Below are 918977 nucleotides of genomic sequence, written 5' to 3'. Positions count from 1 at the left end.
AGGAGCAGGCATTATCACAGGGAAAGGGAGTGCTCTGGGATAGGGTTGATACCCTTCAAAAAGGACCGCGTGTTATCGCTGGCTGGGAGGGAGACGAGATATTGTCAAGACTGCCTGAAGATGGCTCTACGCCGTCGCATCATCAGTTTAGATTCAATTACGCAGGCAAACCGACCTTTGATCCACTTCACCCAGTGGTAGAAATCACAATGAATACGGGCGTTTCAGGAAATACAGTTGGGGAAGTGCATCCAAGCTTGACGGATGATGAGGCCGTTGCTCTTTGGGAAAAGCTTACATCTACTATTCGCGTGCGCCCGGTGGCTAGTGCTCAATAAGAGCCTCGATATTTAATGAGCGAGTGTGATATTCAGCTTGCCAAGCTGAAAAGGGGGATAAAAACAATAACCCCCTTGATCACACCAACTAGTGGGAATGCAGCCCCAACCCCAGCACTTTGGAAAACTTGCACTTTGGTCAACAATAATGCTAGTCACTAGTTGATGGCCTGATCTGCCTCGATAATTTTCTGAAGCACCGCGTCAGATGCCTCTCTAAGGCGGTTATATACCGTATCAAACCCTTGCCCATAGTCCATGGCGACTTGATTGTTTTTATTGCTATGCCCGGTGATATAGTCGGATAGGTAGTCCTCAACCCTTGCAGCTCTTGCCCTGTGTTTCCATGCATGGCGAAAACTATACAGCGTAACCTGCTTATCAAATCCGGCCCTTTGCTTTTGCCTACTGAATTTATCAATAATAAGGTTAGCCCTCTTTTCTGGCGGGCAATCATCTGGAGCGATTCGTGGAAAAAGATACTGCTTATCCATGTTGGACTTTATATAATCCGTTAAACTTCCATTGGGCACAGGAACTGTTCGAACAGACGCAGCTGTTTTTACGCTTCGCCCCTCAGTATCTCTAACACGCACAAACAAGCCATGCCCCTTTGTCTCAATCACATCTGACGGCATTAGCTGCGCAGCTTCTGTACATCTCATGCCTGTAAATAATAAAAAATCCAAATACTCTGAATGCTGCCTGTACACTCTAAAGCTCTTAATGGCCTTAAGCTCTTGATCTGTGAATGCCCTCCTCTCCTCATCACTCTGATCATGAATGGGAAGCTTCAACGCTCGCCTTGTAGCCTTTTCCTCATCCGCACTCAGTCGAATGCTAAATGGCCGAGAAATAAGCTCTAGCTCAAATGCAAGGTTAATCAGCATATTCATGATTGACGCCGTATAAGCGTTCCATGAGCTTATCTTGTTTGTGCGTAACACATCGTTACGGTACTCCAACAACCTGGACCTCTCAAAGTCGTCTGGAACTATTGCCTTACGCTTGAGGTATTCTTCATAGCTTGCCGCAACGGCCCTATATGCTCTCTCTCTGTCCGGCCTTGGTTTTTTACGCGCTACAAGCTCGTTCACAAGGCTTAGTAGCGGCATTTGCTTGCTAGTGGGAAGCTGCGCCTCTCTCGCCCTCGCAAGCTCAATCGTGGCCGTCACAGCGTCTTCCTGAAGCATCGTATTTAAGGTTCTGACACTAAGGGCTGTTACCAACTGTTTCGATGGATGATCAATTTCTATGGCATTCTGCTGATAAAAGCGCTCCAGGTCTTGACATGGCTGACTTTCTTGTGAACCTCTAATAGTCAATTCTCTTGCCATCCCAGGATCAACAGTTACCTTCCACTCATCTGCTTGATTTGGGGTCAACGCCATGAATGGGCGGGCAACTTCGAGCGCTTTGCGCTCTGTTGCTTCACGGTATTTCAAAGCAATAGACTCAGCCTCTGATAGCGTAAGCTGCTTAAGAACAACAGGTTCTTGATAACCTCTAGGCGGCACCACAAGACCGCTGTCAGTCCTGACCTGATCAAACAGAGTGAGGTAATGGGCAAGCAGCCCACCCACCCGCTTGGCGGCTTCTACCCGCGAATGCGTTTTTAAACTTTTACGAATCAAGCTAGAAGGCAATCCATGTCTCTGTGAAGCCGGTAGTGCTGCTATATCTTTTGGTACGCGTAGTTGGAAAAAATACACTCCATCGGGGTTGATATATGTGTAGGCGGGAACAGGGGTGCTGGTCGTCATGCTCAACAATGCCATTTAGATACCGTTTGCTACTTATCCACAGCAATACTAACCCATGGTATCCTCAGCGTGAATCACCATCTTGGCACATGACTAACGGGTATGTATCACCTAAAGTATCACTCAAAGTATCACCAAAAGCCCTTCTGGAGCGCTTCCAAGCAAGAGCAATCAACAAAATCAATGGGTTGCAAGTAGAATGCGATTTTTCAAGCGCAAAGCCGTAGTCAAAAACAGCCAGACGCCGCTGCCGCCGCAGCTGGCCTCGCTGCTGCGCGAGGCGTGGTGGCTGCTGATGGCCGTGCTGGCCGTCTATCTGGTGCTGGTGCTGGCCAGCTACTCCCCGCTCGACCCCTCCTGGTCCCATAGCTCTTCCGACCCCACGGTGCGCAACTACGGCGGCGCTTTCGGCGCCTGGCTGTCCGATATGCTGCTCTATGTGTTCGGCCTGTCCGCCTGGTGGCTGGTGGTGTTCTGCCTGGTGGCCATCGCCTGGGGCTATCAGCGGATGGAAACCCTGGGCTTCAAGCTCAATCCCATCACCGTCGCCGCCATCGGTGGCTTTCTGCTACTGCTGTTTTCCAGCGCCAGCATTGAAGCCATCATCCTGGCCGAAAAAGCGCTGAATCTGCCGCTGTCCGCCGGCGGCATGCTGGGACATTTCATCGGCCTAGGCATCGCCCACGGCCTGGGCCTGTCCGGCGCCTATCTCTTGCTCAGCGTGCTGGCCGCCATCGGCTTCTCCCTGTTCACCGGCCTGTCCTGGCTGGACATCATGGAACGCCTGGGCGGCGCGCTGGAAGACGGCGCCTTGAAGCTGTGGCACAGCTGGCAGGCGCGCAAGGACAGGGAAATCGGCAAGGAAATCGCGCAGAAGCGCGAAGCCAAGATCACCACCGAGAAAAAGAAGAACGAAGAGAAAATCCCTCTGCGCATCGAACCGCCGGTGCTGGACGTGCCGCTGTCCACCAAGGCGCAAAAGCCGGTGCAGCACTCCTTGTTCGCCGATCCCAAGGACGGCGCGCTGCCCGGCCTGACGCTGCTGGAAGCGCCCAAGGAGCAGCAGGAGCCGGTATCGCAGGACACGGTGGAATACACCTCGCGGCTAATCGAACGCAAGCTGGCCGACTTCGGCGTCGACGTCAAAGTGGTGGCCGCCTATCCCGGCCCGGTGATCACCCGCTACGAGGTGGAGCCCGCGGTGGGCGTCAAGGGCGCTCAGGTGGTCAACCTGATGAAGGACCTGGCGCGCGCGCTGTCCCTGGTGTCCATCCGCGTGGTGGAGACCATTCCCGGCAAAACCTATATGGGCCTGGAGCTGCCCAATCCCAAACGCCAGATCGTGCGTCTGTCGGAAATCGTCGGCTCCGACGGCTACCAGAACATGGCCTCCCGGCTGACCATGGCGCTGGGCAAGGACATCGCCGGCCAGCCCGTGTCCGCCGACCTCGCCAAGATGCCGCACGTGCTGGTGGCCGGCACCACCGGCTCCGGCAAATCCGTGGCCATCAACGCGATGATCTTGTCCCTGCTCTACAAGTCCACGCCCAAGGAAGTGCGGCTGATCATGGTCGACCCCAAGATGCTGGAATTGTCGATCTACGAAGGCATTCCGCATCTGCTGGCCCCGGTGGTCACCGATATGAAACAGGCCGCCAACGCGCTGAACTGGTGCGTGGCGGAGATGGAGCGCCGCTACAAGCTGATGTCCAAGCTGGGCGTGCGCAATCTGGCCGGCTTCAATCAGAAGATCAAGGACGCGGACAAGGCCGGCGAGAAGATCCCCAACCCCTTCAGCCTGTCGCCGGAAACGCCTGAACCGCTGGACACCCTGCCGCTGATCGTGGTGGTGATCGACGAGCTGGCCGACCTGATGATGGTGGCCGGCAAAAAGATCGAGGAATTGATCGCGCGGCTGGCGCAGAAGGCGCGCGCCGCCGGCATCCATCTGATCCTGGCCACTCAGCGGCCGTCGGTGGACGTGATCACCGGCCTGATCAAGGCCAATATCCCGACGCGGATCGCCTTCCAGGTGTCCAGCAAGATAGACAGCCGCACCATTCTGGACCAGATGGGCGCGGAAACCCTGCTGGGCCAGGGCGACATGCTCTATCTGCCGCCGGGCACCGGCTACCCGGTGCGGGTGCACGGCGCCTTCGTCGCCGACGAGGAAGTCCACCATGTGGTGGAGTTCCTGAAAAGCACCGGCGGACCGGATTACGTGGAAGGCATTCTCACCGGCCAAAGCGAGGGCGACGACGGCGCGTCCTCCGGCCTCGACGGCGAATCCGACGGCGAAGCCGACCCGCTTTACGATGAAGCCGTCGCCATCGTGCTCAAGACGCGCAAGGCGTCCATCTCCTCGGTGCAGCGTCATCTGCGCATAGGCTACAACCGCGCCGCGCGGCTGATCGAGCAAATGGAGTCCGCCGGCCTGGTTTCGGCGATGGAAAGCAACGGCAACCGCGCAGTGCTGGCGCCGTCCCGCGAAGACTAAGACAAGCCACCAAACCCGGCCGGGCGCCATGCCGCCCGGCCTCAACCAAGAGGTCCCGCATGGCGAATTTCAAGCCCGAACCCCCGTTTCGTCACGACTACGCGCCCAAGACCGGCGTACTGCTGATGAATCTGGGCACGCCGCAAGCGCCCACCGCCAAGGCGCTGCGCCCCTACCTGAAAGAATTCCTGTCCGACCGCCGCGTGATCGAAATCCCGCGCGCGCTCTGGTGGCTGATCCTCAACGGCGTGATCCTGAACACCCGCCCGGCCCAATCCGCCAAGAAATACGCGGCGATCTGGGAAAAGGACGGCTCGCCGCTCTACACCCATACCCGCAAACAGGCGGCGCTGATCAAGGGCCAGTTGGGCGAGATGGGCTTGCGCAATCTGGCGGTGGACTTCGCCATGCGCTACGGCGAGCCTTCGGTGGAAAATGTGATCGCCCGCATGCGCGAACAAGGCGTGGAACGGCTGCTGGTGCTGCCCTTGTATCCGCAATACGCGGCCTCCTCCAGCGCCACCGCCTTGGACCAGGTCTTCCGCGCGCTGATGAAGCTGCGCAATATGCCGGAGCTGCGCACCGTTCGCCATTTCCACGACGACCCCGGCTATATCCGCGCGCTGGCGGAACAAGTGCGCGCGCATTGGCGCGAACACGGCCGCGGCGACAAATTGGTGATGAGCTTCCACGGCGTGCCGCGCTTCACCCGCGACAAGGGCGACCCCTATCACTGCGAATGCCAGAAAACCGGACGCTTATTGGCGGAAGCGCTGGGCTTGACGCAACAGGAGTACCAAGTCTGTTTCCAAAGCCGTTTCGGCCGCGCGGAATGGCTGCAGCCTTATACCAGCGAAGTATTGGCTCAGTTGGGCAAAGACAAGACCGGCAAGCTGGATATTCTCTGTCCCGGCTTTATCGCCGATTGCCTGGAAACGCTGGAAGAAATCGCGATGGAAGGCAAGGAGACCTTTCTCAGCCATGGCGGCGGCGAATATCGATACATTTCGTGTTTGAATGAAAACCCGCAATGGATTCACGCAATCTCGACTATGATCAAACAGAATCTGGCGGGATGGTGCGAGGCCCCGGAGGAAAACGCCCCGCTGCGCCAGGAACGGGCCAAGGCCTTGGGCGCCAAAACCTGAAACCGGACTGCCGGCAAAAATCCGAACAAGTCGTTTAAATTCAAAAACTTGAAAAACAAGAAACGCCACCTGGCAGTTATTCCAGGTGGCGTTTGCGCTTTAGACACACCATTACCCAAGAAGTTTACAAATAGTTGCCCCCCTCCCCGGTTTTGACATTGACACTCGCGCAAACAGCTACCCATAATCAAACGCAACCAATGGTCATTTTCACCAAATACCGTTGGCCACAAAGAGATGACTAGAGTCTACAGAATAGAGAATCAGGGGATACATCACATGAACAAATATGTCCGCCTCAGCGTCATTGCCGCTGCCGCCATGACCCTGGCCGCCTGCGGCAAGCAAGAGCAACCGGCCGCCAACCAGGCGGCTTCGGCCCCGGCTCAAGCCGCAGGCGACGGCGCCGTCGTCAAGATCGGCCAGGTATCGCCGATGTCCGGTCCGATTTCCCATCTGGGCAAGGACAATGAATACGGCGCCAAGCTGGCCATTGCCGACCTGAACGCCGCCGGCGTGGAGATCGGCGGCAAGAAGCTCAAATTCGAACTGGTGTCGGAAGACGACCAGGGCGACCCGAAGATCGGCACCCAAGTAGCGCAGCGCCTGGTTGACGCCGGCGTGGCCGGCGTGGTGGGCCACCTGAACTCCGGCACCACCATCCCCGCGTCCAAGATTTACTCCGACGCCGGCATTCCGCAGATCTCTCCGTCCGCCACCAACCCGGACTACACCAAGCAAGGCTTCAAGACCACTTTCCGCGTGATCGCCAACGACGTGCAGCAAGGCCGCGCGCTGGGCGAATTCGCCGCCACCGGTCTGAAAGCCAAGAAGATCGCCATCATCGACGACCGCACCGCCTACGGCCAGGGCCTGGCCGATCAGTTCGAGGCCGCGGTCAAGGGCAAGGGCGCCGAAGTGGTGAAACGCGAGTTCACCACCAACACCGCCACCGACTTCAACGCCATTCTGACCTCGATCAAGGCCAGCAAGCCGGACCTGATCTTCTACGGTGGCATGGACGCGCAAGCCGGCCCGCTGGCGAAGCAGATGCAGCGCCTGGGCCTCAAGGCCAAGCTGATGGGCGGCGACGGCTGGCAGACGCCGGAATTCATCAAGCTGGCCGGCGAGGCTTCCGACGGCCAGTACGCGTCCAGCTGCGGCGTGCCGCGCGACAAGATGCCGGGCTTCGCGGCGTTCAACGACAAGTTCAAGAAGCAGTTCAACACCGAGGTGCAGATCTACGCGCCGTATGAGTACGACGCGGTGATGGTGCTGGTGGACGCGATGAAACGCGCCAAATCCACCGACCCCAAAACCTATCTGGCCGAAGTGGGCAAGACCGGCTACACCGGCGTGACCGGCAAGATCGCCTTTGACGACAAGGGCGACATCAAGAACGGCGCGGTGACCGTGTACCAGGTCAAGGGCGGCAAGTGGGAAGTGGTGTCCACCGTCGGCGGCGAAGCCGCCGCCGCGCCGGCCGCCAGCGCCGCCCAGTAAGCCCAGTCCTACCGCTTGAACCGAAGAGGCGCTCCGCGCCTCTTTTTTTTGCGCCCCGCCGCTCTCGAAGCGCGGCGGCGGGTGAGCGAGGCCAAGAACGAACAATGGCGCCCTAAGGCGCCATTGGAAACCCGCGAGACAAGCCTCGCTCAGTCGCGGAACTGCGCCGCGTGCCCGGTCAGGATGGCCATACCGGCCTTCTGGATGTCTTCGGAGATCAGCATCGCCGCGTTCCAGTTCGCCACATATTCAAGGCCGTCCGCCACCGAGTGGTCCCGGCTGTAATTGAGCACCTCCTTGCAGCCGCGCATCGCCAGCGGCGACTTGCCGGCGATCAGCCGCGCCGATTCCAGCGCCGCCGCCAGCACCGCGTCCGCATCCGGCAGCACGCGGTTGACTAGGCGGATGGCCAACGCTTCTTCCGCCGTCGCGTCGCGGCCGGTCAAGGCCAGCTCGCGCGCCAGGCCTTCGCCCACCACCCGCGGCAGCCGTTGCAGCGAGCCCACGTCCGCCACCATGCCGACGTCGATCTCGCGCACCGAAAACACCGCGTCCGCGGCCGCGAAGCGGAAATCCGCCGCCAGCGCGATGTCGAGGCCGCCGCCGACGCAGGCGCCGTGCACCGCGGCGATCACCGGCTTGCGGCAACGCTCCAGGCTGTTGACGCAGCCCTGCAGATCCAGGATCAGACGGCGCAATTTCTCGCGCTTACGCGCCTCGCAATCGTCGGCGATCTCCGCCTGCACGCCCATCAGCATGCCCAGGTCGATGCCGGAACAGAAATGACGGCCCTCGCCGGCCAGCACGCCCACGCGCGCGGCCGGGGTGTCGTCCAGCCATTCGAAGGCGGCCCGCAAGTCCTGCCACATCCGCTGGTTCAGCGCATTGGCCTTGTCCGCGCGATTGAGGCGGATCAAGGCCACGTGTTCGTTCAGCTCGACGCGTATCGTTTCCAGATTGATCATGCCGCCGCTCCTTGTTCCGGACGTTTCTTGGGAATCCACGCCCACAGCATTTCGCATTCGATCGGCGATTCGCCGGACTCGTCGGTGACCAGCACCGGCACCAGCACCTCGCCCTTTTCCGTGTCGTGCATCAGCTGGATCTGCTCCGCGTTCAGACTGGCCACCGCGCGCATATCGCCTTGCGAGCGGCGCACGTAGTTGACCTTCATCGATTTGAGCAGCATCAGCTTGTCGTCCGGCATATTCATGCCGACGACGAAGCCGGTCGAGGTCTCCGCCAGCAGCGCCATCGCCGCGGCGTGCACGCCGCGGATGTGGTTCTGCACCTTCTTGCGGTTACGGATGGACACCGTCAAACGCTGATGGCCCACCTCCTCGAAACGCAGGCCCGCGGTGGACAGAAACGGCACGATCTTGCCGAACATCATGCTCAATACCGTGCTGCGCATTCCCGCCGGCAACTTGCCCACTTTGTCGGCAATGCGGCTCATGCTGTTTTTCTTGTACTCCATGTAGCGCCCCTCTGTTGTTGTCGTGATTCCGGCACTCAATGCCCGCCCAGGCCCAGCACCGCGCGCACTTGCTGCTTGATGGTCTCCAGCGCGTGCTGATCTATGCGCGCCAGCTGCAGCGCCCCTTGCAAGGCGGAGAACAGCATCATGCCGATGGCCTCCGGCGTGCCGGCGTAACGCATCTGGCCGCTGGCCGCGCCGCGCCTAGTGATGTCCACCGCCCACAGCCGCATCTCGTCGATGAAGGCCGCCGCTTCCCGCTGCATTTCCTCCGGCAGCGTCAGGAATTCGGTGCTGAGAATGCCGCTGGGACAGATCTGCCGGTGCTGCCGGTAATAGCTGTCGCTCAGACCGAAATACGCCTCCAGCTGCGCCTGGGGATCCAGCGCCGCCTGCTGGTCGATGAAGCGCTGGAAACGCCGGCGGTAACGCTGGATCAAGGCCACGCCCAGATCGCTTTTCTTGGGGAAGTGATAATGAATGGCGGCGTTGCGCACGCCCAGCTCCGAGCTGATGTGCTGGTAGCTGAAAGCGTTGAAGCCCCGGCTGAGCAGCAATTGCTCGGCGATGTCCAGGATGCGCTTGCGGGTGTCGGTCTTGGGATCTGGGCCTTGAGTCATGCGAAGCACTCTACTTACTGGTCAGTAAGGTGTCAATTGCGCGATTTTGCAAGCAAAGCTGGAAACTGAATCAATCGTCCCCATCTCTAAACCCCGATGCCGATTCCACGCGCCGCCGGCCGTCCGCGCCGCGTCGGAAAATCAGCCCGCTTGCGCCTACCATTAAGGTCATGGGCCGAAATCGCGCCCCCATCACCCACTAGCCCCCTAACCAGCACCCTAGATGAGCGAAAACAATCAGTCCCCCAGCCTGGAGCAGGCCTTGCGCCAGATCAGCCAAGCGCCGGCCCAGCTCGACGCCCTGTCCGCGCTGCTGCAGTGCCTGCGCCCCGACGACGCCGGCAAGCCGCAACAAGCCGTCGTCAATCTGCAGGCGCTGTCCTATCTGCTGGAACACCATGCCGAATACCGCGCGGCCCTGCGCAAGGCGCTGCTGCAATTGCTGACCGAAACCCGGCAGATTCCGCTGTACACCGAATGCGGCATCCTGGCCAACGAAGGCTTCGGCTCCACCTTGCTGCGACGCGTCGGCGAACGCATTCTGCCCATGCCTTATAAGGCGGATTCGCTGCAGGACCGCTTCAGCCGGCTGTTCAGCTGGAAGCAGGACTACATCTGGCTGGCGGCCATCCCCGACGCCACCTGGCACGCGCTGTGGCGGGCGATGGCCTGGCAGGAGAACGACAACGCCGACGGCTGGCAACAGACCCGCCTGCAGTTGCTGGAATCGGTGCAAGTGCTGTCGGCCCAGATCACCGCCATCGGCCTGGAGCCGGAGCTGGTGCGCATCAATCCGGACATCGAACGCTTCGAATCGCCGTTTCTCAATCTGAACGCCGAAGTGCAGCGCTACGTCGACGGCTACCGCCGCGATCTGATCGAGGGCCTGCCGCGCGCCGAGGACGACAAGCACGTGCTGGTGCTGCTGGACCAGTGCGAAAGCATACTCAACAAGGTGCGCAAGAACGCGCGCCGCTTCGGCATCTCGGTCAACCTCACCTACCACGGTCTGCGGCTGGCGCAGAGCATCGCCCGCATCCGCGCCTTGCTGGCCATCCTGGACCCGGAACACGACCCGGCCGCGGAACCGCACTTGTTCCAGCTCATCGTCACCTTCGCGCGCGCGGAAAACCGCAAATACAGCCTGCGCGATCTGTTCAAATCCAATGTGGAGCTGCTGGCGCTGCAAGTCACCGAGCACGCCGGCCGCCACGGCGAGCACTACATCGCGGAAAGCCGCAAGGAGTGGTCCGCCATGGCCAAGGCGGCGATGGGCGCCGGCCTCATCGTCGGCTTCATGGCGCTGATCAAGCTGATGCTCAGCCGCGGCCACCTGCCGCCGCTGTGGGAAGGCATCGCCTTCGGCCTCAACTACGCGATCGGCTTCATCATCGTGCAAATCCTGCACCTGACCATCGCCACCAAGCAGCCGGCGATGACCGCCGCGCGCATCGCCGCGGTGCTGCACGAAAACAACGGACAAAAGAAGCAGCTGGAGGACCTGGCCGACCTGGTGGTCAAAGTGATGCGCACCCAGTTCGTCGCCATCCTCGGCAATGTGCTGCTGGCCATCCCCACCGCCGGCCTGATCGCCTTCGCCTGGCAGGCCGCCTTCGGCGCGCCGGTGGTGGACGTGGCCAAGGCGCAAAGTCTGCTGCACGACATCGACCCCATCCACAGCCTGGCGCTGCCCCACGCCGCCATCGCCGGGGTGTTTCTGTTCCTGTCCGGCCTGATCGCCGGTTATTACGACAACAAGGCGATCTACCGCCGCATCCCTGAGCGCATCGCCTCCCACGCCGGGCTGAAGCGGCTATTGGGCGAAAACCGCGCCTGGAGACTGGGCAACTATATCGAACACAATCTGGGCGCGCTGGCCGGCAACTTCTACTTCGGCATGTTCCTGGGCCTGACCGGCACCATAGGCTTCATCCTCGGCCTGCCCATCGATATCCGCCACATCACCTTCTCCGCCGCCAATCTGGCCTTCGCCACCGTGGCGCAGGACTTCCAGCTGCCCCTGGCCACCGTGCTGCTCGGCTGCGCCGGCGTGGCGCTGATCGGCCTGACCAATCTGGCGGTCAGCTTCTCGCTGGCTTTGTGGGTGGCCTTGCGCTCGCGCAAGCTGTCCGGCAGCCTGCTGTGGCCGCTGGTGCCGATGCTGCTCAAGCGCTTCCTCAGCGCGCCGCTGTCCTTCTTCCTGCCGCCCAAGACCGTCGCGCAGGAAGACGCCGCCGCGGACGCCGCCGCCGAGCTCAAAAACCACTCTTGAGCCGCCGCAGGGCCGTCAACCGCCCGGCCCGACCCGCGTTATTGCGAGTGTCGGGCCGGGGATTAAAGTTGACGGCCAAACGGCCGATAACATGACAGTATTCCCCCGCCGGCTGGCAGCCGGCGGCCCCGTGATGGAACACGCAACGACCACAACGCTTGATTTTCTCGCAAGACAAGCGCGCCAGCGGCAGCGGCGCGCCAGGGAGGCGTCGTCATGGCATCCATCACCACCAGCGTAGGGCCGCTGGACGTGCAAAGCATTGTCAGCCAGTTGATCGCAGTGGACTCGCAACCACTGACCCAAAGCCAGAGCCGGGTCAGCAATTATCAGTCCCAGCTCAGCTCCATCGGCCAGATCAGCTCCGCGCTGTCCAGCCTGCAGACCGCCTCCACCGCCATGGCCTCCGGCAGCTTTCTGCAGCAATTCCAGATCGCCTCCACCGACAACACCATCGCCAGCGCCAGCGCCACCAGCGGCGGCGTGGCCGGCAATTACGCGCTCAACGTCACCCAGTTGGCCCAGCCGAGACAACTGGTGTTCGACCAAACCTCGGGCGGGCAAGCCATCACCGACCAGAACGCCGCGCTGGCCGGCGCGCCCGGCGCGCTGAGCTTCACCGTCAACGGGACCACCAGCACCGTGCAACTGGGCCAGAACGGCTCCGCCGTCTCGCTGTCCTCCATCGCCGACAGCATCAATAGCGCCGGCATCGGCGTCAACGCCTCGGTGGTGGAGTACAACAGCAAGTTCTCGCTGGTACTGGCCTCCGCGCAATCCGGCCCCGCCAACGCCTTCAGCATCGCCGCCGGCGGCAGCGACAGCGGCGCCGCGTCCAGCAACACTCTGGCCGGCCTGAGCCAGAGCGGCGCGGCCGCCGGCGAATCCGCGGCGGCCCAGGACGCCTTGCTCACCGTCAACGGCGTCAATGTGTCCAGCAGCAGCAACACCCTGAGCAATGTGATCAACGGCGCCACCGTCAACCTCAACAAGCTGGGCCAGGTGACGCTGAACATGAGCCAGAACACCGCCAACGTCACCTCCACGCTGCAAACCTTCGTCAGCGCCTACAACCAGGTGATCAGCGCCAGCAACGCCGCCCTCAACGGCAGCATGAAGAACAATAGCGACGTCATCGGCCTGCAAGAGCAGCTGTCCGGCCTGCTCAGCACGCCGGTGCCAGGCGTCAACGCCTCCTCCTCTTATGCCTATCTGGCCCAGGTCGGCATCACCCAGCAGGCGGACGGCACGCTGAAACTGGATTCCAGCGCCTTCACCACCGCGCTGAACGCCGATCCCGGCGCGGTGGCCAATCTGTTCGGCAACGCCCAGAACAACGGCTACGCCAACGCCTTCAACACCGCCATCAACAATCTGCTGGGCCCCAACGGCATGATCACCGCCGATCAGGGCGACATCAACGTCAAGATCAACGACGAAACCAATCTGCAGGCTCAGCTCAACAACCAGTTGGCCAACGAGAAAAGCTCGCTGCTGAACGAATACACCGCGCTCAACAGCGAGCTGTCGGCCATGCAGCAATCCACCTCCAGCCTGGCCAATCTGCTGGCTTGAGCGCGGCGACGCCGGCGGCGGCGCTCTGCGCCGTCGCGGCGTTTGCCGTATACTGACGCAACTCACGCAGCCTCGCGCTGTCGAACCCCGTTTGCACCGGCCCTTCGGCCCCGGATTCAATGACTGCCCGCATTCAATACTCTCGTCGCCAACTACTCCAGATGGGCGCGCTCAGCGCCGGCCTTGGCCTCTTGCAAGGATGTCGCACCATGGTTGACCAATCCCTTCCCGCGCCGGCAGCCGTCGGCAGCAGCCTCTATTTCACCGCCTGCTCCGGCCCCTTGCCGGACGCGCGCCAAAAGCAGCAAGCCGTGGAGCGGCTGCGCCTGGCCGGCTATCAGCTGGAAAACGTCCAGGCGCTGGACCGCCGCCATCAGCGTTTCGCCGGCAGCGACGCGCAAAGGCTGGCCGACCTCAATCAGCTGATCTCGCGCCGCAGCGCGCCGCAGCTGCTGGTGGCCGGCCGCGGCGGCTACGGTGCCACGCGGCTGCTGCCCCACATCGACTACGGCCGGCTCTGCCCGCTGCTGCGCGAATCCGGCAGCCAGCTGATCGGCTACAGCGACTTCACCGCCATTCAGCTGGCCTTGCTGGCCAAGGGCGGGCTGGGCAGTTTCGCCGGCCCCATGGTCAGCGACTTCGGCGCCAAACAACCCAGCGCCTTCACCCTCAACGAATTCCTGACCACCACCACCACGGCCAACCGCCAGCTGCGCGTCGACGCGCCGCAGCGCCACAACGCCAGCGGCGAAGGCGTGTTCTGGGGCGGCAACCTCAGCGTGCTCAGCAGCCTGGTCGGCACGCCCTATCTGCCGGACATCAAGGGTGGCCTGCTGTTCCTGGAGGACGTCGCCGAACAGCCCTACCGCATCGAACGCATGCTGCAGCAGCTGCATCTGGCCGGTGTGCTGGCCAAACAGCGCGCCATTTTCATCGGCGATTTCAATATGAGCCGCCAGGTCGACCTCTACGACCCCGGCTACACCCTGGACGCGGTGCTGGCGGAAATCCGCCGTCTGACCGGCGTTCCGGTGCTGACAGGCATTCCTTTTGGTCATGTCCACGACAAGACCACGCTGCCGCTGGGCTTCCCGGCCCGCTTCAGCGCGGACGGCGGCGGCCTGACGCTGCAGTTCTTCGACTACCCGGTGACGCCGGCCAATCCGCAACAAAAAGAACTACTTAGCGTTTCCGCGCCGCTCTAGGGCGCTCGCGCCTCCCGCCGCCCGCGCGCGGCGCGCCTTGACGCTCCTGCGAGACTAGGGCAAGTTTTTCCGCTTGCCCGCCATCCCTCACAGGAGCCCCGCATGCCCCCTCGTATTCCGCTGCTGGCCGGCGCGCCGCTGATCGCCGGCCTGCTGGCCGCGGCGCCGTCAAGCGCCGCCGAACAGGGCTATCAGACCCCGCCCGCCGAATTGCGCGCCCTGGTGGACGCGCCGCGCCCGCCCTTGCAAAGCCTGGGCCCCAAGCGCCGGACCCTGCTGCAAATCCATCGCCCCGGTCTGCCCGGCATCGCCGACGTCGCCCAGCCCGAACTCAAGCTGGCCGGCTTGCGCCTGAATCCCGCCATGCGCGCCGCCAGCCGTTTCGACTTCGGCAACGCGCTAAGCCTGCTGGACGTGAAACAGGGCCGCAGCCGCGCGGTGCGCGGCCTGCCCGCCGGGGCCCGCATCGCCGACAGCGCCTGGTCCGCCGACGAAAGCCGCGTGGCTTTCAGCCTATGGGGCGCCAAGGGCGTGGAGCTGTGGCTGTTGGACGTGGCCGACGCCCGCGCGCGCCGGCTGGGCGAGGTCCACCTCAACGCCGCCACCGGCCCCGGCTTCGCCTGGTTCGGCGAACAGCTGCTGATCAAGCGCGTGCCGGCGAAGCAAGGCCCGGCGCCGCGGCCGCCCCAGGCTCCGAGCGGCCCCAATATCCAGCAAAGCGAAGGCGGCGCGCCGTCCCAGACCCGGACCTATCCCGACCTGCTCAAGACCCCGTACGACGCCGACCTGCTGGACTACCAGCTGCAAAGCCAATTGGCCTTGCTCAGCCTGGACGGCAAGCTCAGCCCCATCGGCCAGCCCGACCGCTATCTCGGTGTCAGCGCTTCGCCCAATCGCCAATACCTGCTGGCCACCCGCCTGCAACGCCCCTACTCCGGCCTGGTGCCGATCTCCCGCTTCCCCAAGCGCGTCGACGTATTGGACCGGCAAGGCCGCATCGCGCATACCGTGACCCAGCGGCCGCTGCTGGAACGCATGCCTTCCGGCAACGACGCGGTGGAGACCGGCCCGCGCGAAATCGCCTGGCGCGCCGACGCGCCGGCCAGCCTGTTTTGGGTCGAAGCGCTGGACGGCGGCGACCCCGGACAAAACGCCGCCGAGCGCGACGCGCTCTATCTGCAAGCCGCGCCCTTCCAGCAAGCGCCGCGGCAGCTGCAGCGGCTGGCCAGCCGCTTCGCCGACGTCCGCTGGGGCCGCGGCGACCTGGCCCTGGTGCGCGAACACTGGTGGAAAAGCCGTGAACTGAAAGTCTGGCGCGCGCGCCCCGACCAGGACCGTCCGCCGGAACTGCTAAGCAGCCGCAAATCGGAAGACCGCTACAGCGACCCCGGCGAGGCGGCCATGATCAGCAACGCCAACGGGCAATCCGTGCTGCAAACCACGCCGGACGGCAAGGCCATCTATCTATTGGGCGAAGGCGCCGGCCCCGAAGGCGACCGCCCCTTCGTCGACCGCTACGCGCTGGACGACAAACGCGCCACGCGGCTGTGGCAATCGCAAGCGCCCTGGTTCGAACGGCCGGCCGCGCTGCTGGACGACGCAGGCCGGGACCTGCTGCTCAGCCGCGAATCCGTCAGCCAGCCGCCCAATCTCTACCGTCTGGCGCTGGGGCAAGCGTCCGGGCCGCTGGCGCTGACCCATGTGCCGCACCCGACGCCGCAATTGAAGGACGTCGCCAAGACACTGCTGCGCTACCGGCGCGCCGACGGCGTGGCGCTGACCGCCACCCTCTATTTGCCGCCCGGCTACGAGGCCAAGCGCGACGGCCCGCTGCCGCTGCTGATGTGGGCCTATCCCACCGAGTTCAAAACCGCCGCCGCGGCGAGCCAGGTGACGGAATCGCCCTACCGCTTCAATCGGATCAGCTATTGGGGGCCGCTGGCCATGCTGGCGCGCGGCTACGCGGTGCTGGACGATCCGGGCATGCCCATCGTCGGAGAAGGCGAGAAAGAGCCGAACGACAGCTATCTGCCGCAGCTGAAAATGAACGCCCAGGCCGCGGTGGACGAAGTGGTGCGCCTGGGTGTGGCCGACCCGGCCCGCATCGCCGTCGGCGGCCATTCCTACGGCGCCTTCATGAGCGCCAATCTGCTGGCGCACACCCGGCTGTTCCATGCCGGCATCGCCCGCTCCGGCGCCTACAACCGCACGCTGACGCCCTTCGGCTTCCAATCGGAGGAACGCAATTTCTGGCAGGCCAAAGAGGTTTATCAAGCCATGTCGCCGTTCAACTACGCCAATCAGATCAAGGACCCGCTCCTGCTGATCCACGGCGAAATGGACAACAACCCAGGCACCTTCCCGCTGCAAAGCGAGCGTCTATACCAGGCGCTGCAGGGCCTGGGCGCGGTTGCGCGGCTGGTGACCCTGCCGGCGGAAAGCCACGGCTACCGCGCTCGCGAATCGATATTGCACATGCTGTGGGAACAAGACCGCTGGCTGGGACGTTACCTGGGCCGCGCCGGCGCCGCGCGGCAGCCGTCCTAGGAAACCGTTCAGAGTCGCGCGAGCAAGAGCGGGACAAGGCCTTGCGGCGGAGAAAGCGGAGCGTGCAAGCGCTGCATGGGCATTTCGAAGCCGTACTCGCCGCGCCGCGCCCCACGAAGCGCGGCAGACCTTGAACAAGCGCTAAGCGGCGAGGCCGCGCGCGGCCTGCGCGGCCATCGCCAAGCCCACCACCAACATCAGCCCCGCCGACAGATAGGGCGCGCGCCGCGCCCACTCGCCCAGGCCGCCGAAACGGGCGCCCGCCTGGCGCACGCCCCAGGCCGCCAGCACGCCGACGCTGACCAGCGCCAAGGCCAGCCCCAGGCTGAACGAAGCCACCATGGTGGCGCCCAGGGAGAAGCGCTTCAGATGCAGGCATAGCAGCAAAATGGTCACCGAGGCCGGACACGGTATCAGCCCGCCGGTCAGGCCGAACAAGGCGATCTGCGCATTACCCACCTTCCTGCCGGCGAAGCGCCGCTGGATGTGCTCGGCGTGCGCGCGTTCATGCGCGTCCTGATAGGCGGGCAGCGTCGCCGTCGCTCTTCGCGCCGGCTTGGCCGGTCCCGCGCTCACCGCCCGGCGATACGTCCCCGCTCCCTCGGCGCCGGCCGCCGGCGCGAAACGCACGGGATAGCGATGAACGTGGCCGCCATGGCTTAGGAGCAAGGCCTTCGCCATCGCCCCGGCCGGCAAGAGCGGGCTGAGCAGATACTCCCCCTCAGTTTCGAAAGCCAGTTCCCCGGCCTCCTCCTCGCCTTGCCACGCCAGCGCCAAGCCGCGCCCATCGGGTTTCAGCCGTCGCAGACCGGCGCCGTACTGGTACAAGGCCACGCGCAGACCGTCCTCGCGCAGAAGCAAGGCCTCGACCAGACCATGGCCGGTGTCTATCATGCTGCCGCCGTTTGGCGGCCGCCGCATGGCCCGCGCCGCCAGATTGTCCCGCCGGGTGCGCCACAACATCCAGGCCGCCACCGCCAAAACCACTACGGCGGAAAACAGCATCAGATACGGCTCCGCCTGTTCGGCGATCAACTGATTGCCGTATTGGAGCGCCAGCGCCGCCAGCAGCCAGACGATCAGCGAATGCGACAAGGCCGCGCACAAACCCAGCAGCACCGCCTGGCCTATGCTGCCGCGGATGGCGATGATGAAAGACGCCATCATGGTCTTGGAATGTCCGGGCTCCAGCCCGTGCAGCGCGCCCAACAGGATGGCGGACGGAATGAACAGCCAGAGATTGATGTTGCCCTGTTGGATCAGCTCGGCGATTGGCGGCATCTTTGACCTTCTTTACAATGAGTTCCGTTTGGCCGCCGCTGACGATTGGAATCAACGCGTCCGGCGGCGGATTGGCGTCAATATACTATACCCCAGTATATTATCAATAGAAGGAAGCCGCTCGCATGCCGCATACCGTGAAAGACAAGAAGAAATTATTGACCCGCGTCCGCCGCATCAAGGGCCAGGCGGAAGCGCTGGAACGCGCGCTGGAACAGGAAGTCGATTGCTCGGCCGTGCTGCAACAGATCGCCGCGGTGCGCGGCGCCGTCAATGGGCTGATGATGGAAGTGATGGAGGGCCATCTGCGCGAACATCTGGGCCCTGAGGCCGACGACCCGCTGCAGCGCAGCCGGGACCTGGAACAGGTGGTGGGCGTCTTGCGCTCCTATCTGAAATAAGAGCCCTAACAAAACCGTGCAGCGCACCTGAGCCAAGGCGCGCCGACGCAGACAGCACCAGTAGTACGACAAGGAGACGCAACGCAGGATCAGGGGTTTTGTTAACGGGCCTGAGAAACCTGTTTACGATCTGCTGCGCGTCGTGAGACCTCACACGGTGAGTGCCCCTTCGAAATGCTCATGTACCGTGTGTACACTCCGCTTTCTCAGCGGTTTTCGCCTTGTCTCACCTTAGCTCGCGAAATCGTAAACACGTTCTAAGCGCACAAAAAAATTGGGAGGGCTAAGCCCTCCCATCAAGTCTTGTAGCCAGGAGTGTTACAAGAAATCCTGCGCCGCCGGCCGTCTGCCGGCGCGCGAATAAGCGATCTCGCTTAGTTCCAGTTCTGCGGCAGCTTGTAGCCCGCGTACTTCTGCTTGGCGAAAGCCTTGAACGCCGGCGAGTTGTAAGCCGCCACCACGTCCTTGGCCCAAGGCTTGGCCAGGTCCGCCGTGCGCACCGCGCCCCAGTTGACGTAGGCGTAGCTCTTTTCCTGATAGATTGCCTCGGTCAGCTTGATGCCGGAGCTGGTGGCGTAATTGCCGTTGATCACCGAGAAGTCCACATCGCTGCGCGAACGCGGCAGTTGCGCGGCTTCCAGCGGAATGATCTTGATCTTCTTCACATTGACGGCGATGTCGCGCTCGGAAGCGGTCAGCGGGTTGATGCCCGGTTTCAGCTTGACCCAGCCCAGATCGGCCAGCATCACCAGCGCGCGGGCGAAATTGGACGGATCGTTGGGGGCGGCCACGGTGGAACCCACTTTGACGTCTTTCAGCGCCTTGATCTTGCCGGCGTAGATGCCCAGCGGCGCGGTCGGCACCTGGAACGCTTCTTTCAGGTTCAGCTTGTGCTCTTTGACGAAGTTGTCCAGATAGGGCTTGTGCTGGAACACATTCACGTCCAGCGCGCCTTCCTGCAAGGCCAGGTTAGGACGCACGTAATCGGTGAACTCCACCAGCTTGACCTTGTAACCCTGCTTTTCCAGGATGGGCTTGATCGATTGCTTGACCATGTCGCCGAAATCGCCGACGGTGGTGCCGATCACGATGTCCTTCTTGGCCGGGTCCGCCGCCAGCGCCACACCCGCCGTCGCCAAACCCAATACCGACGCCGCCACTGCCTTGATCACGAATCTACGCATTTGTTTCTCCTGCTTGTCCATTGATAGGTAAAAGCTTAGCCCTGCCGGCGCCTGACGCCGGCGGATGTCAACGTTTGTCCAGCTTGGCGGCCAGCCGGTTGCCCAGCAGCTGGATGACTTGCACCAGCGCCACCAGCATCAGCACCATGGCCACCATCACATCGGTCTGATAACGGTAGTAGCCGTAACGGATGGCCAGATCGCCGATGCCGCCGCCGCCCACGACCCCCGCCACCGCGGTATAGCTCAGGAAGCTGATGGTCAGAATGGTCAGACTGGAAATCAGGCCGGAGCGCGCCTCGTTGAGCAAGACCTTGCAGATGATCTGCAGCGGGCTGGCGCCCATCGCCTCTGCCGCCTCCACCACGCCGCGCGGAATTTCGCGCAGCGTCTGCTCGACCAGGCGGCCGAAATACGGAATCGCGGCAAAAGCCAGCGGCACCGAAGCCGCCACCGGACCGATGGTGCTGCCCACCAGCGCTCGCGTCAGCGGCACCAGCGACACCATCAGGATGATGAAGGGGAAGGAACGCACCAGGTTCACCACCCAGCCCAGCACGCCGTTCAGCGCACGGTTGGCGAACTGCTGGCCCGGCTGGGTCAGGTAGAGCACGATCCCGAGCGGACCGCCCAGCAAGACGGCCGCGCTCAGGCCTATGCCCAGCATCACTAGCGTTTCCTGGAAGGCCTGCCAGATTTCCGGCCCCATGCTCACCAGGTTTTGCAATGCTTCGTTCAGGGTTGCGGCATCCATTACGCGGCCTCCAGCAGCGAGCGCGCCAGATCGGAATCCGCCGCCACCTCGTTATTCGACACATCCACCACTTCCACCACCCGGCCGGCGTCCAGTGCCGCCGCGCGATGGCAGATCGCCCTCACCACGCCCATCTCGTGGGTGACGATGACAATGGTGACGCCAAAGCGTTGATTGATGTCCTTCAGACAATCCAGCACGGCTTGAGTGGTTTTCGGGTCCAGCGCCGAGGTGGGCTCGTCGGCCAGGATCACCTTGGGATTGGGCGCCAGCGCGCGGGCGATGCCGACGCGCTGCTTCTGGCCGCCGGACAATTGCGCCGGATAGTGATTGGCGCGGTCCAAGAGGCCCACCACTTCCAGGCATTCATGGACGCGCTTGTCGATATCCGCCCTGGCCCAGCCCGCCACTTCCAGCGGGAAGGCGACGTTGCCGGCCACGGTGCGGTTGGCCATCAAATTGAATTGCTGGAACACCATGCCGATATTCTGGCGCGCGCGGCGCAAGGCCTTGGCGGACAGGCTGGTCAGATCTTCGCCATCGACGATGACGGCGCCGTGGTCCGGACGCTCCAGCAGATTGATCAGGCGCAGCAAGGTGGATTTGCCGGCGCCGGAAAAGCCGATCAGTCCGAAGACTTCGCCCGGACGAATCGTGAGAGAGGTGTCCGTGACCGCATCGAACCAGCCCCCCTCGGGGTGACGGAAACGCTTACGAACATTTTGCAGATGAATCATTCCAAATACTCCAAAAACACAAGGCCCGCCAATGAACTTGGCGGGCCTTGCATGGGAATCTTCGGAATCACTACGGAATCGAGATTACTGTAAGCAGATGCTGGATCACGTCCTGGGGCTGCTTACCCACGCTTTAGCTGTTTTACGCCCGCAAGCTGTGTTCAAATCGGCGACTAAATTTGTTTATGATTGAACATCTATTTTCGTTTCCAGTCAATAGTTCCGGCTAAAAAAGATTGAAATTATCTCATCCCGCTCAAAAAAATCGCCCGCTTAGCGCTCAAACTTATAAGCAAATCAGTGTGCGGCATATGAAAAACCGCCGCCAGCAAACGCTGACGGCGGCGATCGGACATCGTTCAAACCGGACTTATTGCGCGTCGGACAAACCCTGCTTGCCCATCGTCACGCTGTACTTCTGACGCAAGGTGTCCAGATAGCTGGACAGCTGGGCGTTGGCGTTCATCTCGCCCAGGATCGCGCTCAGCTGGCCGCGTTCGGCCTCGCTGGCCGCCGGCGCCGGAATCACCTTGTCGATGCGATAGAGCGCGTATTCGCCGTTGTCGCGCTTGGCGCCGGCGAAGGCCGGCAGCTTGCCCGCCTGAGCGGCGAACACCGCCCGCGCGTCGGCGATGGGCAGACCGGCCGGATCGCGACGCAGCAGGGTCTTGGCTTCGCTCCAAGCCTTGCCCTCGCCCTTGCCCGCCTTCAGCTCGGCCAACAGCGCCTGGCCCTTCTTCTCGGCCAGCTTGGCGCCTTCCTTGGCCACCAGCTCGGCCTTGATCACCTCGCGCACCTCGTCCATCGTCTGCTGACGCTCCGGCTGATGTTCGGCCACGCGCACCACCAACAGGCGGCTGTTGCCGATGTCCACCGGCTCGCTATTGTGCTTCTTCTTCAGCACGTCTTCGCTGAACGCCGCCTCAAGCACCTTGGGGCTGTTGAGCAGCGGGTCCGCCGCCGGCTTGCCGCGGCTCAGCCAATCGGAATGCTGCGGCTGCAGCTTCAGCTGCTCTTGCAGCGCCTTCAGCGAATCGCCCTGCTGGTAGGCCAGTTCGGTCAGTTTGTCGGCCTGGCTGCGGAACAGGCTGCCCGCCTGCTGACGCTGCAGCTTCTCGGCGATAGCCGCCTTCACTTCGGCGAAGTCCTGAGCCTTCACTTCGTCCAGCTTGATGATGTGATAACCGAACTCGGTTTCGATCACTTCGCTGATCTGGCCCGGCTTCATGCGGAACACCGCGTCGTCGAAAGGCTTGACCATCATGCCGTGACCGAAGAAACCCAGATCGCCGCCATTGGCCGCGGAGCCCGGATCTTGCGACTTGGCCTTGGCCAGTTCGGCGAAACGGGCCGGATTGGCGCGCACATCCTTCAGCAAGGCCTCGGCTTCGGCCTTGATCTTGGCCTTCTGCTCCGGCTTGGCGTCCTTGGCCACCGTCAGCAAGATATGGGAGGCGCGGCGCTGTTCGTTGCTGAACTCGGCCTTGTGTTCTTCGTAGTATTTCTGCAGCTCGGCGTCGCTGGGCTTAAGGCCTTGAGCCAAGGCGTCCTGGGACAGCAGCACGTAGTCGAGCTTGACCCGCTCCGGTACGCGGAAACGCTTCAGGTTGGCGTCGTAGAAGGCCTTGAGCGCGGCGTCGTCGGTCTTGACCTCGGCGGCGAAATCCGCCGGCTTCAACAGCAAAGAGCGCACTTCGCGGCCCTCGCCCAACAGGCCGGCCAGACGGTTGACCACGGTGCCGGCGACGAACTCGGTGCCGGCGATGCCGGTCAGCTGGCTTTGCAGCACGATGTCGCGCTTGACCTGGGCTTCGAAGGCTTCCGGAGACGGATAGCGGTTTTGCAGGAATTCGCGATAGCGTTCCGGGCTGAACTTGCCGTTGTCCTGGAAGGCGGGAATGGAGGCGATGACTTTGCGCAGCTGCTCGGGGCTGACGGTGACGCCGCGGTCATGCGCGTCGGACAGCAGCAGTTCCTGACGGATCAGGTTTTCCAGCGCGGCCTGGCGGCTGGCCGGATCGGTGGGCTGGCCCTCCAAGGCTCGATCCAGATCGCGCTTGTAAATCTTGGCGGAACCTACCTTGGCGAGATAAGGGTCGTCGGAAGCTGCTTCATAGCTGCCCACGCCGAAGCCCACGAAGGTCAACGCAACAGCTCCCAATACAACCTGAATGAAGACTTTATTGTTCTGGACAAACTCGAACATGGCGATTGGCTTGAGCCACCCTTGTCAAAAAAAAAGGTGAACGCTGTATTTCGTTCACCTTTTTGTGAGTTCTGGCGGAGCGGACGGGACTCGAACCCGCGACCCCCGGCGTGACAGGCCGGTATTCTAACCAACTGAACTACCGCTCCGGACTGTGGTGGGCGTTGACGGAGTCGAACCGCCGACATTCTGCTTGTAAGGCAGACGCTCTACCAACTGAGCTAAACGCCCCTCGAAACACCTTGCCAGCCGCTAGGGGCTGCCAAGGCCGCTAATTATAGCGCGTCTTTCAGTGCCTTGCCAGCACGGAACTTCGGCGAACGAGCTGCCGGGATCTTGATGGTGGCGCCGGTCTTCGGGTTGCGGCCGCTGCGTTCAGCGCGTTCGCCAACGTAGAAGGTGCCGAAGCCCACCAGGGTCACGGTGTCGCCCTTTTTCAGAGCGTCGGTTACAGCGGCCACCATGCCGTCCAGCGCCTTGGCGGCGGCGGCTTTGGAGATATCGGCCTCAGCGGCAATAGCGTCAATCAGTTCAGACTTGTTCACGTAAGTCCCCTTTCGTCGTTCTCGGTCTACGTAATTCGGATAAAAACCGCTTGCTTTATAGCAAGGGCGAAATCCTTGTGTCAAGCGGCTTTGACGGGCATTTTGCCATTTCGCAAACACACTGGAAAGCCGCTTGAACACAAGTTATTCAGCGTTCGGCTAAGGCCATGATTCTTAATGCTTCATCACGGACACGCCTTGCGCTGCCTCCTGCGTCCCTCGCAACTCCTCCGCCGGCTTTTCTTCTTCCGACAAAGGCTCCGGTTGCCGCTCCAAGGCCAAAGCCAAGACTTCGTCTATCCACTTAACGGCATGGATTTCGATTTTATGCTTGATATTGGCGGGAATTTCAACCAAATCTTTTTCGTTGCCTTTGGGGATCAACACGTGCTTGATCCCGCCGCGATGCGCCGCCAGCAGCTTCTCTTTCAGGCCGCCGATGGGCAATACCTCGCCGCGCAGCGTGATCTCGCCGGTCATCGCCACGTCGGCGCGCACCGGAATGCCTGTCAGGATGGACACCAGGGCCGTGGTCATCGCGATGCCGGCGCTGGGCCCGTCTTTGGGCGTCGCGCCTTCCGGCACGTGGATGTGCATATCGCTCTTCTCGTAGAAGTCCGGCTTGATGCCCAGCGAACGCGCGCGGCTGCGCACCACGCTCATCGCCGCGGTGATGGACTCCTGCATCACCTCGCCCAGCTGGCCGGTGCGGATGATGTTGCCCTTGCCCGGCAGCGACACCGCCTCGATGGTCAGCAGTTCGCCGCCCACCTCGGTCCACGCCAAGCCGGTGACCTGGCCGATGCGGTTCTCGTCCTCGGCGATGCCGTAATCGAAACGGCGCACGCCCAGGAATTTGTCCAGGTTGCGGCCGCTGACGGTCACCTTGCTCGCCTTGCCGGCCTTCAGCGAGGCGCTGGTCACCACCTTGCGGCAGATCTTGGCGATTTCGCGGTCCAGGCTGCGCACGCCGGCTTCACGGGTGTAGTAGCGCACGATGTCGCGCAGCGCGGTCTCCTGCACCGCCAGCTCGCCCTCCTGCACGCCGTTGGCCTTCATTTGCTTGGGCAGCAGGTATTTGGTGGCGATATTGACCTTTTCGTCCTCGGTGTAGCCGGCGAGACGAATGATTTCCATCCGGTCCAGCAGCGCCGGCGGAATGTTCAGCGAGTTGGCCGTGGCCACGAACATCACGTCGGACAAGTCGAATTCGACTTCGGCGTAATGATCGATGAAGGAGTGGTTCTGCTCCGGGTCCAAGACCTCCAGCAAGGCCGACGACGGATCGCCGCGGAAATCCGCGCCCATCTTGTCCACTTCGTCCAGCAGGAACAACGGGTTCTTCACCGCCGCCTTGCTCATGTTCTGCAGCACCTTGCCCGGCATGGAGCCGATATAGGTGCGGCGATGGCCGCGGATCTCGGACTCGTCGCGCACCCCGCCCAGCGCCATGCGCACGAACTTGCGGTTGGTGGCGCGCGCCAGGGACTGGCCCAGCGAGGTCTTGCCCACGCCCGGCGGCCCCACCAAGCACAGAATCGGCGCCTTGAGCTTGTCGACTCGCTGTTGCACCGCCAGGTACTCCAGAATCCGCTCCTTGACCTTCTCCAGGCCGAAGTGATCCTCGTCCAGCACTTCCTCGGCCTTGGCCACGTCCTTGCTGATCTTGGTCTTCTTCTTCCACGGCAGTTCGAGCAGGGTGTCGATGTAGTTGCGCACCACGGTGGCTTCCGCCGACATCGGCGACATCATGCGCAGCTTCTTGAGCTCGGACATCGCCTTCTCGCGACCCTCCTTGCTCATGCCGGCGACCTTGATCTTGTTTTCCAGCTCGTCGAGGTCGCTGACCTCGTCCATCTCGCCCAGCTCTTTCTGAATCGCCTTGACCTGCTCGTTCAGATAGTACTCGCGCTGGCTCTTTTCCATCTGCCGCTTGACACGGCCGCGGATGCGCTTCTCCACCTGCAGGATGTCGATTTCGCCTTCCAGCTGCGACATCAGGTGCTCGAGACGCTGCTGCACGTCGAACATCTCCAGCACTTCCTGCTTCTGTTCCAGCTTCAGCGGCAGGTGGGCGATGATGGTGTCGGCCATGCGGCCGGCGCGGTCGATGCCGGCCAGCGAGTTCAACACTTCCGGCGGAATCTTCTTGTTCAGCTTGACGTACTGCTCGAACTGCGCGAGCAGCGCGCGGCGCATCGCCTCGGTCTCGGTCGATTCCTCGGCCTCCGGGCTCAGCGGCTTGAAGGCGCCGACGAAGCATTCGTTTTCTTCGCCCACGGATTCGATCATCGCGCGCTGACGGCCTTCGACCAGCACCTTGACGGTGCCGTCCGGCAGCTTGAGCATCTGCAATACCGAAGCGATGGTGCCGACTTGATACAGGTCGTCGGCGGACGGTTCGTCCTTGGAGGCGGAACGCTGCGCCACCAAGAGGATTTGCTTGCCCTCGTCCATCGCCAGTTCCAGCGCGCGGATGGACTTGGCGCGGCCGACGAACAACGGGATCACCATATGGGGGAAGACCACCACGTCGCGCAGCGGCAGCAATGGCAGCGTGGCTTCTTCTTTGAGTTCTGCGGGTTGCGGCATATCACCTAACCTTGCTTATGAAACAATGCTTGGGAGATGGGGGGCGGACAGTAAAATTCAACACCCCCATACTAAATCAGATTTCCGGCTCTACAAATAAAAAACCGCCCGGTTTGGGCGGTCTCCGGAGTCGCGGCGGACAATCAGGCCGATTGCGCCTTGTCGTCCTTGTCGCGATAAATGAACAGCGGTTTGTCGCCCTTGTCGATAACCTTTTCATCCACCACGACTTTTTCCACGTCGGCCATGGACGGCAGCTCGTACATGGTGTCGAGCAGCGCCCGTTCCAGGATGGAGCGCAAACCACGCGCGCCGGTCTTGCGGCTCAGCGCCTGCTTGGCGATCACCCGCAAGGCGGACGGACGCACTTCCAGCTCCACCGACTCCATCGAGAACAGCTTCTGATACTGCTTGATCAGCGCGTTCTTCGGCTGGGTCAGGATGGTGACCAGCGCCTCTTCGTCCAGCTCCTCCAGCGTGGCCGCCACCGGCAGCCGGCCGATCAGCTCGGGAATAAGACCGAAACGGATCAGATCCTGCGGCTCCACTTCCTGGAACAACATGGACAAGCTCTTGCCGTCGTCCTTGGAGCTGATGTCGGCGCCGAAGCCGATGCCGCCCTTTTCCGAGCGCTGGCGAATGATCTTCTCCAGCCCGTCGAAAGCGCCGCCGCAAATGAACAGGATGTTGGTGGTGTCCACCTGGATGAATTCCTGATTCGGATGCTTGCGGCCGCCCTGCGGCGGAATCGAGGCCACGGTGCCCTCGATCAGCTTCAGCAAAGCCTGCTGCACGCCCTCGCCTGATACGTCGCGGGTGATGGACGGGTTTTCCGACTTGCGCGAGATCTTGTCGATCTCGTCGATGTAGACGATGCCGCGCTGGGCCTTGTCCACGTCGTAGTCGCATTTTTGCAGCAGCTTCTGGATGATGTGCTCGACATCCTCGCCCACGTAACCCGCTTCAGTCAGCGTGGTGGCGTCGGCGATGACGAAGGGCACGTCCAGCAGGCGGGCCAGAGACTGGGCGAGCAAGGTCTTGCCGGAACCGGTCGGACCGATCAGCAGGATATTGCTCTTGGCCAGCTCGACCTCGCTCTTGCTTGCCGGGCTGCTCAGACGCTTGTAGTGGTTGTACACCGCCACCGACAGGGTCTTCTTGGCGAAATCCTGACCAATGATGTATTGGTCGAGATCCGCGCGGATTTCCTGAGGCGTAGGCAGCGGACTGTCTTCGGAGGAGGACGCGGCGTCGCCGACGCCCTTCTCCAGCTCCTCGCGAATGATGTCGTTGCACAGCTCGACGCATTCGTTGCAGATGAAGACCTGCGGCCCGGCGATCAGGCGTTGGACTTCATGCTGGCTCTTGCCGCAGAAAGAGCAGTAGAGAAGCTTTTCATTGCTGTTCTTATCAGCCATTGGCGGATTCCATCGCTCCTTAAGCTTTCACGTCCTTGTGGGACGTCAGCACTTTGTCGATCAAGCCGTAGGCCTGTGCCTCGTCGGCGGACATGAAGTTGTCGCGCTCGGTGTCGGCGATCACCCGCTCCAGTTGCTGGCCGCTATGTTTGGCCAGCAGCTCGTTCATCTTGGCCTTGACTTTGACCAGTTCGCGAGCATGGATCTCGATATCGGTGACCTGGCCGGACAGGCCGCCGCCGTACAGCAGCGGCTGGTGAATCATCACCCGGCTATTGGCCAGCGCGAAGCGCTTGCCCTGCGCGCCGGCGGCGAGCAGGAAGGCGCCCATGCTGGCGGCCTGGCCAATGCACAAGGTGGAAACATCCGGCTTGATGAAGTTCATCGTGTCGTAAATGGACATGCCCGCGGTAATCGACCCACCCGGCGAGTTGATGTAGAAGTGGATGTCCTTGTCCGGATTTTCCGATTCAAGGAACAACATCTGCGCCACAACCAGGTTGGCCGACTCATCCGTGACAGGGCCCACCAGGAACACGATGCGTTCCTTCAGCAGACGCGAGTAGATGTCATACGCGCGCTCGCCGCGGCCGCTCTGTTCCACCACCATGGGCACCAGGCCCAGACCTTGAGGTTCCATCATCGATTTCATCGGCCACTCCAGCTGTTATCAGGCGTTGTTGCCCATCAGGGCGTCGAAGGACAGTTCTTTCTCTACAACATTGGCCTTGGACAGCACAAATTCAACCACATTGTCTTCCAGTACCATGGAAGTCGGACCTTCCAGGCGGTCCGGGCTGGCGTAATACCAGGTCAGCACTTCAGCCGGATCTTCGTAGCTGTCGGCGAACTCGGTGATCATGGCCTTGACTTGGTCTTGCTTGGCTTCCAGCTTGTTGGATTCCACCACTTCGGACAGGATCAGACCCAGAGCCACGCGGCGCTCGGCTTGCTGAGCGAACAGTTCCGGCGGGAACGGCATGTCTTTGACGTTCATGCCGCGTTGCTGCATGTCGCGACGGGCTTGCTCGACCAGACGGCCGATTTCCAGGCTGACCAGGGCTTTCGGCAGTTCGATCTCGGTGGCGTCCAACAGCGCCTGCATCACGTTTTCCTTGGTGCGGGCCTGCAAACGGCGCTTCACTTCGCGTTCCACGTTCTTGCGGATTTCAGCGCGCATTTTCTCAACGTCGCCGTCGGCGATGCCCAGCAGCTTGGCGAACTCTTCGTTCACTTCCGGCAGCACGGCTTCAGCCACGTTCTTCAGCAGGATTTCGAACACGGCGGTTTTGCCGGCCACGTCCTTGCCGTGGTAATCCTCGGGGAAGCTCACTTCCACGCTCTTGATGTCGCCTTCCTTCATGCCGGCGACGCCCGCTTCAAACTCGGCCAACATCTGGCCTTGGCCCAGCACGAAGGGGAAGTTCTCGGAAGAACCGCCTTCGAAGAGCACGCCGTCGATGGCGCCTTTGAAGTCGATGATCACGCGGTCGCCGGTGGCGGCTTCGCGCTCAACGCGGTTGTAGCGGGTGCGCTGCTTGCGCAGGATATCGATGGTTTTCTCGATTTCGGCGTCGGTCACCGGGGTCAGCGGCTTTTCCACTTCCTTGCCGGCCAGCTCGCCAACCTTCACTTCCGGGTAAACCTCGAAAGTGGCGGCGAACTTGAAGTTTTCCTTGTCGTCGCCGGCGGCTACCGGCTCGAAGCGCGGGTAGCCGGCAACGCGCAGCTTCTGCTCGCTCACGGCGGAGTAGAAACCCTGTTGAACCTGTTCACCCATCACTTCTTCACGCACCTGGGCGCCGTAGTTCATTTCCACGATCTTCAGCGGAGCCTTGCCCGGGCGGAAACCTTGAATCTTGGCGTTGCGGGCCACGCGCTTCAGGCGCTCGGCCACTTGCGTGTCGATGGCCGCCATCGGCAGGGCGATATTCATGCGGCGCTCAAGATTGCTCAATGTTTCCAGCTGTACTTGCATGTTAAATCCTTAAGTGTGTGACAGGTTTAGTCATCTGGGACGGTACGACGCCACGGATCGGCAGACACGAAGGACATTGCCTCACCTCAGAGGTGGCGCTGCGCGGAGTTACACCACGCACCCAACGCGAAAACGGACAGTATAGCACGCGGCCGGTGCTGGCAAGTAGCCGCCGCGCGGCCGCGGCGGGCCAAGCGGGCCTAGCCCCGCCGCGGATTCCGGCATGACGGCGCCCCGAAAAACGGCAAGCTTTTGAATCGACGCGTGAATGAGCAAATGATTTCAGCCAGAACCAAGCCCGGCCGATAGGACGGCCGGGAACGGCGATAAAGGAATTCAATCAGCAATGTTGAATATTCCAATCAAGCCAACGCTTAACCTTGCCCCGCCGCTCTTGTATATTGTCAGCCGAAACGCCGGCGCCCGCGCGCGGGCCCGCTGGCTGAATAGTCCGCTCTTGCTCTTGGATTCCGACGGACAGACACCATACTTCAGAACTGAACGACTCGACCTCGGCGCCCAACCGGCAGCCCCGGTTTGACGCAATCGGTTTCATTACCCGCTTCTCACACAGGAAAACATCATGACCACGACTCGCCATAGCCCCCTGCTGATTCTTGGCTCCGGCCCCGCCGGCTACACCGCCGCCGTTTACGCGGCGCGCGCCAACCTGAAGCCGGTGCTGGTCACCGGCCTGGCGCAAGGCGGCCAGTTGATGACCACCACCGACGTGGACAACTGGCCCGCGGACGCCGCCGGCGTGATGGGCCCGGAACTGATGCAGCGCTTTCAGCAGCACGCCGAGCGCTTCGGCACCGAAATCCTGTTCGACCACATCCACACCACCCATCTGCATGAAAAACCGATCCGCCTGGTGGGCGACGCCGGCGAATACACCTGCGACGCGCTGATCATCGCCACCGGCGCCTCGGCCAAATACCTGGGCCTGGCCTCCGAAGAAGCGTTCAAGGGCAAGGGCGTGTCCGCCTGCGCCACCTGCGACGGCTTCTTCTACCGCAACCAGGACGTGGCGGTGATCGGCGGCGGCAACACCGCGGTGGAAGAAGCGCTGTACCTGGCCAACATCGCCAAGCACGTGACCCTGATCCACCGCCGCGAAACCTTCCGCGCCGAGAAGATTCTGATCGACAAGCTGATGGGCCGCGTCAAGGAAGGCAAGATCAGCCTGAAGCTGAACGCCACCCTGGACGAAGTGCTGGGCGACGCTTCCGGCGTCACCGGCCTGCGCCTGAAGTCCATGCAGGACGCCTCCACCGAAGAAATCAAGGTGATGGGCCTCTTCGTCGCCATCGGCCACCAGCCGAACACCGAGATCTTCAAAGGCCAGCTGGAAATGGACGGCACCGGCTACCTGATCACCAAGAGCGGCCGCGAGGGCAACGCCACCGCCACCAGCGCGGCGGGCGTGTTCGCCGCCGGCGACGTGCAGGACCACATCTACCGCCAGGCGGTGACCAGCGCGGCCTCCGGCTGCCAGGCCGCCCTGGACGCGGAACGTTACCTGGACAGTCTGAAGTAAACGCTTGAAAGCCTTCAAGAAAGCCTTGCAAGGCCTGCGCCAGCAGGTGCGCGACTCCCGCGCGCCGGCTGGCGTTTCCGTTTCCGCCGCGCCGCCGGCCGAACCGGAACCGGATTTCCGCCAGCTGTTCCGCGACGTCAAGCCGCTGAAGCCGGACAACCGCCACGCCAGCCCTCGCCCCAAGCCCAGCCCGCACCCGCGCCGCCGCCATCAACACGGCCAGACGTCGGAAGCGGTGCAACAGGCCTTGCTGCAGCAGATGGTGGGCTGGTTCGAACCGGCCGAGATCGACGCCCATTTCGCCCGGCCCGGCATGCCCTCCGCCACGCTGAAAAAGCTGCGCGCAGGCTTCTGGCCGGTCTGTCGCCAGCTCGACCTGCACGGTTGCGACCGCTACCAGGCCCAGGACGCCTTGGCGCTGTTCCTGCACCAGGCGCGGCGCCACGGCCCCTGCGTGCGGGTGATACACGGCAAGGGCTTCGGCTCCAACGGCCAGCCCGTGCTCAAGCGCATGGTGCGCGCCTGGCTCAAGCACCACCCCGACGTGCTGGCCTTTTGCGAGGCCGGCGAATCCATGGGCGGCGCCGGCGCGCTCTTGGTGCTGCTGCGGCGGGAACACGCGCCGTGAAAATTTCGTTACCCATTCCCATTGTCTAACCGGGCGGGAATCCGCTAATCTCAAAACAAGGCGGACGCACCAACCCAGTTCCACCACAGGAGTTACTGCATGTCCGGCATTGCTTGCCCCGACTTCACCCTGCCCGGCACCGCCGGCGTCTCGTTTCAGCTGTCCAGCAGCCCCAAGCCGCTGGTGATCTACTTCTACCCCAAAGACAACACCCCCGGCTGCACCAACGAAACCATGGATTTCCGCGATCTGCACGCCGAATTCGCCGCCGCCGGCGCCGCCGTTGTCGGCATTTCCCGCGACAGCCTGAAGTCTCACGAGAACTTCAAAGCCAAGCTGGAGCTGCCATTCGAATTGTTGTCCGATGCAGAGGAGGTTGTTTGCAATCTGTTTGGCGTCATCAAGATGAAGAATATGTATGGCAAACAGGTCAGAGGGATTGAACGCAGCACCTTCGTGATTGGCCGGAACGGCGACATCGCGCGCGAATGGCGCGGCGTCAAAGTGCCAGGCCACGCCGCGGCGGTGCTGGACTTCGTCAAGACGCTCTAAAAACCGCGACGGGGTCGGCCGATTCCCGGCCCGCCCCGCGATAAAACCAGGGGATCATCATGGCCAGCCGCAAAAAAATCAGCGCCAGCAAGCTGTTTGTTCTCGACACCAACGTGCTGCTGCACGACCCCACCTGCTTGTATCGCTTCGAAGAACACGATGTGTTCATCCCCATCATCACGCTGGAAGAACTGGACACCCACAAGAAGGGGATGTCCGAAGTGGCGCGCAACGCGCGCCAGGCCAGCCGTTTCCTAGATGAGATCGTCAGCGGGGCCGAAGCCAAGATCGAATCCGGCATTCCGCTGAAGAGCGCCAGCCGCGACGCCGCCGCCGGCAAGCTGATCCTGCAGACCCAGGCGATACACAGCGTGCTGCCGCCGTCTCTGCCGGTGGGCAAGGCCGACAACCAGATCCTCGGCATCGTGATGGCCTTGAAGGAGTTGCAGCAAGGCCGCTCAGTGATCCTGGTGTCCAAAGACATCAATATGCGCATCAAGGCCCGCGCGCTGGGCCTGGACGCGGAAGACTATTTCAACGACAAGGTGCTGGAAGACACCGACCTGCTCTACACCGGCACCCGGGAAATCGACGAAAGCTTCTGGGAGCGCAACGGCAAGGACATGAAGTCCTGGCAGGAACAGGGCCGCAGCTACTACCAGGTCAAGGGCCCGGACGGCCAGAACCTCTACGTTAACCAGATGCTGTGGCAGGAAGGCGCCCAGCCGCTGCAGGCGCGCGTGACCCAGGTGGAGGGCAAGACCGCGGTGCTGCAGACGCTGAAGGACTACAGCCACCACAAGAACAATGTCTGGGGCATCACCGCGCGCAACCGCGAGCAGAACTTCGCCCTCAATCTGCTGATGGACCCGGAGGTGGACTTCATCACCCTGCTGGGCCAGGCCGGCACCGGCAAGACGCTGCTGACGCTGGCCGCCGGCCTGGCGATGACGCTGGAACAGAAGCTGTACTCCGAAATCATCATGACCCGGGTCACCGTGCCGGTGGGCGAGGACATCGGCTTCCTGCCCGGTACCGAAGAGGAAAAGATGGCGCCGTGGATGGGCGCGCTGGAGGATAATCTGGACGTGCTCAACAAGAGCGACGACGACGGCGGCGACTGGGGCCGCGCCGCCACCCGCGACCTGATCCGCTCCCGCATCAAGGTCAAATCGCTGAACTTCATGCGCGGCCGCACCTTCCTCAACAAATACCTGATCATCGACGAGGCGCAAAACCTGACGCCCAAGCAGATGAAGACCCTGATCACCCGCGCCGGCCCCGGCACCAAGGTGGTCTGCCTGGGCAATATCTCGCAGATCGACACCCCCTACCTGACCGAGGGCAGTTCCGGCCTGACCTATGTGGTGGACCGCTTCAAGGGCTGGGGCCATTCCGGCCACATCACGCTGCAGCGCGGCGAGCGCTCGCGGCTGGCGGACCACGCCGCCGAAGTGCTGTGATGTCCCCGCGCCTGGAGCTGCTGCATCAAGCCCCGGCGCCAACGGCGGCGCGTCTCGCGCCGCCGTTGTTGTTCGTGCACGGCGCCTTTTGCGGCGCCTGGTGCTGGCGGGAATACTTCATGCCCTGGTTCGCCCGGCAAGGCTACGATTGCTGGGCGCTGAGCCTGGAGGGACACGGCGGCAGCGAGGGCCGGGATTACCTGGCCGCGATCGGCGTCGACGACTATGTGCGCAATCTCGACGCGGCGCTCAAGCAATTGCCGGCCGCGCCGGTGATGGTGGGCCACTCCATGGGCGGCTACGTGGTGCAGCAATACCTGAGCCGCCGCAAGCTGCCCGGCGCGGCCTTGCTGGCCTCGGTCCCGCCCGGGGGGCTCGCCTCGTCCAGCCTGCGGCTGCTGACGCAGGCGCCGGCGCTGTTTCTCAAGCTCAATATGTACCAGCACGGCCTGTACGATCCGGAGTTCATCGAACTGAAGGACATGCTGCTGTCGCCGGACGCGCCGGAATCGGCGGTGGAACTGCTGATCAGCCGTTGCCAGCAGGAAAGCCAGCGAGCGCTGATGGACATGACCCTGATCAACCCGCTGGCCAACCGGCCGCTGGCGCGGCTGCCGGCGCTGGTGCTGGGCGCGGCCGAAGACCGGCTGGTGGGGCCGGAAGATGTGGTGGCCACCGCGCGGCGTCTGGACGTGGCGGCGGACATCCTGCCCCATCTTGGCCATATGATGATGCTGGACACGCGCTGGGAGAGCGCGGCGGAATGGCTGGCGAACTGGCTGGAACGGCAATTTCCGGAAGACTGGGATCAGGCGCTCAGCGCCTGATAACCTGTTTACGATCTGCTGCGCGTCATGAGACGTGGCGCGGCGAGCACCGCTTCGAAATGCTCATATGCGCATCGTGAACAGGTTCTGAACCCGGCAATAAAAAAAGCGGCCTAGGCCGCTTTTCCAGTCACCCCGCCGTCTCAGGCGCGGGTATCGATATTCTGCCCCAGATGGGCCGGATTGCTGGCCTGGGCCTGCGCCATATTGTCGGACGCGCCTTGCACCAAGCTCAAAGCCGACTGCGACTGCGCCGACATGGCTTTTTTCAATGCGTAGATCTGGATGCTGTTGGACACGCCCTGCCCGCTGATCTGACTCAATCCATCCATACTTCGCCTCCCTCTGAAACACGCACAATGCGCATGGCTATAGTCTAGACGCATCGTCGTCGGCTGTCATCGCTGAATTTAGTCTTTTGTATCCAATTCACGACAGCGCCGACCGCGCCGCGCCCTCGCCGCGCATAATCAGCCCATCCCTATTGATCCGAGCCCGTCCATGCGCCTGCACAGCCTGTCCCTGATCGATTTCCCCCTCATCCATCAAGCCTTCAGGCTGGCATTCAGCGACTACCTGCACGCCGGCCAGCCACAGACCGACGAGCGCGCCGTCGCGCCAGGCGCCGATGCTCAACTCCGGGCGCCAGCCGCGCCGATGCAGCATGGCGGCCAGCTGTTCTTCGTCCATTTGCATGGGCTGCACTGCGACGAGGCCGGCCCGATCGGCTATTGCGTCGCCACCGGCGTCACGCCCGACGCGCGCCGCCAAGGCCTGCTGCAAGCCATGGCCGCCGCGGTCAGCCGGCGGCTGGCCAGCCGGGGCATACAGCGTCAACAGCTGGAGGTGATCAGCGACAACGCCGCGGCCATGGCCGCCTATCTGAAGCTGGGCTTCCGTCCTCGCCGCCGGCTGGACTGTTACCGCATTGAACACGCGCTGGCCGTGGACGCCGCGCCCGGCTGGCGCTGCGAAGCCGCTGACCGCTCGCAATGGCCGCGCTGGCCGCTGCACAGCGAGCCCGCCGTGCCCAATAGCCGCGACAGCCTGGAGCGCGCGCGGCCGCCGCTGCTCTTGATGACGGCGAAACAGAACGGCGATTTGCTGGGCTACGCGCTTTATTCCGCCGCCGGCGACGTCGCGGAACTGGCGGTTGCGCCGCCGCATCGGCGCCGCGGCGTCGCCCGCTCGCTGCTGGCCGCCGTTCAGCGGGACACCGCCGCGCCCGCGCTGGCCATCAGCAATCTAGACGCCGACGACGAAGCCGGCGCCGGCCTGCTGCGGTCTTGCGGCGCTCGTCTGTGGCTGTCGCAATGGGAAATGCGCCGCCCTTGACCTCCGGCATGCCAATGCCGTAATATCAAACAAATGTTTGCAAAACGGACAAATGTTTGATGACTGAGCGGGAACAACAAATCCTCTCTCTGCTGCGCCTGGATCCGCTGATCCCGCAGCAGGAGCTGGCGGATCAACTGGGCATCAGCCGCTCGGCGGTGGCCGGGCATATCATGAATCTGGTGCAAAAGGGGCATATCCGCGGCAAAGGCTACATCCTGGCCGAACAGCGCTATGTCGCCGCCGTCGGCGGCGCCAATATGGACATCGTCGGCAGCGCCGCCGCCGCGCTGCGCCACGGCGACTCCAATCCCGGCCAGGTGCGCTGCTCGCCCGGCGGCGTGGCGCGCAACGTCGCGGAAAACCTGGCGCGGCTGGGCGCCGACTGCCGGCTGGTCTCGGTGGTGGGCGACGACATCCACGGCCGCTCGCTGCTGGAAGCCACCCAGCGCGCCGGCGTCGACGTGCGCGGCTGTCTGACGCTGCCGGACGCCGCCACCTCCACCTATCTGTCCATCCAGCAGGCCGACGGCGACATGGCGCTGGCCATCAACGACATGGACATTCTCAACCGGCTGACGCCTGAGCGCCTGCAAGCGCAGAGCGAGCTGGTGCGCCACGCCGGCGCGGTGGTGGCCGACACCAATCTGAGCGCCGACGCGCTGGCCTGGCTGATCGCCGAAAGCGGCGACAAGCCGCTGTTCGTCGATCCGGTATCCGCGTTCAAGGCCGAGCGCGTCCGCCCCTGGCTGTCGCGCATCCACACGCTGAAACCCAACCGCCTGGAAGCCGCCGCCTTGTCCGGCCTGCCGTTGGAACGGGCGGAGCACGCGCCGGAGGCGGCGCGCTGGTTCCATGGCCAGGGCGTGCGCCGCATAGTGCTGAGCATGGCCGGCGCCGGCATCTATTACAGCGGCGAAGCCGGCGACGGCTGGCTGGACGCGCCGGACTGCGCCATCGTCAACACCACCGGCTCCGGCGACGCGCTGATGGCCGGCCTGACCTGGGGTTGGCTCAATGAGCTGTCGCTGGCGGACAGCGTGCGCTTTGCTCGCGGCTGCGCCGCGCTGACGTTGTCCTCCGCCGCCACCAACAACCCTTCCCTGTCCCGCGCGGCGGTGGAAGCCTATCTGAACGCCTGATCTCGTCATCAACTAAGGAGCACGCAATGCACAACGCCCATCTCGACATCCATCCCGAAGTCGCCGCCGCCCTGGCCGCCAACCGCCCGGTGGTGGCGTTGGAATCCACCATCATTTCCCACGGCATGCCTTATCCGCAGAACGTGGAAACCGCGCTGCAAGTGGAAGCGGAAATCCGCGCCCACGGCGCGGTGCCGGCCACCATCGCCATCATCGACGGACATCTGAAGGCCGGTCTGAGCGCGGACGAGATCGAATACCTGGGCAAGGGCGGCCGCGACATCGCCAAGGTCAGCCGCCGCGACCTGCCCTTCATCGTCGCCGGCAAACGCAGCGGCGCCACCACCGTGGCCACCACCATGATCATCGCCGCGATGGCCGGCATCCGCGTGTTCGCCACCGGCGGCATCGGCGGCGTGCACCGCGGAGCCGAGCGCAGCTTCGACGTGTCCGCCGACCTGCAGGAACTGGCTCAAACCCCGGTGGCCGTGGTCTGCGCCGGCGCCAAGTCCATCCTGGACCTGGGCCTGACGCTGGAATACCTGGAAACCCACGGCGTGCCGGTCATCGGCCACCGCTGCGACCACCTGCCGGCCTTCTTCACCCGCGACAGCGCCTTCAAGCTGGACCACCGTCTGGACGAGGCCGTCGACATCGCCGCCACGATGCAGGCCAAGTGGAACCTGCAACTGCGCGGCGGCGTGGTGGTGGCCAATCCGATTCCGGAGCAATACGCGATGCCGCGCGACAAGATCGACGCCGCCATCGAGCAGGCGCTGGGCGAGGCCGAAGCGCAAGGCGTGGCCGGCAAGGAGTCCACCCCCTTCCTGCTGGCTCGCGTCTGCGAGCTGACCGGCGGCAACAGCCTGGCCGCCAACATCCAGCTGGTGCTGAACAACGCCCGCCTGGCCTCGGCGATCGCGGCGCGCTACTGCGAACTGAACGCAGGCTGAGAACTGTTAAATCGCCGGCTTGACGGCGACGCGGATTGGGGCTGTAATCCCCTGCCCCAATCCTTGCCGCCGCCATGAACTCCATTCTTTCCGACGCGACGCTAGACGACTGGCGCGTCCGCCTGATCGGCCTGCTGCAACAACAGCCGGGCGACGACGACGGCGCCCACGATCTCAACCATTTCCATCGCGTCTGGGCCTGCGCCCGGCAGTTGCTGGACGCCCATCCCGACGGCGACGCATTGACCGTGCTGGCCGCCTGTTATCTGCACGACCTGGTCAACCTGCCGAAAAACCATCCGGAACGCCATCTGGCCTCGCGCCAGGCCGCCGCCCGCGCCCGCGCGCTGCTGGCCGCCGGCGATTTTCCGGCGGAACGGCTGGACGGCGTGGCCCACGCCATCGAGGCGCATAGTTTCAGCGCGGCCATCCCGCCGCAGAGCCTGGAAGCCCGCATCGTGCAGGACGCCGACCGCATGGACGCGCTGGGCGCCGTCGGTCTGGCGCGGCTGTTCTACACCGCCGGGCGCATGGACTCGGCGCTGGCTCATCCGCAAGATCCGCTGGGCGAGGCCCGCCAGCTGGACGACCGCCGCTGGGCGCTGGACCACATCGAGGTTAAGCTCGCCAAATTGCCGGCCATGATGCAAACCGAGGCCGGCCGAAAGATGGCGGAGCAACGGCTGCAGTGGCTGCGGGACTTCCGCCGGCAATTCTGCCAGGAATGGCGAACCGCCTAGCCCCGGATGACATCGAACTCGGTAAGCCTTTGATAGTCAAATCAAAACAATTCTAATTGTGAAACTATCAACACAATGACAAAACCATTGGCATGGCGCAAAATAGCCGCACCCCACCCCCGAGTTCGAGCATGATTCTGAAGCTGCAACGCAATACCCAAGGCCGCGATTGGGCGGTCGGCGACATTCACGGCTGCTTCCGCCAATTGTCGCGTTTGCTGAAAATGGCCGCCTTCAATCCCGAGTGCGACCGACTGTTGTCGGTCGGCGACATGATAGACCGCGGCGCCGACAGCGCGGCGGTGCTGGAGTGGCTGGCGCAACCGTGGTTCTACGCGGTGCGCGGCAATCACGAACAATTGGCGATCGATTCGATACTGGGCGACAAGCAAGCCGAAATCCGCCACGTCAACAACGGCGGCTCCTGGTTGCTGACCCTGCCCGCGCCTCAGCGACAAGCCTGCCTGGCCGCTTTTCAGCGCCTGCCCTACGCGATAGAGGTCAGTGACGCGGACGGCGGCAAGATCGGCGTGGTGCACGCGGATTGCCCCGGCAACGACTGGGACGCGCTGGCCGCCGGCCTAGCCAACGGCACGCTGCCGGAAAGCGGCCGCAACGTCGCGCTGTGGTCGCGGGAACGCGCGCGCCACGGCCGCGGCGGCGTTGTGCGCGGCGTGGACCTGCTGCTGGTGGGCCATACCCCGCAAACCAGCGCCACCCGCTTCGACAATGTGTTGAACCTGGACACCGGCGCCGTCTACGGCGGCAAACTGACCCTGTTCTGCCTGAACGACTTCGTCGAACTGTCGCTGCCCAGCGAAGACGACGCCCTGCTCGGTTTCCACCTGCACGATTAGCGCGACGGTGGCGCGCCGCGGCCGGGATGGCTAGAATGCGGCGCTCTGACTTTTTCCCAGGAGCCCAAGATGGCGAGCAAGAAAGCCGCGACCAAGCCCCAGGCGCAGCAACGCCAGCAACAGGATAAGCGCTGGAACGCCGCGGAGCAGGCCTGCCGCGAAATCATGAGCTTGCTGGAGGCTTTGCAGCCCAGCCTGGCCGCTCAGCAAACCTCGGAGCAGTACGCGCAGATGGCGGCCGTGTACTACAAGAAAATCCGCAACGGCCGGGTGCTGTCGCCCGGCGATTTCAATCTGGCCGCCGACGTGGCCGCCAGCGCCCGCCGCGCCTTACAGGCGCTGTCCCCCGCGCTGGACTTCGCCGGCCACCCTCAAAGCGCGGACTGCCAGCGCATGCTGACGCTGGCCGACGCCGTGCTGGCGGCGATGAGCGAACTCAAGGCCGCCGGCCAACGCCAGCCCTGAGCCGGTTCAAGACCGCGGCGCTCCAGCGCGGCAGACTTGGAACAGGTTCTCAGACGTCGTCGGCCACCGGCTGCTCCGTCTGCTGCAAACGCCACATCTCGGCGTAGCGGCCGCCGCGCTCCAACAGCTCGCGGTGGCTGCCCTGCTCCAGCACGCGCCCGGCCTCCATCACCAGGATCTGGTCGGCGTCGACGATGGTGGACAGCCGGTGGGCGATGATCAGCGTGGTGCGGTTGGCTGAGATCTCGGCCAATTCGCGCTGGATCGCCTTCTCGGTGCGCGAATCCAGCGCGCTGGTGGCCTCGTCGAAGATCAGGATGGGCGGATTCTTCAGAATGGTGCGCGCAATCGCCACCCGCTGTTTTTCCCCGCCGGACAGCTTGAGGCCGCGCTCGCCCACCATCGTGTCGTAACCGTCCGGCAGACTGCTGACGAAATCGTGGATGTGCGCGGACTTGGCCGCTTCCATCACTTCCTCGCGGCTGGCGCCGGGCCGGCCGTAGGCGATGTTGTAATACACCGTGTCGTTGAACAGCACCGTGTCCTGCGGCACGATGCCGATATGGGCACGCAGGCTGTCCTGGCTCAGTTCGCGGATATCGCGGCCGTTGACCAGGATGCGGCCCTCGCCGACGTCGTAATAGCGAAACAGCAGCCGCGACAGCGTGGATTTGCCCGCGCCGCTGGCGCCGACCACCGCCAGCGTCTTGCCGGCCGGGATGTCGAAGCTGACCTCGTTCAGAATCCGCCGCTTGCTCTCGTAAGCGAAGCCCACCTGTTCAAAGCGCACCGCGGCCGCCGGCGCGGCCAGCACCGCCGCTCCCGGCGCGTCCGCCACCTCCTCGTTGGCGCCCAGCAGCGCGAACATGCGCTCGATGTCGGCCAGCGAATGCTTGATCTCGCGGTAGACGAAGCCGAGGAAGTTCAAGGGCGCGTACAACTGGGTGATGAAGGTGGCCACCAGCACCACGTCGCCCACCGTCATCCGCCCGGCCACCACCTCGCGCGCGGACAAAACCATGATCAGGGTGACGCCGCTGGCGATGATCAGGCCCTGGCCGGCGTTGAGCATGGACAGCGACACCTGGTTCTTGATCGCCGACGCTTCCCAGGCCGCCAGATTCTTGTCGTAGCGCGCCGCCTCGTAGCCTTCGTTGTTGAAATATTTGACCGTCTCGTAATTGAGCAGCGCGTCTATCGCCTTGGCGTTGGCCTTGGAGTCCAGATCGTTCATGCTGCGGCGGTAGACGGTGCGCCACTCGGTCACCACCAGGGTGAAGGCGATGTAGACGGCGATGGTGCCGAAGGTCACCAGCGCGAACGGCCAGGCGTAGCGGTGCAGCAGAATGGCGGTGACCATGCCGATTTCCAGCAAGGTGGGCAGGATGTTGAACACGGTGAAGTTCAGCAAAAAGCCTATGCCCTTGGTGCCGCGCTCGATGTCGCGGCTCATGCCCCCGGTCTGACGCTCCAGGTGAAAGCGCAGCGACAGCCGCAGCAGATGCTGGAACACGCCGCCGGCCACGCTGCGCACCGCGCCCTGTATCACCCGCGCGAACACCGCGTCGCGCAGCTCGCCCAGCACGCTGGACAGCAGACGGGCGCAGCCGTAGCCGGCCAGCGCCAGCACCGGCAAGGCCAACAGGGTGGCCGGCACCGAGAGTTGATCGACGATGTCTTTCAGGTACAAGGGCGTGCTGACCGCGGCCACCTTGGCCAAAATCATACAGGACAGCGCCAACAGCACCCGCCACTTGAACACCCATAAATAGGGCACAAGCGTCTTGAGGGTGGCGATATCGTTGCGGTGGTCCGGAGCCGGGCCGGAATGGGTAAAACGCATATTTGGGATTGCCTGTTGCGTCAAGCTGTTCCAAAGTGAGAGTTGAGTTGTCTTGCGAACATCATCAACGCTCGCCAGGGGGCGCGGACATGTGGATATTATTGCTGGAAGCGGCGATTGCCGGCGGATTGGCCACCTTCATCGTGTGGTGGACCTGGCCCAGGGAAAAATAGCGCCGCCGGCTTTGCGAAGTCTCAGAGCCTGTTCAAAGTCCAGCGAGCGGGGGCGAGACAAGGCGTTGCGGCCGAAAATCCGCAATGGCCAAGCGGCGCATTGAGCATTCCTAAGCCGGTTTCAACGCTGTATCGCCAAGGCTCGGCGGACTTTGAACGGGTTCTCAATGCAGCACGCGCGGCGCCACCAGATTCATCTCGGGGATTTCCGCCTCGAAACGCTTGCCGTCGTCGGCCAGAAACTGATAGCTGCCCTTCATTGAGCCGTAAGGCGTTTTCAGATGGGTGGCGCTGGAATAGTCGAAAGACTGGCCCGGCTCGATGCGCGGCTGCTCGCCCACCACCCCCATGCCGCGCACTTCCTGAACCTGCTCGTTGGCGTCGGCGATGATCCAGTGGCGGCTGACCAGCTGCGCCGGCTCGCTGCCGGTATTGGTGATGCGGATGCGATAGCCGAACACATAAATATCGTTGGCCATATTGGATTGTTCTTCGATGTAATGCGGTTCGGCTTCCACTTCGACACGGTAGGTTTTTTCCGCCATGTTCAGCGCTCCTTTTGTTGTTTGTGCTTCATTTTATCCCGCCGGAACGCTTTTGGCGCGGTAGAATGTGGCCATCCCGTGTTCATCCTTGCCCAAAGCAACGCCCTATGCGCACTTTCCGTATTGCTCCCAGCATTCTTTCCGCCGATTTTTCCTGTCTTGGCCAAGAGGTTCGCGACGTGATCTCCGCCGGCGCCGACATCATCCATTTCGACGTGATGGACAATCACTACGTGCCCAACCTGACCATAGGGCCTATGGTGTGCGAAGCCATCCGCCCGCACTGCGAGGGCACGCCCATCGACGTGCATCTGATGGTGAAACCGGTGGACAGCCTGGCCGCCGCCTTCGCCAAGGCCGGCGCGAACATCATCACCTTCCATCCGGAAGCCTCCGAGCACGTCGACCGCACGCTGGGCCTGATCAAGGACGCCGGCTGCAAGGCCGGCCTGGTGTTCAACCCGGCCACCTCCTTGTCCTATCTGGACCATGTGATGGACAAGATAGACATGGTGCTGATCATGTCGGTGAACCCGGGCTTCGGCGGCCAGAAGTTCATCCCGCACGCGCTGGACAAGGTGCGCGAGGCGCGCCGCCGCATCGATGAATACACCGCCAGGCACGGCGGCGAAATCTGGCTGGAAGTGGACGGTGGCATCAAGACCGACAATATCCGCGCGGTGGCCGAAGCCGGCGCCGACACCTTCGTCGCCGGTTCCGCCATCTACGGCCAGGCCGATTACAAGACCGTGATCGACGAGATGCGCGCCGAGCTGGCCCAACTCCGCTGAAACCGGCCCTCACCCCAGGAGCACAGAATATGCACGCCTTCATCGTGACCGGCGCCTCCCGCGGCCTTGGCCTGGCGCTGACCGAAGCCCTGCTCGCCGACGGCTACCGCGTCGCCGGCCTGGCGCGCGGCGCCGTGGACGCGCTGGCCGCGCTGACGCGCCGTTACCCGGAACGCCTGAGCGCCATAGACGCCGACCTCTCCGACGCCGCCGCGGTGGCGCCGGCCATCGCCGCCGCGCTGGAACAGCTGAAGCCGGCCGACTGCGCCAGCCTCAACCTGATCAACAACGCCGGCGTGGTGACACCCATCGCCCAGGCCGGCCATTACCCGGCCGAAGACCTGGTCCGCGCGCTGGCGATCAATCTGGCGGCGCCGATGCTGGCTACGGACGCGCTGCTGCGCGCCAGCGCCGGCCTCAAGGCCCGCCGCCGCATCCTGAACATTTCCTCAGGCGCCGCCGCCAAACCCTACCCGGGCTGGAGCGTGTATTGCACCACCAAGGCCGGGCTGGACCACTTCAGCCGCAGCGTGGCCGCGGAACAGGCCGGCCAGGACAACGCCGCGCACATCGTCGCGCTCTACCCCGGCGTGGTGGACACCGACATGCAGGCCAGCATCCGCGGCAGCGACGCCGAGCAGTTCCCGCAGAAAGCCCGTTTCGACGCGCTGAAGGCGGACGGCGAACTGAGCACCCCGGCCGCCGCCGCGCGCCGCATCGTCGACCATCTGCTGTCGCCGGCTTTTGGCCTGCAAACCGTGGTGGACATCCGCAACCTGGGCTGAGGACCTGTTTACGATCTGCTGCGCGTCGGCGGGATGGATAGAAATGGGCGTTGAAACCAAGCTCAAAATGCTCATGTACCACCTGTACATTCCGCTTCTTCAACCGTTTTCGCCTTGTCTCGCCTTAGCTCGCGAGATCGTAAACACGTTCTGAGAAGCGGTTCAAAACCTGCCGCGCGTAGCGAGGCGCGACACGGCAAGCCCGCCTTAAACTAAACCAAACCGGCGGCGGCCAAGGCCGCCGCGCTGAAACGCTTATGAACCTGAAACACATCAAAGCCGTCGCCTTCGATCTGGACGGCACCCTGGTCGACTCCATCCCGGATCTGGCCGCCGCCGCCAACGCCATGCGCGAACATCTGGACCTGCCGCCGCTGCCGGCGCTGCGCATTCAAGAACACGTCGGCGACGGCATCGCCAGCCTGGTGCACCGCGCGCTGACCAATGAGCGCGACGGCCAGGCCGATCCGGCGCTGTGGGAGCGCGGCTACGTCTTCTTCATCCAGTACTACCGCGAACACCTGAGCGACAACACCACCATCTATCCGGGCGTGACCGACGGCCTGGGCCTGCTGCGCGCGCTGCAGCTGCCGCTGGCGGTGATCACCAATAAATCCGAACGGCTGGCGCTGCCGCTGCTGGAACAACTGGGGCTGCGCGATTGCTTCAGCCTGATCATCGGCGGCGACACCCTGGCGGAAAAGAAACCGTCGGCGCTGCCCTTGCTGCACGTTTGCCAGGTTTTGGGCATACAGCCTGAACAGATGGCCATGGTCGGCGACTCCGCCAACGACGTGCTGGCCGCCCGCAATGCCGGCTGCGCCGCCGTGGCCGTCAGCTACGGCTATGCCGACGCCGCCGCGCTGGGCGCCGATCTCACGGTGTCCAATATTGCCGAACTATACGATTTGATGAAGAATAGCTGATCAGCTGATAACTTCTTTTACGGATGACGACTTCATGACGAAGCAAGGATACCGGCTTGGATGCCGATGGCGCCGCTCAATGCCTGTTTGACAAGCTGCATTCGACCTCACCACGACCACAAGAGCGCAGGACCCGCCATGACCCATGAAGAATTCAACCGCCTGGCCGCCGCCGGCTACAACCGCATTCCGGTCAGCCTGGAATTGTTCGCCGATCTCGACACTCCGATGTCGGTCTACCTGAAGCTGGCCAACCAGCCCTATTCCTATCTTTTGGAGTCCGTCGTCGGCGGCGAGCGCTTTGGCCGCTACTCCTTCATCGGCCTGCCGTCCACCACCCGCTTGCGGGTCAACGGCCAGCAGGTGCAGGTGGAATACGGCGACAAGGTGATCGAGCGTCACAGCGGCGATCCGCTGGCCTTCATCGAAGCCTTCCAACAGCGCTTCCGCACCCCGCCGCAACCCGGCCTGCCGCGCTTCGCCGGCGGCCTGGTCGGCTATTTCGGCTACGACACCATACGCCACATCGAAAAGCGGCTGTCCGAAACCAGCAAGCCCGACACCATAGGCACGCCGGACATGCTGCTGATGGTGTCCGAGGAATTGGCCGTGGTGGACAATCTGTCCGGCAAGCTTTATCTGATCGTCTACGCCGATCCGGAAGTGCCCAACGCGCTGCTCAAAGCCGAGGCGCGGCTGGCGCAACTGCGCGCCCGCCTGCGCGAACCGCTGGAAGCGCCCTTGTCCTTGCCGGCCCAAGGCACGCAATCGGCGTCGGAATACGGCGAACAGGCGTTCAAGGACGCGGTGTCCGCCTGCAAGCGCTACATCCACGACGGCGACATCATGCAGGTGGTGCTGTCGCAGCGCATGCAGATGCCGTTCGCGGAGTCCCCGCTCAGCCTCTACCGCGCGCTGCGCAGCCTGAACCCGTCGCCCTATATGTTCCTCTATCACTTCGACGACTTCCACGTGGTGGGCGCCTCGCCGGAAATCCTGGTGCGCCGCGAACAGGACACCGTCACCGTGCGCCCCATCGCCGGCACCCGCCCGCGCGGCCAGACCCGCGAGCAGGACGAGGCGCTGGCGGCCGAATTGCTGGCCGACCCCAAGGAAATCGCCGAACACGTGATGCTGATGGATCTGGGCCGCAACGACGTGGGCCGCGTCGCCGTCACCGGCAGCGTGCGCGTCACCGACAATATGGCGATCGAGCGCTATTCCCATGTGATGCACATCGTGTCCAGCGTGGAAGGCAAAGTCGGCCCCGAGGTGTCGAACATCGATGTGCTCAAGGCCACTTTTCCGGCCGGCACCCTATCCGGCGCGCCCAAGGTGCGGGCGATGGAGATCATCGACCAGTTCGAACCCAGCAAGCGCGGCATCTACGGCGGCGCGGTCGGCTATCTGGGCTTCAACGGCGATATGGACCTGTGCATCGCCATCCGCACCGCGGTGTTGAAGAACCGCATGCTCTATGTGCAGGCCGGCGCCGGCATCGTCGCCGACTCCTCGCCGGACATGGAATGGCAGGAAACCCAGAACAAGGCGCGCGCCGTTCTGCGCGCCGCGGCGCTGGCCCAGCAAGGACTGGACGCCTGATCCGAACAAACGACCCGCCTAGGCGGGCCGTTCTCTATGGTGCAAAGCACCGCGTCGCCAAGTCGACTTCAGGAGAAAAACGCTGAGCCAACCCATCACCTTGCGCCCGGCCATCCGCGGCGACCTCGCCTTCCTACTGGCGCTGCGCCGCGCCAGCATGGGTCCCCATCTGCAAACGGCGGGCCGCCCCTGTGATGAAGATGCACTCCTGAGCCGAGTCCACGATGGTTTCGAACACGCCTCCATCATCCTCGAAGGCGAACGGGACATCGGTCTGCTCAAAGTCGCGCGCCGGCTCCCCGCTTGGCGGTTGATCCAGTTGCAACTGCTGCCGGACTGCCATGGCCGCGGCCTGGGCGGCAAGCTGATCCGCAGTCTGCAACGCGAGGCCGAACACGCCGGAGCCGCCTTGGAACTCAGCGTGCTGGAGCGTAATCCGGCGCGACGGCTCTACCTGCGCCTAGGCTTTGTCGATATCCAATACGCCGACGGCGAATTCCTGATGCGCTGGACCGCCTGACAGACCTCAGGCCGCCGGCCACAGCACCGGAAACCAATCCTCGCGCAGGCGCTGGCCCGGCCTCATGCCGTGCTCCGGATACGGCGGCGAGGTGCGTCCCGGACGCTCGGCGTAACGCGCGTCGTCGCCCAGCCAGCGCAAGGACAGCGCCCGCCGCCGTCCACCGCCGGGATTGCCGCGCGCGCCGTGCACGGTGCGGAAATCGAACAGCACCGCGTCGCCCGGCTCCAAGGCCCACTCCAGCACCCGCATGCCCGGCTCGCTGTCCGGATCCGGCGCATCGCGGTAGCGGCGCGCGTCGCCCTCGTAGAAGCCGGAATCGTCTTTCCAGCGCACCGGCCGCACCCATTCCTCCCAGCGATGCGAACCGGCGACCAGCCGCAAAGTGGCTTCGCGCACCGGGTCCACCGGAATCCAGAAACTGGCGGTCTGTTCGCCGTCGACGAAGTAATACGGGATGTCCTGATGCCAAGGCGTGGGCTTGTGGGTGCCGGGCTCCTTGACCAGCACATGCTCGTGGAAGAATTGCGCGCGGGTCGAGCGCATCAGGGTAGCCGCGACGGCGGCGGCCGGCGACTCCGTCACCACCGCCTCGAATTCGGGAATACGCCGCCAGTTGCAATAATCCTCGAAGAAGGAGCCCGGCTCGCCGGCGGCGACCACATTGCCGGCGTAGGGGCCGGGCGCATGCAGATTACGCTCGATGCCGGCGGCGATGACATCCACCCAATCGCGGAACAGGCCGCGCAGGCAGACGGCGCCGTCGCGCTGAAAGGCGGCGATGTCGGCAATGGACATTTCGGGACAGGCTGACATGGGCATCTCCTCCTCTTGTATGGATACACGCCGCCACTGCGGGCGACTGCCCTCACTATCAGCGCAAGTCCATGCCAAAATAAAATAATATGTTTTGATCATCCTCCTCGGAAAAAGCGATGAAGCTGACCTTGCGTCAATTGCGCTACGCGCTGGCCGTGGCCCGTCACGGCGGCATCAGCGCCGCGGCCGAACGGCTGAACGTCTCCCAGCCGGCGGTATCCGCCGCCGTCGGAGAGCTGGAAGGCATCCTGGGACAGGCCTTGTTCGTGCGCACCCGCGGCTCCGGCATGGCGACGACGCCGTTTGGCCGGCAAGCGCTGGCGCAGGCGCGGCGGACCGTGGAAGCCGCGATGGCGTTGGAAGGGCTGGCCGACGGCGCGGACGCCTTGGCCGGGGAATTGGCCTTAGCTTGCTTCGAGGATCTGGCGCCCTACTGTCTGCCGCCCTTGCTGCGCGCGCTGCGCGAGCGGCATCCGTCCTTGCGCGTGGAGCCGCGGGAGTGCGGCTTCGACCTGATCGGCCCGCAATTGCTGCAAGGCGGGCTGGACGTCGCCATCAGCTACGATCTGGCGCTGCCGCCCGCGCTGGCGCTGACCGAACTGCGCACGCTGGCGCCCCACGCGCTGCTGGCGGCCGATCATCCGCTGGCGCGAAACGAACAGGTGGGCTTGAGGGAATTATGCGAATGGCCGCTTTTGCTGACCGAGCAGGCGCACAGCGGCCCGCATTTTCTGGACTTGCTCCGCATGCACGGCCTGCGGCCGGCCCGGCTGGAGTCGGTCCGCAGCCTTGAGCTGCAACGCGGCATGGTGGCTCACGGCCTGGGCGTGGCCATCGCCTACACCCGGCCCAGCGGCGACCACAGCTATGACGGCCGGCCGCTGGCGCTGCGGCCCATCGCCGATCCGCTGCCGGCGCAACGCATCGTGCTCGCCTGCCTCCGGGAGCGCGCGGAGACGCCGGCCGTCGCCGCCTTGCGCGAACGGGCGCTGGCCTGGTTCGAGGCCAGACCGGAGTTTGGCGTCGTCGCGCCAGACGAAGGCGGCTGAGATTTGCGCCGCCTCATCACGACGCGGACCGCTGTTCAGCCGGCCTGGGCTTGCAGATACTGGCCTATCTTGGCCGCGCTGACTTTCTGCATGCCGCACAGCTGGCCGTGCTCACACAGATGCGCGCCATAGCGGCTGCTCAGTTCGCCCTGCAAATGCGATAGCAAATGCGCGGCCATTTCCGCGTCGGCCAGCGCGCGGTGGGCGCGGCCGGTGTCCGGCAGGCTCAGCCAGCGCGCCAAAGTGCCCAGCTTGTGGTCCGGCGCCTGCGGCAGCACCCGGCGCGACAGCAGCAGGGTGCAGGCGAAGTCCTGGCTGCGCGACAGGCCCAGCTGGGCCAGCTCGTAATCCCAGAACTTGCGGTCGAAGCTGGCGTTGTGAGCGGCCAGCGGCGTGTCGCCGACGAAGCGCGCCGCTTCGGCCATCGCCACCGCCGGCGGCGGCGCGTCGCGCAGCATCGCGTTGCTGATGCCGGTCAGCCGCTCAATCATCGGCGGAATCCACACCCCGGCGTTGATCAGGCTTTGGTAACGGCCGACGATGCGGCCGTCCTCCAGCAGCGCCACGCCGATTTCGGTGGCGCGACAGTCGCGTCCCGGGGACGCGCCGTTGGTTTCGAAATCGATGACGGCGATGCGTCGACTCATTTCAGCGCCGCCCGCGCCGCCTCTTCCGGGCTCAGGCCGTCGTAGTACTGGTCGGTGTACCACTCCGCCTGTTCCTCGATATGCTCCTGCGCCTCCGCCACCGTGGCGCCGGCCGCCACCAGATGGGTTTCCACCTCGGCGCACCATTCCAGCAACGCGCGGGTTTCCTCGTCCAACTCGTCTTGTTTTTGTTTCTTGGCCATGGCCGAATCCTCACATCGCTTTCGCGTGTCGAAAAACCGTGCATTCTACCCGCGCCGGCCGTGACGGCCAAACCGGATCAGACCCGCATATGGCGGATGGACTCGCTCAGTTCGCCAAAATGGCCGCGCAGCTGCAGCAATTCATCCTGCACCTGCTCCACCGAACGGCTGGTGGTGCCGGCATGCTGGGTCACCGCGTCGACGTTGACCAGGATTTGCGCGCCGGCCTCTTTTTGATTGTCCAGCAGCCGGGAAATATTGCGGATGCGCTCCTCCGCCACCCCGGCCTGGCGGCCGATCTGGTCCACCATGCCGCCCAACTGCTTCACCAGCTCCACGCCCTGCTCCACCTGGCCTACGCCGTTTTCCATGCCGCTGACCACTTGCTCCGAGGTGGCTTGCAGCTGGGAAATGACGTTGACGATGTCCGCCGTCGCCTGCGAAGTGCGCTCCGCCAGCGCGCGCACCTCGTCGGCCACCACGGCGAAACCGCGGCCGGATTCGCCGGCGCGCGCGGCTTCGATGGCGGCGTTCAAGGCCAGGAGATTGGTTTGCTCGGCAATGCCGCGGATCGAATCCACCATGCCGCCTATCTTGCGGATGTCGCCCTCCAGCAATTGCACGCTGTTGGCGCTGTGATGAATGGTCTGGGCCAGGTTGCCGATATTGCCCACGGTCTGCTGCACCGCCTTGCTGCCCTCGCTCGAGCATTGACCCACTTCGCCGGCGATCCGCAAAGTGCTGTCGGCGTGCTCGGCCACGCTGGCCAGGTGGTCGGCCAATTGCTGGATGGCGCCGGCCATGGACTGCGCCGAATCGGTTTGCAGCCGGCTGGCCTGCTCCACGCTCTGGGTGAGCTGGGAAATCTCGTCGACGGAGTCTCCCAGCGCGCCGGAAGTCTGGCCCACCTTGCCGACAATGCCTTGCAAGGTGTCCATCAAGGTGTTGAATTCGCCGATGGCGGCGCCCAGCTCGTCGCGCCGCCCCGCCTGCGCGCGAATGGACAGATCGCCGCTGCGCTCTATGCGTTGCGCCGCGTCCTTGAACCGCTCGATCGGCGGCAGCACCGAACGCGCCACCCACCAGCACAGCAAGGCCATCAGCAAGGCCGCGGCCAGCGCCGCGACGATGATGAGCACGGCGGCCACGCCCACCTGCGCCACCGTGCTGTCGTTCTGCCGCCGCGAACCGTTGTCGATGGCGTCGGCCAGTTTTTCCATCTTGTCTTCCAGCAGCGCGAAGTCCTGCTGGAAATCCTTCAGCTTGGCCGTCGCCTGTTCCGGCTGGTCGAAGCCGACCGCGACGATGGCGGCGGCGGCCGCGGTGTAGCGCTCCACCACCGGCAGGATCTGCTGCAGCAAGGCGCGGGCGTCGGGATCGTTGATCTTGTCCTGGTTTTCCTTCATCGCCCCGAGAAAGCGCTTGCGGTGCTCGTCCACGTCCTTGCGGATTTCCGTCAGCGCGGCGCGATCGCCGTTCTTCTGCGCCAGCATCAGCGCCAGAACGTCGCCGTGCACCGCGTCGTGCATCATGTCGGCGTCCATCTGCCGGCGCACCGCGCCCTGGCTGTCCAACAACTCATTGATGCTGCGCGCCAGGTGCGCCGTGCTTTGGTAGCCGACCGCGCCGATCAGCAGGCAGGACACCACTATGCCGAAAGCCAGCAGCTGCAGCTGCGCCCTAATCGTCAAGCCTTTCATCGCGGCCCCTTTGCCTCAATATTAATGCCCACAGCATTAACACTAATACATTCCCGCGATTCCGCCGAAGCAATTGGGCCGGCTATAGATCCACTTTACCGCGCAGGGACTTGACCTCGCCGCGCCGCGTCTTGCCGGCCAGCCGCCGCTGCTTGGAGCCGTAAGTGGGTTTGGTGGCGCGGCGCGCCTTGGGGATGTGGCTGGCGGCGTCGACCCAGGCCTGCAGGCGCTGCAGCGCGTCGGCGCGGTTCAATTCCTGAGTGCGGTGCTGCTGCGCCTTGATCACCAGCACCCCGTCCTTGTTCAAGCGTTGGTCCGGCTGGGCCAGCAGCCGCTCGCGCAGCCATTCCGGCAAGGAGGAGGCGCGCACGTCGAAGCGCAGGTGCACCGCCGACGACACTTTGTTGACGTTTTGCCCGCCCGCGCCTTGCGCGCGCATCGCGCTGAATTCCACTTCGCGCTCGCTGATCGGATACCGCGGCTTGTCCATGATGCAGACCAACAATCAAAAGAGATAATTGTAGCGCACCCGCCGCATCCCATGGCATGGGGCGGCGTTTTATTTCAGAGTGAAATTGTATGAATATCAATAGACTGCTATTGTCGTGCGCTTGCCTGGCCGATACCCTGCCAGACGCTCCTTGCCCATAGAACACGATGTCATTTTTCCTCGACCCACGGACAACGCTGGCTTGCACCGCCGGCTACAGCCTGGTCATCTCCCTGGTCACCTTCCTGTTCTGGCGACGCAGCCAGCGCCAGCCCGCCGTATTGGCGCTCGCCATCGGCGGCCTGCTGGACGCGGCGGCCGGCCTGCTCTACCTGGCCCCGCTGGATCTGGACCCTGCCTTGATCTCCATCGGCGCCAAGCTGTTGATCCAGCTGGCCGCCTTGCAGGTGCTGATCAGCATCGAGCGTTTTTACAATCACTCCAGCCATTACAGCCTGCCCTTGGGGCTGGCGCTGATCTTCATCCCCCTGCTGCTGTTCGCCCACGACGGACTGGCGCATTCGGCGCTGGCCCGCCACGCCATCTTCTCGCTGGGCGGCTGCCTGCTGTGGGGGCTGATTGCCTGGCGGCTGTGGCAGGCGGAACAAGACAGCCCGCGCGCCGGCAAATCCCTGGCCTCGGCGCTGGCGGTGCTGACCCTGCTGCTGGAGCTGACGCAGTTGGCGCTGGCCCTGTCTTCCGGACAGCCGGAAATGGAAGTGGCCAGCCAAAGACAGAATCTCTTGCTGCTGATGACGCAGTGGTCCGGCTACGGCGTGGTGGTGTGCCAGCTCTACCTGGTGTACGAACGGGCGATGGATCAGTTGTTGCAGCAATCGCGCAGCGACAGCCTGACCCGCTTGCTGAACCGGCGCAGCTTCGACGAGGAGGCGGTGACGGCCTTCCGCCTGGCTCAGCGCGAGCGGCGCGCCTTGTCGCTGATCGTGCTGGATCTGGACCATTTCAAAAGCATCAACGACCGCCACGGCCACCTGGCCGGCGACCAGGCGCTGACCGCGCTGGCGGACTGTCTGCGCCGGCAGGCGCGGCAGACCGATCTGATCGGCCGCCACGGCGGCGAGGAGTTTTGCATTCTGCTGCCGGACACCGGCCGCGAGCAGGCGGCGCAGGTGGCGGAGCGCTTGCGCGCCGCCATCGCCCGCATCGAACTGCCGCTGCCGGACGCCGGCGCGCGGCTGCGTTTCACCGCCAGCCTGGGCGTGGCCTGTCTGAACAGCAGCCACGCCTCGCTGGAAAGCCTGTTCTGCGAGGCCGACGCCATGCTCTACCAGGCCAAGCATCACGGCCGCGACAAGGTGATGCTGTCGGCGCTGCCCGCCGCCGGTTGACTCAAGAGCGAGCGGACTGCGCCAGGCCCTCGCACACCGGCTTTTGCGGATCGCCGGCCGGCAACTTGGCGCACACCTCGTCCAGCTGCCCGGCCAGCCGCGCCAGCGCCGCCGCCTGCTGTTGCTGCCGGCCCCAGGCCTTGAGCCGGTTCACCGCTTTTTCCAGCGAGCGCCGGTTGCGCTCGTAGAAGGCGCTGGGCGTGCCGCCCGCTTCCTTGAAAATGGCGCTGGCGGTGCTCTCTATCCGTTTCTCGTCTGCCGGCGCCAGTTCAATCGCCCCGCTCAGATAGCTGACGCCCCATTGCAGCCGCGTGGCCGGGCCGTTGGCCGCTTCGTAAGCCTGCCGGTACCAGTCCAGCGCCGCGGCCTTGTCGCCGCGCTGCTTGGCGTTGGAGGCCAGGATCAGCATGTGGTAGTACGGCGCGTGGGAGCGGCTCAGTTCCGCTTTCAGCAGCGTATCGGATTCGTCCAGCCAGCCGGCTTGCGTCAGCAGGTCGGCGCCGGCGGTGATCACCGCCTGGCGTTCGTAAGGATTGCCGGTGGCCTTGTCCGCGGCCGCCACCCGCTGTTTGACTTCCTCGCGCAAGGATCGCGGCAGCTCGCCCTTGGGCTGGTTCAGACGCGCCAGCGCCAGCCGCGACGACAAGGCGCCCAGGCGGTCCGCGGTGGACAAGCCCGCGTCCGCGGCCAGTTTTTCCAGCGCGGCGTCCCATTGCGCCGCCAAGGCCTGGCGCTCCGCCCCGTCCGCGCTCAGCGCCTTGACGATGTCGGCGGCGCTATTGATCAGGATGTCGGCGTTGGCGCGCGGCTGCGCCAAGGCGGCGCGCGCGACGGCTAGCCCCGCTGCGCGGTCCGGCGCCGGAGCGTCCTCGCCGGCAGCCGCGGCCAGCGCTTTCAGCTTCAGCCGCAGCGCGGTGGCCGCCGGCTGCGCCGGCGCCTTGTCCGCCAAACCCGCCAGCGTCGCCGCCACCTGCTTCTCCGGCACGATCTGCGCCTGATCGGTGTCCCAGGAATAATCCGCCAGCAATTGCCAATCGCCGTCCGCCAGCTTGTCCCCGGCCAAGGCCGCCTGCAGCAGCGCTTTCACCGGCCGCACCACCGCCAGCCCCAGCTCCAGCGTGCGCAGATAACGCTCCGGGTCCACCTCGCCCGGCAGGCGAGTGATCTCGGCGCCGTCCGGCCGGAACAGAATCATGGTCGGGTAGCCGCGCACTTTGAATTCGCTGCCCAGTTTTTGCGCGTCCGGGCTGTCCCCGTCCAGGTAGACCGGCACGAACTGGCGGGTGCGGGCGATGAAGTCCTGGCGGTTGAAAATGGTGGCCTTGACCTGGTTGCACGGCGGGCACCATACCGCGCCCCAGTACAGGAACAGCGGCTTGTTTTCCGACTTGGCCTTGGCGAAGGCCGCCGCCACATCGCCCTGCAGCCAGGCTATGCCGGGCGGCAAGGCGTGGCCGTCAACCGGCGCGGAGGCCGCCTGCGCCGGCAAGGCCAGGCTGGCGGCGACAAAAGCCAGCGAGATCAAGGTAAGCTTCATCGCAGAATTCTCTTAGAGTTGGTTTGTCGAACCATGCTAACGCAATTATTCGAACGTAATAAAGTGCAATCCCTTCTGTGCTTAGCGATAAAAAATCCATTGTCGCGCGCGCGCCGCGCAACACCGCCACTCCCGCCGCAAGGACACCGCGCATGACCGCCCTACCCGCCTACTGGCTTGGCCCCTTATTGCTGGAAGACGGCTTCGAACGCAACGCCGCCGGCCAAGTCGTCGCCACCACCACCCGCCGCGCCCATTTGCTGATCGCCGACGGCCGCATCGCCGAACTGCGCTTCGACGCGGCCCCGGAAGACGGGCGGCCGCGCCGGGACGCGCGCGGCTGGCTGGCGCTGCCGGCCTTCGCCGACATGCACATCCACCTGGACAAAGGCCATTACGGCGGGCCTTGGCGCGCCGCCACGCCCTTCGTCAGCGTGGCGGAGCGCATCCGCGAGGAACAAGGTTTTCTGCTGGATTTCCTGCCCGACACCCGGCGCCGCGCCGAAGCGCTGCTGGACCTGATCGCCGCCGACGGCGTCGCCTTTGCCCGCGTGCATTGCAATGTGGACCCGGTGGCCGGTCTCGCCACCATGGAGCAAGTGCGTCTGGCGCTGGACAGCCGCAAGCATTGGCTGGATTACGAGCTGGTCGCCTTCCCGCAGCACGGCCTGCTGTCCGGCGGCACCCTCAAGCTGATGGACCAGGCGCTGGCCTCCGGTTTCGATGTGGTGGGCGGGCTGGACCCGGCCAGCGTGGATGGCGATATCGAACGTTCGCTCCATGCCACGCTGGAGCTGGCGGTCAAGCACGGCGCGCCGGTGGACCTGCATCTGCACGAGCGCGGCGAGCTGGGCGCCTACACGCTGGAACGGCTGGCGCGGCTGAGCGAATCGGCCGGCCTGGCCGGCCGGGTCAGCGTCAGCCACGCTTACTGTCTGGGGGAACTGGAACCGGCCCGGCTGAACCAGGTGTGCGCGGCGCTGGCCGCCAGCGGCATCGCCATCGTGTCGGCGGCGCCCATCGACGTGCCGATGCCGCCGCCGCGCGTCCTGGCCGCGCACGGCATTCCGCTGAGCCTGGGCAACGACAACATCAACGACCACTGGACGCCCTACAACAGCGGCAGCATCGTCGAGCGCGCCAGCCGTCTGGGCGAGCGCCACGGCTGGAACGATGAATACTCGCTGAGCCGCGCCTTGCGCCACATCAGCCGCGGCCTGACGCCGCTGGACGACGCCGGCCGCCGCGTGTGGCCGCAAGTCGGCGACGCCGCCGATCTGACCCTGGTGGACGCCTGTTGCTCCGCCGAGCTGATCGCCCGCCGCAAGCCGGTGCGCGGCGTGCTGCGCGGCGGCCGGCCGGGCTGGTGGGCCGAGGGCTAGGCCCAGCCAAGCTTCGCCGCCTGAAAAACTCTTACAGCAACTCCAGCGCCATTGCCGTCGCCTCGCCGCCGCCTATGCACAGGCTGGCCACGCCTCGCTTGCCGCCGCGCTGACGCAGCGCCGACAGCAAGGTGATGATGATGCGCGCGCCGGAGGCGCCGATGGGGTGGCCCAGCGCGCAGGCGCCGCCGTGGACGTTGACCTTGTCGTGCGGCAGGCCCAAATCCTGCATCGCCGCCATGGTCACCACGGCGAAGGCTTCGTTGATCTCGTAGAGATCCACGTCGCCGGCGCTCCAGCCCGCCTGGGCCAGCAGCTTGCGGATCGCCTCCACCGGCGCGGTGGTGAACCAGCCCGGCTCCTGGGCGTGGGTGGCGTGGCCGACGATGCGGGCCAGCGGGCGCAGGCCGCGGCGCGCCGCCTCCTCCGCCGTCATCAACACCAGCGCGGCGGCGCCGTCGGAAATGGAGCTGGCGTTGGCCGGCGTCACCGTGCCGTCCTTCTTGAACGCCGGTTTCAGCGTCGGAATCTTGTCGACATTGGCCTTCAAGGGCTGCTCGTCGGTGTCCACCACCTGCTCGCCGCCGCGGCCGCTGACCGTCACCGGCGCGATCTCGTCGCGGAACAGGCCGTCGCGGATGGCCGCCTGGGCGCGGTTCAGCGAGGCGATGGCGAAGGCGTCCTGGGCCTCGCGGCTGAAGCCGTACTTCTCCGCGCACCATTCGGCGAACACTCCCATCAGCTTGCCCTTATCGTAAGCGTCCTCCAGGCCGTCCAGGAACATATGGTCCTTGATTTCGCCATGGCCCAGGCGCAGGCCGGCCCGCGCCTTGGTCATCAGATAAGGCGCGTTGCTCATGCTCTCCATGCCGCCGGCCACCATCACCCGCGCGCTGCCGGCGCGCAAGAGATCATGGGCCAGCATCGCCGCCTTCATGCCGGAGCCGCACATCTTGTTGACCGTGGTGCAGTTCACCGCCAGCGGCAGGCCCGCGCCCAGCGCCGCCTGACGCGCCGGCGCCTGGCCCTGGCCGGCCGGCAGCACGCAGCCGACGATGGCTTCGTCGATGTCGGCCGCCGGCACGCCGGCGCGCTCCACCGCGGCCTGGATCGCCGCCGCGCCCAGCTCCGCCGCCGTCTTGGCCGCCAAAGCGCCCTGGAAGCCACCCATGGCGGTGCGCGCCATGCCCACGATCACGATGTCTTGCTGTTGCATTGCTCACTCCTCAAGTCGATTGCCGGGCATCCGCGCCGCGCTTGTCCAGCGTTTTCTCGCACTGATGCCGCAATTGGGAAATTTCGCTCAATACCACCTTGATGTCTTCCATCTGCTCCAGCAGCTGCTGTTCCTTGCGTTGCAGGATGCGGATGAATTCGTGCAGCTGCGGCGCGTCGTCGCTGGCCGCGTCGTAGAGCGCGAACAGCTCGCGGATTTCCTGCAGGGACAGGCCGATGCGCTTGCCGCGCAGAATCAGCATCAGCCGCACCCGGTCGCGCCGGCTGTAGATGCGGCGCTGCCCCGCCCGCAGCGGCTCCAGCAATTGCTGGTCTTCGTAAAAGCGGATGGTGCGCGTGGTCACGTCGAACTCCTGCGCCAATTCGGTAATGCTGTAGGTCTGCTCCGCCATCTTCCTCTCCCGCCTCCCCGGCGCCGCCGGACCATTCGCGCAACATTCGCCGTTGCGCTTGTCATTGTTGATTGACGTTAACGTAAACGTCAAGCTATCTTGAATACAGCATAGAGCAAATAGTCGAGGAAACAACATGCAAGCCAAAATCGCAGTGGTGGGCGCCGGCACCATGGGCAACGGCATCGCCCAGGTCTTCGCCAGCCACGGTTACGAAGTGCGCCTGGCCGACGTCAGCCAGGCCGCGCTGGACAAGGGCCTGGCCGCCGTCGCCTCCAGCCTGGCGCGCCTGGTGAAGAAGGGCCAGCTAGCCGAGGCCGACGTCCCCGCCATTCTCGCCCGCATCCAGACCACCACCCGCCTGGCTGATCTGGCCGACCGCGACCTGGTAGTGGAAGCCGCCACCGAGAACGCCGCGGTCAAGGAAAGCATCTTCCGCGAACTGGCCGCCGTGGTGCGCCCGGACGCGGTGCTGGCGTCCAACACCTCGTCGATTTCACTGACCCGCATCGCCAGCTGGGTCAGCCAGCCGGAGCGCGTGGTGGGCATGCATTTCATGAACCCGGTGCCGGTGATGCAGCTGGTGGAAATCATCCGCGCGCTGCAAACCGGCGACGCCGCCTACCGGCTGGTCTACGAATTGAGCCAGGCGCTGGGCAAGACCCCGGTCACGGTCAAGGACGCCGCCGGCTTCGTTTCCAACCGGGTGCTGATGCCGATGATCAACGAGGCCGCCTTCACGCTGCACGAAAACCTGGCCAGCGCCGAGGACATCGACACCGTGATGAAGCTGGGCATGAACCACCCCATCGGCCCGCTGGCCTTGGCGGACCTGATCGGCCTGGACACCTGCCTGTCCATCATGGACATCCTCTACACCGAATTTCGCGACAGCAAATACCGCGCCTGCCCGCTGCTGGCCCAACTGGTGCAGGCCGGCCACCTGGGCCGCAAGAGCGGCAAGGGCTTTTACAGCTACGCCTGAGCCGGCGCCGCCGGCAACGGGCTTTATTCAAGATCAGACGGAGGCAGCACCATGACCCAGGCAGTCCCCACCATCAAATTGCTGATCGGCGGCGAATTCGTCGAATCCCGCAGCGCCGAATGGCGTGACATCGTCAACCCGGCCACTCAGGAAGTGCTGGCGCGGGTGCCGATGGCCACCCAGGACGAAGTCGACGCCGCCGTCAGCGCCGCCAAGACCGCCTTCGCCGGCTGGAAGAAAACCGCCATCGGCGCGCGCGCGCGCATCTTCCTGAAATACCAGCAGCTGATCCGCGAGCACATGAAGGAGCTGGCGGCGCTGCTGACCGCCGAGCAAGGCAAGACCCTGGCCGACGCCGAGGGCGACATCTTCCGCGGCCTGGAAGTGGTGGAGCACGCGTCCGCCATCGGCAATCTGCAACTGGGCGAATACGCGGAGAACGTCGCCGGCGGCGTCGACACCTATACCGTGCTGCAGCCGCTGGGCGTCTGCGCCGGCATCACCCCGTTCAACTTCCCGGCGATGATTCCGCTGTGGATGTTCCCGATGGCCATCGCCACCGGCAACACCTTTGTGCTCAAACCGTCGGAACAAGACCCGATGGTGACCATGCGCCTGGTGGAGCTGGCGCTGGAAGCCGGCATCCCGCCCGGCGTGCTCAATGTGGTGCACGGCGGCGAACAGGTGGTCAACGCGCTGTGCGACCACCGCGACATCAAGGCGGTGTCCTTCGTCGGCTCCACCAAGGTGGGCACCCATGTGCACCAGCGCGCCAGCCTCAACGGCAAGCGCACCCAGTGCATGATGGGCGCCAAGAACCACGCCATCGTGCTGCCGGACGCCAATAAGGAACAGGCGCTGAACCAGTTGACCGGAGCCGCTTTCGGCGCCGCCGGCCAGCGCTGCATGGCGCTGTCGGTGGCGGTGCTGGTGGGCGAGGCCCAGCAGTGGATACCGGAGCTGGTGGCCAAGGCGCGCGGCCTGAGCGTGGGCGCCGGCAAGGACAACCCGGACCTGGGCCCGCTGATCTCCTGCGCCGCCCGCGAACGCGTGGCCGGCCTGATCGGCCGCGGCGTGGAAGAAGGCGCGCGCCTGGAACTGGACGGCCGCGACATCCAGGTGGCCGGCTACGAGCGCGGCAACTTCGTCGGCCCCACCATCTTCTCCGGCGTCAAACCGGAAATGAGCGTCTACCACCAGGAAGTCTTCGGCCCGGTGCTGTGTCTGATGGCGGCGGATTCGCTGGACGACGCCATCGCCATCGTCAACGCCAACCCCAACGGCAACGGCACCGCGGTGTTCACCCAGAGCGGCGCGGCGGCGCGCAAATTCCAGGAAGAGATCGACGTCGGCCAGGTGGGCATCAACGTGCCCATCCCGGTGCCGGTGCCGCTGTTCAGCTTCACCGGCTCGCGCGGCTCCAAGCTGGGCGACCTCGGCCCTTACGGCAAGCAGGTGGTGCTGTTCTACACCCAGACCAAGACCGTCACCAGCCGCTGGTTCGACGACGCCGCCAGCGGCGGCAAGGTCAACACCACCATTTCGCTGCGCTGACCGGGAGCCCGCCATGGATTTCGCACTGACCGAAGAACAAATCGCCTTTCAGGACAGCGCCCGCGACTTCGCCGCCAGCGAGCTCGCGCCACGCGCCGCGGAATGGGACGAAGAGGAAACCTTCCCGCTGGAGGTGATCCGCCGCAGCGGCGAGATGGGCTTTCTCGGCCTGTACACGCCGGAAGCCTACGGCGGCCTGGGCCTGTCGCGGCAGGACTCCGCCATCGTCTTTGAAGAACTGGCCGCCGGCTGCACCTCCACCGCCGCCTATCTGACCATCCACAATATGGTCAGCTGGATGATAGCCAGCTTCGGCAGCCCGGAACTGGCCGAGCGCTGGGTGCCGCGCATGGTCAGCGGCGAGCTGCTGGGCAGCTACTGCCTGACCGAGCCCGGCGCCGGCTCCGACGCCGCCTCGCTGAAGACCCGCGCCGAGCGCAAGGGCGATAGCTATGTGCTCAACGGCTCCAAGATGTTCATCTCCGGCGCCGGCAGCACCCAGGTGCTGGTGGTGATGGCGCGCACCGGCGGCCCCGGCCCCAAGGGCGTGTCCGCCTTCGTGGTGCCGGCGGACGCGCCCGGCGTGCAATACGGCAAGAAAGAGAAAAAAATGGGCTGGAACAGCCAGCCCACCCGCGCCATCACCTTCGACAATGTGGAAATCCCGGCCGCCAACCGGCTGGGCGAGGAAGGCCAGGGCTTCGCCTTCGCGATGAAGGGCCTGGACGGCGGCCGCATCAATATCGCCACCTGCGCGGTGGGCACCGCCCAGGCCGCGCTGGCCGCCGCCCAGCGCTATGTGCAGGAACGCCAGCAATTCGGCCAGCCGCTGGCCGAGCTGCAAAGCGTGCAGTTCCGGCTGGCGGACATGCTGACCGAGCTGGTGGCCGCGCGGCAGATGGTGCGGCTGGCGGCGTGGAAACTGGACCAGGCCAGCCCGGACGCCGGCGCTTATTGCGCCATGGCAAAGCGGCTGGCCACCGATTTGAGTTTCAATGTGGCCAACAACGCGCTGCAACTGTTCGGCGGCTACGGCTATCTGAAGGACTTCCCGCTGGAACGCCATGTGCGCGACCTGCGCGTGCACCAGATTCTGGAAGGCACCAATGAAGTGATGCGGATGATCGTGGCGCGCAAGCTGTTGCAGGACGGCGCGCTGGAAACCCTGCGCTGAGCGAAGCCGGAAACATCCCTGATGCTGCGTTGCGCCGGCTCGCCGCGGGGTTTTCCGGCCTCCCTCATCCACACCGAATCCATAAAGGCATACGCTATGAATCACTACGCCCACCTGAACGTGGAAAAACGCGGCCACACCGCCGTGATCACCATAGACAATCCGCCGGCCAACACCTGGAACCGCGACAGCCTGAGCGCGCTGAAACGGCTGGTGGCGGACCTGAACGCCGACCGCGACATCTATGCGCTGGTGATCACCGGCCAGGGCGAGAAGTTCTTCTCCGCCGGCGCAGACCTCAAGCTGTTCGCCGACGGCGACAAAAAGGTGGCCACCGAGATGACCATGCTGTTCGGCGAGGCCTTCGAGGCCTTGTCCGCCTTCCGCGGCGTCAGCATCGCCGCCGTCAACGGCTATGCGATGGGCGGCGGCCTGGAGTGCGCGCTGGCCTGCGACATCCGCATCGCCGAAGAACAGGCGCAAATGGCGCTGCCGGAAGCCGGCGTCGGCCTGCTGCCCTGCGCCGGCGGCACCCAGAACCTGCCCTGGCTGGTGGGCGAAGGCTGGGCCAAGCGCATGATTCTGTGCGGCGAGCGCATCGACGCGCGCACCGCCGAGCGCATCGGCCTGGTGGAAGAAGTGGTGGCCAAGGGCCAGGCGCTGGACGCCGCGCTCAAGCTGGCGGAACAAGCCGCGCGCCAGTCGCCGTCCTCGGTGGCGGTGTGCAAGCAACTGGTGCAGCGCGCGCGGCTGCAGCCGCCGGCTCACAATCTGATCCACGAGCGCGAAGGCTTCATCAAGCTGTTCGACACCCAGGACCAGGGCGAAGGCACCCGCGCCTTCCTGGAAAAACGCGCGCCGCAATGGAAGAACGCCTGACCCTCACCCAAGGACGAATCCGCCATGTCCAACCTGGTACTGTTTGAAGAACTGCCGGTCCGAGGCGGCCAGCGCATCGCCATCGCCACGCTGAACGCGGAAAAATCGCTGAACGCGCTGACGCTGGACATGATACGGCTGCTGGACGCGCGCTTGAGCGCCTGGGAGAACGACGACGCCGTGGTGGCCGTGCTGCTGCGCGGCGCCGGCGACAAGGCCTTCTGCGCCGGCGGCGACGTGCGCTCGCTGCGCGCCGCGCTGCTGGAAGACGGCGAGGTCTATCCCAACCCGCACGCCGTCGCCTTCTTCAGCGAGGAATACCGGCTCGACTACCGCATCCACCGCTACCGCAAGCCGCTGATCGTATGGGGCGGCGGCATCGTCATGGGCGGCGGCCTGGGCCTGATGGCCGGCGCCAGCCACCGCGTGGCCACCCCGGCCACCCGCATCGCGATGCCGGAAATCACCATAGGCCTGTACCCGGACGTGGCCGGCAGCTGGTTCCTGCAACGGATGCCGGCCAAGCTCGGCCTGTTCCTGGGCCTGACCGGCGCGCCGCTGAACGCCGGCGACGCCTTGCTGTGCAATCTGGCCGACCATGTGCTGCCGGCCGACGGCCAGACCCCGCTGCTGACCGCGCTGCGCGATCTGGCCTGGGAGCAGCCGGCGGAACGCCACCACGGCCTGGTCAGCGCCCTGCTCAACGAGATGGAGCGCGACGTGGCGCTGCCGGAGGCCAACGCCGGCCGCAATCTGCTGGCGGTGCATCAGCTGATGAACCGCGGCAGCCTGGAAGCGGTGGCCGCCGCGCTGCGCGACACCGCCTTCGAAGACCCGTGGCTGGCCGGCGCCGCCAAGAGCTTCGCTCACGGCTGCCCGACGTCCGCCGCCGTCTGCTGGGAAATCTTCCAGCGCGCCAAACACCTGTCCCTGGCCGAGGTCCTGCGCATGGAGCTGGCGCTGTCGGTCAACTTCTGCGCCAAGCCGGACTTCCGCGAAGGCGTGCGCGCGCTGCTGGTGGACAAGGACCGCGCGCCGCAATGGCATTGCCGCGAGCTGGGCGATATTCCGCCGGGCTGGGTGGACAGCCATTTCGATTCGCCGTGGACGGAGGCCGACCACCCGCTGGCCGCGCTCCAATAACAATCGAGGAGAGAGAAGATGCAAACCATCGCCTTCATCGGCCTGGGCAATATGGGCGGCCCCATGGCCGCCAACCTGCTGAAGCAGGGTTATAAGTTGAACGTGTTCGACCTGTCCGCCGACGCGCTGGCCAAGCTGGTCGCCGCCGGCGCGCGCGCGGCCGCCAGCGCCGCCGACGCCGTCCGCGGCGCCGACGCGGTGATTTCCATGCTGCCGGCCGGCCGCCACGTGGAAGGCCTGTACCTGGGCGAGTCCGGCCTGTTCGCGCAACTGCCGGCCGGCGCCCTGGTCATCGATTGCAGCACCATAGACGCCGCCACCGCGCGCAAGGTGGCCGCCGCGGCCGACGCCGCCGGCCTCAAGATGCTGGACGCGCCGGTGTCCGGCGGCACCGCCGGCGCCGCCGCCGGCACCTTGACCTTCATCGTCGGCGGCGCCGCCGCCGAGCTGGAACGGGCGCGGCCTCTGCTGCAAGCCATGGGCAAGAACATCTTCCACGCCGGCGCCGCCGGCGCCGGCCAGACCGCCAAGATCTGCAACAATATGCTGCTGGGCATCCTGATGGCCGGCACCGCGGAGGCGCTGGCGCTGGGCGTGAAGAACGGGCTGGACCCCAAGGTGCTGTCCGACATCATCAGCCAGAGCTCCGGCCGCAACTGGGCCACCGAGCTGTACAACCCCTGGCCCGGCGTGATGGAGAACGCGCCGGCCAGCCGCGGCTACAGCGGCGGCTTCATGACTGAACTGATGCTGAAAGACCTGGGCCTGGCCGAGGAAACCGCGCTGCACAGCCACGCGGCCAATCCGCTGGGATCGCTGGCCCGCAATCTGTACGAGGAACACGCGCAGGCCGGCTTCGGCAAACTGGACTTCTCCAGCATCCTCAAGCACTTCCACCCGCTGGATTGAGTACTGTCGCGCGGCCCCGCCTTGGGGCCGCTGACAAGGCTCCGGAGACCAGCCGCCACGCATTTGGCGCGGCAAGCCCATCCAGGCGGTGCTGAATGACGGTCAATGCTTGGCCAGGCCGAAGAAACGCCGGATCTTGTCCACCAGCTCCGCCCGCTGCGGCGAGCCGTGGCCCTCCTGCCAATCCTGCGGCAGCTTGCGGGTGCGCTCGGCCAGGCGTTCCGCCAGAATCGACGAGATCGCCTCGGCCAACTCCTTGCGCGAACTCAGAATGGACTGGAAGGATTCCTTGTCCAGCCGCAGGCACTCCACATTGGAACGCGCGATCACGGTGCCGCTGCGCGCCTCGCCGGTCATCAAGCCCATCTCGCCGAAGAAATTGCCGCCCTCCAGCACGTCCACCAGCTTGCGGCTGCCGTCCGGCAGGTTCACCCACACCTCCACCTCGCCGCTGAGCATGATGTAGAGCCAATGCGCGACCGCGCCCTGATGCATGATGATGTCGCCGGTGACGAAGGGCGTGAACTTGAGCTGATCGGCCAACACCACCATTTCCTCGTCGTTGAGGCTGGTCAGCAGCTCCACCTTGCGCAGCGCCTGCACCCTCTCCTCCAGGTGCTTCTTCATCCGCGCTTCCATATACTTTTCATTGTCCTTGATGGTCAGCACATTGTAGTGCGGCGAGGACATTTTCAGATTATGGCGGCGCAAGGCGGCGTCGATATGGGTGCGCACCACGGAATCGGTCAGATCGTCGGCGGCGAGATCCGTCAGCCAGTAACGCACCGCGTACTTGCTGTAGCCGTTCTCGAAACCCATCAAAATACAGTTGGGCTCCGGCGACAAGGCCACGCCGGGCAGTTGCGCCTCGCGCAAGGAGCGCTCCACCACGGTGATGATCTGATTGGGCAGCGTGTCCCAATTGATGTTGAACCACACCCAGCGCCGCCATTGCAGCGGGCCGCCCTGGTGCTTGCCCAGGATGGCGAACTGCCCCTTCATCAGCTGGCTGTTGGGAATCACCACGGTTTCCCAGTTGCGGGTTTCCACCAGGGTGGCGCGCCAATTGATTTCCACCACCCGGCCGGACAGCTCGCCGGACTTGATCCAGTCCCCCACCTCCACCGAATTGTCCAGTTGCAGCGACAGACCGGCCAGGATATTGCCCAGCGTGTCCTGCATGGAAAACGCCAGCACGCCGGTGATCACCGCCGAGGTGGTGACGATGTGGCTCAGGTCCAGGCCGGCCAGGCGCAAGAGCACCAGGCCCCAGCCCACGCAGCCCAGCACCAGCAGGATGTCTTCCAGAATGCGCGGCGGATGCAGGCGCAGCAAGGGCAGGAACAAGCGCATCAACATCATCGCCCACAGCCGGATCAGCGCCAGGCCCAGCACGATGATGGCCACCTGCTTGATCCACTCCGCCACCGCCTGATCGCCCTGCGGACCCAGATTGATCACCACCAGCGCAACGGCGGCGGCCAGCAGCGAACGCAGCGTCGACTTGCGGGCTTCCGGCCGCAGCAGATAGAGCAAGGCGGCGCAGGCGGCCGTCAGCGCCACGAACAGCGTCAGACTGTCGTGCCACGCCTGAGGGATCAGCTTTTCCAGCCAGCTAACCGTCGGGGCCGTATCCATGCCGCCTCCGCGATGAAATCTTTGATGGGAAACCGCCGATGGCGGCGCCGCTGCGGCAGGGAAGAGGGGGAAACAACAGGCCGGCCGCTTTTCATTGATAGTCCATCGCGGCGGATAAAAAAAATCCCTCCCGTGTAGGGAGGGCTGCAAGGTATCGGGGAAGTGTAATCGCCGGAGCTGGGGAGCCGCCGGAATCACAGCGCCCTGCTATACCAGTGCAGCGCGCAATTGAATGCTACACATTCCCATAGCATTTAGATATGAGTACATTTACTTAGCAAGCATGTCTCGCAGTACAGGTTCCACATCGTCCGGCGTGGTCAGCCTGCGGATGCGCTCGAACAAGGCGCCGGCCTCGGGCCAGGTGCGCTTGAGCTGCCCCAGCCATTGCTTGGTGCGCGCCACCGGGTAGCGTCCGTCCTCGGACTGGACGCGGCACTGCAGAAACAGGTCCAGCACCCAGGGCTGCATCTCGCTCCAGGGCATGGCTTCGGCGCCGTCCCCGCGCTTGATGCGCAGCGCCAGGTCCGGGCAGGCCACCAGGCCGCGGCCTATCATCACCGTGTCGCAGCCGCTTTGCTCGCGGATGGCGCGGTAATCGTCCAGCGTCCACACCTCGCCGTTGGCCACCACCGGCACCGCCACGCTCTCGCGGATGCGGGCGATCCAGTCCCAATGCGCCGGCGGCCGGTAGCCCTCCACCTTGGTGCGGCCGTGCACCGCCAGTTCCTGCGCGCCGCCGGCTTCCAGCGCCCGCGCGCATTCCAAGGCCCGGCTTTTGTCTTCATAGCCCAGCCGCATTTTGGCGGTGACCGGTATTTCGGCCGGCACCGCCGCGCGCACCGCCTGGACGATCTGGAACAACAGCTCGGGATCGTTGAGCAGGACGGCGCCGCCGCGATGGCGGTTGACAGTGGGCGCCGGACAGCCGAAATTCAGGTCTATGCCCGGCGCGCCCAGGCTGGCGGCCTTGGCGGCGTTCTCGGCCAGACAGGCCGGGTCCGAACCCAGCAATTGCACCCGCACCGTGACGCCGGCGCGGGTCTTGCCGCCGCGCGCCAGCTCCGGGGCCAGCCGCATGAAAGTGCGGGTGGGCAGGAGCGCCGAGGTGACGCGGACGAACTCGGTCACGCACAGATCAATGCCGCCCACCCGGGTCAGCACATCGCGCATCGCCTCGTCCACCAGGCCCTCCATCGGGGCAAGAACCAATTTCATTGCAAACATCGCCGGAAAAAAGGCGAATATTGTACCGCAAAGCGGGGAAAGGCATTCAATGCAAATCGCCATCCGCCAGGCCGGCGCGGAATCCGTCCGCTGCTGGCTGCCCTTGTTTCTGGCTTATCTCGATTTCTATCAGGTCGCGCAGCCGGCGGAAGCCTGCGCCGCCTTCCTGGAACAGCGGCTGAGCACGGGCGAAGCGGTGGTCTTCCTGGCGGAAGACGCCGCCGGCGTCCAAGGCTTCGCCCTGCTCTATCCCGGCTTCTCCTCGCTCTCCCTGCGCCCGCACTGGCTGCTGCACGACTTGTTCGTATCGCCGGCCTGCCGCGGCGGCGGCGTCGGCCGCGTATTGCTGGAGCGTTGCCAGGCCCATGTCGCCGCGCTGGGCGGCGGCCTCACGCTGCAAACCGCGCACGGCAATCTGAACGCGCAGCGGCTGTACGAACAATCAGGATTTAAACTGGATAGCGAATTCCGGGTCTATGAATGGAGCCCCGGATAAGCCGGGCGCGCCGGAGCTCGCCTTGACGCGCCGCCAAGCGCTGCGGCATCCTTCGCCCCCTTGATGACATTGCCCAATGGAGCCGACATGAAACAGCATCGCGTCATCTTCGACACGGACCCTGGCCTCGACGACGCGGTCGCCATCCTGTTCCTGCTGGGCGCGAGCGCCGACATCGAGCTGCTCGGCCTGACCACGGTGGCCGGCAACGTGGGCGTGGAACTGACCACCCGCAACGCCCGCATCGTCTGCGAATGGGCCGGCCGCGGCGACGTGCCCGTCTACGCCGGCGCCGACCGGCCGCTGGTCCAGCCCTATCAGGGCGCCGAACACGTGCACGGCGCCAGCGGCCTGGACGGCGCGCCGCTGCACGAGCCCGCCATGCCGGTGCGCGCCGAACACGCAGTGGACTTCATCGTGGACACCCTGCGCCGCGAACCGGCCGGCAGCGTCACCCTGTGCCCGGTGGGCCCGCTGAGCAATATCGCGCTGGCCTTGCGCCGCGCGCCGGACATCGCAGCACGCATCGGCCGCATCGTGCTGATGGGCGGCGGCTATTTCGCCGGCGGCAATATGACTCCGGCGGCGGAGTTCAACATCCACACCGACCCGCACGCGGCCGACATCGTGCTGCGCTGCGGCGCGCCCATCGTGATCTTGCCGCTGGACGTCACCCACCAGGCCACGACCACGCCGGCGCGCGTGGAATGGCTGCGCGGCCTGCCCAACCGCTGCGGCCCGCTGGCGGCCGCGCTGCTGACTTCGCTGGAGCGCTACGATGTGCAAAAGCTGGGCCAGGACGGCGCGCCGGTGCACGACCCCTGCGTGATCGCCTATCTGCTGCGCCCCGAGCTGTTCCGCGGCCGCGAAGTCAACGTGGTGGTGGAACTGGCCGGCCACTACACCACCGGCGCCACCGTGGTGGACTGGCACGGCGAATCCGGCCGCGCGCCCAACGCGCTCTACCTGACCGAGGTGGACTCCGACGGCCTGTTCCAGCTGATGGCCGACGCCCTCTCCCATCTGCCGTAAACCCAAGGAGGCCCCATGAAAATCGCTCCCGGCATTTATCGCCATTACAAAGGCCCGCTCTATGAAGTGCTGGGCACCGCCACCCACTCCGAAACCGGCGAACTGCTGGTGATGTACCGCGCGCTCTACGGCGAATTCGGCCTGTGGGCGCGCCCGGCCGGCATGTTCGAGGAAAGCGTCGCGCACGAGGGCCAGACCCTGCCGCGCTTCGCCCTGGTCAAGGCCTTCTGAGCGCCTCGATGCGTATTTTCCGCACCGATCAGTTCGCGCTGCCGCTGCCGCCCGGACACCGTTTCCCGGCGCAGAAGTACGTCTTGCTGGCGCAGGCCGTGGCCGGCTTCGCCGCCGAGGCGATGGACGCCGCGCCGGCGGCCAGCCGCTACGAGCTGGCGCTGGCCCACGACGACGCCTACCTGGACAAGGTGTTCAACGGCGCGCTCAGCGCCGCCGAGCAGCGCGAGATCGGCCTGCCCTGGAGCCCGCAACTGCTGGAACGCAGCCGCCGCTCGGTGGGCGCCACCATCGCCGCCGCCCGCTGGGCGCTGACGCGCGGCTGCGGCGTCAACCTGGCCGGCGGCACCCACCACGCCGGCCGCGCGATGGGCAGCGGGTTTTGCGTGTTCAACGATATCGCCGTGGCCGCGCGGCTGATGCTGGACGAGGGCCTGGCCCGCCGCGCGCTGGTGCTGGACCTGGACGTGCATCAGGGCGACGGCACCGCGGCCATCACCCGCGGCGACGCGCGCATCTTCACCTTCTCCATGCACGGCGCCGGCAATTTCCCCTTCCGCCGCGAAGCCGGCGATCTGGATATCGAACTGCCGGACGGAACCGGCGACCAGACCTATCTCGCCGCCCTGGCCGAACACTTGCCGCGCCTGTTCGCCGCCGATCCGGACCTGGTCTTTTACCTGGCCGGCGCCGATCCCTACGCCGGCGACCGCCTGGGCAAGCTGGCGCTGAGCCGGGACGGCCTGGCCGCGCGCGACCGCATGGTGCTGGAAGCCTGTCGCCAGTCCAAAGCCGCCGTCGCCGTCGTCATGGGCGGCGGCTACGCGGTGCCCATAGAAGACACCGTGGCGATCCAGACCGAAACCGTGCGCCTGGCCTGGCAAATCTTCGGCGCCGAGGGACAGATCGCCCGCCCCGGCGCGACTCATACACACCCACCCCGTCAATGGAGTCCGACATGAAAACCGCAACCTTCGCCGGCGGCTGCTTCTGGTGCATAGAAAGCGCCTACAATCGCCTGGCCGGCGTCCACAGCGCCGTATCCGGCTATACCGGCGGCCCCGGCGCCGACCCCAGCTACAAGGAAGTCTGCGCCGGCCGCAGCGGCCACGTGGAAGCCGTGCAAATCCGCTACGATCCCGCCCAGATAGACTACGACACCCTGCTGCGCGCCTTCTTCGCCCTGCACGACCCCACCACCCTCAACCGCCAGGGCAACGACGTCGGCCCGCAATACGCGTCGGTGCTGTTCTATCACGACGAGGAACAACGCCAGGCGGCGGAGCGCATGATGGCGGAGCGGGCCGGCGATTACCCGGCCCCCATCGTCACCCGGCTGGAAGCCGCCGCGCCCTTTTATCCGGCCGAAGACTATCACCAGCAATACTTTGATCAACATGGCCACGAACCCTATTGTCAAATGGTGGTTGCGCCAAAATTGGCCAAGTTTCAGCAATATTTTTCTGTTTACTTGAAGAAATAAGCCACACCCTGCCAGGGGCGAGCCCAGCTCCCGGCTTGGTTCGCGCGCCCCGGGCATCGCCGCTATAATCCGGCTCAGTAGCGGCGATGCCCAGATTGGCTGCGCGCCGGACGAACCCAATCTCCCCATGGCAGACAAGCACAGCATCATCACTGCATTCCGCACCGCCCTCACCCGTCACCTGGACCTGTTGCGCACCGCCTCCCCGCGCGGACGCCTGGCCTGCGCCGTGTTGTGGCTGCTCACCTTCGCCCTCTTGCTGGGCCAATCGGTGGCGCTGGACCTCAACCAGCAGCATCAGGAGCACCAGCAGGTGCACGGCCTGATTCTCTCCAGCCTGCAAACCCGGCTGCAGGAAAGCGAGATGCTGCAACAAAGCGTGGTCGACATCGTCGATCAGGAAAACAGCCTGCGCGAACAACGCATCCGCCTCTTGGTGGAATCGCTGGCGCGCGAACAGCCGCAGCTCTACTTCATCGGCTACCAGCCGCTGGTCAGCCACGCCTACCGCCGCGAATTCGAGCGCATGCGCAGCCAGCTGCAAGGCCAGCCCTACCGCATCCGCGACTACCAGCACCAGCAGGACAACGCCTGGGACCAGCAGCAAGCCTGGCGGCTGGCGGCCAAACGGCCGCGCTACCTGCCGCTGAGCATGGCCGAACCCGGCCTCGCCTCGGACGACTGGCGCGAAATGGGGCTGGACCTGCTGGCCGACAGCGTGCTGGCGCCCACTGTCCACCGCGCGATGGGCCAGGGCGAAGCGGTGTCCCCGGTGCTGCGCCTCAACAACGGCAAACAGGGCCTGGCCTTCTTCTCCGCCGTCTACAACACCGAAGCGCCGTCCCCGGTGCCGCTGGTGCGCAGCGAACAGACCGCCGGCATGGTGGTGCAGGTGCTGTCCCTGGACAGACTGGTCAGCCTGACCCCCAATATGGCGACGCGCTACAGCGTGGCGCTGCAACGCAAAGACAGCGCGCCCAGCGGCTACGACCCGCTGATCTACCGCCACCAACAGCAGGACCGGCCCGGCTGGCTGGCGCAATGGCTGCTGCCGGCGCTGGAAATCCGCAAAAGCCTGGACACCCCCTATCTGCCCTACGAGCTGACGGTGCGCCGCCAGCTCAGCTTCGACCGCACCGCGCCGCTGGAGCTCTTGCTCAGCGCCCTCTTCTCCATGGTGCCGGCCTACTTGCTGCTGATCATCCTGGCGCTGCTGGCGCAAAACCGCCAGGCGCAGGAACAGGCGCAAGACCGGCTGCACCGCGAGCGCGAATACGCGATGGTGGCGCTCAGCGGCATCAGCGACGCGGTGATCAGCATCGACATCGACCTGAGCATCCGCTACCTCAACCCGGCGGCGGAAACCCTGCTCGGCCTGAAGGCGCTCGACGCCGCGCAACGCAAGCTGCACCAAGTGGTGAGGCTCAACTACGAATTTGCGCGCCAGGTGGAGGAAGACCCGGTGCACAAGGCCATCCAGCGCCGCGAAACCGTGCTGCTGGCGCAAAACTGCTACCTGATACGCAGCGACGGCGAAAAACTGCTGATCGAAGGCTCGGTGTCCCCGCTGCCCGGCCGCGACGGCCGGCTGATGGGCGCGGTGCTGACCTTCCGCGACACCGCCCCCATCCGCCGCCGCATGCTGGCGGCGCTGGAAGCCAGCGAAACCCGGCTGCGCCAGCACGAAATGGAGCTGGCCCGCGTCGCCCGCATCAACACCATGGGCGAGATGGCCTCCGGCATCGCCCACGAGATCAACCAGCCGCTGTCCGCCATCATGAGTTACTGCCAGGCCGGGCTCAGCCTGCTGGAAGACGAAGAACCGGACATGGCCATGCTGCGCCGCGCGCTGGACTCCTCCGTCACCCAGGCCAGCCGCGCCGGCCAGATCATCCAGCGCCTGCGCGAGTTCGTGATCAAGAAAACCCAGCAATTCAACCCCATAGACCTGAACCAGGTGGTGGGCAATGCGCTCAACCTGCTGGAATACGAACTGAAAACCCACGATATTCATATTGAGCAGAATATTTGCCACGACCTGCCATTGGTCTACGCTGACAACATACAACTGGAACAAGTGGTGCTGAACCTGATGCGCAACGCGCTGGACGCCATGGAAACCGTCGCCCCCTGGGGGCGGCTCAGCATCGCCACCAGCCTGAACGGCCGCTGGATCCGGCTGAGCATAGGCGACAACGGCGCCGGCATCGCGCCGGAATTGCTGGACCGCATCTTCGCGCCCTTCTTCAGCACCAAGGCCAGCGGCATGGGATTGGGCCTGGCCATCTGCCAGACCGCCATAGAAGCGTTCGGCGGCAAGCTGAGCGCGCGCAATAAATCAACCGGCGGCGCGGAATTCATCATTGAACTGCCGCAACGGGACGCGCCGCCGTCAACGGGGTAACCGGCAGGAGTCAAAAACACAATGCAAAACACCACGCCAACCGTCTACATCGTCGACGACGACCCAGCCGTGCTGGACTCGCTGGCCATGCTGATCGCCGCGCAAGGCATGCGCACCGTCACCTTTCCCAACGCGATGGAGTTTCTCGCCCACTACGGCGGCAACGACATCGCCTGCCTGGTGCTGGACATCCGCATGCCGCAAATCACCGGCCTGGCGCTGCAAGAACAGCTGATCGACAAAAACGTGACCCTGCCCATCGTCTTCATCACCGGCCACGGCGACATCGAACAATGCCGCCGCGCCTTCCAGACCGGCGCCATCGACTTTCTGACCAAGCCCATAGACCAGGCGCGGCTGATAGAAAGCCTGCGCAAAGGCATACGGCTGAGCATTCTGCAACACCGCAAGGAAGAGGAAACCCAGGAAGTGATGGGCCTGCTCGCCCGCATCAGCGGCCGCGAGCGCGAAGTGCTGGAACTGGTGGCGGACGGCATGTCCAGCAAGGAAATCGCCCGGGTGCTGGACCTGTCCCCGCGCACCATAGAAGTACATAGGGCCAACCTGTTCAACAAACTCGGTGTAGACTCTCTGGCGGACCTGGTGCGCTTCTACCTGAAAGCGCTGGAAGCCACCGGCAAGAAACCCAACGACGACAGTTTTTTGAACGATACGCCCACCCCTTACTGAAACAACGCCATGGAACGACTGTTCAAACACGTCTGCCTGGTGGCGCGGCACAGCAAGCCCGCCATCGTTGAATCCCTGCGCCAGCTGGCCGACCACCTGTCCGCCTCCGGCGCCACCGTGCTGATCGACAAGGACAGCGCCACCCAGCAGGAAGCCGGCCCGCACGCGCTGATAGACCGCAACGACATGGGCAAGCTGGCCGACATCGTCATTGTGCTGGGCGGCGACGGCACCATGCTGTCCATCGCCCGGCTGCTGGCCCCCTACCGCGTGCCGCTGATCGGCATCAACCAGGGCCGGCTGGGCTTCATGACCGACATCCCGCTGCACGAGATGCTGGACTCCGTGGACGCCATCCTGCGCGGCGATTTCGTGCCGGAAGACCGCATCCTGCTGCAGGCCGCGGTGATACGCGAAGACGCCGAAGTGGCCAACGCGCTGGCCTTCAACGACGTGGTGTTCAGCCGCGGCGCCATGGGCTCGATGATAGAGTTCGAAGTCTTCATCGATAACCAGTTCGTCTACAGCCAGCGTTCGGACGGCCTGATCGTCTCCACCCCCACCGGCTCCACCGCCTACTCGCTGGCCTCCGGCGGCCCCATCCTGCACCCCACGCTGCAGGCCATCGCCCTGGTGCCCATCTGCCCGCAATCGCTGAGCAACCGCCCGATCGCGGTCAACGACTCCTGCGAAGTGGAATTCATGCTCACCCGCGGCCTGGACGCGCGCGTGCACTTCGACGGCCAATCCCATTGCGACCTGATGGAAATGGACCGCGTGCTGATCCGCCGCTACCGCAACCCGCTGCGCATCCTGCACCCGGTGGGTTACAACTACTACGACATGCTGCGCCACAAGCTCCACTGGGGCGAGCGCCTGCTCTGACACCTGACGCGAACACCCCATGCTCCTATCGCTGACCGTTAAAGACTTCGTCATCGTCGACAGCATCTCGCTGGACTTCCAAGCCGGCTTCACCGTGCTCACCGGCGAAACCGGCGCCGGCAAATCCATTCTGCTGGACGCCCTGAGCCTGCTGCTGGGCGACCGCGCCGAAGGCGCGCAAGTGCGCGAAGGCGCGGAGCGCGCCGAGATCACCGCCGAATTCGACACCCGCGGCCGCCCTGAAATCGACGCCTGGCTGGACGAAAACGGCCTCAACGGCGACGACGACGTGCTCCTGCTGCGCCGGCTGCTGGACAAATCCGGCCGCTCGCGCAGCTTCGTCAACGGCCAGGCCGCCACCCTCAGCCAGCTCAAGCAGCTGGGCGAATTCCTGGTCGACATCCACGGCCAGCACGCCCACCAATCGCTGATGAAGGCGGACGCCCAGCGCCAGCTGCTGGACGCCTACGCCGGCTCCGTCGCGCTGGCCCGCGACGTGAACAAGGCCTGGCAAGACTGGCAGACCGCCCGCCGCGCCCGCGCCGACGCCGAACGGCTGTCGCGCGAATCCGAAGTCGAGCGCGAACGGCTGAACTGGCAGATCAACGAACTGAGCGAGCTCAAGCTGCAGCCGGACGAATGGAGCGCGCTGAACCAGAGCCACTCCCGGCTGGCCAACGCCGCCGAACTGGCGCAAAGCGCCCAGCTGGCGGTGGACACACTGTCCGAGATGGACAATAGCTGCCTGACCATGCTGTCCCAGGTGCAAACCCGGCTCAGCAAGCTGGCCAATCTGGACCCGCGGCTGGCGGACACCCTGTCGCTGCTCGACTCCGTGGACGCTGAGTTGCGCGAAGTGGTCTACAGCCTGCGCGACTACGCCAGCGACATCGACGAAAACCCCGGCCAGCTGGCCGAAGTGGAAGGCCGGCTGGAAGCGCTGATGAGCACCGCGCGCAAATACCGGGCGCAGCCGCAAGACCTGCAGGAAAAACTGGACGACTGGCAGCAACAGCTGCAAGCGCTGGAAGCCTCCGCCGACATCGAAGCGCTGGCGCTGGCCGAAGCCTCCACGCTGGCGCGCTACCGCGCGCAGGCCGAGGCCCTGTCCGGCAAGCGCCGCCAGGCCGCCAGCGAGCTGTCCGCCCGCATCGGCGCGGAAATGCAGCACCTGGCGATGAGCGGCGCGCGCTTCGCCATCGAACTGGCCGCCCTGTCCGAACCCGGCGCCCACGGCCTGGAGTCCATCGAATACCTGGTGGCCGCCAACGCCGGCACCAGCCTGCGCCCGCTGGCCAAAGTGGCCTCCGGCGGCGAACTGTCCCGCATCAGCCTGGCCATGCAAGTGGTGATCAGCCAAGTGGCCAGCGTGCCCACGCTGATCTTCGACGAAGTGGACGTCGGCATCGGCGGCCGCGTCGCCGAAGTCATCGGCCACATGCTGCGCCAGCTGGGCCAGCGCTACCAAGTGCTGTGCATCACCCACCTGCCCCAAGTGGCCTCCTGCGGCAGCCATCACTGGCAAGTCAGCAAGAGCGAGCACAAGGGCCGGGTCAAGAGCCGCATCGAGCCGCTGAACAGCGAACAACGGGTGCTGGAAATCGCCCGCATGCTGGGCGGCGTGGAGCTGACCCAGACCACGCGCGAGCACGCGGCGGAAATGCTGGCGTCAAATGCGCCGGCCCTCTAGGCAAAGCGGCTAAGACCCGCTAAAATTGCGCCCTCTTACCGAATCGGGAAGCGTGGCAGAGTGGTTTAATGCAACGGTCTTGAAAACCGTCGTGGGTGCGAGCCCACCGTGAGTTCGAATCTCACCGCTTCCGCCAAAATAAATAGCCCAAGCCTATGCTTGGGCTATTGCCGTTTCGGGGCCTTTACCGCGTGGACTTTAACTTTCCAGCCCACTCCCAGCGGGCAAAATCTTGCCCTCTTCCGCAATGCCCTCCTTGCTGCTGAACACCAAAGCGCCCTGTCACGGCACTTTGATGATGGCCCTGCTTCAAAGGCTCCACTTCTTCAGCTGTCCAAAATAAATAAAGCCCAGTTATGACCGGGCTCTATGCGGCGAGGGACCAAATGCATCCTTGACAGAAGGCTAATTTTCCAGCTCCATGGAATAGTCACTATTTCTTACTTTTGCCTTGTTATCATTTTCTATTTTTTTATTCGCAAAACTCCACATTTCTTTTAGGCTTTCCTTAAAGAAATAACCATCCTCCTTAGAATCGTATTTACAATTTCTAATTTTACTGTTTCGCCACAACCAGATTTCACTACTGCCCATATCAGAAAAAGCAGTCAATGTCTGAGCCACCGAGTTGGCAACCCCAACACATACCCCATATCTTTTGGATGTGGCCGCATCCATTTCCTTCGCACCAGCCACTATCGAAAATGACATGAGAACACTTCCTAAAAGCAAAAACCGCATATCCATCCTTATACAATATCAAGAAGCCCTCCAAATGGAGGGCCAACCAAATTAGAACTGGTAGCTTACACCAAGCTTGAATAGATTGGTGCCCGATGTCACATCCTTACTACCCTCACTCATGGAGTTCATCGCACTCTTGACATACTCGTACTCACCACGCAGGGCAAAGTTTTTTGTGATCGCATAGCTAGCACCAATGCCAATACCAGGCAGTACTTTGCGTTTACTTATGCTGTCACTTACTCCGCCGGCTTCTCCTTTGATTGAGGTGTGCACGTTATTGAGGCTGACTTTGCCAAAAAGTTCAACATCTTCTGACACTGGCAGAATCCCGACCAGAGCCAGCCTCTCAGCATGCATCGGTACCGAATAGTTTGTTTTCCCGTCTTCGTCGACAGCAGAGTATTGCATCTTGCCGAAGTTGAGATATGACACTTCCGTCGCAAAGTAGGAGCCGAAGCGGTAGCCGGCTCCGACCTCCCAGATACCTCCTGCGCTTTTATTGTCAGTGATTCCTTCTTGGCTCTTTACCTTCTCCGTGTTATAGCCCAAATTACCAAAAACATACGCGCCACTCTCAGCCGCATGAGCGGTAACTGCGGACAGTCCCAGAATGGAAGCAATGATAAGTTTTTTCATTTTCAATCTATTGGTTGGTGGTTGGGCATTTATTTTCATCAAATTATTTCAAACGTTTGTATTACTTCTGTCAACTGACTAGCCAAGTTCCGTAACAGGGTGTAAATATTAGTTTACAAAACCCACTTAACATAATTTAATAGCATAAAATCACAATGGAAACACCCAATAAACCCATGAAAAATAGAGCAATTAATCAACAACCCTCTAAGCGAAGAGCCTGTTAACGAAAAACAGCTCCACGAGCCAAAGCTCGCGAAGCTGTTGTTTAAGATTAAGAACTGAAAAGATTACAAATTACTGCATTGTCCTGTCACGCCGCTGCGCCAAGATTTGCCACCTGCATTTTTGCAGTTATGCGCATGTTGGTGGTTGCCAATGACTTTCCCCGTGCAGTTCTTTGCAGAGAAGCACTGCCCCGGCTTTCTTGGCTGGATTTGATCGACTAGAGCATTTAATGTTGCAGGCGGTTTGCCGGCTTGTTGCATGGCGGATGCGGCCTCCTTGGCGTTCGCCGATTCAGCGGGTGATGCGCTAACGAAGGAAGACGCCAGCATAAGAACGGCGGCAAAAGGAATAGTCAGAATATTTACAGTCTTCATAATCAAACTCCTTTAAATGTGCTAGAAAGATGCAGAAAATTCACAAACCCCTATATTGACAATAAAATTAAGGCAATAGGAATACCTTAAGGCGCTTGCCTCGATACTCACACAAGCCTTGATTAAGGCAGTCAAAACACAACTAGTATTAACAATCAAGCCAATACCAATGCGGCCGCACACTTTAGGGACTGACTGGCATGTCTTCCGTTCTCAATTTTTGTTAGTTATTATTCACATTCTTTCAGCACGGTTTGTGCTTGCTGATCTTACTAATTAGAAAAATGCATAAAATAATATTCAGTCCATTTAGAGCAGCTCACTACACCTCGCAGAGAACCTGGGCTAAGGCGCGCCAACGCAGGCAGTACCAGTCGTACGACAAGGAGGTGCAAGGCAGGATCAGGGGTTTTGTTAGCGGGTCTTCGCTGCCTGCCTGAATTAATTAGCCCACATTCAAACCACATAAGTCACAGCGGATAGTGAAAATTGGCGGATTATGCCGGCCAATGAAATTACACAAAAAACAATCTGACTTGAAACTGTCTTGAGTGCGAGTCCACCGTCAGTCCAAGTCTCAGCGCTTTCGCCCATATCAAAAGCCCGGACGCATCGTCCGGGCTTTTCTCATTCCCGCCCTCTCACCGGCGGCAATCTATTTGACGGTTTCTGTCTGCGCCGCCGCCAGCAGCAGGCGCAGCCGCTCATACGCGCACTCCACGCCATACCGCGCCTCCAGCAGGCTCCACAAAACCTCCGGGGACAGTTCTACGATGAACGGCGTTTGACGCGGCGGTTGACGGGACATCTCCCGGCGCAGCGCCTCGGGCAATTGTTTGAAATGGGATTGGGCGGCACGAATATGCCTGAGGGCGCGACGCGCCTCGCGGAGGGTGTCGATCTTGGCCATGGCGGCCTCCTAGTAGCATTTTTGATTTCGCCCCTTTTGAGAGGGCGGCCGGGTGCTCAAAACCGCTACTAGTCGGCGGGCGTATTCCCCTTGCGGGTATTGTATTAGCCGCACACCCGGCCATGGACGCGCATTGTCCCACAAGTGGGAGTTTGCCAAAACCATGGACGCAAAAAAACCGCGAATCTTACGGGTGCGGTAGCCGCTAGTAGTATAGGTGTTTTGAGCACCGGGAATGACCATAGCCCGTTGGCGCGAAGCATGTCAACGGCACATGGTCCGCCGTCGTCTACACTCAAGTAGCATCGCCGTATTGGAGAACCCCATGCCCGCGCCGCCGCGCCATCTCAGCGTCAGTATTGCCTGCCCTTTCGCCCGCGCCTACGCCTTGCTGGCGCCGCCGGAAAACTTCCCGCGCTGGGCGTCCGGCCTGGCCGGGGCCTTGCGCCGCGACGGCGACGGCTGGCTGGCGGACACGCCGCAGGGCGTGATGCCCTTGCGCTTTTCGCCGGCCAACGACTACGGCGTGCTGGATCACTGGGTGTCGCCGCCCGGTCAGGCGGAGGTCTACGTTCCCTTGCGCCTGCTGGCGCGCGACGAGGGTTGCGAGCTGCTGTTGACCCTGTTTCGCCAAGCAGGCGTCGACGACGCGCAATTCGAGGCCGACGCCGACTGGGTGGCGCGCGATCTGGCCGCGGCCAAAGCCTGGCTGGAGCGGGATGAATCCGCAGGGCTCAGTGCGCCGCCCGCGGCGACTCCGCGGTGAAGCAGTGCAGCACATGGCGGCCGATGCTGCCGGCCAGCTCCTCGTCCGCCAGGAACACCGCGCCCAGCCCTTCTCCGCGCAATAGTTCGGCTTCCTCCCCGTTGCGCGCGCGCAGCGCGATGCGCAGCTCCGGGTTCAAGGTGCGCGCCACCTCCACCATCTGTCGCAGATTGAGCGCGTCCGCCGTGGTCACCGCCAACACCGAGGCGTTGACGATATGCGCCTGGATCAACACGGCCGCCTCGGCGGCGTCGCCGGTCACCGCCGCCCGGCCCTGATTGCGCAGCGTTTCCACCAGCTCGCGATTATGGTCCACCACCACAAAGGGCACCCGGTTGCGCTCCAGCTCCGCCGCCACGCCGCGGCCGATGCGGCCGTAGCCCACCAGCACCACCTGGCCTTCCAGATATTTGCGTTCGGTGCTCATCGGCAGCTCGGCGTAGGGGTCCGCTCGGCGCTCCAGGCTGCGCGCCCATTCCGAGCGCGCCAGCAACCAGCCGCGCAAGGGCTCCAGCAAGGCGAACAACAGTGGGTTGAGGCCAATGGAGATCAGGGCGCTGGCCAGCACCAGGCTCATGCCCTGCGCCGACAGCAGGCCCAAGGACACGCCCAGCCCGGCCAGGATGAAGGAGAATTCCCCGATCTGCGCCAGGCTGGCGGCAATGGTCAGCGCCGTGCTCAGGGGATAGCGGTACAGAATGACCAGGGCCAGCGCCGCCAGGGTTTTGCCCAGCATGATGACGGCCACCGCGCTCAGCACCATCAGCGGCTGTTCCAGCAGAATCGCCGGATCGAACAGCATGCCCACGGACACGAAGAACAATACGGAGAAGGCGTCGCGCAGCGGCAGCGATTCGCGGGCGGCGCGGTGGCTGAATTCGGACTCCCGCATCATCATGCCGGCGAAGAAAGCGCCCAGCGCAAAGGAGACGTTGAACAGATGGGCGGCGCCGAAGGCGATGCCGATGGCCGCCGCCGTCACGGCCAGCGTGAACAGCTCGCGCGATCCGGTCTTGGCCACCCGCCACAGCAGCCACGGCAAGGCGCGCCGGCCGGCGATCAGCATCAGGGCGATGAAGGCGGCCACCTGCAGCAAGGTCAGCATGATGGTCTGCCACAGCGGCGCGGCGTTGGCGGCGGCGGGCGCGCCGCTCAACAACGCCGCCATCGGCGGCATCAGCACCAGCACCAGCACGCAGGCCAGGTCCTCCACCACCAGCCAGCCCACGGCGATGCGGCCGTTGATGGTATCCAGGATGCCGCGCACTTCCAGTGCCTTGAGCAGCACCACGGTGCTGGCGCAGGACAGCGACAGGCCGAAGATCAGGCCGCTGGACCAGCTCCAGCCCCAGCACCAGGCGATGAACAGCGCCAGCCCGGTGGCGGCGCTCATTTGCACGATGGCGCCCGGCACGGCGATGCGCCGGACCGACAGCAGGTCCTTCATCGAAAAGTGCAAGCCGACGCCGAACATCAGCAGCATCACGCCGATTTCGGACAGCTGCGCAGCGATCTTCATATCGGCGACGAAGCCCGGCGTGGCCGGGCCGATGACGATGCCGGCCAGCAGATAGCCGACCAGGGCCGGGATGCGCATCCGCTCGCAGAGCAGGCCCAGAATCAGGGACAGGCCGAGGCCCGCCGCAATGGTGGAAATCAAGGACACATCATGGACCATGGCGGCCGCCTCCCTAGTGTGGATTTTTTATTTAGGCGCACAGGATGCTGCGCAGTTTGTTTTCAGACTAGAGGGGCATGAAAAGTGAAAGTTCCGCTGTAAAAATCACGTGGACAAGCGGGCGCGCCGGTCCGGGAAGCCGCCCGCGGCTAGCGTTTGGCGGCCTTGATCGAATACATCAGCTCGTCGCCCTCCGCCAGCAGCGCCTCGATGGAGAAGTGGCGTTCCGCGTCCAGCTCCACGATGCCGTCGGAAAACGCCAGCCGATAAGGCTGGCCGGCGCCGGCGTTGTAAGCCTCCAGGTGACGCGCGAATTTGGCCATCGCCGCCTGCGCCCGCTCATGCTCGACATCGGACAGCAAGACCACGAACTCGTCCCCGCCCAGCCGCGCCAGCAGGTCCGCGGAGCGGAAGGAGGCGCGCATCTGTTCGGCGAAAGCCGCCAGCGCATGGTCCCCGGCGGCGTGGCCGAAGCTGTCGTTGATCGCCTTGAACTTGTCCAGGTCCATGAAGGCCAGGCTGACCGGCAGGTTTTGCCGCGCGCAGAAATTGAGGCTGTACTGCGCCAGCAGCCGGAAGCCGCGCCGGTTGGAGAGACCGGTCAGCTCATCGGTGGTGGCGGCCTGGAAGGCGATCAGCTCCGCCTCCACCATGCGCGCGAGATCGTGCAGCGCCTGCGCGTCGTCGTGATCGAACTCGCGCGGCTGGACATCGATCACGCACAGGGTGCCCACCTTGGCGCCGTTGGCCGCGTGCAGCGGGCAGCCGGCGTAGAAGCGAATATACGGCGCGTCCGTCACCAGCGGGTTGTCGGCGAAGCGCTCGTCCGCCAGCGCGTCCGGGATGTAGAAGATGTCGTCGCCCAGTATGGCGTGGCCGCAAAAAGAAATATCGCGTCCGGTTTCCGCCGCCGACAGCCCGACGCAGGACTTGAACCACTGACGGTTCTCGTCCACCAGACTGACCAGGGCGATGGGCACCCGAAACAAACGCTTGGCCATGCGGGTCAGGCGGTCGAAACGTTCCTCCGCCGCCGTGTCCAGCACGCCCAGCGCGCGCAGGGTCGCCAAGCGCTGCGGTTCGTCGGCCGGGCTGTCCGGTGTCTTCATCTCCGCCTCCTGCTGTGTGTCCGCCGCCGATGCGGCCCCATGCCATGATAATAGCATTTCATGACGCAAACAAAACACCGGGGCCGCGCGCCGACGCGCCGGTCAGCGCGGACGCCAGCCGCTTTCCCGCAAAGCGGCCAGCAAGCGCTCGGCCTTGAGGCCATGCGCCGCGTGGCCGTGGTGGCCGCTCAGATCGCCCGCCGCCAGCAAGGCGTTGACGATGGCTTCTTCCACCGCTTCCGCCGCCGCCTCGAACAAGGGCGAGAGATGGTCCGCGTTCACCATTTCCACCGCGCAGGTCAAAGCGCCCTTGCCGGCGTAATCGGTCATCGGCAGGCCTTGGTTGCCGGTGGCGAAGGCCACGAAGATGTCGCCGCTGGAATCCTCGGTGCCGCCGCCGGTGCGGGCGATGCCGATGCCGGCGCGCTGCGCCAGCCGCCGGCATTGATCCGGCAGCAAGGGCGCGTCGGTGGCCAGCACCGCCACGATGGAGCCCATGCCCGGCTGCGGCAGCCGTCCGGCGTCAAACGGCGAGGGAATCTCCGCGCAGCTCAGATGGCGGCCCACCGGGTAGCCCTCCACCAGCAAGGAGCCGCGCTTGCCGTGATTGGCCTGCACTAGCGCCCCCACCGTCCAGCCGCCCGCCTCCGCCGGCAGCCGTCGCGAAGCGGTGCCGATGCCGCCCTTGAACTCATGGCAGATCATGCCGCTGCCGCCGCCCACGCTGCCCTCGGCCGGCAGGCCGCCGCTGGCCGCCGCTTGCGCGGCGCGCGCGTGTTCCGCCTTCACGTGAAAGCCGTTGATGTCGTTGAGCAGGCCGTCGAAGGTTTCCAGCACCACCGGCATGGTCCAATACAGCTGCGGCTCGCCGGCCACCGCCTCGCGCTCGCCGGCGATCAAGGCGTCCCGCACCACGCCCACGCTATGGGTATTGGTCAGCGCGATCGGCGTGCTCAGCACGCCGGCCTCGCGCAGCCACTCCAGGCCGCTGGCGTCGCCGTTGCCGTTCAACACATGCACGCCGGCAAAGCACGGCATGCGCCGCGCCAGACCCGGCCGCGGTTCGATCACCGTGACCCCGGTGCGCGCGCGGCGGCCTTCGTCGAAGTCCGCCCAGGCGGCGGCGTGCCCCACCCTCACGCCGGGCACGTCCGTAATCGCATTCAGGGGGCCGGGCTCGCCCTGGCCGATGCGAATGCCCAATGCTCTGGCTCGTTTCAACATACTCACCTCTCTTTCTGTTCTTCAACGATCAATACGGCGGCGGGCTGCTTACGGCCCGCCAGCAAAAGCCCGGTCAGCGCAATGCCGCCGATAATCCACCAGTCCCGCGCGGGCGCGTCTCGCAGCACCGCCCATAATAGGGAGAGGCTGCCCGCCGCCGCCAACAAGGGCGGCCACGGCCAGCCGGGCATGCGGTAAGGGTGCGGATGCCGGCCCAGCCGGCTGCGCAGGGCCGCCAGCGCCAGCAATAGATAGTTCAGCATCAGGATGATCACGGTGAAGGACGCCAGATCGCCCAGGCTGGAATGAAAGGTCAGCAAGGCGGACGGGACGGCCAGCGCCAGCGTGGCCACCCAAGGCGTGCCGAAGCGCGGATGGATGCGTTGCAGCGCCCGGCTCGCCGGCGCCGGCCACAAGCCGTCCCGGCCGCTGGAGTACAAGAAGCGGCCGCTTTGCACCACGATGGCGATGATGGCGTTGAACACCGACAGAAAGATGCCGCCGCTGATCACCCGCGCCAGCCCCGGGCTGCTCAAATGACTGAGCACGTAGTTGATCGGATCGGCCTGCCGGCTCATTTCCGCCAGCGAGGGCGCGCCCAGGATCAGGGCGGTCACCGGTATCAGTTCCACCAGCACCACGATGGACAGCGCCGCCAGCACCGCCTTCGCCACCGGCCGGCCGCTTTCGCGCATGTCCTCGGCAAAGTACACCGCCCCGCCGAAGCCGTTGTAGGCGAACACCGCCGTCCCCACCATGGCGATGATCGCCGCGGCGGGCACCGCGGCGAGGCCGCCGTCCGCCGCCGCCTTCACCGGCTGCCACAGCACCGTCGCCGGCTGCTGCGCTTCGCTGAAGCCCAGCCAGGCGATCAAGGCCAGCGCGGCCAGCTCCAGCAGCAGGAAGGAGCCGGTCAGCCAGGCGTTCAGCTTGATGTCCAGCACCGCGATGCCGAAACACAGCACGATCATGGTCAGCGCCACTTCGGCGCCGTCCAGCCGGGTGCCCAGCGCGGAGTTCAGATAGGGCGCGGCCCCGGTGGCCAGCACCGCCGGGATGAACAGCAGCAGGCATAGAATCAGCAGATACATTTGCAGGCTGAGCGCGCGGCCGAACACCCGCTCGATGATCACGTACTCGCCGCCGGCGTTGGGGTGGGCCGCGCCCAGCTCGGCGTAGCACAGCGCGAACGCGACGGCCAGCGCCGCCGCCAGCGCGAAGGCCAGAAAGGCCCCGCTGCCGGCGCCTTGCAGCGCAAACGGCGCGATCACGAAAATGGAACTGGCCGGCGTCACGCCGGACACGGTTATCAACACGACGTCCGTCACGCTCAATGAACGGCGCAATCCGGGGCGGCTTGCGGCTTGGCTCATAGTGTTCTCCTCTTGTCGCTATGGTCTTGTAGTCAGACTTGCGGGAGACAGTGTATTTTGACGCGGGAGGGCGCCCAATCACCGTGATGGGTTACCCCGAGCGGGGATTGCAGGATGGAAGCTTTGTTGAAGGAACTGCCGCTGCACCATCATCTGGCGCAGCTGATGGCGCACATCGGTCTGCCCGGGTTTTGGCGTCAGCTGGTCTTGCTGTTGCGCGGCAGCGTGCCGCTGGACAATGCGCTGGCCGCCTGTTTCCACGCGAACGCGCCGCCGCAGATTCTGGAGGAATGCGATTTTCAGCACTTGGCCGCGCCGTCGCCGATGGCGCTTTACTGCCAGGGCCTGTATCTGCTGGACCCCTTCTATCAATACGCGCAGCGGCCTTTTCCCGACGGCCTCCACCACTTGCCCGACATCGCGCCGGACCACTTTCGCCAAAGCGAGTATTTTCAGCGTTATATGAGCGGCGAGGTGGGCGTGGACGAGGTCCAGCTGCTGCTGCGCCTGGCTCCGGACCTGGTGTTGACCTTGTCGCTGGGCAAGGCCAGCGCATTCGAGCCGGCCGACATCGGCAAGCTGCGCGTGATGCAGCCCTGGCTGCTGTCCGCGATGCGGCGTCACTGGCAGCTGAGCTCCGCGCCCACGCCGCCATCGCAGCGCCTGGCCGATCAACTGACGCAGACGCTGAGTCATTTTGGCCACGGCAGGCTGTCCGAGCGCGAGGCCGAGGTGGCGCGGCTGACGCTGTGCGGCCTGTCCAGCAAGGCCATTGCCCAACAGCTGGCCATTTCGCCGGAAACGGTCAAGGTTCACCGCCGCAATCTGTATCTGAAGCTCGGCGTGGCCAGCCACGCCGAGCTGTTCAATTGCTATATCGAGCAACTGCGAGGCAGCGAAGCCTAGGTCAGACTCACTTCCCCAGCCACTTGGCCGACAGGCCGGCGAATTCGCCGTTTTGCAGGCTCTGGCTCAGCCATTGATCCACCCAGGCTTTCCAGCGCCAGTCGTTGGGCAGCAGATAGGCTTTTTGCGAAAAGTCGAACGGCTTCTCCGGGTGCACCGCGCACAGCTCCGGATGCAGCCTCTGCTGATAACGGGTTTCCACCGCGTCGGTCACCATCAGATCGGCCTTGCCGTCTATGATCTGCCGGAAAATGGTGACATTGTCCGGATGCACGGTCAGCGCGGCCGCCGGCAGGCGGGCGCGCGCGAACTTTTCATTGGTGCCGCCCGGATTGACGATCAGCTTGACCCGGGGCTGGTTGATCTGGGCGATGGTCTGAAAACGCTGGACGTTTTCGCAGCGGGTGATCGGCGTCTTGCCGTCGTTCAGATAGGGCTGCGAATACAGCGCCCGCTTCTGCCGCTCCAGATTGATCGACACCCCGCTCATCGCGATGTCGAACTTGCCGGCCTCGTGGTCGCGCATCAGCGTCGGCCAGCTGGTGGCCACCAGCTCCAGCTTGACGCCCAGCGCCCGCGCCAGGCTCTCGGCCATCTCGATGTCCAGGCCGCGATAGGCGCCGCTGGCCGCGTCCCGCTCGCTGAACGGACGGTAATCTCCGGTGGTGCCCACCCGCACGCTGCCGCGTTGCAGGATATCGTCCAGGCGGTCCGCCAGCGCCGGCTGGCCGGCGATCAGGCCGGCCAAGAGCAGGCCGCCCAGTTTCTGTGATTTCTTCATCATGCTTGCTTTCTTCTTCTGTTGTTTGCGCAGCGGACGCTGCCAGCGCCCTGCTCGCAAGACTCGTTCGACGCGGCCTCAATAGGCCAGCGGGAAGGCGAAGACGTCTCGCTGATACGTCTCCACCACCACGCTGAACGGCGCGTTGTCGCTGCCGCGGTAGAGCACGGCGCGGTGTTGCAACACTTCCGGCGCGATATCCAGGCCGCCGGCGGCGACGCCCTGAGCCGCGGGCTTCATTTCCCAGCCCGCCGGCAACGGCGACCACAGCAATTTGACTTCCTCGGTTTGCCGGCGGAAGTTCAGCGCCGCCACCGCGCGGCCAAACGGCACGTCGCTGCCGTCCAGTTGGCGGTTCATCTCCGCGCTCAGCTTGGACGGCAAATACCAGTTGTCGGCCTCGGACAACACATGCTCGCCGCAAGCCAGCCGCACCCGGCGGTAGGCGATGCGCTCGTCCGGCCGCGCCTGCAACTGGGCGCGCACTTCCGGGCTGGCTTCCTTGTGATCCGCCGGATTGCGCAAGGCGCGAATCTGCGCCGGAGACGCCATCCGGTGATCCGCGCACCATTGCTGCAAGGTGCGGGTGGCGCTGCTATTGCTCAGCAAGGTGGCGTTCAAGGTCTGCAGCAGGGCCAGCGCCTTGACGCGGGTGTCTCGGCCGTCCTGCCAACCGGGATAGGACCAGGCCTCCGCCAAGGCCGGACCGGCGGCCAGCCATAGACAGCCGGCGGCCAAAAGCGTTTTCTTATGCATGGGGATTCCTAAGGAAATCAAGGAGCGGAAAATAATAAAGCAAAAGCTTTAACTTTGATAGCAAGCAGTCGCTGAACAATCCATCATCATTTGTGCGCCGCGCCGCCGGCGTCGCGGTGCGCGCCCAGCGCCCGCAGCTGGGCGAGAAAGGCCGGCGACTCGCGTTGCCGCTCCAGTTCCGCCCAGATCCTGCCCGGCAGGCTGGGTTCGCGGTGCGCCAATTGGCGCGACAACATCAGGAAATAGGGCTTTTCTTCCAAGGGCAGCCGGCAGCGCTCTATCGTCTCCGTCAGCTCGGGATGCTCGCGCAGGATCTGCTCCGCGCGCGGCGTCTGCAAGGCCGCTCCGCTCAAGCGCCTCAGGCGCAGCTTTTGCAGAATGGCCAGCGGATCGCGGTTGCTGTCGTCTATCTCCACCTGCTGCTTGCGCAAAAAGAGGCCGATGGAGAAATCGGTCTGCATGCCTATCGGCGCCATGCCGCTGGACAGGCGCGCGCCGTCCCAATCCACCGTGGTGCCCTTGAGCCGATACAAGGAATAACTGGCGCTGTGCAGCCGTTGGCCGGCGTCCGGTCCGCCGTCCGGCAGCATGGGGTACAGCCCCCATTGCGAACGCTCCGGCACGAAGCTGGCGGCGAAAGCGCCGTCCATCTTGCCTTGGCGCAGCATATTGATGCAGCGCCGCCACGGCATCGGATGCAAATACAGCTCCAGCTTCAAGGCGCTCTGCACATGCTTGATCAACTGAATGTCCAGCCCGCCGCCGCGGCCGTCCAGCCAGGGATAGGAAGCCTGATCCTCATAGCAGAACGACAAGGGCTCCGCCGCCGCGCCCAGCGGCCACGCCAGCGCCAACACCGCCGCCGCGCGGCTCAATGCCCGCCTCTTCATTGCCTTATCCATGGAGGAACGATGGTTCCGTTATCGCTCATGCCGCGGCCGCATGCCAAGCCGGCTATTTCCGGACCAGCGTCTGTTCCCGCTCCAGCATGTCGAAGATGCCGGGGCGCGCCGGCTCGCCGTCGTAGTACGGCGCGCTTTCCAGCCGCCCCACCTGCTTCAGATGGCGGACCAGCACCTTGCCGCTGTCCGGATAGACGCAGACCTCGTGCGGGTCGTTGACGCCGATGCCGAGGTAGACCAGGTCCTGATCGAAGGGGTTGGCGATTTGATGCGCGACGCCGGTGCCGGCCGGACAGGAAATGCAGTCGCCGGGCCCGATTTCCTGCAGGCTGTCGCCCAGTCGCAGCACGCCGCGCCCGGACAACACATAGAAAATCTCGTCCTCGCGGGCGTGGGAATGAAAGGGGCAGCCCGCATGCCCCGGCGGCAGACGGGTCAGATTGGCGCCCAGCCGGCCGGGCAAGGCGTCCAGCGCCGGCGTCAGCGGATGATAGCTGCCGCCCCACCCTTCGCCCTCCCGGTAGTCCACGGCTTCCACTTGGTCGATATTGACCACATGCGACGGCTTGCTCATCTTGCGCTCCTTAAAACCGCTGACAAAACCCCTGATCCTGCATTGCGCTTCCTGATCGTACGGCTTGCACTGCTTGCGTCGGCGCGCCTTGGTTCAGATTTTGGTCCGCGGCTCTTGAATGGTCCGCGGCCGGAAATGTCAGCATCATCCTGCAAATGCGTGCCGTCCGACAAGCGTCAATCCAGGCCGCGCAGCAAATCCGTCATGATCCGTATGGTTTCGGCGCAGCTTTCCCGTCTGTCGTACTCGTCCTGACCCGCCGCGCCCATGCTGATCCCGGTCTGGCGGTAGCGCATCGCGCTGGTCACCTTGACCCGGGCCGAGGCGTGGAATTCTCGGCAGCCGGTGGCACGCGCGAGTTCGGCCAGATTGTCCGGCCGCACGCCGCCGCCCGGCATCAGGATCAGCCGCTCGCCTGCCTGGCGGCTCAGCCGGCGGATCAGGGCCGCGCCCGCCAGCGCGTCCGGCGCCTGGCCGGAGCTCAGCAAGCGCCGGCAGCCGCTGGCGATGATCTGCTCCAGCGCCTGCTCGGGATCCCGCGCCATGTCGAAGGCGCGATGGAAGGTGGTCGTCATCGGCCCGGCCAGCTGGACCAGTTCTCGGCTGCGCTCCACGTCCACCTCGCCGTCCGCGGTCAGCAGGCCCAGCACCACGCCGTCCGCCCCCAGTTCGCGGCAGGCCAGCACGTCGCGGCGCATCACGTCGAACTCCTCATCCGAATACAGAAAATCGCCGCCGCGCGGACGCACGATCACATGCAGGCCAATGTCCAGCCTCTGCCTCGCCAGCGCAATCATGCCAGGCGACGGCGTGAGCCCGCCGGTTTCCAGGCTGGCGCACAATTCCACCCGGGCCGCGCCGCCCTGAGCGGCGGCCAGGCAAGACGCCAGCGAGCCGGCGCACACTTCCAACTGTCTATCTTGCGACAAAATATCCCCCTTGCTGGGCTGAACGCACCAGGGATTTTGACCCGTTTCGCCGGCCGCGTTAAGCTGCGCGCTCGAGATGACGCAAACGTAAGTCGATATGCTCTATTTTGAAGATTTGAAAGCCGGACAGCTGTTCCACAGCCCCACCCATGTATTGAGCGAGGACGAGCTGATCGGCTTCGCCCGGCAGTATGATCCGCAATACTTCCACACTGATCCGCAGCGTGCGGCGGACAGCCTGTTCGGCGGCCTGGCCGCCAGCGGCTGGCAGACCAGCAGCCTGAGCATGCGGCTGGTGACCCAGACCGAGCTGGGCAAGATGGCCAACGGCTTGATCGGCATGCAGATCGACAAGATGCGTTGGCCCCAGCCCACCCGCGCCGGCGACGCCTTGCGCGTCACCGTGGAGGTGCTGGACAAGCGCCGCTCCAACAGCCAGCCCGGCTTCGGCGTGGTGAAGGTGCGCTGGACCACCGTCAATCAGCGCGACGAGGTGGCGATGCAGCTGGAGTGCTCGATCTGGGCGCAATGCCGCGCCCAGCCGCAAGCAGAAGAAGCGCCGCACCCGGCGGCGCAGCACGCCTGAGCCGCGCCGCCCGGATCAGCGGCGAACCTGGATCAGTTCCGCCCCGCGCAAGGCCTGCAGGGTGTTGCCGCCGGCGTAGCTGATCGAGGACTGCAGGTCTTCCTGCAGTTCGCGCAGCAGCTTGCCGATGCTGCCCTTGTACTCCACAAGGATCTTCTTGCCTTCCACGTTGACGTAGGCGCCCTTGTTGAACTGAGAGGCGCTGCCGAAGTATTCCTTGTAGTGCTTGCCGTTGATCTCGACGATCTCGCCGGCGGATTCGTCGTAGCCGGCGAACAGCGAGCCCGCCATGACCATGCTGGCGCCGCAGGCCAGCGCCTTGGCGATATCGCCGTGCTCGACGATGCCGCCGTCGGCGATCACCGGCACGGACACCGCGGCCACGCAGTCCTGCACCGTGGAAATCATCGGGCGGTGGAAACCGGTCTTGTTCTTGGTGATGCAGACGCGGCCGCCGGCGATGCCGGCCTTGATCGCGTCGCAGCCCCAGCTTTCCAGATCGCGCGCGGCTTCGCCGGTGGCGATGTTGCCGCCGATCAGAAAGGTCTCGGGGAAGGTCTGCTTGATGTGCTTGATCATGCGCTCCGCCTTCACGCACCAGGCGTTGGCGATGTCCAGCGTCATGTATTCAGGAGTGAGGCCGGCCTGCTTGAGCGCGGCCAGCTGTTCCAGCGTGTCGTCGTTGACGCCAACGCTGATGGAGGCGAACAGGCCCTTGTCCTGCATGGCGCGGGTAAAGGCCACCGCGTCCACATTGAAGCGGTGCATGGTGTAGAACCAGTTCCGAGCGGCGAAAAGCTCGCTGGTTTCGGCGCAGACCACCGACTTCATGTTCGACGCGTAAACCGGCATGTCGAAACGGCGCGGGCCGAATTGCACCGAGGTGTCGCACTCCTTGCGGCTGTCCACCACGGTTTTTTTCGGCACCAGGTAAACGTCGCCGTAATTGAGTTCTGTCTTGATCATGCGTGTGCTCCCAAAGCGGAAAAGAGTCAAAAAACAAGGGGCCCCAAACATAAACGGGAGCTCGATGGCTCCCGTTTACAGTGTCCCCTGCGACGCTCTCGTTTGGCTCGCACGCACTTACCGGCACACCTTACGCCGCAGGTTTCTTCACGTCAAGCGATTTTATTTCAGATCAAGACAAAACATTTCATTTGTCGCACCAGCTGCCGTCCTCCTCGCCCAGCCAGTTGAGCAGAGGCTGCCAGGCCTCGCGGTCGCGCTGCGCGCGCGACGGCGGCAGGTCGAACAGGGACAAGCCGCTGGACGCCGCCTGCACGTAAAGCTGGGTGTCCCGCAGCCAGGTCAGCACCGGCACCTGATGCTCCGCCAGGAATTTCTCCAGTTCGCGCGCGGAGCGGGTGCGCGGGTCCACCCGCATGCCCACCACCGCCATGAAGGCCTTGTTCTTGCGGATGGCCTTCTCTTCCAGCAGCTGTTCGAAAAAAGCCTCGCTCGCCCACATGTCGAACGGCGACGGCTGGATGGGCACCAGGATGCGCTCCACCCGGGACACCAGGGCCGCCAGCTTTTTGCCGTGCAGGCCCGCGGCGCTGTCCAGCACCACCACCTCCGTGCCCTTGGGCGGCCGCGCCGCTTCTCCGGCCTTGACCTCCCAGCCGGCGATGGAAGGCAACGCCGCGTCGCGTTGCGCCAGCCAGCCCAGCGAGGATTGCTGCCGGTCCACATCGCCCAGCATCACGCGCTTGCCGCGCGCGGCGTAATAGCCGGCCAGATTGGTCGCCAAGGTCGATTTGCCGCTGCCGCCCTTGGGGTTGGCCACCAATACCGATTGCACATCCGCCTCCTCTGCCGTTTGCGATGGCCCACTATACCAGAGGGGAAGCGCTTGCCGCAGCCGGGCGATCGGGTTAAGGTCGAAGCCCGGAAAAGGAGTCCGCATGCCGCAAAACTATGACGCCATCCTGTTCGACATGGATGGTTTGATGATAGACACCGAAAGAATTTCCATGGAGTCCTGGCGCCGCGCCGCCGACGAACTGGACATGACGCTCAGCGATCAGCTGCTGCTGGACATGGTGGGCCTGTCCATGCGCCGCTGCACCGAATTCCTCAGTGAAAGGCTGGGCAGCCAGGACGACGCCGTCGCGCTGCAGAATGTGGGCCGCCGGCATTACTGGCAGATGCTGGAACATGAGGAGATTCCGCTGAAGCGCGGCATCGAGGCGCTGCTGGACTGGGCGCGCGGACAAAACCTGCCGCGCGCGGTGGCCACGTCCACCCAGCGTCAGCTGGCGGACATCAAGCTGGGCCGCACCGGGCTATCGCGTTATTTCGACATCGTGGTGGCCGGCGACGAAGTCGCCCACACCAAGCCGGCGCCGGACGTTTACCTGGCCGCCGCGCGCAAGCTGGGCGTCGATCCGCTGCGCTGCGTGGTGCTGGAAGACTCGATCTACGGCCTGCACGCCGGCGTCGCCGCCGGCATGCGGGTGATTCTGGTGCCGGACCTGGTCACGCCGCCGGCGGACCAGACCCATCACGCGCTGGCGGTATGCCAGGACCTGCACCAGGCGCTGGAAGTGCTGCAACAGCTGGCCTGATACGAGCTGCGGCGCGTGATGAGGCGCGGCACGGCGAGTTCAGCCGCACCGCCTTGTCACGCCTTAATCCGCACCATCGTCAATGGGCGCTCAGCCGTGGCCGCGGATGCGCGCGACCAGTTCGTCGCGCACATCTTCGGCCTGGTCGTTGCCCACCTGGCAGGTGCCGGCCGCTTCATGGCCGCCGCCGCCATACTGCAGCATCAGCGCGCCCACATTGGTGCGCGAGCTGCGGTTGATGATGGACTTGCCCACCGCGAACACCGTGTTCTGCCGGTTGACGCCCCATAGCTGGTGGATGGAGATATTGCAGTCCGGGAACAGCGCGTAAATCATGAAGCGGTTGGTGGGATGGATCACGTCCTCATGCAGCAGGTTCAACACCACCAGATTGCCGTAGACGCGGGAACAGCGCCGGATCTGCTCCTTGGCCAGCGCCTCGTGCTTGGCGTACAGCTCCACCCGCTCCTGCACGTCCGGCAAGGCCAGGATTTGATCGATGCTGTGGTCGCGGCAATAACGGATCAAGTCCAGCATCAGCTGGTAATTGCTGATGCGGAACTCCTTGAAGCGCCCCAGGCCGGTGCGCGCGTCCATCAGATAGTTGAGCAGCACCCAGCCGGACGGATGCAGCACTTCCTGCAAGGTGTACTGCGCGGAATCCGCCTTGTCCACCGCCTCCATCATCTCGTCGCTGATATTGGGAAACACCTGCTTGCCGCCAAAGTGCTTGTACACCACCCGCGCCGCCGACGGCGCCTTGGGGTCGATCACGTAATTGTCCGCGCTGGAATTGCGCAGGGTTTCGGAAAGATGGTGGTCGATGACCAGATGCGCCGCCGCCACGTAAGGCAGGTTGGTGGTGATGTCGTTCTCGGTGATCTCCACCTTGCCGTCCTGCATGTCCTTGGGGTGGGCGAACTTGATCTCGTTGATCATATTCAGTTCGTTGAGCAGCACCGCGCACACCAGTCCGTCGAAATCGCTGCGCGTCACCAGGCGATATTGCTGTTGCGACATGAGTTCCCTCTCTCCCTCTTGAAGGGCCGGCGCGGCCCCGCCCGCGCCGTACGGCGCTTCAGTCGGCCGGCGACACCTCCAGCGCGCCGGCCATCCCGTCCGTCAACGCCGCCAGCAAGGCCTCCGCCTCCGCGAGCGGCAGGCTCAGCGTCAAGCTCACCCGCTCGCCGTAAACGGGCGCCGATACCGGCACGCCCAGTTCTTGGCACAAATGGCGCAGCCGCGCCTCGCCGGCGAAATCCACCGTCGCCGCGTAATCGCCGCGCGGCACCACCGCCGTCAGGCTGGCCGCGTCCATCGCGGCGTTGACAGCTTGAGTGTAGGCTCTGACCAAGCCGCCCGCACCCAATTTAATTCCGCCGAAATAACGGACCACCACCGCCAGCACATCGCAAACGTCCTTATGCCGCAACACGTTGTACATCGGCCGCGCCGCGGTGCCGGAAGGCTCGCCGTCGTCGTCCAGCATGGAATCCGCGCCGCACAGCAGCACCGCGCAATAATGGCGCGCGTCCGGCCATTGCGCGCGGATCTCCGCCAGCCGCGCCAACGCCTCTTCCCGGCTGCTCACCGGCTGCACGATGCCGATGAAACGGCTCTTCTTGATTTCGATCTCGGCCTGGGCCGACGCTTGCAAATGGAACATTCCGCCCCTCTGACTGTCCGAAGGAGTGGATTGTACCCCAGCGCCGGCAAAGCGCCCGGGCAAGCACTACAATGAAAACGGGAATGCGCCTTGTTCACCTTAGAGGAGCCAAAGCCATGATCATCCTGCTTGTCGTGCTCGCTTCGCTGCTTGCCGTGGTCTGGTTCATGCTGGACAAATTCTGGCTGGATGAGGAGGAAGAGGCTCGCCTGTCTCATTACCTGCCGGACAAGGATCATGTCTGAGAACCGCTTCAGGGTCTCGCGAGCAAGAGCGAGACCGTAAACCGGCTCTAGGCGTCCGCCTGTTTTTTTGACGGTCGACGCCCGCTCGCTTGTCATTCTGCGGCGATGGCATGAAAATGAGCGCTTCAATTTGACAAGGGCATTGTTTTGCCGCTAACCGCCATCTGGATTGCCAGCGCGCTGATCGCGCTGATCGCCGAGTTCTTCTCCGGCACCTTTTACCTGCTGGTCGTCGCCGTCGCCATGCTGTGCGGCGGCGCTGCCGCTTGGCTGGGCGCGGCCGAGGCCAGCCAATACGTGATCGCCAGCCTTGCCGGCGTGATCGGCGTGGCGCTGGTTTACGCTTACAAGCGCCGTCATCCGTCCGCCGCCGCCCAGCCGCGCGCGGACGATCCCGATCTGGGCCAGCCGGTGCAAATCCTCCACGCCTCCCCCGCCGGCCACGTCCGCGTGCAATACCGCGGCGCGGCCTGGGACGCGTCTCCCGTCGACGGCGCCGCGCTGGAAGCCGGCGCCACCGCCTACATCGTCGGCCGCGACGGCAATCTGCTCAAAATCAGTTCAACCCAACCGGAACAATAAGACCCATGGAACTCCTGCCCCTGATCCTGCTCGCCGCCGTCATCGTCTTCGTGTTCAAATCGCTGGCCGTGGTGCCGCAGCAGAACGCCTACATCGTCGAACGCCTCGGCCGCTATCACGGCACCCTGGCGCCCGGCCTCAACATCATCATTCCCTTCATCGACCGCATCGCCTACAAGCACAGCTTGAAGGAAGTGCCGCTGGACGTGCCCAGCCAGGTCTGCATCACCCGCGACAACACCCAGCTGAAAGTGGACGGCATCCTCTACTTCCAGGTGACCGACGCCCAGCGCGCCTCCTACGGCACCAGCAACTTCATCATCGCCATCACCCAGCTGTCGCAAACCACGCTGCGCTCGGTGATCGGCAAGATGGAGCTGGACAAGACCTTTGAGGAACGCGACGAGATCAACCAGACCGTGGTGGCGGCGCTGGACGAGGCCGCGGTCAACTGGGGCGTGAAAGTGCTGCGCTACGAGATCAAGGACCTGGTGCCGCCGCAGGACATCCTGCACGCGATGCAGGCGCAGATCACCGCGGAACGGGAGAAGCGCGCGCGCATCGCCCAGTCCGAAGGCTTGAAGATGGAGCAGATCAACCTGGCCAACGGCTCGCGCGAAGCGGCGATCCAGAAATCCCAGGGCGAGATGCAAGCCACCATCAACAACTCCGAGGGCGACAAGCAAGCCGCCATCAACAAGGCGCTGGGCGAGGCCGAAGCGCTGCGCCTGGTGGCGGACGCCACCGCCGACGCGATCAAGCGCGTGGCCAGCTCCATCCACACCGAGGGCGGCCTGGAAGCGGTCAACCTGAAAGTGGCCGAACAATACGTGGCCGCCTTCGGCAAACTGGCCAAGGAAAACAACACCATCATCCTGCCGGCCAACGTCGCCGACGTCGGTTCGCTGGTGGCCAGCGCGATGAGCGTGGTCAAGCAGACCCAGGCCCCGCGCTAAAGGCCGCTCCGGCGGCGCCCCGTTCGCGGGCGCCGGCCGGATCAAGAACCCGCACCTCACTCTTCAACCCTTGCCCGGCTTGAATATCCGCCGGGCCGCCCCCATAATCGTGCGCATGAAATTCTTCACCGACCTGTTTCCCGTCGTCCTGTTCTTCGCCACTTACTGGCTGAGCCGCGACATGTTCATCGCCACCGGCGTCGCCATCGCCGCCACCACCTTGCTGGTGGGCTGGACCTGGCTGCGCCACCGCAAGGTGGACACCATGCAGTGGGTCAGCCTGGGCCTGATCGTGGTGCTGGGCGGCGCCACCCTGCTGCTGCACGACAAGCACTTCATCATGTGGAAGCCCACCGTGCTGTACTGGGTGATGGGCGCCGGCCTGCTGATCAGCGACTTCCTGGGCAAGAACGGCCTGAAGCTGATGATGGGCCAGCAGCTGCAATTGCCGGCCCCGGTCTGGCGCAAGCTGACCTGGGCCTGGGTGGGCTTCTTCGCCTTCATGGGCGCGCTCAACCTCTTTGTCGCCTATCGCTTCAGCGAAGACGTCTGGGTCAATTTCAAACTGTTTGGCGGCCTGGGCCTGATGCTGGCCTTCGTCATCGCCCAAAGCCTGTTCCTCGCCAAATACATTGAGGAAAAGAAATAATGCTTTACGCCATCATCGGCCAAGATCATGAAGATTCGCTGCCGCGCCGGCTGGAGGCCCGCCCGGCCCACCTGGCGCGCTTGCAGGCGCTGCAGGACGCCGGCCGCCTGGTGCTGGCCGGCCCCTGTCCCGCCATCGACAGCGCCAGCCCCGGCCCGGCCGGTTTCAGCGGCAGCCTGATCGTCGCGGAATTCGAATCGCTGGACGCCGCCCAGGCCTGGGCCGACGCCGATCCCTACGTGGCGGCCGGCGTCTACGCCGACGTCAGCGTCAAACCCTTCCTCAAGGTGTTTCCGCAATGAGCGCCACGGTTGAACTGCTCAGCGCCGCCTTGCAGGCCTTGACGCCGGAACACCTGGACATCCAGGACGACAGCGCCTTGCACGCCGGACACGCCGGCGCGCGCGACGGCGGCGGACATTACACGCTAACCATCGTCAGCGCCCGCTTTCAGGGATTGAGCCGCGTGCATCGCCACCGGCTGATCTACGAAACGCTGGGCGACTTGATGCAAACCAAGGTGCACGCTCTGGCCATCAGAGCGTTCACGCCAGAAGAAATCTGACTTGATTCCATAAGAAGGATAGATACCCCATGAAGCTTTCCCGCATCGCCGCCCTCGCGCTGGCCGCCTCCGTCGCCCTGCCCGCCGCCGCGGAATCCATCGCCGTGGTCAACGGCGCCGCCATCGACAAGAAGGAACTGGACGCGGCCGTCGCCAACATCGTGCAAAGCAGCGGCGGCAAGGCCCAGGACAACCCTGAGCTGCGCGAGCAATTGAAAACCTCGCTGATCACCCGCGAAGTGATTCTGCAGGAAGCGCGCAAGCGCCAGCTGGACAAGCAACCGCTGTTCACCCAGCGCCTGGACGACATCCGCAATGAAATGCTGCGCGAAGCGCTGTTCGCCGACATCGCCAAACAGGCGCCGGTGACCGACGCTCAGATCAAGGGCGTCTACGACAAGCTCGCCGCCCAGCAGACCGGCAGCAAGGAAGTCCACGCGCGCCAGATCACGCTGAAGAGCGAGGCCGACGCGCAGAAGGCGATCGCCGATCTGAAAAAAGGCGCCAAGTTCGACGAACTGGTGAAGACCCGCTCCATCGACCCCAACGCCAAGCAAAGCAACGGCGAAATGGGCTGGGGCAACCTCAACCGCATGGACCCGCCGCTGGCCGCCGCGCTGAAAGACATCCGCAAAGGCCAGACCAGCGGCAAGCCCTACCAGTCCCCGCTGGGCTGGCATGTGTTCAAGGTGGAAGACATTCGTGACGCCAAGCTTCCGTCGCTGGATGAGGCCAAGCCGCAAATCGGCCGCCAACTGCAAGAAGAAGCCATCGCCAAGGCAGTGGAAGACCTGCGCGCCAAGGCCAAGATCCAATAAACCAACCCATCAGGACATCTAAGAATATGCGTAAAATCTTGCTGACCAGCGCCCTCGTCGCCGCCTTCGCCGGCAGCGCCATCGTGGTTGCCGGCCCGGTCGTCAACGGCCAGGCCATCACCGACGCCCGCATCGACGCCGTGGTCAAGATGATGGAAGCCCAGGGCCAGCCGGCCAACCCGCAAGCGCGCGACATGGTCAAGGATCAACTGGTCACCGCCGAAGTGCTGCGCCAGGAAGCCGTGAAGAAGGGTCTGGACAAGTCGTCGGAATTCGCCGCCGAACTGGCCAATATGCAAGCGATGGCGCTGGCCAACCGCCTGATCAAGGATTATGAAAAGTCCAATCCGGTCAGCGACGCCGATCTGAAAGCCGAATACGACAAGCTGGTGGCCAGCGTGCCGGAAACCAAGCAATACCACGCTCGCCACATCCTGGTGAAGACCGAGGCCGAAGCCAAGGCGGTGATCGACGCGCTGAAGAAAGGCAAGTCTTTCGACAAGCTGGCCAAGGAGAAGTCCCAGGATCCGGGCAGCAAGGACAAGGGCGGCGATCTGGACTGGCAGGAAGCCGGCACCTTCGTGGCGCCGTTCTCCGAAGCCATGACCAAGCTGTCCAAGGGCGAAGTGACCGCCAAGCCGGTGAAGACCGAGTTCGGCTGGCACGTGATCAAGCTGGACGACGCCCGCGTGCAACGCAATGTGCCGGCGCTGGACGACATCCGCCCGCAGCTGACCCAGCGCATCATGGGCGGCCGCGTGGAAAAGCTGATCGCCGAGCTGAAAGCCAAGGCGCAAATCCAGAAGTAAGCCGCAAAATGCGGCAAGCCAGAGCAAGCGGACCCCGGTCCGCTTTTTTCATACCCGTCGCATAAGCGCCGCCGCCGCGCCGCGCCCCGGCCCGCCTCGCCGGCGCGCCGCCTCATGCCCATGGTTTTTGCGCGAAGACGCAAAAACGTCTCCAAAAATTTATCCGCTGTCCTATAAGTAATTATTCACTTTTTGATCACTTCATAAATATATTAAATTGGAAGCACCACAATAAAGTCACCACGGGACAAACTGATGAAAAACCTGCGCATTGGACAAAGACTCGCCCTCGCCTTCGGCGCGCTGATCGCCCTGGTGCTGATCATGAGTGTGGTCATGCTCAACGGGCTCTCCTCCATCAGCGACAGCATGGAGGACATCACCGACAACCGGCTGGAATCCTTGCTGATAGTCGCTCAGCTGGATCACCACCTGCAGCAGCAGCGCATCGGCGCGCGCGATCTGATCATTGAAACCGATCCGGCCAAGATGGCCGAGATCAAGGCGCAGACCGACCAGACCATCAAGGCCTTCAACAACGCCGAAAAGGCGCTGGAAGACCACTTCACCAAGTTCCCGCCGATACCGGCCACCGCCGCCCTGCTCAAAGACGTGGGCCAGGCCCAGGAGGCGCTGGACGCCCCCACTAAAAAGCTGATGGCGCTGGCGATGGCCAACCAGAACAAGGAGGCGGAAGCCTTCATGGTCGGGGAGCACCGCCCGCTGATCCACCAGCTGGAACAAAAGGTGGAAGCCCTCAGCAAGGCGCTGGCCGACCGCGCCCAGGACAGCCGCAAGGACGCTGAAACCAGCGCCACCGCCGTGCGCGCCACCTCGCTGACCATCACCGCCATCTGCCTGGGCGCGGCCGTGCTGATAGGCTGGCTGCTGACCCGTTCCATCACCCGCCCGCTGAACAGCGCGGTGGAAGCCGCGCGCGAAGTGGCCGCCGGCAATCTGCGCATCGAGCTGCAGCCGGACGGCAAGGACGAGCCGGCCCAGGTTATCGCCGCGCTGGCCGATATGCGCGAACAACTGGTGAAAGCCATCGGCAACGTCCAGCAAGGCGCGGAAGAAGCCAATAGCGTGGCCGGCCAGCTGTCCGAATCCGCCGACCAGGTGCTGACCGCCTCCCATCAGCAAAGCCAGGCCGCCGCCAGCTCCGCCGCCGCGGTGGAAGAGCTCACCGTCAGCATCAGCCACGTGGCCGAAGCCGCCCAGGAAGTGCGCGAACACGCGCAGACCAGCCTGGTCACCGCCAAGAACGGCACCGCCCAGCTCAGCCTGCTGATCAAGGAAGTCGACAATGTCGAGAAAGCGGTCAACGGCATCGCCGAAGCGGTGAAGAACTTCGTCGCCAACACCCGCAAGATCACCAGCATGACCAGCCAGGTGCGCGACATCGCCGATCAGACCAATCTGCTGGCGCTGAACGCCGCCATCGAAGCCGCGCGCGCCGGCGAACTGGGCCGCGGCTTCGCCGTGGTGGCCGACGAAGTGCGCGTGCTGGCGGAACGCTCGGCGGAATCCGCCAAGGAAATCGATCAGGTCACCCATGTGTTGGGCACCCAGTCGGTGGAACTGGAAGACGCCATCACCAGCAGCCTCGCCTCCCTGAGCAGCAGCCAATCCTTTGTCTCCACCGTTGAAGCCGCCTTGCAAGAAGGCGAACAGGCGGTGGCCAAATCCACCGACAGCACCGGCACCATCGTCAGCGCGGTGCAGGAGCAGAAGCTGGCCAGCACCGAGATTGCCCAGAACATGGAGAAGGTGGCGCAGATGGCCGAGGAAAACACCGCCATCGTCAGCAATGTGGCGGACAGCTCGCGCTCGATGTCCGACATCGCCCAGAACCTGCATCAGGCGGTGCGTTTCTTCCGCATCTGAGCCGCCGGCGCGAGTCAAACATCAAAGCCGCCCTCCCGGGCGGCTTTTCATTTGCGCGCGCTCAGCGGGTTTCAACACCACCCCGCCGACGCGCAGCTGATCGCAAACAGATGCTCAGATTTTTTCGTCGAAGCTGAACACCGGCGTGCCCTTCTTCAGCACCTCGCCGCGGAAGAAGGCCGGATGCTTGCGGTACATGTACAGCATGAGCAGCAGGCCGACCAAGGCCACCGTCACGCCCAGGATGAACACCAGACCCAGGCCGCCGATATGCGAGCCGCTGCCGAAAGCCGGATCCATGCTGTCCAGCGTGGTGCGGATCAGGGCGACGAACAGCAGGACGCCGCCCAGCCCCGGGCACAGGCCGCGCAACAGGAAATGGCGCGCCGAAGTCAACGCCTGCTTGCGGAAATACCAGACGCAGGCAAAGGCCGTCAGGCCGTAATAGAAACACACCATCATGCCCAGCGCGGTAATGGTGTCAGACAGCACGTTTTCGCTCAAGACCCGCATCACCGCGTAAAACGCCGAAGCCACCAGCGCGGACACCACGGTGGCGTAAGCCGGTGCCTTGAAGCGAGACTCCACCACCGCGTATCTGGCCGGCAAGGCCTGGTAATGGCCCATCGCCAGCATGGTGCGCGCCGGCGACATAAAGGTGGACTGCAGGGAGGCCGCGGAACTGGACATCACCGCCAGCGACAGCAGAATGGCCGCCGGCCCCATCACCGGCCCGGCCAGCGCGGTGAACACATTGGCGGCGATGGCCGGGTTGGCGAGGCCGGAGGCGTCCGTGCCCACGCCGGCGAAGGACACCACCGCCGCGCTGATCAACACATAAGAGCCCACCAGCAGCACCATCACCAGCGTGGCGGCCTTGCCGGACAGATTGGCGCGCTTGTCGCCGGTGGTCTCCTCGCTGATGGTCACCACCGTGTCCCAGCCCCAATAGGCGAAGATGGACACCGCCACCCCGGCGGCGAATTGGGAAAAGCTTTCCACGGCGAAGGGATTGAACCAGCTCCACTCCACCGGAATGGAATACGGATGGCCGCCGTCGGCGGCGGCGCTGAACGCCGCCCATGCGAACCAGGCCAGCACCAGCACCTGGAACGACACCAACACATACTGCACCCGTTTGGTGGATTGCAGGCCGCGACAGGAAATCCAGGTGGCCACCGCCATGAAGCCAAGGCAGGAGACGATATTCACCGCCGTGTTGTCAGGCAGGGCCGCGATGTCCGGCCGCCCCAGCGCCTGGCCCAAGGCCAGATACATGAAATCCATCGCCACCGCGGCGGTGTTGGACAGCACCAGCACCGTGGACACCACCAGCCCCCAGCCGGCGATCCAGCCTATCCACGGCCCGAAGGCGCGCGTGGCCCAGGTGAAGGACGTCCCGGCGTCCGGCATCTCGCGGTTCAGCTCGCGGTAGCCTATCGCCACCAACAGCATGGGAATGAAGCTGACGAAAAACACCGCCGGCATCTGCTTGCCCACCTGGGAGGCCGCCGGCCCCAGCGAGGCGGTCAGCGTGTACGCCGGCGCGCATACGGAAATGCCGATCACCACCAGCCCGAGAATGCCGATGGAGCCGGCGGGCAAACCCTTGGCGCTCAAGCCTCCCCCGTCCGGGGCCGGCAGCGCGTTGTCAACATTACGCATGGTGCATCTCCTTTGTCCGGGGCCGCGTCGCAACGTCGGCCCTCGCCTTGTTATGTGCCCGCGTCGGCGCTCAAGCGCCGTCGCGAATGCGCGCGTCCCGCCGTGTCCGCCGGCCGGTCCCGCTTATGGCAGGACCGCGCGCGTCAGGCGTGGTTGCATGGAATATGCAGATAATTAACACAAAAACATCAAATGGCAAAAATAATAGACGCCACCAGCGCGGGGCGATATGCTGGCTCGGCAAGATCCGGCCCCGCGCCGGCGCCTTGCGCCAGAGCCGGGCCTACCGGCCGCCGCATAAGAACCTGCTTACGATCTGCCGCGCGTTGGCGATACGGCGCAGGAAAGAACCATGCAAAGAGAGAGAAGGAAGAGAACATGAATACCTGGAAGCACTGTCTGCTCGCGCTCGGCCTCGCCGGCGCCGCCCACGCCCAAGCCAATACCGTCAACGTCTACAACTGGTCCGACTACATCGCTCCCACCACCGTGCCGGCCTTCAGCAAGCAAACCGGCGTCAAGGTCAATTACAGCGTCTACGACAGCATGGAAACCCTGAACGCCAAGCTGATGACCGGCCGCTCCGGCTTCGATCTGGTGGTGCCGTCCAATAATGTGCTGGGCCTGGGCATCAAGGCCGGGCTGTTTCAGCCGCTGGACAAGAGCAAGATCCCCAACTACAAGAACATAGACCCGGCGCTGCTGAAAATGATGGAAGTGTCCGATCCGGGCAATAAATACGCGGTGCCGTATTTCTGGGGCGTGATCACCCTGGGCATCAATGAGGAAAAGGTCAAAAAAGCGCTGGGCGGCAAGCTGCCGGCCAATGAATGGGATCTGCTGTTCAAACCTGAGTACGTGTCCAAGCTCAAATCCTGCGGCGTCAGCATTCTGGACTCCCCGTCCGAGTTCTTCCCGATGGCGCTGCACTACTTCGGCAAGGACCCGGGCAGCACCAAGGAAGCCGACTACCGCGCCATCATGCCGCAGCTCAACGCCATGCGCGCCAGCGTCACCCGCATCTCCTCCTCCGGCTACATCAACGACATGGCCAGCGGCGAAGTCTGCCTGGCCATGGGCTACGGCGGCGACCTCAACATCGCCAAACGCCGCGCCGCGGACGCCAAGAACGGCGTCAAGGTGGTTCCGCTGATGCCCAAACAGGGCGTGGCCATCTGGGTAGACAGCATGGCCATCCCCAAGGACGCCAAGAACGTGGCCAACGCGCTGTCCTTCATCAACTACAGCCTGGAGCCCAAGATCGCCGCGGACAACGCCAATACCGTGACCTTCGCCCCGGGCAGCCTGCCGGCGCGGCAGTTCGTCAACAAACAGTACCTGAACGACCGCTCCATCTTCCCCAATTCCGAAGACCTGAAAAACAGCTTCATTCAGAAGAGCGTGGGCCAGGAAACCCTGCGCATCTACGGCCGTTTCTGGCAAAACTTCAAGCTGGGCCGCAGCTGAAGCCGCGCGGCTCCGCCAAAGCACAACAGCCGCTCAAAGCGGCTGTTGTGCTTTAAAACGCGGTCAGATGTCGGCGCTCAAGCCAGCAACTGACGCAACACATAGGGCAGGATGCCGCCGTGCCGGTAGTAATCCACCTCCACCGGCGTGTCGATGCGCAGCAGCAAGGGCAGTTCGCGTTCGCCGCCGGCGGCGTCTCGGATCAGCAAATGCACCCGCTGCTGCGGCGCGATGCCGTCCTCCAGCCCGCGCAGCTCGAAGGTTTCGTCGCCCTTGAGGCCGGCGGCGCTGTCCCCGTCCAGGAACTGCAGCGGCAACACCCCCATGCCCACCAGATTGGAACGGTGAATGCGCTCGAAGCTCTTGGCCACCACCGCGCGCACGCCCAGCAGGCGCGTGCCCTTGGCCGCCCAGTCCCGGCTGGAGCCGGTGCCGTACTCCTCGCCGGCGAAGATCAGTGTGGGCGTGCCGGCGCGCACATAGCTCATCGCCGCGTCGTAGATGGCCATTTGCTCGCCGTCCGGCTGCAGCAGGGTCAGGCCGCCCTCCACCGGCTTGCCGTCGGCGTCCGGCGCCAGCATCAGGTTGCGGATGCGCACATTGGCGAAAGTGCCGCGCATCATCACCTCGTGATGGCCGCGCCGCGAGCCGTAGCTGTTGAAATCGCCGGGCTGGATGCCCTGCCCTTGCAGATACAGGCCGGCCGGCGAGCTCGGCTTGATCGAACCGGCCGGGCTGATGTGGTCGGTGGTCACCGAATCCCCGAAGATCGCCAAGGCGCGCGCGCCGCGGATAGGCGGCTGCGCCGTGGGCTGCATCGCGAACTCCTGGAAGAACGGCGGTTCGGCGATATAGCTGGACGCCTCCCAGCCGTAGACCTCGCCCGCGCTGGCGGCGATATCGTTCCACAGCGGGTTGCCGCTGGCGAAATCCTGGTACAAGCGGCGATACGTGGTCGCATCCGTCGCTTGCAGCAAGGCGGCGCCCACCTCCTGCTGGCTGGGCCAGACATCGCGCAGATACACCGGCTTGCCGTCCACGCCGACGCCCAAGGGCTCATGCTCCAGATCGATGTCCACCCGGCCGGCGATGGCGAAGGCCACCACCAGCGGCGGACTCATCAGGAAGTTGGCCTTGATCGCCGGATGAATGCGCGCCTCGAAATTGCGGTTGCCGGACAGCACCGACGCGCAGATCAGGTCCTGCCCGCTGACCTCGCTCTCCAGTTGCGGCTCCAGCGGGCCGGCGTTGCCGATGCAGGTGGTGCAGCCGTAGGCGGCCACGCGGAACCCCAGCTGCTCCAGCGGCGCCAGCAAATGCGCCTTGCCCAGGTAGTCGGTCACCACCCGCGAGCCGGGGGCCAGCGAGGTCTTGATGTGACCGGCCACGCTCAGGCCGCTGGCCACCGCCTTCTGCGCCAGCAGGCCGGCGGCCAGCATCACCCCGGGGTTGGAGGTGTTGGTGCAAGAGGTGATCGCCGCGATCAACACCGAACCATGACGCAGCTTGCCGCTGAAGCCGCCGGCGCCCTCCTTGCCGTAACCGCCGGTTTTGGCCGGCTGGTGCAAGAGCTCGTTGAAACGCGTCTTCAAGTCCGGCAGGGCGATGCGGTCCTGCGGCCGGCGCGGGCCGGCCACGCTGGGCGCGACCGTGGCCAGATCCAGCTCCAGCACGCTGCTGTAATCGATTTCGCCCTCCTGCGGCATGCCGAACATTTGCTGCGCCTGGAAATAGCGGCGGAACGCGTCCACTTCCGCCTCGCTGCGGCCGGTGGCGGTCAGATAGGCGGCTGTCTGCTCGTCCGGCGGGAAGAAGCCCATGGTGGCGCCGTACTCCGGCGCCATGTTCGCCAGCGTGGCGCGATCCTGCAGAGTCAGCGAGGCCGCGCCGGCGCCGTAGAACTCCACGAACTTGCCCACCACCTGCGCCTTGCGCAGCATCTCGGTCACGGTCAGCACCAGATCGGTGGCGGTCACGCCCTCGCGCAGCCGGCCTTTCAAATGCACGCCCACCACGTCCGGCGTCAGGAAATACACCGGCTGGCCCAACATGCCGGCCTCCGCCTCGATGCCGCCCACGCCCCAGCCCACCACGCCCAGGCCGTTGATCATGGTGGTGTGCGAATCCGTGCCCACCAGGCTGTCCGGGTAATAGACCCCGCCCTTGCTCAACACTCCGCGCGCCAGATACTCCAGGTTCACCTGGTGCACGATGCCGATGCCCGGCGGCACCACCTTGAAGGTGTCGAAGGCCTGCATCCCCCATTTGATGAAACGGTAGCGTTCCGCGTTGCGGCGGAATTCCAGTTTCATGTTAAGGTCCAAGGCGTTGTTCTCGCGGAAGTGGTCGATCTGCACCGAGTGGTCCACCACCAGGTCCACCGGCACCAGCGGTTCGATGCGCTTGGGCGGCTTGCCGAAGCGCTGGGCCACCGAACGCATCGCCGCCAGATCGCACAGCAGCGGCACGCCGGTGAAATCCTGCAGCACGATGCGCGCCACCACGAAGGGGATCTCCTCGCTGCGCGGCGCCTGCGGCCGCCAGCCGGCCAACTGCCGCACATGCTCCTCGGCTACGCGCTGGCCGTCCAGGTGGCGCAGCAAAGACTCCAGCACGATGCGCAGCGACACCGGCAGCCGGCCGACATCGCCGACGCCCAGCTCCGCCAGCGCCGGCAGCGAATGGAATTGACAGGACTGGCCCGAGGCCAGGGTAAAGGAACGCAAAGTGGATTCGGAACGAAGCGACATGAAGGACTCCTGTTGAAAGCCAAGATGCAAGCTAAGAACCTGTTTACGACCCGCCGCGCCGCGGCGGGATGTTAGACAAAGGCCTTGAAACCCGCTTCGAAACGCTCATGCGCCACCTGCGCATTTGCTTTCTCAGCGGTTTTCGCCTGGTCTCGCGAGATCGTAAACACGCACTCAAGGGCGAAAACCATGGGAGCGCCTCGACAAGCGGTCTGTCCGAGGCGCTCCGCCTCATGTTCAGACCGGGAAAAGGGTCAATGGTTCAGCCCTTAACTTGCATTTAGCATACAATCGAAACCTCATTCCCGTGCGAAAGGCATGCCATGACACACAGAATAGAACACGATTCCTTCGGCGACATCGAAGTCCCCGCCAACGCGCTGTGGGGCGCGCAGACCCAGCGCTCGCTCGGCCACTTCGCCATCTCCAGCGAAACCATGCCGCCGGAACTGATCCTGGCGCTGGCCCAGGTCAAACGCGCCGCCGCGCTGGCCAACCGCGAATTGGGCAAACTGCCGGCGAACAAGGCCGACGCCGTCGTCGCCGCCGCCGACGAAGTCCTGGCCGGCAAACATCCGGACGCCTTCCCGCTGTCGGTATGGCAAACCGGCTCCGGCACTCAGAGCAATATGAATATGAACGAGGTGCTGGCCAACCGCGCGTCCGAACTGCTGGGCGGCGAGCGCGGCCCGGGCCGGCTCGTCCACCCCAACGACGACGTCAACCGCGGCCAGTCCTCCAACGACATCTACCCCACCGCCATGCACGTGGCCGCCGCGCGCGCGGTGCACGACAGGCTGCTGCCGGCGCTGGGCCGGCTGCGCGCCGCGCTGACGGACAAGGCGGCCGCCTTCGCCGACATCGTCAAGATAGGCCGCACCCATTTGCAGGACGCCACTCCGCTGACCCTGGGCCAGGAGCTGTCCGGCTGGGTGGACCAGCTGGAGCAAGCCGAACACGCCGTCCGCGCCGCGCTGCCCGGCCTCTACCAGCTGGCCGTGGGCGGCACCGCCGTCGGCACCGGCCTCAACACCCATCCGGAGTTCGGCCCGCGCGTGGCCGCGGAGCTCAATCGCGCCTGCGGCCTGCCCTTCGCCAGCGCCGGCAACAAGTTCGCCGCGCTGGCCGGCCACGACGCGCTGGTGCACTCCCACGGCGCGCTCAAGCAACTGGCCACGGCGCTGATCAAGATCGCCAACGACATCCGCTGGCTGGCCTCCGGCCCGCGCAGCGGCCTGGGCGAATTGCTGATCCCGGAAAACGAGCCGGGCAGCTCCATCATGCCGGGCAAGGTCAACCCCACTCAGTGCGAGGCGATGACCATGTTGTGCTGCCAGGTGCTGGGCAACGACGTGGCGCTGTCCATCGGCGCCGCCTCCGGCAATTTCGAATTGAACGTATTCAAGCCGCTGATTGTCCACAATTTCCTGCAAAGCGCGCGCCTGCTGTCAGACGGCATGGACAGCCTCAACCATCATTGCGTGCGCGGCATGCAGGCCAACCGCCCGCGCATCGAGCAATTGCTGGAGCAATCGCTGATGCTGGTCACCGCGCTCAACCCGCACATCGGCTATGACAAGGCCGCCGCCATCGCCAAGCTGGCCCACGCCAACGGCGGCACCCTCAAGCAGGCGGCGCTGGAGCTGGGTTATGTGACGGCGGAGCAGTTTGATCAGTGGGTGGATCCGAAGGCGATGATCTAAGCTCTTTTTCAGTGCGCTGAACCTGGCTTGGCGCACAGAAAACCGCGCATCCTGGCTGCCCCAGGCCTCTGCGACAGACCTCCGCGCGGGATCGCTACGCTCCACCCACCCTACCCATGGCAAACCGCCGCGCGTAGGGAGGGAGGAGCCATAAGCGATACCCGCCAGCATTCGCGGCTTTGCTCATACGGCGTTCAGTCGAACAAACCCAAGGTTCGCGGCAGCGGCTGAGGCGCCGGCTTGGGCGCGCCCTGGCGCGGCGCCAGCGGCGCGTCCTCGGCACGCATCTCCTCCGCCGGATACAGCCGCAGCAAGCGCTGCGCGTCCTCCGGCCTCCGCGCCGTCAGCCAGGCCTGGTAATCCTCCGGCCGCACAATCACCAGCGAACGCTTCTCGTCCTCCGGCTTGTGGGTGCGGCGCATCAGCGCGTGCGCCTCGGCGTTGACCGTCAATTGGGTGAAGGCGTGGCTGATCGAACCGTCCGGCTCCGACCAGGCCCGCCACAGCCCGGCCACCGCGAACGGCGCGTCGTCGGCCAGGCCGATGCGCCAGCGCACCGCGCGGCCGCTTTCATACGAGGGTTCGAAAAAGGCCCGCATCGGCACCAGGCAACGCTGGCCGGCCCGCCACGGGTAGCGGAAGTTTTTCAGTTCGGCCACGGTTTCCGAACGCGCGTTGGTGGTGGACAGCCGCATGCCCTCCGGCTGATGACGCTTGGGCACCAGGCCGTAATTGCCCAGCCGCGGCTCCAGGCCCCGGCGGCCGGCCACGATGAAGGGCGCGGCGTAATCCTGCCAGGCCTCTTCTTGCCAAAGCAGCTCGCCGGCCTCCACGCCGAACAACGGCAGTTGATCCGGATGGGGACATAGATAATTGACGCACATCGGTCCAGTCTACCGGATATCGCGCCGGCCGGCCCGCCTCAGCGGTTTGACAAGGCCGGCCCAAGCGGCCACCATAAGGCCACTATGCGCCGTTTCGCCCCCTTCTCCAGCCAAGATTGGATTGACGCCTTTTTTTGAGGCGGGTTGGCGCGCGGCCAGACGAAGCCCGGCAACCCGCCCCAACCGGCGGGTTTTTTCATATATGCCCCTCTCCCAAGGAGACTGTCATGCCAAGCAATGAACAATTCAAAGATACGGCCACTGAGGCGACACTGCACTTGGTTTGCGGCAAAATCGCGGCGGGCAAGTCCACGCTGACCCGCCGCCTGTCCGATCAGCCCCGCACCGTGCTGATCAGCGAAGACGACTGGCTGGCCAAGCTCTATCCCGGCGAGATCCGCACGCTGACCGACTATGTGCGCCGCTCGCAGTCGCTGAAAGACGCGCTGGCGCCCCATGTCTCCGCTCTGCTGCGGCAGGGCCTGTCCGTGGTGCTGGACATGCCGGCCAACACCCTGGACAGCCGTCGCTGGATGCGCGAGCTGATCGAGTCCAGCGGCGCCGCCCACCAGCTGCACCATCTGGACGTCAGCGACGAGGCCTGCAAGGCGCGCTTGCGCCAGCGCAACGCCAAGGGCTCCCACCCGTTCAGCGTCAGCGAGGCGGAGTTCGACCACATCACCCGCTACTTCGTGCCGCCCAGCCCGCAGGAAGGCTTCAACGTCGTGGCCCATCTCAGCGCCGAGGCTTGAAACGCGCCTGCCGCCCCTGCGAAAAACGCCGGCTTGCCGGCGTTTTTTCATGGCCGCGCAAGCGGCGGCGATCGCTCCTCCACCCCAGGCATGGCCTGTCGGATATATAAATCAATAACCATATGACAGCTTACCAGCCGGATATATTTAGGCTTGAATAGCAAACATGAACACCACCGAAATCCGCCGCCACAAGCTGGGCCTGTTGATCGAACGCGATTTTGACGGAACCGTTTCCCGACTCGCGGAGCTGATCGATCGCCGCCCTCCGCAAATCTACCGCCTGTTCTCGGACGCTCCCAGCGGCCGCGGCATGGGAGAACACCTGGCCCGCCACATCGAAAACCGGCTGAACCTGCCCCGCTACTGGCTGGATCAGGAAGGCGACATCGACGCCCTGCCGCCGCTGCACGCGCGGGTGGCGGAGTTCGAGGCCGCGCTGTCGGAACGCGCCTTGCTGCAGTTGTTGATCGACGATCTGCATCGCGGCGTGCGCGGGCAGACTCTCAGCCGCAAAGCGCTGATCAGCCTGCGCGGCATGGTGGAAGCGCTGACTCAGGAGCCCCCTCAGCCGCAGCCGGCGGACGCTTGGGCGGGCGGCGCGGCGGAATGAGCCGGCGCGCGGCCATGGGCCGATACGCAACACTCTGCCGTAGATAACCTAGTGGTTATTGTTGCTTAATATCTTTATTGATAGGCTATGCCGACCGCCTTGTGAGGAATGGAGATTGGCATGACCTTCCCGCCGCTTCGCCCCCGGCTTACCGACTACGGCAGCTGCATCGCCGTGGAGAGCCTGCGCCTGCTCAAACCCCTGCCCGTGGTCAAGGCCGCGCTGCACACCCCCAAGGGCGTGCTGCCGCGCCGGGTCTGCGCGGTCAGCATCCAGCGCCGGAGATTGTGGGCGGACCGCCACACCGGCGCGCTTTACTGCGCGGAAACCGGCTACAGCCTGCGCCACACCAATCTGCGCCTCCAGGTGTGCCCGCAAGCGCTCAGCGTTTGAACGCCGCCATGCCCTTATCCACTCAAGCGGAACGCGCCGTCGCCGCCAGCGCCATGGACACGCTGCAATCGCTGGCCTCGCTGATGCGCGCGATCGAACGCCTGAACGAAACGGCTGACTCTCAAACGCGCGAGCACATCGCCCAACTCTGCCGGCTGGCGGCGGAGATGGCGCAGGACGCCCACAATGAGCTGGATCTGATCCGGGAGCGGGCGGCCCAGCCCGGCCGCGACGCCGCGACGCGCGCTTAGAACCTGTTTACGATCTGCTGCGCTTCGTGAAACCGGGCGCGGCGAGTAGCACTTCGAAATGCTCATTTCTCAGCGGTTTTCGCCTTGTCTCGCTCTTGCTCACGAGATCGTAAACACGTTCTTAGAAGCGGCTTAGAAGCCGCTTAGACCCAGCCGCCCAGCATCAGCACTCCGCACGCGGCGATGCCGCCGCCGGCGACGCGCCCCAGCCGCTCGCCCAAGGCAAGGCGCGTTTCCGTCCGTCCCAGCAGCAAGCCGGCCGCGTGCAGCAGGCCGGAGGCCAGCACGAAACCGGCGGCGTAAGCCAGGCCGGAGGCGTCGTGCGGCATTTCCTGGCCGTGGGCGACGCCGTGCAGCAAGGCGAAGCCGGCGATCGCCGCCAAGGCCAGGCCGCGCCGCGGCTGCAAGGCGAAGGCCAGCAGCAGGCCCAGCGCGATCACGCTGGCGGCGATGCCGCTTTCCAGCGCCGCCACGCTCACGCCCAGCCAGCCCAACACGCCGCCCGCGGCCAACATGGCCATGAAGGTCAAGGGCCCTTGCCAGCGAGCCGCGCCGCCCAGCCGCCACGACCACAAACCCACCGCCAGCATGGCCAGCAAATGGTCCAACCCGCCAAGCGGATGCTCGAGGCCGCTGGAAAAGCCGGCGACGGCGTGGCCGGGGTGAGCCTGGGCCAGTCCGCTGGCCAGCAATAGCGCCAGCGCGGCCGGCGTGAATTTACGCAGAAAGGTCATTTTCAGCTCCCGAGACGTCAAGTTGCAGCATGCCCTGGGTTTCGATGAAGGCGATGATGTCGTTCAGCCCCTGGCCAAGCTTGAGATTGGAGAACACGAAGGGCCGTTCGCCGCGCATGCGGCCGGCGTCGCGCGCCATCACCTCCAGCGAGGCCCCCACCAGCGGCGCCAGATCGATCTTGTTGATCACCAGCAGGTCCGACTTGCAGATGCCCGGCCCGCCCTTGCGCGGAATCTTGTCGCCAGCGGACACGTCGATCACGTACAGCGTCAGATCGGACAGCTCCGGGCTGAAGGTGGCGGCCAGATTGTCGCCGCCGCTTTCAATGAAGATCAGGTCCAGGCCGGGATGGCGCGCGTTCAGCCGCGCCACCGCCTCCAGATTGATGGACGCGTCTTCGCGGATGGCGGTGTGCGGGCAGCCTCCGGTCTCGACGCCGATGATGCGATCCGCCGCCAGCGCCTGGTGCTGGACCAGGAATTGCGCGTCTTCCTGGGTGTAGATGTCGTTGGTGACGGCGGCGACATTGTATTTGTCGCGCAGCGCCGCGCACAGCGCCCAGGTCAGATGGGTCTTGCCCGAGCCCACCGGCCCGCCTATGCCCACCCGCAACGGCCCGCGGCCCTGGGCGAGTCCTGTCGTGTTCATTGCTTTCTCCTTGAGATAGCGGCCTCCGGCTCAAGACCGGAACAGCCTGCTGTACTGGGTTTCATGCTTCATCGCCGCCCAGGCGAGGCCGGGGGCGAAATTGCTCAGTTGGTCCGCCGGCAGCCGCCGTGCCTCGGCGCCTGCGGCCGCCGCCGCCGGCAACAAGGCCGACAATAATTGCTGGCCGGCCGTCTGCCCCATCGGCATCGCCTTGAGCAGAACCGTGACCTGATTCTCCAGCCAGCCCCATAGATACGCGTCCACCGCGCCGGCCTCGTCCACGCCCAAGGCGCGCGCCGCCTGCGCCCAAACCGCCGGCAGCGCCAGCTCCGGCTGCTCCAGCCCGGCCGGCCACGGCAAACCGGCGCATTCCGGCAACGCTTGCAGCAGGCGGCGCAGCGAATACCCCATCTGCACGGTTTCCTGCCGCAGTTCGCGGCTGTCGCGGCTGGCCAGCAATTGCTGATTGATCCGCGTCAGCGCCGGCTGCTCGTCGGCGGCCAGCGCGCGCCAGGCCTGGGCCAGCAGCGCGGCTTCGAAACGGGACAGCGGTCCTTGCAGCGCATCGCCCAGCCAGGCGGCGGCGCTGGCGGCGTCATGCACCAGGCCCAGCTCCAACGCGCTCTCCAGCCCTTGCGAATAGCTATACGCGCCGATAGGCAGGCCGGGGCTGGCCAGCCGCATCAGTTGCAGCCGCGCCAGCGCGCTCATGCCGCGCCGTACTGATGCAACCGCGGCGGATACTGGAAGGCCGCCTCCTTGCCGTGGGAGTGATGGTGGCCGCCGCCGTAAGCGCCGGACTCCGGCTGGAACGGCGCGTCGATTTTTCGCACCTGCGCGCCCATCTGCTCCAGCATCCGCGCCAGCACCTCGTCGTCCAACAGCCGCAGCCAGCCCTCGCCCACTTGCAGATGCACATGGCGGTTGCCCAGGTGGTAGGCGGCGCGGGTCAGCGCGACGGCGTCGGCGCAACAGACATGCAGCAAGGACTCCGTCGCGGCCGCCACCCTCACCCGGCGGCCATCCTCGGCCTGCAACACCTCGCCGTCGGCCAGCGGCGGCCCCGGTTCCAGAAACAGGCCGCAGTCTTCGCCGGCGGCGCTGCGGGTGCGCAGCCGGCGCTTGCCGCGCAGTTCGTAACTCATCAGCAACTCATCGTCCCAGGCGCTCGCATCGTCGGCGCGGCGTGTCAGCAACAACATGGCATCCTCTCAAAACAAGAAATAACGCTGCGCCAGCGGCAGGCGCTCGGCCGGTTCGCACCACAGCAATTCGCCGTCGGCGCGCACCTGGTAGTTTTGCGGGTCCACCTCGATATGCGGCAGGTAATTGTTGTGGATCAGATCGGCCTTGCTCAGCTGACGGCAGCCCCGCACCGCCACCAGCCGCTTGCGCAGGCCCAGTTCCGCGCCGACGCCGGCCTGCAGCGCCGCCTGCGACACGAAGGTGACGCTGCCGCGCGCCACCGCCGCGCCGCAGCTGCCGAACATCGGCCGGTAGTGCACCGGCTGCGGTGTCGGGATGCTGGCGTTGGGATCGCCCATCGCGGCGGCGGCGATGACGCCGCCCTTGAGGATCAGGCTGGGCTTGACCGCGAAGAAGGCCGGCCGCCACAGCACCAGATCGGCCAGCTTGCCGGCTTCGACGCTGCCCACCTCGTGGGCGATGCCGTGGGTCAGGGCCGGATTGATGGTGTACTTGGCCAGGTAGCGCTTGACCCGGAAATTGCTGTGGCCGGGGCCGTCGCCCGGCAAGGGGCCGCGCTGGCGCCGCATCTTGTCCGCCGTCTGCCAGCAGCGCAGTATGGTTTCCCCCACCCGCCCCATCGCCTGGCTGTCCGAGGACATCATCGCGAAGGCGCCCAGATCGTGCAGGATGTCCTCGGCGGCGATGGTTTCGCGCCGGATGCGGCTTTCGGCGAAGGCCACGTCCTCGGCGATGCCCGGATCCAGGTGATGGCAGACCATCAACATGTCCAGATGCTCGTCTATGGTGTTGACCGTGAACGGCCGGGTGGGATTGGTGGAGCTGGGCAGCACATTGGCGTGGCCGCAGGCCTTGATGATGTCCGGCGCGTGGCCGCCGCCGGCGCCCTCGGTGTGATAGGTGTGGATGGCGCGGCCCTTGAACGCGGCCAGCGTGGCCTCGACGAAGCCGGATTCGTTCAGGGTGTCGGTGTGGATGGCCACTTGCACGTCCATCTCGTCCGCCACCGTCAGGCAGTTGTCTATCGCCGCCGGGGTGCTGCCCCAGTCTTCGTGCAGCTTGAGGCCGATGGCGCCGGCGCGCACTTGCTCGCGCAGCGGCTCCGGCAGGCTGGCGTTGCCCTTGCCGGTGAAGCCCAGATTCATCGGAAAGGCTTCCGCCGCTTCCAGCATTCGCGCCAGATGCCACGGCCCCGGCGTGCAGGTGGTGGCCTTGCTGCCGGTGGCCGGCCCGGTGCCGCCGCCTATCATGGTGGTGACGCCGGACATCAGGGCGTCTTCGATCTGCTGCGGGCAGATGAAATGGATATGGCTGTCGATGCCGCCGGCGGTGACGATCATGCCTTCGGCGGCGATGATTTCGGTGGCGGCGCCGATGGCGATGTCGACGCCGGGCTGGATGTCCGGATTGCCGGCCTTGCCGATGGCGGCGATGCGGCCGTCCTTGAGGCCGATGTCGGCCTTGACGATGCCCCAGTGATCCAGGATCAGCGCATTGGTCAGCACCGTGTCGGCCACTTCCGCCGCCAGGCCCTGGCCCTGGCCCATGCCGTCGCGTATCACCTTGCCGCCGCCGAACTTCACCTCCTCGCCGTATACGGTGTAGTCGCGCTCCACTTCCACCCACAATTCGGTGTCGGCCAAGCGCACCCGGTCGCCGACGGTGGGGCCGAACATCTCGGCGTACGCCTGTCTGCTGATTTTCATAAGGCCCCCATCACCTTGCCCTGAAAGCCGTACACCCGGCGCCGGCCGGCCAGCTCCACCAGCTCCACGCTGCGGACCTGCCCGGGCTCGAAGCGCACCGCGGTGCCCGCGGCGATGTTCAGCCGGCAGCCGCGAGCGGCCTCGCGGTCAAACCGCAAGGCGTCGTTGGTTTCGGCGAAGTGATAATGCGAGCCCACCTGGATCGGCCTGTCGCCGGTATTGGCCACCGTCAGCGTCAGGGTGCGGCGGCCGGCGTTGAGCTCGATCTCGCCCTCGGCGGCCTGGATCTGTCCGGGAATCATCGCGGCCTCCTCATACAATGGGCTGGTGGACGGTGACCAGCTTGGTGCCGTCCGGAAAAGTGGCTTCCACCTGGATGTCGGCGATCATCTCGGCCACGCCGTCCATCACGTCCTCGCGGCCCAGCAAGGTGGCGCCGTAATGCATCAGCTCCGCCACGCTGCGCCCATCGCGCGCGCCCTCCATGACGGCGGCGCTGATATAGGCCACCGCCTCCGGATAATTCAGCTTCAGGCCGCGCGCGCGGCGGCGTTCCGCCAGCAGGCCGGCGGTGAAGATCAAGAGCTTGTCTTTTTCTCTGGGCGTCAATTCCATCGTGAAGTCCCATTTCTCATTGAAGGGTCAAGTCGCCCAGATGCGCGGCTCCTGCGCCGCGCGGCCGTGGGTGAACGGGTAAAGCAAGCGCCGCGCCCGCCGCAGCCAATGATGGGCGGCTTCGGCGCTGTCGCCGATGAAGCGCGCCAGCCAGACGTCCGGCAGTTGGCTGGCGGCGGCGCGGCCCGCCAGCGGCAGCGCCAATACCGCCTGATGCAAGGCCTCCGGCAGCGCCGGCCCGGCCCACAACAGCAGGCCGACCGCGGTCTGGCCGCCCATTCCGACCGCCGCGTCCAGCATGCGGTCGCCGCCGGCCAAGGCGGCGCGCTCGCACCAGATCAAGCGGCCGTCGCGTTCTATGTCCAGGCTTTGACGCCAAAGCCCGCGGTCGAAGCGCTCGCCGCAGGCCGGCAGCCCCAGGCAGAGCACGTCGCCGTACAGCAGCGCGGCGTCGCCCTGCAGCTGGACGCGGCCTTGCAAGCTCACCTCCGCGCCGGCGAACAGAATGGTTTCCAGCGGCAGCCATTCCAACCGCGCGCCGGCGGCCAAGCTCAGCTCCAGCCGCTGGCTGGCCGGGCGGCCGAAGCCGTCGTACCACTTGGCGGCGCCGGGGCTGGTCAGCAACGCGTCCGCGCCCTCCTCCAAAGTCACCGTCAGGCTCAGGCTGTCGCCGCCGGCCATGCCTCCCGGCAGATGCACGATGATGTGCTGGCACTGGCCGGCGTCGTCGGTGAAGTGGCGCTGCACCCGCAAGGGGCCGCAATGCCGCCGCCGCACCGGAATGGTGCGTCCGTCGCGGCGCCGGTAGCTCAGCTCCAGTTCGGCGGCCCAGGGCGGCGGCAGGCCGACGGCGGCGGCATCGCGTCGCATCGCTCAGATCGCCAGCAGCCCGCGCACGCCGTCCGCCCGCATGTCCCCGCCCAGGCCGCTTTGCACCACTTCGCCGCGCGCCATCACCAGGTAGCGGTCCGCCAGCGCCTCGGCGAAGTCGTAATACTGTTCCACCAGCAGGATGGCCATCTCGCCCCCGGCCGCCAATTGGCGGATCGCCGCGCCGATCTGCTTGATGACGGAGGGCTGGATGCCTTCGGTCGGCTCGTCCAGCATCAGCAGCGACGGCCGCCCGGCCAAGGCGCGGCCAATCGCCAATTGCTGCTGCTGGCCGCCGGACAGGTCGCCGCCGCGGCGGCCGCGCATCTCGTACAGCACCGGGAACATCTCGAACACGCTGTCCGGCAAGCGGCGGCCGGCCGCGCCGGAGAAGCGCGCCAGCCCCAAGCGCAGGTTTTCCTCCACCGTCAGCCGCGGAAAGATTTCGCGCCCCTGCGGCACATAGGCGATGCCGCGCGCCGCGCGCTGATGCGGCGCCAGCGCGGCGATGTCCTCGCCGCGCCAGCGCATGCGCCCGCCGCGTACCGGCAATTGCCCGCTCAGGCATTTGAGCAGCGTGCTCTTGCCCGCGCCGTTGCGCCCCAGCAGGCAGGTGATCCGCCCCGTCTCGGCGCGCAGGCTGATCCCGCGCAGGATGCGGCTGCCGCCGTAATACTGTTCCAGTCCGTCGATTTCCAGCATGTCAGCGCCCCAGATACACTTCGATCACCCGCTCGTCCGCCTGCACCTGCCGCAGCGTCCCCTCCGCCAGCACCGCGCCTTCGGCCAGCACCGTCACCCGGCCGCCCAGGCTGGCGACAAAATCCATATCGTGTTCCACCACCATCAGGGAATGCTCGCCCTTCAGGCTCAGCAGCAGCTCCGCGGTCTGTTCGGTTTCGGCGTCGCTCATGCCTGCCACCGGCTCGTCCAGCAAGAGCAGCTTGGGTTGCTGAGCAAGCAGCATGCCAATCTCCAGCCATTGCTTTTGGCCGTGCGACAGCAGGCCGGCCAGCCGGCCGCGCTGCTCCTGCAGCCGCACCCGTTCCAGCAGTTCGTCGACGCGGCGGCGCTGAGCCGCGCCCAGGCGCGCGCGCAGGCTGGCGCGCACCGAGCGGTCTCCGGCCAGCGCCAGCTCCAGGTTGTCCGCCACCGTCATCGCCTCGAACACCGTGGGCTTCTGGAATTTGCGCCCTATGCCCAGTTGGGCGATCTCGGCCTCGTCGTATCTGCGCAGGTCCAGGGTCTGGCCGAAGAACACGCTGCCCGCGTCCGGCCGGGTCTTGCCGGTGATCACATCCATCATCGTGGTCTTGCCGGCGCCGTTGGGGCCGATCACCACGCGCAATTCGCCGACGGCGATCGACAGCGTCAAACGGTTCAGCGCGCGGTAACCGTCGAAATCAACTATGACATCGTCAAGATATAATATCTGTCCGTGCCGAATGTCCAGCCCCGGCGTCAATGGCCGGGACAAGCCCACCGCCTCGCCCTCCCACTGTCCGCGCGGAACGGGATTTTCGCTTGCTGTATTCATGTCGCATATCCAGAAAATCAATAAACGCGCGGCCGCCTCAAGCGCCGCGGCCTCGCATCAGCCAGCCCATCAAGCCGCGCGGCAGCAACAGGGTGCCGGCGATGAACAGCCCGCCCAGGAAGAACAGCCAGTACTCCGGAAAGGCCACGGTGAACCAGCTCTTGGCGGCATTGACCAAGACGGCGCCCAGCACCGGTCCGATCAAGGTGCCGCGGCCGCCCACCGCCACCCAGACGGCGGCCTCGATCGAATTGCCCGGCGACATCTCGCCCGGATTGATGATGCCGGCCTGCGGCACGTACAAGGCCCCGGCCAGGCCGCAGAGCATGGCGGACAACACCCATACCGCCAGCTTGTAGTCTTGCGGCCGGTAGCCGCAGAACATCAGCCGCGACTCCGCGTCGCGCACCGCGGTGAGCACGCGGCCGAACTTGCCGCGCGTCAGCCGGAACGCCCCCAGCAAAGCCAGCGACAGCAAGAGCGCGCTGAGGACGAACAGCCAGGCGCGGGTGGCCGGCTCGGCGATGCCGAAGCCCAGGATGCGCTTGAAGCCGGTAAAGCCGTTATTGCCGCCAAAGCCGGTTTCGTTGCGGAAGAACAGCAGCATCGCCGCATAGGTCAGCGCCTGGGTGATGATGGAAAAATACACGCCGCGGATGCGGGAACGGAAAGCCAGCCAGCCAAAGCCCAGCGCCAACAATCCAGGCGCGCCCACCGCCAGGCACAGGGCCCAGGCCAGGTATTCGCTGCCCTGCCAGAACCACGGCAGCGTCCGCCAGTCCAGCGACACCATGAAATCCGGCAGCGCGCTCTGGTAAACGCCGTCGCCGCCGATCTGACGCATCAGATACATGCCCATGCCGTAGCCGCCCAGCGCGAAGAACAGGCCGTGGCCCAGGCTGAGCAAGCCTGCATAGCCCCAGACCAGGTCCAAGGCCAAGGCCAGCACCGCGTAGCACAGAATCTTGCCCGCCAGGGTCAGAACATAGGCCGACACCCGCCAGCCGCTGTCCGCCGGCGCGAACACATGCAGCAAGGGCAAGGCCAGCAGACCGAGCCAGACCAGCACCAGCGCCGCCGCGCCCCAGCGCCGTCGGCCCAGGCCGGACAAGAGCCGTAAAGAGTAAGGAAGATGCATGGCGGCTCCTAATCCACGGCCCGGCCCTTGAGGGCGAACAGGCCTTGCGGACGTTTTTGGATGAACAGAATGATGCCGGCCAGGATCAGAATCTTGCCCAGCACCGCGCCCAGCGCCGGCTCCAACAGCTTGTTGGCCACGCCCAGGCCCAGCGCGCCCCATGCCGCGCCGGCCAGCTGGCCCACGCCGCCCAGCACCACCACCATGAAGCTGTCGACGATATAGCCCTGACCCAGGTCCGGGCCGACATTGCCGATCTGGCTCAGCGCCACCCCGCCCAGGCCGGCGATGCCGCTGCCCAGGCCGAAGGCCAACATGTCCACTCGCCCGGTGGCCACGCCCAGGCTGTCCGCCATGCGCCGGTTCTGAGTCACCGCGCGCACAAACAGGCCCAGCCGGCTGCGGTTCAGCGCCAGCCAGACCAGGCCCAGCGTCAGCGCGGAGAACAGAATGACGGCGATGCGGTTGTAGGGCAGCGTCAGCGCCGGGCTCAAGGCCCAGCCGCCGTTCAGCCAGCCGGGGTTGGCCACCGCCACGTTTTGCGCGCCGAACAAGGTCCGCACCAGCTGCATCAACACCAGGCTGATGCCCCAGGTGGCCAGCAGCGTTTCCAGCGGGCGGCCGTAGAGGTGGCGGATCACCAGCCTCTCCAGCGCCATGCCCACGGCGGCGGTCAGCAGGAAGGCCGCCGGCAAGGCCAGCGCCAGATAGGCGTCGGCGGCGGCCGGCCAGCGGCTGTGGAACAGGCTTTGCGCCGCGTAGGCGACATAGGCCCCCAGCATCAGCATCTCGCCATGCGCCATATTGATCACCCCCAGCAGGCCGTAAGTGACGGCCAGGCCCAAGGCCGCTAGCAGCAGCACCGAACCCAGGCTGAGGCCGGCGAAGGCCGCGCCCAGCAGATTGTCTATCCGCACGCTGGCGCGGATGGCCGCTTGCGCCCTCATCGCGGCGGCGCGCACTTCGGCATCGTTTTCCGCGACGGCGTCGGTCAAGGGCGCCAGCAAGGCCAAGGCCGCCGGATCGCCGCTGTCCGCCAGCGCCATGGCGGCGGCCCGCCGCTGCGCCGGGTCCGGACTGCTCAGCGAGAGGCGGGCGCCGGCCCGTTCCAGCGCGCGCCGCAGCTCGGCGTCACCCTCCCTCGCCAAGCGTTCCCTCAGCAAGGGCAGCAGCGCCGGGTTCCCGCTGTCGGCCAGCGCGCGGACCGCGGCCAGCCGCCGCCCGGGATCGGCCGCAGCCAGTTCGTCGACCGCGTGAAACACCGCCAGGGCGCCGCGCAGCCGGTTGTTCAACGGCAGCGGTTCCAGGCTGGCGGCGTCGCCCGCCGCCGGCTGGCCGGACACCGCGTCGCCAAGCGCGCCGTCCGGCCGCTGCCACAGCACGCGCAGACCGTCGGCGGACTGCAATAGCCGGCCCTGCTCCAAGGCGGCCACCGCCGCGCGGCGCTCGGCGTCCGGGCGCGGCGCCCAGCTTTCAATCAAGCCGGCGCGTTCGGCCGGATCGGCGCCGGCCAGCTCGGCCAAGGGGCCGGCGCCGGCCGCGGCGCACCACAGCGCCAGCGCCCAAGGCAGGGCTTTACTCCAGGACATGGCGGGCTCCTTTCCGGCTCACTTGCTTTTCACCGGGGTGTCCGGCCGCTTGTCGTTGCCGGGCAGGTACGGGCTCCACGGCTGGGCGCGCACCACGCTCCGGCTCTTCCACACCACCGAGAACTGCCCGTTGGGCTGAATCTCGCCAATCATCACCGGCTTGCGCAAATGATGGTTGCGGGCGTCCATTTCCAGCGTGAAGCCGGACGGCGCGTCCATCCGCAGCCCGGCCAGGGCCTTGCTCACCGCGGCCGTATCGGTGCCGCCGGCCTTGCGCACAGCCTGCGCCCACAGCCGGACCCCGACATAGGTCGCCTCCATCGGATCGTTGGTCACCAGCTTGTCCGCCCCGGCAACGCCCTTCTTGCGCGCCCAGGCGCGGTAGTCCGCCACCCACTTGGCGTTGACCGGATTTCTCACGCTCATGAAGTAATTCCAGGCCGCCAGATGGCCGGCCAGCGGTTTGGCGTCGATGCCCTTCAGCTCCTCCTCGCCCACCGAGAACGCCAGCACCGGCACCTCGGCCGCCTTCAGGCCCTGATTGCCCAGCTCCTTGTAGAACGGCACATTGGAGTCGCCGTTGATGGTGGACACCACCGCGGTCTTGCCGCCGGCGGCGAACTTCTTGATGTTGGCGACGATGGTCTGGTAATCGTTATGGCCAAACGGGGTGTAGGCCTCCTGGATGTCCGCGTCCTTGACCCCCTTGGTTTTGAGGAAGGCGCGCAGAATCTTGTTGGTGGTGCGCGGATAGACGTAATCCGTGCCCAGCAGGAAGAAGCGCCGCGCGCCGCCGCCCTCCTTGCTCATCAGGTATTCCACCGCCGGGATCGCCTGCTGATTGGGCGCGGCGCCGGTGTAGAACACATTGGGCGACATTTCCTCGCCCTCGTACTGCACCGGGTAGAACAGCAGGCCGTTCAGCTCCTCGAACACCGGCAACACCGATTTGCGCGACACCGAAGTCCAACAGCCGAAGGTCGCCGCCACCTTGTCGCGGCTCAGCAATTGGCGCGCCTTCTCCGCGAACAGCGGCCAGTTGGACGCCGGGTCCACCACCACCGGCTCCAACTTCTTGCCCAAGACCCCGCCTTCGGCGTTGATCTGGTCGATGGCGAACAGCGCCATATTCTTGAGCGAGGTTTCGGAAATGGCCATGGTGCCGGACAGGGAGTGCAGCACCCCCACCTTGATGGTGTCGGCGGCGAGAGCCGGCGCGGCGCCGAAGCCGCTCAGCGCCAGGCTCAGCGCAAGGGAAGACAAGACATGAGGGCGAATCAACATGGGAAGCTCCTGGGGCGATCCTGAAGCGACGGGAGGCCGTCCGGCCGGCCCGGCGAGGAATTGTTGCACTGCAGGATCAGACTAAGCCCCGGCCCGCCCGGCCGGAATACGTTACATGACGTATGCCCCGTCACCCGCCGCCGGCGCTGCGCAAGGCCAGCGCCGCGGCCGAGGTGCGGGTCTCCACCCCCAGGCGGGCGAACACATGCTCCAGGTGCTTGTTGACGGTGCGCGGACTCATGCCGAGGATGTCGCCGATATCGCGGTTGGTCTTGCCCAGGCTCAGCCAATGCAGCACCTCAGCCTGGCGCGGAGTCAGCCCCAGCGCCCGCATCAGGCGCCGCGGCGCGGCGCCATCTCCCGCCTCGCTCAAGGCCAGCAGGCACTCGTCCCCGGCCAGCCGCCGCGCCAGCAAGGCCGCGCCGCCGCCTTCCGCCAAGGTCAGGCTGGCCCCCGCCGCGGCCTGGGCCAGCCAGGGCCGCCAACGCGCCGCCAGCGCCGCCTCGGACCAGCCGTGGGCTTGCAGCAGGCCGCGCGCGCGCTCAGTCAGCCACAGCGGCCGGCCGCTGGCCGGGTCCGCCGCCAGCAAGGCCTGGCCCGAAGCCTCCAGCGCCTGCCGCGCCCGGCATAACTGGCGCGCGCTGCCGATATGGGCGGCCAGCCGCGCCAGCACCTCCGCCGGCCGCAGCGGCTTGATCACGTAATCCGCGCCGCCGGCGGCAAACGCCGCCAGCACGTGCTCGCTGTCGCTGAGCCCGGTCATGAACACGATGGGAATCGCCTGCGTTTCCGCCCCCGCCTTCAAGCGCCGCGCCGTCTCGAAACCGTCCATGCCCGGCATCAACGCGTCCAGCAGAATGATGTCCGGCCGGCACTCGGCGGCGCGGCCCAAGGCCGCCGCGCCGTCCGTGGCCAGCAAGACCCGGTAGCCGGCCAGGTCCAGCGCATCGTGCAGCAAGGCCAGGTTTTCCGGCTGATCATCCACGATCAGCGCCGTCGCCCGCTCCGGCCGCGGCGCGCTCACGCCGGCGCTCCCGGCAGCCATCGCAGCAACTCGTCCAGCCGGCAGCCGTCCAGCAGGCACCGCGCCCGCGCCAGAAACGGCCCGTAAGCCGGGTCCGCCCCCAGCGCGCCCACCTCCAAGCGCAGCAGGGCGGCGCGCGCGCCGCGCAGATAGCCGCGCCGCAAAGCCTGCCGCAACTCGTCCAGCGCCTCCTCCGGCGGCCAGCGCAGCGCCGGCTCCGCGCCGCTCAGCCACTCCAGCTGCAAGCGTCGGCCTATCCAGTCCAGCAGCTGCTCGACGCGGATGGGCTTGACGAAGAAATCCTCGGCGCGGATGCCCGCGTCGTTGTCCTGCCCCCGCTCGAAGGCGTTGGCGGAAATCACCGCCAGCGCAGGCGCGTCGCCGTGCCGGCGACGGATACGCCGCAGGGTTTCCCAGCCGTCCAGGCCCGGCATCGCCAGATCCATGCACACCAGATCCGGCAACGTCCGCGCCTGCTCCAGCCAGTCCAGGCAAGCCTGGCCGCCGGCCGCCTGCTCCACCTCGAAACCCAGGGGCGACAAAGCGCTGGCCAGCATCTCCCGGTCCTGCTCATGATTGTCCACCAGCAGCACCCGCCGCCTCCGACCCTGGTAGCCGACGCGCGCCGACAAGGGCGCCGCCGGCGCGGCGCCCAGCCGCGGCAGGAACAGACGCAACGTGAACACGCAGCCCCCGCCCGGCCGGCTGTCCAGCCTCAGCTCCCCGCCCATCAGCGAGGTCAGCATGCCCGCAATGGTCAGGCCCAGCCCGCTGCCGCTCTGGCCGGCGGCCCCGCCGCCGCGCTCAAACGGCTCGAACACGCGCTCGGCCTCCTCCGGCGCGATGCCGGGCCCGGTGTCGGCAACTTCAAAACACGCCACCTCGCCCTGATAACGCAGGCCCAGGCTGACCTCGCCATGCGCGGTGAACTTGACCGCGTTGCCCAGCAAATTGATCAGAATCTGCCGCAGCCGCCGTTCGTCGGCGCGCACCAGCGCCGGCCACTCGCCTTGCGGCAGAAAGCGGAAGCCCAGGCCCTTGTCCCGCGCCTGCAGCTGGAACATCGCCGTCAATTGGCCGATCAGCGCGGCGAAGTCCAGCGGCCGCGGCTCCAGGCTGAGCCGGCCGCTTTCTATCCGCGCCAGATCCAGCGTGCCCTCGATCACCGACAGCAGGTGATCCCCGCTGCGGCGGATCACCGCCAGCGCCGGCCGTTTCGACGGCGGAATCTCCGGGTCCCCGTCCAGGATCTGCGCATAGCCCAGCATGCTGTTCAGCGGCGTGCGCAGCTCATGGCTGAGCGTGCTCACGTAGCGGCTCTTGGCCTGATTGGCCTGCTCCGCGTCGCGGCGCGCCTTTTGCAGCAAGGCGTCGGTGCGGCGGTGGGAAGCGATCTCGCGCAATAAGCGCTGGGTCTGCCGCTTGGACTCTTGCCGCGCCACCTGCCGGCTCTGCCGCAACAAGACCAGCCACCAGGCCAGCACGCTGCAGCCCAGCAGCAGGCCCGCGCCCAATTGCGGCAGCCGCGCCGCCAGCCCCTCTAAGGCCGGGCGGCTCCGCGCCCAAAAGGACAAGCCGGCCATAAGCAGGCCCAGCCCCGCCAGCATGGGCGTCATCAGCAGCAGATAATCGGCCAGGCCGCGTTGCAGATACGGCCGGCAGCCCCGCGGCAGCAGCCGGCTCAGCCAGGCGCGCCACTGCTTGTCCAGCCGCGCCTTGGGCTTGCAGCGGTCCTCGCAACGCGCGTCCAGCGTGCAGCACAGGGAGCAGATCCAGCCGCGATACGCCGGGCAACTGACCATGTCCGGCGGCTCGTACAGGCGGCGGCACAATACGCAGCGCTGCGGCGGAGCCGGCGGCGACGCCGGCTGTCGCGCCAGGTAATAACGACCGCCGCTGAGCCAGGCCAGCGCCGGCGTGGCCAGCAAGGCGGTCAGCAAAGACAGGAAGGGGGCCAGCGGCTGCATCTGCTCGCCCAGCGCCCCCAGATGCGCCGACACCGAAACCGCCGAGGCCAGGAGCAGCGAACCCAGTCCCACCGGATTGACGTCGTAAAGATAGCCGCGGCGGAACTCAATGCCCGGTGGGCTCAGCCCCAGCGGCTTGTTGATGGCCAAATCCGCCGCCACGGTCACCATCCAGGCGATGGCCAGATTGGCGAACAGCGCCAGCACGTGCGCCAGCGCCTGGAAAATCTCCAGCTCCATCAGCAAGAGCGCGATCAAGAGATTGAAAGCCACCCACACCACCCGCCCCGGATGGCTATGGGTCAGCCGCGCGAAGAAATTGGACCAGGCCAGCGAACCGGCGTAGGCGTTGGTGACATTGATCTTCAGCTGCGACAGCAGCACGAACAGCACCGTCGCCGCCAGCGCCAGCCGGCCGTCGCCCCAGATCCGGGCGTAGCCGAACCAATACTGGCGCGCCGGATCCAGCGCCGGCCCGCCGACCTGACCATGGTCCAGAACCAGCCAGGCCAGCAGCGCGCCGCCCAACATCTTCAGCATGCCGGGCAATACCCAGCCGGGGCCGCCGGCCAGGCAGGCCAGCCACCAGCGGCGGCGCTGGCCGGCGGCGGGCGGCGGCATGAAGCGCAGATAGTCCGCCTGCTCCCCCATCTGCGCGATCAAGGCGACGCCGATGCCGAAAGCCGCACCAAAACGACGCAGATCGAAGCCGCCCGCACCGCCTTCCGCCCCGGCGTAGTGCCAAAAGCCGCTCAAGGCCTCCGGCTGGCGCGCCAGCACGAAACCATAGGGCAGCAACAACAAGCCCAGCCACAGCGGCTGGGTCCAGACTTGCAGCCGGCTGATGGCGGTGACGCCGTGGGCCACCAGCGGCAGCACCGCCACGGTGCACAGCACATAGCCCCAGGCCGGCGGCAGGCCAAAGCCCAACTCCAGCGCATAGGCCATGATGGCCGCTTCCAGCGCGAAGAAAATAAAGGTGAAGGCCGCGTACAGCAAAGAGGTGACGGCGGAACCCAGATAGCCGAAGCCGGCGCCGCGGGTCAGCAGATCCATGTCCACGCCGTAGCGGGCGGCGTAAACGCTGATAGGCAGGCCGGCCAGCAGAATCACCAGCCCCACCGCCAGAATGGCCCAGGCCGCATTGACGAAGCCGCCCGCCGTCAGCATCGCCGCGCCCACCGCCTCCAACACCAGAAAAGCGGCGGCTCCGCCCAGCGCGGTGTGCGCCACCCGCCACGGCGACCAGCGCCGGAAGCTCTGCGGGGTATAGCGCAAGGCATAGTCTTCCAGCGACTCGCGCGCCACCCAACTGTTGTAATCGCGGCGAACTTTCACCGCGTAAAGCGGCGCGGGATGGGAAGCGGACATGGCGGCGGCCTTGAGGCAATGCTAACAACTGCTTTAATGCAAAAAGCCTGCCAAGCGCCGCCGCGCGCGGCAAAAGGCCGCCGTTTCCCATCGCCGCCCTGCGCGCCGTTTTATACGATACGAATGGCGAATGTACTGATTCAACGGCAAATTTCGCACTGCCGCCTGCAAACAAGCTATTCACACAACATTAAGCAAGCGCTAATATTGATTGGCAACCACCACCCAGGCCGGCTCCGCCGGCCCGCCACATTAAGGAATTCCCGATGGATACCCTGCTGTTTCTGCTATTGGCCGCCTCATTGCTGGCCTTGATCCTGCGCAAGCGCCAATGGGCCTACGCCTGCTGGGGCCTGGCCTTCGCGCTCACCCTGTACTGGTTCAAGTTCCACGCCACCAGCAGTCTGCCCATTTCGCTGTGAGGAGCCCGACATGACGCACAACCTCACCGACAAGTTGAACCAACTGGGCCTGCTGCTGATCAACCTGATGCTGCTGGTCGCCTTCTACTTCCAGTTCGCCCAGCATGAGCTGCCCTGCCCGCTCTGCCTGCTGCAACGCGTGGCCTTGTGCGCCATCGCGGTGGCGCTGGCCGCCAATGTGCTGCTGGGCGACAAGCCCGGCCATTACGGCATGATGCTGCTGGCCGCCGCCGCCGGCTTCGCCGTGGCCGGCCGTCAAGTGCTGCTGCACATCGCCCCCGGCGACGCCGGCTTCGGCCCGCCCATCCTGGGCCTGCATTTCTACACCTGGGCCGCGATCGCCTTTTTCGCCGTCTTCATCGGCTGCGGCCTGCTGCTGATGCAGTGTCAGCGCGAACACAGCTTCGACCGTCAGCCCCCGGCGCAGCTGGGCCGGCTGGCCAAGGCCGGCGTCGCCCTGACCATGGCCCTGCTGCTGGGCAACGCCCTGTCCGTATTCCTGGAATGCGGGCTGGCGGCTTGCGGAGAAAGCCCGATCAGCTATCTGCTGCTCAATTAAGCCCGCGCCGCGCCGCCGCTAGATCGACCAATCCTCGTCCGGCGCGGCGGCGCGCGCCGCCGGCGCTTCCGGCCGCAGCACCAGCCACAGCGCCAGCGCGATCAAGGCGCCGCCCAGCGCCTGGGACAGCGTCGCCGTCTCTCCCAGCGCCAGCCAGCTCCAGAAAATGCCGAAGGGCGGAATCAGAAACGTCACCGTCAGCGCCTTCAGCGGGCCGACGTCGGCTATCAAGCGGAAGTACAAAACATAGGCCAGCGACGTGCACAGCAGGCCCAAGGCCAGCATCGCCAGCCACACCTCCGCCCCCGCCTCCGGCCACCCCAGCGGCTGGGAGCTCGCCTGCCAGGCCATCAAGGGCAATAGCAGCAAGACCGCACCCAACTGGCTGCCCAGGGCCACCACGCGGCTGTCCAGCCCGCCGCGGTCCGCAATCCAGCGCTTGGTCAGAAAACCGGCCAGGCCGTAACAGGCGGTGGCCGCCAGGCAGGCCGCCACGCCCCACAAAGCCGCCGTTCCCGTCGCCAGCGGGCCCGTCTGCGTCAGCACCGCCACGCCGGCCAGGCCGATCAGCACGCCGGCCAGCTTGTTGGCGCTAATGCGCTCCCCAAACGCCGCCGCGCCGATCAACACCCCCATCAGCGGCGTGCTGGCGTTCAGGATCGCGCTATAGCCGGCCGGCAACACCCGGGCCGCCAGCGCGAACAACAGAAAGGGCAAGCCGGAATTGATCACCCCCAGCAGCAAGGTGGCGGCCAGCTTGCCCTTGAAGGACAGCCCCACCCGCAACAAGGCGATCAGCCCCAGCAGGCCCGCCGCCCCCAGCGCCACCCGGCCAAACGCCGTCGGCAAGGCGCCCAGCGCCGGCGCGGCGATGCGCATGAACAAAAAGCTGCCGCCCCACAAGGCCGCCAACAACAGCAAACGACCCAAGCTCGCCATTCCCATGATGCCTCTCCCTTCGCCTTGTATTTAACTTTGCTAAACCAGATACTGAAATCATCAACCGCATAGATGCCGCAAACAAACGATTTTTCCTGATTGACGATTTAGAAAATCTAAACTCATATGCCCAAACCGCCGCTGGAATCCCTGCGCTTCTTCGAAGCCGCCGCGCGCCGGCTCAGCGTCAAGCTGGCCGCCGAAGAACTGCACGTCACCCCCGGCGCGGTCTCCCAGCAACTGCGCAAGCTGGAAGACTGCCTGGGCCAGCCGCTGTTCGAGCGCCGCGCGCGCGGCCTGACGCTCAACGCCGCCGGCCGCGACTACCTGGCCGCCTGCCGGCAAGCGCTGGACCTGATAGACCACGCCACCGCGCGGCTGACCGGCGCCCGCCGCGTAATCCTGCTCAGCTGCACCCCCTCGTTTGGCGCGCAATGGCTGCTGCCCCGGCTGCAGGGCTTCATGCGCGAGCACCCGCGGATCGACGTCCACGTCAGCACCGGCAACCGCGTGGTCGACCTCGCCGCCGAAAACATCCACTTCGCCGTGCGCCACGGCCTGGGCGATTACCCCGGCCTCAGCGCCTGCAAGCTGCTGGACGACGAACTGACGCCGGTATGCGCGCCCGCGCTGCCGGCGCGGCTGGACGCCCTCGGCGGCGAGCGGCTGCTGCACGACGAACACCGCGGCGACTGGCGGCTGTGGAGCCGCGCCGCCGGTCTGGAACTGGACTGCGAACAAGGCGTGGTCTGCGTGGACTCCAACGCCGCCATAGAGGCCGCGCTGGCCGGCCGCGGCTACGCGCTGGCGCGGCGCTCCTTGCTGCAAGCCGAACTGGCCGCCGGCCGGCTGCGGGAACTGCCGGCGCCGCCGCTGCGTAGCGCCCTCGCTTATTACCTGATACACCGTCCGGACCTCATGCGCGACCCGGAAATGGGCGTCTTCAAACAATGGCTGCTGGAACAAGCTGCGGCGGCCCAAAACAAAAGCCCGCCGGGCGGCGGGCTTGTTGCGCAACAGCGTCTTGGCTAAGGGCCTACAGACGCACGTTCTCGATGCGGGTCACATGCGGCGGCTTGCCGCCCAGCGGCTGGTAGATGTACACCGCCACCAGATGCGGCTGCGCGCCGGGATACACCACCTCCGCGCTGGCCAGGAAAATATAGTTCTCTCCGGCCACCACTTGCGTGGACACCGCCAGCGGCACGTATTTCACGCCCAGCAAACCTTCCGTGGCCTGATGGAAAACCTTGCGGTCTTTTTCATCCACCGGCTGGAAACCGGACCAACCACCCAGCAATTGTTCAGACATGATCATGCTCCCGTAATGAGTTATCCAACACTGGAAACAACACGGAGCCCGCTTCGCTTGCCCCGCCCAATGCCGGTATAGCAAGGGCTCCCGCGCCAGGGCAAGGCTTTAGTTATTACTACGTAATTCATATTTCAAACTAAATTCCCATTTATCATTTTCATATCGCCAAACAGACTTTGGCCAGCCGCTCGGCGTCGCCGGCCAAGCCGCGCACGCATGAAAAAAGCCCCGCGTAGGGGCTGGATTCATCATGGGCATCGCGTCAGCATACGGACAGACGCGCAGCGTAAAGCGGCTCTCAGAACGTGTTTACGATCTCGCGAGCTAAGGCGAGCCAAGGCGAAAACCGCTGAGAAAGCGGAGTGTACACACGGCATATGAGCATTTCGAAGCGGTACACGCCGTGCCGCGTCTCACGGCGCGCAGCAGACCGTAAACAGGTTCTCAGAAATTCAAAGCCCAATCCGGCTGCAAGGCCTTGATCAAGCCCGACGGCAGACGCTCGCCCTCCACCAGTAAGGAACACTCCAGCGAGAAATGCCGGGGGTCGGACTTGGAGGCCGTCAACAACAAACGCGGCACGTCCGCGTACTGCTGCTCGGGCTTGATGGTTTTCCACGCACCCTTGTCCCATTGGCGGTACAACGTACAGACGCCGCCCTTTTCCTTGTCGCAGCTGAATGTCAGATCCGGCCGCTGGGCGACGAATTGCTGGAGCGTCATATCCCGCTGCCCCAGCAAGCGGAAACCCCAGTTATAGGACTCCAACACCCCGTTGACGTCCATCGGACCATTGGTGTTGTGGAAGTGTTCTTCCACGTAATTGCGCAAGGCCCACTGCGGCGTCAACGCCACCGGCTGATCGATGGCGGAATGGCGCAGCAGTGACGTCAAGCCTTCGGACGCGCCGCTGACGTCCTCCTCCATCTCCTGCGCCTGATCGCGGACAGGCTGCATCCGCAACGCGGCGCGGCCGTTTTCCACCGTCACCGGCAGGCCGGGAACGGCCTTGCCGGGCTGGGCGATGTAGCGAAAGAAACTGCCGTCGCAATTGAACATCTGGCGCAGCGCCTCATCATCGGCATGGGCGTGCAGGCTGAGCAACATCAAGAAGGGCAAGCATTTTTTCATTGGCTTTGAACTGAGCTTTTTAGGAAGCCGACGATGCTAACATAGAAATTACATTTTCATTTTTGACTGTATTTACAAGTACATACGCATTCATCATCCATTGCCGCTCAATGAACGCGCCCGCCCGGCCTGAAGCCCCCGCCCTGCCTTGCCGCCTCCAAGCAACCGTATTCATGCCAAAACCAAAATGAGCTTGCAATCTGACAACTGGTTGTCAATAATGGCAACCGGTTGTCAAATAGAGAAACCCCATGTCCACCCAACAAAACCATCGCCCTCAAGACATCACCGAGCTGATGTTGCTGATCTTCCGCCTGAACGGCGCCCTGCTGGAAAGAGGCGACCAACTGGTGGCCCACCTGGGCATCAATAGCGCGCGCTGGCAGGTGCTCGGCGCGGTGGGCCTGGCCGACGGCCCGCAAACCGCGCCGCAAATCGCCGCCCGCATGGGCATCAGCCGCCAAGGCGCGCAAAAACAGCTGCACAAGCTGGTGGAGGAAGACTATTTCGACGTGCTGCCCAACCCCCAACACGCCCGCTCCCCGCTGTACCGGCTGAGCGCCAAGGGCGAACGCACCGTGGCCGGCACCCAAGATTGCCAGGCGCGGTGGACCGCGCAGCTGGCGCAACAGCTGCCCGACGCGGACTTCGACGCCGCCCGCCAAACCCTGCAACAACTGCTGCGCGTGCTGGAGACGCTCAGCCCGCCCATTGGAGAAGAGAAATGAACCGCTTCCTCAAACTCATCCACTTCATCGCGCTGGCCCTGTTCCTGGGCAGCATTCTGGCCTGGATCGTGCTATCCGAAACCGGCCCGGCCGCCCCGGCCCTGCTGGCGCAGACGCGGCAGTACATCCATATCGGCACCTGGGCGCTGACCGTGCCCGGCCTGTGGCTGATGTTGATCAGCGGCCTGCTGCTGGGCTACCGGCGTTACGGCCCGCGCAACCGCTTCTTCCAGCTCAAGCTGGGCCTGACGCTGCTGATCCTGCTCAACGCCAGCTTCGTGGTGGTGCCGGCGGTGGACATGGCCAATCAACTGGCCCAAGCCGCGCTGCTTGAGGGGGCGGGCGGCGCGCCGGGCGCGGACTTTCAGGCCGCCACCCTGCGCGAGGCGATAGGCGGCGGGCTCAACATCCTGCTGATCGTGATCACCGCCGCCGTCGGCGTTTGGCGGCCCGGCGCTCGCGGCCGCTTCACGGCGGACGGCCATGGCGTCAACGCAGGCGCTGCTGTAAAAACTCGATGAAGCGCTGGGTCTTGGCCGGCAGCAAACGGGTTTCCGTCAGCGCGTACACCGGCACCGGCGTGCCGTGCCAGCCGGGCATGATCCGGCGCAGGCCGCCGCTGGCCACCTCGTCCGCGACAATCTCCTCCGGCATCAGCACAATGCCCATGTCCAGCGTCGCCAGCCGCTTGGCCAGGCCTATGCTGTTCAAGGCGAAGCGCCCGCCCGCCGCAACGGCGAGCTCCCGCCCTTCGCCGTGGAAGGTCCAGGCGTCGGGCTTCAGCACGCTCAGGCACTGATGCCCCGCCAGCTCCGCCGGGCTTGCCGGCTCGCCCGCGCGGGCCAGATAGCCGGGCGAGGCGTACAGCCCGGGCGTCAGCGCGCCCAAGGTCCGCGCGATCAATTGCGAACTCTCCGGCGTCCCCATGCGCACCGCCACGTCGAAAGGCTCGCTCACCAGATCGACGCGCCGGGGAGTCAGGTCCAAATCGAAATCGATGCCGGGATGGAGCCGCGCAAACTCGGCGATCATCGGCGCCAGATAGGTCACGGCGAAATCCACCGGCAGCGAGGCGCGCAACACCCCGCTGGGCTGAGCCAGCATCTCGCCCAATTGCTCGTGCGCCAGCCGGGCCTCGTCGACGATGCGCCGGCAGCGCTCGTAGTAAAGCAGCCCGGCCTCGGTCAGCTCTATCCGGCGAGTCGTGCGATGCAGCAGCCGCAGCCCTATCGACTTCTCCAGCGCGGCAATCCGCCGCGACAGCGTGGAGTTCGGCACCCCGATCGCCTCCGCCGCATTGCGGAAGCCCTTGGCCTTGACCACCTCGACGAACAAAGCCATATCGTTTAGCAATTCCACCTCATTGCTCCAAAAATGGATCAGTATTATCCAAAATACCCTATTTATCTCACAAATAAAGCCGGCGATGATGAGAGCACCCCACCAATAGGAGAAAGCGCAATGAACACCGTATTCGACCCCGCCCGCCTCGCCGGCCTCACCCTGAGCAACCGCCTGGTCATGGCCCCGATGACCCGCTCCCGCGCCCAGGCGGACGGCAGCCCGAGCCCGCTGGCCGCCCGCTATTACGCCCAGCGCGCCGGCCTCGGCCTGATCATCAGCGAAGGCACCCAGCCGTCCGACGAAGGCCAAGGCTACCTCGCCACGCCCGGCATCTACACCGACGCCCACGTCGCCGGCTGGAAACACACCACGGACGCCGTCCATGCCCAGGGCGGGCGTATCTTCATCCAGCTGATGCACGCCGGCCGCATGAGCCACCCGGACAACACCCCGCGCCATGAGCTGGGCGTCGCGCCCTCCGCCATCGCTCCCGGCGCCGGCATGTTCACCGCCACGGGAATGCAGCCGATTCCCAACCCGCGCGCGCTGAGCACCGAACAAGTGCGCCAGACGGTGCAGGACTTCCGCCACGCCGCCCGCCGCGCCATTGAAGCCGGCGCCGACGGCGTGGAAATCCACGGCGCCAACGCCTACCTGGTCCAGCAATTCCTCGCGCCCAGCGCCAACACCCGCGACGACGAATACGGCGGCTCCCTGGAAAACCGCGCCCGTTTCGCCATCGAAGTGGCCACCGCCATCGCCGAGGAAATCGGCCCGGACAGAACCGCCATCCGCCTGTCGCCCGGCCTGAGCATCTGGGGCATAGACGAGGGCGAACAAGGCCCGGCGCTATACCGCTATCTGGTGAGCGAACTGAACAAGCTGGGACTGGCCTACCTGCACCTGATGCACCTGGGCGACGAGGTCTTGCTGGCCGATCTGCGCCAACGCTGGCAAGGCGCGCTGATCCTCAACCGCCCGGGCCGCCCGCGCGAGCAGATCGGCGCCGATATCGCCGCCGGCCTGGCGGAGCTGGAATCCTACGGCGCCATGGTGTTGGCCAATCCGGACTTTGTGGAACGGCTCAAGCGGAATGCGCCGCTGAACGCGGCCGACAAAAACAGCTTCTACGGCGGGAACGAGCAGGGTTATACCGACTACCCCGCCCTGAGCGACGCGCAGCCGGCTTAGAGCCTGTTTCAATAGGACGATGCGGCCTTGAAAGCCGCGCATCCAAAGCGCCCCAAGGCCCGTCAACAACCTTCCGCGTGGGTATCGCTGCGCTCCTCCCACCCTACCCATGGCGAGCGGCCGCTTCCAGGGAGGGAGGCGCCGTAGGCGATACCCGCCGGCGCGCTCTGCGTTCCGTGACGGCGGGCCATGGAAGCGGTTCGCGCTCCACGCCGGATGGCTCTCCGGATGGCTTTAATGATCCGCGCACAAGTGCCGCTGCAACCAGCGCTTTACCACGGCGGCGTTGGGATGGGCGTCCCCGCCTTTTTTGAAGGTCAACACATAGGCGTTATCGGTTTGCAAAGCGCTCGGAAACGGGGAGCAGAGCGAACCGTCTTCCAGCAGCCCTTGCACCAGCCGCTGATCCGTCATGGCAATGCCCGCCCCTTGCAAGGCGGCTTCAATCGCCAATTCATCCAGATTGAAAAAGATTTGCGCCTGCGATGGGTCCAGCCACAGATTCTTGCTTAAAGACCAGCGCTCCCAATCCATGCCGTTCATCGAACCATGCAGCAGCGTATAGTCCGGCAATTGCTCAAGCCGGGTCGGCATGGGCTTGGCGCACACGGATTGCGGATGACAGACCGGAATCAGGGATTCGGCGAATAAGAGCCAATCCTCCTGCGTGATTGCCGCGGCGTCCTTATAACTGACAAAGGCGTCGTATTGCGCCAAGTCGCCATAAATCAAATCGGTTTCCGTTTCCACCGCCAAACTCATCCCAGGGTTATCCGCGGCAAATTGATTCAGCAGCGGGATAAACAGCCTCATGGCCAATGAAGCGTAGATCTTCAAACGAAACGGCCTGATTTTTTTGGAATAGCGCTTTTCCACATTGCCCAGCTCGCGAAAAATCAATTCCGCCGAATGCAGCAGCCCCACGCCCTCCGCGGTCAGCTCGATCTTGCGCGCGCTCCGCTTGAACAAAGTCACGCCATAATGTTCTTCAAGCAATTGAATCTGCCGGCTGACCGCGCTTTGGGTCAGATGAAGCCGCTCCGCCGCCGCCGTGAACGAGCTGCATTCGCTCAACACCAGAAAGGTTTGCAAGGACTGAATATTGGGCGGACGAATGATCATGAGCATGAAATCCCGGAATGATAGGATGAAAACAAATTGTTGGTCATGGCCGCAAACCGCTGCTTACACTAGAAAAATCGGCAATACCCCATAAGCAGGGCAAGCAATGAATCAATGCGGCTGGATTGAAACCACGGAATCAAGCAAGACCTTCCCCAGCTTGAACAAAAATCTAAAAACCCATTTCCTGATTATCGGCGGCGGAATCTCGGGCATTTCTTGCGCCATCAATCTGGCCACGCTAAACCCCTCCGCCCACATCACCCTCGTGGAGCGTCAATTATTGGGACAAGGGGCCTCCTCGCGCAACTCCGGCTTTGTCGTCTGCCATGAAAAACCCGACGACGGCGAATATTGGCGACAAGCCGGATTTGAAAACTACCGGCATGAAACCCGCTTCGGCATGGCCGCCAGCCAACTCCTTGCCCAATACATTGAACAATTCCACATAGACTGCGATTACGACGCCGCCGGTTATTACATTGGCGTGAGCGATATCAGAAAAATGTCCAGCCCCGCGCGCCTCCTGGAAACGCTGGAAGCCGTGGGCGCGCAAGCCACGCTATGCCAGGGCGCATCGCTCGCCCATGCCTTGGGCACGGACTTTTACCAGCTGGCCATACACTGCGCCGGCGGCAACGCCCTGATTCAACCCGCCAAATATGTCCAGGGCCTGCTGGCCGCCTTGCCCGCCCAAGTGGAAGTGTATGAGCAGTTCAACGTCAGCCAAATTCGGAGCGGGCCGCTTGGCGCGCTGGAGGCCCATGGCAACGGGCGGGTCATCCGCGCCGACCATATCATTGTGTGCGCCGGCGCCTTCGCCGGCAGAGCCGGCCTCCAAGGCGCGCACGTGCTGCCGCTGGAGCTCAGCGCCTCCTTGACCCGGCCCTTGAGCCCGCCGGAACTGGCCGCCATCGGCAACCCTCGCCCCTGGGGCATGCTGTCCGCGGCCCTGACCGGCGCCACCGTCAGGCTGACGCGGGACAGGCGCTTGATGATACGCAACACCCTGGAATTCCGTCGCCGGGATCTGGCCGCGGCGGACTTGCACGCCCGACGCCAGCGCCATCTATCCGGCTTGCAGCGGCGCTTCCCCTGGCTGGACGAGCAGGCCATCGCCTTTAGCTGGTCCGGCCACCTCGGCGGCACCCGCGGCGGCAGGCCCTTGTTCAAACAGATGGCCCCCAATCTGTTCGCCGTGTCCGGCTGCAATGGCTCCGGCCTGGCGCGCGGCACGCTCTGGGGCAAGCTGCTGGCCGAATACGCGTCGGGCGTTTCCAGCGAGATGCTGGCCCACGTCCTCGCCCGCGGTTCGCCGGGCTGGCTGCCGCCCAGGCCGTTTCTGGACATCGGCGCCAGCCTGAAAATCGCTTACGAACGCTTTAAGTCCAGCAGTGAAATCTAAGCAAGGAGACGCATCATGGAGAAATGGACAACACGATCAAGAACCGCCTTCGCCCGCGCCGGCCTGCTGCTGAGCGGCTTGCTGGCCGCGCCCGTTCATGCAGGCGAAATCCTGAACGTCTACAACTGGTCGGACTACATCGCCAAGGACACCATCGCCAATTTTGAAAAACAGCAGAACGCCAAGGTGCGCTACGACAATTACGACAGCAATACCACCTTGGAAGCCAAATTATTGCTGGGCAACGCCGGATACGATGTGGTGGTGCCCACCTCCAATTTTCTCGCGCGGCAAATCAAGACCGGCATCTACCAGAAGCTGGACAAGAGCAAGATAGGCAATCTGAAGCATCTGGACCCGGTGCTGATGAAGCTGATTGAAGGCGCCGATCCCGGCAACCTCTACGGCGTGCCCTGGGCTTATGTGACCGTCGGCATCGGTTACAACCAGCAGAAAGTCAGCCAGGCGCTGGGCAGCAACGTCAAGATGAACTCCTGGGCGGTTCTGTTCAACCCGCAATTGGCGGCCAAGGTGTCGAAATGCGGCTTGTCGGTGGTCGACGGGCCGGTCAACGTCTTCGCCGCCGCCTTGCAATACCTGGGCCGAGACCCGAGCAGCGCCAACCCCAAGGATTACGAGGACGCCTACGCGCTGCTCAAAAAGGTCAGGCCCTATATCTCCCGCTTCAACACCTCCGGCTACATCAATGACCTCGCCAACGGCGATATCTGCGTGGCCCTGGGGTTTTCCGGCGATGTCTATATCGCCAGCAAGCGGGCCAGCGAGGCCAAAAAACCCTATTCGATCCGCTTCGCCAACGTCCGGGAAGGCGGCTTGCTCGCCTTTGACGTGATGGCCATCCCCAAGGACGCCAAGAATCCCGCGCTGGCGATGAAATGGGTCAATTATATCGAGGACCCCAAGGTGAACGCGGCGATCACCAATGAAACCTTCTACCCGACGGCCAATAAGGCGGCGCGCAAATACGTGAACCCGGCCCTGCTCAACGACCCCATCCTTTACCCGCCGGAAGCCGAGCTGAAGAATATGACCCTGATCAAGCCGCTGCCCCAATCCATCATGAGCTTGCAAAGCCGGCTGTGGTCACGGCTTAAGATCAACAAGTAAGCCTGACAAAGACCTAAGAACCTGTTTACGATCTGCTGCGCGTTGTGGAACGTTACACGGTGAGTACCCCTTCGAAATGCTCATGTACCGTGTGTACACTCCGCTTTCTCAGCGGTTTTCGCCTTGTCTCACCTTAGCTCGCGAGATCGTAAACACGTTCTAAGCAGAAACCCGCCTCACGGCGGGTTTCTTCACTCAAGCTTCCGGCGGCTCAGGGCTTGCGCTTGCCCTCCAGCCACGCCATCAGATCCCGGCTGCGCTGCAACTGGTGCATCGCCTCCACGTGGCGGTACAGGTTCAACTGCCGCCCGGCCACGCCCAGCAAGATCTCCAGATAGTTGAAAAAGCCGCGGCGCAAGCCGTTGCGGTGGCTGTGGTCGCTGTGGTCCATATCTCTGGCAATGCGCAGCAGCAAGCCGCGGCCGGCGTCCAGCTCATTGCTTTTCAGCCACAGCGCCAGGTGCGCGGCGTACTGGCGGCCCAGCATGCAGGCCTCGGCGTAATCCTCGGGTTCGGCCGGCTGCCAGTAATGCGGATGATTGCGGCCCGGAATGAAGCGGACAAAAGGCAGACGGGTTGCCTTGGTTTCCACGGAAACACAGCGGTACTGCGAGCGCCGCAGCGCCGGCTGTTGCGGAGAAACGCTGTCCTGCTGGACGGCGGGATCCTTGGAATGGGATGGAGTGGATTCGATGTTGGGCATCGGACGGACTGGCTTCGCCATTGCAACCTCCTTGGATGAGAGGGCCTGGCCGGCAAAGCGGCAAGGCGGGCACATGACAAGGCTGGTCTCACCGGTATCTTGGTCCGGCGCGCCCATGGGGCGCCCCTGCCATGGCCCGCCCAAATAGGCAAAGCAATAGCAACCGGACACGAAAATGCCGCTTTCGCGGCGTGTCCGCCAAGATACAAACTCAGGAGACCAGTCCCGGCGCTGTTTGTGTGGCAGCGCGGGGACCATTGTTGGCTAGATGGAGGGGGGAGTCAAGGAGATGGGGTCGACTAAAGCCCCATAGAGTAGATACGGAAGATCAGCTAACCTCATAATTTGTTAGTAAAAACTCTTCACCACCACAATCCAGTGCACCTCAAGCCAGCCATCACCAAGATAGCCTTGCCTTCAACATGGCCATTGAAATATCATAAAAATCTAAAATTTCACAATGCATTCGTTTTATAAAGTGCTTCATACATGGATGGGAGTTTTTATGAAAACAATCAAAAAAACAATATCGATAGACAAAATTGATTTAGATACAAATAACCCTAGAACAAACGAAACAGCAAGCCAAATAGAATCAATAAACCGTCTTTTGTCAATTGAAAACAATGGCGAAAAGGTCTACGAGCTAGCATTCGATATATGCTCAGTAGGATCGCTCGATCCTGGTGATAGCCTTTACGTCTTTCAACCAAAAAAGGAGGTGGAAAGATACATTGTATTAGATGGCAATAGACGAGTAACTGCGCTAAGATTGCTCTCACAAAAGCAGCTGCTTGAAAGAGAAGATCTAGAGTTGAGCAGAGCTCTACGGGAGAAATTTAAACGCCTAGCTGCCTCACATGCAAACAGATGGCCGCAAGAAGTTGATGTGGTTGTGTTTGATAGCCGAGAAGCAGCTAATTATTTTATTCGTTTAAGACACACCGGGGAGAACTTGGGTGCAGGCAGGTCGGCCTGGTCTGCCCTTCAGATTGCTCGCTTCGACAACACCGCGCTATGGCAATGTTTAAGTCTATTAAGAGAAAAAAACTTACTAACTCTTGAGGTTTTAAATCAATTAGATAACAGTTTATTTCAAATCACAAATCTAGATAGGATTATTGGAACATCATACTTTCAAGAAAAGCTAGATGTTTCTTTCAATAAAAATACTTTTCACTACAACTCAAAAAAAGAAAATTCGTTAAAAACAATCTCTTTTATTGCCCATGACGTAGCAATAAAGATTGTTGATACACGTGGCGAATATGAAAAGATAGAAGGCATCAAAAGATACATCGACAGAACCATTACAAGAACGGAAAAAATTGAGCAGGATGAGTCTACCTTAAAAAGTCCTACTCAACCTCCCCCTTCTCCCCCAAACACTTCCTCTCAAAAACAGAGCACCCAACTAGGAAATATCGATACGACAGGTCCCTTAGATAACAAACCGGACTTAGATCAGAAAAACACAGCCAGCAGCGACAAAACAAAAAGCAATCCATCAGAAGATAAAGTACGCTCAAAACGAAAAAGAAAATATTTAATTCAAAAAGATGAACTAACTTCCGTTTCTCACAACAAATGTCGAGTCATCATCGATGAGTTACGAAATAAAATTCCAGTCAATGATGCTCCATATGCATGCTCGATGCTTGTGCGCTCCATTCTTGAAATTACCTCTTCCATATATTTAAATTCTTTTGAAATCAAGCCCAAAGCTGATAACAAGTCACATATCATTACACAAGCAAGCGGCCACTTAATTGGCAACAACCACCCCACGGACCCGTTTAATGCCAAAGCACTTGCCAAGAGCATGCAGCAGTCTAGCCATGCATACGAACAACTATCTGACACTGCACACAGTACCGTGAGCGAGATAAGCCCTGAGCATGTTCGCGCAACATGGGATACAATCAAAGGAGGATTAGAAATGATGTGGAAACGCATCCATGCCTCCAAAAGAAATCAAGACGCATAAAATGGCCAACACCACTCCACTCAGATACCCAGGAGGAAAGACTAAGCTCCTTCCTTATTTACACAACATAATAAAACAGAACAATTTACATGACCCCGTTTATGTTGAGCCCTTTTGTGGTGGTTGCGGACTTGCTTTAGAGTTACTTTGCAGCTACACAGCTGGGAAAATCATCTTAAATGATTTGGACCGAGCCATTTATGCATTTTGGCACGAGACAATAAACAACCCTAAAGAACTATGCAAGAAAATAGAATCAACCCCTTGCAATATTGACACTTGGAATAAACAAAGAGAAGTTTGGCAAAACAGAAGTGCAGCCCCATTGCCAGATTTGGCGTTCGCCACCTTCTTCTTAAATAGAACTAACAGATCTGGAATCCTGGATGCTGGAGTAATTGGAGGCAAGGAGCAGTCCGGAAAATGGAAGATGAATGCAAGGTACAATACCTCTGACCTTATTCGCCGGATAGAAAAAATCGGGCAGCTAAAATCAAGAATTGAGCTATACAATCTTGAGGCCATAAGTTTTTTAGAAAAGATCACACCACAACTCCCGAAAAACTCCCTAATATATCTTGACCCCCCGTATGTAAAAAAAGGCCCAGGGCTTTATTTGAATTACTACAAAGAAAAAGATCACAAACTTTTGGCAGAGCATGTGCAAAACAAAATCAAGACACCATGGATAGTATCTTACGACGACCACCCCATCATTAAAAGTCTCTACAACGATCGTCAAACACAAACATTGGATTTTACCTATAGCGCTCACAGCGCCACCAAAGCAGGAAGGGAGCTAATATTCTTCTCCGAAGACATTACCCCCCCTGACATGAAAAACTCCAAATTTAGAACAAAAAAACCGTGGGATTCAACAGTGCCAAGCGCCAGCATCACTGAGCACATTTAATTACCATTGATTTATTTTCAATAAAAAACCCGCCTCACGGCGGGTTTCTTCACTTCCAGATCAGGCTTAAGTTCAAGCCAACTTCGCCAACTGCACCTTGATCTTGTCCAGCTTGTCGTTCAACTCGGCCAACTGCGCCTTGTCGCGCTCCACCAGATGGGCCGGGGCTTTGTCGACATAGCCCGGCTTTTCCAGCTTGGCGGTGAGCTTGGCCAGTTCGGCTTCCGCCTTGCCCTGCTCTTTGCTCAGGCGCGCGGTTTCCGCCGCCTTGTCCACTTCCACTTTCAGCATCAGGCGGGCGTCGCCGGAGATGGCCACCGGGGCGTCGTCTTCCGGCAGCGCGGCCACGATGGAACCCTCGGTCAGCCGCGCCAGCAGCTTGAGGTAGGGCACGAAGTCCGCCACCGTGGCGTCGCCGGTTTCGATGAACAGCGGCGCTTTGACGGCCGGGCCGATGCCCATTTCGCCGCGCAGATTGCGCACCGCGTTGACCATGTCCTTGAACGCGTCCATGCGGCTGTTGGCGGCGGCGTTGATCTTGCCGGCGTCCGCCACCGGCCACGGGGCCAGCATGATGGACGGGGTGGTCTTGGCGTTGGCCAGCGGGGCCACGGTCTGCCACAGCTCTTCGGTGATGAAGGGCATCAGCGGGTGGGTCAGGCGCAGCGCCACTTCCAGCACGCGGACGATGGTGCGGCGGGTGGCGCGCTGCTGGGCTTCGTTGCCGGTTTGCAGCTGCACCTTGGCCAGTTCCACGTACCAGTCGCAGTACTCGTTCCAGATGAATTCGTAGATGGTCTGGGCGGCGATGTCGAAGCGGTAGGTTTCCAGCGCGTTGGTGACGTCGATCTCGGCCTGTTGCAGGCGGCCGATGATCCACTGGTCAACAAAGGAGAACTCCAGCGGCAGGCTTTCGTCCTGCCCGCAGTCCTTGCCTTCCACGTTCATCATCACGAAGCGGGTGGCGTTCCACAGCTTGTTGCAGAAGTTGCGGTAGCCTTCGGCGCGTTTGAAGTCGAAGTTGACGCTGCGGCCCAGGGTGGCGTAGCTGGCCATGGTGAAGCGCAGCGCGTCCGTGCCGTAAGCCGGGATGCCTTCCGGGAACAGTTTTTCCGTGGCCTTGGCGATGGCCGGGGCTTTTTCCGGGCGGCGCAGGCCGGTGGTGCGCTTGGCCACCAGCGGTTCCAGCGCGATGCCGTCGATCAGGTCTACCGGGTCGATGACGTTGCCCTCGGACTTGGACATCTTCTTGCCTTCGTGGTCGCGCACCATGCCGTGGATGTACACGTCGCGGAACGGAACCTTGCCGGTGAAGTGCTTGGTCATCATGATCATCCGGGCCACCCAGAAGAAGATGATTTCGTAGCCGGTTACCAGCACGTTGGAGGTGAGGAAGGCGCGCAGTTCGGGGGTGTCTTGCGGCCAGCCCAGGGTGGAGAACGGCACCAGGGCGGAGCTGAACCAGGTGTCCAGCACGTCTTGTTCGCGGCGCAGGGTCTTGCCCGGCGCTTGCGCCTGGGCGTCGGCCTCGCTGCGGGCCACGTAGATATTGCCGTCTTCGTCGTACCAGGCCGGGATTTGGTGGCCCCACCACAGTTGGCGGCTGATGCACCAGTCCTGGATGTTCTTCATCCACTGGTTGTAGGTGTTGACCCAGTTTTCCGGGATGAAGCGCACTTCGCCGCTTTCCACGGCTTCAATCGCCTTGGCGGCGATGGACTGGCCGGTGGGATCCGGATTGCCGTCTTTGTCCAGCGCCACTTTGTCCATGGCGACGAACCATTGGTCGGTCAGCAGCGGTTCGATCACGGTGCCGGTGCGGTCGCCGCGCGGAACCATCAGTTTGTGCGGCTTGGTGTCCAGCAGATAGCCCTGGGCTTGCAGGTCCGCCAGCATGGCTTTGCGCGCGTCCTGGGTGCTGAGGCCGGCGTAGGCGGCCGGCAGTTCGATCACGCCCTGGGCGCTGCCGTCGAAGCCGAAGATTTGCGCCTTGGCCAGGATTTTGGCTTCCAGGCTCATCACGTTGATGAGCTGGGTGCTGTGGCGCTTGCCCACTTGGTAGTCGTTGAAGTCGTGCGCCGGGGTGATCTTGACAAAGCCGGTGCCGAACTCTTTGTCCACGTATTCGTCGGCGATCACCGGGATCTGGCGGCCGGTGAGCGGCAGTTCCAGCTGCTTGCCCAGCAGGTGCTGATAGCGCTCGTCGTCCGGGGCGATGGCCACGGCCACGTCGCCCAGCAGGGTTTCCGGACGGGTGGTGGCGACGGTGACGAACTCGTCGCTACCCACCACCGGGTATTTGATGTGCCACATGTGGCCGTCTTCTTCCTCGGAAACCACTTCGAGGTCGGAGATGGCGGTGCCCAGCTTGGAGTCCCAGTTGGACAGGCGCTTGCCGCGGTAGATCAGGCCTTGTTCGAACAGGCGGACGAAGACTTCGGTCACCACTTCGGCGCGGGTGTCGTCCATGGTGAAGTATTCGCGGTCCCAGTCCACGGAGCAGCCGACGCGGCGCATCTGGCTGGTGATGGTGCCGCCGGACTGCTCTTTCCATTCCCACACTTTGGAGGTGAAGGCGTCGCGGCCCAGGTCGTGGCGGTTGACGCCCTGCTCGGCCAGTTGGCGCTCCACCACGATCTGGGTGGCGATGCCGGCGTGGTCGGTGCCGGGCACCCACAAGGTGTTGTCGCCCTTCATCCGGTAATACCGGGTCAGACCGTCCATAATAGTCTGATTGAAGGCGTGGCCCATGTGCAGGGTGCCGGTCACATTGGGTGGCGGCAGCTGGATGGCGAAGGACGGTTTGGCGGTGTCCATGCTGGGCTTGAAGTAGCCGGCCTGTTCCCACTGATCGTACCAGCGACGTTCGATGTCGCCGGGTTCAAAGCTTTTGGCAAGTTCCATGGTGATGAATCGTAGTTCTTCTAGAATGGAAAAAATGGGTCGATTATACCCGGTTTTGGAGTGTTCTCCGAGAGCCGGCGCGGGCGGATCAGGCGGTAGGCAAGGGATATGCGGACGATGAGCGAAGAAACGCGCGTTTTGGTGATTGAAGACAGTATGGTGTTGATCCGCCCCTTGTGCCGCATGGTGGAGGAAATCGGCCTTACGCCGGTGCCGGTGTGTTCGCTGCTGGAGGTGCGCGAAGCGCTGACGTCCGGCCAGCATTTCCTCGCCGCGGTGGCGGATTACAATTTGCCGGATTCGCCCGGCGGCGAGCATTTGCCCTTGCTGTTTCAAGAGGCCATCCCCACCATCGTGCTGACTTCGCGTACCGACGGCGAGGTACGCGACCGCATCTTGCAGCTGCCGGTGGTGGATTACGTCAGCAAGGAAAGCCCGGCGGCCTTTGATTACGTGATGCGGATGCTGACCCGCATCCGCAAGAATCCGGGCATCAAGGTGCTGGTGGTGGACGATTCCGCGTCCTACCGCCAGTTTCTGCGCGAAAACCTGGAGCGCCACCGCTATCAGGTGCTGGAGGCGGAGGACGCCAAGCAGGCGCTGGAGATTTTGCACCGCGACAAGCACATCAAGCTGGTGCTGAGCGACAACGACATGCCGGGCATGGACGGGGTGCGCATGACCAGCACGATACGCCGCTTCCTGGATCACGACCGCCTGGCCATCATCGGCATTTCCGGCAACCAGGACCCCACCATGACCACGCGCTTCATCAAGGCCGGGGCGGACGACTTTCTGCAAAAGCCGTTTAACTTTGAGGAGTTCTTCTGCCGCGTCACCCGCAATGTGGAGTTTGTAGAGAACCTGGAATCCCTGAAAGAAACCGCGGACCGCGACCCGCTGACCAATTTGTCCAACCGCCGGCATTTTTTTGAGCAGGTGATGCAGCTGAAGAACGGCTACGGGGTGGCGGTGCTGGACATCGATCACTTCAAGCGGGTGAACGATCAATACGGCCACGATGTGGGCGATCAGGTGATCTGCAACACCGCGCGGCTGATGGAGCAGTTTTTCCCGGACGGCATCGTGGCGCGCTTTGGCGGCGAGGAGTTCGTGATTCTCAGCCCCAGCCCCATCGAGCTGGACATGGTGTGCCGGCTGGAGAGCCTGCGCCTGGCGATAGAGGGCTGTATTCTGACCACCGCCAAGGGCGGGCTGCGCTACACGGTGAGCATAGGCGTGGCGGCGTCCGACATGCCCGAGGTCAGCCGGCTGCTGAAGCTGGCGGACGAGCGGCTGTATCACGCCAAGCAGCACGGCCGCAACCAGGTGTGCGGCGGCTGAGAGCCGGTTCACAATCCGCTGTGCGCCGCGAGGCCGGGCGCGGCGGCCCGCCCCCGCCCGAATGGCCAGTTCGGCGTTTTTTTGCGCCGGGACGCCGCCTATAATGACATCGCTTTTTCCGTTCCTCGCGCGCGGCCCCGCGCTTCTCCCGGAGCCGGCGTTTCAACCGGACATCCGCCATGAGTCATCATCACCCGCACGGTCCAGGCTGCGCCTGCTGCACTCTTCCCTTGTTGGCTCAGTTGCACGATGAGCTGTTTGAGCGGCCGGACTGGCAGGACGAGGCCAAACGGCTGATCCGCCAGCAGGAAAAACGGTTGTTGCCGCCCTCGCCGCCGCAGACGCTGATCATTTACGGCGGGCCCATCCATACCCTGGCCAGCAGCGGGAGGCAGACGGTGGACGCCGTCGGCATCGCCAAGGGCCGCATCGTGGCGACGGGTTCGCGCGAGGAGGTGCGGCAGGCCATGGCCGCCGCCGGCCATAAGAAACCGGAGGAGATGTCGCTGGAAGGCGGCACCCTGCTGCCCGGCTTCGTCGATCCCCACATGCATATCCTGCCCAGCGCCTTGTTCTCATCCTGGCAATACGTGGGCGCGTTCTCCGGCCAGACGCTGAAGCCGGATTACAACATCGCCGGGGTGGTGGACACGGTGCGCGCGGCGCTGGCCGACCCCAAGAAACAGCAAAAGGCCAAGGACGGCGCGGCCTGGGTGCTGGGTTTCGGCCTGGATCCCTCGCTGATGCGGGAGTGGACCGAGCCGGATCTGGACTGGTTCGCCCAGTTTGGCGATCAGACCCCCATTTTCCTGATGAACGCTTCCGGCCATATCGGCTACGCCAACGCGCCGGCGCTGGCCAAGGCCGGCATCAGCCAGGAGTGCAAGGGCGTGCTGGTGGAGGAACAGGTGCTGCAGATGATGCCGGCGCTGCCCTCCCCGTCCCCGACCACGCTGCTCGCCAGCATCAGCCAGGTGCTGCACGGCGCGGCCAAGATGGGCAACACCACGCTGTTCGACGCCGGCCTGGGTTCCGGCAAGGGGGTGTTCGAGGTCTTGCTACTGGACCTGGTGGCCCAGACCGCGCTGAACCCGGTGCGCATCGCCGCCGCGCTGTTTTCCAACGAGACGCGGCAGATGGACGAGTGGACGCGGCTGTTCCGCCCGGACCTGGACGGCATGGAGGACAAGCGCTTCAGCATCAAGGCGCTGAAACTGGTGTCGGACGGGTCCAACCAGGGGCTGACCGGCTATCAGACCGAGGCCTATAAATGCTATCCGCAGCACCAGGTGCCCAATGTGCCGGCCACCGGCCTGTTCAATTTCCGCCCGCCCAGCGCCTTTACCCCGCATTTGCGGCAGGCGGTGGAGCACGGCTGGCCGGCCATGGTGCACGCCAACGGCGACCGCGCCATCGACGAGGTGCTGCAGGCTTATGAGCACGCGCTCAATCACCCGTCCGCGCCGCTGCGCCCGGATTGCGCCGGCGCGCGGCTGCGCCATCGCATCGAACACGCTTCGCTATTGACCGACGAGCACATTTCCCAGATGGCGCAGCTGCAGTTGTCGCCCAGTTTTTTGATCGGCCACGTCGGCTATTGGGGCCACGCCTTCCAGCAGACCATTCTGGGCGAGGCGCGCGCCAAGCTGCTGGACCGCTGTCTGTCCGCCAAGCGCGCCGGCCTGCGCATCAGCCTGCATTCGGATCACTTCGTCACCCCGCTGGGCGGCTTGCGCATGATGGAGCAGGCGATTTTCCGGGTGATGGAGGCGGCGCCGGAACAGGCCGGCGGCAAGCCGGCGCTGAACCCGGCGGAACGGCTGGACCGGCTCAGCGCCTTGCGCGCGGTGACGCTGGACGCCGCCTGGCAATGCCATATGGACCACGTCGTGGGTTCGCTTGAGCCGGGCAAGCTGGCGGATCTGGTGGTGCTGGAGCAGGACCCGCTGGACCCGGCGGTGAGCAATCTGCGCGATATCGCGGTGCTGCAGACCTGGCGCTCCGGCGCGCCGGTGTATCTGAACGCCAAGCTGGGTTGCGCGACGGAATCGGCGCCGCCCGTCTGAGGCGCGCGGCGGCGCAAGGGCCCGGCGCGGGCCGGGCCTTGCTCAGCTTTTGTCAGCCTGGCGCCCTTGCCATCGGCATACAATTCGCCCTGTGCGCGGCGCCGCCGCGCCGTCCCGACGCCATGCACAGGAGCGCCCATGTCCCTTCCCCATCAACCCGGCTGCGCGTGCTGCACGCTGCCCCGGCTGTCCACCCAGCTGGACGCCTTGCAACATCACAACTGGACCGAAAGCCTGTCCGGCCTGATCCGCGTCGCCGCCGAGCGCGCCAAGCTGGCGCTGCATCAGGACGCGGCCATTTTCCACGGCGGCCCCATCTACACGCTGCAAGGCGGACAGCCCGGCCGGGTGGACGCGCTGGGCGTCGCCCACGGCAAGGTGGTGTCAGTGGGCAGCCTGCGGCAGGTGGAGGCCGATATGCAGGCCCAGCCGCGCGCGGAGCGGATCGATCTGCGCGGCAAGACCCTGCTGCCGGGCATGGTGGACCCGCATATGCACATCCTGCCCAGCGCGCTGTACCGTAACTGGGTCAATCTGAGCCCCTTCGAGGATCAGATCCTGCGCCCGGGCTACAATCTGGGCTGGATTGCCGAGAAGCTGCGCAACGAGCTGACCGCCCGGCACGGCCACGCGCGCGCCGACGCGCCGCAATGGCTGACCGGCTTTGGCGTGGACCCTTCGTTGATGACGGAATGGCAGGAGCCGGATCAGCCCTTTCTGGACCAGATCAGCACCGAGACGCCCATCTTCCTGATCAACGCCTCCGGCCACCTGGGTTACGCCAACTCCCCGGCGATGAAGCTGGCCGGGCTGGACCCCGACACCAAGGGGGTCACCACCGAGGCCGACGTCGGCAAGGTGCTGGCGGTGATTCCCGGCCTGGCCGCTCCGCACTTGCTGAGCAAGCTGCAGGAAATCCTGCACGAGGCCGCGTCCAGAGGCATGACCACGCTGTTCGACGCCGGCCTGGGCGCCGCCATGGGCCAGCTGGAAATCACGCTGCTGCGCGCCTTCGCCCAAAGCCCGCTGGCGCCGGTGCGCATCGGCGCGGCGCTGTACTCCAACCAGGACTGGCTGCAAGAGCAGTGGCTGCACACCTTCCAGCCCAATCACATTCCGCACGACGACGACCGCTTCAGCATCCGCGCGCTCAAGCTGATCGCCGACGGCTCCAATCAGGGCCTGACCGGCTACCAATCGCAAGACTATTGCTGCGCGGACCAGCACAGCGTGCCCAATGTCTCTCCGCGCGGCCTGTTCAACTTCGAGCCGCCCATCACCTTCGCCGCCCAGTTGCAGCGCGCGCTGAACGCCGGCTGGCCGGTGCTGGTGCACGCCAACGGCGATCAGGCGGTGGATTACGTGCTGGCCGCCTTCGAACTGGCGCTGTACGACGAAAACGCCAAGGACGGCGCGCCCAATCCCAAGCTGGCGCTGCGCTCGCGCATCGAACACGCCTCGCTGCTGAGCGACGCCAGCATCGCCACCATGGCGCGGCTGAAGCTGTCGCCCAGCTTCCTGATCGGCCACGTCGGTTACTGGGGCCACACCTTCAAGACCACCATCCTGGGCCGCGAACGCGCCCAGATGCTGGACCGCTGTCAGTCCGCGCTCAAGGCCGGCCTGCGCATCAGCCTGCATTCGGATCACTTCGTGTCGCCGCTGGGCACGCTGCGGATGATGGAACAGGCGGTGACGCGGGTGATGGAGGCGGACCCGGAGCGGCAGGCGCTGAATCCGGCGGAGTGTCTGGACCGGCTCTCCGCGCTGCGCGCGGTGACGCTGGACGCCGCCTGGCAGTGCCATATGGACCACATCGTCGGCTCGCTGGAACCGGGCAAACTGGCGGACCTGGCCATCCTGGAACAGGACCCGCTGGACCCGGCGGTGCCGGCCGGATCGCTGCGCGACATTCCGGTGCATCAAACCTGGCTGGCCGGCAAGCCGGTCTTCCACAATCCCAAGACGCACTGAGCGGCGCCATCACGCAAAATAAAACCGGCCGGGATTCCCGGCCGGTTTTTGCGTTCCGCCCTCTTCCGCCGCGCGGGCCGAGAGCGGGACTTCGACTCAATGCGCCACGGACTTGGACATCAGATTCATCACCAAGACCCCGGCCACGATCAGGCCCATGCCTATCATCGCCGGCGCGTCCAGCTTCTGGCCGTACATGACCCAGCCGACGATGGAGACCAGCACGATGCCGACGCCGGACCACAGCGCGTAAGCCACGCCCACCGGGATCTGACGCAGGGTCAGCGACAGCATGTAGAAGGCCAGCATATAGCCGGCGGCCGTCAGCAAGGATGGGCCGATCCGGGTAAAGCCGTCGGAGGCCTTCAGCGAGGAGGTGGCGATCACCTCGCTGACGATGGCGACGGCCAGGAACAACCAGGTTTTCATTCAAGACTCCAGTTCGGCGCAAGGCTTGCCGCCGCGCTCGCGCAGCTTGGCGCGCAGGGCGTCGTACAGCCAGTTGAATACATAAGTGTAAGGCAGGAAGAAGGCGAAGAAGCCCAAATCCAGCAAGAAAGCCTGCCAGTAGCTGACGTTCAGCCACCAGGCCGCCAAGGGCACCAGCATGAACACCAGGCCGCCCTCGAACATCAGCGCGTGCAAGCAGCGCACGCCCACGGTGCGGCTCCAGCCCATCGCCGCTTCCAGGCGGTCGAACAGCATATTGAACACCACGTTCCACAACATGGCCGCGGTGGACATCATGAAGGCCAGCGCGCCCATGTGCAGCAGGCTTTGTTCCATCACCAAGGAAGCCAAGGGCACCAGCAGGGCCATCGCGCACAGTTCGTACATCACGGCGTGGAAGCCTCGCTCCAGCCAGGATTTTTGTTTGTTCATACTATTTCACAATCATGACCGTTTAAAGAATCCGTTCACGATCCGCTGCGCCGCGGCGGGATTGTTGGACAGAGGCTTGAAGACCGCTTCGAAACGCGCATGAAGCGCTCGCGCATTCCGCTGTCTCGGCCGCAAAGCCTTGTCTCGCCATGGTCCGCAAGATCGTGAACGTCAAGATAGTCGCTATTCTGATTGGTTTTTCGGATGGTTAAAAAATAATAACCATCGATAAAACCGATACATCAAGCCATGCCGGCGCGGGCGCGGCTCAGGCGGCGCAACAGGCTGGCGCGCAGTCCGTCGTACAGCCAGTTGAAAACAAAGGTATAGGGCAGGAAGAACAGGAAAAAGCCGATATCCAGCAAGAAGGCCTGCCAGTAACTGATCTCCAGCCACCAGGCCGCCAGCGGCACCAGCAGGATCACCAAGCCGCCCTCGAACAAGAGCGCGTGCGCCGCCCGCAACGCCGGGGTCCGCGTCCAGCCGCGCCGCCGTTCCACGCGTTCGAACAGCGCGTTGAAGACGATGTTCCACGACATCGCCGCCGTGGTCATCATCAGGGCCAGCGCGCCGATCTGCGCGGTGTCCTGATTCAATAGCCAGCTGGCCAAGAGCATCAACAACATCACGGCGCACAGTTCGTAAGCCACGGCGTAGAAGGCGCGCTCCAGCCAGGATTTCTTTACTTGCATCGATTCTCCTTGATCCGCCGCGGCGCTTGGAAGCGGTGTGCGACCTGCTGCGCCGCGGCTTGATTGGCAAGACAATGACGCGATTTTTATTGGTTTTTCGGATAGGATAAAGATGGGTTAAATCGGAGAAACCGATATGAGCATGTCGCTAGACGCGCTGGCGGCGTTTGCCAACGCCGCCGAACTGGGCTCGTTTTCCGCCGCTGCGCGGCGGCTGGGCAAGAGCCAGTCCACCATCAGCGAGGCCATCGCCAATCTGGAAATCGATCTGGCGGTGCAGTTGTTCGACCGCGGCAGCCGCCAGCCGGCGCTGACCCAGGCCGGCCGTCATCTGCTGGGCTACGCGCGGCAGATGCTGGCCATAGGCGATGAATTGAACCAGCAGGCGCAGTTGCTGACCGCCGGACTGGAGCCGCGGCTGACCCTGGTCTTGTCCGACACCTACCAGTCATCCCGCTTTCAGGAGGTGACCCGGCAGTTGGAACGGCACTTCGAGGCCTTGGAGCTGGAATGCCTGGTGGGCGAACAGGACGACGTGCTGGACTTGATCCAGACCGGACGCGCGCACCTGGGCTGCATGGCGGCGCTGGAGCAGTACCCGGCCGATATCGGCCACGCCACGCTGGGCGAGGTCAGCGAAGTGGCTTTGTACGTGGCGCGCAGCCATCCGCTGGCGGCGCTGGAGCAGGTGGACCGGCAGGCGCTGAGCGGCCACCGGGAGTTGCGGCTGAACACTTACACCGAAAGCAAGCCGGACACGCTGAGCCGGCGCTGCTGGTTTGCGCCCAGCTATCTGATGCTGCTGGAAATGGCGATCCTGGGCGCCGGCTGGGCCGAGTTGCCGCGCTGGCTGGCGGATTCCTTCGGCGCCGGCCGGCTGAGCGAACTGCATGCGCCGGGCTGGCCCAAGGCGCGCCACATCGATCTGGTGTGGTCGCGGCGGCGGCCGCTGGGCCTGGCCGCCGTCTGGGTGCGCGAGCAGTTGCTGCGCTCCTGACAAGGCCGCCGCGCGTGACGCCAGGCGCGGCGGACGCCGAGGACTCAGCCGCCGGGCGCGGTCATCGGCCGCAGAATCCACATCGGCGGCCGGCCGGGATGCAGCTTGCGCAGCCGCAAGGCCGGCGGGAAGATTTTTTCCATGCCGAAGCCGAAGGCCAGGGTGCGATCGGCCTGGCTGACGATGTTGCCGGGCTGGGAGAACACATCCCAGCGCTGGCTGGGCAGCGCGGGCTCCGGCAGCAGATCCAGTTGCAAGGGCGAGCCGTCGGCCACTTCATTGGCGGCGATCACCAATTGATTGCCGCTGGTGGCCAGCGCGAACAGCCCGCGGTCGAAGTCGATATTGAACAAGGCGGCGAAATTGTTCTGGAACGGCTGCAGGCTGAGCCGGGAGCCCTTGATCGAATCCTCGGCCACAATGGCGTAATCCGGGAAATAGGCCGAGGTGATGAAATACGAAGTGCTGCTGAAACCCATCGTTTGCTCCTTGCATGAACCCAAAAAGCGGCGGCGAGCCTTAGAACCTGTTTACGATCTGCTGCGCGTTGGCGAGACGGCGTTGAAAACCCCTTCGAAATGCTCATGTACCAACCGTACATTCCGCTTTCTCAGCCGTTTTCGCCTTGTTTCGCCCTTGCTCGCAAGACCTTGAACAGACTCTTTGCGCCCGCCGCCGCGATCTTTGCCCTTCGCTGATTAAGCGGTTTCCAGCACCAGTTCCGAGCGTTGCGCCGAGGTCAGCGGCTTGAGCGCCCATTGCTGAGCCGGCGAAGCGTTGAACTCGTACAGCCAGATCAGGCTGCCCACGCCGCCGCGGCTTTGGTTGTCTATCACCAGATTGTTGTTTTGACGGCTGGAGATATAGCCCGGACGGGAGAACAGGTCCCATTGCTGGCTGAGCGAAGACGGATTGTACGGACGCAGCACCAAGGGCTTGCCGCTGGACAGGTCGGAAATGTCGATCACCAGCTGGTTGCCGCTGGTGGCCAGCGCGAACACGCCGTTGGCGAAGTCGATGTTGAACAGCGACAGGAAGTTGCCTTGGATGGGCTGCAGGTACAGCTGGGAACCGCTCATCGAATCTTTGGCGGTAATGCCCAGCGCGGTGTTTTGGCTATAGGTGAGGAAGTAAGGAACGCTAGAGAAAGACATATGGCAACCCCCATGTTTATGCCAATCAATTATTGGCTTTCTCAAACTAGCAAGGTTTGCCCGTATTGCAAGCGCCGGCCCGAAACCGGCCGCGCCCGGCGTAAAATCCAGATAAAAATCCGATCAGAAACACGAACTTAGACGACGATAAGTGAAATTGCTTAAAGTCATCCGGCACAGAACGGTCTGTTCGACAACAGACGCGGCGCCAACAAAAACAGCCGGGCGTCAGCCCGGCTGTTTTGATCCGTCCCAGCAGTCGATCAGACCGACAAATAAGACGATTGCTTCAGGCCGCGGCAGAACTCGGCGAAGAACAGGCTGCGCTCTTCGCTGCTGAGGTCGGCGGCGCGCGACTTGGCTTCGTAGCGGTTGAGGATGTCTTCCGGCGACAGGTGCACGTAACGCAGCATGTCTTCTATGGTGTCGTGCTCTTCCACGCCGGAGAACTCCAGTTCGCCGCCGTCGCGCACATAGACGTTGACCGAGTCGGTGTCGCCGAACAGATTGTGCATATCGCCCAGGATTTCCTGGTAAGCGCCCACCAGGAAGACGGCGATCAGATACTCGTCGCCCTGCTTCACCTCGTGCACGGACAGGCTGGATTCTATGCTCTGCTGGTCCACGTACTGCTTGAGCTTGCCGTCGGAGTCGCAGGTCAGATCCTGCAGCACCGCGCGGCGGGTGGGCTGCTCGTTCAGACGGTGCAGCGGGGTGATCGGCAAAATCTGGTCGATGGCCCAGGTGTCCGGCAGGCTCTGGAACACCGAGAAATTGCAGAAGTACTTGTCGGCCAGACGGTCGGTCAGTTCGTCGTACACCTGGCGCTGCGAACGCTGGCTGGCTTGCAGCTGGCTGTGCAGGCGGCGGCACAAGGCGGCGTGCACGTCTTCGGCCAGCGCCTTTTCCTTCAGCGACAGCCGGCCGGCGGCGTACAGATCGGTGACTTCCGACACGTAGTGGCTGGCGCGGTAGTAGATTTCGGTGACCAGGTCGTCGTCGTTGAGCTGAACCAGTTCAAACAGCTTGCGCACCGGCTGCGACAAGGCGGCGATGTCGTCCACCTGCGGCACTTCGTCCGGCAGGCGCTCCACATCGGTCACGTTCATGATCAGCACGGCGTGGTGGGCGGTCATCGCGCGGCCGGATTCGGACAGGATGCGCGGATGCGGAATGCCGTTCTCGCCGCAGAACTCGGACAGCATGGACACGATCACGTGCGCGTACTCGTCCATATCGTAGTTGATGGAGCTGTCGTTGCGCGAATGGGTGCCGTCGTAATCCACGCCCAGGCCGCCGCCCACGTCCACGTGGTCGATGGGCAGGCCCAGCGCGCGCAGTTCCGCGAAGTAGCGGATGGCCTCGCCAAAGCCGCTGCGGTAATCGCCGATGTGGGCGATCTGCGACCCCATGTGGAAGTGCATCAGGCGCACGCAGTCGGCCAGGCCGGCGGCGGTGAGCTTGTCCGCGGCGGAGATCAGCTGGCCGGCGGACAGGCCGAACTTGCCCTTCTCGCCGCCGGTGTCCGCCCACTTGCTGGACGCCAGCGAGGACAGACGCACGCGCATGCCGATATTGGGACGGATGCCCAGCTTGCGGGATTCATCGATCACCAGCTCCACTTCGGACTCTTTCTCGATGACGATGAACACCTGGTGGCCCAGACGTTCGCCCATCAGGGCCAGGCGGATGTAGTCGCGGTCCTTGTAGCCGTTGCAGACGATGGTGCAGCCCTTGGGCGCCAGCGCCAGCACCGCCATCAGTTCCGGCTTGGAGCCGGCTTCCAGGCCGATGGACACGTCCGGCGTGGCGATGATGCTCTTCACCACCGCTTCTTGCTGGTTGACCTTGATCGGATAGATGGCGGTATAACGATTGCCGTAGCCTTGTTCGGCGATGGCCTTGTCGAAGGCCGCGCACAGACGCGTGACGCGGTCTTGCAGAATATCGGGAAAACGCACCAGCAACGGCAGGTCCAGGCCCTTGCCGGACAGTTCGCCCACCAGGCGATGCAGGTCGATTTCCTTGTTTTGGCGCACATTCGGACGCACGACGATATTGCCGTTGGCGCCCATGTCGAAGTACCCCGCTCCCCAATGCCGGATGCCGTACAACGCCCGGCTATCAGCCACAGACCAAGCCATGAGTTTTCCCCTCAAGAACTGACGGAAAGCCCTGAACCCCGCGCAATGATGGGTGGACAGGGATTTCCAAAGGACGCGCCCAGGCCGCCGCCGAAAAAGCGATGAGCCAGCCGCAGGAGCATCCTTATGATGGATAACCCCGCTCCTTAGTGCGCGGCTTTCGGGCTGAACAGCTTTTATGTGGGCCTGGGATGTCGGAGCGAAACAATTGAATTGTAGGTTTGCAAAGCTGCAAACGAGCGCGGATTGTAACAACATCACGCGGCTTGACAAGTAAAAAAATGTATAAAAATCCGCATGTCCAATTTAATCGACAAGCCCGCGCCGGGCGGCCCGGCAAGCCTTGCCGGGCAAGGCTTGAGCAAAAACAGCCCCCTATATTTTTCTCATGCCGGCAAGCGGCCGTTTCTCCGGCCGGGGACCTCGCGGTTCCGGCAATGGACTTGTCCAAAATATTCAACAAGGCCGCACCCCGGCCCCTTGCTCCGCCGCGCCAAAAAACCACAGCGCGGCCCGGCGCGCCAAGCCGCGCCGAACAAGGCTTTTAGCCCAAATACGGCATGTTTTTTCAAATCTGCGCCACGCGCCGCCACCTGCCGCGCCGGCTCTGGTTACAATGCCCCGGTCATCACTAGCCGCAAGCACGAGCCAGCCCATGCGCGAGCATCACCACGATTTTCTGTCCTGGACCATGAATCCCGCCTCCCCGGCCTCCGCCGAATGGCAGCTCCACTCCGGCGTGCGGGCGCGCTGGCTGGATTACGGCGTCGTCGAGCTGGAACCCCTCGCCGCCGCCGACGATTCCCTGCTGCTGTCCAGCGGCGTGCACGGCAATGAGACCGCGCCTATCGAGGTGCTCAACGCCATCCTGGCCGACATCGCCGGCGGCAGGCTGGCGCTGCGCTGCCGGCTGCTGGTGATCTTCGGCAATCTGGACGCGATGCGGCTGGGCAAGCGTTACCTGGATTACGATATGAACCGGCTGTTCAACGGCGCGCACGCGCGCCAGCCGGAAGCGCGCGAAGCGGCGCGCGCGGCGCGTTTGGAACAGGCGGCGGCGGACTTTTTCGCCTCCGCCCGCGGCCGGCGCTGGCATTACGATCTGCACACCGCGATCCGCGGCTCGGTGTTCGAGAAGTTCGCCATCTACCCCTATCTGCACGAACGCCCGCACAGCCGCGCGCAACTGGCCTGGCTGAAGAGCTGCCAGGTGGAAACCGTGCTGCTGCACAGCCAGCCGGCCAATACCTTCAGCTACTTCACCAGCCGCCACTGCCAGGCGGACGCTTTCACGCTGGAGCTGGGCAAGGCGCGGCCGTTTGGCCAGAACGACCTGTCCCGCTTCGCCGGCATCGACCAGGCGCTGCGCCGGCTGCTGGCGGAGCCGGAGCAAGAACTGCCCGGCTACCGCGACGGCGACCTGCCGCTGTTCCAGGCCAAGTACGACATCGTCAAACACAGCGAAGCCTTCCGCCTGCACCTGGCCGACGACGTGGAAAACTTCACCGCGTTGCCGGACGGCTTCCTGATCGCCGAGGACGGCGAACACCGCTATGTGGCCGTCGGCGGCGATGAGCGCATCCTGTTCCCCAATCCCACGGTCAAGCCCGGACTGCGCGCCGGCATCGTGGTGGCGCCGGCGCGGCTGCCTTAAACGCGATTCAAGGTTCCGCGCGGACGCCCAGCGCTCAAGGGAGCCGCGCGCGACAACGCCGCGGCCATGGCCGCGGCGTCGTTCATTCCGGCAGGACCTGCCCGCCCCGCGCGGCGTTTCAAGCGAACTCGGCGGCCGCCACCCTCGCCACCGCGGCGATCACCGCGTTGCGCTCGTCCATCATCGCCGTCGAGCCCCAGTAATAGACCGACAGCAACAACGGCGACTTGCCCGGCCGCCAGGCCACGGCCACGTTGTTGGCCGCGCCGTGTCCGCCGCTGCCGGTTTTGTCGCCCACCCGCCACTCCGCCGGCAAGCCGGCGCGGATGCGCAGATTGCCGGTGGTGTTGCCCAGCAGCCAGTCGTTCAGCAAACCGCGCTGCCGCTCCGGCAATAGCGGGGAAAACAGCAGCGCGCGCAGATTGGCCGTCATCGCCGCCGGCGTGGTGGTGTCGCGCGGATCGTCCGGCTCGGCGCGGTTCAGTTCCGGCTCGACGCGGTCAAGCCGGCTCAGGCCGTCGCCCAACGAACGGGCGAAGCGGGTCACCTCCTGCGGCCCGCCCAACTGCTCCAGCAGCAGATTGGCGGCGGTGTTGTCGCCGAAGCGCATCGCCGCGTCGCACAAGTCTTTCACCGACATGCCCTGCTCCACGTATTGTTCGGCGATGGGCGAATAGTCGATCAATTGCTCGCGCCGGTAGCCGACATGGCGGTAGAGCAGATCCGGCTGCGTCGCGCTGCGTTGCAATAAGGCGCCCACCAGCAGCAGCGTGAACGTGCTGCACATCGGGAAGCGCTCATCCGCCCGGTAAGCCAGCGTCCGCCCGCTGTCCGCCTCTTGCGCGAACACGCCGATGCGGCCGCCGGCATTGCGTTCCAGCTCCGCCAATTGACGCGCGGCCGGGGCTTCGCCCGGCACCCGCAACGGCGGGCGCGCGCAACCCCAGATCAACGGCGTGGCGGCCAAGGCCGCCAGCAAGACGCGCCGCTGCGCAAAATCATCCATAGATCAATCCCCAGATTCGGTATGACGGCGCGGCCCGTCGCAACGGCCGGCCATCGCGGTTTAGTTCCCCCGATGCGCATTGCCGCTATCCGCCGCAATGACAATGAACTAAAGTGCGATACATATTCTTTTGCGCCTGAACCCAGAAAATAGATGCGTCAAAACATCACGAACAGGTTCAAGCACTTTTAATGACACATTAAACAATCGAATGACATGAAAAAGCCTGCACAGTTCCGTATCCCCGCTTTGCGGCGCATCGCCGGCCTGCTCGGCCTCAGCCTGGCCCTGCTGGCCGCGCCGCTTGAAGCCAAAACGCCGCACACGCATCGGCACGCCAGCGCGCCGGCGCAAGAGCAGTTGCTGGAACACGGCAGCTACACCAACTCCGACGGCGTGGAGGTCCACAGCCCGGCCCATACCCGCTCCGGCAAAGCGCCGGCCGGCGCCAGCGCGCGCTGCCGCGACGGCAGCTATAGCTTCAGCCAGCACCGGCGCGGCACGTGTTCGCATCACGGCGGCGTGGCGGCCTGGCTCTGAGAACCTGTTTACGATCTGCTGCGCGTCGACGATACGGCGTTGAAAACATCTTCGAAATGCTCATGTACCACGCGTACATTCCGCTTTCTCAGCCATTTTCGCCTTGTCTCGCCTTAGCTCGCGAGATCGTAAACACGTTCTGAGAACCCGTTCATAGTCTGCGACGCTTCAGCGATACGGCATTGAACGGGCTCTTGCCTCACACCAGACAGCCGGCAAACAGCAGGTACACCGCGCCCGCGCCCAAGAGCCAGCGGCCGTCCACGCTGCCGCGGCGGAACAACAGCCACAAGCCGACGATCGCAGCCATCGTGGCCAGGCCGGACCACAGCAGGACGCCGTCGAACATCCACGGGGTGAAGAACAGGCCGAAGGCGCTGGGAATCGTCGCCTGTATCATCATCGCGCCGGAGATATTGGCCAAAGCCAGACGCTCCTTGCCCTGGCGCAGCCAGATCAGCGCGTTCATGATTTCCGGCAATTCCGTGGCCACCGGGCTCAGCAGCAAGGCCACCAGATGCGGCGCCATGCCCCAGTGTCCGGCCAGCGCTTCCAGCTGCGCGACGAAACCGTGCGCCGCCGCCGCGATCACCGCCAAGGCCAGCAGGGCCTGCGTCGCCGCCCAGCCCAGGCCGCCGCCGGCGCGCAGTTTCAAGGCGTCCAGTTCTTCCTCTTCCGGCGCGGTGTCCGCGCTGCGGATCTCGCGCCAGACATAGGCGGCGTAAGCGGCCAGGAACAGCACGCCCAGCCAGGGCTTGATGGCGAAGGCCAGCAGGCCCAACGCCACCTTGAACGCGAAAATCAGCAAAAACGCCAATTGGTCGCCGGCCAGCCGGCGGTGATCGACGCGCAGCAGGTAGTCGCCGCGCCCCAGCCGGCTGCGGTTGCGCCACAGCGCGAAGCCCACCACCGCGTACGCCAGCGTAGCCAGCACCAGCGGCCCGCCCAGGGCGGCGCCGACGCCGATGTCCTTATGTTGCGGCGTGCCGCCGAAGGCCATCGCGGTCAAGGTGACGGCGCTTTCCGGCAAGGCGGTGCCGAAAGCGGCGAGCACGGTGCCGACGGCGCTGGCGCCCAGGTTCAGATGGCGTCCGCACCATTCGATGGCGTTGACGAAGTATTGACAGGAAAGATAGATCAGGACGGCGAGGCCGAGCAGAAACGACAGGGTCAACAGCATGGATAGTCTTGGGCCGGGCAAGCGGATGGACAATGGCGCAACGACGCGGCTTGCCCGGCGGCAAACGCATCGTGGCCAAAGGTCTCGCTTGGCGGCGCCGGCAATGCCGGCCGCTGACCGCGCCATGAGGAAAGCTCCTCAAGTTTGTTGACGCGGCCTCTTCGGCGGGGCCGAAGATGGCTACTCCCCAATGACAACGGCGCCATTGTGCCAGCCTGGGCGCAATGGCGCAAACCTAGGCGTCCGTCATGCGACGCCCACAGCGGATGGCGGCGAAGGGCCGCGACGTCGCCGCCGCGGCCGCCTCGGCGCTAGCGGCGGAACCACTCGCGCTTGGACAGCGCCGCCTCCACCTGCTCGCGATTGAGCAAGGCATCGCGCATGGCGTTCCGCGCCGCCAGCTCCATCTGGTCGCCGTAGTAAGGCGATTGCGGCTGGCTGCTGTTGCCGTAGGTGTTGATCACCTTGGCGCGCAGCGGCCGGCCGAACTCCACCAGGGCGGTGAAGGTGTCGCCGAAGATGGCGCGCTGGCGGCCGTCGCTGTCGCCGATATAACTGAAGGTGCGGAAAGCCCCCAAACCCTCGGCGCCGCCGCTGGCCGGCTGGTCCAAGCGCGCCGCGCCGCCGGCGGGGCCGCGCCGCAGCCGGTAGACTTCGCCGAAGGCGATGTCCAGCGGCACGCCGGCCTGTTGCAAGCCCTGAGCGGCCGCGCCCAGCTTGCTGAGCGCGAAGCCGGCGTCGCGCAGGCCGGCGGGCGTGTCGTAGGGCTGCGCCGGATCCGCTTCCCGGCGGTAGCGCAAGGCCTCTTCGCCGCCGGAGGCCGCCACCCAGGCGGCGAACAGCACCGCGCCCTTGCTGGCGGCGTCGCTGCGCCGGTCCCATTGGGCCAGCACTTGCGCCGCGGCGATCAGGCCGGCGTCGCCGGAGGCGCGCGCATAGCCGATCAAATCGTCCAGCACCCGGTCCGCCAGCAGCAGCCGGGTGTCGTGCTTGGCGCTGAGCAGCGTGTCCAGGGTGAAGGCCGGCGTCTGTTCGATCAGCTCGATGCCGCGCTGTTCGCGCAGCAGCGGCGACGCCCGCGGCGACAGATAGCCGGCGTAGGCGGCCGGGTCCAGCGCCGGCTTGCTCATATACCAGGGCACGCTATTGGAGTTCTGCACCCAGCCGCTGGACGGATTGGCCACCTGCGGCAATTCGTCCAGGCGCAGCGCCTGACGCCAGATCAGATCGCTGCGGCTGCCGTCCACCGGCTGCGCCCAGAAGGCGGCGTCGCCGCCGGCGCGGCGCGGGGTCAGACCGCCGAAAGCCGCCCAGATATTGCGTTGGGCGTCGGCGTAGATGATGTTGTGGTAGGGATTGCGCAGCCGCGCCACGACGCTGCGGAAGGCCTTGAAGTCGGGCGCTTGCGCCATGTCCCACCATTGCTCCAGCACGCCGGGGGTCTGCAGCTGGTCCACGCCGACGATGCGCAGCGCGTAGCTCTGGCCGTCCTTGTCGAACACCGGGCCCTGCTCGGCGCGGCGCAGCGTCAGCTGCTCGGCTTGCAGGCTGCCGTCCGGCTGACGGATATACAGGGTTTCGCGCTTGGTTTCGAAGTCGCGCGCCACGCCGTCCAGCAGGTATTGCCGGCCGCTGAGCTTGAGTTGGTACAGGTCGCAGCCGTCCTGGGTGTTGACGGTGTGCACCCAGCCCAGCCGCTGGTTGAAGCCGATGCGCATCACCGGCAGGCCCACCAGGGTGGCGCCGTAGATATCGTATTCCGGGCTCTTGAATTGGGCTTCGAACCAGGTGTGGCTGCCGCCCCACAGCAAATGCGGGTTGGCCAGCAGCATGGCGTTGCCGGAACGGCTCTTGGCCGGCCCCAGCGCCCAGCCGTTGGAGCCGCCGATCAGATTGATGGGGGTGGCCACCGCGTCCGGGTAGATCAGCGAGCAATTGGCCGCGCCAGTGGCGGTGGAGCCGCTCAGATAGCCGAAGAAGATGCGCAGGGTGTGGGCCAGCACGTCCTCGCTGCGCACCGGCAGCACCGCGCGCGCCGCCGGGCTCAGACCGCCGCTGGCGGCGGCCTGGTCGTTGACGCCGGCGACGAAGGCGTCCAGATAGGCGCGCATGCGCGGGCTTTGTTGTTGCAGCCATTGTTTGGAGCGTTCCGGGAAGCCCATCGCGCGCACTAGGCGGTCCACTTCCGCCATATTGCTGGGGAAGGGCTCGCCGACCTCGAACACCGCGCCGTAGTATTCCGCGCCGCGGCCGCGGCCCTGGGCGTACAGCCGCAGCAGCAGCTCCGGATGCGCCTGCATCTGGGCGCGGCCGAAGGCGTAGGCCAGGCTGTCGGCGCGCGCGGCGTAGATGTGCGGCACGCCGCTGCGGTCCCACAGCACCTGGCTGCCGCGCGGCTTGCCGTCTTCGTCCAGTTCGCAGGCCGTCAGCAAGGACAGCATGGCGATGCCCAATAGGGCGAGGATCAAGCGTTTCACTACCTTTCCTCCTTTTTGACAACTTAACAATGAGCTGTCGGCCAGCATGCTCAACAGCGATGCTCGGTTCTTCACACTCTTGAAACGACGGAACTGGCCAGCAAGAAAGGAAGCACGTATCCAACGCGCCCAAAGCCCCTTCAAGTCTGCCGCCGGGTGGCAGGCCCGAGGTTTTAGCTACACAGAAACTTCGCTTCGCTCGTTTTAAGCGGCTGCCTGTTCGAGCAGCGCGACGTTAGCGCGCCATCACTGAGCGAATCTTTGATTCGCTCAGTGATAGGGGAATTTGGCCGAGTGGTTCCCCTTCCTGCCTTATTCCCTCGCGACGCTACGCTTGCCTCGCTCGGTCAGGGCCGCCCCGGCAATCAAAACCATCATCCGCGCAGCGGATGCCTCATGCCCCTAATACCAGCGGAACACCCGCGCGCCGCTGACGAAGCCGGCAATGCCGATCAACGTGAGCACCACCGCCGAACGCGCGATTTCCAGCACTCCGGCCCCCTCGACGAAGATCATGCGCATGCCGTCCGCCAGGATGGTCAGCGGCAACACCTCGATCACCGCCACCATCCACTCCGGGAAGTGCTTGTAGCTGAAAAAGATGCCGGAGAAGATCACCAGGAACAGGATGGTCATTTCCAACAGGCCGTTGGCGGTCTGCGCCTTGGTGGCGCGCGAGGCGGCCAGGATGGCGATGCCGGCGAAGCAGACATTGCCGGCCAGCAGCAGCACGATGAAGGGCAGCGCCCCGCCCTGGGCGTGCACGTCGAAATAACTGCTGGCGAACAAATACAGCACCAGGGTTTCCAGCAGGCTGAACACCAGGCAGGCCAGCACGTGGGCCAGCAGGAAATCAGTCTTGCGCATCGGGGTGATGCGCATCTGCCGGGTAACGCGGGTGGCGCGTTTTTCGATCAGCGACCAGCCGACGGCGATCAGGCAGGTTTCCATCACCGCCATCGCCACCAGGCCGGGCACCAGGAAGTCGATGTAGCGCAGACCGGGGCTGTCCAGCACCGACATATTCTTGTCCACCGCCTGGCTCAGCGCGTCCGGGTCGTCGCCAAGGAAGAAGTAAGTCAGCAGCGCCTCGTTGTTCTGCGGGTCCAGGTAGTAGATGCGCTTGCCGCTGTCGGCGCTGGGCTCCATGAACACCTGCACGTCGCCGCGCTTGAGGCCGCGCAACACCGATTCGCGGTCCGGGTAGTACTGGAAGCGGTATTTCATCCGTATCAGGTGGTCGCGCTTGATCTCGTCGGCGTTGATGACGCTGGACAGCGGCTGGTTGCGGGCCTCCACCTTGCTGATCCAGGCCTTGACCGCGGCCTGCTCCTGCAAGCTGGGCGGCAGCACCACGCCTATGGTGCGCTCCTTGATTTCGCCGCCGGAGAAGGACACGCCCAGCAGCCACACCAGCAGCAGCGGGAAGCCGAAGGACCAGAACAGGATTTGAGGTTCGCGCAGGTATTGGCGGAATTGAGTGACGATCAGATTGAGCAAGGCGTTATTCATGGAAACCTCGGCCGGCCAGTGACAGGAATAAATCGTCCAGTGTTTTTTTGCGCACGATGATTTCGTCGATGTCGATTTGTTGTTCGCGGATGAATTCGGACAGGCGGAACAGGAAGGCCGAGCCGTTGCGCACCAGCAGCCTCGCCTTGGCGGACGCCTGGTCGTAGCTGTAGCTGATGATGTTGTCCTTGTGCTTGGGCTCGGCGCCGCCGGCGCCGCTCTTGACCCGGTATTCGACCACTTCGCCCGGCTCGTGCGCGGCCAGCAGTTCGTCCAGCGTGCCCTGGGTCAGAATCCGGCCCTGGTGCATGATGCAGATGCGGTCGCACAGGTATTCGGCTTCTTCCATGTAGTGGGTGGTCAGCAACATGGTGGAGCCCAGCTCCTTATTGAGCTTGCGCAGGATGTCCCAGGTGCCGCGCCGCACCTGCGGGTCCAGGCCGGTGGTGGGCTCGTCCAGGATCAGGATTTCCGGCTGGTTGAGGATGGAGATGGCCAGGGCCAGCCGCTGGCGCTGACCGCCGGACAGCCCTTCCACCATCACCTTGCGCTTGGGGGTCAGCTCCACCAGCTCCAATACCTCGTCGGCGCGGCTGCGCGGCCGGCGGTAGAAACTGGCGAACAGGTTGACGGTTTCGTCTACCCGCAGCTTGTTGATGAACAGCGATTCCTGCAGCACCCCGGCCAGGCGGTGGCGCAGATAGCTTTCGTCCTTCTGCCAGCTGCGCCCCAGGATGCGGATGGAGCCGGCCTCCGGCTGTTTCAGTCCCTCCAGCATTTCCACCAGCGTGGTCTTGCCGGCGCCGTTGGGCCCCAGCAGGGCGACGAATTCGCCGCGATAGATGTCCAGCGACACGTCGTTGACCGCGGTGTAGTCGTTGAAGCGCTTGGTCACCGACTGGAATTCGATGACTTTTTCTCTTGTTGTGGCTTGGTGCATTTCACTTTCCATAGAAGCCGAAGGAGAACCGAAGCAGCGGAAAACCCCGCGCAGCCGCAGGGCTTATCCGCCTCTTTTCATTGCCGCCGCGCGTTCAAACGAGTTGATAACGGTCCGCATCCTTCAGGAAAGGGAACTGGGCGCGCACATCGTCCAGCTGCGCGCGCGACAGCCTGGCCTGATACACGCTTTCCAGTTGGCGGCCGTGGTACAGGGTGTCGCCCAGCGGATCGATCAGCATGGAGTCGCCGCTGTAGCGGATGTCGTTGCCGTCCACGCCCACCCGGTTGACGCCGATGACGAAGGCCTGGTTTTCGATCGCCCGCGCCGGCAGCAGCGTCTGCCAGTGCTTGGCGCGGCGCTCCGGCCAGCTGGCGATGTAGAGCGCCAGGTCGTACTGGCTGTTGTTGTTGCGCGACCAGACCGGGAAGCGCAGGTCGTAGCAGACGAAGGCGGCCACCGACCAGCCATCCACCTTGACGATCAGCGGCGCGTCGCCGGCGGTGTAGTGCTCGTGCTCGCCGGCGAAGCTGAACAGATGCTTCTTGTCGTAGCTGAACAGGCTGCCGTCGGCCTTGGCCCACAGCAGGCGGTTGTAGTAGCGGCCCTGCTCTTCTATAGCCACGCTGCCCACCAGGTCGGCGCGCTTGGCGCGCGCGGTGTCGCGCAGCCATTGCACCGCCTTGCCGTCCATGGTTTCGGCGATCTTCTCCGGCCGCATGCTGAAGCCGGTGGTGAACATTTCCGGCAGCACGATCAACCGGCTGTCGTTCACCGCGCTCAGGTGGCGCTCCATCCGCTGCAGGTTCTGGTCCACCGATTCCCAGGCGATGTCGCTTTGCACCAGGGTGACGGCTAAGTCTTGATTTGGCATGGTTTGCTTTCCCAATGGGTCAATATCACTTCGTTGTGGTCGCCGCGCTCGCGGCTGCTCTGGCGCACCAGCACTTCGCCGCCGTCGTCGGACAGATACCAGCCGGTGCCGCTGATCTTGCGCCGCTTTGATTGATAGGCCACCACCCTCGCCTGCCGCGGCTGGCCCAGCAGGTCCAGGGTTTCGTCCGGCAGCCGCTGGTAGCGGACTTCGTCGATGTCGAAGTGCTCCAGATCCAGCACCCGCAAGGTGGCCTCGGCCTGGCCGCCGACGAGAAAGCGCTCGGCGGCGTCTTCGCTGCTGGCGTCGAAATCCCCCAGCTTGAAGCGGCGCACCTCCAGCTGGCCGTCGTGCAGGCGCAGGGTCAGCACGCCCTGACGCAGCCGGCCCTTGATCACGGTCTTGTCGCCGTCCTCGTCGGAGACGCCGGCGTAGCGGCACAGGCCGTCCGCGCCGAAATCCATGCTCTCGTCCGATTGCAGCGAGTAGTCGAACCACAGCCCGCTGCAGCGCAGGTCCATCCGGTTGCTGACCTGCAGCACCGGCATGTCGTCCAGCCAGCCGCGGCGGCGTTCGGTCCGCAGCCGGCCTATTGGTTCGCCGTTGCTCAGCACCTGGTAGTCCAGCAGCAGTTCCGCGACCGGTGGGGACCTCGAAAAACCTGCTGCGCCGTCCGATAGCTGCGTTGCTCCGTGCTCGCTCCCTCGCTGTACTCCTTGTACTATCTCGGTCGCTGCGCGCGGTGCGTCTTGCTCTCGAACCGCTCGCGACGGTTTTTCGAGCGCCCCCGGCGCTTCGATCAGCGCTTCCTCGTCGGCCAGCATCTCAGCGCACCGCCGCCGCGTCGCTCAGGTCGGCGTCGTACAAGCTCTCCATATAGCCGCCGGCCATGCTGGTGTGACGCTTGATTTCCGCCAGCGGGGTCTGCTCCGCCGGCGCGTTCAGGAAGCCCACCTTGCAGGCGTAGTCCAGATAGCGGCCGAACAAGGCCTGGTCCGAGTCCGGGCAGCGGATGTCGGTGTTGGCCAGCAGCTCCTGGATCTCGCTGGTGTCGTACTTGGCGTGCTCCTTGCAATCGCTGCCGTCGTAGAAGATGGCCATCAGATCGGTGAAGGTGGAGCGGTAGCCGGTGCCGCCGCGGTGCATGCGGCCTTCCTGCAGCGCTTCGAAGTAGTCCTTGGACGATACGTCGCGCAGGGTGTAGCCGTAGCCGCGCAGGCGGGCGACGATGCCGTCGTAGTTGATCGGACGCGGATTGGTCAGGTTGTAGGTGCGACGATTGCTGGACTGCAGATTCATCGCCGCGAACAGCGTGGCCTGGGCCACGTAGTCCACCGGGGAGATGTCGAAGGCTTCGTCCGAGGCGAAGGTCAGGCCGGTTTCCACCAGCGATTTGAGCATTTCGTAGTAAATGCCCTTGACCTTGGTCTGCTTCAGCGGGTAGCAGCCGGTCCGGCTGTCGCCCCAGATATTGCCCGGACGCACGATGACCCAATCCAGGCCGCGCTCGCCGGCCTCGTGCACCATGCGCTCGGCGGTGAATTTGGAGCGTTCGTAGTCCATGTTGACGAAGCCCTGGCCCACGTCCAGATCGGTTTCGCGCAGCACGAAGTCCGGCTGGTACAGCTTGTCGCCCACCATGCTGAAGCTGGAGGTGAACACCAGCGGGGCCTTGCCGGCCAAGCACAGTTCGATCAGGTTGGCGGTGCCGCCCACGTTGACCGGGGCGATCTTGTTGTAGGAGGCCACCAGGCTGACGTTGGCGGCGCAATGCAGCACCAGGTCCGCCAGATGGGCCAGATCGCGGTAGGCGCTGGCGTCCAGGCCCAGCATGGGCTGGCTGATGTCGCCCAGCACCGGGATGATGCGCCAGGCTTCGGTGGCCAGCTTGCGGCCTTCGTCGTAGCAATACAGCACGTCTTCGATGCGGGCGCGCGCGGCGTCCTTGTTCTCGGCCCGCACCACGCAATACACGTTGGCGTCGGTGGTGGCCAGTATTTCCTGCAGCAAACGGCCGCCCAGCACGCCGGTGGGGCCGGTCAGCACGATGTTCTTGACGCTGGTCTTGGCTCGGTAATCCATGACTTCACCTCTGAATTTGGTTTGGTTCCAGTCGGGGGCCGGCGCGGCCGGCCCCCTGTCACGCTATGCGGCAGAACCTGATCCAAGTCTCGCGAGCTAGAGCGAAACCGGTTTCAACGCCGTATCGCCGAAGCGCAGCAGGCCTTGGACAGATTCTTACAAGGTGCCTACCCGCATGCCTCCATCCAGCGGAATGACGGTGGCGTTCAGATAGTTGGTCTTGCAGGTGGCCAGGAAGGTGACCACCTCGGCGATGTCCTCCGGCAGCCCCCAGCGCCCCACCGGCACGATGGACTTGACGATGGCATCGTCGGACTGCTCCACCATCTGACGGTCGACGAACTGGCCCAGCATCTTGGTCTTGCAGATGCCCGGCGCAATCGCGGTGACGCTGATGTTCAGCGGCCCCAGCTCCCGCGCCCAGGACTCAGACGCCTTGATCAGGCCGGCCTTGGACGCCGCGTACGCCGACCCGCCGGCCGCGCCCCAGATGCCGGCCACGGAGGCGATGTTGATGATGCGGCCGTACTTCAGCCGCGCCATGTGGCGGGAGAACACCGCGGTGGCGTTGAAGGCGCCGTTGAGGTTGACGTCGAACACCCGTCTCGCCAGTTCCCCGCTTTTTTCCGCCATGCAGTAGCCGCGGCCGATGACGCCGGCGTTGTTGACCAAGACCGTGATGTTGGCGCCCATGCGCTCGACGATGGCGGCGCTGGCGGCGTCCACGCTGTCGGGGTCGGTCACGTCCATCACGAAGCCGCGCAGGCTGTCCGGGCAATCCAGCTCCCGGCCCAGCTGCTCCAGCGCGGCGGCGTCCACATCGGTGGCCGCCACCGCGTAGCCCACTTCCAGCAGCGACTTGACGATGGCGCTGCCGAAGCCGCCGGCCGCGCCGGTGACGACGGCGACTTGCCGGGTCACGCCACCTCTCCTTCCTTGAAGGCGATGTCGATCACTTTGCGGGCGTTGGCCATGGCGTCGAAGATGCGTTCTTCGAAGAAGCGCACGTCGTCCTGGTTCATCAGCAGGTTGGAGTAGATCCGCGACAGCGGCGAGAACTGGATGCCGTAGCGCTTGGAGATCTCGCGGATGATGATGTCGCAGAACTTGACCTTGTCGCTGTAGCCCTCGGAGCGGTCCACCATGGTGTCCTGCGAGTGGTAGACCAGCGCGGTGGGCATGCCCTGCACCACCAGCGGCAGATCGTTGGCGTGAGCGGCCTTGATGAAGGTGTCGGAGATCTGCTCGGTGAAGCGGCCCATGCGCTCGTAGCAGCCCGGGTCCTGTTCGATCAGCTCGAAGGTGCTCTTGATCGCGGCCAGGCCCAGCGGGTAGCCGTTGAAGGTGCCGGCGTGGATCACCTTGCCGCGGGTGTAGAGGTCCATGATGTCGCGACGGCCGGCGATGGCGGAGATCGGCATCGAGCCGCCGCCCAGCGCCTTGCCGAAGGTGGACAGGTGCGGGGTGACGCCGAGGATGCCCTGGGCGCCGGACAGGCCCAGACGCACGCCGGTGATGATCTCGTCGAAGATCAGCACGATGTTGTACTTCTCGCAGATTTCCTTGGCGCGCTCCAGATAGCCTTCGCGCGGGAAGATGCCGCCGCCGTTGACGCAGATCGGCTCCATCAGCACCGCGGCGATTTCATTGTGGTAGCGCTCGATGGTGGCTTCCAGCACCTGGATGTCGTTCCACGGCAGCATGAAGGACTGGTCTTCCAGCGCGCCGTCGGCGCGGCCCAGGGTGTCCAGCAGGTCGCCCTTGAAGGTTTCCGGCACCGGGAAGCTCAGGTCCTGGCGCTTGCGGCCGCCCATGATGTTGTCGGCGTTGCCGTGGTAGTGGCCGTGGAAGCGGATGAAGCGCTGCTTGCCGGTGAAGCCGCGCGCCAGGCGCAGCGCGTTCTGCACCGCCTCGGTGCCGCTCAGGCAGAAGCGGATCATCTCGGCGCAAGGGATGTGCTTGACCATCAGTTCGCAGACTTCGACTTCCAGGTCGCAAGTGTCCACCGAGGTCACTTTCTGCATGTAGCGGATCAGCGCTTCGTTGTAAGCCTCGTTGTGGTGGCCGACGAAGAGCGCGCCGAATTTGCAGAACAGGTCCAGGTGTTCATTGCCGTCCAGATCCCAGACCCGGGAGTTGCGGCCGCGATTGAACGGCACCACCAGCGGCCGTTCCGGGTCGCCGAAGTTGTAATGGGTGCCGCCCGGCAGCAGCTCCCAGCATTGCTTGTAAAAATCCTTGGACTTGATCAGCGACAGCTTGGTATTGCCTTCCATATTCCTGCTCTCCTCTTGCTTGCCCTGTGATGCTACGGTTGGTGCTACGGTTGATGACGGGATGTCATTCAATTCGGGTTCGGGTCCGATGTCGTCTTCGTCCAGCGCCGTCATGCGGGCGCTGAGCGGGCGGTAACGCTCCAGCCGCTGCGGCGTCAGGACGCCCAGCTGGCGCAAGGCCGCCACGCGGCTCAGGTAGGCGGCGCCGGCCATCAGCTCCACCGCGATGTCGGCCACCTTGCGCTTGGCCACCGGCGCCAGCTCGCTGCCTTGCAGCCACTCGTTGGCCGCGCCCATCGCCGCGCCGCACCAGATCTGGTAATCGACCGCGCGCTCGGCCGCGCCGGAAATCGCCCAGCGCGAGGACTGGCCCAGATACCACTGGAACAGCAGCGCCATCTTTTTCTTGGGGTTGGCGTTGGCGGCGTCTATCAGCGCCTGGTTGCCGCGGCCGGCGAAGAAGGCCTCGGTGTCGGCCCATACCTGGGCCAGCGGCTGACGGAACACCTGCTGTTCCAGGCTGGCCACTTCGGCGGCCGGGATCTGTTCCAGGCCGGGGTACTGCTTGTACAGGCCGTGCAGCTTCTGCGCGCGCACCGCGTACATACTGCCGCCCTTGAGCACCTGCACCTTGGCGCCCAGTTCGAACATATCGGCCGACGGCGCCATCGCCATGTCCGCGATCTTGGCCTTGCCCAGCAATTGCTTGACCGGGTCCGAGGTGCCGGCTTCGACGCAGGCCTGGTTGATGGAGCCGGTGACCACGTAGGCGGCGCCCAGCGAGAACGCCGCCAGCGTGGCGTGCGGGCTGCCGATGCCGCCGGCGGCGCCGACGCGCACGGTGAAGGGATAGCCCTGGCCGGCGCAGATTTCGTCGCGCAGCTCCGCGATGGAGCGGAAAACGCAGCTGAGCAGGCCGTTGTCGGTGTGACCGCCGGAATCCGCTTCCACGGTGATGTCGTCGGCCATCGGCACTTTCTTGGCCAGCTCCGCCTGGCGCTCGCTGATCAGGCCGTCGGCCAGCAGCTTGCGCACGATCTTCTCCGGCGCCGGGCTGAGGAAATGCTGCGCCACTTCGCGGCGCGACACCTTGGCGATCACGCGGTTGCGGCGGATCACCGCGCCCTTGTCGCCGGCTTCCAGGCCCTTGACCCGGTAGTAGACGATGGCGGCGGACAGATTGACGTAGGCCGAGGCCTCCACCACCTTGACGTCCTGTTCGATGAACAGCTTGACGCAGTTCATCTCCCAGTCCGGCTGGCTGGGGTTGTGCAGCAGGTTGATCGCGTACGGGCCGTTGGGCAGCGCCTGCTTGATGCGGCGGATGGCGCTGCCGATGCGCTCCAGCGTCAGGCCGCCGGCGCCGAAGGCGCTGAGGATGCGGCGCGAGCCCAGCGCGATCACCATGTCCTCGGAGTTGATGCCGCCGGCCATGGCGCCCGCGTAATAGGCGAAGCGCACGCCGTAGTCACGCAAGAAGGACGGATCGCCGAAATATTCCGGCAACATCGCCGGCACCATGCCCAGGCAATCCACCTGGCCGTTGCCGGCCAGGCCGCCGGCCGGCTCCAGCAGCACCGCGTCCTGCTGGCGCAGCACGTGCAGCGGCCGCGCCAGGTCCAGCAACTGGGCCTGAGCCTGTTCCGGCGTCTGCTGGAACTTGCCGGCATGGCCCTGCCATTTGTACACCGGGGCCGCAAAGCGCGGCGCCACGCAAAGCTTGTCTTGGTTCATTCATGCCTCTATCGCTGTCAGCGCCGGCGCCGAAGCGTCCGCCGCTGCCGGCGCTCGGCTGAAGCCGGCGCCTAGGTTGTCGCACATACCGATGACGTTGCCGCGGTAGATGATCTCCGCGAGGAAGACCAGCGCCATCCGCTCCAGCTGGCCGTCGGCCTGGTAGTCGCAGTGGATGGATTTGCAGGTGAGCCGGTAACGCAGGGTGTCGGCCTCGCACTTCACTTCGCCGCGGAACTTGGCGCTGTAGCTGTGCGGGCTGAGCGCGTGCGGCACCATGCCCGGCAGCGAGTACAGCCCCAGGTAGCACAGGTAGAACTTGACCAGTTGCTCGCAGCCTTCCACCAGGAAGGTGCCGGGCATCACCGGGTCGTTCTTGAAGTGGGCGCGGAACACCCAGTGGCTGGGGTCGATGTCGCGTTCGGCCACCGCCTCGCCCAGGCCGAAGGCGCCGCCGGAGGCGGAGATGGACACCACCCGGTCCAGCATCTTGGCCGCCGGCGCGTACAAGCGCGGCGCGCGCGACGCGGCGTAGGCGGCGTCGCCGAAGCAGGCGACGAAATCGCCGCGCTGCAGGGCCTCGATATGGCTGTTGTCGAAGGACGCGCGCCCGCAGCGCAGCGGCGGCTGGAACGGCTCGGCCGGCTGGCCGGCCTTCAGATAGGGCGCGGTGTTGACCCCCTTGGATTTTTCGATGTCCTTGGGCAGGAAGAAGCCGGAATTGGCCTCCAGCTTGAAGCTCAGCCTATCGCCGACGTAGCACAGATACTCGTAGGCGATCAGCACGTTCTTGCCCACCTTGAGGAAGGACTTGATGTTGACCCGTCCGCGCAGCACTTCGCCGGCCTTGGGCAAGGGACCGTAGACCGTGGTCTGGCTGTCCACCGCCCGGTAGCGCAGCTGGCCCTTGAACAGCTGGTCGCAGCCGATATAGGTGAAGGCGACGATCATCGCGTGCGAGGCTTCCAGCGACACGAAGGCCGGCACCAGGCCGTCGGACACGTACCAGGCGTCGGGGTGCAGATCGTATTCCCACTCGATGAAGCACGGCTCCAGCTTGCCCGGCTGCGCCGACAGCGCAGTGATGCGCGAGGCGAACATATACGGCGGCGACGGCATGCGGGTGCGGATCGGGTAGCTGTCGGCCTCGGCGTAATCCGGGCCCAAGACCTTGGCGATGGAGCCGTCGGTCAGCTCCACCAGCTGCGCTTCGTCGAACAGCGGACGCGGGCGCGGCGGCACCGGCGCCGCGGCCTTGGGCTTGGCCACGCGGCGCTGGCCGGCCGGCGCGCCGGCGCCCAGCAGTTGCGCGATGCGCTGGTAGAAACGCTGCTCGGCCTGCAGATAGCTGAGCTGGGTCTGCGCCTGTCGGCTGTGCTGCCTTTGCAAGACCGGCGCTTCGCTGTCGGCCGGCGCCGCGGCGGCCGGCTGCGGCTGCGCCGGTTCCGCCACCGGCTGCGGACGCCGCCAGGGCTTGACGTCGCCGAACAGCGCGCGGTTGGCCTCGTTGACGATCATCTCGGCGATGGTGTGTTCGCGGCCGGTGTGCACGGTGGCGACCAGGGCCGGACCGCCCGTCTGCGGCGGCGTCGGCGTTCTGGCTTCCAGGCGATTGGCCTCGCCGGGCTCTTGCAGAATCATATGGGCGTAGCCGCGGTCCAGGCCCAGGCTGTTGACCGCCGCCAGCCGCAGACCGCCGGCCGGCGCCGGCCAGGCCGCGCCGGCTTCTCCGGCGCGGAACACGGCGCGCAGCGCGGCCTCCGGATAGGCGGCCAGCGCCGCCGCGCCGGGCAGCTGCCGGCGATGCAGGCAGAGCGCGGCCTTGATCACGCTGACGATGCCCTGGGCCGAGGCCAGCTGGCCGTAATTGGCGGCCACCGAACCGGCGGCGACGCCGCTGTCGCGGTAGACCCGGGACAAGCCGTCGATCTCCACCTGGTTGTCGCTGGCCAATGCACCGCCGCTCAGTTCCAGATAGCCCACCGACGCCGGATCCGCGCCGGCCTGGCGCAAGGCCGCCGCCGCCGAGCGCGCCACCGCGTCCGCCGCCGGTTGAAACTCGGTGCTATCGCCGCAGGCGTGGCCGATGGCCAGGCCGCGCATCACCGCATAGATGCGGTCCTTGGCTTCCAAGGCCGCCTGCTCGCGCTTGAGCACCACCACGCCGCCGCCCTCGCCCACCGGCGCGTCGACATGGCCGGCGCCGCGGCGCGGCGCCCACAAGACGTTTTCCAGACCGCCGGCGAAGCTGCCGCCGGCGACGATGACCGCGTCCACCAATTGCTCGGACAACATGAACTGCGCCAGTTCTATCGCCTTGAAGGCGGCGTTTTCATGCGCGCACAGCGAGAAGGCCGGGCCGTCCAGCTTCAGATGGGCGGCGATGCGGCTGGCCACCACATTGCCGATGCCGCCGGTGATGCCTTCCGGATACGGCTCCGGGAACAGGCTGTCCTTGACGATGGTTTCCAGCGCCGCGGTCTGCGCCTCGCTCAGCGAGATGCCGCTGTGCGCCAGGCTGTCGCGCACCTGCCAGGCCATCTCGTTGCGCGCCTGATAGCGCGAGCAGCTGTAGTCGACGTCGCCGGCGACGATGACGGCGATATTGCGCTTGTGGCCGTCCAGCTGGTAGCCGGCGTCGTAGAAGGCGCGCTCGGCGATGGGCATCAGGAACAGATGTGACAGCAGATGGCTGCCCACCACCTTGGGCGGCAGCTTGAAGCGCTTGCAGTCGAAGTCGAACTGCTCGATATAGGCGCCGGCCGGCGCCTGACGGTAGCCGCGCGCGCCCAGCACGTCGGCGCGCCCCTCCAGGCCCAGCCAGCGGGTGCGCGGCAGCGGGCGGAAGTGGCGGCGGCCCTCGGCCACCGTCCGCAACAGGGCGTCCGGGGTTTCAGTGTCCGCCAGCGCCACGCCCACGCCCACGATGGCCAGGCTTTGCTGTTCGGCCGGCAGCTGCGGCCAGGCGGTCACCGGCGCGTCGGCGCGGTGTTCGCGCAGCACCATGTGGCCGTTGACGCCGCCGAAGCCGAAGGCGTTGATGCCGGCGCGCTTGGCCTGGCCGCGCTGCGGCCACGGCGTGGTGTCGCGCACCACGTGGCGGATGTCCAGCTGGCCGCCCGGGGTGCTGACCATGTCTTCCACGTTCAACGTCGGCGGGATCACGCCGCTGCGCATCGCCAGCAGCACTTTGAGGATGCTGGCCATGCCGGAGGCGGTCAGCATATGGCCGATATTGCCCTTGTTGGCGCCGATCAGCGGCCGTTGCGCCTGGTCGGCGAAGAAGGTCTCCACCGAGCCCAGCTCCACCTGATCGCCCACCGGGGTGCCGGTGGCGTGGCATTCCAGATAATCGATGTTCTTGTCCACGCCGTCGTAGGCGCGTTTCAGCGACAGCAGCTGGCCGTTGAGGTCGGGCACCAGAATGTGCTTGGCGCCGCCGTCGTTGGACAGGCCGATGGATTCGATCACGCCGTAGATGCGGTCCTTGTCGCGCACCGCGTCGGCGTAGCGCTTGAGCGCGATCACGCTGGCGCCCTCGCCGGCCTTCAGGCCCTGGGAGTTGCGGTCGAACGGCACCGACTGGCCGTCGGCCGGGAAGGCCTGCAACACATTGAAGCCGTGATCGATGTAGATGTGGTCGGCGTGGCAGACCGCGCCGGCCAGCATCAGGTCGGCCTTGCCGCTTTGCAGGTAGTAACTGGCCACGCGGATGGCGTACAGCGCGGAGGCGCAAGCCGCGTCCAGCGCGAAGCTGGGGCCGGCCAGGCCCAGCGCCTGGGCCGCCAGCGTGGCGTTGTGGCTGCCGGTCATCAGATTGAGATCGGACAAGCCTTCCGCCTGCCAGGGCTGGCGGAAATGGAAATCGTCGCGTTGCAGCAGTTCCTGGACGTAGGGTTCCAGGATGCCTTGGTAGAAACCGTTGAGCAGCTTCTTGCCGGCGTGCGTGGGCATGCCGATATTGCCGATGATCAGGCCGCAGCGCTCCAGCGCCTCGGCGCTGTGGCCCACACCCTGGCCGGCGTCGATCAAAGCCTGTTCCGCCGCGTACAGCGTCCATTGGAACAGCGGGTCCAGCGCCTCCAGCTGCGCGGCCGGCAGGCGGTAGCGGCCGGCGTCCAGCTTGAAGCCGCGCACATGGCCGTTCTTGTTGTAGGCGATCTTGTCCGCGGTGCCCGGCACCGGGTGGCGATACAACGCCGGGTCCACGCCCAGCTCTTCCCGGCTCAATTCCGAGGTGCAATCCCGCCGCTCCAGCAGGTTGCGCCAGTACTGTTCTGGCGTTTCGGCGCCTGGAAACAGGCAGCCTAATCCGATAATGGCGATTTCTTCCATAGTGCATTCATGCCTAAAGTAGAGCCAACATTCCCAAACCTTGGGCGCAACCGTCCCCCTCCGCCGCCGGCCGCTGTTGAGGCGGCGGGCGGCGGCGCGGGATCAGGATTGAACCGGCGCGGGCCGATTTCGAGTGCGGCGGCGGCAAGGCGGACCTTCCGCCGCCGCGCCTCGGCTGTATGGCCGGAACGCGTCGCCGCGCTCCGGACCGGCTGCGCCCGCAGGCGCAGCCTTGCTCGCGTCACACCGCCACGCTGGCCTCCGGGTCGCACATCAGCTGCCGCAGCTTCTTCGACACGGTGAACTGCAAGCCGGACAGCTTGCTGTACACCTTGCCGTCGGCGCCGTGGACGGTGACGTCGGCCAGCAGAGTGGTCGCGGTTTGCGCCGTGACCGCCATGCTCAGATAGAAGGCCTGGTCGAAAGCCAGCGGCGCGTACTGCCGCCACTCGGCGATCTGCAGCGGCAGCCCCGCCTTGTCCGACTGCGACATCAGCCAGATCAGCGGCGTTTGCAAGGCCACGTCCGCCAGGTAGGGGTTGAAGGAGTTCACCGGGAACTGCCCCTGTCCCCCCGCGGCGGCCAGCCTACCGCCGGCTTGCAAGCCCTGGCCGTCGAGACGGAACAAGGACTGCACGCCGCGGAAGGCCGGGCCGTGGAACAGCCAGGCGCCGTCGCGCATGTCGCCGTACAGCGGCGCATGCTCCAGCGGCTCGCCCGCCAGCGCCTTGGGCCCGTCCAGCGGCGCTTCCGCCGCCAGCCGGCTCATGGTCACCCGCGCCTGGTAGCGGTTCAGCGCGGCCCCGTCCACCTGGTTGAAGATGCTCACCTCCAGCGTGTGACGGTCGCCGTTGCCGCCGGCTTCGGCCACCGGCCGCAGTTCGGTGATGAAGCGCCGCTGCTCGCCGGCGTCGAACACCACGCCCTTGAGCACGCGGAAGTCCGTCAGCGTCTCCAGCCGATAACCGGGCAGCAGGTCTTCGCACAGCTGCACCATCCAGCCGGCCGCGGCGGTGGCCGGCAGCACCGGCTGTCCGCCCACCACGTGATCGCCCAGGAAGCCGTTGACGGCCGGGTCCAGCTCGCGCTCCACCCGGGTCAGCGCCGGCAGGGTCTTCTGCTTGCGCCCCACCTTGTAGCTGCCGCCGCCCACGATCACCTGCGGCACCAGGCCGGCGGCGAACTCGTCGACGAAGAACTGCGCGCCCACGGCGGTGGGGATGATGGCCAGGCCGCGGTCGGCGTAGGCCTTCTTCAGCACGTCGTTGACCATGCCGCTGTCCCACGGACCCCAGTTGATGCTGCGCACCTGCTGTTTCGGGTACAGGGTCTGGTACAGATAGGCGAACTTGTTCAGCGCGTCGTTGGCCATCGCGTAATCGGTCTGGCCGGCGTTGCCGAAGAAGCCCGACACCGAGGAGAACAGCACCAGATGACGCAAACCGTCCGGCTTGACCGCCGCCAGCAGGTTCTCCAGCCCTTTCACCTTGGTGTGGAACACCGAGCGGAAATCGGCCGGGGTCTTTTTCTCGATGCGCTTGTCCGCCAGGTTGCCGGCGCCGTGGATAATGCCGCGGATGGGGCCCAGCTGCCGCTGCGCCTCCGCCGCCGCCCGCGCCACGTCCTTGGCGTCGCCAATGTCGCAAGCCAGATAGATGGCCTGGCCGCCGGCCTGCTCGATCCGGGCGATGGTGTCGCGCACCTCGGCCAGTTGCAGCAGTTCCTTGAGCAAGGCGTCCACCTTGACCGGGGTCACCGTCTCGCCCTGCTGTTGCAGATGGCGGATGGCGCGCGCCTTGAGCTCGGCCACTTCGCCGCCGCCCTCCGCCCATTCCGGCAGCGGCGCGTCGATGCGGGTGCGGCCCAGCAGCGCGAAGCGGGCCGGATAACGCTTGGCCAGCGCGATCACGCACTCGGCGGTGATGCCGCGCGCGCCGCCGGTGACCAGGAACACGGTCTTGGCGTCGATGCCGGCCACGGCCTGCGGGTCGGTCGGCGCCGCCTCGAAGCCCAGCGTCATCCGCTCGCCCTTGACGCCGCGGCCCACTTCAGCCACGTCGGACTGCACGTCGCGCAGTTCTTCCAGCAACATCGCGGCGATGGCGCTCTTGCCGCATTTGGGATCGAAATCCACGGTGCGGCAGAACACGTCTTCCCACTCGATGTTCAGCGCCTTGCTCAGGCCGCTGACGCCGGCGGCGGCCACCGGAAAGGCGGCGCGCCGGGCGGTGCCCAGTTCGCCGTCCAGCTGGCTGGCCACGAAGAAGCAGGCGCGGCCGAGGCCGGGCTGCGTCAGCGAGGGCTGCAGCAGCTTGGCCAGCAGGAACAAAGCCTGAGCGGTGTCGTACTCGGCCGCGGCGAAGGCGTTGGCCAGCGATTTGACGTTGCCGGCCGGCGCTTGCAGGTGGATGAAGCCGCCCACCTGCCCTTCGGCCACCGCGATCCGCGACAGCACGTCTTCCAGCGCCAGCTCGTCGGCGCGTTCCAGCACGTAGTCGTTGACGTGCTTGATCGCCTTGCGCTGGCCCTTGGCCTGCTGCCACTTGAACACCAGCCGCGCCACCTGCTGGCCGTGGGCCAGCAGCTGTTTGGCCACTTCTTCGCTTAAACCCTTGCCGTCGTCGGTCAGCAGCCAGAGCCGGCCGGCGGCCAGCTCCAGCAGGTCCGGCTTGGGCAAAGCTTGTTTCCGCGCCTGAAAACGATGGATGGACGCGGCTACCGTATGGGCATCACTTACAGGGGATTGCTGAGCGAGGGCAGATGCCGTCTCCCGGGGCTCAGCTAGGGATTTTTTTGCTGCGGAGTCCTCCACGGCAACGTCGGACACCAGTTTCTTGGTGGACGACACCACGCCCAGCTGACGCAAAGGCTTGGCCTCCGCCGCCGGGGTTTCGTGCAAGGCGGGCTCGCTGGAGACCGGGGCCGGCGCGGCCTCCGGCGCCGGAGCGGCTTCCGCGGCCGGCGCGGCGGCGCCGCCCTGCTTCAGCTCGGTCAGCAGTTCGGAGATGGTCTGCTTGAAGAAGCCGCCCATCTTGCGGATGTTGCTGAAGGCGTCGATGTCGAAGGTTTCCATGTCCTTCTGTTTTTCCATGTCCTGGAAGTGCGGCACTTCGGCGGACAGCTGGTCGAACATGGCGCCGAAGATTTCCAGGCGCTTGATCGAATCGATGCCCAGGTCGGCTTCCAGATCCATGTCTTCATTGATCATGTCGGCCGGGTAGCCGGTGCGGTCGCTGACGATGGCGATCAGTTGCTTGATCAGGTCGGCCTCGGTCAAGGCTTCGAAGCGCTGGATCAGGGCCTGGTCCTCGGCGCTGATCGCGGCGACGGGCGCGGCGGCTGCCGGAGCGGGCGCGGCTACCGGGGCCGGCGCGACCGGAGCGGCTGCTTGCGGAATCTCCTGCAGCGTCGGCTTGGGCGCCTGCACCGCGCTCACTTGAGCCACCGGGGCGGCGGGGGCGGCGGCGGGCTGAGCCAGGGGCGCGGCCGCCGGCAATTCCACCGCGGCGCGCGGCGTTGGCAAGCTCACTTCCAGCGGCGCGCGCTGTTGCAGGCGAGCGGCCACCTGGCCGCCGCGGGCGGCGACGTCGGCGCCCAGCAAAGCTTGCTGGTTGTCGAAATAATGTTCGTGGTTGACGTGGTAGAGCTCCTGGTTCTTGTCCAGCAGCTGCAGGCTCTGGCCCAGGCTGGCCACCACTTCCGTCAGTTGCTGGCTGCCCTGGAATTTCTCCAGCAAGGTGTATTGCTTGTTCATCAGCGAATCCAGCAGCTGAATGTAGTCCTTCTGATTCAGCTGGAACTGCTGGTGCACCTGGCTGAGCATGTTCTGCGCCTGGATTTGCGCGTCCAATACGCTCAATACTTCGTTGTCCGAGCTACTGCGTTGCATGATTCCCTCTCCGCTTATGACATGGACCGGCTCCAGCCACACCATGTCGTCCCTGTTGTCGACCAAAGTTTCCACCACTACCGTACTATCCCGCTCCGTCTCCGGTGCCCGCGGCGGCGAGCTGGCGGCGAGCCGCTCGTCGATGAAGGCGTCGATGACGCGCGTATCCTTGCGCATGGCGTGCGCGCGGCGCTGCTTGGCTTTCTCCGAGTAGAAGAAGCCGCCGCTCATTGTGTAAGTCAGCGCCTTTTTCTTGGGCGCCGTCGCCAGCGGCAGCGCCGCCTGCGGATCGGTGGAGCTCAGCTCCACGCCCTCCACCGCCAGCCGCGCCAGCGCGCGCTTGAATTGCAGGGCTTCCTCGCCGTTGGCGCTGGGGTTCAGCGACACCACCGCGTGCGGCTTGTCCTTGAGGATGTCCGCCACCAGCTTGCCCAGAATGCCCTTGGGGCCGATCTCGACGAAGAGATAACCGCCCTGCTGATGAATGCGTTCAATGGTTTGCTGGAAGCGCACCGGGCTGACCAGTTGGCCGATCAAGGACTGCTTGATCTTGGCCGGGTCGTCGGCGTGGCGCTCGCCGCTGGCGGTGGAATACACCGCGGCTTGCGGCGCCTGGAACGGAATCCCGGCCAGGCTGGCCTCGAACGGCGCGCAAGCGTGGCGCACGAAGTCGGTGTGGAAGGCCGCCGACACCGCCAGCACCTGGCTGCGCACCTTGCGCTCGTTCAGGAACTCATGGGCCTGGCGGATGATGTCGCCGGCGCCGCCGAACACCAGTTGCTGCTGCGAGTTGTAATTGGCCACCACCAGCTCCGGGAAGCGCTCCAGCACCGCGCTGGCTTCGCTCTCCGGCAGCGAGGCCGCCAGCATCGCGCCCGGCTCGCCGCCCGGCACCGGGCTGGCCACCGCCGCGCCGCGCGCCAGCGAGGCGCGGTAGAAGTTCTCGTCGCTCAAGACGCCGGCGGCCCATAGCGCGGTCACCTCGCCGTAGCTGTGGCCGGCCAGGAAGTCCGGCCGCAGGCCCAGACCGCGCAGCAGCTTGTAGTAGCCGGCGCTGATCGCGCCTATCGCCGGCTGCGCGGTGCGGGTCTGGGTCAGCTCCGCCATCTGACGGTCCGCCGTCTCCGCGTCGAAGGCCGGCGGCGGGAAAATCGCCGCCGAAGGCAGCGGCAGCCCGTCGGCGTGCGCCGCGGCGTCCAGGCCCTCCAAGGTTTCGCGCATCGCCGGGTAATCGTTGGCGATGTCGCGGCCCATGTTCACGTACTGCGCGCCCTGTCCGGGGAACAAGGCCACCACGCGGCCGGCCAACGGGGCCGCCTCGCGCTTGTAGTAAATGCCCAGCGGGTGTTCCCAGTCCTGATCCGGCCGCGCCCGCAGCAGCTTGATCGCCTCGTCCAGCAGGCCGGCCGCCTGTTCGGCGGAGCCCGCGACAAAGGCCAGGCGCGCGGAAGCGGCCGGCGCGCGCGCCGCCGCGCCTTGGTGCAGACGGAACTGATAACCGGCGTCTTCGGCGCGGAAGGCATCCAGCTTGTGCTCGGCCAGCGCCAGCAGCTGCTCCGGGCCGTCCGCGTGCAGCAGCACCACTTCCGGGCGCAGGTTCAGGCGGAAATCGCCCTGCGGCCGCGCCTGATGCTCTTCCATGATGGCGTGGTAGTTGGTGCCGCCGAAGCCGTAGGCGCTCAAGGCGGCGCGGCGCGGCGCGCCGTCCACCGGGCTCAGCCAGGGCCGGCTGTCGATGTTGACGTAGAAGGGGCTGGCGCTGTCCGCCAGTTCGCGGCTGGGCTGGCTGACGTTGATGGTGGGCGGCAACACCTTGTGATAGAGGCCGAGCGCGGCCTTCATCATCGCCGCCGCGCCGGCGGCGCAACGGGTATGGCCGATCTGCGATTTGACGCTGCCGATGGCCACCGAGCCGGGCTGAGCGCCGCCGGCCTCGAACACCGCGCGCAAGCTCTTGATCTCGGTCTCGTCGCCGGACTGGGTGCCGGTGCCGTGCGCCTCCACCAGCTGGATCTCGGCCGGAGAAATGCCGGCGCGCGCGTAAGCGCGTTGCATCGCCTTGACCTGGCCTTCGTGACGCGGCGCGAAAATGCTCTTGGCGCGGCCGTCGCTGGAGGCCTGCAGGGATTTGATCACCGCGTAAACGCGATCGCCGTCGCGCTCGGCGTCTTCCAGGCGCTTGAGCACCAGGAAGCCCACGCCGTCGCCCAGCATCATGCCGTCCGAGGATTCGTCGAAGGGCCGCGACAGATTGCTCTTGGACAGGGCCGGCGTCTTGCTGAAGCACAGGAAGGAGAAGATCGAGTTTTCCAGGTTGACGCCGCCGGTCAGCACCACGTCGCAGCTGCCGTCCACCAGCTCGCCCACCGCCGCCTTGATCGCGGCCAGGCTGCTGGCGCAAGCGGCGTCCACCATATAAGAGGTGCCGCCCAGATCGAAGTAGCTGGCGATGCGGCCGCAGGCGACATTGCCGAGGAAGCCGGGGAAGCTGTCCTCGTTCCATTCCAGATAGAGATGGTTGACGCGGTCGATGACCTCGTCGGCCACCGCGCCGGGCAGGCCGGCGTGGTTCAGCACCTTGCGCAGATACGGCTCCTGCTGGCGGAAGGCCAGCGAGAAGGAAGTGTTGCCGTTGCCGGCGCCGCCCAGGATCACGCCCACGCGGTCTTTATCCACCGGCAAGGCGTCCTCGCCCACCAGCCTGGCGTCCAGCATCGCCTGTTTGGCCACGTGCAGCGCGAAGATCTGCGCGGTGCTGATGGACTCCAGCATCAGCGGCGGCAGTTTGAATTCCACCGGATCGAAATCGATGGCCGGCACGAAACCGGCGCGATGGCCGTAAGTCTTGTCGGCGGCGCTCGGGTCCGCGCTGTAATAGTCTTCCTTGCGCCAGTATTCATCGCCGTTCTTCTGGTCGATGTCGGTCAGGGAATCCTTCTTGTCGACGATATTGGTCCAGAAATCGTACAAGGTGGCCGCATCGGGAAAGTGGCTGGCCATGCCCACAATCGCGATATCCACCGTGCCCGGTCCTATCCTGCTAGCTACGGTCTTGCTCATTGCTCCTCCCGCGGTGAACCTGCTGTTTCGCATCATTCGCTTGCCGCCGCGCACCAACCGGGAAGCGCAATCGCCGGCCGCACGGCCAGGGTCGACTGCCTTTCTTTAAATCCGGTCCCGCACGCAAAGCCTGGATCGAATTCGCGTCCGGCGAACCGCCGCACGCGCCTGCTGCCTATTACGCAAACCACATCCAAAACCGCGATCTCAACTTGACAAAATCTTTACAACCGAAACTGTCAAATCCGGTTTTGGAAAATTATGACGTTGAAATCTTAGTGTTTCCTTAGGGCTTTCTTGCAGTTGACTGATTTACCTCCACAGATCTGGAGAAAAATATATACAGAACAAAGCAAGTCATTGATTTTGATGATGTATCTTTATTGACACACCAATGCCAAAGTCATTATTTTTTAGTAAATCCATTACTGAAAAATAAAAAAACCAAGCTTGAAAAAGAAAACTGAGGAGAGTCTGAGCAGGCAATAAGAACAGCGGCTTATTGAATTGGCATTCAAATTCAATATCCAGACTAATACCAGTGGTATTAATACTAGGGAAATCCCGTACGCCGACTCCGCCTTATTCACGCTTGGCCGCGCTCAGAAAACCCTAAGCAGGAATAGGCATACTGCCCTCATTTCACCCCGGAGACAGTCATGCCCCAGCCCAACCATCCCCCCTGCCGGCCCGGCTGCAGCGCGGAGGCCTGACCATGGTCTCCCTCGCTCGCGCCTCGCTGATCTACGAGTGGCGCCGCTTCCTGCCGGCGGTGCTGGCGGTGGCTTTCGCCGGCCTGCTGGTGCAAGTGCAGCTCAGCCTGCTCTTGGGCATGTTCAGCTCGGTAGGTGTTTACATAGACCGCTCCAGCGCCGATCTTTGGGTGGGCTACCCGGCCACTCAGAGCGTGGATCTGGCCCGGCCGATTCCCGGCAAGACCGAGAACAACCTTTGGGCGCATCCCGAGGTCACCTCGGTGGAACGCTTCACCTGGACCATGGCGGACTGGCAGCGTCCCGGCGGCGGCAAGCTCAGCGCGGTGCTGATCGGCATCGACCCGCGCCCGCAGGCGATGACCTTCGCCACCTTGCTGACCCCGGCGCTGCGCCAGGAGCTGACGGTGCCCAGCACCGTGCTGGTGGATGAGAGCGATCTGGAAAAGCTGGGCGTCAAGATAGGCGACTACGCCGAACTCAGCGGCAAGCGGGTGCGCATCGGCGGCACCGTCAACGGCATGCGCGCAATGGGCGGGGCCAACATCCTGACCTCGCTGAACACCGCGCGCCGCATCGACCCCAATCTGCGCAACGACGCCACCGACTACTTCCTGGCCCGGCTGCGCGACCCCAGCCGCGCCGAACTGGTGCGCGACCAGCTGCAGCCGGCCGGCAGCTTCAAGCCCTTCCAGGTGTGGACCGCCGAGGAGTTTTCCATCCAATCGCAGGTGTATTGGCTGTTCGAGTCCGGCGCCGGCTCCGGCTTCCTGTTCTCCTCCGCGCTGGGCCTGCTGGTCGGCATCGTCATCACCAGCCAGACGCTGATGGCGGCCATCGTCGCCGCGCTGCGCGAATACGCCACCTTGCGCGCCTTGGGCGTGTCCTCCTCCTCCTTGCGCGCCGTGATCCTGGAGCAGTCCTTCTGGGTCGGCCTCGCCGGCCTGGTGATCACCGCCGTGGTCGGCGCGCTGCTGGTGATGGCCGCGCGCCACGCCCACATCGCGCTGGAAGTGCCGGTGTGGGGCTGCCTGGCCACCGGCACCCTGGTGCTGGGCATCGCTCTGCTGTCCGGTCTGTCCGCGCTGCGCGCGCTGAACCAGGCCGAACCCTCCACCCTATTGCGATAAGGAGACTCTCATGTCCGCCTCTCCCGCCATCGTCGGCGAAAACCTGAACCGCTCGTTCAGCAACGGCAAGACCGAGCAAACCGTGCTCACCAATATCTCGCTGTCCATCCTGCCCGGCGAACTGACCCTGATCATCGGCCCGTCCGGCTCCGGCAAGAGCACCTTGCTGTCCGTGCTCTCCGGCCTGCTGCCGCCCAGCTCCGGCCGCGTCACCGCGCTGGGGCTGGAGCTGACCCGGCGCTCCATCGAGGAATTGAGCCGCTTCCGCCTGGAGCATTGCGGTTTCGTGTTCCAGGGCTTCAATCTGTTCGCCTCGCTGACCGCGCTGGAAAACGTGCTGCTGCCGCTGAACTACGGCCCCAAGATCAGCAAGCCGGAAGCCGAGAAGCGCGCTCAGGAGGCGCTGGAACTGGTGGGCCTGGGCCCGCGCGCCAAGCTGCGGCCCATGGAATTGTCCGGCGGCGAAAAGCAGCGCGTCGCCATCGCCCGCGCGCTGGTCAAGCGGCCCAAGCTGATGTTCGCCGACGAGCCCACCAGCGCGCTGGACAGCCATAACGGCCAAGTGGTGATCGACCTCTTGCACCAGATCGCCCAGGAACAAGGCACCACGGTGCTGGGCGTGTCGCACGACAACCGCCTGATCAAACACGCCGACCGCGTCATCACCCTGGAAGACGGCCAGGTGGTCAAAGACCTGCGCGTCCATAACACGCCGATGGAGGTAGCATGAGCAGCCCTATTCCCAAGACCCCGCTGCGCCTGGGCCCGCTGCTGGCTTTGAGCCTGTTGCTGGCCGGCTGCTCCGAACCGCCGCCTCCCGCGCCGGTCCAGCAATCGCCGTGGGCCGCCATCGCCAAGGGCCGCGTCAGCATAGAAGGCGGGGTGATCAATATCGCCGCGCCGCGCGCCGGCATCATTCGCGAGGTGTCGGTGGAAGAAGGCGCCGAGGTCAAACCCGGCGCGGTGCTGGCCCGCATCGACGACCGCGAGGCCAATCTGGCGATGAAGGTCCGCGAGCAGGAGCGCGACGAGGCGCGGCAGGCGCTGACGCTGCTGCAGGTCAAGCACGCCATCGCCCAGCGCGAGCTGCAACGGGTGTCCGCGCTGAGCGGCGACGAAGTGGTGTCCAAGCAGGAAAAAGACAACGCCCGCGATCAGGTCAAGCTCAGCGCCTCCGAACTGGCCCGCCAGCAGGCGGCGGTGGCCACCGCCGACGCGCAAGTGGCGGCCAGCAAGCTGGAAGTGGATCAACACGTGGTCCGCGCGCCGCTGGCCGGCCGCATCATCCGCCGCCAGGCCCGCCCCGGCGACGGCACCTCCACGCTGAACGTGACGCCTCTGTTCATGTTCGCCCCCAACGGGCCGCGCATCGTCCGCGCCGACCTGGAAGAACGCTATGTGGGCTTGGTGGCGGCGGGACAGGCGGCCGAGGTGACGCTGGAAGCGGACGAAACCAAGGTCTACAAGGCCAAGGTGCTGCGGCTGGGCCAGGTGTTCGGCAACCGCCCGGACAACGACGACCCCAATGAAAAACAGGACGTGCGCGTGATCGAATGCGTGCTGGCGCTGGTGGACGCGCCGGAAATCCGCATCGGCCAGCGAGTGCTGGTGCGCATCGCCCGACAAGACAAGGCGGGCAAGCCATGATGCGCCCCATCGCTCTGCTGCTGCTCCTGGCGCTTGGCGGCTGCGCCGGGCTGGAGCCTTCGCGCCCGACGCCGGCGCTGCCGGAACGCTACGGCCGGACCCTGCCCGGCGCCGGCCCGGACGCCCAGGCCTGGGACGGTTTCGGCGATCCCGGCCTCAGCCGCTGGATAGCCGCGGTGCGCGAGGGCAACACCGACCTCGCCGCCAGCCTGGCGCGGCTGGACGCCGCGCGCGCCGAACTGGGCGTGCTCAACGCCGACCGCTATCCCAAGCTGGACTTCGAACAATCGGTGGAACGGCGCAAACTGTCCAAATTCGATTTGGGCGAAGTGAGCGAAGACACCGCCAATCCCAGCACCCGCTACAGCACGCGGCTGGCGCTGGGCTATGAAGTGGACTTGCGCGGCCGGGTCAGCGCCGCGACGCGCGCCGGCCGCGCCGACCTCAAGGCCAGCGGCGGCGACCTCGACGCGCTGGGCCTGAGCCTGGCGCGGCAAACCGCCGAACTGTGGCTGACCCGGGCGGAGCTGGCCGCCGACATCGAACTGGTCCAGGAGGCCGCGCGGCTGCGCCAGCGGCTGCTGGCCGGCGTCGCCGCCAAACGCCGCGTCGGCCTGGCCAGCGGCCGGCAACTGCTGGAACCGGACAGCGAGGCCAGCGAAGCCGCCCGCCTGGTCGCTCAGCAAGGCGACGCGCTGAAGCGGGTGGAGCGCAGCCTGTGCCAGCTGGCCGCCAAGATGCCGGACGCCTGCGGGCTGCCGCCGGCGCGTCCGCTGCGCGAACTCAGGCTGCCGGAAGTGGGCGGCGACGTGCCGGCCCGGCTGCTGCAGCGCAGGCCGGATCTGAGCGCGGCCCAGGCCCGCTACGACGCCGCGCGCGCGCGCATCGACGAAGCCGAGGCCGCCCGCTGGCCGTCGCTGACCCTGAACGGCGGGCTGGGCATCAGCGCCGGCAGCTGGTCCGGTCTGCGCGGCAGCAAGGTGCTGAACTGGTCGCTGCTGCCGCAGCTGGACATTCCGCTGTTCGACGCCGGCAAGCGCAAGGCCGAGGCCCAGCGCGCGCGCTCCGCCGCCGCCGAGCAATACGCGGCCTGGCGCGGCGCCGTCACCCGCGCGGTGTACGAGGTGGAAGACGCCGCCGCCTCCGCCCATTTCGCCAAAACGGATCAGGAGGCCAGGCAGCGCCAATACGTGGACGCCAGCCGCCGCTTGCGCGCCGAGCGCGACGCGCGCGGCGTGGGCCTCAGCGACGGTCAGGCGGAATGGCGCGCGCAACTGGCGGAGCTGCAGGCGGAACAGGGCGTGCAAGGCGCGCGCCGCCAGCAATTGCTGGCGGCGGCCAATCTGATCGCCGCGCTGGGCGGCGGCTGGGAGGGCGCGGACAAGAGCGCGCCCTGAGAAGCGATGAAGCGATGCGGGAGCGCGGCGGCCTCAAGCCGGCCGCGCGTCGCAGCGCGGCAGGCGGATTTCCACGCCCAGGCCGTTGCCGTGCAGGCCGTCGGTCAGCAGCAGGCTGCCGCCGTGCAGCTCCACCACCCGCTTGACGATGGCCAGCCCCAGGCCGCTGCCGGTCACGGTATTGTCGGGCAGGCGCACGAAACGCTTCAGCACCTGATCCCGCCACTGCGGCTCGATGCCCGGCCCGTCGTCCAGCACCGCCAGCCTCACATTGGAAAACCCCTCGCTGACTTCCACATTGATGCAAGCGCCGTCCGGGCAGTAACGGATGGCGTTGTCCAGCAGATTGTCCAATAGGCTATCCATCGCGCTGGCGTCGCCGCAGCAGGCCGCCGTCTGCGCGCCGTCGTAGGCCAGCGTGATGTTGCGCTCCATCGCGCGCGGCACCTGGCGCGCCAGCGCCGCGCGCGCCAAGGCCGCCAGATCGAAGGATACCGGCAGTACCCGCGCCGATTCCGCGTCCAGCCGCGACAGCGTCAACAGCTTGCCCACCAGTTCGCCGCTGCGGCCTATGCTGGCGTCCAGCAAGGCCGCCAGCGCCGCCCTCTCCTGTTCGGACTCCGCGCGCGCCAGCAGATGCACTTGCGCGCCTATCGCCGCCAGCGGCGTGCGCAGCTCGTGCGCCGCGTCGGCGAAGAAGCGCTGCTCGCCCTCGCGAAAGGTCGCCAGCCGCGACAACAACTCGTTGACGGAATTGAACACCGGCCGCAGTTCCTGGTATTCGGGGTCGGCGCAGGCCAGCGGCGCCGTCGATTGCACATCGCGCGAGGTGATGGTGGTGGCCAGCGTCGCCAAGGGCTGCAGGGCGCGGCCGTAACCGACGCGCAGCAGCAGCATGATGATGGGCACCGCGGCGATCAGCGGCAGCAGGAAGAAGATCAGGATTTCGGCCTGCACCCGCTGCACGAAGCTGCGCGCGATCGCCAACTGCACCCGGACCTCGTCGCCGCTCGCCGTCAGCATGCGCCAGCGCCCCTGGTTGGCCGGCGCGCCGCCGCTGGGCGGCTGCTCCAGCTCCGGCCAGGCGCTGGACACCGCCAGCAGGCGCTGGCGCTTGTCGACGATGCGATAGGCCAGCTCGTCCTTGACCGGCGGCCTTTCGCTATAGCCGTGGCCGAACTGGCCGATCAACTGATCGACGACGCGGGCGCGCTCGCTTTCCTTGATGTCGGCGCTGTAGACGGTGGCCAGGGTGCGCGCCAGCCCGCGCAAATCGCCGTCCAGATAGCCGGAACCGACCCGGGTCACTTCCCAATAAAACCAGGCGAACAGGACCAGCCACACCGCCAATAGGGTGCTCAGACTGGTCCATAGCAGCCGCCGGTAGAGCGAGCGCCGCGCCAGCGAGGGGATGATCATGCCGGCTTGGGCAGCAGATAGCCGACGCCACGTATGGTGCGGATCCAGTCCGAACCCAGCTTGCGCCGCAGATTGTGGACATGCACTTCCAGCGCGTTGTCGGACTCGCAGCACAGATGCTCGACCAGGTGCTCGCGGCTGACCACCTTGCCGGCCTTGCGCACCAGTTCGAACACCAGCGCGAACTCGGACGGCGACAAAGCCACCGCCGCGCCGCCCATCGACAGCTCTCGGGTTTCGGCGTTGATGCACAAGTCGCCAATCTGCCAATTGGCCGACACGAAGCCGCTGCTGCGCCGGGTCACCGCCTGCAGCCGGGCCAGCAGCTCGGGAATCGCGAAGGGCTTGACCAGATAATCGTCGGCGCCGTTGTGCAGGCCGGCCAGCCGGCTCTCCAGCGCGTCGCGCGCGGTCAGGATGATGACCGGCAGCGTCGATCCGTTGCCGCGCAGCTCCTGCAGCAAATGCAGGCCCTCGCCGTCCGGCAAGCCCAGATCCAGCAGCAGCGCGTCCTGCGGCTCCTCGGCCAGAAAGGTGCGCGCCTCCTTCAAGCGCCTCACCCAGACGGTGCGAAAGCCGGCCTGGCGCAAAGCCTGCCCCAGCGCCTCGCCCAATGCCAGATCGTCCTCCACCAACAGTATGTTCACGGGATATCTCCGCTCGCCAAAACAATGTCAAAATCATGCCAGAGCGCCATGGCAAAAGCTACCGGGCCGACGTCAATCCTCGGGCTGCAAGAGATGATCCAGCGACAGCACATCGCCCAGCCGCCGCAGGGCCTGCAACTCCTCGCGATGCTCTCGCGCCAGACATTCCGCCAGCGCCTCGCCCTTGGGCAGCAGCCGCACTTCCACGCAGCGGCGGTCGTCCCGCCCCGGGCTGCGCGCCACCAGCCGCTGCTGCTCGCAGCGGCTGATCAGGCCCACCACGCTGTGGTGGTGCGACTGCAGCCGCTCGGCCAGTTCGGCCACCGTGGCCCAGTCGCGGCCGGGAAAGCCCTTGATCTGCAGCAATAGCAGGTATTGCAGCATGGTGATGCCGTGGCGCTGGGCCGCCTCCTCGCTGAAACGCTGGAAGCGGCGCAAACGATAGCGGAAGTCCGCCAGACGTTCGAAATCCTGTTTGGAGAAGCTGGATGGCTCTGGCATGCGGTCAATGATCCAGCAAGGCGCGGTAGCACACCGGCGACGCCAGCTCTCCGGCCTCGATGCGCGCTATCTCGTCCAGCTTGTCGCCCAGGAATTGCGCCAAGGCCTGCGCCGGCTGCTTGTCGCCGCCGCCCGCGTGCAGCAGCACCAGGCCGCCGCGGCGGCTGGCCTTCCACAAGGGCCACCAGCGCTGCGGGTTCGCCGCCAGGTCGGCCCAATACACCTCGCAGAAGGTGGGCCAATGACGGTCGTCCTGGCGCAGCCATTTCAGCAAGCCGGGCGCGGGCGCCACGCTTTTGAGCCAGTGGGCGGCGTCCAGCGCCTGCCGCGGCAAGCCCTTCGGCCAGGTCTCCTCGATCAGAAAAGCGTTATCAAGCCCCGGCCGGTATTCGCTCACCGGCAATAGGCGAATGGTTGCGTCCATTGCGTCACTCCTTATTTCATCTGGCGGCGGAGGCGGTGCGGCGTCGTCAGAAATATCGTATTACGATATTTAATGGTCAAAAAAAGGCGGCTGGGCCGCCATTGGAAGCTGTGTTCAAAATCTTGCGAGCTTGAGCGAGACAAGGCGAAAACGAGCGCAAAAGCGAAATGTACTCGTGGCACATAAGCATTTTGAGCGGGTTGTTAACGTCGTATCGCCGCAGCGCAGCAGATCGTGAAGGCCGCGGCGAATCGCCGCGGCCCTTTACCGCTACAGCGCGGCCTTGAAAATCGCGCAGATTTCCTCGTGGCTGGCCTGGATCGGATTGGTCAGACCGCAAGCGTCCTTCAAGGCGTTGGCGGCCAGTTCAGGAATATCCTCTTCCTTGACCCCCAGTTGCGTCAATCCCGCCGGAATGCCTACATCGGCCGCCAATTGGCGTATGGCGGCGATCGCCGCCTCGGCGCTGGCTTCCACGCCCAGCGCCGCGCCGACATCGGCCAGCCGCTGGCCGGCCGCCTTGGCGTTGTAAGCCTGCACATGCGGCAGCAGCACCGCGTTGCACACGCCGTGCGGCAGATCGTAAAACCCGCCCAGCTGGTGCGCCATCGCGTGCACATAGCCCAGCGACGCGTTGTTGAAGGCCATGCCGGCCAGGAATTGCGCGTAAGCCATCTGCTCGCGCGCCTCCATATCCATGCCGTTGCGCACCGCGCGGCGCAGATGGCCGGCGATCAGCGTCACCGCCTTCAAGGCGCAGGCGTCGGTAATGGGCGTGGCGATGGTGGACACATAGGCTTCCACCGCGTGGGTCAGCGCGTCCATGCCGGTGGCGGCGGTCAGCCCGGCCGGCATGCCGGCCATGGTTTCCGGATCGTTGACCGACAGCACCGGCGTGGTGTGCTTGTCGACGATGGCCATTTTGATGTGACGGCTCTCGTCGGTGATGATGCAGAAGCGAGTCATTTCCGAAGCGGTGCCGGCGGTGGTGTTGATCGCCACCAAGGGCAGTTGCGGCTTGGCGGACTTGTCCACGCCCTCGTAATCCTGGATCTTGCCGCCGTTGGCTGCCACCAGGGCGATGCCCTTGGCGCAGTCGTGCGGCGAGCCGCCGCCCAAGGACACCACGGCGTCGCAGCCGTGCTCGCGCAACAGCGCGAGGCCGGCACCTACGTTGGCGGTGGTGGGATTGGGATGCACGCCGTCGAACAGCACGGTGGCGATGCCGACGCCGCCCAGCAGCTCGGTCACTCGGCCGGCCAGACCGGTTTTCACCAGGCCGGCGTCGGTCACCATCAAGACCTTGCGGTAACCGTAGCCGCGCATGGTTTCAACGGCTTGTTGCAGACAGCCCGCGCCCATCAGATTGACGCAGGGGATGAAGAAAGCGCTGGTGGCCATGGCAAACTCCTGTTCTTAAGACATTTGTCATAATCGCAGTATGCTCAATTTGGCCGATGCGGCATTTGCCTCACATCAAAAGATGTCCAATCGCCCCGCTCACTTATGCGGCAACACATCCTGCGCCAGCTGGGTGATCAGGGCGCCGAAGCCGTCCCACATGATCTGCACGCCCAGGCATAGCAGGATGAAGGCGGACAAGCGCAGGAACACCACCGAGCCGGTCTGGCCCAGATAGCGCAGCAGCTTGTCGGCGTGGCGGTAGCACAGATAGACCAGCAAGCTGCACACCAGCACCGCGAAACTGCCGGCCAGCGGCGAGATCGCGTATTTGACGATGCCCTTGCCGGTATCGGTCAAGGAAGCGCCCATGGTGATGGCCACCGAGATGGAGCCCGGCCCCACCGTCAGCGGGAAGGTCAGCGGATAGAAAGCGCGCTGCTTCAAGGCGTCCTGGTTTTCCGCCTGGATGGGCTGGTCGGTGGAAGTGGGGCTGCTTTCCGGCGGCGCGTCGTTGAGCATGCGCCAGGCGGCAAAGGTGATCAGCAGGCCGCCGGACAATTGCACCACCGGCAAGGACACGCCGAAGAAGGACAGCACATAGCCGCCGGTGAACATGCTGCCCAGCAGCAGCAAGGCGCAATACATGGCGATGCGGCGCGCCAGGTAGCGGCGCTGCTGCGGCGTATTGCGCGCCGTCATCGAGATGAAGATGGGCACCAGGCCCGGAGGGTTCATGATCGGCAGCAAGGCGGCCATCACAAACAGAAACTTTGTTATGAATATTGTCAGCAACTGCATGAATGACTCCGAAGCCATCGAATTCAGATCGGGAACGCCGGCGGGCGGCGCCGCGCCAGCCGCCATATTACACAATTCATCAGTATTGCAAGCCGGCTCTCGCTCGGACTGCGGCGCCCCGCCCCGGTTCCGGCGCGCCGCGCGCGTCCGCGGCGCCGGCATGGGCCGGCGCCGAATCCAAAACAATCAAGCCCTTACGCAAAACAGCCCGGCATGGCCGGGCTGTTGGCGAACTGCCGCGCTAAGGCTGGCAGAATTCACAGAGGATCAGCGCGTGGCGGCGGCCAGCTTGCCGTCCTTATTCTCTTGGCGCAAGGCGCGAGCCTTGACCAGCGCCTCGCTGAAATCAATCTCTTCCAGCGCCACCATCCGGGTTTTGTGCTTGTACTTGTAGCCCAGCCACAGCGCCAGGAACAGCGGAATGCCCAGATAGGTGGCGATCACCGCGCTCCAGTCGATATGGCCGCCGATGAAAGCCTCGTAGTTCTGGCCCAGCATGATCAGCAGACACAGCGCGAAGGCGAACAGCGGGCCCAGCGGGAACCACTTGGCCTGGTAGGGCAAGTCCGCCAGATCGTGGCCCTGCTTGACGTAGCCGCGGCGGAAACGGTAGTGGCTGATGGCCACGCCCAGCCAGGCGATGAAGCCGGTCATGCCGGAAGAGTTCAGCAGCCACAGATAGACCGCGTTGGTTTCAAACAAGGAGGTCAGGAAGCACAGCGCGGCGATCACGCTGGTGGCGTACAAGGCATTGCGCGGCACGCCGTTGCTGGACAGCTCGGCAAAGCGCTTGGGCGCCATCTTGTTGCGCGCCATGGTGTACAGCATGCGGGTGGACGCGTACATGCCGGAGTTGCCGGCGGACAGGATGGCGGACAGGATCACCGCGTTCATCAGGCTGGCGGCCATGGCGAAGCCAGCGCGGTTGAACACCAGGGTGAACGGGCTGGCGCCGACATCCTTCATATCGTTCTTCAGCAGCAGCGGATCGTTGTACGGCAGGATCAGACCGATGATCAGGATGGACAGCATGTAGAACATCAGGATGCGCCAGAAGATCTGCCGCACCGCGCGCGGGATGGTCTTGCCCGGATTGGCGGATTCGCCGGCGGCGACGCCGATCAGCTCGGTGCCCTGGAAGGAGAAGCCCACAATCATGGCCACGCCGACAAAGGCGGCCAGGCCGCCGACAAACGGCCCCTGCCCCTGCTGCATCACCGACAAACCCGGCGCGATGCGCTGCGGATTGGGGTCGGTCATGATGCCGAAGATCATCAAAAAGCCGATGACGATGAAGGCGATGATGGTGGCCACCTTGAGCATCGAGCACCAGAACTCGGCCTCGCCGAAGCCCTTCACCGAGAAATAGTTGAGCACGAAGATGATCAACAGGAAGCCGGCGCTCCAGACGATGCCGGGCACCGCCGGATACCAGTAATGCATGATGATGGCGGCCGCGGCCAGCTCCACCGCCACGGTGATGGCCCAGTTGTACCAGTAGTTCCACCCTTGGGCGAAGCCGAAGGCCGGATCGACGAAGCGCGAACCGTATACCTGGAAAGAGCCGGATTCCGGCATGAAGGCGGCCATTTCGCCCAGGCTGGTCATCAGGAAGTAAACCATCAGGCCGATCAGGGCGTAGGCGATCAAGGCCCCGCCGGCGCCGGCCGACGCCACGGTGGCGCCGGAGGCCAGGAACAGGCCGGTGCCAATGGAGCCGCCGATGGCGATCATCGACAGGTGGCGCGCCTGCAAGGTGCGCCTAAGCTCTTGGCTTTCTTGCTTTTTTTCCATCTCTTTGTCTCAAGTGCGCCTGCTCGGCGACATTGCTTTCGGCTCGCTGCGGCCAGCCGGCGGCCTGCTGTCGCTACGACAGGCAGTCGTAATCGAAACGCAAAAGAATGACAGCAACCACGACTGTTGACTAGTCAAACATGGCTTTGAAGCTTAAAAAACGAAAATGTCATGTTCGCAAAGGAATACCACACCCGCTTGGATTGCGGCCGAAAGCCGGCCCAAAGCCCCGCCGGCCGGTACGGGCCGGGCCTGCGGCGGAGAACGCGGCTTTGCCCATCCGCGGCGCGGCGCTCTGAAACGCGGCGGACCTTGAGTACGACAAGTCGGCGCAACGCAGCATCCGGGGTGTGTTCGCCGCGCTTCGCCGTCGCTGCGTGCAGCATCTGTCGCGTGAATCATACAGTTTTCACCCGCCCCGCCCGCGCCGGCGCGCCGCAGGAAAGGCGCCGCGACCGCAGCGCCGCAACGTGGTTGCATGGGAAAACTCACAGTCTCCGACGGTCTCCCGTTGTTTACAAATAGGAATGAATCTCATTTGCAAAAATGACAAATAAGATCTTGTCATATAAAGACAAATTTAAATTTAATCCAAATTAAAACAAATAAGACATCACAAACCGTCACAATCGCATTTACAATTTTCACACCGCCCCATTGAATAAAAACCCACCTAAAACAAATAAAATTTCCATCCGCCTTTATTCATCCAACCCCTTCGCCATATCAATATAACGATTGCTCATAACCCTATAGCGGCTAATTTGTTCGCCCGCTCCCGACATCTGCCATAGAATGGCCGCGCCAACTGAAGCTAAACCTGTTCTTTCCATCATTTTTATTTTGGTTATCACATAACGATAAGTGAAACGCCCGCGCATGAACGCGGGCCAGTCGCAATTCAATCGCTTTTGATTCCACAACCATTTGAGATAAACCATGAACGCCATTGTCGACCCTGTTTTTCACCCTTTTGGAGTTTCCGCCTCGGATCTCGCCCGGCAAATACTGGAACGGGTTTTCAAGCTGCGCCGCGTCCACCCGGAAGACCTTGCCGCGCCGGAAGACCTTGCCGCGGAAATGGCCCCTCACCTGCCCAAGATTCAGGCCGCCGTCAGCCGACGTCAGCCGCTGCAAATGATTTTGCCGGCCTTTCCCGGCAAATCGCCCAACCGCAATAAAACCCTGGGCGCCATGCCCGACCTGGCCGAACGCCACGCGCTGGATAATCTGCACCAACTCTGCCGGGACATTCAGAGCATCTACCCACCGGGCGCTCAAGTCGCCATTTGCTCGGACGGCTATTGCTTTTCCGACGTGGTGTATATCCCGGACGCGGAAGTCGCCGCCTATATGGACGACTTGATTCGCTACGCACGGCAACGCCATGGCGACAGCTTCCGTTTTTACGATCTGAAAGACCACTTCAGCTATATCGGCGATCTGGATTCCCAGCGCGAGGAATTGCTGATTCTTTACAGCGACTCCATCGAACAGATCAAACGCCAATGCCAGGACGAACCGGCGATGCGCGCGATGTACCAGGGCATTACCCGTTTCCTGTTCGAAGACGCGCAAGGCATGCCGCGCTTCGCCGGCCACAGCAAGACCAGCTTGCAGAAAATGGCACGCGCCAACGCCTACCGGGTAATCCAGCGCAGCAATGCCTGGAGCCGGCTGCTGGAGCGCGCGTTTCCGGACAGCCTGCGCCTGTCCATTCATCCGCAATTCCGCGTCTCCGCCAAAATCGGCGTGCGCCTAGTGGACAGCACCGACGCCTGGCTGACGCCCTGGCACGCCGCCGCGATCAAGCACGAGCACGGCGTGATGCTGAAAAAACGCAGCGACATCGACGAGAACCAGTCCGCGCTGGTCTTTGTCGACGGCCGGCCCAGCCACTTCATCGCCACCGCCGCCTGAAGCCCCGCCTTTCATTGTTCATTTCGAGTATCGCCATGCAAAACGAACCTATTGTCGCTTCCATTGTTTCCATTCTGCTCGACGCCTTCCAGGGTGAAGCCGACCACCCGCAGCGCGAATCCTACCGCCAGGCGCTGAGCGCCCAAGTGGAAGGCTTCGTGCGCCGGCAACAGCCGCTGCAATTGCTGCTGCCGGGCTTTCCGCTGAAATCGCCCAACACCCGCGACAAGACCGCGTCCGACCGCCCCGACTACGCCGAATACGCGGCGCTGGAACGGCTGGACCGGCTGTGCCGCGCCATCAGCCGCGTCTACCCGGCCGGTTGCGCGCTGGAATTGTTCAGCGACGGCCTGAGTTTCCACGATCTGCTGGACATCCCGCGCGACACCGCCAACGACTACCACCGCCGGCTGCGCGCGCTCTACGCCAGCCCGGTGCTGCGCTGGCATGATTACGCCAGCGTCCAGCCCGGCTTCGACCGCCTGCGCGACCGCGCGGAAAGCGTGCTGCGCCGCTACCTGCCCGCCGCGGCCGCGGACTTCGCCCAGCCGCTGCCGGAAAACCAGGCCGGACGCCAGCCGCAATGGCTGGGTCTGCTGCGCGAAGACAATGCGGCGCGCGGCATCGCCGAGGCCGAGGACTGGCCGCAGCGCGCGCGGCGCCTGGCCTGGCGCGGCATCGCGCTGGACGCGATGCTGGCCGAGCATTTCCCGGACGCCATCCGGCTGACCATCCACCAATCCGGCGCGCCCGGCGGTAAATTCCCCATCCGCCTGTCTCCGGCCCAGGCCGAGGCGGCCTTGCCCTGGCACCGCGTCTACCTGCTGAATTTGGCCGGCCACGGCGAGCTGGTCTCCAAGCGCCAGGCGCTGGACGCGCGCCGCGCCAAGGCGGTGAGCTTCGACGGACAGCCCTGGCTCTATCTGGAACAGGCCGGCGCGGAATGGGAAGGTTGCGAGTTGTCGGTGATGCGGGCCGGCCGCTTCGGCCTGCTGATAGAAAACCGCCGTCCCGGCGCCAACTGCCTGTCTCTGCCGCGCCCGGCCTTGACCCGCTTGGCCCAGATGTTCGGCTTCGTCGCCCTGCGCGGCTTCGCCGTGGCCGACGAAGACAATCTGATCGACTTCAGCGCCCAGTTCGGCACCCCGTATATCTGGCAGTTCGGCGCGGTGCACAAGGTCAAGCCGGAGGAAGACGCCGACGGCTTCGTCCACTCCTTCGAGGAGCTGCCGCTGCACTGGGACTTGAGCATGCTGCCGGCCGACAATGCGTTCGTGCGCAAGAATCCGCGCTTCAGCGCCAGCCTGTTCGCGCTGTATTGCAAGACCGCGCCGCAGCACGGCGAAGGCCAGACCACCCTGGTGGACGCGCGCAACATCCTGCGCCAGGTGCCGGTGGCCACCCTGGCCGAATGGGAGCGGCTGGAAATCCGCTACCACACCAAGTTCACCTATTTCGGCGGCGACGCCCGCGTCTACCCGCTGGTGGAAGCCCACCCGGACACCGGCGAATCCGTGCTGCGCTTCCAGGAAAACAGCAACTCCGAACTGCAGAAGTTCTTCGTCGACGTGGAAGAGCGCGCCGACGACTACCCCAACCTGGTGCAGGAACTGCTGGAACGGGCCTATGCGCCGGAAAACCTGATCGAGCACGACTGGCACGACGGCGACCTGGCGCTGATAGACAACTACAACAGCCTGCACGGCCGCCGCGCGATGACCCGCGCCTCGCGCGGACGCGAGCTGTGGCGTGTCCAGGTCCACAAAGGCTAAGCACCTGTTTACGATCTGCTGCGCGTCGGCGATACAGCGTTGAAAAAGGCTTCGAAATGCTCATGTACCACGCGTACATTCCGCTTTCTCAGCCGCAACGCCTTGTCTCGCCTTAGCTCGCGAGATCGTAAACACGTTCTAAGGCCCGCCCCGCGCCGTCCGGCCCCGCCGGGCGGCATCGCCCCCCATCCCCCGAAAACCGCCATGAACCCACGCAAGCAGAAAATCCTCTTCGTCGGCGAGGCCGTCACCCTGGCCCATGTCGCCCGCCCCTACACCCTGGCCGCCGCGCTGCCCGCAGCGGACTACGACATCCACCTGGCCGCCGCACCGCGCTTCGATCATATTTACCAACGCCAGGACATCCAATACCACCCGCTGATCACCAAGCGCTGCGAAGACTTTCTTGACGCCGTGGACAACGGCAAGCCGCTGTACCGGCGCGAGGAAATCATCGCCTACGTCGAAGAAGAATTGCGCCTGATCGAACGCCTGGACCCGGACATCATCGTCGGCGACTTCCGCCACTCGCTGGGCATCAGCGCCGCGCTCTCCGGCAAGCCCTTGATCAATCTGATCAACGCCTACTGGAGCCCCTACCGCCGGCCGCAGCCGCTGCCGGTGCCGGAACTGGCCAAGATCAATCTGCACCGCCTGCCCGTCATGCCCGCGCTGATGCGCTGGATCACCCCGCTGGCCACCCGGCTGCTGGCCCGCTCGCTCAACCGCGCCCGCGCCCATTACGGCCTGGCGCCCTTCGCCAACTGCTTCGAGGCCTGGAGCCACGGCGATCAAGTGCTCTACTACGATTCCCCGGAACTGGTGCCGCTGGATCCGCTGCCCGCCCACCACCGCTATCTGGGCCCGGTCACCTGGTCGCCCGGCGGCGCGCTGCCGGACTGGTGGCCGCAATTGCAAGACCGTCCCACCGTCTACCTGTCGCTGGGCTCTTCCGGCAACCTGGCCCTGCTGCCCACGCTGATTGAGCAGCTCCTGGGCGAAGGCCTGCAAGTGATCGCCAGCACCGGCCGCCGCCAGCGGCTGCCGCAACGCTCCGGCCTGTTCAGCGCCGACTTCCTGCCCGGCGAGGCCGCCGCCGCCCGCGCGGACCTGGTCATTTGCAACGGCGGCAGCCCCACCAGCTACCAGGCGCTGGAACAGGGCCGGCCGGTGATCGGCATCCCGTCCAATATGGATCAGCTGCTGGCGATGCGGCATATCGAATCCTACGGCGCCGGCGCCACGCTGCGCCGCCGCCACATCGAAACCGGCCAGCTGCCGCCGCTGCTGCGGCGCATGCTGGCCACGCCGTTCTACCGCCAGCGCGCGCAGCAACTGGCCTGGCATTTCGCCGCCGCCCGGCCTCACCTTACATTCCGTCAAGTCTTGCAACAATTCGACATACAATCGCCGGCGCAAGCAAAGCCCGGTTCAAACACGGAGCGCATAATGCCGTAAGCATCGACCCTCAGCCTGCTGCGGCGCCATCCCTCGCCCCATCCGCGCCGGCGGTCGCCTTCGAATGATCCGGAGCGGCCCTCGCCGCTCCAAGGCCGTTTCTCTGGAGCCCCGCCGTGACCCAATCCGCCGCGCCTCGCCGCCCGTTTTACCGTTCCCCGCTGTGCTGGGGCCTTGTCGTCGCGCTCGCGCTGGGCGGCGGCTGGTGGTGGCGGCAGCACGCGGCCGCGGACGCCGCCGGCCAACGCCGCGCCGCGCCGCCGGCGGCCGTGGGCGTGGCCGCCGCGCAGCGGCAAAACGTGCCCTTGCAGATCAGCGCGCTGGGCACCGTCAACTCCACCTACACCGTCACCGTGCGCAGCCGCGTGGACGGCCAGCTGGACAAACTGCATTTCGAGGAAGGCCAGCCGGTCAAACAAGGCCAGCTGCTGGCGGAACTGGACCCGCGCCCGTTCCAGGCCGCGCTGGCCCAGGCCGAAGGCCAGTTGCTGCGCGACCAGGCCTTGCTGCAAAACGCCCAGCTGGACCTGAACCGCTACCGCCAGCTGCTGGAGCAGAACTCCATCGCCAAACAACAGGTGGACACCCAGGCGGCGCTGGTGCGCCAGTACCAGGGCACGGTCAAGCTGGACCAGGGCGCGGTGGACAACGCCCGGCTGCAGCTCAGCTACAGCCGCGTCACCGCGCCGGTGTCCGGCCGCGCCGGCCTGCGTCAGGTGGACCCGGGCAACATCGTCCACGCCAGCGACGCCAACGGCCTGGTGGTCATCACCCAGACCCAGCCCATCAACGTGCTGTTCTCGGTGCCGGAAGTCAGCCTGGGGCCGGTATTGCGGGCCAGCCGCGCCAAGCCCGGCCTCGCGGTGGAAGCCTGGGACCGCGACAACCGCAACAAGCTGGCCGACGGCGCGCTGCTGGCCATAGACAACCAGCTCAACACCAGCACCGGCACCGTCAACCTCAAAGCCCGCTTCGCCAACGCCGACGAGGCCCTGTTCCCCAATCAATTCGTCAATGTGCGCCTGAGCCTGGGCGAGCAGGAAAACGCCGTCACCGTGCCGGCCGCCGCGGTGCAGCTGGGCAAGGCGGGCAGCTACGTCTACACCGTCAACGCCGACAGCAGCGTCAGCCTGAACAAGATCAGCGCCGGCGCGCGCGTCGGCGACATCGTCATCGTCGAGCAAGGCCTGCAGCCCGGCCAGCGCGTGGTGGTGGACGGCCTGGACAAGCTGCGCGACGGCGCCAAGGTCACCGTGGTGGACCGCGCCGCGCAAAACCGCCAGGCCGCCCAGGGCGCGGGCAAAAACGGGCGCCACAAGCGCGACGGCAGCGGCCCGGCCGGCAAACGCCGCGCCTCGGCGGCGCAGTAAGCGCGGAGAGACGGCATGAACCCCTCGCGCCTGTTCATCCAGCGGCCGGTGGCCACCACCTTGCTGATGGTCGCCATCCTGCTGACCGGCCTCGCCGCCTGGCGCATGCTGGCGGTGTCCGCCTTGCCGGAGGTGGACTATCCCACCATCCAGGTGGTCACCCAATACCCGGGCGCCAGCCCGGAGGTGATCACCTCTTCCATCACCGCGCCCTTGGAGCGCCAGTTCGGCCAGATGCCCGGCCTGTCGCAAATGTCGTCCACCAGCTCCGGCGGCGCTTCGGTGATTACCTTGCAGTTCGGCCTGGAACTGGGCCTGGACGTGGCCGAGCAGGAAGTGCAGGCGGCGATCAACGCCGCCGGCAATCTGCTGCCCTCCGATCTGCCCAATCCGCCGGTGTACAGCAAGGTCAATCCGGCGGACACCCCCATCATGACCATCGCCGTCACCTCGCCCACGCTGCAGCTGACCAAGCTGGAGGATCTGGTCGACACCCGGCTGGCGCAGAAGCTGTCGCAAGTGCCCGGCGTGGGCCTGGTCAGCATCAGCGGCGGCCAGCGCCCGGCGGTGCGCATCCAGACCAATCCGCGCCAGCTGGCCTCGCTGGGCCTGACGCTGGAAGACGTGCGCACCGCCATCGCCAGCGCCAACGTCAACCAGGCCAAGGGCAGCTTCGACGGCCCGCACCAGGCCTCCACCATAGACGGCAACGACCAGCTCAAGTCCGCCGACGAATACCGCGGCGTCGTCATCGCCTACCGCAACGGCGCGCCCATCCGCCTGTCCGACGTGGCCCAGGTGGTGGATTCGGCGGAAAACACCCGCCTGGCCGCCTGGGCCGGCGCCACCCCGGCCATCATTCTCAATGTGCAGCGCCAGCCCGGCGCCAACGTGATCCAGGTGGCGGACCGCATCAAGACCCTGCTGCCGCAGCTGCGCGACGCCCTGCCCGGCGCGGTGGACGTCAAGGTGCTGAGCGACCGCACCGTGACCATACGCGCCTCGGTGGCGGACGTGGAGTTCGAGCTGATGCTGGCCATCGCCCTGGTGGTGATGGTCATCTTCCTGTTCCTGCGCAATGTGCCGGCCACCGTCATCCCCGCGGTGGCGGTGCCGCTGTCCCTGGTGGGCACCTTCGGCGTGATGTATCTGGCCGGCTTCTCCATCAACAACCTCACCTTGATGGCGCTGACCATCGCCACCGGCTTCGTCGTGGACGACGCCATCGTGATGATAGAAAACATCGCGCGCTACATCGAAGACGGCGAAACGCCGATGGCCGCGGCGCTGAAAGGCTCCAAGCAGATCGGCTTCACCATCATCTCGCTGACCATCTCGCTGATCGCCGTGCTGATTCCGCTCTTGTTCATGGGCGACGTGGTGGGCCGGCTGTTCCGCGAATTCGCCGTCACCCTGGCGGTGTCCATCCTGATCTCCGCCTTCATCTCGCTGACGCTGACGCCGATGATGTGCGCGCGCCTGCTCAAACACGTGCCGGAAGACAAGCAAGGCCGCTTCTACCACGCCAGCGGCCGCTTCTTCGACCGGGTGATCGCCCGCTACGGCCGCATGCTCAGCTGGGTGCTGGAGCGGCAGACGCTGACCCTGCTGGTGGCGCTGGCCACCGTGGCGCTGACCGCCGCGCTCTACCTGGCCATGCCCAAGGGCTTCTTCCCGCTGCAAGACACCGGCGCCATCCAGGGCGTCAGCGAGGCCTCGCAATCCATCTCCTTCAGCGCCATGGCGCGCCGGCAGGAAGCCTTGGCCCAGCGCCTGCTCAAAGACCCGGCGGTGGACAGCCTGTCTTCCTTCATCGGCGTGGACGGCAACAACGCCACGCTCAATAACGGCCGGCTGCTGATCAACCTCAAACCCAAGGCGGAGCGCGACGACATCCGCACCGTGCTGGCCCGGCTGCAAAGCCAGGCCGACGCGCTGCCGGGCATGGCGCTCTACCTGCAGCCGGTGCAGGACCTGACCATAGATTCCCGCGTCAGCCGCACCCAATACCAGTTCACCCTGCAAGCCACCAGCGCCGAGGACCTGTCCGCCTGGACGCCCAAGCTGGTGGAGACGCTGCGCCGGCTGCCGCAGCTGGCCGACGTGGCCAGCGATTTGCAGGACCAGGGCCTGCAGGCCTACGTCAACATCAACCGCGACACCGCCGCGCGCCTGGGCGTCAGCACCGCCGCCATCGACAACGCGCTCTACGACGCCTTCGGCCAGCGGCTGATCTCCACCATTTTCACCCAGACCAATCAATACCGCGTGGTTCTGGAAGTGGACCCGCAGCACCAGCAAGACCCGCTGTCGCTGAAAAGCCTGTACGTGCCCACCGCCAACGGCGGGCCGGTGCCGCTGGACGCGGTGGCCAGCATAGAGGAGCGCCCCGCCGCGCTCGCCGTCAACCACCTGGGGCAATTCCCCACCGCCACCGTGTCCTTCAATCTGGCGCCGGGCGCCTCGCTGGGCGCGGCGGTGGACGCCATCCGCCAGGCCGAGGCCGAGCTGGGCCTGCCGGCCAGCATAGACACCAAGTTCCAGGGCGCGGCGCTGGCCTTCCAGGCTTCGCTGTCCAACACCCTGTGGCTGATCCTGGCCGCCATCGTCACCATGTACATCGTGCTGGGCGTGCTCTACGAAAGCTATATTCATCCCATCACGATTCTCTCCACCCTGCCCTCGGCCGGCATCGGCGCGCTGCTGGCCTTGCTGTTATCCGGCAACGATCTATCGGTCATCGCCATCATCGGCATCATTCTGCTGATCGGCATCGTCAAGAAAAACGCCATCATGATGATAGATTTCGCGCTGGAGGCCGAACGCGAACGCGGCATGAGCCCGCGCGACGCCATCTACCAGGCCTGCCTGCTGCGCTTCCGACCCATCCTGATGACCACGCTGGCCGCGCTGCTGGGCGCGCTGCCGCTGATGCTGGGCGGCGGCATGGGTTCCGAGCTGCGCCAGCCGCTGGGCGTGGCCATGGTGGGCGGCCTGCTGCTCAGCCAGGTGCTGACCCTGTTCACCACCCCGGTGATCTACCTGGCCTTTGACCGGCTGGGCAAACGCTTTGGCGCCAAGACAGCGGAGGCGGAAGCATGATTTTTATTCGCCACGGAAGCACACGGAAAAACACGGAATTCCGTGACATTTTCGACAGGATCGCCCTTAGCCAAACAACGCTAACCGCCATCAAGCTCTTGCATGACTGGTTTTTGTCCGTGTCCTTCCGTGTGTTTCCGTGGCCGATGAGGATTTTCTCGTGATCCCCTCCGCCCCCTTCATCCGCCGCCCAGTGGCCACCACCTTGCTGACCCTGGCCATCCTGCTGGCCGGCTTGCTGGCCTTCAAGCTGCTGCCGGTGTCGCCGCTGCCGCAGGTGGACTTCCCCACCATCTCCGTCAGCGCGCGCCTGCCCGGCGCCAGCCCGGAGACCATGGCCGCCACCGTGGCCACCCCGCTGGAACGGGCGCTGGGCCGCATCGCCGGCGTCACGGAAATGACCTCGTCCAGCTCCTTGGGCTCCACCCGCGTCACCCTGCAGTTTGAGCTGGACCGCGACATCGACGGTGCCGCGCGCGACGTGCAGGCGGCCATCAACGCCGCCCGCTCGCTGCTGCCCACCGGCATGCCGTCCAACCCCACCTACCGCAAGGTCAACCCCGCCGACGCGCCCATCATGATCATCGCGCTGACCTCGGACAGCCTGAGCCGCGGCCAGATGTACGACGCCGCCGACACCATACTCGGCCAGAAGTTGGCCCAGGTGGACGGCATAGGCGACGTCAACGTGGGCGGCGGCGCGCAGCCGGCGGTGCGGGTGGAGCTGAACCCGCGCCAGCTCAACCACTACGGCATCGGCATGGAAACCGTGCGCAGCGCCATCGCCGGCACCAACGCCAACCGGCCCAAGGGCTTTCTGGAAAACGACGAGCGCCACTGGCAGGTGCAGGCCAACGACCAGGCCACCAAGGCCAGCGACTACCTGCCGCTGATCGTCAGCTACAAAAACGGCGCCGCGGTGCGCATCGCCGACGTGGCCGAGGTCAAGGACTCCGTGGTGGACCTGCGCAACGCCGGCCTTCTGGGCCGGCAGCCGGCGGTGATGCTGATGCTGTTCCGCCAGCCCGGCGCCAACATCATCGAAACCATAGACCGGGTCAAGGCGCTGCTGCCGCAGCTGCAAGCCTCCATCCCCGCCGCCATCAACATGCAAGTGGTGATGGACCGCAGCCCCACCATCCGCGCCTCGCTGCAGGAAGTGGAGCGCTCGCTGCTGATCTCGGTGGCCCTGGTCATCCTGGTGGTCTTCCTGTTCCTGCGCAACGGCCGCGCCACCGCCATCCCCGCCATCACCGTGCCCGTGTCCCTGGTGGGCGCCTTCTCCGTGATGTACCTGGCCGGCTTCTCCCTCAACAACCTCAGCCTGATGGCGCTGACCATCGCCACCGGCTTCGTCGTCGACGACACCATCGTGGTGCTGGAAAACATCGCCCGCCACATCGAAGACGGCATGAAACCGATGCAGGCCGCCTTGCGCGGCGCGCGCGAAGTGGGCTTCACCGTGCTGTCCATGAGCGTCTCGCTGATCGCCGTCTTCATTCCCATTCTGCTGATGGGCGGCGTGATCGGCCGGCTGTTCCGCGAATTCGCCGTCACCCTGTCCGTGGCCATCCTGGTGTCGCTGCTGGTCTCGCTGACCACCACCCCCATGCTCTGCGCGCGCTGGCTCAAGCCGCGCGAAGAGCGGCCTCCCGGCCGGCTGTTTCAATGGAGCGAACGCGCCTTCGACGCCATGCTGGACGGCTATCGCCGCAGCCTGGACTGGGCCTTGCGCCACGGCCCGCTGATGATGCTGATCCTGGCCGCCACCATAGGCCTCAACGTCTACCTCTATCTGGCGGTGCCCAAGGGCTTCTTCCCGCAACAAGACACCGGCCGGCTCAACGGCATGATACGCGCGGACCAGAACATCTCCTTCCAGGCCATGCAGCAAAAGCTGCAACGCTTCATCACCGTGGTCAGCCAAGACCCGGCGGTGGACGCCGTGCTCGGCTTCACCGGCGGCGGCCAACGCAACAGCGCCAATATGTTCGTCAGCCTCAAGCCGCTGAGCCAACGCGGAGAAAGCTCGGACCAAGTCATTGCCCGGCTGCGCAAAACCCTGGCGCGCGAACCCGGCGCCCAGCTCTTTTTGCAGGCGGTGCAGGACATCCGCATCGGCGGCCGTTCCAGCAACGCCCAATACCAGTACACCCTGCAAGGCGATGATCTGGCCGAACTGCGCGAATGGACGCCCAAGGTGCAGCAAGCGCTGATGAAGCTGCCCATGCTGGCCGACGTCAACACCGATCAGGAAGTCAAAGGCCTGCAAACCTCGCTGGTCTTCGACCGCGACGCCATGGCGCGGCTGGGCCTGACCCAGGCCCAGGTGGACGCCGCGCTCAACGACGCCTTCGGCCAGCGCCAGGTATCCACCATCTACAACGCGCTCAACCAATACCGCGTGGTGATGGAAGTGGCGCCGCAATACTGGCAAGGCCCGGACGGCCTGGACAGCATCTTCCTGCAAACGCCGGGCGGCCAGCCCACCCCGCTGTCCGCCGTCGCCCGCTGGGCGCCCGGCAACACCGCGCTGTCGGTCAACCACCAAAGCCAGTTCGCCGCCGCCACCGTCTCCTTCAACCTGCCGCCGGGCGCCGCGCTGTCCGACGCCACCGACGCCATCAACCAGGCGCTGGCCGGCGTCGGCCTGCCCAGCAGCATTCACGGCAGCTTCCAGGGCAGCGCCAAAACTTTCCAGGCCTCGCTGGACAGCCAGCCGCTGCTGATCCTGGCCGCGCTGATCGCCGTCTACATCGTGCTGGGCATGCTGTATGAAAGCGTGGTGCACCCGGTCACCATCCTCTCCACCCTGCCCTCCGCCGGCGTCGGCGCGCTGCTGGCCATCATCGCCACCGGCGGCGAATTCAACGTCATCGCGCTGATAGGCGTGCTGCTGCTGATCGGCATCGTCAAAAAGAACGCCATCATGATGATAGACTTCGCGCTCAACGCCGAGCGCGAACAGCAGATGACGCCGGAACAGGCGATACGTCAGGCCTGCCTGCTGCGCTTCCGCCCCATCATGATGACCACGCTGGCCGCGCTGTTCGGCGCGCTGCCGCTGGCCCTGGGCCGCGGCGACGGCGCCGAGCTGCGCACCCCGCTGGGCATCTCCATCGTCGGCGGCCTGCTGCTCAGCCAGCTGCTGACCCTGTACACCACCCCCGTCGTTTACCTGTATCTGGACCGCTTCCGGCTGTGGTGCCGCCGCTGGCGGCCCGCGCGCGCCGCGCTGAACCGCGGAGCCGAGGAATGAAACCCATGAAAACACAAAGCCTTACGCTGGCCTGCGCGTTCTTGCTGGCCGGCTGCGCGCTGGGCCCGGACTACGCCAAGCCCAAGCTGGAGGTGCCGGCCGCATACAAAGAAGACGGCCGCTGGAAAAGCGCCCAGCCGCAAGATGCAGTGCCCCGCGGCGACTGGTGGCGCATCTACCAAGACCCGCGGCTGGACCAGTTGATGGACACCCTGAACCGGCAAAGCCCCGGCATCGCCCAGGCCGAAGCCCAATACCGCCAGGCCCAGGCCTTGCTGAAGCAGGCCGAAGCCGGGCTCTTTCCCAGCCTGGGCCTTAGCGCCGGCCAAAGCCGCGGCGTCAGTTCCCCCGGCCAGGCCACGTCCACCAGCTATAACCTGAGCGCCAACGCCAGCTGGGAGCTGGACCTGTGGGGCGGCCTGCGCCGCTCCGTGGAAGCCGGCGCCGCCAAAGCCCAAGCCAGCGCCGCGCAACTGGCGGCGATACGCCTCAGCGCCCAGGCGCAGCTGGCCACCGCCTATCTGCAAATCAGCGTTGCCGACCTGCAGCTGCGGCAACTGCAAGCCAATGAACAAGCGCTGGCGGAAACGCTGAAGCTGACCCGCAATCAATACCAGGCCGGCATTGTTTCCGACGCCAACGTGGCCCAGGCCGAAAGCCAATGGCAAAGCGCCCAGGCGCAGCGGGCGGACAAGCAGCTGACCCGCGCCCAGCTGGAACACGCCATCGCCGCCGCGCTGGGGCAGACGCCGGCCAGCTTCAGCCTGCCGGCGGCCGGCGCCGAACCGCGCCTGCCCAGCATCCCCGCCGGCCTGCCCTCGCAACTGCTGGAGCGCCGCCCGGACATCGCCGCCGCCGAACGCGCTGTGGCGCAGGCCAACGCCGAAATCGGCGTCGCCCAGGCCGCCTTCTTCCCCACCCTCACCCTGTCCGCCAGCGGCGGCTATCGCGGCGCCAGCTTCGCCGACTGGGTCAGCCTGCCCAACCGCGTCTGGTCGCTGGGCCCGGCGCTGGCGCTCAGCCTGTTCGACGCCGGCCTGCGCAGCGCCCAGAAAGAGCAAGCCGTCGCCGCCTACGACGCCAGCGTCGCCGGCTACCGCCTGACCGTGCTGTCCGCCTTCCAGAGCGTGGAAGACAATCTGGCCGCGCAAAGACTGCTGGGCGAGGAAGCCGCCTCGCAACAGGCCGCGCTGGACGCCGCCCGGCGCGCGGAAACCATCGCGCTGAACCAGTACCGCGCCGGCACCGTCAGCTATCTCAATGTCTTAAGCGCGCAAAGCGGCCGCATCAACGCGGAAAGCACGCTGTGGAACGTGAAGAACCGGCAATACGCCGGCAGCGTGGCGCTGATCGCCGCGCTGGGCGGCGGCTGGCAGGTGCCGACGCCGGCCCCATAGCGAGCGGCGGCGCCTAGGGCGGGAGATTGCAAGACTCGCGGAGCGCCCCCTCTCACCCCTCATCGCTCAAAGCCGTGGCCGCCTCCTCGCGCACATTGTCCAGCATGCCGTGGTAGTCCTCCATCGCCCAACGCACCAGCCGGCACAGCCCGGCAATCGGCACACCGTCCTCGGCATCCAGACTCAGGCACAAGCGCTCCGCCGCCTCCACGGCGGGGATCACCAGGTCCAAAGCCTCCAGCCCCAGCTGGCTCGCGTCCAGCACGCGGCCCAGCAACTGCCGGCGCTCGTCTACCTCGCATAGGGCGTTCATAGCCGCGCCTCCTGTGGCCAGGACAGCGGATCAAGAGAAAAACGGGGAGAAAAAAGGAAGGATCGCATCGCGGCCTCCAAGTCGTTTCCTGAGAGAAGGCCCGCTCGAGCGGCAGGTTTGAGCAGGCTCGTGACAAGGGTAGAAGACCGGTTCACTCGACCAAAGACCGGTAGCCCGTTAAGGCTCCCTGCCACGGCCCGCCCAGGATGGGCATGCATGGCAGCAGACGTAGAAGTGCCAAAGCGGACACCTCCTGTCTGCGATCAAGTGACTCTGGGCTTCTACTCCCGGCGCGGCGTGATTGGGTGCAGCGCGAGCCACAGGGTACTGAGCCGGGCAAGCAGCGTCAAGGCGCCGGCGTCGCGGACGGAAAGAAAGCCAAACGGCGTGCATCCCGAGCAGGAGCACGCCGTTTCCACAGCCACCCATCAGACGGATGGGCCATGGCTAACAAAACTCAGTTTTACGACCTAGGCAAGTCGGCGCAACGCAGGATCAGGGGTTTTGTCAGCGGGTCTTATTGAACCAGCCCGCCATCTGCAGCTTCTTGACGTTGACATTGCGCGCCGGGCTGTCCTTGCCCAACACCTGATCGAACTCGCGCATCGCCGCCAGATAATCGCCCTTCAAAGGCTCCGGCACAAAGCGATAGCCGCCCTTGACGTAGTCATGCACGATCTCGCTCATCACGCTGCGGCACACCGCGCCGCGCTCGCCCGTCTTGAACATCAGGCCAAAATCCACCGGCACCACCTTGCCGCCCTCGGTTTTGACGAAATTGGCCGACGACGGGTCCCCCATCATGAAGCCCAGGCGGAACAACTCGCCCACCGCGCCCTTCACCTCCTCCGTGGTCGGCGTCGAGCCGGCGATAAAGGGCATCGTCAGCGTATCGCCCTGCATCCGCGCCTCCGGCAGGGCCCGCTGGCTAGCCTTGAGATGGCTGTTGCACATCGCCAGCTCATGAGCGACGGCGCCCTTGTCCATCGCCTTGAAGGATTTGACCACCATATCCCCGGCCTGCTGCACTCGGCCGCGAGAGCCGGCGGCGCTGAAACCCTTGCCGACGCCATCGGCCTCGGCGCGCGGCGCGGCCTGAACCGGCCGCTTCTCCGCCACCGGAACGGCCTCGTCGGCAAAACGCAAACGGCGGGTGCGGCTAGCGGCAGCCGGCTCATCCGCCTGCGGCTGGGCGCGACGGCCATTGGAGACGGTATTCAGGCTGGTGATCAGATCGACCAGGCGGAAACGGCGCGACCCCGACTCCGCCTGCTGCGGGTCCAGCTGGCGCAGAAACTCGCTGGCGCGTCGGGTCTGATCCGGATGCAGCAAATAAGAACGACCGGTGTACAACACCAAAGTGCCGTCCTTGCGCATGCCGATGCGCGCCTTGTCGGCGTTCACATCGGCGCAGCTCTCGCGCAAAGCCTGGGCGGAGTGCAGCCCGCGCATGGGGATATGGGTGGAAATCGTGCTCATGAGTGTCCTTTTCTTAGGAGTTTGCCCATCAGGGCTTATAGGCGGAACAAGGGTTTAACAAACGACAAGTTCGTCCACCGCCGACAACAACTCTTCGGCGCAGACAATCACGGCGTCCAGGGCGGACGCCATCGACGGCAAATCGCAGCCCTGGCACGGCAAACGCAACCAGCAGCCCAACCGCTCGTCCTGATCCAGGCTGACCACCGGCTGCCAGGCTTGAATCGCCAGCTGATTGCGGCGCAAGGCCTGAGCCAACACGGCGGGACCGGGCGACGGCAAGGCGTCGCCAAGGTCCGCCTGCATGAACCAGCTATCCTGATCGAGACAGACAAAATGGAGGGAGAAGCGCTGCTCCAACTGCAGACTGAGCACCTCCTGATCCGCGGCCAGCTCCGGCGCGTCAAAACCCAGGTGTTGCAACAGCTCCGCGACGCAGCGATGAAAAGCGATCAGGTCCGGCATGAAAATCCTACAAGCGAAATGGCGAATGCCGCTTTATACCTTCGCCGGTGCGCGACGCACTTCCAGAATTCGCCCAAGCGCGCCGCCTGCGCCGGCATGACGCAGCCCTCCTCAGACGGCCCCGCGCCTGATTACGCCCGGCGGCGACACCCCGCCTCACCGCTGCCGCCGGCGCAAAAAGTTACAGACGTTACAGTTTGCGCGATTTACAGCCCAAGCCTTCGCCATCAGGATAGCGCCACACTTTCCCACCAGACAGAAGGACCCAAACCATGTTCAAGCATCTGATTTTATTCGTATCGCTAGCCGCGCCGCTGACCCAGGCCGTCGCCGCGGACCCGCTCGCCGTCGCCGCCGACAAGCTGGCCAAACTGGAGCGCGATTTTGGCGGCAGCATCGGCGTCTACGCCATCGACACCGGCTCCGGCGCCACCGTGGCCAATCGTCCCAACGAACGCTTTCCCATGTGCAGCTCCTTCAAAGGCTTTCTGGCGGCGGGGGTGCTGGCGCAGAGCCAAGCAAAACCCGGCCTGCTGGAAAAACGCATCCGCTACAGCAAGACGACTCTGCCTAATTGGTCCCCGATTACCACCAAACACCAGGCAAGCGGCATGACCGTGGCCGAACTCAACGCCGCCTCCGTGCAATACAGCGACAACGGCGCGGCCAATCTGCTGCTCGAAGAAATCAACGGCCCCGCCGCGCTGACCGCCTTCATGCGCTCTATCGGCGACGCCAGCTTCCGCCTGGATCGCCGGGAGCCGGAACTGAACTCCGCCATCCCCGGCGACCCGCGCGACACCTCCACCCCCAAGGCGGTGGCGGAGAGCATGCAAAAGCTGACGCTGGGCAAGGCGCTGCCGGAGCCGCAACGCCAACAGCTGGCGGACTGGCTGAAAGGCAACACCACCGGCAACGCCAGAATCCGCGCCGCGGTGCCGGCCAGCTGGGATGTGGGGGACAAAACCGGCACCTGCGGCGTCTACGGCACAGCCAACGACTTCGCGGTGATCTGGCCGCCCAAGCGTGCGCCCATCGTGCTGGCGGTCTACACCAAGCACGCCAAGAAAGAAGCCAAGCACAGCGACGAGGTGATCGCCGCCGCGGCGCGGGCGGCGTTGGAAGCGTTCAACGTGAAGAAATAAGGCGGGATGAGGCGCGGCCGAGGGGCCGCGTTGCTGGTAGCGGGCCATGACGTAGGTTCAAGCTCCATCGGCGCAGGTTTCGCTTCGAAGCAATGCGAAACCCTTGCCTCCCCGCCACAAGCACGTGATAATCCGGCCGTGCTGTTTATAGCACCGGGATTAGCGTTCCGAAACACTATGGCGGACAGCCGCACATGCGGCATTTTTTGTCCGGACACACTATAGATACGTCTGCTTTCAGGCGGGTCATGGTGGGAGCGTGCTTGCACGCGCCGGTTCCATAGTGCCGGTAACGCTAATCCTGCCATGTTCCCGCCGCCCCGGTTAGCGTCGGACGGTGGGCTTCATCGCTCACTATTGGAGGCTTACCATGCCTAGCACCATGCCTTCCCAGTCCCACTACATCCCAAGCCTGTCAACCTTGCTGTTCCAGCTGAAAAACTTGCGCCAGCAAAATACCTCGCTCCACCCAATCGACCCGCTGCTGCACCAGCTCGACGAATCCTGCCAGCATTTCGATCACAGCCTCCATCTGCTCAGCCTGGAATTCGGCCAAGTCAGCACCGCCTTGACGACACTAGTAACCATGTTGGAGCAACCCAATCTAGGCACACTGGAGTGCGAGCAGGTGTATTGCTTGCTGGAACCTTTCGCCCATCGTTTGCAACAGACTACGAGGCAGATGCAGGAACTGGCTTGAGCCTTATTAACGCCCAAAGCCCCGCGAGGGGCTTTGGGGGAGGCTTGGGCTTATAAATTACGGCGCGGTCAAAGAGGTGTTGCCAAGGTGCTGCGTGGGCAAGCCTTTTGGCTTGCCCACCCTACTTGCGGGAGTAAGAGCCGAGGTATTGCTTGCTGAAGCCCTTCGCTGGTTGTTTGCAATAGACTACGATGCAGGCACACAATTGGCATAACCCTTCTGGACAATCACAATCCTACAAGGGACCTTGAGCCAAGGCTTACCTCAAGAAGCCCCAGTTGCAATAAACCCTTCCAATTTTTCCTTCCTATCCAGAACACTTCTAATTTTCAGATAAACCCAATCAGAGTTTTTCTGACTATAAACATAGTCAACCACCTCGCCTTGAGGCTCAAAAGCAAAGACAGCGCCAGGCGACAGCAAAAAAGCCATTCTAATCAAACCACCCAAATCAGGATCAATCACATCCCACTCATCTACCCAATTATTTACTTCTTCTTCTATTTTTTCAAGGAAATCGCCTTCAAGAACATAACAGCGCCACGAACCCTCAGAATCAGAAATATGCTTTACAAGCTCCGGCGGAATGGGGCGAGGCAACAAATTAATATGATCACTCCATCTATAAGCAACTGGATCAACCCCCATTTCACTTAATCGACGAGCATGAGCAGCCTCAAATCTCTCGCAACCCCAGTCCTTCACTCCATTTACAAGCAAAAAAACAATAGCATCCATTTTCAACCCTCAATGACCAAAGAATGGGGCGATATTCCCTTGTTGCCAATCAACAACAACTCCACTTTTATTCATAAGAGGTTTCAATGGGTGGATATGTACTCTCGGATGATCCAATGGCAAGCCATGATCATACCAATCAACCCGCCCCCAAGGTATACCACTACCATTGATAAATGTTGCAGACTGTCTATAAGTCACACCTGTTCGGCCACTTACAGTAGAGCCAAGAGCAGTATGAGCCCTCCCCTCCGCCTCCACCATTGGGTAAACGACGACTTTTCTGTCATCCATCAACAATGGAAGGACCTCCCCATTACGACTACGTGGCACATAAGCTCTGCTCAAATCAAGTGGAGGTGGTGCATTTAAATTTAACTCACCAGGCGAAATATAATCTAAATCAAGTGAACGATAATAACTCTTCAAACGAGAATAATTTGCAACATTATGAGCAGGTCCCATTTGAAAATTTAAAGGCCACCCCTCACCTGCCCCCGTCAATCTCAATCCTCGAGCTGCTAAACCTCCAGCTCCCATCGACAACAACTCGAACCCAGACTGACCAATTCGGTCCGGGCTGTGTAGGTATAAACCGCTGGCAAAATCAGCAGTAGTTCGCATCGGACCAGACATCATGCCCCAAGCGGTGTAGCCCAGCGTCGTCCCCCACCCCTTCTGATCCGCCGATTGGAAGAACTGGCTTTGGGCATCCAGGCTTGCATTACCTTCAATACCCAACAAGCTGGCCATACCAGATTGGCTTCGGTTCAGCACATCCCCAAAGAAAGCATCACCTTCGCGCAGCAGACCCATGCCTGCCCGACCAACCGCTCTTATTGTCTGACCTACCGGGTTGAAGGCAAAGAAACCTTCTGCTTCGGTCATTTCCCGCATTTGTGCAGGCACTTCAACTCTGGACGGATCATAATCGTCCACCGCCAACGGCTGCAATGGCTGACTCACCTGTCGCAAGGCCGTACCATCCACCGAGTAGCCCGGCCCGGCATCACTCAAGATCTCCTGCCCGCGCGACCACTTACCCCCATCCGCCACCATCACTCCGCGCGTGTCGTAACGGGGCTGCTTGGCTTCGGCAAGCTGTTCGGCCATCGCGTCAGCCAAGCGTTGTTGCTGCTGTTGCCGCTGCTGATCCCTACTCTGAATGCTGCCCACCACCTGGTCTCCCAGCGCGCTGCCGAAGGATTCCGCCGCAATCGCGCTCCAGTTCGGACGCTGGCCGGTCAGTTGCGATTGGATTCCGCCCGACACCAGGCCGCGCAACGTGCCATAACCAACGCCGGCCACCGGATCCGAACTGTTCCAACCCAGGCTGTCGCCCATCCAGCCGCTGGCCCCGGCCGCCGCGCCGCTGGCCGCCACCGAGGTCCAGTTGAAGGACTTTTGCAGCCCGGTGGCCAAGCCCACGCCCTGGGTCATCGCGTTGACCGCCATCGTCCGCGTCACCGTCTCGCCCAGCCCCTTGCCGGCAAAGGCCGACAAAGAGGAGGTGTTGGACGCGCCCGCCAGGCCGGCGGTCGCCGCCGCCGAGAACGCCGACAACCCCACCTGACCCCAGGAGAAGCGGTCCTGCATCCCCATCGCCATCGCCACGCCCTGGCTAGCCATTGAACCCAGCGGCGCCGCCTCATACGCGGCGCGATGCCCGACGGCTAAGTGCACAAATGGAGGGACTTATAGCCGGGTGTCACACCCTGCGAGTGCACCGTACGGCCGTGGAGCCTTTCGCCCATAGCTTGCAGCAAACTACGATGCAGATGCAGGAACTAGCTTGAGCCTCATGAACGACCAAAGTCCCTAGTGGGGCTTTGGCAGGGGCTTGGGCTTATAAGTTACGGCGCGCCAAAATTAGTGATGTCAAGGTAGCGCATGGGCAAGTCTTTTGGCTTGCCCACGCTACTTGCTGGCTATTTATGAAAAAACACCCTTTTGTAATCCGAAATTGCCTTCGCAACGTGCTGAGAAAAAGAATCGGAAATTATTACAGCAGTTCCACCTCCATCATCAATCTTATACACTGGAGGATCTTGATTGCCTGAACACAAAAAGAAACAATACTGACACCCTTGATAAGCCGAGAAAACAAATGCATTTTCAGGAATGCAAAAATCCATCCCCTCCTCTGCAAGCATTTCACTTAACTCTTCTTTCAAGCTCTTTATTGTGGGGTAAAAAAAATCAGCCCCCCTCTCAAACAACCCAGCCCCCTTACCACACTCTTGTAAAAAACCACGATAAATCATTGGCAACTTAACACCCTGAGCGCTTTCAACTTCTAGCACCTCCATGTCAGAGAGGCCAACTATCTCGCGCCCCTTGCTCAACCCAGCCGCAATAATTTTCTCAACAAAACTCATAATTAATTTTCTTTACAAAAAACCACACAACGACAAAACTGTGTAATTAGATACTGCGTAGGCAAGCTAGAGGACCTACCTACGCTACTGACTATGAATCAGCTTCTGCGCCTCTCTCAATATCACTTCTGCTTCAAACACTGGGCCATCTGAAGTTGACTAAAATTTCTTTCATTAATGCAAGTGAGCTACGCCCCTCCAGACATTAAGACCACACAACGGCAAACCATAACCAACCATCCTCCACCTGATGATTAAGCACAAGCCACTCTATTTTTTAACCATCACTCATCAGTAAAGCCCCAAACCCCGCAACAACCTCCCCCAGTTTTTAATTTCGACATTCATACGTTAATTCCCACTACGAGTAATGGGCAATCAAATAATTTACCCATGAATTGTGTAAAGAAAGTTATCCCACAACGCAGTCGCTCATCCAAATTGTTTGCCATAAAGGCCACTAGCAGAAGTAGAGAATCATCAACTGTTAGGGCGAACAAGCCTCTGGACTCATCCATTAAACTTGCTAAAAGACTTATCCTTGCAGAGACAAACTTGCTCATCAGAATAGTTGAATTCATCTTCTATTAGTCTAAACATAGCAACGTTCCTTCGCTGTAAGATGTCATACCGTTCTTCAAATATGAGCAGCTTTGGTAGCGTGGCGCAGTTGCACGGCTTGGAACACCAAACCCTCCCAAAGATGGCTTGGCCCGAGCTAACTATACGATTAGGTTAACTTCTGAGTGTTGATTGAGAAACTGCTCCTGATCCTCGTCAGCAATGAGAACCTGTGCCCCTGTAGGAACCCTTGTCCTGGAAATGCGAATACCATTCATGCACGACGGGCACCAAACCAACTTCCAGCCAAATTCGCTATCAGCAAATCCAAAGTACTGATATGCAAGACCAGTAGAATTACAAACCGGACATGAGCACTGCTCATATTCGGCATCACCAATAGGTAAGTGCTTCACCCAGTCGATGTAAGTGATGTTCTTGCTCATTATTCCCCCCCCAAAGCCGTCCTGTTTTGTTTTTCTGGTAGTACTGCCAAAAGCTGTCCTCAATACCATGAGCGGCATTTTCATTGAATCGGAGTTCTTGATTCATGCACAGATGATCGCCAGCAAATCTATTCGGATGACCATAGGGATCAATTTGCATTGTGTGAGTCCGTTCATGGCCAAGAGTTTTCACAAGTTGTTCGATATTTGTGAATGCATCTGGGTAAAGATCAATCGATCCATTCGAATGCGTATATCCGTACAAATCTTTACCGATAAGCTCTGGATCACGAACAATGCGAACTTTGCCCCCTTGCATACCACCCCCTCCTTCCAGTGCCGCTTGCTCCACATACCGCATCTGCATAGGCACTTTCAGACCGGCGAATTCCCCGGTATTTTCGGATTTTCTGAACAGATCAGTTGGCGTCGCGTTTGGAACCTCAAGCCTCTTGGGAACCCCATACATCTCCAGGCCTGATATCGCCCCTTCACCCGCAACACGACCTCCCCAGCCCAATTTCCCCACACTACCAAACGCACCACCTGGCCTTCGCGGTACTGGTCTTTACGGTTGCCGATCGGGGTCTGCGCCAAGGCTTGGGCGTAGTCGACGCGGCTGGCGCCGTCGTTGCCCACCGCGCCGATCTGCTTGCCGTCCAGGAAGTAGTAGTCGTGCTGCCCTTGGCGATTTCCTCGCGCTTGAGCACAAGGCCCTGAGCGTTTTTGATGTAGCAAAGGCTGCGGTTTTTGGCTTCGCCGCGTGCTTTGATCAGATGGCCGTTGATGTTGTAGCTGAGATGGAAGTAGCCACTCTGCCAGCACTTGCGGCGAGACGCTCGGCGGCTAAGCTCACAAATGGAGGGACTTATAGCCGGGTGTCACACCCTGCGAGTGCACCGTACAGCCGTGGAGCCGTGGAGCCTTTCGCCCATAGCTTGCAGCAAACTACGATGCAGATGCAGGAACTAGCTTGAGCCTCATGAACGACCAAAGTCCCTAGTAGGGCTTTGGCAGAGGCTTGGGCTTATAAGTTACGGTGCTCCAAAAATAGTGATGTCAAGGTAGCGCATGGGCAAGTCTTTTGGCTTGCCCACCCTACCCTCTATTTTTGAGAAATCAATCAATATACCTCGGGTCGCACCTTAATTTCCCTAAAAGCTCATCAATCAAATCGATACCAACCGCTTCATAGAGAGATGGATCTCTATTCAGCGCAATTTGAGTTGCTTTGCAAAAAGAATTAAATATGTAACCATCCCTCCCTTTCAACACCAACAAACAATCACTTGTTGCATCGAAGTATTCATAAAGATCACTAACAATCCCATCTTCATCAACCTCAAAACTATCGCGAATTGCTTGCAAAAGAACCCTAAAGTCCTGAGAACCCATACTACAACCAACCTCATCAGAAATGTGAATAAATCCTGCCATTTTCATATCCTATTAAGACGTTCTGACCACTAAAAAATCAGAACAGTTGGGGCACACCACATTACCACATCAAGAAAATCTGATTTTGCTGATGAGGCGGCAGACCATTGACATGATCGAGCAATAGCTGCTGATTTCTAGAATTAAGATACCTCATATCCAAAGGAACAATTGACGCCTTTTCCAAGTGAGTTTGGATGGCGCGTGTCTGAGAGTTGAAATATGGCTCAAAGTACTTATTTAAACCATCAATCTGTTTCTGAGTACCGTTAGCTGTTGTAAAAAGAAAGTCTACCGCTGAACCATTTCGTGGACCACTTGTAAAGACGAAATCCGCATTTTTTGCAGTTGCCCCCGTATTCTGAATTGTTACACGTTCAAGCCTTCCTCCAAGAAGGCTTTGTAATTCCGCAGCGGCAGAACCCTCAGCTAAAGCTATGCTTAATTTGCCCTTGCCACTCTTCGCTGGATCAAGTGCAAGTCTCCTGGCCTCAGCGATATCCACCGCATCGCGGAACACATGCTGCGCGAATCCACTGCTTGCCCCGCCCCCCATCACCTCACGCGTACCTGCACTCCACCCCAACCGTCCCACACTACCAAACGCACCACGCACCGCAGAAGAGCCCGGCCCTAATAACATCGAAGCCGCAGCCGGGAAGGTTGTTCCTACCGTCCCCCCCCACACAGCCCATTGAGAGTTACCTGTCAAACTCCCTAGCCAGTATCCCCCATCTCCGGCTTGTTGCTCCAGCCACCGGAAACCCGCCCCTACCGTATTGTTCAAACCTTCCAGCATCGTTTGAGAGGTTCCCAGCCGGGGTTGATACGTCAGAGCCGCAGCAATGTTTCGCCCGGCTTCAACATCCCCTCCGGTAAACATCATCCCATATCCTGAAGCTGGGGCCGCTACCAGACCAGTGGCCATGGTCACGCCAACTTCTTGCACCCCCAGCATCCATTCAACCCCAGACTTCGCCCACTCCAGGCCACGGTTCACCGCATTCAACATGCGTTGCCAAGCACCTGGACGAGGAGCCGTCACAGTGACGGGCTCAAGCGCGATGGTGTTCTCCCAATTAAAATCCTCTGCCCCGCCCGCCTTGCCCGCCGTGGCCCGCTGCGGCACGTCCATCTCCTCTCGCCCGCTGAAGCGCGCTTGCTCCTTGACGGAGGCAGGGCTTAACACCAAGACATTGCCATCACGTCCCCAGACCTGGGCCAGCGCTTGTTGGCTGTCTTGCCGCTGCTGATCCCGTTTCTGAATACCGCTCACCACCTGGTCCCCCAGCGCGCTGCCGAACGATTCCGCCGCAATCGCGCTCCAGTTAGGACGTTGGCCGGTCAGCTGCGACTGGATACCACCCGACACTAGGCCGCGCAGCGTGCCGTAGCCCACACTGGCTACCGGATTCTCGCTGCTCCACCCCAAGCCCTCCGCCATCCAGCCGCTGGCCCCGGCCGCCGCGCCACTGGCCGCCACCGCGGTCCAGCTGAAGCGCTTCTGCAAGCCGGTAGCCACCGCTACGCCCTGGGTCAAGGCGTTACCCGCCGCCGCCCGCAGCGCGATCGGCGCGTTTTTCAGCGAGTCGCCCAACATCCCAGCGCCCACGCCGGCGCTCACCCCCGCGCCAAGGGCGCTCAAGCCCACCTGGCTCCACGAGAACTGATCCTGCACCCCCATCGCCATCGCCACGCCCTGGCTGGCCATTGAAGCCACCGCGCCCGCTGCCGCATAGCCGGCAAAGGTGGCCGCGGCGCTCGCTGTCGCGGCTACACCTGCTGCCGCTGGCGCCGCCCCTAGTAGGGGGATCAGCGCCTGGCTGAAAATCGGACCCAGCGTCACCACCGCCACCACGGCGACAATGGCTACAAAAATGGTACCAAAGCCGCCGCAACCTCCGCCTCCATCATCGAAGCTGGGCATGGGCGGCGGCGGCGGATCCGGCAGCGTCGGCGTCACATCCCCTATCGCCTCGCCTGGGCTATACACCCGGTAAGTGCCGCTGTTGTTGTGCACATTCGTCACTTTGTTCGGCACTTTCAGCACTTGGCCCGCCGCCAAGGGCTCGCTGCCGCTCAAGCTATTGGCGTCCGCCAGCAGATACCACATCGCCTGGTCGCCCCACAGCGCCGCCGCCAGGCTTTGCAGCGTGTCCCCCGCCTTCACCGTGACGAAGCCCGGCGTCTGGCCCGGGTAGCTCGGACCGATCGGTTCGTAGTTCTGGTCGAAGTCGGCGCTGTTCACCGGCTGACCTTCGCGGTACTGGTCTTTGCGGTTGCCGATCTGGCTTTGCGCCAAGGCCTGGGCGTAGTCGACGCGGCTGGCGCCGTCGTTGCCCACCGAGCCGATCTGCTTGCCGTCCAGGTAGTAGTAGTCCTGCCGTTTATAGGTGCTGCCCTTGGCGATTTCCTCGCGCTTGAGCACCAGGCCCTGGGCGTTGTTGACGTAGCGGAGGCTGCGCTGGCCCACTTCATCACGCGCTTCGGTCAGGTGGCCGTTGACGTTGTAGCGCAGATGGGAGTAGCCCGGCTGCCAACCCGGCGCGTCCTTGTTGTAGGGCTGGGCGGTAATGGTGCTTTGCTTGGCTTCGTCCCACCATTCATAGCCGTAATAGCTGGTGGTGGTGGTGCCGCTGCTGCTCTGCGCGCTGCTGGCCACGGTGCCGTCCGCCATCAGGGTGTAGGTGGTGGTGGCGCCGTCCCGGGTTTGCTGCAGCAGTTTGTGGTCGGCGTCGTAACGAGACAGGGTCTGGCTGCTGACGCCGCCGTCGCCGTTCCAGCGGTATTGGCGGTATGCGGTGGCGCGTCCCAGCAGGTCGTTGTCGCGCTGGGAGGCCAGCTTGCCGTTGATGCGGGTGCTCTCCAGATAGCCGTCGGCGCTGTAGCTGTAGGTCTCGGTGGTTCCATCAGAGGCGTTGATGGCCTGCACCCGTTCGCCGGCGGCGTTGTACAGGATGTCGACGCCGTCGCCGCCCTGGGAGCCGCGGCTGATCTGGCCGTCGATCTTGCTGCCCTTGGTGGTGACGAAGCGGTTCATGCTGTCGTAACGGTACCAGTAATCCTGGGTCCGCTTCTGGCCGTCGACGCCGTCGTGATAGACGCTGTTGACGTTGATGCGGTTGCCGACCGCGTCGTAGCGGTAGGTGATCAGGAATTTAGGATCCTTGATCTGGGTGACCCGGCCCCGCGCGTCGTACTGGATGTCGGCGTACTGATAGAACTCGCGGCTCTGGCTGTTGAGGCTGGTATAGCCCTCAAAGGTCTTATTGCCGTCGTTGTCGTACTCGTACAGGGTGTAGCTGTCCAGCGCGTGGTCGGACAGGCTCTTCAGATAGCCGTTGCCGTAGTACTGGTAAGTGATGCGCTGGCCGGTGCTGCCGCTTTGTTCGGCCACCTGGCCGGCGTGGTTGTAGCGGTAGCTGAAGCGGTGGTTGCCCAGGTCGACATGGGCCACCTTATGGCCGAACAGGCTGACGTCGTCGGTCTGGCTGCGGCCGTTGGCGTCGGTCTTGACGCTGCGCCAGCCGCCGACGACGATGCCGCCGGCCCCGGCGATGGCGGCGTCCCACTGGTAGCGGTAGCTCACCCGGCGCCCGGCGGCGCTGACGGTGGCCAGCACCCGGCCCAGGCTGTCGTACTGGGTGGTGTCGGCCAGGCTGTCCTTGCCGTCGCTGGTGCTGCGGTGGGCGATACGCTGGCCGGCGCTGTCGTAGTCGTATTCGTCGTAGCCGCGGCGGCCGTCGGCGCGCGCGGCGCGGTCCTGACGGATCAGCTGGTTGTTGGCGTTGTAGCGGTAATCGCTGCGGCGGCCGATTTCGTCGACGCTGACACGCAGATTGCCGAACACGTCGTAGCCCAGTTGTTTGACGCCGCCGTCGGCGTGCGCCTCGCCGCCGCTCTTGCCCTGGCCCCGTTCGCCGCCGGCCAGCCAGCTTTGGCGGTTGAGCTGGCCATTGGCGTCGACGGTGGCCACCAGATTACCCAGCGCGTCGTAGCGGTACAGGGTGCGCACCGGCGGCGGGGCCTTGTCGCCGGCCGCGACGATCACGGTTTGCGGGTCTTGCTTGGCCAGCAGTTGGCCGAAAGCGCTGTACTCGAAGGTGGTGGTGTTGTCGCGGCCATCGGTTTCACTGCTCACTTCGCCGAAGGCGTTGTACTGCTGGCGGCGGATGATGTTGTGCTCGCTCTGGCTGGTGCCGGTGATCACCCAGTTGAGGCGGGCGCTGTCGACGCCGCTGTGGCGGCGCAGATAGCCGCTGACGTCCAGCACCGCGCCGTCGGCGCCGGTCAGCAAGGCGCCCTGGGCGTCGGCCAGCTGGTAGCGGTACTCGTAGTCGCCGGCGGCCAGCACGTCGGCGTTCAAAGCGAACTGGCCCTGGGCGTTGCGGCTGAGCGTGGCCTGGGTCCAGGCGCCCTGGCTGCCCTTGCTCCGGTAGGACAGCAAGAGCTGGGCGGCCTGGGTCTGCGGCGGATTGAAGCTGACCATCAGCGGCAGCGTCAGGCCCTTGGTATTGACGCTGACGGCGCCGCCGCCCAGCGTCAGTTGACCGCCGGCGCGGTTGAGCATCAGGCCGTTGGCGTCGAACAACTGGTATTCGAATTCATACACCGTCGGCGCGCTCAAGCCCTTGGCCAGCGCGCTGCTGTCCCAGTCCCATTCGCCGTTGGCGGCGCGACTCAGCGGCGCTTCGGCCCAGGCGCCGCCGGCGCTGCGGTAGCGGATCAGGCCACGGGTGGCCGCCGCCGGCTGATTGCCGCCGATGTGAACGATCTGCGGCTGGTCGCGCCAGGCGACCGGTTGGGTGACGGAAGCCGCTTCGCCCGGACGGAAGGCGCCGACCACCGCGCCCAGCGATTGGCCGTTGGCGTCGAGACGCTCGAGCTCATACTCCCAGGTCTGTCCGGCGGCCAGGCCGTACTGAGCGGGGTTGATCAGGAACCACCCCTTGATGCCGGAGACGCTGGTGCCGGCCACCGCCTGAGCCGTGCTCCATTCGCCGCCGGAAGTGCGGAAGCGGATGCGGCCGGCAGTGGCGTTCTCGCCGAGGTTGCTCAGATGGATACAGCCATTGCTGTCCATCAGCGCGCTGTCGACGGCGGCGTCGCTTTGGGGCATCGTCGGGGCGCTGTCGTTGAGGTTGAGCCTGCCCTGACGCGCACTGAGCGTCTTGCCACTATTGTCCATGACAAAGTAGCGGAATTCATACTCCTTACGCGCCATGGCGGACCAGTCGAGGGCGAACTGGCCTTCCACGTTCTGGCCATTGATCTTCAGTGGCGGGACTTCGGTGAATTGCCAACTCTCACTACTATTCGCCGGGCGGGTGAGCAGCAGCAAGCGGGTAGCACTTGCCTGAGGGATTCTAAAATGTATTTGGGGTGTACCAACCGTAACGGTGGAGGAGCTGGAAATCGCAGCATTGACACTGAGTTCACTATCGCGTGCGGAGGCATACACCAACAAATCTTGAGATGTGCCTGAAGCAGGTGGATTGACTGTCTTAAAAATCTTGACGCTATAGTTACGAGAGGCTTGGTTATCAACCCCCATCCTCACCCAAGTCGTCAGCGTGCCTTGAGAAACACCACTTGCAGGTACCGTCAGGGTATAGCTGCTAGCCGGGTAATCCGGACCAGCATAGGGAAAGGTGATGAGCACTTTAAAAGGCCCATCGCCATACGCAGGCAATGGCGGTAATCGGGTTTCAAATGTCAACTCTCTTAGCCACTGCTCATTGTAATAACTTGGCCGTTTCAACGCCCGCTCCATCCCTCCTCCGCCAGGCGCCGGTCGTTGCTCAACATGCACACGAGAGGATTTAAGCGTTACCCATCCTGAACCCGCGGTGCTCAGCAACGATGCGCTTCCCTCTATTAGGGGGTTTTTCCCTACAGCCACGCCCGGCGCCTTCGTAGACCCCGCCGTCACCACTCCGCCGCTGCCCTCCTGCGGCACCGCACTCACCCAGCGCTCCGCCTGCACAAAGGCCTGGTCCCGCGCGTTCACCATCTTCGGCTGTTTGGTCTGTACCCGTTGGTTGCGGCCGTCGTATTCGCTGATCGTCAACCGCAGCCCGCTGTCCGGCCGGTTGATCGCCGCCAGGATCTGATCCCGGCTCAATTGCCGTAGATCCACGCTGTCCGATTCGATCTGCAGCGTGGCGTTGCCGTTGGCGTCGTACAAATAGGCGCGCGTCACCCCGCCTTCGTTGCGACGAAACACCCGGCCGGCGCCGTCGTAGTCGGCGAACTCCTGCCACGCGCCCTGACCATCGGCGCTGGTGCGTTTGCCCACGATCTCGCCGTAGGCGTTGTAACGCGTTTCAAAGCGCATGCCGGTCGCCTGGTCGCGTCTTTCGGTCTGGCGGCCGGCCGCGTCGTAGCGGTAGCCGGTCACGTCGTTGACTTCGCTGCCGTCGGCCTGGCGCCGCGCCCGCTGGCTGCGGGTCAGCTGGCCCGCGGCGTCGTAGTCGTAACGGATGGCATTGCCCATCGCGTCGGTCTGGCTCAGTAGCCGACCGCCGGCGCCGTATTGGTAGCGCACGATCTGGTCGTCGGCTTCGCTGGCCTCGTCCAGGCCGCGACGGATCTGGCGGCTGAGCTGGTCCAGGCCGTTGTATTCGCTGTCGCTGGTCGGCCGCACGCTGCGGCCTTCGTAGTCGGTATAGGCGGCGTCCTGACGTCGGGTTTCCCGGCCTTGCGCGTCGTAGCGCCAGTCGGTGACCTGGCCGGCGGCGTCGGTCTTTTGCGTCACCTTGCCCAGCGCGTTGTACTGGTAGCGAGTGGTGGCGGTGACCACGTTCTGGCTTTGGCCGTCGGCGTTGGCTATCTGGACGCCGAGGCTGCGCTCGACGCTGATGCGGCCCATCCGGTCGTAGTCGGTTTCGCGCACGCGGTCGTCGGCGTGGGGCTTGAGCTGCTGACGCAGCGTGTCCAGCGGGGTGGCGCTGTCGTAAGCGCCGCTCAGGGCGCTGGCGTAGCGGGTTTCGCGGATGGCCCGGCCGGCGGCGTCGTAGTCCCAGGCGGTGACATAGCCGGCGGCGTCGACGCTCAGCCGTTTGCGGCCGGCGCGGTCGTAGTAGTGACGCTGGCTGCCGCCGCGGGCGTCAATGCTTTCCATCAGGTTGCCGTTGGCGTCGTAGCGCTGGCGGCTGATCAGGTCTTGGGTTGACTCGGTGTAGCCGCCGTTGGCCGTGCCCTGGCCGACGCTTTGCGCCGGCAGGCGGGTTTCGATCAGGCGGTTGTTGCCGTCGTAGACGTAGCGGGTTTCGCGGACGTCGGCATTCGCCGGCGCCGGCACGCCGCCGTCCGCCGACAGGCTCACCGGGCTGGCGTAGACGCGCTGGACGAGGACGTTGCCCGCCGCGTCGTAGTCCCATTCGCGGAGCACGCCGTCGCCGTTGCGCTCCGCCACCTTGCGCCCCAGCGCGTCGTAGCGGCTGCGGGTGATCTTGCCGTTGGCGTCGGTGAATTCGATCTGCCGGCCGGCGGCGTCGTAGCGCCAGCTTTGGCTGGGGCTGACCGTGGCTTCGCCGCCGTCCAGGGTGTAGATCGGCAGCGCGTCGCTGGTCTGGCGGATCAGCCGGTTGTTGGCGTCGTATTGGTAGCGGGTGGTGCGCTGTTCCGGCTTGCCTTCGGCTTCCACTTGCAGCGTGCGGTTGCCGAAGCCGTCGTATTCGAAGCGTTTGACGATGCCCAGCGGACTGGTCTCTTTGAGCACCCGGCCCTGCGCGTCGTGGACGTAGCGATAGCCGCCGTTCAGTTGGTTGGTGTAGGCGGTCTTGTTGCCCAGACCGTCGTACTCCATCCGCTCGATGCCGCCTTCGGCGTCGGTGAGGACGGTTTGCCGTCCCAGCGCATCGTGTTCGATCCGGGTCACCGTATCGCGCTGGGCGTCGACGATCAGGGTTGGCGTCAGGCCGGGTTTGAGCGCGGCGGTGTCGACGCGCTGGGCGTAGCGAGTGATGCGGGTGGTATGACCGAGCGCGTCGTACTCGGTGGCGGTGGCGTAGCCTTCGGGATCGATGTGCAGGGTCTGGCGGCCGAGCGCGTCGTAATAGTTGTAGCCGCTGTAGCCGCGCGGGTCGGTGATCTTGACCGCGTTGCCGGCTGCGTCGTATTCGGTGACGGTGACGCCGCCCAGCGCGTCGGTTTCGCGGATCAGCCGGCCGAGCAGGTCGTAGTCGCGACGGGTGGTGTGGCCATTGGCATCGATTTCGACGATGCGTTTGCCCAAGGCGTCCAGCTGGTAGGTGGTGCTGGCCTGCTGTTTGCCGTCGCCGCGAGTTTCGCCGATCAGGCGGCCGACGGCGTCGTAAGCATAGGAGGTGCTCTGCGCTTCAAGCCCCCGCTCTTCGATATTGTCGATATCGGCAGTGGTTTCCACCGTCAAGCCAGGGTCGCGCTGGGTCGCAAAGCGCAGTTGCACGGTGGACCAGTCATACTCACCCGTGACGTCATAGCGATAGCCTTGCCGGCGATCGCCGCCTTTGGGGTAGAAGCGTATTGTTCCGCCGGTCTTGTTCGTCGTCAGTTCAACGGTGTAGGTGACGCCCGCCTGGTACGCCCCCATCGGCACGGCGCGCCATTGATCGTTGGCGTTGGCGATTTGGGCGTAGACGAGGCCGTCGGGCTGGAGCAGGATCGCCAGACGTGCGGTTTTACCGCCCACGTTCTCTAGCATCGCATGCAGCGAAGACTGAATCTGGTTCGGCGTCAGGTCGAACTGGTAAGCGCTACCCGCCGGCATTTGCCGCGCGCTGTTGAGGGAGGCCCAACTGCCGCCGGTTTCCGACTTGCTGATGAGGTGAAGACGGCCGTTGTCCTGGGTACCCGCGGTACCGTTGAAGGTGGGAGGGGTGGACGCCTGAGCCGTCATGGCTTCGAGTTGAGCCAGGCTAAGGGAACGATCCAGGCTCAAGGCCTGCGCGTAACGCCGGGTCTGAATGACTTGACCCGCCGCGCCGTAGCGCGTTTCCGTCAGGTAGCCCTGAGGATCGATCGCAAAGCGCTGCCGCCCGGCAGCGTCGTAAACGGTGCGACTCTGTTGCTGCACCCCACCCGGCCTGCTGCTCAGATATTGCCTCAGCGTCGCATCGGTCCAATCTTCCGAACTCAGCGGCACGCTGGCCACGCTCAGTTCGCTCGCGCCATCTTTATGCCAACCGTTGATGCCATCTTCGAAACCATCGATCAGCACCACGCCGCGCTGCACGCTTTCCACTCTCAGATCGTCGTAGAACACCGGATGGTCGGCCGGATTCGGCGCGCCATCTCGAGGGCCGTAGATGTGGATGTTGAGGGCTAGGTCTTCGCTCAGCGTGCGGCTGACGGTCAGCTTACGCCAGCCGTCGTTGCCATACTCGATGCTCTCGACAGCGTTGTTATAGGGCTGGGAGCCGCCCAGATTGCCCAGGAACAGATGCCCCTTGGTCTCGCTGTCGGTTTTGAACCAAACGCTGGCGGTGACGGTGTCGCCCTTTTGGAAGCGGCCGATGTCGTGGTTGATCGCATTGTTGGTGCCGGCCTGATGCCCGATGCGTACCGCCTGTTTGCCGCTGTGGGTGGTCGCTGTCGGGCCTCGCGGCGCGCTGGCGTCGAGTTTGTCGGCGTAGCGCCGGGTTTCGACGACATTGCCGACGGCGTCATAGACGCGTTCGGTCACATAGCCTTCGCCATCGAGACTGTAGGTGGCGCGTCCCACTGTGTCGTAAACCGTACGGCTCCGTTGCTGCACCCCACCCGGCCGGCTGCTTAGATATTGCCGCAGCGTCGCATCGGTCCAATCTTCCGAACTCAGCGGCACGCTGGCCACGCTCAGTTCGCTGGTGCCATCTTTATGCCAACCGTTGATGCCATCTTCGAAACCATCGATCAGCACCACACCGCGCTGTACGCTCTCCACTCTCAAATCGTCGTAGAACACCGAGTGGCCCGCCGGATTCGGCGCGCCATCTCGAGGGCCGTAGATATGGATGTTGAGGGCTAGGTCTTCACTCAGCGTGCGGCTGACCGTCAGCTTACGCCAGCCGTCGTTGCCATACTCGATGCTCTCCACGGCATTGTTATAGGGCTGGGAGCCGCCCAGATTGCCCAGGAACAGATGCCCCTTGGTCTCGCTGTCGGTTTTGAACCAAACGCTGGCGGTAACGGTGTCGCCCTTTTGGAAGCGGCCGATGTCGTGGTTGATCGCATTGTTGGTGCCGGCCTGATGCCCGATGCGTACCGCCTGTTTGCCGCTGTGGGTGGTCGCTGTCGGGCCTCGCGGCGCGCTGGCGTCGAGTTTGTCGGCGTAACGCCGGGTTTCGACGACATTGCCGACGGCGTCGTAGATGCGTTCGGTCACATAGCCTGCAGCATCAATGCTAAAAGTCTGGCGATCCACAACGTCATACACGTAGCGAGCAACTTTGCCCATCGCGTCGGTCTTGGACACCACATTGCCCTGGCCGTCGTATTGGTACACCGTGCTCTGCTTCAGCCCCTCCGGGTCCACCGTCTCCCGCACCCGACGACCGGCGCCGTCGTATTCGTATTCGGTGGTCTTCGCCTGCACCGTCCCCGCCGCTTCCGTCACCCGGATCTGCCGTCCCTGGGCGTCGTAGCCGTAGGTGGTCGTCAGCTTGAGCCCGTCCGGATCGACGATCAGGCTGTGCAGCCGGCCCGCCGCGTCGTAGCGCTGTTCGGTCACCCGGCCGTTGGGCTCGGTTTGCCGCAGCACGCGGCCCTCCGCGTCGTATTCGGTGCGGCTGCTCAGTTTCAGGCCGTCCGGGTCCACGGTGCGTTGCAGCACCCGGCCCGCCGCGTCGTATTGGTAGACGGTGCGGGTGCCGTTGGCGTCGACGCTCTCGATCTGATGACCGGCGCTGTCGTAGCCGCTACGGGTGGTTCCCGCCGGCGTGGTGGTGCTCAGCACTTGGCCGTCGCGGTTGTATTGGTAGGTCGTCGCCTGACCCAGCCCGTCGATCAGTTGCACGGTGTCGCCGTGGCCGTTCTTCTGGGTGATGGTCTGGACGCCGTCCGCCTGGGTGACGGTGACGCGGCCGCTGGCGTCGTCGTAGGCGGTGGTGGTGGCGCGGCCCAGCGCGTCGATCTGGCGCAGCACCCGGCCGAAGGCGTCGTAGGCGTGGCTTTGACGGCCGCCTTGCGGGTCCTGGACGCTGATCTGGCGGCCCAGTTTGTCGTAGTCGATCCGGCTGCGGTGGCCGTTGGCGTCGACGCGCTCGGTCTGCCGGCCGAAGGCGTCGTAGCTCGAGCTTGATCCCAGCGCCAGTCCTTCGGCGTCGCGGGTCTGGCTTTGCAGCAGGCCGCGCCGGTCGTAGGCGCTGGTCTGCACGCTGCTGCGCGCGGCGTCCAGCCGCTGCCGGTAAGCCACGGCTTCGCCGAAGGCGTTGTAGCTCCATTGTTCGCGTTCGGCGTTCAGGCGGTCGCCGGCGGCGATGCGTTGGCCCAGGCGGTTGTATTGGCTGGTTTCGAGGCGGTCGGCCTCGCTGCTCAGCCCGCCGGGCAGGCCGCTTTGGTTGCCGCCGTTCAGCGCGGCCAGCGCGCCGGCGCCAAGCCGAGTGGCGTAACGCTGGGTGGCGACGACGTCGCCGAAGGCGTTGTAGCGCACTTCGCTGATTTCGCCCAGGCTGTTGAGGGTGTGGCTGAGGCGGCCGGCGGCGTCGTAGTAGTACAGGGTGCGCGCGCCGGCGCCGCCCTGGCCGTCGGGGCCCAGGCTGGCGGTGCGTTGGCCGCCGGCGTTGTAGTAGTGGCGGGTGCCCCAGCGCGCCCAGACGGCGTCGATTTGCGGGGCGCCGGCGTCGGCGCCGAGCGCGGCCAGCGCCTGGGCGCCTTCGCCGGCCAGTTCTTGCGTCACCCGGCCCTGGCTGTCGTAGCGCTTGAGCTGGCTGCGCGCGTCGTCGCCGGCCTGGCGGGTGACGGCGATCACTTGGCCTTGGGCGTCGTATTGGTAGCGGACGATCAGGCCGCTCGGCCGGTGCTCTTCGCGCAGCAGCCGGTCGGCGGCGTCGTATTGGCGCTGCACTTGGCGGTCGTTGCGGTCGGCCGCCGGGCGCAGCGCGGCCAGCGTGTCGCCGCCGCCGACGCGGGTGGCGTAGCGTATCGTTTGCGCAATGCGCCCTTGGCCGTCGTAAACGGTTTCGTCGAGGTAGCCTTCGGCGTCGATCCGGCCCACCAGCCGGCCGGCGCCGTCGTACAGGCTGCGCGTGCGTTGGTCGGCGCCGTCGCTGGCCGGGCGCAGGGCCTCCAGCGTGTCGCCGGCGCGGGCGCGCTGCGCGTAGCGCACGGTTTCGATCGCGCGGCCGGCGCCGTCGTAGCGGGTTTCGCTCAGATAGCCTTCGCCGTCCAGGCTGGCCAGCAGCAGGCCGTCGCGGTCGTAGTAGCGGCGGCTGACGCGGTCGCCGGCCGGATCGGCCGTCGGCTGCAGTTGGGCGTCGGCCGGGTCCAGTTCGCCGGGCTGGCTCGCCAGCGCCGCCAGTTGTTCGGCGCTCAGCCGCGTGGCGTAGCGGGTGCTGCGGGTCAGCCGGCCGGCGGCGTCGTATTGATGGCGCTCGACGCCGCCTTCGGCGTCTATGGTTTGGATCAGGCGGCCCAGGCTGTCGTACAGCCGGCGCTCGACGCGGTCCTCCGCCGGATTCGCCGCCGGCCGCAGCGCGGCCAGCGACAGCGCCGCCGGGTCGCCGCTCAGCCGGGCGATGTCGATCCGGGTCGCGTAGCGCAGGCTGGCGATGATCTGGTCGTTGCCGTTGTAGCGCCATTCGGTGACGTCGCCGGCAGGATCGATCTGGCCGACCTTGCGGCCGCGTTCGTCGTAGAGCAGGACGCTGGCCGCGCCGTTGGCGTCGATCAGCCTGACCGGCTGGTGGCGCGCATTGTATTCGCTGCGCGCGGTGCCCAGCGGGCCGCCGGCGTCTTGCTGCACCACGGCCAGCAACTGGCCGGCCGCGTCGTAGCTGCTCACCGTGCTCAGGCCGTTGCTCAGGCTGACCCGGGTCTGCCGCTGCGCGTCCTGGTAGACGGTGGTGGTGGCCACGCCCGCGCCGTCCCGGCTGCGCACCACGCGGTTCAGGCCGTCGTAGAGGTAGTCGGCCAACACCGCGCCGCTGACGCCGTCCAGCTTCTGCAGCAGATTGCCCGCCGGGTCGTAGACGTAGCGCACGCTGCTGTGCCGGCCGTCGGCCACGCCCTTGCCCTCGGCGTCCAGGGTGGCGTAGCGGGTGGTGCTGGCCACCAGACCGCGCAGGTCGTAGCCGGTGTCGCTGCGTTCGACGCGGGACAGGTCCTGCTTTGCCGCCCAGGCTTGCAGTTCGGCTTCGCCGGTGGCGTCGTCGGCGCCGGCGAACACGCCGCCCTGGTACAGCAGCCGGCTGACTTCGCGGCCCTGGGCGTCGTAGCGGCGCTCTTCCACCCGGCCTTCGGCGCTGAGGCTGAAGCGCAGCCGCAGGCCGCTGGCGTCGTAGACGTTGCGCCGGGTGCCGGCGCCGTCGACGGTTTCGCTCAGCAGCTGGTTCTGGGCGTTGTAACGGCGTCGGGTCTGCTGGTTCTGCGCGTCGCGCACGCCGACGCGGTTGCCGGCGGCGTCGTAGTCGAAACGGGCGGTTTGGCCGCGGCCGTCGGTGATCGCGCTGACTCGGCCGTGGCCGTCGTAGTCGAAGCGTTGCTCGACGCCGCCGCCGGCCACCCGTTGCAGCAGGCCGTCGCGGTAGTTCAGTTCGGTGCGCAGTCCGGCGGCGTCGCGGACCACGGTGCGCTGCCCCGCGGCGTCGTAGTCGAAGGTGGTGGTCAACGTCTGCTCGCCGCGCACGTCGCTGACGCTGAGCACGCGGTAATCGCCGTCCACCTGCGCGTAGGCGAAGTCCAGCCGACTGCCGTCGCTCTGCTGCAGACTGGCCAGCCGCTGGCTGGCGCCGTCGTACACATAGCGGGTGGTGTAGACCTGGCCGTCGGCGACGCTATTGTCGTCGGGGCTGAGGTCGGTGGTGACGCTGCTCAGCCGGTTCTGCTCGTCGTAGCCGTAGCGGGTGCGGGTCAGGGTCTTGTTCTGCTCGCCGTCGCGGTACACGCTGCGCAGCTGGCTCAGATGGCCCTGGGCGTCGTAGTCGATGAACAGCGTCTCGCCGTCGGCGCTGCGCAGGCTGACGATGCGGCCGGCGCCGTCGTAGCCCAGCGCGACGGTCTGGCCGTCGCGGCTTTGCACTTGCTGCAGCCGGCCGGCGCTGTCGTAACGCTCCTGGCTCTGGCTGTCGCCGTCGGTCCAGATCCAGGCCTGGCCGTCCCAGCGCACGGTGTCTTCGGCCCCGGCGCCGCCTTGCGCCAGGTAGAGGCCGCGCGCCGCGTCGTAGCGGTACAGGGTGTCGCTGCCGTCCTCGGCCTGACGGCGCAGTTGCGAGCCGGCGCTGCCCGGGACGCCGCTGAAGTCGAACAGCTGGCGGCTGTAGCCCAGGCGCCAGTTGCCGGCGTCGCCGCCCTGCCCCTGGCTGTTGTAGGTGCGGACCAGCTGGATCGGCAGCCCGTTGCCGGCGAGGAATTCGTCGCGGCGCTGCAGCACCAGGTTGCCGTTGCCGGCGTTGACGTAGACCCGTTCGCCGCCGCGGCCGAAGGCGGCCTCGCCCAACTGACCCTGCCCGCCCAAGGCCGCCAACGAACTGTTCTGCAAACCCAAACCCACACCCGCCACCACTGCAACCATGCTGACCCCCGGAAATTGGACTGTTCGGAGAGTCTTATCTAGGCGATCGATAAAAAGTTTAGGTGGCCAATGAAAAAAATTTCAGCGAAGGTCTACACCGCCTCACCTCACCCCCTCAGCCGGCCGCTGACGCCGCCGGGCGGGTTCAGGCTCCATTCGCTGATCAGCACCATGCCGTCGGCGGCGGCCACCAGGAGGCTCAGCGCATTGGACAGGATCAAGGAGCCCGGCGGGTAAGCGTGGCTCTCTCGCCAGCCTTGCGCGCGGTGCACGTGCACGGTGACGCCGTTGACCGCGGCCAGGCATTCGAAATCGCCGAAGGCGCGCACTCGACGCATGACGTCCTCCACCGGCAGGCTGAAATCCAACACCCGTTCTTCGTCCCGCCACAGCGGCCAATAGCTGCTGTTTTCGCCTTGCGGCTGGGCCTGATCCCATAAAGAGGCGAAGTCGCCGGCCACTCGCCCCGCCAGCCGGTACAACGCCAGTTGCAGTTTCGCGTCCAGCGATTCATGGGTTTCGTCCGGCCTCAGCGCGAACTGCTCCTGCGCCAGCACATCGCCGGCGTCCATTTCCCGGGTCAATTGGTGACAGCTGCAGCCCCATTGTCTATGGCCGTCCAGGATCGCCTTCACCATGGGGTAAGGCCCGCGGCCGATGGGCAGCGGCGACGGATGGAAGTTAACTGCGTAATTCAGATAAGGCTCCCAGTCCGGCACCCGCCAGTTGTAGCTGGCCACCAGCAGGACTTCGCAATCCTGCTCCGCCAGCTCCAGCAAATCGCGCTCGCGCATCCGCGACAGCTGCACCGGCACGCCCAGGCGCTCCGCCGCCGCCAGCGACTCCTTGTGGTGATGCATGCGATGGTCCACCGGGGTGCAGAACAACTTCAACGGCTGCCAGCCGGCGTGCAGGAACACGTCCAGCACCGGCTTGAAGCGATCGGACAAGGTAATGGCAAAACGCATGACGGCATCCCGGCGGTTCAGAGGGCTGACTTGTTTATAACAAGACCATCCGAACGAGACTGCTTGTCTCACGGAAATTAACAGAATCTCCCCGCAAGGCTGGCACGCCGTTTGCAACTGGCAACGGGTCAAGTCCTTGTTCTGACGCGAAAACAGGCCAAACTCGCCGCCAGACGGCAATTCTCTCCGCCACGGCGGCATGGATTGCCGCCCGCGCCGGCAAAACGTCAGAACCAGGCCGGCAATGGAAGTCGAGCTGCTCCGTGAGGCTCACGACCGACAACTCCATCATGACTTTGCGGGAGAACATTCATGTCAGTCAGCAATACCAGCGGCATCGACACCGGCGGCAACGCCTGGCAACAACGTAAAGCCGTTCACCAGCAGCGCCGCCAGGATTTCCAGACCATGATCAACGACGTGCGGCAAGGCGATCTGGGCGGCGCGCAGCAAGCCCTCGCCAGCCTGCAGTCCGCGGCGTCCGGCGGCGCGACAAGCGGCTCAAACGCCGCCAACGCCGGCGGCCAGGACTTCGCCAGCCTGATCAACTCCATGCAGACCGACGGCAGCGTCGCCGCCGCCGGCGACGCGTCAGCCAGCAATGCCGGCGGCAACGGCGATCTGGCCGTGCTGTTCCAGCAGATGCTGAGCCAGTTGCAGGCGGCCAGCTTCGGCGGTTCGGGCAATAGCGACGCCGACGACGCCTTAAGCGCGCTGAGCGGCGCCTCCTCGGCCTCATCGCCCAACTCGCTGTTCAACAACCTGGGCCAGGATCTGGGCAGCGGCAACCTTAAGCAGGCGCAGCAGGATTACCAGCAGTTGCAGCAAAGCTTGCAGACGGCGGCGCAAAACCAGCCGCCTCACCATCGCCACCATCACCATGGCGGCGCTCAGGTTCAGGCGGCGCTGGCCGCCTACCAGGCCAATAGCGGCGACGCCGGCCAGACTCAAGCTTCCGCGGGCTGAACGCCCTTTTCCCGCCGGACCTCGGTTTAAGCCGGGTCCGGCTTATTATTTTTACCGTTGAAATGAAAATCCATTCCACGCCGATAACGCCGCCCTCCCTCTCCCCAAGGCCCCGCGCCGCAGACGCCGCCGCCTTCGACCTCGAGCATGCGCCGGCCGCCCCGGAGCCGACGCCGGAGCCCGCTCAAACCAGCCGTCCACGCCTGGGCATGGCGACGCTGATCCGGCTGCTGCTGATGCAAATGCAGCTCAAGCTCAGCCAGTCCGGCGACGCCGCCGAGGACACGCTCAAGCTCGCCACCGGACAAGACGCGCCGGCGTCTTCGTCCGGCTCGCTGATCGACGACGCCGGCCAGGCCGCCGCCGCCGACGCGCAAGCCGCCGCAGTTCAAGCCGGCGGCGAAGCCATGCCGCAGACGGCCGCGTCCAGCGCGGCCCTGCAGGCCTACGCCGGCGCGGGCGCCCCGCCCGGCAAGCCGCTGAGCAGCGCCTGAGCGCGCACCTGTACCTCTATCTACGCCACTGTGCTAACCTGCCTTATTGGCGGCGACGCCCCGTCCGCGCTTCCGCGCGCGCGGCCCGCCGCCCGACCGCCGGCCCGATAGCGGGCCGCTTGTTTACGCAGGATCTGGCGCGCCAATGAAATTGCACTTCACCAAAATGCACGGCCTCGGCAACGACTTCATGGTTGTCGACGGCGTGAGTCAAACCATTCCCCTGAGCGCGGAGCGCATCCGTCAGCTGGGGGATCGCCACTTCGGCATCGGCTTCGATCAATTACTGCTGGTGGAGCCCCCGCGCTCTCCGGACAACGATTTCCGCTACCGCATCTTCAATAACGACGGCGGCGAGGTGGAGCAATGCGGCAACGGCGCGCGCTGCTTCGCCAAATTCGTGTCTGACCGCGGCCTCACCGCCAAATCGCGGATCCGGGTGGAAACCGCCAAGGGCGTGATCGCGCCGGAGTATCTGGGCGACGGCCAGGCCCGGGTGGACATGGGCCGGCCGCGCTTCGCTCCGGACGAGATTCCGTTCCAGGCCGAGCGCGAGGCTGTATGCCACGATTTGCAAGTCGAGGATGCGACCTTGTCTGTCAGCGTGGTGTCGATGGGGAACCCCCACGCGGTGCAGGTAGTCGCAGATGTAGCCTTGGCTCCGGTGACGCGCGTCGGCGCGGCCATCGAAAACCATCCCCGCTTCCCGGAACGGGTCAACGCCGGCTTCATGCAGGTGCTCGCCCGCGATGAAATCCGTCTGCGCGTGTTTGAACGCGGCGCCGGCGAAACGCTGGCCTGCGGCACCGGCGCCTGCGCGGCGGTGGTGGCCGGCATCCGCCGCGGCCTGCTGGACCGGCGCGTGCGGGTGCACACCCGCGGCGGCGAACTGACGGTGGAATGGCCGGCCGACGACGCCGCGGTCACCATGACCGGCCCCGCCGTCACCGTGTTCCAGGGCGAAATCGAGATTTAACGGCCCGCCGCCGGCAAACGGCGGCGGGCTCGCAACAACAACACAGCCGTATAGGGGGTTATGAATCATGCAGACAGATGATGTGCTGGCGTTTTTGGACCAACACCCGGACTTTCTCGCCCACCATGCCGAAAGACTCGGCCTGAAGCCGGGCGGCGCGCCGCAAGACCGCGTGGTGGTCTCGCTGGCGGAACGCCAAATGCTGGACCTGAAGGACCGCAACCGCCAGTTGGAATCGCGTTTGCAGCAGTTGATCCGCCACAGCGAAGCCAACGACCGCATCATCGCCAGCGCCCATCAATTGGCGCTGACGCTGCAAGCCTGCCTGAGCCTGCAAGACGTGCTGAACGCGCTGCCCGCCTGCTTCGCCGAGCATTTCAAGCTGAAGCGCGTGGCGCTGCGGCTGTGGCATCCGGCGGCGGAGTCCGCCGGCCCGGCCTACGACGCCCGCAGCGAGGTGGCCGCGCTGGCGCGCAACCTGTCCGCGCCCTATTGCGGCCCCTACGTCAACGACGACGTACTGGCCTGGTTCCCGGCCGCGCCGGTATTGCAGTCCTTCGCCCAACTGGCGCTGCGCGACGGCAAGGGTCAGGCCTTCGGCCTGCTGGCGCTGGCGTCGGACGATCCGCAACGCTTCACCTTCGACATGCACACCCACTACCTGGCCCAGATAGGCGAGCAGGTGTCCGCCGTCCTGATCCGCGTACTGGAGGCTCAATGACGGCGACGCCCACCGGTTGGTTCCTGCTCGTTCTGGTCGCGCTGTTCTACCTGCACATTCTGTGGCGCTTGATCGCCAGCCGCGACGGCATCGCCCAGCTATGCTTCGCGGCGTCCTTCTTCATCCTGGCGCTGATCTTCCGCGCGGACCCCTTCCTCACCGTGCTGTCGCCGGTGTTGCTGCCCTTCTGTTACGCCTACGCCTGGCTGGGCATCGCCGCCGTGCTGTGGTCCGCCAGCAGCTTGCGGGTCAGCCGGCTTGGCCTGGCCTTCCCCGAACGCCAGCCGCAGCTGGCGGCGCTGATGGCCAGCCAGCTCAGCCTGCATCTGGGCATCGTCGCTTTTTCACGCTTGCTGGACTGGCGGCCGCTGCTGTCCTACCTGATGGCTCCGCCGCTGATCATGGTCGTCAGCTACGCCTGTTACCGCGCGCTCTTGTACGTGATGCGCCGTCAGCCGGAAGCGCGTCTGCCCTGGACAGTGTTCGGCGGCATGACCGTGATCAGCCCCCTGCTGGTGATGTGGCTGTCCGATTGGCTGGCCCCCATCGTGCTGAGCCTGACCTGATCCCCCGCAACGACGTCCATAAAAAACCCGAGTCTTTCGACTCGGGTTTTTTTGACGCCGGACAAGCTCTCCGGCGCTTTATCGAATCCACTTACTTCTTGCCGGCTTCGATGGTGATGTTCAGCTGCAGATCGTCGCCCACCGCCGGCGCGTAAGCGCCCACGCCGAACTCGCTGCGCTTGATGGTGGCGGTGGCGTCGGCGCCGCACCACGGCTTCTTGGCCATCGGATGGGAATCCACGCACTTGAAGTTGGTCACCGTCAGCATCACCGGCTTGGTCACGCCGTGCAGGCTCAGTTGACCGTCCACCGCCGCCAGCTTGTCGCCGTTGAAGGTGAATTTGTCGGATTTGAACGTGATGGTCGGGTACTTCTCAACGTCCAGGAAGTCCGGGCTGGCGATGTGCTTGTCGCGCGCCGCCCAGCCGCTGTCGTGGCTGGCGGTCTTGATCACGATGTCCACCGAGCCGGTTTTCTTGGCCTGGTCCAGCACCACGGTGCCCTTGGTGTCGTTGAAACGGCCGCTCAGCGTGGAAAAGCCCAGGTGGCTCAGCGAGTAGCCGGCATGGGTGTGCGAGCTGTCCACTTCGTAAGTGACCGGGGCGGCTTGCGCGCTGCCCAGCACGCCCAGCGTCATCACGGCGGCAAACAGAGTTTTCATTTTGGTCGTCACGTCGGTTTTCTCCAGGGTAAAGAAAGGCAAGATCACTTGCCGGTCAGAACGAATTTGTATTTGACGGTCACCAGATCGGCGATCGCCTCGGTGTCGTCCCAAGCGCCGTCGCCCACCTTGAACTGCAGGCGTTGCAGCGGGAAGCTGCCTTGCAGCGTGGTTTCATTGCCCGCGCTGGCGGCGGTGAAGGTGGACACCACCTCGCGGCTGACGCCCTTCAGGCTCAGGGTGCCGCGGGTTTCGAACTTGCCGCCGCCCAGGGCCTTCACCGATTTGGCGGTGAAGGTGGCCTTGGGCAGGCTGGCGATATTGAAGAAGGACGCGCCGCGCACCGTGGTGTTGCCGTCGGCGCTGCCCACGTCCACGCTGCCCAGGTCCACGGTGAACACCGCCTTGGTGGCCTCCGGCTTGGCGGCGTCGAAGCTGACGTTGGCGGCGAAGCTCTTGAAGCGGCCTTCGGTGGGCACGTTCATCTGCTTGAAGGTAAAGCCCAGCGTGCTCTTGGCCGCGTTCAGCGTTTGCGCGGCCTGGGCCGGCGCCATGGCCAGCGCCACGGCGGCGCTCAGGGCGAGGGAAGTCAGAAATTTCATGCTTGAGGATCTCCTTTGCGACAGGACGGCAACATCCGCGCCAGTGTGGCGTCGCGATCGATAAAGTGATGTTTCAATGCCGCCAGCGCGTGCAGGCCGACGATGGCGACGATGGCGTAAGCCATCAGCGCGTGGCTCCAGCCCAGCACATGGCCCAGCGCTTCGTTCTTGTCCACCAGGTCCGGCAGTTGCACCAGGTTGAACCATACCACCGGGTAGCCCTTGGCCGAGCTCATCAGCCAGCCCACCAAGGGCATGGCCAACATCAGCGCGTACAACAGCACGTGGATCAGACCGGCGGCCTTGAGCTGCCAGGCCGGCTGCCCGGGCAAAGGCGCCGGCGCGCCGCGGCGCGCGCGCCAGACCAGGCGCAGCACGGCCAGCGCCAGCACGCTGATGCCCACCCATTTGTGCCAGGCGATCAAAGAGGCTTTCAGTTTGAAACTGGCCGGCGAAGTGATTTGCATGCTGTTGAAATACCAGCCCATGATCAGGGCGGCAATGATCAACAGCGCAATCAGCCAGTGCAGGGCTATCTGTGTCGGACTGTAGCGTTGCATCGAATTCCTTATTACAAATGAGCGGCAGATTAAAACTTATCATGCCCGTTAATCATAAAAGCGCGCCCATTGCCGTCATAGCGAAATTATTAGCGCAAAAGATTCAAATTTTCTGAACAACCGCCTGGCGACGCAATGGCAGTTGAGATTGGGAATCACTATGAATAACAAACGACGGCAAGGTTCCCGTATGCGATATAAAACAAAAAACCGCCAGGGGCAAAGCCCGCTGGCGGTTTCCGACCTGTCTCAAAAGCCGGTCAACGGCTCTTGACGAAGGGAATGCCTATCGCTTTGGGCGCCACCGCGCGGCCGACGAAGCCCGCCAGCAGCAAGACGGTCAGCACATAGGGAATCACCGCGATGGCCTGGGACGGGATCTGGCCGATGCCCGGCAGCGCCACGCCTTCCAGACGGATCTGGATGGCGTCGGCGAAAGCGAACACTAGGCAGCCCAGCACCGCCGGCAGCGGCTTCCATTTGCCGAAAATCAACGCGGCCAGCGCCAGGAAGCCCTTGCCAGCCGTCATTTCCTTGATGAAGCTGCCGGTCTGGTACACCGACAGATAGGTGCCGGCGATGCCGCACAACACGCCGCCCCAGAACAAGGCGGTGTAGCGCACCCTGGCCACCGAAATGCCGGCGGTGTCCGCCGCGTGCGGGTTCTCCCCCACGGCGCGCAGACGCAGGCCGAAGCGGCTCTTGTACAACACCCAGGCCACCAGCGGCACGATCAGGAACAGAGTCAGATACACCAGGATGCTGTGGCCGGACAGCAGCTTGCTGTACAGCTGGCCCAGCAACGGCACCTCGCGCAGCTCATGGGCGAACGGCAGCGCGATCTCGTGGAAGCGGCCTTCGTCCGGCAGCTGCGGGGTATTGCCGCCCTGCTGGAACCAGGCCAGGCCCAGCACCGGGGTGATGCCGGAAGCGACGGTGTTGAGCGCCATGCCGGAAATCAGCTGATTGCCGTTGTAGGTGACGGACACGAAGGCGTGGATCATCGCCATCGCCACCGAGGCGGCGATGCCGCAGGCCATGCCTATCCACGGGTTCTGAGTGGCGAAGGCCGCGGCGGCCGCGGCAAAGGCCGCCACCAGCATCTTGCCTTCCAGGCTGATGTCCACCACGCCGGAACGTTCAGAGAACATGCCGGCCATCGCGGCCAGGATCAGCGGCGTGGCCACGCGCAGCGTGGAATCGAGCAGACTGAAGAAGATTTCCATTATTTGTCGTCCTTGCGCTTGAACAGGCCGGCGATGAACGGCTCGAACAGGTTTTCCAGCGCGCCGCAGAACAGGATGATCAGACCCTGGATGAAGATGATCATCTCGCGGGTGATCATCGGCTTCTCAAAAGACAGATCGGAGCCGCCCTGGGTCAAGGCGCCGAACAACAGCGCGGACAGGATGATGCCCACCGGGTGGTTGCGCCCCATCAGCGCCACGGCGATGCCGACAAAGCCCACGCCGTTGGTGAACATCACATTCATGCGGTGGGCGGAACCCATCAGCTCGTTGACCGCGGCCAGACCGGACAACGCGCCGGACACGCACATGGCGAGGATGATGACGCGGCTGACGCTCATGCCGGCGTAGCGGGCGGCCGGTTCGCTGGTGCCCACGGTGCGCAGTTCGAAGCCCCAGCGGCTATGCCACACCACCAGGTAGAACAGCGCGGCGGCCAGCAAGGACATCACGAAGCTCAGGTTCAGCGGCGAGGTGGGAATCTCCACGCCAAAGCGCGCCGCCACTTCATGGATGGCGGGAATCCAGGCCGCCTGGCCGAATTCGCGCGTGGTCGGGTTCTGCGAGCCAGCCTCGATCAAGTGATGGCTGATCAGGTACAACATCAAGGAGTAAGCGATGAAGTTGAACATGATGGTGGTCACCACGATGTGGCTGCCCCGCTTGGCCTGCAACCAGCCCGGCACGAAGGCCCAGGCCGCGCCGAAGCCCATCGCCGCCAGGATGGCCAGCGGCACCAGCACCGCCGGCGGCAGGCTGTGGTCGAAGCCCAGCACCACCAGGGTGGCGCCCAGACCGGCCAGATAAGTCTGGCCTTCGCCGCCGATATTGAACAGGCCGGCATGGAAGGCGGTAGCCACCGCGAGACCGGTGAAGATGAAGCCGGTGGTGTAGAACAGGGTGTAGCCTATGCCCTCGCCGTAGCCGAAGGCGCCGTTGATCAGCAGCTTCAGGCATTCCCAAGGGTCTTCGCCTATCAGCCAGGTGACCAGGCCGGTCACCAGCAGCGCCGCCATCAGATTAAGCGCCGGCAGCACCGTCAGCTGCGCCCAGCGCGGCAAGGTGGAAGGTTGTCCGAATTTCAATGCTTGTGCCCTCCCATCAGCAGGCCCAGCGAAATGGTGTCGGCGTCCTTGGCCGCCACTTCGCCGGAGATCTGTCCGCCGGCCATGACCAGGATGCGGTCGGCCAGCGCCAGGATTTCTTCTAATTCAACCGAGACCAGCAAAATGGCCTTGCCCTCGTCGCGCAGTTCCACCAGCCGCTTGTGAATGAACTCGATCGCGCCGATGTCGACGCCGCGCGTCGGCTGGCCGATCAGCAACAGGTCCGGATTGGCGTGGATTTCACGCGCCAGCACCACTTTCTGCTGATTGCCGCCGGAGAGCAGGCCCACGCGCAGCAGCGGATTGCCCGGGCGGATGTCGAATTGCTGGATGAAGTCGCGGGTGCGCGCCAACAGCCGCTTGCGCGAATACCACGGGCCGCGGCCCAGGCCGGTTTCGCCGTGATAGCCGAGAATGGCGTTTTCATAGCTGGAGAAGGCCTTGACCAGGCCCTCTCGCGAGCGGTCTTCCGGCACGTGGGCGATGCCCAGCTTGCGGTAGAGCGCGGCGCGCGGCTCGCCGCCGCAACGGCGGCGCAGCAGGTCTTCGCCCTTGTAGACCATCTCGCCGGCGCTGGGCTCCAGCATGCCGGCCAGCACTTCCAACAGTTCCGACTGGCCGTTGCCGGACACGCCGGCGATGCCGACGATCTCGCCGGCGCGCACTTCGAAATTCAGCTGGTCCAGCAGTTTGACCGCGCGCGCGTCGGTCAGGCACAGATTCTTGACGCTGAGCACCGCCGCGCCCGGCTCGCGCTCGGCCTTGTCCACTTTCAGGCTGACCTTGCGGCCCACCATCAAGTCCGCCAGCTTTTCCTTGTCCACGTCGCAGGTGGCGACATTGGCCACCACGGTGCCGGCCCGCATCACGCTGACGCCGTCGGTGATGTCCATCACCTCGCGCAGCTTGTGGGTGATCAGGATCACGGTCTTGCCCTGCGCCTTCAGCGAACGCAGGATATGGAACAGGTGATCGGCTTCCTGCGGCGTCAGCACCGCGGTGGGCTCGTCCAGAATCAGCACGTCGGCGCCGCGGTACAAGGCCTTGAGGATTTCCACCCTTTGCTGCAGGCCCACGCCCAGATCGCCCACCAGCGCGTCCGGATCCACCTCCAGCGAGTAATTGCGGTTGAGCTCTTTCAGATGCTCGCGGGCCTCGTCCAGCCCCTTTTTCAGCACCAGGCCGCCTTCGGCGCCCAGCACGATGTTTTCCAGCACGGTAAAGGTGTCCACCAGCATGAAATGCTGATGCACCATGCCGATTCCCAGCGCGATGGCTTCCTGGCTGTTGCGGATCGGCGCTTCCTTGCCGTTCACCCGGATGGCGCCGCTGTCGGCTTGATAATAGCCGTACAGAATGCTCATCAACGTGGATTTACCGGCCCCGTTTTCGCCGATGACGCCATGGACGGTGCCCTTGGCGATTTTCATCGAGACGTCGCGGTTGGCTTTGACGGCACCAAAACTCTTGTTGATGCCCGCCAGCTCAATGGCAAACTCGGTCATGCTTATTCATATTCCCTGGTTAGGGTCAACCTGATTCCGCTCCGGCATGAACAAACAGGCACGATGGAATGCATCGTGCCTGCGTCCCCGAAACGGATCAGGGAAAACTCAGCTCAGCTTATTGCATCGGGCAACTGTTGTTGGCGCGGTAATCCACCACCTTGATCTTGCCGCCGATGATGTCCGCCTTGGCCGCGTTGATCTTCTTCTCCATCGCAGGAGTGATCACTTTGCGGTTGTTGGCGTCCAGCGCCCAATCCACGCCGGCCTCCTTCAGGCCCAGCACCTTGACTTCCGGCTTCCAGGAACCGTTCTTGGCGTCCTTGAAGGTGTTGAACACCGCCACGTCCACGCGCTTGACCATGGAGGTCAGCACCGAACCCGGGTACAGATGGTTCTGGTTGCTGTCCACGCCGATGGAGTACTTGCCGGCGGCCTTGGCGGCTTGCAGCACGCCCAGGCCGGTGCCGCCGGCGGCGGCGAACACCACGTCCACGCCGCGGTCGAACTGACTCTTGGCCAGCTCAGTGCCGCGCGCCGGGTCGTTGAAGGCCTGCGGGGTGGTGCCGGTCATGTTCTGGATCACGCTGGCGTTCTTGTTGGTGAACTTGACGCCCTGCACATAGCCACAGCCGAAGGCGCGGATCAGCGGCACGTCCATGCCGCCGACAAAGCCCACCTTGCCGCTCTTGGAGGCCATCGCCGCGGCCACGCCGGTCAGGAAGGCGCCTTCTTGTTCCTTGAACACGATGCTCTGAACGTTGGAACCTTTTGCCACGGCGTCGATCAGAGTGAACTTGACCTTGGGGAACTCCTTGGCCACGGTTTCCACCGCCTGGGTGAAGGAGAAGCCGATGGCCACCACGATGTCGGCGTCGCGGCGCGCCATATTGCGCAGCAGCTGTTCTTTCTGGGCTTCGGACGCGATCTGGCCGTCGCGGTAGTTGATCTTGAATTCCTTCTTGAAACGCTCGGCGCCGTTGTACGCGGACTCGTTGAAGCTCTTGTCAAACTTGCCGGCCATGTCGTAGACCACGGCGGGCGAGAATTCTTTGGCGAAGGCGGAAGTGGACAACACCGCGGCCGCTACGGCAAAGCTCATTCGTTTCAGCTGGATTTTCATCTCTATGACTCTATGGAGTTTGTTGGTCAACCCGCACGTCGATCACCCCCTGTGGTTCCCGTGTCGTGCAGCGAAGCAAAGCGCCCGCCAACCCTTTGTCATGTAGCGTCGCAACTACACGCCTGGTTGCGCGGATGCGGTCCTGCCGCCATCCCGTGGCAAACGGGATCGCAATCGGCACAGACGCCGCCCTGTCATTCTTGTTTGAGCGCGGCGAATTGTAATGACGCACCCATGGCCTGTAAACAACTTCCTCTCTACTTTGAAATATCATGTCGCAACGAAAGCCGGCAAAGCCCGAGTCCGCGCACAAAAACGCCAATAGCATGACAAACCGCTGTTGTTTTCGCGTAATGGAAGCGTAAGACATAAAACTACAGCACAAGGGCATCGTCCGTCGCCCGCGCGCCTTCCAAAGCCGGCCGGCAACGCCTACAATGCCGGCCTTCCCCACCCGCTTCAAGCCGCCCCATGCTGCCCATTCTTTACCGCGACGACCGGCTGATCGCCATTCACAAGCCCTCCGGCCTGCTGGTGCATCGCACCGCGCTGGACCGCAACGAAACCCGCTTCGCCGTGCAGCTGCTGCGCGACCAGATCGGCCAGCGGGTCTACCCGGTGCACCGGCTGGACAAGGGCACCTCCGGCGTGCTGCTGTTCGCGCTGGACAAGGACATGTGCCGCGAAATGAGCTGGCAGTTCGAACGCCAGCAGGTGGACAAGCGCTATATCGCCGTGGTCCGCGGCCACGCCGACGACGCCGGCCGCATCGACTACCCCTTGAGCCGCCGCCCGGACGATCTGGAATGGATAGGCGAAACCGTGGACACCGCGCCGCAGGCCGCCGTCACCGATTACCGCACGCTGGCGCGCATCGAGCTGCCGATCGAGGTCGAACGCTACCCCAGCAGCCGCTACAGCCTGCTGGAGCTGACGCCTCACACCGGCCGCCGCCACCAGCTGCGCCGTCATCTGAAGCACATCGCCCACCCCATCATCGGCGACGCCACCCACGGCAAGGGCCGCCACAATCGCATGTTCGCCGAGCATTTCGGCAGCCGGCGCCTGCTGCTGGCCTGCGTCGCAATGCGGCTGAGCCACCCTGACAGCGGGCAGCCGCTCTGGCTGCAAGCGCCGCCGGCCGACGATTTCATGCAGCTTGCGGAACAACTGGGCTGGCGCGCCGCGCTGGAGGACGCGCTGCGCGGCCACGCCGAATCCGGTACAATTCGCGGCTGACGAACGCCATATCCCGCAGCCATGCTCAGTTACCGCCACGCCTTCCACGCCGGCAACCACGCCGACGTGCTCAAGCATCTGATCCAGATCGAACTCCTGAACTACCTGGGCCAGAAAGCCAAGCCCTACTGGTATATCGACACCCATGCCGGCGCCGGCGCCTACTCGCTGGTGGAAGGTTACGCCACCAAGAACGCCGAATTCGAATCCGGCATCGCCCGCCTATGGCGGCGCGACGACCTGCCGGAAGCCGTCGCCAACTACGTCGAGGTAGTGCGCAGCCTGAACGCCGACGGCGAACTCAAGCTCTATCCCGGCTCGCCCTGGTGCGCGGCGGAAGTGATGCCGGCCAGCGACAAGCTGCGCCTGTTCGAACTGCACCCCACCGACCACCAGCTGCTGGCCGACACCTTCGCCGACGCCGGCCGCCGCGTGCAAATCCAGCAGGCCAACGGCTTCGAGGCGATCAAGGCGATCCTGCCGCCGCCGCCGCGCCGCGCGCTGGTGCTGATCGACCCGCCCTACGAGGACAAGCGCGATTACCAGCACGTGATCACCGCGCTGAAGGAAAGCCTGAAGCGCTTCGCCACCGGCGTCTACGCGGTCTGGTATCCCTGCCTGCAACGCGCGGAGATGAAGGAGCTGCCCAAGGAAATGAAGAAGCTGGGCGCCAAGAACTGGCTGCGCGCCGAACTGCACGTGCAAAAGCCGTCCAGCGACGGCTTCGGCATGCACGGCAGCGGCATGTTCATCCTCAACGCGCCGTGGACGCTGCCGCAGACGCTGCGCGAAGTGCTGCCCTACCTCGCCCAGCATCTGGCGCAGGATGCCGGCGCCAGCTATGTGCTGGAAACCGGCGGTGACCTTTAAAGAACCTATTTACGATCTACTGCGCGTCGTGGAGCGTTACACGGTGAGTACGGCTTCAGAATGCTCATGTACCTCTTGTACACTCCGCTTCTTCAACCGTTTTCGCCTTGTTTCCCCTTAGCTCGCGAGATCGTAAACAGGCCCTAAGCCCCAGCGAGAACCCATCGATGGCAAAACTCTTTTTCCGCTACGCCGCGATGAACAGCGGCAAGAGCACCCAGCTGCTGCAAATCGCCAACAACTACGAATCCATGGGCAAGACCGTGGCGCTGTTCACCAGCGCGATGGACGACCGCTACGGCTTCGGCAAGATCACCTCCCGCCTCAATCTGCAGCGCGACGCCCGCACCTTCTCGCCGGAGCTGAACTTCCTGGCCGAGGATTTCGGCCAGACCGCCTGCATCCTGATCGACGAAGCCCAGTTCATCACCCCGGAACAGGTGCACCAGTTGCATGAGCTGGCCCATACCCGCAACATCCCGGTGATCTGCTTTGGCCTGCGCACCGATTTCCGCGGCGAGCCCTTCATCGGCTCCGGCATGCTGCTGGCGCTGGCCGACGAAATCGAAGAGATCAAGACCATTTGCGAATGTGGCAAAAAAGCCACCATGCACATTCGCATCGACGCCGATGGCCGCCGCGTCAAGGAGGGCCCGCAGGTGGAAATCGGCGGCAATGCCCGCTACCGCGCGGTTTGCGCCCGCTGCTTCTACCGGCTCTGAAGCCGCCGCCCGCCCGCCGAAACCCGCCCGCCTCAGCGGGCTTTTTTGCGCCCGCCGCCGGCGCGCTCAAAAAAAACTTGCCCTGGGCTTTGATAATGTACACAATCAAATCTGCTTGCATTACAGAGGATTAGCCAATGAGCCATGGGGGCAAACGCAGCGGCGCCGGCCGCAAATCCAGCTACGGCGGCGACAAGACCGTCGCCCTCCGCGTGCCGGAACCGTTGAAACCGGTGCTGGAAGACTGGCTGCGCGATTACCGCAGCTGGCGCACCGCCCACAACGCCCAGGCCGACGACGTGCGTACGCTGGCGCGCCACCTCAGCGAGTTGTCGCTGCCGCTGTTCGCCAACAGCGTGCCGGCCGGCTCGCCGGTGGCGGCGGATGACCTCAAGGAAGACGACGTGGACCTCAACGCCAGGCTGGCGCCGCGGCCGGGCAGCACCTTCCTCGTCACGGTCAAGGGCGAATCCATGTTGGGCGCCGGCATCCACGACGGCGACCTGCTGGTGGTGGACCGCGCGACGGAGGCGCGCAACGGCAAGGTTGTGGTGGCGGCGCTCAATGGCGAGCTGACGGTGAAGCGGCTGGAAAAAACCGCCAAAGGCATCCGCCTGCTGCCGGAAAACCCGGAATTCCAGCCGATTCCGGTGCCGGAAGACGCCGCCTTCCATATCTGGGGCGTCGTCACCAACGTCATCCACAAAGTGGACTGAACCTTCGGGAGAACACCATGGAACACACTCAAGCGCAGTACGACAGCATCAAGATGAAGTTCATGGACTGGCGCCGGCTGCCGCGCGCCTTCCGCGCGGTGATCCAGGGCCAGCCGCAAGTGCTGGTCAGCCGCCCGGGGCGAGACTTCTACGTGCCGGTGCAGTTTGTTTAGCCACCTTTATTAGCCACGGAAACACACGGAAGACACGGCAAAAGACAACTCCTTCGGCCAGGAGGCCCACGAAACCTTCTACCGTCTTTGGTCCGTGTTTTTCCGTGTGTTTCCGTGGCAAAAGCAACCACAGACCTTGACTGCTCCCGTGGCCTTCCGTGGCAAAAGACGTTTTCCGCTCCCCCCTTAAGAGCGGCTAACATTGTCAGTTTCACGGCTGAGGCAAGGCGCGCCGACGCAGGCAGTACTTGAGTACGACAAGTCGGCGCAACGCAGCATCAGGGGTTTGTTAGCCGCTCTAAGCAAGCGTCACGCTTAATTGGCCTCGCCCACGTCCGGCCCGCGCATCGCGTCCGCCGGCATGTTCAAACGCTCCACCTGGACGCGTGCCGCGGCGAAGGCCGGGCCGGCCAGCTCCGCCGCCCAATCCGCCGCCTTGCCGGCCATGCGCTCCAGCCGCCGCGCCAGTTCCGGCTGCGCCGGCGGCCGCAGATGGGCCAGGATCAGATCGGTCTGCCGGGGATCGTTGCAGACCAGCACCATATCGCAACCAGCGGCCAAGGCCGCGTCGGCGCGCTGCACGAAGTCGCCGGCGCCGGCCGCGCCCTCCATGTCCAAGGCGTCGGAGAAGATCACGCCGTCAAAGCCCAGCCGGCCGCGCAGCACCTGCTGCAGCCACACCGGCGAGAAACCGGCCGGCTGCGCGTCCACCGCCGGGTACAGAACATGCGCCGGCATCACCGAGCCCATGCCGGCGGCCGCCAGGCGGCCGAAGGGCACCAGATCGTCCGCCTCCAGCTCGGCCAGGCTGCGGCCATCCTCCGGCATCAGATGATGGCTGTCGCCCTCGACGAAGCCATGGCCGGGGAAGTGCTTGCCGCAAGTGGACATGCCGCCGCGCGCCAGGCCGCGCTGCAAGGCTTCGGCCAGTTCCGCCACAATGACCGGATCGCGGTGGAAGCTGCGGTTGCCTATCACCGCGCAGCGCCCCCAATCCAGGTCCAGCACCGGGGTGAAGGACAGGTCGACGCCGCAGGCGGACAGCTCGGCGGCCAACACATAGCCCACGTTCTCCGCCTGCTCCAAGGCCGCCGCGCGGTCCTGCTCCCACATCCTGCCCAGCACCTGCATCGGCGGCAGACGGGTGAAGCCGTCGAGGAAGCGCTGCACCCGGCCGCCCTCGTGATCCACCGCGATCAGCAAATGCGGGCTGCGCAAGGCGCGGATTTCCGCGGTCAGCGCCTTCAGCTGCTCGATGTCCTGGAAGTTGCGGCGGAACAGGATCACCCCGCCCACCAGCGGATGCGCCAAGCGCTGTTTCTCTTCGTCCGTCAGCCGCAGGCCGGCCACGCCCGCCATTACCGGCCCGCGCGGCAAGGCCGCGTTCTGTTGAGTCTGCTGCATCGGTTTGCTCTCTCTCTTAGAACCTGTTTACGATCCGCAACGCCTTGTGGAGCGTTACACGGTGAGCACGTCTTCAAAATGCTCATGTACCGTGTGTACACTCCGCTTTTTCAGCCGCAACGCCTTGTCTCGCCCTTGCTCGCGAGATCGTAAACACGTTCTTAGCCGGGCGCGGAGCGCTCCAGCACCACAAAAGCCAGCGCGTGGCCGCGTTCGTCGCTGATGGACAGATGACGCGCGCCCACGCCGCGCCGGCTTAAAAATTCTTCCAATTCTGGGCTTAGCGCCAATAGCGGCTTACCCCATTCATCATGCTCAACCCAGATCGCCGTCAGCAACACCGGCGCGCGCACCCCGGTGCCCAGCGCCTTGGCCAAGGCCTCCTTGACTGCGAAGCGCTTGGCCAGAAAGCGCGCCGGATCGGCGCTGTCGGCGAAAGCCCGCCGCTCGGCCGGGGCCAGCATGTGCCGCCCCAGCTTGAAGCCCCAGCGCTGGAACATCCCCCGCATGCGCTCGATGTCCACCAGATCGGTGCCGATGCCGTAAATCATCGTCCGCCCTCCCCGCGCCCGCTCAGCCAAAAAGCGCGGGACAGCCACAGCAGCAGGCAGGGCAGCCAGACGTAAAGCAGCTCCGAACTCAGCACCCGCAGCCCCTTGGGGCCCAGCCAGCGGCCGGGCGTCAGCGGCGAGCCTTCGATAGGCCGCCAATCAAACAAGAAGCGCCCCGGATGCCAGGGCATCGCCAAAGCCGGGCCATGGGTGGCGTCGGTCCACATGTCCAGCAAGGCGTGGGAGGCCACCGCCAGGCTCAGCACGACAAAAGCGCGTAGCGGCCCCAGCCCCAGCCGCGACCACCAGCGGCGCCCGAGCGCGGCCAGCGCGCCGCCGGCGATCAAGGCCAGCGTCAGCGAATGAGAGATGCCCCGATGCCCCCAGGGGCTGGCATAGGGAATGCCCAGCTTGAAAGTGATCACGTCCAGATCCGGCAGCATCGCCGCCGCGCCGCACAGCAGCAGCCAGCCGGCCATGCCGGGCGCGCGCAGCGGACGCGGCGCGCACAGGCCGGCCAGCGTCGCGCCGGCCAGGGCGTGGGAGACGACGGTGGGCACCGGAATCAGCCGCGCGCGGCCGCCATCAGCGTCTTCATCTCCTTCACCGCCTCGGCGAAGCCGACGAACAGCGCCTGGGCGACGATGGCGTGGCCGATATTCAGTTCCGCGATCTGCGGAATGGCGGCGATCGGCTGCACATTGTGGTAGTTGAGGCCGTGGCCGGCGTTGACCACCATGCCCAGCTCGGCGGCGAAGGCGGCGGCGTCGCGGATGCGCGCCAACTCGGCGTCGCGCGCCGCGGCGTCATGGGCGTCGGCGTAAGCGCCGGTATGCAATTCCACCACGCGCGCGCCGGCGTCCCAGGCGCGCTGGATCTGCGCGCGGTCAGGATCGATGAAGATGGACACGCGGATGCCGGCGTCCAGCAGGCTGCGGGTGTAGCGGCTGACATCGGCGAAATGGCCGATGGCGTCCAGGCCGCCCTCGGTGGTGACTTCCTCGCGTTTTTCCGGCACCAGACACACGTCTTCCGGCTTCACCGCCAGCGCATTGGCCAGCATTTCCTCGGTCATCGCCATTTCCAGGTTGACCCGGGTCTTGACCACCTGGCGCATCGCCACCACGTCGGCGTCCTGAATGTGACGGCGATCCTCGCGCAGATGCAGGGTGATCAGGTCGGCGCCGGCGGTTTCCGCCACCAGCGCGGCCTCCACCGGGCTGGGATAACGGGTGCCGCGCGCCTGGCGCAAGGTGGCGACGTGATCGATGTTTACGCCCAACAGAATCATATTCACTCCCGATAGCTTGGCCTCAATCCGACAGCGAATTGACGGCCTGTAACAGTTCGCGCGAAGCCAGCGGCTCCTCGCCCAATAAAGCGGTCAACCATACTCGCATCAGCGCCCGCGCTTCAAGCCGGGTGGCCGCAGCCGCGTAATCGTCGGCCTCTATCGCCAGCAAGCTGGCGCCGCTGAGCCGCAGCCCGCGCTCCAGGCTCTGGCCGGCGTCGCGCTCCGGCGCGGCGTTGCCCTGGCACCAATAATCAAGTCCGGCGTCCACGTCCGCGCCGTCGCCGTCGCGCAGCAGGCTGGGCGCGTAGCCCAACACCTGGATCAGCCGCAATTCGTAGCGGCGCAGCACCGCGGCCAGACCGCCTTGCCGCGCCAGGCCGCGCACCGCCGCGTCGTAAACGGCGAAGGCGCGCGGTTCGGGGTCGTCGCGCGCGGTCAGCTTCAACATCAATTCGTTCAGATAAAAACCGCAGATCAGCGGCAGTCCGGACAACTGCGGCACGCCGCCGTCCCAGTCCGCGCTGTGCAGGGTGCGCAGTTCGGCCTTGCCGAACCAGGACAGGGTCAAGGGCTGGAAAGGCAGCAGCAGGCCGCGCAGATCGGCCCGCGGCCGCCGCGCGCCGCGCGCCACCACCGAAAAACGGCCGTGGTCGCGGCTGAGCACCTCCACCAGCAAACTGGTTTCCCGGTAGGGCTGCGCGTGCAACACATAGGCCGGCTGGCGATCCACCCTGCCCGGCTGGCTCATCCGGCGCCCCCGGCCGCCGGCCGCGGGCACACCGCGGCCGCGCTCACATTGAAAGCGAATACCCGATACCAGGCTTCCGGTCCGTAGCGCTGGGCGATCAGGCGCTCGGCGCACTGACGCCAGGCGGCGATGGCCTCGACGCTGTCCCAGTAGGACACGGTGTCCCGTCCCGGCTCTCCGCGCTCCAGACCCAGGAAGCCGGCCTGGCAGGGCGCCAGCCGGGCGATGCGCTCCAGCAAGTCGCGGCTGCCGGGCAAGTCCTGCCCTTGCTGCAGAGAAAAAATCACCGTCCAACAGGACGGCGCCAAATGATAGTGCATGAGGGCTTCAGTCCAGGCCGAATTCCCGCAGGAAGCGGACGTCGTCGGCCCAGCCGGATTTGACCTTGACCCAGACCTGCAGGAAGACCTTGCCGTCGAACAATTTTTCCATGTCCATCCGCGCCTCGGTGGAGATTTTCTTCAGCTTCTCCCCGCCGCGGCCGATGACGATGGGCTTCTGGTTTTCCTTGTCCACCAGCACGCCGATATGGATGCGGCGCAGCTCGCCGTCCATTTCGAACATTTCCACTTCCACGTTCATTTCGTACGGCAGCTCCTCGCCCAGGTAGCGGAACAGCTTCTCGCGCACGATCTCGGCGGCCAGGAAGCGTTCGCTCTTGTCGGTGACCATGTCTTCCGGATACAGCGGCATCGATTCCGGCAGATGCGGACGCACTTGCTCCAGCAGCTCGCTCAGGCGCTGGCCGTGCTTGGCGCTGACCACTTCCACGCCGGCGAAGGCGAATTCCGCCTGCACTTCGGCGATGAAGGCCTGCAGCGCGTCGCGGTCCTTGGCCTTGTCCAGTTTGTTCACCACCAGAATCACCGGGGTGCGCTTGGGCAGCAAGGCCATCACTTCGCGGTCCGCGCCGGTGAAGCGCATCGCCTCCAGCACGAACAGCACGCAATCGACGCTGCCCAGCGAGTCCTTGACGCTCTTGTTCAGGGTTTCGTTGAGCGCGCCCTTGTGAAAGGTCTGGAAACCCGGGGTGTCGACGAAGACGAACTGGGCGTTGTTCTCGGTGTGGATGCCGGTGACGCGGTGACGCGTGGTTTGCGCCTTCTTGGACGTGATGCTGATCTTCTGGCCGATCAGATGGTTCATCAGCGTGGACTTGCCGACGTTGGGACGGCCGACGATGGCGACGAAGCCGCAGTGATATTGGATGTCAGTCATATACGTTTCTTGCTCGCAGCGAGTTTTTGTTCCAGCAGGATCAGCGCCGCTTCGGCGGCCTGCTGTTCGGCGGCGCGGCGGCTGCCGCCTTCGCCGGTGGAGCCTATCGCCAGCTCGCCCAGGTCGCATTCCACGCGGAACCATTGCTCATGGGCTTCGCCGCTTTGCGACAGTATCCGGTATTTGGGCAAGGCCAGCTTGCGCGCCTGCAGCGCTTCTTGCAAACGGGTCTTGGCGTCCTTGGCCTGGCGGCTGGTGTCGATCGAGGACACGCGTTCGGCGTAGAGCCTGCGCACCACTTGCTCGGCGCGCAGAAAATCGGAGTCGAAGCTGACCGCGGCGAAAGTGGCTTCCAGCGCGTCGGCGAGGATGGACGGACGGTTGAAACCGCCGCTTTTCAGCTCGCCCTCGCCCAGGTACAGGTAATCGCCCAGCTTCAGCTCGTGGGCGATTTCGGCCAGGGTGTTCTGGTTGACCAGATTGGCGCGCAGCCGCGACAGCTCGCCCTCGGTCAGCTTGGGAAATTGATCGAACAGCATGCGGGCGACGGTGTAATTGAGGATGCTGTCGCCCACGAATTCGAAACGCTCGTTGTTGCCGGCGCCGTAACTGCGATGCGTCAAGGCTTGACGCAGCAACTCCGGCTTCTGAAATGCGTAATCCAGCGCCTGACTCAGGCGCCGGAATCTATTGTCGGTTGGTATCACTTGGCTTATTGCGGGGGCTGGCCCGCTTGGGTATCGAATTTGAACAGCAGACTGACATTGGAGAACAAGGGCACTTCGCGCTGATAAGCGGCGCGGATGTACACGTAATTGCCGCCGGTCACCACCACCAGGTTTTCACCCTTGATCGAGGCGATGCCGGCCACGCCCGCCCGCTGGTTGAAATCCCGGCGAACGGATAGCTCGCCGACATTGCTTTGAGCGGACAAGGCGGTGATCGCCTGGCGCACCTCGGCGTACTCCGAGTACACCGGCATCACCTTCATGCCCAGCACGAGGATCGCGCCCAGCACGATCATCACCAGCAGTACGGAAAACAGCGACAGGCCCTTCTGACGACTGAAATGCATAATGCGCTCCGAGCTTGCGATCTTGCGTTTATCAGTGAATGGTTTTGCCGATGCGGGACAGGTCGCCAAAGTTCATCCAGATCATGAAGGCCTTGCCCACCATCAGCTTGTCGTTGACGAAGCCCCAGTAGCGGCCGTCCAGGCTGTTGTCGCGGTTGTCGCCCAGCATGAAGTAATGGCCGGCCGGCACCTTGCAGACAAAACCATTGTCATCATAGCGGCAGTTGTCGCGGAACGGGAAGTCCTGCACCTGGCTCAAAGCCACAGTGGGCGAACCGTCGTTGTTCAGCACCGAGTACGTGCGCGACCCCATGGTTTCCTTGTAGCGCTTGGCGTTGATCATCATCAAGCCCTGCTCCAGGTATTCGTAGTTGCCGTCGTCGGCGTCCGGCAGCGGCTTGCCGTTGACGCTCAGGCGCTTGTCGCGGTACTCGACCACGTCGCCCGGCAGGCCGATGGCGCGCTTGATGTAGTTGACCTTGGGGTTGGGCGGGAAGTTGAACACCACCACGTCGCCGCGCTCCACCTTGTCCACCGGCGCGAACACGGTGTTCAGCACCGGCACGCGCAAGCCGTAGGTGAATTTGTTCACCAGGATGAAATCGCCCACCACCAGGCCCGGACGCATCGAGCTGCTGGGAATCTGGAACGGCTCGGCGATGAAGGAGCGCAGCAGGAACACCACCAGGATCACCGGGAAGAAGCCGCGAGAATAGTCGACGAAATGGCCGGCCGGGGTCTCCGCCGCGCGGCGCTTGGCCAGCACCAGCTTGTCCGCCAGCCATACCGCGCCGGTGATCAGCACGAAGACCAGCATCACCGCGGTGAAGCTCATATAGTTGGACAGCAGGCCGAAGCCGCCGATCAGCACCGCCAGATAGCCCCACTGCACCGCCTGCGGCCAATCCTTGGCGCCCTCTTGCTTCTTGCCGCCAAAAGCGATCAGCATGCCGCCGATCGCCACCGCCACGACAAACACCCAGAACAGATTTCCGCCCACTTATTTGTCCCCTACTTGAAGGATTGCCAGGAATGCTTCCTGCGGAATTTCCACATTGCCCACCTGCTTCATGCGCTTCTTGCCCGCCTTCTGCTTCTCCAGCAGTTTTTTCTTACGGGTGATGTCGCCGCCGTAGCACTTGGCCAACACGTTCTTGCGCAAGGCCTTGACCGTCTCGCGCGCGATGATGTGGCCGCCGATGGCCGCCTGCACCGCGATGTCGAACATCTGACGCGGAATCAGTTCGCGCATCTTGGACACCAGTTCGCGGCCGCGGTAGACGCTGGAGGCGCGGTGCACGATCAGCGACAGCGCGTCGACCTTCTCGCCATTGACCAGCACATCCAGCTTGACCAGATCGGCGCTCTGGAATTCCTTGAATTCGTAATCCAGCGAGGCGTAGCCGCGGCTGGTGGACTTCAGCTTGTCGAAGAAGTCCATCACCACTTCGTTCATCGGCAGATCGTAGGTGAGCATCACCTGACGGCCCATGTACTGCATATTGCGCTGTACGCCGCGCTTCTGGTTGCACAGCGTCATCACCGCGCCGACATAGTCTTGCGGCACCAGAATGGTGGAGGTGATGATGGGTTCGCGCAACTCGTCGTACTTGCCGGCGTCCGGCATCCGCGACGGGTTGGACACCACTTCCACCACGCCGTCCTTCATCACCACTTCGTAGTTCACCGTGGGCGCGGTGGTGATCAGGTCCATGTCGAACTCGCGCTCCAGGCGCTCCTGCACGATCTCCAGGTGCAGGAGGCCGAGGAAGCCGCAGCGGAAGCCGAAGCCCAGCGCCTGCGACACTTCCGGCTCGTACTTCAGCGAAGCGTCGTTCAGCTGCAGTTTTTCCAGCGCGTCGCGCAGCGCCTCGTAGTCGTGGCTTTCCACCGGATACAGGCCGGCGAATACCTGGGACTGCACTTCCTTGAAACCCGGCAGCGCCTCGGTGGCCGGCTTGGACACCAGAGTGATGGTGTCGCCGACCTTGGCCGATTTCAATTCCTTGATGCCGGCGATGACGAAACCCACCTCGCCCGCGTTCAGATTCGGACGCTGGACGGATTTGGGCGTGAACACGCCCACCTGTTCGCACAGATGCTCGGCGCCGGTGGCCATGAACTTGATCTTGTCCTTGGGCTTCAGCGAACCGTCGATCACGCGCACCAGCATCACCACGCCGACGTAGTTGTCGAACCAGGAGTCGACGATCAAAGCCTTCAGAGGACCGCCCGCATCGCCCTTTGGCGGCGGAACCTTGCTGACCACTTCTTCCAGAATGTCCTCGATGCCGATGCCGGACTTGGCCGAAGCGCGCACCGCGTCCGCCGCCTCGATGCCGATAATGTCTTCGATTTCCTGGCTGACGCGCTCCGGCTCGGCGGCCGGCAGGTCGATCTTGTTCAGCACCGGCACCACTTCCACGCCCAGCTCGATAGCGGTGTAGCAGTTGGCCACGGTCTGCGCTTCCACGCCTTGCGAGGCGTCCACCACCAGCAGCGCGCCTTCGCAGGCGGACAGCGAGCGCGACACTTCATAGGAGAAGTCCACGTGTCCGGGGGTGTCGATCAGGTTCAGGTTATAGACCTGACCGTCGCGCGCCTTGTAGCTCAAGGCCGCGGTCTGCGCCTTGATGGTGATGCCGCGCTCTTTCTCGATGTCCATCGAGTCCAGCACCTGGGCGCTCATTTCGCGCATTTCCAGGCCGCCACAGAATTGAATGAAGCGGTCGGCCAGGGTCGATTTGCCATGGTCGATATGGGCAATGATCGAGAAATTTCGAATGTTTTTCATGATATCCAGCAAAAGATAAGGGCACGCTAGCGTGCCCGGAACTGCCGATGGAAGCCGCGGGCCTGATGAAAGCGGCTCATCATCAGGATTGCGACCTCTAAAGCCGTTAACAGCCCATCCAGCAAGCGGGGGCACCCAAGTGCCCCCGATATAAACTCACACTGGCGCGGATTTTAGCCGATTTCGCCCAAATGTGCAGCCAATGCGGCCTGATCCAGGCGCCAATGGCAGATTTCGGTCTCATCCGCCATCAGAACCGGCACCAGTTCGTTGAAGCGGCGCTCCAGCTCCGGGTCGGCGTCGACATCGACGACGTCCAGCTCGAAGCCGTAGCGCTCGCGCCAGGGCTGCAGCTCGGCCAGCATCTGATGGCACAAGCTGCAGTATTCGCGGAAATACAGCGTCAGTCTCACTTGCCGTCGCCCACCGGCAGCGGGATGAACTGGGTAATCCCCTGACGCAGCACTTGCAGCGCGATCGACGAGCCCTTCTTGGCCGCGGACAAGGCGGACTTCAGCTGCTCGACATTGGCCAGCGGCTCGCTGCCGATGCCCACGATCACGTCGCCCGGCTGAATGCCCGCGCGCATCGCCACATTATTGGCGCCGCGCACCAGCAGGCCGTACTTGATGCCGGCGCGCTGCAACTGCGCCGGATTCAGCACCTGCAGCCGCAAGCCGATCTGCGAGAAGCTCTGCTCGGCCGGACGTTCCTGCTGCGAGCCGCGGTATTCGCGCTGCGCCAGCCTCGGGTCCTGATCCTGCTGCTCCACCGGCACCACCTTGGCCGACACCGCGGCGCGAGCGCGCCACAGGCCCAAGGTCACCGGCTTGCCGGGCGGAATGCTGCCGATCAGCCGCTGCAGATCGGAGCCGGATTCAACCGGCTTGCCGTCCACTTGCTGGATGATGTCGCCGGGCTTGACGCCGGCCTTGGCCGCCGGGCCGCCCGGCTCCACCGCGTTGATCAACGCGCCGGCCGGCTTGGCCAGACCGAAGGAGGCGGCCAGATCCTGGCTCAACTCCTGGATCACCACGCCGATCTTGCCGCGGCTGACATGGCCCTTGGCCTTCAGCTGAGCCACCACGTCCATCGCCACGTCGATGGGGATGGCGAAGGAAATGCCCATGAAACCGCCGGAACGGCTGAAGATCTGGGAATTGACGCCCACCACTTCGCCCCTGGCGTTGAACAGCGGGCCGCCGGAATTGCCGGGATTGATCGCGGCGTCGGTCTGAATGAAGGGCACGAAGGTTTCATCCGGCAGCATGCGGTTCTTGCCGGAGACGATGCCGGAAGTGGCGGTGTTCTCGAAGCCGAACGGCGAACCGATGGCCAACACGCCTTCGCCCACTTTCAAGGCGTTGGCGTCGCCGCGGCGCACCACCGGCAGCTTGTCGGCCTCAATCTTCAACAGCGCCACGTCGGTGCGGGCGTCGGAGCCTATCACCTTGGCCTTGTACTCGCGCTTGTCCGTCAGCTTGACGGTGATTTCATCGGCGCGGGCCACCACGTGCGCGTTGGTCAGCACATAGCCGTCGGCGGAAATGATGAAGCCGGAACCCAGCGACGACTCTTGCCGCTCCTGGGCGCGCGGCGGCGCGAAACGACGGAAGAATTCAAAGAAGGGGTCGCCGCTCATGCCCTCGGGCAGATCGTTGCTGACCTCGCGCACCGTGGACTTGGTGCTGATGTTGACGACGGCCTTGCCCTCGTTAGAGACAATCTGGCTGAAGTCCGGCAGTTCCGCGGCCATTGCAGCGGGCACCGCGCCCGCCATAATAGAGGCCGCCAGCATGGCGGAAACAATCAGTTTTTTAACCGGCATGAGCGCTCCATCTTGATATGTTGTGTTTGAGACGCGCCGGCGGAAGCCGGCTGGGGAATTTCAGCGTCGAACCGGCCGCGCGCCAGGCGCCCGGCCGCGGCGTTCGCCGCCGAGAAAAACAGGAAAGCCGGCGTCAAGGCGCCGGCGCCGCCCGGTCCGTTCCGCGCAAGCGCGCCGCCGGAGGCCAGGCCTCCGAACGGGCTTGCAGGAACGTCCACGAGCTTGGCCGTCATGGCTTGAGGCTGACTTTCAACCCTTTCAGCAGCCCCATCATCGCCGGCTCGGGCATATCGCCCACCGCGGTCAGCTGATAGCTGCCTTGCGGACCGGTGGCCATATTGATGGCGCCGTGCAGATTGCTGCTACGTTCCAGCCGCGCGCCTTCCGGCTGCGTCTCGACGAACAGCGACAGCATCACCAAGCCGTCGGAATACACCATGTGGCGCACCGACTTGCCCGCCTGGCCCGGCAGACTGCGCTGCACCGAGCGCAGCAGATGGAAGCCGTTGGGCAGCCCAGACACATCGTTGTCCACTTGCGCGCCGGCCTGCGGCGTCGACGCGCCGCCGGAGCGCAACAGGAACTTCTGCGCGAACTTGGGCCGATAGGCTCGCTTGTCCTTGGGGCCGTTCAGGTCGATGTCAGTGAAGGTGAACTGCTCCACCGCCTCGCCCTTGGGCGACAAGGTCACCATCTTCAAAGGCAGCGAGGTCAGCGGCTCCACGCACATGCGCAGGCTGTAGCGCTGCCTGTCCTTGGGCCGCAGCTCCAGCAGATTGCAATCGCGCTGAGCCACCCGGTCGCTGCCCACGTGCTTGAGCGCATACGACTGGTTGATCTCGCTCATGTCCTCCGGCAGCAAGGCCGGAAACAGGCGCATCGCGCTGATCTTGGCTGCGTTCAAGGCTTTCTTGTCCGGCGCGAAACAGGCCAGCTCATTGCCTTTGCGGACAATTTCGCGGGAAGGCCCGTCCAAGGACGTCCGCTTTTCCCGCATGGCTTCGCCTTGGCCTTCCCTGACGATGTGGAAGGTTTCCAGCGTGCCGTTCATCTGGTGCAGATAGGTGCCGTTCAGCGCCTGCTGGCGTCCGGCAGCCGCCACATTGCGCAGCAGCTGCCAGTCATCCTCTGCATGGGCGGCAGGCGCGGCCGCCACAACCATCAAACTGATCAGAGGAATTACACGCATTTAACGGCGAGCTCCGTTTCCGTAGGATACTTTCATATTGCCTTGTTCGGAGGTCACTTCCTGATGAGCCAGCAGATAGGGGTCGTCGCGCTCGGGCTGGCTGGCTTGCGCCGGCTGGGCCACTTGCACCGGCACGCCCTTGTCCGCCACCAGCGAGGCCGGCTCGCCGCGGTGCGAGAGCTGCTGCCAGCCCACCACGGCGGCGAAGCTCACGCTGGCGGCCAGCGCCACCGCGCCTGCGGTGCGGACGCTGGCGACCAAGGCCACCCCGCCTGCAGCGCGGCCGCGCGCCGGGCGCAACCAGCGCCGCGGCGCAAGCACCGTGGGCTCGTCCGCCAGCCGGCTGGCGACCTGCTCTCGCACATTGAGCGCAACCATGCGGTTGGCGCGCATCGCGTCGCCAATCAAGTGATACTCGCCCCAGGCGGCATCCAGTTGCTTGTCAGATGAAATGGAGGCGATGGCTCTGCCTATGTCAGAGTCGTCCAGTTCGCCATCCATCATCGCGGATATCGTTTCTTTCATACCTACCACCTTCTGTTCTTGGCCGTATCCAGCAAAGGCCTGAGCTCGGCAGCAATCGCCTCGCGCGCCCGGAAAATCCGCGAGCGCACGGTGCCTATCGGGCAATCCATCACCTTGGCGATTTCATCGTAGGATAGACCGTCCATTTCCCTGAGCGAAATTGCGGTTCTTAGTTCCTCCGGCAAAGCCTCCACGGCGGCATTGACCGTTGCCAGAATCTCCTTGTTCATCAGCTCGGTTTCGGGCGTGTTCAGGTCGGGCAACTGCGACGCCATGTCGAAGCTCTCGCCGTCCTCGTCCTCTATCTCACTGTTGACCACCGGACGACGTCCGGAGGCGCTAAGGAAATTCTTGGCAGTATTGATGCCGATTCTGTACAGCCATGTGTAAAACGCGCTCTCGCCACGAAACGACGGCAAGGCACGATACGCTTTGACAAACGCCTCTTGCGTCACATCCTCGATGTCTGCGCCGTCGCGGATAAACCGCGACAACAACCTAGCGAGACGTCGCTGATACTTGGCAACAAGCAGATCGAAAGCTCTTTTTTCACCTCGCTGGGCACGCTCCACCAACTGTTGATCGAGATCCCGATCACTCATGTCGTTGTTATGCTCCCTGATTTGCCCACTAGTCGTGTTTGTGGTCGTTGTATGTGGACTGTGACTAGACCACCGCGCTTGCGATGAGTTCCCCCACGCGATTCAGCAGCGAAACATAACAGACCTCGAACAAAACTTGAACATTTGTTTTAACCGTATTGCCAGCGCTCAAACCAGCCCTTACACTCCTACCAAGCACTTGCTTGAATGACATGGAGATAACAATGCAAAGCCAAATAGTTTCCGACTTCACGGCTTTGCCGTTTCTCCGCAACTTTTAGGAATCCAACGCGATGAGCACTCCCGGCCAACGCTTCCGTCAGGCGGTAGCACAAGAACAGCCCTTGCAGGTGGTGGGCGCGGTCAACGCCTACGCCGCCCGGCTGGCCGAGCACTCCGGCTTCAAGGCGCTGTATCTGTCCGGCGGCGGCGTGGCCGCCTGCTCCTGCGGCATTCCGGACCTGGGCATCACCACGTTGGAAGACGTGCTGATCGACGTGCGCCGCATCACCGACGTCACCGAGCTGCCGCTCCTGGTGGACATCGACACCGGCTGGGGCGGCGCCTTCAATATCGCCCGCGCAGTCCGCAGCCTGGAGAAGGCCGGCGCCGCCGCGGTGCATATCGAGGACCAGGTGCAGCAAAAACGCTGCGGCCATCGCCCCAACAAGGCCATCGTCAGCCAGGAGGAAATGGTGGACCGCGTCAAGGCGGCGGTGGACGCGCGCCGCGACGACGGCTTCGTGATCATGGCTCGCACCGACGCGCTGGCGGTGGAGGGCCTGGACGCCGCCATCGCGCGCGCAGTCGCCTGCGTTGAGGCCGGCGCAGACATGATCTTCCCCGAGGCGATGACCGATCTGGCCATGTACCGCCGCTTCGCCGAGGCGGTGAAAGTGCCGGTGCTGGCCAATATCACCGAGTTCGGCGCCACCCCGCTGTTCAATACCCGCGAGCTGGGCGAACACGGCGTCGGCCTGGTGCTCTATCCCTTGTCCGCCTTCCGCGCGATGAGCCAGGCCGCGCTCGACGTCTACGGCGCGATCCGCCGCGACGGCAGCCAACAGGCGGTGCTGGACACCATGCAGACGCGCGCCGATCTGTACAGCCATCTGGACTACCACGCCTACGAACAAAAACTGGACGCGCTGTTCCGCCAGGAAGGCCCTGGTGCCGAATAATCTGTTCGCCGACATCCCGGGCGAGCTGCCGGAAGAGTTGCTGCAGACTTTATTCAGCGGCGCGAAAGGATTCCGCGTCGAGCGCATCGTCTCGCGCGGCCATGCTTCGCCGGAGGGATTCTGGTACGAACAGGATGAAGATGAATGGGTGCTGCTGCTGTCCGGCGCGGCGGAACTGGAATACCAGGACCCGCCGCGGCGCCTCAGATTAGAGCCGGGCGATTGCGTGGCCATCCCCGCGCGTCGCCGGCACCGCGTGGCCTGGACCGCGCCGGAGCGGGACAGCGTCTGGCTGGCCGTTTTCTACGAAAAATAATCATTCCGCAGGTCTGCGATCAGGAGAAAAGCATGAGCGAAACCGTTGTTGGCATCAAACCCAAGAAATCCGTAGCCCTGTCCGGCGTCGCCGCCGGCAATACCGCGCTGTGCACCGTGGGCCGCAGCGGCAACGATCTGCACTACCGCGGCTACGACATCCTCGACCTCGCCGGCCGTTGCGAATTCGAGGAAGTGGCCTATCTGCTGGTTCACGGCAAGCTGCCGAACAAGGCCGAGCTGGTCGGCTACAAGAAAAAGCTGAAATCGCTGCGCGGCCTGCCGGCGGCGGTGAAGGCGGTGCTGGAGGCGCTGCCGGCCAGCGCCCATCCCATGGACGTGATGCGCAGCGGCGTGTCCGCGCTGGGCTGCGCGCTGCCGGAGAAGGACGATCACAACCAGGCCGGCGCGCGCGACATCGCCGACCGGCTGATGGCCAGCCTGGGCTCGATGCTGCTGTACTGGCATCATTTCAGCCACAACGGCAAGCGCATCGAGGTGGAAACCGACGACGACAGCATAGGCGGCCACTTCCTGCACCTGCTGCACGGCGAAAAACCGTCTCAGGAATGGGTACGCGCGATGCACACCTCGCTCAATCTATACGCCGAGCATGAATTCAACGCCTCCACCTTCGCCGCCCGCGTCATCGCCGGCACCGGCTCGGACTTGTACAGCGCCGTCACCGGCGCCATCGGCGCCTTGCGCGGCCCCAAGCACGGCGGCGCCAACGAAGTGGCTTTCGACATTCAGCAACGCTATGAAAGCCCGGCCGAAGCCGAGGCCGACATCCGCGAGCGCGTGGAGCGCAAGGAAGTGGTGATCGGCTTCGGCCACCCGGTCTACACCATCTCCGATCCGCGCAACAAGGTGATCAAGGACGTGGCGCGCGAACTGTCCAAGTCCGCCGGCAACAGCAAGATGTTCGACATCGCCGAACGGCTGGAAACCGTGATGTGGGACATCAAGAAGATGTTCCCCAATCTGGACTGGTTTTCCGCGGTCAGTTACCACATGATGGGCGTGCCCACCGCCATGTTCACCCCGCTGTTCGTCATCGCCCGCACCAGCGGCTGGAGCGCGCACGTGATCGAGCAACGCCAGGACGGCAAGATCATCCGCCCCAGCGCCAACTACACCGGACCGGAAGACCAGGTGTTCGTGCCGCTGGAACAGCGCTGACCGGACCGGGGGCCGTCGCGCCCCCGCCCCTGATTTTCAAATTGGCCAAGACATGATGAATTCCGCTTACCGCATTCCCCTGCCCGGCACCGGGCTCGACTATTTCGACGCCCGCGCCGCCGTCGACGCCATCCGCCCCGGCGCCTGGGAGCAACTGCCCTACACCGGCCGCGTCCACGCCGAAAACCTGGTGCGCCGCTGCGAACCGGCGCTGCTGGGCGACTGCCTGGAGCAGATCGCCCATCGCAAGCGCGAGCGCGATTTCCCCTGGTTTCCGGCGCGCGTGGTCTGTCACGACATCCTGGGCCAGACCGCCCTGGTGGACCTGGCCGGCCTGCGCGACGCCATCGCCGATCAGGGCGGCGACCCGGCCCAGGTCAATCCGGTGGTGCCGGTGCAGTTGATCGTCGACCATTCGCTGGCGGTGGAATGCGGCGGCTTCGACCCGCAGGCTTTCGAAAAGAACCGCGCGATCGAAGACCGGCGCAACGAAGACCGCTTCCATTTCATCGAGTGGACCAAGAGCGCCTTCGACAATGTCGACGTGATCCCCGCCGGCAACGGCATCATGCACCAGATCAATCTGGAGAAAATGTCGCCGGTGATCCACGCCGACAACGGCGTGGCCTACCCGGACACCTGTGTCGGCACCGACAGCCACACCCCGCACGTGGACGCGCTGGGCGTGATCGCCGTCGGCGTCGGCGGCCTGGAAGCGGAAAACGTGATGCTGGGCCGCGCCTCCTGGATGCGGCTGCCGGACATCGTCGGCGTGGAACTGTCCGGCAAGCCCGGCCCCGGCATCACCGCTACCGACGTGGTGCTGGCGCTGACCGAATTCCTGCGCCAGCAAAAAGTGGTGGGCGCTTATCTGGAGTTCTACGGCCCGGGCGCCGCGGCGCTGACCCTGGGCGACCGCGCCACCATCTCCAATATGGCGCCGGAGTACGGCGCCACCGCGGCCTTGTTCTTCATCGACGAGCAGACCCTCTCCTATCTGAAGCTGACCGGCCGCAGCGATGAGCAGGTCCGGCTGGTGGAAAGCTACGCCAAGACCGCCGGCCTGTGGGCCGACACGCTGCAAAACGTCGTGTACGAGCGAGTGCTGCGCTTCGACCTGTCCAGCGTGGGCCGCAACCTGGCCGGCCCGTCCAACCCGCACAAGCGGCTGCCGGTGTCGGCGCTGGCCGAGCGCGGCATCGCCGTCAATCTGGCGCAGGCGCGCGCGGAGGAGGCCCAAGGCCTGATGCCGGACGGCGCGGTGATCATCGCCGCCATCACCAGCTGCACCAATACCTCCAACCCGCGCAATGTGATCGCCGCCGGCCTGCTGGCGCGCAACGCCAACCGGCTGGGCCTCGCCCGCAAACCCTGGGTGAAGTCCTCGCTAGCGCCGGGCTCCAAGGCGGTTGAGCTTTATTTGAAGGAGGCCGGCCTGCTGTCCGAGCTGGAACAGCTGGGCTTCGGCATCGTCGCCTTCGCCTGCACCACCTGCAACGGCATGTCCGGCGCGCTGGAGCCCAAGATCCAGCAGGAGATTGTGGAACGCGATCTGTACGCGACGGCGGTGCTGTCCGGCAACCGCAACTTCGACGGCCGCATCCACCCCTACGCCAAACAGGCCTTCCTGGCCTCGCCGCCGCTGGTGATCGCCTACGCCATCGCCGGCACCATGCGTTTCGACATCGAAAAAGACGTGTTGGGCGTCGCCGACGGCAAGGAGATCCGGCTCAAGGACATCTGGCCGGACGACGCGGAAATAGACGCGGTGCTGCGCCGGGCGGTCAAGCCCGAACATTTCCGCCAGGTCTACGAGCCGATGTTCGCCATCCGGCGCGACGGCGCCGCCAAGGCCAGCCCGCTGTACGCCTGGCGGCCGCAGTCCACCTATATCCGCCGCCCGCCGTACTGGGAGGGCGCGCTGGCCGGCGAGCGCACGCTGCGCGGCATGCGTCCGCTGGCCCTGCTGCCGGACAATATCACCACCGACCACCTGTCGCCTTCCAACGCCATTCTGCTGGACTCGGCGGCCGGCGAATACCTGGCGAAAATGGGCCTGCCGGAGGAGGACTTCAACTCCTACGCCACCCACCGCGGCGATCACCTGACCGCGCAGCGCGCCACCTTCGCCAACCCCAAGCTGTTCAATGAAATGGTGTTGAACGAAGACGGCTCGGTGCGCCAGGGCTCGCTGGCGCGCGTAGAGCCGGAAGGCGAGACGATGCGGATGTGGGAGGCGATCGAAACCTATATGCGGCGCAAGCAGCCGCTGATCATCGTCGCCGGCGCCGACTATGGCCAGGGCAGCTCGCGCGACTGGGCGGCCAAGGGCGTGCGCCTGGCCGGCGTAGAGGCCATTGTCGCCGAAGGCTTCGAACGCATCCACCGCACCAATCTGATCGGCATGGGCGTGCTGCCGCTGGAGTTCAAACCCGGCGTCAACCGCAAGACGCTGGCGCTGGACGGCAGCGAGACTTACGACGTGATCGGCCAGCGCCAGCCGCGCGCCGAGCTGACGCTGCTGATCCACCGCAAGGACGGCCGCACGGAGCAAGCGCCGGTGACCTGTAGGCTGGACACCGCGGAAGAAGTGTCGATCTACGAGGCAGGCGGCGTGCTGCAGCGTTTCGCGCAGGACTTTTTGGAGGGGGCGGGAGGCTGAACCCCTCTCCCCCGGCCCCTCTCCCTCAAGGGGAGAGGGGAGATACCACAAGACGGTTTTACTATCGGTATTTGTAGGGATGTCGCCGTTTAATGTAAGGCGCAAACACTTCAATCCTCTCTTGCAGGAGAGAAAAAACGCCACGAAATCGCTTTGCCGCCTGCAGCTGAGATGACAGCTTAGTTGCGGCAGAAATAGCGGCAGAGTATTAACGACTCAGCAAGCCCCTCTCCCCCTGCGGGAGAGGGGTTGGGGAGAGGGGTATGCGCCAGCTCGATTTCGCCAAGTCCTTACGGCGCAATATGACCGATGCCGAACAGCGACTCTGGAAGCGGCTCCGCGCCCACCGGCTGAACGGCGAGAAATTCCGCCGCCAACAGCCGATCGGCCCCTACATCGTCGATTTCGTCCACTTCGGCTCGCGGCTAATCATAGAGGCGGACGGCGGCCAGCATCATGAAAGCCGCGGCGACGCCGTCGCGACGCTTGGCTGCAGGCGCAGGGCTTCAGAGTCATGCGCTTCTGGAACAACGATATTCTGCACAATCAGGACGCGGTCCTAGAAGCGATCTGGCAAGCGCTAAGCGCCCGGACACAATAGAACACAGCGGCGTCCCGACCGTGGAACCGCCGCAAGCACAGGAAAAACAGCATATGACTCAGTCTGCCCAGATCCGCATCCCCGCCACCTATATGCGCGGCGGCACCAGCAAGGGCGTGTTCTTCCGTTTGCAGGACTTGCCGGAGGCCGCGCGCCGGCCGGGCGCGACGCGCGACGCGCTGCTGCTGCGCGTGATCGGCAGCCCGGACCCTTACGGCAAGCAGATAGACGGCATGGGCGGGGCCAGCTCCAGCACCAGCAAGACCGTGATCGTGTCCCCCTCCTCGCGCCCGGGCCACGACGTCGATTATCTGTTCGGCCAGGTCGGCATAGACAAAGCCTTCGTCGACTGGAGCGGCAACTGCGGCAATCTGTCCGCCGCGGTCGGCCCCTTCGCCATCGCCGGCGGCCTGATCGATCCGGCGCGCATTCCCGCCAACGGCGTGTGCAGCGTGCGCATCTGGCAGGCCAATATCGGCAAGACCATCATCGCCCATGTGCCCATCACCGCAGGCCAGGTGCAGGAAACCGGGGATTTCGAGCTGGACGGCGTCACCTTCCCCGCCGCCGAGATCGCGCTGGAGTTCCTGGACCCGGCCGATGAAGGCGATGGCGACGGCGGCGCGATGTTCCCCACCGGCCAGTTGGTGGACACCCTGGAAGTCCCCGGCGTCGGCGTCTTCCCGGTCACGCTGATCAACGCTGGCATCCCCACCATCTTCGTCAAGGCCGCCGACATCGGCTACAGCGGCGCCGAGTCGCAGGACGCGATCAACGCCGACCCGGCGGCGCTGGCGCGCTTCGAGGCCATCCGGGCCCACGGCGCGCTGAAGATGGGTCTGATTGAAACGCTGGGAGAAATCGCCAGCCGCCAGCACACGCCCAAAATCGCCTTCATCGCGCCGCCGGCCGACTACACCGCCTCCAGCGGCAAGCCGGTGCGCGCCGCCGACATCGACCTCCTGGCGCGAGCCATGTCCATGGGCAAACTGCACCACGCGATGATGGGCACCGCCGCGGTGGCCATAGGCACCGCCGCGGCCATTCCCGGCACCCTGGTCAACCTGGCCGCCGGCGGCGGCAAGCGCCGGATGGTGCGCTTCGGCCATCCGTCCGGCACCTTGCGCGTCGGCGCCGAAGCCCGTCAGGAAAACGGCGCCTGGACGGTGACCAAGGCGGTGATGAGCCGCAGCGCGCGGGTGTTGATGGAGGGTTGGGTGCGGGTGCCGGGCGACGCGCTCTGAGTCCGACTCAGACCGGCAAGGCGCGCTGCAGGATAGCCTCGATATCCAGCCGGCTTCCGTTCAGCGCGCCGGCCACCCGCCCCCATTGCCCGTCGTCCAAACGGCTGGCGATAAAACCCTGGGCCGAAGCCGACGGCGCATGGCGCGCCAGCAGGCAGGCTTGCGCCGTCAGCGCCAGCAATTGGGCGAAACGCCGCCCCAAAGGCTCAAGCTCGGCCGGCCTGGCGGCCATCTGGCGCAATTGCGCCAGCGCCGCCGCCAGCGCCGGCTCGCCGCCGGACAGGCCGGCCAAATCCTCCAGCAGCGCCTGCCAGGCTTCGGGCTCGCGCTGCAGCGCGCGGATCAGATCCAGGCACATCACATTGCCGGAGCCCTCCCAGATCGAATTCAACGGCGCTTCGCGATACAGGCGCGCCATCGGTCCGTCGACATAGCCGTTGCCGCCGAACACTTCCATCGCCTCGCCGCTGAGCTCCACCGCGCGCTTGCACACCCAGAACTTGGCCGCCGGCGTGACGATGCGCTTCCAACCCCGCTGCGCCGGCGCGTCCTCTCGTTCAAAGGCCTCGGACAGCCGCGCCGCCAATTGCAGCGCCGCCTCGCTTTCCAGCGCCAGGTCCGCCAACACCGCGCGCATCAGCGGCTGCTCGGCCAGCCGCTTGCCGAAGGCCATGCGCCGCCGCGCGTAAGCCAGCGCCTGCACCGCGCCCTGGCGCAGCAGCGCGGCGCTGCCGATCACGCAGTTGAGCCGGGTGTAGCCGGCCATTTCGATGATGGTGGGAATGCCGCGGCCCTCCTCGCCGATCAGCACGCCCCAAGCGTCCTGGAACTCCACCTCGCAACCGGCGTTGCTGCGATTGCCCACCTTGTCCTTCAGGCGCTGGATCCTCACCGCGTTGCGCTCGCCGTTCGGCCGCCAGCGCGGCAGATAGAAGCAGCACGGCGCGCCGTCGGCGGTCTTGGCCACCACCAGATGGGCGTCGCACATCGGCGCCGACCAGAACCATTTATGGCCGCGCAGCAGGTATTCTCCGCCGCGGCCCCCGGCGCCCAAGGGCGTCGCCTGGGTGGTGTTGGCGCGCACGTCGGAGCCGCCCTGCTTCTCGGTCATGCCCATGCCGATCCAGGCCGACGTCTTGCGTTCCAGCGGCAGATCGCGGCTGTCGTGAACGCGGCTGAACAGCTTGTCGCCCAGCTGCGCCCACAGCGCCGGCTCGCGCCGCAGCAAGGGAATGGCGGCCTGGGTCATCGTCGCCGGGCACAAGCTGCCGGCCTCCACCTGGCCATGCAGATAGAGGCCGGCCATCGCCGCGGTCCAGCGGCCCGGCCGCTGACTGTCGAAAGGCAGGCTTACCAGGCCTTGCTCACGATACAGCGCCAAGAACTGGTGCCAGGCCGGGTGGGAATCCACCAGGTCGACGCGACGGCCGCGGCGGTCGAAAGCCCGCAACTCCGGCGCATGGCGATTGGCTTGCTCGGCCAGTTCGAAGCTGTCCGCCCGCCCCAGGCGCTCGCCGTAGGCGCTGAGCCCGGCCTCGGCCCAGCCCGCGTCGGCGCGCCGCAGCGCCTCGCGCAAGGCCGGGTCGCTGTCGTACAGCGAGTAATCCGCCAGTTCTTCGTACTGGTTGCTCACTTCATGGGTTTGCCAGATCATCGTTCCGTCTCCTCGCGCCGCGTTCGCGGCCATGACGAAAGTATAAGGAAAGCGGCGATGCGACATGTTCGGGTTTCCCCCACCGCGGCGCAGCAAGCCGAACAGGCCGCGCCGGCCACGCGCCGGCGTCCGCGCCAGTCGCGTTCGCGCGCCAGCCTGATCGCGCTGCAACAGGCCTTTGTTCAGGTTTTGCTCACGCGCGGCTACGCCAAAACCACGGTGCGCGAGGTGGCCGCCGTCGCCGGCGTGGCGGTCGGCACCTTTTATCAGTACGTGCGCAATATGGACGGCCTGGCCGCGCTGTGCATCCATCAGCATGTGCACGCGCTGGCCGGCGCGCTGCGCCAATGCGCCGCCGCCCGCCGAGGCGCGGATCGTCGCGATATCGCCGCCGCGCTGCTGGCCTTGCAACTGGACACGATCCAACGCCAGGCGCCGGCCTGGAACGCGCTGTTCCTGCTGGAGCGCCGGGTCTCCCCGATGGATGCCTACCGCCGCCACTACCAGCAATACGTGGACATCTGGCGCGCCGCATTGGCCGCCGCCGCCGAGCCGCCGCCGCGGCTGGACGCCGCCGCGCGCATGGCTCACTGTCTTTGCTACGGAAGCATTTCGCAGACCTTGCTGACCCAAGGGCCGACCGCGGATCTCGCGGCCCTGCGCCCGGAATTGGAAGCGGCGCTCAAGGCCTGCCTGGGCTGAAACCGCGGGAAAGGCGTCGCAATAAGGAGTAGAATCGGCCGCAGCCGCCGCCAAGGCGGCCAAGAAGAACAAAGGAAGCAAAATGACAGAACATTGGGGCAAGGTGCTGACCGCCATGGTCACGCCCTTCGACGAAGCCGGCCGGCTGAATCTGGACGCGGCGCGGCAACTGGCCAGACATCTGGCGGCCAACGGCAGCGACGGCCTGGTGGTGGCGGCCACCACCGGCGAGGCGCCGACGCTGAGCGACGAGGAACGCCGCGATCTGGTGCGCGCGGTCAGCGAGGCGGTGACCATCCCGGTGCTGGCCGGCACCGGCAGCAGCCACACCGAACACGCGATCGCGCTGACGCGCGAGGCCGCCGGCCTGGGCGCCGCCGGCGTCTTCGTGGTCGGCCCCTATTACAACCGCCCGCCGCAAGCCGGCATCGAAGCCCATTTCCGCGCGGTGGCCGCGGCCACCCGGCTGCCGCTGATGGTCTACGACGTGCCGGGCCGCACCGGCCGCCGCATCGCCGCCGACGTGCTGCTGCGGCTGTTCCGCGAGGTGGACAATATCGTCGCCTTCAAGGACGCCACCGGCGACCCGGCCGCGGCGGCCGCGCTGCTGGCCGCCGCCGGCGAGCACTTCTCGCTCTACTCCGGCGACGACGCGCTGACCCTGCCCTTGCTGGCGGTGGGCGCGGTGGGCGTGGTCGGCACCTCCACCCACTGGACCGGGCCGGAGTTCGCCCGCATGATCGCCGCCTTCGAACAGGGCGACACGGCGCAGGCGCGGCGCGTCAACGCCGGCTTGCAGGAATCCTTCGCCTTCTCCAACACCGACGCTTCGGTGTTTTCGATGTCGGTGAAAGCCATGCTGCGGGTGCAGGGTCTTCCGGTGGGTCAATGCCGGCTGCCGCTGCCGCCCACCGGCGCCGCCGAGGAGGAACAGGCGCGGCTGGTATGGGAGCGGCTGCAGCTGCGCCGCGCCGCCGCCTGTTAAAGAGGAACGGCAATGAAAAAAGGAGCCTGTCGGCTCCTTTTTCATTTCGCGCGTGTTCATGTCGCGCGGCGGCGTTCAATCGCGGAAGTTGTTGAACTGCAGCGGGAAGCCGTTTTCCTTGTCGTCGGCGATTTCCTTGCGCATCAGCGCGATGCATTCCTGCAGCACGTCGCGCTTGGCGCCGGACACCCGCACCGCTTCGCCCTGAATGCTGGCCTGCACCTTGAGCTTGGCGTCCTTGATCAGCTTGACGATTTTCTTGGCCAGATCGGATTCCAGGCCTTCCTTCACCGTCAGCACTTTCTTCACCTTGTTGCCGCTGACTTTTTCCAGCTTGCCGTACTCCATGCAGCGCACGTCCACGCCACGCTTGGACAGCTTGTTCACCAGAATGTCGTTGACCTGGTCCAGTTGAAACTCGGCGTCGGCGTACAAGGTCAGTTCCTTGTCTCCGGTTTCGATGCGGGCGTCGCTGCCCTTGAAGTCGTAACGGGTGGACACCTCTTTATTGGCTTGCTCCACGGCGTTGCGCACTTCCACCTTGTTCACTTCGGACACGATATCGAAAGACGGCATGAAATATTCCTAATAATGCTTGATGCCGACATTTTAGAGGCTGGCTCCGCCCTTGTCACTCGGCCGCCCGTTGGTTGCCCTCGCCGCCTTCGCCCAAACGCGCCCGCATCGCCTCCACCTCCTTGAGCCGGCCGCTGATGCGGTCCCAATGCCGCGCGTTCAAGGCGGCGATCACCGCGTCCACCAGCATCATCAGCGGCGTATTGCTGTCCCAGCCGGCCGGACCGGCGGTGTGCGCCGCCAAGGTGTAGCGCGCCACGCGCGCCACCGGCGACAGCCACTGATCCGTGAACAGCAGCACGCTGGCCTTGCGCTGCGCCGCCATTTCCGCGATGCGCAGCGCGTCGTCCCAGTAGCGGCGGATGTCGAAAATCACCAGTACGTCCGGCCGGCCCATGTCCACCAGCGAATCCGCCCAGCTTGCCGGCACCCCGCGCAAATGCACCACGTCCGGCCGCACCACTTTCAGATGGTGGCAAAGATAGGCCGCCAGCGGGTCGGTCAACCGCCCGCCCAGCAGCCAGATCCGGTGCTTGCGCTCGCCCAGCAGGTCCACCGCGCCGTCGAACTCGGCGCGCGGCACCTGGGCCGCGGTCTGGCGCATCAGCTCGGCGATGCGCTCGGCGTGGCTGGCCAGAAAATCATGGTCTCCCTGCAACTGTCCCGGATCATGGCGCATCAGCGGCGATTGCAAACGCAATTCCAGTTCTGCGCGCAGCGCGGACTGGAAGGCGGCGTAATTGTCGAAACCCAGCTTGCCGATCAGGCGCAGCACCGTCGGGCCGCTGACGTCGGCGCGCTGCGCCCATTGCGCGATGGTTTCCAGGCCGGCCACCGGATAGTTGGCCAGCAGCGCCCGTCCCACCTTGCGTTCGGTGGGGGTCAGCGCTTCGAACAGCGCGCGGACTTGCTCCGCGATCGAGCGGCTTTGGCTCATTCTGTTGCCCCTTTGGCGATGCACGACTGCCCTCGTGCCGCGCAGCATAACAGCGCCGGTGTAAAAACGGCATTGTGTCATTGCGCCCACACTGCCGCCCAGATTCTAATATTTATTACAAATTTGGCTTGATTCATTTTTTTTTTAACGAATAATACTACCCAAACAACATGGCGGCGACAAGAAAGCAGCCCACAAGGCAGCGACAAATCACCGCTAAAACAGACAGTTGCAAGCCAGACGATGAACGCTCGGCCGGTATCGGGGAAGTTAGACCGCGGCAATCAGGGAGAGACAGCGATGGAAGCACGCGACGTAAAGACAATCGCGGATTTGAAGGTTTTGATCGAAGAACGCCGCCTGAGTCAGATCAAGGTGGGTCTGGTTGACATGGACGGGGTGATGTGCGGCAAATACATGTCGCGCGACAAATTCCTGTGCGCCCTGGAAGGCGGCTTCGGCTTCTGCGACGTGGTGTTCGGCTGGGACGTGGGCGACAAGCTGTACGACAACACCCTGCTCACCGGTTGGGGCCGCGGCTACGGCGACGCCGAGGTGAGGCTGATTCCCGAATCCTGCCGCGACCTGCCGCTGGAAGGCGATCTGATCTTCGTCCAGGGCGAGGTGGTGGGCCGGCTGGAAAGCCTCTGTCCGCGAGGCCTGCTGCGCCGGGTGCTGGAGCGCGCTCGCGACATGGGCTTCGACGTGCTGGCCGGCTTCGAATACGAGTTTCTGGCGGTGGACGAAGACAACGACGCGCTGCAGCAGCGGCTGTACCAGCACCCCAAGCCGCTGGGCAGCGGCGCCTTCGGCTACTCCATTCTGCGCAGCTCGGTGAACACCGACTTCTACCGCGCGCTGCTGGACCTGTGCGAGCGGATGCAGATGCCGATCGAAGGCCTGCACGAGGAAACCGGACCCGGCGCGCTGGAAGCCGCGCTGTGCGTGGACAACGCCTTGCGCGCCGCCGACAACGCCGTCTGTTTCAAGACCTTCTCCAAGGTGCTGGCGGAGAAACAGGGCCGCATGCTCTGCTATATGGCCAAGTGGCACCAGGAGCAATCCGGCCAGGGCGGCCACATCCATATCTCGCTGCGCCGCCGCGACGGCGGCGACAGCGCCTTCCACCAGCCGGGCCGCGAACACGCGATCAGCGACGCGATGCGCCACTTCATCGGCGGCATCCAGCGGCTGATGCCGGAATTCATGAGCCTGGCCGCGCCCACGGTCAACAGCTTCCGCCGGCTGGTGCCCGGCTATTGGGCGCCCACCAGCTCGCTATGGGGCGTGGACAACCGCACCGTGGCCATCCGCGCGATTCCCGGCAGCGCCAAATCGCAACGCGTCGAATACCGCCTGCCCGGCGCCGACAGCAACCCCTATCTGGCGCTGGCCAGCGGCCTGGCCGCCGGCCTCTACGGCATCGAACACCGGATCGAGCCGGAAGAACCGGTCAGCGCCAACGGCTATCTGCTGGACGCGCCGCCCCATTTGAAACTGCACCGCACCTTGTGGGAAGCCGCTCAGGCGCTGCGCGGCTCCGCCGCCGCCCGCGACTGGTTCGGCGACGACTTCGTCGATCACTTCGCCGCCACCCGCGAATGGGAGGAACGCGAGTTCCAGCGCCATGTCACCGACTGGGAATTGAAACGCTACTTCGAGATCATCTAAATGAGCGAAAACTACTCCGTCATCACCCCGCTGGACGGTTCCACCCTGCTGCAACGCGGCTACACCAGCCCGGTCCAGACCCAGGCCGCGCTGGACGCCGCCCGCGCCGCCCAGGCCGGCTGGCGCGCCACGCCGCTGGCCGAACGCAAGGCCTTGATCGGCCGGGCGGTGGACTGGCTGATCGCCCACAAGAGCGACTGCGCCGACGCCGTCACCCGCCAGATAGGCCGGCCCATCCGTCAGTCCCCCGGCGAGATCGGCGGCCTGGCCGAGCGCGCGCGCCATATGCTGGACATCGCCGAAGAGGCCCTGGCCGACCTCCACCCCGCGCCCAAGCCCGGCTTCGAACGCTGGCTGCGCCGCGAACCGCTGGGCACGGTGCTGGTGCTGGCGCCGTGGAACTACCCCTTCCTCACCGCCATCAACACCATCGCGCCGGCGCTGGCCGCCGGCAACTGCGTGCTGCTCAAGCATTCCTCGCAAACCCCGCTGATCGCCGATCTGTTCCGCCAGGCCTGCGCCGCCGCCGGCCTGCCCATCGGCGTGTTCCAGACCCTGGAACTGGACCATGCCGCCACCTTGAAACTGACGGCCGCGCCGGAGATCGACTTCGTCGCCTTCACCGGCTCGGTCAGCGGCGGCCGCGCGGTGCAAAGGGCGGCCGCCGAGCGCTTCATCGGCGTCGGCCTGGAGTTGGGCGGCAAGGACCCGGCCTATGTGCGCGCCGACGCCGATCTGCCGGCGGCGATAGAAAACCTGGTGGACGGCGCTTTCTTCAATTCCGGCCAGTCCTGCTGCGGCATCGAACGCATCTATGTGCAGCGCCAGCGCTACCGCGACTTCGTCGACGGCTTCGTCGAGCTGACCCGGACCTATCGCTTCGGCCATCCGCTGGACCAGGACACCAATCTGGGGCCCATGGTGCGCGCCGGCGCCGCCGACTTCGTGCGCGGCCAGATCCAGGCGGCGCTGGCCGCCGGCGCGCGCGCGTTGATTCCGGCCGGCCATTTCGCCGCCGACGCGCCCGGCAGCGCCTATCTGGCCCCGCAAGTGCTGGTGGACGTGAACCACGCCATGAGCGTGATGCGCGAGGAGAGCTTCGGCCCGGTCATCGGCATCATGGCCGTGGACTCCGACGAGGAGGCGCTGCGGCTGATGAACGACAGCGCCTACGGCCTGACCGCCTCGATCTGGACCGCGGACCGCGACGCCGCCGTCCGCCTGGGTCAACAACTGGAAACCGGCACCGTGTTCATGAACCGCTGCGACTACCTGGACCCGGCGCTGGCCTGGACCGGGGTCAAGGACACCGGCCGCGGCGTGTCCTTGTCCGTGTTGGGCTATCAGCAGCTGACCCGGGTCAAATCCTTCCATCTCAAGGGGTAAGGCGATGCAACTGCAAGGCAACTGGAACTATCCGACCAGCATCCGCTTCGGCGTCGGCCGCGCCGCCGAACTGCCGGCGCTGTGCCGCGAACTGGGCATGCGCCGCCCGCTGCTGGTCACCGACCCCGGCCTGGCCAGGCTGCCGATGCTGGCCCGGCTGCGGAGCTTGCTGAGCGACGCCGGCCTGGAGACCGCCTTGTTCAGCGATATGCGCCCCAATCCGGTGGGCCGCGACGTCGACGCCGGGGTCGCCGCCTTCCGCGACGGCCGCCACGACGGGGTGGTCGCCGTCGGCGGCGGCAGCGCGCTGGACGTGGGCAAGGCCATCGCTTTGATGTCCGGACAAAAACGCCCGCTGTGGGACTTCGAGGACGTGGGCGACAACTGGCTGCGCGTGGATCCCGCCGGCGTCGCGCCCACGCTGGCGGTGCCCACCACCGCCGGCACCGGCTCCGAGGTGGGGCGCGCGTCCCTGATCATCGACGAGGCCGCGCACCGCAAGGTCATCATCTTCCATCCGGCCATGCTGCCCAAGCTGGTGCTGGCGGACCCGGAACTGACCGTCGGCCTGCCGCCGGCGCTGACCGCCGCCACCGGCGTCGACGCGCTGGTGCACAATCTGGAAGCCTTCTGCTCCCCGTTCTATCACCCCATCGCCCAGGGCGTGGCGCTGGAAGGCATGCGGCTGGCGCACGACTGGCTGCCGGCGGCCCACGCCGACGGCGGCAATCTGGAAGCCCGCGCCCAGATGCTGTCCTGTTCCATCATGGGCGCCACCGCCTTCCAGAAAGGCCTGGGCGGCGTGCACGCGCTGGCGCATCCCATCGGCGCGGTGTTCGACACCCACCACGGCCTGGCCAACGCCGTGCTGCTGCCCTATGTGCTGGTGCGCAACCGGCCGGCGATAGCCGAACGGCTGAGCGCCGCCGCCCGCTACCTGGGCCTGGCCGACGCCGGCTTCGACGGTTTCCTGGCCTGGGTGCTGCAATTGCGCGCCTGCCTGGGCATTCCGCACACCCTGGCGGAGATCGGCATCGGCGCGGACGCCGCCGCCGACATCGGCCGCATGGCCAAGGCCGACCCCAGCGACGGCGGCAACCCCTTGCCCCTGTCCGCCGACGACTACCGCGCGATCTTCCTCGCCGCGCAGCAAGGCAGGCTGTGATGAGGCGCCCGCTGATCGGCCTGACCACCTACCCGGCCACGCCCGAGCACGGCTATCACACGCCGCTGGAATACGTGGCGGCGGTGGTGCGCGCCGGCGGCGCGCCGGTGCAATTGCCGGCGCTGGGCCCGGAGATGGTGGACGGCTGGCTGGACAAGCTGGACGGCGTGGTGCTGATCGGCGGCGGCGACATCGATCCGGCCCGCTTCGACCGCGACGGCCACCCGACCATTTACAACCTCAGCCCGGAGCGCGACGCCACCGAAATCGCGCTGGCGCGCGCGCTGCTGCAACGCAAGCTGCCGACGCTGGCGATCTGCCGCGGCCTGCAAATCCTCAACACCGTGCTGGGCGGCAGCCTGCACCTGCACCTGCCGGACGTGGTGGGCGAGGCCGTGCCCCATCGCGCGCCGCCGCGCGTGCCGACGCCGCACCCGGTGCGCGTCGCCGCCGACTCCTGCCTGGCGGGCCTGATCGGCACCGAAGTCCTCACCCAGTCCTGGCACCACCAGGCGATAGACCGCCCCGGCCACGGCGTGGTGCCGGTGGCCTGGGCGCCGGACGGCGTGATCGAGGCGATAGAAATCGCCGATTTTCCCCAGTTGATCGCGGTGCAATGGCACCCCGAGCTCTCCGCCGAGCGCGACAGCGGCCAGCAAAGGCTGTTCGACGCGCTGGTCACCATGAGCGGAACGCCGCCGCCCGGCTGAGCGCCGCCGCGCCTCGCTTCTGAAATAGACACGAAGCCCGGATCACCGGGCCAGGGCCCGGCCGGCCTCCGCCGCCGTTCGGGCGCCGGCGCGTACGCGCGCCCAGGCGGAAAACCACAGACATGCACAATGAGAGAGGAACATCATGGAACCAGTTCGGCATGAGTCCGCGCCCGTCGGCGAGGACGAGAAACTGTTGCACAGCATGGGTTACGCTCAGGAGTTGTCCCGACGCATGAGCGGCTTTTCCAACTTCGCCATCTCCTTTTCCATCATCTGCGTGCTGGCCGGCGGCATCACCGCCTTCCCGGCCGGACTCAGCGCCGGCGGCGGCGCGGCCATCGGCATAGGCTGGCCGCTGGGCGCGCTGTTCGCCGCCATCGTCGCCGCGGCCATGGCCCAGATCGCCTCCGCCTACCCCACCGCCGGCGGGCTTTACCACTGGGCGTCCATTCTGGGCGGCAAGGGCCTGGGCTGGACCACCGCCTGGATCAATCTGCTGGGACTGATCTTCGTCACCGCCGCGGTCAATTTCGGCGTTTACGACCCCTTCTTCAAAACCCTGGTCGCGCCGCTGCTGGGCCTGAATCCGGAACAGCTGGGCTGGGGCCATCAGACCTTGTTTCTCGCCGTGGTGGCGCTGAGCCAGGCCTGGCTCAACCACCTGGGCATCAAGCTCACCACCCGGCTGACCGATCTGTCCGGCTATCTGATCTTCGTCGTCACCCTGGCCTTGGTGGTGTCGCTGCTGATCTACGCGCCTGGACCGCTGGACTTCTCCCGCTTGTGGACCTTCCACAATTACAGCGGCGCCGACGGCGGCGCCTGGCCGCGGATGGACAATACGGTGATGGTGTTCCTGGCCGGCCTGCTGCTCACCGTCTATACCCTGACCGGCTACGACGCCTCCGCCCACACCTCGGAGGAGACCCGCGAAGCGGCCCGCAATGTGCCCAAGGGCATCTTGCGCTCGGTGCTGTGGTCCGGCGTGTTCGGCTATTTGATGATCTGCGCCTTCGTGCTGGTGCTGCCGGACCTGAGCGCCGGGGTCAAGGCCGGCATGGGCTTTTTCGATCTGCTGCTGAGCGCGCTGCCGCCGGCCTTGAAGGCGGCGCTGGGCATAGGCATCTTTCTGGTCAACTATCTGTGCGGCCTGGCCTGCCTGACCTCCACCTCGCGCATGATGTACGCCTTCGCCCGCGACGGCGGCCTGCCGGCCTCGCGCTGGCTGCGCCAGGTGCATCCGCAACACCGCACTCCGGGCCCGGCGATCTGGGTCAGCGCCGCGCTCGCCATCGCCGCCACCTTGTACGGCGACGCCTTCCTGGTGCTGTCCACCGGCGCCGCGGTGTTCCTGTACATCTCCTACATCCTGCCGTCCGCCGCCGGCCTGTTCGCCGAGGGCCGCAGCTGGACCCACAAGGGGCCGTTCGATCTGGGCCGGGCGTCCAAACCCATCGCCGCGCTGGCCACGCTGGGCGGCGCGGTGCTGGTCTTCGTCGGCATCCAGCCGCCGAATGAGAAGGTTCTGTACCTGACCGTCGCGCTGCTGCTGGTGCTGGCCTTGTTCTGGTTCGCGCTGGGCGTGCGCAAGCAATTCAAGGGACCGCCCACCGGCCAGCGCATCCAGGGCCATCAAGCGCATATCCGCGAAATCGAAAGCGCGCTGGACGAGGCCGGCTGAACGCGCAGTCCAAAGGGAGACCGGCGCGGCCGGACAAAGCGCTTGTCTCCCGGCGGCAAATGCGGAATCATCCGGACACGAACCACCGCCAGAGAAGCCCATGCTCGTCACCCCGGAACAATTGCTCGCCTTCACCGCCGCCGCGATGCTGATCACCCTGTCGCCCGGCCCGGACAATCTGATGGTGCTGAGCCAGGGCATCGCCCGCGGCCGCCGCCAGGGCATGGCCTTCGGCCTGGGCTGCGCCTTAGGCTGCCTGAACCACACGGTGCTGGCCGCGCTCGGCGTCAGCGCGCTGATCGCCGCCTCCCCGCTGGCCTTCACGCTGCTGAAGTTCGCCGGCGGCGGCTATCTGATCTATCTGGGCTGGCAGGCGCTGCGCAGCCCCGGCGCCAGCTTCCAGGCCGGCGCCGCCGGGCGGGACGCCGCGCCGCTGGCCGCCACCTTCCGCAAAGGCCTGATCGCCAATGCGATCAACCCCAAGGTGGTGCTGTTCTTCCTCGCCTTCCTGCCGCAATTCGTCAACCCGGCCCAGGGTCCGGCCGGGCTGCAGATCGCCGCGCTCGGCCTGGTCTTCACGCTGCAAGGCGCGCTGATCTTCGGCTGCCTCGGCTATTTCTCCGGCACTATCGGCCAATGGCTGTCCAAGAGCCGCCGCGCCAGCCAGTGGCTGGACCGCATCGCCGGCAGCGTATTCATCGCGCTGGGCTTGAAGCTGATACTGGACCGCGGTCACTAGCGGCGTCGCAGCTTTTCCGTAAGCAATAAAAAAACAGCCCGCGCCGGATAAACGGCGAAGGCTGTTTTTACATTCCAATCAAAGCGCCATGGCCGCCCTCAGTGCTTTTTCATTTGCGGGGACGCCGTTTAGGAAAGCAGAGATTTAACGGTGCTGCTGGTTTTATGCTCCACCAGCAAGGGCTCCATACTGTCTCTTTTAGTCACGTCCAGATCATGCTTGGAAATGATTTCCTTCAATTGGCAAGCCAATTCCGACATGCTGTACGAGCCCGCCTCAATATCGATCAGCAAGCCGTCCACCCGGCTGCGGCTCATGCGGTTGCTTTTCCACTTACGCTCGAAGCCGCCCGCGGCGGCCAGGCTGGACAAGGCCGCGGCGATCGAGGTCAACACCGTGGAATAACCCTTCAGGTCATGCCCTTGCACCTGCAGCAAGCCGCCCACCACCACGCTGCAGAGAATCGATCCGAAAATGGCCGTATGATGGGCGAAGCTCCAAAGCCGCTGACCTTTGCTAAACCAGTTTCGCCATCTCATGGCTTCCTGCCTGAGCGCCTCTTTATCCATCATATTTCCTCCTCGCTGAGAAGTACGCATTTGCGGCCAGTCATGAAGTCAACATAGTCAATCCAACTGAAGTTGCAAATATTGACGCGTAAAAAGCCCATTAATTTGAAATGGCCCTGGCCGAATTCGACGCGTGAAGGAACAACGCTTAAAAACTGAAATTTCCCGGAAGACCCGGCGCGTCCCAGAAAAGCGGAAAGTGAAAATCCGGGACGCCCCGCTCAAAGGCGCATCGATAAATCTATCAATCTAGACCACGGTCTTGATTCCCGAAAGTCTGATTTCCCCCTTTCCGCGCGGCGACGCTTGCAAGGGAAATCCTGAATCTGTTTCAAGCGGAACCCTATGACAATCGTCGTCTCTCGCCAAAGCCGCGCCCTGCTCCGGCCCCCTACGACGCTTGAATTCGTACGAAAAGCGCCGCGGAACTAGCCTTGGCCGCGCATTGTCTATATAATCTGGATTCTTATCTGGGGGCGACCTGGTTTCGACGAGGGTTGCGAAGCAGATGAGGGCATACCGGGATTTCAGTCACCCCGTAAAACACTGAGTTTATTTAGTCGCAAACGACGAAACTTACGCTCTGGCAGCCTAAGGGCTAGCTAGACACTACAACGGTTCGCAGATGGGCCGGGGGCGTCAAAACCCTGTAGTGTCACTTTACATCTGCTAGTGCTATGTCGGGTTACTTGGCATAGTGCGAAACAATAGGTAACTCGCCAAAGTCCAGCCTGTCCGTCGGCGTGGCAGCGGTTAAATCCAAATGACACGACTAAGTATGTAGAACTCACTGTAGAGGACTTTCGGACGCGGGTTCGATTCCCGCCGCCTCCACCACCACACTGCTTCATGATCCGTCATGAAGACTCGGAAACCCCGATAGCTCAAAGCTTTCGGGGTTTTTTGTCGCCTCAGCCTCGGCAAGGCGGCCCCCGCCCCGCCGCCCATCTATAATCCAGTCATTCCCATCTCCGCAAAGCGACCATGCCTCGCCTGTTGCCCAATTTGCCGGACAGTTTCCGGCTACGGCTGACCGCGCTGTTCGGCGGGCTGTTTCTCGCCTCGGCGCTGCTGGCCGCGCTCTTCCTGGATCAAGTGCTGAGCAGCCGCATCGTGCAGAACCAGGGCGTGGCCATGCATGCGCTGGCCGACAACATCGCCAAGGCCATCTCCACCAATCTGCAGGAACGCCATCGCGAAGTCTTGCTGCTGGCGCAGACGCCCGCCTACGTCCGCGCGCCGCTGGACGGCGACGACCTGCGCCAAAGCCTGGAACGCACCAAGCGGGCCTACCGCTACTACGCCTGGATTGGCATCACCGACCCGGACGGCAACATCGTTTCCGCCACCAGCGGCATGCTGCAGGGCCAAAGCGCGGCCAAGCGCCCCTGGTTTATCCACGGCCGCCAGGCGCCCTTTGTCGGCGACGTACACCAGGCCGTGCTCTTGGCCAAGCTCATGCCCTCCGCCGCGAACCATGGAGAGCCGCTGCGCTTCGTCGACTTCGCCTCGCCGATTTACGACCCCGCCGGCAAATTGCGCGGGGTACTGGCCACGCACGCGCTCTGGGCCTGGGTGGAGGAAACGATACGGGAACGCCTGCCCGCCAAGACGTCTCAGCAGGTCTTCATTATCGACAAGCGCGACAATACGCTGTCGCCCTTCGAGGCGATAGGCAAGGAGCGCCCACCCGCGCCCCTGCCTTCCGGCCGGGATTTTCAGCTCGGCGTCTGGCCCGACGGCAAGAATTACCTGTATAGCGAGGCCTGGGTGCGCGAGGCCGGGCTGGACTGGCGCGTGGTCGTCCGACAGCCGCAAGGGCAGGCCTTGGCGGCCTTGAACCAGTTGCGCGCCAGCCTGATACTGCTGGGCCTGGTTGCCACCTTGCTGCTGATGGTCGCCGTTTATCGGCTGGCCGCCCTGTTCAGCACACCGCTGGAACAATTGGCCGGCATCGCCCGACGCATCGGCCAGGGAGAGGAACACGCCGATTGGACGCTGCCCAGCGGCGCTCAGGAACTGCGCCAGCTGTCGCAGGCGATGCGAAGCATGGCCACCGCCCTGTTGGCCCGCAAACAGGAGCTGACCGACATCAACGCCAAGCTGGAGCAGCTCGTGGAGGAGCGCACCGAGTCCCTGCGCGAGGTCAACCACGAGCTGGTGCGCACCGCCACGCGATTGGCGCAGCAGGCGCGCAGCGACGCGCTCACCGGACTGAACAACCGCATGGCCTGCAACGAACAGCTCAGGGAAGAGCATCTGCGCTACGGGCGCAGCGGCGCGCCCTACTCGGTGTTGTTGCTGGACGTCGACCACTTCAAGCGCGTCAACGATCATTTTGGACACGACGCCGGCGACCGCGTGCTATGCCACATCGCCCGACTCCTGCAAGCCACCGCCCGCCTCACGGACTTCACCGCCCGCTACGGCGGCGAAGAGTTCCTGCTGCTGCTGCCCGACACCGACGACAAGGGCGCCGCGGTGCTGGCCGAAAAAATCCGCGCCGCCGTCGAACACTCGCCGGCGCCGGACGCCGGCAAGGTCACCCTCAGCATCGGCCTGGCCATGGCCCGGCCCGCCGACATCCAGCCTGAAGCGGTGGTCAAGCGCGCCGACCAGGCCCTGTACCGCGCCAAGGCCAACGGCCGCAACCAGGTTGCGCTGGACACCACGGACGGATCGCATTAAAAGTGGGCCATCGGCCCGGCCGAATCATGATAAAGAGATTCCGCCCGGCGCTGACCGCGCCCGCCACCCCCAACGCCAAGGATGTGAAGATGAAAGAGCAAATGCCGCCGCCCAAATATCAGATCAAACCGGAAACCTCAACCCCGCCCCTGCCGGCGGGCCTGTCCAAGGTGCTGGATATGCTCAGCGACGCGATGCGCGCCAAAGAGGCTGAGCCGGCGGCGGACGCAAACGCGGAAGCCGGCACCGACAAACCGCCCCCGGCGCGCTGAACGCCCGACGCGCATGAAAAATGCCGCCGGCGCAAAGCGCGGGCGGCATGCTTGAAGCGGGAAGACCGGTTTACATCGAGACCAACACCTTGATGCCCAACAGATCCAGACCGGTTTTCAGCGTCTTGCCGGTCAAAGCGGCCAGCTGCAGACGGCTGGCGCGGACTTCACCCTCGCTCTTGAGAATGGGGCAAGCCTCGTAGAAGCGCGAGAACAGCGTGGCGATGTTGTACAGATACTGGGACAGGTAGTGCGGATAGCAACCGTCCACCACCGCCTGCAAAGTGTCTTCGAACTGAGCCAGCGCGGCGGCCAGATGCTTCTCCGCCGGCTCGGTGATGACGATGGCGGCGTTGGCATCGTAACCGTCGGCCTTGCGGAACACGCTCTGTACGCGAGTGTAGGCGTATTGCAGATAGGGCGCGGTATTGCCCTCGAAGGCCAGCATGGTGTCCCAGTTGAAGATGTAGTCGCTCATGCGGTTCTTGGACAGATCGGCGTACTTGACCGCACCGATGCCCACGGCGGCGGCGATGTCGCGGCGCTCCGCTTCCGGCAGATCCGGATTCTTCTCCGTCACCAGCGCGAAGGCGCGCTCTTCCGCTTCCTGCAACAGCTCAATCAGCTTGACCGTGCCGCCGGAACGGGTCTTGAACGGCTTGCCGTCGTCGCCCATCATCACGCCGAAGCCGACATGCTCCAGCTTCATGCTCTCCGGCGCGAAGCCGGCCTTGCGGCAGATGGAGAACATCTGGGCGAAATGCTGGCTCTGGCGTGCGTCCACCACGTAGATGACACGGTCCAGGTTCAGGGTCTTATGGCGATAACGCACCGCGCCCAGATCGGTGGTGGTGTACAGATAGCCACCGTCCTTTTTCTGGATGATCACGCCCATGGGCTTGTCTTCCTGGGTGCGGAACTCTTCCAGGAACACCACTTGGGCGCCGTCGTCCTCGCTCAGCAGGCTGGCCGCGCGCAATTCGTCGACGATGACCGGCAGGTCGTCGTTGTACGAGGACTCGCCGCGCACGTGCTCGCGCTTGAGGCCGACGTTGAGCTTCTGGTACACCGCCTCGCAATGCTTCAGCGACACGTCGACGAACTGCTCCCACAGCTTCAGCACGTCCTGGTCGCCGCCTTGCAGCTTGACCACGTAGTCGCGGGCGCGGTTGGCGAAGTCTTCGCTTTCGTCGAAACGCACTTTGGCGTTGCGGTAGAAGGTTTCCAGGTCGGACAGCTGCAATTCGGCGTCGCCGGCGTGGCTGGTTTCCACCAGGTAGGCGGTCAGCATGCCGAACTGGGTGCCCCAGTCGCCCACGTGGTTGGCGCGCACCACGTCGTGGCCGACGAATTCCATCACTCGGGCCAGCGCGTCGCCGATGATGCTGGAACGCAGATGGCCAACGTGCATTTCCTTGGCCAGGTTGGGCGAGGAGTACTCCACCATCACGCGCTGCGGCGCAACGCGGCTGATGCCAAGCTTGTCGTCTTTCAGGGCGGCTTCGCTTCGTCGGGCAAGATATTCAGGGGCTAGATGAATATTGATGAAACCCGGGCCGGCGATTTCCACCTTGTCGGCGATGCCGGCAAGATCCAGCGCGGCGACCACTTTCTGGGCCAGTTCGCGCGGGTTGGTTTTCAGCAGTTTGGCGGCGCTCATGACGCCGTTGGCCTGATAGTCGCCGAATTCCGGCTTGGACGCCGGCTGCACCACGGCGGGCGCGTCCGGCGCGCCGGCTGCCGCCAGAGCGGCCTGCACCCGTTGATTGATGAGTTGAAGAATAGTCATTAGAGCCCCAAGAATTGCCGCGAAAACGAAAATTAGTCTTCGCTTCTGAAAAAAACTACTTGTTGATTGTATTCCCGCTTGCCATCAGGGGCAATGCTTGCAACCAAGCCGCGTCGGTAAAATAAGCCTCAAGCGGCGGCGTTTGGGATTTCCTGCCAAGATAGGGCTTAAAACCAGCGGGTTTCGCCCATGGCCGGCAGTTGGAACCTCGATGCGGGGATATTCCATTGCGCTAGCGCGGCGGCAAGATCGTCCTGTGGTTGGTCCAGCGGCTCGTCGGTCAGAATGAAGCTGCCCCAATGCACCGCCCAGGCGGCGCGCGCGCCGGTGTCCAGCAGAATGCGCACCGCCTCTTCCGGATTCACATGCTGAGGATGAAGAAACCAGCGCGGCTCGTAAGCGCCTATCGGCAGCAAGGCAAGGTCCACAGCGCCGATACGCTCGCCGATCAGCCGGAACAACGACTCCTGATAACCGGTGTCGCCCGGATACCAGAACTGAAGCCCGTCGCCGCGCACGGCGAAGCCGCCCCACAGCGCGCGGTTTTCATCGCCCATCATCCAGCGCTTGCTCCAATGATGAGCCGGCGTCAGTTCCGCCTCCACGCCGCCCAGACGGCAACGCTGCCACCAGTCCAACTCCTGAATCCGCGACGCCGGCACGCCGGCGCGCCGCAGGGTCGCGCCCACGCCCAGCGGCGCGGCGAACTGCGGACAGCCGGCCGGCTGGCGCGCCAGACTGCGCACGGTGTTGAAATCGAGATGATCGTAATGGTTGTGGGTGATCAGCACCAGATCGATGGCCGGCAGCTCCCGCAAAGCCATCGGCGGCGGCGACTGCCGCGCCGGCCCCGCCCACTGAAACGGAGAAGCGCGTTGCGACCAGATCGGGTCGATCAGAATATTCTTGCCGCACAGCTGGATGAAGCTGGTGGCGTGGGCGACCCAGGTCAGCGACGGCCGGTCCCGGTTGGCGTTCAGCACGGCCAGCTCCGGCGCCTGGCGCGGGATACGCTCCAGCCTGTGCGTCACCGCCGGCATGCGGCTGCGCTGCCACTCCCAGCGCAACACGTCGGCCAGGCTTGGTTGCCGAAACGGAAACAGATTGCGGTAGCCGTCCGCCTGATGATGCGGCTGCCGCGGGTCCGGCCGGTAGACGGGCAGCGGCCAGCGGTCTTGCAACCAGGACTTCAATCGCGACATGACGTCACCATACCGAAAGAATTCCGGCATTGTCGCCGATGAAAGAGGAAAACAAAAGACGGCCGGCGCCGCCGTCTCGCCGACGGCGCCGGCCCGCCTCCCCCGCGGTCAGCCTTGGGCGAAGGCCAGCTTCATTTCGCGCTCGCGCTTGCGTTCCGCCGCGCGCATATAGAAGTTGGCGGCGATGACGCCGACGGAGACGAAGAGAATGAACAAGGTGGCCAGCGCGTTCATTTCCGGGTTCAAGCCCAGCCTCACCCGCGAGAAGATCACCATGGGCAAGGTGGTGGAGCCGGGGCCGGACAGGAAGGCGGTCAGCACCAGATCGTCCAGCGACAGCGTGAACGACAGCAGCCAGCCGGAAATCAGCGCCTGGGAGATCAGCGGCAGCGTGATCACGAAGAACACCTTCAAAGGCCGCGCCCCCAGGTCCATCGCCGCCTCTTCCAGCGACAGATTGAGCTCCCTCACCCGCGACTGCACCACGATGGCGACATAGGACACGCACAACATCACATGACCGATCCAGATGGTGAACACCCCTCGGCCCTCCGGCCAGCCAAAAGCCTGCTCCATGGCGACGAAGAGCAGCAACAGCGAGATGCCCTGAATCACTTCCGGAATCACCAGCGGCGCGTTGACCATGCCGGCGAACAAGGGAAACATGCGGAAGCGGCCAAAACGCGCCAGCACGAAACCGGCCCAGGTGCCGATCACCACCGAGGCGGTGGCGGTCATCAGGGCGATCTTGACGCTGAGCCAGGCCGCGTTGATCAACTCCTCGTCCTCCAGCAGCGCGGCGTACCACTTGGTGGAGAACCCGGACCACACCGTCACCAGCTTGGATTCGTTGAAAGAGAACAGAATCAGCAGCGCGATGGGCAGATAGAGAAAGGCGTAGCCCAGGCCCAGCACCAGGAAGGACAGCGGCTTGTTCGGCTTGATCATTTCGCGGCCTCCATATTCTTGACCTGGTAGTGCTGGAACAGCGCCATCGGCACCAGCAACAGCAGCACCATCGCGCAAGTCACCGTCGCCGCCATCGGCCAGTCCATATTGTTGAAGAACTCGTCCCACATCACGCGGCCTATCATCAGCGTGTCGGAACCGCCCAGCAGCTCCGGAATCACGTACTCGCCCACCGCCGGAATGAACACCAGCAGGCTGCCGGCGATGATGCCGTTCTTGGACAGCGGCAAGGTCACCTGGACAAAGGCCTTCCACGGCTTGGCGCCCAGATCGTAGGCCGCCTCCAGCAAGCGCAGGTCCATTTTCACCAGATGGGCGTACAAGGGCATGATCATGAACGGCAGGTAGGAGAACACCATGCCGATATACACCGCCCAATTGGTGTGATACAGCCGCAGCGGCGTGTCGATCACGCCCAGCCACAACAGGAACTGATTAAGAAAGCCGTCGTTCTTCAAAATGCCGATCCAGGCGTAAACCCGGATCAGGTAAGAGGTCCAGAACGGCAGAATCACCAGCATCATCAGGGTGTCGCGCGCGCGGTCTGAAGCCCGGGCGATGTAATAAGCCATCGGATAGCCGATCAACAGACAGAGCAGCGTGGAAACGAAGGCCATCTTCACCGAACTGATATAGGTGGCGAAGTACAAGTCGTCGCTCAACATGAACTTGTAGTGACTGATGTTCAGCGCGATGGAGAAGACGTCGTCTTCCAGCTTGGTGAGCGGGGTGTAAGGCGGGATGCCCAGTTGCTGCTGCGAGAAACTGATGCCCACCACCAGCAGGAAGGGCAGCAGGAAAAACACGAACAGGAAGATGAACGGGATGCCGATGACGGTGGTCCGTCCGCTGGGCAACCATTGTTTTAATTTTAAATTTTTCATGTCAGCACCACGTGGCCGGCGCGTTCCGGCTTGGCTTGCATTGCTTGTTTTGCCGGCGGCCCCTCCCGTCTGACGCGGGCGGTGGCTGGGCGGCTTCCTCTTGATCTCTCCTCGGAGTCCGGTCCGGCCCGCTGCTCGCTAGGCCGGAAAGCCGGCTCCAGACCACCCACAGCCGACGGCTGGATGGCCCGGGACTATTCTCCACGCTGCGCCGGACGCGGCCGCCCGCGGGCCGCGCAGCGCGGGCCCGGGGTGGCGGATCGGCATGGGTTCGTCAGGTCCGGTCTTGCGCTCAATGACCGGTCTTAAGCTGTGTCCACAGCCGGTTTTGCAGGCGCATGATGTCCGCCGGCAAGGGCTTGAGCAGGAACAGCGTCTTCACCACCGCCTCCGGCGGATACACCGCCGGATCGTTGGCGATTTCCGGCTTCACGAATTTGCGCGCGGCGGCGTTGGCGGTGGGATAGAACACTTCATTGGTGATCGCGGCGTTGACTTCCGGCGACTGGATGTAATTGATCCATTTGTGCGCCGCCTCCGGATGCGGCGCGTCCTTGGGCACCACCATCACGTCGAACCAGAGCGGCGCGCCGCTCTTGGGGATCACATAAGCCAGCTGGTAAGGCCGCTTGGCCTCGCGGGCGCGGTGCTTGGCGATATTGATGTCGCCGGAGAAGCCCAGCGCCAGGCAGATGTCGCCGTTGGCCAGGTCGTTGATGTAGCCCGAGGAGTTGAACTGGGTGATGTAGGGCCGGATTTTCTTCAGCGCGGCGAAGGCGGCCTGGTAGTCGGCGGGGTTCTTGCTGTTCGGGTCCTTACCCAGATGGTGCAAGGCGACGGCGAACACGTCGTTGGCCTGGTCCAGCACCGACACGCCGCAGCCTTTCAGCTTGGACACGTATTTGGGATCGAACAGGATGTCCCAGCTGTCCAGCGGCGTATCCTTGCCCAGCGCCGCCTTGACCTTGTTCAGGTTATAGCCCAGCCCGTCGGTGCCGTAGGCCCAGGGCACGCCGTGGGCGTTGCCCGGGTCCGCGTCGACGATCTTGGCCATCAAGGCCTTGTCCAGATTGGCCAGATTGGGCAGCTTGGATTTGTCCAGCTTCTGATAGATGCCGGCCTCGATCTGCTTGGCCATGAAGTTGGACGTGGGCGCCACGACGTCGTAACCGGCGCGCCCGGTCAGCATCTTGGCCTGCAAGGTGTCGTCGCTGTCGTAAACGTCGTACTTGACCTTGATGCCGCTCTGTTTTTCAAACCCGGGGATGGTGGACTTGGCGATGTAGTCCGACCAGTTGTACACGTTCAGCGCCTTGTCTTCCGCCTGCGCGCCCATCGCGGGGAGCAGCAGCAGCGAACAACACAGATTGCGAACCAGCTTCTTCATGACAGGTTTCCTCAATGGAACGACCGCAGCCGGCGTAGGCGCGGCCTGACCGACGACAAGTTCAGCGCCGCCCTCCTCGCCCGTTGCCGGGCCATGACGCCGCTCCCTCTCCCTTGGCGGCGGAAGCCGCCCAAGGCCCAAGGCGATGCCTGCGCGCCGAAACGCCGTTGCCGGCGACTGCCGACGACACGCGCCGCATTGCCAACTTACACTGCATCGCGCGAGATTCCAGCTGTCCGTTCGCTACGATTTGTAAGAGCCGGCCCGCAAGCCGCCGCGCATCGGGATGAGGCGCGCGGCTCGCGAGCGCTCCCGAGATCGCGGACAACTTCCACGCGCCTGCTCCAAGCGACAAGGTGCCAAGGGTCATTACGGCCCGCGCGCCGTCGAAACGACGACGCGCGGACAAGGGAAACCTGTGCGGAAAACCGGCTGGCGCCGCCCCCAACAGGCTGCGGCCGGCCTCCATCGTCTCCTCTTCTTTCTCATCTCTCCGCGTCCAGCGTGTGTTTAATAAAATTCACACATCTATCTGTAACGCCATTACTTTTTAACCATGTTTTTAGAGCTGCGCAACTTTTATCGATGCTGCCGCGCAAAAAAATAAACACGATTACCACAGACTGTGCTCGTCACGTTAACTATGTTCAACATTCAACAGCCCGTTTCCCAAGCTGGCGGCCATGAAAAACGGGCGGCCGCAATGGCCGCCCGCTTAGGCGAAAATCCGCGTCGACGCGCTTCAGAACAACCGCGCCAGCAAGGCCTTTTCCTTGCCATGCATGCCGGGGATCTTGACCTGCATGCCGTTGCCGGCCGCCACTTCCACCGGCTGGTCCTTGCGCGTCATCTGCGCCAGCTCGATGATCTGATTGCCGCTGGGGTGGATCACTTCGATGCGATCGCCCACCGCGAAGCGGTTCTTCACCTCGATCAGCGCCCAGCCGTCGGCGTCCACCGACAGCACGTCGCCGACGTACTGGCTCTGCTTGGCCTTGGAATGACCGGTGAGGTAGTTCTGGTATTCCTGGGTCTGGTGACGCTCCAGGAAGCCCGGGGTGTAGCCGCGGTTGGCGAGGCCGTCCAGCTCGGCCAGCAGGCCGAGGTCGAACGGGCGGCCGGCCACGGCGTCGTCGATCGCCTTGCGGTAGACCTGAGCCGCGCGCGCCACGTAGTACAAGCTCTTGGTGCGGCCTTCGATCTTCAGCGAATCCACGCCGATTTTGGCCAGCTTCTCCACCTGCTCCACCGCGCGCAGGTCCTTGGAGTTCATGATGTAGGTGCCGTGCTCGTCTTCGATGATGGGCATCAGTTCGCCGGGACGGCTGCCTTCTTCGATCAGATAGGTCTTGTCCGCCAGCGGATGGCGCTCGGCGCCGCCGCAGGAGGCGAAACTCTGATTGGCCTCTTCCAGCGCCTTGTTGAAGTCGAACTGGATGGTCTGCACATCGCCGGCGTCGTCGCCCTGAGTGTCGTGCACCTTGTAATCCCAGCGGCAGGCGTTGGTACAGGTGCCCTGGTTCGGATCGCGGTGATTGAAGTAGCCGGACAGCAGGCAGCGGCCGGAGTAAGCGATGCACAGCGCGCCGTGCACGAAGACTTCCAGCTCGATGTCCGGGCATTGCTGGCGGATTTCGGCGATCTCGTCCAAGCTCAGTTCGCGCGACAGAATGATGCGCGACACGCCCAGCTTCTGCCAGAACTTGACGCCCATGTAATTGACGGTATTGGCCTGCACCGACAAATGGATGGGCACTTCCGGCCATTTTTCGCGCACCATCATGATCAGGCCGGGATCGGCCATGATCAGCGCGTCCGGCTTCATCGCGATCACCGGCTCCATATCGGCCATATAGGTCTTGATCTTGCTGTTGTGCGGCAAGAGGTTGCTGGCGACGAAGAACAGTTTGCCGCGCGCGTGGGCTTCGTCTATGCCCTGCTTCAGCTCTTCCAGCTTGAAGTCGTTGTTGCGGGCGCGCAGGCTGTAGCGCGGCTGGCCGGCGTAGACGGCGTCGGCGCCGAAGTCGTAGGCGGCGCGCATCTTGTCCAGCGTGCCGGCCGGCAACAGAAGTTCTGGTGCTTTCATTGTTTATTCTGTGGGTTCGTTGAGCGGTGGGCTCAGTGCAGCAGACAGGACATCGGCAGCGGCTCGCGGTCCGGCTCGACAAAGCCTTTGCGCGCCGAATCGTCGTCCAGGCGCTCTGAAGAATAGTGTTGCAGAATCACGGCGCGGGGGTCGGCCAGCATGTCCGGGCAGTGGCTGGCGAACGCCTCCCAATCGTCCAGCAACTGCGGCTGGCTGGCCATCCGGCTGTACAGAATCACCAGGATGGCCATGGTCAGGGTGTGGTGGTACTTCATCGCCGCGCCGTTCACCATGGCGAAACGGGACAGCGCGCGCGCGCAGCGGGCGGCGGCTTCCGGCGCCGGGTATTGGCGGCGGTAGGCCCAGGCGGCGTACAGGTGCGCGCGGTGGTTGAAGTCGGATGCAGGCAGCGCGTTGGTTTCCAATTGGCGCAGGAATGCCTGATGGTCCATGACTCGGTTTCTCCGAAAATTCCAAAAAGCAAAGGCTCCACCCAATGTGGAGCCCTGACCCTTATCGATACGGGGGCGATTATGCGCGGCCTGCCGGTGGCAGTCAAGTCCGCGCGCCGTCCGCAAGCAACACTTTAAGCCGCTGTTTTAAAAATCCTTTTCCGGTTTAAGGTCTTTTCGCCAATGCCAACAAAGCGCTGAACTGGCAGATCAGGGCCAGCAGCATCGCCAGCGGACACAGAATGGCCAGCAAGGGGCCGGGGCCGCCGTCCAGGCCGCGCCACAGCGCCGAGCTGAGCGCAAAGGCCAAGGTGCTGAGCAGCAGCACCGTCATGGCGAAGCGCCGCTGCCTTTGCATCTTCTTAAACAAATTCAATAGCATGTTTCATCGTTCCAGGTGAGGCCGCCGGCATTCTAGCCGGCTGGAGCTGTGTCGTCTTCGCACAAGGCGCGCAGCGCTTCCAGCTCCTTGGCTGAAAACCCCGCCCGCTCGCGGGCGGCCAGATTATAGGCCCCGCGGTAAAGCTGGACATCGTGGCGCCGCAGCAGTTCCTGAAAACAGGCCTCCGGCTCCAGCCCCCGCTGCCGGCACAGCCGGCCGAACCAGGCGTTGCCGATACGCACATGTCCCACTTCCTCGCGCAGGATGATGTCCAGCACCGCCACGCTCGCGTGATCGCCAATGCCGGCCAGCCGCCGCTGAATGCCCGGCGTCACGTCCAGGCCGCGCGCCTCCAGCACCCTGGGCACCAGGGCCATTCGCGCCAGCGGATCGTAATCGGTCTTGCAGCTCATCGCCCACAGGCCGTTGTGAGCGGGGAAATCGCCGTAGTCGTGGCCCAGCTCTCGCAGACGCCGCAGCAGAAGGGAGAAGTGGCGCGCTTCTTCCGCGGCGACTTGCAACCAGTCGCTGACGAAGGCGTCCGGCATCTCGCGGAAGCGCCAAGCGGCGTCCAGCGCCAGGTTGACCGCGTTGAATTCGATATGGGCGATGGCGTGGAGCAGCGCGGCGTGCCCCTGCCGGGAGGACAGGCTGCGCTTGGGCACCTTGGACGGATGGACCAGTTCCGGCAGCGGCGGCCGTCCGGCCTCCGGCAAAGGATAGGCCGGCGGCGCGTCCGCGCGGCGCGGCAACGCGTCTAAACGCCAGCCGTGCAAGACCGCCGTCGCCAGCGTCATCTTGCGCTCGACGTCGCCGCACAGCAGCGCCGCTTCCAACTGCGGGTAAAGAGATGTCGACTCGCTCATGGCCGGGTATTTTAGCCGATCTCGCCTCGCCTCAGAACCTGTTCAAAGTCTAGCGGCCTGCGACAAAGAAAGCGGTTTTGCTCATACGGCGCATGGGCATTTCAATGCCCGGCCCCCCCGCCGCGTCGTCGGCGCGCTGCGGACTTTGAACCGTACCTCAGGCCGGATTGGTTTCATTCTGCCTGGCCAGCCAGGCCTCGAACTCGGCCAGCGCGGCGTCGAAAGCCGGCATCAAGGCCGCCACCTGCTCCATCGCCTGGGCCTTGCCGGCCTTTTCCACCGCTTCGGCCGCCTCGCCCAAGGCCTTGATGCCCACCATGCGGCTGGCGCCCTTGACCCGGTGGGCGGCGAAGCTGACGCGGTCGCTGGAGCCTTCCTCGATGGCGCTGCGCAGTTCGGCCACGTCCTCGGCGTTGCCTTGCTGGAAGTCGCGCAGGATTTCCAACTCCACTTGCAGCTCGCCGTTGCTGTACACCTGCAGCACGGAGCGGTCCACCGGCCCGTCTTCCGGCCCGCCCTCAGGTTCGGCCGCGACGGGCGGCGCCGCCATTTTTGCCCCGGCCTCCGCCGTCGTCCACTTTTGCAGCGCGGCGGACAGCTCCGCAATCGACAGCGGCTTGGTCAGAAAATCGTCCATGCCGGCTTCCCGGGTCTTGTCCAACTCCTCCTTGGCGGCGTTGGCGGTGCAGGCGACGATGGGAATACGGCTTCCTTCCGCTTCCTCCTGTTCGCGCGCGCGCACCAGCCGCGCCAGCTGATAACCGTCTATGCCCGGCATATGGCAATCGGTCAGGATCATCGAGTAGCGGCCGGACTGCCATTTGGCGAAAGCCTGCTCGCCGTCCTCCGCCCATTCCGCCGCATAACCCAGCTTTTCCAGCTGCTTGAGGGTGAGCTTGCGGTTGGTGGGATTGTCCTCGGCGAACAAGATGGGCAGCGCGCTCCGCTCCGGCGACGGCGCCGCGGTTTCGACCTCCTCTTCGCGCGGCGTCTCCGCCGGCACGTGGACCTGGGGCAGGCTGACCGGGGCCACCACTTGTTCCGACCACTCCGCCTCCAGCAGCAAACGCGCGCAACTGCCCTGGCCCAGCTCGCTCTCCAGTTCCACATGACCGCCCATCAAGCCGGCCAGCCGCCGGCAGATGGCCAGGCCCAGGCCGGTGCCGCCAAACCGCCGGGTGGTGTCGGAGTCCGCCTGGGTGAAGGGCTGGAACAGCCTGGACAAGCTGTCCTCGGACATGCCGATGCCGCTGTCCTCCACCTCGAAGCTGAGCGACTGGTAATTGGCCATGGTGCTGAGCACCTTGACGCGTATGGTCACGCCGCCCTGAGCCGTGAACTTGATCGCGTTGCTGATGAAGTTCTGCAAAATCTGCCGGACGCGCAAGGGGTCCAGCACCAGCGTCGGCGCCAGTTGCTCATCCACTTCTAACTGGAAATCCAGCCCCTTTTTATAGGCGTTTTCCTGGTACAGGCTGCGGATGCTCTCCAGAAACGGCCGCGTCGCCGTCGGCGCGGTGACGATCTCCAGCTTGTCGGCCTCGATCTTGGAAAAATCCAGGATGTCGTCGATCAGCCGCAGCAGCGTGTGCGCGGAATCGTGTATTGTCGCCACCGCGTCCCGTTGCTCGCCGTCCAGCCGGGTCATGTTCAACAGTTCCAACATGCCCAGCACCCCGTTCATCGGCGTGCGGATCTCGTGGCTCATGGTGGCGAGGAAGGCGCTCTTGGCGCGGTTGGCGGCATTGGCCTGGTCCCGCGCCATGCGCAGTTCGAATTCGGCCATCTTGCGTTCCGTGATGTCCAGGCAAGCCAGGATCATCACGCCCTCCACCGTTTCCGTCGCCACCATCTGGCCTTCGAACAGGACCCAGATCGGGAGGCCCGCGCCGGTCAGGCATTCCAGTTCGCAGTGGATGCGGGTGCCCTGACGCATTTGCTGCAAGTGCTCGGTCAACTCTATCCAGCCTTGATCCGACGCCATCAGCTCCATCAAATGCATGCCCACCAGGCCGTAATCGCCGACGTCGAAAATCATCTCCGCCGTCTGGTTGGAGCGGGAAATCTGCAATTGCTCGTTCAGGCGCAGCAAACCCACCGGAGACGAGGCGAACACCGCCTCCTCCTCCTGCAACACGGTGCGCAACTGCGCCTCCGACACCTTGCGCCGCGCTTCCTCATCGTAAAAGCCCAGGATATTGGCGTAGGCGCCGATCAGCGGCTGCATGCCCACGCCCAGGCGGAACACGTCCGGCTGCTGCATGCACACCGCCGCGGCGACATCGCCGCCCAGCATCACCGGCAGGGAAATCCAGGTGGAGCGCTCGCTCAGCAGCTGGAACAATTGGCTGAGCGGAGCCGCCGCGTGGGTGACTTCCTGCAGCGACGGCAATTCCGGCGGCCAGCTGCCGGCCTGCAAACGCAGGGATTGCCCGCATTCGTCCAGCGGCGACCAGGCCACCAACAGGCATTCGCGGGCGCCGGTGTGATGGCAGAACACGCGGTGCAGCTCCTCGAACACCTTGTCGCGCGGCTCCCGCGCCAGCAGCATGCCCTCCACCACCGAAATCGCCGACAACAGTTCCACGCTGCGCTCCAGCGAGGTTTCGGCCTGCCGTCTCTGCTGCTCGTTGCGCACCGTCAGCATGCGCCAGCCGTGGTCTCGGCTATTGCTGAACTGGCTGAGCGAGATCGCCACGTAGAAGCGTTCGCCGTTGGCGGGCAAGCCTTCTCCGGCCAAGGCCACGGTTTCCTGGTCGTTCAAGGCCTGGGTCAGATGCGCGGCGCCGCCCGGCACCTCCAGCAAGCTATAGGCCGACATGCCGTGCAAGGCCGCTTGCGGATAGCCGAACATCTTGCCGGCCCCGGCGTTGGCGATTTCGATCCGACCGTTGCGATTGACGATCAACACCGCGTCGCCGGAGGCGTCCAGCATATGCTTCAGCGCGGACAGCGGCCGCAATACGCGGCGCACCATGTAGTACAGCAACACCAGCACCAGGCTCAGCGCCAGCACGCCGAACAAGCCGTCGCGCACCATGCGCAGCAGATAAGTACGCCGGCTTTCGTCAATGCGCTCGGCCGTCATCCGCTCCACCATGCCGAAGGTGCGCCGCAGCTCCTCATCCAGTTCCAGCAAGTTGACGCGGAAATTCGTGACCTGACGGAAAGACTGAACGCCGTCTATCTGTTCGTATTGCAGTTTGACGACCAGTTGCAGCTTCAGCGTCAAGGTGGTCAGATTGGTGAACGCGGCTTTCAAGGCGTCGTCGTGCACGCCCAGGATCACCGGGCGCAGCTGCTCCACCATGACCATGGCGGAGCTGAGCCGGAAGGCCAGATCGTCCTCGATGTCGCGGTTCATCCGGTGCCCCAGCTGCTCGCGCATGATCAGCGCCACCGCGTTGCCGCGCAATTGCCCGCCCAGCTGCCACAGGCTCTGCTTGATCATCATCAGGCTGTTGAGCGTGGGGTCGCCCTGACTGGCCAGCTGCGCCATGTCCGCGGCCAGGATGCCGCCGGCCTCGTTGCGCATCCGCGCGGTGGCCAGGTAGAGCAGATTGCTCAGCGATTCGTTCTGAAAATCCGGCTGGCTCAATATCTTTGTGGTTTCATCGCGCAGCACCTTGAAATCGTGGGCCAGATTACGCAGCCGCCCCTGGCTGGAGGCGTCCGCCCCGGTCATGACGGGAACCGACGCCAGCGCCACCACGAACTTGGCGTCGGTGTCGCGGGCAAGCTGCTTCAGTTCTTCCTGTTGTTGCGGCGTAGGCGGCGATTTTGCCGTCAGCAGCAGCCGCAGCTTGCTGCTCTCCAGGTTTTCCGCGCTGACCGCCTGATACAAGGCCGAGATGTCTCGATTGAGCTCGGCCACGTGCTGGGCTCTGCGATAGGAGTCCCAGGACTCGTCCAACAGACGCAAAATGGCCCCGGTCTGCAGCACGCCCAGCAATAAGACGATCAGGATCACCGCGCGGCGGATGGATTTGATGTGCTCCTGACGCGGCCTGGAAAACTTCATCGACGGCCGCTCAGAGCTCACGTGACGACTCGGCCTCCGTCTCGGAAACCTCCTCGACGAAGAGCCGCAAAACACCGTAGCGGTCGCTGAAATCGCGCAGCACCGTGATCTGGTTGGCGGAGATGGCCGCGCCGCGCGGCAGCAGCAAATGGCCGTGCTTGCTGTGCAGGTCCTGAGCCAGCACCGCGCCCGCCTTCACCGTGAGCAGGCTGACCGCCATACCCGGCGGCGCTTCGGGCAACGCCGGAGCGTCGAACAGCCGGCCGAAAACCTTGCGGTCGTATTCGGTGCCGGTGGACACGCCGTAGTAGCTGAACGGATCGATCTCCGGCCGCTTGCGCTGCATCGCCGCCACGATGGCCTTCTCCACATCGGCCGGCTTCGGCGGCTTGACCACGAAGCCGTCTGCGTGCAACTGGCTGGCCAGCACCACATTGCTGCGATCCGCATGGCCGGACAGGAACACAAAGGGCAGATTGGAAGGATTCATGGTGTGGCCGCAGCGCAGTTCCTTGAGCAGATCCATGCCGTTCATCGGCGCCATCTGCACATCGCACAGCACCAGGTCCACCATGCGGATATCCAGCAAGCGCATCGACGCGGTGCCGTCCGCAGTCTGGAAGATAGCGTCCGAGCGCATGCCCATGGTCTGCAAAGCCTGACTGATCAAGGAGCGCACCAGAGTCTGGTCGTCCACGACCAATATCCGCATCCGCGAGAAGTCCACCGCCGCGATACTCATCCCGCGCCCCCTTCCGCCGCCGCGGTTTCCTGACTCCGCCGCAAATAGTCGCTCAATTCGTTTTCACGCACCGGCAAGGCCATATAAGCGCCTTGCACGCAGGGGCAGCCCATCTCCTGCGCCAGCGTCACATCCTCCTCCTCGTCCACCCCGCTGGCGGTGATGGCTCCCGGCGGCAAGCCGTAGATGCGCAAGAACCGCAGCGCCTGCGGGTCCGCGCCCAGCATGGCGCGTATCCATTGCAGGGATTCGATGGGGATGTTCACATGGTCGAACGGCAGCTTGAGCATATTGCTCTGGGTCAGCGAACCGCTGCCGAAATGATCGGCGATCAGCCGGAAGCCCAGATACTTGATCTTGGCGACGTTCTCGAAAGCCTGGGCCGGCGATTGCTGCCCCAGCCCCTCGGCCAGCTCGAAACCCAGCAAGCGCGGCGGCACGCCGCGCTGCTGCAACTGGGCATGGCAGTGGTCGAACAGGTTCTCGCTCTCCAGACAGGCTTTGTCTATGCGCACGTTGACGCCGCACTCCTCGCCCAGGCCTTGCTGGCGCAGGCTGGCCAACAGGCTGGCGATGCGGGCCACCAGCTCTTCCAGCACCAGGGCGGAGACCCCTTTGCGGCGCGCCAGCACATTGAAAAGACCGGCGCCCCACTCCACCCGCCCCTGCGGCCGAATCAGGGCCGTCACGTCGAAGCCGGCGAGCCGATGGCCGGGCAGGCCCAGGATGGGTTCGATCTCCAGCTTGAATTCGCCGGAGCAGACGTCGGCGAAAAAGCCCTCCACGTCCAGCTGCTGCACCTGGTAGGCGCGCTCCAGATCGTTGAACACGCTATTGAGCGCGGTGAGAAAGGACTCCGCCGAGTACGGCTTGGACAGGAAGCGGGTGCTGCCTATGCCCAGGCTGCAAGCCATCTCGCTGATGGTGTTCAGGGTTTTGCCGTCATAGCCGGAAATGATCAGCAAGGCCGCCCGGTAGCCGAGCAAGGCCACGTGCTTGATGAAGTCGATGCCGTTCATGCCCGGCATGCCGATATCGGTGACGATCAGGTCGTAGTGGTTCTCACCGATGCTGCGCAGCGCCTCGGCCGGGTCGCTGAACTCGTCGATGGCCACTTCGTAGCGACTAAAGAAACTGGCCTGGCGGGAAATCAGTTTCCGCAGCACCAGCTGGTCTTCAAGAATCAGAAACCGCTTGGCGGGCAAGCTCATGGGATCTCCCCTTAGCATCGCGCGCGGGCGCCCTGCCGGCTGTCCGCAACCCAATTTAGATACGACATTCGAGTAATATTGATATAGGCCGATAAGCCCTCGGCCACAACCACGGCTTGCAATCTTCGCGCGCGGCGGCGTTCCGCTTGTGCAATTGCCGTCGTCGCCATGCATAATGAGAGCATTGTCACGCCAGGAGGCACGCCATGCGGTTCCAGTCCAGCCAGCTCGGCCAAGTCGATATCGACGAGAGCACCGTCATCACCTTCCCGCGCGGCATTCCCGCGCTGGAAAACTGCACCCGCTTCAAGCTGTTCCACAACGCCACCCAGGCCCAGCCGCAGGTGTTCTGGCTGCAATCGCTGGACGACGCCGGCGTCATCTTCAGCATCACCACTCCGGAAGCGCTGGACATCCGCTATGAGATAGAGCTGGACGACGCCGAAGTGGCCGAGCTGCAATTGCAGCGGCCGCAGGATGTGGCCATTCTGCTGATGCTGAGCAATCAGGCCGATGAACAGCACCCGGCGCTGTCCACGATGAAGGCGAACATCCGCAATCCTCTGGTGATCAATCTGCAAAGCCGCACCGGCCTGCAAAAAGTGGGGCTGCAGTGCGACATCCTGCTGCATAACCGCTGATGCCGGCCCCGGCCCGCTGCGCCTGGTGCGGCGACGATCCGCTCTACGTCGCCTATCACGACGAGGAATGGGGATGTCCCGAGCGCGACGACCGCAAGCTGTTCGAGATGCTGATTCTGGAAGGCGCGCAGGCCGGCCTGTCCTGGATCACCATCCTGCGCAAGCGCGACGGCTACCGCCGCGCTTTTCACGGCTTCGACCCGGTCAAGGTGGCGGCGATGGACGACGGCGACGTTGAGCGCCTGATGCAGGACGCCGGCATCGTGCGCAACCGGCTGAAGATCCGGAGCGCCATCCGCAACGCCAAGGTGTTTCTGCAGATGCAGCGGCAACACGGCAGTTTCGCCGACTGGCTGTGGGCGCATGTGGACGGCCGGCCGATACTGCGCCGCCGCGACGACGAGCGGGTGCCCGCCAGCACCGAGCTGTCCGACCGCATCAGCAAGGCGCTGAAAAAAGCCGGCATGAACTTCGTCGGCAGCACGGTGATCTACGCCTATCTGCAGGCCTGCGGCGTGGTCAACGACCACATGTCAGCCTGCTTCCGCCACCCCGATCGCGGCTGAGCGCGCCGCCCAAAGAAAAAGCCCGGATTCCCGGGCTTTTTTTACGAGCGGGCCTGCGTTCAGGCAAAGCTCAGATGGCCGTCCCGCGCTTCCACCAGGATGGTGGATTTCGGCGGGTATTCGCCGGCCAGGATGGCCTTGGCCAACGGGTTTTCCAGTTCGGACTGGATCGCCCGCTTCAAGGGCCGCGCGCCGTAGACCGGATCGAAGCCGGCTTCGGACAGCAAGGCCAGCGCCTCCTCGCTGATCTGCAAGTCCAGATCCAGCTTGGCCAGCCGGCGCTCCAGGCTCTTGAGCTGGATGCGGGCGATGGACTTGATGTGCTGCTCGCCCAGGCCGTGGAACACCACCACCTCGTCGATGCGGTTGATGAACTCCGGCCGGAACTGGGTTTTCACCTCCGCCATCACCGCCAGCTTGATCACCTGGTAATCGTCGCGGTCCATCGCCTGAATCTGCTGGCTGCCGATATTGGACGTCATCACCACCACGGTGTTCTTGAAATCCACGGTGCGGCCCTGGCCGTCGGTCAGACGGCCGTCGTCCAGCACTTGCAGCAGGATGTTGAACACGTCCGGATGCGCTTTCTCCACCTCGTCCAGCAAGATCACGCTATACGGCTTGCGGCGCACCTGCTCGGTCAGATAGCCGCCCTCCTCGTAACCGACATAGCCCGGCGGCGCGCCGATCAAGCGGGACACCGAATGCTTCTCCATATACTCGGACATGTCGATGCGGATCAGGTGATCTTCGCTGTCGAACATAAAGCCGGCCAAGGTCTTGCACAGCTCGGTCTTGCCCACGCCGGTCGGCCCCAGGAACAGGAAGGAGCCGTAAGGCTTGTTGGGATCGGCCAGACCGGAACGGGAGCGACGGATGGCGTCGGCGACCGCGCTGACCGCCTCGTCCTGCCCCACCACGCGCTGATGCAGCACCTCCTCCATGCGCAACAGCTTGTCGCGCTCGCCTTCCAGCATCTTGGACACCGGAATGCCGGTGGCGCGGCTGACCACTTCCGCGATCTCCTCCGCCCCCACCTGGGTGCGCAGCAAACGGTTGGGCCTGGCCTGCTCGCCGGCGCCGGCCGCCTCGGCGTCCTGCAGCCGCGCCTCCAGCTGCGGCAGCTTGCCGTACTGCAGTTCCGCCAGCTTCTGCCAATCGCCCTTGCGCTTCAGGTCCTCCATCTCCACCTTGAGGCGCTCGATTTCCTCCTTGATGCTCTGCGAGCCCTGTTGCGCGGCTTTTTCCGCCTTCCAGATCTCGTCCAGGTCCGCATAGGCGCGCGACAGCTCGGCGATCTCGTCCTCGATCAGCTTCAGCCGCTTTTGCGAGGCCTCGTCGCTTTCCTTGTTCACCGCCTCGCGCTCGATCTTCAGCTGGATCAGCCGGCGGTCCAGCCTGTCCATCTCTTCCGGCTTGGAATCCAGCTCCATCTTGATGCGGCTGGCGGCCTCGTCGATCAAATCGATGGCCTTGTCCGGCAAGAAGCGGTCGGTGATGTAGCGCTGCGACAACTCGGCGGCGGCGACGATGGCCGGGTCGGTGATGTCCACGCCATGGTGGATTTCATACTTTTCCTGCAAGCCGCGCAGGATGGCGATGGTGTCCTCCACCGAGGGCTCGCCGACCAGCACTTTCTGGAAGCGGCGCTCCAGCGCCGCGTCCTTCTCGATGTAACGGCGGTACTCGTCCAGCGTGGTGGCGCCGATGCAGTGCAGTTCGCCGCGCGCCAGCGCCGGCTTCAGCATATTGCCGGCGTCCATCGCGCCCTCCGCCTTGCCCGCGCCCACCAGGGTGTGGATCTCGTCGATGAAGATCAGGGTCTGGCCGTCGTCCTTTGCCAGATCGTTCAACACCGCTTTCAGCCGCTCTTCGAATTCGCCGCGAAACTTGGCGCCGGCGATCAGCGCCGCCAGATCCAACACCAGCAGGCGCTTGTTCTTCAGGCTTTCCGGCACTTCGCCGTTGACGATGCGCTGGGCCAGGCCCTCGACGATGGCGGTCTTGCCGACGCCGGGCTCGCCGATCAACACCGGGTTGTTCTTGGTGCGGCGCTGCAATACCTGGATGGCGCGGCGGATCTCGTCGTCGCGGCCTATCACCGGGTCCAGCTTGCCCAGGCGCGCGCGCTCGGTCAGGTCCTGGGTGTACTTCTTCAAGGCTTCGCGCTGGCTCTCCGCGTCCTGGCTGGACACGCTTGCGCCGCCGCGCACCGCGTCGATCGCGGCCTGGATCGCCGCCGGCTGGCCGCCGTGCTCTTTCAGCAGCCGCGCGGCCTCGCCCTTGTCCTGGCTCAGCGCGGACAGGAACAGCTCGCTGGCGATGAATTCGTCGCCAAGCTTCATCGCCGCCTTGTCGCTCAGGTTCAGCAGATTGGCCAAATCCCGCGAGACGGTGATCTCGCCGCCATTGCCCTGCACCCGCGGCAGGCGCTGCAAAGCCTGGTTCAAGCCGGCTTTCAGGCCGGGCACGTTGACGCCGGCGCGCGCCAGCAGGCCGGCGATGCCGCCGTCGGCGTCGTCCAGCATGGCCAACAGCAGATGCTGCGGCTCGATGTAAGCATGGTCTTGAGACAGGGCCAGACTCTGGGCATCCCCCAGCGCCTGCTGGAACTTGGTCGTCAGCTTGTCGAATCGCATGGAGTGGCTCCTTCGAAAGATTGATAAACACTATCTGGGCATGGCCAGTTGCTTTTCAAGCCTCGCAATCGTCGATCTTGAACCCGATTTTCCCTCAGACGCATTTTATTTATGGCTTTGGCAAAAAATTTAATCTATGCATTAAATCAAGAGCGGAACCGGACTGACCCAACAAGAGCCGCCCACCCAAGTCCCGAGCCGCCTGACTTGCGTAATCGCTTATATTCATTAAAGGGGTATCACCATGAAGCCACTCCTGGCCGCCGGCCTGCTATTGACCGCCTGTTCCCTGGCCCACGCCGACAATGATCTTTCCTTGCTGGCCTACGGCGCGTCCATACACAGCCAATGCAGCGGCAAGAGTTGCGATTTCAACGGAGAAAACCCCGGCCTCGGGCTGGAATGGGCGCCGCTGGGCAACGACGCGGACGGCCGCTGGATCGGCCGCGTCGGCTCTTATCGCGACTCCTTCCGCGAAACGGCCTGGTTCGTCGCCGGCGGCTGGCGCAAGGAATGGCAGCTGGGATCCAGCCCGCTCTACGCCGGCACCACCTTATTGGTCGGTTATCTGGACGGCTCCGGCGTCAAGCAGGTGGTCGCCTTCCCCATGCTCAGCATAGGCACTCGCAAACTGGCGCTGGAAGTGGGCTATGTGCCCAAGATGGACTACACCCCGCACAAGACGCGGGTTGCCGTCACCACCTTCAGCCTGCGCTGGACCTTTTAAGAACCTGTTCAAAGCCTGCCGTGCTTCGGCGATACGACGTTGAGAACACCTTCGAAATGCTCATATACCCTATGTGCATTCCGCTTGCTCAGCCGTTTTCGCCTGGTATCGCCCTAGCTCGCAAGACTTTAAAATAGGCGCTAAGCCGCGCCGGCAAATTCAGCGCAGCGAACGCACCACCGAGCTGACCACGCCCCAGATCTCGACATCGGTCTCCGCCTGTAAATCGGCGTAGCCCGGCTGAGCGGCGCGCAAGCAGGCGCGATCAGGGCTCAGATGCAGCCGGCGCACCAGGAATTCCTCGCCCGCCACCGCTACCACCACATCGTTGTGACGCGGCGGCAGCATGCGATCGACAATCAGCAAGTCGCCGTCAAAAATGCCGGCCCCGGCCATGGCGTCGCCGGCGACGCGCACGAAGAAACTGGTGTCCGGGTGCTGGATCAACAAATCGTTGAGGTTGAGCGAACGCTCGAGATAGTCGTCGGCCGGCGATGGGAAACCCGCCGCCACGCTGCCGTCGAACCAAGGAATCTGGGCGTCGTCGGCGCTGGCGCGCCGCGCGCCGCCCACCCGGCCGGGCGCCAGCCGCGCCAGCTCCGCCAAGGGCCGGTCGCGGGCGGCCAGCCGCAGGCGCTCCGGACGCGCGTCTTTCACGTCGCGCCGCTCAGCGGACGATGACGCGGGCCTCGCCCGCGGCCAGGCGGCCGATCTTGGCCGCATAGCCGAAACCGGCGCGCTGGAAACGCGCCAACACCTCGTCGGCCTGTTCCGGCGCCACCGCCGCCAGCAAACCGCCGCTGGTCTGCGGGTCGGCCAAGAGCCGCAGCTGCCACTCCGGCAGCCCCGCGCCAAAATCGACGTGCTCGCCGAAACTGGCCAGATTGCGCTCGATCGCGCCCGGACCGCAGCCTTGCTCCGCGAAAGCGCGCGCCTCCTCGATCACCGGCACCGCGGCCATATCGATGTGCGCCGCCAGCTTGGCGCCCTTGCACACCTCCAGCGCATGGCCCAACAGGCCGAAGCCGGTGACGTCGGTCAGCGCGTGCACGCCGTCCATGGCCGCCAGTTCCGCTCCGACGGTATTCAATTTGGTGGTGGAAGCGATCAAGGCCTGGTAGCCCTTATCGTCCAGCTCCCCTTTCTTCATCGCCTGCGCCAGCACGCCCACGCCCAGGCCCTTGCCCAGGATCAGCACATCGCCGTCGCGCGCCTCGCTATTGCGCTTGAGCTGGTCCGGATGCACCACGCCCAAGGCCACCAGACCGTAGATCGGCTCGGGGGAATCGATGGAATGGCCGCCGGCGAGCGGGATGCCCGCGGCGTGGCATACCGACTCTCCGCCGGCAAGAATGTCGCGGATGGTTTCCACCGGCAACACCTTCACCGGCATGCCGACAATGGCCAAGGCCATGATGGGGGTCGCGCCCATCGCATAAATGTCGGACAGCGCGTTGGTGGCGGCGATGCGGCCAAAGTCACGGGCGTCGTCGACGATGGGCATGAAAAAATCGGTGGTCGCCACAATGGCTTGCGAGGCGTTCAACTGATACACCGCGGCGTCGTCGCTGGTTTCCGCCCCCACCAATAGATTGGGGAAAACCATTTTTTCCTTGGCCGTCGACAAAATGGACTCCAGCACCGCCGGGGCAATTTTGCAGCCGCAGCCGCCGCCGTGAGACAATTGCGTCAATTTGATTTCAGCCATTTGCGGACTCCGCCATATTTATGCTTTTCAAGGTCGCGAACGTATCACAGCTTGGGCAGTTTGACGAGATCATCGACGTCCGATCTCCGGCGGAATTTGCCGAAGATCATATCCCCGGCGCCATTAACTGCCCGGTTCTGGACAACGACGAGCGGATTCGCGTCGGCACGCTGTATAAACAGGTTTCCCCATTCGAAGCGCGCAAGGTCGGCGCCGCGCTGGCGGCCAAGAATATCGCCCGCCATATCGAAGAGCGCTTCGCCGATCGCCCCAAATCCTGGCGCCCGTTGATCTGCTGCTGGCGCGGCGGCCAGCGTTCCGGCTCCATGGCCCTGATCTTCGCCCAGATAGGCTGGCCCGCGCATCAGCTGGAGGGCGGCTACAAAGCCTATCGCCGCCAGGCGCTGCAATGGCTGGAGGAACTGCCAGGCCAGCTCAAGCTGCGCGTGATCTGCGGCCCCACCGGCTCCGGCAAAAGCCGCTTGCTGCAGGCGCTGGCGCGCGCCGGCCACCAGGTGCTGGATCTGGAGCAGCTGGCCAATCACCGCGGCTCGGTGCTGGGCCGTCTGCCGGACTTGCCCCAGCCGCCGCAAAAATGGTTCGACACCCTGCTGCTGCAACAGATCCGCGGCCTGGATTCCGACCGCCCCGTCTTCATCGAATCGGAAAGCAAGAAGGTCGGCTTCGTCACCCTGCCCGACGCGCTGTACCGCCAGATGCACCAAGGCGACTGCCTGCTGATCGACGTGCCTTTGGCGGAGCGCGTGCGCTTTTTGCTGGAGGATTACGACTTCTACCTGCGAGACCCCGAAACCTTGATCCGCCAACTGGGCTTCTTGAAAGGGCTGCACTCGGGCGAACAGCTGGACGCCTGGAACCAGTTGATCCGGGCCGGGCGCTTCGACGCCCTGGTGGCGGAACTGCTGGCCAAGCACTACGACCCGCTCTACTACCGCTCGCTGGGCAAGCATTACCCGCAGCTGGCCAAGGCCACGCCTTTGCGGCTGAACAGCCTGGCTCCGGAGCAACTGGATCTGGCCGCGGCGCGGATAGTCTGAACAGGGGCCGCGGCGCCGCTCATCAGCGGCGCAAAACTGCGGTATCATCAGAACATCCTAATTCACCCGCGGCGCCGCGCCGCGCCCCGACTCCGCGCGCATGACCCCACACGCTCAACTTGACTGGCACGACGGTCAACCGGTTTCCCTCGCCTTCGGCGACGTCTACTTCTCCCGCGCTTCCGGCCTGGACGAGACCCGCCATGTCTTCCTGCGGCACAACCGCTTGGCCGAGCGCTTCGCCGAACTGCCCGCCGGCGGCCACTTCGCCATTGCCGAAACCGGCTTCGGCACCGGCCTGAACTTTTTATGCGCGTGGGAATGCTTTTTGCAATACGCGCCGGCCGATACGCGCCTGCACTTCATCAGCGCGGAGAAGTTTCCGCTGACCCCGCGCGATCTGGCCCGGGCGCTGGCGCTCTGGCCCCAGCTCGCCGGCCTGGCGCAGCAGCTGCTGGCCCAATACCAGTCCCTGCCTCCGGGCTGGCACCGCCTGCTGCTCAGCCAGGGGCGCGTCACGCTGACCTTGCTGATCGGCGATGTCCTGGAAGTGCTGCCGGAGGTGGACGCTCGCGTGGACGCCTGGTTCCTCGACGGCTTCGCCCCGTCCAAGAACCCGGACATGTGGCAAGCGGAGCTGTTCCAGACCATGGCGCGGCTCTCCGCGCCCGGCGCCACCTTCGCCACCTTCACCAGCGCCGGTTTCGTGCGTCGCGGCTTGAGCGAGGCCGGCTTCGCCGTCAGCAAGACCGCCGGCTTCGGCCATAAGCGGGAAATGAGCCACGGCCATCTGCAAACCCTGCCCGACGGCGAATGGTCGCCTCCGTGGTTCGCCCGCCCGGCGCGGCGCCACGGGGAACGCAGCGCCATCGTCATCGGCGGCGGCATCGCCGGCGCCGCCAGCGCCTACAGCCTGGCCTGCCGCGGCTGGCAGGTCACCGTGGTGGAACGCCTGCCCGAACTCGCGCGCGGCGCCTCCGGCAACCCGCAAGGCGTGCTGTACACCAAGCTGTCCCCGCACTTCACCCCGCTGACCCGCCTGATCCTGTCCGGCTACGGCTATAGCCTGCGCACGCTGAAAACCCAGCTGCCGGAGGACGACGCGCACTGGCGCGGCTGCGGCGTCTTGCAACTGGCCTACGACGCGGCCGAGGCGGAACGCCAGCAAGGGCTGGCCGCGGCCGGCTTCGGCGAAGACTTCCTGCGCCCGGTCGACGCGCGGGAAGCCAGCGAGCTGGCCGGCGTCGAGCTGCAGCACGGCGGCCTGTTCTTTCCGCAGGGCGGCTGGGTCAATCCGCCCGCCCTGGTGCGCAAGCTGGTGGAGCATCCCAATATCCAGGTCCGCACCAGCCGCACCATCGTGGAGCTGGACTACAACCCGCTGGACAAGAGCTGGGTCGCCATCGGCGATGAAGGCTCGGTGGCCATCGGTTCCGTGGTCATTCTGGCCGGCGCGGCGGAAACCGGCGCCTTCGACGCCACCCAGCACCTGCCCTTGAAAAAGATTCGCGGCCAGGTCACCGTGACGCGCGCCACCGAACACAGCGAGGCGCTGCGCACCGTGCTGTGCGGCGAAGGCTATATCTCCCCGGCCCGTTTCGGCGAACACTGCCTGGGCGCCACCTTCAAATTCAACACCGAAGATCTCGGCGTCAACCTGTTCGAGCATCAGGAAAACCTGCAGATGCTGGCGGGACTCGCGCCCAGCCTGTACCAAGCCCTGGGCGGCGAAAGCCTGCTGGACAAAGCCCTGGCCGGACGCGCCGCGCTGCGTTGCACCAGCCCGGACTATCTGCCCATCGTCGGACCGGTCGCCCACGCGCAAGGCCTGATCGACGCCTATCTGCCGCTGAGCAAGGACGCTTCCTTGAAACTGACCGCCGCCGCGCCCTGGATAGACGGCCTCTACGTCAACACCGCCCATGGTTCGCGCGGCATGATCACCGCGCCGCTGTCGGGCGAAATACTCGCCGCCCTGCTGGAGGACGAACCGGCCCCGGTGGCCCGCAGCCTGATGCAGGCCACCCACCCCAGCCGTTTCCTGATGCGCGATCTGATGCGCAACAAAGTGCCGCGGCAAAGCTGACCCGGCTGCAGCCGGGCGCGAAAAAGCCCCCGCCGCGCCAAGGCGACGGGGGCAGGAAAAACTGGTCGTCTCAAGCGGCGGACTTGGCCGCCGTCTCCACCGCCGCGCGAATGTCCTCCGGGATGGCGACCGACTTGCCCGCCTGATAATCCACCCACACCAGCGTCACCTCGCCGCTGGCGTACACCACGCCGGGATCGTCGCGCCGATAAAAATGATGGCGCAGCTTCAAGCTGCTGCGTCCCAGTTTTTCCAGTTCGATGCTAATGTCTAGCGTGGCCGGATAGGTGATCTCCTTGCGGAACACGCAGGCGGTGCCCGCCAGCACCGGACCGCAGCCTGAGGGGTCGATGCCGTGCCCCAGGCTTTCCAGCCAATCCAGGCGGATCTGCTCCAGATAACGGAAATAGTACGTATTGTTCAGATGCCCGACGGCGTCCATATCGCCCCAACGCATCACGATGCTGCGGGTATCGATAACCGGGTAATGCTTGTCCACGCTGTTCCCCTTGAAAGACGAGCCGGCGCGGCGTCCATAGGCGCGCCGTTCACGGCCGGCGCGCCATGATTGTTTGCACTGCGTCATGATAGCGGCCAATCCCGTCCGGGTCACATAGCGTCACATAAAACACAACAAATCCAAATATCCGGCCTCGAAACAAATCGGCATACTGGTTTCCGTCAGCAGCCAGGGCTCGCAAGAGTCCTGATCTGGCATGATCAGCGCGCGGGTTCTGTTGGAAATTACCTACCCCTTCTGGCCGGCGCGTTGGTCTCCTGAGCGAAGGTGCAAATTGGGGCCCCATCTGGGGCTCTTTTTTTATGCTTCGCGCCCCCTCAGCCAGACCTGCGCGCCAATTCATTGCGCAAATGTTAAGCCCGCCCCGATTTCATCACAGCCCGTCACACAAGCCCCCAATAATCACTCTATTTGGCCCGTGCCGGCAGGCGCATACTGCGTCCATCGAATCGGCTCTCCCCCGAGGGCGGTTCGATACGATCGAAGCGCTGCCGGCTGTGGATACACGCCCACCGGCAACCGCGACGATCACCTGAGCGAAGGTGCAATTCAGAGCCCCCTGATCGGGGCTCTTTTTTTATGCTCCCTTCCCGGCGGCGCGAGCCAAGCCGGCATGCTTTCGTGCTATGCTCTGAGGGCTGGGCAAAAAAAGAGGCCGCACGGAGGCGGCCCAAACGGGGATCTCAATTCACCAAGTGTCCAAGCCAAAGCTTGGCGCACCAGAACGAAGTACAGACGGACGACGTCTACGTACACATGAACATCAAGACTCGGCAAGCGGCGTACAAGCATGAGCAGCCAACCGGGTTTTCATGCAAGCCCTGAAGCTGCATGGCTCGTATACTAGCGATTAAGCGACCGGGCAAATATAAGATTATTCTTAAAATTTTCGCGCTTTATTCCAACGCCCCTCGATAAGACTCGCCGCCTTTCTTGACAAGCGCGGCGAACGCTTTTTAAATCGCACATTTCCCGCCCTTGGGCGCATCCCTCATCTACCATCACAGGAAATCTCCATGACCATTCGAGTCAACGGCATCGAAATCACCGAAGACACGGTGCAAGCGGAACAAGCCCACTACGCTGACGCGCCGAACCCGCGCGACGCCGCCGTTCAGGAGTTGGTCCTGCGCGAACTGCTGTTGCAGAAAGCCAAGTCCCTCGGCATCGACACCGCCGACCAAGGCGCCGCCATCGGCGCCTTGCTGGAACAGGAACTGCACGTTGACGCCGTGGACGAGGCCGCATGCCTGGCCTTCTACAATCAATACCCCGAGCGCTTCAGCAGCGGCGAGTCCGCCGTGGCCAGCCACATTCTGTTCCCGCTGGGCGAAGGCCTGGCCGGCAGCCTGGCCAAAGCCAAGGCGGAAGGCGTGCTGGAAGAAATCAAGGCCAATCCGGCCCGCTTCGCCGATCTGGCCCGCGAACACTCCACCTGCCCGTCCGGCCAGCAAGGCGGCAGCCTGGGCCAGTTCGGCCGCGGCCAGATGGTGCCGGAATTCGAACAAGCGGTATTCAACACCGCCGCCGGCCAGCTCGCGCCGGATCTGGTGCAGACCCAGTTCGGCTACCACATCATCCAGGTTCAAGAGCGCCATGAGGGCGGCAAGGTAAGCTTTGAGGAAATCAAGGACCGCCTGCAGCAATACCTGAACGACATGGCCGGCAACAAGGCGATGCAGGCCTATCTGGGCCAGCTGGTCGCCGCCGCTCAGATCGAAGGCTATGCGATGCCGGCGCTGTAAGCCACGGCTCGAACCCGTACAAAACCGAGGCGCAATCGCGCCCCGGTTTTTTTACGTCCATCAGTTGCGGCCGCGCAGCGAGGCCCCCACCGGCCGCGAGAACGGGAAGCCGTCCTTGCGGTCCCAGTTGATCGACCAGCTCATGACGCCGCGAAACGACGGATAGGCCTGACTCGGCTTGACGCTGCCGCAATTTTTCAAGGCCATCAGGCAATCCAGCGACTTGATCACGGTATCCGCGCTGACAAAGCCGGAATTGGCGGAACTGCGGCCGGAAGGCACGCCGAAAGCCACCTGATCCGGCCGCAACCCCTTGAAGCTGCCCGAAGCGCCGTAAGCCAGCGGGAAGCCCTCGATCAACATCTTGCTGCCGCCCACCAACATGTCCACGCTGCCCTCAGCCAATGCGGCGTTGGAATAAGGCGTGTTCAGCCCGCCGTTGTTGTAATACTGGACATGGATCACGCTCAAATCGTCGCGCAACGCGTCGATGATGGGCAGATAAGCGCCCCAGATGCTGCCGTAGGCGACATAGCCGCCCTGGACATAAGGATGCTCCGGCGCCATGGACAGGTAGAAACCCGCCCCCACCTTGGCCTTCAACTGCTTCACCGCGCCAATCAGATTGCCGATGATGGGCGCGCCTTGCGACACCCCGCTTTCCAGATCCAGATCGATGCCGTCGAAACCGAATTTGACGATGATGGCGTAGAGGCTATTGACGAAATTCTGGGCTTGCGCCGGAGTGTTCAGCGTGACCGAGCCATTCTGCCCGCCCAGCGACAGCACCACCTTCTTGCCCTTGGCCTGCTTGGCGCGAACATCCTGGATGAACTGAGCTTCGGAGCCTGCCTTGGGATCCAGCGCGAAGCTGAGCTTGCCGTTGCCCGCGTCGTCGGCGAAGGCCACCGCGATCACGTCCCAATCGTCGCTGACCTGGCTCAGCGGATAAGCGTCGCCGCTGGGGTTGGCGAAATTGTGCCAATAGCCCACCAAAGCATGTTTGGCGAACGGCGCGGACGGCCCAGGAGCGGGAGACGGCGTCGGCTCCGGCGTCGGCTCCGGCGTTGGCTCCGGCGCCCCCGCGCAACTACCTCCCGCCAGCCACAGGGTCGGCGACGCCGGAGGATTCCAGTTGGCGCCGACATGGGCGGTATGCGCCACCCGCGCGGTGTAGTTGGCCGCGGCGTACGCAACCGTGTCGCCGGCCCGATAGCTGGCGCCCTCCTGCCATGCCGGGCAGATCGCCCACGCCTGCCCCGCCGCCAGCGCGCACGCGGACGCCCGCATCACGGTTATCCAGTTCAACGACATGCGTCTTCCTCCTTGGATTGCAGCGTCCGCGTCGGCGCGCGCAGGAGACGGGAGCCAAACGGGACGTCAGCCCAGACCTTGCTGGTATTTAATTGGTATTACATTAAACCATTCATGTCAAAGGCATTTTTTGATAAACCTCTCCGACAGGTCAATTTTCTACAATACGCCCCGCCCTCGCCCGGCTACTTTGTCCGCATCGCCCACCCTTCAGGACACATCATGAATCAGACTCTCGCCATGGCCGGCTTCGCGCTGGCCGCCTCCATCACGCCCGGCCCGGTCAATATCGTCGCGCTCAGTTGCGGCGCTCAGCATGGCGCGCGCGCCGGCATGCGCCATGTCGGCGGCGCCACCGTCGGCTTCACCCTGCTTCTGTTGCTGACCGGCCTGGGCCTGGAACAGACCCTGCGGCAATGGCCAGCACTGACGCAGGCGCTGCAATGGGCCGGCGTGGCGTTCTTGCTCTATATGGCGTATCAATTGGCTCGCAGCGACGGCGCGCTGGACTGGGACAAAAGCGGCGTCCAACCCAGCTGGTGGCGGGGCGCGGCGATTCAATGGCTGAACCCCAAGGCCTGGGTCGCGGCGCTGGCGGGCTGCGCCGCGTTCACCTCGGGCCAAGACGCAATGGCCTTATGGCGCTTCGCCGCGCTTTACTTTCTGATTTGCTACGCCTCGGTAGCTTGCTGGGTTCTGGCCGGCGCCTGGCTCGGACAGAAACTGGCTTCGCCTGGGCGGCTGCGCCGCTTCAACCAAGCGATGGCGGTCTTGCTGGGACTAAGCGCGCTGGGCTTGTTGACCTGAGCCCGCGCGGTACTGTCCCGGCGTGGCGGCCACGTACTGCTTGAAGATTTTATGCAGATGAGCTTGATCGGAGAAGCCGACGGCCTGCGCCACCTCCGCCAAGGGCAGGCCGCCGCGCATCAGCCGCCGCGCCAGCTGCACCCGCTGATTCAGCAGAAAGCCATGAGGGGTGACGCCGTAACGCCGCTTGAACGCGCGGATCAGATAGGAGGCCGACAAATCCGCCGCCGCGCAGATCTCCTCCAAGCGCAAGGCTTGATCGCAATGCGCGGCGATATATTCCGCCGCGCGCGCCAAACGCTGATTCGATTCCGCCGCCGGCTCGACGGCCAAGCCCAATACCCGGTGCGCGCCGTCGAAGAAGGCGGTGGCCGCCGCGTCTTTCTCCAAGAGCTCCCGCCCCTCCGCGCACAGCACATCGAACAAGGCGTTGAAGCCGGAGAACAGCCGCGGGTCCCGGCTCGCCGCCTCGCCAAAGGGACGAAAGCCGCCGGCCTGGCCCTGACCCAGCCTTTGCTGCAAGCCACCCAGCCAGCCCACATCCACATACAGCATGCGATAGGACCAGGCCTGCCCCGCCACCGGATTGCAGGCATGGATGTCGCCCGGATTCATCAACACCAAGGCGCCCTGCTCGCTGCAGCGCACCTTGCCGTTGAAGTAGTCGCAGGCGCCGGCGGTGATGACGCCCAGGGAAAACGTCTCATGCGCGTGCCTGGCGTAACAGACGCGGCGTCCGTCCGCCACTGAGCGCGCCTCGAACTGCGGCAAAGCCGCGTCGCGCCAGAAGCGATGATCGACTCTTGGCCGCGCGGACGCGGCGGATTGCGTCGACATGGGCTACTCTCCCTTCATCCGGTAAAACAGCATGCCCAGCCATTCCCTCAACGCGGCGTGGCACTCCTGCATCGCTCGGCCGCTAGGCAGATACCAGGCGACGCCGCCGCCGTCGTAGCGGATAAAGGCGGTTGGCGCGGCGGTGACTTCCAAACCCTGACGCTGGAAAAACGGCAAGGCTCGACGCAAATGCCAGCCCTGGCTGACCAGCGCAATCCGCTTGATCCCGGCCGCGCGCAGCAATTCGGCGGAGTAGCGGGCGTTTTCCAGCGTGGTGTTGGAGCGCGTCTCCACCCAACGGGGGACGATGCCGTATTCCTCGCGCAGAACCCGCGCCATCACCGCGCCTTCGGCTTCCCCGCCCATCGGCGCGCCGCCGGTCAGCAGTATCGGCTTGCCGCTTTGATGCGCCAGCCGCGCAGCGTAACGCAGCCGCGCCAGCGAATCCGCGCCCGGTTCCATGCCGCCGTATTCCGGCGCGGGCTTCTTGCCGCCGGACAAGACCACGATGGCCTCCGCCCGGCTCAACGGCTCCGCGCCTATCACCGGATAGCGTTCCAGTCCCCGGTTCAGCCACATCGCCATCATCGGCGTGCTCAAGGCGTACAGGCCCGCCATGCCCAAGGTCAGCAGGCCGGCGCCCAGGCGCCGCCAGCGGCGGCGCAGCCCCAGTCCCAGCAAGATCAGCAACAACATGTTCAGCGGCGGCAGCAAGAAGGCGCCCAACACCAAATGGACCAGCGCCTGCGTGGAAATCGTGGAGATCATGGGGATGACGATGCGTGGATTGAGCGCCAGTTAAGCACGCGTCGCGCGGCAAATCAATGCCGCGGGAACCAGATGGCCGCGTAGGCGCGGCGGTAGCCGTTGGCCGGATCGTAGCCGATGCTCAGATAACTATCGCGTATCGTCTGTTTGACCAAGAGATGCGGCTGGGTGACGTACAGGCTGGGCGGCTGGCGGGCAAAGGCGCGGTTCAGCTCATCGGCCATCTGCCAGCCATGCAAGTGCAAAGGCTCGGCGATGGTCGCCTCCTGCATCAGGCCCGCCCGAATCCGCCTCATCGCGCTCAGCGAGCCGTCGCCCAGCGAAATATTGACGACGGAGGCGTTCAGCTTGCCCAGCGGATAACCGATGGAGTCGTAATACAGATCGTTGATGCCTATGCTGTGGGTCCAGGCCTTGCCGTGGCGCCGATACAGTTCCGCCACCCGCGCCGGCAACAGCTGCTGGACCTGAGCCAGCGAGATGTCTTCCACCGCCAGCACCTTGCAGCGCCGGCACGTCTGCAGCTGCCGCACCGCCTGCCGGGTTTTGGCGGTGGCGATGGCGAAACGGCTGTCGGTGAACAGCACCACGCCGACCGGGCCGCGGCTGCTGGCCGCGATGTAGTCGGCGGCGGCTTGCGCCGCGGCCAAGGGGCTGGTGGAGATATTGGTGAACAGCAGTCCGGGCACCGGGCCGGGCTTGTCTCCGGCATGCCAGCCGAGCACGGGCACGCCCAGCGCGTGCAGGCCTTGAATCTGCGGCTGGAATTCCTGGGCGTCGAAACCGCCCAAAGCCACGGCGGCCGGCCGCTCCCGCTGCGCGCGCTCCAGAAACTGGAGCAAGGAATTCCGCTGCCCCTGCCCATCCAGCAGCGTCACGCGCCAGCCCAGCAAACGCCCCGCCTCGGCCAGGCCCCGGTAAACCCCGACCACGCCGCCGTTGCGCAAGTCCGACGCCAAAAACCAGACGCTGCGGCCAGGCTGCGCCGCGGGTCCGCTGACGGGGCCGTCCCACTCGGTCCACTCTCGCGCCGGATTATCCCGGGCTGGCGGCGCGCCGGCGCCCTTGGCCGCCGGATCGGCGGCGACCGGCTCCACGCTCAGCAGGCACAGAAGCAGTATGAGAAGGCGCAACATGGACCCACTATAGACCACGGCCGGGTCAAAGCGGCGCGCCGTCTCCCTCCAGCAACTGGCCGGCCACTTCCGCCGCCACCGCAAACAGCAGCGGCGACAGACGCTGCGTCTGCAAACCCGTTGCGCCGTGCCGGCTGATCGCCAAGCCGCTCCACGGCATGCGCTCGCCGATCAAGCAAGCGGCGAGCCTGCCGCCGCCTCGCTCCGCCGCGGCCTCAATCTCCGGCAGGCGCCGACGCAGAGCCCGGCACACCTCGGCCTCGGCCACAAAGGCCAGCGCCACCCCGGCCGCCACGCGGCGGATGCGCAGGCAGAATGCGCCGATTCCCGGCGCCGTCAGCCACAGCAGCAGGTCCAGTTCGTCCCGTTCCGGCTCGGACTCGCGCTCCAGCGCGTCCTCTACGCTCAAGGTCAGCGCCGGACCGCCCCACAGCCAAAACGGCAGAGTCAGCGGCAAGGGCGGCTCGCCGGCGGCCTGCCTGAGGCCGGCCAGAGCCAGCTCCGGCAACTGCTGCAACAAGGCGCCCGGCAGATGGCTGCCGCCCGCCTGCTGGAACTGGGTCGCGGCCTGGGTCAAGCGTCCCAGCAAAGCCTGCCGCCAGGACTGCGCCAATTCGGCGGCGGCCGGCTGAGGTCTCGCCAACTTCGGCATCGCGGCCTGCTCCAGCTGCCAGGCCCGCGCCGGCGCTTCGCCGCCGCTGTCGCCATCCGGCTTTTCCATCGACAGCGACAGTTCCAGCCGCGGCTGCGTGGCCAGCACCAGTACTTTCAACACCGTTCCCGGCGTCAGCTCCGCCAGGCCTTGCGGCCATGTCGGCAGGGCCAGCTGGACGCCGTCGCCGCTCAACAGCGGACGGCCGTCCGCGGTACGGCTCAGCACCGCTTCCCACTGCCGGCCCGGCGTCAGTTCCGCGCCCGGCTGCGCGCCGTTCGAGATCGGCGCGCTCGGCGTAACCGGGGTCGCCGCCGTGATCGCTCTGATTGAAATCGCCTTGCCCCTTCACAAAAGCCCGCTCGCATGACGCAAAAAAAGCCAGCCGCGTACGCAGCTGGCTCCAGATTCGCGCCGGATCGACGCTGAATCGCGATTACTGCAGCAGGGACATCGCCAGGCTGCTCATGCTGCCGCTTTGCTTCAGCATGGAAGTGCCGGCTTGCATCAGCATTTGCTTGGAAGTCATGCTGGCGCTTTCGTTGGCGTAGTCGGTGTCCATGATGCGGCCTTTGGCGGCCAGGGTGTTGTTGTTCACGTTGGCCAGGTTGTTGTTCACGTGGTCCAGACGGTTGGCGTTGGCGCCCAGGGAGGAGCGAACCGAACCTACCGAATCCAGAGCGGCCTGGATGGTGTTGATGGTGTCGGTTTTGCCGATTTCGTCGCCCTTGGCGGCTTTGTCCAGCGCGGCTTGGCCGTCTTGCTGAGCCTTCAGCGCGGTTTCGTAAGCGGTTTTCTTGGCCGGATCGGTCGGAGCGGCGTCGTAGTCGGCTTTTGCGGTATTCGTCGCGGTCACCAGGGCCGGCATCGCATCGGTAGCGGTCTTAACGGCGGTGGCGTAAGCGGTGCCAGCGGCATCATCTTTGAAGAAGGTCTTGGAAACACTGCCCAGCGCGTCGTTCAGCGCGGTCATGCCATCCTTCATGTTCACCGTCATGGATTCGTCGGCCGACGCGCCGATCTGGAACTTCATCTCATCGGTCAGCTTGCCGCCTTGCAGCAGTTTCTCGCCGCCGAAAGAGGTGTTCTTCATGATGTTGGTCAGTTCCTTGCCCAGTTCGGCGAATTCGGACTGCATCGCGCTCTTGTCGGCTTTGGTGGAGGTGGCGTTGGCGCCTTCGGTGGACAGGTCCTTCATGCGCTGCAGGATGTTGGACACTTCGTTCAGCGCGCCTTCGGCGGTTTGCAGCATGGAGATGCCGTTCTGCGCGTTTTTCATCGCCACTTGCATACCGCGGCTTTGCGCGTCCAGACGGGTAGCGATCTGCAGGCCGGCGGCGTCGTCCATTGCGGAGTTGATGCGGAAGCCGGTGCCCAGACGGGTCATCGAGGTGGACAGCGCGGTTTGGGTGCCGGTCAGGTTGGACTTGGTGTTCAGTGCGGCGATATTGGTGTGCAGGCTCAGCATAGCTTTTGCTCCAGAAGTCAGGTTGGTTGGTCCGGCATTGCTGCCGTCACCATCACAAGGCGGCCGTCTACTGACAAACTTAAGCCCGCCCGGAACGTGAAAAATCACATCGCCGCCTTGCCTCGCCTCCTCGCCCCTGAGCATGCCGCGCCCTCAAGCCAGTAGCCGCCGGCCTCGCAACTTGCTATCGTCGGTCCGTTCGCCGTTTCAAAGCGCCGCAGGAGCCCGCATGGCACTATCCTTTTCCGAACTGATCGGCCAGTACTGGTCCACCCCCAAGTGGGAAGTCAATCTGCTGATCACGCTGAACCTATTGGGCGGCCTGTTGCTGGGTTGTCTGGTGGGTTACGAGCGCTGGTTCAACGGCCGCGCCGCCGGCATGCGCACCTACGGCCTGGTGTCCATGGCCTCCGCCGCGGCCATCAGCATCGTCGGTTACTCCGGCTACTGGTACGGCGGCCTCTATCCCGACATGACCCACGGCGACATGACCCGTGTGGCCCAGGGCGTGCTGACCGGCGTCGGCTTCCTCGGCGCCGGCATGATCATGAAGGAAGGGCTGAGCATCAGCGGCCTGACCTCGGCCGCCTCGATCTGGATGTCCTCGGTGATCGGCATCCTCGTCGGCGTAGGCTTCTACGCCGCGGCCATCGCCATCACCTTGCTGTGCGTGCTGTGCATGCTCTCCATCAATCAGATGGAGAACCGCTTGCCGCGCCGCTTCAGCCTGTTCATCGTCATCCGCTTCAAACCGGAATACCAATGGACGGTGCAGACGCTCAGCGCCGGCCTGCTCCGCTTCGGCGTGCGCCTGCACGAGGACAGCATCGCGCTGAACGCCGGCCCGGACGCCACTGAGTGGAGCTTTCTGGTCTCCGCGCAAAACCGGCGCGACCTGATCAATGTCGTGGATCTGTCGCGCGAGATCATGCAGATCGACCATATCGAAACCCTCAGCATCCAGCCCGCGCGCAATTAAGGCCTATCGCCCGGCCGGCCCGCCGGCTAGGTGTTTCCACGCCATCAAGTTTCCCTCCGGATTGACGATATCAGTTCACCTACACTTCCTGTTCCGGAGTCTGCAATGCGAGTCGCGTCCATGGCGCTGTCGATGAGCAGCCAATACAGTTTCAGCCAAAGCCTCAGCGTTCAACAACAAAGCCGAACCTGGGCGCAGCTGCCCCCGTCCTCCCCTCCGGCCAAACCTTCCTCCGACGTCAGCCTGAGTTCCGACGGCGTCAACGCCAGCGCCAAAGACAAAGCCTTCGCCGATGGCATGACGCCGATGCTGGGGCTGATCAAGGACATTCTGGAAAAGGTGCTGGGCGTCAAGTTCAAGGTTGTTGACGGCACTTTGCAAAGAGACGACGGCCAAGGCGAGCCATCCGCCGACTCGCGCCCCGCGCGATCCGGCCAGTCCTCTGCCCCGCAGTCGCAGCAAGCGCTCGCCGGCGGCGAGTTCAAACAGACCATCGACTACCAGGAAAGCGAAAGCCTGGCGTTTTCGGCCAAGGGCTCGATCAAGACCCAGGACGGACGCGAATTCAATTTCGCGCTGGACGTGCAAATGAGCCGCAGCTTCGAATACCACAGCAGCAGCACGATACAGTTTGGCAACGGCAAGGCCACCGACCCGCTGATGCTCAGCCTGGGCAACGACGCCGGCAGCTTCAGCGGCGCCAGCGTCAGCTTCGATCTGCAGAGCAAGGGCCAGCAAAGCCAGCTGCCCTTCATCAACAACGGCGGCTGGCTGGCCCTGGACCGCAACGGCGACGGCAAGATCAACGACGGCAAGGAATTGTTCGGCACCCAATCGGGCAACGGCTTCGCCGATCTGGCCAAGCTGGACGGCAACGGCGACGGCGTGCTGGACGACGGCGACGCCGCGTTCGCGCAATTGAAGCTCTGGTCCGGCCGCGACGGCGACAAGGACCAGTTGATGGGCTTGAAGGAATTGGGCATCGGCGCCATCCTGCTGCCCAGCGTGGACAGCCCGTTCAGCATCAAGAACGCCGACAACCAGTCCCAGGCCGATATTCGTCGCTCCGGCGTCTATCTGACCGAAGACGGCCGCGCCGGCCGCATCAGCCAGGTGGACGTCTACGGCTGAACCCGGCCCGCGCCAACGACAAAGGCCGCTTACGCGGCCTTTGTCTTGTCCGGCGCACGCCGGATTAGGAGATATAGTTGAACAGCGAAAGCTGAGTCACCTTGTTATAGGTCAGCTGGCTGTACTTCAACGAAGTCTGCGCCAAGGTAAAGTCCGATATCGCCTGCGGCATGTCCAGATCCTGCAAATCGCCGATGCTGCTGGCGTATTGCAGTTTCAGGCTGCCCCCGACATTCTGCATATTGTCGTTCTGCTGGCCGCGCGCGCCGATGGACGCCAAAGACAGCGACATCTGCTGCTGAGCCGCATCGATGGCGTTGATCGCGCTGTTCAGCTGGGTGCCGAAGTTGGCGGGCTTGGGATTCTGGCCCAGCAGAGTGTTCAGCTGGATCAGGCCGTCGAAGGCCGCGGTGGCGCTGCCGCCGGGCGTGCCGAACACGGTGCTGCCCGGATCGGAAATCGTCATCTGCTGCGAAGCGCTGATCTGCACGCTGCGCTGGCCGGTATCGCCCAGATACGAAGCCGGCGGCACCGCCGACAAGCTGACCGCGAAGGGGAGCGTATCGGTCTTGTTGCCGCTGAACAGATAATTGCCGCGGCCGTCGGTGGAGTTGGCGTAAGTCGTCAACTCGGTGATGCCTTCCTGCAGCTGCTTCTGGATCGCCTGCAGCTCGGTTGGGCTCAACGCGCCGCTGCCGGCGGAAATCGCCAGGCTCTTCATGCTGGCCATCAGGTCCGACGAACTCTTGATCGCGGTTTCCGACAGCGACAACCAGGAACTGACCGCCTGGGTGTTGTTGATGTACTGGCTGTTCTGTCCCTGCGACTGGCTGATCAGCAGAATGCGCGCCGCGGCCACCGGATCGTCGGCCGGCGTCACCACCCTTTGCTGATTGTCGATCTGCATGGTGAGCTTGTAGATGTTGGCCTGCAGGCTCTGCATATTGTTCAGGCCTGACTGATAAATATTGTTGGAGCTGATACGCATCGGTCTCTCCTTAGCCCATCAGGTTCAGAATGCTGGAGAAGGTGGTTTGCGCCACCTGTATCACCTTGCTGCACGCCTGATAGGACTGTTGGTACTTGATCAGATTGGCCGCCTCCTGATCCAGGCTCACCCCGGTGACATTGGACAGGCTTTCCGTGGTCTGCTTCAAAGTAGTCTGCATGGCCGCGGACTGCAATTGCGCAGTATTGGTCTGGTTGCCCACCGAGGCCACCAACGTCGAATAATACGAACCGTAGGACTGATTGCCCATCAGCTTGAGGTTCTGCTGCGCCAGCAGCTCGCGCAAATTGGTGTTGTCGCCCGGCGGCGGCTTGGTCCCTGCCGGCGCCGGCCCCACGGTAAAGGTCTGGCCGTTGATCGGCGCGCCGGACAGCTGAAAGCTGACGCCCACGTCCACCGGCGGCACCGCCGTGGTCTGCAGTTTGAAACTATTGCTGGCGCCGCCGCCCACCGGCACCACATTGTAAGGTCCGCCGCCGTTGGGGCCGGTGATGGTGGCCGTCATCGTCGCCGGGCTGCCCGCGGCGGTGATGGTCATCCCGGTCATGCCGATGGACGGATGCGTGCCGGTGCCGGGAAAGACCGGCGGCACGCTGTTGATGCTGCCCGCGTAACCGCCCGGCAAGGTGGCCCACACGCCGCTCATGGTGACGCCGTTGCCCCCGGCGCCGCCGGTGGACACCATATTGGACGCGGTGGCCAGTTTATTGGGATCGCCCATCAGCACTTGCAGATTGCTGGCCGCATTCTGCGGATTGGTGGCGTAGCTGCTCAGATCGTTGAAGATGGGCAGGCCGGCGGCGCCGGTATTGTCCACGCCCAGCTGGTTCTGATAATTGATCGAAGCGGAAAAGTTGATCGCCATCGTGCCCAGCTGTTGCCGGGCCTGCAACAAAGGGCCGTCGCGGAAGTTCAGCAAACCGCCCAGTTGGCCGCCGGACATCAGATTGTTCGGAATCGCCGTCACCGTGCCGTTGGGATTGTTGAACACCAATTGCAAGGTGGTGGGATCGCTGGGCAGCGGCTGGGTGGCCAGGGTATTGGTCTGACCGCCGGTCACCAGAGTCTGGCCGTTGCCGACGTATACCGAGTAAGTGCCGTCCGCCTGCGGCACGGCTTTGGCGCTGACCAGCTTGTTCAATTCCAGCATGGCCTGATCGCGCTGGTCCATCAGCGTGTTGGGCTGCGCGCTCAGCTGATTGCCGCCGGTCAAGGCGGCGATTTCGGTGTTGAGGCTGGCGATCTGCGAGGCCAGCGAGTTGATGCTGTCCACCGTGCTCTTGATCTGGCCGTTGGCGCCGGACTGCAGTTGCTGCAGTTGGCCGTCGACGGTAGCGAACTTGGTGCTCAGCGCCTGGGCCATATTGAGCACGGTCTGCCGGCTGGGAATGGCGTCCGGCTGCTGAGACAGCGTCTGCATCGCGCCGAAGAAATCCTGCAAGGCGGGCAGAATGGACACGTCGGTCGACGCCATCAGATTGTTGATCTGATTCAGCTGCTTGACCTGGGTGCTGTAATAGCTGCTGTTGGTCTGCGCGGTCTGCACCTGGCCGGACAGGAATTTGTCATAGGTGCGCAGCACATTGGTGACGTCCACGCCCTGCCCCAGGAAGCCGAAGCCCTGATATTGCGGCGTGCGGCCGGCCTGGGTGATGTATTGAACGTTGTACCCCGGCGTGGAGACGTTGGCGATGTTGTTGCCGGTTACCGACAAAGCCGTTTGAGCCGCATTCAGTCCGCTCACGCCGATCGAGAAAATATTGGAGCTCATGATTTACCTCTCTTTGCCTTATCGGCCCGGCGCGCCAAAACTTGACCCTGAAGTGCAAGCTCGGCCGCCGCTGCCTTGTCCTTAACTGCGCGTGGTTTGCTGCGCCAAAGTCGCCGCCACGTCCACCAGCTTGCGCGCGTAGCGCGGATCGGTGGCGTAGCCGCCGGATTGCAGTGCATGCGCGAAGCCGTACATATTCTGCCCCTGGTTCAGCGCGCTCTTGTAGCGCGGCGAATCCTTCAACAAACGGGCGTAGTCGCTGAAGGCCTCGGAATAAGAACCGTAGGCGCGGAATTTCTCCACCCGCTTCTGCGCGACGCCGCCCTCGTATTCGGTGGTCATCACGCTGACCGTGCGTCCCTGCCAATCGCCGCTGGCCTTGATGCCGAACAGATTATGGCTGTTGCTGCCGTCCGGATGGCGAATCGCCCGCTTGCCCCAGCCGCTTTCCAGCGCCGCGTGCGCGACCACGGCTTCCGGCGCCACGCCCAGTTGGGCCGCGGCCGTGCGGGCATGCGGCAGCATTTCGGCGGCGAAGTCGCGGCTGCCGCCCTTGCCGGCCGCCTCGGCCTTGGTCTGAGCCGCCGGAGCCGTCAAGCTCAACACCGCGCCGGCGGTCTGCTGCGCTTCCTGGTAGGCCTGCAGGGCCTTGGCGCCGCCGGCCGGACGCGCGGCCAATTGCGGGCCGGGAGCGGCGTAAATCGTGCGCGCGCTCTTGTCGTCCGGATCGAAGTTCGACTGCTTGGCGATCTGGCGATACAACATATCGCCCAGCCCCAGGCCGCCGTTGGAGCTCAAAGCCTGGGTCAGTTGCTGATCGTACAGGCCTTGGTAGGTGCTCAAATCGTTGGATTCGCCTTCCGGGTCGAACTTGGTCTCGCGCATGCTCTTGAGCAAGGTGCTCATCAACAAGGCCTCGAACTGCGACGCCGCCTGTCTCGCCGCGCCCTTGGGGTCCTTGATCGCTTGCGCCCGCAGCTCGTTCAGCTGGTTCGGATCCACGGCCAGCTGCCGGTTTAGCAAATCGTTGGCGCTCACGGCGCCGGCATTGATGGACTGAATCGTCATTTCTCGCTCCTGGAATCCAGCTAATAGCAAGATTCGGGCCAGGAATAAAAAGACGGCCGCGCGGCCGTCTTTTTGTTCACCGTCCTAGCGGCGCTCAGATAATCTGCAGATCCGCTTTCAACGCGCCGGCGGATTTCATCGCCTGCAAGATGGAAATCAGATCCTGAGCGTTGGCGCCCAGCGCGTTCAACGCCGCCACCACCCGGGACAGATTGGCGCCGTTGGGCAGGCTGATCAGCTTGCTGCCCGGGGTGTTGATGCTGATGTCGGCCTGGTTGGTCACCGTGGTCTTGCCGCCAGACAGCGGGTTGGGCTGACTCACTTGCGGCGTGTTGCTGACGGTCACCGTCAAGTTGCCGTGCGACACCGCGCACGGCGCCAGGGTCACCGCCTGATTCATCACGATGGAGCCGGTGCGGGCGTTGATGATGACGGTGGGGGAAACATCTGCCGGGTCGACGGCAATATTTTCCATCTTGGACAGAAACTGCACGCGCTGGTCCGGATCGAACGGCGCGCGCACTTCGATCAGCCTGCCGTCCACCGCGCGCGCGGTGCCCTGGCCGAACGATTTGTTGATCGCCTGCACCACGCGGTTGGCGGTGGTGAAATCGGACTCGCGCAGTTCCAGATTGACGAATTCGCCGGACCCCAGCGCGGTGGGCACTTCGCGCTCCACCGTGGCGCCGGCCGGAATGCGGCCCACGCTGAGCTGATTGATCTGGGCGGAGCTGCCGCCCGCCGAGGCGCCGGCGCCGCCGACGACCACATTGCCCTGCGCCATCGCGTAAATCTGCCCGTCCGCGCCTTTCAGCGGAGACAGCAGCAAGGTGCCGCCGCGCAGGCTTTTGGCGTCGCCGATAGACGAGGCCGTCACGTCTATCGCCTGCCCCTGCCGCGCGAACGGCGGCAAGGTCGCGGTCAGCGTGACCGCGGCGATGTTCTTGGGGTCGAGCTTGGTGCCCGGAGGCACTTGCACGCCCAGCTGATTCAGCATATTGGACATCGCCTGGCCGGTGAAGGGCGAGGAGGTAACCTTGTCGCCGCTGCCGTCCAGGCCCACCACCAGGCCGTAGCCTATCAACTGGTTGGGACGTACCCCGCCGACATTGGTCAGATCCTTCAAACGCTGCGCGGCCATGGCCGGAAACACGGCCAGCGCCAGCAGCATCGCTAACATCAATCGCTTCATTTTCGCCCGCTTTCAGCCCGCCGCGCCCGCCAGATGGCCGCGCCCGGGCCGGTAATCCGTTAAATCGGCAATATACTCATGAAAAACTTGGCCAGCCAACCCGGCTCATTGTACAGCCGGTGCGTCCCCTTGGTCTGCTGCTCGATGCGGGCGTCCGCCACCTTGAGCGAAGACACGCTGCGGTCCGCGCCGATATCGCGCGGATTGATCACGCCGGACAGGCGGATCGATTCGGTGTCGCTGTTCACCCTCACGACTTTCTCGCCGCTGACCGATAGATTGCCGTTGGGCAACACCTCCAGCACCGTGACGGTGATGGAGCTGACGAAGGAGGTGGCCACCTTGTTGTCGCCCTTGCCGGTATTGTTGGCCGAACCCGAGCCGCCGAAATTGGCGCCGGCCAAACCGCCGGCGGCGCCGCTGGGCAGGAAGGGAATCTTGATGCCGGCGTTGATGCTGCTGTTCAGGCCCGAGGTTCGGGTATTGGTGGTCTGCTCGGAAGCCGAGGTCGACGAGTTTTCCTGGATGTTCACAGTCAGGGTGTCGCCGACATAAGCGGGCATCCGGTCCTGAAACAGCGGCCGGTAGCTGGCCGCCTGGAAAATCGAGCCGTTGCTAGGCATGCTGACCGGCTGCGGTTGCGGACGCGCGCTGGTCGGCTGCTGCACCAGCGGCGGCTCCTGGGTCACGCAAGCGCTCAATAGTGCGGCCAACATCGCCGCCATCGCCATCGCCTTCATCAAACACCTCGTCAATTCAAATCCGAATCGGCCGCCTCAGCCGGCGGCCCGTTCTTGCTTACAGCTGGCTCAGTTTCTGCAGCATCTGGTCCGCGGTGGTGATCGCGCGCGAGTTCATCTCGAAAGCGCGCTGCGCGGTGATCATATTGACCAGTTCCTCGGTGACGTTGACGTTGGACGCTTCCACGAAGCCGGAACGCACCGCGCCGCGGGTATCGGTCTGCGGATCGCCGTCCTGCGGATCGCCGGAGGACGCGGATTGCAGATACAGGTTATTGCCCACGCTCTCCAGACCCTGCGGGTTGATGAAGGTGGTCAGCTGTATGGTGCCCGCGGTTTGCGCCGCCGGATTATTGGGCAAGAAGTACTGCACCACGCCGGCGGAGGACACCGTGATCTGGTTGGCGGTGCCGGGAATATTGATATTGGGGTTCAGCGGATAACCGTCCGGATTCACCACGTCGCCGTTGGCGTTGCGCTTGAACTCGCCGTTGCGGGTATAGGAGGTGGTCCCGTCCGGCAATTGAATGCGGAAGAAGCCCTCGCCGGAGATCGCCATGTCCAGCGGCTGCCCGGTCTGGGTCGTATTGCCCTGGGAGTGGATGCGGGCGGTGGCCACCGCCGCCGAGCCGGTGCCCACCTGCAAGCCGGTGGGCGTGGTGTTGCCGTTGGCCAGCTGCGCGCCGGGCTGGCGCAGGGTCTGGTAATACAAGTCCTCGAAAATGCCCCGGCTGCGCTTGAAGCCGACGGTATTGACGTTGGCCAGGTTGTTGGACACCACGTCCAGTTGGAACTGGCTGGAATCCATGCCGGTCTTGGCGATATACAGTGCGCGCATCATGGCTTGTTTACCTCGTCTCCAGAGCCGCGTTCCCTTACAGGGCCGCCGCGGCTCGCAATCTCATATTATGGTTTAACCGTTGGTGGACAACAGTTGAGCCGCCTGCTGATCGCCTTGTTGCGCGGTTTGCATCAGGCGGACGTTGAGGTCGTACTGGCGGGCGTGGGAAATCATCTGCACCAGGCTTTCCACCGAGTTGACATTGCTGGCCTCCAGCATTTCCGGCACCAGCTTGACGTTGGCGTCGGCGGCCGCGTTGCCGCCGCCGTTAATGCGGAACAGGCCGTCCTCGCCCTTGTACACTTCCTTGGGGCCGGGGTTGACCATCTTGATCTGCCCGACCAGTTGCGGCGTGCGCACCGCGCCGGACAGCGGAATCGCCACCACGGAGCCGTCCTGGCCCAATTGCACGCGGGAGCCGGTCGGCACCACGATGGGACCGCCGTCGCCCATGATGGGCAGGCCGGAGCGGGTGCGCATCATGCCGGTGGCGTCCAGCACATAGCCGCCGTCGCGGGTATAGGCCTCGGCGCCGTCCGGCGCCTGCACCGCGAAGAAACCCTTGGAGCCGATGGCGAAGTCGCTGACGTTGCCGGTGTGCATCAAGCTGCCCTGGCTCAGATCGTGGCCCACGGTGTTGTCCACCACATAGGTCCGCGTCGGCGCGCCCTCGCCCACCACCGGCAAAGCGCGGAAGGCCACCACGTCGGCCTTGAAACCGTTGGTGTGCACATTGGCCAGATTGTTGGCGGTGGTGGCCTGCTGCCACATCACGTGCTTGGCGCCGTTCATCGCCAGGTAAAGCATTCTATCCATCGCGCGCGCTCAGCTCATCAGATGTTCAGCAAGGTCTGAACCAGGGTGTCCTGGGTCTTGATGGTCTGCGCATTGGCCTGGTAATAGCGCTGCGCGGTGATCATATTGACCAGTTCCGCGGTCAGGTCGACGTTGGAATCCTCCACCGCGCCGGCCTGGATGGTGCCGGTATTGCCGGTGCCGGGCGCATTGTAGGAGGCGATGCCGGAATCGTAGGTCTGCGCCCACAGATTGTTGCCCTTGGACTGCAAGCCTTGCGGATTGATGAAGTTGGCCAAGGCGACCTGGCCTATGGTCTTGGTCTGGCCGTTGGTGAACGTCGCCTGGATGATGCCGGAGGACGAAATATTGATGCCCTTCAGATTGCCGGGCGCGGAGCCGTCTATGGTCGGCGGAGTGGTCACGCCGAAGTTCTGCCCCACCTGGGTGGAGCCGGTGAAGCTGAAGGCCACGGTCTGCGGCACCGCCGAACCGTTGAGCGGGCTGGGGGTGAAGTTGATATTGAACGGTCCGGGCGTGGTCAGCACGCCGGAGGTGTTGAAGGTCAACGAAAAATTATTGCTGTTGGGCGGCGTGTTATTGGCCGGGTTGCCGTCCACATAGGCGGTTGCGGTCCAGGTCCGGCCAGCGGCGGTGGGCGCGCCGGCGACATAGTACATGGTCACCTGGTGCGGGTTGCCCAGCGAGTCGTAAACCGTATTGGTGTTGGACCAGTTGTAGGAGGCCGAATTGGTCGGATCCAGCGGCGTAACGGTCGGCACCGTGCTGCGAGAATCCAGATTGATGCCGAGAGTGGCCTTGGTGGTGGCCTGCGGCGACACCAGGTTGGAGTTCAGCTGTATTTTGCTGACCGGTCCCTGGGTGATGTTGCCTGCCGCGTCCGCCTGCCAGCCCTGCAGGAAATTGCCGTTGTTGACCACGTAACCCTGATTGTTGATCTGGAACTGGCCGTTGCGGGTGTAGGACAAGGTGCCGTCCGGCTGGGCCACGGTGAAGAAGCCGCCGTTGTTGATCGCCAGGTCCAGGCTGCGGCCCGTGGTGGTCACGTTGCCGTTGCTCATGTTCTGCGTCACCGCGGCCACCTTGACGCCGATGCCCGGCGTGGTGGTGGCGATGCCGTACAAGGTGTTGCCGTACATGTCGGCGAACTCGGTGCGCGAACTCTTGAAACCCACGGTGTTGGCGTTGGCCACGTTGTTGCCGATGGTGTCCAGCTGGGTGGAGGCGGCGTTCAAGCCGCTCAAACCTTGTTGAAAGCCCATGATGTCAGTCCTTGAAGTCGAATGAGGTCAGTGGAATCAGGCGGTCATCTGCGCCACATCGCCCAATTGGGCGCGGCTGCCGTCCGGCAGCACCAGTTCGGGAACGCCTTTATCCCACGCCACTGCGGTCACCGTTTGCGTGTTGTAGGCCACGGCCGTGGTGCTGCCGTTGGCGCTGGCCTGGGTCACGTCGGCGCTGAAGCTGTACTTGCCGGCCGGAACCACTTCGCCCTTGTCGTTCTTGCCGTCCCAGCTGAAGGTATTGACGCCGGCCACCGGCTTGTCGATGGTCATGGTGCGAACCACATTGCCGTTGGCGTCCTTGACGTTGACTTTCACCGTTTGCGCCGGCCCGTTCAGCAAGACGCCGGCCGGGGTGGTGCCGCCATCCGGCGGCTTGGGCAGGCTGCTGCCGGCCACCAGCACTTTTTTGCCTATCATGCTGGACGCCATCAGCGACTGGGAGGCCGCCTGCGCGCCGATCAAGGCCTGCATGGACTGGTTCAGCTGCTGAATGCCGCCCACCTGGCTGATCTGCGCCATCTGGGCCGTCATCTGGCTGTTGTCCATCGGATTCATCGGGTCCTGGGAACGCATCTGGGCCACGAACAGCTTCAGAAAGGTGTTCTGAATGTCGCTGGCGCTGGAGCCCACCACGCCGGAATTGCTCTTGCTGCCGTTGACGCTGCTGTTCGGATTGGTCTGAGTCTGACTGTTCAACACGTCATAAGGATTTGCGCTAGCCATCGCCTAACTCCTCACTGGCCAAGCTGCAGCACTTTTTGCTGCAGCGTCTTGGCGGTATTCATGATTTCGACATTGTTCTGATAGGCGCGGGAGGCGGCGATCATGTCGGCCATCTCCTCCACCGGATTCACGTTCGGCATCGTCACATAGCCGCGCTGGTCGGCCAGCGGATTGCCCGGATCGTACTTGAGCCGCGGCGGAGTCTGGTCTTCGACCACCGCGGTCACGCGCACGCCGGCCACCTGCGGCTGCGCCGCCGTCACCGGAATCGCGGTGAACACCGCGTGACGCCCTTTGTAGGGCTCGCCGGTGGAGCTGGTCGAGCTTTCCGCGTTGGCGATATTGCTGGCCACCAGGCTGAGGCGCATCGATTGCGCCGACATCGCCGAACCGGAAATGGAAAACACATTGGACAAAGACATCAGCTATTGCCTCCCTGGCCCTGGATCGCCGAACTCAGGCCGCTGATCCGCTTGTTCAGAAAAGTCAGCGTCGACTGGAAGCGGACCGCGTTGTCGGCGAAAGCCGCCCGCTCCACATCCATGTCCACGGTGTTGCCGTCCACGCTGGGCTGCACCGCCGCGCGGTATTGCAGCGCGGCGCCGTTGCCCGCGCCGCCGGCCCCGGCTAGGTGGCGGGCATCGGTCAGATTCATCGCCAAACGACCCTGCGCATCGGTCTGCGCCTGCAAGGCCTTGCCGAAGTCGAAATCCACCGCTTTGTAGTTGGGGGTTTCGTCGTTGGCGATATTGCTGGCCAGCACCTCGGTGCGATAGGCCCGCAAATTCAGCGCTCGCTGCTGAAAGTCGAAATGTTTGGCGATTTTGTCTAGCATGTCAGCCTCCTTGAGGCGACCTTAAAGCAGGAAGCGTGCCAAGCCATACAGACACGCCAGCGCATTGATTTTTCTAGGCAATCCGTCAAACCCTCGGCCGCAACTGCCCAAACGGCAACAATGAGCGGCAAGATTTGCCGCCTCCGGCCCAAGCGACAGATTTTGCTTGCCGCACCGCGCAATTCGTGCCAAACCAACATAAGAACCATTGAAGACGCGTCCGGAATCGCCGACACTCAGACATTGGCCGGCGATGGCGGGCGGCTTTGAGAAAATAGAGAAGACAGGCGGGGGAAGAGGCATGCTGGAAGTACAACATTTAATCATCTCGCTGGCGGAACCATCGCATGTGCAAGCGCAGATCATCAGCAAGGCGCTGGGCGAGATGGGCATCTCCAAAGTGGAGATCCATCCCAACGGCGAAGCGCTGCTCAACCGCGCGCGCGAGTCGCGCCCCGACTTGGTGATCAGCGCCTACTATCTGCCCGACATGACCGGCCAGCAGTTGCTGCAGCAGATGCGCGAAAGCGCCGATCTCAGCGGCATGCCCTTCATTCTGGTCTCAAGCGAAACCAATCCGGAACGGCTGGAGCCCATCCGCCAGGCCGGCAGCCTGGGCATTCTGCCCAAGCCCTTCACCAGCGGCCAACTGGACGAGGTGCTGGCCAACGCGCTGGACTTCATCAATACCGAGAGCCTGGCCATGGAGGTGGACACGGATCTGGCCAACGTCCAGGTGTTGATCGTCGACGACAGCCAGACCTCGCGCCGCCATGTGCGCGCCGTGCTGGAGCGCCTGGGCTTCGAACACTTCACCGAAGCCGCCAGCGGCGCCGACGCGCTGCCCTTGCTGGAAAACGAAAGCTTCCAGCTGATCATCGTCGACTACCACATGCCCGGCATGGACGGCTGCGAGCTGGCGCGCCACATCCGTCAGAACAGCGCTCAGGGGCGAACGCCCATCCTGATGATCACCAGCGAGACCGACCACGACCGGCTGGCCGAGGTGGAGGCGGCCGGCGTCTCGGCCTGCTGCGACAAGCCCTTCTCCACCAACAAGCTCAGAGACACCATACGCGAACTGCTGCAGGAATACTGAGAGCCGGCTCCGAGCCGCCGCTCTTATTTCGGCGCCACCCACACCAGGCGCGAATTCGCCTTGGCTTCGCCAAACGCCTGCCGCCGCCAGTAACCCTGGGTCGCGTAAGCCTGCGCGGCGTCCAGCTCGGGAATACGGCAGAAACTCACCTCGCTGAAACCCGCTTTCAGCAATTGGCTGCGGCCGCGCTGCCGGGTCTTGACGCAAGCCGGCGCGCCGGCCTGCTCCACCCATGGCTGCGGCGCGCCCGGCTGCCAGGCCTGCTCCCGTTCCAGTTTGGGCTGGGTCATCATCGCCAGGCCGTTGAGCACCGCGGCCAACAAGGCCTGCCAACGCTCAGCCACCGCCGCGATCTGCGGCGCCAGTTCGCCCGGATAGCTGACCAACAGGGCCTCCACCCCGTCGGACTCGTGCAGCCATTGCGCGGCGTCGCGAGAAAAGCCCTCGCCCACCAACGTCAGCAGCAAGGCCTTGCGCTCCGCTTGATGCGAGACGAAAGCCCCGCCGCCGCCCGGCACATGTAAAAAGAAGGCGTCGGCCGGCAAGCTCAGCGTATCCGGCAATTGCGAGGGCAGCCGGGTGTGGGCCAAGGCTTGCACCAAGCCGTCGTCCAGATGGGAAATCACGCGGCCATGGCGGGCGAAGCAGCCCCAGGACTCCGCCAAAGCCAGTTCGGCGACAATGGTCTGCTGCCCCACTTCGAAGACCTGGGCGGCGCGCTCCAGTTCGCGCTTGATCACTTCCTTCATGTCCTTGCGCGCCGCAGACGGCTGCAAAGCCTGAACATACAGCTGGCTGACGCGCTTGGCCCAAGGACGGGAGGCCGCATAACGCTGCACGGCATACATCATTCCCTACCCCTTTCCTGAAACAAAAAAGGGCGCATTGTAACAAAGCGCCCCCGTCGCCCCAAGCCGCGATCCGGTTTCAGCCGCCGCCCTCCCTTTTGCCGGAGGGGCGGGTACGGCTTTCGGCGATGCCGGAATACAGCCACTGCCGGAAATGATTCAAGGTCATCGGCTTGCCGAAGTAAAAACCCTGCAAATACTCGAAGCCCTTCACATTCAAATAGCTTTGCTGCCCCTGGGTCTCCACCCCTTTCACAATCACCTGCACCCCCATTTCATTGGAGGACAAGAGCAGGCCGTCCAGAATATTGCCCTTCAGGCTATCCTGCCCCAAGGCGGACACATAGCCTTTTTCAACCTTTAGATAATCAAAGCCCCAGCGGCTCAAATATGTCTTGTCGGCGTAGCCGGCGCCAAAGTCGTCCAGCGCCAGCCTCACCCCCATCTGCCGCAAACCGTTGATCACCTTCTGCGCGCCGGACGCCTCTTGCAGCGGCGCCCGCTCCGACACCTCCAGCACCAGTTGCGCCTGCTTCTCGCGCAATAGATTGACCAGCGGCCGGCAATCCTCCAGCAATTCGGGCAAGGCCAGATGCTCGGTGGAAATATTGAGCCCCACCATAAAGCCGGGCGGCAGCACGATCTGCTTCAACTCCTCGGCCACCCGCCGCAACATGTAGCGCGTCAGCGACACGATCAAGCCGGCCTCGATCGCCGTCTGGATGAATAGCTCGGAGCGCACATTGCCCTGCACCGGGTGCCGCCAGCGCGCCAGCACTTCCACGCCGACGCATTCGCCGCTGGCTGCGGTGACGATGGGCTGGTAATGAGCGAAGAACTCTTTTTGCCGAATGCCCTCGGAGATCTCCCACCCCGTCGCCTTGCGCCCGCCCGAACCGCGGCGCGCGCCCCAGGCGATGCCGCAGCCCAGCGCCGCGGCCAGCAACAAGGCCAGCCACTGGGTTTTCAGCACCAGCAAGGGCGCCGCTCCCCATTGCGGCGCCGCCAACACGCCGATGCGCGCCGGCGCGGACGGCACCCAGGCCACCTCGCCACCCGCGTCCGGGCCCTGCTCCCTGACCTCGCCGTTGGCGGCCAAGGCCCGCCCTCCGGCCAGCAGGCTCACTTTCACGCCTTCGCGCTCGGCCAGGGCCAATTGCGCGACCAGCGGGCCGGCGTCCAGCTCCAGCACTCCGGCCGTATGCGCCAGCCGCAAACCAGGCAACAACTGCCCGCTGCCGGCCGGCAACAGGCTCGCCCCGCCTTCCACGCCGTCCGCCTCCACAACCGCACCGCGCCGCGATGCGCATAGCAGGCCCCCGGCGCCGCGCGCCTGGGCGAAGCGCACCAGCGAAGTGCGCTGGACCAATTCCGCCAAGGCCTGGGTCTGGGCGCGGCAATCCGGCTCCGGCGGCGGCAGCGTGTCCAATCGCGTCAAGGCGGCGAACGCCGGTGACAATTGCCAAGTGAGCTGGCCGGCGACCAGTTCGGCCTTTTCCCCGGCCAGCGACTGCAAGCGCCACGCCGTCAGCGCCAGCGCCAGGCCCAGAGTCAAGGCCAGGGCCAAGGCGACGCAAACGGCATAGGCCGCGCCAGGGGAGCAGGACATCAACCAGGAGTGAGCCCGGTCCGTGCTTGCGAATCTGTTTTTTCCACTCATTGCCAGCCCTCAACGAAGGTTTCACGCGTGGCCCGTCATCGTTGAAGTGTAGTTAGAAGCCAGCAAATCTCCATAAGCGGACGCCACTTGGTCCAAGCCTGGCCGTCGGTCGTCTTTGCGGATTCCAACAGTTTTTTTGCAAAATCGCCGCGGCAAGCGGCAAACAATCAAATACTTAGCCGGCATGTTTTGAAAAAACAGTTGTAAACCCGCCTGATTTACCGTATAGTCCGGCCTCTTGTGTTTCCACCGGGCATTCCAAACCACGCCTCAGCCCGAGTGAGATTGCTTCATCGTCCCTGACCATTTCCAGGCTTCGTCCACGCTTATAATGTCGCATCAGACTGGACCGCTGTTCGCCGCTTGTCAGGTTAGTGCCGATGATTTACGGCTTAAAGGCGCCGTATAACCGACCGCCACCAACCTGGCTACAAGTGACGCCGGCAGTTTCCGGCTTGAAAGGACATCATGCATTTTTCCGACCTGGGCATTGCCCCGACCATCCTGCGCGCGCTGGAAGCCGCTGGTTACTCTTCCCCTACCGAAGTACAGGCTCAAGCCGTGCCCGCAGCCATCGCCGGCCGCGACCTGCTGGTTTCCGCCCAAACCGGTAGCGGCAAGACCGCAGCCTTCCTGCTGCCGGCGCTGACCAAGCTGTCCGAGCGCTCCACCGGCAAAGGCCAGGGCCCGCGCGTACTGGTGCTGTGCCCGACCCGCGAACTGGCCCAGCAAGTGGAAAAGAACGCGCTGGAATACGGCAAGGACCTGCGCTGGATGAAAACCGTCTGTCTGGTGGGCGGCTCCTCCTTCGGCTACCAGACCCGCGCGCTGTCGCGTCCGGTAGACCTGATCGTGGCCACTCCCGGCCGTCTGATGGACCACATGCGCTCCGGCCGTATCGACTTCTCCCGCCTGGAAATGCTGGTGCTGGACGAAGCCGACCGCATGCTGGACATGGGCTTCATCGAAGACATCGAGACCATCGTCAAAGCCACTCCGGAAACCCGCCAGACCGTGCTGTTCTCCGCCACGCTGGACGGCACCGTGGGCCGCATGGCCGAGAAGATGACCCGCGATCCGCAACGCATCGAGATCGCCCGCACCGAGACCTCGGGCGGCACCATCGAAGAGCACCTGCTGTACGCTGACGACCTGAACCACAAACACCGTCTGCTGGATCACATCCTGAAAGAGTCCGGCTTCGACCAGTGCGTGATTTTCTCCGCCACCAAAGCCTACTCCGAAGAACTGGCCGACAAGCTGTCCGACCAGGGCTATTCCGCCGCCTGCCTGCACGGCGACATGCCGCAAAGCTGGCGTAACCGTACGCTGAACGATCTGCGTCGCGGCCGCATCAAGATTCTGGTGGCCACTGACGTGGCGGCACGCGGCATCGACGTGCCCACCATCACCCACGTGGTGAACTTCGACCTGCCGAAACAGGCTGAAGACTACGTGCACCGCATCGGCCGCACCGGCCGCGCCGGTCGCGACGGCACCGCCATCACCCTGGCGGAGTCCAAGGAATTCCACAAGGTGCGTCGCATCGAGCAGTACCTGAAGCGTCAGATCACCGAAGGCGTGATCGAAGGCATGGAACCCACCCGTCGCCCGCCGAAAGGCCCGCGTCGCAACACCAGCGGCAAAGGCGGCTACGGTGATCGCCGTCCGGGCAGCGGCGGCGGTCGCGGCGGCTACGGCAATCGTCGCGAAGGCGGCTACCAAGGCCAACGCCGCGAAGGCGGCTATCAGGGCAATCGCGGTCCGCGCAGCACCCAGCAGCAGTAAATCTCAGACGCCCCCGGCAGCGGGGGCCGCTGAAACAGAACGCCATCGGCTTGCCGATGGCGTTTCGCATTTCAAGCGCCGTCCGCCCTCCCACGCAAGGCCAGGGCCAGAAACAGCCAGGCGCCGTGCGGCAGCCATTGCTCGGTCCAGCGCCAGGACTGGCTGATATCGGTCTGTTCCGGGCTCAGGAAGGCGATGCCCTCGTCCGCGCCCGGCGCGGCGGTGATCCCATTGCACACCCCGCCGCAAGCGTTGTAATAGCCCGGCTCATAGCGCGGATTATTACGACCCCAGCCCTGCAGCATGCAAACGTCGAAGGGATTGCGCCCCAGAATCCAGTCCAGCGCGCCCTGCGCGTACTTCAGCATCGCCGCGCGAGCGTCCCCCTCCTCCCTCTCAGCCAAGGCGCAGCTCGCGGCGGCCAGCGACGCCAGCCGCGCGTTCTCTCCCTGCCACCAATAAGCGCTTTCATTGGTTTGCGGCATGAAAAAGCGCGCCGCGCCCTCCTCGCCGTCGCGGGCCACCCATTGCCGCGGATAGGCGAAAGGATTGCCCGCCGCCGCCGTCAGCGCCATTTCGGCCTCCAGCCCCCGCCAGACCGCCTGCCGCGCGGCGCTCGCCAACGGCGAAGCCGGCAACACCGCGGCGAAGCGCAACAAGGCGAGATAGGGCAAGCCGGCGTCGGCGCCGTGGAAAAAACTGCGCCGGCGCTCCGCGTCCATCCAGAAGCGGCCCGCCTCGTCCTGCCGCGCCAACATCCGCCGCGCGCGGCGGTCGGCGGCGTCGGCGAACACCGGCTCGCCGCTGGCCGCGTACAGCTCGCAAGCGGCCAGCAGGGCGCAATAGTCGTCGATGAGGTTTTCGCAGCCGTCGTCCAGATAGCGCGCATTGTATTGCTGCAGATGGGCGAAGCCGCGCCGCGCCGCGGCCAGATAATCGCCTCGGCCGAACTCGCCGTCGCGCGGCAACTCCGCCGCGCGCGCCAGCGCGGCGATCGCCAGGCCGCCGCCCTGGCGGAAGCCGGCTTGAAAACGCCCCGACTTGAGCCCGCGCTGAGTGGAATAGGCGCACAGTTCGCGCTGTTCCGGCGCCTTGCTCCAACCGTCGAACACCGTCATATAGAAAAACCCCGACGAATGCTGCATCCGCAACAGAAAGTCCGCGCCGTGCAGCGCCTCGTCCACCATGCGCTCGTCGAACCAGCGCGGCTGCGGCGGCAGCGCCTCGCGGCCGGCCATCAGCGCCCAAGCCAGCAAGGGCGTCTGCTGCGGATTCATGAAGTTGGCGTAAGACAGGTGCGACAGGTATTTGGAACAGTCGCCGGAGGCGTCGAACCAGCCGCCGCGCACGTCCCGCCGCGCTTCGCCGCCCCACTCCGGCGCCGCGCGATCCGCCTGGTCGTAAAGACCGCTGCAGCGCTGCGACTTGAAATAATGCAATAGGTCGGACAACATCTGCCCGCCCAGGCAGCCCGGCCCCACCTCGAACTCATGGCTGATCACCGGCGGCGCGCTGTCCCGCAGCCACAACCGATAACGGCCCGGCCGCGTCCAGCCGCTGAAATCCGCCTGCCAGTAATGCCACTCCGGCCATCCCTCCGCCATGCCCTGCGGCTGCAAAGGAATTTCGGTCGCGGCGCGCCCCTCGGCATCCAGCAAGACCAGCGCCGTCGGCGCGGCCTGAGCCGGCGCCTGCAACAAGGCCAGCTTGGACGCTTGCGGTTCGAAACCGATGTGGTTCAGCAGAATCTTCATGGCGCGGCCCCGTTCAATTAAATAAAGCGTTTTGCTTTAATGATGGGCAATATTTACGCGCCGCGATGGCCAGGTCAAGCCAATGACATAAAAAAATCTCGCCGTGACGCCGATTCGCCAACCGCTTCTCAGGCTTTGAGCAAAACCTCGTACTGCGGATTGAACTCGTCGAAGATCGGCAGGGCCGCCGCGCCCAGCGCCACCGTGTCGCGGCCGGCTCCGCCCAGCAGCACCCGCGGGCCGCAGCTTTGCCGGATAGATACCGGCAGCGGATGCAGCCGCTGCTCCAGCTGCTCCAGCAAGGCCGGCGGCAGAAAACCGCCTATCACCACCGCCTCGATGTCCAGCAGGCTTTCCAGGATATTGATCGCCTGGCGCAGCGGCGGCGCGGCGGTGGCCAGCCAGCGTTCGATGCCGTAGCAGATCTCCGGCGTCGGCCGCTGCAGACTGCGGGCCGCCAGCTCCGCGTCGTCGGCCAGGCCCAGCGTTTCGTACAGCGCGCGCAGCGACACATAGCGCTCCAGGCAGCCATGGTTGCCGCAATCGCAGGGCCGTCCGTCCGGCATCACGATCATGTGGCCGATCTCGCCGGCGTTGTGGCGAACGCCCGCGTACAAGCGCCCGTCCAGGAACAAGCCCGCTCCCAGCCCGGCACCTATGAACAGATAAACGAAGTTGCGCAGCGCGGCGGCGCGGCCGTACAGCCGCTCGCCGATGGCGGCCGCGGTGGCGTCTTTTTCCAGCAGGACAGGCAGATCCAGCCTGCGCTCCAGCTGCGCCGCCGCGTCCACCTCCTCCCAGCCCGGCAAGGTGGTAGGGCCGACCGAACTCATGCCCTCGACGCCGAAAGGGCCCGGCATCACCAGACCCAGGCCCAGCACCCGCCCCCAGTCTATGCCCGACTCGGCGCGCAGCCGGCCCACCACCTCTTCGATCAAGGGCAAGGCCAGTTGCGGATCCGGCCGCCTCACCGGCGCCTCCACTCGCGCGCGGCATTGACCGGCCAAGTCCACCGCCACCGCGATCAGCGACTGGGTGTCCAGCTGAATGCCCAGCGAGTAGGCCCCGTCCGGGTTGATGCTCAAGGGTATCGCCGGCTGGCCGCGCGCGCCCTCACGCATCGGCTCTCCGGCCAACAGCATGCCGCCGTCCAGCAATTCCGCCGCGATATTGGACACCGTCTGCGGCGTCAAGGCGGTCAGGCGGGCGATTTCGGCGCGGGTCAGCTGCCCGTTCAGGCGTATGGTCTCTATCACCGCGCGACGGTTGTGCGCGCGGGCGTGCTCCAGATTGGTCCCCGCCACCGTGCGCGGGTCCTGGCCTGCAGGAATGGATTTCATGCCGGCAGTATGGCGAGCCGGCCCCGGGCGGACAAGCGCGTCCGCCGGCCTTGTTGCGGCGGCGGCGACAGCCAGGCGCCCCAGTCGCCGCAATTAAATAAATCAACTTGACGAAATGCCATCGTAATGATTGAATTTTCAAAAATTCTAATGGCATCGGACGCCGACCATGCAAACCCATGATGTTGCGGGGATTTGCGCCGGATGCCCGCGTTTGACCAAGGACAGCACCGTGACTGAAGCTTTTGAATACCGCCTGGGCGTTGACGGCGGCGGCAGCGGCACCCGCGTCTGCCTGAGCGACGCCGCCGGCCGCCTGCTCGCCCGCGCCGAAGGCGGCCCCTCCGCGCTGTCGCGCGGCGTGCCGCAAGCCTGGGACGCCGTGAACGAAGTCATCGCCCACGCCTTCGCCCAAGCCGGCCTGCCGCCTGCGCCGCCGGCGCGATGCGCGATCGGCCTGGGCCTGTCCGGCGTGCACAACGCCGATTGGGCGGCCGCCTTCCGCGCCGCCGACCCCGGCTACGCCCGTCTGCGCCTGGCCACCGACGGCTACACCACCTTGCTGGGCGCCCATGGCGGCCGGCCCGGCGTGATCGTGGCGCTGGGCACCGGCAGCATAGGCGAAGCGCTGTATCCGGACGGCAGTCATCGCGAGGCGGGCGGCTGGGGTTATCCCAGCGGCGACGAAGCCAGCGGCGCCTGGCTGGGCCAACGCGCCGCGCAATACGCGCAGATGGCGCTGGACGGCCGCCTGGCCGCCACGCCGCTGACCCGGGCGGTGCTGAAACATGTCGGCGGCGACTGGCAGGCGATGATGGCCTGGAACGGCCGCGCCACGCCCACGCTGTTCGCGCAGTTGGCGCCGCTGGTGGTGGCCAATGGCCGCCGCGACTCTCTGGCCGCCGAATTGCTGCGCCAGGCCGGCCGCGACGCCTGGTCCATCGCCAAGGCGCTGGATCCGGACGAGAGTTTGCCGACGGCCTTGTGCGGCGGCCTGGGCCAGGCGCTGCGCGATTGGCTGCCGCCGGAATTCGCCGGCCGCCTCAGTTCGCCGCAAGGCGACGCCTGCGCCGGCGCGCTGCTCCTGCTGGCCGACTGACCCCCTCCTCACTCCATAAGGACATCCCATGCGCCTCTCCCCGCTGCTGCTCGCCGGCCTGCTGGCCCTGGCCGGCCCGGCCCGCGCCGACAAGATCGTGGTCGAGTACTGGACCGACTCGCTCAAGCCTCAGTTCGACGCCTACTTCGCCGCGGCGAAGAAGCAGTACGAGGCGCAGCACCCCAATGTCGAATTGCGCTGGGTGGACGTGTTCAACGAGGGCTTCGAAACCAAGCTCAACGCCGCCATCGCCGCCGGCAAGCCGCCGGCGCTGATCAACCACGACGTGCCGCGGCTGTACAAATACGCGCAGAAAGGCGCGCTCTTGCCGCTGGACGGCGCGCTGGCCGCGGACAAGGCCGGCTATCTGCCCAATGCGCTGGCCGACCTCAGCGTGGCCGGCAAGCTCTACGCCTATCCCTGGTACAACAACGTCAACGTGCTGGTGCTCAACGGCGAATTGTTCCGCAAAGCCGGCCTGGACCCGGCGCGCCAGCTGCTCAGCCTGGAACAGCAACTGGCCGCGGCCAAGGCCATCCGCGCCAAGACCGGCGTGCCCGGCCTGCTGCCGCAACTGGGCCAGATCGACGGCATCATGCTGGGCCGCGGCCTGCCCTTGCTGCAAAACGGCAAGGCGGTCTTCAACAGCCCGGCGCACGCGGCCTTGCTGCGCCAATACGCCGACGCCTACAAAGCCGGCGCGCTGGCCAAGGAGAACCTGTTCGCCGACGACAACTACCAGGCCAGCGTCAAGCTCTACAACAGCGGCCGGCTGGCGATGATGGAGACCGCGCCCACCGCGGTGCGGCGCACTCAGACCGACGCCCGTGCCATTTTCGCGGTCAGCCGGGTGCAACCGGCGCCGCTGGGACCCACCGGCGTGGTCCAGGGCGGCTATCAGTTCGGCTGGGCGGTGTCCAAGGGCTTGCCTGCGCCCACCCAGGCCGAAGCGATCAAGTTCGCCCGCTTCCTGACCAGCGACGCGCAGCAACTGGCGTTTTCCAAAGTCACCGGCGCCACCTTCCCCTCCACCCGCGCCGCGCTGCGCGATCCTTACTTCACCCAGGCCGGCGGCAGCCTGGTCGACGTCGCCCGCGCCCAGGGCGCCAAGGCCGCGCCGGACATCCGCACTTTCAGCCTGAGCGGCGTGCCGCGGCTGGCGGACCTGAAGAAAAAACTGGTGGACAGCGTGGAAGCGGCGGTCACCGGCCGCAAGGACGCCCAGCTGGCGCTGGACGAGGCGGCCGCCTTCTGGAACCGGCAGCTGAAGTAAGCGCGCCGCGATGAAATCCAGCGCCCGCAACGCCTGGCTGTTCCTGGCCCCGGCCCTGCTGCTGATGGCGGCGTTCACCTTTTGGCCGCTGCTGTTCGGCAGCTATCTGGCCTTCACTCGCTACGATCTGCTGTCGCCACCGCAGTGGGCGGGGTTGGAGAACTTCGACTATTTGCTGCAGGACGAGGTGTTCTGGCGCGCGCTGCGCAATTCCCTGCTCTATCTGCTGGTGGTACCGGTCATCCAATTGGCCGCCATCGCGCTGGCGCTGCTGGCCAACCGGCCGCTGCGCGGCGTCAAGCTGTTTCGCGCCGCCGTCTATCTGCCGGTGATCACCACCGTCGCCGTGGTCGGCATCATGTGGAACTGGATGTACGCCGATTACGGCGTGCTCAACAGCGCGCTGCGCTGGCTGCGCCTGCTGGCGGCGCAGCAGGAAATCGGCTTTCTCAGCGACGAGGACATCGCGCTGTTTTCCGTGATGTTCGTCACCTTCTGGCGCGGCGTCGGCTATTACATGGTGCTCTACCTCGCCGGCCTGCAGGCGATCCCGGCGGAAATGCAGGAAGCGGCCTTGCTGGACGGCGCCAACGCCTGGCAGCGTTTCTGGCGCATCACCCTGCCCATGCTGAAGCCCACCATTCTGTTTTGCAGCCTGATTTCCACGCTGGACGCGCTAAAGGCCTTTGAGGAGGTGTTGGTGATGACCCGCGGCGGCCCGCTGAATTCCACCTATACCGTGCTGTATTACATGTTCCACCAAGGCTTCGATCAGCTGGACTTCGGCCGCGGCGCCGCCGCCGGCCTGCTCTTGACCGTGATCTGCCTATTGCTGGCCGGCCTCAACTTCCGCCTGCTGCGCCCGGCCCACCGCTAGTTTCAGGACGCCCGCCATGACCGCCGTCTCAAGCCCGCTTGCCCGCCCCGCCCGGCAAACCCGTTCGCGCGCGCTGCGGCGCCTGCCGGACTATCTGCTGTTGTTGGCGCTGGCCTGCGCCGCCTGCTATCCGTTTTGGTGGACCTTGATGATCGCGCTGGGCGACGGCGAGCAGGTGTTCGACTTCCCGCCGCGCTTGCCCGAGCCCTTGTCGCTGGCTCACTTTCGCGAAGTCTGGACCCAGATTCCGATGGGGCGGTTTTTATGGAACTCGGCTCTGATTTCCGCCTTGACCACCGCCGGCACCCTGCTGGTTTCCAGCTGCGCCGGCTTCGCGCTGGCGCAGCTGCGCTTCCGCGGCCGGCAGTGGGTGTTTTACGCCATCATCGCCACCCTGCTGCTGCCCAACGAAACCAATGTGCTCAGCAATTACGTGACGCTGTCCTGGCTGGGCCTGGACGACAGCCGCGTCGGCGTGGCGCTGCCGGCCTTGGCCGGGGCCTTCGGCATTTTTCTGATGAAACACGCCTTCGAGGAGATTCCCGAAGAAATCGTCGCCGCCGCGCGCATGGACGGCGCCGACGACTGGCAGCTGTTCTGGCGCGTCTGCCTGCCGCTGAGCCGGCCTTATCTGGCCACCCTGGCCATCTTCACCCTGGTCTGGTCGTGGAACAGCTATGTCTGGCCCAGCGTGGTGCTGAAGAACCCGGACCTCTACCCGCTGTCCGTCGGGGTGCAATACCTGAAGGGCGCTTTCGCCACCTCCACGCGCATGGTGGCCGCCGGCGCGGTGCTGACCATCGCGCCGGTGCTGCTGGTCTTCCTGTTTTGCCAGCGCTATTTCATGCGCGGCATGGACGGCGCGGTCAAATAAGGCCACCCGGCCGCCGCGCTCAAGCGCCGCACAGCTCGGCCAGCCGCTGCGGCTCCGCCACCAGGAAATTGCCCTCGCCCTGCAGTTGAACGATGCGCGCGTCGCGGCGGCGCTCCCAGGCGTTAACCGGATACTGGCGCGCCCAGGCGCACATCAGTTGCTGATCCTGACGGCTCATGCGCAGCTGGTAGCGCGCGTGCATGTACAAGGTGATGCGCGCCGCCGCGCCGCGTACTTCCTCGCGCGGCTGGAAACGCTTGTTGCCGAAATCCGTCACCGATTGGCATTGGCCGTACATGGTCGCCGGCTTGCGGCTCCACGCGCCGTAGGCGAAGTTGGCGCGGTCGCCGTTGACCTCGCCCACCGCCGGCACCAGATTGTTCAGATCGCCTTCCGCCATGCGGAACACCGGATCGCTGGACGCGCAGTTCTTGCGGCCGCCCTGCTGCCAGCATTGGCGCTGATGGCCCAGATTCCAGGCCGGCACCACGTGTTCCCACTCGATGCGGCTGGCGCGGGTTTCGGACTTGCGCGGCACATAGCCGCAGGACGCCCAATCCACCGCCTTGCCGCGGTAATCGCAGCCGCAATAGAAGTCCTGCTCCATGCCGGAGAACACCCGCGGCAGCACTTTCTTGGCGTTGGAAAAATCGCGGTGCCCCACTTGCTTGACGCCGCTGACCAGCTGCGCCGCCTGGACCCGGCCCGGCGCGCCGGCCTCGGCCGCGGGCCGCGTCGCCTGCTCCAGTTGGCGCACCACGGCCGCTCCGGCCTTGGCCAGGGTTTTGACTTCCGCAGATTGGCTGATTTTTGAAAATTCGGCCGCGTCGCAGCCGGCCAACAATAAAACGACGGGGAGAAGGATGGGATAACGCATGGCGGGCAGTGTAAGTACCCGCCGCGTTCACGACAATAAGATACAAAAAATATTACAAATGATAATCCATGTGAATCTCAACAAAATACGCCAACATCATTTTGAGATGGACAAGGGCTGCCGATGCAGCCGGACGATGGCCTCGCCGGTGGGCGCGGCCATCATATCGCGCAAGGTGTATTGGTCCAGCGTACGGAAAAACGCCGCCAGCGCCTCGTCCAGCGCGCCCTTGAGCCTACAGCCCGGCCGCAGCGCGCACGGCGGGTCCGCGCAGTCTATCAACTGCGACAGTCCTTCCAGCGTGCGCACCACCTCGCCGACGCGGTAGCGCTCCGGCGCCCGCGCCAGCGCCAAGCCGCCGCCCTTGCCGCGGCTGGTCTGCAGCCAGCCCTGCTGCGCCATGAAGTGGACGACCTTGACCAGATGGTTGCGCGACACTTCGAAACGGGCGGCGATTTCGGGAATGGTGGCCAACTGCCCCTCTTCCTGCCAGGTCAGATACATCAGCACGCGCAGGCCGAGATCGGTAAAACGGGTCAATTGCATGATCTTAAAAACCTGTTCAAAGCCTCGCGAGCCAGCGCGAGACAAGGCAAAAATGGCTGAAGAAGCGAAGTGTACACATGGTACACCAGCATTCTAAAACTGTTTTCAAGGCCCTTTCCGACCCTATCGCGGACACGCGGCGGACATTGAACAGGTTCTAAAGCCCGCCGCTCAATAGAGCGCGGGCCTTGCCGCGGCTCAGCCGCCGACGGCGTTGGAGCCGAACACCTCGAAATGCACTCGTTCCGCCGCCACGCCCAAGTCCAGCAGGCTGGCGCGCTGCGCCAGCATGAAGCCCACCGGGCCGCACAGATAGTAGTCGGCGTCCGGCAGCAGCGTCATCTCGCGCAACTGGCTCAGTTGCAGGCGTCCCTGCTGCTGATAGTCCCGGTCCAACACGTCCTCCGCTCGCGGCGCCTCGTAGCAGACATGGGCGCGCAGCTGCGCGTGGCGTTCCTGCATCTGGCGCAAACCATCGCGCATCGCGTGCGCGCCGCCGTGGCGAGCCGCGTGCAGGTAGCGGATTTCGCGGCGGCTGCCGGTTCTCAGCAAATGCCGCAGCATGGACAGCATCGGCGTCTGACCGACGCCGGCGCTGATCAGCACCACCGGGCCGTCGCGCTCTTCATGCAGGAAGAAATCGCCCTGCGGCGCGCTCAGCTCCAGAATGTCGCCCTCCCGTTTTTCCGCGTGCAGCAGATTGGATACCCGCCCCGCCGGCTTGCCCTCGCCGCCGTCCTCGCGCTTGACCGAAATGCGCAGATATTCGTCGTTGGGCGCGTCGGACAGGCTGTACTGACGCGGCTGGGCCAGCCCCCATTCCTCGACGAAGCATTTGACCGACACATACTGGCCGGGCCGGAAGCCAGGCACCGCGCCGCCGTCGGCCGGCGCCAGATAGAAGGAAGTGATTTCCTCGCTCTCCGCCACCTTGCGCGCGATGCGAAACGGCCGCCAGCCGGCCCAACCGCCTTCGGCGTTGGCGCTGGCGCGGTACAGTTCTCGTTCCTCCGCGATCAAGATGTCCGCCAATTGGCCGTAAGCGGCGGCCCAGGCCGCTATCAGCTCTGGCGTCGCCGCCTCGCCCAGCACTTCCTGGATGGACGCCAGCAAATGCTTGCCGACGATGGGGTAATGCTCAGCGCGGATGCCCAGGCTGACATGCTTGTGCGCCACCCGGGTCAGCACCGGCGCCAACGGCGACGGGTCGTCTATGTGCTGGGCGTAGGCCAGCACCGCCATGGCCAGCGCCTGTTGCTGCTGGCCGGAGTGCTGATGCCCCTGGTTGAAAATATTTTTCAGCTCCGGGTTATGGCTGAACATGCGGCGATAAAAATGACTGGTCAGGCTCAGGCCGTGTTGCTGCAACACAGGAACGGTGGCTTTGACCAGGGCGCGGGTTTCGGGACTCAACATGGCGGGCTCCTAAAGATGTGTGCTTAATACATTTTATTGTGGGTAAAAAACGCCGACTCGGCGCTGGTCGGCTTAAAGATGTAAAAATAATACATCTTTATGGCGACGCTGTCACCGCCGCGTAAAAATATTCCTTCCGGGTGAGCTTGACCCAGGTCAAGACCCCAATCATACCGCTTGCATAATATCTGAGCATTCTTAGGCATAGCACGTCCATTCGCGGGCGGGCCAAGCAGACGAGGCGGCTCATGGCATTGGTGCTTTACGACGACGGCAATCACAAATGCGTCGCCTTCACCGAACTGGTGCAGGGCGAAGGCATACAATCCAATCAGTTCGCCATCATCGACCAAGGCGAGGGCATTCTGCTGGACCCCGGCGGCAACCTCACTTACAAGCATCTGATCGCGGAACTGGCCGATTACTTCCTGCCCTCCCACACCCGCTACATCTTCGCCTCGCATCAGGACCCGGACATCATCGCCTCGGTGGGCGGCTGGCTGCTGATCACCGACGCCCAGGTGATCATCGCCGAAGAATGGACCCGCTTCCTGCCCCACTTCTGCATGCGCGGCGCCACCGCCGGGCGGCTGGTGGCGATTCCGCCGCGCGGCATGTGGATGCGGCTGGGCGGCGCGGACCTGCAAATCGTGCCGGCCCATTACTTGCACACGGTCGGCTTTTTTCAGATCTACGACCCGATCAGCAAGATCCTGTTCTCCGGCGACATCGGCGCCTCCTTGATGGACGGCCACGCGGCCGGCCTGCCGGTCAGCGACTTCGACGCCCACCTGCACGACAGCCACATGCTCGCCTTCCATCGCCGCTATATGTCCAACAACAAAGCCTGCCGGCTGTGGGTGGACATGGTCCGCCGGCTGGACATCGAATGGATCGTGCCGCAACACGGCGGCTCCTTCCAGGGCAAGCCCATGGTGAAGCGTTTTCTGGATTGGTTCGAAACCCTGGAATGCGGCACCGATCTGATCGGCCCCGCCGATTTCACGCCGCCGCCGCGCGAGGCGCCGCGCCATGACTGACTGGCTGCCGCAGAACCCCGTCGATCTGGTCGTCGGCCTGGCGCTGGCCATGGGCCTGCTCGCCTTGCTGGCCGCGCTGCGCTGGCAGGCTCGCCGCGACCGCGCCGCGCAAGCGCGGGACGAGGGCATATCCTTGGCCGAGCCGGACCCAACGGATGCCGGCGACGCTGAGCAGCCCTATCAGGTGGACGAGCTGGATTCGCTCGCCGAAGTCGACATCTTCATCGAGTTCGGCTATCTGGAACAGGCGGCGCAGGCCCTGCGCCACTATGTGGACAGGCAGGCGCCGCACTCCTCCAAGCAGTTGCTGCGGCTGGCCGGCCTCTACCTCAAGACCGGCGCGCTGGACGACTACGCCGCGATGCTGGAACGACAGCACGATCTGGCGCTGATCGGACGGGAAGCGCTGGAACAAGCGGTGGAAGCCGGCCTGCGCGTCGAGCGCAATCAGCTGGCCCTGCGCGTGCTGGCGGAACAAAGGCTGGGCTGGGGGCCGGAGACCATCGGCCTGCGCCTGGGCGACGACGCGCCGGAACTGGCGGCGGAAGACGCCGAGGAAACCACGGCAGCCGTCCTCCCCGCCCATCCGTCTCAACCCTCGCCTCCCGTAGCCGGACGGCCGCAAGTCTTGCTGCACGGCTGCGCCCCGCTGTTTCCGCTGAATGAGCGGGAGAAAGACGCCATCGCCGCGCTGCTGCCGGCCGAGCGTCAGGCCAAAGTCTGGTTGCGCTGGCAGGAATACGCGGCGGCGACGGCGGCGCTGGAACAGACGCTGACCTTGCGCCCCCACTCGCTGACGCATTTGCTGGACCTGCTGCACGCGCATTACCGGCAACGCCAGCTGCCGCGCTATGCGCGGACGCTATGGCGCTTCCATCTGGCGCTGGGCGAACACGGCGCCGGCCTCAAGGAACAATTGATCCACGCCGGCTGGCTGCTGGGCGCCCATCCGGCGCTGGACCTGCTGGCGCGACGCCCGGGCAGGCCGGAACTGGAACGCATCGGCCGCAGCTTCGGCTTCAGCGGCGCGCCTCCGGCCGCCGCGCCTCAGCGCCGGCCGCTGGTGACGCGGCAGACCGAAACGGAGACGGCCGAGAATCTGGACGCGCGCGGCGAGGCCGACGCCTACCTCAACGAAGGCCAGGTCGACATGGCGATCCAGACCTTGGAGCAAGCGGTGCTGAGCCGGCCGGAGGACGCCGCCAACTATCCTCCCCTGTTGCAGCTATACCGCCGCCAGGACGACCGGGCGCGCTTCCAGTGGCTATTGCGGCAACTGCGCGGCCATGTGGCCCAACTGCCGCTGGAAGTCAGCGCGCAGCTGGCCGGCTTCGACGCCGATGCCGGCCCCGCCCGCCGACGCATGCTGGCCGCCTGAGCACACCCATGCCACGCCCCGCCCCTCCCGCCCCCGATATCGCCGTGCTCGCCGTCGGCATGGACGATCGCAAGCTGGCCCTGCTGCGCATGGCCTTCCGCCTGCACCACAGCTTGCGCTACCGCTTGCTCGAATCCCCGTCCGACGAACGCGCGCCGGACCTGGCCATCGTCGATGTCGACAGCCCCGTCGGCTGGCAGGCCTGGGAAACATTCCGCCAGCGTCATCCGGCGCTGCCGGCCCTGATCGTCGCCGCGACGCCGCCGGAGCGCGCGCCCGTCCCGACGCTGGCCAAGCCGCTGCGGGTGGAGACCCTGTTTCCTCAACTGCAAGCGGCGCTGCGGCGCGCGCCCGACGCGGCAAGGGCAGCGGGAGCGCTCCCGGCGCCCGCGCCCCGGCCCGAACCGGTCGCCGCTCCGGCTCCGCCGCCGTCCATGCCGTCGATCTCCATCGCCCGCTTCGACCCCCGGCGCGGCCTGCTCGGCGCGACGACGCGGCTGGCGCGCCAGCCTCGGCCGGCGCTCTTGCTGGCCGAGGGCCGGCCGCTGCTGTGGCTGCGGCCGGACCGCGCGCAAGCGCAATGCCTGCAGCCGGCGGAGCAATTGCGAGAGCTGTGCCGGCAAGACGCGCCGGCGCTGCACGCTCAAGCCGCCGGCGCCAGCGCCGGCGTCATCACCCAGCCGCTGCCGACGCTGCTGTGGCAGTTGGCGATCTGGAGCAGCCAGGGCCGGCTGCCGGCCGGCATCGGCGCGGACACTCCGCTGCGGCTGAGGCAGTGGCCCAACCTGACCCGGCTGGCGGCGCTGCCGGACGCGACGCGACTGAGCGCGCTGCTGACCAAGACGCCGGCCACGCTGCGCATCATCATCCGGCTGCTGCGCGTCGATCCCGAACACGCCTGCACCTTCCTCTCCGCGGCCCACGCGCTGGGCCTGCTGGACTGGAACAGCGACGCGCCGCCCCTGAAAGTGATCTCCAGCGCGCCGGTGCGCCCCGACGCCGTCGCGCCCGAACGCGCCGGCCTCCTGTCCCGACTCTTGCAAAAAGTGACCCGTTTGTGAGCCTCACGACCTTCCATCATGCGCAGCCCAGATAACAAAATCCTCTTCGCGGGCCCGGTGGGCGCGGGCAAGACCACCGCCATCGCCGCCATCAGCGACATCGCCCCGATCCGCACCGACGCCAAGGCCAGCGACATGACCTTGCATCGCAAGGACCACACCACGGTGGCGCTGGACTACGGCATGTTGCGCCTGGACGCCGACACCAAGATCCACCTCTACGGCACCCCCGGCCAGGAGCGTTTCGACTTCATGTGGGACATCGTCAGCCGCGGCAGCATCGGCCTGATCCTGCTGCTGGACCACAGCCGCGCCAATCCGCTGCAAGACCTCGGCTTCTTCCTGCGCGCTTTCGAGCCGCTGCTGCGTCGCGCGCCGCTGGCGCTGGGCGTCAGCAAGACCGACCTCGCGCCGCTGTCCGCCACCGCCGTCTACGCCGACGCCCTGGCCGCCCGCGGACTGAGCGCGCCGGTGTTCGAAGTGGACTGCCGCCGCCGCGAAGACATCAAACAGCTGCTGCTGGCGCTGCTGTACTCGATAGACCCTGGCCTGGGAGAACCGCAATGAACGAAGAACTGCGTCTGAGCGGGCCGCTTTATCCAATGGCCACGCCGGCCGGCGCCTTTTACGCCGTCGCCGGCGCGGAGGCCGACCTGACCCGCCGTCTGCTGCTCAACATCCTGCGGCTGGGCCATGCGGTGCCGTTAAGCGAACCCTTGCTCAGCGAATGGTGCGACGACGAACTGGAACAAGCGCTGGCCACCCTTTACCGCTTGCAACGGCTGGAATTCGTCCACGGCACCGCCGAGCCGCGGCCGGCCGCCGCCGGCAACCTGGAAAGCCAGTTGCCGGAGCTGCTGGCGGCGCTGTCCGGCAGCGGCCAGGCGCTGCTGGCCGACGACAACGGCCTCTATTACGCCACCGCGGGCTTCCGCCACGAAACCGCCGAGGAAATCGCCGCGCTGGCCGGCGACCTTATGTCCTTGAGCCGCCGGCATCACCTGCTGCTCAAGAACCACCTCAACCTGGGCAGCGCCGCCTGGGCCTCGGTGGATCCGGCCGGCCGCAGCCAGCTGGCCTTTTACCCCTTGCACGTGGCGCAGCAGGCCTTCGCGCTGATCATAGGCGGCGAACCGCGGCTGCAAAGCGAAGCCTTCGTCGGCCTGGTGGAGCTGCTGGTGCGCCGCTACGCCTGAACCCCGGCCGCGCGGCGGCCGGCGCATTGAACAATCCAGGAGAAACCCATGCGTGAACAAATGCTCAAATCCATTCTGAGCGACCTCAACGGCGCGTCCGCCGACATCGAAGCGTCCGCCATCATTTCCGCCGACGGTCTGACCATGGCGGCGCTGCTGCCGCAAGAGGTGGACGAGGACCGGGTCGGCGCGATGGCGGCGGCGATGCTGTCCCTGGGCGAGCGCACCGCGCGCGAACTGGCGCGCGGCGGCCTGGAACAGGTGATGGTCAAGGGAGAACACGGCTACATCCTGATGAGCCACGCCAGCCCTGACGCGGTGCTGACCGTGATCGCGCGGCGCGAGGCCAAGCTGGGCCTGATTTTTCTGGACGCCAAGCGCGCGGCGCGCAGCATTGCCGAAATCCTTTAAATCAACGGCTCAATGTCTGCTGCGCGTAGGCGGGCTAGCCGGGCAAAGGCCTTGAAAGCCGCTTCGGAAATGTCCATTCCCCCTTGCGCGTTCCGCCTTCTCGGCGGTTTCGCCTTGTCTCGCCCCGGCGCGCGAAGCTTTGAACTCGCTCCGGCAAACCGGCCTATACTTGGCGGCGTCTGGCCGGCACAATAGGGTTTTGCTTTTATGCCAGACCCGCTCCATGTGGAAAACCATACTCGCCATCTCCGTCGGCGCCGCGCTGGGGGCGCTGCTGCGCTGGGCGCTGGGCGTCAAGCTGAACAGCCTGTGGCCCAGCCTGCCGCCGGGCACCCTGGCCGCCAATCTGGTCGGCGGCTACATCATCGGCCTCGCCGTCGCCTTCTTCGCCAGCGCGCCGGGCGTGTCGCCGCTATGGCGGCTGCTGGTGATCACCGGCTTCTGCGGCGGCCTGACCACCTTCTCCACCTTCTCCGCCGAAGTCGTCTCCCTGCTGCAGCAACAGCGGCTGCTGCCGGCGCTGACCGCCATCGCCGTCCATGTCTGCGGTTCGCTGCTGGCCACCCTCGCCGGCATCGCCAGCTGGCAGTGGCTGCGCGCGCTCAAGAGCTGAACGCCGTCCAAGAACGCGCTTAGCCGTTCACACCGCCAGGCTTCGCGGCGGGGAGCGCGGCATGCGGCGGCGCGGGAACGCTTGCAGACCGTACCCGCCGTGCCGCGCCGTGGATCGTACACCGCGCTAATGCGTCGCCCCGCCGGTTTCCACGATGTCCGTCGTCGCCGTCAACGCCGTTTCCAGGGCCAGCCTCAGGCCGGCGACTATCGTCTCCAAGCTCATGCTGGCCGCGCCGGGATGCGCGGCGGCCTGCTCCGGCAGATACGGGATGTGAATGAAGCCGCCGCGCGCGGGCGTTCCGGCCAAGGCGTGCATCAGGCCGTAGAACACATGGTTGCAGACAAAGGTGCCGGCGCTCTGCGACACCGCCGCCGGAATGCCCGCCGCGCGCAGCGCCGCCGCCTGGGCCTTGATCGGCAAGGTGCTGAAATAGGCGGCCGGCCCGCCCGGCACCACCGGCCTATCTATCGGCCGCCGCCCGGCGTTGTCCGCGATGCGGGCGTCGTCGACATTGATCGCCACCCGCTCGAGCGAAAGCTCGGGCCGCCCGCCCGCCTGCCCCACCGCCACGATCAGCGCCGGCCGCAGCGCGGCCAACTCCTCGCGCAACACGGCCAAGGCCTCGCCGAACACGCAGGGCAGCCGCCGCGCCGCCACCGCCGCGCCCGCCAGCGTCTCGCCGTCCAGCCGGCGCACGGCCTCCCACGACGGGTTCACGCTCTCGCCGCCAAACGGTTCGAAGCCCGTCAACAAAATGGTCTTGCTCATTCGCACTCCCCCTCTTCCAAGGCCAGCAGGGCGAAAGTCCCCAGCCAATGCTCGCCGGTGTAATGGCCGCTGACCACGTGCGGCAGGCCGGCGTCCAGATGCGCCCGCGCGCTTTGATTCAGCAGAGGCCTCCAAGCGTCATCCGGCGGCAAGGCGGCCGTCAACTGGCGCAAACACCAGGCGCGGCTCAAATTCAGGCCGATGAGGTGACCGATCTTGGGGTCCGAGCCGTCGCTGACCCGGACCGGGCTCAGCAAGGCAGCGCTGCGCGGCAAATCCGGCGAGAAGGCGCGCAGCCAGTCGCGGAACGCCTCGGCCGACAATAGCCGGCCAAGCAGCAAGGCCTGACACAGGCTGGGCGACAGAAAGTCGTCGCCGCTCGGTTCCAGCCGCGTCGGATAGTCCGCATCGGCCAGGAAGTAACGCCGGGCGGCCGCCTCCAGCGCCTGCGCCAGCTCGGCATCGGCGGCGGCGCGGGCGTAGTCCAGGCTCAGCAGCAAGGCGAAGGCGGTGTTGGCGTGCCCGCCGCCGCGGATCGGGTAATCCTGCAAAGGCAGAAACCTCAGCCAGCGCTGGCGGATCAAGGCCAATAACGGCTGCATCGCCGCGCGCCATGACCCGGCTTGCGGCAGATCCCAGGCCTCGAGCTCCTGCGCCAGGGCCAGCAGCCAGGCCCAGCCATAGGGCCGCTCGAAGCTGGCGCGGCCCGGCGCGGCGAAATAGTCCGCCTCCGCCTGGAAAGCCTGCGGCGTAAAATGGCCGGCGAACAGGGCGGCGATCTCGGCCTGCTCCGGCAAGGCCGGGAAACGGCGAGCCAGCCGCGCCAGCAGCCAGAAGCCGTGCACGGCGGAGTGCCAGTCGTAGCAGCCGTAGAACACCGGGTGCAAATCGCGCGGCGCGCGCGCGTCCTCCGGCCCGTTCAGCAGATGGCTCAGCAGATTCGGATATTCCCGAACCAGGCCGGCCAGCGGCAGCGCCGCCAGCTTGGATGCTTGTTGCGGATTCATGCGGTCTCCTCAACGGAACACGATGAAATACATCAATAGGATATTCACGCCCAGCAAAGCCAGCGCGGTGGGAATCTGGGTCTTGATCACCAGATATCGGTCCTTCAGCTCCAGCAAGGCCGCCGGCACGATATTGAAATTGGCCGCCATCGGCGTCATCAGCGTGCCGCAATAGCCGGAATACATGCCTATCGCCACCAGCGGCGCCGCGTCGGCGTGATGGCCGACGATCAGAAAAGGCAGCGCGATGCCGGCGGTCATCACCGGGAAAGCCGCGAAGGCGTTGCCCATGATCATGGTGAACAGGGCCATGCCGATACAGTAGATCGCCACCAGCAGAAAACGATTGCCCGGATCCACGAACAAGCTCACCGCTTCCTGCACCGCCTGGCCGGTCTTGGCGGCGACGAACACCCCGCCCAGCATCGCCAGCATCTGCGGCAGGATGGCGGCCCAGCCGATGGCGTCCACCAGACGGCGCGATTCCCGCACCGCCTGCAGCGGCGTTCCGCCGGTCAGCCTCCAGCCCAGCAGCACCGCGCAAACGCAGGCCACCGCCAAGGCGGCCAGGGTCAGATGCTTCTGATCCAGCAAGGCGAGACCGCCTATCCCCACGCCCTTCAGCGCCAAGGTGCAGGCCACGGTCAGCAGGGGAATCAGCAAGGCGGGCAGGAAGATCTTGTTGCCCAGACGCTGGGCGGCGTCCTGCCGCTGCCCATCGCTTCTTTGGCTATAACTGCCCGGAGCCAGCAGGCCGGCGCCGGCCAATAGGGCCAGCGCGACAACAACGAGTCCCACCAGGCGGTAGGTCATCGCCTTGCCCAAGACGGCCGTCATCAAATCCCCGAACAAAAAGGTGGCGCCGAACAAGAACCAGAACAGCGCGGTGGTGTAACGCTTGGGGTTGCCGCGGTCGCGCAGCGTCATGCCCACCAGGAGCATCACCACGATGCCGATCAGATAATAAACGTCATTGATGCTGAACCATGCATTCATGCCGCGGCCTCCTGTTTCGCGCGCCAGGCGGCGATATCGCCTTGCAGACTGGCATCAAGCCGCGCCAAGCGCGCCATATGGATGATCAGCGCGCTGATGGCGGTGGGAATCGCCCACAGGCCGATGTGCAGCGGCTCGATATTGGCGATGCCGTTTTCCTTGAGGAAGGCGTCCATCAGCAAGACCGCGCCAAAGGCGATGAAGATGTCCTCGCCGAAAAATACGGCGATATTGTCGCAGGCGGCGGCATGGGCGCGGATGCGGTCGCGCAGGGCCTGAGGCAGTTCCCCCAGTTGATTGGCCGCGGCGCCTTCCGCCATCGGCGCCAGCAGGGGGCGCACGGTTTGGGCGTGGCCGCCCAGATTGATCAGGCCCAGCGCCGCGGTCAGCTCGCGCACCACGAAATACAGCATCAGGATGCGCGCGGTGGTGGCGCTCTTGATGCCGGCTATCCATTGCTGCGCGCGCTCTTTCAAACCGTAGCGCTCCAGCAGGCCGATCACCGGCAGGATCAGGATGAAGGTGGCCAATTGACGGCTATTGAGGAATTTCTCGCCGAAGGTTTCCAGCAGCGTCCCCAGGTCCATGCCGACCGCCAGGCCGGTGCTCAGACCGGCGGCGGTGACCACCAGCAGCGGATTGAAGCGCAAAGCGAAGCCCGCCACCACGACGGGAATGCCCACCAGGGGCAGATAGGATGCAAGATCCATGCAGTTTCTCCTTTGTATGATGGAAATGGCCGCCTGCGGACGGCTCTAGTTTCCGGCTAACGCTCACAAGGCGACGATGTGTACCCCCTCCTGTTCCAAGCGTTGGCGCAGCAGCCGCGCGAAGTGCAGCGCGTGCGCGCCGTCTCCGTGCAGGCAAACGCTGTCGGCGCGAAGCGCCAGCTCGCCGCCGTCCAGGCAGGCCACGCGACCGCGCAGCACCAGATCCAGCGTCTGACGCAAAGCCTGCTCCGCGTCTTCGATCACCGCGCCCGGCGTTCCGCGCGGCGCCAGGCTGCCGTCGGCCAGATAGGCGCGGTCGGCGAACACCTCTTCCACCGCCTGCAGACCGTGGCGCCGCGCCGCGCGGCCGGACTCGCCGCCGGCCAGGCCGACCAGCCTCAGCTCAGGATCCCAATCCCTCACCGCGCGGGCGACGGCGTCGGCCAGCGCCGGATCGCGCGCCGCCTGGTTGTACAGCGCGCCGTGCGGCTTGACGTGACGCAGCCGCGTTCCGGCGGCCTTGGCCATGGCCGCCAGCGCGCCCACCTGGTACAACACGTCCTGGTACACCCGCTCCGGCGCGCGCTGCATAGTCCGGCGGCCGAAATGTTCCCGGTCGGGAAAGCCGGGATGGGCGCCCAGCGCCACGCCTCGCCGCGCCGCCGCCTGCACCGCCAGCCACATCTGTTCGGCGTCGCCCGCGTGCCAGCCGCAGGCGATGTTCACCGAACTGACCTGATCCATGATCGCCGCGTCGTCGCCGCAGCCCTCGCCGATATCGGCGTTCAAATCGATCTGCATGCCTGACTCCAGTCCTGTCCCTGCAAGTACCCGCGCAGACGCGCGCGCGCCGTCGCCGCCTGCTGCGCGTCCACCATCTCGAAACGCAGCCTGGCGCCCGGCCGCGCCTGCGCCAGCTTCCACAAATCCGCCTCGATCACGCAGGCGATGCGCGGATAGCCGCCCGTCGCCTGCGCGTCCGCCAGCAACACGATGGGCTGGCCGCCCGGCGGCGCCTGCACCACGCCGGGCAGCACGCCGTGGGACGGCAAGTCCCCGTCGGCCTCGCGCGCCAGCGCGTCGCCCTGCAGGCGGTAGCCCATGCGATTGCTCTGCGAGCTCACCGTCCACTCGCCTTCGCTGAAGGCCTGCCGCGCCTCCCGGGCGAATTGCCGCCACTCCGGGCCCGGCAGCGCGCGCAGCGCCGGCGACCAAGCAAGATTGCGCCGTCCCAGCCGGCCGGACAGCGCCGCCGCCGGCCCCAGCGGCAAGCGGTCGCCCGCCTCCAGCGCCCGCCCCATCCAGCCGCCCAGACCGGCCTGCAGATCGGTGGCGCGCGCGCCCAGAGCCAGGGGCGCGTCGATGCCGCCGGCCAGGGCGAGATAGGCGCGCATGCCGTGGCGGCAGCCGCGCAGCAGCAGGCGCTGGCCCGCGCGCGCCGGATAACGCCAGCCGCTCCACACCGGCTCGCCGTCCAGTTCCGCGTCGAAATCCGCGCCCATCAAGGCGAACCAGCCGTCGCGCAGAAAGCGGACGCCAAACGGCCCCAGAGCCACTTCGATGCCGGCCGCGTCCGCGGCATTGCCCAGCAGGCGGTTGGCCATGATCAAGGCCGGCGCGTCCAGCGCGCCGCTTTGCGCCACGCCGAGGTGGCGCAAGCCGCGCCGTCCCAGGTCCTGTACCGTGCTTTGAATGCCGGCCTGCGTGATTTCAATCATCTCCGCCCTCCTGCGGCACAAAGCGCACGCTGTCGCCCGGCAGCAGCAGGGACGGTTCCGCGCGCCGCGGGTCGAATAATTTCAATGAAGTGCGGCCGATGATCTGCCAGCCGCCGGGGCTGGTCGCCGGATAGATGCCGGTCTGGCCGCCGCCTATGCCCACCGAGCCGGCCGGCACCGCCAGCCGGGGCTCGGCGCGCCGCGGCGTGGCCAGGCGCTCGGGCAAGCCGCCCATATAGGCGAAGCCGGGCTGAAAGCCGAGGAAGTACACCACGTAGTCGGCCGCGGCATGAGCGGCGGCGACATCCTCCTCGCTCAAGCCCGCATGCGCCGCCACCGCGGCCAGGTCCGGACCGTGGCGGCCGCCGTAGCGCACCGGCACGTCCACCCGCCGCAAGCGTGGCTCGGCCTCTTGCGCCGCCGCCCAGCCGCGGCGCAAGCGCTCCAGCCAGGCCTCGCCGTCGTCGGCGTCCGGATCGAAAATCAAAGTGAGATTATTCATGCCGGGCACCACGTCGATCAGCCCGGCCGCGCCCGTCAGCGTCTGCGCCAGCCACCAGATGCGGCGCTGACACGCCAGATCGGCCGGCTTCGCGCTCTCCAGCACGGCGGCGCGTTCGCCCAGCAAGTAATAGCGCATTGGGTTCGATGCCAAACCATTCTCCATATGCAACCGTCCGCCTCGCGGCGCTCGAATTTATTATTTTGCAGACAAAACATCTATAAATTATTTGTATTTATTGGCGATGTCCAGCACAAATGACGTTTTGCTATACTGGCCGGCCAGCCACCTCGTCGCCAGGCCCGTCCATGAACGCTCAACGCAATATCGTCTCCTCATCGCATCTGGTTTCGGAGCGTTGCGCCGAACTGTCCGAGTTCGAATTCGGGCTGATCGTGGCCAACAACGCCTTCAACCGCTGGATGATCCGCTGCATGGCGGCCGCGGGAGAAACCGATATGACCGCGATGGAGGTGTCGCTGCTGCATCACGTCAACCACCGCGGCCGCAGCAAGAAACTGGCGGACATCTGCTTCGTGCTGAACATCGAAGACACGCACGTGGTGTCCTATGCGCTGAAGAAGCTGGTGAAGATGGGCTATGTCGGCAGCGAAAAGGTGGGCAAGGAGGCTTTGTTCGCCACCACCCAGGCCGGCGTGGAACTCTGCCAGCGCTACCGCGACGTCCGCGAGCAATGCCTGATCAACGCGCTGATAGACAACGGCGGCCAACAGGCCGATATCGGCGACAACGCCCAGTTGCTGCGCATGCTGGCCAGTTTGTACGACCAGGCCTCTCGCGACGCCGCCTCCATGTAAGAGGCGCTTCAAAGTCCGCGGCGCTTCAGCGAGACGGCGTTGAAAACCCGTTCATAAGAGATCCGGCGCGGCGGCCGCGGACCAGCCCTCTTCCCCCTCTCGCGCCGCCGCTTCCCACCGGCGCGCGCACGCGCGCCGACCGCTCCCCGCCCCGCCTTGCGCGCACCGGCCGCCGCCATGGTCAAGCCAATAGCAAGCCCATGGAAATTAGGCTATTCATTTATTATCAAACTTTCTCATCTAAAATAAACATTCGATATAGTTGTCAAAAACATTGAATAATTTCGAATGGGATGATAAAAACGCCATACACCGGCACATAGACCGGTGAACTTCCGCCCGTCGGCGGGCGCGCCGCGACGGGCAGGCTCCGGACTCAAGCGCGGCGCCGGCTCGCCGCTCGGGCCGGAGATGTCGGCGGCGGCGCTTGATGGGGACCATTAGCCGCATAGTTACCATATTCATCAGCCGGAACCGCCATGAGGTCGAATACCGCCAACCGACAGTTGCTCTTTGTCGTGCTGCCCTTCCTGCTCATTGTCGTCATGCAGGTGGCGCTAAGCGCGTTCAGCCTCTACGTGGTGTCCACCGCCCGCGCCTACGTGGCGGGGGAAGGCCTGTGGTCTAAAGCGCAGAAGGACTCCATCTACCACCTGACCCGCTACGCTCAAACCGGCTCCGACCACGACTTCCAACGCTATCGGCTGGCCATCTCCATCCAATTGGGCGACCACCGGGCGCGGCTGGCGCTGGACCGCAAGCCGCCGGATCTGGACACCGCGCGCCAAGGCTTTCTGGACGGCGGCAACCACCCCGACGACATCGAAAACATCATCCGCGCCTATCTGTGGTTTCACCACGTCAGCTATCTGGCCGAAGCCATCCGCTATTGGAAAATCGGCGATTACTACCTGCAGGAAATTCAGACCATAGGCGAGCAATTGCGCCAAGGTTACGCCGACGGCTCCTTGAGCCAGGACGACAAGGCCGCCCTCACCTCGCAGATCGCCGAGATCAACGAAGCGGTCAAGGCGCCGGCCCAGGGCTTTTCCCGCGTGCTGGGCAACGCCTCGCGCGAGGTGAGCCAGGCGGTCTGGCGCGTCAATCTGCTGGTGGGCCTGCTGCTGGTGCTGCTGACCATTTTGCAGATCCGCCGGCTGATCCAGGCCTCGGACAATTACAAGGCCGCCTTGCAGGCGGAGCAGCAACGCGCCGAGATCACCCTGCAATCGATAGGCGACGCGGTGATCACCCTCAATATGCAAGGCGCGGTGATCTATCTGAACCACAGCGCCAAGCGCATGCTCAGCCACCTGGAGACGGAAAGCCTGGGCCTGCATTTCGACGAATTGCTCAGCCTGATCAAACAGGGGCAGGACAAGGACAGCACGCTGAGCTTCGCCGAGCTCTGCCGGCTGGACGAAAGCAGCCGCACCTATCCCAAGCTGAACATGCTGCGCCACAACGCGATTCCGCTGCAGGTCAGCCTGGTGGCCGCGCCGATACGCGACCGCCGCGGCGAGCAATACGGCATCGTGCTGGTGCTGCACGACAATACCGCGGAACAGCAATACATCAACGAGTTGTCCTGGCAGGCCAGCCACGACGCGCTGACCGGCCTGCTCAACCGCCGGGAGTTCGAAACCCGCGCCATCAAGGCGATCAAGCAGCTGGGCCAGGCCGAGGCGTCGCTGGCGCTGATGTTCATCGATCTGGACCAGTTCAAGCTGATCAACGACACCTACGGCCACGCCGCCGGCGATGAACTGCTGTGCCAGATCAGCCGTTCGGTGGCGCGGCGGCTGCGCGCCTCGGACACGCTGGCGCGGCTGGGCGGCGACGAGTTCGGCGTCTTGCTCGGCAACAGCTCGGTGGAATCCGCCATCGCCAAGGCCAATAATCTGCGCCAGGCCATCATGGAATGCAGCTTCCAGTGGGAAGGCAACCAATTTTCCATCAGCGCCAGCATCGGCCTGGTCTGCGTGTCCGACGCCGACACCTCGCTGGCCGAGGTGATGCGGTCGGCCGACATCGCCTGCTATATGGCCAAGGAAAAAGGCCGCAACCGCATCCAGCTCCACATCCCGCACAATTCCGAAGTGTCGGCGCGCTTTCACGAAATGGACTGGGTGCAAAGGCTGCGCCAGGCGCTGCGCGACGACAGCTTCACCCTCTACGCTCAGGACATCGTCCCGCTGGCCGCCCATCCGGAACGCGGCCGCTATGTCGAAGTGCTGCTGCGCCTCAACGCCGACGACGGCAGCCAGGTGCCCCCCGGCTTGTTCGTGCCGATCGCGGAGCGCTACGGCCTGATGACCGAAATCGACCGCATCGTGGTGGAAAAAGTGTTTCAGGAGCTGGCCCTGCTGCGCCGCGCCGGCAATCAGGACATCCGGCATTGCGCGATCAATCTGTCCGGCTCCACCTTGTGCGACGACGGCTTCCTCGCCTTCGTGCAGCAGCAGTTCCAGCGCAGCGGCGTGCCGCCGGAGCTGATCTGTTTCGAGATCACCGAAACCAACGCCATCGCCAATCTGGAAGCCGCGCAACGGCTGATCCACGAGCTGCGCCGGATCGGCTGTCTGTTCTCCTTGGACGATTTCGGCACCGGCATGTCCTCCTTCGCCTACCTGAAGCATTTGCCGGTGGACTTCCTGAAAATCGACGGCAGCTTTGTCCGCGAGATGGCGACGGACCCGATAGACCACGCCATGGTGGAAATGATCAACCACATCGGCCACGTCACCGGCAAGCGCACCATCGCCGAATTCGTCGACACGCCCGAGATCGTGGCCGAACTGCGCAAGCTGGGCGTGGACTACGCCCAGGGCTTCCACCTGAGCCGGCCGGAGCCCTTCGGCTTCCGCCACGCGCATGGAGACCGCCGAATGCGACAGCAATAGGCTACCGGCCTGGTCGTCAGGCCGGATCTGGGCGGCCGGGAGGCCGCCGCGTCTGGCCGGCTTGGCCCGGCTTTGCTTCTAAGGAAAGGGGACACCATGAGTAAAGAGATCGGTTTTGTCAGGAGCGGCCCGCTGATGGACCTCCACAGCTATCCGGAATGGACGCGGGAGCTGGTGCGCCATTGCGACGCCTTCAAACGCCAGGTGGTGGAACACGAGTTGTTCCGGCAAATGCGCGACGGCGTGCTGCCCGCCGCCATCCACCAGGCCTTTCTGCGCGGCGGCTGGCCGGTAATCGAACAGTTTCCGCAATACATGGCCAAAAACCTGCTGAAAGTGCGCTACGGCCAGCATCGCGGCCATGATATGGCGCGCCGCTACCTGATCCGCAACATCCGGGTGGAGCAGAACCACGCCGACCACTGGGTGCAATGGGCCGCGGCGTCCGGCGTGGACACGGACAGCCTGCTGCGCAACCCCCAGGCGCTGGAAACGCTGAGCCTCAGCCACTGGTGCCATCAGGTCTGCGAGCGCGAATCGCTGGAGGTGGCGATGGCGGCCACCAATTACGCCATCGAAGGCGCCACCGGAGAATGGTGCGCCGCCGTCTGCTCCAAGGAGGACTACGCCCGGCAGTTCCCCAAGGAAAAGCGCGCCAAGGCGATGAAATGGCTGGCGCTGCACGCGCATTACGACGACGAACACCCCTGGGAGGCGCTGGAAATCATCGTCACCCTGGTGGGCGAAAATCCAAGCGCGCAGCAAGTGGCCGAGTTGCGCCACGCCATCTGCCAAAGCCACCGCTACATGCGCCTGTTGCTGGATCATTATATGAGCCAGCCCGCGCCTGAGACTTGCGCGCGCGTCTGCGCCGAGCCGGCGCTGGCCTGAGGATCTGTTCAAGGCCTGTCAAGAGGCGCGCGCCTGCGCCGCATGGGCGTGACGCCTAAAACAAACCGCCCCGCAAGCCAACGCTTGCGGGGCGGTTTTTTAGCGGCGACGGCCGGCTCAGCCGCGCAGGCGACGCAGCACTTCGTCCTTGCCGATCAAGGCCAGCACCGCGTCCACCGACGGCGTCTGGGTGGTGCCGCACACCAGCACGCGCAGCGGCATGCCCAACTGGCCCATCTTGATGCCCTCTTCCGCGCAGAAAGGCTTGAACAGCTCGTGGATGCCTTCCGCGGACCAGGCGTCCAGCGCCGCCAGCTTGTCGGCGAAACGACCCATGCGCGCCACGCTGTCGCCGGACAGATGCTTATCCACGTCGGCCGCGGCGGCCTCGCGCTTGCGATAGAAATAATCCACTTCCAGCGCCAGCGCGTTCAGGTCCTGCACCCGCTCCTTGACCAGGGCGATCACCTCCTCGATGGCGGGCCCGCCGGCCAGCTCGACGCCGGCGGCGGCCAGGCGCGGCGCGATCAGTCCGGCCAGGCGGCCGTTGTCCGCGCTCTTGATGTGCTGGGCGTTCAGCCACATGAATTTTTCATGGTTGAAGCGGCTGGCGGACGCGCTCACCGCTTCCAGGCTGAACCACTCGACGAACTGCTCCATGGAGAAGAACTCGTCGTCGCCGTGGCCCCAGCCCAGGCGCGCCAGGTAGTTGAGCAGCGCTTCCGGCAGAATGCCCTTGTCGGCGTAGTCCACCACGCTGACCGCGTCGCGGCGCTTGGACATTTTCTGGCCGTCCTCGTTGAGGATCATCGGCAGATGGCCGTACACCGGCAGCGGCGCGTTCAAGGCCTTCAGGATATTGATCTGGCGCGGGGTGTTGTTGACGTGGTCGTCGCCGCGGATCACATGGGTGATCTGCATGTCCCAATCGTCCACCACCACGCAGAAGTTATAGGTCGGGCTGCCGTCCGGACGGGCGATGATCAGATCGTCCAGTTCCTGGTTGGCGATCTCGATGCGGCCCTTGACCGCATCGTCCCAGGCCACCACGCCGTCCAGCGGGGTCTTGAAGCGCACCACCGGGGTCACGTCCGCGGGGACGGCCGGCAAGGTTTTGCCGGCTTCCGGACGCCAGCGGCGGTCGTAACGCGGCTTCTCGCCGCGCGCTTCCTGCTCTGCGCGCATCGCTTCCAGCTCTTCCTTGCTGCAATAGCACAGGTAGGCGTGGCCGGAGTCCAGCAATTGCTGGATCACGTCCTTGTAACGGTCGAAACGATGGGTCTGGTAGAACGGGCCTTCGTCGTAATCCAGGCCCACCCAGTGCATGCCGTCCAGAATCGCCTTCACCGACTCCGGCGTCGAGCGCTCCAGATCGGTGTCCTCGATGCGCAGCACGAACACGCCGTCGTTCTTGCGGGCGTAGGCCCAGGAAAACAGCGCGGTGCGCACGCCGCCGATATGCAGATAACCGGTGGGACTGGGAGCGAAACGGGTACGGATCATGGTGACTCAGGCTCGAAAATCGTGAAACGGCTATTGTACGCCGGCTGGCGAAGCGGCAGCAAACCCCAGGGTCTGTTGAGCTTTGTTTTTCCGCCGGGGAAAAACATAGTTCAACAGAGCCTAATCCGGCCAGCGCCGGTGCAGGCTGGCCGGCACCAGGGCCTCCGGCTCGGTCAGCGTCTGCCCTTCCAGCAGAGCCAGGGCCAGGTCCAGACTGCGCGCCGCCATTTCGCGGCTGTCCTGCACGATGGCGTCGACGCGCAGCGGCAGGCAGTCCAGCAAGGAGTGATCGTCGAAGGTCAGCAGGCGCAACGGCGCGTTGGCCAGGCCGCAATGCTGATTGAGAAAGGCCAGCGCGCCCTCCAGCAGCGACACCGAGGCGGTGAACAAAGCCTGAGGCAGGCGTTGATGCTGTTGCCGCCATTGCTGCATCAGTTCGAAACCGGAACGGCGCAGGTAATCGCGATGGCACACCCAGCCCGGCCCTTCCTCAACGCCGTGAAGCGCCAAGGCCTGACGATACCCTTGCAGACGGTCGCGGCTGGGCGACAGCTCAGGCTGGCCGCCGAAGAACACCACTTCGGACACGCCCTGCTCCAGCGCGTCGCCCACCAGGCGCTCCACGCTGGCGCAGCCGTCGGTCACCACCGACGGGATGCCGCTGCCGTCCACCCGGCGGTCGACGAAGACCAGCGGCAACCGCCGCACCCATTTCTGGTAGGACTTGGCCTCGTGCGTACACGGCACCACGATCATCGCGTCCACCTGCCGCGCCGCCAGATGCGCCATCACCTCGGCCTCGCGTCGCGGATCTTCGTCGCTGGTCACCAGCAGCATCTGGTAATCGCGCTGGCGGCACAGTTCCTCCATCGCCTGGGCCAAGGCCGCGTGGGCGGAGTTGGTCAGGTCGGGAATCACCAGCCCCACCGAGTTGCTGCGCCGCGAGCGCAAGGAGCGCGCCGACTGCGACGGGTTGAAATGCTGCTCGCGCGCCACCTTCTCCACCCGCTCCACCGTAGCCCGGGAAATGCGGTAGCGCTCGGCATGGCCGTTGAGCACCATGCTGGCTGTGGTGCGCGACACGCCGGCCAGTTCGGCGATGTCGTCTATGGTCAAACGCTTGTAGCCGCTCATCGACAGCCTATTCCTCATGCGGCGGCGCCATGCCGCCGCGGACTCGATTGCAAAACAGCCCCGGCCTGCGCAAGCGCGGGACGGGGCCGCCGATTGCCGGCCACCTTACCTCAAGCCGGCCCTCATCGCCAGAGCGAGACCGGTCTTCAGGCTTACTGCTTGACCAGGTTCAAGGGCACCGGGATGAATTTCTCCACCTGCTGGCCGTCGATCAGCTTCTTGGCGGTCTGCACGCCGTACTGGCCGATCAGTTCCGGCTGTTGCTGCACGGTGGCGGCCAGGCCGCCGGCCTTGACCGAGGCCACCGCGTCGGCGGTGGCGTCGAAGCCCACCACCGCGACGTTCTTCAGGCCGGCGGCCTGGATCGCCTTCAAGGCGCCCAGCGCCATTTCATCGTTGTGGGCGAACACGCCCTGCACGTCCTTATTGCCCTGCAGGATGTTTTCCATCACCGACAAGCCCTTGGCGCGGTCGAAATCGGCCGGCTGCTTGGCCACGATCTTGACGTCGGCCTTGCCGTCCGCCACCGCGTGGAAGCCCTGACCGCGCTCGCGGGCGGCGGAGGAGCCGGGGATGCCTTCCAGTTCCACCAGCCGGCCCTTGCCGCCCAGCTTCTGCAGCAGGAAGTCGGCCGCCATCTTGCCGCCGGCCACATTGTCGGAGGCGATGTGGGCGCTGACTTCGGCGCCGTTGACGCTGCGATCCAGCGACACCACCTTGATGCCCTTGCTCACCGCTTCCTTCACCACATTGGCGACGGCGGAGGAGTCGGTGGGATTGATCAGGATCACGCTCACCTTCTTCTGGATCAGATCCTCCACGCTGGCCTGCTGCTTGGCGGAATCGTCCTGCGCGTCCACGGTGATCAGGCGCACGCCCTCCTTGGCCGCCTCGTCTTCCGCGCCCTTGCGCAGCGAGACGAAGAACGGATTGTTCAGCGTGGACACCGCCAGGCCCACCACCGGCTGGCCGGCGGCCGCGGCCGGCGCGCTGGCGCCGGACGAGGCGCCGTCGGCCGGACCCTGCTTGGTGCAGGCGATCAGACTGGCCGCGATGACACTGAAAACCAAAGGCTTGATTAAGCGTTGCATATCGGAACTCCCCCTAGTGTGATGAAAGCGCTGCATATTGAAACTCCCCTAGTGTTATGGTCGCTTGCGCTGTTGTCCCGCCGCTGGCGGGCCGCGCTCTGAACCTGTTCACGATCTGTCACGCATCGACGACACGGCCTTGAAAACGGCTTCAGAATGCAGGTGCGACATGATGCGCGCGCCGCGTCCTCAGCCTTTTTCGTCTCGTCTCGCTCGCGAGATCGTGAAAACGTGCTTACTTCTTGCCGCTGCGGTCCAACAGCACCGCCAGCAGAATCACCACGCCCTTGATCACCTGCTGATAGAAGGACGATACGCCCAGCAGATTAAGGCCGTTGTTCAATACCCCGATCAGCAAGGCGCCGATCAGCGTGCCCACGATCCAGCCGCGGCCGCCGGTCAGGCTGGTGCCGCCCAGCACCACCGCGGCGATGGCGTCCAGCTCGTAGCCAGCGCCGGCGGTGGGCTGCGCCGAATTCAAGCGCGAAGTCAGCACCGCGCCGGCCATCGCCGACAGCGCGCCGGACAAGGTGTAGACCCAGATCTTGACCCGGTCCACCTTGACGCCGGACAGCCGCGCGGACTCCTCGTTGCCGCCGGTGGCGTAGACATGGCGGCCGAAAACGGTTTTCTTCAGCATGAACCAGAAGCCGGCGAACATCAGCAACATCCACACCACCGGCACCGGCACCACGCCGGCCACATAGCCGCCGCCCAACATGGAGAACATATCGCTGCCGAAGCCGGTGATCGGGCTGCCGTTGGACGCCACCAGCGACAGGCCGCGCAGAATGGTCATCGACGCCAGCGTGGCGATGAAGGGCGCCACCTTGCCCTTGCTGATCACCAGACCGTTGCAGCAGCCCATCAGCGCGCCGGACAGGATGCCCAACAGCGTGGCCAGCAGCGGATCGACGCCGGCTTGCAGCAGCATCGCGGTCAGCACCGACGACAAGGCCAGGATGGAACCCACGGACAGATCGATGCCGCCCAGCAGGATGACCAGGGTCATGCCGAAGGCGATCAAGGCGTTGATGGAGACCTGGCGCATCACATTGAGCAGATTGCCCATGGTCAGGAAGTCGGCGCTCATCACCGACAAGCCGGCGCAGATCGCCAGCAGGGCGATGAAAGGCCCGAGTTTTTGCAGCGTTGCTTTTTGTTGCGGGGTCATCTTGCTTACCGTTTCCCTTGCTTGCGCCCGATGGGCGCGACCTGAATATTCAATGCGCGGCGACGCTCAGTCCGCCGTCGCGCCGGCCGCCGCGGCCATGATGTCTTCCTGCGTCGCCGCGCCGGCCTCGAACAGCCCGGCCCGGCGCCCCTCGTGTATCACCAGGATGCGGTCGCTCATCGCCATCACTTCCGGCAATTCGGACGACACCATGACGATGGCCGCGCCGGCGGCGGCCAGTTGATTGATGATGTGGTAGATCTCCGCCTTGCCGCCCACGTCGACGCCGCGCGTCGGCTCGTCCAGCAACAGCAGCTTGGGCGGCTCCGCCAGCCACTTGGCGAACACCACTTTTTGCTGATTGCCGCCGGACAAGGATTTGACGTCCAGTTCCGCGTCGCGGGTGCGGATGCGCAATTGCTCGATCAGCCGTCGCGCCTCCTCGTTCTCGGAACGGCGGTTCACCACCCCCAGCCGCGCGTGGCGGCGCAGATGCACCAGGGTGGAGTTCTCCCGCACCGACATGCCCAGCACCAGGCCCTGGCTCTTGCGGTCTTCGGTCACGTAGGCGATGCCGGCGGCGATGGCGTCGCCGGGCCGGCGGATGTCCAGCTCCGCGCCGTCCAGCCTCACCCGCCCCTGCCGACGCGGCCGGACGCCGAACAAGACATTGAGAATCTCGCTGCGGCCCGCCCCCATCAAACCGGCCACGCCCAGCACCTCGCCGGCGCGGACCTCGAAGCCGATGTCCCGGATGCGGCCGTCGTCGGCCAGCCCTTCCACTTCCAGGCGCACCGCGCCGGGCGCGGACGCGCGCTTGGGAAAACGGTCGCCGATCTCGCGGCCCACCATCAGCCTCACCACCTCGTCGAAATCAGTGGCGGCGATCTGACGCTCGCCGACGAAGCAGCCGTCGCGCAGCACGCTGATCTTGTCGCAGACGCGGAAGATTTCCTCCATCCGGTGCGACACGTAGACAATCGCCACGCCGCGCCGCTTGAGCTGCTCCATGAAGACGAACAAGGCTTCGATCTCTCGCTCGGTCAAGGCCGCGGTCGGCTCGTCCATGATCAGCACCTTGGCGTTCAAGGACATGGCCTTGGCGATTTCCACCATCTGCTGCTGGCCGATGGACAGCTTGCCGGCCTCCGCTTCCGGGTCGATCTGGCCGGCGCCCAGCTGCTGCAAAATCTGGCGGGCCTCGCGCCGCATGCCGGCGCGCCGGATCACGCCGAAGCGGCTATGCTCGCGTTCGCGTCCCAGAAACAGGTTTTCCATCACCGACAGCTGCGGAATCAAATTCAGTTCCTGATGGATGATGGCGATGCCCTGGGCTTCGGCCTCGGTGGTGGAGCGTATCGTCGCCGGCTGGTCGTTGAGCAGAATCTCTCCGGCGTCGGCCTGATGGACGCCGGACAGAATCTTCATCAAGGTGGATTTGCCGGCGCCGTTCTCGCCCATCAAGGCATGCACTTCGCCGCCCGTCACGGTGAAATCCACCGCCTCCAGCACCTTGACCGGGCCAAAGGCCTTGCTGATGCCGCGCATGCTTACCTTCATCGCCCGTCCCTTCAAAAGATCACGCCGGAATACAGGATCACATTGGCGTACGGCGTGCATTCGCCGGTGCGGATCACCGCCTTGGCCTCGCGGCAGCGGCGCTTGAACTCCTCGTGCGGCGCGTATTCCACCGCCACGCCGTGCGCGGCCATATCGTTGGCCAGCACTTCCACCGCCGGGCTGTGCTGCAGGCATTCGGAGGCGAACAAGGCCCGCTCCGCCTTGAAGTCCGCCAGGATGGAGTCCAGCACGCTGGGAAACTCCGGCACGCCCAGGCGCAGGCTCAGGTCTATGCATTCGACGCCGGGCGGAATCGGCAGGCCGCAATCGGCGATCACCAGACTATCGGTGTGGCCCATGCCGGCCAATACCCGCGCGATGTCCCGGTTCAGATGTCCCAGCCGCTTCATGCCTGTTCCTTCAGCATCTGTTGCAGCGCGGCCAGCGTCGGCATGCCGCTCTGCGCGCCGGATCGCGTCACCGACAGCGCGGCCGCGGCGCAGGCCAAGGCCATCGCCGCCTCCAGGCCCTGCGGCCAGAACGCGGCCAAGGCGCCGTTGAAGGTGTCGCCGGCGCCGGTGGTGTCCACCGCGGACACCACGAAGCCGGCTTGATGATGCAGGCTGCCGTCGGCGCGGCAGAAATAAGCGCCGTCCTTGCCGCGCGTCATCGCCACCCGTCCCGGCAGTTTGCGCATCAGCGTTTGCCAATCGCCCTGCTCGTCCAGCGCCTGCGCCAGCTCGTGTTCGTTCGGCGTCAACAAGGCGGTCCGTTCCAGCAGGCTGGGCGGCAAGGGGCGGGCCGGCGCCGGATTCAGCAAAAAGGGCTTGCCGTGGCGTTGCGCCAGCTCAGCCGCGCGCTCCACCGTGGCCAGCGGCACCTCCATCTGCGCCAGCACCACGTCGGCGTCGCGGAAGGCTTGTTCGTCCTGATCCAGATGCTCCGGCAGCAACTGATGGTTGGCGCCGGGCACCACCACGATGGCGTTGTCGCCTTCGGCCAGGGTAATCGTCGCCAGCCCGGTGGCCACGTCCGCCTCGCGCAAGCGGCCGATGTCCACGCCCTCGGCCCGCAAGGTCTCCTTGAGCTGGGAGCCGAACATATCGCGGCCCACGCAACCCAACAAGCTCACCTGCGCGCCCAGCCGCGCGGCGGCCACCGCCTGATTGGCGCCCTTGCCGCCCGGATAGGACGCAAAGCGCTTGCCAAACAAGGTTTCACCCAGCCGTGGATAGCGCTCCGCTTCCACCACCAGATCCATATTGACACTGCCCACCACCAGGACCCGGGTCATAGTTTCCTCATCGTGATCAAACGACGCCGCGGCTAGCCCGGCGGCGTCAATTGCTAAAACGTAATCAGCTGACGCTTTATAGCAGAGCCGCCCACGCGCCGGAAGCGATAAACTCAATCTGTTCAGCAAATGCAACAGTCCACGCTAAGCCCTTCGGCGGCGCTTGACGCCGGGCGAGCTTCAATGTAGCGGCAAAACTACAGACGGGCCGCGCAGCCCGGACGCAAAAAAAGCTCCCCTGGGGGGAGCTTTCTTTTTCCTGCCGCCGCGGGGCCTGTGGCCTACCCGCGTCGGCGTCTTACTCGTCCAGCACCGCGGAGGTGTAGACGTCCTGGACATCGTCCAAGTCTTCCAGCGCGTCCAGCAGCTTCTGCATGCGCGCGGCGTCGTCGCCGGACAGTTCGGTCTCGTTCTGCGGCTTCATCGTCACTTCGCCCATCTCCGCCTTGAAGCCCTTGGCTTCCAGCGCGTCCTTGACGTCGGAGAACTCGTACGGACCGGTGATCACTTCGATGGAGCCATCGTCATTGGCGACCACGTCCTCCGCCCCGCTTTCCAGCGCGGCCTCCATCAAGGCGTCCTCATCCACGCCCGGCGCGAACACCAGATAGCCGCAATGGCTGAACTGGAAGGACACGCAGCCGTCGGTGCCCATATTGCCGCCGTACTTGGAGAAAGCGTGGCGCACGTCGGCCACGGTGCGGGTCTTGTTGTCGGTCAGACAGTCCACCATCACCGCCGCGCCGCCGATGCCGTAGCCCTCGTAGCGGCATTCCACGTAATCGACGCCGTCCAGCTGGCCGGTGCCGCGCTTGATCGCGTTCTCGATATTGTCCTTGGGCATGGACTCGGCCTTGGCCTTGTCCACCGCCAGGCGCAGGCGCGGGTTCATATTGGTGTCCCCGCCGCCCATCTTGGCCGCAACGGTGATTTCCTTGATCAAGCGGGTAAAGATCTTGCCACGTTTGGCATCCTGACGACCTTTGCGGTGCTGGATGTTAGCCCATTTACTGTGACCTGCCATAGTTGCCTCTGTCTGTTGTCCGGTCCACTGCGGACCTTTCAGTCAAAATTGGCGCTTATTTTAGCAGAACTTGAATCTGGACAGGAATGGCGGCCGCCTACTTGGCCTTGAGCATGGCCAGCATCATCTCGAAACCGGCCTGGTACATCTGCTCCAGCACCGGCACCATCATCGGCAAAGTCAGATAGATGCTGATGAAACCTATCATCAGGGTCAGCGGAAAACCGAAAGTGAAGATGTTGAACTGCGGCGCGGCGCGGGTCATCACCCCGATCGCCAGGTTGGTGATCAGCAGCGCCGCGATCACCGGCATGGCCAGCCAGACGCCCCACTCGATCAGATGGCCGCCCCACAGGGCCAGCGCCTTGATGCCCTGGTCCGGCATGCTCATGCCTATCGGCAGCACCCGATAGCTTTCCACCAGGGTGGACAGCACCACCTGGTGGCCGTCGAAGGCCAGAAACAATAGAAAGGTGAACAGGGTCAGCAGCTGCGACACCACCGGCACCTGGGCCGAGTGCATCGGGTCGAAGAACATGGCGAAACCCAGGCCGGTTTGCGAACCCATGATGAAGCCGGCCACTTCCACCGCGGAAATCACGATGCGCATGACGAAGCCCATCGCCAGGCCGATCAACAACTGCTGCAACAGGATGGCGATGCCCTCGGCCGACACCAGCGGCACCGCGGGCAGCGGCGGTAGCAAGGGCGCCAGCATCACGGTGAGGATCAGCGCGAAGCCGGCCTTGAAACGGCGCGGCACGCCGCGATAGGCGAACACCGGCTCCACCAGCAGCAGGCCGACGATGCGTGCGAACGGCCAGACGAACATGGCCACCAGCGCGTTGATCTGCGCGTCGGAAATGCTCAGCATCAGCCGATCACGTGCGGAATGCTCTGGAACAGCCGCGTGGTGTACTCGATCAGCGTGTTCAACATCCACGGCCCGGCCAGCACCAGCACCAGGAACATCGCCAGCAGCTTGGGAATGAAGGTCAGCGTCATCTCGTTGATCTGAGTCGCCGCCTGCAGCACGCTGACCAGCAGGCCCACCAGCAGCGACACCAGCAACACCGGCGCCGCGACGATGATCAGGATATACAGCGCGTTCTGCACGATATTGATGATCAGCTCCGGACTCATGCCGCCCGCTCCTCGCCTAAAACGCCGGGCCCAACCCGGCGACGTTTCCAGTCACAAGCCATCATGCCGCCTCAGCCAGTATAGAAGCTCTGCACCAGCGAGCCCATCAACAAGGTCCAGCCGTCCACCAGCACGAACAGCATCAGCTTGAACGGCAGCGAGATGGTCACCGGCGACACCATCATCATGCCCATGGCCATCAGGATGCTGGCCACCACCAGATCGATGATCAGGAAGGGAATGAACACCATGAAGCCGATCTGAAACGCGGTTTTCAGCTCGCTGATCACATAGGCCGGCACCAGGGTCTTCATCGACACGTCGGCCTTGGTTTGCGGCTTTTCCGATTGGGAAATCTCGATGAAGAAGGCCAGATCCTTCTCCCGGGTCTGGCGCAGCATGAAGGCCTTCATCGGCTTGCTGGCCTCGTCCACCGCCTGTTGCAACGTGATCTTGTCGTCGGAGAACGGCACCCAGGCCTTGGCGTAGACCTGATCGAAGGTCGGCCCCATCACGAACAGGGTCAGAAACAGCGACAAGCCGACGATCACCTGGTTGGGCGGCGACTGCATGGTGCCCATCGCCTGGCGCAGCAAGGACATCACGATGATGATGCGGGTAAAGGCCGTCATCATCAGCATCATCGCCGGGATGAAGGTCAGCCCGGTCATGAACAGCAACATCTGCAGGCTGAGGGAGTAATTCTGCCCGCCGCCGGCCGCCGGCGTGCTGCTCATCATCGGCAGGCCGCCGGCCGCGTCCGCGATCAAGGGCGTCGCCAGCAAGGCCAAGGCGCCGTATCGGAGACAGCGCTTCATTGCGGCCCCGCCTTGTCCTTGCGGTTCTTGTCCATCGCCGCCTTCAACCAGCGCGCAAACGGCTCCGCCGCCGGCGCGACCTCGGTTTCCGCGCCTTCCGGCCGCGGCAGCTTGCTCAGCAGATTGACTTGCTGCGGCGTCACGCCCAGCACCAGCCACTCGCCCTCCAGCTCCACGATCACCACGCGCTCCTTGGGCCCCACCATGGTGCCGCTCACCACCTTCAGGCGGTTGGACGCGCCCAGCATGCCGCCGGAAAGCCGTTTGAACAGCCAGGCCATGCCGACAATGGCGCCCAGCACCACCGCCAGGCCGAACAAGACCTGCAGCAAACTCATGAACGGCGACGGCGCGGCCGCCGGCGGCGCGACGGTGGCCGCGGCGGCCAGACCGGACGCCGCCAAATAAAAAGCGCCCTGCACTGCACGGCGCGTCATCGCAAACATGGCTGACCTCGTCATTTTTGCAGGCGGCGAATGCGCTCCGCGGGCGTGATGATATCGGTCAGCCGGATGCCGAACTTGTCGTTGACCACCACCACCTCGCCCTGGGCGATCAGGCAGCCGTTGACCAGCACGTCCATCGGCTCGCCCGCCATGCCGTCCAGTTCCACCACCGAGCCCTGCGCCAATTGCAGCAGGTTGCGGATGGCGATCTTGGTGCGGCCCAGTTCCACGGTCAATTGCACCGGGATGTCCAGAATCATGTCCAGATTCTGCGGCACGCCGGCGCCGGACGTGCTCGCGCCCAGTTCCTGGAACAGGTTCTGCGCCGGCACCGCCTCGGGAGCCGCGTCCACCACTTCCTGCTCGGCCATCGCGGCCGCCCAGTCGTCCATCGATATCTCTTCCTCGCCGCCGGCCCCGCCGGCGGCGGCTGCCGCGGCGGCGGCCGCTTCGGCCTCCATCTGCGCGGCTTGCAATTCTTCTTCGCTCATTACTCTTTATCCCCCAGAGGCTCGTGAAAATCATTCGCGCCGGCCAACACTTGCTCCACCTTCAGCGCATAGCGCCCCTGCACGGTGCCGTAGCTGGCTTCGAACACCGGAATGCCCGACACATCGGCCTCCACCCGTTCCGGAATCTCCAACATCACCACGTCGCCGTTCTTCAAATTCAGAATCTGACCCAAGGTCACCTTGGTCTGGCCCAAGGTCGCCACCAGCTCCACTTCCGCCGCCTGCACCTGATGCGTCATCAGGTTGACCCAGCGGTTGTCCACCTCGGTGCGGTCCGCCTGCATGGTGCTGGACAGCATGTCGCGGATGGGCTCCACCATCGAATACGGCAGACAGATATGGAAATCGCCGCCTCCGGCGCCCAGTTCGATATGGAAGGTCATCGCCACCACCACCTCGGTGGGCGTGGCGATGTTGGCGAACTGGGTGTTCATTTCGGAGCGCAGGTAGACGAACTCGATCGGATGCACCGGCTCCCAGGCCTTCTGGCATTCGACGAACACCACGTCCAGCAAACGGCGGATGATGCGCTGCTCGGTGGGGGTGAAGTCGCGGCCTTCCACCCGCACATGGTAGCGCCCGTCGCTGCCGAACAGATTGTCGACGATCAGGAAGACCAGATCCGGGTCGAAAATCAGCAGGCCGGTGCCGCGCAAAGGCTTGACGTGCACCAGGTTGAGGTTGGTGGGCACCACCAGGTTGCGGATGAACTCGCTGTACTTCTGCACCCGCACCGGCCCAACCGAGATTTCCGCGTTGCGGCGGATGAAGTTGAACAGGCCGATGCGCAGATTGCGCGCGAAACGCTCGTTGATGATTTCCAGCGTCGGCATCCGGCCGCGCACAATGCGCTCTTGCCGGCCGATATCGTAGCCGCGGACGCCCTGCGCGTCCCCGCCGCCGCTGTCATCCTCATCCTCCCCGGAGACGCCCCTGAGTAGGGCATCTACCTCTTCCTGGGAAAGAATATCGTCGCCCATGCCGCTTACTGCTTCTGGATGATGAAGGAAGTGAAGAGCACGCTTTCCACCGGCTGCTCCTCGCCGGCGTCCATCGACTCATTGATGATCTGCTTGACCTGGGCTTTCAGCCGCACCTTGCCGTCCGGCGTCGCCAGCTCGACCGCGGACTTGGACGACAGCAGCAGGATCAGCGCGCTGCGAATCTTGGGCGCGTAATCGGTGAATTTCTTTTTGGCTTCCTCGTCGGCCAGCTCCGCCTGCATGTCCACCTGCAGCAAAGAGCCGTCGTTACCGGCCAGATTCACCACGAAAGTGTCCAGCTTTTCAAAGATCGGCGGACCTTCTTTTTTCTTCTTGGGTTTTTCCTTGGTCTGCTCGGCATGTTCGCCGGCCGCCGCCGGTTTATTCATATTAGTGAACATGTAAGCGGCCAAGCCCCCCACCGCGGCCAACACCAGAACCAGCAACACAATGACGATCAGCATCAATTTGCCGCCGCCCCCTGCTTTTTTCTCTGCTTTTTCCGCTTTTTTATCTTCTGCCATATACCTGCCCTGTTCACTGGGTGTTCATAGTGAAATCTTAAACGATTTCTTCACTATATTTTCTAATTTTAGATGCCAATTGAACAGGGGAGATTATCACAAATGATCAGGCGAAAATGCTGAGAATGCCTCGAGCGGCCTTGATGCTGCTCAATGCATCCATCGGCTCGGGCTCGGCGCTCTCGTTCTCGCGCTGCGATTGTCCGCGCTGAAACGCCTGCTGTTGCTGTCCGGATTGTCCGCTGGACACTTGCGCGTCGGTCAGCTGAATGCCGCCGGCGGCCAGCATGGAAGACAGACGGTGCATATTGTTTTCCAGCGCCTCGCGCGTGGCCGGCACCGCCGCGGCGAACAATACCTGGGCCTGGTCGTTGCCGTTCATCTTCAGCGTCACCTCGATCGGCCCCAATTGCGGCGGATTCAACTGGATCTGCGCCTTGTCGGCCTTGAGGCTGACCATGCCCATCACCTGCTCGCTCATAGCCTTGGCCCAATTGGGATCGGTCACCGGCTGCTGCACGGTGAACACCGGCGTGGGCGCCGTTTGCTTGACCGCCAGCTGTTCATGCCCCTGGAGCGGCAAAAACTGCGGCAGGACCTTGCCGTCTTCCGGCAAATTTTGCTGCGCCTGCAGGGGCAGGTTGCGGGTCTTGCCAAGAGCGGCGGGCAGGGTCGCGGCGACGTCCGGCTTGAGATCCACCGGCTTGGCGCCGGTCGGCAAATCGCCGCTGGCCCGCGGCGCGGCCATCGCCTGCTGCTGGACGGGCTGCTGCGCGGCGGCCATCAGCGGCATGCCCGGCAAGGGCGTCGCCTGCGCCTGGCCGTCCTCGCCCTTGGCCGGCTTATCCTTGTCCAGGCCTGCGTCCGCCAGCGGATCGGCGTTGGCGCCCGGCAGGAAGGAACTGCCCAGGGCGCTCATCTGCAGCCCCAGCAGGCTGGCGAACAGGTCGCCGGCGCCGGTATCGCCGGCAGTGGCCAGATTGCCGCCCGGCATATTGGCTTTGCCGCCGACCGGATTGGCCGCGGCTGCGTTCACAGGTGTCGTCATGGCCGACTCTCTACAAGTAAGACGCAGACAATAAAGCAACTAGCGTGCCAAGCGCCGGCCTTGGAGCAAGACCTTATTCCTCGCCGTGGGTGCTGTCCCAGAAACGCCGGGTGGCGAATTCGTCGCTGGCCTTTTGCTGCAGCCGCGCCTCGCGCACGGCGGCGCGCTCCTGCTCCCGCTGCAGCAGTTTTTCATAGGCCTTGAGCTTTTTGTATTCATGCTGCCAGGCCTGACGCTCCAGCAAGAAACGCTGGGTGCAGCGCTCCACCTCGCCCTGCTGTTGCACCATGGCCTCGTCCAGACGGGCGAGAAAACGCTGGAAATCCTGATACTGCAACGCGCTGATGCCCTGAGCGCCGCGGCTGGTCAGCCGTTGCCGGTACTCGCCGCGAAACGCGTCCAGCTGCTCCTGACGCGAACGGGCGTCCGCCAGACGGCCTTGCGCCAGCCGCATGCGTTCGGCGGCGGCCTTCTGCTTGTCCTCGGCCAAGCGAATCAACAACAGGTATTTGCTCTCCGCCACGGCTCAGCCTCAGGACAACACGCCCTGCAATTGTTCGCAGCTGGACGGGAAATCCTGCGACTCATGCATAGGCTGGGTCAGAAAACCGACCATGGGCAGCTGACGCCGCATCGCCTCGTCCAATACCGGATCCGAGCCGGGCACATAGGCGCCGACGCTGATCAGATCGCGGTTGCGCTGATAGCGCGAATACAGCTGCTTGAATTGCCGGGCCAAAGCCATCTGCGACTGCGGCACCACGTCCACCATCACCCGGCTGATGGACTGCTCGATGTCGATGGACGGATAGTGGCCGGATTCGGCCAGTTCGCGCGACAGCACGAAGTGGCCGTCCAGAATGGCGCGCGCCGAGTCCGCGATCGGGTCCTGCTGATCGTCGCCCTCGGACAGCACCGTGTAGAAGCCGGTGATGGAGCCGCCGCCCTCGGCGGCGTTGCCGGCGCGCTCGATCAATTGCGGCAGACGCGCGAACACCGACGGCGGATAGCCTTTGGTCACCGGCGGCTCGCCGATGGCCAGCGCGATCTCGCGTTGCGCCATCGCGTAACGGGTCACCGAATCCATCAGCAGCAATACGTCCAGGCCCTGGGCGCGGAAATACTCGGCCAGCGCGGTGGCGTAGGCGGCGCCGTGCAGCCGCATCAGCGGCGGCATGTCCGCCGGCGCGGCCACCACCACCGAGCGGGCGATGCCCTCGTCGCCGAGAATGTTTTCGATGAAGTCCTTGACCTCGCGGCCGCGCTCGCCGATCAGGCCCACCACCACCACGTCGGCCTTGGTGAAGCGCGCCATCATGCCCAGCAACACCGATTTGCCCACGCCGGAGCCGGCGAACAGGCCCAGACGCTGACCGCGCCCCACCGTCAACAGGCCGTTGATGGCGCGCACGCCGACATCCAGCACGTCGCGCACCGGCGATCGGTCCAGCGGGTTCATCGGCTGGCTGTGCAAGGGAAACCAGGCGTCGGGATGAATGTCGCCCTTGCCGTCCAGCGGCCGGCCCAGCGAGTCCAGCACCCGGCCCAACAGGCTGAGCCCCACCGGCACCATGCGGCCGGACGCGCCGTCGCCGGCGGCCTGGGCCCGGGTCTTGCCGAATTGCGGCGGGTGCTGCGGCGTCAGCGGCATCACCGGCGTGCCCGGCAGCAAGCCATGCACATTGCTCAGCGGCATCAGAAAGACTTTGTCGCCGGAGAAGCCCACCACCTCGGCTTCCACCAGACGCTTATCCGCCAGGGCCACCTGGCAGGCGCTGCCCACCGGCAGCTTGAGGCCCACCGCTTCCATCACCATGCCGGTGACGCGGACCAGCTTGCCGCAGGGCTGCCACAGCTTGGCGGCGCGCGCGCTGTCCGCGCAATCGCGCAGCCAGGCGCGCTGGCGCTCAATCAGCGGCGGGCTCATCGTCCATTCCCAAGGCTTTGCGCATGGCGGCGATGCGGGTGTTCATGGTCAGATCCAGCCGCAACGCCGCGGTGTCTATCACGCAGCCGCCGCGCTCCACTTCCGGATCCTCTATCCATTGCCACTGGGTTTCCGGCGTCTCCTGGGCCAGAAACTCCCGCGCCACGGCCAGATCCGCCGGGTTCAAGCGCAGCCGCGCCTGAGCCAGCGTGGCCGGCAAGTCCTCCAGCGCCTCGCGCAGCAACTCCTGAATCAACAAAGGATTCTGCCGCGCCAGCCCATGGCTCAACTGGCCGGCGAGCTCCAGCGCCAGCGCCAGCCAGTCCGCCGACAATTCGGTTTCAAAACGGGAAATATCTTGCGCCAGCCCTGCCGCCAGCGCTTGCAGCGGCTGCCAGGCCGCGGCGAAGCGGGCCTCCTGCTCGGCGCGCACCTCGGCCAGACCCTGCTCGCGCCCGGCGGTCAAACCTTCTTGATAACCGGCGGCGCGGCCGGCTTCCTCCCCGGCCTCATGACCGGACTGCCAGGCTTCCTGATGGATGGCTTCCAGCTCCGCCGCGGTGGGATAACCGCTGACCGCGCGCTCGTTTTCGGCCCCGCCGGCTTCCGCTTCGGGCTCGGCCGGTGCCGGCTCGGCGGCGGACTCCGCCTGCGCCTGCTCCTGCTGGCGGCGGCGCTGCTGCGCCAGCTCCATCAGTTGCACCGGCGTCAGTCTCTGAGTCAGGCCGTCCAGCGCGTTGGGACTCCAACTGCTCCAGCCCTCCAGCTCCTCGCCGGGGATGATGGGATTACTCGACGAGACCTTCATCACCGCCCTTGCTGCCTAGCACGATCTGGCCGTCGTCGGCGAGCTTGCGCACCACCTTGAGGATTTCCTTCTGCTCGGCCTCCACTTCGGACAGCTTGACCGGGCCCTTGGACTCCAGGTCGTCGCGCAACATTTCCGCGGCCCGCTGCGACATATTGCGGAAGATTTTGTCCTTGAGCTCGGCGCTGGTGCCTTTGAGCGCGATGACCAGAGAATCGGACTGCACTTCGCGCAGAATCGTCTGGATCGAACGGTCGTCGATTTCCAGGATGTTCTCGAACACGAACATCTTGTCCTGAATGCGCTGAGCCAGCTCCGGGTCGTACTCGCGGATGTAATTGAGCGCGGCGGCCTCGACGTTGGAGCCCATGAAGTTGAGGATTTCCGCGGTCAGGCCAATGCCGCCGGCCGCGCTCTTCTTGATACGGTCGGAACCGGACAAGAGCTGGGTCAGCACGTCGTTCAGTTCGCGCAGCGCCTGCGGCTGCACACCCTCCAGCGTGGCGGTCCGGATCAGCACTTCGTTGCGCATCCGCTCCGGGAAGAAGGACAGAATGGAGCTGGACAGATCCGGCTCCAGATGCACCAGAATGGTGGCGATGATCTGCGGGTGCTCGTTGCGGATCAGGTCCGCGGCGGAAGAAGGGTCCATCCACTTCAGGCTTTCGATGCCGCTGTGGTCGTTGCCCTGCATGATCTTGTCCAACAGGTTGGCCGCCTTGTCCGGGCCCAGCGCCTCGATCAGCACATTGCGCAGGTATTCGTCGGACGCGCCGATGCTGGCGCGCGCCGCGCACTCGCCCTTGAATTCGCTGACCACCTCGTCGATCTGTTCGTAGCTCAGATTATTGATCGCCGCCATCGCCAGCGAAATTTTCTGCACTTCCTTGGGACCGAGGTATTTGAACACCTCCACCGCCTCGGCCTGCCCCAGGCTGAACAGCAACACCGCGCTTTTGCGCACTCCGTTCTCACTCATCGGCGCTTATCCATTCCTTGATGATCTGGGCCGCCATGCGCGGATCGGATTTCACCATTTCACGCACCGCTTCCAGATTGGTGGTGTATTGCCGCATCTGCGCTTCGCGCGGATCGCCGCCGCCCGCGGCGCCGCCGGCGTGACCGGCCGCGCCCTCCTCGCCTTCTTCTCCGGCCACGCCCAGCAGGCGGCCGCCCGCGGCGGCGGCCTGCGCCGCGGCCTCTTCTTCGCTGCCCTTGGCCGGCGCCGGCGGCTTGACCAGATCGCGCATGATGGGCCGCACCACGCCGAACAGCAGGTAGAGCACCGCGATGGTCAGCAGGCCGTACTTGATCAGGCTGGAGCCGTTGCTGGCCACGTAGTCGGTGACTTTTTCCTGCAGCGTCGCCGGCACTTCGGCGTCGGCGAAGGCGGCGTTGACCACGTTCAGGGTGTCGCCGCGCTGGGTGTTGAAGCCCATCGCCTCCTTGACCAGATTATTGATCTGCTGAACCTCCTGCGGGGTCAGCGGCGTCGGCTTCATTTCGCCGTTCTTGTCCGGCATGCGCCGGTAATTGACCACCACGGCGGCCGATAGGCGCTTGACGCCGCCCTGCGGCATCTTGGTGTGCTGGATGGTCTTGTCGACTTCGTAATTGGTGGTGATGTCGCGTTGCAGCGTGCCGGACGCGCCCATGGTCTGGCCGGACAGCGTGGCGGTGCCCGGCGCGGCGCCCGGCGGCAAGGTGATCGGAGCGGAGGCGGCCGACGGCGGCTGATTGGACAAGGCCCCCGGCACGCCGGACGGCAACGCCGCGCCGTTGTTCAGCTTTTCGCTGATCTGCTGGCTGCGGGTGGAGGACGGATTGGGACTGGAATTGGGCTTGAAGGTTTCCGAGGTCTGCTCCACCTCGGCGAAATCGACGCTGGCGGTGACCTGGGCGCGAGAATTGCCCTTGCCGAAGATCGGCTCCAGAATATCCTCGATGCGCTTGACGTAGCCCTCTTCCACCTGGCGCACATAGCCCAGCTGGCGCTGATCCAGGCCCGAGTTCTCGTCCGGCCCGTTCTGTTTGGACAGCAGATTGCCGTCCTGATCGACGATGGTGACGTTCTTGACCGGCAGATTGGGCACCGAGCTGGACACCAGGTGCAAAATGCCGGCGATCTGCCCGGCGTCCAGCATGCGGCCGCGGAACAGGCTCAGCATCACCGAGGCGGTGGGCTGTTGCTGTTCGCGCACGAAGACGCTTTGCTTGGGAATGGCGATATGGACGCGGGCGGTCTCCACCGAGCCCACCGCTTCAATGGTGCGCGCCAGCTCGCCCTCGATGGCGCGCTGGTAATTGACTTGCTCGGCGAACTGGCTGATGCCGAACTTCTGATTGTCCATCAGTTCGAAACCGACGCCGCCGGCCTTGGGCAGGCCTTGCGCCGCCAGCTTCAGGCGCGCGTCGTAGACCTTGTCCGAGGGCACGGAGATGGTGCCGCCCTCGCCCAACTGATACGGCACGTTCATCTGCTGCAGCGAAGCGGCCACCTGCCCGCCGTCGCGGTCGGAGATATTGGAGAACAGGACTTTATAGCTGGGCGTGCGGTTCAACACCACCGCGCCCACGATAACAGCGAAAATGGCGGCTACCGCCGCGAGGAACAGGACTTTTTTATTGTTGGGAAGCGCTTTGAAGCGATCGGACGCTTCATTCATGCGGCTTCGCCAAACGGGCGTAGCGTTTTCTTCTGCCAGGTCAGCCATACAGTGGTTTTAGGTTCGAGCCCACCGCCGCCGGCTGGTCGGGTCCGGCAGCGCTAGACTTGGGTATTCATGATTTCCTGATAGGCGGTGACCAGCTTGTTGCGCGCCTGAACCATGGTCTGGAACGACAGGCTGGCTTTCTGCAGCGACACCATCACGTCCTGCAGGTTGACCCCCTCGTCACCCAATTCAAATTGCTTCTGCATCTCCTGCGAAGTCTGCTGCGCCGAATTCACCTGCTCCAAGGTGGACTTTAGCACAGCGGAGAAGTCCACCTGGGACGCTTCCGGGGCCGTAGCGGCGGGCTTGCCCGCGGCCAGGGCCGAGGCGGTGCGCAGCTCGCCCAACAGTTGATCGATATTTGGCACTGACATGGTTACTCCAAGCCATTTCCATCTGGAACCTCCTGACATCCGTCGGCTGCGTCTTCATCACGGTAACGCTGCAATTTATAGCGCAAGGTGCGCTCGCTGATGCCCAGTTTTTCCGCGGCCAGCTTCTTGACGCCGCCCACTGCGGTCAAGGTTTCCAGAATATGGCGTTTCTCTAGCGTTTTCATGTCGGTTTCATCCGACACGGAATAGTCTTTTTCAGACGCTGTCCGGGTAACCTGAGCCGCGCCGGAGTCGTGATCCAGCAGCAGGTCGGCGGCAAAAATTTCCGCCCCGGCGGCAAGAATCACCGCCCGCTGCACCACATTCTCCAGTTCGCGGATGTTACCCTCCCAACTATAGGCCGTCAAATGACGTTCCGCATCCTCGGACAGGATCAGATTGCCTCTTCCGGCGGCCTCTGCGTACTTTTTAAGCATGATTCGTGCCAGCGGCAGAATATCGTCGCGTCGTTCGGCCAGCGCGGGGATGCGCATCGGGAACACGTTCAAACGGAAATACAGGTCCTCGCGAAATTGCCCCGCGTCCACCGCGGCCTGCAAATCGCGGTTGGACGTGGCCAGCACGCGGATGTCCAGCTTCAGGGTGCGCGTGCCGCCGACGCGCTCCACTTCCCGCTCCTGCAGCACGCGCAGCAGCTTGGCCTGCAGCGACAACGGCATCTCGGTGACTTCGTCCAGCAGGATGGTGCCGCCCTGCGCCTGTTCGAACTTGCCCGGCAAGGCCTGGGCCGCGCCGGTGAACGCGCCGCGCTCATGGCCGAACAAGGTGGACTCCAGCAGGTTTTCCGGGATCGCCGCGCAGTTGACCGCGACGAATGGCCCTTCGCAGCGCTTGGAGTGCCGATGGATGTAGCGCGCCAGCACTTCCTTGCCCACGCCGCTGGGGCCGGAGATCATCACGCTGACGTCGCTGCCGGCCACGCGGCCGGCCAGCGCGAACAGCTGCCGCATCGCGGCTGACTCGGCCACCACCTCGCCGCTCGTCTCGCTGGGCATGCGCAGCAAATGCTTTTCCACTTCGGCGATCAGGCTGGCCGGCTCGAAAGGCTTGAGCAGGTAATGCGCGGCGCCCGCGCGCAGCAGTTCAATCGCCCTTTCGATGACGCCGTAGGCGGTCATCAGGATGAAGGGCACGCCGGGATAGCGTTTTTTCGCTTCCTCGAACAACGCGTAGCCGTCCATCGGCGCCATCTGGGCGTCGGATACGATCAGCCCCACCGGGGCTTCTTTCAATTTGGCCAGGGCCGCGGCGCCGTCGCCGGCCTCCAAGGTGGGATAACCGGCCAGGCTTAGGGTGTCGACGATGGCTTCGCGCAGGTCCGCGTCGTCTTCCACCACCAGAATAGGGAGATACTTCATGTCTTCTTGTTCTATCAGAGGGTTAAGCCGAGCCGCCGGCTTGTTGTTGCTTTTGCGTGGCCAGCACCGACAAACGCGTGGCGATGCTTTCCAAGGCCAGCACTTCGTGCGCGCCGCCCATGGCGATGGCCTCCTTGGGCATGCCGAACACCACGCAGCTGGCTTCGTCCTGGGCGATGTTCCAGGCGCCGGCCTGCTTGAGCTCCAGCATGCCGCTGGCGCCGTCCCGCCCCATGCCGGTCAGGATCACGCCGATGCAGTTCTTGCCCACCAGGTTGGCGGCGGAGCGGAACAGCACGTCCACGGACGGGCGATGCCGGTTGACCGGCGGCCCGGCGTGCAGGCCGATGGCGTAGCCTATGGTGGGCGCCGGCTTGATCAGCAGATGGGAATGGCCGGGCGCAATGTAGACGGTGCCGTTTTGCAGCCGTTCATTGTCCTCGGCTTCCTTCACCGTAAGCTTGCACAAGGTGTTCAGCCGCGTGGCGAAGGAATGGGTGAACATCTCCGGCATATGCTGGGTAATCAGGATGGGCGGCATCGAGACCGGCAGCGCGGTCAGCAAGGTGCGCAGCGCCTCCGTGCCGCCGGTGGAAGAGCCGATGACGATCACCGCCTGGCTGGCCAAGGGCACTTTGCCGGCCTGCTTGGGCAAGATAATGTCGGCGTTGTGGCTGGGCACTACGTCCAGCGGCTTCTTGGCCGCGTTTCCCCTCGTCAGCTGCCCCATACGCGTCCTTGGCTTTCTCTGGTTATTGTAAAAACAGCCCGCGCGCACGGCGCCGCCGCGTCAAACGGCTTCATGGCGCCGGCTCCGTTTCGGCGTCCGCGATGCGGGCCAGCCAGGCGTCGCAAGCCGCCTCCACCAGATCCAGCACGGTGTCGAAACCGCCTGCGCCGCCGTAATAGGGATCGGGCACGTCGCGGGCGGCGCCGGACAGCGGCTCCAGCAGCAAATGCAGCTTGCCCCGATAGGATGGCGGACATTGGGTATTTAACAAAGCCAAATTTTGCCGGTCGGCGGCCAAAATCCAGTCGAAACGCTCGAAATCGCGCGCCTCCACCTGTCTTGCCCGCAAATCGGACAGGTCGTAGCCGCGACGCAGCGCCGCCTGACAGGTGCGCCGGTCCGGCGCTTCGCCGACATGGTAGCCGTGCGTGCCCGCCGACTCCACTTCAATCCGCGCCTCCAGGCCCGCGCGCTTCAGCTTGGCGCGCATCACCCCTTCCGCCGTTGGCGACCGGCAGATGTTTCCCATGCAAACAAATAAAATGGACAAGCAATCGTTCTGGCTCATGGACGGCTTCGGCTCTCTATTTTTATTCAGTATGGGATTCAGGCACCCACTCGCCCCGATCTTATCACTTCCGCCGCCGGCTACGCGTCCGCGAGAAAGGCGCCGGCTATTTTCCCTCCGCCCCCGCGGCTAACGCAGCGCCGGCAAATCCATGCCGGCCAGATAGCCGGCCGCGATGCAGGCGCTGCGCGTCGAGTCGAACAGCAGGCCCACTCTTTCCGCCTCGTCGGCCAAGCCCTCCTCCGCCGCCAGCGCCAAGCGCTCCAGCCCGGCGCAGGATCCGCCCAGCGCGCTGAAGCCCAGGGTCAGCGCGGCCCCCTTCAGATTGTGCGAGTGGCGTCGCACCTGATCTCGCTGACCGGCCAGCGCGGCGGCCAGCAGCTCGTCGACCCGGCCCACCTTGCCGGCGAAGAATTGCGCCACCAGCTCCCGGTATTTTTCCAGGGTCAGCATTTCGGTCATTTTTTCGATCATCGCCACGTCCAGCAAGGCCGGCAGCAAGGTGGGCTCGGCGTTCGGCTCCCGCGCCGGCCCATTGCCGAACTGACGCTCCAGCATGGCGTGAAACTCCGTCACATGCAGCGGTTTGGCCAGGAAATCGTCCAGGCCGCCGGCCAGAGCCTTGTCCCGCGTTTCCGCGAGGACGTCCGCCGTCAGCGCGACGATCTTCATCCCCGGCGTCATCGCGCGCTCGCGCAAATGCCCGGTCGCCTCGATGCCGTCCATCGCCGGCATGTGCAAGTCCATCAAGACCAAATCGAAGGGCTGCCGGGCGGCCGCCTCCACGGCTTCCGCGCCGTCCTGGATCACGGTGACCAGATGCCCTTGCTTTTGCAGCATCGCCTGCATGTATTTGCGATTGATCGGATTGTCGTCCACCACCAGGACGCGCAGCTGACGCTCCAGCCCCGCCGGGTCCGCTTCCGAGCCCGTCTTGGCCCGGCCCTCCGGCGCGTTCATCGCCTGCAAAGGCAGCGACAGCACGAAGACGCTGCCGGCGCCCAGCGCGCTGTGCACGGTGATGTCGCCGCCCATCAGCTGCGCCAGGTTCTGGGAAATCTCCAGTCCCAGGCCGCTGCCGCCGTACTGACGCACGGTGGAGCTGTCGCCCTGAGAGAAACGCTTGAACAAGCGCGCCAATGTGGCGTCGTCCATGCCGATGCCGGTGTCCCGGACCGTGATCCGCAGCACGGCGCCGGCTTCCGCGCCCGATTCCGCGGCCTCCGCCTGTATAGTTACCGCGCCGATCTCGGTGAACTTGATCGCGTTGCTGAGCAGATTGAGCAGGATCTGCCGCAAGCGGGTGGGATCGCACAACACCCATTCGGGCACGTTCAAATCCAGCGCCATGCGCATGGCCAGCCCTTTGGACACCGCCTGTCCGCGCATCAGGCTTTCGCATTGCAGCAGCAGTTGCCGCAGATTGCACACCGTGGGCAGCAGATCGAGCTTGCCCGATTCCAGCTTGCTGGCGTCCAGCACGTCGTTCAACAGGGCCATCAGGTGGCGGGCGGATTCTTCGGCGGTCTTGATGTAATCGGCCTGCACCGGCGTGGGATTGCAATCCCCCAGCAAGGAGAGCATGCCCAGCACGCCGTTGAGCGGGGTGCGGATTTCATGGCTCATATTGGCGAGAAACACGCTTTTCGCCATGCTGCCGGCCTCGGCCTGGACCCGGGCCTGCTCCAGCACGTCGGTCAGTTCCTCCAGTTCGTGGCGTCGGCGTTCCAGTTGCCGCAGCTGCCGCACCACGATGGTGGCGAAGCCCAGGATCAGCGCCCATTCGAAGGCCATCAGCCAATTGCTGACCACGATGTGCTGCTGCATGCTTTTATTGCGCGCGTCCACCTGTTCCGCCATGCGCTGGTTGGCCACCAGCGACAGGTCGTGCAGCGGACCGCTCAGCAAGTCCAGTTCGGTGTCCAGCCGCCGCAGGCCGTCCAGCTCCAGCTCCGCGCCGGATTGGCGGCCGAAATAAGCGTCGGCCTTGCGGATGAAGGCGTCCAGTTTGGGCCGGGCCTGCTGGTATTCCTGGGTGCCGTCCAGCAGGCTGGAATACAGGCCGTGGTCGACCACGCCCACGCGGCTGACGAAGATGTCGTAGCGCTCCTGCAGTTCGGCCCGGTCCTGCTCATGGTTCAGCACATGTTCTATCGTCGTCTGCAGCCGCATCGATTCGGTTTCGAGCTGAAAGTAGGCCCATACGATATTGTCGCCTTCGTAGCGCGCCGCGGTGTTCAGCATGTCCGCCTGCCGCACCTGGATATAGGCCACTCCGGCGAACACGCAGGCCAGCGTCGCCCCGATCAAGATCAGGCTGCGCCAGGCGGAATAGCTTCGCTGCGGCGTCTTCATCGCGCTCAATGCACCTGCAGGGATTTGAGTTGCCAGGCGGAACGGTTGTAATACAGCTCCGAACGCAGCTCTTCTTGCGAATCGTAGGGGTAGACGATGAACAAGGGCCCTTTTTCCCGCACCGGCATCGGTTTGCCGTTCATCTGAGTCGCCAGGATCACGTCGAAGCGGCTGGCGTCGTCAAAGGGGATATCGGTCTTGTAGTCGTTCAGCGCCACCGCTTTCAACAGTTTGCCGTGGGCGCCGGCGGCGGCCAGCACGTCGCGCAGCAAGGGCCCCGAAAAGCGGGTCAAGCCCGGGTACCACGGCGTGTGGGTGCTGAAACTGCGCTGAGGCAGTTTGGCCAGCATGGCCATGTCGAAGGCGGCGACGTCGCCCTGGTTTTTTTGGCCGACGTTGCCGCTGATCACCAGCACCGCCTTGCCGGCGGGCTTGGCCAAAGCGTCGACCGCCGCGGCCAAGGGCGCCGCGGCGGCCAGGCCGAGCAGCAACAACAGGATTCCAAGTCGTTTCATGGTTTTCTCGCTTAGGTGTGCGCTGCAATGAATACCCAATCCCGCGCCGACTGCGGCACGCCTCCGCCGCAATTCGCCAGCCACTCGGCGAAGGAGGCCTCGTCCACCGGCGGGGAGATCAGGGAACCTTGGGCCGCCGATACGCCGAATGCCTGGCACAAGCCCCACTCGGCCTCGGAAGCCACGCCCTCGGCCACCACTTTCAAGCCCAACCGGCGGCCCAATTCCACGCTGGCCAGGAAAATGGAGCGGTTGGTGGCGTTGCTCGCGGCGTCGATGACGAAGCCCTTGTCGATTTTCAATTCGGTGAACGGGATGCGCGCCAGCCGGTCCATGCTGGCGAAGCCGGTGCCGAAATCGTCAATTGCCAGGCCGGCGCCTTTCAGACGCAAGCGCGTCATGATTTCCAGCGCCGAGGCCGGGTCCGCCATCACGCCGCTTTCCGTGACCTCGAACGTCACCCGGGACATCTCAAGATCGGCTTCGTTCGCAATCGCGACCAAAGCAGCCACCAGACTGGAGTCCTTCAGGGATTGCATGGAAAGATTGACCGACATGTCCAGACGCTGCCGCGCGTCCAGGCGTTTGAGCGCTTGCGACGCGTCCGCGAACAAACGCTTGGTCATCTGCGTGATCAGGCCGCTTTGTTCCGCCAGTTCGATGAACTGCAACGGCCCGAGCAAGCCCAGCTGCGGATGCAGCCAGCGCGCCAGCACTTCCACGCTCAACACCCGGCCGCTGGCCACATCCACCTGCGGCTGAAAAAACGGCACCACCTCGCCGCGCTCTATGCCCAGGCGCAGTTCCTCGCTGTTGATCCGTTCCAAAGGCAGGCACACCGCTTCCCCGGGCGCGACGGGCGCGGCCAGCATCGCCAGCAATTGCTCCGGATCCACCGGCTTGGGCAAGACGCCGCACAAACGCAGCGCGTACATTCGCGCCAGATCCGCCACGCTGTCCAGCACCCTTTCGTCGAAACCGCTGGTGATCAGCAATTTGCCGCAATAAGCCCTCTCGCCCAAATGACGCACGAACTCGACGCCGTCCATGCGCGGCATGTCCAGATCGCAAAAAATCAGATCAAAGGCCCGGTCGCCGGCATCCAGCTGCATCAGCGCGTCCAGGCCGTCGACCGCCTCGGAAATCTTGCCCATGCCCAGCTGCCGCAATACCGCGGTCAGGAATTGCCGGGACACGGCTTCGTCGTCAACCACCAAGATTTGCGGCATCGTCTCCCCCATCTAGCCCATCTCGTGCTGGCTGTTTTCACTATCGACGCCGGCTGCGAGCTTCCGCGACCGCGCCCCGCCGCGCTGTGCTTGGCCGCGCGGCGGTCCGGATCTCGTTTTTGCCCCTGTAGTATCTAAATAGCCCGCCGCCTTCGTCTTTTCCAGCCGGCGCGGCTCGGCGAGCTCAGCCGCCCCAGGCGGCCGGCCGTGCCACGGCGGCCAGTTCCTCGCGCATTTCCAGCGCCAGCTGCCACACTTTCCGCGCCAGCGGCGACAAGGAACGGTTGGGCCGTTTGATCAAGACGATGCGGCGCCTCTCCACCGGCAGCAAGGGCAATACGCTCAAGCCGCCGCCGGCGGGCGGCGGCATGGCCAGTCCCGGCGCGACGCTGAGGCCCAGGCCGGCCGCCACCATGCGGAACACCGACTGCGAGTGCCCCAATTGCTGCGCCACTTCGCAGGCCAGGCCGTGCCGGGCCAGCAAGTCGTCTATCAGCCGGCGGCTGCCCGAGCTGTGGTCCAGCAAGACCAGCGGCTGGCCGTCCAGTTGCGACCAATGCGCCGCGTCCTGGCCGGCCAAGGCGTGGTCGCTGCGGCACACCAGCCAGAAGTCGTCTTCCAGCAGGGGCTCGCTGTCCAGCGCCGCGGCCGCGTCGGGCTCCACCACCAGGCCGAAATCCACCTGTCCGCCCGTGACCGCGTCTATGTTCAGGCGCTGCACCTGGTCGTGCAACACCAGCTTCAGCTGCGGATAGCGCTGCCGGCACCGCGCGATCAACAAAGGCATCAGGCTGGCCGACAAGGTGGGGCTGCTGGCCACCCGCACCACGCCGTGCGCCTGCGCGCCCTCCATCCGGGCTTCGCCCAGCGCGTCCTGCAGCGCCTCCAGCACCCGCGTCAGCTTTCCCTGCAAACGGCGAGCCGCGGCGGTGGGCTCCACCTCGCGCGTGGTGCGGTCGAACAAGCGCAGATCCAGTGCCTGTTCCAGCTCCCGCACCGCGCGGCTGACCGCCGGCTGGGTCAGACCCAGCGCGTCGCCGGCGCGGCTGAAGCCGCCCAGCTCGATCACGGCCTGGAACACTCGCAGTTGGCGCAAAGTCACATTCATATCAATTACTCATCAATTGATCAGATAAATGCATTTGTATTCTCAATTGAGCTGCGGTTCAATAGCGGCATCCCTTGCCATCGCCGCATCGCCCCATGCCCAAACTACTCGACGCCTTCACGCTGTCCCTGCTCGCCACCGTCGCGCTGGCCACCGCGCTGCCCTGCTCCGGCGATGTCGCCGCCGCCTTCAACCTCGTCACCAATCTGGCGATTGCGCTGTTGTTCTTTCTGCACGGCGCCAAATTGTCGCGCGAAGCGGTGCTGGCCGGCGCCGCGCATTGGCGGCTGCACCTGGTGGTGCTGAGCTGCACCTTCCTGCTCTTCCCCGCGCTCGGCCTGGCCTTGCGGCCCGTCTTGCAGCCCCTGCTGACGCCGGAACTCTATCTCGGCGTCCTCTATCTGTGCCTGCTGCCTTCCACCGTGCAATCGTCCATCGCCTTCACCTCCATGGCGCAAGGCAATGTGCCGGCCGCCATTTGCAGCGCCACCGCTTCCAACATCCTGGGCATCTTCATCACGCCGCTCCTGGTCAGCCTGCTGGTGGTCAAGCACCACGGCGCCGGCCAGGGCTGGGGGCCGGTGCTGGACATCGTGATGCAGTTGCTGCTGCCCTTCATCACCGGCCAGATTGCCCGTCGCTGGATAGGCGGTTGGGTGGACCGCAACAAGGGCTTGCTGCGCTATGTCGATCAGGGCTCCATTCTGCTGGTGGTCTATACCGCCTTCAGCGCCGCGGTGATCAGCGGTCTATGGCGACAAACGCCGCCGCAGGCGCTGGCCGCGCTGCTGCTGGTCAATCTGGTCTTGCTGGGCCTGCTGCTGGCCATCACCCTCTTGCTGAGCCGCAAGCTGGGCTTCTCTCGCGCGGACCAGATCACCATCGTGTTCTGCGGCTCCAAGAAAAGCCTGGCCAGCGGCGTGCCCATGGCCAAGGTGCTGTTCGCCGCGCCGGCGCTGGGTTCCATCGTGCTGCCGCTGATGCTGTTTCACCAGATCCAGCTGATGGCCTGCGCGGCCTTGGCGCAACGCTACCGCCGCCAGCACGCGGAGGAGGGACGCTGAAAAGACGACGCCCCGCTCGGAATCGAGCGGGGCGTCTCGCGGACAAGACCGGATAAGGCAGGGCCTGTCAGCTGGAAGCCCCGCGACTCGTCGTGCAAGGCTTCACACAGCGCAGCAGATTATGAACAGGCTCTTACAGCTCGTTGATCCAGGCCTGTTCTTTTAGATGCTTGAGCTGGTCGCGCAGGCCGGCCGCCTTTTCGAACTCCAGATTGCGCGCGGCCTCCATCATTTCCTTCTCCAGACGCTTGATTTCCTTGGCCAGGGACTTTTCGTCCAACATCGCCACGCGGGCCTTGTCCACCAGCTTCTTGCGTTCGTCCTCCACGCTGTAAACGCCGTCGATGATGTCCTTGATCTTCTTCTGCACGCCCTTGGGCACGATGCCGTGCTCGGCGTTAAAAGCCATCTGCTTGGCGCGGCGGCGCTCGGTTTCGTCCATCGCCCGCTTCATGGAATCGGTGATGCGGTCCGCGTAAAGCAAGGCCCTGCCGTTGAGGTTGCGCGCGGCGCGGCCTATGGTCTGGATCAGAGAACGGTCCGAACGCAGGAAGCCTTCCTTGTCCGCGTCCAGGATGGCCACCAGGCTGACTTCCGGAATATCCAGGCCTTCGCGCAGCAGATTGATGCCGATCAGCACGTCGAACACGCCCAAACGCAGATCTCGGAGGATTTCCACCCGTTCCACAGTATCGATGTCGCTGTGCAGATAGCGCACCTTGATGCCGTGCTCGGTGTAGTAGTCGGCCAGTTGCTCGGCCATGCGCTTGGTCAGCGTGGTCACCAGCACCCGTTCGCCGCGTTCCATGCGCAGACGGATTTCGGACAAGAGATCGTCCACCTGGGTGGCTACCGGCCGTACCTCCATCTCCGGGTCCACCAGGCCGGTGGGACGCACCACCTGTTCCACCACCTGGCCGGCGTGTTCTTTCTCGTAGTTGGCCGGGGTGGCGGACACGAACACGGTTTGCGGCATCAGCAATTCGAATTCGTGGAATTTCAACGGCCGGTTGTCGGTGGCCGACGGCAGGCGGAAGCCGTACTCCACCAGATTGGCCTTGCGCGCGGCGTCGCCCTTGTACATGGCGCCCACCTGGGGCACGGTGACATGGGATTCGTCGATGAACATCAAGGCGTTCTTGGGCAGGTAATCGATCAGCGTCGGCGGCGGATCGCCGGGGCCCCGGCCGGAGAAGTGCCGGGAATAGTTTTCGATGCCTTTGCAAAAGCCCATCTCGTACAGCATTTCCAGGTCAAAGCGGGTGCGCTGCTCCAGGCGCTGGGCCTCCACCAGCTTGCCCTCTTTCTGATACCACTCCAGGCGCGCGCGCAGTTCTTCCTTGATGTGCTCGCAGGCGCGCAGCACGGTGTCGCGCGGCGTCACGTAGTGGCTGGAGGGAAACACCGTGAAGCGCCCCACCCGCTGCTTGGTCGTGCCGGTCAGGGGATCGAACAGGGTCAGCGTTTCCACTTCGTCGTCGAACATGCTGACGCGCAGCGCGGTGTCGCTGCTTTCCGCCGGATAGATGTCGATCACATCGCCGCGCACGCGGAAGGTGCCGCGGCCGAAATCCATATCGTTGCGATCGTACTGCATGGTGGCCAGCCGGCTGATGATGTCGCGCTGCGCCAGCGTCTCCCCTTCCTTCAGATGCAGAATCATCTGATGGTAGTCGGAGGGGTCGCCAATGCCGTAAATGGCGGAGACGGTGGCGACGATGATGCAGTCCGGCCGTTCCAGAATGGACTTGGTCGCCGACAAGCGCATCTGCTCGATGTGCTCGTTGATGCTGGAATCTTTCTCGATGAAAAGATCGCGGCTGGGCACATAGGCTTCCGGCTGATAGTAGTCGTAGTAGGACACGAAATACTCGACGGCGTTTTCCGGAAAGAACTCGCGCATCTCGCTGTAGAGCTGCGCCGCCAGCGTTTTGTTGTGCGCCATGATGATGGCCGGGCGTCCGCTTTGGGCGATGACGTTGGCCATGGTGTAGGTTTTGCCGGAACCCGTGACCCCCAGCAAGGTCTGGTAGGACAGGCCGTCGCCCAGCCCTTCCAGCAATTGGACGATGGCGCCGGGCTGATCGCCGGCCGGTTCGAATGGTTGATGCAGTTTGAACGGACTGTTGGGATAGGTGCGCAGCATGGGTCGAGACATCGGAGGAGATAGCCTGATTCTACGCGGTTCGCCCCCGCTTCACACCCCCGATGCGCCTGCATATAAAAAAGCTGCGATTCAGGCTATACACAGTCAAAACATTGTTTAAAATACAGTTAGACCGAGCATAAAACACGGCTTGCGGCGCAAACGCCGCGAGCCTATTTTTCGGTCCGAGATTCGTTAATATCCGCTCTCCCTGGAGTGAAGCATGATCAAGAAAATTGCAAGCCTGCTGGTATCCGCGGCGTTAGCCATGCCGGTGCTGGCAGGTGCGCCGTCCAGCGTGATGGTGGCCTCGCAGATGGCCGACCTATCCGTTCCGCGGCTGAATTCGCATTCGGTCTTGGTGCTCAACGGCATCACCGGTGAACCCTTGTACCAAAAGAACATTCACCAACGCATGCCCATCGCCTCCATCACCAAATTGATGACGGCCATGGTGCTGCTGGATTCCGGCGCCTCGCTGGATCAGGAGGTGACGGTATCCGACGCCGAGATAGACCGGGTGAAAAACACCTCCTCGCGCCTGGCGGTGGGCACCACCCTCAGCCGCAAGGAAATGCTGCTGCTGGCGCTGATGTCGTCGGAAAACCGCGCCGCCGCCACGCTGGCCCGCACCGCCTTGCCGGGCGGCAGCGCCACCTTCGTGGAACGCATGAACCGCAAGGCCCGCAGCCTGGGCATGAGCGAGACCATCTTTTACGACGCCACCGGTCTGGACATGCGCAACACCTCCACCGCCGCCGACCTGGCCCGCATGGTCCGCGCCGCGCACGGCTATCCACTGATCCGCGCCTTCACCACCACGGAGAAGCACCAGATTCAATCGGTGAGCCGCCGCGTGCTGCAATACAAGAACAGCAACGCGCTGGTGCGCGAAGGCGACTGGGAGATTTCCCTGCAAAAAACCGGCTACATTCAGGAAGCCGGCCGCTGCATGGTGTTGCAGGCCACCGTGGGCTCCCAGCCCTTGATCATCGTGTTGCTGGCCGCCGGCGGCAGCGCCGCCCGCGTCAACGACGCCAGGAGCATCAAAACCTGGCTGGAGGCGCATCCCGGCAGCTGGCTGGCCGGCTGAGTCCGCCGCCTCCAAACGAAAACGGCCCTTCCGCCATATGACGGAAGGGCCGTTTTCACTGCATGCGCTTACATATAGCGCAAGTCGAACTGAGCCAGGCCGTTGGCCGAACCCGGCTTGATGCCGCCCTCCTGCCCTTGCGGCACCGGCGCGCGGGTGGATTCGTACATCGCGTTGAAACGCAGGGTGTTGCTGCCGTTGGTCAAGCCCACCAGCGGCGAATACTGACCCAGCACGATGTCGCCGCCGCCCGGTCCCATCAGGCGAATGCCCACGCCGGCGGCGCTGCCGTTGATCGCCATCAGTTCGCCGTTGTCGCGGTCGGCCTCTCCGTTGAAACGCACCGCCACCGTGGTCATGGTGTCGATGGAGCACTCGGTCAGCCGGATATCGAAGGACACCGGGCGGGAACGGTCGCCGATCTTGCGGAACATCTGCGAGGACACCAGACCCATGCCCACTTCCAGGCTCTGCGAGTTGGGATCCAGACCGCAGGCGCTCAACACCAGTTCGCCGAAAACGTTCAAGGTGCCGTCCGCCGCCTGCGCCAACGGCGCCGCCAGCGCCAAAGCCAGCACCATCGCCTTGAATTTCATTGCTCCACTCCTTACGCCAATTCAGTTCGCCGTCTCGCCGCCCTCATGCCAGAGGGCTCGAGCCGCTCAGATATAATCCAGATCGATATTGACCGTACCCTGGAACGGGCCTTCTTCCACCTTGCCCATATTGGTGGGGACGATGGTGGCGAACATCGGCACGGTTTTCTGACGGTCGCCCTTGAAAAACTCCGCCAGGAACTCCGACTGCTCCAGCCGCAGCTGACGTCCGTCGCCGTAAAACAGTTGCAAGCCAAGCCCGCTATCCGAGTTGTCCTTCTTTTTCACCAAAGTGGCGGTATAGGTATCCGCCTTGCCGTTGATGCCGCGGAAATAGCCGTTGACCTTGACCGGATCGTCGCAGGTTTTCTCAAGCTTCAGGGCAAAGTCCCTGCGCGGCACCGCCGGGTTGAGCCCCTTGACGGTTTTGGCGATTTTGCCGAAGTCCAAAGCATTGCTGGCCGGATTCAGGCTGACCTTCACCGCGCACTGGATGAAACGGATCTTGTCCAGCCCGGTCACCTTGTAAACCAGATTGCTGCCCTTGATGTCGTTGATCCCGCCGACCCCGTCGAACTGCAAGACTTCAAACTGCGACTTGCCGACGCTCCCATTGCCGGGATACGGCGTCTTGGTGGCGATCACCACCTGGAAGCTCAAGGAAAAATCCGTTGTCGGGCACTGATTCAATGCGATATTGGACGGGCACTTCGGAATGACCTGACCCGTCGCAATCCGCAGATTGGGGTCGAAATTGGGGCGCCCGTTATACATCACGCCAAACTGCACCCCCTGCGGAGAACTGTCCTTGCGCGGGTTAGGATAGAAGAACACCTCCTCCGCCTCCCGCAAGCCATTATGGTCTTTGTAGCAAGAGACATTGACCGTGCGCACCGAGGAGTGCCAGATGATCTCGCCGCTTGGCAGGGTGATGGGCACCGCCACCGTGGAGCCTATGTCCTCGGTAATCATCACGCTGCCATTGCGCCCCCCTTCCTTGCACGCCAAAGCGTGGCTCAAGGCCGGCAGCATGGCCAACGCGGCCATCAATAGCAAACGCGGCAAACGACGATTCAACATGGGCTCTCCCTGCGCTGTGCGCCTGCGGAATTATTTCTTGTCTTCGCGGTACTGGCACTGGCCGTCCGCGCAAACGAAGGTAAAGGTGTCCTGAGCGCCGAAATCATTGATATTGCTCAGCTTCAGACTGGCCGGCAGCGCCTTCAGCGCAAAACGGGCCTCGCCCTTGGGCGGCACCATCAGGCCGTCCATATCGCGCGGCTTCTTGTCGCCCGGCAGTTCCAAGCCCACCAGGGTCAGGTGATAGGGGCTGGGGTTCTTGAACACCAGCTTGCCGGCGGCGGCGTCGAAGCTCAGCTGCAGCTTGTTGGCCGGGTTTTCGCCGCGCGGCAATTGCGCTTCCTTGGGACGGTAGAACACTTTGATGCGCGACTTGATCGCCAGTTGCAGCACATTGTCCTTATCGCTCTTGGGCGGGACTTCCTGCACGTTCAGATAAAACAGCGACTCCCGATCGGACGGCAGGCTGGGGTCGGGAATGCGGCTCAAGCGCACCACGCCCTTCTCGCCGGCCTCGATGCGTTGCAGCGGCGGCAGCACCAGGAAGGGGGAAGCCAGGCGCTTGCCCTCGCCGTCGCTGAGCCAGGATTGAACCAGATAAGGTTGCTCCGGGTTCTTGTTGCTCAGCACCATGCTGACGTTCTTGTCCTGCTCCAGATAAATCATCCGGGTGCGGTCCAGCAGGATGTTGGCCTGAGCCGCCAGCGGCGCGGTCAGCGCGGCCAGCACGCCCGCCAGCCCCAGTGCGCGATGAAACGTTTTCATATCGATTCCTTATTCTTTATTCTGCGAGAGGCGCGCACACCATGTCGCGACTGCCCTGGCTCAGCTCGTAATCGGCCGGCAGCGGGTCCACGCGGCAACGCGTCTTGCCCCAGGAGATTTCCAGCTTGGGCGTCGGGCTCAAGCCGGTGACGAAGGTCAGACCGCCGTCGCCCACCATGCCGACGTCGCGCTTGCCGGCCACGTCGCTGACGGTGGCGCCCAAAGGCGGCATTTTGCCATCCGGCAGCCGCACCGTCAGCAAGGCCTTGCGTCCAACCTTGACCGGGAACTCGGTGCGCCCCACCGCGCCTTCGGTCAACACCACGCGGCGCACCGCGGAACTGGCCTCCACCGAATCCGGCATATTGTCGTCGTCCAGGCGCACGTCCTGGCTGTAATACGGCGCCACGCTGCTCAGCATCGCGTAGCCGTTGCGGTCGGTCTGCGCCGACACGCCGTAGACCGGCACGCCGGCCACGCCGTCGGTGTCCACCAGCATGCGGGTTTCGCCGCCGTAGCTATTGCCCATGGTCAGGCCCCCGGCGTGCAACACCAGCGAGCTGCCCAAGCCCGCGGACAGGCTGCTGTAACCGCCCTGCTGCTTGCTGGCCGAGACATCGGCCTGCATGACGCGGCCGGTGTAATGATAGTCGCCGGACACCAAGGGCTTGCCGGAACGGGTGTCCGCGCTCATCGCCACGTTGTAGCTGTGGTTGGGGTTGCTGCTGTCCGAGTAACGGACGGTGTGATTGGTGTTGCCGGCGCTGCCCTGCACGTCGTAGCCGATGCGGCGGTTGTTCTCCAGCGGCATGCTCAAACCCAGGTAGACGCGGTTGCTGCTGCCGGTCTGGTCGCGCAGGTTCTGCACCGACAGATTGAGGCTGACGTTGCGCAAGGAACCGATATTGACGTCGCGGCTCAGCGACAGATCCACGCGCTGGGTGGCGGTGGCGTTCCAATAAGTGGACTTTTCAGCCGACAGAAACACATTGGTCTGGCCAAAGGTCTTGCTGGCGGTCATGCCCACCCGCTGTTTGTCGCTGATATAGTTCTGGCCGTCCAGATCGCTGAGGAATTGGCCGAAGGAACGGAAGTTGCGGTCCGAGAAGCGGTAGCCGAACAGACGGATGTCCGCGTCCAGGCTTTCAAACTTCTTGGCGTAGTTGAAACGGTAAGAACGGCCGGCCATGTTCAGGCCGCCGCGCAATTGGGCGTTGGCCTGGGTCACGTCGGCGGACAAAGCGCCCCAGTTGCCGAGATCCTTGGCGAAGCCCATCGCCAGCGAACGGTAGTCGGCGGACGCGATGAAGCCGCTGTACAGCGACAAGGTCTGCGTCAGGCCGTAGGACGCCTCGGCGCTGGCCACGTTCGGGTGCGATGCGCTGCCGTTCTGATCCGCCTGGCCGATGGCCGCCTTGTAACGCCACATGCCGTTGCGCGTCAGGAAGGGCACCGAGGCGGTATTGACGGTGAAGGTCTGCTGGCTGCCGTCCGCCTCCTCCACGGTCACATCCAGCTGCCCTTGCGTGCTGCTGTTCAGATCGCGGATGGAAAACGGGCCCGGCGGCACATTGGTGGTGTACAGCACCCGCCCTTGATTGCGGATGGTCACCTTGGCGTTGGTCTTGGCCACGCCGTTGACCTGCGGCGCGTAGCCGCGCAGGCTTTGCGGGATCATGCGGTCGTCGCTGTTCAGCGTGGCGCCGCGCATGGAGAAGGCGTCGAAAATCTCGGAAGTCTTGAAGACTTCGCCCAGGGTCAGACGCGCTTGCATGCCGCGCAGATCGCGATACACCTGGGTATTGTTCCAGCTCAGACGGCTGCGGTTAGTCGCGCTGTCGTCGTACTGGTAATTGGAGCGCAGCCTCCAGGGGCCGGCGTTGGCGCCGGCCACGCCGTAACTGGTGGTCTTGCTGCTGCTGGCGCCAAGACCGTTGTCGGTGCGCTGATAGAATACGCGGTAATCCAGCATCGCGGCCGGCACGCCGTCGTTCCAGGTCTCCGGCGGCGCGTAGTCTTCATCGCGATACGCCAGTTCCGCCTGCGGCACCGAGATGTCCAGGCGCGCGTTGCTCTTGCTGTAGCGCACTTTGGCGGCGCTGACCGCCGACAAATCGACGCACTGCTCGTTCTGCGGCCAGACAATGCCGGAGCGCAGGCCCAGCTGGCGAATCAAATCCGGCGGCAAACACGGGCGCACGGTCTGATCCGCGCCTTCCGGGCGGAAATCCAGCTCCAGCTGCTGCAAAAAACGCTGGTTCAGATACACATCGGCGATATAGCGGCCCGGCACGATATAACCGGCCTGCTCGAACTGCTCCAGGCTCACGCTGCTGCTCGGGTCCAGCTGCAAAAAGGCGTCGTTGAACTCCACCGCATGCGCAATGCAAGGGCCCAGCGTCAGCGCCACTGCCACAATGTAAATGCGATGCTTGTTCATGCCTGCCGATATCCCGATTTAAGTGCGCGCCGCCTGCGGCAGCCTGGCCCAAAACACGCCGTCGCGTCGAAGCGCGCCGGCCTTGAATCTGTCCCGTCAGGCAATGACGAAGCCGCGCCGCTTGTCAGGCGCAGGGGTATGCCTTGGGGGAATGCTTGCAGATGACTATCCTCATGCCCTGGTTTGCAGACTACTCATTGCTGACAGCGGACAAACCAGGCCAGACCATCGCCTAAGCGATGAGACCTTCAGGGCACAAGGAAACAGGAGCCGGAACCTTGCTTGGTTCCGTTATTGAATCGAACTGCGGATTACTTGTACTGCAGATCGAATACGGCGAAGGCATCCGCTTGACCCGGGGTCACGGTTACGGCGTCGCCGGCTTTGGCGCCGTCGGCTTCGTATGCAGCGCTGAAGTTCAGGGTGTTGTTGCCGTCAACCAGGTTCAGGGCGGTGCCGTACTGGTTCAGCTTGATCTGGTCGCCGTTGTTGGTGTTCACCAGACGAACGCCCACGCCTTTGGCGCCGCCGCTCTTCAGAGCCATCAGTTCGTTGTTGGAGCCAGCAGTGCCGGAGAACATCACAGCCACGGTCTTCAGCGTGGTGGTGGTGCAGTCGGTCAGGGTCATTTGGAACGGGGTCGGAGCCGAACGGTCGCCCACTTTCTTGAACACATGGGTCGGCACTTTGCCCAGACCCACTTCCAGGTTCACGCTCTTGGAATCCAGGCCGCAAGCTGCGGTAACGATTTCGCCCTTAACATCCAGGGTGCCGGCGGCGGCGAAAATGGAGGAAGCGGCAACAGCCATCAGGGAACCAGCAAATACAAATTTTTTCATTCTTGACTCCGACTAGGGTAATCATTCTCAAACCGCACAGCAGCCTCGCATGCCGCGTCGCGGACCATCCGCCAGTGCTGACCTGCAGTACTGGAACGCAGACGCATAGTATCAAGCGGAACCATTGCGTAGATTTTTTTGTTTCATATTAAATTTTTTCTTTAAAATCTATGCAAAAACACGCCTCGTCGACTTTAAACGATTTGATGAATCAATCTTGAATATTTGTTTTATTTCAGGGGTTTGTTAAGGATTGAGCGATATTTGCAATAAAACAACACTTCAAATAAAGAAAACCCACTCAGTCAATGCTGAATGGGTTTTTTGCTGATTTATTGAGCAGATTTGGACTGCGATCAGAAGTAATTGACCACCAGATTCACCGCGCCGGCCCGGGCGGTGGCGCTCCGCAGCAAATCACGGCTGCTGAACTGGTTCTCGCCTTTGCGCACGTTCAGGCTGGCGATCTTGCCTTGCTGGGCGGCGGCTTCGCTATCCAGCGTCAGCTTGGCCGGGCTGGCGCATTGATTGAGTTCGAGAGCCGGCTTGGCGCGGGCCGCGTCGGCGCTGGCCACTTCGTGAGTTTGGGCGCTGCAGCCGCCTTCAACGATGGCGCCGTAGAAATGGACTTGGCCGCCTTGAGCCATTGCTGCGGTAGAAAGAGCGGAAAGCAGGGCTGCCAGTCCAAGTGCGTGCAGACGTTTCATTTTCGACCTTCCTTTCCAAATCCCGCAATTAGTAAGCAATCACTTTTAGGTTTCGGCTTTTTTTATAAGCTCAACCAGTTCAATTGCATTCTAGTACAAGTGGCATTTAAATTGAAAGGGCTATTTGATAGTTTTTATTACAAATTATTTTGTTTTAGAAATAAGTGTTTCTTACTAATAAATGCTTGTTTATGCAGAAAGTGCTTAATAACTCTAAATGACGCCGTCTGATTATCGTTATGGCACAAACTAAGCGCGGCCGCCCACCCTCCTTGGCCGGCATGGCCGGCCGCCCGACGGACGGCGACAAAAAAGGGACGGCTAGCCGTCCCTTGGCTCCGCCGGCCTGAGCGCCGGCGAGGATGAAACCTGATAAGCATCTGTTCTATGCCCCGCGAGCAAGGGCGAAACAAGACGAAAACGGCTAAGAGAAGAGAGGAATGTAGCCGTGGCGCATGAGCAGGCCGAAGCGGTACTCACTGCGCCACGCCTCACGAAGCGCAGCAGACATTGAACAGGTTCTAAGGCGTCAGCGGCCAGGTATCGCTGCCCTTTCCATTGTCCTTCTTCGGCGCAGCGGCCGGTTTCGAGCCCGGCGTCCGTCCCGGACGCGGCCGGTCGAAGTATTTTTCCAGCAAGGCGTCCAGGATCGCGGAAGTCTCGGCATCCGGCGCGCCGTCGTAGCGCGCAGGCCGGAAATGCATCTGAAAGGCCGCCACCACGTCCTGGCTCTCTTTGTCCAGCACGCCGGTTTGCGGCGCCTCGTAGCCGTAATCCAGCAAGCGTTTCTGCAGATCCCGCACGTCGCCGCGATAAGGCGCCCGGCGCAGGTAGAACTCGACCGCCTCGCGTTCCGGCCAGGCGCCGATATTGTAGTCGCGGTACAAACGCTCCCAGGGGAACTTCGGCCCCGGGTCCACCTTGCGTCCCGGCGACACGTCGGAATGCCCCACCACCTTGTGCGGCGGAATCTGATGCCGCGCGATGATGTCCGCCGCCAGTTGCGCCACCACCGAGACCTGCGCCTCATCGAAGTCGAACCACTGCCGCCGCATCAAGGGCAGTTCGTCCTCTTCCGGAGACGGATAGCCCAGGTTCACGATCTCGATGCCGATGGAGCTGGAGTTGATCAGCCGGTCCCCTTGCCAGTAACTGCGCCCGGCATGCCAGGCTCTGCGCTCCTCCGGCACCAATTGGTACACCTTGTTGGACATGCCCAGCAATGCGGCATCCGGCACCAGGTAGTGCGCGCTGGCGCCGTGCTGGCCCTGGGTGAGCATTTCCAGCGCCAGGCCGTTGGGCACGGCGGTGTAATGGAAGACCAGATTGCGTACTCTGGAATCCTGGTTTTCGGACAGCAGACTGGCGTCCACCCGATAGCTTTTGGCCGTCCCGGCCGCGCTGGCGCAAGCGGAACTCAATACGCTGGCCGCCAACGGCGCCAGCAGGGGCAAGGCCCCGCTCCAAGCCAAAATTCGTCTTCTACTGATCATTTTCCATTCAACCTTAGAGTCAAGCATGCGCGCGGACCTTTTCCCGGCGCACGCAGCAAAGGTAGAGTTTTTAAACTAATAAATAGTTCCAATTAAGATACTGGCATGATAAATGCCATTTAATTAACATGGAAATATCGTCGCTTGGCGCTCAAGCCTGAATCTAGGCTTGCCAGCCCTCCGATCCTGATTTAGATTGCGCTGCGATTCATGGGAAACGGGCATTGAGACTTTCTGCATTCAAATCCATCACCCGGCTGGCCCTGCTGCTGTTCATGCTCTGGCAGGCCTTGCCCTTGGCCAACGCCGCGGTTCACGCCGACGGCGCCCTTGGCCGCGCCGGTCCATCCTATGCCCTCGGCCACGGCACGGTCGCGGCGCAAGCGGTCAGCGGCGGCCACGCCCACTGCGCCGCCGAGTTGGGCGGATGCGGAGAATGCCAGACCCTGCCCGGCATGAGCCCGGCCATGGCGACGCATGCGGCGAGGCCTGGCTGGCCCGACTTCATCGCCGCCCTTCCCTCGCCGCCGCCGCCCAATCCGCCGCGTCGGCCGCCTCGCGTCTGAGAGCCGGTTCAAAGCCGGCCGCGCGCCGCGGCGCCTTGCACGGCTGACGCCGCGTCGAAATGCTCATGCGCCGCTTGCGCGCTCAGCCATCGCCGCGCCGGCCGGACTTTGAACCGACCCCAGGCCTTCCGCCTTCTTTATCTCGCAGACCCGCCGCGTTCGCCGCGGCGACGCGCCAGGCCGGCATCGGTCTGACTTTGCTTGGGACTACCACATATGAATGTAATCATCGGCTACCTCGTCGTGATCGGCATGATCTTCGGCGCCTTTCTGATCCACGGCGGCGCCATCGGCGCCATTCTCTCCGCGATGCCCACCGAGATGATGGCGATTCTGGGCGGCGCGTTGGGCGCCTTCATCGTCGCCAACCAGACCAAGAATCTGAAAGCGGTGGCGCGCGCGCTGCCCGCCGCGCTCAAGGGCTCGCGCCACAACAAGGCCCGCGCGCTGGACTTGCTGTGCCTGTTGTACGAACTGCAGGCCAAGGCGCGCAAGGAAGGGCTGATGGCGCTGGAAGCCGATGTCGACGCCCCCGGACAAAGCCCTGTCTTCAGCAAGTATCCGGCCATCGCTCAAGACCACCATGCGCTTAACTTCATCCGCGACTATCTGCGCATCATGGTCAGCGGCAATCTGAACGCCTTCGAAATCGAGAGCCTGATGGACGTGGAACTGGAAACCCACCACCAGGAGGGCATGGCGCCTATCGCCGCCATCCAGCGTCTGGGCGACGCCTTGCCGGCCTTCGGCATCGTCGCCGCCGTGCTGGGCGTGGTCAACACCATGGCCTCGGTCGGCGCGCCGCCGGCGGTGCTGGGCGGCATGATAGGCTCGGCGCTGGTGGGCACCTTCCTCGGCATCCTGCTGTCCTACGGCATGGTGTCGCCGCTGGGCGCGCTGCTGGAACAGAAGCTGGACGAGGACAGCAAGGAATTGCAATGCATCAAGACCGTGCTCTTGGCCGGCATGCAGGGCTATCCGCCGCCCAGCGCCATCGAGTTCGGCCGCAAGGTACTGTTTTCCAGCGAACGCCCGGAGTTCGAGGAAATGGAACAGCGCATCAAGAGCCTGCGCTGAACGGAATCAGGGCGGACGCGTCCACCCCCAGTCCAAACTGGCCGCCAAGCCGCAGTTCCGCGCCCAGGCTCGCCGCCTCCCGCGCGGACAGGCTCAGGCTCAGCCGCCCCGCCTGCGCCGCCACTTCCACCCGGGCGCCATCCGCCAGCCAGGTCAGCGACTCGATGCGCGCCGGCGGGTGCTGCGGCCCCAGCCGCAGCGCGTGGCCCGGCACCACCGCGTGCTCCAGCACGTTTTCATAGCCGATGAAGCGCGCCAGCCACGCATTCGCCGGCCTGGCCAACAGCTGCGGCGGCGTCTCGCATTGCACGATGCGCCCCTGGCGCAGCACCGCGGCGCGGCTCGCCATCGCAAACGCTTCCTCTCTGTCGTGCGTGACCAGAATGGCCGGTATGCCGGACTCCGCCAGCAACTGCGCGAACTCCCCTTGCAACTGACCGCGCAAATGCGCGTCCAGGCTGGAGAACGGCTCGTCCAGCAGCAAGAGCCGCGGACGCGTCACCATCGCGCGCGCCAGCGCCACCCGCTGTTGCTCGCCGCCGGACAAGGTCCAGACCTTGCGCCTTTGATAACCGCCCAGACCCAAACGCTCCAGCATCGCCGCGGCGGCGGCGGCGGCCTGGGCGCGGGACGATCCCCGTTCGATCAGACCGAACATCGCATTGCCAAGCACGTCCAGATGCGGAAACAAGGCGAAATCCTGGAACATCAGCGCGAAGCCGCGCCGCTCCGGCGGCAGCCGGCTGATGTCCTCGCCGTTGAAACGAACCGCGCCGCCGTCCAGCGGCAGCAGGCCGGCGATGATTTTGAGCAAGCTGCTCTTGCCGCAGCCGGACGGTCCCAGCAGAGCCAGGGTCTCCCCGGCGGCCACCTCCAGCGACACACCGTCCGCCGCCACCCGCGCGCCGAAGCGCTTTTCAATTCCTATGAGCTCAAGCACGCCCGTCTCCTTTTCCCGGTTCTCCCGGTCTGGCCGCGCCGCTTTCAATCACGGCGAAAGCCAGCGTCGCCAACACCATCAGCAGGCCGGACAACAGCATCGCCGCATCCGCGTTGGCCTGGCCCGGCCGGCCCAGCTTCTGATAAATCAAGGTGGTCAGGGTCAACCACTCCGGCCGTGACAGGAATAAGGTCACCGCGAACTCCCCCACCGCGGTGGCGGCGGCGAAGGCCAGCCCGCGCCGCAGCGCCGGCTGCAACAAGGGCCAGATCACCCGTCGGAACAGCCGCCAGGGCGAGGCCCCCAGGGAGCGCGCCGCCTGCGCCAGATGTTCCGGCATGCCGTCCAGCGCCGCGCCGGCGGCTTTGGCGACGAAGGGATAGGCCAGCAAGACGTAGGCTGCCAACAGCATGGCCAAATCCGCGCTCCAGCTCGGATAGAGCAGCAGCAAGCCAAACGCCACGCAGACCGGCGACACCACGAAAGGCAGAAAGGCCAGGGCCCGCAACCACAGCCAGCGCCCGGCGGCCAGCGCGTGGCACAGGCCCAGCAGGCCGGACAGCAATACGGTCAGCAAGGTGAAACGCGCCGAGTTGAACAAGGCCAGCCGCAATTCCTCGTCCCACAGTCCGGCCAGGCCGTCGAGCGCGGACAGCGCTTTCCACAGCACCGCCAGCAAGGGCAAGCCGGCGAAGATCAACAGAATGGCGAGGGCCGCCGTCAGCCAGGCGCGGTCCGTCCAGGTCCGCGCGGGCGCGGGGAGCAGCGGCTCACAGCGCGCCGGCACGCCCAAACGCGCCTCCAGCCAGGCGTAGACCGCGGCGACGCCGCCGGCCACCAGCAGGCTCAGCAAGGCCAGCGCGCCGGCGTCGGCCAGATTCAGCTCATACGCCACCAGCGTGTAAATCTCGACTTCCACCGTGGCGTAACGCTGGCCGCCCAGCAACAGCGCCAGGCCGAAGCCGGAGAAACAGTAGAGGAAGACCAAGCATAGATTGGGCAACAGCCAGGGCAGCGCCGCCGGCCATTCCACGCGCCAGAACGCGCGCCAACGCCCGGCGCCCAGGCTGCGGGCCGCGGCCAGCCGGCTGGCCGGCACCTGGGCGAAGCCATCGGCGGCCGCGCGGATCACCAACGGCAGATTGAAGAACAGATTGCCGTACAGCAGCAGCCAGGGCGAATCCTGCAGGTTCAGCCCGCTCAAACCCTGAGGGCCGAACAGCGCCAACACGCCGACGCCGGCGACCAGGGTGGGCATCACGAAGGGCAGCATCAGCAGGCGCAGCGCCAGGCCGCGCCCGGCGAAGCGGAAGCGAGCCAGCGCCCACGCCGCCGGCACGCCGAGCAGCAAGGCCAGCGCGCAGGTCGCCGCACCCTGCAGCAGCGACCACATCATGCGCCAGCGCAGATAGGAATCGCTCAGCAAACCGAAGGACAGCGGCTCGCCGCCCTCCTTCAACAACCGCGCCAACGGCGAAATAGACATCGCCAGCAAAAACAGCAAGGGAGGCGCCGCCAGCAACAGGCGGCTCCGACGGCTCAACATCAAAACGGCGTTCCCTTCAACGGCCAGCGGGCGGTCAACACATCCTCCACCCCGTCTTCATCCTCGCTTTGCCCCGCCTTGACGAAGCCCAGATCCGCGGCCAAACATTGCGAAGGCAGATTGTCCGGCGCGATGGACAGCACCAGCCGCGGCGCGCCGGCCAGGGCCGCCCAAGCCCCCATCGCCAGCACCGCTTCTCGGGCATAGCCCTGGCGGCGATAAGCCGGGTAAATCGTGTAACCCAATTCCACGTCGCCGTAGCCGCCCAAATAAGGATGGCCGGGCAAGGAGTGGAAGTTGACGTGGCCGACCATCGTCAGATCGTCGCGGCGCAGCAAGGCGCGCACCGACCAGGGCGCGTAGTCGGGCTGGCGCTCGATGTCGTCCAGCCGCATGCTCATCAAGTCCTGCTCGTCCAACCATTCCGCCGCCAGCGGCGCGCCCAGCAGCTCGGCCGCCGTTTCCGGCTGACCGGCCAGGCACAGCCACAGCGTCTGCGGGTCCAGATGGCGCAGCAACAGCCGCGGCGTTTCGATGTCCGGAATCATTGCCCGCCCTTCAACACCACTCGGGTCCAGCGCGCCACCCATTGGCGGGAGCGCTCGGCGATCGCCTTGCTGTCCGGCGTGTCGTGCGCGGCCGGCTGCTCCGCGAAACGATAGACCGGGTCCAAACTCACCTTGTCCATCACCGGATACATCCACATGGTGGTGGTCACGTCCTTCTGCACCGCTTCGGAGCGCAGGAAGGCGATGAATTTCTCGCCCAGCGCCGCCTCCTTGCCGCCCTTGACCAGGGCCGCGCCCTCCACCTGGCGGAACACGCCGCCTTTCAAGGGCAGATTGCCGGTGGGCGCGTCGTTCAGTTTCTGTTTGCTGTAGAACACCTCGGCGGCCGGACTGGTCGCGTAGCTGACCACCAGCGGACGGCTGCCGCCGTTCTTGGAGAAATCGGTGTAGTAGGATTCGCTCCAACCCTTGCTGACCTTCAGCCCGTTGTCGCGCAAACGGCCCCAGAAGGCGAAGGCCTTATCCTCGCCCATGGCGGCGATGGTGGACAACATGAAAGCCAGGCCCGGGCTGGACGTGGCCGGATTTTGCACCACCAGCAGGTTCTTGTAGGCCGGCTTGCTCAAATCCTCCAGCGTCTTGGGCAGCACCAGCTGGCGCTGAGCGAACCAGGCCTTGTCGTAATTGAGGGTGACGTAGCCGTAGTCTATGCTCACCGCGCCGGGCAAGGCGGCCTTGCCGCCCTGGGCCAGCGCCGCCGGCACCGGAGCCAGCACGCCGGCCTGCTGCGCCTTGCCGATCAGGCTGTTGTCGATGCCGAACACCACGTCGGCGATGGGATTGGCCTTGGTCAGAATCAGCTTGTTCAGCATCTCGCCGGCGTCCCCGGCCTTGATGATGGAGACCTTGGCGCCGTTCTGCTTTTCGAACTCGGCCAGCAAGGGCTTGGACACGGTGAAAGAACTGTGCGACAGCACGCGCAGCTCGGCCGCCGACGCGGCCAGGCTGGACACCGCCAGCGCAACGGCTATCAAAGAGGAAAAGCGCTTCATGGATATCTCCGTACACGATAGTCCGGAGCAAGCGGAATGCGGGCCCTGGCCCGCGCATCACGCTCCCTCCGCTGGCATGACCCAGATCAGGTTGCAGGGTATTTTCTCAGCCCGCGTCGCGGGCACCCCTGGTGACAGCGCGCCAGTATACCGCAGCGGCCGCCGGCTGGCAGCCAACAATCCTTAACAGAGTGGACCCGCGCCTTAACACGCCGATGACAAGCGCCTTCTAAGCTGAATGCATGCTTACGCCCGCTCCGGGCGCGTTTGGAGACCATGCTTGAACCCCATGCCCACCCTTGGCCGGCCGCCGACTAGAGCGGCAGAGGCCATCCGCTTCACCGCAAAAACCGCGCTGGGGCTCCTGCTGGCCGCGCTCAGCCTGCCCCCGCTGGCCCAGGCCGGCATCGGCGTCGCCGGCGCGCGTCATTTGCTGTCCCGCACCGGCTTCGGTGCCAACCCGGCGCAAATCGCCGTGTACGCGCCGCTGAGCCGCGAAGCCGCGGTGGATCGGCTGCTGGCCAATAGCCAGGCCAACGCCGCCACGCCGCCGCCGTCCTGGGTCGACGAAGCCTTCGAGCGGCCGGGGCAGCCCAATTTAGACGAAGAGGCGAAAAAGGCGCTGCAAAAGCTGCGCGCCGAGCACGCGGTGGAATTGCGCGGCTGGTGGCTGAACGAGATGCGCTACACCTCGTCGCCGCTCAGCGAAAAAATGACCCTGTTCTGGCACAACCACTTCGTCTCCGCGCTGGACAAGGTGCGCTCGCCCCAACTGATGTATCGGCAAAACGTCTTGCTGCGCCAGTACGCGCTGGGCAACTTCGGCGCCATGCTGCACGCCGTCGCCCGCGATCCGGCGATGATGCGCTATCTGGACACCGCCAATAACCGCAAGGGCCAGCCGAACGAGAACTTCGCGCGCGAGGTGATGGAGCTGTTCACCCTGGGCGAAGGCCATTACAGCGAACAGGACATCCGTGAAGCCGCGCGCGCCTTCACCGGCTGGGGACTGGATCGCGACGAGCGCTTCGTCAACCGCCCGCGCTTGCACGACGACGGCGACAAGCTCGTCTTCGGCCAGCGGGGCGACTTCAACGGCGACGATGTCTTGGACCTGCTGCTGCGACAGCCGGCCACCGCCGAGTTCATCGCCGCCAAGCTGTGGAAGGCCTTCGTCTCGCCCAAGCCGGATCCGGCCGCCGTCAAGCGGCTGGCCGCCGGCTTCCGCAACAGCCGCTACGAAATCAAGCCCTTGCTGCGCGCGCTGCTGCTAAGCCCGCAGTTCTGGAGCAGCCAGGGCCAGTTGGTGAAATCGCCGCTGGAGCTGACCATAGGCACCCTGGTCACCTTCGACCTGAACCCGCCGGACTGGCGCGCGCTGGCCGGGCTCAACCGTCAGTTGGGCCAGGACGTGTTCGCGCCGCCCAACGTCAAAGGCTGGCCGGGCGGCGAGGCCTGGATCAACAGCGCCACCTTGCTCAGCCGCAAACAGTTCCTGGACCGCATCGCCCGCGACGCCGCGCCTGCGCGCAACGCCTTTGCGCTGCCGGACGGCGGCATGGACGAAATGAAGGGACGCGAGGCGCGCATCAACCGGCTGGCGGCCGCCGGCCTGCGTTCCATCAGGCTGCAGCCGGATGAATGGAGCGCCATCTACCAAATCCGCAGCGCTCAGGACGCCGCCAAACTCTTGCTGGCCTTGCCGCCGGCCAATCCCCTGCCCGAATCCGGCAGCGGCGCGCAAGCCATCGCCCCGCTGCTGCTGGACCCGGTTTATCAAGTTCACTGACGGAAACCCAGCCATGTTCCAGCGACGACAATTTCTCAAAGCCATGGCCGGCGGCCTGATGGTGTCCATACTGCCCAATCTGAGCTGGGCGCTGGCGCCGGCCGGCTATCAACGCCTGTTGGTGCTGATCGAACTCAAGGGCGGCAACGACGGCCTCAACACCGTGGTGCCCTACGCCAGCGCCGACTATTACCGGCTGCGCCCCGGCATCGCGATTCCCCGCAACCAAGTGCTGCCGCTGGACGAACGCCTGGGCCTGCACCCGGCCATGACCGGCCTGCGCCCGCTATGGCAGCAGCAGGAGCTGGCGGTCTTGCAGGGGGTGGGTTATCCCGATCCCAATCTGTCCCACTTCCGTTCCATCGAGATTTGGGAAACCGCGTCCAATAGCCAGCAATACCTGAGCGAGGGCTGGTTGACCCGATTGTTCCGCGAGCAGCCGACGCCGCGCGGATTCGCCGCCGACGGCGTGGTGTTGTCCAGCCAGGCGTTGGGCCCGCTGGACGGCGGCGCCCGCGCGGTGGTGCTGAGCAATCCGCAAGACTTCGCGCGCCAGGCCAAACTGGCCGCGGACCAAGGCCATGCCGGCAGCGGCGCGCTGGGCCACATTCTCAAGGTGGAGGGCGACATCCGCCAGGCCGCCGCCGAACTGAGCCAAGCCGCCAAACCCGTGGCCGCGGCGGATTCGCCGATGGCCGCGCCCCGGCCGGCCGGAGCCTTCGCCCAGGCCGTCGCGACCCTGACCGACACCCTGTCCCGCGGCGTATCCATCGCCGTGGCCCGCATCACGCTCACCGGCTTCGACACCCACGGCAACCAGCCGCCCACCCAGGCGCGGCTGCTGGGAGAGCTGGCCGACGGCATCGCGCTATTGCGCACGCAATTGCAACAGCAGGGGCGCTGGGACGACACCCTGGTGCTCAGCTACGCCGAATTCGGCCGCCGCCCGCGCGAAAACGGCAACCGCGGCACCGACCACGGCACCGCCAACGTCCATTTCGCCGCCGGCGGGCGCGTGCGCGGCGGCCTGTATGGGCAAAGCCCGCAATTGGCCGGCGTCGACGACGGCAACCTGCCTTGCGCCATCGACTTCCGCCAGGTCTACGCCACCGCCATCCAGAGCTGGTGGGGCAAGGACGCCCACAATGTGCTGGGCGGCCGCTTCGCCCCCCTGCCCATTCTGAAGGCATGAAAAAAGCCGGCCCCTAGGGGCCGGCCGTCTATAGAGAACCACTCAGCGATTTACTTCCAGCTGGACGCCAACACCGGCTGCAAAGCCGCCTGATAGTTGTCCGGCAGGTTGACCTGGCCAGCGGCCGGCGGATTGAAGGCCGCCATCGCATTGACCAGCGCCTGCACCTGACTGGCCGCCAGGGCCTTGCCGTCGCCGGACTGGAGGGTCTCGATCTGGTTCGCGGCATTGCCGAACCAGTTGTTAATCGACACCTTGTCCTCAGTGCCGATCACGCTGACCTCCAGGCTGGCGCCCTGACGCTTGAACCACAGCTGGTCGGCATTGACGCCCTGGCCGAACTTCAACACATCCTGGCCGCCGGTGTCGGTGATGCCGTCCTGGCCATCGCCGCGCTCGAACTGATAGGTGTCGTTGCCGTTGCCGCCCTCAAGCACGTCGTTGCCGCGGCCGCCGACCAACAGATCGTTGCCCTCGCCGCCGTACAAGGCGTCATGGCCGCCGTTGCCAACCAGCCAATCGTCAAGCGCGCCGCCGCGCAGGGTATCGCCCAGCTCGGTGCCCAACAAGGGCACGCCCTGCTTCATCAACTGATCGGCGGTCCACTTCGTGCCGGAAACAAAGGTGATCTGTTCGATCCAGTTCAAACGATCGCCAAACCAATCCTTCACCGTCACGCTGTCCTGGCCGTTGATGTGGCGGAACACCATGTCGTTGCCGCTGCGCAGCACCTGGATGTCGCTTTCCTTGATGTCCGCTCCAAAGCGCAGTTCATCGCGGAACGTGTCCACATCCGACACTTCCCGCGCCCGATCAATGATCAGATCCTGACCATCGCCCAGATTGAACAGATACACGTCGCGACCAAAACCGCCCGTCATGGTGTCATTGCCGGTACCGCCCTCAAAGGTGCCGTTCCAGCCATACCACCCTGTGCTCAACTGGTCATTGCCGGCGCCGCCTCGCAAGGTGTCCGCCTCTTCACGCCAGCTGCCGCCTTCGCCGCCGATCAGCGTGTCGTCGCCGTCGCCGCCTTCCAGCAGGTCAGCGCCGTTGCCGCCATTGAGCAGGTCCTTGCCGACGCCGCCGCGCAGCGTGTCGTTGCCTTCTTCGCCGAACAGGCCGTCGTCACCCGCCCCGCCTTCCAGCAGGTCGTTGCCGTTGCCGCCGTACAGCGAATCGTTGCCGCCGTTGCCCAGCATCCAGTCATCGACATTGCCGCCGCGCAGCGTGTCGCCCAGCTCGGTGCCAATCAGCGGCACGCCTTGCTTCATCAGATCGAACGCGGTCCATTTCACGCCGCTGGCGAAGGTGATCAGCTCGATCCAGTTCAAACGATCGCCAAACCAATCCTTCACCGTCACGCTGTCCTGGCCGTTGATGTGGCGGAACACCATGTCGTTGCCGCTGCGCAGCACCTGGATGTCGCTTTCCTTGATGTCCGCTCCAAAGCGCAGTTCATCGCGGAACGTGTCCACATCCGACACTTCCCGCGCCCGATCAATGATCAGATCCTGACCATCGCCCAGATTGAACAGATACACGTCGCGACCAAAACCGCCCGTCATGGTGTCATTGCCGGTACCGCCCTCAAAGGTGCCGTTCCAGCCATACCACCCTGTGCTCAACTGGTCATTGCCGGCGCCGCCTCGCAAGGTGTCCGCCTCTTCACGCCAGCTGCCGCCTTCGCCGCCGATCAGCGTGTCGTCGCCGTCGCCGCCTTCCAGCAGGTCAGCGCCGTTGCCGCCATTGAGCAGGTCCTTGCCGACGCCGCCGCGCAGCGTGTCGTTGCCTTCTTCGCCGAACAGGCCGTCGTCACCCGCCCCGCCTTCCAGCAGGTCGTTGCCGTTGCCGCCGTACAGCGAATCGTTGCCGCCGTTGCCCAGCATCCAGTCATCGACATTGCCGCCGCGCAGCGTGTCGCCCAGCTCGGTGCCAATCAGCGGCACGCCTTGCTTCATCAGATCGAACGCGGTCCATTTCACGCCGCTGGCGAAGGTGATCAGCTCGATCCAGTTCAAACGATCGCCAAACCAATCCTTCACCGTCACGCTGTCCTGGCCGTTGATGTGGCGGAACACCATGTCGTTGCCGCTGCGCAGCACCTGGATGTCGCTTTCCTTGATGTCCGCTCCAAAGCGCAGTTCATCGCGGAACGTGTCCACATCCGACACTTCCCGCGCCCGATCAATGATCAGATCCTGACCATCGCCCAGATTGAACAGATACACGTCGCGACCAAAACCGCCCGTCATGGTGTCATTGCCGGTACCGCCCTCAAAGGTGCCGTTCCAGCCATACCACCCTGTGCTCAACTGGTCATTGCCGGCGCCGCCTCGCAAGGTGTCCGCCTCTTCACGCCAGCTGCCGCCTTCGCCGCCGATCAGCGTGTCGTCGCCGTCGCCGCCTTCCAGCAGGTCAGCGCCGTTGCCGCCATTGAGCAGGTCCTTGCCGACGCCGCCGCGCAGCGTGTCGTTGCCTTCTTCGCCGAACAGGCCGTCGTCACCCGCCCCGCCTTCCAGCAGGTCGTTGCCGTTGCCGCCGTACAGCGAATCGTTGCCGCCGTTGCCCAGCATCCAGTCATCGACATTGCCGCCGCGCAGCGTGTCGCCCAGCTCGGTGCCAATCAGCGGCACGCCTTGCTTCATCAGATCGAACGCGGTCCATTTCACGCCGCTGGCGAAGGTGATCAGCTCGATCCAGTTCAAACGATCGCCAAACCAATCCTTCACCGTCACGCTGTCCTGGCCGTTGATGTGGCGGAACACCATGTCGTTGCCGCTGCGCAGCACCTGGATGTCGCTTTCCTTGATGTCCGCTCCAAAGCGCAGTTCATCGCGGAACGTGTCCACATCCGACACTTCCCGCGCCCGATCAATGATCAGATCCTGACCATCGCCCAGATTGAACAGATACACGTCGCGAGCAAAGCCGCCCGTCATGGTGTCATTGCCGGTACCGCCCTCAAAGGTGCCGTTCCAGCCATACCACCCTGTGCTCAACTGGTCATTGCCGGCGCCGCCTCGCAAGGTGTCCGCCTCTTCACGCCAGCTGCCGCCTTCGCCGCCGATCAGCGTGTCGTCGCCGTCGCCGCCTTCCAGCAGGTCAGCGCCGTTGCCGCCATTGAGCAGGTCCTTGCCGACGCCGCCGCGCAGCGTGTCGTTGCCTTCTTCGCCGAACAGGCCGTCGTCACCCGCCCCGCCTTCCAGCAGGTCGTTGCCGTTGCCGCCGTACAGCGAATCGTTGCCGCCGTTGCCCAGCATCCAGTCATCGACATTGCCGCCGCGCAGCGTGTCGCCCAGCTCGGTGCCAATCAGCGGCACACCTTGCTTCATCAGATCGAACGCGGTCCATTTCACGCCGCTGGCGAAGGTGATCAGCTCGATCCAGTTCAAACGATCGCCAAACCAATCCTTCACCGTCACGCTGTCCTGGCCGTTGACGTGGCGGAACACCATGTCGTTGCCGCTACGCAGCACCTGGATATCGCTTTCCTTGATGTCCGCTCCAAAGCGCAGTTCATCGCGGAACGTGTCCACATCCGTCGCTTCCCGCGCCCGATCAATGATCAGATCCTGGCCATCGCCCAGATTGAACAGATACACGTCGCGACCAAAACCGCCCGTCATGGTGTCATTGCCGGTGCCGCCCTCAAAGGTGCCGTTCCAGCCATACCACGCCGTGCTCAACTGGTCATTGCCGGCGCCGCCTCGCAAGGTGTCCGCTTCTTCACGCCAGCTGCCGCCTTCGCCGCCGATCAGCGTGTCGTCGCCGTCGCCGCCTTCCAGCAGGTCAGCGCCGTTGCCGCCATTGAGCAGGTCCTTGCCGACGCCGCCGCGCAGCGTGTCGTTGCCTTCTTCGCCGAACAGGCCGTCGTCACCCGCCCCGCCTTCCAGCAGGTCGTTGCCGTTGCCGCCGTACAGCGAATCGTTGCCGCCGTTGCCCAGCATCCAGTCATCGACATTGCCGCCGCGCAGCGTGTCGCCCAGCTCGGTGCCAATCAGCGGCACGCCTTGCTTCATCAGATCGAACGCGGTCCATTTCACGCCGCTGGCGAAGGTGATCAGCTCGATCCAGTTCAAACGATCGCCAAACCAATCCTTCACCGTCACGCTGTCCTGGCCGTTGACGTGGCGGAACACCATGTCGTTGCCGCTACGCAGCACCTGGATATCGCTTTCCTTGATGTCCGCTCCAAAGCGCAGTTCATCGCGGAACGTGTCCACATCCGTCGCTTCCCGCGCCCGATCAATGATCAGATCCTGGCCATCGCCCAGATTGAACAGATACACGTCGCGACCAAAACCGCCCGTCATGGTGTCATTGCCGGTGCCGCCCTCAAAGGTGCCGTTCCAGCCATACCACGCCGTGCTCAACTGGTCATTGCCGGCGCCGCCACGCAAGGTGTCCGCCTCTTCACGCCAGCTGCCGCCTTCGCCGCCGATCAGCGTGTCGTCACCGTCGCCGCCTTCCAGCAGATCGGCGCCGTTGCCGCCGTTCAGTGAATCGTTGCCAGCGCCGCCGCGCAGCGTGTCGTTGCCGTCTTCGCCGTACAGGCTATCGTTACCCGTTCCGCCTTCCAGCAGATCGTTGCCAACCCCGCCGTACAGGGTGTCGTTGCCGGCGCCGCCGAACAGGCTGTCGTTGCCTTCATTGCCGAACAACTGGTCATCCCCGGCCAGGCCGAAGATCACGTCATTGCCCTTGGCTCCCTTCAGCGTATCCGCGCCGTCGGTGCCGTTCAGGGTCACGGCCGCCAGGCTGATCAGTTCGAGCAGACTCCAGCTGCCGCCGTTGGCGAACACGATGCTGCCGGACCATGAGCTCTGCACCGACATGCCGGCCTGGATGGTGATGCTGTCCACGCCGTTGCCATGTCGCAGCACCACATCGTCGCCAATGCGCACCACGGTGATGTCGGTCACCGAAATCCCCACGCCGAAGCGGATCTCCTCGTAGCTGCTCCAAGCGAGGTTGACGCCCTTTTCGCCATAGCGAATGGTGTCCTGGCCGTCGCCCAGATTGAAGATATAGACATTGCGCCCGGCGCCGCCTTCCAGCACGTCGTTGCCTGCGCCGCCCTTCAAGGTGTCGTTGCCGCCGCGGCCAATCAGGGTGTCGTTGCCGGCGCCGCCGTCCAGCAGGCTGCCGCCCGCGCCGCCGATCAACACATCATTGCCGGCGGTGCCGATATAGATGCCGCTGGCCCACTGATTGATCTGCACTGAGGTCCAGCTGCTGCCGTCGGCGAACACCACGCCGCCCACCCAGTTGCTCTGGCTGAGGAACCAGCCCTGGATCAGCACCGAATCCACGCCGTTGACGTGTTGCAGCAACACGTCGTCGCCCACGCGCACCACGGTGATGTCGGTCACCGAGATGCCGGCGCCAAAGCGGATTTCGCTCTGGTGGCTGACGCTGACGTTCAAGGAGTTGTTGATCACCACGTCGCGGCCGTCGCCCAGATTGAAGACGTAGATGTCTTGGCTGCCGCCGCCCTTGAGGGTGTCGTTGCCCTTGCCGCCTTCCAGGATGGCCGTGCCGCCGCCGCTGCTGATCAGCACGTCGTTGCCGGCGCCGCCCTTCAGGGTGTCGTTGCCGCCGCCGCCGATCAGCACGTCGTCGCCGTCGCCGCCGTCCAGCAGGTCATGGCCCTTGCCGCCCTTGAGGACGTCGTTGCCGCTGGTGCCGATGAAAATGCCCGCGGCGAACTGATTGATCTGCACCGAAGTCCAGCTGCTGCCGTCGGCGAACACCACGCTGCCCACCTGGGACAATTGGCTGCTAAACCAGCCCTGAATGCGCACCGAGTCGCTGCCGTTGACGTGTTGCAGCACGATGTCGTCGCCTACGCGCACCACGGTGATGTCGGTCACCGAAATCCCCGCGCCAAAGCGGATTTCGCTGCTCATGCCCACCGATACGTTCAGCGAGCTGTTGATGATGAGATCGCCGCCGTCGCCCAGATTGAACACATAGATGTTCCGGTCCGCGCCGCCGCGCAAGGTGTCGTTGCCCTTGCCGCCGTCCAGGATCACCGTGCCGCTGCCGGTGGCGATCAGCACGTCGTTGCCGTTGCCGCCGCGCAAGGTGTCGTTGCCGCCGCCGCCAATCAGCGTATCGTCGCCGTCGCCGCCTTCCAGCAGATCGCTGCCGCTGCCGCCGTGGAAGGCGTCGTTGCCGCTGCCGCCCACATAGACGCCTTTGACGAACTGGTTGATCTGCACTGCAGTCCAGCTGCCGCCGTCGGCGAACACCACGCTGCCCACTTGCATGCTCTGGCTGCTGAACCAGCCCTGGATGCGCACCGAGTCGCTGCCGTTGACATGCTGCAACAGCACGTCGTCGCCAATACGCACCACGGTGATGTCGGTCACCGCGATGCCGACGCCGAAGCGGATTTCGCTGCTCACGCCCACCGACACGTTCAGCGAATTGTTGATGATCACATCGTTGCCGTCGCCCAGATTGAACACATAGATATTGTGTTCGCTGCCGCCTTGCAGGGTGTCGTTGCCCTTGCCGCCTTCCAGGATGGCCGTGCCGCCGCCGCTGCTGATCAGCACGTCGTTGCCGGCGCCGCCCTTCAGGGTGTCGTTGCCGCCGCCGCCGATCAGCGTATCGTCGCCGTCGCCGCCGTCCAGCAGATCGCCGCCCTTGCCGCCGGTCAGCACGTCCTTGCCGCTGGTGCCGCCCGCGGCCACCACCATGGTCAAGAGCTCGGCCGCGCTCCATTTGGAGCCGTCGGCGAACAAGACCACGCCGGCCCAGCCGGTCTTGTCGACCAGGCCGTTCTTGACGCGGATGCTGTCCTGGCCGTTGACATGCTGCAACAGCAGGTCATTGCCTGCGCGCAGCACGCGGATGTCCTTGGCGCTGATGCCGGCCTTGAAGCGGATTTCATCGTTGGCGCTCAAGGCGGCGATCTTGCCGATCTGGGCACCGTAGTTGATCAGGTCGCGGCCGTCGCCCACGCCGAAGACGAAGGTTTCACGGCCCTTGTTGCCGATCAGCACATCGTCGCCGGCCCCGCCTTCCATCGTGGTGTGGCCGCTGACGCCGCCTTGCAGCTGGTCGTCGCCGGCGCCGCCGCGCAAGGTGTCCTCGCCGCCGTTGCCGATCAGAGTATCGTTGCCGGCGCCGCCGTCCAACAGATCGGACTGGCCGGAGCCCAGCAGCAGATCGTCGTCATCGCCGCCGGTCTGCACCTCCAACAGTTTCTGCGCCAGTTCCGCGCCCAGCCAGACGCTGCCGTCGGCGAACACGATCTGGCCATGCCAACCATGCTCAAGGCTGAAGCCCGCCTGGATGGTGATGGAGTCGCGGCCGTTGGCGTGGATCAGCACGATGTCGTCGCCCTGGCGCTCCACCCGGATGTCGTCCACCGAAATGCCGACGCCAAAGACAATGCGGTCCTGCAAGGTCACGCTGACGTCCACACCGTGCGCGGCGATCACGTCCGCGCCGTCGCCCAGGCCAAACTGGTAAATCTCCGCGCCGGCGCCGCCCACCAGGGTGTCGTTGCCCGCGCCGCCGATCAGCACGCTAACGCCCGCGCCGCCGCTGACCAGCACATCATTGCCCAGGCCGCCGATCAAGGTATCGTTGCCGCCGCCGCCGATCAGCGAATCATCGCCTGCGCCGCCGTCCAGCAGATCGCTGCCTTCCCAGCCGATCAAGGTATCGTTGCCGCTGCCGCCCAGCTGGGTCAGCTTGATATCGGCCTGGGTCCAGACCACGCCTTCGGCGAACACGATGCGCTCGATACGGCTGGACGCGCTGGCGAAATAGCCTTCCACCACCAGGCGGTCGCTGCCGTTGACGTGGATCAGCACCAGGTTGTCGCCCTGGCGGCTGACGCTGACGTCCTTGACCAGGATGTCGGCGCCAAAACGGATTTCGTCTTTCACCGACACGTCCACGCCGCCGGCGTCGCGAATCACGTCCACGCCGTCGCCCAGGTTGAACAGGTAAACATCGGCGCCGGCGCCGCCGATCAGCAGATCGTTGCCGCGACCGCCGTGCAGCACATTGTTGCCGCTGCCGCCGTCCAGGGTGTCGTCGCCGTCGCCACCCAGCAAGGTGTCGTTGCCGTCTTCGCCAAACAACTTGTCATTGCCGGCGCCGCCGTCCAACAGATCGTCGCCGCCGCGGCCGTTCAGCACGTCATTGCCGCCCAGGCCGATCAGATGATCCTTGCCCAGCCAGCCGTTGAGGATTTCCTTGCGCTCGCTGCCGGTCTGCACGATCACGCGCTGCGCCAGATCGTTAATGCCCCATTCGCCGCCGTCGGCGAATACGATGCGCTCGATCCAGAAGCTCTTGTCGGCGAACCAGCCCTTGATGGTGACCGCGTCGTCGCCGTTGCGGTGGGACAGCAGCAAATCGTCGCCCACATGCTCCAGCTGGATATCTTCCGGGCGGATGCCCGGGCCGAAGCGCAACTCGTCGCGGTAGGCCGGATCAGTATCCGCCGCGTCGCGCTTGTCCTGGGCGTTGTCGGTGATGGTGTCGAAACCGTCGCCCAGATTGAACAGATAGATGTCCTTGTCCGCGCCGCCGATCAGGGTGTCGTTGCCCTCGCCGCCGGCCAACACATTGTTGCCGCTGCCGGCATTGAGCAAATCGTCGCCGGCGCCGCCTTCCAGCGTGTCGTTGCCTGCATAGCCGTTGAGCACGTCGTCGCCGGCGCCGCCCTGCAGCAGATCATTGCCGTCATAGCCGTTCAAGGTGTCGTTGCCGGCACCGCCCTTGAGCACATCGTCCTGCGGGCCGCCTTCCAGCACGCCGCCCAGGTCGCTGCCCGTTACGCTTGTCGTCATAACTTGTTTCCTTATCAATATTTGTTTGTGTCATCACGCACTACGATTTACTGCTTGGTACTGCTCTTGCCGGTTCCACCGCCTAAGAGCCTGTTCAAAGTCTGCTGCGCTTCGGCGATACGGCGTTGAAACCCCCTTCGAAATACTCGTGTACCACTTGTACATTCCGCTTTCTCAGTGGTTTTCGCCTTGTCTCGCCCTTGCTCGCGAGACTTTGAATAGGCTCTAAGCCGCCTTCACTCCGCCGGCAAACCCAACAACCGTCGATAGCCCGCCAGCCCCGCCTCCACGCTGTAACGCGCCGCCGTCTCCCGCGCCGCACGCCGCAGCCCGCCGCCGTCCGTCTCCAAGGCCGCCCCCACCTTCTCCGCCAACGCCGCCGCGTCGAAGAAGTCGGTCAGCTCGCCGTTCTCCCCGTCCCGGATCACTTCCCGCACCGGCGCGGTGTCCGACGCCACGATGCGGCAGCCGCTGGCCATTGCTTCCAGCAGGCTCCACGACAGCACGAAGGGATAGGTCAGGTAGACATGGACCGCCGACACTTGCAGCACCTTTCGGTAAACCTCGTATGGCACTTTGCCCAGGAAGTGCACCCGCTCCGGGTCCACCGGCTTGTCCCGCAGCAATTTTTCGCGCCAGTTGGCCGCGTCGCGCGGCGCGCTGCCGTAGCTGACGCCGTCCCCGCCGACGATGACGATCTGGCTGTCCGGCCGTTGCCGCAGCAGCGCCGGCAGCGCGCGCATGAAGCTGTGGAAGCCGCGATAGGGTTCGAGGTTGCGCGCCACATAGCTGACGATGGGCTGGCCGGCGCGCAGCGTCCGGCCGTTGGGCAGGGCCAGCGTCGCCGTCGGGTCCGGCCCCAGTTGGCCGCAGCGGATGCCTTCGTGCTGGATCTGCACGCTCGGCCGGTAGGCCGCCGGGTGCAGGCTGTGTTGCCAGTGGGTGGGGGTGACGCTGTGATCGGCGTGTTCCAGGTTGAGCAGGTGCAGCGCGTTGCGCGCCCGCAGCCGCGCCGCGCCGTCCAGGCTGAGCGGGAATTCCGGATCGAAGTCGGCGTCGGCCCCTTGGCCGTGGTAGTAGTACTCGCTGTAGTGGATCAACCGCGCCGCCGGGAACAGGTCTTTGAGGAACAGGGTTTCGCCCCAGCCAGGGTGGGCCAGGATGACGTCCGGTCGGTAGCCGCGCTGTTGCAGCGGCTGTAAGGCGCGCAGCACGGCCTGGCCGTGCAGCACCGCGTCTTCGTAGCTGTGCAGATAGGGGTGGGTGTGCCGGTACGGGCCGCGGTGCGGCCGGTAACGCAGCAGTTTGACGCCGGCCAGGCCGGGCGCGCTGTCGCGCCCCACCGCCAGCAGCTCGATGTCCGACCGCCCGGTCAGGTGTTCGGCGATGTGGCGCAGTTGGCCGGGGAAGTTTTGATGGATCAGCAGCAGTTTCATCTCAACGCTCGCGCAGGCCTTCGCCAACATGCTGTTGCAGCGGGCTGCTGCCTTTTTTTATGGAGACACATCCCTATAGCCCGCCTATTAGCAACATAAAAACCCCAAACGCATTAACATTAATCACACCCCAATAATTTGTTTTCAAATTCAAGCCTGAGTCACCCACTCTAAACCTAATAAAAACAAGAAATGAAATGAATTGAAAAAACACAAATTTAAGTTGCTCAAAATGAAAACCACTCAACCCAATCGACCTAACAAAAAGCGCACCAAATACAAAAACCCAAACAAGCGCACTAAACCCATCAATTGTGCGCACCAATAAAGGACCTAAGTCTCTAGCATATTTCACAACAAACCCCCAGCATCAATAGCATGCCTATTCAACAAACAAGCTCACTCACCACTGCCACTCCAATATTGAAAAACCGTGGCACTCACAAATAAAATTTATTTCCATCAACACTTGCCATCAAAATATCCAAACCACCATAAACGTTATTAGTGAGCTCCCCTTAATTTCATCTCAACGCTCGCGCAGGCCTTCGCCCACGTGCTGTTGCAGCGGACTCAGGAAGTAGTCGATCACCCGCCGCCGCCCGGTCTTGATTTCCGCGCTCACCGTCATGCCGGCGCTGAGCCGCACCCGCGCGCCGTCTATGCTCAGGTGGTCTTGCTTCAGCCGGATCCGCGCCAGGAACACCAAGCCCTTCTTCTCGTCTTGCATCGCGTCGTGGCTGACGCTGTCCACCACGCCGTCCAGGTAGCCGTAGCGGGTGTAGGGGAAGCTTTCCACTTTGACGGTGGCCGCCTGTCCCGGCCGCACAAAGCCGATGTCTTTGTTTTCGATCTGCGCTTCGATTTCCAGGGTTTCGTCCCGCGGCACCACCGCCAGCAGCGGCTGCGCTTCGGTGACCACGCCGCCCACGGTGTGGATGGCCAGTTGCTGCACGCTGCCGGCCACCGGCGCGGTCAGCCGGGTCAGCGCCTGCCGTTGGCCGGTCTTTTTCTGGTCTTCGCCGTATTGGCGCATTTGTTCGCGCGCTTCGCGCAGTTTGTCGAGGGCCTCGCTGCGGAAGTTGGCTTGCAGCGCTTTGCGTTCTTGTTCTTGCCCGGCGATGGCGGCGTCAAGTTCTTGCAGCCGGCTTTGCTGGCTGGCCAGGTCGCCTGCCTGTTCGATGCGCGCTTGTTGTTTGTCCAGGTAGGCGTGCTTGGAGATGAAGTTCTTGGCCAGCAGGTCTTGGTAGTCGTGTTCGCGCGCGGCGGCGATGCGGCCGGTGGCTTGCAGTTTGCTCACTTGCTGGCGGGTGGTGGCGTGTTCGGCCTGGCGTTGGCGCAGGGTGGCGTTCAGCGCTTCGAGCTTGGCCTGGTAGCCGCGCCATTGGCCCAGCGCCAGGCTTTCTTCGGCCAATCTCTGGCTGTCGGCGACGCCGGGGGTGGCCGGCAGCTGCGGCAGCCGGCCGCTGTCCAGCGCGTTCAGCAGCGCCTGGTAGCGCGCGGCGGCCAGCGCGGCGGCGGCGTGGGCGTCGTCGGCTTTTTGTTTGTCGGCGCTGGCGCTGGTGGCGTCCAGTTCGATCAGCACTTGGCCGGCCTTGACTTGCTGGCCGTCGCGCACGTGGATGGCTTTGACCACGCTGGGTTCCAGCGGCTGCAGGATTTTGGTGCGGCCGCCGCTGACGGTCTTGCCGCCGGCGACGGCGACGATGTCGAGCCGGCCCAGCGCGGACCACAGCAGCGCGATGAGGAATAGCGCGCCGATCAGGCGCATGCTCCACATCGGCAGCGGGGACAGCGGGCTGTCGGTCAGTTCCAGGTGGGCGGGCAGGAAGGCCAGTTCGTCTTCGCGCCGCGGCTGGGGGTCCAGTTGGCGGCGGATGGCCCAGTGCGCGGCAAAGGCCTGCCGGTAGCGCCGCGCGAAGTCGCGCAGCGCGTGCAGTTGGTGCTTCATGTACGGGTTTATCCTTGTTGCAGGCTGTGCAGGCGGGCGTAGTAGCCGTCGGGCTGGCGGAGCAGGTCTTCGTGGCGGCCGCTTTCGACGATGCGGCCTTGGTCCATGGCGATGATGCGGCTGGCGCCGCGCACGGTGCTCAAGCGGTGGGCGATGATGAGCACGGTGCGACCCTGACAGATGGCGCGCATGTTTTGCATGATCGCGCGTTCGGATTCGTAGTCCAGCGCGCTGGTGGCTTCGTCCAGGATCAGGATGCGCGGCTTGCTGATCAGCGCGCGGGCGATGGCGATGCGCTGGCGCTGGCCGCCGGACAGGCTGGCGCCGTGTTCGCCCACCATCGTGTCATAGCCTTCGGCCTGTTCCATGATGAAGTCGTGGGCGCCGGCCAGTTTGGCCGCCTGGATCACGTGGTCCAGCGCCAGCCCGGGTTCGGCCAGCGCGATGTTGTCGCGGATGCTTTGGTTGAACAGCAGGTTTTCTTGCAGCACCACGCCGATCTGCCGCCGCAGCCAGGCCGGGTCCGCCAGCGCCAGGTCGTTGCCGTCCACCAGCACGCGCCCGGATTCGGGCACGTACAGCCGTTGCACCAGCTTGGTCAGCGTGCTTTTGCCGGAGCCGGAACGGCCGACGATGCCGATGACTTCGCCGGCCCGGATGTCCAGGCTGAGGCCGCGCAGGATTTCCGGGCCGTCCGGCCGGTAGCGGAACACCACCTGGTCGAACTGGATGCGGCCCTGGATCGCCGGCAGCGCCGCGCGGCTGGCCGGCAGTTCGCTGCGGGTGTTGAGGATGTCGCCCAGCCGTTCCACCGAGATGCCGATCTGCTGGAAGTCTTGCCACAGTTGCGCCAGCCGCACCACCGGCGCCGCCACCTGGCCGGCCAGCATATTGAAGGCGATCAGTTGGCCGACGGACAGCTCGCCGGCGATCACCAGCCGCGCGCCCAGCCACAGGGTGGCGACGGTGACCAGTTTCTGGATCAGTTGCACGCCGTTCTGGCCGATATTGGCCAGCCGGGTGACGCGGAAGCCGGCGGCCACGTAGGCGGCCAGTTGGTTGTCCCAGCGCCGGGTCATGTGCGGTTCCACCGCCATCGCCTTGATGGTGCCGATGCCGCCCACCGCTTCCACCAGGAAGGATTGGTTGTCGGCGCCGCGCGCGAACTTCTCGTCCAGACGCCGCCGCAGCAGCGGGGTCAGCCCGGCCGACCACAGCGCGTAGCACGGCAGCGACACCAGCACGATCAGGGTCAGCCAGCCGCTGTAGTACCACATCACCGCCAGGAACACGAAGGAGAACAGCAGGTCCAGCACCGTGGTCAGCGCCTGGCCGGTGAGGAAGTTGCGGATATTGTCCAGCTCGCGCACCCGCGCCACGGTGTCCCCCACCCGCCGCGCTTCGTAGTAGGCCAGCGGCAGCGCCAGCAGGTGGCGGAACAGCCGCGCCCCCAGTTCCACGTCGATGCGGCTGGTGGTGTGGGCGAACACGTGGCTGCGCAGCGCCGACAGCGCCACATTGAACAGCGACAGGATCAACAGCCCGACGGCGATCACGTCCAGGGTGTTGAAGGCGCGGTTGACCAGCACCTTGTCCATCACCACCTGGAAGAACAGCGGCGTCACCAGCGCGAACAGCTGCAACACCAGCGACACCGCCAGCACTTCCAGCAAGAGCTTGCGGTATTTGACGATGGCCGGCACGAACCAGGTGAAGTCGAACTTGGCCAAGGCCCCCGCCGCCGACGCGCGCGAGGCCATCAGCAGCAGCCGGCCGGCGTAGCGCGCCGTCAGTTCCGCCTGGCTCAGCACTTGCGGCCGGCCGTGCTTGAGGTCGTGGATCAGCACTTTGTCGCCGTCGCAGCGGGCGATGATGAAGTGTTCGCCGTCCGGCCGCAGCGCCAGCGCCGGCAAGGCGGTCAGGCTGAGGCGGTCCGGGCTTTGTTTGACGATGCGGGCTTTAAGGTCCAGACCTTTGGCGGCCAGCAGCAGGTCGGTTTCGCTGAAGGGTTCGGCCTGGCGGCCGTATTGATGGGTGAGTTGCGCCGGGTCGGCGGCTACGCCGTGGAACTGGGCCAGCAGGACCAGGCCCAGCAAGCCCAAATCGCTGATGTTTGCGGAGGAGGCAGAACCGTCCGTATCCGTTTGAGCAAGCATAATGACCGATTGTATTTAATGATTGGGGGCACGATATGCCACACCATTACCCAATACAAGTAACACATTCACATTTTATTATGTGATTATTTAGCGCAACCAATAAGTGTTTGTTTGAAATAAAGCTTTTATTGATCTGCAATATTCTAAGTAAAACTACGCATTGACCGTGCAGCGCGCCAAATTGGGCGCCGTTTGCCCTCATGCCGGATGTCATGCGAGCAAGGATTCCCCAAGCCGTCTAGATTGGTACAATAAGCGTCCCGTGACGCCCGCCCGCGGCGGCCGTCCGCCCGTTCACGAGCCCAGCGCCTGATGACCACCGCAAACAGGCCCCCAGAACACCCCAGCATAGGCAGCAGATGACCAGTCCGAACCAGGCCGCCAACCCGGCGCCCACCGCCGAAGAACCGGTGCTCCGCGCTCCGGAAAACGAAAACACCCTGGCCACGCTGGCCATTCCGCTGGGCGAGACCATTCTGACGCTGACCGCCAACGGCACGCCCATTTACGGCATCTTGCAGCGCAGCCGGGCCATGACCGAGCAATCCGACTTCTTCCGGCTGCAGTTTCGCGGCTACGCCCGCGCCGACGGCCACCGCTGGCAGTTGTTCGAGGGCGAGGACAGCCATTTCCAAGCCGCCCACAACTGCGCCTGGGTGCGCGTGGACCGGCCCAGCCGCACTGTCACCTTCGGCCCCAAAAGCGGCGTGCAGGCCAGCCCCGGCTTTGTCGGCACCGGACTCGACGCTTTTCTGTTCGCCAGCGTCATCGCCTGGGCCAAGGGCATTTGTCCGGATCACGCCATCAGCCCCGGCATGATCGCCATGAGCCAGACCTCGTCGGAAGAAGAACGGCTGCAACGCAACGCCTTTTACGCCAGCCAGGGCTTTGAATTTGAATGGCAGGACGCCAACCAGCGTTCCGCGCTGTACTTCAAGGACAAGGTCAACAAGCTGCTGGGGGTATGGAATAAGGAACTGATCACCGAGGTGGGCGGCGAGGCGATGCTGCAATCGCTGGCGCGGCAGGACGAAACCCGCGCCGAGCTGGAACAGCGGCTGGAAAAACTGGAAAGCGTGCACGACAACCTGAAACGGGCGCTGCAAAAAGAACGCACCACCGCCCAGATCCTGACCGGGGTGCTGATCCTGTTCGCGATCTGCGGACTGTGGGCGGTGATCTAAGAGCCTGTTCACGATCTTTCTGAGTGATGGCTCCAAGGCCTGGAATCCGCTGCGCGGATGATAGTTTGCATTGCCGGGGCTGCCCGGCGGGCAGGAAGGGGAATTTGCGCGGCCAAATTCCCCTTCACCCCAAAGGCCGCCCTGCAAGCCTGGCCTGCGGCTTCCCGCCGGGTCCCGTCAGGCCCGAGGCGCGGCTGAACTCGCGATTTGCTAACGTCAAATCGCTCAAACAAAGCAGCCGCTTAAAACCTCGGGCCTGCCACCCGACGGCAGGCTTGAAGGGAGTTGGGGCGCATCGGATACGCGGTTTCCGATACACCAAACCGTGTTTCAAAGCACAGACAAAAGATCGTGAACAGGCTCTTAGAGCCTCCCCGTCCGGCTGCCCTGCCTTGACCCTCCCCGCCCCGTCGGCGACAATCCCCGGGCGCCGCTCTCATTAGCGGCGCCGGGATTGGCGTCCCGCCCTGTACACAACGGACTCGCACCTCATCTGGGTGCGGTCCTGCTTTACCATGGCTATGCCACTTGGCAGGTGCATGGTGGGAGAGTGTCATGCACTCGCCGGTTTGTGTACACGGTAACGCCAATCCTGCCACGCGCCTGCCCAATACCTCGCTTTTCAGGCAGGCGGTTTATCTTGTGTCACAGCAGGAGAAACAGCATGTCCCCTATCCTACCCCGCCGCCGCTACAAGCTGGCCGCCATCGAACAGCAGGAAACCCTGCTCCCCTTCGTCCGCTACATCCCGGAGCGCGACTATCCGCATTACTGGCAGATGCCGGAAGCCGACGATGACTTCGACGCCATGTGCGCCTACGGCCGCGAATGCGCGGCTCACCTGCTGCAATGGCTGAAGGATAATCGTTATTACGTGGGCTACGGCCTGCTAAGCCGGGTGGCGCGAGACATCGACTTCAACGCGCGTGAGCAGCGCGGCTACTGGATTGGCTTTTTCAATTATCTGGAGCAGATGCTGTTCTTGGGCGCGCAGCAAGTGAAGGTTTACCGCCACGTGGACAGCCTGCATCAGATGCATGCCGGCAAGAGCAGGCGCAGGCAGTTAGAGGAACGCTTCGGCCTCTAGCACGGCGGGCGGTGATTCCGCCCTCGGACGGAGCCCGCCCTGTATTCCATACGCAGGCGGAGCCTTGCTTGGGTTCCGCCTCGCCTCCCGGCGAGGCACTTCAGGCGCTTGGCGCGCCGCCCAACACCTTGTAAACATCCGCCAGGTTTTTCAATTGCTCCTGACGCAGCCGGATCAGCGCGGACTCGCTGCCGCGCCGCGCCTTGGCCGCGTCCAGCCAGGTTTGCACGTCAACCGCCCCGGCGCGGTAGCGGCTTTCCGCCAGTTGTTCGCTGCGCCGGTTCAAGGCCAGCGCGTCGGCTTGCAAGCGAGCGGAGCCTTGCAGCCGCTGGCGCGCGCTCAGCGCGTTGTCCACCTCTTGATAAGCGCTGTACAAGGTCTTGCGGAAACTGACGGTTTCCAGCTCGTAATCAGCCTGGCTGCTCTTCAATTGCAGGCCTTGCTTGCGCCACTCAAGGAAGGGCAAGGACAGGGACGCGCCCAGCGTCAGCAGCGGGTTTTGCACCAGGCTGCTCAGCGCGCCGCTGCTGGAGCCCAGCGAACCGGTCAGTTTCAGCGCCGGGAAGAAGGCCGCGCGCTCCTGGTCCACCTTGGCCAGCTTGCCGCGCAAGCGCGCTTCCGCGGCCATCAGGTCCGGCCGCCGCTCCAACAGGCTGCTGGGCAGGCCGGCGTTTATCGCCGGCAAGGCGGGCTCCAGCGGCAGCGCGGCGATAGCCGGCAGCGCCGCGCCGGACGGGTGGTCCAGCAATAGCGCCAAAGCGTTTTCCTTTTGCCCGCGCTCCTCGGCCAGCCCCAATAAGTCCGCCTGTTGACTCAGCACCGCGCTGCGCGCCTGGGTGACGTCCTGTTCGCTCGTCGCGCCGGCGCGCCATTTGGCTTCCGCCAGCGCCTGGATGCGGCGCAGGTCCGCCAGATCCGCCTGCCCCAGCGTCTGCCGCGCCTTGAGCGCGGCGATGTCCCAGTACAGGCCGGCGGCGGCGCTGTCCGACAACAGGCGGGCCGCGGCTTCGTCATAGGCGCTGGCGCGGAACTCCTGATCCGCCGCGCGCAAGCGCGCGTCCACCCGCCCCCATAGGTCCAGCTCGTAACTGGTGTTCAAGCTGCCGCCGCTGCTGCGGCTCCAGGCCGAGGACTCTCCCAGCGTGCGCTTGGTCCCGGCATTGATGTCGCCGCTCAAGGAGGGCAAGGCGTCGCTGCGCTCCAAACCTGCCGCGAGCTGGGCCTTGCGCAGCTTGAGCAGGGCGATGCTCAGATCCGGGTTGCGGCTGCGCGCCTGCTCCAGCACCGCCAGCAAACCGGCGTCGTCAAAGCCTTGCCACCAGCGCTCGCGGCTCATGTCCGCCTGGGCGTGGGACGGGGCGCCGCGCCATTGCGCCGGCGCTTCCAGCGCTTGGCGCTGATACGGCGTGCTCTGGCAGCCGGCCAGCAAGAGGGCCAGGCCCAAAACAGTGAGATTGGATTTCCAAAGCGTCAAACACTTACTCCCGCGCCAAGGCGTCAATCGGATTCAAACGCGCCGCGCTGCGCGCCGGCAGATAGCCGAACACCACGCCGATGGCGGTGGAACACGCCACCGCCAGGAGGATGGCCTTCAGCGACAGGGCCATTTTCCACTTGCTGACCAAGAGCGCGAACACAAAGCTGATGCCGTAGGACAGGCCGATGCCGATGGCCCCGCCCACCAGGCAGACCAGCACCGCCTCGGTCAGAAATTGCTGCAAGACGTCGGACTGGCGCGCGCCCACCGCCATGCGGATGCCGATTTCACGGGTGCGCTCGGTCACCGACACCAGCATGATGTTCATCACGCCGATGCCGCCCACCACCAGTGAAATCACCGCGATCAGGGTCAGCAACAGGGCCAGGGTGCGACTGGTGTTTTCCACCGTTTTCAGCACCTCGTCCATATTGAAGGTGAAGAAGTCCTTGCCGCCATGGCGCAAGGTCAGCAGTTGGCTGATCCCCTTTTCGGCCAGCGCGGTGGGCTGGCCTTCCTGGATGCGCACCACCATGTAGTCGAAATAAGCCTGGCCGAACAGCCGGCTGCCGGCGGTGCTGTAGGGCATCCACATTTGCAGCGATTTGCCGCCGCCGTTGTCCTTGGTTTCCACCACGCCGATCACGGTGGCCGGCACGCTGCCCACCAGCACCACTTGGCCGATGGCGTCCGCGTCGGCGAACAGTTTGCGGCGGGCGTTGTTGTCTATCACCACCACCTGGCGCTGCATGCGCACGTCGTCGCGGCTGAAACCCAGGCCGGCAACCACTTTCAAGCCGCGCACGCGCAAATACGTGCTGTCCACGCCGGACACCGAGGCGTTGACGTCGACATTGCGGTAGCGGATGCGCAGGCTGTTGCTGGTGACCGGCGACACGCTGTCCACATAGGGTTCCTCGGCCAGCGCGGCCAGATCGCCGGGCAAGAAGGTACGCACGCCGTCGGCCTTGTCGTCGCCCCAGTCCTTGCCGCGGTACACGGTGATGGTGTTGGTGCCGATGGAGCGGATGTCGTTCAGCACGTAATTGCGCGCGCCCTCGCCCACCGCGATGATGGACACCACCGAGGTGATGCCGATGATGATGCCCAGCATGGTGAGCACGGTGCGCAGCCGGTTGGCCAGCATGGCGAGCATGGCCATCTTGAAGGCTTCGCTCATGCGTTCGCGCCAGGCCGGGCCGGGCTTGGGCCGGCGCGGCTCGCGCGCGTCCACAACCGGACGCGGCGCGTCGGCGGCGCTGTCGCGCAGGATCTCGCCGTCGCGGATCTCGATGATGCGTTCGGTCTGCGCGGCGATGGACGGGTCGTGGGTGACGATGATGATGGTGTGACCGGCGGCGTGCAGTTCCTTGAGGATGGCCATCACTTCTTCGCCGCTGTGGCTGTCCAAGGCGCCGGTGGGTTCGTCGGCCAGGATGATGTCGCCGCCGTTCATCAGCGCCCGGGCGATGGACACGCGCTGCTGCTGGCCGCCGGACAGCTGGCCCGGGCGGTAGTCTTCCTTGCCGGCCAGGCCCAGCCGCGCCAGCAGCTGGCGCGCGCGTTCGCGCCGCGCTTCCTGGCTCATGCCGGCGTACACCGCCGGCATCGCCACATTGTCGATGGCGCTCAGATGCGGCAACAGGTGGTAGCGCTGAAAGATGAAACCGAAATGCTCGCGCCGCAGCGTGGCCAGCTGGTCCTTGTCCAGCGCGCCCACGTCGCGCCCGCCCACCTGGTAATGACCGGCCGAGGGCTGATCCAGGCAGCCCAGGATGTTCATCAGCGTGGACTTGCCGGAACCGGAGGCGCCGATGATGGCCACCATCTCGCCGGCGCGGATGTCCAGGCTGACCTCCTTGAGCACCGCCACTTCTTCATCGCCGGACGGAAACCGGCGCCACACTCCGGACAGCGTCAGGCTGGCTCCGCTCATGCGCTCACCATCACGCTGCCGCTGGGTTCTTCTTCCTTGCCGCCGGCTTCGCTGGTCACCACTTTCTCGCCGGCTTTCAAACCATCCAGGATCTGCACACGGGTGGCAGTCTTCAGGCCGATGCGCACTTGGCGCTCATGCAGCTGGCCGTCCTTGCCCTGCACCTTGACGCTGTGGTGTCCATCCTTGCCGGCCGCACCCAGCGCGCTCAGCGGAATATTCAAGGCCTGCTTGGACTCCGCCAGCACGATGCTGATCTGCGCGGTCATGTCCACGCGCAGCTTGCCGTCCATGTTCTTCACATCGAACAGCGCCTTGTAGAAGTTGGCGTTGTTGATTTTTTCCGGCGTCGGCAAGATGGCGCGCAGCTTGCCGCGGATGGGCCGGTCCGGCGCCCCCAACACGGTGAAATACACCGGCAGCCCGGCCTTGACGCGAATCACGTCGGCCTCGGCCACCTGGGCGTGCACCGTCATCGTGCTCAGGTCCGCCAGTTTCAGGATCACCGGCACCGTCTGGCTGGCGATCACGGTCTGACCCTGCTGGGTGACGATTTCGATCACCTCGCCGTCCATCGGCGCGGTGATGCGGGTATAGCCCAGCGTGGTGCGGTTCTTGTCGATCTGGAAACGGTTCTGGCGAATCTGCGCCTGCAAGTCGTCCAGCTCCGCCGTCTGGCTCTGATAGGCGGTTTCCGCCGCCAGCAGGTCTTTTTGCGAGGTGGAGCCCTCGCTCATCATCTGCTTCTGGCGCGCCAGCTCGCGCTCGGCCTGGCGCAGCGTGGCCTGCTTGCTGCGCAGCTGAGCCACGCGGGACTCCAGTTGCGCCTCGGAAACCTTCAAATCGTTGAGGCTGTTTTCCGGATCGATCTCGGCCAAGAGCTCGCCCTTGCCGACTCGGTCGCCGGCCGCCACCTTCAGGATTTTCAACTGTCCGCTGGCCTGGGCGCCCACGTCCACTTGCCGCAGCGGCTTCAGCACGCCGCTGGCCAGCACCACGTCCTCCAGATCGGCGCGGGTCACCTCCGCGGTCAGCACCTGCGGCGCCGGCTTGGGCGCCAGCCACAGCCAAAGCCCCCAGGCGGCCAGCGCCAGGACGGCCAGCAGCGCAATGCCGTTGCGCCACGGCCGCCGGCCCAGATTGACGCGGCGGCGTCCTTGCAAGGAGCCGATCAAATACAGGGGGAGCAAAAGCTTACGAATCCAACGCTTCCAAAATGTCATGTGGCGAGAAACCAAAGCGGAAATGAGGAAAACATCTTAGGACCGCGGGCAACGGGCATTGGTTGCACCCCGCGTCGACAATACGCATTTGACATTCAGCGCGCCAAGGCGGTCCGCCGGCTATAAAGGCGGTGTCAGCCCGCGCGCCAAATAGCTTTCCCGCAGATGGCGGCGCAGGCATTCCGGGCACAGGCAATCGCCGTGGCCATAGGGCAAGGGCAGTACTTGCGGCAGTTCCGCGCACCAACAAGCGCCGTTGTCGCCGCCCTCTCCGCAACGGAAGGCCGCGCCGCAACGCTCGCAGCGCTTGTCTTTGACCTTGGGCCGCAAGCCGATCAGCCGCTGCCACACCGCGCGCTTTTGTTCGTCGTCGAAGCCGGACCAGCCGGCGATCTCGTCCAAGGTGCGCAGGCAGCCCAGGCAATAGGTGCCGCCCTCGTCGAGACGGCAGAGGCCGACGCAGGGCGAGGCGGGCGCGGGATACGCCTTTGTCATCAAAAATCCATCTTATGTCGCGAAATCAGTCCGCTATTTTAGCGCAAAGCCGCCGCCTACACGCCGCCGGGCTTGACGCTGATCGGTGTATGCACCAAAAATGGGCTGCCGCCTTATTCCTGAGGCGAATATCCAAATAGATTAAAGCTAAATAGACAAAGAGAAATCAGGAGAAATTCATGAAAACGCATCTTAGCCTCATCGCCTGCGCCGCGCTGGCCCTGACCGCCTGCGGCAAATCCGAACAAAGCGCCGGCAGCGCGCCGGCCGAAGCCGGCGCGGTCGTGGTGAAAATCGGCTCCGCCAATCCGCTGACCGGGCCTTTCGCCCACTGGGGCCGCGACGCGGACAACGGCGTCAAGCTGGCGGTGGCAGAAGCCAATGCCGAAAAGCTGACTCTGGACGGCAAGCCCGTCACTTTCGAAGTGGTGTCCGAGGACGACCAGGCCGATCCCAAAACCGCCGCCCAGGTGGCGCAACGCCTGGTGGACGGCAAGGTGGCCGGCATCATCGGCCATCTCACCTCCGGCGCGGCCATTCCCGCTTCGCGGATTTACTCTCAGGCCGGCATTCCGATGATCGCCGCCTCGGTGACCAGCCCCAGCTTCACCCAGCAGGGCTTCAAGAACACCTTCCGCATCATCGCCAACGACCGCCAGCAAGGCGAGGCGCTGGCCAAGTACGCGATCGAAACGCTGAAGGCCGGCCGCATCGCCATCGTCGACGACCGCACCACTTACGGCCAGGGCCTGGCCGACGATTTCGCCAAGGCGGTGGAAGCGGCCGGCGGCAAGGTGGTCAAGCGCGAGTTCACCAGCAATAGCGCCACGGATTTCATGGCCATCCTCACCTCGATCAAGGGGGCGAAGCCGGACCTGCTGTTCTACGGCGGCATGGACGCCCAGGCGGCGCCCATGGTCAAGCAGATGAACAAGCTGGGCCTGAAGGCCGCCTTCATGGGCGCGGACGGCATCAATACGCCTGAGTTCTCCAAACTGGGCGGCGACAGCGCGGAAAGCAGCTACGCCTCCAGCGCCGGCGCGCAAAAAGACAAGATGCCGGGCTTCGCGGACTTCAACGGCAAGTACAAGCAGCAATTCAACGCCGACATCCAGGCCTACGCGCCCTACACCTATGACGCCGCGCGGGTGATGATCGCCGCGATGAAGCGCGCCGGCTCCTCCGATCCGGCCAAATACCTGGGCGAACTGCCCAAGACCGACTTCAAGGGCGTGACCGGCGAGATCCGCTTTGACGACAAGGGCGACATCCAGCACGGCACCGTGTCGCTGTATCAATTGCGCAAAGGACAGTGGGTCGGCCTGTAAACACCGGCGTTCCCGCCTCGTCTCCACACCCCGGCCTATGCCGGGGTTTTTGTTTTTTGCGGCGGCGCTCCAAAAAAATATGGCGCCATATTAAATAAATGGCTATAACTATTTATTCACAAACTAACATAAGGAGAGGATATGGGACTACTCGTTTCCCTATTGGCCGGCGGCCTGATCGGCTGGCTCGCCGGCAAGGTCATGGGCGTCAGCGAAGGCGTGATCGCCAACATCATCATCGGCATCATTGGTTCGGCCTTGGGACATTGGCTGTTTGGCCGGCTGCTGGGCATCTCTTCCGCCTCGGCCGCCGGTTCCTTCTCCCTGCCCGGCCTGGCTTTCGGCATTGCCGGCGCCGCCATCCTGATTTTCCTGCTGAAGAAGATCGGCCTCTTGCGTTGATCGGGCAAAGAAAAAGGCGACGCTGAACGCGTCGCCTTGTCGCCTGATGCCGAACCGGCTTATTTGGCTGCGGAAGCGTCCTTGGACGCGGCGGCGCCGCCCACGGTTTCCAGCACTTTCCACTCGCCGTTCACCACTTTGTAGACGGTGATGCCGCCGTCTTTCAGATCGCCCTTGGCGTCGTAAGTCCAGCTGCCGGAGGTCACGCCGGAGTGGGTGATCTTGGCCAGCACCGGCAGGTAGGCTTTGGGATCGGTGGAGTTGGCGTCTTTCATCGCCTGGATCAGCGCGCGGGTGGCGTCGTAGCCGTACGGCGAGTAAGTGGCCACGTCCATCTTGAAGCGCGCCTTGTAGCGGCTCTCGTAGTCCTTGCCCTTGGGCATTTGATCCAGCGGCAGACCGGCCAGCGAGGCGATGGTGCCGTCGGCTTCCTTGCCCGCCAGTTGCAGGAAGGTCGGGGTCTTGGTCATCTCGCCGGAAATCAGCGGAGCGGTCAGGCCCAGGCGCTTCATCTGCTTGGCCATCGGCGCGGATTGCGCGTCGGCGCCGCCGTAGAACACCACGTCCGGCGCGGCGGCCTTGATCGAGGTGAGGATGGCGGCGAAGTCGGTGGCCTTGTCATTGGTGAATTCGCGCTTGACCACATTGCCGCCGGCGGCCTTGGCGGCCTTCTCGAACTCGTCGGCCAGACCCTGGCCGTAAGCGGTGCGGTCGTCCACGATCACCACTTTCTTGGCGCCCAGTTTTTCCACCACGAACTTGCCCATCACCGAGCCTTGCTGGGTGTCGGAAGTCATCGAGCGGAAGGTGTTCTTGAAGCCCTGCGCGGTGAAGGCCGGCGAGGTGGCCATGGCGATCATCGGAATGCCGGCGTCGGAATAGATCTTGGAGGCCGGGATGGAGGTGCCGGAGTTGAAGTGGCCGATGATGCCGTTCACTTTCTCGTCGACGAATTTCTGCGCCAGCTGAGTGGCGGTTTTCGGGTCGGCCTGGTCGTCCTGGGCTTCCAGTTCGAAGCTCACCGGCTTGCCGCCGATGGTGGGCTTCTCGGCGTTGGCGTCTTCAATCGCCAGGGTCACGCCGTTTTTGTATTCTTCGCCGTAGTGGGCTTGCGGACCGGTCAGGGGGGCCGCGAAGCCGATCTTGACCACGCCGCCCGCGGCGGCTTCCGCGCCGGCGGAGGCGCCGGCTGCCGGCGCGCCCTCTTCTTTTTTGCCGCATGCGGACAAGGCGACAGCGGCGGCCACGGCCAGGGAAAGAGTCGTCAGTTTGTTTGCTTGCATCATGTTTCCTCTATTTCTCCAGAGATCCCCATCCGTCACGTGTCGGGATTGGGGGTTTGCGGAACCTGTCTAATGTTGTTATGTACATCCCGCCTTCCCCAAGCAGGGGCGAGCGCGGCGGCTGGCGGCATTATTTCAAGGCCGCCAGCTTGTGGCAAGTGGCTTGTTGGACAAGCCCGCCGCCACCCCATGCGCGCCGGCGCATGGGAAAACCGATTTGATCCGCGGAGTTGCAAGACGAACGGGCCGCCGTCGCCGGGGCCCGCCCCGCCTTTAATCGCCTATGCTCATCAGGCTGGCGTTGCCGCCCGCCGCGGTAGTATTCACGCTGAGCGCGCGTTCCACCACCAGGCGGTGCAGATTGTAATGGCCTTGCGCGTCGGCGCGCAGCAGCGGCACCAAGGCGCCGTCGCGCGCGGCCAGCGTACGCTGGGCGGCTTCGGCCTCGGCTTCGGAGCCGGAGAACAGCACGGCGCCGACATCCGCCGCCAACACATCGGCGTCCAGCTCCACCAGGGCGCCCAGCTTGGCGGCCAGGCCTCGGCCCGCCTCATTGGCCGGCAACACCGCGCGGTTGCCGGTGGCGAAGGCCGCCGCCAGTTGCTCCGCCAGCGCTTGCGCATTGCCCGCCTGGCAGCCCACCTTGCCGCGCGGCGCGAACTGCAGCGAGTTCCGCTCGCCGGTGGGACCCGGCAAGTTCACCAGGCAGGCCAGCGCGCTGTCCTTGCGCGCCGCGGCGATGGCCGGCTCCAAGGCCAGGCCCAGGCCGCCGGCGGCGGCCGCCAAGGCGTCCAGCGCCGGCAGGGACAGCGGCAGGGTCTCCGCCGCCAGTTTCGGCTCCCAGGCCGCGCGGCTCAGCCGGTACAGATAGAAGGGGCCGCCGGCCTTGGGGCCGGTGCCGGACTTGCCCTCGCCGCCGAAGGGCTGCACGCCCACCACCGCGCCGACGATGTTGCGGTTGACGTAGACGTTGCCGACCTTGATCTGAGCGACGATGTTGTCGATGGTCTCGTCGATGCGGCTATGGATGCCGTGAGTCAGACCGTAGCCGGTGGCGTTGATCTCGGCCACCACCTTGTCCAGCTCATTGGCCTCGAAACGCAGCACATGAAGCACCGGACCGAAGACTTCGCGCTTCAACTGCTTGAGATCGGCGATCTCAAACAAGGTGGGCGCCACGAAGGTGCCCTTGGCGCAGTCCTCGCCCAGTTTGACCTGATGAGTGGCGCGCGCGCTCGCCTTCATCTTCTCGATATGGGCCAGCAGGCCGGCCTGAGCTTCGGCGTCGATCACCGGGCCGACGTCGATGTCCAGCTTGGCCGGGTCACCCACTTTCAATTCATCCATCGCGCCCTTGATCATGGCGATGACCTTGTCGGCGATGTCGTTTTGCAGATAGAGCACACGCAACGCGGAGCAGCGCTGGCCGGCGGAGTCGAAGGCCGAGCTGAGCACATCGGTGACCACCTGCTCCGGCAGCGCCGAACTGTCCACGATCATCGCGTTCTGGCCGCCGGTTTCTGCCACCAGCACCGGGTCGCCGCCGCGCTTGGCCAGCGTGCGGTTGATGATTTGCGCCACCTCGGTGGAGCCGGTGAAGATCACGCCCTGGACGCGCGGGTCCGCGGTCAGCGCCGCGCCCACCACTTCGCCGCGGCCCGGCAGCAATTGCAGCGCCGCGCGCGGCACGCCGGCCTCGTGCAACAAGCGCACCGCGTGCGCGGCGATCAGGCTGGTCTGCTCCGCCGGCTTGGCCAGCACCGCGTTGCCGGCCGCCAGCGAGGCCGCCACCTCGCCGATGAAGATGGCCAGCGGGAAGTTCCACGGGCTGATGCACACCACCGGGCCCAATGGGCGATGGCTGGCGTTGTCGAATTCGTCTTCGATCTGCGCCGCGTAGTAGCGGCAGAAGTCCACCGCCTCGCGCACCTCGGCGATCGCGTTGGCCAGCGTCTTGCCGGCCTCGCGCACCGCCAGGCCCATCAGCGCCGGCATCTGGTCTTCCATCAGGTCGGCCATCCGTTGCAGGCAGGCGGCGCGTTCGGCCACCGGCGTGGCGGCCCAATCGGCGGCGCCTTGCTGCGCCAGCTCCAGCGCGCGGTTCACGTCCGCCGCGCTCGCCTCGATCACGCGGCCCACCAGATCGTCGCGATCCGCCGGATTGCGCACCTGCTGCACTTCGCCGTCGGTGACGTCGCCGTCGCCCAACATCGGGAAAGCGCCCCACGGCTGTTTCTCGGACGCTTGCAGGCCCAGTTGCAGCGTGGCCAGCACATGCTCGCTGGACAGGTCTAGACCCTTGGAGTTTTTGCGCTGCTGGCCGTACAGCTCCAGCGGCGCCGGAATCTTCTTGTGCGGCTGGCCGCCATGGCGCGCGGCCTCGGCCACCGGATCCGCCACCAGTTCGTCTATGGACACCGCCTCGTCCACGATGCGGTTGACGAAGGAGCTGTTGGCGCCGTTTTCCAGCAGACGGCGCACCAGATAAGCCAGCAGGGTCTCGTGCGAACCCACCGGCGCGTAGATGCGGCAAGCCTTGCCCAGCTTGTCCTTGCCCACCACCTGGTCGTACAGGGTCTCGCCCATGCCGTGCAGGCACTGGAATTCGTAATCCTTGCCGGAGGCCAGATTGAACACCGCGGCCAGGCTGTAGGCGTTGTGGGTGGCGAACTGCGGATAGATCGCGTCCTGCGCGGACAACAGCTTCTTGGCGCAGGCGAGATAAGCCACATCGGTGTAAACCTTGCGGGTGTAAACCGGATAACCCGGCAAGCCGTCCACCTGGGCGCGCTTGATCTCCGCGTCCCAATAAGCGCCCTTGACCAGGCGCACCATGAAGCGGTGCTTGCTGCGACGCGCCAGATCGATCAGGAAATCGATCACATAGGGACAGCGCTTCTGGTAAGCCTGCACCACAATGCCTATGCCCTCGAAGCCGTCCAGATCCGGATCGTTGGCCAGCGCCTCCACCAGATCCATGGAGATTTCCAGGCGGTCCGCTTCTTCGGCGTCGATGTTCAGGCCGATATCGTACTGTTTGGCCAGCAGGAACAAGCCTTTCAGGCGCGGCAGCAGCTCGGCCATCATCCGTTCGTGCTTGATGCGGCTGTAGCGCGGATGGATGGCCGACAGCTTCACCGAAATGCCCGGGCCTTCGTAAATGCCGCGGCCGGCGGACGCTTTGCCGATGGCGTGAATGGCGGTCACATAGTCTTGCAGATAGCGCTGCGCGTCGGCCTCGGTCATCGCCGCCTCGCCCAGCATGTCGTAGCTGAAGCGATAGCCGCGCGCCTCGCGTTCGCGGCCGTTGGCCAGCGCTTCCTCAATGGTCTCGCCGGTGACGAACTGCTTGCCCAGCATGCGCATCGCCATGTCCACGCCTTTGCGGATCAGCGGCTCGCCGCCTTTGGCGATCAAACGGGTCATCGCCGCCGACAAGCCATTCGCGCTGTGCGAAGCCACCAGCTTGCCGGTGACCAGCAAGCCCCAGGCCGCGGCGTTGACGAACAAGGAAGCGCTATTGCCCAGGTGGGCCTTCCAGTCGCCGCGCGAAATCTTGTCGCGGATCAGCTTGTCCGCGGTTTCGCGGTCCGGAATGCGCAGCAGCGCTTCGGCCAGACACATCAAGGCGATGCCCTCGGCGCTGTCCAGAGAAAACTCATGCATCAAGGCATCCACCCCGCTGGACTTGGTGCGCTCGCGGCGCACCTCCGCCACCAGGCGCCGCGCCAGGTCCTGAACCGCCGTGACTTCGCCGTCGCTCATCGCAGCCTGCGGCAACAGCGCCTGCACGCACTCGCGCTCATCGCGACGATAGGCAGAGGTAATGGCGTCCCGCAGCGCCGACTGGCCATGGGCAAATGCGTCGAATTGCATGAATCATCTCCGTGTAGTTTGCAGCCCCGGGCTATCTCTTTTCATTAGCGCCCGGAAAATTTGTCTATTGTATACAAATACAAATAGATTGCTGGACAATATGAAGGAAACTTTTCAGTCCATAATTTCAACCCAAACAAACCCAACTCGTACAAGCAGTTAGCCGGCGCCAGCCGGGCCCAAGACCCGCCTCACTGTTGCATGCCAACAACTTAGAGCGCCCCGCTCCGCCCCCGTCCGCGCATGCCAAGGCCGGCGCAACATGCCACAATGCCGTCCTGACTCTCTTCATCATAGGCAAACCCTCATGCAAACCGTGCTGATCACCCTGAACGCCAGCCCCTACGGGGACGAACGCGCGCTCTCCGCGCTGCGCCTGACCCTGACGCTGGCTCAACAGGCCGAGCGCTGCCGGGTGCAGCTGTTCCTGCTGTCCGACGCCGTTGTCGCCGCATTGAAAAATCAGAAGACCGCGCAAGCGCCGACCCTGGGCGAGATGCTGACCGAAGCGTTGGAATTGGGCGTGACGGCGCGCGTCTGCCGCACTTGCGCCGACGCGCGGGGAATCGATGAAAGCCTGCTGTTGCCGGGCGTCAAGATCGGCACCATGCCGGAGCTGGCCGAATGGACGCTGAGCGCGGACAAAACGCTCAGCTTTTGAATCCGCAAATGCAAAAAGCCCAGACCGTTTGGTCTGGGCTTTTACATTGGGCGCCTGGCAATGTCCTACTTTCACATGGCGAATGCCACACTATCATCGGCGCTAAGGCGTTTCACGGTCCTGTTCGGGATGGGAAGGCGTGGGACCGCCCCGCTATTGTCGCCAGGCATAAACTGTGTCGCTTCTTTCGAGAAGCGAAACGCCAAGTCTTGGACTTGGCGTTATCGTATTGGGCGTCTGGCGGTGTCCTACTTTCACATGGCGAATGCCACACTATCATCGGCGCTAAGGCGTTTCACGGTCCTGTTCGGGATGGGAAGGCGTGGGACCACCTCGCTATGGCCACCAGACATAAACTGGTACAAACTTGAAGAAGCCTAGGTCGATACTCGATCAACCCACATATATTCGGTATTCAATTGTGTCGCACAACCACTATCTCGTCACTCGGTTTCCCAAGCCACTCAAATGATAGGATCAAGCCTCACGAGCAATTAGTATCGGTTAGCTTAACGCCTCACAGCGCTTCCACACCCGACCTATCAACGTCCTGGTCTCGAACGACTCTTCAGGAGGGTCAAGCCCTCAGGGAAGTCTCATCTTCAGGCGAGTTTCCCGCTTAGATGCTTTCAGCGGTTATCTCTTCCGCACTTAGCTACCCGGCAATGCGACTGGCGTCACAACCGGTACACCAGAGGTGCGTCCACTCCGGTCCTCTCGTACTAGGAGCAGCCCCCGTCAAACTTCCAACGCCCACTGCAGATAGGGACCAAACTGTCTCACGACGTTTTGAACCCAGCTCACGTACCACTTTAAATGGCGAACAGCCATACCCTTGGGACCGGCTACAGCCCCAGGATGTGATGAGCCGACATCGAGGTGCCAAACACCGCCGTCGATGTGAACTCTTGGGCGGTATCAGCCTGTTATCCCCGGAGTACCTTTTATCCGTTGAGCGATGGCCCTTCCATTCAGAACCACCGGATCACTATGTCCTGCTTTCGCACCTGCTCGACTTGTCGGTCTCGCAGTTAAGCTACCTTTTGCCATTGCACTATCAGCACGATTTCCGACCGTACCTAGGTAACCTTCGAACTCCTCCGTTACACTTTGGGAGGAGACCGCCCCAGTCAAACTGCCTACCATGCACTGTCCCCAATCCGGATCACGGACCAAGGTTAGAACCTCAAACACACCAGGGTGGTATTTCAAGGACGGCTCCATGAGAACTAGCGTTCCCACTTCATAGCCTCCCACCTATCCTACACAAGTCTGTTCAAAGTCCAATGCAAAGCTACAGTAAAGGTTCACGGGGTCTTTCCGTCTAGCAGCGGGGAGATTGCATCTTCACAAACACTTCAACTTCGCTGAGTCTCAGGAGGAGACAGTGTGGCCATCGTTACGCCATTCGTGCGGGTCGGAACTTACCCGACAAGGAATTTCGCTACCTTAGGACCGTTATAGTTACGGCCGCCGTTTACTGGGGCTTCGATCAAGAGCTTGCACCCCATCACTTAACCTTCCAGCACCGGGCAGGCGTCACACCGTATACGTCCACTTTCGTGTTGGCACAGTGCTGTGTTTTTGTTAAACAGTCGCAGCCACCGATTCTCTGCGACCTCTCAAAGCTCCTCCCGCAGGGGATTCACTCTAAGAGGCATACCTTCTCCCGAAGTTACGGTATCAATTTGCCGAGTTCCTTCTCCTGAGTTCTCTCAAGCGCCTTAGAATTCTCATCCTGCCCACCTGTGTCGGTTTGCGGTACGGTTCTTATGCAGCTGAAGCTTAGTGGCTTTTCCTGGAAGCGTGGTATCAGTCACTTCAGGTCCGTAGACCCTCGTCATCACGTCTCGGCCTTAAGGGGCGGCGGATTTGCCTACCACCCCAGCCTACCGGCTTAAACAGACTATTCCAACAGTCTGATGACCTAACCTTCTCCGTCCCCACATCGCACTGCATAAAAGTACGGGAATTTTAACCCGTTTCCCATCGACTACGCTTTTCAGCCTCGCCTTAGGGGCCGACTCACCCTACGCCGATGAACGTTGCGTAGGAAACCTTGGGCTTTCGGCGAGCGGGCTTTTCACCCGCTTTATCGCTACTCATGTCAGCATTCGCACTTCTGATATCTCCAGCATCCCTTACGAGACACCTTCACAGACCTACAGAACGCTCCCCTACCATCTGCACTTACGTGCAAATCCGCAGCTTCGGTTATCAGTTTGAGCCCCGTTACATCTTCCGCGCAGGACGACTCGACCAGTGAGCTATTACGCTTTCTTTAAATGATGGCTGCTTCTAAGCCAACATCCTGGCTGTCTATGCCTTCCCACCTCGTTTACCACTTAACTGATCATTTGGGACCTTAGCTGGCGGTCTGGGTTGTTTCCCTCTTGACGATGGACGTTAGCACCCACCGTCTGTCTCCCATGCTCGCACTTTCCGGTATTCAGAGTTTGCCATGGTTTGGTAAATCGCAATGACCCCCTAGCCATAACAGTGCTTTACCCCCGGAAGTGATACATGAGGCACTACCTAAATAGTTTTCGGGGAGAACCAGCTATCTCCGAGTTTGTTTAGCCTTTCACCCCTATCCACAGCTCATCCCCTAGTTTTGCAACACTAGTGGGTTCGGACCTCCAGTGCGTGTTACCGCACCTTCATCCTGGCCATGGATAGATCACTCGGTTTCGGGTCTACGCCCAGCAACTAAAGCGCCCTATTCGGACTCGGTTTCCCTACGCCTCCCCTATTCGGTTAAGCTCGCTACTGAACGTAAGTCGCTGACCCATTATACAAAAGGTACGCAGTCACGGAACAAGTCCGCTCCCACTGTTTGTATGCATCCGGTTTCAGGTTCTATTTCACTCCCCTCCCGGGGTTCTTTTCGCCTTTCCCTCACGGTACTGGTTCACTATCGGTCGATCATGAGTATTTAGCCTTGGAGGATGGTCCCCCCATCTTCAGACAGGATTTCTCGTGTCCCGCCCTACTTATCGTACGCCTAGTCCTTGGAATGCGTTTTCGTGTACGGGGCTATCACCCACTATGGCGGTCCTTTCCATGAACCTTCCACTAACACAATCCATAACACGTACAGGCTCTTCCGCGTTCGCTCGCCACTACTAACGGAATCTCGGTTGATTTCTTTTCCTGCAGCTACTTAGATGTTTCAGTTCGCTGCGTTCGCCTCCTCAGACCTATGGATTCAGTCTGGGATCTCCTTGCGGAGGGGTTTCCCCATTCGGACATCGCGGGATCAAAGCTCTATTGCCAGCTCCCCCGCGCTTTTCGCAGGCTTACACGTCCTTCTTCGCCTATGATCGCCAAGGCATCCACCAGATGCACTTAGTCGCTTGACCCTATCATTTCAGTAACCTAGATCACCAAAACAACAAGTGTGTTTGTGCGACGACTACACCGCCCCTTTTGATATGGCGACGTAGCCTAGATACAATCAAATACCCAAGATGACGATCCGTCCGCGTAAAGAGTTAACTCTACGCTTCCTTCTCGCCGTCTTTATATATTCGGCTTCTTCAGTTTGTTAAAGATCGGGCGTTAAAAATACAACGCAAACACAATCAAGCTATCTTGCAAACTCGCTTGTGTTTGAGTTGTGGTGGAGGATGACGGGATCGAACCGACGACCCCCTGCTTGCAAAGCAGGTGCTCTCCCAACTGAGCTAATCCCCCTCTAAACCTGAAATGCCGCGTTGAAACGCGCCTCGTGTGCATCAGCACACTTCGCCGCCTTTCGCCTTGCCTTTCAGCTTTATTTGTGCGGCCGGATTACTCCGACAACAGAAATTCTGGTGGGTCTGGTTGGACTCGAACCAACGACCCCCGCCTTATCAAGACGGTGCTCTAACCAGCTGAGCTACAAACCCATTTCTTGTTCAGCCATCGCTGGCTGACGCCCTTAACTACAAATAACCGATAGGCTGTAAGTACTCGATCAACAACCTTCTCTAGAAAGGAGGTGATCCAGCCGCAGGTTCCCCTACGGCTACCTTGTTACGACTTCACCCCAGTCATGAATCCCACCGTGGTAAGCGGCCTCCTTACGGTTAGCCTACCCACTTCTGGTGAAACTCACTCCCATGGTGTGACGGGCGGTGTGTACAAGACCCGGGAACGTATTCACCGCAGCATGCTGATCTGCGATTACTAGCGATTCCGACTTCACGCACTCGAGTTGCAGAGTGCGATCCGGACTACGATCGGTTTTATGAGATTGGCTCCACCTCGCGGCTTCGCGACCCTCTGTACCGACCATTGTATGACGTGTGAAGCCCTGGTCATAAGGGCCATGAGGACTTGACGTCATCCCCACCTTCCTCCGGTTTGTCACCGGCAGTCCCATTAGAGTGCCCAACTTAATGATGGCAACTAATGGCAAGGGTTGCGCTCGTTGCGGGACTTAACCCAACATCTCACGACACGAGCTGACGACAGCCATGCAGCACCTGTGTTAACGCTCCCTTTCGGGCACCACCACATCTCTGCGGCGTTCGTTACATGTCAAGACCAGGTAAGGTTTTTCGCGTTGCATCGAATTAATCCACATCATCCACCGCTTGTGCGGGTCCCCGTCAATTCCTTTGAGTTTTAACCTTGCGGCCGTACTCCCCAGGCGGTCAACTTCTCGCGTTAGCTACGCTACCAAGGATTCAAACCCCCAACAGCTAGTTGACATCGTTTAGGGCGTGGACTACCAGGGTATCTAATCCTGTTTGCTCCCCACGCTTTCGTGCATGAGCGTCAGTGTCATCCCAGGGGGCTGCCTTCGCCATCGGTATTCCTCCGCATCTCTACGCATTTCACTGCTACACGCGGAATTCTACCCCCCTCTGACGCACTCTAGTCGTGCAGTCTCCAATGCCGTTCCCAGGTTAAGCCCGGGGCTTTCACATCAGACTTGCACAACCGCCTGCGCACGCTTTACGCCCAGTAATTCCGATTAACGCTTGCACCCTACGTATTACCGCGGCTGCTGGCACGTAGTTAGCCGGTGCTTATTCTTCCGGTACTCTCAGACCCAGCGGTTATTAACCACTAGGATTTGCTCCCGGACAAAAGTCCTTTACAACCCGAAGGCCTTCTTCAGACACGCGGCATGGCTGGATCAGGCTTGCGCCCATTGTCCAAAATTCCCCACTGCTGCCTCCCGTAGGAGTCTGGGCCGTGTCTCAGTCCCAGTGTGGCGGATCATCCTCTCAGACCCGCTACTGATCGACGCCTTGGTGAGCCTTTACCTCACCAACTAGCTAATCAGACATCGGCTGCTCGTATAACGTGAGGCCTTTCGGTCCCCCACTTTCCCCCTCAGGGCGTATGCGGTATTAATCCGGCTTTCGCCGAGCTATCCCCCATTACACGGTACATTCCGATGCATTACTCACCCGTTCGCCACTCGTCAGCGGTGCAAGCACCCTGTTACCGTTCGACTTGCATGTGTAAAGCATGCCGCCAGCGTTCAATCTGAGCCAGGATCAAACTCTTCAGTTCAATTCCAAGCAAATTTTCTGGCACGCAAGATCAAAGAAACATCGAGACATTTCTCGTCTTGCAGTGCAAGTGTTTGGTCATCGACCGAGCACTTACACCTATCGGTTATTCGTTCTGTTAAAGATCGGTGCAGGTCGCTGCGCTTCGTTTCCGCCGCTGCGTTGTCTGCTGAGGAGGCGAACTATACGTCAGCCCCCTAAACCCGTCAACACCTTTCGACACAAAAAAGCGCCATCTTGCATTAAGCCATTGAATTGCAATGAAAGCGCTGACGAGCGCGGGCGCTCAACCCTCTTCGCGCCGGCTGGAATCCCTTGGCAGCGGGCTGACTTCCTGCAATCGCCGATAGTCGATATGGTCGTTTTCTTCCGCGTCGGTATAGATCAGGTCGGCAAAAGCGTGATTCCAGCGAATGTCCTGGTGCGAAAAGGTGTGACGCGCCACCATGGGCTGAATGGTGGTTTCATCGATGCCGTTGATGGACAGAATCAGTTGCGCGCGCGCAGCCGCCAACGATTCGGCGTCGCGACCATATAAGGGACTGCCCTCCTCCAGCTTGTGCACCAGCGTCCAGCCGAGCACGAACATAGGGTGCTGGTCGCGCACCAGTTCCAAATCGTGAAGCTTGCGGAAGCTCACGCCCTCGGCGCTGACCTCATGCTGCAACAGGCGCAAGCGGGCGCTGGCGTCGATGATCACATTATTTCTGGCATTGGCCGCGCGCAGCATCAACGCGGGCTTGCCGTCCAGCAAGCGCACCACCGGACTATGGGTAAACACGATGCGCGCCCTGGGCCGCGAAAAGCGGGCGAAGGTGACGCCGGTGATCAGCGCGATGCTCATCATGCCGATGAAGATTTCCAGCATAGAGACCCAATGGGCGTACAGGCTTTGCGGATGCATATCGCCGTAGCCGACGGTGGCCAGCGTTTCCACGCTGAAGAAGAAGGCGCCGAGGAAGCCCGGCGGATATTGATTGGCGATGCCGCCGGCCCGCGCCTGGTAGAGCCCGGCGAACAATAGATTCAGCGCGATGAAGGCGGCGGCGATGAATAGATAGAAGCGCGGCCAGCTGATGGTCATGCAGAAATGGTAGAGGTCTTGCAGCGAGTGGCGAGGGACGCTGTGAAGGTAGACGCTGCGGCCCCCTACTTCTACGCGCCGAGCCGGCTTGTTACCGGGGGAAGTCATGAATGGCCAGCCCGTCCTTGAGGTGGGAATGGCTGATTGTGTGAAGATCGCGAACCGGCGTCAATAAACCCGAAGGCCATCGACGCCCTGGAAACCCTCCAACGTTGCCGCTGGAGCCGTTTCTAGCCCAGCGACAACAGCGACACCACCCGGTAACGGCTGACGCCGATCAGGGCCGGCACCAACTCATAGAAGTTGCGATAGCCGTCCGGCTGATTCAGACGCGCGTTGAAATCGGACACGAACTGGCTGGCCCAGCTTTGCTCGTTCATATGCGACAGCTGTTCGATGGAGTGCTGCGCCTCGGCGATCGCGCTATTGATCGCCGCGCGGGTTTGCTGCAGCTGACCGATGGAGCGCACCACGCTTTGCAGCGCCTGGCGTACCTGGGCGTGGTCGCCCACTTTCCAGCGCTCGGGCTGAAACGCTTCGGCCTCAGGCTGCAGCTTGAGCCGCTGCGGAATGCCGCCGGGAAAACGAATGCCGCCGCCGCGCACGGTCATGCGCTCGCTGAGCGCGCCCCATTGCGATTCCGGCACGCTGAACGCCAGCTGTCCGTCTTCATTCATTTCCGCGCGCACGCCGCTGGCGGCGAGACCGCGATTGAAGCGGCGCAGGAGATCCTCTTCTTCGGATGCTCCGCCCACTTGCACCGACGCCGGCGCCGCGCCGGATTCTCCGGTGGAGAACACCAGGGTTTCCGCCTGGCCACCGGACAGAGCGGCCAGATCCAGGCCTTTGACGGTGAAGCCCTGGCGCGCGTCGGCGGCCAGATGGAAGCGCAGCTGGCCGTCCAGGCTGCCGCCGCTGGCGGTCTGGCGCTTGCGCCACTGTTCATTGAATTGCTCGAGCTGGCGCTGCAAATCGCCCTGATTCAACTGGCGTTGGGTCAGTTCGCGACTGAGTCCGGATTTGACGCCTTCCAGTTGACCCAGCAAACCGTCGACGAAGGACAGGGCCTGCTGCGCCGAGGTCAGTTGCTCGTTGAGTTGGGCGCTGTAGCGCCAGCCCGAGGCCGGCGCGCCGCGCACTTGCGCGGCCGGCTGCGCCTGCGGCGCCGGCGCGCGCTCGATCACGCTGGCGGCGGCGACCGCGCCGGCGTCCTTGCCCCAGCGCTTGCCGCTTTGTTTGACGTTGACGGAGGAAATCGGGGTGTTCATGCCGCGCTCGATCAAATCACGTCAAACAGGGACAGCTGACTGACGCGGCCGTACGCTTTTTGGCTGGCCTGCAGCGCCATGGTGTAGCCGTTCATCTGAATGAAGGCGTCGGCGTAGTCCAGGCTGCCCAATTTGGTCATGGTCTGCTTATTGGAAAGGCTGACGTTGTCGTGATTGAGGGCCAGTGTTTTCATGATGTTCTGCGTGCCGCCCAGTTGGGCGATCTTGCTGGAGATGCCTTCCAGCGCCTTGTCGCTGGCGTTCATCGCGCTGCGGATGTCGGCGGCGACGGTCGGATCCTTATTGTCCAACGCTGGGTCTTCCAGCCGGCCTATGGTTTTGTCCAGCTGATTGAGGATGTCGGCCATGTTTTCCAGGGTGACGTTGGACGCTTGGGTAATGCCGTCGCCCACCACCACTTGCTGCTTGTCGGTATTGCCGGTGAAGCTGTAGCGGCTGCCCGCCGGCTGGGCGGCGTCGTAAGCGAGGGCGGCCACCGCCGGCTTGGAGCCGGAGAACATGTAGCGGCCTTCGGCGTCCTTGGTGTTGGCCGAGTAGAACAGGCTTTCGCGCAAGCTGCGCAGCGGCGTCGCCATCGCCTTGAGATCGTCCACCGGCGGGTTGTTGGCGGCCGCGGTCAGCAGGTCCTTGGCGTCGCGGATGTCCAGGCTGATGCTGTCCAGGATGGATTCGTTCTTGGACAAGGCGGAGCTGAGCGCGCCGATGTTTTGCTGGTACTGGTCCAGCGCGGCTTCTTCGCGCTGCAAGCGCAACAGGCGCACGCTGGCGATGGGGTCGTCCGACGGCGCCAGCAGCCGGTCGCCGCTGGACATGCGTTGCAGCAGCTCGGCCAGCGCGGAGTTGCTGGTCTGCATCGCCAATTGCATGGTGGACAGGTATTGATTGCTGGAAACGCGCATGCTGTCTTCCTTACAAGATGGACAAGGTGCTTTCGAACAGCTGGTTCGCCACGCTGATCACCTTCATATTGGCCTGGTACATTTTCTGGAACTCCAGCAGGTCCATCGCTTCTTCGTCGCGATTGACGCCGCTTGTGTTGTGCCAGCTCTTTTCCGCTTCGGCGCGAATCACCTTGGCGCTTTCCAGACCGGATTTGTTCTGCTTGCTGCTGACCGCCAGCTTGCCCACCATTTGCGAGTAGGCGTCGCCTATGGTGACGGCGCCGACGCCGGGCATGGTGATTTTCTGCTGCTGCAGGCCGATCACCGCCAGCAGATTGCTATTGTCGCCGGGCTTGGCCGGATCGCCGGAGAAGCCCAGCTCGGCTGAGGTGATGCCGCTGGTTTTCAGGATGCCGTTGACGCCGGAGGCGTCGTAGACGAATAGCGGCTTGCCCGGCTGGCCGTTGCTGTCGTAGCCCAGCGCCAATTGATCGTTGACGCGCTTCGCCATTTCGCTGGCCAGGGTTTTCACCTGCGCGCGCATCGGGCGCACGGTCTGGATTTCGTATTGATTGAGCCCGCCCAGCTGGCCGCCCAGACCGTCGCCGGCCAGGGTGTATTTGTCCTTGGAGAAGTTCAGCGTCAGCACCTGGCTGCCGTCCGGCTGGCTGGTATTGCTCAGCGTGGCCGCCTGGGTGTCCGCCACCAGCGGCAGGCCGGTCTTGAGGCTGACGTTCTTGCTGCCGTCCGGCTGCGACACCACGCGCACTTCCACCAGGGCGGACAGCGAATCGATCTGACGGTCGCGCTCGTCTTCCAGGCCGGAGGTATTGGTGCCGATGGCCTTGCCGGCCGAGATCTTGGCGTTGAGGTCGGCGATATTGGACACCGAGCTGTTGATCTGGGTGACGGTGGCGGAGCGCTGCTCGGCGATGGCGCTCAGTTGAGAGCCGAACACCTTGTCCAGGTTGTTGAAGCGCTGCGCCAGCGCTTCGGCGCTGCGGATCACCGGGTCGCGCATCGCGTCGCCGGACAGGCTGGCGGCGCTGAGCGCCTGGAAGAACTGATCGAAACCGGCGGACAGGCTGCTGCCGTCGCGGCCCATCACCTGTTCCAACTGACCGAAGTAGGGATTCTGCGCTACCAGTTCGCCCTGGCTGGACGCCGCCTGCCACAGCTGCAGGTTTTTGAAGTCGTCGTTGAAACGGCGCACCGCGTTGACCACCACGCCGGAACCGGAGCTGTACGGGTCGCCGCTGCCGGGCATCAGCGCGGTCAGCACCACGCCCTGGCGCGAGTAGCCGGGGGTCATCTGGTTGGCGATGTTCTGGCTGACGGCGTTCAGCGCGGCCTGGGAGGCGACGGCGCCGGTCAGCGCGTTGTCTATCATGCGCATGGCGGTTCTTACCTTTTATTCAGCGGTAGCAGCGGCGGCGCGAAAGCGGCCAGACCCTGCGCGTCCGGCAGCGAGCCGGGGTTCTGTTTATCGCTTGCGACCGGCGCGCCGCCGTTCTTAAGGTGAATATTGCCACCCTCTTCCGGCAGCAGCTGACGCAGGATGGCGTTGGCCACGCCGAACACCCGCTGCTTGGCCAGTTGGTCCGCCACCGCGCCGTCGGCGAAATCCATCATGTCGCCGTTGATGGAGTTGGCGAAGATGCTGTCCTCGCCGGCGATTTCGCGCGTGGTCTTGCGGATCTGCTTGAACATCTCGCGGACGAACTGGGCTTCGAACTGCTCCGCCGCGGCGCCGGCCTTGCGGCGGTACTCCGGCGAGGCCGGCTGCACCGCCGGCTCGTCCTTGGCGTCGGCCGGCATCGCCAGCGCGGCTTGTATCTGTTTGCTTTCCATCAGATCACCACCAGTTCGCCGTCGATCGCGCCGGCCTGATCCAGCGCCTGCAATATCGCCATGATGTCGTCCGGCGTGGCGCCGGTGCTGTTCACGGTGTCGATGATGGCGCGCAGGCTGGCGCCGGCCGGCCACTGGAACATGCGACCGGAACCCTGGTCCACGTTGACGGTGGAATTGGGCACCGTGGTGGTCTGGCCGTTGCTGAACGGCCCGGGCTGGCTGACGCTGGGGTTTTCCGAGATCACCACGCGCAGGCTGCCGTGGGACACCGCCGCCGGGCGCACGGTGACGCCCTGGCTGATCACCACGGTGCCGGTGCGCGAGTTGAACACCACGCGCGGCACTTCGCTGCCCACGCCGACATTGACCCGCTCCAGCCGCGCGACGAAGGCGACGCGCTCGGTGGGGTCCAGCGGCGCGCGCACCTGGATGGTGGTGGCGTTGCGGGTGCTGGCCACGCGGCCGAAGCTGGCGTTGATGGCCTTGACGATATTGGTGGCGGTTTCGAAATTGGGCCGGCGCAGGCTGAGACGCACGCTGTCGCCCTCTTCGAAATCGCTGGGAATTTCGCGTTCGATGGACGCGCCGTTGGGCACGCGGCCGGAGGTGGGCGTGTTAACGGTGACGCTGGAACCGCTCTTGCCCTGGGCGGACACGCCGCCCACCACCACATTGCCCTGGGCCAAGGCGTAGATTTCGCCGTTGGCCGCCTTCAGCTGGGTCAGCAACAAGGTGCCGCCGCGCAGGCTCTTGGCGTCGCCCAGCGAGGACACCGTGACGTCTATGGTCTGGCCGCGGCCGTAACCGGGCGGCAAGCTGGCGCTGACCATCACCGCCGCCACGTTCTTGACCTTGGTGTCGGTGCGTTCCGGCATTTTCAGGCCGAACTGCTTGAGCATATTGGCCACCGACTGGCCGGAGAATTTCACCTGGGAGTTGTCGCCGGTGCCGTCCAGGCCCACCACGATGCCGTAGCCGATCAACTGGTTTTCGCGGATGCCCTCCACCGTCACCAGATTGCGCAAGGGCTGCGCCGTCGCCAGCGTCGCCGCCAGCAGCAGTGTCCATCCCGTTATTTGCTTGATAAAACCGTGCATGATCCGCCCTGAATGATTCTGTGATTGCGCATGCCCGCCCCAAGGGCCGCATACGCGAACGGCGGACGCCCGTCAGCGCCCGCCTGTTGTCCCGCCCGGACTCCCCGCCGCTCCGCCGCTCAGAACGGCATCAGCGGGCTGGCGAAGAACTTCATCAGCCAGCCGGGTTCGTTGGCATCCGACAAAGCCCCGCGGCCGGAGTAGCCGATGCGGGCGTTGGCGATGCGCAGCGAGGACACGCGGTTGTCGGTGTCGATGTCTTCCACCCGCACATAGCCGGCCAGGCGCAGGAATTCCTCGCCCTGGTTCAGCACCAGCTGTTTTTCGCCCTTCACTTCCAGCAGGCCGTTGCCCAGCACCTTGTGCACCACCACGGTCAGCGCGCCGGACAGCATGTTCTGCTGGGTGGAGGTGGAGGAGCCGTTGAAGTCCCGGCCCGCGTCCACGCCCACTTGCGCGCGGAAGGTGGTGTTGCCCAACAAAGACGGCGCTATGTTGGCGCCGGATTTCTTGCCGAAGCTGGTGCCGGCCTTCTTGCTGGCCTGAGTGGTTTCTTCCAGCACCACGGTCAGCACGTCGCCGGGGCGGAAGGCGCGGCTGTCCGAAGTCAGCGATTGCGCGCCGGCGACGGTGAACACGCCGCCGCCCTTGCCGCGCTGCGGCTGCTGCAGCAATTCCGGCAAGGCGAATTCCTGCGTGGTCTGCGGCGGAATCGGCTGCGCGCAGCCGGCCAGCAGCAGCGCCAGCGCGCCCAGGGCCAGCAGCTTCATCGGGCCGACTGCGCCAGGTACTGCATCATATTGTCGGCGGCGCTCAGCACCTTGGTGTTCATCTCATAGGTGCGCTGCGCGGCGATCATGTCCACCATTTCCTCCACCACCTGGACGTTGGAGCCCTCCAGCGCGCCCTGCTTGAGCTTGCCCAGGGAGCCGGAGCCCGGCGCGTCGGTGGTGGCATCGCCGCTGGCGGCGGTTTTCTGGAACAGATTGTCGCCCAGCGCCAGCAGGCCGGCCGGGTTGACGAAGCTGGCCAGTTCGATCTGACCGGCGGTTTCCAGCGTGCTGCCGCTGCCGCGGGTGTAGCTGACGGTGCCGGTTTCGCTGATGGTCACCGAGGAGGCGTCGGCCGGAATGGTGATGGACGGCTCCAGCGGCAGGCCCTGCGGGGTGACGATGGCGCCCTGGTCGTTGCGCTGCAGCTGGCCGGCACGGGTGTAGCCGGTTTCGCCATTGCTCATTTTCACTTGCAAAAAGCCCTGGCCGACGATGGCCAGATCCAAGGACTGATTGGTGGTGGTCAGCGTGCCCGAGGTGAACACTTTCTGGGTGCCCACCAAGCGGGTGCCGTTGCCCAGCTGCACGCCCAGCGGCGCGGTGTTGTCCTGGTCGGTCTTGCCGCCCGGCTGGCGGTCCACTTGGTAGAACAGGTCTTCGAACACCATGCGGTCGCGCTTGAAGCCGACGGTGTTGACGTTGGCGAGGTTGTTGGCGATGGCGGTCAGGCGCGCGTCCTGCGCCTGGATGCCGGTCTTGCTCACCCACATTGCTGGATTCATGTTTCGATTCCCCGATGGTTTGCGCCGTCGGCCTTGGCCGCGGCGCTGTTATTGGAAGGCCGGATCAGGCGCGCACCAGGCGGTTGCCCGCCTCCACCATGTCGCTGGCGGAGTTGAACAAGCGCATCTGCATTTCAAAGTTGCGGTTCAGCGTCATGGTGGCCACCATTTCCTCCACCGCCGACACATTGCTGCGCTCCAGATGCTCGCCCTGCACCTTGACGGTGTCGTCGGCGGCCAGCACGCCGCCCTGACGGCTGATCACCAGGCCATTGGGGTCCTTGGCGATGTCCTGCGGCAGCGGCTTGACCAGCTTGAGCTTGTCTATCGGCTGCATTTCGCTTTCGCCGGCGGCCAGCACCGAGATCACGCCGTCGCTGCCGACGTGCAGCTTGACGTAGTCCGGCGGCAAGGTGATCTGGCCGCCGTCGCCCAGCACCGGATGGCCGTTGACGCTCAGCTTGCCGTCCACGTCCGCCACCATGGCGCCGGCCCGGGTATAGGCCTCGTTGCCGTCCGGCCCCTGCACCGCGAAAAAGCCCTCGCCCTTCACCGCCACGTCCAGGTCGCGGCCGGTTTCCACCACCGCGCCGCTGCGCACGTCCACCGCGTTGGCGCCGTTCTGGCTCAGGTGGCGCGCGTCGTAGCCGTAGCCGGGCACGGTCTGGCTGGTGCTGACGCCGATGTCGGCGCGAAAGCCGCCGGTTTCGGCGTTGGCGATGTTGTTGGCGTGAATCTGCTGCGCCTTGAGCATGCGGTCGGCGCCGCTCATCGCGGTGTAGATCAGTGCGTCCATTTATCCTTGCCCCGCCTTAGACCGCCTGCATCAACGCCTGGATGGTCTGGTTCTCGGTGGAAATCACCTTGGTGTTGGCCTGGTAATTACGCTGCGCGGTCATCAGGTCCACCAGTTCGGAGGTCATGTCCACATTGGACTGTTCCAGGGTGAAGGCCAGCAGATTGCCGGACAGGCCGGCGCCCGGGCGCGAGTAGACCGCGGTGCCGGAGCCGGCGGTTTCCACCCAGCTGGTCTGCGAGGTGGCTTGCAGCGCGGATTCATTGGGGAAATTGGCGATGGCCAAGGTGCCCACCACTTGCTTCTGGCCGTTGCTGTAGGCCGCCACCACGTCGCCGTTGTCGTTCAGGCTGGTGCCGGTCATCGAGCCGGACGGGTAACCGTTGCTGGCGTTCAGGGTCTGGCTGCTTTCGCCGGCGAACTGAGTGGTGCCGGTGTAGTCCAGTTTCACCGCCAGCGGGGACGCGCCGGCGGGGGTGCCCAGGTTCAGCGCCACCGGCGCGGTGGGGCTGGTCAGCTTGCCGTCGGTGTCGAAATTCAGGGTGGCGGTGGTGGGCAGGTCGACGCCGTCCAGCGTGTAGTGCACGGTGACGGTGCTGGGACCGGTCTTGCAGAAGTACTGGGTCAGGTTGAGCTTATTGCCCAGGGAATCGTAAACCGTGGACACCGCCGAGCTGTTGAAGGTGTTCTGCGCCTTGTCGAACGGCACGGTCTGCACGCTCCAGCCCGCCGACATATTGCCGACGTATTGCAGCTTGTCGCTGGCCTTGGCCGGGATGTTGCCGTTGGGGATCTTGATGTCGCCGAAGGCGCCCAGCGCATTGCCGTCCGCCTTGCCGTAGCCTTGCACGCGGCGGTTGAAGCCGTCCACCAGGTAGCCGTCCTTGTCCGCGTTGAAGATGCCGACGCGCGAATAGGCCATGCCGCCGTTCAGGTCGCGGCTGACGAAGAAGCCGCGGCCGTCGATGGCGGCGTCCAGCGGACGACCGGTGCGCACGGTATTGCCGTTGCGCGCCATGTTCTGACTGTGGCCGACCACCTCCACCCCCATCGGCTGCGCGCCGGCGTAGGCGGCGGAAAAACTGGTGCGGCTGGACTTGAAGCCGTAAGTGCCGGTGTTGGCGATGTTGTTACTGATATTGCCCAGTTGGTTGTTGACGGCGTTAATGCCGGACAAAGCAATGTCGAAACTCATGGTCGCTCCAAAGTTCGTAGGTGTCTTGAATCGGCGCTTCAGGCCTGGGTCTTGCCCAGCAGGCGGGTAATGGCGGAAGCGGGGAATTCGCCCAGGCCGGCCAGCGTCAGCGTAGGCTCGCCGCCGTTGATGGGCAGGCGCACGCCGGATACGGTGGCCTGCATTTCCAGCCCGGCCTTGGATTTGGACGCGGTGCGCACTTCCAGCTTGTAATCGCCTTCCACCAGGCCGTGCTTGCTAGGGTCCACGTTGAAATCGAACTCGCCGGCCGGGCGCTTGCCCAGATCGATCACGGTTTGCTGGCCGCCGGAGTCGGTCAGCACCAGGGACACCTGCTGCTCTTCGCCGGACAGGGTCACGCGGCCGGACAAGGGGTCCTTGCCGCTCAGATGCGCCTGGTCGGCCTGCACCAGCACTTGGCGTCCCACTTGCGAACCCAGCGACACGCCCTGCAGCTCGCGCAGCATCAAAGCGTTGCCCTGCAACTGCTTGAGCATGTCGGCGGAGCTCTTCATCTGGCTCATCTGCGCCAGCTGGCTAACGAACTGCGAGGCGTCGGTGGGGTCCAGCGGGTTCTGGTTCTGGATCTGAGCCAGCAGCAGCTTCATGAACATATCGTCCATGCCCGGGTTTTGTCCGGCGGCCGGCGCCACCGCCGGATTGGCGCCGTTGGAGGCGGCGGACGGGCTCTGCTGCCCGTTTTGCGCGGCGTTCACGCTCATGCGTTGTCTCCCAGTTTCAGCAGGTCCTGCTGCATGCCCTTGACCCGGGCCAGCACTTCCACATTGGTCTGGAACGCGCGCGAGGCCGACAGCATGTCGGTCATCTCCTCCACCGCGTTCACATTGGAATAGAAAACATTGCCCTCGGCGTCGGCCAGCGGATTGCCCGGCTCGTGCGCCTTGCGCACCGGCTCCTGGTTCTGCACCACGTCCAGCACGCCCACGCTGGCGCCGCGCCAGCCGTCGAAGCCGTCGCCGCCCCGGTATTGGGTGGCGAACACCGGCTTGCGGGAGCGGTAGGCCGCCTGTTCGCTGCCGGCGGCGGTGTCGGCGTTGGCCAGATTGCTGGCCACGGTGTTGAGACGCACCGTCTGCGCCGTCATGGCGGAGCCGGCAATGCGGGAAATATCGCGAAAGGACATGGCTTACTGACCTGCTATCACTTTGGCCAGCCCGCGGAACTTCATGTTCAGGAAGGCGAGGCTGGTCTGGAATTCGGAAACGTTCTGCGCGAACTCGGCCTGCTCCACGCCCAGCTCCACGGTGTTGCCGTCGCGCGCCGGGTGATTGGGCAGCCGGTATTGCAATTCGCCGGACGGCGAATCCAGCGGAAACGCGGCGTCGTCCGCCGAAGCGGCCAAAGCCGTTTTGAAATCGATGTCCCGCGCCTGATAACCGGGCGTGTTCTCGTTGGCGATGTTGGACGCCAGAATACGGGTGCGCTCCGCCCTCAACTGCAAGGCAGCCGGGTGGACGCTCAATGCTTTATCAAGGTGCAAACCCATTGCCTAGACCCATGCGGTTCTCTACCATATTTAAACATCGGCTATCTAATTCACATTAAATGGCCGGTCGATTGAAAAGCGATACTAATAACCGCACCCCCTCACGTATACGGGATAATTACCAAGTCATCTGTAATGGGAATTTTCACATCCTCTCGGCATCAAACCGCGCCGCTATTGGCTGCGCTGCTCATTCTGCCCTGCGTTCCGGCGCTGGCGGCCCCCTATCCGGCCGCCGCCGCGGTGGAGCAGACCGCGCGTTCTCTGCTGCTGCAAAAACTGGAAAAAGCCGGTCTGGCGGCGGCCCGCGTCACCCTCAAGGCCTTGCCGCCGCGCGGCTTCAACGCCCCGCCCTGCCCGGAGCCGGTGCGCGTCGCCGCGCTGGACGAGCGCTCTCCCAGCCGCATGCGGCTGCAAGCCCGCTGCGACGCCGCCGGCTGGGACGCTGAATTCATCGTCCGCGCCGAAATCAGCGCCCGCGTGGCGGTGGCGGCGCGCGACATTCCGGCGCGCAGCCTGCTGGACGCCGGCGACATCGAATGGCAGGAACGCCCGGTGCTGGACCCGGCCGACATGGTGGGCGCCAAGACCAAGCTGGAAGGCCTGAGCAACCGCACCGCGCTGCGCCAGGGCCAGCCGCTGCGGCTCAAGGCGCTGGAAGCCAGCCTGCTGGTCAAGCGCGGCGAGGAGGTGCGCATCGTGGCGCGCAACAGCGGCATCGAGGTGGTCGCCGCCGGCGAGGCGCTGGGCAACGGCCGCCAGGGCGAAATCATCCGCGTGCGCAACAGCGCCACCGGCAAGGTGATACGCGCCCGCGCCAGCCTGCCGGGCGAGGTCAATCCGGTGGACTAAGAACCTGTTCAAGGTCTGCTGCGCGTCGTGAAATGTGACACGGTGAGTACAGCTTCGAAATGCTCATGTACCACGTGTACCTTCCGCTTTCTCAGCGGTTTTCGCCTTGTCTCGCCCTAGCTCGCGAGACTTTGAACAGGCTCTAAGCAAATGAAAAGCCCCCATTTGGGGGCTTTTGCTTGCGCGGGCAAGGCCGCCTGAAACAAGCGGTTTACGATCTCGCCGGAATCGTCAGCCCGCGCTGCACCGCCGGTCGCGCCAGGAAGGCGTCCAAGGCGCGCGTCACCTGCGGGCAGTCCGCAATCGACACCAGCTCGCCGGCCTCGTAAAAACCGATCAGATTGCGCACCCAGGGGAAGATGGCGATGTCGGCGATGCCGTACTCGTCCCCCATCACCCATTGGCGGCCAGTCAGTCTTTGCTCCAGCACCGCCAGCAGGCGGCGCGATTCGTTCACATAACGATCGCGCGGACGTTTGTCCTCGTAGTCCTTGCCGGCGAACTTGTGGAAGAAACCCACCTGACCGAACATCGGGCCGATGCCGCCCATCTGGAACATCAGCCACTGTATGGCCTCGTAGCGCGCGGCGGGATCGGCGGGCAGCAATTGGCCGCTCTTCTCCGCCAGATACAGCAGGATGGCGCCGGACTCGAACAAGGCCAGCGGCTTGCCGCCCGGGCCGGCCGGATCGAGAATGGCGGGAATCTTGTTATTGGGGTTCAGCGACAGGAATTCCGGCGATAGCTGATCGTTGCTGTCGAAGCTGACCAGGTGCACTTCATACGGCAGGCCGGTTTCTTCCAGCATGATGGACGCCTTGACCCCGTTGGGCGTGGTCAGCGAATACAGCTGAATGCGTTCCGGATATTTCGCAGGCCATTTGCGGGTGATGGGAAAGGCGGATAAATCGCTCATACGCGCTCCATTGAGTTTGGACGGGTGGGTTGCGCGCCCATGATAAGCCCGGCTTTTGCATTTGTCTTAAATCAGCAGCTCGTCAATGGCGAGATGTTATTGACGCAATAGCTGGATACACTGTTAATCCGTGCCTATGGTCAACGCCGCCCACCAATAAGCAATTCATTCAAAAATAAATTTCCCTTCTAAATCATGTGGAATGTATTAGTTTGAAATGAGGTTGGCGTGCTCCAATGGCACTCCTGGATGGCAATTACAATGGAGGCAGCCATGCCCTTTTTTTCCGGAAAACTCAAGGAGCAGCTCAACGAGCTGACCGGCCAACTGGACGGCCTGCGCGGCATGCTGTCCGCCATCGACCGTTCCATGGCGATGATACAATTCACTCCCGACGGCATCGTCACCAACGTCAATGAAAACTTCCTGCGCACCATGGGCTACCGGCGCGAAGAAGTCATCGGCAAGCATCACCGCATCTTCTGCGATAAAAACCATGTTTCCAGCGCCGCCTACGCCGAGTTCTGGCAAAAGCTGAAACGCGGCGAGCCGGTCAACGGCCGCTTCAGCCGCTACGCCAAGAACGGCGAGGAAATCTGGCTGGAGGCCAGCTACACCCCGGTGCTGTCCAGCGACGGCCAGGTGTGCGGCGTGGTCAAAGTGGCGTCCGACATCTCCGACCAAGTGCATCAGGAACAGAACGACCAGGCCATCCGCCTGGCGATCAGCCGCTCCATGGCCCAGATCGAGTTTGATCTGGACGGCAATATCCAGGACGCCAACGAAAACTTCCTCAACACCTTCGGCTATACCTTGGCCGAAATCCGCGGCAAGCATCACCGCATGCTCTGCGACGCCGACTACGCCGCCAGCCCGGACTACGCGGAGTTCTGGCGCCAGCTGCGCCAGGGCAAGTTTTTCCAGGGCCAGTTCAAGCGCCTGAGCAAAAACGGGCAGATCATCTGGCTGGAAGCCACGTACAACCCGGTCTACGACCTCAACGGCAAGCCGGTGCGGGTGGTCAAGTTCGCCCAGGACATCAGCCGCCGGGTGCAGCAATTGCAAGCCCAGGCGGAGAACGCCCAGTCCGCGGTGGAAGTCTCGGTCAATACCGAGCAGCTATCGGTCAAGGGCAGCGCGGTGCTGGAACAAGCCGCCAGCGAAATCACCAAGGTGGCGTCCAGCGTGGAAAGCTCCTCCATCATCATCACCAAGCTGGGCGACAGCTCCGGTCAGATCGGCACCATCATCAGCACCATCAGCGAGATTGCGGACCAGACCAATCTCCTGGCCTTGAACGCGGCGATCGAGGCGGCGCGCGCCGGCGAGATGGGCCGCGGCTTCGCCGTGGTGGCGGACGAGGTGCGCAAGCTGGCCGAGCGCACCAGCCAATCCACCGGCGAGATCTCCGGCATCGTTCGCAGCATCCAGGAAGACTCCAAGTCCGCCATCACCTCCATGCAACAGGTGCGCGGCCTGGCCGACACCAGCTTGCAGCTGTCCGAACAGGCGCGCGACTCCATCGCCGAGATCCGCGCCGGCGCCAAGGAGGTGGTGCAAGTGGTGCGCGACGTGTCGGAGCTGCTGCAGCAGCGCGCCTGAGCCTGGAAGGCAGGCTCGGAAAGCCTTGATCCAAATCATGTCCGCGTCCGCCAGGACGCGGCGATACTGAGGCGCCCACACCTTTCCCGAGCCCGCGATGAAACACCCCCACCCCGCGGCGATGCTGGCCCAGGCGCCGCATCGCGCCGCCTTTCTGCCCGGCATGCTGTTCGCCATCCTGCTGCTGGCCGCCTGGAGCGCCGAGTTGGCCAGCCGCCTGCTCGGCGTCCACGCCGCGCTGGCAGTGCCCTCCTCGCTGGCCCACGGCTTCCTGATGCTGTTCGGCTTCTTCCCGCTGTTCATGACCGGCTTTCTGTTCACCGCCGGCCCGCGCTGGCTGGGCGTGGAGCCGCCCGGCCGTCTTATCTTCGTCGGCGTGCCGGCGCTGATGGTGGGCGGGCTGCTGCTGTGGCTGGCCGGGCTGTGGCTGGGCATCTCCTGGACGCTGATCGGCCACGCGCTGTACACGCTGGGCTTCAGCGGCCTCACGCTGACTTTCGCCTGCCTGCTGCTGGCCAGCCCGCAAGCGGACCGCCGCCACGCCTGCGCAGTGCTGGCCGCGCTGTTCTGCGGCGCGCTGGCGCTGCTGGCCGGCGCTTACTGGCTGATCTTCCAGGACGGCCAGGCCTGGCTGTGGATGCGCAATCTGGCCTTGTGGGGCTTTCTGCTGCCGGTGTTTCTGACCGTCTGCCATCGCATGCTGCCCTTCTTCTCCGCCAACGCGCTGCCGGAGTACCAGCCCTGGCGGCCGGGCTGGCTGCTGGCCGCGCTGCTGGCCAGCTCCTTGGGTCATGGCCTGCTGGACGGCTTCGGCCTGCCCGCTTGGCCGCTGGACGCGGCGATGGCCGCGCTGCTGGCTTACGTCAGCTGGCGCTGGCGGCTGGTCGCGGCGTTGCGGGTCAGGCTGCTGGGCATGCTGCACCTGGCTTTCGCCTGGCTGCCGGTCGGCTTCGGGCTATACGCGCTCAATGGCTGGCTGGCTTCGCCGCGCCTGGCGCTGGCGGCGCTGCACGCGGTCACCGTCGGCTTTTTCCTGACCATGATGATCGCCTTCGTGTCGCGGGTGACGCTGGGCCATTCCGGCCAGCCGCTGCAGGCCGGCCCCGGCTTGTGGCGGCTCTACCTGGCCGCGCACTGGCTGGCGCTGACCCGGGTGGCCACCGAAATGCTGCCCGGCGTCTGGTCCGGCTGGTTGTACGGCGCGGCGGCCCTGGGTTGGCTATTGACGCTGGCGGCCTGGGGCCGCGCCTTCATGCCCAGCTACTGGCGGCGGCGCGCGGACGGCAAGCCGGGCTGAGAACCTGTTCACGGTCCGCGGGCCGGCCTTGAGCCCTGCGCTCAAGCCTGCCCGCGCCGGCGCAGATAATCGGGCACTTCCTCGGCCGGCATCGGCCAGCCCAGCAGATAGCCCTGCACATAGTCCACGCCCAGCCGCAGCATCAATTGCAAATCCGCCTCTTCGCCTATGCCTTCGGCCACCACCTGGATATTGCGGTCCTTGGCCAGCCGGATGGTGGATTCCAGAATCTCCCGCGCCACGCTGTCGTCAGCGGCCCCGGCCACCAGCGAGCGGTCTATCTTGATCGCGCTCACCGGCAGTTCGCGCAGATACTCCAGCCCGCTGTAGCCGCAGCCCACATCGTCCAAGGACACGCGGAAACCGGCCATGCGCAGCCGTATCACGTTTTCCAGCGCCTGATAGATGTTTTTCAGCCGCTGGGTTTCGGTCAGCTCTAGCGTCAACAGGGCCGGCGCCATGCCCAGTTCCTCCGCCGCCTCGGCCAGGCTGGACGGCAAATCCGGGTTGCAGAACTGGCTGGCGGTGAGATTGATCGAGACCCTCAAGCCGGACAGCGCCACTTGTCCGCTCCAACGGCGATAGTCCTCCACCGCCGCGCGGAAAATGACGAAGAACAAGTCTTCGTCCAGACCGTAGTGCTCCAGACCGGGCAAGAACGCCGAGGGCTCCAGCAAACCCCGCTCCGGGTGACGCCAGCGCGCCAGCGCCTCCACCCCCGCCACCCTCAGCCGGGCGGAATCGGCCTGCGGCTGATACCAGGGCAGAATTTCGCCGCACCGCAATGCCCGCTCCAGCTCCTGACGGTCGAAATCCGAAGACGCGCCGTCCCATGCCGGCCGGCGCGCCACCGTTTCCCACAGCTTGCATAGCTGTTCCATGGACAAGGGCGTGTTCAGGCTGCCTATCACCGGCAGATTGTGAAACGCGGCCACGCGGTAAGCGCCCATCAGCATGTCCTTGGACAGCGAGCTGTTGAACACGATGGGCGGCACCGCCGGCAGGCCGGACAGATGCCGCAACAGCAGGATGCCGTCCATCCCCGGCATATTGAGATCGCTGATCATCAAGTCGTAGCGATGTCGCTGCAGCCGCTCGAGCGCGTCGGCGCCGTCGCGCGCCTCGTCGATGCGGTCGATGCCCACTTGGCGCAAAGCCTGGCTCAGCGCGCAACGCTGCAAATCGTGATCGTCCACGATCAAAACCCGCATCGGCGCCGGGCCGGGTTTGGCGGTTATCGGTTCCATGGCATGTTCTCTGTTCCTTTCAGAGCGCTATTTTCCTTAGCCGGCCCAAGTGTAAGGAATAGGAAGATGCTGAATTTGCCGGTGAATTTCCGGATATGGTTTTTCCGCTCTTATCAAAATCGCATCAAACTTTGCCGTATGAGAACGCGTTTTTGTTCTATATCACCATTGGAGACCGCCAAGATGAAATCCCATTCCAATCAAGCAAATAGCGCGAAAAACGACGGCCACAGCCCGGATTGACCCAAATTGAATGAGCGCGTCCGGCGCCCGCGTCGTATACCGGCAACGTCAAGCAGGAGGCCCGGCAATGAGAAGCAATCTTCCCGTGGATGGCACCGAGGTGTTTTTGCTGCCCCACCGCCCCATCGTCACCAAAACCAACCTGAAAGGCCAGATCACTTACGCCAACCGCGCCTTCATCGATATCAGCGGTTTCAGCGAAGAAGAATTGATCGGGCAGCCGCACAATATCGTCCGCCATCCGGACATGCCTCAGGCCGCCTTCGACGACCTCTGGAGCACCATCAAGACCGGCCGCCCCTGGAAGGGCCTGGTCAAGAACCGCACCAAGCAAGGACATTTCTATTGGGTGGAGGCTTATGTCACCCCCATCTGCGAGGGCGGCCAGCCGGTGGGTTATATGTCGGTGCGCAGCGCGCCGTCCAAACAGCAGACCGCCGACGCCGAGCAGCTTTACGCCCGCGTCCGCGAACGGAGTCAGGCGTTTCCGGAAACCCGCCACGCCGCCCCGCCGACGACGGCCTCGCTGTTACTGTGCGCGCAATTGCCCGCCGCGGCGCTGATCCTGGCCGGCGCCGCCGCGGACGGCGCCTTGCGCCTGACGCTGCTGACGCTGGCGGCGGTCTGGGCCTTGGCGGCCTCCTATCTGGCCGGGCGTTGGCTGGCGCGGCCGATAGACGCGGCGCGGCGCGCGCTGATGCGGCTGGCCGAAGGCGATTTCAGCGCCCAGATTCCCCCCTCCGGCCCGCGCGAGCCGCGCGCGGTGCTGGAAGAGATGGAAACCCTGCGCATCCACCTGCGCGCCATCCTGGCCGACGTGGTCGCCGGCGCAGAGGACGTCAGCGAAGCCGCCACCGCCACCCACGCCGAAGCCGAATCGCTGAACGCCCGCGGCGAATCCACGCTGGAAGGCATCACCCGGGTGGCGGCCGCCTTGCAGCAGCTGTCGGTGTCGGTGAACGAGATTTCGCAATCCACCCGCACCGGGGCCGAGTTCGCCGACCAGGCCACCGAACTGGCCAGCCAGGGCGAGGCTCAGATGAGCGACACCCGCCAGGCGGCCCAGGCCGTGGTCAGCGAGGTGTCCTGCACCCGCGACATCATCATCAAGCTGGAGCAATCGGTGGAATCGATCAACACCGTCACCGGCGTGATCAAGGACATCGCCAACCAGACCAATCTATTGGCGCTGAACGCGGCGATAGAAGCCGCGCGCGCCGGCGAACAGGGCCGCGGCTTCGCCGTGGTGGCGGACGAAGTGCGCAAGCTGGCGGAACGCACCGCCGGCAACACGCTGGAGATAGAACAATCGGTGTCCTTCCTGCGCGAACGCTCGCAAGAAGCGCTGGAGGAAGTGAAGGCCGCGGTGAACAAGGTCCATACCGCCGAGGAAACCATACAAGCGGCGGCCGAGGGCCTGGAGGCAATCCGCAACGCCAACGAGAAAGTGGCGGAGTCCTCCTCCAGCGTGGCCAATATGCTGCAGCAGCAATCGTCCGCCTCCACCGAAGTGGCCCAGAGCATGGAAACCATGAGCACGCTGACCGAACAGAACAGCCACAGCATCGCCGCCACCCTGCAAGTAGCGCAGAAGCTGCACACCACCGCCAGCGATCTGCGCCGCCTGGTCAGCCAATTCGAAAAACATATGTGAGCGGCATCCATCCTGCGGCCGTATGGCATGTTTGCGAAAAATATTCATGCAAACGAGTTTTATTACACAAACTGTGAAAAATTACGGAACTACTTGATAACCATTCTTTCATAACCGTTATTCGTCGCGGCTCTACTGCACTGCACCATGACACCGGTCGCGACGAAGACGGCGCAGGCAGGCGGCGCATGCCGCCCGCCCGCGCTCCCGAAACCCTAATCGCAAGCCAAGCTTAAGGAGGTCGCCGTCCAATAACATCGCGCCCAACGCGACGCACCGCCGCTAGAGCGGCGTCGAGTCCGGCGCCGGAATCGCCCGGCCACGCGCCCGGCCTTCCATTCAGAGCCGTGAACATGATCTCGCCCAAGCCGCACGCGGCTCCCGGGCAAGGAATCAAGCGGTTCTCAGAGTCCGTTCACAGTCCGTCGAGCAAAGCGAGACAAGGCGAGGAGAGTTGAAGATGCGAATGCGCCTACGGCGCGCGAGCATTCTGAACACCCAGTCACCGCGTCCCGCCTTACAAACGCGGACAATTGAATAGGCTCTCAGATGCAGTGTCTCGTTCGGCGAGGCTCCTATGCAAACACAGGTCACTGATCTGACGACGTCGAGAGACGCCCAAGGTTAGGACAGGCTTTATCGGATTAAGGTATAGCCCAAAGTGACTTCCCGCATGCAGTCGGGATACGTTGCATAGTGCCAAAACTTAGACGCGGAGATAGCTTTTCTGCACTCTCTCTTCTGGTTTACGCCCCCATTGTGACAACTGTTTGTGGTTATAAAACAGCTAACGGGGAATACCTCAAAATGTCTTTTGCAAGCATCACCCTGCCTACCGCTCAGGCAAACGAAGTCAATCTGAAAGAAACCGTCGCCTCCTACATGAGCGACTCGCTGATCACCCTCAGCCGCGACATGAAAGTCAGCGAAGCGCGCGAGCACATGCTCAAACAGCTGCGCGACGAAGACATTCCCGCCCAGATTTTCGTCATCGACGGCAGCCGCTTCCTGCACGGTCAACTCTCGGTCAAGCGCCTGCTGACCGAAACCGACCTGACGCTGCCGGTTTCCGCATTGATGGGCCCCACCGCTTTTGTCGTCGAGCCTAACCAACAGCGCCGCGATATCGTGCCGGAGCTGATAGACAAGGGCGTGGACCTCGCGCCCGTGGTCAGCGGCGGCAAGCTGCTGGGCGCTCTGTACGAAAAGGAAATCGCCGCGCTGATCCGCGACGAAGGCACCGACGACGCGCAACGCCAGGGCGCCAGCCTGCCGCTGGAGACCTCCTACCTGGAAAGCTCCCCGTGGAGCTTGTGGAAAAAGCGCCTGCCCTGGCTGCTGCTGCTGTTCTTCGCGGAAGCCTACACCAGCACCATCCTGCAAGTGTTCGAAGAGCAGCTGGAAGCCGCCATCGCCTTGGCCTTCTTCATCCCGCTGCTGATCGGCACCGGCGGCAACAGCGGCACCCAGATCACCTCCACCCTGGTGCGCGCGATGGCGATGGGCGAAGTCAGCCTGCGCAATATCGGCACGGTGCTGCGCAAAGAGGTGACCACTTCCTTCATGATTGCGCTGGCCATCGGCGTGGTGGCCTGGATACGGGCCTGGATGCTGGGCGTGGGCGACGAAGTGGCCTTGGTGGTGTGTCTGACCCTGATCGCCATCACCATCTGGAGCGCCATCGTGTCCTCCATCATCCCGATGCTGCTGAAGAAAATGCGCATCGACCCGGCCGTGGTGTCGGCGCCTTTCATCGCCACCTTCATCGACGGCACCGGTCTGGTGATTTACTTCAATATCGCCATGCTGGTGATTTCCGACCTGGCCTAAAGCCCGCTCAAGGTCTCGCGGACCTCCGCGAGACCGAACAGCATCGCGCAAACGACTCAAGTCCGGGGACAGCCTACGCCTGTCCCTGCCATCGGCTTGATCGCAAGGCAGAGCGCGCCAAGCCCCATCAAAATCGAGCGGCCATGCCGGCGCCTGCCGGCGCGCCGCCACCGGCAATATTGCAAGGAGTTACCCGATGAAAAACCATACGGTAACGAATCATCAGGATGGCCTCAGCCCTGCCGCCGCTTGCTGCCACACGCTGCTTGGCAACTTGAGCAAGCAGACCGCGCCGAAGCTGAAATCGGACAAGGCGACCCGCCCGGCCGACGAGTGGCAATCCGCCAGCGTGCTTCTGGACCTCCCTCAAACCAATGCCGCCCTATTCCACACGCTGTTGATGGGCATGCTGGCGATGGATGACGCGCAGGCGCTGCAAACCGTGTATCCCTCCCTCAAATGCCTAGGGCCGCAGCCTTGCCCCAGTCCCGCAATGAGCTGTATCAGCCCCATCCAAACCGAACACCCCATGACAGCCGACAAAGACTACCCCTTGGGCTTTGCGGTGCGTGCCCATGACGGTCATGGAGCAGCCATCGCCTATGCCGCGCATGAAATGCGCGACATTCATGGCGGCATGCGCTTGAAATCGACTATCGTGCTGCCTGGAGCCCTTCCCTGTTCGCGGCTGCAAGGACACCTGGATCACTTTGCCGCTGAATTTGGCCATTGGCACGCGGCGGCGATGTCCGGCGGCAGCACCTGGGCGGGTTTGCTCTTATAAGCGCCGATTCACAACACAACCGACGCTGCCTTGCCCGACGCGCCGCGCCGCGCCGCCTGCGCTGGCGCGTCGGCGCGCCTGGCCTTGGGGCAGCCCTCGCCGCGCAAGCCAAAAGCGACAGAGGCCATGCGCGCGCACGGCGATAGACACTCCGCTTCCCGCCCCATGTTTTCACGAAACGCAAGCACCTTTGAACAGGCGCTAAGGCCAGTCCTCCTCCCTTGGTTTTTATCACATCATCGCCACATTGTTTTTGCCCAGAAGTCATGCTAATGTCCTGATAAATTTAAATAATCAAGACATACGCCGGCACCTCATTTCATCGCAACGCCACTTAAACGGCCTCTTTCATGACCCATTCAAACCGTAAACGCTTCGCCGCCGCGCTGGCGCTGGCCGCGGCGCTGCCGCTGGCGGCCCACGCCGAAACCTTCGACCTGGGCGCCATTCTCAAGGACGGCATCAAGAAGGCGCTGCAAAAAGACCCCGCCGCGGACGGCGCCGCCGCCCCGATGGCTCCCGGCGTCTACGACGGCTCCGACAAACAGTTCGAGCGCACGCTGACCATCCGTCCCAACGGCAAGTTCGAACTGGAAGTCATGCAAAAAGGCAAACCCGGCCAACTGCGCTCCGGCTCCGGCAGCGGACAGTTGCAGGCCAACGGCGGACAGTGGCGCTATAGCGAAGGCATCTGCACGATGAACGTCCTGCCCCAGGCCTCCGCGGTGCAAGTACAGGTGGAGCGGTGCGCCAGCGCCTTCGGCGACGTGCCCTTCGACGGCGTTTATCGTCTGAGTAAAGCGGCCGGCGGCGCCCAGGCCCGCGGCGGCAAGAACAAGGCCTTGGCGGCGCAGCTGAGCTGCCACAATCTCAACCTCAGCGAAAACGGCGTCGCCAAACTGCTGGCCGCCACCGCCGGCACCACGCCTAATCAGGTATGGGAACACGAGCTGGCCTTGCCGGGAGGCTATGACTACGGCGGCCTGCCTATCCGCTCCGTGCAGCTGTCCGAAGTGGACGGCGGTTTCCTGGCGCTGTTCGTGGACGGCGACGCCGCCGCCATCAAGAGCGCGATCAAGAAAGCCCAGCGCAAGAGCAGTAGCGCGGCGATGTTGAGCAAGGTGGGGGAAAGCTATCCCTTCCCGGGCAAACCCAACGGCCTGCCCTATGTGCAGTGCCGCAGCAAGGCGGTTCAAAACGGGCTGTATTGACGCTTGCTCCAAACGACAATGGCCCCGGCAAACGCCGGGGCCATTGCATTTAGTCGACCCGTTTAAAGCTCAACCGCAAGCGCCGACGTGGCCGCAGGCGGTGCAGAACTCGCAGCCGTCTTTCTTGATCAGCGCGTGGTTGCCGCATTCCGGGCAGGGTTTGCCCGGCACCTGTTTCAAGGCGGCGCTGGCTTCCGGGCTGAACAGATCGCTCTGCTCCGGCACCATCACCCCCATTTCCTCCAGCGGCACGCCTTCCTCGGTCAGCACGCCCAGCATCGCGTAGCGGTGGATGATCAGCTGCGCCAGATAGGCGACGGTGGACGGCCAGCTCTGCGATTTTTCCACGCCGGGGATGCGGGCGAAGAAATCGCCCTGCGGCTCGGCGTAGCTCAGCAGCTTGCGCAGCTTGAGGCCGATCCAGGCCGGATCTATCACCCGCATGTCCAGGCTCAGCATTTTGCACAGGCCGTCCAGCTCGCGCGGGTAGGCGCCGGCCAGCCACATCGAATACGGCCGGCGCTGGCCGTTGGGCAGCACCAGTTCCTTGATGAAGAGCACGAAGTCGTCGCCGGTTTGCGGGTTGCTGACGTCCACCGACCAGCTCATGGTGCCGTCGGTGCCCGATTTGGGCTCCTTGCGCGCAAACAGCGCGTCCATCACCGGCGTCGGCTCGTTCTGGTCCGCCGGCAGCGCGCCCAGTTGCTCGACGCGGTGGCGCACCACCTGGCCCAAGGCCGCCGAGGCTGAGGTGGCGTAGACGGTGCGCTCGCCCAGATCGAACACATAGCGCTTGTCGCCGTTGGTGTGCGACAGCGCGTCCAGCTTGGCCGCCAGCCAACCGTGATCGCGGCAGCGCATGTCCATGGACAGAGTCTTGGCCACCGCGCCCAGGCCGCGCTGTTCTTCCGTGGCGTTGACCCAGCATTCGAACGGCGACACCCGGCCGTTCTCCACATGGCCCACCACCACGGCGAAATCGCCGGCGTCGCCTTCCACCATGAAGGTCCACGACGGGTTGCCTTCCTTCAGCTTGGGCCGGTTCGGCCATTTCAGGCTGGATAGCGCCGGCGTCGGCGCGGTGTTGAGCACCACGCGGCGGTCCGGGTCGCCGTCGCCGCTGCCGGACAGGTCCTGCGGCGTGGCGGCGCTGGGCTTGGCCGGCTCCACCGACAGCACCGAACCCAGCACATTATTGGGCCGGTAGGTGGTGATGCCCTTCAGGCCGGCGCGCCAGGCTTCCAGGTAGAGGCTTTCGAAATCGTCGAAGGGGTAATCGCCGGGCACGTTCACCGTCTTGGAAATGGCGGTGTCGATATAGGGCGCCACCGCCGCCACCATGCGCATATGGTCCAGCGCGCTCATTTCCAGCGCGGAGACGAAGTAGTCCGGCAAGGCGTTGGTGTCGCCGCCCTGCATCCGGTAAACGCGGTAGGCGTGGTCTTCCACCAGGTATTCCTGCTGGCTGCCGTCGGCCATGCGCTTCTTGCGGGTGTAGAACCAGGAGAACGGCGGCTCGATGCCGTTGGAGGCGTTGTCGGCGAAGGCCAGCGAAATGGTGCCGGTGGGCGCGATGGACAACAGGTGCGAGTTGCGGATGCCGTGCTTGCGGATGCGCGCCTTGATCGCCTCCGGCAGCCGGCTGGCGCAATGCGGCGCGGCCAGGTAGGCGTCGGCGTCGAACAGCGGGAAGCCGCCCTTCTCGATGGCGAGATCCACCGAGGCGTCGTAGGCGGCGTCGCGCATCGCCTCGGAAATGCGGCTGGCGAAGCGGCGGCCCTCCTCGCTGTCATAGCGTATTTTCAGCATGATCAACGCGTCGCCCAGGCCGGTGAAGCCGAGACCGACGCGGCGCTTGGCCTGCGCCTCGCGCTGCTGCTCTTCCAACGGCCACACCGTCAGGTCCAGCACATTGTCCAGCATGCGCACCGACATGCGCACCACTTTCTCGAAGCTCTTGAAGTCGAAGCTGGGCTTGTCGCCAAAGGGCTGACGCACGTGGCGGCACAGATTGATGGAGCCCAGATCGCAGCAGCCGTAATCCGGCAGCGGCTGCTCGCCGCAGGGGTTGGTGGACTCGATCACCTCGCAATAGGACAGATTGTTGTCCTGATTGATGCGGGTCATGAACAGCACGCCCGGCTCCGCGTGGTCGTAGGTGGAGGCCATGATCTGCCGCCACAGCTCGCGCGCCGACACCGCGCGGTAGACCCACAGGCCGTCCGCGCGCTGATAACTGTCGGGGAAAGCGTTGGACGACGGCTCCACCGCGTGGGTCAGCTCCCAGGCGGCGTCCGCCTCCACCGCGCGCATGAAGTCGTCGGAGACGCCCACCGAGATATTGAAATTGCGCAGATCGCCCTGGTCCTTGGCGTGGATGAAGTCCTCCACGTCCGGGTGGGAAATGTCCAGCACCCCCATCTGCGCGCCGCGGCGCGCGCCGGCGGACTCCACCGTTTCGCAGCTGCGGTCGAACACCCGCATATAGGACACCGGGCCGGACGCGCGGCTATTGGTGCCCTTGACCCGCGCGCCCTTGGGACGGATGCGCGAGAAGTTGTAGCCGACGCCGCCGCCGCGGCGCATGGTTTCCGCCGCCTGCAGCAAGGCCTCGTAAATGCCCACCTTGCCGTTTTCGGTTTCGGACACCGAATCGCCCACCGGCTGCACGAAGCAATTGATCAAGGTGGCGCGCAGATCGGTGCCGGCGGCGGAATTGATGCGGCCGCCGGGAATGAAGCCGTTTTCCAGCGCCTGATAGAACAACGGCTCGAAACGAGCCGGCTCGCTTTCCAGCGCCGCCAGCGCCTTGGCCACGCGCAGGCGCACTTCGCTCACGCTGTGTTCGCCGTTCTTGGCGTATTTTTCCAACAGCACCTCGCGGGAGATGTCCTGCTCGGTCATGGCGGCGATGTTTTCCTGCTTCATGGTTCCCGGTTCCTCTTGAATTGCGGCCTGCGGCGGCCAGGGCGGCCCCCTTCCAGCATGCAATGGACCGTGTGGGCCGCAAAAGGTTTCAACACGTCCGATACGCAATATCTGGAAAAGAAAAACGGCGTATTACACTATATGTAGTTACGCCGTTCGTTGACACATATCAAGCGCTATTCCACGCCGCCGCCGCTTTTCCCGCTTGTCATGGGTAAAAACACGACGCGCGGCCGCCGCCTCACGGCGTCTTCAGCTTCACCTCCAGCGGCACCCCGTCGCGGCCGGCGGAGACCTTGACCGGCTCGCCCAGCTGGATGCGCTCCTGCAAGGCCGGATCGGTCTTGAGCATGGCCGCGCGCGCGTTGGCGGCGCGTTGCTTGGCCAGTTGCTGCAGGCTGGCGTCGGTGATGCTCTGCGCGGCGATCAACTCGTCCCGCAGCAGCTTGCCCAGGGCCGCGCCGGACGGCCCGCCCGGCTTCAGCGTGTGGCCCAGCAGCTTGAAGCGGCCGATCTGCTTGCCGTACACCGATTTGACCGCGGACAGGATTTCCTCGTCCTGCATGTCCGGCAGCGGCAGCGGCTCGCCGGCGCCCAGCTGGTGGCCGGCGGCGGCGAAGATCGCCAGATCGGTTTGCGCGCGCGCCATTTCCTTGCGGTCCGCGTCGGCGTTGTAACCGCCGCTGATGGACAGCATCAACTTGGGCCGCTTGACCATCAGCCCGGCCACCTTGACCAGCTTCTCCCGCTCCGGCGGCGTCACATTGGCCTCGCCGGCCACGAAGCGGATATCGTCGAAGCCCTCGCCGCCCAGCAAGGCGCCCAGCGCGCGGAACGGCGCGGTCACCACCTTGGTCACCACGTTGACGATGGCTTTCCAGATGATCTTGCCGTAGCTGAACTGCGGATCGTCCAGACTGCCGGCCACCGGCAGGTCCAGATCGATGCGCTTGTCGCTGTCCTCCAGAATGGCCACCGCCAGCCGCAGCGGCAGCCGCGGGCCCTTGTATTCGCTGTCCGGCAGCTCGTCGCCCAGTTGCAGGGAATCGATCACCACCCGGTTCTCGCCCTTGAGCTGGCGCTGCTCCAGCAGATAGCGCAGGTCCACCGACAAGCGTCCGTCCTTGACCTGCCAGCCGGCGAAGTTCATCGAATACGGGTTCAAGGTGCCCATGGAGATATTGCGGAAGGCCAGGGTGATGTCGGTGTTGTCCGTGGGCGCCAGCGGCGACAGCGCGCCGCGCACCTTGACGTCGCCGAACTGGTCCACGTCGCCGTCCAGCGTGATGTTGCCGCGCTGCTTGGCGCGGGTGGACAGGTTCTGGATGGAGCCGCGCAGATTATGCATGTCGGACGCGAAGTCCGGCTTCATGCCGTGGTCGGCGAACTGCACCCGCCCGCCCTGCACATGGATGGACCGGACCTCCACCAAGGGCAGCGGCGCCGCCTTGGCCGCCGGCGCCGGCGTCGCCGGCTTGCCGCCCTGGCCGGCGAACAGCCGGGTCAAATTGAGTTCGCGCTTTTCGTCCAGCACCAGCCGCGCCGCCGGCCCTTGCAGCCGCACATCGTTGATCGTCGCTTTCAGCGGCATGCCCTGAGCGCTGAGGCCGCGCACTTGCAGATCGCGCCACCCCAGCAAGGGCAGCTTCTCACCCGGCTCGTACACCGCCAGCCGCGCCACGCCGGCGGAGCCGCCGACGCGCCAGCCGCGCGCGCCGACATCCAGATTCAGATCCGCGGACAACGCGCCGCCGCCGAAACGCAGCGAGGTTCCACTCAAGGCGTACGGCGCCAGCGGCGCCAGCTGCACCCCGTCGGCGCGCAGCCTGCCCTTGAGCGCGCCGGCCGCGGCGTCGATATCGGCTTTGACCGCCAGCTTGCCGCCGTTGAGCCCGCCGGCCAGATCCAGCGCCAATTGCCGGCCGTCGTCCACCTCCACCGTGCCGCCCAGGCCGGACAGCGTCATGCTGGCCGGCTTGGACAGGCTGCGGTCGGTCCAGCGCAGCTGGCTGTCCTGCAAAGCCATTTCCGGGTAGTCGAACTTCCAGGCCGGCGCGGCCTCGCCTTGCGCGCGCGCCGGGGCGGCGGCCGGTTTGGAACCGCCGGCCGGCTCGAACAAGCGGGCCAGATTGATCTGGCCGGCGCGGTCGCGCTCCACTTGCGCGTCCAGGCCGCTCAAGCTCAGCTTGCCCGGCTCGATGCGACGGCCTTTTTGCGACAGCTGGCTGGACGCCAGCTCGGCGCTGGCCAGGCTCAAGACCGGCGCCGCGCCCTGCGCGCCCAGCTTCAGCTCGTCCAGCCGCGCCAGCAGGCCGGTCAATGCGAAGCCGTTGTCCGGCGACAAGGAGAAACGGCCGGACAGCAAAGGCAGCTTGGCCTCCAGCGCCAAGGGCTGGCGGAAACCCTGATCCGCGTAGCTCACGCGCCAATTGCGCAGCTTGATCGCCTCGATGTTCACCAGCCACGGCAGCGGCGCGGCCGCCGGCTGCGGCTTGGCGGCGGCCGGCGCGGCCGGAATCGCCTTCTGCCAGTCCACCGTTCCGTCGCGGTCGCGCCCGGCCATCGCCAGACCCTGGTCCAGTTCGATGGACTGCACTTTCAGCATTGAACGCGCCAGATCCAGCGCGCCGCCTTCGACGCGGACTTCCGGGATCGTCAGTTCGCTGCGGCCGCCCGGCGCCTTCAGCGCGAAGCGCAGCAGGCTGGCGCGGAACGGCGACACCGTCAGCTCCGGCGTCTTGCCGGACATTTCAAAATGGTAGCGCGCGGACACGGACAGCCGCCCTTCCGGCGCGGCGGTGTTGAAATGCGGCTGCACATAGGGCCAGACCGAGGCCAGCGGCAACTCCGCCATCTGCGCCTCGCCGTCCGACTTCAGCGGTTGCAGATTGATGCTGCCCTTCCAGTTGAAGCGGGTGCCGTCGGTCATGGCCGCCTGCATCGTATAACTGCCGTTTTCCGGCAGCGTGGACAGGTCCAGCAGCGACAGATTCAACGGCACCAGGGTGAAGCGCTCGTCGCCGCCCAGTTGATCGGACAACTGCGCCTGGCCCTTGCGGATGTTCAAGGCCTTGATCATCAGCCGCGGCAGCTTGTCCGAGCCCCCTTCGGGCTTGGCCGGGCCGGCTGCGTCGGCGACGAAGCTGGCCCAGTTCCACTGCCCGGCGCGGTTGCGCGCCAGGGCCAGCCGCGGCTCTTCCAGGGAAAACTCCTGCGCCTGCCAGCGGCCGATCAAGAGCATGGACGGATCCAGGTTCAGATACGCCCGCTTCACCGCGAACAGCGGCCGGCCGTCGCCCTCGCTCAGCTTGAGATCCCTGACCTCCAGCGACATGTCCCAAGGCGTGATCCTCACCTCGCCCATGCTCAGCGTGCGGCCTATGCTCTTTGCCCACTTGGCCGCGGCGTCGCTGATCATGCCCGGCGCCAGCCAGCCCAGGAAGCCCCACAGCAGGGCCAGCAAGACGATGGGAACCGCCAGCCAGCGCAGCCAACGACGGCGCGGTTTAGACGCTGGCGGCTTGGAATCTGAAGCGGGAGTGATCTGTTCGGTATCGTTTTCCATATCGTCTAATTCTAATACTCATAAAGAGGTCTTAACAGTCCCCTGGGCAGATTTCCCTGTTGCCGCAAACCAACAACTGACCGGCATCCAATCAATAATCATTGCGAATGTCCACGCGCCGGGACTAGCATGCATTCGTTCAAAATATTGAACATTTCGAACCAAAAACGATCAATGCCATTCAAAGCGGCATTGTGCCGTATTACCAAATCTGAGAGGAGCACCCGGATTGCCGATCCATCATTGGGCCCGATTCCAGCCCCGTCCCGCCTGCCCGCGTAGCCCCGGCTGCCGCACACTGGACCGTAGATTATTTTTAGTACAAGCGCAGCGGCCGCATACGCTGAGGCACGACGCCCGGCGCGACAGCAGCTCGGGCGCGCACACATGACAACAGAGGCTTTATGAATAACGCAGAACAAATCAACAAATGGTTGGACGACAATCGCATCACCGAAGTGGAATGCCTGATCCCGGACATGACCGGGCTCGCCCGCGGCAAGATCGTGCCGCGCCATAAATACAATCCGGCCGAAGGCCTGCGCCTGCCGGAAGCCGTGCTGTCCATGACCGTGACCGGGGACTACCCGGACCAGGACTTCACCTCCCTCGCCGATCCCGACATGCGGCTGATTCCCGACGCCAGCACCCTGCGTCCGGTGCCGTGGAACCTGGAGCCCACCGCCCAGATCATCCACGACTGCGCCTTTTTCGACGGCCGCCCGGTGGACCTGGCGCCGCGCAATGTGCTCAAGCGCATCCTCAAGCTGTACGAAGACGAAGGCCTCAAGGCCGTGGTGGCGCCGGAAATGGAATTCTACCTGGTGGAAATCCAGCCGGACGAAGACATCCCGCTGCGCCCGCCGGTTGGCCGCACCAAACGCACCGAAGCCGGCATGCAGAGCTTCTCCATCGACGCCGTCAACGAATACGACGGCATCTTCGACGTGATGTACGACTGGTGCGAAGCCCAGGGCCTGGCGCTGGACACCCTGATCCACGAAATGGGCACCGCCCAGATGGAAATCAATCTGGACCACGGCGACCCGCTGGCGCTGGCGGACCAGGTCTTCCTGTTCAAACGCACCGTGCGCGAAGTGGCGATCCGCAACAATATGTACGCCACCTTCATGGCCAAGCCGATGCAGGGCCAGCCCGGCAGCGCCATGCACTTGCATCAGAGCGTGGTGGACAGGGAGAGCGGCAAGAACATCTTCAGCCTGAAGGACGGCCAGCCCTCGCAGAAATTCTTCCATTTCATCGGCGGCCTGCAAAACTATCTGCCGCCGGCGATGCCCTTTTTCGCGCCCTATGTGAACTCCTACCGCCGGCTGAGCCGCTACACCTCGGCGCCGATCAATCTGTCCTGGGGCTACGACAACCGCACCTGCGGCCTGCGCGTGCCGCACTCGGACCCGCAGGCGCGGCGAGTGGAAAACCGCCTGGCCGGCGTGGACGTCAACCCCTATCTGGCCATCGCCGCCAGCCTGGCCTGCGGTTATCTGGGCATGAAACAGGGCCTGATGCCGTCCGAACCGCTAAGCGGCAGCGCCTACGAGCAACCGCACCAGCTGCCCCGCCATCTGGACGACGCCATCGACATGCTGCTCAAGTGCGAACCGCTGACCAATCTCTTCGGCGAACACTTCATCCGCACCTATAGCGCGATCAAGGAAGCCGAGTACCGCGAATACTTCGACGTGATCAGCCCGTGGGAGCGGCGCTTCCTGCTGCTGCACGTTTGATCGGCGCTTAGAGCGTGTTCACCGTTTCGCGAGCCAAGCTGAGACAAGGCGAAAACCGCTGAGAAAGCGGAGCGCGCACACGGTAGACGCGCGTTTCGAAGTGGTACTCGCCGTGCAACGCATTCACAATGCGCTGCGGACTTTGAACCGCTTCTTAAGGCGCGGACCGCTAGCCGCCGGCTCCTGTTCCGGGCCGGCGGCTTTTCCGCCCCACCGTCATCAAACTGTGCATTGACAATCCCCGGCCCAGAATATTCAATATGCTTAACACTTGCCGCCAGAGCATTCCATGCACCCAAGCCCCCAGCCCGACCCCGTCCGCCCAGCGTCCTGCGCCGGGCTGAGCCTGAGCCTGAGCCAAGTCCTGCGCCAGGTGCAAAGCGACGCCTCCCCGGACAACGACCGCGACTACTGCCTCGCGCTGCACGACTTCGTGCGCGACCGCGTGCGCTTCGGCTTCACCAGCCAGTTTGAAACCGTCACGCCGGAACGCACGCTGGCGCTGGGCCGCGGCCATTGCAACGCCCAGGGCGATCTGCTGCGCGCGCTGCTGACCACCGCCGGCATTCCGGCGCGGCTGCGCTTCGTGCGGCTGGACAAGCGCGTGCTGCGCCACGCGGTGCCGGCCCCGATCTACCTCTGCCTGCCGGAACACCTGTTCCACGGCCTGGTGCAAGCGCGGCTGGACGGCCGCTGGCTGCACTGCGACAGCTATCTGTTCGACCCCGACGGCTTCGAGCGCCAATACGCGCGCCTGCTCGCCTCCGGCCTGCCCCGCGGCTACGGCCTGCGCCTGGGCGCGGACTGCCGCTGGAGCGCGGACGCCGACAGCTTCTGCCAAGCCGGCGCCGACGACCTCCACGACGAAGACCCGGTCTACGACAACCTGGCCATCGCCCTGCAGGAAAAAGCCGGCAACAACACCTTGCTGGGCCTGCACTTCAACCAATGGCTGAAGCTGGCGCCGTCTCCGCTGCGCCGGCGCGGCGAACGCTATCTGAACAGCCGGCTGCATCCCGCCCGCTGACGCGGCCGGCCGGCGCGGCCGCTATGACGGCAAGCCGCCGGCCCCCGGCTTGCACGCCCAGGTGGCGATGAAGGCCGGCAGATAGCCGTCGATGACAAAGCGCGGCGTCGGCTGCATCTCCTCGTGAAACCCCGCCAGCAAGAAACCGGCCTCCAGCTGGCCGCCTATCTGCTCCGCCAGGCTGTGGCCGAAGACCAGCGCCTCGCCGCCGGCCCGCTTGGCCGCCAAAGCCTCCGGCGCCAGATCCCGCAGATCGGAATACGGCGCCGGATAGCGCGGCCGGATCAGGCCCTGGCGCGCGTATTCCGGATCGCGGTCGCCGATGAAGGCCGCCGGATTGAAAAAGCTGCTGAGCAAGCGGCCGCCCGGACGCAGCACCCTGAAGCACTCGCGCCACACCGGACGCACGTCCGGCACGTAAAGATTGGAAATCGGGTGGAATACGCAATCGAAGCTGGCGTCGGCGAAACGGGACAACTCGCGCATATCGCCCAGCTCCGTCGCCAGGCTCAGCCCTTCGCGCCGCGCCACTAGGCGGTCGCGCTCCAACTGCTGCTCGGAGGCGTCCAATACCGTGACCTCGGCGCCGGCCGCCGCCAAGAGCGGACCCTGCTGGCCGCCGCCGCTGGCCAGACACAGAATGCGCCAGCCGGCCACCTGATCCAGCCAGCCGGCCGGCAACGGCCCCGGCGTCAGCCGCGCCCGGTGATCGCCCGCGCGCGCGACGGCGACGGCGGCGGCGTCCACTGGCTGCGACCACGGACCGGCCTGCTCGGCCTGGCGGTCCCAGGCGGCCTGATTATGCGAAAAAATATCGAGAGAAACGTGTTCCGACATGGGGAGTCCTGTTCCATTCAGAAAATTGGGGACACCCAGCCAAAACCGCATCCATAGCGAAATGGACAGCCCCCGCGAAGGGGCAAAGACGAAGCGGAAGACCAAACGAAACGGCAATGCGGCAAACGGCCCTGGCTGGGCAAACGAGTGACAGGCATTACAGCTTCATTCCGGCGCGCTCCTATCGGGACAACACTGAAGAGATTCAAACCGCGCAAGCATGCGGCGCAGGCGCTCATTCTACGCCAGATCAAATTTAAATGACATAGCAATTCTGCAAACAAGGCCATTCAAGCTTTGCGCTCCCTCACCCCTCGGAGACATGATGAAAGCTTGCCTGGCACTGTGCGCCGCGCTGCTGGCCGCCCCCGCCCTCGCCGCCTATCCCGACGACCTCAGGCTGACCACCTGGAACGCGATGCTGCTGCCGCAGTCGCTCTATCCCAATTACGGCCAGGAACAGCGCGCCCGGCTGATCGCCGCCGCCCCCATCCTGCAAAACCAGGACGTGGCGGTGTTTCAGGAATTGCAGGACAACAGCAGCTCCGAAGCGCTGCTGCAAGGCCTGAAAGCCCGCTTCCCGCACCAGACCCCGGTGATAGGCCGCAGCCAGAGCGGCTGGGACGGCACCGAAGGCTGGAACGGCGCCAAGCCGGAAGACGGCGGCGTCGCCATCGTCAGCCGCTGGCCGATTGTGGAAAAACGGCAATACCTGTTCCGCACCGCCGGCTGCAGCTGGGAACAATACGCGCTCAAGGGCTTCGCCTACGCCAAGCTGCAAGCGGGCGGCCGCTACTATCACGTGCTGGGCGCCCATCTGCAGTCGGAAGACAGCGGCTGCAAGGACCACGCCGCGGTGCGCCAGGCCCAGCTGCGCGAAATCGCCGACTGGCTGCGCGCGCGGCAACTGCCCAAGGACGAAATGGTGCTGATTGCCGGCGACATGAACGTGGACCGCCGCAAGCCGGCGGAATACCGCGCGATGCTGGACATCCTGCAAGCCAGCGAGCCGCGCTACGCCGGCGTCGCCGACAGCTTCGACACCGCGCGCAACGGCCTGGCGCTGGAGCGCTACGGCGCGCGCGGCGGCGACGTCCCGGAATACCTGGACTACATCCTGACGCTGAAGGCCCACCGCCAGCCGTCCGCCTGGCACAATCTGGCGCTGGACGCGCCGTCCCCGCAGTGGACGGTGCAATCCGTCGGCAAGCACACCTACGCCTACACCGACTACAGCGACCACTACCCGGTGCAGGCCTTCGCCTGGGCCGACGCCGCCACGCCCACGCAATCCTATACCGATCAGGCCGGCAGCTACCGCCAGGTAAGCCTGCAAAACCTGGGCAACGGCCAATGGCTGCAAAGCGCCGCCGCCAACGACGGCTGGCTGAAGACCGGCCCCGGCAACGGCCCCGCCGCCCGCTTCAATCTGTCCAACAACTTCGCCATGCGCGACAACGGCTGCCTGCGCTCAGGCGACTATCTGCGGGTGGAGCGCGCCGACCGCCCCGGCTGGTTCTGGACCTGGTGGGGCGGCCTGGACGCCAATCAATACGCCTACTACACCAAGCAAGGCCCGCTCAACGCCTCCACGGAACTGCGGCTGCAGATTCAGGACCGGCCGGACGGCTGCCTGCGGGACGGCGACATCGTCAGTTTCAAGGATTGGGCGCGGCAGAGCGATTACTATCTGACCGCCTGGAACGGCGGCGCTCACGATGGCCAGCTCTATCTATGGCAGGCCGGCGTCGGCCCGCGCGAACGCTTCCGCGTCGGCATCGCGCGCCAGCCGCAGCGGCAGGATTGGAAAGCGCAATTGATTTACGCGCAGAACAAGAAGCGCTAAGAACGTGTTTACGATCTCGCGAGCTAAGGCGAGACAAGGCGAAAACAGCTGAGAAAGCGGAGTGCACACACGGTATATGAGCATTTCGAAGCGGCACTCGCCGTGTCACGGCTCACGACGCGCAGCAGATCGTAAACAGGTTCCAACGAGAACAGCGGGCGGCTAGCCGCCCGCTTTCAGGAGCGTTACCAGGCGAGGATCAGCAACAAACTGCCCAGCAACAAACACAAGGGAGAATAGAAACGGGTGTCGTTGCGGGCGAAACGGCTGTCGCGCACGCTCTTGAACAAGCCAACGTAGCGAAATTCGCCGATGCCGCGCAGCAGCAACGCCGCCGCCAGCGCCAGCAAGCCCCAGCGCACGGTCTCCATTTGCCAGAAGCGCGTCAGATGGCCATGCAGCGCAACCGCCAGCGCCGACAAGGCCAACACGCCGGCCACGGCGAACGTGCCGCCGCGGGTGGGCTGGAACAAGGGCTTGCCGTCCACCTCGGGCACGGCGGCGCCCATGCCCACAGTGCCGCCCAGCGCCCAATAGCAATGGACCAGACTGATAATCAGAAAAACAGTAATCAAAAACAGGCTCAGCATAAGCAGGTTCCCTTTCTAATTAAGTGTTTATCGGAAGTTCAACCTCGCCTTGATTATAACACAATCCCATCTGCATTGATTTTCGGCAAAAAAACGGCAACGCCGGGCAAACTCGCGCCCATCGCCGCGGATGGCGCGCTGAGTGAATTCTGCAAGCCGCCCTCCGGCTTTTTGACGACAGTAGCGGGGTCGAATCACTCCATGTCTTCCACTTGAAAGCCGACCCCATGCCAAACATCACCGCCCACAGCGCCACTCGCCCCCTCGCCGCTCCCGCGGCCTTGCCGACTGCCCGCGCCGCCGCCGCTCAGCCACAACTGGGCCTGGGCCGGCAGCTGGCCAGCGCCTCGAATCGCTGCGCCGCCGCGCCGGACCGCCCGCAAACCACGCAAGGGCCCGTTCCGCAGCAAGCCCGTTTCCAGTCGCTGTTGTTCCGGGTGGCCAACGGCGAGGTCAACGCCTCCCCTGCGCGTCAGGACCAAGCGGTGGCGCTGTACGGCCTGAGTCACGCGCAAATGCAGCTGTCCCGTTTCGTGCGCGGCGAACTGGACATGCAAAACGTCGCCACCATCGCCAATTACAATAAGCAGCTGAACATCGTCCATTACAGCCGCGACGACGCCATGTATAGCATCTCGCCTCGCAAGCTGATCCAGGAATTCAGCCGCCACATCAGCGACGCCGCCGCCGGCAAGCTGGTCAAGCGCGCGCCGCAGCCGGCCGCCCCCATCCTCCAGGCCTGGGCCGATTACCTGGGCGCCCATCACACGCGGCTGGACCCGTTTGTCCGGCTCAACGCGCTGCTGGCCGACGTGCCGCCGGCGGAGCGCTCCGCCGTGGCCACCCGCTTTGTGCTGAAGAACACCAGCGGCGGCTGCCGCACGGAAACCACGGTCAACACCTTGCTCTATCTGGTGCACGCCTGCGGCTGCAAAAACGCCGACGACGTCGCCGCCGCGCTCGGCAAGCGCACGCTGGAACAGCGCGACCTGCTGGACCTGTCCGAACTGTTCATCAAGCACTTCTTCCGCAACTCCAGCAAACTGGGCCTGGAATTCTTCGCCCAACAAGGCGCGGAAATCGCCTTTGCCTGGAACGACGCCGGCCGCGGCAAGATGGACCTTGAAGCGATACGGCAAAAACCCTGGCAAGAACAGCAGCGCCGCTTCCAGCACAGCTACGAGCCGATCACCTACTCCGAAGTCCGCTCCGTGCTGCGTCAGCCCGAGCTGTTCGACGGCAAAGTCTCCAAAGTGTATTTCGCCGACGCCGGCGTGGAACTGGCTGGCTCTCCCGCCTCCGAGCAATGGGTGGCGCTGACGCGCCCCATCGCCGCGCAGCGCCACTAAACAAGGCCGCATAAGACAACAGCCCCCGGCGCTTTCGCGCCGGGGGCTGTTTTCAGATCAAGCGCTCTCGCCGCTTACTGCGCGTCCGCCTGGATCGCGGTCAGGGCGATGGTGTAGACGATGTCGTCCACCAGCGCGCCGCGCGACAGATCGTTGACCGGCTTGCGCAGGCCTTGCAGCATCGGGCCCACCGACACCACGCCGGCGGAGCGCTGCACCGCCTTGTAAGTGGTGTTGCCGGTGTTCAGGTCCGGGAACACGAAGACATTGGCGCGGCCGGCCACTTCGCTGTCCGGCGCCTTTTGGCGGCCTACGGATTCCACGCTGGCGGCGTCGTACTGCATCGGGCCGTCAATCATCAGATCCGGGCGCTTTTCCTTGGCGATGCGGGTGGCTTCGCGCACTTTCTCCACGTCCGAACCGCTGCCGGAAGTGCCGGTGGAGTAAGAGATCATCGCCACGCGCGGGCTCAGGCCGAAGGCGCTGGCGGAATCCGCGGACTGGATGGCGATGTCCGCCAGCTGCTCCGCGTTCGGGTCCGGGTTCACCGCGCAGTCGCCGTACACCAGCACCTGGTCCGGCATCAGCATGAAGAAGATGCTGGACACGATGCTCGCGCCCGGCGCGGTCTTGATCAGCTGCAGCGCCGGACGGATGGTGTTGGCGGTGGTGTGCACCGCGCCGGATACCAGGCCGTCCACCTCGTTCAGGGCCAGCATCATGGTGCCGATCACCACGCTGTCCTCCAGCTGCTCCGCCGCCTGCGGCGCGGTCAGGCCCTTGCTCTTGCGCATTTCCATCATCGGCGCCACATAGCGGCCGGCGGCCTCTTTCGGGGCCAGGATTTCAATGTCGGCCGGCAGGGTCACGCCCTGGGCTTCCGCCACTTGGCGGATGCGCTCCGGTTCGCCGATCAGCACGCAGCGGGCGATGCCCTTCTCGTGGCAGATGGCGGCGGCCTGGATGGTGCGCGGCTCGTCGCCTTCCGGCAGCACGATGCGCTTTTGCGAGCGGCGCGCGCTCTCGATCAGACGATGGCGGAAGGCCGGCGGCGGCAGGCGCACTTCGCGCGGCTCGCCTATCTTCTGCACCAGCACCGCGGTGTCGATGCGCTCGGCCACGAAGTCGATCATCGCCTGCATGCGCTCGGCGTCTTCCATCGCCACGTGACGGTCCAGATTGGCCAGCATGGTGCTGGTCTCATAGGTGTCGCGCTCGGTGGACAGAATGGTCAGGCCGGCTTGGCGCGCGGACTGGATCAGCGGCAGGATGCTGCCGGACACCGGTTCGCCGCAGGTCAGCAGCAGGCCGGCCAGCGGCACGCCGCGCAGCATGGCCAGCGAGGTGGCCAACACCACGTCGCTGCGGTCGCCCGGCGTCACCACCAGAGTGCCCGGCAGCAGACGCTCGGCCATCTTCTCCACGGTGCGGGCCGCCACCACGGTTTCGCGCATGCGCGCTTGCTCGATCTGGCCGGCGTGTTCGATCTTCAAACCCAGCGCGCTGACCACATCCAGCACACGCGGCGCGTCCAGCTTGGCGTCGTAAGGCACGCAGCCCAGCAGCGGCGTGGCGCAGCCTTGCTCCGCCAACTCCGCGCGCAGGCCGGCCAGATTGCCGCACTCCGCGCCGCGGTTCAGCAGCAGACCGGCCAGTTTGCCGTTGCCGTCTGCGCCGAACTGGCGCTGCACCAGTTGTACGCATTCGGCGATGTCGCGCGCGCCGCGGCCGGCGCCGGACAGCACCAGCAACAGTTCCGCGGACAGGCTGCCGGCCATTTCCGCGTTCAGGCGGATGGCGGTTTGCGCGTCGCTGTCCGGCACCAGGCCTTCAACGATCAGCACATCGTGATTGTCCCGCGCCTGTTCCGCCAGGCGCACCACGTCTTCCATCAAGGTGGCCAGCTCGCCTTCGCGCAGCATGGCTTGAGCGCGGGCAAACGGGATGGACGCCGGCGCGTCGATATTGCACAGCTGACGGGCGAAGTGGCTGGACAGCTCTGCGCCCACGCTGGCGGGCTGCGCGATGGGCTTGACGAAGCCCACCTTGATGCCGTCGCGCTCCAGCGCGTGCACCAGGCCCAGGGTCATGGAGGTCAGCCCGGCGTCCGAACCATAGGAAGCCAGGAAAAACACTCGTTTCGGTTGTTGCGATGTCATGAGTTTTACTTTCGACGCGCGCGCCGCCGCAAAGCGGCCCGGCGTTCAGAATCAGGCGGCGGCCGACGGAGCGCCGGCCGCGCGATACGGACGCGGCTTGCGCCGCGAAGTCCTATCAGATACCGGCCAGGTCGGCGGTATCCTTGGCGATCATCCACTCTTCATTGGTGGCCATCACCAGCGCGGTGGTGCTGCCCGGCTGGCTGATCACGCCGGTGTTGCCGCGCACGGCGCGCTCGTTGGCGGCCGCGTCCACGGCGAAGCCCAGCACCTTCATGTGGTTCAGGGTCTTCTCGCGCAGCAGGCTGGAGTTCTCGCCGATGCCGCCGGTGAACACCAGCGCGTCGATGCGGTCCAGCGAGGTGGCCAGGCCGCCCAGCAGGCGGGCCAGACGGTGGGCGAACATGTCCAGCGCCAGTTGCGCGTCCACATTGCCTTCCGCCGCCGCTTCTTCCAGAGCGCGACAGTCGCTGGACACGCCGGAAATGCCCAGCAGGCCGCTCTGCTTGTTCAGCAGATTGTCGATGCCGTCCAGATCCAGGCCTTCCTTGCGGGCGATGAAGGTCACCGCGGCCGGGTCGATATCGCCGGAACGGGTGCCCATGATCAGGCCTTCCAGCGGGGTCATGCCCATGGTGGTGTCCATGCACTTGCCGTTCTTCACTGCGGAAGCGGACGCGCCGTTGCCCAGGTGGGCGATCAGGATGCCGTGATTAGCCGGGTCCAGCTTCAGCTCGGCCACGGTTTCGCCGGCGATGAAGCGGTGGCTGGTGCCGTGCATGCCGTAGCGGCGCACGCCGTATTCTTTGTAGAAGCGCTGCGGCACGGCGTACATATAGGCCGGCTTGGGCATGGTCTGATGGAAGGCGGTGTCGAACACCACCACCTGCGGCAGCTTGGGGAAGGCTTTCTGCGCGGCGCGGATGCCCACCAAGTGGCCCGGGTTGTGCAGCGGCGCCAGCGCGCAGCATTCCTCAATGCCGGCCAGCACTTCATCGGTGATCAGCGCGGACGCCTGGAAGCGCTCGCCGCCGTGAACGATGCGGTGGCCGATGGCGACCACGCTGTCCAGCCACTCATGCTCGCCCATGAAACGGGTCAGCGCTTCCATCGCCTCGGCGTGGCTGCCGCCGTTCAGCGACTCCGTCTTCTTGCCTTCCGCGGTTTTGAAAATGATGCGCGAATCCGCCAGGCCCAGGCACTCGGCCAGACCGGACAGCAGCGGCTCGCTGGAGCCCTTGGGCAGCAGCGCGAATTTCAGCGAGGAACTGCCGCAGTTGATCACCAGAATTTCAGAAGATGTCGTCATAATATATCAGCGATTCATGATAGATAATTCGATAAACAAGCAGCGCCGCTCCGGGCGACGCTGCCAGCCAAAAACCACCGGCCGGAAGGCGTTCAAGTCACCTTCAAGCCTTTACAGGAAAACAACTCGCGGGCACGTTTGACTTGCTCCGGCGTGGGAATCGGCGTATCCGCCAACTGGTATTCCATGCCCAGCTTCTGCCACTTGTCCATGCCCAACTGATGGAAGGGCAACACCTCCACCCGCTCCACCACACTGCCCAGGCCGGCGACGAAATCCGCCAGCCTGCTGATGTCCTCGTCGCCGTCGGTCAAACCCGGCACCAGCACGTAACGCACCCACATCTTCTTGCCCAGGCGTTGCAGCCGGCGGGCAAAGTCCAGCGTCGGCTGCAAGGGCTGGCCGGTCAGCGCGTGATAGCGCTCCGGGTCCGAATGCTTGATGTCCAGCATCACCAGGTCCACCGCGTCGAACCACTCGTCGCTCACCCGCTCGTGCAAAAAGCCCTGGGTATCCAGCGCCGTGTGCAGGCCGAAGCGGCGCTTGGCCTCGCGGAACAGCGCGCCCACGAAAGCGTCCTGCATCAGCGGCTCGCCGCCGGACACCGTCACGCCGCCGGCGAACTTCAAAAAGCGCGCGTACGGCTCCAGCTCCGCCATCGCCTGCTCCACCGTGGACTGGCGGCCGTTGTGCAGCTTCCAGGTATCCGGGTTATGGCAGTATAGGCAGCGGAACTGGCAGCCCGAGGTGAAGAAGACAAAGCGCATGCCAGGCCCATCCACCCCGGCCCCGCTCTCCGTGGAGTGCAGGTAACCCACCACGGATTCGGGAGACATGGCGTGTTCTTGCGGGACCGTGTCCACGGCGGTTTGGGTATCTGGCATGCGTTTGTGCTCCTATGGCCGACAGAGGCCGGCCCTTAACAGGCCGCCTTTTAAAGCATAGTGCGCGGTTCCGAACGGGGGCGAGCCCAAAACGCCAGAGCCGAACACAAATGTTATTTTACGAACACATTTTATATTCTAAAACGAAAATATGTGTTTGATACAGGTCAAAAGCGTACATTGTGATGTGCGCACGCCACATCGCCCCACACACCCCACCCGGCAAACCCTTGATTTACGTGGAGTTCTAGTTAAAACAGTCGTTAGTTTTATCTTGCACTGCAATATTTCCGCTCGTTCACGAACATCGTCATAACACGCCGGGGTCATAAACCCGGCCTCGCAAGCGCCGGACCGCGGCTGAGCTGGATCAAGGCAAGCCCCGCTTTTGCAAACATCATGACCGCCACCTATTATGCCAAAGGGATTCCACACCTCCGGTAAACCGCCATGAACGCACTGCGCCTCGCCCTCAAAAGCGTGATCGAATATCCGCTGCCCGCCTCCAGCCAAACCCATGAAGTGGCCGCCATCGGGGCGGACCTGCTGCTGATCTCCCAGCAACCGTCCGGCGCCCTGGTCAAAATGCGCGTGGACCCGCACAGCGGCCAGCCGCGCGCCGCCGTGTCCCACGTCATCGACAATCCGTTTTCCGGCCTGCACGGGCTGACCGTTTCCAAAACCCACCCCGGCTGCCTGTGGGTGACGCTGCAATTCCAGTCCGAGCTGCTGCTGATAGACCCGATAGCGTCTGACCTCACCACGCCGCCAAAAATCCTCAAACGGGTGCCGCTGCCGCCGCCGGCGCGCGGCCCGCACGTGGTGGCGGAAGACGGCGACATCCTGTGGACCTCCTGCAAGGACAGCCATCACATCGTGCGCATCAACAGCCTCATGCCCTCGGACGCCACCCTCTATCCCTGCCCGCCGCGGCCCATCTTCGTCCAGCTCCACCCGGACAGCGGCGACGTGTACGCCACCCTGGACCAATCCAGCCAGCTCTACCGCATCCCGGCCAACGGCGACGCGCCGGCCGCCATTGAAATCCCCGCCGAACACGGCAACACCCCGGTGGGCATGGTGCCGGGGCCAGACGGCAATCTGTGGTTCGCGCTGCTGGGCAACGCCTCCGGCGGCAACGGCGGCTTCGGCCGCGTGCTGGCCGGCGGCGACATCGACTGGTTCCAGCTCACCACCGCCCCGGCCGCCGGCGCCGGCTTCATCCACCTGGGCTTTCCGCCCGCCGCCGGCCCGGAGCCGCGGCTGTATCTGCTGGCCTCGTCCATGGCCAGCGCCAACGCCCTCAACGGCGTGGTGCAAGTGAAGATGAGCGCGGACTACAGCCGCGTGGAAGCGCAACAAACCATCGCCTTCCCCTCGCAGCACAGCATGAGCCACCGCGTGCTCAGCACAGTGCACGGGCTCTACGCCACCGAACTGGGCGCCTGCTGCCTGGCGCATCTGCGCCCGGCGGAGAATCGTTACGGCGAAGGCGTCAATGAAATGGCCGACCCCTACTCGCTGTGGGGCTGCGGCATACCGGAGGGAGAAGTGCGCTATCCGGGAGCGCACCGGGAGGAATAGCGCCTGGCCATGCCCGGTCTGGCGAGGCCTTGACGGCAGGATACGAATGAACGACTCCGGCCCCGCAAACAGCCCTGTCCAGTGACAGGCGCGCCTGCGGGGCCGGAGCCGTTCAGCCATGCGGACCAATGCGCTGGCGGCTTAGCCGGAGATATCCCGCCTTACCCGTCGCAAATGCTGCTCAACGTAAAAGGCCGCGGCATCCTCATCGCCGATGATGATGGATTCGTAAATCAGCTGATGTTCCGCAACGTACAAGCCAATACGCTCCTCGTCATAGATGCCATCATCGCGCAATCGCTGCCAGAGAGGCTGCGCCATGGCTTTGGCCACCTCATCCGCGATGCGCACCATCAGCGCATCGCCGGTCATCACCGCCAGTTGCCGGTGGAACAAGCGGTCGCTTTCGCTCCAGAGCACTTGCTGCGCCGGAATGTCTATGTTTTTGACCCCCTTCATTTGCGCCAGGTAATACTCCGCCCTTTCATCGCGCTGGCCTTTTCTGGCCGCCATGCGGGCAATGGCCGGCTCTAGTATCAGCCTAACTTCCAGCGTCGATATCGGACTGTCGTCCGCCTGCCCGCGCTCGTTTGCGGGCACGGCTTGCCGCAGCCGTTGCAAGGCATCCTGGCAGACATAGGTGCCCGATCCGCGGCGCGTCATCACCAGTTGCTGATTCTGCAAAGCGCCAATGGCCTCCCGTACGGCGGGCCGGCTCACGCGGTAACGGGCGGCGAGCTCTCTTTCCGAGGGCAGCCGCGATTCAGGAGGAAACTCCCCTCCAACAATGCCGTTACGGATCTGTTCAGCAAGCTGCTCATAGATGGGAAGCGGCTGAAAGTGGCTCTGTTCCAGAGTACTGGCATCCATTCTGGTTACCCCAAAACCAATTTGTTGTGAATTGGTGACAATTACGACCACGCCCCGGCCGCCGCCGCAGAAGCCCTTGTGACGCCGCCTCTAAATTGGTAATTTACAAAACAAGTTAACGATATAACAAGGTAATTTTAAGACCAATTTTATGGATTCCGGCAAAAACCCCAAGAGTAAACCGCGGATTTGGTCTGAATTTTGCCACTTATCGATGAGGGAGCACCATGTCCATCCCCGTACTGCCCGCCTCCGCAACCAAGAGCTTGTTGCCGATTGCCGATCTTTGTCAGGCCCTGTCCCTTGCCGCCGCCGAATACACGGCAGGGCGGATCGTCAGCCCGGAGCGGCAGGTGCTGCCCTTGCGGGGCGACGCCGTGCTGCTGTCCATGCCGGCCAGCGCCAGCGATATCGGCATTCACAAACTGGTTAATGTGTGCCCGGACAACCTCAAGCAGGGCCTCCCCACCATCCATGGCATCGTCAGCGTGTACGACGCCCTCACCGGCCAGCCGCTGCTGATTCTTGACGGCCCCACGGTGACAGCCCAGCGCACCGCCGCCATTTCCATGTTGGCGATCAACAGCCTGTACGCCGGCAGGCCGGCCGCCATCGCGCTGATAGGCACCGGCAAGCAGGCCTCCGGCCATCTGGAAGCCATTGCCGCCCTGTTCCCGGACATCCGCGTGGATGTGCATGGCCGGGAAATGGCGGACAGCGCCGAATTCTGCCGCCGGCACGCCCCCCTTCCCTTAGCGCTACGGCCATGCCGCGGCCGCGTCGCGGACGATGTCGGCGTGGTGATCACACTGACCACCAGCAAAGCGCCGATCTACCACGAGGACGCCCGCAGCAACCGGCTATTGGTGGGAGTGGGAGCGTTTCGTCCGGACATGGCCGAAATCGGGCCGGCCGCCATCGCCGGCAGCCAGCTGTTCTCTGACGACCCTGTCGGAGCGCGGCATGAAGCCGGAGACCTGATCCAGGCGGGCGTGGACTGGGACACCGTGCAGTCCTTGGCTGAGGCGATAGCAGGACGCTACGACGCCAAGCGCCCGCGGCTGTTCAAGAGCGTGGGCACCGCGGCCTGGGATTTGGCGGCGGCGCGCTGCGCGCTGGCGCATTGGAAGGCCGGTTAGCCGGGCGGCAACGTCCAGTTAGCCAAACGAACGGTGCGCCAACGCACCCGGTGATAAATAGGGTGATAAATAGGAGGAGTGAACACATGGATCCATTGCCTGCGGATTTTGTCATCGAGACCGTGGAAATGCACACCGGCGGCGAGCCGGTGCGCATCGTGCTCAACCTTGGCGACAGGATTCAAGGAGCGGACATCCTGGCCAAACGCCGTTTCATGAGCGAGCGCCTGGACCCCGTGCGCCGCCTGCTCATGCATGAACCACGCGGCCATTACGATATGTATGGCGCGGTGCTGGTGCAGCCCTCCATGCCAAACGCGGACCTCGCCGTGCTGTTCACCCACAACGAAGGCTATAGCACCATGTGCGGGCATGCCGTGATCGCCCTGGCCCGCTTTGCGGTGGACAGCGGCAAAGTGCCCGCCGTGGCGCCGCTGACGCGGGTGGGCATCGAATGCCCATGCGGCCTGGTGGAAGCCTTGGTGGAAATCCAGAACGGCAAGGCCGGCGCCGTGCAATTCGCGAGCGTGCCCGCCTTCGCCTTTGCCCTGGACCTGCCCGTCACCGTGCAGGGCGTTGGCGAAGTGGTCGTCGATATCGGCTACGGCGGCGCCTTCTACGCGGTCGTCGCCGCTGAAAAACTGGGCGTGTCGCTGGATGGCCGCCTGCGCGAACTGGTGGACGCCGCCTCCGCCCTCACCCAAGCGGTGCGCGACGCCATCGCGGTGCGCCACCCCATTGCCGACGACCTGAGCTTCTTGTACGGCAGCATCCTCACCGATGGCCGCGAGCGGGCCGCCGATGGCGGCAGCCGCAATGTCTGCGTCTTTGCCGACGCCGAAGTCGACCGCAGCCCCACCGGCTCCGGCGTCACCGCCCGTATGGCCATCCGACACGCCAAGGGACTGGTCGCGCCTGGGGAAACCTGCGAATTCCAAAGCCTGACCGGAGCGCTGTTCAGCGGCGCAGTGACCCGCCAAGCCCAGTTGCCGGGCCATGACGCGGTGACGGTACGCGTGGCCGGGCGCGCCCACTACAGCGGCAAAGCCAGTTGGTCATTGGAGCCTGACGATTTGATAGGCCGGGGCTTTCTACTGCATTGAACGCTTGCGTGGCGGCCCCAGCCGCGCAAGGCGATGGCGCGGCCAGCCATCAAAACAGAGCAGCGCAAAGGAGACACGCATGAAACAGCAGCATCCTCGCAGCCTGACCGCCCTATTGGCTCTTGGCGGCACGATCACCCTCGCCCTCAGCCCCGCCCATGCCGACACCGTGGTGAAAATAGGTTTCTCCTCGCCCTTGTCCGGCCCGCAATCCCACTACGGCAAGGACAATGAGAACGGAGCCAGGCTGGCGATCAACGAGCTGAACGCCAAGCCCATCACCCTCGGCGGCCAAAAAGTGAAGTTCGAACTGCGGTCCGAAGACGACCAGGCGGACCCGCGAGCCGGCACGCAAGCCGCTCAACGCCTGATGGATGCCGGCGTCAAAGCGGTAATCGGCCACTTCAACTCCGGCGTCACCATTCCCGCCTCGCGCATCTACGCCAAGGCCGGCGTCCCGCAGCTGTCGGTCTCCACCAACCCCGCCTACACCGCCGCCGGCTACAAAACCGCCTTCCGTCTGGTGGGCAGCGACAGCCAGGTGGGCGGCGCGCTGGGACGCTATGCGGTACAGCAGCTCAAGGCGCAGCGCATCGCGGTCATCGACGATCGCACCGCTTACGGCCAGGGCATTGCCGACGAATTCATCCAATCCATCACCCGCCTGGGCAAGCCGCCGATCAAGCGTGAATACACCCATGACAAGGCCACCGATTTCAGCGCCATCCTGACCGCGCTGAAGGCGCAGAAACCGGACATCGTGTTCTACGGCGGCGCGGACGCCCAAGCCGCGCCGATGGCGCGCCAGATGAAGCGCCTGGGCATGAGCGCCACCTTGATGGGCGGCGACATGCTGAGCACCGAGACCTTTATCAAACTGGCCGGCGCCAATGCGCTTGGCCACATCTCCGCCGTACCCGGCGGGCCGCTGGAGGCGCAGCCGGCAGGCAAGGCATTTCAAGCGCGCTACCAGGCCAATTACCAGCAAAACGTCGTCCTGTTCGCCCCGCACTTCTACGACGCGGTCATGATGGTGGCCGACGCCATGAAGCGCGCCAACTCGCCGGAACCGGCCAAATACCTGCCGCTGCTGGCCCAAACCCGCTACCAGGGCGTCAGCGCCGACTTCAGCTTCGACACAAACGGCAATCTGAAGCAAGCGCCGGTGACGATCTCCGCGGTGGAAGGCAATGCCTGGAAGGTGCGGTCGGTGGTGCAGTAAGAACCGGTTTACGATCTGCTGCGCGTCGTGAGACGTGACACGGTGAGTACCGCTTCGAAATGCTCATGTACCACGCGTACATTCCGCTTTCTCAGCCGTTTTCGCCTTGTCTCGCCTTAGCTCGCGAGATCGTAAACACGTTCTAAGAACCAATTCATAATCTGCTGCGCGTCGGCGATACCGCCTTGCCTCAGGTGCTCTGCGCGGTTTTGTCAGCCTTCTTCCGCACCTCTCAGTTCCCCCGCGTCGCGGACGCAAACCCCGGCCAAGCGTCAATGCTGGCGGGCGGCTTGCCGCCGCCCTCCATGGATCAGCCCTCGATCACCAACAGGTCTTCATAGAAAGCGCCGAATTCGCCGGACGGATCGGCAATCTGGATTTCCAGAATCCACAAGCCGGTGTCCGGGCATTGGGCGAAATCGCCCAGGCTGCCGGCCTTGTAAATGGCGTGCGGAAAATCCGATACCCGGTGGCCCTTGATGTCCAGGTTCAGCCGCCAGCCCATGGCCTCGGCGCGCTCCGCCGCGTACTGATACAAGGCCGGGCCGGCCAGCCGCTCGCGCCGCCATTTGTCCGCCACCTCCTGCCACAGCTGGCGCGCCGCCTCCGCACAGGCCTGCTTGCGCGCATTGTCGCCGACCACGAAGGTATCGCCGGCGTCGCCCTCGTGGCCGTCCCAGACAATGCCCAGGTCAATGAAAAAGATATCGTCGTCCAGCAGCACATTGTCCGGGTCGATCTGCTGCTTGAAGATTTTCAGCGTGCTGCGGCCAAAGCGGATGATGATGCCGTGCCAGATGCGGTCCATGCCCATGCTTTCCAGCTCCGCCTTGGCCAAATCCTTGGCCTGCTGTTCGGTCATGCCGGGGCGGATCTGCGCGGCGATGCGCCGCACCGCCGCCATGGTTTTGTCGCGGGCGACGATCATTTTGTCCAGGGAGAAAGCGCTGCCCACCGCTTCCGGTGGGAGAGAGACTGTGGTCATAAGAAATGCCCTGTCTTAAGAACCTGTTTGCGATCTGCTGCGCTGCATGAGAAGTGACACGGTGAGTACCGCTTCGAAATGCTCATGTACCACAAGTACATTCCGCTTCCTCAGCCGGTTTCGCCTGGTCTCGCTCTTGCTCGCGAGAACGTAAACAGGTTCAAAAAATAAAGTGATGAAATGGGCAGTGAAGTATACCGCAACGCAGCAGAATCATGACATTCAAATCACGGACAAATCCTCCTGCCAGCCCCTGCTCTCGCGCCCCCGCTGGCTTGACCCTGCCGGCCCACTCGGTAACAATCGCCGGGTGCTGTTATTCACAGCACCGGGATTGGCGTCCCGTTCGAAACAGGGGGATGAAGGCGCGTCTGCACCTTCATCCGTACCCGCTCTACGTCTGTACTTCATGCATGGCTGGCGGGTGCGTGGTGGGAGAGCGCCTAGCGCTCACCGATTCCTTGTTTCTCGGTACGCCAATCCTGCCTCGCGCCTGCCTATACCTACCCAACGACTCACAGGCAGGTGGTTTATCTTGTGTCAGCGCAGGAGAAACACCATGTCGAAAACCTTTCCCACTCGCCGCCGCTATCGCCAAGCCTCGCTGGAAGCGCGCGAAGCCCTGCTCCCCTTCGTGTCCCGACGCCCAGGACGGCCGCAAGCCGATTACTGGCAGATGCCGGCCGCCCACCCGGACTACGCCGCCGACTGCGCCTATGGCCGCGAATGCGGCGCTCACTTCGTCCAATGGCTGAAGGACAACCCCGGCTATTGCGGCCAAAGCCTGCTGGCGCGCATCACCCGCGACATCGACTTCCGCAAACCGGAACAGCGCGGCTACCGAGTGGGCTTCTTCAACTATCTGGAAGCCATGCTCACGCTGGCTGCGCGCAAGGTGGACGTGTTCGAGCATGTTGACGAACTACACCGCCAGCAACAGGCGCAGATCAAACGCAAGAATATGGAAAACCGCGCGGTGCGGAAGATAGAGAAGAAGTAAGGAAGAACGAACCCCGGCTTAAGCCGGGGTTTGGTTTTTTGGGGGGGCTTATTGGGGATAATGCTTGATGGGCTTATGGCCCTTTACGACCCAAAGGCGACAACCAGGACTCTAGAAAGTGGAATACCAATATTTAAATTGAGAGGTGTGACGCCGGCAGACCAACCTAGAGTTCCTCTCAAACGGGAGGTTAAGCGACTAATTTGGGCAGTCATTATCATTAACCAATCACTACCAAAAAGAGTGAATTGTTTCTGTATTTATTTCTCAGCGAGTGAAGAAAACGTAACCTCACACGCCGCGCTAAAGCGTTCTTGAGCGCGGCGGGCAAGAACTGATGCCACGAAGGAAAGTCTAGGACGGAATCAATTTCACCCTTAGCAAAGTGAATACCAAGTACGCGCAGGAATTGGAATTTCGTTCCACCACGGATAAAACAGCGCCAAGGATATTGGTCATGAAGCACATCGGTCGGCAGTGGCGGCGAAACATCCGGATGAGTGATGACAACAGGGCCAGACCACTCAAGAATAAGCCTCGCTCCTTCACCTACAAAGTTCTGTCTCATTTGATAACCCGACCTGTAACGAAAACAATTTAATCCATTGTCATTGTTTAATGGGTGATCGGATGCAGGATAGAAAATACCTCGTTTAATTATGGCAACGGCGCTAGCTGACGATGTGACATGGAATATACGCATGCAATAATTTCCTAATGTTTAAATTCACTAGTCTGCTCAGCTTTCCACACAGCCCAAGAGGAATAAGGGGTTAACCTTTTTTTGGTGAAATACCATCAATCACTTCAACGCCTAGTATATTTCGTAGAGGAATAAGTGAATGAGGAAATTTTGACTCCAATATGAGTACTGCACGTGCGTTTTGTGGACACAACTCGGTGCGCAGCACTGCCTCCATAACTGCTCGGTACTTAACGCATTGGAATAGCCCTCTGACAACATCACCTTCCGCTGATATAGATGATTTGACCTCCGCAGCTACCCAGACTTTCTTGCCTTTAAAGGAGACATCTAGGCGGTCCCCAGACGGCAAAGGAAATTCGGTGACCCCTGCGGGGATGTTTGCTCCAAGGCCGATGACTCTTGGGTTCTGAGCAACATATGCCTTAAGTATCTTGTGGTCCTCGCTTTCGCCGCTGTCCCAACCGCCAGTAACTTTGCTTACGAAAGGTGTGAGATCAGTTACTGTTGGTTCAATTTCAAAAGCTTTGAGTACTTCCCGCCATCGAGAATACGAAAACACATGCTGTAGTTCTGCTTCTACGATCTCTCTCTTCTGTCGAAGCGGAAGCGCTGAAAAATCTTCCTTCTTCACTAGAAACCAACCTATGCCTTCTCCTGGCAACCCCGTACTCTTGTTAACGACAAGACATTGAATGGGAGGCACCCTGGTTTTCCACGCTTTGGAAAGTCGCTCCAGAGACTGCCCGATACTGCCAAGCACGTAGTTGAGGTTGCGCGGATTAGGCACTCCCAACTCTTCAGCAAGGGCCGAATAAGAAATAGGGGCACCGGCCTCCGCTTGACGGACAAGCAGAGGGAGAGCCGCACGGGCTCTCACCTGATATACCTTGTCTCCTGATATAGGTTTAGAAGCAGTGGCAGTGCTCATACTGGCCTCAAAATGGCTAATCGGGAATGTACGGTCACCGGGTTGGTGAGCATAACTTTTATATTGTTGACACCAATCAAATCTCCCTTCGGGCGCCCCCTTAACGACCATGGCATTTTTTGTACTTTAAATAACTACCACACGGACATAGATCATTCCTCCCTAGCTTTTTGCTCTTCTCAGAAGGCACGATATTTTTCGGTTGGTTGAGATTCACTGTCCGCTTGGGTTGAGCCATTCGCGTAGCATCTTCGTAAATATGGGCATTTTCTTCCGTTCGCTCAGTAGGTATGTGGACCACGAAAGACTGCGCTCGATAGTAGGCTCCGTCGGCACTCGCCTCTGCCACGACTCCAACGACATTCGAAACCCTGACGGCCAAGGCAGCTGCACTGGCCTTGTCATTCACTTTTCCCCAATCAATGAGGTTGTTATGTTGTTGAAGCCAAACGAAGAGCGGCCCACCGTCCCCGCACAGGACAAAGTAACGAGCAGGATGCTGGTCCAGAGTTTGGCGAAAGTCGCACAGCATCTTAGCCAGGTTACTCCGGCCCTCCTCTCCCAAGTCTCGGATATGACTCTCCACTGAGAGCCATCCACGTGCTCGGGTGCCGTCAAGCGCTCCGAGCAGCTTCTGCACCTCCTTCGGGAAGTCCTGTGTCGGAAACGGCCGGCTTTCCCAGCCCTCACCCTCGAAACTCTTGTTGACGATGTCGCTCATTCCGTTCCAGACAACCATATTTATCTTGCCATCCTTCAGTTGGTCAGCGATGTCCTGATCGAAACGGTTTTTCTTCAGATACGCACCCAAGTGGTCGAACTCATCAAATAAATGAGCACGACGCATCCCCGCCACAGCCTGCCGTACTTCGATGTAGTGGGTGAACTCACCCGGTGTAGGCAGGAAGCGCTTGAGGACAAAAAGGTCATCAATGGAAAGAGAGATGAAGGCATGCCGTCCAAGCAACGGCTCAACTTGTGGCAGCTCCTTACAGTACGTGGAAAAAGGTGAGAACGACTCGACTGTCAGCCCAATTGGTACCATCACACGGTAATCAGCGCGGCGGACCCGACCACATTCTCCGTATTTTCCATCCACCAAGTGATAGAGAGGTACTTCGTCCGCCGAATTCAGATAATTGAAGAAGCGCTCACATTGCTTATAGGCTTTGAGCACCAAGTCCTGTACGGACTGGGCGTGGCGACCGAAATCAAGCGTTGGCGATGAGATCGTTGCAGCTGCGCCGGCCTTGGCTTCAACTAGGAACAGCACATCATCAATCAAGATGAGGGTATCGTTTTCAGACCACTGCTTGTTAGCAGGGTCCTTGTAGTAAACCTCCTGGAAAACTGTAGCGTCAGGAAACTGGGAGGCCAGAATGTCGGCGAAAGCAGCTTCGCTCATTGTCTTCTGCCGATCTTCAAAAGTCTTCTTGTAGTCCGGTTTTCGCTGAAGGAGGTTATAGAGAAGTGCTCGATACCCCGCATCGCGGATGAAGCACGGATCGACGGCGTAGTAGTCCGAATCAAGCTGGATTAGTGGTTTCTTCCGAGCAGGCAATGTTCGATAGGGTGTCCCCGCAAAATCGCCCGCTGCGAAGAACTCGGTTTCTTCTCCGCGCTGATACGCCAGGTCCGCCAACAACATCGGAGGTAGCTTCGTGTGTCGGCTCACATTAGCGATACCGCCCCGGAACACGTCATCCATCGCCCGGCTGGCATCTTTCGATTGCTCTACATTATCCGCTGCCCAAGCCTCTACAACGTCTTTCAGAGGCTCTCTCCGTGCTACTGCGAAGGCCTGTGCCGATTCAAACTGCCCCATGAGCTCCTCGATAGCGTTAGCATGCCCAGAACGCGTGGCATCAGCCATGGCCTGAAAACCTTCCGCAATATCGGCAGCATCTACACCGTACACCTCCATCAGAACATCATTGTGGGGTTCCAGAGTATAGCGATAGAACTCACCTTCCAATACTTGGTAGCGACTCCCTCGGAGCATGACCCAGTTCAATTTCGCTTGGCACTCAATATCACCAGTATCAGGACCAAATGCGCCGCTCTTAGTATTGAGGGAGGAAACCATTGCAAAGGACATAGCCTGCATTCGCAGGTTATGGCTAATTTCAAAAAGCTCTACGCACTTAGTTTCATCAAATTCTGTTTCTACTGAAGGAATATCAGACGCCAAGACTGCGTGCACATACTCCAACAAAAACTGCATTTCATCGATCGGATCTTCCAGCCTATCTACTTTTTGCAATTCCTCGGAGATGCTTTGTTCAGCCATTGCCTTTATCATACGCTGGGCATAGAGGTAGCCAAGTAAGTCATACACAGGCATGGAGATGATTAACTCACGCATTTGAGCCGCGATCGCTTCCATCTCTTTCAATAAAGAATCTACCGCTTTATTTTGCTCTATTTCACCCATAATTCATTTCCGACATTACTGAAAACCAGCCCCTACAACGTGGGCCACACACCCAAGATACCCACACTCAAACTATAACCGTTATCTAAAACCACTCGACCAATCACAAAAAAATCATTATTTAGCTATTGATTACAGCAAAATCAAGGTTGCTTTTCACATCCCCTCCTCGCCTTCTCAATCCCCGCAATATCAATCTTCACCATCCCCATCATCGCGTCGAACACCCGCTTGGCGGCGACCCGGTCGGGATCGGCCAGCGCCTCGGTCAACACGCGCGGGGTGATTTGCCAGCTTAGGCCCCATTTATCCTTGCACCAGCCGCAGGCGCTGGCCTGACCGCCGTTGCCGACAATGGCTTGCCACAGGCGGTCGGTTTCCGCCTGGTCTTCGGTGGCTACTTGAAAGGAAAAGGCTTCGCTGTGCTGGAAACAGGCCAAACCCAAAAATATTGAAAACTACACAAGTAAGGAAAGCCCCCCAGCCAAGACCGGGATTTGGTTTGGCAGTGGGGATTCTTGAGGTAGCATGTGATGAGCCGATGACAACTTGCCCCCGAAGCCTTTGAAAAACGAACACTCCGGAAATATTTAATGCAAAGGACATCACGTGACTTTATATGTGAGGTCTGCTTGACCGAGCATTTAAGTCACAGGCTTGGCTAGACTTCATTTCTTCAAAGAAACGATGCAAGTGGCTAACCAATTCACCAATACTTCCATTGAATGCTACAAACTTCCCCGTCAATGGAGAAAACGCCCCTAAAATAGACTCACCAGAATCATTTTCAATAGACTCAAGGTGTTGATACATGCATTGAATATACTCTTCTAAGTGAGACATAGTAATCCCTAGACCCTTCTCAAAAAACCCAGGAGTTGCGTCACACAAATCAGAGCCCACCTCTGCAATTGACCGATAAAATTCATTAAAATTTGAAATCCACGCTTGGTTGTCCAGCTCATGCCATGGCATCACTGCCGAAAATTGTTTTGCAAGAATTTCTTCTTTAGTTTGAGCAGCAGTAGGACAATGTGCATATGGTTCAAACAGCAATTGGTGTTTTGCGTCTGCATAGGCGCCAAAATGTCCTTGACGCGCAATTGAACGACAGTAAGAGTCATGTCTGAGGTGTTGATAAAGATGTGCTCGATGGATTTTTCCAGATGGAGACACCTCTTTGCTAAACTCTTCGCGATTTCTTTTGAACTCAATAATAAAATATCGAACACCTATTTCTGCACACACATCACCGAACTTTGCATCAAAATCGTTTTGCATATTGCCAAGTAATGCATCTTCAAGTGGAATGCCTTTCCTCCCCTCTTCATAGCCCCATCGTCTAAAGAAGTGACACGTATAGTTGCTTTCAAACATTGAATTTCTCCCATGAGTGCGCACCTGCAATTTAACTAATTCATACAATTTCAGGGCAACATAAAACCAACATCAACGATACGAAATTTATTGCTCAAATCGACATTTTAAAAAACACTTTTACCCATAAACATAACAAAACATCTGAATTCCAAACAATTGTGCACTATCAATACCTATTTTGAAAAAAAGACTCCAGGCACCACCACTAACTATCAGCAGGCATCCCGGCCTAAAATCAAAACCGCCTTCTAAAAACTACCCCCTCCTCGCCTTCTCAATCCCCGCAATATCAATCTTCACCATCCCCATCATCGCGTCGAACACCCGCTTGGCGGCGGCCCGGTCCGGATCGGCCAACGCTTCGGTCAACATCCGCGGCGTGATTTGCCAGCTCAGACCCCATTTATCCTTGCACCAGCCGCAGGCGCTGGCCTGGCCGCCGTTACCGACAATGGCTTGCCACAGGCGGTCGGTTTCGGCCTGGTCCTCGGTGGCCACTTGAAAGGAGAAGGCTTCGCTATGTTTGAAGGCTGGGCCGCCATTGATACCCAGACAGGGAATGCCCAGCACGGTGAACTCCACGGTGAGCACATCTCCTTCCTCGCCGGCCGGGTAATCGCCGGGCGCGCGCAGCACCGCGCCGATGCGGCTATCCGGGAAGGTGGCGGCGTAGAAACGCGCGGCGTCTTCGGCGTCGCCGTCGTACCACAGGCAGACGGTGTTTTTGTGCATGACCCCCTCCTCCGGCGCGCTTAGGTTTTGCAGGCACTCAAAAAGAATGACGTATAAATGAAACCATTTTATAGCACATGGGCATTTTTTGCGGCATTGATCCAAAACAGCCGCGCATAAAAAAAGCCTCCCCTATGAGGGGAGGCTTGGCGCGGTGCCGGCTGGCCGTCGCGGCGGCCAGCGGCCTTGCGCTTACATGCTGCCGTGGAAGGTGCGGTTGATCACGTCCAGCTGTTGCTCGCGCGTCAGCTTGACGAAGTTCACCGCATAGCCGGACACGCGGATGGTCAGTTGCGGGTACAGCTCCGGGTGTTCCATCGCGTCCATCAGGGTTTCGCGCTTGAACACGTTGACGTTGACGTGGAAGCCGCCGGCGTCGGAGAAGCCGTCCAGGCAGTTGGCCAGGTTGGCAACGCGTTCTTCTTCGCTATGGCCCAGCGCGTCCGGGGTGGCGGAGGCGGTCCAGCTGATGCCGTCCAGCGCGGCTTCATACGGCAGCTTGGCTACCGATGCGCCCGCGGCGACAAAGCCTTTCACGTCGCGGCCGTTCATCGGGTTGGCGCCCGGGGCGAACGGTTCGCCGGCGCGGCGGCCGCACGGGGTGTTGCCGGTTTTCTTGCCGTACACCACGTTGGAGGTGATGGTGAGCACGGACTGAGTCGGCATCGCGTTGCGGTAGAAGTGCGGCTGGGCCTTGATCTTGTCCATGAAGGTTTCGGTCAGCCATACCGCGATGCTGTCGGCGCGGTCGTCGTTGTTGCCGTAAGCCGGGTAGTCGCCTTCGATCTTGTAGTCCACCGCCAGGCCCGCTTCGTTGCGGATGATGTGCACTTTGGCGTGCTTGATGGCGGACAGGGAGTCGGCGGCCACGGACAGGCCGGCGATGCCGCAAGCCATGGTGCGCAGGATGTCGCGGTCGTGCAGCGCCATTTCGATGCGTTCGTAGGCGTATTTGTCGTGCATGTAGTGGATGCAGTTCAGCGCCTTGACGTAAGTCGCGGCCAGCCAGTCCATCAGCAGGTCGAACTTGGGCATCAGTTCTTCGGAGGTCAGCACATCGCTCTTGATCGGCTCGAAACCCTTGGCCACTTGCAGGCCGGATTTTTCATCCACGCCGCCGTTGATGGCGTAGAGCATGGCTTTGGCCAGGTTGGCGCGGGCGCCGAAGAACTGCATTTGCTTGCCGATGCGCATCGCGGACACGCAGCAGGCGATGCCGTAGTCGTCGCCCCAGTGCGGACGCATCAGGTCGTCATTTTCGTACTGGATGGAGCTGGTGTCGATGGACACTTTGGCGCAGAAGTCTTTGAAGCCGCGCGGCAGCTGGGTGGACCACAACACGGTCAGGTTGGGTTCCGGCGCCGGGCCCAGGTTGTACAGGGTGTTGAGGAAGCGGAAGCTGCTCTTGCTCACCAGGGTGCGGCCGTCTTCGCCCATGCCGCCGATGGATTCGGTCACCCAGGTCGGGTCGCCGGAGAACAGTTGGTCGTATTCCGGGGTGCGCAGGAAGCGCACGATGCGCAGCTTGATCACCAGGTCGTCGATCATTTCCTGGGCTTGTTCTTCAGTCAGCGCGCCGGAGGCCAGATCGCGCTCGATGTAGACGTCCAGGAAGGTGGCGACGCGGCCGAAGGACATGGCGGCGCCGTTTTGTTCTTTCACGGCGGCCAGGTAGGCGAAGTAGGTCCACTGCACCGCTTCGCGGGCGTTGACGGCCGGGCGGCTGATGTCGAAGCCGTACTTGGCGGCCATCTGCTTCAGTTCGTCCAGCGCGCGGAATTGTTCGGACAGTTCTTCGCGCAGGCGCAGCACGTCTTCGTTGAAAACGGCGTCGTCCAGCTCATGGAATACTTTTTGGCGTTCGGCGCGCAGGAAGTCGGTGCCGTACAGGGCCACGCGGCGGTAGTCGCCGATGATGCGGCCGCGGCCGTAGGCGTCCGGCAGGCCGGTGATCACGCCGGATTTGCGCGCGGCCATGATGTCCGGGGTGTAGGTGTCGAACACGCCCTGGTTGTGGCTCTTGCGATAGTGGGTCCACACGTCCTTGATGACCGGGTCCAGCTTGAAGCCGAAGGCTTCCAGGCCGTTCTCAACCATGCGCAGGCCGCCGTTGGGCATGATGGCGCGCTTGAGCGGCGCATCGGTTTGCAGGCCGACGATGACTTCGCTGGCTTGGTCGATGTAGCCGGCGTCATGCGCGGTGATGGAGCTGCCGCGGTCCGCGGCTACATCCAGCACGCCACGGGCGCGTTCTTCTTTCAGCAACTCGCTCAGGGTGTCCCACAGCTTTTGGGTGCGCGCGGTAGCGGGCGCCAGGAAGCTGGCGTCACCTTCAAACGGCTTGTAGTTCAGCTGGATGAAGTTGCGGACATCCACCTTGCTTTGCCATTCACCGCCGGTGAAATCGCGCCAGGGGTTGGCTTGAGTCGCGTCACGATTCAGAGCATCCATGTGTGCCTCCTAGTAACTATCAGTAAATGTTGAGTACTGAACATATTGTACATTCGGTTTCGAAAAAAATCGTTTGATAAAGATCAACTGCCGCAGACTAAAACGCGTGTGCGCTCCCGCCTGCGACGGCGGCAAAATCTCTCAAAAAACGCTTTATTTTCAATACCCTGAAAAACCACATCAACACGCCGTCATTGTAGCCGGCGCATTACATTCGAAAACGAACATCAAACACTCGTTCCAAGCGCCGCCGCGGCCGGTTTTGCGGCTTCGCGCCGCGCCGGCAGGGTGTGGCGCTCCAGCAGGTAAACCACCAGGCCCACGCCCAGCGCGCCGCCGGCGATATTGCCCAGGGTGGCCGGAATCATATTGTGCAGGATGGCGGCGGCGTCCAGGCCTTGCATGCCGTGCAGCAGGGCCAGCGAGAAGAAGGCCATATTGGCGATGCTGTGCTCAAAGCCGGAGAAGAAGAACACGAAGACCAGCAGCAGGATCATCAGCATCTTGGCGGCGTCGCCGGCCATGCGCAGCGGCACCCATACCGCCAGACAGATCACCCAGTTGCACAGCGCGCCCTTCCAGAAGATTTCCCAGCCGCCGGCGTGCACTTTGTGCGCGGCCACATTGAACAGCAGGTGGTCGGCCGGCAGGCTGCCCATGCCGCCGGCGCCGGCGAACACGGCGGTAAACAGCAACACGCCCAGCAGATTGCCCAGGTAGACCAGGGTCCAGCTGCGCAGCAGGTTGCAGACGCGGCAGTCGCCGCTGAGCACGCCCACGCTGAAGTACATCACATTGCTGGTGAACAGCTCCAGCTTGCAGACGATGATGCTGACCAGGGCCACGCCGAAGAAGCCGGCCACGGCGATGTAGTAGCCGGGGGAGCCGACGGCGAAGAAGACCTGCCCCAGCTTGAGGCTGACGCTGAGCACCACGGCGATCAGCGCGCCGGCCATGCCGGCGCTCAATAGATAGCGGCCGGGGTGCTGACGCAGCACGGTCTGTTTGGCGGCGGCTTCTGCCGCGACGTAGGCGAGTGTGGAGGCGTGATTCATGTTTTTCATTTCGCGAGCTTGGGCAACGCCGCCAGCCGCGGGTCCATCTTGATGCAATGCCTATCAACTGCTGATGCCGTTTTCAGGTTTTGCCGGATTTTGCCCGGCCCGGCCTGCTTCCGGCATTGGCTTGGTTGGCTGTCATCCTTGATTGGTTCCCGCGTCTGCGCTTGCCCTGATTGTTGATTCACGAAAATTTTATGTTCGTATTGCATCATTGTTGTTTGATAACTATCAAACGCAAGCCTTTCCTTGGCCCGCTTTCGCTCAAGCCTTTCTTTTTACAACATGCCCGGCAATGGATTTGCCGTCCCCGCCGCGGCTCAGCCGCCGGCTCTCCTTAGATCCGGTTCAAAGCCTGCCGCGCTTTACAAGACACGGCGCGGCGAGCGCCGCTTCGAAATGCTGACGCACCGCGCGCGCATCCCGCTTTCTCAGCGGTTTCCGCCCTGACTCGCTCCGGCTCGCGAGACGTTGATACAGCCTCTTGCCTAGCCATTCAAGAGCCGCTGCGCCTGGCGGGACGCGGCGCAGCAATCGCGGTTTCGAGGATGCGCATGCGTCCCTGGCGCATTCCGCCCTTGAGACCGCCGCGCCCGGCCTTGCCCCTAATCGCGCGGTCTTGAACCGCTAGCGCGGCCAAGCAACCCCGATGCCGCGTGCGCCGACTTGAGCGATTCCCGTAGCGCCGGCGTTGGCGCGCCTTGCCTCAGCCGTAAAACTTGAGCGTGTTTGCCGCTCTTAAGAGGCGGTTCACCGCCTGCCGCGCGTCAGCGGGATGGTCAGAGCGAGGCCTTGAAACCGGCTTCAGAGCGCCCATGCGCCCCTTGCGTATTCCGCTTCTTCGGCGGCAAGGCCTTGCCTGGTGCTTGCTCGCGAGACTTTGAACAGGCCCTTAGGCGGATGGCAAGCGCGATAATAAACAAGCAAAAACACCATATAAATCATACGGATAATAGAAAAACGATCGTTTGAACGCTAGCGGCATGTTGGAAACCAACCAAATAATGTTCGTTTTGAAATATTTTTGTTCGTTTTCGAAAACGATTTGGCTGCTCAGATTTCATATTATGATACTCCACCGCCCGCTCTCGGCTCTGCTGATATAGCAAATGTCTTGACGCAAGCGGCGGCGCCCAGCACCGTCTCTCCATCCCCGCCCCCAGACGTCAAAACCGAATTAATTCATTTTATTCATAAAGTTATAAAGCAAAAACCGGATGGGCAAACCACTCGCCGCAGCCAAGCACCCGTGCCGCCGCGCCAGCGGCAACCATGTCATTGGCGTGTTCCTTCCCGCTACAACTGCCTCGAACTATTGCGCAAAGTCGATGCGCTTTTTCAAGCAAGCGCTCGATTTCACTCAGCAACAATCAGCAAAGCAACAATAAAACAAAGCAATCCGAAAATTGGAAGATTCTCAAAAAATGCGAATTTTCTAGCCATTTTTTCAATAAACATAGATATTCTGTGGTTTTTTAAACCAAAACAAAGCAATCGTCATTATATTGATAAGACATCTACAGCAAATAGCAATTGTTCGGATGTTCGTTTTGCTTCAAAATAAAGTTGATTAGAATCAACTGATGTTCTGAAAGGTGTAACCCTCGCAGTACAACTGCCTATACCATGCACATCAATGAAGCCGTGAATCACTAATCAGCGGTTCCAGCTACTGACCAAAAGTCTAGCAAGAGATGAAAACGGCGCGCCGCCGGGCGGCACGCCAGAACGATTACCCCATTTGTCTTTAATGAAGGCCAATATCATGTCTCAAGCCGTTTCCACCCCCCTGCCCAAATCAGGCGCTTCGTCCTCCTGGACCAAGCAAGATACCGTCTGGATGTTGGGTCTGTACGGCACCGCCATTGGCGCCGGCACCTTGTTCCTGCCCATCAACGCAGGCATTGGCGGTCTGTGGCCGCTGATCGTCATGGCGCTGCTGGCCCTGCCGCTGACTTTCTTCGCTCACCGCGGCCTCACCCGTTTCGTACTGTCCAGCTCCAAGCCGGGCGCCGACATCACCGAGGTGGTGGAAGAGCACTTTGGCGTGGGCGCGGGCAAGCTGATCACCCTGCTCTACTTCTTCGCCATCTACCCCATTCTGTTGGTGTATAGCGTTGCCATCACCAATACCGTGCAATCCTTCATGGTCAACCAGCTGGGCGTGTCCGCTCCGCCGCGCGCCATCCTGTCGCTGATCCTGATCCTGGGTCTGATGGCCATCGTGCGCCTGGGCGAGAAGATGATCGTCAAGGCCATGAGCGTGCTGGTTTACCCCTTTGTCGCCTGCCTGATGCTGCTGGCGCTGTACCTGGTTCCGGAATGGAACAGCTCGGCCATCCAGCAAGCCGGCAGCCTGGGCGACGCCCTGTCCCACGGCGCGTTCTACAAAACGCTGTGGCTGGCCATCCCGGTCATGGTGTTCTCCTTCAACCACTCGCCCATCATTTCGTCCTTCTCGGTTGACCAGCAGAAACTGCATGGCGACGCCGCTGAGCCGGCCGCCGGCCGCGTGCTGATCCGCGCTCACATCATGATGGTGCTGTCGGTGATGTTCTTCGTGTTCAGCTGCGTGTTCAGCCTGTCCCCGGCCGACCTGGCCGCCGCCAAGGCGCAGAACATTTCCATCCTGTCCTACCTCGCCAACCACTTCCGCAACCCGGTGATTGAATGGGTGGCTCCGCTGATCGCCATCGTCGCCATCAGCAAATCCTTCCTGGGTCACTACCTGGGCGCCAAAGAAGGCTTCAACGGCCTGATCATCAAGCAACTGCGCCAGAGCGGCAAATCCATCGAGACCGCCAAACTGGACCGCTTCACCGCCGTGTTCATGATCATCACCACCTGGGCCGTGGCCACCTTCAACCCCAGCATCCTGGGCATGATCGAAACCCTGGGCGGCCCGGTGATCGCGATGCTGCTGTTCCTGATGCCGATGTACGCCATCGCCAAAGTGCCGGCCATGAAGAAATACTCCGGCGCCGCCAGCAACATCTTCGTGGTTCTGATCGGCCTGATCGCCATCTCCGCCATCTTCTACGATCTGTTCGCCTGATCGCCCTTCTCTGACAGCCCGGCCGGTTACGGCCGGCCGGGCTCCTCAGCATCAAGCCAAAGTATCAAGCCAAGAGGTAAGCAATCATGTTCAGCATGACTGATATCTACAAAATCGGCGTCGGCCCCTCCAGTTCCCACACCGTCGGTCCGATGAAGGCCGGCCACCAGTTCCTGGGCTCGCTCAAGGAAACCGGCCGTTTCAACCAAGTCACCCATGTTCACGTCGACTGCTACGGCTCGCTGGCCCTGACCGGCAAGGGGCATTGCACCGACCACGCCATCATCCTGGGCCTGGCCGGCAATCTGCCGGACACCGTGGACCCGGAACAGACGCCGGCCCTGATCGCCGATGTGGAAAAAACCCGCCAGCTGACGCTGGGCCGCACGCATCAGCGCGTGGGCTTCGACATGGATTTCCACACCGCCAACCTGCCGATGCACGAAAACGGCATGCAGATCCACGCCTTTGTCGGCGACGAGTGCGTGCTGACCAAGACGTATTATTCGATCGGCGGCGGCTTCATCGTGGACGAGGAGCATTTCAATCAAAGCTCCTGCAGCGATACCCCGGTGCCTTATCACTTCCTCAGCGCGCAGCAGATGATGGATATGTGCGAGGAAACCGGCCTGTCCATTTCCGCGCTGGTGATGGAAAACGAAAAAGCCTTCCATGAGGTCAAGGACGTTCAGCAGCATTTCGCCAAAGTGTGGGATGTGATGAAGACCAGCATTGACCGCGGCATGCGCACCGAGGGCAATCTGCCCGGCCCGATGCGGATTCCGCGCCGCGCGCCGGCCCTGCACCGGATGCTGACCAGTTCCTTGCAAGTGGCCAAGGACCCGATGAGCGTGATGGATTGGGTCAATATGTACGCGATGGCGATGTCGGAAGAAAACGCGGCCGGCGGCCGCGTGGTCACCGCGCCCACCAACGGCGCCTGCGGCATCGTGCCGGCGGTGCTGGCCTACTACAACCACTTCATCCAGCCGCTGGACGAGGACAGCTGCCTGCGCTTCTTCCTGTCTTCCGGCGCCATTGGTTGCCTGTTCAAGCTGAACGCGTCGATCTCCGGCGCCGAGGTGGGCTGTCAGGGCGAGGTGGGCGTGGCTTGTTCCATGGCCGCGGCCGGCCTGACCGAGTTGATGGGCGGCAGCCCGTCCCAGGTGTGCATGGCGGCGGAAATCGCCATGGAGCACAATCTGGGCCTGACCTGCGACCCGGTGGGCGGCCAGGTGCAGATTCCCTGCATCGAGCGCAACGCCATCGCAGCGGTCAAGGCCATCAACGCCGCGCGCATGGCCATGCACCGCGTCAGCAGCCCCAAGGTGTCGCTGGACAAGGTGATCGCCGCCATGTACGAAACCGGCAAGGACATGGACGCCAAGTACCGTGAAACCTCCTGCGGCGGCCTGGCCCTGCAGATCGTGACCGAGAGCAAGGTGGCGCCGACCCAGGCCATCCGCTGGGTGAACGACGCGGCCTGAGCTTAGGCCAGCCGTCAAAAGACAACGCCGCCGGGGCCAACCGGCGGCGTTTTTTTTGCCCGCGGCTCAGGAGGTCCGCAACTGGCCGTGCGCCGCCTCCGCCAACCTCCCCAGCTCATCCCGCGACAGGCCGGCCGACAAGGCGTAGGCGAAGCGGCCGTCCCACCAATAAAACACGTTCACCGGCCCCTGGCTGGCGAAGCGGAAGCCCGCGTCGCGGCGCGGTGCGGCGGTGGTGGCCACGTACAAGGTCATGCGCTGACCGGCGGCGTTGTGGTACATGAACTGGGCCACCGGCCCTTGTTCGCCCGGCAACAGCCGGCCGCCGATCAACTCATAGCCTTGCGCGCTCAACAGCGGCGGCTTGACCCGGCTTTGCAGCCGTTTGGACAGCCAGGCCACCAACTGGTCCTGATGCTCGGCGTCGATTTCCACCGGCCGCTTCACGTCCGGGCTGTACACCACATGCGCCATCGCCGCCAAGCGCGGCAAAGGCTCCTGGCCGTCCGCCGCCGCCACCCACTGCGCAGCCGGCGCTTGCAGCTGACCGCGCAGCAACCAGCCGCCGCCGCCGCCCAGGGCCAACATCAGCACGGACGCGGCCGCGCCCTGCCACCACGGCACCCGCCACCCTCGCCGCAACGGAGCCGGCGGCGGCAACGCGGCGGCCAGCAGGCGCGGCGGGACGGGCTCTCGCAAGGCCGGCTCGAACAAGGCGCCGATATCCTCCTGCAAGCGGCGGTAAGCCCGCAGCCGTTCCCGCGCCTCCGGGTGGTTGTCCAGATAGGCTTCCACCGCCGCGCGCCGCTCCAGCGGCAAGGCGTCGTCCAAATAAGCCTGCAATTCCTGTTCCGTGACCGTTTCCATCAAACTCCTCCTCCGGCGGCCGGCGCGGCGCCCGCCTCCATCAAACCGCGCAAGCGTTCGCGCCCCCGGCTCAGCCGCGACATCACCGTGCCCAGCGGAATGTCCAAGGTCGCCGCAATCTGCTGATAGCTCATGTCCTCCAGCGCCAGCAGCAGCAACACGGCGCGCTGCTCCTCCGGCAGCCGGGCCAGATTGGCCGCCAGTTCGCGCAGCGCCAGGCCGCGCTCCTGCGGCGCGTCCACCGTCAGCTCGGCCATATCCTCCGACAGCGGCTGCCGCCTGGCGCCGTAGCGGCGAAAGTCGTCGATATGCTGCCGGTGCATGATGCCGAACAGCCAGGGGCGCAAGTCGCGGTCTTCCCGCCATTGCCGCCACTTGCGCCAGGCTTGCTCCAGCGTGTCCTGCACCAGATCGTCCGCCGCGCCCTGATCGAACACCAGGGCGCGGGCATAACGCCTCAGCCGCGGAATGCAATCCACCAGCAGACGGTGGAAGCGCTGTTGGGCGGCCTCGCTCATCCAGCGGCGGGGGCCAGCACCCGGATAATGGCCTTACGCGTCAAATCCACCTCCGCAATGCCCAGATCTTCGTTCAACACCCAGGCCTTGCCGCTGTCCCGGCTGAAGCTGATGGCCTGACGCGGCCCGCTGAAGCCGGTGATTTCCCCCACCGCTTCGAACGCCGGCAAGGACACCACGGTCAGCGAGTGGCTCTTGAGGTTGCCGGAATACAGGAAGCGCCCGTCCGGCCGCAAGGCCGCGCCGTAAGGTTCTTGCCCCACTTTCACCGTCTTGATCACGGTCCGGCTGGGCACATCCACCCAGGACAGCGTATCCGCGCCGCTATTGGCGGCGAACACGCTGCGGCCGTCGCCGCTGACGGAGATGGCGCGCAGCTTGTCGAAACCGCCCACCTCGGCGCGGGTCTCCAGCTTGGCCGCGTCCACCAGGGTGATCTTGTCGCCCAGGAAGTTGGTGACGAACACGGTGCCGCCGTCCGGCGATACCTTGATGCCCTGGCGCGGCTGGGCGAAACCGGTCAGCACTTTTTCCACCTTCCATTGCGGCAGATTGACCACGGTCAGGCTGCCGGCGGCCTGATTATTGACGTATAGCCGGCTGCCGTCCCGGTTCAGCGCGGTGCCGAACGCCCCCGGCCCTATCGCCAGGCTGGCTTCCCGCGTCCAGCTGCCCGCGTGCCAGCGCTCCACCACGCCCTTGCTGCTGTCGGAGACGTAGAAGCGCTCCCCGTCCGGGGAAAACACGATATTGCGCGGCGTGACAAAGCCCGGCAGTTCGCGCAGCAGCTTGCCGGCGCGCAAGTCATAGGCCAGCAGCGTGCCGCGGGAACTGTTGCCGGCCAGGGCCAGCGTTTCCGCCGGATTGACCGCCAGGGTGTTGTTGCGGATTTGCGGATCGAAAGCCGCCGGCTCCTGCGCCCAGGCCAAGGGTGTCGACAACGCCGCCAACAGCAGCACCGCCCTCGCTTTAACGCGCCACATGCCATACCTCCTTGAAGCCGTCGCCGGCGCGCTCGCCCGGCTTGCCGTCTTTGGCGAAACGGTACAAGGGCTTGCCTTGATACGCCCACTGCGTCTGGCCGTCGTCGCGGCGGATCCGGCTGAAACCCTCCGGCGCGCTGTCGTCCGCCGCCGCCAGCAAGGGCGGCCACAGCGCCGCGCAAGCCTGATTGCACGCGCTGCGGCCGCTGCCGGCCGCATCCTTGTCGAAGACGTACAGCGTCATGCCTTGCGCGTCCACCAGCGCGCCGTCGCGCCGCGACGCCGCCTCCCCAGCCAACGCGCCCATGCTCAGCGCCGTCAGCGCCACCGCCATCCATGCTTTCATCGCAGACTCCTCCCGTTGTAGAACACGCGGCCACTGCCGGCCCTCATCTCAAGGCCTGCGCGCCGCGGCGCTCCATCTTGACGAAACCGCCGACCATTCGGCGTTCAGTACGGGGTATACGGATGGCGTCCGCGCTTTATTCCCGCCGCGACGCGTTTTTTTCAGTTCCTGCCGCCAAAGCATGAAAAAACCGCCGGTTTCCCGGCGGTTTTGTGCGAATGGCCGTCAGCGCTTAGGCCGGCGCCATGCCCACCCAGCCTTGCGGGATGGACTCCAACAGCTTGCGGGTATAGCTCTGCCGCGGTTCGCGGTAGATCTGATCCGCGTCCGCCTGCTCCACCACCTCGCCCTTGTTCATCACCATCACCTGGTCGGAGATATGCTTCACCACCGCCAGATCGTGCGAGATAAACAGATAGGACAGGCCGTATTCGTCCTGCAGGTCTTGCAGCAGGTTCAGCACTTGCGCCTGCACCGACACGTCCAGCGCCGACACCGATTCGTCGCAGATCAGCACTTCCGGCTTCAAGGTCAGGCAGCGCGCAATCGCGATGCGCTGACGCTGGCCGCCGGAAAATTCGTGCGGGTATTTCTGCAGCGCCCCGGCCGGCATGCCCACCTTGTCCAGCAGTTCCTGCGCCAGCTTGCGCCGCTCGCCGCCGTCGCGGCCGATGCCGTGCAGCTGCATCGGTTCGCTCAGGATCTGCTCCACGGTGAAACGCGGGTTCAGCGAGGCGTAGGGGTTCTGGAAGATGATCTGGATGCGCCGCTTGTAAGCGTGGAAGGCCTTGGCGTCCATGCCCAGCAGGTCCTGGCCGTGGAACAGCGCCTGCCCGCCGCTGGCCTGGTGCAGCCGCACCAGGGTCAGACCGACGGTGGTCTTGCCGGAGCCGGATTCGCCGACGATGCCCAGGGTTTTGCCCTTGGCCAGTTTGAAGGACACGTCCTTGACCGCGTGGAACTGGCGTTTGCCGAACAAGCCTTCGCGCACGTCGAAGGATTTGCTCAGCCCGCGCACGTCCAGGATGATTTCGTCGTCGTCACGGTAGCCGCGCTCGCGCTGCGGCGGTTCCACATAGCCGCCCGGTTGCAGGAAGTCGTCGATCACCGCCAGCCGCTGCGGCCGCCGGTCAAGGTGCGGGCGGCAGGCCAGCAGCGCCTTGGTGTAGGCGTCCTGCGGCGCGTCGAAGATTTGCTGCACGCTGCCCTGTTCGCGGATTTCGCCGTGACGCATGACGATGACTTCGTCGGCGAACTCGCCCACCACGCCCAGATCGTGGGTGATGAACAGCACCGCCATATCGTGTTTCTTCTGCAGGTCCGCGATCAGTTGCAGGATCTGCTTCTGGATGGTCACGTCCAGCGCGGTGGTGGGTTCGTCGGCAATCAGCAGCTTGGGTTCGCAGGCGATGGCCATCGCGATCATCACCCGCTGCTGCTGGCCGCCGGACAGCTGGTGCGGGTAGCTGTCCACCTTGCTTTCCGGTTCCGGCAGGCCCACTTCGCGCAAGAGTTCGATCGCGCGCCGGCGCGCGGCGCGGCGGCCCAGCTTGGCGTGCAGCATCAGGGCTTCCATGATCTGCTCGCCCACGCTGAACACCGGGTTCAGCGAGCTCATCGGCTCCTGGAAGATCATCGCGATGTCTTTGCCGCGCAGCGCGCGCATCTCGGCGCCGCCGGCCTTGAGCAGATCCCGCCCTTGCAGCAGGATCTGGCTGTCCGGGTGGATGCTGGCGTGCTGCGGCGACAGCAGGCGCATGATGGCCATGGAGGTCACCGATTTGCCGGAGCCGGATTCGCCCACCAAGGCCACGGTGCGCTTGGCCGGGATGTCGAAGCTGACGCCCTTGAGCGCCTGGAAATCGCCGCCGTTCTCCTGACGGAACGCCACTTTGAGATTGCGCACCGACAGCAGGGTCTGGTTCTGAGTCATAGTCTGTTCTCCCCGCTCACTTCGCCGCCGCGCGCGGGTCCAGCGCGTCGCGCAGCGCATCCACCAACAGGCTGAAGGCGGTGACCAGCAGCGACATGGACAAGGTAACCGCCAGCATTTGCCACCAATAGCCCTGGATCAGCTCGGTGGGCGCTTCCGCCAGCATCGATCCCAGGCTGACCTGGCGCACGCCGACGCCGAAGCCGAGGAAGGACAGGATGGCTTCGTACTTGATCAGCGCCACGGTGAGCAGGGAAAACTGCACCAGCAGCAGATGGGAGATATTGGGCAGGATGTGGACGAACATCTTGCGGGCGTTGCCGGCGCCGATGGCGTCCGCCGCCTGCACGTATTCGCGGCCCTTGAGCTTCAGGTATTCCGCGCGCACCAGGCGGAAAGTGCCGGTCCAGCTGGTCAGCGCCATCACCGCGACGATGGTGGTGATGCCGCGGCCGGAGACGGCGGCGAAGGACAACAGCAACAGCATGTCCGGCACCGAGGTGAACACGCTGTAAAACCAGCCCAGCGCGTCGTCCACCCTGCCGCCGAAATAGCCGGCCGCCGCGCCCAGCGCGCAGCCCACCAGCAAGGCCGACACCGCGCCGAACACGCCGACGAAGATGGAGGTGGAGGTGCCTTTCAGGGTTTTCTCTATCACGTCGCGGCCGCGCAGATCCGCGCCGAAGGGCAAGGTGGCGCGCTTGGCCGGCGCGGCCTGCGCGTATTCGCCCACATGCTGCCGCGCCTGTTGCAGCTCCTGGCCTATCGGGTCTTCCTCCGGCGTCATGGTGACGATGGGGGCGGACGCCTGGGCGGGCTTGGCCGGCTCCGGCGGCAACACGTCGTCGGCGGAGGCCTGCACCCAGCTGGGCGGCGCGTAGGGCACGGCGATTTCGTCGGTCCAGCCGCCGCCCACCAGATTGAACCAGCCGCCGACGGCCAGCAGCAGGTAGACCGCCACGATCCACAGCGAAACAAAGCCCACTTTCTTGCGTTTCAGCCTTTGCCAGCCCAGCGCCCACAAACCGCGCGAGGGGGCGGCCGGCGCGGCGCCGGCGCCATTATGCAATGTCGTCATTTCCAGCCCTCTCTCACTTGAGCTGCACGCGCGGGTCGATCAGCTTGTAGACCAGATCGCCCAGCAGATTGAACACCATGGTGGCGATGGCGATATAGATGGTGATGGCCTTGATCACCGGGAAATCGCTCTTGTTCACCGCCATCACCACCTCGTTGCCCATGCCGGGAATGCCGAAGAAGCTTTCCAGCACCAGCGCGCCGATCAACATATAAGGCAGCGACATCATCACGCTGGTCACCACCGGGATCAGCGCGTTGCGCAGCACGTGCTTGAGCATCACCGCGCGTTCGGACAGGCCCTTGGCGCGCGCGGTGCGCACGTAGTCCTGGCCGATTTCCTCGACGAAGAAGCTGCGGTAGAAACGGATGTCCGGCCCCAAGGACACCATCAGGCCCATCAGCAGCGGCAGCGGCACGTAGACGAAGAGATTGACCCAGAAGGCATCCCCCCAGCCGCGCACCGGGAACCAGCCCATTTTGAAGGCCAGGAAATACTGGCCGGCGATGATGTAGACCAGCGCGCTGACCGACATGGCCACGGTGCAGGCGATGGTGACGATGTGATCGGTCAGGCCGCCGCGGAAATAAGCGACCAGCGCCGCCAGCGGGATGGCGATCAGCAGGTCCACCACCAGCATGGCGCCGGTCAGCGTCAAGGACGGGCCGACGCGGCTGCCGATGATGTCGGCCACCGGCTGCTGGGTGGACCAGGAGGTGCCGAAGTCCAGCGTCAGCACCTGTTTGACGAAGATCCAGAACTGCTGCGGCAGGCTCTGATCCAGGCCCAGCTGGGCGCGGATATTGGCCAGCACGTCCGGCGTCAGGTGCTTGCCGGCCAGCACCAGCGACGGATCGCCGCCCACCAGGGTGAACAGGGTGAAAACCAGCAGCATGACGCCAAACAGGGTTGGGATCATCTGCAGGATGCGACGGATGATAAAAGCGGACATGATGTTCTCCTCGCCTGCCGCTTACTTCTGCACGTCCAGGAAACGCCAGATGTAGTTGTAGTTGGGATGCAGCTTGGCGCCGCGCACCCAGGGCTGGATCAGCGTATTGCGGAAACGGGTGTCGCTGAAGGCCCAGGGCGTGTCCGCCATCACGATCTTGTTCATCGCGTCGTACAGCCGGTTGCGTTCCGGGCCGTCCTCCAGATTGCGGGATTGCTCGTACAGCCGGTCATAGCGCGCGGACTGATAGCAGGCGTAGTTGACGCCGCCGGTATTGGGGCCGTACAGCAGCTGGACGAAGTTCTCGCCGTCCGGGAAGTCCGCGATCCAGGCCGCGCCGTTCATGCCGAACTTGCATTCACGCTGCGCCTTGATCTGTTCGTTCCACTGCATCACGCGGAAGTCCACGCGCACCTTGATCAGATCGAAGGCTTTCTGCCAGTACTCGTTCCATTGCTTGTCGATGGCGGTGGGGCCGGTCAGGAAGTCCACCACCATCGGCGCGCCGTTTGGCTGGCGGCGGTAGCCGTCCGCGCCCTTTTTGTAGCCGAAGCGGTCCAGCAAGGCGTTGGCCAGCGCCGGGTTGTAGGGGAAGGCGCCGCGGAAATCCGGGTTGTGGCCGGCCACATTGGGCGGCACCACGTACTGGACCTTGACCGCCTGGTTGCGGCGGATGTCGCGTATGGTTTCGTCGGTGTTGAAGGCCATGGTGATGGCGCGGCGCAGCGCGATCTTGTCCTTGCCGTAGCCGCCCACCACCGGGTCTTTCATGCCGAAGGCGTAGAAGGTGATTTCCTCGTCCAGGCTGCGCAGCAAGCGGACGCCCTGGCGCTGGAGATCCGGCTTCAGTTCCGCCCGCCACGGATTGCTCGGGTCCATGCGCAGCAGCTGCCGGATCAAGGGCTGGGGAATGCCCACCAGGTCCAGTTCCGCGCTCTTGAACGCCAGCCAGGTGGGCTGTTCCTCCTGGATCACCGACACTTCGATTCGGCCGATCTGCGGGTAGCTTTTGCCGTTCATCTCGCGGGCGACGCGCTGGTCTTCCGGATTGTCGCCCGGCGGGTAGTTGAAAGTCTGCTTGCGGAAATGGGGGTTGGCCACCAGCGAGATGTGGGTGCCCGGCTGCCATTTGGCCAGCATATAGGGACCGGTGCCCACCGGGTGGGCGTTGGTGTTGCTGCCGTAAGCCTCCACCGCCTCGCGCGCCTGGCCTTGCACAAAGGGCGCGGCCAGGATGTATTTCAGCGCCGGGTACGGCTGGGTCAGCTTCAGTTGCAGGGTGTAGCGGTCCAGCGCGCGCACGCCGGCCACCGGCGCGTCGTAGTTGATCTTGCCGCCGGCGGGCTTGGCCCAGGCGTCCAGGCCGACGAATTTGCCGGCCACCAGATCGCTGATCGGCGAGGCGACCGCCGGATCGATCAGCCGCTTGAAGGCGTAAACGTAGTCTTCCGCCGTCAGCTCGCGCTTCTTGCCCTTGAAGGCCGGGTCCGGCGCGAAGTACACGCCTTTTTTCAGGGTGAAGGTATAGGTTTTGGCGTCGGCGCTGACCGTGGGCATGGCGGTGGCGACATTGGGCACCACCTTGACCGGCCGCGCCAGATAGTCGAAGGTCAGCAGCGGGTCGAAGATGTGTTCGATGATGGCGCCGGAGTAGATGTCCGATGTCTTGGACGGGTCGAAACCGGTCTCCGGCGCGTTGAAGGCCACATGCAGCACCTTGTTCATGTCGGCGGCCTGCGCCGACACGCCTCCCCACGCCATCAGCGCCAGCAGCGCGCATCGCTTCAGGCTCATGATTTTCTCCTTTGTTGTCGCTTCGGCCTGGCGTCTTGCGCCGGCCCGCTTATTATGTCGCCGCTCTAGCGGCTCTTAGAACGTGTTTACGATCTCGCGAGCTAAGGCGAGACAAGGCGAAAACGAGCGAAAAAGCGGAATGTACACGTGGTACATGAGCATTTTGAGCTTGGTTTCAACGCCCATTTCTATCCATCCCGCCGACGCGCGGCAGATCGTAAACAGGTTCTTAACACTCATGAACAAGGTGCGCCGGCGCTGCTTGTTGACAAGCGGCGGCGGCGACGCCATCGTAAAAGTATCCCTTCAAACCACCTCAGGCGGACGCCGTCTCCCCCCGCCTGGTACATTGCTCAGGAGCGCCTCATGAAAACAACGCTAGCGCTGTCCCTGCTGGCCGCCAGCCTGCTGACCGGCTGCGCCACCCAGGCGGGTTACGCGCAAAAGGTCTACGGCTGGCAAGGCCGCGACGTCAACGAGATGCTGGCGCAATGGGGCGCGCCCACCAGCCAGCTGACCATGCCCAACGGCAATCAGCTCTACACCTACCGCAGCGCCTACAGCCAGGAAATGCCCTATCAGGGCGGTTTCTACAACTACCCCTGGGGCTTCAGCGGCGGCGGCTCGGTGTATTACCGCTGCACCACCAACTTCGTCGCCAATCCCAAAACCCATACCATTCAGTCGGTGAGCTTTGAGGGCAATGACTGCGTGGCGCCCCCTAAAAATTAAACACCGTCCTCGCCAAAAGAAAGAGCCTGCGCAAACGCAGGCTCTTTTCGTTTCAATGTTCGGCCGCCGGCTGGTGCGCCGGCTTGCCGCCCAATAGGCGGCGCACCCGGCTGCGCAGGCCGTCCAGATAGGTGTAGACCACCGGCACCACGATCAGGGTCAGCACGGTGGAGGTCAGCAAGCCACCGATGATGGCGTGCGCCATCGGCCGGTTGCTTTCCGAACCGTCGCCGGTGCCCAGCGCCAAGGGCAGCATGCCGAAGATCATCGCCAGGCTGGTCATCATGATGGGGCGCAGCCGCACCCGGCCGGCCTCGACGATGGCCTGGTTGCGCTCCATGCCTTCGCGCCGCGCCTGGTTGACGAAGTCCACCAGCAGGATGCCGTTCTTGGCGGCCAGGCCCATCAGCATGATGATGCCGATCACTGAGAACATATTCAGCGTGGAGCCGAACAGATACAGCGAACAGAACACGCCGACGAAGGCCAGCGGCAAGGCCATCATGATGGTCACCGGCAGCGTGAAGCTGCGGAACTGCGCGGCCAGGATCAGATAGATGAAGATCACCCCCAGCGCCAAGGCCTGCACCGCGTAGCCCAGCGATTCCTGCATGTCCTTTTGCTGGCCGCCCTGCACCAGCATCACGCCCGGCGGCAGCTTCAGGCCTTCCACCAATTGATGCACCTCGGCGGAGACGGTGCCGGCGTCGCGGCCTTCGATATTGGCCAGGATGGTGATCTCGCGCATCATGTTGACGCGCTTGATCTGGCGCGGGCTGATGCCCTGCCGGGTCTCTATCAGCGAGGACAGCGGGATCATATTGGCCGCGCCGTGCGCATCCGGCCGCCCGGCCACGGTCAGCGCGTCCAGCAGCTCCTGACGGCGCTCGGACTTGGGCACCCGCAGCTTGACGTCGTAGTTTTCGCCGTCCGGCGCTTCCCAGGTGGTGACCGCGTTGCCGGCCAACAGGATGGACAGGGTCTTGCCCACGCGGGCCAGGTCCACGCCCAGACTGGTGGCGGCGTCGCGCTTGAGCACCAGGTTCAGCGCCGGGTCGCCTTCGCTGAGGTTGGATTCGATGTCGCGCACGCCGTGGATCTTGCCCAGCCGGCGCATCAGGTCTTCGGACACCGCGCTCAGTTCGCGCAGGTCGCTGCCGCGCAAGCCCACCTTGACCGGCTTGCCCTGCTGCTGCTCGTTGGCCACGGATTTGATGGTGACGCCGGCCACCGGCAGCACCCGCGCGCGCGCGTCGGCGATCACCTGCCCCAGGGTGCGCTGACGGCTGTTCTTGTCGCCGATGTCCACCGTCACCGAGCCATCGTTCTTGCCGGCGCCGAAATTGCCCTCGCCCACATTCATCGAGATCGACTTGATTTCGGGAATGCCCTTCACCGCCGCCGCCAGTTCATGGCCCTTGGTGGCGGTGTATTCCAGCGCCGATCCGGGCGCGGTCTGGTAGCTGATGGTGAATTTGCCGCTGTCGCGCTCCGGGATGAACTCGCCGCCGATGCCCGGCACCAGCGCGAAGCTGGCGACGGTCAGCAGCAAGGCCGTGCCCAGCACGGTCTTGCGGTGGGCCAGCGCCCAGCGGATCACGCCGACGTAACGCTCCGACAACCGGTCCAGCGAGCTTTCGAAGGCGTCCAGCATCCGCCCCAGCGGGCCGCGATGCTTGTCGCCGTGGTGGTGCGGATCGTGCCAGATGGACGACAGCATCGGGTCCAGCGTGAAACTGACCAGCATGGAGATCAGCACCGCCACCGCCACGGTCAGGCCGAACTGGTGGAAGAACTTGCCGATGATGCCGCCCATGAAGCCCACCGGCAGGAACACCGCCACCACGGTCAGCGTGGTGGCCAGCACCGCCAGGCCGATTTCATTGGTGCCGTCCAGCGCGGCCTGATAATGGCTTTTGCCCAGCCCGGCGTGGCGCACGATGTTTTCGCGCACCACGATGGCGTCGTCGATCAAGAGGCCGATGGACAGCGACAGGGCCAGCAGGGTCAGCATGTTCAGGGTGAAGCCGAACATCTGGATGGCGAACAAGGTGCCGATCAGCGACACCGGCAGGGTCAGGCCGGTGATCACGGTGCTGCGCCAGCTGCCCAGGAACAGGAAGACGATCAGCACGGTCAGGCCGGCGCCTTCCAGCAGCGTGGATTCGACGTTGTTCAGCGACTTCTTCACGTCCTCGGCGGTGTCGTAGGTGTAGCGCACCTGGACCCCGGCCGGCATCTGGTTCTTCAGCTCCGCCACCCTGGCCTTGACGCCCTCGGCCACTTCCACCACGTTGGCGCCGCGCGCGGCGCGCAAGTCCAGCGACACGCCGGGCCGGCCGTCTATCAGCGAGATGCTGGACTGCTCGGCCTCGGTGTCGGCCACGGTGGCGATGTCTTCAAGCCGGATGGGCGCGCCGTTGCGGTAGCCCACCGCCAGTTGCGAGAAGTCGTCGGCGGATTTCAATTTGCCGGCGACGCGGATCGCCCACTCCTTGCTGACCGCCGACACCGAGCCGGCGGGGAAATCCTGGTTGGCGGCGCGCAGCGCGTCGGCCACGTCCTGCAGGGACAGGCCGGAGGCCTCCAGCCGCACCGGGTCCACGTCGACGCGGATCTCGCGGCGCACGCCGCCGATCAGCTTGACGTCGCCGACGCCGGCCACCATCTGCAGCCGCTTTTTCAGCACCTTGTCCACCCAGGTGGTCAGTTCGCGCGGCCGGGTCTGATCCGAGGTCAGCACCAGGGTCAGCATGGGGTTGTCGTTGGGGTCCACCTGGGACACGGTGGGCGCGGAGATCTCGCGGCGGAACTGGCCCTGGATGGCGCCTATCTTGTCCCGCACGTTCTGCACCGCCGACACCGGATCCACCGACAGCTCGAACTCCACCACCACGGTGGAATTGCCTTCCATGGAATAGGAGCGGATTTCCTTGATGCCGTTGATGGTGTTGACCGCCTCTTCCACCGGCTTGGAGATTTCGCTTTCCACCACTTCCGGCGAGGCGCCCGGATAGTCGGTGGACACCAGGGCGATGGGGAAGCGGATATCCGGCATTTCCTCCACCGCCAGCCGCTGCCAGGAAAACAAGCCCAGCACCACCAGCGTCATCATCAGCACGGCGGCGAAATAGGGATTGCGGACACTGATTCGGGTCAGCCACATGCTGCGCCCCTCCGCTTAGAGTTTGCTGCCCGGCAGGGAGACCGGATCGCCGGCCTTCACCCCCACCAGGTCCACGGCGATCACGTGCTCGCCCGGCTTGACCCCGGACACCGCCGCCAGCCGGTCCGCCTCGGAACGCAGCAACAGTTCCACCGGCCGCCGCTCCAGCCGGCCCTGGCGCGCCACCAGCACCCAGGGCTGGCCGTCCGGGTCGTGAATGGCCGGCAGCGGCAGCACGATCTGGTCGCTGATCTGGCGCAGCACAATGCCGCCCTTGGCGAACTGCCCGGCCTTCAGCTTGTACTCCGGGTTCTTCACGCGGATGTACAGGGTGAAGCTGCGGGTGCCCGCCACCGCCACCGGATTGATGCGCACCACTTCGCCGCGCTGCGGCTCGGCCAGGCCGTCCACGCTGAAGCCGGCCTGCATGCCGGGCTGGATCTGCGAGATCAGCCGCGCCGGCACCGTGGCGGCGATTTCCAGCACCGACAAATCGGCGATGGCGAACAGTACCGCGTTCTTGCCGGCCACTTCGCCCGGATTGATCTTGCGCTCGTAGACCACGCCGTCTATCGGCGCGCGGATCTGGGTGTCCGCCAGCAGTCGGCGCGCGCGCGCCAGCTGGGTGGCCTGGGCCTTGGCCTCGCCCTCCTTCACCCGGTAATCGCTGTCGAATTCGTCATAGGCGATCTGCGAGATGAAGCCCTTGTGCAGCAGCTCGCGCTGTTTTTCCAGTTTGACCTTGGCCAGGCGCAGCCGCGCCTCGGTGTTGGCCACCTGGGCGTTCTGTTCCGTCACCGATTGCGACAGCACTTCGGCGTCCAGCACCGCCAGCACCTGACCGCGCTTGACCGCCTCGCCCTCGCGCACGCGCACTTCCTTGACCCGTGCCTCCACCTCGGCGGCCACGGTGCCGCTGGTCAGCGCGTTGAGCGATCCGGTGAAGGCGATCGTCGCCGCCAGCGCGCGCGGCTTGGCCGCCATCACATCCGCGGTGGACAGCGCCCGCGCCACCGGCGCGGAGGCCGCGGCCTTGCCGGCGGCGCCCTCCTTGGGCGGGTCGGACGGCTTGGCGCCGCAAGCCGCCAGCGTCAACGACAAGAGCGGGACTATGACAAATCGTGTGTTCATCTGTTTTGTTCTTTTCTATGGTTGAGCCGCCTGCGACGCGGGGCTCGGACACGCGCTATCGGCCGCCGCGTCAGGCTCGGCGGCCGCGCATCCAGGACGATGAAACGACGCAAGATTCCCCCTTGCGCCGGCGCGGCCGGACCAGGGCCGCTCGGCATCATCCCACAGGCTTCGCCGCGGGATATGCCATTGTGTGGTCGTATTGTCTTGTTGTTGTGAAACGTGGGCGAACAAGCCTCAGCCAAGCATTTGGGCGGCCTGACTGCGGCCGCCCGTTATCATGCCACAACACTATCCATTAAACATATGTCATTGCACAAACTGCTCGGAGCCCACAATGCCCAATTTAGTCACCCCCAAACGCTGAGATTCCGCCAGCACCATCGCCACCGGCTCATACCCCGCGTCCTTGTTCGGCTTGATGTGGAACTCCGGCTGCGGCGCCCGCGCCGCCGCTTCCGTCAGCTTCTTCTCCAATGCCTCCCGGTTCGCCAGCCGCTCGCCGTTCCACAAGATCCCGTTGTCCGCCGCAATGTCGATCTGCACCACCACCGGCTTTTCCAAGGGCTTGGAGGGGCTGCTCACCGGCATGTCCAGCTTCACCGCGTGCGTCTGGATCGGGATGGTGATGATCAACATGATCAGCAGCACCAGCATCACGTCGATCAAGGGCGTGGTGTTCATCTCCACCATCAGCTCGTCGTCGGACGAGCCTACATTCATTCCCATCTTCGTTCTCCTTCGGTGACCTCGACAAACCTGCTGCGCGGCTCGATAGCTGCGTTGCTCCGTGCTCGCTCCCTCGCTGTACTACTTGTACTATCTCGGTCGCTCCGCGCGGTGCGCCTTGCTCTCGTGCCGCTCGCTACGGTTTTTCGAGGTCCCCGTTCAATTGCGCGGCGGCGGTTCGGTAATAAAGGCGATCTTCACGATGCCCGCCTGCTGCACCGCCAGCACGATCCGGCCGATCGGGCTGTACTTCGCCGCCAGATCCCCGCGGATGTGCACTTCCGGCTGCGGCTCCTTCTTCGCTTCCTTCACCAGCCGCGCCAGCAGTTCTTCCTGCGTCTTCACCGGCGTGGTGTTCCAGTAAATGGTGTTGCCGGTGTCCACCCCCAGCACGATGTTCTCCGGCTTGGTCTGCGTCGGGATATTGCTTTCCTTCGGCAAGGCCATCTTCACCGTCTGCGTCACCACCGGCACCGTGATCAGGAAGATGATCAGCAGCACCAGCATCACGTCCACCAGCGGCGTGGTGTTGATCGCGGACATCACCGCGTCTTCGTCGCCCTTGCCGTGGCCTTGGCCGAATCTTGCGTTGCGCCCCTTCATCGTCGTCGCCTCAGCGCGCGTTCAGCAGGCTGGCGTGCAGGCGGCCGGCCACCACGCGCACCATGTCCAGCACCAGCTTGTTGCGGCGCACCAGCCAGTTGTATCCCAGCACCGCCGGCACCGCCACGCCCAGACCGATCGCGGTCATGATCAGCGCCTCGCCCACCGGGCCCGCCACTTTGTCGATGGACGCCTGGCCGGACATGCCGATCGCGGTCAGCGCGTGGTAAATGCCCCATACCGTGCCGAACAGGCCGACGAAGGGCGCCGTGGAACCCACGGTGGCCACCACCGACAGGCCGTTTTGCATATGGTGGCTGGCGGAGTCCACCGCGTCGGAGATGGCCATCGACACCCAGGTGTTGAGGTCCACGCGGCCGGCCAGTTCGCCCTTGTGCTCGGCCGCCGCGTCAATGCCGGCCGCCGCCACCGCGCTGAACATGCCTTCGTCGGCCAGTTCGCTCGCGCGTTTTTGCAGTTCCGCGCCGTGAGACGCCAGCAGTTCGCGGCCTTGTTTGAGCAGGCGGCGCTGTTCCAGCAGTTTGACGATGCCCACGTACCAGGTGGCCGCGGACATGATCAGCAGAATGATCAGGGTGCCGCGCGCGACGATGTCGCCTTGCGCCCACAGGGCGTCGATGCCGTACGGGTTGCTGGTCACGTGCGCGGTTTCGGCGGCCAGGACAGGCAGGCTGGCCAGCAGGGCCAGGGCGGCGAAGGCGGTGCGAGTGGTCTTGGTCATGCTTTGGTTCTCCTAAGAGTTGCTGTGCTCCGGTCGAGGCGCGCTCGCGCTCATTCGCCGGAATCGAGTTTGAAGCCGAATTCCTGGCTCAACAGGCTGTTGGGTTTGCAGCTATAGCCTTGCAGCGCGGCGCTGATCGCCGACTGGAAGCCGCTGCGGTAACGCGGCGGGATGCCGCCGTCGAACGAGATGTTGGCGATGTGGCTGAAGCGGCCGTTGTCGCCCACCTGGAAGGCCACGCGCACCACGCCCTGGATCTCGTCCTGCTGCGCCTTGCTCGGGTATTCCGGGGCTTGCAGCTGGGTGCAGTTGGCCTTGGCCGACACCGGGCCCTTGGGCGCTTCCACCGCCGGGGCGGGGGTGGGCGCCGGCTGCGGCGCCGGGTCCGAGGTGGTGGACTGGATCGCGTTGGCCGTGGAGGTGACCGGCGGCGGATTGACCACCGGCGGCACATAGGCCTGCGGCTTGGGCGCGGCGGTGGGCTGCACCACTTTTTCTATTTTGGGGGGCGGAGGCGGCGGAGGCGGCGGCGGTTCGCTGATGACCGCCACTTCCACTTTTTGCTGGATCACTTTGACCACGCCCTGGGCCAGGCCCGACACCAGCGCGTAGATCAACAGTGCATGGAAGACGATCACGCCGACCAAGCCCGCGATGCGGCGCTTGGGCGGGGGACCGCCGATTCCTCTGGCTGTGATGCTCGTCATGTTTATACCCACAATTGCGGCGACTAGACCGGCCCCTCCCCGCCTTGTGAGCGGGCGGAGCCGGCGCGGCCGCCATTTGCCACTCCGGCCTTCGCGCGAAAGCCGGTTCCTGCGTCCTCCCTCCAGCCGGGGCGGCGCAAGGCCGTCCCGGCATGGCGGAGTTACATCTTGTAGCTGGCCTTCACGAAGTAGGCTCGGCCCACCGCGTCGGTGAAGCGCGGGTCATAGCCCTGGGGCGTGGTTTCGCCCTGATTGCTCCACGGCGGCAGTTGGTCGAACAGGTTCTTGATGCCGGCGGTCACGGTCAGTTGCTTGTTCCAGGCGTAGGATCCGGACAGGTTCCAGGTGGAGTAAGGCTTGACCATGTGGCTGGGGTCGGAATCGGTGTAACCGGACTTGTAAGCCTGGGCCAAGATGCCGCTCCACGAGCCGCGCATCCAGTTCAGCGCCAGATTGTGCTGCCAGCGGAAGGTGGGGCTGCCGTTGACATAGGCGCCCAGATCGCTGTGGTAGTCTCCGCCCTTCTCGTACTGGAAGCTGTGCTTACTGATGTAAGTGCCGTCCAGATTCACCGTGAAATCGCCAACCGAGGTGCGCGGCAGACGGTAGGAGAAACCCAGGTCGACGCCGGCGGCGCTGGTGTTGCCCAGGTTGTCGGTGAGGTCGGTCACGTACAGCAGATTGTTCTTCGAATCCCGGACGAACAAATTGGCGTATTTGCCCGGGTTGGCGAAGATGGTCTGCTCGTTCAGCGAACCGATGGAGTTCTGGATATTGGTCCACCAGAAGTCCACGCTGGTGGTCAGGTCCTTGACCGGCTCCAGCACCATGCCGAAGGAGATGGACGAGGATTTTTCCGGCTGCAGGCTCTTGTTGCCGCCGGTCAGCAGATTTTGCTGCGTCTTGACGCAAGAGGACGAACCGGCGCCCGGCTGCGCCACGCCGCCCGGGCACAATACCGGGTCGGTGTAGTTCTTGGCGGTCAGCTGCTGCTGGGCGGGCTGATTGATGTCGTACAGCGACGGCGCGCGGAAGCCGGTGCTGGCCGAGCTGCGCAGCAGCAGTTGCGGCACCGGCTGGTACTTCAGCGAAACCTTGGGATTCACCGAGCTGCCGGAATCGCTGTAGTGGTCGTAACGCACCGCCAGGTTGGCGTCCAGATGCTTGATCACCGGGATGTCCAGCTCGCCGTACAAGGCCTGGGCGCTGCGCTGGCCGCTGCCGTCGTTGGTTTTGGTCAGGCCGGTGCTCAGCGTGTCGGTGGACAGCGCATGGTTGTAGGTATGCTCGATGGTTTCGCGGCGCGCTTCGGCGCCGATGGCCACCGCCAGCATGCCGGCCGGCAGTTGCAGCACTTCCTTGCTGACCTTGAAATCCGCCAGATCGAGTTTGGACTTGGCCTGCTCGATGCGGCCGCTGGACGAGAACGGTTTCCAGGCGGCCGGATCGGAAGTCCCTGGATCGAAGCCGCTGTTCAACGCGTTCTGCAGCTTGCTCTGGCTCAGGTAGCCGCCGTCCAGATCGTGAGTGACCTTGCTTTCCGAGTGGCCGAGGCCGGCGCGGTAGTCCCAACCGGCGATCAAGCCCTCCAGATTCATCTGCAAACGCTGGGTGGTGGCGGTGGTGCTGTCCACGCGCGCGCCGGCCGGCACCGAGCGGCCATACACCGGGAACGGACCGTCCGCCGGGTTCTGACCCGGCGCGGTCGGCGAAGTCACGTCGCCGGAGAACGGCGTCGGCGCCACCCAGGTGGTGTTCTTGGTTTCGGTCACCAGATATTGCAAGGACAGCTCGTGGTCGCCGATGCGGGTGGTGCCCTTGAGCACGCCGGTCTGCTGCTCGACCTCGGGCTGGATGGACGGATACAGCGAATACAGCTGCGAACAGGCGCCGCTGCCGTCCGGCGTCGAATACGGCGGCGCGCAATTGGGCGAACCGGTAATCAGGTCGCCGCTGGGCAACAGGTAGTTGGGAGGAAAGCTGTTGACGCTGCGCTTGGTGCTGCTGGTGATCTGGGACGCGAAATCACGCTGGGTGGCCATGATCTTGTTGGTCTTGTGATACTCGTAAGCGCCGTAGATATTGAAGCCGTCCTTGCCCAGATCGCCGTAGCCGTAGGACAGATTGACGCTGCGCTCCTGGCCGCCGGAACGTTGCGGGGACAGAAACTCGCCGCCGATGGACAGGCCCTGCATGGTTTTCTTGGTGATGAAGTTGATCACGCCGCCGATGGCGTCGGTGCCGTAGATGGCGGAAGCGCCGTCGCGCACCACTTCGATGCGGTCTATCACCGTCAGCGGAATGGCGTTGAGGTCGACCGAGGTGCCGTCCATTGGCTGGTTCACGATGCGGCGGCCGTCCAGCAGGATCAAGGTGTACTGGTGACCCAGGCCTCGCAGGCTGGCGTAGGAAGCCCCCCCGGTGGAAGCGCCCACCGCGGCGTTGGCCCCCTGGGAGGACTGGTTGGCGGCCAGGCTGTTGACCACTTGCTCAACCGACGTCATGCCCTGTTTGATCAGGTCGTCGGTCTTGATGATGGTCATCGGGATCGCCTGCTCCTGCTTGATGGAGCGCTTGATGTTGGAGCCGGTGATCTCCACTCGGTCCAGGGTGCCGCTTGCGTCGTCCGCATGGGCCAGAGGCATGGCTCCAGCGCCGAGCATGGCGAGCGCCAGCGCGATTCTCTTCTTGCGATAGTTCATGATTCTCCAATCCCTTGTAAGTTCATCCGGCCACTGACCTCGTCGGGTTTATGGCTCTATTCAGAGCATCGTTGTGCTCATTTTTTGATCTGAACCGAAGGCGATCCGAGTGTGCGAATTAATCATGATCAGCGTCAATAAACTTTTCCGCGGCGGCCCCCCGCCATCTTCAGAGCGAGCAGGCACTATGTTTTAAGCAATGATTCTTAAGGGCTCAAAACCTTTATTAAACAAGCGTCTAACCGGTATTAGAAATCCAATATACAAAAACCCTCATCGCATACTTAGAGCAGAAACTACAAAAAAAGGCATGCATCTATCCCGTAAGCATGTTGCTTTTTTGCAATTGCGTTAAAAACAGCGCAGCGTAAATACTTCTTATTCTGTGTTTTTAATACTTGTTACATGTAAAAAGCTGGTGGCTGCCATGCATTATTCAGATGCCACTTTCTAAATCTCCTCCGGCAGGCGGCGCGGCCGCGGATTACGCCACGCCGGCCAGCCGGCCGCCCTCGCCCCGCGCGCCGGCCCGGCATGAAGCGCGCTCATGCAAGACCCGCCGCCGGCGCCGCTCTCTCAGGCAAACGGCCCACGCGGCGCGACCGATCCGCCACAGTTCACCCCTGTCCTGATTGCCATTTTCAAAGTTTGTGATTGACCAGCTAAATGATAACGATTATCATTTCTAAAAATTCACCCAGGAGGGATGTCCAATGAATGCCATGCTTGTGGGAGCCGATACCCTCGGCAATATTCCGGATGTGCTGCGCGATTTCGGCATCAACATCCATCGTCACGTCAGCGGCCGCAACAGCTCGCACCAGCGCAAGGTGGACCGCCTGCCGGCCGGCACCGACCTCTTGATTCTGTTCACCGATTTTCTGGGCCACAACGTGATGCGCCATTTCCGCGAACTGGCCTCGGAAAACCAGATCCGCTTCATCGCCTGCCGCCGCTCGGTCTGTGCGCTCAAGCAATCGCTCACCGGAGCCGGCCTCAACGACAGCCAATGCGCCGCCTGCCCGCACCAGTGCGCGGCGGCCAAGAGCGGCGGCGGCAAGCGCAAGCGCTGATTTTTTCTTACCACCCTTGAAGTTAAAAGCCGGCTTGCGCCGGCTTCTTTTTATCCCGCGCCGCGGGCAAGAAAAAACCGGCCAGAAGGCCGGTTTCCCCTTGCGCTTTCAAATGGCTACTCCCCGCGCCCCGCCTTGCGCGCGGCCTCCCCCAACTGCTTCAGCTGTTGCGAGAAATTGCGGCAATTGCCGCACATGAACAGGTGCACGCGCAGACGCACGTGTTCCCACTGGCTCAAGGGACGGTCCTGCGAGGCCGAGATCAAACGGCTGGCCTGACGACAACTCAACTTCATACGCTAGCCTCCCGGCTCCAGCGAATCGAAAAACATTCCCGCAAGCTCATGCGGGCGCGATACAGCAATACGGAACAGTTGGTCGCGCTGATCTCCAGATTCTTACAGATCTCCGCGATCTCCATGCCCATCACCTCGCGCATCACGAACACCATCGCGGTGCGGCGCGGCATCACTTCCGAACACTGCTCGAACACCTCCCAGAACTGGCGCGAGATCAAGGACTGCTCCGGCCCGCTCCAGGCCTTGACCGGCTCGCGCCAGTGGCCGTCCCGGCTGAACAGGCCGTCGAAATCGCCGTCGTCGGCCTCGTTCTCCAGCGATTCGAACAGCTTCTCCTTGCCCTTGCGGCGCAAGGCGTCGATCAGCTTGAAGCGCAGGATGGAGGTCAGCCAGGTGCGCAGCGTGGATTTGCCGCTAAAGGAGGCGCGGGACTCCAGCGCCGCCAGCAGCGTTTCCTGCACCGCCTCGTCGGCGGCGTCCTTCTCGCGCAATTGCGCCAGCGCGTAGCGGAACAGATAAGGGCGTTCCGCTTCTATATCTCGGTCTTCTATCATTCGCTATCCGCTTTCTTAGAGTCTGTTTACGATCTCGCGAGCTAAAGCGAGACGCAGCAGATCGTAAACAGGCTCTTGCCGCTCATTCGCGGCAGAATTCCACCGCCTGATCCAGCCGCTCCACCGCGATCACCCGCAGCCCTTCTATCGGCTGGCGCGGGCTGTTGGCCTGCGGCACGATGGCGCGGGTGAAGCCCAGCTTGGCCGCTTCCTTCAAGCGCTCCTGGCCGCGCGCCACCGGGCGCACCTCGCCGGCCAGACCCACTTCGCCGAACACCACCAGCTTTTCCGGCAAGGGCTTGTTGCGCAAGGAGGACACCATGGCCAGGATGATGGCCAGATCGGCCGCCGGTTCGTTGATCTTGACCCCGCCCACCGCGTTGAGGAACACGTCCTGATCGAAGCAGGCGACGCCGCCGTGGCGGTGCAGCACCGCCAGCAACATGGCCAGGCGGTTCTGCTCCAGGCCCACGGTCAGGCGCTTGGGCTGGAAGCCGTGGCAGTCGTCCACCAAGGCCTGGATTTCCACCAGCAAGGGCCGGCTGCCCTCCTGGGTGACCAGCACGCAGGAGCCGGACACATCGTCGCGGTAAGAGGACAGGAAGATGGCCGAGGGATTGGACACGCCCTTGAGGCCGCGGTCCGTCATCACGAACACGCCCAGCTCGTTGACCGCGCCGAAACGGTTCTTGATCGCGCGTATCATCCGGTAATTGGAGTGGGAATCCCCCTCGAAATACAGCACGGTGTCCACCATGTGCTCCAGCACGCGCGGGCCGGCCAGCGAGCCCTCCTTGGTGACGTGTCCCACCAGCAGAATGGTGATGCCGGTCTGCTTGGCCATGCGCGTCAGCTGCGCCGCGCATTCGCGCACCTGGGACACCGAGCCGGGCGCCGAGGTCACTTGGTCGGTGTACAGGGTCTGGATGGAGTCGATCACCGCCACTTCCGGCTGCTCGCGCTTCAGCGTTTCCAGGATGGCTTCCAGCCGGATTTCCGCCAGCAGGTTGACGCGCTCGGTGGCCACCGCCAAACGGGTGGCGCGCAGCGCGATCTGCTGCGGCGATTCCTCGCCGGACACATAGAGCACTTTGCGGCGCGCGCCGATTTCGGACAGCGCTTGCAGCAATAGCGTGGATTTGCCGATGCCGGGATCGCCGCCGATCAGGATCACCGCGCCGCGCACCACGCCGCCGCCCAGCACCCGGTCCAGCTCGTCGATGCCGGATGGATCGCGCGGCACTTCCTCGGTTTGCACATCGGACAGCTTTTGCACCTGGGTGGCGCTGTCGCTCCAGGACTGGAAACGGGCGTTGGCCGCCGGCGCGGCCTGCACCGCCTCGGTCAGCGTGTTCCAGGCGTTGCAATGCGGGCATTGGCCCTGCCATTTGGGCGTTTGACCGCCGCACTCGGCGCAACTGAATACGGTTTTGATTTTTGCCATCAGGACAACGGAAAGAAGTGGGCGGGCTCAGCCGTGCGAACCAGGCGCAGGGCTGTTCTTATTGAGTTCATTGATGATGTTGAGCAGGCGTTTCTGCTCCGGCTCCGCGCCGGAGGCCGCCTTGGATTTTTCCCCGCCTTCGCCGGCGGGCTTGTTGCGGATGGCCGCCAGCACCGCCTCCACTTGCGGATCGGTGCGCGCGGCGCGTTCGGCTTCTTCGTTGCTCAGCGGCCTGGGGCCGGAGGGAGAGGTGTTGGCGCTGGATTTTTCCGCCGGCGCGGACGCGGCGCCGTGGCCGCTGGCGGTGGGCGCCGGCATGCCGGCGGAGGCGGACGCTTCCCGGGGCGGCTCCATGGTGTCCAGCTTGTTCTTGGCCATGTACTCGTTCATCTCGCGCCAGCCGGCGTAAATCGCCGCCTTGTCGGCTTCGGGATTGCGCAGATAGCACTCTTCCAGCGAACGGCCGGTCTGACGGCAGGCCGCGCCTATCGCCTTATTGGCGTCCTTGGTCAAGCCGGTGACGTTGCCCACCCAGTTGCAGCCGGTCAACGCCAGCAACAGCGGCAACCATAGCCATCGCCCTATGCTCATGCCTCCCCCTTCCCCTCAAGCGCGCCGGGCGCGCAAATCCAGTTCCACGATCTCGCCGCTGCGGCCCTGGCTGGCGGGCCCCAGCCAGTACAGCAAATGCGGCATCAGTTCGGACAGATTGCCGCGTTCGGACTTGTCCTCGCCCGGGTGGGTGCGGTTGCGCTGCGGCGAATTCACCGGCCCCGGGATCAGCTGGTTGACGCGCAACTGCGGGTAAACGTCCCATTCATTGGCCGCCACCTGGGTCAGGTAGTTGAGGCCGGCCTTGGACGCGCCGAAACCGCCCCAGTACGGCGCCGGGTGCAAGCCGTGGGTTTCGCCGACGAACAGCACCGCCGCGTCCGGCGAATCCTTCAACAGCGGCAGACAGGCCCGGGTCAGCGCGAACGGCGCCACGGTATTGATCCGGTACTGGTCCATCCACTCTTCCACCGTCTGATTGGACAGCGGCGACAGCGCGTAAAAATGCGAGGCGCAGTGCAGAATGCCGTCCAGGCGGCCCAGCTCGCGCTTGATCATCATCGCCAGATTGTTGAAATCGCCCTCCGCCGCCTTCAGCAGGTCCAGCGGCACCGCCGCCGGCTCCGGCCCTCCGGCGGCCGCTATTTCATCGTAGACCTTCTCCAGGCCTTTGACGCTGCGCGCCAGCAACACCACGGTGGCGCCGTGACGCGCCAACGTCAGCGCGGCCTCGCGGCCTATGCCCTGGGAGGCGCCGGTAATCAGCACCACGCGGTCCTTGAATGCGTTAGAGGCGATATCTGTCGTCATTTTTTTTCGCTATCTTGTAATCAGGGCCATCGGCGGCGCGCCCCTGCGGCCGCCGGATGGCTCACAGTCTTCCAATCACCGCGCGGGCGGCTGCGACGCCGCTTCGGACGGCCCCCTCCAAAGTGGCAGGATAATCAGCATGCGTCCAATCTCCCGCCAAATAAAGCGATTGTACCGGGCTTGGCTGCGCCGGTCGCCTCATATCGACCAAACTGGCAAAAGTGGCCCGCCGCTCCGCCAGCACCCGGAAATCAAGCCGCCGGCCGGCGCGCGGATCAAGCCGGCGCACGTCGGCCTCCACCAAAGCAGCCAGTTCCTCTTGCGCAAGCGTGTCCAGATGCTGCGGCGCGCTCATCACCGCGGCCACCCAGCCGGTCTCGCCCATCAGCGCGCCGCGGTCGAACAGCCAGTCGCCGACGCCGCCGCTGCAGGCGCACATCGGCGCCGGCAAACGGACCGCGCCTTCAAACTGCAGGTAGACGGTGTAGATGGGCCAATAACGATAAGCATCGGTCAGCTGGCGCAGCGCTGGATCCGCCGTCAGTTCCGCCGCGTGATACGGCGCCACCGCCAGCACGGCGGCGTCGAAGCGCTCGCCGTCCACGCTCACCCCCGTTGAATCCGCCGCCACGCCGCGCACGCGCCGGCCGGCGCGCAGATCCGCGCCGCGCGCCGCCAGCCAGCGCCAGGCCGGCTCCGGGAACAGGGCGGACAAGTCCACTTTGGGCAGCAAGAGATCGCTGGCGGCGCGCTCCGCGCCCAGGCTGTCGCGCAGCACCGCGGCCAGCACCCGCATCGACGCCTGCTCCGGCGGGGTGTTGAGGCCGGACAGCACCAGCGGCCGCCAGAATTCGCGGATCAGCGTTTCGGACTGCCCTTGCTCCAGCAGCCATTGCGTCACCGCGCAGTCCGGCTCCACCCGCCAGCCCTGCCCTTTCAAACGCTGCAAGGCCAGCGCCAGCCGCGCCTTGTCGCGCCAGCTTATGCCGCGCGCCGTCAGCAGGCCGGCCGCCAGATGCAAGGGCGCCGGCAGCCGCGGGCAGCTCAGGCTGATGCCGCCCTGGCGCTGCCAGTTCATCGGCAGGCGCAGCAAGGCCCGGCTCTCGTCCACGCCCACCGCGGCCATCAGCCGCAGGCATTCGCGATACGCGCCGATCAGGATGTGCTGGCCGTTGTCCAGCCGGCTGCCGGGCACGCCGATGCGGCGGGCGCGGCCGCCCGGCTCGCGGCCGGCCTCGAACACGGTCAGCTCCGCCCGCCCGGCCAGCTCCACCGCGGCGGCGAGGCCGGCCCAGCCGGCGCCGATCACGGCGACGCGCGGCCTGCTCATGCGCGGCTCACGGCCGGTAGCCGAAAGTCCAGGTTTTCCATGCCAGCCACAGCTTGCGGATGGGCGTCAGCGACAGCCGCTGATTGAGCACCTTGGCCGGGCCGTCCAGCTTGATCTCCTCCAGCGTGGCGCGGTAGATCGCGGCCATCAGCAGGCCGGGGCGCTGAGACTTGCGGTCCGCCGCCGGCAGCATTTCCCAGGCCTGGCGGTAGTATTGCTGCGCGCGCTCGATCTGGAATTCCATCAAGTCCTTGAAGGCCGGGCTTTCCTCGTAGTGCAGAATGTCCATCGCCGGGCAATTGAAGCGCTGCAACTCCTCCATCGGCAGATAGATGCGGTCGCGGCGCGCGTCCTCGCCCACGTCCCGGATGATGTTGGTCAGCTGGAAGGCGATGCCCAACTCGTGCGCGTACTCCAGCGTCTTCTCGTCGCCGTAGCCGAAGATGCGCGCCGCCAGTTGCCCCACCACGCCGGCCACGCGGTGGCAGTACAGCAGCAGGTCCTGGAAACGCTGGTAGCGCACCATGCTCAGGTCCATGGCCATGCCATCTATGATTTCTTCCAGCTCGCTCTGCGGCAGGCCGAAAGCCCGCGCGTGCGGCTGCAGCGCCTGCATCACCGGGTGTTCCGGCGCGCCCTGGTAGAGCTTGGCGATTTCGCCGCGCCACCAGGCCAGCTTGGCGCTGGCCACGCCGGGGTCGTGGCATTCGTCCACCACGTCGTCCACCTCGCGGCAGAAGGCGTACAGCGCGGTGATCGCGCGGCGGCGCGACTCCGGCAAGAAGCGGAAGCTGTAATAGAAGCTGGAGCCGCTGGCGGCGGCCTTGTCTTCGCAATACTGATCAGGCGTCACGCGCCACTCCTGTCCAAGCGGCGGCCGCGGCGGGCCGCCGTCCTTCAATCATATTCATCGTCGTCGCGCCGCGGCGCTCACTTGGCGCGCGCCGCGCGCCACAGCATGTAAATCCAGTCGCGCCATCCCAGCACCGGACGGCGGCGGAACACATCGCCGCCGGAGTCGTGCAGCTTTTTCAGTATCCGTTCGCCGCCCAGGATGATCAGCCTCAGTTCCAGCCCCATCCGGCCCTTCAACACTTTGCCCAGCGGCGCGCCGGCCTGCAACATCTTGCGCGCGCGCTCAATCTGGGCGCGCATCATAGGCTGCCACAGGCCGCCGGCGTCGCGCGCGGCGATCTGCGCCTCGCTCACCCGGAAGCGCTGCAAATCCTCCTGCGGCAGATAAACCCGGCCCTTGCGCCAGTCCAGCTCGACATCCTGCAGGAAATTGATCAGTTGCAAGGCGGTGCAGATGCCGTCCGACATCGCCAGCGAGCGCCTATCGTTCTCGCCGTACAGCCCCAGCATCAGCCGGCCCACCGGATTGGCGGAGCGGCGGCAGTAATCCGCCAGTTCCGCGTAATCGCGGTAGCGGGTTTTCCCCACGTCCTGACGGAAGGCCGCCAGCAGATCGTGAAACGGCTGCAAGTCCAGGCCGTGCTCGGCGATCGCCGCCGCCAGATTGCGCATCATGGCCGTGTCCGGCGTCTGGCCGGCGCCGATGCGCTCCAGCTCCGCGCCCAGGCGGTCCAGTTCGGCCAGCCTCAGCTCGGGGGCGTCGTCGCCCTCGTCCGCCACGTCGTCGGCGTAACGCGCGAAATGGTAGATGGCGTGCACGGCGCGGCGCATCCTGCGCGGCAGCAGGATGGAGCCCACCGGGAAATTCTCGTAATGCCCAACCGACATCGGCTTGCTTCCTGTTGTATGGCTGGCGAATGGGCGATTATAACCGAGCGCTCCGGACCCTCCTATGCCGGCGGCCGCGCCGCCGCCGGAAAATTATCCAAAAAAAGCGGCGGAGGCTATTTACACGCTCCTGCCGCTGCCATATACTGCGCAGCACTGTGAAACGCAGCCGGTGCGGGGGTATAGCTCAGTTGGGAGAGCGCTTGCATGGCATGCAAGAGGTCAGCGGTTCGATCCCGCTTACCTCCACCAAAAACTGCTTCACAGCGAGACGCCGCCCAGCGCGGCGCGCAGCAAAAGCCGATTCCGAGGAATCGGCTTTTTGCATTGTCCCCGCCCTTTTCCCGCTTGCCTTTTTTTGTTGCGGCGCAAATAACTAAAGCAAGTCCATCCCCTCCCGTCGCGGAGCTTCCGTATGCCGCGTGCCCGCCTGATCTTCCTGCTGCTGTCCCTGTGCGCCTTCGGCGCTGCGGCCGAGCCGCGCCCGGCCAGCCTGCGGCTGTGCACCGAAGACATGGACTCGCCGCCGTGGCGCAGCCAGAACGGCCCCAGCCTGAGCTTGCAGATGCTGAAGTCCGCCGCCCAAAGAAGCAATATCAAGCTGGAAATCCGGGAGATGGCCTGGGTGCGCTGCCTGAACGAGGTGCAGAACAATCAGTTGGACGGCGTCTTCGAGATCAGCTTCAAGCCGGAGCGGCTGCGCATCGGCGTCTATCCGATGAAAGGCGACGCCGCCGACCCGGCGATGCGCATGCATCTGGACAGCTACAGCCTGTACCGGCTGAAAGGCTCGCCGCTGGAATGGGACGGGCAAAGCCTCAGCCACCTGGAAGGCGCCGTCGGCGCGCAGACCGGCTTCTCCGTCATCGCCCAGCTTCAGGCGCTGGGCGCGCAGGTGGACGACAGTTCGCGCAATCCGGAGCAGAATCTGAACAAGCTCTTGGCGCGCCGCATCGGCGCCCTGGCCTTGCCCACGCTGACCGGCGACAGCCTGCTGGCGGGCAATCCGGCCTATAGGGACAGGATAGAAAAAGTGGGGCCGGACTTGGTCGCCAAGCCTTACTACCTGATTTTTTCCCACCGCTTCGCGGACGGCCACCCCAAGCTGACCCGCCAATTCTGGGAAGCCATCGCCCAGACGCGGGACACCCCCGAGTACCGCAAGGCTCTGCAAGACGCGCTGCGCCAGCTCAACCGCTGACGCCGCCGTGTTGCGCCCCCGCTATCCCAAATCGGCAAAACGCCGTCCGTCCGCTTGCCCCCAAACGCGAATCTTGCGAGCGTAAGCTCTGGTTCACCACTCGCCCGCCGGGGGAAACATGAGCGTTCGTCTGCCCGCCCACACCGTCGCGCCCGTCCGCGGCGGCGCCTTGATCGCCCTGATCGCCTTCGCCGCCGTCGCGCCGCTGGTGCTGATGACCGCGCCGGCGCTGGCCGGCCAATTGGCCAGCCAGTTCGGCCTGGGGCCGGAACGCATCGGCCGCCTGTTCGCGGTGGAGCTGGGCGCGATGAGCCTGGCGACGCTGCCGGCCTATTTCTGGCTGCCGCGCGTGGACTGGCGGCGCGCCGCCGCCTGCGCCGCCTGGCTGTTCATCGCCGCCAATCTCGCCTCCTGTTTCGCCGCCACTTACGCCGAGCTGCTGCCGCTGCGGCTGCTCAGCGCGCTGGCCGGCGGCTCGCTGATGATTTTATGCCTGTCCACCGCCGCGGCCAGCGCCAATCCCGAACGCGCCTACGGCCTGTGGGTGTGCGGCCAGCTGGCGCTGGGCGCCCTGGGCCTGCTGCTGTTTCCGGCCTGGTTCGCTCGTCACGGCGTCGCCGCCTGTTATCTGAGCCTGGCGGCGCTGATGGCCCTCTGCCTGCCGCTGGCCCGCTGTTTTCCGTCCATGGCGGCCCGGCCCGCCGCGCCGTCCGGCGCGGGAGCGACGCCCTGGTGCCCGGCGCTGATCGGGGCGGCCGCCACCTTGTGCTTCTACGTCAGCCTGAGCGGCACCTGGACTTTCATCGGCAGCATCGCCGCCCAGGCGGGGCTGAGCCCGGAGCAAAGCGGAGACTGGCTGGCCCTCGCCACGCTGATGGGCATCGCCGGTTCGGTCTGCGCCGCGGCGATCGGCGGCCGCGGCGCGCGCCGCCGTCTGCTGATCGCCGGCTACGGGCTGATGCTGCTGGCGCTGGCCCTGCTGCTGGGCGCACCGCGCGCCGGCCGCTTCGCCGCGGCGGCGCTCGTCTTCAAATACGCGTGGACCTTCATCCTGCCCTTCATTCTGGCCACGCTGGCCGCGCTGGATCACAGCGGCCGGCTGATGAACACCGTCAATCTGGCGATAGGCGGCGGCCTGGCGCTGGGACCGGCGCTGGCCGGCGAATTGATGGCCGCCCGCGGCCAAAACCCTCAAACCCTGCTGCTCGTCGCCATGGGACTCGCCGCCTTGTCGCTGGCCCTGTTGCTGACGCTGCGGCCCGCAAGCGTCAGGAGTCCGCAATGACCGCCCGCACCGCGTTTTTCTTCGACGAACTCTGCCTGTGGCACAGCGCCGGCCCCCACGCTCAGATCCTGCCGGTGGGCGGCTGGGTGCAACCACCTTCCGGCGGCGGCCACGCCGAATCCCCGGACAGCAAGCGCAGGCTGAAAAGCCTGATGGACGTGTCCGGCCTCGGCGCCCGGCTGCAAGTACGCGGCGCGCCGCCCCTGGACGAGGACGCGCTGCTGCGCGTGCACACGCCCGCCTATCTGCAGCGCTTCAAGGCGCTCAGCGACGCCGGCGGCGGCGAGCTGGGACCGCAGGCGCCGATAGGCCCCGGCAGCTATGAAATCGCCAAACTGTCCGCCGGCCTGGCCTGGGCCGCGGTGAACGCCGTGCTCGCCGGCGAGGCGGACAAGGCCTACGCGCTGTCGCGCCCGCCCGGCCATCATTGCTCGGCGGACGGCGCGATGGGCTTCTGTTTTCTGGCCAACGCCGCCCTCGCCGCGGAGCTGGCCATCGCCCGCCACGGCCTGAGCCGCGTCGCCATCGTCGATTGGGACGTGCACCACGGCAACGGCACCCAGTCCATTTTTTACCGGCGCGGCGACGTGCTGACCCTCTCCCTGCATCAGGACGGCTGTTATCCGCCCGGCTACGGCGGGGCCGAGGACCGCGGCGAGGGCGAGGGCCTGGACGCCAATCTGAACATCCCCTTGCTGCCCGGCGGCGGCCACCAGGCCTATCTGGACGCGATGCGGCTGCTGGTGCTGCCGGCGCTGCGGCGTTTCCGGCCCGAGTTGATCATCGTCGCCTGCGGCTACGACGCCAACGCCGTCGATCCCCTGGCCAGAATGCAGGCGCACAGCGACACCTTCCGCGAGATGACGCGGCAGCTGGCCGACTACGCCGACGCCGAGGCGGGCGGACGGCTGGTCCTGCTGCACGAGGGCGGCTATTCCGAGGCCTACGTGCCCTTTTGCGGCCTGGCCGCGCTGGAGGCGCTGTCCGGCGTCCGCACCGAGGTGCGGGACCCGCTGCTGGAACTGATCATCGCGCAGCAGCCCGGCGCGCCGCTGCGCGAGCTGCAAACGCGCCTGCTGGAAGCGCAGGCCGAGCGGCTCGGGTTTTGAACGCCCGCCCCAAAACGAGCCGAGTCCGCCATTTAGCCATCGATAAGGAGCCGCCCCATGTCCAATCCCACTCCCGAATTCATCCAGGTCGGCGCGCTGGCCGACGGCTTCGCGCCCGACAGCCTGACCCTGCCCCGCTGCGCCGAGCTGGACGGCCGCAGCCTGCGGCTGTGCTTCGACGACGACAGCGCCGCGGACTGCCGGCTGGAGTCCGGCGGCGACGCCCGCGTCGTCCTTGAGCGTCCGGGGCGAGCCTCGGCGCTGGCGGAGATAGACGGCTTCCACGCCAGTTCCTTGCGCGCCGGCGTCTATTTCATCGATTTCCGTCACCAGGGCCCGGCCGCGCAGTCCCTCAGCCTGATCCTGGACCTGGCGCAGCGCCGCTTCACCCTGGTTCTGGGCCGGCTGCCCGACGCCGACGCCGCGCGGATCTGCGCCTTCGACCGGGTGGAACGCCAGATGGAGCTGACCGGCGTGGAAGTCGAATTCCTCCACGGCGCCGTCAACCAGCCCGCCGCCGCGGTCCCGCGGCACCCGCCCAGCCGCGAACTGATCGGCATGCGCAACCGCTACCGCTACAGCCCCACCGAGTGCTACGAGCACATTTACCTGAACGACGGCCTCTACGCCTGGCATTGTCTGGAAGGCGTGGAGCGCGGCCTGGCCGACGTCGACCGCTGCCACTACTACCAAGTGGCGGAGCGGCTGTATTTATTCGTCTGGCGCGAAAAAATCATCCCCACCCTGGGCGTGATCTTGATCGACCTGGAGCAAATGCGCACCGACGGCAAGATCTTCGGCTATCAGGACGAGGATTTCGGCGCCACCCGCAACTTCCGGGTGGGCGCGCAGGCCAGCGTCGTCAACCACACTCGCGGTTAAAGGTCCGCGCCGGCCTCATTCCCTTTCCAGCCGCGCGTAAGCCAGCGTCGGCACATCCACCGCCGTCGCGCCGCCGTCGGCCGTCAGGCAAGCGCCGCTGACCATCGCGGCCTCGTCGGACAATAGAAAGCGGCAGATCGCGGCAATCTCCTCCGGCGTCGCCGGCCGCCGCAAAGGCACGTCGGCGGTCACCCGCCGGTAGGCGGCCTCCAGATCTTCGCCATGGGCCGCCATCAGCGGCCGCATCTCCTCGTCCGCCATCGGCGTGCGCACCCAGCCCGGACACAGGGCGTTGACCCGCACCGCCGGCCCGTAGTCGCGCGCCAGCGACCGGGCCAGGCCCAGCAAGGCGTGCTTGGCCGTCACATAGCCGCAGGCCGCAGGCCCGGCCGCCAGACCGGCGATGGAGGCCAGCAACACCATGCTGCCGCCCTGCCGGATCAGGTCCGGCAGGCAGGCGCGGGCGCTGACGAAGGCGGTGTCCAGATTGGCGCGCATCGCGGCGCGCCAGGCCGCGTCGTCGGTGTCCAGCGCCGCGCCCATGCCCAGGCCGCCGGCGCAGGCGGCCAAGCCGTCCACCCTGCCCCAGCGCGCGCGGATGCGCGCCAGGAAATCCTCCCAGGCCGCGGCGTCGGCGGCGTCGCCGGCCAAGGCCAGACCGCCGGTTTCCTCCGCCAGCGCCAGCAAGGGGCCGGCCCGCCGTCCCACCAGGGCCAGCCGCGCGCCTTCGGCGGCGAAGCGGCGCGCGCAAGCGGCGCCGATGCCGGAGCCCGCGCCGGTGATCACTATGGTTTTATCGCGCAAAGACATCTCAGCCTCCTTGTCGTTCGCCGTCTAAACCCGACGGCATTATGTTAATATATTCATTTAAAGTAAACAGGCCGCCCCCCCTTACCCTCCCGCGACTTTAAACCAAGGAGCCGCCATGGACCCTACGCAGCGTCCCTACCAATACCAACTGCCGCAACGCCTGCTGCGCGCGCGCGAAGCGGTGATGTCCTACTTCCGTCCGGTGCTGAGCCGTCACGGCCTGTCGGAACAGCAATGGCGCGTCCTGCGCCTGCTGGCGGAACGCGGAAACATGGAAGCCGGCGAGATCGCCCAGCGCGCCGGCATCCACCCGCCCAGCCTCAGCGGCATCCTGGCGCGCATGGAAAGGGACGATCTGGTTTACCGCCACCGCGCCCAAGCGGACAACCGTCGCTTGATCGTCACGCCGACGCAGCACGCCAAGACGCTGACCCAGCGCATCATTCCGCTGTCCAACGACTGTTACCGCCAGATCGAAGCCCATTTTTCCCAGGCCAAACTGCAAGCCTTGCTCGCCTTGCTGGATGAGCTGGAAAGCCTGCCCGCGCCGTCTTAGAACCTGTTCAAGAGCGGACCGCCCGCCAGACCTAGCCCCGCCCCGCCTCCGCCGCCAGCAAGACGCGGCGGCAGGCGGCCAGACTGGCCAGCACCGCCAGGCCCTGCACGCCGCGCAGGCCGATGTAGCGCCGCAAGGGCGGCAGCCGGCACGCCACCTCGCTGGCGCCGTAAGGCTCCAGACACAGCAACCAGCCGTCCTGGCCGCCGTGCAGCTCGCAACGCTTGAAGTCCAGCGGCGACAGCGCGGCGCGCACATCCGCGTCGGCGCGCAAGCGCTCCAGCAGCGGCGCCAGCGCCGCGGCGTCGCCGTCCAGCAAATCGACGACGATGCCGCGGCGACGCCAGAAGCCGCCGTGACGCAGGCGGATGCGCGCGCGGCCCGGCGCGCCCGGCACCGTCAGCCGGAACTCGCAAGCCACCATATAGGCCAGCCAGCCCGCCTCCACCCGCTCCCGCGCCGAAAAGCTCCACTCCCCGTGCGGAAAGCGAAAACGCCGCTCCGCCTCCTCTTCGGCCTGGCAATCCAGCTCCGGCCAGTCCAGGCTCAGCCGCGCCAGCGTCGCGCCCGGACGATAGCCGCCCGGCCTGCGCCAGGCCTCAACCAGCCGCGGCCACACGTTCCAGCTCCCGCCGCAAGACTTCGTCCTCGCCCTGGCACTGCGTGTCCAGAATCCGCTCCAGCGGCACCGGCCGGAACGGGTTGACCTTCTGCACCAGCAAGGTCCACAGCAGCGCGTACACCAGGGTCAGGCCCAGCATCCAGCCAAAGGGCAGGTAGATGTCGCGCGCCTGCATGCCGGGCGGGGTGATGAAACAGATCGCCAGCACGATGCCCAGCGCGGAGCCTATCTGCGGCAGCGGAAACCACGGCGAGCGGTAGGCGCGCGGGAAATCCGGCCGCGTCAGCCTCAGCCGCACCACGGACAGCGTCACCAGCAGATAGGCCACGCCCCAGGAACAGACCGCCGCCAGCACCAGGGGCATGATGCGGTCCAGATCGCCCTGGATCAACCAGGCGTGGACACAGGGGATGAGCACCGCCGCCGCGATGCCGCACCACGGCGTGTTGAAACGCGGATGCAGATAGGCGAAGCAGCGCGGCAAGGCGCCGTCCTGGGCCATGCCGTACAGGATGCGCGGCAGCGCCGCCATCAGGGTGTTGATCGTCGCCGCGCCGGCCAGCAGCAGGCCGACGCCCAGCCAGATCTTGCCGAAGGGCCCCATCACCCGCTCGGCGAAGGCCGGCAACGCCATCGGCGTGTCCAGCAGCCGCGGGCCGTCCGCATGGGCCGGGTCCAGCGGCGTATTGGCCACCTGCCGCACCATGGCCGCGCCGTACAGCAGCATGGTGACGGCCACGCCGCTGAGCCCCATCTTCAAAGCCCGCGGAATGGCGCGCCCGGAGTCGCGCAGCTCCGGCGCCAGCGGCGTCACCAATTCCGCGCCGACGAACATGAACATCGCCATGCCCACCAGGCTGAGCAGCAGGCCCGGGTCGTCCAGACGCAGCGGCGCGCCGAACCAGCCGCCCAGATCCACCGCCGGCGCGCGCAGCAGGCCGGCCACGCCGAAGACGGTCAGCGTCGCCCACATGCCGAAGGTCAGCGCCACCTCGGCCTTGCCGAACAGGGTCACGCCCAGCGCGTTGAGCGCGCCGAAAACGATGACCAGGCCCACGCCCACCATCCAGGCGCTGCCGCTCTTTTCCAGCATGGTGTTGAGATGGTCGAAATTCACCAGCGCCATGATGCCGGACAGTATGGTCTCGGCGGTGCCGGCGAACACATGCACCAATAGATAGGCCGACAAGGTGCCGGCGATGGCCAGGCCGCGGCCCAGGCCGGCGCTGATGTAGTCGTACACCGCGCCGGAAGTCGGCAGCATCGCCGCCGCTTCGGCGAAAGTGGTGGCCTGCGCCTGCATCATCAAATAGGCGATCAGCATGGCCAGCGCGAAAGTGCCGCCGGCCATGCCGAAGCCGCTGGTGGCGGTCAGTATCACCGGGCTGGCCATCACCACGCCCACCGAGCTGGCCAGCGCCACCGGAAAGCCCACCACGCCGCGGCTCAGGCTGCGGCTCAAACGTTCGCTAACAGACATGGTTCTCCTCCCTCTTCCATCCGCCGCCGCGCCGGCCGCCGCTCTCTGTCTTCCTGGCGGCGTGCCGGCGCGGCCGGCTGCTCCCCGTTCGGGCCGGGCCGTTCAGGCCTCGGCCAGCCCGGCTTCCAAGGCCGACGCGATCACATCGGCGTGCTCGCGCTGTAACACCAGCGGCGGCGACAGAATGATCTTGCTGCCCACCGGCCGCACCAGCGCGCCGGCCCGGCGCGCGATCTCCGCCACCTTGTCGGCGTAGCCGCTTTGCGGGTCTATCGGCTCTCGGCTGGCCTTGTCCTTGACCAGGTCCAGGGCCAGCATCAGGCCCTTGCCGCGCACCTCGCCCACCGCCGGATAACGCTCGGCCAGCGGCAGCAGCCGCTCCAGCAGGTAGGCGCCCGTTTCCGCCGCCTTAGCCGGCAAGTCTTCCTCCTGCACGATGCGCAGATTGGCGAGAGCGGCGGCGCAGGCCACCGGATGGCCGGCGTAGGTGTAGCCGTGCATGATGACGCCGCCGAAATCGCCGTTGGCGGCGAAGGCGTCCGCCACGCGCTGATTGACCACGGTGGCGCCCAGCGGCAGATAGCCGGAGGAGATGCCCTTGGCCAGGCACATCATGTCCGGCTTCACTCCCCACAGCCGGCTGCCGAACATGGAGCCGGAGCGGCCGAAGCCGGTGACCACCTCGTCGGCGATCAGCAGCACGCCGTGGCGGTCGCACACCTCGCGCACCCGCGGCCAATAACTGGCCGGTGGCACGATGACGCCGCCGGCGCCCTGTATCGGCTCGGCGATGAAAGCCGCCACCGTGTCCGGGCTCTGGAACAGGATCTCGCGCTCCAGCATCCGCGCGCAGATTTCGGCCAGCTCCTCAGGGTCGTCGGTGAAGGGGTTGCGGTAGGGCCACGGGGTCTCCACATGGAAGCAGCCGGGCAGCAGCGGTTCGTAATTGCGGCGGAACACCGTGTTGCCGTTGACCGATCCGCCGCCGAAGTGGGTGCCGTGATAACCCTGCTTCAAGGAGATGAACTTGACCCGGTCCGGCTGGCCCTTGAGCCGCCAGTATTGGCGCGCCAGCTTGAGCGCGGTTTCCACCGCGTCCGAGCCGCCGGAGCTGAACACCACCCGCGCCATGTCTTCCGGCCGCAGCATGTCGATCAGCAGCGCGGACAACTCCTCCGCCCGCGGATGGGAGATGCCGTCGAAAAGCTGGAAATACTCCAGCTCGTCCAGCTGCCGGGCGATGGCCTGCTTGATTTCGGCGCGATTGTGGCCGACGTTGACGTTCCACAGCCCGGCCACGCCGTCCACCAGCTTGACGCCCTGGTCGTCGAACACATGGCAGCCGTCGCCGCGCACGATGCGGATGGGCGTCCGCTCTTTCATTGCGTTGGGATGCAGCATGGGATGCCAGAAACGGGCCTTGTCGTAGGACATGTCTTTCTCCTGAATCAAAGTGGAAGCGCGTCCGCGCTCAATGGGCGATGCAGACCGATTTGATCTCGGTGAAACTCTCCACCGCACCCTTGCCGAACTCGCGGCCGAGGCCGGATTCCTTGTAGCCGCCGAAGGGCATGCCCGGGTCCAGCGGTATATGGCTGTTGACCCAGACTGTGCCGGCCTGCAAACGCGGCACGATGTCCAGCGCCGCCGACAAATCATTGGTCCACACGCTGGCGGCCAGGCCGTAGCGCGTGTCGTTGGCCAGCGCCACCGCCTCGTCCACCTCGTCGAAGGGCATCAGCGCCAGCACCGGGCCGAAGACTTCCTCGCGCGCCACCGGATTGTCCGGCGCCAGGTCCGCCATCACCGTGGGCTGCACGAAATAGCCGGGCAGGTCGGCGGCGGCGCCGCCCGTCAGCACGCGGGCGCCGGCGGCGCGGCCGCGCTCGATCAGCCGGCACACCGCCTGCTGACGCCGCTGCGACACCAGCGGGTTGACCTGGGCGTCCAGATCCATGCCCGGCCCCAGCCGCATGCCGGCCACGGCGGCGGACAGCGCCTCGGCGAACAGATTGAACTTGCTGCGGTGCACGTACAGCCGCGAGGCGGCGGCGCAGACCTGGCCCTGATTGAGAAAGCCGCCCAGCAAAGCGCCCCGCACCGCCTGATCGATGTCGGCGTCGCCCAGCACCAGCATCGGGTTCTTGCCGCCCAGCTCCAGCGCCAGCCGGGTCATATTGTCCAGCGCGGCGTGGCCGACGGCCTTGCCCACCTCGGTGGAGCCGGTGAAGCTGACCTTGCCGATCAGCGGATGCCCGGCCAGCGCGCGGCCCGCCGCCTCGCCGCGCCCGGTCACCACATTGAACACGCCCGGCGGCACCCCGGCCTCCAGCGCCAGCTCCGCCAGGCGCAAGGCGCTCAGCGGCGTCTCGCTGGCCGGCTTCAACACCGCCGTGCAGCCGGCCGCCAGGGCCGGCACCGTTTTCCACAAGGCGATCATCAAAGGGAAGTTCCACGGCGCGATGCCGGCGGCCACGCCCACCGGCTCTCGCCGGGTGAAAGCGGTGAAACGCGCGCCCGGCGGCGCCGGAATCGACACGTCCAGGGTTTCGCCGGTGATCTTGGTGGCCCAGCCCGCCATATAGCGCACGTACTCGATGGAGCCGCCCACTTCGATGGCCCGCGCCAGATGGATGGACTTGCCCTGGTTCAGCGTTTCCAGCTGCGCCAGCTCCTCGGCGTGCGCTTCCAGCACATCCGCCAGCCTCAGCAATACGCGTTCGCGCTCGGCCGGCCGCAGGCCGGACCAGACGCCGGATTCGAAAGCCCGCCGCGCGCTGCCCACCGCCGCGTCCACATCGGCGGCCTCGCCGTCCGCCACGCTGGCGATCACCGCGCCGCTGGCCGGATTGCGCACGTCCTTGCGCCGGCCGGACAAAGCCGCCCGCGGTTTGCCGTCTATCCACAGCCCGTGCTCCCGTTCCAGAAAGGCCCGCACCGAATCCAGCACCGGCACTAGGTTTTGATCCATCCTCGTCTCCTTTTCGATCAAGCTTGCCGCCGCGTAGGCGCGGCCGGCGATGGCCCAATATACCCAGCGCCGCCGCCGCGGCTGATCCCAAATCGGCAAAGCGCGACCCGGCCCTTCTCGTTGCGGCGCAGCATGTCGCCAGATGGAAACATTCAGTAAAAACAATGCTTAAGCGACGCAAAGAGCGCTGGACATTTCGATTTAAATAACATATTAATCATTTTGAGATCCAGAGAATGGACCGAGAACAGGCGGACTCCCCCCACCCACCGGAGAAAGCAGATGATTGCCGCAGCCCGTTGCTTTGACGACGCCCACCTGCACGCCGAGGCCCTGCCCGGCTGGGAGCAGCTGTACAGCCAGATCAGCGGCGGCCGCTTCCGCAGCACCTTGAGCCGGGTGCGCACCGCGCGCCTGGATATTTTCCGCGAAAGCTTCAATCAGCGCGTGGTGCAGCAAGGCCGCGCGCCCGGCGGCATGATCCATTTCGCGCTGCCCATCCGCGCGCCGTCGCCGCTGAGCCTGCAGGGCGTCGCCGTGCCCGACGACGCCCTGATGGCGCTGCGCGGCGGCGAGGACTTCGTCCTCCACCTGCCGCCGGGCGCGGATTCCGTCCAGGTGTCGGTGCCTTACGAGGATCTGGCCGAACTGACGCCCGCGCTGTGCCGCCCGCTGCGCGAGGCCCGCGGCAAAACGCCGGTGTTCCCGGCCCGGCCGGCCGCGCTGGCGGCGCTGCACGCGCTGCTGAACGGCGTGTTCGAACAGGCTTTATTGGACCCGGCGCTGCTGTCCTACGCCGGCAACCAGAAAGTGATCCAGCACCAGTTGCTCAGCCTGCTGCAAGACGCCTTGGCGGACGGCGCGCTGGGCGAGCGCCGCGGCAACCTGACCTTCGCCACCCATTGCGACATCGTTAGGCGCAGCCAGGCGCTGGCGCTGGCCAAGCCGGACGAGCCGGTGACGGTGCTGGAGCTGTGCAGCCGGCTGCGCGTCAGCCGCCGCACGCTGCAAAACAGCTTTCAATTGGTGGCGGACACCACGCCGGTCGATTATCTGCGCTCCATCCGCCTGAACGCGGTGCGCCGGATGCTGCTGAACCCGGCGCGGCCCGGCCACGGCGTGCGCGACGCCGCCGGCGCCTGGGGCTTTTACCACCTGGGCCATTTCGCCGCCGATTACCGCAAGCTGTTCGGCGAGGCCCCGTCGCACACTCGCGGCCGAGCCCTGGCCCATCTGGGCGCGCCTCCCGGCGCGCGCGGACTGGAGCCGGTCAACGATCCAGCGGACTAGACGCGAGCTCAGGCCTGACGGCGCGCGCGGTAGTCGCTGGGCGAGCGCCCGGCCATGCGCTGGAAGAAACGGGAAAAATAGGCCGGGTCCTTGAAGCCCAAATCGTAGGCGATGGCGTGCACCGAGGCGGCGGAGTAGATCAGCAGGCGCTTGGCCTCCTGCAACAGCCTATCGTGCGCCAGCCGCTTGGACGGCAGGTCCGCCAGCCGGCGGCACACATCGTTGAGCCGCGCCTCGCTGACCCCCAACTCGGCCGCGTAGCGGTCCAGGCTCCAGTGTTCGCGGTAATGCGCTTCTATCAAGCCGTTGAAACGATGGTAGAGCCGCCACTCGTCGCGCCGCGGCCCGCGGCGCGGTCCCGGCAGGCCGGACAGCCGCAGCACGTCCACCAGCACCAGCTGGGCCAGGGCTTGCCGCGCCAGCTCCGCGCCCGGCGCCGCCGCCTCGCTCTCCCGCTGCAACTGCGCCAGCCGCTCGGGCAGGCGCCGCGCCATATCGGCCCATTCCGCCGGCACCTCGGCCAGCTCCACGCAGAACGGCGCGCTCAACGCGTCCGGCCCCGCCTCCTCCAGCCAGCCGCGCGCCAGCTCCTGGCGCAAGGTCAGCACATGGCCGTCGGCCTCCGGCCCGGTGATGAAGGCGTGCGGCACCGTCGGCGGGGTCAGGAACAAGAGCGGGGCGCGCGCCTGGTAATGGTCTTCCTCCAGTTGCAGACGGATGTCGCCGCTGGCGAGATAGTGCAATTGCAAAAAGCGGTCGTGCCGATGCACCGGCATATTGCGGCCGAAAAAGGCCGCCAGCCGGCCAAAGGATTCGCAATGGATGTCGACGGACTCGTAGGGGCTGTCGTAAGCCTTGCCGATGTCGATATTGGGTATGCGCGCGCCCAGACCGCGCGGGATTCTGCTCATCGCCGCCCCTCCCTTGTGACATTTTCGCCATAGTCGGCCGCCCTCGCCCTCCGCTCTCGCCAAAAGGCCGCTGCTCAGGCTTTCGCGCCGGATCGGCGGCCCGGGCCGCCGCCGCGCAAACACGGCTTTTGACGATATTACCCGCAACGCAGCATGGATAAACATTGACAGCGGGCCGCCGTCATCGTTATAAACTTTAACATGTTAATGAATATTTGAACAACGGCGATTCATTCAATAACAAGGAGTTAAGCATGAGTCTGGTCCTAGACGCCGCGACGGAGCGGCCGGCGGCCATCTACGGCGCGGCGCTCAACCACCGTCGTTTGCAGACGGCGCTGGCCGCGGAATTCGAACAAGCGCCCTATCAGCGCCCGCCGCAAGCGCCGGTCTTGTTCGTCAAACCGCGCAACACCATCAGCGTCGCCGGCGCGCCCATCCCCTTTCCCGCCGACGCGGACGCCGTCTACGCCGGCGGCGCGCTGGGCGTGCGCATCGGCCGCGACGCCTGCCGCGTCAGCGCGGCCGACGCGCTGTCCCACGTTGGCGGCTATGCGGTGGTCAACGAGGTCAGCCTGGCGGAAACCAGCTTCTACCGCCCGGCGATCCAGGCCAAATGCCGCGACGGCTTCTGCCCCGTCGGCCCGGAAGCCGGCCCCGACGCGATCGACCCGCAACGGGTGCAGGTGCGCACCTACGTCAACGGCGCGCTGGCCGAAACCAACGACAGCGCCGACTGGCTGCGCGGCGTCGCCCAGTTGATCGCCGACGTCAGCCAGTTCCTCACCCTCTACGCCGGCGACCTGCTGATCGTGGCCACGCCGCCGCGCGGCGCGCGGCTGCGGCCGGGCGACGCCGTGGCGGTGGAGATAGACGGCATCGGCCGCCTGGAAAACATCGTCGCGGCCGAGGAGGACATGCAATGAGACACGCCCGCATCCGTTATCAGGGCCGAACCTGGCGCGCGCAGGCCGACGCCGACGGCGCGCTCTTGCTGCCGGACGGCCGCCGGCTGGACGAAACCGAGGCGGAATGGCTGCCGCCCTGCCAGGGCACCCTGTTCGCGCTGGGCCTCAACTACGCCGACCACGCCGCTGAACTGGATTTCAAGCCGCCCAGCGAACCGCTGGTGTTCCTGAAGACGGCCGCCGCGCTGACCGGCCATCGCCGGCAATCGATGCGGCCGGACAATGTTGAATATATGCATTACGAGTGCGAACTGGTGGCGGTGATCGGCAAGACCGCGCGCAAGGTGAAGCGCGCCCAGGCGATGGACTACGTCGCCGGCTACACCGTGTGCAACGACTACGCGGTGCGCGACTACCTGGAAAACTACTACCGGCCCAATCTGCGGGTGAAAAACCGCGACGGCCTGACCCCGATAGGCCCGTGGCTGGTGGACCGCGACGAGGTGGCGGACCCGCACAGCCTGGAGCTGGCCACCTATGTCAACGGCCGCCGCGTCCAAAGCGGCAATACCCGCGACATGGTGTTCGACATCCCCCATCTGATCGAATACCTGTCCGCCTTCATGACGCTGCAAGCGGGCGACATGATCGCCACCGGCACCCCGCAAGGCCTGTCCGACGTGCGCCCCGGCGACGAAGTCGTCGTAGAGGTCGAGGGCGTCGGACGGCTGCTCAACCAGATCATCAGCGAAGCGGACTGGCTCGCGCGCCGGAACGCGGAAAAGGAAACCCCATGATCAAACACTGGATAGACGGCCGCGAAGTGGCCAGCCAAGACAGCTTCGTCAACTACAACCCGGCCACCGGCGAAGCGCTGGGCGAAGTGGCGGCCGGCGGCGCCGAGGAAATCAATCTGGCGGTGGCCGCCGCCAAGGCGGCTTTTCCCAAGTGGGCGGCCACCCCGGCCAAGGAGCGCGCGCGGCTGATGCGCCGGCTGGGCGAATTGATCCAGCGCGATGTGCCGCGGCTGGCGGAACTGGAAACGCTGGACACCGGCCTGCCCATCCACCAGACCCGCAATGTGCTGATCCCGCGCGCCTCGCACAACTTCGACTTTTTCGCCGAAGTCTGCACCCGGATGAACGGCCACAGCTACCCGGTGGACGAGCAGATGCTCAACTACACGCTGTACCAGCCGGTGGGCGTGTGCGCGCTGGTGTCGCCGTGGAACGTGCCCTTCATGACCGCCACCTGGAAGACCGCGCCCTGCCTGGCGCTGGGCAATACCGCGGTGCTGAAGATGTCCGAGCTATCGCCGCTGACCGCCAACGAACTGGGCCGGCTGGCGCTGGAGGCCGGCATTCCGCCCGGCGTGTTCAACGTGGTGCAGGGCTACGGCGCCAGCGCCGGCGAAGCCCTGGTCAGCCATCCGGACGTGCGCGCGGTGTCCTTCACCGGCGGCACCGCCACCGGCCGGCGCATCATGCAGAACGCCGGGCTGAAGAAGTACTCGATGGAGCTGGGCGGCAAATCGCCGGTGCTGGTGTTCGACGACGCCGACTTCGATCGCGCGCTGGACGCCGCGCTGTTCACCATCTTCTCCCTCAACGGCGAACGCTGCACCGCCGGCAGCCGCATCTTCGTGCAGAACGGCATCTACGACCGCTTCGTCGCGGAATTCGCCGCCCGCGCCCAGCGCTTGATCGTCGGCGACCCGCAGGACCCCAACACCCAGGTGGGTTCGATGATCACCCGCCAGCATTACGACAAGGTCACCGGCTATATCCGCATCGGCATGGAAGAAGGCGCGCGGCTGGTGGCCGGCGGCCTGGAACGTCCGGCCGGCCTGCCCGAGTCGCTGGCCTCCGGCCACTTCATCCGCCCCACCGTCTTCGCCGACGTCGACAACCGCATGCGCATCGCCCAGGAGGAAATCTTCGGCCCGGTGGCCTGCCTGCTGCGCTTCAGCGACGAGGCCGACGCGCTGCGCCTGGCCAACGACGTCGATTACGGCCTGGCCTCCTACATCTGGACCCAGGACATCGGCAAGGCCCACCGGCTGGCGCGCGGCATCGAGGCCGGCATGGTCTTCGTCAACAGCCAGAACGTCCGCGATCTGCGCCAGCCCTTCGGCGGCGTCAAGGCCTCCGGCGTTGGCCGCGAGGGCGGCGAATACAGCTTTGAAGCCTTTGCCGAGGTGAAAAACGTCTGCGTCTCCATGGGCGGCCATTTCATCCCGCGCTGGGGCGTGGAACAAGCCTGAGGCGCCGCCGGGGCCCAGGCCGCGCAGACGGCCGGCCCCGGCGCGACACCGATCCAAGCAGCAAGACTGCGCCGGCCCCGCGGCCCAGTCGCACCGAGGAGAACGCAATGGGAACCCTAGCCCTGGCGGCCAAGATCACGCATGTGCCGTCCATGTATCTGTCGGAACTGCCCGGCCCGCATCAAGGCTGCCGCCAGGCCGCCATAGACGGCCACAAGGAAATCAGCCGCCGCTGCCGCGAACTGGACGTGGACACCATCGTGGTGTTCGACACCCACTGGCTGGTCAATTCCGGCTACCACGTCAACTGCGCGCCGGCTTTCGAAGGCGTGTACACCAGCAACGAGCTGCCGCACTTCATCAAGAATATGCCCTACGCCTATCCGGGCAACCCCGCGCTGGGCAAGCTGCTGGCCGAGGCGGCCACCGCCGCCGGCGTGCATACCCGCGCCCACGACGCCACCACGCTGCCGCTGGAGTACGGCACCCTGGTGCCGATGCGCTATATGAACGCCGACCGGCGTTTCAAAGTGGTGTCGGTGGCCGCGCTGTGCACGGTGCACGATCTGGCCGACAGCGCGCGGCTGGGCGCGGCGATGCGCGAGGCGGTGGAGCGCGATTACGACGGCCGCGTCGCCTTCTTCGCCAGCGGCTCGCTGTCCCATCGTTTCGCCCAGAACGGCACCGCGGATCAATTCCTGCACAAGGCCTGGAGCCCCTTCCTGGAAAGCATGGACCAGGAGGTCATCGCCATGTGGCTGGACGGCGATTGGAAAACCTTCTGCGACATGCTGCCGGAGTACGCCGAGAAGTGTCACGGCGAAGGCTTCATGCACGATACCGCCATGCTGCTGGGCGCGCTGGGCTGGGGTGATTACCGCGGCCGCGCGGAAATCATCACCCCCTATTTCGGCAGTTCCGGCACCGGCCAGATCAACGCGGTGCTGCCGGTGGAACCGCTGGGAGAGCGCCATGCCGCACTTCATCGCTGAATGCACCGACAATCTGCGCGCGCAGGCCGATCTGCCGGAACTGTTCCGCCAGGTGCACGACTGTCTGGCCGCCAGCGGCCTGTTTCCGCTGGCCGGCATCCGCAGCCGCGCCCACTGGCTGGACACCTGGCGCATGGCGGACGGCGAGGCCGACTACGCCTTCGTCCACTGCACTTTGCAGATCGGCAGCGGCCGCAGCGAGGCCGATCGCCGCGCCACCGCCGAACAGCTGTTCGCGCTGATCCAGCGCCACTTCGAACCGCTGCTCGCCCAACGCTATCTGGCGCTCAGCTTCGAACTGACCGAACTGTCCGCCACCCTCAACTTCAAGCGCAACAACGTGCATCAACGCTTCAGCCCGCCGGGCTGAAACGGCCGAAACCGATCACGAAGCTCAGCGACCACCATGAAAGACTCCATGCTCAGCCCCGACCTGATTCGCGGCGCCGCGCGCCGCCTGCACGACGCCGAGCGCGAACGCCGGCAGATCCGCCAGCTCTCGCTGGACCACCCCGAGATCACCATAGAGGACGCTTACGCCATCCAGCGCTGCTGGGTGGAGATGAAGCTGGCGGAGGGACGCCGCCTCAAGGGCCACAAGATAGGCCTGACCTCGCGCGCGATGCAGATGTCCTCGCAGATCAACGAGCCGGACTACGGCGCGCTGCTGGACGATATGTTCTTCAACGACGGCGCCGACATCCCGGTGTCGCGCTTCATCGTGCCGCGGGTGGAAGTGGAGCTGGCCTTCGTGCTGGGCCGGCCGCTGTCCGGCCCCGGCGCCACCTTGTTCGACGTCTACGACGCCGCCGATTACGTGATCCCGGCGCTGGAAATCATCGACGCGCGCAGCCAGTCCATAGACCCGGACAGCCAGCGTCCGCGCAAGGTGTTCGACACCATAGCGGACAACGCCGCCAACGCCGGCGTGGTGCTGGGCGGCCGGCCGGTGCGCCCGCGCGAGCTGGACCTGCGCTGGGTGGCGGCGCTGATGTACCGCAACGGCGTGATCGAGGAGTCCGGCGTCGCCGCCGCCGTGCTCAACCACCCGGCCAACGGCGTGGCCTGGCTGGCCAACAAGCTCTCGCCTTTCGACGTGGAGCTCAAGGCCGGCCAGGTGATCCTGGCCGGCTCCTTCACCCGGCCGGTGCCGGCGCGCGCCGGCGACACCTTCCACGTCGACTACGGCCCGCTGGGCGCGATCAGCTGCCGCTTCGTCTGAACCCGCTCGAGGAACCTCCATGCAACTTCCCGCCAACCCCTTCAAGGCCGCGCTGCGCGACGGCCGCCGCCAGATCGGCCTGTGGCTGGGCCTGGCCAGCCCCTACAGCGCCGAACTGCTGGCCGGCGCCGGCTTCGACTGGCTGCTGATAGACGGCGAACACGCGCCCAACGAGCTCAGGGACGTGCTGCTGCAACTGCAGGCCGTCGCGCCCTATCCCTGCCACCCGGTGGTGCGCGCCGCCAGCAACGACCCGGTGCGCATCAAGCAGTTGCTGGACATCGGCGCGCAAACGCTGATGCTGCCCATGGTGCAGAACGCCGACGAGGCAGCGCGGGCGGTGGCCGCCACCCGCTATCCGCCGCGCGGCGTCCGCGGCGTGGGCAGCGCGCTGGCGCGCGCCTCGCGCTGGAACCGCGTGCCGGATTACCTGACGCGGGCCGACGATGAAATCTGCGTGCTGGCCCAGGTGGAAACCCGCCAGGCCCTGGCCGCGCTGGAAGGCATCGCCGCCACCGACGGCGTGGACGGCGTCTTCATCGGCCCGGCCGACCTGGCCGCCGACATGGGCCATCCGGGCCGGCCCGACCACCCTGAAGTGCGCGCGGCGATGGACGACGCCATCCGCCGCATCCGCGCCCAGGGCAAGGCCGCCGGCATCCTGATGGCCGACGAGGCCGAAGCGCGCCGGCTGTTGGCGCTGGGCGCGGGCTTCGTCGCCGTCGGCGTCGACACCACCTTGCTGGCGCGCCGCGCCGAAGCGCTGGCGGCGGCCTTTCGCGACGAAGCGCCCGGCCGGCCGCCGACGCCATCCGCCTACTGACTGACCCGCGGCGACCACACAAGAACAAGGCGCCGCCCGGAGCCGATCCCGGCCCCACACCCGAGGAGAACGCAAGATGAGCCACACCCCCGCCGCCGCAAGCGCCCACGCGCGCAAAGTCGCCTACGCCACCGTGATCGGCACCGCCATCGAGTGGTACGACTTCTTCATCTACGCCAGCGCCGCCGGCCTGGTGTTCAACAAACTGTTCTTCGCTCCGGCCGGCGACCGCTTCGCCACCCTGATCGCCTTCGCCTCGGTCGGCGTCAGCTTTCTGTTTCGGCCGCTGGGCGCCTTTCTCGCCGGCCACTACGGCGACCGCCTGGGCCGGCGCGCGATGCTGGTGCTGACCCTGGTGCTGATGGGCGCCTCCACCGCGCTGATCGGCCTGTTGCCCACTTATGAATCCGCCGGCCTGCTGGCGCCGCTGGCCCTGATCCTGCTGCGCGTGCTGCAAGGCATTTCCGCCGGCGGCGAATGGGGCGGCGCGGTGCTGATGGCGGTGGAGCACGCGCCGCGCGGCCAGCGCGGCCGCTACGGCGCCTTCCCGCAGATAGGCGTGCCGCTGGGTCTGCTGCTGGCCTCCGGCGTGTTCGCGCTGATGAGCGGCGTGGTCTCCCCCGGCGACGCCTTCCTGGAATGGGGCTGGCGCGTGCCCTTCCTGCTCAGCGTCGTGCTGCTGTTCATCGGCCAATGGGTGCGCCGCTCGGTGGAGGAAAGCCCGGTCTTCGAGGAGATCAAGGCGCGCAAGGCCGGATCGCGCACCCCGGTGCTGGACCTGTTCCGCCGCCACGCGCCGCTGGTGCTGCTGGCCGCGCTGCTCTTCGCCGGCAACAGCGCCGTCGGTTACATGACCACCGGCGGCTTCATCCAGAACTACACCACCGACCCCGCCGGCGCGCTGCGCATGGAGCGCACCCCGGTGCTGCTCGCCGTCGCCTTCGCCTCCGCCTGCTGGATGGCCTTCACCTGGCTGGCCGGCGTCTGGTCGGACCATATCGGCCGCCGCCGCGTCTACCTGATCGGCTTCGGCGTGCAGCTGGCCGGCGTGCTGACGCTGTTCCCGCTGATCAATAGCGCCAGCCTGCCGGCGGTGCTGCTGGCGCTGTGCCTGCTGTCGGTGGGCACCGGCCTGACGTACGGCGCGCAATCGGCCTTCTACGCCGAGCTTTTTCCCGCCTCGGTGCGCTTCTCCGGCGTCTCCATTTCCTACGCGCTGGGCGCCATCCTCGGCGGCGCCTTCGCGCCGATGATCGCCAAGGCCCTGATCGCCCAGACCGGCTCCACCGCCGCGGTGACCGCCTATCTGAGCGGCATGACGCTGATCGGCCTCGCCTCCGCGCTCTTGCTGCGCGACCGCCGCGACATCCCGCTGGGGCCGGAGCACGAGGCCGAGCAAGCCGCGTCGCCGATACGCTGGCGCCGGCCCGTCGTCACTGCCGTTCATGCTGAAGCGCCATGAAAAGTACCTAAGACAGCTTGGAAGATGCATTCCAGTGCGTGATGTCGCTATCCATAATGCAAATTCGCTGAATGTATTCATTATTGAAACGCCCGCCGCCAAAGGCGGGCCGCTTCAGCGCCATCAAGCACAAAGGAGACCACCATGCGCCACCCCAACCCCTTGCTGGAAACCCTGCTTCCCATCCTGCCCGCCATCGCCGCCAACGCGGAGCGGGCGGAACGCGAACGCACCGTGCCGGCGGAAAACATCGCCCTCTTGAAAAGCGTGGGCTTTCATCGCGCCTTTCAGCCCAGGCCCTACGGCGGCCTGGAAATCAGCCTGCCCGAATTCGCCGATTGCGTGGCGGCGCTGGCCGGCGCCTGCGCCAGCACCGCCTGGGCCGCCAGCCTGCTGGCCACCCACAGCCATCAGATCGCGCTGTTCTCCGCCCGGCTGCAAGAGGAAGTCTGGGGCGGCGCGCCGGACGCCACCGCCAGCAGCAGCATCGCGCCGCTGGGCCGGGCCGAGGCCGCGGACGGCGGCGTGCTGCTCAGCGGAGAAATGGGCTGGAGCAGCGGCTGCGACCACGCCGAATGGGCGATCCTGGGCTTCCGCCGCCCCGGCCCGGACGGCGAGCCGCAATACTGCTTCGGCGTGGTGCCGCGCGCCGATTACCGGATCCGCGACGACTGGCGCGCCGCCGGCATGCAGGGCAGCGGCACCAAGACCCTGCTGGTGGACAAGGTCTTCGTGCCGGAACACCGGATCGAAGCGGCCAAGGACATGATGGAAGGCCGCTCCGCCGGCTTCGGCCTGTACCCGGACAGCAAGATCTTCTACGCGCCCTACCGGCCCTACTTCGCCAGCGGCTTCGCCGCCATCAGCCTGGGCGTGGCCGAGCGCATGCTGCAAGTGTTCAAGGAGCGCAGCCGCAACCGCATCCGCGCCTATACCGGCGCCCAGGTGGGCGCGGCGCTGCCCGCCTATATGCGGCTGGCCGAATCCACCCACCAAGTGCTGGCCGCGCGCGCCTTGCTGGAAGCCAGCTGGCGCGAGCACGCCGAGCACGGCGCGGCCAAACGCTATCCCACGGCGGAAACGCTGGCTTTCTGGCGCACCAATCAGGCTTACGCGGTGAAAATGTGCATCCAGGCGGTGGACCGCTTGTTCGAATCCATGGGCGGCAATTGCTGGCGGCTGGAAAACGAGGCGCAGCGGCTGTTCCGCGACTCGCACATGACCGGCGCCCACGCCTACACCGACTACGACGTCTGCGCCCAGATCCTGGGCCGTTCGCTGCTGGGGCTGGAGCCGGACCCCGCCATGGTCTAGACGAGCCGTTTACGATCTTCCCGGAGGCCCGACAGGGTGAACGCCGCTTCGAAACGTTCATGCGCCGTATGAGCAAAGCCGCTGTCCCAGTGGTTTTCGCTCTGCCCCGTTCCCGCCCGCGAAATCGCGAACAGGCTCTACCGACATTAGCCCCTCCCACCCGCGCCGCGCCGGCCCCGCGCCGGACGGCCCCGAGGACACGCCATGAACGCACCCGCCCCTGCCCACGACGCGCGCGCGCTGCGCCGCGCGCTCGGCAACTTCGCCACCGGCGTCACCGTCGTCACCGCGACCGCGCCGGACGGCGAACGCGCCGGCGTCACCGCCAACAGCTTCAACTCCGTCTCGCTGGACCCGCCGCTGGTGCTGTGGAGCCTGGACAAGCGCTCCGCCAGCAACGCGGTGTTCGAACAGGCCGGCCACTTCGTCGTCCACGTGCTGGCCGCCGACCAGATCGAGCTGTCCAACCGCTTCGCCCGCGCCGGCGCCGACAAATTCGCCGGCCTGACGCCGGAAACCGGCCTCGGCGGCGCGCCCTTGCTGGACGGCTGCGCCGCCCGCTTCCATTGCCGCCTGCACCAAAAGCTGGACGGCGGCGACCACTGGATTCTGCTCGGCCTGGTCGAAACCTTCGACGACTGCGGCGCCGCGCCGCTGCTCTACCACCAGGGCGTGTACGCCGCCGCGCTGCCGCGCGCGCGCCCGGCCGCCGCCGCGGAACCGCTGCCCGGCTGGCTGGGCGACAATCTGCTCTATCTGCTGACCCAGGCGCTGCAGGCCTACCAGGCCAGCTACCGGCCGCGCCAGCTCGCCACCGGGCTGAGCGGCGGCGAAGCGCGGCTGCTGCTGGTGCTGGAACAGCAAGCGGAACAGGATGCCTGCGCGCTGCAACGCGAGACGGCGATGCCGCCGGAGGCGATAGAACTGGCCGAGGCCGAGCTGCGCCGCAAGGGCCTGCTGAGCCGCGACGCCGCCGGCTGCCGCCTCAGCGAGGCCGGCCGCGAGCAGGCCGCCACGCTGTGGCGCATCGCCGGCCAGCAGCAGCGGGAGATTCAGTCCGGCCTGGACGAACAGGATCTGGCCGCCTGCAAGCACGTGCTGCGCGCGCTGATCCGCCAGGGCTGAGCCCGCCTCCCGTCGCCGCGTCCGCGGCGGTCAAGGTCCGGGGCGCGCCGGGTCAAGGCCGCCGCGCGCGGCCGCCCTATGCTGGAGCGACCGCCCATCCTCAAACAGTCCAAGGGCGGCGCGACAACAAGGGAGACGCCATGCGCGACTACGACTACATCCTGATCGGAGCCGGCTCCGCCGGCTGCGTGCTGACCCACAGGCTGATCCAGGCCGGCAAGCGCGTGCTGCTGCTGGAAGACGGCCCGCCGGACGACAACCCCTACATCCGCATGCCGGCCGCCTTCATCAAGGTGCTGGGCAGCGAACGCACCGTCACCTACCGCAGCGAACCGCAGCCGGAAGCCGCCGGCAGACGCATCTTCGTCCCGCAGGGCCGCACCCTGGGCGGCGGCAGCTCGGTCAACGCCATGGTCTATATCCGCGGCCAGGCCGCCGACTACGACGACTGGGCCGCCCTGGGCTGCGCGGGCTGGGAATGGTCGCAAGTGCTGCCCGCCTTCAAGAAGGCGGAAAGCCATATGCGCTTGTCCGAGCCCTACCACGGCGTGGACGGGCCGCTGAAAGTCAGCGACGCCCGCTACCGCCATCCGCTGAGCCTGGCCTTCGTCCAGGGCGCGCAGGAAGCCGGCCTGGCCTACAACGACGACTTCAACGGCCGCGAACAGGCCGGCGTCGGCTTCTACCACACCACCACCTTCGACGGACAGCGCGGCAGCACCGCCGCCACCTATCTGGCCGCGGTCCGCCAAGACCCCAAGCTGGATCTGCGCACCGGCTGCTATGTGCAAAAAATCGGGTTCGACGGTGGCCGCGCCTGTCAGGTGGAATGGCGCGACGCCGGCGGCGTCCAGCGCGCGCGCGCCGCGGCGGAAATCGTGCTCTGCGCCGGCGCGCTGTCCAGCCCCAAGCTGCTGATGCTGTCCGGCATCGGCCCGGCGGCGCAGCTGCGCGAACACGGCGTCGCCGTGCTGCGCGACGCGCCGCAAGTGGGCGCCAACTACCAGGACCATCTGGAAGTGTCGGTCTACGGCCGCGCCCGCGCGCCCATCAGCCTGCTGGGCCAGGACCGCGGCCTGGCCGCGCTGCGCCACGGCCTGCAATGGCAGCTGTTCCGCACCGGCTTGCTGAGCTCCAACGTGGTGGAATCCGGCGCTTTCGTCGACACCGCCGGCGGCGGCCGGCCGGACATCCAGTTCCACGTGCTGCCCACCCTGGTGGGCGACGTCGACCGCGAGCCCTTGCCCGGCCACGGCATTTCCATCAATCCCTGCCTGCTGCGTCCCAAGTCACGCGGCAGCGTCGCGCTGGCCTCCGCCGACCCGGCCGCGCCGCTACGCTTCGACAGCGGCGCCCTGCGCGAGGCCGAGGACCTCGCCGGCCTGCTGCGCGGCGTCAAGCTGGCGCGCCGCGTCCTGCGGGCGCCGTCCATGCGCCGGCTGATCGCCGAAGAACTGCTGCCCTCGCCGGCCGAAGACGCCGACGACGCGCTGCTGGAACAACACATCCGCCAGTTCGCCAAGACCGTCTACCACCCGGCCGGCACCTGCCGCATGGGCGCCGACGCCGACGCGGTGGTGGACCCGAGGCTGCGCGTCAAGGGCGTGGCCGGCCTGCGCGTCTGCGATGCCTCGGTGATGCCCGCCATCGTCTCCGGCAACACCAACGCGCCGGTGGTGATGATCGCCGAGCGTTGCGCTGAATTCATGCTCAGCGGCCAGTAAGCGCCGCCCCCTGCGTTTCAAGATCCTGCGACGGCGGGGATGGAAACATCCAAGCCGCGCAAGATGCGGCCCGCCATGGCCGCGGCGTCAAGACCCGCGGCGAAGGGTTAATCCGCTCCGGCGCGGCTTGCCTTCAAATGAAATTCCGTGATCAGCATGCCCAGAATAATCAGCCCGGCCCCCAGTAAATTCAAAGGCGACAAGCGGTCGCCGGCCAGGAAATAAGCAAAAACACCGCCAAACAGCGGTTCCAGCACAATGATCAATGCGATTCGATTGGGCGAAGAGGCCACTTGGGCCCGAGTCTGCACATAAAAACCGACTGCCGTTCCCAATAGGGCGATGATAAGAATCGCCGTCATCGTCTCGCTTCGAAAGGGAAGCGAGAACTCATTCAAAGCCAATGACTGCAGCAAGGACAAGCCCCCCACGACCGCGACCTGGACAAAGGCGATGTTCAATACCCGCGCTGTCTTGCTGACCTTGGACAAAACAACAATGTGCAAAGCGAAGGAAGCCGCACAGAGCACAACCAGCATATCTCCCCAATGCATGGCCAGATTTTTCAAGGTCAGCAAAGCAAGCCCAATCGTCGCCGTGGCTGCGCCGAATAGCTGACGTTTTTCCGGGCGCACCTTTAACAGCCAATAAGCAAACAGCGGAGTAAAGACAACGGCCAAGCCCGTAATGAAACTGGCATTGGAAGCGGTGGTGTAAGCCAAGCCCTTGGTTTGAAAAAAGAAGGCCAGATATAGCGCGACGCCAGCGGCGACCCCTCCGAAAACATCCTGCCGCGAGAATCGACTCCCTTTGACCCGCACCACGATCCACATCGCCAGCGCGGCGATGAGAAACCGGTAGGCGTTAAACGCCGAGTCGCTTAGATCGTTCAGCGCATCGTGAATAGCGACAAAGGACCACCCCCATAAGGCGGTGACTAAAATCAGCGCGATTTCCCATCCCTGTCTGTGATGGCGTGGATCAAGCTTACTCATGGATTTTCTTTCCAACTCAGCGACAAGCTGCGGGGGAGATGCGCAATAAGCGATCAACTTGCCCGCCATGACGAATTTGGGACCGCCAGGCCTGCGGCGGGCAGCGGTCATCCGGACTGCGTCGCGGAATGGGAAGCGCACTGGATTGCACAAGAATTCCAATCATGCGGCATCTCGATGACGGCGCAGTGAAGAAAGAAGAAGCAAGAGAAGAAAATGAAGACGAGCGCGCGCGGGAGCGCGGCTCCGCCAAGTAAAAAGCCGGACGCAAGCGCCCGGCCGTGTTTGCAAACTCCCATGTCCGCCCGCTACAGCGGCAGCACCAGCTTGGCCCAGACTGCGCTGCCCTCGGGCCGGTTGCGCACATCGAACTCCTTCAACCACCTCAATTCCAGACCGGCCTTGTCGAACTGGTAGCGCAGCGCCGGACCGATGGCGAAAGCCTGGCCGCGAAAACCGTTGCCCGCCACCGCCCGGCCGTACTGGACATCGTCCGTGGTCTGCTTGATGAAGTAGCCGTTCAAGCCCAGCCTCCAGGCCGGGCCGGCCGCGTAGCTCAGCGAGTAATCGAAGTGGAACAGCTGGCCGGACTGGTAATCGGTATCGCGGTTCTTGCCGTTGAAGGTGTAGCTGATCTTGGACGACAGCTCCCAGCCGGACGCCGGCAGATAGGAAAAGGCGAATACCGGACGCAGCGAATAATGATGGGCCCCCAGGTTCAACATCCGATTGCGGTCGTAGTCGCCGGTGGGCAGCACGATGTCGGCCGCCAGCGCCGTGTGCAGCGGCCCGGCGTCGCCCCAGGCCAGCACCGGCCCCAGCACCGCGTCGCCCAGGCCGCTGCGGCTCTCATGCGCGCCGCCGGCGTCCAGGCTCAGCCTGGGCAGCGGCGCCAGCGCGAAGCCGCCCAAGCGCCCGCCCCACAGCGTCCGGTCCGACATATACAGCAGCCGCGGCACCAGCACGTCGGCGCTCAGCTTGAAACCCGGCGCAGCGGAACGGCCGGCGTCGTCGTTGAAGCGGTCCGCCTGGTAATGGGTGTAATAGAACACGCCGTACCAGCCGGCCGGCGGCAGCGCGCCGGCGAGAAAACCCTCGGCGCCGGCGCCTATGGTGTCCGCGCCGGACTGGGTGGCCTGAGCCGTCGCGCAGGCCAGCGCCGCCGATAGCCCGGCCAGCGCCTTGATCAAGGTCTTGTGCATGATGATCTCCGTCAGGGAGTGCGGCGTCCCGGCACAGCGGGACGCGCAATGAGAATGGCGGCTCAGGTCGGCGCCCGGTCGGCTTCCAGCGCGGCCCCGCCCGGCTTCAGCCGCAGCGGCGCGGTTTCGCGCAGGCCCAAGGACAGCAAGGCCGGCAGCAGCGCGCCGGCCATGGCGATCCACATCACGATGGACAGGCCGTAGCGGTCCGCGGCGAAGCCGGCCACCGTGGGCGCGACAAAACCGCCCGCCAGCTCGCCCACCCCCATGATCATGCCCAGCGCGGTGGCGATGCGCCGCGGCGACACCGTCTCCGCCGGAATCGTGGCCATGAACAGGGTGAAGCAGCCCAGGCCGGTGTAAGTGAGGAAGACCAGCGGCAACAGCCAGACCATGCGGTCCACGTTCAGCAACACCAGCGGGCAGCAGGCGGCGATCAAGGAAAACGCCACCATGGCCGGCTTGCGGCCGATGCGGTCCGAAATCGCCGGCACCAGCCCGCCCCACGCCACCCAGGCGAAGCCCAGGCTGCTCATCACCGCCCCCATCGCCTGCGGGCTCATGCCCTTGACCTGGATCAGAAAGGTGGGCGTGAAGGAAATCAGGATGATGAACCAGGTGATGTAGCTGCAGGCGATCAACACGCACAGCAGGATGTTGCGCTCGGCCAGCAACGAAGCGAAACCGCCGCCGCGGCCGGCCGGCGCCGGCGCGGGCGCCGGCTCGCGCACATGCCGCCACACCAGCCAGGCGATCAGCAGGCCGGGCAGGCAGGACAGATAGAAGGCCGCGCGCCAGCCGTAGGCCTCGGCCAGCGCCACCAGCAGCGGCGGCCCCAGCACCGCGCCCAGCAAGCCCGGCGCGGAGCCGTTGACGATGCCCATATTGAAACCGCGCCGCGCCGGCGTGGAGCCCGCCGCCAGCAAGGATTGGGAAATGGGCAGCACCGGTCCTTCCGCCACGCCCATCAGCGCGCGGAACAGCAGCAAGGACAGAAAGCCGGCCACCAGGCCGGAAGCGGCGGAAAACAGCGAAAACGCCAGCACCGCCGCCACCAGCATCGGCTTCTTCGCGCCGCGCCGGTCCGACCATGCGCCCAGGCCCAGGCCGGACAGCGACCAGGTCAGCGCCAGCGCCGACGCCAGCATGCCCAGATGCGCCGGGCTCAAACGCAGTTCCGCCGCCATGAAGGGAAACAGGAAGGACAGCGCCAGCCGGTCGAAAAACACGAAACCGAAGCTCAGCGCCAGGATGGCCAACAATTTGTTTTCATAGGAGAGGCGCATGGCGGGCCTCTCTTTCGCCAGCGGCGCGCGCGCGGCCGCCCGGCGGCGAACCGCCCATTCGTGTGTGCATGATGGTGTCTCCTCTTTATTAGTTGGGCGTCCGCCGCGCCAGAAAGCGCTGCGGACCCGTCCACTCTAACGATGGGGAGAACGCGAAATTTGCCTAATGAGGACAGTCTTGTTGTCTGGGAAGGACGCGCGCGGCCAGGGCCTCGGCTCGGGTATGACTCGGCGTTTCGCCGTAACGGCGTTTATAGCTGCGACAGAAATGGGCGATATGGTTGAAGCCCCAGCGGAAAGCCAGCTCGCTCACCGATAAATGGCGCAAGGCCGGATCGGCCAGGTCCACGCGGCAGCGTTCCAGCCGGCGGCCCCACAGGTGGCGCGTCACCGACTCGCCCTCCTGCTCGAAGATGCGGGCCAGCTGACGCGCGGACACGCCCACCGCGCGGCTGATGCGCTCGCAATCCAGATCGTCCTCGGCCAGATGCCGCTCGATATAAGCCTTGGCCCGCCACAGGCTGCACAAGGTGGAACGGGAGGCCGGCAGGCCCAGGCGCGCGCTCCACAAGGAATGCAGCCATTCCAGCAACTGGCTGGCCAGATGCCGCCGCGCGGCCTCGCCGCCGCTGAGCAGGCGATGGGCGGCCAAGGCGTCCATGCCGGCGGCGCGCTCGATGCGCACCAGGCCGCGCTCGTTCCACACCCCCACCTGCTCCTGGAACAAGGACCGCGGAATGTCCAGCACCGCCATCGCCATATCGGCCGGAAAGCCGTGGCCGTAAGGGCGGGCGGTATCGTACAGCACCACATCGCCCGGGCCGTGGCGGGCGCACTCCACGCCCTGATGGCTGAAGCCCTGCCCCTGCAGCATCAAACAGGCGAAGATGGAGTCCCGGCCGTCCCGGCTCAGGCTATGCCCGCTGCGCGTCACCGCGTGCTGGTTGGCCCGTATCGTGGCCATGCGCAGCAGGCCGAAATCCTGCCAGTCCAGCGAAGCCTCCAGCCGCTCTTCCGGACGGCGGTCGCACTCCACCCGGACCAAGAGGCGGTCCACCTCGCTCAGCCAGAAATCCAGCTTGTCGCCGTCCGCCGCCTGGCGTGTGGAAAGATGAATGTCCCCGGCGTAACGCGTGTCCATGGCGGGCCTCCTCCTGACGGCCGCCCGGCTGGGCGGCGATGGCTGAAACGGCATCGGCAAATCATGGCACAATATTTAATACATTAAAAATCAAACCCGCGGCCGCCTTCCGCGCCGGACCAGGGGCTGTCTCGCCGCCGCCACAAGCGCGGCGGCTAGCCCTCGGCCAGGCTGGAGCCCCGCACCACCAAACGGCCGGTCAGCACCACCTTGCGCGTGGGCCGCTGCGGCTGTTCCAGCCGTTCCAGCAGCATCGCCATCGCCGCGCGGCCGATCTCGTCCACCGGCTGCTCGATCACCGTCAGCCCCGGACCGGCCAGCTCGGTCCAGCTGTCGTTGTCGAAACCGGCCAGCGCCAGCTGGCGCGGCAAGGCCAGGCCCAGCGCGCGCACCGCGCGCATCGCCCCCAGCAGCAGCAGGCCGTTGCTGATCACCAGCGCCCGCGGCGCCTCCGCCTCCGTCAGCCAGGCGGACACCGCCTGCTGCGCCGCCTCGGCCGTGGGCGCGACGAAGCGCGCCGGCGCGGCCAGCCCGGCCGCCGCCAGCGCCGCGGCGAAGCCGGCGTGCCGCTCCGCGCCGGTGCTGCTGGTATTGCCGAACAGCCCGCCGATGCGGTCATGGCCCTGCTCGCGCAGATGGCCGACCAACAGGCCGGCGGCGGCGGCGTTGTCCAAGACCACCGCGTCGGCCGCGCCGCCGGGCGCGGCCCGGTCGATCAAGACCACCGGAAACCCCAGCGCCTCCGCGTCCAGCGTCTCCGCCGTAGCGCGGGTGGCGGCGAAGATCACTCCGGTGACGCGCTCCTCCTGCATCAGCCTGAGGTACATCGCCTCCTTGTCCGGGTTCTCGTCGGTATTGCACAGAATCACCCGCATGCCGGCCTGGTAGGCCACATCCTCCACCGCGCGGCTGACCGCGGTGAAGAAGGGGTTGCGGATGTCGGACACGATCAGGCCTATGGTGTCGCTGTGCCGCGAGCGCAAGCGCCGCGCGGACAAATTGGGCCGATAACCGGTGGCGGCGATGGCCGCCTCCACCTTGGCCTTCAGCGCCGCGCTCACCGGGCCCTTGGCCAGGGCCCGCGATACGGTGGCCACCGACACGCCGGCCGCCAGCGCCACATCCTTGATGCTGACCGTCATATGAAATCGTTTTCTCTTACCAAGATAGAAACTGGATTTACGCAAGCATACCCTTAAAGCGTAATTTTACAACACTGCCGCTTGAGACGGCGCAAAGATGTAGCGGCGAAACTACGACTGTATTGACAGAAAAAATGTAATCGTTTTCAATCCACTCAGCGCGTGAACGGCGCCGCCCCTCCGCAATGACAGCTGGCGGGCGCGGGCCGATCCGCTATACCGAGCCTGTCCCAAGCCGCGCCGCTTGCGCGTCGGGCCGTGAACGGGTTCCCGGAACCGCGCAGCCAATTGAACCGACAGAAGAGACCGCCATGCACGACACCGGATCGCCCTCCTCCCTGATCCAGCCCGAACTGATCCGGCTGGGCTGTCAGCCCGCCGACAAAGAGGCGGCCATCCGCCTGGCCGGACAATTGCTGGCCGACGCCGGCTGCATAGACCCGGCCTACATCGACAGCCTGCTGCGGCGCGAAGCGGTGGCCAACACCTTCCTGGGCAACGGCCTGGCCATTCCGCACGGCATGGTGGAAGACCGTCAGCTGATCCGCCGCACCGGCATCGCCATCGTGCAGATCCCGGACGGCCTGGAATGGAACCCCGGCCAGCGCACCCGGCTGCTGTTCGCCATCGCCGCCCAATCCGACGAACACATCACCCTGCTGCGCCGGCTGACCCGGCTGCTGCAGGACGAGGCCAGGCTCGAGCAATTGTTCACCGCCGCAGAGCCGGCCCGGGTGCTGGCCCTGCTGGAAGAAGACGCGCCGCCCGCCGCCGTCGACGCCGCGGCGGATCTGGCCGAGCGCGCGCAATGGATAGTCGACTACCCCAACGGCCTGCACGCGCGCCCGGCCGCGCAATGGGTGGAAGCCGCGCGCCGCCACGCCGCCCAGCTGCAAGTGCGCCACGGCCAGGACGCCGCCGACGCCAAGAACCTGATCAGCCTGCTGCAACTGGGCCTGCGCCACGGCGACACCGTCACCGTGTCCGCCCAGGGGCCGGACGCCGCCGCCGCTTTGTCCGGCCTGCTGGCCGCGATGCGCGACGCCTCGGCCCAGGAACAGACCGACGCCGCGCTCGCCGCGCAAAAAGCGCAGCTGCTGGCCGCGCAACAGGGCTGGACCCCGCCCGGCCACCCGCTGTCCATCGCCGGCATCGCCGCCAGCCCCGGCCTCGCCATCGGCGTGGTGCGCGTGCTGCACGCCGGCCAGCTCAAAGTGCCGGACCGCCCGGTGGCGCTGGGCGAAGGCGGCGACCGCCTGCACGCGGCGCTGAGCGCCACCCGCGCCGAACTGAACGAACTGGCCGCGGCCACCGCCAGCCGGCTGGGCAAGGCCGAGGCCGGCATTTTCCACGCCCAGGCGGAACTGCTGTCCGACACCGATCTGATCACCCTGGCCTGCCAGCTGATGGTGGGCGGCCACGGCGTGGAATGGGCCTGGCACCAGGCGGTGGAACGCATGGCGGAACGGCTGGCCGCGCTGGGCAACCCGCTGCTGGCGGCGCGCGCCGCCGACCTGCGCGACGTGGGCCGCCGCGTGCTGCGCCAGTTGGACCCGGCGCTGAACAGCGCCACGCTGGCCGACATCGACGGCGACGACTGCATCCTGCTGGCCGCCGACCTCACCCCGTCCGACACCGCCACCCTGGACACCCGCCGCATCCGCGCGCTGGCCACCGCCCAGGGCGGCCCCACCTCGCACACCGCCATCCTGGCGCGCACCCTGGGCCTGCCGGCGCTGGTGGCCGGCGGCCCGGCGCTGCTGGACATCGCCGACGGCACCCCGGCCATTCTGGACGGCCTGGGCGGCCGGCTCTATCTGAACCCCGGCGAGCAAGACCTGGCCTCCGCCCGCGACTGGCTGCAGGCCCAGCAACGCACCCAGCAGCAGCAGGCGGAGCAGCGGCAGCGCCCGGCGGTGACGCCGGACGGCCACCGCGTGGAAATCGCCGCCAACATCAACCGTCCGGACCAGGTGGCCGCCGCGCTGGACGCCGGCGCCGAGGGCGTGGGCCTGATGCGCACCGAATTCCTGTTCCTGGAACGCGAGCAGGCGCCGAGCGAGGACGAACAGTTCCACACCTACAGCGCCATGCTGGACGCGCTGGACGGCCGGCCGCTGATCGTGCGCGCGCTGGACATAGGCGGCGACAAACAGGTGGATTACCTAAAGCTGCCGGCCGAAGAAAACCCCTTCCTCGGCATGCGCGGCTCGCGTCTGTTGCTGCGCCGCCGCGATCTGCTGGAACCCCAGCTGCGCGCGCTCTACCGCGCCGCCCGCGGCGGCCAGCCGCTGTCCATCATGTTCCCGATGATCACCTCGCTGAAGGAAATCACCCGGCTCAAGGGATGGTGCGAAGGCATACGCCGCGAGCTGGACGCCCCGGCGGTGCCGCTGGGCATCATGGTGGAAGTGCCGGCCGCGGCCATGCTGGCCGATCAACTGGCCGAATACGTGGACTTCTTCTCCATCGGCACCAACGACCTCACCCAATACACACTGGCGATGGACCGGCAGCACCCGGAACTGGCGGCCGAAGCCGACAGCCTGCACCCCGCGGTGCTGCGGCTGATCCAGCACACCGTGGCCGGCGCCTCCCGCCATCAGCGCTGGGTGGGCGTGTGCGGCGGCATCGCCGGCGATCCCTTCGGCGCCGCGCTGCTGACCGGCCTGGGCGTGGCCGAGCTGTCGATGAGCCCGCGCGACGTGGCCGCGGTCAAGGCCAAGCTGTGCGCCAACGGCCACGACCGGCTGCGCGAGCTGGCGCAGCAAGCGCTGGCCTGCGACAGCGCCGACGAAGTGCGCATGCTGGCGCGGGAGCTGACATGAGCGCGCGCGTCCACACCCTCACCCTCAATCCGGCGCTGGACCAGACCATCGCCCTGACCCGGCTGACGCCCGGCGCGGTCAACCTGGCGCAAAGCGCCAGCAGCAACGCCGGCGGCAAGGGCGTCAACGTGGCCAGCTGCCTGGCGGACTGGGGCGCGCCGGTAAGCGTCTGCGGCCTGCTGGGCCGCAACAACAGCGAAGCCTTCGAACAGTTGTTCCTGGACAAGCGCATCGCCGACCACATGCTGCGCCTGCCCGGCGACACCCGGGTCAACATCAAGCTGGCCGACCTCTCCAGCGGCGACACCACCGACATCAATCTGCCCGGCATCGCCGCCGGCGAAGCGCAGCTGGAACAAGTGGGCGCCGAACTGGCCGCCCGGCTGCGCCCCGGCGACATCGTGGCCTTGTGCGGCAGCCTGCCGCCCGGCCTGCCCGCCAACAGCTATCTGCGGCTGTGCCGGCTGCTGCGGCCGCTGGGCGCGCGGCTGCTGCTGGACAGCAGCGGCGAGGCGCTGAGCCAGGCGCTGGACGGCGACGCGCCGCCGCATTGCGTCAAGCCCAACCGCCACGAACTGGAGCACTGGGCCGGCCGCGCCCTGCCCGACACCGCCGCGGTGCTGGACGGCGCGCGCGGGCTGCTGCAACGCGGCGTGGAACAGGTGGTGGTGTCGCTGGGCGCGGACGGCGCGCTGTTCGCCGGCCGCGACCACGCGCTGCTGGCCGCCTTGCCCGCGCAACAACCGCTCAGCACCGTGGGCGCCGGCGACGCGCTGGTGGCCGGCCTCGCCGCCGCGCGGCTGGACGGACTGGACCGCGAGGCCGAAGCCCGGCTGGCGGTGGCCTTCGCCGCCGCCAAGCTGGCGCGCGTCGGCCCGCACCTGCCGCCGCCGGAACAAGTGCGCGCGCTGGCGGCGCAAGTCCGGCTGCGAAACCTGGGCTAAGCGCCCGTTAGCGACGCGGCATCAGGGGGCTTCGCCTGCGGCTCCAAACTAAAAACACAAGGGAAACAACGCCATGAACCTACTTGCCATCATCGCCTCCGGCGAACGCAGCACCCAGGGCCGGCTGGCCGCGGAAGCGCTGCGCCAGGCCGCCCAAGGGCTCGGGCATTCTCTCAGCCTGGAACTGGACGGCGCGCCGCCGCTGGACGCGGCCGAAATCGCCGCCGCCCAGGCCGCGCTCCTGATCGGCCCCGCCGCCGATCCGCGCCTGGACGGCCTGCCCGCGCTCCGCCTGAGCCTGGACCAGGCCCTGGCCGATCCTGCCGACGCCGTCCGCCGGGCCGCGGCCCTGAGCGCCCCGCAAACCGAAGCGCTGCGCATCGTCGCCGTCACCTCCTGCCCCACCGGCATCGCCCACACCTTCATGGCGGCGGAGGGCCTGAGCCAGGCCGCCCAGGCGCTGGGCCACGCCATCCGCGTGGAAACCCAGGGCTCGGTGGGCGCGCAGAGCGCGCTCAGCGCCGGCGAGATCGCCGAAGCCGATCTGGTACTGATCGCCGCCGACACCCAGGTGGAGCTGAGCCGCTTCCACGGCAAGCGCCTGTTCCAGAGCGGCACCAAGGCCGCCATCAACGACGGCCGGGCGCTGCTGCGCCGCGCCATCGCCGAGGCCGCGCCCCACCGGCCGGACGCCGCCGGCGCCGCGCCGGAAAAACCGGCCAGCGAACGCAGCGGCCCGTACAAGCACCTGATGACCGGCGTTTCCTTCATGCTGCCCTTCGTCACCGCCGGCGGCATCATGATCGCGCTGGCTTTCGCGCTGGGCGGCATCTACGCCTTCGACGACGCCAACAAGGGCACCCTGGCCTGGGCGCTATTCCAGATCGGCGCCAAATCCGCCTTCGCGCTGATGGTGCCCATCCTCGCCGGCTATATCGCCTACTCCATCGCCAACCGTCCCGGCATCGCGCCCGGCATGGTGGGCGGCATGCTGGCCGCCAGCCTGGGCTCCGGCTTTCTCGGCGGCATCATCGCCGGCTTCATCGCCGGCTACGGCACCGACTGGCTGAACCGCAAGATCCAGCTGGGCCGCAATCTGGACGGCCTCAAGCCCGTGCTCATCCTGCCGGTGCTGGGCTCGCTGCTGGTGGGCCTCTTGATGATCTACGTGATCGGCGGCCCGGTGGCCGCCCTGCTGGGCATGCTGACCGAGGCGCTGAAGAGCTTGCAAGGCAGCAGCGCGCTGGTCCTGGGCGCCATCATCGGCGCGATGATGGCCTTCGACATGGGCGGCCCGGTCAACAAGGCCGCCTACGCCTTCTCCACCGGCCTGATCGCCAGCCAGGTCTATACGCCGATGGCCGCGGCCATGGCCGCCGGCATGACGCCGCCGCTGGGCATCGCGCTGGCCACCAAGCTGTTCGCCGACCGCTTCAGCGCCGACGAGCGCGAGGCCGGCAAGGCCGCCGGCGTGTTGGGCCTGGCCTTCATCAGCGAAGGCGCCATTCCCTTCGCCGCGCGCGATCCGCTGCGGGTGATCCCCGCGCTGATGCTGGGTTCCGCCGTGGCCGGCGCCATCTCCATGCTGGCCGGCGTGGAGCTGAAAGTGCCGCACGGCGGCGTCTTCGTACTGCCCATCCCCAACGCCGTCAGCCACCTGGGCCTCTATCTGCTGGCCTTGCTGGCCGGCACCGCCGTCACCGCGATCGCGCTGCGCGCGCTGAAAAAGCCCGCCCAGCCCGCCGCGGCCTGAGCCCGCCGGCGCCCAAGCAAGCGAAAGCCCCTCCCGGCCATGGCCGGGAGGGGCTTTTTTATGCGGGTTTCAGCGCCGTGGCGCCGACGCGCGGCGAACCGTGAAAATCCTCAGCGCCTGTTCCACGTCTCGCGAGCATGCGCGAGACAAGGCCTTGCGGCTAAAGAAGCGGCATGGCCATACGGCACATGAGCATTCTGAAGTCATACTCGCCGGGCGACTTTTCACGAAGCGCAGCAGAGTTTGAACAGGTTCTCAGAGGCGCAAACCCACCCCCAACTGCGGACGCGCCAGCCCGGCCAAGACCATCTGCACCGAGGCCGAGGCGCGCTCAAACGCCTGATCGATGCGCCGCTCGTCCTCCGGCCCCGCCATCTGCAAATCCGCCTTCAACATCTTGCCGATGCCGGACAAGGTCTCCGTCACCTCCGCGCCGCGTGCGTTGAAACGCTCCAGCAGCTTATGCAAGGGGTAATGTTTCTTGGCCACCGCCGAATCCTTGCCGGCCAGATAGTTGCGGCCCACCGTCTCCGCCAGCGAGCAGCCTTCGCGGTTGAACAGGTAATCGATGTCGTTGAAGCGCTCCGCCTCGAACGACTCGCCGAACTTGGCGCGGCCAAAGTCGATCGCCTTCAGGAACACCGCGCCGTCCTCCTTGCGTTCGTGCACCAGCAGATTCTGCATGTGCAGATCGCGGTGGGACAGCTGATGGCAGTAGAAGGTCCTGGTCATGTCCACCAATTGCGCCGCCACGCTGCGGGCCTGATCCAGCGACAGCAGAGGCAGACCGACATCCAGTTCGCGGCTGACGATGACCGCCGGGTCGTACTGCTCGACCCGGGCGTAGGCGAACTTGTCGCTGACGCCCGGCGGCGCGGCGATCTGCTGCTGGGTGGAGAGATAAGCCCGCAGCGCCGGACGCGGCTCGGCGTACGCCTCCAGCTGGCCTTCGCGGACGAAATCCGCCCGGCCCACCCCGTCCCGCGCCTGCAAGACCCCGGTATCGGCGTGAAAGCGCTTGTGCACCCCGCCGGAAGCAAAATCGCCGTCCAGCAGATACATCAGCCCCGGCGAGACGTCTATCCGGTAATCCGCCAGCGACGCCGCCTGCGCCTGAGCCTGCTCGGCGCCCAGCGGCGCGCCCAGACGCGCCAGCACCACTTCACGCCCCTCCTGCGACAGCCGCTCCGTTTTCAGCGGCTGGCCGTTGATGCAGTAACTGATCTTGCCGCCGCCCTGTTCCGGCGCCACCGCGACCGTGAACAAGTTCCGGTTGCTGGGCGTGGCCAGTTGCGCCACGCGATTGAAAATATCGAAGGAGCGCGCCGGCGACGGGCTGTCCACCAGCTTGAACAGGGTGTTCAGCGCATCCTGCTTTTTCTCGGCGCGGAACACATCCTTGAACTTGTCCCACAAGCTCATATGCGTGGCCGTCTGCCGATCGCCGCTCATCATGCGGGCCACCCGCTCGTTGCTCAGGGAAAACGCCGGACCGCCGGCGCTGAAACTAATGGAAGAAGACATCGCGGCTTACCCCGTCAATGATAGTGCGAACCGACCGCGCCCCGCCCAGGGGGCGCCCCTGACGGCCATTCTCGGCAAGGCCGCCGCGGGACGCTTGCAAAAACCGCCCGGCTTGCCGCCCCGCCCCGCTCCGGCTATACCAACGGAAGGCGGCGACGACGGGGGCAACCATGAGGCGTGTGTTGAGCATGCTGTTGTTTTGCGGGGCGGCCTGGGCGGCCCAGCCGGAGACCTGGCGCATCGCCGGCGACATCCAGTTCGCGCCCTATAGCTACCAGAACGACGCCGGCGCCAAACCCCAGGGCCTGGACGTGGACATTGTCCAGGCGGTGATGGCGGAAGCCAGAATCCCCTATCAGTTGCACCTCTACCCCTGGGAACGCGTCAAGCAGATGCTGGGCAACGGCGATGTGGACATGGCTTTTCAGTTCGCCGGCACCGCCGAGCGGCGCGGCCAGTACGAACTGGCCGGCCCGATACGCACCGGCCGCACCGTGTTCATGGTCTTGAAGCAGCACGGCCTGCAAAACTGGAGCACCCTGGCCGACCTGGCCCCGCTGACCATAGGCCAGGTTCACGGCTACGCCTATGAATCCGCCTTCGACAGGGCCCAGCTCAAGCGCGACGCCAGCGCCACCAATCCCGAACAGCTGCTGCTGATGCTGCTGGCCGGCCGCATCGACCTGATCGTCGGCGACCGCGGCCAGCTGCTCTACTACGCCCGCCAGCTGCGCGCCTTGCCCAATGTGCGCATCCTGCCCAAACCGCTGGTGGAAATGCCGCGCTTCGTCGCCTTCGCCAAGGGCGACAGCCGCGCCGTCCAATTCAACGCCGCGCTGGCCCGGCTGCAGCAAAGCGGAAAACTGCAAACGATTTACAACCACTGGCAGCAATGAGCGCCCGCCCTTGGACGCAAAAAAGCCCGGCCGCCTTCTGAGGAAGGCGCGCCGGGCCGGTCCCCGCCCGCGGCTACAAGCAGCCGGCGGTGCCGCCGCCCACGTTCAGCCTGGCCGCCGCGTTGCCGCGCAGCGACATCACGTTCTCCTTCAAGGACTGCAGCCGACGTCCGTTGAATTCATGCGCCAACTCGCGCGCCGCGCTGTTTTCCGCCTCCTCCGCCGCCTTGGGCAGATAAGAGATCTTGATGTCGGACACGTAGTCGGTCTGATTGGCCAACTGTTGGCGGATCACATTGTCGCAAGACGCGCACGGCGCTTGCGAGATATAGCCGACCATGCGTCCGCCGCGCGGCACCGCGCCGTCCAGGATGTCCTTCTCAAAGGTTTTCAAGGCCTTCAGCTCCGCGTCCGTCGCCTGCTTGTCTATGATGGCGGACAGCTTGCCATTGGGCACGTTCACATTGGTGGCGGCCTTTTCCACGCTGCTCTGACGCAGATAGCCGGGATAGGCCTTATGACCCGGGGAATTGGCCTCGTACAGCAAATCCGCGGTGTCCTGGCCGGACATCGCGTTGTACACGCGGGTGCCGCCCGGATAGTTGTACTCGAAACGGGCCACCGTGGCTCCGCGCCACTTGGTCTCCAGCTTCTTCAGCTTGGACGAGGACGGCGGATTGGCCTTGGCCGCGCCGCTGACGCCGTTGACGTGAAACTCCATCGCGTTGACCAGTTCGCCGGGCACCAGGCTGTTCTTGTCGGTCACCTTGCTGATGTCCACCGTCGCGCCCGCCAGCGCCGCGGCGGACAAGGCCAGCATCAGAACGGCCGCCGCCGCCCTGCGCGCTTGCTTGAATGTACGCATAGTCATCTTCAATCCTGTTCGCATTGCTTGATCGCCAAGCTCAAATCCGGCAGAAGCGGCTGAGATAGCCGGACTCTGTGGCCGCCACTTCCTCTTCGGTCAAGGCCGCTTCGGCCCCCAATTCGGACGCCTCCAAAGTGGAGAAGAACTCCATCGCCGCCATGCCCTCCATCAGCAGCGCGATCGGCAGCAAGAGCTTGGCCAGCCGTTGGAAACCGCTGCTTTCCTGTTCGGACGGCGGATGCGGCTTCATTTGCTGCTGATAGAGCTTGCGATACCAGTCGCTCAGCTTCTGGTCGGTCATATTGGCGTAGCACAGCTTGCCGCTGCTCTCCGGGTAGAGGTTCTTGCCGTCCTTGGCGCAGGGGAAGTCGAACAGATAGCCCTTGCGGTCCTGATAGGCCGCGGCCAGGCGCGCCACGCGGAACTGCGCGGCCGGCTGGAACTGGCCGCTCTTGAAGCCGGACGAATTGAAATGGGTGCGCCGCACCTCGTTGTGCAGCAGGTTCATCAGATAGTGCTTGTCGTATTCGGACAGGCTGTTCACGCCGGTGGTGGCGCTGCTCAGATAGCGGTCCAGCACCTCCTTGCGGATGCCGTTCTGCAACTGCTTGGCCGCCGGCACTTTCTGCGTCGCGTCGCGCAGCAACTGCGCCGCCACCGCGAACTTGGCGGCGATGGTGCTGTAACCGTAGCCGAACACGTCCAGGCTCTTGTAGAAGATGTCGCCGTCCACCCCGGCCTTGAAGGCATTGGCCAACACCAGCTTGTCCTCATCCTGGCGATAGCCGGCGCGGCGGCGGTTCAGATCCACGTCCGCGCCCGGCAAGGCCTTGTTCAGACCCGCCTCGCTGGCGAACAATTTGACCGAATCGTCCATGCTCAGATTGACGCGGTGATAGCGGTTGAAATCGCTGAGCGCGTTATTCCACTCAATGGAATTGATGATGGGCGGCTGGAGATTGAGATCGGAGTAGGCCGAGCCCGGCGTTTTCAGGAAATCCTTGGCGATCTTGTCGCCGCCGAGATCGCCCTGGCTGCGGTTCTTGGTCTTGTAATACAGCACCGACTTCAACAGGGTGTCGGGCACAAAGGTTTCGGCCATCGCCGGCGGCGTCAGCAGCAGGCCGGCGGCTGCCAGGCCGCTTAGCCAGCGCGAACGCCGAGTAAAGCTTTGGGTCATCACGGACTCCAATGGAGGTTAGAAACAGGAGGGAGGCATGGGTCGCTTTCAGGTCTGTTCAAAATCCGCCGCGGCGAGCGCCGCTTTGGTACAGGCTCATGGACGATGAGGCGCGGATCGGGCTGCCACCCGTTCACGCCAATAAATAAGCGTAATATAAAATTCTAATAGACTAGAGCCTAAACTCAGGGTTCCGCCTGAAATTGCAAAAATCGCTCATCGCGCATAAAAGCAGCCCATCCGCCATGCCGCGTGCAATAAAAAAGCCGCCTGACGGCGGCGGTTCTCCCTCCCGGCTTCAAGCCTCGGGCGGCGCCGCGGCCCACTCCGCCGCCGACAACAGATACAGGCAATGCCGCCGCAGCGGATGCCCGGGCGCCAGGGCCGGATGATCGAAATCCCGTCCGGCGTTGCGCATGCCCAGCCGCTGCATCAGCCGCTGCGACGGCAGATTGGGCAAGGCGGTGAAAGACACGATTTCGTCCAGGCCCAAGGTCTCGAAACCGAAGGCCAGCGCCCGACGCGCGGCCTCGGAGGCGTAGCCCCGGCCCCAGGATACGCGCCGCAGCCGCCAGCCCGCCTCCACGCAGGGCATGCACGGCAATTCCGCGCGCGGCACCGCCAGGCCGACGAAACCGAGGAAGTCCCCGGACGCTTTCTCCTCCAGCGCCCATAGCCCCCAGCCGCGCGTCGCGATCAAGCCGCGCTGGCGTTCCATGCCTTCCGCGCTGTCCTCGGCGCTCAGCAGCGCCGGAAAATAACGCATCACCTCCGGATCCCGCCCCATGGCGACGAAGGGCGCCAGATCTTCGTCCCGCCATTGGCGCAGCCATAAACGCTCCGTCTCCATCTCCATCGCTTCCCCTTCCCGTTCACCGCGGATTCATCCCGAATCCGTCATTATCACGGAACCGTAACCGCCGGCTGAGTAAAATCTGCAAGGCAAGCCGTCCGCGTCCCTTTAGCATGCGGCGATCAACCTTCTCACGCGTCTGCCCATCATGCTCATTCAAGCTTCCCGCGCCGCCGCGCCCCAAACCATGGCAGCGGACGAACCCGCCCGCTCCCACGCCGCCGCCAGTCCGATATCGGCGCGGCTCAGCCAGACGGCCAACCGCGCGGACGCCCCCGCCCCGACGCGGACCGCGCCGCGCGCCAATCCGCTGGACGGCCTCTGCGCGCCGCAGCCGCTGGAGCGGCTCAACCCCGAGCCGGCCCGGCAAAGACTCAAGGACAGCGCCCTGCTCGCCAACTTCCCCTATAGCCGGGATCTGGACAGCCTGCGCGCCACCCAATGGAGCCCGGACGCGGAACTGGCGCGGCTGCTGGCCAAGGGCAGCAAACTAGAGTTTCAGCCCCAGCAGGCGCGCCTGATGGACCCGGAAAGCGGCCTGGTGGCCTATGTGTTCCGCAACAAGGCCGAGGGGGACATCCGCCTGGTCTTCGGCGGCACCACCAGCGGCCGCGGCGTGGGCGGCCTCGCCCAGCGCAATCTGAAAAACCTGGCCAGCGTGGCGCGGCAGTGGCGCGCCAACATCGGCAACGCCGCCTTTGGCGGCCGCCCCGCCTGCTACGCCCAGGCCGCCCAGCTCACCCGCAAGCTGCAAAGCCTGGCCGCCGGCCTGCCGCTGATGCGCAGCGGCGAGCCCGGCTACACCGTCAGCACCGGCGGCCACTCGCTGGGCGGCGGCATGGCCGCCTACGCGGCGATGCAGCTGTCCACCCCGCAGCGCCCAGTTCGGCCGCGGCCTGCAAAACGAACTGCTGGCGCGGCACGGCAACGATCTGGATCAGGCGCGCGCGGCCGCGGCCCATATCCGTCATTACTGCGTCCAGGGCGATCTGGTGCCGGCGCTGGACGGGCTGTTGCCGGTGCGCCACGTCGGCCAGCTCTATCTGCTGCCGGCCAACCGCCAGGCCGACGACAGCCGCCTGGGCCGCCATGACAAATTCCTGGATCATGTGCAAGACTTCGTCGCCAGCGCCTGGCAGGGACAATCCCGGTTTTACGCCTAGAAGACCCGGCCGCCGCCCGGTCCCGGGCCGGGCGGCTCAATCAGCGGCCCAGGCGCCGATGCCGCCTTGACCCCCTCATCTCCGCTAGGCACAATCGCAAACGCGCCGCCCCAACCGGCAGCGCCCAGATTGGAGTCTGGCCCCGCCGCCTCGGCCCAAGCGCCGCAACCGCTTGGTCCGTGCCCTTGCACCCTTCAGCCATACCTAAAACGGGCAGGCCGTGGTGGGAGGGTGCTCGCACCCGCCGGACCGTGGCGCCGGAACTCCAATCCTGCCATGCGCCTGCCATGAGCCTGCGGCTGCCCGTCGCCCCATCGGCAGCCTGAATCAACAGGAGTGCGCGCATGTCCGTCAAATACCCGATTCGCCGCCATTACCGCCCCAATCTCAAACCCGTTTCCTATCAGGAACTGCCCTTCGCCGCGCGCTTGCCGGACCATCCTCAAGTCCATTGCTGGCAAGTGCCGCCGGCCGACGATTATCGCCAGGCCTATTTGCTGGGACGCGAATACGCCGGCCATTTCATCCAGTACCTGCAGGACAATCCCGACGTCCCGAAACGCGCCTTGCTGGCGCGCATCGCCGCCGACGTCGATTTCTCGGTGCAAGGCCCCGAGCAAGGCTATTGGGCCGGCTTCTTCGCCTTGGTCGAACAGGTGCTGATCTTCCCCATCGACATCTTCGGCTACATCGACCGCATCAAGCTTCGGGAGGACGCCTTGCGCCAGCAGACGGCAAAACGCTTGGCCGATACTGAATAAGTGCAGCTATTGCGCCGCCGACGACTGAGCCGCTTTTGGCACAGCCGCCGGCGGCGCTGGCTGAATCCGGCCACGCGCTCCCGACGCAAGCCATGAAAATCAACGGCTTAACGGTTAAATAAGCTGGCACGCGCTTTGCCTAATAAGAACCACCTCACGGCCTCGCCCCGCGTCGCCGCGTCGTTTAAATGCAAACGTCGTATAAATAGAAGGTTGCCGCGCTCCGCCCGGCCCCATACCCGCAAAGGAGAAACACCATGCAACGCATCCGCACCTGGCTCTGTCTCGCCGCCCTGGGCGGCGGCCTTTCGCTGCCCGCCCTCGCCGCCGACGTGGTCCGCCTGGGCAATCTCAAATTCGCCCACTACGGCGCCATCAGCTATATGAAGGAGATTGCGCCCAAATACGATCTGAAGATCGAAGAGCGCATGTTCGCCAAAGGCATAGACATCATGCCGGCCATCGTCGCCGGCGAAGTGGATATCGCCGCCAGCGCGGCGGACGCGGCGGTGGCCGGCCGCGCCGGCGGCGCGCCCATCTTCGCGGTGGCCGGCTTCGCCAAGGGCGGCGCGCGCATCGTGGCCGCCAAGGACAGCGGCATCAAGAGCGTCAAAGATTTGAAGGGCAAGAAAGTGGGCGTGGCGCGCGGCGGCGCGCAGGAGCTGCTGCTGGCGGCGGAGCTGGCCAAATACAAGCTCAGCTGGTCCGACAAACCGGGCAAGGACGTGCAGGTGATCTACATGCCCTTCGCCGATCTGAACCAGGCCTTGATGGGCAAGCAGATAGACGCGATGAGCCAGTCCGAGCCGCAGTCGTCCCAGGCCATCAATAAAGGCTTCGGCGTGGAAGTGCTGAAACCCTACGACACCCCGCTGGGCGAGCCCATCCGCACCCTGGTGATGACGGAGAAAATGTACAAGGAACGCCGCGGCGTGGCGGAACGCTTGATCAAATGCTTTGTGGAGGCCACCAACACCTTCATCAAGAACCCCAAGCTGGCGGAAAAATACGTGCGCGAGAATATGTTCAAGAACCAGATCAGCGCCGACGATTTCCAGGACGCGATCTCCAACTCCCCGTACAGCTACGATCTGAGCGTGGCCCATATCCAGACCACCACCGACATGATGCAGCAGTACGGCATCGGCAAGATGGCCAAGCCGCCCAAGGCGGCGGACTGGGTGAAGCTGGACTTGCTGAGCAAGGCCAAGCAGGACCTCAAGGTTAATTGACGGCGGCGGGAGCGAATCATGCAGCAGACTGTGTTTTCCCGGCTGGGCCAGGCCTGGTCCAGCCTGGCGGTGCCCATCGCCATCGTGCTGATCTGGCAGGCCAGTTCCAGCCTGGGCTGGATCAATCCGCAAATCCTGCCCTCGCCGCTGGCGGTATTGCAAAAGTGGCTGGCTTACTGGCAGCCGCTGGAAGCCTACGATCCAGCCTCCGGCGGCTATCTCGCCTGGCTGCTGTCCGGCGAGCTGGTCCACGACGTGGCGGCCAGCCTGTGGCGGGTGGTGCTGGGCTTTGCGCTGGGCGGCGGCCTGGGCTTGCTGCTGGGGCTGTTCATGGGCGTCAGCGACCCGGTGTACCGGGCCTTCAACCCCTTGATCCAGTTCCTGCGGCCGATCCCGCCCATCGCCTGGACCCCGCTGTCCATCCTGTGGTTCGGCCTGGGCAATCCGCCGGCGGTGTTCCTCATCACCATAGGCGCTTTCTTCCCCATCCTGATGAACACCATTTCCGGCGTGCGCAATGTGGACGGCATCTATATCCGCGCCGCGCGCAACCTGGGCGCCAGCCGCGCCACCCTGTTCCGCCGGGTGATCCTGCCGGCGGCCACGCCCTTCATCTTCACCGGCGCGCGGGTGGGCATGGGCACCGCCTTCATCGTGGTGATCGTGGCGGAGATGATCGCGGTGAACAGCGGCGTCGGCTACCGCATCATGGAGGCGCGCGAGTATTTCTGGACCGACAAGGTCATCGCCGGCATGGTCACCATCGGCATTCTCGGCCTGTTGATCGACATGCTGATGCAGGGGCTGAACAACCGCCTGCTGAAATGGCATCGCGGCATCGACCAGTAAAAACCCGCTCAATGTCCGCTGCGCGTTGTGGGGCCTCGCAAGGTGAGCGCCGCTTAGAAATGCCCATGTACCCCCCGTACATTCCGCTTTCTCGGCAGTTGTCGCCTTGTCTCGCCCTAGCGCGCGGAACATTGAACAGGCTCTGATCACAATGCGCCGCCGGGCCCGCTTCGACGCGGGCGCGGCGCAAAGAACGAATTCGCGCAACAGCGGCCCCCACTGCTGCGCGACATGGAAGGATGAGGCATGAGCGCCCAGATCGAAGTGCAACAGGTGCAAAAAGTATTCAAGACGCCGGGCGGCGACGTAATCGCCCTGCGCGACATCCAGCTGGACATCCAGCCCGGCGAGTTCGTCTGCCTGCTGGGCCCGTCCGGCTGCGGCAAATCCACGCTGCTCAACGCCATCGCCGGCTTCGCGCCGCCCAGCGGCGGCGAGATTCTGGTGGCCGGACAGCGCGTCGCCGCGCCCGGGCCGGACCGCGGCATGGTGTTTCAGGAGTACGCGCTGTTTCCGTGGATGACGGTGGAACAGAACATAGGCTTCGGCCTGGAAATCCAGAAACGCTCCCCGGCCGAGATCCGCGCCGCGGTGGAGCCGCTGCTGGACAAGCTGCACCTGCGCGACTTCCGCCACCGCTTCCCCAAGGACCTGTCCGGCGGCATGCGCCAGCGGGTGGCGATTGCGCGGGTGCTGGCGCTGGATTCGCCGGTGATGCTGATGGACGAGCCCTTCGGCGCGCTGGACGCGCTGACCCGGCGCTCCTTGCAGGACGAGCTGCTGCGCATCTGGCAGGAGAGCGGCAAGACCATCATCTTCGTCACCCACAGCATCGAGGAATCCATCTACCTGGCGGACCGGGTGGTGGTGATGACCTACCGCCCCGGCACCATCAAGCGCGACGTTCGGGTGGAGCTGCCGCGCCCGCGCGACCCCAGCGCGCCGGGCTTCAACGATCTGAAACGGGAGCTGACCCGGCTGGTGATGGAGGAACATTCACGCCACGAAGCCGCGGAACTGCAAGCTGCGGTAGACTGAGGCATCGCCGATTTCCGATCCGCCGCCATGCTCGCACGCGCGTTGCGTTTCCTGCTGAAAAGCCTGCCCTCCCTCTTCTTGCTGGCCTTGGCGCTGGGCGGCGGCTGGGTGTTGGCCAGCCGCATGCTGCTGACCGAAGCGGAGCGCGAGGGCCGGCATCGGGCGGAGATGCACGCCGCCAACCTCGGCGCCACGCTGGAGCAATACCGCTACCTGCCCTATGTGCTGGCGCTGAACCAGGACATCCTCAACCTGCTGGCGGACCCGCGCAATCCGCGGCGGGTGGAGGCGTTGAACCGCTATCTGGAACAGGTGAACCGGCAGTCGCGCACCTCGGCGCTCTTCATCGTCAACGTGGACGGCATCGCGCTGGCGTCCAGCAACTGGATGTCGCCGTACAGCTTCGTCGGCAACAGCTACGCCTTCCGTCCCTATTTTCAGCAGGCGCTGGCCGGCCGGTCCGGCAGCTTTTACGGCATAGGCAGCACCAGCCGCGAGCCGGGCTATTTCCTGTCCTGGCCGGTCTTGTCCGGCCGCCGCGTCGTGGGCGTGGCGGTGGTCAAGGTCAGCCTGGCGCCGCTGGAGGAAGCCTGGCGCAAGGGCGCGGAGCCGGTCTTGGTCAGCGACCGCCACGGCGTGGCCTTTCTCAGCGCCAACCCGGACTGGAAGTTCGCCACCTGGCAGCCGCTGCCGCCGGCGGTGCGCCGCCAGATCGACGCCACCCGCCAATACCTGGGCGCCAAACTGCATCCCTTCGCGCTGCTGCAACCGCACGCGGGTTGGCGCGAACAGGCCTGGCTGGCGCCGGACAGCGAGCGCAAGCTGCTGGCCGGCCGCTATCTGCAAATCCGCCAGACCCTGCCGCAAACCGGCTGGACGCTGACCTTGCTGGTGGACATGCACGGCCGCAACCTCACCTTGCTGGCCATCATGAGCACGCTGCTGGCCAGCGGCCTGGGCCTGCTGACGCTGTGGCACTACCGGCGGCTGCGGCTGAGCCGGCTGCGGGAGCAACTGGCGGCGCAACAGGCTTTGCAGCAGGCCCACGACCAGCTGGAGCGCAAAGTGGCGGAACGCACCCGCGATCTGGCGCTGAGCAACACCCAGCTGTCGGCGGAAATCCGCGAGCGCATCCAGACGGAAAACAGCCTGCGCATCACCCGCGGCCAATTGGCCGAGGCCAGCAAGCTGGCGGCGCTGGGCCAGATGGCGGCCGGGGTCGCCCATGAAATCAACCAGCCGCTGGCGGCGCTGCGCGCCTTCGCCGACAACGCGGTGACCCTGTTGCAGCGCGGCCGCCCGGACGACGCCAGCGACAATCTGGGCCAGATTTCCCAGTTGGTGGAGCGCATCGCCCACATCACCCGGGACCTGAAAACCTTCGCCCGCCGCCACCGCGGCCCGCTGGGCCAGACCAATCCGCTCGCCGCGCTGCGCGACACGCTGACCTTGCTGCAGCCGGCGCTGCGCGAGGCCCGGGTGGAGTTGGAGCTGGACCTGCCGCCGCGCTGTCCCGACATCGCTTGCGACGCCATCGGCCTGGAGCAGGTGTTCACCAATCTGCTGGGCAACGCCATAGACGCGATGCGGCCGCAAGGGCGAGGCCGGCTGGAGATCAGCCTGCTGCACAAGGCGGGCATGCTGGAATTCCGCCTGCGCGACCACGGCCCCGGCATCGCCGACGCCGATCTGCCGCATCTGTTCGAGCCCTTTTACAGCACCAAGCCGCGCGGCCAGGGCCTGGGCCTGGGGCTGGCCATCGTGCAGGAAATCGTCGAACAGTCCGGCGGCCGCATCGAAGCCTGCAACCACCCGGACGGCGGCGCCCGCTTCATCATCAACTGGCCTTGCGAGTCCGCCTCATGAAACCCTCCCCCAACGTCCGCGCGGGCGTGATCTACGTTGAAGACGACCCGGCCGTGCGCATGGCCACGCTGCAATCGCTGGAATTGGCCGGCCTGCCGGTGCAGGCCTACGCCGACGCCGAAAGCGCGCTGACCGCGCTGAGGCGCGACGAGCGCGCCGTCCTGCTCAGCGATGTGCGCCTGCCCGGCCTCAGCGGCCTGGAGCTGATGGAACAGGCGCTGAACCAGGACCGGGAGCTGCCGGTGATCCTGGTCACCGGCCACGGCGACATCGCGATGGCGGTGGCGGCCACCCGCGCCGGCGCCTACGACTTCATCGAAAAGCCCTATGCGCCGGGCCGGCTGATCGAAACGGTGCAACGCGCGCTGGACAAGCGCCGGCTGACGCTGGAAAACCGCGAACTGCGCGCCAGCCTGGCGCGCAGCAACGGACCGGTGCTGATCGGCCATAGCCCGGCCATGCAGGCGCTGCGCGAGACGCTGGCCAATGTCGCCGACACCGACGCCGACGTGCTGATCCACGGCGAAACCGGCACCGGCAAGGAAATGGTGGCGCAGGCGCTGCACGCCTGGAGCCGTCGCCGCGAGCGTCATTTCGTGCCGCTGAACTGCGCCGGCCTGCCGGAATCCATTTTCGAGAGCGAAATTTTCGGCCACGAGGCCGGCGCCTTCACCGGCGCGCTCAAGCGCCGCATCGGCAAGATAGAGTACGCCAGCGGCGGCACCCTCTTCCTCGACGAAATCGAAGGCATGCCGCTGGCCTTGCAGGCCAAGCTCCTGCGGGTGTTGCAACAGCGGGTGGTGGAAAGACTGGGCTCCAACAGCCTGATCCCGGTGGACTGCCGGGTGGTGGCCGCCACCAAGGACGATCTGGCCCTGGCCAGCCGGGAGCGGCGCTTCCGCGAAGACTTGTATTACCGGCTCAATGTGGTGTCGCTGCGGCTGCCGCCGCTGCGCGAACGGCGCGAGGACATCCCGGACTTGTTCCAATGGTTCGTGGAGCAAGCGGCGGCGCGCTTCGACCGCCCGGCGCCGGACACGCCGCCGGCGCTATTGGGCCGCCTGCAGGCGCAGACCTGGCCGGGCAATGTGCGCGAGCTGCGCAACGCGGCGGAGCGCTATGTGCTGGGCGTGGCGCCGGACGACGGCGAAGCCGCGGCCTACGCGCCCAGCGCGCTGGACGCGAGGGTGGACGCCTACGAGAAGCAATTGATCGAGCAGGCGCTGCTGCGCACCCAGGGCCAGGTGATGCAGGCGGCGGAGCTGCTGGGCATTCCGCGCAAGACGCTGTACAACAAGTTCGCCAAGCACGGCATAGACCCGGACGGCTACCGCGCCTGAAGGACCGGCTTACGGTCTCGCGAGCACCAGCGCGGCCGCCTCAGAAGCTGTTTACGATCTCGCGAGCTAGGGCGAGACAAGGCGAAAACGAGCGAAAAAGCGGAATGTACTCGTGGTCCATGAGCATTTTGAGCGGGTACTCACCGTGCAGGGCTTCACGACGCGCAGCAGATCGTAAACAGGTTCTCACACCGCGCGCAGCAGCATGAAATGGCGCAGGCTGTAATAGCCCTGCGCCGCCGGCCACGGCAGCGCGTCCAACAGGCTCAGGCCCGCTTCCCAGCGTTGATTGTCCAGCAGCGCCTCGGAGACGAACTCGCCGTTCAGATTGCAGAAGAACAGCCGGGTCCAATGCGCGTCGCCGGACAGCGTTTCCGCGCGCAGCGCGGCGGTGGCTTGGCGGAACAGCGCCTCGAACAAGGCTTGCTCCAGCCGATCGGCGCCGCCGCGCAGGCCGAAATTGCCGATATAGGCCATATAGTCGCGGCCGGCGATTTCCCAGCGCCGTTCGGTGACTTGCGCTTCGTCGCGGACGCCCCACAGGCCGGCCAGCAACACATGCAGCACATTGGCGCTGAAATTTTCCAGCGCGTCGTTCAGCCCTTCCCGGCCCGCGCCCAGGCCGGCGAAGCTTTCCATCAAGCGGATGTCGTTTTCCAACAGCACGTGGATGTCCAGCCGGCCGTTGTTCTCGCCCGGCGTCCAGTGAGCGCCTATGGCCGGCAGTTGGCCCTGCGGCAGCAGCCAGCCCTTGGCCTCCTGGCAGGGCAGGCCGTGGGCGGCCAATAATTGCGCCAGCAGCGGCGTGGGGTCGAGCGCGGCTTGGGCTTCCGGAACGTGGGCAGACAAGATGGCCATCCTTTTGATTTGATCGCGAGGCCGGCAGTGTACCACCGCCCGCCTCACAGCCTGAAGCTGGCCGCCGCCTGCCGCAGCCCGGCGGCCAGCGTCTCCAGCGCTTCCACCTCGGCCTCGGCCGCCAGGGCGGTGGCGCGGGTCTGTCCGGCCAGGCCGGCCACCTGCTCCATATTGCCGGCCACCTCGCGGTTGGCCTCGGCCTGCGCCGCGGCGGCGCCGGCCACCGCGCGGATATTGTCGCGCGCGGACTGCGCGCCGCCGCGGATGCGCTGCAAAGCGTCCGCGGCCTGCCGGGCCATGGCCACGCCGCTGTCCACCCGCGGCCCCACCTCGCCCATGCTGGCCACCACGGAATCGGTGTCCGCCTGAATCGCCTGGATGGTGGCGGCGATCTGGCGCGTGGCCTCGCCGCTGCGGTCGGCCAGCTTGCGCACCTCGTCCGCCACCACCGCGAAGCCGCGGCCCAGCTCGCCGGCGCGCGCGGCTTCAATCGCCGCGTTCAGCGCCAAGAGATTGGTCTGGTCGGCGATGTCCTTGATCACCGCGGCGGTGACGTCGATCGCGCGGCAGCGCTCGGCCAGTTCGCCTATGCAGCCGGAGGCCGCCGCCACCTGGCCGGACACCGCCTGGATCTCCTCGGCCGCGCGGCGCACCAGGCCTTCGCCCTCGTCCGCCAGCGCGCAGGCGTTGGCGGAGTCCGACTCGCTCTCCGCGCTGCGGCGCGACACCTCGGCCACGCCGTCCAGCATGCCGGCGGTGGTTTCCGCGGCGCCGGCGCTGGCCGCCGCCGATTGCTCCACCTGGCCGTGAATCTGCTGCATGCGTCCGGACAAACCGCCCACCGAACGCTCCAGCTGGGCGGAACCGTCCTGCAAACGTTCGATCAGCTGGCGCAAGCTGCGCTGCATGCCGGCGAAGGCGTCCATCAGGCTGCCCTCGCTCGGCGCGCGCTCCAATGTCTGGCTCAGATCGCCGGCCGCCATCGCCCGCGCCGTCGCCGCGGCCGCCTCCGCCTCGCCCCCGATCAAGCGGAAAATGGACGCGGCCACGCGCCAGGCCAGCAGCGTCACCACCGCCAACACCGCCAGGCCGATGCCGGAGAGCTTGAGCGCCAGGCCGTTGAACTGGCTTTCCACATCGTCCATGAACACGCCTGTGCCTATGGTCCAGTTCCAGTCCGGTATCCGCATCACCGCATTGAGTTTGGGCAGCACCTCGTTGCCGTTGGGCCGCTTGGTGCGCACCAGCGCAAAGCCGAAATCGCCGTTCGACAGCGCGTCGCGGTAGGCCTGCACCAGGGTGCGGCCGTCCGGCAGCTTGCCGCCGGTGTCCCGCTTGCCCAGCTTGCGCCGGTCCGGGTGCACCAGCACCAGGTCCGACGCGTCGCGCGCGAACACGTAGTTGCCCTTGTCGCGCAGTCCGGACATCGCTTCGACCGCGCGCCGCTGCGCCTCCTCGCGCTTGAGCTTGCCGCTTTGCTCCTGCTTCTGGTACATCGCCACCTGCTGGCCCGCCAGGTGCACCAGGCTGCCGATCTGCGCCTTGCGGTCCTCCAGCAGGGTGGAACGCAAGGTGTGCAAGGCGAATCCGGCCACCACGCACAGGCCCAGCCCGGCGCACAACACCACGCCCCCCAAACGGACAGCCAGTTTCATGTCTTCGCTCCATCTCGGGTCTCGGCGCCGCGCGGCGGCCGTTCATCCATGGAGCATAGACTATTCATTATGCTTAAGCGGACGCTGCCTCAACCCTCCCCGCCGGCGGCGAACTGCAAGGCCGCCAGCCGCGCGTACAAGGGCGAGTCGGCCAACAGGCTCTGGTGACTGCCTTCGGCCACGATGCGGCCCTGGTCCAGCACCACGATGCGGTCTGCCTGCTTGACCGTGGCCAGCCGGTGGGCGATCACCAGGGTGGTGCGGTTTTGCGCGGCGCGCTCCAGCGCCTGCTGCACCAGTTGTTCCGACTCCGCGTCCAGCGCGCTGGTGGCTTCGTCCAGCAGCAGCAAAGGCGGGTTCTTCAGGATGGCGCGGGCGATGGCGATGCGTTGGCGCTGGCCGCCGGACAGACGCACGCCGCGTTCGCCCAGATAGGTGTCGTAGCCCTGCGGCAACTTCTCGATGAAGCCGTCGGCGGCGGCGGCGCGGGCCGCGGCCCGCACCTCCTCGTCGCTGGCCTCGGGTTTGCCGTAGCGGATGTTCTCCAGCGCGCTGGCGCCGAAGATCACCGAATCCTGCAAGACCACGCCCACATGGCCGCGCAAATCGGCGAAGGACAGCTCGCGCACGTCCACGCCGCCCAATAGCAATTGGCCTTGCTGCGGATCGTAAAAACGCAGCAAGAGCTGGAACAAGGTGGACTTGCCGGCGCCGGACGGCCCCACCAGCGCCACGTGCTCGCCGGGGCGCACGCTGAGCCGGATGCCGCTGAGCGAGGGCTGGCCGGGGCGGGACGGATAGGCGAAATCGACGTCGCGCAACGCCAGGCCGGCGGGCCCGGCCGGCAAGGCGCGCGGCGCGGCCGGCTCCGTCACCGGCGAGCGCAGGGACAGCAGCTCCATCAGACGCTCGGTGGCGCCGGCCGCGCGCTGTACATCGCCCCACACCTCCGCCAGCGCGCCGATGGCGCCGGCGGTCACCACCGCGTACAGGATGAACTGGCCCAGCTGGCCGGCGCTCATCGCGCCCTCCAGCACCGCGTGCGCGCCCAGCCACAAGACGAAGACAATGGCCCCGAAGATCAGCAGGATCACCGCCACCGTCAACCAGGAGCGCGCGCGGATGCGCGCCAGCGCGGCGTCGAAACCCGTCTCCACCGAAGCGCCGAAGCGCCGGCTCTCCCGCGCCTGCTGATTGAAGGCCTGCACCGTGGGAATGGCGTTCAGGGTTTCGCCGGCGATGGCGCTGGAATCCGCGATGCGATCCTGGCTGGAACGGGACAAGGTCCGCACCCGGCGGCCGAAAACCACGATGGGCAAGACCACCAGCAACAGCGTCACCAGGATGTAGGCGGTCAGACTGGGGCTGGTGGCCATCAGCATGGCCAGGCCGCCCAGCATCAGCAGCGCATTGCGCAGCCCCATGGACAGGCTGGTGCCGATCACGGTCTGCACCAGGGTGGTGTCGGTGGTCAGCCGGGACAGCACCTCGCCGGTCTGGGTGACTTCAAAGTATTCCGGGCTGACCCGGATCACATGCTGATACACCGCGCGGCGGATGTCGGCGGTGACGCGTTCGCCCAGCCAGGACACGCAATAAAAACGCAGCGCGGTGGCCAGGGCCAGCACCGCCGCCACGCCGAACAGGCCGAGGAAATAGCGGTTGATGTCCGCCGCCGCGCGCTGGCTGAAACCATGGTCGATCAGAAAGCGAAACGCCACCGGCAGCAACAGAGTGGCGGCGGCGGCCACGATCAGGGCCAGCAAGGCCAGCCAGGCGCGCAGCCGGTACGGGCGCAGATAGGGCAACAGGCCGGCCAGCGGGCTCAGCCGCAGCCATGGGGAGGGGGCAACGGACATGGGAATGGACGCTCAGAGAAACACAGCGCCCTACTCTAGCCTGCCGCCGGACAAACCGCATCCCCGGATATGAAAAAACCGCCGCGGGCGAAGCCGGCGGCGGCGGGACGGTCAGGCTTGCCTGAATCAGAACTTGTACTGCATCTGCACGCCCAGCAAGTGGCCGCGGATGGAGCTGTAAGAACCTTGCAGCGTGTCGCCGTTGCCCAGCGGGCTCGGAGCGGTATGGTTGATGTCGCGGTCGCCCACGCCCATCAGATAGGTGTAGCCGGCGTCCACGGTCAGCTGCTTGCTGGCCTTGTAGCTGGCGCCTAGGCTCAACCAGACGCGGTCGGTGTCCGGAATCAGCGGGTTGCGGTAGCTGGCGTTGCGCACCGGGCTGGTTTCATAGCCCACGCCGCTGCGCAGCGTCAGTTGCTCGTTGAAGTTGTAGTCGGCGCCCACCGAGAACAGCCAGCTGGCTTTCCAGTGATTATTGATCACGGTGTCGGCCAGCGGATTGCCCTTGATCACCAGCTGATCGAAGCGGCTCCAGTTGGTCCAGCGCGCGGTGGCGCTCAGCGCCCACTTGCTGTTCAGACGGCTGAAGCCGGACAGCAGCAGCGATTCCGGCGTGGTGACGTCGGCGCCGCCGGCATAAGTGCCGTCGATATGGAATTTCTGCGGCAGCGGAATCGAGGTGCCCGGCAGCGTGGATTGGTTGAAGCCGCTAGCCTTGTAGTCGCCGCGCGCCTTGTGGTTCAGTTTGGAGCGATAGGACAGGCCAACGCGGTTGTCCTGGTTGAACGCGTACATCAGGCCCAGATTGTAGCCGTAGGCCCAGCTGTCGGCGTCGATCTCGCCGGTGGCGCCTTGGAAAAACGCGCCCTGCTTCAGATCGGCCTTGGCGTACTGCGCCGACACGCCGGCGCCGAAGCTCCACTTGTCGTCCAGCTTGTAGGCGAAGGACGGGTTGAAGTCCACGGTCATGATGGAACTGGAAATGCCGTGGTTGCGGCCCACCCAGTTGTCGTCATAGCTGGCGCCGAGGCCGAAAGGCACGGTGATGCCCAGACCCAGGCGGGCGCGTTCGCTCAACTGATGCACCAGATAGGCGTTGGGGATGAATTCGGCCTTGGCGCGGCCGTTGTCGCTGCCCTGGCGCGCGGCCGGGAAACCGCCCTTGCCTTCGAACGGCGCGTCGATTTCGGCGTAGGTGAAGCCGCCCTGCACCTGGGTGCCTTCAATCAAGGTCATGCCGGCCGGGTTGTAGAAGACGGCGGACAGGTCGTCGCCCACCAAGCCGGCGCCGGCGTGGGCGCGGCCCAGGCCGGCCACGCTTTGCTCGGACAATTGGAAGCCGGCGGCCTGAGCCAGCGGCGCGGCGGCCAACAGGCCGGCCACCAGCGCGGGAATGAGGCGAACAGCGGAAGGTGCGAATGCTTTCATTTTTTTATATCTACCCCGGCGGCGGCTGCCGCCTTTGTTATTGGAAACCGAGCTTGCGTGCGAAAATATGCCATCCAAATAGATAGCGATCACACAATTTTTAGGGGGTGGAGTCTAAATACTATTTTTTAAAAAAACAAGAAGTCCGCCTTAGGCTAAAAGCATAAGACGGCCGCGCCATGCGCTGAATCAAAAGGCTGTGCTAATATTGGCGGCTCCTCATAACCCTGTTGAATAAAGCAACCATGAAACGAATGCTGAGCATGCTGGCGTTGAGCGCGCTGCCCGCCGTGGCCCTGGCCTCGCCGACAGTGGAAATGACCACGAACAAGGGCAATATCGAGATTGCGCTGGACTCGGCCAAAGCCCCCAAGACCGTGGAAAACTTCGTCGCCTACGCCAAGGCCGGCCACTACAACGGCACCGTGTTCCACCGCGTGATCGACGGCTTCATGATCCAGGGCGGCGGCTTCGACACCAAGCTGAACCAGAAGCCCACCCGCGCCGCCATCGCCAACGAGGCGAGCAACGGCCTGAAGAACGGCATAGGCACCATCGCCATGGCCCGCACCGCGGACCCGAATTCCGCCACCGCCCAGTTCTTCATCAATGTGGCCAACAACGACTTCCTCGACTATAAATCCCCGACGCCCCAGGGCGCCGGCTATGCGGTGTTCGGCAAAGTGACCCGCGGCATGGACGTGGTCAACCGCATCGCCAAGACCCGCACCGGCAGCATGAACGGCATGGGCGACGTGCCGTTCGAGCCCATCGTGATCCAGAAAGTCACCATCAAGCCTTAAGCTTTTCTACAACCTCTTTCATACCGGCAGGCCCCACGCGGCCTGCCCGTCATCAAGGAAACACCATGATCAAACTGACCACCAACTTCGGCGCCATCGTGCTGGAACTGTTCGCCGACAAGGCCCCGAAAACCGCCGCCAACTTTGAAGAGTACGTAAAAAGCGGCCATTACGACGGCACCATCTTCCACCGCGTAATCAACGGCTTCATGATCCAGGGCGGCGGCTTCACCGCCGATATGTCGCAAAAGCCGACCAACGCGCCGATCGAGAACGAAGCCAATAACGGCCTGGCCAACAAGGCCTACACCGTGGCCATGGCCCGCACCATGGACCCGCACTCGGCCTCCGCCCAGTTCTTCATCAATGTGTCCGACAACGACTTCCTGGATTTCAAATCGGAAAGCGCCCAAGGCTGGGGCTACGCCGTGTTTGGCCAGGTTGTGGAAGGCCAGGACGTAGTGGACAGCATCAAGGCGGTGCGCACCGGTCGCAGCGGCCCGCATCAGGACGTGCCGGCGGAAGCCGTGGTGATCGAGAAAGCCGAAATCATTTGATTCGCCGACGCCGCGCGACGCGCGGCGCGCTTCCAGCCCGGCCGTCCGGCCGGGCTTCAACTCATCCGCACGCGACATGGCCATTCACTTCATTTCCGATCTGCACCTGGCGGACGACACTCCGGCGCTGAACCGTTTGTTTCTGGACACGCTGCAAGCCTGGCAAGGCCGGATCGACGCGCTCTACATCCTGGGCGATCTGTTCGAATACTGGGTGGGCGACGACGACGATTCACCGTTCCTGGAAACGCCGCTGGCCGCGATGCGCGCCTTCGCCGCCGCCACGCCGCTGTACGTGATGCACGGCAACCGCGATTTCCTGCTGGGCGAGGGCTTCTGTCTGCGCAGCGGCGCGCGGCTGCTGGACGATCCAAGCTTGATCGAGGCCCATGGCCGCCGCTGCCTGCTCAGCCACGGCGACGCGCTGTGCACCGGCGACGCCGCCTATCAGCAGTTTCGAGCCGTCAGCCGCAACCCGCAGTGGCAGCAGGCGATGCTGGCGCGGCCGCTGGCGGAGCGCCACGCGATCGCGCGTCAGGCGCGCCAGCAAAGCGAGATGAGCAAACAACAGAACGGCCTGAGCGAGATTTCGGACGTCGCCGCCGACGCGGTCGAGGCGCTGCTGGCCGCCCACGACTGGCCGACGCTGATCCACGGCCATACCCACCGCCCCGCGGTCCACCGACACGGCGCCTCCGAGCGTTGGGTGATCCAGGACTGGCACGGGAACCAGGGCGGCTATCTGCGCCTGGACGATGCGGGCATCGTCAGCCTGCCGCTGAACGCCGCCTGAGAATTTGCGCAAAGTCCGCTGCGCATCGCGAGACATCAGATTGCAAATGCAAAACGCCTGCCGGATCGGCAGGCGTTTTTCACATCAGCGCGGCTCCGCCGACAGCGGCCGCCACAGCGGCCACCAGCCCGGCCCGCAGGCCAGTTCGGCGTCCACCGCCACGCCGGGCAGCGCCAGCACGCGCCCGTCGGCGTCGCACAACAGCGGCCAGCGCTCGCGCAAGGGCGGCGCGATGCCGGCCTCCTGCAGAAAGTTCTTCACCGGCTTGCGCCCCACCCCGGCCGCCAGCCGCTCGCCGCCCTCGCGCGGCCGCAGGTTCAAACCTCGCGCCAAGGCCTCCGCCGGCAGGCCGCTTTGCCGCCACTCCCAGCTCAGCGTCCCGCCCCACTCTTGCACCAGGCGTTCCGCCGCAGGCTCCACCGCCCCCAGCGACACGGCCGCCGGCGCCGGCAGCGCCGGCAAGGCGAACAGGCCGTCGCGATAACGGTATAACAGGCCCCGCGCCAGACTCAGCCGCGGACAGCTGGCGGCGCCGGCCTCCAGCGCCTGGCGCTGGAACTCCGCCAACGCGTCCGGCTCCGGCGCCGGCCAGGCCAGGCCGCGCAGCCAGGCCAGCAGGCATTGGCGTTGCCTGGCCGCGGACAAGCCTCGCCAGCGAGTCAGGTCCAGGCCGCCTTCGCGCCGGCAAGCGGCCAGATCCTGCGCCGCCACCTCGTCCAGCACCGCGGCGGCGTCCGCCAGCAAGCCGGCCGATCGCGTCAGATGCCGGCGATAATCCGGCAGCGCCGCCTCCAGCTGCGGCAGCAGCCGCTGACGCAGCAGATTGCGCCGCCAGCGCTCGTCCTGATTGCTCTCGTCCTCAACCCAGCTCAGGCCCTGCGCCTGAACGAACGCCTCCAGCTGCCGCCGGCGCAAACCCAGCAAGGGCCGCCACAGCCAGGGCCCGTCCGCGTCCAGCTTGCGCAAGGCCGGCATCGCCGCCAGAGCGCGCGCGCCGCCGCCGCGCAGCAATTGCAGCAGCACGGTTTCCGCCTGATCGTCCAGATGATGCGCCAAAACCACCACGCCGGCGGCGGAACGCCGATACGCCTGGTAGCGCGCCTCGCGGGCCACCGCTTCCAGACTGTCGCCGCCGCTCAGGACCAGCTTTACCCGCTCCACCCGCAAAGACGCGCCCAGCGACGCGCACAAGGCGCGACAGTGCTCGGCCCAGGCGTCGGCGTTCGGGCTCAGCCCGTGGTGCACATGCACCGCGCGGATCTCCAGCTCCGGACGGCGCTCCCGCGCGCGGCACAGCAGCGCCAGCAGCGCCACCGAATCCAGGCCGCCGCTCAAGCCCACCTCAAAAGCACATTGGCCGGACAATTCGTCCGGCCAATGGCTTAACAGAGATTCGAGCGGGTCAGGCTGCGGCTTCCTTGAAGCGGCCATAACTCATCAATCTGTCGAAACGGGTTTTCAGCAACTCGTCGATCGGCTTGCCGGTCAAGTCTTTCAACTCTTCCTGCAGCACGCGCTTCAGCGTCGCCATCATCTGAGCGTGATCGCGATGCGCACCGCCCACCGGCTCGTTGACCACGCGATCGATCAGGCCCAGCGTCTTCAGGCGCGGCGCGGTGATGCCCAAGGCTTCCGCGGCGTCGGACGCGCGCTCGGCGGTCTTCCACAAGATGGAGGCGCAGCCTTCCGGCGAAATCACCGAGTAGGTGGCGTATTGCAGCATGTTGACGCAATCGCCCACCGCGATGGCCAGCGCGCCGCCGGAACCGCCCTCGCCTATCACCGTCACAATGACGGGCACGCGCAAACGGGTCATTTCATAGAGATTGCGGCCGATGGCCTCGGATTGGCCGCGTTCTTCCGCGCCGATGCCGGGCCAAGCGCCGGTGGTGTCCACCAAGGTGACCACCGGGATGCCGAACTTCTCGGCCAGCTTCATCAGGCGCAGGGCCTTGCGATAGCCTTCCGGATGCGGCATGCCGAAATTGCGGCGGATCTTTTCCTTGGTGTCCCGGCCCTTCTGCTGGCCGATGACCATCACCGACTGGCCGTTGAAACGGGCCAGACCGCCCACGATGGCGGCGTCGTCGGCAAACGCGCGGTCGCCGTGCAGCTCTTCGAAGTCGGTGAAAATACTCTCTATATAGTCGAGCGCGTAGGGGCGCTGCGGATGGCGCGCCACCAAGGCGATTTGAGACGGCGTCAGCTTGGCGTAGAGGGACTTGGTCAAGTCCTGGCTCTTCTTCTGCAGGCGCGCGATCTCCTCGGAGATGTCCAGCACGGAATCGTCCTGAACATAGCGAAGTTCTTCTATTTTGTTCTCGAGCTCGGCAATAGGCTGCTCAAAATCGAGAAAGGTCGGCTTCATTCGTAACGTCATCCGATAAATAGCTAATGGCGGCATGATACCTTAGCGGCAAAGTCGGCGTCACCTTTCTGTCTGACAAAAACATTAAATTTTGGAGCATTTATTCGAAATTGCCGCCGGTTGCAAAAATTTGCGGGTAGACCACTTGCGCAAGCTTAAACCCTGTGTTTTAATTCGCCTCCTCGCTGAAACGCAAACGCAGCAGCGAAAAGGATTCAGGGCGTTTAGCTCAGTTGGTAGAGCGTCTGCCTTACAAGCAGAATGTCGGCGGTTCGACTCCGTCAACGCCCACCAAAGTTTTGCGGTTGGAGTGGTAGTTCAGTTGGTTAGAATACCGGCCTGTCACGCCGGGGGTCGCGGGTTCGAGTCCCGTCCACTCCGCCAACAGCATTAAAGCAGTACCCGGATTCGGGCGTTTAGCTCAGTTGGTAGAGCGTCTGCCTTACAAGCAGAATGTCGGCGGTTCGACTCCGTCAACGCCCACCAAAGTTTTGCGGTTGGAGTGGTAGTTCAGTTGGTTAGAATACCGGCCTGTCACGCCGGGGGTCGCGGGTTCGAGTCCCGTCCACTCCGCCAACAGCATTAAAGCAGTACCCGGATTCGGGCGTTTAGCTCAGTTGGTAGAGCGTCTGCCTTACAAGCAGAATGTCGGCGGTTCGACTCCGTCAACGCCCACCAAAGTTTTGCGGTTGGAGTGGTAGTTCAGTTGGTTAGAATACCGGCCTGTCACGCCGGGGGTCGCGGGTTCGAGTCCCGTCCACTCCGCCAACAGCATTGAAAGCAGTACCCGGATTCGGGCGTTTAGCTCAGTTGGTAGAGCGTCTGCCTTACAAGCAGAATGTCGGCGGTTCGACTCCGTCAACGCCCACCAAAGTTTCGGTTGGAGTGGTAGTTCAGTTGGTTAGAATACCGGCCTGTCACGCCGGGGGTCGCGGGTTCGAGTCCCGTCCACTCCGCCAACAGTATTGAAGCAGTACCCGGATTCGGGCGTTTAGCTCAGTTGGTAGAGCGTCTGCCTTACAAGCAGAATGTCGGCGGTTCGACTCCGTCAACGCCCACCAAAGTTTTACGGTTGGAGTGGTAGTTCAGTTGGTTAGAATACCGGCCTGTCACGCCGGGGGTCGCGGGTTCGAGTCCCGTCCACTCCGCCAACAGCATTGCATAGCAGTATCCGGAAACGGAGCAACAGTTTCGGGCGGTTAGTCTCAGTTGGTAGAGCACTGCCTTCACACGGCAGGGGTCGCTGGTTCGAGTCCAGTACCGCCCACCATTTGCTGGAGTGGTAGTTCAGTTGGTTAGAATACCGGCCTGTCACGCCGGGGGTCGCGGGTTCGAGTCCCGTCCACTCCGCCAAGCATTGCAAAAAAGCAGCCTTTAGGCTGCTTTTTTGCATTTTGCGTCGCATATTTCAAGCAAGCATTCGCATATCGCCCAACTTAGGACAAACAACTACCATTCTATTGCTTATCAGCTTGCAATGCGTCTGGGCTGCGGTGATACTTTTGGTTGACTTTCTGCATTCCATATAAAGAGATTCAACTATGCGCAATTTAATCCTGGCGGCTGGCTGCTTCGCCAGCACACTGGCCCTGGCGGGCGATCCCGCCGACAAGGCCATCTGGGAATATACGGTCAAAAACGGCGACAATCTGTGGTCGCTGGCGGCCGAGCATCTGTCGTCTCCCGCTTATGTGCCGAAGCTGCAAGCCAGAAATCGCATCGCCAACCCCTATCGGCTGATCCCCGGCAGCATCCTGCGGGTCCCCTACCCCTGGATCCGACAGGCGCAATCCGACGCCACCCTGGAGGACATGGCCGGCGAATCCGCCGCGGCCGACGCCAAGGGCAAGCCGCTGGATCTGGCGGTGGGCAAGAAATACCCCAAAGGCACCCGCTTCACGACCGGCAACGACGCCATGATCAAATTGCGCTTCGTCGACGGCTCCTCGCTGGTGATCAACGCCAATACCGATCTGAGCCTGCAAACCCAGGTCTATTACCCCAGCACCGGGGCGATCCAGTCCCAGATCAAGCTGAACAACGGCAGCACCGGCAATTCGGTGATTCCCAACATCCTGATGCCCAGCCGCTACGAGATCCGCACCCCGTCGGCGGTCACCACCGTGCGCGGCACGGAATTCCGCGTCAACGCCGCCGGCGGCGAAGACACCTTGGCGGAAGTGCTCAAAGGCAGCGTGGAGGTCAAGGGCCGTCGCAGCAAGGTGGACGTGCCCGCCGGTTTCGGCACCTTGTCCAGCCGTAAAAGCGGGCCAAGCAAGCCGGAAGAACTGCCGCCGCCGCCGGACCTGTCCACCGTGGCGGACAATAGCCAGTTCAACCCGCCGCCGCTGGAGTGGCAGCGTGACGAACGCGCCGCTTCCTACCGCGTGACCTTGAGCGGCAAGAAGCGCCTGGCCGAGCGCCAGTTGCAGGCGCCGCGTTACTATCCGCGCCTGCCGGGCAACGGCGACTACGTGCTGCACGTCCGCGCCAAGAACCGCTCCGGCCTGGAAGGCTACGACAGCACGCGCAGTTTCAAGCTGCAAGCCTACCCGCTGCCGCCGCTGTTGTTCACCCATGCGGACGGCGTCCAGCTGCGCGGCAAATCCCTGACCTTGCGGGTGGACGCCAGCGCGGAACGCCCGCTGCGGCTGCAGATTTCGCGCCAGCCGGATTTCGCCCAGCCGCTGCTGGAACAGAGCGTGGCCGAGGCCGAGTTCAAAACCGAGTTGCCGGAATCCGGCGTCTGGTACTGGAGGCTGGCGCGGCTGGACGCGCAAGGCCGGCCGGGTCCTTTCTCCTCCGCGCAAAAAGTGGAGACCAAGGGCTGGCTCAGCCGCCTGGACAAAACCACCCCGGTGCTGGCGGCCCGCCCCTATCCCGTCGCCCGCGCGCGCTACACCCTGACGCTGACCGCGGCCCAGGCCGCCAACGCGCAGCCGTTTTCGCTGAGCAGCGATAAGCCGCAATGGGAGCTGAAAGCGCTGGAAGCCTTGCCGGCCGGGCAATACAAGGCAAGCGTCAAGATCGAGGGAGAACACGGCTACTTGGCGACGGAAGAGCAAGAAATGCTCACTCTTCCCGGAAAACTTCCCTAGAATGGCAACATGCTAACTTACTATCGCGACAAGATTCTGCGCTTGTTGCCTTTTTTGCTGGCCTTGCTGGCGGCTCTGCTGACCCTCTCCGGCCTGTTGCTGCGGCTGGACTTCTGGCTGTACGACGGGCTGATCCGGATCAAGTCCAACCATAACCAGACCAGCGACATCGTCGTCGTCGCGGTGGACGAGCGCAGCCTGTCGGAGCTGGGCCGCTGGCCCTGGCCGCGCGAATTCCACGCCCAGCTGGTGGACAAGCTGGCGCAAGCCAAGGCCGTGGGCCTGGACATCGTGTTGGCCGAACCCTCGCACAATATGCCGGAGTCGGATCAGGCGCTGGCGGACGCCATCCGCCGCAACGGCAAAGTCATCAGTCCGGTGTTTCCGGAAATGCAGGACAACCGCCTGACCGAGACCCGGCCCCTGCCCGCCATCGCCGCCGCCAGCGCCGGCCTGGGGCACACCGACTACGAATTGGACAGCGACGGCGTGATCCGCCGCGTCTATCTGAAAGCGGGCCTGGGCTCGCCCCACCACCCCAATTTCGCGCAGGCGGTGCTGGATCTGGCCAATGGCCAGCGCCAGTCCGAACAGCAGAAAATGGCGATGCCGCACGGCAAGCCGGGCAGCTGGCTGCGCGAAGACCCGGTGATGGTGCCCTATCTGTCCGGCCCGCCGCCGTTCCAGCAAGTGTCCTATATCGACGCGCTCAATCAGCTGCCTCCCGCCTTCTTCGCCGGCAAGATCGTACTGGTGGGCGCCACCGCCACCGGCCTGGGCGATATCCACGCCACGCCGCTGTCGGCCAACAACCGCGGCATGCCCGGCGTGGAAATCAACGCCTTCCTGCTTCATGGGCTGCAACAGGACAACACGCCGGTGCCGCTGCCGCTGGGCTGGAAAGCCGTCATCAACGCGCTGGCCATCTTGCTGCTGGACCTGCTGCTCAGCCGCTACAAGCACCGCCAGGGCATTCTGCCGGCCTATCTGCTGGCCTCCTGTGGCGTGCTGGTGCTCAGCGTCCTGCTGCTGACGCTGGCCTCGGTGTTCTGGAGCGGCGTCACCACCGCCATCCTGCTGTGGCTGGCCGGCAGCGTCCGCTTCGTGTCGCGGCAATCCAAGCTTTTGCTGCAGGCCAATACCGACGGCCTCACCGGGCTCTACAACCGCCGGCACTTCGACGAAATCCTGGCGCCGACGCTGGACAAGCACCGCGCCGCCGGCAAGACGCTGGCGCTGCTGATCCTGGACGTGGACAACTTCAAAGGCTACAACGACCACTACGGCCATTACGCCGGCGATCTGATCCTGCAAAGGCTGGCGCAAGAGCTGAACGCCTACTTCAGCCCCCGTCGCCACATCGTGGCGCGGCTGGGCGGCGAAGAGTTCGGCGTGCTGCTGGAAGAATGCGGGCAGGACCAGGCGGTGGCCGCGGCGGAAGGCTTCCGCGCCCGACTGGAAGAACTGGAGCTGGCGCATTTGAAGAGCCCCTTGCGCAAAGTCACCTGCAGCATAGGCGTCGCCGCCAGGGTGCCGGAAACGGACGACAACGGCCGCACCTTCTACGAAGACGCCGACAGCGCGCTCTACATCGCCAAGCGCTCCGGCCGCAACGCGGTCAGCCCCGCCCCCGCCACCTTGACGCCTCAGCACCAGCGCTGACCCCGCTCCGACGGCCTCGCCCCGCCATGCCCGCGGCCTATGCGCCCTCCTAGAATACGTAACGGCCGGACAGGTACAACATCCTCCCCCATAAATCGGTGGCGGGGCCGGAGTAAGCGGCCGCCCCGCCGCTGAAGCCGGCCCCGGTGGCGTAGCTGGGCATCCGGTTGCCCAGATTGCGTATGCCGCCGCTGACGCTGAAGCCCTTGCTCGGCTTCAGGCCGACACTGAGATCCAGCGCGGTGTAGGACCCCACCCTCTCCTTCACGTCCCCAGCATTGCGGTACAGCTGGGAGTACAGGTTCTTGAAAGACGCGTAGCTGCGCGCCGTCAGCCCCACAGAATAGCCGCCCCGGCTGTAACTCACTTCAAAGACGTTTTTCCAGCGCGGCTGCGCGCCGTAGTCGGCGTACTCCAGCATCGGATCGGTCTCGGTCTGCGATTCCCGGTAGCTGAAGATGCGGCTTTGCGCATTGCGGAACTTGAGCTTGCCGTAAGCGCCCAGCGACCAGTCGTACTGCACATCGATGTCGACGCCGGAAGTCCGGGTCTTGCCGATATTCATGTACGGCGCGGAAATGTAGTCGATGTCCCCCCTTACGCCGGGAAGATCGGCGGGCTTGCGCACCACGAAGCCGGGAAAACGGTCCGGATTGTCCAGCACGTATTGCGGGTCCAGCGACTGCACGGTGTTGGACACCTCGATCCGGTACCAGTCCACGGTGGCCGACAGCGCCGGAGTCGGCTGCAGCACCAGGCCCAGCGCGTAGTTCCGCGACTCCTCCGGATTCAGCCCCGGGTTGCCGCCGCTGCGCAGCTGATTGCTGGCCAGGCCGCAGCGTTCGCGGGCGATGCCGCGGTCGGCGCACTGCGCGTAGTCGTACACCGAAGTGTAGGCCTGCCGCGACGCGTACAGCTGAGGCAGCGTCGGCGCCTTGAAACCGGTGGTGACGGAGCCGCGCAGCATCGCCGGCTCCCAGGGACGGAAGGAAAAAGCCAGCTTGGGGTTGAAGGTGTCGCCGAAATCGTTGTAGCGGTCGGCGCGCACCGCCAGCTGGACCTCCAGATTCTTCAACACCGGCAAATTGACTTCGCTGAAAGCGGACAGCACCGAGCGGCTGGCCCGCAGACTTTGCTGGACGGCGAAATTCATGATCTTGCCGGTTTGCAGCAGCGGGTCCGGCTGCGCGTCTATCGATTCATGCGACCACTGCAGACCGGCGGCGAAGCCGGCGGGGCCGGCCGGCAGCCTGAACCACTCATCATTGCTGGCCTTGAATTCAAACGCCGACAAACGCGACGAGGACGTGTTGGCGATGGTGGCCAGATACGGCCGCAGCGCGGCGGCGTCGTTCTGCTGCGAAAACGGGTTATAGAGCGGCCCGCCGTCGGCGCCGTTCCGCAACATGGCGAGGAAAGCGTCGTTCAACACCACATTGTTCTGCCTCGCCTCCACCTTGTTCAAACCCAGGTTCAGCGAGCTCTCCAGATCCCAGTCGCGCCACAAGGCGCGTCCGCCCAGCACCGCGCGATACGTGTCGCTGGTGATCTCGTTGAGCCGCCGGCCGTTCTCCGACAGATTGCGGGTGATTTGCAGATTGTCGGTGGGTTTGAAGTCTGGATACACCGACGCCAGGCCGCCGTCCCGCGGATAAATCGCCCAATTGGGCGACACAATGGTCTGCACAAAGGAATAAGCGCCGTCCAGCGGCGTCTCGGTGCGGTTCAGCCCCAGTTCGGCGAAGAACTCCGCGTCGCCGCTCAAACGCCGGGTGTAATGGGCCATCAAGCCATAACGACTGGTGCGCGGCGCTAACTGAGCGCCCATCTCATCCACGTCGGACACGCACAGCGCGGCTCCGCTGGGCCGGGTGGTCAGCCGCCACGGCGGGCAGCCGGGCAAGGGCTTGGCCAGCGCGTTGCTTCTGTCGGCGTTGGGCGTGCGGTCGTTCCAATAGCCCCATTGCGCGCCGCTGCGCAGATCCGGCCCGCCCTGAAAACGGTAATCGTTGCTGCGAGTGGCGTCGTGGTTGCGGCTGAACACCGGCTCGCGGTGGTAAACGTCGAAAGACAGCAGCAGGTTCTGGCCATCCTGTTCCAGATCCCCGAAGCCGCCGCTCAGATTCAGCCCCTGCTCGATGCCGTCTCCATCCAGATTGCCGCCGCCGCGCAGCGCCGCCTCGGCGCCCCGGAAGTTGCGCCGGGTCTTGAAGTTGATCACGCCGGCCACCGCGTCGGAACCGTAAATGGCCGATGCGCCGTCCCGCAGAATCTCCACCGACTCAATCACCGACAGCGGCAAGGTGTTCAGATCGACAAAGGCGTCGGTGCCGCTGATGAACATCGCGTAATTGGGCAAGCGACGGCCGTTCAGCAAGACCAGCACGTACTTGGAGCTCATGCCGCGCAGGCCGGCGGTGGCCGCGCCGGCGGCAAAGCTGTTGGAGTTGGTACCAGCCAGCAGGCTGCCCACCGACGGCAGCCGGTCCAGCAACTGGATCACGGTGGACGCGCCGGTCTTGTCGATATCCTCTTTCTTGATCACCTCCACCGCCAAAGCCTTTTCCTTGCCGATGCGCTTGATATTGGAGCCGGTCACCGTCACCCGCTCCAGCGGGACGGCCTCCTCCGCCCAAGCGCCCATGCCCAAGCCCATGCTCGCCGCGGCAACCGCCAGATAGCTGCGTTTCATCTCCTTACCCCCTTGTAGTGCGCTCGCCGGTCGCGGCGCGCGCCCCTAAGCTGCCGCAGCGGGCGCTACAAAGAGATTGGCGGTAGTCGCCGGCCCCCTCCCCAAGGCCGGAAGACCACACATCCATTTAAAATCAACATCTTAAATAAATTTCAGCTGTGGCGATAAAAGCACAGGCGCGCCGGCCCGCCGCGCGGTTTCCGATGCCGGCATTATTATTTACATCTTAAGCATGCAATAAGATCATGGCCCAAAGAAAAAGGCCGCCCAAGGCGGCCTTCGCTGCGCGGCAATCCGGCGTCAGGCGGACTTGCGCGCCATCAACCAGCCGGCGAAGCCGATCACGCCGACGAAGAAGACCGCCACCCAGAACGGCATCGCCATTCCCAGGAAGGTCCACTCCACGGTAGCGCACTCGCCGCTGCCTTTGAACACCTTGGAAATCACCTCCGTCAACGGTGAGGACTCCATCAGGAACTCCAGGCCGGGACCGCAGGCCGGAACCTGGTCCGCCGGCAGATGTTGCAGCCACAATTGGCGCAGCGACACCGACAGGCCCGCCAAGGCGGCCAGAATCGTCAAACCACCCCAGGCCCTGGCGCCGCAACGGCCTGGATTGACCAGCGCCGCCAGCAAGGCGATCACGCCCGCGGCGATCACGCCGATGCGCTGGAAAATGCACAGCGGGCACGGCTCCAGGCCCAGCTGGTATTGCGCGAACAATGCAAAACCCATCGCGCCGGCGCAGGCGGCGGCGATCAGCAGAAAACCTTGTCGGTTGCTCAAGCCCATATCTTCCTCAATGTTTGGCGGTATTACGTCATGGCGCATGATTGTGCCATACAACATGGAGGAGTCAGAACTGCCCCGCGACTTAAAGTTCCAGAAAGCGGCGTATCGCCTCTTTCTGATGCAAGGCGTCCTTATAGCCCAGCGTGATCAGCTCGCGGGTGTAGCCCGGCTCGAACAATAGATAAGTGGCCAGGGCGGTACCGCGGTGACGGGTGGCGCCGGTGCCCTTCAGCAGGAAGCGCAGCAAGGGCGGAAACAGCCGGGTGTGCTTGTAGGCGATGCCCTCCAGCGATTTGCTGGGGTTGAGCATGAAGATGTCCACCTTGCGCAACTGGGTCTGCCGCGCCAGGTCCTCATGGCTTTGCAGCAGCGACACGGTGTGATTGACCCGGGTCAGCCGTTCCATGTCCACCGACATGCTGTCTATGAACACGCTATTGAGCAGATGGCCGAAAATCTGCGCCGGCGACGGATAGAAACCGCTGTGGCGGCGTTCTATGGTGTCCGGCCGCTTGCTAGCCAGGCCGACGACAAACAGCTTTTCCGCGCCCAGGTGCAAGGCCGGCGACAAGGGGGACAGCTGCCGCACCGCGCCATCGCAGTAAAACTTCTCGCCCAGGCAGACCGAGGGGAAAATCAGCGGAATGGCCGAGGTGGCCATCATGTGTTCGATATTGATGCGTTCGCGCAGCCCCAGCCGCTGATAGCGCTCCCACTCCTCCAGGCTGTCCGCGCCCTGGAAAAAAGTGACCGACATCCCGGTGGTGTAGCAAGAAGCCGTCAGCGCCAGCGCCTTGAGCGCGCCGTGACGCACGGAATGGTCTATGCCCTCGAACACCATCACCTTGGTCAGCAGCTCGCGCAGCGGGGCGTTGTCCAGAAAGCTCTTGGGATTGCGCCACAGACGGCCGCCGGACAGGATGGACAGGCCGAAGTGCAGAAAAGTCTTCAGAAAATAGCCGGAACTGGCGTCGTAGACATCCTGGATGTGCAATTGCTTCCACATCTGCGCCAGCGTGGACACCGCCAGATGGAAATTACCGGCGCCGGAGGCCAGCGCCACCGCATTGATCGCCCCGGCGGACGTGCCGCAAATAATGGGAAAGGGATTGACGCGCGCGTCCGGCAGCAGCCGGGCAATTCCCAGCAACACCCCCACCTGGTAAGCCGCGCGCGCGCCGCCGCCCGACAAGACCAGCCCGATATCGGATTGCCTCCCCATCCCGCACCTCGCGTGGCTATATTGGCGGCGGATCGGCATGCCCGACGCCGCACGGCTTCTTGTTCTATTTAGGCATAGTCAAACGCCGCGGCCAGCGCCAACTTCGCGCGGAGGAAATCGGCGTACAGGCTCAATAAGCAGCCGCCGTCTGCATGGCCCATAAATGCGCGCCCACCAGCGCGCGCCACGGCGCGAAGCCTTGCAGCCATTGCTCGGTTTCGCGCGGCGACACCGCCTCGGCCCGCTCCAGCAAGCGCTGCAGACCGCGCCGAACCGCCACGTCCCCGTGCAAGGAGCCGTCCAGCCAGCCATAGCCGCGCAACAGCGCGTAGCTGACCGTCCACGGGCCGATGCCGGGCAAGGCCAGCAAGCGCGCGGCGATCTCCTCCGGCGCGCCGCCGTCCAGCCAGCCCTGCAAGGGCAAGCCGCCGTCGGCCGTCTGCCGGCTCAGTTCCAGCAAGGTCCGGGTCTTGGCGCGGGAGAAGCCGGCCTGGCCCAGTTGGTCCGCCTCCAGCTCCGCCAATTGCTCCGGCGACGGATGGCACAGCAGACCGCCGCTGTGGCGCTTGCCGACCAACTGCATCAGCCGACGCCGCAGCGAGATGGCGGCGTGGACGCTGATCTGCTGACCGGTGACGGCCCAGACCAGCGCCTCGAACGGCGTGGTGGTTTGCGGCACGCGCAAGCCGGGACGCGCGGCGATCAGGTCGGCCAGCTGCGGATGGCCGCGATGCGCGCGCTCGAAATCCGCCACCGGCTGCGCCAAGCCCAGCATGCGGCGCGCCATGGCGGTCAAGGCCTCCGCGTCGCCGGCCTGCGGCGAAACGTCCGCGTCCAGCCCCACCCGCACCGCGTCCGCGGCGAACGTCATGCTCAGACAGGCCGGCTCGCCGCGCCACAGCAAGCCCTTGCTCAGGCTCAGCGCCGTCACCCGCTCGGACAGCTCCTGAGCGTCGCGGCGGTGGAAGGCCATGAAGTCGTCCCGGCGAAAATCCGCGGGCAAAGACAGGGATAAAGACAGCGAAACGAAATCGGCCGGTTCAGCCATGGATCAGCGCGCCTTGCGAAAAGTCAGATTGATGCGGCGGCGCCCCAGCAAAGGATGTTCGCCCTCCGCCACCGGCAACACCCCGTGGAAACGCATGCGGTCCGGCCCGCCCCACACCAACACGTCGCCGTGGCGCAACTCGATGCGGCCGGGACGCTCGGCGCGGCTAAGACCGCCGAACAGAAAGATCGCCGGCAGACCCAGCGACACGGACACGATGGGCGCGCCGAAATCGCGCTCGTCCTTGTCCTGGTGCAAGGACATCTTGGCGCCCGGCGCATAGCAGTTGATCAGGCAGGCATCCGGCGCAAAGCCGGGGAAGCCGGCCTCGGCGGCGGCCTGTTCGGCCAAGACGCGCAACAAGGCCGGCATCGCCGGCCACGGCTGGCCGCTGTCCGGATCGCGCTCGGCGTAGCGGTAGCCGCGCACGTCGGACACCCAGCCGCAAGCGCCGCAGCTGGAAGTGGCCACCGACATCGCCCGCCCTCCCGGCGTCTGCATGCCGCGCGGCGGCGCTTGCCGCAGCACGGCTTCCACTTCCGCCAGCAGCGCCGCGTCGATTTCGCTGGCGCGGCGGTGCAATAAGGCGGCGCCGGGCGACAGGCGCTCCAGCCAGCCGCCCTCTTCCGGCGCGAACAGATCCGCCATCGCCGGCCTCTGGCCTCAGGCTTCGCCTGCCACCATCATGCTGCGCAACAGCACCGAGCCCATCTGTCGGCCACCGCGCTCCAGCACGTCGTTGCCCACCGCGTCGATCTGCATGAACATCTCGCGCAGATTGCCGGCGATGGTGATTTCCTCCACCGGGTGCACGATCACGCCGCGCTCCACCCAGAAGCCGGCCGCGCCGCGCGAGTAATCGCCGGTGACGGTGTTGACGCCCTGGCCCAGCAGCTCGGTCACCAGCAGGCCGGTGCCCATGGCCTGCAGCAACTCCTCCAGGCTTTCGCCGGTGGAATGCACGACCAGATTATGCGCGCCGCCGGCGTTGCCGGTGGTCTGCATGCCCAGCTTGCGCGCCGAATAGCTGCCCAGCATATAACCCTGCAGCACGCCCTTGTCCACCAGACGGCGCGCCACCGTGGCCACGCCCTCGTTGTCGAAGGCGCCGCTGGCCATGCCGCGCAGCAAGAAGGGATCTTCGTCCACGGTGATGTTGGCCGACATCACCGGCTTGCCCAGAGAATCCAGCAGGAAGGACGATTTGCGGTACAGGCTGCCGCCGCTGATGGCAGCCACCAGATGGCTGAGCAGCGAGGCGGCGATCGGCGCTTCGAACACCACCGGATACTGGCCGGTCTTCACCTTGCGCGCGCCCAGCCGCCGCGCCGCGCGCTGGCCGGCCTTGGCGCCGATGGCCTCCGGCGCGTCCAAGTCCTCGCGCCGCCGCGCCGACGAATACCAGTAATCGCGCTGCATCGCACCGCCGTCCTCGGCCACCACCGCCGCGGAAATGCTGTGGCGGCTGCTGGCGTAGCCGCCGATGAAGCCGTGGCTGTTGGCGTAGGCGAAATGGCTGGACTGCGAGGACGCGGTGCCGCCCTCGGAATTGCGGATGCGCGGATCGGCCGCCAACGCGGCGGCCTCGCAGGCTTTGGCCAGCTCGATGGCTTCCTCCACCGGCAGCGCCCACGGGTGGTACAAGCTGAGATCGGGAAACTCGGTGGCCATCAATTGGGAATCGGCCAGGCCGGCGCAAGGATCCTCGGCGGTGTAGCGCGCGATGTCCCGCGCCGCGCGCACGGTGTCCGCCAAAGCCTCTTCGGAAAAATCGGAGGTGCTGGCGTGGCCTTTTTTCTGCCCCAGGTAGACGGTCACGCCCACGCCCTTGTCCTGGTTGTACTCGATGGTTTCCACCTCGGACAGGCGCACGCTCACCGTCTGGCCCAGGCCTTCGGAAACGTCGGCCTCGGCGGCGCTAGCGCCCTCGGCCTTGGCCAGTTCGATCACGCGGGAGGCGATGTCCTCCAGCGCGGCTTGGCTGAAACTGAATGTTTTGTCTGCCATAGTGTCTTTCGCAATGGTCGAAACGGCCGGAGGCCTTTTCCGGTATCATACCAGCCTTGAGAAAACCGATTGAGAATTGCCAACGATGACCCATTACCAGAACGACAGCCCGGACGACGGCTACGTCAGCAAATCCCAGCGCAAGCGCGATATGGATGCGCTGCAGGACCTGGGCCGCGAACTGGTGGAGCTGTCCAAGGACACGCTGAAAAAAATGCAGCTGCCGGAAGACTTGCTCACCGCTATTCTGGACTATAAACGCTTTACCGCGCACGGCGCGCTTCGCCGCCAGCTGCAATACATCGGCAAGCTGATGCGCGACGTGGACCCGGAACCGATCCAGCAATACCTGCAAATTCTCAAGGGCGAATCGTCCGAGCACATCGCCTGGCAGCACCTGCTGGAGCGCTGGCGCGAACGGCTGATGGACGACGACAAGATGCTGGCCAACTTCGTCACCGACTTCCCGGCCGCCGATCCGCAACAGCTGCGCACGCTGATCCGCAACGCGCGCAAGGAAAAACAGGACAACAAACCACCCAAGTCCTTCCGCCTGCTCTATCAGGCCGTCAAGGACGTGATCCCCGAACCGGGCAAGCCGCGCCTGCACCAGCAGGACCAAGAGGACGACGAGTGATGCTGAAAGTAGGCCTGGTCTCGATCTCCGACCGCGCCAGCAGCGGCGTGTACGAAGACAAGGGCATCCCGGCGCTGCGGGACTGGCTGGCCGCCGCGCTGGCCAGCCCCTTCGCCATCGTCTCCCGGCTGATCCCGGACGAGCAGCCGCAAATCGAAGCCGCGCTCAAGGCGCTGGTGGACGAGGAAGGCTGCCAGCTGGTGCTGACCACCGGCGGCACCGGCCCGGCGGCGCGCGACGTCACCCCGGAAGCCACGCTGGCGGTGGCGGACCGCGAGATGCCCGGCTTCGGCGAGCAGATGCGCCAGATCAGCCTGCGCTTCGTGCCCACCGCCATCCTGTCCCGCCAGGTGGGCGCGATCCGCAAGCAGGCGCTGATCCTCAACCTGCCCGGCCAGCCCAAGGCGATCAAGGAAACGCTGGAAGGCCTGCGCGGCGCCGACGGCCAAGTGGAGGTGCCCGGCATCTTCGCCGCCGTGCCTTATTGCATCGACCTGCTGGACGGCCCCTATATCGAAACCCATGAGGCGATGGTCAAGGCCTTCCGCCCCAAGTCGGCGCAGAAAAAACCGGCCTGAGCCATGGCTTACCAGTCCCCCGCCTGGCTGCGCGGCGGCCATGCCCAAACCATCTGGCCGGCGCTGGCGATCAAGACGAGCCGACCCGACTACCGCCGCGAGCTGTGGGACACGCCGGATGGCGCCCGCATCGCGCTGGACTTCGTCGCCGGACGGCCCGGCGCGCCGCTGGTGGTGCTGTTCCACGGCTTGGAAGGCAGCAGCGACAGCCACTACGCGCGCGCGCTGATGCAGGCCGTGCAGCGGCGCGGCTGGAACGGCGTGGTGCCGCATTTCCGCGGTTGCGGCGGCGTGGACAATCCCTTGCCGCGCGCCTATCACGCCGGCGACGGTGCCGAGGTGCGCTGGATTCTGAGCCGGCTGGCGCAACGCTTCCCCGTTTTGGCCGCCGCCGCGGTGTCCCTGGGCGGCAGCATGCTGCTCAACTATCTGGCGGACGAAGGCGCGCAGGCGCTGCCGCGCGCGGCGGCGGCGGTGTCCGCGCCGCTGGACCTGGTGGCGGCCAGCACCCGGCTGGACCGCGGCCTGGGCAAACTGCTGTACACCCGCATGTTCATGGGCACGCTCAAGCCCAAGGCCTTGGAATCGCTGCAGCGCCATCCCGGCCTGTTCGACGGCGGCAAGCTCAGCCGCGCGCGCACCTTCATCGAGTTCGACGACCTGGTCACCGCGCCCATCCACGGCTTCGGCACCGCGCTCAATTACTGGCGCAGCGCCAGCGCCAAACCGCGGCTGGGCCAGATCGCCCGCCCCACCCTGGTGCTGAACGCGCGCAACGACCCCTTCCTGCCGGAGCAGGCGCTGCCGCGCCAGACCGACGTGGCCGCCAGCGTCACCTTGGAGTTCCCCCGCCACGGCGGCCACGTAGGCTTCGCCTCCGGCGCCTTCCCCGGCACGCTGGACTGGCTGCCGTCACGATTGCTGGAATTCTTCGAACCGCATCTGGATTGACTGCGCGGCGCTTTCTGCGCATCTTGACGGCATCCCACCCTCAAGCGAAAGCGCCGCATGGCTTCCGACACCGTCAAGACCTCCGTCCTGCGCAAAACTTATCTGCGCATTCTCGCTCCGCTGTTCATCGCCTCGGTTCTGGCCTTTCTTGACCGGGTCAACGTCAGTTACGCCGCCCTGACCATGAACGCCGACCTCGGCTTCAACGCCAAGGTCTACGGCCTGGCCGCCGGCATCTTCTTCGCCGGCTACGTCCTGTTCGAAGTGCCCGGCGCCATCCTGGCCGAGCGTTGGAGCCCCAGCCGCTGGATCGCCCGCATCCTGTTCTCCTGGGGCGCGGTCAGCATGCTGCTGGGCCTGGTGCAGAACGAGTGGCAGTTCTATGTCCTGCGCTTCTTGCTGGGCGTGTGCGAGGCCAGCTTCTACCCGGTGATCTACGCCTCGGTGATCCCGCGCTGGTTCGTCGCGGACACCCGCGCCCGCGCCATTTCCATCACCCTGTGTTCGCTGCTGGTCTCCGCCATCGTCGGCGCGCCGCTGGCCGGCTGGATGGTGGGCCTGCAGCCCTTCGGCCTCAAGGGCTGGCAAAGCCTGTTCCTGCTGGAAGGCGGCGTCACCGTGCTTTACGGCTTCGCCATACTGCTGTGGCTGCGGGACGATCCGGCCCAGGCCGCCTGGCTGAGCGCGGAGGAAAAGCGCTATCTGATCGATACGCTGAAGGCGGAAGCGGCCGCCACGCGTGAACAACAGCCGGCCACGCTGCGCCAGGCGCTGGCGCAGCCGGCGGTGTTGCGGCTGTGCCTGATCTATTTTCTATGGATTACCGGTTTCTGGGGCTTTAGTTTCTGGATGCCCACGGTGATCAAGAACGCCTCCGGCTGGTCGCCGCTGGCCATAGGCCTCGCCTCCGCCGTGCCCATGCTGGCGGCGCTGGCCGCCATGCTGTGGCTGGGCCATTCCTCGTCCCGCCGCGGGGAAAAGCGCTGGCATGTGGCGTTGCCGCTCTTGCTCGCCGCCGCCGGCTTCCTGATCGGCGCTTTGAGCGACAGTATCGCCGTGGCGCTGCTCTCGGTCACCGTCGTCGCCATCGGCGTCTACAGCCCGATGGGCGTGTGGTGGTCCATCCCCACCACGTTTCTGACCGGCACGCTGGCGGCGGGCGCCATCGGCCTGATCAACTCCGTGGGCAATGTCGGCGGCTTCATCGGCCCTTACGCGCTGGGCTTGATCGAGGCCGCCACCGGCAGCCACACCCTGGCTTACTTCTGGCTCAGCGGCTCGCTGCTGCTCAGCGCGCTCTTGGTGCTGGGCTTGAAGCCGCAAGCGCAAACAGCGGACAATTCCAGCCAAGCCGCCGCTTCCGGCGGACGATAGGAAGAACCATGCCGACACGAATCTTCGTCCTCGCTCTCTGCGCTTTTCTGCTCTCCGCTTGCGCCGGCATGGCCGAGCGCCTGCGCGGCTCCCTGGAACCGCCGGCCGAGCGCGGCTACGCCATCCTGTCGCTGACCGGCAAATCCGCCAATCCGGACAGCGCGACGCTGGGGCTGAACATCGCCAACGCCGCCGGCCGCGTCGTGGCGGCCGACAGCGCCAGCCTGCTGACCGACACCGTGTTCGGCGAGCAGGGCAAGTCCATGGCCGAGGGCAAACTGATGCTGTTCACGCTGGAGCCGGGCCAGTATCGGGTGGAGCAAGTCTGGGCCAACTGGCTGGAGGACGGGGCCTGGGGCGTCAGCCGCAAGATGCGCAGCTTCCGCCTGGCCGCGCCGTTTGAGCTGAAACGCGGCGAGACGGTTTATCTGGGCAATGTGGACGTGGAAATGAGCTTCTTGCCGGAAGCGCGGTTGCGCGACGAATCCGAGCGCGATCTCGCCCACATCCGCCGCATCTGGAAGATCAAGGACGTGTCCGGCGTTCAGCTGCGGCCGCTGGGGCAAGCACGGCTCTGAGCTTCCGTTCAAACCCTCGAAGCCAGCTCAAAACCCGGCATGACCGCCGAGAAAGCGAAAGGCTCATACTATGTATGAGCCTTTCTTAAGCCACACCCACCGTATTATGCCCGTCCGCGCACGGTAGATCGCGAGCCGGTTCCGAACCCGCTCACTTCTGCCACAGCTTGGCCAGATAGGCCGGCTTCACCGTCGCCGCCGCGAGCGGTACGGCTTCCAGCACCCGGTAGGCGTTCTGTCGGGTGTCGCGCAGCAGCGCGTCCGCGTACGGCGCGCCGTCCAGCTTGCGCAAGGCCGCCACGCGCGGCGCATTGGCCTTGTCGCTGCGATGGGTGACCACGCCTATCTCGTTGCTGGCCAGTTTGACGAAGCTGCCGGGCGGATACACGCCCAGCTCCTTGATCAGCAAGGCCGCGTGCTGCGGATCGAAATCGCCCAGCTCGCCGCGGTACAAGCTGCCTATCACCAGCGCCGGCAAGGCCGGCTGAGGCTGATGGATGCAGGAACACAACACGTCCACCATGTGCAGCAGGGCCGCGTCCGGGTGGATATCCTCTCCGCGCAGCCCCTGCGGGTAGCCGTCGCCGCCGCGCTGCTCCTGATGGGTCTGCACCAGAAGATGCCAGTGCTCGTCCACCACCCCGGCCTCGCGCAAAATGGCGGAGCCAACGATGGGATGGGCGTAGAGATCGTCGCGCTGCGCGGCGTCCGGCGGCGTCGGCTGCCGCGACAATTGATTCAGCAGGCCGGTGATCGCCAGATTCATGCTCAGCGCCGCGCCCACCACCGCCTGCAAGCGCGCCTCCTCCATGCCCAGCCGCCGGCCCAGCACCGCCATGATGGCCGCCACGTGCACGCTGTGGGCGCTGCCGATATCGCGATAGGGCGTCAGCAACACGCTGGCCAGCACCCCGTCCGGCTGTTTGCTGGCCAGCCGGATCAACGCGTCCGCCATGTCCGCCAGCCGCCCGGCCAGGCCCGGCACCGCCAAGCCGTGCAATAGCAGGCCCTCGGCGCGGCGGGTCTGGAAGCCCAGTTCCATGATGGGATTGGGCTGCACCTGGGCCGCGGCCTCTTTTTCGCGCTGCGCCGCGCGCTCCAGCTGTTCGCGCTCCAAGCGCGCCGCCACCTCCTCGCTGTCGCCGTGCGCCAGCGTCACCAGCCGCTCGCGCTGCTCCGGCGTCAGCACGTAATGGCCTTTTTTCAGCAGCAGCAGGCCGTTCTTGGCGTACACGTCGACCGGCAATTGCTGGCCGATGCGCAAGAAGCTGGTGGGCAACTTCACTTTGGAGGAGTCCGGCATAATCTATTTACGTTTCGTTAAGTCATGCTTCAATGGCTGTGAATAATGCCGCATTCCATCGGCCTAAGGAAGCCCCCGCGGTCCCGCTCTCGCGCCGGCTTGCCATGCAATGCCGATGACATTAATCTAGTCGCTTCAATCCTCTTGCCTCGTTGGAGAATGCCGTTATGACAAGCAATCGACGCGTCGACGCTTCGCGCAGGGACTTCTTGAACAGCGCGGTGGGCGTGGGCTTCGCGCTGGCGGTGCAGCCCATCGCCGCCAGCGCCATTCTCACCGACGGCGACGGCCTCAGCGCCGGCGCGGTGGAAATCCCGACCGGGCCGGCCGTCATGCCGGGCTACATGGCCAAGCCCGCCGCGGCCGGCGGACCCTTGCCGGTGGTGCTGGTGGTGCAGGAAATCTTCGGCGTGCACGAGCATATCCGCGATCTGTGCCGGCGGCTGGCCAAGGCCGGCTATCTGGCGGTGGCGCCGGAGCTCTATTTCCGCCAGGGCGACCCGAGCAAGGTCGCCAGCATCGGCGAATTGCTCAGCGGCCTGGTCAGCAAGGTGCCCGACAGCCAGGTGCTGGCCGATCTGGACGCCACGCTGGCCTGGGCCGGCGGCCACGGCGGCGACGTCAAGCGCGCGGCCGTCACCGGCTTTTGCTGGGGCGGACGCCAGGCGTGGCTGTACGCGGCGCACAATCCGGCGCTCAAGGCCGGCGCCGCCTGGTACGGCCGGCTGCAGGGCGAGGCCGGCGCCAACACCCCGCGCCAGCCGCTGGACGTCGTCGCCCAGCTGCATGCGCCGGTGCTCGGGCTTTACGGCGGCCTGGACAAGGGCATTCCGCTGGAATCGGTGGACAAGATGAAGGCCGCGCTGCGCGCCGCCGGCAAGCCCTCCGAAATCGTGGTCTACCCGGAGGCCGACCACGGCTTCAACGCCGACTACCGCCCGACTTACAACGCCGCCGCCGCCGCCGACGCCTGGCGGCGCATGCTGCAATGGTTCAAACAACACGGCGTCTGACACCGGCTACTCTCCCGGCGGCCGTCTGGCGCAGGCCGCCAGCCGCATGCGGATCACCTGATTGAAGCGCGCCAGCCAGTAGGGATCGAACTGACGCTCCGAGGCGTTGATCTCGGCGATGGCGCGCATCATCGAATGCCGCAAGCCCCGATGCGCGTGCTTCAAGGTCACCGCCTCGAACGCGTCCACCAGGGCCAGGATGCGCGCGCCGCTGCAAATTTCGTCGCCGCGCAAGCCCTGCGGATAACCGCGGCCGTCCGGCATCTCGTGATGCTGGGCCACCATGCGCGCCGCGTCGGCCCAGGCCGGCATCCTCTCCAAGAGGCCCGCAGCCCAACCCGGATGCTCCGCCATCTGGAGGCGCTCGGCCTCGCTCATCCGCCCCACTTTCAACCAGAACGACTCCGGCAACAGCATCATGCCGATATCGTGCATATACACCGCCGCTTCTAGCTGCCTGTCGTCCACCATCCCCGGCGCCTGACGGCTGGCCTCCAGCGCCAATTCCAGATTGCGCTCGGTGCGGCCCTGGAACTGCGGCAGACGCTGCTCGAACTGCAGCGCCAATAGCCGGAAAAAAGCCAGATCGCCCTGGCTCAGCTGCGCGGCGGCGTCCGCCGGCGCATCCGACTCGATCACGTGCAAGGGAATGCCGGTGATCTGCTCCACCAATTGCTGACAACGCTGCAGCAGCTCGCCTACCGGGCACTCCGCCACCTGGTTCAAGGCCCGCATCAGCAAAGGCAGCTGCAGATCGTCCAGCAGTTCGTGGTTATCCAGCGCCTCCAGCGCCAGACCCAAGCGGTCCATCACCAACAGCATCACATCGCCTATCGAGTCCTCGTAGACCACCTCGCCGCTGCGCAGCCGCTCCAACAGGCTTTCCAAGGCGTGGACGAAAGGCACCACGAAGCGCACCTGGCACATGCTGGCGTCGCCCTTGATGCTGTGCAGCAAGCGAAACAGCTGATCGATCTGAGCGGCGTCGGTGTCGCCGAAACCCAGCTGGCAAACCAAGTGCTCCACCTGCGGCGCGTAATCGCTCATCACCTCCATGAAATCGTGAAACGCCTCCGGCTCCACAATCTCCAGCGTCAGCTCCTGCTTACCCATGCCCCCTCCCATTTTCAATCGCCCTTCATTCCAGTATATGCAGCATGCGGCAAAGCGTGCGACAGCGGCCTTTCCAAACCGCCACGCGCCGCGCATAATTTGCGCCCCCGGCGCATCGTCCGCTCTTTATGTCCGATATTCCCATGCAAAACCCACTGCAAACCCTGCAACAACACATCGCCTTCATTATTGAAGTGGATAAACTCAAAACGGTGTTGCGCAAAACCAAGGCCGCCCATGTCGACCGCTACGAGAACTCCGCGGAACACAGCTGGCAAATCGCGCTGTTCGCCCTCAATCTGCGCGACTTCGCCGCCGAGCCGGTGGACATCGACAAGGTGGTGCGCATGTTGCTGATTCACGACCTGGGCGAAATCGACACCGGCGACACCATCGTCTACGCCGCGGACGGCGCCGCCGAGCGCGAAGCCGAGGAACTGGCCGCGATGCGCCGCATCCTGGGCCTGCTGCCCCAGCCCATGGCCGCGCAGCTGCTGGCCTTGTGGCAGGAGTTCGAGGCCCGCCAAAGCGCGGAAGCGCGTTTCGCCCGCGCGATAGACCGATTGATGCCCATCTTGCTCAATCTGCAATCCGGCGGCCAAAGCTGGCGCGAAAACGGCGTCGGCAAGCAACAAGTGCTGAGCATGGCGGTGGGCAAAGTGGAGGACGGCTGTCCGCTGGCGGCGGACTGGTTGCGCGTGGAATTGGACCGCGCGGAGCGGGACGGTTACTTCGGCGCCTGAGCCCAAATGGAGAAAACCCGGTAGAAATGCCAGGGGATACTGAAAAAACAGGATAAAAACCCTTTCGGCCATGCAGAAAACGCTTGCCATGTCCCGGAACTATAGGCACTATTCCTGCCGCAGGATGCTCAAGTTGTGGATGTGTTGTTGTCGTAGTGGCATTAAGTCCGTACCTCAGTCGCCATTTCCCTTGAACTTCGTGCCTTTTATTTCAACTGCTCGTTTTGAGGAATTAACAAAATGGCAACCGGTACCGTTAAGTGGTTCAACGACTCCAAAGGTTTTGGCTTTATCACCCCGGATGAAGGCGGCGACGACGTATTCGCTCACTTCTCCCAGATCAATGCCAAAGGCTTCCGCACCCTGGCTGAAAACCAGCGCGTTAGCTTTGACGTCGTAGACGGCCCGAAAGGCAAACAAGCCTCCAACATCCAGCCCATCTAATCATCGCGATTAGTACAGCTTGATGAAAACCCGGCCTCGCGCCGGGTTTTTTGCATTTACGCTTCAACGCAAGGAATTCCCATGTCCGTCTCCGACGATCACGAACACATCATCGCCGCCACCCGCGACTGGCTGGAAAAAGCGGTGATAGGGCTCAATCTCTGTCCGTTCGCCAAGAGCGTCTACGTGAAGAACCAGGTGCGCTACGTGGTCAGCGACGCCGCCCAGCCGGATCAGTTGGCGCAAGAGCTCGCCTCCGAACTGCGCCTGCTGGCCGACAGCAGCCCGGACGAGATCGACACCACCTTGCTGATCCACCCTCGCGCGCTGCAACGCTTCCTGGATTTCAACGACTTCCTCGACATCGCCGACGCCATCGTCGAAGACATGGGACTGGACGGCGAGCTGCAAGTGGCCAGCTTCCACCCCAAGTTCCAGTTCGATGGCACCGGCATCAACGATATCGAGAACTACACCAATCGCGCGCCCTACCCCACGCTGCACCTGCTGCGCGAAGCCAGCATAGGCCGCGCGGTGGAAGCCTTCCCGCAGGCGGAAGCCATCTATGAAAAGAATATCGAAACGCTGAAACAGCTGGGCCTGGACGGCTGGAAAGCGCTGTTCGCCGGCAAAACGCCGTAAGCGCGGGCTCGCCACGCATTGCCAAGCCCGTCGCGGGCGTGGTACACCACGGGCATTCCACCTTCTTGGAGTTCAGCCCCCATGTCGCTCAGGCCCTTGCTGCCGCTCGTCGCGCTATTGTTGAGCGCTTGCGCTTTCACCCCGGTGCAGAAGCCCGTCGCCGGCGACGACTTTCGCGGCAACGAGCTGGGGCAGAGCAGCGCCAATCGCATGGCCAACCTGGCCATGCGCGACAATCTTGCCAGCTTGCAAACCCTGCTGGAAAAACTGTACAAGCGCAATCCCAGAGAATGGCGCAAGACCGGCGCGGCCGATTACCCGGCCGCGATGCGCCAGGTCATGAGCTCCATCCGCAACAACGCCCCGCTGCCGGCCTTGAGCGGCCAGCGCTCGATCGCGGCGATGAGCGCGGCCTTCGACCCCGGCTTTGGCGGCGACCGGGCCGGCGCCTTGATTTACGGCATGGGCTCCATGCTGGTGGATGCCTACGGCGGACGCACCGAGCTGTTCCTGGTGCATGGGCTGGACGCGCAGCAGCTGGCCAACGCCTCGCACAATCTGGAAGTGGCGGCCTGGATGCTGAACAACCGCCAGCTCAGCGGCGCGCCGGTCTTGCTATCCAATGAAATCGGCAGCGTGCGCAATCTGTCCTTCGAGCGGGAGTTCGGCAAAATGATGGCCAGGCTGGATTTGCTGGCGGAATTGTCGGACGAGAAACTGCGCCGCAGCGCCATAGACTTCGGTCAATCGCTGATCGCCGGCCCCTTCCTGCAGTTTCTGCCGGTCAGCGCCGTCGCCCAGGCCGCGGCGCCCTGAGAGCCCGTTCAAAGTCTCGCGAGCAAAAGCGAGACAAGGCGAAAGCCACTGAGAAAGCGGAATGGACTCATGACGCATGAGCCTTTCGAAACGGTTTTCAAGGCCCCGTTCCATCCATCCCGCTGCAGCGCGGCAGACATTGAAGCGGTTCCGGGAGTCGGGCTCAGCTCCGACGCTTGCCCACCTTGTCGCGGTAAAAGGCGCGAATGCGCGGCATATCGGCGTCGATATCGCCGCTGGGCGTGAATATGGGGCCGAAACCGGCCTCTTTGCGGCTGTAATCCAGGTACGCCAAGGCCACCGGCACCTCCGCGCCGCAGGCGATGTGATAAAAGCCGGTCTTCCATTCGGACACCGCCTTGCGCGTGCCCTCGGGCGGAATCGCCACCACCAGCCGGTCCGAACGCCGGTAAACTTCCACCATCTGCTGCACCAGGGAATTATTCTGATGCCGCTTGACCGGAATGCCGCCCAGCCAGCGCATCACCGGCCCCATCGGCCCGGCGAACAGCGTGTGCTTGCCCATCCAGTAGATCTTGGCCCGCGCGGCGAAACACACGGCCAGCGTCAGCGGAAAGTCCCAATTGCTGGTATGCGGCGCGCCGATCAGCACGTATTTGTCCCGCTTGGGAAACTCTCCTCGCAGCTTCCAGCCGCTCAGCTTGAGCATGGCGATGGACAAGCAGCGGAACAGCGGCCGGATCACGGGCGTGTCGAAAATGGTGAAATGCATGACGGTCCTGAGCAAGGGCCTCGCCCAGGACGGGGAGCGACAACCGAACAGGCGCCGCCCAGCGTCGGGGCAAGCGCCAACCACGTGGAAAAACGCCGGAATGTACCTGATAAAACTATCCCGGTAAATCCGCATTGCGAAATACAATCAGATCTCGCAAGTCCATGAATTCAAAAAGCAAGCGCCGCGCCGCCTCACTCCGCCAAGGGATGGATGCGGTACACGCAGCGCCGCCCGCCGTCTTCCAGCGCGTGCTCCAGCCGCCGCACTTCCGCGCCCGGCCCCAACACCCGGGCGAACAGCGCCAGCTCGGAGCGGCACAGGCCCTGACATTGGCGCGCCGCCGCGCAGATCGGGCAATGGTTTTCCAGCAACAACCAGCCGTCGCCGTCCAGGCGCGCCTCCGCCATATAGCCTTCCTGGCTGCGTATCCGCGCCAACGCGGCCACCCGCTCCCCCAGCCCGTCCGCACCGGACATCGCCAGCCGATATTCCTCCTCCGACTGCGCCTCTCGCCGTTGAATCAAACTCTCCAGGCCGGACTCGCCAAACAGCTCCCTCACCTGCTCCAGCAACTGCAAGGTCAAATCCGCGTGCCGGTCCGGAAAACGGCCATGGCCGCTCTCGGTCAAGCGCCAGAGCTGGGCCGGCCGGCCCACGCCCTGAGCCTGGGCCTCCATCCGCGCCAGCCCCTTCTCCTCCAGCGCGAGCAAATGCTTGCGCGCGCCCATGCTGGTCAGTCCCAATTCCGCCGCCAGCGTCTGCGCCGTCTGAGGCCCCCGCGTTTTCAGCAGATACAGCAGCCGATCCGCGCTATTCATCGCCGCGGTCACCGGACCTCCTCCGCCTCGCGGATCACGCCTTGCAGCCAGGCGGCGGCCAGGCCGCACGTCAAAGCGCCCAGAACCAGCACCAGACGGGTGTCCAGAATGGTCAGCACGCTGCCCAGCAAGGCCACCAGCACATTGGCCACGCAGAAGATCGTGGTCAGCAGGCCCATCACGCTGCCCTGCCCCAGGCTGGCGAAGCGCTCCGAACACCAGCTGGGCAGGATGGCGTTGTAAATCGCCAGCGGCACGCCCAACAACACAATCAAGCCTATGCCCGGCCAAGGCAGATCCGCCAGCAAGCTCAAACCCAGCAGGCCCAGGGCCACCCAGGCCGCATTGATGCGCGCCAGCTCCAGCGGCGCCCGTTTATGCCCAAGTTTGCCCAGCAAGGCGCTGGCCGAGGTCATCAGCACGCACATCAGCGCCGTCACCACCGCGATGCCGCGGCTGTCCAGCTGCGCGTACTCCACCAGCCACAAGGGGTAGAACTCGTAAAAAGCGTTGACCCCGACGGCGAAGGCCAGCTGCATCCAGAACAGCCGCGCCAGCAAAGGGTCCGCCGACAGCAGACGAAAAGAGTGCTGGCCGCGCATCACCTGCAGCAAGGACTGCTCCTGGTGCATGCGCTCGCCGGTTTCCGGCAGGAAGGCCAGCAGCACCCCCAGGCACAGCAGGATGGCGCCGGCCGCCAGCAGGAAAGGCACCGCCTCGCCCAGCGGCAAGGTCAAACCGCCGATCAGCGGCCCCACCAGCCAGCCGGTGTACAGCACCGCGTTGAGAATGGCGAAGGAACGCGCGCGGTCCAACTGCGGATGCAGATCCGCCACGATGGCGCGCGCCACCGCCACATTGCCCTCGGTCAGGCCGGTAACGAAACGCGCCAGCACGAACAACAGATACCAGCGGCTCCACAAGGCGTACGCCGTCAGCAAATAGCCCAGAAAGGTCAGCAACAAGGTTCCGGTCAGCACCCGCCGCCGTCCCAGCCGGTCCGACAACGCTCCAATCAAGGTGCTGCCCAGCAAAATGCCCAGCGGATTGGCGGCCAGGGCCACGCCCAACAGCAGCTTGGGCGGCAGCCCCAGGAAGTGGTTGAACGCATCCGGCGCGGAGTTCACGAAGATGGGCGCCAGGATGGGATAAGGCATGGCCACGCCGGCCGTGCTCATCAGCGCCACCAGACAGACAGTCAGCAAAATCAGTTTGGGATGGGAAACATTCATGACGCATACCAATGAGACGATGGCCCATGCTAATCTCGCCATCGCAATAAGTAAACAAATTAGTTTACTTAATATCGCGCCGCGTACTGGAAATCATCAATACAGCATATAGAATGCTGTACGTATGGTTACGAAAAGGCGCGCAGAAACAGGAACCAGATGGCATTCCAAGCGTCTCAAACTACACAAGACCTACTTTATGTTTTTGGAGACTTCCATGACTTCGATGACCAGCAAATCCGCCGTTAAAGCCATTGCCGCCAGCCTGATCGCCGTCAGCCTGCTGTCCGGTTGCGCCAATATGTCCAAGCGTCAGCAAAACACCGCCATCGGCGCGGCCGCCGGCGCCGTGCTCGGCTCCGTGCTCACCGGCGGCGACGCCATCGGCACCGTGGGCGGCGCCGCGGTGGGCGGCGTGGTCGGCAATCAGACCGGCAAACGCTAAACCCGCGACCCCATTCCAAGAGCCAGCCCCGCGCTGGCTCTTTTGTTTTGCCCGCCGCGCCCATATCATCAATACAACAGCACCACGGGCCACGCCATGACCTCCTCCGCACGCATGAATTGGGAACGACTCCTCTCCACCAAACGCTTCAAAGTCATTCAGGGCCACGTCAAGGAAACCCGCACCCCAGCCACCGAAGAAGGCAGCCCGGGCTTGCGCACCGACTTCCACATAGACCACGACCGCGTGGTGTTCTCCAGCGCCTTCCGCCGGCTGGGCCGCAAAACCCAGGTGCACCCGCTGGCGCGCCACGACCACACCCACAACCGCTTAACCCACAGCGTGGAGGTGGCCAGCGTCGGCCGCAGCCTGGGCAACCGCGTCGGCATGATGATGCAGCACGCCCATCTGCTGCCGGACAACTACACGCCGCACGATATCGGCGCCGTGGTGCAAGTGGCCTGCCTGGCTCACGACATCGGCAATCCTCCCTTCGGCCACACCGGCGAATACGCGTTGCGCGACTGGTTCCGCGCCGAACGCAACGCCCACTGGCTGCACGGCCTGGCGCCGGAGGAAATCCGCGACGTGCAGACCTACGAAGGCAACGCCCACGGCCTGCGCATGCTGGCCACGCTGGAAATGTACACCGGCGAAGGCGGCATGCGCCTGACCGCCGCCGCCCTGGGCGCGCTGATCAAATACCCGTGGACATCGGACGCCGAAGCCGCCCAGGCGCGCGACAAATTCAACATCTACCGCACCGAGCTGCCCTATTTCCAGCGCGTGGCCTCGGAGCTGGGCCTGCTGCCCAAGGGCGTGATGCAATGGAGCCGCCACCCGCTGTCCTACCTGATGGAGGCCGCCGACGACATCTGCTACGCCATTCTGGACCTGGAAGACGCGGTGGAGATCGGCATCCTGGACTTCAAGGAATTCGAAACCCTGTTCTCCGGCTTCACCGAATACGAACGCATCTGGGACATGCAGGACGTGCGTCAGAAATGCGGCACCCTGCGCGGCATCGCCATCGGCCGCTGCGTCAGCGAAGTGGCCGAGAAATTCATGCTGCACCACGACAGCCTGCTGCGCGGCGAATTCCCGGCCAAGGACTTGATCAACCTATGCGGCGCCCAAGTGCAGGACGCGCTGATCCACGCCAAGGAACTGGCCAGCACCCGGGTCTACCGCCACCGCACCAAGCTGGTGACCGAACTCGCCTCCTACCCGTGCATGGCCGGCATCCTGGACGCGCTGATCCCCGCCGCCCACGCCTACGTCAGCAAGGGCGCCGAGCGCCTGAGCCCGCGCGAGCACCTGGCCATGGGCTTGCTGGAACAGCACATCCGCAGTGACGACAGCCTGTATCAGGCCTATATGAAAGTATTGGACTTCGTCGGCGGCATGACCGACAACTACGCCGCCAACCTGGCGCGCGACATTTCCGGCGTGGGCATTCTATAACTCCGCCCCGCCGCAATTCGGCAGTTAAAAAATCAGAAAGACAGGAATGCAGCACACCACCCGTTTTTGCATCGTCCGCCATGGCGAAACCGACTGGAACCGCGAATATCGACTGCAAGGCCACACCGACATCCCCCTCAACCCCACCGGCCAGGAACAGGCGACAAGCCTCAGCCGCGCGCTATGGCCGGGACGCTACGCCTTCGACGCCCTCTACGTCAGCGACCTGACCCGCACCCGCCAGACCGCCGCGCCGCTGCAGGCGCGATTGAATCTGACGCCCACCTTCAGCGCCGAATTGCGCGAGCGCCACATGGGCGTGTTTCAGGGCCTGACCTACGCCGAGGCGGAACACAGCATCCGCGACGACTATCTGCAACTCAAATCCCGCGATCCGGACTACGACCTCAAGGGCGGGGAAAGCCTCAACGCCTTCATGGGCCGCATCCGCGACGGTTTCACCGGCATTGCCCGCCGCCATCTGGGCCAGACCCTGCTGGTGGTCACCCACGGCGGCGTGCTGGAAATGATGTACCGGCTGGCCACCGGCAAGCCGATGTCCGAAGCCCGCGACTTCCCCATCCCCAACGCGGCCTTGAACTGGCTGAGCTATAGCGACGGGCAATGGCGGCTTGAACAATGGGCCGACGAATCCCACCTGGCCGCCGCGCTGGACGAAATTCAATAGCAAGACGGCCGCGCCCCCAAGCGGAGCGCGGCCGGTCGCCAACTACGCCAAGGCTAGCAGAGTGCGCGCGATGGTTTCCGCCGACGGCAACTCCGTTGAGCGCCACACCAAGCGGCTCTTCGAATCCACCAGCAAGACCTCCGTGTGGTGCGCGCTCAAATCCGTCCGACGCTGATTGAACGTGGCCAGCATCAAATCCAGGTCAGCCAGCTCGGGGCGGGCCGCCCGCCAGCCTGGTTTAGGCCGAAACCGGGCCAGCCACCGCCGCAGCTGTTCGGGCGAATCGTTCAATGGGTCAAGACTCAACGACAATAACTGTATCCGCGCCCGCTTTGATTCCGGCAGCAAATCCTGCACTTGCCGAAACGTCGCGCCCTGGATCGGGCAGACATTGGAGCAGGCGGTGAAAATCAGCTGAACCGCCGTCACGCGCCGCTGCAACAAGGCGTGAAAGCTGCGCCGTTGACCATCGCTGTCATTCAGCATGAAGTCCGGCAGCGGCAGCGGCGGAGAAATCTCTCCGTGCGCCAGGGCCAGATTTCCGGCCCACGCGGTTTTGGCCAATGCGGCCGGCCCCGCCAGCCATAAAGGCGCCAGGCCCGCCAAGCCCATCGCAAACCTCCGCCGTCCCGGATTCAACGGCGCGCCGCCCTTGCCTTGCATGCTAATGCCCCTGTAGAAAAAGCCATAAAGCCCGGCATTCCGCCGCGCTCAGCCGGTAGCGCGGCATATCCGTGCCGATCAGGATATCGGTCGGGTCTTTCCCGCTACGCAACATCTCGCAAAAGCTCGGTTCGGTATACGCCCGCTCCGGCCCCCCGCGCCTGGCGCTGGCCTCCGTCAAGAAGCGCGCGCCCAAATCCGGCGCAAACCGGCCATCCGCCCGCGCCTGATCCTGCAAGCGATGACAGTTGGCGCAACGCGCGTACTCGCTGTCCAAGGGGCGGTTATGGACATACAGCTGGCCGACCAAGGCGGTCTGGCCGTAGAACAGCCGGCCGCCGTCCACAGCCTCCTCGCCGCCGGCCGCGCACGGCGTCCCCCACAGGGCAAGCCCGCAGGCGAGCGCGCCCAAGCCCCGTTTAATTGATGGCGATGATGCGAGCGACACTGGGCACCCCTTGCGGACTCATCGCGAACAACATGTAGTAGCCCGGCAAAACTACTCCGCTATCCGTGGGAATCTGCAGGGAATAACGCATTTCCCCCGCCATCGGCGCGAGTTGCGACACCGACAAAGCGATCCGACGCTGATCGTTGTTGACCGAATGCGTCACCGCGGACAGCCTCATCAAGGCGAACTGGCTCGCCGCCTGCTGCGTTTTGACTTCGATCACGCTCCCCGGCCGCGCCTGCGCCGGCGCGGCGCTAATCACCGGCCGAGCCGCCGGGCTGCCGTCCGCGTTCAACAAATAAGGAGGGGTCAGGATCTCCGCGTTCAAGTGATTTTGCGGGCAGCCGGCGCCGCACAAGCCGCCGCCGCCGACAAACACCCGCCCATCCTGCAACAGGATCGCCGTGCTATGGTAGGTCCGCGGCACCTGCATGGGCTTCAAGGGCTGGAACACCTGTTTCGCCGAACTCCACAGCTCCGGCGTCAGCACCGCATAGGAGTCCGTGAACGGCTGCGGTATCGTCTGCCCGCCCACCACCACCACGTCGCCGTCGGGCAAGGCCACCGCATTGGCGAATGCGCGGCGATAGCTCATTCCGGGCAGCGACTTCACCTTCACCTGGGCCTTGGGTCCACCGCGGATATCGATCAGATGGGCCGAGTTGCTCGCATAGGTGGTGCCCGTGTTCTGCTGATAAGCCGGCGCGCCGCCCAGCTTCAGAATCAGGCCGGCGTCAAACATCACCGCATTGCCGTTGATGCTGTAAGGATCATTGCCGCGCGTCCCCGCCGAAACGATGCTGCCGGCTCCGCTGGTGCCTATCCAGTTCATCTGAGCGCTGGGGCCGGCATGGAACACCGTCCCGCCGCTGCCGGCGAACAGCCATAAATGGTTGTCGCCGCGGTACACGCTGCCGTTGGCGTCCTGCGGATCGGGGCCGATCACATTGTTTTCCGGCACGCCGGAAAGCACGGTCCAATGACCGTTGCCCCACACCTCCCCGCTGCGGTTGGGCCGGCTCTTGCTGTTGTAGCCGCCGCTCCAGGAACCGCCCAAAGTCAGCACCCGGCCGTCCGACAATACGGTATTGGCCTCATAGCCCCGCGGAATGTTCATATTGCCGCTGGCGCTCCAGCGCTTGGCCGCCCAATCGTATATTTGCGTTTTAGGGCTGCTGGAGCCGCCGTTGATCAGCAGATTGCCATTGGGCAACATCGACGTGCCGGGGCAGAACAGATTCGCGCCGGTGGTCACCACCGTCAACGGCAGCGGCGCGTTCTTCGCCGCGTCGAACAGCGCGGTATAGGTCTTGCTATTGCCGTTGCCGCTGTCCCCGCTGAAGGCGTCGGGAAAATCCGCGGACCACATCATCAACTTGTTGTCCGGCAGATTGGCGACGCCCACCGGGGTGACCGGCAGAGGAATCACACCGCTCCAGGCGGAGGGAAGCGCCGCGCTTTTGGCGCCGGGATAATCGAACATGAACTGGTCGTTCACCTGCGCCTTGCCCTGGCACGGCCATTGCACCACCTTGGTTCCCTGCGTCGCAACGCCGGAAAAGATGTTCACGCACTGGCCGCTGGAGGCCGACACGATATGGTAAGTGCCGACATCCACCGGCTGGATTTTCCACTGATCATTGGCCACCGCCACGCTTTGGCATGGCCACTGAATCAGCTGAACGCCCTGGTTTCGGCTTGAAGCCGGCACATTCAAGCACATCTGCGATTTCTGCGAGACGATGTGGTAGAAGCCGTTTGCCAGCGGCACGAAAGTCCATTGCTCATTGCTCCCCGCCGAGCAAGGCCATTGAATGATGCCGGCTCCGGAGCTGGTCGAACCGCCGCCGACATTCAAGCACTGCCCGCTATTCACCGCCACGATGCCGGTGGCGGCCGCCGCGCTCACTTCAGGACACAGCAGCCATGACACGCCGAGAACACCGCTCGCCAGCGTCATCAATCCGTTTCCAAGCTTCAACATGAAGTCCCCTTAATAGCCTGTTCAAAGTCCGCTGCGCCCCCTGGGCGCAACACGGCGAATCCATCTTCAGAGTGCCCCTCCAGCGCCTGTTTATTCCTCGTCTTCAGCCGCAAGACCTTGCCTCGTCTTGCTCGCAGGGCTTTGGACAGGCGCTTATAAATCGCTTGATCCACACACGTCACGGCATGCCAAGATGCCCTCCCGATCCTTTCCCACGGCCGGATCGGCCGGCGCCGGACACTGCCGCCACTCTGATGGCCCGCCCCAATAAAAACAACAAAAATTTACAACAGATAATGATTTTTGTATCAAATACAGTACACCGTCCTGGAGGAAAGACCCAAAATCGCCGAACGCTTGAAAACAGAGGCGCTATTCAGAAGTGTTTTCTAATTAAATTAATATATTAAAAATAAAACAGGACATGTTCTCCCGACCTCCCCATGCGGTTGCTGTCATCCGCGGGCCGCCGGCACGACTAAAGGGCAGGACAGGAGCCCGTCACCGCCCTCGCCACCCGCGCCGCAGGCAAGCAAAACCTCAAGGCCGGATGTACCACAGCCGCGCCCGGCCCTAAAATAGACTTAAACCATCCGCAAAGGAGCACACCATGACCCTGCAAAAAACTGATCAGGAATGGCAAAGACAGCTGACGCCGGAACAATACCGCGTCACCCGCCAGGCCGGCACCGAACACCCGTTCAGCGGCGAACACTATACCCGCACCGAAAACGGCGATTACCACTGCGTCTGCTGCGGCACCCTGCTATTCCACAGCAACGCCAAATACGACCCCGGCTGTGGCTGGCCCAGCTTCTGGGCCGAAGCCGCCGGCGCGCGCATCGCCCGCATCGTCGACACCTCGCACGGCATGGTTCGCACCGAGGTGCGCTGCTCCGAATGCGACGCCCACCTGGGCCATGTGTTTCCGGACGGCCCCGAGCCCAGCGGCGAGCGCTATTGCATCAACTCGGTGGCGCTGGGCTTCACGCCCAAGCCTTGAGGCCGCCCAGGTCTGCCGCTGAACTGAACCCCAAACCAAAAAGGCAGCGCCGCCACGATCCATGGCGACACTGCCTTTTATGACTTTCCCGACTGCGAGCGGGCCTGCCGCCGTTTAACGCTTGCCGGCCGCCTCTTCGCGTCGGCGCTTGGCTTCTTCCAACAGATAGACCTGATAGTCGTCCAGATCGCCGTCAAAATCGCTGACGCCGCCGCGCGACACCATCCAGAACTCGTCGCAGACCGCGCGCAGCAGCGCGCGGTCGTGGCTGACCAGCATCACCGAACCCTCGAACTCGTTCAGCGCCACGCTCAAGGCCTCGCGCGTGGCCAGGTCCAGATGGTTGGTCGGCTCGTCCAGCAGCAATAGATTGGGGCGCAGCCAGACGATCATGCACAGCACCAGCCGCGCCTTTTCGCCGCCGCTCATGCTGCCCACCGCCTGCTTGACCATGTCGCCGCTGAAATTGAAGGTGCCGAGGAAATTGCGCAGACCCTGCTCGCGGCAGTCGTTGGACGGTGGTCGCAGCTGCGCCGGCGTTTCTCGCGCCAAGCGCAGCATATGCTGCAGCGGATCGTCTTCCGGCCGCAACACGTCCAGCTCTTGCTGCGAGAAGTAGCCGATGTTCAAACCTTTGCCGCGTATGATCTCGCCGCCGGTGGCCGTCAGCGCTTCGGCCACCGTCTTCACCAGCGTGGACTTGCCCTGGCCGTTGGCGCCCAGAATGCCGATGCGCTGCCCGGCCAGCACGGAGCGGTTCACCCCGTTGACGATCACGACGGGCGGCGCGCCTTCCTCCGCTCCCTCCGCCGCCGGATAACCGAACGAGGCCTGAGACATGGTCAGCATCGGGTTGGGCAGGCTGCTCGGCTCCTTGAACTCGAACTGGAAGTCGGCCTCGGTCAGCACCGGCGCAATCTTCTCCATCCGTTCCAACGCCTTGACGCGGCTTTGCGCCTGCTTGGCCTTGCTGGCCTTGGCCTTGAAGCGGTCGATGAACTTCTGCAGATGCGCCATCTTCTCCTGCTGCTTGGCCAGCACGGCCTGCTGCAAAATCATCTGCTCCGCCCGCATGTCCTCGAACTTGCTGTAGTTGCCGCCATAGCGCACCAGCTTGCCGTGGTCGATGTGCAGGGTGACATTGGTCACCGCGTCCAGGAATTCGCGGTCATGGCTGATCACCACCATGGTGCCGGCGTACTGTTTCAGCCAGGCCTCCAGCCAGACCAAAGCGTCCAGGTCGAGGTGGTTGGTCGGTTCGTCCAAGAGCAATAGATCGGACGGGCACATCAGCGCGCGCGCCAGCTGCAAACGCATGCGCCAGCCGCCGGAAAAGCTGTTCACCGGCCGCTGCAACTCGGCCACGCTAAAGCCCAGACCCAGGATCAGCGCCTGCGCCCGCGCGGGAGCATCATGCTCGCCGGCGTCGTTCAGCGCGGTGTAGGCATGCGCCATGCGCATATAGTCCTCGCCCGCCTCGGCTTCGGCCACTTCGCGCCGCGCCGCCAGCAAGGCGGTATCGCCTTCCACCACGAACTCGGTGGCGGTCTGCGAGGTTTCCGGCATGTCCTGCGCCACCTGCGCCATCCGCCACTGGCTGGGGATGGAGAAATCGCCGCTGTCTTCGTGCAGGCTGCCGTTCAAGACCGCGAACAGCGAAGACTTGCCCGCGCCGTTGCGCCCTACCAGGCCGACCTTTTCACCGGGGTTGATATTGACTGTCGCGCCGTCCAGCAAGACTTTGGTGCCGCGACGCAAAGCCACGTTTTTCAGAATAATCATTGGGAATAGCAGTGTTGCAGAATTTTAGGAAGCAAGAAAACAGCAGCCCGGCGACCACTTGCGTCCCGGCGGAATGCCATGAATTAAGCATGCCCGCGGACAAAAGCCGGGGCACGAGGGAGGGATTATACGCAGATGCGCGCTCACGGAGGATAAGCGTCTGCGCCATCTCGGCGAAACGCGGGGCGGCGGGCGCGTTCCAGGAGTGCATGCGAGCCGCCCTAAGCCATAAAACCTCGAACTCTCTCGCCTCCTAGGCCTTGGAAGCTCTCCACGCGTTGCAGCAGCCCTGAACATAGACGGCAGCCCTTATCAAGCCGTCTAAGTGTAAGTACTTATCCTCTTCGGAGCATCCTCGTCAAAACCTTGTGTGGCAAGTCTTTCACGGGGGCAATCCCACGCGCCCCCTCTCCTTTTGACGCATTTGGCATAACATCGACTTGCCCCCTCCGGCGACAGGAACTAATTTTTGAGTATCCCCAGCCCCGGAGAGTACCCGCCACATGCGCGCAGGCCTGAACCGCATTCTGTCCTTCGTCAGCGGACTGGGCTTGCGCGCTCAGTTGCTGCTGTTCGCGCTGGCCTGCCTGCTGCCCGCCGCGGCGCTGATCGGCATCGGCGCCTTCGAATCGGCCCGCGACATGCGCGACGCCGCTCAGGATCAGACCCGCGTGCTGGCCGACCAGGTGGACCAGGCGCTGGCGAGCAAGATCACGGAACTGGAACGCGTGCTGGCGCAGTTGAGCAGGCGGACGCCGATACGTCGCTTCGACTTCGATGAATGCGCCGTCGCGTTCCGCGACATCGCGCTGAGCTTTCCCTCCGCCACCCAGCTGACGCTCAGCAGCGCCACCGGCCTGCAAGTCTGCAGCCACGCGTCCAATCCCGCGGTCAGAACGCCGCCGACCAAGGCCGACTGGTTCCAGCGCGCGCTGGCGGCGCCCGGACTGATGCTCAGCGAGCCCTTGCTGGAGCCCGCCACCCAGCGCTGGGTGATAATGCCCAGCTATCCGGTGCGCGACGAGCAAGGCCGGCCCATTGGTCTGCTGACCGTGCAAATGGACTTGCTGACGCTGCAGGCCCAGGTCTTGCCCTCGACGCTGGACCGCAAGCTGACCATCGCGGTGCTGAGCTCGCAAGCGGCTTTTCTGTTGCGTTACCCCGACCCCGCGCTGTGGCACGGCAAAACCTCGATCAACGTCGCCCGCACCATCGCTCGCATCCGCGGCAACGCCTCCGGCTTCGAACTGGGCGTCGGTCGCGACGGGGTGTCGCGGCTTTACTCCTACCGCAAATTCTCCCAGGCCAACTGGCTGATCATCGCCGCGCTGCCGGAACAAGTGGTGCTCGCGCCCTACTACAGCCGCCTGCGCTGGAGCGCGGCCAGCGGCATCGTCACCTTGCTGCTCTGCGGCTTGCTGGCGCAAAGCTTCAGCCGCGCGCTGACCCGGCCGGCGCGCCGCTTGGCCGAAACCGCGCAAGCGGTGGCCGACGGCGACGCGCAGGCGCGCGCCCCGGAACTGGGGCCGCAAGAATTGCGCGCGGTGTCGCGCCAGTTCAACTTGATGCTGGACCAGTTGCAAACACATGTCACGGCGATCCGCCTCAGCGAGATGCAACGCGCCGGCATCATCAACACCGCGATGGACGCCATCGTCACCATCGACGCCGATCTGAACATCATCTTGTTCAACCCCGCGGCGGAACAGGCATTCGGCTATCGCGCCGAACAGGTGCTGGGCCGGCAGATAGATATGCTGGTGCCGGAAGCGCTCCGGCCCGGCCACGCTCAGCTGATCCACGGCTTCGGTCAGAACGGCCCGGTCAGCCGCAGCCTGGCGCCGGCCGGCGGCGTGCGCGGGCTGCGCGCCGACGGCAGCGAGTTCTACGCAGAAGCCTCGGTGTCCCAGCTGGAGGTGGAAGGCCAGAAGTATTACACCGCCATCATGCGCGACATCACCCTGCGGCTGAAAACCGAACAGGAGCTCAAACGCCACAGCCAGCAGCTGGAGTCGCTGCGCGACATGGGCCTGACCCTGCTGTCCGCCGCCAGCCCGCAGCAAACCGCGCAGGAGGCCTTGCGCATGCTGGCGCAACTGGTGCCGTTCTGGGGCGCGTCGGCCACGGTGTTCGACTGGAGGCACGAGGAAACCATCTTCCTGGCGCTGGAGTGCGACGCCAAGGACGAGATCCCGATCGACAGCCGCTTCCCCTTCTCCAGCTATGGCTTGAGCGATCTGGAACAGCTCAAGCGCGGACAGCCCAGCTTCATGCACGACATCACCACGCTGGCGCAGCCGCCGGCGCTGGTCAAATGGCTGCGCAGCCACGGCGTGCGCGCCTATCTGCGGCTGCCGCTGATGGCGGAAGGGCAGTTGCTGGGTTCCTTGAACCTGGCCTTCCAGGAGGTTGCCCAGCATGGCTTCGAGCATCTGGAGATCGCCCGGGCCTTCGCCCAGCAACTGGCCATCACCTTGCAGCACTCCATGCTGCGGCTGCGCATAGAACGGCTCAACCGCGTTTACGCCATCCTCAGCGGCATCAATATGTTGATCGTGCGCTGCCACGACCGCCAGGAACTGTTTCGCGAAGCCTGCCGCATCGCCACCCAGAGCGGCGCGTTCAAACTGGTCTGGATCAGCATGCTGGACCGGAGCGACGGCGAACACCGCATTGCCGCGCTGCAAGGACAGACCGAGCCGCCTCCCAACGCCGACGCGCTGCTGCAACTGTCCGCCGCCGCCATCGCCAGCGGCGGCAACATCGTCTGCAATCAGCTTGGCTCGCCGCTGCCCTACGCGGCGCGCGAGCAATTGCTGGCGCAAGGCATCCGCTCGCTGGCCTGCCTGCCGCTGCCGCTGCCCGGACAACGCGCCGCCTCGCTGACGCTGTGCTCCAACGAAGCCAACGCCTTCGACCACGAGGAAATGCAGCTGCTGGCCGAACTGGCCGGCGACATCGCTTTCGCGCTGGATCACATCGAAAAAGAGGAAAGGCTGCACTTCCTGTCCTACTACGATGAGCTGACCGGCCTCGCTAACCGCAGCCTGTTCCACGAGCGCCTGGCGCAGCAAATCAGCTCCAGCCACCATGAACAGCGCCGCCTGGCGGTGATCTTCCTCGACATCGAGCACTTCAAATCCATCAACGACGTCTACGGCCGCTGGGCCGGCGACCAGGTGCTGCGCCTGCTGGCGGCGCGGCTGGAGTCGTTTACCGAAGAGGCCCGGCTGCTGGCCTGCGTCAAGATAGACCGCTTCGCGCTGATCATCCCCGAGGTCAAAAGCGAGGAGGACATCGCGCGTCAGGTGATGCAGTTGCAGGAACACTGCGTCGCCCAGCCCATCGCCATCCTGGACAAGCAATTGCGCGTGTCGGCCAAATTCGGCATCGCCATCTTCCCGGAAGACGGCGCCGACGCGGAAAGCCTGCTGGAGAACGCGGAAGCCGCGCTCAAGCTGGCGCAAAGCACCAATGAGCGCTATTTGTTCTACCGTCAGGAAATGAGCGAACGCGCCGCGGTGACGCTGGAGCTGGAAAACCGGCTGCGTCTGGCGCTGGAGCGCCAGGAGTTCGTGCTGCACTACCAGCCCAAAGTGGACGCGGTGTCGCGGCAGATCGTCGGCGTGGAGGCGCTGCTGCGCTGGCAGAGCCCGGAGCGCGGCCTGGTGTCGCCGGCGCAATTCATCCCCTTGCTGGAGGAAACCGGCCTGATCCTGGAGGTGGGCGTCTGGGCCTTGCGTCAGGCCGCGCGCGACCATCTGCGCTGGCTGGAGGCCGGCTATCCGGCGCCGCGCATCGCGGTCAACGTCTCCCCGCTGCAACTGCGCCAGGCCGATTTCTCCGAACAGTTGCAACAGGCCTTGAGCGAAGGCGCCGCCGTGCCGGGCATAGACATCGAAATCACCGAAACCGTGGTGCTGGACAATCTGAACACCTGCGGCGAAACGCTGCGCCGCATCCGCGACATGCAAGTGGGCATTTCCATCGACGATTTCGGCACCGGTTATTCCTCGCTGTCCTATCTGGCCAAGCTGCCCACCCAGGAGCTGAAAATCGACCAGTCCTTCGTCCGCGCGATGCTGAACGATCAGGACGCGATGACGCTGACCGGCGCCATCATCGCGCTGGCCCATTCGCTGCAGCTTCGCGTGGTGGCGGAAGGCGTGGAAACCGACGAACAAGCCACCGCGTTGACGTATATGTTCTGCGACACCCTGCAAGGGTATCTATTCAGCAAACCGCTGCCGGCGGCGGAGCTGGAACGCCGCTTCTGGCGCGAGCGGCCCGATCCCTGCGCCCCGCTGCTCAACACCGTGCAGCCCCCCGCCACCGCGCCGGCGGGCTGATTCCACCCGGCCGGACGGCGCCCGATCCACGCCGCGCGCATGCAAAAAGGGAGGCCTGAGCCTCCCTTCGTCCCCGTTCGGGCCGCGCTGAGCGCGGCCTCTTTCAGCTTACTTGGCTGCGGAAGCCGCGGCTTTCTTGTGGGTCTTTTTAGCGGCGTGCTTCTTGTGCTGCGCCGGTTTCTTGGCGGCTTTGGCCGGAGCGGAAGCTTCCGCCTTGGCCGCTTGCGCTTTCTGAGCCGGAGCGGAGGCCGCTTGTTTGTGGGCTTTCTTGGCGACGTGCTTCTTGTGCTGCGCCGGCTTCTTGGCGGCCTTGGCCGGGGCGGAGGCTTCCGCCTTGGCCGCCTGGGCTTTCTGCGCCGGAGCGGAAGCGTGCTTCTTCACCGCCTTGTGCTGCGCTTTCTTGGCGGCGGGCGCGGCTTTGGCGGCCGGGGCGGAAGCCGGCTTGGCGGCTTCGGCGGCGAAACCGGCGGCGGAGCTCAGGGCGAAAGCGGCGGACAGTACGATCAGGCTCAGTTTTTTCATGATGACATTCTCCAGTCGGGTCAGGGGGGCGTCCGTCTGCTCAGTGCGGCCGCGACGCCAGGCTTTGGTGTTTCCTTGCTGCTCATCCTAGGCGTCCCGGCCCGCCCCCGTCTGTTAGTCAGTTGTAAAGGCATGTAACGCCAAGTAGCCTCCCTACTGAGTCTGCACCTCAAGCTCGCTGATCCGATACTCGCCATCCAGCCAGGCCACCACTTCGCGCGCGCAAGGGTGCTCCACCGCCGCGTAACGCGCGCGCAGTTCCGCCGCGCGCTCGCCCAGTTGATCCAGCCCCACGTCCTGCAGCAGCAGCAGATCCCGCCACAGCATGTCGGCCAGTTCCTCGCCGGCCACCACCTGGGCCGCCCGGCGCATCGAGGCGCCGTATTGATAGCGCGGCCCCAAGCGGTAGCTGTCCGCCAGCGTCAGCGCGGGAATCAGGCTGAGCGCGGCTTGTTGCGCCGGATTGATCCCATGCGCCGCCAGCAGCTCGGCATTGGCCGCGGACCGCCCGGTGAAGCCGCGCAGGTGCAGGTATTGCGACATCCGCGCGCCGTCGTTCACCGGGTAGTTGTCCCACAACACCGGCTTGCGGCCCAGCCATTTGCCCACTTGCAGCAGGTGTCCGGGCGAGATTTCGCGCGAGCACACCTCCTCGCCGGTCCAGAAAATATCGATGTCCGGCGCCAGCCACTGGCCCAGTTGCTGCAGATAGCCGGCCGGGCGCTGGCCGAACACCCGGTCCAGCACCGGATCGCTGGAATAATAGCTGGGGCAGACCAACAAACGCTCCACCGCGCAGCGCTGCCGCACCCAGGCGACAATCTCCGCCTGGCGCTCCGCCAGATCGGGCAGATCGCCGCGCATATCGTCGAACAGGATGGCCAGTTGGCTGACGCCGATGCGCTGCAGTTGCTCCAGCTTGCGCGCCAGCGCCTGGCGGGCCTCGTCGTTGAAATCCAGATACGCTTCGTACGGGCTCAGCCCCATGCCGAAACCGACCTCCTGCCGCCGGCAATGAGCGGCGAACGCCGCCAGCCTAGCCTCCTGCTCAGCCGGGTAGTCCAGCTGCCACTGGCGGCGCAGATACGCGTCCGCTTTCGGCGCGTACAGATAGAAACGATAGCCGTGCGCCGCCAGCGTGGTGACCAGCAGCTCCCGCTGCGCCCAATTCCACGGCTTGCCGTAGAAGCCTTCGATAGTGCCTAAAGGGATATTCATGTAGAGAAACCTTCCGCGTCCTCGGCGCATCGGCGCCAGCCTGCCTCGCGTCCAACGCCAGGCCGGATCTTCGCGCCCGGCCGGCGACCGGAATGGCCGCCGGCCATCGGAAAAAATGACTTCATCCTATTGATTGACTCAATAAGCTGCGCCAAGTTGCATGAAAAGGCCAGAATCTGGCGCGCTTATGCCATTGCCGGCAAGGCGTCCAGGGCCGCGCACAAGGCCGTCAGCTCCAGGCCCAGCGCCTGCATGCCGGGCATAGCCTCCTCAAGCCGCCCTTGCCGCAAGACGGCTTCCAGCGCGGCGGCCTCGGTCTGGATGCGGACCAGCCCCAAGGAGCCGGCGGCGCCTTTCAGCGAATGGGCGATACGGCATGCCTCCTCGCCCTCCTCGGCCCGCGCCAGGCCCTGCAGCCTGGCCAAGTCGTCGCGGTGCATGCCCGCGAATTTGCGCAGCAAGCGCTCAAAACGCTCCAGGTCGTCCCCGACGATGCGCAGGCCCGCCTCCAGGTCCACGCCGGGCAGCCTCATCAACTGTTCCCGGCGCCCGCTTTCCGGCGTCGGATCGACGCGGATCCTCTCGGGCGGAATCATCGACGGCAGCCATTTCAGCAGCAAGCCGAACAGCTGTTCCGGGTCCACCGGCTTGGCCACGAAGTCGTTCATGCCGACCTCCAGGCAACGCTGGCGATCCTCGTCGAAGGCGTTGGCGGTCATGCCCAGAATCGGGACCCGCTCCCAGCTCGGCATGGCCCGGATCCGGCGCGTCGCCTCCAAGCCGTCCAGCTCCGGCATCTGCACGTCCATCAGCACCAGATCGTATTCGCCCGCGGCGGCGCACTCCACGGCCTCGCGGCCGTTCCTCGCCAGCTCGGCTCTCAGGCCGACGCTGCCCAATAGCCAGAGCGCCACTTCCTGGTTGATGACGTCGTCCTCCACCACCAGCACCCGCGCGTCCGCGCGCAAGCGCAGTTCGGCCTCCACCTCGTCCGGCTCTACGCCGGCGGGCTCGGCCGCCACGCTCCGCCCCAGGGTCAGCCAGGCGGTCAGCCAAAACACGCTGCCCTGTCCTTCCCGGCTTTCCACCCCCACTTCGCCGCCCATCAAGGCCGCCAGCCGCTGGGTGATCGCCAACCCCAGGCCGGTGCCGCCGTATTTGCGGGTGGTGGAGTCGTCCGCCTGCTGAAACGCCTGGAACAGGCCGGCCAGCTTGTCGGCGGGAATGCCTATGCCGGTGTCGCGCACCTCGAAGCGCAGCAGCAGACGCTCGCCCTCGCTCCTCAGCAGCCGGGCGCGCAGGGCTATCGTGCCCCGCTCGGTGAATTTGACCGCGTTGCCGGCGTAGTTGAGCAAGGCCTGGCGCAGGCGGGTGGGATCGCCGCGCAGACACGGCGGCACGCCGGCGTAATCGATCTCCACGCGCAAGCCCTTGGCCTGCGCCGCTTCGTCGATCAGCGACCGCGCATGGTCGAACAGCGCCCCGACGAAAAAGTCGGTCCGCTCCAGCGACAACTTGCCGGCTTCGATCTTGGACAGGTCCAGAATGTCGTTAATGATGGAGAGCAGATGCCCGCTGGCCACCAGCACCTTTTCCAGCTTGGCCTGCTGCTCCGGCCGCGGCTGGGTGCGCATCAGCAAGTGGGTGAAACCGATGATGGCGTTCAAGGGCGTGCGGATTTCATGGCTCATATTGGCGACGAAGGCGCTCTTGGCCAGATTGGCCGCTTCCGCGTCCTCCTTGGCGCGCACCAGGGCCTGCTCGGTTTCCTTGCGCCGGGTAATGTCGGTGACGAAACCGATGATGGTGTCCGAGGCGCCCTGCGTGTCCGGCAAGTAGTACAAAATCATCTCCACCGCCACCAGCCGCCCGTCCCGCGTTCTTTGCCAGGTTTCGAACTGCGCCCGGCTCTGTTGCCGCAGGCGCTCCACGATGCGCGCGTAAAGGTCGGGCGTGGTGTCGGGCACGATGTCGGACACGTTCAGGCGCAGCATGTCTTCGATGTCGTAGCCCAGCAATTGCGCCGCGTAGCGGTTGACGTAGATCAGCCGCCCGCTGGCGACGTCCACCCAATGTATGCCTATGCCCACGCTGTCCATGGCGAACTGAGTGGTTTGCAGTTTGGCGCTGGTGGCGCGCACCTCGGCGGTGCGCATCGCCACCAACTCTTCCAGATGATGACGATGCTGGTCCAGTTCCAGGCCCAGGCGCTTTTTCTCGCTGATATCTTCCTGCAAGGACAGATAATGGCTGATTCTGCCGTCCGGCTGACGGATAGGCGAGATATGGGCGAAGTCCACATAGTCGCTGCCGTCCTTGCGCCGGTTGAACAGCTCGCCTTTCCACGGCTTGCCGGCCCGCAGCGCCTCCCAGAGTTCGGCATAGGTTTCCGCCGGGGTCAGCCCGGACTTGAGCAGATTGGGCGTTCGCCCCATCACTTCTTCCCGGCTGTAGCCGGTATTGCGGACAAAGGCTTCGTTGACGTATTCGATCCGCGTCTCCAGATCGGTGATGACGACGCTCTCCGGGCTCTGTTCCACCGCCATCGACAGCTGACGGATCCGTTCCGCCGCCTGCCGTCTCAGAGTGATGTCGCGGAAAGCGCCGTAGACCCCGCCGTCCGGCAGGCGGATCGCGTTCACTTCCACCGGCACCTCGGCGCCGTCCTTGCGCCGCAGCAGCATCTCGGCGCTCAGCTGCTCGTCGGACAGCAGGCGCCGGAACAAGGACTGCGCGTCGCCCGCGGCGGAGTCGACGCTGAAATCGCCCACCCGCATCGCCAGGATTTCCGCTTCCTCATAGCCCAATAGCTGACAGGCTTGCAGATTGGCGTACTGATAACGCCCTTCCGCGTCCGCCACCAAGACCGCGTCGGCCGCATGATCCAGCACGCTGCGATACCGCGCTTCGGCGCTGGCCAGCGCCTGGGTTTTTTCACGCAACGGCCGTAAATCGTTATAGGTGCCGAAAAAGCCGCAAAACGCGCCGGACAGATCGTGCATGGCGGTGACGGAGGCGTACACCGGGATGATTTCGCCGTTGCGGGCGACGCGGGCCAGTTCGCCGCTCCAGCGCCCTTGTTCCACCACCTGCCGTTCCAGCGCCGCCCGTTCCGCTCTCCTCGCCGGGTCGTCCGGGATGAAGCGGGAGATCGACGAGCCCAGCAAATCGCCCATCGGATACCCCATCAGTTCGCCGAACGCGGCGTTGACGTACAAGATGTTCTTGGCCGCGTCGGTCATCACCACCGGCTGCGCCGATTGATCCAGCGCTTCCGCCAGCCGGTGGCGCTCTTCTTCCATGGATTTGCGGACGGTGATGTCCTCGGTGAAGATCACGATGCCGCCGATGGATCCGTCGCGCGCATGCCATGGCCGCACTTCCCAGCACAACCACTGCGCCGCGCCGTCCTGACGCAGAAAGCGGTCCTCCTCCTCGCGTATCACCTCCCCGGCCAGCGCCCGCCGATGCACCTCCCGCCAGACGGCGGGGACTTCCGGAAACACCTCATAGTGGGATCGGCCGATGAGCGTCTCGCCGTCCAAACGGTAATCGTCGAGCCAGCGGCGGCTGGCGGCCAGATAACGCATGTCGCGATCGAACATCGCCAGCGCCGCCGGCGCGTGCTCGATGAACAGCGACAGCCTTTCCTCGCTCTCCAGCAAGGCGTTTTCCATGGCCTTGCGCTCGGACACATCCTGCATCGCGCCGCGTACCGACACCACCTTGCCGTCCGCCAGCACCGGTCTGCCGGACACGCGCACCCATTTGCGCCGGCCGCTTGCGCTCAGCAGTTGCAACTCCAGATCATAGGGTTCGGCTTCCGCCACCACCCGGCGCACGGCCTCCTCGATGCGCTGTCGGTCTTCGCCGTGGAAAAAACTCAGTCCAATGCGGGTGTTGATCGGCTCGTCGGCCGGCAGATCGTGAATGCGGGCCACTTCCGAGGTCCAGCCGCCGTCCCCGCTGGCGGGATCGAACCACCACCCACCCACCCGGGCGATGGCGCTCATTTCCCGCAGCCACTCCTCCCGCTGCCTCTGTTCCGCCTCGGCGCGCTTGAGCGCGCTGATGTCGGAGGCGATGCCGCACACCGCGTAGGCTCGCCCCTTGGCGTCGCGCAGGGGAAACTTGTACACCAGATAGGTGTGCGGGCCATCGTCCTGCGGCACCGTCTCCTCGTATTCGCGCGCCTGCCCGCTGCTCAACACCTCCAAGTCGGCGCTGCGCAAACTGGCCACCACCTCAGGCGGGAACAGATCCTCGTCGCGCAAGCCGCGCATAGCCTCCACGCTGATATGGAACAACTCGGGATAGCGCTGGTTGACCAATAAATAGCGGCCGTCCACGTCCTTGACGAAAATCACCGCGGTGGAGTTGTCGATGATGGCGTGCAACAAGGCCTGCTGACGCGTCAGTTCGCTCTCCGCCCAGCGCGAGCGGCGGCTGATCAGGCGCTGGCTGAACAGGCTCAACATCAAGCCGCACAGCGCGAACAGGACAATGGAGGCGGCATCCGCCGGCCGGGCGATGGCGAAGCTCCATTGCGGGGGGATGAACAGATACCAGACCAGCGGCACCGACAAGGCGGTGGCGACCAGGCCGCCGGCCAGCCCGCCCAGCATGGCGGAGAGGAAGACGGCGGGATAAAACAGGAACCAGGCGTAAGGGCGGACCCAGTCCCACAACAGCCATTGCGCGGACAGGGCCAGCAAGGGCACCAGAACCCCCATCCCGCACGCGCGCCATGGAAAGACAGCGAGAAAGGCCCGGAAACGCCACCCCCGCGCCCCTTGTTTAAAGTCCGTCAATTCTCGGCCTCGACTCGAAAGCTGGCTTGGTTTTGTCTGTTCTCACGATAGACCACGCCATCCCGCCGGACAAACCGCCTACTGCCGCCGCAGACGCCTGGTCACCCCCTCCGCGTCGCACCATTGCAAGGTCCCTTCCTCTATCAACAAGGTCTCCGGCAGCACGGCGGCGCGCGCCAGTTGCGGCGTCTGCGCCGTCACCGTCAACGGGTAGGCGATGGGCAGATCGTAACGGCGCGGACTGCGCGCATAGCAGCCGTGCTCGTTGTAAAACAACTCCAGCCACGCCCCTTCCCCGTTCTCATAGCGACCGGGGACGAACAACTGCTCGTCCGGCTGCTGCCGTCCCGGCGGCGGCAGCGCTTCCAGCGTTTCTCCGCTGGCGATGCGCGCCAAATCCCTGCCCAAACGCTCCACCGGCGAGCCGAAGGCGTTGGTCAGCGCCACCACGCCGCCGCCGCCGGGCAAGACGCTCATGAAGGCGAAGAAGCCGTTGACGTCGCCAAAATGCTGGGCCAGCCGCTGCCGGCGGCCGGCCAGCGTCCAGTCCTCGCCGTAAAACCCGTAGGCATACTCCAAGGCCCCCACGTCCAGCATCAAGGCCGCCAGCCGGGCCGGCAACGCCTCTCCCCGCTGCAGGGCCTCCAACCAGCGGCACAGATCGCCGGCGCTGGAGGCCAGATCGTAAACGCCCCAGGCCACCGACATGTCCATAGGTTCCGCGTAGCGCCATGGCGCTCCCGGATGCAGGCCGCGCGCGGCTTGCGGCAGGATGACGCGGCCGTCGTCGACATAGGTGCGCTCCAGGCCCAGCGGCCGGAACAGGTATTGCTGCCGATAGCTGGCGAAGTCCTGATCCGCGACCCGCTCCACAATGGCCGCCAGCAACAAATAGCCGGTATTGCTGTAAGCGTGGGCGATGCCGGGCGGGCAGGCCGGCGGCAAGGCGTGCGCCCAGTCCAGCAGTTCCTGCGGCCGGTGCGCCAGCCGCATCCGCGTCGGCCAATACTCGGCCGCGCTGGTGAAATTGGCGGTGCCGGCGCTGTGATTCAGCAATTGATGCAGGCTGATGCCCGCCGCATTGGGGAAATCGGGGAAGAAGCGCTCCAGGCTGTCGCTCAGCTCCAGCCGCCCCTGGGCCACCTGCTGCAGCAAGGCGGCCGCGGTGAAGCTCTTGCTCAGCGAGCCGATGCGAAACACGGTGTCCTTCTCGTTGGCCACGCCCAGGCCGGGATCGGCCATGCCGCCGGCCACCGCCACCCGTTCGCCGTCGGCCAGCGAGACGGCGGCCACGCCGTGCAGGCAGCCCGCCGTATTCCAGGAACGCAGATACGTTTGCAAAGCGGCCGCCGTATTCATGCCCATGCCCGTCCCCCTCCATCAGGATCCTATCGACGCCTAGCGACATCGCGTCGCCCACACATCACTATGGTTGCTTTCCCCGCCGCTCGCCATGCCTTCCCGCGACGCGGCGGTCATCACGCGCGCCGACTCAGGGCTATCCGCGCGGTCGCGAGCCGGGACGAGACAGGGCGCTGCGGCGGAGAGAATGGAATAGCCGTACGAGGCACGGGAATTTCGAAGGGGTTTGCAAGGCTTCGCCGCAGCGCGGCGGATCGTGAACAGGCGCTCAGAAGAAATAGTCGAACAGCACTTGCCAGACCCGCCGCGCCGGGCTGGCGCCGTAACGGCTGTCCGGCGCGCCGTCGAAGCGTTGCCACTGCAAGGCCAGATCCGCCGGCCCCAGGTGATAGCGGGCCTCCGCCCAATTCATGCCGCTGTGGTCCACCAGGTCGAAGCTGCGCATCGCGGTCACGTCCAGATCGTCCACCAGCGCATCCTGCCAATGCGCGCGCAGCAAGGCGGCGCGCCGGGTAGGCAGGCCGCCGCCGGCGCCCACCCCCGCCCGATAAGCGCCGTAGAGCGCGGGCCTCGCGCGCAACGCGCGCCATTCGTCCCGGTCCGGCGCCGCCCCGTCCTGCTGTCCCTCCAGCGTCAGGCTCAGCTTATTGGCGCCGGTCCAGCTCAAGCCGCCGGACAGGCGATTGCGCCAGGCAGAGTCCGGCCGTCCCAGGCTTTGCCTCCAATCGGTCCGCTGCCGGCCGCCGGCCCATTCCAGATAAACCACGGTGGCGTCGCCGAGCACGCGCGACAGATTGAAGCCCAGCTGAGGCGAACGGCCTTGCTCCTGCAACAGCAGCCATTGCGGATTGAGGTTCTCCGCAAAGCGATAACTGCCGGCCAACAGTAGCCGCTGCCGGGGATTGCTGGCGCCCCAGTCCAGGCTGGCGCCGTCCGGATTCGGCCCCGACCCCAGCTTGGGCGACCAGATCGCGGTCAAGGAGCCGCGGTCCCACAGCTTCTGCCAGCGCAACATGGCGTTGCCCAAGCGGTTTTGCCGCAGGCTGTCCGGGTCCGCGGACACTACCGAGCGCACGGTGCCCGCGCCGAGAAAATCGGTGGGGTTGTAGCCGACGGCCACGCCGTAGCGGGTATTGATACGCCCCAGGTCCATCATCGTCTCGACGCCGAACTCGCGGCTCAGATACGCTTCCTTCAAGGTGTTGACGCCGTGGTCCCGCCGCGGCGAGCCGGCGAAGCGCCAATCCAGCCGGTTGGCCAGCACGCCGCGCCAGGCCGGGCTCAGCCGGCCGTCCCAGCGCAGATCGAAGGACAGCCGCTGGCCGTCCTCCCCCGGCCGCGGCGACAAGGCGGCGGCCTCCAGCTGAAGCTTCAGATCCCGCGGCTTGTCATCCTCCATCCGGGTCTGATCGGCCAGCCGCAGCGCGTCCTCCTCCAGCGACGCGTCTGCGCCCCGCGCGGCGGCGCAGACCAGCGCCAGCCCAAACGCCAGCCGCCGCATCGTCATTCGGCCCGGAAGCGCGGCAGATAATCGCGCTGCAGCCAGGCTTCCGGCACCTCGCGCCAGGCGAACTGGCTATTGCGCAGCACGGTGATCCAGCGCGGATTGAGGCCGTCTATGATCACGGTCTCGGTTGGGCGCTCGCGTCCCAGCACCGGCTGGTAAGCGCGGTAATACGCGGTCTTCAGCAAACCGCCGCTTTCGGCGTAGAACTGCGCCTTGCGGCTGCGGTAGCCGTCGCGGTCCACCCACAGATCGATGGCGTGGTAGGTGACGCCGGGATTGCGCGCGCTCAGCCGCAACTTGTAGCAAAGCCGCGCCTGGCGGTCCCCGTCCTGTATCGTTTCCTCGCCGGCCAGCGCCGCCTGATAGTCCAGCGCCAGATTGACGGTGACCACGTCGCCATTGGCCGCCTGGCCCAAGAGCCGCTGCTGCGGCGAAATCGGTACGCTGGCCTTGCTCGCCGGATCGAAAAACCACAGATCGTTGCCGCTCTTGAGCATCAGCTTGCCGGCGTCCCGCTTGGGATTGATGAAACGCAGCAGGCTGCGGAACTGGCCGCTTTTCTGATCGGCGCGCGAATACACCGCCAGCGCGCTGGCCTCGTTCTGCTTGCCGTCCTTATAGCTGACCAGGGACACCACCAGCCCGAAAGAGCGTTCCGGATTGCGCACCGCGTCGCTATTGGCCAGGATGGTCTGCGCGTCCGGCGCCGCCAGCGCCGACGCCGCCCACAGGGCAACGCTCAACGCGGCCCAGCGTGTCGTCTTCATGCCGGTAGAGATTCCAAACGTTTCACGCATGACGCAAAGCCTCCACGATATTGGCCGCCGCCGCCCGCCGCGCCGGCCACCACGACGACAGCAGCGCCATCGCCATCAAACCGCCGGCGGTCACCGCCATCATCCGCCACTCCCCCCATACCCGCACCAGGATGGGGCTGGGGTCCACCTGCCCCGGCGGCAGCCAGGTCAGCCCGGCGTGATTGATCAGCCAGGCCAGCAACAGCGCCAGCGCGATGCCCAGCACCCCGCCGCCCAGGCCCAGCAGCCAGCCTTCGCACAGGAACAGCTGCTGGATGCCGCGGCGGCGCAGGCCCATCGCCCGCAGCGTGCCGATCTCCACCGTGCGCTCCAGCACCACCATATTCATGGTGTTGCCTATGGTGAACAGCGCCACGCAGGCGATCAACACCGCCAGGAAGCCGAAAATGGTGCCGAACATGCCGGTGATCTGGCCGTATTGCGGCTGCAGCGTGGCGAAGTCGTGCGCCGCCAGCGGCTGGCCGCGCAAGCTGGTGGCGAACAGCTGACGCAAACGCGCCTCGGCCTCCGGAATCTGCGCGGTGTGCCGCAGCTGCAACACGATGGCGGTGGCCATCGGCTCGCCCTGGCCGTACACCAGCTGTTGCGCCTGGCGCAGATGCAGGCCGACATACATATCGTCCAGTTCCTTGATGCCCTGGCTCTCCACCTTGGCCACTTGCAGACGGGCCACATTGGGCGCGCCGGCGGCGGTGGCGGCCAGCAGTTCGATCTGATCGTCGCGGACGCTGGCCGGCGGCGCCGACGCGGCCAAGGCCTCCAGATCGGCCGGCAGGTCCTTGCCGCCCGGCGGAGCCGGCGGCGGCGCGCAATCCTTGAGCTTGAAAGCCGCGCACAGTTGCAGCACCCGCGCCACCCCGGTGCCTATCACCGCCGCGTTCGGCGCGGTGCCGGTCAGCGCCACCGGCTTGCGCTTGTCGTTGAAGCCGTAATCGTCCCAGCGCCGCAAGCGGTTCTGCGCGTCCACCTCGCTGCCGCGCGCAATCACCGTGCGCGAGGCGCCGGCGGAATAATGACCGGCGATGCCGCCCAGGCTCAGCGCGGGCGTGACCACGGTCAGCATGGGCCGCAGCACCGGATCGTTCTCGATCAGCCGCATCGCCGCGCGGTAGTCGCGGATGCCGTAAGCGGCCGGATTGCCGCTGCCGTACAGGAAGTAATCCCGGTGCTGCACCTGCAGATGGCCGCCGGCGCGCACCATGCCGGTTTGCAAGCCGTATTGCACCGTGCGGTTGTAACCGCCGAAGAGCAGCACCGCCACCAGGCCTATGATCATGGTGGACAAGGTCGCCAAGGTACGGCGACGGTTGCGCAGCAGATTGCGCCAAGCCAGTTTCAAGGTGTTCACGCCAAGGCCTCCCCCGCGTTCAAGACGCCGACCCGGCCGTCGCTGACCAAGTAACGCTCGTCCGCCGCCGCGATCACCTGCGGGTCATGCGAGGAAAACACCACCGCCACTCGGCGTTCTCGCTGCAATTGGCGCAACAGAGCCAGGATGGACGCTCCGGTCTGACTGTCCAGATTGGCGGTGGGTTCGTCGGCCAGCACCAAGGCCGGCTCGTGCACCAGCGCGCGCGCAATCGCCACCCGCTGGCGTTGGCCGCCGGACAGCTGGCCGGGCCGGTTCGCCGCCTTGTCCGCCAAGCCCACCGCCGCCAGCATCTCCAGCGCCCGCTCGCGCCGCTGCCGCGCCGGCACGCCTTGCAATTGCAGCGGGTATTCGACGTTCTCGAAAGCCGACAAGACCGGCATCAGATTGAAGTTCTGGAAGATGAAGCCGATGTGGCGCGCGCGAAAATCGCTGAGCGCGTCATCGCTCAAACGGTTCAGCGCCTGTCCCGCCACCTCGATTTCTCCAACGTCGGCGCGGTCTATGCCGCCGATCAGATTCAGCAGCGTGGTCTTGCCGCTGCCGGACTGGCCGGACAGCACGGTGAAGCGCGCCGCGGCGATCTTGAGGCTGACATCGGCCAGCGCCGGCACCCTCACCTGCTCCATCCAGTAGCTCTTCGACACCCCGTTCACCTCAACCGCCCACATAGTCCGCTCCGCCGTCAAAACACAATGGCATGAATATGCATGAAATCGGCATGAAAAGCTTTGCCTTGTGACAAAACGCCCATTGCGGACTCCAACGGTGTTCCGGCCGCGCCAAAGCGCGCGCATCGACACCGGTTTTCCATGGGAGTAGCATGGTTTTATCCCTCGCAAAGGAGCTTGCATGACACAAAACACAAACCCGCCCCAAGCCCCCCTGCCCGCGGAAGCGGACGCCGACGCCCAGCCGCCGGCCGTCAAGCCGCCGCGCCGAACCGCCACCCACCGCCGCAACAATGTGGAGCGCGCGCACCAGGAATCGGTGCAAGCCATCGAAACCGTCAGTCAGCAGCCGGTGGCCTTGCAAGTGGCCGCCGCGCCGCAAGGCAGCGCGGAGGACAGCGTCAGCGCCGAACTGCCGGCCAGCTACCCCTACCGCACGCGGATGCGCCGCCCGGAGTACGAATTGCAGAAGCAGGCGCTGCAGATCGAACTGTTGAAAGTGCAGAACTGGGTCAAGGAAAGCGGCCAGAAGATCGTGATCCTGTTCGAAGGCCGCGACGCCGCCGGCAAGGGCGGCACCATCAAACGCTATATGGAACACCTGAACCCGCGCGGCGCGCGCGTGGTGGCGCTGGAAAAGCCGTCGGACCGCGAGCGCGGCCAATGGTACTTCCAGCGTTACATCGAACACCTGCCCACCGCCGGCGAGATCGTCTTCTTCGACCGCTCCTGGTACAACCGCGCCGGCGTGGAGCGCGTGATGGGCTTTTGCCATCCGCACGAATATCTGGAGTTCATGCGCCAGACGCCGCAACTGGAGCGCATGCTGGTCAACAGCGGCATCCGTCTGTTCAAGTTCTGGTTCTCGGTCAGCCGCGAGGAACAGCTGCGCCGCTTCATCTCCCGCCGCGACGATCCCTTGAAGCACTGGAAACTGTCGCCCATAGACATACAGTCGCTGGACAAATGGGACGACTACACCGCGGCCAAGGAAGCGACCTTCTTCCACACCCATACCGGCGACGCGCCGTGGACGGTGGTGAAATCCGACGACAAGAAGCGGGCCCGCCTCAACTGCATCCGCTACTTCCTGTCCCGGCTGGACTACCCGGACAAGGACGCGCGCGTCGCCCGAGCGGCCGATCCTCTGCTGGTGGGCGAGCCGCACACCATGGACGCGGAGGACAGCGACGCCTTGTTGCGGATTTGAGCGTACCGCCGCCACTCACTCCACCCGGAACCGCGGCAGATAATCCCGCTGCAGCCAGGCCTCGGGCACCTCGCGCCAAGCGAAACCGCTCTTGCGCATCACGGTTACCCACTGCGGATTGAGGCCGTCGATGATGACGGTCTCAGTGGGGCGGTCCCGGCCCAGGGCCTGGCGGTAGCCGCGGTAATAAGCCGTTTTCAGCAACTCGCCGCTGGCGGCGTAGAACTGCGCCTTGCGGCTGCGGTAACCGTCGCGATCCACCCACAGCTCAATGGCGTGATAAGTCACGTCCGGCCGCCTCGCGCTCAGCCGCAGCTTGTAGCTGGCGCGCGGCTGGCGGTCGCCGTCCATCACCGTTTCCTCCGCCGCGAGGGTGGCCCGATAGTCCAGGGTCCAGTTCACCGTCACCACGTCGCCGTTGGCCGCCTGGCCCAGCAGCCGTTGCTGCGGCGAAATCGGCACGCTGGCCTGGCTCGCCGGGTCGAACACCCATAAATCCTTGCCGCTTTTCAAGGTCAGCTTGCCCGCGTCGCGGCTGGGGCTGACAAAGCGCAACAGGCTGCGAAACTGGCCGCGCCGCGGATCGGCCCGCGAATACAACACCAGCGAGCTGGCTTCGCTAGGCTTGCCTTGCTTATAGCTGAGCAGGTCGACCTTCAGGCTGAAAGACTTGCCCGGATTGCGCACCTCGTCGCTCCAGGCCAGTATCTGCTGCGCGTCCGGCGCGGCCCAGGCCAAACCCTGCCAGCCCAACAAAACCAAGCCCAATATGCGCGCGCGCTTCATTTTCCGCTCCCTTCCCTCATCCGCCATGCCGACTCAGGCCTGCCTCAAGGCGTCGACAATGTTCCAGCGCGCCGCCCGGCGCGACGGCCACCACGACGACGACAGCGCCACCGCCATCAAACCGCCCATGCACGAAGCCAGCAGCGGCGTCTCGCCCCAGACCCGGATCAGGATGGGGCTGGGATCCACCACGCCCGGAGGCAGCCAGCTCAGGCCGGCGCGGTTGATCAGCCAGGCCAGGCCCAGCGACAGCAGCAGGCCGCCCAAACCGCCGATGACGCCCAGCAGGGCGCCCTCGCACAAGAACAGCCGCTGGACGCCGCCGCGTCTCAGACCGATGGAGCGCAGCGCGCCGATTTCACGGGTGCGCTCCATCACCGCCATATTCATGGTGTTGCCGGTGGTGAACAGCGTCACGCTGGCGATCAGCGCCGCCATGAAGCCGAAAATGGCGCCGAACATGTCGACGATGCGCTCGTACAGCGGCTGCAGCGCGGCGAAATCGTGGGCCGCCAGCGGCTGCGCGCTCAAACCGGCTTGAAACAGCTGCTGCAGCCGCCGGCGCGCGGCCTCGATCTGCCCGCTGCTCTTCAGCTGCAGCAAGATCGCCGTCGCCATCGGCTCTCCCTCGCCGTACAGCAGCCGTTGCGCCTGCGACAGATGCAGGCCCACATAGACGTCGTCCCATTCACGGGCGCCTTGCCGCTCCACGCCCAACACCCGCAAGCGGGCGACGTTGGGCGCGCCGGCGGCGGTGGCCGTCAACAGTTCGATCCGCTTGCCGTCCGCCGCGCGCGCCGGCCCGGTCAAGGCCGCCAGGTCCGGCGGCAGCCCCTCGCCTTCCGCCGCCGCCGCCGCGCAAGCCCGGTCGCCGTCGGACAGGCACAGCCCCAGAGTCTTGGCGACGCCGCCGCCCAGCACCGCGGCGTTGGCGTCGCTGCCGGTCAAGGCCATCGGCTTGGCCGCCTGGCGCAAACCGCGCGCGTCCCAGCGCAGCAAGCGGTTCTGGCCTTCGGGCTCGCTGCCTTGCGCCAGCACCGTGCGCGACGTGCCGCTGGCGTAATGGCCGGCGATGGCGCCCAGCGTCAAGGTCGGCGTGACGGCCGCCAGCATGTCCTTCAGTTCCGGGTCCGACTCGATCTCGCGCTGGATGCGCCGGTAGTCGCGGATGCCGTAAGCGGCCGGGTTGCCGCTGCCGTATTGCAGATAATCGCGATGCTGCACCTGCAAATGGCCGAGCTTGCGGACAAAAGCCGTTTCCAGCCCGTACTGGACCGCGCGCTGATAGCCGCCGAACAACAGCACACCCGCCATGCCCACCGCCATGGTCAAAGCGCTTGCCCAGGTGCGGCGGCGATTGCGCAATAGATTGCGCCAGGCCAGTTGCAGAACATTCATGCCGGCGCCTCCCCGGCGGCCAGCGCGCGGACCCGGCCGTCGCTGACCCGATAACGCTCGTCCGCCGCCGCGATCACCAGCGGATCGTGCGAGGAGAACACCACCGCCACGCCGCGCTCGCGCTGCAACTGCCTGAGCAGCGCCAGGATGGCGGCGCCGGTGCCGCTGTCCAGATTGGCGGTGGGCTCGTCGGCCAACACCAGCGCCGGCTCGTGCACCAACGCGCGCGCAATCGCCACCCGCTGGCGCTGGCCGCCGGACAACTGGCCGGGCCGGTGCGCCGCCTTGTCCGCCAAGCCCACCGCCGCCAGCATCTCCAGCGCCCGCGCTTTGCACCGCGCCGCCGGCGCGCCTTGCAGCCGCAGCGGATATTCCACGTTTTCCAGCGCGGACAGCACCGGCAGCAAATTGAAGCTTTGAAACACAAAGCCCAGGTGGCGAGCGCGAAAATCGCTAAGCGCGTCGTCGCTCAAGGCCGCCATGCTCTGCCCGGCGACGACGACCTCGCCGCGGTTGGGCCGGTCCACGCCCCCCAGCAAATGCAAGATCGTGCTTTTCCCGCTGCCGGACGGCCCGGCCAAAACAGTGAATCGGGCGGCGGCCACTTTCAATTCCACATTATGCAAAGCCGGCACTTCCACTTGGTCCATCCGGTATGTTTTAAATACGCCGCGCATTTCCGCCGCCATCGCCCGCTCCTTGAAAATCGGCGCCGTCCAATTTCGCGAAGCGTTTCAATGTCTGCCGCGCTTCGCAAAGCTTTGAACAGGTTCCACCACTGATACCGCTTGAATATACCTGAAAACCCGCTCTAAATTTTCAATTGAAAAACAAAGCAATAAACCAACAAAACGTCCTATGAATTAAAAAATTAAATTCTTAAATAAAACTCTAATTAATATTAAAAATCAAACCAAATACAGCCAGACCACGCACTCCATGCAGTCCCGGCTTCAAATCAGACAGCGCCGCACTCGATATAAAAACAAAATGCCTCGATGGATATCGAGGCATGGCGTGCGCTAGTGTTATGGGAAAGAGAATCAGGAGCGTTGTCGCTTCCACACCCGCCTGGCGTCGCAAGCGGCGCGCAAGGGCGTGGACGACAGGCTGGTGGCGGCGAAATGCCCCACTTGGCGGGAAACCTTGGACAAGGCGGTGCCGGACAGGCTGCCCACCTGCCAGGCGCGACACAGCGGGTGCAGCGAGGGCGCGTCGTCGCTGGCGGCGTCCAGCCTGGCCTGCACGTCGCGGTTCATCTCGGACAGCCAACGCTCGGTCAGCAACATCCAATCGCGCTGAGTATCCGCTTGCGCCTGCACCAGATTGGCGCCCACCAACAGGGTGTCGTCCAGCCTGCGCTCCAAATCGCCCTGGGACATCGGATACGCCGGCGCAAAAGCCGACCACCAGACGATACAGGCCTCGTGCTGGGCGTCCAGCATGCGCTGCTGGCCGCGCTCCACTGCGCTGCGGTAACTCTCCATCGCGCCGATCAACCAACTACGGGTCATTGCCACTCCTCGATCAAACCCGGCGGGCCGCCTCGTCTCGCGGCAGCCGCCCTAAGCGCCTGCTTGCAAGGAAAGCGCCGCGGCCCTGAAGACGCGCAGCGGATCACAAGCAGGTTCTAAGCCGCAACGGCGGGCAAACGCCACACCTGCAGCAATTCTTGCAACAAGGTTTCCAACACGGGATCGCCCGCCCGGTCCGCCGGGTAGACGAATTGCAACTCGGCCAATTTGCGCACATCCGGCAGCACTGTCAACCTGCCGGCGTCTTGCCAGGCCTGCGCCGCCTCTTCCCGCGCCAGCGCCACCCCCACCCCGGAGGCCACCAATTCAAGGATGGCGTCGAGATGATCGCACTCCGCTACCTTCTTAGGCGAAATGTTGAGTTCTCGCCACAACTCCGCGGTGATTTTGGAAAGACTGGAAAACTGCGAAATGCCTATCCACGGCAATTTGCCCAATTCCCTCAAGCCGCCGCCGGCCAAACGCGACGCCCAGCCGGCGGGCAGGACGATGCGGAACGGCAATTCCGCCAGCTTGACGGTGGAGACGTTCACATAGGGGTTTTTGCCCAGATAGAAGCCGGCGTCCAGTTCTTTCTTGCGCACCAGGTTCAGCACGTCCACGGTGACGCCGTGGCGCAATTGGATGTCCAGCAAGGGATAACGCTCCACCAGGCCCGCCACCCAGGGTCCGATCTTCAAGGTGTCCGGCGTCAAGGTGACGCCTATCCGCGCCTTGCCTGACAGCTGGCCCTTCAATTGCCGCGCGTGGTTGATGATGCCACTGGCCGCGCCCAGTATCGCCTGCGCCTGCGGCAACAATTCCTGGCCGGTCCGGGTCAGCGACACCCCGCCCGCGCTGCGTTCGAACAATTGCATGCCCACTTCTTCTTCCAGGGCCTTGATTTGCGCGGTGACCGCCGGCTGCGACAGGTGCAGCAATTCGGCGGCCTGTGTCAGGTGCCCTTGCTGGGCGACGGTGACAAAGGTGCGCAACTGATAGATTTCCATGTTCTCCCCTGACTTGGATGCTTGGCGGCGGGCCGGATCGCCGTACGCGGCAGGCATGGGCGGCATGATGGCGGGTCTGCGGCGGATGCGGCGGCCTGAGCTAAGCCCGGCCGATGATGGTTTTCTCTTGTGCGAGCCATTTTCGGCGCAATGCCGGCTAAATAACAAGCGCTTTATGCCCCGCCGCCGGCCCCGCCAAGCATTTGCGGCAAGGCGCGCCGCGACGGCGACGTCCGGTCCGGGCCTGGATTTTTTGGTTCGATCAGCTTTATTTCGCCGCCGAATTAAGAGCAAAAATTCTAATTCAAGTTATTGATTTTATTTATTTTTTGCACCGCATCATCGGCCTGAATAATTTTCCGCATCAAAAAAAGCGATTAGATTCGCCTCCGTCACCTCCCTTATGTTTTCAGCAGCGACAACCCAAGTCGCGACCACAAAGGAGGATGCAATGAACGAGGACATACTCAAGAAAGTGCAGTCCAACCCCAAATTCAAGGAACTGGTGCACAAGAAAACCAGCCTGGGTTGGCAGCTCACCCTAGTCATGCTGGTCATCTACTACGGCTTCATCCTGGTGCTGGCGTTCTCGCCGGCCACGCTGGGCCATCCCGTCAGCGCGGGCGCCACCATGACGGTGGGCATTCCCATCGGCGTGCTGATCATCGTCTCGGCCTTCGCGCTGACCGGCATCTATGTGCGCCGCGCCAACACCGAGTTCGATCTGCTCAACCAGCAAATCGTCGAGGAGTCCAAACAATGAAGCAACGCGTCTTGCAACTGGCCTGCGTCTCCGGCCTTCTGCTGCCCTCCTTGGCCATGGCGGCCGGGGCCATTGAGGGCGATGTCAAACAACAGGCCACCAACTGGCACGCCATCATCATGTTCCTGCTCTTCGTGGCCTTCACTCTGGGCGTCACGTATTGGGCCGCGCGCCGCACCAAGTCCGCCAGCGACTTTTACGCGGCCGGCGGCGGCATCACCGGTTTCCAGAATGGTCTCGCCATCGCCGGCGACTATATGTCCGCCGCGTCCTTCCTCGGCATTTCCGCGATGGTGTTCGAAAAAGGCTACGACGGCCTGATCTATTCGATGGGCTTCCTGGTGGGCTGGCCCGTCATCCTGTTCCTGGTGGCGGAGCGCCTGCGCAACCTGGGCAAATACACTTTCGCCGACGTCGCCTCCTACCGCTTGCAACAGACGCCGGTGCGCAGCTTCGCCGCCACCTCCACCCTGGTGGTGGTCGCCATCTACCTGATTGCGCAGATGGTGGGCGCCGGCAAGCTGATCCAGCTCTTGTTCGGCATGAGCTATAGCTCGGCGGTGTTGATGGTGGGCGTGCTGATGGTGTGCTACGTGCTGTTCGGCGGCATGCTGGCCACCACCTGGGTGCAAATCATCAAGGCGGTGCTGCTGCTCTCCGGCGCCACCTTCATGGCCATCATGGTGCTGGCCACCGTGGGTTTCAGCCCGGAAGTCATGTTTGAAAAAGCGGTGGCCGCGCATAGCAAGGGCGTCGCCATCATGGCGCCGGGCAAGGCCGATCCGATCGACTCTATTTCCCTGGGCCTGGCGCTGATGTTCGGCACCGCCGGCCTGCCGCACATCCTGATGCGCTTCTTCACCGTGTCCGACGCCAAGGAAGCGCGCAAATCGGTGTTCTTCGCCACCGGCTTCATCGGCTATTTCTACATCCTCACCTTCATCATCGGCTTCGGCGCCATCATGCTGGTGCTGAACCAGCCGGGCATGATGGAAACCGTGGTCAAGAACGGCAAATCCGTCACCCAGCTGATCGGCGGCAACAATATGGCGGCGGTGCACCTGGCCGAGGCCGTGGGCGGCGACATGTTCCTGGGCTTCATCTCCGCGGTGGCCTTCGCCACCATCCTGGCGGTGGTGGCCGGCCTGGCGCTGTCCGGCGCGTCGGCGGTGTCGCACGATCTGTACGCCAGCGTGATCAAGAAGGGCAAGGCCAACGAGGCCGACGAGATCCGCGTGTCCAAGATCACCACCGTGGTGTTGGGCGTGGTGGCCATCGTGCTGGGCCTGGTGTTCGAAAAACAGAACATCGCCTTCATGGTGGGCCTGGCCTTCTCCATCGCCGCCTCGGCCAACTTCCCGGTGCTGTTCCTCTCCATGTTCTGGAAGGGGCTGACCACGCGCGGCGCGGTGATCGGTGGCTTCATCGGCCTGTTGTCGGCGGTGGTGCTGATCGTGCTGGGCCCGACGGTCTGGGTGGAGGTGCTCAAGCACGAGCACGCGGTGTTCCCGTACAAGAACCCGGCCATCTTCTCGATGACTCTGGCCTTCGTTTCCACCTGGCTGATCTCGGTGCTGGACAAGTCCCGCCAGGCCGACGAGGAAAAAGCCAAGTTCGAAGCCCAGTTCGTGCGCGCGATGACCGGCATCGGCGCGTCCGGCGCCTCCAAACATTGACAATGACATAAGGCCGGGCCGAGGATGTCGGCCTGTCTTTACAACCCACCGCGCCGCTCCAGCGGTTCCGGAGCGGCGGCATCGCTACACCGTTAATCCAGGAGAAGTTTATGTCCACGCTAGAATCCGTCCTCAAGGAAACCCGCAGCTTTCCGCCTTCCGACGATTTCCGCCAAAAGGCGACGATCTCCGGCATCGAGGCGTACCACACGCTGTGCGAGCAGGCGGACGCCGATTACCTGTCGTTCTGGGGCGATCTGGCGCGCGATCAGATCTCCTGGAAAAAACCGTTCACCCGCGTGCTGGACGATAGCCAGGCGCCGTTCTTCAAGTGGTTCGACGACGGCGTGCTCAATGTTTCCTACAACTGCCTGGACCGCCACCTGGCGGTCAACGCCAACCGCATCGCGCTGATTTTCGAAGCCGACGACGGCGCGGTCACCCGCGTCACTTACGCCGAGCTGCACCGCCGCGTCTGCCAGTTCGCCAACGGCCTGAAGAGCCTGGGCGTGAGCAAGGGCGACCGCGTGGTGATTTACATGCCGATGGTGATCGAGGCCGTCGTGGCGATGCAGGCCTGCGCCCGCATCGGCGCCATCCACTCCGTGGTGTTCGGCGGCTTTTCCGCCGGCGCGGTGCGCGACCGCGTCCAGGACGCCGGCGCCAAGCTGGTGATCACCGCCAACGAAGGCCTGCGCGGCGGCAAGAGCGTGCCGCTGAAGGCCACGGTGGACGAAGCGCTGGCGATGGACGGCTGCGACAGCGTCAAACACGTGGTCGCCTACCAGCGCACCCAGAACGAGGTGGCCTGGAGCGAGGGCCGCGACGTGTGGTGGCATCAATTGGTCAGCGGCCAGCCGGAACAATGCGAACCGGAGTGGATGAACGCCGAGGATCCGCTGTTCATCCTCTACACCTCCGGCTCCACCGGCAAACCCAAGGGCATCCAGCACAGCAGCGCAGGCTATCTGCTGGGCGCGGCCAACAGTTTCCGCTGGGTGTTCGACTACAAGCCCAACGACGTGTTCTGGTGCACCGCCGACGTGGGCTGGATCACCGGCCACAGCTATATCTGCTACGGCCCGCTGGCCAACGGCGCCACCCAGGTCATCTTCGAAGGCGTGCCCACCTACCCGGACGCCTCCCGCTTCTGGCGCATGATAGAACAGCACAAGGTCAGCATTTTCTACACCGCGCCCACCGCCATCCGCTCGCTGATCAAGCTGGGCGCGGACCTGCCCAAGCAGCACGATCTGTCCAGCCTGCGCCTGCTCGGCACCGTGGGCGAGCCGATCAACCCCGAAGCCTGGATCTGGTATCACGAAACCGTGGGCGGCGGCCGCTGCCCGATTGTCGACACCTGGTGGCAGACCGAGACCGGCTCCATCCAGATCTCGCCGCTGCCGGGCGCGGTGGCCACCAAACCCGGCTCGTGCACGCTGCCGCTGCCGGGCATCATGGCCGACATCGTCGATGAGTCCGGCGCTCAGGTGGACCCGGGCCGCGGCGGCTTCCTGGTGATCAAGAAGCCCTTCCCCAGCCTGGTGCGCACCATCTGGAACGATCCGGAACGCTTCAAGAAAACCTATTTCCCGGAAGAGTTCAACGGCCAATACTATTTGGCCGGCGACTCCGCCAACCGCGACGAGAACGGCTATTTCTGGATCATGGGCCGCATCGACGACGTGCTGAACGTGTCCGGCCACCGCCTGGGCACCATGGAGATAGAATCCGCGCTGGTGGCCAACCCGCTGGTGGCGGAGGCAGCCGTGGTCGGCAAGCCGCACGAGGTCAAGGGCGAGGCGGTGGTGGCCTTCGTGGTGCTCAAGGGCGCTCGCCCTCAGGGCGAGGAAGCCAAGAAAGTGGCGGCCGAGCTGAAAAACTGGGTGGCGCACGAAATCGGCAAGATCGCCCAGCCGGACGATATCCGTTTCGGCGAGAACCTGCCCAAGACCCGCTCCGGCAAGATCATGCGCCGCCTGCTGCGTTCCATCGCCAAGGGCGAGGAAATCACCCAGGACGTGTCCACGCTGGAAAACCCGCAAATCCTGCAACAGCTGCAACAGCCGCTATAAACGCCGGATTCGCCGCGCCGGAGCCGCCATGCGGCTCCGGCTTTTTCATGCCTCCCGCCTATCCGTCCCAGCGCTACTCCAGCCGGAAGCGCGCGATCATCTCATCCTGTTCGGCCACGTCGGCGGCGGTGCCCTGGCAATGCCGCAACTGCACTTGCGCCGCGTCGCTTACACGCTGGCCGATGTGCTGAATGCTGCCCGCGCTGTCGTTGATGTCCCGCGTCATCTGGCTTTGGCGGCTCACCGCGCCGGCGATGTCGCTGTTCTTGGCGTTGATGTCGGAGATCACGTCCCGGATGCGCGTCAGCATCTCGCTGATCTGCTCGGCGTCCTTCACCGTGTTGCTGGCGCAATCGCGGCTTTCATCCATCTTGTCCCGGGCCTCGTTCACGCCGCGCTGCAGTTGCTCAATCATGCTGCGGATTTCCTGCGTCGCCTCCTGGGTTTGCGAAGCCAGTTTGCGCACCTCGTCCGCCACCACGGCGAAGCCGCGTCCCATTTCCCCCGCCCGCGCCGCTTCGATCGCGGCGTTCAGCGCCAGCAGATTGGTCTGCTCGGCCACGCCGGTGATCACTCTGACGATGGATTCGATGTTCTTGCTGAATTCGGCCAGTTCGTTCATGGACAGCGAGGTCTGCTCCAGGGTGTCGGCCAAACGCCGTATCGCCTGGCTGGACTGCGTCACCAGCGCCATCCGGCTGCCGGTTTCCTCGTGCGCCTGCCTCGCGGCCTCGGCCACCGCGCCGGCGTTGGACGTCATTTCGCCGGACGCCTCCGCCATCTGGCCGATGGACGCCACCAGTTGCTCCAGTTCTCTTTGCAGACGGCTGGCCTCGCCGCTGCTCTGCTGCGCCTCTTCCGCGCTTTGCTCGGCGCCATGGTGGACGCGCGTGGAAATCTGGCGGATATCGCCGATCAGCCGCTGCAGATAAGCGATGAAGCGGTTCAATTCTTTCGCCACCTCCCCGAATTCGTCGCGGGAGCTTTCGTCTATGCGCCGCGTCAGATCGCCGTTGCCGCTGTTGAGCTCGGTCAGCGACTGCTTGAGCTGCTGCAAGGGGCGCCGCAGGATCTGCTGCATCAGGGTGCTGAGGATGACCATGCTCAGCAGCACGCCTATCACCGCGCCCCAAAAGCCGCGCCAGCCTATCTGCTTGGCCTCGGCCATCACCTTGCCCTCGTCCAGCACCACGCCCACCAGCCACTTGGCCGGCTGCAGATGCGACAGCGGCTGAAACGCCACCATCAGGCGCTGCTCGTTGACCTCCACCTCCTGCACCTTGCCGTCCAGGGCCGGCGCTTTGCCGCCGAACAACTCCGCAACGCTCTTGCCGTTCAGCTTGGCGTCCGGGTGGCTGATGATTTTGCCGTCGGCGGACAGCAGGAAGGCGTAGCCCGCGCCGTTGAAGGTGGCGGTGTTCAGCGCGTCCGAAACCGACTTCAGGCTGAGGTCGCCGCCGAAAGCGCCCTTGAACGCGCCCTTGTCGGTCAGCTTGGCCACCGCCGAAATCAGGATCTCGCCGGACGCGGCGTCGGGATAGGGATCGGTCAGGCCGACGCCGGCGGCCGCCTTGGCCACCGGATACCATGGCCGCTTGCGGGCGTCCCAGGTGGGCGGGGGATTCCAGGACGGATCGTTGGAGATTCTCTTGCCGTCGCTGTCCAAGCCGCCAAACACCAGCTTGAACTCGTTCTTGAGCATGGGCCGCTGGAAAACCTCCAAAATGCGCTCGTTGCTGAAACCGGCGTCTATGGTCTCCGACATCAGCTGGATCTGAGCCAGCTTGCCGTTCAACCAATTGGCGATCTGCTCGGCCAGCACCTGGCTGGTCTGGGTCACTTCCTGCTCTTTACCCGCGCGTATGCTGTCCGCAACGCTCAGGTATTGCATCCAGGACAGGGTCGACAAGGTCACGGCCAGCACCAGCGCGGAAATCAGGCCGGCTTTGTGAGCGATTTTCATGGCGGGCGGTCCGGAAAAGTGAGTATTTTCACCATAGCGCACCCGCGCGCCGCTCCAAGCCCCGCCGCTTTGTTTTTTACGAAAATCGCGCGCCGCGCCCCCGGCGACGCCGGATTCCCCGCTTCAAGCGCGCGCGCCGGCAAGGACCTCCCGAAGCCTAGTCCGCGCCGGGAGTTGAAGCCGCGGCCCCTAGCGTCGATAATTAGCGGTTTTTGAAGCGGAATCCCACAGCATGCCCGTGATCACACTCGTCGAAAGGATAGACGCCCTACTGCCCCAGACCCAGTGCGGACAATGCAGCCACGCCGGCTGCCGCCCGTATGCGGAGGCGCTGGCGGAAGGCCGCGATCCGATCAACCGCTGCCCGCCGGGCGGCGACGACGGCATCCGGGCGCTGGCGGAACTGCTGGGCCGGGACATCATTCCCTTCGCCGCCGACGGCCCGCAGCCCAAGCCGCGCGCGCTGGCCGTGATACGCGAAGACAGTTGCATCGGCTGTACCCTGTGCATCCAGGCCTGTCCGGTGGACGCCATCGTCGGCGCCGCCAAGCAGATGCACACCGTCATCGCCGCCGAATGCACCGGCTGCGAACTGTGCCTGGCGCCCTGTCCGGTGGACTGCATCGACCTGGAGCCGGTGGCCGACCCGGCCGACGGCGAGCGCGAGCGGCTCATGGCCCGCGCCGCCCAAGCCCGCGTCCGTTATGAACGGCGGCAGGCGCGCAAGGCGCGCGATCAGGCGGACAAGGCCAGACGCCTGGCCGAGCGCGCGGCGGTGAATGCGGCGCCGCCCTCCCCCGCCGCCGCGCCGGCCGTTTCCGCCGCGCCGGCCGTTTCCGCCGCGCCCGCGCCGGCGGCCGACAAGAACGAATTGATCCGCAAGGCGATGGAGCGCGCCGCCGCCATGCGCGCCGCCCGCGAACAAGCAGACAAGGACAAGCCGTGAACGCCGTCAAACGCAAAGAAATCTTCACCCGCCTGCGCGACGCCAATCCGCATCCCACCACCGAGCTGGAATACAGCAGCCCGTTCGAACTGCTGATCTCGGTGCTGTTGTCGGCTCAGGCCACCGACGTCGGCGTCAACAAGGCCACGCGCCGGCTCTATCCGGTGGCCAATACGCCGGCGGCCATGCTGGCGCTGGGCGAGGAATCGCTGGCCAACTTCATCAAGACCATAGGCTTGTACAAGACCAAGGCCAGGAACGTGATCGCCACCTGTCACTTGCTGCTGGAAAAGCACGGCGGCGAGGTCCCGCAAACCCGCGAGGCACTGGAGGCGCTGCCCGGCGTCGGCCGCAAAACGGCGAATGTGGTGCTGAACACCGCCTTCGGCCAGCCCACCATCGCGGTGGACACCCATATTTTCCGGGTGTCCAACCGCACCCGGATCGCGCCAGGCAAAGACGTGCGAGAAGTCGAGGATAAACTGGTAAAATACATCCCCGACGAATTCAAAGTCGATGCGCATCACTGGCTGATTCTGCTCGGACGCTATGTCTGCAAAGCCAGAAAACCGGAATGCGAGCGCTGCGTCATTGCCGACCTCTGCGAATATCCGGCAAAAACCGTTATGATTAAAGACAACTGAATCAAATACTGGAAAAACTCCGGTTCCGCCCTTATTTTCCGCATAGACATCAACCTAAAAGGATAGCCTGTGACAACGTATCTGCGCACCCTGGTTGGCGCCTTGCTCGCAGCCTCGTTGCTGTCCGGCTGCGACAAGGTCGAGCGCTTCTTCAAAGGCAACTCCCAGCCCGCGCCGGTCGCCATTCCCGCGCAACAGGATGGCCGCGTCGCCATGTTGCTGCCGGACTTCACTCAATTGGTCAGCCGCGACGGACCGGCGGTGGTGAATATCCAGGCCAGCCGCGAAGACAGCGGGGCCTCCCAACCCAGCAATCTGCCGATTCCGGTGCCGGAAGACGATCCGCTGTACGACTTCTTCCGCCGCTTCATCCCCAATCATCCGCCTCAGCGCGAACAGCCGCAGGAAGAAAGCGTCTCCTTCGGCTCCGGCTTCATCATCAGCGCCGACGGCTACATCCTGACCAACGCCCATGTGGTGGCGGACAGCCAGCAGGTCAAGGTGATGCTGACCGACAAGCGCGAACTGCGCGCCAAGCTGGTCGGCGTGGACAAGCGCACCGACGTGGCGCTGCTGAAAGTGGCGGCGGCGGATCTGCCGGTGGTCAAGATCGGCAGCCCGGCGGACTTGAAAGTCGGAGAATGGGTGGCCGCCATCGGCGCGCCCTTCGGCTTCGACAACACCGTCACCGCCGGCATCGTCTCGGCCAAGGGCCGCAGCCTGCCGGACGAAAACTTCGTCCCCTTCATCCAGACCGACGTGGCGATCAACCCAGGCAACTCCGGCGGTCCGCTGTTCAATCTGCGCGGCGAAGTGGTGGGCATCAACTCGCAGATCTACAGCCGTTCCGGCGGCTTCATGGGCATCTCCTTCGCCATCCCCATCGATTTGGCGATGAGCGTGGTCGACCAGCTCAAGGCCAAGGGCAAGGTCAGCCGCGGCCAGCTGGGCATCAATATCCAGGAAGTGACTCAGGAGCTGGCGCAGTCCTTCGGTCTGCAGCGCCCCAGCGGCGCGCTGGTGGTGCGCGTCGATCCCAAGGGACCGGCCGCTCGCGCCGGCCTGCAGGCCGGCGACATCATCCTGAAACTGGACGGCAAGTCCATAGAAAGCTCCAAGGATCTGCCGGTGCTGGTCGGCTCGCTGCAGCCGGGCACCAAGATCAAGCTGACGGTGTGGCGCAAGGGCGTGGAAAAGGATCTGGAAGCCACGCTGGCGGAACTGGCGCAGGAAGCGCCGAGCGCGCAGCAGTCTCAGGAAGAAAGCTCGCCGCAAGGCTTCCAGTTCGGCAAACTGGGTCTGACGCTCAGCGAGCTGACGCCGAACCAGCGCTCGGAGCTGGGCGTGCGCGGCGGCCTGCTGATCCAGAAGGCGCAAGGTCCGGCCGCTCGTTCCGGCCTGCAGGCCGGCGACGTGATCCTGGGCTTGAACCAGGTGGAAGTCTCCACCATCGCCAACTTCGAAAAAGCGCTGGCCAGCGCCAAGGGCCATATCGCCTTGTTGGTGCGCCGCAACGAGGCCGTGTTGTTCGTGCCCTTGCGGCTGGAATAAGCGTCGTCTCGACCCGCATTGCCCAAAGCCGCCGTCAGGCGGTTTTTTCATTTTGATGGCATACCGCCCGCGCTGTTAGGATTGAGCTTTCGCGTCCGCCACAGGAGAGCCGCCATGGATTTTCACACCGCCGATCTATGCGATCAGTTCGATGAACAATTGCAGGTATTGACGCCCTCGCTGCAACGCTACGGCGGCCAGGCCCGATTTTTCGGCCGCATCGAAACCCTGAAGCTGTTCGAGGACAATAGCCTGGTGCGGGAGGCGCTGAGTCAGCACGGCGCCGGCAAGGTCTTGGTGGTGGACGGCGGCGGCTCGCTGCGCTGCGCGCTGCTGGGCGACCAATTGGGCGTGCTGGCGGTGGCCAACGGCTGGGCCGGCGTGGTGATCAACGGCTGCATCCGCGACTCCGCCGCCCTGAACAAGCTGGCGCTGGGCATACGCGCGCTGGGCACCCACCCGCGCAAATCGGTGAAGCGCGGCGAAGGCCAGCGCAATCTGAGCGTGGAGTTCGGCCAGACGCGTTTCAGCCCCGGCCACTGGCTGTACGCCGACGAAGACGGCGTGGTGGTCTCCCCCGGCGCGCTGCATCAAACCAAGTGACCGCGCCTCAGGCCTCGCTGCGTTGATAGACGGGCAGTTCCTGTTGCGCGGCGGGGCTGCCCCAGGGCAGGTGCTGCTCCCACCAGATATGGCCGGCCGGCGCCACCCGCTCCGGGTGGTCCAGCGAGGACACGGTGATGTCGAGTTCCTCCGGGTCCGACTCATGGCGATACGTCAGGGTGGAGCCGCAATGCGGGCAGAAACCGCGGCTGACCGCGGCCGAGGAGTGATACAGCACCGGTTTTTCCCCGCGCCAGTCCAGATCGGCCACGCGTACGGTGAACCAGGTGACGAAGGCCGCGCCGCTGGCGCGACGACAGCTTTTGCAATGGCAATGCACCACATCGTAAGGCTCGGCGCGCAAACGGTAACGCACTGCGCCGCATAAGCAGCCCCCGGTCAGATTCTGGCCTGCGCTCATGATGCCTCCCTCGCTGCTGGATTGACGATGGATCAGGAAATGGATCAGGAAGCGGTTGCCGGGCCGGCTCAAGCCGGCAGCCAGACAACGCCGCTTTTTAAATATGATTCACCGCCTGCGCCAGCGCCAAGCGCCAAGCCGAAATAAACCGGCTCCGGCCCCGGAATGGATGCTGTGCTGCAACAAAAAAACAACGGCCGCCCTAAGGCGGCCGCTGGCTGGCGAAACCGGAAGCGGATCAGGCCGCCTGCGTCGGGGTCGCGCCCTTGACCTCAGTCATCTGGTTGCCGGCGTCCACGAACACCAGCTTGGGCTGGTGATCCTTCAGCTCGGCGGCCTCGTACTGGGCGAAAGACGCGATGATCAGCAAATCCCCCGGCGCGGCGCGGCGCGCGGCGGAGCCGTTGACCGAGATGGTGCCGGAGCCGCGCTCGGCCTTGATCGCGTAAGTGGCGAAGCGCTCGCCGTTGGTGACGTTCCAGATCTGCACTTCTTCGTATTCCAGAATGTCGGCCGCTTCCAGCAGGTTCTCGTCGATGGCGCAGGAGCCGATATAGTGCAACTCGCTGTGCGTGGTGGTTACCCGGTGAAGCTTGGATTTGAGCATATTACGCTGCATGATTGCATCCTTCGTCCGCTGATCAGCGGAACACTTCGATGTTGTCGATCAGGCGGGTGCGCCCCAGTCGGGCGGCCGCCAGCACCACCAGGCGTTTTTCGCCGGCGTGCGCCACCGCCAGGGTGTCGGCCTGGCGAATTTCCACGTAATCCACGGTCCAGCCGGCTTGGGCCAGATCGTCGCGCGCGCCCTGCTCCAGCGCCGCGTAGTCATTGTCGCCGTCCTGCAGCCGCTGCCGCACCTGCGTCAGATTGCGATACAGGCGCGGCGCCTCGGCGCGCTCTTCCGCGCTCAGATAGCCGTTGCGCGAGGACAGCGCCAGGCCGTCGTCGGCGCGGCCGGTGTCCACCGGCACAATCTCGATCGGCGAGTTCAAATCCTCCACCATCGCGCGGATCACGTGCAGCTGCTGGAAATCCTTCTTGCCGAAACAGGCCAGGTCCGGCTGCACGATGTTGAACAACTTGGTCACCACGGTGGCGACGCCGCGGAAGTGGCCGGGACGGAAGGCGCCGCACAGCTCGTTCTGGATATTCGGCGGCTCCACGTTGAAGTCCTGGCGCACGCGCGGATACAGCTCCTGTTCCTCGGGGAAGAACAAGGCGTCCACGCCGGCGGCGCGCAGCTTGTCGCAATCGGCGTCGAAGGTGCGCGGATAAGCGCCGAAGTCTTCGCCCTGGCCAAACTGCAGCCGATTGACGAAGATGCTGACCGCCACTTTGTCGGCGCGCTCGCGCGCCGCCTTGACCAGGGCCAGATGGCCGGCATGCAGATTGCCCATGGTGGGCACGAAGGCGAGCTTGCCCGCCTGGCGACGCCAGGCGCGCATCTGCGCCACGGTACGAATGATTTCCATTGCTTGATGTCCTGGACCGGGCCGATCAGAAAGTATGTTCCGCCGCCGGGAAGGACTTGTCCTTCACCGCCTGCACATAGGCCTGCACCGCGCCCTGGATGCTGCCCGCCTGGTTCATGAAGTCCTTGACGAAGCGCGCCTTCTTGCCCGGATACACGCCCAGCATGTCGTGCAGCACCAGCACCTGGCCGGACACGTCGACGCCGGCGCCTATGCCTATGGTGGGCACGGAAATCGACTCGGTGATCTCGCGCGCCAGCTCGGCCGGCACGCACTCCATCAGCACCAGGCTGGCGCCGGCCTCGGCGTGCGCCTTGGCGTCGTTGACGATGCGGCGCGCGTCTTCCTCGCTCTTGCCCTGCACCCGATAGCCGCCGAAGGTGTTGACGAACTGCGGCGTCAGGCCGATGTGGGCGCACACCGGCACGCCGCGCTCCACCAGGAAGCGGGTGGTGTCGGCCATATAGGCGCCGCCCTCCAGCTTCACCATGTGCGCGCCGGCCTGGATGATGCGGGCAGCGTGGGCGAACGCCTGCTGCGGACTTTCCTGATAGGCGCCGAACGTCATGTCGCCCAGCACCATCGCCTGCTTGGCGCCCCGCGCCACGCAACGCACGTGATAGAGCATTTCCTCCTCGGCCACCGGCAGCGTGGAATCTATGCCCTGCACCACCATGCCCAACGAATCCCCCACCAGCAGAATTTCCACGCCGGCCTGTTCCAGCAAGGCGGCGAAGCTGGCGTCGTAACAGGTCAGCATGGCGATCTTCTGCCCTTCCTGCGCCATTTTCTGCAGGGTGTTGACGGTAATTTTCATGCCCGTTCTTCCTCGTTTCAGTCGTCCATATCGACCGGCGGGACGCCTAGAGCCCGCTTACGATCTGCTGCGCCTCAGGATGGTCGCGCGGCGAGCGCGGCGTCGAAACGCGCGGACGGGGCTGGGCCCTTCCGCCGTCTCGGCCGCAAGGCCGTCACCCGTCCTGGCTCGCATCATCGCAAACCGGCTCTGAGCGCTCGGCGGCTCAGACGCTCTTGTTGAAATAGTTGCGCTGGCCTCGCGCCTCGCTGATGCAGCGGATCAGCAGTTCGAAGTCCTCGTCGCCGTCGACCAGATTCAGATGATCGGTATTGACGATCAGCAACGGCGCGGCCTCGTACTGATGGAAAAACTCGCTATAGGCCTGATGCACGCGCTTCAGATAGCCTTCCGGGAAATTGATTTCGTACTCCGCCGCCCGCGCGGCCACCCGGCTCAGCAGGTTCTCTTCGGAAGCCTGCAGATAAATCACCAGATCCGGCACCGGATGCTCGGGCATCGCCAGCCCCGCCAGGCGCTTGTACAGCGCCAGCTCGGCCTCGTCCAGATTGATCTTGGCGAACAGCGCGTCTTTTTCGAACAGGAAGTCCGACACCAACGGGCTGGCCAGCAGTTCGCCGTCCAGCATGCTCTTGGCCATCTCGGCGCGTTGCAGCATGAAGGACAGCTGGGTGGACAGGCCGTGGGCCGGCAAGTTGCGGTAGAAGCGCGGCAGGAAGGGGTTGGCGGCGGGATCTTCCGCCAGCAGGCGCACGCCCCAGTATTCCGACAGTCGGCGCGCCAGAGAGGATTTGCCCGCGCCGATCGGCCCTTCGACCACGACATAACGCAATTGACTCATCGCTCGCTTCCTTATTAGCTAGTTGTTTTGAGGCGCTCCACGCCCTGATCGGCCAGCCCTGCGGCCAGTTCGCCGGCCGTGCCCAGCGCCGGCAGCGCCAGATCGGGAGCGATCTCCGCCAGCGGGATCATGACGAAGCCGCGCAGATGCATGCGCGGATGCGGCAGGGTCAGGTCTTGGTCGCTCAGGGCGACGCCGCTGTAATACAGCAGATCCAGATCCAGCACCCGCGGCGCGTTGCGGAAGGTGCGCACCCGGCCGAACTCGGCCTCTATCGCCAGCAGCCGGCGCAATAATTCGCGCGGCGCCAGCGCGGTGTCCACTTCCGCCACGGCATTGATGAAGTCCGGCTGATCGGCATAGCCCACCGGCGCGGTGCGGTACAGGGCGGACTGCCGGGTCAGCGCGGTGTCGGGCAAGGCGGCGATCGCGGCCAGCGCGGCGCGGATCTGCGCCGCCGGCTGCTCGAGATTGCTGCCCAGCGCGATGAAGGCCTGCGCCACTTAGGCCTCTCCGCCCGGCTCGTCCGCGGCTTTGCGGCGATTGGCGGGGCGGCGGCGGCGGCGTTTCTTGGCCGGGTCCGGCTCGCCGCTGGCTTTGGCGATGTCCAGCAGCTGCTCGCGTTCGTCCTCGTCGGCGCGCTGGAAGTCATTCCACCAGGACACCAGCTTCATGTCCACCTCGCCGGCTTCTCCGCGCAGGGCGAAGAAATCGTAAGCGGCGCGGAAGCGCGGCTGCTCCAGGAAACGGTAGGCGCGCTGGCCGCTGCGGCTGTCGAAACGCGACTGCAGCATCCAGATTTCGCGCATGGTCACGCTGAAACGGCGCGGAATGGCGAAATCGTTGTCCTGCTCGGACTCCACGTCGGCAATCGCCTGCGCCAGCGCGTACACCGCGCGGTCGCCGGCGTTCAGGCGTTTCTGCCAACGCTGATGCACCTGCTTCCACAACAGGGTGGCCAGCAGGAAGCCCACCGACACCGGCTTGTCGGCGCGGATGCGCTGATCGGTGCTTTCCAGGCCCAGCTTCAAGAACAGGTCGTCGCCCTTATCATCCAGCACCGCGTCCAGCAGCGGGAACACGCCGCGCGCCATGCCTTCCTCGCGCAGCTTTTTCAGGCAGCCGTAGGCTTGGCCGGACATCAGCAGCTTGAGCATTTCGTCGAACAGGCGCGCCGGCGGCTCTTTCTTCAGCAGATGGGCGTGGGTGCGGATCGGCTTGCGGGTGGCCTCGTCGATATCGAAGCCCAGCTTGGCCGCCAGGCGCACCGCGCGCAGCATGCGCACCGGGTCTTCCTGATAACGGCGCGCCGGCTGGCCTATCATCACCAGCTTGCGGGCGCGCAAGTCCTTGACGCCGTGGTGATAGTCGATGACGGTTTCGTCGGACGGATCGTAGAACAACGCGTTGACGGTGAAGTCGCGGCGGTGCGCGTCCTCTTCCTGGCTGCCGAAGCTGTTGTCGGCCATGATGCGGCCGGTTTCATTGGTGTCGTCCACCGAACCGCCGCGGAAAGTGGTCACCTCGATGGTTTCCGGTCCCATCATCACGTGGACGATGCGGAAACGCCGGCCGATGATGCGGGAGCGGCGGAACACCCGGTGCACTTCCTCAGGCGTCGCGTTGGTGGCGACGTCGAAATCCTTCGGCGACACGCCCAACATCAAGTCGCGCACGGCTCCGCCCACCACATAGGCGGCGAAACCGGCCTCCTGCAGTCGGGTGGTGACTTTCAGCGCAGCGGAGCTGAGCTGGTCTCGGCGGATGCCGTGTTGCGGCAGAGGAATCACGCGCGCCTTGGTGCGGCGCTTGCCCATGCCGGCGGGCAGGTCCAGTACTTTACGGATAAACTTGCGGATCATTATGAGAAGATAGTCGACTTGGAATGCCAGGATTCGCAAGACTAGTAGGTAGTCAAGCCGGCGATTATATCCCTATTCTTTGCAGAAAATACAATTCGCCGCCATATCCCGCCGCATCGCAGCGCCCATGGCCGCCAATTGCCCCCCATCGGCGATAGGCATACAATCGCTGCCGATTCGCCGACTCCGACAAGACCCCTCCCGTGCGCCCTACTCTCAGCTTTCATCTCCAGACCATTCCCAACGTGCCCGCCATCCGCCAGCTCTACCAGCTGGACGGCGAAATCGGGGAGGCCGACGTCGCCGATTTCGTGCTGCAGCGCTGTCGCGCCCAGAGCGGCACCGACTTCATCCCCTTCCACTTGCACCGCGTCGTCGCCATCGCCGGCGTGCTGCAACAGGATGGGCAAACCCGTCTCGTCCAAGGGCTCGCCGCCGACGCAGGCGACGAGGCCGCGATGCTGGCGGACTGGCTGAGCCTGCTGCGCGACAGCCGGGCGCGGCTGGTCAGCTGGGACGGCGCGCGGCTGGAACTGCCGGCGCTGCGCCACCGCGCGCTGGCGCTGGGCCTGCCGCTGGCGGAACAGCTGCGCGCCGGAGCGGACAGCTCGTCCCAGGTCTCGCTGAGCGAGATCCTGAGCGGCGGCCACGCGGAGCTGGCCACCCCGCAGGGCGAACTGGCCCGGCTGTGCGGCCTGCCCGGCGAGGCCGAGCTCAACGGCCCGCGGCGCTGGGAACTGTACCGCGCCGGCGACGTCGGCGCGCTCGCGGAACACAATGCGCGCCAGGCCGCCAGCTGCCATCTGCTGTGGCTGCGCCAGCAATGGGTGGAGGGCGCGCTGGATTCAGGCGCCCACCAGGCCTGTAGGCAAGGCCTGCGCGCCGTCGTCGTCGCGCAGCCGGAGCCGCACTGGCGCGGCTGGCTGGCCGACTGGCCCGCGAACGCCCCGCAAGGGGATTGACAGCCAAAAGCCAAAGGCATAGGCTGACGTTCATGCGCCGATTTGACACAGCTTGCGGGCGCTTAACAAATGCCAGCTAAAGCGTTAAAACGGTCAACCCGCTTGCGCTCTTAGTCGTAGGCGGGTTTTGTTTTACCCGTACAGGCAGTTAAGCGGACCCGTCGCTTCGGATCGATGCATGAGCCGCGCCCCGTTTCCATTTCGGGCATGCGCGGCTGGCGCCGAGTTAATGACAACTTGCAGGGCGCCCAAAAATCCTGCTAAAGCGTCGCCGGCGATACCCAGGACCGGCGCGCGAACCGCGACCGAACCGACTGGAGAACCGCCATGTACGACTGCCTGCAAGACAGCTATACCGATTTTTCTTTTGCCAATTTCGACGCCGTGGGAAGACCTCGCCCCCTTTGCGGCAGCCTGAGCGCCTCTCCGCTCACGCCGGCCGACGCCCCCGCCCTGCAGCAGCTGGCGGATTTCGCCCGTGAACTGGGCTATGACCTGGACCGCAACGGCGAACAACTGACCGTGCGGGACATTTCCCTGCTGGACGCGCTCAGCATCAACGCCCGCTTCGGCGGCGAGCTGCTGATCAGCTGCGATCTGCGCCGCGACCCGCCCGCGCGCTTCTGACTCCCGTCTCCCGCGCCGCCGGGAGCGCCTTGCGTTCCCGGCGCACGCCATGTCGCCCCATTGTCATGGCGCGACAAAGACAAGCCCGCCCCGCAGCCGGTATAATGGCCAGTTCTCCGTGCCATCCCGCCCTACTCCCATGCTGTTTGAAATCAATCGCGCCCCGCGCGGGGCCGTGCTGCTGGAAGCCCGTCAAATCAGCCGACTGGCCTTGCCGATGATGATCGCCCAGATCGCCCAGGTGGCCACCGCCTTCGTCGATACGGTGATGGCCGGCCGCGTCAGCACCGACGACCTGGCCGCCGTCTCTCTGGGCGCCAGCGTCTTCATCACCTTCTACGTCACGCTGATGGGCATTGTCACCGCGCTCAATCCCATCCTGGCCCACCAGTTGGGCGCCGGCGAGCACGACAAATTCAAAGACACCGCGCGCCAGGGCCTGTGGTTCGGCCTGCTGATCGGCCTCTTGGGTGCGGCGATGATGATGGCGCTGGAGCCGGCGCTGCGGCTGTGGCTGCACCTGCCGCCGGAAGTGACCGACAAGGTGATGCTCTTCATCACCGGCGCCGCTGTGGGCATGCCGGCGGCGATGACCCACCGCGCGCTGCACGCCTACGCGTCCAGCCTGGGCCGCCCCAAGGCCATCATGGTGGTCAGCCTGCTGGCGCTGGCGCTGAACGTTCCGCTCAACTACATCCTGATCCACGGCCTGTTCGGCCTGCCCAAGCTGGGCGGCGCCGGCTGCGGCTGGGCCACCGGCATCGTGTTCTGGTTCAATTGCCTGGCCCTGCTCGCCTATGTCAGCTGGCACCGCAACTTCCGCCAGTTCCGGCTGCTGGAGCGGCTGCGCGGCCCGGACTGGCGCATGTACCGCGGCTTCCTCAAGCTGGGCGTGCCCATCGGCCTGTCCTTTTTCGTGGAAGTCAGCCTGTTCTCCTTCATCGCGCTGCTGATCGCCGAACTGGGCACCGTGGTAGTGGCCACTCACCAGTCCGTGCTCAATTTTTCCAGCATCATCTACATGCTGCCGCAGAGCGTGGCCACCGCGATGTCGGTTCGCGTCGGCCACCACGTCGGCGCCGGCGACTACCGCGCCGCGCGCTTCAGCTCCGGCGTCGGCCTGCTGCTGGGCCTGAGCATGGCCTTCTGCGCGATGCTGATGGTGCTGCTGTTCCGCGAGCCCATCATGCGCATGTACACGCCGGACCCGCGCGTGATCGCGATGGGCTCCACCCTGCTGCTGTTCGCCGCCGTCTACCAGCTGACCGACGCGGCTCAAACCATCGCCTCCGGCGCCCTGCGCGGCTACAAGCTGACCACGGTGCCGATGATCATTCACATCCTGTCGTTCTGGTGCGTCGGCCTGGGCCTGGGCATCACTCTGGGCCTGACCGACTGGCTGAGCAAGAAGCCCATGGGCGTGTTCGGCTTCTGGACCGCGCTGGTGATCAGCCTGAGCGTGGCCGCGCTATTCCTGACCCGCTACCTGGCCGGCGAAAGCCGCCGGCGCCTGCATCGACAACTTCAAACGGAACCGGCGCCATGAGCCTGAGCTTCAGCCACCATCATCCGCTCAAATCGCTGAACACCTTCGGCATGGACGCGCGCGCGCGCGACTTCTGCCGGCTGGACGCGCTCTCGGAGCTGCCGGCGCTGCTGGACAGCCCGGCCTACCGGGCCGGGCCGGTGCTGTGGCTGGGCGGCGGCAGCAATCTGCTGTTCACCCGCGACTACCCCGGCCTGGTGGTCAAATTGGAATTACGCGGCGTCCGCCTGCTGGAGGAGAGCGGCGAGGACGTGATCGTCGAGGCCGCCGCCGGCGAAAACTGGCACGATTTCGTGCTCCACACCCTGGAGCAAGGCTGGTACGGCCTGGAAAACCTCAGCCTGATCCCCGGCACCGTCGGCGCCAGCCCGATCCAAAACATCGGCGCCTACGGCGTCGAGGCCAAGGACCACATCCATCAAGTCGTCTGCGCCGATCTAGAGCGCGGCGGCGCCGAACTGACGCTAAGCAAGGCCGACTGCCGCTTCGGCTATCGCGACAGCGTGTTCAAGCACGAGGCCGCCGGCCGCCTGCTGGTCACCGCCGTGCGCTTCCGCCTGTCGCGCGCGCCGCGGCTGCGCACCGGCTACGGCGACATCCAGCAAGAACTTGACGCCGCCGGCATTGCCGCGCCCACGCCGCATGACGTCAGCGACGCGGTGATCCGCATCCGCTCGAGCAAACTGCCCAACCCGGCCGAGCTGGGCAACGCCGGCAGCTTCTTCAAAAATCCGGTACTGCCGGCGGAACAGGCGCAGGCGCTGCTGGCGCGCCATCCGACGCTGCCGCACTACCCGGCCGCCGACGGCAAGGTCAAGCTGGCCGCCGGCTGGCTGATCGACCAATGCGGGCTGAAAGGCCATCGCGACGGCGACGCCGGCGTGCACGCGCGCCAGGCCCTGGTGCTGGTCAACTACGGCGCAGCCAGCGGCGAGCAGATGCGCGCGCTGGCCGACAAGGTGCGCGCGGAAGTCCGTCAACGCTTCGGCGTGGAACTGGAGCCGGAACCCATCGTTCTCTAAACCGCAGGCGCGAGCCGTTCGCGCCCTAGACAAAAGGCTAAGCAATGCATTCAAGCGTAGATGTGCTGGTATTCGATCTGGGCGGAGTATTGGTGGACTGGAACGGCATCGATCCGCTGGTGCGGCTCTCCCAGGGCAAGCTGGACCCGGAACAGGCCCGGCGCTTCTGGATGGAAACGCCGTGGATCGCCGAACTGGACACCGGCGCCTGCACGCCGGAGGCCTTCAGCGCGGCGATGGCCGAGCACCTGGGACTGGACATCGGCGCGGCGGACATGACCGCGCAACTGGACAGCTGGCTGCGCGGCGCCTACCCCGGCGCGGCGGAGATGCTGGCCCGGCTAGGCGAACGCCACCGCCTGGCCGTGCTCAGCAACAATAATGCGCTGCACTGGGGCAAGATCGAACGCGAATTCGATCTGCTGCACCGCTTCGACCGGCTGTTCGCCTCCCACCTGATCGGCCTGCGCAAGCCGGACGACGCGGTGTACCGCCATGTGCAGGACGAGCTGGGCGCGGCCCCGCAGCGCATCGCCTTTTTCGACGACAATATAGAATGCGTGGACGCCGCCCGCCGCGCCGGCTGGCAGGCCTTCCACACCAAGGGCCTGGACCAGGCGCAGGCCGCGCTGCGCGCCAACGGCTGGCTGGATTAGGCCTAACCGCGCTAGAACACCCCGCCGGCCTTGCAGAAAATCGCCACCACCGTCAGCAGGCCGATCAACCAGGACAGGGAACGCAGCGCCGCCCGGTCGGCCAGATACAGCAAGCCGTGCGCGATCCGCGCCGCGATGAAAACCGCGGCGGCGGCGTCCAGAAACGCCGGCGGCACATGCATCCCCCAAGCCACCAACACCGCCGCGGCGAAGGTCGGGAACGCCTCCCAGGCGTTCTGCTGCGCCCAATTGGCGCGCAGCCGGTAACCGCTGGCCTGGGCCATCGCCTCCCGAGGCTTGTGGTTGTCCACTCGCGAACCGGCCTTGGCCACCCCGGCCCAGATCAAGGGCAGCAAGGCCGCCAGCAAAATGCTCCATAAAGCGAAGGGCATGGTTTCTCCTTTAGCGTGTGAAAGGCCGCCCGCTCACGGCGAGCGGCGCCTGTGTCCCAGATAGCGCCCGTCGTCGAAGGTCGCCACCCATTCCGGCCGGTAGACCACCAGCACCGCCGCCAACAAGCCGGTGGTGAAGGCCTCCGACCACGACAGTAAAAAATAGAACGGCAGCGTCTCCTCCAACAACTGGTCCCAGGGATAGGCGCCGGCCAGGCCCAAGGCCAGCAAACCCGACAAGCCGGCGGCGAACATGCCGGCCCCGCCGGCGAGGAAGCCGTTGACGAAGACATAGACGAACAGATTGCTGGGCAGGACGCGCTGGCTCAAACGCAGCGCCGCGGCCGACAGCGCCACCGGCGGCACAATCATGCTCAGATAGTTCAGGCCCAGCGCCTGCGGATCGGCCTGTCCGCTCACAGCCAATGCCAGCAAGGGAAGCGCCAGCGCCAGCAAGGCCAGCCACGGCCCCATCATCAAGGTGAACAGGCCGGCGCCCAGCAAATGGAAGGACAGGCCGGGGGCCACGCCGCCGCGCAGCAGCCACAAGGCCAGCGCCAGCACGCAGGCGCCCATCCAGGCGTTGCAGGCCGGCAAGGGCAGGCCGCGCCAGGCCACCCGCCGCGCCGCCAGCGCCAACAAGGACAAAGCCGCGCCGTTGCTCAGCCAAAGCGCGGCGTCGGGGAAAAACGATGCGGGTAAATCCATGGCCTACCTATCGGCTTATATATCCATTTCGAATGATACCAGAGCGCGCGCACCAATCCGCCGCCATTGGGTACAATGACGTTTTCTTGGAGAGTCCCGCATGCCCGCCTTGCCCGCCCCTCACCTGATCGCCCAGCAGGTCGCCGCCGCCCTGGCCGAAGACATCGGCCGTTGCGACTGGACCGCCCTGCTGATTCCCGAACACAGCGCCGGCGCGGCGCGGGTGACGGCGCGCGAAGCGGCCACGCTGTGCGGCCAGGCCTGGTTCGACGAATGCTTCCGCCAGGTCGATCCCCGCTGCCGGGTGGAATGGCTGGCCGCCGAAGGCGAGCAGGTCGCCGCCGGCGCCGTGCTGTGCCAAATCGACGGCCCGGCCCGCGCGCTGCTGACCGCGGAGCGCTCCGCGCTGAACTTCCTGCAAACCCTGTCCGCGGTCGCCAGCGAAACCCGCCGCTACGTAGACGCCGTGGCCGGCACCCGCGCCCGGATACTGGACACCCGCAAAACCATGCCCGGCCTGCGGCTGGCGCAGAAATACGCGGTGACCGCGGGCGGCGGCGACAATCAGCGCGTCGGCTTGTTCGACGGCATCCTGATCAAGGAAAACCACATCATGGCCGCCGGCGGCATCGCCGCCGCGCTGCGGGCCGCGCAGCGGCTGGCCCCGGCCGAGGTCAGCCTGCAAATCGAAGTGGAAACGCTGGAGCAACTGGAAGAAGCGCTGCTCCACGGCGCCAAGCTGGCCCTGCTGGACAATATGTCGCTGGAGCAAATGCGCGAAGCGGTGCGGCTGACCGCCGGCCGCGCCCAGCTGGAAGCCTCCGGCGGCGTGGACTTCGACACCGTGCGCGCGATTGCGGAAACCGGGGTCGACCGCATTTCGGTGGGCAAATTGACCAAGGACGTCCGCGCCGTCGATCTTTCCATGCGCTTTACCGCGGCCTGAGGCGCCGTCCGGGCCCGGCGGCGGGCCCCTGTCATACTCCGCCGCCTAGCGCTATAACTGGTTCATAACCCCCAATAACGAGCGTCATGGACTTCAACCTCCGCAAACGGAACAAACGCCCGGCACGCTATGCGATCTGGGGTTCCATCCTCTTCCTGCTCGGCACGCTGGCGCTGGTGGCCCTGGAACTGCTCAACACCTATCACCAGGAAGAGGAAAACGCGCTGCGCCAGGCCAACGGTCTCAGCCAATTGCTGGCGGAACGGCTGGCCGCCGGCATCAGCGAAGCCGGCCTGATCCTGCAAAGCAGCAGCCAGCTGCCGCAGGTCCAGACCCTGCTTCACACCGGCACAAGCGGCGAGGAAGGACAGCAGAAGCTGTACCAGCAGCTGCAGCAGCAACTGCAGCTGGCGCCCTATCTGAGCCGGATCGAAATCATAGACAGCGCCTGCCAGGCCATCTTCACCAGCCGCCAGGCCGCCATCGTGCGCCAGCCTCACAATGAATTCTGCCGCTGGCTGCATCGCAACGAAGACCCGGAAAACAATTACACCGCCGCCCAGCACAATCCCGAACAACACGGCATCGTCCTGGCCAGCAAGCTGCGCGACGAAGGCGGCAACGTCATCGGCATGGCCGCCGGCGTCATCGCCAATAATTTCTTTCAGGACGAGGTCTCGCGCGTCACCGTGGGCGAGCACGGGGAAATCCTGGTGCTGGACCAACGCCAGCTGATGGTGGCGCGCTGGCCCAAGCCCCCCAAGGGACTGGAGCGGCAATTCCGGCCGCTGCAGCCGGCCAAGCTGCTCAGCCGTGACGGCAATCAGGCGCAATTCAGCGCGCCGTCCAATATCGACGGCGTCACCCGCCTGTACAGCCAGAGCCAGACCGGCCGCTATCCCTTCCAAGTGGCCGTGGGCCTCGCCCGCAAGGATTTCACCCGCTCGGTGCAGGAGAAGGCGATGCTGGCCCTGCTGGGCTGGCTGTTCATCGCCGGCATGACGCTGCTGGCCCTGCGCAACTATCTGTCCAATCTGCGCCAGCACACCCTGCTGAGCCGCAGCACCGATCTGATCCGGCAAAGCGAGGGAGAGGCGAAGCTGATCCTGGACACCGCGCCGCTGGCGCTGTTGCTGGTCAACCCCAAAACCCGCCGCATCCAGCGGGCCAACGCGCTGGCGCGCGCCATGTTGCAACTGCCGCCGCGCGCGCCGGGCACCAAGGAGGATTCGGACATCCTCAACCTGCCTTTTCGACTACAGCCGCTGGAGCAGTGGCTGGAAGCCGGCCAGGAGATAGAGAATCAGGAAATGGAACTGGAGCTGGAGGACCACAGCCGGCTCTGGGTCATCGTCTCGCTGCGGCCCCTGGGCGAACGCACCCCGCCGTCCACGCTGGTGGCGCTCTACGATATTTCCAGCCGCAAGCAGTTGGAGCAGCAATTGCAGGAAAGCAATCAGCAACTGAGCGAAATGGCGGCCACCGATCCGCTGACCCATTTGTACAACCGGCGCTACGCCGACATGATGCTGAAAGACGAAATCAGCCGCTGCGAGCGCTACGGCCAGTCGATGACCATCGCGGTGTTCGACATCGACCACTTCAAGCAATTCAACGACCGCCACGGCCACCAGGCCGGCGACAATGTACTGGTGGCGGTGGCCAACGCGCTGACCGACACCACGCGCAACACCGATATCAGCGCGCGGGTGGGCGGCGAGGAATTCCTGGTGATTTTCCCCTGCACGCGTCTACGCGACGCGCAAAAGGTGATGGAACGGGTCCAGGTGGTGCTGAGCCAGACCCGCTTCCCGCTGGTGGACCAGAGCGTGACCTTCAGCGGCGGGCTGACCGACTGGCGGCCGCACGACACGCCGGAACTGATGCTGGCGCGCGCCGACCGCCTGCTCTACGAAGCCAAGGTCGCCGGCCGCAACATCCTCTTCAACGATCTGGACATGATCTGAACGGCGGCGGCTCCTGCCCGGCCACGCCCAAGGCGTCGGACAGCAGCCACAACATCGCCGCGGTGGCGCCCCAGATGCGGTGGCGCTGCCAATCCAGCGACAGATAGGCCCGCAGCTGGCCGTCGTCGCCCTGATGGCTGTGGCGCTGGTAAGCGCCGGTATCCATCAGCAGCGGCAGCGGCGCCTCGAACACCTCGGCCACCTCGCCCGGCTCCGGGCTGAGTTCGAACGGCGGCAACACCAGGCCCACCACCGGCGTCACCACGAAGCCGGTAATCGTCACATAATCCGGCAAGCGGCCCAGCAGCCGGACATGGCTTTCCGCCAGCCCGGTCTCCTCCCGCGTTTCGCGCAGCGCGGCGCGCTCGGCCGAACCGTCGTCCCGCTCCAGCTTGCCGCCCGGAAAGCTGACCTGGCCGGCGTGCGCCGGCAGGTTCTCCGCGCGACGGGTCAACATCACCGTCGGCCCCTCGTGCCGCCACACCAGCGGCACCAGCACCGCCGCCGGCCGCAGCCCGCCGTCGGCCGGACGGAAGCTGAAATCGCCCACCCTGCCGGTAAAGTCATAAGCCGACAGCCGACCGGCAATCCAGTCGGCCGCTTCTCCCGCCTCCATCGACCACATTTTATTGTCCCCTGCCGTCATCCGCTCGCCGGGCCAACGCGCCGGCGATGTTCTTGCTCCATCTTAGGCCAAATCGCGGCCCCGCTGTCGGCGCCGCCATCGGTATTAACAAAAAACCCGCGCGCCGGCGCCTGAACGACGCCGGCCGACGCGGGCAAAAAAAATGCCAGGCTGGCAGCCTGGCATTCTTGCGAGCATTTCCGCTCAGCGGCGCATCGAGTCGAAGAACTGTTGGTTCGACTTGGTGGCCTTGATCTTGTCCTGCAGGAATTCCATCGCCTCCAGATCGTCCATCGGGTAGAGCAGCTTGCGCAGTACCCAGATGCGCTGCAATTGGTCCTGCGGAATCAGCAGCTCTTCGCGACGGGTGCCGGAACGGTTGATGTTCAGCGCCGGGAAGATGCGCTTCTCGGCCATGCGGCGTTCCAGATGGATTTCGCTGTTGCCGGTGCCCTTGAATTCTTCATAGATCACATCGTCCATGCGGCTGCCGGTATCGATCAGCGCGGTGGCGATGATGGTCAGGCTGCCGCCCTCTTCCACATTGCGCGCGGCGCCGAAAAAGCGCTTCGGGCGCTGCAGCGCGTTGGCGTCCACGCCGCCGGTCAGCACCTTGCCGGAGGCCGGCACCACGGTGTTGTAGGCGCGCGCCAGACGGGTGATGGAGTCCAGCAGGATCACCACGTCCTTTTTGTGTTCCACCAGGCGCTTGGCCTTCTCGATCACCATCTCGGCCACTTGCACGTGGCGGGTGGCCGGCTCGTCGAAGGTGGAAGACACCACTTCGCCCTTGACCGAACGCTGCATCTCGGTCACTTCCTCCGGACGCTCGTCGATCAGCAACACGATCAGCACCGCTTCCGGATGGTTGGCGGTGATGGCGTGGGCGATGTGCTGCAGCATCACGGTCTTGCCGGACTTCGGCGGCGCCACCAGCAGGCCGCGCTGACCTTTGCCTATCGGCGAGATCAGGTCGATGATGCGGCCGGTGATGTTCTCTTCGGCGCGGATGTCGCGTTCCAGCTTGAACTGCTCGGTGGGGAACAGCGGCGTCAGGTTCTCGAACAGAATCTTGTGCTTGGAGTTCTCCGGCGCTTCGCCGTTGACCTTGTCCACCTTGACCAGCGCGAAGTAACGCTCGCCGTCTTTCGGGGTGCGGATCTCGCCTTCGATCGAATCGCCGGTATGCAGGTTGAAGCGACGAATCTGCGACGGGCTGACATAGATGTCGTCCGGGCCGGCCAGGTAGGAGGTGTCCGGGCTGCGCAGGAAACCGAAACCGTCCGGCAGCACTTCCAGGGTACCTTCACCGAAAATGCTCTCGCCTTTTTTGGCCTGGTTTTTCAGCAAGGCGAAGATCAAGTCCTGCTTGCGCAGTCGGTTGGCCCCGTCGATCTCGTTGGAAATGGCCATTTCAACGAGTTCGGAAACATGAAGATGTTTTAGATCAGATAAGTGCATAGCAGCCGTAGGTCGACTCGGTAACGATTTAGCGGAACGCTGAATTCGGAGGGTGGCGTAAAAATGGAACGGGCAACGCGTCAATCGCTACCCGTTTTGAGATTTTGCTGGAGAATAGACGCTTTACAGTTGGCTGTCAATGAAGGCGGTCAACTGGCTCTTGGCCAGCGCGCCCACCTTGGTGGCGGCAACCTGGCCGTCCTTGAAAATCATCAGCGTCGGGATGCCGCGGATGCCGAATTTCGGCGGCGTCAGCTCGTTCTGGTCGATGTTCAGCTTGACCACTTTCAGGCGGCCTTCGTATTCCTTGGCCACTTCGTCCAGGATGGGAGCGATCATCTTGCACGGACCACACCACTCGGCCCAGTAATCGACCAGCACCGGCAGGTCGGCTTTCAGAACATCGGTATCGAAACTGTCATCGCTTACGTGGTGGATCAGATCGCTCATGGTTTCCTCGCTATTTATATGGTGGCGCAACTACTGCAATTGATGTGTGATGGTAGCAAGCGCGGAGTGCCGGGGCAACCGGAAATCCGGCGTGCGCGGCGCGCTCCGCGCTTCGCTCTTTCCTTATATACCACCGGAAAGCGTCCGACCTGGCCGACAATGCCGCTGCTGAAACGCCCCGGCTTCGGTATAATGCGCAGCTGTTTATTCCGAGAAGGACTCCAAATGGGCTTTCTGCAAGGCAAAAAGATTCTGATTACCGGCATGATCTCCAACCGCTCCATCGCTTACGGCATTGCCCAGGCCTGTCATCGCGAAGGCGCGGAACTGGCGTTCACCTATGTGGTGGACAAACTGGAAGACCGCGTGCGTGAAATGGCCGCGGATTTCGGCTCCAAGCTGGTTTTCCGCTGCGACGTGCAGAACGACGAAGAAATCAATAAATTGTTCGCCGATCTCGGCAAGGAATGGGACGGCCTGGACGGCCTGGTCCACGCCATCGCCTTCGCCCCGCGCGAATCGCTGGAAGGCGACTTCCTGGACGCGCTGAGCCGCGAAGCCTTCCAGACCGCCCACGATGTGTCCGCCTACAGCTTCCCGGCGCTGGCCAAGGCCGCGCGCCCGATGATGCAGGGCCGCAACGCCGCCTTGCTGACCCTGTCCTACCTGGGCGCGGTGCGCGCAATCCCCAACTACAATGTGATGGGCCTGGCCAAGGCCAGCCTGGAAGCCTCGGTGCGCTTCATGGCCGCCAGCCTGGGCAAGGACGGCATCCGCGTCAACGGCATTTCCGCCGGCCCGATCAAGACCCTGGCCGCCGCCGGCATTTCCGGCTTCTCCAAGCTGCTGGCCATGGCCGCCGGACAATCCTGTCTGCGCCGCAACGTCACCACCGAGGAAGTGGGCAATACCGCCGCCTTCCTGCTGTCCAATCTGTCCTCGGGCATCACCGGCGAAATCACTTATGTCGACGCCGGCTTCAGCATCAACTCGCTGAATGTGCCGGAAGCCTGATTCGATCGCCTCCAAATGAAAATGGACCCGCCGGGTCCATTTTTTTTGCCCTCGCCGCTGCGCCGCCATCCGCTCCGGGATGACGAAGCCCCAATAAGCGGCACTCGCCGCGCCGCGTCTCACGAAGCGCCGCGGACTTCAACGGCCTCCAGGACGACGATCCGCCCCGGCAGGCCGCCGGGCGCTTGCGAACCCGGTCAAGCCCGCATCAGTGGCGGGACCCCAGATCCCGGTCCTCGGTCGTTCCGCTCAGCATATGCGTCAGTTCGTCGCAGGCGCGCACCATGCCGTCGCGCACGCGGAATTCGGCGATGACCAGCATGCTCACCCGGCCGCCGTCCCGCTTGTCCGCGGCGACGCGATGGCGAGTGAACACGCGCTCGCCCTGCTCCGCCCAGCTCAGGATTTCAAGATCGACCCGGCTGCACGTCTGCTTCAGATGGCGCAAATGCTTGATGAAATCGGCGTAATCCAAGCTGCGGCCGTCCGCCTGCTGGCGATAATCGGGATGGACCAGCTTCGCCAAACGGTTTTCGTCCAGTTCCGGGCGCAGCAATGCGTATTCGAATAATTCGCGCACCACGGCGATAGCGCTGTCTTGCATGGTTTGACTCCTTATAGAGGGGTGATATCGACGATGGGCGGCGCGGCCGAAGCCCGTCCCGCCACAATGGCCAGTATCCGTCCCGGCGCCGATGGCGCGTTATCGCTACAATGTCATCCAATATCTCAAATAGGCCAAACCATGCTGCTCGCCGCCGCCCGCATCCGTCACGACGACGCCGACCCCGAAGCCTGGCACAGCCATGACAGCGGCCAGCTCAGCTTGCTGCGCCGCGGCGTGCTGAACATCGCCACCGACGGCGGCCGGCTCTGGCTGCCGCCCGGCCACCTGGCCTGGATTCCTCCCGGCGTGCGCCACGCCTCGCACCGCCACGGCCTGATAGACGGCATCAGCCTGCACTTCGCCGCCGCGGCCTGCGCGCGGCTGCCGGCCGACGCGCAAGCCATCTCCTGCGACGCGCTGCCGCCCGCCATCATGCGGCGCGCGCTGGATTTTTCCACGCCGCCCCTTCCCAGAGAGCTGCGGCTGCTGGAGGTCTTGCTGGATGAATTGGAACACTGCCCGCCCTTGCGCCTGAGCCTGCCCTTGCCGCAAGACCGGCGCGCGCGCCGGGTCGCCGACGCGCTGACGGAGGCCCCCGAAGACCCGCGCTCGCGCGACGACTGGGCGCAATGGGCCGGCCTCAGCGGGCGCAGCCTGAGCCGTCTGTTTCCGGAGCAGACCGGTCTCAGCTTCCAGGCCTGGCGCCGTCGGCTGCGGCTGTTGAAATCGCTGGAATATCTATCGGCCGGCCAGCCCGTCGGCGCCGCCGCCTGGCGCTGCGGCTACGACAGCCCCAGCGCCTTCATCGCCGCCTTCCGACAGACTTTCGGCCGCACGCCGGCCCAATTGCTGGGCCGGCCCTCGGAGCGCTTCAGCGATAGCTATTGTTCTTGAACTGATTGAACAGCCTCACCCGCTCCCTTTGCAGCGCCGGCGGCACCCGTCCCTGGCCGCGCAGCTTGCTCATGCCGGCCGCGTCCGGATAGAGGTTGCGGTCCGCCGTCAGCGCGCCATCCAGCAAAGGCCGCGACGCCGGCAAGGCGTTGGGATAGAACAATTCATTGCTGATTTCCGCCATCACCTCCGGCCGCATCATGAAATCGAGGAAGCGATGCGCGTTGTCCGGATGCGGCGCGTCCTTGGGGATGGCGAAAGTGTCCACCCACAACTCCGCGCCCTTGGGCGACAGCAGGTAGCGGATCTTGCGCGGGCTCTTGGCCTCGCCCGCGCGACGCGCGGCGATGTAGGCGTCGCCGGAATAGATCATCGCCGCGCAGAGCTCGCCGTTGACCAGATCATTGATGGGCGTGGAAGTGAACACCCGCACATAGGGCCGGACCGCGCGCAGCAGGCCGGCGACAGCGGGCAGATCCTCCGGCCGGTTCCGGCCAGGGTCCTTGCCCAGATAGATCAAGGCCTGCACCGCCACCTGGCTGGGGGACATCATCATGGAAACGCCGCAGCCGCGCAGCTTGGACGCGTAAGCCGGGTCGAACAACAGGGCCAGCGCGTCGGCCGGCGGCGGCGCGCCGCCCAGCGCCCGCCGCACCCGGTCTTCGTCGATGGCCACCGAGGTGGTGCCCCACAGATAGGGCAGCGCGTAACGGTTGCCGGGATCAGCCGCGGCCAGCTGCCGCAGCAGCGCCGGGTCCAGTTGGCGGTAATTGGGCAGCTTGCCCTTGTCCAGCGGCCGGAAGGCGCCCGCCGCCAGCTGATTGGCCAGGAAGCTCATCGACGGTCCCACCACATCGTAGCCGCTGCGGCCGGTCAGCAATTTGCCTTGCAGGATTTCATTGCTGTCGTATACGTCGTAACGCACCTTGATGCCGGTCTCGCTCTCGAAACGCCGCAAGGTCTGTTTGCCGATGTAATGACTCCAGTTGTAGACGTTCAGCACCTTCTCTTCGGCCGCCTGCGCCGGAACGGCCAGGCAGCAGACCCAGATCCCCACCCCAATGCGTCGCCACATGAATGTTCTCCCGATATCGCGCGCCGGCCATCAGGCCAGCAAAGCCTCCAGGGCCGCCGCCAGCTTGCCCGCGCCGCGCCGGGCCCAGGCCGGCGCGCTCCCGTCGGCGCACAGTTTCTCTTCCAGCCCGTAAGCGCTGCGCACCAGGTGATAACCCAGCCACGGCACCGGCTCCGGCGCCCAGCGGCGCACCCGCTCCAAACGCCCTTCCGGCATGACCCAGGGCATGGAAGCCAGATCGCCGTCGCGCTCCAGAATCAATTCCGCCAGCGTGCGCCCCATCAGATTGGCGGCTCCCACGCCCTCGCCGCCGTAGCCGCCGGCCATGGCGATGCCGGCGCGCCGGTCGAACAAGGCGTAGGGCGTGAAAGCGCGCGCCACGCCCAGCGTGCCGCCCCAGCGGTAGGGCGCCGCCGCCGCGCCCAAGGCAGGGAACAGCCGACGCAGCAAGCGCTCGCGCCAGGCGAACTCGGCGCCGTTAGGGTCGAAGTCCCACTGCGCGCGGCCGCCCAGCCGGTAACCGCCGCGCGCGCCGAACACCAGGCGACCGTCCGCGCTGCGTTGGCCGTAAGTCACCATCCGGCTCAAATCGCCGAAAGCCTGGCGGCGCCCCAGTCCGATCTCGTCCCACTGCGCCGCCGACAGCGGTTCGGTGGCCAGCAGCAGGCTCTGCACCGGCAGCAGGCAACGGCCCAAGCGCGAAAATTGCCCGGCCGCGCCCTCCAGCGCCGGCACGATGACGTCCGCGCTCAAGTCGCAGCCGTCCAGCCCCGCCACTCCGGGAGCCAGCCGGCGCACCGGGCTATGCTCGTGAATGCGCACGCCCAGCCGCGCCGCGGCCCGCGCCAGGCCTTGCGCCAGCCGGGCCGGCTGAACCACCGCGCAATGCGGGGAGAACACCCCGCCGCGCACATCTCTCGCGCCCAGCTGCGCCCGGGCTTCCTCGCGGTCCAGCCAACGGAAGTCGGCCTCGCCGTGGCCCGCCCGCCGCAGTTCGCGCAGCCAGTTCCGTCCCATCGCTTCCTGCTCCGGATAGCGCGCCGCCGCGTACAGCACCCCACCATGGGCAAAATCGCATTCGACGCCTTCGCGCGCCAACACCGCGGCCACTTCGTCGACGATGCCGTACAGCCGCCGCCGCGCGTGTTCGCGCCGCTCGCCGTCCAGACTGAGCAAATGGACGTCCTGATTGGCCAGCCCGCCTATCAGCCAGCCGCCGTTGCGTCCGGACGCGCCGTAGCCGCAGGTTTCCGCCTCCAACACCGCCACATCCAGCTCCGGCGCCATGCGCTTGAGGTAGTAAGCCGTCCAAAGGCCGGTGTAGCCGCCGCCGATCACCGCCACGTCGCAGCGGGCCGACTGCGTCAACGGCGGCCAGGACCGCGCCGCGGGACTTTGATCCAGCCACAGACAAGCTTGGGACTCGATCCCCATGAATGCTCCTTGGCGATAGCCCCGAACCTGGGGCGGACCCGAACAGACTAAGCCGGCGCCCGCGCCGCGTCGTGCGCGCGGGACCGCTAGGAATCGGCGGAAAAGTAGCGCTGCGGCGTGGTGCCGGTTTCCAGACGGAAAGCCTTGTAGAACGTGGAGGCGGACTTGAAGCCGACGGCGAAGGCCATGTCCAGCGGAGCGGCCGGCGGCCGCGGCAGCGCCAGCAGATGGCGGACGCGCTGCTGATTGAGCCAGGCGTAGAAGCTCAGGCCCAGCGCCTGGTTCAAGACGTGGGAGATCTGATTGCGGGTGTAGCCGGTGGCCTGCGCCACCTGGCCCAGGCTCAGCTCGCAGTCCAGATAGGGCCGCTGTTCGGCGAAATAGGCTTGCAGGTCCGCCAGCAGCCGCGCCAGCCGCTGCGGGTTCAAACCGATGCGATCGCCGGTCCGCTCCCCGCTCAAACGCACCGGCGTACAGTACTCATGCACGGAGACGATCAGGCCATCCCGCACCCGGATCGCCTCGCCGCCTTGAAAACTGGCCAGTTTGCCGCTGGAGGCCAGCCGGATCACATAGCGGTATTGGATGAAGGCGGTGTCGCCGTCGACGCGGATGCGGTCGGTGTGCTGCAAACTCTCCTTGCCGCCGTCCGGCATGCTCTCGGCCAGATAGGCCGGCAAATCGGCGTAAGTCAGCGTCAGATTGCGGTAGAAATCGCAATATTCGACCTCCAGATGAAACAAGGCCAGCGCCGCCCGCGCGTCGCGCGCGCGCCAGCATTCGTGGTAGCGCCGCGCCACCTCCCAGGTGGCCCGGCTCTCGGCATCCCAAGCCGCCCGCGGGCCGGCCGTCGTTTCCGCCATGACTGTCTCTCTCCCGCGCCCTTGGCGGCTGTTATCATATAGCTCGACCATACCCGTCCATTGCGAGGAGAGCCAGCCGATGGAGATACTGATCTTCCCCGAAGCGGAAGTGCCCGCGGAACTGCGCATGCAAGTGCTGGCGCTGCAAAACCTGGCCTGGCCCGGGGAGCCGCCGGTCGGGCCCGAGCCCATCCACGACCCGGCGCTCGCGCCCTTGTCGCTGCTGCTGGTGGAAAACCGCCGGGTGCTGTCGGCGCTGGACATCCTCAGCAAAACGCTGCGCCACGCCGGCGAGGACTTCCAGGCCAGCGGCATCAGCTGCATGGTCACCCAGCCCGAGGACCGCAGCCGCGGCCTGGGGCGGCTGCTGGCCGCCTCCGCGCGCGAAACCATGCAGGCCAACGGCGCCGATCTCGGCATCTTCACTTGCGACCGCCCCCTGCGGCGCTTTTACCAAAGCTGCGGCTGGAGCGAACTGCCGGGCGCCGTCTTGATCGGCGGCACGCCGGCCGCGCCCTTCCCCAGCAGCCAGTTCGACAAGGCGACCATGGCCTGCTTTTTCAGCGACAAGGCCAGGCGGCTGGCGTCGCGTTTCGAAGATTGCGAGATCGCGCTCCATCCGGGGGACATCGACCGGCTGTGGTAAGCGTCCCGCGGCGACATCGCCTCCTCGCCGGCAAGCGCTCCCCGCCTTGCCGGCCTCCTGTTCAGCCCCCATTCCAACCATGACAGAAGCTCCCGACCTCATCGAAATCGAGTTGTCCGCTCCCTACCGCGTCAAGGGCGAGGCCGCCCGCGGCCAATCCGTCTGGCTGCTGGCCCGGCTCTGGCACGCTCAGCAGTTCGGCGACGGCGCGGTGTCCGCCGCCGCCCTGCGGCTAGGCTTTCCCGGCCAGAACAATATCCGCATGCTGATCTCGCGCGCGTTCGCCGACTTCGCCCGCTGGGGCGTGCAGGCCGGCTGGGGCGCCGCGCGCGGCCGGCCCATCGCCACCCTGCCGCTGAACGGACGCAGCCGCGGTCCGTTCTGGCTGACGGCCGACATGGCCTCGCGGCTGCGTTTCCGCGCAGGCGGCGTCGAGGTGGAGCGGGATTGGCTGGAGCACTTCCTCGGTCTTCGCCGGGAAAAACCGGAAAGCCCGGCCGGCGATCTGTCCTATCTGATGCGCGACATGCGCTTTTGGCAACAGATGGCGCAGGCCATCCGCGACGAATACGACGGCTTCGGACGCCGCCCCAGCCGCCAGGTGGCGGAATCCTTCCACGTCGCGCGTCAATTCGCCGGAGACGATTTTCAGCAAGCGCTGGCCTTGATGAAAGAAAGCCTGGCCCTGCGCCGCAGCGCTCAACTGGACGGCAGCCGCAGCGCGCTGAAGCGGCTGGACCGAGTGCTGGACGCCGGCAGCGTCCATCACGCCCATCCCACCTTCGCCGCGATGGCCTGCATCGTCAAAGCCTGGGAGCGTTACTCCCAAGGCGACGCCGACGCGGCGCGGACCGCGCTGGAACACCTGCAAACCTCGCCGGAGCTGCAGCCGGTTTTCCGCTACAACCCGCGCGTGCGCTTCGAATGCCTGAACCTGCTGGCCCTGCTGCACAAGCACGCCGCCACCAGCGGCGCCGGCGCCGCGCGCCAGCGGGACGAGGCCGGCGCGGCGCTGCAAGCGTTGAGCGGCGCGCTGGAAGCGGCTTACGAGGCGGACTCCATCGACGCCGCCCAACATGTGGCCGCCAATATCGGCTGGTGCTTGTGGCTGTTCTGGCAACAGGGGCTGGTCGACCCGGAACGCGAACAGCGCGTGGGCGCGGTGCAGTTGCAGGCGATGCGCTGGCTTGGGCTGTCCGAATGGATTTGCGACCGCTTCGGCTACGGCAGCGGCTCCGCCTGGAATCTGATCTTCATCCTGCGCATCGCCCGCGGCAACTGCCCGCCGCCGCGTTCGCGCAGCCTCTCGGCCTTCCGCGCCCAGCAACCGCTGGCGCTGGAAGACGCCATCGCGGCCTTGCAGCCCTTGCACGCCTCCTTGTCTCCGGCCAAGGGCTTCAGCCGCTGGTCCTCGGCGGCGGTCCTGGCGCTGGACGAGCAACTCGCCGGCAACGCCGCCTTCCCTCCTCTGCAACAAGCCAATCTATTGCTGGAAGCCGCCTGGTTCCTGCTGCATGAGCAGGGCGCCGGCCGGGAGGCCGCGGACGCGCTGTCCCGCCTCCAGGCCTTGCTGCCGTCGCTGCGGCGCGGCGAGCGCAGTTTTTTCAACAGCGAGCTGCAACGGCTGCCCATCGAAGCGCCTCTGACCGACATCCGCCCAGAAAAATAGCCGGCAAGGCCGGCGGGGAACGGTAAGCAGCGTTTGGGTCTGTTCAGCGTCTCGCGAGCGAGGGCGAGACAAGGCGAAAACCGCTGAGAAAGCGGAATGCACTCGTGGTGCATGAGCATTTCTAGGCGGTTTTCAACGCCGCATCGCCGACGCGTAGCAGGTCGTAAACAGGTTCTTAGGCCGGGTTCAGCACATGCACGGCCAGGCCGGCCACCGCGCCCTCGGTCGCGGCGACGAAGGCGCGCAGCGGCGGCGCGTCCAGGTGGCGGTCCAAGGCCGCCTTGCTGGTCCACTTCTCTATCACCACCAGACTATCCGCGCCATACGGCTGCGGCGAATCCGCGTGGTCCAGCGCCGGGCCGTACTCGATGCAACCCTCTTCCTCGCGCACCAGAGGCACGATCGCATTCAACTCGCGCAAAATCACGGCGCGCTGGCCCGGCTTGGCGGTAATCACGGCTACTACATGTAACATGGCAATCCTCACAAAAGTCGGCGATACGCCGCCGCGCATCTCCGCGGCGGCCACAGGAATACGGCAGGCGCAGAAACAAATGGTTCGCCGCCGTCTATCGGGCAATAAAAATCGCCCGCCGAATTCGACTCATTGAAGGGGATGGAATTAGAAGGATTTCTAATATTTGGAGGGGAAAATAAAAAAAGCTCTGCAAACGCAGAGCTTTTAAATATTTGATACTTTTGGAATTCTTTGGTCGGGGCGAGAAGATTCGAACTTCCGACCCCCTGCACCCCATGCAGGTGCGCTACCAGGCTGCGCTACGCCCCGACTCGAGAGAAACGTATTCTAAACTGCTTTTTGATTTTTGCCAAGCCCTGAATCAAGCCATTCCAAAATCGCCTCCAACTCGGTCCTGACCTCCTGGGCCGTTGCCGGGCGCACTTCTTGGCCGTCCGCGCCCAGACGCTGGCGGGCGCCGTGGATGGTAAACCCGTCGTCATATAACAGACCGCGAATGCGCCTGACCAATAACACTTCGTGATGTTGGTAATAACGGCGGTTGCCGCGGCGCTTCACCTGGCGCAATTGGGAAAATTCCTGCTCCCAATAGCGCAGCACATGCGGCTTGACGCCGGTGAGCTCGCTCACCTCGCTAATGGTGAAGTAGCGCTTGGACGGTATCGGCGGCAGATCAGCCTTGCTTGTTGGCATGGAATTGCTCGACCATTCCCTTGAGTTTCTGACTAGCGTGGAACGTTACCACACGTCGCGCGGTGATGGGAATCTCTTCCCCGGTCTTGGGGTTGCGACCCGGACGCTGCGGCTTGTCGCGCAATTGGAAATTGCCGAAACCGGACAATTTGACGGAATCGCCGGACTCCAGGGCCTGGCGAATTTCCTCAAAGAACGATTCAACCATGTCCTTGGCTTCACGCTTGTTCAAACCCACTTGATCGAACAGCATGTCGGCCAGCTCAGCCTTGGTCAAAGTCATGTCACCCTCTCACACATCAATATTTCTAATCATTCAAAAGCCCGCCGACTCCGCGGCGGGCTCCACGCCTTGGGCTCAGCGCAACTGAGCGCCCAGCTCGGCGGCAACGCCGTCCAGCAGGGCCTTGAGCGCCGGCTCCACGTCTTCGTCGGTCAGCGTGCGGCTATTGTCCTGCAACATCACGCGGAAGGCCAGACTCTTCTTGCCCTCTTCCACGCCTTTGCCGCGATAAACGTCGAACAAAGCCACTTCGCTGACGATGGCGGCGCCGTGCTTGGCGAAGCAGGCCAGCAATTGGGCCGTTTCCACCGCCTCGTCCACCACCAGCGCCAGATCGCGGCGCACCGCCTGGAACTTGCTCACCGGCTGCGCCTTGATGGGCTGCCGCGCTTCCGCCGCCGCCAGGTCAAGTTCGAACAACACCGGCGCGCTGGGCAGATCGTATTGCTGCGCCCACTTGGGATGCAGTTCGCCGATCACGCCGACTACCACGCCGTCCACCAGCACTTCGGCGCAACGGCCCGGATGGAAGGCCGGATGCGCGGCCTTGCAGAAATCCGCGCGCCGCGGGTGCAACAGGGCTTCGACATCGGCTTTGACGTCGAAGAAATCGACGCGTTCAGCCTTGACGCCCCATTGCTCCGGCAAGCGCGGACCCCAGGCGAGGCCGGCCACTTTTTCCGGCTGATCGAACCAGTCGGCGGATTTCTTGAACACGCGCGCCACTTCGAACACGCGCACGCGCGGCTGCTTGCGGTTGAGGTTGCCCACCAGCACGTCCACCAGCCCGCCGATCAGCGTGGAGCGCATCACGCTCATCTGCGAAGCGATCGGGTTGATCAGGCGCACCGGCTGCTCGTTGGCGGCGAAATCGCGCTCCCAGGCTTCGTCGACGAAGGCGTAGCTGACGATTTCCTGATAGTCGCGCGCCGCCAGCAGATGGCGGATCTGATCGCGCGGCCGCAGCTCTTCCCGCTGCGCCAGCATGCGCATGCCGGAACGCGGCGCGTCGGCGGGGATCGCGTCGTAGCCGTATACCCGCGCCACTTCCTCGATCAGGTCTTCCTCGATCGCGATGTCGAAGCGGAAGGACGGCGCCTCCACGGTGAAGACTTCGCCGTCCAGACGGTGCGCCAGGCCCAGCCGGCCCAGAATTTCACCGATCTGCGCACTGCTCAAGCTCACGCCCAACAACTTGGCGCAACGCGGCACGCGCAGCTTGACCTCGCCGCGCCGCGGCAGTTCGGCCACGGCCTCCACCACCGGACCCGGCTGACCGCCGCAGATGTCCAGCACCAGGCGGGTGGCGCGTTCCATCGCTTCGCGCTGCAGCTGGAAGTCCACGCCGCGCTCGTAACGGAAGGAGGAGTCAGAACCGAAGCCCAGCTCGCGCGCCTTGCCGGCGATCGCTTCCGGCGCGAAGAAGGCGCTTTCCAGGAAAATATCCGTGCTGGCGACGGTGACGCCGCTGTGCTCGCCGCCCATGATGCCGGCGATGGCCAGCGCCTTGGTCTGGTCCGCGATCACCATGTAATCGGACTTGAGCTTGACGGTTTTCTCGTTCAGGCACAGCAGTTCTTCGCCGTCCTTGGCCATGCGCACGACAATGCCGCCGTCCAGCTTGGCCAGGTCGAAGGCGTGCATCGGCTGGCCTTGTTCCAACAATACGTAGTTGGTGATGTCGACCACGGCGGAAATCGAACGCAGGCCGGCGCGCTCCAGGCGGCGGCGCATCCATTCCGGCGTGGCGGCGGCGGCGTTGACGCCCTTGAGCGCGCGGCCCAGGTAGCGGCCGCAGCCAGCGGCGGCGTCTATGCTCACCGACAGCGCGTCGTCGATGACCGGGGCCACCGCGGGAATGGCCACCGGCGCCAGTTCTGCGCCGGTCAGCGCCGCCACTTCACGCGCGATGCCGCGGATGGACAGGCAGTCGGCGCGGTTGGGGGTGATTTTCAGCGTGAACAGCTGGTCGTCCAGGCCCAGGTAGTCGCGTATGCTCTGCCCCGCCGGCGCGTCGGCCGGCAGCACCAGCAGGCCGTCGACCTCGTCCGGCACGCCCAGCTCCTTGCCGGAGCACAGCATGCCGTTGGATTCGACGCCGCGCATCTTGGTCGGCTTGATCTTGAAATCGCCGGGCAGCGCGGCGCCGGGCAAAGCGCACGGCACTTTCAGGCCGACGGCGACATTGGGCGCGCCGCAGACGATCTGCACCAGTTCGCCCGTGCCCACGTCCACCTTGGTCACGCGCAGGCGGTCGGCGTTTTCGTGCTTGGCCACTTCCTTGACTTCGGCCACCACCACGCCGCTGAAGGCCGGCGCGGCGGCGTTGACTTCTTCCACCTCCAGACCCGCCATGGTCAGCAGGTAGGACAGCTCGTCGGTGCTCAGCGACGGATTAACCCAGCTTCTCAGCCATTGTTCGGAAAATTGCATAGTATTCGGCTCCGTACGCGATCAGTTGAACTGTCTCAGGAAGTTGAGGTCGTTCTCGAAGAACAGCCGCAGGTCGTTGACGCCATAGCGCAGCATGGCGAAACGATCGAGACCGATGCCGAAGGCGAAGCCGGTGTAACGCTCCGGGTCGATGTTGACATTGCGCAACACATTGGGGTGCACCATGCCGCAGCCGCCCACTTCCAGCCAGCCGCGCTCGCCCAGCACGTCGATTTCCGCCGAGGGCTCGGTGAAGGGGAAGAAGGACGGACGGAAGCGCACTTGCAGATCGTCGCGCTCGAAGAAACGGCGCAGGAAGTCGGTCACCACCGCCTTGAGGTCGGCGAAGGACACGCCCTCTTCCACCCACAGGCCTTCCATCTGGTGGAACATCGGCGAATGAGTGGCGTCGGAGTCCACGCGGTATACGCGACCCGGGGCCACGATCTTGATAGGCGGCTGATTGTTCATCATGAAGCGCGCCTGGATCGGGCTGGTATGCGTGCGCAGCACGTCGCCACCTTCCACGTAGAAGGTGTCGGCCATCGCGCGCGCGGGATGGTTTTCCGGGATGTTCAGCGCCTGGAAATTGTAGAAATCGGTTTCGATCTCCGGGCCGTCCGCCACTTCAAAACCCATGGTGCGGAACAGGCCGGCGATGCGTTCCAGCGTCAGCGCCACCGGGTGCAGGCCGCCGCCGTTGCTGCCGCGCCCCGGCAGGGTCACGTCCAGCGCCTCGGCAGCCAGTTGCGCCTCCAGCTTGGCGGCGTTCAATTGGTCGAGGCGCTGCTTGTGCGCGGCCTCAAAAGCCTGCTTGGCCACATTGATGGTGGCGCCGGCGGCCTTGCGCTCTTCGGCGGGCAGCTTGCCCAGCTGTTTCAGGAGTTCGGTCAACTCGCCGCTCTTGCCCAGATAGCGGGCCTTGACCTGCTCCAGTTCAAGAAGATCGGCCGCCGCGGCTACCGCGGCCAGACCGGATTGGAGAATCGCGTCAACGTTGTTCATCGTGTTCCACACCGTATGCGAAAGAAAGCTGGCCACACGCGCCCCAGCACTCGGGCGAGTCTGGCCAACCGTCTTGATCTTGAGTCATGCCTGCGGCCGGGCCGCATCAAAAAAAAGGGAGGCAAGATTGCCTCCCTTTTGATCCGTCCGGGCGATTAAGCAGCGAGGCTTGCTTTCGCCTTTTCGACGATCTGTGCAAAAGCCGGCTTGTCGAACACGGCCAGGTCGGCCAGGACCTTGCGGTCGATTTCGATAGAGGCTTTTTTCAGGCCGTTCATGAATTTGCTGTACGGCAGGCCGTTTTCACGAGCAGCTGCGTTGATACGAGCAATCCACAGTTGACGGAACTGACGCTTTTTCTGACGACGGTCACGGTAGGCGTACTGACCGGCTTTCATCACCGCCTGTTTGGCGATGCGATAGACGTTCTTCCGGCGGCCGCGATAGCCTTTCGCCAGTGCGAGGATTTTCTTGTGACGAGCACGAGCGGTTACACCGCGTTTTACGCGTGGCATATCTTAGTCTCCTTAAGCGTAGGGCATCATTGCGCGAACAGAGGCCATATTGGTGCTATCTACCATGGTAGTACCACGCAGTTGGCGCTTGTTCTTGGTGGTTTTCTTGGTCAGGATGTGACGCTTGAACGCGTAAGAGCGCTTTACACCACCATTGCCCAGTACTTTGAGACGCTTTTTCGCGCTCGACTTGGTTTTCATTTTCGGCATGGACTGCTCCTGCTGAATTTTGATTAGATTAGACGCGAGGTGGCTGCCGGACGAATCCGGAAACGCTTGAAAAACCATCGTGCCACGCTTTTGGGCAGATCGTTGCCGACCTACAAAATCAACACGGCAGAGCGAACCCTGCCGTGTCAGTTTGATGATTATACCGATTATTTCTTCTTCGGCGCAATCATCATGACCATCTGGCGGCCTTCCAGCTTGGGAAACTGCTCAACCACCGCAATTTCGGACAAATCGGCTTCGACACGCTTAAGCAACTCCAAACCGATGTTCTGGTGGGCCATCTCACGACCGCGGAAGCGCAGAGTGACCTTGGCTTTGTCGCCGTCAGCCAGGAATCGGGTCAAGTTGCGCAACTTGACGTTGTAGTCGCCGTCGTCGGTGCCCGGACGGAACTTGATTTCCTTGATCTGAACCTGTTTCTGCTTCTGCTTGGCTTCGTGACGCTTCTTGGACTGCTCGTACTTGTACTTGCCGTAGTCCATCAGCTTGCATACCGGAGGCTGCGCGGTCGGGGAAATCTCCACCAGATCCACATCGCCTTCCTCCGCCAGCGCCATTGCCTCACGCAGACTGACAACACCAATCTGCTCACCTTCTTTACCTACCAGACGAATTTCACGGGCGGTAATCTCGCCGTTGATCCGTGCTTCGCGTTCCTGAGCTATAGCCAAATCTCCTATTAATCTAAACTCAATGCCTGCCGTCGCCGGAATCAGGCCCCAGGCATCTCAGCCTTGAGGCGCGCAATCAGCGCATCCAGCGTAAGCTGCCCCAGGTCTTCCCCGCGGGAGCGTACGGCAACCAACTCGCCAGCCTTCTCCTTGTCGCCGACGATGATCTGATACGGCAACTTTTGCAGACTGTGCTCGCGAATTTTATAGCCGATCTTCTCGTTTCTCAAGTCAAGATCAACGCGGAAGCCTTGTTCGCGCAGTTTGGCGGCCACATTGGCCGCGTATTCGGCCTGCGCTTCGGTGATATTCATCACCACCATCTGCACCGGAGCCAGCCACAAGGGGAAGGCGCCGGCGTGGTTTTCGATCAGGATGCCGAGGAAGCGCTCCAGCGAACCCAGCGCCGCGCGGTGCAGCATCACCGGGCGCTTGCGGCTGTTGTCGTCGGCCACGTATTCGGCGTCCAGACGCTCCGGCAGCATGAAGTCCAGCTGCAGGGTGCCGCACTGCCAGGAACGGCCCAGCGCGTCCTTGATGTGGTATTCGATCTTGGGGCCGTAGAACGCGCCCTCGCCCGGCAGCTCTTCCCACTCCACGCCGCAGGCGCGCAGCGCTTCGCGCATGCCTTCTTCCGCCTTGTCCCAGGTGGATTCTTCGCCGATGCGTTTTTCCGGACGCAGCGCCAGCTTGATCGCCACCTTGTCGAAGCCGAAGCGCTCGTACACTTCCATCACCAGGCGATGGAAATCCTTGGCCTCCTGGTTGATCTGGTCTTCGGTACAGAAGATGTGGCCGTCGTCCTGCACGAAGCCGCGCACGCGCATGATGCCGTGCAGCGCGCCGGACGGCTCGTTGCGGTGGCAGGAGCCGAACTCGGCGTAGCGCAGCGGCAGATCGCGATAAGAACGCAGACCGCTATTGAACACCTGCACATGGCCCGGGCAGTTCATCGGCTTGACCGCGTAGTCGCGCTTTTCCGATTCAGTGATGAACATGTTCTCGCGGTAGTTGGCGGCGTGGCCGGAACGCTCCCACAGATGGGCGTCCATCATCATCGGGGTGCGGATTTCCTTATAGCCTTCGCGGTTCAGCTTCTCGCGCATGTATTGCTCGACGCTCTGCCACAGCTGCCAGCCCTTGGGATGCCAGAACACCATGCCCGGCGCCTCGTCCTGCAGGTGGAACAGGTCCAGTTGCACGCCCAGCTTGCGATGGTCGCGCTTTTCCGCCTCTTCCAACATATAGAGATAGGCGTCCAGGTCTTCTTTCCTGGCCCAGGCGGTGCCGTAAACGCGCTGCAGCATTTCATTCTTGCTGTCGCCGCGCCAGTAGGCGCCGGCCACCTTCATCAGCTTGAACACCTTGAGCTTGCCGGTGGACGGCACGTGGGGGCCGCGGCACAGGTCGGTGAATTCGCCCTCGCGGTACAGGCTCAGCACTTCGCCCTGCGGGATGGATTCGATGATCTCGGCCTTATAGGCCTCGCCTATGCTCTTGAAGTAGGCGATGGCTTCGTCGCGCGGCAGCTCGTAACGCTCCACCGGGATGTCTTTCTTCGCCAGCTCGGCCATTTTCTTTTCAATGGCGGCCAGGTCTTCCGGCGTGAACGGGCGCTTGTAGGCGAAATCGTAGTAGAAGCCGTTTTCGATCTCCGGCCCGATGGTGACCTGGGCTTCCGGGAACAGCTCCTTTACCGCATAGGCCAGCAAGTGGGCGGTGGAGTGGCGGATGATGGACAGGCCGTCCGCGTCCTTGTCGGTGATGATGGCCAGGTCGGCATTGCGGTCGATGGCGTAAGAGGTGTCCACCAGCGCGCCGTCCACGCGGCCGGCGAGCGCCGCGCGAGCCAAGCCTGCGCCGATGGATGCGGCCACTTCATGAACCGTTACCGGTTTATCGAACGAACGGATCGAGCCGTCCGGCAAGCGAATGTCTGGCATGTCAACTCCAACAAGGCGAGAGAGAAATTTTTAGAAAGCTTAGGATAAAAAAAAAGTGCGGCCTGAGCCGCACTTTTTTTGCATGGAACAACCCGCAAGGCTCAGCTAGCGTGAGTATGTCGGGTTGTGGTAGTTCGCAAGTTGGACACTTGTAACGCTCCATGCGTTTGAATTTTGGTAGGCACGATTGGACTCGAACCAACGACCCCCACCATGTCAAGGTGGTGCTCTAACCAGCTGAGCTACGTGCCTGTCGTCGAGCTGCGAATACTAAACAAGCCCGCTACGCTTGGCAAGCGTTTTTTTCATCCGCCGCGAGGAAGAAACCGCGACAAAGCCCCAGCGGGCGCGGCTTACGGTATACTAGCCGGCTGATTTTGCTAAACAAACATACCAGAGCAATCCCCGAATCATGCTGAAGTTTACCGTACATAAAACCTCCGGCGGCGCGCGGCGCGGCACGCTGGAGCTGAACCACGGCACCGTGGAGACGCCGGTGTTCCAGCCGGTGGGCACTTACGGCTCGGTCAAGGCGATGAGCCCGGTCGAGCTGAACGACATCGGCGCCCAGATCATTCTGGGCAACACTTTCCACCTGTGGCTGCGCCCGGGCCTGGAGATCGTCGAACAGTTCGGCGGCCTGCACGAGTTCATCGGCTGGGACAAACCCATCCTCACCGATTCCGGCGGCTTCCAGGTGTTCAGCCTGTCCGATATGCGCAAGCTGACCGAGGAAGGCTGCACCTTCCAAAGCCCGATCAACGGCGACAAGCTGTTCCTGAGCCCGGAAATCTCGATGAAGATCCAGACCGTGCTCAACTCCGACATCGTGATGCAGCTGGACGAGTGCACGCCGGGCCAGGTGGATCACGCCACCGCGCAGAAGTCGCTGCAGATGAGCTTGCGCTGGGCAGAGCGCTCGCGCCGCGCCTTCGACGATCTGAAAAACCCCAATGCGCTGTTCGGCATCGTCCAGGGCAACCTTTATACCGATTTGCGCCAGGAATCGCTGGAAGGCCTGATGCAGGTCGGCTTCGACGGCATCGCCATCGGCGGCCTGTCGGTGGGCGAGCCCAAGCCTGAGATGTACCGGATGCTGACCGAGTTGAAGGACATGCTGCCGGCTGAGAAGCCGCATTATCTGATGGGCGTGGGCACGCCGGAGGATTTGGTGCACGGCGTGGCCAACGGCGTGGACATGTTCGATTGCGTGATGCCGACGCGCAACGCGCGCAACGGCTGGATCTTCACCCAGTGGGGCGACGTCAAGATCAAGAACGCGCGCTATAAGGACGACAAGAAGCCGCTGGACGAGGAATGCGAGTGCTACGCCTGCCGCAACTTCAGCCGCGCTTACCTGCATCATCTGCACCGCGTCGGCGAGATTCTGGGCGCCCGCCTCAACACCATACACAATCTGCATTATTACCAGGAGCTGATGCGCCAGATGCGCCGCGCCATCGAGGAAGACCGTTTCGAGGACTTCCGCCTGGAGTTCGCCGCCAAGCGCGCCCGCGGCGTCAACTGAGGAACCACCTGGGCGGTCGGCCTGTCACAGGCCTGACCGTCGCAAGCATTGGAAAAAGCGGACCAGCATGGCTACAATGGTCCGTTTATTTCGACCAGCCATAACAATACATAATCTAAGGGAGTAGTTTGATGTCCTTTATCAGCCCCGCCTTCGCCAACACCGGCGCCGCAGTAGGAGGTTTCGACCTGATGGGCTTCCTGCCCATGATCGCCATCTTCGTGCTGTTCTGGTTCCTGATGGTGCGCCCGCAGCAGAAGCGCATGAAAGAGCATCAGAAGATGCTGTCGGAAATCCAGAAGGGCGATGAAGTCGCCACCCAGGGCGGCATCGTCGGCCGCGTGGCCAAGATCGGCGAACAGTTCCTGACTCTGGAAATCGCCAACGGCGTGGAAATCACCGTTCAGCGCGGCTCGGTTTCCGCCAAGCTGGAAAAAGGCACGCTGAAGTCGCTGTAAGGATTCAGCCGACGGCCACCGCAGCGCGCTGCCGGTGGCCGGTTCATTTTCTTTTCCCGAACTAAAACATGAACCGCTACCCTCTTTGGAAATACCTCGTCATTGCGGTGGCCCTGATCCTTTCCGCGATCTACACGCTGCCCAATTTCTACGGCGAGACTCCCGCGGTCCAGGTCTCCAGCTCGCGCCAATCCATTCCGGTGGACACCGCCGTGATGACGCGCGTGGAAGAGGCGCTGAAAGCGCAGAACATCTCTCCCGACGGCCTGTTCCTCGACGGAACCAGCCTGCGAGTCCGCTTCAAGGACGCCGACACCCAGCTCAAGGCGCGCGACGCCATCCAGCACGCGCTGGGCGACAACTACATCATCGCGCTTAATCTGCTGTCCGCCTCCCCCGCCTGGCTGACCAGCCTGAAGGCGCACCCGATGTTCCTCGGCCTCGACCTGCGCGGCGGCGTGCACTTCCTGCTGGAAGTGGACATGAAGGCCGCCATCGACAAGACGATGGAACGCTACGCCGGCGACTTGCGCCGCGAGCTGAAGAACAAGAAAGTCCGCTACGGCGCGATCAAGCGCAACGGCAATACGCTGGAAGTGCAGCTGCGCGACGCCGACACGCTCAAGGCCACTCAGGACGTGGTCTACCGCAGCCTGCCCTCGCTCACCGTCAAGAGCGACGACGGCAACTACCGGCTGACGCTGACCCTGAAGCCGGAAGAGATCACCAAGATCCAGGGCGACGCGGTCAAACAGAACATCACCACGCTGCATAACCGCGTCAATGAGCTGGGCACCTCCGAGCCCATCATTCAGCAGAACGGCCCCAACCGCATCGTGGTGCAGCTGCCCGGCATCCAGGACACCGCCCGCGCCAAGGACATCATCGGCCGCACCGCCACGCTGGAAGTGCGCATGGTGGAAGACGACCCGAGCAAGATGGCCGACGCGATGGCCGGCAACGTGCCGGCCGGCTACGAGCTGCTGGACGAAGCCTCTTCCCGCGGCGTGCAGAAGATTCTGGTGCGCAAGGACGTTGAACTGACCGGCGACAATATCAACGACGCCCAGGCCGGCTTCGACGAAAACGGCGCGCCCGCCGTCCACATCAATCTGGACTCCGCCGGCGCCTCCATCTTCCGTCAGGTGACCGCCGAGAACATCGGCCGCCGCATGGCGATGGTGCTGGTGGAAAAAGGCCGCGCCGAAGTGGTGACCGCTCCGGTGATCCGCTCCGAAATCGGCGGCGGCCGCGTGCAGATCTCCGGCAGCATGAACCCGGCAGAAGCCAACGACACCGCCCTGCTCTTGCGCGCCGGTTCGCTGGCCGCGCCGATGAACATCGTCGAAGAACGCACCGTAGGCCCGAGCCTGGGTCAGGAAAACATCGAGAAAGGCTTCCACGCCACGCTGTGGGGCTTTGCCGCCATCGCCACCTTCATGGTCCTGTACTACGGCATGTTCGGCGTGTTCTCCGCGCTGTCGCTGGCGATCAACGTCTTCCTGCTGCTGGCGCTCTTGTCCATGATCCAGGCCACGCTGACCCTGCCCGGCATCGCCGCCATCGCGCTGGCGCTGGGCATGGCCATCGACGCCAACGTGCTGATCAACGAGCGCATCCGCGAGGAGCTGCGCAACGGCGTGCCGCCGCATTCGGCGATCCAGGCCGGTTACACCCACGCCTGGCACACCATTCTGGACTCCAACGTCACCACGCTGATCGCCGGCCTCGCGCTGCTGATCTTCGGCTCCGGCGCGGTGCGCGGCTTCGCCGTGGTGCACAGCCTGGGCATCCTGACCTCGATGTTCTCCGCGGTGGTGATTTCCCGCGGCCTGGTCAACCTGTGGTACGGCCGCCGCCGCAAACTGACCACGCTGGCCATCGGCCAGGTGTGGAAACCGGAAAACAAAGGATAAGGACCGGATATGGAGCTTTTCCGCATCAAACGGGACATCCCGTTCATGAGCTACGGCCGGCTCACCACGACCATCTCGCTGGTGACCTTCATCCTGGCCATCTTCTTCCTGGCTACCCGCGGCCTGAACTACAGCGTGGAATTCACCGGCGGCACCGTGCTGGAAGTGCAGTACCAGCAGTCCGCCGACCTGGGCGCCATCCGCGACAAGGTGGACGAGCTCAAGCTGGGCGAGTCCACGGTGCAGAGCCTGGGCAGCAGCCGCGACGTGATGATACGCCTGCCCAACAAGCCGGGCGTCACCTCCGCCCAGCTGTCGGAAAAAGTGATGGCCATGCTCAAGGCCGGCGATCCTCAAGTGCAACTGCGCAAAGTGGACTTCGTCGGCCCCAGCGTGGGCGAGGAACTGGTGACCCACGGTCTGACCGCCACCATCCTGGTGTGCGTGGGCATCATGATCTACCTGGCCATCCGCTTTGAATGGCGTTTCGCCATCGCGGCCATCATCGCCAACATGCACGACGTGGTGATCATCCTGGGCTGCTTCGCCTTCTTCCGCTGGGAGTTTTCGCTGACCGTGCTGGCCGGCATCCTGGCGGTGCTGGGCTACTCGGTGAACGAATCGGTGGTGGTGTTCGACCGGATTCGCGAGAACTTCCGCAAGCCGGGCATGAAGGGCCACAGCGTGGCCGAAGTCATCGACAACGCCATCACTGCCACGATGAGCCGCACCATCATCACCCACTTCTCCACCGAGATGATGGTGGTGTCCATGCTGCTGTTCGGCGGCCCGGCGCTGCACGGCTTCGCGATGGCGCTGACCATCGGCATCGTGTTCGGCATTTACTCCTCGGTGCTGGTCGCCAGCCCGATCGCCCTGTGGCTGGGCGTGAAGCGCGAACATATGATCAAGCCGGTGAAACCAAAAGAAGAAGCGGTCGTCTGATCACTTCCCTCATGAGCCTCATTTAAAAAGGTTCTGATTGCTGGCCGGCTTGTCCGGCCAGTTTTACTTTCAACCCGAGCAGCACCCTTACCGAGCGCAACGACATCATGGAAGCCATCACTTTTCTGATCGACTTCATCCTGCACATCGACACTCATCTGTCCCAGCTGGTGGCCGCCTACGGCCCTTGGATTTACGCCATTCTGTTTCTGATCGTGTTCTGCGAAACCGGACTGGTGGTCACCCCCTTCCTGCCCGGCGACTCGCTGCTCTTCGTCGCCGGCGCGCTGGCGGCCATGGGCCAGATGAACCCGCACTTGCTGGTGCTGCTCCTGATCGTCGCCGCCATCCTCGGCGACGCGACCAATTACGCCATCGGCCGCAACGTCGGCATGAAGCTGTTCGACAAGTTTCCGCGCATCCTGAAGCCGCAATACCTGGACCGCACCCACGCCTTCTACGAACGCCATGGCGGCAAAACCATCATCTTCGCCCGCTTCGTGCCCATCGTGCGCACCTTCGCGCCCTTCGTCGCCGGCATCGGCAAGATGCACTACCCGCAGTTCCTGCGCTACAACGTGGTGGGCGCCATCGCCTGGGTGGTCGGCTTCACTTACGCCGGCTACTTCTTCGGCAACCTGCCCTTCGTGCGCAAGAACCTGGAATTGCTGATTTTCGGCATCATCCTGGTGTCCTTCCTGCCGGGATTGATTGAAATCTGGCGCCACAAGCGCGCGGCCGCCCGCGGCTGATCCGTAGTAGAATCGACAAGGCCGCCGTAGCGCGGCCTTTTTGCTTTGACATCACGCCCCAATGCCGCCCATGAAACGCATCCAACGCCTGCCCGACCACCTCGTCAACCAGATCGCCGCCGGCGAAGTGGTGGAACGCCCCGCCTCCGCGCTCAAGGAAATACTGGAAAACAGCCTGGACGCCGGCGCGTCCAAGATCACGGTGGACCTGGCCCAGGGCGGCATCAAGCTGCTGCGCGTCACCGACAACGGCGGCGGCATCGCGGCGGAAGACCTGGCGCTGGCGCTGGATCGCCACGCCACCAGCAAGATCGCCTCGCTGGACGATCTGGAAAACGTCGCCACCCTGGGTTTCCGCGGCGAGGGTCTCGCCAGCATCGCCTCGGTGTCGCGGCTGACCCTGGTCAGCCGGCCGCCGGACGCCGAACACGCCCATCAGCTCATCGCCATCGACGGCGCGCTGCACCCGGTGGAGCCGGCCGCCCACGCGCCCGGCACCAGCGTCGAGGTGGTGGACATCTATTTCAACACCCCGGCGCGGCGAAAATTCCTGAAAAGCGAGAACACCGAATACGCGCACTGCGAGGCGGTGTTCGAGCGCATCGCGCTGGCCCACCCCCATGTGGAGTTCATGCTGCGCCACAACGGCAAGGTGATCTGGCGCCTGCCGGCGCAAAGCCTGGCCGAGCGCGTGGCCGCGATGCTGGGCAAGGATTTCGTCGCCGCCGCCATCGAGATCGACACCGCCGCCGGCCCGCTGACGCTCAGCGGCTTCGTCGCCTCCCCCACTTACTCCAAGGCCAGCCGCGACGCCCAGTACTTCTACGTCAACGGCCGCTTCGTGCGCGACAAGACCGCGCTGCACGCGCTGCGCCAGGCGTACCGCGACGTGCTGCACCACGATCGCCATCCGGCCTACGCGCTGTTCCTGACCATGGAGCCGTCCGGCGTCGACGTCAATGTGCACCCGACCAAGATCGAAGTGCGCTTCCGCGAATCGCAGGCCATCCACCAATTCCTGTTCCACAGCGTGCACAAGGCTTTGGCCAGCACCACCGCCGGCGCCGCGCCTACCGTTCAGATCGCCGGCGCCGATGAGGCGGCCGAGCCCGCGCTGGCCCAGGGCGAATCCGCGCCCTTGTTCGACAAGCCGTTCAACCGGCCCGCCGCGCCCTCCTCCGGCCCGGCCGGGGGACAGTCCGCCTTCCGCTACCAGCAGCAGGCGATGCCGCTGCACGTGGCCCGGGAAGCCACCGGCATCTACGACAAGCTGTTCGGCGGCCTGCGCGAGGAAGAACGCGCCCAGCCCGCCGCGCCGGCGCCGGTGGAATACAGCCTGCCGCCGCAGCGCGTGGCCGCGCTGCCGCAAAGCGCGGACGGCGTTCCGCCGCTGGGCTTCGCGCTGGCGCAGCTGCACGGCGTCTACATCCTCAGCCAGTGCGAAGACGGGCTGATCCTGGTGGACATGCACGCCGCCCACGAACGCATCGTCTACGAACAGCTGAAAACCGCGCTGGAGGCCGACACCATCCCGATGCAGCCCTTGCTGCTGCCGGTGTCCTTCGCCGCCGATCGCATGGAGGTGGCCACCGCCCACGAACACGGCGAGGAGATGAAGCGGCTGGGCATGGAACTGGCGCCGCTGTCCCCCACCCAGATCGCCGTGCGCGGCGTGCCGGTGTGGCTGAAGGACGGCAATCCGGTGGACCTGGCGCGCGCGGTACTGAAGGATGTGCGCGAGTTCGGCCTCAGCCAGGTGCTGACCGAGCGCCGCAACGAGCTCCTGGCCACCATGGCCTGCCACGGCGCGGTGCGCGCCAACCGCCAGCTGACGCTGCCGGAAATGAACGCCTTGCTGCGCGATATGGAAGCCACCGAACGCTCCGGCCAATGCAACCACGGCCGCCCCACCTGGACCCGGCTGTCGATGCGCGAGCTGGATAAGCTGTTCATGCGCGGTCAATAAGCGATGCGCGTCACCGTACTGGCGGAAAACCACAGCCTGCGGCCGGACTTGATCGCCGAGCCCGGCCTCGCGCTGCTGATCGAGGACGGCCCGCACCGCATCCTGTTCGACACCGGCCGCAGCGACGCGCTGCTGCGCAACGCCAGTCAGCTGGGCGTCGATCTCGCCGCGCTCAGCCAGGTGGTGTTGTCGCACGGCCATTACGACCACAGCGGCGGCCTGCCTGCGCTCAGCCGGCTCTTGCGCCAGCGCGCGGCGGCGCCGCTGCCGCTGCTGGCCCATCCCGAGGCCTTCCGAGCGCGCGAAGCGCGGCTGGGGCCGATCACGCTGCGCAAGCTGGGCTCGCCGCTCGCCGAAGCCGATCTGCAAGCCAGCTTCGAGCTGCAATTGCACGCCCGGCCCCACGCCTTCGCCGACCGCTACGTCTTCCTCGGCCAGATTCCACGGCGGCGCCACGCCGAAGGCCGCGGCACCCTGGGCCGCCTCGTCGACGCGAGCGGCCACCGGCCGGACCCGGTGGCCGACGATTCGGCCCTGGTCTACCGCGGCGAGCAAGGCCTGATCGTCTTCAGCGGCTGCGCCCATTCCGGCATCCGCCACATCGTCGACTACGCGCGCGAAGTCTGCGCCGAGCCGCGCATCCACGCGGTGATAGGCGGTTTCCACCTGCGCAGCGCGGCGCCGTGGCGCGTCTGGCGGACCCGCCGCTACTTCCAGCAACTGGCGCCGGAGGGCCTGTACGCCTGTCACTGCACCGGCTACGCCCGTCACGCGCTGGCGCGCCAGCACCCCATCGCCGCCGGCAGTCAACTGAGCTTCGACTAAACCGGTTTCGACAGTTCCTGCCGCGGAAAAACGACAGTTCGCTCTTTCCGCCATTATTCACGGTCGGCGTGCCGCATTGCAGCATTCCGACCGCCGCTCCGTCTCCTTCTCCCGCCTCCAAACCGCATAAACGCCGCCGCTGCGGGCTTTGGCCGTCCCGCCGCGCTCAGCGCGTCCGTCTTCGTCCGGGCGCTAGCAAAAAACGGCGCGAATACACCTGAAAAAAAGAACAGGTGTGTGCTTAGTCCTTCCCTGCACATGCTTAGGTCCAATACCACTTACATACAACTTTAATACAACTTAAATACAAGTCGGCGCGCCGCGCCGGCCTTTCGCCCCGCCTTTTTCCAAGAAGGAGATGGACTGTGAGCAAAGCCTTACTGCTGCTGAAAACCGGTCTGGCCGGCACCGCCGTGGCCGGCGCCGCGCTGCTGGCCGCCCAGCACGCCCCCACCGCCGCCAAGGCGCCGGCATCCGCCGCCCGCGACGGCCTGATCAAAACCGCGGCCGCCAGCTGCGCCGACCCGGCCTGGAGCGCCGGCTCGATCTACACCGGCGGCCAGCGCGTCAGCTACCAGGGCCAGACCTGGGAGGCCAAATGGTGGACCCAGGGCAATACGCCCTCCGCCAGCGACGCCAGTCCATGGAAATTGATCGGCCAGTGCGACGGCGGCGGCGGCAACCCGACCGAACCGCCGCTGGTGCAAGTGCCTCCGCCCACCGGCAACGCGCTGTGCCGGCCGGAAGGGCTGGCGCGCACCGACGGCGTGGATGTGCCGTATTGCGCGGCCTACCAGAAAGGCGGCGCCGAGCAGTTGGCCAACGGCAGCCGCAAGCGGCTGATCGGCTACTTCACCAGCTGGCGCACCGGCAAGAACGGCCAGCCGGCCTACCTCGCCAGCGACATCCCCTGGGGCAAGCTCACCCACATCAACTACGCCTTCGCCCACGTGGACGGCAACAACCGGCTGTCGGTGGGCGAAAACAATCCCGGCAACCCGGCCACCGACATGAGCTGGCCGGGCGTGCCCGGCGCGGAAATGGACGCCAGCCTGCCCTATAAGGGCCACTTCAACCTGCTGACCCAGTACAAGCGCAAATACCCGGGCGTCAAAACCCTGGTCTCGGTGGGCGGCTGGGCCGAGACCGGCGGCTATTTCGGCGCGGACGGCAAGCGCGTCAACAGCGGCGGCTTCTACAGCATGACCATCAACGCCGACGGCAGCGTCAACCAGGCCGGCATCGACGCCTTCGCCGACTCCGCCGTCGCCTTCCTGCGCAAATACGGCTTCGACGGCGTGGACATCGACTTCGAATACCCGACCTCGATGAACGACGCCGGCAATCCGCTGGACTGGAGCGTCGCCAACGCCCGCCGCGGTTCGCTGAACAAGGGCTTCAACGCGCTGACGCGGACATTGCGCGAACGGCTGGACCGCGCCGCCTCCCAAGACGGCCGCTACTACCAGCTCACCGCCGCGGTGCCGGCCTCCGGCTATCTGCTGCGCGGCATGGAAGCCTTCCAGAGCCTGCGCAACTTCGACTTCGTCAACGTGATGTCCTATGACCTGCACGGCGCCTGGAACGAGTTCGTCGGCCCCAACGCCGCGCTCTACGACGACGGCAAGGACGCCGAACTGGCGCGCTGGAGCGTGTACACCACCGCGCAATACGGCGGCATCGGCTATCTGAACACCGACTGGTCCTACCACTACTACCGCGGCGGCCTGCCGGCGGCGCGCGTCAATATCGGCGTGCCCTACTACACCCGCGGCTGGAAAAACGTCAACGGCGGCAGCAACGGCTTGTGGGGCACTTCGGTGGGCGGCAACTGCCCGACCGGCCTGAAAACCTGCGGCGACGGCGCGGTGGGCATAGACAATCTGTGGCACGACCTGGACGAACAAGGCCGTGAAGTGGGCGCCGGCTCCAACCCGATGTGGCACGCCAAGAACCTGGAGAAAAACCAGGGCGGCAGCTATCTGTCCGCCTACCTGGACCCGAGCAAGCCGGAAAACCAGCTCAGCGGCAGCTATCAGCGTTTCTACAACGACACCCTGAGCGCGCCGTGGCTGTGGAACGCCGGCAAGAAAGTGTTCCTGTCCACCGAGGATGAGCAGTCCATCGCCAAGAAAGCCGCCTGGGTCGACGCCAACAACGTCGGCGGCGTGATGTTCTGGGAACTGGCCGGCGACTACGACTGGAAACAGGAGCGCAACGGCGGCAAGGGCGAGTACTTCATCGGCACCACGCTGACCAGCCTGCTGTACAACGCTTTCAGCAAACCGGCCGCCGTCAGCGTCAAGCCCGCCGCCGCCGCCCCGGCTGCCACCGCCGCCATCGACGTCGGCTTCTCGCTGGACGGCTACGCGCTGGGCGACAGCAATTATCCGATCAACCCCAAGCTGACCATCACCAACCGTTCCGGCAGCACCCTGCCCGGCGGCACCGAGTTCCAGTTCGACGTGCCCACCTCGGCGCCGTCCAACTTCGCCGACCAGTCCGGCTTCGGACTCAAGGTGATCAGCGTCGGCCATAGCGGCAACAATATCGGCGGCCTGAAGGGCGACGCCCATCGCGTCTCGGTCAAGCTGCCGTCGTGGCAGTCGCTGGCGCCGGGCCAGAGCGTCAGCCTGGCCGTGGTCTACTATCTGCCGATCTCCGGCCCGCGCAACTTCAGCGTGACCTTGGGCGGCAAGACTTACGCCATCCGCGAGGAGGCGCCCTACCTGCCTTACCTACGCTGAGATCCGCTTCAATGTCTGGCGCTGGCTCGCCAGACTTTGAACGGGTTCTGAATTCCCTCGTTCTCCTCAGTACCTTCCAAGCCGGGTTCGCCCGGCTTTTTTTCTGCGCCGCCGTCCGCCGGCGGCCGCCATTGCATCAACTCGTTCAAACGCTCCAGCGCCGCCTGCGGCGTCAAGCCGAACACCGGCTTTTTGCCGTCGAGAAAACGCTGGTAAAACAAGAAGGTCGGATCGGTTTTCATCGCTGTGGACTCCCGCTGTGGATGCGAGTATTGTCGGCGCAATATGAGGCAATAAAAATTGCTGACTTTCAATCAGGAAACTTCCTCTTATGTCCGCGCGGCTCGCCCAGCAATACCAGAAGCTCCATCATCACTTCGCCGGCCAGACCGAGGCCGTCTCCCTGCAACAGCTGGCCGACCTGCTGTTTTGCACGCGTCGCCACATGCGCAGCCTGCTGCAACAGATGCAGGCGCAAGGCTGGATAGCGTGGCAGGCGCAAGCCGGGCGCGGCATGCGCTCGCAACTGCGCTTTCTGCAAGCCCCGGAGCAGTTGCAGCGGGAGCGCGCCGCGCAATTGCTGGAACAGGGCCGGGTGGAGCAGGCAGTGGACTTGCTGGGCGACGACCGCGGCGAGCTGGCGCCCTTGCTGTTGGCGCGGCTGGGCAAACGCTGGAGCCAAGACCGCCAGGTATTGGGCGTGCCTTATTACCGGCCCTTACCCAACCTCTACCCCGGCACGCCCTTGCGCCGTTCCGAACGGCATCTGGTCGGCCAGATCTTCAACGGACTGAGCCGGATAAATGAGGAAAAAGGGGAAGTGGAAGGCGATCTCGCCCATCACTGGAGCCAGCAGGGCCCGCTGGAATGGCACTTCCACCTGCGACCGGCGGTGCGCTGGCACGACGGCCGCGAGCTGAGCGTCGCCGATGTCCAGGCCTCGCTGCTGCGCTTGCGCGCGCAGCCGCTGTTCTCCCATCTGCAAGCCGTGCGGCCCTTGTCGCCGCGCAGCCTGGCGCTGGAATTGAGCGAGCCCGACCAATGGCTGCCCTGGCTGCTGGCCGACAGCGCCGCGCTGATCCTGCCGGCCGACCACGCAGCGCGCGCCGACTTCGCCTCGCGCCCGGTGGGCACCGGCCCTTACCGCGTCGCCGCCAACACCCGCCACCGGCTGTGCTTGCAGGCCTTCGACGATTACTTCGGCTACCGCGCGCTGCTGGACCAGGTGGACATCTGGATGATGCCGGAACTGAGCGAACAACTGGAGCACGGCAACGGCCAGGTCTGCGGCCTGGAAGTGCGCATCAATCCGCGCGAGCCCAGCGTGCAGACCGAAATGGCGCTGGAGTCCGGCGTCTACTTCCTGCTCGCCGACGGCCGCTCCCCGCGTCTGCACGACGCCGCGCTGCGCGACTGGCTGGCCCAGGCCCTGGCGCCGCTGGCCGTGATCCATGAAACCGCGCCGGCGGTGCGTCAGTACTGGGCGCCGGCCGCCGGCCTGCTGCCCAATTGGCACCACGCCCAGCCGGCCTTGAACCTGAAGCCGCCGGACGGTCTGAGCGCGCTGCGTCTGGCGTATTACGAGCAGCATCCGGAGTACCAATTGATCGCCGCCGCGATGGCGCGCTGCCTGCGGCCCCACGGCGTGACGCTGGAATGCCTCGCTCTGCCCTACGCCGACTGGGAGCAGGGCCGGGCCGACGCCGATGTGTGGCTGGGCTCGGTCAACTTCGCCACCCGGCCGGAATACTCGGTGGCCGCCTGGGTGCTGGGCACCCCGCTGCTGCGCCGCTGCCTGGAGCCGGCGCTGCCGCTGGCGCAGTGGCATCAGAGCTGGCGCCAGGGCCTGTTCCGCGCCCAGGATCTGTCCGCCGCCGTGGTCCAGCAACGCTGGATGTTGCCGCTGTTTCACAACTGGCTGCGGCTGCAAGGGCCGGCCCAGATGCAGGGCGTGCGCCTCAACAGCCTGGGCTGGTTTGATTTCAAATCCGCCTGGCTGCAAGCGGACGGCTGAAGCGGTTCAAACGCAGGGTCGCCTGATGCCGCGCGAATAATTTCATATAAAGATACTTTAAGTAAAATATCTTCCCAGGAATACATATCCATGACATAATCGCCCCCCATGGACAAGATAGACACCATCATCTCCCAGTGGCGGCGCGAGCGGCCCGATCTGGACAGCGCCAGCATCGGCGTCATCGGCCGGCTGGCGCGGCTGGTCACCCACGTGGAGCGCGCGCTGGCCGACAACTTCGCCCGCTTCGGACTCAAGGACGGCGAGTTCGACGTGCTGGCCACGCTGCGCCGCGCCGGCGCGCCCTACCAGCTATCGCCCACCATGCTCTACACCACGCTGCTGCTGACCTCGGGCGCGGTCAGCAAGCGCCTGGACCGGCTGGAGAGCGCCGGCTGGGTGGAGCGCCTGCCCGACCCCAAGGACCGCCGCGGCATGCTGATCCGTCTGAGTCCGGCCGGACTGGAGCTGATTGAGCGCGCGATGAGCGCCCACATCGCCACCCAGGACACCGCGCTGGCCGCGCTGGCCGCGCCGCAACGCGAACAACTGGCCGCGCTGCTGAGCCAGTGGCTGCAAAGCTTCCCCGGAGAAGCGCAAGCCGAAGCGACGCCCCAAGCTCGCCCCCTCCCCACCGAAAGCAAAACTTCATGAAGCAAGACACCTCCGTTCAGCGCCCGCTGTGGCTGGCGCTGTCCATCATCCTGGTGGGCCTGAACCTGCGCCCCGCCCTCGCCGCCATCGGCCCGCTGCTGGACCAGCTGCGCCACGCCACCGGCATGAGCTTTAGCGACGCCTCGCTGTTGACCACGCTGCCGGTGGCCACCATGGGCGCCGGCGCCTTTCTGGGCAGCTGGCTGGAACGCCGCGCCGGCGCGCGCCAGGGCGTGGTCATCGCCCTGCTGCTGATTTTCTTGTCCAGCGCGCTGCGCTGGCTGCCAACGAGCTTCGGCGCGCTGCTGGCCACCGCGCTGATGGCCGGCATCGGCATCGCGCTGGCCCAGGCCCTGATTCCCGGCTTCATCAAGCAGTATTTCCCGCACAAGGTCTCGGCGCTGATGGGCTTCTACATCACCGCCATCATGGGCGGCGCCTCCCTGGCCGCCGCCGGCGCGCCGTGGCTGGCCGCGCATAGCGCGCATTGGCAAAACGGCCTGGCCGCCTGGGCCGCTCTGGCGGCGCTGGCGCTGCCCTGCTGGCTGCTGAGCGCGCCGCGCCGCGCTCCCGGCGGCGGCTCCGCCGCGCGCGCTCCGCAATTCAGCCGGATCCCGCGCGCCTGGCTGCTGGCCTTTTATTTCGGCATCGGCACCGCGGTCTACGCCAGCTCGCTGGCCTGGCTGCCGGCCTTGTTCGTGCAACTGGGCTGGAGCCAGCAACAAGGCGGCCTGATGCTCAGCTTCATGACCGGCATGGAAGTGGTGTCCGGCCTGACCATCCCGCTGTTGTCGGCGCGCAGTCATGATATGCGCGGCTGGCTGACCCTGGTGTTGCTGGCGGTGCTGGCCGGCTTGCTGGGCATGGTGCTGGCGCCGCACGGCGGCCTGCTGCTGCTGTGGGTGGCGCTGCTGGGCCTGGGCGTGGGCGGCCTGTTCCCGCTGACCATGATTCTGACGCTGCACCACTACGAGGACGCGCGCAACGCCGGCCAGTTGTCGGCCTTCGTGCAGGGCATAGGCTATCTGATCGCCGCGGTGGCGCCCTTCGCCGCCGGCTGGATCCGCGACGCCACTTCCAGCTTCAATCTGGCCTGGCTGTGCCTGGCGCTGCTGATCGCCAGCCTGCTGGTGCTGACCCGCCGCTTCGCGCCCCAGGGCTACGCCGAAGCGATGCAAAACCCGGCCGTCGTCGCCGCGCAGCCCCGTTGATCCCGGGACGGCGGCACACCACAGGAGAGAGTCGATGAGCACAACCGTTCCCTTCCGCCTGAGCAATCCCGCCGGCCTGTACGACCCGGCGCCCAACGGCTATTCCCATCTGGCCATCGTCGACGCCGGCAGCCGCATGCTGCTGGTGGCCGGTCAGGGCGGTGAAAACGCCGCCGGCGAACTGGCCGACGGTTTCGAGGCGCAAGTGCGCCAGGCCTTGGCCAATCTGCGCACCGCCTTGGCCGCCGGCGGCGCCGACCTCGCCCATGTCGCCAAGCTGACAGTGCTGATCGTCGATCACAGCGAAGCGCGGCTGCGCGCCTTCGGCGCGGAACTGGCCGCCGCCTGGGGCGCGCTGCCCACGCCGGCCTGCACGCTGATCCCGGTGCCGCGGCTGGCGCTGGACGGCATGCTGTTCGAAATCGAGGCCACCGCCTTCCTGCCCGCTTGACTCTCCGACGCAAATCCGACGCAAAAAAGCCCGCCGTGAAGGCGGGCTTTTTTTCATTGGCGGCCGCGCTCAGCGCCGCGGCATGAAGCGCACGTAATCGCCTTCTTCCACCTTGCCCGGCGCCTGCACCGCGCCGACGGCGAAATTGGGCTGCACCTGGCTGATGACGACGTCGCCGGCCAGGGTTTCCGGCACGCCCAGCTCGCGCCCGGAGATCAGATCGCGCACCGGCTGCGCGCTCTTGCGCTGATAGACCAGGAATTTATCGCCGACGGCGACGCCGTCCAGCGAGCCGGCGTTGATGTAGACCTGGCGCGGGCCGGCCAATTTGACGATGCGGGCGGAGAACGGAATGCAGGAAATCACCTCGCCTATCCTGCTCACCGCCTGATCCAGCGCCCGGTTCACCGCCTGGCCGTAATCGCTCTGCCAGAACGCCGCCGAGGCGAAGGGCCGCGGCGGATTCGGCGTCACTTCGCCCTTGGCCAGCTCCGACACCCGCTCGCGGGCCAGCAAGGCGCCGGTCAGCGCGTCGTACACCCAGACTTCGGCGTCGAACTGGCGCTCGGTGGGCACGTATTTGACCCCGCCGCCGAACAGGCCGGCGAACGGCCCGTTGTAGAACGTCCCCTGCTGACTGGTGTTGTTGGACTCGTACAGCGATTTGCGCAGCCCCTTGGCGGTGGCGCCGGTGGCCAGCACCCGCCCGGCCACCACGAACTGGGCGTCCTCGGACTGGCCGATGCGGCGGGCGATCTCCGCGCCGGCGGCCGGTTCGGCCACGCGCGCATCCGCGAGCACCGACACCGTGTTGGCGTCCAACAGGCTGTACATGCGGTTGGCGCCCAGCCGCCGCGACAGCTCGGTGGGCAGGCCGGTGGCCAGCTCCGGCATGTCGGACGCCTCCGCCGGGCGGTCCACCTGGAAATACGTGGTGACGATCTTGCGGCGCAGGCTGCGGCCCGGCGGCATCGCGCAGGCGGCCTCCTTGCCGCGCGCGGCGCCGGACGGTTTGGCGGTGTCCACCTCCACCAGCACATGGTAGAGCTTGCCCTGCTGGAACTCCTTCACCACCTTGACCGCGCCCTGCGCCGGCGCCAGCGGCGTCAGCGTGCCGGACTCGCTGCTCCTGCCGTAATCCAGCCCCTGCGAAGCCTCCACCCGCGCGCCCTGGCGCAGCGCCACCATCTTGAGCGCGTCCTGCAGCGCCTGCTCGCGCGCGGCGGCGACGCCGTTGTCCAACGAGGCCACGCCCTCGGCGCGCATGATCTCGGCGCCGGCCGGACAAACAAAAGCCGCCGCAAACGCGGCGGCCAGCAGGGTACGGAAACGAAACCGCATCATTGAGCCATGTAGTAGTTGCTGTTGTAACGCGCCGCGCCGCAATTGCCCTCGGCGCACTGCAGGCCGGACGTGGCGTTTTCCTGCGAAGCCTTCATCACGCTGCCGGTCTTGTCCAGCGCCTGGCGGAACTGCTTGTAGAAGTCCTGATCCAGCGTGATCTCGGCCACCGCCTCGCTGGTGCCGTCCGGCTTCATGCTGTTGGACACGATGTTGACCCCGCGCAGATAGGCGTCCACATAGGTGCGGAAGCTATCGCTGTTGGCGATCATGTTCGACACCGAGCTGTTGCCCACCAGCTTCATGCCCTGCACCTGTTCCGCGATGGCGCGGAAAGCGTCCAGCCGGGCGGCGCGCAAGGCCAGCAGCTTGCGCTGCGACGGTGTCAGGCTGGAGGTGTACGGCGCCGCGCCGCTGCCCACCACCCGCACCACAATGGGCTGATAGGGATTCACTTCCTTGACCACCACCTTGGGCGCTTCGGTTTCAATGCCAGGACCGACGAAACCGACGCCGCTCGGCGTCATCCCCGCCGCGGCGCGCGGCGCCTCGGCAGCCAGCGGCGGACGCTCGGCGGTGGCGCAGGCGGACAAGCCCAGCAAGACGGACAGGAAGCAGGCAACACTGGGAATCGTTTTCATGGCAAATACCGTTGGATATTGCTCGAATTATGAAGCGATCTAAGCGAACGTCAACCGCAACATCGGCATTCCTATGCAAAACTTGAATAAAAACAAAATCCCGCCCGCATCAATGGCCGCCGGCGTCGGCCCGGTTCAATTGCCGCGCCGAGGAAAATCCGGCCGCCAGCGCGGCCTTCTCCTTGGACAGGCCGGCGCCGCGCCACTGGCTGGCCAGCGCCAGGCGCAGCCCGGTGTGATAGTCGTGCACCGACACGCCGGCGTGCTCGCGGAACAAGCGCGACAAATGCCTGGCGCTGACGTGCACCTGGCCGGCCAAGTCCTCCACCCGCCAGCCGCGCGCCGGATCGGCGGCGATCAGGTCCTGCGCCTTGTGCACCGCCGGGTGCAAATGGTTGCGGTGCGTCAGCCACGGCGACAACTCCGGATCCCCGGCGGAACGGCGGAAATACACCACCATGTGGCGCGCCACGTCCCGCGCCAGCGCCGGGCCGGCCAGCTGCGCGATCAGCTGCAGCGCCAAGTCCACCCCCGCGGTGATGCCGGCGCTGCTGCTGATGGGCCCGTCCTGCACGAAGACGCGGTTCTGCTGCACCCTGGCCTGCGGCGCCAGTTGCTGCAAACGCTGCAGCAGGGTGTGGTGAGTGGTGCACTGGCGGCCGTCCAGCAGGCCGGCTTCCGCCGCCAGCAGGCTGCCTGAGCAAATGCTGGCCACGCGCTGGCGGCCGGGGTCCACCCGGCGGCGCAGCCAGCGCACGATCTCGCGCGCCTCCGGCCGCGCATAGGCCTCGATCGAATGCGCGGCGCCGCTGATCACCACCAGCGCCTCGTCCGGCAGCGCTTCCGGCAAGGGCGTCGCGCCTTCAAGGCTCAGACCCAGCGAGGTGGGCACGCCGGCCGCCGGCGCGATGTAATGCGGCCGGAACGGCGCGCCCAGTTGCGCGGCGATGCGAAAAGCGTCGGCCGGGCCGGCCAGATCCACCAGCAGCAGATTGGGCGGCAGTACGAAAAAGATATCAAGCGCCACGCGTCGCCGCTCCCGCGCGCCGGCGCGCCAGCCAGCGCGCGCCGAACACGTTCACCGCCAGCCCGGCCAGCAACAACAGGCTGCCGGCCGCCTGCAGCGCGTTCAGGCGCTCGCCCAGCAGCAGGCCCGAGGCCAGCACGCCCACCACCGGCACCAGCAGGGAAAACGGCGCTACCTTGCCGGCCGGATGGCGCGACAGCAGCCGGCTCCACAAGCCATAGCCAAACAGAGTGGCGACAAAAGCCAGGTAGGCCACCGCGAACAGCGCCTGCGGCGTGAAATGCTCCAAGGCGGCGGCGATGCGCTCGCCCCCTTCCAGCCACCAGGACAGCAGGAAGAACGGAATCGGCGGCACCAGGCTGGACCACACCACCAGGCCCAGCGGCTGCACGCTGTAGCCGGCGCGGCCCATCTGCCTCACCACCACATTGGACAATGCCCAGCTGAAGGCGGCGGCGATGGTCAGACCCAGGCCCACCGCCGTCATGCTGCCGCCCTTGCTCAGGCCTATCAGCGCCAGGCCGCCCAGGGCCAGCAGCAGACCGGCCATCTGACTGGCCTGCCAGCGCTCGCGCAGCCACAGCCCGGCCAGGATCAGGGTGAAGAAGGCCTGCGATTGCAGCACCACCGAGGCGAGGCCGGCCGGCATGCCCAGCTTGATCGCGGTGAACAGGCAGGCGAACTGGCCGACGCCCACGCTGAGGCCGTAGGCCAGCAGATAGCGCCACGGCAGCGCCGGCCGGCGGATGAAGAACAAGGCCGGCACCGCGGCCAGACAGAAGCGCAGGCCGCCCAGCAGCAAGGGCGGCACATCGGACACGCCCCATTTGATCACCACGAAGTTGACGCCCCACACCAGCACGATGGCCAGCGCCTGCAAGAGATCACTCCACGGCATCGCCGCCTCCCTGGGCTTGCGCGCCCGGCCACAGCACCGCCTGGGCGACGATGACGCGCTCGCCGTTGAAGGTGGCCGCCGGCGAGCCGTACAGCCGGTAGCCCAGGGCCAGCGCCTCGCTGACGCGGCGGCAGAAGCCGGCGTCGTCCGGGCCGGTCAGCAGACGATAGACCGGCATGTCGTCGGGCGGAAGGGTGGGCTGCATGCAATTCTCCCATGGCTGCGCGGCGGGCCGCGCCCGCCGCATTCATTTTGGATATCGCTTTACGGTAACATCAGATAGTCGAGATGGCGATGGTCAAATACCCGCCGTTCAGCGCGCCAGCTTGGCCAGCGCCTGCTCCACGCTGACGACGTCGGCGAAACGGCCGGCCAGCACCAGCTCGGTCTTGGCGCGAATCTCCGCCGCGCTGAACACCTGGCCGCTATGCGGATGGCTCATGTCGAAAGTCAGCGTGGCCTCGGTGACGAAATCCACCTCGTAGCCCAAGTCCGACGCCACCCGGGTGGTGGTTTCGCAGCATTGCTCGGTGCGGATCCCGGACACGATCAAGCGCTGGATACCGTGGCGGATGAGCCAGGGCTGCAGGCCGGAATCGGTCAGGGCGTTGTGCACGTGCTTGACGAAGGTGGCGGCCGGCCGGTGGCGCAGCCACTCCAGCGGCCGCACCAGGCCGGACTCGGCGGAAAAGGCGGCGTCGCCGTCTTCGTGCAGAATGTTGATCACCGGCGCGCCCAGTCTCTCGGCGCCGGCGATCAATTGCTGCAGCTTGTCCTGAAAGGCCGGGATCTCGTCTTCCTTCCAATACGGACGGTGGCGGAACGACTCTTGCGCGTCAATCACCAGCAAGGCGGTTTTCTTCATGGCGGTTTCTCCCTCGCGTCCGGGCCGGACGCTATTGAACACAGCCCGAATGCTACGGACTCTCCCGCCTTTATTTAACGCTGATTACGGACAAGCCGCTGTCAAAAACGGACATCGTGCCCACCGCTCGCGGCGGCGCCGGCGCGGCCGCGACCTCGGCCGCCCGCGCCGGGCCCTGCGGCTGGAATTCGTCGTACAACAGCCACAGCGCGGTGGCCGCCATCAACACGCCCATGCTCAGATTGAAACCCAGCAAGGCGCGCGGGCTGGCCAGCCAGGCGCGCAAGCGCTCGCCGGCCCAGGCCCAGACGCCGATGCAGGGCAGATTGACCACGGCGAACACCGCCGCCAGCATGGCCGCGCCCAGCCAGCGCTGACCGTCCGCCGCCGGCATGAACAGGATGGCGGCGTTGATCACCATCACCCAGGCCTTGGGATTCAGCCATTGAAACAGCGCCGCGCCGACAAAGCCCAGCGGGCGCGCCGCCGCGCCCGCCTCCGGCTGGCCGGCGCGGGCGATCTTCCAGGACAGCCACAATAGATAAGCGCAGCCCAGCAGGGCCAGCGGCAACCGCGCGGCCTGGATGCCGTCCAGCAGCAGCGACAGCAGGCTGCCTACCAGGAACACCTGGAAAGCGCAGCCCAGGCTGATGCCCAGCATGTGCGGGATGGTGCGGCGAAAGCCGAAATTGACGCCGGACGCGGTCAGCATCAGGTTATTGGGGCCGGGGGTGATGGACATCACCGCCACGTAGGACAGTAGGGCGAATTCGGGCATGACGGGCTTCACTTTCTTGCTCCGCGCCGGCCGGCGGCGCGGTATGACGATGCATGGGGCCGACGCGGCCCCGCTTTCCCAATCCATGCTACGCAGCGCCTCGCCGCGCCGACAGCCGCAGCTGTCACCTTTCGCGATGGTGACAGCGCGGCGTTTCCTCAAACTGTCACCATCGCCTATCATGGGCACTGTGTCTGTCTACCACCGCCCAAGCGCGGCAAGCTGTGCTCATGGAACCCATTGTCGCCCCCCAAGCCCCCACGCTGTATCAGCAACTGGCCGACGATCTGTCGCTGGCCATCAAGCGCGGCACGCTGCCGCCCGGCGCCAAATTGCCGTCGGTGCGGCGCACCTCGCAAAGCCGCCAGCTCAGCCTGAACACCGTGGTGGCCGCTTACCGGGTGCTGGAAGACCGCGGCCTGATCGAGGCCCGGCCGCAATCCGGCTACTACGTGCGGGCGCGGCTGCCGTCGCCGGCGCGGCCGGCCGCCACCCTCAGCAGCCCGGCGGCGCCCACACGCCCGCAGGTGCTGGGCCTGATCGACACCGTGCTGGAGGCGCAGCAGAACGAGGACTACATCGACCTGGCGCTGGCCTGTCCGCACGGCGGCGACTTCTACCCCGGCGGCAAGCTGGGCCGGCTGATGGGACAGATACTGCGCCGCCAGCCCGGCATGATCAGCCGCTACGCGCTGCCGCCGGGCTCCTTGCGGCTGCGCACCCAGATCGCGCGCCGCGGCCTGGAACTGGGCATGACCTTGCAGGCGCAGGACATCGTGCTCACCCACGGTTGCATGGAAGCGCTGCAATTGGCGCTGCGCGCGGTGACCCGGCCCGGCGACACCGTGGGCCTGGAATCGCCCACCTATTTCAACCTGCTGCCCTTGATCGCCAGCCTGGGCCTGAAAACGGTGGAGATCCCCACCGACCCGCAAACCGGCCTGTCCATCGACGCGGTGGAACTCTTGCTGGCGGAAAAGCGCATCAACGCGTTGGTGGCGATGCCCAATGTGCACAATCCGCTGGGCGCGACCATGCCGCTGGAGGCCAAGAAACGGCTGGCGCGGCTGATCACCCGCCACCAAGTGCCGCTGATCGAGGACGCGCTGTACGCCGAGCTGCAGTTCGGCGACACCCTGTCGCCTGCGGTCAAGGCCTTCGACGACGAAGGCTGGGTCATCGTCTGCTCCAGCTACACCAAGACCCTGGCGCCCGATTTCCGCATCGGCTGGATGGAGGGCGGACGCTTCGGCCACGCGCTGCGCCAGCTCAAATTCGCCTCCTCCGTGGCGGAGCCGGCGGTGCTGGCGGAAACCCTGGGCGCCTTTCTGGAGTCCGGCGGCTACGACCATCATCTGCGCGCGCTGAAGCGGCGCTACGCCGCCCACGTGGAAAAAGTCCGCGGCATGATCGCGCGCCACTTCCCGGCCGGCACCCACGCCACCGCGCCTTCCGGCGGTTTCCTGATCTGGGTGGAACTGCCCGAGGACATCGACGCGGTGGCGCTGTTCCACGCCGCCATCGCGGAAAAGATCAGCATCATGCCCGGCCCGCTGTACTCCCCCAGCGGCCGCTATCCCAACGCGCTGCGGCTGTCCTGCTGCTATCCGCTGGACGACCGCTATCTGGCGGCGCTGGCGCGCGTCGGCGAACTGGCCGGCCTGCTCCGGCGTTCATAAACCCCCGCCGGCAACGCCCGCCGGCGGCGGATCCCGCGCAAGTCCGCGCCCCGCCGCGCGCAAAGACATGTTCAAGACGCGCCGGCGTTTTTATGAACCACTCATATAGCTATTAAGTGGTTGGCCTTTTTGAAATCCATGCCTAACAATGAAGCAAGACCTGACCGCGTCCGCAGCGGGCGCGAGCGCAGAAAGAGACTTCATGCCGACGATCAAGAAACCAGCCGCCGCCGATAGCGGGCCCGCCGCCGGCAAACACCAACGCCGTCTGCGCGACTTGCTGAACCGCTACGACGCCGCCTTCGCCGCCGGCGCGTCGCTGGACAGCCTGTTGCGCCAGCTGGAGCAAGTGCGTGATTACGCGCTGCGCCACGCCATAGGCGAAGCGCAGATGCTGTCCGCGCTGGCCGCCCAGCCCGCGCTGCCGCAGGACAGCGCCGCCGGACGACAGGCGCGGCAGATGCTCACCGACATGACCCACAGCCTGGGGCGGCAGCTGCTGCAACCGGCGCTGAGCGCCGCCGCCAAACCCCAGCCGCCGCCGGCCCAGGCCATGCTGGAGCAATTGGACGACGGCGTGCTGCTGCTGGAGCCCAGCGGCCAGCAAGTGCTGTACGCCAACGCCGCGCTGATGGAATTGCTGGGCCTCGCCGAGCCGCCCGCCTATCCCCTCGCGCTCTCGGCGCTGGCGCCCGACAGCGGGCTGGCCGAAGCGCTGCGGCCGCTGCTGGCCCTGCCCAAGGACAAACCCAGCCAGATCGCCGCCACCCCGCTGCGCCGGCCGGACGGCGACGCCGGCCATGCCGACATCCGTGCGCGGCCGCTGCGGGCCGAAGGCCAGGACTGCCTGCTGCTGACCTTCCACGACGCCACCGACCGGCTCACCTCCGAGCAACTGCTGACCCGCCATCTGGACATCCTCGCGCAACTGGCCGGCCTGTCCGCCGAACTGGCCAGCCAACCGGCCGAACCATTGTGGGCGCGCATGAGCGGCCTGCTGGAGCGCGTGGGACGATTCCTGGACGCCGACCGCTGCCTGCTGGCCCTGCTCGACGCCGAAGGCAAGCAAGTGCGCATCGCCCGAGAATGGCGAAACGAGGCGCGGGCGGCCGGACCGCCGGCCGAGGCCCCGGCCATCCCCCGCTCCAAACTCTGCTGGCTGGAACAACAGCTGGGCCAGCAACGCACCTTGCAACTGAACGACAGCGCCGACGCGCCGGAAGCCGCCGCCGCGCTGCGCCAATTGCTGGGCGACAACGGCCAGAGCGCGCTGCTGGCCACGCTGCGGCCTCGCCAATGCTGGCGCGGCGTGCTGGCGGTCAGCGCGCCGACGCCGCATAGCTGGCTGTGGATAGAGCAACACATGCTGCAATCGGTGGCGGACATGCTGTCCAACTTCCTGGAGCGCAGCCAATACCACAGCGACGCTCAACGCCGTCAGAGCGAGGCGCTGGCCCAGGCGCGGATAGGCCATTGGGAATGGCGGCGCGGCGACGCCGCCCCGCATTGGTCGGAAGAGCTGTACCAATTGTGGCGGCTGGACCCCGCCCGGCCCCCGCCGCCGCTGGCGCGCTTGCCCGCCTTGCTGCCGCCCGCCGACTGGCCGCCGCTGCGCCGCTGCCTGCGCCAAGTGCTGCGCCGGCGCGAAACCGCGCAGCTTGACCACCGCATCCTGCTGCCGGACGGCGGCGACCGCCACGTGCGCCATCACATCTCGCTGGAACAGGACGGCCGCGGCCGCGTCGTCCGCCTGAGCGGCACCTTGCAGGACATCAGCGAATTCAAGCGCCGCGAACAGACCCTGCAGCAGGCCGCCGCCGTTTACGAACACACTTTGGAAGGGGTGATGATCGCCGACGCCGATCTGCGCATCCTCGACGTCAACCCGGCCTTCAGCGCGCTCACCGGCTACGCCCGCGCCGACCTCTTGGGCCAGAGCCCGCGCCTATTGCATTCCGGGCGCCACGACGCCGGCTTCTACCGCCGGCTGTGGCAGACCGTGGCGGAACACGGCCGCTGGCAAGGCGAAATCTGGAACCGGCACAAGGACGGCAGCGTGGCGCCGGCCTGGCTCACCGTCACCGTGGTGCGCGACGCCGACGGCGCGGTGCGCAACTACGTCGGCGTGTTCTCCGACATCGCCCAGATCAAGAAATCCGCCGCCGAAATGGCGCAGCTGGCGCATTACGACTCGCTGACCACCCTGCCCAACCGGCTGCTGTTCCTGTCGCGGCTGGAACACGCGATCCAGACCGCCAAACGCGAACGCCGCCGCGTGGCGGTCTTGTTCATCGATCTGGACAACTTCAAGCAGATCAACGACACCCGCGGCCACGGCGCCGGCGACCGCCTCTTGGTGGAAGTGGCCGCCCGGCTCAAGGACTGCCTGCGCGCCAACGACACCGTGGCCCGCATCGGCGGCGACGAATTCCTGATCCTGCTGGAGAACCAGAAAGCCGACAATCCGGTGATCGACATCGCCAACAAGATCGTCAAAGCCTGCGCCCGGCCGTTCCGCCTGGAAGAACAGGAGGTGGAAGTGGGCTGCAGCGTGGGCATCAGCATCTACCCGCGCGACGGCCAGGACGCGGAAACGCTGATGCGCAACGCCGACGCCGCCATGTACCAGGCCAAGAACGACGGCAAGGGCGCCTTCCGCTTTTACACCGAGGAACTGACCCAGCGCGCGCGGCTGCGGGTGGAACAGGAACGCGAGCTGCGCCTGGCGCTGGAGCGGCGCGAGCTATTCCTGGTGTTCCAGCCCAAATATCATCTGCAAAGCGGCGCCCTGATCGGCGCCGAGGCCTTGCTGCGCTGGCAGCACCCGAGCCGGGGCTTGATCGGGCCGGACACCTTCATTCCGCTGGCCGAGGAAACCGGCCTGATCATCCCGATCGGCAGCTGGCTGATCCGCCACGCCTGCGGCATTCTGCGCCGCTGGAAGGACGCCGGCCTGTCGCCGGGCGTGCTCAGCCTCAATATCGCCGGCGCGCAAATCCAGCGCGCGCCCATTCTGCAAACCCTGAAGCAGGCGCTGCGCGACTGCCGGGTTCCGCCGCAGCAGATCGAACTGGAAATCACCGAGCGCTTCGTGATGAGCAATCCGGACGCGCATCTGTCGGTGCTGCGCGAACTGCGCCAACTGGGCGTCGGCCTGTCCATCGACGATTTCGGCACCGGCTACTCCTCGCTCAGCTATCTGCGCCAATTGCCGGTGCAAACGCTGAAAATCGACCAATCGCTGGTGCGCGGCCTGCCGGACCGCGAGCACGAAACCAGCATCAGCCTGGCCATCATCTCGCTGGCCAAAACCCTGCACCTGGGCCTGGTGGCCGAAGGCGTGGAAAACGAAGCCCAGCGCCGCTTCCTGCTGGACGCCGGTTGCGAGCACGGCCAAGGTTTTCTCTACGCCCGGCCGATGCCGGAAAACGAATTCGCCGAACTGGTCAAGAAAGGCGGCGCGGCCCCGCTCCGCCTCTAATGAACCGGTTTACGATCCGCCGCGCTTAGGCGGGATAGCGGGACAAGGGCGTTGAAACCCGCTTGCCAATGCGATTTTCAACACAACGGCGACGGCGGCGGATAAATCCATCTCCCTGATTTTTTTGTGAAAACCGCCTCATCGCCGCGCCTGATTCGGCCATTGCCGGATAAATTCTTGTATTTTTCTGACAAATCAGTGCGTTAGATATATAATACCGTTCGCCTCAGATTTTCTGATCGTTCCGGCAGCTGCCTGTCGGACGCTCCGCCTTGCCTGAGGGCTGCCTGTGAAGCCAGCCCCTCCCTAGCTTGGTTACCGAATAGACGCGCCAATAGCACCCGCTCGCGGCAGTCCATGTGACTGCCGCTGTGGCTGTTGGCCTACCGTATTAGAAAGGAATCGTAATGTCCAAAGAAGACATGATCGAACTGGAAGGTGTTGTCATTGAAATGTTGCCCGAGTCCCGCTTCCGCGTGCGTCTGGACAACAACGTCGAAATCCTGGCCTATGGCTCGGGCAAGATGAAGATGCACCGTATTCGCGTTCTGGTAGGCGACCGCGTCACTGTAGAGATGTCGCCCTACGACTTGACCAAGGGCCGCATCAATTTCCGTCATCCGACGGCGCCGGCCGGCGGCGGCACGCCTCGCCCCCATCACAACCGACGCCGTTGATCTGCCGGCATGACCCGCTATCGCGGTCATGCCCTGGAGCAACATTTGCGAGTCAATGAACTCAAACCCGGCGATTACATCGCCGAACAACACGATAGCGCCGCAATCACATTTACCGTGATTGCGGTCAATGCAGTAGGACGTCACTGTCACGTCACTTTTTCGTCGGAACTGGGCCTGGATTCCGCCAGCTACCCGCACGACGCCTGGATCAACGCCTCTCGCCCCTGAGACGGCCGCACGGTCCGATTGACGCTCAACGCCGCACCCGTCCGGGATCTCACCCCGGCGCCCGCCGCGGCCGCTTCCGCCTTCTTCGCCCCTTCCGGCTTAGCCGCGCGCCGGCCGCATGGCCGCGTCAATCCCATTCTCCTTCAAAAAGTCGTTTGACATATCAAAAATTGGTTCCATAGTGGTATCTATGCCGTGCGTCGCGCGCGGCAGAAAACCATCTAGGGCAACCTCGAAAACCGCCGCGATCCGTTCAAGAACAAGACGCGTCCTCTGACATCAGAACGCAAGCCCCGAGACCGCGCGCAAGGCAAAGCCAGAAGCCTGTGACTGAGCGAGGCCATCGGACCGCGCAGCGGGTGTGTCGAGGCCCCCATAAACGGCTGCGATGATTTCGCGCGGCGTCCCCCGCGCCGGCAGCCCGACAACAGGAGCCAACATGCGCAAACCCTTCACCGCCCTGCTGCTGAGCCTGGCCTGCCAGTCCGTTTTGGCCGCGCCCTGGAACGCCGGCGCCGTCTATCAGGCCGGACAGCAAGTCCAATGGCAAGGCCAGGACTGGCAGGCCAAATGGCGCACCCGCGCCGAAACGCCGGCCGCCAACCCCAGAGGCAGCTGGACGCCGGCGGCGGCCCAGGCCACGGCTTTGGCCGAACCGGGCCAGCCTCAGCCGCCCACGCTGCAGCAAGCGCTGCAATACGAAGCCGCCCTGACCGACACCCCCTTCTTCCGCAACGTCAAAGCCTCGATCCGCACCCTGCCCAACGCCCAGGTGGAACAGGTGACGCCCGGCCGCGCCGCCAACCCGCTGAACGTGCGCCGGGTGGAGCGCCTGCTGCCGGCGAGCAAGTGGGAGTATTACTTCTCCCGCCGCGACGCCAGCTACAGCTACCAGCGCTTCTTGCAGGCCATCGCCAAGTTCCCCGCCATCTGCGACGACTACGGCGACGGCCGCGACGGCGACGCCATCTGCCGCCACAGCCTGGCCACCATGTTCGCCCACTTCGCTCAGGAAACCGGCGACCACAACCGCAGCGACACGGTGCCGGAATGGCGGCAAGGTCTGAAATACCTGCGCGAAATGGGCTGCGCCGAAACCGGCCCCGGCTGCGGCTACAACACCGAATGCGCCGATCCGGTGTTCAACAAGGTGTGGACCTGCGGCAAGAACGCCGACGGCAGCTGGAAAAAGTACTTCGGCCGCGGCGCCAAGCAGCTGTCCTACAACTACAACTACGGCCCCTTCTCCCAAGCCATGCACGACGGCGACCAATCCGTGCTGCTGAAGAACCCGGACCTGGTGGCCTCCACCTGGCTCAACCTGAGCTCGGCCACCTTCTTCTTCGTCTTCCCGCAGCCGCCCAAGCCGTCGATGCTGCATGTGCTGGACGGCACTTGGGCGCCCAACGCCGCGGACAAGGCCGCCGGCGCCGGCAACAACTTCGCCACCACCATCCAGATCATCAACGCCGAGTGCGGCGGCGGCACCGAGCGCCAGGCGGCGCAGAACCGCATCGATTACTACCGCCAGTTCGCCAAGGACCTGGGCTGGGACTACGGCAACGAGCAGCTGTCCTGCGCCAATATGCAGCGCTTCAGCGCCGCCAGCTCCGCCGCCTACAACATCTATTGGGAAAAGGACTGGAAATGGGGCAATGACTACAAATGCCAGCTGGTGAACTACCAGACCCCGTACAGCGCGCTGCAAGCCGGCAACTACCAGCGCTGCGTCGAGGACAACTGGAACGTCAAACTCAAATGAAATCGGCCGGCTCCGCTCGCGCGGGGCCGGCCTCGCCAACGACTGTTGTTCACCCGTGTTTCACCTCCTGTCCATTGGCCTTGTCTCCGCTCCACGATAAGAGCGGCTAACAAAATTCCTGATGCTGCGTTGCGCCGACTTGTCGTACTCAAGTACTGCCTGCGTCGGCACGCCTTGCCTCAGCCGTAAAACTGATTTTTGTTAGCCACTCTAAGACATCGCGGCTAAACGCCGCGTCAATCCGGCCCCGTCCTCGCTAAAAATCGCGTCAAGAGTTCCCTTGGGCACGGCGCTTGCTTCAGCCAAGCCGTCCCTTCTCCCCGGTGCCGCAATGTCCACGCCTCCGCCGCTGCGCCTGCTGCTGGTCAACGACCACGCCAAAACCATCGCCTCGCTGCGCCAGGCGCTGGCGCGCGCCGGCTACGCCGTCGTCGCCGAGGTGGACGGCGCCGCCGCGCTGCTGCAGGCGGTGGAGCGGCTGCGGCCGGACGTGGTGATCGTGGACACCGAATCCCCATCGCGCGACACCCTGGAGCAGTTGGCGCTGCTGGGCGAGATCGCGCCGCACCCGGTGGTGATGTTCGCCGACCAGGGCGACCTGCCCACCATAGAAGCCGCCGTCCACGCCGGCGTGGCGGCCTATGTGGTGGACCAGGCCGACGCGGCGCGGCTGGCGCCCATCATCGACCTGGCCCGCGCCCGCTTCGCCGAGGACGCCCGGCTGCGACAGCGGCTGGCGGCGGCGGAACAGCAGCTGGCCGAACGCAAGCTGATCGAGCGCGCCAAGGGCATTCTGATGGACAAGCGCCGGCTCAGCGAAAACGACGCCTACCAGGCGCTGCGCCGGCAGGCGATGCGCGAGGGCCTGCGCGTCGCCGATCTCGCCCGACAACTGATCCAGGCCGCCGAACTGCTAGGCTGAGCCGCGAGGAAATCCCATGACCGTCCCCCACCGCCTGCGCCTGGGCTATCTGCCGCTGACCGACAGCGCGCCGCTGATCGTCGCGCGCCAGCTCGGCCTGGACCGCCGCCACGGCCTGGAACTGGAATTGCTGCGCCAGCCTTCGTGGAGCGCGGTGCGCGACAAGCTGCTGGACGGCCGCCTGCACGCCGCCGCGGCGCTGTACGGCCTGGCCTACGGCATGCAGCTGGGCCTCGCCGGCCCGCAAGCGGACATGGCGCTGCTGATGACGCTGAACCAGAACGGCCAGGCCATCACCCTCAGCCATCCGCTGGCCGACGCTCTGGCGGCGGCGCCGCAGCAGGCCTTGCCGCGCCGCGTCCGCCAAGGCGGCGCGCCGCTGACGCTGGCGCACACCTTTCCCGCCGGCACCCACGCGCTATGGCTCAATTACTGGCTGGCGGCGCAAGGCCTGGACCCGCTGCGCGACGCGCGCCTGGTGGTGATTCCGCCGCCGCAGATGGGCGCGGCGCTGGAAGCCGGCCAGCTGGACGGTTTTTGCGCCGGCGAGCCCTGGCACCAGCAGGCGGCGGCGCGCCAGGCCGGCCGCATCGCCGTCGCCAGCGGCGAGATCTGGCCCGGCCACCCGGAAAAAGCCCTGCTCTGCCGCCGTGGTTTCGCGCAAGAAGAACCGGCCGCCGCCGCCGCGCTGATCATGGCGCTGCTGGAAGCCTGCCGCTGGCTGGAGCACGGCGAAAACCGCCGCCAAGCGGCGCGCTGGCTGGCGCGGCCGGAGCATATCGCCCTGCCGGAAACGCTGATCGCCGCCACCCTGCCCTCGGCCGCCGCCGGCGCGTCGGCGCTGCGCTTCTTCGACCAGGGCCGGGTCAACTATCCCTATCCGTCCGACGGCGTCTGGTTCATCGACCAGTTCCGCCGCTGGGGCTGGCTGCGCGGCGACGAGGACGCGCAGGCCGTGGCCGCCGCGGTGAGCCAGAGCCGGCTTTACCGGCAGGCGGCGGACGCGCTGGGCCTGCCCGCGCCGGCCCGGCCGCAGCGCCGCAGCCGGCTGTGCGACGGCGTGGAGTGGGACGGACGGCCGCGCTACCCGGCGACGGAGCGTCTGCTTGATTAAGCCTCGCATGTTGCAACGCACAAACTCAGTGCGCGGCCGGCTATTTTCGCACCAGCGCGGTGCGGCTTCCCGCCGCGAATCCACGCGAAACCCGGATTTCCGGCGCGCGGAGGCTGGCACGGCGTTTGCATAAGTCAAGCCGGGCCTGGCACAAAGACGTGCCCCGCCCACCCCAAATGCTTGTCCGGCCAATGGCGGCCGGGACGGCAACGGACAACGGCGTCCGCTCCTGCTATCACCGAGGAGCGAACGCCGTTTTTATTTTGGCCGGCCCCCGGCCGCTCGCGGCACAGGAGTTTCGCATGGACCGTTCTTTCTGGCACACCGGGCACAAGCCCACCTTGCTGTCCGCCTTTCTCTACTTCGACCTCAGCTTCATGGTCTGGTATCTGCTGGGCCCGCTGCAGGTGCCCATCGCCGCCGCGCTGGACCTGGACACCCAAGAACGCGCGCTGATGGTGGCCACTCCCATCCTGGCCGGCGCGCTGCTGCGGCTGGCCGTCGGCATGCTGGCGGACCGCATCGGCGCCAAGCGCACCGGGCTGATCGCCCAGATCGTCGTCATCGCCGCCTTGCTCGCCGCCTGGCGCGTCGGCCTCTCCAGCCTGGGCGGCGCGCTGCTGCTGGGCCTGTTCCTGGGCGTGGCCGGCGCCTCCTTCGCCGTGGCGCTGCCGCTGGCCTCGCGCTGGTATCCGCCGGCGCATCAGGGCACGGCGCTGGGCATCGCCGGCGCCGGCAACTCCGGCACCGTGCTGGCGGCGCTGTTCGCGCCGGCGCTGGCGCTGCAGTTCGGCTGGCAGAACGTGTTCGGCCTCGCCTGTCTGCCGCTGCTGCTGGCGCTGCTGCTGTTCGCCCGGCTGGCCAAGGACGCGCCAGGCGCGCCGCCGCCCAAGCGCTGGGCCGATTATCTGGCGGTGCTGGCCCAGCGCGACGCCTGGTGGCTGATGCTGTTCTACGCCATCACCTTCGGCGGTTTCGCCGGCTTCGCCAGCGCGCTGCCCGGCTATTTCCACGACCAGTTCGGCTTCGACGCCAAGACCGCCGGGCTCTATACCGCCGCCTGCGTGTTCGCCGGCTCGATGATGCGGCCGCTGGGCGGCGTACTGGCGGACCGCGTCGGCGGCACCCGCTCGCTGCTGGCCGTCTACCTGGCGGTGGCGGCGCTGCTGTTCGCCGCCGGACTGGAAGCGGGCGGCGCCGGCGGCGCGCTGCTGCTGTTCGTGCTGGCCATGCTCTGCCTCGGCGCCGGCAACGGCGCGGTGTTCCAGCTGGTGCCGCAGCGCTTCGGCGGCGAGATCGGCGCGGTCACCGGCCTGATCGGCATGGCCGGCGGCGTCGGCGGCTTCCTGCTGGCTGCCGGCCTGGGCGTGATCAAGCAGGCCAGCGGCGGCTACGCCATCGGACTGTGGCTGTACGCCGCGCTGGCCTTGGCCGGCTGGGCCGGCCTGGCCGGGCTGCGCCAGCGCTGGCGCGCCGGCTGGTCTCTCGCCAGCGCCCGGCTCTGAACCCGCGAGGACATCCATCATGACCAAACCCAAACTCGTGGTGGTCGGCAACGGCATGGCCGGCATCCGCACCGTGGAAGAGCTGCTGACGCTGGCGCCGGACCTGTACGACATCACCGTGTTCGGCGCCGAGCCGCACCCCAATTACAACCGCATCCAGCTGTCGCCGGTGCTGGCCGGCGAACAGACCTTCGACGACATCGTGCTCAATCCGCGCGCCTGGTACGCCGAACGCGGCATCAGCCTTTACACCGGCAAGACCGTGGTGGAGCTGGACCGCGCGCGCCGCCTGGTGCGCGCCGACGACGGCAGCGTCGCCCCTTACGACAGGCTGCTGCTCGCCACCGGCTCGCTGCCGGTGATGCTGCCGCTGCCGGGCCGCGATCTCGCCGGCGTCATCGGCTACCGCGACATCCGCGACACCGAAGCCATGCTGGCGGCCAGCGCCGGCGGCGGCCGGGCGGTGGTGATAGGCGGCGGCCTGCTCGGCCTGGAAGCCGCCTACGGCCTGAAGCAGCGCGGCATGGACGTCACCGTGGTCCACCTGGCGGACTGGCTGCTGGAAAGACAACTGGACCCCGCTGCCGCCCAGTTGCTGCAGGCCTCGCTGGAAGCGCGCGGCCTGCGCTTCCTGCTGGGCCGCCAGACCGCCGCGCTGCTGGACGACGGCCATGGCGCGGTGGCGGCGGCGCGGCTCGCCGACGGCGAAACCCTGGAGGCCAAGCTGGTGGTGATGGCGGTGGGCATCCGCCCCAATATCGCGCTGGCCGCCGGCGCCGGCCTGCACTGCGAGCGCGGCGTGGTGGTCAGCGACGCGCTGCAGACCTTCGACCCGCGCATCTACGCGGTGGGCGAATGCGTCAGCCACCGCGGCGTCTGCTACGGGCTGGTGGCGCCGCTGTTCGAACAGGCCAAGGTCTGCGCCAACCACCTGGCGCAGCTGGGCAGCAGCCGCTATCAGGGCTCGGTGATGGCCACCAAGCTCAAGGTCACCGGCATCGATCTGTTCTCCGCCGGCAACTTCATCGGCGGCGGCGATTGCGAAGAGATCGTGCTATCCGACCCGGCCAGCGGTCTGTACAAGAAACTGGTGCTGCGCGAGGACAAGCTGATCGGCGTCTGCCTGTACGGCGACACCGCCGACGGCGCCTGGTACTTCAAGCTGCTGCGCGAGCAGCGCGCGATAGGCGATCTGCGCGAGCGGCTGATCTTCGGCGAAACCGCCATCGGCGACGTCGGCGTCCAAGGCCAGAGCCGCGCCGCCGGCATGCAGGACGGCGACGAAGTCTGCGGCTGCAACGGCGTCAGCAAGGGCGCCATCGTCAAGGCGATCAAGGAAAACGGCCTGTTCACCCTGGACGAGGTCAAAAAATGCACCAAGGCCGGCAGCTCTTGCGGCTCCTGCAGCGGCCTGGTGGAGCAGATCCTGATGAACACGGTGGGCGCGAGCTTCCAGGAAGCGCCCAAGACCAAGGCGGTCTGCGGCTGCACCGAGCACAGCCACGCCGAGGTGCGCAAGGCCATCCGCGACCACCGCCTGCTGGACCACGCCGCGGTCTACCACTTCCTGGAATGGCGCACGCCCAACGGCTGCGCCAGCTGCCGCCCGGCGATCAACTACTACCTGCTGTCCACCTGGCCGCGCGAGGCGGTGGACGATCCGCAAAGCCGCTTCGTCAACGAGCGGGCGCACGCCAATATCCAGAAGGACGGCACCTTCTCGGTGATCCCGCAGATGAAGGGCGGCGTCACCAACGCCGCCGAGCTGCGCCGCATCGCCGACGTGGCCGACAAATACCAGGTGCCCATGCTCAAGGTCACCGGCGGCCAGCGCATCGACCTGCTGGGCATCCGCAAGGAAGACCTGATCGATGTCTGGAAAGACCTGGGCATGCAATCCGGCCACGCCTACGGCAAATCCATCCGCACCGTGAAAACCTGCGTCGGCAGCGAATTCTGCCGTTTCGGCACCCAGAACAGCACCCAGATGGGCATAGACCTGGAAACTATGCTGGCCAATATGTGGGCGCCGCACAAGGTCAAGCTGGCGGTGTCCGGCTGCCCGCGCAACTGCGCCGAAGCCGGCATCAAGGACGTGGGCGTGATCGCGGTGGATTCCGGCTGGGAGCTGTACGTGGGCGGCAACGGCGGCATCAAGACCGAAGTGGCGCAATTCCTGTGCAAGGTGAAGACCGCCGAAGAGGTGAAGGAATACAGCGGCGCCTTCCTGCAGCTCTACCGCGAGGAGGGCTATTACCTGGACCGCACCGTCCGCTACATCGCCCGCGTCGGCCTGGACTACATCAAGGCGCGGGTGGTGGACGACGCCGCCAACCGCCAGGCCTTGTACCAGCGGCTGCTGTTCGCGCTGGAAGGCCTGCCCGACCCCTGGGCCGCCCGCATCGCCGGCGCGCAGCGCCAGGAATACATCCCCTTGAAAGTCATCGCCTGAGGCCGCCATGGAACCCATCCTGCCCCCCTCCTCCCGCTGGCTGCGCATCTGCGCGCTGGACGATATCCCGCTGCTGGGCAGCCGCGTGCTGGCGCGCGACGGCGGCGACATCGCCCTGTTCCGGCCGCAGCCGCAACAAGTGTTCGCGCTGTTGGACCGCTGCCCGCACAAAGGCGGCCCGCTGAGCCAGGGCCTGGTGCACGGCGATGTGGTCACCTGTCCGCTGCACGGCTGGAACATCCAGCTGGCCAACGGCGAGGCGCAAGCGCCTGACCGCGGCTGCGCGCGCCGCTTCCCGGTCAGCCTGCGCGACGGCGACGTCTACCTGCAACTGTGAACCCGGGAGCGGACGCCATGGCCACCACCCCCTCCACCTGCTGTTACTGCGGCGTCGGCTGCGGCGTGCTGATCCACAGCGACGGCGCGCGCGTCACCGGCGTGGAAGGCGACCCGGCCCACCCGGCCAACCACGGCCGGCTGTGCACCAAGGGCCTGGCGCTGGCGGACAGCTGCGCCAGCCTGTCCGGCCGCGCGCTGCACCCCGAACTGCGGCTGACCCGCGACGCCGCGCGCCGGCGCGTGGACTGGGACAGCGCGCTGGACACCGTGGCCGAGCGCTTGGCCGACGTGATCCGCCGTCACGGGCCGGACGCGGTGGCGGTCTACGCCTCCGGCCAATTGCTGACCGAGGACTACTATCTGTTCAACAAGCTGACCAAGGGCCTGATCGGCAGCAACAATATCGACACCAACTCCCGGCTGTGCATGTCCAGCGCGGTCAGCGGCTACAAGCTGGCGCTGGGCGCCGACGGCCCGCCCACCTGCTACCAGGACCTGGACCTGGCCGATTGCGTGCTGCTGGCCGGCAGCAATATGGCCTACGCCCACCCGGTGCTGTTCCGCCGGCTGGAGGCGGCCAAGGCGGCGCGGCCGGACCGCAAGTGGATCGTGGTGGACCCGCGCCGCACCGACACCGCGGCGCTGGCGGACCTGCATCTGCAGATCCAGCCCGGCAGCGACGTGGCGCTGTTCAACGGCATGCTGCACCACCTGATCTGGGAAGGGCTGATCGACGAGAGCTACATCGCCGCCCACACCGAGGGCTTCGACGCGCTCAAGCGCCTGCTGCGCGACTATGCGCCGCGCCAGGCCGCCAGCCTCTGCGGCATCGCCGAAGCAGATCTGACCGCCGCCGCCGAGTGGTTCGGCCGCAGCCCGGCCAGCCTGTCGCTGTACTGCATGGGCCTGAACCAGTCCAGCCACGGCACCGCCAAAAACCTGGCGCTGATCAATCTGCACCTGGCCGCCGGCCAGATCGGCCGCCCCGGCGCCGGCCCGTTCTCGCTGACCGGCCAGCCCAACGCCATGGGCGGCCGCGAAGTGGGCGGCATGGCCACCATGCTAGCCGCCCACCGCGACATCGCCAACCCGCAACACCGCGCCGAAGTGGCCGCCCACTGGGGCGTGCCGCCGGAACGGCTCTCCGACCGCCCCGGCCTGCCCGCCATCGCGCTGTTCGACGCGCTCAAGGCCGGCCGGGTCAAGGCGGTGTGGATAGTCTGCACCAACCCGGCCCACTCCTTGCCGGACCTGGAGCAAGCGCGCCAGGCCCTGGCCCAGGCCGAATTCGTCATCGTCCAGGACGCCTATGCGGACACCGACACCGCCGCCTGCGCCGACGCGCTGCTGCCCGCCGCCAGCTGGGGCGAAAAAGAAGGCACGGTCACCAACTCCGAACGCCGCATCAGCCGGGTGCGCGCCGCCGTGCCGCCGCCGGGCGAGGTGCGCGCCGACGGCTGGATCGCCGCCGAAGTGGGCCGCCGGCTGGAACGGCTGCTCTACCCGGACGCGCCCAGCCTGTTCGAACACAGCGAACCGGCGGCGGTGTTCGCCGAACACGCGGCGCTGACCGCCGGCCGCGATCTGGACCTCAGCGGCCTCAGCCACGCGCGGCTGGAGCGGGACGGCCCGCAGCAATGGCCGTTCCCGGCCGGCGCGGCCGCCGGCCAGGCTCGGCGTTACGAGGACGGCCGCTTTGCCACCGCCAACGGCCGCGCGCTGTTCCACGCCACGCCCTACCGGCCGCCGGCGGACGCGGTCAACGCCCATTACCCCTTCCGCCTGCTCACCGGCCGGCTGCGCGACCAATGGCACGGCATGAGCCGCAGCGGCCGGGTGGCGCGGCTGTTCTCCCACGCGCCGGAACCGACGCTGGACATGCACCCGGCCGACGCCGCCCGCCGCGGCCTCCAGGCCGGCGAACTGGTCAGGGTGGAAAGCCGGCGCGGCGGCCTGGTGCTGCCGCTGGCGCTTTGCGAGGAACTGCCGGGCGGCAGCGTGTTCGCCGCCATGCACTGGAGCGGCCAGCATCTGGACAGCGGCGGCGTCAACCAGGCCTGCTCGCCGGCGGTGGACCCGCAATCGTTCCAGCCCGAACTCAAGCACGCCGCGGTGCGGGTGGAACGCGCCGAACTGCCGTGGCGGGTGCGCGCCGCCAGCCGCCACCCGGACCTGCCGGCGCTGCGCGCGCGGCTGCAGCCCTTGCTGGCCGGCTGCGGCTACGCCGCGCTCAGCCTGCGCCCGCCGGACATCCTGGTGCTGAACGCCGCCCACGCCCAGCCGCGGCCGGACTGGCTGGCCGAGCTGACTTGGCTGCTGGACCTGGACGGCGGCCCGCAGCTGCAAACCTTCAGCGACGCGCGCCGCGGCCTGGAACAACGCATCGCCTGGCGCGACGACGCGCCCTGGGCCTACGTCTTCGCCGGCGGCCAGGACGACGGCGCGCGGCTGCTGGCCGCGATGCAAAGCGGCCGGCCCTGGCCCGGCAGCCGGCTCAGCGCGCTGGTTCCCGGCGCCGCGGCCGCGCCCGCCGCCGCGCGCCTCGTCTGCAACTGCCTGCAAGTGGACGCCGAGCGCATCCAGGCGGCCATCGCCGACGGCGCGGACTTGGCCGGACTCAAGGCGCGGCTGGGTTGCGGCGGCGTTTGCGGCTCCTGTCTGCCGGAGCTGAAACGCATGCTGGCGCGACAGGCGGAACGGGAATATTGAAACCCCGGCGCGGAACTCTATGCTAAGGGAGTCCGGCGCTGTTACCCTCTGCGCAGGCGATAGCGATGGATGCGTGGATTGGGCTTGAAACAGATAGGACTGCTGATCGCGGCGCTGGCCGCGCAGCCGGCGGCGGCGGCGACGCTGGACATGGTTTACGGCGCGGTGGCCTCGGACCCGTATATGAGCGGCGAAGGCGATCAAATGCCGCCCCACCCCGGCGCGGTGGTGGAAATGGCGCAGGCGGCGGCCAAGGGCTGCCGGATCGCGCTTAAGTTGTCGCGGCTGCCGGGCAAGCGCCTGCTCACCGAGATGCAGCACGATCAGCACGACGCCGCCTTCATGTTCTCCCACAACAAAGAACGCGAAGCCTATTTCGACTACCCGATGCAGGGCGAGGAACCCGACCCGCGCTACCGGCTGACCACGCTGGCCTACTCCTTGTACGCGCTGAAAAACGCGCCGCCGGCCTGGAACGGCAAGAACCTGCCGGCGCTGGGCGCCATCGGCGTCAACGCCGGCTGGTCCATCGCCGACGATCTGCGCGCCAAGGGCGCCCAGGTGGAGGCCGCCAAAGACACCGAGATGAACTTCCGCAAACTGCTGGCGCGCCACATCGCCGCCTACGCCACGCAGAACCACATCGGCGACCGCTATCTGGAAGACCACCCGCAAGCCGGCATCGTCCGCCTGCAGCCGCCGCTGTCGCGCAAGGACTACTATCTGGTGTTGGGCAAGCGCTGGCACCGGGACAATCCGGCCCTGGCGCGCTGCCTGTGGCAGCAGATAGGCAAACTGCGCGAAACCCTGCTGCCCGCGCTGCTGCGCCGCCCCTGGTATCAACAACCCTGAGAGGGCGTTTACCATCTCGCGAGCCAAGGCGAGACCAGGCCTTGCGGCGGAAGCAGCGGAGTGTACAAGGGCCGTTCTCAACGCCGTATCGCCGACGCGCAGCAGATCGTCAACCGACTCTGAGCCGGGCCGGCGCTCAAACCGGCTCGCCGCCCAACTCCGCCGTCAGCTCCTCCACCTCCAGCAAATGGGCGCGGTCGTGCTGCAACATGTCCTCGGCCAAATCCTCCAGACTCATCCGCCGCTCGCCGCCAAACAGGCATAGCCGCCCGCGCTGGGCCGCTTCGGCGCCGGCCAGCGCTGTCAGCAAATGTCGCCGTCCGGCCAGGAAATCGTCCAGGGCCGCTGAGCCGTCCTGCTCCAGATAAGCCAGTTCGCGCGACATTTCAGTGCCGTCTACCGACGGAATATCCGGCATGTCCTCGGTCAATACCCTTGCCACCCTTTGGCAGAAAATCCGGTCCAGATCGCGCAGATGGCAGGCATGCTCCACCGCGGCAAAATCGATGCCGTCCGGCCGCCGCCGCCAGTCCGCGGCCGGAATCACGCGCAGCGCCGCCGCCAACTGGGCCGGCATCGCCCGCAGCGCCTCCAGCCGCTGCTCCCAGTCCAACTGTTGCGGCCGAGGCGTCCACACCACCCCGTAAGTGAAATAACCGCCCGGTACCCGGCCGCGCGGCCGCAACACCTCGTGATAATGGCGGCGCATCACCTCCGCCACCATCGCGCCGCAAAACTGGCGCGCGCTGGCGTCCGCCTCCACTTCCGGAAACAGCTGGCGCACATCGTGGACGATGGCCGCAATCGCCGGCACTTCAGCGCGCGACAAGGCCGCGTATTCCACATAACGCTGCGGCGTGTCGATCAAAGCCTCCAACTGGCGGCCCAACGCCTGTTCGCGAAAGACATCAAAACGGGAGTGCATAAGGGCCTCTTATTTAACGTATCAAAATGATACCTTAGTAAACGGCGCAACAAGCGTCAAGTCTGATTTTTGTCATAATTAATCAAACTTAAACAAGACAAATGATTGCAGATTCATGACGGCATTCGGATAATGCTAAACGTTTATTTAAAATCACCCGGCGACATGCAAGCGCAAGCCACGCCTGCCTGTGCCGGTCCGGCTTCAAGAGGAGAATGGAATGTGGTTCCGGAACAAGGACAAGGCCGCGCGCGAGCAGGCGGAGCGCTTGCAACTCAGCCAGGAGGCGGAGCGAATGCGCCAGGAGCTGCAACACACCCGCAGCCGCGCCGATGAAGCCGAACGCCAGCTGGCCGCCAGTCAGGCCAAAGTTCAGGAACTGAACGGACTGATCGCCAACCTCTCCGCCTTCGCCCAATCGATGACCGACACCCAGCAGTCGCTGGCCACCCTCTCCAGCGTGATGAGCCGGGAAAAAGACCGCGCCGTCGCCGCTCAGGGCATTTCGCTGCGCAGCCGCCAATCCATAGACCAGATCGCCGTCGATCTGTCCAAACTGGCCGGCGCCTCGCAGGGCGCGGCGGAAAAAGTGGGGGAACTGGACGCCCGCGCCCAGGAGGTGGGCGGCATCGTGCAACTGATCCGCGACATCGCCGACCAGACCAATCTCTTGGCCCTGAACGCCGCCATCGAAGCGGCGCGCGCCGGCGAGCAAGGCCGCGGCTTCGCCGTGGTGGCCGACGAAGTGCGCAAGCTGGCCGAACGCACCGCCACCGCCACCGCCGACATCGCCAAGCTGGTGGAGCAGATCCGCGGCGACAGCGCCGGCAGCCGCAGCCAGATGGAGCAATTGGCGGAACAAGCCGCCGGTTTCAGCCAGGACGGCGAGGCCGCCGCCGGCACCATGAAACAATTGCTGGACATGTCCACCAGCATGGAGGGCAGCATCGCCGCCTCCGCGCTGCGCGGTTTCTGCGAACTGGCCAAGATGGACCACCTGATCTACAAATTCCGCGTCTACCAGGTGATGTTCGGCCTGTCGGACGAGGACATCGGCCACTTCGGCTCGCATCAGCACTGCCGCTTCGGCAAGTGGTATTACGAAGGCGAGGGCCGCGCCGGCTTCTCCCACCTGCCCGGCTTCCGCGAAATCGAAGCGCCGCACGCCAAGGTGCACACCGCGGCGCTGGACGCCTTGCGCGCCCACGCCGACGGCGACAGCCGGGCCGCGGTGGAACATGTCGCGATGATGGAAGCCGCCAGCCTGCAAGTGCTGGCCGGGCTGGAACACATGGCCGGCGCCGGCGAGACGGAAGCGCGCCATGGCTGAGGCCGTCTTCTCCATCCGCCCGCTGCAAGCCGGCGATCACGCCGGCTGGCTGCCCTTATGGCGCGACTACAACGCCTTCTACGGCCGCGTCGGCGTCAGCGCCCTGCCCGAGGAGGTGGACCGGGAAACCTGGCGCCGCCTGCTCGCGCCGGAGGAACCGGTGCGCGGGCTGGCCGCGGTCGCAGACGGCGCGCTGCTGGGCATCGCCCACCTGCTCTACCACCGCAGCACCATCCAGATCCAGGACAGCGCCTATCTGCAGGATCTATACGTGGCGCCGGCGGCGCGGGGCGGCGGCGTCGCCCGCGCGCTGCTGCTTGCCGCCGCGGAACGGGCGCGCGACGACGGCGCCGCCATGCTGTACTGGCGCACCGCCGGCGACAACCTCGTCGCGCGCCGCCTGTACGACCAGGTGGCGGAGCTGGCGGACGCGGTGATCTACCGCCAAATCTTGTAAGCCGGCCGGATCAGCGCAGCACGTCCAGCAAGATATCCGCGATCAAACCGCTGGCCGCCACCAGCACCAGGTCCGCGCCCACCGCCCGCCACTCGTAACCGGGGTGGCGCGGCAGCTGGCTCAGCAAGGGCGCCGGCAAGACCTGCTTGGCGATGCCGGGCGGCAGCGGCTTGCCGCGCGCCAGGCGCTTGCGCATGCCCGGCGGCAAGGATTTATAGCCGGTCACCCCGGAATCCAGCGCCAGGCGCCGCGCGGCGGCGACGCTGATGCCCGCCGCCACCAAATCCCGGTCCGACCGCTCCGGCGACGCTTCCCTGTCCTTGTCTTTATCCTTGTGCTTGCCCTGCCCCTGGCCATGACCCTGGCCCTTGCCTTCCGGCGGATTGGCCAGCGCCGGCGCCGCCAGCGCCGCCGCCAACAAGCACACAGACCATTGCTTCCATCGCTTCATCTTCGTCTCCCGTCTCTGTTGAGCCCGATTTAGATTATCGACCACACGCCGGCCAAGCTTGAGTCCAACTGTATCTCGCGCCCGACAAAATATATTGATCGCTACATAATTGTAGAATACGCTACAAAAAAATGGAGCGCATCATGGACTGGCTGCTGCTGATCACTTCTTTGCCCACCGAAAACGCCACCGCGCGCATGCGCGCCTGGCGCGCCTTGAAAGCCTGCGGCTCCGCCGCGCTGCGCGACGGCGCCTACCTGTTGCCCGGCAGCAACGCCCGGCTGCAACAATTGGAGGCCATCGCCTCCGACATCCAACAACACGGCGGTGTCGCGCGGCTGCTGGCCTGCCGGCCGCTGGACGGCAGCGATTTTCCGCCGCTGTTCCAGCGCGACGCCGACTATCAGCAGCTGCGGCAGGACATCCAGGAACAACTGAGCGGGCTGGACCCCGACAACGCCGCCGAGCGGCTCAAACAATGGCGGCGGCTGAGCAAGGCCCTGGCCGGCGTCGCCGCCATCGATTTTTTCCCCGGCGCCGGCCAGCAACAGGCGCAGGCCGCGCTGCAACAGCTGGAAACCGCCATCCAGCTGCAATTGTCGCCGGGCGAGCCCCATAGTCTGGACATGCAGATTCCGCGCCGCGCCGTGGCCGAGCACCAAGGCCGGACCTGGGCCACCCGCCGCCGCCCCTGGGTGGACCGGCTGGCCTCGGCCTGGCTGATCCGCCGCTTCATCGACCCGCAGGCGCGCATCCTGTGGCTGGCCGCGCCCGGCGACTGCCCGCCGGAGGCGCTGGGCTTCGATTTCGACGGCGCCGCCTTCACCCATGTCGGCGACAAGGTCAGCTTCGAGGTGCTGCTGGCCAGCTTCGGTCTGGACGCGCCCCCGCTGCGAAGGCTGGCCGAGCTGGTCCATTATCTGGACGTGGGCGGCGCGGCGCCGCCGGAAGCCAGCGGCGTGGAAACCGTGCTGGCCGGCTTGCGCGCCGCGCTGAGCGACGACGACCAATTGCTGAGCGCCGCCGCCCATATCTGGGACGGGCTCTACCAACAGTTCGCCAAGGAGAGCTGATCATGCCGCCCAGCCCCCGCGACGCCGCGCCCGCCCCCGTCGGCTTCCGGCAAGCGCTCCGTTTCTGGCTCAAGCTGGGCCTAATCAGCTTCGGCGGCCCGGCCGGCCAGATCGCCATCATGCACCAGGAGCTGGTGGAGCGCCGGCGCTGGATTTCCGAACGCCGCTTCCTGCACGCCCTGAATTACTGCATGTTGCTGCCCGGGCCGGAAGCGCAGCAACTGGCCACCTATATCGGCTGGCTGCTGCACCGCGGCTGGGGCGGCGTCGCCGCCGGCGCGCTGTTCGTGCTGCCGTCCTTCTTCCTGCTGGTGCTGCTGTCCTGGGTCTACATCGCCTACGGCCACCTGGCCTGGATCGCCGGCCTGTTCTACGGCATCAAGCCCGCGGTGGTCGCCATCGTGGCCCAGGCGGCCTGGCGCATCGGCACGCGCACGCTGAAACGGCCCTGGCTGTGGGGCGTGGCGCTGGCCTCGCTGTGCGCCATCGCGCTGTGGCAAACCCCCTTCCCGCTGATCGTGCTGGCGGCGGCCTTGATCGGCGCGCTGGCCGGCCGGCTGCGGCCGCGCTGGTTCCAGGCCGGCGGCCACGGCGGCGCGGACGCGCATTACGGGCCGGCGCTGATCGACGATCACACCCCGCCGCCGGCGCACGCCCGCTTCTCCTGGCTACGGCTGGGCCGCGCGGCGCTGGCCGGCCTGCTGCTGTGGTCCTTGCCGATGGCGCTGCTGACAGCCGCCTACGGCTGGCACGGCGGCTTCACCCAGATGGGCTGGTTCTTCACCAAGGCCGCGCTGCTGACCTTCGGCGGCGCCTACGCGGTGCTGCCCTATGTCTACCAGGGCGCGGTGGCGCATTACGGCTGGCTGAGCGCCGGCCAGATGCTGGACGGCCTGGCGCTGGGCGAAACCACGCCGGGGCCGCTGATCATGGTGGTGGCCTTCGTCGGCTTCGTCGGCGGCTACGCCAAAGCCCTGCTGGGCCCGGAGCACCTGTTCCTGGCCGGCGCGCTGGCCGCGGCGCTGGTCACCTGGTTCACCTTCCTGCCCTCCTTCGTCTTCATCCTGGCCGGCGGCCCGCTGATCGAACACAGCCATGGCGAGATCCGCCTGACCGCGCCGCTGACCGCCGTCACCGCCGCCGTGGTCGGGGTGATCGCCAACCTCGCCCTGTTCTTCGGCTGGCATGTGCTGTGGCCGCAAGGCTGGCGCGGCGGCGTGGACGGGGCCGCCGCCGCCATCGCCGCGCTGGCGGCCTGGGCGCTGCTGAAAAAACAAGTCAAGGCGATGCCGGTGATAGCCGGCGCGGCGCTGGCCGGCCTGCTGCTCAGCCTGTGGCGCCTGCCGTGAACGCATTCCCCCATCGAGAAAGACCTCCCGCATGCAGCCCCGCATCCCCGCCACCATCTGGGCCCTGGGCCTGGTCAGCCTGTGCATGGACATGTCCTCCGAGATCATCCACGCGCTGCTGCCGGTCTTCCTGGTCTCCACCCTGGGCGTCAGCGCGCTGACCCTGGGCGTCATCGAAGGCCTGGCCCAGGCCACCGCGCTGATCCTGCGCGTGTTCTCCGGCGCCATCAGCGACTACTGGGGCCGCCGCAAAGGCCTGCTCTTGCTGGGCTACGGCCTGGCGGCGCTGAGCAAGCCGCTGTTCCCGCTGGCTCACAGCGCCGAAACCGTGCTGGCCGCGCGGCTGATGGACCGCGTGGGCAAGGGCATACGCGGCGCGCCGCGCGACGCGCTGGTGGCCGAAGTCGCGCCGCCGGCCATCCGCGGCGCCTGTTTCGGCCTGCGCCAGTCCATGGACACCGTCGGCGCCTTCGCCGGCCCGCTGCTGGGCATCGCGCTGATGTTCTGGCTGGCGGACGACATCCAGCAAGTGCTGTGGTGGGCCTGCCTGCCGGCCTTGCTGGCGGTGCTGATGCTGGCGGCCGGCGTGCGCGAGCCGGACGGCGGCGAACGCAAGCCCTTCCGCTCGCCGCTGCGCCTGGCGCTGCTGCGCCGCTTTTCCGGCCGTTACTGGTGGATCGTCGCCATCGGCGCGCTGTTCACCCTGGCCCGCTTCAGCGAGGCCTTTCTGGTGCTGCTGGCGCAGCGCCACGGCCTGCCGCTGAGCTGGCTGCCGCTGGTGATGGTGGTGATGAGCCTGGTCTTCGCGCTCACCGCCTACCCGGTGGGCGTGCTGGCCGACCGCTGCAGCAAGAGCGCGCTGCTGGCGATAGGCCTGCTGATCCTGATCCTGGCCGACGTCACGCTGGCGCTGTCCGGCTCCGTCGCCGTCACGCTGGCCGGCATCGCCCTGTGGGGGCTGCACCTGGGCTTCACCCAGGGCCTGCTGGCCACGCTGGTGGCGGAGGAAACGCCGGCCGACATGAAGGGCACCGCCTTCGGCCTGTTCAATCTGGTCAGCGGCCTGTGCCTGCTGCTGGCCAGCGTGCTGGCCGGCTGGATGTGGGACCGCCACGGCAGCGCCAGCACCTTCGTCGCCGGCGGCGCCTTGGCCGCGCTGGCGCTGGCGGCCACCTTGCTGTGGCATAGCCGGGAACGGCGGCTGGCCGGCCAGGCCGCATAAACACCGGATCGGGCAATGCCCGCCATGGACAAGCAACAGGACAATGCGGTGAAATACGCCATCATAAAAACAGCAAGGCCGCCGCATGTCCCACACCTTCGTCTCCTCCATCGTCTGGCAACGGCTGGACGCCTCCGGCCACGACTACGCGGCGCTTGAACAGAGCGAGCAAGGCCCGCGCCTCAAGGGCTGCGCCGTCTTCGTCGAAGACGGCGTCAACTGCCTGCTGCATTACCAGGTGGACTGCGCGCCGGACTGGAGCACCCGTCGCGTCGAGGTGAACGGCTACCGCGGCGCGGAAGCCATCGCCCTGCGGCTGGAAACCGACGCCGAAGGCCGCTGGCGGCTCAACGGCGCGGAACAGCCGCAAGTGCAAGGCTGCGTCGACATCGACCTGGCCTTCACCCCGGCCACCAATCTGCTGCCCATCCGCCGCAGCCGGCTTGAGATCGGCGCGGCGCTGGAACTGAACGCCGCCTGGCTGCAATTCCCGGCGCTGACCCTGGCGCCGCTGTCGCAGCGCTACACCCGCCTGTCCGAGATCGGCTACCGCTACGAATCGCGACAAGGCGCGTTCCAGGCCGAACTCAGCCTCACCCCGGACGGCCTGCCGCGCGACTACCAGGGCCTGTGGCGGGAGGCGCGCTGACATGAACGCCCCGCGCATCCGTCCGGCCGCGCCGGCAGACTTTGCCCGGCTGGCCGAAATCGAACGCGCCGCCGCCGCCCGCTTCGACCCGCAAGACCTGCCGCCGGCGCTGGCCGGCGACACGCTGCCCCGCGACGAACTGGCCGCCGCCTGCGCGGCCGGCCTCCTGTGGGCGGCGGCCGACGCCGACGGCGTCCACGGCTTCCTGTTGGCGCGCCGCCACGACGACAGCCTGCACCTGCAGGAAATGGACGTCTGCCCCAAGCATCAGGGCCGGGGCCTGGGCTCGGCGCTGATCGCGCACGCGGAAACCGCCGCGCGCCGGCTGGGCCTGCGCCGGCTGACGCTGACCACCTTCGAACACCCGGCCTGGAACGCGCCCTACTACCACAAACGCGGTTTCCTGACCCTAGACCCCGCCGACAGCCTGCCCTTCCTGCTGGCCCTGTTGCGCGCCGAGGCCGAGCACGGCCTCAGGCGGCGCGTGGCGATGCAGAAACCGCTGCTTTAAGGTGTCCGACAACACCGCAAGATCGGTCAGGCGCGCGGCGGCGCGGCCGCGCTAGACTGGCGGCGCCAAGGAGGAAAGCATGCAGCACGACACCGCCAGCCCGCGCCTGGACAAGGCGCTGGCCTATATCGACGCCCATCTGGACGCCGACCTGAGCCTGGAACGGCTCAGCCGGGTGACCGCCTGCTCGCGCTTCCATTTCCACCGCCTGTTCCGCGCCCGCTTCGGCCTCAGCCTGCATCAATACGTGCGGCTCTGCCGGCTGCGCCGCGCCGGAGAACGGCTGGCCTTCCGCCGCTGCGCCGTGCTGGACATCGCGCTGGACAGCGGCTACCGCAGCCCGGAGGCCTTTGCCCGCGCTTTCCGGCAGGCGACGGGCCAGACGCCGTCCGCCTTTAGGCGGCGGCCGCGCTGGCGGCCTTGGCATCAGCACTTCCACGCCCTATCCCAACTGAGGAGCCGTTCCATGCCATCCCGCCAAATCCCGCTCGCCGTCGACATCGTCGACTTCCCCGCCACCCCGATCGCCCTGCTGGAACACCGCGGCGACCCCGCGCTCTTGGGAGACAGCCTGCGCGACTTCATCGCCTGGCGGCGGGAACACCGCCTGCCGCCCAGCGCCGCCGCCACCTACAACCTGCTGTACGCCGATCCGGACGACTGCGCGCCGGCGGACTACCGCTTCGGCCTCTGCGCCGCTTTCGACGGCGACATCGCCGCCAACCGCCAAGGGGTGCGCGCCGCGCTGATTCCCGCCGGACGCTGCGCCCGGCTGCGCCACATCGGCTCCGACGACGCGCTGGCCGCCCTCGCGCGCCGCCTGTACGCGGAATGGCTGCCCGCCAGCGGCGAAACCCCGCGCGATGACCCGCTGTTTCTCCAGCGCGTGCGTTTCTACCCGGACGTGGCGGAAAACGAAGCCGTCTGCGATTTGTTTCTGCCGCTGCAAACGCCTGCGCCGAAAATCGGATCCGCCGCGCCGTTAAAATAATAAGGATCAGGATATTCCAAAAACATTCCCTCGAGCGCCTTTTGTCGGCTTTGGGTAAACTAGAGCGCGTTAAATGCAGGGGTAATGCACGATGCGCGCTCGTTTTCTGACTCGAATAAAAAAATGGATCATCAGCGTATTCAATCCGCCCTACCAATTGGTATTGTGCGACAGAATGCTCAAGAAGAACTCCAAGGAATATCTCTACCTGTTCAAGCTTTACGGCAGCCACGACTTCGTCAAGCTGTCCCACGCGGACATCCTGGCCAGCAATCAGCTCCTGTCCGCCATCCGGCCGCGAGACCTGATAAAAATCGCGCTATTGGAAAACCATAGGAAAGAAGAAGAAAAGCGCTGCAAGGTGGAGGAAGAACTGCGCGGCAATCAATACCGGATTCATCTGCACGGCAATAGCGAAACCTTTTCCGGCGAAAGCATCTGTCGAAACATCGATTATTTCGCCGGCCTGGCCCCGCAGGAAGTCTGCAAGATCGCCTACGCCACCGGTTTTCAAAAAGGCCGCGCCGTCTCCGGCCACATCAGCCGCGCGGCGGCGGAAGCCCGCCGCCAGGACACGCCGGCGGCGGACGGCTCGGGCAAGGTGCTGGCCCTCCGGCGGGCCCGGCCGCGCTAAGAGCCTGTTCATAGTCTGCTGCGCGTCGGCGATACCGCGTTGAAAACAGGCGCTAAATCATCACGGTCTGGCTGCGGAAGCCGGCCGCGTCGAACTCCAGCAGCTTGTAGCCGCGCGCGTCCACGGTGTCCAGCGCCGCCGTGCCCTTGCGCCACTGAAAACAGCTGGCCGGACAGACTTCCAGCGCCACGCCGCGCGCCTCCAGCCGGTAATCCCCATGCGCGTGGCCGCACAACAGCACTTGCAAGCGCGGCGTCTCCGCCATCAATTCCCAAAACCGCTCCGTGTCCTGCAACATGCAGCTGTCCAGTAGCGGCGTGCCCACCGCCGCCGGATGATGATGCAACAGCACGGCGCAGCGCTTGCCGGCGGCATCCGCCCCGGCCAGCCGTTGCCGGAAGGCGGCGGCGGCGCGCTCGTCGATATGGCCGTCGTCCGTGCCCGGCCGCACCGAATCCAGCGCCAACAACAGCCAGTCCGCCGTTTCCAGGCGCTCCAGCGGCCGCATGAAAGGGTAGCGGCCCAACACCTCGGCCGCCAAGGACGCGGCGTCGTGATTGCCGGCCAGCCAGTACACCGGCAGGCCCGTTCTTTCCAGCCGCTGCGCGAAGCGCTCATAGGAAGCCGCGCTCTCATCCTGAGAAATGTCCCCGGTGACCAGAACGGCGTCCAGCTCCGCCGCATGCCGCCGCTCCAGCTGGCTCAGCACCCGGTCGAACTCGCGGTAAGTGTCGTAGCCCATCAACTGCCCGCCGGCCTCGGCGAACAGATGCGTGTCGGATATCTGCGCGGCCCTCATCGTCCTTCCTCCATCGCGTATTTGTTTCTCTTGACGTCTTCGCCGTCCTCCTTGAACACCGCCAGGGGGTTGTAGGACACGTTCCAGTCGAAGTAATCGGTCTTTTCTATCCGCTTCACCACCCCCACCAGGTAATAGCCCACCGGCAGCAAGGCGATGGAAACGAACACCTTGTAAGACCAGGTGGTGGCGATGATGTTGAGCAGTTCCTGCCCGCTATAGCGCGACGACAGGCTGATGGGATAGGCCGTGGTCAGCAGCACCGCCTGGGCCAGCATGGACGCGATCACATAGCGGATGAAAAAGAAGCGGCCGGCGAAAAAAACCTTCATCCGCGACACGACGAAGCCATTGCAAAAATAAGAGGCCGGCACCGAGATCCAGGTGCCCACCATCACCCGCCAAAATTCGTTGAACAAGAGGTAGTACTGCTTGGAAATCTCGTTATTATCCGGCTGCAGCAAGGCGAAGCCATTGATGATCAGAACGAAAAAGGTCTGGCACGCCACCAGAATCCACACCGTGCGTCCGCCCAGCTTATAGCCGTACACCTCGGTGGATACCGTGGACAATAGATAGCAAAGCGAAAACACGATGCCGCTGGCGGTGATCTTCAAGCCGTAAATATCCAGCGTCTTGTACACCAGCGAATCGCAGACCACCATGATGGTCACCGACAAACCCACAATCAATCCATAAACTCTGAACTGTTCCACACCTTCATCCTGCGCTAAAAGTCTTAATCGCCTTGACCGCCACGCCAAGCACCTTGAAATCCCGGCACACCAAAGGCTGCAAATCGTGCATCAAGGAAATGCTTGAAAACAGACAATGCTCGCCGTCGATGAACACCCGCCGGAAACAAGGCTGCTGGCCGGCCATGCTGACCAAGACCACATCGCCGTCCGCCGGGCGCTCCTGCCGGGCCACGATGAAAACGCTGCCCTGGGAAAAACCGGGAAACAGCGAATCATTGTTCAACAACACCGCAAACGCGTCCGCGGCGTCGAAACCGGCGGCATCCACAAAATACCGTTCCGGCTCGATAATCATTCCGTCAAAAAACAGGGTCAGTTCGGTGAATTTGATCAAGGGCACCGCCATGGCCGCGGGGCTGTCGCCGGCCTCGCGTCCCAGATCGCTCTCCACGAAATCGCTGAGCCTGACATCGAAAAACCGGGCCAGCTCCATCAAGGTCAGCAAGGTGGGATTGCCCACGCCGCGCTTGATATTGTTGATCGTCGCCACGCCCAGGCCTATCGCCTCGCTTAATTGCGCGGCGTCGACGCCGGCGCGCCCCATCAGACACGTCAGGTTTTTCGACGCCTTGCTCAACAAAGCGCCATTCTCGGCCTCTTCTTTCCACACCGCCCTGCTCATTCAGCCCTCCATGCAAGTCGAATCCGTTTCGATTCCATTTTTAATTTCACGTCCAAACATGCACGCTCATTTTAAACGCAAGCGCCAAACCCGGCGCAAGCATCAAACGATATTGTTTTTATCAGACTATCTTTTGTAATTCCGTCACTACTCTTTTAAACAAAAAGACAATATAATAATTTTGCAACACTATATCATTCGGGGCAGGCGCAAGATACTCGCGAACCATAAATTTAAAAGAAGAAAAATATTAATAAGAACAATCAACGCGACGCAAAAGCCCGCCACGACGCAATGCAGAGGAAAGCGCTTAAATGAGAATTTCAGAAGATGAATTCGCGCTGGACGTGATTGACGGCGAACCCGCCATCATTACCCAGTCCAGCGTGCTTGGACAGCCGGGCAGCGAATGGGAAGGCTCCCCGGTATTCAAGAAAACCTATTTGCTGGAGCTGATCAGCCGCAGCCTGGAACACGAGATCATCCAGCCCGAAGACATCCAAAGCCTGATCCGGACCGCGAAAAAGCCCTGATCGCCCCGGGCGCGCCCCTGTTCTCCCGTCCCGGGCTTGGGTACACTGAGCCGTTGCAATACAATGGCGTATCGACCGCCGCGCAACCATTCCATCGCCCTCCCGGCGCACACGGAAGGCGGCGCAACACCACAGGCTCACACATGCCCCATCTGACACTGGAGTACAGCGGCAATCTGGCCGGCTTCGCCGCCGCGGACGCGCTGCTGGACATCAACCGCGCGCTGCTGGCCAGCGGCCACTTCGAAGAAGCCGACATCAAGAGCCGCGCCGTGGCGCTGGACGCCTGCCGCATCGGCGTCCACGATCTGCCGCGCGGCTTCGTCCACGCCAAACTGGCCATACTCGGCGGGCGCAGCCCCGAGGAAAAACAGCGTCTGTCCGAACTGAGTCTGCAGGCGCTGGCCGACAGCGCGGCGCTGCCGCCGGGCATGGAAGTGCAATTGTGCGTGGAAATCCAGGAAATAGACCGCGCCAGCTACCGCAAACGCCTCATCGCCCGTTAACGGAGAAACACCCCATGACCGCGCTCAAACTCGCATCCCGCGGCCTGATGGCCGCCGCCCTGCTCGCCGGCCTGGCCGGCGCCGCCCACGCCGCCGACGACATCGACCGCGTCAATCTGGAAGGCACGCTGGGACAGGAACGCATAGGCATGAGCCTGCTGGTGAAGGACGGCAAAACCTTCAGCGGCGGCCACTACTTCTACGGCCGCTATCTGAAGGACATCCCGCTGCGCGGCAAGCTGCAAGGCGAGATCCTGCAACTCAGCGAACCGGGCGGCGGCGTGTTCAAGCTGCGCTTCAAAGGCAACGGCAGCGCCGACGGCCAGCCGCTGAGCTTCGACAACAGCGTGGGCCTGGACGGCGACTGGACGCTGAAGGCCAAGACCCTGCCGGTGGCGCTGACCATGGGCGACATGGCGCCGGCCTCCGAAGGCCGCTGGTATCAGGACGTCACCGAAGAAAGCGACGCCGCCTTCGAAGCCAAAGTCCAAGGCTTCCAGCGCGCCGCTTTGGCCGGCGAAGCCCAGCAGGCCAGCCGCTACGTGCACTTTCCGCTCCGGATAAACCACAAGGGCGGCAGCCGCCAGATCGCCAATGCCCGCCAGCTGCAAAGCGAGTGGAGCGCCATTTTCACTCCCGCCTATCTGGAACAGCTGAAGCAGGCGATGGCGCACAATCTGTTCGTGCGCAACGGCCAGGCGATGCTGGGCAGCGGCGTGGCCTGGTTCGACGCCAAGGGCGCGGCGGCGCTGAACCTGCCGGACTGAAACCGACGCGCCAAACCAACAGGGCGGCCAAAGCCGCCCTGTTTTCATTGGAGCCCGCGCGCTATTGCGAAAAAGCGGCGAAGCGCCCGGAAAAATGCTTTGGCGGAGGGAAAGCCAGGTCGCCCGTCTTGCTGGTCCGCAGACCCAGGGCGACGAGCGACTCCGCCAACGCCACCGCCGCGCCCACTCCTTCCACAACCGGCAGGCCGATCGCATCTCCGATACGGGGAGCCAGATCCGCCATCCCGGCGCACCCCAGCACAATGGCGCCGACGCCATCCTCGTCTCGGGCCCTGCGCGCCTCCTCGACGATGAGCCGGTAAGCGATATCGGGCTCTCGCTCCAGATCCAGCACCGGCACCTCGGCGGCGCGCACCCGCCGGCAAAGATGGGCATAGCCGTAGCTATGCAATAAATGCTCGGCGATCACGCACGTTCGGCCCAATGTGGTGACCACCGAAAAACGCGTGGCGATCAAGGACGCCATCTGAAAAGCGGCCTGCGCGATCCCCACCACCGGAGCGCGCGCCAGTTCCCGCGCCGCGTTCAAGCCGGGGTCGCCAAAACAAGCCAGCACGTAAGCGTCGTAGCCTTGCCGCGCGCCCTCCCTGATCTCCTCGCACACCCCGATCACACTGACCGCCTCGTCGAAATGCGACTCGATCGACACCGGTCCATCCTCTGGATTCCTGGCCACAATCAAAGTGTCAGGCCTGGCCGCCCGCACCGCCGCCAAACGGATACGCTCGGTCATATCCGCGGTCGTATTAGGATTAATCACGCAAATCTTCATGAGCACGCTCCATGCGCAAACGCCATTTATCGGCCGCTGCGCCGCTTGGCGATACCGTGCAACACCGCCTTCAAATCCGGCCCGCCGGCGCTCTCTTCCTCAAACCGACAGTTGCCCTCCACGGCGTCGAGATGACGCCGCATCCATTCCACCGCCTCATCCGCCTGTCCGTTCTCCATCAGTTCTAGAATCTGCTGATGATCGGCATGGCGGCATGAACCGGCAATCGGCGCGCCGTAGCGGGCAATGATCAAAGAGCTGCGCACAATCAATTCATGCAGGATATCGGTCAATAATTGATTCCCGGCGATGGACAATAGCCGCAGATGAAAGGCGCCGGACCACGTAATGGCCGCCGACCGGTTCTGCTCGTGCTGGGCCTTGCACTCTTGCCGCAGCGCGTCCGCCAGCGCGGACAGATCTTCCTTGCGCAAATTGGCCATGGCCAGCGGCAAAGCGCCGCACTCGATCAACCTTCTGGCGGCGAAAACATCACGCGACTCCTGCACCGTCGGCTCCGCCACCGAAGCCCCTCTATTCGGACGCAAATCAACCAGCCTCGCAATCGACAGACGCTGCAAGGCCTTGCGCACCCCTGCTCGACTGACGCCAAACGCCTCCGCCAGCGCATCCTCCGGCAATTTAGTGCCCGGCGGCAACTGCGCCTCGTAAATGGCCGTCAGCAAATGCTCGTAGACCAACGCATCCTTGGCGCCGACCTCGTCCAAAGCCGCGTCCCCCTCCTTGCTGCGCTCCGACACCCTCCCCTCCCTTTCCCTGTCCCATCCGCGGCGCAAAACGACACCGACCATCAAAACAACAAAAATTGTTCACAATCCACAATAATATTGTACACAACAAAAAACGCAAAATACAATGCGCCATCAGTGTTCAATAAGAAAAAATCATTAAAATCAGCGGATTGGCATGTGGTTTGCTGCATAGATGTTTTGTAATGCCATGGATAGCCATGGAGCCTTGCAAAACCCTAGTAAATCATCCTTTATTTTGTATACGAAAATAAAAAAATCGTAGACAAAAAAGGAGCGACTCACCCCCACCAGGAGTCACCCTATGTCAGAGCAACACCCCGCCCGCTATAGCGACCGGCTATACAACGAAGATCTCGGACCTCTCAAGCAGCAGAACTGGAACTGGTACAACATCTTCGCCTTCTGGATGTCGGACGTGCATAGCGTTGGAGGCTATGTGTTTGCCGGCAGCCTGTTCGCTCTAGGCCTCAATGTCTGGCAGGTTCTGCTCTCCCTGCTGATCGGCATCTGCCTGGTCAACCTATTTTGCAACCTGGTGGCCAAACCCAGCCAACAAGCCGGCATCCCTTACCCCGTGGTCTGTCGCATGTCTTTCGGCGTATACGGCGCAAACGTGCCCGCCGTCATCCGCGGACTGATCGCCGTGGCATGGTATGGCATCCAGACCTTCCTGGCTTCCAGCGCGCTCAACATCATACTGCTGCGCTTCTTCCCTCAGCTCGCAGACCTTGCCCACGGCAGTCTGCTGGGCTTGTCCTACCTTGGCTGGCTGGGATTCATGATCATGTGGACGCTGCAGGCCATCGTGTTCTGGCATGGCATGGAGTCCATCCGAAAATTCATCGATTGGGCCGGCCCCGCGGTATACGCCGTCATGCTGCTGCTCGCGGCGTGGGTCGTCTGGCGGGCGGGCCCCGCCAATATCAGCCCCACGCTGAGCGAAACCAGCCATCAGGGCCTCCTCGCCCTGGGTCAGATGGCGATCGCCACCGCCCTGGTGGTCTCCTATTTTTCCGGCCCCATGCTCAACTTTGGCGATTTTTCCCGTTACGGCAAAACGTTCAAAGAGGTCAAACGCGGCAATTTCTGGGGCCTGCCGGTCAACTTCCTGGCCTTTTCCATCGTCACCGTGGTCATCACCTCCGGAACCCTGACCGTATTCGGCCGCATGATCACCGACCCCATCGAAACCGTCAGCAAGATCGACAATACGCTGGCCGCCGTGCTGGGAGGCTTCACTTTCGTCACCGCCACGATTGGCATCAACATCGTGGCCAATTTCGTTTCCGCGGCTTTCGACTTTTCCAATGTCGCCCCCAAGCACATCAGTTGGCGGACCGGCGGTTTCATCGCGGCTTTCGCCTCGATTTTCATCACGCCCTGGAATCTGTTCAACTCCCCTCAGGTCATCCACTATACGCTGGACGTGCTGGCCGCTTTTATCGGTCCCTTGTTCGGCATCCTGATTGCCGATTTCTACCTCATCCGTCATCGCGTCATCCACGTCGACGACCTCTACAGCAATCAGCCCGGAGGCCGTTACTGGTATCAAAACGGCGTCAATCCCAAAGCCCTTTACGCCTTGGCCCCTTCCGTGCTCATTGGCCTGATCATTACCTTCAGCTCATGGGAAACGCTTGCCAACTTCAATTGGTTCATCGGCTGCGGGCTGGGCTTATCGACTTACTACCTGCTGATGAGGCGGCACGGCAAGACGCTTGCCCTGGTCGCGCCGGACGCCGTCGCCAGCCAGCCCTAGCAGGCCAGCGCCTGATTCAGAGCCGCGAACAAAACCTCGTGGATAAGCCGAGCCCCAGCGCGCCGACGCAGACGACCTTGTAGCCGCGCAGCTAACACGACGTTTCCGCGAAGCTGCAGTGCCCGTCGTACGATAAGAAGACGCATCGCAGGATCAGGGGTTTTAGCTGAACAGTGATCAGCCCAAGGCTAGACGGGCAAAATGCGGATCTAAAGTCCGAGAACAAAACTAAAGGGCGGCCACGGCCGCCCTTTATTCATGGCGAAACAATCCGGCATCAAAATATGCTGCATTGCAGCATAAAACGCTTTATGCTGAAGACTGCCCGCCCGCAACCGGAGCCCGCCATGACCGCCGAACTCTCCGATCCGCCCCGCCTCCGCCTCAACGAACATCCGCAACGCCGGCAACTCAACCGCGAAGCCCACGCCAGGCCGGCGCTGCAGATCGCCTCCGACAACCGCGTCAGCTATCTGGCCTATCTGCACCGCCACATCAGCCGCGAACAGGAAAACTGGTTATGCCGGGAACTGGCGCTGCAACTGGGACAGCCGGCGCCCGACGTCGGGACCGGCCAGTTTCAGCTGGACGCCGCGTTTGGCCGCGTGCGCTGGGAGCGGCACGGGGAATTTTCCAGCTTCACCATCCTCGCCCACGGCGCGGAAACCAGCCCCTTCGCCCAACCCGCGCTGCGAGCGCTGCCGGCGGCCTGGCTGCCGCTGCTGCCCGGCAATGTGCTGGTGGCCGCCCACGCCGCGCTGTTGCCGCCCGGCGCGCTGCCGCTGCGCATCGAGGATCTGGCCGCTCAGTGCTTCAACGGCCACGATCTGGCGGGCGCGGAGATAGGCGACGGCGCCGGCCGCGCCTACACCGATTTCCGCATCCACCCGGACGGCTTCTCCCGCTATCTGCTGGCGGACCTCTATATGGGCCGCCGCCAGGCCGGCCGCATGTTGCAGCGCCTGCTGGAGCTGGAAACCTACCGCATGCTGGCCCTGTTGGCGCTGCCGGTGGCCAAGAGCATCGCCCCGGAGCTGGCCAAGGCGGACGAGGAGCTGGCCGAGCTCACCGGCGCCATGAGCGGCGCCGGCGCCGACAGCGAGCCCCAGCTGCTGCACCGCTTGACCGAGCTCGCGGGCGCGACGGAAAACGCGTTGTCCCGCACCGATCACCGCTTCAACGCCTCCCTCGCCTATTACGACATTGTCCGCAGCCGCGTCGCCGAGCTGCGCGAACGCCGGATTCACGGCCTGCAGCCCTTCCAGCAATTCATGCAACGCCGCCTGGCGCCGGCCATGGACACCTGCCGCGCCGTGGCCGCGCGCCAGCGCGAACTGGCGGCGCGGGTCAACCGCGCCACCGCGTTGCTGCGCACCCGCGTGGACATCCGCCGCGAACGGCAGAACCAGGCGCTGCTCACCTCGATGGAGCGCCGCGCCGCCATGCAGCTGCACCTGCAGCAAACCGTGGAAGGGCTGTCCATCGCCGCCATCACCTATTACAGCGCCGGCCTGATCGGCTATCTGCTCAAAGGCGCCAAGGCCGCCGGCCTGCCGCTCAACGTGGAGCTGGCCACCGCCGCCGCGGTGCCGCTGCTGGCGCTGGCCATCGCCCTGGGCCTGCGCCGCACGCGCTCCGCGCTGCGGCGCCACGGCGAGGCGTCCGGCGCGCCGAGCGGCTGAAACCTGCCCATTCAGGCAGCCGGGCCGCGGCCCCATCGGCTATACCGAATCCATAGCCGCGGCCCCGCCGCCGCGAACTTTGCCGGCGCGGGCCCAGTCAGAAAAACGCCGCCCGCGCTCCAGCCCGACGGACAGAACCCACTGTCCGCGGCCGCGCCGGCCAAAGGAGAAACCGATGAACGACACCTTATGCGCGGCCGCGCAGTCCGCCTTCCCCCTCAGCCCCAGCCTGGCCGCCTCCTTGCGGCAATTGGACGCCTACCAGGCCAATCTGAACATCGAGCAGATCCAGCTGTTTCACGATTCGCTGCAACTCGGCCCGGACGATTTGCAGCCCTTCCGCCAATTCAGCGACGAACGCTACCGCCGCAACCAGATCTACCTCAGCCCCTGGTGCGAACTCTTGCTGCTCTGTTGGCGCAGCACCCAGCGCAGCCGCATACACAACCACCGCGGCAGCCTGTGCGGCTTGCGCGTGCTGCAAGGCGCCGCCACCGAAACCGTGTTCGAACGCACCGATCACGGCCTGGTGTACGCGGTGGAATCCCACCGGCTGGAAAGCGGCAGCCTGACCGTCAACAGCCATCTGGACATCCACCAGATCTCCAACCTCCAGCCCTACGGCGAAGACCTGGTCACCCTGCATCTGTATTCGCCGCCGCTGCGCAAAATGGAACTGTTCAGCCTGGAATCCTCCCAAGTGGAGCGCCCCGGCGACTCCATCAGCTGGGTCTACGAAATCTGAAGCCGCGACGGCCGGCCTTCTGGCCGCCTCGCGCCGCCGGCCCTACAATACAAATCTCCTTACGCAACAGGCTCAACCATGTCCTCCGCCCTCGCCGCCGAGCTGTTCGCCGACCTGCTCACCCACTTTCCCTGGCTGGACCGCGCCCAGCCGCCGTGGCATTGGCTTGGCCGGCTGCCCGACAGCCTGGCGCGGCAAAACGCCTTGCTGGACCCGGCGCACTGGGCGGTGGACGGCGACATCGCCATCCACCGCAGCGCCTCGATCGAAGCCGGCGCCGTCCTCAAAGGCCCGCTGCTGATCGGCCCCAATTGCCGCATCGCCGCCCACGCCTATCTGCGCGGCGGCGTGGCGCTGGCCAACGACGTGACGGTGGGACCGGGCTGCGAACTCAAAACCTGCGTCATCGGCCCTTACTCGCGGCTGGCCCACTTCAACTTCGTCGGCGATTCCGTGCTGGGCGCGGACATCAATATGGAGGCCGGCGCCGTCATCGCCAACCACTGGAACGAGCGCCGCGACAAGACCATCACGCTGCGCTGCCGCCAGCAGGCCTGGACCCTGCCCGCGCAGAAATTCGGCGCCCTGGTGGGCGACCACAGCCGCATCGGCGCCAACGCCGTGCTGTCTCCCGGCACCTTGCTGCCGCCGCACTCGGTGGTGGCGCGCCTGGAATTGGTGGAGCAAGACCCGGAGCTGGACTGAGTCCAAGACCGCACCGCCCTTCACATCCCGCGGCGGCCGAACCGGCCTGCGACGCCTCCGACCGGCGGCCGGCCTTTATTCGGCTAGCCGAATGCCAAGAGGAGGCGGGCCTTGGAGCCGGTTCAAAGTCTCGCGAGCACAAGCGAGACAAGGCGAAAACCGCTGAGGAGAAAGCGGAATCCACACCTGTCGCATGAGCATTTTGAAGCGGGTTTCAACGCCGTAAGGAACGGCTGTTGTCATCGCTAAGCCTCTTGGCGTTGCCATTATTTCATTGACAATCAAACCGCCGAAAAATCAATGAAAGAACAATTTCGTCTTCCATAAAAGCCAAGAAAACACCGCTCTCTCTATTCACATCAAACAAGCCGCCGTCCTTTAAAACCTGGGACGATCAAACCGCCAAAACACGGCGGGATCAAACAGACGGAAAACCGCCACGCCGCAATTAACCTCCAAGCATCCACAACGAAAAAACCAATAAATACAGTCATCTTTAAAACAAAATGCCGCGTTAAAATAATCGGCATTATTCACAAAAACCACCCCCATCCAGAAACTTACCGCATAAGGTCCAGTCACTGCTGATAGCTGCGCGGCTATGGATCCAAATGTCAACCACCCTCATTCATATAAGGGAAAGAGAACATGCGCCTAGCTATTATTCCAAGTCTGCTGATCGGGGTTTCTTTATTTGGCTGTAATGAAGACGACGCGCAAAAACAGCTGACCGGACAGGCCGCCGGCTATGCCGCCGTCGCCAATGCCTGGCCGTTCAACGCCGTCGCGCCGCGCAATGATCTAAGCGGCGCCTTTGAGGGCGAGGTGTCCGTCGCCCAAAGCCAGATCATGCCGGCCGGCTCCGGCGTCGCCGGAGACAGCCAGCCGCATTTGGTGGCCGGACGCCAAGCCTTGCTGATGCTGCGCCCGATTTCCGCCCTCAGCGCCGACAAGCCGCTGCAAGTCGCCGTCAAGGACAAGAGCGGCGCCACGCTGGGCACGCTGTCGCTGAATCCGCCCGACAAACAGCCCAAGACGGCATATTTCGTCGACGGCGCGCCGGAAGGCGGCATTGACTTCACGCCGCCGTCAGGCGCTCAAACCACCATCAGCAGCAATGCCGATCTGGCCAAGCTCGACGACCCCAACGGCGCCTTCCTGCGCGGCAAGCTCGGTGCCAACGCCATGGTGAATATCCAGACCGCGGACGGCAGCTGGGTCAAGACCGCCTATCTGCCCGCCGACGCCTCCTTCGAAGGCAAGATGATCAGCTTCCAGTCCCAGGCCGGTTACGGCTCCACGGTGCGCTACAGCTCGCGCGCGGTGGACGTCAGCCGCGGCGACACCCTGCTGTTCAAATACGTCAACGGCCAATGGTTCCGCCAAGGAGAGCTGGACAACAACCGGATCGTCTACGCGCAAAACCTTTGGAGCGCTGTCCTGCCGGCCGCCTGGGTAAAGCCGGGCATATCCCTGCAGTTCAGCCACGCGTCGAAATCCGGCACCCTGGCCAAGCTTGAAGTGGGCCCGGCCACCCAGCTGCTGATCAACACCATAGACATCGGCATGCTGGTGGAGCCGCGCCGGGCTTTCGCCTTCGCCAACGATCCCGGCGCGCATCGCGAGTACCTGCAAACCGTTCCGCTCAATCAACTGCTGGTGGCCCAGTACGAACCCGTCCATTTGAAAGAAGTGATGCTGCCGGACGGCAGCCGGCTGACTCAACAAGACCCCAGCGAGGGCGGCTGGCATACCGGCACCATGCGGGAGGACATCGGCAAGGAACTGATTTCCACCGGCATCAATTACGCCAATTACGGCGTCAACAGCACGGCCGGCCGCGGGGCGGACTTCCCCTTGACCGCCGCCTTGCTGACCGCGCACAACAGCCAGGGCCGATACGCCAACGGCGTGCAAGTGCACGGCGGCTCCGGCGGCGGCGGCGTAGTCACGCTGGATGCGTCTCTGGGCAACGAGTTCAGCCACGAAGTGGGCCACAACTACGGTCTGGGCCATTATGTCGGCGGTTTCGACGGTTCGGTTCACCGTCCCGCCGGGGCCGTCAACTCCAGCTGGGGCTGGGATGCGGACCTCAAGCGCTTCCTTCCCAACTTCAGCGGCGTCGTCAGCAATCAAGACACTTGCATGCCGGAAGGCAAGCCCTGCCAAACGCCCTTCGCCGGCCGCAGTTACGGCCTGGACGCCATGGCCGGCGGCAGCCCGATGAGCGCCGTCAACCGCTTCACGCTGTATACGCCCTATGTGGCCAAGCGGATTCAGCAGTTCCTGGAGAGCAAGCCGGTGTTCGACCTCGCCTCGGCCACCGGCTTCAGCCTGTGGAACGCGTCCAGCCAAAGCATGCAGCCCTACCCTCACCGGATCGCGCCGGACACGGCGACCGTGCCGCTGGAAAAACTGAGCGAGGCCTATCTCGCCGAGGCGATAGGCAAGGCCGACCGCGCGCTGATCAAGATGGAAGACGGCTATTGGACGCGGGAGGTCAAGGCGCCGGCGGCCAGCGCCGCCAACAAGGGCAAGCTCATCACCATAGACAACCGCGCCACCTACGCCACCAGTCTGCTGGCGCCCGGCCAGACGTTTACGATAACGGGCCGCAGCGGAGACAATCACTTCGTGTCCGACGGCCGGCTGTGGGTCAAGACGCAGTCCATCGAAACCGACCGCAAGCCGCAGCGCTTTGGCGTGCCGGTCACCACCTTGCTGGGGTATTACGACCCGGAGATGAAACTCACCTCCTATATTTACCCGGCCCTGCGCGGCGCTTACGGCTATAGCTACCCGGATGACGGCGCGTCGGCGTCCTCCGCGCAATGCCAATTGCAGGTCGACACCGCCAGCGGGCAGCTGAAGTTCAAACTGCAAAGCACGCGCGTCAACGGCGAGGTGATGAACAAATTCCACGTCAACGTGCCCAGCGCCTTGCAGCCGCAAAATGCGAAAGTGGTTTGCGGCGGAAAAGCACTGGCCAGCAAGGCGGTTCCCGCGGCGAGCGGCGCTTTGCGCTACACGATCAACGGCGTGTTGCAGTAAGGCTCTCCCCGCCTAAGCGCCTGACGAGCAAGAGCGGTTTTCAACGCTCTTGTCCATCCACCCCGCCGACGCGCGGCAGACCATGAACCGGTTCTTAGGCTGAAACAATGCGGCGGCCCCATTCAACGGGGCCGCCGCATTGTTTTTCTCGCCGGCAAACGCTCAATCGCGTCAGCGCGGCTTTTCAAACAGCATCCTGACCGCCAGGCCGCCCAAGACCGTGCCCATGATCCAGCGCTGGGCCACGCCCCAGGCCGGTTTCCGGACCAGAAGCGCGGCCATGGCGCCGGCGCTCAGCACGATCAAGGCGTTGACGCTGACGCTGATCAGGATTTGCGTGAACCCGAGCAATAGCGATTGGGACAACACGTCGCCGCCCGCCTTGGACAGAAACTGCGGCAACAGGGCCAGATACATCACCGCGATTTTCGGATTCAGCAGATTGGTCAGAAAACCCATCATGAACAGCTTGCGGTCGCTGTCCGGCGCCAGCTCGCGCAGCTGGAAGGGCGAGCTGCCGCCGGGTTTGAGCGCTTGCCACGCCAGATACAGCAGATACGCCGCGCCGCCCAAGCGCAAGGCGTCGTAGGCATAGGGGATGGCCAGCAGCAAGGTGGTAATGCCCAGCGCCGCGCACAACATGTAGAACACAAAGCCCAGCGCCACGCCGGACAAGGAGATCAGCCCGGCCCGCTTGCCCTGGCAGATGGAGCGCGAGATCAGATACATCATATTCGGCCCCGGGGTGGCCACCATGCCCAAGGAGACCAGCGCAAAGGCCAGCAGATTCGAGTATTCCGGCATCGTCGTTCCCAATCGGTTTAAACGGGTTCCGCTCCAACACCTCATGCCAGCGGCCGAGGCGGTACGGAAGCGCCTATGCTAGCTGAATTACACCTAGACTGTTTTCATTTCCCGCGCCCGCCCTGCGTAATGATCGGCTTAAATCCAGCAGCCTGGAGATGGCCGATTGTTCCCTAAAGAGCCAGTTCAAAGCCTCGCAAGCAAGAGCAAGCGCTCCTTGACGGAGCTTCAATTCCTCAGATTCTCTGGTCTCTGATAGGCGGCCCTCTCGAGGGACGGTGCCGCCAAGCCTCTATCATCCATGACGACGACTGTGAGGTATGGACACGGCGCTGGCAGGCAGTCTACAGGGCATTCTACGAAGCCATGCTCTGTAGTGGTGTCTCAGAGCCGAAAGCGAAAATCATGTATTACGCGATATATCGCGTGCGCACTGGCCTTGCCTCCCTGAACGATCCTCCCCAAACCCAAGACGCCCCTCCCCCAACCGCAAGCCAGCAACCGCGCCAGCTGTCCCAAACCTTGGACGCTTGCGCCATGGCTTTCAACTGCTTCGCCCTCTTACGCTCCACCCTAACCGCCCTCCAGTCCCAAACGCCCCCAGCCTCCCATCAGTCCTTGTTGGCGGGCCTGTCCATCCAGGTACTGGACGACTACACCGCCCGCTTCCAACACCTTTATGCCGAAGTTCAGCAGGCACCGCTTGAGGCCGTAAGCGAAACCGTCATCACGGAGAGGCCAGGCGTTTAAGATCACGCGGACCACGCTGGCTTGACCATCCGCAGCCTGATAGATCAGTGTTGATTCACTCATCATTCACGAGTGCGAATCGAGATGACGAACATCACCAAGGGCGCCGCGCAGCGAGAATCGGCCTATGCGGAAATCAAACACCGAATCATCCATTGCGAGCCTGAATTCACGCCTGGCGCAGTCCAGAACGAGTCTCGCATCATGGAGTTGTTGGGACTGGGTCGCGGACCGATCAATCAGGCCTTGCATCGGCTGGAGGTGGATGGCTGGGTGGCGATTCTGCCGCGCAAGGGCTTGCTGATTACCCCGCTGTCGCTTGATCTGCTAATGGAGCTGGTCGCCGTGCGCACGCTAAACGAGGTGTTCTGCGTCGGGCTGGCGGTCAACAACGCAACGGACGGCGAGATTGCCGCCATGCGGTCCATCGTTGAACGCACTCCCGCCCTGATCGCTCAGCGCGACATCGCCGGTCTGGCCGCACTGGATGTGGCGTTCCACATGGCCATATCCGCCGCCGCGCGCAACAGCACGCTGGCCGAATTGCTACGCGCCCTTCACGAAAAACAGGCGCGCTTCTGGTTCCTGTCCCTCTCCGCCCCCGACCATCTTGAGCAGGTCCACCGCGAGCACCTTGCCATTGTCGAGGCGTTTGAACGCAGGGACATCGCCGGCGCGCAAGCATTGATGCAACACCACATCGAGGAGTTCAAGCGCAATACCACCCGCAGTATCTAGCCAGGAGGCAGCCATGTTGGAACTTCATGTCGTCGGCCAAGGCCCACGTAGGTTTTCCCCACAGCAATTAATCATCGCCGGCTGGGCCGGGCGGGATCAACACGCGGTGGAGCACCATATCCGCGAGTTGGAAGCGCTGGGGGTGCGCCCCCCGGCAAGCACGCCTTGTTTCTATCCTTTGTCGCACCAGTTGCTGACGACCGCCGCCGAACTGGAAGTGCCGCGCGAAAACTCCTCCGGCGAAGTCGAATGCGTGCTGTTCGCCGATGCCGACGGCCTGTTCGTCGGCGTCGGCTCCGACCACACCGACCGCCAGGTGGAAGCCTATGATGTGACGGTCTCCAAACAGATGTGCGCCAAGCCGCTCAGCGCCGAGCTTTGGCGTTTCAATGAAGTCGTCGCGCACTGGGACCAACTGCTGATGAGATGCTGGCGGGAACGCAATGGCGTACGCGAGTTGTACCAGCAGGGCGGCACCGCGCAGCTGCTGCATCCGCGGCTCTTGATCGAACGCTATGGCCAGGGCCGGCCGCTGCCGACAGGCAGCGTACTGTTTTGCGGCACCTTGGCGGTAAACGGCTCCTTGGGCCATGGCGAAGCGTTTGAAATGGAACTGCATGACCCGGTGCTGGGGCGCACGCTGCGCCACGCTTACCGCGTCAAGACGCTGGAGGTGGCGACATGAGGCCGACCTTGACGCAGCTGCACTTGGCCTTGCGCCAGGGGCGCACCAGCAGCGTGGCGCTGACCGAACACGCGCTCGACGCGATTCACCGTCACCGGGAGGATGGCGGCGTCGCCTTCCTTCAGCTTGATGCGGAATCCGCGCTGGCCGCCGCCCACAAGATTGATGCGGCCAAGCACTATCCCTCTTTTCTCTCCGGCATCCCGATATCGGTCAAAGACCTGTTCGACGTCCGGGGCCAAGTCACCACCGCCGGCTCCGTGGTGCTGAAGAATGAGCCGCCGGCCCGCCAAGACGCGCAGGCGGTAGCCAGGCTGCGCGCAGCCGGCGCGGTGCTGCTCGGCCGCACCAATATGAGCGAGTTCGCCTACTCCGGCCTGGGACTGAACCCACACTACGGCACCCCGATCAACCCCGGCGATCCGACGCGCATTGCCGGCGGCTCCAGTTCCGGCGCAGCGGTCAGCGTGGCGCAGGGCATGAGCGCCGCCGCGCTGGGCACCGATACCGGCGGCTCGCTCCGCATCCCCGCCGCTTTTTGCGGCTTGACCGGCTTCAAGCCCACCGCGCGGCGTGTGCCACAACAAGGCTGCCTGCCCTTGTCGCCGTCGCTGGACTCGATTGGGCCGCTCGCCTCCTCCGTGTCCTGCTGCGCGATGATGGACGCCATGCTTCGGATTGGCGGGACACCTGCGCTCTCCCAAGACATTCTGCCCAGCCTCAATGGGCGCAGGCTCTATGTAAGCGAAGACTATGTCGCCGATCAGCTTGATCCCGCCGTGGCCCAGGCCTTCGAGCAAGCCCTGTCCCGCTTATCCCGTGCCGGAGCCAAAATCATCCGCTTCGACTTCCCCGAGTTGCGACAGATCGCCGACATCAACGCCAAGGGCGGCCTAGTCGCAGCCGAAGCCTGGCGCTGGCATCACGCGCGACTGACAGGAAAAGACGGCGGCTCCTATGATCCGCGCATCGCCCGCCGCATCCGCGCGGGCGCCAGTCAAAGCGCAGCCGACTACTTGGACATACTCGAACAGCGCCGCGCGCTGCAAGCCGTCGCCACCCGCCGCCTGTCCATGGCCGACGCCTGGCTGATGCCCACCGTGGCGATTCTCCCGCCCACGCTGGCCGAATTGGAGGACGACGCCGCGTTCACCCGTTTGAACAGCCTGGTGCTACGCAACACCAGCATCATCAACCTGCTGGATGGCTGCGCGGTCAGCCTCCCCTTGGCGCCGCAAATCGGCCTGAGCGTGAGCGGGCTCTACAACCGCGATCATCACACCCTGAAACTAGCCGCCAGCATTGAATCCGCGCTGGCCAATGCCTAAAGGAGAACGGCAATGGACAAGACCCTGCGAGTGACTCCCGACGAGCGGAACAATGCCTACCGCAAAGCCACCTTGCGGCTTATTCCCTTCCTGATCGTGCTCTTTATCCTGGCTTGGATTGACCGGGTCAACATCGGCTTCGCCAAGTTGCAGATGCTGAACGACTTACAGTTCAGCGAGGCCATTTACGGCTTGGGCGCGGGCATTTTCTTCATCGGCTATTTCCTGTTTGAAGTCCCCAGCAACCTGTATCTGGAAAAAGTCGGGGCGCGAAAGACTCTGGCCCGGATCACCATCTTGTGGGGAGCCATCTCCATGGCGATGGCCCTGGTGCAGACCCCGACTCAGTTCTATGTGCTGCGTTTTCTGCTGGGAGCCGCCGAGGCCGGCTTCTTCCCCGGCGTGGTGCTGTACCTGACGTATTGGTTCCCTCTCGCCCGACGCGCCCGCATCAATGGCCTGTTCATGACCTCCTTCGCCATTGCCGGGGTGATCGGCGGCCCGCTGGCCGGGCTGATCATGTCCAGTCTGGACGGCTTGAACCAGTGGCAGGGTTGGCAATGGCTATTCATCGTGGAAGGCGCGCCCTCGGTTCTGGCCGGCCTGGCGGTGCTGCGCTACTTGCCGGAAACGCCGGCCAAAGCGGCTTGGCTGAGTCCGACGGAACGAGAAGCCATCCGCCAGGACATCGCAGCGGATCAGCGCGACCCCAACAAGCAGTCTTCGTTGAAAGCCGCTTTCACCAGCCCCTATGTCTGGCTCTGCGCCGCCATCTACTTCTGCATCGTCAGCGGCAACGCCACCATCGCCTTCTGGTCCCCCTCCATCATCAAGGAACTCGGCATCCAAGGCACCCTCAATATCGGCCTGATTTCGGCGCTGCCTTTCCTCGCCGGCACCATCGCCATGGTCTGGAACGGCGCGCACTCCGATAAGGTAGGCGAACGTCGCCTGCACTGCGCCGTCGCGGCCCTGATTGCCGCCCTGGGACTGGTGCTGACCGCGGCGCTGCTTCACAACACCTGGCTGGCGCTGTTGGCGCTGACCCTGGCTTCGGTCGGCATTCTGGCCGCCTTCCCGGTATTTTGGGCCCTGCCCTCGCTGTTCCTTGCCGGCACCGCGGCGGCCGGCGGCATTGCGCTGATCAACTCGGTGGGCAACCTGGCGGGCTTTGTTGCGCCGTATATGATCGGCTTTCTGAAAACCAGTACCGGCAACTTGAGCGCTGGCTTGTACTTTGTGGCGCTGCTGGAGGCGGCAGCGGCGGTGCTGATCATCTTGTTCATCCAAAAACCACAGGCGAAGCTGATCCCGCAGGAGGCCCGGTCATGAAGCAAGACGAACTACCGGTGCTGGAGCAATTAAAGCAGTTGAACCGGAACCTGCTCGATACGCGGGACAACACCGCGCTGCCTCACTTGGGCCAGCAGCTGGCCCAGCAATGCGCGGAGATGGATGCCTGTTTATTGCAAGGTCTGATCGATATCCGTTCCGCTCAGACCGGCCTGCAAGCCATCATGACTCTCTTGCAACGCCGCGACGAACCCTTGCTGTTCAGCAGCGAGGAGGCGGTGGCGCTGCTGGAGCCGGTGCTACAACGCTTGAATCATGGCGTGAACCACATCAACCGCCTGGTGTAGCCCGGCAAATCGCCAAGGAGCGCCCAGCGCTCCTTGGCGCTCAAAACCGGTGTTAAAGTCTTGCAAGCAAAGACGCTCTAAATACGCATCCGTCAAGACGATGTAATTTTCATATCATCTACCGGCAGTTACACCGCTTCCGTAGACCCTATCAAGAAAAAACCGACTACAACCGCACCAACTATGACTGCGGCTACCGGAACAAGACACTGCGACCTTGGTCAAAAAAAATCCCGACGAATTGCACAGATTACCGAAGCATATCAACTTCCGTTTGACATGAATTTTAGAAAACCCAGATGACTCCATTGGTGCGGCGTTAGCACTAGGGGGTGTCATGCCTTCTGTCCCAGTTGTGGATGAATCCAAACCTCATGCCCGGCCAAAAGAGATTAAAAATGTCAAAAAGGATACCGCTGTCTGACCCACGCATCGCCGACATTTTAATTCAAGAGTGTCACGAGCCCATGGTTTCAATAGCAGACATACATAAAAAAATTTATGCAGACACTTCCACTGAAAACGCCAATTGCTTGGGTTATCAGGCAAATTTCATTGCCAGACGCTCTGTTGCCGAACGGCTTAAAACAGTAGCTGACGCGCTTCCTGAACACTTATCCATTCTAATAAAAGAGTCATACCGTCCCTATCATTTACAAAAAACACTGTTTGACGGCTACGTTAACGACTTGCTCATTGAGAAACCCAATCTATCAATCAAAGAAATTGAAAAAATAGCATCGCACTTTATCGCGCCGCCCATCGTTGCGGGCCACCCCACCGGAGGCGCCGTGGATGTTACATTAATAGATAAAAAGGGCAATGAGCTAGATATGGGCTGCGCATATGATGAAGATGAGAAAAGCTCTAACGGAGCTTGCCACTCATACTTTGATGAATTGAACTCCACTCAGCAACTCAACCGTAAGCAGTTGTTTGATGCGATGACGCAAGCTGGTTTTATAAATTATCCATTTGAATGGTGGCATTGGTCTTTTGGAGACCGCTACTGGGCCTTCATGTCTGAAAAATCCAGCGCAATATTTGGCCCCATTCATATTTAGATCGCTCTTTGAACGGTTGATGAAAGTGAATTCGAAATTTTGTGTGAACCTGTCGTCACGCCTCTTCATGCGAACATGACTCCATAAGGAGGCGTAACGCAGGATCAGGAGTTTTGTTAATGGGCCTTAGGCCGCATCCACCGCCTGGCTTAGCCATCCCCATCTCCTGGGCCTTGAACTACGCCGCCTGGCGGCCGTCGCTTGAAACGCAGTCAGCCGTCCACGCCCAAGGCCGCCCTCACCTCGCCGCCGGCGATGTCGAACAGCGCGCCGGCGGCCGGCGTCAGCCCCAGCATGTGGATGCAGCCATGGACCATGCCGTCCAGCTGCCGCGCCGTCGCCTTGACGCCTGCCGCGTTCAGCCGCGCGGCGTAGTCCTCCGCCTCGCTGCGCAAGGGATCGAACTCGGCGGTCAGGATGGTCGCGCTCGGCAGGCCATCCAGGCGGGTCGCCAGCAGCGGCGAGACATAGGGCGACGCCCCCTCTTCCTCCGCGGACAGATAGCTGGAGTAGCAGAAGCGCATCAACTCCCGCGTCAGATAATAGCCGTCGCCGTAAGCCTGGTAGGAGGCGCTGTCCATCTTGTGGCTCAAGGCCGGGTAGATCAGCAGTTGATGGGCGATGGATGGGCCGCCGTGATCGCGCGCCAGCAGGCAGGCCGCGGCGGCGAGGTTGCCGCCGGCGCTGTCCCCGGCCACGCCCAGCCGCTTGGGGTCCAGGCCGAGCGCTTGCGCGTGTTCAAACACCCAGCACAAGGCGTCATACACATCGCGCAGCGGCACCGGATAGCGGTGCTCGGGCGCCAGCCGGTAATCGACGGACAAGACCACGCAGCCGGTGGCCTGGGCCAGCGCGCGGCAGGGGTTGTCGTAGACCTCGGCCGAGCCCAGACACCAGCCGCCGCCGTGGGCGAAGACCAGCGCCGGCTGCGCCGCCGCGCGGGCCTCGGGCCAATAGCCGATCACCCGCAGCGGGTAGCCGTCCCGCGCCTTCACTTGGAAAACCTCCACCCGCGCCACGTCTTCCAGCGGGCCGTGCTGTTGGCGCAGCCCGGCATCGGTATCGGCGCGCAACCGCGCCATGTCCGCGGGCGCGGCGGCGTCGCCCGCCGCCGCCTGTTCCAGCCACTGCTGGATCTTGCTATCCAAGGGCATCTCAGTCCTCGCTTTCCAGGAAGGGCAGCAGTTCAGCGATGAACTCGTCGGCGGCCTCCTCCATGATGAAGTGGCCGCAATCCGGGATGACCACGCCGCGCAAGTCGTCGGCCTGGCCGCGCATGGTGTCCAGCGGGGCCTTGCCGGTGGCGTGCTCGGCGCCGATGGCGAGCACCGGCATGGCCAGCTTGCTTTGCGCGCGCCGCTGGTTCTGACGGATGGTTTCGGGAATGGCCCGGTAATAGGCGAAGCCGCCGCGCAGGCCGCCCGGCGAGGAGTAGGCGTCGATATACACCTCCGCCGCCACCCGGTTACGCCGCCATGACCAGCGCTGGAACATGAAGTCCAGATAGGCGCGCTCGCGCCCGGCGATCAGCGTTTCCGGCAAGTCGGCCAACTGGTTGAACATGAAATGCCACAGGAAGATGTTTTCTTCCGGCGGCGCGAAAATCGACGGCGCCGGCGCCAGCCCGGGTATCACCGCCTCGGTCAGCGCCAGCCGGCTGACCACGCCGGGGTGGTCGCTGGCCAGCGCGTAAGCCAGCCACATGCCCACATCGTGGCCCACCACCTGGTAACGCTCATGGCCCAGCCGGCTCATCACCTGGCGCAATGTGGCGGCGACGGCGCCGGTGTCGTAGCCGCTGTCCGGCCGGCTGGACAAGCCGGTGCCCGGCGGATCCACGGCGATGGCCTGGAAGCCGCGCGCGGCCAAGGCGCGCATCACATGACGCCAGGCGAACCAGGTTTGCGGCCAGCCGGGGATCAGCAGCACCGGCCGGCCGCCTCCGGCGGTGACCACATGGACGCGCTGGCCGTCCAGCCGCACGTAGTCGTGAATGAAATCGGATTCGGTGTCGATAAGGGGAAGTGCCGACATCTGTAGTCTCGCTGAAAAAGTGGATGGAAAGTCAGGCGATGCCCAGCATCGCGCGGATCTGCTGCTGATCGACCGCGGCGCCGGCGAAGTCGTCGAATACGCGCTCGGTCACATGGATGATGTGGCGGTTGATGAAGTCGACGCCTTCGCGCGCGCCGTCCTCCTGGTTCTTGAGGCAGCACTCCCACTCCAGCGTGGCCCAGCCCTCGTAGTCGTATTGCGCCAGCTTGGAGAAGATCGCCTTGAAGTCCACCTGGCCGTCGCCCAGGGAACGGAAGCGTCCGGCGCGCTCCATCCAGCCGCTGTAGCCGCCGTAAATGCCTTGCCGGCCGTTGGGCCGGAATTCGGCGTCCTTCACATGGAACATGCGGATGTGCTCGTGATAGATGTCCAGGAAGGCGAGGTAATCCAGTTGCTGCAACACCAGGTGGCTGGGGTCGAACAGCATCTTGCAGCGCGCGTGCCGGTCCACCAGCTCGTAGAAGCGTTCGAAGCTGGCGCCGTCGTGCAGGTCTTCGCTGGGGTGGATTTCGTAGCACAGATTGACGCCGTGTTCGTCGCAGACGTCGAGAATCGGCCGCCAGCGCCGCGCCAGTTCTTCGAAGGCGGTTTCAATCAGCCCTTCCGGCCGTTGCGGAAACGGGAACAGATACGGCCAGACGAAGGAGCCGGAAAACGTGCCCATCTCGCTCAGGCCCAGCCGCCGCGAGGCCTGGGCCGCCATCCGCAGACGCTCCAACGCCCAGGCGGCGCGCTCCGCCGGCTTGCCGCGCAGGCCGGGCGGCGCGAAGTTGTCGCACATCGCGTCGTAGGCCGGATGCACGGCGACCAGTTGCCCGAAGATGTGCGTGCTCAGCTCGCTGATCTCCAAACCGTGCGCGGCCAGCGTGCCGGTGACTTCATCGCAATAGTCCTGGCTGGCGGCGGCGCGCTCCACATCGATGAAGCGGCTGTCCCAGGCCGGAATCTGCAAGGCCTTGAAGCCGGTGCGCGCCGCCCAGCCGGCGATGCCGTCCAGGCTGTTGAACGGGGCTTGATCCGCGCCGAATTGAGCCAGGTGCAGGCTGGGTCCCTTGAGTGTTTTCATGTGTCGCCCTTAATTGTTTGTCGATCGACAAATAATAGGCGACGCCAAGGCTACACGTCAACGGCGGAGCGCGATAAAATTCCGCCCAAGAACAATCGAGCGAGGCGGAAAGATGGCGGGCAGGCCTAGGGAGTTTGACCGGGAACAGGCGTTGCAACAGGCGATGCTGGCCTTTTGGCGGCGCGGCTACGAGGGCACGTCGATGTCGGATCTGGTTGCGGCGCTGGGCATCGCCTCGGCGCGGATCTACGCGGCCTTCGGCAGCAAGGAGGGTTTGTTCCGCGAGGCGGTGGCGCGCTACGCCGCCGGGGACGGCGGCTTCGCCGATCTGGCGCTGCGCCAGGAGAGCGATGTGGCCGCCGCCATCGAGCGGATGCTGCGCGACGCGGTCATGCTCTACACCCGGCATGACGCGCCGCAGGGCTGCATGGTGGTGTCGGCGGCCACCAATTGCTCGGAACAGAACGACGGCGTGCAGGAATGGCTGCGCGCGCAGCGCCAAGAGCGCACCCAGTCGGTGACGGAGCGGCTGCGGCGCGGCGTGGCCGACGGCCAGCTGCGGCCGGACGCCGATGCGGACGCACTGGGCGATTTCTACGCCGCGCAATTGCACGGCATCTCGGTGCAGGCGCGCGACGGCGTGCCGCGCGAGCGGCTCTTGGCCTCGGTGCGCGTCGCCATGGCCCCGCTTTGGACGGCGGCCGTCAAGGCCTGAGCCCGCGCTCGGCGCGTCGGCCGGGCCCTCCTATCCCGCGCCGGTCTGAGGCCATTCCGGGAACAGCGTCTCGGCCAGGTGCATCACGCGTATCGGCAAGCGATGCGCCCAGGGGCGAACCTGGGCGGCGCAGCGGCGCCAATGCTCGTGGGTGAACATGCGGCTGGGTGCGCTGGCCACCCACACCGCCAGCACCAGCGCGGCGCGCAGGGTGTCCGGGTCGGTGCTCAAGCCCACGTTGACCTGGGCGGCGGCGTGTATGGCCTCGCTGGCCGGCAGCGGCGCGCCGGGCGCGAATCCCAGCCGCGCCAGGGCCGCGCTCACTTCCGGCGCGCGGACGGGTTCCGGCGCGCCGGAACGGGCGGCGGCCAGCAGCAGGCCGGCCGCCTGCGCCGCGCCGCCCAGCCCCCACTCCGCCAACAGCGCTTGCGCCGCGCTCGGCGCCGACCAATCGGGCGCATCCGAAACGTCGCCGTCGCGGTGCAGGCCGCGCTCGCCGGGATCGGATGCGGCCAGCGCCGCGTCCGGAAACAGCTGCGCCAGGGTTTGCCGCACCCGGCGCTCCACCGCCGGGGTGTTGCCCTGGTGCCAGAAATTGAAGATCAGCGCGTCGCGCGGCTGTCGCGTCAGCGCCGACACCGAGTGGTAGGAATGCGCGCTCATCTCAAAGCCGAAGGCCATATTGGGATAGGGCCGGATGCTCTGGTAGACGGCCTCCGGCTCGTCGCCGGCGTGGATATTGAGCAAGCCGCCGTCTTCCGGCCGGTGGTCGCGGGTGAATTGCACCACCACGCGGTAGCCTTCGTAGCCCAGGCCGGGATTGTCGTTATGCACGCCGATGCGCTGGCCCGGCACCATGCGGTGCCCCAGCACCTGAATGTCGTCCGCGGACAGCGGCACCTCGAACAGGATTTGCATCTGCTCGCGCAAGGCGTCCAGAAACTCCTCGCGCACAAAGGCCGGCGCGTCCGGCCGCAGCTGATAGAGCCGGCGCAGATCCAGCCGGTAGGTGACGAAGAAATCCCCCACCCGCTCCTCCCAGGGCAGCGGGCCTCTGAGCACCGCGTCCGCCTGTTGGGCCACCGTCTCATCGAAGGTGTCGAAGCAGAGGAAGTGGCGGTACGGTTGCTCGAAGAACAGCACGTTTTCCAACATGATCGCCCCCTATGCGCAATGTGCCGCGGCGTCGCGGCCGGCCAAGGCGCGGAACTGGTCCGCCCTCAGCGCCAGCGGCCGCCACAAAGCCTGTCCCAGCGCGGTCAGCGCCCGCGCCCGGGCCAGAGATTCTTCCATCTGGGCGCGCCAGTCTTCCAGCTCCGACACATTGCGCGCCAGCTCGCTGTGCACCGCGACGCCGGCCATGATCAGCCGGTAGTAGAAAATCAGCACGTTGACGAAGGCGTGGTGGGCCTTGAGGATGCCCAGCGTCGGCCGCTGCGCGCCGCGCGCCGGGGAATGGAAGGTTTCGCCCAGCGAGGGATCGCTCAGCGCGCCCATGGCGGCGAGCTGGTGCAGATAATCGTGGCTGACCTCATGCACCAGGGTTTCGGCGCAGCGCAAGGGGTCCGGATGGATGGTCATGTACAGCGCGCCGTTGAGCATGGAATAACTTTCGCTGTTGAACTTGCCCGGTTCCAGCCGCAGCGGGGACACCACGCGCAGCAGACGGGCGATCCAGCGGTGGTAGGCCGGGGAATAACAGGCGATCAGCGTCATCGCCCGGTTCAAGGTGGCGGCGCAGCCCGGGCCGGCCGGGACGACCTCCGGGTCCGGGTTCAGCAGGCTGCGCGGCAAGGGCCGCAGCACGATGTCCGGCCCCGCCTCGCCCAGGGCGACGGCCGGCAGTTTGCGCGCCGGTCCCGTCACGCTGCGCCAGCTCTCGCCCTCGCGCTCGAAAGCGCAGCCGCGCTGCGTGTGCGCGGCGGTGTCCAGCCGGATTTCCAGCCTTTGCGCGTCGCCGCTGACGCGGTAGGCGACGGCGGCCGGCAGCGCGTAGCCGGCGAAGCCCAGCGCCAGCGGCCGGGACAGCCGCAGGTGGAATTCGCGGCCGGGCCGGTGCGCGGTCCAGTGCAGCGCGCATTGCAGGGCGCGCGACAGCAACAGGTCCGGCTGGCGGGCCTCTTCGTCTCGCAGCGCTTGCAGATTGCAAAACGGATGCGCGGCCAGCTCGGTCAGCCGCGCGGTCTCGGCCGCGTCGGCGTCGCCCGCGGACAGCATGGCGGCGGCCATCTCCGACAAGGCCGGGGCGATGCCGGGCGCGTGGCGCTGCAGCAAGGGCCGCCAATGCTCGAGAAAGGCGTTCAACTGCCGGCCGCGCAGCTGCCGCGTCCAGCCGGCGTGCCAGTCCTCGTCGAAGGCTTCGAAGGGGCTGGAATAAGCGCGGGCGATTTCAGGGGTCATCGCGCGATCTCCTCGATCGGGCTCGCCGCCGGCTTCAGCAGCGGCCGCAATGGCAACTGCAAGGCGTCCAGGAAGCGCCGCCCTGCCGGGCTCAGACTGCGCGCCCGCTCCAGTTCCGCGGCCATGCGCGGCAGCCAGTCGCGCAAGTCCGCCATGTGATGACGCCAGTCGGCGTCTGCCAAGCGGCCGTTGCGCCGCAAGGCGTCGAAAAACAGCGCCACATTGCCGAAGGCGTGGTAGGCCAGCAGCAGCATGAGGGCCGGACGCCGACAGCGCTTGACCGGGGAGTACAGCCATTCTTCCGCCCCGCGCTCGCTCAAGGGGAACAACCGGTCCAGCAAGTGGAAGTGCTGATGGCTGGCTTCGTGAACCAGGGTTTCCGCCATGTCCAGCGGCGAGGCGAACAGCGTCATCGACACCAGCCCCGGATAGTGCAGGCTGCTCCAGCTGGACACCAGGCCGCCGCTTTGCCTCAGCGGCCGGACCTGGCGCACCAGGCGGCGCACCCAGGGGCCGTAGGCCGGCGCGCCCTGCTCGATCAAGGCCAGCCCGGCGGCCAGCGCCCGGCCGGCTGCCGCGTCCGGCTCGCCGGCGGCCTGCTCGCGATCGTCCGGGGTGCGCACCGGATAGGCGGCCAGAACGGGGCTTCTGCCCGCCCCGCCCCATAGCGCCGCCGCGGCGCTCAGCGCCAGCCGCGAACCGTCCGCGCCGGCGGCCTTCAGCGTCAGCGTCCGCCCGTCCGCGACGACGCTGAGCGCGCGGACGTCGGCGATCCGATCCGGCAGCGCCAGGGTGCGCGGCGGGCTCCAGCGCGCGCGCCATTCGCCGGCGACCCCGCTCAGGTGGGCGTGCCAGGCGATCTCCAGCGCGCAGGCCAACAGAAAGCCGGCGCGAGGCTGGCGCTCGGCCTGGGCCAGCGCGCCCAGCGCCGGGTGCCATAGCCGTTCGAAATCCGGCTCCGCTTCTGCCAGCGCGCGCAGCGCCCGCGCCGCGCCGCCGGGCAAGGCGATGGCCGGCGCGACGCGCTCTAGGAAAACGCTCAGGCTTTGTCGCCAGGCCCGGACCGCGCAGCTTTCCAGCAGCGCCAGCCCGTCCGGATCGCCCGGGCAGGCGGCGCTGGCGGCGAGATCGTCAAACGGGGTGGACATCGTCGCTGCCCGCGGTGAAGTCGAAGGTTTCCAGGCCGCTCACGGCAAAATCGCCGATCGCCAGCCCGCCGGGCCGGCGGCTCACCCGCTCGACATCGCCCAGCGCAGCGCGGAAGGCGGCGGAGCCGCCCAGCAGCCGCAAGCCGCCGTCCGCCAGCGGCTGGCCGTAAACCAGCCCCAGCCGCGGATGGCGCAGCACCAGGCTGCGCAGATGACGCGCCGTCGCCAGGCCAAAGCCGGGGTCGAGCCGGCACAGCGCCTCCCAATGCCGCATCGCCTGATCGCGGCTGGCCGCGCAGTCGGCGCGGCAGGGGAAGTGGCTGAGCAGATGCCAGCCGAACACGTCCAGCATGGTGTTGGTCCAGTAGGGCAGCGCGCCGCCGTCGCCGGCGAAAGCCGGCTCCAGGCGGGCGTGATGATGGTCGCGATGCGCCAGATAGGCTTGCACGCAGCAATCCGGATAGCCCAGCAGGCGGCCGGCGATGACGTCGTTGTCGGTGAAGCGCGCGGCCAGCTCCGCCAGTTCGCCGTCGCGGGCGGCGAAGACGAAGGCGCGCGCGTCCGGCGCGGCCGTCTCGTCGCTGGCCACGGCGGACACCACGTAGTCGTCGGCGTCCGCCACCGCCGGCCGCAAGGCCCGCTCCCAGCGCCGGGCGTGCAAGCCCAACCGCCGCAGCGCGCCGATCACCGACTCCGCCTCGCGGTAGGCGCAGGACACCCGCGCCAGCGGCTTGGCGCCGGCCAGGGTCAGCGCCAGGTCCACCCGCGCCGCCTGGGTCAGCTGCGGCAAGGCGGCGCGCAAGCGTTCGGGCGAGGCGGACGCCCTTATTGAAACGCCACCAGATGCCAGCGTTCCGTGGGCAGTCTCGCCACTTCGCGCCCGTTCCGCGCGCTGAGCACGCATAAGTCCTCCTCCTGCCATGCAATGCAATCGCCCTGATCCAGCCGGGCCTCCGGCAGACGGTCGCTGGAACGCAGCGGCCGCCAGCCCTGATAAAACACCGCGTCGCCCACGGCGCCGCCGTAGAGCTGGGCGCCGAAATTGCCGTAACGCCGCGCCTCCGGCGGCTCTTCCTCGTCGCGCAGCAGCAGCGGCAGCGGCAGCAGGCGCTCCAGTTGCGCGGCGAAGGCCGGGGCGGCGTCGCGCAGGACCTCCAGCAGCGCCGCGGCGTAGTCGACGCTGGCGCGGCAGCCCAAGTGGCAGGGAAAGTGGGAAATCAGGTAATACGGCGAACCGCGCCCCACTTCCATCTCGGTCAGGAAGACATTGAGCCGCCAGTCGCGCCCGCCCGGAGTGCGCGCCACCCGCAGCAGATCCGTCATCGGCGCGGCGCCGAAGTATTCGTTGGCGGCGATGCAGCAGGCCGGGTAGCCCAGCGCCCGCCCCAGCGCCACATTGTCTTGCCGCCGCTGGGCGTCCAGCCCCCGCTCCAGGGCCTCCGCGTCCAGCGCGTAATAGACGCGCGCGTCGTTGCGGCTGAAGGCGGCGCGTTCCTCCGCGGTGGCGTGGCGGTAGCCCCAGTCGTCCGGCGGCGGCACGTATCGGCCGTGGCGCAGGCCGCAGGCGTCCAGCAGCGCGCACAGCCGCGCGGCGCTGTCGCGGCCGGCGGTGAAGCGCGCCAGCGGCTTGAGGCCGGCCAGCACCGCCAGCGCCTCCACCGCGATGCGGGCGCCTTCTCCGCCGGCTTGCAGTTCGCCGACGATCCGGTCCCGGGCGCTCATTGGGTGCTCATCCGGATGATGGTCAGCGCCTGGTCGATGCGCTGCGGCCGTTCGCGCATCAGCTTCACCACGAAGTCGAACAGATGCCGGGTGCGCTGACAGCAAGAGCTGGTCAAGGGCTGCGGGTCCAGCGAGTGGGTCTCGCCCTTGCTGACGATGGGGGACACGCCGCAATAAGGCCGGTAGGCGCACACCTGGCAGGCGTCGTGCTCGCGCAGCGAGTAGGACACCAGCTGACGCGCCTTGTCGGAGGTGACCGCGTCGGCGTAGCTGTCGGTGTGCACATTGCCGATGCGGAAATCGGCGTGGCCGCGGCCTTCGTCGCAGCCGTAGACGTTGCCCAGATGATCGTAGGCCAGATTGCCCAGCACCATGCCGCTGGGGTTGCGGAAGTCCACGTATTTGACGTCGCGGTTGTTGAACAGCTTTTCCAGCGCCAGCGAGAAATAGCGTTCTTCCAGCAGGATGCCCTGGTCCCACAGCGAAAAGATGTAGTCCAGCGCGTCGCGCCAGGCGTCGAAGAACTCGTCCATCCCCATGCCCACGCTGTCCCACTTCCCCTTGGCGAAACCCATTTTCTGCACTGGGGAGAAGAAGATGGAGGACTGTCCTTCCGCCACCGCGAAATCGACGTATTCACGCAGCTTGTGCAGATTGTTGCGCCCCACCACGATCAGCGAGGGCACGTCCAGGCCGCGTTCGCGCATGCGGGCGCGGTTGCGGCGGATATCGTCCCAATGGCCGCGGCCTTCCCAATCCACGCGCAGCGACGGGTGTTCGGCGGCGTCGAACTCGATGGAGGTGGTGATGTTGATGCGGCTGGCCGCCAGATAGTCCAGCACCTCGTCCGGCAGTTCCACGCCGTTGCTGACGATGGAGAAGGACAAGGCGCGCTTGTGCGCCAGATTCTTGATCATCGCGTAGGCGTGCAGATAGCGCACCGCGCCGAAGTTGAGCGTGGCTTCGCCGCCCTGGAATTCGAAATGGATGCGCGAGGACGGCGATTGGTAGGCGAAGTCGACGATGGCGCGGGCGGTGGCTTCGTCCAGGTCGTAGCGGGCCGGGTCCGAGCTGTCGCGCACCACGGCGGCGTGGCAGTAGGCGCAGCGCAGATTGCAGCGCCGCGTCATGCCGATGATGTGCAAGGCGGTGCCGGGAAAATAATTGGCGGACCAGTCTTCATAGGCCCGCATCACGCTGCCGGCGTTGCGCGCGGTGAGGATCAGGCCGCGCTCTTCCAGCAGATCGTGCAGCGCCGCGGGCAGGGCGATGCTGCGCAGCGCGCGGTACTCCTCCCGGCTCAACAGCGCCCAGCTGCCCTGGTCGCTGGACAGGAACACGCCGTCGCCCACGTCCCGGGCGCGGTAATTGGGCTTCCAGCGGTCGCGCAGCCGGAAGTCGGCGAAGATGTCCTCCATGCCGGCCCGGTCCGGCTGGGCGGGCGCGGCGCGCGGCGCGCGCGCTTCAATCGGGCGGATCGGGGTGACGACGTGGTTCATGGCGGGCCTCGCAAACGGGTGGCGGGTTCAGGCGATCAGATAAAGTTGCGGATGCTGGCGCGAGAAACTGGCGATGACGCCCAGCGAGGACAGGTCCTGGTGATCGAACAGCACGCGCAAGAAGGGCTTGTCGCGCCGCGGCTGGTAACGCTCCAACGCGGCGACGCGCACCTCGTCTATCAATTCCGCCGGGATCTCGGCCAGGGGCCGCACCCAGTCCCGGCCGTGGCGGATCAGCGCGCCGCGCTCGGCGCCCGGACAGGCGTCGGCCAGCCGGCAGGCGCGGCAGGCGCGGGTTTTCTCGTACCAGGGATGGGTGTCCACCGCCGGATCGGAATCCCGGATCAAGAGATCGAGGAAATCCGGTATCAGACAGGGCGCCAGTTTCTCCAGCGTCACCGGCACGCCCAGCGCGCGGAACAGCGGCACGATGGTGCGCAGCCGTTCGCGCACCAGCGCAGGATCGGCGATGGAGTCGATGAATTTGCCGGTGCGCACGGTGCCGCTGAACTTGAGGCGCGACGAGCCGGCCTCCACCGCGGTCACGCCGGTGGCAAGCAGGTGTTCCACGTTTTCCGCCAGGATCACGATATTGGTCTGGATGTCGAAGCCCAGTTCGCTGAGGCGGCGGATGCCTTGCAGGGTTTGCCGGAACGCGCCCTCCCGCACGCCGTTGAGCTTGTCGTGCAATTCCGCGCTGTGGCCCATCAGGCTGGTGCGCACCTCCAGCCGGCCGTCGGCCATGGCCGCCAGCCGCTCCGCCGACGGGCGGTGGGAGAACAGCCGTACATTGGAGGCCAGGCTGACGCGGCGGCCGGTTTTCAAGGCCTCGCGCAGCACCTCCCAGAACACCGGGTCTATGGTGGGTTCGCCGCCGAAGATGTCCACCTCCTCGTCCGGCGCCGCCTGGTCCAGCTCGGCCACGATCTCCGCCAGCGGCCGGAAGGCGCGCTGGGCGATCTCGTCGTCCACGATGCAGAAGAAGCACTTATTGTTGCAGGAAGCCGTCAGCCGGATGATCATCGCCGTCGCCCCACGAAGAGGCCCGCAAGCGGGCCGCCAGGAAATCCGTCCCGACGCGGCTGGCCGCGCCGGGGTCCGCTCCGCCGCGCGGGCTATTTGACGCCGCGTTTCAAGGCCGCCTTGATCTGGGGGTTGTTTTCAATTTCCTTGAGCACCAGCGGGTCCTTGAGCGCGTCGCGCACCGCCGCCGGGTTCAGCGTGGTGGACACCGCCGGATTGGTGACCAGATCGCCCGGGGAAAACACGCTGGCCGCCTTGTCGTGGATATGGCCGTCGTTGTCGTGGATATTGCTGCGGTCGCTCCAGTCGCGGCTATGCCCGGCCGCCACCACCGAGCCGGCCAGCAAATCGCCGGACACCCGGGTCAGGTGGTCGAACTGGGCGCGCAAGCGCGCGACGTCGATCTTTTTCAATTCGGCGACCGTTGCGCTGTTGGCGCCGGCGTCCTTCGCCGCGGCGATGGGGTCCGACAAGAACTTGACGCGGAAATCGTTATCGCTCACCGCGCGCATCAGCAGTTTGTTCACTTCCGGTTGGGCCATGGTGTCCTCCTGGCTTGAGCTCTGTGACCGAGGCCTGCTTGGCGGCGCCCTCGTCTGGATGGAGCGGAAAGCGGCGGCGCGTGCTGCGACTGGAGGCACTATGCGGTCCGCGCTCCCAATCGGCTTCTTGCCGGCAAAGGGCTATTGCCGCTGAGCCGCAAAGCGGCCGCCGCGCCCCAGGGGAATCTCCGCACCCACCCAAATGCCTCGCCCATCCGCCTCGTCATCCAGCCGGCCTGCGTGTCACTGGAATGAAAAAGCGCCGACGGTTTTCGTCAGCGCTTTAACTATATTCATGCGTTTTTAGTATATCTGTACGTTAAATTACCTAAAACGAACTTTTATCGATGGCGCGCTCCGGCCGCTCCCTTCCGTCCAGCAGCCGCCAGCCGTCCTCGTCCGCCGTCAGCCAGCCGTCCAGATCCAGCGCGTCCAGAAAAGCGTCGTCGTGCGACACCACCAGCAGGCCGCCGCGGTAAGCGCGCAACATCGCCTCCAACGCTTGCAGCGACGGCAGATCCAGATGATTGCTGGGCTCGTCCAGCAGCAGCAGCGTCGGCGGCGGATCGGCGTAGAGCGCGCAGGCCAGCGCCGCCTTCAGCCGTTCCCCGCCGCTGAGCCGGCCGCAGGGCCGGGTCGCCCGCTCGGCGTCCAGGCCCAATTGGGCCAGCAACATGCGCAGCCGGCTTTCCCCCGCCGCGGGATTGGCCGCCAGCAATTGCTCGATCGCGCCGCGCCCGGGGTCCAGTCCGTCCAGATCCTGAGCCAGATAGGCGCAGGCGGCCGGCGCCCGTGCCTGTCCGGCGAGCGGACGCAATCGTCCGGCCAACACCTTGAGCAAGGTGGACTTGCCGCAGCCGTTGGCGCCGACGACGCCGATGCGGCGCCCGCCGCCCAGGCTGAGGTGAATCCGGCGCGTGGCCTCGGGCGCGAACGGCAGCGCCACCTCGTCCAGAACAACGGCGACGCGCGGCAGCGCCGGCCCCTGCGGCAAGGCGTGCACGACGACCGCCGCGTCGTCCTCCGCCCGGCGGGCGGCCTCGCGCACCGCCTGGTCCAGCGCTTCCCGCGCCGCGGCCTGTTGCCGCCGCAGCTTGCCGGCGCTGTCCTCGCTGCGCTGCTGCTGTCGGTCCAACAGGATGCGGGCCTGGTTGGCCTCGCGGCCGCGCCGTTCGCCGCGGGCCTGCCGCCGCTCTTGCCGCTCCTGCTGTTCGCGCAGCGCCCGCTGGCCGCGCAAGCGCTCCTGTTTGCGCTGCTCCAGCGTTTGCAGCGCTCTCGCCTGTTCCCGCTCCTTGTGTTCGGCGTAAAAATCGTAAGCGCCGCCGTAGCCGGCCAGGCCCTGCGGCGACAGTTCAACGATGCGCTCCATGTCGGCCAGCAAGCGGCGGTCGTGGCTGATCACCAGCAGGCCGCGCGGCCAGAGGGATAGTTGTTCGATCAGCGCTTGCCGCTGGCTCCGGTCCAGATGATTGCTGGGTTCGTCCAGGATCAGGAAGTCGGCGTCGGACAGTATGGCCCCGCACAGCGCCGCTCGCGCGGCTTCGCCGCCGCTGAGCGCGTCGGCCGGCGTTTCCGGGCGCAGATGGCCCAGGCCGAAACGCCGCCATTCCCGCTCCAAGCGTTGGCGCAGATCCCAGCGCTCGGCCAGCCGTTCGAAATCCCGCGCGTCGACGCTGCCGGCCTCGATGCGCGCCAGCGCGTCCAGCGCGCCTTGCAGTCCGGCAAGGCCGGCGGCGGTGTCGCCCCGGGGCGCGCCGGCCCGCTGCGCCAGATAATGCGTCGTCCCGCCGCGCAGACAGCGGCCGGCGCTGGGCCGCAGCTCTCCGGCCAACAAACGCGCCAGCACGGTCTTGCCCACGCCGTTGCGGCCCACCAGGCCGATGCGCTGAGCGTGAAACGCCATATTGAGATGACTGAACAGAATCCTGCCGTCGGGCAGTTGATAGGACACGTCGTCCAAAGTGAGATGGATAGGCGTCATGAAGCTTTCCAAAGGATGCCGAACATTCCCCTGCGCGCAGGGGGCGGAGAACGTGGCCGTCCAGGAGGACGGCGGCATCAATGGCGCATCGGACGAAGACCTCGGAAAAGAATGGGGCCGCGCAAGGGGCTGGCGCGGCGGAAAACCGTCATGGTAGCGCGCGCCGGGCCGCGCGCCAAGCGGGACAGGCCTGCCTGTCCCGCTCCCGGAAACGCTTCCTCCTCCCGTCTGATGGTCCCGCCGGCGCGCGGCAGGCCAAAAACAGGTTCTCAGACCAGCTTGGCCAACATCATGTCCGCGGTCTGCAAAGCCCCCTCCACCCAGCCCTGGGCGTCGGAATAGGCCTCGCCGCACACGTATAGCGGCTGGCCGTCCAGCGGCTGGATGATCTGCCGTTTCACTTCCCAGCTTTTCACCCCGATGTTCCAGCTGTTCCAGCCGCCGCCGTACGGGTCGTCGCCCCAGTCGCGGAAGGCGGCGTTGCGCACTTTGGGCGTGTAGGACAGGCTGTGCATCACCGTCAGTTGGCGGGTGACTTCCTCGGTCATCATCCGCGGAGCCTTGTAGCGGTGCCAGCTCAGTTCCTTGGCGCGCACCTGGTCGTCCGCGCCGATGAAGGGATCCGCCAGCTCGGCCACCTCCAGCCCCTTCTTCCAGGCGCTGTGACGGCGGCCGCGCAGACCGTCCCAAAAGCCGGTGTTGTCGCCGTCGTCGTAGCTGGCCAGCAACATGGCGTGGCCGTGCAAGGCGGGCAGGCCGTTGCTGCGCGGCCAGTAATAGGTCTGGCGCACCGGCAAATCGGTGACGGAGCGGCCGGACTTGACCGGCACGTAGTCGCCGTCGGCCATGCTGTAACCCGTATTCAGCCACCAGGGGCTGTTGTAGGTGGTGAACAATTTGAACAGCGGCCGCGGGGTGACGCTGGCGGCCAGTTGCTGGAAGCGCGCGGCCTCCTGCAGCCAGGGACTGGTGGCGGACAAGAGCTCCAGCGCGCGGCGCGGCATCGCCAGAATCAGCGTTTTGGCGGATATCGTCCGGCCCTGGGCCTGGAACTGGAAGCCCGACTCGCTGCGCGTCACGCCGCTGACCGGGGCCTCCAGCCGCACCTCGCCGCCGGCCTGTTCGAACAATTGCGCCAGCACCAGCGGCACTTGCTGAAAGCCGTTGCAAAAGCCCATGTACTGGGCCGATACGCCGAAGTCCGACAGAAACCAGGGAATGGCGTCGGCGGCGTTCCAGTTGCACAAGGTGGTGTCGTAGCCGCCGGTGTCTTCGGCGTATTGATAGGCTTCGCCGGTGATCACGCGGAACAGCACGTTCCAGAAGCCTTGCTGGTATAGCGGCACGCCGCCGAAGCTGGCGTTCTGCGCCATCTGCCGGCGTTCTTCCTCGGTCAGCGATTTATTGGTGATGCCGGGCACGATCTGCTCGATGGCGTCGATGATGACGGCGCCGCCGGTCTGGCCGCGGTCCAGGAAGTTGAGCCGGTACGGCACTTTGTCCGGCTGGGTGGTGAAGTCTTGCAGCCGCAGATAGACGCCGCGCAGATAGGCGATGTTTTGCGGCTCGTCCACCGGAAAGCGGTAAAGCTCGATCTGTTCCGGCGCCGGCAACAGCGTATTCAATTCCTGAATCAGGTCGTAAATCAGCGGCTGCACTTCCGGCAGGATGCGCATGCCGCCCAGTTCCGCCACCATGTCCGGAATGTCCGGCGGCCGCACCGACAGCAGACGTCCGCCGATGTGGTCGCTGGCCTCGAACACCGCGATCTTGCTCTGGGGATAGTGTTGTTGCAGCCGCCAGGCGCTGTACACGCCGGACACGCCGCCGCCGACAATGGCGATGTCTATGTTTTCGCTAGCCATGTTTGCTCGTCCTCGCTATGTGGAGCCGGGATCAGAAAATCACCGGCACATTGGCCGGCTGGCCGTTGTCCGTATTGCGCTGGCCGTCCCCGTCCGGGACATGGAAGCAATCCAGCCTCGGCTGATGGCGGTAGCGGGCGTTGGCCTGCTGCGGCGTGGGCGGCGGCTGATCCAGGCCCACGGTCTGCATGTCCAGCACATAGGCGCGGCCGGCCAGCGCGTGGTCCAGCCCGCGCCGCACCGCCGCGCGCACCGCCTCGGGATGGACCACCACCTCGCCCTCCATGCCGCCGAAAGCCTGGGCCAAGGCGACGAAATCCGGTTTGGGCCGGTGGATGCGCAGGTATTCCGGGTCCTGGGTGCGCGCCTGCCAGCCGTAGCCCGGCGCGTCGCCGTACATCGCCTCCACTTGTTGCAGCCCCATTTGCAGGGTGTGGTATTCGTGGTTGTTGGTGATGATGTAGAGCACCCCCAGCTGGCGATGCTGAGCGGTCCACCAGGTTTGCGGATAGAACAAGGAGGAGCCGTCGCCGGTGGCCGCCACCACGAAACGGGTGTCTATACCCTGGCAGCCTTGCGCTTCCAGCTTGATGCCCAGGGTGGCGGGCATGGACCAGCCCAGGGAGCCGCCGCCGACGCAGTAGTAGCTGATGGGCGCCGCGGCCTCTTCGGTGAAGGGCAGCAGGTACTGGAACGGCGCCGGGTCCGACACCGCTTCGTGCACGTAGACGAACTGCTTTTCCAGCCGGCGTTCGCTGATTTCCAGACGCAGCGCGTCGGCGATCACCACCGCCCAGATTTCTTGCTGTTGCATCGCCTCGCGCAGATAGACGTCCCATTGCAAGCGCCGCGCTTCGGCTTTTTGCCGCAACAGCTCATTGCGCTGCCGCGCGGCCGCCGACGGCTGCTCGCCGATCTCCCGGTTCAGCAGCGGCAAGGTGGCCTTGATGTCGCCGAACAGCGCGCATTCGCCGTAGTAGTTCTTGCCGATGTCCCAGCTGTTGTTGCTCAGATACACCTGGCGCACCGAGGGCGGAATCAAGGGGCCGTCACTGTACTTGAACACCGTGACCTGGGCCTGGTTGCTGAAGCCGCATAAAAAGGCGACGTCGTGGCCGGCGAACACTTGCTGCAGATCTTTTTGCCCGCCGGGCAGTTCGCCCTGCCAGTGGTAATCCCCATTGGGGAAGTTGGCCAAGCTGCTGAAGGTTTGCAGCGACACCGGCGCGCCGATCAACTCCGCCAGCGCCTGCAATTCCGGCCAGGCCTCCGCGTAGCCGGCGGCGTCGCCCACCACGATCAATGGGTTGACCGCCTCGCGCAGCATGACGGCCGCCTGACGGATGGCGTCGGCGTCGGCGATGAAATGCGGGGAGATCCGGGTAATGCCCGGCAGGCGGTCGCCGTCGCCGATGCGCCGCATGGTGAACTCCCAGGGAATGGCGACGAACACCGGCCCGTTGGGCGGCGCCATCGCCTCCTTGAAGGCGCGCTGCAACACCATCGGCAATTCTTGCTCGGTGCGCACCTCATGCGCCCACTTGGTGTATTGCCGCGCCAGGTCCACCAGATTGGAGGCCAGCAGCGGCTCCTGCGTGACCAGCTCGTTCTGCTGCTGGCAACACAGAATCACCAGCGGCGCCTGCGAGCGCCAGGCGTTGAACAGATTGCCGATGCCGTGGGCGATGCCCGGGGTGACGTGCACCACCACCACGCCGGGCTTGCCCGTCATCCGCGCCGAGCCCATGGCCGCGCCCATGGCGATGTTCTCGTGCAGGCACTCGATGTACTCCACCTGATTTTCCGGGTAGGACGTGCCGTCGATGATGGGAATCTCATTGGTGCCGGGCACGCCGAAAATGCGGTGGATGCCCAATTGGCTCAATGCGTCGAACACATAGTCCCGGGCCCAGCGCTGCCGGCTGTTTTGCTGTTGGCTCTTCATTCCGTCCCGCCTCTCTCCATAAGTTTTCGTTCTTATGTGAGTGGTAATCCAGGCGGAGGAAAATTCAATCCGGATAATTTCTGTGTCGAAAACGCCAATGCGGACGGATGCTGCGCCGCGCCGCGCGCCCGCTTCCGGCCAACAAGGCTTGAGCCGGCGCGGCGAGAGGCGCCGCCACGCGCCCAACCCCGTCCAAAAGGACAGCAATATCCTGTATGGCCAGCCGCCGGCATTGACTTTGCATGCCCGCCAAATTAAGGGCTTCCCGCGTCAAGCCCTGACGGGCTAAGGGTTTCTACTAGGCGCATCGGCTGCGGATGCGCTTCGTTTGCTTGTGCTAACATGGAGCGTTCCTGTCGCATCGGCCAGGCTCCAAGCACGCCGCCTTTCAGGGAGGCGCCCACCGCCTGCCCTGCCCCAAGTCATGCGCAATGGATAGAGCCGCCGGCCATGGCGGCGCCAAAATGATAAATAAGCATCCGAGACTGCCAACACAATGAACAAGACCAATACCGTTGACCATCTGCCGGTCTCACAACGCATCCGCAGCCGCCTGCAGCAAGCCGGCGTCCGTTTCCACGCCAACGACAATATCGCCGCCCACATCGAAGACGGCGAGTTGGACCTGCTGCAATCCGAGGTTCAGGAGAAACTGAAAGCCGTGCTGGAAAGCCTGGTCATCGACACCGAGCACGACCACAACACCCAGGACACCGCCAAGCGCGTGGCCAAGATGTTCATCAAGGAAGTCTTCCGCGGCCGCTATGTGCAGATGCCGGCCAGCACCGAGTTCCCCAATGTGGAGAAGCTCAACGAGTTGATGATCGTGGGTCCGATCACGGTGCGCAGCGCCTGCTCCCACCATCTGTGCCCCATCATCGGCCGCGTCTGGGTGGGGGTGATGCCCAACGAACATTCCAATCTGATCGGCCTGTCCAAGTACGCGCGGCTGATAGACTGGGTGATGACCCGGCCGCAAATCCAGGAAGAGGCGGTGTCCCAGATCGCGGACCTGCTGATGAAGAAGCTGCAGCCGGACGGCCTGGCCATCGTGATGGAGGCCGACCACTTCTGCATGCACTGGCGCGGGGTCAAGGACAGCAATAGCAAGATGACCAATAGCGTGATGCGCGGCTCCTTCCTCAGCGACGCCAATCTGCGCCGCGAATTCCTGTCCCTGATGCATAAATAAAGAGCCCGTTCACCGTCTCTCGGGCAAGCGCGGGACAAGGTCTTGAACAGGTTTTAAGGTCAGCGGCAAGACGGCGCGCAGCGACTAAGATGAAACGAGGCCGCGCCGGTCTGGCGCGGCTTCTTCGCATCCAAGGGGCACATCATGCTGGTACGCCTGACCTACTGCAGCCGCGCGCACAAATCCATAGACAGCGATCTGGTGGACGACATCATGATCGCCGCGCGCAAATACAATCCGGCCCAGGGCATCACCGGGGTGCTGTGCTACAGCAAGGACGTATTCGTGCAATCGCTGGAAGGCGGCCGCGCCGAGGTCAATCTGCTGTACCAGAAACTGGCCCATGATCCGCGCCATCAATGTCTGACGCTGCTGGACTACCAGGAAATGGAGCAACGTCGCTTCGCCAACTGGAGCATGGCGGAGGTGATGATGGAAAAACTCAACGCCTCGCTGCTGCTGCGCTATTCCGCCCAGGCGCGCCTGGACCCGTTCAGCCTGCCCGGCGCCAGCACCGCCCTATTGCTGGAGGCGCTGGCCGAAGCCGGCAGCACCCAGATCCGCCACTGAATAGCGGTTTACGCTCTGCCGCGCGTCGCTCAGAATGTGTTTACGATCTCGCGAGCTAAGGCGAGACAAGGCGAAAACAGCTGAGAAAGCGGAGTGTACACACGGTACATGAGCATTTCGAAGCGGTACTCACCGTGTCACGTTTCACGACGCGCAGCAGATCGTAAACAGGTTCTAAGCCGCGCCCGCCGCCTGCGCGCGCAAGCCGGCGCTCGACTCCTGCAACACATAGGCGACGGCGATGCACAGCAGCGACAAGCCGGCAAGCGCCAGCCAGAATTGGCCGGCATGGCCGTAATCCGCCATCCAGCGGTAAACCGCAACGCCCATGCCTCCGCCCAGCGACTCCCCCAGCGCGGTGCTGATGGACAGCACGCTGTAAGCGACCGCCCGGCTCTCCTTGCCGATCAAGGACAGCAGCAGCACGTCCATGCTGGGCGCGAACATCATCTCGGCGAAGGTGAACAGCAGCACGAAGGCCAGCGCGCCGGTATAGCCCGGAAGCATGAAGGGCATGATGAAGGCCAGCGCGAAGGTGGCGTAGGAGGAACGGACAATGCCCAGCGGCTTGCCGCCGCTCCAGCGGTGGGCCAGATGGGTGACCAAGAGCTGAAGCCCGATCACCAGCAAGGCGTTCAGGGTGTACAGCCAGCCCAGCTTGCCCGGCTGGGCCAGCGTTTCCGAGACATAGAGCGCGAGCACGTTGAACAGCTGGCCGTACAGCAGCCAGCAAAAGAAATTGATCAGCAGGAAGGGGGGAATGCCGGGCACGTAGAGCAGCTTCCAATAAGCCAGAAACGACGGCGCGCCGCCACCGGGGCGCTTCATGCCCAGCTTGCCGAAGTTCAGGAAGGTCACCACCCCGGCCACGCAGTAGGAGACGGCGATGCCGATCAACACCAGCTGGTACTGCCCCTTGGCCGCCAGGTACAGAGCCAGCGGCGCCGCCGCCGCCGCCGCGATATTGATGCCGATATAGGTGATGGAGAACAGCTTGGCGCGGTTGTCCATCATATCGCTGGTCGCCGCGGCCAGCTGCTTGCTCGCCAGCGCGTTGATGGAAATGCCGGTGCCGGACAGGGCCAGCGCACAGGCGGTCAAATAAAAATCCTTGGCCGAATACAATAGCAAGAAACCGACCGCGGCCATGACGCAGCCTATCAGCACGGACTTCGTCGCCGCCATCCGGTCCAGCCACGGCGCCAGCGGTATCTTCGCCGCCTTGGTCGTCAAGGTGAACAGGATGACCAGCATGGCGATCCGTTCGGCGCTGAACCCGGCCTTGTTGAGCGTGACCACCAGGGTGGAGACCAGGCCGTAGTAGCCGAGATAGGTCATGATGTAATGCGCGGTGATGTACAACACGCTGCGCCGGACCGGATGTGAGTTCATGCTTGCCTGTCTTTAGACCCGCTAACAAAACCCCTGATCCTGCGTTGCGCCTCCTTGTCGTACGACTTGTACTGCCTGCGTCGGCGCGCCTTGGCTCAGGTTCTCTGCGAGGTGTTGTTAGCGGCTCTTATTCGAGTTGATCCAAGAAACGGTTCAAAGTCCGCCCTGCTCCGCGCTCAGCGCTTCCCACTCCACCCGCACCGCGTCGCGCGCGGCCTCCGCGTTGGCGACGGCCCGCTCTATCGAGTCGCCCACGCACAGCGCGTAGCCCTGGCGGGAATTGGACGATTTAAGCGTCTCGCAGCGCAGGCCGGCGTGCAGCTGGCATTCCACCCGGATCACGCCCTGGGCGCTTTTCGCCTGCTCGACGCCGCTCACGTCCAGAATGCGGGCGTTTTCGTAGGAGAAGAAGCGGATGGCGGCGGCCTTGGCCGCCGGCTTGCGTTCGGGCCGCGGCAGATCGGTGAGCGCCGCGATGGTCTCGCCGGTGAGGTTGACGCCGCTGACCAGCTCGCACATTTCCCAGATTTGATCGCCGCCTATCCGGGTTTGCGATTCGATGATCCTGGGCCCGGACGGCGTCAGGCGGATCTCGGTGTGCGCGGGCCCGGTTTTCTGGCCGATGACGTCCAGAAAACGGCTGACCAAGGCCTTGACCGCCGCCTGCTGCGCCTCGTCCAGCCGCGCCGGCACCTGGTGGCCCAGCTCGATGAAGCGCGGCAGCGCCGTGACCTCTTTCTCGGTGATCATCGCGATCTCATGCCGGCCGTTGATGGACAGCGATTCCACGCTGTACTCCGGGCCGTGCAGGAACTCCTCCGCCAGAAGCGGCCCGTCCATCACCGCGCGGGAGCCGTTCCAGCGCGCCTCCAGATGCGCGTCCTCATCCACGAAGAACACGCCCTCGCTCAGACCGCCGGCATACGGCTTCAGCACCATGGCCTCGCCGTTGAGCGAGCGGAAAAAGCTTCTCGCGTCGTCCAGGCTTTGACAGACCTGATATCGCACCGGGCTCAGGCCGTGGCGGCCCAGCAGCTCCCGCATCTTGATCTTGTCGCGCGTGTTCAGCACCGCTTCCAGATTGTCGCCGGCGACGCCGAGCTCGATCGCGCATTGCGACGCCGGATGCAGGCCGTATTCGGTGAAGGACACCACCGCGTCGAACGGGTCCTTGGCGTGCCAGGCGCGCGCCAGCAGCAAGACCTCCTCCATGTCTTCGTAATCCATCACCGCGTAGCGCACCGCCGCGCCGTACTGGCGCTCATTGACGCGCTCCGGGATCTGCATCATCGAATAGCGGGCGCCCAATTGCTCCAGCCTGTCCAGCGTGTGGTTCAATCCCCCGACAACCAATACATGCGCTTGCTTCATTTATTTTCTCCTGATGAGGTGTCCCGCACCGCGGGGCGAAAGCCGGATCATGGGCGCAGTTTCGACAAATCGATGCCCATGCGCTTGGCCCAGACCCGGTTGCGCATCATCACCACGTTGAACAATTCGGGATGGGTGAGCTTGACCTCTTCCGGATTGAGGGCGAGCGCCAGCAGCTCCGCCATCCGTTGCCGGATATGGGTTTGCAGATTGGCCTGGTCCAGGCACTTCCGGCCCAGGCCGATGGAGTTGCTCAGCAATTTGATGCGGTGGAACCACAGCGCCGGCAGATAGAGCACATCGCCGGGCTTCAGCGTGCATTGCATCAGCTGGGCGGCGGGATCGTCGGCCAGCGCTTGCAGATCGGCGCCTCCCGTCTCCGTTTCCGGCAACATCGCCTGCGGCCCCAAGACGGTCCAGTGTTTTTCCCCCACCAGCTGCACATGCATGACGTCGATGGTGTAGGAGTCCTGATGCAGCCGGGTGACGCCGCCGCGCTGGCCCAGCCAAAGCTGGTGATTGGTGGAAATCACCTCGCCGTACAGATCGCGGCGGAAATCGTATTGGGCGATGTCCAGTTCCGGCATGTCCGCGGCCAGCTCGGGGCAGGAGGCCTGGTAATACCATTCCTGCAGATAGATGGGCGTCGCCTCCGGCCCCTCGTTGCGCATCAGCATGTCGACGAACTCGGCGAAGCTGGCCTGGGCGGAACGCTGGCTGCTATAGCTGTTGACCACCACCGGCGTCGCGCCGCAGCGCTTGGCCAGATGCTCGAAACTCCAATGGCGCACCGCCGGCCAGTCGGCGGCGTAGCCTTCCAGAATCACCGGCCGCTGCTGGTGGCGGTATTCGCGGTCGAACGCCTCCTTGCTCAAGCCCCGGCGGCGCTCGATGCCCGGCGCCCGGCGCAGGGCCTCGGCGACGGGGCCGCTGGAGAACGCGTTTTCAACGATCTCCAGGCTGGCGACATCGCGCCGCTTCAGGATATTCGCTTCGATCAGAACGGGAGCGTGTTGCATGGATTCCTCCAATAGACTTAGAGCCGCTAACAAAACCTCGCAGAGAACCTGAGCCAAGGCGCGCCGACGCGGACAGTACAAGTCGTACGACAAGGAGGCGCAACGCGGGATCAGGGGTTTTGTTAGTGGGTCTTATTGGCGGGCGCGCGCCCGCAGAATGGTGTCCCTTATCGTCGTCAGCACTTGCGGCCGCAAAGCGTCCTGATGCGGCAGCCAGCGATGGATGAAATGCTCGCAGTCGTCCAGCCAGACAATATGCTTGCTGCGGGCGTTCATGGCCGCGGCCAGATAACCGTCCAGCGTCTCGGCCGGCACCACCGCGTCCTTGCCGGCGCCGATGATCAGCAAGTCGCCGCTGAATTCGCGCAGGCCGGCATAGGCCGGGGAGTCCGGATAGGGGCCGGGACGGGCCAGGCCGCCGTCGAAACGGGATTCGGCGGCGTCGGCCGGATAGCTTGCAGGGCAGAACAGCACCAGGCAGGCGGGCTTCAACACCGGCGCGACCCAGGCGGCGAGATGGCCGCCCATGCTGGTGCCGATCAGGGTCAGCGGCTCGCGCTTGTCCAGGTGTTCCGCGGCGGCCAGCGTTTCCTCGTAACGACGCCGCAGGCAGGCCTCTTCCAGCGCCCCGCTGCTGTCGCCGTTGCCGGAGAATTCGAAGCACACCGAGCCCAGGCCGTGCCCGGCCAGGTGGTCCAGCACATAGCGTATGGTGTGCCGGTTCGCGGTCTGGCCCAGCCCGTGCAGGGTGAGGACGCTGCTTGCCGCGCCGGCGTCCGGCTGCACGCGGGTGGCGGCCAGCCAGTGCTCGCCGGCGCTAAAGACGAAGTCTTCGGTTTTCATCTGCGGGCTCGCGGACATGTCGGGGGCGTCCATCTTGATGCCGGCCCGGCCGCTCAACGGCTTGCCGCGGCGGCCAGCGCCGGGAAGCGTTCGGCGCGGACCCGCTCCCATTCCTGGCGCAGCACGCTGTAATAGATCACATCGCGGCGACGGCCGCCGGGCATGAAGTTGAAGCTGCGCAGCACGCCTTCCTCCGTCGCGCCGATGCCGGCCAGGCCCGCGCGCGCGCCGGCGTTCAGCACATCAGTCTTGAACTCCACGCGCTCGCATTCCAGCGCTTCGAACGCGTGCTTGAGCAGTTCGAACTTGACCGCGCGGTTGATGCCGGTGCGCCGCGCGTCCCGGCACAGCCAGGACCAGCCTATCTCCAGGCGGCGCTCGCCCTCGGCGAGATTGCCGTAAGCGGTGCTGCCGACGATGCGGTCCGTTTGGCGGTCGATGATGGCGAACACGATGCGGCTGCCGTTGAGCGTGTCCTGTATCGCCTGCTCGACGAAGCGGCCCAGATCGTCCGGCGTCTGGATGCGGGCGACGAAGTACTCCCAGATGGCGGGCTCGAACACGATGCGCTCGAACGCCGCGTAATCGCCGATCTGAATCCGGCGCAAGCGCACGCGTTCGTTTTCCAGGGTGAGGTCCTTCAAATTACGCCAAGTCATGTATCGCTCCTTGCATAGGTTTAAGCGGGCCGCGTATCAGAAAGAAGGCTGCGGCGCCCGGCCATCCCGCACATACGCCGCGTCCGCCGAAAACGCTTCCGGCGTCCGCGCGTGGTGCGCATAGATGTCGTCCAGCTGCGCCATATAGCGCTGATGAATCATTTTGCGCTTGGGCTTGAATTGAGAAGTCAGCAGGCCGTTCTCGATGGAAAACGGCTCATCGACGATGAGCGCCGCCAGGATGCGCGCCTCCTGGAAAACATCCTCGTTCAGCGCCCGGATATGCCGGCGCAAAGCCTCGGCGTCCGCCCCGGCCAAGGCCGGGGACAGGATGGCCGTGATGAAGGGCTTGCCGGTGCCGTACAACACGCATTCGTGCACGTCCGGGTGCCGGCGCAAGCCCTCTTCCAGCGGCCTCGCCAGCACGTTGCGGCCGCTGGCCATGGTCAAGACGTCGTCCACGCGGCCGTGGATGTACAGGAAACCGTCCTCGTCCACATGGCCCAGATCCCAGGTCTTGACCTCGGCGCTGGGCAGGAAGCTTTTTTCGCTGACGCCGGGATCGCACCAGGTATAGCGGCAGTTGACCGGATGGCGGCTGGCCACGATCAAGACGCCGTCCTGGTCGAAACGGATGGACTTGTTGGGCAGCACCTTGCCCACGCTGCCCAGGCGGAAGGCGCCGGGATGGTTCTTGGCGACGATGCAGGCCTCGTTGCTGCCGTATCCCTCGTATAGCGGCACGCCGGCATGGTTGAAGAATTCCAGCACCGTCCGGCTGGCCGGGGCGGAGCCGGTCCACAGATAACGGACGCGCCCGCCGAGCGCGGCCTGTATCTGCGCGCCGCGGGCGGCGGGATCGGCGTCCCCGTGCCGCTGCGACAGGCTGGCGCGCAAGGCTTCGTAAAAACCCGGCACGCCCATGACGACGGTGGGCTGGCAGGCCTTGGCCATGTCCAGCGCCTGATCCAGATCGGAAAGCGTGAGGTCGTGTCCAAACGCCAGCGCCGAATAAATCCAGTAGCGTTGCTGCAGCAAGGCCAGCCGCAGGAACACCAGCAGATTGTCGCCGTCCCCATGCCCGAACATCGCCTGCACTTCATTGATGGAACTGTTGACGCTGGCGACGGTGGCTTCCAGGCCCTTGGGCGCGCCGGTGCTGCCCGAGGTGAATTTGATCGCCAGCACGTCGGCCGGGTCATAGCCGGCGTGCAGAGGCCGCTCCGTCGCGTCCGCCTCGGCGCGCTCGGCCCAGGCCTGGACTTCGGCGATGTCGAACACCGCGCCCGAGCGGTCCACGCCCTCGGCGAACAAGGCTTTCAAGCCGTAAAGGTCCACGATGCGCGCCGGCTCGAAACGCCCGGCCTCGAAGCCCGCGGTCACCGCCCCCAGTTTCAGGACGGCCAGATCCAGCAGCACGAATTCGATCCGATTGCGCGATAAAACGCCCACCCGGTCGCGCGGACGCAGGCCCAGCGCATGCAAGCGCCGGGCCACGCGCGCCGCCTTGCGGTCCAGCTCGGCCAGCGTCCAGGCCTGCACGGCGCCGTCTTGCCGGAAGCGGATCACATGTCGCTCGTCATCGCATCCGCGCAGCGCGATGGCGTTGACCAGATCGACGTCCGGGCCGCGCGGCGCTTGAGACCTCAGTCCGCTCATAACCGCCCTTCCTCCGCCGCGCCCGCCCGGCGCAGCGGCGTGAAAAAGCGCTGCTCCGCCAAGTCCAGAGCGGCGCCCGGCGGCGACAGCTCCACGCTTTCCGGCCAGACGTCGACGCCTTCCATGCCCAGGGCGCGGCCCAGGCGCTGGGCGAAGCGCGGCATCAGCGGACCGGCGGCCTGAGCCAGCAGGCGGGCCGTGGCCAGCTCCAGCGCGACCGCGGTCCGGTATTCGTCGCGCAGCGCCGGGTTCCGACGGATGCGCTCGTTCGATTTGGCGAAGCGCAGCGCGCCGGCCACCAGCCCGTCCAGCTCTTCCGTCACGCGGTTGAGCGTGAAACCGTCGGCGCCGTAATGGGTGCTCAGGCTGGCCAGCCGATTGCTCAGCGCGTCGAAATAGGCGGTGTGAGCGGCGGTCCAGTTGCCGGCGTCGGGCGCGCGCTGCTGGAAATCCTGCCGCAAGCGCTCGCCCAGACCGCTCAACCAGGCCTGCCACTGGCCCAAGAGCGTCCGCTCCACGCACGCATGGAAATCCTCCAGCGTAAAATTGGTCCGCTCCTGCTCGCCGCGCGTGCGCGCCAGGTAATAGCGCACCGCGTCCACGCTGTCAGGGCTCAGGATGTCCTTGCCCCATACCGCGTGCCGGCGGCTGGTGGAGAACTTCAGACCGTCGAGCAGGTAGAACTCGTTCTCGTTGTAGTCGATGTCGCACTGCCAGTCCGGGAAGGCCATCCGGTACAAGGCCGGGTACAGGATGGAGTGGTAATAGCTGTTGTCGTAGCCGAAGAAGTGGACGATCTTCCAGTCCGGCTGCGGCCGGTCGGCTTGCCAGGGCTTGCCCAGCCGGCCGCCCAGTTCGGCGATGCCGTACAGGAAGCCGTAAGCCATTTCCGGCCACACCCAGATCACCTGCTCGCCCTCGACCTCCTCCGCCGGCGGCACGCCCCATTGCGCCGGATGGGTGATGGGCACCCAATAGTCCTTGCGCGCCAGCACCCGCTCCGCCAATTGCTGCAAGCGCGGCGACACCTTGCCCAGGCGCTGATGCTGCTCCACCGCGTCCTTGAAGGCGGACAGATTGATCATGTAGCGGCGGATGGCGCCGGTGACCGGCGTCGCGTCCGACAGCCGCGAACGCGGCGCGTCCAGATCCACGCAGTTGTTGGGCTCGCCGCACTCCTCGCAGATATTGCCGCCGCAGGGCGAGCCGCAGCTTGGACACTTGGCGGAAACGTCCACCTCGTACAGATAATCGCCGGTTTCGGCGTCGAACAGCGCCGCGTCGGAACGCAGCTGCGCGCCGCCCCGCACCAGGCGCGAGAAGAAATCGCGCAGGCCGGCCGCGTAAGCCGGGTCCCGGGTGGTGACGGTGTATTGATCGAGATGGATGTCCATCAGATCCAGCGTGGACTGGATCGCCGCCGAGTAATGGCTGGCCACCTGCTGGGGACTGCTGTTTTCCTGGCGGGCGCGGCCCACCACATAGCTCTGGTAATCGTCGCTGCCGGTCAGGTGGTAGGCCTCGTGTCCGCTGGCGCGCAGGAAGCGCACATAGACGTCGGCGCCCAGATAGGGACCGGACAGATGGCCAAGGTGCAGGTCGCCGTTGGGCGTGGGCGGCGTGGAAAACACGAATACCGGCCGCCCCTTCAGACGCGCGGCGCCGTTGTCCTGCGCGGCGGCCTCGCGTTTGGCCGCGTCCCGCCAGTAGAAGTCGCAGAAGCGCAGCGGCTGCCCGCCGGTATTGCGCAACACGTGTTTTTCAAACGGTTTGAACAGCACCAGGCTGCCGGCGCGCACCGGCTGGGAGCGGCCGTCGGCGTCGATGACGCCCTCGCCGCTCAGAATCAGAAAGGCTTCCAGCTCGTCGTGCTTGTGTGGCTGGCTTTCCCCCCCGGGCTCGACGACGCCGTAGGCCAGCCGCACCTGCTCCTGCTCGCCCAGGCCGGCGATGGACGCCATCTCGATGCCGAAAGCCGGCGACCGCTGCGCTTCGTTCAATTCTATGATGTGCATGATCGGCTATCCCTTGGTGAGAGTGTGATTGAGCAGGGCGACGGCTTCCGCGGCGACGCCGGGTGCCAGCCGGTAACCGGAGCCGTTGCACGCTCCGACAAACAGAACGCGTCGATGGCGGCCGAGGTATTGCGCCAGCGGCTCGCGGCTTGGGCTGTAGGCGTCGCAGAACACCCGGCCCGAGCTCAGCAGCGGCGCCAGCGCCGGCGCGACGCCCCGCAGCGCCTCGCGCGCCTCGGCGATCTCGCGAGCCTCCACCCCGGCCTGCCGGCACTGTTCCGGCGACACGTCCCATTGCTGGCAGGTGTAGCTGAACAGCCAATGCCCGCGGTGCGGCAGCGGCGCCAGAAAAGCGTCCTCGGCGGGGAAGAACAGTGCGGCCCCCTCCTCCGCCGGCCGCTGAAGATGCAGGGCCACCACCTTCTTGACGCGCACCCCCAGCCCGGCGGTCAGCCCGCTCCAGCAGCCCTCGTTGACCCATGGCCCAGGGGCCAGCACCACGGCGTCGGCGGCCAGCTCCCGGCCGCTGGACAAGCTCAGGCGAGCGCCGTCGGCGCTCTCGTCCAGCGCCTCGACCCCCACGCCTTCCAACACCTCGGCGCGGCCGCGCAGACGCTGCGCGTGCCATAAGGCCAGCCCCTGCACATCCGTCACATGGCAATCCGGCATCCGCCACAGCTCGCGGCCGGCCGGCAGATCCGGCGCGACGCGCGACTGTTCCTCCGCCGACAAGGGCAGCAGGCCGGCGCAGCGGGCGCGGATCTCATCGGCGTCGGCCGCGCCGGCCGCGACGAAAAAGTCGAAACCGTGCATGGGCAGCTGCGGATGGCGGGCGCGCAAGGTCTGGTAGTAATCCGCGCTGGCCGCGCTCAGTTGGCGCACGCGCTCGGAGCGTCCCACCGGGAAATGGACGCCGGCGGAATACATCGACGCTCCCGCGCCGACCAGGCCGCGGTCCACCAGGGTGAGCCGGACCCGCGGCTCGCGCTCCAGCAGGCGCGCGGCTATCGTGCAGCCGAGGATGCCGCCGCCGACGACGACGATGCGGGGCGCCGTCATGCCCATTCCCTCTTGTTCTTGCGCTCGTCCGCGCGCGCCGAGGCCAGCGGCGCCCAGGACACGAAGGCGGCGTCGACATCGCCGGCGCGCGGCGCGTCCAGCATGCGGTTGATGACAATCTGGCTGCGCCACGCGGTCAGGCTGAGATTGGGATCGGCCAGGCCGCGCTGCTGGCGGATGGCGTTCAGGATGAACAGGCTGCGATTGCGCGGCAGCTTGCCCAGCGCCGCGTAATCGCGGTCGACGGCGATTTCCTCGCCCTCGCGCTCCAGGCGCTCCCGCAGCGGCTGCAAGAAGGGCGTGGGCGCCGGCTTGAAGCCGCTGGCCCAGATCACCACGTCCGCTTCCAGCGTTTCCGGCGCGTTGGCGCCCAGATGGCGGGCGGCGATGGACCAGCGCTCGCCGTTCCGGCCGATGGCGCGCACCTCGCGGAAGGGCAGCAGGCGGATGTCGATAGGCGCGCGTTCGATGAAGCGCAGCGAGTAGATCTGTTGGTAGAGGCTGCGCAAGGTGCATTCGGAAATGCCGTCGCTGCTGAGCAGATTGCGCTTGATGAAGGCGCTGCGGAAGATTTCGTCCTGCTCGTAAAAATAATTGGAATGGGTGGGCGTATACAGATCGTTGGTGAACGGGGAATCGTCGAGCGGGAAGTAATTCTCCCGCCGCGACAGCCAGCTCAGCGCCGCCGGCGCCTGGCCCCCGCCGCGGCGCAGCAAATCCAGCACCACCTCGGCGCCGGACTGGCCGCCGCCTATCACCAGCACGCGCTTGCCCGCCGCGACGCCGGCCTTGGCGGCGAACTCATTGACGTGGAAATGCGTGCTGTCGTCGAGACAGGAGCGCGCGAAGTCCGGCACCTCCGGCACAATGCCGACGCCGACAACCACATTGTCGCCCTGCACCCTTCGCTTCGTGGTCTGCACCACGAAGGCGCCGCCGTCGAAATCGACCTCCAGCACCCGCTCGCCAAAGCAGATATTGCCGTTGCTCTCCGCCGCCCATTTCAGATAATCGCGAAATTCCAGCCGCGACACCTGATCGAAGCGCGCATTGAGAAACTGCAGCAATCTGCCGTGCTGGTGCAGATAGGACACAAAGGAAAAGCGGTTGGTCGGGTCCGCCAGCGTGACCAGATCCTTGAACAGGGAGACTTGCAGCCCCGCGCCGGGAATCATCATGCCGTCGTGCCAGGTGAACGCCGCTTTCTGTTCGAAGAAGATGCTCTTGATGTCGTGCTGGCCATGCAAGAGCGAAGCCACGCTCAGATTGGACGGCCCGCTGCCGATGCCGATGCAGTGATATTTCATGGTGTATTGGCACTTGAAGTGTATGCAAGACAAAAGGAGCCGCGATGAACTGCGTATCGCAGCGGCGGAAAATCCAACCGGCACTCTCATTCGCAATCAACAACAACCGCAAAACCGCCAAAACATCGCCGGGGGCGAAACGCCGCCCGCTCCGGCATCAACCTCCGCTATTTCGTCCAGACCAGTACCAAAGGCCAGGCCGTATCCCGTTGTAGAAACGCCTCAGGCCTCGTTTCGTCTCCACCCTCGCCAAACGCCAAACCGCTGCGCCGCCGCGGACGGCCGCGCCGCAAACCCGCGTCCTCTGTGGCTAGGAGGCTGAAATCCCCAAGCCGTATCGATCAATATATTCCAATGTCATTCAAGCTATCACATGACTTTTGTCATGTCAAACAACATTAAAAACCAAAAATAGATGATATTCGTCAAATAGATACCATTAATCAGGACAGTTTTCGGTGAAAGAAAGGCTGTCATCATCCCGACGACAAGAGCGGCGCATCCGGGCGGACGCCGCCGCTTCAAACGCAAAACAGGCCGGGAATCCCGGCCTGTTTCGCTAGAGCGCCTGACTCGAAATCAGGCGTGGGTATCGCTGGCTCAAACCAGCTGGAAGGGGTACACCGAGCCCAGGCCCAGGATGCCGCTCAACTCGTCCAGCGCGGTGCGGCTTTCGATCAGCAGCTGCGGATCGGCCAGGTCTTCGCTGCTCAGGCGGTCGCGATAATGGCGATCCACCCAGCCGTTGAGCGTGGCGAACAGCGCGTCGCTCATCAGCACCTTGGGGTTGAGCGCGGCAATCTCCTCCGCCGACAGCGCCACGCGCAGCCGCAGGCAGGCGGGGCCGCCGCCGTTCTGCATGCTTTGCTTGAGATCGAACACCTTGACCTCGTCGATGGGACCGCCGCCGGCGACCAGCTTGCCGAGGTAGGCCCAGACGCGCGGCTGATTGCGGCACTCTTCCGGCACCACGATGATCATCTTGCCGTCCGGCTTGGACAGCAGCTGGCTGTTGAACAGATAGCTCTTCACCGCCTCCTCGACGCTGACCTCCGCCGCCGGCACCTCCACCGACACGAAGCGGCCGCCGACCGCCGCCAGCTTGGCGCTCAGCTCGGCCAGCACCTGGTGCTGGTCGACAAAGGATTTCTCGTGGTGGAACAGCACCTGGCGGTTGCCCACCGAGATCACGTCGTTGTGGAACACGCCGGCGTCTATGGTGTCCGGGTCCTGCTGCGCGTAGACCACGCGCTCCGCGCTCAGGCCGTGCAAGCGCGCCACCGCCTGGCAGGCTTCCAGGGTCTGGCGCGCCGGGAACTTGGCCGGCTTGGGATAGCGGGCGTCGAAAGCCGCCGCGCCGAACACGAAGAACTCCACCCCCGCGCCGTCGTACTCGGCGCAGAAACGGGTGTGGTTGGCCGCGCCCTCGTCGCCGAAATGCATCTGCGCCGGCAGCGCCGGATGCACGGCGAAGCGGGACTCGTCGGCGAACATCGCCCGCAGCAGCCGGCCCGTGGTCGGATGCTCGATCGAACGGTGGAATTTATTGTTCAGATTGGCCGGGGTGAAATGCACGCGGCCGTCGGCGGTGTCGCCGGACGGGCTGACGGTGGCGGCGTTGGCGGTCCACATGCAGGAGGCCGAGCAGGCCGCGGCCAGGATGGCCGGCGCTTCCCTGGCGGCGCGCGCCACCACCTCGGCGTCGCTGCCGCCAAAGCCCAGCAGACGCAGGCTGGCCACGTCCGGACGCTCGTGCGGGGCCAGCACGCCCTGCTTGAAGCCCAGATCGTGCAAGGCCTTCATCTTGGCCAGGCCCTGCTTGGCGGCCAGCTTGGGATTGGACGCGGCGCTGACGTTGCTGGTGGACGCCACATTGCCGAAGGACAGGCCGCTGTAATTGTGCGTCGGGCCCACCAGGCCGTCGAAATTCACTTCATAGGCGTTCATTTGGAGAATGCTCCCTTGCCTCAATCCATCTGAATGGCGGGACGGCCATCTGGCCCCTTCTCGCCACCTAACTCTTTTGCGTTGACTACACGCCCCCTCTCCCCCGCTCCTCTCCCCTTGCGGGAGAGGGGTTGGGGAGAGGGGGCGCTCTTAAAACACCATGCCGGGAGACAGCTGCGCCGGCACGGTCAGGCTGTCGCATTCCAGCGAGGCCACCGGGTAGGCGCAGTAGTCGGCGGCGTAATAGGCGCTGGCGCGATGGTTGCCGGAGGCGCCGACGCCGCCGAAGGGCGCGGCGCTGGACGCGCCGGTCAAGGGCTTGTTCCAGTTCACCACGCCGGCGCGGCTTTCCAGCAGATAGCGTTCGTACAGCGCGCGCTCGTCGGACAGCACGCCGCCGGCCAGGCCGAAGCGGGTGTCGTTGGCGATGGCGATGGCCTGATCGAAATCGGCGTAGCGTATCACTTGCAGCAGCGGGCCGAAGTATTCCTCGTCCGGACGCGCGGCGGCGGTGGTGTCGATGATGCCCGGGCTCAGCAGCGCCGCGTCCGGCGTCAAGCGGCGCATCTCCAGCAGCGCCTTGCCGCCGGCCGCCAGCATCGCGGCCTGGGCTTGCAGCAGCGCCTCGGCGGCGGCGCTGGAGATCACCGCGCCCATGAAGGGCGCCGGTTCGGCGTCGTATTTGCCGACGCGCAGCTTGGCCGCCACCTCCACCAGCCGCGCCAGCAGCGCGTCGCCCCAGGCGCCTTGCGGCAGCAGCAGCCGGCGCGCACAAGTGCAGCGCTGGCCGGCGGAGACGAAGGCGGACTGGACGATGTGGTGGACAGCGGCGTCGATGTCCTGGACACCCTCCACGATCAGCGGATTGTTGCCGCCCATTTCCAAGGCCAGGATCTTGTCCGGATGGCCGGCGAAGTTCTTGTGCAGCAGCGCGCCGGTGGCGGAACTGCCGGTGAAGAACAGGCCGTCGATGCCGGCGTGGCCGGCCAAGGCCGCGCCGGTGTCGCGCGCGCCTTGCAGCAGCGCGATCACGCCGGCCGGCAGGCCGGCTTCGGCCCACAAGCGCACCGTTTCCTGCGCCGTCCACGGCGTCAGTTCGGACGGCTTGAAGATCACCGCGTTGCCGGCCAAGAGCGCCGGCACGATGTGGCCGTTGGGCAGGTGGCCGGGGAAGTTATAAGGGCCGAACACCGCCACCACGCCGTGCGGCTTGTGGCGCAGCACCGCCTGGGCGTCGCCCATGGCGGCGGCGCGTTCGCCGGTGCGCTCGTGGTAGGACTTCAGCGAGATGTCCACCTTGTTGACCATGGTGGTCACTTCGGTCTGCGCTTCCCACAAGGGCTTGCCGGTTTCCTGGGCGATGACGCGGGCCAGCGCGTCCTTATTGGCGCTCAGGAGTTCGCCAAAGCGCTTGGCCACCGCCACGCGCGCGTCCAGCGGCGTGCGCGCCCAGTGCTTGAACGCGGCGCGGCCGGCGGCCACAGCGGCGTCCACCTGGGCGGCGTCGGCGGCGCGGCCCTGCCATAGCGGGCTATTGTCGGCCGGATTGGTTTTGCTCAGCGCCGCGCCGGCGCCTTCCTGCCACTGACCGTTGATGAATAAGCTGCTCACTATGCATTCTCCTTGGGGTAGAGCGCGACGCAGCGCAGATGGCCGCCCTCTTCCACGTTCAGCGCCTGCGCCTGTTCCGGCGTCAGCAGGATTTCATGGGTGGGCGCCAGCGTCTCGGCCAGGACGGCGCGGAAGCCGGCCAGCGAGTCGTTGGACACCAGGTAGAAGTTCTTGTCGCCTTCCGGCAGCGGGTCCGCCAGCCGCGCCGCGACCGTCGCGCTTTCCTTCACCGCGCGGATTTCGCTGGTATAGGTCTGCACCGTCGGGCCGGCGTCGAAGATGTCGACATAGCCCTCGTAGCGGAAGCCTTCGGATTCCAGCATCGCCACCGCCGGGCGGGTGTTTTCATGGGTCTGGCCGATCACCGCCTGCGCCTCCGGCGGCAGGAAGTCGATGTAGACCGGATGCTTGGGCATCAGCTCGGCGACGAAGGCCTTCTGGCCGACGCCGGTCAGGTAATCGGCGTGGGCGAAGTCTATGGAGAAGAAGTGGCGGCCCAGACCCTCCCAGAACGGCGAGCGGCCGGCCTCGTCGGACACGCCGCGCATCTCGGCCACCACCAGCTTGCCGAACAGCTGCGGGAACTGCGCCAGGAACAGGAAGCGGCTCTTGGACAGCAGGCCGCCGTTGCGGTTGGCGCGGTAGTCCGGGTGCAGGAACAGCGTGCACAGCTCGGAATAGCCGGTGTGGTCGTTGGACAGGAACAAGGTGTCGTGGCGCGAATACACGCCCAACTCCTCGGACGCGTGGACGATGGTGCCGACGCGGTAGTTGTACCACGGCTCCTTCAGGCCCACCGCGGCTTCCAGCGCGCAGATGCCGGCGATGGCGCCGGTGGCGCCGTCTTCCATCACGAAGACATAGCCTTGGTCGGCCTTGTCCAGCTCGCCGGCGAAAGACAGCACCGAGCGGGCGATGCGGCGCGACAGCCGCTCTTCGTTGACCGGCAGCGAGGTCAGGCCGACGCCGGCGCTGCGCGCCAGATTCATCAGGCCGTCCAGGTCCTTGTGGGCTACGGGGCGGATGAACATCATGCTGCGGACTCCTTCTGCTGCAAACCGGCCACTTGAACCTGGCCGCCGCTGGCGAGACCCAGCGCGCGGGCGGCGTCGGGATTGATGAAGGCCACGCCGTCCACCACCGCCACGCGGCACACCGCGGCGGCGAACTCGCTGGACTCCAGATTGCTCAACAACTGCGGCTGCGCCTGCTCCGGCAGGCTGGCCAGCACTTCCACCGGGTAGCAGCGGCTGTTTTCCAGCGTTTTCAGCCGGTCCACCTCGGCGGTCAGCACCGCGCCGCCGTCGAAGATGTCGATATAGTTGTCGGCTTCGAAACCCTCGTTGCACAGCAGCTGGCAGGAGCGCTCGAAGCTGGCGTGGATCTGGCCGATGGCGTGCTGCGCCTCGTCCGGCAGCAAGGGCACGTAGATCGGATAGCTGGGCATCAGCTCGGCGATGAAGGTCTTGCTGTGGCTGACGAAGGCCTGTTCCACCTGCAGGAAATCCATATTGAAGAAGCGGCGGCCGATGGCGTTCCAGAACGGCGACTGGCCGGCGTCGTCGTGAATGCCCTGCATCTCCGCGATCACGCGGCGGCCGAAGCGCTCGCGCTTGCTGGCGATGAAGAGCAGCCGGGCGCGCGACAGCAGCTCGGCGGCCAAGGTCTCCAGATGGCCGTCCACGTAGAAGCCGCACAGCTGCACCATGCCGGTCAGGTCGTGGCACATATTCAGCACGTGCACGCGGTTGTTGACCTTCAGCGCGCGCGAGGCATGCACGAAGATTTCGCTGCGGTAGCTGTAGAAGGGCTCGTCGAAGCCGGCGGAAGCGTTGATGGACGCGGTGCCCAGCACCTGGCCGCCCTCCTCCAGCACGAACATATAGTATTCGCAGCCGGAGTCGCCGGTGGCCTCGTGCTCGAAGGCGGACACGGACTGCTGGATACGCTCGAACAGCTTTTCCCGGTTATTGGGCAAGCTGGTGACGCCGATGCCGCTGGCCACCGCCATGCGTTCGATGGCGGGCAGATCGGAGGTGCGGACGGGACGCACTGTAAGCATGGGACATCTCCCCTATCGCTGAAATCCGGCCGGGCCGCGGCGAGACCGCGGCGCAGCATCACCCGCGCGCCTGCCAGGGGCGGGAGCGTGGGCGGATAACGGTATTGTGTCTTGGAGCAAGGGCGGCCGGCGGCCGCCCGGAATCAGTGCCGCGGGCGCTTATCGACCGGCGACCAGTTCGGCGATGGCCGCGTCGAAACGCGCCAGGCCTTCGTCGATGTCCTGATCCTCGATCACCAGCGACGGCGCCAGGCGCACCACGCTCAAACCGGCCACCAGCAACATCAGGCCCTGCTTTTCAGCGGCTTTCAGGAACTCCTTGGCGCGGCCGGCGTAAGCGTCGGTCAGCACGCAGCCCAGCAGCAGGCCCATGCCGCGCACGGTCTTGAACACCTGGTATTTGGCGTTGATCGCGTTCAGGCCGTCGACGAAGCGCTGGTGCTTGGCGCGCACGCCGTCCAGCACCGCCGGCTCCTTGACCAGTTCCAGCACCTTGTGCGCCACCGCGCAGGCCAGCGGGTTGCCGCCGTAGGTGGAGCCATGGGTGCCGATGCCGAAGCTCTTGGCCACTTTCTCGGTGGTCAGCATCGCGCCGATCGGGAAGCCGCCGCCTATACCCTTGGCGGAGCTGAGGATGTCCGGGGTCACGCCGTATTCCTGATAGGCGAACAGCGAACCGGTGCGGCCGACGCCGCTTTGCACTTCATCGAACACCAAGAGCGCATTGTGCTGGTCGCACAGCTGGCGCGCGGCTTCCAGAAAGGCCTTGTCGGCCGGCATCACGCCGCCCTCGCCCTGGATGGGTTCGATCACCACCGCACAGGTCTGGTCGGAGATGGCCGCTTTCAGCGATTCGATGTCGTTGTATTCGAAGTGGGCGATGCCGCCCGGCACCGGGCCGAAGCCTTCGGTGTACTTGGGCTGGCCGCCGACGCTGACGGTGAACAGGGTGCGGCCGTGGAAGGAGTTCTTGCAGGCCAGGATCTGGTTCTTTTCCGGGCCGAAGTGATCGGAACCGTATTTGCGCGCCAGCTTGAAGGCGGCTTCATTGGCTTCCGCTCCGGAGTTGCAGAAGAACACGCGCTCGGCGAAGGTGGACTCGGTCAGCAGCTTGCCCAGCTTCAAGGCCGGCTCGTTGGTGAACACATTGGACACGTGCCACAGCTTGGAAGCCTGCTCGGTCAAGGCCGCCACCAGCTGCGGGTGGCAATGGCCCAGCGAGTTGACGGCGATGCCGCCGGCGAAATCGATGAATTCGCGGCCGCTCTGGTCCCATACGCGGGAACCCAGGCCCTTGACCGGGATGAAACCGGCCGGACCGTAATTGGGGACCATGACCTGGTCGAAATCGGCGCGCGTTACAGTATTGCTCATCTTGATGGTTCCCTTCCTGCTCTATCGTCGTTTCTTATCCGTATCATGAAATCCCAAGCGGCTGGCCGGACCGGTCGTGATGCCGGCTTTATCGATGATTTCATGAAGTTTCAATGATTCTAAGGTAAGCCCGTCGCAAATCCATATCCGGTTTGCGACACCGGCGTATACATTCTTTGATACAGCGCAATAAATTTTGTCCGACAACATCCATTACAGAGGTCAACTGTGCTCAATCCGGCTGTAAACGCCGCCCTCCGGCGCGCTGCGGGATCATCAAGATAGATCAACTCTATTGTCTTATCAACGCCGGGAAACCGCTCATCCATGAAAAACGCCCGGGCCGGCGGCCCGAGCGTCCTTACCTTGCCCGCATCGGCGCTCAGTCGCCGCCGCGCGCCTCCTGCCGGCTAAAGCGCGCACCGTCGCCGCTGACGCCGCGCCAATAAGGCGCTTCCGCGCCCAGGCCCGGCCGGTACGGCGTCCAGTTGCGCCCGTCCGGCGAGAACTGCAGCGCCTGGCCGGGGAACTCCGTCAGCACCGCCGCCGCCCCGCTCGCCAGGCCCGGCGGCGCGATGCGCAGACCGATGCCGGCGCGCTCCAGCTTGGCCGCCTCGCGCCAGCCCAGCACTGCGGCGAACTGCTGCCAATCCCGGTTCAAGGCCGCGCGGTCCACCAGATGGCTGACGCCCAGCTGATAACGCTCGCCCTGACGATAAGGCCGTTCCCAGCCCGCGCGGTGCCAGGCGCGCTCGGCCAATGCCAGCAGCCGCGGATAGGCCATGTATTCAAACTGGGCGTCGCTGCGCATCACCTCGCTCCAGGCCTGGCCCTGGATGCCGGCGAAGCCCGCCGACGCGGCCTCGCTGGGCACTTCGAAAGCCTTGCCCTGACGGTCCGTCATCACCTCGGCGTTCTGCGGCAGATTGTCCGGCGCGAAGCTGAACACCTTATAGCTGTCGGTGGCGCGCGAGGCCCAGTAATAGCCGCGTTCCTTGGGGTTCAACTCATAGGGGAAGTCGAAGTACAAATAATCCGGCATCGCCAGCACGGTCTCAAAACCCTTGTTGGCGAACTCGTGCGCTTCCTTGGCCGCGCCCCAGAACAAGGCGTCCCACTCGGTCACCATCACCTTGGCGGTGGCGAAGTCCTTGGGCGATTTCGCGCCCTTCAAACCGTCCTGCCAGGCGCCCATCGTGGCGATGCCGTGCCGCGCCAGGATGCGGCTGACGTCCTCGGCGAACTGCAAGGGCAGATCGGCGACGGTTTTCCCCGGCCGCTCCGCCAGCAGCGCGCGGCAGGCCGGCGAGCGCGCCCAGGGCTTGTCCTGCTCCGCCAGCTTGATCTTGCCCTTGCCGGGGTCCTGGCCGGACAGGTCCTGGAAACCACCGCCCAGCAAGATGTTCTTGGCCTCGTCGCCGCCAAAGTGCCAGACCGCCAGCGGCGCGCCGGCCTCGCGGTGCATGGCGGCCACTTCCGACACCACTTTGTCGACGAAGCGCGGCACGCCGGGCACGCAGGGATTGACATAGGTGTGACGGTCGTAGAATTGCACCGACAAGGTGTTGGAACGGTCTTGCGGATCGATCAGCCGGTAGGCGGAGGCGGCTTCCGGCTGCTCCAACTGGCTGAGGTGGCGATAACGCCGCTCCATCGCCATCACCGCCGCGCGCGCGTGCGCCGGCATGTCGATTTCCGGAATCACCTCGATGAAGCGCGCCTTGGCGTAACGCAGCAATTCCACATACTGCTCGCGGCTCAAATAGCCGCCGCCGGAACGGTTGTCCGGACCGGACCCCAGTTGCGGCAGCAGGCAGCGGTCCTCGTTCAGATCGTGACAGCGGCGCGCGCCGACCTCGGTCAATTCCGGCAGGCCGTTGATCTGCAAGCGCCAGCCTTCATCGTCGGACAGATGCAGATGCAGCTTGTTGAGCTTGTAGGCGGCCATCTGCTCGATCAGGCGCTTGAGCGTGGCCGGCTGACGGAAATTGCGCGCCACGTCCACCATGAAGCCGCGGTGCGCGTAGCGCGGCGCGTCCTCCACCGTCAGCGTCGGGATCTCGCCGCCGCCTTGCGGCATCAGGCCCAGCAGGGTCTGCGCGCCGTAGAACAGGCCGGCGGCGTCATGCGCGTCTATGCGCGCGCCGCCGCGCCCCACCCGCAAGCGGTAACCGCCGGCGACGGCGATGTCGGCCGGCAAGCCCTTGACCACCGCGCCGCTGACCGGCAGGCCCTGTCCGGCCAGGCCCAGCTGGCGGCTGCGTTGCGCCAGCGCCGCGCGCGCGTCCGGAGCCAGCGCCGGCAGCCGCCAGCTCAGCCCCGCGGCCGCCGTCTTGCCGCCGTCCGGCTTGACCCGCAGCGCGGCGGGAATCACCCGCGCGGCCACATCGGCGGCGGCCAGTTGCGGGCCGCGGCGCGCGAATTCGCGATAACGCTCGGCGGCGTCCATCAGGGGCCGCGCCTCGCCCGCCGGCGACTTCCATTCATCGCCCGGCAGCGGCAGCAGATAGCTGGCGTCGTCGTCGTCATTGCGCGCCAGCACCGCCGGCGCCTGGCCGTCGATTACCAGATAGGGCCGCGGCAACACGTCGCTGTTGTGCAACATCCAATACTCGGCCACCAAGGGCAGTTCCAGCTTGGCGCCGGCGGCGATGCCGGCGAAGCCCGGCTTGGGCGTCAGCCGGTACAGATCGCCGGTCAGATGGCTCAATTCGAAGTCAGGGCTGTCCAGCTTCAGCAGCCGCCGGATGCTGTGCAGGTACAAGGTCCAGTCCTTGGCCGGCACCGCGGACCGGCCATGGTTTTGCAGGATCAGCCGCCCTTTCAGGCAACTGCCCCAGTCCGCGCCCAGTTCCACGCAGCGCGCGCCGGCCGCCGCGCCCTTATTGCTGTCCACCGCCACCGCCAGCGACAGGTCCCGCGCCATCGCCGCGACATCCGGCTGCGCCCAAGCCAGCGCGCTGGCCGACAACAGGCCCGCCGCCAATAGTTGTTTCGTCCTCATGCTCACCTCTGCGATTTGCGTGGCGCGCCGCGCGGCGAAACGCTATCGCCGCGACTCCCAATCGTCATCCGCATGCCACCGTGGGCACAGGCTAACTGGTATTAATGTGGTATTCAATGCTCAAGATCAAAATCGCGCATCGCCCTGGCCGACTGCTAGCATGATGATGGCGGAATGCAAAGATGTGTGAAGCCGGGGAACGCCCGCGCCGTACCGCCGGTCTAGCCGCGGTTGCCGCAAGCATCGCCGCAAGCCTCATACCCCATGAAACAGGAACGCCTCATGCGCAAGACCCTCACCTTCGGCCTGCTGTTGCTGGCCGCCCTGCCCGCTCTGGCCCAGGACGCCGCGGCCCCGCAAACCGTGTTCAGCCTGCCGCTGACCGCCTTCAAGGCCGCGGACCGCGACGCCTCGCAAAAGCTGTACCGGGCGCCGGACGCGCAGCTGAGCGCTTACAAATCCATCGTGGTGGAACCGCTGTACTTCATGCGCCACCAGGCTGACGGCGATTGGCAATTGCTGCAGAGCGGCGAGGAAAACCGGATCGCCGCCTATTTTCAGCGGCGGATGACCGAGGAATTGCACAAGGTCGGCATTCCGGTCAGCCGCGAGGCGCTGCCGGACAGCGCCCGCCTGCGCGTGGCCGTCACCGGCATGGCTCAGGAACGGCCGGGCGTGGAGCCGCTGGACATCCTGCCGATCAAGGCGGTGTTCAATCTGGGCCGGCTGGCCGCCGGCAAGGAACCCTATCTGACCAAGGTGGCCAGCATGGGACAACTGGAAGACGCCAATAACGGCAAGCTGCTGGCCGGCAGCGTCAATCTGCGCAAAAGCGACAAGAGCCGCCAGCGCGGCGAGGCGGTCAAGCTGGAGAGCCTAGAAAGCCTGATCGACGACTGGTGCCGCGACAGCGCCCGGCTATTGGCGCGCGGCATGGCCATCAAGCCGGCCCAGCCCTGAGAGCCGGCTTACGATCTGCTGCGCGTCGTGGAGCCTTACACGGTGTGTACGGCTTCAGAATGCTCATACACCACTTGCACACTCCGCTTACGCCTTGTCTCGCCTTAGCTCGCGAGATCGTAAACAGCCCCTGAGAACCAAGCCAAAACACGCCGAGGCGCAAAGCGCTCGGCGTGCGCGGCAATGACTAAGCCCACCCGGCGGGCGCCGAGCCATAGCGTTGATGATAGCGCCCAAGCAACGCGAGCAAATCATCGAAACTCGCCTGCAAGGCGGTGGAGGAAATGGCGATCGGACTGCCATAGCATATGAAATTGAAATGGCTGAATAGCCTCGCCACCGGCCCCAGCCGGCTCAGGTACTTGCCCGGCGCTCTCACCTTGATGATCAAAAACTGCTGACCGCGCCCCGCCGAGACTTCCCAGCCCACGATATCCGTCCATGCGATCAAGCCGACGGCGATCTGGCTGGAATGGTCCGACAGCCCCTGCGCGTTGAACACCAGGGCCGGCTTGCGCTGCAGGCATTGACGCAGGCCTAGCAGGCAGCAAGCGCCGAAGAAGACCATCGCCGCGCCTCCGGCGCCATAACGCCGGACCAGGCTGATATCCGTGTCCGGCGCAGTCCACATCGCATAGCCGACGGCGACAAAAGCCAGGCCGGCGACGATCAGCAACAGCACCTTGCCGCCGCCGAACTCAATACGCGTCTCATCCATCGCGCTCATCTCGCAGTCGTAAAAAACCCCCTGCCATGGCAGGGGGTGATGCTAGCCGGCGGCCGCTCCGCATCGGAGCGGCGCTCAGGCTGGCTTACTGGGTTTTCAGACCGAAGGAATCGGCAGTCGCCTGCGCGGTCTTGGCTTCTTCTTCCAGCAGGGCCTTGATGGACAGGCGGATGCGGCCGCGGTCGTCCATTTCGATGGCCTTGACCTTCACGACCTGGCCTTCTTTCAGATAGTCGGCCACGTTCTTGATGCGCTCGTTGGCGATCTGGGAAATGTGGACCAGACCATCTTTGCCCGGCAGGATGGACACGATGGCGCCGACGTTGTTGTCGAGGATCTTGACCACGGTGCCTTCGTACACCTTGCCCACTTCCACTTCAACGGTGATCTCTTCGATGCGCTTCTTGGCGGCTTCCGCGCCTTCGTTGCTGACCGAAGCGATGGTGATGGTGCCGTCTTCCTCGATATTGATCTCGCAGCCGGTGTCCTTGGTGATGGAGCGGATGGTTTCGCCGCCCTTGCCGATCACTTCGCGGATCTTGTCCGGGTTGATCTTCATCACGTACAGACGCGGAGCGTGAGCGGACAGCTCTTGCGGGCCGTCCACGGCTTCCTTCATCAGACCCAGGATGTGCATGCGGCCTTCTTTGGCCTGATCCAGCGCCACCTGCATGATTTCCTTGGTGATGCCCTGGATCTTGATGTCCATCTGCAGCGCGGTCACGCCTGCGGCGGTACCGGCCACTTTGAAGTCCATGTCGCCCAGGTGATCTTCATCGCCCAGGATGTCGGTCAGCACCGCGAAGCGGTTGCCTTCCAGGATCAGACCCATGGCGATGCCGGCCACGTGCGCCTTCAGCGGCACGCCGGCGGACAGCAGCGACAGGCAGCCGCCGCACACGGAAGCCATCGACGAGGAGCCGTTGGATTCGGTGATTTCCGACACCACGCGCATCGAGTAGCCGAATTCCGATTCCGGCGGCAGCACGGCAACCAGCGCGCGCTTGGCCAGGCGGCCGTGGCCGATTTCACGGCGCTTCGGCGGGCCCATGCGGCCGGCTTCGCCGGTGGAGTACGGCGGGAAGTTGTAATGCAGCATGAAGCGCTCGGTGTATTCGCCGGCCAGCGCGTCGATGATCTGCTCGTCCTGCTTGGTGCCCAGCGTGGTCACCACCATGGCTTGGGTTTCGCCGCGGGTGAACAGCGCGGAACCGTGGGTGCGCGGCAGCACGTTGTTGCGGATGCTGATCGGGCGCACGGTGCGGGTGTCGCGACCGTCGATGCGCGCATCGCCGGCCAGGATCTGGCCGCGAACGATTTCGGCTTCCAGGCCCTTGAAGATGCCCTTGATCTCATTGGCCTTCAGGGTGTCGGTGTTTTCGTCGATCAGACCGGCTTTGACCGCGCTCCAGGCTTCGTTGATGGCCACGGTGCGGGCTTGCTTCTGACGCAGGCGGAAGGCGTTGGCCAGTTGCTCGCCGGCGATGGCGCGCACTTGGGCGATCAGCGCCTCATCGGCCACCGGAGCGGCCCAGTCGAACATCACCGGGTTCACTTCGTCGGCCAGTTCGTTGATGGCCTTGATCGCGGCTTGCATCTGCTCGTGACCGAACACCACGGCGCCCAGCATCACGGCTTCCGGCAGTTCCTTGGCTTCGGATTCCACCATCAGCACCGCGCGCTCGGTGCCGGCGACCACCAGATCCATTTCGGACGCGGCCAGCTCGGTGCGAGTCGGGTTCAGGATGTATTCGCCATTGGCGTAGCCCACGCGGGCGGCGCCGATCGGGCCGGCGAACGGCAGGCCGGAAATGGCCAGAGCGGCGGAAGCGCCGATCATCGCCGGAACATCGGAATCCACTTCAGGATTCAGCGACATCACGGTGGCGACGATCTGCACGTCGTGGAAGAAGCCTTCCGGGAACAGCGGGCGGATCGGACGGTCGATCAGGCGGCTGGTCAGCACTTCCTTCTCGGACTGCTTGCCTTCGCGCTTGAAGAAGCCGCCCGGGATCTTGCCGGCGGCGTAGGTGCGCTCCAGGTAGTCCACGGTCAGCGGGAAGAAGTCCTGGCCCGGCTTGACGTTCTTGCCGCCCACCACGGAGACCAGCACGACGGTGTCTTCAACGGAGACGATGACGGAACCAGACGCCTGACGGGCGACTTCGCCGGTTTCCAGGGTGACGGTGTGACGGCCGTACTGGAAAGACTTGGTGATTTTATTGAACACAGGGTTTCCCTATTTCTTTGTGTGTGACAAATAATCGCAAGCCGAAAAAACAACGGGAACCCCTAAAAATTCCGACCAACAGCGCCGATCCGAATTTTTAGAGGCTCCCCCCGTTGTTACAGCAATAATGCTCGCGATCTTGCATGCGGCATGAAAAAGTCGCAGCACGCTGCGACTTTTCCAAAACCCAACCTTACTTGCGCAGGCCCAGGCGAGCGATCAATGCGCGATAGCTATCGGCATCGGTGCGCTTCAGGTAATCCAGCAGACGACGGCGACGGCTTACCAGCTTCAACAGGCCACGACGGCTGTGGTGGTCCTTGGTGTTGGCTTTGAAGTGCGGGGTCAGGTCGTTGATGCGAGCGGTCAACAGAGCCACTTGCACTTCGGACGAACCGGTGTCGCCTTCGCTGCGCTGGAAGTCTTTAACGATGTCTGCTTTTTGAGCGGCGGTCATTGCCATTTGGGGTAACTCCAAATTATCAGTAGGGGTCTTTCAACCCGACAAGTGCAGCGAGCAGCCAAGGCCGAAACCCTCGCAACCCATCAACACTCCGGTAAAGCGGCCTTGCGGCCGTCGGCGTTCAAGACGTCGCCGTCTTGCTCGCCAGGAGCCGGATCGGATGCAGGCGACCATCGTCGCGCGCCTCGCCCAGCCCCAAGAATTCCCGGCTTCCCTCGCGGTAAATCCGGAAACGCTGCATTTTCGCACATTTTTCGGTAAAACGCACGGGCTGTCCGTGCATGAATTTACCGGCCTCCTCGGCCGCCAGTTCCACCTCGGGCAGATGGCGCACCAGGATGTCCGCCGGCAACAGCAAGGCCTCGCGCTGCGGCATTTCCAGCGCTTCGATATCCGCCAGTTGCAAGGCCTCGTCCAGCGAAAAACCGCCGGTGGCAGTGCGGCGCAGGCCGGTCAGATGCGCGCCGCAGCCCAGGGCTTCGCCGATGTCGCAGGCCAGGGTGCGGATATAGGTGCCCTTGCTGCACAGCACCTCGATCACCGCGGTGTCGCCGTCCAGGCTGATCAACTCCAGCTTGCGGATATGCACCCGCCGCGCCTCGCGTTCGATTTCGATGCCGGCGCGCGCGTACTCGTACAAGGGCTTGCCCTGGTGCTTGAGCGCCGAATACATCGGCGGCACCTGGGAAATTTCGCCGCGGAAGGCCGCCATCGCCGCCAGCAGGCCGTCGCGGTCGAAAGCCGCCGGACGTTCGGACACCACTTCGCCCTCCACGTCGCCGGTGGTGGTCACCACGCCGAACTTCACCGTGGCGCGGTAGCCCTTGTCCGCGTCCAGCAGATAGGAGGAAAACTTGGTGGCCTCGCCCAGGCAGACCGGCAGCAGGCCGGTGGCCAGCGGGTCCAGCACGCCGGTATGGCCGGCCTTGGCGGCGTTCAGCAGCCAGCGCGCCTTTTGCAGCGCGCCGTTGCTGGAGATGTCGTAAGGCTTGTCGATCAGCAGCACGCCGTCTATCAGGCGGCGATTGCTGCGCGGCTTGCTCATTCCTTGCCCTCGGCGCCGTCCTCGCCGGCCGCGGCTTCCTGGCCGCCGAACTTCTCGGCGTCCTCGCGCGCCACCTGATTGATCAGGCTGGTCATATGCATGCCGCGCTCCACCGATTCGTCGTAGACGAAGTGCAGCTGCGGCGTGGTGAAGATCTTGATGCTGCGGCCCAGCTCGGAGCGCAGATAGCCGGCCGAGCTTTCCAGCGCCTCCTGGGTGGCTTCGCGCGTCTTCTCGTCCATCACGGTGTAGAACACCTTGGCGTGCGAATAATCGCGGGTCACTTGCACCAGGGTGATGGTGATCCAACCGGCGCGCGGATCTTTCAGGCCCTTGCGGGTCAGTTCCGCCAGTTCGCGCTGAATCTGCTCGGCGATGCGGTCGGAACGGGAGAAACCTTTTTTGGCTTTGGCCATAGCATTTCCAATAAATTGATTAATTAGCCACGGAAGCACACGGAACGGCACGGAAAGCGCGCATCGGCGGCGCTCCCCCTTGTCCACCGAATCAGGCCCCCTCATTCAGCGCCATTCATTCCGTGTACTTCCGTGGCTAATTCAAACAAGAAAAAAGGCGAGCGCCCGCCGACCTCACGGTCAGACCGGCGCCCGCCCTTGGCGTCTCGCTTACAGAGAGCGCGCCACTTCCACGATTTCGAACGCTTCCAGTTGGTCGCCTTCTTGGATGTCGTTGAAGTTTTTCAGCATCAGGCCGCATTCGTAGCCCTGCTTCACTTCCTTCACGTCGTCCTTGAAGCGCTTCAGGGAATCCAGTTCGCCGGTGTGCACCACCACGTGATTGCGGATCAGACGGATCGAAGCGGTGCGCTTGATCATGCCGTCGGTCACCATGCAACCCGCGATATTGCCCACCTTGGACACCGGGATCACCTGACGGATTTCCACCGTGCCCAGGATCTGTTCTTTCTTCTCCGGAGCCAGCATGCCGGACAGCGCCGCTTTCACTTCGTCCACCGCATCATAGATGATGTTGTAGTAGCGGATGTCCACGCCTTCGCTCTCCGCCAGCTTGCGGGCGGCGGCGTCGGCACGGGTGTTGAAGCCGATCACGATGGCCTTGGAGGCGATCGCCAGGTTGACGTCGGATTCCGAGATGCCGCCCACGCCGGAGTGCAGGATGCCCACGCGCACTTCGTCGGTGGACAGCTTTTGCAAGCTGCCGGCCAGCGCTTCGTAGGAACCTTGCATGTCGGCCTTGATGATGATGGACAGGGTTTGCACCTCGCCCTCCGCCATCTGCGCGAACATATTCTCCAGCTTGGCCGCTTGCTGCTTGGCCAGACGCACGTCGCGGAACTTGCCGGCGCGGAACAGGGCGATTTCACGCGCCTTCTTCTCGTCGGTCAGCACCATCGCGTCTTCGCCGGCTTGCGGCACGTCGGACAGACCCAGGATCTCCACCGGAATCGCCGGACCGGCGGATTCGATGGCCTTGCCGTTTTCGTCCATCATGGCGCGGACGCGGCCGAAGGCGGTGCCGGCCAGTACCACGTCGCCCTTCTTCAGGGTGCCGGATTGAACCAGCAAGGTGGCCACCGGGCCGCGGCCCTTGTCGAGGCGAGCCTCGACGATGATGCCCTTGGCCGGCGCTTCCACCGGAGCCTTCAGCTCCAGCACTTCGGCTTGCAGCAGGATGGCTTCCAGCAGCGCGTCGATGTTCTGGCCCATTTTGGCCGACACTTCGACGAACTGAGTGTCGCCGCCCCAGTCTTCCGGCACCACTTCATGCGATACCAGTTCCTGACGGATGCGCTCGACGTTGGCGCCCTGCTTGTCGATCTTGTTCACCGCCACCACCATCGGCACCTTGGCCGCTTTGGCGTGGTGGATGGCTTCGATGGTCTGCGGCATCACGCCGTCGTCGGCCGCCACCACCAGCACCACGATGTCGGTGGCCTTGGCGCCGCGGGCACGCATCGCGGTAAACGCTTCGTGACCCGGGGTGTCCAGGAAGGTGATCATGCCGCGCGGGGTTTCCACGTGGTAAGCGCCGATGTGCTGAGTAATGCCGCCGGCTTCGCCCGCGGCGACCTTGGCGCGGCGGATGTAGTCCAGCAGCGAGGTCTTGCCGTGGTCGACGTGACCCATCACGGTCACCACCGGGGAGCGCGGCAACTCGGCCACTTCCACGGTTTCGCCGCCGCCCAGCTCCAGGTAGGCTTCCGGATCGTCGGCCTGAGCCGCCTTCGGCACGTGACCCATTTCTTCCACCACGATCATCGCGGTTTCCTGGTCCAGCACCTGGTTGATGGTCACCATCATGCCCATCTTCATCAGCGCCTTGATCACCTCGACGGCCTTGACGGCCATCTTGTGCGCCAGATCGGCGACGGAAATGGTTTCCGGCACCAGCACTTCATGCACGATGGGTTCGGTCGGCGCCTGGAAGGCGTGCTGATTGTTCTGCTTGTGACGGTTTTTGCCGCCGCGGGATTTCCAGTCGTTGCCGGCATCGCCGCCCTTGGTCCTCAGACCGCGGCCGCCCTTCTTGCCGTCGTCCCAGCGATCGCCGCCCTTCTTGTTGCCGCCGCCTTTCTTGGCGTCGGGACGGCCGGCCACGGTGGCCGGCACCGCAGGGGCGCCGGGCGCGCCGGCAGCAGCCGGGCGCGGACCGCGGTTATCGCCAGCCGGACGCGGGCCGCGGTTGTCGCCAGCCGGACGCGGACCACGGTTGTCGCCAGCCGGGCGCGGGCCGCGGTTGTCGCCAGCCGGGCGCGGGCCACGGTTGTCGCCAGCCGGGCGCGGGCCGCGGTTGTCGCCGGCGCCGGCCGGACGACGGTCGTCGCGGCGCGGTTCTTCGCGGCGAGCCGGCGGCTCAGCGGCGCGCACCGGCTCGGGAGCCGGCGGCGGTTGCAAGGCGGCCTGGCGCGCGGCCTGGCGGCGCTCTTCGCGCTCGATCTTTTCGCGCATCAGCGCTTCCTGACGGGCGCGGAAAGCGGCCTGGCGCTTTTCCTCGGCTTCGCGAGCGGCGATTTCTTCCGGGCTCAGGATGGAGGCCACGGTCGGACGCTGCGCCGGAGCGGCCGGCTTGGGAGCGGCCGGTTTGGCGGCTTCCTGGCGCGGCGCTTCAGCCGGCTTGGGCTCGGGCTTGGCTTCCGCGGCTTGCGGAGCCGGTTCCGGCTTGGGCTCGGGCTTGATTTCCGGTTTCGGTTCGGGCTTGGCTTCCACCGCCGGAGCCGGCGCCGGTTCCGGCGCCTTCACCGGCTCGGCCGGGCTGGACTCGGCCGCGGCGGGCTGAGCCGCGGACGCCTCTTCCGGACGCACCACGAAGCGCTTCTTGCGGGTCTCCACCTTGACGGTGCTGCCGTCGGCGGTCTTGATCTCGCTGGTGGACTTGCGCGTCAGGGCGATGCGCGACTCTTCGTCGCGCGCGCCGTGGGAGCGCTTCAGATAGTCAAGAAGCTGGGACTTGTCTTGCGCGGATAGCGCGTCATCCGGCGAGCGTTTGCTCACGCCGGCCGCGCCCAGCTGTTCCAGCAGGCGTTCCGGTGTGAGGTTAAGCTCACTGGCAAATTGTTTTACGTTTGTCAAAACCATGCGTCTTCCCAAATTCTGTAAATTCTTTCCGGACAGGCCTTACTGGTCGAACCAGTGCTCGCGCGCCTTCATGATGACGGCGCGGGCGGTCTCGGCCTCCATGCCGGTCATGTCCACCAGATCGTCCACGGCCAAATCGGCCAGATCGTCGCGGGTGATCACGCCGCCTTCGGCCAGCTTGCGAACCAGCTCGGCGTCCAGGCCCTCGATATCGCGCAGGCCATCGGAAACGCTTTCCACCTTTTCTTCGGACGCAATAGCCTGTGTCAAAAGAGCGTCACGCGCGCGGATGCGCAGATCGTTGACCAGCTCCTCATCAAACCCTTCAATCTCCAGCATCTCCGCAATCGGCACATACGCCACTTCTTCCAAAGCGGCAAAGCCTTCTTGCACCAGTACGGCGGCGACGTCTTCGCTCACGCCCAGGGCGCTCACGAACAGATCACGCACGGCGGCGTCTTCCGCCTGATGCTTTTCTTCAGCCTCGGCAACGGTCATGATGTTGAGGTACCAGCCGGTCAACTCGGCGGCCAGCTTGACGTTCTGGCCGCTGCGGCCGATGGCCAGCGCCAGTTGCTCCTCCTCCACCACCACGTCCATGCTGTGGTTGTCTTCGTCCACCATGATGCGGCTGACTTCAGCCGGCGACAGCGCGTTGATCACGAACTGAGCCGGTTCCGGCGCCCACAGCACAATGTCGATGCGCTCGCCGCCCAGCTCCTGGCTGACCGACTGAACGCGGGAACCGCGCATGCCGATGCAGGTGCCCTGCGGATCGATGCGCGCGTCGTTGGCCTTGACGGCGATCTTGGCGCGCATGCCGGCGTCGCGCACGGCGGCCTTGATCTCCAGCAGGCCTTCGTCGATTTCCGGCACTTCCAGCTCGAACAGCTTGGTCAGGAAATCCGGAGAGGTGCGCGACAGCACCAGCTGCGGGCCGCGACCCAGACGATCGATGCGCAACAGGAAAGCCTTGACGCGGTCGCCCACGCGCAGGTTTTCCTTGGGGATCATCTGATCGCGCGGCAGCACCGCTTCCAGCTTGCCGCATTCCACGATGGCGTTGCCGCGCTCGATGCGTTTGATGGTGCCGGTCACCAGGTGCTCGCGGCGCTGCAGGAACTCGTTCAGCAGCTGCTCGCGCTCAGCGTCGCGAATGCGTTGCAGGATCACTTGCTTGGCGGTTTGCGCGCCGATGCGGCCAAACTCCACCGCCTCCATCGGCTCCTCGATGAACGCGCCCACTTCAATGCGCGGATCGCGCTCGCGCGCGTCGATTACGCCGATTTCCTTGCTTTCCGATTCCAGCAGTTCGTCTTCCACCACCAACCAGCGGCGGAAGGTCTGATATTGACCGCTGTGGCGGTCGATTTCGACGCGCACGTCCATCTCGTCATCGGTAAACTTTTTCTTGGTTGCCGAGGCAAGCGCCATCTCAAGGGCGGAGAACACCACATCCTTGCTGACATTCTTTTCGCTCGCCAGGGCATCCACCAGCAACAAAATCTCGCGACTCATTCATTCCTCTCCGATTTTTGTCCTTTTGCGTGGCTTATGGCCGTCCAGACATCAAAACTCAGGCTCCAGCCTGGCCTTGTCGATATTGGCAAACGGAATCGCCACGATGCGGCCATCCACATCCAGCTTCACAGAGTCTTCCTCGACCCCGGCAAGACGACCGGTAAATTTCTTCTGCTGCTCGATCGGCATGCGCGTCTTGATCTTGGCAAGCTTACCGGCGAAGCGGACGAAATCAGCCTCTTTCTTCAGCGGACGGTCCAAGCCCGGCGAAGACACTTCGAGTCGCTCGTAGTCGATGTTCTCGACCATGAAAAGGCGGGTGAAGTGATTGCTCACCTGGACGCAATCTTCCACGGTGATGCCACCCGGCTTGTCGATAAAAACGCGAAAACCGCCCCCTGGGGTCATTTCGAAATCGACCAACTCGTAGCCCAGACCCGGCAGGGTGTTTTCCAGCAGCAAACGAACATCCATTGCTTTTTCCACAAATAAAAAATGGGCGAAACGCCCATCCCTAACCGACGCGATTGTAACCTATTCCATTGAAAAAGAAAACCGGCGAACCGCCCGCCTCCAACGGGACCGGACGGCTGTTTGCGCCGGACTTCTTTGCGAGCGGTTCCAGTTACGGTACATTACCGGGCACTCAAACAGCAGTTTGACGTCATGAGCGGCCAAGCCGCCGCGACATAACAAATATATAGTCACCAAATAGGTACGACGCCCGCCGGCGCGCGATACGCTGGCGCGACTCTCGTTAACCAGCACGATGGAGAAACCGGGATTTATGGAAAAGGTGTGGCTCAAAAACTACCAGCCGGGCGTAGCTCACGAAATCGACATCAACCAGTTTCAATCCGTGGTCGAAGTCTTCGACCGCAGCGTCAAGAAATTCCATGACCGCCCCGCCCTGGCCTGCATGGGCAAAGAACTCAGCTACCGCGAGATGGACCAGCTCTCCGGCCAGTTCGCCTCCTATCTGCAGCATGAGCTGAAGCTCCAGAAGGGCGACCGCGTGGCGGTGATGATGCCCAATCTGCTGCAATATCCGGTCGCGGTGTTCGGCACCTTGCGCGCCGGCGGCACCGTGGTCAACGTCAATCCGCTGTACACCCCGCGTGAGCTGGAGCATCAGCTGAAGGACTCCGGCGCGGAAACCATCGTGATCCTGGAGAACTTCGCCAGCGTGCTGGAGCAGGTGCTGCCGCGCACCCAGGTCAAGCACGTGATCGTGGCCTCCATCGGCGAGATGCTGGGCTTCGCCAAGGGCATGCTGGTCAACTTCGTGGTGCGCAAGGTCAAGAAGATGGTGCCGCCGTGGCGCCTGCCCGGCCATGTCCGCTTCAGCGACGTTCTGTCCCGCGGCGCGCGCGCGCCCTACCGGCCGGTGGAGCTGGGCCACGACGACATCGCCTTCCTGCAATACACCGGCGGCACCACCGGCGTCTCCAAGGGCGCGATGCTGGTTCACCGCAATATCGTCGCCAATATGCTGCAAGCCGGCGAGTGGGTGAAGCCGGTGATCCGCCCGGGGCAGGAAATCATCGTCACCGCGCTGCCGCTCTATCACATCTTCTCCTTGACCGCGAATCTGATGGTGTTCACCGAAGTGGGGGCGCTCAACATCCTGATCACCAATCCGCGCGACATCCCCGGCTTCATCAAGGAAATGGGCAAGTACCCGATCACCTGCATGACCGGGGTCAACACCCTGTTCAACGCGCTGCTGAACAATCCGGAATTCGCCAAGCTCGACTTCTCCACCTGGCGCCTGGCGCTGGGCGGCGGCATGGCGGTGCAAAAAGCGGTGGCGGACAAGTGGAAGCAAGTGACCGGCGTCACCCTGGTGGAAGCCTACGGCCTGACCGAGGCCAGCCCGGCCGTGTGCATGAACCCGCTGGATCTCGCCGCCTACAACGGCACCATCGGCGTGCCGGTGCCCTCCACCGAGATGCAGCTGCGCGGCCCCGAGGGCGAGGAAGTGGCCCCCGGCGAGCAGGGCGAGCTGTGCATCCGCGGCCCTCAGGTGATGAAAGGCTATTGGAACCGCCCGGACGAAACCGCCAAGGTGCTGAGCCCGGACGGCTTCCTCGCCACCGGCGACATGGCCATGCTGACGCCGGACGGCTTCGTCAAACTGGTGGACCGCAAGAAGGACATGATCCTGGTGTCCGGCTTCAACGTTTACCCCAACGAGATCGAAGACGTGGTAGCCGGCCACGCCGGCGTGCTGGAAGTGGCCTGCATCGGCGTGCCGGACGACAAGTCCGGCGAGGTGGTCAAGGTCTTCGTGGTGCGCAAAGACCGCGCGCTGACGGAAAAAGACATCATCCAGCACTGCCGCGACAATCTGACCGGCTACAAGGTGCCCAAGCTGGTGGAATTCCGCGACGAGCTGCCCAAGACCAATGTCGGCAAGATTCTGCGCCGCGCGCTGCGCGACGAGAACAGCGGCGCCAAACCCGCCTGATCCATGCGGACGCCATGAAATCGCCGCCGCCCGCGCTGTCGGGCGGCGTTTTTTTTGGGCGCGGGCCGGCTACACTTTAAAAGAACCGTTCCATTGATAAACCTTGCCGCTTCGGGTGCACAATTATGTTGATGCTGCCGTTTTTCAAATTGATGGCCGAACGCCGCGCCAGCGATCTGTTCTTCACCAGCTTCTCCCCGCCGATGATCAAGCAGAACGGCGAGCTGCTGCCGATGAACGAAAAACCGCTGACCGCGGACATGGTCAAACAGCTGGCCTACAGCCTGATGAGCGAAGAGGAAATCGGCGTCTTCGAACAGGAACGCGAAATGAACCTGGGCCACCCGGTGCCCGGCCTCGGCAGTTTCCGCATCAATATCTTCTGGCAACGCGGCTCGGTGGGCATGGTGGTGCGCTACATCCTGCCCAATATTCCGTCGCTGGAGCATTTGCAGCTGCCGCCGGTGCTCAGCGAACTGATCAAGCTCAAGCGCGGCCTGATCCTGGTGGTCGGCTCCACCGGTTCCGGCAAAAGCTCCACCGTGGCGGCCATGCTGCAAACCCGCAATCAGAGCATGAGCGGCCACATCCTCACCGTGGAGGACCCGATCGAATTCCTGTTCCGCCACGACAAGTCCATCGTCAACCAGCGCGAAGTAGGCTTCGACACCCTCTCCTACGCCCGCGCGCTGAAAAACGCGATGCGCGAGGCGCCGGACGTGCTGATGATAGGCGAGATCCGCGACCCGGAAACCCTGACCCAGGCGGTGACCTACGCCCAGTCCGGCCATCTGTGCATCTCCACGCTGCACGGCAACAACAGCTATCACATGCTGAGCCGGGTCATCAATTTCTTCCCGGCGGAAAGCCGCGCCGCCTTGCTGATGGACCTGTCCTCCGCGCTGAAGGCGGTGGTTTCGCAACGGCTGATCCCCACGGTGGACGGCGCCCGGGTGCCAGCGATCGAAATCCTGATCAACACCGCGCGCATTTCGGAGTTGATCCGAAACGGAGAGATAGACAAAATCAAGGAAGCCATCGAAAGCAGCATGAGCGATGGCTCGCAAACCTTCGAACAGGCGTTGTACCGGCTCTACAGCACGGGGCGCATCAGCCTGGACGAGGCCCTGAGAAACGCCGACTCGCCCACCAACTTGTACTGGTTGATCAATCAGAGCAAGGAAAAAGCGGCGAGCGGCGACGATAAGCAAGCCGGCGGCGAGCCGCCAAGCTTCGACAGCATCAAACTGGACCTGTAAACCCACCCATGATTACTCTTTACGGCATACCCAATTGCAGCACCGTCAAAAAAGCGCGCCAATGGCTGAGCGACAACGGCCTCGACTACCACTTCCATGATTTCAAGAAACAAGGCGCGGACGCCGCCAGCCTGGAGCGCTGGGCCGCCGCGGTCGGCCTCGCCAAGCTGATCAACCGCCAGGGCACCACCTGGCGCGCGCTGCCGGACGAGGTCAAGGCCGGCGCCGAGCAACTGCCGGCCGCGCTGGCCTTGATGCAGGCCAATCCCTCGGTGATCAAGCGCCCGGTGCTGGACGCCGGCGGCAAGATCAGCGTCGGCTTCGTCGAAGCCGACTGGGCGGAGCGCCTGCTGAAATGAGCGCAACCTTAGAATTGGCGCGGCAGCTGATCCGGCTGGATTCGGTCACCCCGCGCGACCAGGGCTGCCAGGAATTGATGATCGCCCGCTTGGAAGCCATAGGCTTTCGCGTGGAGCGCATGCGTTTCGGCGAGGTCGACAACTTCTGGGCCCGCCGCGGCGACGCAGCTCCGCTGGTCTGCTTCGCCGGCCACACCGACGTGGTGCCAACCGGCCCGCTGGAGCAATGGGACAGCCCGCCCTTCGAACCCACCATCCGCAACGGCCTGCTCTACGGCCGCGGCGCCGCCGACATGAAAGCTTCGCTGGCCGCCTTCGTCACCGCCTGCGAAGATTTCGTCGCCCGCCATCCCGGACACCCCGGCTCCATCGCCCTCCTGATCACCTCGGACGAGGAAGGCGTGGCGGTGGACGGCAGCGTCAAGGTGGTGGACGCGCTGGAGGCGCGCGGCGAAACCATAGATTATTGCATCGTCGGCGAGCCCACCTCGGACCAGGCGCTGGGCGACACCATCAAGAACGGCCGCCGCGGCTCGCTGTCCGGCCATTTGATCGTGCACGGCATCCAGGGCCACATCGCCTATCCGCACCTGGCCAAGAACCCGGTTCACCTGATGGCGCCGACGCTGGCCGAACTGGCGGAGACGCGCTGGGACGAGGGCAACGCCTTTTTCCCGCCCACCAGCTGGCAGGTGTCCAACATCCACGCGGGCACCGGCGCCAGCAACATCATCCCCGGCCATTGCGACATCCGCTTCAACTTCCGCTTCTCGCCGGAGAGCAGCGCGGAATCGCTGAAGGAACGCGTCTGCGCCATTCTGGACCGCCACGGCCTGGGCTATGAGTTGCACTGGCAATTGTCCGGCCAGCCTTTCCTGACGCAGCCGGGCCAGCTCACCGAGGCGCTTGGCCTCGCCATCGCCGACGCCACCGGCCGCCGGGCCGAGCTCTCCACCACCGGCGGCACCTCCGACGGCCGCTTCATCAAGCGCATCGCGCGCGAGCTGGTGGAGTTCGGCCCGGTCAACGCCACCATCCACAAGCTGAACGAGTGCGTAGAGGCGGCCGATGTCGAACCCTTGTCCGCCATCTATCGCCACACGCTGGAACTGCTGCTGAACACTGACTAAGCCGAATTCCGGCTATGCTGAAACCGGTTGCGCCTGGCGCGGCCGGTTTTTTTGCTTTGCGGCGCGCCGCCGTGGCGCGGCGTCGACGCTTCTCGTCTCCCGCCTGAATGCGGCGGCCTCCAGCGAAAGGTATGATCCGAACCATGGAAGTCGAAATCGCAAAAATATTCATCGCGCTGCTGGTGCTGGTCAATCCGCTGGGCGCCATTCCCATCTTCATCAGCCTGACGCCCACCTCCAATCAGCTGGAGCGCAAGAAGATCGCCAAGACCACGGCCATCGCCGTGGCCATCGTGCTCTGCCTGTTCGCCGTCGTCGGCGAGACCCTGCTGCGCTTTCTCGGCATCAGCGTCGGCTCTTTCCAGGTGGGCGGCGGCCTGTTGGTGATGCTGATCGCCATCGCGCTGATGAACGCCAAACCGGGACCGACCAAGACCACCAAGGTGGAGCGCGAGGAAGCGGAAACCAAGACCAATATCGCCGTGGTGCCGCTGGCCATCCCGCTGATGACCGGGCCGGGCACCATCTCCACCGTGATCATCTATGCGACGACGGCCTCGTCGTGGGTACAGGTGGTTTACCTTTTGGTAAGCAGTTTGCTGGTGGCCATCACCTGCTACGGCGCGCTGGTGCTGGCCTCGCCCTTGTCCCGCCTGCTGGGGCAGACCGGCATCAACATCGTCAACCGGGTGATGGGCATGCTGCTGGCGGCGGTGTCGGTGGAAATCATCGTGGATGGGATTTACCGGCTTTTTCCGCAGCTTGCACGATAAAATCCCAAAAAACCCACAAACTCGGCAGGATTATTGTGCCGAGGCGATCAGCACAGCGCCTGGCGTTCAATACCAGACAAAGCGGGGCAAGACCCGGGCTCCGCCCGTTCGCCGCATGGAAAACCCCTTGTTTTTACTTGGGGTTTTCCATGTCCTCGCTCAAGCCCAAGCCTGCATCTGTATATAGACAGACGGCGCTGTATACACATTTTCAAAGACAACTGTTCATTGTTTGTACCGATCCCAAGCAGTACTAATAAGGGGTTTTCATCCAATGGTCATTTTGCCATGTCTAGCCAGCAAGCCGTCCCCATCAAAATCTATCCGCGCCTGACCACCGGCCGCTTCAACAACGTTCGGGTGTTCATGGTTCTCGCTACCCAACTGGCGTTCTTCGGCCTGCCCTGGTTGCAGTGGAACGGCAGGCAGGCTGTGCATCTGGATCTGGAACAACATCGCTTCCTGATCTTCGGCCTCACCTTCTGGCCGCAGGACTTCATCTTTTTCGCCGCCTTGCTGGTGATCTGCGCGCTGGGCCTGTTCCTGTGGACCGCGTTGGCCGGCCGGCTCTGGTGCGGTTACAGCTGTCCGCAGACAGTCTACACCCAGATCATGTTGTGGATAGAACGGCTGACCCTGGGCGATCACAACGCCCGCCGCAAACTGGACGCGGCGCCGATGAGCGTGAACAAGTTCACGCGCAAGACGCTGTCGCACGGGCTGATGGGCTTGTTCTCGCTGATCACCGGCTTCACCCTGGTCGGCTACTTCACCCCGGTGCGCGAGCTGGCCGCCGCCGCGCCCAGCCTGGCCTACGGCCCGTGGGAAAGCTTCTGGATCCTGTTCTACGGCGGTTTCACCTGGCTGCTGGCCGGCGTGCTGCGCGAGAAGGTCTGTCTGCACATGTGCCCGTACGCGCGCTTCCAGGGCGCGATGTTCGACAACGACACCCTGATCATCTCCTACGACAACCGCCGCGGCGAACCGCGCGGCAAGAGCAAGCAGGCGGCCGACAAGGCGCGCGGCAGCTGCATCGATTGCGGCATCTGCGTCCAGGTCTGCCCCACCGGCATCGACATCCGCAACGGCCTGCAATACGAGTGCATAGGCTGCGCCGCCTGTATCGACGCCTGCGATCAGGTAATGGACAAGATCCATGCGCCGCGCGGGCTGATCAGCTACACCAGCGCCGCCGCGCTGGAAGCCGCCGGCAAGCCGGAACGCCCCAGCAGCAGCCATCGCCCGCGGGTCATCGTCTACTCCAGCCTGCTGGCCGGCATCATCGCCCTGTCCACCACCGCGCTGATTCTGAAAAAACCGTTCAAGGTGGACGTGCTGCGCGACCGCGCGGTCCTGGTGCGCGCCACCGACGACGGTCTGCTGGAAAACAGCTATAACCTGAAGCTGATCAACACCAGCGAACAGGCGCAGCGCTTCAAGATCCAGGTGGAAGGCCTGCCCAGCCTGAGGCTGGACAAGCCGGGCCAGGTGGTCGAAGTCGCGCCCACCCGCACCGAGACCGTCACCGTGCGAGTGCAGGCCGAGCCCGAGCACGCCACCCGCGGCGCGCACGACATCTACTTCGTGGTCAGCTCGCTGAGCCATGACGGTAGTATGATCAGGGAAAAATCCAGCTTCATCGGCGAATGAATCTAGGACCCGCCGATGTTTTTCAGCGCCAAGCAAACGTCGGCGGCCCTAGGCAGTCCATCAGGAGTCATGCCGCGGCGCAACGCCGCCGCGGCTCAACCGCCAGGAATACAATGAGCAAGACCAGTCAACTGAGCCAGCGCTTTCGCCATGCCATCGAGCAAGGCCATCTGCGCCCCGGCGATCGCATGCCTTCGCTGCGCAAGCTATGCCTGGACCACAAGGTCAGCATCACCACCGCCCAACGCGCTTACGCCGAGCTGGAGAAACAAGGCCTGATCGAGTCCCTGCCCCGCTCCGGTTTCCGGGTGCTGGGCCTGTCTTCGCTGTCGCTGCGCCAATCGCCGCCGCTGCCGGACCACCCGGGCGAGTTCCGCGCCGAGCACCTGACCATGGCGCTGCCCATGCCCTGGGGCTGCCCGTTCATGAACCCGGTGTTGATCAACACCACGCCGCTGACCCGCGCGCTGACCCGCGCGCTCAGCGATTACCGCTACGCCTTGTCCAGCACCGACAGCGAGGGCTACGAGGGGCTGCGCCGAGAACTGGCGCTGCGCTATCTCGCCCAGGGCGTGGAGCTGGACGGCGAGGAAATGCTGATCACCTGCGGCGGCATGGAGGCGCTGAACCTGGCGATCCGCTCGGTGGCCCGCCTCAGCGGCAGCGACTGCATGCTGGTGATCACCCCGGCTTTCCCGCCCATCTTCGAACAACTGGAACACCTGGAACTGCGCGCCGTCGGCTTCAACTGTCCGCCGGGGCAGCCGCTGGACCTGGAGCGGCTGGAAGCGCTGCTGATCCAGCACCAGCCGGCCGGCATCATCGCCATGCCCAATTTCCAGCACCCCACCGGCCAGGTGATGAGCGATTCGCAAAAAGCCGCGCTGCTGGCACTGGCGGAACGCCACCGCGTGCCCATCATCGAGGACGACACCTATCGCGAGCTGTACTTCGGCGAAGGCGCGCCCTTGCCGCTCAAGGCTTTCGATCAGCGCGGCAGCGTGCTGCACTGTTCCTCCTTCAGCAAATCGCTGGCCCCCGGCTATCGCGTGGGCTGGATCGCCGCCGGACGCTTCCGCGACAGCATTCTGGGCCTCAAGCTGTGCAGCTCGCTGGCCACCCCGCTGCCCAGCCAGATGGCGCTGGCGCGCTTGCTGGCCGGCGGCCATCACGAGGACATGCTCAGCCTGTTGCGCCAGCGTCTGCAAAACAATCTGGCCGCGCTGCAACAGCAGATCTCCGCCCACTTCCCGGCCGACTGCCGGATGGCCCGGCCGCAGGGCGGCTACTTCCTGTGGGTGGAGCTGCCGCCCGGCGTCGACTGCCGCCGCCTGCTGCCGATGGCGATGCAACAGGGGCTGCACTTCGCGCCGTCCCAGATGTTCCACACCCCGGGACAGGACACCGGCAACGCGATGCGCTTGAACTTCAGCTTCTTCGATCCGCTGCAACACCGCTCCGGCGTCCCCCTGCTGGCCGAGCTGCTCAGCCCGGCCAACGTCCGCTGAGCCTCAGATCCACTCATCCGCCAGCTTGACCCGCTTGCGCTGCCCCAGCAGGGGCAGCAGCAAGACGGCGGACAGCATGGTGGTCACGGACAAGGCCAGGAAAAACCCGTCCCAGCCCCAGGCGTCGGTCACCTTGGCCAGCGGGTAGCCGGACAGCGCCGCCCCCAGATAGCCGAACACGCCGACGAAACCGGTGGCCGCGCCCGCCGACTCCTTGTGCGCGGCCTCGGCCGCCGCCATGCCTATCAGCATCTGCGGGCCGAAAATAAAGAAACCGATGAAGAAGAAACTGCCGGCGATCAACAGGTAGTGATCCACCCGCAAGGTCCACAGCAGTAGCACCGACAGCAGGATGCCCAGGGTGAAGATGATATTCATCGGCACCCGGTTGCCGCGGAAAAAACGGTCCGAGCCCCAGCCGGCGACGATGGTGCCGATGAAGCCGCCCACCTCCAGCCAGAAAATCGCCGAGTTGGCCTTCAGCAACGCGTAACCGTGCTGCTCCTGCAGAAATTTGTTGCCCCAATCGTTGATGCCGATGCGCACCACATAGACGAATAGATAAGACGCGGCCAGCAGCCAGATGAAGCGGTTGCCGAACACATAACGCCGCAATACCTGCCACATCGGCAGCTTGGCGCTATTCCTCTCCTGCTCCAGCTCCAGTTCGTCCCGCCGCCAGGCCCCCACCGTCGGCAGACCCATGGACGCCGGCCGATCGCGCAGGCGGACGCACAGCAACAGGCCGACGGCGATGCCGATCACCCCCGGCACGATCATGCCGTAGCGCCAGCCGTAGGCCATCGCCAAGGCGCCCGCCAGCAAGGGAATCAGCGCGCCGCCGACATTGTGCGAGGTATTGCAGATCGCCCACCAGAAACCGCGCTCGTTGCGCGAGTACCAGGCCGTCATCAACTTGGCGCACGGCGGCCAGCCCCAGCCCTGGAAGAAGGCGTTCAGCGTCCACAGCGCGGTGAAGGCCAGCAAGCTGCTGCTGAAGCCGAACAGGATGTTGATGACGCCGGTGGCGATCAGGCCCAGGCCCATGAAGTAACGCGGATTGGCGAAGTCGCTCATCATGCCGGACACGAAGCGCGACACGCCGTAGACGATGTAGAACATCGACAGGATGGCGCCGCCGGCGGCCCGCTCCCAGCCCAGATCGTCCAGCATCGCCGGCAGGATGGAATTGAAACTGCGGCGGGTGAAATAGTAGACGGCGTAGCCGGCGTACAAGCCCAACATGATGTGGAGGCGCCAATGGCGGTAGCTGGCGTTGATTTCCTCCTGGTTCTTGTCCACCGGCGCCTCCGGCTGCGCACGCAGCCAGCTCAGCCATGTTCTCAGCGACATGTGCGTTCTCCTCTGTCCGCGCCGCCGCGACGGCGGCGCCGTTGTGACCGGCGCGTCTTTGCGCGCCTTGCCTCAAGCCAGCCGCTGAATCAGCTCCAGCGCCTCGCGGTGGCGGGCCGGATCGCCGGCCGCCACTACCCGGCTGCCGCTGTCCAGCGTGATCGCCCGGCCCTCCCAATCGCTGATCACGCCGCCGGCGCCCTCGATCACCGGCCGCATCGCCGCGTAGTCGTAGAGCTTGAGGCCGGCGTCCAGCGCCAGGTCGGTGCGGCCGGAAGCCAGCAGGCCGTAGCTGCGGCAAGCGCCGCCGTAGACCCGCCAGCCCGTGCGCTCGCAAAAGCCCTGCCATACCGGCCTTTCTTCCGGCAGGAAAAAATCCGGGCTGCTGACCGAGACGAAGGCCCGCTCCAGGCTGGCGCAGGCTCGGGTCCGGCATTCGCGGCCGCCGTCGCGCTTGAACAACAAGGTGGGCAGGCCGCGGCGGCCTATCCAGCAGTCGTCGGTGGCCGGCTGATCGATCACGCCCAGCACCGGCACGCCCTGATGCAAGAGCGCGATCAGGCTGCCGTAGACCGGCATGCCGGCCATGAAGGAGGCGGTGCCGTCGATGGGGTCCAACACCCACAGCCATTCCGCGTCCCGCTCCCTGGCGCCGAACTCCTCGCCCAGCACGCCGTGGTCCGGATAACGCCGCAGGATGCGCTCGCGCAGCTTTTGCTCAATCTCCAGATCCAGTTGAGTCACCAGAGTGCGGTCCGGCTTGAACTGCGAACTCCAGTCGGTACGGGAAGCCAGCAAGCCGCGGCTGTCCGCCACCAGCTCCCGCGCGAATGACAGCCATTCATCCAATTGTCCTTGGGCATACCGCCTCATCCCACCCTCCTTTCACTGCCTCACTGCATCACCGCCCGTGTCGTCCACTGGCCGTTCTTGACTTCGGAAATCGTCACCGCCGCCTTGTTGAGATCGCCCTTGGCGTCAAAGGAAAAATCGGTGCTGACTCCGGCGTAGCTGAGCTTGGCCAATACCGGCATGAAACGCGCCGGTTCCACCGAACCCGCCTGCTGCATGGCGGCCGCCACCATCATCATGCCGTCGTAGAACTGCGGCCCCAGCCTCACCACATCCTGCTTGAAACGCGCCTGATAGCGCTGGCGGAAGGCTTTGCCCGCCGGCCTGTCGTTCAACTGGCCGCCGGGAATGCCGGCGAAGTGGCCGCCGGCGCTGTCGCCGGCCAGGCTGAGGAAGGTGGGCGTTTGCAGCATGTCGCCGCCCAGCAGGCGCGCGTCCAGACCCAGCCGCTTCATCTGCTTGGCCATGGGCGCGGCCTGGGCGTCGGCGCCGCCATAGAAGATCACCTGCGGCCGCAGCGGCTTGACCGCGGTCAGGATGGCGGAAAAATCGCTGGCCTTGTCGTTGGTGTACTCGCGGCGGGCGATCTTGCCGCCGCTGGCCTGCACCGCCTTGGCGAACTCGTCGGCGATGCCCTGGCCGTAGGCGGTGCGGTCGTCTATCACCACAATGCTGCTCGCCTTCAGCGTCTGCACCGCGAAGCGGCCCAACGCGGCGCCCACCTGGCTGTCGCTGCCCACCAGCCGGAAGGCGGTGCGGTAGCCCTGCCGGGTATAGGCCGGGTTGGTGGACACCGATAGCTGCGGAATGCCGGCGGCGGCGTAAAGACGCGCAGCCGGAATCGACACTCCGGAATTGAAATGGCCGAGCACCGCCTTGACGCCGGAGTCGACGAAGCGTTGCGCCACCTGGGTGCCGATGCGCGGATCGGCCTGGTCGTCCTCCGCCAGCAACTGGAAGCGCACCGGCTGGCCGCCTATCTGCGGCTTGCGCGCGTTCAATTCGTCCACCGCCAGCCGCGCGGCGTTTTCATTGTCCTTGCCGTAATGGGCTTGCGGGCCGGACAAGGGCGAGGCGAAGCCTATCTTGACCAGGGTTTCGGCGGCCGCCGGCCAGGCGCCGATCAGCAGCGCGGCGCCGGCGAGCGCCGCCCGCAGGGGGAAAATGGTTTTCATCTCGTCTCTCCTTTGTTTTGGATGGGTGCTGCGCAAAACGCCCGGCGCCGCGCCGGCGGCGCCGGGCCTCAAGCTAGTTCACGTACCAGATGGTCTTGGTCTGCTGGTATTGCTCCAGCGCCTCAAGGCCTTTGTCGCGCCCGCCGAAGCCGGATTGTTTGAAGCCGCCGAAGGGCGTGGTGATGTCGCCCTCGGAGAAGCCGTTGACCGACACCGTGCCGGCACGCAAGGCGGCGGCCACGCGCTGCGCGCGCCTGACGTCGCGGGTGTACAGCGAGGCGGCCAGGCCGTAGACGCTGTCGTTGGCCAGGCGCACCGCCTCTTCCTCGCTGTCGAAGGTGCTCACCGCCAGGATCGGGCCGAAGATTTCCTCCTGGAAGACGCGCATCTTGGCGTCGACCTGGTCGAAAATGGTGGGTTCGATATACCAGCCGCTGCCCAGCTCGGCGTGGATGCGGCCGCCGTGCACCAGCCGCGCGCCCTCGGCCTTGGCCGCGTCCAGATAGGCTTTCACCCGCTCGAAGTGGGCTTGTTCCACCAGCGGCCCCACCTGCACCGTCGGGTCGGTGGGCAGGCCCAGCTTCCAGCCGGCCAGCCGCCGCTTGAGCTTCTCCAGCAAGGCGTCCTTGACGCTGGCGGCGACGATCAAGCGCGAGCCGCAGCTGCAGTTCTCGCTCATATTCCAGAAGGCCGCGGCCAACACGTCGTCGACGATCTCGTCCAGCTCGGCGTCCTCGAACACCAGCTGCGGACTCTTGCCGCCCAGCTCCAGCACCACTTCCTTCAGATTGCTCTCGGCGGAATACTGCAGGAACAAACGCCCCACTTCGGTGGAGCCGGTGAAGGACACCATGTCCACGTCCGGATGCCGGCCCAACGCCTCGCCCACCGACTGGCCGGAGCCGGTGACCAGGGTCAGCGCCGCGGCGGGAATGCCGGCCTGATGCGCCAGCTGGGTGATGCGATAGGCGCTGAGCGAGGTCTGCTTGGCCGGCTTCACCACCACCGAGTTGCCGGCGGCCAGCGCCGGCGCCACTTTCCACGCGTACATCTGCGCCGGGAAGTTCCACGGCAGCACCGCGCCCACCACGCCTATCGGCTCCTTGACGATGAAGCCCAGCGCCTCCGGCCCGGTGGGCGCCACCTTGCCGTAGCACTTGTCTATCGCCTCCGCGTACCAGCCGAAGGTGTCCAGCGTGGCCGGCAGATCGGTGTTCAGACATTCGGTGATGGGTTTGCCGGCGTCGATGCAGTCCAGCGCCGCCAACTCCTCGACGTGTTCTTGCAATAGCGCCACCCAGCGCTGCATCGTCTGCTTGCGCTCGGCCGGCGGCCGGCGCGACCATTCGCCGGACTCGAAGCCGGCGCGCGCCGCCGCCACCGCGGCGTCGACGTCGGCGGCGTCGCCGGCGGCGACATGGCCGATCAGGCTGTTGTCCATCGGCGTCCGATTGTCCAGCCGCGCGCCCTTGCCCTCATGGCCGGGGATCAGCAGGCCGGCCCATAATTGCCCGGCGCGGGCCTGCTCGAATACCGTTTCCTTGCTTAATGGCATCTCAGTCTCCTGTTAACGATCGAACGCGGCCAGCGCGTCGAGGAAGGCCTTGGCTTCCGCGCCCGGCAAGGGCAACAGCGGCAGGCGCACATCGCCGGCCTCGACGCCGTGGCGACGCACGCCCAGCTTGGCCTTCTGGTTGTAGCCGCCGGATTCCATCGCCTGGATCGCCGGATACATCGCCGCCATCAGCGCGCGCACCCGCGCCCAGTCCTCGACCTTGGCGGCGTTCAGCATCGCCACCTGTTCACCGGGAAAGACGTTGGCCGCGCCGCTGATCCAGCTGCGCACGCCCCAGAACAGAAAATCCGCCGCCTGGTCGTCGCAGCCGCAGATCACCTCGAAATCCGGCAAGTTCGCCTGGATCAGCGCCAGCGCGCGGCTGAAATCGCCGCTGCTTTCCTTGATGCCGACGATATTGGGCTCGCGGCTCAGCTCCGCCACGCTGTCGATGTCGATGCCGACCCCGGCGCGCGCCGGGAAGTTGTAGAGAATGATGGGCAGCGCGCTGGCGGCGGCCACCGCCTTGAAATGGGCGACGATGCCGGCCTGGTCCGGCAGGCTGTAGGCCGGCGGCGCCAGCATCAGCGCCTCGTAGCCCAGCTCCGCCGCCTGGCGCGCGCGCGCGATCGCGCCGCGGGTGGACAGGTCGTTGGCGCCGGCGATCAGCCGCAGCCGGCCCTTGCCCGCCTGGGCCACGCACTCCAGCACTTGGCGGCGCTCGCCCTCGTCCAGCGCGTAGTATTCGCCGGTGGTGCCGCAGGCGACGACGCCGGCGACGCCTTGCTCGATGAAACGCTCGATCAGCTGCCGCAGCGCCGCCAGGTCCAGGCGGCCGTCGCGGTCGAACGGCGTGACGATGGGAACCAGAATGCCTTGTTCTTGCATGGGAGTTTCCTTTGTACTTACGGGTGGAAGAAGGTCGCGCGGCTCAAGCCGGCGCGGCGGCGGCGGGCGCGGAGCGGACGCGCCAGATCGCGATGTCGGCGTAGCCGTAGAACACGCTGATGGCGATCACCAGCAGGTGGTACCAGAGAAAGGGCAGATACTGCAGCGTGGACACGCCCAGCGTCGCCGCCATGAACACGCCGCCGTCGCTCCAGGGCACCATGGGCGCGGTCACCGTGCCGCCGGCTTCGACATTGCGCGACAGCACCCGGCGCTCTATGCCCTGCAGATCGTAATTGCGCTCGGTGATGGTGCTGGCGGTGATCAGCGACACATAGGCGGCGCCGCCGAAGAAGTTGCCGAAGAAGCCGCCCAGAATCGTCGAAACGGTCAAACGGCCCGGATTATTGGCCCAGCGCAGGAAGTTGGCGCTGATCACCTCCAGGATGCCGGCGCGCTCCATCAGGCCGCCCAGACCCAGGGCGAACAGGATCAGCGCGATCACGCTGAGCATGGATTCGATGCCGCCGCGGTTGAGCAAGGTGTTGAGAAACTCCACGTCGGACGCGGTGCGGTTGCCGAAGTACGCGGTGCGCACCGCGTCCAGCACGGGCATGTCCTGCGCCCACCAGGCGCAGACGATGCCCATCACCGCCCCCGAGCAGATCACCGGGATGGACGGCAGCCGCATCGTCAACATCGTGATCACCGCCGCCGCCGGCAGCAGCAGCCAGCCGTTGACGGTGAAATGCGAGCCCAAGGCCTGCATCGCCAGATCGGCGCGGCCGGTGTCCAGGCCGGCGTCGACATAGAAGAAACCGACGCCGAGGAACAACAGCGCGGTCAGCAAGGTGGCCGGCACGCTGACCCACATCATCGAGCGGATGTGGTCGATCAGATCCACCTTGCACAGCGAGGCGGTCATCACCGTGGTGTCCGACAGCGGCGACATCTTGTCGCCGACATAGGCGCCGGAAATCACCGCGCCGGCCACCAGCGGCAAAGGCATGCCGAAGCTGTAGCCTATGCCCATCATCGCGATGCCCGCCGTGCCGGCGGTGCCGAAGGAGGTGCCGGTGGCCAGCGAGGTCAGCATGCAGATGATGAAGGCCGCGCACAGAAAGATCTGCGGGCTCATGATGGCCAGGCCGTAGTAGATGATGGCCGGCACCACCCCGCCGGCGATCCAGGTGCCGATCAGCGCGCCCACGGTAATCAGCACCAGCACCGCCACCATGCCGTTGTGGATGCCCTGGATCAGGCCCTGCTGCATATCGTCGTAACTGCGGCCCAGCCAGTTGCCCAGCCCTATCACCAGGAACCAGCTGCTGAACAGCGCCAGCTGGATGGGCAGGTCCAGCACGTTAAGGAATAGAAACATGATGGCGATGAAACCGGCCATCACCGCGACAACCTGGGTTGCGCTCGGCAAGCGCGGCGATCTTTGTTGCATGGCGTTTCTCCTCTGCTCGGGTGGGCGGCCGGCGGCGTCCAGGCTGCCGGCGCGGAGGGGCCGCGGCGCTCAGAACCTGTTTACGGTCTACTGCGCTGCTGCGATACCGCATTGAAAACGACTTCGACATGCTCATGCACCACGGGTACATTCCGCTTCCTCGGCCGTTTTCGCCTTGTCTCGCTCTAACTCGCGAGATCGAAAACATGTTCTAAAAGCGCGCCAGGCGGTAAGGATGCAAATCCAGATCCGGCGGACGCCGCAACACCATGTCGCGCAGCAGCGCGCCGGTGGTGGCGGCCAGCGTCAGGCCCAAATGGCCGTGGCCGAAAGCGAAATACAGGCCCTGGCGATCCGGGGCCGGGCCGATCACCGGCACGGTGTCCGGCAGCGACGGCCGGTTGCCCATCCACAGCGTCATGCCTTCGGTGGAAAAATCGCCGACGATGCGCCGCGCCTTGTCCAGCAGGATCTCGGCGCGCCGCCAGTCCGGCGCCGCGTCGCGGTGGGCCAGTTCCACGGTGCCGGCCAACCGCAGGCCTCCGTCGGCCAGCGGCAGGATCACGAAGCTTTCGCTGGCGCACTGAATGAAATGGCGCAAAGCCACCCCGGCCTTGGGCAGGTTGACGTGATAGCCGCGCTCGCTTTCCAGCGGCACCCGGTAGCGGCACTGCCGGGTGAAGCGATCGCTCCAGATGCCGGCGGTCACCACCACCTGGGCGGCGGCCAGCGTGCGGCCATCGGCGCAGACCACGCCGTCGATCTTGCCCTCGCCTTCGCTCAGGGCCGCCGCCTCCGCTTGCTCGAAGCCGCCGCCAGCGGCGACGAAGGCGTCGAACAGGCCCCGGCAGAACAGATAGGGATCATCGACATGGGACCAGGACGCCACCTTGACCGCGCGCGCCCAGCCATCCAGCAGCGCCGGCTCGCAAGCCTGGGCCGCCGCCTGATCCAGCGCCTGCCAGCCCACGCCGTGCTCGGACTTCCGCCGCCAGGCCGGCAAGGCCCGCTCCAGCTCGGCCGCGTCGCGGTACAAGGTCAGCGCGCCGTGCCGCCGCCACATGCCCTCCAGCCCGGCCAGCTCCACCAGCGGCGCGTAATCGGCGGCGGCCCGGTTCAGCAAAGCCGCCAGCGCGCGGGTCAGGGCAGCCACCCGCGCCGGCCGGCTGGCCAGCGCGAAACGCGCCAGCCACGGCGCCAGCGTCGGCAGATAGCGCCAGCGCACCGCCAGCGGCCCCAGCGGGTCCAGCAGCCAGCCGGGCAGGCGGCGCCAAACGCCGGGCTCGGCCAAGGGAATCACATCGCTGACCGCCAGCGCGCCGGCGTTGCCGTAGCTGGTTTCCCGCGCCGGTTCGCCGCGGTCCAGCAGCAACACCTCCAGCCCGGCTTGCCGCAGTTGCAGCGCCGCGGCGATGCCCACCACGCCGGCGCCGACGACAATGACGCGCGCGCTCATCTCAGGCCACCTCGAAGCCGTGGACATAGGGATCGGCGTCGTCCAGCAGGATGCGGTTGTAGCCGGTGAAGCGCGCCCAGCCCCGCACCGAGGGCACGATGGCCGGGTAATCGCCCACCCGCGTTTCCGCCAGCACGCGGCCGACGAACTGGCTGCCGATCAGGCTCTCGTGGATGAAATCCTCGCCGACGGCGAGCAGGCCGCGCGCGTGACGCTGAGCCAGCCGCGCCGAAGTACCGGTGCCGCAAGGCGAGCGGTCCAGCGCGGACTCACCGTACAACACCGCGTTGGCCGCGCTGGAGCCGGCGTTCTTGGCCGCGCCGGTCCACTGGCAATGACGGACGCCGCGGATATTGGGGTCCAGCGGATGGACGATGTCGTAATGCCGGTTCAGGTATTCGCGCAGTTCGCGCCCCATCGCCACCAGCTGCGCCGGCGAGTAATCCGCCATATCGCGATAGCCCGGCTGCGCCTCGACGATGGGATAGAAATTGCCGCCGTAGGCGATGTCCACCCGCAAGCGCCCCAACGCGGACACCTCGGCCTCCACATCACGCAGGTAGAGGAAGGACGGCACATTGGTCAAGGTCACCGCGGCGACCTTGTCGCCCTCCATCCGGTACTCTGCCGCCACCTTGCCCGCCGGCGTGTCCAGATTCAGCACCCCGGGCGCGGCCGGCGTCACCAGACCGTGCTCCAGCGCCATGGTGACCACGCCTATGGTGCCGTGGCCGCACATCGGCAGGCAGCCGCTGGTCTCGATGTAAAGCACCGCGATGTCGCAATCCTCCCGCGTCGACGGATACAGAAAGGCGCCGGACATCTGCGCATGGCCGCGCGGCTCGAACATCAGCCCGGTGCGTATCCAGTCGTAGCGGCGGATGAAATCCAGCCGCCGCTCCGCCTGGGTCTCCCCTTCCAGCCGCGGACCGCCGTTCACCACCAGCCGCACCGGATTGCCGCAGGTATGGCCATCGAGACATTCGAATTCGCGCACCGCCATGTTCTTGCTCCTCGCTTGTGATGGGGCCACTCTAACCGCGCTCATTTTTGAATACAATTTTTGAGGCACTCAACAGACAAGCGCTTGCGATAATATTGCGTTACCTCATATGTGAAACAATTAATTTTACAATAAAATCAATGTGTTATTGTGTGTTGTTTTTTAATCACCTTGCATTGCAGCATCGCTACCAACTCAAAAACACCTTAAAAAATGGATGAAACCATGAATAATTGAATACAAAATTACAGCAAGCACGCCCATAATCCATGCCAAAACAAAGACTGGACGCGGCCATTGCCCGCCCTCCCCGCGCCTGTGATAATTTGAAAACTCCAACCGCCGATTTCGCCATGCCCCAAACCACCGTTCCGCGCCAAACCCTCACCGCCACCACCACCGACACGCTGCGCCAGCGCATCCTGCTGGGAGAGTGGCCGGCCGGCACCCAACTGCGCCAGGAGGCGCTGTCCAAGGAACTGGGCGTCAGCCGGGTGCCGCTGCGAGAGGCGCTGCGTCAACTGGAGGCGGAAGGATTGGTGGCCATCACCGAACGGCGCGGCGCGGTGATCGCCCAGCTGTCGCTGCCGGAAGTGCTGGAATTGCTGCGGGTGAGAGTGCTGCTGGAATGCGATATGTTGCTGGAGGCGGTGCCGCGGCAGACCCAGGCGGATCTGGACGCGGCCGGCGCGCTGCTGGCGCAGTTCGAGGAGGCGCTGCGCCGACGGGATGTCGGCGCCTGGGGCATTCTGAATTCGCGCTTCCACCTAGCGCTGTACCAGGCGGCCGACCGGCCGCAAACCCTGGCGCTGATCGAACAGTTGCACAATCGCACCGATCGCTACACCCGGATGCAGATTCTGCTGACCAATTTCAGCGACCGCGCCCATCGCGAGCACAGCGAAATGCTCGAACTGTGCCGCCGCAAGGACGCGGTCAGCGCCGCCGCCTTCCTGAGACAACACATTCTGAACGCGGAAGAAGCCCTGGAGGCCTGGCACCAGGAGCATCAAGGCGAAAACGGCCGCGGCGCGCGCAAGCCGGCCTGAATACCGCCCACCAAGCGCGGCAAGCACTTGGTTTCAAACAGAAAAGTCTTTAGACACACTATATCCAATGGCTAAAATAATGATGATGACATCAGCTTTCTAGCCATTTGATCATAATCAAATAATGCACAGTTTTGAAAATGCTATACGCATTAAAATAACAGAAAAATACATTATTCCAACGGTCTAGTTACGCGCAAAAGCCAATCAAGTCATTGTTTTTCAAAAATAAACACAAGACAAACGCCCGCCAATCCCCTGCTGTGCCCGCCAATCTGTATACATCTGATCACAGCAATCTGTACATTGCCTGTACCCATACAATGCGATAACAATGCTTGCGACAATTAAAAAGCGATTCATCATAATTAGGCTACGGCAATCGCCAAATAGCCTGATTGTCTGACCATAGTCAGGCGTGACCAAATCGCTCGCCGCCGGAAGCGACTGTCCACTCCGCGCTCCATCCGGCGCTCCCTTATCGTGTCAGTAGAACCAAAACGAGCTATTTCGATGCCAAATTTAGACAGAAAATATGACATTCAGAAATTGAATGAAGATCAAATCGCCATCAACATCAATGGCAACACCGTCGCCGCCGCGCAGGGCGAGACCGTGCTCAGCGTGCTCAACGCCGTCGGCTTGCGCCGCGTCAGCCGCAACGACAGCCAGCAAAGCATGGGTTCCTATTGCGGCATGGGCGTCTGCCATTGCTGCCTGGTGCGCATCGACGGCCGCTACAAGCGCCGCGCCTGCCAGACCGTGGTGCAGCCCGGCATGACCGTGGAAACCGCGGCCAATCGCATCGAACTGGAGGGCCTGCAATGAGCGCGCGTCCCATCATCGTCGGCGGCGGCCCCGCCGGCATGGCCGCGGCCATCGAGCTGGTCAAGCACGGCCTGCCCTGCACGCTGATAGACGAAGCCTCGCGCCTGGGCGGCGTGGTTTACCGCGGCCCGCTGCGCCAGGGCGTGACCCTGGACTATTTGGGCGAGCGCTACCGCGACGCCATGCAGGCGCTGCACGCGCAGTTCGCCGAAGTCAGCCACGCGGTGGAGATCAAACTGAACACCCGCGTCGTCGGCGGCGAAGCCGGCCAGTGGCTGTACGCGCTGAATGAACAGGAAAAAGTCGAAAAGATCGACTTTGAACAATTGCTGCTGTCCGCCGGCTGCCACGAACGCAGCGTGCCCTTCCCCGGCTGGACCCTGCCCGGCGTGATCATGCTGGGCGGCCTACAATTGCAGATCAAGAGCGGCGTGGTCAAGCCGCTGGGCCGCACCACCATCGTCGGCACCGGTCCCCTGCTGCCGCTGGTGGCCTGTCAATTGCATCGCGCCGGCGCCGACGTTCAGGGCGTCTACGAAGCCAGTTCCTTCGGCCGCATCGCCAAGGAAACCCTGGCCATGCTGAACAAGCCGCAGCTGTTCCTGGACGGCCTGAGCATGCTGGCCTACCTGAAACGCCACGGCGTGCCGCTGCACTACGGCTGGGGCGTAGTGGAGGCGAGCGGCCAGCAAGAGGTGCAGGAAGTCACCGTCGCGCCTTACGACGACAACTGGACGCCGGACCTGAACCGCGCGGTCAGCCTGGCCACGGAAACCCTGGCGGTGGGCTACGGCTTCATTCCGCGCACCCAGCTGACCCAGCAAATGGGCCTGCGCCACGCTTACGACGCCGACGGCTTCCTCAAGCCGGAAATCAACGGCTGGCAGCAAAGCAGCGAAGCCCACATCCACCTGGCCGGCGACATCGGCGGCCTGCGCGGCGGCGAAGCCGCCATGCTGAGCGGCCGCATCGCCGCCCAGTCCATCCTCAAGCAACGCGGCGCGATCAGCGCCGAACTGGCCGAGAAAAACCGCCAGCGCTACCTGACGGAACTGAAAACGGTGCTGCGCTTCCGCGTGGGCATAGACAGCTTCACCCAACGCGGCAGCGGACAGCTGACGCTGCCGCAGGAAGACACGGTGATCTGCCGCTGCGAGAACGCGCTGCGCAAAGACATCGACGCCGCGCTGGAACAAGGCGTGCAGGACTTGATCAGCCTGAAGATGCGCACCCGCGTCAGCATGGGCGATTGCCAGGGCAAGATGTGCGTCGGCTATTGCAGCGACCGCCTGCGCGAGCACACCGGCAAGGCGGACGTGGGCTGGATCCGCCCGCGCTTCCCGCTGGACCCCTTGCCGTTCTCCGCCTTCCAAACCGAAACCGAAGAGGCCTGACCATGAGCAGACAATACGACATCGTGATCGCCGGCGGCGGCGTGATCGGCGCCTCTTGCGCCTACCAGCTGTCCAAACGCAAAGACCTGAAAATCGCGCTGATCGACGCCAAGCGCCCCGGCAACGCCTCGCGCGCCTCGGCCGGCGGCCTGTGGGCGATCGGCGAATCGGTGGGCCTGGGCTGCGGCGTGATCTTCTTCCGCATGACCTCGGCCAAGAACAAGCGCGAGGCGGCCGGCGCCGCCATCGCCGTGGACGCCAGCACCCCGCACATCCTGCCGGAGTCCTTCTTCAATTTCGCGCTGGCCTCCAACGCGCTGTATCCGGCCCTGCATCAGGAGTTGATCGAAAACCACGGCATGGATTTCAAGTTCGAGGAAACCGGGCTGAAATTCGTGATTTACGACGAGGAAGACCAGCTCTACGCCGAACACATCGCCGCGCAGATTCCCCACCTGTCCGATCAGGTGCGCTGGGTGGACCAGGCCCAACTGCGTGAAAACGAGCCCTACATCAGCCACGAGGCCACCGGCGCGCTGGAATTCCTGTGCGACCACCAGGTCAGCCCCTTCCGCCTGACCGACGCCTATACCGAGGCCGCGCGCCAGAACGGCGTCGACGTGTTCTTCAACACCAATGTCACCGGCGTGCTCAAGCAAGGCTCGCGCGTCACCGGCGTGCGGACGCTGGAAGCCGGCGAATTCCACTGCCACACCCTGATCAACGCCGCCGGCTCCTGGGCCGCCGAGTTGAGCCAATGGGCGACCGGCGTCGATATTCCGGTCAAACCGGTCAAGGGCCAGATCGTGCTGTCGGAAAAGATGCCCAAGCTGTTGCGCGGCTGCATCACCACCAGCGATTGCTATATCGCGCAGAAGGACAACGGCGAAATCCTGATCGGCAGCACCACGGAGGACAAGGGCTTCGACGTCAGCAACACCTATCCGGAAATCGCCGGCCTGGTCAAAGGCGCGATCCGCTGCCTGCCGGAGATGAAGAACATCAACATCAAGCGTTGCTGGGCCGGCTTGCGCCCCGGCTCCCCGGACGAGCTGCCCATCCTCGGGCCGATGCAGGGCGTGGACGGCTATCTGAACGCCTGCGGTCACTTCCGCACCGGCATTCTGACCTCGGCCATCACCGGCGTGATGCTGGACGCGCTGGTGCGCGGCGAAACGCCGCCGCTGGACGTGACGCCCTTCCTGGCCGACCGCTTCAACGCCCCGGCCGCCAAGCCGACGGTGCAGGAAGCCGTCGAACTGGCGCTCTCCTAAACCAGCGACGGCCCGTCGCTCCCGCGGCGGGCCGTCCCACTGATTCAGATGTTCCTCTGTTACAGGCCGGCTAGTCCGGCCTGCTTTTTTTCCCCGCCGCGCCCACCCTCTTAGAACCTGTTTACGATCTCGCGAGCTAGAGCGAGACAAGGCGAAAACAGCTGAGAAAGCGGAATGTACAGAGGGTACATGAGCATTTCGAAGCGGTACTCACCGTGTCACATTTCACGACGCGCAGCAGATCGTAAACAGGTTCTTACTGGCCTACGCCGCGGCGCTCGTACACCGCCTGCGCCAAGGTGCCCAGGTCGACGTACTCCAGCTCTCCGCCCACCGGCATGCCGCGCGCGATGCGCGTCACTTTGAGGCCGCGTTCCTTCAGCAGCTCGGCGATCATATGCGCGGTGACCTCGCCCTCGGCGGTGAAATTGGTGGCGATGATCACCTCCTCCACCGCGCCGTCCGCCGCCCTCACCAGCAGCTTGTCCAGATTGATGTCGCGCGGGCCGACATTGTCCAACGGCGAGATGCGGCCCATCAGCACGAAATACAGGCCGTCGAAGCATTTGGCCTGCTCCAGCGTCAGCAGATCCGCCGGCATCTCCACCACGCACAGCAAATCCTGCCGGCGCTCCTCGTCGGCGCAGATCGGACACAGCGGCGTTTCGCTGAAGGTGTTGCAGCGTTCGCAGTGGGTCAATTGGGTCAGCGCGCGGTCCAGCGCGCGCGCCAGCTTGTCCGCGCCCTTCTTGTCGCGCTGCAACAGGTGGAAGGCCATCCGTTGCGCGGTCTTGGGTCCGACCCCCGGCAACACTTTCAGGGCGGAAATCAGATGGTCTAGAGCGGGAGGATTCTTCATCGCTTTCACAATCGGGAAAAACGGCGGCGCAGACGCGCGTGCCGCCAGGCGAAAACCAGGCGGAAAATGCCGTAATGCAGTGTCAACAAGCAGGGCGCGCGCGGCGCGAAGCCGATGCGGTCCACCACTTCGCAGCCGCCGGGCAAGGCGCGCACTCTCCGCCGGTGCAGCCAGCGCCGCTGGGTCAGCATGGTGGAGCGCTCGTCGAAGGCGCCCGGCTCCAGCCGCGTCAGCTCCAAGTCGTCGCATTCCACCGGCAACAGGCCGAACAGCAGAATCCGGCACGGTCCGATGCGCATCGGCGGCCTCAAGCCGTCGGGCAGCTCGCCGCCCGGCAAGCGCATGCGGAGCCAGGGCCCGAGCTCGTCGTTGATGCCAGCGGCGCTGGCGGCGTGCGCCCACACCCTGTCGGCGTCGGCGCGCAGCCGGCTGCGCACGGTGAAATGAGCGAATCCGCGCATGGCTACCTCGGAAACAACGTAAAAATGGCTCGGCGCGCGCCGAGCCATCCGGATGCCGAAACCGATGCGATCAGAACGGCAGCTTCATGCCGGCCGGCAGGTTCAGGCCGGCGGAGAAACCGGACATCTTTTCCTGAGTGGTGGCTTCCACCTTGCGCACCGCGTCGTTGAACGCGGCGGCGATCAGGTCTTCCAGCATTTCCTTGTCTTCCTTGGCGTCGTCCAGCAGGCTGTCGTCCAGGCTGACGCGCTTGACGTCGTGAGAGCAGGTCATCACCACCTTGACCATGCCGGCGCCGGATTGGCCTTCCACTTCCACCGTGGCCAGTTCTTCCTGCGCCTTTTTCATATTGTCTTGCATTTGCTGGGCCTGCTTCATCAGGCCGGCGATACCACCTTTGCCAAACATAATCGTTTCACTCCTTCACGGGTTGAATGGTTTCGATGAGCAGCGTCGCGTCGAATTCGCGCACCATTTGCTGCACCACCGGATCGTTTTTCATATTCTCGCGCGCGATGTCCAACTGCTCCTGCCGATGGCGGGCGTCTTTCATCGCCGGCGTCTCCAGGCCCAGCTCTTCCACCGTCACCGCCAATTCCACCGGCCGGCCGAAGCGCTCGCTCAAGGCGAGCTTGAGCTTGTCCTGGTAATCGCGGCTGGTCATGTGGCGGAAGCTCTCCGGCACCGCCAGCGCCAGGCGTTCCTGGTCCCAGTCCTTCAATACCGCATTATGGGCCAGCATGCGCGCCGCGCCCAGCTTGACGCCCAGTTCGGTCACCAGCGCCTGCCAGTCGCCGTCGAAGCGATAGTCGGCCGGCTCCTCCGGCGGCGCCTGCAAATAGGACGGCATCTCCTCGTCCGCCGCCGCGCCCTGATCCCAGGGCACCTCGTCGGGACTGACGTCGCCGTCGTCCGACGCGTCTTCCTCCTCGGGCTCCGGCTCGGGCGGCGGCGCGGCTTGACGGACCAGCGCGGCCGGCGCAGGCGGCCTGGCTTCGGGCGCGGCAGGCTCGGGTTCGGGTTCCGCCGCCGGCGCGCTGTCCTGAACCGGCTGCGGCGCGGATTGCCGCGGCGCCGGCGAACTCAGACCGGCGGCCTGCAAGGCCCGCGCGGCCGGCGAAATGCCTCCCGGCGCGGCCGGGACCGGCTGCGCTTGCGGCGGCTGCGGGCGAGCCGGCGCGCCGGCGGCCGGGCGCGGAGGCGCGGCTTCGGCCCGGGCGTTGGCCGGATGGAAGGCCAGCATGCGCAGCAGGGTCATATTGAAACCGGCGTGCTCGTCCGGCGCCAGCGCCAGGTCTTTGCGGCCGTGGATGGCGATCTGGTAATACAGCTGCACGTCCTGCGGCGCGATGGCGTCCGCCAGCGCCTGCAGCGCGTCGCGCTCCGGCTCGTCCTGGGCAACCGCCTGCGGCACGGTCTGCATCAGCGCCAGCTGCTGCAACAAGACCGCCAGTTCGCTCAAAGCGCCTTCGAAGCTGACCCCGCGCTCGGCCAGGCCGTCGGCCTCGGCCATCAGCTGCGGGCCGTCGCCGGCGGCCAAGGCCTGCAGCAAGGCGAACAGATAGCGGCGGTCCACCGCGCCCAGCATCGCGCGCACGCCGTCTTCCTTCACCTCGCCCAGACCGTAGGCGATGGCCTGGTCCAGCAGCGATTGCGCGTCGCGCATCGAACCGGAGGCGGCGCGGCCCAGCAAGGCCAGCGCCGGCGTCTCGTAGGCGATGCCTTCCACGTCCAGCATGTGGGCCAGATGGCCGGCCACTTGCTGCGGCGTCATATTGCGCAAGGAGAACTGCAGACAGCGGCTCAACACCGTGACCGGCACTTTCTGCGGATCGGTGGTGGCCAGAATGAATTTGACGTGGGCCGGCGGCTCCTCCAGCGTCTTCAGCATCGCGTTGAAGGCGCTCTTGGACAGCATGTGCACTTCGTCGATGATGTAGACCTTGAAGCGGCCGGACGTCGGCGCGTACTGGGCGTTTTCCAGCACTTCGCGGATATTGTCGATGCCGGTGTTGGACGCGGCGTCGATCTCCAGCAGATCGACGAAGCGGCCGGTGTCGATCTGACGACAGGCCGAACATTCGCCGCAGGGTTCGGCGGTGGTGCCGGTTTCGCAGTTCAGGCTCTTGGCCAGAATCCGGGCGATGGTGGTCTTGCCCACCCCGCGCGTCCCCGTCAGCAGATAAGCGTGATGCAGACGCTGTTCTTTGAGGGCGTTGGTCAAGGCGCGCACCACGTGCTCCTGGCCGACCAGATCGGCAAAGCGCTTGGGACGCCACTTACGGGCAAGGACTTGATAGCTCATGGGGGCGGATTTTAATGGCAATTGCCGCGCGTGGCGACAGGTTTCGCGCCGCCGCGGCGGGCGGCGCGCGGCGTCACGGCTGGGCCGCGGCCTGGCCCGCCAGATAGCGCTGGCGCAGCTGATCCGCGATTTCCTGCACCGCCTTGGCGTACAGCGTGCTGCGGTTGTAGCGAGTGATCACGAAGAAGTTGTTGAGGCCCAGCCAGTATTCGGTGACGCCGGGCGCCGTTTCCAGCGGCACCAGCACCGCCGGCACGTCGTCGGCCACCGGCGACTGCGGCGTCACGCCCATTTTCTTCAGCTCGCCCACGGTGTAGTGCAGATTGAATTTGTCGGCGATCAGCTGATCGATCTGCGGCCCCGGCTGCACGCTGGCCGGCAGGATCACGTCGTCGCCGTGGCGCCAGCCGTGGCGCTGGAAGTAATTGGCCACGCTGCCGATCGCGTCGTCCGGATCGCTCCAGATGTCGCGGTGGCCGCTGCCGTCGAAATCCACCGCCCATTTGCGGAAGCTGGACGGCATGAACTGCGGCCAGCCCATCGCGCCGGCGTAGGAGCCCTTCAGCGTCAGCGGGTCCTTGCCCTCCTCCTTGGCCAGCAGCAGGAACTCGGTCAGCTCCTTGCGGAAGAATTCCGCGCGGCGCGGGTAATCAAAGCCTATGGTGGACAAGGCGTCCACCAGGCGGAACGATCCGGTGTTGCGGCCGTAATGGGACTCCACGCCCAGGATGGCGACGATGAGCTCGGGCGCCACGCCGTATTGCTGCTCGGCCCGCGTCAGCGCGGCCGCGTTGGCGCGCCAGAACGCCACGCCGTCGGCAATGGTCTTTTCCCCCACCGTGGAATTGCGGAACTGATACCAGGGGCGCGAGGTGGACGGCTTGTCCAGAATCTTGATGATGTTGGGCTTGAGTTCGACATTGGCGAACACCGCCTCCAGCTCCGGGCGGTTGAACTGGCCGCCGGCCACTTGCTCGTCGATGTAGCGCTGCACGTCCGGACGCGCCAGAAAGGCCGCGTCGGCCTGCGCCAGCTGGAAGGAGAACAGAGCCGCCAACGGGGCCAGTTTAAGCAAAGATTTCATGGGCTGGTTTCTGAATAAGCGTTTTTGACTTAGCCGCGCTCCTCGAAGAACGCGGCGCGAAAACTATAGCCGCAGACCTCGCGTCAAGCCTTGCGGCGGCCAAAACCGGCGCACGGCCGGCGCACGGGCGTTAGGCCCGGAACGACAAGGCGCTGGACACCAGGCGCGCGGTAATGTCGACGATAGGGATCACCCGCTCGTAAGCCATCCGGGTGGGACCGACCACGCCCAGCGCGCCGACCACCTGGCCGTTGATCCGGTAAGGCGCGGTCACCACCGAGCATTCGTCCAGCGTCATCACGCCAGACTCCTCGCCGATGAAAATGTTCACGCCCTGCGCTTCCCGCCCCTGGTTCAGCAGCTTTAGCAGCTCGGTCTTGCGTTCGAACACGCTGAACAACTGACGCAGCCGCGACAAGTCCTCGGACAGGTCGCTCACCTCCAGCAGCCGGCTGCCGCCGGCCACCACCACCGCGGCGCTGCTGGCCGCCATCGAGCTCTGCCCCAGGCGGATCGCCGCCGACATCAATTCGGCGATGTCGCCCTGCAGCTGGCGCAACTCGTCCGCCACCCGGCTGGCGATACGATCCAGCCCCTGGCCGGCGTAATGCTGGTTGATGAAATTGCCGGCCTCTATCAATTCCGACGGCGTGTAATCGCGTTCGGTGGTCAGCAGATGGTTCTGCACGTCCCCGTCCAACGTCACCAAGATCATCAGCACCCGCCGCTCGGACAGGCGCAGGAATTCGATCTGGCGAAAGGCGATGTCGGAGCGCTGCGGCGTGACGATCACGCCGGCGAAATGCGTCAGCTCGGACAGCAAGGAGGACGCGGACTGGGCGATGCGCTGCGGGCTGTCCGGCTGCAGATTCAGTTCCAGCTCGTGCAGCGCCGCCTCTTCCAAAGGCCGGATGGTGAGCAGACGATCGACGAACATGCGGTAGCCGCGCGCGGTGGGCACCCGGCCGGCCGAGGTGTGCGGCGCCGCGATCAGCCCCATCGCCTCCAGCTCCGCCAGCACATTGCGGATGGACGCGGACGACAGCTCGACGCCGGGCAGCATGGACAGGGTTTTGGACCCCACCGGCTGGCCGTCGACGATGTAGCGTTCGATCAGGACCTTGAGCAGGTGTTGCGCGCGTTCGTTCATCATGATGGCTTCATTGTACACAGGGTGGACACTTGTAAAAGTGGTCGCAATCACAACTTTTTCAAGCGAGATCGCGGTTTCCCGTCCCGAAGGACGGTATCGCCGGCAAGCGGCTCTGCCGTTGGCCAAGGCTTTATGAGATAATCGACGGCATCTTTTCGGCTATCGGCGCGGCAAGCGCGAGCGCGACGGGGCAAGCCCGCCGGCGCCGCGCAAACCCCTGTCCGGCATCGGGTTTTCCCCGCCGCCATGGACACGGCTCGCCGCTGGCCGAGCATTCATTTTGTTTAGCGCCCCCCACACTGGAGACAGCATGGCATCCGAAGACAAGAGCAAAGCGTTGGCCGCGGCCCTTGCCCAAATTGAAAAACAGTTTGGCAAGGGTTCGATCATGCGCATGAGCGACAACCAGATCAACGAAAACCTGCAAGTGGTCTCCACCGGCTCGCTGAGTCTGGACCTGGCGCTGGGCGTCGGCGGCCTGCCGCGCGGCCGCGTGGTGGAAATCTACGGCCCGGAGTCGTCCGGTAAAACCACCCTGTGTCTGCAAGCGGTGGCCGAGATGCAAAAATTGGGCGGCACCTGCGCCTACATCGACGCGGAAAACGCGCTGGACCCGCAATATGCGCAAAAGCTGGGCGTCAAGGTCGACGACCTGCTGATCTCGCAGCCGGACACCGGCGAGCAGGCGCTGGAAATCTGCGACATGCTGGTGCGCTCCAGCGGCGTCGATCTGATCGTGATCGACTCGGTGGCCGCCTTGGTGCCCAAGGCTGAAATCGAAGGCGAGATGGGCGACAGCCACGTGGGCCTGCAAGCCCGCCTGATGAGCCAGGCGCTGCGCAAGCTGACCGGCAACATCAAGCGCACCAACACCCTGGTGATCTTCATCAACCAGATCCGCATGAAGATCGGCGTGATGTTCGGCAACCCGGAAACCACCACCGGCGGCAACGCGCTGAAGTTCTACGCCTCCGTGCGCCTGGACATCCGCCGCACCGGCGGCATCAAGAAGGGCGAGGAAGTGATCGGCAACGACACCCGCGTCAAAGTGGTGAAGAACAAGGTGTCGCCGCCGTTCCGCCAGGCCGATTTCGAAATCCTGTACGGCGAGGGCATCTCCCGTCAGGGCGAGATCATCGAACTGGGCGTCAAGCACGGCTTCATCGACAAATCCGGCGCCTGGTACGCCTACAACGGCCAGAAGATCGGCCAGGGCAAGGACAACACCCGCGAATGGCTGAAGTCCAACCCGGAAATCGCCGCTGAAGTGGAGCGCAAGATCCGCGACGCGGTGGGCATCAAAGTGGAAATCACCGAAGGCCAGCCGGACGAAGAGTTCGCCGACGACGCGCTCGACGCCTGATTCCCTGAATGGAAAAAAGCCTGAGGGCGCGAGCCGTCGATCTCCTGTCCCGCCGCGAATACACGCGGCGGGAGCTGGAGCGGCGGCTCGCTCCGTTTGCGGAGAGCCCGGAACAATTGACGGCCTTGCTGGATGATCTGGCCGAACACAGCTGGCAGTCCGATCAGCGTTTCGCCCAGCAGTTCGCCGACAGCAAGGGCCAGCGCTACGGCAGCCGCCGCCTGCAACAGGAAATGCGTCAACGCGGCGTGGACGCCGAACTGATCCGCGACACCTTGCAAGGCCGCGACGACCTTGCCGCCGCCCAGGCGCAATGGCGGAAGAAGTTCGGCCAGCTGCCGGACACGCCGCAGGAGCGCGCGCGCCAGATCCGCTTTCTGGCCGGACGCGGCTTCCCGATGTCCGTGATCGGCAAGGTGCTCAGCGGCACCGCCGACGACGACTTTTCCGCCGACGAGGACTGAGCATGCAAACGCGCGGCATCGCCACCCATATCGACATAGACGCCGCGCCGTCCGCGGTCTGGCGCGTGCTGTGCGACTGGGCAGCCTACCCGGAATGGAACCCCTTCATCGTCGGCCTGCACGGCCGCCAGCAGATAGGGTCTCGCCTGGTGGTCAGCGTCCATCCGCCCGGCCGGCCGCGGCTGACCTTCCGCCCGCGGCTGGAAGTCTTGCAAACGGCGGAGGAGCTGGTGTGGCTGGGGCGCGCGCTGCTGCCCGGCCTGCTGGACGGCCGCCACAGTTTTCGCCTGGAAGCGCTGGAAAACGGCGGCACCCGCCTGCATCACGGCGAAACTTTCAGCGGCCTCTTGCTGCCGCTGTTCGGCCAGACGCTGCTGGCCGACACGCGCAAGGGTTTCGAATTGATGAACCAGGCGCTCAAGCGCCGCGCCGAAACCCTTGCCAGCGCCGGCGCGGCTTGACACAATCAGCTGTCCGCGCCGCTCTGGGTTCAAGCCCCCAAAGCGGCCCAGAATTCGCAATCTTACGAAATCAAACATGAAAACCTCTGAAATTCGCCAGAAATTCCTGGATTTCTTTGCCGGCAAAAACCATCAGGTGGTGCCCTCCAGCAGCCTGATCCCCGGCAACGACCCCACGCTGATGTTCACCGTCGCCGGCATGGTGCAGTTCAAGGACGTGTTCCTGGGCTTTGAAAAACGCGATTACACCCGCGCCACCACCAGCCAGAAATGTCTGCGCGCCGGCGGCAAGCACAACGACCTGGAAAACGTCGGCTACACCGCGCGCCACCACACCTTCTTCGAAATGCTGGGCAACTTCAGCTTCGGCGATTACTTCAAGCAGGACGCCATCACCTTCGCCTGGGAATTCCTGACCGGCGAGCAATGGCTGAACCTGCCCAAGGACAAGCTGCTGGTCACCGTCTACGCCTCCGACGACGAAGCCTACGACATCTGGCACAAGAGCGTGGGCCTGCCGGCCGACAAGATCATCCGCATCGGCGACAACAAGGGCGCGCCGTACGCCTCCGACAACTTCTGGACCATGGGCGACACCGGCCCCTGCGGCCCCTGCACCGAGATCTTCTACGACCACGGCCCGAGCGTGGCCGGCGGCCCTCCGGGCAGCCCGGATGAAGACGGCGACCGCTTCATGGAAATCTGGAACAACGTGTTCATGCAGTTCAACCGCGACGAGTCCGGCACCCTGCATCCGCTGCCCAAGCCGTCGGTCGACACCGGCATGGGTCTGGAACGCCTGTCCACCGTGCTGCAACACGTCAAGTCCAACTACGAGACCGACGCGCTGGCCTGCCTGGTGCGCGCCGCGGCGCGCGAAACCGGCATGGCCTACAGCCAGGACGTGCCGTCGCTCAAAGTGATCGCCGACCACATCCGGGCCTGTTGCTTCATGGTCGCCGACGGCATCTTGCCGTCCAACGAAGGCCGCGGCTACGTGCTGCGCCGCATCGCCCGCCGCGCCATCCGCCACGGCTACAAGCTGGGCCAGAAAGGCCTGTTCTTCCACAAGATCGTCGCCGACCTGGTGGCCGAGATGGGCGACGCCTATCCGGAACTGCGCGAGAAGCAGGCGCATATCGAAGACGCGCTGCGCGCCGAGGAGATCAAGTTCGCCGAGACGCTGGAAATCGGCATGGGCCTGGTGGACTCCGCGCTGGAAGGCGGCAAGACCAAGCTTGACGGCGACACCATCTTCAAGCTCTACGACACCTTCGGCTTCCCGGTGGACCTGACCGCCGACATCTGCCGCGAACGCGACATCCACGCCGATCTGGAAGGCTTCGAGCACGCGATGGAAGCGCAGCGGGAGCGCGGCCGCGCCGGCTCCAGCTTCAAGATGACCGGCAAGGTCAGCTACAGCGGCGCCGACACCTGCTTCCACGGCTATGATTCCGCCAGCACCGACGCCAAGGTCTTGGCGCTGTTCAAGGGCACCGAGGCCGTCGCCGCGCTGGAAGCCGGCGAAGAAGGCATCGTGGTGCTGGACGACACCCCCTTCTACGCCGAAGGCGGCGGCCAGGTCGGCGACGTGGGCGAGATTTCGCTGCAAGGCGGCATCGGCGCGCTGTTCGACGTCAACGACACCCAGAAGATCCAGGCCGCGGTGTTCGGCCACAAGGGCAAGCTGGCCCGCGGCCGTCTGGCCGTCGGCGACAGCGTGACCGCCACCATCGATCTGCACGCGCGCGCCGCCAGCGCCCGCAACCACTCCGCCACCCACCTCTTGCACGCGGCGCTGCGCCACGTGCTGGGCGACCATGTCGCGCAGAAGGGCTCGCTGGTGAATCCGGAGCGCACCCGCTTCGACTTCGCCCACGGCGAACCGGTCAGCGCAGAACAGATCGCCGAGCTGGAGCGCGTGGTCAACCGCGTGATCAGCCACAACTTGCCGGTCAAGGCCGAAGTGATGAGCATGGAAGCCGCGCAGAAATCCGGCGCGATGATGCTGTTCGGCGAAAAATACGGCGATGAAGTGCGCGTGCTGACCATGGGCGACTTCTCCGCCGAACTGTGCGGCGGCACCCATGTGCAGCGTACCGGCGACATCGGCCTGTTCAAGATCGTGGCGGAAAGCGGCGTCGCCGCCGGCGTGCGCCGCGTCGAAGCCGTCACCGGCGAAGGCGCCATCGCCCACATCCAGGCTCAGGACGCCCTGCTCAAAGAGGCGGCCGGCGCGCTGAAAGCGCAGACGCTGGACGAGGTGGCCGCCAAGATCGGCAGCCTGCAGGACAACGTCAAGACCCTGGAAAAAGAGCTGGCCAAACTCAAGGGCCAACTGGCCGCCTCCGCCGGCGACAGCCTGGCCGACGGCGCGGCCGACGTCAACGGCGTCAAGGTGCTGGCGGTGGAACTGCCGGGCGCGGACAACAACGCGCTGCGCGAAACCCTGGACAAGCTGAAGGACAAGCTGGGCTCCGCCGCCATCGTGCTGGCCGCCAAGGGCGACGGCAAAGTGGCGCTGGTGGCCGGCGTCACCGCCGACCTGACCTCCAAGCTCAAGGCGGGCGAACTGGTCAACTTCGTCGCCCAGCAAGTGGGCGGCAAGGGCGGCGGCCGTCCGGACATGGCCCAGGCCGGCGGCACCCAGCCGGAAAACCTGGCGGCGGCCTTGGCCGGCGTGCAGGCCTGGGTGGCGGCTAAGCTGTAAGAACGTGTTTGCGATCTCGCGGGCTAAGGCAAGACAAGGCGAAAACGTTTTCAACGCCGTATCGCCGACGCGCAGCAGATCGGAAACAGGTTCTAAGCCTCCCAACTCTCGTCAACAGACCGCGCCTGCTGCGCGGTCTTTTTTTGTCTTCCACGCCGTCGGCCTTGGCTGCCGCCGCTTTCTTGCTCCAGGTCAAGGGCATCAGGATTACGAAATACTAATATTGAGAGGCTTAATGATGGCTTCTCCTTTTGTTGTTTGCATTTCAGCCCTGCTCGCCTCTCCGATCAGGGCGTTTTTTTTGCGCGCGGCCATGAAAAAAGGCGGCCTGAGCCGCCCTGTCCCGTCATGCCGCGCCGCGGCTCACAACACCAGCTTGCCGCCTATCACCGCCAGCATCACCGCCAGCGCCGGCCGCAACCAGCCCTCCGCCAGCCGCCGCGTCAGCTTGCTGCCCAGCCAGATGCCGGGCAGGGAGCCCGCCAGCAGATTGAGCAAGAGCGTAAAATCCACATTGCCGAGCCCGGCGTGTCCCAGACCGGCCACCAGGGTCAAGGGCACCGCGTGGGCGATTTCGGTGCCCACCAGCCGCGAAGTCGGCAAGGCCGGATACAGCAGGAACAAGGCCAGGGTGCCCAGGGCCCCGGCGCCGATGGAACTGAGCGTGACCAAAACGCCCAACACCACGCCGGTGGCCACGGTCAAGCCTATCCGCGGCTCGAACGACGGGCTGGCCGCGCCGGCGCGGCCCAGCCAGCGCAAGAGCAAGGGTTTGCCCAGGATGGCCGCGGCGGTCAGCAGCAAGGCGACGCCCAGCACCAGCTTGAACAGGGTGTCCAGCATTTTTTCCGGCAGATGCAGATAGGACAGGCCGGCCAGCACCAGCAGGGCCGCCGGCACGCTGCCGGCGGTCAGCCAGCCGGCGATGCGCCAATCGACATGGCCTTGGCGATGATGCACCGTCACTCCGCCCATCTTGGTCAAGGCCGCGTATAAGAGATCCGTGCCCACCGCGGTGGCCGGAGAGATGCCGAACCACAGCAAGATGGGCGTCATCAGCGAACCTCCGCCCACGCCGGTCAGACCAACGATGAAGCCCACCGCCAAACCCGCGATCGCATACCCCCACTCCATAAAACCGCTCCTTGGCCGCGCCATTCGATAGCGGCATGCTACGCCAGTTTCATATAACGATTTATACCGTTTCGAAACAACATTATTCGAAAAGTGATTTACCTCAAAGACTTGCCCCGGACGCCCGCTCCATCATGCTGCGGTAACATCGCGCCGGTAGCGTGGGCGGAGTCCGCTGGAATGCCCAAGTCCGATTTGCTCCTAATCACAAGCAAACAGGGCTTTACAAATCGCGAAAATAGCGTCAATGTCAAAGGGTCAGGGTTTGCCCTGGCCTCACACAAGTACGTGACCGAGAGGTGCAAGGATGATGACTTCCCGTATTCCTCTGAGTGTTCGCAGAAAGCAGGCTAGAGACCAGCACGAGAGTTTTCTCTATGCGGTCGCCAAGCCTCAGTTGAGTGATGCTGAGAGGTCGCGCCAGCAGAAAGTGCGCCAGCGCGCGCACGATCGGGACGATGCCCGATTCCTGGCCGACCGCTGCGACGACCTGTTCTGAACACCTTGCCCACTGGCGGCTTGCCGCCTGTTGACGGTTAGCGGCCCAGCCATACGCCACGCCGCAACCTCCCTGCCTTGAAGCGGACAGCGCGCTTGCCGCCTGTGCCGAGCCGCCCGTTTCGTTTCCCGCCGCCGCGCCCGCGTCCAGCGACGCCGGTCGTCCGCCCGTTGTCCTCTGCGTCTCCGCCTCCGCGCGCATAAAGAAAATTCCTTTTCTCGCCGAAATCCGTCCGAATTTGCGCCAAACGACGATTTCCCATCGATTTTTACGCGATTTTTATCTCTATCCAACGGCTTTTATCGGGTTTTTGACGCCGGCTTCAGTACCTTTCCATTACTGATTCAAATGGAGATTTTCATGATGGATGTCGTCTATCTGGGACTCGTCCTGTTGTTCGGCGCGCTGGCCTGCGGCTTCGTCGCCGGCTGCCGGAAACTGGGAGAAAAGGAATGAGCGTCTGGTATCTGCTCAGCGCGCTGATCGCGCTGGGCCTGCTTGGCTATCTGATCTACGCACTGCTTAAGCCGGAGAATTTTTAATCATGTTCGCCAATTTCATCGGCTCGGCCGCACCCTTGCAGCTGGGCTTGTTCCTGCTGGTGCTGCTGGCGCTGGCCTGGCCGCTGGGCGCCTATATCGCCCGCGTGATGCAGGGCGACAATGTCGGCCCCCTGCGCCTGTTCGCGCTGCTGGAGCGCGGCTTTTACCGGCTGGCCGGCGTCAAGCCGGACGAAGACATGGGCTGGCGCGGCTACGCCGTCGCCTTGCTGTTGTTCAATGTGCTGGGCGCGCTGGCCTTGTATCTGCTGCAACGCTTGCAGGGCTGGCTGCCGTTCAACCCGCAAGGCATGGGCGCGGTGGCGCCGGATTCCGCGTTCAACACCGCGATCTCCTTCGTCACCAACACCAACTGGCAAGGCTATGGCGGCGAATCCACCATGGGCTATCTGGTGCAGATGCTGGGCCTGACGGTGCAGAACTTCCTGTCCGCCGCCACCGGCGCGGCGGTGGTGCTGGCCCTGGTGCGCGGCTTTGTCCGTCACGGCTCGGCCAAGATCGGCAACTTCTGGGTGGACGTCACCCGCTTCACCCTCTACGTATTGCTGCCGCTGTCCTTCGTGTTCGCGCTGGCCTTCAGCCAGCAAGGCATGATCCAGAACCTGTCCGCCTATAAAAACGCGCAGACGGTGGAAACCACCCATTATCAGCAGGCCAAGACCGATGCTCAGGGCAACGCGGTCCTGGGCGCCGACGGCAAGCCGGTGATGGCGGACGCCAGCACCCAGCAGCAAACGCTGCCCATGGGGCCGGTGGCCTCGCAAGAAGCGATCAAGCTGCTGGGCACCAACGGCGGCGGCTTCTTCAACGCCAACTCGGCGCACCCGTTTGAAAACCCCACCCCGCTGAGCAACTTCCTGCAAAGCCTGGCCATCTTCCTGATCCCGGCGGCGCTGTGCTTCGTGTTCGGCCGCATGGTGGGCGACCAGCGTCAAGGCTGGGCCATCATCGCCGCGATGACGGTGATGTTCGTCTGCGCGGTCGTGACGGCCACCGGCGCGGAGCAGGCCGGCGTGCCGCAGCTGAGCGCAATGGGCGTGGATCAGCAGGCCAGCCATTTGCAGGCCGGCGGCAATATGGAAGGCAAGGAAACCCGCTTCGGCGTCATCGACACCTCGCTGTTCATCGCGGTGACCACCTCCGCCTCCTGCGGCGCGGTCAACGCCATGCACGATTCGCTGACCCCGATCGGCGGCCTGGTACCCACCTTCCTGATGCAGCTGGGCGAGGTGGTGTTCGGCGGCGTCGGCTCCGGCCTGTACGGCATGCTGATCTTCGCCATCCTGGCGGTGTTCATCTCCGGCCTGATGGTGGGCCGCACCCCGGAATACCTGGGCAAGAAGATAGAAATCCATGAGATGAAGATGACGGCGATCACCATTCTGGTCACCCCGGTTCTGGTGCTGACGCTGACCGCCATCGCGGTGCTGGCCGCCTCCGGCAAGGCCGGCGTCCTCAACCCCGGCGCCCACGGCTTCAGCGAGGTGTTGTACGCCTTCACCTCGGCCGCCAACAACAACGGCAGCGCCTTCGCCGGCCTGTCCGCCAACACGCCCTTCTACAACGTCGCCACCGCGGTGGCCATGTTCTTCGGCCGCTTCTTCATGATCGTGCCCATCCTGGCCATCGCCGGTTCCTTGGCCGCCAAGAAGCGGCTGGCCGTCACCGGCGGCACCCTGCCCACCCATGGCCCGCTGTTCGTGGTGCTGCTGATAGGCACCGTCTTGCTGGTGGGCGCGCTCAACTATGTTCCCGCGCTGGCGCTGGGCCCGGTCGTCGAGCAATTGCAGATGATCAGCGGTCGCTGAACCTTGCGGGAGGACTCATAAAATGAACGATATCAATCATTCCAAACTGCCGGCCGCCCAGCCCGTTCAAGCGGGCCACAGGAGCGCGGCCAAATCCATGCTGGACCCCAGCCTGGTGAAACCGGCCATCGTCGACTCCTTCAAGAAGCTGTCGCCGCGCGCCCAGTGGCGCAACCCGGTGATGTTCGTCGTCTACATCGGCAGCATCCTGACCAGCGCGCTGTGGGTTCAGTCCCTGGCCGGCCAGGGCGAGGCGCCGTCCGGCTTCATCCTGGCGGTGGCGCTGTGGCTGTGGTTCACCGTCTTGTTCGCCAATTTCGCCGAAGCGCTGGCCGAGGGCCGCAGCAAGGCCCAGGCGGCCAGCTTGCGCTCGGCCAAGAAAAACGTGGTGGCCAAGAAGCTGTCCGGCCCCAGCCACGACGCCGGCAAGACCGTGATCGACGGCAGCAGCCTGCGCAAGGGCGACTATGTGCTGGTGGAAGCCGGCGACGTGATCCCGGTGGACGGCGAGGTGATCGAAGGCGTGGCCTCGGTGGACGAGTCCGCGATCACCGGCGAATCCGCGCCGGTGATCCGCGAGGCCGGCGGCGATTTCTCCTCGGTCACCGGCGGCACCCGCGTGCTGTCCGACTGGATCGTGGTGCGGATTTCCGTCAACCCGGGCGAAACCTTCCTCGACCGCATGATCGCCATGGTGGAAGGCGCCAAGCGCCAGAAAACGCCGAACGAGATCGCGCTGACCATCCTGCTGGTGGCGCTGACCATCGTCTTCCTAGTAGTCACCGTCACCCTGCTGCCCTTCTCGCTGTTCAGCGTGGAAGCGGCCAAGGCCGGCTCGCCCATCGGCATCACCACCCTGGTGGCCTTGCTGGTATGCCTGATCCCCACCACCATCGGCGGCCTCTTGTCCGCCATCGGCGTGGCCGGCATGAGCCGGATGATGGGCGCCAATGTGATCGCCACCTCCGGCCGCGCGGTGGAAGCCGCCGGCGACGTGGACGTGCTGCTCTTGGACAAGACCGGCACCATCACCCTGGGCAACCGCCAGGCCTCGACCTTCATTCCGGCGCCCGGCGTCAGCGAACAGGCTTTGGCCGACGCCGCCCAGCTGGCCTCGCTGGCCGATGAAACCCCGGAAGGCCGCAGCATCGTGGTGCTGGCCAAGAAGCAGTTCAATCTGCGCCAGCGCGAGCTGGCCAGCCATGAAGCCGCGTTCATCCCCTTCACCGCGCAAACCCGGATAAGCGGCATAGACTACGATGGCCGCCGGATCCGCAAAGGCGCCATCGACGCCATCCGCCGCCACATCGCCGAACTGGGCGGCCAGTTCCCGGACGCGCTGGCGAAAAGCGCCGATGAAGTGGCCCGCCGCGGCTCCACCCCGCTCTTGGTGGCGGAAGGCAATCGCGCCTTGGGCGTGATCGAACTGAAGGACATCGTCAAGGGCGGCATCAAGGAGCGTTTCGCCGAACTGCGCCAGATGGGCATCAAGACGGTGATGATCACCGGCGACAACCCGCTGACCGCCGCCGCCATCGCCGCCGAGGCCGGCGTGGACGACTACCTGGCCGAAGCCACGCCGGAAGCCAAGCTCAAGCTGATCCGCAGCCATCAGGCCGAGGGCAAGCTGGTGGCGATGACCGGCGACGGCACCAACGACGCGCCGGCGCTGGCCCAGGCCGACGTGGCGGTGGCGATGAATACCGGCACCCAGGCGGCCAAGGAAGCCGGCAATATGGTGGACTTGGATTCCAACCCCACCAAGCTGATCGAGATCGTGGAAATCGGCAAGCAGATGCTGATGACGCGCGGCTCCTTGACCACCTTCTCCATCGCCAACGACGTGGCCAAATACTTCGCCATCATTCCGGCCGCCTTCGCCAGCACCTATCCGCAATTGAACGCGCTGAACGTGATGGGCCTGAACAGCCCGGCCTCGGCCATCATGTCGGCGGTGATCTTCAACGCCGTCATCATCGTGTTCCTGATCCCGCTGGCGCTGAAGGGGGTCAAGTATCAAGCCAAGAGCGCGGCGGAGCTGCTGCGCGGCAACCTGCTGATCTACGGCCTGGGCGGCCTGCTGGTGCCCTTCGCCGGCATCAAGCTGATCGACATGCTGCTGGGCGCGCTGAGCCTGGCATGAGCACTGAAAGGACAAAGCAAATGAAACTGTTACGCCCGCTGCTGGTGGTGTTCGGCGGCCTGACCCTGATCACCGGCCTCGCCTACCCCTTGCTCACCACCGGGGCCACCCAGGCGCTGTTCCCTTTCCAGGCCAACGGCAGCCTGATCGAACGCGACGGCAAGATCGTCGGCTCGCGGCTGATAGGCCAGAACTTCACCGGCCCGCAATATTTCTGGGGCCGCCCGTCCGCCACCAGCCCAATGCCGTACAATGCCGGCGGGTCCGGCGGCTCCAACCTGGGCCCCACCAACCCGGCGCAGCTGGACGCGGTGAAGGCCAATGTGGAACGCATCCGCGCCGCCCATCCGGGACAGACCGGCCCGGTGCCGGTGGACCTGGTCACCGCCTCGGCCAGCGGCCTGGACCCTGAAATTTCCGCCGCCGCGGCTTTCTACCAGTTGGAGCGCGTCGCCGCCGCCCGCAAGATGGAGCCGGCCGCGCTGCGCAAGCTGGTGGAGAGCCGGGTGATAGGCGAAACCTTCGGCCTGCTTGGCGAGCCGCGCGTCAATGTGCTGGAATTGAACCTGGCGCTGGACCAGCCGCGCGGCTGATAAGAACGAGCCGCGGAATCCCCCGCTTCCGCGGCTAAAAAACAGGACAAGCCATGCCCGACATCCGTCCCGATCCGGACGCGCTGCTGGATGAACTGAAACGCGAAGAACTGGACGCCCAACGCGGCCGGCTGAAGATATTCTTCGGCGCCTGCGCCGGGGTCGGCAAGACCTACGCCATGCTGGCGGCGGCCCGCGCCCGACGCCAGGAAGGCGTGCAAGTGCTGGTGGGCGTGGTGGAAACCCACGGCCGCAAGGAAACCCAGGCGCAACTGGCGGACCTGGAATTGCTGCCGCCGCGGCGGATCGCCTACAAGGGCCACGAACTGTCCGAGTTCGATCTGGACGCGGCGCTGGCGCGCCGGCCGCAGCTGATCCTGATGGACGAATTCGCCCACTCCAACGCGCCCGGCTCGCGCCACCCCAAGCGCTGGCAGGACGTGGAGGAGCTGCTGGCCGCCGGCATCGACGTCTACACCACCCTCAATGTCCAACATCTGGAAAGCCTGAACGACGTGGTCGGACAGATCACCGGCATCGTGGTGCGCGAAACCCTGCCCGACCACGTGTTCGACCGCGCCGACGAAGTGGCGCTGGTGGACCTGCCGCCGGACGAGCTGCTGGGCCGGCTGGCCGCCGGCAAGGTCTATCTGCCGCAGCAGGCCGAGCGCGCGGTGAAGAACTTCTTCCGCAAGGGCAATCTGCTGGCCTTGCGCGAACTGGCGCTGCGCCGCACCGCCGACCGCGTGGACGCGCAGATGCGCGCCTACCGCGCCGACCAGTCCATCAACCCCGTCTGGCACGCGCGCGAGCGCTTGCTGGTCTGCGTCGGCGCCAGCGCCGGCATCGACAAGCTGATCCGCAGCGCCAAGCGCCTGGCCGCCAATCTGGACGCGGACTGGATCGCCGTCTACGTGGAAACGCCGCGCCAGCAAAAACTGTCCGAAGAGCAGCGCGCCCGCGTGCTCAAGGGCCTGAGGCTGGCGCAGGAATTGGGTGCGGAAACCACGGTGCTGGGCGGCAACGAACTGGCGCCCACGCTGCTGGCCTACGCCCGCAGCCGCAACGTCTCCAAGCTGGTGGTGGGCAAATCCGTCCGCGGCCGCTGGTCGCGACTGTGGCGCCCTACCCTGGTCAACGAGCTGAGCCGCCGCTCCGGCGACATCGATCTCTACGTGGTGGCCCACGACTTGGAAGCGGAGGACGCCGGCGCCGCCAAGACCGGCGCCAGCCTGTTGTTCGAAGAGCAGGACAGCCCGCGCTCCCGCGCCGGCTACATCGCCGCCGCCGTCGCCTGCCTGCTGACCACGCTGCTGGCCGGCCTGCTGATTCCCCATGTGGCGCTGGCCAACGACATCATGATCTACCTGCTGGTGGTGGTGCTGGTGTCGGTGCGCTACGGCCGCGGCCCCGGCATGCTGGCCTCGCTGCTGTCGGTGGCGGCCTTCGACTTTTTCTTCGTGCCGCCGCAGATGTCCTTCGCCGTCACCGACACCCAGTACCTGATGACCTTCGTGGTGATGTTGCTGGTGGCCGCCATCATCAGCCAACTCACCGCCCGGCTGCGCTTCGCCGCCAATATCTCCACCTATCGCGAACGCCGCACCCGCGCGCTGTACGATCTGGGCCGCGAACTGGCCGGCGCGCTGACCGCCGCCCAGATCGTGGACACCGCCGTCGGCCGGCTGGAGCCGCTGTTCGCCGCCAAGGTCAACCTGTTCCTGCCCAATAGCGGCGACGAACTGCGCCTGGCCGGCGAAGACCGCGGCCATGCCGACATCGGCGTCGCGCAATGGGTTTACGATCATCAGCAGCCGGCCGGCCTCGGCACCAACACCCTGCCCGCCAACGCCGCGCTCTACGTGCCGCTGCGCGCGCCGATGCGCAACCGCGGCGTGATCGCGCTGCTGCCGGAAGTCACCGATCAGGCCTTTCTGCCGGAACAGCAAAGACTGCTGGAAACCTGCGCCGCCCAGATCGCGCTGGCGCTGGAGCGGGTGCATTACGTGGAAGTGGCGCAGGACGCCATCGTGGCGATGGAATCCGAGCGGCTGCGCAACAGCGTGCTGTCCGTGGTGTCCCACGATCTGCGCACCCCGCTGACCACCATGGCCGGCCTGTCCGAGCGGCTGTGCTCGCCCAATGTGGACGACGATCAGCGCGCCGAGATCGCCGCCGCCATCCAGGACGAGGCGCTGCGCATGAACAAGCTGGTGACCAATCTGCTGGACATGGCGCGGCTGCAATCCGGCGTCAAGCTGAACAAGGAATGGCAGATGCTGGACGAGGTGGTGGGCAGCGCGCTGCGCGCCGCCGAACGCGGCCTGCGCGGCCGGGAACTGAGGCTGGAGCTGGACCCGGACCTGCCGGTGCTGGAATACGACGCCGTGCTGCTGGAGCGGGTGCTGGTCAACCTGCTGGAAAACGCCGGCAAATACACGCCGCCGGGCAGCCGCATCACGCTGGCGGCGCGGCGCGAAGGCGCGGAGGTGCTGGTGTCGGTCAGCGACGACGGCCCCGGCCTGCCGCCCAATATGGAACAGCGCGCCTTCGACAAATTCTCGCGCGGCGCGGCGGAGTCCAGCACCCCCGGCGTGGGGCTGGGCCTGGCGATCTGCCGCTCCATCGTGGAAATCCACGGCGGCCGCATCAGCGCGCGCAACCGCTCGCCGCACGGCGCGGAATTCCGCTTCAGCCTGCCGGCCGGTCAATCGCCGGCGCTGCCGCCGGATGAGACGCCCTAACTCAAAAGAAAACCATGACCATGCAAGACGCACCGATCAGCATCGTCGTCATTGAAGACGAGAAACCGATACGCCGCTTTCTGAGCGCGGCGCTGGAAGAAGAAGGCCTGACCGTCCACGAGGCGGAAACCGGCAAGCAAGGCCTGATCGAAGTGGCCACCCGCAAGCCGGACCTGGTGATCCTGGACCTGGGCCTGCCGGACATGAACGGCCAGGACACCATCAAACAGCTGCGCGAATGGACCGACCTGCCCATCCTGGTCTTGTCCGCGCGCACCCAGGAAACCGAGAAGGTGGCCGCGCTGGACGCCGGCGCCGACGACTATCTGACCAAGCCCTTCGGCGTGGCCGAATGCCTGGCGCGCGTCCGCGTGCTGCTGCGCCGCCGCACCCACGGCAGCGCCGCCGCGCAACAAGTGTTCCAGTTCGGCGACATCAAGGTGGACCTGGTCAACCGGCAGGTGGCCAAGGCGGAAACGGCGGTGCATCTGACGCCGATAGAGTACCGGCTGCTGTCCACCTTGATACGCAGCGCCGGCAAGGTGATCACCCATCGCGAACTGCTGCTGGCGGTGTGGGGGCCATCGTTCTCGGAGCACAACCAGTATCTGCGCGTCTATATGGGCCATCTGCGGCAGAAGCTGGAAGACAATCCGGCGATGCCGCGCCACATCCTCACCGAGACCGGAGTCGGCTATCGGCTGGTGGAGGGCTGAGCGGACCGCCGCTTAGAACGTGTTTACAATCTCGCGAGCTAAGGCGAGACAAGGCGAAAACGGCTGAGAAAGCGGAATGTACAAGTGGTACATGAGCATTTCGAAGGTGTTTTCAACGCGGTATCGCCGACGCGCAGCAGATCGTAAACAGGTTCTTAGAAGCTGTTCATGGGGGCCAGGACCGCGCGCAGCCGCTCACGCGCTGCGCCCCACCCCGTTCTCCACCGCGAACACCGCCGCCTGCACCCGGCTGCTGAGGCTGAGCTTCTTCAGGATGTTCTGCACATGGATTTTGACCGTGCTCTCGGCCAGATCCAGGCTGCGCGCGATCTCCTTATTGCTCTTGCCCTGGGCCAGAAAGCCGAGGATTTCGCGTTCGCGCGGGGTCAGCCGGTCCAGTTCCTGTTCCGCCGGCTCCACCGGCGCGGCCGCGCCGTGGCGGAACTGGGCCATCAGCTTGGCGGTCATCGAATCGCTCATCACCGATTCGCCGGCGGCGGCGCGCGCCACCGCCTGGGTCAGGAAGTCGGCGTCGATGTTTTTCAATAGATAGCCGCGCGCGCCGGCCTTCAAGGCCGCGGTCAGATCGTCGGCCTCCTCGGACACCGTCAGCATCACCACCGCCCGTTTGGGCTGGTCCTGCAGCATCAGGGTCAGCGCCTCCACGCCGGAAATGCCCGGCATGTTCAGGTCCAGCAACACCACGTCCGGGTCCAGCTGCTTGGCGAGCTTGACGCCCTCGGCGCCGTCGGCCGCCTCGCCGACAACGTCGAAAGCCGCCTGGCGCGCCAGCAAGGCCTTGATTCCGCTGCGGAACAAGGTGTGATCGTCCACCAGCAAAATGCGTATGGTCTGTTCAGACATCATCGAGTCCGGGTCTTTCAAATTCAGATATAGACAGTATGAGAGCTGTCTAGCCGCCGCGCCAGTGGCTCAAGCGGCCATGCGCCGCGCGCGCGGCAGCAGCAGGCTGACCAGGGTGCCCGCCTCCGGAGTGGATTCGATGTCCAGTTGCAGACCGGCGCGCTGCGCGCGCTCCTGCATGATGGACAGGCCGAAATGGCCGTCGCCCTTGTTGCGCACGGTATCCAGATCGAAACCGACGCCGTTGTCCAGCACGCTGAGCACGAAGACCTCGCCGTCGTCGCTGAGGCTGACCGTGACCTGGCTGGCCTCGGCGTGCTTGCGCACATTGGACAGCGCCTCCTGCAAGATGAACAGGATCTGCAATTGCTGTTCCGGCATCAGCGGCGCGCCGGCTCCGGTGGAGCGCAGCTCCACCCGCATCCCGGTCTGCTTGCGGAATTTGTCCAGCAGGCTGCTCACCGCCTGGCTCAGGCTTTCCGACAGTTTGGAACGGAAGTTGTTGAGCAGCTCGCGCACATCGTCGTAGCTTTCCTTGACCCCGGCCTCGAACAAGGCCAGCGTGTCGTCCACCAGGCCCGGGTCGCCGCTGTCCAGCGCCTGGCGCATGATCTGGGTTTGCAGGTTCAGGAAGGACAGGCCCTGGGCGATGCTGTCGTGCAGGCCCTGGGCCACCAGATTGCGCTCCTCCAGCACCGCCAGTTCGCGCTCCTTGGCCGCCAGCCTCAGGTTTTCTATCGCCACCGCCAGGTGCTGGCCCAGCATCTCCAGTTGCCGCACCTGCTGCGGCGGCAGGATGCGCGCCTGTCGGAAATGCAGATTGAAAATGCCCAAGGTGCGGTTTTGCGTCGCCACCGGGAAGGCGCTGACCACGCGGAAACCTTCGCGGCTGCACTGTTTGTCCGGCAGGCCGCGCATATTCTCCACCCGGCTCTCGGCCTTGGCGGCGGCTTCGCCGCACAGGCAGTCGCCCACTTTCAGGCAATGCTCTTCGCGCAGCAGCCCTTCCGGCAAGCCGTCGTCGGCCACCACGAACACCATGCCCTGGCCGTGATCGGTCAAGCGCACCGCGCCGCCGTCGGCGTCGAAGGCGCGCATCACCCGGGCGAGGAAGCCCTTGCACAGCGCTTCCAGCGGCTGGGATTGATTGCAGAAGGAGGTGATTTCGTACAACAGCGCCAATTCCTGGTTTTTCTGCTGCAGGCTGGCGGTCTTGCCGCGCACCCGCTCTTCCAGCGTGGCGTGGGATTCGGACAGACAGGCCGCCATCAGATTGAAGCCGGTGCTGACCTGGCCGAATTCGTCGTCGGTCTCCACCGGCACCCGCACGCTGTAATCGCCGGCCGCCAGCCGGCGTATGCCCTGGTGCAGCTTGTCCAGCGGCCGCAGCACGATCAGCAGCATCAGATAAATCAGCGCGACGGTGCCCACCACCGCCATGCTGGCGAGCAAGAGCTGCAGCAGGCGCAGATAATCGGTGTTGCGGGCGTTGTAGGCCTCCATGCCGCTGACGAAGGTGTTGATGTCCGCCACGTAGAGCGCCACGCGCTCGGCGAAACGGGCGGCCTCCGCCGCGTTGTCGCCGGGCCGCGTCAGCGCGTCCTGCAACACCGGCTTCAGTTGCTCGCGCCACTGCGTTTCCACCTGGGTCAGCGCCTGCTGGATGTCCGCCTGACGCGGCACCAGCAGCGGACGCGCCGGGTCGCCGCGGCGCAGCCGCTGCAAGATGGCTTCGTAATTGACCATGTCGCGGCGCAGCGCGTCGGCGCGCGCGCCGTCCTGGCCGCTAAGCTGCAAATCCAGCGCCAGCCGAGTGACGCGCATGCGCAGGCTGCCGGCGTCGTTGATCGCCGCCGCGCCGCCCTCCTGTTGCCAGGACAGCCACAGCGTGGCGCCGATGGAACCCAGCGCCACCAAGAGAAAAATCGCCAGCACGCCGACGATCTTGGCGCTGAGCCGCTGGCCCAGCGGGCCGCCCAGCACCGGGGACACGTTCAGCCGCATCGCCGTCGCCCTAGCCACCGGTCATCGACATGAAGCGCACCAGCTTTTTCGGCTTCTCGCTGAATTCATGTCGCTCCGGTTTCAGTTCTATCGCCGCGCGGATCGCCGCTTCCAGTTCGGCGTCGCCGACGCCGGCGCGCAGCAGAGGGCGCAGCTCAAAGCTTTCTTCCTGGCCCAGGCACATGTAGAGCGTGCCGTCCACGGACAGCCGTACCCGGTTACAGGTGGCGCAGAAATGTTGGGAAATGGGCGTGATCAGGCCCAGCGAGAAACCGCCGTCCCGGGTTTTCCAGTAGCGGGCCGGGCCGCCGCCCAGGGTGGCGGCCTGTTCGACCAGGTCGAATTCGGTTTGCAGCTGACGCAGCACCGGCTGCAAGTCCAGGTAACTGGCGGCGCGGCCGGTGTCACCCATGGGCATGGCTTCGATCAGCCGCAGCACGAAGCCATGCTGGATACAGAAGGCGACCATGGCGCCGATGTCGGCGTCGTTGACGTCCTTCATCGCCACCATATTGATCTTGATCGGGGAAAAGCCGGCCTCCTTGGCCGCCATCAGGCCTTCCATCACCCGCGGCAGGCTGTCGCTGCCGGTGATGTCGTGCACGCAATCGCGGCGCAGGGAGTCCAGGCTGACGTTGACGCGGCTGACTCCGGCGGCGCGCAGCGCCTGGGCGTGGCGCGCCAGCTGAGTGGCGTTGCTGGTCAGCGACAGGTCGTTGAGGCCGGGCAGCGCGGACAGGCGCGCCGCCAGCTCCGGCAGATTGCGGCGCAGCAGCGGTTCGCCGCCGGTCAGCCGCAGCCGCCGCGTGCCCAGGCGCGCGAAAGCCGCCACCACGCGTTCTATCTCGTCGAAGGTCAGCCAGTTGGCCGGTTCTTCGAAGCCTTTGAAGCCTTTGGGCAGGCAGTAATTGCAACGCAGGTCGCAACGGTCGGTCACGGACAGACGCAGGTATTCGATGGAGCGCCCGAAGCGGTCGGTAAGCATGAGTTCCTCCATGGCAGCCAATGATACCGCTTAGTCGCAACCAAGTGGCCCGGCTGTCGCCGCCAATCTGATATTTCCTGATTCCATTTTACTAGCTAGCCCAACAATTCGCAGTCCAACCAAAGCACGCCGGCCCCTAGTCACTTGTGACTAGGGGCCGGCCGGCGAAATGCGAGCGCAGGGTGAAGGGAACAGGCGCGTCCGGCGATCAGGAGCGCCCCCGTGGAAAATCGGCGCTCAGGCGTGTTTGAACTTGTCCACCAGATCCACCAGCTCGCTGGCCGAGGCGTTGAGGCGGTCGGACAAATCCGCCACCTCTTGCACCAGGCCGGAATTCTCCTCCGCCAGCGAAGCGATCACGCTGATATTGTTGGCCACCTCGCCGCTGGCCGCGGTCTGCTGCGCCATCGCCACCGCGGTGCCCTGGCTCTTGGCCGCGGCCTCGCTGGCTTCCTGGTGGATTTCATCCAGGTCGTGCACGGTCTGGCCCACCAGCTCCAGACCGGACTCCATGCGCTGACGCGCCTCCTGCATGTGGTGGGCGGCGGTCTGGGTCTCGCCGCGGATATCCTCGATCAGCGACGTGATGTCCAGCGTCTCCTTGCCGGTGCGCTCGGCCAGTTTGCGCACCTCGTCCGCCACCACGGCGAAGCCGCGGCCCATCTCGCCGGCGCGCGCCGCCTCGATCGCCGCGTTCAAGGCCAAGAGATTGGTCTGGTCGGCGATCTCGCGGATGGCGGTGATGATGGAGCGGATGTCTTCGGACTTCTGCTGCAAGGATTCTATCCGGCCGCCGGCGTCGTCCAGCACCGTCGAGGTCTGATTCATCGCCTGCGTGGTGCTGCGCATGCGTTCGCGGCCGTCGCTGACGCTGCTCTGCATCTGCTGCGCCACGTTCAGCGACAGCCGGGTGTTGGCGCTGACCGACTCGATGCCCGCGCTCATCTCCTCCACCGCCGCGGCGATGCCGGCCGCCGACTGGCTCTGGGTTTCCGAAGCCTTGGCGGCGCGATGGGAAATCGCCAGCATCGCGTGCGCCGCCTCCACCAGGCTGTGGGCGTTGTGATTGACTTGGTTCAGGGTGCGGGCGAAGGCCTCCACCAAGTGGTCGAAAGCCTTGCCCATGCGCGCGATTTCATCGTGACCGCGGATGTCGGCGCGCGGCCTCAGGTCGAAATCCCGGCTCATCGAGGTCATCAGCAGTTCCAGCCGCTGCACCGGCACATGGATGCCGCGATAGATGGCGAAACCCAGGCCGCCCAGGGCCAGAATCACCAGGGCGGAGCCGCCCAGCGTCACCCACAGGTCGACGCGGGCCTGGGACACCTTGGCCGCCACCAGGCCGGCCAGATCGGACAGCAGCTTGTCCTGCAGCGTTTTCAACGCGCCGATGCGCTGGGTCGCCGCCTGAAACCACCCCGCCGGCGCCACGCCGGCCGGCTGGCCCAGGGCCTGGCCCAAGAGTTTATCGCGCAGCGCCTGCAAGGCCTTGGCCTCGTCGCCGCCTTCCACCGCGTCCATCTGGGCGCGCAGCGTATCGTCCGCCATCAGCCGCAGCTGTCCGGCGCAGGCGTCCTGCTTGGCCTTGAGGCCCACCGCCTGGGCAAAGCTTTTTTGATCGAACGCGCCGCCGTTGAGCACGCCGTTGACGTAGCCGCGCTCGCGGCCGGCGAACTCCTTCTCGCATTGCAGGCTGAGCAAGGCCGCGGTGCTGCGCAGCAGATCGCCGTCGCTATTGGCCTGCGCCAGCTTGGCGATCAGGCCGATCAGGGCGTCGATGCGGCCGGAATAGGCGGAGAAGGCCTCGGCCGCCGGCGTCGCGCGTTTTTCCACGCTGTCGCGCAGCTGGGACAGGCCGTCCAGTTGACTGCTCAGGGCGGACAGATCGCCGGCCAGGCTGCTGGCGGCGTGATTGACCGCCTCGTCGCGGAAGGCGGCCAGGTCCTTGTCGCTGACCGCGCGCGCCTGCTGCAAGGGCGGCGGCAAGCCGGCGGCCTGGCCGCTGAGGAAGCCGTTGCTCAGGCCGCGTTCGGTCTGCAAATCGTGGATCAACTGGCTGGAACGCGCCGCCACCTGGATCAGGCGATCCGAGCGTTGCAATTCCGACAGGGTCTGGAAGCGATCGACGGCCAGCACCGAGGCCAGGCCGATCAGGGCGGCGGAAAAAGGCAGCAGCAGCAATAGCAGCTTGCTGGCGAGGGATAGCCTGGACAGCATGGCGGGCTCCGATCTCTATCGACTGTTTCTCTTGATTTTCCATGACAATGGAAACCAACACCCATCAATATAGATCAAGCCCGGTTCATGCTGAATACTGCAATGGGTTTAATGCCAATGGCCGGCTGGACAGCCGCGGCGGCTCAGCAACGGCCTTTCTTGGCCTGGCCCGGCGGGCAGAAATAGCCTTTGTCGCGGTGATGGCGATGGCGGTGCTTGCGATAGCGGCGGCCGTCGTCGTCGCGGCGTTCCGACGCCGCCGGCTTGCCGTAGTCGTGGCCGATGGCCGCGCCGGAAGCGCCGCCCACCGCGCCGCCGATGATGGCGCCGTTGCGGCCGCCCACCGCCTCGCCCACCGCCGCGCCGGCCGCGCCGCCCAGCGCGCCGCCAACGATGGTGGAGGTGTCCGCCAGGGCGGTGGAGGCCAAACCGGCCAGGCTCAGCGATAAGATGACAAGTGCGCGTTTCATGCGGCTAACTCCTGAATTTAAACGGATGAGGCAGCTTAACCGTTTGGTTGACAGCCGGCTGTTTCGAATTGTTAGGAATTGTTCTCTCTTGTTATCGCTTCACAACTTATCGAATTTATATGTAGCCGGACGGCATGAAAAACGGCGGAGCATCCAAGGATGCCCCGCCGCGACCTCATGCTGAATCTTGGCAAACCCGCCGGATCAACCCCTCGGCCGCACCAGCTGCCAGGCCCGGCCCAGATAAGTCACCGCGCCGAAGCCGCTCCACACGTGCACCAGACGGGTGAACGGGAAGATCACGAACAAGCTCATGCCCATGAACAAGTGCGCCTTGAACACCGGCGAGGCGCCGACGATGAAGATGGCCGCGTCGCCGCGCAGGGTGACGATGTGCTGAGCCCAGCTCATCAGCAACACCATCTCGTGGCCGTCCAGATGCTGCGCCGACACCGCGATGGTGCTGAGGCCCAGCAGCAAGGTGGCCAGAATCCACAGCAACACCAGCTTGTCTCGCCAGGTGGTGTTGGCCGCCAGCCGGTCACAGGTAAAGCGACGGTGCAGCAGGATCAGGATGCCGATCAGGCACAGGCCGCCCATGATGCCGCCGGCCGTCATCGCGAACACTTGCTTGAAGCTGTGGCTGACGCCCAGCGCGTCCCATACCGCCACCGGTGTCAACAGGCCCACCAGATGGCCGAAGAACAGGCCGATGATGCCGAGGTGGAACAGGATGTTGCCCAGCCGCAGCTGGCCGCGGTACAGCAGTTGCGAGGATTCGCTCTTCCAGCTGTATTGCTCGCGGTCGAAGCGGATCAGGCTGCCCAGCAGGAACACCGCCAGCGCGATGTAGGGGTAGATGCCGAATACGAATTGGTGCAGATAGTTCATGTTGCTCTCCTGGCAGCGGGATTCAGCCCTGCGGCCGCTGCGGGTAAAAGTTCACCGGAGCGATGGCCGGCCGCGTCGGCTTCAGCAGCGGCTCCACGCCGTCCGCGCCGGGGCCGAAGGTCTCCAGCATCTCGTCCATGTCGCGTACCGGCGGCACGGTCAGCGCTTCCGGCTCCACCGGCGACAGCAGCACCAGCCCCTGCAGCACGCCGGCGTAGTGGGAATGGCTGTCGGCCAGCTTGCCGGCCACGTGGGCGATCACGTGCACCGCGTCGGAGAGCAGCCGGGCGGCCTCCTCCGGCTGGCACTGCGCCAGGAACTCCAGGAACAGCGGCAGATAGTCCGGCAGCTCGTTCGCCGCCGGCTCCAGGCCCTGGGCCTGGTATTCGGCCAGCAGATCCACCATGGCCTGGCCGCGGGCGCGGTCCTCGCCGTGGATATGCTCGAACAGATGCAGCGAATGGCTGGGGTTGCGATCGAAGGTCTGCACATAGCGTTCTTGCAGCGTGATCAGATCCTCGCCCTCCAAGGACAGCAGCAAGGGCTCCAGCAGCCGGGCGATGCGCGGCTCGGCCGCCACCTCGGCGCGGATGTCGTCCGCCGCCGCGATCAGATCCGGCTCCGGGTAGCACAGCAGCGCCGATAAGGCCTGATAGATGCGCATGGCGTTCTCCTTCACTGACCGGAATTGGACTTGCGGTCGCGCCGCATGTCGTGGAACACGATGGGAGTGGCCTTCTTCTTGCCGAACAGGCTGGCCTCGGACTCGCCGCCGGAGCAGCCGTTGCCGAAGGTGAAGCCGCAGGACGCCTTGTCCTCGAAGGTGTTTTCCACCAGCTCCTTGTGGCTGGACGGAATCACGAAGCGGTCTTCGTAATTGGCGATGGCCATCACCTGATACATCTCCTCCACCTGGGCCGGGTTCAGATGCGTGCCCTTGAGGGTGGCGGGGTCCGACACCTTCTCCACGCTCTTCTTGCGCATATAGCGCCGCATCGCCACCATGGTTTCCAGCGCCTTCACCACCGGCTCTTCCTTGCCGGCGGTCAGCAGATTGGCCAGGTACTGGATGGGAATGCGCAGGTCCTTGACGTCCGGGATGATGCCGTTCTCGCCGATCAGGCCGTTTTCCATCGCGGACTGGATGGGCGACAGCGGCGGGATGTACCACACCATCGGCAGGGTCCGGTATTCCGGGTGCAGCGGGAAAGCCACTTTCCACTCCATCGCCATCTTGTAGACCGGGGAGCGCTGCGCGGCGTCGATCCAGCTTTGCGGAATGCCCTGCTTTTGCGCCTCGGCGATCACTTCCGGCGCGTTCGGGTCCAGGAACACGCCCAGCTGCGCCTCGTACAGGCTCTTCGGGTCTTCCACCGCGGCGGCTTCGTCTATCTTGTCGGCGTCGTACAAGAGCACGCCCAGGTAGCGGATGCGGCCGACGCAGGTTTCCGAGCACACCGTCGGCTGGCCGCCCTCGATGCGCGGGTAGCAGAAGGTGCACTTCTCGGCCTTGCCGGAGGTCCAGTTGTAATAAATCTTCTTGTACGGGCAGCCGGACACGCACATGCGCCAGCCGCGGCATTTGTCCTGGTCGATCAGCACGATGCCGTCGTCTTCGCGCTTATAGATGGAGCCGGACGGACAGGAGGCGACGCAAGCCGGGTTCAGGCAGTGTTCGCACAGGCGCGGCAGATACATCATGAAGGTGTTCTCGAAGGCCGAGTACATTTCCTTCTGGATACCCTCAAACAGGGCGTCCTTGCTGCGCTTGGAGAATTCGCCGCCCAGATCGTCCTCCCAGTTCGGGCCCCATTCGATCTTGTTCATCTTCTTGCCGGTCAGCACCGACACCGGCCGCGCGGTGGGCGGCGTCTTCATCTCCGGCGCGTTCTGCAGATGTTCGTAGTCGTAGGTGAACGGCTCGTAGTAATCGTCTATCGCCGGCATATTGGGGTTGGCGAAGATATTGCCCAGGATTTTCAGCCGGCCGCCCTGGCGCGGCTCCAGCTTGCCGTTGGGCTTGCGCACCCAGCCGCCCTTCCACTTCTCCTGGTTTTCCCATTCCTTGGGGTAGCCGATGCCGGGCTTGGTTTCCACATTGTTGAACCAGGCGTATTCGACGCCGTCGCGGCTGGTCCAGACGTTTTTGCAGGTGACCGAACAAGTGTGGCAGCCGATGCACTTGTCCAGATTCAACACCATGCCGATTTGAGCGCGGATTTTCATTGTTGCTCTCCTGCCGGACTATCCATCCAGTCCACTGAGTTCATCTTGCGCACCACCACGAATTCGTCGCGGTTGGCGCCCACGGTGCCGTAGTAGTTGAAGCCCCAGGACAGCTGCGCGTAGCCGCCTATCATGTGGGTGGGCTTGGTCACCGTGCGGGTCACCGAGTTGTGGATGCCGCCGCGCTTGCCGGACACTTCCGCGCCCGGCACGTTCACGATCTTCTCCTGGGCGTGGTACATCATCGTCATGCCCTGCGGCACCCGCTGCGACACCACGGCGCGGGCGGTCAGCGTGCCGTTGGCGTTGAACACCTCGATCCAGTCGTTGTCCACGATGCCGGCCTTCTTGGCGTCGTCCTCGGACAGCCACACGTTCGGGCCGCCGCGGCTCAGGGTCAGCATGCGCAGATTGTCGGAGTACGTGCTGTGGATGCCCCATTTCTGGTGCGGGGTCAGGAAGTTCAGCACCAATTCGTGATTGCCGTTGCCGTGCTTGCCCAGCACCGCCTGGGTGGTTTTCAGATCCACCGCCGGCTTGTACACGCACAGGCCTTCGCCGAAGGCGCGCATCCACTGGTGATCCTGGTAGAACTGCTGGCGGCCGGTGATGGTGCGCCAGGGAATCAGCTCGTGCACATTGGTGTAGCCGGCGTTGTAGCTGACTTCTTCGCTTTCCAGGCCGGACCAGGTGGGCGAGGAAATGATCTTGCGCGGCTGCGCCTGCACGTCGCGGAAGCGGATGCTGTCGTGCTCGCGCGGCTTGGCCAGATGGGTGTGGTCGCGGCCGGTGATCTTGGACAGCGCGTCCCAGGCCTTCACCGCCACGTGGCCGTTGGTTTCCGGCGCCAGGGTCAGAATCATCTCGGCGGCGTCGATCGCGGTTTCCAGCTTGGGCTGGCCCTTGCCGGCGCCCTGGCTCGCCACCTGGTTCAGGCCGCGCAGGATGTCCACCTCATGGCCGGTTTTCCAGTTGATGCCCTTGCCGCCGTTGCCGGCTTTTTCCAGCAAGGGACCGATGGTGGTGAATTTGTCGTAGATCGCGCCGTAGTCGCGCTCCACCACCGTCATCTTGGGCATGGTCTTGCCCGGCACCGGCTCGCACTCGCCTTTTTTCCAGTCCTTGGGATCGAAGGGCTGGCCCAGTTCTTCCGGGGTGTCGTGCATCAGCGGGGTCAGCACCAGATCCTTTTGCACGCCCAGATAGTCCTTGCCCAGCTCGGACAGCTTCTTGGCGAAGCCCTTGTAGATCTCCCAGTCGGTGCGCGACTGCCACAAGGGCTGCACCGCTTCGGACAGCGGGTGGATGAAGGGGTGCATGTCCGAGGTGTTGAGGTCGTCCTTCTCGTACCAGGTGGCGGTGGGCAGCACGATATCGCCGTACAAGCAGGTGGTGGACATGCGGAAGTCCAGCACCACCAGCAGGTCCAGCTTGCCTTCCGCCGCCGGGCGCACGGTGATTTCGGTCGGCTTGATGCAGTCGTCTTCCGAATTCAGCACCGCGTTCTGGGTGCCCAGCAGGTATTTGAGGAAGTATTCGTGGCCCTTGCCGGAGCTGCCCAGGATGTTGGAACGCCACACGAACATATTGCGCGGGAAGTTCTGCGGGTTGTCCGGGTCGTTGCAGGCCAGGTCCAGCTTGCCGGACTTGAGGCCGTCCACCACGTAGGCGGCGGCGTCCTGGCCGGCGGCGGCCGCGGCGCGGGTCACCTCCAGCGGGTTGGCGGACAGCTGCGGCGCGGACGGCAGCCAGCCCATGCGCTCGGCCTTGGCGTTGTAATCGATCAGCGCCATGCCGGCCATGCGGCCGTCGGCGGTGGGCGCCAGGATTTCGCCTACGCCCAGTTTTTCATGCCGCCACTGGCTGGTGTGGGCGTAGAAGAAGCTGGTGCCGTTCATCTGCCGCGCCGGGCGGTTCCAGTCGCCGGCGAAGGCCAGCGGCGCCCAGCCGGTTTGCGGGCGCAGTTTTTCCTGGCCCACATAGTGGCACCAGCCGCCGCCGGACTGGCCGATACAGCCGCACAGCATCAACATATTGATGATGCCGCGGTAGGTCATGTCCATGTGGTACCAGTGGTTCAGCGCCGCGCCGACGATGACCATGGATTTGCCCTGGGTCTGATCGGCGTTCTGCGCGAACTCGCGCGCCACCTGGATCACCAGTTCCGGCTTCACGCCGGTGTGCTTCTGCTGCCAGGCCGGGGTGTAGGGCACGTCGTCCATGTAGTCGACGGCGACGTTGCCGCCGCCCAGGCCGCGGTCGATGCCGTAGTTGGCCGCCATCAGGTCGAACACCGTGGCCACCAGGGTTTCGCTGCCGTCGGCCAGACGGATGCGCTTGGCCGGCACATTGCGGGTCAACAGTTCATCGTGCTCGGCGCCGAAGTAAGGGAAGCCCACGCCCACCACCGCGTCGCTTTCTTTGATCAGCGACAGCTTGGCGGACACCTCGCGGCCGTTGCCGCCGTCCTTCTGCTCCAGGTTCCACTTGCCGGCCTTGCCCTCGGCCTGACCCCAGCGGAAGCCGATGGAGCCGTTGGGCGCGACGATGTCGCCGCTGGCCTCGTCGATCAGCAGGGTTTTCCAGTCCGGGTTGTTGTCTTCGCCCAGGCCGCCTTCCAGATGGGAGGCGCGCAGGAAGTAGTCCGGAATGTAGCGCTCGCCGTCTTGCTTCAGCGCCACCAGCATCGGCATGTCGGTATAGCGGCGGATGTAGTCGGTGAAGTAGCCGGACGGATTATCGAGGTGGAATTCCTTGAAGATCACATGGCCCATCGCCATTGCCATCGCGGCGTCGGTGCCCTGCTTGGGGGCCATCCAGATGTCGCCGAACTTGGCCATTTCGCCAAAGTCGCTGGACACCGCCACCGTCTTGGTGCCCTTGTAGCGCACCTCGGTATAGAAGTGGGCGTCCGGGGTGCGGGTCATCGGCACATTGGAGCCCCACACCATCAGATAGGTGGAGTTGTACCAGTCCGCGGATTCGGCCACGTCGGTCTGCTCGCCCCAGGTCTGCGGGCTGGCCGGCGGCAAATCGCAATACCAGTCGTAGAAGGACAGCGGCACCCCGCCGATCAGGCTGAGGTAACGGCTGCCGGCGGCGTAGGACACCATGGACATCGCCGGAATCGGCGAGAAGCCCACCACGCGGTCCGGACCGTATCGCTTGATGGTGAAGGCGTTGGCGGCGGCCACGATCTCGTTGGCCTCGTCCCAGCTGGCGCGCACGAAACCGCCCTGGCCACGCTTGGACTTGTACTGCTTGGCCAGTTCCGGCGTCTGGCTGATCTTTTCCCAGGCCTCCACCGGGCTCAGGGTCTGGCGCGCCTCGCGCCACAATTTGGCCAGCCGGCCGCGGATCATCGGGTATTTGACGCGCTGGGCGGAGTAGACGTACCAGCTATAGGACGCGCCGCGCGGACAGCCGCGCGGTTCGTGATTGGGCAGGTCCGGCCGGGTGCGCGGGTAATCGGTCTGCTGGGTTTCCCAGGTGATCAGGCCGTTCTTCACATACACCTTCCAGCTACAGGAGCCGGTGCAGTTCACGCCATGGGTGGAACGCACCACCTTGTCGTGCTGCCAGCGCTGGCGGTAGGCGTTTTCCCAACCGCGATCCTCGTTGACGACGGCGCCGTGACCATTGGCAAAGGTGGAGCGGGTCTTGCCCAGGAAATTCAAACGGTCGAGAAAGTGACTCATCTTGCCTCCAAATATCGGGGTCCGCGCCGCACGGGCCGGCGGCTCCAGCCACCGGGGGAAACGGACCTTTTCACTTGATTGCAAGCTTAGAACGCGGCGGCAAGCGCCGACATTCGCCGAAGGTCGACGCCGGACGGCGCATTGGCACTAGTCACGGTTAGTACTTTGGCGAGACGGACTAGCCAGAAAGAACTAGTGGCGATATTCGACCCTTGCCGTCGAAAAATAAAATGTTATAACATAACAAAAACCGCGAACAGCCAAAGGCCTTCGCCACCCGCATCGCCCTTACTTAATCGGACCCCATGCCATGACGCCCACGCCCTCCTCCTCCGCCGCGCTAGACGCCAGACTGCCGGTCACCGTGCTGTCCGGCTTCCTCGGCGCCGGCAAGACCACCTTGCTCAACCACATCCTCAACAACCGCGAGGGCCGCCGCGTGGCGGTGATCGTCAACGATATGAGCGAGGTCAATATCGACGCCGCCCTGGTGCGTGAAGGCGGCGCGGCGCTGTCGCGCACCGAGGAAAAACTGGTGGAGATGAGCAATGGCTGCATCTGCTGCACCCTGCGCGAAGACCTGCTGCTGGAAGTGTCGCGGCTGGCGCGCGAAGGCCGTTTCGACCAGCTGGTGATCGAATCCACCGGCATCGCCGAGCCGCTGCCGGTGGCGGAAACCTTCACCTTCGCCGACGAGCAAGGCCGCAGCCTGGCCGACTCCGCGCGGCTGGACACCATGGTCACCGTGGTGGACGCCTGTCACTTCCTGCGCGATTACGCCTCGCGCGATCAACTGCGGCAACGCGGCGAATCCCTGGGCGAGGCCGACGAGCGCACGGTGGCGGACCTGTTGATCGAACAAGTGGAGTTCTGCGACGTGATCGTGCTCAACAAGACCGATCTGATCGACGCCGCGGACAAGGAACGGCTGGCCGGCATCCTGCGCCAGCTCAACCCGCGCGCCCGCATCGTCGAAGCCCGCTTCGGCCAGGTGCCGCTGGACGCGGTGCTCGACACCGGCCTGTTCGACTTCGACGCCGCCGCCGACGCCCCCGGCTGGCTCAGCGAGCTGCGCGGCGAGCACACGCCGGAAACCGAGGAATACGGCATCGCCAGCTTCGTCTACCGCGCGCGCCGCCCCTTCCACCCGCAGCGCTTCTTTGAACTGGCGCAGCGGGAATGGCCGGGCGTGCTGCGCTCCAAGGGCTATTTCTGGCTGGCCAGCCGCCCGGCCCACGCCCAGCTGTGGTCGCAGGCCGGCGCGGTGTGCCGCCACGAACTGGCCGGCCAATGGTGGGCCGCCACCCCGCGCGAATATTGGCCGCAGGACGAAGACAGCCTGCGCCAGATCGAAAGCCACTGGCGGGACGGCATCGGCGACGCGCGTCAGGAACTGGTGCTGATCGGCATCGCCATGAACGAAGCCGAACTACGCCGGCAATTGGACGACTGCCTGCTGGACGAGGCCGAAATGGCCGCCGGCCCGGCCGCCTGGGCGCTGCTGCCGGACCCCTTCCCGCCGCTGGACACCCTTGCCGAGGACGCCGCATGAACGCCCCGCTGCCCGATATCGCGCGCAGCGGCGCCGCCGCCGCGCTGCTGCCCTTGAACTGGGTGGGCATGGACGGCATCGCGCTGCCGCTGCGGCTGGCGGACGCCGCCCACGGCTGCGTCGCCGCCCGCGCCAGCGCGCAAGTCAACCTGCCCCGGCCGGCGATCAAGGGCATCCACATGTCCCGGCTCTACCGGCTGCTGCAAGCCCACGCCGACGCCGCGCCGCTCAGCCCGGACGCCCTAAGCCGGCTGCTGCGGGCGATGGCGGACAGCCACGCCGACTGCGGCAGCGACGCCGCCCGTGCCGAATTCCGCTTCGAACTGCTGTGCCAGCGCCCGGCGCTGGCCACGCCGGGCCTGTCCGGCTGGAAGGCCTACCCCGCCGCGCTGGGCGCCGAACTCGACGGCGACGGCTGCCGGCTGTGGGCCGAAGTGGAAATCGCCTACTCCTCCACCTGCCCCTGCTCCGCCGCGCTGGCGCGCAGGCTGATCGCCGACGCCTTCCGCCAACAGGAGCGCGCGGCCACGCCGGACGCGGTTTACGACTGGCTGCTGGAACACGCCACCCTGGCCACCCCGCACAGCCAGCGCAGCCAGGCGCGGCTGCGCTTCGACATCCCCGCCGACGCCGCCGGCTGGGAGCTGGCGATGCGCATAGACCTGGCCGAACAAGCGCTGGCCACCCCGGTGCAAACCGCGGTCAAGCGCGCCGACGAACAAGCCTTCGCCGCCCTCAACGGCGCCAATCTGATGTATGTGGAAGACGCCGCGCGCCGGCTGCAAGCGGCGCTGGCCGGCCACGGCCTGAGCCGGGTCGACGTCCGCCACCAGGAAAGCCTGCACCCGCACGACGCGGTGGCGGCCAGCCAACTCTCATAAGCAATCCACGATCTCGCGAGCAAGAGCGAGACAAGGCGAGAACAGCGGAGAAAGCGGAATGTACATTCGGTACATGAGCATTTCGAAGATGTTCTCAACGCCGTATTGCCGCAGCGCAGCAGATCGTGAACACTCTCTCAGGGAGCAGCGCTTGATACGCAAAAACCCCTCCGGCCACCTGCCGGTGATCGCCGAATCCGCCTACGTCGACAAGACCGCCATCCTCTGCGGCAAGATCATCGTCCACGACCATGTCTTCATCGGCCCCTACGCGGTGATCCGCGCCGACGAAGTGGACGCCAACGGCGAGATGGAAGCCATCGTCATCGGCCCCCACTCCAATATCCAGGACGGCGTGGTCATCCACTCCAAGGCCGGCGCCGCCGTCGCCATAGGCGCGCACACCTCCATCGCCCACCGCTCCATCATCCACGGCCCCTGCGCCGTGGGCGAACGCGTCTTCGTCGGCTTCAACAGCGTGCTGTTCAACTGCCGCGTCGGCGACGGCTGCGTGGTGCGCCACAACGCGGTGGTGGACGGCTGCGAACTGCCGGCCGGCTGCTACGTGGCCTCCACCGAACGCATAGGCGCGGCCAGCGACACCGCGCGCCTGCCCAAGGCCAGCGTGTCCGCCGCCGAATTCTCCGAAGACGTGCTGCGCGCCAACAGCGAACTGGTGCGCGGCTACAAAGCGCTGCAAAACGAGTTCTGAATGAGCGACATCCTGATCCGCAACGCCCGCCTGGTCAGCGACGGCCGCGAGTGGGAAGCCGACCTGCGCGTCGGCAACGGCCGCATCCGCCGCATCGATGCCAGCCTGCCCGGCCGCCCCGGCGACATCGACATCGACGCCGCCGGCCAATGGCTGCTGCCCGGCATGATCGACGACCAAGTCCACTTCCGCGAACCCGGCGCGCCGCACAAGGGCAGCATCGCCAGCGAATCCCGCGCCGCGGTGGCCGGCGGCGTCACCAGCTTCATGGACATGCCCAACACCCGGCCGGCCACCACCTGCCTGGACGCGCTGGCGGACAAGGAAAGCCGCGCCGCCGCCCACTCCGTGGCCAATTACGGCTTCCACCTGGGCGCCACCCGCCACAATCTGGCGCTGATCGCCGCGCTGCCGCCCAACCGCGCCGCCGGCGTCAAAGTGTTCATGGGCGCCAGCACCGGCGACCTGCTGCTGGACGACCCGGCCGCGCTGGAGCGGCTGTTCGCCGCTTGCCCGCTGCCCATCCTCACCCACTGCGAACACACGCCGCGCATCCGCGAGCGCGAAGCCGCCTGGCGGCTGCGCTTCGGCGACGACATCCCGCCGGACCAGCACCCGCTGATCCGCGACGCCGAAGCCTGCTACCAATCCACCCGGCTGGCGGTGGAGCTGGCGCAACGCCACGGCAGCCAACTGCACGTGCTGCACCTGAGCAGCGCGCGCGAACTGGAGCTGTTCCGGCCCGGCCCCGTCGCTGGCAAGCGCATCACCGCCGAAGCCTGCGTCCACCACCTGCTGCTGGACGACGGCGACTACGCCCGTCTGGGCCACCTGATCAAATGCAATCCGGCGATCAAAAGCCGCGCCGACCGCGACGCGCTGCGCCAGGCGCTGCGCGACGGCCGCATCGATCTGATCGGCACCGATCACGCGCCGCACGCCTGGGAGGAAAAACAGCAGCCCTACACACAGGCCCCGGCCGGCCTGCCGCTGGTCCAGCACGCGCTGCCGGCGCTGCTGGAATTGGTGGCCGACGGCGAACTGACGCTGCCGCAACTGGTGGACAAGACCAGCCACGCGGTGGCCACCCGCTTCGCCATCGCCGAACGCGGCTATCTGCGCGAAGGCTATTGGGCCGATCTGACGCTGGTGCAGCGCCTGCCCGCGCCGCGTCCGGTCTGCCGCGACGCCCTGCTGGCTCATTGCGGCTGGACCCCCTTCCCGCATCTGGCCTTCCGCCACGCGGTCAGCGCCACCATCGTTTCCGGTCAATTGGCTTGGTTCCAGGGCCGCATCCAGCCGGACTGCCAGGGCCTGCCGCTGCGGTTTATGCGCTGAGGGCCGGTTCAAGACCGGCTGTCGGCGGGCTCCCGAAGCCGCTGCCGGTGGGTATCGCCGGTGGCTCCACCCACCCTACGGACTGACGCCTCGCGCTGCATCCCCTGGGTAGGGTGGGTGGAGCGCAGCGATACCCACGCGGAGAAAGCCGACGGCCCTATCCTAGCCACACGACGGCTGACAGAATCGGTTGGCAAGCCAGGCGGATACCTCAAGACAACGCAGAATGGAGGCGGCAGACGCCTAACGGGGTTGACAGACCGGCATCTTGGAACCGGCAGCCCGTGAGAGCTCCCCGCCAGCGCCCGCCATTAACACTTATGCCGATACCGACCATGCCGCGCGATAGCATGGCGAAAAGGGTTGGCTAAACGGCCAAATACGTCAAGCCAAGGCGGTCTAATTGAAACCGCATCGCCATTCCGCCCCCTCCCTCAATAAAAACCCGCGGCCAATAAAATGCCACCCACATTTAAATATCCATCCATCACATCAATATAAACAACAATAAAGTCCTTACAAAACCATCTTTATTTAATACTTTCCTAAAAAACAATTTAACAATCAAAATCAATGACATAGAACTGTAATTATTTACCATTGACCTTAAAAAACAAACAGCGAAATACTGTAAATATAAAATTCAATCATTTACAAAAATGATCACAACAATGGCTCGCTCGCTTCATTCCATCACTTAGGAGCGCCATATGCGATTGTATAAAAGCCTTGCCCTTGCCGCGGGCCTGATGCCCTTATTGTCGGCGTGCGAAACCGACGAAGCTAGCCCCTTTGCCGCCGGATCGGCGCAAACCGCCAGTTTCAAACAGGCCGCCAGTTCCGTCATCAAAACCGATTTCGAAATCTTCAAGCAATGCGCGGACAACTGCATTCTCTCGCCGGCGGAACCGGGTAAATTCATCAGCACCTCATTGCCGCTGCAAATCACCCCGTCGCCGGACGAAGGCGTGCTGTATTACTCGATGTTCGTGCAAGACCGTCTCATCGCCGCGGCCAATAATAGCGCCACCATCAAGATCGACAACTTCGCCAAGGTCCGGATCAACGATGGCCAAAGCACCGGCCACGCGCCGGGCACTTTGACCATTGAGCTGGCCGCCCCGGACGGCAAGGTCAAGACATTCACCCATAAGCGCCGCACCGAATGGTTCACGCTGAATTGGGTGGTGCCCATCGGCAAAGACGCGCCCACCAGCATCAAACTGTTCATCATGGACATGGACAGCAATAAGAAGATCGTCGATCACTCGCCGCTGTACAGCGTGGACCTGGACAACGCCGCGCTGGCGCGCTGGCCGGACAAGGCCAAGCTGGCGTTCAGCTCCGCCAATCCAAGAAACGACATCATCCTGTCTTGGCCGGGCGTGGGCTACACCGCCGCGCCCACGCAGCACAACCGGCAAAAGCGCTGGAGCGAATGGCATAGCGGCGTCCTGCTGTGCTGGCTGGACCCGCTGGACGCCATCTACAACTACGTCACCCAAAACCGCTGCCAGTTGAACAAGACCTGGGAAGGCAAGCTGTACCAGGTGGTGGCCGGCAAGCCGCAGATCAATGAATTCAAACCGCTGGCCAAAGCGCCCATCCAGCACCGGGTGCACTTCAGCAAGGAAAACGCCTTGGGCGCGCTGTCCGCCCACCGCGTCTGCGGCATCCCGCTGGAATCCCTGGCCCGCAGCCGCCAGCCCAGAGGATGGGAAGAGCTGTCCGCTTGCGGCTTCCGGGTGGAAAACATCGTCGGGCTATACATCGCCACCCGGCTGTCCTTCGACCGTTTCCGCCAGGTGGTCGATGACTTGATCCATTCCCGCCCGGTCAGCGGCGCGCAAGATCCGGAGGCGCTGGAGCAATTGGGCACCGCGGTGCGCGAAACGCCGGAACTGGCCCGCGAAGGCCTGGCCGAGGCGGAAGCGCGCTTGAACGCCTATCGCGCCAACCACGCCGACGCCAGCGCCGACGACGCGCAAAGAGCGGACGTGCTGTCCCTGACTTGCCCGGCCGACAGCGAGCCTTGCGCCGCCGCCAACGCCGACGGCGCCCACGTCAACCGCGAGTACCACCCCGGCTCAAGCTTCTTCGCGCAGGGCGAGCCGGTGGAATTCCTCGCCAACGGCACCACCGGCAACTGGAGCCAGGAGCGCCTGCTGGCCACCCATCAGCAGCTGCTGGACCAGGGCTATGTCTTCGCCGGCTATCACGGCGGCTCCCGCGCCGCCGCCACAAGCATCGTCACCGCCGGCATCACCCGCCGCACCCAGGATCTGCAGCCGATCTGGCGCGGCCTCTACATCGCCGGCGATCCGAACGTCGCCTACGGCTACGCGCTGGACAACGACTCCGGCGCCACCGGCATCATGATGCGCGTCTACGTGCCCAGAACCGCCCTCTCCCGCCTGTTCCGCACCAGCCAGCCGCTCAGCGACGAGACCGCGGCGCTCAGGGAGATCAGCCGCTTGCTCGGCCGCAACGTCACCTTGAACAGCCTCTTGGGCTATGAGTCGATCACCGGGCCGCAAGACCCCGGCGAAGCGGATGAAACCATTCTGGGCTGGGATCTGGCGGAACACGCGGTGGCGATTCCGTCGATGATTCAGGGCAACAACAGCGTGCGGCCCATCAATGTGCCGGACTACGAGAAGAAGATCAGCGGCCTGCCTGACTACGTCACCAAGCGCTGACCACCATCAGGCCCTGGGAAAGCGCCCTCCGGCTTTCTCAGGGCCTGTTTACGATCTGCTGCGCGTCGTGGAGCGTTACACGGTGAGTACCGCTTCAAAATGCTCATGTACCGTATGTACATTCCGCTTCTTCAGCCGCAACGCCTTGTCTCGCTCTTGCTCGCAAGAACCTAAACAGACTCTCACAGCCCTGGCGCAAAAAAAGCCCGCTGTTTCCAGCGGGCCAAGTCTTACCCCAATTTTAATCAAGCGGCTCAAGCCTCCGTGGCGGCCAGTTCGCGCCGCGCATCCGGCGCCGGCCGCGCCAGCAGCTCCATCCACTTGCGGCAGGCGGACAGCAGGATCACCAAGCCCAGCGCCAGCATGGCGATGGAGATAGCGGCGTTGAACAGGTTGTAGCCCTTGGCCGCCGGGTTCAGGTAAACGTGCTTGATCATCCAGTAACCGGCGTAATTGACGGTGACGTAGAGATAAGCCAGCGGCAGCAGGCAGGTCATCATGTAGGCGCGATTGTGCGACAGCCGCAGGATGATGGTGGCGCCGATGATCAGGCCGATGGACGCCATCAGCTGATTGGACACGCCAAACAGCGCCCACACCGAATTGATGTCGCCGGAGTTCAGCAGATAGCCCCACAGCAGGCAGGCCACCACCGAAGCGCCGATGGCGCCGGGCATCCAATCGGTGCGCTTGAGCGGCGCCCAGGCGTCGCCGACGAAGTCCTGGATCAGATAACGGGCGACGCGGGTGCCGGAATCGATGGCGGTGAGGATGAACACCGCTTCGAACATCACCATGAACTGGAAGAAATAGGACGCCAGATTATGGAACCAGGGAATGCGGGTGAAGATGTCCGCCATGCCCACCGCCAGCGTCACCGCGCCGCCGGTGCGGCCGTACAGGTCCAGGCCGATCTCCTGGGACAGCTGCGGCAGGTTCACCACCTGCATGCCCAGCTTGGCGAAGGTGTCCGGCGCGGAGTTGATGGCGAAGTAATCCGCCGGGTGCAAGGCGGTGGCGGCGATCAAGGCCATCACTCCCACCACGCATTCGGCCAGCATCGCGCCGAAGCCCACCGGCAGGATGTCGCTCCAGCGGTCTATCTGCTTGGGCGTGGTGCCGGAGCCGATGAAGGCGTGGAAGCCGGAAATCGCGCCGCAGGCGATGGTGATGGAGATGAACGGCCATACCGGGCCGGCCAGCACCGGGCCGCCGCCATGGATGAACTGGGTGACGGCCGGGAACTGGATTTGCGGGTTGATGAACACCACGCCCACCACCAACAGACCGAACACGCCGATCTTCATGAAGCTGGACAGACAGGCGCGCGGGGTCAGCAGCATCCACACCGGCAGCGCAGTGGCGAAGAAGGCGTAGATGGGCAGCAGCAGGGACACGGTGGACGCCTTCAGCGTCAGCAGCTCGCCCAGCGCGGTGCCCTGGATGTAGGGGCCGGCGAACACGCAGGCCATGATGGCGGCGACGCCGACATAGCTGGCGTTCTTCATGCTGCCGGTGACGCGCTCCCACAGGCCGACGGCGATGGCGATGGGAATGGTCATGCTCACCGCGAACGCGCCCCAGGGATTGCGCTCCAGCGCGTGCACCACCACCATGGACAAGCCGGCCATGGTGATGGTGATGATGAACAGCATGGCCAGGCCGGTGCACCAGCCGGCCCAGGGGCCCAGCTCGGTCTTGGCCACTTCCGACAGCGATTTGCCGTGATGCTTCATCGAGGCGAACAACACCACGGTGTCGTGCACCGCGCCGCCGATCACACAGCCTATCAGCAGCCACAGCATGCTGGGCAGATAGCCGTACTGGGCGGCCAGCACCGGTCCCACCAGCGGGCCGGCCGCCGCGATGGCGGCGAAGTGGCCGCCAAACGCCACCCACTTGCTGGTGGGCACATAATCCTTGCCGTCCTTTAACTCATGCGCCGGGGTCACGGCGCTATCATCGACACCCAATACCTTGCGCGTGAAGAACACCCCGTACAGGCGGTAGCAAATGGCAAGTATGCAAAGGGTGGCGATCACGAAGGTCAATGCGTGATCCATTTTTGTCAGCTCCGGTGATAGTCTCACCCGGAACTTACGCGCGGGCGCGGTCTCCGTGGGGCGGAAAGCGGCTCAGCGGCCGCATGGCGTCGCCAGCGGCGGTCAGAGCGGGGCGAGCGGTTCCCGGAATGTGCTGACGATCTTGAGCGGAACAAGGCGAAACCGGCTGAGAAAACGGAATGGTCAAACGGTACATGAGCATTTCGAAGCCGGTTTTAACGCGGTATCCCCGACGCGCAGCAGATCGTAAACAAGCCCTCAGGGCCTGTTCAAAGTCTCGCGAGCTAGGGCGAGACAAGGCGAAACCGGCTGAGGAAGCGGAATGTACAGATGGTACATGAGCATTTCGAAGCCGGTTTTAACGCCGTATCGCCGACGCGCAGCAGATCGTAAACAGGCCCTCAGGGCCTGTTCAAAGTCTCGCGAGCTAGGGCGAGACAAGGCGAAACCGGCTGAGGAAGCGGAATGTACAGATGGTACATGAGCATTTCGAAGCCGGTTTTAACGCCGTATCGCCGACGCGCAGCAGACTTTGAACAGCTTATCAGGGCTGCCAGTCCTGATAGGGCTTATGCACCTTGGCGTAGGCTTTTTGCAGTTCGCCGCTGGCGCGCGCGGCGCGGATGGCCCGGTTCAGCGCCTGATGGACGAAATCGCCGCGGCGGTTGCAGTTGAGGAAGAGCACGTCCGGGTAGTCGTCGAAACGGGCGCGGCGGATATTGTTCAGCTTGAACTTTCGCACCAGATAATCCGCCTCCTCCTGCGCCCACAGCACCCCGTCCACCCGGCCCAGATTCAGCTTTTTCAGCGATAGCTCCAGATTGACCACGCTCTTGCTGGGAAAGCCCCAGTTCACCGGCGGCGCCTCGATATTGTATTTGGCCAGATTGGCCATGCGCAGCACGTCCTCTTTGTCCAGCGGCTTGGTCTTGTGGGTGTAGAGCACGAAGGTCACCTTGCCCAGCATCTCCTTGGTGAACTGATAGGGCGTGGCGTCGTCCGCGCCCTCCCTCACCTTCATGATGGGAAAACGGAAGTCCGCGTTCTTGTCGCTGGCGTCCAGATAGACGCGCTTGACCGGCTCTATGCTGAAACTGATCTTGCCTTCCTTGTAATGTCTGGCCACCACTTGCAGCAGTTCGGCGAACGGGCTGTTCTGGTTGTTCTCCAGCAATTGCGGCAGAAACACGGCGATGCCGTGCAGATCCGGCCGGTTGATGTCCGGCGAGCTGTCCTGGGTTGCCGTGCCGTTGCAGGCATGAAGCAGGCCAGGCGCGCAGCCCAGCGCCCAGGCCGCGCACAGCAGCATTTGTTTTGTCATCGAATGTCTCCCCCTGGACTGAGGTTTAGCACAGCGGAGGGGGATGCGCGGCGCATTTGGACGGGCGGCCGCTAGCTCGCGATGCCCAGCGCGTCCTTCAAGGGCTTCAGATAGCGGCGGCTGACCGGCAGGCTGTGGCCGTCCAGCGTATGGATGGTGGCGACGCCGTTGTCGCCGAACAGGATTTCCCGGATCGCCGACAAGCGCACCAGGTATTGCCGATGGCAGCGGAACAGATCGCTGCGCTCTTCCAGCGTGCGCAGCGTCAGCTCGGTGAAGCGCTCCACGCCGGCGGCGTCCACCACGTAAACGCCGCTGAGCCGGGAGCAGACATAGGCCACCTCTTCCAAGCGGCACAGCACGATGCGGTTGACGCCCTGGCAGGGAATCAGGCTGAGCGGCGCCAAGGCGCATACCGCCGCCGGCGGCGACGCGGCGCGCTGGCGCAGCCGCGCCAGGGTCTTGGCCAAGCGCGCCGGGTCCACCGGCTTCAGCAGATAGTCGCAGGCGTGTTCTTCAAAGGCCTGCAGCGCGTAGGCGTCGTAAGCGGTGACGAACACCACTTGCGGCATGGCCTCCGGGTCCAGCATCGCCAGCATTTCCAGGCCGCTGATGCGCGGCATCTGGATGTCCAGGAACACCACGTCCGGCTTGCGGCGATGGATGAAGGCGATGGCCTCCACCGCGTTGCCGCACTCGCCGACGATGTCCAGTCCGCCGGCGGCCTGCAATAGCTGGCGCAATTCGTCGCGCGCCAGCGGTTCGTCGTCCACCAGCAGCGCGCTGGGCAGGCCGGCCGCGCTCATGTCGCCGCTCCGGCGCGGCGCGCGTCCGCCTGCGGGCAACGACAGGGCAGCAGCAGGCTGACCCGGGTGTAAAGCTCAGGGGCGCAATCCACCGCCACCCCGTAGGCCTCGCCGTAACGGGCGCGGATGCGGCGGTCCACCAGGGACATGCCCAGGCCGTCGCTCTGTTCCGGCTTGTGGTAGAGGCCGGCGTTGTCCTCCACCGTCACCCGCAGGCCTTGCGCGTCGCAGCGGGCGGAGATGCGGATGCGCCCCGGCTCCAGCAGCTGGGAGGTGCCGTGCTTGATCGCGTTTTCCACCAGCGGTTGCAGGGAAAACGCCGGCAGTTCGGCGCGGCGCGCCGCCTCCGGCGCGGCTATCTCAACCTGCAGCCGGCCGGCGAAGCGCGCCTCCTCGATGCGCAGATAGGCGCTGACGTGGTCGATCTCGTCGCCCAGTGTGGCCATCTCGCTGGAGCGCTTCAGGTTCTTGCGGAAAAAGGTGGACAGGTATTGCACCAGCTGGCGCGCATGCTCCGGGTTACGGCGTATCACCGCGGACAGGGTGTTGAGCGCGTTGAACAGGAAATGCGGATTGACCTGGGCGTGCAGCAGCTTGATCTCGGTTTGGGCCAGCAGCTGTTTCTGCTGCTCGTACTTGCCTTGCAGGATCTGGTTAGACAGCAGCCGGGCAATGCCCTCGCCCAGGGTCAGGTTGATGCCGGAAAACAGCTTGTTGCGCGTCTCGTACAGCTTGATGGTGCCGATCACCCGCTCGTCCTCGCCGCGCAAGGGGATCACCAGCGAGGAGCCCAGCTTGCAAGCCGGGCTGATGGAGCAACGGTAAGGCGTCTCGTTGCCGTCGGCGTACACCACCTGGTTGGCGGCGATGGCGCGCTGGGTCAGCGGCGAGGTGATCGGCGTGCCCGCCAGATGGTGGTCGGCGCCGGCGCCGATGAAGGCCAGCAGCCGCTCACGGTCCGTCAGCGCCACCGCGCCCACGCCCAGTTCCTCGTACAGGATGCGCGCCATGGTCATGCAGTTATCGCGGTCAAAGCCGTGGCGCAGCACGCCCTCGGCGCGGGCGGCGATCTGCAGCGCCTTGGAGGAGAAGGCGGAGGAATACTTCTCCGCCAGCGCGCGCCGGTCCAGCAGGATGCGCATGAACATGGCCGCGCCCAGGGTGTTGGCTATCATCATCGGCAGCGCGATGCTGCGCACCAGATGCCCGGCGGCGGCGAAGGGCTTGACCGCCGCCAGCAGGATCAACATCTGCATGCATTCGGCCAGCAGCGCCACCGCGGCCACCGCCAGCGGGTCGAACACCCGCCCCAACTGGCCGCGCCGCACGAAATAACGGTGCACCAGCCCGCCCAGCAGGCCTTCGGCCATGGTGGACGCCATGCAGGCGCCGGCGGTGACGCCGCCCAGCGAATAACGATGCAGGCCGCCGGTGAAACCCACTGCCAGCCCCACCCACGGCCCGCCCAACATGCCGCCCAGCACCGCGCCGGTGGCGCGGGTGTTGGCGATGGAATCGTCGATGTGCAAGCCGAAATAAGTGCCCATCACGCAGAACACCGAGAACACCAGATAGCACACCAGCTTGTGCGGCAGGCGGATGGTGACCTGGGTCAGCGGGATGAACAGCGGCGTCTTGGACAAGAGATAGGCGATCACCAGGTAAACGCACATCTGCTGCAACAAGGTCAGGATCAATGAGAACTCGGTCAACATGCGGGCAGCACAATAAGGGTGTGCCGCCGAGCATAGGCGACGGTTCGCCGCCCGACCTTGGTCTGGATCAAACCGTTTTCAGGCGCCGCCGGCGCAAACCAAAACGGCCGCCGAAGGCGACCGTTTCTTTCATGCGGACTCAGAACGTGTTTACGATCTCGCGAGCTAAGGCGAGACAAGGCGTTGCGGCTGAGAAAGCGGAGTGTACACACGGTACATGAGCATTTCGAAGTCCTACTCACCGTGTAACGCTCCACGATGCGCAGCAGATCGTAGGCAGGTTCTCAGACGGGGATGACCGGAATCTTGCCTATCTTCACGCGCCACTCGGCCGGGCCAGTGTTATGCACGCTGGATCCACAGGAATCCACCGCCACCGTCACCGGCATGTCCTTGACCTCGAACTCGTAAATGGCTTCCATTCCCAGGTCTTCGAAGGCCACTACCTTGGACGCCTTGATCGCCTTGGACACCAGATAGGCGGAACCGCCGACGGCCATCAGATAGACCGCCTTGTTGTCCTTGATCGCCTCGATCGCGGTGGGACCGCGCTCGGCCTTGCCTATCATGCCCAGAAGGCCGGTCTGCTCCAGCATCTGGCGGGTGAACTTGTCCATGCGGGTGGCGGTGGTGGGGCCGGCCGGGCCCACCACTTCGTCGCGCACCGGATCCACCGGGCCCACGTAGTAGATGAAGCGGTTGGTGAAGTCCACCGGCAGCTTCTCGCCCTTGTTCAGCATGTCCACCATGCGCTTGTGCGCGGCGTCGCGGCCGGTGAGGATCTTGCCGTTGAGCAGCAGCACGTCGCCCGGCTGCCAGCTTTGCACCTCTTCCGGGGTGATGGCGTCCAGGTTGACGCGCTTGCCGTTGGAGTTGTCGTAAGTGATGTCCGGCCAGTCTTCCAGGCACGGCGCTTCCAGCGAAGCCGGGCCGCTGCCGTCCAGGTGGAAGTGCACGTGGCGGGTGGCCGCGCAGTTGGGGATCATCGCCACCGGCAGGCTGGCCGCGTGGGTGGGGTAATCCAGAATCTTCACGTCCAAGACCGTGGTCAGGCCGCCCAGGCCCTGGGCGCCGATGCCCAGCGCGTTGACCTTTTCAAACAGTTCCAGGCGCAGTTGCTCCACGCGGCTCAGTTCCGCGCCGCTGTCGGCCTTGGCCTTCAAGTCCTGGATGTCCACATGGCTCATCAGGCTTTCCTTGGCCAGCAGCATCGCCTTTTCCGGCGTGCCGCCGATGCCGATGCCGAGAATGCCCGGCGGACACCAGCCGGCGCCCATGGTGGGCAGGGTCTTCAGCACCCAGTCCACGATGGAGTCGGACGGATTCAGCGCGTAGAACTTGGATTTGTTCTCCGAGCCGCCGCCCTTGGCCGCACAGGTCACTTCCACGCCGTCGCCTTCGACGATCTCGAAATGCACCACCGCCGGGGTATTGTCCTTGCTGTTCTGGCGTTTGCCGGCCGGATCCAGCAGCACCGAGGCGCGCAGCTTGTTGTCCGGGTTCAGGTAAGCGCGACGCACGCCTTCGTTCACCATCTCCTGCACCGACAACTCGGCGTCCCACTGCACCTTCATGCCCACTTTCAGGAACACCACGGCGATGCCGGTATCCTGACAGATCGGGCGCTTGCCTTCCGCGCACATGCGGCTGTTGATCAGGATCTGGGCCATGGCGTCCTTGGCCGCCGGGCTCTCTTCCTTTAGATACGCCTGGTACAGCGCGTCGATATAGTCTTTGGGATGGTAATAGCTGATGAACTGGAAGGCGTCGGCAATGCTTTGCACGAAGTCTTCCTGACGGATGATGGCCATTTTCGGGTTTCTCCAGCGTAGGGCTATTTGGGGTTTGCCCTGTTATTTTATGGAGGCGCGCCGCCCGCGCCAATCCAAACCCTCAACAGTACCCGATAAAACCGTCCGCGGCCAGCCAATGCCCCCCCGCTCCGGACCGGTCCAAAGCCTCGCGAGCAAGCGCGAGACAAGGCGAAAACCACTGAAAACAGCTTCTCAAGCGCCGCTGCGATCCTCGCGATCCTCCCTTGGACTGCGGTCGAAACGCTTGCGATAGGCGCGGGAAAAATAAGACGGCGACTCAAAGCCGCAGACCACGCTGATTTCCACCACGCTCAGCTCGGTCTGGCGCAGCAGCCAGCGGGCGCGATCCAGCCTCAGCGCGCGGTAGAACTCCGCCGGCGAGGCCTTGAGATGCGCGCGGAACAAGCGTTCCAGCTGGCGGCGGGTGGCGCCGCAACGCGCGGCCAGCTCCTCCGGCGGCCACGGCTCTTCCAGTTGCTCCTCCATCAGCCGTATCGCCTGCGCCAGCTTCTTGTTGTGCACCTGATAACGGCTGGCCACCTGCAGACGCTGGTGCTCGGACGGGCTGCGCATCTGCCCCTGCACCAATTGCTCGGACACCGCCAGCGCCAGCTCGCGGCCGTGACGGCGCGCCAGCAAGGCCAGCGCCAGATCCAGCCCGGCCGCCGCGCCGGCGGAGGTGGGCCGCCGCTCGGTCAGGAACAGCTCCTGGCTGGCGGTCACCTGCGGATAGCGTTCCCGGAAGGCCGGAATCGCCTCCCAGTGCAGCGTCACCGTCTCGCCGCGCAGCAAGCCGGCCTCGGCCAGGATGAAACAGCCGGTGTCTATCGCCCCCAGGGTCATGCCCCCGCGCTCCAGCCGCCGCAGCGCCGCGCCCAGCTCCGGCGTGTAATGCCGCAGCGGATGGAAACTGCTGACCACGAACAGACAGGTGCACGGCCCGGCCTCCGCCAGCGCGCCGTCCACCATCAGCGCGATGCCGTTGCTGGCCGCCACCGCCTCGCCGTCCACGGACAACAGCCGCCAGCGGCTGGCGCCGGGCTGAAAGCGATTGGCGATGCGGAACGGCTCCATCAGCGCGGCGAAGCCGATGAAGGAAAACTCCGGCAACAACAGGAAATGGTATTCGTCCACCGCGCTTTCCCCTCCCAGTCTAAGAACCTGTTTACGATCTGCTGCGCGTCGTGAGACGTGGCACGGTGAGGGCGTCTTCGAAATGCTCATGCGCCACTTGCACATTCCGCTTTCTCAGCCGCAACGCCTTGTCTCGCCTTAGCTCGCGAGATCGTAAACACGTTCCAAGGCCCAGCATAAGCGCGAGCGCCCGGTTCGCGCCAATGCAAATTGTCGCGCAATGAAAAGTAAGCGTCGCGGCCATCCGCTCCGCCGCCGCCGGCACACCGTTAAATCATCAACAGCCGTCCCCCACTCAAGGCTTTTGAAGGAGCCCCGCCATGCAACAGCACGCCGTCATCCAGCCCCCGCCCGCCGCGCCGCGCCTGCCCGCCGACTTCTGCAGCGACATCGAGCGCGCTCACACCCTGCCGGCGCGCTGCTACACCGCCGACGAGGTGTTCCAGTACGAAAAAGAACAGATCTTCGCCAAATCCTGGCTCTGCCTGTGCCACGGCAGCGAGCTGGCCCGGCCCAACGATTACGTCACCCGCCGGGTGATAGGCGAGAACATCCTGCTGCTGCGCGACCGCGACGGCGAGCTGCGCGCCTTCTACAACGTCTGCCCGCACCGCGGCCATGAGCTGCTCAGCGGCAGCGGCCAAGCCAGGAATGTGATCACCTGTCCCTACCACGCCTGGGCCTTCAAGCTGGACGGCCAACTGGCGCACGCGCGCAACTGCGAGCAGGTGGCGGACTTCGACCGGGCCGGCAGCCATCTGAGCCCGTTGCGAGTGGCCGAATACTGCGGCTTCGTCTTCGTCAACATGGACCCGGACGCGCCGGACATCGACGTCGAATACGCCGGCCTGCGCGAGCACTTCATGCAAGTGTGCCCGCGAGTGGCGGACTTGAAGGTGGCCGAGCGCGTGGTCACCACCACGCCGGCCAACTGGAAAGTCATCGTCGACAACTACATGGAGTGCTACCACTGCGCGCCGGCCCACCCCAGCTTCTCGCAATCGGTGACCACCGACGGCTACACCCACAGCCTTCACGGCCGCTGGACCTTGCAGCGCGGCGCAGCCCAATCCAGCGACAGCAGCTACGCCTTTGACGGCGAGGCCGCCAACCAGGCCTTCAACGGCTACTGGCTGTGGCCCGGCGTGATGTTCAACGTGGTGCCCGGCGACGCGGCGATGACGGTGATCTACGAGTTTCCGGAATCCGCCGGCGTCACCGTCCAGCATTACGAAATCCTCTTCCTCAACCAGGATTTGAGCGAGGAGCAACGCCGCTTCGTCAGCTGGGCGCGCGACGAATTCCGCCCCGAAGACCTGCGGCTGGTGGAAAGCGTGCAACGCGGGCTGCAATCGCGCGGCTACCGCGGCCAGGGCCGCATCATGGCGGACAGCCAGCGCAGCGGCATCAGCGAGCACGGCATCGCCCATTTCCACCAGATGGTGGCCGCCGCCTACCGCGGCTGAACCGGAGCGCCGCGCATGCCCGCCATCGTCACCGAAGTCTGCGCCATCGAAGAAGTGGCCGCCGGCGTCAAAGCCTTCACCCTGCGGCCGCTGGACGGCCCGGCCCCGCCCTGCCCGTCCGGCAGCCACATCGTAGTGGACATGCCGCCGCCGGGCCGGCCGGCGGCCTACTCCTTGCTGGACCCCGGCGGCGGGGTCTACCGCATCGCGGTCAAACACGAGCCGGATTCGCGCGGCGGCTCGCGTTATCTGCACGCGCTGGCGCCGGGCAGCCGCCTGCGGGTGCAAGCGCCGGCCAACCGTTTCCCGCTGGCCGCTGTGCCCGGCCCGCGGCTGTTCATCGCCGGCGGCATCGGCATCACGCCCTTCATCGCCCATATGGCGGCGCTGGGCGCTGACGCGAACTACCAGCTGCACTACGCCTTCCGCGACGCCGCCGGCGCCGCCTTCGCCGCTCAGCTGGCCGAGCGCAGCGAGCGCGGCGACGCCAGAATCCGCCTGTACGAGAGCCGGGCCGGCCGCAGGCTGGATCTGGACGCGCTGATCGCCGCCGCGCCGGCGGACAGCCAGGTGTATGTCTGCGGGCCGGAGCGGCTGATCGCGGCGACGGCGGACGCCTGCGCGCGGCGCTTGCCGGCCGGCCGGCTGCACTATGAGCGCTTCAGCGCCGACACGGCGGCCGAGAGCGCCGGCTTCGAGGTGGAACTGGCCCGCTCCGGCCTGCGGCTGCGAGTGGACGCCGACGAATCCATCCTGGCGGCGATAGAACGGCAGAGCTCGCTGCGGCCGGACTGTCTATGTCGGGAAGGTTATTGCGGCAGCTGTGAAACCAGGCTGCTGGCCGGCGACGCCGAACACCGCGACCAATACCTGAACGAGGCGGAGCGGCGGGAGCGCATCATGATCTGCGTGTCGCGGGCGGCGGGGGACGGGCCGCTGGTGCTGGATTTGTAACTAAGGCCCGCTAACAAAACCCCTGATCCTACGTTGCGCCTCCTGGTCGTACGACTTGTACTGCCTGCGTCGGCGCGCCTTGCCTCAGGTACGCTGCGCGGTTTTGTTAGCGGGCCTAGGCTGAGTGCGCTCCGCGGCACATCCATGCTCAAACAGCAAAATTAACCGCTTTTACGGCCGACACAACAGCTTTTCTAGCGCGGTCTTGGCCAGGAAACCGCTACGGCTATCGTATTCCGGGTGGGAAGCGACATATTCATCGATACGGTGCAGAAGGTTGGCCGGCAACGTGACATTGATCTTGGTCGCTTTACCCAGATAGCGGGTGATGTCCACATCCACCAGCGCCCAGAGATGGCCGGCAAACTCAGATTTACCGACATGAGCCTGCGCGCTGCTGGCCAGAGGGATGACGTCCAGGTCTTCCACCAGCCCTTCCAGATGTAGCTCAATGGCTTCGCGGGCGTTCCGGATGGCCTCATCCAGAGTGTCCCCGGCGGAGAAGCAGCCGGGCAGATCCGGCACGATGACGCCGTAGGCATGTTGGTCGTCACCGGGTTCAACTGCAATCGGGTAGTACATAATGGTTCCTTACTTGAGACCCGCTTGTTTCTTGATACTGTTCAGCGTGCCTATCGGTATGTCCTTCTTGGGGTGAGGCACCGTCACCCGGCCGGTCTTGATCGGGTGTTTGAACTGTTGATGGCTGCCCTTGGCGGCAACCAGATACCAGCCGTCGGCCTCTATCATGCTGATGACTTCTTTGCTGGTCACGGCGTCGCCCCTACACTTAGAACCGGTTTGCGATCTGCTACGCTTCGTGAACACGGTACGGTGAGAACAGCTTCAGAATGCTCAGGTAGCACTTCTACATTCTGCTTTTGTTTTCACCTTGTCGCGCCCTTGCGCGCACGACATTTGAGCAGACTATCGGACAGAGCTTATTGTAGCTTCTACAACAGGCCAGTCAATAACCCTGGGGTTATTGAGCAGACAGCCCAGCGCTCTGGCTCCCAATCAGCGACTCAGCTACGAGGGACGCCATGCCCCGCCCCGCTCACCCCAGCACCGTGCGCGCCAGCTGTATCCCGTGCTTCTTCAACTTGTACTGCAAGGTAGCGCGCGGCAGGCCCAGCCGGCGCGCCGCCTCGGTCAGATTGGCGCAGCCCTCCAGGCAATCCACCAACAGCCGGCGCTCATAGCGCGCCATCCGCTGCTCCAGCGTGCCCTCGCCATCCGGCGGCGGCGCGGCCGGCGCCGACGGCCGGCGTTCCTCCGCGCGCAGCTGCGCCGCTTCGCCCTCTTCCTCCAACAACAGGAAGTCTAGTTCGTCCCCGCCCTCGCACAGGATCAGGCTGCGCAGCAGCACGTTCTCCAGCATGCGCACATTGCCCGGCCAGTGATAGCGCAGCATGCGCTCCATCACCGCATGGCTGATGCGCTGCACGCGGTGGCCGGTGACCTTGCCGTGCTTGCGCAAGAAAGACTGCGCCAGCAGCGGAATGTCCCGCAGCCGCTCGCGCAGCGGCGGCACCGCCAGACAGCCCACGTTAAGCCGGTACAACAGGTCCGGCCGGATCTTGCGCTCGTCCAGCATCCGCTGCGGCGACTCGTTGCTGGCCGCCACCACCCGCACGTCCACGCGCACCTCCGCGCCGGAGCCCACCCTGCTGAAGGTGCCCTCCTGCAAGGCGCGCAGCAGCTTGCCCTGGATGGACAGCGGCAGCGAGTTGATCTCGTCCAGAAACAGGGTGCCGCCATGGGCGGACTCCAGCACCCCGCGCCGGTCCTCGGCCCCGGTGAAGGCGCCGCGCACGGTGCCGAACAAGGTGCTTTCAAACAGCGGCTCCGGCAATGCCGCGCAATTGAGCACCACGAAGGGGCGCTCGGCGCGCGGCCCCTCCTGATGCAGCAGCCGGGCGAACAACTCCTTGCCGGTGCCGGTTTCGCCGTGGATCAGCACCTGCACGTCGGCGCGCGCCAGCCGCCGGGCCTGGTGGATCAGCTGCTTCATCGCCGCGTCGTCGGTGATGATGCCCATCAGCCCGCCGTCTGCCCCCTCTTCCACGTTCTGCTGCAAATCCACCAGCGCCTGATGCAGCGGGCTGACCACGGTCAGATCGCGGGACAGCTCCACCGCGCCGACGATGCGGCCGTCGGCGCGCTTCAGCGGCAGCGTGGTGTGCACCTGATGCACCGCCTTGCCCCTGGGATTGCGATAACGCTGGTAATGATTGCGGTAGCTGCGGCCCTGCCGCAGCGCCTGCAACAGCGTGCTGCTGTTCTCGTCCAGTTCCGGGTACAGCTCCAGCAGATAGGCCCCCAGCGCCTGCTCCGCGGTGTACTCGTCCAGCTGCGAGCACTCCTGGTTGTAATAGGCGTAGCGCCCGTCCTGGTCGATGATGGCCACCGACAGGCCGATCGCGTCGAAAAAATCGCCAAACAGCGCAATGCCCTGGTTCAGGTCCGCGTCCATGTCTCCCCCTTCCCCTTAAGAACCTGTTTTCGATCTGCTGCGCGTTGTGGAGCGTTACACGGTGAGTACGGCTTCAGAATGCTCATGTACCACCTGTACATTCCGCTTTCTCAGCCGCAACGCCTTGTCTCCCCTTAGCTAGCGAGATCGTAAACAGGTTCTTAGCTGCTTCAAGCACGGGTGCCGAAAATTCGGCGTTTTTATGAATAGTTGCAGTATTGACGGTTTTTGTCGCCGCGAGCAAGCGCAAAACCCTTTTAAATTCATGCAATTAAAAAACAGATCCGCTGGCATGGATGTTGCCACGCCTACACTGTCGCGCTAAGAGCGGCTAACAAAATCAGTTTCACGTCTGAGGCAAGGCGCGCCGACGCAGGCAGTACTTGAGTACGGCAAGTCGGCGCAACGCAGCATCAGGAATTTGTTAGCCACTCTACAGGCGCGGCACACAACTACAGCAGGCTGCCACAGCCGCAAAGGAGGAGAGCCCCATGCATCACCCCACCCCCGCCATCCACCCTCCCCCGCGCCCATCGTCGCGGTGGAAAACCTGCGCAAGCGCTTTGACGGCCAAGTCGTGCTGGACGGCGTCTCCTTCGCCGCCTCCGCCGGCGAGGTGGTGTCGCTGATCGGCGCCAGCGGCTCCGGCAAGAGCACCTTGCTGCGCTGTCTCAACCTGCTGGAAGTCCCGGACGACGGCCGAGTGCTGATCGCCGGCGAGGAGATCGCCCTGCGCACCGACAAACGCGGCCGGCGCGCGCCGGCCGACCCGCGCCAGGTGGACCGGCTGCGCTCGCGGCTGGGCATGGTGTTTCAGAACTTCAATCTGTGGCCGCACATGACGGTGCTGGAAAACCTGATCGAGGTGCCGGTGCGCGTCCTGCGCCAGCCGCGCGCCGAAGCGGTGGCGCTGGCCGAGGCGCTGCTGGAGAAAGTGGGCATGGCGGACAAGCGCCAGGCCTATCCGGCCTTTTTGTCCGGCGGCCAGCAACAGCGGGTGGCCATTGCCCGCGCGCTGGCCACCCGGCCGGCGGTGATGCTGTTCGACGAACCCACCTCCGCGCTGGACCCGGAACGGGTGGGCGAAGTGCTGCGGGTGATACGCCAGCTGGCCGATGAAGGCTGCACCATGCTGCTGGTCACCCATGAAATGGCCTTCGCCCGCGAAGTGTCCAGCAAAGTGCTGTTCCTGCATCAGGGCCGCATCGAGGAAGCCGGCCCGCCGGAACAGGTTTTCGCCGCGCCGCGCAGCGAACGCTGCCGCCAGTTTGTCAACGCCTGACACCCAGGGAGAAACCCCATGAACCGATTCCGCGCCCTCATCGCAGCCTTCGCCGTCCTGTTCTGTACCGCCGCGGCCGCCAACCCGCTGCGCATCGGCATCGCCGCCGAACCCTACCCGCCGTTCACCATCAAGCAGAGCAACGGCCAATGGAGCGGCTTTGAAGTGGAGCTGGTGCGCAAGCTGTGCCAGCGCCTCAAGCAAAGCTGTCAGATCGCCGAAGTGTCCTGGGACGGCATCATCCCCGCGCTCAACAGCAAGAAGATAGACGTGATCTTCAACTCCATGTCCATCACCCCGGAGCGGGAAAAAGTCATCGCCTTCAGCCTGCCTTATTACTACACCGCCTCCGAGTTCGTCGGCCCCAAGGGCCAGAAAGCCGTCCTCAGCCCGGCCGGCCTCAAGGGCAAGACCCTGGGCGTGCAATCCGCCACCACCAACGCCAACTTCCTGAAGAAATACTACGGCGCCGGCTCCGTCATCCGTTATTACAACACCCAGGACGAACTGAACGCCGACCTCGTCGCCGGCCGCGTGGACCTGATGCTGCTAGACGCGCTGGCCGCCAGCGATTTCCTTGGCGGCAAGGACGGTTCCGGGCTGGAATCCAAGGGCCTGGCGCCCAAGGACCCGCTGTTCGGCCCCGGCATCGGCGCCGGCCTGCGCAAGACCGACGTCGCGCTCAAGCAGCAGTTCGACCAGGCCATCCTGCAACTGCGCGCCGACGGCAGCTTCGACGCCATCCAGAAGAAATACTTCAAGGTCAACATCTCGCCGGACGCCAAGTGACAGCGACCCGCCCGCCTGAGCCGCCCCAGGGAGAGCCTATATGCTGGATGCACTGCAACAAGCCTACGACGCCGTAGTCCGCGACTGGGGCCCCGCCCTGCTGCAAGGCGCCGTGGTCACGCTGGAAATCTCGCTGGGCGCTTTCGCGCTGGGCCTGCTCATCGGCCTGGCCACCGCTCTGGTCAAACTGGGCGGCCACCCGCTGCTCAAGCGGCTGGCCAACGCCTACACCAGCGTGTGCCGCTCGCTGCCGGAGCTGCTGCTCATCCTGCTGCTCTACTACGCCGGCGGCGACGCCATCAACGCGCTGGCGGCGCTGCTGGGCCAGCCGCAGGTGGAGGTGAACGGCTTCGCCGCCGCCATCGTGGTGCTGGGCATCGTGCAAGGCGCTTACGCGGCGGAAATCATGCGCGGCGCGGTGCAGGCGATACCGCACGGCCACATCGAGGCCGCGCGCGCCTTCGGCTGCGGCCGCTGGCTGACCGCCCGCCGCGTGATCCTGCCGGAGATGATGCCCTACGCGCTGGCCGGCCTGGCCAATCTGTGGCTGGTGCTGATCAAGGACAGCGCGCTGATCAGCGTGGTGGGCTACAGCGAACTGCTGTTCACCACCAAGCAGGCCGCCGGCTCCACCCGCCAGTACCTGCTGTTCTATCTGACCGTGGCCGCCATCTACCTATTGATGACCCTGCTGTCCAACGCCGGCTTCAGCCTGATTGAACGCCGCTTCCGCCGCTGGCAACCGGCGCTGTGAACGGGAGACCCGCATGAACTTCCAATGGCTGCAAGACTACGGCCCCATGCTCTGGCGCGGCGTCGCCGTCACCGTGCAACTACTGCTGCTTTCCGGCAGCCTGGGCTTCGCGCTGGCGGTGGCGGTGGGCTTTGCCCGGCTGTCCCGCCAGCCCTTCCTCGCCTGGCTCAGCCTGTCCTTCACCAACCTGATCCGCGGCACCCCGCTGCTGGTGCAGATCTACGTGCTCTATTACGGCCTGGGCAGCTTGTTCGCCGGTTTCCCGGCGCTGCGCGACAGCCTGCTGTGGCCTTATCTGCGCGAAGGCTTCTGGTACGTGGCGCTGGCGCTGGCGCTGAGCGTGGCCGGCTATGTGGGCGAAGTGGTGCGCGGCGGCCTGGCCGCCGTGCCCAAGGGCGAACTGGAAGCCGCCCGCGCGCTGGGCATGTCGCGGCTGACCGCGGCGCGGCGCATCTGGCTGCCGCGCGCGTTGCTGATCCTGCTGCCGTCCTTGGCCGGCGAAACCGTGCTGCTGCTCAAATCCACCGCGCTGGCCTCCACCGTGGCGGTGATGGACGTGCTGGGCGCGGCCAACCTGGTGCGCGCGCAAACCCTGCGCACCTACGAACCGCTGCTGACCGTAGCGCTGATCTATTTCGCGCTGGCCTGGCTGATAGAACGCGTCTTCCTGCGGCTGGAAAAGAGACTGCCGGTCCGCACCGCCTTCTGAGAACGTGTTTACGATCTAGCGAGCAAGAGCGAGACAAGGCGAAAACCGCTGAGAAAGCGGAATGTACGGATGGTACATGAGCATTTCGAAGTGGTTTTCAACGCCGTATCGCTGAAGCGCAGCAGATCGTAAATAGGTTCTGACACCGTCCTACACCATTATTACGGAGACCCCCATGCGCTTTTCCCCCCTGGTAGACCGCATCGCCGGCGAACGCGTCGATGCCTGGAACATCCACCTGGCGGCGCTGCAAGCCGCCGCCCGCGGCGAGGACGTGATCATCCTCAGCGTGGGCGATCCGGAGTTCGCCACCCCGGCCCCCATCATTGAACGCGCCGTGGCCGCGCTGCGCGACGGCGACACCCACTACAGCCCGGTGGAGGGCCGCGCCGACCTGCGCGCCGCCATCGCCCGCCGCCACGCCGCCGCCACCGGCCTGGAGATGGACGCCGACAACGTCATCGTGGTGGCCGGCGCGCAAAACGGCCTGTTCTCCGCCGCGCTCTGCCTGTGCCAGGCCGGCGACGAAGTACTGGTGCCGGAACCGATGTACCTGACCTACGAAGCCAGCATCCGCGCCAGCGGCGCCGCGCTGGTGCCGGTGCCAGTCAAACCCGCGGACGGCTTCCACCTGGACCTGGCCGCGCTGGAAGCCGCCGTCACCCCGCGCAGCCGCGCGATCTTCCTCGCCACCCCCTGCAACCCCACCGGCGCGGCGCTGCGCCCGGACGAACTGGCCGCGGTGGCCACGCTGGCCCGCCGCCACGACCTGTGGGTGGTGGCCGACGAAGTCTACGCCGGCCTCAGTTTCGAAGCCCCGCACCACAGCATCGCCGCCCTGCCCGGCATGGCGGAGCGCACGCTAACCCTGGGCAGCCTGTCCAAATCCCACGCCATGGCCGGCTGGCGGCTGGGCTGGGCCGCCGGCCCGCGCCCGCTGATCCAGCACATGGGCACGCTGGCCTTGTGCATGCTCTACGGCATCCCCGGCTTCATCCAGCAAGCCGCGCTGCTGGCGCTGCAAGACTACGACGCCTTCGTCGACCCCGTCCGCGCGCTGTACCAGCGGCGGCGCGACCTGGCCCATAGCCTGCTCAGCGGCGTGGACGGCCTGCAATGCCCGCTGCCGGAAGCCGGCATGTTCCTGCTGCTGGACGTGCGCGGCTGCGGCCTGGAGGCCGGGGATTTCGCCTGGAAACTGTTTGAAGCCACCGGCGTCTCCGTGCTGGACGCCGCCGCCTTCGGCCCCACCGCCGCCGGCTTCATCCGCCTGGGCCTGGTGGTGGACGACGAACGCCTGGCCGAAGCCTGCCGCCGCATCGCCCGCTTCGCCGGCCAACTGCGCGCCGCAGCGCCAAGACAAAAGGAATCCGCATGAGCGCCACCCTGGGCAGCTACCTCACCGCCTGGCTGGCGGCTTACGGCGTCGACACCGTGTTCGGCATCCCCGGCGTCCACACCATCGAGCTCTACCGCGGCCTGGCCGGCAGCGGCATCCGCCACATCGCCGCCCGCCACGAACAAAGCCTGGGCTTCATGGCCGACGGCTACGCCCGCGTCAGCGGCAAGCCCGGCGTCTGCTTCGTCATCACCGGCCCCGGCCTCACCAATATCGCCACCGCCATGGGCCAGGCCTACGCCGACTCCATCCCGCTGCTGGTCATCTCCGGCGTCAACGCGCGCGGCAAGCTGGGCTCCGGCGACGGCCACCTGCACGAACTGCCGGACCAGCACGCGCTGGCCAGCCAGATCGCCGCCTTCAGCCACACCCTGACCGCGGCGGCGGAACTGCCTCAAGTGCTGGCGCGCGCCTTCGCCGTGTTCGACGGCAGCCGCCCGCGCCCGGTGCACATCGAAATCCCGCTGGACCTGATGGCCGCGCCCCCCGACGGCCTGCCGCCGCCGCAAGCGCCGGCGATGCGGCTGCTGCGCGGGCCGGCCGCCCCCGCCGCCATCGACCGCGCCGCCCGCCTGCTGTCCGGCGCGGAACGGCCGCTGCTGCTGATAGGCGGCGGCGCGCGCCAGGCCGCGCCGCAACTGACCCGGCTGGCGGAAATGCTGGACGCGCCGGCGCTGATGACCATCAACGCGCGCGGCGCGCTGCCGGACGGCCACCCGCTGGCCCTGTCCTGCAGCCCCTCGCTGCCGGCCGCGCGCCGCCTGATCGCCGCCAGCGACGTGGTGCTGGCCGTGGGCTGCGAACTGGGGCCCACCGACTTCGACATGTACGTGGACGGCGGCTTCCGCCTGCCCGGCGCGCTGATCCGCATCGACATCAACCCGGAACAACTCTGCCGCGGCCGCGGCGCCGACCTGCCGCTATTGGGCGACGCCAAAGAAACCCTGCAACTGCTGACGCTGCAACTGACCGACGCCGCCCGCCAGGGCGAAGAGCGCGCCGACGCCGCCCGCCGCCTGGCCGCCGCCGAAATGGAGCCGGAACACGCCGCCGACCTGGCCTGGCTGCACCGCGTGCGCGACATCCTGCCGCAAGCGCGCTGGGTGGGAGACTCCACCCGCCTGGTCTACGCCGGCAACCTGGGCTTTTGCGCGCCGCGCGGCAACAGCTGGTTCAACGCCTCCGTCGGCTTCGGCGCGCTGGGTTACGGCCTGCCCGCCGCCATCGGCGCCGCGCTGGCCGAACCGGACCGGCCGGTGCTCTGCCTGGCCGGCGACGGCGGCTTCCAGTTCACCCTGGCGGAAATGGGCACCGCAATGGAAACCCGCGCCCGCCTGATCGTGCTGCTGCTCAACAACCGCGGCTACGGCGAAATCAAAAGCGCGATGCGCGCCGCCGATATGGAACCGCTGGGCGTGGACCTTTACACCCCGGACTTCCCGGCGCTGGCCCGCGCCTACGGCTGGCGCGCCGAAACCCTGGCGCTGGGCACGCCGGAACCGCTGCTGCGCCAGGCGCTGGAACAGGCCGCCGCCGCCGCCAATCCCACCCTGATAGAAATTGAAGCTTAAAGCGCGCGCCGGCCCGGCCCCGGGCCGCGCGCCGCAAACTCAATTTGCATAGAACCCGGCCGCGGCGATAACATGGCTTATCCACGGCGGCACCCGCCCCGCAAGCAATGCGAGACCGGCTCCGGGCATCCCTATGAGAGAACTCGAAATCGTCGAACAACTGGTCCTGGGCCTAGACCCGGCCGGCCGGCGCGACCCGCTGGGCACCCCCAAGGACCCGGCGCTGGACAAGGCGCGCGCGCAGTATTACGAGCAACTCAAGCGCGTCGCCAAACAACACGCCGCGGACCCGCCCACCGCGCCCGAGCCGCAGCCGGCCCCCGGCGGCGCGCGCCAGGGCCAGCGCTGGACCATCGCCGAAGACAACCGCTTAGCCCTGCTGTGGGAAGCCTCCCCCGCGCCGGTACGCCAACTATCGGAAAAACTGGGCCGCAGCCCGCTGGCCATCGTCTCCCGGTTGGTCCACCTGGGGCTGTACGAGCACCAGCAAGCGGCGATGCAGGCCGACAACGCCCGCATGCAAACGCTGGACCTGCCGCCACTCTGGGACGTACCCGCCGCCGCGGAAAAGCTGCCCACCAAACCCGCCGCGCCGCCCACAGCCGGCAAGCAAGGCGCGGTCTGGAGCGTGGCCGACGACCAGCAACTGAAAACCCTGTGGCACAGCCCGGCCCAGCCGGACAGTCAGGCCATCGCCAAACAACTGGGCCGCAGCCGCGGCGCCATCCTCGCCCGCCTGGTGCGCCTGGGCCTGTTCAGCGACCGTGAGGCGGCGTATCAGGCGGACCAGGCGAGGCAAGCGGGATGAAGCGCTTCCACCCCCGCCCAGCCAACCCAATCTGAGCAGACGCCATGGCCTTTTCGCTCGCAAGCATCAGAAAAACCCTTTCACTGAAATCATCCACAATGACGGCCCCAAGCCCCAATACCGCACCCACGCCGCCGCAAACAACGGCACCTATCCAAGCCGCGACCTCAGTTCCGGCGCAAGCGCCCGCGCCTAATCCGCCGCCCGCCGCAGCCCAGGCAGCCCCCAACACAGCGGAGGAAAAAGGCCATGAGGGCGAAAAAGCGCTCAACGCCTGGTTCAACCAGCACAAGCTGGCCTATGTGGGCATCTGCCAGAACAAGGACAGCTTCGCCTCGCTATTTCAAGGCGCAGCCAAACGGCCGGACTTCCTGCTCCTGCTGCCCTCGCTGGGCATGATCGCCATCGACGCCAAGAACTACACCCCATCGCGCGGCGAACTCACCCTCAGCCTGGAGGAAGAACTCAAAAAAGCGCTCACCTTCGAGCGACTGTTCCGCCTGCCGCTGTGGTACGCCTATTGCGATAAAGAAAACATGGGCCAGAACTGGTACTGGATCAGCGCGCTGAAAGCGCTGGAGGTGGGCGAAGTGCGCGATGGCAGTAAAGGGCAATTCCTGGCCATCAAGATGGAGCATTTTGAAACCATCGCCAGCCCCAAGGACTTGGCCAAGCTGTATACCCATACTTTGCCGAGTTTGGAAAAGGTGGCGGCGGGGGGTTGATTGGGAAGTTGATGATGAATATATCGTCAATTCCTATACTTGAATATTAATCACACAGAGATGTATGCGACCAACTTGCATGACTTTGTTATAGCTTGAAACTCATCAGTGTCGGTCTGTTATTAACGTATGTAAGCAGAACAATTTCTGGAGCATGACAATGTATAAAAAGTATCTTGAAGTTGCATGGATGAATGTTACAGAGTTTGTTCCACTCGACCTTAACAGCTTGTCGGAAAATATCCAAATCACTTCAACACTGGAAGAGTGGCCGGCAGCTGATGATGCCAAGCCTAGGACACCCCATTTCGTCAACTACAAGACCTATAGTCAGGTTGAACGAAGAGGTGATGGAGGCTTTGTCGTGAGAATTACCTATAAGCACGACAATAACCTGCATATCCAGTACGAGGATGCCTTATGGGGTGTTTCCACTATCGTGATTCCGCAAGGCGCTCATAGCGGTGAAGCCAGTTGGAAAGGGGTTGATACGGAGAAATACGACGGTACGGTCCAGTGGACCTGGCGCGACAAGGAGGAGGAGAAAAGAACTCGCTCCAGCAAAACAGTCGTGGACCGAAATCAGCTCCGGTTCCGTCATGCGTTGCTGAGCCTGGATAAGTGCTGCGGCATCACCGGTGAAACAACGGAACGTGCGCTGGAGGCCGCACACATTGTTCCAGTGGCCGAAGATGGAATGGAGTGGCTGGAAAACGGAATTTTGCTGCGAGCGGATCTACACCGACTATATGACAAGCATCTGTTTACTATTCAGCCAGATGGCAAGGTGAAATTGCAAGGAGAGCTGTCGGATGCCTACATAGAACTGCTAAAGGATAAGAGACTACCCACATCAGTACTAATACGAGTTAAGGCTGCGTTGGAGGTAGCTAACAGCCTTGCCCAAGTCTGACGATGGGTTTCTACGTAAATCAGTCCTTGGCCAACAAGCTGTCGTAAAGACAGCTATGGCCGAGTTGCTGCCAGTCAGATGAAGAGATGGCAGATCATCAGCCCAAACGGCTATCTCTGCCCTTGCGCTAATATGTATAAGTTCCGATTTGACCTGAAAGTCAGGCACAATCAAAATGGAAAACTGTCAGATCAGATTTAGTTTCTACATTTTACACATTCAATAACATAAGCAGCTTCTAGCTACTCTGCTAAGTTTTTCTCTAAAACATGTACCATTTTTCAACATAACAAAAGCTAATTTATCTTAGCTTGACTGATTGAGCAACAAACTCGACCAATCTATTTTCGTCCGGCTCATAAAAAATTCGATAATAATCTCGTATAGGCAGCTCAATTTTACTCCCCCTATAACTCACCCAACTGCTACGCCTTTCAGAGGAGGTCAACTCTATACCTTCCTCACCCCCAGCCATAGCTGGTTCCTGAAGCCAATTTATAGCCTCTACATTTGATGTGGAAATAACCCATGCAGCTCCATTTGGCTTGAGCACATTTTGTCTGGCAAACGCACCATCCTCTTTCAAATTTTCATCATCCCAACGTATTCTTGCAAGTTCCACGTCATCCTTCCCCCAGCCACTGAAAGGGAAAGCTTTATTTTTTTCAAACCAGATTATTTTTCTCTCTTCAACAAAATCAGCAGCCCCTTCATTCCGGCTCCATTTATCTTCACCATAAAAATTAACTACAACTGTGTAATATGACCTTGTTGCCAATTCAAGTAGCTTATGTTTTTTTTCAAAAAAATCAACCCCCCAAGTACGAGAATCAATTCTTGCATCAACCAAACGAAAATTATAAAATGAAGAAACCAATCTATTTTTATCAAAACTTTCTACTAAGCCATTTTTATTTTTTATAAAAACTTGTACATCCAAAGGCCCAGATTCATCAAAACAGAAGCTCTTTGGCCATGGTTGATTAGGAATGATTTCAAATGAAATATCATTATCTATAACACCATAAATCCTCACCACATCAGAGCCCTCTCGGATATGCCACTCGGCCCCTTTTGTTGATATCCATGACACATCCTCATAATGACAATTAAATTTCTCACTCACATCATACGACTTTCCATTCACATCAAATTTCACGTTAAATGAGTAGGTCTTAAGAGGAACCACAGGTGGTTGACAAGCAGCAACAAAAGGAGTAATCAGCACCACAAAAAGACTATGTCTCATAAAATAACCAAGCATATGTTGATATAAAAATACATATCGAAAAATTTTCATAACATCGTGAAAATAATACACCAAATTGCTCTACAACCGAAAGCTATGCATAGCCACTACATAAGCGTGTAGGGAAAGCTCCTCTAGAAAATAATACTTATCAGCATACTATAACCACATAACCTTGGTAGGTTGACAAACAATCAGTCCAGCAATCTACCTGCCTCGGTTTAGTCCTTCTATTTCCCCCCTACCTACCTTTGTAGGCACTCCATCTCATTCGGGCTCAGGAATAGTAACTGCACCACCGGCACATTCCGCGCTAGATCTACCTGTTGCACTCCTAGACTCAACGGCATCATCAGAAGCCCTTTCACCTACAGTGAAAAACTATGTCTCGGGCGGTACAGAACAACAGCCTGTGCGCAACGTACCGGCAGTATGCAGCAAATCTCCACCCCAAAAATCAGACTTCATACAAACAAAAGTCCCCTATTCAGGAGAGCTTTTTTTTGTATGAGGCCGGTACTTTCAGTGCGGATGCCCGTGCTCGCCATGCACATTCCTCAGCCGTGGCCGCGCTCACATCCACCCCTTAGATGACAAAACGCAGGGTTTTACCGCACAGCGGGTGATTGCGACTAAAGGAGTGCCAAAAAGCCCTCAAAAGAGGGCTTTTTACTTCATCAAACCTGGGCGCTGTTCAGCCCCAGTCCGCGCCACATATCGGCATGAGCATTGGAGCGCTCAAAGAACATCCGAACAGGATATTTTATTTTGCCATTATGGAACCATTCATTCTTTATTTCCATGTAGTCGCGATTATCATCATCGGCACGCATCAGCAAATCATAATCTTCATTGCCGCCCATAAAATTAAAAATCAATTTCTTGACTTCTTCGCGCTTGGACTCTTTGATGGAGGTTGTAATCAGGATGCGATAGCCTGCACGATGCGGCCTCAAAGCCGTCAAAACTTGAATCAAATTCCAGTTATAAGAAGAATTTCCGTAGAACTCGGAAACCAAATCAACACCAGAGATAACGGCCCCAAGCTCAAAAGCCATGTAAGCATTTTCAACAGTCATTTCATTTTCCATTACAAACACCTTAAGTAAACATTAACACTCCAAGCCAAATCCAATGACCCGAACCATAACCAGCAGCTTTAGCAATTGAAAACCCTAGCAAAGCTAATCAGCCAAAAACAGTATATCTATAAAGCTGTACCGATACAGTCTGACAAGTATCACTGCCATTCAAATAATGGCAATAAAAAAACAGCAGCTACTTGGTTCCACTCTCGACACCCATGATTCTGGCTATCAGATTTTATGAATATTTAAACGTATACTCTCAGTTCCTTACCGTAGCTTTTGTAAAGACCCCTGCCTCAGAAATAACAATGAAAAATTTTACAAACAGAAGCGGCCGAATCTCTGACGAATTCACCGCAATCAAAAACCAACATCAACACAAATACCTAATGTTAGCCATCAAAGATAATATGCTTTGAGACATCAAAGTTGATCTCACAAGTGGCAAAGCACTCAACAACAGATAAGCAACACCCAAACCGCCAGGCCCCAGGCAAAAAAAAGCCCTCCCAAATCGGGAGGGCTTTGTTTATATGAGGCTGGGGAATCAATGCTGATGCCCGTGCTCGCCGTGCACATGCTGGTGAGCAATTTCCTCTGCCGTTGCCGCGCGCACGTCCACCACTTTGACGGCAAAACGCAGCACTTTGCCGCACAGCGGGTGATTGCCGTCCAACAAGACGGTGGGGCCTTTGATCTTGGTGACGAAGTCGTAACGCGGCTCGCCATCCGGGCCGATGCGCGGGATTTGGCCGCCTACCTTGACGCCGGGCGGGAAGTCCGCCTTGGGCATGGTGGTGACCAGGGCTTGGTCGCGGGCGCCGAAGGTGTCTTCGGAGGCTCGTTCTAGCGTGGCTTGAAAACCCGACTCTAGGCCTTCAAGCACGACTTCCAACTTGGCGAACAGCTTGTCCCAACGCCGTGCAGGTAGGAAGAATCGGGATATTTGAGATAGGCGGGGAAGCTCATAATCAACTCTTTACTTAAGAGTTCTATCCAAAATACGAGTGAGAGGAGTAGATAAGAAAACGACTTACATTTAAATGCGAAATAATTTTCGCACATGGCCTGAACATCTAGCCCACAAAGCCATGTGCGACATCTTAATTATTTATTACTGCCCTTTAAACTTGAAAGTGTAATAGGCACTGATCGCCGTAGTCGACCGACCAGGATTGTATTCAACAATATAGTCATTTTTAAACGTCAGGGGTTTATCCGTCTGAATAATGACAGTCCCGCTGCTATCGTTGCTCGGAATGGGGAAATGTTGTACGGCCTGCCCGGGAGGAACAACTCTGTCTCCATTAAACAGATATATCCAGTCAAGACTACGACTCGGAGTATTACCATCGGGCGTGGAGTATTTGACGGTAAGATATGATTTCCCATCCATATTTTTCTGACCGATAACACTCAGCGTTGTTGCTTCTGATTTCACATATTGCCCATTGTCCATGAGAACGGTGGCGCAAATTGAATCGTCACCTGTATTGTTGTTCACAATAAAGCCGACTGTATATGGTCCGTCAGAAAAATCGTAACCTTGGACCACGAGAGTGACTTCCCCCTCCAAATCTTTGGCATCTGCTTTTGCAATCGGGTTGCCTGTAGCCTGATAGCCTGGCCAGATTCCAATTCTGGAATCACCGGATGCGGTAATGGCCTTATACCTTGCCTTGACAGTGACGGTATCCATCATACGAACATCATAAACGCGCGTACCACCCATTACCGAAGAGGCTTTTTCGAAAAATTCGCTCATGTCGCACTCCCAAGAAAATTAAATAAAATTGACGCATCACCAATAAGATAGATACGTACTGACACTTTAGATCCAATTAATTTTTCTGCTTGATATTTTTAATGAACAACTCTGGCAAAAAGAACTAATTTCGTTCTATATAATATTGTTTTTGTTTAATAAAAAAACACCGAACAATTCAGGTTGTTTTTATTTAATTATCCAACGTCAAAATGATTCAAATTAAGTTGAACGCTTCTTGGAATGTGTCGAGATATCAAAGTTGGCAAATCTCTCACCAACTAATCCCCTCCCCCAAACCACCAGACCCCAGACAAAAAAAAGCCCTCCGTTTGAGGAGGGCTTTTTTTGTGTGAGGCCGGTACTATCAATGCTGATGCCCGTGCTCGCCGTGCACATGCTGGTGAGCAATTTCCTCGGCCGTGGCCGTGCGCACGTCCACCACTTTGACGACAAAGCGCAGGGCTTTGCCGCATAGCGGGTGGTTGCCGTCCAACAATACCGTGGGGCCTTTGATCTTGGTGACGAAGTAGTAACGCGGCTCGCCATCCGGGCCGATGCGCTGGATTTGGCCGCCTACCTTCACCCCGGGCGGGAAGTCAGCCTTGGGCATGGTGGTGACCAGGGCTTCGTCGCGTTCACCGAAGGTGTCTTCGGTAGCCAGTTCCAGCGTGGTTTGAAAACCCGATTCCTGGCCTTCCAGCGCGGCTTCCAGCTTGGCGAACAGGTTGTCGTAATCGCCGTGCAGGTAGGAGACGGGCTTCTTGCCATCGTCGTAAACCAGGCCCTGGCTGTCGGTGACTTTCATGCGCAGGGTGACGGCGGTGTTGGCGGTGATTTTCATGGCGGGCAATAGCAAAAAAATGGAAGCGAGAAGGGTCTCAGTTCAGCGAGGGAGTGTCAACTGAAACACCCCGGTTTGCTGGATACGGATATGGCTGTTTGCTGGGAAAAGCCTCTCCTTCCCCAATAGCCAGCCCCGCTCCCGGGGCCGGCTGCCCTTCCCAGCTTATCCCCTCTTCTTCCGCCCCAACTTGCGCGGCAAGGCTTCCAACTCGTCCAGGCTGAGATGGAGGCGGTTCACCGCCTCCACATGCCTCGGCAGGTCCACCTGCTCCACCCCCAGGTTCAACAACAACTCCAGATAGTTGAAGAAGCTCTTGCACATGCGGCGGCGGTGGCCGCGTTGGCTGAAATCCATATCGCTGGCGATGCGGAACAACAGGCCGCGCGCGGAGTGCTGGCGGTTGAGTTTCAGCATCTGCGCCAGATGGGCGGCGTACTGATGGCCCAAGGCGCGGGCTTCACATTCATCCTTGGCCTCGGCCGGCTGCCAGTAATGCGGATAGGTGCGGCCTTTGATGCGGCGGATGAAGGGCAGGCTGAGGTCTTTGGCGTGGGGGCCGGCAAACCGGTAGCGCGAGCGCGGCCCAAGCGGTGGGAGTGGAGAGGCGTCCTGATGGACGTCTTGGGTTTCCGTAGCGGACGAAGTGAGTTCGATGCCTAGCACCGGATGGACAAGCTTTACCATTTGCAACCTCCTGAGCAGAAGGGCCCGGCCGCAAGGCGGCAGGGCGGGCACATGACAAGAGTTAGTCTACCGGTGAGTTCTTACGAAAGCCGGTGCGCCCGCGAGGGCGCCACTTGCCAAGGCCCGCCCGAATAGGCAAAGCAATGGCAGCGGATACGCTGTGGAAACAGCGCATCCGCAGTAAGAACTCATAAGCGGGAGACTAAGCCCGAGCGCCGCGATTGTTGCGGCGCAGGGGCTATTGTTGGGGAGGAGCGGGAGGGCGTCAAGCCGGCGGGGTCCGGTAAGGTGGATCGCCGCCATCATCTTGTGCGGCGCAGCGGGGTTCCGCGTGGGTATCGCTACGCTCCACCCACCCTACGCGCAGCCGCTCGTCATGGGTAGGGTGGGTGGAGCCGCAGGCGATACCCACCAGCCGCCGGCCCCGGCAGGAACAAGCCATTAGCGCAGCAGAACGTAACCGGTTCTAAGAACGTGTTTACGATCTCGCGAGCTAAGGCGAGACAAGGCGTTGCGGCTGAGAAAATGGAATGTACGCGCGGTACATGAGCATTGCGAAGCGGTACTCACCGTGTGACGTCTCACGACGCGCAGCAGATCGTAAACCGGTTCTAAGAGCCGCTAACAACACCTCGCAGAGAGCCTGAGCCAAGGCGCGCCGACGCAGGCCGTACAAGTCGTACGGCAAGGAGGCGCAACGCAGAATCAGGGGTTTGGTTAGCGGGTCTAAGACAAAGGCACCGCATCCGCCGCCAACCCCGCCTGCGCATTAACCAGGGTGATGATGAAGTCCCGCATCCAGCGATGGCCGGGGTGCTGCTGGGTGCGGTCGTGCCAGGCCATGCCCACTTCAAAGCTTTCCGTGGGCAGCGGAAACTCCACTTGCTTCAGCGCGTCGCCGCGGTCTTGCACCAGGCGCTGCGGCACCAGCGCGACAAAGTCGGACTGGGCCACCATTTCCGGCACAAACAGGAAGGACGCGGCGGACAAGGCCACGTTGCGGCGCAGGCCCAGCGCCGCCAGCGTGCGGTCCACCGGGGTGAAGAAGCCGTTGCCGTCCAAGGACACGATGACGTGGTCCAAGGCCGCGTATTCTTCCACGCTCAGCCCTTCTTTCAGGGTGGGGTGGTCGCGGCGGCCTATCAGCACATAGTGTTCGTCAAACAGACGGCAGCTTTGCAGCTTGGACGGGGCGGCCGGCGGGGTCAGCAGCGCCAGGTCCAGATCGCCCTGCTCCAGTTGCGCTTCCAGCCGGTGCAGGTCCAGCGCGCGCACCGCCACCCTCACGCCGGGCGCGCTTTTGCGCAGTTCCCGCGCCAGCGGGATCAGCAGCGCGGCTTGCAGGTAATCGGTGCAGGCGATGGCCACGGTCAGGTCCGCGCTGGCCGGCTCAAAATCCTGATGTCCGGCCACGGTGGCGCGCACTTCGTTGAGCGCCTTGCGCAAGGGCTCGAACATTTCCAGCGCCTTGGCCGTGGGATACATGCCGCGGTGGACGGCCACCAGCAGCGGGTCGTCAAACAACTCGCGCAGGCGGTTCAATTGCGCGCTCACCGCCGGCTGGCTCAAGCTCAGCCGCGCGGCCGCGCGCGTCACGTTCTGTTCCACCAGCAAGGCTTCCAGCGTTACCAGCAGATTGAGGTCGAGTCGTTTGGTATCCATCTGATGAATAGTAAGCAATAAAAACCGTGATTTCACGAATAGTTGACCGCGCGTCAGACTGGCGGCTTGCCACCGTGAAACTCTTGGAGGCCGCATGAACCGACAAGCTCTCATCATCCACGCCCACCCGGACCCGGCGTCGCTGACCGCCCAATTCGCCGCGCTGGCGCGACAAACCTTGCAACAACAGGGCTACCGCGTGATGGAGTCCGATCTCTACGCAATGGCTTGGAAAGCCGGCGCCGACGCGCAGGATTTCCCGGACCGGCTCAATCCGCAGCGGCTGTTCCTGATCTCCGAATCCCAACACGCTTACGCCAACGGCCGGCAGAGCGCCGATGTGGCGGCCGAACAGCAAAAACTGCTGGCGGCGGACTTGGTGATCATGCTGTTTCCGCTATGGTGGTACGGCCTGCCCGCCTTACTCAAGGGATGGTTTGACCGAGTCTACGCTTACGGCTTCGCCTATGGCTACCGCAACGAGGGCAACCGCTGGCGCTACGGCGACGGCGCGCTGAGCGGCAAACGCGCGATGCTGGCCGCGATGGTGGGCGGACAGGAGCGGGACTACGGCCCGCGCGGCATCAACGGGCCGCTGGAGCAACTGTTGTTTCCTGTGACACACGGCTGCCTGTTCTACCCCGGCATGGAGGTGCTGCCCACCCATGCGGTATACGACGCCAACCGTCTTTCCGCCGCCGATATGGACGCGGCCAAGGACGCCTGGCGGCAAAGACTGCTTGGGGTGTTCGACGAAGCGCCCATTCCCTTCCGCCGCCAGAACGGCGGCGATTACCCGGACGGCCATACTTTGGGCGAGCAGGTGGCCGCCAGCGGCCTGACGGCGCATATCGCCGGCTGACGGCGGCTACAAACGCCAGCCCAGCCGCATACCTTCATAAACGGCTTCTTCCGCGGTGCGCGGCGCCAGGCAATCGCCTATCGCGTGCAGTTCGGCGCCGCAGCCGCTCAGTTCCTCCCATAAACCATCCTCGGCCTGGTGCCCCTGACACAGCACCAGGCAGTCCACTTCGCTCTCCACCATCGGCTCCTCGCTGGCGGTGTGCAGCAGGTACACGCTGTCGTCGTCGTGGCCGTACAGGCGCGCGTACGGCGTCACCGTCACGCCGGCGCGTTGCAGTTGGCCGGCCAGGTGGTCGCGCACATACATTTGCAGCGCTTCGCCGGCATGGGTGCCGTTGACCGCCAGCCTCACCTGGTGGCCGGCGGCGGCCAGCCGCAGCGCGATGCCGGGGCCGATCCAGTCGCAGCGCCAGTCCGCCACCAGCACCTTGCCGCCCCGCACTGCTTCGCCGCGCAACACTTGCCAGGCGTCCAGCACTTGCATGGCGCCGCCGCCTTCCAGCGCCGGCCAGCGCGGCCGCGCGCCGGTGGCCACCACCACCGCGTCCGGGGCCAGCCGCCGCACCAGTTCGCGGTCTACCCTGACGTTGCGCCTCACTTCCACGCCGGCCAGTTGCAGTTCCCGTTCCAGATTGGTGATCAGGCCGCCGAATTCCGCGCGGCCGGGCAGCAGTTGCGCCAGCAGCGCCTGGCCGCCCAGTTGCGGGCCGGCTTCGTACAGGCTGACTTGGTGGCCGCGCTGCGCCGCGATCACCGCCGCCTTCATGCCGGCCGGGCCGCCGCCGGCCACCAGCACTCGCCGCGGCGCGGCGGCCGGCCGCAGTTCGCCGTATTCCAGTTCACGGCCGCTTTGCGGGTGCTGGATGCAGGAGATGGGCAGGCCACGGTGGAAGCGGCCGATACAGGCCTGGTTGCAGCCTATGCAGGCGCGGATGTCCTCATGCCGGCCCTGCTCGGCCTTGGCCGGCAGCTCCGGGTCGCAGATCAGCGCGCGGGTCATGCCGCAAGCGTCGGCCTGTCCGCCGGCCAATAGTTGTTCTGCTTCCTGCGGCTGGTTGATGCGCCCGGCCAGCAGCACCGGGATGCTCAGCGCGCGCTTGAAGCGCGCCGCTTGCGCCGCCAGATAGGCGGCCGGCAGCGCCATCGGCGGCGCGATGTGGATGGCCGCGCCCAGGGTGGCGGAGCTGCCGGCCACCAGGCTGACGTAGTCCAGTTCACTCTCCAGCGCCCGCGTGGCCGCCAGCGCCCGCTCGGCGTCCATGCCCTCGCCTTCTTCCTCGCCGGCGGAGATGCGCAGGCCCACCACAAAGCCCGGCCCACCGCCGGCGCGGGCGGCGGCCACCGCTTCGCGCAGGAAGCGCAGCCGGCCGGCGTCGTCGCCGCCGTAGCCGTCTTCACGGCGGTTGACTTGCGGGTTGAGGAATTGCGCCGGCAGATAGCCGTGGCTGGCGACGATCTCGGCGCCGTCCACGCCGGCGGCGCGCAGCCGCCTTGCGGCCGCCCCGTAGCCGGCGATGATTTCATCTATCATTTCGCGGCTCAGCGCGCGCGGCTGCACGTGGAAGCGCTCGCTGGGGGTCGCCGAAGGCGCGTAGGCCACGCTCAGCAGGCCGTCGGCGCTTTCCATGATTTCGCGGCCGGGATGGAACAGCTGGGCGAACAGCTTGCAGCCTTCGGCGTGCACGGCCTCGGCCAGTTGCCGGTAGCCGGGCACGCAGCTGTCGTCGGTGGCCATCAGGGCGTGCGAGGTGTAGTGCGCGGTTTCGTGGACGCCGGAGACTTGCAGCACGATCAGGCCGACGCCGCCGCGCGCCCGCGCCCGGTGGTAGGCCACCAACGCCGGGCTGACCCGGCCGTCCACCGGCAGCACGGTGTCGTGGCCGGTGGACATGATACGATTCTTCAGCAGCGCCGGGCCGATGCGCAGCGGGGAGAACAGCAAGGGGAACAAGGTGCTCATCGCGTGGACCTTTGATCGGGTTTGGCGGACGCCAGCTCTATGGCAGTTTGATTTTGCTTAAATTAAAATTTATTGCAAATTTTTTTAATAAAATACAAGTCAGAACCGCGAACACACGCCGCGGCACAGGATTTCATCGTGAGCAAAAACGCAACATCCGCCGCCGACGCCCCGCTGCAGCTGGGCGCCCGCATCCGCCAATTGCGCAAACGCCAGGGCCTGACGCTAAGCCGGCTGGCCGAAACCAGCGGCCTGTCCGTGGGCCACATCAGCCTGATCGAACGCGAGCTGGCCCAGCCGTCCATCAACGCGCTGGTGAATATCGCCCGCAGCCTGGGCGTGACGGTGCAGTGGTTTTTCAACGGCGCCGCCGAGCAGGCCGAGGACGAAAAGGGCTACATCGTGCGCCGCGATCAGCGGCCGCGGCTGGATTACCAGAGCGGTTTCGTCGACCACTTGCTGACGCCCAAGAACCAGCGCCAATTGGAGATGATCCATTGCCTGATCCCGCCCGGCGCCAGTTGCGACGAGGGCTACAGCCACAACGGCGAGGAAGCCGGCTTTGTGCTCAAGGGATCGCTGGAGTTGTTTGTGGGCGAGCGCCAGTTTCATCTGGAACAGGGCGACAGCTTCGCCTATTCCAGCAGCGAGCCGCACCGCTACCGCAATCCGGGCAGCGGCGAGACCATCGTGATATGGGTGATTACTCCGCCCAGCTTCTGAGAACCAGGCCAAAGTCTGCTGCGCTTCAGCGATACGGCGTTGAAACCATCTTCAGAATGCTCATGTAGCACGTGTACATTCCGCTTTTTCGCTCGTTTTCGCCTTGTCTCGCCTTAGCCCGCGAGACTTTGAAGAGCCTGTTTGCGATCTGCTGCGCGTCATGAAGCGTTGCACGGCGAGTACCGCGTCGAAATGCCCCCCAGCAAAGCCGCTCGCTCAGCGGCTTTCGTTTTTCCCCGCGCGGGCTTGCGCAGCGCCCGGCCCGCTCAAAGCCTGCCGATGCCGCAACAGTTTTTTAATAAAATCAAAATAAATTTTACAGTTTTTTGATCGCTTCCTAGACTGTCCCGGCCGGCGCGGATAAGCCGGCCACGCAGCATCAGAGGAGACCGATCATGAAATTGACGCATCTGAGCATCGCCGCCAGCCTGCTGGCCGGCGGCGTCGCCTCCGCCAACCAACTGGTGGTGGTGTCCTACGGCGGCGAGAACCAGGCGGCGCAATCGCGCGCCTATTACGCGCCCTATCAACGTCAAAGCGGCGTGCGCATCGTCGCGGACGCCTGGAACGGCGAGTTCGCCAAGATCAAGGCGATGGCGGCCACCGGCCGCTCGCGCTGGGACGCAGTGGAGGTGGACGCCGCGGCGCAAGGGCGCGGCTGTGAGGAGGGCTTGCTGGAGAGGCTGGATTACCGGCGGATAGGCGACAAGGCGGACTTTGTGCCCGGCGCGGCCCAGCCTTGCGCCATCGGCATGTTCCTGGCCTCCATGGTGCTGGCTTACAACGAGGACAAGCTGAAAACCGCGCCGCAAAGCTGGCGCGATTTCTGGGACGTGAAGCGTT

General features: G+C 64.8%; 789 protein-coding genes, 20 tRNA genes, 4 rRNA genes, 1 other RNA gene, 2 pseudogenes and 3 riboswitches (2 of these 819 cut by a window edge). Of the genes and pseudogenes, 349 read left to right on the top strand and 467 right to left on the bottom strand.

The window, feature by feature from the left end:
- Nucleotides 1–338 carry the 3' portion of a T6SS immunity protein Tli4 family protein gene (locus tag JC616_RS10915; protein ID WP_227108220.1) on the top strand. Its footprint begins 679 nt before the window's first position, so 338 of the gene's 1017 nt are visible here — the last part of the coding sequence; its start codon lies beyond the left edge, outside the window; it ends in the stop codon at nucleotides 336–338.
- 158 nt (nucleotides 339–496) lie between these two features.
- Here the strand turns inward: JC616_RS10915 and JC616_RS10910 are convergent, their stop codons facing one another.
- The gene (locus JC616_RS10910) at nucleotides 497–2101 is read right to left on the bottom strand and encodes a DUF6538 domain-containing protein (protein WP_227108219.1); all 1605 of its coding nucleotides are present in this window, start codon (nucleotides 2099–2101) and stop codon (nucleotides 497–499) included.
- Between the two features lie 199 nt (nucleotides 2102–2300).
- Here JC616_RS10910 and JC616_RS10905 point away from each other — a divergent pair, with 199 nt between their 5' ends.
- From JC616_RS10905 to JC616_RS10895, 3 genes are all read left to right on the top strand, one after another.
- Nucleotides 2301–4598: a DNA translocase FtsK gene (locus tag JC616_RS10905; protein ID WP_227108218.1), complete on the top strand. Its 2298-nt coding sequence runs from the start codon at nucleotides 2301–2303 to the stop codon at nucleotides 4596–4598.
- 59 nt (nucleotides 4599–4657) lie between these two features.
- Complete coding sequence (gene hemH, locus JC616_RS10900; protein ID WP_227108217.1) at nucleotides 4658–5746, top strand: ferrochelatase; 1089 nt, start codon at nucleotides 4658–4660, stop codon at nucleotides 5744–5746.
- A 279-nt stretch (nucleotides 5747–6025) separates the two neighbouring features.
- Nucleotides 6026–7249 (top strand): branched-chain amino acid ABC transporter substrate-binding protein, encoded by a 1224-nt coding sequence (locus JC616_RS10895; protein WP_019101420.1) that lies wholly within the window; start codon nucleotides 6026–6028, stop codon nucleotides 7247–7249.
- Nucleotides 7250–7398: 149 nt separating this feature from the next.
- On the opposite strand, the gene JC616_RS10890 is transcribed toward JC616_RS10895, so the two are convergent.
- From JC616_RS10890 to JC616_RS10880, 3 genes are read right to left on the bottom strand one after another with little or no spacing between them, the layout of a single operon-like run.
- Complete coding sequence (locus tag JC616_RS10890) at nucleotides 7399–8214, bottom strand: crotonase/enoyl-CoA hydratase family protein (protein ID WP_227108216.1); 816 nt, start codon at nucleotides 8212–8214, stop codon at nucleotides 7399–7401.
- Nucleotides 8211–8705 (bottom strand): DUF4442 domain-containing protein, encoded by a 495-nt coding sequence (locus JC616_RS10885; RefSeq protein ID WP_227108215.1) that lies wholly within the window; start codon nucleotides 8703–8705, stop codon nucleotides 8211–8213. Before JC616_RS10885 ends, JC616_RS10890 begins: the two co-directional genes overlap by 4 nt.
- A gap of 56 nt (nucleotides 8706–8761) precedes the next feature.
- On the bottom strand, nucleotides 8762–9346 hold the full coding sequence (locus tag JC616_RS10880) for a TetR/AcrR family transcriptional regulator (RefSeq protein ID WP_107799199.1): 585 nt from the start codon (nucleotides 9344–9346) through the stop codon (nucleotides 8762–8764).
- A 223-nt stretch (nucleotides 9347–9569) separates the two neighbouring features.
- Between JC616_RS10880 and JC616_RS10875 the strand changes: the two genes are divergently transcribed.
- The 4 genes from JC616_RS10875 to JC616_RS10860 all read left to right on the top strand — a co-directional run bounded on the left by JC616_RS10875 (nucleotide 9570) and on the right by JC616_RS10860 (nucleotide 16945).
- Nucleotides 9570–11618, top strand: a complete 2049-nt coding sequence (locus JC616_RS10875; protein ID WP_227108214.1) for a site-specific recombinase — start codon at nucleotides 9570–9572, stop codon at nucleotides 11616–11618.
- A gap of 216 nt (nucleotides 11619–11834) precedes the next feature.
- Nucleotides 11835–13193, top strand: a complete 1359-nt coding sequence (gene fliD, locus JC616_RS10870) for a flagellar filament capping protein FliD (RefSeq protein ID WP_227108213.1) — start codon at nucleotides 11835–11837, stop codon at nucleotides 13191–13193.
- Between the two features lie 209 nt (nucleotides 13194–13402).
- Nucleotides 13403–14398: an LD-carboxypeptidase gene (locus JC616_RS10865; RefSeq protein ID WP_227108212.1), complete on the top strand. Its 996-nt coding sequence runs from the start codon at nucleotides 13403–13405 to the stop codon at nucleotides 14396–14398.
- A gap of 102 nt (nucleotides 14399–14500) precedes the next feature.
- Complete coding sequence (locus JC616_RS10860; protein WP_227108211.1) at nucleotides 14501–16945, top strand: S9 family peptidase; 2445 nt, start codon at nucleotides 14501–14503, stop codon at nucleotides 16943–16945.
- 141 nt (nucleotides 16946–17086) lie between these two features.
- Here JC616_RS10860 and JC616_RS10855 read toward each other — a convergent pair whose 3' ends face one another.
- Entirely contained in the window at nucleotides 17087–18226 is a 1140-nt protein-coding gene (locus JC616_RS10855) for a HoxN/HupN/NixA family nickel/cobalt transporter (protein WP_227108210.1), read from the bottom strand.
- Nucleotides 18227–18351: 125 nt separating this feature from the next.
- Here JC616_RS10855 and JC616_RS10850 point away from each other — a divergent pair, with 125 nt between their 5' ends.
- The gene (locus tag JC616_RS10850) at nucleotides 18352–18627 is read left to right on the top strand and encodes a metal/formaldehyde-sensitive transcriptional repressor (RefSeq protein WP_107799205.1); all 276 of its coding nucleotides are present in this window, start codon (nucleotides 18352–18354) and stop codon (nucleotides 18625–18627) included.
- Between the two features lie 374 nt (nucleotides 18628–19001).
- Here the strand turns inward: JC616_RS10850 and JC616_RS10845 are convergent, their stop codons facing one another.
- The 11 genes from JC616_RS10845 to tig form a co-directional block, all read right to left on the bottom strand.
- On the bottom strand, nucleotides 19002–19811 hold the full coding sequence (locus JC616_RS10845; RefSeq protein WP_227108209.1) for a MetQ/NlpA family ABC transporter substrate-binding protein: 810 nt from the start codon (nucleotides 19809–19811) through the stop codon (nucleotides 19002–19004).
- A gap of 67 nt (nucleotides 19812–19878) precedes the next feature.
- On the bottom strand, nucleotides 19879–20565 hold the full coding sequence (locus JC616_RS10840; protein WP_107799207.1) for a methionine ABC transporter permease: 687 nt from the start codon (nucleotides 20563–20565) through the stop codon (nucleotides 19879–19881).
- Nucleotides 20565–21302, bottom strand: a complete 738-nt coding sequence (locus JC616_RS10835) for a methionine ABC transporter ATP-binding protein (RefSeq protein ID WP_227108208.1) — start codon at nucleotides 21300–21302, stop codon at nucleotides 20565–20567. Before JC616_RS10835 ends, JC616_RS10840 begins: the two co-directional genes overlap by 1 nt.
- Before the next feature lie 370 nt (nucleotides 21303–21672).
- On the bottom strand, nucleotides 21673–23508 hold the full coding sequence (locus JC616_RS10830; RefSeq protein WP_227108207.1) for a SurA N-terminal domain-containing protein: 1836 nt from the start codon (nucleotides 23506–23508) through the stop codon (nucleotides 21673–21675).
- 72 nt (nucleotides 23509–23580) lie between these two features.
- Nucleotides 23581–23657 (bottom strand) — tRNA-Asp (locus JC616_RS10825).
- A 6-nt stretch (nucleotides 23658–23663) separates the two neighbouring features.
- Nucleotides 23664–23739 (bottom strand) — tRNA-Val (locus JC616_RS10820).
- A 44-nt stretch (nucleotides 23740–23783) separates the two neighbouring features.
- Nucleotides 23784–24053 carry an HU family DNA-binding protein gene (locus JC616_RS10815; RefSeq protein WP_019101406.1) on the bottom strand — a complete coding sequence of 90 codons (270 nt, stop codon included), beginning with the start codon at nucleotides 24051–24053 and terminating at the stop codon, nucleotides 23784–23786.
- Nucleotides 24054–24227: 174 nt separating this feature from the next.
- Nucleotides 24228–26645, bottom strand: a complete 2418-nt coding sequence (lon, locus tag JC616_RS10810; protein WP_107799210.1) for an endopeptidase La — start codon at nucleotides 26643–26645, stop codon at nucleotides 24228–24230.
- 143 nt (nucleotides 26646–26788) lie between these two features.
- On the bottom strand, nucleotides 26789–28063 hold the full coding sequence (clpX, locus tag JC616_RS10805; RefSeq protein WP_107799211.1) for an ATP-dependent Clp protease ATP-binding subunit ClpX: 1275 nt from the start codon (nucleotides 28061–28063) through the stop codon (nucleotides 26789–26791).
- A 19-nt stretch (nucleotides 28064–28082) separates the two neighbouring features.
- Complete coding sequence (gene clpP, locus JC616_RS10800) at nucleotides 28083–28715, bottom strand: ATP-dependent Clp endopeptidase proteolytic subunit ClpP (protein WP_107799212.1); 633 nt, start codon at nucleotides 28713–28715, stop codon at nucleotides 28083–28085.
- Between the two features lie 18 nt (nucleotides 28716–28733).
- Nucleotides 28734–30041, bottom strand: coding sequence for a trigger factor (gene tig / locus JC616_RS10795; RefSeq protein WP_107799213.1), 1308 nt, complete (start codon nucleotides 30039–30041; stop codon nucleotides 28734–28736).
- Between the two features lie 583 nt (nucleotides 30042–30624).
- Between tig and trxB the strand changes: the two genes are divergently transcribed.
- The 5 genes from trxB to JC616_RS10770 all read left to right on the top strand — a co-directional run bounded on the left by trxB (nucleotide 30625) and on the right by JC616_RS10770 (nucleotide 35051).
- The gene (gene trxB / locus JC616_RS10790; RefSeq protein WP_227108206.1) at nucleotides 30625–31581 is read left to right on the top strand and encodes a thioredoxin-disulfide reductase; all 957 of its coding nucleotides are present in this window, start codon (nucleotides 30625–30627) and stop codon (nucleotides 31579–31581) included.
- 4 nt (nucleotides 31582–31585) lie between these two features.
- On the top strand, nucleotides 31586–32209 hold the full coding sequence (locus tag JC616_RS10785; RefSeq protein ID WP_227108205.1) for a Smr/MutS family protein: 624 nt from the start codon (nucleotides 31586–31588) through the stop codon (nucleotides 32207–32209).
- A 99-nt stretch (nucleotides 32210–32308) separates the two neighbouring features.
- Nucleotides 32309–32761 carry a peroxiredoxin gene (locus JC616_RS10780; RefSeq protein ID WP_048414751.1) on the top strand — a complete coding sequence of 151 codons (453 nt, stop codon included), beginning with the start codon at nucleotides 32309–32311 and terminating at the stop codon, nucleotides 32759–32761.
- Nucleotides 32762–32820: 59 nt separating this feature from the next.
- Nucleotides 32821–34224 carry a PhoH family protein gene (locus JC616_RS10775; RefSeq protein ID WP_107799216.1) on the top strand — a complete coding sequence of 468 codons (1404 nt, stop codon included), beginning with the start codon at nucleotides 32821–32823 and terminating at the stop codon, nucleotides 34222–34224.
- The gene (locus JC616_RS10770; protein ID WP_227108204.1) at nucleotides 34224–35051 is read left to right on the top strand and encodes an alpha/beta hydrolase; all 828 of its coding nucleotides are present in this window, start codon (nucleotides 34224–34226) and stop codon (nucleotides 35049–35051) included. The genes JC616_RS10775 and JC616_RS10770 overlap by 1 nt, the downstream gene beginning before the upstream one ends.
- Before the next feature lie 143 nt (nucleotides 35052–35194).
- On the opposite strand, the gene JC616_RS10765 is transcribed toward JC616_RS10770, so the two are convergent.
- Entirely contained in the window at nucleotides 35195–35383 is a 189-nt protein-coding gene (locus JC616_RS10765) for a putative motility protein (protein ID WP_048411033.1), read from the bottom strand.
- A 169-nt stretch (nucleotides 35384–35552) separates the two neighbouring features.
- On the opposite strand from JC616_RS10765, the gene JC616_RS10760 reads away from it, so the two are divergent.
- From JC616_RS10760 to JC616_RS10735, 6 genes are all read left to right on the top strand, one after another.
- A complete protein-coding gene (locus JC616_RS10760) occupies nucleotides 35553–36386 on the top strand; it encodes a GNAT family N-acetyltransferase (protein WP_227108203.1) in 834 nt (277 codons plus the stop codon).
- 59 nt (nucleotides 36387–36445) lie between these two features.
- Entirely contained in the window at nucleotides 36446–37528 is a 1083-nt protein-coding gene (locus tag JC616_RS10755) for a PfkB family carbohydrate kinase (RefSeq protein WP_227108202.1), read from the top strand.
- A gap of 26 nt (nucleotides 37529–37554) precedes the next feature.
- Complete coding sequence (locus tag JC616_RS10750) at nucleotides 37555–38481, top strand: pseudouridine-5'-phosphate glycosidase (protein WP_227108200.1); 927 nt, start codon at nucleotides 37555–37557, stop codon at nucleotides 38479–38481.
- A 74-nt stretch (nucleotides 38482–38555) separates the two neighbouring features.
- A complete protein-coding gene (locus tag JC616_RS10745) occupies nucleotides 38556–39221 on the top strand; it encodes an HD domain-containing protein (RefSeq protein WP_227108197.1) in 666 nt (221 codons plus the stop codon).
- Nucleotides 39222–39352: 131 nt separating this feature from the next.
- A complete protein-coding gene (locus JC616_RS10740; RefSeq protein WP_158274272.1) occupies nucleotides 39353–40078 on the top strand; it encodes a metallophosphoesterase in 726 nt (241 codons plus the stop codon).
- 69 nt (nucleotides 40079–40147) lie between these two features.
- Complete coding sequence (locus JC616_RS10735) at nucleotides 40148–40543, top strand: hypothetical protein (protein WP_227108195.1); 396 nt, start codon at nucleotides 40148–40150, stop codon at nucleotides 40541–40543.
- A gap of 49 nt (nucleotides 40544–40592) precedes the next feature.
- On the opposite strand, the gene JC616_RS10730 is transcribed toward JC616_RS10735, so the two are convergent.
- A complete protein-coding gene (locus JC616_RS10730) occupies nucleotides 40593–42386 on the bottom strand; it encodes an ABCB family ABC transporter ATP-binding protein/permease (protein ID WP_227108193.1) in 1794 nt (597 codons plus the stop codon).
- A 337-nt stretch (nucleotides 42387–42723) separates the two neighbouring features.
- Nucleotides 42724–43104: a Co2+/Mg2+ efflux protein ApaG gene (apaG, locus tag JC616_RS10725; RefSeq protein WP_019101389.1), complete on the bottom strand. Its 381-nt coding sequence runs from the start codon at nucleotides 43102–43104 to the stop codon at nucleotides 42724–42726.
- A gap of 107 nt (nucleotides 43105–43211) precedes the next feature.
- Between apaG and rpe the strand changes: the two genes are divergently transcribed.
- The 5 genes from rpe to JC616_RS10700 all read left to right on the top strand — a co-directional run bounded on the left by rpe (nucleotide 43212) and on the right by JC616_RS10700 (nucleotide 47728).
- The gene (gene rpe / locus JC616_RS10720; RefSeq protein WP_227108191.1) at nucleotides 43212–43895 is read left to right on the top strand and encodes a ribulose-phosphate 3-epimerase; all 684 of its coding nucleotides are present in this window, start codon (nucleotides 43212–43214) and stop codon (nucleotides 43893–43895) included.
- Nucleotides 43896–43924: 29 nt separating this feature from the next.
- On the top strand, nucleotides 43925–44680 hold the full coding sequence (locus JC616_RS10715) for an SDR family oxidoreductase (protein ID WP_107799226.1): 756 nt from the start codon (nucleotides 43925–43927) through the stop codon (nucleotides 44678–44680).
- 257 nt (nucleotides 44681–44937) lie between these two features.
- The gene (locus JC616_RS10710) at nucleotides 44938–45606 is read left to right on the top strand and encodes a phosphoglycolate phosphatase (RefSeq protein WP_227108188.1); all 669 of its coding nucleotides are present in this window, start codon (nucleotides 44938–44940) and stop codon (nucleotides 45604–45606) included.
- 138 nt (nucleotides 45607–45744) lie between these two features.
- Complete coding sequence (trpE, locus tag JC616_RS10705; RefSeq protein ID WP_227108186.1) at nucleotides 45745–47208, top strand: anthranilate synthase component I; 1464 nt, start codon at nucleotides 45745–45747, stop codon at nucleotides 47206–47208.
- 100 nt (nucleotides 47209–47308) lie between these two features.
- Nucleotides 47309–47728 carry a GNAT family N-acetyltransferase gene (locus JC616_RS10700; RefSeq protein ID WP_227108184.1) on the top strand — a complete coding sequence of 140 codons (420 nt, stop codon included), beginning with the start codon at nucleotides 47309–47311 and terminating at the stop codon, nucleotides 47726–47728.
- A gap of 6 nt (nucleotides 47729–47734) precedes the next feature.
- Here JC616_RS10700 and JC616_RS10695 read toward each other — a convergent pair whose 3' ends face one another.
- Nucleotides 47735–48544: a phytanoyl-CoA dioxygenase family protein gene (locus JC616_RS10695; RefSeq protein WP_227108182.1), complete on the bottom strand. Its 810-nt coding sequence runs from the start codon at nucleotides 48542–48544 to the stop codon at nucleotides 47735–47737.
- 119 nt (nucleotides 48545–48663) lie between these two features.
- Between JC616_RS10695 and JC616_RS10690 the strand changes: the two genes are divergently transcribed.
- On the top strand, nucleotides 48664–49596 hold the full coding sequence (locus JC616_RS10690) for a LysR family transcriptional regulator (protein ID WP_227108180.1): 933 nt from the start codon (nucleotides 48664–48666) through the stop codon (nucleotides 49594–49596).
- Nucleotides 49597–49631: 35 nt separating this feature from the next.
- Here the strand turns inward: JC616_RS10690 and JC616_RS10685 are convergent, their stop codons facing one another.
- The 4 genes from JC616_RS10685 to arfB form a co-directional block, all read right to left on the bottom strand.
- The gene (locus JC616_RS10685) at nucleotides 49632–50243 is read right to left on the bottom strand and encodes a 3'-5' exonuclease (RefSeq protein ID WP_227108178.1); all 612 of its coding nucleotides are present in this window, start codon (nucleotides 50241–50243) and stop codon (nucleotides 49632–49634) included.
- Nucleotides 50240–50446, bottom strand: a complete 207-nt coding sequence (locus tag JC616_RS10680; RefSeq protein ID WP_019101381.1) for a hypothetical protein — start codon at nucleotides 50444–50446, stop codon at nucleotides 50240–50242. Before JC616_RS10680 ends, JC616_RS10685 begins: the two co-directional genes overlap by 4 nt.
- Before the next feature lie 77 nt (nucleotides 50447–50523).
- On the bottom strand, nucleotides 50524–52146 hold the full coding sequence (locus tag JC616_RS10675) for a methyl-accepting chemotaxis protein (protein ID WP_107799233.1): 1623 nt from the start codon (nucleotides 52144–52146) through the stop codon (nucleotides 50524–50526).
- Between the two features lie 82 nt (nucleotides 52147–52228).
- Nucleotides 52229–52636 (bottom strand): alternative ribosome rescue aminoacyl-tRNA hydrolase ArfB, encoded by a 408-nt coding sequence (arfB, locus tag JC616_RS10670; protein ID WP_081544746.1) that lies wholly within the window; start codon nucleotides 52634–52636, stop codon nucleotides 52229–52231.
- Between the two features lie 167 nt (nucleotides 52637–52803).
- Between arfB and JC616_RS10665 the strand changes: the two genes are divergently transcribed.
- The gene (locus JC616_RS10665; protein ID WP_227108176.1) at nucleotides 52804–53985 is read left to right on the top strand and encodes a GGDEF domain-containing protein; all 1182 of its coding nucleotides are present in this window, start codon (nucleotides 52804–52806) and stop codon (nucleotides 53983–53985) included.
- A 1-nt stretch (nucleotide 53986) separates the two neighbouring features.
- Here JC616_RS10665 and JC616_RS10660 read toward each other — a convergent pair whose 3' ends face one another.
- On the bottom strand, nucleotides 53987–55522 hold the full coding sequence (locus JC616_RS10660; protein WP_227108174.1) for a thioredoxin family protein: 1536 nt from the start codon (nucleotides 55520–55522) through the stop codon (nucleotides 53987–53989).
- 152 nt (nucleotides 55523–55674) lie between these two features.
- Here JC616_RS10660 and JC616_RS10655 point away from each other — a divergent pair, with 152 nt between their 5' ends.
- Nucleotides 55675–56904, top strand: a complete 1230-nt coding sequence (locus JC616_RS10655; RefSeq protein WP_227108172.1) for an amidohydrolase — start codon at nucleotides 55675–55677, stop codon at nucleotides 56902–56904.
- A 31-nt stretch (nucleotides 56905–56935) separates the two neighbouring features.
- On the opposite strand, the gene JC616_RS10650 is transcribed toward JC616_RS10655, so the two are convergent.
- Both JC616_RS10650 and JC616_RS10645 read right to left on the bottom strand, forming a co-directional pair.
- Nucleotides 56936–58120, bottom strand: a complete 1185-nt coding sequence (locus JC616_RS10650; RefSeq protein ID WP_107799237.1) for an acetyl-CoA C-acyltransferase — start codon at nucleotides 58118–58120, stop codon at nucleotides 56936–56938.
- 10 nt (nucleotides 58121–58130) lie between these two features.
- Nucleotides 58131–58532 carry a MerR family transcriptional regulator gene (locus JC616_RS10645; protein ID WP_019101375.1) on the bottom strand — a complete coding sequence of 134 codons (402 nt, stop codon included), beginning with the start codon at nucleotides 58530–58532 and terminating at the stop codon, nucleotides 58131–58133.
- 136 nt (nucleotides 58533–58668) lie between these two features.
- Here JC616_RS10645 and JC616_RS10640 point away from each other — a divergent pair, with 136 nt between their 5' ends.
- The 6 genes from JC616_RS10640 to mmsB all read left to right on the top strand — a co-directional run bounded on the left by JC616_RS10640 (nucleotide 58669) and on the right by mmsB (nucleotide 65176).
- Nucleotides 58669–59517, top strand: coding sequence for a 3-hydroxybutyryl-CoA dehydrogenase (locus JC616_RS10640; protein ID WP_227108171.1), 849 nt, complete (start codon nucleotides 58669–58671; stop codon nucleotides 59515–59517).
- A gap of 51 nt (nucleotides 59518–59568) precedes the next feature.
- A complete protein-coding gene (locus JC616_RS10635) occupies nucleotides 59569–61071 on the top strand; it encodes a CoA-acylating methylmalonate-semialdehyde dehydrogenase (protein ID WP_227108169.1) in 1503 nt (500 codons plus the stop codon).
- Between the two features lie 13 nt (nucleotides 61072–61084).
- Nucleotides 61085–62245: an acyl-CoA dehydrogenase family protein gene (locus JC616_RS10630; RefSeq protein ID WP_227108167.1), complete on the top strand. Its 1161-nt coding sequence runs from the start codon at nucleotides 61085–61087 to the stop codon at nucleotides 62243–62245.
- Between the two features lie 96 nt (nucleotides 62246–62341).
- Nucleotides 62342–63124, top strand: coding sequence for an enoyl-CoA hydratase (locus JC616_RS10625; RefSeq protein ID WP_107799241.1), 783 nt, complete (start codon nucleotides 62342–62344; stop codon nucleotides 63122–63124).
- 24 nt (nucleotides 63125–63148) lie between these two features.
- A complete protein-coding gene (locus JC616_RS10620) occupies nucleotides 63149–64267 on the top strand; it encodes an enoyl-CoA hydratase/isomerase family protein (protein WP_227108166.1) in 1119 nt (372 codons plus the stop codon).
- Between the two features lie 18 nt (nucleotides 64268–64285).
- The gene (mmsB, locus tag JC616_RS10615) at nucleotides 64286–65176 is read left to right on the top strand and encodes a 3-hydroxyisobutyrate dehydrogenase (protein WP_227108164.1); all 891 of its coding nucleotides are present in this window, start codon (nucleotides 64286–64288) and stop codon (nucleotides 65174–65176) included.
- 102 nt (nucleotides 65177–65278) lie between these two features.
- Here the strand turns inward: mmsB and JC616_RS10610 are convergent, their stop codons facing one another.
- Entirely contained in the window at nucleotides 65279–66814 is a 1536-nt protein-coding gene (locus JC616_RS10610; protein WP_107799244.1) for a mechanosensitive ion channel family protein, read from the bottom strand.
- Between the two features lie 270 nt (nucleotides 66815–67084).
- Nucleotides 67085–68032: a tRNA dihydrouridine synthase gene (locus JC616_RS10605; RefSeq protein WP_107799245.1), complete on the bottom strand. Its 948-nt coding sequence runs from the start codon at nucleotides 68030–68032 to the stop codon at nucleotides 67085–67087.
- Nucleotides 68033–68090: 58 nt separating this feature from the next.
- Here JC616_RS10605 and JC616_RS10600 point away from each other — a divergent pair, with 58 nt between their 5' ends.
- From JC616_RS10600 to JC616_RS10555, 10 genes are all read left to right on the top strand, one after another.
- Nucleotides 68091–68537, top strand: a complete 447-nt coding sequence (locus JC616_RS10600) for a GNAT family N-acetyltransferase (RefSeq protein ID WP_227108162.1) — start codon at nucleotides 68091–68093, stop codon at nucleotides 68535–68537.
- Between the two features lie 87 nt (nucleotides 68538–68624).
- Entirely contained in the window at nucleotides 68625–69569 is a 945-nt protein-coding gene (locus tag JC616_RS10595; RefSeq protein WP_227108160.1) for a nucleoside hydrolase, read from the top strand.
- A gap of 15 nt (nucleotides 69570–69584) precedes the next feature.
- Complete coding sequence (locus JC616_RS10590) at nucleotides 69585–69800, top strand: DUF1653 domain-containing protein (RefSeq protein ID WP_043593565.1); 216 nt, start codon at nucleotides 69585–69587, stop codon at nucleotides 69798–69800.
- 8 nt (nucleotides 69801–69808) lie between these two features.
- A complete protein-coding gene (locus JC616_RS10585; protein WP_227108158.1) occupies nucleotides 69809–70762 on the top strand; it encodes a histone deacetylase family protein in 954 nt (317 codons plus the stop codon).
- Entirely contained in the window at nucleotides 70759–71283 is a 525-nt protein-coding gene (gene msrA, locus JC616_RS10580; RefSeq protein WP_227108156.1) for a peptide-methionine (S)-S-oxide reductase MsrA, read from the top strand. The genes JC616_RS10585 and msrA overlap by 4 nt, the downstream gene beginning before the upstream one ends.
- 127 nt (nucleotides 71284–71410) lie before the next feature.
- Nucleotides 71411–73687 carry an ATP-binding protein gene (locus tag JC616_RS10575; protein WP_227108154.1) on the top strand — a complete coding sequence of 759 codons (2277 nt, stop codon included), beginning with the start codon at nucleotides 71411–71413 and terminating at the stop codon, nucleotides 73685–73687.
- A gap of 21 nt (nucleotides 73688–73708) precedes the next feature.
- The gene (locus JC616_RS10570; RefSeq protein ID WP_019103053.1) at nucleotides 73709–74377 is read left to right on the top strand and encodes a response regulator transcription factor; all 669 of its coding nucleotides are present in this window, start codon (nucleotides 73709–73711) and stop codon (nucleotides 74375–74377) included.
- Nucleotides 74378–74386: 9 nt separating this feature from the next.
- Entirely contained in the window at nucleotides 74387–75262 is an 876-nt protein-coding gene (locus JC616_RS10565) for an NAD kinase (RefSeq protein ID WP_107799251.1), read from the top strand.
- Between the two features lie 19 nt (nucleotides 75263–75281).
- The gene (gene recN, locus JC616_RS10560) at nucleotides 75282–76952 is read left to right on the top strand and encodes a DNA repair protein RecN (protein ID WP_227108152.1); all 1671 of its coding nucleotides are present in this window, start codon (nucleotides 75282–75284) and stop codon (nucleotides 76950–76952) included.
- A 46-nt stretch (nucleotides 76953–76998) separates the two neighbouring features.
- A tRNA-Ser gene (locus JC616_RS10555) sits at nucleotides 76999–77088 on the top strand.
- A 269-nt stretch (nucleotides 77089–77357) separates the two neighbouring features.
- Here the strand turns inward: JC616_RS10555 and JC616_RS10550 are convergent.
- The 4 genes from JC616_RS10550 to JC616_RS10535 all read right to left on the bottom strand — a co-directional run bounded on the left by JC616_RS10550 (nucleotide 77358) and on the right by JC616_RS10535 (nucleotide 79847).
- On the bottom strand, nucleotides 77358–77663 hold the full coding sequence (locus JC616_RS10550) for a hypothetical protein (RefSeq protein ID WP_227108150.1): 306 nt from the start codon (nucleotides 77661–77663) through the stop codon (nucleotides 77358–77360).
- 81 nt (nucleotides 77664–77744) lie between these two features.
- Nucleotides 77745–78335 carry a porin family protein gene (locus JC616_RS10545; RefSeq protein WP_227108149.1) on the bottom strand — a complete coding sequence of 197 codons (591 nt, stop codon included), beginning with the start codon at nucleotides 78333–78335 and terminating at the stop codon, nucleotides 77745–77747.
- Between the two features lie 290 nt (nucleotides 78336–78625).
- On the bottom strand, nucleotides 78626–78937 hold the full coding sequence (locus tag JC616_RS10540; protein ID WP_227108148.1) for a hypothetical protein: 312 nt from the start codon (nucleotides 78935–78937) through the stop codon (nucleotides 78626–78628).
- A gap of 655 nt (nucleotides 78938–79592) precedes the next feature.
- On the bottom strand, nucleotides 79593–79847 hold the full coding sequence (locus tag JC616_RS10535; RefSeq protein WP_227108147.1) for a hypothetical protein: 255 nt from the start codon (nucleotides 79845–79847) through the stop codon (nucleotides 79593–79595).
- A 325-nt stretch (nucleotides 79848–80172) separates the two neighbouring features.
- Between JC616_RS10535 and JC616_RS10530 the strand changes: the two genes are divergently transcribed.
- Nucleotides 80173–80613: an SRPBCC family protein gene (locus JC616_RS10530; protein WP_227108146.1), complete on the top strand. Its 441-nt coding sequence runs from the start codon at nucleotides 80173–80175 to the stop codon at nucleotides 80611–80613.
- On the opposite strand, the gene JC616_RS10525 is transcribed toward JC616_RS10530, so the two are convergent.
- The 4 genes from JC616_RS10525 to JC616_RS10510 form a co-directional block, all read right to left on the bottom strand.
- Nucleotides 80582–82291 (bottom strand): cation:proton antiporter domain-containing protein, encoded by a 1710-nt coding sequence (locus JC616_RS10525; protein ID WP_107799275.1) that lies wholly within the window; start codon nucleotides 82289–82291, stop codon nucleotides 80582–80584. The genes JC616_RS10530 and JC616_RS10525 overlap by 32 nt on opposite strands.
- A gap of 149 nt (nucleotides 82292–82440) precedes the next feature.
- The gene (locus JC616_RS10520) at nucleotides 82441–83400 is read right to left on the bottom strand and encodes a GGDEF domain-containing protein (RefSeq protein ID WP_107799276.1); all 960 of its coding nucleotides are present in this window, start codon (nucleotides 83398–83400) and stop codon (nucleotides 82441–82443) included.
- A gap of 102 nt (nucleotides 83401–83502) precedes the next feature.
- Nucleotides 83503–84624 (bottom strand): DmpA family aminopeptidase, encoded by a 1122-nt coding sequence (locus JC616_RS10515; protein WP_227108145.1) that lies wholly within the window; start codon nucleotides 84622–84624, stop codon nucleotides 83503–83505.
- 2 nt (nucleotides 84625–84626) lie between these two features.
- Complete coding sequence (locus JC616_RS10510; RefSeq protein WP_107799278.1) at nucleotides 84627–85997, bottom strand: APC family permease; 1371 nt, start codon at nucleotides 85995–85997, stop codon at nucleotides 84627–84629.
- A gap of 114 nt (nucleotides 85998–86111) precedes the next feature.
- On the opposite strand from JC616_RS10510, the gene JC616_RS10505 reads away from it, so the two are divergent.
- A complete protein-coding gene (locus JC616_RS10505) occupies nucleotides 86112–86903 on the top strand; it encodes a helix-turn-helix transcriptional regulator (protein WP_227108143.1) in 792 nt (263 codons plus the stop codon).
- Nucleotides 86904–86910: 7 nt separating this feature from the next.
- On the opposite strand, the gene JC616_RS10500 is transcribed toward JC616_RS10505, so the two are convergent.
- The 5 genes from JC616_RS10500 to JC616_RS10480 all read right to left on the bottom strand — a co-directional run bounded on the left by JC616_RS10500 (nucleotide 86911) and on the right by JC616_RS10480 (nucleotide 90845).
- Complete coding sequence (locus JC616_RS10500; RefSeq protein WP_319792929.1) at nucleotides 86911–87687, bottom strand: transporter substrate-binding domain-containing protein; 777 nt, start codon at nucleotides 87685–87687, stop codon at nucleotides 86911–86913.
- A 75-nt stretch (nucleotides 87688–87762) separates the two neighbouring features.
- Complete coding sequence (locus JC616_RS10495) at nucleotides 87763–88440, bottom strand: hypothetical protein (protein ID WP_107799281.1); 678 nt, start codon at nucleotides 88438–88440, stop codon at nucleotides 87763–87765.
- Between the two features lie 86 nt (nucleotides 88441–88526).
- Complete coding sequence (locus JC616_RS10490) at nucleotides 88527–89330, bottom strand: type 2 periplasmic-binding domain-containing protein (protein WP_227108141.1); 804 nt, start codon at nucleotides 89328–89330, stop codon at nucleotides 88527–88529.
- 64 nt (nucleotides 89331–89394) lie between these two features.
- Entirely contained in the window at nucleotides 89395–89916 is a 522-nt protein-coding gene (locus JC616_RS10485) for a cupin domain-containing protein (protein WP_107799283.1), read from the bottom strand.
- A gap of 176 nt (nucleotides 89917–90092) precedes the next feature.
- Nucleotides 90093–90845 carry a copper homeostasis protein CutC gene (locus JC616_RS10480; RefSeq protein WP_227108140.1) on the bottom strand — a complete coding sequence of 251 codons (753 nt, stop codon included), beginning with the start codon at nucleotides 90843–90845 and terminating at the stop codon, nucleotides 90093–90095.
- Nucleotides 90846–90942: 97 nt separating this feature from the next.
- Between JC616_RS10480 and JC616_RS10475 the strand changes: the two genes are divergently transcribed.
- Nucleotides 90943–91431, top strand: a complete 489-nt coding sequence (locus JC616_RS10475) for a MaoC family dehydratase (protein ID WP_227108138.1) — start codon at nucleotides 90943–90945, stop codon at nucleotides 91429–91431.
- Between the two features lie 15 nt (nucleotides 91432–91446).
- Here the strand turns inward: JC616_RS10475 and JC616_RS10470 are convergent, their stop codons facing one another.
- Both JC616_RS10470 and JC616_RS10465 read right to left on the bottom strand, forming a co-directional pair.
- Nucleotides 91447–92397 (bottom strand): GMP reductase, encoded by a 951-nt coding sequence (locus tag JC616_RS10470; RefSeq protein WP_227108136.1) that lies wholly within the window; start codon nucleotides 92395–92397, stop codon nucleotides 91447–91449.
- Nucleotides 92398–92584: 187 nt separating this feature from the next.
- The gene (locus JC616_RS10465; protein ID WP_227108134.1) at nucleotides 92585–93232 is read right to left on the bottom strand and encodes a ParA family protein; all 648 of its coding nucleotides are present in this window, start codon (nucleotides 93230–93232) and stop codon (nucleotides 92585–92587) included.
- Nucleotides 93233–93335: 103 nt separating this feature from the next.
- On the opposite strand from JC616_RS10465, the gene JC616_RS10460 reads away from it, so the two are divergent.
- Nucleotides 93336–93998 (top strand): HAD family hydrolase, encoded by a 663-nt coding sequence (locus JC616_RS10460; RefSeq protein ID WP_227108132.1) that lies wholly within the window; start codon nucleotides 93336–93338, stop codon nucleotides 93996–93998.
- A 90-nt stretch (nucleotides 93999–94088) separates the two neighbouring features.
- Here the strand turns inward: JC616_RS10460 and JC616_RS10455 are convergent, their stop codons facing one another.
- A complete protein-coding gene (locus JC616_RS10455; RefSeq protein ID WP_107799289.1) occupies nucleotides 94089–95018 on the bottom strand; it encodes a DHH family phosphoesterase in 930 nt (309 codons plus the stop codon).
- A gap of 58 nt (nucleotides 95019–95076) precedes the next feature.
- Nucleotides 95077–95664, bottom strand: coding sequence for an IMPACT family protein (locus JC616_RS10450; RefSeq protein WP_227108130.1), 588 nt, complete (start codon nucleotides 95662–95664; stop codon nucleotides 95077–95079).
- A 116-nt stretch (nucleotides 95665–95780) separates the two neighbouring features.
- Between JC616_RS10450 and JC616_RS24505 the strand changes: the two genes are divergently transcribed.
- The 9 genes from JC616_RS24505 (at nucleotide 95781) to JC616_RS10410 (ending at nucleotide 102175) form a co-directional block, all read left to right on the top strand.
- Nucleotides 95781–95909 (top strand): hypothetical protein, encoded by a 129-nt coding sequence (locus JC616_RS24505; RefSeq protein WP_255411645.1) that lies wholly within the window; start codon nucleotides 95781–95783, stop codon nucleotides 95907–95909.
- Between the two features lie 147 nt (nucleotides 95910–96056).
- Nucleotides 96057–96491: an NfeD family protein gene (locus JC616_RS10445; protein ID WP_107799291.1), complete on the top strand. Its 435-nt coding sequence runs from the start codon at nucleotides 96057–96059 to the stop codon at nucleotides 96489–96491.
- A 5-nt stretch (nucleotides 96492–96496) separates the two neighbouring features.
- Complete coding sequence (locus JC616_RS10440) at nucleotides 96497–97447, top strand: SPFH domain-containing protein (protein ID WP_107799292.1); 951 nt, start codon at nucleotides 96497–96499, stop codon at nucleotides 97445–97447.
- A gap of 115 nt (nucleotides 97448–97562) precedes the next feature.
- Nucleotides 97563–98096 carry a septation protein A gene (locus JC616_RS10435; protein ID WP_107799293.1) on the top strand — a complete coding sequence of 178 codons (534 nt, stop codon included), beginning with the start codon at nucleotides 97563–97565 and terminating at the stop codon, nucleotides 98094–98096.
- On the top strand, nucleotides 98096–98398 hold the full coding sequence (locus JC616_RS10430; protein WP_227108128.1) for a YciI family protein: 303 nt from the start codon (nucleotides 98096–98098) through the stop codon (nucleotides 98396–98398). Before JC616_RS10435 ends, JC616_RS10430 begins: the two co-directional genes overlap by 1 nt.
- A complete protein-coding gene (locus JC616_RS10425) occupies nucleotides 98395–98661 on the top strand; it encodes a BolA family protein (RefSeq protein ID WP_081544784.1) in 267 nt (88 codons plus the stop codon). The genes JC616_RS10430 and JC616_RS10425 overlap by 4 nt, the downstream gene beginning before the upstream one ends.
- Nucleotides 98662–98690: 29 nt before the next feature.
- Nucleotides 98691–99479 carry a peptidylprolyl isomerase gene (locus tag JC616_RS10420; protein WP_107799295.1) on the top strand — a complete coding sequence of 263 codons (789 nt, stop codon included), beginning with the start codon at nucleotides 98691–98693 and terminating at the stop codon, nucleotides 99477–99479.
- 26 nt (nucleotides 99480–99505) lie between these two features.
- Nucleotides 99506–100288 (top strand): peptidylprolyl isomerase, encoded by a 783-nt coding sequence (locus JC616_RS10415; protein WP_227108126.1) that lies wholly within the window; start codon nucleotides 99506–99508, stop codon nucleotides 100286–100288.
- A 255-nt stretch (nucleotides 100289–100543) separates the two neighbouring features.
- Nucleotides 100544–102175 (top strand): methyl-accepting chemotaxis protein, encoded by a 1632-nt coding sequence (locus tag JC616_RS10410; RefSeq protein WP_227108124.1) that lies wholly within the window; start codon nucleotides 100544–100546, stop codon nucleotides 102173–102175.
- Nucleotides 102176–102289: 114 nt separating this feature from the next.
- Here JC616_RS10410 and JC616_RS10405 read toward each other — a convergent pair whose 3' ends face one another.
- The gene (locus tag JC616_RS10405) at nucleotides 102290–103840 is read right to left on the bottom strand and encodes an APC family permease (RefSeq protein WP_227108122.1); all 1551 of its coding nucleotides are present in this window, start codon (nucleotides 103838–103840) and stop codon (nucleotides 102290–102292) included.
- Nucleotides 103841–104218: 378 nt separating this feature from the next.
- Between JC616_RS10405 and JC616_RS10400 the strand changes: the two genes are divergently transcribed.
- Nucleotides 104219–105307 carry a polyamine ABC transporter substrate-binding protein gene (locus tag JC616_RS10400; protein ID WP_107799299.1) on the top strand — a complete coding sequence of 363 codons (1089 nt, stop codon included), beginning with the start codon at nucleotides 104219–104221 and terminating at the stop codon, nucleotides 105305–105307.
- 77 nt (nucleotides 105308–105384) lie between these two features.
- On the opposite strand, the gene acnA is transcribed toward JC616_RS10400, so the two are convergent.
- The gene (acnA, locus tag JC616_RS10395) at nucleotides 105385–108057 is read right to left on the bottom strand and encodes an aconitate hydratase AcnA (protein ID WP_227108120.1); all 2673 of its coding nucleotides are present in this window, start codon (nucleotides 108055–108057) and stop codon (nucleotides 105385–105387) included.
- A 323-nt stretch (nucleotides 108058–108380) separates the two neighbouring features.
- On the opposite strand from acnA, the gene fumC reads away from it, so the two are divergent.
- Complete coding sequence (gene fumC / locus JC616_RS10390; protein ID WP_107799301.1) at nucleotides 108381–109760, top strand: class II fumarate hydratase; 1380 nt, start codon at nucleotides 108381–108383, stop codon at nucleotides 109758–109760.
- A gap of 194 nt (nucleotides 109761–109954) precedes the next feature.
- On the opposite strand, the gene JC616_RS10385 is transcribed toward fumC, so the two are convergent.
- Nucleotides 109955–110644 (bottom strand): SOS response-associated peptidase, encoded by a 690-nt coding sequence (locus tag JC616_RS10385; RefSeq protein ID WP_227108118.1) that lies wholly within the window; start codon nucleotides 110642–110644, stop codon nucleotides 109955–109957.
- Nucleotides 110645–110871: 227 nt separating this feature from the next.
- On the opposite strand from JC616_RS10385, the gene JC616_RS10380 reads away from it, so the two are divergent.
- The 4 genes from JC616_RS10380 to JC616_RS10365 all read left to right on the top strand — a co-directional run bounded on the left by JC616_RS10380 (nucleotide 110872) and on the right by JC616_RS10365 (nucleotide 112653).
- Nucleotides 110872–111396, top strand: coding sequence for an AAA family ATPase (locus JC616_RS10380; RefSeq protein ID WP_107799303.1), 525 nt, complete (start codon nucleotides 110872–110874; stop codon nucleotides 111394–111396).
- A 166-nt stretch (nucleotides 111397–111562) separates the two neighbouring features.
- The gene (locus JC616_RS10375) at nucleotides 111563–112009 is read left to right on the top strand and encodes a hypothetical protein (RefSeq protein WP_107799304.1); all 447 of its coding nucleotides are present in this window, start codon (nucleotides 111563–111565) and stop codon (nucleotides 112007–112009) included.
- A gap of 120 nt (nucleotides 112010–112129) precedes the next feature.
- Nucleotides 112130–112402, top strand: coding sequence for a hypothetical protein (locus JC616_RS10370; RefSeq protein ID WP_107799305.1), 273 nt, complete (start codon nucleotides 112130–112132; stop codon nucleotides 112400–112402).
- A gap of 8 nt (nucleotides 112403–112410) precedes the next feature.
- Nucleotides 112411–112653: a hypothetical protein gene (locus JC616_RS10365; protein ID WP_227108116.1), complete on the top strand. Its 243-nt coding sequence runs from the start codon at nucleotides 112411–112413 to the stop codon at nucleotides 112651–112653.
- Between the two features lie 143 nt (nucleotides 112654–112796).
- Here JC616_RS10365 and JC616_RS10360 read toward each other — a convergent pair whose 3' ends face one another.
- The 15 genes from JC616_RS10360 to JC616_RS10290 all read right to left on the bottom strand — a co-directional run bounded on the left by JC616_RS10360 (nucleotide 112797) and on the right by JC616_RS10290 (nucleotide 128343).
- Nucleotides 112797–113387, bottom strand: a complete 591-nt coding sequence (locus JC616_RS10360) for a HupE/UreJ family protein (protein ID WP_227108114.1) — start codon at nucleotides 113385–113387, stop codon at nucleotides 112797–112799.
- Nucleotides 113371–114036, bottom strand: a complete 666-nt coding sequence (ureG, locus tag JC616_RS10355; protein ID WP_227108112.1) for an urease accessory protein UreG — start codon at nucleotides 114034–114036, stop codon at nucleotides 113371–113373. Before ureG ends, JC616_RS10360 begins: the two co-directional genes overlap by 17 nt.
- 30 nt (nucleotides 114037–114066) lie before the next feature.
- Nucleotides 114067–114747, bottom strand: coding sequence for an urease accessory protein UreF (locus JC616_RS10350; RefSeq protein WP_107799309.1), 681 nt, complete (start codon nucleotides 114745–114747; stop codon nucleotides 114067–114069).
- On the bottom strand, nucleotides 114744–115238 hold the full coding sequence (ureE, locus tag JC616_RS10345; protein WP_227108110.1) for an urease accessory protein UreE: 495 nt from the start codon (nucleotides 115236–115238) through the stop codon (nucleotides 114744–114746). Before ureE ends, JC616_RS10350 begins: the two co-directional genes overlap by 4 nt.
- A gap of 9 nt (nucleotides 115239–115247) precedes the next feature.
- Nucleotides 115248–116948, bottom strand: coding sequence for an urease subunit alpha (ureC, locus tag JC616_RS10340; RefSeq protein WP_227108108.1), 1701 nt, complete (start codon nucleotides 116946–116948; stop codon nucleotides 115248–115250).
- Entirely contained in the window at nucleotides 116945–117250 is a 306-nt protein-coding gene (locus tag JC616_RS10335) for an urease subunit beta (protein ID WP_107799312.1), read from the bottom strand. The genes ureC and JC616_RS10335 overlap by 4 nt, the downstream gene beginning before the upstream one ends.
- A gap of 10 nt (nucleotides 117251–117260) precedes the next feature.
- Nucleotides 117261–117563 carry an urease subunit gamma gene (gene ureA / locus JC616_RS10330; RefSeq protein ID WP_107799313.1) on the bottom strand — a complete coding sequence of 101 codons (303 nt, stop codon included), beginning with the start codon at nucleotides 117561–117563 and terminating at the stop codon, nucleotides 117261–117263.
- A 27-nt stretch (nucleotides 117564–117590) separates the two neighbouring features.
- Nucleotides 117591–118433 (bottom strand): urease accessory protein UreD, encoded by an 843-nt coding sequence (locus JC616_RS10325; RefSeq protein ID WP_227108106.1) that lies wholly within the window; start codon nucleotides 118431–118433, stop codon nucleotides 117591–117593.
- 3 nt (nucleotides 118434–118436) lie between these two features.
- Nucleotides 118437–119135, bottom strand: coding sequence for an urea ABC transporter ATP-binding subunit UrtE (urtE, locus tag JC616_RS10320; RefSeq protein ID WP_227108104.1), 699 nt, complete (start codon nucleotides 119133–119135; stop codon nucleotides 118437–118439).
- Between the two features lies 1 nt (nucleotide 119136).
- On the bottom strand, nucleotides 119137–119970 hold the full coding sequence (gene urtD / locus JC616_RS10315; RefSeq protein WP_227108101.1) for an urea ABC transporter ATP-binding protein UrtD: 834 nt from the start codon (nucleotides 119968–119970) through the stop codon (nucleotides 119137–119139).
- Nucleotides 119971–120007: 37 nt separating this feature from the next.
- Complete coding sequence (gene urtC, locus JC616_RS10310) at nucleotides 120008–121108, bottom strand: urea ABC transporter permease subunit UrtC (protein WP_227108099.1); 1101 nt, start codon at nucleotides 121106–121108, stop codon at nucleotides 120008–120010.
- Between the two features lie 8 nt (nucleotides 121109–121116).
- Nucleotides 121117–122697, bottom strand: coding sequence for an urea ABC transporter permease subunit UrtB (urtB, locus tag JC616_RS10305; RefSeq protein ID WP_227108097.1), 1581 nt, complete (start codon nucleotides 122695–122697; stop codon nucleotides 121117–121119).
- An 18-nt stretch (nucleotides 122698–122715) separates the two neighbouring features.
- A complete protein-coding gene (urtA, locus tag JC616_RS10300) occupies nucleotides 122716–123981 on the bottom strand; it encodes an urea ABC transporter substrate-binding protein (protein WP_227108095.1) in 1266 nt (421 codons plus the stop codon).
- A 130-nt stretch (nucleotides 123982–124111) separates the two neighbouring features.
- On the bottom strand, nucleotides 124112–125026 hold the full coding sequence (locus JC616_RS10295; RefSeq protein ID WP_227108093.1) for a response regulator transcription factor: 915 nt from the start codon (nucleotides 125024–125026) through the stop codon (nucleotides 124112–124114).
- Nucleotides 125002–128343, bottom strand: coding sequence for an ATP-binding protein (locus JC616_RS10290; RefSeq protein ID WP_227108091.1), 3342 nt, complete (start codon nucleotides 128341–128343; stop codon nucleotides 125002–125004). Before JC616_RS10290 ends, JC616_RS10295 begins: the two co-directional genes overlap by 25 nt.
- Before the next feature lie 266 nt (nucleotides 128344–128609).
- On the opposite strand from JC616_RS10290, the gene JC616_RS10285 reads away from it, so the two are divergent.
- Entirely contained in the window at nucleotides 128610–128765 is a 156-nt protein-coding gene (locus tag JC616_RS10285; RefSeq protein WP_158274275.1) for a DUF5993 family protein, read from the top strand.
- A gap of 10 nt (nucleotides 128766–128775) precedes the next feature.
- Nucleotides 128776–129324, top strand: a complete 549-nt coding sequence (locus JC616_RS10280) for a disulfide bond formation protein B (protein ID WP_107799321.1) — start codon at nucleotides 128776–128778, stop codon at nucleotides 129322–129324.
- A gap of 18 nt (nucleotides 129325–129342) precedes the next feature.
- On the opposite strand, the gene JC616_RS10275 is transcribed toward JC616_RS10280, so the two are convergent.
- Nucleotides 129343–130269 carry a DMT family transporter gene (locus tag JC616_RS10275; RefSeq protein ID WP_227108089.1) on the bottom strand — a complete coding sequence of 309 codons (927 nt, stop codon included), beginning with the start codon at nucleotides 130267–130269 and terminating at the stop codon, nucleotides 129343–129345.
- A 120-nt stretch (nucleotides 130270–130389) separates the two neighbouring features.
- Here JC616_RS10275 and JC616_RS10270 point away from each other — a divergent pair, with 120 nt between their 5' ends.
- Entirely contained in the window at nucleotides 130390–131295 is a 906-nt protein-coding gene (locus JC616_RS10270) for a LysR substrate-binding domain-containing protein (protein ID WP_227108087.1), read from the top strand.
- 4 nt (nucleotides 131296–131299) lie between these two features.
- On the opposite strand, the gene JC616_RS10265 is transcribed toward JC616_RS10270, so the two are convergent.
- Complete coding sequence (locus JC616_RS10265; RefSeq protein ID WP_107801776.1) at nucleotides 131300–131575, bottom strand: hypothetical protein; 276 nt, start codon at nucleotides 131573–131575, stop codon at nucleotides 131300–131302.
- Nucleotides 131576–132022: 447 nt separating this feature from the next.
- Entirely contained in the window at nucleotides 132023–132697 is a 675-nt protein-coding gene (locus JC616_RS10260) for a hypothetical protein (protein ID WP_227108085.1), read from the bottom strand.
- A 263-nt stretch (nucleotides 132698–132960) separates the two neighbouring features.
- Here JC616_RS10260 and JC616_RS10255 point away from each other — a divergent pair, with 263 nt between their 5' ends.
- Nucleotides 132961–133437 (top strand): MarR family winged helix-turn-helix transcriptional regulator, encoded by a 477-nt coding sequence (locus tag JC616_RS10255; protein WP_227108083.1) that lies wholly within the window; start codon nucleotides 132961–132963, stop codon nucleotides 133435–133437.
- Nucleotides 133434–133958 carry a hypothetical protein gene (locus JC616_RS10250; RefSeq protein ID WP_227108081.1) on the top strand — a complete coding sequence of 175 codons (525 nt, stop codon included), beginning with the start codon at nucleotides 133434–133436 and terminating at the stop codon, nucleotides 133956–133958. Before JC616_RS10255 ends, JC616_RS10250 begins: the two co-directional genes overlap by 4 nt.
- Here the strand turns inward: JC616_RS10250 and JC616_RS10245 are convergent.
- Nucleotides 133927–134796, bottom strand: a complete 870-nt coding sequence (locus JC616_RS10245; RefSeq protein ID WP_227108079.1) for a LysR family transcriptional regulator — start codon at nucleotides 134794–134796, stop codon at nucleotides 133927–133929. The two genes, JC616_RS10250 and JC616_RS10245, sit on opposite strands and share 32 nt — an antisense overlap.
- 102 nt (nucleotides 134797–134898) lie before the next feature.
- Here JC616_RS10245 and JC616_RS10240 point away from each other — a divergent pair, with 102 nt between their 5' ends.
- Nucleotides 134899–135972 carry an alkene reductase gene (locus tag JC616_RS10240; protein ID WP_227108077.1) on the top strand — a complete coding sequence of 358 codons (1074 nt, stop codon included), beginning with the start codon at nucleotides 134899–134901 and terminating at the stop codon, nucleotides 135970–135972.
- 234 nt (nucleotides 135973–136206) lie between these two features.
- Here JC616_RS10240 and JC616_RS10235 read toward each other — a convergent pair whose 3' ends face one another.
- Nucleotides 136207–137094: a LysR family transcriptional regulator gene (locus JC616_RS10235; protein WP_227108075.1), complete on the bottom strand. Its 888-nt coding sequence runs from the start codon at nucleotides 137092–137094 to the stop codon at nucleotides 136207–136209.
- A 160-nt stretch (nucleotides 137095–137254) separates the two neighbouring features.
- On the opposite strand from JC616_RS10235, the gene JC616_RS10230 reads away from it, so the two are divergent.
- Nucleotides 137255–138499 carry an NAD(P)/FAD-dependent oxidoreductase gene (locus JC616_RS10230; RefSeq protein ID WP_227108073.1) on the top strand — a complete coding sequence of 415 codons (1245 nt, stop codon included), beginning with the start codon at nucleotides 137255–137257 and terminating at the stop codon, nucleotides 138497–138499.
- A gap of 15 nt (nucleotides 138500–138514) precedes the next feature.
- Complete coding sequence (locus JC616_RS10225) at nucleotides 138515–139627, top strand: polyamine ABC transporter substrate-binding protein (RefSeq protein ID WP_227108071.1); 1113 nt, start codon at nucleotides 138515–138517, stop codon at nucleotides 139625–139627.
- 211 nt (nucleotides 139628–139838) lie between these two features.
- On the opposite strand, the gene JC616_RS10220 is transcribed toward JC616_RS10225, so the two are convergent.
- Nucleotides 139839–140351 (bottom strand): hypothetical protein, encoded by a 513-nt coding sequence (locus tag JC616_RS10220; RefSeq protein WP_227108069.1) that lies wholly within the window; start codon nucleotides 140349–140351, stop codon nucleotides 139839–139841.
- A gap of 484 nt (nucleotides 140352–140835) precedes the next feature.
- On the opposite strand from JC616_RS10220, the gene JC616_RS10215 reads away from it, so the two are divergent.
- On the top strand, nucleotides 140836–142317 hold the full coding sequence (locus JC616_RS10215; protein ID WP_227108067.1) for a hypothetical protein: 1482 nt from the start codon (nucleotides 140836–140838) through the stop codon (nucleotides 142315–142317).
- Complete coding sequence (locus JC616_RS10210; RefSeq protein WP_227108065.1) at nucleotides 142289–143230, top strand: DNA adenine methylase; 942 nt, start codon at nucleotides 142289–142291, stop codon at nucleotides 143228–143230. The genes JC616_RS10215 and JC616_RS10210 overlap by 29 nt, the downstream gene beginning before the upstream one ends.
- 72 nt (nucleotides 143231–143302) lie before the next feature.
- On the opposite strand, the gene JC616_RS10205 is transcribed toward JC616_RS10210, so the two are convergent.
- Nucleotides 143303–146134: a valine--tRNA ligase gene (locus JC616_RS10205; protein WP_227108063.1), complete on the bottom strand. Its 2832-nt coding sequence runs from the start codon at nucleotides 146132–146134 to the stop codon at nucleotides 143303–143305.
- A 117-nt stretch (nucleotides 146135–146251) separates the two neighbouring features.
- On the opposite strand from JC616_RS10205, the gene JC616_RS10200 reads away from it, so the two are divergent.
- From JC616_RS10200 to JC616_RS10190, 3 genes are all read left to right on the top strand, one after another.
- Nucleotides 146252–147478, top strand: coding sequence for a diguanylate cyclase (locus JC616_RS10200; protein WP_107801778.1), 1227 nt, complete (start codon nucleotides 146252–146254; stop codon nucleotides 147476–147478).
- A gap of 179 nt (nucleotides 147479–147657) precedes the next feature.
- The gene (locus JC616_RS10195; protein WP_227108061.1) at nucleotides 147658–149544 is read left to right on the top strand and encodes an amidohydrolase; all 1887 of its coding nucleotides are present in this window, start codon (nucleotides 147658–147660) and stop codon (nucleotides 149542–149544) included.
- Nucleotides 149545–149682: 138 nt separating this feature from the next.
- Nucleotides 149683–151518 (top strand): amidohydrolase, encoded by a 1836-nt coding sequence (locus JC616_RS10190; RefSeq protein WP_227108059.1) that lies wholly within the window; start codon nucleotides 149683–149685, stop codon nucleotides 151516–151518.
- A gap of 96 nt (nucleotides 151519–151614) precedes the next feature.
- Here the strand turns inward: JC616_RS10190 and JC616_RS10185 are convergent, their stop codons facing one another.
- The 3 genes from JC616_RS10185 to JC616_RS10175 all read right to left on the bottom strand — a co-directional run bounded on the left by JC616_RS10185 (nucleotide 151615) and on the right by JC616_RS10175 (nucleotide 153092).
- The gene (locus JC616_RS10185) at nucleotides 151615–151947 is read right to left on the bottom strand and encodes a DMT family transporter (protein WP_081544619.1); all 333 of its coding nucleotides are present in this window, start codon (nucleotides 151945–151947) and stop codon (nucleotides 151615–151617) included.
- Nucleotides 151948–152400: a multidrug/biocide efflux PACE transporter gene (locus tag JC616_RS10180; RefSeq protein WP_227108057.1), complete on the bottom strand. Its 453-nt coding sequence runs from the start codon at nucleotides 152398–152400 to the stop codon at nucleotides 151948–151950.
- Nucleotides 152401–152642: 242 nt separating this feature from the next.
- Nucleotides 152643–153092, bottom strand: coding sequence for a multidrug/biocide efflux PACE transporter (locus JC616_RS10175; protein ID WP_107799343.1), 450 nt, complete (start codon nucleotides 153090–153092; stop codon nucleotides 152643–152645).
- A 136-nt stretch (nucleotides 153093–153228) separates the two neighbouring features.
- On the opposite strand from JC616_RS10175, the gene JC616_RS10170 reads away from it, so the two are divergent.
- Complete coding sequence (locus JC616_RS10170) at nucleotides 153229–154089, top strand: LysR family transcriptional regulator (protein WP_107799344.1); 861 nt, start codon at nucleotides 153229–153231, stop codon at nucleotides 154087–154089.
- A gap of 44 nt (nucleotides 154090–154133) precedes the next feature.
- Here JC616_RS10170 and JC616_RS10165 read toward each other — a convergent pair whose 3' ends face one another.
- The 3 genes from JC616_RS10165 to speA all read right to left on the bottom strand — a co-directional run bounded on the left by JC616_RS10165 (nucleotide 154134) and on the right by speA (nucleotide 157387).
- Nucleotides 154134–154568 carry a hypothetical protein gene (locus JC616_RS10165; protein WP_107799345.1) on the bottom strand — a complete coding sequence of 145 codons (435 nt, stop codon included), beginning with the start codon at nucleotides 154566–154568 and terminating at the stop codon, nucleotides 154134–154136.
- Nucleotides 154569–154787: 219 nt separating this feature from the next.
- A complete protein-coding gene (locus JC616_RS10160; protein WP_107799346.1) occupies nucleotides 154788–155243 on the bottom strand; it encodes an RICIN domain-containing protein in 456 nt (151 codons plus the stop codon).
- Between the two features lie 263 nt (nucleotides 155244–155506).
- Entirely contained in the window at nucleotides 155507–157387 is a 1881-nt protein-coding gene (speA, locus tag JC616_RS10155; RefSeq protein ID WP_107799347.1) for an arginine decarboxylase, read from the bottom strand.
- Nucleotides 157388–158042: 655 nt separating this feature from the next.
- On the opposite strand from speA, the gene astE reads away from it, so the two are divergent.
- Nucleotides 158043–159041 (top strand): succinylglutamate desuccinylase, encoded by a 999-nt coding sequence (gene astE, locus JC616_RS10150; RefSeq protein ID WP_227108055.1) that lies wholly within the window; start codon nucleotides 158043–158045, stop codon nucleotides 159039–159041.
- Between the two features lie 118 nt (nucleotides 159042–159159).
- Here astE and bla read toward each other — a convergent pair whose 3' ends face one another.
- On the bottom strand, nucleotides 159160–160047 hold the full coding sequence (gene bla, locus JC616_RS10145) for a class A beta-lactamase (RefSeq protein WP_107799349.1): 888 nt from the start codon (nucleotides 160045–160047) through the stop codon (nucleotides 159160–159162).
- Nucleotides 160048–160263: 216 nt separating this feature from the next.
- Here bla and JC616_RS10140 point away from each other — a divergent pair, with 216 nt between their 5' ends.
- Complete coding sequence (locus tag JC616_RS10140) at nucleotides 160264–160587, top strand: DUF3761 domain-containing protein (RefSeq protein ID WP_227108053.1); 324 nt, start codon at nucleotides 160264–160266, stop codon at nucleotides 160585–160587.
- Between the two features lie 199 nt (nucleotides 160588–160786).
- Here JC616_RS10140 and JC616_RS10135 read toward each other — a convergent pair whose 3' ends face one another.
- The 11 genes from JC616_RS10135 to JC616_RS10085 all read right to left on the bottom strand — a co-directional run bounded on the left by JC616_RS10135 (nucleotide 160787) and on the right by JC616_RS10085 (nucleotide 184946).
- Nucleotides 160787–161767 (bottom strand): sodium:calcium antiporter, encoded by a 981-nt coding sequence (locus JC616_RS10135; RefSeq protein WP_227108051.1) that lies wholly within the window; start codon nucleotides 161765–161767, stop codon nucleotides 160787–160789.
- A 56-nt stretch (nucleotides 161768–161823) separates the two neighbouring features.
- Nucleotides 161824–161968: riboswitch (yybP-ykoY riboswitch) on the bottom strand.
- A 110-nt stretch (nucleotides 161969–162078) separates the two neighbouring features.
- Nucleotides 162079–164244, bottom strand: coding sequence for a penicillin acylase family protein (locus JC616_RS10130; protein WP_227108049.1), 2166 nt, complete (start codon nucleotides 164242–164244; stop codon nucleotides 162079–162081).
- 402 nt (nucleotides 164245–164646) lie between these two features.
- A complete protein-coding gene (locus JC616_RS10125) occupies nucleotides 164647–165756 on the bottom strand; it encodes an ABC transporter permease (protein ID WP_107799353.1) in 1110 nt (369 codons plus the stop codon).
- Entirely contained in the window at nucleotides 165749–166696 is a 948-nt protein-coding gene (locus JC616_RS10120) for an ABC transporter ATP-binding protein (RefSeq protein WP_107799354.1), read from the bottom strand. Before JC616_RS10120 ends, JC616_RS10125 begins: the two co-directional genes overlap by 8 nt.
- 94 nt (nucleotides 166697–166790) lie before the next feature.
- Nucleotides 166791–167570, bottom strand: coding sequence for an amidohydrolase (locus tag JC616_RS10115; RefSeq protein ID WP_227108047.1), 780 nt, complete (start codon nucleotides 167568–167570; stop codon nucleotides 166791–166793).
- The gene (locus JC616_RS10110) at nucleotides 167552–168184 is read right to left on the bottom strand and encodes a hypothetical protein (protein ID WP_107799356.1); all 633 of its coding nucleotides are present in this window, start codon (nucleotides 168182–168184) and stop codon (nucleotides 167552–167554) included. The genes JC616_RS10115 and JC616_RS10110 overlap by 19 nt, the downstream gene beginning before the upstream one ends.
- 211 nt (nucleotides 168185–168395) lie before the next feature.
- Nucleotides 168396–169652 carry a thioester reductase domain-containing protein gene (locus JC616_RS10105; RefSeq protein ID WP_107799357.1) on the bottom strand — a complete coding sequence of 419 codons (1257 nt, stop codon included), beginning with the start codon at nucleotides 169650–169652 and terminating at the stop codon, nucleotides 168396–168398.
- A 156-nt stretch (nucleotides 169653–169808) separates the two neighbouring features.
- Nucleotides 169809–170573 carry an SDR family NAD(P)-dependent oxidoreductase gene (locus JC616_RS10100; protein ID WP_227108043.1) on the bottom strand — a complete coding sequence of 255 codons (765 nt, stop codon included), beginning with the start codon at nucleotides 170571–170573 and terminating at the stop codon, nucleotides 169809–169811.
- Complete coding sequence (locus JC616_RS10095) at nucleotides 170570–173662, bottom strand: PfaD family polyunsaturated fatty acid/polyketide biosynthesis protein (RefSeq protein ID WP_107799359.1); 3093 nt, start codon at nucleotides 173660–173662, stop codon at nucleotides 170570–170572. The genes JC616_RS10100 and JC616_RS10095 overlap by 4 nt, the downstream gene beginning before the upstream one ends.
- Nucleotides 173663–177997 (bottom strand): hotdog fold thioesterase, encoded by a 4335-nt coding sequence (locus JC616_RS10090; protein ID WP_227108041.1) that lies wholly within the window; start codon nucleotides 177995–177997, stop codon nucleotides 173663–173665.
- 241 nt (nucleotides 177998–178238) lie between these two features.
- Nucleotides 178239–184946: a type I polyketide synthase gene (locus JC616_RS10085; protein ID WP_227108039.1), complete on the bottom strand. Its 6708-nt coding sequence runs from the start codon at nucleotides 184944–184946 to the stop codon at nucleotides 178239–178241.
- A 715-nt stretch (nucleotides 184947–185661) separates the two neighbouring features.
- Between JC616_RS10085 and JC616_RS10080 the strand changes: the two genes are divergently transcribed.
- The 4 genes from JC616_RS10080 to JC616_RS10065 are packed head-to-tail and all read left to right on the top strand — an operon-like array spanning nucleotide 185662 to nucleotide 189833.
- Nucleotides 185662–186789 carry an ABC transporter permease gene (locus JC616_RS10080; RefSeq protein ID WP_107799362.1) on the top strand — a complete coding sequence of 376 codons (1128 nt, stop codon included), beginning with the start codon at nucleotides 185662–185664 and terminating at the stop codon, nucleotides 186787–186789.
- 10 nt (nucleotides 186790–186799) lie between these two features.
- A complete protein-coding gene (locus JC616_RS10075; protein ID WP_107799363.1) occupies nucleotides 186800–187519 on the top strand; it encodes an ABC transporter ATP-binding protein in 720 nt (239 codons plus the stop codon).
- Nucleotides 187516–188436, top strand: a complete 921-nt coding sequence (locus JC616_RS10070) for an HlyD family secretion protein (RefSeq protein WP_227108037.1) — start codon at nucleotides 187516–187518, stop codon at nucleotides 188434–188436. Before JC616_RS10075 ends, JC616_RS10070 begins: the two co-directional genes overlap by 4 nt.
- Nucleotides 188433–189833, top strand: a complete 1401-nt coding sequence (locus JC616_RS10065; protein ID WP_227108036.1) for an efflux transporter outer membrane subunit — start codon at nucleotides 188433–188435, stop codon at nucleotides 189831–189833. The genes JC616_RS10070 and JC616_RS10065 overlap by 4 nt, the downstream gene beginning before the upstream one ends.
- Before the next feature lie 33 nt (nucleotides 189834–189866).
- Here JC616_RS10065 and JC616_RS10060 read toward each other — a convergent pair whose 3' ends face one another.
- The 8 genes from JC616_RS10060 to JC616_RS10025 all read right to left on the bottom strand — a co-directional run bounded on the left by JC616_RS10060 (nucleotide 189867) and on the right by JC616_RS10025 (nucleotide 197761).
- A complete protein-coding gene (locus JC616_RS10060) occupies nucleotides 189867–191252 on the bottom strand; it encodes an ATP-binding protein (protein WP_227108034.1) in 1386 nt (461 codons plus the stop codon).
- On the bottom strand, nucleotides 191249–191899 hold the full coding sequence (locus JC616_RS10055) for a response regulator (RefSeq protein ID WP_107799367.1): 651 nt from the start codon (nucleotides 191897–191899) through the stop codon (nucleotides 191249–191251). The genes JC616_RS10060 and JC616_RS10055 overlap by 4 nt, the downstream gene beginning before the upstream one ends.
- Before the next feature lie 72 nt (nucleotides 191900–191971).
- Nucleotides 191972–192400: a MarR family transcriptional regulator gene (locus JC616_RS10050; RefSeq protein WP_107799368.1), complete on the bottom strand. Its 429-nt coding sequence runs from the start codon at nucleotides 192398–192400 to the stop codon at nucleotides 191972–191974.
- A 4-nt stretch (nucleotides 192401–192404) separates the two neighbouring features.
- A complete protein-coding gene (locus tag JC616_RS10045; protein ID WP_107799369.1) occupies nucleotides 192405–192824 on the bottom strand; it encodes a DUF488 domain-containing protein in 420 nt (139 codons plus the stop codon).
- Between the two features lie 270 nt (nucleotides 192825–193094).
- Entirely contained in the window at nucleotides 193095–194225 is a 1131-nt protein-coding gene (gene yiaY / locus JC616_RS10040) for an L-threonine dehydrogenase (protein ID WP_107799370.1), read from the bottom strand.
- Nucleotides 194226–194324: 99 nt separating this feature from the next.
- Nucleotides 194325–195026 carry a MarC family protein gene (locus JC616_RS10035; RefSeq protein ID WP_107801780.1) on the bottom strand — a complete coding sequence of 234 codons (702 nt, stop codon included), beginning with the start codon at nucleotides 195024–195026 and terminating at the stop codon, nucleotides 194325–194327.
- A gap of 267 nt (nucleotides 195027–195293) precedes the next feature.
- Nucleotides 195294–196820 (bottom strand): amino acid permease, encoded by a 1527-nt coding sequence (locus tag JC616_RS10030; RefSeq protein WP_107799371.1) that lies wholly within the window; start codon nucleotides 196818–196820, stop codon nucleotides 195294–195296.
- A gap of 701 nt (nucleotides 196821–197521) precedes the next feature.
- Nucleotides 197522–197761, bottom strand: a complete 240-nt coding sequence (locus JC616_RS10025) for a hypothetical protein (RefSeq protein WP_227108032.1) — start codon at nucleotides 197759–197761, stop codon at nucleotides 197522–197524.
- Here JC616_RS10025 and JC616_RS10020 point away from each other — a divergent pair.
- The 7 genes from JC616_RS10020 (at nucleotide 197760) to JC616_RS09990 (ending at nucleotide 211098) form a co-directional block, all read left to right on the top strand.
- Nucleotides 197760–198740, top strand: a complete 981-nt coding sequence (locus tag JC616_RS10020) for an isocyanide synthase family protein (RefSeq protein WP_107799372.1) — start codon at nucleotides 197760–197762, stop codon at nucleotides 198738–198740. The two genes, JC616_RS10025 and JC616_RS10020, sit on opposite strands and share 2 nt — an antisense overlap.
- Before the next feature lie 35 nt (nucleotides 198741–198775).
- The gene (locus tag JC616_RS10015) at nucleotides 198776–200512 is read left to right on the top strand and encodes an isocyanide synthase family protein (RefSeq protein WP_227108030.1); all 1737 of its coding nucleotides are present in this window, start codon (nucleotides 198776–198778) and stop codon (nucleotides 200510–200512) included.
- Between the two features lie 204 nt (nucleotides 200513–200716).
- Nucleotides 200717–201970, top strand: a complete 1254-nt coding sequence (locus tag JC616_RS10010; protein WP_227108028.1) for a glycosyltransferase — start codon at nucleotides 200717–200719, stop codon at nucleotides 201968–201970.
- A gap of 116 nt (nucleotides 201971–202086) precedes the next feature.
- Nucleotides 202087–203340: an MdtA/MuxA family multidrug efflux RND transporter periplasmic adaptor subunit gene (locus JC616_RS10005; protein WP_146176643.1), complete on the top strand. Its 1254-nt coding sequence runs from the start codon at nucleotides 202087–202089 to the stop codon at nucleotides 203338–203340.
- 15 nt (nucleotides 203341–203355) lie between these two features.
- Nucleotides 203356–206442, top strand: coding sequence for an MdtB/MuxB family multidrug efflux RND transporter permease subunit (locus JC616_RS10000; RefSeq protein ID WP_227108026.1), 3087 nt, complete (start codon nucleotides 203356–203358; stop codon nucleotides 206440–206442).
- Nucleotides 206443–206602: 160 nt separating this feature from the next.
- Nucleotides 206603–209701, top strand: a complete 3099-nt coding sequence (locus JC616_RS09995) for a multidrug efflux RND transporter permease subunit (protein WP_227108024.1) — start codon at nucleotides 206603–206605, stop codon at nucleotides 209699–209701.
- A 5-nt stretch (nucleotides 209702–209706) separates the two neighbouring features.
- On the top strand, nucleotides 209707–211098 hold the full coding sequence (locus tag JC616_RS09990; protein WP_227108022.1) for an efflux transporter outer membrane subunit: 1392 nt from the start codon (nucleotides 209707–209709) through the stop codon (nucleotides 211096–211098).
- 52 nt (nucleotides 211099–211150) lie between these two features.
- Here JC616_RS09990 and JC616_RS09985 read toward each other — a convergent pair whose 3' ends face one another.
- The 3 genes from JC616_RS09985 to JC616_RS09975 form a co-directional block, all read right to left on the bottom strand.
- Nucleotides 211151–211411: a hypothetical protein gene (locus tag JC616_RS09985; RefSeq protein ID WP_227108020.1), complete on the bottom strand. Its 261-nt coding sequence runs from the start codon at nucleotides 211409–211411 to the stop codon at nucleotides 211151–211153.
- 507 nt (nucleotides 211412–211918) lie between these two features.
- Complete coding sequence (locus JC616_RS09980) at nucleotides 211919–212890, bottom strand: protein kinase family protein (RefSeq protein WP_227108018.1); 972 nt, start codon at nucleotides 212888–212890, stop codon at nucleotides 211919–211921.
- A gap of 54 nt (nucleotides 212891–212944) precedes the next feature.
- A complete protein-coding gene (locus tag JC616_RS09975) occupies nucleotides 212945–213355 on the bottom strand; it encodes a CesT family type III secretion system chaperone (protein ID WP_081544576.1) in 411 nt (136 codons plus the stop codon).
- A gap of 272 nt (nucleotides 213356–213627) precedes the next feature.
- Here JC616_RS09975 and blaCRH point away from each other — a divergent pair, with 272 nt between their 5' ends.
- Complete coding sequence (gene blaCRH / locus JC616_RS09970) at nucleotides 213628–214500, top strand: CRH family carbapenem-hydrolyzing class A beta-lactamase (RefSeq protein ID WP_227108016.1); 873 nt, start codon at nucleotides 213628–213630, stop codon at nucleotides 214498–214500.
- A gap of 370 nt (nucleotides 214501–214870) precedes the next feature.
- Nucleotides 214871–215200, top strand: a complete 330-nt coding sequence (locus JC616_RS09965) for a hypothetical protein (protein WP_227108014.1) — start codon at nucleotides 214871–214873, stop codon at nucleotides 215198–215200.
- Between the two features lie 264 nt (nucleotides 215201–215464).
- Here JC616_RS09965 and JC616_RS09960 read toward each other — a convergent pair whose 3' ends face one another.
- The 7 genes from JC616_RS09960 to JC616_RS09930 all read right to left on the bottom strand — a co-directional run bounded on the left by JC616_RS09960 (nucleotide 215465) and on the right by JC616_RS09930 (nucleotide 236420).
- Nucleotides 215465–215938, bottom strand: coding sequence for a hypothetical protein (locus JC616_RS09960; RefSeq protein WP_227108012.1), 474 nt, complete (start codon nucleotides 215936–215938; stop codon nucleotides 215465–215467).
- 9 nt (nucleotides 215939–215947) lie between these two features.
- Nucleotides 215948–217621: a hypothetical protein gene (locus tag JC616_RS09955; RefSeq protein ID WP_227108010.1), complete on the bottom strand. Its 1674-nt coding sequence runs from the start codon at nucleotides 217619–217621 to the stop codon at nucleotides 215948–215950.
- A gap of 245 nt (nucleotides 217622–217866) precedes the next feature.
- Complete coding sequence (locus JC616_RS09950) at nucleotides 217867–218316, bottom strand: SMI1/KNR4 family protein (protein WP_227108009.1); 450 nt, start codon at nucleotides 218314–218316, stop codon at nucleotides 217867–217869.
- A 954-nt stretch (nucleotides 218317–219270) separates the two neighbouring features.
- Nucleotides 219271–219792, bottom strand: coding sequence for a hypothetical protein (locus tag JC616_RS09945; RefSeq protein WP_227108007.1), 522 nt, complete (start codon nucleotides 219790–219792; stop codon nucleotides 219271–219273).
- A 650-nt stretch (nucleotides 219793–220442) separates the two neighbouring features.
- A complete protein-coding gene (locus JC616_RS09940) occupies nucleotides 220443–220760 on the bottom strand; it encodes a hypothetical protein (RefSeq protein ID WP_227108005.1) in 318 nt (105 codons plus the stop codon).
- A gap of 61 nt (nucleotides 220761–220821) precedes the next feature.
- Complete coding sequence (locus tag JC616_RS09935; protein WP_227108004.1) at nucleotides 220822–235452, bottom strand: LysM peptidoglycan-binding domain-containing protein; 14631 nt, start codon at nucleotides 235450–235452, stop codon at nucleotides 220822–220824.
- A gap of 107 nt (nucleotides 235453–235559) precedes the next feature.
- A complete protein-coding gene (locus JC616_RS09930) occupies nucleotides 235560–236420 on the bottom strand; it encodes a methionyl-tRNA formyltransferase (RefSeq protein ID WP_107799382.1) in 861 nt (286 codons plus the stop codon).
- Nucleotides 236421–236732: 312 nt separating this feature from the next.
- Here JC616_RS09930 and JC616_RS09925 point away from each other — a divergent pair, with 312 nt between their 5' ends.
- The 5 genes from JC616_RS09925 (at nucleotide 236733) to JC616_RS09905 (ending at nucleotide 240143) form a co-directional block, all read left to right on the top strand.
- The gene (locus tag JC616_RS09925) at nucleotides 236733–237386 is read left to right on the top strand and encodes a hypothetical protein (protein WP_227108002.1); all 654 of its coding nucleotides are present in this window, start codon (nucleotides 236733–236735) and stop codon (nucleotides 237384–237386) included.
- A gap of 62 nt (nucleotides 237387–237448) precedes the next feature.
- Complete coding sequence (locus JC616_RS09920) at nucleotides 237449–237880, top strand: hypothetical protein (protein ID WP_227108000.1); 432 nt, start codon at nucleotides 237449–237451, stop codon at nucleotides 237878–237880.
- Between the two features lie 145 nt (nucleotides 237881–238025).
- Nucleotides 238026–238856 carry a diaminopimelate epimerase gene (gene dapF, locus JC616_RS09915; RefSeq protein ID WP_107799385.1) on the top strand — a complete coding sequence of 277 codons (831 nt, stop codon included), beginning with the start codon at nucleotides 238026–238028 and terminating at the stop codon, nucleotides 238854–238856.
- Between the two features lie 67 nt (nucleotides 238857–238923).
- The gene (locus JC616_RS09910; protein WP_227107999.1) at nucleotides 238924–239577 is read left to right on the top strand and encodes a DUF484 family protein; all 654 of its coding nucleotides are present in this window, start codon (nucleotides 238924–238926) and stop codon (nucleotides 239575–239577) included.
- A complete protein-coding gene (locus JC616_RS09905; protein ID WP_227107996.1) occupies nucleotides 239574–240143 on the top strand; it encodes a hypothetical protein in 570 nt (189 codons plus the stop codon). The genes JC616_RS09910 and JC616_RS09905 overlap by 4 nt, the downstream gene beginning before the upstream one ends.
- A gap of 91 nt (nucleotides 240144–240234) precedes the next feature.
- Here the strand turns inward: JC616_RS09905 and JC616_RS09900 are convergent, their stop codons facing one another.
- The 7 genes from JC616_RS09900 to JC616_RS09870 form a co-directional block, all read right to left on the bottom strand.
- Entirely contained in the window at nucleotides 240235–240804 is a 570-nt protein-coding gene (locus JC616_RS09900) for a YceI family protein (RefSeq protein WP_227107994.1), read from the bottom strand.
- A 44-nt stretch (nucleotides 240805–240848) separates the two neighbouring features.
- Nucleotides 240849–241406: a YceI family protein gene (locus tag JC616_RS09895; RefSeq protein WP_227107992.1), complete on the bottom strand. Its 558-nt coding sequence runs from the start codon at nucleotides 241404–241406 to the stop codon at nucleotides 240849–240851.
- The gene (locus tag JC616_RS09890; RefSeq protein ID WP_107799389.1) at nucleotides 241403–241966 is read right to left on the bottom strand and encodes a cytochrome b; all 564 of its coding nucleotides are present in this window, start codon (nucleotides 241964–241966) and stop codon (nucleotides 241403–241405) included. Before JC616_RS09890 ends, JC616_RS09895 begins: the two co-directional genes overlap by 4 nt.
- 260 nt (nucleotides 241967–242226) lie before the next feature.
- A complete protein-coding gene (locus tag JC616_RS09885) occupies nucleotides 242227–243192 on the bottom strand; it encodes an ABC transporter permease (RefSeq protein WP_107799390.1) in 966 nt (321 codons plus the stop codon).
- The gene (locus tag JC616_RS09880) at nucleotides 243192–244298 is read right to left on the bottom strand and encodes an ABC transporter permease (RefSeq protein WP_227107990.1); all 1107 of its coding nucleotides are present in this window, start codon (nucleotides 244296–244298) and stop codon (nucleotides 243192–243194) included. Before JC616_RS09880 ends, JC616_RS09885 begins: the two co-directional genes overlap by 1 nt.
- Complete coding sequence (locus JC616_RS09875) at nucleotides 244295–245824, bottom strand: ABC transporter ATP-binding protein (protein WP_227107988.1); 1530 nt, start codon at nucleotides 245822–245824, stop codon at nucleotides 244295–244297. Before JC616_RS09875 ends, JC616_RS09880 begins: the two co-directional genes overlap by 4 nt.
- Nucleotides 245825–245942: 118 nt before the next feature.
- Entirely contained in the window at nucleotides 245943–246926 is a 984-nt protein-coding gene (locus JC616_RS09870) for a BMP family lipoprotein (protein ID WP_107799392.1), read from the bottom strand.
- 492 nt (nucleotides 246927–247418) lie between these two features.
- Between JC616_RS09870 and JC616_RS09865 the strand changes: the two genes are divergently transcribed.
- From JC616_RS09865 to JC616_RS09845, 5 genes are all read left to right on the top strand, one after another.
- Nucleotides 247419–248186, top strand: coding sequence for a tRNA pseudouridine(65) synthase TruC (locus tag JC616_RS09865; RefSeq protein WP_227107986.1), 768 nt, complete (start codon nucleotides 247419–247421; stop codon nucleotides 248184–248186).
- Between the two features lie 21 nt (nucleotides 248187–248207).
- Nucleotides 248208–249056 (top strand): 23S rRNA (adenine(2030)-N(6))-methyltransferase RlmJ, encoded by an 849-nt coding sequence (locus JC616_RS09860; RefSeq protein ID WP_019102592.1) that lies wholly within the window; start codon nucleotides 248208–248210, stop codon nucleotides 249054–249056.
- A gap of 167 nt (nucleotides 249057–249223) precedes the next feature.
- Nucleotides 249224–249778: a thymidine kinase gene (locus JC616_RS09855; RefSeq protein WP_227107985.1), complete on the top strand. Its 555-nt coding sequence runs from the start codon at nucleotides 249224–249226 to the stop codon at nucleotides 249776–249778.
- 137 nt (nucleotides 249779–249915) lie between these two features.
- Entirely contained in the window at nucleotides 249916–250494 is a 579-nt protein-coding gene (locus JC616_RS09850; RefSeq protein WP_107799396.1) for a LexA family protein, read from the top strand.
- A 17-nt stretch (nucleotides 250495–250511) separates the two neighbouring features.
- Nucleotides 250512–250667: a hypothetical protein gene (locus tag JC616_RS09845; RefSeq protein ID WP_167604380.1), complete on the top strand. Its 156-nt coding sequence runs from the start codon at nucleotides 250512–250514 to the stop codon at nucleotides 250665–250667.
- 315 nt (nucleotides 250668–250982) lie between these two features.
- On the opposite strand, the gene nagZ is transcribed toward JC616_RS09845, so the two are convergent.
- The 17 genes from nagZ to rpoE form a co-directional block, all read right to left on the bottom strand.
- On the bottom strand, nucleotides 250983–252071 hold the full coding sequence (gene nagZ, locus JC616_RS09840; RefSeq protein ID WP_227107984.1) for a beta-N-acetylhexosaminidase: 1089 nt from the start codon (nucleotides 252069–252071) through the stop codon (nucleotides 250983–250985).
- A gap of 161 nt (nucleotides 252072–252232) precedes the next feature.
- Complete coding sequence (acpS, locus tag JC616_RS09835; RefSeq protein ID WP_227107983.1) at nucleotides 252233–252622, bottom strand: holo-ACP synthase; 390 nt, start codon at nucleotides 252620–252622, stop codon at nucleotides 252233–252235.
- Entirely contained in the window at nucleotides 252619–253182 is a 564-nt protein-coding gene (locus JC616_RS09830; protein ID WP_227107982.1) for a metal-dependent hydrolase, read from the bottom strand. Before JC616_RS09830 ends, acpS begins: the two co-directional genes overlap by 4 nt.
- Nucleotides 253183–253187: 5 nt before the next feature.
- A complete protein-coding gene (pdxJ, locus tag JC616_RS09825; RefSeq protein ID WP_227107981.1) occupies nucleotides 253188–253913 on the bottom strand; it encodes a pyridoxine 5'-phosphate synthase in 726 nt (241 codons plus the stop codon).
- A gap of 22 nt (nucleotides 253914–253935) precedes the next feature.
- Nucleotides 253936–254664, bottom strand: coding sequence for a DNA repair protein RecO (recO, locus tag JC616_RS09820; RefSeq protein WP_227107980.1), 729 nt, complete (start codon nucleotides 254662–254664; stop codon nucleotides 253936–253938).
- The gene (locus JC616_RS09815; RefSeq protein WP_227107979.1) at nucleotides 254661–254984 is read right to left on the bottom strand and encodes an antibiotic biosynthesis monooxygenase family protein; all 324 of its coding nucleotides are present in this window, start codon (nucleotides 254982–254984) and stop codon (nucleotides 254661–254663) included. The genes recO and JC616_RS09815 overlap by 4 nt, the downstream gene beginning before the upstream one ends.
- A gap of 7 nt (nucleotides 254985–254991) precedes the next feature.
- A complete protein-coding gene (gene era / locus JC616_RS09810) occupies nucleotides 254992–255882 on the bottom strand; it encodes a GTPase Era (protein WP_048410780.1) in 891 nt (296 codons plus the stop codon).
- Nucleotides 255879–256598: a ribonuclease III gene (gene rnc / locus JC616_RS09805; RefSeq protein WP_370445214.1), complete on the bottom strand. Its 720-nt coding sequence runs from the start codon at nucleotides 256596–256598 to the stop codon at nucleotides 255879–255881. The genes era and rnc overlap by 4 nt, the downstream gene beginning before the upstream one ends.
- Nucleotides 256595–256957 (bottom strand): DUF4845 domain-containing protein, encoded by a 363-nt coding sequence (locus tag JC616_RS09800; protein WP_227107978.1) that lies wholly within the window; start codon nucleotides 256955–256957, stop codon nucleotides 256595–256597. Before JC616_RS09800 ends, rnc begins: the two co-directional genes overlap by 4 nt.
- Nucleotides 256958–256988: 31 nt before the next feature.
- Nucleotides 256989–257957, bottom strand: a complete 969-nt coding sequence (gene lepB / locus JC616_RS09795) for a signal peptidase I (RefSeq protein ID WP_199225869.1) — start codon at nucleotides 257955–257957, stop codon at nucleotides 256989–256991.
- Nucleotides 257958–259751, bottom strand: coding sequence for a translation elongation factor 4 (gene lepA / locus JC616_RS09790; protein WP_107799403.1), 1794 nt, complete (start codon nucleotides 259749–259751; stop codon nucleotides 257958–257960).
- Between the two features lie 173 nt (nucleotides 259752–259924).
- Nucleotides 259925–260164 carry a glutaredoxin family protein gene (locus JC616_RS09785; RefSeq protein ID WP_107799404.1) on the bottom strand — a complete coding sequence of 80 codons (240 nt, stop codon included), beginning with the start codon at nucleotides 260162–260164 and terminating at the stop codon, nucleotides 259925–259927.
- On the bottom strand, nucleotides 260161–261579 hold the full coding sequence (locus JC616_RS09780; RefSeq protein ID WP_107799405.1) for a DegQ family serine endoprotease: 1419 nt from the start codon (nucleotides 261577–261579) through the stop codon (nucleotides 260161–260163). Before JC616_RS09780 ends, JC616_RS09785 begins: the two co-directional genes overlap by 4 nt.
- A complete protein-coding gene (locus JC616_RS09775) occupies nucleotides 261561–261812 on the bottom strand; it encodes a hypothetical protein (protein ID WP_227107976.1) in 252 nt (83 codons plus the stop codon). The genes JC616_RS09780 and JC616_RS09775 overlap by 19 nt, the downstream gene beginning before the upstream one ends.
- Nucleotides 261809–262768 carry a MucB/RseB C-terminal domain-containing protein gene (locus JC616_RS09770; protein ID WP_107799406.1) on the bottom strand — a complete coding sequence of 320 codons (960 nt, stop codon included), beginning with the start codon at nucleotides 262766–262768 and terminating at the stop codon, nucleotides 261809–261811. The genes JC616_RS09775 and JC616_RS09770 overlap by 4 nt, the downstream gene beginning before the upstream one ends.
- Nucleotides 262769–263293, bottom strand: coding sequence for a sigma-E factor negative regulatory protein (locus JC616_RS09765; RefSeq protein ID WP_107799407.1), 525 nt, complete (start codon nucleotides 263291–263293; stop codon nucleotides 262769–262771).
- A gap of 2 nt (nucleotides 263294–263295) precedes the next feature.
- Entirely contained in the window at nucleotides 263296–263895 is a 600-nt protein-coding gene (rpoE, locus tag JC616_RS09760; RefSeq protein WP_043641588.1) for an RNA polymerase sigma factor RpoE, read from the bottom strand.
- Between the two features lie 293 nt (nucleotides 263896–264188).
- Between rpoE and prpB the strand changes: the two genes are divergently transcribed.
- The 6 genes and pseudogenes from prpB (at nucleotide 264189) to prpF (ending at nucleotide 271080) form a co-directional block, all read left to right on the top strand.
- Nucleotides 264189–265076: a methylisocitrate lyase gene (gene prpB, locus JC616_RS09755; protein WP_227107974.1), complete on the top strand. Its 888-nt coding sequence runs from the start codon at nucleotides 264189–264191 to the stop codon at nucleotides 265074–265076.
- Complete coding sequence (locus tag JC616_RS09750) at nucleotides 265066–265392, top strand: cupin domain-containing protein (RefSeq protein WP_227107972.1); 327 nt, start codon at nucleotides 265066–265068, stop codon at nucleotides 265390–265392. Before prpB ends, JC616_RS09750 begins: the two co-directional genes overlap by 11 nt.
- Nucleotides 265393–265424: 32 nt before the next feature.
- Nucleotides 265425–266573 carry a bifunctional 2-methylcitrate synthase/citrate synthase gene (gene prpC / locus JC616_RS09745; RefSeq protein ID WP_227107970.1) on the top strand — a complete coding sequence of 383 codons (1149 nt, stop codon included), beginning with the start codon at nucleotides 265425–265427 and terminating at the stop codon, nucleotides 266571–266573.
- Nucleotides 266574–266628: 55 nt separating this feature from the next.
- Nucleotides 266629–269235 carry a Fe/S-dependent 2-methylisocitrate dehydratase AcnD gene (gene acnD, locus JC616_RS09740; protein WP_227108579.1) on the top strand — a complete coding sequence of 869 codons (2607 nt, stop codon included), beginning with the start codon at nucleotides 266629–266631 and terminating at the stop codon, nucleotides 269233–269235.
- Between the two features lie 263 nt (nucleotides 269236–269498).
- Nucleotides 269499–269836 (top strand): annotated as a pseudogene (locus JC616_RS09735) (endonuclease domain-containing protein).
- Nucleotides 269837–269889: 53 nt separating this feature from the next.
- On the top strand, nucleotides 269890–271080 hold the full coding sequence (gene prpF / locus JC616_RS09730; protein ID WP_227107968.1) for a 2-methylaconitate cis-trans isomerase PrpF: 1191 nt from the start codon (nucleotides 269890–269892) through the stop codon (nucleotides 271078–271080).
- A gap of 7 nt (nucleotides 271081–271087) precedes the next feature.
- Here prpF and JC616_RS09725 read toward each other — a convergent pair whose 3' ends face one another.
- Nucleotides 271088–272734 carry an acyl-CoA dehydrogenase family protein gene (locus tag JC616_RS09725; protein ID WP_227107966.1) on the bottom strand — a complete coding sequence of 549 codons (1647 nt, stop codon included), beginning with the start codon at nucleotides 272732–272734 and terminating at the stop codon, nucleotides 271088–271090.
- Nucleotides 272735–272791: 57 nt separating this feature from the next.
- Here JC616_RS09725 and JC616_RS09720 point away from each other — a divergent pair, with 57 nt between their 5' ends.
- Complete coding sequence (locus tag JC616_RS09720; protein WP_227107964.1) at nucleotides 272792–273436, top strand: TetR family transcriptional regulator; 645 nt, start codon at nucleotides 272792–272794, stop codon at nucleotides 273434–273436.
- Between the two features lie 82 nt (nucleotides 273437–273518).
- Nucleotides 273519–274421: a 4-hydroxy-tetrahydrodipicolinate synthase gene (gene dapA, locus JC616_RS09715; protein WP_227107962.1), complete on the top strand. Its 903-nt coding sequence runs from the start codon at nucleotides 273519–273521 to the stop codon at nucleotides 274419–274421.
- 75 nt (nucleotides 274422–274496) lie between these two features.
- Here the strand turns inward: dapA (JC616_RS09715) and JC616_RS09710 are convergent, their stop codons facing one another.
- Both JC616_RS09710 and JC616_RS09705 read right to left on the bottom strand, forming a co-directional pair.
- The gene (locus JC616_RS09710; RefSeq protein ID WP_019099884.1) at nucleotides 274497–274997 is read right to left on the bottom strand and encodes a YajQ family cyclic di-GMP-binding protein; all 501 of its coding nucleotides are present in this window, start codon (nucleotides 274995–274997) and stop codon (nucleotides 274497–274499) included.
- Nucleotides 274998–275052: 55 nt separating this feature from the next.
- Nucleotides 275053–275934: a MurR/RpiR family transcriptional regulator gene (locus JC616_RS09705; RefSeq protein WP_158274281.1), complete on the bottom strand. Its 882-nt coding sequence runs from the start codon at nucleotides 275932–275934 to the stop codon at nucleotides 275053–275055.
- A 333-nt stretch (nucleotides 275935–276267) separates the two neighbouring features.
- On the opposite strand from JC616_RS09705, the gene JC616_RS09700 reads away from it, so the two are divergent.
- The 6 genes from JC616_RS09700 to JC616_RS09675 all read left to right on the top strand — a co-directional run bounded on the left by JC616_RS09700 (nucleotide 276268) and on the right by JC616_RS09675 (nucleotide 283289).
- Nucleotides 276268–277605 (top strand): glutamine synthetase family protein, encoded by a 1338-nt coding sequence (locus JC616_RS09700; RefSeq protein WP_227107960.1) that lies wholly within the window; start codon nucleotides 276268–276270, stop codon nucleotides 277603–277605.
- Nucleotides 277606–278991: an aldehyde dehydrogenase family protein gene (locus JC616_RS09695; protein ID WP_227107958.1), complete on the top strand. Its 1386-nt coding sequence runs from the start codon at nucleotides 277606–277608 to the stop codon at nucleotides 278989–278991. It begins immediately after the preceding gene.
- Between the two features lie 4 nt (nucleotides 278992–278995).
- Nucleotides 278996–280156: an iron-containing alcohol dehydrogenase gene (locus JC616_RS09690; protein WP_227107956.1), complete on the top strand. Its 1161-nt coding sequence runs from the start codon at nucleotides 278996–278998 to the stop codon at nucleotides 280154–280156.
- Nucleotides 280156–280866, top strand: coding sequence for a gamma-glutamyl-gamma-aminobutyrate hydrolase family protein (locus JC616_RS09685; protein ID WP_107799420.1), 711 nt, complete (start codon nucleotides 280156–280158; stop codon nucleotides 280864–280866). The genes JC616_RS09690 and JC616_RS09685 overlap by 1 nt, the downstream gene beginning before the upstream one ends.
- A gap of 145 nt (nucleotides 280867–281011) precedes the next feature.
- On the top strand, nucleotides 281012–282550 hold the full coding sequence (locus JC616_RS09680; protein WP_227107954.1) for an amino acid permease: 1539 nt from the start codon (nucleotides 281012–281014) through the stop codon (nucleotides 282548–282550).
- Nucleotides 282551–282650: 100 nt separating this feature from the next.
- The gene (locus JC616_RS09675; RefSeq protein WP_227107952.1) at nucleotides 282651–283289 is read left to right on the top strand and encodes a LysE family translocator; all 639 of its coding nucleotides are present in this window, start codon (nucleotides 282651–282653) and stop codon (nucleotides 283287–283289) included.
- A 128-nt stretch (nucleotides 283290–283417) separates the two neighbouring features.
- Here JC616_RS09675 and JC616_RS09670 read toward each other — a convergent pair whose 3' ends face one another.
- Entirely contained in the window at nucleotides 283418–283861 is a 444-nt protein-coding gene (locus tag JC616_RS09670; protein ID WP_146176650.1) for a hypothetical protein, read from the bottom strand.
- Between the two features lie 469 nt (nucleotides 283862–284330).
- Between JC616_RS09670 and ssrA the strand changes: the two genes are divergently transcribed.
- The 3 genes from ssrA (at nucleotide 284331) to JC616_RS09655 (ending at nucleotide 286818) form a co-directional block, all read left to right on the top strand.
- Nucleotides 284331–284695, top strand: a transfer-messenger RNA (tmRNA) gene (gene ssrA / locus JC616_RS09665).
- A gap of 147 nt (nucleotides 284696–284842) precedes the next feature.
- Nucleotides 284843–286546, top strand: coding sequence for a sensor domain-containing diguanylate cyclase (locus JC616_RS09660; protein ID WP_227107950.1), 1704 nt, complete (start codon nucleotides 284843–284845; stop codon nucleotides 286544–286546).
- A gap of 26 nt (nucleotides 286547–286572) precedes the next feature.
- Nucleotides 286573–286818, top strand: a complete 246-nt coding sequence (locus JC616_RS09655) for a hypothetical protein (RefSeq protein ID WP_227107948.1) — start codon at nucleotides 286573–286575, stop codon at nucleotides 286816–286818.
- Between the two features lie 70 nt (nucleotides 286819–286888).
- Here the strand turns inward: JC616_RS09655 and argS are convergent, their stop codons facing one another.
- The 12 genes from argS to JC616_RS09595 form a co-directional block, all read right to left on the bottom strand.
- Nucleotides 286889–288607, bottom strand: coding sequence for an arginine--tRNA ligase (gene argS, locus JC616_RS09650; RefSeq protein WP_227107946.1), 1719 nt, complete (start codon nucleotides 288605–288607; stop codon nucleotides 286889–286891).
- Nucleotides 288608–288774: 167 nt separating this feature from the next.
- Nucleotides 288775–289809: an MBL fold metallo-hydrolase gene (locus tag JC616_RS09645; protein ID WP_227107944.1), complete on the bottom strand. Its 1035-nt coding sequence runs from the start codon at nucleotides 289807–289809 to the stop codon at nucleotides 288775–288777.
- Nucleotides 289810–289917: 108 nt separating this feature from the next.
- Complete coding sequence (locus JC616_RS09640) at nucleotides 289918–290757, bottom strand: ABC transporter permease subunit (RefSeq protein ID WP_107799587.1); 840 nt, start codon at nucleotides 290755–290757, stop codon at nucleotides 289918–289920.
- The gene (locus tag JC616_RS09635; protein WP_227107942.1) at nucleotides 290754–291662 is read right to left on the bottom strand and encodes an ABC transporter permease subunit; all 909 of its coding nucleotides are present in this window, start codon (nucleotides 291660–291662) and stop codon (nucleotides 290754–290756) included. Before JC616_RS09635 ends, JC616_RS09640 begins: the two co-directional genes overlap by 4 nt.
- A gap of 292 nt (nucleotides 291663–291954) precedes the next feature.
- Nucleotides 291955–293049, bottom strand: coding sequence for a polyamine ABC transporter substrate-binding protein (locus JC616_RS09630; RefSeq protein WP_107799589.1), 1095 nt, complete (start codon nucleotides 293047–293049; stop codon nucleotides 291955–291957).
- A 742-nt stretch (nucleotides 293050–293791) separates the two neighbouring features.
- Entirely contained in the window at nucleotides 293792–295135 is a 1344-nt protein-coding gene (gene trhP / locus JC616_RS09625; RefSeq protein WP_107799590.1) for a prephenate-dependent tRNA uridine(34) hydroxylase TrhP, read from the bottom strand.
- Nucleotides 295136–295167: 32 nt separating this feature from the next.
- On the bottom strand, nucleotides 295168–295587 hold the full coding sequence (locus JC616_RS09620) for a hypothetical protein (protein WP_107799591.1): 420 nt from the start codon (nucleotides 295585–295587) through the stop codon (nucleotides 295168–295170).
- A gap of 166 nt (nucleotides 295588–295753) precedes the next feature.
- The gene (locus JC616_RS09615; protein WP_227107940.1) at nucleotides 295754–295969 is read right to left on the bottom strand and encodes a hypothetical protein; all 216 of its coding nucleotides are present in this window, start codon (nucleotides 295967–295969) and stop codon (nucleotides 295754–295756) included.
- Nucleotides 295970–296001: 32 nt separating this feature from the next.
- Nucleotides 296002–296835: a ferritin-like domain-containing protein gene (locus JC616_RS09610; RefSeq protein ID WP_227107938.1), complete on the bottom strand. Its 834-nt coding sequence runs from the start codon at nucleotides 296833–296835 to the stop codon at nucleotides 296002–296004.
- Between the two features lie 157 nt (nucleotides 296836–296992).
- Nucleotides 296993–300856, bottom strand: coding sequence for an ATP-binding protein (locus JC616_RS09605; protein WP_227107936.1), 3864 nt, complete (start codon nucleotides 300854–300856; stop codon nucleotides 296993–296995).
- A gap of 10 nt (nucleotides 300857–300866) precedes the next feature.
- Nucleotides 300867–301598: a response regulator gene (locus JC616_RS09600; RefSeq protein WP_107799595.1), complete on the bottom strand. Its 732-nt coding sequence runs from the start codon at nucleotides 301596–301598 to the stop codon at nucleotides 300867–300869.
- Nucleotides 301595–302809, bottom strand: coding sequence for an EAL domain-containing response regulator (locus JC616_RS09595; RefSeq protein ID WP_158274294.1), 1215 nt, complete (start codon nucleotides 302807–302809; stop codon nucleotides 301595–301597). Before JC616_RS09595 ends, JC616_RS09600 begins: the two co-directional genes overlap by 4 nt.
- A gap of 206 nt (nucleotides 302810–303015) precedes the next feature.
- Here JC616_RS09595 and fliW point away from each other — a divergent pair, with 206 nt between their 5' ends.
- Together fliW and JC616_RS09585 are read left to right on the top strand one after the other, a co-directional pair.
- Nucleotides 303016–303450 (top strand): flagellar assembly protein FliW, encoded by a 435-nt coding sequence (gene fliW, locus JC616_RS09590; RefSeq protein ID WP_107799597.1) that lies wholly within the window; start codon nucleotides 303016–303018, stop codon nucleotides 303448–303450.
- Nucleotides 303450–304016 (top strand): DNA-3-methyladenine glycosylase I, encoded by a 567-nt coding sequence (locus tag JC616_RS09585; protein ID WP_107799598.1) that lies wholly within the window; start codon nucleotides 303450–303452, stop codon nucleotides 304014–304016. The genes fliW and JC616_RS09585 overlap by 1 nt, the downstream gene beginning before the upstream one ends.
- A gap of 59 nt (nucleotides 304017–304075) precedes the next feature.
- On the opposite strand, the gene clpB is transcribed toward JC616_RS09585, so the two are convergent.
- Nucleotides 304076–306655, bottom strand: coding sequence for an ATP-dependent chaperone ClpB (clpB, locus tag JC616_RS09580; RefSeq protein WP_227107934.1), 2580 nt, complete (start codon nucleotides 306653–306655; stop codon nucleotides 304076–304078).
- 244 nt (nucleotides 306656–306899) lie between these two features.
- Here clpB and JC616_RS09575 point away from each other — a divergent pair, with 244 nt between their 5' ends.
- Nucleotides 306900–307382 carry a hypothetical protein gene (locus JC616_RS09575; protein ID WP_227107932.1) on the top strand — a complete coding sequence of 161 codons (483 nt, stop codon included), beginning with the start codon at nucleotides 306900–306902 and terminating at the stop codon, nucleotides 307380–307382.
- 159 nt (nucleotides 307383–307541) lie between these two features.
- Here the strand turns inward: JC616_RS09575 and JC616_RS09570 are convergent, their stop codons facing one another.
- Complete coding sequence (locus JC616_RS09570) at nucleotides 307542–308039, bottom strand: LexA family protein (protein ID WP_227107930.1); 498 nt, start codon at nucleotides 308037–308039, stop codon at nucleotides 307542–307544.
- Nucleotides 308040–308049: 10 nt separating this feature from the next.
- On the bottom strand, nucleotides 308050–309090 hold the full coding sequence (gene selD / locus JC616_RS09565; RefSeq protein WP_107799602.1) for a selenide, water dikinase SelD: 1041 nt from the start codon (nucleotides 309088–309090) through the stop codon (nucleotides 308050–308052).
- A gap of 20 nt (nucleotides 309091–309110) precedes the next feature.
- On the opposite strand from selD, the gene mnmH reads away from it, so the two are divergent.
- Nucleotides 309111–310148 (top strand): tRNA 2-selenouridine(34) synthase MnmH, encoded by a 1038-nt coding sequence (gene mnmH, locus JC616_RS09560; protein ID WP_227107928.1) that lies wholly within the window; start codon nucleotides 309111–309113, stop codon nucleotides 310146–310148.
- Between the two features lie 100 nt (nucleotides 310149–310248).
- Nucleotides 310249–312234: a bifunctional tRNA (5-methylaminomethyl-2-thiouridine)(34)-methyltransferase MnmD/FAD-dependent 5-carboxymethylaminomethyl-2-thiouridine(34) oxidoreductase MnmC gene (mnmC, locus tag JC616_RS09555; protein WP_227107926.1), complete on the top strand. Its 1986-nt coding sequence runs from the start codon at nucleotides 310249–310251 to the stop codon at nucleotides 312232–312234.
- Between the two features lie 70 nt (nucleotides 312235–312304).
- Here the strand turns inward: mnmC and JC616_RS09550 are convergent, their stop codons facing one another.
- The gene (locus JC616_RS09550) at nucleotides 312305–312733 is read right to left on the bottom strand and encodes an acyl-CoA thioesterase (RefSeq protein WP_107801826.1); all 429 of its coding nucleotides are present in this window, start codon (nucleotides 312731–312733) and stop codon (nucleotides 312305–312307) included.
- A gap of 1037 nt (nucleotides 312734–313770) precedes the next feature.
- Between JC616_RS09550 and JC616_RS09545 the strand changes: the two genes are divergently transcribed.
- On the top strand, nucleotides 313771–314499 hold the full coding sequence (locus tag JC616_RS09545; protein ID WP_107799605.1) for a peptidylprolyl isomerase: 729 nt from the start codon (nucleotides 313771–313773) through the stop codon (nucleotides 314497–314499).
- A 60-nt stretch (nucleotides 314500–314559) separates the two neighbouring features.
- On the opposite strand, the gene JC616_RS09540 is transcribed toward JC616_RS09545, so the two are convergent.
- Entirely contained in the window at nucleotides 314560–315813 is a 1254-nt protein-coding gene (locus tag JC616_RS09540; protein ID WP_227107924.1) for a chitinase, read from the bottom strand.
- Between the two features lie 222 nt (nucleotides 315814–316035).
- Between JC616_RS09540 and JC616_RS09535 the strand changes: the two genes are divergently transcribed.
- Nucleotides 316036–316620, top strand: coding sequence for a LysE family translocator (locus JC616_RS09535; RefSeq protein ID WP_227107922.1), 585 nt, complete (start codon nucleotides 316036–316038; stop codon nucleotides 316618–316620).
- Here the strand turns inward: JC616_RS09535 and JC616_RS09530 are convergent.
- The 5 genes from JC616_RS09530 to JC616_RS09510 form a co-directional block, all read right to left on the bottom strand.
- Nucleotides 316594–317457 (bottom strand): AraC family transcriptional regulator, encoded by an 864-nt coding sequence (locus tag JC616_RS09530; RefSeq protein WP_227107921.1) that lies wholly within the window; start codon nucleotides 317455–317457, stop codon nucleotides 316594–316596. The genes JC616_RS09535 and JC616_RS09530 overlap by 27 nt on opposite strands.
- A 3-nt stretch (nucleotides 317458–317460) precedes the next feature.
- Nucleotides 317461–318225: a YdcF family protein gene (locus JC616_RS09525; protein ID WP_107799609.1), complete on the bottom strand. Its 765-nt coding sequence runs from the start codon at nucleotides 318223–318225 to the stop codon at nucleotides 317461–317463.
- 53 nt (nucleotides 318226–318278) lie between these two features.
- Nucleotides 318279–319361: a type 1 periplasmic-binding domain-containing protein gene (locus JC616_RS09520; protein ID WP_227107920.1), complete on the bottom strand. Its 1083-nt coding sequence runs from the start codon at nucleotides 319359–319361 to the stop codon at nucleotides 318279–318281.
- 25 nt (nucleotides 319362–319386) lie between these two features.
- Nucleotides 319387–320241 (bottom strand): hypothetical protein, encoded by an 855-nt coding sequence (locus JC616_RS09515; protein WP_227107919.1) that lies wholly within the window; start codon nucleotides 320239–320241, stop codon nucleotides 319387–319389.
- 208 nt (nucleotides 320242–320449) lie between these two features.
- Complete coding sequence (locus JC616_RS09510; RefSeq protein ID WP_227107918.1) at nucleotides 320450–321481, bottom strand: flagellin N-terminal helical domain-containing protein; 1032 nt, start codon at nucleotides 321479–321481, stop codon at nucleotides 320450–320452.
- Nucleotides 321482–321710: 229 nt separating this feature from the next.
- On the opposite strand from JC616_RS09510, the gene JC616_RS09505 reads away from it, so the two are divergent.
- Both JC616_RS09505 and JC616_RS09500 read left to right on the top strand, forming a co-directional pair.
- Entirely contained in the window at nucleotides 321711–322460 is a 750-nt protein-coding gene (locus JC616_RS09505; RefSeq protein ID WP_227107917.1) for an MgtC/SapB family protein, read from the top strand.
- A gap of 105 nt (nucleotides 322461–322565) precedes the next feature.
- Entirely contained in the window at nucleotides 322566–323591 is a 1026-nt protein-coding gene (locus JC616_RS09500) for a hypothetical protein (RefSeq protein WP_227107916.1), read from the top strand.
- A 64-nt stretch (nucleotides 323592–323655) separates the two neighbouring features.
- On the opposite strand, the gene flgL (JC616_RS09495) is transcribed toward JC616_RS09500, so the two are convergent.
- The 11 genes from flgL (JC616_RS09495) to flgB (JC616_RS09445) form a co-directional block, all read right to left on the bottom strand.
- Nucleotides 323656–324579: a flagellar hook-associated protein FlgL gene (flgL, locus tag JC616_RS09495; protein ID WP_227107915.1), complete on the bottom strand. Its 924-nt coding sequence runs from the start codon at nucleotides 324577–324579 to the stop codon at nucleotides 323656–323658.
- A 10-nt stretch (nucleotides 324580–324589) separates the two neighbouring features.
- On the bottom strand, nucleotides 324590–326371 hold the full coding sequence (flgK, locus tag JC616_RS09490; RefSeq protein ID WP_227107914.1) for a flagellar hook-associated protein FlgK: 1782 nt from the start codon (nucleotides 326369–326371) through the stop codon (nucleotides 324590–324592).
- A gap of 81 nt (nucleotides 326372–326452) precedes the next feature.
- Nucleotides 326453–327439 carry a flagellar assembly peptidoglycan hydrolase FlgJ gene (flgJ, locus tag JC616_RS09485; protein ID WP_107799617.1) on the bottom strand — a complete coding sequence of 329 codons (987 nt, stop codon included), beginning with the start codon at nucleotides 327437–327439 and terminating at the stop codon, nucleotides 326453–326455.
- 94 nt (nucleotides 327440–327533) lie between these two features.
- The gene (locus tag JC616_RS09480; RefSeq protein ID WP_370445216.1) at nucleotides 327534–328610 is read right to left on the bottom strand and encodes a flagellar basal body P-ring protein FlgI; all 1077 of its coding nucleotides are present in this window, start codon (nucleotides 328608–328610) and stop codon (nucleotides 327534–327536) included.
- A gap of 80 nt (nucleotides 328611–328690) precedes the next feature.
- A complete protein-coding gene (locus tag JC616_RS09475) occupies nucleotides 328691–329371 on the bottom strand; it encodes a flagellar basal body L-ring protein FlgH (protein WP_107799619.1) in 681 nt (226 codons plus the stop codon).
- Between the two features lie 58 nt (nucleotides 329372–329429).
- Nucleotides 329430–330212: a flagellar basal-body rod protein FlgG gene (gene flgG, locus JC616_RS09470; RefSeq protein ID WP_107799620.1), complete on the bottom strand. Its 783-nt coding sequence runs from the start codon at nucleotides 330210–330212 to the stop codon at nucleotides 329430–329432.
- Between the two features lie 72 nt (nucleotides 330213–330284).
- A complete protein-coding gene (locus JC616_RS09465; protein ID WP_107799621.1) occupies nucleotides 330285–331028 on the bottom strand; it encodes a flagellar basal body rod protein FlgF in 744 nt (247 codons plus the stop codon).
- Between the two features lie 17 nt (nucleotides 331029–331045).
- Nucleotides 331046–332290 (bottom strand): flagellar hook protein FlgE, encoded by a 1245-nt coding sequence (gene flgE, locus JC616_RS09460; RefSeq protein WP_081546719.1) that lies wholly within the window; start codon nucleotides 332288–332290, stop codon nucleotides 331046–331048.
- Between the two features lie 36 nt (nucleotides 332291–332326).
- Nucleotides 332327–333037 (bottom strand): flagellar hook assembly protein FlgD, encoded by a 711-nt coding sequence (locus JC616_RS09455; RefSeq protein ID WP_227107912.1) that lies wholly within the window; start codon nucleotides 333035–333037, stop codon nucleotides 332327–332329.
- A gap of 11 nt (nucleotides 333038–333048) precedes the next feature.
- Nucleotides 333049–333459, bottom strand: coding sequence for a flagellar basal body rod protein FlgC (flgC, locus tag JC616_RS09450; protein ID WP_019102824.1), 411 nt, complete (start codon nucleotides 333457–333459; stop codon nucleotides 333049–333051).
- Entirely contained in the window at nucleotides 333459–333872 is a 414-nt protein-coding gene (gene flgB / locus JC616_RS09445; RefSeq protein ID WP_019102825.1) for a flagellar basal body rod protein FlgB, read from the bottom strand. Before flgB (JC616_RS09445) ends, flgC (JC616_RS09450) begins: the two co-directional genes overlap by 1 nt.
- Before the next feature lie 301 nt (nucleotides 333873–334173).
- Here flgB (JC616_RS09445) and JC616_RS09440 point away from each other — a divergent pair, with 301 nt between their 5' ends.
- Entirely contained in the window at nucleotides 334174–334971 is a 798-nt protein-coding gene (locus tag JC616_RS09440; protein ID WP_107799623.1) for a response regulator, read from the top strand.
- A gap of 23 nt (nucleotides 334972–334994) precedes the next feature.
- On the opposite strand, the gene JC616_RS09435 is transcribed toward JC616_RS09440, so the two are convergent.
- Both JC616_RS09435 and JC616_RS09430 read right to left on the bottom strand, forming a co-directional pair.
- Entirely contained in the window at nucleotides 334995–335822 is an 828-nt protein-coding gene (locus JC616_RS09435) for a hypothetical protein (protein WP_227107910.1), read from the bottom strand.
- 76 nt (nucleotides 335823–335898) lie between these two features.
- Nucleotides 335899–337428 carry an EAL domain-containing protein gene (locus JC616_RS09430; protein ID WP_227107908.1) on the bottom strand — a complete coding sequence of 510 codons (1530 nt, stop codon included), beginning with the start codon at nucleotides 337426–337428 and terminating at the stop codon, nucleotides 335899–335901.
- Nucleotides 337429–337947: 519 nt separating this feature from the next.
- Between JC616_RS09430 and JC616_RS09425 the strand changes: the two genes are divergently transcribed.
- Nucleotides 337948–339267 (top strand): DEAD/DEAH box helicase, encoded by a 1320-nt coding sequence (locus JC616_RS09425; protein WP_107799626.1) that lies wholly within the window; start codon nucleotides 337948–337950, stop codon nucleotides 339265–339267.
- Nucleotides 339268–339338: 71 nt separating this feature from the next.
- On the opposite strand, the gene JC616_RS09420 is transcribed toward JC616_RS09425, so the two are convergent.
- Together JC616_RS09420 and JC616_RS09415 are read right to left on the bottom strand one after the other, a co-directional pair.
- Nucleotides 339339–341021, bottom strand: a complete 1683-nt coding sequence (locus tag JC616_RS09420; RefSeq protein ID WP_227107907.1) for a glycoside hydrolase family 9 protein — start codon at nucleotides 341019–341021, stop codon at nucleotides 339339–339341.
- A gap of 128 nt (nucleotides 341022–341149) precedes the next feature.
- The gene (locus JC616_RS09415) at nucleotides 341150–342361 is read right to left on the bottom strand and encodes an ROK family transcriptional regulator (RefSeq protein WP_227107905.1); all 1212 of its coding nucleotides are present in this window, start codon (nucleotides 342359–342361) and stop codon (nucleotides 341150–341152) included.
- Between the two features lie 232 nt (nucleotides 342362–342593).
- Here JC616_RS09415 and JC616_RS09410 point away from each other — a divergent pair, with 232 nt between their 5' ends.
- From JC616_RS09410 to JC616_RS09395, 4 genes are read left to right on the top strand one after another with little or no spacing between them, the layout of a single operon-like run.
- On the top strand, nucleotides 342594–343460 hold the full coding sequence (locus tag JC616_RS09410) for a BadF/BadG/BcrA/BcrD ATPase family protein (protein ID WP_227107903.1): 867 nt from the start codon (nucleotides 342594–342596) through the stop codon (nucleotides 343458–343460).
- Between the two features lie 28 nt (nucleotides 343461–343488).
- Nucleotides 343489–344733, top strand: coding sequence for an ABC transporter substrate-binding protein (locus JC616_RS09405; RefSeq protein ID WP_227107901.1), 1245 nt, complete (start codon nucleotides 343489–343491; stop codon nucleotides 344731–344733).
- Between the two features lie 10 nt (nucleotides 344734–344743).
- The gene (locus JC616_RS09400; protein WP_227107899.1) at nucleotides 344744–345610 is read left to right on the top strand and encodes a carbohydrate ABC transporter permease; all 867 of its coding nucleotides are present in this window, start codon (nucleotides 344744–344746) and stop codon (nucleotides 345608–345610) included.
- 16 nt (nucleotides 345611–345626) lie between these two features.
- A complete protein-coding gene (locus JC616_RS09395) occupies nucleotides 345627–346484 on the top strand; it encodes a carbohydrate ABC transporter permease (RefSeq protein WP_227107897.1) in 858 nt (285 codons plus the stop codon).
- A 19-nt stretch (nucleotides 346485–346503) separates the two neighbouring features.
- Here JC616_RS09395 and JC616_RS09390 read toward each other — a convergent pair whose 3' ends face one another.
- The 3 genes from JC616_RS09390 to hmpA all read right to left on the bottom strand — a co-directional run bounded on the left by JC616_RS09390 (nucleotide 346504) and on the right by hmpA (nucleotide 349323).
- Nucleotides 346504–347361 (bottom strand): endonuclease, encoded by an 858-nt coding sequence (locus tag JC616_RS09390; RefSeq protein WP_107799633.1) that lies wholly within the window; start codon nucleotides 347359–347361, stop codon nucleotides 346504–346506.
- 96 nt (nucleotides 347362–347457) lie between these two features.
- Entirely contained in the window at nucleotides 347458–347907 is a 450-nt protein-coding gene (locus tag JC616_RS09385) for an Rrf2 family transcriptional regulator (protein ID WP_227107895.1), read from the bottom strand.
- 198 nt (nucleotides 347908–348105) lie between these two features.
- Nucleotides 348106–349323 (bottom strand): NO-inducible flavohemoprotein, encoded by a 1218-nt coding sequence (hmpA, locus tag JC616_RS09380; RefSeq protein ID WP_227107893.1) that lies wholly within the window; start codon nucleotides 349321–349323, stop codon nucleotides 348106–348108.
- Nucleotides 349324–349571: 248 nt separating this feature from the next.
- Here hmpA and JC616_RS09375 point away from each other — a divergent pair, with 248 nt between their 5' ends.
- The 7 genes from JC616_RS09375 (at nucleotide 349572) to crcB (ending at nucleotide 355022) form a co-directional block, all read left to right on the top strand.
- Nucleotides 349572–350363, top strand: a complete 792-nt coding sequence (locus tag JC616_RS09375) for an oxygen-binding di-iron domain-containing protein (protein ID WP_107799636.1) — start codon at nucleotides 349572–349574, stop codon at nucleotides 350361–350363.
- On the top strand, nucleotides 350356–351741 hold the full coding sequence (locus JC616_RS09370) for a type IV pilus assembly protein FimV (protein WP_227107891.1): 1386 nt from the start codon (nucleotides 350356–350358) through the stop codon (nucleotides 351739–351741). Before JC616_RS09375 ends, JC616_RS09370 begins: the two co-directional genes overlap by 8 nt.
- An 8-nt stretch (nucleotides 351742–351749) precedes the next feature.
- Entirely contained in the window at nucleotides 351750–352802 is a 1053-nt protein-coding gene (locus tag JC616_RS09365) for a hypothetical protein (RefSeq protein ID WP_227107889.1), read from the top strand.
- Between the two features lie 18 nt (nucleotides 352803–352820).
- Entirely contained in the window at nucleotides 352821–353369 is a 549-nt protein-coding gene (locus JC616_RS09360) for a GTP-binding protein (protein ID WP_107799639.1), read from the top strand.
- Nucleotides 353366–353998 (top strand): peptidase M23, encoded by a 633-nt coding sequence (locus JC616_RS09355; protein WP_227107887.1) that lies wholly within the window; start codon nucleotides 353366–353368, stop codon nucleotides 353996–353998. The genes JC616_RS09360 and JC616_RS09355 overlap by 4 nt, the downstream gene beginning before the upstream one ends.
- A gap of 48 nt (nucleotides 353999–354046) precedes the next feature.
- Entirely contained in the window at nucleotides 354047–354409 is a 363-nt protein-coding gene (locus JC616_RS09350; RefSeq protein WP_048410238.1) for a roadblock/LC7 domain-containing protein, read from the top strand.
- A 223-nt stretch (nucleotides 354410–354632) separates the two neighbouring features.
- A complete protein-coding gene (gene crcB, locus JC616_RS09345) occupies nucleotides 354633–355022 on the top strand; it encodes a fluoride efflux transporter CrcB (protein WP_227107886.1) in 390 nt (129 codons plus the stop codon).
- 126 nt (nucleotides 355023–355148) lie between these two features.
- Here the strand turns inward: crcB and pcp are convergent, their stop codons facing one another.
- From pcp to pxpB, 7 genes are all read right to left on the bottom strand, one after another.
- A complete protein-coding gene (gene pcp / locus JC616_RS09340; protein ID WP_227107885.1) occupies nucleotides 355149–355793 on the bottom strand; it encodes a pyroglutamyl-peptidase I in 645 nt (214 codons plus the stop codon).
- Entirely contained in the window at nucleotides 355790–356800 is a 1011-nt protein-coding gene (locus JC616_RS09335) for a DUF2891 domain-containing protein (RefSeq protein WP_227107884.1), read from the bottom strand. Before JC616_RS09335 ends, pcp begins: the two co-directional genes overlap by 4 nt.
- A gap of 9 nt (nucleotides 356801–356809) precedes the next feature.
- Nucleotides 356810–357796, bottom strand: coding sequence for a DUF979 domain-containing protein (locus JC616_RS09330; protein WP_227107883.1), 987 nt, complete (start codon nucleotides 357794–357796; stop codon nucleotides 356810–356812).
- The gene (locus JC616_RS09325; protein ID WP_107799645.1) at nucleotides 357793–358506 is read right to left on the bottom strand and encodes a DUF969 domain-containing protein; all 714 of its coding nucleotides are present in this window, start codon (nucleotides 358504–358506) and stop codon (nucleotides 357793–357795) included. Before JC616_RS09325 ends, JC616_RS09330 begins: the two co-directional genes overlap by 4 nt.
- Nucleotides 358507–358569: 63 nt before the next feature.
- Entirely contained in the window at nucleotides 358570–359307 is a 738-nt protein-coding gene (pxpA, locus tag JC616_RS09320; RefSeq protein ID WP_227107882.1) for a 5-oxoprolinase subunit PxpA, read from the bottom strand.
- The gene (locus JC616_RS09315) at nucleotides 359292–360224 is read right to left on the bottom strand and encodes a 5-oxoprolinase subunit C family protein (protein ID WP_227107881.1); all 933 of its coding nucleotides are present in this window, start codon (nucleotides 360222–360224) and stop codon (nucleotides 359292–359294) included. Before JC616_RS09315 ends, pxpA begins: the two co-directional genes overlap by 16 nt.
- Nucleotides 360217–360879 carry a 5-oxoprolinase subunit PxpB gene (gene pxpB / locus JC616_RS09310; RefSeq protein WP_227107880.1) on the bottom strand — a complete coding sequence of 221 codons (663 nt, stop codon included), beginning with the start codon at nucleotides 360877–360879 and terminating at the stop codon, nucleotides 360217–360219. The genes JC616_RS09315 and pxpB overlap by 8 nt, the downstream gene beginning before the upstream one ends.
- Before the next feature lie 155 nt (nucleotides 360880–361034).
- On the opposite strand from pxpB, the gene JC616_RS09305 reads away from it, so the two are divergent.
- The 3 genes from JC616_RS09305 (at nucleotide 361035) to JC616_RS09295 (ending at nucleotide 365338) form a co-directional block, all read left to right on the top strand.
- Nucleotides 361035–361544, top strand: a complete 510-nt coding sequence (locus JC616_RS09305; protein WP_081546777.1) for a winged helix DNA-binding protein — start codon at nucleotides 361035–361037, stop codon at nucleotides 361542–361544.
- 479 nt (nucleotides 361545–362023) lie between these two features.
- Nucleotides 362024–364447 carry a putative bifunctional diguanylate cyclase/phosphodiesterase gene (locus JC616_RS09300; protein WP_107799649.1) on the top strand — a complete coding sequence of 808 codons (2424 nt, stop codon included), beginning with the start codon at nucleotides 362024–362026 and terminating at the stop codon, nucleotides 364445–364447.
- Nucleotides 364448–364543: 96 nt separating this feature from the next.
- A complete protein-coding gene (locus tag JC616_RS09295; RefSeq protein WP_227107878.1) occupies nucleotides 364544–365338 on the top strand; it encodes a TenA family transcriptional regulator in 795 nt (264 codons plus the stop codon).
- Nucleotides 365339–365455: 117 nt separating this feature from the next.
- Here the strand turns inward: JC616_RS09295 and gltX are convergent, their stop codons facing one another.
- From gltX to JC616_RS09150, 29 genes are all read right to left on the bottom strand, one after another.
- Complete coding sequence (gene gltX, locus JC616_RS09290; protein WP_227107876.1) at nucleotides 365456–366841, bottom strand: glutamate--tRNA ligase; 1386 nt, start codon at nucleotides 366839–366841, stop codon at nucleotides 365456–365458.
- A gap of 120 nt (nucleotides 366842–366961) precedes the next feature.
- Entirely contained in the window at nucleotides 366962–367993 is a 1032-nt protein-coding gene (locus JC616_RS09285; protein ID WP_227107874.1) for a substrate-binding domain-containing protein, read from the bottom strand.
- A gap of 134 nt (nucleotides 367994–368127) precedes the next feature.
- Nucleotides 368128–369066: a ribose ABC transporter substrate-binding protein RbsB gene (gene rbsB, locus JC616_RS09280; RefSeq protein ID WP_107799653.1), complete on the bottom strand. Its 939-nt coding sequence runs from the start codon at nucleotides 369064–369066 to the stop codon at nucleotides 368128–368130.
- A gap of 235 nt (nucleotides 369067–369301) precedes the next feature.
- Nucleotides 369302–370240, bottom strand: coding sequence for an ABC transporter permease (locus tag JC616_RS09275; RefSeq protein WP_019099980.1), 939 nt, complete (start codon nucleotides 370238–370240; stop codon nucleotides 369302–369304).
- A 66-nt stretch (nucleotides 370241–370306) separates the two neighbouring features.
- A complete protein-coding gene (locus JC616_RS09270) occupies nucleotides 370307–371800 on the bottom strand; it encodes a sugar ABC transporter ATP-binding protein (RefSeq protein WP_227107872.1) in 1494 nt (497 codons plus the stop codon).
- Between the two features lie 11 nt (nucleotides 371801–371811).
- Nucleotides 371812–372210 (bottom strand): D-ribose pyranase, encoded by a 399-nt coding sequence (gene rbsD / locus JC616_RS09265; protein ID WP_107799654.1) that lies wholly within the window; start codon nucleotides 372208–372210, stop codon nucleotides 371812–371814.
- Nucleotides 372207–373094 (bottom strand): ribokinase, encoded by an 888-nt coding sequence (locus tag JC616_RS09260; protein WP_227107870.1) that lies wholly within the window; start codon nucleotides 373092–373094, stop codon nucleotides 372207–372209. The genes rbsD and JC616_RS09260 overlap by 4 nt, the downstream gene beginning before the upstream one ends.
- Before the next feature lie 298 nt (nucleotides 373095–373392).
- Complete coding sequence (locus JC616_RS09255) at nucleotides 373393–374118, bottom strand: YebC/PmpR family DNA-binding transcriptional regulator (protein ID WP_107799656.1); 726 nt, start codon at nucleotides 374116–374118, stop codon at nucleotides 373393–373395.
- Between the two features lie 97 nt (nucleotides 374119–374215).
- Nucleotides 374216–374992 (bottom strand): flagellar biosynthetic protein FliR, encoded by a 777-nt coding sequence (gene fliR, locus JC616_RS09250; protein WP_107799657.1) that lies wholly within the window; start codon nucleotides 374990–374992, stop codon nucleotides 374216–374218.
- A complete protein-coding gene (fliQ, locus tag JC616_RS09245) occupies nucleotides 374992–375261 on the bottom strand; it encodes a flagellar biosynthesis protein FliQ (protein ID WP_019099986.1) in 270 nt (89 codons plus the stop codon). Before fliQ ends, fliR begins: the two co-directional genes overlap by 1 nt.
- A 71-nt stretch (nucleotides 375262–375332) precedes the next feature.
- Nucleotides 375333–376079 carry a flagellar type III secretion system pore protein FliP gene (gene fliP / locus JC616_RS09240; RefSeq protein WP_107799658.1) on the bottom strand — a complete coding sequence of 249 codons (747 nt, stop codon included), beginning with the start codon at nucleotides 376077–376079 and terminating at the stop codon, nucleotides 375333–375335.
- A complete protein-coding gene (gene fliO, locus JC616_RS09235) occupies nucleotides 376076–376525 on the bottom strand; it encodes a flagellar biosynthetic protein FliO (protein WP_227107868.1) in 450 nt (149 codons plus the stop codon). Before fliO ends, fliP begins: the two co-directional genes overlap by 4 nt.
- Nucleotides 376526–376536: 11 nt before the next feature.
- Nucleotides 376537–376986, bottom strand: coding sequence for a flagellar motor switch protein FliN (gene fliN, locus JC616_RS09230; protein WP_048414031.1), 450 nt, complete (start codon nucleotides 376984–376986; stop codon nucleotides 376537–376539).
- Nucleotides 376987–377015: 29 nt separating this feature from the next.
- Complete coding sequence (gene fliM, locus JC616_RS09225; RefSeq protein ID WP_048413985.1) at nucleotides 377016–378017, bottom strand: flagellar motor switch protein FliM; 1002 nt, start codon at nucleotides 378015–378017, stop codon at nucleotides 377016–377018.
- Between the two features lie 5 nt (nucleotides 378018–378022).
- On the bottom strand, nucleotides 378023–378484 hold the full coding sequence (locus tag JC616_RS09220) for a flagellar basal body-associated FliL family protein (RefSeq protein WP_227107866.1): 462 nt from the start codon (nucleotides 378482–378484) through the stop codon (nucleotides 378023–378025).
- Between the two features lie 166 nt (nucleotides 378485–378650).
- On the bottom strand, nucleotides 378651–379592 hold the full coding sequence (locus JC616_RS09215) for a flagellar hook-length control protein FliK (protein WP_227107864.1): 942 nt from the start codon (nucleotides 379590–379592) through the stop codon (nucleotides 378651–378653).
- Between the two features lie 73 nt (nucleotides 379593–379665).
- On the bottom strand, nucleotides 379666–380094 hold the full coding sequence (gene fliJ / locus JC616_RS09210; RefSeq protein WP_227107862.1) for a flagellar export protein FliJ: 429 nt from the start codon (nucleotides 380092–380094) through the stop codon (nucleotides 379666–379668).
- Nucleotides 380095–380124: 30 nt separating this feature from the next.
- Nucleotides 380125–381519, bottom strand: a complete 1395-nt coding sequence (fliI, locus tag JC616_RS09205; RefSeq protein WP_227107860.1) for a flagellar protein export ATPase FliI — start codon at nucleotides 381517–381519, stop codon at nucleotides 380125–380127.
- A complete protein-coding gene (locus tag JC616_RS09200) occupies nucleotides 381500–382327 on the bottom strand; it encodes a FliH/SctL family protein (protein ID WP_227107858.1) in 828 nt (275 codons plus the stop codon). Before JC616_RS09200 ends, fliI begins: the two co-directional genes overlap by 20 nt.
- Nucleotides 382308–383306 (bottom strand): flagellar motor switch protein FliG, encoded by a 999-nt coding sequence (gene fliG / locus JC616_RS09195; protein WP_048413990.1) that lies wholly within the window; start codon nucleotides 383304–383306, stop codon nucleotides 382308–382310. Before fliG ends, JC616_RS09200 begins: the two co-directional genes overlap by 20 nt.
- A complete protein-coding gene (fliF, locus tag JC616_RS09190) occupies nucleotides 383299–384993 on the bottom strand; it encodes a flagellar basal-body MS-ring/collar protein FliF (protein WP_227107856.1) in 1695 nt (564 codons plus the stop codon). The genes fliG and fliF overlap by 8 nt, the downstream gene beginning before the upstream one ends.
- A 101-nt stretch (nucleotides 384994–385094) precedes the next feature.
- Entirely contained in the window at nucleotides 385095–385415 is a 321-nt protein-coding gene (fliE, locus tag JC616_RS09185) for a flagellar hook-basal body complex protein FliE (RefSeq protein ID WP_019099998.1), read from the bottom strand.
- A gap of 2 nt (nucleotides 385416–385417) precedes the next feature.
- Nucleotides 385418–386794: a sigma-54-dependent transcriptional regulator gene (locus tag JC616_RS09180; RefSeq protein ID WP_107799666.1), complete on the bottom strand. Its 1377-nt coding sequence runs from the start codon at nucleotides 386792–386794 to the stop codon at nucleotides 385418–385420.
- A 22-nt stretch (nucleotides 386795–386816) separates the two neighbouring features.
- Complete coding sequence (locus tag JC616_RS09175) at nucleotides 386817–387524, bottom strand: chemotaxis protein CheB (RefSeq protein WP_107799667.1); 708 nt, start codon at nucleotides 387522–387524, stop codon at nucleotides 386817–386819.
- A 70-nt stretch (nucleotides 387525–387594) separates the two neighbouring features.
- Entirely contained in the window at nucleotides 387595–388092 is a 498-nt protein-coding gene (locus JC616_RS09170; protein WP_255701213.1) for a low molecular weight protein-tyrosine-phosphatase, read from the bottom strand.
- 129 nt (nucleotides 388093–388221) lie between these two features.
- Nucleotides 388222–390447 (bottom strand): ATP-binding protein, encoded by a 2226-nt coding sequence (locus JC616_RS09165; protein WP_227108577.1) that lies wholly within the window; start codon nucleotides 390445–390447, stop codon nucleotides 388222–388224.
- A 5-nt stretch (nucleotides 390448–390452) separates the two neighbouring features.
- Nucleotides 390453–390962, bottom strand: a complete 510-nt coding sequence (locus JC616_RS09160) for a molybdopterin-dependent oxidoreductase (protein ID WP_107799669.1) — start codon at nucleotides 390960–390962, stop codon at nucleotides 390453–390455.
- Nucleotides 390963–390973: 11 nt separating this feature from the next.
- Complete coding sequence (locus tag JC616_RS09155; protein WP_158274295.1) at nucleotides 390974–392191, bottom strand: EAL domain-containing response regulator; 1218 nt, start codon at nucleotides 392189–392191, stop codon at nucleotides 390974–390976.
- A 184-nt stretch (nucleotides 392192–392375) separates the two neighbouring features.
- Nucleotides 392376–393299: a LysR family transcriptional regulator gene (locus tag JC616_RS09150; protein ID WP_227107855.1), complete on the bottom strand. Its 924-nt coding sequence runs from the start codon at nucleotides 393297–393299 to the stop codon at nucleotides 392376–392378.
- A gap of 95 nt (nucleotides 393300–393394) precedes the next feature.
- Here JC616_RS09150 and JC616_RS09145 point away from each other — a divergent pair, with 95 nt between their 5' ends.
- Nucleotides 393395–394363 carry a bile acid:sodium symporter family protein gene (locus tag JC616_RS09145; RefSeq protein WP_227107853.1) on the top strand — a complete coding sequence of 323 codons (969 nt, stop codon included), beginning with the start codon at nucleotides 393395–393397 and terminating at the stop codon, nucleotides 394361–394363.
- A gap of 133 nt (nucleotides 394364–394496) precedes the next feature.
- Here JC616_RS09145 and uvrB read toward each other — a convergent pair whose 3' ends face one another.
- A complete protein-coding gene (gene uvrB / locus JC616_RS09140) occupies nucleotides 394497–396509 on the bottom strand; it encodes an excinuclease ABC subunit UvrB (protein ID WP_227108576.1) in 2013 nt (670 codons plus the stop codon).
- Between the two features lie 223 nt (nucleotides 396510–396732).
- Here uvrB and JC616_RS09135 point away from each other — a divergent pair, with 223 nt between their 5' ends.
- Nucleotides 396733–397602 (top strand): serine hydrolase, encoded by an 870-nt coding sequence (locus JC616_RS09135; RefSeq protein ID WP_107799674.1) that lies wholly within the window; start codon nucleotides 396733–396735, stop codon nucleotides 397600–397602.
- A gap of 68 nt (nucleotides 397603–397670) precedes the next feature.
- Here JC616_RS09135 and JC616_RS09130 read toward each other — a convergent pair whose 3' ends face one another.
- From JC616_RS09130 to JC616_RS09100, 7 genes are all read right to left on the bottom strand, one after another.
- The gene (locus JC616_RS09130; RefSeq protein ID WP_081550751.1) at nucleotides 397671–398198 is read right to left on the bottom strand and encodes a fimbrial protein; all 528 of its coding nucleotides are present in this window, start codon (nucleotides 398196–398198) and stop codon (nucleotides 397671–397673) included.
- Between the two features lie 66 nt (nucleotides 398199–398264).
- The gene (locus tag JC616_RS09125) at nucleotides 398265–399278 is read right to left on the bottom strand and encodes a fimbrial protein (protein ID WP_082158901.1); all 1014 of its coding nucleotides are present in this window, start codon (nucleotides 399276–399278) and stop codon (nucleotides 398265–398267) included.
- A gap of 30 nt (nucleotides 399279–399308) precedes the next feature.
- Nucleotides 399309–400043, bottom strand: coding sequence for a fimbrial biogenesis chaperone (locus JC616_RS09120; protein ID WP_227107851.1), 735 nt, complete (start codon nucleotides 400041–400043; stop codon nucleotides 399309–399311).
- 16 nt (nucleotides 400044–400059) lie between these two features.
- Complete coding sequence (locus JC616_RS09115) at nucleotides 400060–402483, bottom strand: fimbria/pilus outer membrane usher protein (protein ID WP_227107850.1); 2424 nt, start codon at nucleotides 402481–402483, stop codon at nucleotides 400060–400062.
- Nucleotides 402484–402794: 311 nt separating this feature from the next.
- Entirely contained in the window at nucleotides 402795–403322 is a 528-nt protein-coding gene (locus JC616_RS09110; protein WP_107799677.1) for a fimbrial protein, read from the bottom strand.
- Between the two features lie 356 nt (nucleotides 403323–403678).
- Nucleotides 403679–404029 (bottom strand): hypothetical protein, encoded by a 351-nt coding sequence (locus tag JC616_RS09105; RefSeq protein WP_146176655.1) that lies wholly within the window; start codon nucleotides 404027–404029, stop codon nucleotides 403679–403681.
- Nucleotides 404030–404550: 521 nt separating this feature from the next.
- Nucleotides 404551–405483 carry an N-acetylmuramoyl-L-alanine amidase gene (locus JC616_RS09100; protein ID WP_227107848.1) on the bottom strand — a complete coding sequence of 311 codons (933 nt, stop codon included), beginning with the start codon at nucleotides 405481–405483 and terminating at the stop codon, nucleotides 404551–404553.
- Between the two features lie 263 nt (nucleotides 405484–405746).
- On the opposite strand from JC616_RS09100, the gene JC616_RS09095 reads away from it, so the two are divergent.
- Together JC616_RS09095 and motA are read left to right on the top strand one after the other, a co-directional pair.
- On the top strand, nucleotides 405747–406088 hold the full coding sequence (locus tag JC616_RS09095) for a hypothetical protein (RefSeq protein ID WP_227107846.1): 342 nt from the start codon (nucleotides 405747–405749) through the stop codon (nucleotides 406086–406088).
- Between the two features lie 216 nt (nucleotides 406089–406304).
- Complete coding sequence (motA, locus tag JC616_RS09090; RefSeq protein WP_107799681.1) at nucleotides 406305–407165, top strand: flagellar motor stator protein MotA; 861 nt, start codon at nucleotides 406305–406307, stop codon at nucleotides 407163–407165.
- On the opposite strand, the gene JC616_RS09085 is transcribed toward motA, so the two are convergent.
- Genes JC616_RS09085 through JC616_RS09070 form a run of 4 tightly spaced genes read right to left on the bottom strand, consistent with a single transcriptional unit; the run spans nucleotide 407149 to nucleotide 411212 of the window.
- On the bottom strand, nucleotides 407149–408105 hold the full coding sequence (locus tag JC616_RS09085) for an ABC transporter ATP-binding protein (RefSeq protein WP_227107844.1): 957 nt from the start codon (nucleotides 408103–408105) through the stop codon (nucleotides 407149–407151). The two genes, motA and JC616_RS09085, sit on opposite strands and share 17 nt — an antisense overlap.
- Entirely contained in the window at nucleotides 408098–409651 is a 1554-nt protein-coding gene (locus JC616_RS09080; protein ID WP_107799683.1) for an ABC transporter permease, read from the bottom strand. Before JC616_RS09080 ends, JC616_RS09085 begins: the two co-directional genes overlap by 8 nt.
- On the bottom strand, nucleotides 409651–410199 hold the full coding sequence (locus JC616_RS09075; protein ID WP_227107842.1) for a GNAT family N-acetyltransferase: 549 nt from the start codon (nucleotides 410197–410199) through the stop codon (nucleotides 409651–409653). Before JC616_RS09075 ends, JC616_RS09080 begins: the two co-directional genes overlap by 1 nt.
- Nucleotides 410196–411212, bottom strand: coding sequence for a thiamine ABC transporter substrate-binding protein (locus JC616_RS09070; RefSeq protein WP_227107840.1), 1017 nt, complete (start codon nucleotides 411210–411212; stop codon nucleotides 410196–410198). The genes JC616_RS09075 and JC616_RS09070 overlap by 4 nt, the downstream gene beginning before the upstream one ends.
- A gap of 45 nt (nucleotides 411213–411257) precedes the next feature.
- A riboswitch (TPP riboswitch) is annotated at nucleotides 411258–411352 on the bottom strand.
- Between the two features lie 149 nt (nucleotides 411353–411501).
- On the opposite strand from JC616_RS09070, the gene JC616_RS09065 reads away from it, so the two are divergent.
- On the top strand, nucleotides 411502–413001 hold the full coding sequence (locus JC616_RS09065) for a DUF1800 domain-containing protein (protein WP_227108575.1): 1500 nt from the start codon (nucleotides 411502–411504) through the stop codon (nucleotides 412999–413001).
- A 13-nt stretch (nucleotides 413002–413014) separates the two neighbouring features.
- On the top strand, nucleotides 413015–414193 hold the full coding sequence (locus JC616_RS09060) for a DUF1501 domain-containing protein (RefSeq protein ID WP_227107838.1): 1179 nt from the start codon (nucleotides 413015–413017) through the stop codon (nucleotides 414191–414193).
- A 50-nt stretch (nucleotides 414194–414243) separates the two neighbouring features.
- On the opposite strand, the gene JC616_RS24500 is transcribed toward JC616_RS09060, so the two are convergent.
- The 4 genes from JC616_RS24500 to JC616_RS09025 form a co-directional block, all read right to left on the bottom strand.
- Entirely contained in the window at nucleotides 414244–423015 is an 8772-nt protein-coding gene (locus tag JC616_RS24500) for a calcium-binding protein (protein ID WP_264372999.1), read from the bottom strand.
- A gap of 236 nt (nucleotides 423016–423251) precedes the next feature.
- Nucleotides 423252–424451, bottom strand: a complete 1200-nt coding sequence (locus JC616_RS09035) for a glycosyltransferase family 4 protein (RefSeq protein WP_227107836.1) — start codon at nucleotides 424449–424451, stop codon at nucleotides 423252–423254.
- A 529-nt stretch (nucleotides 424452–424980) separates the two neighbouring features.
- The gene (locus tag JC616_RS09030) at nucleotides 424981–426402 is read right to left on the bottom strand and encodes an HlyD family type I secretion periplasmic adaptor subunit (RefSeq protein WP_227107834.1); all 1422 of its coding nucleotides are present in this window, start codon (nucleotides 426400–426402) and stop codon (nucleotides 424981–424983) included.
- A gap of 8 nt (nucleotides 426403–426410) precedes the next feature.
- Entirely contained in the window at nucleotides 426411–428558 is a 2148-nt protein-coding gene (locus JC616_RS09025; RefSeq protein ID WP_227107832.1) for a type I secretion system permease/ATPase, read from the bottom strand.
- Between the two features lie 362 nt (nucleotides 428559–428920).
- Between JC616_RS09025 and JC616_RS09020 the strand changes: the two genes are divergently transcribed.
- Together JC616_RS09020 and JC616_RS09015 are read left to right on the top strand one after the other, a co-directional pair.
- The gene (locus JC616_RS09020) at nucleotides 428921–429745 is read left to right on the top strand and encodes a hypothetical protein (RefSeq protein ID WP_107801110.1); all 825 of its coding nucleotides are present in this window, start codon (nucleotides 428921–428923) and stop codon (nucleotides 429743–429745) included.
- Between the two features lie 664 nt (nucleotides 429746–430409).
- The gene (locus JC616_RS09015; protein ID WP_227107830.1) at nucleotides 430410–430832 is read left to right on the top strand and encodes a hypothetical protein; all 423 of its coding nucleotides are present in this window, start codon (nucleotides 430410–430412) and stop codon (nucleotides 430830–430832) included.
- A gap of 100 nt (nucleotides 430833–430932) precedes the next feature.
- Here the strand turns inward: JC616_RS09015 and JC616_RS09010 are convergent, their stop codons facing one another.
- From JC616_RS09010 to JC616_RS08995, 4 genes are all read right to left on the bottom strand, one after another.
- Nucleotides 430933–432306: an efflux transporter outer membrane subunit gene (locus JC616_RS09010; RefSeq protein WP_227107828.1), complete on the bottom strand. Its 1374-nt coding sequence runs from the start codon at nucleotides 432304–432306 to the stop codon at nucleotides 430933–430935.
- A 4-nt stretch (nucleotides 432307–432310) separates the two neighbouring features.
- A complete protein-coding gene (gene macB / locus JC616_RS09005; protein ID WP_227107827.1) occupies nucleotides 432311–434245 on the bottom strand; it encodes a macrolide ABC transporter ATP-binding protein/permease MacB in 1935 nt (644 codons plus the stop codon).
- Nucleotides 434242–435435, bottom strand: coding sequence for a macrolide transporter subunit MacA (gene macA, locus JC616_RS09000; protein ID WP_227107825.1), 1194 nt, complete (start codon nucleotides 435433–435435; stop codon nucleotides 434242–434244). Before macA ends, macB begins: the two co-directional genes overlap by 4 nt.
- Nucleotides 435436–435588: 153 nt before the next feature.
- Nucleotides 435589–435963, bottom strand: a complete 375-nt coding sequence (locus JC616_RS08995) for a cysteine-rich CWC family protein (protein WP_227107823.1) — start codon at nucleotides 435961–435963, stop codon at nucleotides 435589–435591.
- A gap of 179 nt (nucleotides 435964–436142) precedes the next feature.
- Here JC616_RS08995 and JC616_RS08990 point away from each other — a divergent pair, with 179 nt between their 5' ends.
- Nucleotides 436143–437291, top strand: coding sequence for a branched-chain amino acid ABC transporter substrate-binding protein (locus JC616_RS08990; RefSeq protein ID WP_107801116.1), 1149 nt, complete (start codon nucleotides 436143–436145; stop codon nucleotides 437289–437291).
- Nucleotides 437292–437432: 141 nt separating this feature from the next.
- Nucleotides 437433–437693, top strand: a complete 261-nt coding sequence (locus JC616_RS08985) for a GlsB/YeaQ/YmgE family stress response membrane protein (RefSeq protein WP_107801117.1) — start codon at nucleotides 437433–437435, stop codon at nucleotides 437691–437693.
- A 59-nt stretch (nucleotides 437694–437752) separates the two neighbouring features.
- Here JC616_RS08985 and JC616_RS08980 read toward each other — a convergent pair whose 3' ends face one another.
- The gene (locus JC616_RS08980) at nucleotides 437753–438976 is read right to left on the bottom strand and encodes a branched-chain amino acid ABC transporter substrate-binding protein (protein ID WP_107801118.1); all 1224 of its coding nucleotides are present in this window, start codon (nucleotides 438974–438976) and stop codon (nucleotides 437753–437755) included.
- A 273-nt stretch (nucleotides 438977–439249) separates the two neighbouring features.
- Nucleotides 439250–442852, bottom strand: a complete 3603-nt coding sequence (gene putA / locus JC616_RS08975; protein WP_227107821.1) for a trifunctional transcriptional regulator/proline dehydrogenase/L-glutamate gamma-semialdehyde dehydrogenase — start codon at nucleotides 442850–442852, stop codon at nucleotides 439250–439252.
- Between the two features lie 307 nt (nucleotides 442853–443159).
- Here putA and JC616_RS08970 point away from each other — a divergent pair, with 307 nt between their 5' ends.
- The gene (locus JC616_RS08970; protein ID WP_107801120.1) at nucleotides 443160–443513 is read left to right on the top strand and encodes a DsrE/DsrF/TusD sulfur relay family protein; all 354 of its coding nucleotides are present in this window, start codon (nucleotides 443160–443162) and stop codon (nucleotides 443511–443513) included.
- Nucleotides 443514–443565: 52 nt separating this feature from the next.
- On the opposite strand, the gene rrf (JC616_RS08965) is transcribed toward JC616_RS08970, so the two are convergent.
- The 19 genes from rrf (JC616_RS08965) to flgB (JC616_RS08875) all read right to left on the bottom strand — a co-directional run bounded on the left by rrf (JC616_RS08965) (nucleotide 443566) and on the right by flgB (JC616_RS08875) (nucleotide 460281).
- Nucleotides 443566–443680: ribosomal RNA gene (gene rrf / locus JC616_RS08965) — 5S ribosomal RNA — on the bottom strand.
- A gap of 68 nt (nucleotides 443681–443748) precedes the next feature.
- Nucleotides 443749–443863: ribosomal RNA gene (gene rrf, locus JC616_RS08960) — 5S ribosomal RNA — on the bottom strand.
- A 123-nt stretch (nucleotides 443864–443986) separates the two neighbouring features.
- Nucleotides 443987–446875 (bottom strand): 23S ribosomal RNA (locus tag JC616_RS08955).
- Nucleotides 446876–447133: 258 nt separating this feature from the next.
- A tRNA-Ala gene (locus JC616_RS08950) sits at nucleotides 447134–447209 on the bottom strand.
- A 117-nt stretch (nucleotides 447210–447326) separates the two neighbouring features.
- Nucleotides 447327–447403, bottom strand: a tRNA-Ile gene (locus JC616_RS08945).
- A gap of 85 nt (nucleotides 447404–447488) precedes the next feature.
- Nucleotides 447489–449024: ribosomal RNA gene (locus tag JC616_RS08940) — 16S ribosomal RNA — on the bottom strand.
- Together the 16S, 23S and 5S rRNA genes with 2 tRNA genes alongside form the textbook arrangement of a ribosomal RNA operon.
- Nucleotides 449025–449309: 285 nt before the next feature.
- The gene (locus JC616_RS08935) at nucleotides 449310–450215 is read right to left on the bottom strand and encodes an ion channel (protein WP_227107819.1); all 906 of its coding nucleotides are present in this window, start codon (nucleotides 450213–450215) and stop codon (nucleotides 449310–449312) included.
- A 122-nt stretch (nucleotides 450216–450337) separates the two neighbouring features.
- Nucleotides 450338–451375 (bottom strand): hypothetical protein, encoded by a 1038-nt coding sequence (locus tag JC616_RS08930; protein ID WP_227107817.1) that lies wholly within the window; start codon nucleotides 451373–451375, stop codon nucleotides 450338–450340.
- A gap of 11 nt (nucleotides 451376–451386) precedes the next feature.
- The gene (gene flgL / locus JC616_RS08925) at nucleotides 451387–452295 is read right to left on the bottom strand and encodes a flagellar hook-associated protein FlgL (protein WP_107732399.1); all 909 of its coding nucleotides are present in this window, start codon (nucleotides 452293–452295) and stop codon (nucleotides 451387–451389) included.
- A gap of 10 nt (nucleotides 452296–452305) precedes the next feature.
- Nucleotides 452306–453673 (bottom strand): flagellar hook-associated protein FlgK, encoded by a 1368-nt coding sequence (gene flgK / locus JC616_RS08920; protein ID WP_107800162.1) that lies wholly within the window; start codon nucleotides 453671–453673, stop codon nucleotides 452306–452308.
- Nucleotides 453674–453681: 8 nt separating this feature from the next.
- Nucleotides 453682–454128 (bottom strand): flagellar biosynthesis protein FlgJ, encoded by a 447-nt coding sequence (locus JC616_RS08915; RefSeq protein ID WP_107800161.1) that lies wholly within the window; start codon nucleotides 454126–454128, stop codon nucleotides 453682–453684.
- Nucleotides 454128–455228 (bottom strand): flagellar basal body P-ring protein FlgI, encoded by a 1101-nt coding sequence (locus tag JC616_RS08910; RefSeq protein ID WP_019102956.1) that lies wholly within the window; start codon nucleotides 455226–455228, stop codon nucleotides 454128–454130. The genes JC616_RS08915 and JC616_RS08910 overlap by 1 nt, the downstream gene beginning before the upstream one ends.
- A 119-nt stretch (nucleotides 455229–455347) precedes the next feature.
- Nucleotides 455348–455998, bottom strand: a complete 651-nt coding sequence (gene flgH, locus JC616_RS08905) for a flagellar basal body L-ring protein FlgH (RefSeq protein WP_227107816.1) — start codon at nucleotides 455996–455998, stop codon at nucleotides 455348–455350.
- On the bottom strand, nucleotides 455995–456783 hold the full coding sequence (flgG, locus tag JC616_RS08900) for a flagellar basal-body rod protein FlgG (RefSeq protein ID WP_082159140.1): 789 nt from the start codon (nucleotides 456781–456783) through the stop codon (nucleotides 455995–455997). The genes flgH and flgG (JC616_RS08900) overlap by 4 nt, the downstream gene beginning before the upstream one ends.
- 64 nt (nucleotides 456784–456847) lie before the next feature.
- Nucleotides 456848–457579, bottom strand: coding sequence for a flagellar basal body rod protein FlgF (locus tag JC616_RS08895; RefSeq protein ID WP_107800159.1), 732 nt, complete (start codon nucleotides 457577–457579; stop codon nucleotides 456848–456850).
- Between the two features lie 16 nt (nucleotides 457580–457595).
- Entirely contained in the window at nucleotides 457596–458774 is a 1179-nt protein-coding gene (locus JC616_RS08890) for a flagellar hook protein FlgE (protein ID WP_227107813.1), read from the bottom strand.
- Nucleotides 458775–458812: 38 nt separating this feature from the next.
- Nucleotides 458813–459496, bottom strand: a complete 684-nt coding sequence (locus JC616_RS08885; protein ID WP_107800157.1) for a flagellar hook capping FlgD N-terminal domain-containing protein — start codon at nucleotides 459494–459496, stop codon at nucleotides 458813–458815.
- Nucleotides 459493–459918 (bottom strand): flagellar basal body rod protein FlgC, encoded by a 426-nt coding sequence (gene flgC / locus JC616_RS08880; RefSeq protein WP_107800156.1) that lies wholly within the window; start codon nucleotides 459916–459918, stop codon nucleotides 459493–459495. Before flgC (JC616_RS08880) ends, JC616_RS08885 begins: the two co-directional genes overlap by 4 nt.
- A 3-nt stretch (nucleotides 459919–459921) precedes the next feature.
- The gene (gene flgB / locus JC616_RS08875) at nucleotides 459922–460281 is read right to left on the bottom strand and encodes a flagellar basal body rod protein FlgB (protein ID WP_039755772.1); all 360 of its coding nucleotides are present in this window, start codon (nucleotides 460279–460281) and stop codon (nucleotides 459922–459924) included.
- A 135-nt stretch (nucleotides 460282–460416) separates the two neighbouring features.
- On the opposite strand from flgB (JC616_RS08875), the gene flgA reads away from it, so the two are divergent.
- Entirely contained in the window at nucleotides 460417–461133 is a 717-nt protein-coding gene (gene flgA / locus JC616_RS08870) for a flagellar basal body P-ring formation chaperone FlgA (RefSeq protein ID WP_227107811.1), read from the top strand.
- Between the two features lie 211 nt (nucleotides 461134–461344).
- Here the strand turns inward: flgA and JC616_RS08865 are convergent, their stop codons facing one another.
- Complete coding sequence (locus JC616_RS08865; protein ID WP_227107809.1) at nucleotides 461345–462049, bottom strand: glutathione S-transferase N-terminal domain-containing protein; 705 nt, start codon at nucleotides 462047–462049, stop codon at nucleotides 461345–461347.
- 273 nt (nucleotides 462050–462322) lie between these two features.
- Between JC616_RS08865 and JC616_RS08860 the strand changes: the two genes are divergently transcribed.
- Together JC616_RS08860 and JC616_RS08855 are read left to right on the top strand one after the other, a co-directional pair.
- Nucleotides 462323–463651 carry a methyl-accepting chemotaxis protein gene (locus JC616_RS08860; protein ID WP_227107807.1) on the top strand — a complete coding sequence of 443 codons (1329 nt, stop codon included), beginning with the start codon at nucleotides 462323–462325 and terminating at the stop codon, nucleotides 463649–463651.
- A gap of 97 nt (nucleotides 463652–463748) precedes the next feature.
- Nucleotides 463749–464948: an NnrS family protein gene (locus tag JC616_RS08855; protein ID WP_227107805.1), complete on the top strand. Its 1200-nt coding sequence runs from the start codon at nucleotides 463749–463751 to the stop codon at nucleotides 464946–464948.
- A 41-nt stretch (nucleotides 464949–464989) separates the two neighbouring features.
- Here JC616_RS08855 and JC616_RS08850 read toward each other — a convergent pair whose 3' ends face one another.
- Nucleotides 464990–466195, bottom strand: coding sequence for an EAL domain-containing response regulator (locus JC616_RS08850; RefSeq protein ID WP_227107804.1), 1206 nt, complete (start codon nucleotides 466193–466195; stop codon nucleotides 464990–464992).
- A gap of 310 nt (nucleotides 466196–466505) precedes the next feature.
- On the opposite strand from JC616_RS08850, the gene JC616_RS08845 reads away from it, so the two are divergent.
- The 4 genes from JC616_RS08845 (at nucleotide 466506) to JC616_RS08830 (ending at nucleotide 471917) form a co-directional block, all read left to right on the top strand.
- Complete coding sequence (locus JC616_RS08845; RefSeq protein WP_158274315.1) at nucleotides 466506–468092, top strand: methyl-accepting chemotaxis protein; 1587 nt, start codon at nucleotides 466506–466508, stop codon at nucleotides 468090–468092.
- A 551-nt stretch (nucleotides 468093–468643) separates the two neighbouring features.
- Nucleotides 468644–468817, top strand: a riboswitch (M-box (ykoK) riboswitch).
- A gap of 82 nt (nucleotides 468818–468899) precedes the next feature.
- The gene (locus JC616_RS08840) at nucleotides 468900–469922 is read left to right on the top strand and encodes a magnesium transporter (RefSeq protein WP_227107802.1); all 1023 of its coding nucleotides are present in this window, start codon (nucleotides 468900–468902) and stop codon (nucleotides 469920–469922) included.
- Nucleotides 469923–470118: 196 nt separating this feature from the next.
- Nucleotides 470119–470706: a hypothetical protein gene (locus JC616_RS08835; protein WP_227107800.1), complete on the top strand. Its 588-nt coding sequence runs from the start codon at nucleotides 470119–470121 to the stop codon at nucleotides 470704–470706.
- A 350-nt stretch (nucleotides 470707–471056) separates the two neighbouring features.
- Nucleotides 471057–471917: a hypothetical protein gene (locus tag JC616_RS08830; RefSeq protein ID WP_227107798.1), complete on the top strand. Its 861-nt coding sequence runs from the start codon at nucleotides 471057–471059 to the stop codon at nucleotides 471915–471917.
- Nucleotides 471918–471986: 69 nt separating this feature from the next.
- Here the strand turns inward: JC616_RS08830 and JC616_RS08825 are convergent, their stop codons facing one another.
- Nucleotides 471987–474845: an adenosylcobalamin-dependent ribonucleoside-diphosphate reductase gene (locus JC616_RS08825; RefSeq protein ID WP_227107796.1), complete on the bottom strand. Its 2859-nt coding sequence runs from the start codon at nucleotides 474843–474845 to the stop codon at nucleotides 471987–471989.
- A 241-nt stretch (nucleotides 474846–475086) separates the two neighbouring features.
- The gene (locus tag JC616_RS08820) at nucleotides 475087–478410 is read right to left on the bottom strand and encodes a DUF748 domain-containing protein (RefSeq protein ID WP_227107794.1); all 3324 of its coding nucleotides are present in this window, start codon (nucleotides 478408–478410) and stop codon (nucleotides 475087–475089) included.
- A 404-nt stretch (nucleotides 478411–478814) separates the two neighbouring features.
- On the opposite strand from JC616_RS08820, the gene JC616_RS08815 reads away from it, so the two are divergent.
- Nucleotides 478815–480155 carry a glutamine synthetase family protein gene (locus JC616_RS08815; RefSeq protein ID WP_107800145.1) on the top strand — a complete coding sequence of 447 codons (1341 nt, stop codon included), beginning with the start codon at nucleotides 478815–478817 and terminating at the stop codon, nucleotides 480153–480155.
- A gap of 289 nt (nucleotides 480156–480444) precedes the next feature.
- Nucleotides 480445–481182, top strand: a complete 738-nt coding sequence (locus JC616_RS08810) for a transglutaminase-like domain-containing protein (protein ID WP_227107792.1) — start codon at nucleotides 480445–480447, stop codon at nucleotides 481180–481182.
- 21 nt (nucleotides 481183–481203) lie between these two features.
- Here JC616_RS08810 and JC616_RS08805 read toward each other — a convergent pair whose 3' ends face one another.
- The gene (locus JC616_RS08805) at nucleotides 481204–482019 is read right to left on the bottom strand and encodes a class I SAM-dependent methyltransferase (RefSeq protein ID WP_227107790.1); all 816 of its coding nucleotides are present in this window, start codon (nucleotides 482017–482019) and stop codon (nucleotides 481204–481206) included.
- Between the two features lie 325 nt (nucleotides 482020–482344).
- On the opposite strand from JC616_RS08805, the gene sph reads away from it, so the two are divergent.
- Complete coding sequence (gene sph, locus JC616_RS08800; protein ID WP_227107789.1) at nucleotides 482345–483865, top strand: sphingomyelin phosphodiesterase; 1521 nt, start codon at nucleotides 482345–482347, stop codon at nucleotides 483863–483865.
- A gap of 185 nt (nucleotides 483866–484050) precedes the next feature.
- Here the strand turns inward: sph and JC616_RS08795 are convergent, their stop codons facing one another.
- Nucleotides 484051–484455, bottom strand: coding sequence for a DUF3995 domain-containing protein (locus JC616_RS08795; RefSeq protein ID WP_107800141.1), 405 nt, complete (start codon nucleotides 484453–484455; stop codon nucleotides 484051–484053).
- 227 nt (nucleotides 484456–484682) lie between these two features.
- Between JC616_RS08795 and JC616_RS08790 the strand changes: the two genes are divergently transcribed.
- Nucleotides 484683–485804: a hypothetical protein gene (locus JC616_RS08790; RefSeq protein ID WP_227107787.1), complete on the top strand. Its 1122-nt coding sequence runs from the start codon at nucleotides 484683–484685 to the stop codon at nucleotides 485802–485804.
- 74 nt (nucleotides 485805–485878) lie between these two features.
- Here the strand turns inward: JC616_RS08790 and pta are convergent, their stop codons facing one another.
- The 3 genes from pta to pflA form a co-directional block, all read right to left on the bottom strand.
- Nucleotides 485879–487963 carry a phosphate acetyltransferase gene (pta, locus tag JC616_RS08785; RefSeq protein WP_107800140.1) on the bottom strand — a complete coding sequence of 695 codons (2085 nt, stop codon included), beginning with the start codon at nucleotides 487961–487963 and terminating at the stop codon, nucleotides 485879–485881.
- Nucleotides 487964–488078: 115 nt separating this feature from the next.
- Nucleotides 488079–489272 carry an acetate/propionate family kinase gene (locus tag JC616_RS08780; RefSeq protein ID WP_043594375.1) on the bottom strand — a complete coding sequence of 398 codons (1194 nt, stop codon included), beginning with the start codon at nucleotides 489270–489272 and terminating at the stop codon, nucleotides 488079–488081.
- A 92-nt stretch (nucleotides 489273–489364) separates the two neighbouring features.
- Nucleotides 489365–490156: a pyruvate formate-lyase-activating protein gene (gene pflA / locus JC616_RS08775; protein ID WP_227107785.1), complete on the bottom strand. Its 792-nt coding sequence runs from the start codon at nucleotides 490154–490156 to the stop codon at nucleotides 489365–489367.
- Between the two features lie 450 nt (nucleotides 490157–490606).
- Here pflA and JC616_RS08770 point away from each other — a divergent pair, with 450 nt between their 5' ends.
- The gene (locus tag JC616_RS08770) at nucleotides 490607–491740 is read left to right on the top strand and encodes a Vgb family protein (RefSeq protein ID WP_227107783.1); all 1134 of its coding nucleotides are present in this window, start codon (nucleotides 490607–490609) and stop codon (nucleotides 491738–491740) included.
- Nucleotides 491741–491881: 141 nt separating this feature from the next.
- Here JC616_RS08770 and JC616_RS08765 read toward each other — a convergent pair whose 3' ends face one another.
- Nucleotides 491882–492610, bottom strand: a complete 729-nt coding sequence (locus JC616_RS08765) for a FadR/GntR family transcriptional regulator (protein ID WP_227107780.1) — start codon at nucleotides 492608–492610, stop codon at nucleotides 491882–491884.
- 227 nt (nucleotides 492611–492837) lie between these two features.
- Between JC616_RS08765 and lhpI the strand changes: the two genes are divergently transcribed.
- From lhpI to JC616_RS08750, 3 genes are all read left to right on the top strand, one after another.
- On the top strand, nucleotides 492838–493749 hold the full coding sequence (gene lhpI / locus JC616_RS08760; RefSeq protein ID WP_227107779.1) for a bifunctional Delta(1)-pyrroline-2-carboxylate/Delta(1)-piperideine-2-carboxylate reductase: 912 nt from the start codon (nucleotides 492838–492840) through the stop codon (nucleotides 493747–493749).
- Nucleotides 493750–493835: 86 nt separating this feature from the next.
- Nucleotides 493836–494852 (top strand): proline racemase family protein, encoded by a 1017-nt coding sequence (locus JC616_RS08755; protein ID WP_227107778.1) that lies wholly within the window; start codon nucleotides 493836–493838, stop codon nucleotides 494850–494852.
- A 79-nt stretch (nucleotides 494853–494931) separates the two neighbouring features.
- Nucleotides 494932–496074: a branched-chain amino acid ABC transporter substrate-binding protein gene (locus tag JC616_RS08750; RefSeq protein WP_227107777.1), complete on the top strand. Its 1143-nt coding sequence runs from the start codon at nucleotides 494932–494934 to the stop codon at nucleotides 496072–496074.
- Nucleotides 496075–496384: 310 nt separating this feature from the next.
- Here JC616_RS08750 and JC616_RS08745 read toward each other — a convergent pair whose 3' ends face one another.
- Nucleotides 496385–497059, bottom strand: a complete 675-nt coding sequence (locus tag JC616_RS08745; protein ID WP_227107776.1) for a M24 family metallopeptidase — start codon at nucleotides 497057–497059, stop codon at nucleotides 496385–496387.
- Between the two features lie 559 nt (nucleotides 497060–497618).
- Between JC616_RS08745 and JC616_RS08740 the strand changes: the two genes are divergently transcribed.
- Nucleotides 497619–498059: a hypothetical protein gene (locus tag JC616_RS08740; RefSeq protein WP_227107775.1), complete on the top strand. Its 441-nt coding sequence runs from the start codon at nucleotides 497619–497621 to the stop codon at nucleotides 498057–498059.
- Nucleotides 498060–498279: 220 nt separating this feature from the next.
- Here the strand turns inward: JC616_RS08740 and JC616_RS08735 are convergent, their stop codons facing one another.
- The 9 genes from JC616_RS08735 to JC616_RS08695 all read right to left on the bottom strand — a co-directional run bounded on the left by JC616_RS08735 (nucleotide 498280) and on the right by JC616_RS08695 (nucleotide 507963).
- Complete coding sequence (locus tag JC616_RS08735) at nucleotides 498280–498762, bottom strand: hypothetical protein (RefSeq protein ID WP_227107774.1); 483 nt, start codon at nucleotides 498760–498762, stop codon at nucleotides 498280–498282.
- Between the two features lie 70 nt (nucleotides 498763–498832).
- The gene (locus tag JC616_RS08730; protein ID WP_227107773.1) at nucleotides 498833–499693 is read right to left on the bottom strand and encodes a hypothetical protein; all 861 of its coding nucleotides are present in this window, start codon (nucleotides 499691–499693) and stop codon (nucleotides 498833–498835) included.
- 100 nt (nucleotides 499694–499793) lie between these two features.
- Nucleotides 499794–502127, bottom strand: coding sequence for a YecA family protein (locus tag JC616_RS08725; protein ID WP_227107772.1), 2334 nt, complete (start codon nucleotides 502125–502127; stop codon nucleotides 499794–499796).
- 143 nt (nucleotides 502128–502270) lie between these two features.
- Entirely contained in the window at nucleotides 502271–502567 is a 297-nt protein-coding gene (locus JC616_RS08720) for a VOC family protein (protein ID WP_227107771.1), read from the bottom strand.
- 175 nt (nucleotides 502568–502742) lie between these two features.
- Nucleotides 502743–503504, bottom strand: a complete 762-nt coding sequence (locus tag JC616_RS08715; RefSeq protein ID WP_227107769.1) for a hypothetical protein — start codon at nucleotides 503502–503504, stop codon at nucleotides 502743–502745.
- A 258-nt stretch (nucleotides 503505–503762) separates the two neighbouring features.
- Nucleotides 503763–504239 carry a VOC family protein gene (locus JC616_RS08710; RefSeq protein ID WP_227107767.1) on the bottom strand — a complete coding sequence of 159 codons (477 nt, stop codon included), beginning with the start codon at nucleotides 504237–504239 and terminating at the stop codon, nucleotides 503763–503765.
- Nucleotides 504240–504431: 192 nt separating this feature from the next.
- Complete coding sequence (gene pflB, locus JC616_RS08705) at nucleotides 504432–506690, bottom strand: formate C-acetyltransferase (protein WP_227107765.1); 2259 nt, start codon at nucleotides 506688–506690, stop codon at nucleotides 504432–504434.
- Between the two features lie 227 nt (nucleotides 506691–506917).
- The gene (locus JC616_RS08700) at nucleotides 506918–507745 is read right to left on the bottom strand and encodes a formate/nitrite transporter family protein (protein ID WP_227107763.1); all 828 of its coding nucleotides are present in this window, start codon (nucleotides 507743–507745) and stop codon (nucleotides 506918–506920) included.
- 5 nt (nucleotides 507746–507750) lie between these two features.
- Entirely contained in the window at nucleotides 507751–507963 is a 213-nt protein-coding gene (locus JC616_RS08695) for a hypothetical protein (protein WP_107800125.1), read from the bottom strand.
- 830 nt (nucleotides 507964–508793) lie between these two features.
- On the opposite strand from JC616_RS08695, the gene JC616_RS08690 reads away from it, so the two are divergent.
- The 3 genes from JC616_RS08690 to JC616_RS08680 all read left to right on the top strand — a co-directional run bounded on the left by JC616_RS08690 (nucleotide 508794) and on the right by JC616_RS08680 (nucleotide 512290).
- Nucleotides 508794–509312, top strand: a complete 519-nt coding sequence (locus JC616_RS08690) for a hypothetical protein (RefSeq protein WP_227107762.1) — start codon at nucleotides 508794–508796, stop codon at nucleotides 509310–509312.
- Nucleotides 509313–509513: 201 nt separating this feature from the next.
- Nucleotides 509514–510803, top strand: coding sequence for an HAAAP family serine/threonine permease (locus JC616_RS08685; protein WP_107801908.1), 1290 nt, complete (start codon nucleotides 509514–509516; stop codon nucleotides 510801–510803).
- 86 nt (nucleotides 510804–510889) lie between these two features.
- Nucleotides 510890–512290: an L-serine ammonia-lyase gene (locus tag JC616_RS08680; protein WP_107800124.1), complete on the top strand. Its 1401-nt coding sequence runs from the start codon at nucleotides 510890–510892 to the stop codon at nucleotides 512288–512290.
- Between the two features lie 66 nt (nucleotides 512291–512356).
- Here JC616_RS08680 and JC616_RS08675 read toward each other — a convergent pair whose 3' ends face one another.
- The 8 genes from JC616_RS08675 to JC616_RS08640 form a co-directional block, all read right to left on the bottom strand.
- A complete protein-coding gene (locus tag JC616_RS08675) occupies nucleotides 512357–513157 on the bottom strand; it encodes an anti-sigma factor family protein (RefSeq protein ID WP_227107760.1) in 801 nt (266 codons plus the stop codon).
- On the bottom strand, nucleotides 513157–513675 hold the full coding sequence (locus JC616_RS08670; RefSeq protein ID WP_107800122.1) for an RNA polymerase sigma factor: 519 nt from the start codon (nucleotides 513673–513675) through the stop codon (nucleotides 513157–513159). Before JC616_RS08670 ends, JC616_RS08675 begins: the two co-directional genes overlap by 1 nt.
- Nucleotides 513672–514658 (bottom strand): YncE family protein, encoded by a 987-nt coding sequence (locus JC616_RS08665; protein ID WP_227107759.1) that lies wholly within the window; start codon nucleotides 514656–514658, stop codon nucleotides 513672–513674. The genes JC616_RS08670 and JC616_RS08665 overlap by 4 nt, the downstream gene beginning before the upstream one ends.
- The gene (locus JC616_RS08660) at nucleotides 514645–515004 is read right to left on the bottom strand and encodes a COG4315 family predicted lipoprotein (RefSeq protein WP_227107758.1); all 360 of its coding nucleotides are present in this window, start codon (nucleotides 515002–515004) and stop codon (nucleotides 514645–514647) included. Before JC616_RS08660 ends, JC616_RS08665 begins: the two co-directional genes overlap by 14 nt.
- 232 nt (nucleotides 515005–515236) lie before the next feature.
- Entirely contained in the window at nucleotides 515237–516937 is a 1701-nt protein-coding gene (locus tag JC616_RS08655) for an ABC transporter ATP-binding protein (protein ID WP_227107757.1), read from the bottom strand.
- Nucleotides 516938–516953: 16 nt separating this feature from the next.
- A complete protein-coding gene (locus tag JC616_RS08650) occupies nucleotides 516954–518015 on the bottom strand; it encodes an ABC transporter permease (RefSeq protein WP_227107756.1) in 1062 nt (353 codons plus the stop codon).
- A gap of 13 nt (nucleotides 518016–518028) precedes the next feature.
- Nucleotides 518029–518967, bottom strand: a complete 939-nt coding sequence (locus JC616_RS08645; protein WP_107799538.1) for an ABC transporter permease — start codon at nucleotides 518965–518967, stop codon at nucleotides 518029–518031.
- 21 nt (nucleotides 518968–518988) lie between these two features.
- Nucleotides 518989–520761, bottom strand: a complete 1773-nt coding sequence (locus tag JC616_RS08640; RefSeq protein ID WP_227107755.1) for an ABC transporter substrate-binding protein — start codon at nucleotides 520759–520761, stop codon at nucleotides 518989–518991.
- A 366-nt stretch (nucleotides 520762–521127) separates the two neighbouring features.
- Between JC616_RS08640 and JC616_RS08635 the strand changes: the two genes are divergently transcribed.
- Nucleotides 521128–521493, top strand: coding sequence for a hypothetical protein (locus tag JC616_RS08635; protein WP_227107754.1), 366 nt, complete (start codon nucleotides 521128–521130; stop codon nucleotides 521491–521493).
- Nucleotides 521494–521545: 52 nt separating this feature from the next.
- Here the strand turns inward: JC616_RS08635 and JC616_RS08630 are convergent, their stop codons facing one another.
- From JC616_RS08630 to JC616_RS08600, 7 genes are all read right to left on the bottom strand, one after another.
- Nucleotides 521546–524659, bottom strand: coding sequence for an efflux RND transporter permease subunit (locus JC616_RS08630; protein WP_107799541.1), 3114 nt, complete (start codon nucleotides 524657–524659; stop codon nucleotides 521546–521548).
- A 15-nt stretch (nucleotides 524660–524674) separates the two neighbouring features.
- Nucleotides 524675–525790 carry an efflux RND transporter periplasmic adaptor subunit gene (locus JC616_RS08625; protein WP_227107753.1) on the bottom strand — a complete coding sequence of 372 codons (1116 nt, stop codon included), beginning with the start codon at nucleotides 525788–525790 and terminating at the stop codon, nucleotides 524675–524677.
- Between the two features lie 309 nt (nucleotides 525791–526099).
- The gene (locus tag JC616_RS08620) at nucleotides 526100–526519 is read right to left on the bottom strand and encodes an ExbD/TolR family protein (protein ID WP_227107752.1); all 420 of its coding nucleotides are present in this window, start codon (nucleotides 526517–526519) and stop codon (nucleotides 526100–526102) included.
- Between the two features lie 159 nt (nucleotides 526520–526678).
- Nucleotides 526679–527122 carry an ExbD/TolR family protein gene (locus JC616_RS08615; protein WP_227103650.1) on the bottom strand — a complete coding sequence of 148 codons (444 nt, stop codon included), beginning with the start codon at nucleotides 527120–527122 and terminating at the stop codon, nucleotides 526679–526681.
- Nucleotides 527123–527132: 10 nt separating this feature from the next.
- Nucleotides 527133–527864 carry a MotA/TolQ/ExbB proton channel family protein gene (locus tag JC616_RS08610; RefSeq protein ID WP_107799544.1) on the bottom strand — a complete coding sequence of 244 codons (732 nt, stop codon included), beginning with the start codon at nucleotides 527862–527864 and terminating at the stop codon, nucleotides 527133–527135.
- Between the two features lie 50 nt (nucleotides 527865–527914).
- Nucleotides 527915–528571, bottom strand: coding sequence for an energy transducer TonB (locus JC616_RS08605; RefSeq protein ID WP_227103654.1), 657 nt, complete (start codon nucleotides 528569–528571; stop codon nucleotides 527915–527917).
- A 161-nt stretch (nucleotides 528572–528732) separates the two neighbouring features.
- Nucleotides 528733–531273 (bottom strand): TonB-dependent receptor, encoded by a 2541-nt coding sequence (locus JC616_RS08600; RefSeq protein ID WP_227107750.1) that lies wholly within the window; start codon nucleotides 531271–531273, stop codon nucleotides 528733–528735.
- 713 nt (nucleotides 531274–531986) lie between these two features.
- Between JC616_RS08600 and JC616_RS08595 the strand changes: the two genes are divergently transcribed.
- A complete protein-coding gene (locus JC616_RS08595; protein ID WP_019104007.1) occupies nucleotides 531987–532346 on the top strand; it encodes a DUF2325 domain-containing protein in 360 nt (119 codons plus the stop codon).
- A gap of 116 nt (nucleotides 532347–532462) precedes the next feature.
- Here JC616_RS08595 and JC616_RS08590 read toward each other — a convergent pair whose 3' ends face one another.
- From JC616_RS08590 to hpnC, 8 genes are all read right to left on the bottom strand, one after another.
- Nucleotides 532463–532642: a zf-HC2 domain-containing protein gene (locus JC616_RS08590; RefSeq protein WP_107798721.1), complete on the bottom strand. Its 180-nt coding sequence runs from the start codon at nucleotides 532640–532642 to the stop codon at nucleotides 532463–532465.
- Nucleotides 532639–533199 carry a sigma-70 family RNA polymerase sigma factor gene (locus tag JC616_RS08585; protein WP_107798720.1) on the bottom strand — a complete coding sequence of 187 codons (561 nt, stop codon included), beginning with the start codon at nucleotides 533197–533199 and terminating at the stop codon, nucleotides 532639–532641. Before JC616_RS08585 ends, JC616_RS08590 begins: the two co-directional genes overlap by 4 nt.
- Before the next feature lie 82 nt (nucleotides 533200–533281).
- Nucleotides 533282–534643, bottom strand: coding sequence for a DNA repair protein RadA (gene radA, locus JC616_RS08580; RefSeq protein ID WP_227107748.1), 1362 nt, complete (start codon nucleotides 534641–534643; stop codon nucleotides 533282–533284).
- Nucleotides 534644–534670: 27 nt separating this feature from the next.
- Nucleotides 534671–535234, bottom strand: a complete 564-nt coding sequence (locus JC616_RS08575) for a hypothetical protein (protein WP_107798718.1) — start codon at nucleotides 535232–535234, stop codon at nucleotides 534671–534673.
- A 15-nt stretch (nucleotides 535235–535249) separates the two neighbouring features.
- Nucleotides 535250–536005 (bottom strand): SDR family oxidoreductase, encoded by a 756-nt coding sequence (locus JC616_RS08570; protein WP_227107746.1) that lies wholly within the window; start codon nucleotides 536003–536005, stop codon nucleotides 535250–535252.
- 61 nt (nucleotides 536006–536066) lie between these two features.
- Nucleotides 536067–537335, bottom strand: a complete 1269-nt coding sequence (hpnE, locus tag JC616_RS08565) for a hydroxysqualene dehydroxylase HpnE (protein ID WP_227107744.1) — start codon at nucleotides 537333–537335, stop codon at nucleotides 536067–536069.
- A 7-nt stretch (nucleotides 537336–537342) separates the two neighbouring features.
- Nucleotides 537343–538188 carry a presqualene diphosphate synthase HpnD gene (gene hpnD, locus JC616_RS08560; RefSeq protein ID WP_107801710.1) on the bottom strand — a complete coding sequence of 282 codons (846 nt, stop codon included), beginning with the start codon at nucleotides 538186–538188 and terminating at the stop codon, nucleotides 537343–537345.
- A gap of 77 nt (nucleotides 538189–538265) precedes the next feature.
- A complete protein-coding gene (gene hpnC / locus JC616_RS08555; protein WP_107798715.1) occupies nucleotides 538266–539078 on the bottom strand; it encodes a squalene synthase HpnC in 813 nt (270 codons plus the stop codon).
- A gap of 176 nt (nucleotides 539079–539254) precedes the next feature.
- Here hpnC and JC616_RS08550 point away from each other — a divergent pair.
- From JC616_RS08550 to JC616_RS08530, 5 genes are all read left to right on the top strand, one after another.
- Nucleotides 539255–539330 (top strand) — tRNA-Ala (locus JC616_RS08550).
- A 163-nt stretch (nucleotides 539331–539493) separates the two neighbouring features.
- Nucleotides 539494–540279 carry a substrate-binding periplasmic protein gene (locus JC616_RS08545; RefSeq protein WP_227107742.1) on the top strand — a complete coding sequence of 262 codons (786 nt, stop codon included), beginning with the start codon at nucleotides 539494–539496 and terminating at the stop codon, nucleotides 540277–540279.
- Nucleotides 540280–540397: 118 nt separating this feature from the next.
- The gene (locus JC616_RS08540) at nucleotides 540398–541564 is read left to right on the top strand and encodes an MFS transporter (protein WP_227107740.1); all 1167 of its coding nucleotides are present in this window, start codon (nucleotides 540398–540400) and stop codon (nucleotides 541562–541564) included.
- A complete protein-coding gene (locus JC616_RS08535; RefSeq protein WP_107798712.1) occupies nucleotides 541561–542673 on the top strand; it encodes a class II histone deacetylase in 1113 nt (370 codons plus the stop codon). Before JC616_RS08540 ends, JC616_RS08535 begins: the two co-directional genes overlap by 4 nt.
- A 57-nt stretch (nucleotides 542674–542730) precedes the next feature.
- Nucleotides 542731–543555, top strand: coding sequence for a MoaF C-terminal domain-containing protein (locus JC616_RS08530; protein WP_107798711.1), 825 nt, complete (start codon nucleotides 542731–542733; stop codon nucleotides 543553–543555).
- 15 nt (nucleotides 543556–543570) lie between these two features.
- On the opposite strand, the gene JC616_RS08525 is transcribed toward JC616_RS08530, so the two are convergent.
- A complete protein-coding gene (locus JC616_RS08525) occupies nucleotides 543571–544365 on the bottom strand; it encodes an SDR family NAD(P)-dependent oxidoreductase (RefSeq protein ID WP_107798710.1) in 795 nt (264 codons plus the stop codon).
- Between the two features lie 115 nt (nucleotides 544366–544480).
- Here JC616_RS08525 and hpaR point away from each other — a divergent pair, with 115 nt between their 5' ends.
- A complete protein-coding gene (hpaR, locus tag JC616_RS08520) occupies nucleotides 544481–544921 on the top strand; it encodes a homoprotocatechuate degradation operon regulator HpaR (RefSeq protein ID WP_107798709.1) in 441 nt (146 codons plus the stop codon).
- Nucleotides 544922–544952: 31 nt separating this feature from the next.
- Here the strand turns inward: hpaR and JC616_RS08515 are convergent, their stop codons facing one another.
- The 4 genes from JC616_RS08515 to JC616_RS08500 form a co-directional block, all read right to left on the bottom strand.
- Nucleotides 544953–545540: a DUF3156 family protein gene (locus tag JC616_RS08515; protein WP_107798708.1), complete on the bottom strand. Its 588-nt coding sequence runs from the start codon at nucleotides 545538–545540 to the stop codon at nucleotides 544953–544955.
- On the bottom strand, nucleotides 545521–547023 hold the full coding sequence (locus JC616_RS08510; protein WP_107798707.1) for an APC family permease: 1503 nt from the start codon (nucleotides 547021–547023) through the stop codon (nucleotides 545521–545523). Before JC616_RS08510 ends, JC616_RS08515 begins: the two co-directional genes overlap by 20 nt.
- Before the next feature lie 102 nt (nucleotides 547024–547125).
- On the bottom strand, nucleotides 547126–548457 hold the full coding sequence (locus JC616_RS08505) for an aspartate aminotransferase family protein (RefSeq protein ID WP_227107739.1): 1332 nt from the start codon (nucleotides 548455–548457) through the stop codon (nucleotides 547126–547128).
- 37 nt (nucleotides 548458–548494) lie between these two features.
- A complete protein-coding gene (locus JC616_RS08500) occupies nucleotides 548495–549994 on the bottom strand; it encodes an aldehyde dehydrogenase family protein (RefSeq protein ID WP_227107738.1) in 1500 nt (499 codons plus the stop codon).
- A gap of 282 nt (nucleotides 549995–550276) precedes the next feature.
- Between JC616_RS08500 and JC616_RS08495 the strand changes: the two genes are divergently transcribed.
- Nucleotides 550277–551284 (top strand): helix-turn-helix domain-containing protein, encoded by a 1008-nt coding sequence (locus JC616_RS08495; RefSeq protein ID WP_227107737.1) that lies wholly within the window; start codon nucleotides 550277–550279, stop codon nucleotides 551282–551284.
- Nucleotides 551285–551292: 8 nt separating this feature from the next.
- Here JC616_RS08495 and hpaA read toward each other — a convergent pair whose 3' ends face one another.
- The gene (gene hpaA, locus JC616_RS08490) at nucleotides 551293–552195 is read right to left on the bottom strand and encodes a 4-hydroxyphenylacetate catabolism regulatory protein HpaA (RefSeq protein ID WP_227107736.1); all 903 of its coding nucleotides are present in this window, start codon (nucleotides 552193–552195) and stop codon (nucleotides 551293–551295) included.
- 254 nt (nucleotides 552196–552449) lie between these two features.
- On the opposite strand from hpaA, the gene JC616_RS08485 reads away from it, so the two are divergent.
- From JC616_RS08485 to JC616_RS08435, 11 genes are all read left to right on the top strand, one after another.
- A complete protein-coding gene (locus tag JC616_RS08485) occupies nucleotides 552450–553121 on the top strand; it encodes a fumarylacetoacetate hydrolase family protein (RefSeq protein ID WP_227107735.1) in 672 nt (223 codons plus the stop codon).
- Complete coding sequence (locus JC616_RS08480; protein ID WP_107798701.1) at nucleotides 553118–553900, top strand: fumarylacetoacetate hydrolase family protein; 783 nt, start codon at nucleotides 553118–553120, stop codon at nucleotides 553898–553900. Before JC616_RS08485 ends, JC616_RS08480 begins: the two co-directional genes overlap by 4 nt.
- Nucleotides 553897–555366: a 5-carboxymethyl-2-hydroxymuconate semialdehyde dehydrogenase gene (hpaE, locus tag JC616_RS08475; protein ID WP_227107733.1), complete on the top strand. Its 1470-nt coding sequence runs from the start codon at nucleotides 553897–553899 to the stop codon at nucleotides 555364–555366. Before JC616_RS08480 ends, hpaE begins: the two co-directional genes overlap by 4 nt.
- A 107-nt stretch (nucleotides 555367–555473) precedes the next feature.
- Nucleotides 555474–556358, top strand: a complete 885-nt coding sequence (gene hpaD / locus JC616_RS08470) for a 3,4-dihydroxyphenylacetate 2,3-dioxygenase (protein WP_107798699.1) — start codon at nucleotides 555474–555476, stop codon at nucleotides 556356–556358.
- On the top strand, nucleotides 556339–556728 hold the full coding sequence (locus tag JC616_RS08465) for a 5-carboxymethyl-2-hydroxymuconate Delta-isomerase (protein WP_227107731.1): 390 nt from the start codon (nucleotides 556339–556341) through the stop codon (nucleotides 556726–556728). The genes hpaD and JC616_RS08465 overlap by 20 nt, the downstream gene beginning before the upstream one ends.
- Before the next feature lie 48 nt (nucleotides 556729–556776).
- Nucleotides 556777–557580 carry a 2-oxo-hept-4-ene-1,7-dioate hydratase gene (gene hpaH / locus JC616_RS08460; protein ID WP_107798697.1) on the top strand — a complete coding sequence of 268 codons (804 nt, stop codon included), beginning with the start codon at nucleotides 556777–556779 and terminating at the stop codon, nucleotides 557578–557580.
- A gap of 19 nt (nucleotides 557581–557599) precedes the next feature.
- On the top strand, nucleotides 557600–558403 hold the full coding sequence (hpaI, locus tag JC616_RS08455) for a 4-hydroxy-2-oxoheptanedioate aldolase (RefSeq protein WP_107798696.1): 804 nt from the start codon (nucleotides 557600–557602) through the stop codon (nucleotides 558401–558403).
- A gap of 76 nt (nucleotides 558404–558479) precedes the next feature.
- Nucleotides 558480–559865, top strand: coding sequence for an MFS transporter (locus JC616_RS08450; RefSeq protein ID WP_227107730.1), 1386 nt, complete (start codon nucleotides 558480–558482; stop codon nucleotides 559863–559865).
- A 144-nt stretch (nucleotides 559866–560009) separates the two neighbouring features.
- The gene (locus JC616_RS08445) at nucleotides 560010–561179 is read left to right on the top strand and encodes a p-hydroxyphenylacetate 3-hydroxylase oxygenase component (RefSeq protein ID WP_227107729.1); all 1170 of its coding nucleotides are present in this window, start codon (nucleotides 560010–560012) and stop codon (nucleotides 561177–561179) included.
- Nucleotides 561180–561383: 204 nt separating this feature from the next.
- Entirely contained in the window at nucleotides 561384–562304 is a 921-nt protein-coding gene (locus tag JC616_RS08440; protein WP_227107728.1) for a p-hydroxyphenylacetate 3-hydroxylase reductase component, read from the top strand.
- A 140-nt stretch (nucleotides 562305–562444) separates the two neighbouring features.
- Nucleotides 562445–564028, top strand: coding sequence for a GMC family oxidoreductase (locus tag JC616_RS08435; RefSeq protein ID WP_227107727.1), 1584 nt, complete (start codon nucleotides 562445–562447; stop codon nucleotides 564026–564028).
- A 107-nt stretch (nucleotides 564029–564135) separates the two neighbouring features.
- Here the strand turns inward: JC616_RS08435 and JC616_RS08430 are convergent, their stop codons facing one another.
- The 5 genes from JC616_RS08430 to JC616_RS08410 all read right to left on the bottom strand — a co-directional run bounded on the left by JC616_RS08430 (nucleotide 564136) and on the right by JC616_RS08410 (nucleotide 569794).
- On the bottom strand, nucleotides 564136–565134 hold the full coding sequence (locus tag JC616_RS08430; RefSeq protein ID WP_227107726.1) for a DMT family transporter: 999 nt from the start codon (nucleotides 565132–565134) through the stop codon (nucleotides 564136–564138).
- Nucleotides 565135–565331: 197 nt separating this feature from the next.
- Nucleotides 565332–566225, bottom strand: coding sequence for a SphA family protein (locus tag JC616_RS08425; RefSeq protein WP_227107725.1), 894 nt, complete (start codon nucleotides 566223–566225; stop codon nucleotides 565332–565334).
- A gap of 62 nt (nucleotides 566226–566287) precedes the next feature.
- Nucleotides 566288–567511 (bottom strand): MFS transporter, encoded by a 1224-nt coding sequence (locus tag JC616_RS08420; protein ID WP_107798690.1) that lies wholly within the window; start codon nucleotides 567509–567511, stop codon nucleotides 566288–566290.
- A gap of 163 nt (nucleotides 567512–567674) precedes the next feature.
- Nucleotides 567675–568652, bottom strand: a complete 978-nt coding sequence (locus JC616_RS08415; protein WP_107798689.1) for a helix-turn-helix domain-containing protein — start codon at nucleotides 568650–568652, stop codon at nucleotides 567675–567677.
- Between the two features lie 155 nt (nucleotides 568653–568807).
- Nucleotides 568808–569794 carry a LacI family DNA-binding transcriptional regulator gene (locus JC616_RS08410; RefSeq protein ID WP_227107723.1) on the bottom strand — a complete coding sequence of 329 codons (987 nt, stop codon included), beginning with the start codon at nucleotides 569792–569794 and terminating at the stop codon, nucleotides 568808–568810.
- 311 nt (nucleotides 569795–570105) lie between these two features.
- Between JC616_RS08410 and ptsP the strand changes: the two genes are divergently transcribed.
- The 3 genes from ptsP (at nucleotide 570106) to JC616_RS08395 (ending at nucleotide 575319) form a co-directional block, all read left to right on the top strand.
- Complete coding sequence (gene ptsP, locus JC616_RS08405; protein WP_227107721.1) at nucleotides 570106–572622, top strand: phosphoenolpyruvate--protein phosphotransferase; 2517 nt, start codon at nucleotides 570106–570108, stop codon at nucleotides 572620–572622.
- A complete protein-coding gene (pfkB, locus tag JC616_RS08400; protein ID WP_227107720.1) occupies nucleotides 572619–573566 on the top strand; it encodes a 1-phosphofructokinase in 948 nt (315 codons plus the stop codon). The genes ptsP and pfkB overlap by 4 nt, the downstream gene beginning before the upstream one ends.
- Before the next feature lie 73 nt (nucleotides 573567–573639).
- Entirely contained in the window at nucleotides 573640–575319 is a 1680-nt protein-coding gene (locus tag JC616_RS08395; RefSeq protein WP_227107718.1) for a PTS fructose transporter subunit IIC, read from the top strand.
- Nucleotides 575320–575574: 255 nt separating this feature from the next.
- On the opposite strand, the gene JC616_RS08390 is transcribed toward JC616_RS08395, so the two are convergent.
- Nucleotides 575575–576843 (bottom strand): hypothetical protein, encoded by a 1269-nt coding sequence (locus JC616_RS08390; protein WP_227107716.1) that lies wholly within the window; start codon nucleotides 576841–576843, stop codon nucleotides 575575–575577.
- 170 nt (nucleotides 576844–577013) lie between these two features.
- Here JC616_RS08390 and JC616_RS08385 point away from each other — a divergent pair, with 170 nt between their 5' ends.
- A complete protein-coding gene (locus JC616_RS08385) occupies nucleotides 577014–577739 on the top strand; it encodes a substrate-binding periplasmic protein (protein ID WP_227107714.1) in 726 nt (241 codons plus the stop codon).
- A 73-nt stretch (nucleotides 577740–577812) separates the two neighbouring features.
- Here JC616_RS08385 and JC616_RS08380 read toward each other — a convergent pair whose 3' ends face one another.
- The 3 genes from JC616_RS08380 to JC616_RS08370 all read right to left on the bottom strand — a co-directional run bounded on the left by JC616_RS08380 (nucleotide 577813) and on the right by JC616_RS08370 (nucleotide 580643).
- Nucleotides 577813–578610, bottom strand: a complete 798-nt coding sequence (locus tag JC616_RS08380; protein ID WP_227107712.1) for a hypothetical protein — start codon at nucleotides 578608–578610, stop codon at nucleotides 577813–577815.
- Nucleotides 578611–578644: 34 nt separating this feature from the next.
- A complete protein-coding gene (locus JC616_RS08375; RefSeq protein WP_227107711.1) occupies nucleotides 578645–579787 on the bottom strand; it encodes a hypothetical protein in 1143 nt (380 codons plus the stop codon).
- A gap of 298 nt (nucleotides 579788–580085) precedes the next feature.
- Nucleotides 580086–580643, bottom strand: coding sequence for a GNAT family N-acetyltransferase (locus JC616_RS08370; protein ID WP_227107710.1), 558 nt, complete (start codon nucleotides 580641–580643; stop codon nucleotides 580086–580088).
- Between the two features lie 145 nt (nucleotides 580644–580788).
- On the opposite strand from JC616_RS08370, the gene JC616_RS08365 reads away from it, so the two are divergent.
- From JC616_RS08365 to JC616_RS08335, 7 genes are all read left to right on the top strand, one after another.
- On the top strand, nucleotides 580789–581733 hold the full coding sequence (locus tag JC616_RS08365; RefSeq protein WP_227107709.1) for an alpha/beta hydrolase family protein: 945 nt from the start codon (nucleotides 580789–580791) through the stop codon (nucleotides 581731–581733).
- Between the two features lie 414 nt (nucleotides 581734–582147).
- Entirely contained in the window at nucleotides 582148–582564 is a 417-nt protein-coding gene (locus JC616_RS08360; protein WP_107798678.1) for a hypothetical protein, read from the top strand.
- A gap of 257 nt (nucleotides 582565–582821) precedes the next feature.
- Nucleotides 582822–583796 carry an ABC transporter substrate-binding protein gene (locus JC616_RS08355; RefSeq protein WP_107798677.1) on the top strand — a complete coding sequence of 325 codons (975 nt, stop codon included), beginning with the start codon at nucleotides 582822–582824 and terminating at the stop codon, nucleotides 583794–583796.
- A gap of 18 nt (nucleotides 583797–583814) precedes the next feature.
- Nucleotides 583815–584645 (top strand): ABC transporter permease, encoded by an 831-nt coding sequence (locus tag JC616_RS08350; RefSeq protein WP_227107708.1) that lies wholly within the window; start codon nucleotides 583815–583817, stop codon nucleotides 584643–584645.
- A 246-nt stretch (nucleotides 584646–584891) separates the two neighbouring features.
- Nucleotides 584892–585683, top strand: coding sequence for an ABC transporter ATP-binding protein (locus tag JC616_RS08345; protein ID WP_081545119.1), 792 nt, complete (start codon nucleotides 584892–584894; stop codon nucleotides 585681–585683).
- 27 nt (nucleotides 585684–585710) lie between these two features.
- Nucleotides 585711–587549 carry an ATP-binding protein gene (locus JC616_RS08340; RefSeq protein WP_227107707.1) on the top strand — a complete coding sequence of 613 codons (1839 nt, stop codon included), beginning with the start codon at nucleotides 585711–585713 and terminating at the stop codon, nucleotides 587547–587549.
- The gene (locus JC616_RS08335) at nucleotides 587546–588889 is read left to right on the top strand and encodes a sigma-54-dependent transcriptional regulator (RefSeq protein WP_227107706.1); all 1344 of its coding nucleotides are present in this window, start codon (nucleotides 587546–587548) and stop codon (nucleotides 588887–588889) included. The genes JC616_RS08340 and JC616_RS08335 overlap by 4 nt, the downstream gene beginning before the upstream one ends.
- Before the next feature lie 186 nt (nucleotides 588890–589075).
- Here the strand turns inward: JC616_RS08335 and JC616_RS08330 are convergent, their stop codons facing one another.
- The 4 genes from JC616_RS08330 to JC616_RS08315 all read right to left on the bottom strand — a co-directional run bounded on the left by JC616_RS08330 (nucleotide 589076) and on the right by JC616_RS08315 (nucleotide 594689).
- The gene (locus tag JC616_RS08330) at nucleotides 589076–589738 is read right to left on the bottom strand and encodes a DUF6348 family protein (RefSeq protein ID WP_227107704.1); all 663 of its coding nucleotides are present in this window, start codon (nucleotides 589736–589738) and stop codon (nucleotides 589076–589078) included.
- Nucleotides 589739–589791: 53 nt separating this feature from the next.
- The gene (locus tag JC616_RS08325; protein ID WP_107798672.1) at nucleotides 589792–591402 is read right to left on the bottom strand and encodes a methyl-accepting chemotaxis protein; all 1611 of its coding nucleotides are present in this window, start codon (nucleotides 591400–591402) and stop codon (nucleotides 589792–589794) included.
- Nucleotides 591403–591491: 89 nt separating this feature from the next.
- Nucleotides 591492–593261, bottom strand: a complete 1770-nt coding sequence (locus JC616_RS08320) for an ABC transporter transmembrane domain-containing protein (protein ID WP_107798671.1) — start codon at nucleotides 593259–593261, stop codon at nucleotides 591492–591494.
- Between the two features lie 126 nt (nucleotides 593262–593387).
- Entirely contained in the window at nucleotides 593388–594689 is a 1302-nt protein-coding gene (locus tag JC616_RS08315) for an OmpP1/FadL family transporter (protein ID WP_227107702.1), read from the bottom strand.
- A gap of 245 nt (nucleotides 594690–594934) precedes the next feature.
- On the opposite strand from JC616_RS08315, the gene JC616_RS08310 reads away from it, so the two are divergent.
- The 3 genes from JC616_RS08310 (at nucleotide 594935) to JC616_RS08300 (ending at nucleotide 596842) form a co-directional block, all read left to right on the top strand.
- Complete coding sequence (locus JC616_RS08310) at nucleotides 594935–595492, top strand: peptidylprolyl isomerase (RefSeq protein ID WP_227107700.1); 558 nt, start codon at nucleotides 594935–594937, stop codon at nucleotides 595490–595492.
- Between the two features lie 65 nt (nucleotides 595493–595557).
- Nucleotides 595558–596049, top strand: a complete 492-nt coding sequence (locus JC616_RS08305; RefSeq protein WP_107798668.1) for a peptidylprolyl isomerase — start codon at nucleotides 595558–595560, stop codon at nucleotides 596047–596049.
- Nucleotides 596050–596125: 76 nt separating this feature from the next.
- Nucleotides 596126–596842, top strand: a complete 717-nt coding sequence (locus JC616_RS08300) for a UDP-2,3-diacylglucosamine diphosphatase (RefSeq protein WP_227107698.1) — start codon at nucleotides 596126–596128, stop codon at nucleotides 596840–596842.
- Nucleotides 596843–596926: 84 nt separating this feature from the next.
- Here the strand turns inward: JC616_RS08300 and tilS are convergent, their stop codons facing one another.
- Together tilS and JC616_RS08290 are read right to left on the bottom strand one after the other, a co-directional pair.
- Complete coding sequence (gene tilS / locus JC616_RS08295) at nucleotides 596927–598183, bottom strand: tRNA lysidine(34) synthetase TilS (RefSeq protein WP_253315520.1); 1257 nt, start codon at nucleotides 598181–598183, stop codon at nucleotides 596927–596929.
- A 61-nt stretch (nucleotides 598184–598244) separates the two neighbouring features.
- A complete protein-coding gene (locus JC616_RS08290; protein WP_107798665.1) occupies nucleotides 598245–599210 on the bottom strand; it encodes an acetyl-CoA carboxylase carboxyltransferase subunit alpha in 966 nt (321 codons plus the stop codon).
- 218 nt (nucleotides 599211–599428) lie between these two features.
- On the opposite strand from JC616_RS08290, the gene JC616_RS08285 reads away from it, so the two are divergent.
- The 14 genes from JC616_RS08285 (at nucleotide 599429) to JC616_RS08220 (ending at nucleotide 603970) form a co-directional block, all read left to right on the top strand.
- A tRNA-Val gene (locus JC616_RS08285) sits at nucleotides 599429–599504 on the top strand.
- Nucleotides 599505–599517: 13 nt separating this feature from the next.
- Nucleotides 599518–599594, top strand: a tRNA-Asp gene (locus tag JC616_RS08280).
- Nucleotides 599595–599620: 26 nt separating this feature from the next.
- A tRNA-Val gene (locus JC616_RS08275) sits at nucleotides 599621–599696 on the top strand.
- A gap of 13 nt (nucleotides 599697–599709) precedes the next feature.
- Nucleotides 599710–599786: transfer RNA gene (locus tag JC616_RS08270), tRNA-Asp, on the top strand.
- 26 nt (nucleotides 599787–599812) lie between these two features.
- A tRNA-Val gene (locus JC616_RS08265) sits at nucleotides 599813–599888 on the top strand.
- 13 nt (nucleotides 599889–599901) lie between these two features.
- Nucleotides 599902–599978: transfer RNA gene (locus JC616_RS08260), tRNA-Asp, on the top strand.
- A 27-nt stretch (nucleotides 599979–600005) separates the two neighbouring features.
- A tRNA-Val gene (locus JC616_RS08255) sits at nucleotides 600006–600081 on the top strand.
- An 11-nt stretch (nucleotides 600082–600092) separates the two neighbouring features.
- Nucleotides 600093–600169, top strand: a tRNA-Asp gene (locus JC616_RS08250).
- A gap of 26 nt (nucleotides 600170–600195) precedes the next feature.
- Nucleotides 600196–600271 (top strand) — tRNA-Val (locus JC616_RS08245).
- A gap of 13 nt (nucleotides 600272–600284) precedes the next feature.
- A tRNA-Asp gene (locus JC616_RS08240) sits at nucleotides 600285–600361 on the top strand.
- A gap of 42 nt (nucleotides 600362–600403) precedes the next feature.
- Nucleotides 600404–600480, top strand: a tRNA-Val gene (locus JC616_RS08235).
- Between the two features lie 6 nt (nucleotides 600481–600486).
- A tRNA-Asp gene (locus JC616_RS08230) sits at nucleotides 600487–600563 on the top strand.
- A 188-nt stretch (nucleotides 600564–600751) separates the two neighbouring features.
- A complete protein-coding gene (locus JC616_RS08225; RefSeq protein WP_227107692.1) occupies nucleotides 600752–602308 on the top strand; it encodes a FecR family protein in 1557 nt (518 codons plus the stop codon).
- Nucleotides 602309–602317: 9 nt separating this feature from the next.
- A complete protein-coding gene (locus tag JC616_RS08220; protein ID WP_107799690.1) occupies nucleotides 602318–603970 on the top strand; it encodes a CHASE2 domain-containing protein in 1653 nt (550 codons plus the stop codon).
- A 49-nt stretch (nucleotides 603971–604019) separates the two neighbouring features.
- Here JC616_RS08220 and JC616_RS08215 read toward each other — a convergent pair whose 3' ends face one another.
- The 6 genes from JC616_RS08215 to pmbA form a co-directional block, all read right to left on the bottom strand.
- Nucleotides 604020–606662, bottom strand: coding sequence for a TonB-dependent receptor plug domain-containing protein (locus tag JC616_RS08215; protein WP_227107690.1), 2643 nt, complete (start codon nucleotides 606660–606662; stop codon nucleotides 604020–604022).
- Between the two features lie 300 nt (nucleotides 606663–606962).
- Nucleotides 606963–607454, bottom strand: a complete 492-nt coding sequence (locus JC616_RS08210) for a disulfide bond formation protein B (RefSeq protein ID WP_107799692.1) — start codon at nucleotides 607452–607454, stop codon at nucleotides 606963–606965.
- An 82-nt stretch (nucleotides 607455–607536) separates the two neighbouring features.
- Nucleotides 607537–608676, bottom strand: coding sequence for a patatin-like phospholipase family protein (locus JC616_RS08205; RefSeq protein WP_107799693.1), 1140 nt, complete (start codon nucleotides 608674–608676; stop codon nucleotides 607537–607539).
- 130 nt (nucleotides 608677–608806) lie between these two features.
- Complete coding sequence (locus JC616_RS08200) at nucleotides 608807–609724, bottom strand: DNA-3-methyladenine glycosylase family protein (RefSeq protein WP_227107688.1); 918 nt, start codon at nucleotides 609722–609724, stop codon at nucleotides 608807–608809.
- Between the two features lie 3 nt (nucleotides 609725–609727).
- On the bottom strand, nucleotides 609728–610372 hold the full coding sequence (alkB, locus tag JC616_RS08195; RefSeq protein ID WP_227107686.1) for a DNA oxidative demethylase AlkB: 645 nt from the start codon (nucleotides 610370–610372) through the stop codon (nucleotides 609728–609730).
- Nucleotides 610373–610387: 15 nt separating this feature from the next.
- Nucleotides 610388–611731 carry a metalloprotease PmbA gene (pmbA, locus tag JC616_RS08190; RefSeq protein ID WP_107799696.1) on the bottom strand — a complete coding sequence of 448 codons (1344 nt, stop codon included), beginning with the start codon at nucleotides 611729–611731 and terminating at the stop codon, nucleotides 610388–610390.
- An 85-nt stretch (nucleotides 611732–611816) separates the two neighbouring features.
- Here pmbA and yjgA point away from each other — a divergent pair, with 85 nt between their 5' ends.
- Genes yjgA through JC616_RS08165 form a run of 5 tightly spaced genes read left to right on the top strand, consistent with a single transcriptional unit; the run spans nucleotide 611817 to nucleotide 615849 of the window.
- A complete protein-coding gene (gene yjgA / locus JC616_RS08185) occupies nucleotides 611817–612368 on the top strand; it encodes a ribosome biogenesis factor YjgA (RefSeq protein ID WP_227107684.1) in 552 nt (183 codons plus the stop codon).
- The gene (mog, locus tag JC616_RS08180; protein WP_227107682.1) at nucleotides 612368–612946 is read left to right on the top strand and encodes a molybdopterin adenylyltransferase; all 579 of its coding nucleotides are present in this window, start codon (nucleotides 612368–612370) and stop codon (nucleotides 612944–612946) included. Before yjgA ends, mog begins: the two co-directional genes overlap by 1 nt.
- A 3-nt stretch (nucleotides 612947–612949) precedes the next feature.
- Nucleotides 612950–613897 (top strand): YheT family hydrolase, encoded by a 948-nt coding sequence (locus tag JC616_RS08175; RefSeq protein ID WP_227107680.1) that lies wholly within the window; start codon nucleotides 612950–612952, stop codon nucleotides 613895–613897.
- Nucleotides 613898–613954: 57 nt separating this feature from the next.
- Nucleotides 613955–615271 (top strand): MFS transporter, encoded by a 1317-nt coding sequence (locus tag JC616_RS08170; protein WP_227107679.1) that lies wholly within the window; start codon nucleotides 613955–613957, stop codon nucleotides 615269–615271.
- An 8-nt stretch (nucleotides 615272–615279) separates the two neighbouring features.
- A complete protein-coding gene (locus JC616_RS08165) occupies nucleotides 615280–615849 on the top strand; it encodes a hypothetical protein (RefSeq protein WP_227107678.1) in 570 nt (189 codons plus the stop codon).
- A 151-nt stretch (nucleotides 615850–616000) separates the two neighbouring features.
- On the opposite strand, the gene JC616_RS08160 is transcribed toward JC616_RS08165, so the two are convergent.
- Nucleotides 616001–617152, bottom strand: coding sequence for an HD-GYP domain-containing protein (locus JC616_RS08160; RefSeq protein WP_107799701.1), 1152 nt, complete (start codon nucleotides 617150–617152; stop codon nucleotides 616001–616003).
- A 167-nt stretch (nucleotides 617153–617319) separates the two neighbouring features.
- Between JC616_RS08160 and JC616_RS08155 the strand changes: the two genes are divergently transcribed.
- The gene (locus JC616_RS08155) at nucleotides 617320–618165 is read left to right on the top strand and encodes a dienelactone hydrolase family protein (RefSeq protein WP_227107677.1); all 846 of its coding nucleotides are present in this window, start codon (nucleotides 617320–617322) and stop codon (nucleotides 618163–618165) included.
- Between the two features lie 6 nt (nucleotides 618166–618171).
- On the opposite strand, the gene JC616_RS08150 is transcribed toward JC616_RS08155, so the two are convergent.
- Nucleotides 618172–619278, bottom strand: coding sequence for an HD-GYP domain-containing protein (locus tag JC616_RS08150; protein ID WP_158274297.1), 1107 nt, complete (start codon nucleotides 619276–619278; stop codon nucleotides 618172–618174).
- A 143-nt stretch (nucleotides 619279–619421) separates the two neighbouring features.
- On the opposite strand from JC616_RS08150, the gene JC616_RS08145 reads away from it, so the two are divergent.
- From JC616_RS08145 to JC616_RS08130, 4 genes are all read left to right on the top strand, one after another.
- Entirely contained in the window at nucleotides 619422–620021 is a 600-nt protein-coding gene (locus JC616_RS08145; protein WP_227107676.1) for an HD domain-containing protein, read from the top strand.
- A gap of 240 nt (nucleotides 620022–620261) precedes the next feature.
- Nucleotides 620262–620465 carry a cold-shock protein gene (locus JC616_RS08140; protein ID WP_019101682.1) on the top strand — a complete coding sequence of 68 codons (204 nt, stop codon included), beginning with the start codon at nucleotides 620262–620264 and terminating at the stop codon, nucleotides 620463–620465.
- 81 nt (nucleotides 620466–620546) lie between these two features.
- Nucleotides 620547–621107: a DUF1415 domain-containing protein gene (locus JC616_RS08135; RefSeq protein ID WP_227107675.1), complete on the top strand. Its 561-nt coding sequence runs from the start codon at nucleotides 620547–620549 to the stop codon at nucleotides 621105–621107.
- An 81-nt stretch (nucleotides 621108–621188) separates the two neighbouring features.
- Nucleotides 621189–621923, top strand: a complete 735-nt coding sequence (locus JC616_RS08130) for a hypothetical protein (RefSeq protein ID WP_107799706.1) — start codon at nucleotides 621189–621191, stop codon at nucleotides 621921–621923.
- 163 nt (nucleotides 621924–622086) lie between these two features.
- Here JC616_RS08130 and JC616_RS08125 read toward each other — a convergent pair whose 3' ends face one another.
- From JC616_RS08125 to JC616_RS08115, 3 genes are all read right to left on the bottom strand, one after another.
- Complete coding sequence (locus JC616_RS08125) at nucleotides 622087–622656, bottom strand: lysophospholipid acyltransferase family protein (protein ID WP_227107674.1); 570 nt, start codon at nucleotides 622654–622656, stop codon at nucleotides 622087–622089.
- A 194-nt stretch (nucleotides 622657–622850) separates the two neighbouring features.
- Nucleotides 622851–623477: a helix-turn-helix transcriptional regulator gene (locus tag JC616_RS08120; RefSeq protein ID WP_107799708.1), complete on the bottom strand. Its 627-nt coding sequence runs from the start codon at nucleotides 623475–623477 to the stop codon at nucleotides 622851–622853.
- 8 nt (nucleotides 623478–623485) lie between these two features.
- The gene (locus tag JC616_RS08115) at nucleotides 623486–624709 is read right to left on the bottom strand and encodes an MFS transporter (RefSeq protein WP_158274298.1); all 1224 of its coding nucleotides are present in this window, start codon (nucleotides 624707–624709) and stop codon (nucleotides 623486–623488) included.
- A 217-nt stretch (nucleotides 624710–624926) separates the two neighbouring features.
- Here JC616_RS08115 and JC616_RS08110 point away from each other — a divergent pair, with 217 nt between their 5' ends.
- The 3 genes from JC616_RS08110 to JC616_RS08100 all read left to right on the top strand — a co-directional run bounded on the left by JC616_RS08110 (nucleotide 624927) and on the right by JC616_RS08100 (nucleotide 627306).
- Nucleotides 624927–625154 carry a glycine zipper 2TM domain-containing protein gene (locus tag JC616_RS08110; RefSeq protein ID WP_081545093.1) on the top strand — a complete coding sequence of 76 codons (228 nt, stop codon included), beginning with the start codon at nucleotides 624927–624929 and terminating at the stop codon, nucleotides 625152–625154.
- A 96-nt stretch (nucleotides 625155–625250) separates the two neighbouring features.
- Nucleotides 625251–626618 carry a deoxyguanosinetriphosphate triphosphohydrolase gene (locus JC616_RS08105; protein ID WP_227107673.1) on the top strand — a complete coding sequence of 456 codons (1368 nt, stop codon included), beginning with the start codon at nucleotides 625251–625253 and terminating at the stop codon, nucleotides 626616–626618.
- Nucleotides 626619–626664: 46 nt separating this feature from the next.
- Entirely contained in the window at nucleotides 626665–627306 is a 642-nt protein-coding gene (locus JC616_RS08100; protein ID WP_227107671.1) for a histidine phosphatase family protein, read from the top strand.
- A gap of 42 nt (nucleotides 627307–627348) precedes the next feature.
- Here the strand turns inward: JC616_RS08100 and JC616_RS08095 are convergent, their stop codons facing one another.
- The 3 genes from JC616_RS08095 to JC616_RS08085 are packed head-to-tail and all read right to left on the bottom strand — an operon-like array spanning nucleotide 627349 to nucleotide 630404.
- Nucleotides 627349–627969, bottom strand: a complete 621-nt coding sequence (locus JC616_RS08095; protein ID WP_227107669.1) for an SCO family protein — start codon at nucleotides 627967–627969, stop codon at nucleotides 627349–627351.
- A gap of 1 nt (nucleotide 627970) precedes the next feature.
- On the bottom strand, nucleotides 627971–628381 hold the full coding sequence (locus JC616_RS08090) for a hypothetical protein (protein WP_107799713.1): 411 nt from the start codon (nucleotides 628379–628381) through the stop codon (nucleotides 627971–627973).
- Between the two features lie 7 nt (nucleotides 628382–628388).
- Nucleotides 628389–630404 (bottom strand): RICIN domain-containing protein, encoded by a 2016-nt coding sequence (locus JC616_RS08085; protein ID WP_227107667.1) that lies wholly within the window; start codon nucleotides 630402–630404, stop codon nucleotides 628389–628391.
- Between the two features lie 610 nt (nucleotides 630405–631014).
- Here JC616_RS08085 and msrB point away from each other — a divergent pair.
- Nucleotides 631015–631407, top strand: a complete 393-nt coding sequence (gene msrB / locus JC616_RS08080) for a peptide-methionine (R)-S-oxide reductase MsrB (RefSeq protein ID WP_227107665.1) — start codon at nucleotides 631015–631017, stop codon at nucleotides 631405–631407.
- Between the two features lie 114 nt (nucleotides 631408–631521).
- On the opposite strand, the gene JC616_RS08075 is transcribed toward msrB, so the two are convergent.
- Entirely contained in the window at nucleotides 631522–633189 is a 1668-nt protein-coding gene (locus JC616_RS08075) for an ABC-F family ATP-binding cassette domain-containing protein (RefSeq protein ID WP_107799716.1), read from the bottom strand.
- Between the two features lie 503 nt (nucleotides 633190–633692).
- On the opposite strand from JC616_RS08075, the gene JC616_RS08070 reads away from it, so the two are divergent.
- Entirely contained in the window at nucleotides 633693–637538 is a 3846-nt protein-coding gene (locus tag JC616_RS08070) for an EAL domain-containing protein (RefSeq protein WP_227107662.1), read from the top strand.
- Between the two features lie 108 nt (nucleotides 637539–637646).
- Here JC616_RS08070 and JC616_RS08065 read toward each other — a convergent pair whose 3' ends face one another.
- The 8 genes from JC616_RS08065 to JC616_RS08020 form a co-directional block, all read right to left on the bottom strand.
- Nucleotides 637647–638060, bottom strand: coding sequence for a hypothetical protein (locus JC616_RS08065; protein ID WP_227107660.1), 414 nt, complete (start codon nucleotides 638058–638060; stop codon nucleotides 637647–637649).
- Nucleotides 638061–638213: 153 nt separating this feature from the next.
- On the bottom strand, nucleotides 638214–639278 hold the full coding sequence (locus JC616_RS08060) for a beta-N-acetylglucosaminidase domain-containing protein (RefSeq protein ID WP_227107658.1): 1065 nt from the start codon (nucleotides 639276–639278) through the stop codon (nucleotides 638214–638216).
- Nucleotides 639279–639463: 185 nt separating this feature from the next.
- Nucleotides 639464–644011, bottom strand: coding sequence for a PAS domain S-box protein (locus JC616_RS08055; protein WP_264372998.1), 4548 nt, complete (start codon nucleotides 644009–644011; stop codon nucleotides 639464–639466).
- Between the two features lie 156 nt (nucleotides 644012–644167).
- Nucleotides 644168–645454 carry a serine hydrolase domain-containing protein gene (locus tag JC616_RS08040; protein ID WP_107800205.1) on the bottom strand — a complete coding sequence of 429 codons (1287 nt, stop codon included), beginning with the start codon at nucleotides 645452–645454 and terminating at the stop codon, nucleotides 644168–644170.
- Between the two features lie 265 nt (nucleotides 645455–645719).
- The gene (locus JC616_RS08035) at nucleotides 645720–646952 is read right to left on the bottom strand and encodes a hypothetical protein (RefSeq protein WP_227107656.1); all 1233 of its coding nucleotides are present in this window, start codon (nucleotides 646950–646952) and stop codon (nucleotides 645720–645722) included.
- A gap of 2 nt (nucleotides 646953–646954) precedes the next feature.
- Nucleotides 646955–647725, bottom strand: a complete 771-nt coding sequence (locus JC616_RS08030) for an outer membrane lipoprotein-sorting protein (protein ID WP_227107654.1) — start codon at nucleotides 647723–647725, stop codon at nucleotides 646955–646957.
- A gap of 22 nt (nucleotides 647726–647747) precedes the next feature.
- A complete protein-coding gene (locus JC616_RS08025; RefSeq protein WP_227107652.1) occupies nucleotides 647748–649124 on the bottom strand; it encodes an ABC transporter permease in 1377 nt (458 codons plus the stop codon).
- Nucleotides 649121–649816, bottom strand: coding sequence for an ABC transporter ATP-binding protein (locus tag JC616_RS08020; RefSeq protein ID WP_227107650.1), 696 nt, complete (start codon nucleotides 649814–649816; stop codon nucleotides 649121–649123). The genes JC616_RS08025 and JC616_RS08020 overlap by 4 nt, the downstream gene beginning before the upstream one ends.
- A 358-nt stretch (nucleotides 649817–650174) precedes the next feature.
- Between JC616_RS08020 and ppk2 the strand changes: the two genes are divergently transcribed.
- Nucleotides 650175–651026: a polyphosphate kinase 2 gene (ppk2, locus tag JC616_RS08015; RefSeq protein WP_199226031.1), complete on the top strand. Its 852-nt coding sequence runs from the start codon at nucleotides 650175–650177 to the stop codon at nucleotides 651024–651026.
- Between the two features lie 15 nt (nucleotides 651027–651041).
- Here the strand turns inward: ppk2 and JC616_RS08010 are convergent, their stop codons facing one another.
- The 5 genes from JC616_RS08010 to JC616_RS07990 all read right to left on the bottom strand — a co-directional run bounded on the left by JC616_RS08010 (nucleotide 651042) and on the right by JC616_RS07990 (nucleotide 655734).
- Nucleotides 651042–651812, bottom strand: a complete 771-nt coding sequence (locus JC616_RS08010) for an outer membrane lipoprotein-sorting protein (protein WP_227107648.1) — start codon at nucleotides 651810–651812, stop codon at nucleotides 651042–651044.
- A 33-nt stretch (nucleotides 651813–651845) separates the two neighbouring features.
- A complete protein-coding gene (locus tag JC616_RS08005) occupies nucleotides 651846–653210 on the bottom strand; it encodes an ABC transporter permease (RefSeq protein WP_227107646.1) in 1365 nt (454 codons plus the stop codon).
- On the bottom strand, nucleotides 653207–653860 hold the full coding sequence (locus JC616_RS08000; RefSeq protein WP_227107645.1) for an ABC transporter ATP-binding protein: 654 nt from the start codon (nucleotides 653858–653860) through the stop codon (nucleotides 653207–653209). The genes JC616_RS08005 and JC616_RS08000 overlap by 4 nt, the downstream gene beginning before the upstream one ends.
- A gap of 393 nt (nucleotides 653861–654253) precedes the next feature.
- Nucleotides 654254–654724, bottom strand: a complete 471-nt coding sequence (locus JC616_RS07995; protein WP_146176693.1) for a hypothetical protein — start codon at nucleotides 654722–654724, stop codon at nucleotides 654254–654256.
- A gap of 116 nt (nucleotides 654725–654840) precedes the next feature.
- Nucleotides 654841–655734, bottom strand: coding sequence for a LysR family transcriptional regulator (locus JC616_RS07990; protein ID WP_107800214.1), 894 nt, complete (start codon nucleotides 655732–655734; stop codon nucleotides 654841–654843).
- Nucleotides 655735–656185: 451 nt separating this feature from the next.
- Here JC616_RS07990 and JC616_RS07985 point away from each other — a divergent pair, with 451 nt between their 5' ends.
- The 3 genes from JC616_RS07985 (at nucleotide 656186) to acs (ending at nucleotide 660248) form a co-directional block, all read left to right on the top strand.
- Nucleotides 656186–656497: a DUF485 domain-containing protein gene (locus JC616_RS07985; RefSeq protein WP_107800215.1), complete on the top strand. Its 312-nt coding sequence runs from the start codon at nucleotides 656186–656188 to the stop codon at nucleotides 656495–656497.
- Nucleotides 656494–658173: a cation acetate symporter gene (locus JC616_RS07980; RefSeq protein WP_107800216.1), complete on the top strand. Its 1680-nt coding sequence runs from the start codon at nucleotides 656494–656496 to the stop codon at nucleotides 658171–658173. The genes JC616_RS07985 and JC616_RS07980 overlap by 4 nt, the downstream gene beginning before the upstream one ends.
- 110 nt (nucleotides 658174–658283) lie before the next feature.
- A complete protein-coding gene (gene acs / locus JC616_RS07975) occupies nucleotides 658284–660248 on the top strand; it encodes an acetate--CoA ligase (protein ID WP_107800217.1) in 1965 nt (654 codons plus the stop codon).
- Between the two features lie 73 nt (nucleotides 660249–660321).
- Here the strand turns inward: acs and JC616_RS07970 are convergent, their stop codons facing one another.
- Nucleotides 660322–662211 carry a methyl-accepting chemotaxis protein gene (locus tag JC616_RS07970; protein ID WP_107800218.1) on the bottom strand — a complete coding sequence of 630 codons (1890 nt, stop codon included), beginning with the start codon at nucleotides 662209–662211 and terminating at the stop codon, nucleotides 660322–660324.
- 232 nt (nucleotides 662212–662443) lie between these two features.
- Between JC616_RS07970 and rsxB the strand changes: the two genes are divergently transcribed.
- The 4 genes from rsxB to rraA all read left to right on the top strand — a co-directional run bounded on the left by rsxB (nucleotide 662444) and on the right by rraA (nucleotide 665955).
- Entirely contained in the window at nucleotides 662444–663157 is a 714-nt protein-coding gene (gene rsxB, locus JC616_RS07965; RefSeq protein ID WP_227107643.1) for an electron transport complex subunit RsxB, read from the top strand.
- Entirely contained in the window at nucleotides 663154–663801 is a 648-nt protein-coding gene (nth, locus tag JC616_RS07960; protein WP_048413849.1) for an endonuclease III, read from the top strand. The genes rsxB and nth overlap by 4 nt, the downstream gene beginning before the upstream one ends.
- Nucleotides 663802–663870: 69 nt before the next feature.
- Nucleotides 663871–665352, top strand: coding sequence for a DegQ family serine endoprotease (locus JC616_RS07955; protein WP_227107641.1), 1482 nt, complete (start codon nucleotides 663871–663873; stop codon nucleotides 665350–665352).
- Between the two features lie 114 nt (nucleotides 665353–665466).
- A complete protein-coding gene (gene rraA / locus JC616_RS07950) occupies nucleotides 665467–665955 on the top strand; it encodes a ribonuclease E activity regulator RraA (RefSeq protein ID WP_227107638.1) in 489 nt (162 codons plus the stop codon).
- Nucleotides 665956–665962: 7 nt separating this feature from the next.
- Here rraA and JC616_RS07945 read toward each other — a convergent pair whose 3' ends face one another.
- The 7 genes from JC616_RS07945 to pcnB form a co-directional block, all read right to left on the bottom strand.
- Nucleotides 665963–666376 carry a GFA family protein gene (locus JC616_RS07945; protein WP_107801915.1) on the bottom strand — a complete coding sequence of 138 codons (414 nt, stop codon included), beginning with the start codon at nucleotides 666374–666376 and terminating at the stop codon, nucleotides 665963–665965.
- A 238-nt stretch (nucleotides 666377–666614) separates the two neighbouring features.
- Nucleotides 666615–666995: an aspartate 1-decarboxylase gene (gene panD, locus JC616_RS07940; RefSeq protein ID WP_107800221.1), complete on the bottom strand. Its 381-nt coding sequence runs from the start codon at nucleotides 666993–666995 to the stop codon at nucleotides 666615–666617.
- Nucleotides 666996–667017: 22 nt separating this feature from the next.
- On the bottom strand, nucleotides 667018–667851 hold the full coding sequence (panC, locus tag JC616_RS07935) for a pantoate--beta-alanine ligase (protein WP_227107637.1): 834 nt from the start codon (nucleotides 667849–667851) through the stop codon (nucleotides 667018–667020).
- Between the two features lie 25 nt (nucleotides 667852–667876).
- Complete coding sequence (gene panB, locus JC616_RS07930) at nucleotides 667877–668668, bottom strand: 3-methyl-2-oxobutanoate hydroxymethyltransferase (RefSeq protein WP_107800223.1); 792 nt, start codon at nucleotides 668666–668668, stop codon at nucleotides 667877–667879.
- Nucleotides 668669–668873: 205 nt separating this feature from the next.
- Nucleotides 668874–669509 (bottom strand): deoxynucleoside kinase, encoded by a 636-nt coding sequence (locus tag JC616_RS07925; protein ID WP_227107635.1) that lies wholly within the window; start codon nucleotides 669507–669509, stop codon nucleotides 668874–668876.
- 14 nt (nucleotides 669510–669523) lie between these two features.
- Nucleotides 669524–670012, bottom strand: coding sequence for a 2-amino-4-hydroxy-6-hydroxymethyldihydropteridine diphosphokinase (gene folK / locus JC616_RS07920; RefSeq protein WP_107800224.1), 489 nt, complete (start codon nucleotides 670010–670012; stop codon nucleotides 669524–669526).
- On the bottom strand, nucleotides 670013–671371 hold the full coding sequence (gene pcnB, locus JC616_RS07915; RefSeq protein ID WP_107800225.1) for a polynucleotide adenylyltransferase PcnB: 1359 nt from the start codon (nucleotides 671369–671371) through the stop codon (nucleotides 670013–670015).
- Nucleotides 671372–671574: 203 nt separating this feature from the next.
- Between pcnB and JC616_RS07910 the strand changes: the two genes are divergently transcribed.
- From JC616_RS07910 to JC616_RS07890, 5 genes are all read left to right on the top strand, one after another.
- The gene (locus JC616_RS07910) at nucleotides 671575–672333 is read left to right on the top strand and encodes a 3'-5' exonuclease family protein (protein WP_227107633.1); all 759 of its coding nucleotides are present in this window, start codon (nucleotides 671575–671577) and stop codon (nucleotides 672331–672333) included.
- A gap of 327 nt (nucleotides 672334–672660) precedes the next feature.
- Nucleotides 672661–672960 (top strand): hypothetical protein, encoded by a 300-nt coding sequence (locus JC616_RS07905; protein WP_227107631.1) that lies wholly within the window; start codon nucleotides 672661–672663, stop codon nucleotides 672958–672960.
- A 139-nt stretch (nucleotides 672961–673099) separates the two neighbouring features.
- Nucleotides 673100–674506, top strand: a complete 1407-nt coding sequence (locus JC616_RS07900) for an MATE family efflux transporter (RefSeq protein ID WP_227107629.1) — start codon at nucleotides 673100–673102, stop codon at nucleotides 674504–674506.
- The gene (gene murB, locus JC616_RS07895; protein ID WP_227107627.1) at nucleotides 674503–675528 is read left to right on the top strand and encodes a UDP-N-acetylmuramate dehydrogenase; all 1026 of its coding nucleotides are present in this window, start codon (nucleotides 674503–674505) and stop codon (nucleotides 675526–675528) included. The genes JC616_RS07900 and murB overlap by 4 nt, the downstream gene beginning before the upstream one ends.
- A gap of 44 nt (nucleotides 675529–675572) precedes the next feature.
- Nucleotides 675573–676184, top strand: coding sequence for an HAD family hydrolase (locus JC616_RS07890; RefSeq protein WP_227107625.1), 612 nt, complete (start codon nucleotides 675573–675575; stop codon nucleotides 676182–676184).
- Between the two features lie 11 nt (nucleotides 676185–676195).
- Here the strand turns inward: JC616_RS07890 and JC616_RS07885 are convergent, their stop codons facing one another.
- Together JC616_RS07885 and JC616_RS07880 are read right to left on the bottom strand one after the other, a co-directional pair.
- On the bottom strand, nucleotides 676196–676576 hold the full coding sequence (locus JC616_RS07885) for an MAPEG family protein (RefSeq protein WP_107800231.1): 381 nt from the start codon (nucleotides 676574–676576) through the stop codon (nucleotides 676196–676198).
- A 33-nt stretch (nucleotides 676577–676609) separates the two neighbouring features.
- The gene (locus tag JC616_RS07880; protein WP_107800232.1) at nucleotides 676610–677284 is read right to left on the bottom strand and encodes an energy-coupling factor ABC transporter permease; all 675 of its coding nucleotides are present in this window, start codon (nucleotides 677282–677284) and stop codon (nucleotides 676610–676612) included.
- A gap of 100 nt (nucleotides 677285–677384) precedes the next feature.
- On the opposite strand from JC616_RS07880, the gene nadC reads away from it, so the two are divergent.
- Nucleotides 677385–678230, top strand: a complete 846-nt coding sequence (nadC, locus tag JC616_RS07875; RefSeq protein ID WP_227107624.1) for a carboxylating nicotinate-nucleotide diphosphorylase — start codon at nucleotides 677385–677387, stop codon at nucleotides 678228–678230.
- 86 nt (nucleotides 678231–678316) lie between these two features.
- Nucleotides 678317–680197 carry a sensor domain-containing diguanylate cyclase gene (locus tag JC616_RS07870; protein ID WP_107800234.1) on the top strand — a complete coding sequence of 627 codons (1881 nt, stop codon included), beginning with the start codon at nucleotides 678317–678319 and terminating at the stop codon, nucleotides 680195–680197.
- Here JC616_RS07870 and JC616_RS07865 read toward each other — a convergent pair.
- The 3 genes from JC616_RS07865 to trxA form a co-directional block, all read right to left on the bottom strand.
- Nucleotides 680175–680822 carry a CoA pyrophosphatase gene (locus JC616_RS07865; RefSeq protein ID WP_107800235.1) on the bottom strand — a complete coding sequence of 216 codons (648 nt, stop codon included), beginning with the start codon at nucleotides 680820–680822 and terminating at the stop codon, nucleotides 680175–680177. The genes JC616_RS07870 and JC616_RS07865 overlap by 23 nt on opposite strands.
- 204 nt (nucleotides 680823–681026) lie before the next feature.
- Nucleotides 681027–682283, bottom strand: a complete 1257-nt coding sequence (gene rho / locus JC616_RS07860) for a transcription termination factor Rho (protein WP_043591613.1) — start codon at nucleotides 682281–682283, stop codon at nucleotides 681027–681029.
- Nucleotides 682284–682406: 123 nt separating this feature from the next.
- Nucleotides 682407–682733, bottom strand: coding sequence for a thioredoxin TrxA (trxA, locus tag JC616_RS07855; protein WP_039755088.1), 327 nt, complete (start codon nucleotides 682731–682733; stop codon nucleotides 682407–682409).
- Between the two features lie 225 nt (nucleotides 682734–682958).
- Here trxA and fabI point away from each other — a divergent pair, with 225 nt between their 5' ends.
- Entirely contained in the window at nucleotides 682959–683747 is a 789-nt protein-coding gene (fabI, locus tag JC616_RS07850; RefSeq protein WP_043591772.1) for an enoyl-ACP reductase FabI, read from the top strand.
- 208 nt (nucleotides 683748–683955) lie between these two features.
- Here fabI and JC616_RS07845 read toward each other — a convergent pair whose 3' ends face one another.
- A complete protein-coding gene (locus JC616_RS07845; RefSeq protein ID WP_227107623.1) occupies nucleotides 683956–684351 on the bottom strand; it encodes a nuclear transport factor 2 family protein in 396 nt (131 codons plus the stop codon).
- Nucleotides 684352–684492: 141 nt separating this feature from the next.
- On the opposite strand from JC616_RS07845, the gene JC616_RS07840 reads away from it, so the two are divergent.
- On the top strand, nucleotides 684493–685248 hold the full coding sequence (locus JC616_RS07840; RefSeq protein ID WP_227107622.1) for an AraC family transcriptional regulator: 756 nt from the start codon (nucleotides 684493–684495) through the stop codon (nucleotides 685246–685248).
- On the opposite strand, the gene JC616_RS07835 is transcribed toward JC616_RS07840, so the two are convergent.
- The 3 genes from JC616_RS07835 to JC616_RS07825 all read right to left on the bottom strand — a co-directional run bounded on the left by JC616_RS07835 (nucleotide 685226) and on the right by JC616_RS07825 (nucleotide 688620).
- On the bottom strand, nucleotides 685226–686323 hold the full coding sequence (locus JC616_RS07835; protein ID WP_227107621.1) for a polyamine ABC transporter substrate-binding protein: 1098 nt from the start codon (nucleotides 686321–686323) through the stop codon (nucleotides 685226–685228). The genes JC616_RS07840 and JC616_RS07835 overlap by 23 nt on opposite strands.
- Nucleotides 686324–686353: 30 nt before the next feature.
- The gene (locus tag JC616_RS07830) at nucleotides 686354–687757 is read right to left on the bottom strand and encodes an NAD(P)/FAD-dependent oxidoreductase (RefSeq protein ID WP_227107620.1); all 1404 of its coding nucleotides are present in this window, start codon (nucleotides 687755–687757) and stop codon (nucleotides 686354–686356) included.
- 86 nt (nucleotides 687758–687843) lie between these two features.
- A complete protein-coding gene (locus JC616_RS07825; RefSeq protein WP_227107619.1) occupies nucleotides 687844–688620 on the bottom strand; it encodes a helix-turn-helix domain-containing protein in 777 nt (258 codons plus the stop codon).
- A 79-nt stretch (nucleotides 688621–688699) separates the two neighbouring features.
- Here JC616_RS07825 and JC616_RS07820 point away from each other — a divergent pair, with 79 nt between their 5' ends.
- Together JC616_RS07820 and JC616_RS07815 are read left to right on the top strand one after the other, a co-directional pair.
- Nucleotides 688700–689266 (top strand): GNAT family N-acetyltransferase, encoded by a 567-nt coding sequence (locus JC616_RS07820; protein WP_227107618.1) that lies wholly within the window; start codon nucleotides 688700–688702, stop codon nucleotides 689264–689266.
- 79 nt (nucleotides 689267–689345) lie between these two features.
- A complete protein-coding gene (locus JC616_RS07815; RefSeq protein WP_227107616.1) occupies nucleotides 689346–690935 on the top strand; it encodes a hypothetical protein in 1590 nt (529 codons plus the stop codon).
- A 175-nt stretch (nucleotides 690936–691110) separates the two neighbouring features.
- Here JC616_RS07815 and JC616_RS07810 read toward each other — a convergent pair whose 3' ends face one another.
- The 11 genes from JC616_RS07810 to JC616_RS07760 form a co-directional block, all read right to left on the bottom strand.
- Nucleotides 691111–691410, bottom strand: coding sequence for a putative quinol monooxygenase (locus tag JC616_RS07810; RefSeq protein WP_227107613.1), 300 nt, complete (start codon nucleotides 691408–691410; stop codon nucleotides 691111–691113).
- Between the two features lie 235 nt (nucleotides 691411–691645).
- A tRNA-Pro gene (locus JC616_RS07805) sits at nucleotides 691646–691722 on the bottom strand.
- 18 nt (nucleotides 691723–691740) lie between these two features.
- Nucleotides 691741–692106, bottom strand: a complete 366-nt coding sequence (locus JC616_RS07800) for a MerR family transcriptional regulator (RefSeq protein WP_107800244.1) — start codon at nucleotides 692104–692106, stop codon at nucleotides 691741–691743.
- Nucleotides 692087–692389 (bottom strand): integration host factor subunit alpha, encoded by a 303-nt coding sequence (locus tag JC616_RS07795; protein WP_019103243.1) that lies wholly within the window; start codon nucleotides 692387–692389, stop codon nucleotides 692087–692089. Before JC616_RS07795 ends, JC616_RS07800 begins: the two co-directional genes overlap by 20 nt.
- 75 nt (nucleotides 692390–692464) lie before the next feature.
- Nucleotides 692465–694822 carry a phenylalanine--tRNA ligase subunit beta gene (gene pheT / locus JC616_RS07790; RefSeq protein ID WP_227107611.1) on the bottom strand — a complete coding sequence of 786 codons (2358 nt, stop codon included), beginning with the start codon at nucleotides 694820–694822 and terminating at the stop codon, nucleotides 692465–692467.
- A 21-nt stretch (nucleotides 694823–694843) separates the two neighbouring features.
- Nucleotides 694844–695827 (bottom strand): phenylalanine--tRNA ligase subunit alpha, encoded by a 984-nt coding sequence (gene pheS, locus JC616_RS07785; protein ID WP_107800246.1) that lies wholly within the window; start codon nucleotides 695825–695827, stop codon nucleotides 694844–694846.
- A gap of 155 nt (nucleotides 695828–695982) precedes the next feature.
- The gene (rplT, locus tag JC616_RS07780; protein WP_019103240.1) at nucleotides 695983–696342 is read right to left on the bottom strand and encodes a 50S ribosomal protein L20; all 360 of its coding nucleotides are present in this window, start codon (nucleotides 696340–696342) and stop codon (nucleotides 695983–695985) included.
- Between the two features lie 12 nt (nucleotides 696343–696354).
- Nucleotides 696355–696552, bottom strand: a complete 198-nt coding sequence (gene rpmI / locus JC616_RS07775) for a 50S ribosomal protein L35 (RefSeq protein ID WP_019103239.1) — start codon at nucleotides 696550–696552, stop codon at nucleotides 696355–696357.
- Between the two features lie 167 nt (nucleotides 696553–696719).
- Nucleotides 696720–697244: a translation initiation factor IF-3 gene (infC, locus tag JC616_RS07770; RefSeq protein WP_081556240.1), complete on the bottom strand. Its 525-nt coding sequence runs from the start codon at nucleotides 697242–697244 to the stop codon at nucleotides 696720–696722.
- A gap of 41 nt (nucleotides 697245–697285) precedes the next feature.
- Entirely contained in the window at nucleotides 697286–699187 is a 1902-nt protein-coding gene (gene thrS, locus JC616_RS07765) for a threonine--tRNA ligase (RefSeq protein ID WP_227107609.1), read from the bottom strand.
- Nucleotides 699188–699362: 175 nt separating this feature from the next.
- Nucleotides 699363–699439: transfer RNA gene (locus tag JC616_RS07760), tRNA-Val, on the bottom strand.
- Between the two features lie 160 nt (nucleotides 699440–699599).
- Between JC616_RS07760 and tgt the strand changes: the two genes are divergently transcribed.
- From tgt to JC616_RS07715, 8 genes are all read left to right on the top strand, one after another.
- On the top strand, nucleotides 699600–700715 hold the full coding sequence (tgt, locus tag JC616_RS07755; protein ID WP_107800248.1) for a tRNA guanosine(34) transglycosylase Tgt: 1116 nt from the start codon (nucleotides 699600–699602) through the stop codon (nucleotides 700713–700715).
- 131 nt (nucleotides 700716–700846) lie between these two features.
- Nucleotides 700847–701173 carry a preprotein translocase subunit YajC gene (gene yajC, locus JC616_RS07750; RefSeq protein WP_043633815.1) on the top strand — a complete coding sequence of 109 codons (327 nt, stop codon included), beginning with the start codon at nucleotides 700847–700849 and terminating at the stop codon, nucleotides 701171–701173.
- A 68-nt stretch (nucleotides 701174–701241) separates the two neighbouring features.
- The gene (secD, locus tag JC616_RS07745) at nucleotides 701242–703089 is read left to right on the top strand and encodes a protein translocase subunit SecD (protein ID WP_107800249.1); all 1848 of its coding nucleotides are present in this window, start codon (nucleotides 701242–701244) and stop codon (nucleotides 703087–703089) included.
- Nucleotides 703090–703098: 9 nt separating this feature from the next.
- Nucleotides 703099–704034, top strand: a complete 936-nt coding sequence (secF, locus tag JC616_RS07740; RefSeq protein ID WP_107800250.1) for a protein translocase subunit SecF — start codon at nucleotides 703099–703101, stop codon at nucleotides 704032–704034.
- A 107-nt stretch (nucleotides 704035–704141) separates the two neighbouring features.
- The gene (locus JC616_RS07735; protein WP_107800251.1) at nucleotides 704142–704786 is read left to right on the top strand and encodes a DedA family protein; all 645 of its coding nucleotides are present in this window, start codon (nucleotides 704142–704144) and stop codon (nucleotides 704784–704786) included.
- A gap of 70 nt (nucleotides 704787–704856) precedes the next feature.
- Nucleotides 704857–706752, top strand: coding sequence for a DNA mismatch repair endonuclease MutL (mutL, locus tag JC616_RS07730; RefSeq protein WP_227107607.1), 1896 nt, complete (start codon nucleotides 704857–704859; stop codon nucleotides 706750–706752).
- Nucleotides 706753–706755: 3 nt separating this feature from the next.
- Nucleotides 706756–707577 (top strand): MBL fold metallo-hydrolase, encoded by an 822-nt coding sequence (locus tag JC616_RS07725; RefSeq protein WP_227107605.1) that lies wholly within the window; start codon nucleotides 706756–706758, stop codon nucleotides 707575–707577.
- A 365-nt stretch (nucleotides 707578–707942) separates the two neighbouring features.
- A complete protein-coding gene (locus tag JC616_RS07715; RefSeq protein ID WP_319792928.1) occupies nucleotides 707943–710324 on the top strand; it encodes a chitinase C-terminal domain-containing protein in 2382 nt (793 codons plus the stop codon).
- 8 nt (nucleotides 710325–710332) lie between these two features.
- Here JC616_RS07715 and JC616_RS07710 read toward each other — a convergent pair whose 3' ends face one another.
- Nucleotides 710333–710638, bottom strand: coding sequence for a hypothetical protein (locus tag JC616_RS07710; RefSeq protein WP_146176695.1), 306 nt, complete (start codon nucleotides 710636–710638; stop codon nucleotides 710333–710335).
- 17 nt (nucleotides 710639–710655) lie between these two features.
- Between JC616_RS07710 and sgrR the strand changes: the two genes are divergently transcribed.
- From sgrR to JC616_RS07690, 4 genes are all read left to right on the top strand, one after another.
- Entirely contained in the window at nucleotides 710656–712338 is a 1683-nt protein-coding gene (gene sgrR, locus JC616_RS07705; protein WP_227107603.1) for an HTH-type transcriptional regulator SgrR, read from the top strand.
- Nucleotides 712339–712446: 108 nt separating this feature from the next.
- On the top strand, nucleotides 712447–712992 hold the full coding sequence (locus tag JC616_RS07700) for a MarR family winged helix-turn-helix transcriptional regulator (protein ID WP_107800256.1): 546 nt from the start codon (nucleotides 712447–712449) through the stop codon (nucleotides 712990–712992).
- Nucleotides 712989–714203: a cyanate transporter gene (locus JC616_RS07695; RefSeq protein WP_107800257.1), complete on the top strand. Its 1215-nt coding sequence runs from the start codon at nucleotides 712989–712991 to the stop codon at nucleotides 714201–714203. Before JC616_RS07700 ends, JC616_RS07695 begins: the two co-directional genes overlap by 4 nt.
- A gap of 34 nt (nucleotides 714204–714237) precedes the next feature.
- Nucleotides 714238–714654 (top strand): RidA family protein, encoded by a 417-nt coding sequence (locus JC616_RS07690; RefSeq protein ID WP_227107600.1) that lies wholly within the window; start codon nucleotides 714238–714240, stop codon nucleotides 714652–714654.
- A gap of 69 nt (nucleotides 714655–714723) precedes the next feature.
- On the opposite strand, the gene JC616_RS07685 is transcribed toward JC616_RS07690, so the two are convergent.
- The 7 genes from JC616_RS07685 to JC616_RS07655 form a co-directional block, all read right to left on the bottom strand.
- On the bottom strand, nucleotides 714724–715998 hold the full coding sequence (locus tag JC616_RS07685) for a flagellar assembly protein T N-terminal domain-containing protein (protein ID WP_227107598.1): 1275 nt from the start codon (nucleotides 715996–715998) through the stop codon (nucleotides 714724–714726).
- A complete protein-coding gene (locus tag JC616_RS07680) occupies nucleotides 715995–716636 on the bottom strand; it encodes an LPP20 family lipoprotein (protein ID WP_227107597.1) in 642 nt (213 codons plus the stop codon). Before JC616_RS07680 ends, JC616_RS07685 begins: the two co-directional genes overlap by 4 nt.
- Nucleotides 716637–716745: 109 nt before the next feature.
- Nucleotides 716746–717663 carry a GlxA family transcriptional regulator gene (locus JC616_RS07675; RefSeq protein WP_227107595.1) on the bottom strand — a complete coding sequence of 306 codons (918 nt, stop codon included), beginning with the start codon at nucleotides 717661–717663 and terminating at the stop codon, nucleotides 716746–716748.
- Nucleotides 717653–718561 (bottom strand): EamA family transporter, encoded by a 909-nt coding sequence (locus tag JC616_RS07670; protein WP_107800261.1) that lies wholly within the window; start codon nucleotides 718559–718561, stop codon nucleotides 717653–717655. The genes JC616_RS07675 and JC616_RS07670 overlap by 11 nt, the downstream gene beginning before the upstream one ends.
- On the bottom strand, nucleotides 718548–718766 hold the full coding sequence (locus JC616_RS07665) for a DUF1737 domain-containing protein (RefSeq protein WP_449727709.1): 219 nt from the start codon (nucleotides 718764–718766) through the stop codon (nucleotides 718548–718550). Before JC616_RS07665 ends, JC616_RS07670 begins: the two co-directional genes overlap by 14 nt.
- Nucleotides 718767–718874: 108 nt before the next feature.
- The gene (locus JC616_RS07660) at nucleotides 718875–719426 is read right to left on the bottom strand and encodes an isochorismatase family protein (RefSeq protein WP_107800263.1); all 552 of its coding nucleotides are present in this window, start codon (nucleotides 719424–719426) and stop codon (nucleotides 718875–718877) included.
- Between the two features lie 70 nt (nucleotides 719427–719496).
- Nucleotides 719497–720204: a LysE family translocator gene (locus tag JC616_RS07655; RefSeq protein ID WP_227107592.1), complete on the bottom strand. Its 708-nt coding sequence runs from the start codon at nucleotides 720202–720204 to the stop codon at nucleotides 719497–719499.
- 230 nt (nucleotides 720205–720434) lie between these two features.
- On the opposite strand from JC616_RS07655, the gene JC616_RS07650 reads away from it, so the two are divergent.
- From JC616_RS07650 to JC616_RS07595, 12 genes are all read left to right on the top strand, one after another.
- The gene (locus JC616_RS07650) at nucleotides 720435–721883 is read left to right on the top strand and encodes an aminotransferase-like domain-containing protein (RefSeq protein WP_107800265.1); all 1449 of its coding nucleotides are present in this window, start codon (nucleotides 720435–720437) and stop codon (nucleotides 721881–721883) included.
- A 202-nt stretch (nucleotides 721884–722085) separates the two neighbouring features.
- Nucleotides 722086–725364 (top strand): sensor domain-containing protein, encoded by a 3279-nt coding sequence (locus JC616_RS07645; protein WP_227107590.1) that lies wholly within the window; start codon nucleotides 722086–722088, stop codon nucleotides 725362–725364.
- Between the two features lie 407 nt (nucleotides 725365–725771).
- Complete coding sequence (gene infA, locus JC616_RS07640; RefSeq protein WP_019104365.1) at nucleotides 725772–726041, top strand: translation initiation factor IF-1; 270 nt, start codon at nucleotides 725772–725774, stop codon at nucleotides 726039–726041.
- A 9-nt stretch (nucleotides 726042–726050) separates the two neighbouring features.
- The gene (locus JC616_RS07635; RefSeq protein ID WP_048409173.1) at nucleotides 726051–726272 is read left to right on the top strand and encodes a hypothetical protein; all 222 of its coding nucleotides are present in this window, start codon (nucleotides 726051–726053) and stop codon (nucleotides 726270–726272) included.
- Between the two features lie 439 nt (nucleotides 726273–726711).
- Entirely contained in the window at nucleotides 726712–728034 is a 1323-nt protein-coding gene (locus tag JC616_RS07630) for a glycoside hydrolase family 19 protein (protein WP_227107588.1), read from the top strand.
- Nucleotides 728035–728365: 331 nt separating this feature from the next.
- Nucleotides 728366–728956 carry an ANTAR domain-containing response regulator gene (locus JC616_RS07625; RefSeq protein WP_107800268.1) on the top strand — a complete coding sequence of 197 codons (591 nt, stop codon included), beginning with the start codon at nucleotides 728366–728368 and terminating at the stop codon, nucleotides 728954–728956.
- A 16-nt stretch (nucleotides 728957–728972) separates the two neighbouring features.
- Nucleotides 728973–730070, top strand: a complete 1098-nt coding sequence (locus JC616_RS07620) for a CmpA/NrtA family ABC transporter substrate-binding protein (protein ID WP_227107586.1) — start codon at nucleotides 728973–728975, stop codon at nucleotides 730068–730070.
- Nucleotides 730071–730372: 302 nt separating this feature from the next.
- Nucleotides 730373–731575 carry an MFS transporter gene (locus JC616_RS07615; protein WP_048409169.1) on the top strand — a complete coding sequence of 401 codons (1203 nt, stop codon included), beginning with the start codon at nucleotides 730373–730375 and terminating at the stop codon, nucleotides 731573–731575.
- Between the two features lie 19 nt (nucleotides 731576–731594).
- On the top strand, nucleotides 731595–734027 hold the full coding sequence (gene nirB / locus JC616_RS07610) for a nitrite reductase large subunit NirB (RefSeq protein WP_227107584.1): 2433 nt from the start codon (nucleotides 731595–731597) through the stop codon (nucleotides 734025–734027).
- Between the two features lie 7 nt (nucleotides 734028–734034).
- Nucleotides 734035–734364 carry a nitrite reductase small subunit NirD gene (gene nirD, locus JC616_RS07605; RefSeq protein WP_227107582.1) on the top strand — a complete coding sequence of 110 codons (330 nt, stop codon included), beginning with the start codon at nucleotides 734035–734037 and terminating at the stop codon, nucleotides 734362–734364.
- A 17-nt stretch (nucleotides 734365–734381) separates the two neighbouring features.
- Nucleotides 734382–737075 carry a nitrate reductase gene (locus tag JC616_RS07600; RefSeq protein WP_227107580.1) on the top strand — a complete coding sequence of 898 codons (2694 nt, stop codon included), beginning with the start codon at nucleotides 734382–734384 and terminating at the stop codon, nucleotides 737073–737075.
- An 84-nt stretch (nucleotides 737076–737159) separates the two neighbouring features.
- A complete protein-coding gene (locus tag JC616_RS07595) occupies nucleotides 737160–737927 on the top strand; it encodes a type 2 periplasmic-binding domain-containing protein (RefSeq protein WP_227107578.1) in 768 nt (255 codons plus the stop codon).
- Between the two features lie 136 nt (nucleotides 737928–738063).
- Here JC616_RS07595 and JC616_RS07590 read toward each other — a convergent pair whose 3' ends face one another.
- Nucleotides 738064–738852 (bottom strand): DinB family protein, encoded by a 789-nt coding sequence (locus tag JC616_RS07590; protein ID WP_107800274.1) that lies wholly within the window; start codon nucleotides 738850–738852, stop codon nucleotides 738064–738066.
- Between the two features lie 220 nt (nucleotides 738853–739072).
- On the opposite strand from JC616_RS07590, the gene JC616_RS24565 reads away from it, so the two are divergent.
- Together JC616_RS24565 and JC616_RS07575 are read left to right on the top strand one after the other, a co-directional pair.
- Nucleotides 739073–740182 (top strand): methyl-accepting chemotaxis protein, encoded by a 1110-nt coding sequence (locus JC616_RS24565; RefSeq protein ID WP_319792927.1) that lies wholly within the window; start codon nucleotides 739073–739075, stop codon nucleotides 740180–740182.
- Complete coding sequence (locus tag JC616_RS07575; protein ID WP_227107575.1) at nucleotides 740175–740639, top strand: GNAT family N-acetyltransferase; 465 nt, start codon at nucleotides 740175–740177, stop codon at nucleotides 740637–740639. Before JC616_RS24565 ends, JC616_RS07575 begins: the two co-directional genes overlap by 8 nt.
- 10 nt (nucleotides 740640–740649) lie before the next feature.
- On the opposite strand, the gene JC616_RS07570 is transcribed toward JC616_RS07575, so the two are convergent.
- Nucleotides 740650–741090, bottom strand: coding sequence for an anti-virulence regulator CigR family protein (locus JC616_RS07570; protein ID WP_227107573.1), 441 nt, complete (start codon nucleotides 741088–741090; stop codon nucleotides 740650–740652).
- A gap of 143 nt (nucleotides 741091–741233) precedes the next feature.
- Between JC616_RS07570 and JC616_RS07565 the strand changes: the two genes are divergently transcribed.
- The 7 genes from JC616_RS07565 to JC616_RS07535 all read left to right on the top strand — a co-directional run bounded on the left by JC616_RS07565 (nucleotide 741234) and on the right by JC616_RS07535 (nucleotide 747519).
- Complete coding sequence (locus JC616_RS07565) at nucleotides 741234–742163, top strand: chromate resistance protein ChrB domain-containing protein (protein ID WP_227107571.1); 930 nt, start codon at nucleotides 741234–741236, stop codon at nucleotides 742161–742163.
- Between the two features lie 2 nt (nucleotides 742164–742165).
- Nucleotides 742166–743512 carry a chromate efflux transporter gene (chrA, locus tag JC616_RS07560; protein WP_107800278.1) on the top strand — a complete coding sequence of 449 codons (1347 nt, stop codon included), beginning with the start codon at nucleotides 742166–742168 and terminating at the stop codon, nucleotides 743510–743512.
- Between the two features lie 31 nt (nucleotides 743513–743543).
- Nucleotides 743544–744734: an MFS transporter gene (locus JC616_RS07555; RefSeq protein WP_227107569.1), complete on the top strand. Its 1191-nt coding sequence runs from the start codon at nucleotides 743544–743546 to the stop codon at nucleotides 744732–744734.
- Nucleotides 744735–744819: 85 nt separating this feature from the next.
- A complete protein-coding gene (locus JC616_RS07550) occupies nucleotides 744820–745383 on the top strand; it encodes a putative glycolipid-binding domain-containing protein (RefSeq protein WP_227107568.1) in 564 nt (187 codons plus the stop codon).
- A gap of 1 nt (nucleotide 745384) precedes the next feature.
- On the top strand, nucleotides 745385–745894 hold the full coding sequence (locus tag JC616_RS07545; protein ID WP_227107567.1) for a GNAT family N-acetyltransferase: 510 nt from the start codon (nucleotides 745385–745387) through the stop codon (nucleotides 745892–745894).
- A gap of 79 nt (nucleotides 745895–745973) precedes the next feature.
- Nucleotides 745974–746885: an AraC family transcriptional regulator gene (locus JC616_RS07540; RefSeq protein ID WP_227107566.1), complete on the top strand. Its 912-nt coding sequence runs from the start codon at nucleotides 745974–745976 to the stop codon at nucleotides 746883–746885.
- Between the two features lie 91 nt (nucleotides 746886–746976).
- Complete coding sequence (locus JC616_RS07535) at nucleotides 746977–747519, top strand: hypothetical protein (protein WP_227107565.1); 543 nt, start codon at nucleotides 746977–746979, stop codon at nucleotides 747517–747519.
- Between the two features lie 52 nt (nucleotides 747520–747571).
- Here JC616_RS07535 and JC616_RS07530 read toward each other — a convergent pair whose 3' ends face one another.
- The 3 genes from JC616_RS07530 to JC616_RS07520 are packed head-to-tail and all read right to left on the bottom strand — an operon-like array spanning nucleotide 747572 to nucleotide 749698.
- Nucleotides 747572–748318, bottom strand: coding sequence for a metallophosphoesterase (locus JC616_RS07530; RefSeq protein ID WP_107800284.1), 747 nt, complete (start codon nucleotides 748316–748318; stop codon nucleotides 747572–747574).
- Complete coding sequence (locus JC616_RS07525) at nucleotides 748315–749034, bottom strand: VUT family protein (protein ID WP_199225913.1); 720 nt, start codon at nucleotides 749032–749034, stop codon at nucleotides 748315–748317. Before JC616_RS07525 ends, JC616_RS07530 begins: the two co-directional genes overlap by 4 nt.
- 4 nt (nucleotides 749035–749038) lie before the next feature.
- Nucleotides 749039–749698: a helix-turn-helix domain-containing protein gene (locus tag JC616_RS07520; protein ID WP_107800285.1), complete on the bottom strand. Its 660-nt coding sequence runs from the start codon at nucleotides 749696–749698 to the stop codon at nucleotides 749039–749041.
- A 314-nt stretch (nucleotides 749699–750012) separates the two neighbouring features.
- Here JC616_RS07520 and JC616_RS07515 point away from each other — a divergent pair, with 314 nt between their 5' ends.
- The 3 genes from JC616_RS07515 to JC616_RS07505 all read left to right on the top strand — a co-directional run bounded on the left by JC616_RS07515 (nucleotide 750013) and on the right by JC616_RS07505 (nucleotide 751504).
- Nucleotides 750013–750231, top strand: a complete 219-nt coding sequence (locus tag JC616_RS07515; protein ID WP_107800286.1) for a hypothetical protein — start codon at nucleotides 750013–750015, stop codon at nucleotides 750229–750231.
- A gap of 143 nt (nucleotides 750232–750374) precedes the next feature.
- Complete coding sequence (locus JC616_RS07510) at nucleotides 750375–750737, top strand: 5-carboxymethyl-2-hydroxymuconate Delta-isomerase (RefSeq protein WP_227107564.1); 363 nt, start codon at nucleotides 750375–750377, stop codon at nucleotides 750735–750737.
- A 14-nt stretch (nucleotides 750738–750751) separates the two neighbouring features.
- Entirely contained in the window at nucleotides 750752–751504 is a 753-nt protein-coding gene (locus JC616_RS07505; RefSeq protein WP_227107563.1) for a hypothetical protein, read from the top strand.
- 61 nt (nucleotides 751505–751565) lie between these two features.
- On the opposite strand, the gene JC616_RS07500 is transcribed toward JC616_RS07505, so the two are convergent.
- Both JC616_RS07500 and JC616_RS07495 read right to left on the bottom strand, forming a co-directional pair.
- The gene (locus tag JC616_RS07500; protein ID WP_227107562.1) at nucleotides 751566–752297 is read right to left on the bottom strand and encodes an aspartate/glutamate racemase family protein; all 732 of its coding nucleotides are present in this window, start codon (nucleotides 752295–752297) and stop codon (nucleotides 751566–751568) included.
- Nucleotides 752298–752323: 26 nt separating this feature from the next.
- Entirely contained in the window at nucleotides 752324–753058 is a 735-nt protein-coding gene (locus tag JC616_RS07495; protein WP_227107561.1) for a GntR family transcriptional regulator, read from the bottom strand.
- Nucleotides 753059–753371: 313 nt separating this feature from the next.
- On the opposite strand from JC616_RS07495, the gene JC616_RS07490 reads away from it, so the two are divergent.
- The 5 genes from JC616_RS07490 (at nucleotide 753372) to JC616_RS07470 (ending at nucleotide 761012) form a co-directional block, all read left to right on the top strand.
- Entirely contained in the window at nucleotides 753372–754829 is a 1458-nt protein-coding gene (locus JC616_RS07490; protein WP_227107559.1) for an NCS1 family nucleobase:cation symporter-1, read from the top strand.
- A gap of 347 nt (nucleotides 754830–755176) precedes the next feature.
- On the top strand, nucleotides 755177–756511 hold the full coding sequence (locus JC616_RS07485; RefSeq protein ID WP_227107557.1) for a DUF3422 family protein: 1335 nt from the start codon (nucleotides 755177–755179) through the stop codon (nucleotides 756509–756511).
- Between the two features lie 175 nt (nucleotides 756512–756686).
- Nucleotides 756687–757256, top strand: coding sequence for a cysteine dioxygenase (locus JC616_RS07480; RefSeq protein WP_227107555.1), 570 nt, complete (start codon nucleotides 756687–756689; stop codon nucleotides 757254–757256).
- A gap of 78 nt (nucleotides 757257–757334) precedes the next feature.
- Nucleotides 757335–757961, top strand: coding sequence for an LbetaH domain-containing protein (locus tag JC616_RS07475; RefSeq protein WP_227107553.1), 627 nt, complete (start codon nucleotides 757335–757337; stop codon nucleotides 757959–757961).
- A 648-nt stretch (nucleotides 757962–758609) separates the two neighbouring features.
- Nucleotides 758610–761012 (top strand): M66 family metalloprotease, encoded by a 2403-nt coding sequence (locus JC616_RS07470; RefSeq protein ID WP_227107551.1) that lies wholly within the window; start codon nucleotides 758610–758612, stop codon nucleotides 761010–761012.
- 171 nt (nucleotides 761013–761183) lie between these two features.
- Here the strand turns inward: JC616_RS07470 and JC616_RS07465 are convergent, their stop codons facing one another.
- The gene (locus tag JC616_RS07465; protein ID WP_227107549.1) at nucleotides 761184–761816 is read right to left on the bottom strand and encodes a LysE family translocator; all 633 of its coding nucleotides are present in this window, start codon (nucleotides 761814–761816) and stop codon (nucleotides 761184–761186) included.
- Between the two features lie 225 nt (nucleotides 761817–762041).
- On the opposite strand from JC616_RS07465, the pseudogene JC616_RS24605 reads away from it, so the two are divergent.
- Nucleotides 762042–762224: pseudogene (locus tag JC616_RS24605) on the top strand (DUF1353 domain-containing protein); the annotation flags it as partial.
- Between the two features lie 165 nt (nucleotides 762225–762389).
- On the opposite strand, the gene JC616_RS07455 reads toward JC616_RS24605, so the two are convergent.
- Nucleotides 762390–762632, bottom strand: a complete 243-nt coding sequence (locus JC616_RS07455; RefSeq protein ID WP_227107547.1) for a hypothetical protein — start codon at nucleotides 762630–762632, stop codon at nucleotides 762390–762392.
- Nucleotides 762633–762650: 18 nt separating this feature from the next.
- On the opposite strand from JC616_RS07455, the gene JC616_RS07450 reads away from it, so the two are divergent.
- From JC616_RS07450 to JC616_RS07425, 6 genes are all read left to right on the top strand, one after another.
- A complete protein-coding gene (locus JC616_RS07450; protein WP_227107545.1) occupies nucleotides 762651–763304 on the top strand; it encodes a GntR family transcriptional regulator in 654 nt (217 codons plus the stop codon).
- A 13-nt stretch (nucleotides 763305–763317) separates the two neighbouring features.
- Nucleotides 763318–763989, top strand: a complete 672-nt coding sequence (locus JC616_RS07445) for a DUF2848 domain-containing protein (protein ID WP_227107543.1) — start codon at nucleotides 763318–763320, stop codon at nucleotides 763987–763989.
- Nucleotides 763986–765317, top strand: coding sequence for an amidase (locus JC616_RS07440; RefSeq protein WP_227107541.1), 1332 nt, complete (start codon nucleotides 763986–763988; stop codon nucleotides 765315–765317). Before JC616_RS07445 ends, JC616_RS07440 begins: the two co-directional genes overlap by 4 nt.
- A 12-nt stretch (nucleotides 765318–765329) precedes the next feature.
- Nucleotides 765330–766649, top strand: coding sequence for an MFS transporter (locus JC616_RS07435; protein ID WP_227107539.1), 1320 nt, complete (start codon nucleotides 765330–765332; stop codon nucleotides 766647–766649).
- Complete coding sequence (locus JC616_RS07430) at nucleotides 766646–766957, top strand: DUF1484 family protein (protein ID WP_107800302.1); 312 nt, start codon at nucleotides 766646–766648, stop codon at nucleotides 766955–766957. Before JC616_RS07435 ends, JC616_RS07430 begins: the two co-directional genes overlap by 4 nt.
- Nucleotides 766958–767316: 359 nt before the next feature.
- Nucleotides 767317–768021 carry a M15 family metallopeptidase gene (locus JC616_RS07425; protein WP_227107537.1) on the top strand — a complete coding sequence of 235 codons (705 nt, stop codon included), beginning with the start codon at nucleotides 767317–767319 and terminating at the stop codon, nucleotides 768019–768021.
- A 212-nt stretch (nucleotides 768022–768233) separates the two neighbouring features.
- On the opposite strand, the gene JC616_RS07420 is transcribed toward JC616_RS07425, so the two are convergent.
- From JC616_RS07420 to JC616_RS07410, 3 genes are read right to left on the bottom strand one after another with little or no spacing between them, the layout of a single operon-like run.
- Nucleotides 768234–769175 carry an alpha/beta hydrolase gene (locus JC616_RS07420; RefSeq protein WP_227107536.1) on the bottom strand — a complete coding sequence of 314 codons (942 nt, stop codon included), beginning with the start codon at nucleotides 769173–769175 and terminating at the stop codon, nucleotides 768234–768236.
- 1 nt (nucleotide 769176) lies between these two features.
- The gene (locus JC616_RS07415) at nucleotides 769177–770055 is read right to left on the bottom strand and encodes an alpha/beta fold hydrolase (RefSeq protein WP_227107535.1); all 879 of its coding nucleotides are present in this window, start codon (nucleotides 770053–770055) and stop codon (nucleotides 769177–769179) included.
- Nucleotides 770056–770086: 31 nt separating this feature from the next.
- Nucleotides 770087–771142, bottom strand: coding sequence for a sugar phosphate isomerase/epimerase family protein (locus JC616_RS07410; protein ID WP_227107534.1), 1056 nt, complete (start codon nucleotides 771140–771142; stop codon nucleotides 770087–770089).
- Between the two features lie 112 nt (nucleotides 771143–771254).
- On the opposite strand from JC616_RS07410, the gene JC616_RS07405 reads away from it, so the two are divergent.
- Nucleotides 771255–771857: a TetR/AcrR family transcriptional regulator gene (locus JC616_RS07405; protein WP_227107533.1), complete on the top strand. Its 603-nt coding sequence runs from the start codon at nucleotides 771255–771257 to the stop codon at nucleotides 771855–771857.
- A gap of 30 nt (nucleotides 771858–771887) precedes the next feature.
- On the opposite strand, the gene JC616_RS07400 is transcribed toward JC616_RS07405, so the two are convergent.
- From JC616_RS07400 to JC616_RS07350, 11 genes are all read right to left on the bottom strand, one after another.
- On the bottom strand, nucleotides 771888–773012 hold the full coding sequence (locus tag JC616_RS07400; RefSeq protein WP_227107532.1) for a 2OG-Fe(II) oxygenase: 1125 nt from the start codon (nucleotides 773010–773012) through the stop codon (nucleotides 771888–771890).
- A gap of 9 nt (nucleotides 773013–773021) precedes the next feature.
- The gene (locus JC616_RS07395) at nucleotides 773022–774257 is read right to left on the bottom strand and encodes an aKG-HExxH-type peptide beta-hydroxylase (protein WP_107798573.1); all 1236 of its coding nucleotides are present in this window, start codon (nucleotides 774255–774257) and stop codon (nucleotides 773022–773024) included.
- Nucleotides 774254–775405, bottom strand: a complete 1152-nt coding sequence (locus JC616_RS07390; protein WP_227107531.1) for an aKG-HExxH-type peptide beta-hydroxylase — start codon at nucleotides 775403–775405, stop codon at nucleotides 774254–774256. The genes JC616_RS07395 and JC616_RS07390 overlap by 4 nt, the downstream gene beginning before the upstream one ends.
- On the bottom strand, nucleotides 775389–776207 hold the full coding sequence (locus JC616_RS07385; RefSeq protein WP_227107530.1) for a hypothetical protein: 819 nt from the start codon (nucleotides 776205–776207) through the stop codon (nucleotides 775389–775391). The genes JC616_RS07390 and JC616_RS07385 overlap by 17 nt, the downstream gene beginning before the upstream one ends.
- 23 nt (nucleotides 776208–776230) lie before the next feature.
- The gene (locus JC616_RS07380; protein WP_227107529.1) at nucleotides 776231–777127 is read right to left on the bottom strand and encodes a hypothetical protein; all 897 of its coding nucleotides are present in this window, start codon (nucleotides 777125–777127) and stop codon (nucleotides 776231–776233) included.
- Nucleotides 777124–778626, bottom strand: a complete 1503-nt coding sequence (locus JC616_RS07375) for a radical SAM/SPASM domain-containing protein (protein ID WP_227107527.1) — start codon at nucleotides 778624–778626, stop codon at nucleotides 777124–777126. The genes JC616_RS07380 and JC616_RS07375 overlap by 4 nt, the downstream gene beginning before the upstream one ends.
- Nucleotides 778627–778653: 27 nt before the next feature.
- Nucleotides 778654–779649, bottom strand: a complete 996-nt coding sequence (locus JC616_RS07370) for a radical SAM protein (protein WP_227107525.1) — start codon at nucleotides 779647–779649, stop codon at nucleotides 778654–778656.
- A gap of 92 nt (nucleotides 779650–779741) precedes the next feature.
- Nucleotides 779742–780191 (bottom strand): hypothetical protein, encoded by a 450-nt coding sequence (locus tag JC616_RS07365; protein WP_107798579.1) that lies wholly within the window; start codon nucleotides 780189–780191, stop codon nucleotides 779742–779744.
- 328 nt (nucleotides 780192–780519) lie between these two features.
- The gene (locus JC616_RS07360) at nucleotides 780520–782172 is read right to left on the bottom strand and encodes an ATP-binding cassette domain-containing protein (RefSeq protein ID WP_227107522.1); all 1653 of its coding nucleotides are present in this window, start codon (nucleotides 782170–782172) and stop codon (nucleotides 780520–780522) included.
- A gap of 269 nt (nucleotides 782173–782441) precedes the next feature.
- Complete coding sequence (locus JC616_RS07355) at nucleotides 782442–784037, bottom strand: flavin monoamine oxidase family protein (protein WP_227107521.1); 1596 nt, start codon at nucleotides 784035–784037, stop codon at nucleotides 782442–782444.
- A 31-nt stretch (nucleotides 784038–784068) separates the two neighbouring features.
- Nucleotides 784069–785982, bottom strand: a complete 1914-nt coding sequence (locus JC616_RS07350; RefSeq protein ID WP_227107519.1) for a thiamine pyrophosphate-binding protein — start codon at nucleotides 785980–785982, stop codon at nucleotides 784069–784071.
- Nucleotides 785983–786478: 496 nt separating this feature from the next.
- Here JC616_RS07350 and folE point away from each other — a divergent pair, with 496 nt between their 5' ends.
- Together folE and JC616_RS07340 are read left to right on the top strand one after the other, a co-directional pair.
- Nucleotides 786479–787174 (top strand): GTP cyclohydrolase I, encoded by a 696-nt coding sequence (folE, locus tag JC616_RS07345; RefSeq protein WP_227107517.1) that lies wholly within the window; start codon nucleotides 786479–786481, stop codon nucleotides 787172–787174.
- Between the two features lie 144 nt (nucleotides 787175–787318).
- Complete coding sequence (locus tag JC616_RS07340; protein ID WP_107798585.1) at nucleotides 787319–787744, top strand: BLUF domain-containing protein; 426 nt, start codon at nucleotides 787319–787321, stop codon at nucleotides 787742–787744.
- 174 nt (nucleotides 787745–787918) lie between these two features.
- Here JC616_RS07340 and JC616_RS07335 read toward each other — a convergent pair whose 3' ends face one another.
- The 15 genes from JC616_RS07335 to JC616_RS07265 form a co-directional block, all read right to left on the bottom strand.
- Nucleotides 787919–789136: an MFS transporter gene (locus JC616_RS07335; RefSeq protein WP_227107514.1), complete on the bottom strand. Its 1218-nt coding sequence runs from the start codon at nucleotides 789134–789136 to the stop codon at nucleotides 787919–787921.
- Between the two features lie 153 nt (nucleotides 789137–789289).
- A complete protein-coding gene (locus tag JC616_RS07330) occupies nucleotides 789290–790507 on the bottom strand; it encodes an ATP-grasp domain-containing protein (protein ID WP_107800101.1) in 1218 nt (405 codons plus the stop codon).
- A 47-nt stretch (nucleotides 790508–790554) separates the two neighbouring features.
- A complete protein-coding gene (locus tag JC616_RS07325) occupies nucleotides 790555–791526 on the bottom strand; it encodes a cupin-like domain-containing protein (protein ID WP_107800102.1) in 972 nt (323 codons plus the stop codon).
- 132 nt (nucleotides 791527–791658) lie between these two features.
- Complete coding sequence (locus JC616_RS07320) at nucleotides 791659–792369, bottom strand: alpha/beta hydrolase (protein WP_227107512.1); 711 nt, start codon at nucleotides 792367–792369, stop codon at nucleotides 791659–791661.
- A 53-nt stretch (nucleotides 792370–792422) separates the two neighbouring features.
- Entirely contained in the window at nucleotides 792423–793028 is a 606-nt protein-coding gene (locus JC616_RS07315) for a GNAT family N-acetyltransferase (protein WP_107800104.1), read from the bottom strand.
- A gap of 36 nt (nucleotides 793029–793064) precedes the next feature.
- Nucleotides 793065–794687 carry an AMP-binding protein gene (locus JC616_RS07310; protein ID WP_227107510.1) on the bottom strand — a complete coding sequence of 541 codons (1623 nt, stop codon included), beginning with the start codon at nucleotides 794685–794687 and terminating at the stop codon, nucleotides 793065–793067.
- The gene (locus JC616_RS07305; RefSeq protein WP_227107508.1) at nucleotides 794684–796702 is read right to left on the bottom strand and encodes a class I tRNA ligase family protein; all 2019 of its coding nucleotides are present in this window, start codon (nucleotides 796700–796702) and stop codon (nucleotides 794684–794686) included. The genes JC616_RS07310 and JC616_RS07305 overlap by 4 nt, the downstream gene beginning before the upstream one ends.
- 6 nt (nucleotides 796703–796708) lie before the next feature.
- Nucleotides 796709–797761, bottom strand: a complete 1053-nt coding sequence (locus tag JC616_RS07300) for an NAD(P)/FAD-dependent oxidoreductase (RefSeq protein ID WP_227107506.1) — start codon at nucleotides 797759–797761, stop codon at nucleotides 796709–796711.
- Nucleotides 797758–799068 carry a lysine N(6)-hydroxylase/L-ornithine N(5)-oxygenase family protein gene (locus JC616_RS07295; RefSeq protein ID WP_227107504.1) on the bottom strand — a complete coding sequence of 437 codons (1311 nt, stop codon included), beginning with the start codon at nucleotides 799066–799068 and terminating at the stop codon, nucleotides 797758–797760. The genes JC616_RS07300 and JC616_RS07295 overlap by 4 nt, the downstream gene beginning before the upstream one ends.
- Before the next feature lie 600 nt (nucleotides 799069–799668).
- On the bottom strand, nucleotides 799669–801015 hold the full coding sequence (astB, locus tag JC616_RS07290; protein WP_227107503.1) for an N-succinylarginine dihydrolase: 1347 nt from the start codon (nucleotides 801013–801015) through the stop codon (nucleotides 799669–799671).
- Between the two features lie 150 nt (nucleotides 801016–801165).
- Complete coding sequence (gene astD / locus JC616_RS07285) at nucleotides 801166–802626, bottom strand: succinylglutamate-semialdehyde dehydrogenase (protein WP_227107501.1); 1461 nt, start codon at nucleotides 802624–802626, stop codon at nucleotides 801166–801168.
- A complete protein-coding gene (gene astA / locus JC616_RS07280) occupies nucleotides 802626–803660 on the bottom strand; it encodes an arginine N-succinyltransferase (protein WP_107800111.1) in 1035 nt (344 codons plus the stop codon). The genes astD and astA overlap by 1 nt, the downstream gene beginning before the upstream one ends.
- Nucleotides 803657–804688 carry an arginine/ornithine succinyltransferase subunit alpha gene (gene aruF / locus JC616_RS07275; protein WP_107800112.1) on the bottom strand — a complete coding sequence of 344 codons (1032 nt, stop codon included), beginning with the start codon at nucleotides 804686–804688 and terminating at the stop codon, nucleotides 803657–803659. The genes astA and aruF overlap by 4 nt, the downstream gene beginning before the upstream one ends.
- Before the next feature lie 159 nt (nucleotides 804689–804847).
- Nucleotides 804848–806062 carry an aspartate aminotransferase family protein gene (locus JC616_RS07270; protein WP_227107499.1) on the bottom strand — a complete coding sequence of 405 codons (1215 nt, stop codon included), beginning with the start codon at nucleotides 806060–806062 and terminating at the stop codon, nucleotides 804848–804850.
- A 382-nt stretch (nucleotides 806063–806444) separates the two neighbouring features.
- A complete protein-coding gene (locus tag JC616_RS07265; protein ID WP_227107497.1) occupies nucleotides 806445–809066 on the bottom strand; it encodes a family 20 glycosylhydrolase in 2622 nt (873 codons plus the stop codon).
- Between the two features lie 282 nt (nucleotides 809067–809348).
- Here JC616_RS07265 and JC616_RS07260 point away from each other — a divergent pair, with 282 nt between their 5' ends.
- A complete protein-coding gene (locus JC616_RS07260; protein ID WP_227107495.1) occupies nucleotides 809349–810026 on the top strand; it encodes a DUF3313 domain-containing protein in 678 nt (225 codons plus the stop codon).
- Nucleotides 810027–810213: 187 nt separating this feature from the next.
- On the opposite strand, the gene JC616_RS07255 is transcribed toward JC616_RS07260, so the two are convergent.
- The 8 genes from JC616_RS07255 to rimP all read right to left on the bottom strand — a co-directional run bounded on the left by JC616_RS07255 (nucleotide 810214) and on the right by rimP (nucleotide 820043).
- Nucleotides 810214–810753, bottom strand: a complete 540-nt coding sequence (locus tag JC616_RS07255) for an STM3941 family protein (protein WP_227107494.1) — start codon at nucleotides 810751–810753, stop codon at nucleotides 810214–810216.
- 85 nt (nucleotides 810754–810838) lie between these two features.
- Complete coding sequence (gene pnp, locus JC616_RS07250; RefSeq protein WP_107800117.1) at nucleotides 810839–812983, bottom strand: polyribonucleotide nucleotidyltransferase; 2145 nt, start codon at nucleotides 812981–812983, stop codon at nucleotides 810839–810841.
- Between the two features lie 193 nt (nucleotides 812984–813176).
- Nucleotides 813177–813446, bottom strand: a complete 270-nt coding sequence (rpsO, locus tag JC616_RS07245; protein WP_019104449.1) for a 30S ribosomal protein S15 — start codon at nucleotides 813444–813446, stop codon at nucleotides 813177–813179.
- A gap of 121 nt (nucleotides 813447–813567) precedes the next feature.
- The gene (gene truB, locus JC616_RS07240) at nucleotides 813568–814491 is read right to left on the bottom strand and encodes a tRNA pseudouridine(55) synthase TruB (protein ID WP_227107492.1); all 924 of its coding nucleotides are present in this window, start codon (nucleotides 814489–814491) and stop codon (nucleotides 813568–813570) included.
- Nucleotides 814488–814907: a 30S ribosome-binding factor RbfA gene (gene rbfA / locus JC616_RS07235; RefSeq protein WP_107800119.1), complete on the bottom strand. Its 420-nt coding sequence runs from the start codon at nucleotides 814905–814907 to the stop codon at nucleotides 814488–814490. The genes truB and rbfA overlap by 4 nt, the downstream gene beginning before the upstream one ends.
- A gap of 210 nt (nucleotides 814908–815117) precedes the next feature.
- Complete coding sequence (gene infB / locus JC616_RS07230; RefSeq protein WP_227107490.1) at nucleotides 815118–818048, bottom strand: translation initiation factor IF-2; 2931 nt, start codon at nucleotides 818046–818048, stop codon at nucleotides 815118–815120.
- Nucleotides 818049–818087: 39 nt separating this feature from the next.
- Complete coding sequence (nusA, locus tag JC616_RS07225) at nucleotides 818088–819566, bottom strand: transcription termination factor NusA (protein WP_107799036.1); 1479 nt, start codon at nucleotides 819564–819566, stop codon at nucleotides 818088–818090.
- 51 nt (nucleotides 819567–819617) lie between these two features.
- Entirely contained in the window at nucleotides 819618–820043 is a 426-nt protein-coding gene (gene rimP / locus JC616_RS07220; protein WP_048409119.1) for a ribosome maturation factor RimP, read from the bottom strand.
- A 313-nt stretch (nucleotides 820044–820356) separates the two neighbouring features.
- Between rimP and JC616_RS07215 the strand changes: the two genes are divergently transcribed.
- The 7 genes from JC616_RS07215 to JC616_RS07185 all read left to right on the top strand — a co-directional run bounded on the left by JC616_RS07215 (nucleotide 820357) and on the right by JC616_RS07185 (nucleotide 828718).
- The gene (locus JC616_RS07215; protein WP_227107488.1) at nucleotides 820357–822039 is read left to right on the top strand and encodes a long-chain-fatty-acid--CoA ligase; all 1683 of its coding nucleotides are present in this window, start codon (nucleotides 820357–820359) and stop codon (nucleotides 822037–822039) included.
- Between the two features lie 125 nt (nucleotides 822040–822164).
- On the top strand, nucleotides 822165–823298 hold the full coding sequence (locus tag JC616_RS07210) for a PilT/PilU family type 4a pilus ATPase (protein WP_107799034.1): 1134 nt from the start codon (nucleotides 822165–822167) through the stop codon (nucleotides 823296–823298).
- An 8-nt stretch (nucleotides 823299–823306) separates the two neighbouring features.
- Complete coding sequence (locus JC616_RS07205) at nucleotides 823307–823657, top strand: arsenate reductase (RefSeq protein WP_107799033.1); 351 nt, start codon at nucleotides 823307–823309, stop codon at nucleotides 823655–823657.
- Nucleotides 823654–824787, top strand: a complete 1134-nt coding sequence (gene dapE / locus JC616_RS07200; protein WP_227107486.1) for a succinyl-diaminopimelate desuccinylase — start codon at nucleotides 823654–823656, stop codon at nucleotides 824785–824787. The genes JC616_RS07205 and dapE overlap by 4 nt, the downstream gene beginning before the upstream one ends.
- A 143-nt stretch (nucleotides 824788–824930) precedes the next feature.
- On the top strand, nucleotides 824931–825560 hold the full coding sequence (locus JC616_RS07195) for a MarC family protein (protein ID WP_019103674.1): 630 nt from the start codon (nucleotides 824931–824933) through the stop codon (nucleotides 825558–825560).
- A gap of 288 nt (nucleotides 825561–825848) precedes the next feature.
- Nucleotides 825849–827210, top strand: coding sequence for a cytochrome c oxidase accessory protein CcoG (gene ccoG / locus JC616_RS07190; RefSeq protein WP_107799031.1), 1362 nt, complete (start codon nucleotides 825849–825851; stop codon nucleotides 827208–827210).
- Nucleotides 827211–827323: 113 nt separating this feature from the next.
- Nucleotides 827324–828718, top strand: coding sequence for an aminotransferase-like domain-containing protein (locus JC616_RS07185; protein ID WP_158274263.1), 1395 nt, complete (start codon nucleotides 827324–827326; stop codon nucleotides 828716–828718).
- Between the two features lie 3 nt (nucleotides 828719–828721).
- Here JC616_RS07185 and uhpC read toward each other — a convergent pair whose 3' ends face one another.
- The 8 genes from uhpC to JC616_RS07145 form a co-directional block, all read right to left on the bottom strand.
- Nucleotides 828722–830071 carry an MFS transporter family glucose-6-phosphate receptor UhpC gene (gene uhpC, locus JC616_RS07180; RefSeq protein ID WP_227107484.1) on the bottom strand — a complete coding sequence of 450 codons (1350 nt, stop codon included), beginning with the start codon at nucleotides 830069–830071 and terminating at the stop codon, nucleotides 828722–828724.
- Nucleotides 830072–830143: 72 nt separating this feature from the next.
- Entirely contained in the window at nucleotides 830144–830944 is an 801-nt protein-coding gene (locus JC616_RS07175; protein ID WP_227107482.1) for an inositol monophosphatase family protein, read from the bottom strand.
- Between the two features lie 20 nt (nucleotides 830945–830964).
- On the bottom strand, nucleotides 830965–832098 hold the full coding sequence (locus JC616_RS07170; protein WP_107799027.1) for a branched-chain amino acid ABC transporter substrate-binding protein: 1134 nt from the start codon (nucleotides 832096–832098) through the stop codon (nucleotides 830965–830967).
- Nucleotides 832099–832171: 73 nt separating this feature from the next.
- A complete protein-coding gene (locus tag JC616_RS07165) occupies nucleotides 832172–833653 on the bottom strand; it encodes an aldehyde dehydrogenase (RefSeq protein WP_227107480.1) in 1482 nt (493 codons plus the stop codon).
- A gap of 12 nt (nucleotides 833654–833665) precedes the next feature.
- Nucleotides 833666–834541, bottom strand: coding sequence for a 4-hydroxy-tetrahydrodipicolinate synthase (dapA, locus tag JC616_RS07160; RefSeq protein ID WP_107799025.1), 876 nt, complete (start codon nucleotides 834539–834541; stop codon nucleotides 833666–833668).
- A gap of 43 nt (nucleotides 834542–834584) precedes the next feature.
- Nucleotides 834585–835994 carry a Na+/H+ antiporter NhaC gene (nhaC, locus tag JC616_RS07155; RefSeq protein WP_107799024.1) on the bottom strand — a complete coding sequence of 470 codons (1410 nt, stop codon included), beginning with the start codon at nucleotides 835992–835994 and terminating at the stop codon, nucleotides 834585–834587.
- A 211-nt stretch (nucleotides 835995–836205) separates the two neighbouring features.
- Nucleotides 836206–837450 (bottom strand): NAD(P)/FAD-dependent oxidoreductase, encoded by a 1245-nt coding sequence (locus JC616_RS07150; protein WP_107799023.1) that lies wholly within the window; start codon nucleotides 837448–837450, stop codon nucleotides 836206–836208.
- 1 nt (nucleotide 837451) lies between these two features.
- A complete protein-coding gene (locus tag JC616_RS07145) occupies nucleotides 837452–838453 on the bottom strand; it encodes a 4-hydroxyproline epimerase (protein WP_227107477.1) in 1002 nt (333 codons plus the stop codon).
- Between the two features lie 353 nt (nucleotides 838454–838806).
- Here JC616_RS07145 and JC616_RS07140 point away from each other — a divergent pair, with 353 nt between their 5' ends.
- From JC616_RS07140 to hcnC, 4 genes are all read left to right on the top strand, one after another.
- Nucleotides 838807–839502: a GntR family transcriptional regulator gene (locus JC616_RS07140; RefSeq protein ID WP_227107475.1), complete on the top strand. Its 696-nt coding sequence runs from the start codon at nucleotides 838807–838809 to the stop codon at nucleotides 839500–839502.
- Nucleotides 839503–840051: 549 nt separating this feature from the next.
- Entirely contained in the window at nucleotides 840052–840330 is a 279-nt protein-coding gene (locus tag JC616_RS07135) for a (2Fe-2S)-binding protein (protein WP_304529379.1), read from the top strand.
- Nucleotides 840327–841724 (top strand): FAD/NAD(P)-dependent oxidoreductase, encoded by a 1398-nt coding sequence (locus JC616_RS07130; protein WP_107799019.1) that lies wholly within the window; start codon nucleotides 840327–840329, stop codon nucleotides 841722–841724. The genes JC616_RS07135 and JC616_RS07130 overlap by 4 nt, the downstream gene beginning before the upstream one ends.
- A gap of 2 nt (nucleotides 841725–841726) precedes the next feature.
- Nucleotides 841727–842998 carry a cyanide-forming glycine dehydrogenase subunit HcnC gene (gene hcnC, locus JC616_RS07125; protein WP_107799018.1) on the top strand — a complete coding sequence of 424 codons (1272 nt, stop codon included), beginning with the start codon at nucleotides 841727–841729 and terminating at the stop codon, nucleotides 842996–842998.
- A gap of 256 nt (nucleotides 842999–843254) precedes the next feature.
- Here the strand turns inward: hcnC and recR are convergent, their stop codons facing one another.
- The 6 genes from recR to hrcA form a co-directional block, all read right to left on the bottom strand.
- Entirely contained in the window at nucleotides 843255–843857 is a 603-nt protein-coding gene (gene recR / locus JC616_RS07120; RefSeq protein ID WP_048412399.1) for a recombination mediator RecR, read from the bottom strand.
- Between the two features lie 5 nt (nucleotides 843858–843862).
- Nucleotides 843863–844318 carry a hypothetical protein gene (locus JC616_RS07115; RefSeq protein WP_227107473.1) on the bottom strand — a complete coding sequence of 152 codons (456 nt, stop codon included), beginning with the start codon at nucleotides 844316–844318 and terminating at the stop codon, nucleotides 843863–843865.
- A 70-nt stretch (nucleotides 844319–844388) separates the two neighbouring features.
- Complete coding sequence (locus JC616_RS07110) at nucleotides 844389–844727, bottom strand: YbaB/EbfC family nucleoid-associated protein (RefSeq protein ID WP_081547734.1); 339 nt, start codon at nucleotides 844725–844727, stop codon at nucleotides 844389–844391.
- Between the two features lie 7 nt (nucleotides 844728–844734).
- Nucleotides 844735–846624 (bottom strand): DNA polymerase III subunit gamma/tau, encoded by a 1890-nt coding sequence (gene dnaX / locus JC616_RS07105; protein ID WP_227107471.1) that lies wholly within the window; start codon nucleotides 846622–846624, stop codon nucleotides 844735–844737.
- 73 nt (nucleotides 846625–846697) lie between these two features.
- Complete coding sequence (mltB, locus tag JC616_RS07100) at nucleotides 846698–847708, bottom strand: lytic murein transglycosylase B (protein ID WP_227107469.1); 1011 nt, start codon at nucleotides 847706–847708, stop codon at nucleotides 846698–846700.
- 130 nt (nucleotides 847709–847838) lie between these two features.
- Nucleotides 847839–848861 (bottom strand): heat-inducible transcriptional repressor HrcA, encoded by a 1023-nt coding sequence (gene hrcA, locus JC616_RS07095; RefSeq protein WP_107799013.1) that lies wholly within the window; start codon nucleotides 848859–848861, stop codon nucleotides 847839–847841.
- A 310-nt stretch (nucleotides 848862–849171) separates the two neighbouring features.
- On the opposite strand from hrcA, the gene recA reads away from it, so the two are divergent.
- From recA to alaS, 4 genes are all read left to right on the top strand, one after another.
- Nucleotides 849172–850224: a recombinase RecA gene (gene recA / locus JC616_RS07090; protein ID WP_043591738.1), complete on the top strand. Its 1053-nt coding sequence runs from the start codon at nucleotides 849172–849174 to the stop codon at nucleotides 850222–850224.
- A gap of 8 nt (nucleotides 850225–850232) precedes the next feature.
- On the top strand, nucleotides 850233–850688 hold the full coding sequence (recX, locus tag JC616_RS07085; protein ID WP_227107467.1) for a recombination regulator RecX: 456 nt from the start codon (nucleotides 850233–850235) through the stop codon (nucleotides 850686–850688).
- A gap of 2 nt (nucleotides 850689–850690) precedes the next feature.
- Nucleotides 850691–851149 carry an SRPBCC domain-containing protein gene (locus JC616_RS07080; RefSeq protein ID WP_227107464.1) on the top strand — a complete coding sequence of 153 codons (459 nt, stop codon included), beginning with the start codon at nucleotides 850691–850693 and terminating at the stop codon, nucleotides 851147–851149.
- Between the two features lie 76 nt (nucleotides 851150–851225).
- Nucleotides 851226–853859 carry an alanine--tRNA ligase gene (gene alaS, locus JC616_RS07075; RefSeq protein WP_227107462.1) on the top strand — a complete coding sequence of 878 codons (2634 nt, stop codon included), beginning with the start codon at nucleotides 851226–851228 and terminating at the stop codon, nucleotides 853857–853859.
- 363 nt (nucleotides 853860–854222) lie between these two features.
- Here the strand turns inward: alaS and JC616_RS07070 are convergent, their stop codons facing one another.
- Nucleotides 854223–854993 (bottom strand): sulfite exporter TauE/SafE family protein, encoded by a 771-nt coding sequence (locus tag JC616_RS07070; RefSeq protein ID WP_227107460.1) that lies wholly within the window; start codon nucleotides 854991–854993, stop codon nucleotides 854223–854225.
- A gap of 307 nt (nucleotides 854994–855300) precedes the next feature.
- On the opposite strand from JC616_RS07070, the gene JC616_RS07065 reads away from it, so the two are divergent.
- The 7 genes from JC616_RS07065 to kdpE all read left to right on the top strand — a co-directional run bounded on the left by JC616_RS07065 (nucleotide 855301) and on the right by kdpE (nucleotide 864056).
- Nucleotides 855301–855492 (top strand): hypothetical protein, encoded by a 192-nt coding sequence (locus JC616_RS07065; protein WP_146176613.1) that lies wholly within the window; start codon nucleotides 855301–855303, stop codon nucleotides 855490–855492.
- A gap of 452 nt (nucleotides 855493–855944) precedes the next feature.
- On the top strand, nucleotides 855945–856034 hold the full coding sequence (gene kdpF / locus JC616_RS07060; protein ID WP_019103745.1) for a K(+)-transporting ATPase subunit F: 90 nt from the start codon (nucleotides 855945–855947) through the stop codon (nucleotides 856032–856034).
- Nucleotides 856035–856036: 2 nt separating this feature from the next.
- Complete coding sequence (gene kdpA / locus JC616_RS07055) at nucleotides 856037–857860, top strand: potassium-transporting ATPase subunit KdpA (RefSeq protein WP_227107458.1); 1824 nt, start codon at nucleotides 856037–856039, stop codon at nucleotides 857858–857860.
- 22 nt (nucleotides 857861–857882) lie between these two features.
- Nucleotides 857883–860003 (top strand): potassium-transporting ATPase subunit KdpB, encoded by a 2121-nt coding sequence (kdpB, locus tag JC616_RS07050; protein WP_319792926.1) that lies wholly within the window; start codon nucleotides 857883–857885, stop codon nucleotides 860001–860003.
- A gap of 20 nt (nucleotides 860004–860023) precedes the next feature.
- Nucleotides 860024–860596 (top strand): potassium-transporting ATPase subunit KdpC, encoded by a 573-nt coding sequence (gene kdpC / locus JC616_RS07045; RefSeq protein ID WP_227107456.1) that lies wholly within the window; start codon nucleotides 860024–860026, stop codon nucleotides 860594–860596.
- Between the two features lie 53 nt (nucleotides 860597–860649).
- Nucleotides 860650–863340 carry a sensor histidine kinase gene (locus JC616_RS07040; RefSeq protein WP_227107454.1) on the top strand — a complete coding sequence of 897 codons (2691 nt, stop codon included), beginning with the start codon at nucleotides 860650–860652 and terminating at the stop codon, nucleotides 863338–863340.
- 14 nt (nucleotides 863341–863354) lie between these two features.
- Nucleotides 863355–864056 (top strand): two-component system response regulator KdpE, encoded by a 702-nt coding sequence (kdpE, locus tag JC616_RS07035; protein ID WP_319792925.1) that lies wholly within the window; start codon nucleotides 863355–863357, stop codon nucleotides 864054–864056.
- A gap of 195 nt (nucleotides 864057–864251) precedes the next feature.
- On the opposite strand, the gene JC616_RS07030 is transcribed toward kdpE, so the two are convergent.
- From JC616_RS07030 to JC616_RS06990, 9 genes are all read right to left on the bottom strand, one after another.
- Nucleotides 864252–864920 carry a response regulator gene (locus JC616_RS07030; RefSeq protein WP_107801745.1) on the bottom strand — a complete coding sequence of 223 codons (669 nt, stop codon included), beginning with the start codon at nucleotides 864918–864920 and terminating at the stop codon, nucleotides 864252–864254.
- Between the two features lie 69 nt (nucleotides 864921–864989).
- On the bottom strand, nucleotides 864990–866924 hold the full coding sequence (locus JC616_RS07025; RefSeq protein ID WP_107799005.1) for a type IV pili methyl-accepting chemotaxis transducer N-terminal domain-containing protein: 1935 nt from the start codon (nucleotides 866922–866924) through the stop codon (nucleotides 864990–864992).
- 10 nt (nucleotides 866925–866934) lie between these two features.
- Complete coding sequence (gene moaA / locus JC616_RS07020) at nucleotides 866935–867909, bottom strand: GTP 3',8-cyclase MoaA (protein WP_107799004.1); 975 nt, start codon at nucleotides 867907–867909, stop codon at nucleotides 866935–866937.
- 237 nt (nucleotides 867910–868146) lie between these two features.
- The gene (locus tag JC616_RS07015) at nucleotides 868147–870126 is read right to left on the bottom strand and encodes a methyl-accepting chemotaxis protein (protein ID WP_227107452.1); all 1980 of its coding nucleotides are present in this window, start codon (nucleotides 870124–870126) and stop codon (nucleotides 868147–868149) included.
- Nucleotides 870127–870269: 143 nt separating this feature from the next.
- Nucleotides 870270–870596 (bottom strand): glycine zipper domain-containing protein, encoded by a 327-nt coding sequence (locus JC616_RS07010; RefSeq protein ID WP_107799002.1) that lies wholly within the window; start codon nucleotides 870594–870596, stop codon nucleotides 870270–870272.
- A gap of 204 nt (nucleotides 870597–870800) precedes the next feature.
- Nucleotides 870801–871487, bottom strand: a complete 687-nt coding sequence (narI, locus tag JC616_RS07005; RefSeq protein WP_107799001.1) for a respiratory nitrate reductase subunit gamma — start codon at nucleotides 871485–871487, stop codon at nucleotides 870801–870803.
- A 22-nt stretch (nucleotides 871488–871509) separates the two neighbouring features.
- Nucleotides 871510–872151 carry a nitrate reductase molybdenum cofactor assembly chaperone gene (narJ, locus tag JC616_RS07000; RefSeq protein ID WP_227107450.1) on the bottom strand — a complete coding sequence of 214 codons (642 nt, stop codon included), beginning with the start codon at nucleotides 872149–872151 and terminating at the stop codon, nucleotides 871510–871512.
- Between the two features lie 11 nt (nucleotides 872152–872162).
- Entirely contained in the window at nucleotides 872163–873713 is a 1551-nt protein-coding gene (gene narH, locus JC616_RS06995; protein ID WP_107798999.1) for a nitrate reductase subunit beta, read from the bottom strand.
- Complete coding sequence (locus JC616_RS06990) at nucleotides 873710–877411, bottom strand: nitrate reductase subunit alpha (RefSeq protein ID WP_227107448.1); 3702 nt, start codon at nucleotides 877409–877411, stop codon at nucleotides 873710–873712. Before JC616_RS06990 ends, narH begins: the two co-directional genes overlap by 4 nt.
- A gap of 310 nt (nucleotides 877412–877721) precedes the next feature.
- On the opposite strand from JC616_RS06990, the gene zigA reads away from it, so the two are divergent.
- The 5 genes from zigA (at nucleotide 877722) to JC616_RS06965 (ending at nucleotide 884593) form a co-directional block, all read left to right on the top strand.
- Complete coding sequence (zigA, locus tag JC616_RS06985) at nucleotides 877722–878963, top strand: zinc metallochaperone GTPase ZigA (RefSeq protein WP_227107446.1); 1242 nt, start codon at nucleotides 877722–877724, stop codon at nucleotides 878961–878963.
- Nucleotides 878960–879844 (top strand): GTP cyclohydrolase FolE2, encoded by an 885-nt coding sequence (gene folE2 / locus JC616_RS06980; RefSeq protein ID WP_227107444.1) that lies wholly within the window; start codon nucleotides 878960–878962, stop codon nucleotides 879842–879844. The genes zigA and folE2 overlap by 4 nt, the downstream gene beginning before the upstream one ends.
- A 151-nt stretch (nucleotides 879845–879995) precedes the next feature.
- Entirely contained in the window at nucleotides 879996–880556 is a 561-nt protein-coding gene (locus JC616_RS06975) for an LbetaH domain-containing protein (protein ID WP_166451759.1), read from the top strand.
- On the top strand, nucleotides 880557–881894 hold the full coding sequence (locus tag JC616_RS06970) for a dihydroorotase (RefSeq protein WP_227107442.1): 1338 nt from the start codon (nucleotides 880557–880559) through the stop codon (nucleotides 881892–881894).
- Nucleotides 881895–882604: 710 nt separating this feature from the next.
- Entirely contained in the window at nucleotides 882605–884593 is a 1989-nt protein-coding gene (locus JC616_RS06965; protein ID WP_227107439.1) for an exotoxin A binding domain-containing protein, read from the top strand.
- A 254-nt stretch (nucleotides 884594–884847) separates the two neighbouring features.
- Here JC616_RS06965 and JC616_RS06960 read toward each other — a convergent pair whose 3' ends face one another.
- The 6 genes from JC616_RS06960 to JC616_RS06935 all read right to left on the bottom strand — a co-directional run bounded on the left by JC616_RS06960 (nucleotide 884848) and on the right by JC616_RS06935 (nucleotide 893446).
- Complete coding sequence (locus JC616_RS06960) at nucleotides 884848–886656, bottom strand: carbon starvation CstA family protein (RefSeq protein ID WP_227107437.1); 1809 nt, start codon at nucleotides 886654–886656, stop codon at nucleotides 884848–884850.
- 544 nt (nucleotides 886657–887200) lie between these two features.
- Nucleotides 887201–887977, bottom strand: a complete 777-nt coding sequence (locus tag JC616_RS06955) for a type 2 periplasmic-binding domain-containing protein (RefSeq protein ID WP_146176666.1) — start codon at nucleotides 887975–887977, stop codon at nucleotides 887201–887203.
- A gap of 71 nt (nucleotides 887978–888048) precedes the next feature.
- Entirely contained in the window at nucleotides 888049–888783 is a 735-nt protein-coding gene (gene btsR / locus JC616_RS06950; RefSeq protein ID WP_227107435.1) for a two-component system response regulator BtsR, read from the bottom strand.
- Complete coding sequence (locus JC616_RS06945) at nucleotides 888780–890498, bottom strand: sensor histidine kinase (protein WP_319792924.1); 1719 nt, start codon at nucleotides 890496–890498, stop codon at nucleotides 888780–888782. Before JC616_RS06945 ends, btsR begins: the two co-directional genes overlap by 4 nt.
- A 284-nt stretch (nucleotides 890499–890782) precedes the next feature.
- Complete coding sequence (locus tag JC616_RS06940; RefSeq protein WP_227107433.1) at nucleotides 890783–892309, bottom strand: fumarate hydratase; 1527 nt, start codon at nucleotides 892307–892309, stop codon at nucleotides 890783–890785.
- Nucleotides 892310–892504: 195 nt separating this feature from the next.
- Entirely contained in the window at nucleotides 892505–893446 is a 942-nt protein-coding gene (locus JC616_RS06935) for a GlxA family transcriptional regulator (RefSeq protein ID WP_227107431.1), read from the bottom strand.
- Between the two features lie 320 nt (nucleotides 893447–893766).
- Between JC616_RS06935 and JC616_RS06930 the strand changes: the two genes are divergently transcribed.
- Both JC616_RS06930 and JC616_RS06925 read left to right on the top strand, forming a co-directional pair.
- Nucleotides 893767–894912: an aromatic ring-hydroxylating oxygenase subunit alpha gene (locus JC616_RS06930; RefSeq protein ID WP_227107430.1), complete on the top strand. Its 1146-nt coding sequence runs from the start codon at nucleotides 893767–893769 to the stop codon at nucleotides 894910–894912.
- A gap of 15 nt (nucleotides 894913–894927) precedes the next feature.
- Entirely contained in the window at nucleotides 894928–895866 is a 939-nt protein-coding gene (locus JC616_RS06925; protein WP_227107428.1) for a PDR/VanB family oxidoreductase, read from the top strand.
- A 171-nt stretch (nucleotides 895867–896037) separates the two neighbouring features.
- Here the strand turns inward: JC616_RS06925 and JC616_RS06920 are convergent, their stop codons facing one another.
- The 3 genes from JC616_RS06920 to JC616_RS06910 form a co-directional block, all read right to left on the bottom strand.
- Nucleotides 896038–896448, bottom strand: coding sequence for a type II toxin-antitoxin system HicB family antitoxin (locus JC616_RS06920; protein WP_081551195.1), 411 nt, complete (start codon nucleotides 896446–896448; stop codon nucleotides 896038–896040).
- 9 nt (nucleotides 896449–896457) lie between these two features.
- Complete coding sequence (locus tag JC616_RS06915) at nucleotides 896458–896640, bottom strand: type II toxin-antitoxin system HicA family toxin (protein WP_043634155.1); 183 nt, start codon at nucleotides 896638–896640, stop codon at nucleotides 896458–896460.
- Between the two features lie 283 nt (nucleotides 896641–896923).
- Nucleotides 896924–898342 carry a sigma-54 interaction domain-containing protein gene (locus JC616_RS06910; protein ID WP_227107426.1) on the bottom strand — a complete coding sequence of 473 codons (1419 nt, stop codon included), beginning with the start codon at nucleotides 898340–898342 and terminating at the stop codon, nucleotides 896924–896926.
- 532 nt (nucleotides 898343–898874) lie between these two features.
- Between JC616_RS06910 and JC616_RS06905 the strand changes: the two genes are divergently transcribed.
- The 9 genes from JC616_RS06905 to JC616_RS06865 all read left to right on the top strand — a co-directional run bounded on the left by JC616_RS06905 (nucleotide 898875) and on the right by JC616_RS06865 (nucleotide 907292).
- Nucleotides 898875–899624 carry an ABC transporter ATP-binding protein gene (locus JC616_RS06905; RefSeq protein WP_227108563.1) on the top strand — a complete coding sequence of 250 codons (750 nt, stop codon included), beginning with the start codon at nucleotides 898875–898877 and terminating at the stop codon, nucleotides 899622–899624.
- A gap of 18 nt (nucleotides 899625–899642) precedes the next feature.
- Nucleotides 899643–900413, top strand: coding sequence for a transporter substrate-binding domain-containing protein (locus JC616_RS06900; RefSeq protein ID WP_227107424.1), 771 nt, complete (start codon nucleotides 899643–899645; stop codon nucleotides 900411–900413).
- Between the two features lie 40 nt (nucleotides 900414–900453).
- Complete coding sequence (locus JC616_RS06895) at nucleotides 900454–901167, top strand: ABC transporter permease (RefSeq protein WP_205465673.1); 714 nt, start codon at nucleotides 900454–900456, stop codon at nucleotides 901165–901167.
- Between the two features lie 13 nt (nucleotides 901168–901180).
- A complete protein-coding gene (locus JC616_RS06890; protein ID WP_227107422.1) occupies nucleotides 901181–901876 on the top strand; it encodes an ABC transporter permease in 696 nt (231 codons plus the stop codon).
- A 175-nt stretch (nucleotides 901877–902051) separates the two neighbouring features.
- Nucleotides 902052–903254 (top strand): pyridoxal phosphate-dependent aminotransferase, encoded by a 1203-nt coding sequence (locus JC616_RS06885; protein ID WP_227107420.1) that lies wholly within the window; start codon nucleotides 902052–902054, stop codon nucleotides 903252–903254.
- Nucleotides 903251–904846, top strand: coding sequence for a 5-guanidino-2-oxopentanoate decarboxylase (locus tag JC616_RS06880; RefSeq protein ID WP_227107418.1), 1596 nt, complete (start codon nucleotides 903251–903253; stop codon nucleotides 904844–904846). Before JC616_RS06885 ends, JC616_RS06880 begins: the two co-directional genes overlap by 4 nt.
- A 133-nt stretch (nucleotides 904847–904979) precedes the next feature.
- The gene (locus JC616_RS06875) at nucleotides 904980–905654 is read left to right on the top strand and encodes a hypothetical protein (RefSeq protein ID WP_227107417.1); all 675 of its coding nucleotides are present in this window, start codon (nucleotides 904980–904982) and stop codon (nucleotides 905652–905654) included.
- Between the two features lie 44 nt (nucleotides 905655–905698).
- Entirely contained in the window at nucleotides 905699–906379 is a 681-nt protein-coding gene (locus JC616_RS06870) for a hypothetical protein (protein ID WP_227107414.1), read from the top strand.
- Nucleotides 906380–906539: 160 nt separating this feature from the next.
- Nucleotides 906540–907292, top strand: a complete 753-nt coding sequence (locus JC616_RS06865; protein ID WP_227107413.1) for an HNH endonuclease signature motif containing protein — start codon at nucleotides 906540–906542, stop codon at nucleotides 907290–907292.
- Between the two features lie 301 nt (nucleotides 907293–907593).
- Here the strand turns inward: JC616_RS06865 and JC616_RS06860 are convergent, their stop codons facing one another.
- The 7 genes from JC616_RS06860 to JC616_RS06830 all read right to left on the bottom strand — a co-directional run bounded on the left by JC616_RS06860 (nucleotide 907594) and on the right by JC616_RS06830 (nucleotide 914587).
- A complete protein-coding gene (locus tag JC616_RS06860) occupies nucleotides 907594–908613 on the bottom strand; it encodes a hypothetical protein (RefSeq protein WP_227107411.1) in 1020 nt (339 codons plus the stop codon).
- 605 nt (nucleotides 908614–909218) lie between these two features.
- A complete protein-coding gene (locus JC616_RS06855) occupies nucleotides 909219–909632 on the bottom strand; it encodes a phosphatase domain-containing protein (RefSeq protein ID WP_227107409.1) in 414 nt (137 codons plus the stop codon).
- A 544-nt stretch (nucleotides 909633–910176) separates the two neighbouring features.
- Nucleotides 910177–910515, bottom strand: a complete 339-nt coding sequence (locus JC616_RS06850) for an FKBP-type peptidyl-prolyl cis-trans isomerase (protein WP_227107407.1) — start codon at nucleotides 910513–910515, stop codon at nucleotides 910177–910179.
- A gap of 228 nt (nucleotides 910516–910743) precedes the next feature.
- Nucleotides 910744–911394, bottom strand: a complete 651-nt coding sequence (locus JC616_RS06845) for a hypothetical protein (protein WP_227107405.1) — start codon at nucleotides 911392–911394, stop codon at nucleotides 910744–910746.
- 367 nt (nucleotides 911395–911761) lie between these two features.
- The gene (locus JC616_RS06840; protein ID WP_227107403.1) at nucleotides 911762–912238 is read right to left on the bottom strand and encodes an FKBP-type peptidyl-prolyl cis-trans isomerase; all 477 of its coding nucleotides are present in this window, start codon (nucleotides 912236–912238) and stop codon (nucleotides 911762–911764) included.
- A 165-nt stretch (nucleotides 912239–912403) separates the two neighbouring features.
- A complete protein-coding gene (locus tag JC616_RS06835) occupies nucleotides 912404–912925 on the bottom strand; it encodes a hypothetical protein (RefSeq protein ID WP_227107401.1) in 522 nt (173 codons plus the stop codon).
- A gap of 726 nt (nucleotides 912926–913651) precedes the next feature.
- A complete protein-coding gene (locus JC616_RS06830) occupies nucleotides 913652–914587 on the bottom strand; it encodes a LysR family transcriptional regulator (protein WP_107799912.1) in 936 nt (311 codons plus the stop codon).
- A gap of 94 nt (nucleotides 914588–914681) precedes the next feature.
- Here JC616_RS06830 and JC616_RS06825 point away from each other — a divergent pair, with 94 nt between their 5' ends.
- Nucleotides 914682–915449: an NAD(P)H-dependent oxidoreductase gene (locus JC616_RS06825; protein ID WP_227107398.1), complete on the top strand. Its 768-nt coding sequence runs from the start codon at nucleotides 914682–914684 to the stop codon at nucleotides 915447–915449.
- Between the two features lie 6 nt (nucleotides 915450–915455).
- Here JC616_RS06825 and JC616_RS06820 read toward each other — a convergent pair whose 3' ends face one another.
- The gene (locus JC616_RS06820; RefSeq protein ID WP_227107397.1) at nucleotides 915456–917411 is read right to left on the bottom strand and encodes an oxidoreductase; all 1956 of its coding nucleotides are present in this window, start codon (nucleotides 917409–917411) and stop codon (nucleotides 915456–915458) included.
- Between the two features lie 138 nt (nucleotides 917412–917549).
- On the opposite strand from JC616_RS06820, the gene JC616_RS06815 reads away from it, so the two are divergent.
- Complete coding sequence (locus JC616_RS06815) at nucleotides 917550–918134, top strand: cupin domain-containing protein (protein ID WP_227107395.1); 585 nt, start codon at nucleotides 917550–917552, stop codon at nucleotides 918132–918134.
- 395 nt (nucleotides 918135–918529) lie between these two features.
- Nucleotides 918530–918977, top strand: the beginning of a protein-coding gene (locus JC616_RS06810) for an ABC transporter substrate-binding protein (RefSeq protein WP_227107393.1). Its footprint extends 587 nt past the window's final position; the window shows 448 of its 1035 coding nt (coding positions 1–448); the start codon lies at nucleotides 918530–918532; its stop codon lies off the right edge, out of view.

It is taken from the genome of Chromobacterium rhizoryzae (genome assembly GCF_020544465.1).
Taxonomy (GTDB): Bacteria; Pseudomonadota; Gammaproteobacteria; order Burkholderiales; family Chromobacteriaceae; genus Chromobacterium.
Note: the sequence above shows the minus strand (reverse complement) of the source record. Positions and strands in the feature narration are given on the sequence as shown.

Bases quoted from the DNA above. Each gene is read 5' to 3' on its own strand.
- clpB (WP_227107934.1), bottom strand. From the start codon at position 306,655: ATGCGATTCGACAAGCTGACGACCAAGTTCCAGCAGGCGCTGGGGGAT.
- JC616_RS09890 (WP_107799389.1), bottom strand. From the start codon at position 241,966: ATGCAACGCTACAGTCCGACACAGATAGCCCTGCACTGGCTGATTGCG.
- JC616_RS09850 (WP_107799396.1), top strand. From the start codon at position 249,916: ATGAGCCATGGGGGCAAACGCAGCGGCGCCGGCCGCAAATCCAGCTAC.
- dapE (WP_227107486.1), top strand. From the start codon at position 823,654: ATGAGCGCAACCTTAGAATTGGCGCGGCAGCTGATCCGGCTGGATTCG.
- JC616_RS09500 (WP_227107916.1), top strand. From the start codon at position 322,566: ATGCGAGTCGCGTCCATGGCGCTGTCGATGAGCAGCCAATACAGTTTC.
- JC616_RS08355 (WP_107798677.1), top strand. From the start codon at position 582,822: ATGCAACGCATCCGCACCTGGCTCTGTCTCGCCGCCCTGGGCGGCGGC.
- JC616_RS08790 (WP_227107787.1), top strand. From the start codon at position 484,683: ATGCCAAACATCACCGCCCACAGCGCCACTCGCCCCCTCGCCGCTCCC.
- JC616_RS08885 (WP_107800157.1), bottom strand. From the start codon at position 459,496: ATGAGCGTGAACGCCGCGCAAAACGGGCAGCAGAGCCCGTCCGCCGCC.
- rho (WP_043591613.1), bottom strand. From the start codon at position 682,283: ATGCACTTATCTGATCTAAAACATCTTCATGTTTCCGAACTCGTTGAA.
- JC616_RS10405 (WP_227108122.1), bottom strand. From the start codon at position 103,840: ATGCGTAATGTTGACAACGCGCTGCCGGCCCCGGACGGGGGAGGCTTG.
- JC616_RS07655 (WP_227107592.1), bottom strand. From the start codon at position 720,204: ATGCCCGAATTCGCCCTACTGTCCTACGTGGCGGTGATGTCCATCACC.
- JC616_RS09350 (WP_048410238.1), top strand. From the start codon at position 354,047: ATGCGTGAACAAATGCTCAAATCCATTCTGAGCGACCTCAACGGCGCG.
- JC616_RS08125 (WP_227107674.1), bottom strand. From the start codon at position 622,656: ATGCATTTCACCATTTTCGACACGCCCGTGATCCGGCCGCTGTTCCGC.
- JC616_RS08160 (WP_107799701.1), bottom strand. From the start codon at position 617,152: ATGCCGGACTCCTCCAAAGTGAAGTTGCCCACCAGCTTCTTGCGCATC.
- JC616_RS10000 (WP_227108026.1), top strand. From the start codon at position 203,356: ATGAACCCCTCGCGCCTGTTCATCCAGCGGCCGGTGGCCACCACCTTG.
- JC616_RS10470 (WP_227108136.1), bottom strand. From the start codon at position 92,397: ATGATCAAGACAGAACTCAATTACGGCGACGTTTACCTGGTGCCGAAA.
- JC616_RS09270 (WP_227107872.1), bottom strand. From the start codon at position 371,800: ATGAAGGTAAGCATGCGCGGCATCAGCAAGGCCTTTGGCCCGGTCAAG.
- JC616_RS10210 (WP_227108065.1), top strand. From the start codon at position 142,289: ATGCCTCCAAAAGAAATCAAGACGCATAAAATGGCCAACACCACTCCA.
- JC616_RS10895 (WP_019101420.1), top strand. From the start codon at position 6,026: ATGAACAAATATGTCCGCCTCAGCGTCATTGCCGCTGCCGCCATGACC.
- JC616_RS09545 (WP_107799605.1), top strand. From the start codon at position 313,771: ATGACCATTCGAGTCAACGGCATCGAAATCACCGAAGACACGGTGCAA.
- JC616_RS08530 (WP_107798711.1), top strand. From the start codon at position 542,731: ATGTCCAATCCCACTCCCGAATTCATCCAGGTCGGCGCGCTGGCCGAC.
- JC616_RS06965 (WP_227107439.1), top strand. From the start codon at position 882,605: ATGCGATTGTATAAAAGCCTTGCCCTTGCCGCGGGCCTGATGCCCTTA.
- JC616_RS10235 (WP_227108075.1), bottom strand. From the start codon at position 137,094: ATGATCATTCGTCCGCCCAATATTCAGTCCTTGCAAACCTTTCTGGTG.
- JC616_RS10285 (WP_158274275.1), top strand. From the start codon at position 128,610: ATGGATACCCTGCTGTTTCTGCTATTGGCCGCCTCATTGCTGGCCTTG.
- JC616_RS08510 (WP_107798707.1), bottom strand. From the start codon at position 547,023: ATGTCTGTTAGCGAACGTTTGAGCCGCAGCCTGAGCCGCGGCGTGGTG.
- mnmC (WP_227107926.1), top strand. From the start codon at position 310,249: ATGACCCCACACGCTCAACTTGACTGGCACGACGGTCAACCGGTTTCC.
- JC616_RS08450 (WP_227107730.1), top strand. From the start codon at position 558,480: ATGAGCCACACCCCCGCCGCCGCAAGCGCCCACGCGCGCAAAGTCGCC.
- pflA (WP_227107785.1), bottom strand. From the start codon at position 490,156: ATGCCAGATACCCAAACCGCCGTGGACACGGTCCCGCAAGAACACGCC.
- JC616_RS08730 (WP_227107773.1), bottom strand. From the start codon at position 499,693: ATGAGCACTGCCACTGCTTCTAAACCTATATCAGGAGACAAGGTATAT.
- trpE (WP_227108186.1), top strand. From the start codon at position 45,745: ATGACCCATGAAGAATTCAACCGCCTGGCCGCCGCCGGCTACAACCGC.
- JC616_RS08300 (WP_227107698.1), top strand. From the start codon at position 596,126: ATGGCCATTCACTTCATTTCCGATCTGCACCTGGCGGACGACACTCCG.
- JC616_RS07390 (WP_227107531.1), bottom strand. From the start codon at position 775,405: ATGTCCACCCCGTTTGACGATCTCGCCGCCAGCGCCGCCTGCCCGGGC.
- JC616_RS08205 (WP_107799693.1), bottom strand. From the start codon at position 608,676: ATGGGGAGGCAATCCGATATCGGGCTGGTCTTGTCGGGCGGCGGCGCG.
- JC616_RS10860 (WP_227108211.1), top strand. From the start codon at position 14,501: ATGCCCCCTCGTATTCCGCTGCTGGCCGGCGCGCCGCTGATCGCCGGC.
- JC616_RS09425 (WP_107799626.1), top strand. From the start codon at position 337,948: ATGCATTTTTCCGACCTGGGCATTGCCCCGACCATCCTGCGCGCGCTG.
- JC616_RS07305 (WP_227107508.1), bottom strand. From the start codon at position 796,702: ATGCACATCATAGAATTGAACGAAGCGCAGCGGTCGCCGGCTTTCGGC.
- JC616_RS08820 (WP_227107794.1), bottom strand. From the start codon at position 478,410: ATGGAAAACGATACCGAACAGATCACTCCCGCTTCAGATTCCAAGCCG.
- JC616_RS10865 (WP_227108212.1), top strand. From the start codon at position 13,403: ATGGTTGACCAATCCCTTCCCGCGCCGGCAGCCGTCGGCAGCAGCCTC.
- JC616_RS10745 (WP_227108197.1), top strand. From the start codon at position 38,556: ATGAACTCCATTCTTTCCGACGCGACGCTAGACGACTGGCGCGTCCGC.
- JC616_RS09710 (WP_019099884.1), bottom strand. From the start codon at position 274,997: ATGCCGTCTTTCGATATCGTGTCCGAAGTGAACAAGGTGGAAGTGCGC.
- JC616_RS08115 (WP_158274298.1), bottom strand. From the start codon at position 624,709: ATGAATGTTTCCCATCCCAAACTGATTTTGCTGACTGTCTGTCTGGTG.
- JC616_RS09160 (WP_107799669.1), bottom strand. From the start codon at position 390,962: ATGAAACGACTTGGAATCCTGTTGTTGCTGCTCGGCCTGGCCGCCGCG.
- panB (WP_107800223.1), bottom strand. From the start codon at position 668,668: ATGAAAATTACCGTCAACACCCTGCAGAAAATGGCGCAGGAAGGGCAG.
- flgC (WP_107800156.1), bottom strand. From the start codon at position 459,918: ATGTCCTTTCGCGATATTTCCCGCATTGCCGGCTCCGCCATGACGGCG.
- JC616_RS07825 (WP_227107619.1), bottom strand. From the start codon at position 688,620: ATGGCGGAAACGACGGCCGGCCCGCGGGCGGCTTGGGATGCCGAGAGC.
- JC616_RS09925 (WP_227108002.1), top strand. From the start codon at position 236,733: ATGTCAGTCAGCAATACCAGCGGCATCGACACCGGCGGCAACGCCTGG.
- JC616_RS09110 (WP_107799677.1), bottom strand. From the start codon at position 403,322: ATGAAAAAATTTGTATTTGCTGGTTCCCTGATGGCTGTTGCCGCTTCC.
- JC616_RS10450 (WP_227108130.1), bottom strand. From the start codon at position 95,664: ATGTTCCATTTGCAAGCGTCGGCCCAGGCCGAGATCGAAATCAAGAAG.
- JC616_RS08605 (WP_227103654.1), bottom strand. From the start codon at position 528,571: ATGACGAGCATCACAGCCAGAGGAATCGGCGGTCCCCCGCCCAAGCGC.
- rpmI (WP_019103239.1), bottom strand. From the start codon at position 696,552: ATGCCGAAAATGAAAACCAAGTCGAGCGCGAAAAAGCGTCTCAAAGTA.
- JC616_RS07575 (WP_227107575.1), top strand. From the start codon at position 740,175: ATGGCTGAGGCCGTCTTCTCCATCCGCCCGCTGCAAGCCGGCGATCAC.
- JC616_RS09680 (WP_227107954.1), top strand. From the start codon at position 281,012: ATGGAACCAGTTCGGCATGAGTCCGCGCCCGTCGGCGAGGACGAGAAA.
- nhaC (WP_107799024.1), bottom strand. From the start codon at position 835,994: ATGCAACAAAGATCGCCGCGCTTGCCGAGCGCAACCCAGGTTGTCGCG.
- fliE (WP_019099998.1), bottom strand. From the start codon at position 385,415: ATGTCAGTGCCAAATATCGATCAACTGTTGGGCGAGCTGCGCACCGCC.
- JC616_RS06960 (WP_227107437.1), bottom strand. From the start codon at position 886,656: ATGGATCACGCATTGACCTTCGTGATCGCCACCCTTTGCATACTTGCC.
- macB (WP_227107827.1), bottom strand. From the start codon at position 434,245: ATGAGCGGAGCCAGCCTGACGCTGTCCGGAGTGTGGCGCCGGTTTCCG.
- fumC (WP_107799301.1), top strand. From the start codon at position 108,381: ATGACACACAGAATAGAACACGATTCCTTCGGCGACATCGAAGTCCCC.
- JC616_RS07520 (WP_107800285.1), bottom strand. From the start codon at position 749,698: ATGAGCAGGGCGGTGTGGAAAGAAGAGGCCGAGAATGGCGCTTTGTTG.
- JC616_RS08305 (WP_107798668.1), top strand. From the start codon at position 595,558: ATGATCAAACTGACCACCAACTTCGGCGCCATCGTGCTGGAACTGTTC.
- mnmH (WP_227107928.1), top strand. From the start codon at position 309,111: ATGCTTTTCAAGGTCGCGAACGTATCACAGCTTGGGCAGTTTGACGAG.
- JC616_RS10880 (WP_107799199.1), bottom strand. From the start codon at position 9,346: ATGACTCAAGGCCCAGATCCCAAGACCGACACCCGCAAGCGCATCCTG.
- JC616_RS10520 (WP_107799276.1), bottom strand. From the start codon at position 83,400: ATGAAGACACCGGACAGCCCGGCCGACGAACCGCAGCGCTTGGCGACC.
- JC616_RS06930 (WP_227107430.1), top strand. From the start codon at position 893,767: ATGCAACAGCACGCCGTCATCCAGCCCCCGCCCGCCGCGCCGCGCCTG.
- JC616_RS08200 (WP_227107688.1), bottom strand. From the start codon at position 609,724: ATGGCTGAACCGGCCGATTTCGTTTCGCTGTCTTTATCCCTGTCTTTG.
- JC616_RS06900 (WP_227107424.1), top strand. From the start codon at position 899,643: ATGAACCGATTCCGCGCCCTCATCGCAGCCTTCGCCGTCCTGTTCTGT.
- secD (WP_107800249.1), top strand. From the start codon at position 701,242: ATGAACCGCTACCCTCTTTGGAAATACCTCGTCATTGCGGTGGCCCTG.
- JC616_RS09130 (WP_081550751.1), bottom strand. From the start codon at position 398,198: ATGAAATTCAAGGCGATGGTGCTGGCTTTGGCGCTGGCGGCGCCGTTG.
- hrcA (WP_107799013.1), bottom strand. From the start codon at position 848,861: ATGATGAACGAACGCGCGCAACACCTGCTCAAGGTCCTGATCGAACGC.
- flgL (WP_107732399.1), bottom strand. From the start codon at position 452,295: ATGCGCGTTTCCAGCAATCAATACCTGTCCACCATGCAATTGGCGATG.
- JC616_RS07470 (WP_227107551.1), top strand. From the start codon at position 758,610: ATGCGCCTAGCTATTATTCCAAGTCTGCTGATCGGGGTTTCTTTATTT.
- JC616_RS10275 (WP_227108089.1), bottom strand. From the start codon at position 130,269: ATGGGAATGGCGAGCTTGGGTCGTTTGCTGTTGTTGGCGGCCTTGTGG.
- JC616_RS07995 (WP_146176693.1), bottom strand. From the start codon at position 654,724: ATGACCCGTAGTTGGTTGATCGGCGCGATGGAGAGTTACCGCAGCGCA.
- JC616_RS07500 (WP_227107562.1), bottom strand. From the start codon at position 752,297: ATGAAGATTTGCGTGATTAATCCTAATACGACCGCGGATATGACCGAG.
- JC616_RS08970 (WP_107801120.1), top strand. From the start codon at position 443,160: ATGCAAACCGTGCTGATCACCCTGAACGCCAGCCCCTACGGGGACGAA.
- flgG (WP_082159140.1), bottom strand. From the start codon at position 456,783: ATGAATCCAGCAATGTGGGTGAGCAAGACCGGCATCCAGGCGCAGGAC.
- JC616_RS08350 (WP_227107708.1), top strand. From the start codon at position 583,815: ATGCAGCAGACTGTGTTTTCCCGGCTGGGCCAGGCCTGGTCCAGCCTG.
- JC616_RS10495 (WP_107799281.1), bottom strand. From the start codon at position 88,440: ATGCATAAGAAAACGCTTTTGGCCGCCGGCTGTCTATGGCTGGCCGCC.
- JC616_RS08770 (WP_227107783.1), top strand. From the start codon at position 490,607: ATGAACGCACTGCGCCTCGCCCTCAAAAGCGTGATCGAATATCCGCTG.
- JC616_RS07700 (WP_107800256.1), top strand. From the start codon at position 712,447: ATGGACAAGATAGACACCATCATCTCCCAGTGGCGGCGCGAGCGGCCC.
- pcp (WP_227107885.1), bottom strand. From the start codon at position 355,793: ATGAGCAAGACCATTTTGTTGACGGGCTTCGAACCGTTTGGCGGCGAG.
- hpaD (WP_107798699.1), top strand. From the start codon at position 555,474: ATGGGAACCCTAGCCCTGGCGGCCAAGATCACGCATGTGCCGTCCATG.
- JC616_RS09535 (WP_227107922.1), top strand. From the start codon at position 316,036: ATGAATCAGACTCTCGCCATGGCCGGCTTCGCGCTGGCCGCCTCCATC.
- hpaE (WP_227107733.1), top strand. From the start codon at position 553,897: ATGATCAAACACTGGATAGACGGCCGCGAAGTGGCCAGCCAAGACAGC.
- JC616_RS10625 (WP_107799241.1), top strand. From the start codon at position 62,342: ATGAATCACTACGCCCACCTGAACGTGGAAAAACGCGGCCACACCGCC.
- JC616_RS07545 (WP_227107567.1), top strand. From the start codon at position 745,385: ATGAACGCCCCGCGCATCCGTCCGGCCGCGCCGGCAGACTTTGCCCGG.
- JC616_RS10415 (WP_227108126.1), top strand. From the start codon at position 99,506: ATGCGTAAAATCTTGCTGACCAGCGCCCTCGTCGCCGCCTTCGCCGGC.
- JC616_RS07170 (WP_107799027.1), bottom strand. From the start codon at position 832,098: ATGAAAACCATTTTCCCCCTGCGGGCGGCGCTCGCCGGCGCCGCGCTG.
- JC616_RS07040 (WP_227107454.1), top strand. From the start codon at position 860,650: ATGCCCGACATCCGTCCCGATCCGGACGCGCTGCTGGATGAACTGAAA.
- JC616_RS10220 (WP_227108069.1), bottom strand. From the start codon at position 140,351: ATGGCGAAGCCAGTCCGTCCGATGCCCAACATCGAATCCACTCCATCC.
- JC616_RS10840 (WP_107799207.1), bottom strand. From the start codon at position 20,565: ATGGATGCCGCAACCCTGAACGAAGCATTGCAAAACCTGGTGAGCATG.
- JC616_RS09305 (WP_081546777.1), top strand. From the start codon at position 361,035: ATGAACGCTCAACGCAATATCGTCTCCTCATCGCATCTGGTTTCGGAG.
- btsR (WP_227107435.1), bottom strand. From the start codon at position 888,783: ATGAGCGCGGCCGGCCTGCCCAGCGCGCTGCTGGTGGACGACGAACCG.
- JC616_RS10585 (WP_227108158.1), top strand. From the start codon at position 69,809: ATGCGTATTTTCCGCACCGATCAGTTCGCGCTGCCGCTGCCGCCCGGA.
- JC616_RS08890 (WP_227107813.1), bottom strand. From the start codon at position 458,774: ATGAGTTTCGACATTGCTTTGTCCGGCATTAACGCCGTCAACAACCAA.
- JC616_RS08990 (WP_107801116.1), top strand. From the start codon at position 436,143: ATGAAAACGCATCTTAGCCTCATCGCCTGCGCCGCGCTGGCCCTGACC.
- JC616_RS09775 (WP_227107976.1), bottom strand. From the start codon at position 261,812: ATGACGGCCAAGCTCGTGGACGTTCCTGCAAGCCCGTTCGGAGGCCTG.
- JC616_RS10400 (WP_107799299.1), top strand. From the start codon at position 104,219: ATGAATACCTGGAAGCACTGTCTGCTCGCGCTCGGCCTCGCCGGCGCC.
- acs (WP_107800217.1), top strand. From the start codon at position 658,284: ATGTCCACGCTAGAATCCGTCCTCAAGGAAACCCGCAGCTTTCCGCCT.
- JC616_RS09360 (WP_107799639.1), top strand. From the start codon at position 352,821: ATGCGCAGCCCAGATAACAAAATCCTCTTCGCGGGCCCGGTGGGCGCG.
- flgH (WP_227107816.1), bottom strand. From the start codon at position 455,998: ATGAAGCTGCTGGCCCTGGGCGCGCTGGCGCTGCTGCTGGCCGGCTGC.
- JC616_RS10525 (WP_107799275.1), bottom strand. From the start codon at position 82,291: ATGGTCCATGATGTGTCCTTGATTTCCACCATTGCGGCGGGCCTCGGC.
- trxB (WP_227108206.1), top strand. From the start codon at position 30,625: ATGACCACGACTCGCCATAGCCCCCTGCTGATTCTTGGCTCCGGCCCC.
- mltB (WP_227107469.1), bottom strand. From the start codon at position 847,708: ATGAAATCTTTGCTTAAACTGGCCCCGTTGGCGGCTCTGTTCTCCTTC.
- JC616_RS09105 (WP_146176655.1), bottom strand. From the start codon at position 404,029: ATGAAACGTCTGCACGCACTTGGACTGGCAGCCCTGCTTTCCGCTCTT.
- JC616_RS07890 (WP_227107625.1), top strand. From the start codon at position 675,573: ATGCATTCAAGCGTAGATGTGCTGGTATTCGATCTGGGCGGAGTATTG.
- JC616_RS07450 (WP_227107545.1), top strand. From the start codon at position 762,651: ATGACGAACATCACCAAGGGCGCCGCGCAGCGAGAATCGGCCTATGCG.
- JC616_RS09330 (WP_227107883.1), bottom strand. From the start codon at position 357,796: ATGAATGCATGGTTCAGCATCAATGACGTTTATTATCTGATCGGCATC.
- prpB (WP_227107974.1), top strand. From the start codon at position 264,189: ATGAGCACTCCCGGCCAACGCTTCCGTCAGGCGGTAGCACAAGAACAG.
- narI (WP_107799001.1), bottom strand. From the start codon at position 871,487: ATGAACTATCTGCACCAATTCGTATTCGGCATCTACCCCTACATCGCG.
- JC616_RS09385 (WP_227107895.1), bottom strand. From the start codon at position 347,907: ATGCAATTGACCCGTTTTACCGATCTCGGCCTGCGCGTGCTGATGTAT.
- fliW (WP_107799597.1), top strand. From the start codon at position 303,016: ATGCGGTTCCAGTCCAGCCAGCTCGGCCAAGTCGATATCGACGAGAGC.
- JC616_RS07735 (WP_107800251.1), top strand. From the start codon at position 704,142: ATGGAAGCCATCACTTTTCTGATCGACTTCATCCTGCACATCGACACT.
- JC616_RS09945 (WP_227108007.1), bottom strand. From the start codon at position 219,792: ATGTATGGGGTTCCCAAGAGGCTTGAGGTTCCAAACGCGACGCCAACT.
- JC616_RS07480 (WP_227107555.1), top strand. From the start codon at position 756,687: ATGAACGACACCTTATGCGCGGCCGCGCAGTCCGCCTTCCCCCTCAGC.
- JC616_RS10420 (WP_107799295.1), top strand. From the start codon at position 98,691: ATGAAGCTTTCCCGCATCGCCGCCCTCGCGCTGGCCGCCTCCGTCGCC.
- JC616_RS10205 (WP_227108063.1), bottom strand. From the start codon at position 146,134: ATGGAACTTGCCAAAAGCTTTGAACCCGGCGACATCGAACGTCGCTGG.
- JC616_RS08165 (WP_227107678.1), top strand. From the start codon at position 615,280: ATGCCGACACGAATCTTCGTCCTCGCTCTCTGCGCTTTTCTGCTCTCC.
- JC616_RS07670 (WP_107800261.1), bottom strand. From the start codon at position 718,561: ATGCCGTGGAGTGATCTCTTGCAGGCGCTGGCCATCGTGCTGGTGTGG.
- JC616_RS09630 (WP_107799589.1), bottom strand. From the start codon at position 293,049: ATGAAGAAGCTGGTTCGCAATCTGTGTTGTTCGCTGCTGCTGCTCCCC.
- JC616_RS10375 (WP_107799304.1), top strand. From the start codon at position 111,563: ATGAACACCACCGAAATCCGCCGCCACAAGCTGGGCCTGTTGATCGAA.
- JC616_RS06830 (WP_107799912.1), bottom strand. From the start codon at position 914,587: ATGGATACCAAACGACTCGACCTCAATCTGCTGGTAACGCTGGAAGCC.
- ureC (WP_227108108.1), bottom strand. From the start codon at position 116,948: ATGAAAATCAGCAGACAGGCGTACGCCGAGATGTTCGGCCCCACCGTC.
- JC616_RS08005 (WP_227107646.1), bottom strand. From the start codon at position 653,210: ATGAATGTTCTGCAACTGGCCTGGCGCAATCTATTGCGCAATCGCCGC.
- JC616_RS10655 (WP_227108172.1), top strand. From the start codon at position 55,675: ATGACCGCCCTACCCGCCTACTGGCTTGGCCCCTTATTGCTGGAAGAC.
- JC616_RS09125 (WP_082158901.1), bottom strand. From the start codon at position 399,278: ATGTTGAATCGTCGTTTGCCGCGTTTGCTATTGATGGCCGCGTTGGCC.
- putA (WP_227107821.1), bottom strand. From the start codon at position 442,852: ATGCAATTCGACGCATTTGCCCATGGCCAGTCGGCGCTGCGGGACGCC.
- JC616_RS10170 (WP_107799344.1), top strand. From the start codon at position 153,229: ATGAGCATGTCGCTAGACGCGCTGGCGGCGTTTGCCAACGCCGCCGAA.
- JC616_RS07065 (WP_146176613.1), top strand. From the start codon at position 855,301: ATGATGACTTCCCGTATTCCTCTGAGTGTTCGCAGAAAGCAGGCTAGA.
- JC616_RS09015 (WP_227107830.1), top strand. From the start codon at position 430,410: ATGTCCCCTATCCTACCCCGCCGCCGCTACAAGCTGGCCGCCATCGAA.
- JC616_RS09025 (WP_227107832.1), bottom strand. From the start codon at position 428,558: ATGCTTGCTCAAACGGATACGGACGGTTCTGCCTCCTCCGCAAACATC.
- JC616_RS07645 (WP_227107590.1), top strand. From the start codon at position 722,086: ATGCCGACGATCAAGAAACCAGCCGCCGCCGATAGCGGGCCCGCCGCC.
- JC616_RS07830 (WP_227107620.1), bottom strand. From the start codon at position 687,757: ATGGGGATCGAGTCCCAAGCTTGTCTGTGGCTGGATCAAAGTCCCGCG.
- flgE (WP_081546719.1), bottom strand. From the start codon at position 332,290: ATGGGCTTTCAACAAGGTTTGAGCGGCTTGAACGCCGCCTCCACCCAG.
- JC616_RS08035 (WP_227107656.1), bottom strand. From the start codon at position 646,952: ATGCGGCGGCTGGCGTTTGGGCTGGCGCTGGTCTGCGCCGCCGCGCGG.
- alaS (WP_227107462.1), top strand. From the start codon at position 851,226: ATGAAAACCTCTGAAATTCGCCAGAAATTCCTGGATTTCTTTGCCGGC.
- JC616_RS10545 (WP_227108149.1), bottom strand. From the start codon at position 78,335: ATGAAAAAACTTATCATTGCTTCCATTCTGGGACTGTCCGCAGTTACC.
- JC616_RS08985 (WP_107801117.1), top strand. From the start codon at position 437,433: ATGGGACTACTCGTTTCCCTATTGGCCGGCGGCCTGATCGGCTGGCTC.
- JC616_RS07865 (WP_107800235.1), bottom strand. From the start codon at position 680,822: ATGTGGTCGATGGAGGCGGGAGAAGCGGCCGACTGGATTGCCGGTCGG.
- JC616_RS10070 (WP_227108037.1), top strand. From the start codon at position 187,516: ATGAGCAGCCCTATTCCCAAGACCCCGCTGCGCCTGGGCCCGCTGCTG.
- JC616_RS09435 (WP_227107910.1), bottom strand. From the start codon at position 335,822: ATGATGTATGCCGTGCAGCGTTATGCGGCCTCCCGTCCTTGGGCCAAG.
- JC616_RS09255 (WP_107799656.1), bottom strand. From the start codon at position 374,118: ATGGCAGGTCACAGTAAATGGGCTAACATCCAGCACCGCAAAGGTCGT.
- JC616_RS10215 (WP_227108067.1), top strand. From the start codon at position 140,836: ATGAAAACAATCAAAAAAACAATATCGATAGACAAAATTGATTTAGAT.
- JC616_RS07555 (WP_227107569.1), top strand. From the start codon at position 743,544: ATGCAGCCCCGCATCCCCGCCACCATCTGGGCCCTGGGCCTGGTCAGC.
- JC616_RS10185 (WP_081544619.1), bottom strand. From the start codon at position 151,947: ATGAAAACCTGGTTGTTCCTGGCCGTCGCCATCGTCAGCGAGGTGATC.
- JC616_RS10610 (WP_107799244.1), bottom strand. From the start codon at position 66,814: ATGGATACGGCCCCGACGGTTAGCTGGCTGGAAAAGCTGATCCCTCAG.
- JC616_RS09415 (WP_227107905.1), bottom strand. From the start codon at position 342,361: ATGAAATCCATTCCTGCAGGCCAGGACCCGCGCACGGTGGCGGGGACC.
- JC616_RS07110 (WP_081547734.1), bottom strand. From the start codon at position 844,727: ATGTTTGGCAAAGGTGGTATCGCCGGCCTGATGAAGCAGGCCCAGCAA.
- JC616_RS08995 (WP_227107823.1), bottom strand. From the start codon at position 435,963: ATGACAAAGGCGTATCCCGCGCCCGCCTCGCCCTGCGTCGGCCTCTGC.
- JC616_RS09645 (WP_227107944.1), bottom strand. From the start codon at position 289,809: ATGTCGCGATTGAAGTCCTGGTTGCAAGACCGCTGGCCGCTGCCCGTC.
- JC616_RS07455 (WP_227107547.1), bottom strand. From the start codon at position 762,632: ATGATGAGTGAATCAACACTGATCTATCAGGCTGCGGATGGTCAAGCC.
- JC616_RS09610 (WP_227107938.1), bottom strand. From the start codon at position 296,835: ATGAGCGAGTCGACATCTCTTTACCCGCAGTTGGAAGCGGCGCTGCTG.
- JC616_RS10730 (WP_227108193.1), bottom strand. From the start codon at position 42,386: ATGCGTTTTACCCATTCCGGCCCGGCTCCGGACCACCGCAACGATATC.
- JC616_RS07490 (WP_227107559.1), top strand. From the start codon at position 753,372: ATGTCAGAGCAACACCCCGCCCGCTATAGCGACCGGCTATACAACGAA.
- JC616_RS09390 (WP_107799633.1), bottom strand. From the start codon at position 347,361: ATGCGTTATCCCATCCTTCTCCCCGTCGTTTTATTGTTGGCCGGCTGC.
- JC616_RS09070 (WP_227107840.1), bottom strand. From the start codon at position 411,212: ATGAAGCGCTTTTCCTCTTTGATAGCCGTTGCGCTGGCGGTGTCCAGC.
- JC616_RS09080 (WP_107799683.1), bottom strand. From the start codon at position 409,651: ATGTTGAGCCGTCGGAGCCGCCTGTTGCTGGCGGCGCCTCCCTTGCTG.
- JC616_RS10510 (WP_107799278.1), bottom strand. From the start codon at position 85,997: ATGAGCCAAGCCGCAAGCCGCCCCGGATTGCGCCGTTCATTGAGCGTG.
- JC616_RS10115 (WP_227108047.1), bottom strand. From the start codon at position 167,570: ATGCCAAATCAAGACTTAGCCGTCACCCTGGTGCAAAGCGACATCGCC.
- JC616_RS08060 (WP_227107658.1), bottom strand. From the start codon at position 639,278: ATGAATATCCCTTTAGGCACTATCGAAGGCTTCTACGGCAAGCCGTGG.
- astA (WP_107800111.1), bottom strand. From the start codon at position 803,660: ATGATGTTCATCCGCCCCGTAGCCCACAAGGACCTGGACGGCCTGATG.
- recA (WP_043591738.1), top strand. From the start codon at position 849,172: ATGGCATCCGAAGACAAGAGCAAAGCGTTGGCCGCGGCCCTTGCCCAA.
- JC616_RS07255 (WP_227107494.1), bottom strand. From the start codon at position 810,753: ATGAGCGCGATGGATGAGACGCGTATTGAGTTCGGCGGCGGCAAGGTG.
- JC616_RS08110 (WP_081545093.1), top strand. From the start codon at position 624,927: ATGACTTCGATGACCAGCAAATCCGCCGTTAAAGCCATTGCCGCCAGC.
- JC616_RS07210 (WP_107799034.1), top strand. From the start codon at position 822,165: ATGTTGATGCTGCCGTTTTTCAAATTGATGGCCGAACGCCGCGCCAGC.
- JC616_RS07590 (WP_107800274.1), bottom strand. From the start codon at position 738,852: ATGCACTCCCGTTTTGATGTCTTTCGCGAACAGGCGTTGGGCCGCCAG.
- JC616_RS06825 (WP_227107398.1), top strand. From the start codon at position 914,682: ATGAACCGACAAGCTCTCATCATCCACGCCCACCCGGACCCGGCGTCG.
- JC616_RS09295 (WP_227107878.1), top strand. From the start codon at position 364,544: ATGAGTAAAGAGATCGGTTTTGTCAGGAGCGGCCCGCTGATGGACCTC.
- mog (WP_227107682.1), top strand. From the start codon at position 612,368: ATGCTGAAAGTAGGCCTGGTCTCGATCTCCGACCGCGCCAGCAGCGGC.
- JC616_RS07145 (WP_227107477.1), bottom strand. From the start codon at position 838,453: ATGGCGGTGCGCGAATTCGAATGTCTCGATGGCCATACCTGCGGCAAT.
- JC616_RS08335 (WP_227107706.1), top strand. From the start codon at position 587,546: ATGAAACCCTCCCCCAACGTCCGCGCGGGCGTGATCTACGTTGAAGAC.
- JC616_RS07415 (WP_227107535.1), bottom strand. From the start codon at position 770,055: ATGTCGGCACTTCCCCTTATCGACACCGAATCCGATTTCATTCACGAC.
- JC616_RS07355 (WP_227107521.1), bottom strand. From the start codon at position 784,037: ATGGCTAGCGAAAACATAGACATCGCCATTGTCGGCGGCGGCGTGTCC.
- JC616_RS09175 (WP_107799667.1), bottom strand. From the start codon at position 387,524: ATGGGGCAGCTGACGAGGGGAAACGCGGCCAAGAAGCCGCTGGACGTA.
- msrB (WP_227107665.1), top strand. From the start codon at position 631,015: ATGACCCTGCAAAAAACTGATCAGGAATGGCAAAGACAGCTGACGCCG.
- JC616_RS10575 (WP_227108154.1), top strand. From the start codon at position 71,411: ATGGCAGACAAGCACAGCATCATCACTGCATTCCGCACCGCCCTCACC.
- JC616_RS07370 (WP_227107525.1), bottom strand. From the start codon at position 779,649: ATGATCATCCGGCTGACGGCTTCCTGCAACAATAAGTGCTTCTTCTGC.
- JC616_RS06945 (WP_319792924.1), bottom strand. From the start codon at position 890,498: ATGTTGACCGAGTTCTCATTGATCCTGACCTTGTTGCAGCAGATGTGC.
- JC616_RS08030 (WP_227107654.1), bottom strand. From the start codon at position 647,725: ATGAAGACGACACGCTGGGCCGCGTTGAGCGTTGCCCTGTGGGCGGCG.
- JC616_RS09215 (WP_227107864.1), bottom strand. From the start codon at position 379,592: ATGACGACACCTGTGAACGCAGCCGCGGCCAATCCGGTCGGCGGCAAA.
- hpaH (WP_107798697.1), top strand. From the start codon at position 556,777: ATGCTCAGCCCCGACCTGATTCGCGGCGCCGCGCGCCGCCTGCACGAC.
- JC616_RS10600 (WP_227108162.1), top strand. From the start codon at position 68,091: ATGCAAATCGCCATCCGCCAGGCCGGCGCGGAATCCGTCCGCTGCTGG.
- JC616_RS10770 (WP_227108204.1), top strand. From the start codon at position 34,224: ATGTCCCCGCGCCTGGAGCTGCTGCATCAAGCCCCGGCGCCAACGGCG.
- JC616_RS08795 (WP_107800141.1), bottom strand. From the start codon at position 484,455: ATGCTGAGCCTGTTTTTGATTACTGTTTTTCTGATTATCAGTCTGGTC.
- JC616_RS07315 (WP_107800104.1), bottom strand. From the start codon at position 793,028: ATGACTTGGCGTAATTTGAAGGACCTCACCCTGGAAAACGAACGCGTG.
- JC616_RS10380 (WP_107799303.1), top strand. From the start codon at position 110,872: ATGCCAAGCAATGAACAATTCAAAGATACGGCCACTGAGGCGACACTG.
- JC616_RS08655 (WP_227107757.1), bottom strand. From the start codon at position 516,937: ATGACTCAGAACCAGACCCTGCTGTCGGTGCGCAATCTCAAAGTGGCG.
- urtE (WP_227108104.1), bottom strand. From the start codon at position 119,135: ATGCTGGAAATCGACGGACTGGAACAGTATTACGGCGGCAGCCGCATC.
- JC616_RS10775 (WP_107799216.1), top strand. From the start codon at position 32,821: ATGGCCAGCCGCAAAAAAATCAGCGCCAGCAAGCTGTTTGTTCTCGAC.
- JC616_RS10015 (WP_227108030.1), top strand. From the start codon at position 198,776: ATGCAAAACGAACCTATTGTCGCTTCCATTGTTTCCATTCTGCTCGAC.
- JC616_RS10740 (WP_158274272.1), top strand. From the start codon at position 39,353: ATGATTCTGAAGCTGCAACGCAATACCCAAGGCCGCGATTGGGCGGTC.
- JC616_RS07320 (WP_227107512.1), bottom strand. From the start codon at position 792,369: ATGAAAACCGAAGACTTCGTCTTTAGCGCCGGCGAGCACTGGCTGGCC.
- infB (WP_227107490.1), bottom strand. From the start codon at position 818,048: ATGGTTTTGACAAACGTAAAACAATTTGCCAGTGAGCTTAACCTCACA.
- JC616_RS10460 (WP_227108132.1), top strand. From the start codon at position 93,336: ATGCCGCAAAACTATGACGCCATCCTGTTCGACATGGATGGTTTGATG.
- JC616_RS07900 (WP_227107629.1), top strand. From the start codon at position 673,100: ATGCTGTTTGAAATCAATCGCGCCCCGCGCGGGGCCGTGCTGCTGGAA.
- JC616_RS08895 (WP_107800159.1), bottom strand. From the start codon at position 457,579: ATGGACGCACTGATCTACACCGCGATGAGCGGCGCCGACCGCATGCTC.
- JC616_RS08495 (WP_227107737.1), top strand. From the start codon at position 550,277: ATGATTGCCGCAGCCCGTTGCTTTGACGACGCCCACCTGCACGCCGAG.
- JC616_RS09990 (WP_227108022.1), top strand. From the start codon at position 209,707: ATGAAAACACAAAGCCTTACGCTGGCCTGCGCGTTCTTGCTGGCCGGC.
- JC616_RS09640 (WP_107799587.1), bottom strand. From the start codon at position 290,757: ATGATCAAGCCGAACAAGCCGCTGTCCTTCCTGGTGCTGGGCCTGGGC.
- JC616_RS09780 (WP_107799405.1), bottom strand. From the start codon at position 261,579: ATGCCGGTTAAAAAACTGATTGTTTCCGCCATGCTGGCGGCCTCTATT.
- JC616_RS08630 (WP_107799541.1), bottom strand. From the start codon at position 524,659: ATGTGGCTGACCCGAATCAGTGTCCGCAATCCCTATTTCGCCGCCGTG.
- JC616_RS08600 (WP_227107750.1), bottom strand. From the start codon at position 531,273: ATGAACTATCGCAAGAAGAGAATCGCGCTGGCGCTCGCCATGCTCGGC.
- narJ (WP_227107450.1), bottom strand. From the start codon at position 872,151: ATGCGCATCTATCAGGCCTTATCGGCGCTGCTGTGCTACCCGGAGCCG.
- JC616_RS10225 (WP_227108071.1), top strand. From the start codon at position 138,515: ATGGAGAAATGGACAACACGATCAAGAACCGCCTTCGCCCGCGCCGGC.
- gltX (WP_227107876.1), bottom strand. From the start codon at position 366,841: ATGATCCGTACCCGTTTCGCTCCCAGTCCCACCGGTTATCTGCATATC.
- JC616_RS09595 (WP_158274294.1), bottom strand. From the start codon at position 302,809: ATGAGCTTGCCCGCCAAGCGGTTTCTGATTCTTGAAGACCAGCTGGTG.
- fliF (WP_227107856.1), bottom strand. From the start codon at position 384,993: ATGAATGAAGCGTCCGATCGCTTCAAAGCGCTTCCCAACAATAAAAAA.
- JC616_RS09815 (WP_227107979.1), bottom strand. From the start codon at position 254,984: ATGCACTATCATTTGGCGCCGTCCTGTTGGACGGTGATTTTTTCTCTG.
- JC616_RS06840 (WP_227107403.1), bottom strand. From the start codon at position 912,238: ATGAAAATCACCGCCAACACCGCCGTCACCCTGCGCATGAAAGTCACC.
- hpaR (WP_107798709.1), top strand. From the start codon at position 544,481: ATGGACCCTACGCAGCGTCCCTACCAATACCAACTGCCGCAACGCCTG.
- JC616_RS10440 (WP_107799292.1), top strand. From the start codon at position 96,497: ATGGAACTCCTGCCCCTGATCCTGCTCGCCGCCGTCATCGTCTTCGTG.
- JC616_RS07695 (WP_107800257.1), top strand. From the start codon at position 712,989: ATGAAGCAAGACACCTCCGTTCAGCGCCCGCTGTGGCTGGCGCTGTCC.
- JC616_RS08485 (WP_227107735.1), top strand. From the start codon at position 552,450: ATGAGTCTGGTCCTAGACGCCGCGACGGAGCGGCCGGCGGCCATCTAC.
- JC616_RS07270 (WP_227107499.1), bottom strand. From the start codon at position 806,062: ATGAGCAATACTGTAACGCGCGCCGATTTCGACCAGGTCATGGTCCCC.
- JC616_RS10490 (WP_227108141.1), bottom strand. From the start codon at position 89,330: ATGAAGAGGCGGGCATTGAGCCGCGCGGCGGCGGTGTTGGCGCTGGCG.
- JC616_RS09575 (WP_227107932.1), top strand. From the start codon at position 306,900: ATGAAGCCACTCCTGGCCGCCGGCCTGCTATTGACCGCCTGTTCCCTG.
- JC616_RS09660 (WP_227107950.1), top strand. From the start codon at position 284,843: ATGCCTCGCCTGTTGCCCAATTTGCCGGACAGTTTCCGGCTACGGCTG.
- JC616_RS07665 (WP_449727709.1), bottom strand. From the start codon at position 718,766: ATGCAGCCCACCCTTCCGCCCGACGACATGCCGGTCTATCGTCTGCTG.
- clpX (WP_107799211.1), bottom strand. From the start codon at position 28,063: ATGGCTGATAAGAACAGCAATGAAAAGCTTCTCTACTGCTCTTTCTGC.
- JC616_RS10850 (WP_107799205.1), top strand. From the start codon at position 18,352: ATGCCGCATACCGTGAAAGACAAGAAGAAATTATTGACCCGCGTCCGC.
- hpaI (WP_107798696.1), top strand. From the start codon at position 557,600: ATGCAACTTCCCGCCAACCCCTTCAAGGCCGCGCTGCGCGACGGCCGC.
- JC616_RS09165 (WP_227108577.1), bottom strand. From the start codon at position 390,447: ATGAAGACGCCGCAGCGAAGCTATTCCGCCTGGCGCAGCCTGATCTTG.
- JC616_RS09275 (WP_019099980.1), bottom strand. From the start codon at position 370,240: ATGACCCCGCAACAAAAAGCAACGCTGCAAAAACTCGGGCCTTTCATC.
- bla (WP_107799349.1), bottom strand. From the start codon at position 160,047: ATGGATGATTTTGCGCAGCGGCGCGTCTTGCTGGCGGCCTTGGCCGCC.
- JC616_RS08370 (WP_227107710.1), bottom strand. From the start codon at position 580,643: ATGGAGATGGAGACGGAGCGTTTATGGCTGCGCCAATGGCGGGACGAA.
- rpoE (WP_043641588.1), bottom strand. From the start codon at position 263,895: ATGAGTGATCGGGATCTCGATCAACAGTTGGTGGAGCGTGCCCAGCGA.
- JC616_RS08290 (WP_107798665.1), bottom strand. From the start codon at position 599,210: ATGAAGCCGACCTTTCTCGATTTTGAGCAGCCTATTGCCGAGCTCGAG.
- JC616_RS08100 (WP_227107671.1), top strand. From the start codon at position 626,665: ATGCAGCACACCACCCGTTTTTGCATCGTCCGCCATGGCGAAACCGAC.
- JC616_RS07165 (WP_227107480.1), bottom strand. From the start codon at position 833,653: ATGCCATTAAGCAAGGAAACGGTATTCGAGCAGGCCCGCGCCGGGCAA.
- JC616_RS08590 (WP_107798721.1), bottom strand. From the start codon at position 532,642: ATGAAGTTGAGTTGTCGTCAGGCCAGCCGTTTGATCTCGGCCTCGCAG.
- JC616_RS08075 (WP_107799716.1), bottom strand. From the start codon at position 633,189: ATGATTATTCTGAAAAACGTGGCTTTGCGTCGCGGCACCAAAGTCTTG.
- JC616_RS08855 (WP_227107805.1), top strand. From the start codon at position 463,749: ATGAAACACCCCCACCCCGCGGCGATGCTGGCCCAGGCGCCGCATCGC.
- fliR (WP_107799657.1), bottom strand. From the start codon at position 374,992: ATGCTGAGCATTTCCGACGCGCAGATCAACGCGCTGGTGGCCATGTTC.
- recX (WP_227107467.1), top strand. From the start codon at position 850,233: ATGGAAAAAAGCCTGAGGGCGCGAGCCGTCGATCTCCTGTCCCGCCGC.
- JC616_RS09875 (WP_227107988.1), bottom strand. From the start codon at position 245,824: ATGACCGAGTTTGCCATTGAGCTGGCGGGCATCAACAAGAGTTTTGGT.
- JC616_RS09670 (WP_146176650.1), bottom strand. From the start codon at position 283,861: ATGATGGATAAAGAGGCGCTCAGGCAGGAAGCCATGAGATGGCGAAAC.
- JC616_RS08935 (WP_227107819.1), bottom strand. From the start codon at position 450,215: ATGACTTCCCCCGGTAACAAGCCGGCTCGGCGCGTAGAAGTAGGGGGC.
- JC616_RS08765 (WP_227107780.1), bottom strand. From the start codon at position 492,610: ATGGATGCCAGTACTCTGGAACAGAGCCACTTTCAGCCGCTTCCCATC.
- JC616_RS10120 (WP_107799354.1), bottom strand. From the start codon at position 166,696: ATGCACCAAGCCACAACAAGAGAAAAAGTCATCGAATTCCAGTCGGTG.
- JC616_RS10905 (WP_227108218.1), top strand. From the start codon at position 2,301: ATGCGATTTTTCAAGCGCAAAGCCGTAGTCAAAAACAGCCAGACGCCG.
- JC616_RS07015 (WP_227107452.1), bottom strand. From the start codon at position 870,126: ATGCTGTCCAGGCTATCCCTCGCCAGCAAGCTGCTATTGCTGCTGCTG.
- JC616_RS10020 (WP_107799372.1), top strand. From the start codon at position 197,760: ATGAACGCCATTGTCGACCCTGTTTTTCACCCTTTTGGAGTTTCCGCC.
- flgB (WP_039755772.1), bottom strand. From the start codon at position 460,281: ATGGGTTTGCACCTTGATAAAGCATTGAGCGTCCACCCGGCTGCCTTG.
- JC616_RS06820 (WP_227107397.1), bottom strand. From the start codon at position 917,411: ATGAGCACCTTGTTCCCCTTGCTGTTCTCCCCGCTGCGCATCGGCCCG.
- JC616_RS10885 (WP_227108215.1), bottom strand. From the start codon at position 8,705: ATGAGCCGCATTGCCGACAAAGTGGGCAAGTTGCCGGCGGGAATGCGC.
- JC616_RS08915 (WP_107800161.1), bottom strand. From the start codon at position 454,128: ATGGAAAGCAAACAGATACAAGCCGCGCTGGCGATGCCGGCCGACGCC.
- JC616_RS09455 (WP_227107912.1), bottom strand. From the start codon at position 333,037: ATGGCTAGCGCAAATCCTTATGACGTGTTGAACAGTCAGACTCAGACC.
- lon (WP_107799210.1), bottom strand. From the start codon at position 26,645: ATGCCGCAACCCGCAGAACTCAAAGAAGAAGCCACGCTGCCATTGCTG.
- JC616_RS09020 (WP_107801110.1), top strand. From the start codon at position 428,921: ATGACCAGTCCGAACCAGGCCGCCAACCCGGCGCCCACCGCCGAAGAA.
- JC616_RS08670 (WP_107800122.1), bottom strand. From the start codon at position 513,675: ATGAGCGAGGCCGCCCAACAGCGCTTCCACCGTCTGCTGGTGGATTGC.
- JC616_RS09150 (WP_227107855.1), bottom strand. From the start codon at position 393,299: ATGAATGTGACTTTGCGCCAACTGCGAGTGTTCCAGGCCGTGATCGAG.
- JC616_RS07400 (WP_227107532.1), bottom strand. From the start codon at position 773,012: ATGTTGGAAAACGTGCTGTTCTTCGAGCAACCGTACCGCCACTTCCTC.
- JC616_RS08215 (WP_227107690.1), bottom strand. From the start codon at position 606,662: ATGAAACGCAGCTATCTGGCGGTTGCCGCGGCGAGCATGGGCTTGGGC.
- astB (WP_227107503.1), bottom strand. From the start codon at position 801,015: ATGAACGCCTATGAAGTGAATTTCGACGGCCTGGTGGGCCCGACGCAC.
- JC616_RS08585 (WP_107798720.1), bottom strand. From the start codon at position 533,199: ATGATAGAAGACCGAGATATAGAAGCGGAACGCCCTTATCTGTTCCGC.
- panC (WP_227107637.1), bottom strand. From the start codon at position 667,851: ATGGAAATCATTCGTACCGTGGCGCAGATGCGCGCCTGGCGTCGCCAG.
- JC616_RS07845 (WP_227107623.1), bottom strand. From the start codon at position 684,351: ATGCAAGACAGCGCTATCGCCGTGGTGCGCGAATTATTCGAATACGCA.
- JC616_RS07530 (WP_107800284.1), bottom strand. From the start codon at position 748,318: ATGAGGGCCGCGCAGATATCCGACACGCATCTGTTCGCCGAGGCCGGC.
- JC616_RS07215 (WP_227107488.1), top strand. From the start codon at position 820,357: ATGGAAAAGGTGTGGCTCAAAAACTACCAGCCGGGCGTAGCTCACGAA.
- fliD (WP_227108213.1), top strand. From the start codon at position 11,835: ATGGCATCCATCACCACCAGCGTAGGGCCGCTGGACGTGCAAAGCATT.
- JC616_RS06870 (WP_227107414.1), top strand. From the start codon at position 905,699: ATGGCCTTTTCGCTCGCAAGCATCAGAAAAACCCTTTCACTGAAATCA.
- JC616_RS07405 (WP_227107533.1), top strand. From the start codon at position 771,255: ATGGCGGGCAGGCCTAGGGAGTTTGACCGGGAACAGGCGTTGCAACAG.
- ptsP (WP_227107721.1), top strand. From the start codon at position 570,106: ATGCACGACACCGGATCGCCCTCCTCCCTGATCCAGCCCGAACTGATC.
- JC616_RS08620 (WP_227107752.1), bottom strand. From the start codon at position 526,519: ATGGGAATGAATGTAGGCTCGTCCGACGACGAGCTGATGGTGGAGATG.
- JC616_RS09135 (WP_107799674.1), top strand. From the start codon at position 396,733: ATGATCAAGAAAATTGCAAGCCTGCTGGTATCCGCGGCGTTAGCCATG.
- JC616_RS07980 (WP_107800216.1), top strand. From the start codon at position 656,494: ATGAAGCAACGCGTCTTGCAACTGGCCTGCGTCTCCGGCCTTCTGCTG.
- JC616_RS07685 (WP_227107598.1), bottom strand. From the start codon at position 715,998: ATGATGCGGTTTCGTTTCCGTACCCTGCTGGCCGCCGCGTTTGCGGCG.
- JC616_RS07435 (WP_227107539.1), top strand. From the start codon at position 765,330: ATGGACAAGACCCTGCGAGTGACTCCCGACGAGCGGAACAATGCCTAC.
- JC616_RS09895 (WP_227107992.1), bottom strand. From the start codon at position 241,406: ATGAAATTTCTGACTTCCCTCGCCCTGAGCGCCGCCGTGGCGCTGGCC.
- JC616_RS07205 (WP_107799033.1), top strand. From the start codon at position 823,307: ATGATTACTCTTTACGGCATACCCAATTGCAGCACCGTCAAAAAAGCG.
- JC616_RS07410 (WP_227107534.1), bottom strand. From the start codon at position 771,142: ATGAAAACACTCAAGGGACCCAGCCTGCACCTGGCTCAATTCGGCGCG.
- JC616_RS09430 (WP_227107908.1), bottom strand. From the start codon at position 337,428: ATGTCCTGCTCCCCTGGCGCGGCCTATGCCGTTTGCGTCGCCTTGGCC.
- JC616_RS07905 (WP_227107631.1), top strand. From the start codon at position 672,661: ATGTACGACTGCCTGCAAGACAGCTATACCGATTTTTCTTTTGCCAAT.
- pflB (WP_227107765.1), bottom strand. From the start codon at position 506,690: ATGGATGCTCTGAATCGTGACGCGACTCAAGCCAACCCCTGGCGCGAT.
- murB (WP_227107627.1), top strand. From the start codon at position 674,503: ATGAGCCTGAGCTTCAGCCACCATCATCCGCTCAAATCGCTGAACACC.
- JC616_RS10605 (WP_107799245.1), bottom strand. From the start codon at position 68,032: ATGAAATTGGTTCTTGCCCCGATGGAGGGCCTGGTGGACGAGGCGATG.
- JC616_RS07175 (WP_227107482.1), bottom strand. From the start codon at position 830,944: ATGAGGCGGTATGCCCAAGGACAATTGGATGAATGGCTGTCATTCGCG.
- clpP (WP_107799212.1), bottom strand. From the start codon at position 28,715: ATGAAATCGATGATGGAACCTCAAGGTCTGGGCCTGGTGCCCATGGTG.
- JC616_RS08320 (WP_107798671.1), bottom strand. From the start codon at position 593,261: ATGTCCGTTGCCCCCTCCCCATGGCTGCGGCTGAGCCCGCTGGCCGGC.
- fliM (WP_048413985.1), bottom strand. From the start codon at position 378,017: ATGGGCGACGATATTCTTTCCCAGGAAGAGGTAGATGCCCTACTCAGG.
- lhpI (WP_227107779.1), top strand. From the start codon at position 492,838: ATGTCCATCCCCGTACTGCCCGCCTCCGCAACCAAGAGCTTGTTGCCG.
- JC616_RS08535 (WP_107798712.1), top strand. From the start codon at position 541,561: ATGACCGCCCGCACCGCGTTTTTCTTCGACGAACTCTGCCTGTGGCAC.
- JC616_RS07445 (WP_227107543.1), top strand. From the start codon at position 763,318: ATGTTGGAACTTCATGTCGTCGGCCAAGGCCCACGTAGGTTTTCCCCA.
- JC616_RS07985 (WP_107800215.1), top strand. From the start codon at position 656,186: ATGAACGAGGACATACTCAAGAAAGTGCAGTCCAACCCCAAATTCAAG.
- JC616_RS10385 (WP_227108118.1), bottom strand. From the start codon at position 110,644: ATGTGCGTCAATTATCTATGTCCCCATCCGGATCAACTGCCGTTGTTC.
- JC616_RS09965 (WP_227108014.1), top strand. From the start codon at position 214,871: ATGCCTAGCACCATGCCTTCCCAGTCCCACTACATCCCAAGCCTGTCA.
- JC616_RS08750 (WP_227107777.1), top strand. From the start codon at position 494,932: ATGAAACAGCAGCATCCTCGCAGCCTGACCGCCCTATTGGCTCTTGGC.
- secF (WP_107800250.1), top strand. From the start codon at position 703,099: ATGGAGCTTTTCCGCATCAAACGGGACATCCCGTTCATGAGCTACGGC.
- JC616_RS08680 (WP_107800124.1), top strand. From the start codon at position 510,890: ATGTTCAGCATGACTGATATCTACAAAATCGGCGTCGGCCCCTCCAGT.
- JC616_RS09510 (WP_227107918.1), bottom strand. From the start codon at position 321,481: ATGCTGAGCCTGCACACCAATATCGCCGCACTGAACACCAAGTCCAAC.
- JC616_RS08420 (WP_107798690.1), bottom strand. From the start codon at position 567,511: ATGCGCCTCTCCTATGAAAACAAATTGTTGGCCATCCTGGCGCTGAGC.
- JC616_RS08155 (WP_227107677.1), top strand. From the start codon at position 617,320: ATGACAAGCAATCGACGCGTCGACGCTTCGCGCAGGGACTTCTTGAAC.
- JC616_RS07840 (WP_227107622.1), top strand. From the start codon at position 684,493: ATGCTGCTCGCCGCCGCCCGCATCCGTCACGACGACGCCGACCCCGAA.
- JC616_RS06835 (WP_227107401.1), bottom strand. From the start codon at position 912,925: ATGGTAAAGCTTGTCCATCCGGTGCTAGGCATCGAACTCACTTCGTCC.
- JC616_RS10435 (WP_107799293.1), top strand. From the start codon at position 97,563: ATGAAATTCTTCACCGACCTGTTTCCCGTCGTCCTGTTCTTCGCCACT.
- JC616_RS08095 (WP_227107669.1), bottom strand. From the start codon at position 627,969: ATGCAAGGCAAGGGCGGCGCGCCGTTGAATCCGGGACGGCGGAGGTTT.
- JC616_RS07440 (WP_227107541.1), top strand. From the start codon at position 763,986: ATGAGGCCGACCTTGACGCAGCTGCACTTGGCCTTGCGCCAGGGGCGC.
- urtD (WP_227108101.1), bottom strand. From the start codon at position 119,970: ATGAATACAGCAAGCGAAAATCCCGTTCCGCGCGGACAGTGGGAGGGC.
- fabI (WP_043591772.1), top strand. From the start codon at position 682,959: ATGGGCTTTCTGCAAGGCAAAAAGATTCTGATTACCGGCATGATCTCC.
- JC616_RS10675 (WP_107799233.1), bottom strand. From the start codon at position 52,146: ATGAAAGGCTTGACGATTAGGGCGCAGCTGCAGCTGCTGGCTTTCGGC.
- JC616_RS09695 (WP_227107958.1), top strand. From the start codon at position 277,606: ATGAGCGAAAACTACTCCGTCATCACCCCGCTGGACGGTTCCACCCTG.
- JC616_RS08540 (WP_227107740.1), top strand. From the start codon at position 540,398: ATGAGCGTTCGTCTGCCCGCCCACACCGTCGCGCCCGTCCGCGGCGGC.
- JC616_RS10090 (WP_227108041.1), bottom strand. From the start codon at position 177,997: ATGGAAGAAATCGCCATTATCGGATTAGGCTGCCTGTTTCCAGGCGCC.
- folE (WP_227107517.1), top strand. From the start codon at position 786,479: ATGAACAAGACCAATACCGTTGACCATCTGCCGGTCTCACAACGCATC.
- JC616_RS10125 (WP_107799353.1), bottom strand. From the start codon at position 165,756: ATGAATAACGCCTTGCTCAATCTGATCGTCACTCAATTCCGCCAATAC.
- JC616_RS09705 (WP_158274281.1), bottom strand. From the start codon at position 275,934: ATGAGCCAAAGCCGCTCGATCGCGGAGCAAGTCCGCGCGCTGTTCGAA.
- JC616_RS24505 (WP_255411645.1), top strand. From the start codon at position 95,781: ATGATCATCCTGCTTGTCGTGCTCGCTTCGCTGCTTGCCGTGGTCTGG.
- JC616_RS10030 (WP_107799371.1), bottom strand. From the start codon at position 196,820: ATGGAAAAAAAGCAAGAAAGCCAAGAGCTTAGGCGCACCTTGCAGGCG.
- arfB (WP_081544746.1), bottom strand. From the start codon at position 52,636: ATGGACAAGCCGCGGTATCCGATCAGCGAGCGCGAAGTGGAATTCAGC.
- JC616_RS07295 (WP_227107504.1), bottom strand. From the start codon at position 799,068: ATGAAATATCACTGCATCGGCATCGGCAGCGGGCCGTCCAATCTGAGC.
- ureG (WP_227108112.1), bottom strand. From the start codon at position 114,036: ATGAACACGACAGGACTCGCCCAGGGCCGCGGGCCGTTGCGGGTGGGC.
- JC616_RS08325 (WP_107798672.1), bottom strand. From the start codon at position 591,402: ATGAAACTGGCTGTCCGTTTGGGGGGCGTGGTGTTGTGCGCCGGGCTG.
- JC616_RS09370 (WP_227107891.1), top strand. From the start codon at position 350,356: ATGACTGACTGGCTGCCGCAGAACCCCGTCGATCTGGTCGTCGGCCTG.
- JC616_RS10140 (WP_227108053.1), top strand. From the start codon at position 160,264: ATGAAAAAGCCTGCACAGTTCCGTATCCCCGCTTTGCGGCGCATCGCC.
- JC616_RS10295 (WP_227108093.1), bottom strand. From the start codon at position 125,026: ATGGCTGCCGGGAGCGCCGGCGTGAGCGCGCCGCGGCCGGAGCGGGCG.
- alkB (WP_227107686.1), bottom strand. From the start codon at position 610,372: ATGGCGGATCTGTTCGCGCCGGAAGAGGGCGGCTGGCTGGAGCGCCTG.
- JC616_RS10910 (WP_227108219.1), bottom strand. From the start codon at position 2,101: ATGACGACCAGCACCCCTGTTCCCGCCTACACATATATCAACCCCGAT.
- JC616_RS10250 (WP_227108081.1), top strand. From the start codon at position 133,434: ATGAACCGCTTCCTCAAACTCATCCACTTCATCGCGCTGGCCCTGTTC.
- JC616_RS10570 (WP_019103053.1), top strand. From the start codon at position 73,709: ATGCAAAACACCACGCCAACCGTCTACATCGTCGACGACGACCCAGCC.
- JC616_RS08310 (WP_227107700.1), top strand. From the start codon at position 594,935: ATGAAACGAATGCTGAGCATGCTGGCGTTGAGCGCGCTGCCCGCCGTG.
- JC616_RS06925 (WP_227107428.1), top strand. From the start codon at position 894,928: ATGCCCGCCATCGTCACCGAAGTCTGCGCCATCGAAGAAGTGGCCGCC.
- JC616_RS08380 (WP_227107712.1), bottom strand. From the start codon at position 578,610: ATGACTATGCGTACATTCAAGCAAGCGCGCAGGGCGGCGGCGGCCGTT.
- JC616_RS07010 (WP_107799002.1), bottom strand. From the start codon at position 870,596: ATGAAACGCGCACTTGTCATCTTATCGCTGAGCCTGGCCGGTTTGGCC.
- JC616_RS07425 (WP_227107537.1), top strand. From the start codon at position 767,317: ATGAATCCAAACCTCATGCCCGGCCAAAAGAGATTAAAAATGTCAAAA.
- JC616_RS07620 (WP_227107586.1), top strand. From the start codon at position 728,973: ATGACCGTCCCCCACCGCCTGCGCCTGGGCTATCTGCCGCTGACCGAC.
- JC616_RS08625 (WP_227107753.1), bottom strand. From the start codon at position 525,790: ATGAACACACGATTTGTCATAGTCCCGCTCTTGTCGTTGACGCTGGCG.
- hmpA (WP_227107893.1), bottom strand. From the start codon at position 349,323: ATGTTGAGTCCCGAAACCCGCGCCCTGGTCAAAGCCACCGTTCCTGTG.
- JC616_RS07130 (WP_107799019.1), top strand. From the start codon at position 840,327: ATGAGCGCGCGTCCCATCATCGTCGGCGGCGGCCCCGCCGGCATGGCC.
- prpC (WP_227107970.1), top strand. From the start codon at position 265,425: ATGAGCGAAACCGTTGTTGGCATCAAACCCAAGAAATCCGTAGCCCTG.
- JC616_RS09720 (WP_227107964.1), top strand. From the start codon at position 272,792: ATGCGACATGTTCGGGTTTCCCCCACCGCGGCGCAGCAAGCCGAACAG.
- JC616_RS06845 (WP_227107405.1), bottom strand. From the start codon at position 911,394: ATGAGCGAATTTTTCGAAAAAGCCTCTTCGGTAATGGGTGGTACGCGC.
- JC616_RS08445 (WP_227107729.1), top strand. From the start codon at position 560,010: ATGCGCCACCCCAACCCCTTGCTGGAAACCCTGCTTCCCATCCTGCCC.
- JC616_RS09905 (WP_227107996.1), top strand. From the start codon at position 239,574: ATGACGGCGACGCCCACCGGTTGGTTCCTGCTCGTTCTGGTCGCGCTG.
- blaCRH (WP_227108016.1), top strand. From the start codon at position 213,628: ATGTTCAAGCATCTGATTTTATTCGTATCGCTAGCCGCGCCGCTGACC.
- JC616_RS08650 (WP_227107756.1), bottom strand. From the start codon at position 518,015: ATGACGACATTGCATAATGGCGCCGGCGCCGCGCCGGCCGCCCCCTCG.
- JC616_RS06920 (WP_081551195.1), bottom strand. From the start codon at position 896,448: ATGTACTACCCGATTGCAGTTGAACCCGGTGACGACCAACATGCCTAC.
- JC616_RS08700 (WP_227107763.1), bottom strand. From the start codon at position 507,745: ATGAATCACGCCTCCACACTCGCCTACGTCGCGGCAGAAGCCGCCGCC.
- JC616_RS08910 (WP_019102956.1), bottom strand. From the start codon at position 455,228: ATGCACGGTTTTATCAAGCAAATAACGGGATGGACACTGCTGCTGGCG.
- JC616_RS08810 (WP_227107792.1), top strand. From the start codon at position 480,445: ATGCACCCAAGCCCCCAGCCCGACCCCGTCCGCCCAGCGTCCTGCGCC.
- JC616_RS09985 (WP_227108020.1), bottom strand. From the start codon at position 211,411: ATGAACGCCCTATGCGAGGTAGACGAGCGCCGGCAGTTGCTGGGCCGC.
- truB (WP_227107492.1), bottom strand. From the start codon at position 814,491: ATGAGCAAGCCGCGCAGCAATCGCCGCCTGATAGACGGCGTGCTGCTG.
- JC616_RS10160 (WP_107799346.1), bottom strand. From the start codon at position 155,243: ATGTCTTTCTCTAGCGTTCCTTACTTCCTCACCTATAGCCAAAACACC.
- JC616_RS08065 (WP_227107660.1), bottom strand. From the start codon at position 638,060: ATGAAAAAACTGAGCCTGATCGTACTGTCCGCCGCTTTCGCCCTGAGC.
- JC616_RS08595 (WP_019104007.1), top strand. From the start codon at position 531,987: ATGAATGCCATGCTTGTGGGAGCCGATACCCTCGGCAATATTCCGGAT.
- JC616_RS09260 (WP_227107870.1), bottom strand. From the start codon at position 373,094: ATGACCCGGGTCCTGGTGGTGGGCAGTGTCAATATGGATCTGGTGGTG.
- pcnB (WP_107800225.1), bottom strand. From the start codon at position 671,371: ATGATCCGCAAGTTTATCCGTAAAGTACTGGACCTGCCCGCCGGCATG.
- JC616_RS07600 (WP_227107580.1), top strand. From the start codon at position 734,382: ATGGCCACCACCCCCTCCACCTGCTGTTACTGCGGCGTCGGCTGCGGC.
- JC616_RS09440 (WP_107799623.1), top strand. From the start codon at position 334,174: ATGCTGGAAGTACAACATTTAATCATCTCGCTGGCGGAACCATCGCAT.
- JC616_RS10855 (WP_227108210.1), bottom strand. From the start codon at position 18,226: ATGCCGCCAATCGCCGAGCTGATCCAACAGGGCAACATCAATCTCTGG.
- panD (WP_107800221.1), bottom strand. From the start codon at position 666,995: ATGCAGCGTAATATGCTCAAATCCAAGCTTCACCGGGTAACCACCACG.
- crcB (WP_227107886.1), top strand. From the start codon at position 354,633: ATGTGGAAAACCATACTCGCCATCTCCGTCGGCGCCGCGCTGGGGGCG.
- JC616_RS06910 (WP_227107426.1), bottom strand. From the start codon at position 898,342: ATGGACGCGGACCTGAACCAGGGCATTGCGCTGTTTGGCGATTTTTTC.
- JC616_RS10550 (WP_227108150.1), bottom strand. From the start codon at position 77,663: ATGTCATTTTCGATAGTGGCTGGTGCGAAGGAAATGGATGCGGCCACA.
- JC616_RS08710 (WP_227107767.1), bottom strand. From the start codon at position 504,239: ATGCACAAAAACACCGTCTGCCTGTGGTACGACGGCGACGCCGAAGAC.
- motA (WP_107799681.1), top strand. From the start codon at position 406,305: ATGAATGTAATCATCGGCTACCTCGTCGTGATCGGCATGATCTTCGGC.
- JC616_RS08575 (WP_107798718.1), bottom strand. From the start codon at position 535,234: ATGAGCATAGGGCGATGGCTATGGTTGCCGCTGTTGCTGGCGTTGACC.
- JC616_RS07835 (WP_227107621.1), bottom strand. From the start codon at position 686,323: ATGTGGCGACGCATTGGGGTGGGGATCTGGGTCTGCTGCCTGGCCGTT.
- JC616_RS06890 (WP_227107422.1), top strand. From the start codon at position 901,181: ATGAACTTCCAATGGCTGCAAGACTACGGCCCCATGCTCTGGCGCGGC.
- pxpA (WP_227107882.1), bottom strand. From the start codon at position 359,307: ATGCAGATCGATTTGAACGCCGATATCGGCGAGGGCTGCGGCGACGAC.
- flgL (WP_227107915.1), bottom strand. From the start codon at position 324,579: ATGCGTATCAGCTCCAACAATATTTATCAGTCAGGCCTGAACAATATG.
- JC616_RS07970 (WP_107800218.1), bottom strand. From the start codon at position 662,211: ATGAAAATCGCTCACAAAGCCGGCCTGATTTCCGCGCTGGTGCTGGCC.
- sph (WP_227107789.1), top strand. From the start codon at position 482,345: ATGAAAGCTTGCCTGGCACTGTGCGCCGCGCTGCTGGCCGCCCCCGCC.
- JC616_RS08660 (WP_227107758.1), bottom strand. From the start codon at position 515,004: ATGAAAGCATGGATGGCGGTGGCGCTGACGGCGCTGAGCATGGGCGCG.
- fliP (WP_107799658.1), bottom strand. From the start codon at position 376,079: ATGAAGCGCTGTCTCCGATACGGCGCCTTGGCCTTGCTGGCGACGCCC.
- JC616_RS10360 (WP_227108114.1), bottom strand. From the start codon at position 113,387: ATGACCTTTCTGCGTAAATTCACGCCGGCCGCGCTGGCGCTATTGCTG.
- JC616_RS10190 (WP_227108059.1), top strand. From the start codon at position 149,683: ATGTCCCTTCCCCATCAACCCGGCTGCGCGTGCTGCACGCTGCCCCGG.
- JC616_RS08170 (WP_227107679.1), top strand. From the start codon at position 613,955: ATGGCTTCCGACACCGTCAAGACCTCCGTCCTGCGCAAAACTTATCTG.
- JC616_RS08225 (WP_227107692.1), top strand. From the start codon at position 600,752: ATGCGCAATTTAATCCTGGCGGCTGGCTGCTTCGCCAGCACACTGGCC.
- JC616_RS10830 (WP_227108207.1), bottom strand. From the start codon at position 23,508: ATGTTCGAGTTTGTCCAGAACAATAAAGTCTTCATTCAGGTTGTATTG.
- JC616_RS09395 (WP_227107897.1), top strand. From the start codon at position 345,627: ATGACCGCCGTCTCAAGCCCGCTTGCCCGCCCCGCCCGGCAAACCCGT.
- JC616_RS09860 (WP_019102592.1), top strand. From the start codon at position 248,208: ATGCTCAGTTACCGCCACGCCTTCCACGCCGGCAACCACGCCGACGTG.
- JC616_RS10660 (WP_227108174.1), bottom strand. From the start codon at position 55,522: ATGAAGCTTACCTTGATCTCGCTGGCTTTTGTCGCCGCCAGCCTGGCC.
- speA (WP_107799347.1), bottom strand. From the start codon at position 157,387: ATGGCTTGGTCTGTGGCTGATAGCCGGGCGTTGTACGGCATCCGGCAT.
- JC616_RS06970 (WP_227107442.1), top strand. From the start codon at position 880,557: ATGAGCGACATCCTGATCCGCAACGCCCGCCTGGTCAGCGACGGCCGC.
- JC616_RS07380 (WP_227107529.1), bottom strand. From the start codon at position 777,127: ATGAGCGCCCGGGACCGGATCGTCGGCGAACTGCAAGCCGGCGGAGAA.
- flgJ (WP_107799617.1), bottom strand. From the start codon at position 327,439: ATGACGATTCAGTCCATCAATGCCGGCGCCGTGAGCGCCAACGATTTG.
- JC616_RS08345 (WP_081545119.1), top strand. From the start codon at position 584,892: ATGAGCGCCCAGATCGAAGTGCAACAGGTGCAAAAAGTATTCAAGACG.
- JC616_RS09900 (WP_227107994.1), bottom strand. From the start codon at position 240,804: ATGAAAACTCTGTTTGCCGCCGTGATGACGCTGGGCGTGCTGGGCAGC.
- JC616_RS07990 (WP_107800214.1), bottom strand. From the start codon at position 655,734: ATGGAAATCTATCAGTTGCGCACCTTTGTCACCGTCGCCCAGCAAGGG.
- JC616_RS08755 (WP_227107778.1), top strand. From the start codon at position 493,836: ATGGATCCATTGCCTGCGGATTTTGTCATCGAGACCGTGGAAATGCAC.
- JC616_RS09325 (WP_107799645.1), bottom strand. From the start codon at position 358,506: ATGGATCTTGCATCCTATCTGCCCCTGGTGGGCATTCCCGTCGTGGTG.
- JC616_RS09035 (WP_227107836.1), bottom strand. From the start codon at position 424,451: ATGAAACTGCTGCTGATCCATCAAAACTTCCCCGGCCAACTGCGCCAC.
- JC616_RS10715 (WP_107799226.1), top strand. From the start codon at position 43,925: ATGCACGCCTTCATCGTGACCGGCGCCTCCCGCGGCCTTGGCCTGGCG.
- JC616_RS07185 (WP_158274263.1), top strand. From the start codon at position 827,324: ATGAGCAAGACCAGTCAACTGAGCCAGCGCTTTCGCCATGCCATCGAG.
- JC616_RS07430 (WP_107800302.1), top strand. From the start codon at position 766,646: ATGAAGCAAGACGAACTACCGGTGCTGGAGCAATTAAAGCAGTTGAAC.
- JC616_RS08430 (WP_227107726.1), bottom strand. From the start codon at position 565,134: ATGACCGCTGCCCGCCGCAGGCCTGGCGGTCCCAAATTCGTCATGGCG.
- apaG (WP_019101389.1), bottom strand. From the start codon at position 43,104: ATGGCGGAAAAAACCTACCGTGTCGAAGTGGAAGCCGAACCGCATTAC.
- JC616_RS09420 (WP_227107907.1), bottom strand. From the start codon at position 341,021: ATGAAGATTCTGCTGAACCACATCGGTTTCGAACCGCAAGCGTCCAAG.
- JC616_RS10290 (WP_227108091.1), bottom strand. From the start codon at position 128,343: ATGTCCGCTTCCCATCCCGCGCCGCTTTACGCGGTGAAAGTTCGCCGC.
- JC616_RS07375 (WP_227107527.1), bottom strand. From the start codon at position 778,626: ATGAACCACGTCGTCACCCCGATCCGCCCGATTGAAGCGCGCGCGCCG.
- JC616_RS10410 (WP_227108124.1), top strand. From the start codon at position 100,544: ATGAAAAACCTGCGCATTGGACAAAGACTCGCCCTCGCCTTCGGCGCG.
- JC616_RS06990 (WP_227107448.1), bottom strand. From the start codon at position 877,411: ATGAGTCACTTTCTCGACCGTTTGAATTTCCTGGGCAAGACCCGCTCC.
- JC616_RS08805 (WP_227107790.1), bottom strand. From the start codon at position 482,019: ATGTCGGAACACGTTTCTCTCGATATTTTTTCGCATAATCAGGCCGCC.
- urtC (WP_227108099.1), bottom strand. From the start codon at position 121,108: ATGCATCTTCCTTACTCTTTACGGCTCTTGTCCGGCCTGGGCCGACGG.
- JC616_RS08395 (WP_227107718.1), top strand. From the start codon at position 573,640: ATGAACCTACTTGCCATCATCGCCTCCGGCGAACGCAGCACCCAGGGC.
- rbsD (WP_107799654.1), bottom strand. From the start codon at position 372,210: ATGAAGCGGCTGGGACATCTGAACCGGGACATCGCGCGGGTATTGGCC.
- JC616_RS07945 (WP_107801915.1), bottom strand. From the start codon at position 666,376: ATGAGCGCAGGCCAGAATCTGACCGGGGGCTGCTTATGCGGCGCAGTG.
- JC616_RS09145 (WP_227107853.1), top strand. From the start codon at position 393,395: ATGCCCAAACTACTCGACGCCTTCACGCTGTCCCTGCTCGCCACCGTC.
- dapA (WP_227107962.1), top strand. From the start codon at position 273,519: ATGACAGAACATTGGGGCAAGGTGCTGACCGCCATGGTCACGCCCTTC.
- JC616_RS08435 (WP_227107727.1), top strand. From the start codon at position 562,445: ATGCGCGACTACGACTACATCCTGATCGGAGCCGGCTCCGCCGGCTGC.
- JC616_RS08365 (WP_227107709.1), top strand. From the start codon at position 580,789: ATGCTCATTCAAGCTTCCCGCGCCGCCGCGCCCCAAACCATGGCAGCG.
- flgA (WP_227107811.1), top strand. From the start codon at position 460,417: ATGGGAATTTTCACATCCTCTCGGCATCAAACCGCGCCGCTATTGGCT.
- JC616_RS10685 (WP_227108178.1), bottom strand. From the start codon at position 50,243: ATGAGTCGACGCATCGCCGTCATCGATTTCGAAACCAACGGCGCGTCC.
- JC616_RS06895 (WP_205465673.1), top strand. From the start codon at position 900,454: ATGCTGGATGCACTGCAACAAGCCTACGACGCCGTAGTCCGCGACTGG.
- JC616_RS07030 (WP_107801745.1), bottom strand. From the start codon at position 864,920: ATGTCTGAACAGACCATACGCATTTTGCTGGTGGACGATCACACCTTG.
- fliO (WP_227107868.1), bottom strand. From the start codon at position 376,525: ATGTTTGCGATGACGCGCCGTGCAGTGCAGGGCGCTTTTTATTTGGCG.
- JC616_RS10540 (WP_227108148.1), bottom strand. From the start codon at position 78,937: ATGAAGACTGTAAATATTCTGACTATTCCTTTTGCCGCCGTTCTTATG.
- JC616_RS09300 (WP_107799649.1), top strand. From the start codon at position 362,024: ATGAGGTCGAATACCGCCAACCGACAGTTGCTCTTTGTCGTGCTGCCC.
- JC616_RS09615 (WP_227107940.1), bottom strand. From the start codon at position 295,969: ATGCTATTGAATTTGTTTAAGAAGATGCAAAGGCAGCGGCGCTTCGCC.
- JC616_RS08315 (WP_227107702.1), bottom strand. From the start codon at position 594,689: ATGAAAGCATTCGCACCTTCCGCTGTTCGCCTCATTCCCGCGCTGGTG.
- JC616_RS09525 (WP_107799609.1), bottom strand. From the start codon at position 318,225: ATGATCTCCACGATTTCCACGCAGGCGCTGGTCCATTTGGTGTTGGGC.
- ccoG (WP_107799031.1), top strand. From the start codon at position 825,849: ATGTCTAGCCAGCAAGCCGTCCCCATCAAAATCTATCCGCGCCTGACC.
- hpnC (WP_107798715.1), bottom strand. From the start codon at position 539,078: ATGTCGGTTGGGCATTACGAGAATTTCCCGGTGGGCTCCATCCTGCTG.
- JC616_RS09950 (WP_227108009.1), bottom strand. From the start codon at position 218,316: ATGAGTTTTGTTGAGAAAATTATTGCGGCTGGGTTGAGCAAGGGGCGC.
- JC616_RS08020 (WP_227107650.1), bottom strand. From the start codon at position 649,816: ATGTGGGCGGTTGAGGTGAACGGGGTGTCGAAGAGCTACTGGATGGAG.
- JC616_RS08835 (WP_227107800.1), top strand. From the start codon at position 470,119: ATGAAAAACCATACGGTAACGAATCATCAGGATGGCCTCAGCCCTGCC.
- urtB (WP_227108097.1), bottom strand. From the start codon at position 122,697: ATGTCCTGGAGTAAAGCCCTGCCTTGGGCGCTGGCGCTGTGGTGCGCC.
- JC616_RS08665 (WP_227107759.1), bottom strand. From the start codon at position 514,658: ATGTGGCGCGTTAAAGCGAGGGCGGTGCTGCTGTTGGCGGCGTTGTCG.
- JC616_RS10780 (WP_048414751.1), top strand. From the start codon at position 32,309: ATGTCCGGCATTGCTTGCCCCGACTTCACCCTGCCCGGCACCGCCGGC.
- infA (WP_019104365.1), top strand. From the start codon at position 725,772: ATGTCCAAAGAAGACATGATCGAACTGGAAGGTGTTGTCATTGAAATG.
- aruF (WP_107800112.1), bottom strand. From the start codon at position 804,688: ATGCTTACAGTGCGTCCCGTCCGCACCTCCGATCTGCCCGCCATCGAA.
- radA (WP_227107748.1), bottom strand. From the start codon at position 534,643: ATGGCAAAAATCAAAACCGTATTCAGTTGCGCCGAGTGCGGCGGTCAA.
- JC616_RS07485 (WP_227107557.1), top strand. From the start codon at position 755,177: ATGACCGCCGAACTCTCCGATCCGCCCCGCCTCCGCCTCAACGAACAT.
- JC616_RS10050 (WP_107799368.1), bottom strand. From the start codon at position 192,400: ATGCCAGAGCCATCCAGCTTCTCCAAACAGGATTTCGAACGTCTGGCG.
- JC616_RS09800 (WP_227107978.1), bottom strand. From the start codon at position 256,957: ATGCATTTCAGTCGTCAGAAGGGCCTGTCGCTGTTTTCCGTACTGCTG.
- tig (WP_107799213.1), bottom strand. From the start codon at position 30,041: ATGCAAGTACAGCTGGAAACATTGAGCAATCTTGAGCGCCGCATGAAT.
- JC616_RS09870 (WP_107799392.1), bottom strand. From the start codon at position 246,926: ATGAGCTTTGCCGTAGCGGCCGCGGTGTTGTCCACTTCCGCCTTCGCC.
- JC616_RS07550 (WP_227107568.1), top strand. From the start codon at position 744,820: ATGTCCCACACCTTCGTCTCCTCCATCGTCTGGCAACGGCTGGACGCC.
- JC616_RS07395 (WP_107798573.1), bottom strand. From the start codon at position 774,257: ATGACCCCTGAAATCGCCCGCGCTTATTCCAGCCCCTTCGAAGCCTTC.
- JC616_RS07150 (WP_107799023.1), bottom strand. From the start codon at position 837,450: ATGAGCGCGCGCGTCATTGTCGTCGGCGCCGGCGTGGTGGGCATCGCC.
- JC616_RS07800 (WP_107800244.1), bottom strand. From the start codon at position 692,106: ATGCCAACAAGCAAGGCTGATCTGCCGCCGATACCGTCCAAGCGCTAC.
- JC616_RS08120 (WP_107799708.1), bottom strand. From the start codon at position 623,477: ATGAATAGCGCGGATCGGCTGCTGTATCTGCTGAAAACGCGGGGGCCT.
- JC616_RS07260 (WP_227107495.1), top strand. From the start codon at position 809,349: ATGCGCAAGACCCTCACCTTCGGCCTGCTGTTGCTGGCCGCCCTGCCC.
- recN (WP_227108152.1), top strand. From the start codon at position 75,282: ATGCTCCTATCGCTGACCGTTAAAGACTTCGTCATCGTCGACAGCATC.
- flgB (WP_019102825.1), bottom strand. From the start codon at position 333,872: ATGCTAGACAAAATCGCCAAACATTTCGACTTTCAGCAGCGAGCGCTG.
- uhpC (WP_227107484.1), bottom strand. From the start codon at position 830,071: ATGTCGCTGAGAACATGGCTGAGCTGGCTGCGTGCGCAGCCGGAGGCG.
- JC616_RS10645 (WP_019101375.1), bottom strand. From the start codon at position 58,532: ATGGCGGAGCAGACCTACAGCATTACCGAATTGGCGCAGGAGTTCGAC.
- JC616_RS07335 (WP_227107514.1), bottom strand. From the start codon at position 789,136: ATGAACTCACATCCGGTCCGGCGCAGCGTGTTGTACATCACCGCGCAT.
- JC616_RS08085 (WP_227107667.1), bottom strand. From the start codon at position 630,404: ATGTTGAAGCTTGGAAACGGATTGATGACGCTGGCGAGCGGTGTTCTC.
- JC616_RS08715 (WP_227107769.1), bottom strand. From the start codon at position 503,504: ATGTTTGAAAGCAACTATACGTGTCACTTCTTTAGACGATGGGGCTAT.
- dapF (WP_107799385.1), top strand. From the start codon at position 238,026: ATGAAATTGCACTTCACCAAAATGCACGGCCTCGGCAACGACTTCATG.
- lepA (WP_107799403.1), bottom strand. From the start codon at position 259,751: ATGAAAAACATTCGAAATTTCTCGATCATTGCCCATATCGACCATGGC.
- JC616_RS10695 (WP_227108182.1), bottom strand. From the start codon at position 48,544: ATGTCAGCCTGTCCCGAAATGTCCATTGCCGACATCGCCGCCTTTCAG.
- JC616_RS08385 (WP_227107714.1), top strand. From the start codon at position 577,014: ATGAGGCGTGTGTTGAGCATGCTGTTGTTTTGCGGGGCGGCCTGGGCG.
- JC616_RS09605 (WP_227107936.1), bottom strand. From the start codon at position 300,856: ATGAAGTTTTCCAGGCCGCGTCAGGAGCACATCAAATCCATCCGCCGC.
- JC616_RS09200 (WP_227107858.1), bottom strand. From the start codon at position 382,327: ATGAAGGTCTCGTCGAGTAATCCCATCATCCCCGGCGAGGAGCTGGAG.
- JC616_RS09405 (WP_227107901.1), top strand. From the start codon at position 343,489: ATGCGCCTCTCCCCGCTGCTGCTCGCCGGCCTGCTGGCCCTGGCCGGC.
- argS (WP_227107946.1), bottom strand. From the start codon at position 288,607: ATGACTATTCTTCAACTCATCAATCAACGGGTGCAGGCCGCTCTGGCG.
- mmsB (WP_227108164.1), top strand. From the start codon at position 64,286: ATGCAAACCATCGCCTTCATCGGCCTGGGCAATATGGGCGGCCCCATG.
- JC616_RS10010 (WP_227108028.1), top strand. From the start codon at position 200,717: ATGAACCCACGCAAGCAGAAAATCCTCTTCGTCGGCGAGGCCGTCACC.
- JC616_RS07330 (WP_107800101.1), bottom strand. From the start codon at position 790,507: ATGAAGCAAGCGCATGTATTGGTTGTCGGGGGATTGAACCACACGCTG.
- JC616_RS09155 (WP_158274295.1), bottom strand. From the start codon at position 392,191: ATGCCGCAAATCTTGGTGGTTGACGACGAAGCCGTGTCCCGGCAATTC.
- JC616_RS06940 (WP_227107433.1), bottom strand. From the start codon at position 892,309: ATGGCCATCATCCGTCAGGAAGACTTCGTGCAAAGCATTGCCGACGCC.
- JC616_RS07820 (WP_227107618.1), top strand. From the start codon at position 688,700: ATGGAGATACTGATCTTCCCCGAAGCGGAAGTGCCCGCGGAACTGCGC.
- JC616_RS06875 (WP_227107417.1), top strand. From the start codon at position 904,980: ATGAGAGAACTCGAAATCGTCGAACAACTGGTCCTGGGCCTAGACCCG.
- JC616_RS10370 (WP_107799305.1), top strand. From the start codon at position 112,130: ATGACCTTCCCGCCGCTTCGCCCCCGGCTTACCGACTACGGCAGCTGC.
- JC616_RS07300 (WP_227107506.1), bottom strand. From the start codon at position 797,761: ATGACGGCGCCCCGCATCGTCGTCGTCGGCGGCGGCATCCTCGGCTGC.
- JC616_RS07360 (WP_227107522.1), bottom strand. From the start codon at position 782,172: ATGACGCCTATCCATCTCACTTTGGACGACGTGTCCTATCAACTGCCC.
- JC616_RS10025 (WP_227108032.1), bottom strand. From the start codon at position 197,761: ATGGTTTATCTCAAATGGTTGTGGAATCAAAAGCGATTGAATTGCGAC.
- fliN (WP_048414031.1), bottom strand. From the start codon at position 376,986: ATGGAGGCCGAAGCGGCCGCCGCCGCGGCAGCCGCCGCCGGCGGGGCC.
- JC616_RS08130 (WP_107799706.1), top strand. From the start codon at position 621,189: ATGTCGCTCAGGCCCTTGCTGCCGCTCGTCGCGCTATTGTTGAGCGCT.
- JC616_RS10845 (WP_227108209.1), bottom strand. From the start codon at position 19,811: ATGCGTAGATTCGTGATCAAGGCAGTGGCGGCGTCGGTATTGGGTTTG.
- JC616_RS08645 (WP_107799538.1), bottom strand. From the start codon at position 518,967: ATGTCCGCTTTTATCATCCGTCGCATCCTGCAGATGATCCCAACCCTG.
- JC616_RS07570 (WP_227107573.1), bottom strand. From the start codon at position 741,090: ATGAAGCGATGGAAGCAATGGTCTGTGTGCTTGTTGGCGGCGGCGCTG.
- JC616_RS09980 (WP_227108018.1), bottom strand. From the start codon at position 212,890: ATGAGCACGATTTCCACCCATATCCCCATGCGCGGGCTGCACTCCGCC.
- JC616_RS10455 (WP_107799289.1), bottom strand. From the start codon at position 95,018: ATGTCGCAACAGCAATATCGCCTGGTGACGCGCAGCGATTTCGACGGA.
- JC616_RS10255 (WP_227108083.1), top strand. From the start codon at position 132,961: ATGTCCACCCAACAAAACCATCGCCCTCAAGACATCACCGAGCTGATG.
- JC616_RS08175 (WP_227107680.1), top strand. From the start codon at position 612,950: ATGGCTTACCAGTCCCCCGCCTGGCTGCGCGGCGGCCATGCCCAAACC.
- JC616_RS07310 (WP_227107510.1), bottom strand. From the start codon at position 794,687: ATGAGCGGACTGAGGTCTCAAGCGCCGCGCGGCCCGGACGTCGATCTG.
- JC616_RS07465 (WP_227107549.1), bottom strand. From the start codon at position 761,816: ATGCCGGAATACTCGAATCTGCTGGCCTTTGCGCTGGTCTCCTTGGGC.
- JC616_RS10270 (WP_227108087.1), top strand. From the start codon at position 130,390: ATGCCCAAACCGCCGCTGGAATCCCTGCGCTTCTTCGAAGCCGCCGCG.
- pmbA (WP_107799696.1), bottom strand. From the start codon at position 611,731: ATGGCAGACAAAACATTCAGTTTCAGCCAAGCCGCGCTGGAGGACATC.
- JC616_RS07725 (WP_227107605.1), top strand. From the start codon at position 706,756: ATGCGCGTCACCGTACTGGCGGAAAACCACAGCCTGCGGCCGGACTTG.
- JC616_RS10135 (WP_227108051.1), bottom strand. From the start codon at position 161,767: ATGCTGTTGACCCTGTCGTTTCTGCTCGGCCTCGCCGTCCTGATCTAT.
- astE (WP_227108055.1), top strand. From the start codon at position 158,043: ATGCGCGAGCATCACCACGATTTTCTGTCCTGGACCATGAATCCCGCC.
- JC616_RS09960 (WP_227108012.1), bottom strand. From the start codon at position 215,938: ATGGATGCTATTGTTTTTTTGCTTGTAAATGGAGTGAAGGACTGGGGT.
- JC616_RS06880 (WP_227107418.1), top strand. From the start codon at position 903,251: ATGAGCGCCACCCTGGGCAGCTACCTCACCGCCTGGCTGGCGGCTTAC.
- JC616_RS08440 (WP_227107728.1), top strand. From the start codon at position 561,384: ATGAACGCACCCGCCCCTGCCCACGACGCGCGCGCGCTGCGCCGCGCG.
- pheS (WP_107800246.1), bottom strand. From the start codon at position 695,827: ATGAACAACGTTGACGCGATTCTCCAATCCGGTCTGGCCGCGGTAGCC.
- nagZ (WP_227107984.1), bottom strand. From the start codon at position 252,071: ATGCAGCAGACTCAACAGAACGCGGCCTTGCCGCGCGGGCCGGTAATG.
- JC616_RS09335 (WP_227107884.1), bottom strand. From the start codon at position 356,800: ATGAATCCGCAACAAGCATCCAAGCTGGCGGCGCTGCCGCTGGCCGGC.
- JC616_RS10325 (WP_227108106.1), bottom strand. From the start codon at position 118,433: ATGCGACGCGATGCCGCCGCCGTCGGCCTGCCGCCGCCCTGGGCCGCC.
- JC616_RS09375 (WP_107799636.1), top strand. From the start codon at position 349,572: ATGGCATTGGTGCTTTACGACGACGGCAATCACAAATGCGTCGCCTTC.
- JC616_RS09315 (WP_227107881.1), bottom strand. From the start codon at position 360,224: ATGATTGAAATCACGCAGGCCGGCATTCAAAGCACGGTACAGGACCTG.
- kdpB (WP_319792926.1), top strand. From the start codon at position 857,883: ATGAACGATATCAATCATTCCAAACTGCCGGCCGCCCAGCCCGTTCAA.
- fliQ (WP_019099986.1), bottom strand. From the start codon at position 375,261: ATGAGTCCGGAGCTGATCATCAATATCGTGCAGAACGCGCTGTATATC.
- rbfA (WP_107800119.1), bottom strand. From the start codon at position 814,907: ATGGCCAAAGCCAAAAAAGGTTTCTCCCGTTCCGACCGCATCGCCGAG.
- JC616_RS07615 (WP_048409169.1), top strand. From the start codon at position 730,373: ATGGACCGTTCTTTCTGGCACACCGGGCACAAGCCCACCTTGCTGTCC.
- JC616_RS09635 (WP_227107942.1), bottom strand. From the start codon at position 291,662: ATGAAAAATTTAAAATTAAAACAATGGTTGCCCAGCGGACGGACCACC.
- JC616_RS08845 (WP_158274315.1), top strand. From the start codon at position 466,506: ATGAGAAGCAATCTTCCCGTGGATGGCACCGAGGTGTTTTTGCTGCCC.
- JC616_RS10195 (WP_227108061.1), top strand. From the start codon at position 147,658: ATGAGTCATCATCACCCGCACGGTCCAGGCTGCGCCTGCTGCACTCTT.
- JC616_RS09220 (WP_227107866.1), bottom strand. From the start codon at position 378,484: ATGCTGATCGTCATTGTGTTGCTGGTTCTGGTGTTGGCCGCGGTGGGG.
- JC616_RS07265 (WP_227107497.1), bottom strand. From the start codon at position 809,066: ATGAGGACGAAACAACTATTGGCGGCGGGCCTGTTGTCGGCCAGCGCG.
- rraA (WP_227107638.1), top strand. From the start codon at position 665,467: ATGGATTTTCACACCGCCGATCTATGCGATCAGTTCGATGAACAATTG.
- flgK (WP_107800162.1), bottom strand. From the start codon at position 453,673: ATGCGCATGATAGACAACGCGCTGACCGGCGCCGTCGCCTCCCAGGCC.
- JC616_RS10075 (WP_107799363.1), top strand. From the start codon at position 186,800: ATGTCCGCCTCTCCCGCCATCGTCGGCGAAAACCTGAACCGCTCGTTC.
- JC616_RS09975 (WP_081544576.1), bottom strand. From the start codon at position 213,355: ATGCCGGACCTGATCGCTTTTCATCGCTGCGTCGCGGAGCTGTTGCAA.
- dnaX (WP_227107471.1), bottom strand. From the start codon at position 846,624: ATGAGCTATCAAGTCCTTGCCCGTAAGTGGCGTCCCAAGCGCTTTGCC.
- pta (WP_107800140.1), bottom strand. From the start codon at position 487,963: ATGACATCGCAACAACCGAAACGAGTGTTTTTCCTGGCTTCCTATGGT.
- pdxJ (WP_227107981.1), bottom strand. From the start codon at position 253,913: ATGATTCTGTTGGGCGTAAACATCGATCACGTCGCCACCTTGCGCCAG.
- nirB (WP_227107584.1), top strand. From the start codon at position 731,595: ATGACCAAACCCAAACTCGTGGTGGTCGGCAACGGCATGGCCGGCATC.
- JC616_RS08220 (WP_107799690.1), top strand. From the start codon at position 602,318: ATGCTAACTTACTATCGCGACAAGATTCTGCGCTTGTTGCCTTTTTTG.
- JC616_RS08780 (WP_043594375.1), bottom strand. From the start codon at position 489,272: ATGACGACATCTTCTGAAATTCTGGTGATCAACTGCGGCAGTTCCTCG.
- JC616_RS08375 (WP_227107711.1), bottom strand. From the start codon at position 579,787: ATGACCCAAAGCTTTACTCGGCGTTCGCGCTGGCTAAGCGGCCTGGCA.
- JC616_RS09180 (WP_107799666.1), bottom strand. From the start codon at position 386,794: ATGAAGTATCTCCCTATTCTGGTGGTGGAAGACGACGCGGACCTGCGC.
- pfkB (WP_227107720.1), top strand. From the start codon at position 572,619: ATGAGCGCGCGCGTCCACACCCTCACCCTCAATCCGGCGCTGGACCAG.
- JC616_RS10750 (WP_227108200.1), top strand. From the start codon at position 37,555: ATGCACAACGCCCATCTCGACATCCATCCCGAAGTCGCCGCCGCCCTG.
- fliG (WP_048413990.1), bottom strand. From the start codon at position 383,306: ATGAGTGAGAACGGAGTGCGCAAAAGCGCGGTGTTGCTGTTCAGCCTG.
- JC616_RS10630 (WP_227108167.1), top strand. From the start codon at position 61,085: ATGGATTTCGCACTGACCGAAGAACAAATCGCCTTTCAGGACAGCGCC.
- JC616_RS08525 (WP_107798710.1), bottom strand. From the start codon at position 544,365: ATGTCTTTGCGCGATAAAACCATAGTGATCACCGGCGCGGGCTCCGGC.
- JC616_RS08010 (WP_227107648.1), bottom strand. From the start codon at position 651,812: ATGAAGCGCGCGCGCATATTGGGCTTGGTTTTGTTGGGCTGGCAGGGT.
- JC616_RS06855 (WP_227107409.1), bottom strand. From the start codon at position 909,632: ATGGAAAATGAAATGACTGTTGAAAATGCTTACATGGCTTTTGAGCTT.
- JC616_RS08425 (WP_227107725.1), bottom strand. From the start codon at position 566,225: ATGCACAAGACCTTGATCAAGGCGCTGGCCGGGCTATCGGCGGCGCTG.
- JC616_RS10240 (WP_227108077.1), top strand. From the start codon at position 134,899: ATGAACACCGTATTCGACCCCGCCCGCCTCGCCGGCCTCACCCTGAGC.
- JC616_RS07635 (WP_048409173.1), top strand. From the start codon at position 726,051: ATGACCCGCTATCGCGGTCATGCCCTGGAGCAACATTTGCGAGTCAAT.
- JC616_RS07795 (WP_019103243.1), bottom strand. From the start codon at position 692,389: ATGACTTTGACCAAGGCTGAGCTGGCCGACATGCTGTTCGATCAAGTG.
- JC616_RS09920 (WP_227108000.1), top strand. From the start codon at position 237,449: ATGAAAATCCATTCCACGCCGATAACGCCGCCCTCCCTCTCCCCAAGG.
- JC616_RS06885 (WP_227107420.1), top strand. From the start codon at position 902,052: ATGCGCTTTTCCCCCCTGGTAGACCGCATCGCCGGCGAACGCGTCGAT.
- JC616_RS08545 (WP_227107742.1), top strand. From the start codon at position 539,494: ATGCCGCGTGCCCGCCTGATCTTCCTGCTGCTGTCCCTGTGCGCCTTC.
- uvrB (WP_227108576.1), bottom strand. From the start codon at position 396,509: ATGCTGCGCACCTATCCCAACAGTCCGTTCAAACTGCATCAACCATTC.
- JC616_RS08040 (WP_107800205.1), bottom strand. From the start codon at position 645,454: ATGGGCATGAATACGGCGGCCGCTTTGCAAACGTATCTGCGTTCCTGG.
- JC616_RS07680 (WP_227107597.1), bottom strand. From the start codon at position 716,636: ATGAAAACGATTCCCAGTGTTGCCTGCTTCCTGTCCGTCTTGCTGGGC.
- JC616_RS08415 (WP_107798689.1), bottom strand. From the start codon at position 568,652: ATGGACACGCGTTACGCCGGGGACATTCATCTTTCCACACGCCAGGCG.
- JC616_RS08980 (WP_107801118.1), bottom strand. From the start codon at position 438,976: ATGCAAGCAAACAAACTGACGACTCTTTCCCTGGCCGTGGCCGCCGCT.
- JC616_RS08070 (WP_227107662.1), top strand. From the start codon at position 633,693: ATGCGCGCAGGCCTGAACCGCATTCTGTCCTTCGTCAGCGGACTGGGC.
- JC616_RS09910 (WP_227107999.1), top strand. From the start codon at position 238,924: ATGCAGACAGATGATGTGCTGGCGTTTTTGGACCAACACCCGGACTTT.
- yjgA (WP_227107684.1), top strand. From the start codon at position 611,817: ATGACCCATTACCAGAACGACAGCCCGGACGACGGCTACGTCAGCAAA.
- JC616_RS09400 (WP_227107899.1), top strand. From the start codon at position 344,744: ATGAAATCCAGCGCCCGCAACGCCTGGCTGTTCCTGGCCCCGGCCCTG.
- JC616_RS07420 (WP_227107536.1), bottom strand. From the start codon at position 769,175: ATGCCCTTGGATAGCAAGATCCAGCAGTGGCTGGAACAGGCGGCGGCG.
- nirD (WP_227107582.1), top strand. From the start codon at position 734,035: ATGGAACCCATCCTGCCCCCCTCCTCCCGCTGGCTGCGCATCTGCGCG.
- JC616_RS10595 (WP_227108160.1), top strand. From the start codon at position 68,625: ATGAAACAGCATCGCGTCATCTTCGACACGGACCCTGGCCTCGACGAC.
- JC616_RS10635 (WP_227108169.1), top strand. From the start codon at position 59,569: ATGACCCAGGCAGTCCCCACCATCAAATTGCTGATCGGCGGCGAATTC.
- JC616_RS10065 (WP_227108036.1), top strand. From the start codon at position 188,433: ATGATGCGCCCCATCGCTCTGCTGCTGCTCCTGGCGCTTGGCGGCTGC.
- JC616_RS09060 (WP_227107838.1), top strand. From the start codon at position 413,015: ATGTTCCAGCGACGACAATTTCTCAAAGCCATGGCCGGCGGCCTGATG.
- JC616_RS09285 (WP_227107874.1), bottom strand. From the start codon at position 367,993: ATGAGGAATAGGCTGTCGATGAGCGGCTACAAGCGTTTGACCATAGAC.
- JC616_RS07690 (WP_227107600.1), top strand. From the start codon at position 714,238: ATGAGCACAACCGTTCCCTTCCGCCTGAGCAATCCCGCCGGCCTGTAC.
- JC616_RS08135 (WP_227107675.1), top strand. From the start codon at position 620,547: ATGTCCGTCTCCGACGATCACGAACACATCATCGCCGCCACCCGCGAC.
- JC616_RS07885 (WP_107800231.1), bottom strand. From the start codon at position 676,576: ATGCCCTTCGCTTTATGGAGCATTTTGCTGGCGGCCTTGCTGCCCTTG.
- JC616_RS08745 (WP_227107776.1), bottom strand. From the start codon at position 497,059: ATGACCACAGTCTCTCTCCCACCGGAAGCGGTGGGCAGCGCTTTCTCC.
- JC616_RS09530 (WP_227107921.1), bottom strand. From the start codon at position 317,457: ATGTCGACGCAATCCGCCGCGTCCGCGCGGCCAAGAGTCGATCATCGC.
- JC616_RS07870 (WP_107800234.1), top strand. From the start codon at position 678,317: ATGGACTTCAACCTCCGCAAACGGAACAAACGCCCGGCACGCTATGCG.
- JC616_RS10760 (WP_227108203.1), top strand. From the start codon at position 35,553: ATGCGCCTGCACAGCCTGTCCCTGATCGATTTCCCCCTCATCCATCAA.
- JC616_RS07925 (WP_227107635.1), bottom strand. From the start codon at position 669,509: ATGAGTCAATTGCGTTATGTCGTGGTCGAAGGGCCGATCGGCGCGGGC.
- JC616_RS07140 (WP_227107475.1), top strand. From the start codon at position 838,807: ATGCCCCAAACCACCGTTCCGCGCCAAACCCTCACCGCCACCACCACC.
- JC616_RS07815 (WP_227107616.1), top strand. From the start codon at position 689,346: ATGACAGAAGCTCCCGACCTCATCGAAATCGAGTTGTCCGCTCCCTAC.
- JC616_RS10535 (WP_227108147.1), bottom strand. From the start codon at position 79,847: ATGGCCAAGATCGACACCCTCCGCGAGGCGCGTCGCGCCCTCAGGCAT.
- JC616_RS10080 (WP_107799362.1), top strand. From the start codon at position 185,662: ATGGTCTCCCTCGCTCGCGCCTCGCTGATCTACGAGTGGCGCCGCTTC.
- JC616_RS08860 (WP_227107807.1), top strand. From the start codon at position 462,323: ATGCCCTTTTTTTCCGGAAAACTCAAGGAGCAGCTCAACGAGCTGACC.
- dapA (WP_107799025.1), bottom strand. From the start codon at position 834,541: ATGCAAGAACAAGGCATTCTGGTTCCCATCGTCACGCCGTTCGACCGC.
- JC616_RS24500 (WP_264372999.1), bottom strand. From the start codon at position 423,015: ATGACGACAAGCGTAACGGGCAGCGACCTGGGCGGCGTGCTGGAAGGC.
- yajC (WP_043633815.1), top strand. From the start codon at position 700,847: ATGTCCTTTATCAGCCCCGCCTTCGCCAACACCGGCGCCGCAGTAGGA.
- JC616_RS08480 (WP_107798701.1), top strand. From the start codon at position 553,118: ATGAGACACGCCCGCATCCGTTATCAGGGCCGAACCTGGCGCGCGCAG.
- JC616_RS10265 (WP_107801776.1), bottom strand. From the start codon at position 131,575: ATGTCTGAACAATTGCTGGGTGGTTGGTCCGGTTTCCAGCCGGTGGAT.
- JC616_RS06865 (WP_227107413.1), top strand. From the start codon at position 906,540: ATGTATAAAAAGTATCTTGAAGTTGCATGGATGAATGTTACAGAGTTT.
- tgt (WP_107800248.1), top strand. From the start codon at position 699,600: ATGCTGAAGTTTACCGTACATAAAACCTCCGGCGGCGCGCGGCGCGGC.
- mutL (WP_227107607.1), top strand. From the start codon at position 704,857: ATGAAACGCATCCAACGCCTGCCCGACCACCTCGTCAACCAGATCGCC.
- JC616_RS08840 (WP_227107802.1), top strand. From the start codon at position 468,900: ATGTCTTTTGCAAGCATCACCCTGCCTACCGCTCAGGCAAACGAAGTC.
- hpnE (WP_227107744.1), bottom strand. From the start codon at position 537,335: ATGAGCAGGCCGCGCGTCGCCGTGATCGGCGCCGGCTGGGCCGGCCTC.
- JC616_RS07540 (WP_227107566.1), top strand. From the start codon at position 745,974: ATGCAGCACGACACCGCCAGCCCGCGCCTGGACAAGGCGCTGGCCTAT.
- sgrR (WP_227107603.1), top strand. From the start codon at position 710,656: ATGTCCGCGCGGCTCGCCCAGCAATACCAGAAGCTCCATCATCACTTC.
- JC616_RS09885 (WP_107799390.1), bottom strand. From the start codon at position 243,192: ATGGAAATCTTCTTCAGTCTGCTCGATTCCACGCTGCGCGTGGCCACG.
- JC616_RS08850 (WP_227107804.1), bottom strand. From the start codon at position 466,195: ATGGAACCGATAACCGCCAAACCCGGCCCGGCGCCGATGCGGGTTTTG.
- JC616_RS07350 (WP_227107519.1), bottom strand. From the start codon at position 785,982: ATGAAGAGCCAACAGCAAAACAGCCGGCAGCGCTGGGCCCGGGACTAT.
- JC616_RS07325 (WP_107800102.1), bottom strand. From the start codon at position 791,526: ATGCAACACGCTCCCGTTCTGATCGAAGCGAATATCCTGAAGCGGCGC.
- JC616_RS10890 (WP_227108216.1), bottom strand. From the start codon at position 8,214: ATGATCAATCTGGAAACGATACGCGTCGAGCTGAACGAACACGTGGCC.
- JC616_RS07070 (WP_227107460.1), bottom strand. From the start codon at position 854,993: ATGGAGTGGGGGTATGCGATCGCGGGTTTGGCGGTGGGCTTCATCGTT.
- JC616_RS10045 (WP_107799369.1), bottom strand. From the start codon at position 192,824: ATGGACGCAACCATTCGCCTATTGCCGGTGAGCGAATACCGGCCGGGG.
- JC616_RS07510 (WP_227107564.1), top strand. From the start codon at position 750,375: ATGCCCCATCTGACACTGGAGTACAGCGGCAATCTGGCCGGCTTCGCC.
- JC616_RS08725 (WP_227107772.1), bottom strand. From the start codon at position 502,127: ATGGGTGAAATAGAGCAAAATAAAGCGGTAGATTCTTTATTGAAAGAG.
- trxA (WP_039755088.1), bottom strand. From the start codon at position 682,733: ATGAGCGATCTGATCCACCACGTAAGCGATGACAGTTTCGATACCGAT.
- narH (WP_107798999.1), bottom strand. From the start codon at position 873,713: ATGAAAATCCGCGCTCAAATCGGCATGGTGTTGAATCTGGACAAGTGC.
- JC616_RS10430 (WP_227108128.1), top strand. From the start codon at position 98,096: ATGCTTTACGCCATCATCGGCCAAGATCATGAAGATTCGCTGCCGCGC.
- JC616_RS09675 (WP_227107952.1), top strand. From the start codon at position 282,651: ATGCTCGTCACCCCGGAACAATTGCTCGCCTTCACCGCCGCCGCGATG.
- JC616_RS07650 (WP_107800265.1), top strand. From the start codon at position 720,435: ATGGAACCCATTGTCGCCCCCCAAGCCCCCACGCTGTATCAGCAACTG.
- chrA (WP_107800278.1), top strand. From the start codon at position 742,166: ATGCCGCCCAGCCCCCGCGACGCCGCGCCCGCCCCCGTCGGCTTCCGG.
- era (WP_048410780.1), bottom strand. From the start codon at position 255,882: ATGACTGACATCCAATATCACTGCGGCTTCGTCGCCATCGTCGGCCGT.
- JC616_RS10035 (WP_107801780.1), bottom strand. From the start codon at position 195,026: ATGCAGTTGCTGACAATATTCATAACAAAGTTTCTGTTTGTGATGGCC.
- JC616_RS08505 (WP_227107739.1), bottom strand. From the start codon at position 548,457: ATGTCCTACGACAAGGCCCGTTTCTGGCATCCCATGCTGCATCCCAAC.
- nadC (WP_227107624.1), top strand. From the start codon at position 677,385: ATGCCCGCCTTGCCCGCCCCTCACCTGATCGCCCAGCAGGTCGCCGCC.
- JC616_RS10165 (WP_107799345.1), bottom strand. From the start codon at position 154,568: ATGGGTTTCAGCAGCACTTCGTATTTCATCACCTCGGCCTATTTCCCG.
- JC616_RS07515 (WP_107800286.1), top strand. From the start codon at position 750,013: ATGAGAATTTCAGAAGATGAATTCGCGCTGGACGTGATTGACGGCGAA.
- JC616_RS08210 (WP_107799692.1), bottom strand. From the start codon at position 607,454: ATGGGCTTGAGCAACCGACAAGGTTTTCTGCTGATCGCCGCCGCCTGC.
- JC616_RS09355 (WP_227107887.1), top strand. From the start codon at position 353,366: ATGAACGAAGAACTGCGTCTGAGCGGGCCGCTTTATCCAATGGCCACG.
- JC616_RS10765 (WP_048411033.1), bottom strand. From the start codon at position 35,383: ATGGATGGATTGAGTCAGATCAGCGGGCAGGGCGTGTCCAACAGCATC.
- JC616_RS08825 (WP_227107796.1), bottom strand. From the start codon at position 474,845: ATGAAGCAGGAAAACATCGCCGCCATGACCGAGCAGGACATCTCCCGC.
- thrS (WP_227107609.1), bottom strand. From the start codon at position 699,187: ATGCCAGACATTCGCTTGCCGGACGGCTCGATCCGTTCGTTCGATAAA.
- JC616_RS08930 (WP_227107817.1), bottom strand. From the start codon at position 451,375: ATGAACACCCCGATTTCCTCCGTCAACGTCAAACAAAGCGGCAAGCGC.
- flgK (WP_227107914.1), bottom strand. From the start codon at position 326,371: ATGAGCTCCAATATTTTCTCGATCGGCGTGAGCGGACTGAATGCGGCT.
- JC616_RS09940 (WP_227108005.1), bottom strand. From the start codon at position 220,760: ATGGCAGGATTTATTCACATTTCTGATGAGGTTGGTTGTAGTATGGGT.
- JC616_RS08685 (WP_107801908.1), top strand. From the start codon at position 509,514: ATGTCTCAAGCCGTTTCCACCCCCCTGCCCAAATCAGGCGCTTCGTCC.
- trhP (WP_107799590.1), bottom strand. From the start codon at position 295,135: ATGAAAGCACCAGAACTTCTGTTGCCGGCCGGCACGCTGGACAAGATG.
- JC616_RS10590 (WP_043593565.1), top strand. From the start codon at position 69,585: ATGAAAATCGCTCCCGGCATTTATCGCCATTACAAAGGCCCGCTCTAT.
- yiaY (WP_107799370.1), bottom strand. From the start codon at position 194,225: ATGGCCACCAGCGCTTTCTTCATCCCCTGCGTCAATCTGATGGGCGCG.
- JC616_RS09540 (WP_227107924.1), bottom strand. From the start codon at position 315,813: ATGTCGTTGAACTGGATAACCGTGATGCGGGCGTCCGCGTGCGCGCTG.
- JC616_RS07660 (WP_107800263.1), bottom strand. From the start codon at position 719,426: ATGAAGAAAACCGCCTTGCTGGTGATTGACGCGCAAGAGTCGTTCCGC.
- JC616_RS07880 (WP_107800232.1), bottom strand. From the start codon at position 677,284: ATGGATTTACCCGCATCGTTTTTCCCCGACGCCGCGCTTTGGCTGAGC.
- JC616_RS08740 (WP_227107775.1), top strand. From the start codon at position 497,619: ATGTCGAAAACCTTTCCCACTCGCCGCCGCTATCGCCAAGCCTCGCTG.
- JC616_RS09365 (WP_227107889.1), top strand. From the start codon at position 351,750: ATGCCACGCCCCGCCCCTCCCGCCCCCGATATCGCCGTGCTCGCCGTC.
- moaA (WP_107799004.1), bottom strand. From the start codon at position 867,909: ATGCTTACCGACCGCTTCGGGCGCTCCATCGAATACCTGCGTCTGTCC.
- JC616_RS10425 (WP_081544784.1), top strand. From the start codon at position 98,395: ATGAGCGCCACGGTTGAACTGCTCAGCGCCGCCTTGCAGGCCTTGACG.
- JC616_RS10565 (WP_107799251.1), top strand. From the start codon at position 74,387: ATGGAACGACTGTTCAAACACGTCTGCCTGGTGGCGCGGCACAGCAAG.
- JC616_RS09585 (WP_107799598.1), top strand. From the start codon at position 303,450: ATGCCGGCCCCGGCCCGCTGCGCCTGGTGCGGCGACGATCCGCTCTAC.
- JC616_RS07195 (WP_019103674.1), top strand. From the start codon at position 824,931: ATGGAAGTCGAAATCGCAAAAATATTCATCGCGCTGCTGGTGCTGGTC.
- JC616_RS10175 (WP_107799343.1), bottom strand. From the start codon at position 153,092: ATGCAAGTAAAGAAATCCTGGCTGGAGCGCGCCTTCTACGCCGTGGCT.
- JC616_RS07535 (WP_227107565.1), top strand. From the start codon at position 746,977: ATGCGCGCTCGTTTTCTGACTCGAATAAAAAAATGGATCATCAGCGTA.
- flgG (WP_107799620.1), bottom strand. From the start codon at position 330,212: ATGATGCGCGCACTGTATATCGCCAAGACCGGCATGGATTCCAGCCAG.
- JC616_RS10875 (WP_227108214.1), top strand. From the start codon at position 9,570: ATGAGCGAAAACAATCAGTCCCCCAGCCTGGAGCAGGCCTTGCGCCAG.
- hemH (WP_227108217.1), top strand. From the start codon at position 4,658: ATGGCGAATTTCAAGCCCGAACCCCCGTTTCGTCACGACTACGCGCCC.
- JC616_RS08640 (WP_227107755.1), bottom strand. From the start codon at position 520,761: ATGAGCCTGAAGCGATGCGCGCTGCTGGCGCTGATGGCGTGGGGAGGC.
- JC616_RS09845 (WP_167604380.1), top strand. From the start codon at position 250,512: ATGGAACACACTCAAGCGCAGTACGACAGCATCAAGATGAAGTTCATG.
- JC616_RS09620 (WP_107799591.1), bottom strand. From the start codon at position 295,587: ATGGACCATCAGGCATTCCTGCGCCAATTGGAAACCAACGCGCTGCCT.
- JC616_RS08150 (WP_158274297.1), bottom strand. From the start codon at position 619,278: ATGGGTAAGCAGGAGCTGACGCTGGAGATTGTGGAGCCGGAGGCGTTT.
- rplT (WP_019103240.1), bottom strand. From the start codon at position 696,342: ATGCCACGCGTAAAACGCGGTGTAACCGCTCGTGCTCGTCACAAGAAA.
- JC616_RS08695 (WP_107800125.1), bottom strand. From the start codon at position 507,963: ATGATGCAATACGAACATAAAATTTTCGTGAATCAACAATCAGGGCAA.
- JC616_RS08615 (WP_227103650.1), bottom strand. From the start codon at position 527,122: ATGAAGGGGCGCAACGCAAGATTCGGCCAAGGCCACGGCAAGGGCGAC.
- flgC (WP_019102824.1), bottom strand. From the start codon at position 333,459: ATGTCTTTGTCCAATGTGTTTTCCATTTCCGGTTCGGCGATGTCGGCG.
- JC616_RS10485 (WP_107799283.1), bottom strand. From the start codon at position 89,916: ATGAGCAAGCCGTCGCATGTGGTCAATATCGACCAAGTGGAAGCCGTG.
- msrA (WP_227108156.1), top strand. From the start codon at position 70,759: ATGAAAACCGCAACCTTCGCCGGCGGCTGCTTCTGGTGCATAGAAAGC.
- prpF (WP_227107968.1), top strand. From the start codon at position 269,890: ATGACTCAGTCTGCCCAGATCCGCATCCCCGCCACCTATATGCGCGGC.
- JC616_RS07630 (WP_227107588.1), top strand. From the start codon at position 726,712: ATGCGCAAACCCTTCACCGCCCTGCTGCTGAGCCTGGCCTGCCAGTCC.
- folE2 (WP_227107444.1), top strand. From the start codon at position 878,960: ATGAACGCCCCGCTGCCCGATATCGCGCGCAGCGGCGCCGCCGCCGCG.
- JC616_RS10060 (WP_227108034.1), bottom strand. From the start codon at position 191,252: ATGATCATCCCCTCGCTGGCGCGGCGCTCGCTCTACCGGCGGCTGCTA.
- JC616_RS10665 (WP_227108176.1), top strand. From the start codon at position 52,804: ATGTCATTTTTCCTCGACCCACGGACAACGCTGGCTTGCACCGCCGGC.
- JC616_RS10335 (WP_107799312.1), bottom strand. From the start codon at position 117,250: ATGATTCCCGGACAGATCCAGGCCGCCGAGGGCGAGATCGAGCTCAAC.
- pheT (WP_227107611.1), bottom strand. From the start codon at position 694,822: ATGCAATTTTCCGAACAATGGCTGAGAAGCTGGGTTAATCCGTCGCTG.
- ureE (WP_227108110.1), bottom strand. From the start codon at position 115,238: ATGTTGTTGCTGACACGCCGCGCCGACGATGCGAGCGCCTGGGACGAT.
- JC616_RS08865 (WP_227107809.1), bottom strand. From the start codon at position 462,049: ATGAGCGATTTATCCGCCTTTCCCATCACCCGCAAATGGCCTGCGAAA.
- JC616_RS10505 (WP_227108143.1), top strand. From the start codon at position 86,112: ATGGAAGCTTTGTTGAAGGAACTGCCGCTGCACCATCATCTGGCGCAG.
- JC616_RS07025 (WP_107799005.1), bottom strand. From the start codon at position 866,924: ATGCGGCTGAACGTGTCCCCGGTGCTGGGCGGCCCGCTGGGCCAGCGG.
- JC616_RS07625 (WP_107800268.1), top strand. From the start codon at position 728,366: ATGTCCACGCCTCCGCCGCTGCGCCTGCTGCTGGTCAACGACCACGCC.
- rbsB (WP_107799653.1), bottom strand. From the start codon at position 369,066: ATGCAACGCTTAATCAAGCCTTTGGTTTTCAGTGTCATCGCGGCCAGT.
- JC616_RS08140 (WP_019101682.1), top strand. From the start codon at position 620,262: ATGGCAACCGGTACCGTTAAGTGGTTCAACGACTCCAAAGGTTTTGGC.
- JC616_RS10835 (WP_227108208.1), bottom strand. From the start codon at position 21,302: ATGATTCATCTGCAAAATGTTCGTAAGCGTTTCCGTCACCCCGAGGGG.
- JC616_RS10755 (WP_227108202.1), top strand. From the start codon at position 36,446: ATGACTGAGCGGGAACAACAAATCCTCTCTCTGCTGCGCCTGGATCCG.
- JC616_RS08105 (WP_227107673.1), top strand. From the start codon at position 625,251: ATGACCTCCTCCGCACGCATGAATTGGGAACGACTCCTCTCCACCAAA.
- JC616_RS08340 (WP_227107707.1), top strand. From the start codon at position 585,711: ATGCTCGCACGCGCGTTGCGTTTCCTGCTGAAAAGCCTGCCCTCCCTC.
- JC616_RS09690 (WP_227107956.1), top strand. From the start codon at position 278,996: ATGCAACTGCAAGGCAACTGGAACTATCCGACCAGCATCCGCTTCGGC.
- JC616_RS09465 (WP_107799621.1), bottom strand. From the start codon at position 331,028: ATGGATAGAATGCTTTACCTGGCGATGAACGGCGCCAAGCACGTGATG.
- recR (WP_048412399.1), bottom strand. From the start codon at position 843,857: ATGAAGAATCCTCCCGCTCTAGACCATCTGATTTCCGCCCTGAAAGTG.
- JC616_RS10500 (WP_319792929.1), bottom strand. From the start codon at position 87,687: ATGATGAAGAAATCACAGAAACTGGGCGGCCTGCTCTTGGCCGGCCTG.
- JC616_RS08635 (WP_227107754.1), top strand. From the start codon at position 521,128: ATGAAAACAACGCTAGCGCTGTCCCTGCTGGCCGCCAGCCTGCTGACC.
- JC616_RS10640 (WP_227108171.1), top strand. From the start codon at position 58,669: ATGCAAGCCAAAATCGCAGTGGTGGGCGCCGGCACCATGGGCAACGGC.
- JC616_RS09935 (WP_227108004.1), bottom strand. From the start codon at position 235,452: ATGGTTGCAGTGGTGGCGGGTGTGGGTTTGGGTTTGCAGAACAGTTCG.
- kdpC (WP_227107456.1), top strand. From the start codon at position 860,024: ATGAAACTGTTACGCCCGCTGCTGGTGGTGTTCGGCGGCCTGACCCTG.
- JC616_RS09770 (WP_107799406.1), bottom strand. From the start codon at position 262,768: ATGCGTGTAATTCCTCTGATCAGTTTGATGGTTGTGGCGGCCGCGCCT.
- acpS (WP_227107983.1), bottom strand. From the start codon at position 252,622: ATGATTTACGGCATCGGCACCGATCTGGTGGACATCGAGCGCATGCGG.
- JC616_RS08465 (WP_227107731.1), top strand. From the start codon at position 556,339: ATGCCGCACTTCATCGCTGAATGCACCGACAATCTGCGCGCGCAGGCC.
- JC616_RS10085 (WP_227108039.1), bottom strand. From the start codon at position 184,946: ATGAGCAAGACCGTAGCTAGCAGGATAGGACCGGGCACGGTGGATATC.
- JC616_RS09480 (WP_370445216.1), bottom strand. From the start codon at position 328,610: ATGCTGCTGGCGCTGGCCGTGTTTCCGGCCATGGCCGCGCAGCGTTTG.
- JC616_RS09600 (WP_107799595.1), bottom strand. From the start codon at position 301,598: ATGAGTATCGCGGCGGTGGACTTCTCGCGGATGCGGATATTGGTCGTG.
- JC616_RS10365 (WP_227108116.1), top strand. From the start codon at position 112,411: ATGCCCTTATCCACTCAAGCGGAACGCGCCGTCGCCGCCAGCGCCATG.
- JC616_RS06955 (WP_146176666.1), bottom strand. From the start codon at position 887,977: ATGACAAAACAAATGCTGCTGTGCGCGGCCTGGGCGCTGGGCTGCGCG.
- JC616_RS10690 (WP_227108180.1), top strand. From the start codon at position 48,664: ATGAAGCTGACCTTGCGTCAATTGCGCTACGCGCTGGCCGTGGCCCGT.
- JC616_RS07475 (WP_227107553.1), top strand. From the start codon at position 757,335: ATGTCCTCCGCCCTCGCCGCCGAGCTGTTCGCCGACCTGCTCACCCAC.
- zigA (WP_227107446.1), top strand. From the start codon at position 877,722: ATGACGCCCACGCCCTCCTCCTCCGCCGCGCTAGACGCCAGACTGCCG.
- JC616_RS10105 (WP_107799357.1), bottom strand. From the start codon at position 169,652: ATGGATTACCGAGCCAAGACCAGCGTCAAGAACATCGTGCTGACCGGC.
- JC616_RS10680 (WP_019101381.1), bottom strand. From the start codon at position 50,446: ATGGCCAAGAAACAAAAACAAGACGAGTTGGACGAGGAAACCCGCGCG.
- JC616_RS09505 (WP_227107917.1), top strand. From the start codon at position 321,711: ATGGCACTATCCTTTTCCGAACTGATCGGCCAGTACTGGTCCACCCCC.
- JC616_RS08500 (WP_227107738.1), bottom strand. From the start codon at position 549,994: ATGGATCAAAACCTAGTGCCGGTGCTGGATTCGGTGCGGGCCTTTCTG.
- hcnC (WP_107799018.1), top strand. From the start codon at position 841,727: ATGAGCAGACAATACGACATCGTGATCGCCGGCGGCGGCGTGATCGGC.
- JC616_RS08610 (WP_107799544.1), bottom strand. From the start codon at position 527,864: ATGACCAAGACCACTCGCACCGCCTTCGCCGCCCTGGCCCTGCTGGCC.
- acnD (WP_227108579.1), top strand. From the start codon at position 266,629: ATGAATTCCGCTTACCGCATTCCCCTGCCCGGCACCGGGCTCGACTAT.
- JC616_RS09520 (WP_227107920.1), bottom strand. From the start codon at position 319,361: ATGTTGCGCCTTCTCATACTGCTTCTGTGCCTGCTGAGCGTGGAGCCG.
- selD (WP_107799602.1), bottom strand. From the start codon at position 309,090: ATGGCTGAAATCAAATTGACGCAATTGTCTCACGGCGGCGGCTGCGGC.
- JC616_RS08360 (WP_107798678.1), top strand. From the start codon at position 582,148: ATGTCCGTCAAATACCCGATTCGCCGCCATTACCGCCCCAATCTCAAA.
- JC616_RS08145 (WP_227107676.1), top strand. From the start codon at position 619,422: ATGCAAAACCCACTGCAAACCCTGCAACAACACATCGCCTTCATTATT.
- JC616_RS08055 (WP_264372998.1), bottom strand. From the start codon at position 644,011: ATGGGGGTTCTGGTGCCCTTGCTGGCCCTGTCCGCGCAATGGCTGTTG.
- JC616_RS09120 (WP_227107851.1), bottom strand. From the start codon at position 400,043: ATGAAAACGTTTCATCGCGCACTGGGGCTGGCGGGCGTGCTGGCCGCG.
- JC616_RS10180 (WP_227108057.1), bottom strand. From the start codon at position 152,400: ATGAACAAACAAAAATCCTGGCTGGAGCGAGGCTTCCACGCCGTGATG.
- JC616_RS07565 (WP_227107571.1), top strand. From the start codon at position 741,234: ATGGACTGGCTGCTGCTGATCACTTCTTTGCCCACCGAAAACGCCACC.
- JC616_RS10200 (WP_107801778.1), top strand. From the start codon at position 146,252: ATGAGCGAAGAAACGCGCGTTTTGGTGATTGAAGACAGTATGGTGTTG.
- rpe (WP_227108191.1), top strand. From the start codon at position 43,212: ATGCGCACTTTCCGTATTGCTCCCAGCATTCTTTCCGCCGATTTTTCC.
- JC616_RS09725 (WP_227107966.1), bottom strand. From the start codon at position 272,734: ATGATCTGGCAAACCCATGAAGTGAGCAACCAGTACGAAGAACTGGCG.
- JC616_RS10515 (WP_227108145.1), bottom strand. From the start codon at position 84,624: ATGTTGAAACGAGCCAGAGCATTGGGCATTCGCATCGGCCAGGGCGAG.
- JC616_RS08675 (WP_227107760.1), bottom strand. From the start codon at position 513,157: ATGGAAACGGTCACGGAACAGGAATTGCAGGCTTATTTGGACGACGCC.
- JC616_RS07340 (WP_107798585.1), top strand. From the start codon at position 787,319: ATGCTGGTACGCCTGACCTACTGCAGCCGCGCGCACAAATCCATAGAC.
- JC616_RS09765 (WP_107799407.1), bottom strand. From the start codon at position 263,293: ATGAAAGAAACGATATCCGCGATGATGGATGGCGAACTGGACGACTCT.
- JC616_RS07810 (WP_227107613.1), bottom strand. From the start codon at position 691,410: ATGTTACATGTAGTAGCCGTGATTACCGCCAAGCCGGGCCAGCGCGCC.
- JC616_RS08815 (WP_107800145.1), top strand. From the start codon at position 478,815: ATGAATAACGCAGAACAAATCAACAAATGGTTGGACGACAATCGCATC.
- JC616_RS10710 (WP_227108188.1), top strand. From the start codon at position 44,938: ATGAACCTGAAACACATCAAAGCCGTCGCCTTCGATCTGGACGGCACC.
- acnA (WP_227108120.1), bottom strand. From the start codon at position 108,057: ATGTCGCTTCGTTCCGAATCCACTTTGCGTTCCTTTACCCTGGCCTCG.
- JC616_RS10475 (WP_227108138.1), top strand. From the start codon at position 90,943: ATGCTCTATTTTGAAGATTTGAAAGCCGGACAGCTGTTCCACAGCCCC.
- JC616_RS09170 (WP_255701213.1), bottom strand. From the start codon at position 388,092: ATGAGCCAGAACGATTGCTTGTCCATTTTATTTGTTTGCATGGGAAAC.
- JC616_RS10735 (WP_227108195.1), top strand. From the start codon at position 40,148: ATGGCGAGCAAGAAAGCCGCGACCAAGCCCCAGGCGCAGCAACGCCAG.
- JC616_RS08735 (WP_227107774.1), bottom strand. From the start codon at position 498,762: ATGCGTATATTCCATGTCACATCGTCAGCTAGCGCCGTTGCCATAATT.
- JC616_RS07365 (WP_107798579.1), bottom strand. From the start codon at position 780,191: ATGGCCCAACCGGAAGTGAACAAACTGCTGATGCGCGCGGTGAGCGAT.
- JC616_RS08390 (WP_227107716.1), bottom strand. From the start codon at position 576,843: ATGTCTTCTTCCATTAGTTTCAGCGCCGGCGGTCCGGCGTTTTCCCTG.
- rpsO (WP_019104449.1), bottom strand. From the start codon at position 813,446: ATGGCAATGACCGCCGCTCAAAAAGCAGACATCGTTAAAGACTTCCAG.
- JC616_RS09065 (WP_227108575.1), top strand. From the start codon at position 411,502: ATGCCCACCCTTGGCCGGCCGCCGACTAGAGCGGCAGAGGCCATCCGC.
- JC616_RS07505 (WP_227107563.1), top strand. From the start codon at position 750,752: ATGACCGCGCTCAAACTCGCATCCCGCGGCCTGATGGCCGCCGCCCTG.
- JC616_RS09075 (WP_227107842.1), bottom strand. From the start codon at position 410,199: ATGATTCCGGACATCGAAACGCCGCGGCTGTTGCTGCGCCATCTGGAC.
- rimP (WP_048409119.1), bottom strand. From the start codon at position 820,043: ATGGATGTTCGTTTGCTGCTGGAAAACACCCTGCCGGGTCTGGGCTAC.
- hpaA (WP_227107736.1), bottom strand. From the start codon at position 552,195: ATGAGCAGAATCCCGCGCGGTCTGGGCGCGCGCATACCCAATATCGAC.
- JC616_RS08410 (WP_227107723.1), bottom strand. From the start codon at position 569,794: ATGACGGTCAGCATCAAGGATGTGGCGCTGGCGGCCGGCGTGTCGGTG.
- ureA (WP_107799313.1), bottom strand. From the start codon at position 117,563: ATGGAATTGACGCCCAGAGAAAAAGACAAGCTCTTGATCTTCACCGCC.
- JC616_RS10530 (WP_227108146.1), top strand. From the start codon at position 80,173: ATGCCCGCGCCGCCGCGCCATCTCAGCGTCAGTATTGCCTGCCCTTTC.
- kdpF (WP_019103745.1), top strand. From the start codon at position 855,945: ATGAGCGTCTGGTATCTGCTCAGCGCGCTGATCGCGCTGGGCCTGCTT.
- JC616_RS09930 (WP_107799382.1), bottom strand. From the start codon at position 236,420: ATGCGTTTTGCCATTACCTTGTCCGATCGCTTCAAGCCGGTGCTGGAC.
- JC616_RS10350 (WP_107799309.1), bottom strand. From the start codon at position 114,747: ATGAGCGCGCTGGCGCGGCTGCAACTGATGCGGCTGGCCAGCCCCGGC.
- JC616_RS09115 (WP_227107850.1), bottom strand. From the start codon at position 402,483: ATGAACAAGCATCGCATTTACATTGTGGCAGTGGCGCTGACGCTGGGC.
- rsxB (WP_227107643.1), top strand. From the start codon at position 662,444: ATGCCCGTGATCACACTCGTCGAAAGGATAGACGCCCTACTGCCCCAG.
- JC616_RS10620 (WP_227108166.1), top strand. From the start codon at position 63,149: ATGTCCAACCTGGTACTGTTTGAAGAACTGCCGGTCCGAGGCGGCCAG.
- recO (WP_227107980.1), bottom strand. From the start codon at position 254,664: ATGAGCCAGCCGGGCAGGGTGGATCGCCAGCCGGCCTATGTGTTGCAC.
- JC616_RS08830 (WP_227107798.1), top strand. From the start codon at position 471,057: ATGACCCATTCAAACCGTAAACGCTTCGCCGCCGCGCTGGCGCTGGCC.
- nusA (WP_107799036.1), bottom strand. From the start codon at position 819,566: ATGAGTCGCGAGATTTTGTTGCTGGTGGATGCCCTGGCGAGCGAAAAG.
- urtA (WP_227108095.1), bottom strand. From the start codon at position 123,981: ATGTTGATTCGCCCTCATGTCTTGTCTTCCCTTGCGCTGAGCCTGGCG.
- JC616_RS10650 (WP_107799237.1), bottom strand. From the start codon at position 58,120: ATGCAACAGCAAGACATCGTGATCGTGGGCATGGCGCGCACCGCCATG.
- JC616_RS09475 (WP_107799619.1), bottom strand. From the start codon at position 329,371: ATGAAGGCGATGGCGATGGCGGCGATGTTGGCCGCACTATTGAGCGCT.
- JC616_RS07115 (WP_227107473.1), bottom strand. From the start codon at position 844,318: ATGCGCGGATTCGCTCATTTCACCGTGCGCAGCCGGCTGCGCGCCGAC.
- kdpA (WP_227107458.1), top strand. From the start codon at position 856,037: ATGTTCGCCAATTTCATCGGCTCGGCCGCACCCTTGCAGCTGGGCTTG.
- fliI (WP_227107860.1), bottom strand. From the start codon at position 381,519: ATGAGCCCGCCGCTGATTGAGCGCCAGCGCGCCTGGCTGCGCGATTGC.
- JC616_RS09655 (WP_227107948.1), top strand. From the start codon at position 286,573: ATGATAAAGAGATTCCGCCCGGCGCTGACCGCGCCCGCCACCCCCAAC.
- JC616_RS08570 (WP_227107746.1), bottom strand. From the start codon at position 536,005: ATGACGACAGATATCGCCTCTAACGCATTCAAGGACCGCGTGGTGCTG.
- kdpE (WP_319792925.1), top strand. From the start codon at position 863,355: ATGACCATGCAAGACGCACCGATCAGCATCGTCGTCATTGAAGACGAG.
- JC616_RS09685 (WP_107799420.1), top strand. From the start codon at position 280,156: ATGAGGCGCCCGCTGATCGGCCTGACCACCTACCCGGCCACGCCCGAG.
- JC616_RS24565 (WP_319792927.1), top strand. From the start codon at position 739,073: ATGTGGTTCCGGAACAAGGACAAGGCCGCGCGCGAGCAGGCGGAGCGC.
- JC616_RS10280 (WP_107799321.1), top strand. From the start codon at position 128,776: ATGACGCACAACCTCACCGACAAGTTGAACCAACTGGGCCTGCTGCTG.
- JC616_RS09855 (WP_227107985.1), top strand. From the start codon at position 249,224: ATGGCAAAACTCTTTTTCCGCTACGCCGCGATGAACAGCGGCAAGAGC.
- JC616_RS09865 (WP_227107986.1), top strand. From the start codon at position 247,419: ATGCTGCCCATTCTTTACCGCGACGACCGGCTGATCGCCATTCACAAG.
- JC616_RS07080 (WP_227107464.1), top strand. From the start codon at position 850,691: ATGCAAACGCGCGGCATCGCCACCCATATCGACATAGACGCCGCGCCG.
- JC616_RS09030 (WP_227107834.1), bottom strand. From the start codon at position 426,402: ATGAAGCACCAACTGCACGCGCTGCGCGACTTCGCGCGGCGCTACCGG.
- JC616_RS10095 (WP_107799359.1), bottom strand. From the start codon at position 173,662: ATGAACCAAGACAAGCTTTGCGTGGCGCCGCGCTTTGCGGCCCCGGTG.
- JC616_RS08000 (WP_227107645.1), bottom strand. From the start codon at position 653,860: ATGGACCAAGTGGAAGTGCCGGCTTTGCATAATGTGGAATTGAAAGTG.